This window comes from Streptococcus salivarius (assembly GCF_000785515.1).
Lineage (GTDB): Bacteria > Bacillota > Bacilli > Lactobacillales > Streptococcaceae > Streptococcus > Streptococcus salivarius.
On sequence record NZ_CP009913.1, the window covers coordinates 243,015 to 1,165,760 of the forward strand.

846 protein-coding genes, 12 tRNA genes, 3 rRNA genes, 2 other RNA genes, 20 pseudogenes, 3 riboswitches and 4 other annotated features (2 of these 890 running past the window's edge) are annotated in these 922,746 nt (G+C 40.4%); of the genes and pseudogenes, 713 read left to right on the forward strand and 170 right to left on the reverse strand.

Translation table 11 applies throughout. From position 1 onward, the window contains the following. The 16 genes and pseudogenes from SSAL8618_RS01310 to groL form a co-directional block, all read left to right on the forward strand. Positions 1 to 923, forward strand: partial view of an AEC family transporter gene (locus tag SSAL8618_RS01310; RefSeq protein WP_038675204.1) — the 3' portion only. The gene continues 16 nt to the left of window position 1, outside the view; only the last 923 of its 939 coding nucleotides appear in the window; its start codon lies off the left edge, out of view; its stop codon occupies positions 921 to 923. 155 nt (positions 924 to 1,078) lie between these two features. Continuing rightward, complete coding sequence (locus tag SSAL8618_RS01315; RefSeq protein ID WP_002883689.1) at positions 1,079 to 3,265, forward strand: PTS transporter subunit IIBC; 2,187 nt, start codon at positions 1,079 to 1,081, stop codon at positions 3,263 to 3,265. A gap of 97 nt (positions 3,266 to 3,362) precedes the next feature. Beyond that, positions 3,363 to 4,178 carry an endonuclease/exonuclease/phosphatase family protein gene (locus tag SSAL8618_RS01320; RefSeq protein WP_038675207.1) on the forward strand — a complete coding sequence of 272 codons (816 nt, stop codon included), beginning with the start codon at positions 3,363 to 3,365 and terminating at the stop codon, positions 4,176 to 4,178. A gap of 103 nt (positions 4,179 to 4,281) precedes the next feature. After that, positions 4,282 to 5,631: a glucose-6-phosphate isomerase gene (locus tag SSAL8618_RS01325; RefSeq protein ID WP_002883580.1), complete on the forward strand. Its 1,350-nt coding sequence runs from the start codon at positions 4,282 to 4,284 to the stop codon at positions 5,629 to 5,631. Between the two features lie 191 nt (positions 5,632 to 5,822). After that, positions 5,823 to 6,695, forward strand: a complete 873-nt coding sequence (locus SSAL8618_RS01330; RefSeq protein ID WP_038675209.1) for a helix-turn-helix domain-containing protein — start codon at positions 5,823 to 5,825, stop codon at positions 6,693 to 6,695. Between the two features lie 153 nt (positions 6,696 to 6,848). Continuing rightward, a complete protein-coding gene (locus SSAL8618_RS01335; RefSeq protein ID WP_038675212.1) occupies positions 6,849 to 8,426 on the forward strand; it encodes an ATP-binding cassette domain-containing protein in 1,578 nt (525 codons plus the stop codon). 155 nt (positions 8,427 to 8,581) lie between these two features. Beyond that, entirely contained in the window at positions 8,582 to 9,298 is a 717-nt protein-coding gene (locus tag SSAL8618_RS01340; protein ID WP_002883635.1) for a YebC/PmpR family DNA-binding transcriptional regulator, read from the forward strand. Between the two features lie 125 nt (positions 9,299 to 9,423). Continuing rightward, complete coding sequence (locus SSAL8618_RS01345; RefSeq protein ID WP_038675213.1) at positions 9,424 to 9,762, forward strand: preprotein translocase subunit YajC; 339 nt, start codon at positions 9,424 to 9,426, stop codon at positions 9,760 to 9,762. A gap of 128 nt (positions 9,763 to 9,890) precedes the next feature. Beyond that, entirely contained in the window at positions 9,891 to 10,640 is a 750-nt protein-coding gene (gene uppS, locus SSAL8618_RS01350) for an undecaprenyl pyrophosphate synthase (RefSeq protein WP_002886457.1), read from the forward strand. A 12-nt stretch (positions 10,641 to 10,652) separates the two neighbouring features. Further along, positions 10,653 to 11,447, forward strand: coding sequence for a phosphatidate cytidylyltransferase (locus tag SSAL8618_RS01355; RefSeq protein ID WP_037610707.1), 795 nt, complete (start codon positions 10,653 to 10,655; stop codon positions 11,445 to 11,447). A 16-nt stretch (positions 11,448 to 11,463) separates the two neighbouring features. Further along, positions 11,464 to 12,726: an RIP metalloprotease RseP gene (gene rseP, locus SSAL8618_RS01360; protein ID WP_021143498.1), complete on the forward strand. Its 1,263-nt coding sequence runs from the start codon at positions 11,464 to 11,466 to the stop codon at positions 12,724 to 12,726. 70 nt (positions 12,727 to 12,796) lie between these two features. After that, positions 12,797 to 14,659, forward strand: a complete 1,863-nt coding sequence (locus tag SSAL8618_RS01365) for a proline--tRNA ligase (protein ID WP_126405083.1) — start codon at positions 12,797 to 12,799, stop codon at positions 14,657 to 14,659. A 481-nt stretch (positions 14,660 to 15,140) separates the two neighbouring features. After that, positions 15,141 to 17,081 carry an ABC transporter substrate binding protein gene (locus SSAL8618_RS01370; RefSeq protein ID WP_038675218.1) on the forward strand — a complete coding sequence of 647 codons (1,941 nt, stop codon included), beginning with the start codon at positions 15,141 to 15,143 and terminating at the stop codon, positions 17,079 to 17,081. Continuing rightward, complete coding sequence (locus SSAL8618_RS01375; protein ID WP_002883592.1) at positions 17,081 to 17,884, forward strand: ABC transporter ATP-binding protein; 804 nt, start codon at positions 17,081 to 17,083, stop codon at positions 17,882 to 17,884. The genes SSAL8618_RS01370 and SSAL8618_RS01375 overlap by 1 nt, the downstream gene beginning before the upstream one ends. Positions 17,885 to 18,051: 167 nt before the next feature. Then, positions 18,052 to 18,340 (forward strand): annotated as a pseudogene (groES, locus tag SSAL8618_RS01380) (co-chaperone GroES). A gap of 44 nt (positions 18,341 to 18,384) precedes the next feature. Further along, the gene (gene groL / locus SSAL8618_RS01385) at positions 18,385 to 20,004 is read left to right on the forward strand and encodes a chaperonin GroEL (protein ID WP_038675221.1); all 1,620 of its coding nucleotides are present in this window, start codon (positions 18,385 to 18,387) and stop codon (positions 20,002 to 20,004) included. A gap of 83 nt (positions 20,005 to 20,087) precedes the next feature. On the opposite strand, the gene SSAL8618_RS01390 is transcribed toward groL, so the two are convergent. The 4 genes from SSAL8618_RS01390 to SSAL8618_RS01400 all read right to left on the reverse strand — a co-directional run bounded on the left by SSAL8618_RS01390 (position 20,088) and on the right by SSAL8618_RS01400 (position 22,715). After that, positions 20,088 to 20,933, reverse strand: a complete 846-nt coding sequence (locus SSAL8618_RS01390; protein WP_038675223.1) for a superinfection immunity protein — start codon at positions 20,931 to 20,933, stop codon at positions 20,088 to 20,090. Between the two features lie 90 nt (positions 20,934 to 21,023). Next, positions 21,024 to 21,329: a DUF2752 domain-containing protein gene (locus tag SSAL8618_RS10275; protein ID WP_072903624.1), complete on the reverse strand. Its 306-nt coding sequence runs from the start codon at positions 21,327 to 21,329 to the stop codon at positions 21,024 to 21,026. Further along, a complete protein-coding gene (locus SSAL8618_RS01395) occupies positions 21,329 to 21,661 on the reverse strand; it encodes a TM2 domain-containing protein (protein WP_002889819.1) in 333 nt (110 codons plus the stop codon). Before SSAL8618_RS01395 ends, SSAL8618_RS10275 begins: the two co-directional genes overlap by 1 nt. 184 nt (positions 21,662 to 21,845) lie before the next feature. Further along, entirely contained in the window at positions 21,846 to 22,715 is an 870-nt protein-coding gene (locus tag SSAL8618_RS01400; protein WP_038675224.1) for an RluA family pseudouridine synthase, read from the reverse strand. Between the two features lie 65 nt (positions 22,716 to 22,780). Here SSAL8618_RS01400 and pbp2a point away from each other — a divergent pair, with 65 nt between their 5' ends. The 5 genes from pbp2a (at position 22,781) to SSAL8618_RS01420 (ending at position 26,851) form a co-directional block, all read left to right on the forward strand. Next, positions 22,781 to 25,108: a penicillin-binding protein PBP2A gene (gene pbp2a, locus SSAL8618_RS01405; RefSeq protein ID WP_038675226.1), complete on the forward strand. Its 2,328-nt coding sequence runs from the start codon at positions 22,781 to 22,783 to the stop codon at positions 25,106 to 25,108. Positions 25,109 to 25,156: 48 nt separating this feature from the next. Further along, positions 25,157 to 25,309: a 50S ribosomal protein L33 gene (gene rpmG / locus SSAL8618_RS10280; protein WP_002886472.1), complete on the forward strand. Its 153-nt coding sequence runs from the start codon at positions 25,157 to 25,159 to the stop codon at positions 25,307 to 25,309. An 8-nt stretch (positions 25,310 to 25,317) separates the two neighbouring features. Continuing rightward, entirely contained in the window at positions 25,318 to 25,494 is a 177-nt protein-coding gene (secE, locus tag SSAL8618_RS01410) for a preprotein translocase subunit SecE (RefSeq protein ID WP_002883656.1), read from the forward strand. A 200-nt stretch (positions 25,495 to 25,694) separates the two neighbouring features. Further along, a complete protein-coding gene (gene nusG, locus SSAL8618_RS01415; protein ID WP_002883644.1) occupies positions 25,695 to 26,234 on the forward strand; it encodes a transcription termination/antitermination protein NusG in 540 nt (179 codons plus the stop codon). Between the two features lie 128 nt (positions 26,235 to 26,362). Beyond that, positions 26,363 to 26,851, forward strand: a complete 489-nt coding sequence (locus tag SSAL8618_RS01420; RefSeq protein WP_038676951.1) for a phosphatase PAP2 family protein — start codon at positions 26,363 to 26,365, stop codon at positions 26,849 to 26,851. A gap of 198 nt (positions 26,852 to 27,049) precedes the next feature. Here SSAL8618_RS01420 and SSAL8618_RS01425 read toward each other — a convergent pair whose 3' ends face one another. Both SSAL8618_RS01425 and SSAL8618_RS01430 read right to left on the reverse strand, forming a co-directional pair. Beyond that, positions 27,050 to 27,859, reverse strand: coding sequence for a Cof-type HAD-IIB family hydrolase (locus SSAL8618_RS01425; RefSeq protein ID WP_038675228.1), 810 nt, complete (start codon positions 27,857 to 27,859; stop codon positions 27,050 to 27,052). Next, positions 27,852 to 28,619, reverse strand: a complete 768-nt coding sequence (locus SSAL8618_RS01430; RefSeq protein ID WP_037610690.1) for a DeoR/GlpR family DNA-binding transcription regulator — start codon at positions 28,617 to 28,619, stop codon at positions 27,852 to 27,854. The genes SSAL8618_RS01425 and SSAL8618_RS01430 overlap by 8 nt, the downstream gene beginning before the upstream one ends. A 193-nt stretch (positions 28,620 to 28,812) precedes the next feature. Between SSAL8618_RS01430 and leuS the strand changes: the two genes are divergently transcribed. Together leuS and SSAL8618_RS01440 are read left to right on the forward strand one after the other, a co-directional pair. Beyond that, positions 28,813 to 31,314 (forward strand): leucine--tRNA ligase, encoded by a 2,502-nt coding sequence (leuS, locus tag SSAL8618_RS01435; RefSeq protein WP_038675231.1) that lies wholly within the window; start codon positions 28,813 to 28,815, stop codon positions 31,312 to 31,314. Positions 31,315 to 31,488: 174 nt separating this feature from the next. Next, complete coding sequence (locus SSAL8618_RS01440; RefSeq protein WP_022496572.1) at positions 31,489 to 31,902, forward strand: YjdF family protein; 414 nt, start codon at positions 31,489 to 31,491, stop codon at positions 31,900 to 31,902. A 93-nt stretch (positions 31,903 to 31,995) separates the two neighbouring features. Here the strand turns inward: SSAL8618_RS01440 and SSAL8618_RS10910 are convergent. Next, positions 31,996 to 32,148: pseudogene (locus SSAL8618_RS10910) on the reverse strand (YciI family protein); the annotation flags it as partial. A 100-nt stretch (positions 32,149 to 32,248) separates the two neighbouring features. Between SSAL8618_RS10910 and SSAL8618_RS01445 the strand changes: the two are divergent. The 11 genes from SSAL8618_RS01445 to pepC all read left to right on the forward strand — a co-directional run bounded on the left by SSAL8618_RS01445 (position 32,249) and on the right by pepC (position 42,199). After that, positions 32,249 to 33,115: an ABC transporter ATP-binding protein gene (locus tag SSAL8618_RS01445; protein ID WP_038675233.1), complete on the forward strand. Its 867-nt coding sequence runs from the start codon at positions 32,249 to 32,251 to the stop codon at positions 33,113 to 33,115. Next, complete coding sequence (locus SSAL8618_RS01450; RefSeq protein WP_038675235.1) at positions 33,115 to 33,957, forward strand: ABC transporter permease; 843 nt, start codon at positions 33,115 to 33,117, stop codon at positions 33,955 to 33,957. The genes SSAL8618_RS01445 and SSAL8618_RS01450 overlap by 1 nt, the downstream gene beginning before the upstream one ends. Positions 33,958 to 33,975: 18 nt before the next feature. Next, positions 33,976 to 34,431 (forward strand): LytTR family DNA-binding domain-containing protein, encoded by a 456-nt coding sequence (locus tag SSAL8618_RS01455; RefSeq protein WP_038675237.1) that lies wholly within the window; start codon positions 33,976 to 33,978, stop codon positions 34,429 to 34,431. Between the two features lie 9 nt (positions 34,432 to 34,440). Beyond that, a complete protein-coding gene (locus tag SSAL8618_RS01460; protein ID WP_038675239.1) occupies positions 34,441 to 34,872 on the forward strand; it encodes a DUF3021 family protein in 432 nt (143 codons plus the stop codon). Positions 34,873 to 34,953: 81 nt separating this feature from the next. Then, positions 34,954 to 35,664: a MerR family transcriptional regulator gene (locus tag SSAL8618_RS01465; RefSeq protein ID WP_038675241.1), complete on the forward strand. Its 711-nt coding sequence runs from the start codon at positions 34,954 to 34,956 to the stop codon at positions 35,662 to 35,664. Between the two features lie 211 nt (positions 35,665 to 35,875). After that, the gene (locus SSAL8618_RS01470) at positions 35,876 to 36,559 is read left to right on the forward strand and encodes an ABC transporter ATP-binding protein (protein WP_038675243.1); all 684 of its coding nucleotides are present in this window, start codon (positions 35,876 to 35,878) and stop codon (positions 36,557 to 36,559) included. Next, positions 36,528 to 37,829, forward strand: coding sequence for an ABC transporter permease (locus SSAL8618_RS01475; protein ID WP_072903622.1), 1,302 nt, complete (start codon positions 36,528 to 36,530; stop codon positions 37,827 to 37,829). The genes SSAL8618_RS01470 and SSAL8618_RS01475 overlap by 32 nt, the downstream gene beginning before the upstream one ends. 184 nt (positions 37,830 to 38,013) lie before the next feature. After that, complete coding sequence (locus tag SSAL8618_RS01480; RefSeq protein ID WP_038675246.1) at positions 38,014 to 39,468, forward strand: nicotinate phosphoribosyltransferase; 1,455 nt, start codon at positions 38,014 to 38,016, stop codon at positions 39,466 to 39,468. 11 nt (positions 39,469 to 39,479) lie between these two features. Further along, positions 39,480 to 40,301: an NAD(+) synthase gene (nadE, locus tag SSAL8618_RS01485; protein ID WP_038675247.1), complete on the forward strand. Its 822-nt coding sequence runs from the start codon at positions 39,480 to 39,482 to the stop codon at positions 40,299 to 40,301. Positions 40,302 to 40,316: 15 nt separating this feature from the next. Then, complete coding sequence (locus SSAL8618_RS01490; protein ID WP_038675249.1) at positions 40,317 to 40,760, forward strand: DUF805 domain-containing protein; 444 nt, start codon at positions 40,317 to 40,319, stop codon at positions 40,758 to 40,760. A gap of 101 nt (positions 40,761 to 40,861) precedes the next feature. Beyond that, positions 40,862 to 42,199: an aminopeptidase C gene (gene pepC, locus SSAL8618_RS01495; protein WP_022495780.1), complete on the forward strand. Its 1,338-nt coding sequence runs from the start codon at positions 40,862 to 40,864 to the stop codon at positions 42,197 to 42,199. A gap of 106 nt (positions 42,200 to 42,305) precedes the next feature. Here pepC and pbp1a read toward each other — a convergent pair whose 3' ends face one another. Together pbp1a and recU are read right to left on the reverse strand one after the other, a co-directional pair. Next, a complete protein-coding gene (gene pbp1a, locus SSAL8618_RS01500) occupies positions 42,306 to 44,597 on the reverse strand; it encodes a penicillin-binding protein PBP1A (RefSeq protein WP_038675252.1) in 2,292 nt (763 codons plus the stop codon). Continuing rightward, positions 44,597 to 45,193, reverse strand: a complete 597-nt coding sequence (recU, locus tag SSAL8618_RS01505) for a Holliday junction resolvase RecU (RefSeq protein WP_038675254.1) — start codon at positions 45,191 to 45,193, stop codon at positions 44,597 to 44,599. Before recU ends, pbp1a begins: the two co-directional genes overlap by 1 nt. Before the next feature lie 76 nt (positions 45,194 to 45,269). Here recU and SSAL8618_RS01510 point away from each other — a divergent pair, with 76 nt between their 5' ends. The 11 genes from SSAL8618_RS01510 (at position 45,270) to greA (ending at position 58,557) form a co-directional block, all read left to right on the forward strand. Further along, entirely contained in the window at positions 45,270 to 45,785 is a 516-nt protein-coding gene (locus SSAL8618_RS01510; protein ID WP_002883685.1) for an SLOG family protein, read from the forward strand. A 109-nt stretch (positions 45,786 to 45,894) separates the two neighbouring features. Continuing rightward, a complete protein-coding gene (gpsB, locus tag SSAL8618_RS01515) occupies positions 45,895 to 46,227 on the forward strand; it encodes a cell division regulator GpsB (protein ID WP_002883687.1) in 333 nt (110 codons plus the stop codon). Positions 46,228 to 46,241: 14 nt separating this feature from the next. Continuing rightward, positions 46,242 to 46,609: RNase P RNA component class B (gene rnpB / locus SSAL8618_RS10290), an RNA gene on the forward strand. Positions 46,610 to 46,759: 150 nt separating this feature from the next. Further along, positions 46,760 to 47,926 carry a THUMP domain-containing class I SAM-dependent RNA methyltransferase gene (locus SSAL8618_RS01520; protein ID WP_038676955.1) on the forward strand — a complete coding sequence of 389 codons (1,167 nt, stop codon included), beginning with the start codon at positions 46,760 to 46,762 and terminating at the stop codon, positions 47,924 to 47,926. A gap of 2 nt (positions 47,927 to 47,928) precedes the next feature. Next, entirely contained in the window at positions 47,929 to 49,932 is a 2,004-nt protein-coding gene (locus SSAL8618_RS01525) for a cell division site-positioning protein MapZ family protein (protein WP_038675257.1), read from the forward strand. Positions 49,933 to 50,040: 108 nt separating this feature from the next. After that, positions 50,041 to 53,136 carry a pilus expression-regulating Snf2 family helicase gene (locus tag SSAL8618_RS01530; RefSeq protein WP_038675259.1) on the forward strand — a complete coding sequence of 1,032 codons (3,096 nt, stop codon included), beginning with the start codon at positions 50,041 to 50,043 and terminating at the stop codon, positions 53,134 to 53,136. A gap of 155 nt (positions 53,137 to 53,291) precedes the next feature. After that, positions 53,292 to 54,008: a divisome accessory protein ZapJ gene (gene zapJ, locus SSAL8618_RS01535; protein WP_014633860.1), complete on the forward strand. Its 717-nt coding sequence runs from the start codon at positions 53,292 to 53,294 to the stop codon at positions 54,006 to 54,008. Positions 54,009 to 54,034: 26 nt separating this feature from the next. Next, complete coding sequence (gene murC, locus SSAL8618_RS01540; protein WP_038675261.1) at positions 54,035 to 55,363, forward strand: UDP-N-acetylmuramate--L-alanine ligase; 1,329 nt, start codon at positions 54,035 to 54,037, stop codon at positions 55,361 to 55,363. Between the two features lie 59 nt (positions 55,364 to 55,422). After that, on the forward strand, positions 55,423 to 55,917 hold the full coding sequence (locus tag SSAL8618_RS01545; protein WP_038675263.1) for a GNAT family N-acetyltransferase: 495 nt from the start codon (positions 55,423 to 55,425) through the stop codon (positions 55,915 to 55,917). 96 nt (positions 55,918 to 56,013) lie between these two features. Beyond that, complete coding sequence (gene mltG, locus SSAL8618_RS01550; RefSeq protein WP_038675265.1) at positions 56,014 to 57,990, forward strand: endolytic transglycosylase MltG; 1,977 nt, start codon at positions 56,014 to 56,016, stop codon at positions 57,988 to 57,990. An 84-nt stretch (positions 57,991 to 58,074) separates the two neighbouring features. Further along, positions 58,075 to 58,557: a transcription elongation factor GreA gene (gene greA / locus SSAL8618_RS01555; protein ID WP_002883697.1), complete on the forward strand. Its 483-nt coding sequence runs from the start codon at positions 58,075 to 58,077 to the stop codon at positions 58,555 to 58,557. Positions 58,558 to 58,724: 167 nt separating this feature from the next. Here the strand turns inward: greA and yidC are convergent, their stop codons facing one another. Together yidC and SSAL8618_RS01565 are read right to left on the reverse strand one after the other, a co-directional pair. Further along, on the reverse strand, positions 58,725 to 59,642 hold the full coding sequence (gene yidC, locus SSAL8618_RS01560; protein WP_038675267.1) for a membrane protein insertase YidC: 918 nt from the start codon (positions 59,640 to 59,642) through the stop codon (positions 58,725 to 58,727). A gap of 86 nt (positions 59,643 to 59,728) precedes the next feature. Continuing rightward, on the reverse strand, positions 59,729 to 60,007 hold the full coding sequence (locus tag SSAL8618_RS01565; protein ID WP_002886522.1) for an acylphosphatase: 279 nt from the start codon (positions 60,005 to 60,007) through the stop codon (positions 59,729 to 59,731). Between the two features lie 102 nt (positions 60,008 to 60,109). Here SSAL8618_RS01565 and SSAL8618_RS01570 point away from each other — a divergent pair, with 102 nt between their 5' ends. From SSAL8618_RS01570 to SSAL8618_RS01580, 3 genes are all read left to right on the forward strand, one after another. Beyond that, positions 60,110 to 60,847 carry a TrmH family RNA methyltransferase gene (locus SSAL8618_RS01570; RefSeq protein WP_038675270.1) on the forward strand — a complete coding sequence of 246 codons (738 nt, stop codon included), beginning with the start codon at positions 60,110 to 60,112 and terminating at the stop codon, positions 60,845 to 60,847. A 101-nt stretch (positions 60,848 to 60,948) separates the two neighbouring features. Next, entirely contained in the window at positions 60,949 to 61,452 is a 504-nt protein-coding gene (locus SSAL8618_RS01575) for an HD domain-containing protein (protein WP_002883682.1), read from the forward strand. Positions 61,453 to 61,475: 23 nt separating this feature from the next. Then, a complete protein-coding gene (locus SSAL8618_RS01580; protein ID WP_038675272.1) occupies positions 61,476 to 62,165 on the forward strand; it encodes a Bax inhibitor-1/YccA family protein in 690 nt (229 codons plus the stop codon). A gap of 36 nt (positions 62,166 to 62,201) precedes the next feature. Here the strand turns inward: SSAL8618_RS01580 and SSAL8618_RS01585 are convergent, their stop codons facing one another. After that, the gene (locus SSAL8618_RS01585; RefSeq protein WP_021143534.1) at positions 62,202 to 63,338 is read right to left on the reverse strand and encodes a DUF5105 domain-containing protein; all 1,137 of its coding nucleotides are present in this window, start codon (positions 63,336 to 63,338) and stop codon (positions 62,202 to 62,204) included. 137 nt (positions 63,339 to 63,475) lie between these two features. Between SSAL8618_RS01585 and SSAL8618_RS01590 the strand changes: the two genes are divergently transcribed. Next, positions 63,476 to 64,729 carry a diaminopimelate decarboxylase gene (locus SSAL8618_RS01590; RefSeq protein ID WP_002886527.1) on the forward strand — a complete coding sequence of 418 codons (1,254 nt, stop codon included), beginning with the start codon at positions 63,476 to 63,478 and terminating at the stop codon, positions 64,727 to 64,729. Between the two features lie 32 nt (positions 64,730 to 64,761). Here SSAL8618_RS01590 and SSAL8618_RS01595 read toward each other — a convergent pair whose 3' ends face one another. Beyond that, positions 64,762 to 65,304: a TetR/AcrR family transcriptional regulator gene (locus SSAL8618_RS01595; protein ID WP_002883702.1), complete on the reverse strand. Its 543-nt coding sequence runs from the start codon at positions 65,302 to 65,304 to the stop codon at positions 64,762 to 64,764. Between the two features lie 246 nt (positions 65,305 to 65,550). Here SSAL8618_RS01595 and SSAL8618_RS01600 point away from each other — a divergent pair, with 246 nt between their 5' ends. The 10 genes from SSAL8618_RS01600 to yidD all read left to right on the forward strand — a co-directional run bounded on the left by SSAL8618_RS01600 (position 65,551) and on the right by yidD (position 71,697). Further along, positions 65,551 to 65,802, forward strand: coding sequence for a YneF family protein (locus tag SSAL8618_RS01600; RefSeq protein ID WP_002883695.1), 252 nt, complete (start codon positions 65,551 to 65,553; stop codon positions 65,800 to 65,802). A gap of 63 nt (positions 65,803 to 65,865) precedes the next feature. After that, a complete protein-coding gene (gene racE / locus SSAL8618_RS01605) occupies positions 65,866 to 66,681 on the forward strand; it encodes a glutamate racemase (protein ID WP_002883619.1) in 816 nt (271 codons plus the stop codon). Beyond that, complete coding sequence (locus SSAL8618_RS01610) at positions 66,674 to 67,648, forward strand: nucleoside-triphosphate diphosphatase (protein ID WP_037610658.1); 975 nt, start codon at positions 66,674 to 66,676, stop codon at positions 67,646 to 67,648. Before racE ends, SSAL8618_RS01610 begins: the two co-directional genes overlap by 8 nt. Beyond that, positions 67,630 to 68,151: a metallophosphoesterase gene (locus tag SSAL8618_RS01615; protein WP_038675274.1), complete on the forward strand. Its 522-nt coding sequence runs from the start codon at positions 67,630 to 67,632 to the stop codon at positions 68,149 to 68,151. The genes SSAL8618_RS01610 and SSAL8618_RS01615 overlap by 19 nt, the downstream gene beginning before the upstream one ends. Continuing rightward, a complete protein-coding gene (gene cbpB / locus SSAL8618_RS01620) occupies positions 68,148 to 68,630 on the forward strand; it encodes a cyclic-di-AMP-binding protein CbpB (RefSeq protein WP_002883680.1) in 483 nt (160 codons plus the stop codon). The genes SSAL8618_RS01615 and cbpB overlap by 4 nt, the downstream gene beginning before the upstream one ends. Further along, positions 68,584 to 69,345, forward strand: coding sequence for a site-specific tyrosine recombinase XerD (gene xerD / locus SSAL8618_RS01625; RefSeq protein ID WP_037610654.1), 762 nt, complete (start codon positions 68,584 to 68,586; stop codon positions 69,343 to 69,345). The genes cbpB and xerD overlap by 47 nt, the downstream gene beginning before the upstream one ends. After that, entirely contained in the window at positions 69,345 to 70,058 is a 714-nt protein-coding gene (locus tag SSAL8618_RS01630) for a segregation/condensation protein A (RefSeq protein WP_013990031.1), read from the forward strand. The genes xerD and SSAL8618_RS01630 overlap by 1 nt, the downstream gene beginning before the upstream one ends. After that, a complete protein-coding gene (gene scpB / locus SSAL8618_RS01635) occupies positions 70,051 to 70,632 on the forward strand; it encodes an SMC-Scp complex subunit ScpB (RefSeq protein ID WP_037610652.1) in 582 nt (193 codons plus the stop codon). The genes SSAL8618_RS01630 and scpB overlap by 8 nt, the downstream gene beginning before the upstream one ends. A gap of 91 nt (positions 70,633 to 70,723) precedes the next feature. Then, the gene (locus SSAL8618_RS01640) at positions 70,724 to 71,449 is read left to right on the forward strand and encodes a pseudouridine synthase (RefSeq protein WP_002883686.1); all 726 of its coding nucleotides are present in this window, start codon (positions 70,724 to 70,726) and stop codon (positions 71,447 to 71,449) included. Then, the gene (gene yidD, locus SSAL8618_RS10295) at positions 71,449 to 71,697 is read left to right on the forward strand and encodes a membrane protein insertion efficiency factor YidD (protein WP_013990033.1); all 249 of its coding nucleotides are present in this window, start codon (positions 71,449 to 71,451) and stop codon (positions 71,695 to 71,697) included. Before SSAL8618_RS01640 ends, yidD begins: the two co-directional genes overlap by 1 nt. Before the next feature lie 22 nt (positions 71,698 to 71,719). On the opposite strand, the gene SSAL8618_RS01645 is transcribed toward yidD, so the two are convergent. Continuing rightward, positions 71,720 to 73,159 (reverse strand): TrkH family potassium uptake protein, encoded by a 1,440-nt coding sequence (locus SSAL8618_RS01645; RefSeq protein ID WP_022496358.1) that lies wholly within the window; start codon positions 73,157 to 73,159, stop codon positions 71,720 to 71,722. A 6-nt stretch (positions 73,160 to 73,165) separates the two neighbouring features. Then, the gene (gene trkA / locus SSAL8618_RS01650; protein ID WP_022496357.1) at positions 73,166 to 74,515 is read right to left on the reverse strand and encodes a Trk system potassium transporter TrkA; all 1,350 of its coding nucleotides are present in this window, start codon (positions 74,513 to 74,515) and stop codon (positions 73,166 to 73,168) included. 291 nt (positions 74,516 to 74,806) lie between these two features. Here trkA and SSAL8618_RS01655 point away from each other — a divergent pair, with 291 nt between their 5' ends. The 6 genes from SSAL8618_RS01655 (at position 74,807) to SSAL8618_RS01680 (ending at position 80,624) form a co-directional block, all read left to right on the forward strand. After that, positions 74,807 to 75,316 (forward strand): tRNA (cytidine(34)-2'-O)-methyltransferase, encoded by a 510-nt coding sequence (locus SSAL8618_RS01655; RefSeq protein WP_002883735.1) that lies wholly within the window; start codon positions 74,807 to 74,809, stop codon positions 75,314 to 75,316. A gap of 86 nt (positions 75,317 to 75,402) precedes the next feature. Then, a riboswitch (FMN riboswitch) is annotated at positions 75,403 to 75,525 on the forward strand. Positions 75,526 to 75,605: 80 nt separating this feature from the next. Continuing rightward, positions 75,606 to 76,163, forward strand: a complete 558-nt coding sequence (locus SSAL8618_RS01660; protein WP_022496034.1) for an ECF transporter S component — start codon at positions 75,606 to 75,608, stop codon at positions 76,161 to 76,163. A gap of 2 nt (positions 76,164 to 76,165) precedes the next feature. Then, positions 76,166 to 76,816 (forward strand): phosphatase PAP2 family protein, encoded by a 651-nt coding sequence (locus tag SSAL8618_RS01665; protein ID WP_038675279.1) that lies wholly within the window; start codon positions 76,166 to 76,168, stop codon positions 76,814 to 76,816. A gap of 180 nt (positions 76,817 to 76,996) precedes the next feature. Next, positions 76,997 to 77,896, forward strand: a complete 900-nt coding sequence (locus tag SSAL8618_RS01670) for a helix-turn-helix transcriptional regulator (RefSeq protein ID WP_038675281.1) — start codon at positions 76,997 to 76,999, stop codon at positions 77,894 to 77,896. A gap of 174 nt (positions 77,897 to 78,070) precedes the next feature. After that, positions 78,071 to 80,167 (forward strand): peptide cleavage/export ABC transporter, encoded by a 2,097-nt coding sequence (locus SSAL8618_RS01675; protein ID WP_038675283.1) that lies wholly within the window; start codon positions 78,071 to 78,073, stop codon positions 80,165 to 80,167. Between the two features lie 124 nt (positions 80,168 to 80,291). Next, positions 80,292 to 80,624 carry a DUF805 domain-containing protein gene (locus SSAL8618_RS01680; RefSeq protein WP_014633880.1) on the forward strand — a complete coding sequence of 111 codons (333 nt, stop codon included), beginning with the start codon at positions 80,292 to 80,294 and terminating at the stop codon, positions 80,622 to 80,624. Between the two features lie 52 nt (positions 80,625 to 80,676). Here SSAL8618_RS01680 and SSAL8618_RS01685 read toward each other — a convergent pair whose 3' ends face one another. Next, on the reverse strand, positions 80,677 to 82,068 hold the full coding sequence (locus SSAL8618_RS01685; protein ID WP_038675284.1) for a DUF4153 domain-containing protein: 1,392 nt from the start codon (positions 82,066 to 82,068) through the stop codon (positions 80,677 to 80,679). 389 nt (positions 82,069 to 82,457) lie between these two features. Here SSAL8618_RS01685 and SSAL8618_RS01690 point away from each other — a divergent pair, with 389 nt between their 5' ends. From SSAL8618_RS01690 to SSAL8618_RS01735, 10 genes are all read left to right on the forward strand, one after another. Beyond that, positions 82,458 to 83,306 carry an amino acid ABC transporter substrate-binding protein gene (locus SSAL8618_RS01690; RefSeq protein WP_014633606.1) on the forward strand — a complete coding sequence of 283 codons (849 nt, stop codon included), beginning with the start codon at positions 82,458 to 82,460 and terminating at the stop codon, positions 83,304 to 83,306. Between the two features lie 159 nt (positions 83,307 to 83,465). Beyond that, positions 83,466 to 84,368 (forward strand): MetQ/NlpA family ABC transporter substrate-binding protein, encoded by a 903-nt coding sequence (locus SSAL8618_RS01695; RefSeq protein WP_014633605.1) that lies wholly within the window; start codon positions 83,466 to 83,468, stop codon positions 84,366 to 84,368. Positions 84,369 to 84,428: 60 nt separating this feature from the next. Next, positions 84,429 to 85,802, forward strand: coding sequence for a M20/M25/M40 family metallo-hydrolase (locus SSAL8618_RS01700; protein ID WP_002883790.1), 1,374 nt, complete (start codon positions 84,429 to 84,431; stop codon positions 85,800 to 85,802). Beyond that, positions 85,795 to 86,862: a methionine ABC transporter ATP-binding protein gene (locus SSAL8618_RS01705; RefSeq protein ID WP_013990051.1), complete on the forward strand. Its 1,068-nt coding sequence runs from the start codon at positions 85,795 to 85,797 to the stop codon at positions 86,860 to 86,862. Before SSAL8618_RS01700 ends, SSAL8618_RS01705 begins: the two co-directional genes overlap by 8 nt. Then, entirely contained in the window at positions 86,862 to 87,554 is a 693-nt protein-coding gene (locus tag SSAL8618_RS01710) for a methionine ABC transporter permease (protein WP_013990052.1), read from the forward strand. The genes SSAL8618_RS01705 and SSAL8618_RS01710 overlap by 1 nt, the downstream gene beginning before the upstream one ends. A gap of 122 nt (positions 87,555 to 87,676) precedes the next feature. Beyond that, positions 87,677 to 88,885, forward strand: coding sequence for a serine/threonine transporter SstT (gene sstT, locus SSAL8618_RS01715; protein ID WP_038675287.1), 1,209 nt, complete (start codon positions 87,677 to 87,679; stop codon positions 88,883 to 88,885). A gap of 150 nt (positions 88,886 to 89,035) precedes the next feature. Beyond that, on the forward strand, positions 89,036 to 89,884 hold the full coding sequence (locus tag SSAL8618_RS01720) for an SAM hydrolase/SAM-dependent halogenase family protein (protein ID WP_038675289.1): 849 nt from the start codon (positions 89,036 to 89,038) through the stop codon (positions 89,882 to 89,884). Between the two features lie 9 nt (positions 89,885 to 89,893). Then, complete coding sequence (locus tag SSAL8618_RS01725; RefSeq protein ID WP_038675290.1) at positions 89,894 to 90,439, forward strand: ECF-type riboflavin transporter substrate-binding protein; 546 nt, start codon at positions 89,894 to 89,896, stop codon at positions 90,437 to 90,439. 65 nt (positions 90,440 to 90,504) lie between these two features. Then, positions 90,505 to 92,181, forward strand: a complete 1,677-nt coding sequence (locus SSAL8618_RS01730) for an ABC transporter ATP-binding protein (RefSeq protein WP_038675292.1) — start codon at positions 90,505 to 90,507, stop codon at positions 92,179 to 92,181. Further along, a complete protein-coding gene (locus SSAL8618_RS01735; protein ID WP_002886584.1) occupies positions 92,174 to 93,004 on the forward strand; it encodes an energy-coupling factor transporter transmembrane component T family protein in 831 nt (276 codons plus the stop codon). Before SSAL8618_RS01730 ends, SSAL8618_RS01735 begins: the two co-directional genes overlap by 8 nt. A gap of 88 nt (positions 93,005 to 93,092) precedes the next feature. On the opposite strand, the gene SSAL8618_RS01740 is transcribed toward SSAL8618_RS01735, so the two are convergent. The 3 genes from SSAL8618_RS01740 to rsmG form a co-directional block, all read right to left on the reverse strand. Next, on the reverse strand, positions 93,093 to 93,764 hold the full coding sequence (locus SSAL8618_RS01740) for a potassium channel family protein (protein ID WP_014633599.1): 672 nt from the start codon (positions 93,762 to 93,764) through the stop codon (positions 93,093 to 93,095). 39 nt (positions 93,765 to 93,803) lie between these two features. Further along, positions 93,804 to 95,168: a TrkH family potassium uptake protein gene (locus tag SSAL8618_RS01745; protein ID WP_080730925.1), complete on the reverse strand. Its 1,365-nt coding sequence runs from the start codon at positions 95,166 to 95,168 to the stop codon at positions 93,804 to 93,806. 68 nt (positions 95,169 to 95,236) lie between these two features. Next, positions 95,237 to 95,950, reverse strand: coding sequence for a 16S rRNA (guanine(527)-N(7))-methyltransferase RsmG (gene rsmG / locus SSAL8618_RS01750; RefSeq protein ID WP_038675301.1), 714 nt, complete (start codon positions 95,948 to 95,950; stop codon positions 95,237 to 95,239). A 298-nt stretch (positions 95,951 to 96,248) separates the two neighbouring features. Here rsmG and SSAL8618_RS01755 point away from each other — a divergent pair, with 298 nt between their 5' ends. The 8 genes from SSAL8618_RS01755 to SSAL8618_RS01790 all read left to right on the forward strand — a co-directional run bounded on the left by SSAL8618_RS01755 (position 96,249) and on the right by SSAL8618_RS01790 (position 103,945). Continuing rightward, positions 96,249 to 96,785, forward strand: a complete 537-nt coding sequence (locus tag SSAL8618_RS01755; RefSeq protein WP_014633893.1) for a DUF177 domain-containing protein — start codon at positions 96,249 to 96,251, stop codon at positions 96,783 to 96,785. A gap of 156 nt (positions 96,786 to 96,941) precedes the next feature. Beyond that, on the forward strand, positions 96,942 to 97,631 hold the full coding sequence (locus SSAL8618_RS01760) for a response regulator transcription factor (RefSeq protein ID WP_002883757.1): 690 nt from the start codon (positions 96,942 to 96,944) through the stop codon (positions 97,629 to 97,631). Next, positions 97,628 to 99,157 carry a HAMP domain-containing sensor histidine kinase gene (locus SSAL8618_RS01765; RefSeq protein WP_014633896.1) on the forward strand — a complete coding sequence of 510 codons (1,530 nt, stop codon included), beginning with the start codon at positions 97,628 to 97,630 and terminating at the stop codon, positions 99,155 to 99,157. The genes SSAL8618_RS01760 and SSAL8618_RS01765 overlap by 4 nt, the downstream gene beginning before the upstream one ends. A 121-nt stretch (positions 99,158 to 99,278) precedes the next feature. Beyond that, positions 99,279 to 99,758, forward strand: coding sequence for a transcriptional regulator NrdR (gene nrdR / locus SSAL8618_RS01770; protein WP_002883820.1), 480 nt, complete (start codon positions 99,279 to 99,281; stop codon positions 99,756 to 99,758). Next, positions 99,755 to 100,930, forward strand: a complete 1,176-nt coding sequence (locus tag SSAL8618_RS01775) for a DnaD domain protein (protein WP_014633897.1) — start codon at positions 99,755 to 99,757, stop codon at positions 100,928 to 100,930. Before nrdR ends, SSAL8618_RS01775 begins: the two co-directional genes overlap by 4 nt. Positions 100,931 to 100,933: 3 nt before the next feature. After that, on the forward strand, positions 100,934 to 101,836 hold the full coding sequence (gene dnaI, locus SSAL8618_RS01780; RefSeq protein ID WP_002883792.1) for a primosomal protein DnaI: 903 nt from the start codon (positions 100,934 to 100,936) through the stop codon (positions 101,834 to 101,836). A 104-nt stretch (positions 101,837 to 101,940) separates the two neighbouring features. Further along, entirely contained in the window at positions 101,941 to 103,251 is a 1,311-nt protein-coding gene (der, locus tag SSAL8618_RS01785; protein WP_002886596.1) for a ribosome biogenesis GTPase Der, read from the forward strand. Positions 103,252 to 103,315: 64 nt separating this feature from the next. Further along, positions 103,316 to 103,945, forward strand: coding sequence for a hypothetical protein (locus tag SSAL8618_RS01790; RefSeq protein ID WP_038675302.1), 630 nt, complete (start codon positions 103,316 to 103,318; stop codon positions 103,943 to 103,945). 34 nt (positions 103,946 to 103,979) lie between these two features. On the opposite strand, the gene serS is transcribed toward SSAL8618_RS01790, so the two are convergent. The 9 genes from serS to SSAL8618_RS01835 all read right to left on the reverse strand — a co-directional run bounded on the left by serS (position 103,980) and on the right by SSAL8618_RS01835 (position 112,142). After that, complete coding sequence (gene serS / locus SSAL8618_RS01795; RefSeq protein WP_038675303.1) at positions 103,980 to 105,257, reverse strand: serine--tRNA ligase; 1,278 nt, start codon at positions 105,255 to 105,257, stop codon at positions 103,980 to 103,982. 209 nt (positions 105,258 to 105,466) lie between these two features. Further along, entirely contained in the window at positions 105,467 to 105,841 is a 375-nt protein-coding gene (locus SSAL8618_RS01800; protein ID WP_002883765.1) for a DUF956 family protein, read from the reverse strand. Positions 105,842 to 105,920: 79 nt separating this feature from the next. Next, the gene (locus SSAL8618_RS01805) at positions 105,921 to 106,832 is read right to left on the reverse strand and encodes a PTS system mannose/fructose/sorbose family transporter subunit IID (protein WP_002883717.1); all 912 of its coding nucleotides are present in this window, start codon (positions 106,830 to 106,832) and stop codon (positions 105,921 to 105,923) included. Positions 106,833 to 106,846: 14 nt separating this feature from the next. Next, positions 106,847 to 107,662: a PTS mannose/fructose/sorbose transporter subunit IIC gene (locus tag SSAL8618_RS01810; protein WP_038675304.1), complete on the reverse strand. Its 816-nt coding sequence runs from the start codon at positions 107,660 to 107,662 to the stop codon at positions 106,847 to 106,849. A gap of 67 nt (positions 107,663 to 107,729) precedes the next feature. Continuing rightward, positions 107,730 to 108,722, reverse strand: a complete 993-nt coding sequence (locus SSAL8618_RS01815; RefSeq protein WP_002883770.1) for a PTS sugar transporter subunit IIB — start codon at positions 108,720 to 108,722, stop codon at positions 107,730 to 107,732. 265 nt (positions 108,723 to 108,987) lie between these two features. Then, positions 108,988 to 109,374 carry a DUF956 family protein gene (locus tag SSAL8618_RS01820; protein WP_038675305.1) on the reverse strand — a complete coding sequence of 129 codons (387 nt, stop codon included), beginning with the start codon at positions 109,372 to 109,374 and terminating at the stop codon, positions 108,988 to 108,990. 12 nt (positions 109,375 to 109,386) lie between these two features. Next, positions 109,387 to 110,301, reverse strand: coding sequence for a PTS system mannose/fructose/sorbose family transporter subunit IID (locus tag SSAL8618_RS01825; protein WP_038675306.1), 915 nt, complete (start codon positions 110,299 to 110,301; stop codon positions 109,387 to 109,389). Between the two features lie 15 nt (positions 110,302 to 110,316). Beyond that, complete coding sequence (locus tag SSAL8618_RS01830) at positions 110,317 to 111,117, reverse strand: PTS mannose/fructose/sorbose transporter subunit IIC (protein ID WP_038675307.1); 801 nt, start codon at positions 111,115 to 111,117, stop codon at positions 110,317 to 110,319. A gap of 17 nt (positions 111,118 to 111,134) precedes the next feature. Beyond that, positions 111,135 to 112,142 (reverse strand): PTS sugar transporter subunit IIB, encoded by a 1,008-nt coding sequence (locus SSAL8618_RS01835; protein ID WP_038675308.1) that lies wholly within the window; start codon positions 112,140 to 112,142, stop codon positions 111,135 to 111,137. A 380-nt stretch (positions 112,143 to 112,522) separates the two neighbouring features. Between SSAL8618_RS01835 and SSAL8618_RS01840 the strand changes: the two genes are divergently transcribed. Next, a complete protein-coding gene (locus tag SSAL8618_RS01840; RefSeq protein ID WP_038675309.1) occupies positions 112,523 to 113,254 on the forward strand; it encodes a cyclase family protein in 732 nt (243 codons plus the stop codon). Between the two features lie 44 nt (positions 113,255 to 113,298). On the opposite strand, the gene SSAL8618_RS01845 is transcribed toward SSAL8618_RS01840, so the two are convergent. After that, complete coding sequence (locus tag SSAL8618_RS01845; protein WP_014633589.1) at positions 113,299 to 114,111, reverse strand: Cof-type HAD-IIB family hydrolase; 813 nt, start codon at positions 114,109 to 114,111, stop codon at positions 113,299 to 113,301. Between the two features lie 208 nt (positions 114,112 to 114,319). Here SSAL8618_RS01845 and SSAL8618_RS01850 point away from each other — a divergent pair, with 208 nt between their 5' ends. From SSAL8618_RS01850 to SSAL8618_RS01900, 11 genes are all read left to right on the forward strand, one after another. Beyond that, positions 114,320 to 115,741, forward strand: a complete 1,422-nt coding sequence (locus SSAL8618_RS01850; protein WP_002883789.1) for an NCS2 family permease — start codon at positions 114,320 to 114,322, stop codon at positions 115,739 to 115,741. A gap of 273 nt (positions 115,742 to 116,014) precedes the next feature. Then, the gene (tsaE, locus tag SSAL8618_RS01855) at positions 116,015 to 116,458 is read left to right on the forward strand and encodes a tRNA (adenosine(37)-N6)-threonylcarbamoyltransferase complex ATPase subunit type 1 TsaE (protein WP_002889989.1); all 444 of its coding nucleotides are present in this window, start codon (positions 116,015 to 116,017) and stop codon (positions 116,456 to 116,458) included. Then, the gene (locus tag SSAL8618_RS01860; RefSeq protein WP_021143570.1) at positions 116,451 to 116,972 is read left to right on the forward strand and encodes a GNAT family N-acetyltransferase; all 522 of its coding nucleotides are present in this window, start codon (positions 116,451 to 116,453) and stop codon (positions 116,970 to 116,972) included. The genes tsaE and SSAL8618_RS01860 overlap by 8 nt, the downstream gene beginning before the upstream one ends. A gap of 8 nt (positions 116,973 to 116,980) precedes the next feature. Beyond that, on the forward strand, positions 116,981 to 118,234 hold the full coding sequence (lytR, locus tag SSAL8618_RS01865) for a glycopolymer--peptidoglycan transferase LytR (RefSeq protein ID WP_002889991.1): 1,254 nt from the start codon (positions 116,981 to 116,983) through the stop codon (positions 118,232 to 118,234). Between the two features lie 152 nt (positions 118,235 to 118,386). Then, positions 118,387 to 118,860, forward strand: a complete 474-nt coding sequence (gene rimP, locus SSAL8618_RS01870) for a ribosome maturation factor RimP (RefSeq protein WP_002883745.1) — start codon at positions 118,387 to 118,389, stop codon at positions 118,858 to 118,860. Between the two features lie 65 nt (positions 118,861 to 118,925). Next, on the forward strand, positions 118,926 to 120,125 hold the full coding sequence (nusA, locus tag SSAL8618_RS01875) for a transcription termination factor NusA (RefSeq protein ID WP_002883755.1): 1,200 nt from the start codon (positions 118,926 to 118,928) through the stop codon (positions 120,123 to 120,125). 20 nt (positions 120,126 to 120,145) lie between these two features. Continuing rightward, complete coding sequence (gene rnpM, locus SSAL8618_RS01880; RefSeq protein ID WP_002883779.1) at positions 120,146 to 120,442, forward strand: RNase P modulator RnpM; 297 nt, start codon at positions 120,146 to 120,148, stop codon at positions 120,440 to 120,442. Further along, positions 120,435 to 120,737, forward strand: coding sequence for a YlxQ-related RNA-binding protein (locus SSAL8618_RS01885; protein ID WP_002947460.1), 303 nt, complete (start codon positions 120,435 to 120,437; stop codon positions 120,735 to 120,737). The genes rnpM and SSAL8618_RS01885 overlap by 8 nt, the downstream gene beginning before the upstream one ends. Positions 120,738 to 120,755: 18 nt before the next feature. Next, positions 120,756 to 123,590, forward strand: coding sequence for a translation initiation factor IF-2 (gene infB, locus SSAL8618_RS01890; RefSeq protein WP_038675312.1), 2,835 nt, complete (start codon positions 120,756 to 120,758; stop codon positions 123,588 to 123,590). Positions 123,591 to 123,685: 95 nt separating this feature from the next. Continuing rightward, positions 123,686 to 124,039, forward strand: coding sequence for a 30S ribosome-binding factor RbfA (rbfA, locus tag SSAL8618_RS01895; protein ID WP_038675314.1), 354 nt, complete (start codon positions 123,686 to 123,688; stop codon positions 124,037 to 124,039). Positions 124,040 to 124,103: 64 nt separating this feature from the next. Next, on the forward strand, positions 124,104 to 124,667 hold the full coding sequence (locus tag SSAL8618_RS01900) for an LOG family protein (RefSeq protein WP_038675316.1): 564 nt from the start codon (positions 124,104 to 124,106) through the stop codon (positions 124,665 to 124,667). Between the two features lie 76 nt (positions 124,668 to 124,743). Here SSAL8618_RS01900 and SSAL8618_RS01905 read toward each other — a convergent pair whose 3' ends face one another. Then, complete coding sequence (locus SSAL8618_RS01905; protein ID WP_038675318.1) at positions 124,744 to 126,189, reverse strand: UDP-N-acetylmuramoyl-L-alanyl-D-glutamate--L-lysine ligase; 1,446 nt, start codon at positions 126,187 to 126,189, stop codon at positions 124,744 to 124,746. Positions 126,190 to 126,283: 94 nt separating this feature from the next. On the opposite strand from SSAL8618_RS01905, the gene SSAL8618_RS01910 reads away from it, so the two are divergent. The 4 genes from SSAL8618_RS01910 to SSAL8618_RS01925 all read left to right on the forward strand — a co-directional run bounded on the left by SSAL8618_RS01910 (position 126,284) and on the right by SSAL8618_RS01925 (position 133,373). After that, positions 126,284 to 127,915, forward strand: coding sequence for a putative polysaccharide biosynthesis protein (locus SSAL8618_RS01910; protein ID WP_038675320.1), 1,632 nt, complete (start codon positions 126,284 to 126,286; stop codon positions 127,913 to 127,915). Positions 127,916 to 128,030: 115 nt separating this feature from the next. Continuing rightward, a complete protein-coding gene (locus SSAL8618_RS01915) occupies positions 128,031 to 130,811 on the forward strand; it encodes a cation-translocating P-type ATPase (RefSeq protein WP_038675322.1) in 2,781 nt (926 codons plus the stop codon). A 293-nt stretch (positions 130,812 to 131,104) separates the two neighbouring features. Next, a complete protein-coding gene (locus SSAL8618_RS01920; RefSeq protein ID WP_038675324.1) occupies positions 131,105 to 132,199 on the forward strand; it encodes a cystathionine gamma-synthase in 1,095 nt (364 codons plus the stop codon). A gap of 10 nt (positions 132,200 to 132,209) precedes the next feature. Next, positions 132,210 to 133,373: a MalY/PatB family protein gene (locus SSAL8618_RS01925; RefSeq protein WP_038675327.1), complete on the forward strand. Its 1,164-nt coding sequence runs from the start codon at positions 132,210 to 132,212 to the stop codon at positions 133,371 to 133,373. A gap of 35 nt (positions 133,374 to 133,408) precedes the next feature. Here the strand turns inward: SSAL8618_RS01925 and SSAL8618_RS01930 are convergent, their stop codons facing one another. Further along, the gene (locus SSAL8618_RS01930; RefSeq protein ID WP_223896481.1) at positions 133,409 to 135,013 is read right to left on the reverse strand and encodes a GH32 C-terminal domain-containing protein; all 1,605 of its coding nucleotides are present in this window, start codon (positions 135,011 to 135,013) and stop codon (positions 133,409 to 133,411) included. 279 nt (positions 135,014 to 135,292) lie between these two features. Here SSAL8618_RS01930 and SSAL8618_RS01935 point away from each other — a divergent pair, with 279 nt between their 5' ends. From SSAL8618_RS01935 to SSAL8618_RS01985, 11 genes are all read left to right on the forward strand, one after another. Further along, a complete protein-coding gene (locus SSAL8618_RS01935; protein ID WP_038675329.1) occupies positions 135,293 to 138,208 on the forward strand; it encodes a glycoside hydrolase family 68 protein in 2,916 nt (971 codons plus the stop codon). 89 nt (positions 138,209 to 138,297) lie between these two features. Continuing rightward, complete coding sequence (upp, locus tag SSAL8618_RS01940; protein WP_002883819.1) at positions 138,298 to 138,927, forward strand: uracil phosphoribosyltransferase; 630 nt, start codon at positions 138,298 to 138,300, stop codon at positions 138,925 to 138,927. A gap of 174 nt (positions 138,928 to 139,101) precedes the next feature. Further along, positions 139,102 to 139,692, forward strand: a complete 591-nt coding sequence (locus SSAL8618_RS01945) for an ATP-dependent Clp protease proteolytic subunit (protein ID WP_002883818.1) — start codon at positions 139,102 to 139,104, stop codon at positions 139,690 to 139,692. 85 nt (positions 139,693 to 139,777) lie between these two features. Next, a complete protein-coding gene (locus SSAL8618_RS01950) occupies positions 139,778 to 140,227 on the forward strand; it encodes a YlbF/YmcA family competence regulator (protein WP_014633922.1) in 450 nt (149 codons plus the stop codon). Continuing rightward, positions 140,220 to 140,501 carry a DUF2129 domain-containing protein gene (locus SSAL8618_RS01955; protein ID WP_014633923.1) on the forward strand — a complete coding sequence of 94 codons (282 nt, stop codon included), beginning with the start codon at positions 140,220 to 140,222 and terminating at the stop codon, positions 140,499 to 140,501. The genes SSAL8618_RS01950 and SSAL8618_RS01955 overlap by 8 nt, the downstream gene beginning before the upstream one ends. 156 nt (positions 140,502 to 140,657) lie before the next feature. Next, the gene (locus tag SSAL8618_RS01960) at positions 140,658 to 141,833 is read left to right on the forward strand and encodes an ABC transporter substrate-binding protein (protein ID WP_038675331.1); all 1,176 of its coding nucleotides are present in this window, start codon (positions 140,658 to 140,660) and stop codon (positions 141,831 to 141,833) included. 43 nt (positions 141,834 to 141,876) lie between these two features. After that, the gene (locus tag SSAL8618_RS01965) at positions 141,877 to 142,761 is read left to right on the forward strand and encodes a branched-chain amino acid ABC transporter permease (protein WP_002883743.1); all 885 of its coding nucleotides are present in this window, start codon (positions 141,877 to 141,879) and stop codon (positions 142,759 to 142,761) included. A 3-nt stretch (positions 142,762 to 142,764) separates the two neighbouring features. Further along, positions 142,765 to 143,715: a branched-chain amino acid ABC transporter permease gene (locus SSAL8618_RS01970; RefSeq protein ID WP_002883720.1), complete on the forward strand. Its 951-nt coding sequence runs from the start codon at positions 142,765 to 142,767 to the stop codon at positions 143,713 to 143,715. Positions 143,716 to 143,717: 2 nt separating this feature from the next. Continuing rightward, positions 143,718 to 144,482: an ABC transporter ATP-binding protein gene (locus SSAL8618_RS01975; protein WP_002883723.1), complete on the forward strand. Its 765-nt coding sequence runs from the start codon at positions 143,718 to 143,720 to the stop codon at positions 144,480 to 144,482. Further along, entirely contained in the window at positions 144,482 to 145,192 is a 711-nt protein-coding gene (locus SSAL8618_RS01980) for an ABC transporter ATP-binding protein (RefSeq protein ID WP_002883761.1), read from the forward strand. The genes SSAL8618_RS01975 and SSAL8618_RS01980 overlap by 1 nt, the downstream gene beginning before the upstream one ends. 134 nt (positions 145,193 to 145,326) lie before the next feature. Beyond that, entirely contained in the window at positions 145,327 to 145,986 is a 660-nt protein-coding gene (locus SSAL8618_RS01985; RefSeq protein ID WP_038675333.1) for a CBS and ACT domain-containing protein, read from the forward strand. Positions 145,987 to 146,170: 184 nt separating this feature from the next. Here SSAL8618_RS01985 and cysK read toward each other — a convergent pair whose 3' ends face one another. Further along, complete coding sequence (cysK, locus tag SSAL8618_RS01990) at positions 146,171 to 147,097, reverse strand: cysteine synthase A (RefSeq protein ID WP_002883742.1); 927 nt, start codon at positions 147,095 to 147,097, stop codon at positions 146,171 to 146,173. Positions 147,098 to 147,198: 101 nt separating this feature from the next. Then, entirely contained in the window at positions 147,199 to 147,825 is a 627-nt protein-coding gene (locus tag SSAL8618_RS01995) for a YigZ family protein (RefSeq protein ID WP_038675335.1), read from the reverse strand. 54 nt (positions 147,826 to 147,879) lie between these two features. On the opposite strand from SSAL8618_RS01995, the gene SSAL8618_RS02000 reads away from it, so the two are divergent. From SSAL8618_RS02000 to SSAL8618_RS02070, 15 genes are all read left to right on the forward strand, one after another. Next, a complete protein-coding gene (locus SSAL8618_RS02000; RefSeq protein WP_038675337.1) occupies positions 147,880 to 149,199 on the forward strand; it encodes an ATP-dependent helicase ComFA in 1,320 nt (439 codons plus the stop codon). Beyond that, positions 149,180 to 149,842: a ComF family protein gene (locus SSAL8618_RS02005; RefSeq protein ID WP_038675340.1), complete on the forward strand. Its 663-nt coding sequence runs from the start codon at positions 149,180 to 149,182 to the stop codon at positions 149,840 to 149,842. Before SSAL8618_RS02000 ends, SSAL8618_RS02005 begins: the two co-directional genes overlap by 20 nt. A 78-nt stretch (positions 149,843 to 149,920) precedes the next feature. Then, positions 149,921 to 150,469, forward strand: coding sequence for a ribosome hibernation-promoting factor, HPF/YfiA family (gene hpf / locus SSAL8618_RS02010; RefSeq protein ID WP_002883786.1), 549 nt, complete (start codon positions 149,921 to 149,923; stop codon positions 150,467 to 150,469). Positions 150,470 to 150,886: 417 nt separating this feature from the next. Continuing rightward, a 16S ribosomal RNA gene (locus SSAL8618_RS02015) occupies positions 150,887 to 152,434 on the forward strand. 54 nt (positions 152,435 to 152,488) lie between these two features. Further along, positions 152,489 to 152,561, forward strand: a tRNA-Ala gene (locus tag SSAL8618_RS02020). 146 nt (positions 152,562 to 152,707) lie between these two features. Beyond that, positions 152,708 to 155,607 (forward strand): 23S ribosomal RNA (locus SSAL8618_RS02025). Between the two features lie 83 nt (positions 155,608 to 155,690). Next, positions 155,691 to 155,806, forward strand: a 5S ribosomal RNA gene (gene rrf, locus SSAL8618_RS02030). Together the 16S, 23S and 5S rRNA genes with 7 tRNA genes alongside form the textbook arrangement of a ribosomal RNA operon. A 5-nt stretch (positions 155,807 to 155,811) precedes the next feature. Further along, positions 155,812 to 155,884: transfer RNA gene (locus tag SSAL8618_RS02035), tRNA-Val, on the forward strand. 2 nt (positions 155,885 to 155,886) lie between these two features. Beyond that, positions 155,887 to 155,959: transfer RNA gene (locus SSAL8618_RS02040), tRNA-Asp, on the forward strand. An 18-nt stretch (positions 155,960 to 155,977) separates the two neighbouring features. Further along, positions 155,978 to 156,050: transfer RNA gene (locus tag SSAL8618_RS02045), tRNA-Lys, on the forward strand. Between the two features lie 5 nt (positions 156,051 to 156,055). Next, a tRNA-Leu gene (locus tag SSAL8618_RS02050) sits at positions 156,056 to 156,137 on the forward strand. A 12-nt stretch (positions 156,138 to 156,149) separates the two neighbouring features. Beyond that, positions 156,150 to 156,222: transfer RNA gene (locus tag SSAL8618_RS02055), tRNA-Thr, on the forward strand. Positions 156,223 to 156,229: 7 nt separating this feature from the next. Continuing rightward, a tRNA-Glu gene (locus tag SSAL8618_RS02060) sits at positions 156,230 to 156,301 on the forward strand. An 88-nt stretch (positions 156,302 to 156,389) separates the two neighbouring features. Continuing rightward, positions 156,390 to 157,322, forward strand: a complete 933-nt coding sequence (locus tag SSAL8618_RS02065; protein WP_014633932.1) for a manganese-dependent inorganic pyrophosphatase — start codon at positions 156,390 to 156,392, stop codon at positions 157,320 to 157,322. 54 nt (positions 157,323 to 157,376) lie between these two features. Continuing rightward, on the forward strand, positions 157,377 to 158,036 hold the full coding sequence (locus tag SSAL8618_RS02070) for a DUF1803 domain-containing protein (RefSeq protein WP_038675343.1): 660 nt from the start codon (positions 157,377 to 157,379) through the stop codon (positions 158,034 to 158,036). A gap of 29 nt (positions 158,037 to 158,065) precedes the next feature. Here SSAL8618_RS02070 and ntdP read toward each other — a convergent pair whose 3' ends face one another. Together ntdP and recX are read right to left on the reverse strand one after the other, a co-directional pair. Next, positions 158,066 to 158,599, reverse strand: coding sequence for a nucleoside tri-diphosphate phosphatase (ntdP, locus tag SSAL8618_RS02075; protein ID WP_002886644.1), 534 nt, complete (start codon positions 158,597 to 158,599; stop codon positions 158,066 to 158,068). Between the two features lie 70 nt (positions 158,600 to 158,669). Next, positions 158,670 to 159,446, reverse strand: coding sequence for a recombination regulator RecX (gene recX, locus SSAL8618_RS02080; protein WP_021144654.1), 777 nt, complete (start codon positions 159,444 to 159,446; stop codon positions 158,670 to 158,672). 34 nt (positions 159,447 to 159,480) lie between these two features. On the opposite strand from recX, the gene rlmD (SSAL8618_RS02085) reads away from it, so the two are divergent. Both rlmD (SSAL8618_RS02085) and asnA read left to right on the forward strand, forming a co-directional pair. Further along, the gene (gene rlmD / locus SSAL8618_RS02085) at positions 159,481 to 160,836 is read left to right on the forward strand and encodes a 23S rRNA (uracil(1939)-C(5))-methyltransferase RlmD (RefSeq protein WP_038675345.1); all 1,356 of its coding nucleotides are present in this window, start codon (positions 159,481 to 159,483) and stop codon (positions 160,834 to 160,836) included. A 109-nt stretch (positions 160,837 to 160,945) separates the two neighbouring features. Further along, positions 160,946 to 161,938: an aspartate--ammonia ligase gene (gene asnA / locus SSAL8618_RS02090; protein ID WP_013990097.1), complete on the forward strand. Its 993-nt coding sequence runs from the start codon at positions 160,946 to 160,948 to the stop codon at positions 161,936 to 161,938. A 151-nt stretch (positions 161,939 to 162,089) separates the two neighbouring features. Here asnA and SSAL8618_RS02095 read toward each other — a convergent pair whose 3' ends face one another. Further along, entirely contained in the window at positions 162,090 to 163,448 is a 1,359-nt protein-coding gene (locus tag SSAL8618_RS02095; RefSeq protein WP_038675348.1) for an aspartate kinase, read from the reverse strand. 130 nt (positions 163,449 to 163,578) lie between these two features. Here SSAL8618_RS02095 and SSAL8618_RS02100 point away from each other — a divergent pair, with 130 nt between their 5' ends. From SSAL8618_RS02100 to SSAL8618_RS02165, 14 genes are all read left to right on the forward strand, one after another. After that, the gene (locus tag SSAL8618_RS02100) at positions 163,579 to 164,217 is read left to right on the forward strand and encodes an HAD family hydrolase (RefSeq protein ID WP_022495986.1); all 639 of its coding nucleotides are present in this window, start codon (positions 163,579 to 163,581) and stop codon (positions 164,215 to 164,217) included. 210 nt (positions 164,218 to 164,427) lie between these two features. After that, on the forward strand, positions 164,428 to 165,219 hold the full coding sequence (locus tag SSAL8618_RS02105) for an enoyl-CoA hydratase (protein WP_002885566.1): 792 nt from the start codon (positions 164,428 to 164,430) through the stop codon (positions 165,217 to 165,219). A gap of 104 nt (positions 165,220 to 165,323) precedes the next feature. Next, the gene (fabT, locus tag SSAL8618_RS02110) at positions 165,324 to 165,758 is read left to right on the forward strand and encodes a fatty acid biosynthesis transcriptional regulator FabT (protein WP_038675350.1); all 435 of its coding nucleotides are present in this window, start codon (positions 165,324 to 165,326) and stop codon (positions 165,756 to 165,758) included. Next, complete coding sequence (locus SSAL8618_RS02115; RefSeq protein WP_038675351.1) at positions 165,758 to 166,720, forward strand: beta-ketoacyl-ACP synthase III; 963 nt, start codon at positions 165,758 to 165,760, stop codon at positions 166,718 to 166,720. Before fabT ends, SSAL8618_RS02115 begins: the two co-directional genes overlap by 1 nt. Before the next feature lie 63 nt (positions 166,721 to 166,783). Further along, the gene (locus SSAL8618_RS02120) at positions 166,784 to 167,008 is read left to right on the forward strand and encodes an acyl carrier protein (RefSeq protein ID WP_002885495.1); all 225 of its coding nucleotides are present in this window, start codon (positions 166,784 to 166,786) and stop codon (positions 167,006 to 167,008) included. Between the two features lie 106 nt (positions 167,009 to 167,114). After that, a complete protein-coding gene (fabK, locus tag SSAL8618_RS02125; protein ID WP_038675353.1) occupies positions 167,115 to 168,080 on the forward strand; it encodes an enoyl-[acyl-carrier-protein] reductase FabK in 966 nt (321 codons plus the stop codon). Positions 168,081 to 168,104: 24 nt separating this feature from the next. Beyond that, entirely contained in the window at positions 168,105 to 169,025 is a 921-nt protein-coding gene (gene fabD, locus SSAL8618_RS02130) for an ACP S-malonyltransferase (protein ID WP_022495983.1), read from the forward strand. A gap of 12 nt (positions 169,026 to 169,037) precedes the next feature. Further along, positions 169,038 to 169,772: a 3-oxoacyl-[acyl-carrier-protein] reductase gene (gene fabG, locus SSAL8618_RS02135; protein ID WP_002885572.1), complete on the forward strand. Its 735-nt coding sequence runs from the start codon at positions 169,038 to 169,040 to the stop codon at positions 169,770 to 169,772. A gap of 60 nt (positions 169,773 to 169,832) precedes the next feature. After that, positions 169,833 to 171,065 (forward strand): beta-ketoacyl-ACP synthase II, encoded by a 1,233-nt coding sequence (gene fabF / locus SSAL8618_RS02140; RefSeq protein ID WP_022495982.1) that lies wholly within the window; start codon positions 169,833 to 169,835, stop codon positions 171,063 to 171,065. A 3-nt stretch (positions 171,066 to 171,068) separates the two neighbouring features. After that, positions 171,069 to 171,563 (forward strand): acetyl-CoA carboxylase biotin carboxyl carrier protein, encoded by a 495-nt coding sequence (gene accB / locus SSAL8618_RS02145; RefSeq protein ID WP_022495981.1) that lies wholly within the window; start codon positions 171,069 to 171,071, stop codon positions 171,561 to 171,563. Continuing rightward, entirely contained in the window at positions 171,560 to 171,985 is a 426-nt protein-coding gene (gene fabZ / locus SSAL8618_RS02150; protein WP_002885470.1) for a 3-hydroxyacyl-ACP dehydratase FabZ, read from the forward strand. Before accB ends, fabZ begins: the two co-directional genes overlap by 4 nt. 118 nt (positions 171,986 to 172,103) lie before the next feature. Beyond that, positions 172,104 to 173,474: an acetyl-CoA carboxylase biotin carboxylase subunit gene (locus SSAL8618_RS02155; protein WP_002885488.1), complete on the forward strand. Its 1,371-nt coding sequence runs from the start codon at positions 172,104 to 172,106 to the stop codon at positions 173,472 to 173,474. A 5-nt stretch (positions 173,475 to 173,479) separates the two neighbouring features. After that, the gene (gene accD / locus SSAL8618_RS02160) at positions 173,480 to 174,346 is read left to right on the forward strand and encodes an acetyl-CoA carboxylase, carboxyltransferase subunit beta (protein WP_022495980.1); all 867 of its coding nucleotides are present in this window, start codon (positions 173,480 to 173,482) and stop codon (positions 174,344 to 174,346) included. Continuing rightward, positions 174,343 to 175,113 (forward strand): acetyl-CoA carboxylase carboxyl transferase subunit alpha, encoded by a 771-nt coding sequence (locus SSAL8618_RS02165; RefSeq protein ID WP_002886662.1) that lies wholly within the window; start codon positions 174,343 to 174,345, stop codon positions 175,111 to 175,113. The genes accD and SSAL8618_RS02165 overlap by 4 nt, the downstream gene beginning before the upstream one ends. A 28-nt stretch (positions 175,114 to 175,141) precedes the next feature. On the opposite strand, the gene SSAL8618_RS02170 is transcribed toward SSAL8618_RS02165, so the two are convergent. After that, positions 175,142 to 175,624 carry an S-ribosylhomocysteine lyase gene (locus SSAL8618_RS02170; RefSeq protein ID WP_002885585.1) on the reverse strand — a complete coding sequence of 161 codons (483 nt, stop codon included), beginning with the start codon at positions 175,622 to 175,624 and terminating at the stop codon, positions 175,142 to 175,144. A 143-nt stretch (positions 175,625 to 175,767) separates the two neighbouring features. On the opposite strand from SSAL8618_RS02170, the gene SSAL8618_RS02175 reads away from it, so the two are divergent. From SSAL8618_RS02175 to gorA, 5 genes are all read left to right on the forward strand, one after another. Continuing rightward, positions 175,768 to 177,375, forward strand: a complete 1,608-nt coding sequence (locus SSAL8618_RS02175) for a ribonuclease Y (RefSeq protein ID WP_002885478.1) — start codon at positions 175,768 to 175,770, stop codon at positions 177,373 to 177,375. A 212-nt stretch (positions 177,376 to 177,587) separates the two neighbouring features. Next, positions 177,588 to 178,334: a DeoR/GlpR family DNA-binding transcription regulator gene (locus SSAL8618_RS02180; RefSeq protein ID WP_038675357.1), complete on the forward strand. Its 747-nt coding sequence runs from the start codon at positions 177,588 to 177,590 to the stop codon at positions 178,332 to 178,334. Continuing rightward, positions 178,331 to 179,242, forward strand: a complete 912-nt coding sequence (gene pfkB, locus SSAL8618_RS02185; RefSeq protein WP_038675359.1) for a 1-phosphofructokinase — start codon at positions 178,331 to 178,333, stop codon at positions 179,240 to 179,242. The genes SSAL8618_RS02180 and pfkB overlap by 4 nt, the downstream gene beginning before the upstream one ends. Further along, positions 179,239 to 181,215: a PTS fructose transporter subunit IIABC gene (locus tag SSAL8618_RS02190; protein ID WP_002885474.1), complete on the forward strand. Its 1,977-nt coding sequence runs from the start codon at positions 179,239 to 179,241 to the stop codon at positions 181,213 to 181,215. Before pfkB ends, SSAL8618_RS02190 begins: the two co-directional genes overlap by 4 nt. A 149-nt stretch (positions 181,216 to 181,364) precedes the next feature. Continuing rightward, positions 181,365 to 182,717 (forward strand): glutathione-disulfide reductase, encoded by a 1,353-nt coding sequence (gorA, locus tag SSAL8618_RS02195; protein ID WP_038675361.1) that lies wholly within the window; start codon positions 181,365 to 181,367, stop codon positions 182,715 to 182,717. A 224-nt stretch (positions 182,718 to 182,941) separates the two neighbouring features. Here the strand turns inward: gorA and SSAL8618_RS02200 are convergent, their stop codons facing one another. Then, the gene (locus tag SSAL8618_RS02200; protein WP_038675362.1) at positions 182,942 to 184,186 is read right to left on the reverse strand and encodes a bifunctional folylpolyglutamate synthase/dihydrofolate synthase; all 1,245 of its coding nucleotides are present in this window, start codon (positions 184,184 to 184,186) and stop codon (positions 182,942 to 182,944) included. Between the two features lie 44 nt (positions 184,187 to 184,230). Beyond that, positions 184,231 to 184,692, reverse strand: a complete 462-nt coding sequence (locus SSAL8618_RS02205; protein WP_038675364.1) for a DUF6556 family protein — start codon at positions 184,690 to 184,692, stop codon at positions 184,231 to 184,233. Positions 184,693 to 184,800: 108 nt separating this feature from the next. On the opposite strand from SSAL8618_RS02205, the gene SSAL8618_RS02210 reads away from it, so the two are divergent. The 15 genes from SSAL8618_RS02210 (at position 184,801) to SSAL8618_RS02280 (ending at position 199,652) form a co-directional block, all read left to right on the forward strand. Continuing rightward, positions 184,801 to 185,946, forward strand: coding sequence for a cysteine desulfurase family protein (locus SSAL8618_RS02210; protein ID WP_038675367.1), 1,146 nt, complete (start codon positions 184,801 to 184,803; stop codon positions 185,944 to 185,946). Between the two features lie 54 nt (positions 185,947 to 186,000). Next, positions 186,001 to 187,224: a tRNA uracil 4-sulfurtransferase ThiI gene (thiI, locus tag SSAL8618_RS02215; protein WP_014633950.1), complete on the forward strand. Its 1,224-nt coding sequence runs from the start codon at positions 186,001 to 186,003 to the stop codon at positions 187,222 to 187,224. Positions 187,225 to 187,329: 105 nt separating this feature from the next. Beyond that, positions 187,330 to 188,841: an accessory Sec system glycosyltransferase GtfA gene (gene gtfA / locus SSAL8618_RS02220; RefSeq protein WP_002885573.1), complete on the forward strand. Its 1,512-nt coding sequence runs from the start codon at positions 187,330 to 187,332 to the stop codon at positions 188,839 to 188,841. After that, a complete protein-coding gene (gtfB, locus tag SSAL8618_RS02225) occupies positions 188,834 to 190,153 on the forward strand; it encodes an accessory Sec system glycosylation chaperone GtfB (RefSeq protein WP_002885503.1) in 1,320 nt (439 codons plus the stop codon). Before gtfA ends, gtfB begins: the two co-directional genes overlap by 8 nt. A 4-nt stretch (positions 190,154 to 190,157) precedes the next feature. Further along, positions 190,158 to 190,694, forward strand: a complete 537-nt coding sequence (locus SSAL8618_RS02230; protein ID WP_038676957.1) for a GNAT family N-acetyltransferase — start codon at positions 190,158 to 190,160, stop codon at positions 190,692 to 190,694. Positions 190,695 to 190,806: 112 nt separating this feature from the next. After that, positions 190,807 to 190,881, forward strand: a sequence feature (ribosomal protein L21 leader region). A 40-nt stretch (positions 190,882 to 190,921) separates the two neighbouring features. Then, positions 190,922 to 191,236 (forward strand): 50S ribosomal protein L21, encoded by a 315-nt coding sequence (rplU, locus tag SSAL8618_RS02235; RefSeq protein WP_002885597.1) that lies wholly within the window; start codon positions 190,922 to 190,924, stop codon positions 191,234 to 191,236. 35 nt (positions 191,237 to 191,271) lie between these two features. Next, positions 191,272 to 191,562 carry a 50S ribosomal protein L27 gene (rpmA, locus tag SSAL8618_RS02240; protein ID WP_002885483.1) on the forward strand — a complete coding sequence of 97 codons (291 nt, stop codon included), beginning with the start codon at positions 191,272 to 191,274 and terminating at the stop codon, positions 191,560 to 191,562. A 57-nt stretch (positions 191,563 to 191,619) separates the two neighbouring features. Beyond that, positions 191,620 to 192,315: a GNAT family N-acetyltransferase gene (locus SSAL8618_RS02245; RefSeq protein ID WP_038675371.1), complete on the forward strand. Its 696-nt coding sequence runs from the start codon at positions 191,620 to 191,622 to the stop codon at positions 192,313 to 192,315. Between the two features lie 284 nt (positions 192,316 to 192,599). After that, positions 192,600 to 193,352 (forward strand): hypothetical protein, encoded by a 753-nt coding sequence (locus SSAL8618_RS02250; protein WP_155274343.1) that lies wholly within the window; start codon positions 192,600 to 192,602, stop codon positions 193,350 to 193,352. 52 nt (positions 193,353 to 193,404) lie between these two features. Then, a complete protein-coding gene (locus SSAL8618_RS02255) occupies positions 193,405 to 194,355 on the forward strand; it encodes a hypothetical protein (RefSeq protein ID WP_038675374.1) in 951 nt (316 codons plus the stop codon). A gap of 87 nt (positions 194,356 to 194,442) precedes the next feature. Next, positions 194,443 to 194,817 (forward strand): DUF1149 family protein, encoded by a 375-nt coding sequence (locus SSAL8618_RS02260; protein WP_002885550.1) that lies wholly within the window; start codon positions 194,443 to 194,445, stop codon positions 194,815 to 194,817. Position 194,818: 1 nt separating this feature from the next. After that, positions 194,819 to 195,661, forward strand: a complete 843-nt coding sequence (locus SSAL8618_RS02265) for a DegV family protein (protein WP_038675376.1) — start codon at positions 194,819 to 194,821, stop codon at positions 195,659 to 195,661. 60 nt (positions 195,662 to 195,721) lie between these two features. Continuing rightward, positions 195,722 to 196,489, forward strand: a complete 768-nt coding sequence (dapB, locus tag SSAL8618_RS02270) for a 4-hydroxy-tetrahydrodipicolinate reductase (protein WP_038675378.1) — start codon at positions 195,722 to 195,724, stop codon at positions 196,487 to 196,489. Beyond that, positions 196,486 to 197,688, forward strand: coding sequence for a CCA tRNA nucleotidyltransferase (locus SSAL8618_RS02275; RefSeq protein ID WP_014633956.1), 1,203 nt, complete (start codon positions 196,486 to 196,488; stop codon positions 197,686 to 197,688). Before dapB ends, SSAL8618_RS02275 begins: the two co-directional genes overlap by 4 nt. An 83-nt stretch (positions 197,689 to 197,771) precedes the next feature. Then, a complete protein-coding gene (locus SSAL8618_RS02280; RefSeq protein ID WP_038675380.1) occupies positions 197,772 to 199,652 on the forward strand; it encodes an ABC-F family ATP-binding cassette domain-containing protein in 1,881 nt (626 codons plus the stop codon). Between the two features lie 79 nt (positions 199,653 to 199,731). Here the strand turns inward: SSAL8618_RS02280 and SSAL8618_RS02285 are convergent, their stop codons facing one another. The 3 genes from SSAL8618_RS02285 to SSAL8618_RS02295 form a co-directional block, all read right to left on the reverse strand. Beyond that, positions 199,732 to 200,235 (reverse strand): HdeD family acid-resistance protein, encoded by a 504-nt coding sequence (locus SSAL8618_RS02285; protein ID WP_013990123.1) that lies wholly within the window; start codon positions 200,233 to 200,235, stop codon positions 199,732 to 199,734. Positions 200,236 to 200,303: 68 nt separating this feature from the next. Beyond that, positions 200,304 to 201,065 (reverse strand): NUDIX domain-containing protein, encoded by a 762-nt coding sequence (locus tag SSAL8618_RS02290; protein ID WP_038675382.1) that lies wholly within the window; start codon positions 201,063 to 201,065, stop codon positions 200,304 to 200,306. A gap of 56 nt (positions 201,066 to 201,121) precedes the next feature. After that, positions 201,122 to 202,228, reverse strand: a complete 1,107-nt coding sequence (locus SSAL8618_RS02295) for an AAA family ATPase (protein WP_038675384.1) — start codon at positions 202,226 to 202,228, stop codon at positions 201,122 to 201,124. Between the two features lie 358 nt (positions 202,229 to 202,586). Between SSAL8618_RS02295 and gdhA the strand changes: the two genes are divergently transcribed. The 20 genes from gdhA to metG all read left to right on the forward strand — a co-directional run bounded on the left by gdhA (position 202,587) and on the right by metG (position 224,530). Next, entirely contained in the window at positions 202,587 to 203,939 is a 1,353-nt protein-coding gene (gene gdhA / locus SSAL8618_RS02300) for an NADP-specific glutamate dehydrogenase (protein ID WP_002885547.1), read from the forward strand. A gap of 280 nt (positions 203,940 to 204,219) precedes the next feature. Next, the gene (locus SSAL8618_RS02305; RefSeq protein WP_223896503.1) at positions 204,220 to 205,761 is read left to right on the forward strand and encodes a putative glycosyltransferase family protein; all 1,542 of its coding nucleotides are present in this window, start codon (positions 204,220 to 204,222) and stop codon (positions 205,759 to 205,761) included. Positions 205,762 to 205,919: 158 nt separating this feature from the next. Continuing rightward, entirely contained in the window at positions 205,920 to 206,330 is a 411-nt protein-coding gene (locus SSAL8618_RS02310; protein WP_038675386.1) for a peptide deformylase, read from the forward strand. A gap of 186 nt (positions 206,331 to 206,516) precedes the next feature. Then, positions 206,517 to 206,960 carry a MarR family winged helix-turn-helix transcriptional regulator gene (locus tag SSAL8618_RS02315; protein ID WP_002885568.1) on the forward strand — a complete coding sequence of 148 codons (444 nt, stop codon included), beginning with the start codon at positions 206,517 to 206,519 and terminating at the stop codon, positions 206,958 to 206,960. A gap of 3 nt (positions 206,961 to 206,963) precedes the next feature. Beyond that, on the forward strand, positions 206,964 to 208,778 hold the full coding sequence (locus SSAL8618_RS02320; RefSeq protein WP_038675388.1) for an ABC transporter ATP-binding protein: 1,815 nt from the start codon (positions 206,964 to 206,966) through the stop codon (positions 208,776 to 208,778). After that, complete coding sequence (locus tag SSAL8618_RS02325; RefSeq protein WP_038675389.1) at positions 208,768 to 210,546, forward strand: ABC transporter ATP-binding protein; 1,779 nt, start codon at positions 208,768 to 208,770, stop codon at positions 210,544 to 210,546. The genes SSAL8618_RS02320 and SSAL8618_RS02325 overlap by 11 nt, the downstream gene beginning before the upstream one ends. A gap of 107 nt (positions 210,547 to 210,653) precedes the next feature. Further along, the gene (locus tag SSAL8618_RS02330; protein ID WP_037599568.1) at positions 210,654 to 211,277 is read left to right on the forward strand and encodes a GNAT family N-acetyltransferase; all 624 of its coding nucleotides are present in this window, start codon (positions 210,654 to 210,656) and stop codon (positions 211,275 to 211,277) included. Between the two features lie 147 nt (positions 211,278 to 211,424). Then, positions 211,425 to 212,048: a GTP pyrophosphokinase gene (locus SSAL8618_RS02335; protein WP_038675392.1), complete on the forward strand. Its 624-nt coding sequence runs from the start codon at positions 211,425 to 211,427 to the stop codon at positions 212,046 to 212,048. A gap of 1 nt (position 212,049) precedes the next feature. Further along, positions 212,050 to 212,727 carry a response regulator transcription factor gene (locus tag SSAL8618_RS02340; protein WP_038675394.1) on the forward strand — a complete coding sequence of 226 codons (678 nt, stop codon included), beginning with the start codon at positions 212,050 to 212,052 and terminating at the stop codon, positions 212,725 to 212,727. A 13-nt stretch (positions 212,728 to 212,740) separates the two neighbouring features. Next, positions 212,741 to 213,964, forward strand: a complete 1,224-nt coding sequence (locus SSAL8618_RS02345; RefSeq protein WP_038675396.1) for a sensor histidine kinase — start codon at positions 212,741 to 212,743, stop codon at positions 213,962 to 213,964. Positions 213,965 to 214,200: 236 nt separating this feature from the next. Further along, positions 214,201 to 214,938: a UMP kinase gene (pyrH, locus tag SSAL8618_RS02350; protein ID WP_002885551.1), complete on the forward strand. Its 738-nt coding sequence runs from the start codon at positions 214,201 to 214,203 to the stop codon at positions 214,936 to 214,938. 14 nt (positions 214,939 to 214,952) lie between these two features. After that, positions 214,953 to 215,510 (forward strand): ribosome recycling factor, encoded by a 558-nt coding sequence (gene frr, locus SSAL8618_RS02355; protein ID WP_014633971.1) that lies wholly within the window; start codon positions 214,953 to 214,955, stop codon positions 215,508 to 215,510. A gap of 90 nt (positions 215,511 to 215,600) precedes the next feature. Beyond that, positions 215,601 to 216,458 carry an RNA-binding virulence regulatory protein CvfB gene (gene cvfB / locus SSAL8618_RS02360; RefSeq protein WP_038675398.1) on the forward strand — a complete coding sequence of 286 codons (858 nt, stop codon included), beginning with the start codon at positions 215,601 to 215,603 and terminating at the stop codon, positions 216,456 to 216,458. A gap of 8 nt (positions 216,459 to 216,466) precedes the next feature. Next, positions 216,467 to 216,682, forward strand: coding sequence for a YozE family protein (locus tag SSAL8618_RS02365; protein ID WP_002885591.1), 216 nt, complete (start codon positions 216,467 to 216,469; stop codon positions 216,680 to 216,682). Between the two features lie 239 nt (positions 216,683 to 216,921). Continuing rightward, a complete protein-coding gene (locus SSAL8618_RS02370; protein WP_038675400.1) occupies positions 216,922 to 218,199 on the forward strand; it encodes a LysM peptidoglycan-binding domain-containing protein in 1,278 nt (425 codons plus the stop codon). Between the two features lie 79 nt (positions 218,200 to 218,278). Beyond that, positions 218,279 to 219,352, forward strand: a complete 1,074-nt coding sequence (locus SSAL8618_RS02375) for a PhoH family protein (protein WP_038675402.1) — start codon at positions 218,279 to 218,281, stop codon at positions 219,350 to 219,352. 116 nt (positions 219,353 to 219,468) lie between these two features. Then, on the forward strand, positions 219,469 to 220,167 hold the full coding sequence (locus SSAL8618_RS02380) for a hypothetical protein (protein ID WP_038675404.1): 699 nt from the start codon (positions 219,469 to 219,471) through the stop codon (positions 220,165 to 220,167). Positions 220,168 to 220,319: 152 nt separating this feature from the next. Beyond that, positions 220,320 to 221,408, forward strand: a complete 1,089-nt coding sequence (locus tag SSAL8618_RS02385) for a hypothetical protein (protein ID WP_038675405.1) — start codon at positions 220,320 to 220,322, stop codon at positions 221,406 to 221,408. 130 nt (positions 221,409 to 221,538) lie between these two features. Continuing rightward, positions 221,539 to 222,417 (forward strand): hypothetical protein, encoded by an 879-nt coding sequence (locus tag SSAL8618_RS02390; RefSeq protein ID WP_038675407.1) that lies wholly within the window; start codon positions 221,539 to 221,541, stop codon positions 222,415 to 222,417. A 109-nt stretch (positions 222,418 to 222,526) separates the two neighbouring features. Then, entirely contained in the window at positions 222,527 to 224,530 is a 2,004-nt protein-coding gene (gene metG, locus SSAL8618_RS02395; RefSeq protein WP_038675409.1) for a methionine--tRNA ligase, read from the forward strand. Positions 224,531 to 224,733: 203 nt separating this feature from the next. Here the strand turns inward: metG and SSAL8618_RS02400 are convergent, their stop codons facing one another. From SSAL8618_RS02400 to SSAL8618_RS10770, 4 genes are all read right to left on the reverse strand, one after another. Next, positions 224,734 to 225,579, reverse strand: a complete 846-nt coding sequence (locus tag SSAL8618_RS02400) for an aldo/keto reductase (RefSeq protein ID WP_038675411.1) — start codon at positions 225,577 to 225,579, stop codon at positions 224,734 to 224,736. A 10-nt stretch (positions 225,580 to 225,589) separates the two neighbouring features. Then, the gene (locus tag SSAL8618_RS02405; RefSeq protein ID WP_002885507.1) at positions 225,590 to 226,486 is read right to left on the reverse strand and encodes a LysR family transcriptional regulator; all 897 of its coding nucleotides are present in this window, start codon (positions 226,484 to 226,486) and stop codon (positions 225,590 to 225,592) included. 238 nt (positions 226,487 to 226,724) lie between these two features. Beyond that, on the reverse strand, positions 226,725 to 227,132 hold the full coding sequence (locus SSAL8618_RS10765; protein WP_257001914.1) for a CPBP family intramembrane glutamic endopeptidase: 408 nt from the start codon (positions 227,130 to 227,132) through the stop codon (positions 226,725 to 226,727). Beyond that, positions 227,098 to 227,466: a hypothetical protein gene (locus SSAL8618_RS10770; RefSeq protein WP_257001915.1), complete on the reverse strand. Its 369-nt coding sequence runs from the start codon at positions 227,464 to 227,466 to the stop codon at positions 227,098 to 227,100. Before SSAL8618_RS10770 ends, SSAL8618_RS10765 begins: the two co-directional genes overlap by 35 nt. Before the next feature lie 411 nt (positions 227,467 to 227,877). On the opposite strand from SSAL8618_RS10770, the gene SSAL8618_RS02415 reads away from it, so the two are divergent. The 14 genes from SSAL8618_RS02415 to SSAL8618_RS02470 all read left to right on the forward strand — a co-directional run bounded on the left by SSAL8618_RS02415 (position 227,878) and on the right by SSAL8618_RS02470 (position 245,903). Next, on the forward strand, positions 227,878 to 229,815 hold the full coding sequence (locus SSAL8618_RS02415; protein ID WP_038675412.1) for a GbpC/Spa domain-containing protein: 1,938 nt from the start codon (positions 227,878 to 227,880) through the stop codon (positions 229,813 to 229,815). Positions 229,816 to 231,116: 1,301 nt separating this feature from the next. Next, on the forward strand, positions 231,117 to 232,076 hold the full coding sequence (locus SSAL8618_RS02420) for a competence protein CoiA (RefSeq protein ID WP_038675415.1): 960 nt from the start codon (positions 231,117 to 231,119) through the stop codon (positions 232,074 to 232,076). Positions 232,077 to 232,086: 10 nt separating this feature from the next. Then, positions 232,087 to 233,892, forward strand: a complete 1,806-nt coding sequence (gene pepF, locus SSAL8618_RS02425) for an oligoendopeptidase F (RefSeq protein WP_038675416.1) — start codon at positions 232,087 to 232,089, stop codon at positions 233,890 to 233,892. A gap of 211 nt (positions 233,893 to 234,103) precedes the next feature. Continuing rightward, positions 234,104 to 235,324: an L-lactate MFS transporter gene (locus SSAL8618_RS02430; protein ID WP_038675419.1), complete on the forward strand. Its 1,221-nt coding sequence runs from the start codon at positions 234,104 to 234,106 to the stop codon at positions 235,322 to 235,324. 71 nt (positions 235,325 to 235,395) lie between these two features. Next, entirely contained in the window at positions 235,396 to 236,103 is a 708-nt protein-coding gene (locus tag SSAL8618_RS02435) for an O-methyltransferase (protein WP_014633986.1), read from the forward strand. Positions 236,104 to 236,164: 61 nt separating this feature from the next. Further along, positions 236,165 to 237,307 (forward strand): peptidyl-prolyl cis-trans isomerase, encoded by a 1,143-nt coding sequence (locus tag SSAL8618_RS02440; protein WP_038675421.1) that lies wholly within the window; start codon positions 236,165 to 236,167, stop codon positions 237,305 to 237,307. Between the two features lie 68 nt (positions 237,308 to 237,375). Further along, on the forward strand, positions 237,376 to 237,513 hold the full coding sequence (locus tag SSAL8618_RS10535; RefSeq protein ID WP_155274344.1) for a hypothetical protein: 138 nt from the start codon (positions 237,376 to 237,378) through the stop codon (positions 237,511 to 237,513). 131 nt (positions 237,514 to 237,644) lie between these two features. Continuing rightward, complete coding sequence (locus tag SSAL8618_RS02445; protein ID WP_038675423.1) at positions 237,645 to 238,130, forward strand: LURP-one-related/scramblase family protein; 486 nt, start codon at positions 237,645 to 237,647, stop codon at positions 238,128 to 238,130. 24 nt (positions 238,131 to 238,154) lie between these two features. Further along, positions 238,155 to 240,773, forward strand: a complete 2,619-nt coding sequence (alaS, locus tag SSAL8618_RS02450) for an alanine--tRNA ligase (protein ID WP_013990152.1) — start codon at positions 238,155 to 238,157, stop codon at positions 240,771 to 240,773. A gap of 178 nt (positions 240,774 to 240,951) precedes the next feature. After that, positions 240,952 to 241,761 (forward strand): helix-turn-helix domain-containing protein, encoded by an 810-nt coding sequence (locus SSAL8618_RS02455; RefSeq protein ID WP_257001916.1) that lies wholly within the window; start codon positions 240,952 to 240,954, stop codon positions 241,759 to 241,761. Beyond that, positions 241,682 to 241,876: a hypothetical protein gene (locus SSAL8618_RS10775; protein ID WP_257001917.1), complete on the forward strand. Its 195-nt coding sequence runs from the start codon at positions 241,682 to 241,684 to the stop codon at positions 241,874 to 241,876. The genes SSAL8618_RS02455 and SSAL8618_RS10775 overlap by 80 nt, the downstream gene beginning before the upstream one ends. A 138-nt stretch (positions 241,877 to 242,014) precedes the next feature. Beyond that, positions 242,015 to 242,707: a DUF6287 domain-containing protein gene (locus SSAL8618_RS02460; protein ID WP_038675425.1), complete on the forward strand. Its 693-nt coding sequence runs from the start codon at positions 242,015 to 242,017 to the stop codon at positions 242,705 to 242,707. Between the two features lie 64 nt (positions 242,708 to 242,771). After that, complete coding sequence (locus tag SSAL8618_RS02465; RefSeq protein WP_002885564.1) at positions 242,772 to 243,062, forward strand: hypothetical protein; 291 nt, start codon at positions 242,772 to 242,774, stop codon at positions 243,060 to 243,062. 285 nt (positions 243,063 to 243,347) lie between these two features. Then, positions 243,348 to 245,903, forward strand: a complete 2,556-nt coding sequence (locus tag SSAL8618_RS02470) for an SH3 domain-containing protein (protein ID WP_038675428.1) — start codon at positions 243,348 to 243,350, stop codon at positions 245,901 to 245,903. 51 nt (positions 245,904 to 245,954) lie between these two features. On the opposite strand, the pseudogene SSAL8618_RS02475 reads toward SSAL8618_RS02470, so the two are convergent. After that, positions 245,955 to 247,204, reverse strand: a pseudogene (locus SSAL8618_RS02475) (ISL3 family transposase). Positions 247,205 to 247,524: 320 nt separating this feature from the next. Here SSAL8618_RS02475 and SSAL8618_RS02480 point away from each other — a divergent pair. From SSAL8618_RS02480 to SSAL8618_RS02535, 12 genes are all read left to right on the forward strand, one after another. After that, positions 247,525 to 248,277, forward strand: a complete 753-nt coding sequence (locus tag SSAL8618_RS02480; RefSeq protein WP_038675433.1) for a response regulator transcription factor — start codon at positions 247,525 to 247,527, stop codon at positions 248,275 to 248,277. 134 nt (positions 248,278 to 248,411) lie between these two features. After that, entirely contained in the window at positions 248,412 to 249,077 is a 666-nt protein-coding gene (locus SSAL8618_RS02485; protein ID WP_038675435.1) for a DUF6287 domain-containing protein, read from the forward strand. 247 nt (positions 249,078 to 249,324) lie between these two features. Next, positions 249,325 to 250,059, forward strand: a complete 735-nt coding sequence (locus SSAL8618_RS02490; protein WP_038675437.1) for a response regulator transcription factor — start codon at positions 249,325 to 249,327, stop codon at positions 250,057 to 250,059. Next, positions 250,056 to 251,375: a sensor histidine kinase gene (locus tag SSAL8618_RS02495; protein ID WP_038675438.1), complete on the forward strand. Its 1,320-nt coding sequence runs from the start codon at positions 250,056 to 250,058 to the stop codon at positions 251,373 to 251,375. The genes SSAL8618_RS02490 and SSAL8618_RS02495 overlap by 4 nt, the downstream gene beginning before the upstream one ends. Positions 251,376 to 251,472: 97 nt before the next feature. After that, entirely contained in the window at positions 251,473 to 252,123 is a 651-nt protein-coding gene (locus SSAL8618_RS02500; protein ID WP_038675440.1) for a DUF6287 domain-containing protein, read from the forward strand. Positions 252,124 to 252,397: 274 nt separating this feature from the next. Then, positions 252,398 to 256,159, forward strand: a complete 3,762-nt coding sequence (gene ldcB, locus SSAL8618_RS02505) for an LD-carboxypeptidase LdcB/DacB (protein WP_038675442.1) — start codon at positions 252,398 to 252,400, stop codon at positions 256,157 to 256,159. A 132-nt stretch (positions 256,160 to 256,291) separates the two neighbouring features. Next, complete coding sequence (locus SSAL8618_RS02510) at positions 256,292 to 257,074, forward strand: carbon-nitrogen family hydrolase (RefSeq protein WP_038675444.1); 783 nt, start codon at positions 256,292 to 256,294, stop codon at positions 257,072 to 257,074. A gap of 9 nt (positions 257,075 to 257,083) precedes the next feature. Beyond that, positions 257,084 to 258,265, forward strand: a complete 1,182-nt coding sequence (locus SSAL8618_RS02515; protein ID WP_038675446.1) for a pyridoxal phosphate-dependent aminotransferase — start codon at positions 257,084 to 257,086, stop codon at positions 258,263 to 258,265. Positions 258,266 to 258,392: 127 nt separating this feature from the next. Then, complete coding sequence (gene argC, locus SSAL8618_RS02520) at positions 258,393 to 259,415, forward strand: N-acetyl-gamma-glutamyl-phosphate reductase (RefSeq protein ID WP_038675447.1); 1,023 nt, start codon at positions 258,393 to 258,395, stop codon at positions 259,413 to 259,415. A gap of 28 nt (positions 259,416 to 259,443) precedes the next feature. Further along, the gene (argJ, locus tag SSAL8618_RS02525) at positions 259,444 to 260,637 is read left to right on the forward strand and encodes a bifunctional glutamate N-acetyltransferase/amino-acid acetyltransferase ArgJ (protein WP_038675450.1); all 1,194 of its coding nucleotides are present in this window, start codon (positions 259,444 to 259,446) and stop codon (positions 260,635 to 260,637) included. A 26-nt stretch (positions 260,638 to 260,663) separates the two neighbouring features. Next, positions 260,664 to 261,401 (forward strand): acetylglutamate kinase, encoded by a 738-nt coding sequence (gene argB, locus SSAL8618_RS02530; RefSeq protein ID WP_038675452.1) that lies wholly within the window; start codon positions 260,664 to 260,666, stop codon positions 261,399 to 261,401. A gap of 3 nt (positions 261,402 to 261,404) precedes the next feature. Beyond that, positions 261,405 to 262,535, forward strand: coding sequence for an acetylornithine transaminase (locus SSAL8618_RS02535; protein ID WP_038675454.1), 1,131 nt, complete (start codon positions 261,405 to 261,407; stop codon positions 262,533 to 262,535). A gap of 40 nt (positions 262,536 to 262,575) precedes the next feature. Here SSAL8618_RS02535 and SSAL8618_RS02540 read toward each other — a convergent pair whose 3' ends face one another. Further along, the gene (locus SSAL8618_RS02540; RefSeq protein ID WP_038675457.1) at positions 262,576 to 263,454 is read right to left on the reverse strand and encodes a polysaccharide deacetylase family protein; all 879 of its coding nucleotides are present in this window, start codon (positions 263,452 to 263,454) and stop codon (positions 262,576 to 262,578) included. 173 nt (positions 263,455 to 263,627) lie between these two features. On the opposite strand from SSAL8618_RS02540, the gene SSAL8618_RS02545 reads away from it, so the two are divergent. The 33 genes and pseudogenes from SSAL8618_RS02545 (at position 263,628) to SSAL8618_RS02695 (ending at position 295,208) form a co-directional block, all read left to right on the forward strand. After that, positions 263,628 to 264,914, forward strand: coding sequence for a homoserine dehydrogenase (locus tag SSAL8618_RS02545; protein WP_002885943.1), 1,287 nt, complete (start codon positions 263,628 to 263,630; stop codon positions 264,912 to 264,914). A gap of 83 nt (positions 264,915 to 264,997) precedes the next feature. After that, entirely contained in the window at positions 264,998 to 265,858 is an 861-nt protein-coding gene (thrB, locus tag SSAL8618_RS02550) for a homoserine kinase (RefSeq protein WP_038675459.1), read from the forward strand. Continuing rightward, positions 265,851 to 266,735 (forward strand): EamA family transporter RarD, encoded by an 885-nt coding sequence (rarD, locus tag SSAL8618_RS02555; protein ID WP_038675461.1) that lies wholly within the window; start codon positions 265,851 to 265,853, stop codon positions 266,733 to 266,735. Before thrB ends, rarD begins: the two co-directional genes overlap by 8 nt. A gap of 112 nt (positions 266,736 to 266,847) precedes the next feature. Further along, a complete protein-coding gene (locus SSAL8618_RS02560; protein WP_038675463.1) occupies positions 266,848 to 267,465 on the forward strand; it encodes a PepSY domain-containing protein in 618 nt (205 codons plus the stop codon). Positions 267,466 to 267,598: 133 nt separating this feature from the next. Next, positions 267,599 to 267,802: a hypothetical protein gene (locus tag SSAL8618_RS02565; protein WP_002886082.1), complete on the forward strand. Its 204-nt coding sequence runs from the start codon at positions 267,599 to 267,601 to the stop codon at positions 267,800 to 267,802. Positions 267,803 to 268,247: 445 nt separating this feature from the next. Continuing rightward, a complete protein-coding gene (locus SSAL8618_RS02570; RefSeq protein ID WP_038675464.1) occupies positions 268,248 to 268,826 on the forward strand; it encodes a flavin reductase family protein in 579 nt (192 codons plus the stop codon). Further along, positions 268,813 to 268,899: pseudogene (locus SSAL8618_RS10720) on the forward strand (GNAT family N-acetyltransferase); the annotation flags it as partial. The gene SSAL8618_RS02570 and the pseudogene SSAL8618_RS10720, both read left to right, overlap by 14 nt. 49 nt (positions 268,900 to 268,948) lie before the next feature. Continuing rightward, on the forward strand, positions 268,949 to 269,167 hold the full coding sequence (locus SSAL8618_RS10780) for a hypothetical protein (RefSeq protein ID WP_257001918.1): 219 nt from the start codon (positions 268,949 to 268,951) through the stop codon (positions 269,165 to 269,167). Continuing rightward, positions 269,148 to 270,224, forward strand: coding sequence for a hypothetical protein (locus SSAL8618_RS02575; RefSeq protein WP_257001919.1), 1,077 nt, complete (start codon positions 269,148 to 269,150; stop codon positions 270,222 to 270,224). The genes SSAL8618_RS10780 and SSAL8618_RS02575 overlap by 20 nt, the downstream gene beginning before the upstream one ends. A gap of 15 nt (positions 270,225 to 270,239) precedes the next feature. Next, the gene (locus tag SSAL8618_RS02580) at positions 270,240 to 272,888 is read left to right on the forward strand and encodes a valine--tRNA ligase (RefSeq protein ID WP_038675466.1); all 2,649 of its coding nucleotides are present in this window, start codon (positions 270,240 to 270,242) and stop codon (positions 272,886 to 272,888) included. 133 nt (positions 272,889 to 273,021) lie between these two features. Next, positions 273,022 to 274,758, forward strand: a complete 1,737-nt coding sequence (locus tag SSAL8618_RS02585) for an ATP-dependent nuclease (RefSeq protein WP_038675468.1) — start codon at positions 273,022 to 273,024, stop codon at positions 274,756 to 274,758. A 759-nt stretch (positions 274,759 to 275,517) separates the two neighbouring features. After that, positions 275,518 to 275,715, forward strand: coding sequence for a F0F1 ATP synthase subunit C (locus SSAL8618_RS02590; RefSeq protein WP_002890193.1), 198 nt, complete (start codon positions 275,518 to 275,520; stop codon positions 275,713 to 275,715). A 33-nt stretch (positions 275,716 to 275,748) separates the two neighbouring features. Further along, on the forward strand, positions 275,749 to 276,456 hold the full coding sequence (gene atpB / locus SSAL8618_RS02595; protein ID WP_038675470.1) for a F0F1 ATP synthase subunit A: 708 nt from the start codon (positions 275,749 to 275,751) through the stop codon (positions 276,454 to 276,456). A 20-nt stretch (positions 276,457 to 276,476) separates the two neighbouring features. Continuing rightward, entirely contained in the window at positions 276,477 to 276,974 is a 498-nt protein-coding gene (gene atpF / locus SSAL8618_RS02600; RefSeq protein WP_002886161.1) for a F0F1 ATP synthase subunit B, read from the forward strand. Beyond that, complete coding sequence (locus SSAL8618_RS02605; protein WP_002885901.1) at positions 276,974 to 277,510, forward strand: F0F1 ATP synthase subunit delta; 537 nt, start codon at positions 276,974 to 276,976, stop codon at positions 277,508 to 277,510. The genes atpF and SSAL8618_RS02605 overlap by 1 nt, the downstream gene beginning before the upstream one ends. A 15-nt stretch (positions 277,511 to 277,525) precedes the next feature. Beyond that, entirely contained in the window at positions 277,526 to 279,031 is a 1,506-nt protein-coding gene (gene atpA / locus SSAL8618_RS02610; RefSeq protein WP_038675472.1) for a F0F1 ATP synthase subunit alpha, read from the forward strand. Positions 279,032 to 279,049: 18 nt separating this feature from the next. Then, a complete protein-coding gene (locus tag SSAL8618_RS02615) occupies positions 279,050 to 279,928 on the forward strand; it encodes a F0F1 ATP synthase subunit gamma (RefSeq protein WP_002886026.1) in 879 nt (292 codons plus the stop codon). A gap of 76 nt (positions 279,929 to 280,004) precedes the next feature. Further along, complete coding sequence (atpD, locus tag SSAL8618_RS02620) at positions 280,005 to 281,411, forward strand: F0F1 ATP synthase subunit beta (RefSeq protein ID WP_002885994.1); 1,407 nt, start codon at positions 280,005 to 280,007, stop codon at positions 281,409 to 281,411. Positions 281,412 to 281,423: 12 nt separating this feature from the next. Continuing rightward, entirely contained in the window at positions 281,424 to 281,840 is a 417-nt protein-coding gene (locus SSAL8618_RS02625) for a F0F1 ATP synthase subunit epsilon (protein WP_002890211.1), read from the forward strand. 260 nt (positions 281,841 to 282,100) lie between these two features. Then, complete coding sequence (gene ftsW / locus SSAL8618_RS02630; protein WP_038675474.1) at positions 282,101 to 283,381, forward strand: cell division peptidoglycan polymerase FtsW; 1,281 nt, start codon at positions 282,101 to 282,103, stop codon at positions 283,379 to 283,381. Positions 283,382 to 283,619: 238 nt separating this feature from the next. Beyond that, positions 283,620 to 284,816, forward strand: coding sequence for an elongation factor Tu (gene tuf / locus SSAL8618_RS02635; RefSeq protein ID WP_002886182.1), 1,197 nt, complete (start codon positions 283,620 to 283,622; stop codon positions 284,814 to 284,816). Positions 284,817 to 285,069: 253 nt separating this feature from the next. After that, complete coding sequence (gene tpiA / locus SSAL8618_RS02640; RefSeq protein ID WP_002885895.1) at positions 285,070 to 285,828, forward strand: triose-phosphate isomerase; 759 nt, start codon at positions 285,070 to 285,072, stop codon at positions 285,826 to 285,828. Between the two features lie 303 nt (positions 285,829 to 286,131). After that, positions 286,132 to 288,117, forward strand: coding sequence for a transketolase (tkt, locus tag SSAL8618_RS02645; RefSeq protein WP_038675476.1), 1,986 nt, complete (start codon positions 286,132 to 286,134; stop codon positions 288,115 to 288,117). 93 nt (positions 288,118 to 288,210) lie between these two features. Next, a tRNA-Thr gene (locus SSAL8618_RS02650) sits at positions 288,211 to 288,283 on the forward strand. 122 nt (positions 288,284 to 288,405) lie between these two features. After that, positions 288,406 to 289,035 carry a dTMP kinase gene (gene tmk / locus SSAL8618_RS02655; protein WP_021144578.1) on the forward strand — a complete coding sequence of 210 codons (630 nt, stop codon included), beginning with the start codon at positions 288,406 to 288,408 and terminating at the stop codon, positions 289,033 to 289,035. A gap of 8 nt (positions 289,036 to 289,043) precedes the next feature. Continuing rightward, entirely contained in the window at positions 289,044 to 289,919 is an 876-nt protein-coding gene (locus SSAL8618_RS02660; protein WP_021144577.1) for a DNA polymerase III subunit delta', read from the forward strand. Then, complete coding sequence (ricT, locus tag SSAL8618_RS02665; RefSeq protein WP_038675478.1) at positions 289,916 to 290,722, forward strand: regulatory iron-sulfur-containing complex subunit RicT; 807 nt, start codon at positions 289,916 to 289,918, stop codon at positions 290,720 to 290,722. The genes SSAL8618_RS02660 and ricT overlap by 4 nt, the downstream gene beginning before the upstream one ends. Beyond that, a complete protein-coding gene (gene yabA, locus SSAL8618_RS02670; RefSeq protein ID WP_002887582.1) occupies positions 290,709 to 291,029 on the forward strand; it encodes a DNA replication initiation control protein YabA in 321 nt (106 codons plus the stop codon). The genes ricT and yabA overlap by 14 nt, the downstream gene beginning before the upstream one ends. 2 nt (positions 291,030 to 291,031) lie before the next feature. Next, positions 291,032 to 291,898: a 16S rRNA (cytidine(1402)-2'-O)-methyltransferase gene (gene rsmI / locus SSAL8618_RS02675; protein ID WP_038675481.1), complete on the forward strand. Its 867-nt coding sequence runs from the start codon at positions 291,032 to 291,034 to the stop codon at positions 291,896 to 291,898. A 136-nt stretch (positions 291,899 to 292,034) separates the two neighbouring features. Then, the gene (locus SSAL8618_RS02680) at positions 292,035 to 293,270 is read left to right on the forward strand and encodes an ammonium transporter (protein WP_038675483.1); all 1,236 of its coding nucleotides are present in this window, start codon (positions 292,035 to 292,037) and stop codon (positions 293,268 to 293,270) included. Between the two features lie 10 nt (positions 293,271 to 293,280). Beyond that, the gene (locus SSAL8618_RS02685) at positions 293,281 to 293,622 is read left to right on the forward strand and encodes a P-II family nitrogen regulator (RefSeq protein ID WP_002886165.1); all 342 of its coding nucleotides are present in this window, start codon (positions 293,281 to 293,283) and stop codon (positions 293,620 to 293,622) included. Positions 293,623 to 293,712: 90 nt separating this feature from the next. After that, positions 293,713 to 294,369 (forward strand): glucosaminidase domain-containing protein, encoded by a 657-nt coding sequence (locus tag SSAL8618_RS02690; RefSeq protein WP_038675485.1) that lies wholly within the window; start codon positions 293,713 to 293,715, stop codon positions 294,367 to 294,369. A gap of 17 nt (positions 294,370 to 294,386) precedes the next feature. Then, entirely contained in the window at positions 294,387 to 295,208 is an 822-nt protein-coding gene (locus SSAL8618_RS02695; RefSeq protein ID WP_002885966.1) for a Cof-type HAD-IIB family hydrolase, read from the forward strand. An 18-nt stretch (positions 295,209 to 295,226) separates the two neighbouring features. Here SSAL8618_RS02695 and SSAL8618_RS02700 read toward each other — a convergent pair whose 3' ends face one another. Then, complete coding sequence (locus tag SSAL8618_RS02700; protein WP_038676961.1) at positions 295,227 to 295,733, reverse strand: YgjV family protein; 507 nt, start codon at positions 295,731 to 295,733, stop codon at positions 295,227 to 295,229. 223 nt (positions 295,734 to 295,956) lie between these two features. Here SSAL8618_RS02700 and SSAL8618_RS02705 point away from each other — a divergent pair, with 223 nt between their 5' ends. The 8 genes from SSAL8618_RS02705 to SSAL8618_RS02740 all read left to right on the forward strand — a co-directional run bounded on the left by SSAL8618_RS02705 (position 295,957) and on the right by SSAL8618_RS02740 (position 306,927). Next, entirely contained in the window at positions 295,957 to 297,033 is a 1,077-nt protein-coding gene (locus SSAL8618_RS02705) for an SH3 domain-containing protein (RefSeq protein ID WP_038675488.1), read from the forward strand. A 137-nt stretch (positions 297,034 to 297,170) separates the two neighbouring features. After that, a complete protein-coding gene (locus SSAL8618_RS02710) occupies positions 297,171 to 298,802 on the forward strand; it encodes a Na/Pi cotransporter family protein (RefSeq protein ID WP_022496591.1) in 1,632 nt (543 codons plus the stop codon). A gap of 84 nt (positions 298,803 to 298,886) precedes the next feature. Further along, entirely contained in the window at positions 298,887 to 300,035 is a 1,149-nt protein-coding gene (gene nagA / locus SSAL8618_RS02715; protein ID WP_038676963.1) for an N-acetylglucosamine-6-phosphate deacetylase, read from the forward strand. 105 nt (positions 300,036 to 300,140) lie between these two features. Beyond that, positions 300,141 to 301,385, forward strand: coding sequence for a YkvI family membrane protein (locus tag SSAL8618_RS02720; RefSeq protein ID WP_038675490.1), 1,245 nt, complete (start codon positions 300,141 to 300,143; stop codon positions 301,383 to 301,385). A gap of 455 nt (positions 301,386 to 301,840) precedes the next feature. Further along, complete coding sequence (gene glyQ / locus SSAL8618_RS02725) at positions 301,841 to 302,758, forward strand: glycine--tRNA ligase subunit alpha (protein ID WP_002886077.1); 918 nt, start codon at positions 301,841 to 301,843, stop codon at positions 302,756 to 302,758. 281 nt (positions 302,759 to 303,039) lie between these two features. Further along, positions 303,040 to 305,076, forward strand: a complete 2,037-nt coding sequence (glyS, locus tag SSAL8618_RS02730) for a glycine--tRNA ligase subunit beta (RefSeq protein WP_038675492.1) — start codon at positions 303,040 to 303,042, stop codon at positions 305,074 to 305,076. A gap of 33 nt (positions 305,077 to 305,109) precedes the next feature. Continuing rightward, a complete protein-coding gene (locus SSAL8618_RS02735) occupies positions 305,110 to 305,367 on the forward strand; it encodes a DUF896 family protein (protein ID WP_002886085.1) in 258 nt (85 codons plus the stop codon). Positions 305,368 to 305,535: 168 nt separating this feature from the next. Beyond that, a complete protein-coding gene (locus SSAL8618_RS02740) occupies positions 305,536 to 306,927 on the forward strand; it encodes an amino acid permease (protein WP_002885919.1) in 1,392 nt (463 codons plus the stop codon). Positions 306,928 to 306,996: 69 nt separating this feature from the next. Here SSAL8618_RS02740 and SSAL8618_RS02745 read toward each other — a convergent pair whose 3' ends face one another. After that, complete coding sequence (locus SSAL8618_RS02745) at positions 306,997 to 307,632, reverse strand: hypothetical protein (RefSeq protein WP_013990993.1); 636 nt, start codon at positions 307,630 to 307,632, stop codon at positions 306,997 to 306,999. A 306-nt stretch (positions 307,633 to 307,938) separates the two neighbouring features. Here SSAL8618_RS02745 and SSAL8618_RS02750 point away from each other — a divergent pair, with 306 nt between their 5' ends. Then, the gene (locus SSAL8618_RS02750) at positions 307,939 to 309,840 is read left to right on the forward strand and encodes a beta-glucoside-specific PTS transporter subunit IIABC (RefSeq protein WP_038675496.1); all 1,902 of its coding nucleotides are present in this window, start codon (positions 307,939 to 307,941) and stop codon (positions 309,838 to 309,840) included. Between the two features lie 36 nt (positions 309,841 to 309,876). On the opposite strand, the gene SSAL8618_RS02755 is transcribed toward SSAL8618_RS02750, so the two are convergent. Further along, positions 309,877 to 310,635, reverse strand: a complete 759-nt coding sequence (locus SSAL8618_RS02755; protein ID WP_038675498.1) for a peptidylprolyl isomerase — start codon at positions 310,633 to 310,635, stop codon at positions 309,877 to 309,879. Positions 310,636 to 310,924: 289 nt separating this feature from the next. Between SSAL8618_RS02755 and SSAL8618_RS02760 the strand changes: the two genes are divergently transcribed. The 23 genes and pseudogenes from SSAL8618_RS02760 to SSAL8618_RS02870 all read left to right on the forward strand — a co-directional run bounded on the left by SSAL8618_RS02760 (position 310,925) and on the right by SSAL8618_RS02870 (position 336,682). Then, a complete protein-coding gene (locus SSAL8618_RS02760) occupies positions 310,925 to 312,298 on the forward strand; it encodes a hypothetical protein (RefSeq protein ID WP_038675499.1) in 1,374 nt (457 codons plus the stop codon). A gap of 55 nt (positions 312,299 to 312,353) precedes the next feature. Continuing rightward, positions 312,354 to 313,139, forward strand: coding sequence for a hypothetical protein (locus SSAL8618_RS02765; protein ID WP_022496600.1), 786 nt, complete (start codon positions 312,354 to 312,356; stop codon positions 313,137 to 313,139). 79 nt (positions 313,140 to 313,218) lie between these two features. After that, positions 313,219 to 313,332 (forward strand): annotated as a pseudogene (locus SSAL8618_RS10915) (immunity protein YezG family protein); the annotation flags it as partial. Between the two features lie 76 nt (positions 313,333 to 313,408). Beyond that, positions 313,409 to 314,302, forward strand: coding sequence for an ABC transporter ATP-binding protein (locus SSAL8618_RS02775; RefSeq protein ID WP_038675501.1), 894 nt, complete (start codon positions 313,409 to 313,411; stop codon positions 314,300 to 314,302). Continuing rightward, positions 314,299 to 315,039 carry a hypothetical protein gene (locus tag SSAL8618_RS02780; protein ID WP_037602000.1) on the forward strand — a complete coding sequence of 247 codons (741 nt, stop codon included), beginning with the start codon at positions 314,299 to 314,301 and terminating at the stop codon, positions 315,037 to 315,039. Before SSAL8618_RS02775 ends, SSAL8618_RS02780 begins: the two co-directional genes overlap by 4 nt. Further along, positions 315,032 to 315,610 (forward strand): hypothetical protein, encoded by a 579-nt coding sequence (locus SSAL8618_RS02785; RefSeq protein ID WP_037602002.1) that lies wholly within the window; start codon positions 315,032 to 315,034, stop codon positions 315,608 to 315,610. Before SSAL8618_RS02780 ends, SSAL8618_RS02785 begins: the two co-directional genes overlap by 8 nt. Positions 315,611 to 315,933: 323 nt before the next feature. Further along, positions 315,934 to 317,172, forward strand: coding sequence for a CD20-like domain-containing protein (locus tag SSAL8618_RS02790; RefSeq protein WP_002886109.1), 1,239 nt, complete (start codon positions 315,934 to 315,936; stop codon positions 317,170 to 317,172). Positions 317,173 to 317,288: 116 nt separating this feature from the next. Beyond that, positions 317,289 to 318,194 (forward strand): LysR family transcriptional regulator, encoded by a 906-nt coding sequence (locus SSAL8618_RS02795; protein ID WP_022496606.1) that lies wholly within the window; start codon positions 317,289 to 317,291, stop codon positions 318,192 to 318,194. An 8-nt stretch (positions 318,195 to 318,202) separates the two neighbouring features. Continuing rightward, positions 318,203 to 318,664 (forward strand): signal peptidase II, encoded by a 462-nt coding sequence (gene lspA / locus SSAL8618_RS02800; protein ID WP_002886074.1) that lies wholly within the window; start codon positions 318,203 to 318,205, stop codon positions 318,662 to 318,664. Then, positions 318,648 to 319,538 carry an RluA family pseudouridine synthase gene (locus SSAL8618_RS02805; RefSeq protein ID WP_002886027.1) on the forward strand — a complete coding sequence of 297 codons (891 nt, stop codon included), beginning with the start codon at positions 318,648 to 318,650 and terminating at the stop codon, positions 319,536 to 319,538. The genes lspA and SSAL8618_RS02805 overlap by 17 nt, the downstream gene beginning before the upstream one ends. A gap of 220 nt (positions 319,539 to 319,758) precedes the next feature. Then, entirely contained in the window at positions 319,759 to 320,280 is a 522-nt protein-coding gene (gene pyrR, locus SSAL8618_RS02810; RefSeq protein WP_002886175.1) for a bifunctional pyr operon transcriptional regulator/uracil phosphoribosyltransferase PyrR, read from the forward strand. Positions 320,281 to 320,455: 175 nt separating this feature from the next. Continuing rightward, a complete protein-coding gene (locus SSAL8618_RS02815) occupies positions 320,456 to 321,733 on the forward strand; it encodes a uracil-xanthine permease family protein (RefSeq protein ID WP_038675504.1) in 1,278 nt (425 codons plus the stop codon). 24 nt (positions 321,734 to 321,757) lie between these two features. After that, positions 321,758 to 322,684: an aspartate carbamoyltransferase catalytic subunit gene (locus SSAL8618_RS02820; protein ID WP_002890256.1), complete on the forward strand. Its 927-nt coding sequence runs from the start codon at positions 321,758 to 321,760 to the stop codon at positions 322,682 to 322,684. Positions 322,685 to 322,848: 164 nt separating this feature from the next. Continuing rightward, the gene (locus SSAL8618_RS02825; RefSeq protein WP_002885900.1) at positions 322,849 to 323,937 is read left to right on the forward strand and encodes a carbamoyl phosphate synthase small subunit; all 1,089 of its coding nucleotides are present in this window, start codon (positions 322,849 to 322,851) and stop codon (positions 323,935 to 323,937) included. Positions 323,938 to 324,167: 230 nt separating this feature from the next. Continuing rightward, complete coding sequence (gene carB / locus SSAL8618_RS02830) at positions 324,168 to 327,347, forward strand: carbamoyl-phosphate synthase large subunit (RefSeq protein WP_038675506.1); 3,180 nt, start codon at positions 324,168 to 324,170, stop codon at positions 327,345 to 327,347. Positions 327,348 to 327,714: 367 nt separating this feature from the next. After that, positions 327,715 to 328,470, forward strand: a complete 756-nt coding sequence (locus SSAL8618_RS02835) for a class I SAM-dependent methyltransferase (protein WP_038675508.1) — start codon at positions 327,715 to 327,717, stop codon at positions 328,468 to 328,470. A gap of 62 nt (positions 328,471 to 328,532) precedes the next feature. Next, positions 328,533 to 329,786 carry an efflux RND transporter periplasmic adaptor subunit gene (locus SSAL8618_RS02840; RefSeq protein WP_038675511.1) on the forward strand — a complete coding sequence of 418 codons (1,254 nt, stop codon included), beginning with the start codon at positions 328,533 to 328,535 and terminating at the stop codon, positions 329,784 to 329,786. A 10-nt stretch (positions 329,787 to 329,796) separates the two neighbouring features. Beyond that, positions 329,797 to 330,483: an ABC transporter ATP-binding protein gene (locus tag SSAL8618_RS02845; RefSeq protein ID WP_155209737.1), complete on the forward strand. Its 687-nt coding sequence runs from the start codon at positions 329,797 to 329,799 to the stop codon at positions 330,481 to 330,483. A 9-nt stretch (positions 330,484 to 330,492) separates the two neighbouring features. Then, positions 330,493 to 331,701: an ABC transporter permease gene (locus tag SSAL8618_RS02850; protein ID WP_038675513.1), complete on the forward strand. Its 1,209-nt coding sequence runs from the start codon at positions 330,493 to 330,495 to the stop codon at positions 331,699 to 331,701. Positions 331,702 to 331,823: 122 nt separating this feature from the next. Further along, positions 331,824 to 331,960 (forward strand) — a sequence feature (ribosomal protein L10 leader region). Positions 331,961 to 331,991: 31 nt separating this feature from the next. After that, positions 331,992 to 332,495 carry a 50S ribosomal protein L10 gene (gene rplJ, locus SSAL8618_RS02855; protein WP_038675515.1) on the forward strand — a complete coding sequence of 168 codons (504 nt, stop codon included), beginning with the start codon at positions 331,992 to 331,994 and terminating at the stop codon, positions 332,493 to 332,495. 74 nt (positions 332,496 to 332,569) lie between these two features. Further along, on the forward strand, positions 332,570 to 332,938 hold the full coding sequence (gene rplL / locus SSAL8618_RS02860; RefSeq protein WP_002886110.1) for a 50S ribosomal protein L7/L12: 369 nt from the start codon (positions 332,570 to 332,572) through the stop codon (positions 332,936 to 332,938). A 207-nt stretch (positions 332,939 to 333,145) separates the two neighbouring features. Next, entirely contained in the window at positions 333,146 to 334,882 is a 1,737-nt protein-coding gene (locus tag SSAL8618_RS02865; RefSeq protein ID WP_038675517.1) for an ABC transporter ATP-binding protein, read from the forward strand. Positions 334,883 to 334,894: 12 nt separating this feature from the next. Beyond that, positions 334,895 to 336,682, forward strand: coding sequence for an ABC transporter ATP-binding protein (locus SSAL8618_RS02870; RefSeq protein ID WP_038675519.1), 1,788 nt, complete (start codon positions 334,895 to 334,897; stop codon positions 336,680 to 336,682). Between the two features lie 97 nt (positions 336,683 to 336,779). Here the strand turns inward: SSAL8618_RS02870 and queA are convergent, their stop codons facing one another. Then, positions 336,780 to 337,823 carry a tRNA preQ1(34) S-adenosylmethionine ribosyltransferase-isomerase QueA gene (gene queA / locus SSAL8618_RS02875; RefSeq protein ID WP_038675521.1) on the reverse strand — a complete coding sequence of 348 codons (1,044 nt, stop codon included), beginning with the start codon at positions 337,821 to 337,823 and terminating at the stop codon, positions 336,780 to 336,782. 150 nt (positions 337,824 to 337,973) lie between these two features. On the opposite strand from queA, the gene SSAL8618_RS02880 reads away from it, so the two are divergent. The 28 genes from SSAL8618_RS02880 (at position 337,974) to SSAL8618_RS03015 (ending at position 370,794) form a co-directional block, all read left to right on the forward strand. Next, positions 337,974 to 338,675: a glucosamine-6-phosphate deaminase gene (locus tag SSAL8618_RS02880; RefSeq protein WP_038675523.1), complete on the forward strand. Its 702-nt coding sequence runs from the start codon at positions 337,974 to 337,976 to the stop codon at positions 338,673 to 338,675. A gap of 189 nt (positions 338,676 to 338,864) precedes the next feature. Beyond that, entirely contained in the window at positions 338,865 to 339,848 is a 984-nt protein-coding gene (trhO, locus tag SSAL8618_RS02885; protein WP_038675525.1) for an oxygen-dependent tRNA uridine(34) hydroxylase TrhO, read from the forward strand. 176 nt (positions 339,849 to 340,024) lie between these two features. After that, entirely contained in the window at positions 340,025 to 340,222 is a 198-nt protein-coding gene (locus SSAL8618_RS02890) for a helix-turn-helix transcriptional regulator (RefSeq protein WP_002885991.1), read from the forward strand. A 13-nt stretch (positions 340,223 to 340,235) separates the two neighbouring features. Beyond that, positions 340,236 to 340,730: a DUF6773 family protein gene (locus SSAL8618_RS02895; protein ID WP_038675527.1), complete on the forward strand. Its 495-nt coding sequence runs from the start codon at positions 340,236 to 340,238 to the stop codon at positions 340,728 to 340,730. 78 nt (positions 340,731 to 340,808) lie between these two features. Continuing rightward, positions 340,809 to 341,579: a nucleoside phosphorylase gene (locus SSAL8618_RS02900; RefSeq protein WP_002885931.1), complete on the forward strand. Its 771-nt coding sequence runs from the start codon at positions 340,809 to 340,811 to the stop codon at positions 341,577 to 341,579. Between the two features lie 90 nt (positions 341,580 to 341,669). Beyond that, on the forward strand, positions 341,670 to 342,353 hold the full coding sequence (locus SSAL8618_RS02905; RefSeq protein ID WP_038675529.1) for a VIT1/CCC1 transporter family protein: 684 nt from the start codon (positions 341,670 to 341,672) through the stop codon (positions 342,351 to 342,353). Between the two features lie 129 nt (positions 342,354 to 342,482). Next, complete coding sequence (locus SSAL8618_RS02910; protein WP_038675531.1) at positions 342,483 to 343,202, forward strand: 16S rRNA pseudouridine(516) synthase; 720 nt, start codon at positions 342,483 to 342,485, stop codon at positions 343,200 to 343,202. A 245-nt stretch (positions 343,203 to 343,447) separates the two neighbouring features. Then, positions 343,448 to 344,593, forward strand: coding sequence for an amidohydrolase (locus SSAL8618_RS02915; protein ID WP_038675533.1), 1,146 nt, complete (start codon positions 343,448 to 343,450; stop codon positions 344,591 to 344,593). A gap of 461 nt (positions 344,594 to 345,054) precedes the next feature. Then, positions 345,055 to 346,167 carry an alanine dehydrogenase gene (ald, locus tag SSAL8618_RS02920; protein ID WP_022496397.1) on the forward strand — a complete coding sequence of 371 codons (1,113 nt, stop codon included), beginning with the start codon at positions 345,055 to 345,057 and terminating at the stop codon, positions 346,165 to 346,167. Positions 346,168 to 346,379: 212 nt separating this feature from the next. Continuing rightward, positions 346,380 to 346,742 carry a hypothetical protein gene (locus SSAL8618_RS02925; protein WP_022496398.1) on the forward strand — a complete coding sequence of 121 codons (363 nt, stop codon included), beginning with the start codon at positions 346,380 to 346,382 and terminating at the stop codon, positions 346,740 to 346,742. A gap of 35 nt (positions 346,743 to 346,777) precedes the next feature. Beyond that, entirely contained in the window at positions 346,778 to 347,578 is an 801-nt protein-coding gene (locus SSAL8618_RS02930; protein WP_022496399.1) for an alpha/beta fold hydrolase, read from the forward strand. Positions 347,579 to 347,720: 142 nt separating this feature from the next. Next, positions 347,721 to 349,037 (forward strand): FAD-containing oxidoreductase, encoded by a 1,317-nt coding sequence (locus tag SSAL8618_RS02935; protein WP_022496400.1) that lies wholly within the window; start codon positions 347,721 to 347,723, stop codon positions 349,035 to 349,037. A gap of 242 nt (positions 349,038 to 349,279) precedes the next feature. Beyond that, a complete protein-coding gene (mvk, locus tag SSAL8618_RS02940; protein WP_022496401.1) occupies positions 349,280 to 350,158 on the forward strand; it encodes a mevalonate kinase in 879 nt (292 codons plus the stop codon). Further along, positions 350,140 to 351,084 carry a diphosphomevalonate decarboxylase gene (gene mvaD / locus SSAL8618_RS02945; RefSeq protein WP_037610842.1) on the forward strand — a complete coding sequence of 315 codons (945 nt, stop codon included), beginning with the start codon at positions 350,140 to 350,142 and terminating at the stop codon, positions 351,082 to 351,084. Before mvk ends, mvaD begins: the two co-directional genes overlap by 19 nt. Beyond that, on the forward strand, positions 351,077 to 352,072 hold the full coding sequence (locus SSAL8618_RS02950; protein ID WP_037610840.1) for a phosphomevalonate kinase: 996 nt from the start codon (positions 351,077 to 351,079) through the stop codon (positions 352,070 to 352,072). Before mvaD ends, SSAL8618_RS02950 begins: the two co-directional genes overlap by 8 nt. Before the next feature lie 48 nt (positions 352,073 to 352,120). After that, a complete protein-coding gene (fni, locus tag SSAL8618_RS02955; protein WP_037610838.1) occupies positions 352,121 to 353,125 on the forward strand; it encodes a type 2 isopentenyl-diphosphate Delta-isomerase in 1,005 nt (334 codons plus the stop codon). A gap of 498 nt (positions 353,126 to 353,623) precedes the next feature. Next, positions 353,624 to 353,779, forward strand: a riboswitch (M-box (ykoK) riboswitch). A 224-nt stretch (positions 353,780 to 354,003) separates the two neighbouring features. Then, complete coding sequence (mgtA, locus tag SSAL8618_RS02960) at positions 354,004 to 356,664, forward strand: magnesium-translocating P-type ATPase (protein ID WP_038675538.1); 2,661 nt, start codon at positions 354,004 to 354,006, stop codon at positions 356,662 to 356,664. A gap of 285 nt (positions 356,665 to 356,949) precedes the next feature. Beyond that, positions 356,950 to 358,332 carry a bifunctional UDP-N-acetylglucosamine diphosphorylase/glucosamine-1-phosphate N-acetyltransferase GlmU gene (gene glmU / locus SSAL8618_RS02965; protein WP_014633437.1) on the forward strand — a complete coding sequence of 461 codons (1,383 nt, stop codon included), beginning with the start codon at positions 356,950 to 356,952 and terminating at the stop codon, positions 358,330 to 358,332. A gap of 79 nt (positions 358,333 to 358,411) precedes the next feature. Continuing rightward, a complete protein-coding gene (locus SSAL8618_RS02970) occupies positions 358,412 to 358,960 on the forward strand; it encodes an NUDIX domain-containing protein (protein WP_014633436.1) in 549 nt (182 codons plus the stop codon). Positions 358,961 to 358,963: 3 nt separating this feature from the next. Next, the gene (gene macP, locus SSAL8618_RS02975; RefSeq protein ID WP_013990959.1) at positions 358,964 to 359,224 is read left to right on the forward strand and encodes a cell wall synthase accessory phosphoprotein MacP; all 261 of its coding nucleotides are present in this window, start codon (positions 358,964 to 358,966) and stop codon (positions 359,222 to 359,224) included. 66 nt (positions 359,225 to 359,290) lie between these two features. Further along, positions 359,291 to 359,983 (forward strand): 5'-methylthioadenosine/adenosylhomocysteine nucleosidase, encoded by a 693-nt coding sequence (locus SSAL8618_RS02980; protein ID WP_002886153.1) that lies wholly within the window; start codon positions 359,291 to 359,293, stop codon positions 359,981 to 359,983. Positions 359,984 to 360,375: 392 nt separating this feature from the next. Continuing rightward, on the forward strand, positions 360,376 to 363,420 hold the full coding sequence (locus SSAL8618_RS10220) for a Spy0128 family protein (protein WP_052124396.1): 3,045 nt from the start codon (positions 360,376 to 360,378) through the stop codon (positions 363,418 to 363,420). Between the two features lie 130 nt (positions 363,421 to 363,550). After that, positions 363,551 to 364,549 (forward strand): LTA glycolipid anchor biosynthesis glycosyltransferase, IagA/BgsA family, encoded by a 999-nt coding sequence (locus SSAL8618_RS02990; RefSeq protein ID WP_021144521.1) that lies wholly within the window; start codon positions 363,551 to 363,553, stop codon positions 364,547 to 364,549. Further along, positions 364,550 to 365,872: a glycosyltransferase family 4 protein gene (locus SSAL8618_RS02995; protein ID WP_038675541.1), complete on the forward strand. Its 1,323-nt coding sequence runs from the start codon at positions 364,550 to 364,552 to the stop codon at positions 365,870 to 365,872. A gap of 458 nt (positions 365,873 to 366,330) precedes the next feature. Then, a complete protein-coding gene (locus tag SSAL8618_RS03000) occupies positions 366,331 to 366,723 on the forward strand; it encodes a hypothetical protein (RefSeq protein WP_038675543.1) in 393 nt (130 codons plus the stop codon). 48 nt (positions 366,724 to 366,771) lie between these two features. Next, entirely contained in the window at positions 366,772 to 368,718 is a 1,947-nt protein-coding gene (gene thrS, locus SSAL8618_RS03005) for a threonine--tRNA ligase (RefSeq protein ID WP_002886069.1), read from the forward strand. Positions 368,719 to 368,767: 49 nt separating this feature from the next. Beyond that, positions 368,768 to 369,706 carry an alpha/beta fold hydrolase gene (locus SSAL8618_RS03010; protein ID WP_038675546.1) on the forward strand — a complete coding sequence of 313 codons (939 nt, stop codon included), beginning with the start codon at positions 368,768 to 368,770 and terminating at the stop codon, positions 369,704 to 369,706. 29 nt (positions 369,707 to 369,735) lie between these two features. Continuing rightward, the gene (locus SSAL8618_RS03015) at positions 369,736 to 370,794 is read left to right on the forward strand and encodes a DUF3114 domain-containing protein (protein WP_002885887.1); all 1,059 of its coding nucleotides are present in this window, start codon (positions 369,736 to 369,738) and stop codon (positions 370,792 to 370,794) included. Positions 370,795 to 370,867: 73 nt separating this feature from the next. On the opposite strand, the gene SSAL8618_RS03020 is transcribed toward SSAL8618_RS03015, so the two are convergent. The 5 genes and pseudogenes from SSAL8618_RS03020 to SSAL8618_RS03040 all read right to left on the reverse strand — a co-directional run bounded on the left by SSAL8618_RS03020 (position 370,868) and on the right by SSAL8618_RS03040 (position 374,843). Continuing rightward, positions 370,868 to 371,059, reverse strand: a complete 192-nt coding sequence (locus tag SSAL8618_RS03020) for a PspC domain-containing protein (protein ID WP_002886147.1) — start codon at positions 371,057 to 371,059, stop codon at positions 370,868 to 370,870. Between the two features lie 56 nt (positions 371,060 to 371,115). Continuing rightward, positions 371,116 to 371,793 (reverse strand): PAQR family membrane homeostasis protein TrhA, encoded by a 678-nt coding sequence (gene trhA, locus SSAL8618_RS03025; RefSeq protein WP_002886236.1) that lies wholly within the window; start codon positions 371,791 to 371,793, stop codon positions 371,116 to 371,118. Then, a pseudogene (locus SSAL8618_RS03030) lies at positions 371,786 to 372,234 on the reverse strand (DUF1836 domain-containing protein). The gene trhA and the pseudogene SSAL8618_RS03030 overlap by 8 nt, the downstream one beginning before the upstream one ends. Before the next feature lie 169 nt (positions 372,235 to 372,403). Beyond that, positions 372,404 to 373,675: a hydroxymethylglutaryl-CoA reductase, degradative gene (locus SSAL8618_RS03035; protein WP_013990948.1), complete on the reverse strand. Its 1,272-nt coding sequence runs from the start codon at positions 373,673 to 373,675 to the stop codon at positions 372,404 to 372,406. Between the two features lies 1 nt (position 373,676). Beyond that, the gene (locus SSAL8618_RS03040) at positions 373,677 to 374,843 is read right to left on the reverse strand and encodes a hydroxymethylglutaryl-CoA synthase (RefSeq protein ID WP_038675548.1); all 1,167 of its coding nucleotides are present in this window, start codon (positions 374,841 to 374,843) and stop codon (positions 373,677 to 373,679) included. 470 nt (positions 374,844 to 375,313) lie between these two features. Here SSAL8618_RS03040 and SSAL8618_RS03045 point away from each other — a divergent pair, with 470 nt between their 5' ends. The 9 genes from SSAL8618_RS03045 (at position 375,314) to SSAL8618_RS03085 (ending at position 382,101) form a co-directional block, all read left to right on the forward strand. Then, positions 375,314 to 376,174: a thymidylate synthase gene (locus SSAL8618_RS03045; protein ID WP_002886020.1), complete on the forward strand. Its 861-nt coding sequence runs from the start codon at positions 375,314 to 375,316 to the stop codon at positions 376,172 to 376,174. Between the two features lie 107 nt (positions 376,175 to 376,281). Continuing rightward, a complete protein-coding gene (locus SSAL8618_RS03050) occupies positions 376,282 to 376,785 on the forward strand; it encodes a dihydrofolate reductase (protein WP_038675550.1) in 504 nt (167 codons plus the stop codon). Between the two features lie 4 nt (positions 376,786 to 376,789). After that, positions 376,790 to 376,960, forward strand: a complete 171-nt coding sequence (locus SSAL8618_RS10540; RefSeq protein ID WP_002886174.1) for a hypothetical protein — start codon at positions 376,790 to 376,792, stop codon at positions 376,958 to 376,960. 17 nt (positions 376,961 to 376,977) lie between these two features. Continuing rightward, positions 376,978 to 378,204 carry an ATP-dependent Clp protease ATP-binding subunit ClpX gene (gene clpX / locus SSAL8618_RS03060; protein WP_002890340.1) on the forward strand — a complete coding sequence of 409 codons (1,227 nt, stop codon included), beginning with the start codon at positions 376,978 to 376,980 and terminating at the stop codon, positions 378,202 to 378,204. 9 nt (positions 378,205 to 378,213) lie between these two features. Then, complete coding sequence (yihA, locus tag SSAL8618_RS03065; protein WP_038675553.1) at positions 378,214 to 378,813, forward strand: ribosome biogenesis GTP-binding protein YihA/YsxC; 600 nt, start codon at positions 378,214 to 378,216, stop codon at positions 378,811 to 378,813. A gap of 129 nt (positions 378,814 to 378,942) precedes the next feature. After that, a complete protein-coding gene (locus tag SSAL8618_RS03070; protein ID WP_038675555.1) occupies positions 378,943 to 380,319 on the forward strand; it encodes an amino acid permease in 1,377 nt (458 codons plus the stop codon). Positions 380,320 to 380,331: 12 nt separating this feature from the next. Next, entirely contained in the window at positions 380,332 to 381,282 is a 951-nt protein-coding gene (gene mmuM / locus SSAL8618_RS03075) for a homocysteine S-methyltransferase (RefSeq protein ID WP_038675557.1), read from the forward strand. A gap of 112 nt (positions 381,283 to 381,394) precedes the next feature. Then, positions 381,395 to 381,649, forward strand: coding sequence for a DUF1912 family protein (locus SSAL8618_RS03080; RefSeq protein WP_002886199.1), 255 nt, complete (start codon positions 381,395 to 381,397; stop codon positions 381,647 to 381,649). Between the two features lie 74 nt (positions 381,650 to 381,723). Then, on the forward strand, positions 381,724 to 382,101 hold the full coding sequence (locus SSAL8618_RS03085) for a helix-hairpin-helix domain-containing protein (protein WP_038675559.1): 378 nt from the start codon (positions 381,724 to 381,726) through the stop codon (positions 382,099 to 382,101). Between the two features lie 117 nt (positions 382,102 to 382,218). On the opposite strand, the gene plsY is transcribed toward SSAL8618_RS03085, so the two are convergent. Further along, positions 382,219 to 382,860, reverse strand: a complete 642-nt coding sequence (plsY, locus tag SSAL8618_RS03090; protein ID WP_038675561.1) for a glycerol-3-phosphate 1-O-acyltransferase PlsY — start codon at positions 382,858 to 382,860, stop codon at positions 382,219 to 382,221. Between the two features lie 137 nt (positions 382,861 to 382,997). On the opposite strand from plsY, the gene parE reads away from it, so the two are divergent. The 14 genes and pseudogenes from parE (at position 382,998) to SSAL8618_RS03155 (ending at position 396,037) form a co-directional block, all read left to right on the forward strand. Then, positions 382,998 to 384,947 (forward strand): DNA topoisomerase IV subunit B, encoded by a 1,950-nt coding sequence (parE, locus tag SSAL8618_RS03095; RefSeq protein ID WP_002886138.1) that lies wholly within the window; start codon positions 382,998 to 383,000, stop codon positions 384,945 to 384,947. Positions 384,948 to 385,002: 55 nt separating this feature from the next. Further along, positions 385,003 to 385,821 (forward strand): aminoglycoside 6-adenylyltransferase, encoded by an 819-nt coding sequence (locus tag SSAL8618_RS03100; protein WP_002886205.1) that lies wholly within the window; start codon positions 385,003 to 385,005, stop codon positions 385,819 to 385,821. Between the two features lie 173 nt (positions 385,822 to 385,994). Beyond that, positions 385,995 to 388,451 (forward strand): DNA topoisomerase IV subunit A, encoded by a 2,457-nt coding sequence (parC, locus tag SSAL8618_RS03105; protein WP_038675563.1) that lies wholly within the window; start codon positions 385,995 to 385,997, stop codon positions 388,449 to 388,451. Positions 388,452 to 388,607: 156 nt separating this feature from the next. Further along, positions 388,608 to 389,639: pseudogene (locus tag SSAL8618_RS03110) on the forward strand (branched-chain amino acid aminotransferase); the annotation flags it as partial. A gap of 124 nt (positions 389,640 to 389,763) precedes the next feature. Next, positions 389,764 to 389,988 (forward strand): annotated as a pseudogene (locus SSAL8618_RS03115) (DUF2969 domain-containing protein); the annotation flags it as partial. Positions 389,989 to 390,048: 60 nt separating this feature from the next. Continuing rightward, positions 390,049 to 390,129, forward strand: a tRNA-Tyr gene (locus tag SSAL8618_RS03120). Between the two features lie 69 nt (positions 390,130 to 390,198). After that, positions 390,199 to 390,270 (forward strand) — tRNA-Gln (locus SSAL8618_RS03125). Between the two features lie 120 nt (positions 390,271 to 390,390). Next, positions 390,391 to 391,593, forward strand: a complete 1,203-nt coding sequence (gene rpsA, locus SSAL8618_RS03130; RefSeq protein WP_003094841.1) for a 30S ribosomal protein S1 — start codon at positions 390,391 to 390,393, stop codon at positions 391,591 to 391,593. 68 nt (positions 391,594 to 391,661) lie between these two features. After that, positions 391,662 to 391,733, forward strand: a tRNA-Arg gene (locus tag SSAL8618_RS03135). Between the two features lie 249 nt (positions 391,734 to 391,982). Next, positions 391,983 to 392,332, forward strand: a transfer-messenger RNA (tmRNA) gene (ssrA, locus tag SSAL8618_RS10310). A gap of 45 nt (positions 392,333 to 392,377) precedes the next feature. Further along, entirely contained in the window at positions 392,378 to 392,998 is a 621-nt protein-coding gene (locus tag SSAL8618_RS03140; RefSeq protein WP_002890373.1) for a DUF3862 domain-containing protein, read from the forward strand. An 82-nt stretch (positions 392,999 to 393,080) separates the two neighbouring features. Continuing rightward, on the forward strand, positions 393,081 to 393,764 hold the full coding sequence (locus tag SSAL8618_RS03145) for a TVP38/TMEM64 family protein (protein ID WP_002890375.1): 684 nt from the start codon (positions 393,081 to 393,083) through the stop codon (positions 393,762 to 393,764). Further along, the gene (locus SSAL8618_RS03150) at positions 393,742 to 394,977 is read left to right on the forward strand and encodes an aminoacyltransferase (RefSeq protein ID WP_038675570.1); all 1,236 of its coding nucleotides are present in this window, start codon (positions 393,742 to 393,744) and stop codon (positions 394,975 to 394,977) included. The genes SSAL8618_RS03145 and SSAL8618_RS03150 overlap by 23 nt, the downstream gene beginning before the upstream one ends. Before the next feature lie 97 nt (positions 394,978 to 395,074). Then, positions 395,075 to 396,037, forward strand: a complete 963-nt coding sequence (locus SSAL8618_RS03155; RefSeq protein ID WP_038675572.1) for a Gfo/Idh/MocA family protein — start codon at positions 395,075 to 395,077, stop codon at positions 396,035 to 396,037. A 45-nt stretch (positions 396,038 to 396,082) separates the two neighbouring features. Here the strand turns inward: SSAL8618_RS03155 and SSAL8618_RS03160 are convergent, their stop codons facing one another. The 3 genes from SSAL8618_RS03160 to SSAL8618_RS03170 form a co-directional block, all read right to left on the reverse strand. After that, entirely contained in the window at positions 396,083 to 396,385 is a 303-nt protein-coding gene (locus tag SSAL8618_RS03160) for a DUF1827 family protein (RefSeq protein ID WP_002885967.1), read from the reverse strand. Positions 396,386 to 396,394: 9 nt separating this feature from the next. Further along, positions 396,395 to 396,853, reverse strand: a complete 459-nt coding sequence (locus SSAL8618_RS03165; protein ID WP_038675574.1) for an NUDIX hydrolase — start codon at positions 396,851 to 396,853, stop codon at positions 396,395 to 396,397. Positions 396,854 to 397,017: 164 nt separating this feature from the next. After that, positions 397,018 to 399,267, reverse strand: a complete 2,250-nt coding sequence (locus SSAL8618_RS03170) for an ATP-dependent Clp protease ATP-binding subunit (protein WP_038675577.1) — start codon at positions 399,265 to 399,267, stop codon at positions 397,018 to 397,020. A 242-nt stretch (positions 399,268 to 399,509) separates the two neighbouring features. Here SSAL8618_RS03170 and argF point away from each other — a divergent pair, with 242 nt between their 5' ends. The 25 genes from argF (at position 399,510) to SSAL8618_RS03290 (ending at position 422,247) form a co-directional block, all read left to right on the forward strand. Next, positions 399,510 to 400,490 (forward strand): ornithine carbamoyltransferase, encoded by a 981-nt coding sequence (gene argF, locus SSAL8618_RS03175; protein ID WP_038675579.1) that lies wholly within the window; start codon positions 399,510 to 399,512, stop codon positions 400,488 to 400,490. A gap of 68 nt (positions 400,491 to 400,558) precedes the next feature. Then, positions 400,559 to 400,789 carry a DUF1797 family protein gene (locus SSAL8618_RS03180; RefSeq protein WP_002885970.1) on the forward strand — a complete coding sequence of 77 codons (231 nt, stop codon included), beginning with the start codon at positions 400,559 to 400,561 and terminating at the stop codon, positions 400,787 to 400,789. A gap of 313 nt (positions 400,790 to 401,102) precedes the next feature. Then, positions 401,103 to 401,783 carry an amino acid ABC transporter permease gene (locus SSAL8618_RS03185; RefSeq protein ID WP_002886081.1) on the forward strand — a complete coding sequence of 227 codons (681 nt, stop codon included), beginning with the start codon at positions 401,103 to 401,105 and terminating at the stop codon, positions 401,781 to 401,783. Beyond that, positions 401,783 to 402,517 carry an amino acid ABC transporter ATP-binding protein gene (locus SSAL8618_RS03190; protein WP_002886191.1) on the forward strand — a complete coding sequence of 245 codons (735 nt, stop codon included), beginning with the start codon at positions 401,783 to 401,785 and terminating at the stop codon, positions 402,515 to 402,517. Before SSAL8618_RS03185 ends, SSAL8618_RS03190 begins: the two co-directional genes overlap by 1 nt. Positions 402,518 to 402,688: 171 nt before the next feature. After that, a complete protein-coding gene (locus tag SSAL8618_RS03195) occupies positions 402,689 to 403,165 on the forward strand; it encodes a ferrous iron transport protein A (protein ID WP_037599232.1) in 477 nt (158 codons plus the stop codon). After that, positions 403,162 to 405,300: a ferrous iron transport protein B gene (feoB, locus tag SSAL8618_RS03200; RefSeq protein ID WP_038675581.1), complete on the forward strand. Its 2,139-nt coding sequence runs from the start codon at positions 403,162 to 403,164 to the stop codon at positions 405,298 to 405,300. The genes SSAL8618_RS03195 and feoB overlap by 4 nt, the downstream gene beginning before the upstream one ends. A gap of 17 nt (positions 405,301 to 405,317) precedes the next feature. Further along, the gene (locus SSAL8618_RS10315; RefSeq protein WP_002885917.1) at positions 405,318 to 405,458 is read left to right on the forward strand and encodes a FeoB-associated Cys-rich membrane protein; all 141 of its coding nucleotides are present in this window, start codon (positions 405,318 to 405,320) and stop codon (positions 405,456 to 405,458) included. 154 nt (positions 405,459 to 405,612) lie between these two features. After that, positions 405,613 to 406,389: an alpha/beta fold hydrolase gene (locus SSAL8618_RS03210; RefSeq protein WP_038675583.1), complete on the forward strand. Its 777-nt coding sequence runs from the start codon at positions 405,613 to 405,615 to the stop codon at positions 406,387 to 406,389. Positions 406,390 to 406,539: 150 nt separating this feature from the next. After that, the gene (locus SSAL8618_RS03215; RefSeq protein WP_038675584.1) at positions 406,540 to 407,394 is read left to right on the forward strand and encodes a bifunctional methylenetetrahydrofolate dehydrogenase/methenyltetrahydrofolate cyclohydrolase; all 855 of its coding nucleotides are present in this window, start codon (positions 406,540 to 406,542) and stop codon (positions 407,392 to 407,394) included. Positions 407,395 to 407,397: 3 nt separating this feature from the next. Further along, positions 407,398 to 408,234, forward strand: a complete 837-nt coding sequence (locus tag SSAL8618_RS03220; protein WP_038675587.1) for an NAD(P)H-hydrate dehydratase — start codon at positions 407,398 to 407,400, stop codon at positions 408,232 to 408,234. 122 nt (positions 408,235 to 408,356) lie between these two features. Further along, complete coding sequence (pbp2b, locus tag SSAL8618_RS03225; RefSeq protein ID WP_038675590.1) at positions 408,357 to 410,471, forward strand: penicillin-binding protein PBP2B; 2,115 nt, start codon at positions 408,357 to 408,359, stop codon at positions 410,469 to 410,471. Between the two features lie 141 nt (positions 410,472 to 410,612). Continuing rightward, positions 410,613 to 411,209 carry a recombination mediator RecR gene (recR, locus tag SSAL8618_RS03230; protein ID WP_002886148.1) on the forward strand — a complete coding sequence of 199 codons (597 nt, stop codon included), beginning with the start codon at positions 410,613 to 410,615 and terminating at the stop codon, positions 411,207 to 411,209. Positions 411,210 to 411,312: 103 nt separating this feature from the next. Further along, a complete protein-coding gene (gene licT / locus SSAL8618_RS03235; protein ID WP_038675593.1) occupies positions 411,313 to 412,152 on the forward strand; it encodes a BglG family transcription antiterminator LicT in 840 nt (279 codons plus the stop codon). 217 nt (positions 412,153 to 412,369) lie between these two features. Continuing rightward, the gene (ybeY, locus tag SSAL8618_RS03240; protein WP_002886021.1) at positions 412,370 to 412,867 is read left to right on the forward strand and encodes an rRNA maturation RNase YbeY; all 498 of its coding nucleotides are present in this window, start codon (positions 412,370 to 412,372) and stop codon (positions 412,865 to 412,867) included. Beyond that, positions 412,848 to 413,252: a diacylglycerol kinase family protein gene (locus SSAL8618_RS03245; protein ID WP_002885950.1), complete on the forward strand. Its 405-nt coding sequence runs from the start codon at positions 412,848 to 412,850 to the stop codon at positions 413,250 to 413,252. Before ybeY ends, SSAL8618_RS03245 begins: the two co-directional genes overlap by 20 nt. A gap of 22 nt (positions 413,253 to 413,274) precedes the next feature. Further along, the gene (era, locus tag SSAL8618_RS03250; RefSeq protein ID WP_002886016.1) at positions 413,275 to 414,174 is read left to right on the forward strand and encodes a GTPase Era; all 900 of its coding nucleotides are present in this window, start codon (positions 413,275 to 413,277) and stop codon (positions 414,172 to 414,174) included. A 44-nt stretch (positions 414,175 to 414,218) separates the two neighbouring features. Beyond that, positions 414,219 to 415,040: a DNA-formamidopyrimidine glycosylase gene (gene mutM / locus SSAL8618_RS03255; RefSeq protein WP_021144488.1), complete on the forward strand. Its 822-nt coding sequence runs from the start codon at positions 414,219 to 414,221 to the stop codon at positions 415,038 to 415,040. After that, positions 415,037 to 415,630 (forward strand): dephospho-CoA kinase, encoded by a 594-nt coding sequence (gene coaE / locus SSAL8618_RS03260; protein WP_014634130.1) that lies wholly within the window; start codon positions 415,037 to 415,039, stop codon positions 415,628 to 415,630. Before mutM ends, coaE begins: the two co-directional genes overlap by 4 nt. Positions 415,631 to 415,680: 50 nt before the next feature. Further along, on the forward strand, positions 415,681 to 416,904 hold the full coding sequence (locus tag SSAL8618_RS03265) for a multidrug efflux MFS transporter (RefSeq protein WP_002886097.1): 1,224 nt from the start codon (positions 415,681 to 415,683) through the stop codon (positions 416,902 to 416,904). Further along, a complete protein-coding gene (gene rpmG / locus SSAL8618_RS10320) occupies positions 416,894 to 417,040 on the forward strand; it encodes a 50S ribosomal protein L33 (protein WP_002890443.1) in 147 nt (48 codons plus the stop codon). The genes SSAL8618_RS03265 and rpmG (SSAL8618_RS10320) overlap by 11 nt, the downstream gene beginning before the upstream one ends. 45 nt (positions 417,041 to 417,085) lie before the next feature. Then, entirely contained in the window at positions 417,086 to 417,322 is a 237-nt protein-coding gene (gene secG / locus SSAL8618_RS03270) for a preprotein translocase subunit SecG (protein ID WP_002886135.1), read from the forward strand. Positions 417,323 to 417,384: 62 nt separating this feature from the next. Continuing rightward, on the forward strand, positions 417,385 to 419,838 hold the full coding sequence (gene rnr, locus SSAL8618_RS03275) for a ribonuclease R (protein WP_022496009.1): 2,454 nt from the start codon (positions 417,385 to 417,387) through the stop codon (positions 419,836 to 419,838). 21 nt (positions 419,839 to 419,859) lie between these two features. Beyond that, positions 419,860 to 420,324, forward strand: a complete 465-nt coding sequence (smpB, locus tag SSAL8618_RS03280; protein ID WP_002885905.1) for an SsrA-binding protein SmpB — start codon at positions 419,860 to 419,862, stop codon at positions 420,322 to 420,324. Between the two features lie 146 nt (positions 420,325 to 420,470). Beyond that, positions 420,471 to 421,877, forward strand: a complete 1,407-nt coding sequence (locus SSAL8618_RS03285) for a Cof-type HAD-IIB family hydrolase (RefSeq protein WP_004182928.1) — start codon at positions 420,471 to 420,473, stop codon at positions 421,875 to 421,877. A gap of 1 nt (position 421,878) precedes the next feature. After that, positions 421,879 to 422,247 carry a S1 RNA-binding domain-containing protein gene (locus SSAL8618_RS03290; RefSeq protein WP_002886108.1) on the forward strand — a complete coding sequence of 123 codons (369 nt, stop codon included), beginning with the start codon at positions 421,879 to 421,881 and terminating at the stop codon, positions 422,245 to 422,247. A gap of 99 nt (positions 422,248 to 422,346) precedes the next feature. Here SSAL8618_RS03290 and SSAL8618_RS03295 read toward each other — a convergent pair whose 3' ends face one another. Continuing rightward, positions 422,347 to 423,429, reverse strand: a complete 1,083-nt coding sequence (locus SSAL8618_RS03295; RefSeq protein ID WP_002886210.1) for a M24 family metallopeptidase — start codon at positions 423,427 to 423,429, stop codon at positions 422,347 to 422,349. A 312-nt stretch (positions 423,430 to 423,741) separates the two neighbouring features. Here SSAL8618_RS03295 and ccpA point away from each other — a divergent pair, with 312 nt between their 5' ends. The 3 genes from ccpA to SSAL8618_RS03310 are packed head-to-tail and all read left to right on the forward strand — an operon-like array spanning position 423,742 to position 426,998. Continuing rightward, the gene (ccpA, locus tag SSAL8618_RS03300) at positions 423,742 to 424,743 is read left to right on the forward strand and encodes a catabolite control protein A (protein WP_002886078.1); all 1,002 of its coding nucleotides are present in this window, start codon (positions 423,742 to 423,744) and stop codon (positions 424,741 to 424,743) included. A 59-nt stretch (positions 424,744 to 424,802) separates the two neighbouring features. Then, positions 424,803 to 425,870: an MmcQ/YjbR family DNA-binding protein gene (locus tag SSAL8618_RS03305; RefSeq protein ID WP_002886051.1), complete on the forward strand. Its 1,068-nt coding sequence runs from the start codon at positions 424,803 to 424,805 to the stop codon at positions 425,868 to 425,870. Between the two features lie 12 nt (positions 425,871 to 425,882). Then, positions 425,883 to 426,998 (forward strand): glycerate kinase, encoded by a 1,116-nt coding sequence (locus SSAL8618_RS03310; protein WP_004182927.1) that lies wholly within the window; start codon positions 425,883 to 425,885, stop codon positions 426,996 to 426,998. Positions 426,999 to 427,037: 39 nt separating this feature from the next. Here SSAL8618_RS03310 and SSAL8618_RS03315 read toward each other — a convergent pair whose 3' ends face one another. Further along, positions 427,038 to 427,493, reverse strand: a complete 456-nt coding sequence (locus tag SSAL8618_RS03315) for a YueI family protein (protein WP_002885945.1) — start codon at positions 427,491 to 427,493, stop codon at positions 427,038 to 427,040. A 206-nt stretch (positions 427,494 to 427,699) separates the two neighbouring features. On the opposite strand from SSAL8618_RS03315, the gene eno reads away from it, so the two are divergent. Beyond that, positions 427,700 to 429,004, forward strand: a complete 1,305-nt coding sequence (eno, locus tag SSAL8618_RS03320; protein WP_002886048.1) for a surface-displayed alpha-enolase — start codon at positions 427,700 to 427,702, stop codon at positions 429,002 to 429,004. Between the two features lie 57 nt (positions 429,005 to 429,061). Here the strand turns inward: eno and SSAL8618_RS03325 are convergent, their stop codons facing one another. The 5 genes from SSAL8618_RS03325 to SSAL8618_RS03345 form a co-directional block, all read right to left on the reverse strand. Beyond that, the gene (locus SSAL8618_RS03325; protein WP_038675597.1) at positions 429,062 to 430,228 is read right to left on the reverse strand and encodes a tyrosine-type recombinase/integrase; all 1,167 of its coding nucleotides are present in this window, start codon (positions 430,226 to 430,228) and stop codon (positions 429,062 to 429,064) included. Positions 430,229 to 430,329: 101 nt separating this feature from the next. Beyond that, positions 430,330 to 430,722, reverse strand: a complete 393-nt coding sequence (locus tag SSAL8618_RS03330) for an ImmA/IrrE family metallo-endopeptidase (RefSeq protein WP_038675599.1) — start codon at positions 430,720 to 430,722, stop codon at positions 430,330 to 430,332. Between the two features lie 15 nt (positions 430,723 to 430,737). After that, positions 430,738 to 431,310: a hypothetical protein gene (locus tag SSAL8618_RS10785; RefSeq protein WP_223896514.1), complete on the reverse strand. Its 573-nt coding sequence runs from the start codon at positions 431,308 to 431,310 to the stop codon at positions 430,738 to 430,740. Further along, entirely contained in the window at positions 431,303 to 431,731 is a 429-nt protein-coding gene (locus SSAL8618_RS03340) for a hypothetical protein (protein ID WP_038675601.1), read from the reverse strand. The genes SSAL8618_RS10785 and SSAL8618_RS03340 overlap by 8 nt, the downstream gene beginning before the upstream one ends. Before the next feature lies 1 nt (position 431,732). Next, a complete protein-coding gene (locus SSAL8618_RS03345; RefSeq protein WP_306452955.1) occupies positions 431,733 to 432,065 on the reverse strand; it encodes a helix-turn-helix domain-containing protein in 333 nt (110 codons plus the stop codon). Between the two features lie 221 nt (positions 432,066 to 432,286). Between SSAL8618_RS03345 and SSAL8618_RS03350 the strand changes: the two genes are divergently transcribed. Together SSAL8618_RS03350 and SSAL8618_RS10790 are read left to right on the forward strand one after the other, a co-directional pair. Further along, positions 432,287 to 432,523, forward strand: coding sequence for a DUF739 family protein (locus SSAL8618_RS03350; protein WP_038675605.1), 237 nt, complete (start codon positions 432,287 to 432,289; stop codon positions 432,521 to 432,523). 24 nt (positions 432,524 to 432,547) lie between these two features. Beyond that, the gene (locus tag SSAL8618_RS10790) at positions 432,548 to 432,679 is read left to right on the forward strand and encodes a hypothetical protein (RefSeq protein WP_257001920.1); all 132 of its coding nucleotides are present in this window, start codon (positions 432,548 to 432,550) and stop codon (positions 432,677 to 432,679) included. Here the strand turns inward: SSAL8618_RS10790 and SSAL8618_RS03355 are convergent. Further along, on the reverse strand, positions 432,668 to 432,991 hold the full coding sequence (locus tag SSAL8618_RS03355; protein ID WP_038675607.1) for a hypothetical protein: 324 nt from the start codon (positions 432,989 to 432,991) through the stop codon (positions 432,668 to 432,670). The genes SSAL8618_RS10790 and SSAL8618_RS03355 overlap by 12 nt on opposite strands. A 42-nt stretch (positions 432,992 to 433,033) precedes the next feature. Between SSAL8618_RS03355 and SSAL8618_RS03360 the strand changes: the two genes are divergently transcribed. From SSAL8618_RS03360 to SSAL8618_RS10795, 44 genes are all read left to right on the forward strand, one after another. After that, positions 433,034 to 433,273, forward strand: a complete 240-nt coding sequence (locus SSAL8618_RS03360; protein ID WP_038676967.1) for a hypothetical protein — start codon at positions 433,034 to 433,036, stop codon at positions 433,271 to 433,273. Between the two features lie 169 nt (positions 433,274 to 433,442). Further along, on the forward strand, positions 433,443 to 433,598 hold the full coding sequence (locus SSAL8618_RS10595) for a hypothetical protein (RefSeq protein ID WP_164712005.1): 156 nt from the start codon (positions 433,443 to 433,445) through the stop codon (positions 433,596 to 433,598). Between the two features lie 207 nt (positions 433,599 to 433,805). Then, positions 433,806 to 435,527, forward strand: a complete 1,722-nt coding sequence (locus SSAL8618_RS03365) for an SIALI-17 repeat-containing surface protein (protein ID WP_038675609.1) — start codon at positions 433,806 to 433,808, stop codon at positions 435,525 to 435,527. A gap of 4 nt (positions 435,528 to 435,531) precedes the next feature. Next, entirely contained in the window at positions 435,532 to 436,845 is a 1,314-nt protein-coding gene (locus SSAL8618_RS03370) for an AAA family ATPase (RefSeq protein WP_038675611.1), read from the forward strand. Further along, positions 436,845 to 437,942, forward strand: coding sequence for an ATP-binding protein (locus SSAL8618_RS03375; RefSeq protein WP_038675614.1), 1,098 nt, complete (start codon positions 436,845 to 436,847; stop codon positions 437,940 to 437,942). Before SSAL8618_RS03370 ends, SSAL8618_RS03375 begins: the two co-directional genes overlap by 1 nt. Before the next feature lie 14 nt (positions 437,943 to 437,956). Then, the gene (locus SSAL8618_RS03380) at positions 437,957 to 438,520 is read left to right on the forward strand and encodes a hypothetical protein (RefSeq protein WP_038675616.1); all 564 of its coding nucleotides are present in this window, start codon (positions 437,957 to 437,959) and stop codon (positions 438,518 to 438,520) included. Continuing rightward, positions 438,520 to 440,103, forward strand: coding sequence for a DEAD/DEAH box helicase (locus SSAL8618_RS03385; RefSeq protein WP_038675617.1), 1,584 nt, complete (start codon positions 438,520 to 438,522; stop codon positions 440,101 to 440,103). Before SSAL8618_RS03380 ends, SSAL8618_RS03385 begins: the two co-directional genes overlap by 1 nt. A 10-nt stretch (positions 440,104 to 440,113) precedes the next feature. Next, positions 440,114 to 442,363 (forward strand): AAA family ATPase, encoded by a 2,250-nt coding sequence (locus SSAL8618_RS03390; RefSeq protein WP_038675619.1) that lies wholly within the window; start codon positions 440,114 to 440,116, stop codon positions 442,361 to 442,363. A gap of 452 nt (positions 442,364 to 442,815) precedes the next feature. Then, positions 442,816 to 443,016, forward strand: coding sequence for a hypothetical protein (locus tag SSAL8618_RS03395; protein ID WP_155274345.1), 201 nt, complete (start codon positions 442,816 to 442,818; stop codon positions 443,014 to 443,016). Next, entirely contained in the window at positions 443,009 to 443,404 is a 396-nt protein-coding gene (locus SSAL8618_RS03400) for a RusA family crossover junction endodeoxyribonuclease (RefSeq protein WP_038676969.1), read from the forward strand. The genes SSAL8618_RS03395 and SSAL8618_RS03400 overlap by 8 nt, the downstream gene beginning before the upstream one ends. Continuing rightward, positions 443,401 to 443,628: a hypothetical protein gene (locus SSAL8618_RS03405; protein ID WP_038675623.1), complete on the forward strand. Its 228-nt coding sequence runs from the start codon at positions 443,401 to 443,403 to the stop codon at positions 443,626 to 443,628. The genes SSAL8618_RS03400 and SSAL8618_RS03405 overlap by 4 nt, the downstream gene beginning before the upstream one ends. Positions 443,629 to 443,857: 229 nt before the next feature. Continuing rightward, positions 443,858 to 444,028, forward strand: a complete 171-nt coding sequence (locus SSAL8618_RS10600) for a hypothetical protein (protein ID WP_164712006.1) — start codon at positions 443,858 to 443,860, stop codon at positions 444,026 to 444,028. Positions 444,029 to 444,057: 29 nt separating this feature from the next. Next, positions 444,058 to 444,183, forward strand: coding sequence for a DUF7204 family protein (locus SSAL8618_RS10980; protein ID WP_437344276.1), 126 nt, complete (start codon positions 444,058 to 444,060; stop codon positions 444,181 to 444,183). Next, entirely contained in the window at positions 444,171 to 444,326 is a 156-nt protein-coding gene (locus tag SSAL8618_RS10545; protein WP_155274346.1) for a hypothetical protein, read from the forward strand. Before SSAL8618_RS10980 ends, SSAL8618_RS10545 begins: the two co-directional genes overlap by 13 nt. After that, on the forward strand, positions 444,319 to 444,567 hold the full coding sequence (locus SSAL8618_RS03415; RefSeq protein WP_052124397.1) for a DUF1642 domain-containing protein: 249 nt from the start codon (positions 444,319 to 444,321) through the stop codon (positions 444,565 to 444,567). The genes SSAL8618_RS10545 and SSAL8618_RS03415 overlap by 8 nt, the downstream gene beginning before the upstream one ends. A gap of 64 nt (positions 444,568 to 444,631) precedes the next feature. Beyond that, positions 444,632 to 444,949 (forward strand): DUF1372 family protein, encoded by a 318-nt coding sequence (locus tag SSAL8618_RS03420; RefSeq protein ID WP_038675626.1) that lies wholly within the window; start codon positions 444,632 to 444,634, stop codon positions 444,947 to 444,949. Beyond that, complete coding sequence (locus SSAL8618_RS03425; RefSeq protein WP_038675628.1) at positions 444,946 to 445,350, forward strand: YopX family phage-derived protein; 405 nt, start codon at positions 444,946 to 444,948, stop codon at positions 445,348 to 445,350. Before SSAL8618_RS03420 ends, SSAL8618_RS03425 begins: the two co-directional genes overlap by 4 nt. Then, a complete protein-coding gene (locus SSAL8618_RS03430) occupies positions 445,343 to 446,047 on the forward strand; it encodes a DUF1340 domain-containing protein (RefSeq protein ID WP_038675630.1) in 705 nt (234 codons plus the stop codon). The genes SSAL8618_RS03425 and SSAL8618_RS03430 overlap by 8 nt, the downstream gene beginning before the upstream one ends. A gap of 338 nt (positions 446,048 to 446,385) precedes the next feature. Next, a complete protein-coding gene (locus SSAL8618_RS03435; RefSeq protein ID WP_038675632.1) occupies positions 446,386 to 446,808 on the forward strand; it encodes a hypothetical protein in 423 nt (140 codons plus the stop codon). An 82-nt stretch (positions 446,809 to 446,890) separates the two neighbouring features. Continuing rightward, the gene (locus SSAL8618_RS03440) at positions 446,891 to 447,373 is read left to right on the forward strand and encodes a terminase small subunit (protein ID WP_038675633.1); all 483 of its coding nucleotides are present in this window, start codon (positions 446,891 to 446,893) and stop codon (positions 447,371 to 447,373) included. Further along, a complete protein-coding gene (locus SSAL8618_RS03445; RefSeq protein WP_038675635.1) occupies positions 447,360 to 448,664 on the forward strand; it encodes a PBSX family phage terminase large subunit in 1,305 nt (434 codons plus the stop codon). Before SSAL8618_RS03440 ends, SSAL8618_RS03445 begins: the two co-directional genes overlap by 14 nt. A gap of 11 nt (positions 448,665 to 448,675) precedes the next feature. Continuing rightward, on the forward strand, positions 448,676 to 450,184 hold the full coding sequence (locus SSAL8618_RS03450; RefSeq protein ID WP_306452956.1) for a phage portal protein: 1,509 nt from the start codon (positions 448,676 to 448,678) through the stop codon (positions 450,182 to 450,184). Positions 450,185 to 450,190: 6 nt separating this feature from the next. Continuing rightward, the gene (locus tag SSAL8618_RS03455) at positions 450,191 to 451,381 is read left to right on the forward strand and encodes a phage minor capsid protein (RefSeq protein WP_052124398.1); all 1,191 of its coding nucleotides are present in this window, start codon (positions 450,191 to 450,193) and stop codon (positions 451,379 to 451,381) included. A gap of 197 nt (positions 451,382 to 451,578) precedes the next feature. Continuing rightward, positions 451,579 to 452,196, forward strand: coding sequence for a phage scaffolding protein (locus SSAL8618_RS03460; RefSeq protein ID WP_038675637.1), 618 nt, complete (start codon positions 451,579 to 451,581; stop codon positions 452,194 to 452,196). 8 nt (positions 452,197 to 452,204) lie between these two features. After that, the gene (locus SSAL8618_RS03465) at positions 452,205 to 453,050 is read left to right on the forward strand and encodes a N4-gp56 family major capsid protein (RefSeq protein WP_038675638.1); all 846 of its coding nucleotides are present in this window, start codon (positions 452,205 to 452,207) and stop codon (positions 453,048 to 453,050) included. Then, positions 453,050 to 453,235: a Rho termination factor N-terminal domain-containing protein gene (locus tag SSAL8618_RS03470; RefSeq protein WP_038675639.1), complete on the forward strand. Its 186-nt coding sequence runs from the start codon at positions 453,050 to 453,052 to the stop codon at positions 453,233 to 453,235. Before SSAL8618_RS03465 ends, SSAL8618_RS03470 begins: the two co-directional genes overlap by 1 nt. A gap of 18 nt (positions 453,236 to 453,253) precedes the next feature. Further along, positions 453,254 to 453,643 (forward strand): hypothetical protein, encoded by a 390-nt coding sequence (locus tag SSAL8618_RS03475; protein WP_038675640.1) that lies wholly within the window; start codon positions 453,254 to 453,256, stop codon positions 453,641 to 453,643. 4 nt (positions 453,644 to 453,647) lie between these two features. Next, complete coding sequence (locus tag SSAL8618_RS03480) at positions 453,648 to 453,968, forward strand: putative minor capsid protein (protein WP_230955169.1); 321 nt, start codon at positions 453,648 to 453,650, stop codon at positions 453,966 to 453,968. Next, positions 453,968 to 454,363 (forward strand): minor capsid protein, encoded by a 396-nt coding sequence (locus SSAL8618_RS03485; RefSeq protein ID WP_038675642.1) that lies wholly within the window; start codon positions 453,968 to 453,970, stop codon positions 454,361 to 454,363. Before SSAL8618_RS03480 ends, SSAL8618_RS03485 begins: the two co-directional genes overlap by 1 nt. Next, positions 454,363 to 454,767: a minor capsid protein gene (locus tag SSAL8618_RS03490; protein ID WP_052124399.1), complete on the forward strand. Its 405-nt coding sequence runs from the start codon at positions 454,363 to 454,365 to the stop codon at positions 454,765 to 454,767. Before SSAL8618_RS03485 ends, SSAL8618_RS03490 begins: the two co-directional genes overlap by 1 nt. Beyond that, positions 454,768 to 455,346, forward strand: coding sequence for a phage tail tube protein (locus SSAL8618_RS03495; protein ID WP_174411749.1), 579 nt, complete (start codon positions 454,768 to 454,770; stop codon positions 455,344 to 455,346). Positions 455,347 to 455,436: 90 nt separating this feature from the next. Then, the gene (locus tag SSAL8618_RS03500) at positions 455,437 to 455,799 is read left to right on the forward strand and encodes a hypothetical protein (RefSeq protein WP_038675644.1); all 363 of its coding nucleotides are present in this window, start codon (positions 455,437 to 455,439) and stop codon (positions 455,797 to 455,799) included. Positions 455,800 to 455,801: 2 nt separating this feature from the next. Then, positions 455,802 to 456,416 (forward strand): Gp15 family bacteriophage protein, encoded by a 615-nt coding sequence (locus SSAL8618_RS03505; RefSeq protein ID WP_038675645.1) that lies wholly within the window; start codon positions 455,802 to 455,804, stop codon positions 456,414 to 456,416. Positions 456,417 to 456,432: 16 nt separating this feature from the next. After that, on the forward strand, positions 456,433 to 461,040 hold the full coding sequence (locus SSAL8618_RS03510) for a tape measure protein (protein WP_038675646.1): 4,608 nt from the start codon (positions 456,433 to 456,435) through the stop codon (positions 461,038 to 461,040). After that, on the forward strand, positions 461,037 to 461,765 hold the full coding sequence (locus SSAL8618_RS03515) for a hypothetical protein (RefSeq protein ID WP_038675647.1): 729 nt from the start codon (positions 461,037 to 461,039) through the stop codon (positions 461,763 to 461,765). Before SSAL8618_RS03510 ends, SSAL8618_RS03515 begins: the two co-directional genes overlap by 4 nt. Further along, positions 461,762 to 463,627 carry a phage tail protein gene (locus SSAL8618_RS03520; protein WP_080730928.1) on the forward strand — a complete coding sequence of 622 codons (1,866 nt, stop codon included), beginning with the start codon at positions 461,762 to 461,764 and terminating at the stop codon, positions 463,625 to 463,627. The genes SSAL8618_RS03515 and SSAL8618_RS03520 overlap by 4 nt, the downstream gene beginning before the upstream one ends. Then, positions 463,627 to 465,798 (forward strand): SGNH/GDSL hydrolase family protein, encoded by a 2,172-nt coding sequence (locus tag SSAL8618_RS10605; protein ID WP_081094129.1) that lies wholly within the window; start codon positions 463,627 to 463,629, stop codon positions 465,796 to 465,798. Before SSAL8618_RS03520 ends, SSAL8618_RS10605 begins: the two co-directional genes overlap by 1 nt. A gap of 11 nt (positions 465,799 to 465,809) precedes the next feature. Further along, complete coding sequence (locus SSAL8618_RS03530; protein ID WP_038675648.1) at positions 465,810 to 466,244, forward strand: phage holin family protein; 435 nt, start codon at positions 465,810 to 465,812, stop codon at positions 466,242 to 466,244. Next, complete coding sequence (locus SSAL8618_RS03535; protein WP_038676984.1) at positions 466,237 to 466,467, forward strand: phage holin; 231 nt, start codon at positions 466,237 to 466,239, stop codon at positions 466,465 to 466,467. The genes SSAL8618_RS03530 and SSAL8618_RS03535 overlap by 8 nt, the downstream gene beginning before the upstream one ends. A gap of 2 nt (positions 466,468 to 466,469) precedes the next feature. Next, positions 466,470 to 466,922, forward strand: coding sequence for a hypothetical protein (locus tag SSAL8618_RS03540; RefSeq protein WP_038675649.1), 453 nt, complete (start codon positions 466,470 to 466,472; stop codon positions 466,920 to 466,922). 12 nt (positions 466,923 to 466,934) lie between these two features. Then, positions 466,935 to 467,261, forward strand: a complete 327-nt coding sequence (locus tag SSAL8618_RS03545; protein WP_038675650.1) for a hypothetical protein — start codon at positions 466,935 to 466,937, stop codon at positions 467,259 to 467,261. A gap of 12 nt (positions 467,262 to 467,273) precedes the next feature. Further along, positions 467,274 to 467,546, forward strand: a complete 273-nt coding sequence (locus SSAL8618_RS03550) for a coiled-coil domain-containing protein (RefSeq protein ID WP_038675651.1) — start codon at positions 467,274 to 467,276, stop codon at positions 467,544 to 467,546. A gap of 18 nt (positions 467,547 to 467,564) precedes the next feature. Then, the gene (locus tag SSAL8618_RS10325; protein WP_072903608.1) at positions 467,565 to 468,950 is read left to right on the forward strand and encodes a GH25 family lysozyme; all 1,386 of its coding nucleotides are present in this window, start codon (positions 467,565 to 467,567) and stop codon (positions 468,948 to 468,950) included. Between the two features lie 596 nt (positions 468,951 to 469,546). Further along, the gene (locus tag SSAL8618_RS10795) at positions 469,547 to 469,729 is read left to right on the forward strand and encodes a hypothetical protein (protein ID WP_038675652.1); all 183 of its coding nucleotides are present in this window, start codon (positions 469,547 to 469,549) and stop codon (positions 469,727 to 469,729) included. Positions 469,730 to 470,088: 359 nt separating this feature from the next. Here SSAL8618_RS10795 and SSAL8618_RS03570 read toward each other — a convergent pair whose 3' ends face one another. After that, positions 470,089 to 470,274 carry a hypothetical protein gene (locus SSAL8618_RS03570; RefSeq protein WP_002886071.1) on the reverse strand — a complete coding sequence of 62 codons (186 nt, stop codon included), beginning with the start codon at positions 470,272 to 470,274 and terminating at the stop codon, positions 470,089 to 470,091. 174 nt (positions 470,275 to 470,448) lie between these two features. Continuing rightward, the gene (locus tag SSAL8618_RS03575; protein WP_004182926.1) at positions 470,449 to 472,635 is read right to left on the reverse strand and encodes an LTA synthase family protein; all 2,187 of its coding nucleotides are present in this window, start codon (positions 472,633 to 472,635) and stop codon (positions 470,449 to 470,451) included. 161 nt (positions 472,636 to 472,796) lie between these two features. Here SSAL8618_RS03575 and SSAL8618_RS03580 point away from each other — a divergent pair, with 161 nt between their 5' ends. The 12 genes from SSAL8618_RS03580 to SSAL8618_RS03635 all read left to right on the forward strand — a co-directional run bounded on the left by SSAL8618_RS03580 (position 472,797) and on the right by SSAL8618_RS03635 (position 484,347). Beyond that, a complete protein-coding gene (locus SSAL8618_RS03580) occupies positions 472,797 to 473,960 on the forward strand; it encodes a class I SAM-dependent rRNA methyltransferase (RefSeq protein WP_004182922.1) in 1,164 nt (387 codons plus the stop codon). Beyond that, a complete protein-coding gene (gene aroD, locus SSAL8618_RS03585) occupies positions 473,957 to 474,634 on the forward strand; it encodes a type I 3-dehydroquinate dehydratase (RefSeq protein WP_038675653.1) in 678 nt (225 codons plus the stop codon). Before SSAL8618_RS03580 ends, aroD begins: the two co-directional genes overlap by 4 nt. After that, positions 474,624 to 475,481, forward strand: coding sequence for a shikimate dehydrogenase (locus SSAL8618_RS03590; RefSeq protein WP_038675654.1), 858 nt, complete (start codon positions 474,624 to 474,626; stop codon positions 475,479 to 475,481). The genes aroD and SSAL8618_RS03590 overlap by 11 nt, the downstream gene beginning before the upstream one ends. A gap of 12 nt (positions 475,482 to 475,493) precedes the next feature. Then, positions 475,494 to 476,561 carry a 3-dehydroquinate synthase gene (aroB, locus tag SSAL8618_RS03595; RefSeq protein WP_038675655.1) on the forward strand — a complete coding sequence of 356 codons (1,068 nt, stop codon included), beginning with the start codon at positions 475,494 to 475,496 and terminating at the stop codon, positions 476,559 to 476,561. Then, positions 476,562 to 477,728 carry a chorismate synthase gene (aroC, locus tag SSAL8618_RS03600; RefSeq protein ID WP_038675656.1) on the forward strand — a complete coding sequence of 389 codons (1,167 nt, stop codon included), beginning with the start codon at positions 476,562 to 476,564 and terminating at the stop codon, positions 477,726 to 477,728. It begins immediately after the preceding gene. Between the two features lie 29 nt (positions 477,729 to 477,757). Further along, positions 477,758 to 478,864, forward strand: coding sequence for a prephenate dehydrogenase (locus SSAL8618_RS03605; protein WP_038675657.1), 1,107 nt, complete (start codon positions 477,758 to 477,760; stop codon positions 478,862 to 478,864). A 9-nt stretch (positions 478,865 to 478,873) separates the two neighbouring features. Further along, positions 478,874 to 479,212 carry a YlbF/YmcA family competence regulator gene (locus tag SSAL8618_RS03610; protein WP_002890462.1) on the forward strand — a complete coding sequence of 113 codons (339 nt, stop codon included), beginning with the start codon at positions 478,874 to 478,876 and terminating at the stop codon, positions 479,210 to 479,212. 88 nt (positions 479,213 to 479,300) lie between these two features. Beyond that, positions 479,301 to 480,251, forward strand: coding sequence for an L-lactate dehydrogenase (locus SSAL8618_RS03615; RefSeq protein WP_038675658.1), 951 nt, complete (start codon positions 479,301 to 479,303; stop codon positions 480,249 to 480,251). A gap of 80 nt (positions 480,252 to 480,331) precedes the next feature. After that, positions 480,332 to 481,615, forward strand: coding sequence for a 3-phosphoshikimate 1-carboxyvinyltransferase (gene aroA, locus SSAL8618_RS03620; protein ID WP_038675659.1), 1,284 nt, complete (start codon positions 480,332 to 480,334; stop codon positions 481,613 to 481,615). Further along, positions 481,608 to 482,099, forward strand: a complete 492-nt coding sequence (locus tag SSAL8618_RS03625; RefSeq protein ID WP_037597597.1) for a shikimate kinase — start codon at positions 481,608 to 481,610, stop codon at positions 482,097 to 482,099. The genes aroA and SSAL8618_RS03625 overlap by 8 nt, the downstream gene beginning before the upstream one ends. Continuing rightward, the gene (pheA, locus tag SSAL8618_RS03630; protein WP_002890467.1) at positions 482,090 to 482,914 is read left to right on the forward strand and encodes a prephenate dehydratase; all 825 of its coding nucleotides are present in this window, start codon (positions 482,090 to 482,092) and stop codon (positions 482,912 to 482,914) included. Before SSAL8618_RS03625 ends, pheA begins: the two co-directional genes overlap by 10 nt. Before the next feature lie 11 nt (positions 482,915 to 482,925). Then, a complete protein-coding gene (locus SSAL8618_RS03635) occupies positions 482,926 to 484,347 on the forward strand; it encodes an LCP family protein (protein ID WP_038675660.1) in 1,422 nt (473 codons plus the stop codon). A 14-nt stretch (positions 484,348 to 484,361) separates the two neighbouring features. On the opposite strand, the gene SSAL8618_RS03640 is transcribed toward SSAL8618_RS03635, so the two are convergent. From SSAL8618_RS03640 to SSAL8618_RS03650, 3 genes are read right to left on the reverse strand one after another with little or no spacing between them, the layout of a single operon-like run. Next, complete coding sequence (locus tag SSAL8618_RS03640) at positions 484,362 to 485,300, reverse strand: SLAC1 family transporter (RefSeq protein ID WP_038675661.1); 939 nt, start codon at positions 485,298 to 485,300, stop codon at positions 484,362 to 484,364. Between the two features lie 16 nt (positions 485,301 to 485,316). Further along, entirely contained in the window at positions 485,317 to 486,381 is a 1,065-nt protein-coding gene (locus SSAL8618_RS03645) for an acyl-CoA dehydrogenase family protein (protein WP_038675662.1), read from the reverse strand. Positions 486,382 to 486,420: 39 nt separating this feature from the next. Continuing rightward, positions 486,421 to 486,969 carry a carboxymuconolactone decarboxylase family protein gene (locus tag SSAL8618_RS03650; RefSeq protein WP_002885920.1) on the reverse strand — a complete coding sequence of 183 codons (549 nt, stop codon included), beginning with the start codon at positions 486,967 to 486,969 and terminating at the stop codon, positions 486,421 to 486,423. A 213-nt stretch (positions 486,970 to 487,182) separates the two neighbouring features. Here SSAL8618_RS03650 and rlmD (SSAL8618_RS03655) point away from each other — a divergent pair, with 213 nt between their 5' ends. From rlmD (SSAL8618_RS03655) to SSAL8618_RS03680, 6 genes are all read left to right on the forward strand, one after another. Next, positions 487,183 to 488,541: a 23S rRNA (uracil(1939)-C(5))-methyltransferase RlmD gene (gene rlmD, locus SSAL8618_RS03655; RefSeq protein WP_038675663.1), complete on the forward strand. Its 1,359-nt coding sequence runs from the start codon at positions 487,183 to 487,185 to the stop codon at positions 488,539 to 488,541. A gap of 474 nt (positions 488,542 to 489,015) precedes the next feature. Further along, positions 489,016 to 489,336 carry a TfoX/Sxy family protein gene (locus tag SSAL8618_RS03660; RefSeq protein WP_038675664.1) on the forward strand — a complete coding sequence of 107 codons (321 nt, stop codon included), beginning with the start codon at positions 489,016 to 489,018 and terminating at the stop codon, positions 489,334 to 489,336. Positions 489,337 to 489,364: 28 nt separating this feature from the next. Next, positions 489,365 to 489,754 (forward strand): bleomycin resistance protein, encoded by a 390-nt coding sequence (locus tag SSAL8618_RS03665; RefSeq protein WP_038675665.1) that lies wholly within the window; start codon positions 489,365 to 489,367, stop codon positions 489,752 to 489,754. Between the two features lie 136 nt (positions 489,755 to 489,890). Continuing rightward, positions 489,891 to 490,733: an AraC family transcriptional regulator gene (locus SSAL8618_RS03670; RefSeq protein ID WP_038675666.1), complete on the forward strand. Its 843-nt coding sequence runs from the start codon at positions 489,891 to 489,893 to the stop codon at positions 490,731 to 490,733. 484 nt (positions 490,734 to 491,217) lie between these two features. Further along, a complete protein-coding gene (locus tag SSAL8618_RS03675) occupies positions 491,218 to 491,751 on the forward strand; it encodes a GNAT family N-acetyltransferase (RefSeq protein WP_002886129.1) in 534 nt (177 codons plus the stop codon). A gap of 251 nt (positions 491,752 to 492,002) precedes the next feature. After that, entirely contained in the window at positions 492,003 to 492,572 is a 570-nt protein-coding gene (locus SSAL8618_RS03680; RefSeq protein WP_038675667.1) for a hypothetical protein, read from the forward strand. 240 nt (positions 492,573 to 492,812) lie between these two features. Here the strand turns inward: SSAL8618_RS03680 and SSAL8618_RS03685 are convergent, their stop codons facing one another. Together SSAL8618_RS03685 and SSAL8618_RS03690 are read right to left on the reverse strand one after the other, a co-directional pair. Further along, positions 492,813 to 493,601 (reverse strand): CPBP family intramembrane glutamic endopeptidase, encoded by a 789-nt coding sequence (locus SSAL8618_RS03685; protein WP_038675668.1) that lies wholly within the window; start codon positions 493,599 to 493,601, stop codon positions 492,813 to 492,815. 4 nt (positions 493,602 to 493,605) lie between these two features. Continuing rightward, positions 493,606 to 494,493, reverse strand: a complete 888-nt coding sequence (locus SSAL8618_RS03690; RefSeq protein ID WP_038675669.1) for a helix-turn-helix domain-containing protein — start codon at positions 494,491 to 494,493, stop codon at positions 493,606 to 493,608. A 295-nt stretch (positions 494,494 to 494,788) separates the two neighbouring features. Here SSAL8618_RS03690 and SSAL8618_RS03695 point away from each other — a divergent pair, with 295 nt between their 5' ends. Next, entirely contained in the window at positions 494,789 to 495,565 is a 777-nt protein-coding gene (locus SSAL8618_RS03695) for an alpha/beta fold hydrolase (protein WP_038675670.1), read from the forward strand. 63 nt (positions 495,566 to 495,628) lie between these two features. Here SSAL8618_RS03695 and SSAL8618_RS03700 read toward each other — a convergent pair whose 3' ends face one another. Both SSAL8618_RS03700 and SSAL8618_RS03705 read right to left on the reverse strand, forming a co-directional pair. Continuing rightward, positions 495,629 to 496,801, reverse strand: a complete 1,173-nt coding sequence (locus tag SSAL8618_RS03700; RefSeq protein WP_038675671.1) for an MFS transporter — start codon at positions 496,799 to 496,801, stop codon at positions 495,629 to 495,631. Between the two features lie 229 nt (positions 496,802 to 497,030). After that, positions 497,031 to 497,873: a DegV family protein gene (locus SSAL8618_RS03705; RefSeq protein ID WP_038675672.1), complete on the reverse strand. Its 843-nt coding sequence runs from the start codon at positions 497,871 to 497,873 to the stop codon at positions 497,031 to 497,033. Between the two features lie 125 nt (positions 497,874 to 497,998). Here SSAL8618_RS03705 and SSAL8618_RS03710 point away from each other — a divergent pair, with 125 nt between their 5' ends. The 9 genes and pseudogenes from SSAL8618_RS03710 to SSAL8618_RS03750 all read left to right on the forward strand — a co-directional run bounded on the left by SSAL8618_RS03710 (position 497,999) and on the right by SSAL8618_RS03750 (position 505,116). Further along, positions 497,999 to 498,568: a TetR/AcrR family transcriptional regulator gene (locus SSAL8618_RS03710; protein ID WP_021144459.1), complete on the forward strand. Its 570-nt coding sequence runs from the start codon at positions 497,999 to 498,001 to the stop codon at positions 498,566 to 498,568. A gap of 36 nt (positions 498,569 to 498,604) precedes the next feature. Beyond that, entirely contained in the window at positions 498,605 to 499,240 is a 636-nt protein-coding gene (locus tag SSAL8618_RS03715; protein WP_038675673.1) for a copper homeostasis protein CutC, read from the forward strand. Between the two features lie 123 nt (positions 499,241 to 499,363). Continuing rightward, the gene (locus SSAL8618_RS03720) at positions 499,364 to 499,636 is read left to right on the forward strand and encodes a hypothetical protein (protein WP_038675674.1); all 273 of its coding nucleotides are present in this window, start codon (positions 499,364 to 499,366) and stop codon (positions 499,634 to 499,636) included. Positions 499,637 to 499,802: 166 nt separating this feature from the next. Then, positions 499,803 to 500,642 carry a DUF4300 family protein gene (locus SSAL8618_RS03725; protein WP_038675675.1) on the forward strand — a complete coding sequence of 280 codons (840 nt, stop codon included), beginning with the start codon at positions 499,803 to 499,805 and terminating at the stop codon, positions 500,640 to 500,642. A gap of 49 nt (positions 500,643 to 500,691) precedes the next feature. After that, complete coding sequence (locus SSAL8618_RS03730) at positions 500,692 to 501,441, forward strand: CPBP family intramembrane glutamic endopeptidase (RefSeq protein ID WP_038675676.1); 750 nt, start codon at positions 500,692 to 500,694, stop codon at positions 501,439 to 501,441. A 163-nt stretch (positions 501,442 to 501,604) separates the two neighbouring features. Further along, positions 501,605 to 502,648, forward strand: a complete 1,044-nt coding sequence (locus tag SSAL8618_RS03735) for a FecCD family ABC transporter permease (RefSeq protein WP_038676990.1) — start codon at positions 501,605 to 501,607, stop codon at positions 502,646 to 502,648. Between the two features lie 4 nt (positions 502,649 to 502,652). Continuing rightward, positions 502,653 to 503,409, forward strand: a pseudogene (locus tag SSAL8618_RS03740) (ABC transporter ATP-binding protein). A gap of 20 nt (positions 503,410 to 503,429) precedes the next feature. Then, positions 503,430 to 504,446 (forward strand): ABC transporter substrate-binding protein, encoded by a 1,017-nt coding sequence (locus tag SSAL8618_RS03745; protein ID WP_021144450.1) that lies wholly within the window; start codon positions 503,430 to 503,432, stop codon positions 504,444 to 504,446. Further along, on the forward strand, positions 504,427 to 505,116 hold the full coding sequence (locus SSAL8618_RS03750; protein ID WP_038675677.1) for an alpha/beta hydrolase-fold protein: 690 nt from the start codon (positions 504,427 to 504,429) through the stop codon (positions 505,114 to 505,116). Before SSAL8618_RS03745 ends, SSAL8618_RS03750 begins: the two co-directional genes overlap by 20 nt. Before the next feature lie 293 nt (positions 505,117 to 505,409). Here SSAL8618_RS03750 and SSAL8618_RS03755 read toward each other — a convergent pair whose 3' ends face one another. The 3 genes from SSAL8618_RS03755 to SSAL8618_RS03765 all read right to left on the reverse strand — a co-directional run bounded on the left by SSAL8618_RS03755 (position 505,410) and on the right by SSAL8618_RS03765 (position 507,835). Next, the gene (locus SSAL8618_RS03755) at positions 505,410 to 506,291 is read right to left on the reverse strand and encodes a diacylglycerol/lipid kinase family protein (RefSeq protein ID WP_038675678.1); all 882 of its coding nucleotides are present in this window, start codon (positions 506,289 to 506,291) and stop codon (positions 505,410 to 505,412) included. A gap of 103 nt (positions 506,292 to 506,394) precedes the next feature. Continuing rightward, the gene (locus SSAL8618_RS03760) at positions 506,395 to 507,420 is read right to left on the reverse strand and encodes a DUF389 domain-containing protein (protein ID WP_038675679.1); all 1,026 of its coding nucleotides are present in this window, start codon (positions 507,418 to 507,420) and stop codon (positions 506,395 to 506,397) included. A 43-nt stretch (positions 507,421 to 507,463) separates the two neighbouring features. Beyond that, a complete protein-coding gene (locus tag SSAL8618_RS03765; protein ID WP_038676992.1) occupies positions 507,464 to 507,835 on the reverse strand; it encodes a hypothetical protein in 372 nt (123 codons plus the stop codon). 701 nt (positions 507,836 to 508,536) lie between these two features. On the opposite strand from SSAL8618_RS03765, the gene SSAL8618_RS03770 reads away from it, so the two are divergent. From SSAL8618_RS03770 to SSAL8618_RS03810, 9 genes are all read left to right on the forward strand, one after another. Further along, the gene (locus tag SSAL8618_RS03770) at positions 508,537 to 508,776 is read left to right on the forward strand and encodes a GlsB/YeaQ/YmgE family stress response membrane protein (RefSeq protein WP_038675680.1); all 240 of its coding nucleotides are present in this window, start codon (positions 508,537 to 508,539) and stop codon (positions 508,774 to 508,776) included. A 61-nt stretch (positions 508,777 to 508,837) separates the two neighbouring features. Further along, positions 508,838 to 509,404, forward strand: a complete 567-nt coding sequence (gene amaP / locus SSAL8618_RS03775; protein WP_038676994.1) for an alkaline shock response membrane anchor protein AmaP — start codon at positions 508,838 to 508,840, stop codon at positions 509,402 to 509,404. An 11-nt stretch (positions 509,405 to 509,415) separates the two neighbouring features. Continuing rightward, complete coding sequence (locus tag SSAL8618_RS10330; RefSeq protein WP_038675681.1) at positions 509,416 to 509,586, forward strand: DUF2273 domain-containing protein; 171 nt, start codon at positions 509,416 to 509,418, stop codon at positions 509,584 to 509,586. Between the two features lie 14 nt (positions 509,587 to 509,600). Further along, complete coding sequence (locus tag SSAL8618_RS03785) at positions 509,601 to 510,161, forward strand: Asp23/Gls24 family envelope stress response protein (RefSeq protein ID WP_038675682.1); 561 nt, start codon at positions 509,601 to 509,603, stop codon at positions 510,159 to 510,161. An 86-nt stretch (positions 510,162 to 510,247) separates the two neighbouring features. Continuing rightward, a complete protein-coding gene (locus SSAL8618_RS03790; RefSeq protein ID WP_038675683.1) occupies positions 510,248 to 510,451 on the forward strand; it encodes a CsbD family protein in 204 nt (67 codons plus the stop codon). A gap of 566 nt (positions 510,452 to 511,017) precedes the next feature. After that, positions 511,018 to 512,358 carry a dihydrolipoyl dehydrogenase gene (gene lpdA / locus SSAL8618_RS03795; RefSeq protein ID WP_038675684.1) on the forward strand — a complete coding sequence of 447 codons (1,341 nt, stop codon included), beginning with the start codon at positions 511,018 to 511,020 and terminating at the stop codon, positions 512,356 to 512,358. 104 nt (positions 512,359 to 512,462) lie between these two features. Then, a complete protein-coding gene (locus tag SSAL8618_RS03800) occupies positions 512,463 to 513,536 on the forward strand; it encodes a thiamine pyrophosphate-dependent dehydrogenase E1 component subunit alpha (RefSeq protein ID WP_014634179.1) in 1,074 nt (357 codons plus the stop codon). A 16-nt stretch (positions 513,537 to 513,552) separates the two neighbouring features. Then, complete coding sequence (locus SSAL8618_RS03805; protein WP_002890539.1) at positions 513,553 to 514,584, forward strand: alpha-ketoacid dehydrogenase subunit beta; 1,032 nt, start codon at positions 513,553 to 513,555, stop codon at positions 514,582 to 514,584. 10 nt (positions 514,585 to 514,594) lie between these two features. Then, complete coding sequence (locus SSAL8618_RS03810; protein WP_038675685.1) at positions 514,595 to 515,824, forward strand: dihydrolipoamide acetyltransferase family protein; 1,230 nt, start codon at positions 514,595 to 514,597, stop codon at positions 515,822 to 515,824. A 199-nt stretch (positions 515,825 to 516,023) separates the two neighbouring features. Here SSAL8618_RS03810 and SSAL8618_RS03815 read toward each other — a convergent pair whose 3' ends face one another. Continuing rightward, on the reverse strand, positions 516,024 to 516,617 hold the full coding sequence (locus tag SSAL8618_RS03815; RefSeq protein WP_038675686.1) for a class I SAM-dependent methyltransferase: 594 nt from the start codon (positions 516,615 to 516,617) through the stop codon (positions 516,024 to 516,026). 155 nt (positions 516,618 to 516,772) lie between these two features. Here SSAL8618_RS03815 and SSAL8618_RS03820 point away from each other — a divergent pair, with 155 nt between their 5' ends. The 3 genes from SSAL8618_RS03820 to SSAL8618_RS03830 all read left to right on the forward strand — a co-directional run bounded on the left by SSAL8618_RS03820 (position 516,773) and on the right by SSAL8618_RS03830 (position 518,628). Continuing rightward, the gene (locus tag SSAL8618_RS03820; protein ID WP_038675687.1) at positions 516,773 to 517,360 is read left to right on the forward strand and encodes a TetR/AcrR family transcriptional regulator; all 588 of its coding nucleotides are present in this window, start codon (positions 516,773 to 516,775) and stop codon (positions 517,358 to 517,360) included. A gap of 110 nt (positions 517,361 to 517,470) precedes the next feature. Beyond that, entirely contained in the window at positions 517,471 to 517,782 is a 312-nt protein-coding gene (locus tag SSAL8618_RS03825) for a hypothetical protein (RefSeq protein ID WP_038675688.1), read from the forward strand. Positions 517,783 to 517,878: 96 nt separating this feature from the next. After that, positions 517,879 to 518,628 (forward strand): CPBP family intramembrane glutamic endopeptidase, encoded by a 750-nt coding sequence (locus SSAL8618_RS03830; protein WP_038675689.1) that lies wholly within the window; start codon positions 517,879 to 517,881, stop codon positions 518,626 to 518,628. A 257-nt stretch (positions 518,629 to 518,885) separates the two neighbouring features. Here SSAL8618_RS03830 and SSAL8618_RS03835 read toward each other — a convergent pair whose 3' ends face one another. Both SSAL8618_RS03835 and SSAL8618_RS03840 read right to left on the reverse strand, forming a co-directional pair. Beyond that, on the reverse strand, positions 518,886 to 519,083 hold the full coding sequence (locus tag SSAL8618_RS03835; protein ID WP_038675690.1) for a hypothetical protein: 198 nt from the start codon (positions 519,081 to 519,083) through the stop codon (positions 518,886 to 518,888). Between the two features lie 99 nt (positions 519,084 to 519,182). Beyond that, positions 519,183 to 519,602, reverse strand: a complete 420-nt coding sequence (locus SSAL8618_RS03840) for an SP_0198 family lipoprotein (protein WP_038675691.1) — start codon at positions 519,600 to 519,602, stop codon at positions 519,183 to 519,185. Between the two features lie 175 nt (positions 519,603 to 519,777). Here SSAL8618_RS03840 and SSAL8618_RS03845 point away from each other — a divergent pair, with 175 nt between their 5' ends. The 8 genes from SSAL8618_RS03845 (at position 519,778) to SSAL8618_RS03880 (ending at position 525,281) form a co-directional block, all read left to right on the forward strand. Next, the gene (locus SSAL8618_RS03845) at positions 519,778 to 520,170 is read left to right on the forward strand and encodes a YbgA family protein (RefSeq protein ID WP_038675692.1); all 393 of its coding nucleotides are present in this window, start codon (positions 519,778 to 519,780) and stop codon (positions 520,168 to 520,170) included. Then, positions 520,167 to 520,529: a TIGR02328 family protein gene (locus SSAL8618_RS03850; protein WP_038675693.1), complete on the forward strand. Its 363-nt coding sequence runs from the start codon at positions 520,167 to 520,169 to the stop codon at positions 520,527 to 520,529. The genes SSAL8618_RS03845 and SSAL8618_RS03850 overlap by 4 nt, the downstream gene beginning before the upstream one ends. Positions 520,530 to 520,541: 12 nt before the next feature. Further along, entirely contained in the window at positions 520,542 to 520,919 is a 378-nt protein-coding gene (locus SSAL8618_RS03855) for a hypothetical protein (protein WP_038675694.1), read from the forward strand. A gap of 4 nt (positions 520,920 to 520,923) precedes the next feature. Beyond that, entirely contained in the window at positions 520,924 to 521,286 is a 363-nt protein-coding gene (locus tag SSAL8618_RS03860; RefSeq protein WP_038675695.1) for a hypothetical protein, read from the forward strand. A gap of 103 nt (positions 521,287 to 521,389) precedes the next feature. After that, the gene (locus tag SSAL8618_RS03865; RefSeq protein ID WP_038675696.1) at positions 521,390 to 522,001 is read left to right on the forward strand and encodes a CPBP family intramembrane glutamic endopeptidase; all 612 of its coding nucleotides are present in this window, start codon (positions 521,390 to 521,392) and stop codon (positions 521,999 to 522,001) included. Positions 522,002 to 522,027: 26 nt separating this feature from the next. Then, positions 522,028 to 522,669 carry a GDSL-type esterase/lipase family protein gene (locus tag SSAL8618_RS03870; protein WP_038675697.1) on the forward strand — a complete coding sequence of 214 codons (642 nt, stop codon included), beginning with the start codon at positions 522,028 to 522,030 and terminating at the stop codon, positions 522,667 to 522,669. Positions 522,670 to 522,764: 95 nt separating this feature from the next. Beyond that, positions 522,765 to 523,379: a hypothetical protein gene (locus tag SSAL8618_RS03875; RefSeq protein ID WP_014634193.1), complete on the forward strand. Its 615-nt coding sequence runs from the start codon at positions 522,765 to 522,767 to the stop codon at positions 523,377 to 523,379. A gap of 240 nt (positions 523,380 to 523,619) precedes the next feature. Next, positions 523,620 to 525,281 (forward strand): SulP family inorganic anion transporter, encoded by a 1,662-nt coding sequence (locus SSAL8618_RS03880; RefSeq protein ID WP_038675698.1) that lies wholly within the window; start codon positions 523,620 to 523,622, stop codon positions 525,279 to 525,281. A 52-nt stretch (positions 525,282 to 525,333) separates the two neighbouring features. Here the strand turns inward: SSAL8618_RS03880 and SSAL8618_RS03885 are convergent, their stop codons facing one another. The 3 genes from SSAL8618_RS03885 to SSAL8618_RS10800 are packed head-to-tail and all read right to left on the reverse strand — an operon-like array spanning position 525,334 to position 527,188. Then, complete coding sequence (locus SSAL8618_RS03885) at positions 525,334 to 526,149, reverse strand: TIGR03943 family putative permease subunit (RefSeq protein WP_038675699.1); 816 nt, start codon at positions 526,147 to 526,149, stop codon at positions 525,334 to 525,336. After that, entirely contained in the window at positions 526,149 to 527,051 is a 903-nt protein-coding gene (locus tag SSAL8618_RS03890; RefSeq protein WP_038675700.1) for a permease, read from the reverse strand. Before SSAL8618_RS03890 ends, SSAL8618_RS03885 begins: the two co-directional genes overlap by 1 nt. A gap of 5 nt (positions 527,052 to 527,056) precedes the next feature. Beyond that, entirely contained in the window at positions 527,057 to 527,188 is a 132-nt protein-coding gene (locus SSAL8618_RS10800) for an SPJ_0845 family protein (protein WP_002885949.1), read from the reverse strand. A gap of 341 nt (positions 527,189 to 527,529) precedes the next feature. Here SSAL8618_RS10800 and SSAL8618_RS03895 point away from each other — a divergent pair, with 341 nt between their 5' ends. The 7 genes from SSAL8618_RS03895 to SSAL8618_RS03925 all read left to right on the forward strand — a co-directional run bounded on the left by SSAL8618_RS03895 (position 527,530) and on the right by SSAL8618_RS03925 (position 533,242). After that, on the forward strand, positions 527,530 to 529,662 hold the full coding sequence (locus SSAL8618_RS03895; protein ID WP_038675701.1) for a Tex family protein: 2,133 nt from the start codon (positions 527,530 to 527,532) through the stop codon (positions 529,660 to 529,662). After that, a complete protein-coding gene (locus tag SSAL8618_RS03900; protein ID WP_002890560.1) occupies positions 529,649 to 530,089 on the forward strand; it encodes a SprT family protein in 441 nt (146 codons plus the stop codon). The genes SSAL8618_RS03895 and SSAL8618_RS03900 overlap by 14 nt, the downstream gene beginning before the upstream one ends. 65 nt (positions 530,090 to 530,154) lie before the next feature. Continuing rightward, positions 530,155 to 530,418, forward strand: a complete 264-nt coding sequence (locus SSAL8618_RS03905; RefSeq protein WP_002885986.1) for a PspC domain-containing protein — start codon at positions 530,155 to 530,157, stop codon at positions 530,416 to 530,418. Positions 530,419 to 530,545: 127 nt separating this feature from the next. Then, on the forward strand, positions 530,546 to 531,475 hold the full coding sequence (gene hprK / locus SSAL8618_RS03910) for an HPr(Ser) kinase/phosphatase (RefSeq protein WP_038675702.1): 930 nt from the start codon (positions 530,546 to 530,548) through the stop codon (positions 531,473 to 531,475). Further along, the gene (lgt, locus tag SSAL8618_RS03915) at positions 531,475 to 532,266 is read left to right on the forward strand and encodes a prolipoprotein diacylglyceryl transferase (protein ID WP_038675703.1); all 792 of its coding nucleotides are present in this window, start codon (positions 531,475 to 531,477) and stop codon (positions 532,264 to 532,266) included. Before hprK ends, lgt begins: the two co-directional genes overlap by 1 nt. Before the next feature lie 124 nt (positions 532,267 to 532,390). Then, the gene (locus SSAL8618_RS03920; protein ID WP_002885965.1) at positions 532,391 to 532,789 is read left to right on the forward strand and encodes a DUF948 domain-containing protein; all 399 of its coding nucleotides are present in this window, start codon (positions 532,391 to 532,393) and stop codon (positions 532,787 to 532,789) included. A 12-nt stretch (positions 532,790 to 532,801) separates the two neighbouring features. After that, the gene (locus SSAL8618_RS03925) at positions 532,802 to 533,242 is read left to right on the forward strand and encodes a YtxH domain-containing protein (RefSeq protein WP_002890570.1); all 441 of its coding nucleotides are present in this window, start codon (positions 532,802 to 532,804) and stop codon (positions 533,240 to 533,242) included. Positions 533,243 to 533,298: 56 nt separating this feature from the next. Here SSAL8618_RS03925 and SSAL8618_RS03930 read toward each other — a convergent pair whose 3' ends face one another. Beyond that, on the reverse strand, positions 533,299 to 533,595 hold the full coding sequence (locus SSAL8618_RS03930; protein ID WP_014634207.1) for a DUF3270 domain-containing protein: 297 nt from the start codon (positions 533,593 to 533,595) through the stop codon (positions 533,299 to 533,301). Between the two features lie 238 nt (positions 533,596 to 533,833). Here SSAL8618_RS03930 and SSAL8618_RS03935 point away from each other — a divergent pair, with 238 nt between their 5' ends. The 3 genes from SSAL8618_RS03935 to SSAL8618_RS10335 all read left to right on the forward strand — a co-directional run bounded on the left by SSAL8618_RS03935 (position 533,834) and on the right by SSAL8618_RS10335 (position 536,462). Next, on the forward strand, positions 533,834 to 534,763 hold the full coding sequence (locus tag SSAL8618_RS03935; RefSeq protein WP_038675704.1) for a peptidase U32 family protein: 930 nt from the start codon (positions 533,834 to 533,836) through the stop codon (positions 534,761 to 534,763). 95 nt (positions 534,764 to 534,858) lie between these two features. After that, positions 534,859 to 536,145: a peptidase U32 family protein gene (locus tag SSAL8618_RS03940; protein WP_038675705.1), complete on the forward strand. Its 1,287-nt coding sequence runs from the start codon at positions 534,859 to 534,861 to the stop codon at positions 536,143 to 536,145. Further along, positions 536,145 to 536,462, forward strand: a complete 318-nt coding sequence (locus tag SSAL8618_RS10335) for a CHY zinc finger protein (RefSeq protein WP_014634209.1) — start codon at positions 536,145 to 536,147, stop codon at positions 536,460 to 536,462. Before SSAL8618_RS03940 ends, SSAL8618_RS10335 begins: the two co-directional genes overlap by 1 nt. Positions 536,463 to 536,507: 45 nt before the next feature. On the opposite strand, the gene SSAL8618_RS03945 is transcribed toward SSAL8618_RS10335, so the two are convergent. Both SSAL8618_RS03945 and SSAL8618_RS03950 read right to left on the reverse strand, forming a co-directional pair. Further along, positions 536,508 to 537,047: a biotin transporter BioY gene (locus SSAL8618_RS03945; RefSeq protein WP_037600379.1), complete on the reverse strand. Its 540-nt coding sequence runs from the start codon at positions 537,045 to 537,047 to the stop codon at positions 536,508 to 536,510. A 96-nt stretch (positions 537,048 to 537,143) separates the two neighbouring features. Next, positions 537,144 to 537,428, reverse strand: coding sequence for a hypothetical protein (locus SSAL8618_RS03950; RefSeq protein WP_004182773.1), 285 nt, complete (start codon positions 537,426 to 537,428; stop codon positions 537,144 to 537,146). A gap of 125 nt (positions 537,429 to 537,553) precedes the next feature. Between SSAL8618_RS03950 and SSAL8618_RS03955 the strand changes: the two genes are divergently transcribed. Continuing rightward, positions 537,554 to 537,766, forward strand: a complete 213-nt coding sequence (locus SSAL8618_RS03955; RefSeq protein WP_002886106.1) for a YdbC family protein — start codon at positions 537,554 to 537,556, stop codon at positions 537,764 to 537,766. 35 nt (positions 537,767 to 537,801) lie between these two features. Here the strand turns inward: SSAL8618_RS03955 and SSAL8618_RS03960 are convergent, their stop codons facing one another. After that, positions 537,802 to 539,136 carry an Nramp family divalent metal transporter gene (locus SSAL8618_RS03960; RefSeq protein WP_038675706.1) on the reverse strand — a complete coding sequence of 445 codons (1,335 nt, stop codon included), beginning with the start codon at positions 539,134 to 539,136 and terminating at the stop codon, positions 537,802 to 537,804. Positions 539,137 to 539,333: 197 nt separating this feature from the next. Here SSAL8618_RS03960 and SSAL8618_RS03965 point away from each other — a divergent pair, with 197 nt between their 5' ends. Next, positions 539,334 to 539,642, forward strand: coding sequence for a hypothetical protein (locus SSAL8618_RS03965; RefSeq protein ID WP_038675707.1), 309 nt, complete (start codon positions 539,334 to 539,336; stop codon positions 539,640 to 539,642). A 39-nt stretch (positions 539,643 to 539,681) separates the two neighbouring features. On the opposite strand, the gene dcm is transcribed toward SSAL8618_RS03965, so the two are convergent. Continuing rightward, positions 539,682 to 540,956 carry a DNA (cytosine-5-)-methyltransferase gene (dcm, locus tag SSAL8618_RS03970; RefSeq protein WP_038675708.1) on the reverse strand — a complete coding sequence of 425 codons (1,275 nt, stop codon included), beginning with the start codon at positions 540,954 to 540,956 and terminating at the stop codon, positions 539,682 to 539,684. A 202-nt stretch (positions 540,957 to 541,158) separates the two neighbouring features. On the opposite strand from dcm, the gene SSAL8618_RS03975 reads away from it, so the two are divergent. Beyond that, on the forward strand, positions 541,159 to 542,664 hold the full coding sequence (locus SSAL8618_RS03975) for a Sau3AI family type II restriction endonuclease (protein WP_038675709.1): 1,506 nt from the start codon (positions 541,159 to 541,161) through the stop codon (positions 542,662 to 542,664). A gap of 117 nt (positions 542,665 to 542,781) precedes the next feature. On the opposite strand, the gene SSAL8618_RS03980 is transcribed toward SSAL8618_RS03975, so the two are convergent. Beyond that, a complete protein-coding gene (locus SSAL8618_RS03980) occupies positions 542,782 to 543,327 on the reverse strand; it encodes a DUF7832 domain-containing protein (RefSeq protein WP_038675710.1) in 546 nt (181 codons plus the stop codon). A gap of 177 nt (positions 543,328 to 543,504) precedes the next feature. Here SSAL8618_RS03980 and SSAL8618_RS10725 point away from each other — a divergent pair. Next, positions 543,505 to 544,754: pseudogene (locus tag SSAL8618_RS10725) on the forward strand (ISL3 family transposase). A gap of 44 nt (positions 544,755 to 544,798) precedes the next feature. Here the strand turns inward: SSAL8618_RS10725 and lysS are convergent. Continuing rightward, complete coding sequence (gene lysS / locus SSAL8618_RS03990; protein ID WP_013990828.1) at positions 544,799 to 546,289, reverse strand: lysine--tRNA ligase; 1,491 nt, start codon at positions 546,287 to 546,289, stop codon at positions 544,799 to 544,801. A gap of 227 nt (positions 546,290 to 546,516) precedes the next feature. Here lysS and SSAL8618_RS03995 point away from each other — a divergent pair, with 227 nt between their 5' ends. The 4 genes from SSAL8618_RS03995 to SSAL8618_RS04010 all read left to right on the forward strand — a co-directional run bounded on the left by SSAL8618_RS03995 (position 546,517) and on the right by SSAL8618_RS04010 (position 550,018). After that, positions 546,517 to 547,830 (forward strand): LysM peptidoglycan-binding domain-containing protein, encoded by a 1,314-nt coding sequence (locus tag SSAL8618_RS03995; protein ID WP_038675711.1) that lies wholly within the window; start codon positions 546,517 to 546,519, stop codon positions 547,828 to 547,830. Between the two features lie 13 nt (positions 547,831 to 547,843). Beyond that, positions 547,844 to 548,323, forward strand: coding sequence for a hypothetical protein (locus SSAL8618_RS04000; RefSeq protein ID WP_004182767.1), 480 nt, complete (start codon positions 547,844 to 547,846; stop codon positions 548,321 to 548,323). Positions 548,324 to 548,638: 315 nt separating this feature from the next. Then, positions 548,639 to 549,541, forward strand: a complete 903-nt coding sequence (locus tag SSAL8618_RS04005) for an HAD family hydrolase (protein ID WP_002890593.1) — start codon at positions 548,639 to 548,641, stop codon at positions 549,539 to 549,541. Between the two features lie 57 nt (positions 549,542 to 549,598). Then, on the forward strand, positions 549,599 to 550,018 hold the full coding sequence (locus SSAL8618_RS04010; RefSeq protein ID WP_038675712.1) for a hypothetical protein: 420 nt from the start codon (positions 549,599 to 549,601) through the stop codon (positions 550,016 to 550,018). A 100-nt stretch (positions 550,019 to 550,118) separates the two neighbouring features. Here the strand turns inward: SSAL8618_RS04010 and SSAL8618_RS04015 are convergent, their stop codons facing one another. From SSAL8618_RS04015 to SSAL8618_RS04030, 4 genes are all read right to left on the reverse strand, one after another. Next, positions 550,119 to 550,757, reverse strand: coding sequence for a histidine phosphatase family protein (locus tag SSAL8618_RS04015; RefSeq protein ID WP_014634220.1), 639 nt, complete (start codon positions 550,755 to 550,757; stop codon positions 550,119 to 550,121). A 2-nt stretch (positions 550,758 to 550,759) separates the two neighbouring features. Then, entirely contained in the window at positions 550,760 to 551,233 is a 474-nt protein-coding gene (locus SSAL8618_RS04020; RefSeq protein WP_014634221.1) for an aminoacyl-tRNA deacylase, read from the reverse strand. 112 nt (positions 551,234 to 551,345) lie between these two features. Further along, positions 551,346 to 552,248, reverse strand: coding sequence for a glycoside hydrolase family 25 protein (locus SSAL8618_RS04025; protein ID WP_037600402.1), 903 nt, complete (start codon positions 552,246 to 552,248; stop codon positions 551,346 to 551,348). A gap of 190 nt (positions 552,249 to 552,438) precedes the next feature. Further along, the gene (locus SSAL8618_RS04030) at positions 552,439 to 552,828 is read right to left on the reverse strand and encodes a hypothetical protein (RefSeq protein ID WP_038675713.1); all 390 of its coding nucleotides are present in this window, start codon (positions 552,826 to 552,828) and stop codon (positions 552,439 to 552,441) included. A 151-nt stretch (positions 552,829 to 552,979) separates the two neighbouring features. Here SSAL8618_RS04030 and SSAL8618_RS04035 point away from each other — a divergent pair, with 151 nt between their 5' ends. Then, positions 552,980 to 553,822 carry a Cof-type HAD-IIB family hydrolase gene (locus SSAL8618_RS04035; RefSeq protein WP_038675714.1) on the forward strand — a complete coding sequence of 281 codons (843 nt, stop codon included), beginning with the start codon at positions 552,980 to 552,982 and terminating at the stop codon, positions 553,820 to 553,822. 37 nt (positions 553,823 to 553,859) lie between these two features. Here the strand turns inward: SSAL8618_RS04035 and SSAL8618_RS04040 are convergent, their stop codons facing one another. Then, the gene (locus SSAL8618_RS04040; protein WP_002890606.1) at positions 553,860 to 554,486 is read right to left on the reverse strand and encodes a Pr6Pr family membrane protein; all 627 of its coding nucleotides are present in this window, start codon (positions 554,484 to 554,486) and stop codon (positions 553,860 to 553,862) included. 109 nt (positions 554,487 to 554,595) lie between these two features. On the opposite strand from SSAL8618_RS04040, the gene SSAL8618_RS04045 reads away from it, so the two are divergent. The 15 genes and pseudogenes from SSAL8618_RS04045 (at position 554,596) to htpX (ending at position 573,875) form a co-directional block, all read left to right on the forward strand. Then, positions 554,596 to 555,753: an Mbeg1-like protein gene (locus SSAL8618_RS04045; protein WP_038675715.1), complete on the forward strand. Its 1,158-nt coding sequence runs from the start codon at positions 554,596 to 554,598 to the stop codon at positions 555,751 to 555,753. Positions 555,754 to 555,784: 31 nt separating this feature from the next. Continuing rightward, positions 555,785 to 556,549: an SDR family NAD(P)-dependent oxidoreductase gene (locus tag SSAL8618_RS04050; protein ID WP_038675716.1), complete on the forward strand. Its 765-nt coding sequence runs from the start codon at positions 555,785 to 555,787 to the stop codon at positions 556,547 to 556,549. 236 nt (positions 556,550 to 556,785) lie between these two features. After that, on the forward strand, positions 556,786 to 557,139 hold the full coding sequence (locus tag SSAL8618_RS04055; RefSeq protein WP_004182758.1) for a type II toxin-antitoxin system RelE/ParE family toxin: 354 nt from the start codon (positions 556,786 to 556,788) through the stop codon (positions 557,137 to 557,139). Between the two features lies 1 nt (position 557,140). Next, on the forward strand, positions 557,141 to 557,443 hold the full coding sequence (locus SSAL8618_RS04060) for a helix-turn-helix domain-containing protein (protein ID WP_004182757.1): 303 nt from the start codon (positions 557,141 to 557,143) through the stop codon (positions 557,441 to 557,443). A gap of 163 nt (positions 557,444 to 557,606) precedes the next feature. Continuing rightward, positions 557,607 to 560,597, forward strand: coding sequence for a type I restriction endonuclease subunit R (locus SSAL8618_RS04065; RefSeq protein WP_038675717.1), 2,991 nt, complete (start codon positions 557,607 to 557,609; stop codon positions 560,595 to 560,597). A gap of 11 nt (positions 560,598 to 560,608) precedes the next feature. Further along, positions 560,609 to 562,291, forward strand: a complete 1,683-nt coding sequence (locus SSAL8618_RS10805; RefSeq protein ID WP_223896513.1) for an HNH endonuclease family protein — start codon at positions 560,609 to 560,611, stop codon at positions 562,289 to 562,291. Next, positions 562,284 to 563,480, forward strand: coding sequence for a restriction endonuclease subunit S (locus SSAL8618_RS04080; protein WP_038675718.1), 1,197 nt, complete (start codon positions 562,284 to 562,286; stop codon positions 563,478 to 563,480). The genes SSAL8618_RS10805 and SSAL8618_RS04080 overlap by 8 nt, the downstream gene beginning before the upstream one ends. Before the next feature lie 9 nt (positions 563,481 to 563,489). Continuing rightward, the gene (locus SSAL8618_RS04085) at positions 563,490 to 565,358 is read left to right on the forward strand and encodes an AAA family ATPase (protein WP_038675719.1); all 1,869 of its coding nucleotides are present in this window, start codon (positions 563,490 to 563,492) and stop codon (positions 565,356 to 565,358) included. Between the two features lie 36 nt (positions 565,359 to 565,394). Beyond that, on the forward strand, positions 565,395 to 566,996 hold the full coding sequence (locus SSAL8618_RS04090; protein WP_004182750.1) for a type I restriction-modification system subunit M: 1,602 nt from the start codon (positions 565,395 to 565,397) through the stop codon (positions 566,994 to 566,996). 77 nt (positions 566,997 to 567,073) lie between these two features. Next, entirely contained in the window at positions 567,074 to 567,985 is a 912-nt protein-coding gene (locus SSAL8618_RS04095; protein ID WP_038675720.1) for an Rpn family recombination-promoting nuclease/putative transposase, read from the forward strand. 14 nt (positions 567,986 to 567,999) lie between these two features. Then, a pseudogene (locus tag SSAL8618_RS04100) lies at positions 568,000 to 568,221 on the forward strand (Rpn/YhgA-type helix-turn-helix domain-containing protein); the annotation flags it as partial. Between the two features lie 533 nt (positions 568,222 to 568,754). Then, the gene (locus SSAL8618_RS04105; RefSeq protein ID WP_038675721.1) at positions 568,755 to 572,135 is read left to right on the forward strand and encodes a YSIRK-type signal peptide-containing protein; all 3,381 of its coding nucleotides are present in this window, start codon (positions 568,755 to 568,757) and stop codon (positions 572,133 to 572,135) included. Between the two features lie 36 nt (positions 572,136 to 572,171). Continuing rightward, positions 572,172 to 572,264: pseudogene (locus SSAL8618_RS10920) on the forward strand (streptodornase); the annotation flags it as partial. A 149-nt stretch (positions 572,265 to 572,413) separates the two neighbouring features. Continuing rightward, on the forward strand, positions 572,414 to 572,974 hold the full coding sequence (locus tag SSAL8618_RS04110; RefSeq protein WP_002884070.1) for a LemA family protein: 561 nt from the start codon (positions 572,414 to 572,416) through the stop codon (positions 572,972 to 572,974). A 1-nt stretch (position 572,975) separates the two neighbouring features. Then, positions 572,976 to 573,875, forward strand: coding sequence for a zinc metalloprotease HtpX (gene htpX / locus SSAL8618_RS04115; RefSeq protein ID WP_038675722.1), 900 nt, complete (start codon positions 572,976 to 572,978; stop codon positions 573,873 to 573,875). Positions 573,876 to 573,925: 50 nt separating this feature from the next. Here the strand turns inward: htpX and SSAL8618_RS04120 are convergent, their stop codons facing one another. The 4 genes from SSAL8618_RS04120 to SSAL8618_RS04135 all read right to left on the reverse strand — a co-directional run bounded on the left by SSAL8618_RS04120 (position 573,926) and on the right by SSAL8618_RS04135 (position 577,156). After that, a complete protein-coding gene (locus SSAL8618_RS04120; RefSeq protein ID WP_022496818.1) occupies positions 573,926 to 574,573 on the reverse strand; it encodes a metal-dependent transcriptional regulator in 648 nt (215 codons plus the stop codon). Positions 574,574 to 574,652: 79 nt separating this feature from the next. Beyond that, positions 574,653 to 575,579 carry a metal ABC transporter substrate-binding protein gene (locus SSAL8618_RS04125; RefSeq protein ID WP_037600902.1) on the reverse strand — a complete coding sequence of 309 codons (927 nt, stop codon included), beginning with the start codon at positions 575,577 to 575,579 and terminating at the stop codon, positions 574,653 to 574,655. A 19-nt stretch (positions 575,580 to 575,598) separates the two neighbouring features. Then, positions 575,599 to 576,438 carry a metal ABC transporter permease gene (locus tag SSAL8618_RS04130; RefSeq protein WP_038675723.1) on the reverse strand — a complete coding sequence of 280 codons (840 nt, stop codon included), beginning with the start codon at positions 576,436 to 576,438 and terminating at the stop codon, positions 575,599 to 575,601. Then, positions 576,428 to 577,156 carry a metal ABC transporter ATP-binding protein gene (locus tag SSAL8618_RS04135; RefSeq protein ID WP_038675724.1) on the reverse strand — a complete coding sequence of 243 codons (729 nt, stop codon included), beginning with the start codon at positions 577,154 to 577,156 and terminating at the stop codon, positions 576,428 to 576,430. Before SSAL8618_RS04135 ends, SSAL8618_RS04130 begins: the two co-directional genes overlap by 11 nt. 287 nt (positions 577,157 to 577,443) lie before the next feature. On the opposite strand from SSAL8618_RS04135, the gene SSAL8618_RS04140 reads away from it, so the two are divergent. The 6 genes from SSAL8618_RS04140 to SSAL8618_RS04165 all read left to right on the forward strand — a co-directional run bounded on the left by SSAL8618_RS04140 (position 577,444) and on the right by SSAL8618_RS04165 (position 584,592). After that, positions 577,444 to 577,917: a membrane protein gene (locus tag SSAL8618_RS04140; RefSeq protein WP_037601179.1), complete on the forward strand. Its 474-nt coding sequence runs from the start codon at positions 577,444 to 577,446 to the stop codon at positions 577,915 to 577,917. Beyond that, on the forward strand, positions 577,914 to 578,309 hold the full coding sequence (locus tag SSAL8618_RS04145) for a DUF4430 domain-containing protein (RefSeq protein ID WP_038675725.1): 396 nt from the start codon (positions 577,914 to 577,916) through the stop codon (positions 578,307 to 578,309). Before SSAL8618_RS04140 ends, SSAL8618_RS04145 begins: the two co-directional genes overlap by 4 nt. 173 nt (positions 578,310 to 578,482) lie before the next feature. After that, positions 578,483 to 581,305, forward strand: coding sequence for a phosphoenolpyruvate carboxylase (ppc, locus tag SSAL8618_RS04150; protein ID WP_038675726.1), 2,823 nt, complete (start codon positions 578,483 to 578,485; stop codon positions 581,303 to 581,305). A gap of 67 nt (positions 581,306 to 581,372) precedes the next feature. Then, on the forward strand, positions 581,373 to 582,407 hold the full coding sequence (holA, locus tag SSAL8618_RS04155) for a DNA polymerase III subunit delta (protein WP_038675727.1): 1,035 nt from the start codon (positions 581,373 to 581,375) through the stop codon (positions 582,405 to 582,407). Positions 582,408 to 582,502: 95 nt separating this feature from the next. Beyond that, positions 582,503 to 583,108 carry a superoxide dismutase SodA gene (sodA, locus tag SSAL8618_RS04160; RefSeq protein WP_004182735.1) on the forward strand — a complete coding sequence of 202 codons (606 nt, stop codon included), beginning with the start codon at positions 582,503 to 582,505 and terminating at the stop codon, positions 583,106 to 583,108. Between the two features lie 365 nt (positions 583,109 to 583,473). Beyond that, the gene (locus SSAL8618_RS04165) at positions 583,474 to 584,592 is read left to right on the forward strand and encodes a serine hydrolase (RefSeq protein WP_257001921.1); all 1,119 of its coding nucleotides are present in this window, start codon (positions 583,474 to 583,476) and stop codon (positions 584,590 to 584,592) included. Between the two features lie 31 nt (positions 584,593 to 584,623). On the opposite strand, the gene SSAL8618_RS10345 is transcribed toward SSAL8618_RS04165, so the two are convergent. After that, a complete protein-coding gene (locus SSAL8618_RS10345) occupies positions 584,624 to 585,280 on the reverse strand; it encodes a prepilin peptidase (RefSeq protein WP_072903634.1) in 657 nt (218 codons plus the stop codon). A gap of 109 nt (positions 585,281 to 585,389) precedes the next feature. Here SSAL8618_RS10345 and SSAL8618_RS04170 point away from each other — a divergent pair, with 109 nt between their 5' ends. The 17 genes from SSAL8618_RS04170 to ileS all read left to right on the forward strand — a co-directional run bounded on the left by SSAL8618_RS04170 (position 585,390) and on the right by ileS (position 602,862). Continuing rightward, complete coding sequence (locus tag SSAL8618_RS04170; RefSeq protein WP_014634248.1) at positions 585,390 to 585,911, forward strand: Dps family protein; 522 nt, start codon at positions 585,390 to 585,392, stop codon at positions 585,909 to 585,911. Between the two features lie 87 nt (positions 585,912 to 585,998). Then, entirely contained in the window at positions 585,999 to 586,436 is a 438-nt protein-coding gene (locus SSAL8618_RS04175; RefSeq protein ID WP_002884117.1) for a Fur family transcriptional regulator, read from the forward strand. 102 nt (positions 586,437 to 586,538) lie between these two features. Next, entirely contained in the window at positions 586,539 to 586,745 is a 207-nt protein-coding gene (locus SSAL8618_RS04180; RefSeq protein ID WP_014634249.1) for a YqgQ family protein, read from the forward strand. Continuing rightward, positions 586,738 to 587,706 (forward strand): ROK family glucokinase, encoded by a 969-nt coding sequence (locus SSAL8618_RS04185; protein WP_002884020.1) that lies wholly within the window; start codon positions 586,738 to 586,740, stop codon positions 587,704 to 587,706. The genes SSAL8618_RS04180 and SSAL8618_RS04185 overlap by 8 nt, the downstream gene beginning before the upstream one ends. A 144-nt stretch (positions 587,707 to 587,850) precedes the next feature. After that, the gene (gene typA, locus SSAL8618_RS04190) at positions 587,851 to 589,701 is read left to right on the forward strand and encodes a translational GTPase TypA (protein ID WP_038675728.1); all 1,851 of its coding nucleotides are present in this window, start codon (positions 587,851 to 587,853) and stop codon (positions 589,699 to 589,701) included. Positions 589,702 to 589,720: 19 nt separating this feature from the next. Next, positions 589,721 to 589,990, forward strand: coding sequence for a DUF3165 family protein (locus tag SSAL8618_RS04195; RefSeq protein WP_002884134.1), 270 nt, complete (start codon positions 589,721 to 589,723; stop codon positions 589,988 to 589,990). Positions 589,991 to 590,117: 127 nt separating this feature from the next. After that, a complete protein-coding gene (murD, locus tag SSAL8618_RS04200; protein WP_038675729.1) occupies positions 590,118 to 591,470 on the forward strand; it encodes a UDP-N-acetylmuramoyl-L-alanine--D-glutamate ligase in 1,353 nt (450 codons plus the stop codon). Between the two features lie 3 nt (positions 591,471 to 591,473). Next, positions 591,474 to 592,544: a UDP-N-acetylglucosamine--N-acetylmuramyl-(pentapeptide) pyrophosphoryl-undecaprenol N-acetylglucosamine transferase gene (locus SSAL8618_RS04205; RefSeq protein WP_038675730.1), complete on the forward strand. Its 1,071-nt coding sequence runs from the start codon at positions 591,474 to 591,476 to the stop codon at positions 592,542 to 592,544. A gap of 9 nt (positions 592,545 to 592,553) precedes the next feature. After that, positions 592,554 to 593,696 carry a cell division protein FtsQ/DivIB gene (locus SSAL8618_RS04210; protein ID WP_038675731.1) on the forward strand — a complete coding sequence of 381 codons (1,143 nt, stop codon included), beginning with the start codon at positions 592,554 to 592,556 and terminating at the stop codon, positions 593,694 to 593,696. Between the two features lie 126 nt (positions 593,697 to 593,822). Continuing rightward, positions 593,823 to 595,199, forward strand: a complete 1,377-nt coding sequence (gene ftsA / locus SSAL8618_RS04215) for a cell division protein FtsA (RefSeq protein ID WP_002884067.1) — start codon at positions 593,823 to 593,825, stop codon at positions 595,197 to 595,199. Positions 595,200 to 595,227: 28 nt separating this feature from the next. After that, complete coding sequence (gene ftsZ / locus SSAL8618_RS04220) at positions 595,228 to 596,550, forward strand: cell division protein FtsZ (protein ID WP_038675732.1); 1,323 nt, start codon at positions 595,228 to 595,230, stop codon at positions 596,548 to 596,550. Between the two features lie 2 nt (positions 596,551 to 596,552). After that, positions 596,553 to 597,236 carry a YggS family pyridoxal phosphate-dependent enzyme gene (locus SSAL8618_RS04225; RefSeq protein ID WP_038675733.1) on the forward strand — a complete coding sequence of 228 codons (684 nt, stop codon included), beginning with the start codon at positions 596,553 to 596,555 and terminating at the stop codon, positions 597,234 to 597,236. A 4-nt stretch (positions 597,237 to 597,240) separates the two neighbouring features. Further along, entirely contained in the window at positions 597,241 to 597,825 is a 585-nt protein-coding gene (locus SSAL8618_RS04230; protein ID WP_038675734.1) for a cell division protein SepF, read from the forward strand. A gap of 3 nt (positions 597,826 to 597,828) precedes the next feature. Beyond that, positions 597,829 to 598,086 carry a YggT family protein gene (locus SSAL8618_RS04235; RefSeq protein WP_037604445.1) on the forward strand — a complete coding sequence of 86 codons (258 nt, stop codon included), beginning with the start codon at positions 597,829 to 597,831 and terminating at the stop codon, positions 598,084 to 598,086. After that, on the forward strand, positions 598,086 to 598,889 hold the full coding sequence (locus SSAL8618_RS04240; protein ID WP_014634257.1) for a YlmH family RNA-binding protein: 804 nt from the start codon (positions 598,086 to 598,088) through the stop codon (positions 598,887 to 598,889). Before SSAL8618_RS04235 ends, SSAL8618_RS04240 begins: the two co-directional genes overlap by 1 nt. A gap of 52 nt (positions 598,890 to 598,941) precedes the next feature. Beyond that, entirely contained in the window at positions 598,942 to 599,817 is an 876-nt protein-coding gene (locus SSAL8618_RS04245; protein WP_002884119.1) for a DivIVA domain-containing protein, read from the forward strand. Continuing rightward, positions 599,804 to 600,016: a binding site (T-box leader), on the forward strand. (Overlaps the previous gene by 14 nt.) Before the next feature lie 47 nt (positions 600,017 to 600,063). Beyond that, positions 600,064 to 602,862, forward strand: a complete 2,799-nt coding sequence (gene ileS, locus SSAL8618_RS04250; RefSeq protein ID WP_038675735.1) for an isoleucine--tRNA ligase — start codon at positions 600,064 to 600,066, stop codon at positions 602,860 to 602,862. A 42-nt stretch (positions 602,863 to 602,904) separates the two neighbouring features. Here ileS and SSAL8618_RS04255 read toward each other — a convergent pair. The 4 genes and pseudogenes from SSAL8618_RS04255 to nrdH form a co-directional block, all read right to left on the reverse strand. Beyond that, positions 602,905 to 604,154 (reverse strand): annotated as a pseudogene (locus SSAL8618_RS04255) (ISL3 family transposase). Positions 604,155 to 604,372: 218 nt separating this feature from the next. Beyond that, positions 604,373 to 605,332: a class 1b ribonucleoside-diphosphate reductase subunit beta gene (gene nrdF, locus SSAL8618_RS04260; protein WP_021144365.1), complete on the reverse strand. Its 960-nt coding sequence runs from the start codon at positions 605,330 to 605,332 to the stop codon at positions 604,373 to 604,375. A gap of 157 nt (positions 605,333 to 605,489) precedes the next feature. After that, a complete protein-coding gene (nrdE, locus tag SSAL8618_RS04265) occupies positions 605,490 to 607,649 on the reverse strand; it encodes a class 1b ribonucleoside-diphosphate reductase subunit alpha (protein ID WP_038675736.1) in 2,160 nt (719 codons plus the stop codon). A gap of 90 nt (positions 607,650 to 607,739) precedes the next feature. Next, positions 607,740 to 607,965, reverse strand: a pseudogene (nrdH, locus tag SSAL8618_RS04270) (glutaredoxin-like protein NrdH). Positions 607,966 to 608,296: 331 nt separating this feature from the next. Here nrdH and acnA point away from each other — a divergent pair. From acnA to SSAL8618_RS04315, 9 genes are all read left to right on the forward strand, one after another. Beyond that, positions 608,297 to 610,960 (forward strand): aconitate hydratase AcnA, encoded by a 2,664-nt coding sequence (gene acnA / locus SSAL8618_RS04275; RefSeq protein ID WP_038675738.1) that lies wholly within the window; start codon positions 608,297 to 608,299, stop codon positions 610,958 to 610,960. A 1-nt stretch (position 610,961) separates the two neighbouring features. After that, positions 610,962 to 612,086: a citrate synthase gene (locus SSAL8618_RS04280; RefSeq protein WP_022496835.1), complete on the forward strand. Its 1,125-nt coding sequence runs from the start codon at positions 610,962 to 610,964 to the stop codon at positions 612,084 to 612,086. A gap of 13 nt (positions 612,087 to 612,099) precedes the next feature. After that, complete coding sequence (gene icd / locus SSAL8618_RS04285) at positions 612,100 to 613,275, forward strand: NADP-dependent isocitrate dehydrogenase (protein ID WP_038675740.1); 1,176 nt, start codon at positions 612,100 to 612,102, stop codon at positions 613,273 to 613,275. Positions 613,276 to 613,536: 261 nt separating this feature from the next. Further along, positions 613,537 to 613,800, forward strand: a complete 264-nt coding sequence (locus SSAL8618_RS04290; RefSeq protein WP_002884015.1) for a phosphocarrier protein HPr — start codon at positions 613,537 to 613,539, stop codon at positions 613,798 to 613,800. A gap of 4 nt (positions 613,801 to 613,804) precedes the next feature. Continuing rightward, positions 613,805 to 615,538, forward strand: a complete 1,734-nt coding sequence (gene ptsP / locus SSAL8618_RS04295; protein ID WP_002884022.1) for a phosphoenolpyruvate--protein phosphotransferase — start codon at positions 613,805 to 613,807, stop codon at positions 615,536 to 615,538. Between the two features lie 218 nt (positions 615,539 to 615,756). Further along, entirely contained in the window at positions 615,757 to 617,190 is a 1,434-nt protein-coding gene (locus tag SSAL8618_RS04300; protein WP_002890682.1) for an NADP-dependent glyceraldehyde-3-phosphate dehydrogenase, read from the forward strand. Positions 617,191 to 617,305: 115 nt separating this feature from the next. Next, complete coding sequence (locus SSAL8618_RS04305; RefSeq protein WP_038675743.1) at positions 617,306 to 618,133, forward strand: alpha/beta hydrolase; 828 nt, start codon at positions 617,306 to 617,308, stop codon at positions 618,131 to 618,133. Positions 618,134 to 618,179: 46 nt separating this feature from the next. Then, positions 618,180 to 618,920, forward strand: coding sequence for an esterase family protein (locus SSAL8618_RS04310; protein WP_038675745.1), 741 nt, complete (start codon positions 618,180 to 618,182; stop codon positions 618,918 to 618,920). Between the two features lie 46 nt (positions 618,921 to 618,966). After that, the gene (locus tag SSAL8618_RS04315; protein WP_002890685.1) at positions 618,967 to 620,130 is read left to right on the forward strand and encodes an ATP-grasp domain-containing protein; all 1,164 of its coding nucleotides are present in this window, start codon (positions 618,967 to 618,969) and stop codon (positions 620,128 to 620,130) included. A 52-nt stretch (positions 620,131 to 620,182) separates the two neighbouring features. On the opposite strand, the gene SSAL8618_RS04320 is transcribed toward SSAL8618_RS04315, so the two are convergent. Next, positions 620,183 to 621,265, reverse strand: a complete 1,083-nt coding sequence (locus SSAL8618_RS04320) for a DEAD/DEAH box helicase (protein ID WP_002890686.1) — start codon at positions 621,263 to 621,265, stop codon at positions 620,183 to 620,185. Positions 621,266 to 621,356: 91 nt separating this feature from the next. On the opposite strand from SSAL8618_RS04320, the gene udk reads away from it, so the two are divergent. The 5 genes from udk to mprF all read left to right on the forward strand — a co-directional run bounded on the left by udk (position 621,357) and on the right by mprF (position 627,767). After that, positions 621,357 to 621,992, forward strand: a complete 636-nt coding sequence (gene udk, locus SSAL8618_RS04325; RefSeq protein WP_002890688.1) for a uridine kinase — start codon at positions 621,357 to 621,359, stop codon at positions 621,990 to 621,992. Between the two features lie 36 nt (positions 621,993 to 622,028). Further along, a complete protein-coding gene (locus SSAL8618_RS04330) occupies positions 622,029 to 623,948 on the forward strand; it encodes an ABC-F family ATP-binding cassette domain-containing protein (RefSeq protein ID WP_038675747.1) in 1,920 nt (639 codons plus the stop codon). Between the two features lie 138 nt (positions 623,949 to 624,086). After that, a complete protein-coding gene (locus SSAL8618_RS04335; protein WP_052124414.1) occupies positions 624,087 to 624,299 on the forward strand; it encodes a YiaA/YiaB family inner membrane protein in 213 nt (70 codons plus the stop codon). A gap of 196 nt (positions 624,300 to 624,495) precedes the next feature. Beyond that, positions 624,496 to 625,215 carry an alpha/beta fold hydrolase gene (locus tag SSAL8618_RS04340; protein WP_002884019.1) on the forward strand — a complete coding sequence of 240 codons (720 nt, stop codon included), beginning with the start codon at positions 624,496 to 624,498 and terminating at the stop codon, positions 625,213 to 625,215. Further along, positions 625,212 to 627,767, forward strand: a complete 2,556-nt coding sequence (mprF, locus tag SSAL8618_RS04345; protein ID WP_038675752.1) for a bifunctional lysylphosphatidylglycerol flippase/synthetase MprF — start codon at positions 625,212 to 625,214, stop codon at positions 627,765 to 627,767. The genes SSAL8618_RS04340 and mprF overlap by 4 nt, the downstream gene beginning before the upstream one ends. A gap of 53 nt (positions 627,768 to 627,820) precedes the next feature. Here the strand turns inward: mprF and gatD are convergent, their stop codons facing one another. Further along, complete coding sequence (gene gatD / locus SSAL8618_RS04350) at positions 627,821 to 628,609, reverse strand: lipid II isoglutaminyl synthase subunit GatD (RefSeq protein WP_038675753.1); 789 nt, start codon at positions 628,607 to 628,609, stop codon at positions 627,821 to 627,823. Then, positions 628,609 to 629,952, reverse strand: a complete 1,344-nt coding sequence (murT, locus tag SSAL8618_RS04355) for a lipid II isoglutaminyl synthase subunit MurT (protein WP_013990772.1) — start codon at positions 629,950 to 629,952, stop codon at positions 628,609 to 628,611. Before murT ends, gatD begins: the two co-directional genes overlap by 1 nt. Positions 629,953 to 630,053: 101 nt before the next feature. On the opposite strand from murT, the gene cdaA reads away from it, so the two are divergent. From cdaA to SSAL8618_RS04515, 32 genes are all read left to right on the forward strand, one after another. Next, positions 630,054 to 630,905, forward strand: a complete 852-nt coding sequence (cdaA, locus tag SSAL8618_RS04360) for a diadenylate cyclase CdaA (protein ID WP_038675756.1) — start codon at positions 630,054 to 630,056, stop codon at positions 630,903 to 630,905. Continuing rightward, the gene (locus SSAL8618_RS04365) at positions 630,902 to 631,867 is read left to right on the forward strand and encodes a CdaR family protein (RefSeq protein ID WP_002890696.1); all 966 of its coding nucleotides are present in this window, start codon (positions 630,902 to 630,904) and stop codon (positions 631,865 to 631,867) included. Before cdaA ends, SSAL8618_RS04365 begins: the two co-directional genes overlap by 4 nt. Positions 631,868 to 632,087: 220 nt before the next feature. After that, positions 632,088 to 633,440 carry a phosphoglucosamine mutase gene (gene glmM / locus SSAL8618_RS04370; protein ID WP_038675759.1) on the forward strand — a complete coding sequence of 451 codons (1,353 nt, stop codon included), beginning with the start codon at positions 632,088 to 632,090 and terminating at the stop codon, positions 633,438 to 633,440. 2 nt (positions 633,441 to 633,442) lie between these two features. After that, on the forward strand, positions 633,443 to 633,883 hold the full coding sequence (locus SSAL8618_RS04375) for a GtrA family protein (protein WP_013990768.1): 441 nt from the start codon (positions 633,443 to 633,445) through the stop codon (positions 633,881 to 633,883). A 98-nt stretch (positions 633,884 to 633,981) separates the two neighbouring features. Next, positions 633,982 to 634,668 (forward strand): tRNA (adenine(22)-N(1))-methyltransferase, encoded by a 687-nt coding sequence (locus tag SSAL8618_RS04380; protein ID WP_038675761.1) that lies wholly within the window; start codon positions 633,982 to 633,984, stop codon positions 634,666 to 634,668. Continuing rightward, a complete protein-coding gene (locus tag SSAL8618_RS04385; protein WP_038675763.1) occupies positions 634,658 to 635,446 on the forward strand; it encodes a Nif3-like dinuclear metal center hexameric protein in 789 nt (262 codons plus the stop codon). Before SSAL8618_RS04380 ends, SSAL8618_RS04385 begins: the two co-directional genes overlap by 11 nt. A 12-nt stretch (positions 635,447 to 635,458) precedes the next feature. Next, complete coding sequence (locus tag SSAL8618_RS04390) at positions 635,459 to 636,286, forward strand: ZIP family metal transporter (RefSeq protein ID WP_038675766.1); 828 nt, start codon at positions 635,459 to 635,461, stop codon at positions 636,284 to 636,286. Between the two features lie 64 nt (positions 636,287 to 636,350). Continuing rightward, positions 636,351 to 637,439 carry an NAD(P)/FAD-dependent oxidoreductase gene (locus SSAL8618_RS04395; protein ID WP_038675768.1) on the forward strand — a complete coding sequence of 363 codons (1,089 nt, stop codon included), beginning with the start codon at positions 636,351 to 636,353 and terminating at the stop codon, positions 637,437 to 637,439. A 187-nt stretch (positions 637,440 to 637,626) separates the two neighbouring features. Continuing rightward, positions 637,627 to 638,973 (forward strand): acyl-CoA thioester hydrolase/BAAT C-terminal domain-containing protein, encoded by a 1,347-nt coding sequence (locus SSAL8618_RS04400; RefSeq protein WP_038675770.1) that lies wholly within the window; start codon positions 637,627 to 637,629, stop codon positions 638,971 to 638,973. 211 nt (positions 638,974 to 639,184) lie between these two features. Next, the gene (gene rfbA / locus SSAL8618_RS04405; protein ID WP_038675772.1) at positions 639,185 to 640,054 is read left to right on the forward strand and encodes a glucose-1-phosphate thymidylyltransferase RfbA; all 870 of its coding nucleotides are present in this window, start codon (positions 639,185 to 639,187) and stop codon (positions 640,052 to 640,054) included. Beyond that, the gene (locus tag SSAL8618_RS04410; RefSeq protein ID WP_022495791.1) at positions 640,054 to 640,647 is read left to right on the forward strand and encodes a dTDP-4-dehydrorhamnose 3,5-epimerase family protein; all 594 of its coding nucleotides are present in this window, start codon (positions 640,054 to 640,056) and stop codon (positions 640,645 to 640,647) included. Before rfbA ends, SSAL8618_RS04410 begins: the two co-directional genes overlap by 1 nt. Positions 640,648 to 640,917: 270 nt before the next feature. Then, positions 640,918 to 641,964, forward strand: a complete 1,047-nt coding sequence (gene rfbB / locus SSAL8618_RS04415; RefSeq protein ID WP_038675774.1) for a dTDP-glucose 4,6-dehydratase — start codon at positions 640,918 to 640,920, stop codon at positions 641,962 to 641,964. Positions 641,965 to 642,028: 64 nt separating this feature from the next. Continuing rightward, positions 642,029 to 643,144, forward strand: coding sequence for a hypothetical protein (locus tag SSAL8618_RS10680; RefSeq protein ID WP_223896491.1), 1,116 nt, complete (start codon positions 642,029 to 642,031; stop codon positions 643,142 to 643,144). A 201-nt stretch (positions 643,145 to 643,345) separates the two neighbouring features. Next, complete coding sequence (locus SSAL8618_RS04425) at positions 643,346 to 644,086, forward strand: hypothetical protein (protein ID WP_038675776.1); 741 nt, start codon at positions 643,346 to 643,348, stop codon at positions 644,084 to 644,086. Between the two features lie 94 nt (positions 644,087 to 644,180). Next, positions 644,181 to 645,317: a radical SAM family heme chaperone HemW gene (gene hemW, locus SSAL8618_RS04430; RefSeq protein ID WP_038675778.1), complete on the forward strand. Its 1,137-nt coding sequence runs from the start codon at positions 644,181 to 644,183 to the stop codon at positions 645,315 to 645,317. Beyond that, entirely contained in the window at positions 645,318 to 646,061 is a 744-nt protein-coding gene (locus SSAL8618_RS04435; RefSeq protein ID WP_038675780.1) for an acyl-ACP thioesterase domain-containing protein, read from the forward strand. A 1-nt stretch (position 646,062) separates the two neighbouring features. Next, entirely contained in the window at positions 646,063 to 646,836 is a 774-nt protein-coding gene (locus tag SSAL8618_RS04440) for a TIGR01457 family HAD-type hydrolase (RefSeq protein ID WP_038675782.1), read from the forward strand. Beyond that, positions 646,826 to 647,470 (forward strand): TIGR01906 family membrane protein, encoded by a 645-nt coding sequence (locus tag SSAL8618_RS04445; protein ID WP_038675784.1) that lies wholly within the window; start codon positions 646,826 to 646,828, stop codon positions 647,468 to 647,470. The genes SSAL8618_RS04440 and SSAL8618_RS04445 overlap by 11 nt, the downstream gene beginning before the upstream one ends. Positions 647,471 to 647,478: 8 nt before the next feature. After that, positions 647,479 to 648,213, forward strand: coding sequence for a PHP domain-containing protein (locus SSAL8618_RS04450; protein ID WP_038677000.1), 735 nt, complete (start codon positions 647,479 to 647,481; stop codon positions 648,211 to 648,213). A gap of 161 nt (positions 648,214 to 648,374) precedes the next feature. Next, complete coding sequence (locus SSAL8618_RS04455) at positions 648,375 to 649,298, forward strand: phosphodiester glycosidase family protein (protein ID WP_038675786.1); 924 nt, start codon at positions 648,375 to 648,377, stop codon at positions 649,296 to 649,298. Beyond that, the gene (locus SSAL8618_RS04460) at positions 649,279 to 649,668 is read left to right on the forward strand and encodes a hypothetical protein (protein ID WP_038675788.1); all 390 of its coding nucleotides are present in this window, start codon (positions 649,279 to 649,281) and stop codon (positions 649,666 to 649,668) included. The genes SSAL8618_RS04455 and SSAL8618_RS04460 overlap by 20 nt, the downstream gene beginning before the upstream one ends. A 769-nt stretch (positions 649,669 to 650,437) precedes the next feature. Further along, positions 650,438 to 651,490 (forward strand): histidinol-phosphate transaminase, encoded by a 1,053-nt coding sequence (gene hisC / locus SSAL8618_RS04465; protein WP_038675790.1) that lies wholly within the window; start codon positions 650,438 to 650,440, stop codon positions 651,488 to 651,490. 24 nt (positions 651,491 to 651,514) lie between these two features. Then, positions 651,515 to 652,468 carry an ATP phosphoribosyltransferase regulatory subunit gene (locus SSAL8618_RS04470; protein ID WP_038675792.1) on the forward strand — a complete coding sequence of 318 codons (954 nt, stop codon included), beginning with the start codon at positions 651,515 to 651,517 and terminating at the stop codon, positions 652,466 to 652,468. Continuing rightward, positions 652,461 to 653,111, forward strand: coding sequence for an ATP phosphoribosyltransferase (gene hisG / locus SSAL8618_RS04475; protein ID WP_002883998.1), 651 nt, complete (start codon positions 652,461 to 652,463; stop codon positions 653,109 to 653,111). The genes SSAL8618_RS04470 and hisG overlap by 8 nt, the downstream gene beginning before the upstream one ends. Continuing rightward, positions 653,108 to 654,391 (forward strand): histidinol dehydrogenase, encoded by a 1,284-nt coding sequence (gene hisD / locus SSAL8618_RS04480; protein WP_038675793.1) that lies wholly within the window; start codon positions 653,108 to 653,110, stop codon positions 654,389 to 654,391. Before hisG ends, hisD begins: the two co-directional genes overlap by 4 nt. 19 nt (positions 654,392 to 654,410) lie before the next feature. Then, positions 654,411 to 654,995 carry an imidazoleglycerol-phosphate dehydratase HisB gene (gene hisB, locus SSAL8618_RS04485; protein ID WP_002888923.1) on the forward strand — a complete coding sequence of 195 codons (585 nt, stop codon included), beginning with the start codon at positions 654,411 to 654,413 and terminating at the stop codon, positions 654,993 to 654,995. Further along, positions 654,992 to 655,600, forward strand: a complete 609-nt coding sequence (gene hisH / locus SSAL8618_RS04490) for an imidazole glycerol phosphate synthase subunit HisH (RefSeq protein ID WP_038675796.1) — start codon at positions 654,992 to 654,994, stop codon at positions 655,598 to 655,600. The genes hisB and hisH overlap by 4 nt, the downstream gene beginning before the upstream one ends. Before the next feature lie 47 nt (positions 655,601 to 655,647). After that, on the forward strand, positions 655,648 to 656,367 hold the full coding sequence (gene hisA / locus SSAL8618_RS04495; protein ID WP_038675798.1) for a 1-(5-phosphoribosyl)-5-[(5-phosphoribosylamino)methylideneamino]imidazole-4-carboxamide isomerase: 720 nt from the start codon (positions 655,648 to 655,650) through the stop codon (positions 656,365 to 656,367). Between the two features lies 1 nt (position 656,368). Next, positions 656,369 to 657,127 carry an imidazole glycerol phosphate synthase subunit HisF gene (gene hisF / locus SSAL8618_RS04500; protein ID WP_002890735.1) on the forward strand — a complete coding sequence of 253 codons (759 nt, stop codon included), beginning with the start codon at positions 656,369 to 656,371 and terminating at the stop codon, positions 657,125 to 657,127. Then, positions 657,124 to 657,462, forward strand: coding sequence for a phosphoribosyl-AMP cyclohydrolase (gene hisI / locus SSAL8618_RS04505; protein WP_038675800.1), 339 nt, complete (start codon positions 657,124 to 657,126; stop codon positions 657,460 to 657,462). Before hisF ends, hisI begins: the two co-directional genes overlap by 4 nt. Positions 657,463 to 657,470: 8 nt before the next feature. Further along, on the forward strand, positions 657,471 to 657,785 hold the full coding sequence (gene hisE / locus SSAL8618_RS04510; RefSeq protein ID WP_002884043.1) for a phosphoribosyl-ATP diphosphatase: 315 nt from the start codon (positions 657,471 to 657,473) through the stop codon (positions 657,783 to 657,785). 207 nt (positions 657,786 to 657,992) lie between these two features. Next, positions 657,993 to 658,787 (forward strand): hypothetical protein, encoded by a 795-nt coding sequence (locus tag SSAL8618_RS04515; protein ID WP_038675802.1) that lies wholly within the window; start codon positions 657,993 to 657,995, stop codon positions 658,785 to 658,787. Positions 658,788 to 658,922: 135 nt separating this feature from the next. Here the strand turns inward: SSAL8618_RS04515 and SSAL8618_RS04520 are convergent, their stop codons facing one another. Beyond that, a complete protein-coding gene (locus tag SSAL8618_RS04520) occupies positions 658,923 to 659,606 on the reverse strand; it encodes a DUF4956 domain-containing protein (RefSeq protein WP_038675804.1) in 684 nt (227 codons plus the stop codon). Beyond that, positions 659,599 to 660,378, reverse strand: coding sequence for a polyphosphate polymerase domain-containing protein (locus tag SSAL8618_RS04525; RefSeq protein ID WP_038675806.1), 780 nt, complete (start codon positions 660,376 to 660,378; stop codon positions 659,599 to 659,601). The genes SSAL8618_RS04520 and SSAL8618_RS04525 overlap by 8 nt, the downstream gene beginning before the upstream one ends. A gap of 380 nt (positions 660,379 to 660,758) precedes the next feature. On the opposite strand from SSAL8618_RS04525, the gene SSAL8618_RS04530 reads away from it, so the two are divergent. The 29 genes and pseudogenes from SSAL8618_RS04530 (at position 660,759) to SSAL8618_RS04670 (ending at position 698,913) form a co-directional block, all read left to right on the forward strand. After that, on the forward strand, positions 660,759 to 662,021 hold the full coding sequence (locus SSAL8618_RS04530) for a carbohydrate-binding domain-containing protein (RefSeq protein WP_038675807.1): 1,263 nt from the start codon (positions 660,759 to 660,761) through the stop codon (positions 662,019 to 662,021). A gap of 33 nt (positions 662,022 to 662,054) precedes the next feature. Then, the gene (locus tag SSAL8618_RS04535) at positions 662,055 to 663,077 is read left to right on the forward strand and encodes a glycosyltransferase (RefSeq protein ID WP_038675810.1); all 1,023 of its coding nucleotides are present in this window, start codon (positions 662,055 to 662,057) and stop codon (positions 663,075 to 663,077) included. A gap of 273 nt (positions 663,078 to 663,350) precedes the next feature. Beyond that, positions 663,351 to 667,826 (forward strand): glycoside hydrolase family 70 protein, encoded by a 4,476-nt coding sequence (locus SSAL8618_RS04540; protein ID WP_038675811.1) that lies wholly within the window; start codon positions 663,351 to 663,353, stop codon positions 667,824 to 667,826. A 427-nt stretch (positions 667,827 to 668,253) separates the two neighbouring features. Then, positions 668,254 to 672,807: a glycoside hydrolase family 70 protein gene (locus tag SSAL8618_RS04545; RefSeq protein ID WP_038675814.1), complete on the forward strand. Its 4,554-nt coding sequence runs from the start codon at positions 668,254 to 668,256 to the stop codon at positions 672,805 to 672,807. A gap of 235 nt (positions 672,808 to 673,042) precedes the next feature. Continuing rightward, positions 673,043 to 677,842 (forward strand): glycoside hydrolase family 70 protein, encoded by a 4,800-nt coding sequence (locus tag SSAL8618_RS04550; RefSeq protein ID WP_038675816.1) that lies wholly within the window; start codon positions 673,043 to 673,045, stop codon positions 677,840 to 677,842. 142 nt (positions 677,843 to 677,984) lie between these two features. After that, positions 677,985 to 679,154, forward strand: a pseudogene (locus SSAL8618_RS04555) (FtsW/RodA/SpoVE family cell cycle protein); the annotation flags it as partial. 377 nt (positions 679,155 to 679,531) lie between these two features. Continuing rightward, positions 679,532 to 680,770, forward strand: coding sequence for a GTPase HflX (gene hflX, locus SSAL8618_RS04560; RefSeq protein ID WP_038677002.1), 1,239 nt, complete (start codon positions 679,532 to 679,534; stop codon positions 680,768 to 680,770). Further along, complete coding sequence (locus SSAL8618_RS04565; protein ID WP_037598872.1) at positions 680,763 to 681,404, forward strand: cystathionine beta-lyase; 642 nt, start codon at positions 680,763 to 680,765, stop codon at positions 681,402 to 681,404. Before hflX ends, SSAL8618_RS04565 begins: the two co-directional genes overlap by 8 nt. Before the next feature lie 31 nt (positions 681,405 to 681,435). After that, positions 681,436 to 682,365, forward strand: a complete 930-nt coding sequence (gene rnz / locus SSAL8618_RS04570; RefSeq protein ID WP_002884122.1) for a ribonuclease Z — start codon at positions 681,436 to 681,438, stop codon at positions 682,363 to 682,365. Continuing rightward, a complete protein-coding gene (locus SSAL8618_RS04575; protein ID WP_013990734.1) occupies positions 682,365 to 683,132 on the forward strand; it encodes an SDR family NAD(P)-dependent oxidoreductase in 768 nt (255 codons plus the stop codon). The genes rnz and SSAL8618_RS04575 overlap by 1 nt, the downstream gene beginning before the upstream one ends. Before the next feature lie 11 nt (positions 683,133 to 683,143). Next, positions 683,144 to 683,368, forward strand: a pseudogene (locus SSAL8618_RS04580) (class I SAM-dependent methyltransferase); the annotation flags it as partial. Positions 683,369 to 683,402: 34 nt separating this feature from the next. Then, the gene (locus SSAL8618_RS04585; RefSeq protein ID WP_038675821.1) at positions 683,403 to 683,807 is read left to right on the forward strand and encodes a GNAT family N-acetyltransferase; all 405 of its coding nucleotides are present in this window, start codon (positions 683,403 to 683,405) and stop codon (positions 683,805 to 683,807) included. A gap of 311 nt (positions 683,808 to 684,118) precedes the next feature. Then, on the forward strand, positions 684,119 to 686,320 hold the full coding sequence (recJ, locus tag SSAL8618_RS04590; protein ID WP_037598870.1) for a single-stranded-DNA-specific exonuclease RecJ: 2,202 nt from the start codon (positions 684,119 to 684,121) through the stop codon (positions 686,318 to 686,320). Between the two features lie 118 nt (positions 686,321 to 686,438). After that, entirely contained in the window at positions 686,439 to 686,957 is a 519-nt protein-coding gene (locus SSAL8618_RS04595) for an adenine phosphoribosyltransferase (RefSeq protein ID WP_004182660.1), read from the forward strand. Between the two features lie 172 nt (positions 686,958 to 687,129). Further along, positions 687,130 to 688,074 (forward strand): homoserine O-acetyltransferase MetA, encoded by a 945-nt coding sequence (gene metA / locus SSAL8618_RS04600; RefSeq protein ID WP_038675823.1) that lies wholly within the window; start codon positions 687,130 to 687,132, stop codon positions 688,072 to 688,074. Positions 688,075 to 688,146: 72 nt separating this feature from the next. Beyond that, entirely contained in the window at positions 688,147 to 688,845 is a 699-nt protein-coding gene (locus SSAL8618_RS04605; RefSeq protein ID WP_004182658.1) for a DnaD domain-containing protein, read from the forward strand. After that, entirely contained in the window at positions 688,845 to 689,489 is a 645-nt protein-coding gene (gene nth, locus SSAL8618_RS04610; protein ID WP_038675827.1) for an endonuclease III, read from the forward strand. Before SSAL8618_RS04605 ends, nth begins: the two co-directional genes overlap by 1 nt. Positions 689,490 to 689,616: 127 nt before the next feature. Further along, positions 689,617 to 690,378 carry a hypothetical protein gene (locus SSAL8618_RS04615; RefSeq protein ID WP_002884107.1) on the forward strand — a complete coding sequence of 254 codons (762 nt, stop codon included), beginning with the start codon at positions 689,617 to 689,619 and terminating at the stop codon, positions 690,376 to 690,378. 186 nt (positions 690,379 to 690,564) lie between these two features. Beyond that, positions 690,565 to 691,893, forward strand: coding sequence for an exodeoxyribonuclease VII large subunit (xseA, locus tag SSAL8618_RS04620; protein ID WP_013990727.1), 1,329 nt, complete (start codon positions 690,565 to 690,567; stop codon positions 691,891 to 691,893). Then, the gene (locus SSAL8618_RS04625; protein WP_002884058.1) at positions 691,883 to 692,098 is read left to right on the forward strand and encodes an exodeoxyribonuclease VII small subunit; all 216 of its coding nucleotides are present in this window, start codon (positions 691,883 to 691,885) and stop codon (positions 692,096 to 692,098) included. Before xseA ends, SSAL8618_RS04625 begins: the two co-directional genes overlap by 11 nt. Continuing rightward, positions 692,098 to 692,970, forward strand: coding sequence for a polyprenyl synthetase family protein (locus tag SSAL8618_RS04630; protein WP_037601093.1), 873 nt, complete (start codon positions 692,098 to 692,100; stop codon positions 692,968 to 692,970). Before SSAL8618_RS04625 ends, SSAL8618_RS04630 begins: the two co-directional genes overlap by 1 nt. After that, positions 692,963 to 693,790 (forward strand): TlyA family RNA methyltransferase, encoded by an 828-nt coding sequence (locus tag SSAL8618_RS04635; protein ID WP_038675829.1) that lies wholly within the window; start codon positions 692,963 to 692,965, stop codon positions 693,788 to 693,790. Before SSAL8618_RS04630 ends, SSAL8618_RS04635 begins: the two co-directional genes overlap by 8 nt. Then, positions 693,777 to 694,223 (forward strand): arginine repressor, encoded by a 447-nt coding sequence (locus SSAL8618_RS04640; protein WP_002884132.1) that lies wholly within the window; start codon positions 693,777 to 693,779, stop codon positions 694,221 to 694,223. The genes SSAL8618_RS04635 and SSAL8618_RS04640 overlap by 14 nt, the downstream gene beginning before the upstream one ends. An 8-nt stretch (positions 694,224 to 694,231) precedes the next feature. Next, entirely contained in the window at positions 694,232 to 695,902 is a 1,671-nt protein-coding gene (recN, locus tag SSAL8618_RS04645; RefSeq protein ID WP_038675832.1) for a DNA repair protein RecN, read from the forward strand. A 69-nt stretch (positions 695,903 to 695,971) separates the two neighbouring features. Further along, on the forward strand, positions 695,972 to 696,808 hold the full coding sequence (locus SSAL8618_RS04650) for a DegV family protein (protein WP_038675834.1): 837 nt from the start codon (positions 695,972 to 695,974) through the stop codon (positions 696,806 to 696,808). After that, positions 696,801 to 697,676 carry an SGNH/GDSL hydrolase family protein gene (locus SSAL8618_RS04655; protein WP_022496504.1) on the forward strand — a complete coding sequence of 292 codons (876 nt, stop codon included), beginning with the start codon at positions 696,801 to 696,803 and terminating at the stop codon, positions 697,674 to 697,676. The genes SSAL8618_RS04650 and SSAL8618_RS04655 overlap by 8 nt, the downstream gene beginning before the upstream one ends. Then, positions 697,669 to 698,241, forward strand: a complete 573-nt coding sequence (locus SSAL8618_RS04660) for a YpmS family protein (protein ID WP_038675837.1) — start codon at positions 697,669 to 697,671, stop codon at positions 698,239 to 698,241. The genes SSAL8618_RS04655 and SSAL8618_RS04660 overlap by 8 nt, the downstream gene beginning before the upstream one ends. 136 nt (positions 698,242 to 698,377) lie before the next feature. Beyond that, positions 698,378 to 698,653, forward strand: a complete 276-nt coding sequence (hbs, locus tag SSAL8618_RS04665) for a non-specific DNA-binding protein Hbs (RefSeq protein WP_002884048.1) — start codon at positions 698,378 to 698,380, stop codon at positions 698,651 to 698,653. Positions 698,654 to 698,712: 59 nt separating this feature from the next. Next, positions 698,713 to 698,913, forward strand: coding sequence for a hypothetical protein (locus SSAL8618_RS04670; RefSeq protein ID WP_002883994.1), 201 nt, complete (start codon positions 698,713 to 698,715; stop codon positions 698,911 to 698,913). Between the two features lie 61 nt (positions 698,914 to 698,974). Here the strand turns inward: SSAL8618_RS04670 and SSAL8618_RS04675 are convergent, their stop codons facing one another. Beyond that, positions 698,975 to 699,910 (reverse strand): dihydroorotate oxidase, encoded by a 936-nt coding sequence (locus SSAL8618_RS04675; RefSeq protein WP_038675839.1) that lies wholly within the window; start codon positions 699,908 to 699,910, stop codon positions 698,975 to 698,977. A gap of 255 nt (positions 699,911 to 700,165) precedes the next feature. Here SSAL8618_RS04675 and SSAL8618_RS04680 point away from each other — a divergent pair, with 255 nt between their 5' ends. From SSAL8618_RS04680 to SSAL8618_RS04800, 25 genes are all read left to right on the forward strand, one after another. Further along, positions 700,166 to 700,858, forward strand: coding sequence for a phosphoglycerate mutase (locus SSAL8618_RS04680; protein WP_002884137.1), 693 nt, complete (start codon positions 700,166 to 700,168; stop codon positions 700,856 to 700,858). A 348-nt stretch (positions 700,859 to 701,206) separates the two neighbouring features. After that, entirely contained in the window at positions 701,207 to 702,763 is a 1,557-nt protein-coding gene (locus SSAL8618_RS04685; protein WP_004182645.1) for a 2-isopropylmalate synthase, read from the forward strand. Positions 702,764 to 702,781: 18 nt separating this feature from the next. After that, complete coding sequence (gene leuB / locus SSAL8618_RS04690) at positions 702,782 to 703,819, forward strand: 3-isopropylmalate dehydrogenase (protein ID WP_037610968.1); 1,038 nt, start codon at positions 702,782 to 702,784, stop codon at positions 703,817 to 703,819. 4 nt (positions 703,820 to 703,823) lie between these two features. After that, positions 703,824 to 704,105: a DUF1294 domain-containing protein gene (locus SSAL8618_RS04695; protein WP_022496500.1), complete on the forward strand. Its 282-nt coding sequence runs from the start codon at positions 703,824 to 703,826 to the stop codon at positions 704,103 to 704,105. A 30-nt stretch (positions 704,106 to 704,135) separates the two neighbouring features. Continuing rightward, complete coding sequence (leuC, locus tag SSAL8618_RS04700) at positions 704,136 to 705,527, forward strand: 3-isopropylmalate dehydratase large subunit (protein WP_022496499.1); 1,392 nt, start codon at positions 704,136 to 704,138, stop codon at positions 705,525 to 705,527. 11 nt (positions 705,528 to 705,538) lie between these two features. Beyond that, positions 705,539 to 706,129, forward strand: coding sequence for a 3-isopropylmalate dehydratase small subunit (leuD, locus tag SSAL8618_RS04705; RefSeq protein ID WP_002884116.1), 591 nt, complete (start codon positions 705,539 to 705,541; stop codon positions 706,127 to 706,129). Between the two features lie 214 nt (positions 706,130 to 706,343). Then, a complete protein-coding gene (locus SSAL8618_RS04710; RefSeq protein ID WP_038675841.1) occupies positions 706,344 to 709,454 on the forward strand; it encodes a DNA polymerase III subunit alpha in 3,111 nt (1,036 codons plus the stop codon). A gap of 91 nt (positions 709,455 to 709,545) precedes the next feature. Continuing rightward, positions 709,546 to 710,565: a 6-phosphofructokinase gene (gene pfkA, locus SSAL8618_RS04715; RefSeq protein ID WP_038675844.1), complete on the forward strand. Its 1,020-nt coding sequence runs from the start codon at positions 709,546 to 709,548 to the stop codon at positions 710,563 to 710,565. Between the two features lie 70 nt (positions 710,566 to 710,635). Continuing rightward, a complete protein-coding gene (pyk, locus tag SSAL8618_RS04720; protein ID WP_002884118.1) occupies positions 710,636 to 712,138 on the forward strand; it encodes a pyruvate kinase in 1,503 nt (500 codons plus the stop codon). Between the two features lie 742 nt (positions 712,139 to 712,880). Next, positions 712,881 to 720,917, forward strand: coding sequence for a CshA/CshB family fibrillar adhesin-related protein (locus SSAL8618_RS04725; protein WP_223896490.1), 8,037 nt, complete (start codon positions 712,881 to 712,883; stop codon positions 720,915 to 720,917). Beyond that, positions 720,833 to 724,066 (forward strand): LPXTG cell wall anchor domain-containing protein, encoded by a 3,234-nt coding sequence (locus SSAL8618_RS10810; protein ID WP_373369063.1) that lies wholly within the window; start codon positions 720,833 to 720,835, stop codon positions 724,064 to 724,066. Before SSAL8618_RS04725 ends, SSAL8618_RS10810 begins: the two co-directional genes overlap by 85 nt. A gap of 185 nt (positions 724,067 to 724,251) precedes the next feature. Continuing rightward, a complete protein-coding gene (locus SSAL8618_RS04735) occupies positions 724,252 to 724,473 on the forward strand; it encodes a DUF4649 family protein (protein ID WP_002890796.1) in 222 nt (73 codons plus the stop codon). A gap of 135 nt (positions 724,474 to 724,608) precedes the next feature. Next, on the forward strand, positions 724,609 to 725,610 hold the full coding sequence (gene trpX, locus SSAL8618_RS04740; RefSeq protein WP_022496442.1) for a tryptophan ABC transporter substrate-binding protein: 1,002 nt from the start codon (positions 724,609 to 724,611) through the stop codon (positions 725,608 to 725,610). A gap of 9 nt (positions 725,611 to 725,619) precedes the next feature. Continuing rightward, complete coding sequence (locus SSAL8618_RS04745) at positions 725,620 to 726,489, forward strand: ABC transporter permease (RefSeq protein WP_002883493.1); 870 nt, start codon at positions 725,620 to 725,622, stop codon at positions 726,487 to 726,489. Beyond that, positions 726,486 to 727,244, forward strand: coding sequence for an ABC transporter ATP-binding protein (locus SSAL8618_RS04750; RefSeq protein ID WP_002883503.1), 759 nt, complete (start codon positions 726,486 to 726,488; stop codon positions 727,242 to 727,244). Before SSAL8618_RS04745 ends, SSAL8618_RS04750 begins: the two co-directional genes overlap by 4 nt. 179 nt (positions 727,245 to 727,423) lie before the next feature. Further along, positions 727,424 to 729,085: a ribonuclease J gene (locus tag SSAL8618_RS04755; RefSeq protein ID WP_038675849.1), complete on the forward strand. Its 1,662-nt coding sequence runs from the start codon at positions 727,424 to 727,426 to the stop codon at positions 729,083 to 729,085. A 134-nt stretch (positions 729,086 to 729,219) separates the two neighbouring features. Further along, a complete protein-coding gene (locus SSAL8618_RS04760) occupies positions 729,220 to 730,002 on the forward strand; it encodes an alpha/beta hydrolase (protein WP_037611699.1) in 783 nt (260 codons plus the stop codon). 119 nt (positions 730,003 to 730,121) lie between these two features. Continuing rightward, positions 730,122 to 730,841, forward strand: coding sequence for a matrixin family metalloprotease (locus SSAL8618_RS04765; protein ID WP_004182633.1), 720 nt, complete (start codon positions 730,122 to 730,124; stop codon positions 730,839 to 730,841). An 11-nt stretch (positions 730,842 to 730,852) separates the two neighbouring features. Beyond that, on the forward strand, positions 730,853 to 731,224 hold the full coding sequence (locus tag SSAL8618_RS04770; RefSeq protein WP_038675851.1) for a hypothetical protein: 372 nt from the start codon (positions 730,853 to 730,855) through the stop codon (positions 731,222 to 731,224). A gap of 368 nt (positions 731,225 to 731,592) precedes the next feature. Continuing rightward, positions 731,593 to 732,036, forward strand: coding sequence for a flavodoxin (locus SSAL8618_RS04775; protein ID WP_002883520.1), 444 nt, complete (start codon positions 731,593 to 731,595; stop codon positions 732,034 to 732,036). Between the two features lie 51 nt (positions 732,037 to 732,087). Next, complete coding sequence (locus SSAL8618_RS04780; RefSeq protein ID WP_038675853.1) at positions 732,088 to 733,623, forward strand: ClC family H(+)/Cl(-) exchange transporter; 1,536 nt, start codon at positions 732,088 to 732,090, stop codon at positions 733,621 to 733,623. Positions 733,624 to 733,697: 74 nt separating this feature from the next. Further along, on the forward strand, positions 733,698 to 733,970 hold the full coding sequence (locus tag SSAL8618_RS04785) for a chorismate mutase (protein WP_038675856.1): 273 nt from the start codon (positions 733,698 to 733,700) through the stop codon (positions 733,968 to 733,970). Between the two features lie 9 nt (positions 733,971 to 733,979). After that, positions 733,980 to 735,206: a voltage-gated chloride channel family protein gene (locus tag SSAL8618_RS04790; protein ID WP_038675858.1), complete on the forward strand. Its 1,227-nt coding sequence runs from the start codon at positions 733,980 to 733,982 to the stop codon at positions 735,204 to 735,206. A 127-nt stretch (positions 735,207 to 735,333) separates the two neighbouring features. Continuing rightward, positions 735,334 to 735,681 (forward strand): 50S ribosomal protein L19, encoded by a 348-nt coding sequence (rplS, locus tag SSAL8618_RS04795; protein WP_002883489.1) that lies wholly within the window; start codon positions 735,334 to 735,336, stop codon positions 735,679 to 735,681. 50 nt (positions 735,682 to 735,731) lie between these two features. Further along, a tRNA-Arg gene (locus SSAL8618_RS04800) sits at positions 735,732 to 735,803 on the forward strand. A gap of 236 nt (positions 735,804 to 736,039) precedes the next feature. Here SSAL8618_RS04800 and SSAL8618_RS04805 read toward each other — a convergent pair. Both SSAL8618_RS04805 and SSAL8618_RS10350 read right to left on the reverse strand, forming a co-directional pair. Further along, positions 736,040 to 736,585 carry a hypothetical protein gene (locus tag SSAL8618_RS04805; RefSeq protein WP_038675860.1) on the reverse strand — a complete coding sequence of 182 codons (546 nt, stop codon included), beginning with the start codon at positions 736,583 to 736,585 and terminating at the stop codon, positions 736,040 to 736,042. A 75-nt stretch (positions 736,586 to 736,660) separates the two neighbouring features. Further along, positions 736,661 to 736,837 carry a DUF3042 family protein gene (locus SSAL8618_RS10350; protein ID WP_002883513.1) on the reverse strand — a complete coding sequence of 59 codons (177 nt, stop codon included), beginning with the start codon at positions 736,835 to 736,837 and terminating at the stop codon, positions 736,661 to 736,663. Between the two features lie 75 nt (positions 736,838 to 736,912). On the opposite strand from SSAL8618_RS10350, the gene miaA reads away from it, so the two are divergent. From miaA to SSAL8618_RS10355, 4 genes are all read left to right on the forward strand, one after another. Next, complete coding sequence (miaA, locus tag SSAL8618_RS04810) at positions 736,913 to 737,824, forward strand: tRNA (adenosine(37)-N6)-dimethylallyltransferase MiaA (RefSeq protein WP_038675862.1); 912 nt, start codon at positions 736,913 to 736,915, stop codon at positions 737,822 to 737,824. A gap of 33 nt (positions 737,825 to 737,857) precedes the next feature. After that, positions 737,858 to 738,358, forward strand: coding sequence for a free L-methionine (R)-S-oxide reductase MsrC (gene msrC / locus SSAL8618_RS04815; RefSeq protein WP_306452957.1), 501 nt, complete (start codon positions 737,858 to 737,860; stop codon positions 738,356 to 738,358). Continuing rightward, positions 738,358 to 740,010, forward strand: a complete 1,653-nt coding sequence (gene dnaX, locus SSAL8618_RS04820) for a DNA polymerase III subunit gamma/tau (protein ID WP_038675866.1) — start codon at positions 738,358 to 738,360, stop codon at positions 740,008 to 740,010. Before msrC ends, dnaX begins: the two co-directional genes overlap by 1 nt. A gap of 156 nt (positions 740,011 to 740,166) precedes the next feature. After that, positions 740,167 to 740,352 carry a DUF3272 family protein gene (locus tag SSAL8618_RS10355; protein WP_002883500.1) on the forward strand — a complete coding sequence of 62 codons (186 nt, stop codon included), beginning with the start codon at positions 740,167 to 740,169 and terminating at the stop codon, positions 740,350 to 740,352. Here SSAL8618_RS10355 and birA read toward each other — a convergent pair. Continuing rightward, positions 740,339 to 741,277, reverse strand: coding sequence for a bifunctional biotin--[acetyl-CoA-carboxylase] ligase/biotin operon repressor BirA (birA, locus tag SSAL8618_RS04825; RefSeq protein ID WP_038675868.1), 939 nt, complete (start codon positions 741,275 to 741,277; stop codon positions 740,339 to 740,341). The genes SSAL8618_RS10355 and birA overlap by 14 nt on opposite strands. A 279-nt stretch (positions 741,278 to 741,556) precedes the next feature. Between birA and metK the strand changes: the two genes are divergently transcribed. From metK to SSAL8618_RS04900, 15 genes are all read left to right on the forward strand, one after another. Further along, positions 741,557 to 742,750 (forward strand): methionine adenosyltransferase, encoded by a 1,194-nt coding sequence (gene metK, locus SSAL8618_RS04830; protein WP_014634398.1) that lies wholly within the window; start codon positions 741,557 to 741,559, stop codon positions 742,748 to 742,750. A 668-nt stretch (positions 742,751 to 743,418) separates the two neighbouring features. Further along, positions 743,419 to 745,191, forward strand: a complete 1,773-nt coding sequence (locus SSAL8618_RS04835; protein WP_014634399.1) for a DUF4118 domain-containing protein — start codon at positions 743,419 to 743,421, stop codon at positions 745,189 to 745,191. Beyond that, on the forward strand, positions 745,188 to 746,105 hold the full coding sequence (locus SSAL8618_RS04840; RefSeq protein ID WP_038675870.1) for a hypothetical protein: 918 nt from the start codon (positions 745,188 to 745,190) through the stop codon (positions 746,103 to 746,105). Before SSAL8618_RS04835 ends, SSAL8618_RS04840 begins: the two co-directional genes overlap by 4 nt. Beyond that, entirely contained in the window at positions 746,102 to 747,928 is a 1,827-nt protein-coding gene (locus SSAL8618_RS04845) for a DUF2194 domain-containing protein (RefSeq protein WP_038675872.1), read from the forward strand. Before SSAL8618_RS04840 ends, SSAL8618_RS04845 begins: the two co-directional genes overlap by 4 nt. 22 nt (positions 747,929 to 747,950) lie before the next feature. Then, positions 747,951 to 749,357 carry a GT4 family glycosyltransferase PelF gene (gene pelF / locus SSAL8618_RS04850; protein WP_038675874.1) on the forward strand — a complete coding sequence of 469 codons (1,407 nt, stop codon included), beginning with the start codon at positions 747,951 to 747,953 and terminating at the stop codon, positions 749,355 to 749,357. Further along, positions 749,357 to 750,808 (forward strand): exopolysaccharide Pel transporter PelG, encoded by a 1,452-nt coding sequence (pelG, locus tag SSAL8618_RS04855; RefSeq protein WP_022496455.1) that lies wholly within the window; start codon positions 749,357 to 749,359, stop codon positions 750,806 to 750,808. The genes pelF and pelG overlap by 1 nt, the downstream gene beginning before the upstream one ends. Then, entirely contained in the window at positions 750,805 to 752,571 is a 1,767-nt protein-coding gene (locus tag SSAL8618_RS04860) for a CotH kinase family protein (RefSeq protein ID WP_038675877.1), read from the forward strand. The genes pelG and SSAL8618_RS04860 overlap by 4 nt, the downstream gene beginning before the upstream one ends. Further along, a complete protein-coding gene (locus tag SSAL8618_RS04865; protein ID WP_002883511.1) occupies positions 752,561 to 753,289 on the forward strand; it encodes a polyphosphate polymerase domain-containing protein in 729 nt (242 codons plus the stop codon). Before SSAL8618_RS04860 ends, SSAL8618_RS04865 begins: the two co-directional genes overlap by 11 nt. Before the next feature lie 48 nt (positions 753,290 to 753,337). Continuing rightward, positions 753,338 to 754,009, forward strand: coding sequence for a DUF4956 domain-containing protein (locus SSAL8618_RS04870; protein WP_022496458.1), 672 nt, complete (start codon positions 753,338 to 753,340; stop codon positions 754,007 to 754,009). Further along, the gene (locus tag SSAL8618_RS04875) at positions 754,002 to 755,423 is read left to right on the forward strand and encodes a DUF4832 domain-containing protein (protein ID WP_038675879.1); all 1,422 of its coding nucleotides are present in this window, start codon (positions 754,002 to 754,004) and stop codon (positions 755,421 to 755,423) included. The genes SSAL8618_RS04870 and SSAL8618_RS04875 overlap by 8 nt, the downstream gene beginning before the upstream one ends. Positions 755,424 to 755,437: 14 nt before the next feature. Further along, on the forward strand, positions 755,438 to 756,451 hold the full coding sequence (galE, locus tag SSAL8618_RS04880) for a UDP-glucose 4-epimerase GalE (protein WP_021144269.1): 1,014 nt from the start codon (positions 755,438 to 755,440) through the stop codon (positions 756,449 to 756,451). A gap of 191 nt (positions 756,452 to 756,642) precedes the next feature. Next, the gene (locus tag SSAL8618_RS04885; protein WP_037603973.1) at positions 756,643 to 756,879 is read left to right on the forward strand and encodes a DUF1146 family protein; all 237 of its coding nucleotides are present in this window, start codon (positions 756,643 to 756,645) and stop codon (positions 756,877 to 756,879) included. A 67-nt stretch (positions 756,880 to 756,946) separates the two neighbouring features. Next, entirely contained in the window at positions 756,947 to 758,218 is a 1,272-nt protein-coding gene (gene murA / locus SSAL8618_RS04890) for a UDP-N-acetylglucosamine 1-carboxyvinyltransferase (protein WP_038675881.1), read from the forward strand. 1 nt (position 758,219) lies between these two features. Continuing rightward, positions 758,220 to 758,408: a DNA-directed RNA polymerase subunit beta gene (locus tag SSAL8618_RS04895; protein WP_013990684.1), complete on the forward strand. Its 189-nt coding sequence runs from the start codon at positions 758,220 to 758,222 to the stop codon at positions 758,406 to 758,408. A gap of 60 nt (positions 758,409 to 758,468) precedes the next feature. Beyond that, a complete protein-coding gene (locus SSAL8618_RS04900; protein ID WP_038675882.1) occupies positions 758,469 to 759,350 on the forward strand; it encodes a DNA/RNA non-specific endonuclease in 882 nt (293 codons plus the stop codon). A 75-nt stretch (positions 759,351 to 759,425) separates the two neighbouring features. On the opposite strand, the gene SSAL8618_RS04905 is transcribed toward SSAL8618_RS04900, so the two are convergent. Genes SSAL8618_RS04905 through SSAL8618_RS04920 form a run of 4 tightly spaced genes read right to left on the reverse strand, consistent with a single transcriptional unit; the run spans position 759,426 to position 762,414 of the window. Beyond that, positions 759,426 to 760,076, reverse strand: a complete 651-nt coding sequence (locus SSAL8618_RS04905) for an amino acid ABC transporter permease (protein WP_002886253.1) — start codon at positions 760,074 to 760,076, stop codon at positions 759,426 to 759,428. 11 nt (positions 760,077 to 760,087) lie between these two features. Beyond that, a complete protein-coding gene (locus SSAL8618_RS04910; protein ID WP_002886251.1) occupies positions 760,088 to 760,786 on the reverse strand; it encodes an amino acid ABC transporter permease in 699 nt (232 codons plus the stop codon). A gap of 17 nt (positions 760,787 to 760,803) precedes the next feature. Continuing rightward, positions 760,804 to 761,637, reverse strand: a complete 834-nt coding sequence (locus tag SSAL8618_RS04915; protein WP_037611665.1) for a transporter substrate-binding domain-containing protein — start codon at positions 761,635 to 761,637, stop codon at positions 760,804 to 760,806. Positions 761,638 to 761,646: 9 nt separating this feature from the next. Further along, complete coding sequence (locus tag SSAL8618_RS04920) at positions 761,647 to 762,414, reverse strand: amino acid ABC transporter ATP-binding protein (protein WP_038675884.1); 768 nt, start codon at positions 762,412 to 762,414, stop codon at positions 761,647 to 761,649. Positions 762,415 to 762,713: 299 nt separating this feature from the next. Here SSAL8618_RS04920 and yycF point away from each other — a divergent pair, with 299 nt between their 5' ends. The 4 genes from yycF to SSAL8618_RS04940 are packed head-to-tail and all read left to right on the forward strand — an operon-like array spanning position 762,714 to position 765,990. Continuing rightward, positions 762,714 to 763,421 carry a response regulator YycF gene (gene yycF / locus SSAL8618_RS04925; protein ID WP_002884978.1) on the forward strand — a complete coding sequence of 236 codons (708 nt, stop codon included), beginning with the start codon at positions 762,714 to 762,716 and terminating at the stop codon, positions 763,419 to 763,421. Beyond that, positions 763,414 to 764,757 carry a cell wall metabolism sensor histidine kinase VicK gene (gene vicK, locus SSAL8618_RS04930; protein ID WP_038675887.1) on the forward strand — a complete coding sequence of 448 codons (1,344 nt, stop codon included), beginning with the start codon at positions 763,414 to 763,416 and terminating at the stop codon, positions 764,755 to 764,757. Before yycF ends, vicK begins: the two co-directional genes overlap by 8 nt. A 5-nt stretch (positions 764,758 to 764,762) precedes the next feature. After that, the gene (walJ, locus tag SSAL8618_RS04935) at positions 764,763 to 765,572 is read left to right on the forward strand and encodes an exodeoxyribonuclease WalJ (RefSeq protein WP_126405093.1); all 810 of its coding nucleotides are present in this window, start codon (positions 764,763 to 764,765) and stop codon (positions 765,570 to 765,572) included. 58 nt (positions 765,573 to 765,630) lie between these two features. Next, positions 765,631 to 765,990 carry a YbaN family protein gene (locus SSAL8618_RS04940; RefSeq protein WP_037611660.1) on the forward strand — a complete coding sequence of 120 codons (360 nt, stop codon included), beginning with the start codon at positions 765,631 to 765,633 and terminating at the stop codon, positions 765,988 to 765,990. Positions 765,991 to 766,041: 51 nt separating this feature from the next. On the opposite strand, the gene SSAL8618_RS04945 is transcribed toward SSAL8618_RS04940, so the two are convergent. Together SSAL8618_RS04945 and yidA are read right to left on the reverse strand one after the other, a co-directional pair. Further along, a complete protein-coding gene (locus SSAL8618_RS04945; protein WP_038675892.1) occupies positions 766,042 to 767,256 on the reverse strand; it encodes an aminoacyltransferase in 1,215 nt (404 codons plus the stop codon). 1 nt (position 767,257) lies between these two features. After that, complete coding sequence (gene yidA / locus SSAL8618_RS04950; protein ID WP_002890845.1) at positions 767,258 to 768,067, reverse strand: sugar-phosphatase; 810 nt, start codon at positions 768,065 to 768,067, stop codon at positions 767,258 to 767,260. A 177-nt stretch (positions 768,068 to 768,244) separates the two neighbouring features. Here yidA and SSAL8618_RS04955 point away from each other — a divergent pair, with 177 nt between their 5' ends. From SSAL8618_RS04955 to SSAL8618_RS04970, 4 genes are all read left to right on the forward strand, one after another. Further along, the gene (locus SSAL8618_RS04955; RefSeq protein WP_038675894.1) at positions 768,245 to 769,111 is read left to right on the forward strand and encodes a GNAT family N-acetyltransferase; all 867 of its coding nucleotides are present in this window, start codon (positions 768,245 to 768,247) and stop codon (positions 769,109 to 769,111) included. Between the two features lie 82 nt (positions 769,112 to 769,193). After that, the gene (locus SSAL8618_RS04960; RefSeq protein WP_002884910.1) at positions 769,194 to 769,580 is read left to right on the forward strand and encodes a YwiB family protein; all 387 of its coding nucleotides are present in this window, start codon (positions 769,194 to 769,196) and stop codon (positions 769,578 to 769,580) included. A gap of 254 nt (positions 769,581 to 769,834) precedes the next feature. Continuing rightward, the gene (locus SSAL8618_RS04965; protein WP_038675897.1) at positions 769,835 to 772,519 is read left to right on the forward strand and encodes a cation-translocating P-type ATPase; all 2,685 of its coding nucleotides are present in this window, start codon (positions 769,835 to 769,837) and stop codon (positions 772,517 to 772,519) included. Positions 772,520 to 772,628: 109 nt separating this feature from the next. Then, positions 772,629 to 773,375 (forward strand): NADPH-dependent oxidoreductase, encoded by a 747-nt coding sequence (locus tag SSAL8618_RS04970; RefSeq protein ID WP_038675899.1) that lies wholly within the window; start codon positions 772,629 to 772,631, stop codon positions 773,373 to 773,375. Between the two features lie 25 nt (positions 773,376 to 773,400). Here SSAL8618_RS04970 and SSAL8618_RS04975 read toward each other — a convergent pair whose 3' ends face one another. Continuing rightward, entirely contained in the window at positions 773,401 to 774,258 is an 858-nt protein-coding gene (locus tag SSAL8618_RS04975; protein ID WP_038675900.1) for a metallophosphoesterase, read from the reverse strand. A gap of 93 nt (positions 774,259 to 774,351) precedes the next feature. Between SSAL8618_RS04975 and queG the strand changes: the two genes are divergently transcribed. The 11 genes from queG (at position 774,352) to SSAL8618_RS05030 (ending at position 786,191) form a co-directional block, all read left to right on the forward strand. Continuing rightward, positions 774,352 to 775,470: a tRNA epoxyqueuosine(34) reductase QueG gene (gene queG / locus SSAL8618_RS04980; RefSeq protein WP_038675902.1), complete on the forward strand. Its 1,119-nt coding sequence runs from the start codon at positions 774,352 to 774,354 to the stop codon at positions 775,468 to 775,470. A 52-nt stretch (positions 775,471 to 775,522) separates the two neighbouring features. Beyond that, a protein-coding gene (gene prfB, locus SSAL8618_RS04985; protein ID WP_096833329.1) for a peptide chain release factor 2 occupies positions 775,523 to 776,621 on the forward strand; the annotation gives its coding sequence in 2 pieces (ribosomal slippage) (positions 775,523 to 775,594 and positions 775,596 to 776,621; 1,098 coding nt in all). An 87-nt stretch (positions 776,622 to 776,708) separates the two neighbouring features. After that, positions 776,709 to 777,401, forward strand: coding sequence for a cell division ATP-binding protein FtsE (ftsE, locus tag SSAL8618_RS04990; RefSeq protein ID WP_002885005.1), 693 nt, complete (start codon positions 776,709 to 776,711; stop codon positions 777,399 to 777,401). Continuing rightward, a complete protein-coding gene (gene ftsX, locus SSAL8618_RS04995) occupies positions 777,394 to 778,323 on the forward strand; it encodes a permease-like cell division protein FtsX (protein ID WP_003092823.1) in 930 nt (309 codons plus the stop codon). The genes ftsE and ftsX overlap by 8 nt, the downstream gene beginning before the upstream one ends. 154 nt (positions 778,324 to 778,477) lie before the next feature. Further along, on the forward strand, positions 778,478 to 778,960 hold the full coding sequence (locus SSAL8618_RS05000; protein ID WP_037597740.1) for an NUDIX hydrolase: 483 nt from the start codon (positions 778,478 to 778,480) through the stop codon (positions 778,958 to 778,960). 9 nt (positions 778,961 to 778,969) lie between these two features. After that, the gene (locus SSAL8618_RS05005; RefSeq protein ID WP_038675906.1) at positions 778,970 to 780,148 is read left to right on the forward strand and encodes an AI-2E family transporter; all 1,179 of its coding nucleotides are present in this window, start codon (positions 778,970 to 778,972) and stop codon (positions 780,146 to 780,148) included. Then, complete coding sequence (locus SSAL8618_RS05010; RefSeq protein ID WP_038675907.1) at positions 780,138 to 781,367, forward strand: tetratricopeptide repeat protein; 1,230 nt, start codon at positions 780,138 to 780,140, stop codon at positions 781,365 to 781,367. Before SSAL8618_RS05005 ends, SSAL8618_RS05010 begins: the two co-directional genes overlap by 11 nt. Positions 781,368 to 781,488: 121 nt before the next feature. Next, the gene (lepB, locus tag SSAL8618_RS05015; protein WP_037597744.1) at positions 781,489 to 782,046 is read left to right on the forward strand and encodes a signal peptidase I; all 558 of its coding nucleotides are present in this window, start codon (positions 781,489 to 781,491) and stop codon (positions 782,044 to 782,046) included. Positions 782,047 to 782,203: 157 nt separating this feature from the next. Continuing rightward, positions 782,204 to 784,330 (forward strand): N-acetylmuramoyl-L-alanine amidase, encoded by a 2,127-nt coding sequence (locus tag SSAL8618_RS05020; RefSeq protein ID WP_038675909.1) that lies wholly within the window; start codon positions 782,204 to 782,206, stop codon positions 784,328 to 784,330. A gap of 80 nt (positions 784,331 to 784,410) precedes the next feature. After that, positions 784,411 to 785,634 carry a peptidase T gene (pepT, locus tag SSAL8618_RS05025; RefSeq protein WP_037600532.1) on the forward strand — a complete coding sequence of 408 codons (1,224 nt, stop codon included), beginning with the start codon at positions 784,411 to 784,413 and terminating at the stop codon, positions 785,632 to 785,634. A gap of 56 nt (positions 785,635 to 785,690) precedes the next feature. After that, positions 785,691 to 786,191, forward strand: a complete 501-nt coding sequence (locus SSAL8618_RS05030; protein WP_002890860.1) for an EbsA family protein — start codon at positions 785,691 to 785,693, stop codon at positions 786,189 to 786,191. On the opposite strand, the gene SSAL8618_RS10360 is transcribed toward SSAL8618_RS05030, so the two are convergent. Beyond that, positions 786,175 to 786,372 (reverse strand): ferredoxin, encoded by a 198-nt coding sequence (locus SSAL8618_RS10360; protein ID WP_002890861.1) that lies wholly within the window; start codon positions 786,370 to 786,372, stop codon positions 786,175 to 786,177. The two genes, SSAL8618_RS05030 and SSAL8618_RS10360, sit on opposite strands and share 17 nt — an antisense overlap. 45 nt (positions 786,373 to 786,417) lie before the next feature. On the opposite strand from SSAL8618_RS10360, the gene SSAL8618_RS05035 reads away from it, so the two are divergent. The 7 genes from SSAL8618_RS05035 (at position 786,418) to SSAL8618_RS10815 (ending at position 790,255) form a co-directional block, all read left to right on the forward strand. Next, positions 786,418 to 787,083 (forward strand): SAG1386/EF1546 family surface-associated protein, encoded by a 666-nt coding sequence (locus SSAL8618_RS05035; RefSeq protein WP_038675912.1) that lies wholly within the window; start codon positions 786,418 to 786,420, stop codon positions 787,081 to 787,083. Positions 787,084 to 787,104: 21 nt separating this feature from the next. After that, positions 787,105 to 787,776 carry a (d)CMP kinase gene (gene cmk / locus SSAL8618_RS05040; RefSeq protein WP_155274348.1) on the forward strand — a complete coding sequence of 224 codons (672 nt, stop codon included), beginning with the start codon at positions 787,105 to 787,107 and terminating at the stop codon, positions 787,774 to 787,776. Positions 787,777 to 787,809: 33 nt separating this feature from the next. Further along, positions 787,810 to 787,932 (forward strand) — a sequence feature (ribosomal protein L20 leader region). Between the two features lie 13 nt (positions 787,933 to 787,945). Next, positions 787,946 to 788,476 (forward strand): translation initiation factor IF-3, encoded by a 531-nt coding sequence (infC, locus tag SSAL8618_RS05045; RefSeq protein WP_002885108.1) that lies wholly within the window; start codon positions 787,946 to 787,948, stop codon positions 788,474 to 788,476. 38 nt (positions 788,477 to 788,514) lie between these two features. After that, on the forward strand, positions 788,515 to 788,715 hold the full coding sequence (rpmI, locus tag SSAL8618_RS05050) for a 50S ribosomal protein L35 (RefSeq protein WP_002885093.1): 201 nt from the start codon (positions 788,515 to 788,517) through the stop codon (positions 788,713 to 788,715). Positions 788,716 to 788,771: 56 nt separating this feature from the next. Continuing rightward, the gene (rplT, locus tag SSAL8618_RS05055; RefSeq protein WP_038675913.1) at positions 788,772 to 789,131 is read left to right on the forward strand and encodes a 50S ribosomal protein L20; all 360 of its coding nucleotides are present in this window, start codon (positions 788,772 to 788,774) and stop codon (positions 789,129 to 789,131) included. A 43-nt stretch (positions 789,132 to 789,174) separates the two neighbouring features. Then, complete coding sequence (locus SSAL8618_RS05060) at positions 789,175 to 789,648, forward strand: GNAT family N-acetyltransferase (RefSeq protein WP_038675915.1); 474 nt, start codon at positions 789,175 to 789,177, stop codon at positions 789,646 to 789,648. An 85-nt stretch (positions 789,649 to 789,733) separates the two neighbouring features. Then, positions 789,734 to 790,255, forward strand: coding sequence for a DUF2798 domain-containing protein (locus SSAL8618_RS10815; protein ID WP_038675917.1), 522 nt, complete (start codon positions 789,734 to 789,736; stop codon positions 790,253 to 790,255). Positions 790,256 to 790,322: 67 nt separating this feature from the next. Here SSAL8618_RS10815 and SSAL8618_RS05070 read toward each other — a convergent pair whose 3' ends face one another. Next, positions 790,323 to 790,508, reverse strand: a complete 186-nt coding sequence (locus SSAL8618_RS05070; RefSeq protein ID WP_002885057.1) for a 4-oxalocrotonate tautomerase — start codon at positions 790,506 to 790,508, stop codon at positions 790,323 to 790,325. A 360-nt stretch (positions 790,509 to 790,868) separates the two neighbouring features. On the opposite strand from SSAL8618_RS05070, the gene pepV reads away from it, so the two are divergent. From pepV to SSAL8618_RS05210, 28 genes and pseudogenes are all read left to right on the forward strand, one after another. Then, entirely contained in the window at positions 790,869 to 792,275 is a 1,407-nt protein-coding gene (gene pepV, locus SSAL8618_RS05075; RefSeq protein WP_038675919.1) for a dipeptidase PepV, read from the forward strand. A 39-nt stretch (positions 792,276 to 792,314) separates the two neighbouring features. Then, positions 792,315 to 792,890: pseudogene (locus tag SSAL8618_RS05080) on the forward strand (uracil-DNA glycosylase family protein); the annotation flags it as partial. A gap of 382 nt (positions 792,891 to 793,272) precedes the next feature. Next, a complete protein-coding gene (locus SSAL8618_RS05085; protein WP_038675921.1) occupies positions 793,273 to 797,061 on the forward strand; it encodes a GbpC/Spa domain-containing protein in 3,789 nt (1,262 codons plus the stop codon). 460 nt (positions 797,062 to 797,521) lie between these two features. Then, positions 797,522 to 800,635 (forward strand): LPXTG cell wall anchor domain-containing protein, encoded by a 3,114-nt coding sequence (locus SSAL8618_RS05090; RefSeq protein ID WP_038675923.1) that lies wholly within the window; start codon positions 797,522 to 797,524, stop codon positions 800,633 to 800,635. 168 nt (positions 800,636 to 800,803) lie between these two features. After that, on the forward strand, positions 800,804 to 801,484 hold the full coding sequence (gene rpiA, locus SSAL8618_RS05095) for a ribose-5-phosphate isomerase RpiA (protein ID WP_002884973.1): 681 nt from the start codon (positions 800,804 to 800,806) through the stop codon (positions 801,482 to 801,484). A 120-nt stretch (positions 801,485 to 801,604) separates the two neighbouring features. Then, on the forward strand, positions 801,605 to 802,816 hold the full coding sequence (locus SSAL8618_RS05100) for a phosphopentomutase (protein ID WP_038675925.1): 1,212 nt from the start codon (positions 801,605 to 801,607) through the stop codon (positions 802,814 to 802,816). Between the two features lies 1 nt (position 802,817). Next, positions 802,818 to 803,363 (forward strand): DUF1697 domain-containing protein, encoded by a 546-nt coding sequence (locus SSAL8618_RS05105; protein WP_038675927.1) that lies wholly within the window; start codon positions 802,818 to 802,820, stop codon positions 803,361 to 803,363. 18 nt (positions 803,364 to 803,381) lie between these two features. Continuing rightward, on the forward strand, positions 803,382 to 804,191 hold the full coding sequence (locus SSAL8618_RS05110; protein ID WP_038675930.1) for a purine-nucleoside phosphorylase: 810 nt from the start codon (positions 803,382 to 803,384) through the stop codon (positions 804,189 to 804,191). Between the two features lie 13 nt (positions 804,192 to 804,204). After that, positions 804,205 to 804,918: a LemA family protein gene (locus tag SSAL8618_RS05115; protein ID WP_038675932.1), complete on the forward strand. Its 714-nt coding sequence runs from the start codon at positions 804,205 to 804,207 to the stop codon at positions 804,916 to 804,918. A 145-nt stretch (positions 804,919 to 805,063) separates the two neighbouring features. Next, complete coding sequence (locus SSAL8618_RS05120; protein ID WP_038675933.1) at positions 805,064 to 806,311, forward strand: chloride channel protein; 1,248 nt, start codon at positions 805,064 to 805,066, stop codon at positions 806,309 to 806,311. After that, the gene (locus SSAL8618_RS05125) at positions 806,308 to 807,021 is read left to right on the forward strand and encodes a type 1 glutamine amidotransferase (RefSeq protein ID WP_038675935.1); all 714 of its coding nucleotides are present in this window, start codon (positions 806,308 to 806,310) and stop codon (positions 807,019 to 807,021) included. Before SSAL8618_RS05120 ends, SSAL8618_RS05125 begins: the two co-directional genes overlap by 4 nt. A 305-nt stretch (positions 807,022 to 807,326) precedes the next feature. Next, positions 807,327 to 808,037: a purine-nucleoside phosphorylase gene (gene deoD / locus SSAL8618_RS05130; RefSeq protein ID WP_002884979.1), complete on the forward strand. Its 711-nt coding sequence runs from the start codon at positions 807,327 to 807,329 to the stop codon at positions 808,035 to 808,037. 341 nt (positions 808,038 to 808,378) lie between these two features. Next, positions 808,379 to 809,839 carry an LCP family glycopolymer transferase CpsA gene (gene cpsA, locus SSAL8618_RS05135; protein ID WP_038675937.1) on the forward strand — a complete coding sequence of 487 codons (1,461 nt, stop codon included), beginning with the start codon at positions 808,379 to 808,381 and terminating at the stop codon, positions 809,837 to 809,839. Beyond that, positions 809,840 to 810,571 (forward strand): capsular polysaccharide biosynthesis protein Cps4B, encoded by a 732-nt coding sequence (gene cps4B / locus SSAL8618_RS05140; RefSeq protein WP_038675939.1) that lies wholly within the window; start codon positions 809,840 to 809,842, stop codon positions 810,569 to 810,571. An 8-nt stretch (positions 810,572 to 810,579) separates the two neighbouring features. After that, positions 810,580 to 811,272, forward strand: a complete 693-nt coding sequence (locus SSAL8618_RS05145) for a capsular polysaccharide biosynthesis protein (protein ID WP_002884894.1) — start codon at positions 810,580 to 810,582, stop codon at positions 811,270 to 811,272. Positions 811,273 to 811,281: 9 nt separating this feature from the next. Then, positions 811,282 to 812,022, forward strand: coding sequence for a tyrosine-protein kinase (locus SSAL8618_RS05150; RefSeq protein ID WP_002885033.1), 741 nt, complete (start codon positions 811,282 to 811,284; stop codon positions 812,020 to 812,022). A 56-nt stretch (positions 812,023 to 812,078) separates the two neighbouring features. Beyond that, on the forward strand, positions 812,079 to 813,446 hold the full coding sequence (locus tag SSAL8618_RS05155) for a sugar transferase (protein ID WP_038675942.1): 1,368 nt from the start codon (positions 812,079 to 812,081) through the stop codon (positions 813,444 to 813,446). A 32-nt stretch (positions 813,447 to 813,478) separates the two neighbouring features. Further along, positions 813,479 to 814,651, forward strand: a complete 1,173-nt coding sequence (cps2T, locus tag SSAL8618_RS05160; RefSeq protein WP_038675945.1) for a beta 1-4 rhamnosyltransferase Cps2T — start codon at positions 813,479 to 813,481, stop codon at positions 814,649 to 814,651. Between the two features lie 2 nt (positions 814,652 to 814,653). Next, positions 814,654 to 815,802: a glycosyltransferase family 4 protein gene (locus SSAL8618_RS05165; RefSeq protein ID WP_038675947.1), complete on the forward strand. Its 1,149-nt coding sequence runs from the start codon at positions 814,654 to 814,656 to the stop codon at positions 815,800 to 815,802. Positions 815,803 to 815,813: 11 nt separating this feature from the next. After that, the gene (locus SSAL8618_RS05170) at positions 815,814 to 816,452 is read left to right on the forward strand and encodes a DUF1919 domain-containing protein (RefSeq protein WP_038675949.1); all 639 of its coding nucleotides are present in this window, start codon (positions 815,814 to 815,816) and stop codon (positions 816,450 to 816,452) included. 19 nt (positions 816,453 to 816,471) lie between these two features. Beyond that, the gene (locus tag SSAL8618_RS05175) at positions 816,472 to 817,446 is read left to right on the forward strand and encodes a glycosyltransferase (protein WP_022496047.1); all 975 of its coding nucleotides are present in this window, start codon (positions 816,472 to 816,474) and stop codon (positions 817,444 to 817,446) included. A 20-nt stretch (positions 817,447 to 817,466) separates the two neighbouring features. Further along, on the forward strand, positions 817,467 to 818,459 hold the full coding sequence (locus SSAL8618_RS05180) for a glycosyltransferase family 2 protein (RefSeq protein ID WP_022496046.1): 993 nt from the start codon (positions 817,467 to 817,469) through the stop codon (positions 818,457 to 818,459). A gap of 28 nt (positions 818,460 to 818,487) precedes the next feature. After that, positions 818,488 to 819,654: a hypothetical protein gene (locus SSAL8618_RS05185; protein ID WP_038675951.1), complete on the forward strand. Its 1,167-nt coding sequence runs from the start codon at positions 818,488 to 818,490 to the stop codon at positions 819,652 to 819,654. A 49-nt stretch (positions 819,655 to 819,703) separates the two neighbouring features. After that, entirely contained in the window at positions 819,704 to 821,119 is a 1,416-nt protein-coding gene (locus SSAL8618_RS05190; RefSeq protein ID WP_002884884.1) for a flippase, read from the forward strand. Between the two features lie 2 nt (positions 821,120 to 821,121). Further along, complete coding sequence (locus tag SSAL8618_RS05195) at positions 821,122 to 822,120, forward strand: acyltransferase (RefSeq protein WP_038675953.1); 999 nt, start codon at positions 821,122 to 821,124, stop codon at positions 822,118 to 822,120. Between the two features lie 13 nt (positions 822,121 to 822,133). After that, complete coding sequence (gene glf, locus SSAL8618_RS05200; RefSeq protein WP_038675955.1) at positions 822,134 to 823,234, forward strand: UDP-galactopyranose mutase; 1,101 nt, start codon at positions 822,134 to 822,136, stop codon at positions 823,232 to 823,234. Further along, on the forward strand, positions 823,231 to 824,223 hold the full coding sequence (locus SSAL8618_RS05205; protein WP_038675957.1) for a stealth family protein: 993 nt from the start codon (positions 823,231 to 823,233) through the stop codon (positions 824,221 to 824,223). Before glf ends, SSAL8618_RS05205 begins: the two co-directional genes overlap by 4 nt. Before the next feature lie 10 nt (positions 824,224 to 824,233). Continuing rightward, positions 824,234 to 825,286, forward strand: a complete 1,053-nt coding sequence (locus SSAL8618_RS05210; protein ID WP_038675959.1) for a glycosyltransferase — start codon at positions 824,234 to 824,236, stop codon at positions 825,284 to 825,286. A gap of 36 nt (positions 825,287 to 825,322) precedes the next feature. Here SSAL8618_RS05210 and SSAL8618_RS05215 read toward each other — a convergent pair whose 3' ends face one another. Beyond that, positions 825,323 to 826,342, reverse strand: a complete 1,020-nt coding sequence (locus SSAL8618_RS05215; RefSeq protein ID WP_174411750.1) for a phosphodiester glycosidase family protein — start codon at positions 826,340 to 826,342, stop codon at positions 825,323 to 825,325. A gap of 145 nt (positions 826,343 to 826,487) precedes the next feature. Here SSAL8618_RS05215 and SSAL8618_RS05220 point away from each other — a divergent pair, with 145 nt between their 5' ends. The 10 genes from SSAL8618_RS05220 to SSAL8618_RS05265 all read left to right on the forward strand — a co-directional run bounded on the left by SSAL8618_RS05220 (position 826,488) and on the right by SSAL8618_RS05265 (position 835,493). Then, complete coding sequence (locus tag SSAL8618_RS05220) at positions 826,488 to 827,306, forward strand: Cof-type HAD-IIB family hydrolase (RefSeq protein WP_038675963.1); 819 nt, start codon at positions 826,488 to 826,490, stop codon at positions 827,304 to 827,306. An 18-nt stretch (positions 827,307 to 827,324) separates the two neighbouring features. Further along, positions 827,325 to 827,927, forward strand: a complete 603-nt coding sequence (locus SSAL8618_RS05225) for a histidine phosphatase family protein (RefSeq protein WP_038675965.1) — start codon at positions 827,325 to 827,327, stop codon at positions 827,925 to 827,927. Beyond that, positions 827,924 to 828,532 carry a histidine phosphatase family protein gene (locus tag SSAL8618_RS05230; protein ID WP_038675967.1) on the forward strand — a complete coding sequence of 203 codons (609 nt, stop codon included), beginning with the start codon at positions 827,924 to 827,926 and terminating at the stop codon, positions 828,530 to 828,532. Before SSAL8618_RS05225 ends, SSAL8618_RS05230 begins: the two co-directional genes overlap by 4 nt. After that, positions 828,529 to 829,125 (forward strand): histidine phosphatase family protein, encoded by a 597-nt coding sequence (locus SSAL8618_RS05235; RefSeq protein ID WP_038675968.1) that lies wholly within the window; start codon positions 828,529 to 828,531, stop codon positions 829,123 to 829,125. Before SSAL8618_RS05230 ends, SSAL8618_RS05235 begins: the two co-directional genes overlap by 4 nt. A gap of 78 nt (positions 829,126 to 829,203) precedes the next feature. Continuing rightward, positions 829,204 to 830,340, forward strand: a complete 1,137-nt coding sequence (locus SSAL8618_RS05240; RefSeq protein ID WP_038675970.1) for an AI-2E family transporter — start codon at positions 829,204 to 829,206, stop codon at positions 830,338 to 830,340. A 123-nt stretch (positions 830,341 to 830,463) separates the two neighbouring features. Next, positions 830,464 to 831,900, forward strand: coding sequence for a glycoside hydrolase family 1 protein (locus tag SSAL8618_RS05245; protein ID WP_038675971.1), 1,437 nt, complete (start codon positions 830,464 to 830,466; stop codon positions 831,898 to 831,900). Positions 831,901 to 832,147: 247 nt separating this feature from the next. Next, positions 832,148 to 832,426: a phasin family protein gene (locus SSAL8618_RS05250; RefSeq protein WP_038675973.1), complete on the forward strand. Its 279-nt coding sequence runs from the start codon at positions 832,148 to 832,150 to the stop codon at positions 832,424 to 832,426. A 17-nt stretch (positions 832,427 to 832,443) separates the two neighbouring features. Beyond that, positions 832,444 to 834,021 carry an ABC1 kinase family protein gene (locus tag SSAL8618_RS05255; RefSeq protein WP_038675975.1) on the forward strand — a complete coding sequence of 526 codons (1,578 nt, stop codon included), beginning with the start codon at positions 832,444 to 832,446 and terminating at the stop codon, positions 834,019 to 834,021. Positions 834,022 to 834,024: 3 nt separating this feature from the next. Then, the gene (locus SSAL8618_RS05260) at positions 834,025 to 834,645 is read left to right on the forward strand and encodes an SGNH/GDSL hydrolase family protein (RefSeq protein WP_038675977.1); all 621 of its coding nucleotides are present in this window, start codon (positions 834,025 to 834,027) and stop codon (positions 834,643 to 834,645) included. After that, the gene (locus SSAL8618_RS05265) at positions 834,642 to 835,493 is read left to right on the forward strand and encodes a patatin-like phospholipase family protein (RefSeq protein WP_013990642.1); all 852 of its coding nucleotides are present in this window, start codon (positions 834,642 to 834,644) and stop codon (positions 835,491 to 835,493) included. Before SSAL8618_RS05260 ends, SSAL8618_RS05265 begins: the two co-directional genes overlap by 4 nt. Before the next feature lie 30 nt (positions 835,494 to 835,523). Here the strand turns inward: SSAL8618_RS05265 and SSAL8618_RS05270 are convergent, their stop codons facing one another. The 3 genes from SSAL8618_RS05270 to SSAL8618_RS05280 form a co-directional block, all read right to left on the reverse strand. Then, on the reverse strand, positions 835,524 to 836,861 hold the full coding sequence (locus tag SSAL8618_RS05270) for a D-alanyl-D-alanine carboxypeptidase family protein (RefSeq protein WP_038675979.1): 1,338 nt from the start codon (positions 836,859 to 836,861) through the stop codon (positions 835,524 to 835,526). A gap of 184 nt (positions 836,862 to 837,045) precedes the next feature. After that, positions 837,046 to 838,392 carry a D-alanyl-D-alanine carboxypeptidase gene (locus SSAL8618_RS05275; protein WP_038675982.1) on the reverse strand — a complete coding sequence of 449 codons (1,347 nt, stop codon included), beginning with the start codon at positions 838,390 to 838,392 and terminating at the stop codon, positions 837,046 to 837,048. 229 nt (positions 838,393 to 838,621) lie between these two features. Further along, complete coding sequence (locus SSAL8618_RS05280) at positions 838,622 to 839,818, reverse strand: cation diffusion facilitator family transporter (protein ID WP_013990637.1); 1,197 nt, start codon at positions 839,816 to 839,818, stop codon at positions 838,622 to 838,624. A gap of 213 nt (positions 839,819 to 840,031) precedes the next feature. On the opposite strand from SSAL8618_RS05280, the gene SSAL8618_RS05285 reads away from it, so the two are divergent. From SSAL8618_RS05285 to SSAL8618_RS05295, 3 genes are all read left to right on the forward strand, one after another. Then, entirely contained in the window at positions 840,032 to 840,685 is a 654-nt protein-coding gene (locus SSAL8618_RS05285; protein ID WP_038675984.1) for a uracil-DNA glycosylase, read from the forward strand. Positions 840,686 to 840,704: 19 nt separating this feature from the next. Beyond that, positions 840,705 to 841,973: a dihydroorotase gene (locus tag SSAL8618_RS05290; RefSeq protein WP_038675986.1), complete on the forward strand. Its 1,269-nt coding sequence runs from the start codon at positions 840,705 to 840,707 to the stop codon at positions 841,971 to 841,973. 75 nt (positions 841,974 to 842,048) lie between these two features. Then, entirely contained in the window at positions 842,049 to 843,986 is a 1,938-nt protein-coding gene (locus SSAL8618_RS05295) for a DUF2207 domain-containing protein (protein WP_038675987.1), read from the forward strand. 166 nt (positions 843,987 to 844,152) lie between these two features. On the opposite strand, the gene SSAL8618_RS05300 is transcribed toward SSAL8618_RS05295, so the two are convergent. From SSAL8618_RS05300 to SSAL8618_RS10820, 3 genes are read right to left on the reverse strand one after another with little or no spacing between them, the layout of a single operon-like run. After that, complete coding sequence (locus tag SSAL8618_RS05300) at positions 844,153 to 845,442, reverse strand: hypothetical protein (RefSeq protein WP_038675989.1); 1,290 nt, start codon at positions 845,440 to 845,442, stop codon at positions 844,153 to 844,155. Further along, positions 845,432 to 846,280 carry an ATP-binding protein gene (locus SSAL8618_RS05305; RefSeq protein ID WP_223896427.1) on the reverse strand — a complete coding sequence of 283 codons (849 nt, stop codon included), beginning with the start codon at positions 846,278 to 846,280 and terminating at the stop codon, positions 845,432 to 845,434. The genes SSAL8618_RS05300 and SSAL8618_RS05305 overlap by 11 nt, the downstream gene beginning before the upstream one ends. Next, a complete protein-coding gene (locus SSAL8618_RS10820) occupies positions 846,267 to 846,689 on the reverse strand; it encodes a hypothetical protein (RefSeq protein ID WP_257001922.1) in 423 nt (140 codons plus the stop codon). Before SSAL8618_RS10820 ends, SSAL8618_RS05305 begins: the two co-directional genes overlap by 14 nt. A 186-nt stretch (positions 846,690 to 846,875) precedes the next feature. Between SSAL8618_RS10820 and SSAL8618_RS05310 the strand changes: the two genes are divergently transcribed. The 13 genes from SSAL8618_RS05310 (at position 846,876) to SSAL8618_RS05365 (ending at position 867,535) form a co-directional block, all read left to right on the forward strand. Then, entirely contained in the window at positions 846,876 to 847,847 is a 972-nt protein-coding gene (locus SSAL8618_RS05310) for a thiamine pyrophosphate-dependent dehydrogenase E1 component subunit alpha (protein ID WP_002884921.1), read from the forward strand. A gap of 24 nt (positions 847,848 to 847,871) precedes the next feature. Further along, a complete protein-coding gene (locus SSAL8618_RS05315) occupies positions 847,872 to 848,870 on the forward strand; it encodes an alpha-ketoacid dehydrogenase subunit beta (RefSeq protein ID WP_038675992.1) in 999 nt (332 codons plus the stop codon). A gap of 235 nt (positions 848,871 to 849,105) precedes the next feature. Then, positions 849,106 to 850,494 carry a dihydrolipoamide acetyltransferase gene (locus SSAL8618_RS05320; RefSeq protein WP_038675994.1) on the forward strand — a complete coding sequence of 463 codons (1,389 nt, stop codon included), beginning with the start codon at positions 849,106 to 849,108 and terminating at the stop codon, positions 850,492 to 850,494. A gap of 171 nt (positions 850,495 to 850,665) precedes the next feature. Continuing rightward, positions 850,666 to 852,423: a dihydrolipoyl dehydrogenase gene (gene lpdA / locus SSAL8618_RS05325; RefSeq protein ID WP_038675996.1), complete on the forward strand. Its 1,758-nt coding sequence runs from the start codon at positions 850,666 to 850,668 to the stop codon at positions 852,421 to 852,423. A 272-nt stretch (positions 852,424 to 852,695) separates the two neighbouring features. After that, positions 852,696 to 856,247 carry a GBS Bsp-like repeat-containing protein gene (locus SSAL8618_RS05330; protein WP_038675998.1) on the forward strand — a complete coding sequence of 1,184 codons (3,552 nt, stop codon included), beginning with the start codon at positions 852,696 to 852,698 and terminating at the stop codon, positions 856,245 to 856,247. Positions 856,248 to 856,541: 294 nt separating this feature from the next. Beyond that, a complete protein-coding gene (locus tag SSAL8618_RS05335; RefSeq protein ID WP_442684747.1) occupies positions 856,542 to 858,044 on the forward strand; it encodes a GBS Bsp-like repeat-containing protein in 1,503 nt (500 codons plus the stop codon). A 99-nt stretch (positions 858,045 to 858,143) separates the two neighbouring features. Then, the gene (locus SSAL8618_RS10985) at positions 858,144 to 858,791 is read left to right on the forward strand and encodes an N-acetylmuramoyl-L-alanine amidase family protein (protein WP_022496643.1); all 648 of its coding nucleotides are present in this window, start codon (positions 858,144 to 858,146) and stop codon (positions 858,789 to 858,791) included. Positions 858,792 to 858,910: 119 nt separating this feature from the next. Then, positions 858,911 to 862,624: a pullulanase gene (locus SSAL8618_RS05340; protein WP_038676000.1), complete on the forward strand. Its 3,714-nt coding sequence runs from the start codon at positions 858,911 to 858,913 to the stop codon at positions 862,622 to 862,624. A 248-nt stretch (positions 862,625 to 862,872) separates the two neighbouring features. Continuing rightward, entirely contained in the window at positions 862,873 to 863,745 is an 873-nt protein-coding gene (gene efeO, locus SSAL8618_RS05345; protein WP_038676002.1) for an iron uptake system protein EfeO, read from the forward strand. Positions 863,746 to 863,750: 5 nt separating this feature from the next. Beyond that, positions 863,751 to 864,956, forward strand: coding sequence for an iron uptake transporter deferrochelatase/peroxidase subunit (gene efeB / locus SSAL8618_RS05350; RefSeq protein WP_037600625.1), 1,206 nt, complete (start codon positions 863,751 to 863,753; stop codon positions 864,954 to 864,956). Further along, positions 864,934 to 866,619, forward strand: coding sequence for an FTR1 family iron permease (locus SSAL8618_RS05355; protein ID WP_038676004.1), 1,686 nt, complete (start codon positions 864,934 to 864,936; stop codon positions 866,617 to 866,619). The genes efeB and SSAL8618_RS05355 overlap by 23 nt, the downstream gene beginning before the upstream one ends. Continuing rightward, complete coding sequence (gene tatC / locus SSAL8618_RS05360; RefSeq protein WP_038676006.1) at positions 866,606 to 867,334, forward strand: twin-arginine translocase subunit TatC; 729 nt, start codon at positions 866,606 to 866,608, stop codon at positions 867,332 to 867,334. Before SSAL8618_RS05355 ends, tatC begins: the two co-directional genes overlap by 14 nt. Positions 867,335 to 867,346: 12 nt before the next feature. After that, complete coding sequence (locus tag SSAL8618_RS05365) at positions 867,347 to 867,535, forward strand: twin-arginine translocase TatA/TatE family subunit (RefSeq protein WP_003092496.1); 189 nt, start codon at positions 867,347 to 867,349, stop codon at positions 867,533 to 867,535. 135 nt (positions 867,536 to 867,670) lie between these two features. Here SSAL8618_RS05365 and SSAL8618_RS10365 read toward each other — a convergent pair whose 3' ends face one another. The 5 genes from SSAL8618_RS10365 to SSAL8618_RS05385 form a co-directional block, all read right to left on the reverse strand. Further along, positions 867,671 to 867,763: a type I toxin-antitoxin system Fst family toxin gene (locus tag SSAL8618_RS10365; protein ID WP_004182539.1), complete on the reverse strand. Its 93-nt coding sequence runs from the start codon at positions 867,761 to 867,763 to the stop codon at positions 867,671 to 867,673. Between the two features lie 157 nt (positions 867,764 to 867,920). After that, positions 867,921 to 869,057 carry an ABC transporter ATP-binding protein gene (locus SSAL8618_RS05370; RefSeq protein WP_038676008.1) on the reverse strand — a complete coding sequence of 379 codons (1,137 nt, stop codon included), beginning with the start codon at positions 869,055 to 869,057 and terminating at the stop codon, positions 867,921 to 867,923. A 15-nt stretch (positions 869,058 to 869,072) separates the two neighbouring features. Next, positions 869,073 to 869,909 carry a sugar ABC transporter permease gene (locus SSAL8618_RS05375; protein ID WP_004182537.1) on the reverse strand — a complete coding sequence of 279 codons (837 nt, stop codon included), beginning with the start codon at positions 869,907 to 869,909 and terminating at the stop codon, positions 869,073 to 869,075. Beyond that, entirely contained in the window at positions 869,909 to 871,267 is a 1,359-nt protein-coding gene (locus SSAL8618_RS05380; RefSeq protein ID WP_002890944.1) for a carbohydrate ABC transporter permease, read from the reverse strand. Before SSAL8618_RS05380 ends, SSAL8618_RS05375 begins: the two co-directional genes overlap by 1 nt. A 113-nt stretch (positions 871,268 to 871,380) precedes the next feature. Further along, entirely contained in the window at positions 871,381 to 872,628 is a 1,248-nt protein-coding gene (locus SSAL8618_RS05385) for an extracellular solute-binding protein (protein ID WP_038676010.1), read from the reverse strand. A 184-nt stretch (positions 872,629 to 872,812) separates the two neighbouring features. Here SSAL8618_RS05385 and SSAL8618_RS05390 point away from each other — a divergent pair, with 184 nt between their 5' ends. The 3 genes and pseudogenes from SSAL8618_RS05390 (at position 872,813) to glgP (ending at position 877,832) form a co-directional block, all read left to right on the forward strand. Beyond that, positions 872,813 to 873,805 (forward strand): LacI family DNA-binding transcriptional regulator, encoded by a 993-nt coding sequence (locus SSAL8618_RS05390; RefSeq protein WP_038676011.1) that lies wholly within the window; start codon positions 872,813 to 872,815, stop codon positions 873,803 to 873,805. Between the two features lie 263 nt (positions 873,806 to 874,068). After that, on the forward strand, positions 874,069 to 875,568 hold the full coding sequence (gene malQ, locus SSAL8618_RS05395) for a 4-alpha-glucanotransferase (RefSeq protein WP_038676014.1): 1,500 nt from the start codon (positions 874,069 to 874,071) through the stop codon (positions 875,566 to 875,568). Position 875,569: 1 nt separating this feature from the next. Next, positions 875,570 to 877,832 (forward strand): annotated as a pseudogene (gene glgP, locus SSAL8618_RS05400) (glycogen/starch/alpha-glucan family phosphorylase). 109 nt (positions 877,833 to 877,941) lie between these two features. Here the strand turns inward: glgP and SSAL8618_RS10690 are convergent. Beyond that, complete coding sequence (locus tag SSAL8618_RS10690) at positions 877,942 to 879,069, reverse strand: hypothetical protein (protein ID WP_223896428.1); 1,128 nt, start codon at positions 879,067 to 879,069, stop codon at positions 877,942 to 877,944. A 123-nt stretch (positions 879,070 to 879,192) separates the two neighbouring features. On the opposite strand from SSAL8618_RS10690, the gene lplA reads away from it, so the two are divergent. Next, a complete protein-coding gene (gene lplA / locus SSAL8618_RS05415) occupies positions 879,193 to 880,182 on the forward strand; it encodes a lipoate--protein ligase (RefSeq protein ID WP_038676017.1) in 990 nt (329 codons plus the stop codon). Between the two features lie 267 nt (positions 880,183 to 880,449). Further along, positions 880,450 to 881,520 (forward strand): tyrosine recombinase XerS, encoded by a 1,071-nt coding sequence (gene xerS / locus SSAL8618_RS05420; RefSeq protein WP_038676019.1) that lies wholly within the window; start codon positions 880,450 to 880,452, stop codon positions 881,518 to 881,520. 163 nt (positions 881,521 to 881,683) lie between these two features. On the opposite strand, the gene SSAL8618_RS05425 is transcribed toward xerS, so the two are convergent. The 20 genes and pseudogenes from SSAL8618_RS05425 to pcrA form a co-directional block, all read right to left on the reverse strand. Further along, a complete protein-coding gene (locus SSAL8618_RS05425) occupies positions 881,684 to 884,224 on the reverse strand; it encodes a M1 family metallopeptidase (RefSeq protein WP_038676020.1) in 2,541 nt (846 codons plus the stop codon). Between the two features lie 133 nt (positions 884,225 to 884,357). Continuing rightward, the gene (gene phoU, locus SSAL8618_RS05430) at positions 884,358 to 885,011 is read right to left on the reverse strand and encodes a phosphate signaling complex protein PhoU (RefSeq protein ID WP_021146873.1); all 654 of its coding nucleotides are present in this window, start codon (positions 885,009 to 885,011) and stop codon (positions 884,358 to 884,360) included. Between the two features lie 28 nt (positions 885,012 to 885,039). Beyond that, positions 885,040 to 885,799, reverse strand: a pseudogene (pstB, locus tag SSAL8618_RS05435) (phosphate ABC transporter ATP-binding protein PstB). A gap of 12 nt (positions 885,800 to 885,811) precedes the next feature. Continuing rightward, positions 885,812 to 886,615 carry a phosphate ABC transporter ATP-binding protein PstB gene (gene pstB, locus SSAL8618_RS05440; protein WP_003092580.1) on the reverse strand — a complete coding sequence of 268 codons (804 nt, stop codon included), beginning with the start codon at positions 886,613 to 886,615 and terminating at the stop codon, positions 885,812 to 885,814. A 10-nt stretch (positions 886,616 to 886,625) separates the two neighbouring features. Next, complete coding sequence (gene pstA, locus SSAL8618_RS05445) at positions 886,626 to 887,510, reverse strand: phosphate ABC transporter permease PstA (protein WP_022495957.1); 885 nt, start codon at positions 887,508 to 887,510, stop codon at positions 886,626 to 886,628. Continuing rightward, positions 887,500 to 888,414: a phosphate ABC transporter permease subunit PstC gene (gene pstC / locus SSAL8618_RS05450; RefSeq protein ID WP_002885101.1), complete on the reverse strand. Its 915-nt coding sequence runs from the start codon at positions 888,412 to 888,414 to the stop codon at positions 887,500 to 887,502. The genes pstA and pstC overlap by 11 nt, the downstream gene beginning before the upstream one ends. Before the next feature lie 2 nt (positions 888,415 to 888,416). Continuing rightward, positions 888,417 to 889,292 (reverse strand): phosphate ABC transporter substrate-binding protein PstS family protein, encoded by an 876-nt coding sequence (locus SSAL8618_RS05455; protein WP_037611572.1) that lies wholly within the window; start codon positions 889,290 to 889,292, stop codon positions 888,417 to 888,419. Between the two features lie 123 nt (positions 889,293 to 889,415). Further along, complete coding sequence (locus SSAL8618_RS05460) at positions 889,416 to 890,726, reverse strand: RsmF rRNA methyltransferase first C-terminal domain-containing protein (protein ID WP_038676025.1); 1,311 nt, start codon at positions 890,724 to 890,726, stop codon at positions 889,416 to 889,418. A gap of 81 nt (positions 890,727 to 890,807) precedes the next feature. After that, the gene (locus SSAL8618_RS05465) at positions 890,808 to 891,575 is read right to left on the reverse strand and encodes an inositol monophosphatase family protein (protein WP_038676027.1); all 768 of its coding nucleotides are present in this window, start codon (positions 891,573 to 891,575) and stop codon (positions 890,808 to 890,810) included. Further along, positions 891,565 to 891,846, reverse strand: a complete 282-nt coding sequence (locus SSAL8618_RS05470) for a UPF0223 family protein (RefSeq protein WP_038676029.1) — start codon at positions 891,844 to 891,846, stop codon at positions 891,565 to 891,567. The genes SSAL8618_RS05465 and SSAL8618_RS05470 overlap by 11 nt, the downstream gene beginning before the upstream one ends. Next, positions 891,839 to 892,252 carry a Spx/MgsR family RNA polymerase-binding regulatory protein gene (locus tag SSAL8618_RS05475; RefSeq protein ID WP_004182520.1) on the reverse strand — a complete coding sequence of 138 codons (414 nt, stop codon included), beginning with the start codon at positions 892,250 to 892,252 and terminating at the stop codon, positions 891,839 to 891,841. Before SSAL8618_RS05475 ends, SSAL8618_RS05470 begins: the two co-directional genes overlap by 8 nt. Positions 892,253 to 892,321: 69 nt before the next feature. Next, positions 892,322 to 893,233, reverse strand: a complete 912-nt coding sequence (locus SSAL8618_RS05480) for a bifunctional riboflavin kinase/FAD synthetase (protein ID WP_038676031.1) — start codon at positions 893,231 to 893,233, stop codon at positions 892,322 to 892,324. Beyond that, positions 893,230 to 894,111: a tRNA pseudouridine(55) synthase TruB gene (truB, locus tag SSAL8618_RS05485; RefSeq protein WP_038676033.1), complete on the reverse strand. Its 882-nt coding sequence runs from the start codon at positions 894,109 to 894,111 to the stop codon at positions 893,230 to 893,232. Before truB ends, SSAL8618_RS05480 begins: the two co-directional genes overlap by 4 nt. A 119-nt stretch (positions 894,112 to 894,230) precedes the next feature. Next, positions 894,231 to 895,577 (reverse strand): DUF438 domain-containing protein, encoded by a 1,347-nt coding sequence (locus tag SSAL8618_RS05490; protein WP_038676034.1) that lies wholly within the window; start codon positions 895,575 to 895,577, stop codon positions 894,231 to 894,233. Position 895,578: 1 nt separating this feature from the next. Continuing rightward, positions 895,579 to 895,812, reverse strand: coding sequence for a DUF1858 domain-containing protein (locus SSAL8618_RS05495; protein ID WP_002884869.1), 234 nt, complete (start codon positions 895,810 to 895,812; stop codon positions 895,579 to 895,581). 88 nt (positions 895,813 to 895,900) lie between these two features. After that, a pseudogene (locus SSAL8618_RS05500) lies at positions 895,901 to 896,522 on the reverse strand (restriction endonuclease subunit S). A 126-nt stretch (positions 896,523 to 896,648) separates the two neighbouring features. Next, on the reverse strand, positions 896,649 to 897,143 hold the full coding sequence (tpx, locus tag SSAL8618_RS05505; RefSeq protein WP_038676036.1) for a thiol peroxidase: 495 nt from the start codon (positions 897,141 to 897,143) through the stop codon (positions 896,649 to 896,651). A gap of 63 nt (positions 897,144 to 897,206) precedes the next feature. Continuing rightward, the gene (locus tag SSAL8618_RS05510; protein WP_038676038.1) at positions 897,207 to 897,962 is read right to left on the reverse strand and encodes an HAD hydrolase family protein; all 756 of its coding nucleotides are present in this window, start codon (positions 897,960 to 897,962) and stop codon (positions 897,207 to 897,209) included. Positions 897,963 to 898,022: 60 nt separating this feature from the next. Continuing rightward, the gene (locus SSAL8618_RS05515) at positions 898,023 to 899,303 is read right to left on the reverse strand and encodes an O-acetylhomoserine aminocarboxypropyltransferase/cysteine synthase family protein (RefSeq protein ID WP_002884918.1); all 1,281 of its coding nucleotides are present in this window, start codon (positions 899,301 to 899,303) and stop codon (positions 898,023 to 898,025) included. A 120-nt stretch (positions 899,304 to 899,423) separates the two neighbouring features. Next, positions 899,424 to 901,733 carry a DNA helicase PcrA gene (gene pcrA, locus SSAL8618_RS05520; protein WP_038676039.1) on the reverse strand — a complete coding sequence of 770 codons (2,310 nt, stop codon included), beginning with the start codon at positions 901,731 to 901,733 and terminating at the stop codon, positions 899,424 to 899,426. Positions 901,734 to 902,038: 305 nt separating this feature from the next. Then, positions 902,039 to 902,145: riboswitch (glycine riboswitch) on the forward strand. Positions 902,146 to 902,263: 118 nt separating this feature from the next. On the opposite strand from pcrA, the gene SSAL8618_RS05525 reads away from it, so the two are divergent. The 3 genes from SSAL8618_RS05525 (at position 902,264) to SSAL8618_RS05535 (ending at position 906,253) form a co-directional block, all read left to right on the forward strand. After that, complete coding sequence (locus SSAL8618_RS05525) at positions 902,264 to 903,586, forward strand: alanine/glycine:cation symporter family protein (RefSeq protein WP_038676041.1); 1,323 nt, start codon at positions 902,264 to 902,266, stop codon at positions 903,584 to 903,586. A 126-nt stretch (positions 903,587 to 903,712) separates the two neighbouring features. After that, entirely contained in the window at positions 903,713 to 905,083 is a 1,371-nt protein-coding gene (gene mnmE / locus SSAL8618_RS05530) for a tRNA uridine-5-carboxymethylaminomethyl(34) synthesis GTPase MnmE (protein ID WP_038676043.1), read from the forward strand. A 174-nt stretch (positions 905,084 to 905,257) separates the two neighbouring features. Then, positions 905,258 to 906,253, forward strand: coding sequence for an AraC family transcriptional regulator (locus SSAL8618_RS05535; protein WP_503328311.1), 996 nt, complete (start codon positions 905,258 to 905,260; stop codon positions 906,251 to 906,253). On the opposite strand, the gene nt5e is transcribed toward SSAL8618_RS05535, so the two are convergent. The 10 genes from nt5e to SSAL8618_RS05590 form a co-directional block, all read right to left on the reverse strand. Next, positions 906,203 to 908,443 carry a cell surface ecto-5'-nucleotidase Nt5e gene (nt5e, locus tag SSAL8618_RS05540; RefSeq protein WP_038676046.1) on the reverse strand — a complete coding sequence of 747 codons (2,241 nt, stop codon included), beginning with the start codon at positions 908,441 to 908,443 and terminating at the stop codon, positions 906,203 to 906,205. The genes SSAL8618_RS05535 and nt5e overlap by 51 nt on opposite strands. Positions 908,444 to 908,553: 110 nt before the next feature. Beyond that, entirely contained in the window at positions 908,554 to 909,207 is a 654-nt protein-coding gene (locus SSAL8618_RS05545) for an amino acid ABC transporter permease (protein WP_038676047.1), read from the reverse strand. Between the two features lie 58 nt (positions 909,208 to 909,265). Then, positions 909,266 to 910,114 carry a transporter substrate-binding domain-containing protein gene (locus tag SSAL8618_RS05550; RefSeq protein ID WP_038676049.1) on the reverse strand — a complete coding sequence of 283 codons (849 nt, stop codon included), beginning with the start codon at positions 910,112 to 910,114 and terminating at the stop codon, positions 909,266 to 909,268. Positions 910,115 to 910,218: 104 nt separating this feature from the next. Further along, on the reverse strand, positions 910,219 to 911,670 hold the full coding sequence (locus SSAL8618_RS05555) for an amidase (RefSeq protein ID WP_038676051.1): 1,452 nt from the start codon (positions 911,668 to 911,670) through the stop codon (positions 910,219 to 910,221). An 83-nt stretch (positions 911,671 to 911,753) separates the two neighbouring features. After that, positions 911,754 to 912,383, reverse strand: coding sequence for an orotate phosphoribosyltransferase (pyrE, locus tag SSAL8618_RS05560; RefSeq protein ID WP_004182503.1), 630 nt, complete (start codon positions 912,381 to 912,383; stop codon positions 911,754 to 911,756). An 87-nt stretch (positions 912,384 to 912,470) separates the two neighbouring features. Further along, the gene (gene pyrF, locus SSAL8618_RS05565) at positions 912,471 to 913,166 is read right to left on the reverse strand and encodes an orotidine-5'-phosphate decarboxylase (RefSeq protein ID WP_038676053.1); all 696 of its coding nucleotides are present in this window, start codon (positions 913,164 to 913,166) and stop codon (positions 912,471 to 912,473) included. Between the two features lie 235 nt (positions 913,167 to 913,401). Then, complete coding sequence (locus tag SSAL8618_RS05570) at positions 913,402 to 914,358, reverse strand: dihydroorotate dehydrogenase (protein WP_038676056.1); 957 nt, start codon at positions 914,356 to 914,358, stop codon at positions 913,402 to 913,404. Between the two features lie 9 nt (positions 914,359 to 914,367). Beyond that, the gene (locus SSAL8618_RS05575) at positions 914,368 to 915,141 is read right to left on the reverse strand and encodes a dihydroorotate dehydrogenase electron transfer subunit (protein ID WP_038676058.1); all 774 of its coding nucleotides are present in this window, start codon (positions 915,139 to 915,141) and stop codon (positions 914,368 to 914,370) included. Positions 915,142 to 915,481: 340 nt separating this feature from the next. Further along, on the reverse strand, positions 915,482 to 916,030 hold the full coding sequence (locus SSAL8618_RS05585; RefSeq protein WP_038676062.1) for a DJ-1 family glyoxalase III: 549 nt from the start codon (positions 916,028 to 916,030) through the stop codon (positions 915,482 to 915,484). 133 nt (positions 916,031 to 916,163) lie between these two features. Beyond that, entirely contained in the window at positions 916,164 to 916,964 is an 801-nt protein-coding gene (locus SSAL8618_RS05590) for a TraX family protein (RefSeq protein ID WP_038676064.1), read from the reverse strand. 519 nt (positions 916,965 to 917,483) lie between these two features. On the opposite strand from SSAL8618_RS05590, the gene SSAL8618_RS05595 reads away from it, so the two are divergent. The 3 genes from SSAL8618_RS05595 (at position 917,484) to SSAL8618_RS05605 (ending at position 922,252) form a co-directional block, all read left to right on the forward strand. Beyond that, on the forward strand, positions 917,484 to 919,142 hold the full coding sequence (locus SSAL8618_RS05595) for an Rqc2 family fibronectin-binding protein (RefSeq protein WP_038676065.1): 1,659 nt from the start codon (positions 917,484 to 917,486) through the stop codon (positions 919,140 to 919,142). Positions 919,143 to 919,316: 174 nt separating this feature from the next. Further along, complete coding sequence (locus SSAL8618_RS05600) at positions 919,317 to 920,861, forward strand: glycosyltransferase family protein (protein ID WP_038676067.1); 1,545 nt, start codon at positions 919,317 to 919,319, stop codon at positions 920,859 to 920,861. Positions 920,862 to 920,911: 50 nt separating this feature from the next. Beyond that, the gene (locus tag SSAL8618_RS05605) at positions 920,912 to 922,252 is read left to right on the forward strand and encodes an MATE family efflux transporter (protein WP_038676069.1); all 1,341 of its coding nucleotides are present in this window, start codon (positions 920,912 to 920,914) and stop codon (positions 922,250 to 922,252) included. A 44-nt stretch (positions 922,253 to 922,296) separates the two neighbouring features. On the opposite strand, the gene SSAL8618_RS05610 is transcribed toward SSAL8618_RS05605, so the two are convergent. Beyond that, positions 922,297 to 922,746: the 3' portion of an ABC transporter substrate-binding protein gene (locus SSAL8618_RS05610; protein WP_038676071.1), read on the reverse strand. It continues 519 nt past the right edge of the window; only the last 450 of its 969 coding nucleotides appear in the window; the start codon falls outside the window, past its right edge; the stop codon is at positions 922,297 to 922,299.

A 922,746-nucleotide genomic window follows, 5' to 3' on the forward strand; every position in this document is an offset into this window, starting at 1 on the left:
CGAGTATATCGGGAATCCTAGTCATCTTAGGTATGATTTTAGTGGGATTCGTTATGGGCGAAAAAGGCTGGTTTGACGACAAGTCACGTGGTCTTATAGCGAAGCTAGTCACTCAAATTGCCCTGCCTTGTTACATGCTCTATACGATCACACAGCGTTTCACAGCGACAGACCTACTTAAAATGTTGCCAGAATTGCGTTTTCCTGCACTGTCTATGGTGATTTTGCTTGGCATTGCGACAGCGGTGGCTAGCATTTTTGCAGTGAAAAAGGAGCGTCGTGGCCTCTTTATTTCCATGTTTTTTAATTCGAATACTATTTTTGTGGGGCTCCCTATCAATCAAGCCCTCTTTGGCGATGCTAGTATTCCCTATGTTCTTATCTATTATATGTGCAATACGACCTTTTTCTGGACCTTGGGAACTTACCTTATTCAGCGAGATGGGGAAGGAGAGGCAGAATTTGATTTAAAAACAAGTCTGAAAAAGATCTTCTCTCCCCCTCTAATGGGTTTCATGTTAGGTCTTATTATTGTTATCCTTCATATTAAATTACCAACTTTTTTAGCCAGTGACTTGAAGTATTTGGGTAGTTTGACGACTCCTTTATCTATGATTTTCATCGGTTTGTCAGTGTCAAATGCAGGTGTGAAGCAGTTGGTTCTTAAAAAGGACCAGGTATTGATTTTGTTGGGACGCTTTGTAGTTGCCCCTCTCTTGATGGCTGCCATTGTTTACTGGGCACCTCTCCCAACTTTGATGAAACAAGTTTTTATCATCCAGTCTGCCATGCCTGTCATGACCAATGCTCCAGTAGTTGCTAAACTCTATGGAGCTGATAGTGATTACGCAGCTGTTATGGTTACTGAGACTACCCTTGCAACTATGGTTGTTATCCCAATTTTGATGGTTTTGATGGCTTAAAAATAATCAAGTAACCCCTGTTTTTCTGGGGGTTTTTAAATTTGTAAAAAAATTCAAAAAAAAGTTTACGAAAACGCTTTACAAATCGTAAAAAGATGCTATAATAATTACATAAGTTATGCAAGCGTTTGCATCGAAACATAGGAGGAAATGAAATGAATAAGCTAAAAGAAAAATTTGGCTTTGAGTTCTGGCAAAAATTCGGTAAAGCCCTCATGGTTGTTATCGCAGTTATGCCAGCAGCAGGTCTCATGATTTCTCTCGGTAAAACAGTTGCCATGATTAATCCAAACGTGGCACCACTCGTTATTACTGGTGGATTTCTTGAGCAGATTGGTTGGGGGGTTATTGGTAACCTTCACATCTTGTTCGCCCTTGCCATTGGTGGTAGCTGGGCTAAGGAACGTGCAGGCGGTGCCTTTGCGGCAGGTCTTGCCTTTATCTTGATTAACCGTTTGACTGGTTCAATCTTTGGTGTTACTTCAGATATTCTTGCTGATAAGGCTGCTACAGTCCACACCGTTTTTGGTCAATCAATCAAGGTATCTGATTACTTCATCAGTGTTTTGGAAGCTCCAGCCCTCAACATGGGTGTGTTCGTAGGTATCATCTCTGGTTTCATCGGAGCTACTGCCTTCAACAAATACTATAACTTCCGTAAATTGCCAGAAGCTTTATCATTCTTCAATGGTAAACGTTTCGTACCATTCGTAGTTATTCTTCGATCAGCTATCGCAGCTATCGTTCTTGCTATCGTATGGCCAGTTATCCAATCAGGAATCAACGGCTTCGGTATGTGGATTGCCAACTCAAAAGAAACTGCTCCAATCTTGGCACCGTTCTTGTTCGGTACTTTGGAACGTCTTCTCTTGCCATTTGGTCTCCACCACATGTTGACTATCCCAATTAACTACACTCAATTGGGTGGTACTTATGAAGTTTTGACAGGTGCTGCTAAAGGGACTGAAGTATTGGGTCAAGACCCACTCTGGCTTGCTTGGGTTACTGACCTTGCAAACCTTAAAGGTGCACACCCAGAACAATACAAACACGTTCTTGAATCTGTTACACCAGCCCGCTTTAAAGTTGGACAAATGATTGGTTCATTCGGTATCTTGATGGGTATCGTAGTAGCCATCTACCGTAACGTCGATGATGATAAAAAACATCAATACAAAGGGATGTTGACTGCAACTGCACTTGCAACATTCTTGACAGGGGTAACAGAGCCAATCGAGTACATGTTCATGTTCGTGGCTACTCCACTTTACATTGTTTATGCTTTGGTACAAGGATGTGCCTTTGCCATGGCTGATATCGTTAACCTTCGTGTTCACTCATTCGGTTCTATCGAGTTCTTGACACGTACACCACTTGCTATTAACGCTGGTTTGGCGATGGATATCGTTAACTTCATTTGGGTAACTGTACTCTTTGGTGTTATCATGTTCTTCATCGCAAACTTCATGATTAAGAAATTTGACTACGCTACACCAGGACGTAACGGTAACTATGAGCAAGCTGATGATGCTTCATCAGAATCTGCTGGCTCAGCAAGTGCTGGAACAAGCTCAGCAAGCTCACAAGTTATCAACATTATCAACCTTCTTGGTGGACGTGCTAACATCGTCGATGTTGACGCATGTATGACTCGTCTCCGTGTTACTGTTAAAGACGCTGAAAAAGTCGGAACTGAAGAACAATGGAAAGCTGAAGGAGCTATGGGTCTTGTCATGAAAGGACAAGGGGTTCAAGCTATCTATGGTCCTAAAGCAGACGTATTGAAATCTGATATCCAAGACGTTCTTGATTCAGGTGAAGTTATTCCTGAAACACTTCCAAGTCAAATGACTGCTGTTCAAAAAGCAGAAGCTACCTTCAAAGGTGTGACTGATGAAGTGCATTCAGTTGCTGATGGTCAAGTTATCAACATCGAAGATGTTAAAGACCCAGTATTCTCACAAAAAATGATGGGTGACGGCTTCGCTGTAGAACCAGAAAACGGTAAAATCGTTTCACCAGTAGCTGGTAAAGTGACAAGCATCTTCCCAACTAAACACGCTCTTGGTTTGGTAACTGACAATGGTCTTGAAGTTTTGGTTCACATCGGACTTGACACTGTTAGCCTTGAAGGTAAACCATTCGACGTTAAAGTTACTGAAGGTCAAACAGTTGCTGCAGGTGATCTCTTGGTTGAAGCAAACCTTGATGCTATCCGTGAAGCAGGTCGTGAAACATCTACAGTTGTTGTCTTTACAAATGCAGATGCAATCAAATCAGTTAAAGTAGAACATACAGGTAAATTGGCTGCTAACGCTCCAGTTGCAGAAGTAGAACTTTAATTTGCTAAACGATAAACAAGCAGACAGCCCTTGGGCTGTTTTGTTTGTAAATGACCCTATGTCATTTCTAGATGCAAGTCAGAAGAGGGATAAACTTATGAAATTTCTAACTTTAAATACTCACAGTTGGATGGAAGAAGATGCAGAAGGAAAATTCCAAACCTTAAAGGAACAGATCCTAAAGGCTCAGTATGATATTATTTGCTTCCAGGAAGTTAACCAAGAAATAGAGACTTCTGTTGTAGACATGGATGCTTACTATCATGCACTTCCATCAGCAACACCAATCCACCAAGATCACTTTGTCCGTCTTCTTGTGGAAAAGTTGGCTGAAGAAGGTCTTCAATACCATTGGACTTGGGCCTATAATCACATTGGTTATGATCACCTTAATGAGGGGGTTGCCGTCTTGTCACGTCAACCATTGACAGCTAGCGAAATCTTGGTTTCAGATGTTGATGATCCAACTGACTACCATACACGCCGTGTAGCAGTTGCTGAAACTACTGTAGATGGCCGAGAAGTTGCTGTTGCTAGTGTTCACCTTTCATGGTGGGACAAAGGTTTCCAAGAAGAGTGGGCACGTATTGAGGAACGTTTCAAAGCTATTGGGAAACCGCTCATCCTAGCAGGTGACTTTAATAACCCAGCAGGTCGCGAAGGGCATCAAGCCATCTTGGCTAGCTCGCTCAATCTTCAAGATAGTTTTGAAGTAGCTAAAGAAACAACTGGTAGCTATACAGTTGGACCAGGTATCGATGGTTGGAAGGGCAATGAAGAGCCTTTACGTATCGATTATGTCTTTGTTAGCCAAGATTGGACAGTAGAGCGCCTTAGTGTGATTTTTGACGGCCATAATCAACCTTTGGTAAGTGACCACTACGGTCTTGAAGCAGAATTAACATTTAAGTAGAAACTGTATCCTATTATGACCTAATAAGGGTAAAAAACATTGTCAAAAGACAAATAAAAGAGTAAACTAGAAGCTATAATTGAATTTTTATAAGGAGAGACTAATGGCTCATATTACATTTGATTATTCAAAAGTTTTGGATAAATTTGTAGCACCACACGAAGTGGACAACCTTCAAGCACAAGTAACAGTAGCAGACGAAATGATTCGCAAAGGAACTGGCCCAGGGGCAGACTTCCTTGGATGGCGTGACCTTCCAGAAAACTACGATCGTGAAGAATTTGATCGTATCTTGAAAGCTGCTGAAAAAATCAAAGAAGAAAGCGATGTTTTGGTTGTTATCGGTATCGGTGGTTCTTACCTTGGTGCCAAAGCAGCCATTGACTTCTTGAATCATCACTTTGCTAACCTTCAAACAAAAGAAGAACGCAAAGCTCCACAAATCGTTTACGCTGGTAACTCAATTTCATCAACTTATCTTGCAGACTTGCTTGAGTATGTTGAGGATAAAGACTTCTCAGTTAACGTTATCTCTAAATCAGGTACAACAACTGAACCAGCTATCGCTTTCCGTGTTTTCAAGGAACTCCTTGTTAAGAAATACGGTCAAGAAGAAGCAAACAAACGTATCTACGCAACAACTGACCGCCAAAAAGGTGCCGTTAAAGTTGAAGCAGATGCTAATGGTTGGGAAACTTTCGTTGTTCCAGATGACATCGGTGGACGTTTCTCAGTATTGACAGCTGTAGGTCTCTTGCCAATCGCAGCTTCAGGTGCTGATATCAAAGCCCTTATGGAAGGTGCTAACGCTGCACGTAAAGAGTATTCTTCATCTAAAATCTCTGAAAACGAAGCTTACCAATACGCTGCACTTCGTAACATCCTTTACCGTAAAGGTTACACAACTGAAATCTTGGCTAATTACGAACCATCACTTCAATACTTCTCAGAATGGTGGAAACAATTGGCTGGTGAATCTGAAGGTAAAGACCAAAGAGGTATCTACCCAACATCAGCAAACTTCTCAACAGACTTGCACTCTCTTGGACAATTTATCCAAGAAGGTACACGTAACCTCTTTGAGACAGTTGTTCGTGTGGAAAAACCACGTAAGAACGTGATTATCCCTGAATTGGAAGAAGACCTTGATGGACTTGGTTACCTCCAAGGTAAAGATGTTGACTTTGTTAACAAAAAAGCAACAGACGGTGTTCTTCTTGCACACACAGATGGTGATGTACCAAACATGTTCATCACTCTTCCTGAACAAGATGCCTTTACATTGGGTTACATCATCTACTTCTTTGAAATTGCTATCGCCCTTTCAGGTTATTTGAATGCTATCAACCCATTCGACCAACCAGGTGTAGAAGCATATAAGAAAAACATGTTCGCCCTTCTTGGTAAACCAGGATTTGAAGAACTTGGAGCAGAACTTAACGCTCGCTTGTAATTCTCAGATAAGATCAGCTTTGGCTGGTCTTTTTTTATCCATTTGTAGGCTAAACCCTCCATTAATGATTTCTTGTAGGTTAATTTACGAATTTTTATTTTAAACTTTTTGGACTGGCTAGTTGGGTTTTGTTGCTCTTTAATTTAGAAATGATTGTTGTTATAATTAGTTCAAGTATAGGAGGATGAATCATGATTGGACCTGTGGAAATGGGTGCTTTGTTGAAAAAAATTCGTTTATCAAAGAATTTGACATTGAAAGAACTTGCTAGTGATTATTTATCAGTATCTTTCCTATCAAAATTTGAACGTGGGGAATCTGATATCTCATTATCTAGATTTTTTCTTTTGTTAGATAAATTGGATGTCAGTATTGAAGAATTCTATGGTATTTTATCTCAAGATAATCCAACTCATACTGAAAAGTTATTAGAAAGTGCTAGTAAGGCTTATTATCAAAACGATAGTTTATCGTTACAGAAGTACGCTGGAGAAGAGCGTCATAAATTTGAGCTCACACAAGACAAATCATTTCTCTATAACAGTATTATGCTAGAATCTTTTTTGGCAAGTGTTTCAAATAAAGAGGTTGATGCAAAGAAGGTAAGGGAATTAACAGACTATCTTTTTAGCATTGAACAATGGGGAAAAAGAGAGTTAATCATATTAGGAAATAGTATGTCGTTTATTTCCACCCAGACACTTAATGTTTTGACCAAGGAGATTGTGTATAGAACTAGACTTTTTGGAAATAGCGACTCAAATCAAAGAATCCGAATTAGTCTTCTTATTAATGCAGCTTCTGAATTTTTACGACGTGATGAATTAGATTTAGCGAAATACTATTTAGATTTAGTCAATGATAGTGGAATTCCTGAGGTCCTCTTATATGAAAGACATGAGTTGATATTTGTAATGGGGTCTTACTTGATAAAGTCGGGTGAAGTTGCTGAAGGGAGAAATCTAATTGAGGGCTGTATAGAAACTCTTAGGACTTTAGGTGCGGAAAAGTTATTGCTTGCTAAGGAATCAGAGTATCAAGAGTTGTTAAATTCCACTATATGACAATTTTATAGAGTGAGTTAAAAAATAGAATAAACTAAGACCATAGTATGACATCACTATGGTTTTTAATTTTCAATGGATATATGGTATTCCAATGTCTTCAATTTATCCAACTGATTATATACCAAGGTGATTTAGATTGTGAGGAAATCTATGAGAACCTATATTCTTAAATACAAGTATGACAACTTAGTTCATATCTTACTGTTAGCACTGAATGCTGCTATTTTCGTGAGTGCCTCGGTAACCTTAGCTTTAATGACGAATCAGCTGGTATCTAAGCGAATCCAATCTTTTTTAGCTCTGTTAGGTCTAGAGGTAGGTCTTTACATTATTTATTTAGTTTTGAATTATATTATTGCGGTACATCAAACAAAATTAATCCAAAAAATGACTTTGTCTATTCGTCAGTCTTATCTTAGTAAAATTATTCACCATTCTTTTAGTGAATTCAGAAAGAGTGATATTGGAGAGCATCTCTCAGTATTAAATAATGATATCCAATTGATTGAATCAAATGGTTTTACAAGTATTTATACTCTTTGTTCAACAGTATTCACCACTTTGTTTTCAATTATTGCCTTATTAAGTTATGATGTAAGGATTGTTCTTCTAGCCATTTTTTTGACTTTATGTCTGACTTATCTTCCCAAACCATTTACCAATAAAATGCAGAAATCAATGGAGATATTTTCCAAAGCGAATGAGGAGCTTGTTTCTGGAATAAGCGATCAGTTGTATGGATATGCGGATGTTTATTACGCCAGTCGTAAACAGATATTTCTTAGACAAGTGAGGTCCATTGTTGAGAAATATATTGTACAAAAAATTATTTTTACAAAAAGAAAGACTAGCACTGAGACGCTGATGGCTTTATTTTCAGTTATCGCCCAGATGTTGATACTTCTTCTAACTGGTTTGTTAATTATTTTTGGAAATATTACTGTTGGAACCATTGCCTCGGTAGGACAGATATCAGGTAATATTTTTAACTCTCTATCCACTATTAATCAGCTGCAAGTGACCATTAAGTCTGTCGATCCTATCTTAAGAAAATTTCACGATTTTCCAGAGGGTCCAAAGACTTGCATAGCGACTATTCAGGATGTTCGCTTTGAGAATGTAAGTTATCATTTTGGAGATAAGGCTATTTTTGAGGGATTCACCCAAACCTTTAAAAAAGGAGGCAAGTATGCTATTACTGGATGCTCAGGTAGTGGGAAGTCAACCCTGCTTAATATATTCCTAGGTAATCTTAAAGATTACGAGGGAAAAATCTTGTTTGGAAAATTGGAGTCAAAAGAGATTGATGAGAACTCAATCGTGTCTGAATGTGCCTATGTTGGGAGTCAAACTCATATCTATAATGATACCTTGAGGAACAATCTAACCCTTTGGAATGAAGCTATTACTGATACACAAATCAAGAAAGTTCTTGAAAGAGTTAATCTTTTATCTTTCTTAAACCGTATAGATGAGCAAGTAAGCGACGGTAGCTTTTCGGAGGGCCAAAAACAAAGAATAGGCCTGATAAGAGCATTTTTAAAAGGATGTTCTGTTGTGATTTTTGATGAAGCTACTGCAAATCTTGACCATAATAATGCTACTCGTATTGAGCACCTATTATTAAGTGATCCTAATATCACTTATATCACGGTTACCCACCATCTTATAAAGGAAAATGAACCATATTTTGATAAGATTATTCGTTTGGGAGAGGGGACTGAGTAAATGTTTCATATGATAGATGCTTAGGATTTATTTCAATTTTACTAACGGCAGTCAAAGTGCTATAATGTAAGGGATTGTGAATTTAGCAAGCTTTGCTATTTTCAAAAAAGAAAAAACAAATCAGAGATACAAATCTCTTAGAAGAGGTGAATCCCATGGGACGTAAATGGGCTAATATCGTTGCTAAGAAAACTGCTAAAGATGGTGCAAACTCTAAGGTTTACGCTAAGTTTGGTGTTGAGATCTATGTAGCTGCTAAACAAGGTGAACCAGATCCAGAATCAAACTCAGCTTTGAAATTTGTTTTGGAGCGTGCTAAACAAGCGCAAGTGCCAAAACACGTTATTGATAAGGCCATTGATAAGGCTAAAGGTAACACTGATGAAACTTTCGTTGAAGGACGTTATGAAGGTTTTGGACCAAATGGTTCTATGATTATCGTAGATACTTTGACTTCAAACGTTAACCGTACAGCTGCTAACGTACGTACTGCCTTTGGTAAAAATGGTGGTAACATGGGTGCTTCAGGTTCTGTTTCATACATGTTTGATAAAAAAGGTGTTATCGTTTTTGCAGGCGAAGATGCAGATGCAATCTTTGAACAATTGCTTGAAGCAGATGTAGAAGTTGAAGATGTAGAAGCAGAAGATGGTACTATCACTGTTTATACTGAGCCAACAGATCTTCACAAAGCTTTGGAAGCTCTCCGTGCTAACGGACAAGAAGAGTTCCAAGTGACTGAACTTGAAATGATTCCACAAACTGAGGTTACTCTTGAAGGTGAAGACCTTGAAGTTTTCGAAGGACTTATTGATGCGCTTGAAGCAGACGATGATGTTCAAAAGGTATATCACAACGTAGCAGATATGTAGTCTCATTCAGCACTTTCCGTCATAAGGAAAGTGTTTTTATGTGGTCTGTCTAAGGATTTGTCTTGCTTGTCCTGACTTAATCTGATATAGTAGTAGCCAAGTGAATTATTGGAGGAATACGAAATATGAATATGATGCTAGTTTTGGCCATTTATGTGGTCGCAATTGTTGCTTATGTAGCTTTCAGCCGTCGTCGCCAAGCAAAGGCACAGGAAGATCGTTTTGCAGGCCTTGCGAAGGGTGCTGAGGTTGAAACAATCGGTGGTTTGATTGCTATTGTTGATGAGATTGACAAAGAGAATAACCGTATCGTTTTGGATGCAGAAGGTGTCTTCTTGACCTTTGATTTGAGTCGTTCAATCATGAAAGTAATCACACCAGCACCAACTACAGAAACAGCAGAAACAACTGAAAAGACAATTATCGAAGAAGATTCAGCAATTGAATCTGCTGATGAAAAGTAAGATGTGTATTTGAGACTAGGTTAAATCCTGGTCTTTTTGCGTTTTCTAATCTTATCGGTATTAAAATCTGTTCAGAACCCCTGAAAATGTGGTAAAATAAAGGGTAAACTATATTTAGAGGATATTCCATGTTTAAATTTAGAAAAAAATCTCATCAAGAGGTTCTAGACAATATTCCCAACCATATCGGTATTATTATGGATGGAAATGGTCGTTGGGCTAAAAAACGTCTACAACCACGTGTGATGGGGCATAAGGCTGGGATGGACGCCTTGCAAAAGGTAACTATCGAAGCGTCACAACTTGGAGTTAAGGTATTGACAGTATATGCCTTCTCAACTGAAAACTGGTCACGCCCACAAGATGAAGTGAAATTCATCATGAATTTACCAGTTGAATTTTTTAACAAGTATGTACCAGAATTAGACAAAAACAATGTTCGTATTTTGACAATCGGAGATAACAGTCGTCTGCCTAAGGAAACCTTAGATGCTCTTGAAAAGGCAGTTGAGCAGACAAAACATAATTCCGGTTTGGTTCTCAACTTTGCACTGAACTATGGTGGTCGTGCGGAGATTGTATCTGCAGTTCAAGCGATTGCTAAAGAGGTTGAAGCAGGCAAACTCAGTCCTGAAGCTATTGATGAAGATCTCATTGCTAAGCATTTGATGACAGATAAATTGCCTTACCTCTACCGTGATCCAGATTTGATTATCCGTACGAGTGGCGAGCTTCGTCTTAGTAATTTCTTGCCTTGGCAATCTGCCTATAGTGAGTTTTACTTCACAGATGTTTTCTGGCCAGACTTTGACCAACAAGGGCTACGTCAAGCCATCTCTGACTACAATAAACGTCACCGTCGCTTCGGTGGTGTCTAGAAAGGACCTCTCATGCAAGAACGTTTAATTGGTGGGGGTGTGGCAGCAGCCATTTTCCTCCCATTGCTCTTTATCGGTGGTCTTCCTTTCCAACTTTTGGTTGGAGCCATGGCCATGGTTGCAGTGTCTGAGATGCTTCGCATGAAGCACTTGGAGATTTTCTCTATCGAGGGTATTTTATCAATGGTGGCAGCTTTTATCTTGGCTGTGCCGATTGATCAGTATTTTATCAGTCTTCCAACAAATGCTAGTGTGACAGGTTTCGCTGTTATTTCATTTTTGATTCTAGCGGGGACTGTCCTTAATAGCGACCATTATTCTTTTGATGATGCAGCTTATCCAATCGCATCTGCCTTTTATGTTGGTTTTGGTTTCCAAAATCTCATTGCGGCACGTTTGGATAGTTGGGAAAAAGTTCTCTTTGCCCTTTTTATTATTTGGGCAACAGATATTGGAGCTTACCTTTTTGGTCGTCAATTTGGTCAGAATAAGCTATTGCCAAAAGTATCACCAAATAAGACTATTGAGGGTAGTGTCGGTGGTATCTTATCCGCAATCATTGTGGCTCTTATCTTTGGTTTGATTAACCACGGCGTTTATGCCCCTCATAACTTCTTCTGGTTGCTTATCTGTACGATTCTCTTTAGTATCTTTGGTCAATTTGGTGATTTGGTTGAATCAGCTATTAAACGTCACTTTGGCGTTAAAGACTCAGGCAATCTCATTCCTGGACACGGTGGTGTTTTGGACCGTTGCGATAGCTGGATCTTCGTTTTCCCAATCATGCACTTCCTAGGACTTTTTTAAGAGTGGAGGTGTCTAGATGAAAGCTATTATTACCTTTTTACTGATTTTCTGTGTGATTGTCGTCTTCCATGAGTTTGGTCATTTCTTTTTCGCCAAACGCTCAGGAATTTTGGTTCGTGAATTTGCCATTGGTATGGGACCGAAAATTTTTGCACATACAGGTAAGGATGGTACCGTTTATACTATCCGTATCCTCCCTTTGGGTGGTTATGTCCGTATGGCTGGTTGGGGTGAAGATACAACTGAGATTAAAACAGGTAGCCCTGCCAGTCTAACGATTGGATCAGATGGTAAGGTAAGACGTATCAACCTTTCGGATCGCCAGGTTGACCAGACGGCTTTGCCTATGAACGTCACTGCCTATGATTTGGAAGATAAGTTAACCATTACAGGTCTAGTCCTAGATGAGACCAAGACCTATGAGGTTGATCATGATGCCACTATCGTTGAGGAGGATGGTACAGAACTTCGTATCGCTCCTAAGGATGTCCAATATCAAAATGCAAGCATTTGGGGACGTTTAATTACCAACTTTGCTGGTCCTATGAATAACTTCATTCTTGGGGTGCTTGTCTTTATTATCTTAGCCTTTGTTCAAGGTGGTGTTCAAGATATATCGACCAACCGTATCCAGGTAGCCGATGGAGGCGCTGCTCAGGTGGCAGGATTGAAAAATGGTGATGCCATCGAGGCTATCAATAAGGACAAGGTTACTGATTGGGACAGCTTGAAGGAAGCATTGACAGAGAATACCCAAAAATTCTCCAAAGGTGACAGCCTTTCTGTGACAGTTAAGAGAAGTAACGGTCAGGAAGAAACAATCTCTGTTAAACCTCAGGAGAACCAAGGTAGCTATTTTTTGGGTGTTTCTCCTGCTTTAAAAACAAGTCTTAAAGATAAGATTTTTGGTGGTTTCCAAATGGCTTGGGAAGGGGCCTTCAAAATTCTCGTAGCACTTAAGGGGCTTATCACCAACTTTAGTTTGAATAAACTTGGTGGACCGGTTGCTATGTTCCAGATGTCTGCCCAGGCTTCAGAAAATGGCTTGATTTCCATTCTTAACCTTATGGGGATGCTCTCAATTAACTTGGGAATTTTCAATCTTATCCCAATTCCAGCCCTTGACGGTGGAAAAATTGTTATGAATATTATTGAAGCCATTCGTCGTAAACCACTTAATCAAGAAATTGAAAGCTATATTACACTTGCAGGTGTTGCTATCATGGTTGTTCTTATGATTGCAGTCACTTGGAATGATATTATGCGTGCTTTCTTTTAATTAGAAACAAAGAAACGAAAGGAAGTCTAAGGGACTTGAGCCAAGGGCCAGCCTCCTTAGTATGTAAATGATGAAACAAAGTAAAATGTTGATTCCAACACTTCGTGAAATGCCAAGTGATGCTCAAGTTATCAGTCATGCCCTTATGGTACGTGCGGGTTACGTGCGTCAGGTTTCTGCTGGTATTTATGCTTATATGCCATTGGCAAATCGTGCTATCGAGAAATTCAAAACCATCATGCGTGAGGAGTTTGAAAAAATCGGTGCGGTTGAAATGTTGGCGCCAGCGCTTTTGACAGCAGATTTGTGGCGTGAGTCAGGCCGTTATGAAACTTACGGTGAAGACCTTTATAAACTTAAAAACCGTGATAAATCTGACTTTATCCTCGGTCCAACTCACGAAGAAACGTTTACAGCCTTGGTTCGTGATGCGGTTAAATCATACAAACAATTGCCACTTAATCTCTACCAAATCCAATCAAAATACCGTGATGAAAAACGTCCTCGTAACGGTCTTCTTCGTACACGTGAATTTATCATGAAGGATGCTTATAGTTTCCACCAAAACTATGAAGATTTGGATGTCACTTATGAAGACTACCGTAAAGCTTATGAGGCTATCTTTACACGTGCTGGCCTTGAATTTAAGGGTATCATCGGTGATGGTGGTGCCATGGGTGGTAAGGATTCTCAAGAATTCATGGCGGTTACTCCTGAGCGTACAGATCTCAACCGTTGGGTAGTTCTTGACAAGTCAATTGCTTCATTGGATGAGATTCCAGAAGATGTCATGGAAGAAATCAAGAAAGAATTGACATCATGGTTGGTATCTGGTGAAGACACAATTGCCTACTCTACAGAGTCAAGCTATGCAGCTAACCTTGAGATGGCAACAAATGCCTACACACCAGCGACTAAGGTTGTGACTCAAGAAGAAGTGACTCGTGTTGAAACACCAGATTGCAAGTCAATTGATGAAGTTGCTGCTTTCTTGAATGTTCCAGAAGAACAAACCGTCAAGACTTTGCTTTTCATTGCTGATGATGAACCAGTGGTGGCTCTTCTTGTCGGTAATGATCAGGTTAACGATGTGAAGTTGAAAAACTACCTTGCTGCTGATTTCCTTGAACCAGCTACAGAAGATGAAGCACGTCAAGTCTTTGGCGCTAACTTCGGTTCTCTTGGTCCAGTTAACCTTCCTGAAAATGTTCGTATCGTTGCGGACCGTAAGGTTCAAGATGTGGCTAATGCGGTCGTTGGAGCTAATGAAGATGGTTACCACTTGACAGGGGTTAACCCAGAGCGCGACTTCAAGGCAGAATACGTGGATATTCGTGAAGTTAAAGAGGGTGAAATTTCACCAGATGGTCAAGGTGTCCTTCAGTTTGCGCGTGGTATCGAGATTGGTCATATCTTTAAACTTGGGACACGTTACTCTGAAAGTATGGGTGCTAATGTTCTTGATGAAAATGGCCGTGCTGTTCCAATTATCATGGGATGTTACGGTATCGGTGTTAGCCGTATCTTGTCAGCTGTAATCGAACAACATGCACGTCTCTTTGTTAACAAGACACCAAAAGGTCAGTACCGCTATGCATGGGGAATTAACTTCCCTAAAGAATTGGCTCCGTATGATGTTCACTTGATTACAGTTAACACTAAGGATGAGGAAGCCAATGCTTTGACAGAACGTTTAGAAGCTGCTCTTATGGCTGAAGGCTATGATGTCTTGACAGATGATCGTAATGAGCGTGTTGGTTCTAAATTCTCTGACAGTGACCTTATCGGACTTCCAATTCGTGTGACAGTTGGTAAAAAAGCCAGCGAAGGTGTTGTCGAAGTTAAAATCAAGGCAACTGGTGATACTATTGAAGTTAATGCCGATAACTTGATTGAAACACTTGCTATCTTAACAACCGAACAAGATGCTTAATCTAAAAAATCTTTTCTTGCAGGAGCAGGAAGAGATTTTTCTTTTGCAGTGACAATGATAAATTGAGAGAAAAGAGAGTAAATTCCAATTTGACAGAATTGTCTAAATAGTGTAAACTTAAAACTATCATAACTACGGAGGCATCACATGCTTAACAAAGCGACCCATTTGGGAAATCTTAAAGCTTTTTATTACTTTAGTTTCTTTAGATAGGACGTTTGTGTTTCAGGATACAAGCGTCAGTCAGTTTGTATCTATGAAGCTAAAGCATTTTGTGATGGATTAGCCGATTAGATGAATAGGTCTAACCGGTGACATAAGCTAGCCTGTGCTAGTCAAGATGCATAAAACCAGTTGGGCCTGTCCTAACTGGTTTTTTTCATACCGTGGTCTATTTTTAATTTTCTTTTGACTCTATCATCTCGGAAAAAAGATGACAGAAAATTGGAAATAGATAGAATAAAAAATAGAGGTATACAAGATGAAGAAATTCTTGGTCAGTATGATGGCTGTTATTACAGCTGTCCTCTTGGTAGCATGTTCCAATGCTTCTAATAAAGATTTGGTTCACGTCGGTGTGCTCCAATATGTGGAACATCCTTCCTTGTCAGCGACACGTAAAGGGTTCATTGAAGAACTCAAAGAGGAAGGTTATGTCGACGGTAAGAACATCAAAATCGATTATCAGAATGCACAAGGAGATCAGTCTAACTTGCAGACGATTTCTCAGTCGCTTATTGAAGATAATGATGTCATGTTAGCTATCGCAACCCCAGCAGCCCAGTCTTTGAGTAGTTTGACAAAGGACAAGCCAATTCTCTTTACAGCTGTTACAGATCCAGTTTCAGCTAAATTGGTTAAGTCTATGGACAATGTTGGAGGAAATGTGACAGGGACAAGCGACATGTCACCAATCAACAAACAAGTCGAGTTGTTGAAAAAGGTCCTTCCAAACACTAAAAAAGTTGGGATTATGTACACGACCAGCGAGCGTAACTCAGAAGTTCAGGTTGAAGAAGCCAAGAAATACTTCAAGGAAGCTGGTATTGAAACGGTTATCAAAGGAATTTCATCAACCAATGATATCCAAGATACAGCCAAGAGCTTGATGAGTCAGACCGAAGTCATCTTCATCCCAACTGACAATACCATTGTTAGTGCTATTAATACCTTGGTAGATCTTTCTAAAGAGACTAAGGTTCCAGTTGTTGGTAGTGACGCTGGTAGTGTAGAAAAAGGTGTCCTGTTCACTTATGGAACTAACTATGAAGCGCTTGGACGTCAAACAGGTAAGTTGGCAGGCCGTGTTCTCCGAGGTGAGAAGGTCAAGGATGTCGATGCCGAGTATCCTAAAACCCTAAATGTTGTGGTTAACCATGACATGGCTAAAGAACTTGGCATTGATGTTTCTAGTATTAGTGACGAGGAATCTAAGGCATCAACACAAGATGACAAACCAATTGCTAAAAAAGATAAGGGTGTCATTAAGCTTAAGGTTAATAAGTCATCTAAAAAAGGATTTTCAAATGTGGTGCTAACAGCCATTTCTCAGGGACTTCTCTGGGCTATTATGGCTATTGGGGTCTTCATTACATTCCGTATTTTGGACCTTGCTGATTTGACAGCTGAAGGGGCTTTCCCACTTGGTGCTGCTACGACAACTATCATGATTATCCGTGGAATCAACCCAATCTTTGCGACTTTAGGTGGTTTTGTGGCTGGTATGCTTGCTGGAGCTGTGTCTGGCTTTATGCATACGAAAATGAAGATACCAGCACTTTTAACAGGGATTATTACCTTAACGGGGCTCTATTCCGTTAACCTTTTGGTTCTTGGAAGTGCCAATGTCTCTCTATCAGGACATAATACGCTAGTAACTATGGTGACGGGGCTTGGTTTGTCTAAGCTGAATGGTGTGATTCTATTAGGACTGATTTTTGTTAGTCTGGTAGTGTTTATGTTGGTTGTCCTCCTTAATACGCAGGTTGGTCTGGCCCTTCGTGCGACAGGTGATAACCTTGCCATGGGTGAAGCCAATGGTATCAAGGTTGACCGTATGAAGATTCTTGGCTACATGATTTCCAATGGTTTGATTGCCCTATCAGGTGCCCTCCTAGCTCAAAACAATGGCTATGCGGATATGAATATGGGTACTGGTACAATCGTAAATGGCTTGGCTGCAATTATCTTGGCTGAAGTTATCGTCAAGTATCTACCACTTGGCAAACGCCTCTGGTCAATTGTCGTAGGTGCTGTTCTCTACCGTTTGGTCTTGGTTATTATCCTTGCCATGAATGTTGATGCTCAAATGTTGAAATTGGCTTCAGCCATCTTGCTTGCAATCATCCTTTATGTGCCAGAAGTACGACAAAAATTGAAAATCAGACCTAATAAATCCTTGACTCCAGGAGGTGACAAGTAATGGCTTTACTTAGTTTACAACAGATTCACAAAACCTTTGAAAAAGGCACAGTCAATGAAAATCACGTCCTTCGTGGTTTGGATCTCGACATTGAGCAGGGAGATTTTATCTCTGTCATTGGGGGAAATGGTGCTGGTAAATCAACCTTGATGAATTCAATTGCTGGTGTTCTTAGTATTGATGAGGGGGATATCTTGTTGGAGGGGCAATCTATTAAGAAAGCATCTGTAGATGAGCGCTCTAAAGACATTAGTCGTGTTTTCCAAGATCCTCGAATGGGGACAGCGACAAACCTTTCTATCGAAGAAAATATGGCGATTGCCTATCGTCGTGGTAAGAAACGTAGCTTTTTTAAAAAGTCTATCACTGAAAGCGAACGTCAAGTCTTCAAGGAAGCCTTGGTAGATCTTGGTCTTGGTCTTGAGAATCGTATGAAGACTGATGCTAATTTCTTGTCAGGTGGACAACGTCAGGCCTTGACACTTGCTATGGCAACCTTGGTGCGTCCAAAAATCTTGCTTTTGGATGAACATACAGCAGCCCTAGATCCTAAGACAAGTGATATGGTCATGAATTTGACACGTAAGATCGTTGAAGAACAAGAATTGACAACCCTTATGATTACCCATAATATGGAACATGCTATCGAATATGGGAACCGTCTAGTCATGCTCTATCACGGAAAAATCGTCGTCGATGTGCGAGGTGAGGAAAAGAAAAACCTCACTGTTGCAGAACTTATGGACCTCTTCCACAAAAATAGTGGACAAGTCCTCAATGACGATGCCTTGGTGCTCGGTTAATAAACAAAAAAAGAAACTATCCAAAGTTCAGATTTTGGGTAGTTTTTTCTTGACTATTTTTGACCAAGTGCTAAAATAAATATATGGATTAGCACTCATAGTTTATGAGTGCTAAAAATAACGTTTCACACGTTACTAATAACAAATAACATTTGGAGGTAATTGGTATGGCATTGAAACCATTGGGCGATCGTATCGTTGTCCATTTTGAAGAAACAGAAGAAAAAAACAGCTAGTGGCTTTGTATTGGCAGGAGCTAGTCATGAAGCTACAAAGACTGCTGAGGTTTTGGCAGTAGGTGAAGGAATCCGTACTCTTACTGGTGAATTGATTGCACTTAGTGTTGCAGCAGGCGATAAAGTTCTTGTTGAAAATGGTGCAGGTGTCAATGTTAAAGACGGAGATGATTCCGTTTCAATTATCCGTGAAGCAGATATTTTAGCAGTCCTAGCTTAGGTCTATGCTAATCAGATATAAAGTAAGATAAAGAAGGAGTAACTATGGCAAAAGATATTAAATTTTCATCAGATGCACGCGCAGCAATGGTCCGTGGTGTTGATACTTTGGCTGATACAGTTAAGGTAACGCTTGGTCCTAAAGGTCGTAACGTGGTTTTGGAAAAAGCTTTTGGCTCACCTCTTATCACTAATGATGGTGTGACAATTGCTAAAGAAATTGAACTCGAAGATCACTTTGAAAATATGGGTGCTAAGCTTGTCAGCGAAGTGGCTTCAAAAACGAACGATATTGCAGGTGACGGAACAACTACAGCCACTGTTTTGACACAGGCTATCGTCCGTGAAGGTCTTAAAAATGTAACGGCTGGTGCTAATCCAATCGGTATCCGTCGTGGGATTGAAGCAGCTGTAGCTACAGCGGTTGAAGAGCTTAAAGCTATTGCACAACCAGTTGCTAATAAGGAAGCCATTGCCCAAGTCGCAGCGGTTTCATCACGTTCTGAAAAAGTTGGTGAATACATTTCAGAAGCTATGGAACGCGTTGGTAATGACGGTGTTATCACTATTGAAGAGTCTCGTGGTATGGAGACTGAACTCGAAGTGGTTGAAGGTATGCAGTTTGACCGTGGTTATCTTTCTCAGTACATGGTTACTGATAATGAAAAAATGGTCGCTGACCTTGAAAATCCATTTATCCTTGTGACTGACAAGAAAATTTCAAATATTCAGGATGTCCTTCCACTCTTGGAAGAAGTGCTTAAGACAAGCCGTCCACTCTTGATCATTGCTGATGATGTGGATGGTGAAGCTCTTCCTACACTTGTTCTTAACAAGATTCGTGGAACTTTCAATGTCGTTGCTGTTAAGGCACCTGGCTTTGGTGACCGTCGTAAAGCCATGTTGGAAGACATTGCCGTATTGACAGGAGCAACTGTCATTACTGAAGATCTTGGTCTTGAACTTAAGGATGCAACTATGGCAGCACTTGGTCAAGCTTCGAAAGTAACTGTGGATAAAGATAGCACAGTTATCGTTGAAGGTGCAGGAAGCACAGAAGCGATTGCTAACCGTGTTAACCTCATCAAGTCTCAATTGGAAACAACAACATCTGAATTTGACCGTGAAAAACTTCAAGAACGTTTGGCTAAATTGTCAGGTGGGGTTGCAGTTGTTAAGGTTGGTGCGGCCACTGAAACAGCCCTTAAAGAAATGAAACTTCGTATCGAAGATGCCCTTAACGCTACTCGTGCCGCTGTTGAAGAAGGTATCGTAGCAGGTGGTGGTACAGCCCTTGTTAACGTCATTGCTAAGGTTGCTGAACTTGATCTTGAAGGTGACGACGCTACAGGACGTAACATTGTCCTCCGTGCCTTGGAAGAACCAGTTCGTCAAATTGCTTATAACGCTGGTTATGAAGGTTCAGTTATCATCGATAAATTGAAGAACAGCCCAGTTGGTACAGGCTTTAACGCTGCTAACGGTGAATGGGTAGATATGGTCGAAGCAGGAATCATTGATCCAGTTAAGGTCACACGTTCTGCTCTCCAAAATGCCGCTTCTGTAGCTAGTCTTATCTTGACAACTGAAGCAGTCGTTGCCAACAAACCTGAACCAGAAGCTCCAGCAGCACCAGCTATGGATCCAGGAATGATGGGCTACTAAGAGTTTAAAAAGCAAAAGAAAAAACCTAGGAAAAGTTGAGAAACTTTTTCTGGGTTTTCTTTTTTTCATTTATTTGTTGTTAATTACTGAAAAGGGTTAAATGTATCAGAACTTCCTTGTTGACCTGCCATTTGCATCATCATTTGTTGTTGTCTAATGCGTTCTGCTTCCTTATTCGTATTGATAGAAACAGCAAGAAGGATGATCCAACCGATGAATGTCCAGCCTAGAAGAAAGGATAGGATAAAGATTGGCCATTTTTTATCTGTTTTATTTAGAAGAGCTGGTAATATAAGAAGTACAACCAAGGGGAAATTAATGATGACGGAGAGAAGAGCCGTGATCAATCCGGCACTAAGATCATCACTGGCAATTCCTAAGAGTATCATTCCAAGAGCCCAGAGGATAGCTGGGATGGAAGCGACGGCTAACATGATGAGGTTTGTTTGGGTTTTCTTGTCTTGTTTCTTCCAAGTTTCATTTAGATTTTTGCTTGCTTGTTGGAAAGTTTCACCAGTTTGATTCGCAAATTGGTTAACAGTCTGACTGGCAGTTTCTACAACAGGTTTAACTTGTTCCTGGAAGGTCTTTGATTGATTTTCTTGAGCTAGGTTAGTTGCTTGGAAAGTCTCTTCTTCATCTACCATAGAGTTAGTGAGTGGCTCTTCAGCAACATCATAGCTGTCAACATCTTTTTCGGCAGTTTCTACAACCTCTGTTGATGGTGCAGATTCTACTGGTTCAACAACCTTTGAATCTTGCTTAGTTTCTACAGTCTCTTTTTGTGAGACAGTTTCTGTTACTTCGACAGTTTGTTTGGGAGTTTCTCGGACAAACTCGCCTTTCTGAGCTGCTTCAGCCATTTCTTGAATACTTGGATTACGACCATTAACTGCTTGGAAAAAATCGATCCAATCTTGTTGCTTCATGTGTATAACCTCCAGAGATCTTGATTATAAAAATGTTGACAATTACAATTATATCAATAGTGTAAGGGGACCGCAATGGGAGTCTTTACTTTATTTCCTTATAATCTTCTTTACACTGAAGATGGGAAAGAGAAAGAAATAGGTTAGGATATAGACCACTAGAGGATATATCAGTGGATTATAGTCCCAGGCTCCTTGCCAATCTAGGTGTAAGAGTCTAACACTAGCGCGTGTTAGGCCTGCGCTCCAACCTTTAAGGCCAAATGGTCTTAGGATTAAACTGAGTGGTGTTGGAAGATGTAAAAGGTAGACTCCATAAACTGCCACTGAAACTAAGAGATATAATCTAAAAAAACGCTGGTGGTAGGCCCACAAGCGTGTAAAATAGTTTTTCATTAGCCAATAACTGCAAAGAGTTTTTGAGCGTTTGATTGGCGAGTAGCATCCATGATAAGGAACCAGTCAACGATTGACCAGATACCACATCCACCACATGTCAAAAGTTTACCAACACCAAGACCAACTTGTCCCAAAATAAAGCGGTCGATTCCAAGAGAACCACCAAAAAGTGAGATGACAAGCATCATCGTAGGATCTTGGAAGCTGATCGAGTAAAGCATTGAAAGTTGTTGTTCAGGAAGTGCCTCAAGACGTTGGCGGATGTACTGAACTTGTTCTGTTGGGAAATACTTGGCGTTAATTGCTAGCCATTGATCGACTGGATTCATAAATTAAATACCCCTCAAATTTTAAATGATATGTAAAGGATAACATATTGTAAAGGGAGATTCAAGGCGGTCAAGGCTTTTGAAGTTAATAAAAGCAACTTATTTGCAAGCTTCCACTGTGTCATAACTAGAGGATCATTAGGATAATCCTTTCGCACTATGCTTGAGAATGAGCCTACTTCTATTATTTGTGATTTTTTAACCCTTGTTCAAAACTGTCTGAGCTGGCCTTAACAGTGATTTTGTCGAGTGTTAAGGGATGGGTGAAACTAAGAGTGTGAGCGTGGAGCATGAGTCGAGATGCGGGGCGGTGGCTATAAAGAGGGTCCCCCAGAATGGCATGCCCATGGTGGGCCAGATGCACACGAATTTGGTGGGTCCGACCGGTTTTTAGTTGACAGTTGACCAGACTAGCTCCTTTGAAGGCTTTGAGGCGCGTGATGGTTGTATAGGCAACCTGCCCTTTTCTAGGATCAACCACTCGTTTTCTACGGTCATGGCGGTCGCGTCCAATCTTGTCTTTGTACACAGTCTCCTTGGTCTGAAATTTACCTTCAGCCAAAGCCCAGTATTGACGCTGAATCTTCTTATCTTCCAAGAGTCTATTGAGAATTGGCAGGATAAACGGATTTTTTGCGAAGAGTACAGCCCCACTAGTTTCCATGTCTAGTCGATGAACGACGTAACAGGTTTGCCCACAATAGGCCGAAACATGGTTAAGTAGAGCAATTTCTGTGGGTTCATTACCATGTGTTTTCATTCCTTCAGGTTTATTGACCACGATGAGATGCTGATCTTCATAGAGAGGTTCTACTAAACTGGCATTTCCCATAGGGATAATTTTTTCAGGGTAGTCCTCTGTATCAAAGGTCAGGCTAATCTTATCACCTTTTTCAACAGGACTCTGCCAATTAATAGTCTCTCCATTGATGAGGACGTGCTTTTTCGTGCGTAGGAAATGACGAATCTTACGAGGAATGAGGAGCTTAGTTTCGAGCAAGTCTTTGACGGTTGTTACAGGATAGGGATTGATAATTTCTACGTGTAAAGTCATGGTTTCATTATATCATGAACGTTTAAAAGAGGACAGAATCTGTAAAAACTTGGTATAATAGGGTTATGACATTTTTTGATAATCTAAAAAACAAACTTTTTAAAGAAGAAAATAGCGGAAAGGGCAAGGATTCCCAGCCTGCTGAAAAATCGAAGAATTTACAAAATAAGATAAAGGGACTCTTTGCTAAGAAACCTGATGAGGTTGAACAAGCCGTTGAAGACTTAGATATGTCTCAGGAAAGTCAAGAGACGTCACGTTATCAACGTTCTAAGCAAAAGAAACCTATTGATACGACCCAACCTTTAGGTAAGGTTCAGGCGTTCTTGAGCAAGTTTACACTTTCGCCAAGAAATCCTATTCGTCGTTTCTGGCGTCGTTATCATATTGGTAAAATTCTCTTTATCTTGGTAGCTATGTTGGTTCTGACAGTAGGTTCCTACCTTTTCTATATTGCCAAGACGACCAATGTTTCAGATCTTCAAGATGCCTTGAAAGCAACTACGGTTATCTATGACAAAGAAGGCAATCAAGCTGGTTCTTTGTCAGGGCAAAAAGGGACTTATGTGGAGCTGGATGCCATTAGTGATAGCCTGGAGAATGCTGTTATTGCAACTGAGGACCGTACCTTCTATGAAAATAGCGGGGTTAACGTCAAGCGATTCCTCTTGGCCATTGTATCTATGGGACGCTTTGGTGGTGGCTCGACCATTACCCAACAGTTGGCTAAAAATGCCTTCTTGACACAAGAACAGACAGTCACTCGTAAGGCCAAGGAATTCTTCCTCTCTTTGGAATTAACCAAGAAATACAGCAAGCAAGAAATACTTACCATGTACCTCAATAATGCCTACTTCGGCAATGGGGTTTGGGGTGTTGAAGATGCTAGTCAAAAATACTTCGGGACAAGTGCTGCCAATCTAACCGTTGATGAAGCAGCGACCCTCGCTGGTATGCTTAAGGGACCTGAAATTTACAACCCAATTGATAATATCAAAAATGCGACCAACCGTAGAAACACTGTCCTCGCCAATATGGTTGATGACAAGAAGTTGAGTCAGGCAGATGCCGACAGTGCGGCTGGAGTTGATATGGCTAGTCGTCTGGATGATACCTATCAAGGGACTGGCGATGACTACAAGTATCCGTCTTACTTTGATGCCGTCATTGAAGAAGCTACGAAAACTTATGGCTTGAGTGAGGATGAAATCGTTAAAAATGGCTACAAAATCTACACAGAGATGGATGCCAACTCACAAGCTAACATGCAGCAAACCTACGAAAATACCTATCTCTTCCCTACATCAGAAAGTGATGGTAGTACAGCTCAGTCAGCTAGTGTGGCACTTGATCCAACAACTGGAGCTGTCCGCGGTCTGGTAGGTCGTGTAGGTGGTACCAGTGATACAACCTTCCGTAACTTTAACTATGCAACTCAAGGGAAGCGTAGTCCTGGTTCAACTATCAAACCTTTAGTGGTCTATGCACCAGCTCTGGCTTCAGGATGGAGCATCAATAAGGATCTTCCGAATAAACCAATCGACTATAATGGCTATACCCCAACCAACTACGGTGGTGTTGAGACAGAGGATGTGCCCATGTATCAAGCTTTGGCCAACTCCTACAATATCCCAGCAGTTTACCTCTTTAATCAAATCGGTATTCAAAAAGGGATCAGTTACGGTCAAAAATTCGGTCTCAACTTTGACAATGTTCCAGAAGAACTGGGAATTTCACTTGGTGGTGGTGTGACAGCTAGTCCTCTTCAAATGGCTCAGGCTTATGCGACCTTTGCTAATGGTGGTGAGATGAACACGGCTTATTTCATCACTAAAATTGAAAATGCCAGTGGTGACATTATTGCTACCCATAGTAAGAAGTCTAAACGTGTTATCAGCCAGTCAGTAGCTAACCAGATGACCAGCATGATGCTTGGTACCTTCTCAAATGGTTCTGCTGTGAATGCCAACTACACAGGTTATACTATGGCAGGTAAGACAGGTACTGTTCAGGCTGAATTTAACAAGGATTTGACTAGTGACCAGTGGGTGATTGGTTATACTCCTGATGTGGTTATGACGACCTGGATCGGTTTTGATAAGACTGACGAGAGTCACTACCTAACAGGGGCTAGCTCGGGAACAGCTTCGACGATTTTCAGCTACATCGCTGCGGATGTTTTGCCAAATACACCAGGTACTGAGTTTACCGTTGAAAATGCCTATGCAGCTGATGGTCAAACACTAGACTATACGGCAGATCCAAATGACTCGCGCAATAGCAGTAACAAGTCATGGACAGACAAGGCATCAGACGTTGTGAATGACGTTAAAGATCAGGCAAGCAGCCTTTGGGATAAGATTACAGACTCCTTCTCAGGTCTATTCAGATAGCTTGTCAATTGCATTTAAAAGTGGTAAGATAAAAAGAACGGAGGCGTTATGGCACAGAAAAAAGCAAGCCTAGCGTGTGCTGAATGTGGGAGCCGAAACTACTCAATTAATGTGAGTAGCACTCCCAAACCAACACGACTAGAAGTTAACAAATTTTGTAAACATTGTAAAAAATACACCTTGCATAAGGAAACAAGATAGGAGACACCGTGAGACAAACTGGAAGTATTTTCAAAGTCTTGAAAGACACGACTTGGCCAGACCGTAAACAACGCTGGCATGATTTTATTTCAGTTCTTGAGTATACTGCGTTCTTCACTGTCATCATCTATGCGTTTGATGAATTGTTGAGTCGCGCTATGTCAGCACTGATTAACTTTTTCTAAAGAAAACACAAAAAGAGTGGGAATGCCTGCTCTTTTTTGTTATAATAAATGCAGATAAAAGCGAGAACGAGGGCCACCAGGCTTTTTTATTACGCTTTGAATTAAACCATAGACATTCATTGACATTTAACACTCGCATCTAGAAGATAGCTAGCCAAAGGTGTTTAAATGTCATTTAGAAAAAAGAAAGGAATCCTAAAATGCTAGATTCATTCGACAAGGGCTGGTTCGTCCTTCAAACCTATTCAGGATACGAAAACAAAGTTAAAGAAAACCTTTTGCAACGTGCCCAAACTTATAACATGCTTGAAAATATCTTGCGTGTTGAAATCCCAACTCAAACGGTCAATGTTGAGAAAAACGGTAAAGTTAAAGAAGTGGAAGAAAACCGCTTCCCTGGTTACGTTCTTGTTGAGATGGTAATGACAGACGAAGCCTGGTTCGTTGTCCGTAATACTCCGAACGTTACTGGTTTCGTTGGTTCTCACGGTAACCGTTCTAAACCAACACCACTTTTGGAAGAAGAAATCCGTCAAATCTTGATTTCAATGGGTCAAACCGTTGATGTCTTTGATACTAATATCAAGGTTGGTGACGTGGTTCAAATCATCGATGGTGCCTTTATGGGTCAAGAAGGCCGTGTTGTAGAAATTGAAAACAACAAGGTTAAAATCATGATTAACATGTTTGGTTCTGAAACAGCTGCTGAACTTGAACTTTACCAAATCGCTGAACTTTAAGATAGATAAAAAGAGGTTGGGCTAAGAGACTTCAACCTTGGAAGACTATCTCATTAAACTTGAGGGAGAGGCTAGAAGCTAGATTTCTGAAATTTAGTTCTGTGTCACTCCCTTTTTTCTAACGGATGATGATGAATTACAAACGATTTTACGATAGGATTAGCGCTCCTTTGCGTTCTTACGCTAAGGTTTTAGAAGGGTTGAACAAGCTTATAACTAGGACTTTTTACCTGCTTTTCCCTATATTTCTTATTTGGGTATGGCTAAGGAATGGTTGGTTTGTTCTCTCTACGACAGTGCTTATTATGGGAGGAGGCTTTTTCCTTCTTTCTCTTGGTCGTAGCCTCTATAATCGACCGCGTCCATACCAGACCTGGGCTATTCAACCCCTTATTAAGAAGGACAGTCTGGGCAAGTCCTTTCCCAGTCGGCATGTTTTCTCAGCGACTGTCATTGCTATGTTGGCACTGGCGCTTAACCCCTGGCTAGGTGGGGCTATGCTTTTTCTGGCGGGCGCTCTAGCTCTTCTGCGCGTGCTAGGTGGTGTCCACTATCCTAGTGATGTTTTGGCAGGCTATGCCATTGGGATTCTTGTAGGCCTCCTTCTTTATCTTTAGAAAATTTGGGTCTTCTTCGAGAGAGGAAGGCTTTTTTCGTTGAAAAAGGAAAGGCACCTCTAGGGCACCTTTCCTTTTGTTCTAAAATTCGAGTTGGCAATTAAGAGCTGTTCCCACCCTAAATGTTATCTTAGTTATAAGATGTGTTCTAAAATTCGAGTTGGCGATTAAAGGTTGTTCCCACCATTAGATATTAGCTTAGTTTAGGACATGTTTTCTAATAGCTTGAGCGACACCATGCTCATCATTTGAAGCAGTTACTAAGTTTGCAGTTTCCTTAACCCCTTCAGGTGCATTGCCCATAGCAATTCCTAGGCCAGCTAGAGCTAGCATAGGACTATCGTTGAAGTTATCTCCGATAGTCATGACTTGTTCAAGAGGAAGGTCATAATATTTGGAAAGCTCAAGGAGAGCATGTTCTTTAGAAACATGTTTGGCAGTGACTTCAAGGTAGTTATCTTTAGATAAGTAGAAGGCTGTCTGTGGAAAATCCATACTTAGGAGTTTTTGGTGGAGGTCCTGGATAACTTCAGGCTCATCAATCAACAATAGCTTGTGGATAGGTGGTTCTGAGTCTGAGACCGTGTCTTGCAGTTCCTTAATGATAGGAGATTCACCCGTGATACTTCCTTCCAACTGAGACCATTTGTCTAGTTCGTTGGTGATCCAGTCCTTGCCAGAGTAGATATTCACAGAGACACTTGGATAATCTGTGGATAAGTAGTTAAGGAGGTCTTGGATTTCAGCTTTATCCACAGGGTGTTGTATGATAGTACGATCCCCCTCAAGTACTAAGGCACCGTTGTAGCAAGCGATGGGATTGTCATGAAGTCCCAGTTTATGAGCAATTGGTTGCATCCCTAGTGGCGAACGGGCAGAAGCTAAAACAAAGGGAATATTTGCCTTTTCAAGCTCTGGCATTACCTCAATCAGTTGCTCATCCACCTGGTGGTTACTAGTGAGAATAGTGCCATCAATGTCACTGATAATCAAACGAATATTACTCATAATCGCTATCCTTTCCATCGTATAAAATCGTTACTTTATCTTTAAGAGACTCGACCAAATCAGGATCAGGTTCTTTATCTGTAATCCAGTAGTCAAAGTCTTCAATTTTGCTCAAGATATATTTGGAGTGCTTTTCATATTTATCAGATTCAGCAATGAGAATCTTGGTTCTAGCAGCTTGCATGGCCAGTTGTTTGACAGCAACGTCCTCTTCATCTTCATAGCTAACCACTCCTTGACTGAGACTAGCCGCTCCGAAGAAGGCTAAGTCAAACTGTAGATGTTGCAAGAGCTGGGTTTCGTGAAGCGAATAGTAGAAGCGGTTTTTGCTGTAAAATCTTCCTCCCAAGAGATGAAAATCGATTCCTTCTTTGCCACTTAGGACCAAGGCATTGTCCAAAGAGTGGGAGTAGACAGTGACGCTTTTAGTCAATTTTTGTGAAACTTCAAGCATCAAGGTAGAGACATCGAAGAAGAGAAGAGATTGGTCTTTGACAAAGCTAAGCGCTAGGTCTGCCAATTTTTTCTTGTCTTCAGTGAGTTCTTCCTGACGTTCTTGGAAGCCAAGAACAGTGGTATTTTTAACTGGAAGAATGCCACCATGGGTACGCTGAGCCAAATTCCTCTGGCTGAGGCAGTCGAAATCTCTTCTGACGGTATCTTTGGAAACACCCAATGCGTCAACCATTTCCTTGACAGAAAGGCTTCCTCGCTCTTCCAAGAGTGTTAATATTTTCTCTAATCGTTGTTCTTGATACATGTGTCACCTTCTTTCTGATACTAGTATAGCATCTTTTTGCTTTTTTGTTACATAAAAGCGCAAAAAAACTTAAAAAGAATGAAAAAAGTGCAAAATAGATTCAGGCGAATTTGCCTCTTAAAGTTCCCTTATCATCTTTAAAAATCCTTCAAAAATGCTATAATAGAAGCATTACGAATATTGGAGAGAAACCATGAGTTTTTACAATCATAAAGAAATCGAGCCTAAGTGGCAAAAATACTGGGCTGACCATCACACTTTTAAGACAGGAACAGATGCCTCAAAACCTAAGTTTTATGCGCTTGACATGTTCCCTTATCCATCTGGAGCGGGTCTTCACGTAGGACACCCAGAAGGCTACACAGCGACAGATATCCTCAGCCGTTTCAAACGTGCGCAAGGTTACAATGTCCTTCACCCAATGGGATGGGATGCCTTTGGTTTGCCTGCAGAGCAATACGCTATGGATACAGGGAATGACCCAGCAGAATTCACAGCAGAAAACATTGCCAACTTCAAACGCCAAATCAATGCGCTTGGATTCTCTTACGACTGGGACCGTGAAGTCAATACTACAGATCCAAACTACTACAAGTGGACGCAATGGATTTTCACTAAGCTTTACGAAAAAGGTTTGGCTTATGAAGCTGAAGTGCCAGTAAACTGGGTTGAAGAATTGGGAACAGCTATCGCCAACGAAGAAGTTCTTCCTGACGGAACATCTGAGCGTGGTGGCTATCCAGTTGTCCGCAAACCAATGCGCCAATGGATGCTCAAAATCACTGCCTATGCTGAGCGCTTGCTCAATGACTTGGATGACCTTGACTGGCCAGAGTCTATCAAGGACATGCAACGCAACTGGATTGGTAAATCAACTGGTGCCAATGTCACTTTCAAGGTGAAAGGAACAGACAAGGAATTCACCGTCTTTACGACTCGTCCAGATACTCTTTTTGGTGCGACCTTCACTGTTTTGGCGCCTGAACATGACTTGGTAGATGCCATCACAACACCTGAACAAGCTGAGGCTGTAGCTGATTACAAACATCAAGCCAGCCTTAAATCAGACTTGGCTCGTACAGACCTTGCCAAGGAAAAAACAGGGGTTTGGACTGGTGCTTATGCCATCAACCCTGTCAATGGTAAAGAAATCCCAATCTGGATTGCGGACTATGTTCTTGCCAGCTACGGAACAGGTGCCGTTATGGCCGTACCTGCCCACGATGAGCGTGACTGGGAATTTGCAAAACAGTTTGACCTTCCAATCGTAGAAGTCTTGGAAGGTGGAAACGTTGAAGAAGCTGCTTACACAGAAGATGGCCTTCACGTCAACTCTGACTTCTTGAACGGTCTCAACAAAGAAGAAGCGATTGCTAAAATCGTGGCTTGGCTAGAAGAAAAAGGCTTTGGTCAAGAAAAAATCACTTACCGTCTTCGTGACTGGCTCTTTAGCCGTCAACGTTACTGGGGTGAACCAATCCCAATCATTCATTGGGAAGATGGAACTTCAACAGCTGTTCCAGAAAGTGAACTCCCACTTGTCTTGCCAGTAACCAAGGACATTCGCCCTTCAGGTACTGGTGAAAGCCCATTGGCTAACTTGACAGACTGGCTGGAAGTGACTCGTGAAGATGGCGTCAAAGGTCGTCGTGAGACGAATACTATGCCACAATGGGCAGGTTCAAGCTGGTACTACCTCCGTTATATCGATCCACATAATACAGAAAAATTGGCTGATGAGGACCTTCTTAAACAATGGTTGCCAGTCGATATTTATGTGGGTGGTGCAGAACACGCCGTGCTCCACTTGCTTTACGCTCGTTTCTGGCACAAGTTCCTCTATGACCTTGGTGTTGTACCTACTAAGGAGCCATTCCAAAAACTCTTTAACCAAGGAATGATCTTGGGAACAAGCTACCGTGACCACCGTGGTGCTCTCGTGGCGACTGATAAGGTTGAAAAACGTGACGGTTCCTTCTTCCATGTGGAAACAGGGGAAGAGTTGGAGCAAGCACCAGCCAAGATGTCTAAATCCCTCAAGAACGTTGTCAACCCAGACGATGTGGTGGAACAATACGGTGCTGATACCCTTCGTGTCTATGAAATGTTCATGGGACCACTCGATGCTTCAATCGCTTGGTCTGAAGAAGGTCTGGAAGGAAGCCGTAAATTCCTTGACCGTGTTTACCGTTTGATTACAAGTAAAGAAATCGTTGAGGAAAACAATGGCGCTCTTGACAAGGTTTATAACGAAACCGTTAAATCTGTTACTGAGCAAATCGAGTCTATGAAATTCAACACAGCCATTGCCCAACTCATGGTCTTTGTCAATGCTGCCAACAAGGAAGATAAACTCTATGTGGATTACGCCAAAGGCTTTATCCAATTGATCGCCCCATTTGCGCCTCACTTGGCGGAAGAACTCTGGCAAACAGTCGCAGAAACAGGTGAGTCTATCTCTTATGTAGCTTGGCCAACATGGGATGAAAGCAAATTGGTTGAAGACGAAATCGAAATCGTCGTTCAAATCAAAGGTAAAGTCCGTGCCAAACTCATGGTTGCGAAAGACCTTTCACGCGAAGAGTTGCAAGAAGTCGCTCTTGCTAATGAAAAAGTCAAAGCAGAGATTGATGGCAAGGAAATTGTGAAAGTGATTGCGGTACCTAATAAACTCGTTAATATTGTTGTAAAATAAAAATAAATCCTTTGGAGCTTAGCTCTGGAGGATTTTTTGTATTGCTGTATGCTATAATAATTCCAACTAAGATAAAAACACAGTTCTGGTTGGTAGTCCAGACGTAGGCAAGCCTATCAGTAACCTTCCTCCTTGGTTGTCCATTCTTAGGGATAGAGTTAAGGAGGTGCTGTCGTGGAAACAATTTCAATTGGATTGACAGTTTATTTTGAAGATGGATTTTGGCATGGTTTGTTCGAACAAGTGTATCGAGAATCTTATCAAGTTTGTCGTGTGACATTTGGTCAGGAGCCAAAAGATGATGAAATTCTAGAGATTTTACAGACTCAGTTTACCCAATTATCTTTTAGTCCAGAGACTACAGCTAAGCAACATGTAAAAATTAAGAATCCTAAACGATTACAGCGAGCTGTGAAGAAACAAGTAAATCAGAAAGTTTCTTCCAAGTCGAAAGAACTATTGCAGTTGCAGTACGAGGAAAGGAAAAAGATTTCAAAACATCAATCTAGTGTCCAAAAGCAATTGCTCAAACAAGAGAAATTTGAACGCAAACAGCAAAAACGAAGAGACAAGCATAAAGGACATTAATGTGTTTCTCTTTAAAGAAACAGCTCTTTTCTAAATAGAAAGGAGCTGTTTTACTAGTATTGAAGAATAGATTTTAACTGTTTCCAAATCTAGTTACTTATCGCCAAAAGGTTTACCGATGATAGTTTTAAATTCAGGACAATACTTACTTGCCTCAAATTCAATGACATCATATTGGGCAATCTCATTTTGATAGAATGGATCGTGTGTAATGATTTCTTGAACAGCTTCCTGATTTTTAGCTCTTCCATCTCGCCACTTAGACTCTCATTTTGACCACTTATCCCCAAAAGCCGTTTTTTAAACGGCTGTTTTGCTAGACTGATTCTATCAAAAGGAGAGAAAAATGATATTACAAGCAAAAAACATAAGCAAACGATATGGAAATTATCTAGCCGTAAACGATATTCATTTACAGTTTGAAAAGGGAACGTTCAATGCGATTCTAGGACCAAATGGGGCGGGGAAATCAACGACGATTTCCATGTTGATTGGTTTGAAACAGCCAACGAAAGGTGAAATCATCTATGAACCCGGTACTAAAATTGGTGTGGTCTTCCAGACTAGTGTTTTAGATGAGATGCTGACGGTTAGGGAAAATCTGGCCATTCGTGCCAGACAGTATAAAGGACTGAAACCCAATCGTGTGTCTGATCTCATTGGTCGGCTAGGGCTATCAACTTTCCAAAAGCAGAGATACGGGACGCTTTCAGGTGGCCAAAAGCGTCGGGTTGACATTGCGCGTGCTCTACTCTCACAACCAGATATTCTGTTCTTAGATGAGCCAACGACAGGTTTAGATATCCAAACTCGGAAGTCTATTTGGGATTTGCTCTATCAATTGCAGAGAGAAGAGGGAATGACCGTTGTACTGACCACGCATTATCTTGACGAAGCAGATGAAGCTGATCTGATTTATATTGTGGACCATGGGAAAGTGATTGTTCAGGGATCAGCACTGGATATTAAGAGTCAGTATGCAAAAAACATCTTGAAGATTCGCTTCAAGGAGATACAGCAGATAGAAAGTCTCAAAACTTCGGGAATGTCAGTAGAGCAACAAAGTCAATTGGAGTATGTTTTTCAACCCGAGAGTGAAAGGGAAGCCATTGATTACCTGGCGCAAGTTAGAGATAATCTAGCCCATTTTGAGTTTCGTTCAGGGACCATGGATGATGCCTTTATTGCACTTACAGGAAGGGAGGTCCGCTAATGCTAGCCTTACTAAAGCGGAATTTTTTATTGTATTTTAGAAATCGTTCAGGGGTTTTCTTCTCCTTGTTGGGAGCCTTGATTTCCTTTATTCTCTATATTATTTTTCTTCAAAAGAATCTAACAGATGCTTGGGCTCAGCTCCCCAATAATGGTCCTTTGTTAAATAATTGGCTAATGAGTGGAACGCTTGCAGTGACAGGGATTACGACCAGTCTGGCTGCCCTGACTCAGTTAGTAAAGGACCGTGAACATCAAGTAGATCAGGACCTTTATTTATCGGATCAAGGGAAGTGGCGGTTACCATTTTCATATCTAGCGAGTGCAATCATCATTTCTTTTGCCATGCAGGTTCTTATGTATGTGCTGATGTGTGGCTATTTTAGAGAAGTTCCCAAACTATCCATACTACCTGAAGTACTCCTCATTATGCTGCTTAGTAGCCTGCTTTCTAGCTTGGTGAATGCCATTTTTGTTCACTTTTTCCAATCAGTAGATAGTCTTGGAAAGTTTGCGACCATAGTGGGTACAGCTTCCGGTTTTTTGGTAGGGACTTATGTACCTTTGGGCGTTCTACCTAATTTTGCTCAACTACTAATGAAATGTACCCCAGCAACTTATATTGCTGCACTTTATCGGCAAGTCCTCATGAATGAAACATTAAGTGAGACCTTTAAAGATCAAGATGATCTTCGTCAAGAGTTCCAAGAGAAAATGGGTGTTCAACTCAAGTGGCAAGAGTTGTTGACAAAGGAAAATACTTACCTTATAGTGTTAGGAGGTATTCTTCTAGTAGGCATTCTTTGGGCTGTTTTAGTGAAAAAGTCTAGTAAGAAAAAATAAGTGAGAGTTGGAATAGGAATGAAACTTCGTTTTGAAGAAAAGTCAGGTATTTCGACAAAGGACCCCTGTGTGGTTATCCAAGCAGAGCGATTGTCTGATCAAGCACGAGAGGTAATGGATTACCTCGAACAATTTTCAGTTGTAAATCAAGTGGTGATTCCTATTAAAACGGATGATCATTTGGTTATGGTAAAAATTGATGACATTATCCTAGCTGAAATTGATAAGAATGTGTTAACGATTTATACAATAGACAAAACCTATACGATGAAAGAGACACTGACAAACTTTCAGCATCGCATCAATCGTCGAAGTTTTTTACAGATATCACGTCATGCTGTTATGAATATAGACCATTTGGAATCCCTATCGGATAGTTTTTCTGGCAATATGATGGCCAAAATGACAGGTGGAGTGAAGTCCAGTGTCAGCCGAAAATATGTCAAATCTTTGATGGATTATTTAGGGGTGTAGGAGGAACCAATGAAACGTTTAATTGCTTATTTTGTATCCGGCGTGAGAACGGGGTCGTTCTTTTACCTTGCACTTCTTTTACTTGGTCAATTAATTCCCCAGCTTATCTATCCCAAAGTTAGTGTAGGAAATATTTTAGCCCTCTTTATGATGAGTGGCTTAATGGGAATGCTCTCGTGGATTTTGGAAGAGCTTGACCGTATGTCGTACAGATTTAGAGTAATCTTGCATTTCTTGTTGACGGCGATTGTACTTACAGTGACTTGTCTGATATCAGGCTGGTATGAAGCTTTAACGAACCCTGCTATCTGGATTGTTTTCATTTTTGTTTATATTATTATCTGGCTTTATCTCATTTGGCAAATGCATATGAGAACACAGCGTATTAATCAAGCTTTACTGCATCGTCGAAGCCAGAAAAAGAAAAGTAATAAATTATAGTAAACTTCAAAAAAATACTCTTTTTCCTCTTGACCCTCACGCCACGTCATAGCCTATACTCTTAATCAGAGAGGAGTTCTAATGAAATCTGTAAAAGAAGTGAGCCAACTATCAGGTGTCAGTGTGCGCACCCTTCATTATTATGACGAAATTGATTTGCTGAAACCGTCAGTTGTGGCTGAAAATGGTTACCGTTACTATAATCGCGATGCGGTTGTCCGTTTGCAGGAAATATTGCTTTACCGTGAGTTAGACTTTCCTCTCAAAAAAATTAAGGAAATCGTAGGTCAACCAGGTTATGACAAAGTTCAAGCGCTTAGAGATCAGATTAAGCTCTTAGAGCTGAAAAAGTCCCGGTTGGAAGCCGTCATAGCTCATGCCAAGGCCTTACAAATGGAGGAAGAAGAAATGTCATTTGAAGCATTTGATCAAAAAGCTGTAGAAGCCTTTCAGGAAGAAGCTCAGGCTAGATGGGGTCAGACAGAAGCTTATCAAGCTTTTGTGGCTAAGGGAGAGGAGTCCTTCCCTGAAGTTACAAAAGAGATGACTGCAATCATGTCTACCTTTGGACAGCTCAAGGAGTATAATCCTGGTGATGATAGTGTTCAGGAGCAAGTAAAGGCGTTACAAGATTATATTAGTCAGCATTTTTATCCATGTGACCAAACGGTATTAGTTGGTCTAGGTCAGATGTATCAAACAGATAATCGCTTTTCTAGTTTTATCGATAAAGTCGGAGGAAGAGGTACTGCCGCCTTTCTCGCAGAAGCTATTCGTATTTATTGTCAATAAACTAAAGCCAAAGTCTTAGAGACTTTGGCTTTTTTCATGCCATAGTGACATTTATGTCACTATTTTTATAATCATTTAATGTTTATAATTAATGTATCGTTTTAGAAGGCGATTAGTTAAGTGTTTCTGCTATTTTGCTTGAAATTTTCTTGCAGATAAGCGGAGAAGAGTTAATCAAATTCTAATCTAAATCAAATTTACGGAGGAAATCATGTCCATTTTAACCATCGACCACATCTCAAAGTACTATAATCTCGACGGTACGAACCAAGAGCGCGCTTTGAACGATGTTACACTTGAGATTGCACCAGGAAAGATTACTGCTATCTACGGTCCATCTGGCTGTGGTAAGACCAGTCTGCTTAGTATTATTAGTGGCTTGGATAGTCAGTATCAAGGAAATCTTTATTTCAAAAATCAAAACATGCGAGATTTTTCGGAGCGTGACTTGACCTATTTTAGAAAGGCTCATATTGGCTTTGTCTTTCAAAATTTCAATCTTATCCCTCATCAATCAGTCCTTGAAAATGTCAAGATGCCTCTTTACGTTAAAAATATGACTGATAAAGAGATGGTCAAGATTGCGGAAAGGGAGCTCAGCCGTCTTGGAATCGGAGACTTTATCAAGAAAAATGTTAAGCAGCTTTCTGGTGGGCAAAAACAACGTGTGGCCATTGCCCGTGCCCTAGTCAATAATCCGGAAATGATTGTGGCTGATGAACCGACAGGTTCTCTTGATTCTCAGTCTCAGGAAAATGTTCTCGAAATTTTTAAAGAGCTAGCTGAGGCAGGTAAAACTGTGATTATTGTAACCCATAACCCTGAAGTGGCGGATTATGCGGATGTTGTCATTAAAATGAAGGATGGTGAAGTCGTTGAAACAATCGAAAAATAAGGGGTTGACCCTCAAGAATAAACTCAAATTGTCATTGAACAACTTTATGGAACGTAAGTGGCGTAATCTTTTGATTGCGACGGCAACTTCCATTGGTTTTATCGGTGTCCTAATTTCCTTTGGTTTGGGAAATGCTATTGTTGGTATGATTAATGACAGTACCGATGGTGGCAACATTCCATCCCAAATTCAGATCAGTCTTAGTGCTAAATCAGCAGCCAGAGGGGTTCTAAATGCGGATGACGAGAAGTTTATTCGTAGCCAGATTAAGAGTGATGACATTAAGTATTTGGAGAGTCCCTTCGGAATGAACATGGCAAGTCTTACCCTTGATGGCAAGACCATGGACTTCAGTAAGGACCTTCCTAACTATTCTCAGGTTATCAGTCTTTACAAGAACACAAAAATCTCTACATCTCGCAATGATAAGGATAAGATTTCAGCTGGGAAGCCTTTTAAATCTGAAGATGAAAAGGGCTTAACCCTTCCGATGAGTTTTGTCAAACGCTACAACCAAGAAACAGGGAAGAAGCTCAAGGCTAAAGAATTTATCGGTAAAGAAATTTCAGCTCAGATTGTTGAAAATACTGCTGATGGAACTAAAGTAGCAGATATCAAGACTAAGATTGTCCGTATTGTTGATGACAGCGAGGATGCTGAAGAGAGCAATAGCTATATGCCAGCCAAACAATTGGAAGAATTGCTTAAAGAAAATGGCTTTACCAAAACAGTCTCTTACATGCTTTTGGAGCTCAAGGATCCAGCCAAGACTAAGGAAGTCACTAAAAAATTGCAGAAAAACAAGAAGTATCTGGTTCTTTCACAGCAGGCCATCCTAGATGTCATTATTAAATTCATCCGTGTGATCCAAGCACTCTTGATTATCCTTTCGTCACAAGCTATCCTAGTTTCAGCTGTCATGATTGGAATTATCATCTATATTAACATCATGCAACGCTCAAAAGAGATTGGTGTTATGAAGGCCGTCGGTTACCTTAATCGTGACGTGAAAGCTATCTTTGTTTATGAGGCCCTCTGGATTACGGGTATCTCACTAGCTCTTGCTCTCCTTGTATCGCAGGGAATTGGAAGCTTGGCCAACATGATTGTTTCACATCTCTACCCAAGTGTCAGCAAGGTGTTTGACCTAAATCTGACCTCAATTCTCATCATGTTTGGTTTCTCACTCTTGATGGGCTATGTGTCAGCCTACCTTCCAGCCCGTAAAATCAGTAAAATGGACCCTGTCGAGTCTCTAAGGTATGAATAGAAATAAAGAGTAGTCTCCTCAGGCTACTCTTTTTTGTCAAAACAAACATTAGAAAAATCTGAAAATCCAAACAATAATTAACTTTCTGAAAAGTGGAGACAATTGCTCAAAAATGCTATAATAGTCAGCATATACAGGCTATTAATAACAAAAAAAGAAGTACCTATTCGATTGGAGGAGTTCCATGTATAAAGATGATAGTTTAACCTTGCACACTGACTTGTATCAAATCAATATGATGCAGGTTTACTTTAACCAAGGTATTCACAATAAAAAGGCCGTTTTTGAAGTTTATTTCCGTCAACTTCCGTTTAAAAATGGCTTTGCTGTATTCGCAGGTCTGGAGCGTATTGTCAACTATCTTGAAAATCTGACCTTCTCAGAAACTGATATTGCTTATCTAAAAGATTTAGGTTATCCTGAGGATTTTCTGGACTATCTAGCCAACCTAAAATTCGAGTTGACTATCAAATCAGCACTTGAGGGTGATTTGGTATTTGCTAATGAACCGATTTTTCAAGTGGAAGGTCCCTTGGCCCAGTGTCAGCTTATAGAGACTGCCTTGCTAAATATCCTCAATTACCAAATTCTTATTGCGACAAAGGCAGCTCGTATTCGTTCTGTCATTGAGGATGCTCCTCTGTTGGAATTTGGGACACGTCGTGCACAAGAGATGGATGCAGCAATCTGGGGAACGCGTGCAGCCGTGATTGGTGGTGCTGATGCAACGTCAAATGTACGTGCCGGCAAGATTTTTGGAATCCCAGTTTCTGGTACTCATGCCCATGCTCTTGTTCAAGCCTATGGCAATGATTATGACGCTTTTAAAGCCTATGCATCTACTCATAAGGACTGTGTATTCCTTGTAGATACCTATGACACCCTTAAGATTGGTGTTCCGAATGCTATCCGTGTCGCTAAAGAGCTAGGTGATAAGATTAATTTCTTGGGTGTTCGTCTTGATTCAGGTGACTTGGCTTATCTATCGAAGCAGGTCCGTAAGCAACTGGATGCAGCTGGTTTCCCTGATGCCAAGATTTACGCTTCAAACGACCTTGATGAAAATACTATCCTTAACTTGAAGATGCAGAAGGCCAAGATTGATGTTTGGGGAGTAGGTACTAAGCTCATCACTGCCTATGACCAACCGGCCTTAGGGGCTGTCTACAAGATTGTCTCAATGGAAGATGATCAGGGAGTCATGCATGATACTATCAAATTGTCCAATAATGCTGAGAAGGTTTCGACACCAGGTAAGAAACAAGTGTGGCGTATTACGAGTCGTGCTAAGGGCAAATCAGAAGGTGACTATATCACTTTCGCAGATACGGATGTTAATGCTTTAGATGAAATTAATATGTTCCACCCAACATATACCTACATCAATAAGACTGTTCGTGATTTTGATGCAGTGCCACTCTTGGTCCCAATCTACGACAAGGGGCAACTGATCTATGACTTACCAAGTCTTGATGAAATCAAGGCTTATGCGACTAAGGAATTGGACGAACTTTGGAATGAGTACAAGCGTGTGCTTAACCCTCAAGATTATCCAGTTGACTTGGCTAAAGATGTCTGGGATAACAAGATGACCTTGATTGATAATGTCCGTAAGAAAGCCCATGACTTGTCAGAGTAAAAGGAGAAATTATGACTTTGCAAGAAACTATTATTGCTCAACTAGGTGTTAAACCTAGCATTGATCCAAAGGAAGAGATTCGAAAATCCGTTGATTTTTTGAAGGCCTATATGCTCAAACATCCATTCCTTAAAACATATGTTTTGGGAATTTCAGGAGGTCAAGATTCTACATTGGCTGGCCGTCTGGCACAACTTGCGGTTGAAGAGCTCCGTGCAGAGACAGGAAAAGACTATCAGTTTATTGCCATTCGTTTACCATATGGTGTCCAAGCAGATGAAGATGATGCCCAACGTGCTCTTGCTTTTATCAAGCCAGATGTGAGTCTTGCTGTTAATATCAAAGAAGCTGTAGATGGTCAGGTTGCTGAACTTGCCAAGGCAGGTGTCACCGTTTCCGACTTCAACAAGGGAAATATCAAGGCCCGCCAACGTATGATAACCCAATATGCGGTTGCTGGTGAAAATAGTGGGGCAGTTATTGGGACAGACCACGCCGCTGAAAACCTTACAGGCTTCTTCACAAAATTTGGTGATGGTGGTGCGGATATCTTGCCACTCTTTCGTCTAAACAAACGTCAAGGTGCAGCCCTTCTTGCAGAACTTGGTGCGGACAAGGCCCTTTATGAAAAAGTGCCAACAGCTGACTTGGAAGAGGACAAACCAGGAATCGCTGATGAAGTGGCACTTGGAGTGACCTATCGTGAAATTGATGACTACCTTGAAGGCAAGGAAGTCTCAGCCAAAGCTCAGGAAACGATTGAGTCTTGGTGGCGTAAAGGTCAACACAAACGTCACTTGCCGATCACCATTTTTGATGATTTTTGGAAATAAGAGGAGAAATGAGTTATGATCAAAGCTTATATTGATTTTTGGAAGCGTGCCTTTGACTTTAGAGGCCGTTCAACTCGTCCAGACTACTGGTGGGCTTACTTGGTTAATGTCATTATTATTACTATTCTTACTGTTTTTTGTGTTCTTATTCCTTTCTTCAGTAATGTTGATCTTAGTGACCCAGCTTTGTTGAATAATCCGACTGAACTGCAAAAAATAATTATCACCTACGCTTGGCCACTAATGCTTTTTAGCTTAATTGAACTTATCCCTCAATTGTCTCTACAAATACGTCGTTTGAGAGATGCAGGATTTCATCCGGCTTGGGTACTTCTAAGTTATATAGGGCTTGTACCAATCTTGGCTATCTTCTCATTGATTGGAAGCATTGTCCTCCTTATCATGTCGTGTCAGCCAACGAAACCAGCACCTGAAACGCAGTTTGATAAAGTGGAATAAGATTGTCATAACCCTAGGTTTTACCTAGGGTTATTTTTAAATTGAATTTTCAGAAATTAGTGATAAAATAGAAAGGAATAAGGCTTAAAAGGAGGAATCTTATGACTTCACTATCAACAGATTTCACAGATAAACTATTTGCAGACTATGAGGCCAATGCCAAGTACAGTGCTATTGAGAATGCTGTAACTCACAATGGCTTGCTCAAATCCATCGAAACACGTCAATCAGAAGTTGAGAATGACCATGTTTTCTCAATCGATTTAACTAAAGATGAGGTGTCTAACCAAAAAGCTTCAGGACGTTGCTGGATGTTTGCGGCACTAAATACTTTCCGTCATAAATTAATCTCAGACTTCAAATTGGAAAGTTTCGAGCTTTCTCAAGCCCACACCTTCTTCTGGGACAAGTATGAAAAATCAAACTGGTTCTTGGAGCAAATCATTGCTACAGCAGATCAAGAGATTGGCAGTCGTAAGGTTAAATTCCTTTTGGATACCCCACAACAAGATGGTGGACAATGGGATATGGTCGTATCACTTTTTGAAAAATATGGTGTTGTACCAAAATCAGTTTATCCAGAATCTGTAGCTTCAAGCAATAGTCGTGAGCTTAATCAATACCTCAATAAGCTTCTTCGTCAAGATGCTCAAATTTTACGTGACTTGATTGCTGGAGGTGCTGATCCAGCTGCTGTTCAGGCCAAGAAGGAAGAACATCTTCAAGAAATTTTCAATTATCTTGCCATGACTCTTGGTTTACCACCACGTCAGTTTGATTTTGCCTACCGAGATAAAGATGACAACTATCAATCTGAGAAAAATATCACACCACAAGCTTTCTTTGAAAAATATGTGGGTCTTAAACTTAGTGATTATGTGTCAGTTATCAACGCTCCAACAGCTGATAAACCTTACGGAAAATCTTATACTGTTGAGATGTTGGGTAATGTTGTAGGTGCGCCAAGTGTGCGTTATATTAACCTCCCAATGGATCGTTTCAAAGAGCTTGCCATTGCACAGATGAAGGCTGGAGAGACTGTTTGGTTTGGTTCAGATGTTGGTCAAGTTTCAGACCGCCAAAAAGGTATTCTTGCAACTAATGTTTATGACTTTACAGCTAGCATGGATATTAACTTGACTCAAGACAAGGCAGGACGTTTGGACTACAGTGAATCTCTCATGACTCATGCTATGGTATTGACTGGGGTTGATTTGGATGCTGATGGCAAACCTGTTAAATGGAAGGTTGAAAACTCTTGGGGAGACAAGGTTGGACAAAAAGGTTACTTTGTCGCTTCTGATGCCTGGATGGATGAATACACTTATCAAATCGTTGTTCGTAAAGACTTCCTTACAGCTGAAGAATTAGCAGCCTATGAAGCAGAGCCACAAGTACTTGCTCCTTGGGATCCAATGGGAGCCCTTGCTTCAAAATAAGACAATAGATGAAACCACTGGAAAATGATTCCAGTGGTTTTTCATAGCTTCTTTAAAATTTATCGGTAAAAAAAGAGTTATCCATTCGGATAACCCTTTTTAGTTCTTATTCTTCTGCTGTAGCAGTGTTTGAATTTGAATGTTCAGAGCCATTAGAGGCTGATGTCGATGGATTTGTTGAAGCATCAGGCCCGTACTGTTGACTATCTTGTGAACTTGATGAGTCACTGCTTTGGCTTGAGTCCCAACTTGATGATGAGCTAGATGTTCCAAGTGATCCAGAGTAAACATTTGATGTTGAAGAACCAGTAAGGAAGACATAGCTACCATTATTATAAACACCGCTAGGCATATCGAAATCTTCAGAACCCGCACCATACATCTGGTTAAGATAGCTACTTGTTACACCATAGATTTGTTTAGCGATATCAAGGTCTGAACCATAAAGTGGTGTTTTACGGTTCTTGTAACCTGTCCAAATCGCCATTGCATACTTAGTATTGTAACCAACGAAAGTTTCATCCGGAACCATAAGGTCAGCATAGACACCACTTTCTTTTTGTACTTTATAGTACTCATCGTCACCGTAGTTAGATGTACCAGTCTTACCAGCATTGATTGTACCAGGAACATAAGCTTCAGTTGCTGTACCACCTGTCAATACTTGTTTCAACATACTTGACATCATGTAGGCTGTTTGTGGTGACATGGCTTCGACACCTTTAGAATCAAATGATTTAGTTGAACCGTCTTCAAACTTGATTGATTTAATGTAAGATGGTTTATAGTAAGTACCACCATTTGCAAAGGCTGCATAAGCTGCGGCCATCTTCTCACTTGATGCACCATACTTAGAATCTGATGATGATGTTGAAGATGAGATGGCATTTGAGTAGTACATTTCTGGATACTCGATACCCAAATCTTTCAAGAAGGATTGTGCATATTCCAAACCAGCAGCTTGGAGAGCTTTAACGGCTGTAACGTTACGTGACTGTTGAAGCGCATAAGTCAATGAAATACTTCCGTAATACTTACGATCCCAGTTGTAAACTGGTGTTGAAGAACCTGGGAAATTGTAAGGATTATCGTAAACAGTCGTACCAGTGTTTGTATAAACACCTTTTTCAATAGCAGGAGCATAGTCAGTGATTGGTTTCATTGTAGAACCCCAGTCACGGTCTGTTTGAACAGCTTGGTTGGTACCAAGTGCAACGTTTTCGTCTTGGTGACGTGATCCCAATTGGGCAACGACACGACCATTAGTAACATCAATAATAGTAGAAGCAACTTGGAGACTATCGTTTGGATAGTATACGTAGTCGTTAGTATTATAGACGTTCCAGATATATTTTTGAATATCTGGGTTAAGGTTAGTGTAGACGTCGAGACCTGCTGAGTAGATATCAGCATTGGCATCAGTAGATACTTGTTCAATAACTTGTTTGATGTAGTTATCTAAGTATAGCTCATAGCTAGCTTTCTTCGTAAGTGGAAGAAGTCCATCTGATACATCAGTTGCTTTAGCTTGTTCGTACTCTTCTTTAGAAATGTTTTTGTCTTCATACATTTCACTAAGAACAGTGTTACGACGCTCTTTGGCAGCATCTGGATTAGCATAAGGGTCATATTGTGTTGGTGCTTGTGGAATACCAGCAAGAAGAGCTGCTTGGGCAACAGAAAGGTCGCTCAAGTCCTTACCAAAGTAAGATTTGGCTGCAGTCTTCATACCGTAGTAACCATTACCCATATAAACCTTATTAATATAGAAGGTCAAGATTTCTTGTTTAGTGAATTGACGCTCCATTTGGAGTGACAACCAGATTTCTTGCGACTTACGTTTAAGGGTTTGGTCAGAAGTGTTAGTTGAGAAGTAAGCCAACTTAATCAACTGTTGGTCGAGTGTAGACCCCCCTTGGGTACTGCTACGTCGAAGGTTGTTAATAGCTGCCCCCATGATACGATAGACGTCAATCCCACGGTGTGTGAAGAAACGTTTATCCTCAATAGAGGTGATGGCATTAACTAGAGTTGTTGGAATTTCATCTGTTGATGCACTCTCACGCTTCTCAGCTCCCAAGTCGGCAATAAGACTACCGTTAGCGTCGTAAATCTTACTTGAGTTTGTTGATTGCAGTTTGTTCTCGGTAAGTTTTGGGACACTGCTAACATAGTAGGCAAAGAGGCTACCACCAGCGATGACACAGACTACAAAGAAAGTGAGCAGTCCAATAAATCCGTATTTTGCAATACGCCAGCCCAAACTTTGGTCTGAAGCGGCAGAGCGTTTTCCTTTGCTATAGCGAGAAGAATCTGAACGCTTGACCTTGATGTTTTTAGCACGTTTAGTCAAACCGTTAAGTGATTCTTTAAAGTTGCTGAAATTAAATTTAGCCATTATGTGTTACCACCTAATAATTTTTCAATGATTTCTAAATAAGGAACTTGAGGATAAGCTGCTTCTGCAATTGCATAGCCTCTTTTTTTGATATAATCAAGAGGCATTGATTTCGACCCTTTATCAATTTGATAAAAAGCGATCAAGTCTTTGGCAGGCAGAAGGTAGGTTTCCTTAAGCGTCGAGAAGTGAAGTAGCACGAAGCAGATCCCATCTTGACTGATGACCTGAGACATGTGCTCAATTTGATGCGCATGAAAGTTTTTCATAGGCATGGATGTCTTTTGTCGAGTCTCTTTGGCTTCAAAATCAATGTAGTATCCTTTGTAAACACCAGAGTAGTCGGTAGTAGAGGCTTGTCTAAAGTAAGCTTCTACAATCTTTGCTCGTGAGCGTTTGGGATAATCGACTTTGACAATTTGAACAGGAGTGGGTTTTTTATGAATAACGGCTAAACCACGCGACAAATAGTAATCATTAGTCGCGTTAATAGCAGATTCAAAGCTCATACCCCGATTGGCAAAGTCAACTCTATTTGATTTTTTAGGACGTACTTGTGCTATCTTACGAGATATCTGATGGGGATAGTTTACCATTTCTTTCCCTTCTTCTTTATAAGATATGCATAAAGACTATTTTATTATACCATAAAATGAACGAGGAAAACAATAAATGACATCACTACTGGTAACTGGTTATAAGAGCTTTGAACTCGGTATTTTTAAAGACAAGGACCCTAAAGTAACTATTATCAAGAAAGCAATTAAACGTGATTTTAAGCGTTTCTTGGATGATGGTGTGGATTGGATGATTTTTACCGGCAACCTCGGTTTTGAATTTTGGGCACTAGAAGTGGCCAAAGAACTTCAGCAAGACTATCCTTTGAAGTTAGCGACACTCTTTCCTTTTGAAACGCATGGTCAGAATTGGAATGAAGCGAATCAAACAAAACTGGCAGCCTTTAAGCAGGTTGATTTTGTCAAGTATAGCTTTCCCGCTTACCAATCTCCAGCCCAGTTTAAACAATTTAATCAGTTTCTCATTGACAATACAGATCAGGCTTATTTATTTTATGAACCTGAAAATGAAACAAATCTGAAATATTTTTACGGTATGATGATAGAAGCAAGGGATTATCCCGTATTTCGACTGACTTTTGATGACCTCAATGAGGTCATGTCGGAATAGGATATAATTGAGTTTTAAACTTGCATTTTTATATTTTTTTTCTGTATCATAAAAATATTAGACAGTAAAGTATTAGTAAGTTAGATAAGACAAGTATTGGAGAATAAAAATGGCTAAGATTAATTTAACGCCCAAGAAAATCTACGAACAAGAATTTAAAACAAGCATGCGTGGCTACGATAAAAAAGAAGTTGATGAGTTTTTAGATGATGTAATCAAAGATTACGGTGTCTATATTGCTCTAGTTAAGGAATTGCAAGAAGAAAATGCAAAACTTAAGGCTAAAACTTCTTCAGCTCCTGCAAGTCGCCCAGCATACGCAAGCGCGACAAGTGAGCCATCACGTGCGAATGCCAATGTTGCTTCGGCTTCAAACTATGATATCTTAAAACGTATCAGTCGTTTGGAAAAAGAGGTCTTTGGAAAACAAATCGTCGAATAAAACTGGTTTGTGCAATTTTTGGATAATCGCATGGTTGCTAGTCTTCCATGAGGAAAGTCCATGCTAGCACTGGCTGTGATGCCAGTAGTGTTTGTGCTAGGTGAATTAATAAGCCTAGGGACTTGATTTTCAAGTTACGGCGAGTGAACTGGCTAAGTCTTCGGATAGGTTTTAGTAGCTCTGAAAGTGCCACAGTGACGGAGTTTTTAGGGAAACCTAAAAAGTGGAACGCGGTAAACCCCTCAAGCTAGCAACCCAAACTTTGGTAGGGGCATGGGATGGCTGGAAACGAACGGACCATCCTGACTGCTTTGCAGTAGACAGATGATTATCGAAGGAAGTGGTACCTAGTCACTTCTGGAACAAAACATGGCTTATAGAAAATTGCATATAGGTGAGGCTGGGACACATGTCTCAGCCTTCTTTTAGCGAGAATTCTCTCTTTTATAACTATATCTAAAGAAAAGAGTGGAAAAATAAGCCACCAGTTAAAAAAAGTTTGTACTCGTAACAATGAGATAAAAGGATGACAATGAAAGAAACATTTACATTAGTAGCAACTGCTGCAGCAGGTCTTGAGGCTGTGGTTGGACGTGAATTGCGTGAGTTAGGTTATGACACTCAGGTTGAAAATGGTAAGGTGAGTTTCCAAGGCGATGTTCGTGCAATAGCGGAAACTAACCTTTGGTTGAGAGCAGCAGACCGTATCAAGATTGTAGTGGGTGAATTTCCAGCACGTACCTTTGAGGAACTCTTTCAGGGAGTTTTTGCCTTAGACTGGGAAAATTATCTTCCGCTAGGTGCAAAGTTCCCAATTTCTAAAGCTAAATGTGTGAAATCAAAGCTTCATAATGAGCCATCTGTTCAGGCAATTTCCAAAAAAGCTGTCGTGAAGAAATTGCAGAAGTATTTCCACCGTCCAGAAGGAGTGCCTCTTCAAGAAACAGGAGCGGAATTTAAGATTGAAGTCTCTATTTTAAAGGATAAGGCTACCGTTTTGATTGATACCACAGGTGCTAGTCTCTTTAAGCGTGGCTACCGTACTGATAAAGGTGGGGCACCGATTAAAGAAAATATGGCGGCTGCTATTCTTGAACTTAGTAACTGGTATCCGGATAAACCGTTGATTGACCCAACTTGTGGTTCAGGGACCTTCTGTATTGAGGCTGCAATGATTGGTATGAATATTGCGCCAGGATTTAATCGTGATTTTGCCTTTGAAGCATGGAATTGGGTGGATAAAGATTTAGTACAGTTGGTACGTGATGAAGCAGATAGCAAGGCGAATTATGATATTGAATTAGATATTATGGGTTGTGATATTGATGGCCGTATGGTTGAGATTGCAAAAGCCAATGCTCGTGAGGCAGGTCTTGAAGATGTTATTAAATTGAAACAAATGCGTTTACAGGACCTGAAAACAGATAAAATCAATGGTGTCATTATTTCAAACCCTCCTTATGGTGAGCGTTTGTTGGATGACAAGGCTGTGGATATCTTGTATAATGAAATGGGTCAAACTTTTGCGCCACTTAAAACTTGGAGCAAGTTTATCTTGACCAGCGATGAACAATTTGAAAGCAAATACGGTATGAAAGCCGATAAAAAACGTAAGCTTTATAACGGGACACTCCGTGTTGATTTGTATCAATATTTTGGTGAGCGTGTTCGCCGTTCTGAGGCTAGAAAGGTAAATTAAACGTGTCAGAAGATAAAACACAAAATGGCTATGAAGGTAGCCAAGAGCTAGATTTCCAGGATGCCAAGGAAATGACAGTCGGTGAGGCTGTCCGCAAAGAAGCTGAGATTAATGCTGGTGTAACAGAAACAGATAGCATTTTGGATAAGTATATCAAGCAACACCGCGAAGAAGTTGCCTCACAAAAATTTTCAAAGAAAATTGAAGCTGATGGCGACACATCACCTTTGGATGCTTTTATTCAAAAGCAACGTCAGGAGTTTGCAGATTCAGGTTTGATTGGTCAATCAATGGCTAATGAGTCAATCAACTCAACAGCAGCTACTGAAGAAGTAACACCAGTCACATTTGGTTTTGGTGCTACAGATAACAAGGCTGATGAAACTCAATCTCATATTGACAAGCAGTTACCAAATGCTCCTGTTGAACCTGAGGTTATTGCAGAACCAGAAAGTCAAAGTTCTGAAGTTATCATTACGTCAACGAATGCTGATCGTTTCATCACGTCAGAAACAGAAAAATTTGACCTTGGTGATGCACTTGCAGATTCAGCTACTTCAACTAATCAGCCAACGCCAGCCTATAACGATGCATTGGTAGATAATATTGATGATAACAATCCTTTGATTGCTAACATCGATGATCCAGAACCACAAAATCCTGTTGTTGCCAATATTGACGATACTGAGCCACAAGCTTCAAAACCTTTGTTGGATGATGTTGCTATTTCAGATACTATTGACTTGGCAGCTATTGCATCAACAGTGGCAGGGGTAACTGGAGCAAAAGCTGACGAAGAAAAGACAACACCAAAAGTGTCTATGGCAGTTAATCGCCCATCTGCAGAAGACAGAATCTCTTCAGAGTCTATTTCTCCATCGCATAAGAGTGCCTTTGATGGTGATATTCCAGTTTACCGTCGTAAAGGTGTTGTTATCGGTGCTCTAGCAGTTCTTGCTTTAGCTATTATTGGTGGTAGCTATGCTCTTTATAAAGGAACACATAGCCAATCGGCAAAAACAACAAGCACAGCTTCTTCAGCAGTGACATCATCATCAAGCAAGGACACGGCAGCTGCTGATAATAAGGCCTTCGAAGAAATGTATAAGAATTTCTTCACAGATGACGAGCAAACAAAACTCGCTAATGATCAATTTGGTAAGCTATCAGATTTGGAAAAACTGCTCAAGAAATTGGAGAAAACCAAGTATTATGATGCAGCTAAGAAAAAATATGATAACTTGAAGAAACAAATTGAAGCTGTACAAAAGATTAACAGTCAGTTTGAGTCAGATGCTCTTGTAGATGGTAGCTATAATGCCTCTATCGCTGTTAAATCAGATGCTAACTTTAATAATCTTCCAGAAAGCGTAACAACAACTGGGAATGCGAGTCTTGATAGCACTATCCAAGAAGCTATTAAGGGTGGTAAGACTCAGCTTGAAGAAAAAGCTAAGGCTGCGAGCGCAACATCTGCAGCGACAGCTGCTGATAGCGCCAATACTGCTAGTCCTGCTGCACCTTCAGGTGATAACACGTCTGGAGCAGCTTCTACTGGTGGTGGTGCGGCTGCGTCAAATACATCTGGAGCGCAAAATGGAGCAGCTAACTCAGCAGGTTCAACAGGTTCAACTGGTGCGACTGGAGGAACTACTGGTGGCTCAGCTGCAGCTTCAACAGTTGTAACACGCGGAATCACAAATTATAACCCATCAATCCTTCAACGTGACCGCTCACGTGTGCCTTATAATGCAAACGTAGTAGCAGATACAAGTAACCCAGCTTGGACTTGGGCTGACGGTGTTCTTGATAAGATCATCAATGAATCACACTCACGTGGTTACTTCTCAGGAGATAACTTCATCCTTGAGCCAGTTAACATCATTAATGGTAATGGTTACTACAACTTGTACCTTCCAGATGGAACTTACCTCTTCAGTATCAACTGTAAGACAGGTTACTATGTTGGTAATGGTTCAGGTCACTCAGATAAACTTGATTATTAATAATAATCTGCGACACTCCCTAGGGAGTGTTTTTTGTTTTATCTTGGTGAGGGCCTAGTTTATAAGGATTTTGTGCTATAATAGAGGGATAAGATAGGGGTGAATACTATGGCAAAATTGATGCCGGGTAGAGTCCGTAATGAGGGTATTGAACTTTTTGAAAAGGATCTCATTACCATTCATCAGGTCTCAGAAACTCAGTTGGATACAACAGTTGACCAACATCATTTAATTTATGCACTCAATGATTCTGAAATCACGTGTGACTGTGATTATTTCGCTCAAAAAGGCTATTGTCCCCATTTGGCAGCGGTTGAGTATTATCTAAAAAATGATAAAGAAGGCCAGCGCCTCTTGGCAGAACTGGAAGAGGAACAAGAGTCCTCTCAAGGCCAAGAGCGAGGGCACTCTTTTGGTGGTTTATTTTTAGAAGGGCTTTCCCTGAATGAAGATGATACCGTTAGATATAGCTTGATGGTAGAGGGAGAGGAATCTACCTTTGGTTCAGAGATTTGGTGGAGTATACGTTTACGTCGCTTACCAGATGAACGTTCTTATGTTATTCGAGATATTCCTGCCTTCCTCAAACTTGTAGAGGCTGAGGGTTATTATCAGATAGGTAAGAACTACTATGAACCCCTATCACTTATTCAATTTGACCAGGCTTCACAGGCATTTTTAGACTTCTTAGGACGGATGATTCCAGATGAAGCCAAGACTAATTTAGACTTTATTTTACCGAATAATGCACGTCACCTTTGTCTCCCTTACGGTTTTTTTGAGGAAGGTTTGAGACGGATGCAAGATTTGGATGGCTTTAGGTTTGAATGGGAAGGAACCGAATATCGCCAACTTTTGGTCGAGGATTTGACCGCTGATGCTCAGCTCTTCTCGTTTGATATTTGTGTCGAGCCCAAGATGATTGAATTGACTGTCGCTGAGAAGAATAGTCAGGCCTTTTTTAATAATCGTATTCTCTTTTATCAAGGTGTTTTTTATCGTCTGAATCGAAAACAACAAAAACTTTTGGTTGGCTTACGCTCTCTTCCAATCGGAAGCGATTTGAATAAGCACGTCAGCTTTAATCTCGATGAACAAGCCATCTTGGCTGCTAGTCTTTTTGATTTTAGGACTATGGGGCCGGTTAAGGCACCAAAAGCTTTTAATATCAAGGACTTTACACCGAGATTTCGCTTTGATCTGAAAGGTGATAGTGAGGTTATTCTTACATTAGCTTTTGATTTTAATGGCTTCTTGGTACAAGATCGCCAAGAGTTGAGTCATTTAGGATTTACTAGTAACTATCGTCATGAGCAGGCTGTTTTTCGTTTGATGTCTAAACATGGATTCACCCCTGATTTTCAGTCATCTAAACGATTAGGTAGCAGTCAAGAGCTCTATGATTTCTTTACAAATACTCTATCAGATTTTGAAAATTCAGGAACGGTTCTGATTGGACAGGAGTTACGTGACTTACGGGTTGAGCAGAGTCCACAGGTTCAGGTAGAGCGTCAGGGAAATTTATTAGATATTTCCTTTGATTTTTCAAGTCTTGACGACGAAGATGTGGATCATGCTTTAGCAGCCTTGATGGAAAGCTCGCCCTATTTTATCAATCGTAGTGGTCAGTTGATTGTTTTTGACGAAGCGACGTATCGTATTAGTGAGAGTCTCAAAACTCTGAGAGCTCGTTACTCAGGAAAAGGTCACCTAGAACTCAATCAATTAACTGCCTATCAATTGATGGATGCTCTTTCAGAAAGTGATTCTGTTCGTTTTTCAAAAGATTTCCAACTCTTAACGCAACATTTGAGTAAGCCAGAGACCTTTGATTTGCCAACCTATAAGGTAGAAGCTGGCCTTCGTCCCTACCAGGAAAAAGGTGTTCAGTGGCTATCGATGTTGCATCACTATGGTTTTGGCGGTATCTTGGCCGACGATATGGGGTTGGGGAAAACCTTGCAAACTATTGCCTACCTCTCTGCACATTTAGAAGAAGGACAACGAGTTTTGGTTTTGTCACCATCAAGTCTGATTTACAATTGGCAGGATGAGTTTAAAAAGTTTGCCCCTCAGTTAGATGTAGCGGTTTCTTATGGACTCAAGCCAAAACGTGATGACATCATTGCCGAAGACCACCAGATTATTATTACAAGCTATGCTTCCTTCCGTCAGGATTTTGATGCTTACAAGGCTGGCAAATATGACTATCTCATTCTTGATGAGGCTCAGGTCATGAAGAATACACAGACAAAGATTGCCCAATATCTACGTGATTTTTCTGTTCCACATTGCTTAGCACTATCTGGAACGCCTATTGAAAATCATTTGTTGGAGATTTGGTCTATTTTCCAGATTATTCTACCAGGACTTTTACCAGCTAAAAAAACTTTCCTTAAGTTAACACCTAAGGAAGTGGCTAGGTATATTTCTCCCTTTATTCTAAGACGTAAAAAAGAAGAGGTCCTTCCTGATCTCCCAGATTTGATTGAAATCACTCACCAAAGTGAATTGTCAGATGCTCAAAAGGCTATCTATTTAGCACAATTACAACAGATGCAACAAGGATTAATTTCAGCAAGTGATCAGGAAATCAACCGTCGTAAGGTGGAAATCTTGTCAGGAATTACCCGCTTACGACAAATCTGTGATACCCCAGCTCTCTTTATGGACTATGCGGGAGATAGCGGAAAATTAGATAGCCTTAGAGAGTTGCTTAGCCAAATTAAGGAATCAGACCATCGTGTCCTTATCTTCTCACAATTTCGTGGAATGTTAGATATTACAGAGGGGCTCTTACAAGAATTAGGGATTTCCTCATATAAGCTAACAGGGTCAACGCCATCTGATAGTCGTCAAGAGATGACCAGAGCCTTCAATCAAGGAAGTCGAGATGCCTTTTTGATTTCTCTGAAAGCAGGAGGAGTGGGACTGAATCTAACTGGTGCTGATACGGTAATTCTGATTGACCTTTGGTGGAATCCAGCGGTAGAAATGCAGGCTATTAGTCGTGCTCACCGTATAGGTCAGGAACAAAATGTCGAAGTTTACCGTTTGATTACAAGAGGGACTATTGAAGAGAAAATTCTTGAGCTTCAAGAAGGTAAGAAAAACCTCGTCACAACAGTATTGGATGGCAATGAAAGCCGTGCCAGCATGACAGTAGAGGATATTAAAGAAATTCTTGGTATTGCAATATCTTAATTTGTTATATTTAATATTGGAATACTAAAATATAAAAATGCTACTAGGCAAATCTTTTGAATTAGGCTATAATAGGATATTGCAAGACGTATCTCCCCATTCCCGATTATTTATATTAAGATACGCATCATCTCGAAAATGAAAGGAAGTCTTTTATGCATCGCCAAAGACGACAATTTCCGCTGATTCCAGACGGGGAACCTTGCTTGCAAGAACCGGTCTCTATGCGCCTATACGAAAATGAAGATTTAATCACAAATATCCGTGGCCCTTACCAAGATAAGGACTACAATGATTTGTTGCCGAACTATGATTTCTTGTCAGCTAAGCCTAGCAATCGTAAGCAGGCTCCAAAACGAGTGGAGACACAAGAAGCTGGCATGACTTATGCTGAGGAAGCCCGCGAAAAGGCTAAGCGTGATGTACGTGAGAAACGCCAAAAATTCCTCCGCCAAGAAGTTCAACAAACCAAACATACTAATAGCCGTCAACTGACTGCTAAGCCTAAGGTAGAAGCTAAACCAAGCTTTGAGGCCACTGTTGAGCCAGCTGCTGTAACAACGGATAAAGGACCAGTGACAGCCTCTATCTTGGGAGCTCCTGTAAGTGCTATCAAGCGAACTTTAGCACCTAATGGGAAGCACTCAAAGATTCATCACTTGGCAAATCGTCTGCAACAAGATTCTTACATCTTGGCAGAAGTGGCCCCAACTTATCAACAGCCTAGTAACCCATCTCGTAAGAACGTCAAGAAAAATAGCTATGACTTCTTGAAACGTAGCCAGGTTTATAATTACCCAGAACGTCAAACTTACCGTGAACACCGAGTTGCTCAAGAATTAAATTTGACGCATTTAGAAGACGCAAACTAATCGCAGTGCGATTGTAAGGAGAAACTATGTCAAAAACTTATCATTTTATTGGAATTAAAGGATCTGGTATGTCAGCTTTGGCTTTGATGCTCCACCAAATGGGACACAAGGTTCAAGGTTCAGATGTGGAAAAATATTACTTCACTCAACGTGGTCTTGAGCAAGCAGGTATTCCTATCCTTCCTTTCGATGAAAAAAACATCACAGAAGATGTTGAATTGATTGCTGGAAATGCCTTTCGTGAAGATAACAACGTTGAAGTTGCTTATGCAATTAAAAATGGCTACAGCTTTAAGCGTTATCACGAGTTCTTGGGTCACTTCATGGATCAATTCACTAGCTTTGGTGTGGCAGGTGCACATGGTAAGACTTCTACAACAGGTCTCTTGTCACATGTTATGAAAAATATCACCGACACGTCATACCTTATCGGTGACGGAACTGGACGAGGTTCTGCTAATGCACAATACTTTGTCTTTGAGTCTGATGAATATGAACGTCATTTCATGCCATACCACCCAGCATACTCAATCATCACTAACATTGACTTTGACCATCCTGATTACTTTACAAGTATCGATGATGTGTTCTCTGCCTTTGATGATTATGCTAAGCAAGTGCAAAAAGGACTCTTTGTTTACGGTGAGGATCCACATCTTCGTAAGATTACAGCCAATGCGCCAATCTATTACTACGGTTTCGAAGAAAATGATGACTTTATAGCAACAGACATTGTGCGTACAACGACAGGGTCTAATTTCAAGGTGAAACATTATGGACAAATCCTTGGAGAATTCCATGTGCCAGCCTATGGTCGACACAATATCTTGAATGCAACTGCGGTTATTGGGAACCTCTATGTAGCCGGTTTTGACATGGACTTGGTTGCGGAACACCTTAAAACTTTCTCAGGTGTTAAACGCCGTTTCACAGAGAAAATTATCAGTGGTACTGTTGTCATCGATGACTTTGCTCACCATCCAACTGAAATTATTGCAACGCTTGATGCAGCACGCCAAAAGTACCCATCTAAAGAGATTGTTGCTATTTTCCAACCACATACCTTCACACGTACCATCGCCCTTCTTGATGAATTTGCTGAAGCTTTGAGTGAAGCAGATGCTGTTTATTTGGCGCAAATTTACGGTTCAGCGCGTGAGGTTGACCATGGTGATGTTAAGGTTGAAGATCTTGCTGCTAAGATCAATAAACCTGCCAAAGTGGTTACAGTTGAAAATGTCTCACCTCTCCTTGACCATGACAATGCTGTTTATGTCTTTATGGGAGCTGGGGACATCCAACTTTACGAACGCTCGTTCGAAGAGCTCCTAGCAAGCTTGCAAACACACATGTAATATATTAAGGGCTGTAGCGATTTCGCTCAGCTCTTTCTCTTAATAGAAAGGAATTTGATATGCTTATTCGACATGCCCGAGAGGATGATTGGGCTGATGTTGTTCGTATCGAACAAGAAAATTTTTCGCCTGAAGAGGCTGCAACTCCAGAGGCTATTGCAGAGCGTTTAGAGACGATTTGTGATACCTTTCTAATTGCTGAAATTGATGGCGTTGTAGCTGGTTACATCGAAGGACCTGTGATTGCGGAACGTTATCTCACAGATGACCTGTTCCATAAAGTGGCTCCTAATGCTAGTCAAGGAGGTTTTATTGCAGTGACTAGTTTGTCTATCTCCAAAGACTTTAAAGGGCAAGGTATTGGAACAGCCTTGATTGCAGCGCTTAAAGATCTGGCTATTGCTCAAAAACGCCAAGGTATTAGTTTGACTTGTCATGATTACTTGATTGCTTACTATGAGATGAATGGTTTCACTGATGAGGGAGAATCAGAATCAAAGCATGGTGGAAGCTCTTGGTATAATATGGTCTGGGAGAACCCAGAAACCCATTGATTTCAGTGTTACGTTACTGTGACAAAGGACCAATTGATTTGCATTAACTGACTTTTTAAGATATAATGGCGTTTGTTACTATAGAGGAGGTATGCCTTGACGGACAAGTTTAATGAACACTCGGAAGCTTCTGAAGATAGCCTAAGCTTCAAAGATCAGATTCTCCGAGACTTACAAGAAGCGACACGGCTCCGTTCTCTTCGTGAGGAGGAGCATAATAAAAGTGCAACTATGCCCGAGACACCACTTTCAACGTCAGCTGAGAGCGCTACAACTCGTAGTGATTCAGCGTCTAATAAAGTAAGTAACCAAGATTTTAGTTCACATTCTGTTTTTCACAGTGCCTTTGCTAAATCTATGACTTCTGAGACAGCCCGAGATTCTCAACAAGATAGTCTTAGCTTGTTTTCAGATTCTCAAGCGGAGTCTTTAGTATCTGATGCTCATTCAAACCTAGCGTCTATTCCTAAAGAGCCAATTGAGGAGGAGAAAAAGGTAAATATTCCTCAGGAGACTGAAACGTCGAAACGTCGTTTTAAACGTCCAGTTTGGGAAACTAGCCTTAACGAAGCATCTGAAGAGGAGTATATTCCTGCAGATGTTGCCAAGGAGCTCATTGAAGCTAAGTCTAACGAAGCTATTTATACAGACCCTAAAGAATTGGAGGCCAAATTGACCTCAGAACGTCAAAAAGAAGCATTCTTGCAGGAACATCATGCAACAAGTGACCAAGCGTCGCAAGAAAAGGTTCAATCAGAGCTAGTAGCTGATGGTAATGAGGATGATGAGAGTATTTCTCTAGAACCCTCTGGAAAACCTAAGAAAAAGAAAGGCAAGAAAGTGAAGAAGAAAAAGTCTTCGCCAAAAGATGGTAAACAGGCTGACATTGTCGACGAAGAGCCGATTTCACGTTCTAACCGAAATCACAAACGCAATAAAAATAACCGTCGTGCTGGTAAAATTGCAAGAAACATTATCATCTTCTTGCTACTTATCTTGTCAGTAGCTACATTCTTTGGTTATCGCTATGTTAGTGATGCTGTTGGCGCAAAAGATGTTAATTCAACTAAGTTTGTTAGTGTTGAAATTCCTGAAAATTCAGGTAGCAGTTATATCGGCCAACTCTTGGAATCAGCTGGTGTTATTAAGTCTGGTAAGGTCTTTAATTACTATACCAAGTTTAAAAACATCTCAAATCTGAAAAGTGGTTACTACAACCTTCAGGCTAGCATGACCATGGATGAAATTATTGAGGCACTTCAGAAAAAAGGAAGTGATAAACCTCAGGAGCCATCTCTTGGTACGGTCTTAGTCAAAGAAGGATATACCATTGATCAAATTGCCAAGGCAGTTGAAGTTAATTCTTCAGCTAAAAAAGGCAAAAAATCATCAACTGGACTTAAGGCGAAAGATTTCTTGAAATTGATGAAGGATGATGCTTTCATTACAAAGATGAAAGCGAAGTACCCAACCTTGTTGGCAAACCTTCCAAATTCTACGGATGCTAAGTATGTCCTAGAGGGTTATCTGTTCCCAGCGACTTATAACATTCATGATGATACGACGGTGGAGTCTTTGGTAGAGGAAATGTTGTCAACGATGGATACCTACCTATCACCTTACTATGCAACGATTTCATCTAGTGGACATAATGTTAATGAGATTTTGACCCTAGCTTCTCTTGTTGAAAAAGAAGGGGCTACAGATGACGACCGTAAAAACATTGCGAGCGTCTTCTATAATCGTCTAAACTCAGACATGGCTCTACAAAGTAATATCGCAGTTCTTTATGCTCTTGGAAAACTTGGTCAGGAAACGACCTTGAAAGAAGATGCAACTATTGACACAAACATTGACTCCCCTTATAATGATTATGTTCATAAGGGGTTGATGCCAGGTCCTGTGGACAGTCCTAGTCTGTCTGCGATTGAAGCGGTTATCAATCCATCATCTACCAAGTACATGTACTTTGTGGCAGATGTAACCACTGGTAATGTCTATTTTGCTGAAAGCTATGAAGAGCATCAGCATAACGTTGAAACTTACATTAACAGCAAACTAAAAGATAAATAGTCTGATTGGCTAGTTAAAATCAAGCAAACGAATAGTGATTCTAACGATACAGCCAACGGCTCAAAAAATAGAAAAGAGAAAAAAATGGCAGAAAAAACATATGTAATGACACAAGCAGAGAAAGAACAACTTGAAGCGGAATTGGAGGAGTACAAACTCGTCCGTCGTCCAGAAGTTGTAGAACGTATTAAGATTGCACGTTCTTATGGTGACCTTTCAGAAAACTCTGAGTATGAAGCAGCCAAAGACGAGCAAGCCTTTGTTGAAGGACAAATTCAGATTCTTGAAACAAAAATTCGTTATGCAGAAATCGTTGATAGTGATGCTGTTGCTAATGACGAGGTTGCAATTGGTAAAACTGTTGTTGTTCAAGAAGTTGGTACAAACGACAAAGATACTTATCATATCGTTGGTGCAGCCGGTGCTGACATCTTTTCAGGTAAGATTTCAAATGAAAGCCCAATTGCTCAAGCCTTGATTGGTAAGAAAGTTGGCGACAAAGTCGCTATCGAATCACCAGCAGGTAGCTACTCTGTAGAAATCCTTAGTGTAGAAAAAACAGCCTAAGTGACTGTTGGCATTAAGGTGTCCAATATTTGAAACTAGTGGGAGTGAGACAAAACAGTTGTTCTGTCTCACTCCCTTTTTGGTTACCGGCGCTATTAGGAGTTAGGCTGGTCTGAATTAATCTATAAGAAAAGCACTCTTGGCAAATACCAAGAGTGCTTTGTAGCTTATTTACGATTTTGCTTACCGGCGTTACGGTTTTTCTTTGGTTTACTTGCAATTGCTTGAGTATTTTTTGGTGTTACATCTTTACGCTTGATTGGTGTTGTACGAGGTGCTTTTGGAGGGTTCTTTTTGAACTCTTCAGCCACTTTTTCTTTCAAGCGAGGTTTGATGATGTAGTTGGTAATCAACTGTTGGATAATAGAGAAGATACCACCAACGAACCAGTAGAGGATTACGGCTGCAGGTGAGCTAATACCAAAGAAAATCATCATGATCGGCATACTGTACATCGTCGCTGCCATTTGTTTACGTTGCTCTTCAGGAACTTGTTGAATAGACAACCAAGATTGGAAGTAGTAAAGAGCTGCGATGATGATAATCAATGGGAAGTCACGGTGACCAAGGTTAAACCAGAGGAAGTTATCTTGAAGTACACCAGGAGTGTAACGTGCTGCGTAGTAGAGTGCTGAGAAGAATGGGAACTGAATTAATAGAGGAAGACAGCCGACACCACCCATCAAGCTTAGACCGTTTTCACGCTGAGCTTGCATGAGTTCAGACTGGGCAGCCATTTTTTCTTCTTGAGTTTCAGCGTTACGCAAACGTTCGTTGATTGGTTCCAAGATAGGCGCAAGGTATTCACGTTTTGCTGATTGGTAGGCTGCGCTACGAGATTGGTGAAGACCAAGTGGCAAGATAATCAAACGAACAATGATGGTAACAAAGATAATACCAAGACCAAAGCCGAGACCAAGATTATCTGCGAAGTAGGTGATGACGTGGCTCATAGGGCGACCAAGGAGGTTCCAGACCCAACCAGTAGGATTACCAGACTTATCAAGGCTCACACATCCTGATAGGAAGAGTACCATGCTGGCAGCAAGCCCCATCAGGGCTAGACGTTTTTGATTTTTATTCACAATATCATTCCTTTTGTTTTTTAGTTATACTTGTCTATTTTACCTTTTTTTAAGAAAGAGAACAAGCTAAAAACGGTGGCTTCCTCTTAATTAGCCATCCGAAAATCGCTGTAATTTGAGAAGTTTGCCATGGTCACATCGACATAGGTTACTTTAGACCATTTTGAAGGTCCTTTTCGAACTTCTTGAATAAATTTAGCTAACTTAGCAGGATTTTCTGACTGAGCTAGGATTTCAACAGTTCCGTCGTCATTATTCCAAACCCGACCGTATATATCTCCAATATCTAGTGCTAGAGCATAGGTTGAATAACGAAAACCAACACCTTGGACTCTTCCTGAGACTAATAATCTTACTTTTTGCATGGTCCACGACCTCCTTTTGAAAGCTCTTTCCTTTAGTATAATCCTTGCTATAAAGTCGGTCAAGTCCAAGATTTATCAAGGGATTTCTGCTATAATGAGTGTATGGAAATCATTCAATCAAAGCAAAATGCTAGCATTAAATCTGCTAGAAAATTATTGCAGCGCAAGCACCGTAAAACTAGCTATCTTTTAGAAGGATGGCATCTTTTTGAGGAAGCAAAGGCAAGTGGTGCCGATATTCTTCAAGTTTTCGTGCTTGAGGAAATGGCTAATCGTGTGGCTAATATGGTTAAGGTGAAGTTGGTTAGTCCAGAGGTGCTCAAGGAGCTCTGTGAAACCCAGACCCCCCAAGGGATTGTGGCAGAAGTTGCTAAACAATCTCAAGCCTTGCCAGAATCTCTCTCAGGGAAGTATCTTCTCTTGGAGGATGTTCAGGATCCTGGCAATGTAGGAACAATGATTCGCACAGCGGATGCCGCAGGTTATGACGGAGTCTTTTTGTCAGATAAATCAGCTGATATTTATAATCAGAAGACCTTGCGTTCTATGCAGGGAAGTCATTTCCATCTTCCAATCTATCGTGGACCTATTCTTGACATGGTTGAGGCTTGCAAAAAGCAAGGGGTACCTGTTTTGGCAACGACTCTCTCAGATATTTCTGTTGACTATAAAGCAGTTAAGACAGATGGCAATTTTGCCTTAGTGATGGGAAATGAAGGTCAGGGAATTAGTCAGGATATGGCTGAGTCTGCTGATCAACTCGTACATATTAGCATGCCAGGTCAGGCGGAGAGTCTGAATGTTGCTGTTGCAGCAGGAATTCTCATGTTTAGTCTCTAGGTCTCAAGGATGATTTTAGGAGAAAACAACTGACTTTTAAAGTAATTTTAAGCACTAGTGGTATAATGAAGAAGCATTAGAAACATTAATGAGGTATTATTATGAAACGACCAGAAGATGATAAAGAATTCATGGAAGTTGTGGGACATTTGATTTCACACCCACGTTTTCAAAAATTGGATGGGATTGTACAGCACCATCATTCGACACGTTTAGAACACTCGGTTAATGTTAGTTACACCAGCTATAAGATTGCTAAAAAATTTGGCTGGGATGCCAAGAGTACTGCTCGAGGCGGTCTCTTACATGATTTTTTCTATTATGATTGGCGAGTAACTAAATTTAATAAGAGTCATGCTTGGGTACACCCACGTATTGCTGTTCGTAATGCCAGAAAGCTTGTTAATCTAAACAAAAAAGAAGAGGATATTATCCTCAAGCATATGTGGGGAGCAACGATTGCACCGCCGAAGTATAAGGAATCTTATATTGTTACGATGGTGGATAAGTATTGGGCGGTTAAAGAAGCGGCGACACCCTTACGAAACCGAATTAAAAATCGTAAGTTTTTCCGTCGTAAGACCCTACAAAGCCACCACCAATAATTCATTATTTTTAGGAGATAACTATGGAATCAAATGCAATTTATACGACTAGTGATGCGGGCTTAAGCCGCTTTTTCGGAAAGATTTATGGCCTTGTCGGTATAGGAGTGGGACTTTCAGCAGTCATTTCTTATCTGATGCTCTTTCCTCTCTCACATGTTTTTGTCAATATTCTCATGAATCATTCTTGGGTTTACATGGCAGCCCTCTTTTTAGAGTTTGGTTTGGTCTTTTTGGCTAGCGGTGCTGCACGAAGAAATACACCTGCAGCCCTACCTTTATTTTTGGTTTATTCCGCTTTGAATGGATTTACACTTAGTTTTATCATCGTTCAATACACGCAAGCCATAGTTTTTCAAGCCTTCCTTAGCACTGCCATTGTTTTCTTTATCATGGCCCTTATCGGAGTTAGCATTAAGCGAGATCTATCAGGCATGGCTAAGTTCCTTATGGCAGCCTTGATTGGGATTATTGTGGCTAGCTTGATTAATATTTTCTTTGCAAGTAGCATGATGAGTTTTGTGATTAGTATTGTATCAATTCTTATTTTCTCTGGTTTAATTGCCTACGATAACCAGTTGATTAAAAAGGTTTACTACGGTGCCAATGGTCAAGTCACAGATGGATGGGCAGTTTCTATGGCACTTAGTCTTTACTTGGATTTCATTAACTTATTCTTGAATATCTTGCGACTCTTTGCTAGACGTAATTAGTAAAAAAATCAGCCAGATGGCTGATTTTTTTAATGTCTAATAGTTTTTTGTAATTGTCCCTTGCTGACCTGTGTAAGCGTAGAAGAGTGGATAGTACTCCCATTTTCCGACATAGCTATCTTTATCTGGGAAGGCCCACTTGTCGTCTTTTTTAGTAAGCTCGACTGAGTAATTATCAAAAATATTTGTTCCTTCTGTCTTTGGTGCTGATGGGCTTACTTCTTTGATTGAATTCGGTAGGTAAGTTTCCATGTAGTATTGTCTTGTTAGTTGGTCGACATTTCCAGCGTTGGCACCATTGCTTTGTAGGTAGTTTTTAAGGTCATCTGTGAGATTTGGGTGATTAGCACCGTAGGCATCGTCTGCAGCTTTCATACTGATAGTTGACATGCTGACGTTAAACTCTGCTTTATCTTTAGCGACGATAATGTTATCAACAGTGTAGCTACCGCGTTCACGGTTAGCAGTTTGGACCCAACCAAAAACTTTTGGAATTTCATCACCAGTTGGTTTGATATGATCAGTTTCATTATAGCTGTATTGAAGGCTATCTGAGAAATATTGGTTAAGTTCACCCTTGGCTTTATCCAAGTCATTAGAAACAAATTTACTGTAGTCTTTGCTTTCACCACCTAGAAGAACTGCATTGAAATAAGCGTCAATAGCCTTTTTAACATTGGTAGTTGTTTTACCATCGAAATCTTTTAGGCTAGTAGAAACTGTTTGTCCCTCTGTTTTTTCATCTTTTGATTCAAAATAGAGTTTATAGCTTTCATTGTTGTTAACTTCGAAAAAGAGTGAGACAGTCTTGTAGTCGTCAGCTTCAAGCTTTCCAAAGTCATCTGTAGCGTCCTCTACGTTCTTATTTTTATTGAAGAGAGTAGGTAGGTCGCCCTTATCGAGCTTGCTTGCTGTGACTTTTTTACCATCTTTATCTTTGAGGTAGAATTGTTTAGCAGATGTTTTGAGCTCATTTTCCATATCTTCCGAAGTATTCTCGAGTTTGAATGAAACTTCGACTAGGGTTTGGTCATCCTTGAGCTTGAGGTCGCTTCCTGACATATAGACAATATCGTTAACAGAAAGCTTGGCATCAAGTTTTGGCTTGGCACATGCTGAGAGTGTTAAGATGGCTGCTAGAGCAAGAGTCCCAGAGTAAAGATATTTTTTCATAAATAATCCCCCATTATTTTATTTAGGTTATAGGTCTATTGTATCATGAAATATGCCTTGAGATTATTAGAAAATTGGGTTTCAAGCCTTTTCTTATGCTATAATAGGATTACTATTGTAAAAAAATGGAGAATCAAATGACAAAAACACCTTTTATTACGGCTGATAAACTTGAACAAATCACTGCAGAGTTTCCAACACCTTTCCATCTTTACGATGAAAAAGGTATTCGTGAAACAGCGCGTGCAGTTAACGCAGCCTTTTCGTGGAATCCAGGTTTTAAAGAATTCTTTGCTGTAAAAGCTACACCTAATCCAGCAATCCTCAAAATCTTGAAGGAAGAAGGGTGTGGTGTCGATTGTGCGACCGATACAGAGCTTGTCATGAGTAAGAAAATTGGTTTTGATAGTAGCGCCATTAGCTTTACGTCTAATGATACACGTGCTGAAGAGTTTGTTTACGCGCGTGATATTAATGCGACAATTAACCTTGATGCTTACGAAGATATCTTTTTCTTGGAAGAGGCTGCAGGACTTCCTGAAACCCTTTCTTTGCGCTTTAACCCAGGGGGCGTCTTCTCTCTCGGTACTGATATCATGGATCATCCTGAAGAATCAAAATTTGGGATGACTAAGGAACAGCTCTTCAAAGGCTATGCCTACCTTAAAGAAAAAGGAGTGAAATCATTCGGTTTGCATGCTTTCTTAGCGTCAAATACAGTAACGAATGAGTATTACCCAACCTTGGCTGCTCAACTGTTTGAATTGGCGGTAGAAATCAAGAATGAACTTGGTGTTAGCCTTGACTTTATCAACTTATCAGGTGGTGTTGGAGTGGACTACACACCAGCCAATAAACAAAATGATATTGCCGTTATCGGTGAAGGGGTTCATGCTAAATTTGATGAAATCCTTGTTCCGAATGGTCTTGGACATATCAGTATTTACACTGAACTTGGGCGTTTCATGACAGCACCTCATGGCCTTGTCGTTACTAAGGTTCTTCATATTAAGGATACTTATCGTCGCTATGTTGGTGTAGATGCTTCTGCGGTTAACTTGCTCCGTCCAGCTATGTACGATGCCTACCACCACATCACGAATATGACTAATCCAGATGGTGACATTCAAGTAGTTGATGTGACAGGTTCACTTTGTGAAAATAATGATAAGTTTGCTAAGAACCGTGAATTGCCAGAAGCTCGTATTGGAGATACATTGGTTATCCACGACACAGGTGCTCATGGTTTCTCAATGGGTTACAACTATAATGGACGTCTTCGTTCTGCAGAAATTCTCTACCAAGAAGATGGCACAGCTCGTATGATTCGTCGTGCAGAGACGATGAATGATTACTTTGCCACTCTTGATGGTTTTGATTTTGATATTTAACAAAAAATAAGCTAGGCCTTAAAGGCTCTAGCTTATTTTACTTTAATGATGACAGCTTCAAGAATGATATCGGCTAACTCCTCAGGGGATTCGATACAGCCTTCTTTGAGCCATAGTGTTAAAATGGTAACAATGGTGCTAACATAAACTTCCAATGAATATTTGGCAGGGATATGATAGCTTTGTTCCATGAGTTCTGTAACATTTTCAATATCAGAGTTAAGGATAGTCTCGATAATGAATTCACGAATCATCTCATTGATGTTTGGAATGTGTGTCATCAAGGTAAGACAGAGTTTTTGATTTTCCTTAAGATATCGTAGCATTTCAGTGACAACACCTTCTTGGTAGGTCATGTCTTCCTGAAGAATGCTTGAAATTTTATCTAAAATCTTTGAGAAGGTTGTTTCAACCAAATCTTCCTTATTTGAATAGTAGTAGTAGAAGGTTGGTCTGCTGAGATTTGCCTTCTTGATGATATCTGTGATGCTGATTTGTTCGAGTGAACTCTCCTCTAAGAGTTCAATAAATGCGTTGACAATTTTTCGTTCGGAAATAGTTGCTTCCTTGAGCATAAATAAACCCCTTTATATAAACATAATAATAATTCCACAACTTATATAATAACCTATTTTTTTTTCTAGAAATCTTACAAGTCCTTTACAGTTGTAAGCGAAAAATACTGAAAGTCTCATTTTATCGGTATTTTAAACGAAAAAACTATTTTTCTAGACGTTTTTAAGAATCAACGTCTTATTTGTCAGTAGGGGCCATTTTTGCTATAATATAAGGTAAATCAACGTTATAGGAGAAATGAATTTATGAACACCGTCCTTTGGATTATTCTTGTTTTTGTAGCCCTTTTGGGTGGTTTTTATGGAGGCGCATACTTTGCCCGCAAACAAATGGAGAAAGAATTGGCTGAAAATCCTCGTTTGAATGTGGACGCTGTTCGTACCATGATGTCAGCTGCGGGTCAAAAACCAAATGAAGCAAAAGTGCGTCAAACATATAACCAAATTATCAAACAACAAAAACAAGCACTTGCAGATAGCAAGAAAAAGAAAAAATAATGGTGGGGAGCTGGGACGTGAATCTCAGCTTTTTACATGTAACCTAGGGGATAAGGAGGCAAGATGGATAATCGACCTATAGGATTTTTAGATTCTGGTGTCGGAGGACTGACGGTAGTACGTGAACTTAAACGTCAGTTGCCTCACGAGTCTATTGTTTATATTGGTGACTCTGCTAGGGCACCGTATGGTCCTAGACCGGCAGAACAAATTAGACAGTATACCTGGCAGTTGGTTAAATTCCTTCTGACCAAAGATGTAAAGATGATTGTTATTGCTTGTAATACGGCAACGGCAGTAGTTTGGGAGGAAATCAAAGGAGCCTTGGATATCCCAGTGCTAGGTGTGGTTTTGCCTGGTTCTAGTGCGGCTATTAAGTCTAGCCAATCGGGTCATATTGGTGTCATTGGGACTCCAATGACGATTGCCTCTAACATCTATGAACAAAAAATTAAGCATTTGGCACCACAAATGAATGTCTTGAGTTTATCTTGTCCTCGCTTCGCCCCTATTGTTGAATCTAATGAAATTAACTCAAGTGTGGCTAAAAAGATTGTTTATGAAAGCATGGCACCTTTAGTCGGTAAGGTAGATACCTTGGTTTTGGGTTGCACCCATTACCCACTTTTACGTCCCATCATCCAAAATGTTATGGGGCCAAGTGTCAAGCTAATTGATAGCGGAGCTGAAACAGTTCGTGATGTTTCTGTTTTGCTCAATTATTTTGAGATTAATCGTAGCCGTGAAGTCGAAGACAAGACGGAAGAATATTACACCACGGCTAGTGTGCTAGGTTTTAAAGAAATCGCAGAACAATGGCTGGGTGAAGAAGTTGCTGTCCAACATGTCGATTTGGACAAGGAGTTAGAAAATGACTAAATCAATTTTTGAATATAAAGACGAACAAGACTGGTATTTGGCTAGTTTTGGAAGCTACAATCACTTGACTTGTTTTGGTGGTGATGAGGCCTATGAGCAATTTGTTGACTTTTTCCAAGCTTTGACTAACGTTTTGGCTGTTAGTGGCTTTCAGTTACATATTGCGAAACATTCTTCAGACCTTCGCTTGGTATCCTTTATTTTGGATTGCTTGAAAGAGGAAACTGGTCGTGACCTAGCTGTTACGCAACATCAAGGGGCTTTGGTAGTTAGTGAAGGAGATAAGCTTGTCTATGTGCATGTGCCTAGAGAAGGTGTTGCCTTGAGTGATTTCTTTGGTTCTGATAACAAATCAGACTTTGGTGATGTCCTATTGATTGCGACACGCAATGAAGGAAAAACCAAGGAATTTCGTAAACTATTTGGAAAACTAGGCATTAAGGTAGAGAATCTTAATGATTATCCAGACCTTCCTGAAGTTGCTGAAACGGGTATGACCTTTGAAGAAAATGCACGCTTGAAGGCGGAAACCATTTCTGAATTAACAGGTAAAATGGTCCTTTCAGATGATTCTGGTTTGCAGGTAGATGTTCTTGGAGGTTTACCAGGAGTTTGGTCTGCACGCTTTGCAGGTCCTGATGCTACGGATGCTGAAAATAATGCTAAATTATTGCACGAGCTAGCTATGGTGCTTGATGATAGCAAACGTACTGCGAACTTCCATACAACCCTAGTTGTTGCGGCCCCTGGACGTGATAGTTTGGTTGTTGATGCCGACTGGAAGGGTTATATTGGCCGAGAACCTAAAGGTGACAATGGTTTTGGTTATGATCCACTCTTTTTAGTTGGTAATACGGGGAAAACGGCAGCAGAGCTTTCTGCAGAAGAGAAAAATGAACAATCTCACCGTGGACAAGCTGTTAAGAAACTTATGGAGGTCTTCCCAGCATGGCAGAACAAACAATAATCGTAATGAGCGACTCCCATGGAGAACGTGATATTGTAGTAGATATAAAAAATCGTTATCAAGGGAAGGTAGATGCTATTTTCCACAATGGAGATTCTGAGTTAGAATCAAGTGATCCTGTTTGGGAAGGTATCCATGTGGTTCGTGGTAACTGTGATTATGATTCAGGTTATCCAGAACGTTTGGTCGTTAAACTTGGTGATGTGATTATTGCACAAACACATGGTCATCTTTATGGCATTAATTTTACCTGGGACAAGTTGGATCTTTGGGCGCAACAAGAGGATGCAGATATTTGTCTCTATGGCCACTTGCATGCGGCAGCAGCTTGGCGAAATGGTAAGACAGTGTTTATCAACCCAGGATCTGTTTCACAGCCACGAGGTCCTATCCATGAGAAACTTTACGCTAAGGTGATTATAAACAGTGAAAAAATTCGTGTAGAATATTACACACGTGACCATGAACTTTATTCAGAACTTACACAGGAATTTGAACGATGATTGCTAAAGAATTTGAAGATTTTTTGTTGGCTCATTTAGATAATTATTTAATTCCATCAGATCAGGTTGCTATTTTTATTGATAGTCACAACGCTGATCATGTGGTCTTGCTTTTGACAAGCAATGGTTATTCGCGCGTTCCCGTTTTGACTAAGGATAAGCATTATCTTGGGACCATATCTTTGACGGATATTAAGCGATATCAAGATGAACATAACTTGCAAGAGTGGGAGATGGTTAACCGTGATATCGGACCGATGACATCAGATGTCGTGGAAACAGTGGAAGATAATGCCAATCTAAATGAGGTAATGCATAAGCTAGTTAATAATCCTTTCCTTCCTGTGGTTGACAGCCAAGGCATTTTCAAAGGAATTATCACACGAAAATCGATTCTAAAGGCGGTTAATAGCCTCTTACATGACTTTACACATGACTATATCATCATTCCAAAAACAACTGACAACTCAGATCACTGATTTTCTGGCTACTAAGGTCATTTCGGAGAGTTCAAAGCAAGCTTATGCTTATGATCTTAAGCAGTTTGCAACGTCGATTTCAGGACAAATTGATCAAACCAGTCTTAAGCTCTATGAAAACCAACTGAAGGAATGGAAGCCATCTGTACAAAAGCGTAAGCGCTCTGCGGTCAATCAATTTTTGCTATACCTCTATCAAAAGGGTGAATTAGAGAAATTTTTCAAACTATCAGAGACGGTTACAATACCTTCTCAGGAGGATAAGTTGCGAATACTGGATCTTTCATCGCTTTATGAGGGGCGTGAAGGGGTTGGTAAGCTGTCTTGTCTGCTGATTCTAGAGTTGGGGCTCTTACCTTCAGAGATTTTGGAGTTGGACTGGTCCGATATTGACTTGGATTTTGGTGTTGTAACTGTGGCCAAGGGAAGCACTAAGCGTGTTCTCAGACTTGAAGCAGATGTGAAGCAGTATTTGTTGGCTATTAAAGATGCGAACAGCCAGGGCTTGCTTTTGGGTAAGGTCTATACTCGACAATGGCTGTATAAGCAAATCCAGACTTATGTTAGTGACTGTGGCTTATCGAATGTAACCGCTCAAGTCTTGCGTCAGCAATTTATTCTTAGACAGATTGAAAAGGGAACGGGCGCCTTTGAACTTGCTCGTTTACTGGGACTAAAAAGTCCAGTGACCTTGGAGAAATACTATAAAACCTAATGGATATTAAGTTAAAAGATTTTGAGGGGCCACTGGATTTGTTGCTCCATCTGGTTTCTAAGTATGAGGTAGACATTTACGATGTTCCCATTGTTGAGGTTATCGAGCAATACTTGGCTTATTTGGCAACCTTGCAAGCCATGAAGCTTGAAGTTGCTGGGGAATATATGCTTATGGCTAGTCAGCTCATGCTGATTAAGAGTCGTAAGCTTCTGCCCACAGTGGTGGAAGCTGAGCCTGAAGCAGATGATCCTGAACAAGAGCTCTTGAGTCAATTGGAAGAATATGCACGCTTCAAAGCAGCTAGTCAAGAGTTGGCTAAGCAGCATGAGGTACGAGCTCAGTATTTTTCAAAACCAAAAGTAGAATTGGTTTATGAAGATGTGACTCTGAATCAGGATAAGACCATTCAAGATATTTTCTTGGCTTTTTCAAAAATCATGGCTGAAAAGCAAGAAGAAATTCGCCGAAATCACACGACTATTGCGCGTGACGATTATAAAATTGAAGACATGATGCTGATTATTGAGGAAGCATTTGGCTCAAAAAATGAACTACATTTAGATGAACTTTTCACCGATGCTAAAGATATGAATCAAGTAATCACCCTCTTTTTGGCAACTCTTGAATTGATTAAGGTACATCGCATATCAGTACAACAGGAAACAATTTTTGGAACAATCACACTAAGAAAGGAATGGACGAATGAGTAGTCACTTAGCACGATTAGAAGCTTTACTTTTTGTGGCAGGTGAAGATGGTCTTAGTCTACATGCTATGGCACAGCTTTTGGAAATGCCAGTGACAGGTCTGACTCAGTCCTTGGAAAAATTGCAAGCCAAGTATGAGGCAGATGAGGGTTCAGCTCTTTGTTTATTGGAATCGTCAAATACCTATAAGCTGGTGACTAAGCCAGATTTTGCAAGTCTCCTTCGTGACTATTCTAAAACGCCAATCAACCAAAGTCTATCCAGAGCGAGTCTTGAGGTTCTCTCTATAGTTGCTTATAAACAGCCTATTACACGTGCTGAAGTCGATGACATTAGAGGTGTTAATTCTAGTGGTGCTATTGCTAAACTTCAGGCCTTCAATCTCATTCAAGAGGCTGGTAAAAAAGATGCTGTCGGTCGTCCTAACCTATATGCGACTACTGATTATTTCTTGGACTATATGGGAATTAACAGTTTAGACGAACTTGTGGCGATTGACCAACTAGAACTTGAAGAGCAGGAAACGAGTCTCTTTAGGGAAGATACTCCAGAAGAGCTTGAGGACTCGGACAATTAAGAGTAAACCTTGTTGAAACTAATCATTAAAAAGAAAGAAACATAGCAGAGATGCTAGGTAGAAAGGATACAGCTTAAGCTGTAGAAAAAGAATGCGAATTAATAAATATATTGCCCACGCTGGTGTGGCCAGCCGTCGTAAGGCTGAGGAACTGATTAAAGAAGGTCGTGTGACCCTAAATGGTAAGACCGTTACGGAATTGGCAACCATTGTCAAAAATGGTGACATTGTTGAGGTAAATGGTAGTCCAATTTATAATGAAGAGAAGGTCTATTATCTTCTTAATAAACCACGAGGGGTTATTTCTTCGGTATCTGATGAGAAAAATCGTAAGACGGTGATTGACCTCATGCCCCACGTTAAGGAACGTATCTATCCTGTTGGTCGTCTTGACTGGGATACGACTGGTCTTCTTATTTTGACTAATGATGGTGACTTTACCGATAAAATGATTCACCCACGTAATGAGATTGACAAGGTTTATTTGGCGCGTGTCAAAGGTATTGCGACCAAGGAGAACCTCCGTCCATTAACTCGTGGTGTGGTCATTGATGGCAAGAAAACCAAGCCAGCACGTTACAATATTATCAAAGTTGACCATGAAAAGAATCGTTCAGTTGTCGAATTGACAATTCATGAAGGGCGTAACCACCAGGTTAAGAAAATGTTTGAATCAGTGGGCTTGCTCGTTGATAAGTTGTCTCGTACCCGTTTTGGAACCCTTGATTTGACAGGGCTTCGTCCAGGTGAATCACGCCGTCTAAATAAGAAAGAAATCAGCCAGCTTCATAACGCTGCTGTCAATAAGGTCAAATAATGAAAAGATTTCTGATTGCCTTGGTCAGGGCTTATCAGAGATGGATTTCTCCCCTATTTCCACCGTCTTGTCGTTTTCGTCCAACTTGTTCGGTTTATATGATCCAAGCAATAGAAAAGCATGGCTTAAAGGGAGTTCTTATGGGAATTGCCCGTATCTTAAGATGTCACCCTTTATCAGAGACTGGAGATGATCCGGTGCCAGATTATTTTAGTCTAAAACGTAATAAAACTCCTTTGGATAAATGAATCCAAAGGAGTTTTTCTATGCTTAAGTTTTTGACCAAGTTTTTGGTAGGAAGAGGAGTAATAAAGGATAGATTTCCAAACGTCCTGCAATCATAGCAAATCCCATGATAAGCTTAGATAAAGGACTGAAAATAGCAAAGCTATCACTCGTTCCAAGTAAAGGTCCAATGTTGTTAAAGGTTGAAGCAGCAGCACTTGTCACAATCAAGAGGTCTTGATTATCCAGTGACAAAACAGTGACTAAACTTAGTATAATGAGTACATATACAGCTAGGTATTTGAGAACACTGTGCTGCGTTTCTTTATCGAGAACACTTCCATTAATATGAAGTGACAGGATACGATTAGGATAGAGGCTAGCCAGGGTCTGATTTCGTGCAATCTTAGCAATAATCATAGCACGGATAACCTTGAAACCACCAGCTGTAGAACCTGCTGACCCTCCGATAAACATCAGGAGGAGTAGGATATACTGAGAAAAGAGTGGCCATTTGGTAATATCTGTCAGACCAAAACCGGTTGTTGTGATGATAGTTGACACTTCGAAAAATGAGTATTTGAAAGAGTCAGCCAAATTGTGGTAGATTCCAAAAATATTGAGGATAATTAAACCAGTTGAAATAGCCACAATCGCAAAGTAGGTACGTAGTTCTTCATCTTGGAAGAAAAACTTGATTTTGCGAAGGAGGATATAGAAATAAAGGTTGAAGTTAACCCCAAAGAGTAGGGTACCAACAGTAACCACATAGGTAATCAGATCGCTGTGGTAGTGGGCGATAGAGTCATTATAGACAGCAAATCCCCCAGTACCTGCGCCCCCCATAGCAGTGATGATACTATCAAAGATTGGCATACCGCAAAGCCAGAGAATAACAGCAAAAATAACGAACATGGTTAAATAGATGATGTAAAGAATTTGAGCTGTATTTTTGAGCTTGGCCACGACCTTACCAAAAACTGGACCAGGCACCTCTGCACGCATAACCTCATGGTGACCATTTTTACTGTTGTTCATGATGGCTAGGGCAAAGACCAATACCCCCATCCCTCCAATCAAGTGGGCGAAACTTCGCCAGAAGAGGAGGGAGTGGGTAAGTACTCCAGTATCTGTGAGAATAGTAGCCCCCGTGGTTGTGAAACCAGAGCTCATCTCGAAGAAGGCATCAATGACACTTGGAATCTGACCAGCAAAGACGAAGGGCAATCCTCCAAAGAAGGACCAGAGCACCCAACAGAGGGCTACAATAAGCATCCCTTCTTTGGTGTAAATATGGTAGTTCTTCGGTTTAAAGAGAGTACCAAGTACTCCGAGAAAGAGGAGAATCCCCATCGTACCCAAGATGCTGGCAAATACTTTGGCATCTTCTTGATAAATGAGGGCAACGATAAGTGGTACAACCAAGAGAGCAGCCTCAATAAGCAGAAGCTTGGCAATAAGAAAACGGACAATAGATCGATTCATGGCAGCTTACCTCTTCAACAAGTCGTAAATATGAGTTACATTTTGTAAGAGTGTAACGATCACGATTTTATCCCCAATAGCGAGTCTGTCTTCTCCCGTTGGGAAAATAGATTTTCCATTGCGAATAATAGCAGCGATAAGGACACCATTAGCAAATTCAAGCTCAGAAAGTTTCTTCCCAGCGATTTTGTTGTTTTCCTTAATTTGGAATTGCAAGGTTTCGATACGACCATTAGCCACATGGTGAAGGGCATCGAGGCTAGAATCTTTAGCATTATAACGCCCACGGACAAAGTGCATTACAGTGTCAACGGCAATACTCTTAGGTGTGACAATTGTTGTTGTCTCACGTGTATCGATAATCTCTAAAAGACTGGTACGGTTGACTTTAGTAATATTCTTGTGAATACCAAGGCTTTCGAGGAACATAGAGGTGATGATATTTTCTTCATCTACTCCAGTTAGGGTAGCTACGGCATCATAACTGGATGCACTTTCCTCGAGAAGAAGGTCTTTAGCAGTACCGTCACCTAAGATAACAGAAACTTCAGGGAAGACCTGACTAAAGGTTTGTGCACGGTCCATTTTTTGCTCAATCAATTTGACCTTAATACGATTGTTTTTCAAGATATTGAGCAAGTAGTAGGAGATACGTCCAGCACCAATCAACAAAAGTTTTTTGATGCTTTTTGGCTTGATGTAACTGTGGAAAAGCGCCATATCAACACGTTTACCAGTGACATAAATCTTATCCCCAATTTGCATGGTAGCATTCCCATCTGGAATGATGAGTTCACCTTGACGGTCAATCGTACAAACTAGAATATTGCCGAATTTCTTACGGAATTGTTCCATTGTCATACCAGACAATTGGCTATTTTCAGTGACTTTAAATGCCATCAGGATAACACGTCCGTTAGCAAAGGTTTCTACTGATAGAGCATTTGGAAATTCAACTGTATTGGCAATATAGCGAGCTGTTAAAAGTTCAGGATTAACTACTAATGAGAATCCAAGAAAGTTCTTGTCTTTGAAATAAGCATTTGAGTATTCTGGGTTACGCACACGAACAATGGTTTCTTTGGCACCCATTTGTTTAGCCAGAACGGCTGAAATCATGTTTACTTCATCTTTATCAGTCATAGCGATAAAAACATCGCAGTTGTTAACCTCGGCTTGTTCCAAGATTTTGAAATTAGCCCCATTACCAGCAAAGCCCATCACATCGTAACGTTTGCTGAGTCGTTTGAGGACCTCTTCTTTTTCTTCAATTAAAATAACATCGTGCTTCTCTTCAACAAGAGAGCGACAGAGTGCGGTACCGACTTTACCGGCACCTACGACAATAATACGCATGAGTTACCTCCAAATAATCATTACTATGATACTCTATTTTAGCTGAAAAATCACCCTTTTCGGCTAGCTTTATCAACTGTTCTTATTTAAAGTGAATAATGAAGTTATAAAAGTTACTTTTTTTTCTTAAAATAGTGTTGACTTTTACACTAGAAGTGCTAAAATATATTCAAAGATTCGTTATTTTAAATCTAACCTGTCATGATTTAAGCTAATGAACGTCCACAACCATGTCGTCTGCTGAGCTTGACTCCGGGCGACATGGTATTTTTTATGTCTAGGAGAATTGAGATGTCACGTAATCATATTGTCTTGTTTGAACCTCGCATTCCGCAAAATACTGGGAATATCGCTCGTACCTGTGCAGCGACTAACAGCCCTCTTCATATCATTCGTCCTATGGGATTTCCAATTGATGACAAGAAGATGAAGCGTGCAGGCCTTGACTACTGGGATAAACTTGACATCACCTACTATGACAATTTGGCTGATTTTATGTCTAAAAATCAAGATGGCCGTTTGCATTTAGTCACGAAGTTTGCAGATAAGACTTATTCAGACGAGAATTATGCTGATGGCGGAGACCACTATTTTATGTTTGGTCGTGAAGATACGGGTCTGCCTGAAGATTTTATGCGTGAGCATCCTGAAAAAGCTATTCGTATTCCGATGAATGATGAACATGTGCGTAGTCTAAATGTGTCCAATACTGTTTGTATGATTGTTTATGAAGCACTTCGTCAGCAACAGTTTGCGGGGTTAGAGTTGAGCCATCGTTACCAGAATGATAAATTAAAATAGAGACTATTAATAGTCGTTGACTATCATTTGATTAGAAATCTATAAATCGAAAGCCTTGTCATCAAGGCTTTTTTGTGTTAATCTTAAAGGGTCTTCAGGGCAGGGTGAAATTCCCGACCGGCGGTGATTCTATGGATAAGTCCGCGAGCGCAAGCTGATGAGGTGCGATTCCTCAACCGACAGTACAGTCTGGATGGAAGAAGACCAGTCTTTTTGCGTAGTCTTTTTTGACATAGGCAAATACATTGGGAACTTCTTTCAAATTGTTAAAATTTGGAGGAATTTTTTTATGACAAACACACGTAAATTGGCTTATATTGCCATTTTATCCGCAGTTTCATTCTTATTGCTTTATTTTTCATTTCCATTGATTCCAGCAGCAGATTTTTTGAAGGTTGATTTTTCAATCCTTCCAGTTCTTATCGCCTTGGTTATCTTTGATTTTAAGAGTGCTATTGGCGTTCTCTTACTTCGTTCATTGTTGAAGCTCTTGCTAAACAATGGTGGTCCAGGATCAATGATTGGACTTCCTATGAATTTCGTTGCTCTAGGAGTCTTTGTTTGGGGCCTAAGCTATTTTTGGAAAAAGAATCAAACGAGTAAGAATTATATTCTTGGATCTGTTTTGGGTACTGTCTTGCTTACAGTTGCTATGGTAGCACTTAACTATATTTATGCAGTACCACTCTATGCCAAATTTGCCAACTTTGATATTGCGCAATTTATAGGTCTCTATAAATACCTTTTCGCTATGGTAGTACCTTTCAATTTACTTGAAGGATTAATTTTTGCAGTAGCCTTTGCTCTGATTTATGCTCCACTTAAGTCTATTCTAGTAAAATTATAAATATGAAACACAAACACACACATTATATTTATGCTTCTTTTGCCTTATTGTTATTTGTTGCTCTCGGTTACATGGTTAAGTTCTACCCTGAAGCCTTGACAGGATTTGATAGCAACATTCAAACTTGGGTTCGAGGAGACTTACCAGCAGGATTGACACGCTTTTTTAAAACGATTACCATACTTGGGAATACGCCCGTACAGGCTATTATTGCAATCGTAGCAGTAATCTGGCTTTATCTACGTCAGTATAAAGCAGAAGCTATCTTTGTAGGTGCCAGTGGGCTTCTCGCTAGTATCTTGATTGTAAGTTTGAAGTATATTTACCAGCGTCAACGCCCATCAATTACGCATTTAGTGCACGCTAGTGGTTATTCTTTCCCTAGTGGTCACTCTTTGGGAACTTTTATGATTCTTGGAGCAATTGCCATTGTTCTTGCTCAGCGTTTGGCGAAAAAAGAATCTAAAATAGCAGTTTATGGTATTACTGGGCTTCTGATTTTCCTTGTTGGACTTTCGCGTATTTATGTGGGTGTCCATTATCCAACAGATGTTTTAGCTGGCTTTACCTTAGCCTTTGGTTTGCTTAATGCTATCTATCCAACTTATGACCGCATTCGCTTTGAATGGCGATTCCACAGTAAACAGAAATAAAACAAACATGTAGTTTTTGAACTGCATGTTTTTTTGATGCAAAGGAAGGTTTTTCTTATATAAAATGTATAAAAATAGCTTTTTTTGACTATTATTCTGTTAAAATCATATTAACTGTATATTAATTATATTACAGTTGTGATATAATATTTTTAAATTTTTGAAATGAAGGAGAGTCTCTTGAACATAAAAGACAGCATTGGACTAAGAATCAAAACTGAGCGTGAACGTCAGCAGATGTCACGTGAAGTGCTATGTTTAGATGGTGCGGAATTGACTGTGCGTCAGTTAATTCGTATTGAAAAAGGGGAGTCACTCCCGTCTTTGGATAAATTATCTTATATTGCAAAACGTCTAGGAAAAAATATGTCTGATCTATTGGATCATGACAATATTACCATTCCTGACGAATATTATGAGATGAAGAATCGTTTGATTAAGTTTCCAACGTACAGAAATCCAGAAAGAATAAAGTCTAAACTTGCCTTAATTGAGGAAGTCTATGAGAAATTCTTTGAACTTCTTCCAGAAGAAGAGTTGTTAACTCTAGATATTTTGGAAAATATTTTGAGTTTTACTAATTGGGAGGAGAGCCCAAAGGTTGAAGAAATATATGAAGACTTGTTTGAACAAGTCAAAAGGAAGAAGAAATTCTCAACTAACGATTTATTAGTTATTGACTATTATTTCTTCCATCTCTATGGAAGAAAACAGTTTGACAAAAAACTTTTTGAAAGGATTGTAAAGAGAGTATTAAATCAGGAAATTTGGACAGACGATGTCTATAATATTGTTTTATTTAATGATTTGATGGCTATCGCTGCTTTGAAGATTTTTCACAATTCCTTTTCAGACTTCTTAACAGTTGTGGATAAAGCATTAGCCGTTATAGAAAAATCACAATTCTATAGCTATAAACCTAGTGTTTTTGTTCTCAAAGCTAAATATGAACTTCTGCATAAGGGAAATAAGAAAAAGGCTGCAGAGAATTACGATAAGGCCATAATGTTTGCTTCCGTTTTAGAAGACTCGGTTTTAGAAGAAAGTATAAAAGCAGGGAAAGCGGCAGATGGTTTATAGAAATGGTGGTGACATAAATGTCACTACTTTTTTAATGGTTAAATGTTTACTATAGAAACATAAATAACAGTTAAAAGGAGTTTTATTTTGAAAAAGCTAAATTTATTTACACTATTCTCACTACTTATCACTATCTTGCCTTATTTCACAGGTTGTCTTTAATAAGGAGTCACCATGTCAAAATATCCATATATTTCACAGGTTGATCAGCGTGATTGTGGTGTCGCTGCCTTGTCCATGATTCTTAAACACTATGGTTCGTCTTATAGTTTGGCCTATTTGCGGGAGTTGGCTCAGACCTCTCGGGAAGGAACTTCTGCGCTTGGTTTGGTTGAAGCGGCCAAGCAGTTGGGTCTTGAAACTCAGGCCATTCGTGCGGATTTAGACTTGTTTAAACAAGAAAGCCTATCTTATCCTTTTATTGCACATGTGGTTAAAGAAGGTGGACTGCAACATTATTATACGGTGTTTGGTCAAATCAAAGGGAAGCTTGTTATTGGTGATCCAGATCCTAGCAAGAAGGTCATTAAAATGCCCTTAGAGGAGTTTGCCAAAGAGTGGACGGGAGTTGCTCTCTTTTTTGTTCCAGGAGAAACCTACACTAAATACAAAGAAGATGTGCCTGGGCTTCTTTCATTTTTACCAATTTTGTTTCGTCGTAAGGGATTGATTGCAGTCATTGTCTTACTGAGTTTTCTAGTGACCCTTGTTAATATTATTGGTTCTTATTATTTGCAATCTATTATTGACCGCTTGATTCCTCAGGAGGCCTACACTCTTCTGACAATGATTTCGCTAGGCCTATGTATCTCTTATCTAGCTCAACAAGTATTTACTTTTTTCAAAGATTATCTTCTACATCGATTGGGGAATTACTTGTCCATTGCTGTCATTCTTCCTTATATTAAGCATGTCCTTTCCCTACCGATTAGTTTCTTTAGTTCACGTCGTACTGGTGAAATCACATCACGTTTTGGAGATGCCAACACTATTATCGATGCTCTAGCTTCAACGATTTTATCAATTTTCCTAGATGTGACCATTGTGATGACTCTAGCTGTGGCCCTTATTTTACAAAATCAGTCACTTTTTGTGATGACACTCACGGTAGTTCCTCTTTATGTGTTAATCATTTTGGCATTCTATAAGCTTTTTGAAAAGGAAAATTATCAATTGATGGAGGCAAATAGTCAGGTCAATACCGCTGTTATTGATGATTTGCGAGGCATTGAAACCTTAAAATCCTTGAGAGTTGAAGAGAGACGGTATCAGGAAATTGAGGTGAAATTCCATGACTATTTGAAGAAGTCTTTGTCTAAGGCTAAGTGGCAATTAACGCAGGATGGTTTAAAGACAGGGGTTCAGTTAGTTTCCAATGTCTTTATCCTCTGGTATGGGGCACAATTGGCCATGGAAGGACAGCTATCTGCAGGTCAGTTGATTACCTATAATATGTTGCTGAATTATTTTACAACTCCTTTAATTAATATTATCAATCTCCAATCAAAAATTCAGCAAGCCAAAGTAGCCAATAATCGTCTTCAAGAAGTTTATGTTGTGGACAAGGAAGAAAAAGGAAAACTTAAAGAGTTATCCTTTAAACAACTTGCTCTTAAGGGTGTCAGTCACCGTTTTAGTTATCAGCAAGAGACGCTTAGTAAGATTGATTTAACGATTCATAAGGGTGAGAAAATTGCCCTCATGGGTAAAAGTGGATCTGGGAAAACGACCTTAGCGAAAATGTTGTCGGGTTATTACACAAAATCTAGTGGTCATGTAACCCTAGATAAAGATGCTATTGGCCATGCGGAGCTGCGTCAAATGGTGACTTACGTTCCCCAGCAGACCTATGTGTTTACTGGAACCATTTTAGAAAATCTGCTGTTAGGATTTGAAGGAGAAGTTGACGAGAAAGAACTTCTTAAGGTTTGCCAACAAGCTGATATCTTAGAGGATATTCAAAAAATGCCACTAGGTTTTCAGACCCAAGTATCTGAGGATGGTGGTCTATCTGGTGGTCAAAAACAACGCTTGGCGATAGCGAGGGCCCTCTTGTCGAAGCAGCCTATCTTGATTTTTGACGAAGCTACCAGTGGTCTCGATAGTGATACTGAAAGCAGGGTCATGGCTAATCTTACTAAGATTAAACGAACAATGATTTTTATTGCTCACCGTCATAGTGTCCGTCAACATGTCAGTCGTGTGGTGACCATGGTGAGTGGCCAGATTGAGTCGGACAGTCCTAATTTCAATCCATTCCAGTTTATTTAAAATAATCTTCCTATTATATATGTAGAATTATATATGTAGAAAACTTAAGTAGTCTAAATATTCACATCTTGCACCTATCTCCTTAATATAGTATACTGGTAGCATACTATTAAGAGGTGTAAACATGTTAGAGGCATATAAAAATTTTTGGTTAGGCTATATTGATTTTTATGGTCGTACAAAACGATCAGACTATTGGTGGGTTGTCTTGATTAATGGAGTTATTGGTACTTTAATTTTCCTACTGATGGACTTCCTTGGAGAAACAAAGGCTGCTGGCTTTACATTAACAGCTTTCATTTTATTTATAGCAGCAACGGCGCTTCCTACCATTTCTATGCAGATTCGTCGTCTACGTGATGCCAATTTCAATGTTGCTTGGATTGTATTAAAAGCGACACCACTACTGGTAGTGCTTTGGGTGATGTATGCCTTTCCTACAAGAGATTCAAAATAACTCCAATATAAAAAGAGTGAAGCTAGTTAATCTAGTTCCACTCTTTTTTTTCTTATAAAATAAAGCTACCTAAGAGGTTAACGAGGGTAAAGCTGATAGTTGCATAAAATATAGCGAGACGAGTTGCCTGAATAGGTTTATAGAGTCGAATAAGTGTTAGGACACACCAAATAAAGAGTACTGTGACAAACCAACCTGACAATAAGCGACGTGGCGTCACACCATAGAGTGCCATATAAACGCCAAAGAGTTTCCAGCCAGCGATAAGGGCAAAGAGGCTAGCAAAAGCAAAGAGTAGGGTACTTAAGAAACGAAGCCCCTTGTGGGTGAAGAAGTTTTCTTTAGAAAAAATGTAAAGTCCAGCTAGGATTCCTAAGTTGAGGGTAGAAACTCGAACCAATTGCCAGAAGCCTTGAACCGCAATATGTGAGGCTTGATGGGCTGGAATGTTGGCTTGGTTGAGAGAAAGGAGTTCTCCCATTTGACTAGTGGCAGTTAATATGAATAGGGCATAAGTGAAGCAGAGGCTTCCGAGTACGATATAAGCTGCTACTTTTGGGAACTGACGGGTCGCTTTAAGATGGCCTTCAAATCGTTTTTGACTGAGTGGCTTTTCTTTTGCCAAATAGGTTGCAGCGAGTTGAGCAAAAAGTCCTAGAGCCAGAGGGATACTGCTTATTAAACGAGAGAACAATAATCCGTTGTCCTTGAAGGTGAGGGTGAAATCAAGTAGAGAAGTTAGTGTCTGGAAGAACTGTCGCCAAAGTTGTCCGAAAGCAGGTAAGACCTGACTAAGCTGACTAGCAGCGAATACAGTTAGTACCAAGGCAATCATGATACTAATGAGAATCATCCATTTGTGGTTCTTGATTACGTGTTTTTCTTCTTCGGAGAGTTCTTGTTTAGGTGCTGTTTTATATAGGAGTGTCCAGGCTCCGATAAAGAAATATTTTAGCGGGAAGATGCAGCTGGTGTATATGAGGTCTAGCCAAACCATAATTCCTAAACGATCTTGACTACTTTGTCCAGTGCGTGCCATTAAGTAAAGGAGGATACTTGCATGAAGGCAAAGAATCTGAGCGCTGCCCCAGTTGTCGTGCAGACCCCAGAGACTAATTTGCAAGCCTTGGAGGAGACTAGTGACCATAAATATTCCCGATTCAAGTCGCATTCCCTTTGCTTTTCCACCTAATAGGCGACAGCCTAGCTCAATCGTACTGATCAAGACAAGGGTTGCTGGAAAGGCAAAGGAAAAATGGGTCAAGTAAGTGACATACAGGAAGCAGGACACAAGACAGGCGACAATCAGTCCCTTAATTTTCCAAATGTCTTTTGTTGAAAAATGTTCCAAGAATTTCTTGGTTTTGGTTTGAAGACTAGTCTTTTCGTTGGAATATTCCTGGGAGACTAGCTGTAAATCAGTAGTGTAGTTATTTGTTTCCATCATAATTCTCCTTTTGGATTTTTGTCCAAAAAAGACTTTATCATAAAAAACGTTTGACTTTGTTACCCAACTGTAAAATTACTAAAAATAGGTCTATGGACTTAGGTCTGGAGAATGAGTTGGAAAAATAGGCGAGAAAAAATATAATACTCACATTGAATGATAGATTGTACGGGCTATATTGTCAGAAACAGTCAAATACTAAAGAAAGCTTTTTATAGATTAACGGTTTGTGTCCATTCTTAGATATTGGAAATGACTTTTTCTTTGTCAAACAATTGAAATTTTGAGGTGATAGTATTTTCTTATCACCTTGATTATGTTTAAGTATTAGTTAAGCTTAGTGAATTCTGTTACAATAAAAACAATCAATCTCAAAGGAGAGTATTATGAAACTTAAAAAAATTCTTGGAATCACAGGTGTAGCCATTGCTTCAGTAGCTTTGCTTGCTGCATGTTCATCTAAATCATCAAAAGAAGCCTCTAAATCTTCAGGTGCTAAAGAAACAATTAACTTTGCCACAGTTGGGACAACAGCACCGTTCTCATATGAAGAAAACGGTGAATTGACTGGTTACGATGTGGAAGTGGCTAAAGCAGTCTTCAAGGACTCTGACAAATATGAAGTGAAATTCCAAAAAACAGAATGGTCTTCAGTCTTCACAGGTCTTGACTCAGCTAAATACCAAATGGCTGGGAACAATATCTCTTATTCAGAAGAACGTGACCAAAAATACCTCTTCTCATATCCAATTGGGACCACACCAGCTGTTTTGACTGTTCCAAAAGATAGTAATATTAAGAAATATGATGATATTGCTGGACACTCAACGCAGGTTGTTCAAGGAACATCGACAGCGACACAATTAACTGAATTTAACGATAAACATTCAGACAAGCCAGTTGAACTTAACTACACAAATGAAAATATTACACAAATGTTGACAAGTTTGAATGAAGGCAAGTACGACTTCAAGATCTTTGATGCACCAACTGTTAATGCAATCATCAAAAACAATAAATTGAGCAACTTGAAGACTATTGAGCTTAAATCTGATCAACAACCATACATCTACTTCTTGTTCGCAGATAACCAAAAAGACCTTCAAAAATTTGTAAACAAACGTTTGGAAGAACTCCAAAAAGATGGTACTTTGGCTAAATTGGCTGAAAAATTCCTTGGAAATAAAGATTATATTCCAACTAAAGACGCTTTGAAAGTTCCAAGCAAAAAATAAGAAAGGAGCTGGGAATGATTCTCAGCTTTTTTATATAATTAAAATCTAGGACAGGTTATAGCTAATAGCTATAGAGATATACAATTATAAACAATTTGATACAATTCTTATCCTATGGGATAATAATTTTATACTTAAAACAATTAAAGGGAGTTCGTTATGAAACTAAAAAAAATTCTCGGAATTACAGGATTGGCAGTCGCTTCAACAGTCGCTTTGGCTGCTTGTGGTGCTGGTGGTAATAAATCAGCTAAAGATGATAAAACTTTGACAGTTGGTATCATGACTTTGGATGATACAACTGAGCCATTGTGGGATAAAGTCAAAGAATTGGCTAAAGACAAGGGTGTTACTATCGAGTTGAAAGAGTTTACAGACTACAACCAACCAAATGAAGCCCTTAAAAACGGTGAAATCGATGTTAATGCTTTCCAACACATTTATTTCTTGAACAACTGGAACAAAGAAAATAAAGGTGATGTTGTTGCGGCAGCTGACACACTTCTTAGCCCAATCCACCTTTTCTCAGGTACTGAAAACGGAAAAGCTAAGTATAAAGATGTTAAAGAGCTTCCAGAAGGAGCTACAATCTCAGTACCTAACGATGGTACAAACGAAAGCCGTGCTTTGACACTTCTTCAAACAGCTGGTTTGATTAAGTTGGATGTTAAAGATGGTGAATTGGCAACTATCAAGAACATTTCTGAGAATCCAAAGAAATTGGATATCAAAGAAATCTCAGCTGAACAAGCTGCCCAAACTCTCTCATCAGTAGATGCAGCGGTTGTTAATAACTCATACGCACAACAACAAAACGTTAACTATGATACAACTCTCTTCCAAGAAGAACCAAGTCAAGATTTGAAAGATTGGGTTAACATCATTGCAGCTAATAAAGATTGGGAAAAATCAAATAAAGCTGATGCTATCAAGACTTTGATTAAAGCCTACCAAAACGATGAAGTAGCACAAATCATCTATGATGCATCTAACAAGGTTGACCTTCCAGCATGGAAAGGTGCCCCAACACAAGATCAATTGAAAGCTAATTCAAAGAAATAAGCTAAGGACAGAGGGCGTGTGAGAGCACGCCATTTTGTCGTGTATGAAGGAGACGATTTGATGGCATTTTCAAGTGAAGAAGAGCAGTTACGAAAATTTCGTAACGATGAAATTGCTCAGCACTATTTTGAAGTTTTGCGGACTTTGATTTCTAAAAAATCTATTTTTGCTCAAAATATTGGTCTCTATGATGTGGCTGCTTACCTTGGTGAGATTTTCTCTGGTGTTGGCGCAGAGGTGACAATTGACGAGACCTATACGGCACCTTTTGTCTTGGCAAAATTTAAGAGTCCAAATCCAGATGCGAAAACAATTATTTTCTACCAACACTATGATACGGTTCCTGCGGATAATGATCAGCCATGGACAGATGAGCCTTTCCGTCTGACAGTTCGTAAGGGCTACATGTATGGTCGTGGTGTTGATGATGATAAGGGGCATATTACAGCTCGTCTGACAGCCCTTCGGAAATATATTCGAGAGGTTGGCGACCTTCCTGTAAATATTACGTTTATGATGGAGGGCGCTGAAGAATCTGCATCAACCGACCTTGAAAAGTATTTGGAAAAATACCGAGATGACCTGCTTCCAGCAGACCTATTGGTTTGGGAGCAAGGAAATCGAAATAGCAAAGGTCAATTGGAAATCACAGGGGGCAACAAGGGAATTATTACCTTTGACTTGTCTGTCGAGAGTGCTGATGTTGATATTCATTCTAAATTTGGTGCCGTGATTGAATCGGCTTCATGGTACTTGCTCAATGCTATCTCAAGCATGAGAGATGATCAGGGACGTATCCTTATTGACGGCATTTATGAAAAGATTGTCCAACCAAACGAACGAGAGATGGATCTTATCGAAACTTATGCCATTGAAAATGCAGATAGTCTTCGTAAGATTTACGGCTTAAAACTACCCATTTTAGAAAGTGACCGCCGAGCTTTCTTAAAAACTTACTATTTTGAACCTGCCCTATCCATTGAAGGCATTTCAACAGGTTATCAGGGGCAAGGGGTTAAGACTATCTTACCAGCTCAAGCAAGAGCTAAGATGGAAATGCGTTTGGTCCCTGGCTTGACGCCTGAGTACGTTTTGGAGTGTATCAAGGCACACCTCAAAAAAGAAGGATTTGACCGTATCAAGGTAACCTTCACTCTTGGTGAAGAAAGTTATCGAAGTGATATGTCTGATCCAGCTATTGTCAATGTTATTGAGTTAGCAAAAGGCTTTTATGAAGAAGGCGTTGCTGTGCTTCCAACGGCAGCAGGTACAGGGCCTATGCATATGATTCATCAGGCTTTGGGTGTACCAATGGCAGCCTTTGGCATAGGGAATGCTAATAGTCGTGACCATGGTGGGGATGAAAATGTTAGCTTAGCAGATTACTACACCCACATTGAACTAATTAAGGAGTTAATTGCAAGTTATGAGTAATGTCATTATTGATTTGAAAAATATTGATATCACCTTTACGCAGAAACGCCGCACTATTCAAGCGGTTAAGGATGTGTCTATCCAGATTGAAAAAGGTGATATTTACGGAATTGTTGGTTATTCAGGGGCTGGTAAATCTACCCTTGTGCGTGCGATCAATCTTTTGCAAGTGCCTACCGCTGGTAAAATCACTATCGGTAAAGATGTGACTTTTGCAGATGGTAAGGTCCAATTGTCGACAAAAGAATTGCGTCAGAAACGTCAAACGATTGGGATGATTTTCCAACACTTTAACCTTATGGCTCAAAAGACGGCTTATGAAAATGTAGCCTTTGCTCTTCGTCATTCTAAACTAAGCAATGAAGAGAAAGACAAAAAAATTCGTGGTCTTTTGGAATTGGTTGATTTGGCTGATCGTGCGGAAAACTATCCTGCACAATTGTCAGGTGGTCAAAAACAACGTGTAGCGATTGCGCGTGCCTTGGCTAATGATCCTGAAATCTTGATTTCAGATGAGTCTACATCAGCCCTTGACCCTAAAACAACTAAGCAAATTCTTTCACTTTTGCAGGATTTGAATAAAAAACTTGGTTTGACAGTGGTTATGATCACCCACGAAATGCAAATTGTTAAAGATATTTGTAACCGTGTTGCCGTTATGCAAAATGGTCAACTTTTGGAAGAGGGCAGTGTTCTTGATATCTTCTCAAATCCTCAAGAAGATTTGACACAAGAATTTATTGAAACTGCAGCAGGGATTGAAGATGCCTTGGCTAAGATTAATGCACAACCTTTGGTGAAAAACTTACCAAGCTCAGCCCTTCTCGTTCAACTTAAATATGCTGGTTCTTCAACAGATGAGCCACTCTTGACCGAACTTTTCAAAGAGTACGGAGTTTCAAGTAACATCCTTTATGGTAACGTTGAGATTCTAGGTGATACTCCTGTTGGTGAATTGGTCGTTGTCTTGGATGGTGAAGCGGATCAGGTTCTTGCTGCTCAAAAAGCGATTGAAAATGCAGGTGTCAGCTTGCAAGTACTTAAGAAAGGAGCCCAATAATGGCAGATTGGATTCAACAAAACTTTCCAGATATTTATCGTATCGGTATGCAGGGGGTTAATTCTTGGCCAGACGCCATCTATGCGACTCTCTACATGACGGTTATTTCCTTCATCATTGGGGGACTTCTTGGTCTTGTTATGGGGCTCTTCTTGGTATTGACAGGTCCTCGTGGCGTTATTGAAAATAAATTTGTTTTCCAAATCTTGGATAAAATCACTTCAATCTTCCGTGCCATTCCTTTCATCATCCTCTTGGCGATTTTGAAAGGCTTCACTTACTTTATCGTGGGGACTAACCTTGGTATGACAGCTGCCTTGGTTCCATTGTCAGCTGCAACCTTCCCATTCTTTGCACGTCAAGTACAGGTGGTACTTGCAGATCTTGACCGAGGCGTTATTGAAGCAGCACAAGCTAGTGGTGCAACACTTTGGGATACGATTAAGGTTTACCTTAGTGAAGGGCTACCTGAGTTGGTTCGTGTATCAACCGTAACTCTGATTTCCCTAGTCGGTGAAACTGCCATGGCCGGTGCTATCGGTGCAGGTGGTCTAGGTTACATCGCCATCTACTATGGATATAACCGTTCAAGTACATCAGTTACCATTTTGGCAACTTTCTTGATTTTGATTTTGATTTTCCTTATCCAATTCTTGGGTGATTTCTTGACTCGTAAATTGAGTCATAAATAGGATTTGAGAGCCTGTTTGCTACAGGCTTTTCTCATGTCTTGACGATTTCAGATATTTATCATAGTATGGAAGCTATCGAATGCTTTATGGTTGACTAACCATAAAAAAGGAGTTAATGAGTTATGAAACGTTTTATTTCAACTTGGAATAGAACCAGTCTAATTAAGCGCATTGCCATTGGTGTGGTAGTGGGTGCTGTGCTTGGTTTGCTTGTTCCTAAGTTTACGGTTATTGGTCTCTTAGGAGACATGTTTGTTGGTGGTTTGAAGGCAATTGCCCCACTTTTGGTCTTTGCCTTGGTTGCCAATGCCCTTTCCCAAACGCGAGAAGGTCAACAAAGCAACATGAAGACAGTTATTGTTCTTTATCTCTTTGGGACCTTTGCGGCTGCTTTGACGGCAGTTATTTCTCACTATATTTTTCCAATTTCTCTGAAGTTGGGAGCAGCTGCAGCGACTAAAGCGACAGCACCTCAAGGTGTGGGAGAAGTCTTTAAAGATTTATTGCTTAAGATGGTGGATAACCCTGTCAATGCCTTGGCTCAAGCTAACTATATTGGTGTTTTGGTATGGGCAGTTGTCTTTGGTTTTGCCATGCGAGCAGCTAGCAATCACACGAAGGATTTGCTTAATACCTTGGCAGAAGTGACTTCACAAATCGTTCGTTGGATTATCAACTTGGCCCCATTTGGTATCCTTGGTCTTGTCTTTAATACTATTTCTGAGAATGGTGTTGGTGTTTTGGCAGATTATGGGGTCCTAATCCTTGTTTTAGTGGGAACAATGGCCTTTGTTGCCTTGGTTGTTAATCCAATCATTGCTTTTGTGATGATGGGCAAAAATCCTTTCCCACTAGTTTTCCGTTGTTTGAAAGACTCTGGGATTACAGCCTTCTTTACTCGCTCGTCAGCAGCCAATATTCCAGTTAACCTTCAACTTTGTAAGGATCTTGGTTTGAATCCTGATACCTATTCAGTTTCTATCCCTTTGGGGTCAACTATTAATATGGCTGGAGCAGCCGTGACAATCAATATCCTAACGCTTGCTGCAGTAACGACTTTGGGAATTCAGGTCGATTTTGCGACAGCACTCATTCTTAGTGTGGTTTCAGCTATTTCTGCTTGTGGTGCCTCGGGTATTGCTGGAGGCTCCCTCCTATTAGTGCCAGTAGCATGTAGCCTCTTTGGTATCTCAAATGATTTGGCCATGCAGGTTGTCGGTGTCGGCTTTATCGTAGGTGTCATTCAAGACTCTTGTGAAACAGCCCTTAACTCTTCAACGGACGTTCTCTTTACAGCAGTAGCAGAAAAGAGCCGTTGGAAGAAAGTATAGCTAATTATATAAGGTCGGCCTATTTGGCTGGCTTTTTGATTTTAGAGAAAACATAGTCAAAGACTATAGCTAGCTCAAGAATCTATCATATTTAAAAAGCCCATAAAATATGGTAAAATAAACCGTTCAAAGAGAAAAGGTTAAACATTTATGACTAATAATTTATTGGTGCTTCAATCAGATTTTGGTTTGGTTGACGGTGCCGTTTCGGCCATGATTGGTGTGGCCCTTCAAGAAGAACCTAGTTTGGGAGTTCATCACCTGACACATGATATTACTCCCTACAACACTTTTGAGGCTTCCTATCGTCTGTTTCAGACCGTTGAATACTGGCCTGAGGGGACAACCTTTGTTTCGGTAGTTGATCCGGGTGTAGGTTCCTCACGTAAAAGTGTGGTTGCCTTAACAAAGACGGGGCAATATATCGTCACACCAGATAACGGGACACTTTCTTATATCAAGAAGGTTGTTGGAATCGAGGCTGTTCGTGAGATTTCCGAGGTTGAGAATCGTCGTAGTAATACAGAGCTTTCTTATACCTTCCATGGTCGTGATGTTTATGCCTATACAGGTGCCAAATTAGCTTCTGGTCATATCAGTTTTGAAGAAGTTGGTCCTGAGTTACCTGTGGACAAAATTCTAGAACTTCCAGTGGTTGAAACCATCATAGAGGATAATTTGGTTCGTGGGGCGATTGACATTTTGGACATTCGTTTCGGCTCTCTGTGGACCTCTATCACACGTGATGACTTTTACGCGTTGGAACCAAACTTTGGTGATCGATTTGAAGTGACCATTTTTAACAATGATATGTTGGTTTATCAAAATCAGGTTACCTATGGAAAATCATTTGCGGATGTTCGTATTGGTCAACCAATTATTTATATCAATTCCCTCTATCGTGTCGGTTTAGCCATTAACCAAGGGTCTTTTGCCAAGGCATATAATATTGGTGTAGGCTCTAACTGGCACATTGAAATTAAACGTTTAGGAGATTAAAGTAAGATTATGAAGAATAATTCAATTCGTACAGTAGTTGCGACAGGTATTGGTGCAGCACTCTTTATTATCATTGGTATGTTTGTTAATATTCCTATTTTTGGGAACACTAGCATCCAACTTCAGTATGCTGTTCAAGCACTATTCTCAGTTGTTTTTGGGCCTATTACAGGTTTCTTTATGGGCTTTATTGGGCATGCGCTTAAAGATGGCATTCAATACGGAAATATCTCATGGGCTTGGGTACTTGCAAGTGCTATTACAGGTCTTGTGATTGGTCTATTTAGTAAAAAATATGACGTCACAACTGGCAAGTTCTCTTTGATGAGCATGATTTGGTTTAACCTAGCGCAAGCATTGGCTCTTCTTATTGCCTATGGTATCGTTACCCCTATTGGTGACAGACTCCAATTTGCACAAGCTTGGTCATACCTTTATGCACAAAGTTTTGTAGCTGGCGTAGCTAACTTTATTACGATTGCGATTGGGGGTACCCTCCTTCTTGCTATCTATGCTAGCTCACGTACACAATCTGGTAGTCTTACCAAAGACTAGTATAAGTTATAGGAGAGTGGGATTGTCAGCTTATTGTGATATCTCCTCTCTTTTTTAGTAGAAACATGGATAAATACATTAGTTTTAATCAGTTTACATTTCAATATGATGCGCAAGCAGAAGCGACCCTTAAAGATATCAGCTTTGATATTGCTAAGGGCGAGAAAGTCCTTATCTTAGGGCCTTCTGGTAGCGGAAAATCGACCCTGGCCCAGTGTCTCAATGGTATCATACCTAATATTCATGGGGGCAAGGCACAGGGGCAGGTAAGGATAGATGGTCAGGATATTTTTAAGCAATCTATCTATGATAAGTCACAGTTGGTATCGACGGTATTGCAGGATCCAGATGGTCAGTTTATTGGCCTAACAGTAGCCGAGGATTTGGCTTTTGCCTTGGAGAATGATTGTGCTGATCAAAGTGAGATGAAAGATAAGGTAGCCCTTTGGGCTGAGCGTCTAGACTTGACCTCCCTTTTGAATCACCGCCCTCAAGATTTATCAGGTGGCCAAAAGCAACGAGTCAGTTTGGCTGGTGTCTTGATTGATGAGAGTCCTATTCTTTTATTTGATGAGCCTCTGGCAAATTTAGATCCTAAATCAGGACAGGAAACCATTGATCTCATTGATAAGATCCACAAGGAGGTGGGAGCTACGACGATTATTATTGAACATCGCCTAGAAGATGTTCTTTATCGTCCCGTTGACCGCATTTTACTGGTCAATGAAGGAGAGCTCCTCTTTAATGGTAGCCCAGATGAGCTTTTATCGAGCAAACTCTTGCTAGAAAATGGGATTCGCGAACCTCTATATGTGACGGTTTTACGTCAGTTGGGATTTGACACAAGGCGTGCACAAAATCTTAGTCAATTGGATGCTTTAGACTTATCTGACCTTGCTCTGCCAGACAGAATTTTGAAGGATAAAAGAGACAGTTTGAGTGACTCTATTTTGAAGGTTGAGGGGCTTAGTGTTTCCTATGGAGATAATCCAGCAATCATAGAGGATCTGTCCTTTAGCTTGAAAAAGGGTGAGCGACTAGCGATTGTCGGTAAAAATGGGGCTGGGAAGTCGACGCTTGCCAAGGCTCTATGCGGTTTTGTCCCTAGTCAAGGGAAATTAACTTACAAGGGTCAGGATATTAGTCAGGATAGCATTGCCGAGCGTTCAGAACGTATAGGCTTTGTTTTGCAAAACCCAAATCAGATGATTAGCCAAACTATGATTTTTGATGAGGTGGCTCTTGGTTTGCGTTTGCGAGGGATTGAAGAGGCTGAGGTTGAAGAGCGTGTTCATGAGGTCTTGAAGACTTGTGGTCTCTATAGTTTTCGTAACTGGCCCATTTCTGCGCTTTCCTTTGGTCAGAAAAAGCGCGTGACCATTGCATCTATCTTGGTTTTGAAACCTGAAATCATTATCTTGGATGAGCCAACAGCTGGTCAAGATTACAAGACTTACACAGATATCATGAATTTCTTGGACAGTCTTCAGAAGCAAGGTCATACGATTGTGATGATTACCCATGACATGCAGCTCATGTTGGAATATAGCGACCGTTGTCTCGTTGTGGTTGAGGGGAAAGTCATTGCAGACGACAAGCCTGTTACAATTCTTAATCAGAAGGATTTACTAGAGTCAGCTAATCTCAAGCAGACCTCTCTTTATACTTTGGGTCAGAAATTGTCAAGTGATCCAGTAGAAGTAACCCAGTATTATATTGAAAAAGGAGGCCCTAATGTCTAATCGTTTAATTGGTTATCAGTCAGGTCAAGGTTTCCTCTATGATTTGTCTGGGGCAAGTAAGATGCTTTTCTTTATCTTGGTTTCAGTTGCCTGTATGGCAACCTATGATCCACGCTTTATCCTAGCAGTAGGCTTACTTTCCATTTATCTCTTTTATTTGGCTAAGATTCGTTGGCGAGATATTTCTTTTGTTGTTAAGATTATTGGATCCATTGCCCTCTTTAATTTACTTATGGTCTACCTTTTCGCACCTGGTTATGGTGAAGAAATTTACGGGGCAAAGACAGTTCTTATTGAAGGCTGGGGGCGTTTCTATCTAACCAGTCAGGAGCTTTTTTACCTTGCAAATCTATTGCTTAAGTATTTTTCAACGGTTCCTCTTGCCATCCTATTTCTCATGACTACCCATCCAAGTCAGTTTGCGGCTAGTCTTAATCAGATTGGGATTCCTTATAAATTTGCCTATTCCGTTAGTTTAACCTTGCGTTATATTCCAGATGTCCAAGAAGAATTCTTTACGATTCGTAAGGCTCAGGAGGCTCGTGGTTTGGATTTGTCGCAAAAGGCGGGATTGGTCAAACGCATTCGCGGGAATCTCCAAATTGTTCTTCCTCTAATTTTTTCATCCCTCGAACGAATTGATACCATATCGACAGCCATGGAGCTACGTCGATTTGGTCGCTATAAAAAACGTACCTGGTATGTGCATAAATCTTTGATGAAACAAGATTACCTTGTCATCGTGTCAGCTATTCTTTTATTGGGAATTAGTATAGGATTAATCTTCCTAAATCATGGTCGTTTTTACAATCCATGGGGATGATATTCTTGGCTTTTAGTAAAAGTATGCTATTAAGCACAACTAAAAACGTTCCAGTCTTGTCCATATGAACGAGATTGGAACGTTTTTGTTATTTCAAATATCCTAAATAATCAAATTTTTCTAGTGTTCGATTGTCAGCGACAACTAGGATGATTCCTTCATCAGGTAGTTTCTTACTTGGGTCAAAGTGAGTGTTTAACTTGCCACTTTTCTCATCTCTAAAACCAATAACATTGACGTTATAATTTTGTCTTAGATTTAAAGTATGCAAGGACTTTCCAGCCCATTCACTAGGAATTTTAAGTTCAATTAAAGCTACGTCGTCCTCTAAATGAAAAACATTTGATATGTTATAGCGGAGGATATTTGAAGCCAATTCTTTAGCTGTGCTACGTTCAGGGGTGATGACCCAGTTAGCACCCATTCCGTAAAGGACTTCCTCATAATTGTTATTCGTAGCTTTGGCAATAATATTCTTAATACCAAGTTTTTTGCACTGCAAGAGCGCTAGCGCAGACGATTCTAGGTGTTCTCCAGTTGCAATAATGACTGAGTCGCAAGTATCGATACCAGCAGAACGTAGAAATTCAATGTCAGTAATGTCCCCAACAGCAGCCTTAGTCACCTGATCAGCAAGGGAATCAATTGTTGTAGCATTATTATCTAAGGCAATAACATCTTGTCCAAAAGAGGAGAGTTCGGTTGCAATGGTTTGTCCAAAGATTCCCAAACCGAGGACCCCAATAATTTGTGTTTTCATATAAAATCCTTTCAGAATGTTGTCAATGAATAAAATTGTTTAGCCAACTGAAATATCAGTTGGGGCATAAGAGACATGCTTTTCTTTTTTGGTCATCAAGCTCAAGAGAACAGTGATAGGTCCAACACGGCCAATGAACATCAGAGACATGATAACGAGTCGTCCTAGAGTATTTAGATTAGGGGTCAAATCCATTGAAACACCAACGGTAGCAATGGCTGACACACTCTCAAAAAGTAGGCCTAGGGGCGATAGTGTGGGATTAGTCTCCAGCAAAATAACATAGCCGACAAAGAGCATTGTTAGGAAAAAGAGGATGACTGTGAATGCTTGCAAAACAGTCTTATTAGATATAATACGATTTCGAAAAACAACGCTCGAGTTACCAGATAGCTCTGACTTAAAAAGCAGGAACATGATAGTGGCAGTTGTCACCTTGATACCGCCCGCAGTTCCTCCAGGACCACCCCCAATAATCATTTGAATCATAAAAAGAAGATTTGTGGAGAAATCGACATTGGTATAGGAAATAGTTGCAAAGCCAGCGGTACGCATGGTTACAGTCTGAAAGAAACTTACCAGAAGTTGTTGCCAGACATTGAGAGTACCGATTGTCTTAGAGTTATCCATTTCCAGTAACCAAGCAAGTAGTGTTCCTCCTAAGAGGAGACAGCCTGTACTTATAAGAACAAGACGGCTTTGATTGCTGAAAGGTCTACAAGCTAATTTCCAGTTCCTAGGACGATCTGTCATATAGCGTCTTAATAGTTGAATCAAATCAATCCAAACTGCAAATCCCAAACTTCCAGACATAATGAGAAAAGCTACAGCAAGGTTAATGGTTGGATTGGTTGCATAATCCTGTAAACTGTTAGAACCCAAGTTGTCAAATCCAGCATTACAAAAGGCAGAGACAGCTAGAAAGAGACTATTAAAAATGCCGTGACCAAGTCCAAAACGAGGAATGAAATCAGTCATAATTACAAGTGCTGCCAAAGCTTCAATAGAAAATGTAATTTTATAGACCTTAAAAAGATAAGCTTTCAAATCTTTTTGGTTGTCCCTGCTAAGTGCGGATTGAAGGAGATCTTGATCACTCAGTCCTAATTTATTTTTCAGGGTATAGGTGCTAAAGGCTATAAGAGAGACGAGCCCAAGTCCTCCCGTCTGCATGAGAAGCATAGAGAAAATTTGACCGAGACCATTGTAAGCCTTACTGACCGGGACAACAGAAAGTCCAGTTACACAGACCATTGACACAGTATTGAAGAGATGGTCTAGGTAGCTTGTTTCTGGACTGTTAGCATAGTGGCTTATGGGAAGGCTAAGTAAAATACTCCCCACTATAATGACAAAGACAAAGCTGAGCACAAGCTTTTGCGTGACAGAAAGACGATTTATCAATGAAAACCTCCGAGTTATCATAAGAATAAATAATAATCCAAGGAGCAAGAAACATCCTTGGATAAACGTTATAACGGCTTCTTGTTAGGCATCCCAGCACGACGTGGGTACTTATTTGGGGTTTCTTTTTTCTTATCGACAATGGTGATATTACGTCCATCCCCATTTGGCAGTTTATAGTTCTCGTTGAGAACAGGCTTGGCAAAAAGCAAGTTCAAGGCATTTTTAGCATCGGCTAGCTCTTCGTCAGCTGCTGTAGCTTTAAGTGCAATAAGTTGTCCACCCACCTTTAAGAAAGGAATGGTCAATTCTGAGAGAACCTGCATGCGTGCAACAGCACGGGCAGTTACAATATCAAACTGAGCACGGAAGGCCTTGTCTTGTCCAAAATCTTCTGCCCGTCCATGATAGAAGTGAACACCGCTGAGCTCAAGTTCATCGGCCAAGAGATTAAGGAAATTGATGCGTTTATTAAGAGAGTCAATGATAGTCACATCAAGTTCAGGACAAAGGATTTTCATAGGGAGACTTGGAAATCCAGCTCCAGCTCCGATATCGAGAAGTCGAATAGTCTGATTTTTAATATGTCCTTGGAGAACAGGAGCTAGGGAATCGTAGAAATGTTTGAGGTAGACCTCGTCTCTTTCTGTGATTGCAGTAAGATTGATCTTTTCGTTCCATTCTACCAAGAGCTCAAAGTAGCGTTGGAATTGGTCTTTTTGTTTTTGGCTGAGATCGAACCCTAGTTCTTTCAAAGCCTTGTAAAAATCTTCAGGTGTCATTTTATATTCCTTTTATCTAGTTTCAATGCTCTTATTTTACCATAATTAAGAGCTTTCATCTAACGCTATAAGACAGATGGAAACTAGGTCTGAATAAGTTTCTCATTAGCTGTGAAAAAAGTTCTAAGTTTAAGAAATATGTAATATTAAAGGTGTTATTTTTTCTTAAAAATTTGATATAATACTAATTAAGTCTAAAATCATAATCATGCTCTCTAATGAAAAGTGAATGTAGGGGATTATGGTCTTGTGGATTGAAAATAGACCCCTATGGGGAAATTTAATTTGAGGATTAAAAATGATTTACCTTTCAGAAGTTAGAAAGTCTCCAGAAGGGCTCGCCTTTAACGAAGCACCTTCTTTGTTGGAGTCTATTAAAGAACGCTATGATCAAGTTTTAAATCTTGAACAGATTCAAGCAAGTGGGCAGGTAGCCTATGACAATGGTTTGTACCTTTTGGATTATCAACTTAGCTATGATATTACCTTGCCATCTAGCCGTTCACTTGAACCTGTGACCCTTAGATTTAACTATCCGGTTTCAGAAACCTTTATACAAGAGGCAGATGCTGCTCTTCAAAAAGAATTAGTCGAAGAAAATCTAGTTCTTATCTTGGATGGGGATACTATTAATCTTGATGAGAGTATTCTAGATAATATTCTTCTTAATATTCCTTTGAGAGTACTAACACCTGAGGAAGAATCAGGACAAATTTCGCTCTCTGGGAATGACTGGGAAGTCTTATCAGAAGAGGACTTTGCCGCACTTCAACAGGAGAAAAAAGAGGCAAGTAATCCCTTTGCCCAATTGAACGGTCTCTTTGATGAAAATTAATTCAAAAAAAACAAACTAAAAATGTTTGACAATTTTAAAAATCTATATTATTATATCATTAGAAGTTAATTTTCGGATTTATTCATTGGGTAAATCTACAGACTTTTTAAGGGAAATGGAAGTCAAAAAATTTTAAGAAAGTGGTAAATACTTATTATGAGCAAACGCATTTTGATTGTTGAAGATGAGAAAAACCTTGCTCGTTTTGTCTCTCTTGAACTTCAACACGAAGGATACGACGTTGTGACAGCAGACAACGGACGCGAAGGACTTGAAATGGCACTCGAGAAAGATTTCGATCTTATTCTCTTGGACCTTATGTTGCCTGAGATGGACGGTTTTGAAGTAACACGTCGTCTCCAACAAGAAAAAGATACTTATATTATGATGATGACAGCTCGCGATTCAATCATGGACATTGTTGCTGGTTTGGACCGCGGTGCTGATGACTATATTGTAAAACCATTTGCGATTGAAGAATTGTTGGCACGTATCCGTGCAACCTTCCGTCGCCAAGATATCGAAGCTGCTAAGAATGCACCAGCCAAAGCATCAACTTATCGTGATTTGAAATTGGATGTTCAAAACCGTACAGTTGTTCGTGGTGATGAAGCAATTCCATTGACAAAACGTGAGTTTGATTTGTTGAACACACTTTTGAGCAATATGAACCAAGTGATGACCCGTGAGGAACTCTTGCTTCAAGTTTGGAAATATGATGACGCCATCGAAACAAACGTGGTAGATGTTTATATTCGTTACTTGCGTGGAAAAATCGACGTTCCAGGTAAGGAATCATATATTCAAACAGTACGAGGAATGGGTTACGTTATCCGTGAAAAATGAGTAAATTACAAGATAAATTATTTGGTAAAGTAACCATTAGAAAAAAGTTGACCATGACAACTGCTGTGGTCTTCTTTCTTGTATTGTCGATGTTCACTCTGGTTGTTATTTTCTCAGCCAATACACTACTTTTACAACGTGAACGTCAAAATGTAAACACTACAATCTCAAAAGTTGTTACTTATATAGAAAAGGACTGGGACTCCGACGAAGAGTTGAGTCCAGAACCGCTTTTAGCTGCCCTTTATTCGCCTAAAAATATCTATGCATCGATCATTAATGGTGTGCTTTCCGAAAAGCACTCTTTGGATGGTCAGGTTGCGATTTCTAATAAATTATATTCTAACCAATCTGTTTTTGTTTATGACAAAAAGGGAACGTTTATCTTTACTTCTGAGGAGAACACAGACTCGCCTCCAGGTATGTCCGAGGTAAACAAATTGAAGTCAGTTTCCTATAAAGGGAAGCGTGGTTTCTTGCTGCAAGTTCCAATCTACGGTAAAGATAAAAAGACCATCGTTGGTTATGCCCAAATCTTCCATGATTTGGAATTCTATTATGCTCTGAAAGAGCGTTTGATTTTCTTATTGATTTTCCTAGAAGTGGGGATGACGGTCCTAGTTATCGCAGCGACTGTAGTTGTCTTGACATCTATTCTTCGTCCGATGAGACAGTTGCACGAAACGATGGGAGTTATCACCGATTCGCCAAGTGATTTGGAACTTCGTTCTAAGATTGAAAGTCACGATGAAATTGGTGATTTGGCGGTTAACTTTAACCGTATGATGGATAAAATCCAAGAAAATAATCAGATGCAGATGCGTTTCTTGAGTGACGTCAGTCATGAATTGCGTACACCGATTGCGGTTATCAAGGGGCATATGGACCTCTTGCAACGTTGGGGTAAAAATGACCCTGAGATTCTTGAGGAAAGTCTTGAGGCTGCCAGTCACGAGGCCAACCGTATGACGATTATGATTAATGACATGTTGGATTCTATCCGTGTCAAAGGGTCATTTGAAAATCACAGAAACGATACTTGTGATTTGAATTCTTCAATCCGTACGGTTATTGGTAACTTCCGTGTCTTGCATGAAGATTACCAATTCTATCTCAATGATTTCGAGAGTTCAGAGCGCCCTGCACAGATTTACAGCCAACACTTTGAACAGGCGATTACGATTTTGATTGATAATGCGGTCAAGTATTCTCCTGTTAACAAGGAAATCCAGGTTACAATTAAGGCTCTGGAAGATGAAATGTTGGTGCAAGTGCAAGATAATGGTGAAGGGATCTCTAAAGAAGATATTGAGCATATCTTTGAGCGCTTCTACCGTTCAGATAAGGCACGTAATCGTACAACAACGCAATCTGGTGTTGGTATTGGTTTGTCAATTCTTTACCAAATTGTGGAAGCTTATCGCTGCCGTATCGATGTTAGTTCTGAACTTGGTGTTGGAACACGTTTCGACCTTTACATTCCATTTGCAGATGGAGAAACGACGACACCTCAACTTGAGCTTTAAATCAATTTATAAGAGACTTAGAGTGATTCTTGGTCATGAGCACGCCTCGTTTAGGGCGTGCTTTTTATGTGTTTTTATGGTAAAATAGAGTACCGAATTTCAAAGATTGGTGGTGAAGTGCATGCGTTGTCCAAAATGTCAACACAATAAATCTAGTGTTATCGATAGTCGTCAGGCAGAGGATGGGAATACCATTCGTCGGCGTCGTGAGTGTGATTCTTGTCATGCTCGTTTTACAACATTTGAGCGTGTGGAAGAAGTTCCACTTTTGGTTGTCAAAAAAGACGGTACTCGTGAACAATTCTCTCGCGATAAGATTTTCAATGGTATCTTGATGAGTGCTCAGAAGCGTCCGGTTTCTAGTGAGGATATCGAAAATGCCATCACCCGTATTGAGCAAAACATTCGCCGTAACCATGATGGAGAGGTTGATAGTGATGTCATTGGGAATTTAGTGATGAAAGAACTCGCTGACCTTGATGAGATTACTTATGTACGTTTTGCCAGTGTCTACCGTTCTTTCAAAGATGTTGATGAGATTGAAGAGTTGCTTCAAGAAATCACCAAGACTGTACGTGCGAAAAAAGAGTCTAAAAAATGAGACCTATTGAAGAATTTGTCTATGTTGGCAATCAGGTTATCGTTCCCGATCAGGCAAGTTTGATGCGTTGCTATTATCCCATTATTGGAGGTGAGGGATACGCTCTTTACCAGTATTTCGTGGCTTTTTATGACAATGGTAATCACCGCCATAAGTTTGCGGCTATTCTGAATCACCTTAACTTTGGAATGCAACCCCTTCAGGAAGCACTGGCGGTTCTGACAGCAGTAGATCTCTTGGCCTTTTACCAGTCACCTCAAGGGTTTTATGTTATAGAGCTTAAGTCTCCCTTATCAATTGAGCAGTTTCTAAAACATGCCGTTTATAGTTCACTTCTCGAGCAAAAGATTAGTGAACCAGCAGTAGACGCTTTGAAACCGGCAGGTCTACAAGGCTTGCAAGATTTATCTAAACGTTTTTCGGATGTCTTTACCGATGAGCGTTTGGCTCAAAAGTCTGTGTCTGAAATCAAGCCCAAAAATTCATTTGATTTAAGCAGTTTCAGGAATCGTATGCAGGCTGACGGACTTGTATTTACAGATGAAAAGACAGATGTGCCAGAAATCTATAAATTGTCTGAAACTCATGGCATGAATTGGTATGACACCTATCTATTAGCGAAAAAGACAGCCGTGAACCACCAGATTATTGTCAAGCGTATGCAGGTGCAATTAGAGCAGGCCCAAGCTCAAACATTGGGTGGTGATTCTGCTTTGACGGAGACGGAGAAAAAGATTCTTAAAGCGGTTAGGTCCGAAAAGCCTATAGATTACTTGCAAAGTGCTAAAGGCCCAAGCGGGACTGTGACTAATTCTGAGAAGCAGATTCTCACGGATTTGGCACAAAGAGGCTTTATGGATGAGGTCATTAACCTCATGGTTGCCTATAGTTTGGGACGGACACGTTCAACGAATGTGAACCGAGAGTATATCTCTAAACTTGCCAACGATTTTGCCTTTAAGAAGATTATCACTGCAGAACAAGGGCTTTTAGCCTTGCGTAGTGGTTACGATAAGAAATCACAGCAAGCAAAAGCTGAATCTAAGAAGAAAACAAATGTGCCAAGCTGGAGTAATCCTGATTACGATAATCAGACCAGTCAGGCTGATCAGGCCAAGTTGGACGAGATTAGACGTCGGGCTTTGGCCAAACTAGAAAAAGGAAAGGAGTAGCCTATGGAAAGAGTTGGACAAACCCTAAATCGAACGGGACATCATGGGTCTGGCAATGCAACAGATTTAACTAAGCAAATCTTGGCGGATCCGAGAGTGGCTAGCTTTATTCAAGAGCATAGTCTAAGCCAGGATGAAATTAAGCGTAGTCTACCTAAGTTTAATCAATTCCTAGTGGAATGCCGTAAGGTCAAAGAAGGTGATGCCTCTTATATTGCTAAAGGGTATGAGCCGATTCTGACCATGAATGAGGGCTACGCTGACGTAACCTATAAGGAAACGCGTCAACTTAAAGAGCAACAAGAACAGCAGGCTATTGCTAAACGGATTAATTTGGTGAGTCTGCCTCAGTCATATCGTAAGATTACCTTTGCGGACATTGCTCTAGATGATGTGGCTCGTGTTGATACTTTTGAGAGTCTTGTGGATTTTGTGGCGAATTACCCTAGTCCAGACCAGAAAGGCCTTTATATCTACGGAGACATGGGGGTTGGAAAATCCTTCATGTTGGCTGCTATGGCTCATGAACTTTCAGAGACCAAGAAGGTTGCTACGACCATTATTCATTACCCATCATTTACTATTGATGTAAAAAATGGAATCAAGGATGGTTCAGTCAAGGAACAAATTGATGCTGTCAAACAGGCGGAAGTTTTGGTTCTAGATGATATCGGTGCAGAACAATTCTCTTCTTGGATTAGAGATGATGTTTTGCAAGTTATCCTCCAGCATCGTATGATTGAGGAGCTGCCTACCTTCTTTACGTCTAACTATAGTTTTGCGGATCTAGAAGCGAAGCTATCCAATGGACGTCAAGGAGATGAGACTTGGCAGGCCAAACGTGTGATGGAGCGTATTCGTTTTCTTGCCAAAGAGGTTCACTTGAAGGGTGTTAATCGCCGTTAAGTTGAATCTATTAATAATAAAGAATAAGAGAGTTTGCTTTCCTTGGTGGAAGTAAGACTGCTAAATGAAGAAAGGAATCCCTATTTAATCAGGGACTTAAACATATGACATTACCTACAGTTGCTATCGTGGGTCGCCCAAACGTTGGGAAATCGACCCTATTTAACCGAATTGCGGGTGAACGTATCTCTATCGTCGAAGACGTTGAAGGGGTAACACGTGACCGTATTTATACTTCTGCTGAATGGCTGAATCGCCAGTTTAGCTTGATTGATACTGGTGGTATCGATGATGTTGATGCACCATTTATGGAACAAATCAAGCACCAAGCTGACATTGCCATGACCGAAGCTGACGTTATTGTCTTTGTCGTTTCAGGTAAGGAAGGTGTGACAGATGCGGATGAGTATGTTGCCCGTATTCTCTATAAGACCAACAAGCCAGTTATCTTGGCGGTAAATAAAGTGGATAACCCTGAGATGCGTGCAGATATCTATGATTTCTATTCACTTGGTCTTGGTGATCCTTATCCAGTTTCATCTGTTCACGGTATTGGTACAGGGGATGTTCTCGATGCTATCGTTGAAAATCTTCCAACAGAAGTTGAAGAAGAAAATCCAGATATCATTCGTTTTAGTTTGATTGGACGTCCAAACGTCGGAAAATCAAGCTTGATTAACGCCATTTTGGGCGAGGACCGAGTGATTGCTAGCCCGATTGCTGGTACGACTCGAGATGCCATTGATACAAACTTTGTGGACAGTGAAGGTCAAGAGTATACCATGATTGACACCGCTGGTATGCGTAAATCTGGTAAGGTTTATGAAAATACGGAGAAATACTCTGTCATGCGTTCAATGCGTGCCATTGACCGTTCTGATATCGTCCTTATGGTTATCAATGCCGAAGAAGGTATCCGTGAGTATGACAAGCGTATCGCTGGTTTTGCCCATGAAGCTGGTAAAGGGATTATCATCGTAGTTAACAAATGGGATACGATTAAGAAGGACAATCATACCGTTGCTAACTGGGAAGCAGATATCCGTGATCAGTTCCAATTTTTGAGCTATGCACCAATTATCTTTGTATCGGCTGAGACGAAACAACGTCTTAACAAGTTGCCAGAGATGATTAAACGCATCAGTGAGAGTCAAAATCGTCGTATTTCATCAGCTGTTTTGAATGATGTTATCATGGATGCCATTGCCATCAACCCAACACCAACTGACAAAGGAAAACGCCTTAAGATTTTCTATGGCACACAAGTTTCGGTTAAACCACCAACATTTGTTATCTTTGTCAATGAAGAAGAGCTTATGCACTTCTCATACATGCGTTTCTTAGAAAATCAAATTCGTCAGGCCTTTGGTTTTGAGGGAACACCAATCCACTTGATTGCTCGTAAACGTAAATAAAAAAGGAGACCAACCAGAATAGAATCTTTATGGGTTGGTCTTTTGTCATTGTAAGGAGAAAGCGATGTTAGAAAATATTCAAGCTTATTTATCAAAACAAGGGGTTAAATATATCAAACCTGAAAAAGCGGGTCCACATCAGGAAGAGATGGAAGGGCTCAAGGCACTTGGTCAAGCAGCTCGTAAGGAGATGCAGACTTTAGCAAAACTTCTAGAGGAGCGTTTGGTGCCCTTTAAGATGGATCGTGTCAGTAATTGGGCCAATCAGGCACAAATATGTCGGCCACACTTTTGGTGCTATTACAGGGCCCCTGAGGATAGTTTAGACGATGTGGCCATGGCGATTCGACTTTATGGTCAGCCTGAAAAATGGGGGATTTCAGTAGAAGTTAGCTTTGTCGAACGTAAAAAATCAGATACTACTCTAGCTAAGCAACATAAGGTCCTAGACTTACCGATTGCTTTTCCACTTTACTATTTTGCTCAAGAAGATGGTGTCAGTCATCGTGTGGAAGGAACTGAAGAGAATCGCCAGATGCTTAAAGAAGCAGTTAGAGATGGTCGTGTTCGTAAGGTGTTGGTCAAGTATGATGTGACAGTGACTGCTAGTGAAACAATGGAAGAATTGGTAGAAGAACTTACTGATGGATTCTATAAGTTGAAACCATACTACGAGGAAGCTAATCAAAACTAAAAAATCTCCAGGTTCTTTCTGGAGATTTTCCTTGTTATTTTGGTGAAATCACTTCAGCACCACCCATGTAAGGGCGAAGAACTTCAGGGATAGTTACTGAACCATCTTCGTTTTGGTAGTTTTCAAGGATAGCGGCTACTGTACGTCCAACAGCAAGTCCTGAACCGTTAAGAGTGTGAAGAAGTTTTACCTTACCATCAGCTTCGTCACGGTAACGGATTTGTGCACGACGGGCTTGGAAATCTTCTGTGTTTGAACATGAAGAAATTTCGCGGTAAGTGTTTTGTGCTGGAATCCAAACTTCCAAATCGTAAGTTTTCGCAGCTGAGAATCCCATATCGCCAGTACACAAAGTGATGACACGGTATGGCAAGTTAAGTTTTTGAAGAATGTTTTCAGCGTTAACTACCATTTTTTCCAATTCATCATAAGAGTCTTCAGGTTTTGAGAATTTGACCATTTCAACCTTGTGGAATTGGTGAAGACGAATCAAACCACGTGTATCACGACCAGCTGAACCAGCTTCTGAACGGAATGAAGGACTCATAGCAGTAAAGTAGATTGGCAATTCCTTACCGTCAAGGATTTCACCACGGTAGTAGTTTGTCAAAGGAACTTCGGCTGTTGGGATAAGGACATAGTCAGTACCGTCAAGCTCGAAAGTATCTTCCTTGAATTTTGGATATTGACCAGTACCGAACATTGAGTCGTGGTTAACCATGTAAGGTGTGATCATCTCAGTGTAACCTTCTTTAGCGTGCTCATCCAACATGAAGTTGTAGATTGCACGTTCCAATTTTGCTCCAAGGCCTTTGTAGAAGAGGAAGCGAGAACCAGTGACTTTAGCACCACGTTCCCAATCTAGGATACCAAGGTCTTCCCCAAGATCCCAGTGAGCTTTAACTTCAAAATCAAAGTCATGAGGTGTTCCCCAACGACGAACTTCTACGTTTTCGTCTTCGTCAGCACCTACAGGGACAGAGTCATTTGGTGTGTTTGGAAGTGTCACAACGATAGCATTAAGCTTCTCATCGATAGCAGCAAGTTCTGCATCAATTTCCTTAATTGCTGCAGAGACTTTTTGCATTGCTGCGATTTGTTCGGAAGCATCTTCTTTGTTACGCTTAGCTTGAGCGATACCATCTGAAGCGATATTACGTTGAGCTTTGAGTTCTTCAGATTTGATAAGAAGTTCGCGACGTTTAACATCAAGCTCTTTAAGTTCATTTAAAGTTTCAGCAGCGACACCACGTGTAGCTAATTTTTCGGCAAGGGCATCGAAGTCGTTACGAATACGTTTTACATCTAACATAAGTTCCTCCAAAAAGTAAAACACTCCAGTGAAAGTGTTGGAGTGACATAGGCCACGGTTCCATCCAACTTCACAGGAGTGCACTTGTTTATGTTTTTAATTATTAGAAACGGTAGAATTTCGTAGGTTAACCCTACCTGCTCGCAGCAACCGCAGGCTTTCTGTAAGAGTCTAGCTAGTACTTATCCGTCTGTTATATTATACAAAAATTATGATTTTTTGGCAAATAAACCTTTGAGTCGAGCGCCAATAGTTTGAATGAGAGTTGGTAGCTTGACGACTTTTTCATTGCCAAGGTGTTCCCTAGCAATTTTTAGAATCTTCCCAGAATCTTTAGAAGCAAAGAGGAATTTGCTCTTGTCTGTCAACACTTCAAAGTGACGGCTAATTCTCTTTCCTGATACATTCGCACCGATTTGAGTAATGCTAGTCCATGGGATTTGAATGTATTGCTCGACATTGACATCTGGGTAGAATTCAAGAGCCACATCTCCGATTAGAAATTTGCCGACTTTCCCCCCGATAGCCATGTAGGAAACGCCTGTTGTATGCAATTCAACTGTTTTGTTTAGTGATTGTGCCATATCTATCTCGCTTTTTGATTGTAGTACCTTTATTATAGCATAAGAAAAGAGTTCAGCTTTGCTAAACTCTTACTCTTTTTTACATGATTCCGAAGAAGCTTGCAACAATACCAACTACAAAGAGTCCGATGATGATTGTGATTGGTGAAACTTTCTTCTTAAGCAACCACATACATGCAAAAGTAAGGAGAAGTCCCATCAAACCTGGAATCAATGAATCCAATTGTTTTTGGAGGGTATCAACTTGAATCTTATCGAAGCTAAGTTTGTCATTAACTTGGCCGAGGATAGTCTTAAGTTGGTCACCGCTAACATTGCCTTTAGGCCATTCGATATAGGCACCTTTAGACAAAACTTTACCTGGAAGGTTTACAGTGAAGACGATAGATACCCAACGTTCAACAAGGACAGCCAAGATGAACATACCAAGGATTGATGCCCCTTTAGTAATATCTTTCAAGATACCACCAGACATGTCTTTAGTGATTTCTGAACCTGCTTTGTAACCAAGTTCTTGAGTGTACCACAAGAAGGCCATACGGATAAGGTTCCAACCGATGAAGAAGATAAGTGGACCAGCGATGTTACCAGCTTGTGCCAATGATGCACCAAGGGCACCAAGGATAGGACGAACTGTGAACCAGAAAACAGGGTCACCGATACCGGCAAGAGGTCCCATCATACCGATTTTAACCCCTTGGATAGCAGCATCTTCGATGTCAGTACCGTTAGCTTTTTCTTCTTCAAGAGCCAAGGTAACACCCATGATAGGAGCAGCTACGTAAGGGTGGGTATTGAAGAATTCCAAGTGACGTTTAAGAGCTGCGGCTTGGTCTTCTTTGTTAGTATAGAGTTTTTTAATAGCAGGAATGAGTGAGTAAGCCCAACCCAAGTTTTGCATACGTTCATAGTTCCATGAACCTTGCAAGAATTGTGAGCGCCACCAAACCTTTTTACGATCCGCTTGAGATAATTGAATTTTTTCAGCCATGAGAGCACCCCTTCCTAGTAGTCTTCCAAGATATCGCCGATTGGGTCGCCAGAACCAGATGAAGTTCCGCCACCATTTCCGCCACCTTGTTTAGAAAGGTTGAGGTAGATGAAGGCAATAGCGACACCGATAGCACCAAGAGCGATAAGTGTCAATTGGCTAATAGCAGCAAAAGCAAAACCGATGGCGAAGAATGGCCAAACTTCACGAGTTGCCATCATGTTGATAACCATGGCGTAACCAACGGCTACGACCATACCACCACCGACAACCATACCGTGGTTGAGCCAGTCAGGCATCAATCCAAGGGCATGTTGAACAGATTGTGCTGGGATAGCAAGAAGAAGGGCAGCTGGCACGGCGATACGCAAACCTTGAAGAAGGAGGGCGAGGTAGTGTGCACGTTCAACACCAGCGATGTTTCCGCTTTCTGCAGCTTTATCTGCAGCGTGAACAAGGGCAACAGATGCTGTACGAACAAGCATAGTTAGGAAGAGACCGGCAACTGCAAGTGGGATAGCTGTTGCAGTCGCAACACCGATACCTTCAGTTGTGAAGTTACCACCTTTAACCAAAATAATGGCAGCAGCAACAGAGGCAAGGGCAGCGTCAGGAGCGACAGCGGCACCGATATTAGCCCAAGCAAGGGCGATCATTTGAAGAGAACCACCAAGCATGATACCTGCAGTGAGGTTACCTGTAGCAGCACCGATGAGGGTACATGCAACAAGTGGTTGGTGGAATTGGAATTGGTCAAGGATACCTTCAAGACCAGCAAGGAAGGCAACAACTACGACCAAAATTGCAGAAATAATTGACATATCTGACATGGTAATAATTCCTTTTCTATTGAGTTGTGATTAGCTGAGAGTATCAACTAATTTATCCGAATGAAGGTTATTGAACGTTAGCTTTTTTGATAAGGTCGAACAAATCTTTCTTAGAATCATTTGGTACCTTACGGACGTCGAATTCAACGCCAAGGTCACGCAATTTTTCGAAGCAAGCGACATCGTCTTTGTCCATAGACAAAACGTTGTTAACCATTGTTTTACCAGTTGAGTGAGCCATAGAACCAACGTTAAGTTCTTTGATTGGCACGCCACCTTCGATAGCACGAAGTGCGTCTTGAACAGTTTCGAACAAGATAAGCGCGTGTGTGTTACCAAAGCGAGGGTCCTTAGAAGCATCAATCAATTTTTGAATTGGAACAACGTTTGCTTTAACCCCATTTGGTGCTGCTTGTTTGATCAATTCTTTACGAAGCTCATCTTTAGCAACGTCGTCTGAAGCAACAATGATACGGTCTGCTTTAGAAGCAGGTGTCCAGTTAGTTGCTACTTGACCATGCAAGAGACGTGTGTCCAAACGTGCCAAGTTAATCTTGAGTTTACCATCTCCGATAACTGTCCCTTCTGGGATAGCTCCTTGAGGTGCAGCAGCTTCTACAGGAGCTGCTGTTGTTTCCTCAGCTGGATTAAGCTCCTCTGGAAGTGCCTTGATACCACCCTTAGCTTCCTTGATGATATTAGCAGCAACTTGCTCTGCAGTAGCGTTAGCATCCATCATACGTTCAGTGTATGCTTGGATAAGCATTGGCAAGTTAAGTCCTGTGATGATAGCAATCTTGCGATCTGGATTTTCTCCAGCAATTCGACTGGCTTGGTTAAATGGTGAACCAGACCAAAGGTCAGCCAAAACAAGAATTTCATCATCAGCATCGAATTGTGCAATGGCGTCGTTGAAGTGAGCGTACAAGTCATCAGGACCTTCACTTGGCATGAAAGTTACGACTTGAACTTTCTCTTGGTCTCCAAAAATCATAGAGCCTGATTGGTGGATTCCTTCAGCGAACTTACCATGGCTGGCAATAATAATACCGATACCCATTCGTGTTCTCCTCCTTATAAATTATTTTTTCCTAGGCTTAAAAAGACTATCTCCGATTTTTATCAAGACGCTAAAAAAAGCGTCTCTCAATCTTTTTAAACATAAGAAATCAAGAACAATTATATTCTAAAACGCTTTCAAGAAAATGTCAATAGCTAGTGAGATAAAATTTCAAAAGAAGTCAAACTCTTTCAAAAATGAGCAAAATATTATAAAAAGATTGCCCAACCATTAGATTGGACAATCTTTTTATAATATTCGGAGATTATTTCTTCTTGACAATGAGTCGGAAAAGATTTTTAAAGCCTTGTTTGAGGACAGCGATAAAGCTAGGTGCTTTTCGTAAACTTTCTCGAGGAATTCTTTTTTGAATTTCTTTCAAAGTTATTCGGCTTTTTCGACTGGCAAAACGGAAACGTCCATTTTGCTTAGTACGGATTTCAAAGCGTGGGATGAATTTACCACCGAAGTAAACATCGACGATCACATAAGTGATTTCATCCCAAGGAATTTGAACGTAGTCTTGCAACTTCGTATCATTGTAAAATTCGAAAGCCTTATCTCCGACCATGATATTTCCGTAAATAGGCCCCTCACGAAACCAAGTTCCCTTTGATGTGTGAGCTATTTCCGTATTGAGCGATTTAACCATACCTTGCTCCGATTAGAGTAGACCAATAATGTGGAGCACAATAGCTAGGACAAAGATACCCAAGATGATAACGATTGGAGAAACTTTTCTCTTAAGAAGGTACATACAGAGGAAAGTCAAACCAAGGGCAGCAAGACCAGGAATCAATTGGTTCAAGTTATCTTGCAAGGTTGTCACTTTGTTAACGTCAAGAGAGCGACCGGCAGCTTGTTGATGGAAGGCTTCTTTAACACCGGCAATACCTTTTGGAAGTTTATCCCAATCGATATAAGCTCCTTCTTGTTGTTTAACAGTAGAGACAACTGGTGTAAAGGTAATGTTTACCCAACGTTGGATAAGAGAACCGATAACGAACATCCCCATCATTGATGCGCCACGAGTTACTTGTTGAAGAAGGTTACCAGACACGTCGTCTGTAATAGCAGCACCAGCTCTATAACCGAATTCTTGAGTATACCATTTAACAGCGGCAACCATAACGTTCCAGAGAACGAAGAAGACGATTGGGCCTAGGACGTTACCTGAAACTGCCAAACCTGCTCCTAGTGAAAGGAAGATTGGACGAAGGGTAAACCAGAAGAGAGGGTCACCGGCACCTGCAAGAGGTCCCATCATACCGACCTTAACCCCTGAGATAGCCGCATCATCGATCTCAGCACCGTTGGCACGTTCTTCTTCCAAGGCAAGTGTAACCCCAAAGATTGGGTTAGCCATGAAAGGTTGTGTATTAAAGAATTCCAAGTGACGTTTAAGAGCAGCAGCACGTTCTTCTTTAGTTTGATAAAGTTTTTTGATTGCAGGAATAAGGGTGTAAGCCACACCACCATTTTGCATACGTTCATAGTTGAATGAAGCTAAAAGGAAGTATGAGCGCAAGAAAGCTTTGAAACGATCTGCTTTTGTTAATTTAATTTTTGAATCAGCCATTTTCTTTCCTCCTAATTAAAAGTCTTCCAGAATTTCACCGAGGGGATCACCTGATCCTCCGTCGTTTGAAGAACCCAATGAACCACTAGCTTCAAGTGCAAGGTACATAACGGCAAGGCAGAGACCGATGATACCCAAGCTAATCAAGGTCAATTCTTTGAGGGCAGCCAAAGCAAAACCAAGGAAGAAGAATGGCCAAACTTCGCGACTAGACATCATGTTGATAACCATGGCATAACCAACGGCTACAACCATACCACCACCGATTGTCATACCTGATGTTAACCATTCAGGCATAGCTTCAAGACCAGATTGTACGATGTGTGCAGGAATCAAGAGCAAGAGGAGGGCAGGGATAGCAACACGGAGACCTTGGAGGGCCATACCGATGAAATGCCATCTTTCAACACCAGCGATATCAGCAGCTTCTGCACGGCTATCCATAATATGAGAGATGAAAACAGTTGCTGTACGGACAAACATTGTCAAGGCAAGGCCGGCAACAGCTAAAGGTACCGCAAGGGCGATGGCAGGACCAATTCCTTTAGCTCCTTGACCACCCAAGATAAGGATGATTGTAGAGGCTACAGCGGCAAGTGAGGCATCTGGTGCCATGGCAGCACCAACGTTAGCCCATCCCGAAGTGATCAACTGTAAGCTACCACCCAACATTACGCCGAGTTCGAGATGACCAGTAACAAGACCGATAAGGGAACAAGCCACAACTGGCTGGTATGTTTCGATTTGGTCGTTAACTGAGCTACAACCGATGATGAAAGCAACAATTACGACTAAAATAATTTGTACTAAACTCATTTATGCATCCTCCAAAATTATTTCTTCTCTGCTAATTTAGTTTCAGCTGACTTAATCAAGGTATCAACGTTTGCTGGGCTATCACTTGGTACCCCACGAACGTCAAATTTGACACCCAATGATTGCAACTCTTTGATAGCATCCACATCTGTTTGGTCAAATGAAAGAGCCTTAGTAACGTTGACTTTTCCTTCTTTATAAGCTGAAGAACCAAGGTTGATTTCTTTAACATCAACACCTGCTTTAACAGCAGCAAGAGCATCTTCAACAGATTCAAAGAGAAGCATAGCACGTGTATCACCAAAACGTGGGTCATTGTTTGCTTTAACCATGTTTTTAATTGGGATAACGTGAACTTGAACACCAGATGGAGCGGCTTGTTTAATCATGTTTGTACGAAGTTTATCATGACAAACAGTGTCTGAAACAACGATGATACGGTCTGGGTGAGTTGAGTGAGTCCAACCAGTCGCAACCTGACCGTGGAGGAGACGTGTGTCAACACGAGCCAAAACGTATTTGATTTTTCCATCACCAAGTACTGTTCCTTCAGGAATGGTACCCTTAGGAATAGAAGGTTTAGCGTCTGCTGGTTTAGTGTCTTCTTCAGGAATAAGGCCTTCTGGAAGGACTTTAACGCCTTCTTTTGTTTCCTTATAAATGTTAGCGACAATCTCTTCAACCCCAGCATCAGGAGCTACCATACGTTCCGTATATGCTTGGATAAGCATTGGTAAGTTGAGTCCTGTCACGATAACCATCTTGCGATCAGGATTTTCTTCCTTAATTCGGCTTGCCTGGTTAAATGGTGATCCAGACCAAAGGTCTGCAAGGACTAGAATTTCGTCGTCAGCGTCAAATTGAGCAATGGCATCTTTGAAGTGAGCGTACAAGTCGTCAGGACCTTCATTTGGCATGAAAGTAACCACTTGAACTTTCTCTTGTTCACCAAAAATCATAGAACCTGATTGGTGAATACCTTCAGCGAATTTACCATGGCTAGCAATAATAATACCGATACCCATTAGTGTTCTTCCTCCTTTTATATATTGTTTCTTAGGAATAGAAAAATGATTATTGGTATTAGCATTCATGACATGAAAATGACAACAATATTTTTTTTAGTCCCTCGAAAATTAGAACACTCTAATTATAGAACGTTACCATGAATTTGTCAATGGTTTTCGTAACAAAAGTGTCATATAATTGAAAAAAAACATCAAATTATTGCAAATATACTTTTTTTTCAGACAATAAGTGTTAAGTATAGTTTTAAGCTATATCTAACTAGGGGGAATAGGATTAAGAAAAAATGAGATAAAAGCTTGTAATAGCTGGTGTTGGCTGCTATAATTTCTTCAATTAACTATTTAAGGTTAAATCTATAAGAAAAGAGGGCCTCCTTATGTCAGATTTACTAAGTATTTATAATGAATTGCAATCTAAGAAATGGGTTGACTTGACCCACAAAATTAATGCGGAAAGTCCACATTTCCCAGCCCTTCCTGCTTTGAAACAAGAAGACCTTTTCACATTAAAAGATGGTTTCCATGTTCAAAAATTTACAGTAGTTGGTCAATACGGAACGCATATTGATGCACCGATTCACTTTGTAGAAGGTGGTCGTTGGTTGGATGAGATTGCTCTCAAAGATCTTCTTTTACCACTCTATGTTATCGACAAGTCTAAAGAAGTTGCTGCCAATCCAAACTTTATTTTGAGCAAACAAGATATCTTAGACTTTGAAGCAGAATATGGACAAATTACTGAAGGGGCCTTTGTCGCTTTTCGTAGTGATTGGTCGAAGCTTTGGCCAGATCAAGATGCTATGCGCAACCTTGATGAAAATGGGGTTCAACAGAGTCCAGGGTGGAGCCGTGAAGCTCTAGAATTCTTGATTTATGAACGTAAGGTTAAGGCTGTCGGTCACGAGACTTTTGATACAGATGCTGGCATTCCAGCAGCAGAACATGGCTTGGTAAACGAATACTACCTCTTGGAACAAAACATTTATCAGGTAGAAGTTTTGAATCAATTGGATCAAGTTCCAGCCGTTGGTGCTTTGATTTCGATTGCATTTCCTCACTGGGACAAGGCGACAGGCTCCCCAGTGCGTGCAGTGGCTATTTTACCTTAATCATAAGAAAAAACACCGAAGAAATTTTCGGTGTCTTTTGTTATTTATAAGAAGAGTTCCTGGAGTTTGCGAGCAACGCCATCCTCTTCATTAGTCCACTCAATTTGTTCGTTAGCGTGGGGGAGAAGAACAGAGCTAGCATTCTTCATGGCATAACCAGTTTTAGCAAGTTCCAACATCTCTGTGTCGTTGTGTTCGTCTCCAAAAGCAATCAGATCATCCGTTGATTTGCGCATGGCCTTAAGTAAGTAGTTTAGGGCGTAGGCCTTGTTTATGCCTTTAGGCGAAAATTCCAAGATATTAAGCGGGCCACCCCAAGAATCAACTTCAATTTCTTCCTTGAAGTCCTTCTTGATGTCATCGGCAAGTTGGTACTTATCCTCATGACGAGTTTGCATAAGGAGAGCGTTAGGGTTGCGCGTGATTTTAGTTGGTTCTAAACGCATAGCCTCAATAATTTTATCAACACCAAAGAGTTGTGGTTGAATACGCTCTGGGTGATTCATAGTGATATAGAAGTGTTTTCGATATTCACTAGCCAGAAAATCCATCTCTAACTCATCATGACGTTGTAAGAGGCTAATCAGATATTTCTTATCTAATTTAACCGAATGCTCATAAGCCCAGTCTTGGTCTGGAAGATTGGTCAAGGAGCCGTTAAAAGTGATGAGTGGTGTTTCTAACCCTAGCGTTTTGTAATGGTCAATAGCCATACGATAAGGACGACCTGTAGCAATAACGACTTGGTGTCCTTTGTTTTGTACGTCTTTAATCGTTTTTTGTGTAAATTCTGAAATAGTTCCATCTGGGCGCAAGAGCGTTCCATCAAGATCTAGTGCAATCAATTTTTTTGTCATGTTCCTATTATAGCAAAAATCTGTCCTTTGTTGGTGATTAAGAAAGAGCTTTCTAAGAACGTTCGGTTTTTCATAAGAAAAGTCTCAGGAAATAAACCTTGCACCGTCAAATAATTTCAGGTAGAATAGTAATGTTGCATTCTACGTGAGAATGTTCCGAAATTATTCGGATTTTGACAATATTTTTTATTAAGGAGTCTAAACTTTCATGGAAAAGTTTTTCAAATTGAAAGAACATGGTACTGACGTCCGTACAGAAGTGACTGCCGGATTGACAACTTTCTTTGCCATGTCTTACATCCTCTTTGTTAACCCAGCGATGTTGGCTCAGACAGGAATGCCTGCACAAGGTGTTTTCTTAGCAACAATTATTGGTGCGGTTGCAGGGACGTTGATGATGGCATTTTATGCTAACCTACCATACGCCCAAGCGCCTGGTATGGGGCTTAATGCCTTCTTCACCTACACAGTGGTTTTTTCTTTGGGTTACACTTGGCAAGAGGCCTTAGCAATGGTCTTTCTATGTGGTGTTATTTCATTGATCATCACAGTAACTAAAGTACGTAAGATGATTATTGAGTCTATTCCAACAGCCCTCAAATCTGCGATTTCAGCAGGTATCGGTGTTTTCCTTGCCTATGTTGGGATTAAAAATGCTGGTTTCTTGAAATTCTCAATTAATCCTCATACCTACACTGTAGCAGGTAAAGGTGCTGACATGGCCAAGGCGTCAATTACAGCTTCATCGTCAGCTACACCAGGTTTGGTTGCTTTCAATAATCCAACTGTAATTGTAGGTTTGATTGGTCTTGCGATTGCGATTTTCTTTATTGTTAAAGGTATTCGTGGTGGTGTTCTTCTTTCAATCCTCGTAACGACTATCATTGCTATTTTTGCTGGTGTCGTTGATCTTGGAAGCATTGACTGGCACGCAGCTAGCTTGACATCATCTATTAAAGATCTTGGTCAGGTCTTTGGTGCAGCGCTTGGATCTAAGGGATTGGGATCACTCTTTGCAGACGTTTCTCGTTTGCCTGGTGTCTTTATGGCTATTCTTGCCTTTTCATTGACTGATATCTTCGATACTATCGGTACCTTGATTGGTACTGGTGAGAAGGTTGGTATCATTGCTTCAACAGGTGATAACAACGAATCAAAAGCTCTTGACCGTGCTCTTTACTCTGACCTTGTTGGTACAAGTATTGGTGCCATTGCAGGGACTTCAAATGTTACAACTTACGTTGAATCTGCAGCAGGTATTGGTGCTGGTGGACGTACTGGTTTGACAGCTCTTGTGGTTGCTGTACTCTTTGCCATCTCTAGTTTCTTTAGTCCAGTGGTATCAATCGTTCCTAATGCTGCCACAGCGCCTATCCTTATTATTGTAGGTGTTATGATGCTCTCTAACCTTAAGAGTGTCGATTGGGAAGACTTGTCTGAAGCTATTCCTGCCTTCTTCACTTCTATTTTCATGGGATTCTCATATAGTATTACCTATGGTATCGCAGCTGGTTTCCTTACTTATACTTTGGTCAAAATCGTCAAAGGTCAAGCTAAGGATGTCCACTTTATTATGTGGATTTTGGATATCTTGTTTATCCTTAACTTCATCAGTATGGCTGTGTTCTAAAGCTTGAAAGTTAAAAGTCTGTATATTTGTCAGGCTTTTTCTTTTGCGATTTTATCTGGGGAATGTGAGAGAGTTTTTTTGATTAACTTTCAAATCTATAGTAAGTTTTACAAAACGATTTCTAATCTATGAGTGATTGATGTGGTTAAAATAAATTGAAGATTAAAATACATATCTTAACTTCTTACTTAAATGATTCAATATTTATAAGTTTCTACTGTATTTTTACAGTGGATTCTAGTCCATATTTTTATTTTTTGATATAATGAAAACATGATTTACAGTCAAAATGAAGAAGAATTGATTAGTATCGGCCAAAAGCTAGGTCGACTGCTCGATTCTGGAGATATAATTGTTCTCTCAGGGGATCTGGGAGCTGGCAAAACGACCTTGACTAAGGGAATTGCCAAAGGTTTGGATATTTCACAGATGATAAAGAGTCCAACCTATACTATTGTAAGGGAGTATGAGGGGCGACTGCCACTCTATCATTTAGATGTCTACCGCATTGGTGATGATCCAGATTCTATTGATTTAGATGATTTTCTGTATGGTGAAGGTGTGACAATCATCGAGTGGGGTGAGCTCCTAGATGAGAGTCTGTTAGGGGATTATCTCCTAATTTCGATATCTCATCATGGAGATGGACGTCAGTTGCTTTTTGAATCTTTCGGTCCTAGAAGTAAGGAGATTCAGGAGGAAATGATAAATGGCTGAGCAAGAATTAGTCATTGAGGAAGCTCAAAGAGAGGATGCTGCCTCTCTAGCTCGTTTACTAGAGACTGTAGCCTTGGAATCGGATTTTCTAGCACAAGATGATAGAAGTTCTATACTGAGTGCTGAACAGTTAGCCACTTATATTGAAAGTCATCAGCATAGGCTTAATGAGATTTGTTTGGTGGCGAAATTGGGTCATGAGGTCATTGGTGTTTGTAATGTTACCTCTGATCAAGATACTAAGACCAGTCATATTGGCGACGTATTTATTGCGGTTTCTAAACCCTACTGGGGGAATGGTGTTGGCCAGTTTCTTATGGAAACAATGATTGACTGGGCAGATCATACACCAACTATCCGCCGCTTAGAGTTGACGGTTCAAGCACGTAATAAACGGGCGGTTCATCTCTATCAAAAATTCGGATTTGACATTGAAGGCACTAAGAAACGTGGTGCAAGAACTAAAAATGGAGAATTTCTAGATGTTTACCTTATGGCTAAACTCATAGATTAGGAAAAAACATGAAACTTGGACGAAAAATTTTATTGATGTTGTTGGCGATTTTTGCAACGACAGTAGTAGCTGCTGGTATTTACCTAACGACAACTTATAATTACGCCACAGGCGAATTGTCAAAAACGTTTAGGGCTTCTAAAGCAACTTCAGGGAATAGTAAGGCTATTCAACAGACTAAGCCTATAACTATTCTCTTGATGGGGGTAGATACAGGATCCAAAGAACGTAAGGAAACCTGGGAAGGAAACTCTGATACCATGATTTTGGTAACAGTGAACCCTAAGACTAAGAAAACAACCATGACCAGTTTGGAACGTGACCTTTTGACAGATATTGAGGGGTCGGGTGAAGCAAAACTAAATTCAGCATATGCTGAGGGTGGTGCTGACTTGGCCATTTCAACCATTCAAAAGGTTTTAGATATTGATATTGACTATTATGCACTGATTAATATGCAGGGTATGATTGATTTGGTAGATGCTGTTGGTGGTATTGAGGTAACGAATCATTTTGATTTTCCAATTTCGATTGCAGAAAATGAACCTGAATTTCAGGCAAAAGTTGAGCCCGGAACCCATAAAATCAATGGTGAGCAAGCTTTAGTCTATTCACGTATGCGTTACGATGATCCTGATGGTGACTATGGTCGACAAAAACGTCAACGTGAGGTTATTCAAAAAGTTGTAGCTAAGCTCTTGAAGATGGACTCTATTGGTTCTTACAAGAAAATTTTGTCGGCTGTAAGTTCAAATGTTCAAACTAGCATTGACCTTGGTGATACCAATACTCTGCGTAGCTTGATGGGTTATAGTGATGCACTTAAAAATATTAAGTCATACCAATTGGCTGGTTCGGATGCCATGATCAATGGAGGAAGCTATCAAGTAGCCTCCACTGAGGATATTCTTAAGGTGCAAAATCGCATTAAGCAGGAAGTTGGTAAGAAGAAAGTTTCTGAATCTAATCTTAAGACTAGTTTGGTTCTCTATGGTTCTGGTAGCTCTAACTATGGCTCAGATGATTTCGTTAATTCTAAAGGAAGTGCGGCTTCGAGTGAGGCATCTTCAAATTATGAGGGCGGGACATCTGAGGCAGCTGGTGGTGGGTCAGTAAGTACCTACAATGGAGGTACTACCTATAGCAATAACTATAGTGAAAACACAGGTAATTATGTTCAGGAACAAGGTACGACAACCCCTACATACAATAATAATGGATCGGGTGTGACTACTTATAGCACTGTTCCAGCGACGCAATAAATAAGGTTGGGTGATTCCCAACCTTTTTGTTATGAAATGATAGCAATATGGTTATTCCTTGCAATGGCTTTTGAGCTATGCTATAATATAGGAAAATAACGAAAGAGAGGCGGAGTAGAAACTTCGTCTCTTGTGTGTGTAAGGAGGTCATAATGTCGCAAAAAATTATTGATCTCGTGACGGCAGTCGTAGCTCCAGCTATTCCTGAGCCATACGAACTGGTCGATATCGAGTACGAAAAGCTTGGCGGTGACTATGTCTTGTCAGTTTTGATTGATAAGCCAGGAGGTATTACTGTAGAAGATACTGCAGACTTGACTGAAATTATCAGTCCCCTCTTGGATACTATTCAGCCTGATCCTTTCCCGGATCAATACATGCTGGAAGTTTCTAGTCCAGGGTTAGAGCGTCCCTTAAAAACCAAAGAAGCTTTGACAAATGCTGTTGGTCAGTATATCAATGTTAGTCTTTACAAGGCTATTGATAAGATCAAGATTTTCCAAGGTGACTTGGTGGCCTTTGATGGGGAAACCCTAACAATTGATTACCTTGATAAGACTCGCCATAAAACTGTTGAGATTCCCTATCAAACAGTTGCTAAAGCTCGTTTGGCAGTCAAACTCTAAAACTCTTAGTGTAAATAAAGAAAGGATGCCAGTTTTAGCCTTTAGAGGCTAAAACAACAAAGAATATGAGCAAAGAAATGCTAGAAGCCTTCCGTGTCTTGGAAGAAGAAAAACACATTAACAAGGAAGATATCATCGATGCTGTGGTTGAATCGCTTAAGTCAGCCTACAAGCGTCGTTATGGTCAGTCAGAATCAGCTGTAGTTGAATTCAATGAAAAAACAGGTGATTTTCAAGTTTATACCGTTCGTGAAGTTGTAGACGAAGTCTTTGATAGTCGTTTGGAAATTAGCTTGAAAGATGCCCTTGCTATCAGCTCTGCTTACGAGCTTGGTGACAAGATTCGTTTTGAAGAGTCAGTCGATGAATTTGGCCGTGTTGCAGCGCAATCTGCCAAACAAACCATTATGGAAAAGATGCGCAAGCAGATGCGTGAAATCACTTATAATGACTATAAGCAACATGAAGGTGAAATCATGCAAGGAACAGTTGAACGCTTTGACCAACGTTTCATTTATGTCAATCTTGGAACGCTCGAAGCTCAATTGTCACGCCAAGACCAAATTCCTGGCGAAAGCTTTAAGTCACACGACGTCATCGATGTTTATGTTTATAAAGTTGAAAACAACCCTAAGGGTGTTAACGTCTTTGTAAGTCGTAGCCATCCAGAATTCATCAAACGTATCATGGAACAAGAAATTCCTGAAGTCTTTGATGGAACTGTAGAAATCATGAGCGTATCTCGTGAAGCTGGTGATCGTACCAAAGTTGCTGTTCGCAGTCATAACCCTAACGTTGATGCTATCGGTACAATCGTTGGTCGTGGTGGAAGCAACATCAAGAAAGTTGTCAGCCGTTTCCACCCAACACGTTTGGATGCTAAGACAGGTATTGAAGTTCCTGTTGAGGAAAATATTGATGTTATTCAATGGGTTGAAGATCCAGCTGAATTCATCTACAATGCTATTGCACCGGCTGAAGTGGACTATGTTCTCTTCGACGAAGATGATAGCAAACGTGCGACAGTAGTTGTACCAGATAACAAATTATCTCTTGCAATTGGTCGTCGTGGACAAAACGTTCGTTTGGCAGCTCATTTGACTGGTTACCGTATTGACATCAAGTCAGCGTCTGAATATGAAGCACTCGAAGCTGAAAAAGCTGAGGCTGCTACTGAGGAAGTTGTTGACGAGATTGTTGCAGAAGATGCTACACCTGTTGAAGTCACAACAGAAGAAGTAATTGAAACAACAGAAGCAGAATAAGAAGAACATAGAGGTGTTTGATGGCTAAAACACGAAAAATACCTTTACGCAAATCAGTTGTCTCAGGAGAAATCATTGATAAACGTGATTTGCTCCGCATCGTAAAAACTAAAGATGGTGAGATTTTCATTGATCCAACAGGAAAGAAAAATGGCAGAGGTGCTTACATTAAACTAGATAATGAAGAAGCTCTCCAAGCTAAAAAGAAACGTGCTTTTAACCATAGTTTCTCAATGGATGTTCCTGAAAGTTTTTATGATGAACTCATTGCTTATGTGGATCACAAGGTCAAAAGAAGAGAGTTAGGTCTTGAATAACACAGAAAAATTGTCAAATATGTTAGGACTGGCACAAAGAGCTGGAAAACTTATTTCTGGCGAAGAACTTGTCATCAAGGCAGTTCAATCAGGGCAGGCGAGACTAGTTTTTCTTGCCAATGATGCTGGTAGTAACGTGACTAAAAAGACGACTGATAAATGTAACTACTATAATATAGAAGTCTCCACAGTGTTTAACGCACTGGAATTAAGCATGGCTATTGGTAAACCAAGAAAAACGGTTGCTGTAGTTGATGCTGGATTTTCAAAGAAAATGAGGACTCTTATGGAATAAAGAATAGGAGGACATCACGTGTCAAAGAAACGATTATATGAAATCGCAAAAGAGGTTGGTGTAGAAAGCAAGGTTGTTGTTGCAAAAGCTCAAGAACTTGGTCTTTCTGTGAAGAGCCATTCCTCATCAGTTGAAGAAGCTGATGCTAATCGTATCACTTCAAGTTTAAAAGGGGGAACAGCTAAGGCTGAAAGCAAGCCAGCTCCTAAAGCGACACCAACTCCTAAAGAGGAAAAGGTAGCGCCTAAGGTTTATAAGGTACCTGTTGCCAAATCAGCTCCAGCTAAAGAAACATCAAAGGCTGAAGTCAAAGAAGCCCCTGCGACTCCGAAAAAACCACAAAGCCGTAATTTTAAGGCAGAACGTGAAGCACGTGCCAAGGCAGAAGCAGAGCGTCGTCAAAACGGCGGAGGCCGTGACAACCGTAATCGTAACCGAAATCAACAAGGGAACGATCAAGGTAAACGTCAGAATAATGATCGTCGCAACCAAAATGGAAATGGTCAAGGCAACCGTAATAATGGGAACCGCGGTAACAATAGTAATCGTGACCGTAATTTCCAAGGTAAACAGCGCAATGATCAAGGTCGAAATAAACGTAACGATGCTGCCCGCAACAATCAGGCAGGTCCACGTATTGACTTTAAAGCGCGTGCAGCAGCCTTGAAAGCAGAGCAAAATGCAGAATATTCACGTCAAAGTGAAACACGCTTCCGTGAAGAAAAAGCTGCAGAGCAACGCCGTGCGAAAGAGCAAGAAAAGGCAAGAAAAGAAAAACAACAGGCTGAAGTCGCTGCTCAAAAAGCAGTTGCTGAAGCTAAGCCAGCTCCCAAACCAGCACCGGCTGCTCAACCAGCTCCAGCTGCGCAAGCACAAGATACACGTCGTAAAAAGGCACGTCCAGATAAATCACGTGATAATCGTCGCGAGAATGAAGATGGACCTAAGCAAACAAGAAATAATAAGTGGAATAATCAAAACCAAGTGAGAAATCAACGAAATAGTAACTGGAATAAAAACAAAAATAAAAAAGGTAAAAATAACCGTGGTAATTCAGCTCCAAAACCAGTAACAGAGCGTAAATTCCATGAATTACCAAAAGAATTTGAATACACTGAAGGCATGACGGTTGCAGAAATCGCAAAACGTATTAAACGTGAGCCAGCTGAAATCGTTAAGAAACTCTTCATGATGGGTGTTATGGCAACTCAAAACCAATCTCTTGATGGGGATACTATTGAGTTGTTGATGGTTGACTACGGTATTGAAGCAACCAAGAAAGAAGAAGTCGATAATGCTGATATCGAACGTTTCTTTGTTGACGAAGACTACCTCAATAAAGATGCTATGGTAGAACGTGCACCAGTTGTTACTATCATGGGACACGTTGACCATGGTAAAACAACCCTTCTTGATACCCTTCGTAACTCACGTGTTGCGACTGGAGAAGCTGGTGGTATCACACAGCATATTGGTGCCTATCAAATTGAAGAGGGTGGTAAGAAAATCACCTTCCTTGATACTCCAGGACACGCGGCCTTTACATCTATGCGTGCCCGTGGTGCTTCTGTTACAGATATTACTATCTTGATTGTCGCTGCGGATGACGGTGTTATGCCACAAACTATTGAAGCCATCAACCACTCTAAGGCTGCTGGTGTTCCAATCATTGTTGCGATTAACAAGATTGATAAACCAGGTGCTAACCCAGAGCGTGTAATCGGTGAATTGGCAGAGCATGGCGTTATCTCAACTGCATGGGGTGGGGATAGCGAATTCGTTGAAATTTCAGCGAAGTTTGGTCAAAATATTGAAGAATTGCTTGAAACAGTTCTTCTTGTGGCTGAAGTGGAAGAACTTAAAGCTGACCCAACAGTTCGTGCCATCGGTACCGTTATTGAAGCGCGTTTGGATAAAGGTAAAGGTGCGGTTGCAACCCTCCTTGTTCAACAAGGTACTTTGCATGTTCAAGACCCAATCGTTGTTGGTAATACCTTCGGACGTGTCCGTGCTATGACCAATGACCTTGGTCGTCGTATTAAGACTGCAGCACCATCAACACCAGTTTCAATTACTGGTTTGAACGAAGCGCCTATGGCGGGTGACCATTTTGCCGTTTATGAAGATGAAAAAGCAGCTCGTGCAGCCGGTGAAGAACGTGCCAAACGTGCCCTTATGAAACAACGTCAACAAACACATCGTGTTAGTCTTGATAACCTCTTTGATACCCTTAAAGCTGGTGAATTGAAGACTGTTAATGTTATCATCAAGGCCGACGTACAAGGTTCTGTTGAAGCCTTGGCAGCATCACTTCTTAAGATTGATGTTGAGGGTGTTCGTGTTAATGTTGTTCACTCAGCAGTAGGTGCTATCAACGAATCTGATATTACTCTTGCGGAAGCTTCAGATGCTGTTGTTATCGGATTTAACGTTCGTCCTACACCACAAGCACGTCAACAAGCGGAAACTGATGAAGTTGAAATTCGTCTTCACAGCATCATCTACAAGGTTATCGAAGAAATCGAAGATGCCATGAAAGGGATGCTTGATCCTGAATTTGAAGAAAAAGTCATTGGTGAAGCTATTATCCGTGAAACCTTCAAAGTTTCTAAAGTCGGAACAATCGGTGGCTTCATGGTTACTAGTGGTAAAATCACTCGTGATTCAAGTGCCCGTGTGATTCGTGATGGTGTCGTTATTTTTGATGGTAAATTGGCAAGCTTGAAACACTTTAAAGATGACGTTAAAGAAGTCGGAAACGCTCAAGAGGGTGGTTTGATGATTGAAAACTATAACGATATTAAAGTTGATGACGTTATCGAAGCTTACATTATGGAAGAAATTAAACGTTAATTTTGTTAGCTTTAAAAAAAGCTTACTTAGGAGACAAAGCTAGGTCATCTGGCCTGGCTTTTGTTCCATCATAATAAGAGAGAAAGGATAAGACTATGGGAAATTCATTTCGTGTAGACCGTGTTGGTATGGAAATCAAACGTGAGGTCAATGAAATTCTTCAAAAGAAAGTTCGTGACCCACGTGTGCAAGATGTCACTATCACAGATGTACAGATGCTTGGTGATTTGTCAGCTGCTAAGATTTTTTACACCATTCATTCAACCTTGGCCTCAGATAACCAAAAAGCACAAACTGGTCTTGAAAAGGCTACTGGGACAATCAAGCGTGAACTTGGTAAAAAATTGACCATGTATAAGATTCCAGATTTGACCTTCATTAAGGATGAGTCTATCGAATACGGTAAAAAAATTGATGAAATGCTTCGTAATTTGGAGCGTAAAGACTAAGAAAAAATTCCTGTCAGTTATGGCAGGAATTTTGCGTTATAATAGAATAAAAAGGAGGACTTCAATGAAAGTAACGGTCTATTTGGGTGCTAATATGGGTGATAGTCCTAGCTTTAAGAAAGCAACAATTGCCTTGGGTCAGTGGATTGCTAAAAATGGGCATACCCTAGTCTATGGTGGCAGTAAGATGGGACTTATGGGAGTTCTTGGTGATACGGTTTTGGAAAATGGTGGACAGGCTCATGGCATTATGCCACAATTCCTCAAAGATAGGGAGATAGCTTATGAGGGGTTAACCTCAATGACGATAGTAGAAACTATGGCAGAACGAAAGACTGCTATGCTAGAGCAAGGAGATCTCTTTATCGCCCTTCCAGGAGGTCTAGGGACACTGGAAGAAATCTCTGAAGCTATTGCGGCTGCTCGAGTCGGTAAGTTGGACAAACCCTGTGTTTTCTTCAATCTCAATGGCTATTATGATGCTATGAAAACGATGTTAGATACCATGGTTGCTCATGATTTTTTGGAGGCTGAAACAGCAGCAAAATTCCTCTTTACAGATGATTTTTCAGAAATTGAAGCTTTCGTCCAGTCTTATGAACCACCTCAATTGAGACGTTATCGGTAGTATTGCTTTAATTTGTAAAAATGAGATGAATTAAAAAGATTCAATGACACATCATTGAATCTTTTTAATTAAATCTTTACAAATATTTCTTAGCGACTTCAATATCGCCAGCATAGTTATCACGTTTACCATTTACGATCTGGAAGGCATCAGCACCTTTACCAGCGATAACCACAGCGTCTTTGGAGTCTATAGTCTCAGACATTGCTGTTTTAATAGCTTTCTCTCGATCAACAATGATACGTACCTCACGGTTGATGTGACTGGCAATTTCTTGACAGATAGCAAGAGGATCCTCCTTGTTAGGATCGTCGGCTGTTAGGAAGACATCAACATCAGGGTAGGTATTGAGGACATGTCCGAAGTCTTTACGACGACTTTCACCTTTATTTCCAGGAGCCCCTAGAATTAGGCTAATATGGCCATCTTGATGGCTGGTTACGACTTGTAAGAGCTTATCTAGGCTATCTCCATTGTGAGCATAGTCCACAAAAACCTTGGCTCCTTTAGTTTGTGTAAGAACTTCCATACGCCCTGGAACAGAGGTCTGAGCAATCCCTTCTTTGATGTCTTGAAGGCTAGCTCCAAGACGTAGGCAGGCTAGACCTGCAGCCATAGCATTGTCCTGGTTAAAGTCACCGATAAGTTGGATATCATAGTCGCCGGCTAGTTTCCCACTTGCCTTAAAGCTAAAGCCTGAGCCATGTTTAACAGCATTGTCGGAGTTTTTACCATAGAAGTCATGCTCTTTATCTGCAACTTCCTCAGCGACAAAAGCAAAGTGATTCATACCGCTATTGACGATAACAACTCGACTGTTTTCCAAGAGAAGACGCTTATGGTAGAAGTAGTCTTCAAAGGTTGGATGTTCAATAGGTCCAATATGGTCTGGGCTGATGTTAAGAAAGACACCTACATCAAAAGTCAGTCCATAGACACGCTTAGTCAGATAGGCCTGACTTGAGACTTCCATAATCAGATGGGTCATGCCATTATCAACAGCTTCAGCCATCATACGGAAAAGGTCCAAACTCTCAGGTGTTGTTAAGGTAGACTTGAAGAAGTTTTTTCCGTCTAGTGTCGTGTTCATGGTTGAAAGCATAGCAGGTTTATGATTTTGCTTGAGAATATTGAAGGCAAAGTAGGCTGCTGTTGTTTTCCCTTTTGTCCCAGTAAAAGCCAGCAATTTTAGTTTGTCTTGGGGGTATTGGTAGAAGACCTGAGCAACGAGGCTCATAGCCTGCTTGATATCTGTTACGATAATGACAGGAATTCCCACTTGATAATCTTTTTCAGCCACGTAGAAACTCAAGCCAGCTTTGACAGCATTCTCTAAAAATTCAGGCTTAAAGGCAGCCCCTTTGGCAAAAAAGAGGGAAGATGGTGTGACATCACGACTGTCGTAAGAAAGATGATCAAAAGTCACTCCAGTCCATGAATAGTAGTAGTTGTCTTGGTCAATAATATCTCGAAAATTACGGTCCTTTTTGAGAACCTCTAGAACTTGTTCAATAGTAATCATAGTTCCTATTTTAGCCTTAATGTTCTTGTTTTACAAGTCACAGCCAAAAGTTTATAATAAACTAGATTATATTTTATTCTTTAGAAAGAAAATTATGACTGAAACTAAAACTGACACACAGCAGCAGCAGATGCTAAGAGGGACGGCGTGGATGACAGCATCCAATATTATCAGTCGTCTATTAGGGGCACTTTACATTATTCCTTGGTATGCTTGGATGGGTAAACAGGGCGACCAAGCCAATGCCCTCTTTGGTCAAGGGTATAACATTTATGCCCTTTTCCTTTTGATTTCTACAGCAGGGATTCCAGTCGCAATTGCCAAACAGGTGTCTAAATACAACACTCTTGGAAAGATGGAGACGAGTTTCTTCTTACTCAAGCGTATCTTGTATTACATGATTGGTCTCGGACTGATCTTTGGCGTTTTCATGTACTTTGCTTCGCCGTGGATGTCTTACCTTTCTGGGGGAGACGAGGATCTGGTTCGCGTAATGCGTAGTCTTTCTTGGGCAGTTGTTATTTTCCCATCTATGTCTGTTTTACGAGGCTTTTTCCAAGGCTTTAACAACATGAAGCCTTATGCCTTAAGTCAGATTGCGGAGCAGATTATCCGTGTTATTTGGATGCTGTTGACGACCTTCTTCATCATGAAAATTGGGACAGGCGATTATGTGACAGCAGTTGTCCAATCGACTTTTGCCGCTTTCATTGGTATGTTGGCTAGTTATGGGGTGCTTTTCTTCTACCTTTGGAAGGAGGGCAAGCTCAAGAGTCTTTTTGGCAAGCAGGCTGTTCATCCAGATATCAATCCGACTGCAATTGTTATTGAAACCTTTAAGGAAGCCATTCCTTTCATTATCACTGGGTCAGCGGTTCAACTGTTTCAGTTGATTGATCAATGGACCTTTATCCGTACTATGGAGAAGTTTACAAGCAATAGTAACAGTCAGCTTCAGGTTCTCTATGCTTACTTGTCTTCAAACCCAAGTAAGATTACTATGATTTTGATTGCTGTAGCTATCTCCATTGCTGGGGTTGGGATTCCACTCTTAACGGAAAATATGGTTAAAAAGGACCTTCGAGGAGCGGCTAAACTGATTATCAATAACCTACAGTTGCTTTTGCTCTTTATTGTACCTGCCATTGCAGGATCAGTGATTCTGGCTAAACCACTCTACACAGTTTTTTACGGGGCACCAGATAGCCAGGCCCACTTGCTCTTTGTAGCCAGTCTGATTCAAGTTATTTTCTTGGCCTTGTATAGCGTTTTAGCACCTATGCTTCAGGCAATCTTTGAAACCCGTAAAGCTATCAACTATTTTGTGATTGGGGTTTTAGTTAAGGGAATCTTACAGTTACCATTGATTATTTTCCTAGGAGCTCTTGGACCAGTTATTTCAACAGCCATCGGCTTAGGTGTTCCAATTGCTCTGATGTATAATCGCCTCCACACTGTTACGCACTTTAGTCGTAAGACAGTGTTTAGAAAAGCCTTACTCATCTGTATCCTTACAGTGCTCATGGCTATTCCAGTTGCAGTCTTCTATGGGGTGTTCCAGTTTGTACTTTCACCAACAAGCCGTGTGGGCAGTGTGATTTACTTGATTATTGGAGGAGGCCTTGGAATTGGTGTTTATGGCGTTCTTGCTCTTGTAACTCGTATGGCTGACCAATTGCTTGGCACCCGAGCAGCTAGCCTACGTGCTAAATTACATATTAAATAAGATTTAAACCAAGCCGTGTGGCTTGGTTTTTTCTTTTCAACATTTTCTGAAAAAGGAGTATAATAGGGGTGAAAAAATGAAATCGTTTTAATGATTTAGAATCGAGGAAAGGACTATGACTGATTCTAGACAAGAAAAGATAAAATTAGGGACCTATTCTCCTGAACAAGTTTACCAAGTCTTGCAGACAAGCTGTCAAGGTTTGAGCTCACAAGAGGTTAAGGAGAGGCAGGCGACTTATGGACCTAACCAATTGAAGGAAAGTAAGACGGAGCCTATTTGGCTGACCTTTTTCAGACATTTTACTAGTCTCATGGCTCTCTTATTGTGGGCTGGTGGCTTTATCGCTATGCTCTCTCATAGCTTGGAGTTGGGGATTGCAATTTGGTTGGTCAACATTATTAATGGTCTCTTTAGCTTTATTCAAGAATATAGAGCAAGTCAGGCTACGGCAGCTCTTAACAAGCTTCTTCCATCCTATGCGCGAGTTCTTCGTGATGGTAAGGAGGACAAGATTCTAGCTCAAGACTTGGTGCCAGGTGACTTGGTTTTCATTGAAGAAGGAGACCGTATTTCTGCTGATGGACGTTTGGTCACTGTGACAGATTTGCAGGTTAATCAATCGGCCCTCACTGGTGAGTCTAATCCTATTTATAAGTCAGATCAAGCAGATTTGACTCCCGACAAGACTGAGTTAGAATATGACAATATGGTATTTGCAGGGACGACAGTCTCTTCTGGTTCTGGACATTTTATAGTATCTGCTATCGGTATGAAAACTGAGTTTGGACAGATTGCGGATTTGACACAGAATCTTTCTGAGGAAAAGAGTCCCCTTCAGAAAGAATTAGATCATTTGACCAAACAGATTTCGGTCATCGCAGTATCTGTAGGTCTCTTCTTTATGGTGGCAGCGACCCTATTTGTCCATCAGCCTTTGTCTCAAGCCTTTATTTTTGCATTGGGGATGATTGTGGCCTTTATTCCAGAGGGCCTTCTTCCCACAGTTACTCTCTCTCTAGCCATGGCAGTTCAGCGTATGGCTAAGGATCATGCTTTGGTTAAGAAGTTGTCTTCGGTAGAGACGCTAGGAGCAACTTCTGTTATTTGTTCGGATAAAACAGGGACTTTGACGCAAAATGCTATGACGGTTAACCACCTGTGGACCTTGTCAGACAGTTATGGGGTAACTGGGCTAGGTTACGCACCGGAAGGGCAGATTGAGCAGGAAGGACAACCTGTTTCTCTTGAAGAAAATGAGCTCCTTAATCGTTTGGTCAGATTCTCACATTTGGCTAGCAATGCTCAAGTTGTAGCTCCTAGTGCTGATAATCCCAATTATACGATTTTAGGTGATCCAACTGAGGCTTGTCTTAATGTTCTCGCCGAAAAAGCAAGAATAAATTTAAATGACAATCATACTTGGGCCCCTCGAATCAAGGAAATTCCCTTCGATTCTGATCGTAAACGGATGACAACAGTGCATAAGCTTGAGTCAGGATTGGATGGTAGTTATCATATATCTATCACCAAAGGTGCTCCAAAAGAAGTGATGGAGCTTTGCTCAGATTACTATGATAATCAAGGGATGATTAAATCATTGACAGCTACTGAGCGTCAGGCTATCCTTGCGGCTAACGATAAGTTTGCCCGTGATGGTCTACGTGTTTTAGCTGTGGCCTATAGACCTTTAGATAGCGAGCATATTGGAGAAGACCGGTGGAACATGCAGACCCTGGAGGAAAATATGGTCTTTCTAGGTTTAGTTGCCATGAGTGATCCGCCACGTCAGGGGGTGCGAGAGGCTATTGAAAAATGCCATCGAGCCAGTATTCGTATTATCATGGTGACAGGTGACTATGGTTTGACAGCTCTCAGTATTGCTAAGAAAATCGGAATTGTACAAGGGGATGACGCGCGTGTTGTTTCGGGACTTGAACTAGCTGCCATGGATGACGACCAGCTCAAAGAAGCGCTTAAAGGGGAAATTGTTTTTGCTCGTGTAGCGCCTGAACAGAAATACCGTGTGGTCAATGCACTTCAGGAGCTTGGTGAGGTTGTCGCTGTTACTGGTGATGGTGTTAATGATGCCCCTGCCCTTAAAAAAGCTGATATCGGTGTAGCTATGGGGGTATCGGGAACCGATGTTGCCAAGGAATCTGCGGATATGATCTTAACAGATGATCATTTTGTTTCGATTGTACATGCTGTTGAAGAAGGTCGTGCGGTTTATAGAAATATTCAAAAATTCCTGACTTATATTTTTAATTCCAATACACCTGAAGCTGTACCCTCTGCTTTCTTCTTGTTCTCTTTGGGACGCATACCTCTTCCCTTAACGGTTATGCAAATCCTAGCTATTGACTTGGGGACAGATATGGTACCTGCTTTGGGATTGGGGGTTGAACCACCTGAAGAAGGAGTGATGGATAAGCCACCAAGACGTTTATCAGACCGCTTACTCAATCGCCAACTATTGATTAAAGCTTTTGTCTGGTACGGACTGATTGAAGCAGCCTTAGCTATGGGGGCTTTCTTCCTTAATTATTGGGTTAATCAAGGTAACTTAAACCATTTGGCTAGCTCAGGTCCTCTCTACCGAGAGGCAACCACAATGACCTTAGGTGCTATTATCTTTACCCAAATTGGTATGGCTATGAATAGCCGTAAGGGTAGGGGATCTATTTTCCAACTTAAACCATTTGCTAATCGGATTATTAGCTTAGGGATTGTTTTAGAAATTGTTCTCTTTATCATCCTGTCTTACGTGCCTCTCTTCCACACGCTATTTAACACTGCGCCTATTGGACTTGATGATTGGCTCTATTTACTCGCTTGTCCGTTTGTTATTATGGCTTTGGAAGAAATTAGATATCGCTTATTTGATAAAAAGTAAGTCAGTGGCTAACCTCAGATTGAAGCAAGACTTTTAAATCATTTCTTAGTGCTTGAAACTATAATGTTTTAGGCACTTTTTGACGTTTGAAAACTTATTTTCGACATTCTCAAAAATTGGGCTTATTTTAAATTATAGACAGCATCTATCTGTATTTTTAGGTTATAGAAATAAACTATAGCTAACTATCAAGAATCCGTATGATGAACTTACCATTATTTTCAGAAAATAGTGATAAAATAGAGGTCATAGATATGGATTATATCCACTTTACCATGTAGAAAGGGCACATTATGACACAAGAATATCAATTAGAAACCATTTTGGCACACGCAGGAATCAATTCGGATGAAGCAACAGGAGCCTTGGCTTCACCGATTCATTTTTCAACAACCTACCAACATCCAGAATTTGGCCATTCTACTGGTTTTGACTATACACGAACTAAAAATCCAACACGCGCAACAGTGGAAAAAACACTTGCAGCTATTGAAAAAGCAGATTATGCTATTGCGACAAGTTCAGGGATGAGCGCCATTGTTTTGGCCTTTGAAATTTTCCCAGTAGGTAGCAAGGTTGTAGCTGCGCGTGACCTTTACGGAGGCTCTTTCCGTTGGTTTAATGACAAGGAAAAAGAAGGTCGCTTCTTTTTTGAATACACTAATACCGAAGACGAGATGATTGCGGCCATCACTGATGATACTGATATTGTCTACATCGAAACACCAACAAATCCACTTATGATTGAGTTTGATATTGAAAAAGTGGCAAAAATTGCTCATGATAAGGGTGCAGTGGTTATTGTTGATAATACTTTCTATAGCCCAATCTATCAAACACCGATTACTCAAGGTGCTGATATCGTTGTACATTCAGCTACTAAATACCTATCAGGTCATAATGATGTTTTGGCTGGTGTTGTTGTGACTAGCAACCAAGAATTTTACGATAAACTTTATTATAACCTCAATACTACGGGTCCTACCTTATCACCATTTGATAGCTATATGCTCATGCGTGGTCTTAAGACCTTAAAACTTCGTATGGAGGCATCGACAGCTAATGCTCAAGAAGTTGTAGCTTTCTTAGAAAAGTCACCGGCTGTTAAGGAAGTTCTCTATCCAGGCAAGGGTGGGATGATTTCCTTCAAAGTGGCTGATCAAGACAAGATTCCAACCATTATCAATTCTCTAAAGGTCTTTACCTTTGCGGAGAGCCTAGGTGGTGTCGAAAGCTTGATTACCTACCCAACGACACAAACCCACGCAGATATTCCAAGTGATGTACGTGCTTCCTATGGTTTGACAGACGACTTGCTTCGTCTTTCAATTGGTATTGAAGCAGCACAAGATTTGATTGCTGACTTGGAAAATGCCCTTAGTCTTTAAGGAGTTATCTATGACACGTTATGATTTTACAACACAACCAAATCGCTTGAATCAAAACACCATGAAATGGCACGAAGCTGAAAGTAATCCAGAACTCCTTGAGCTTTGGGTTGCTGATATGGACTTCCTACCTGTTCCTGAGATTAGGGATGCAGTCATCAACTATGCTGAGACACATATTTTTGGTTATCCTTATCCAAGTGATGAGCTTTATCAGTCCATTATTAATTGGGAAAAAAATCAACATGGTTATGTCGTTGATAAAGAGAGTATTGTGCTTATTGAAGGTGTTGTCCCAGCCATTTCAACAGCTATTCAAGCCTTTACGAAAGAAGGCGATGCTGTTCTCATCAATACACCAGTTTATCCGCCTTTTGCTCGTTCTGTCCGTTTGAATAATCGTCAGTTGATTGAGAATAGTCTTGTTAAGGTTAATGGGCATTTTGAAATTGATTTTGAACAATTGGAACGTGATATCGTCGATAATGAGGTTAAACTTTATGTTTTCTGTAGCCCACATAACCCAGGTGGGCGTGTCTGGACTAAGGAAGAATTGACCAAGGTGGCAGACCTCTGCCAAAAACATGGTGTCCTTTTAGTATCTGATGAAATCCACCAAGATTTAGCCTTATATGGGAATAAGCATATCTCTATGAATACCATTTCAGATGCTTACAAGGACTTTACCTTGGTGCTTAGTTCGGCCACTAAAACCTTTAATATTGCTGGTACTAAAAATAGTTTTACTATCATTGAAAATGAAGCCTTACGTAAAGCCTTTAAACAAAAGCAATTGGCAAATAATCAACATGAAATTCCAACCATTGGTTTGATTACAACGCAAGCAGCTTTGACCTATGGGCAACCTTGGTTAGAGGAATTGAAGACTGTCTTTGAAACTAATATTGACCTTTTAACCAAGGAACTTAGTGAAAAGACTAATATCAAAGTCATGAAACCTGAGGGAACCTACTTGGTATGGCTTGATTTTTCAGCCTATGATCAAGATCATAATGAACTTGGACGCTTGCTTAAAGAAGAAGCCAAGGTAGTGCTAAATGACGGTATTACCTTTGGTTCCGAAGGAGAAAAACATTTCCGTTTTAACGTAGCTACACCGACTACTGTTGTTGCAGAAGGGGTGAAACGTCTCGTTTCTGTCTTTGGAAAATAAGAAAAGTGATGCAAATAGCATCACTTTTCTTATTCTTATGAGTGCACATCGTAGATTTTCAAGTTTAGTAGAAGGTCTTTCTGAGTGGAGAAGACCTTGACATCCTGTTTGCCAGAAGTATTAAACCTAGCTAGAGTGTAGGTTTGGCCATTTGGAAAGAAGATTTCCAAGCTACGATTGTCTGTAATAAGCGTTATAGTAATATTATCAGTTTCCTTATAGCGACTGTCAGCTTGATAACCTTGACCATTTCCCAAGAGTCCATCGTAATAGTAAGAAGAGGCAGTTTGGCTACCATCCATGCTGTTGTTCAGTTCAGCAGCATAAGCAGAGACCTGATAGGTACTACCTGTTATTTGGTAGCCGATTTTAACGTAATCAGAGCCTTGCCAGATATCAATGTAGATATAGCCTCCATCTTTCTTAATATTTGAAAAATGCAGTTGGTAATATCCTGCACTATTTTTTCCAGCAAGATCAAGAAGGCCATTAGCATTCTGATTGTGACTTTTATCAATCCAAGGTTTTCTATTGTCACTGGTGAGTGGCCTTTGACTCGAAATGTTGCCGTTTTGATTTTTGAGGGTTAATTGTTCATTTTTATAGAGGGGGGCGGACTGAATAATACCGTCTTTATCCAGTTGTAGCTTTCTGGGTGTAGCGTAAAATCCGATAGTTTTTAGAAAATCACTCTTGGCCTCTTGGTCACTGTGAATGCCTGACGTGAAGTAGTTCCAATTACCAACCCAGCCAAGACTGATAAGGTTATGGTTGCTTTCTTCAATTCGATCGCTTCCAGTGAAGTTAGCGCCATAATAGTCTGAGCCTTGATCTAAGCGTTTTGTTTCTGTATCTACAATAAATAAGCCGTTACCATCTAAATGCCCTACAGTATAGTAGGTTCCAGTTGTTTCGCCTGAAGCTGTATCCTTAGCTCCAAAAAAGAGAACTTGCTTTTCCTGACCGTCAGTTGTTGTCATTGTTTTGAGAATGGGACACTCGATAGGAGCGTTGTCCTGCCAGTTACGCCCCTTAAAAAATGTTTCGGGTAGGATTTTGGAGTCTCCCTTGCTATCTGCTTTGGTCCAGTTGATACCATCTTGAGATTGATAAACACCTAAGGCGTCACCTTCAGCGACATACATGAGTAATTTGTCTTTGAAGTGGAAGACATAAGGATCGCGGAAATCTTTACCGTTATAGGAGTGTTCCTTTGTCAATAAAGGTTTACCATCTTTTAAAGCTTTAGTAAAGCTAGCTCCCTTGTCGTTTGACTCACTAGCATAGATTGCCTGGCTTCCATCATCCATGAGTCCAGTAAAATAGGCGACAGGTTCTTCGTTTTGGATACCAGAAATCCCCTGACTATCTGTGACTACACTCCCTGTCCAAGCAGAATGCCATCCTTCTTTAGAGTCACCACCCTTTGCTGGTATAGCAGTCTCTTGTTTACTATAGGTGATAAAATCTTTAGTCGTTGTATGTGTCCAATCTTGACCGTTGGGTCCAAAAGGATCAGTAGCCCCATCCACAGAGTGTAGAAAATAGATATCATAGTAATTTTTTTCTTGATTCCACACGATAGTCTGTAGGTCGTTAGACCATCCTTTATGAGATGCTAGATGAAAGGTTTGACTCATAGAAACCTTATTTGTTTTTTGGGAAGGATTGTTAGCGTTCTCATTTTTTTATTATAAAAACAAAAAATAAAATTAAAAAAACGAGAGCTAAAATTAGAGGTGAATATTTTGATTCCATATAGTGATATTTCCTGATAAAATTACTTATTTTGTAGTTATTATTTTAACAAAAAAATAGTTTTTTTACAAAAAATATAAATTTGTCATTAAAAAAAGATTGGAATTTAGATTAAAAAATGATAGAATAAAACATGTGAAAACCTAAAAGGAGAGTTTAATATGGATAGTACAGTTAATTCACAGTCAAATACAGTAGCACCAAAGCAAGCAGAGTGCAAAAAGATGCGTTATAGCATCCGTAAGGTTGCCACAGTAGGGGCAACATCAGCGCTCGTTGGTACCTTGGCATTTTTGGGTGCCACTCAGGTAAAAGCTGATCAAGTTACAGAAACAGCACCAGCGGTAGCTACTGCGACAGCAACACCAGAAACAAGCACAGCATCTCTAACGGTAGCCAGTGAAACAGCAACAAGTGTGGCAACTTCAGAAGCAGTTGAATCTTCAGTTGCACATTCAGAGGTTGCAACTACACCAGTTACAGAGACACAACCAAGCAACACAACTCCATCAGTAGTCGAAGAAAAGGCGTCTAGCACAGTAGTGACATCTTCATCAGATGCAACAACACCTTCATCAACAGTTGCTGCGGTTTCTGCTCCAGCTCATACATCAGAGGCTGCAGTAGAAGCACCAACTTCAACAGCAAGCTCAGAAACAGCTGATACACACACTGAAGTAGCCCTTAAACCTACTGAAAACAGCGCTGCTAATGCAAACCTTAGCAAACTTAATGGTCGTATCAAGTCTATTGTTGAAGATAATATGACCTCAGATCAAATCGTTGCCTTGACTGAGGAAGAAATTAAAGCACTTAATAAAGTTGACTTTAGTGATGATGCAATCAAGGGTACAGGTACTAGCTTGACTTACCGTAACTTGAAAGATATCGTTGCTAGCTTCTTGAAGCAAGACAGCAAATTGGCAGTTCCTTACTTTAAAGCAGATACAATCATCAATATGCCTGCTTTCAACACTGTTGATGCCCAAACGATGAAAAAAGAAGAAATCGACGTTTGGGATTCTTGGCCAGTCCAAGATGCTAAGTCAGGTGTAGTTAGCAACTGGAATGGTTACCAGTTGGTTATTTCAATGGCCGGTGCACCAAATAAAAATTCAAACCACATTTACTTGCTCTATAGAAAATATGGGGATAATGACTTTACTCATTGGAAAAATGCGGGTCCAATCTTTGGTTACAATGCCCTTGAAGATGACCAACAATGGTCAGGTTCAGCGACTGTTAACTCTGATGGTAGTATCCAACTTTATTACACTAAGAATGATACTAGTGGTGGTAAATTAAACTGGCAACAATTGGCTAGTGCTACACTTAACTTGGCTGTTGAAAACGACGAAGTTGTTATCAAGTCAGTTGAAAATGACCACATTCTCTTTGGTGGAGATAATTATCACTATCAAAGCTATCCTAAATTTATGAGTACTTTTGATGATGACCATAACCATGATGGTAATCCAGACCGTACGGATAACTACTGTCTTCGTGACCCACACATCATTGAAGATAACGGTAGCCGTTACCTTATTTTTGAATCAAATACAGGTGACGAAAACTACCAAGGCGAAAAACAAATTTACAAATGGTCAAACTATGGAGGAGATGACGCCTTTAACCTTAAGTCATTCCTCAATATTGTTAATAATAAACACCTTTACAACCTTGCATCATGGGCAAATGGTTCTATCGGTATCTTGAAACTTGATGATAATGAGAAAAATCCATCTGTAGCTGAACTTTACACACCGCTTGTCACTAGCCACATGGTTACTGATGAAGTAGAACGTCCAAGTGTTGTTAAGATGGGTGGCAAGTATTACCTCTTCACTGCTTCACGTATCAACAAATCTACGGATGCTGAAGGTACTGTAGCAGCGCGTGAAGCTGTCGGTGATGACGTTGTCATGCTTGGATTCGTATCAGACAGCCTCCGTGGGAAATACCGTCCACTTAACGGCTCAGGTGTGGTCTTGACAGCCTCTGTTCCAGCTGACTGGCGTACATCTACCTATTCTTACTATGCGGTTCCTGTTGAAGGATCATCAGATACTCTTTTGGTAACTTCTTACATGACTAACCGTGGTGGTATTGCTGGTGCTGAGAATAAATCGACATGGGCTCCAAGCTTCCTCATTAAGATGAATGAAGATGATACTACAGAAGTTCTTCCTAAGATGACCAACCAAGGGGACTGGATTTGGGATAAATCTAGTGAAAGCTTGGTACACGTGGCCGATCAAAACAGTGCTAAATTGCCAAATGAGGACTATAACGTAGATTATTATGCAGTGTCAGATTATGGTCTTAAACCACATACTTATCCTACAGTTGATGGTTCACCGGGCGTTTCTGAAGCTCGCGGTGTCTTAACTGTAACTGTTAAAGATGGTGAAGACAAGAAATCAGATAAATCAGAAACACCAGTAAATCCAACAGAAGGTAATCATTCTGTTGATGATAAGTCTAACAAACCAGATACACCTTCTAAACCAGCAGACAATAATCAACCATCAACTAATAAAGAAGATAAACCAGCAACGCCGACGAATCCAGATTCTCCAGTTCGTAATCCGTTCCCTTGTTTCACAGACCGCCCATCTAATGATAATAATTCATCAGATGATCATCATGTAGAGGTTCCTGCGAAACCTTCAACAGAGAGTTCTGTGGGTGACCGTCGTCCAGTAGCTCAAGCTACAGAGATTGCGTCACCAGTACCAGAGGCTATTGTAGCAACTGGACCAACTGTTTCAACGACTCCTGTTAAAGAAGAGTCTGTCACTGAAACAGAAGCTCCAAAACCAGCTAAGTCTGAAGAGGAAGTTCAGTCTCACGGAGTCGCTAAAGCTGATGAAGTAACTAAGTCTGATGAGTCAAGTAAAGACAACAATACTAAAGTTGCTGCCAAACTTGCTACGACTCCTAAGACACCAAGTGATTCAGAAGGTTCAAAGAGCAACATTCTTTCAATCTTGGCGACTATCTTTGCAGCAATTGCAAGTCTAGCTCTTCTTGGCTATGGTTTGGTCACAGGAAAGATTCATTTGCCTAAAAAATAATCCTTTTCAAAAACGTTTGCAGTAAAGCAAGCGTTTTTTTTGCCTTTTTGATATAATGGAGTGAATATAAAGCAAAGGAAGAAACTATTATGGGTAAATTTCAAGTTATTTCACATCCACTGATTCAACATAAACTTTCAATCCTCCGTCGTGAGGATACTTCTACTAAGGACTTCCGTGAGCTAGTTAATGAAATTGCTATGCTCATGGGTTACGAAGTGTCTCGTGACCTTCCTCTCGAAGAGGTTGAAATTCAAACACCAATTACTAAAACTGTACAAAAACAACTTTCTGGTAAGAAATTGGCGATTGTTCCAATTCTTCGTGCGGGTATTGGTATGGTCGATGGTTTCCTTAGCCTTGTACCAGCAGCTAAAGTTGGTCATATTGGTATGTATCGTGACGAGGAAACTCTTGAGCCAGTTGAGTACTTAGTTAAATTACCAGAAGACATTGATCAACGTCAGATCTTTGTAGTAGATCCAATGCTTGCGACTGGTGGTTCAGCAATCTTGGCAGTAGACTCACTTAAAAAACGTGGTGCAGCTAATATCAAGTTTGTTTGCTTGGTTGCAGCACCAGAAGGTGTCAAAAAATTGCAAGATGCTCACCCAGATATCGATATCTACACAGCATCTTTGGATGAGAAACTTAATGAAAACGGTTATATTGTTCCAGGTCTTGGAGATGCAGGTGACCGTCTATTTGGTACAAAATAGGTTGAAAAAGGGAAAATTTCCCTTTTTTTACTAGATTAATAAGTTTCAAGTGAAATTGTTTTAGAGTGATTTAGCACTCTTTTGAAAAGAGTGCTAAGAATGATGTTTTTTATTTGACCTAATTTGACTAAAATCATATAATAGCATCAAGACAATATTAAAAGGAGGATTCATATGATTCCTGTAGTAATTGAACAAACATCACGCGGTGAGCGTTCTTATGATATTTACTCACGTTTGCTCAAGGATCGTATCATCATGTTAACAGGTCCTGTTGAAGATAATATGGCAAACTCAATTATCGCCCAACTCTTGTTCTTGGATGCTCAAGACAACACAAAAGATATCTATCTTTATGTTAATACACCAGGTGGATCAGTTTCGGCAGGTCTTGCCATTGTTGATACAATGAACTTCATCAAGTCTGATGTTCAGACTATCGTTATGGGGATGGCAGCATCTATGGGAACAATTATTGCTTCAAGCGGTACCAAAGGTAAACGTTTCATGTTGCCAAATGCAGAGTACATGATTCACCAACCAATGGGTGGTACTGGTGGTGGTACGCAACAAACAGACATGGCTATCGCAGCTGAACATTTGCTCAAAACGCGTAATAACTTGGAGCAAATCTTGGCGGATAATTCTGGACAGCCAATTGAAAAAGTTCATGTAGACGCTGAACGTGACAATTGGATGAGTGCCCAAGAAACGCTTGAATATGGCTTTATCGATGAAATCATGGCTAATAACCAATTAAAATAGACTGAGCTTGTCTTAAATAAAAGTCAGATGCAAATCGGTTGTATAAGGACCGTTTCATCTGGCTTTTTGTGTTATAATAGAAAACATGTTAATAATCAATAAGGAGTTGCTTGCTATTGATCAAGCTATAGATTGTCTTGTTTCGTATTTTCTAAAGCTACCTGAGGTAGAAAATTACCGTTTGAAACGCCAGAAATTCGAAAATGACAGAGAACTTCAAGAGCAACTCTTTGCATTTCAGGAATTAAAGGATAGCTATGATACTGCTAAGGAGTACGAAGCTTTTAGACCAGATGTGAGAGAGTTGAAACGTCAGGTTTTGCGAATGAAGCGCCAAATTGATTTGAACGAGGTGGTTATTGGCTATCGTCAGGCAGAGTTCGATTTGCAGACTATTTTAGCCAATCTTGGTGAGGAGATTGCCCAAGCTGTTTCAGACCAGATTTTTATCGATTCTGGGCTACCTCTTGCCCCTCACAAACCGCATCATAAAAAGGGAGACACTAACATAAAGGAGAAAATGAGTCATGATTAAGCGTCAAGGCATTATTGTTTATTTATACTACAATAGAGACTTACGTAAAATTACCAAGTTTGGGGATGTTGTCTACCATTCTTATAAGATGCGTTATGTGCACCTTTATGTAGATGAGGACAAGGTCGAGGATATTTTGAAAGAGCTCGATGGAATGAAAGCAGTGAAAAAAGTTCTGCCTTCCTACTATTCTGATATTGATATGGACTTTGTAGGTAGTCTGGAACGCTACGACACCTCAGTTCCTGAACCGTTTAAGAACTTTTCTCTTTAATAGGAGAAAAGTTTTTTTTTATTTTCAAAAAGTTATTCTTAAAGTAATGGAAACGATTACTGTGGCTAAAGCTTAGTTATGTGTAGTTGACAATTGTCTGATAATTCTGTAAGCTATAAGGTGGACTTTTTTAAGAAAATATTAAGGAGAAATCTTATGTCTAAAAAGATCACACTTATTGTGTTAGCCTTTTTTGCTTCCATTTTCTTGGTTGCCTGTGGCAAGTCACCAGATGTGACTGCTAATGCCAATGGGACTAAGATTGGCGATACCATCAAAATTGGTGTTAATATGGAGTTGACAGGTGCCGTTGCAGCCTATGGTAAGGCAGAGCAAAATGGTATTAAGTTGGCTGTTGATGAAATTAACAAAGCTGGTGGCGTCGATGGCAAAAAACTTGAGCTTGTCACAAAAGATAATAAATCTGAAAACGCTGAAGCTTCAACCTCTTCAACGAACTTGGCTATTCAGAGTAATGTAAATGCTATCGTTGGTCCAGCGACATCAGGTGCTGTCGCTGCGGCTAGCCTCGTATCACAAAAAACAGGGGTTCCTTTGTTGACACCTTCTGGTACTCAGGATGACCTTACGGTAGATGCTAACGGAGCTAAGAAATTTGTTTTCCGTACAACCTTTAAAGATAGCTACCAAGGTAAAGTTTTAGCAGCTTATTCTTACAATAATTTGAATGCTAAGAAAGTAGTTCTCTACTATGATAATGCTTCAGATTATGCCAAAGGTATTGCGGATGAATTCAAGCGTGAATATAAAGGTCAAATTGTTACTGAAGCTACCTTTGCTTCAGGGGACAAGGACTATCAGTCAGCCTTGACTAAATTTAAAGACCTTGATTATGATGCTATTGTGATGCCTGGTTACTATACTGAGACTGGTATTATCACTAAACAAGCACGTGACCTTGGAATTGATAAACCAATCCTTGGACCTGACGGATTCAGTGATGCGAAATTTACTGAGCTTGCAGGTAAAAAGAATGCTTCAAACGTCTACTATGTATCAGGATATTCAACAAATGTTGCCCTTTCTGACAAGGCATCAGGATTCATCGAAGCATATAAGAAAGCCTACAACACTGACCCAAATATGTTTGCTGCTCTAGCTTACGATTCTGTTTATATGATTGCAGAAGCATCAAAAGATGCGAAAACATCAGTTGATATTGCTGATAACTTAGCACATTTGAAAAACTTTGTCGGGGTTACTGGTAAAATGACGATTGATAAGGATCATAACCCTATTAAAGCAGCTCTTATGGTTAAAAGAGATAATGGTGAAGAAGTTTCAGCGGAAGCCGTTGAAATTGAAAAATAATCTGTTATCTATACTAAAAATGAACTAGAAAGTTTGGTTAAATATGTTTTTTGAACAACTTCCCCAACAACTAGTCAATGGTATCATCTTGGGTAGTATCTATGCCCTACTTGCCCTTGGATATACCATGGTTTATGGGATTATCAAATTGATTAACTTTGCCCACGGAGACATCTATATGATGGGTGCCTTCGTTGGTTACTATGCGATTAATAGCCTTGGAATGAATTTCTGGGTTGCCCTTGTCTTTGCTATGCTTGTCTGTGCGATTTTAGGGGTTGTCATTGAGTTCTTGGCTTATCGCCCACTCCGTAATTCGACACGTATTTCTGCCTTGATTACGGCTATCGGTGTCTCATTCTTCCTTGAGTACATCATGGTTCTCTTTGTAGGTGCAGATACACGTTCATTCCCTCAAAAGATTGCGATTAAGACTTATCATCTTGGATCAATTTCTGTAACAAATGTGCAATTGCTTATCTTGGTAGTTGCCCTTGTCCTTATGGTTGCTCTTCAATTGATTGTTAAAAAGACTAAGATGGGTAAAGCTATGCGTGCCGTATCTGTAGACAGTGATGCAGCTGAATTGATGGGTATTAATGTTAATAACACTATCAGCTTCACTTTTGCTCTTGGATCATCACTAGCAGGAGCAGCGGGTGTCCTTATTGGTCTTTACTATAACTCTATCGAACCTCTTATGGGTATGACACCAGGTATTAAAGCCTTTGTTGCTGCCGTTCTTGGTGGTATCGGTATTATCCCTGGTGCAGCACTTGGTGGATTTGTTATCGGTATTTTGGAGACATTATCAACTGCAATTGGTTTGTCAAGTTACCGTGATGCCATCGTTTATGGTGTCTTGATTGTTATCCTTTTGGTTCGTCCAGCGGGTATCCTCGGTAAAAATGTGAAAGAGAAGGTGTAAGACATGAAGAAAAATCTAAAAGTAAACCTTATTTGGTTTGGTCTTATCATTGGGCTCTTCCTTATCTTGAAAGGTCTTGAACTTTCAGGTATCATGAACCTTTACTACATCCAAATCTTAATGGGGATTGGAATCTCAATTCTTATGGGACTTGGTACTAACCTGGTTCTTGGTTTCTCAGGGCAATTTACACTTGGACAAGCTGGTTTCATGGCAATTGGTGCCTATTCATCAGCTATCATCACTGGTATGATGCCAACATATGACGGTTTCTACCTCTCAATGGTTGTCGGTGTCATCATCGCAGCTATTGTTGCCCTTATCTTTGGTCTCCCTACCCTTCGTTTGAAAGGTGACTACCTTGCCATTGCAACTCTTGGTATGGCTGAAATCATCCGTATCATTATCGTTAATGGTGGTGAATTGACCAATGGTGCCGCTGGTTTGACAGGTATCCTTCCTTATACTAGTTGGCCTGTAATTTATTTCTTTGTGGTAATCATTACAATTTTGGTGCTTAATTTCTTACGTTCAGCAACTGGGCGTCAAGCAATCACTCTTCGTGAAGATGAAATTGCTGCTGAGTCAATGGGTGTTAATGTTACAAAAATGAAGGTTCTTATCTTTGTTATCGGTGCCATGATTTCAGCGATTGCTGGCTCACTTTATGTCAGCTACATCGGTACAGTCGTGCCAAAAGACTTCACCATCATGAAATCAATTGATTACCTTATCATTGCCGTTCTTGGTGGTCTTGGATCTATCACAGGTACTATCATTGCCGCTGTAGTTCTTGGTATTATCAACATGTTCCTACAAAATGTTTCAAACCTTCGTATGATTATTTACGCCTTGGCTTTGATTCTTGTAATGCTCTTCCGTCCAGGTGGACTTCTTGGAACAAAAGAACTCTATCTCTCAAAATTCTTCAATAAATCTAAGGAGGGCAAATAAAAATGGCACTTCTTGAAGTTAAAAATCTAACTAAAAACTTCGGTGGTTTGACTGCTGTTGGTGATGTTTCAATGGAACTCAATGAAGGTGAGTTGGTTGGGCTTATCGGACCAAACGGTGCTGGTAAAACAACCTTGTTCAACCTTTTGACAGGTGTCTATGAGCCAAGTGAAGGAACGGTTACACTTGACGGTACAGTCCTAAATGGTAAAGCGCCTTATAAAATCGCTTCACTCGGTTTGTCACGTACTTTCCAAAATATCCGTCTTTTCAAAGACATGACTGTGCTTGAAAATGTTCTTGTTGGTTTGTCAAATAAGCAACCTTCAAATTTCTTTGCATCTCTTTTGCGTTTGCCTAAGTACTATTCAAGTGAGGAAGAGTTAAAAGCAAAAGCTATGAAACTCTTGGCTATCTTCAACTTGGATGGAGAGGCAGATACACTTGCGAAAAACTTAGCTTACGGACAACAACGTCATTTGGAAATTGTTCGTGCACTTGCAACAGAACCAAAAATTCTTTTCCTTGATGAACCAGCTGCGGGTATGAACCCACAAGAAACAGCTGAATTGACTGCTCATATTCGTCAAATTCAAAAAGACTTCGGTATTACAATCATCTTGATTGAACATGATATGAGTTTGGTCATGGATGTTACTGAGCGTATCTATGTTTTGGAATACGGACGCTTGATTGCAGAAGGAACACCTGATGAAATTAAGAATAACAAACGCGTTATTGAAGCTTACTTGGGAGGTGAAGCATAATGGCTATGTTGAAAGTTGAAAATCTCTCAATTAAATATGGATCTATTGAAGCTGTTAAAAACGTCAGCTTTGAAGTTAATGAAGGTGAAGTTGTAACTCTAATCGGTGCTAACGGTGCAGGTAAGACATCAATTCTTCGTACAATCTCAGGTCTTGTTCGTCCAACTGAGGGAACCATTTCTTATCTCGGAAATGATATCCATAAAACACCTGCACGTAAGATTGTTGCTGAAGGTTTAGCTCAAGTACCTGAGGGACGTCATGTATTTGCAGGATTAACCGTAATGGAAAATCTTGAAATGGGAGCTTTCCTTCATACAAATAAAGAAGAGAACGCAGCTCTCTTGAAAAAAGTCTTCCAACGTTTCCCGCGCCTAGAAGAACGTAAGAATCAAGATGCAGCGACACTTTCTGGTGGTGAACAACAAATGCTTGCAATGGGCCGTGCCCTTATGAGTCGTCCAAAACTTTTGCTTTTGGATGAGCCTTCAATGGGACTTGCTCCAATCTTTATTCAGGAAATTTTTGATATTATCGAAGATATTAAGGCACAAGGGACTACCGTTCTTTTGATCGAGCAAAATGCCAATAAGGCTTTGTCAATTGCAGACCGTGGTTACGTTCTTGAAACTGGTAAAGTGGTTCTTTCAGGTACTGGTGAAGAACTTCTTGCATCAGATGAAGTTCGTAAAGCCTATCTTGGAGGATAAGAAAAAGCGCCCAAGGGCGTTTTTCTATCGTCTCATACTGATTGTAAAATACTAATTTTTCAGTAAAATATTGCAATCGGTTACAATTTGTGTGGTATAATACAAGTAAGAAATCATTCGGAGGAAAATGAAACATGGCAGTAAAAGATTTTATGACGAAACGTGTGGTTTATATCTCACCAGAAACAACAGTTGCAGCAGCTGCAGATATTATGCGTGATAAAGGGTTGCGTCGTTTGCCGGTAATTGAACACGATAAACTTGTTGGGCTTATTACAGAAGGTACAATGGCGGAGGCTTCACCATCAAAAGCAACAAGCTTGTCAATTTATGAAATGAACTATCTCCTTAATAAGACAAAGGTAGGAGATATCATGATTAAGAATGTCCTCACTGTTTCCAAGTATGCTAGCCTTGAGGATGCAATCTATATCATGCTTCAAAATAAGGTTGGAGTTCTTCCAGTTGTGGACAATGACCAAATTTCAGGAATTATCACAGATAAAGATGTCTTTCGTGCTTTCTTAGAAATTTCTGGTTATGGTCAAGCGGGAATTCGTATTGGGTTGGAAGTTCCAGATACTCCACGTGTTTTGGAAAAAATTGCGAACCTTATCGCTAGTGAGAATCTCAACATCGAACGTACAATTGTTGCACCTAAAAATGAAACTGTACTTCGTGTCGAACTCCAAGTTGAAGGAGAGATTGGAATTGATCAACTCAAGAAGGTTTTTGTAGAAGCAGGATTTACAGTTACTGAAATTGCAGAAACAGAAGCAAAAGAGTTAGACTAATAAAAAGGATGAAACAAACTAAATTCTTAAGACTTTAGTTATCTTAAAAAATAGAAAGTTTGTAGGAACAGTTCAGTGGAAATGAGATTATAACCCTTGCTATTTCTAGTAATTAATGAACTACAGGCTTGAACTTTATACAATAAAAAAGAGGCTAGAACATTATGTTCCAGCTTCTTTTTTATTAGTCTTGAAAATCGTAAAGTGTTGTAGAGAGGTAACGCTCACCATTGTCAGGCAAGAGTGTCAAGACTTTTTTGCCTTCGCCAAGCTCAGCGGCAACCTTAAGGGCGGCAGCAATAGCAGCACCTGATGAGATACCAGCTAGGAAACCTTCTTGGCTACCCAATGTACGTGATGTTGCGATAGCTTCATCAGAAGGAATACGCACAACACTGTCATATGATTTTGTATCCAATGTGTCAGGAATGAAACCAGTTGAGATACCTTGAATTTTGTGTGGTCCTGGTTTATCACCATTCAAGACGGCAGATTCGTCAGCTTCAATACCATAAACCTTGATATTTGGATTAGCAGCCTTAAGGGTTTTTGAAACACCTGAAATAGTACCACCAGTACCGATACCAGCAACAAAGGCATCCAAACCTTCTGCACCAAAATCTTCAAGAATTTCTTGACCAGTTGTAGCCGCGTGGACAGCTGGGTTTGATGGGTTGGCGAATTGAAGTGGTACCCAACCGTTGCGTTCAGCAGCAACTTCTTTAGCCTTAGCAATCGCACCCTTCATTCCTTCGCTACCAGGAGTCAATACAAGTTCAGCTCCATAAGCTTGGATGATTTTACGACGTTCAACACTCATTGTGTCAGGCATTACGATAACAACTTTATAGCCCTTAGCAGCCCCAACCCAAGCGAGACCGATACCAGTGTTACCTGAAGTTGGTTCAACAATGGTATCACCAGGTTTAATCGTACCAGCTTTTTCAGCATCTTCAATCATACGAAGAGCAATACGGTCTTTTACTGAAGAACCAGGGTTAAAGGCTTCAAGTTTAACGTAAACATCTGCTGATCCTTCTGGAACAATAGAGTTAAGTTTAATAACAGGTGTTTTTCCAACAAGTTCAGTGATTGAGTTGTAAATTGTCATATTTAAAATCCTCTTAATCTTTGATTGATGGTTTTAAGTATACGACGGTAGGCTCAACTTGTAAAATACATCTTCTTTATCACTGTGATAACGTTTGACTATCAGATAGGAATTTCAACGATTTTCTTTCCAGATTTTTCATAATTAACTTTCCCCTGATAGAATTCGGTTAGTTCCTGACCGAGTCTTTTAATCTCAGACTCTTCGACAAATAAAGTAGTAGAGACATCTGATAAGAAACTTGTATCAAATTCTTGGAGTCCTTCTTTTTCAAGGAAGTTGGAGAAAACTTGGTACTGAGAGTAGGTTAACTCTACGGTTAGTCCTGTTAATTCCTTGACTTCGACTCGACCAATTTCTTCAATAGCATGGGCAACGCTACCAGAGTAAGCGCGGATAAGACCACCTGCCCCAAGTTTGATTCCTCCAAAATAACGAGTCACAACAGCTACGACATTAGTAAGTCCTTGTTTTTCGAGAACAGTAAGCATAGGCACACCAGCTGTTCCAGAAGGTTCGCCATCATCACTCGAACGCTTAATTTGACCATCATCACCAACAATCATTGCAGAGCAAGAATGATTAGCCTTGTGATGTTCTTTCTTAATCTGAGCGATGTACTCTCTTCCTTCTTCTTCACTACTAATACGTTTCAAGTGACAAATAAAACGAGATTTTTTGATTTCTTCTTCAACGATTCCATCGTTGGCAATAGTTTTGTAATCCATAAAAAAATTTTATCATAAAAAGATGAATTCAAACATATTTTCGAATAGAAAGATATGGTACCTAAAGAATATTATGGACGGCTATTTACGAAAGAACAGTTGCCAGTGGACTATCACTCAGAGGCTTTTACATTAGAAAGCATGATAAAGGTCGATAAAAAACTTAGATGTAAAAGATGTTACAGTCAGATAGAGGAAGATTGGCAATTACCGGAAGGTCAGTATTATTGCAGAGCGTGTATTGTCTTTGGCAGAAACCAAGAAGGAAAAGAACTTTATTATTTTCCTTCAAAAACATCAGAAATTGAGTTTCCTGTTTTGAAGTGGTTGGGAGAACTGACTCCCTATCAAGCTGAGGTCTCAGAGAAGCTTTTAGAAACATATCAAAAACAGAAAGACAGCCTCGTACATGCTGTGACTGGTGCTGGGAAGACCGAGATGATTTATAAAATCGTTGCCTATGTTCTTGAAAGTAAAGGTAATGTAGCTATCGCAAGTCCTCGGGTTGATGTTTGTCGAGAGTTATTTCTTCGTATGCAGAGGGATTTTACTTGTAGTATTTCTCTGCTTCATGCTGAGAGTGAACCATATGATGGTAGTCCGCTTGTAATAGCTACCACCCATCAACTACTAAAGTTTTACCAGAACTTTGACCTAGTTATCGTTGATGAGGTTGATGCATTCCCTTTTGTAGGAAATGTCATGTTAAATCATGCTGTGGAGCAGGCAAAGAAGGAAACCGGTCGCTATATTTATTTAACAGCGACTTCTACATTATCTTTAGAGGAGCAAGTGCGACTTGGATCTTTAGAAAAGCATCACCTTGCTAGACGTTTCCATGGAAATCCTTTAGTACTTCCTAAATTCTGCTGGCAGGGAAGACTACAAAAATCTCTAATGAGAGGCAAGCTTCCAAGACCTCTTGTTTATCAGATTAAAAAGCAACGTAAATCAAAGTTTCCTCTATTAATCTTTTTTCCAAATATAGCGATAGGTGAAAAGTTCACTAGCATTCTACAAAACTATCTTCCAGATGAAAAAATGGCCTTTGTTTCCTCAAAAAGTGAGGAGCGTTCAGCTACCGTAGAGAACTTCCGAGAAAAAGAGTTATCCATTTTAGTGACAACAACTATCCTCGAACGTGGTGTGACCTTTCCACAAGTAGATGTTTTTGTTTGCATGGCAAATCATCACTTATACACTAGTTCGAGTCTTATTCAGATAGGAGGTCGAGTTGGAAGATCTCCAGATAGACCGACAGGGAAGCTTTATTTCTTTCATGAAGGACTATCCAAATCTATGCTTCGTTGTCGAGAAGAAATAAAAGTTATGAATAAAAAAGGAGGATTTAACAATGAAGTGTCTACTATGTAATGACTGGATTGAATCAGTGCCAAAATTAAGAGACCTGATTACGTTTAACCAGAGAGAAGAGTACTCCTGCGTATCTTGTAAAAATCAGTTTAAAAAACTTTCAAAAGAAAGATGTCAAAATTGTAATAAGGAGTTACATAGAGATACCTGTATTGATTGTAAACTTTGGATGAAAAAAGGCTATATTCCTAAGCACCTTGCCATTTATCGCTATGAAGAAAACATGAAAGATTATTTTAGCCGCTATAAATTTATGGGAGACTATTGTCTTAGAAAAACATTTCAAAAAGACATAAAAAATAATTTAAAACCATTTTTTAAAAAAGGTTATACCATAGTGCCGGTCCCATTGTCGGAAGAACGCTTGGTAGAAAGAGGATTCAACCAAGTTGAGGGATTAATAGAGGGAATTCCCTATCAGGATATCTTTGAGAAAAGAGATATTGAGAAGCAATCATCGAAAACACGCAAGGAGCGTTTAAGTCAAGATAATGCCTTCTGTCTCAAGAAAGGTATAGATGTACCAGATAAGATTATTATAGTAGATGATATCTATACAACAGGATCTACTTTATATCATATGGTTCAACTATTAGAAGCTATAGGTATTAAAGAAGTTTTGACCTTTTCACTAGCTAGATAATAAAAATCCTTGCAAATTTTCATGAAAAGGATATAATATAGATAAAGAAAACGCTAACAAGCGAGAAAGAGGTCTTTTATGATTAAATATAGTATCCGTGGCGAAAACATCGAAGTAACTGAAGCACTTCGTGACTATGTTGAAAGTAAACTTAGCAAAGTTGAAAAATACTTCAACGAAGACCAAGAATTGAACGCACGTGTAAATCTTAAGGTTTATCGCGAAAAGACAGCTAAAGTAGAGGTTACTATTCCAACAGGTTCTGTAACACTAAGAGCAGAAGATGTTTCGCAAGATATGTATGGTTCTATTGACCTGGTGGTTGATAAGATTGAAAGACAAATCCGTAAAAACAAAACAAAAATTGCACGTAAGCATCGCGAAAAAGTTCCAACAGGAGAAGTATTCTCAGCTGATTTTAATAACGAACAAGTTGAAGAAGCACCAGCTGTTGAAGTTGTAAGAACTAAAAACATTGAGTTGAAACCAATGGATGTTGAAGAAGCTATCCTTCAAATGGAATTGTTGGGGCATGACTTCTTTATCTATACTGATAGTGAAGATCATACAACTAATGTTCTCTATAAACGAGAAGACGGAAACTACGGTTTGATTGAAGCTAAATAAAAAAGAAGGGAAGTAGGTTGAGAGACATGCTTCCTTTATTTTTTACTAAAACCCTATTGACAAGTATTGATTTGGGTGATAAGATATAAAAGTTGTCTTAACTGACTTGCCACAAACTTGAAAAGGTTCCAAAACTTTAAAAAAGTTATTGACAAGACAGGTCAGAGATGATATTATAAATAAGCTGTTTCGGGAGAGACAGCGGACACGAGAAGTAAAAAAAACTTCAAAAAAGTGTTGACAAGGTATTCTAGATTTGCTAGAATATAGAAGTTGTCTTAAGAGAGACAAAGACCTTTGAGAACTGAATAAGAAACCAAGTGCAGGGTTATGATAGAAGAATTATAACCTGTCAATTTACAAGAATAAATCGTCAGACGACGGTAATGAGTTAACGCTCGAACAATTATTAAAGTTTTTAATGAGAGTTTGATCCTGGCTCAGGACGAACGCTGGCGGCGTGCCTAATACATGCAAGTAGAACGCTGAAGAGAGGAGCTTGCTCTTCTTGGATGAGTTGCGAACGGGTGAGTAACGCGTAGGTAACCTGCCTTGTAGCGGGGGATAACTATTGGAAACGATAGCTAATACCGCATAACAATGGATGACACATGTCATTTATTTGAAAGGGGCAATTGCTCCACTACAAGATGGACCTGCGTTGTATTAGCTAGTAGGTGAGGTAACGGCTCACCTAGGCGACGATACATAGCCGACCTGAGAGGGTGATCGGCCACACTGGGACTGAGACACGGCCCAGACTCCTACGGGAGGCAGCAGTAGGGAATCTTCGGCAATGGGGGCAACCCTGACCGAGCAACGCCGCGTGAGTGAAGAAGGTTTTCGGATCGTAAAGCTCTGTTGTAAGTCAAGAACGAGTGTGAGAGTGGAAAGTTCACACTGTGACGGTAGCTTACCAGAAAGGGACGGCTAACTACGTGCCAGCAGCCGCGGTAATACGTAGGTCCCGAGCGTTGTCCGGATTTATTGGGCGTAAAGCGAGCGCAGGCGGTTTGATAAGTCTGAAGTTAAAGGCTGTGGCTCAACCATAGTTCGCTTTGGAAACTGTCAAACTTGAGTGCAGAAGGGGAGAGTGGAATTCCATGTGTAGCGGTGAAATGCGTAGATATATGGAGGAACACCGGTGGCGAAAGCGGCTCTCTGGTCTGTAACTGACGCTGAGGCTCGAAAGCGTGGGGAGCGAACAGGATTAGATACCCTGGTAGTCCACGCCGTAAACGATGAGTGCTAGGTGTTGGATCCTTTCCGGGATTCAGTGCCGCAGCTAACGCATTAAGCACTCCGCCTGGGGAGTACGACCGCAAGGTTGAAACTCAAAGGAATTGACGGGGGCCCGCACAAGCGGTGGAGCATGTGGTTTAATTCGAAGCAACGCGAAGAACCTTACCAGGTCTTGACATCCCGATGCTATTTCTAGAGATAGAAAGTTACTTCGGTACATCGGTGACAGGTGGTGCATGGTTGTCGTCAGCTCGTGTCGTGAGATGTTGGGTTAAGTCCCGCAACGAGCGCAACCCCTATTGTTAGTTGCCATCATTCAGTTGGGCACTCTAGCGAGACTGCCGGTAATAAACCGGAGGAAGGTGGGGATGACGTCAAATCATCATGCCCCTTATGACCTGGGCTACACACGTGCTACAATGGTTGGTACAACGAGTTGCGAGTCGGTGACGGCAAGCTAATCTCTTAAAGCCAATCTCAGTTCGGATTGTAGGCTGCAACTCGCCTACATGAAGTCGGAATCGCTAGTAATCGCGGATCAGCACGCCGCGGTGAATACGTTCCCGGGCCTTGTACACACCGCCCGTCACACCACGAGAGTTTGTAACACCCGAAGTCGGTGAGGTAACCTTTTGGAGCCAGCCGCCTAAGGTGGGATAGATGATTGGGGTGAAGTCGTAACAAGGTAGCCGTATCGGAAGGTGCGGCTGGATCACCTCCTTTCTAAGGAAAAACGGAATGTACTTGAGTTTCTTATTTAGTTTTGAGAGGTCTTGTGGGGCCTTAGCTCAGCTGGGAGAGCGCCTGCTTTGCACGCAGGAGGTCAGCGGTTCGATCCCGCTAGGCTCCATTGAATCGAAAGATTCAAGTATTGTCCATTGAAAATTGAATATCTATATCAAATTCCATATGTAATTAAATACATATAGATAGTAACAAGAAAATAAACCGAAACGCTGTGAATATTTAATGAGTTAGGTCGAAAGACCAAAATAAGGTTAAGTTAATAAGGGCGCACGGTGGATGCCTTGGCACTAGAAGCCGATGAAGGACGTGACTAACGACGAAATGCTTTGGGGAGCTGTAAGTGAGCAATGATCCAGAGATGTCCGAATGGGGGAACCCGGCAGGTAATGCCTGTCACTCATTACTGTTAAGGTAATGTAGAGGAAGACGCAGTGAACTGAAACATCTAAGTAGCTGCAGGAAGAGAAAGCAAAAGCGATTGCCTTAGTAGCGGCGAGCGAAACGGCAAGAGGGCAAACCGAAGAGTTTACTCTTCGGGGTTGTAGGACTGCAACGTGGACTTAAAGATTATAGAAGAACTACCTGGGAAGGTAGGCCAAAGAGAGTAATAGCCTCGTATTCGAAATAGTCTTTATACCTAGCAGTATCCTGAGTACGGCGAGACACGAGAAATCTCGTCGGAATCTGGGAGGACCATCTCCCAACCCTAAATACTCTCTAGTGACCGATAGTGAACCAGTACCGTGAGGGAAAGGTGAAAAGCACCCCGGGAGGGGAGTGAAATAGAACCTGAAACCGTGTGCCTACAACAAGTTCGAGCCCGTTAATGGGTGAGAGCGTGCCTTTTGTAGAATGAACCGGCGAGTTACGATATGATGCGAGGTTAAGTTGAAGAGACGGAGCCGTAGGGAAACCGAGTCTTAATAGGGCGCATTAGTATCATGTCGTAGACCCGAAACCATGTGACCTACCCATGAGCAGGTTGAAGGTGAGGTAAAACTCACTGGAGGACCGAACCAGGGCACGTTGAAAAGTGCTTGGATGACTTGTGGGTAGCGGAGAAATTCCAAACGAACTTGGAGATAGCTGGTTCTCTCCGAAATAGCTTTAGGGCTAGCGTCGATGTTAAGTCTCTTGGAGGTAGAGCACTGTTTGGGTGAGGGGTCCATCCCGGATTACCAATCTCAGATAAACTCCGAATGCCAACGAGATATAATCGGCAGTCAGACTGCGAGTGCTAAGATCCGTAGTCGAAAGGGAAACAGCCCAGACCACCAGCTAAGGTCCCAAAATATATGTTAAGTGGAAAAGGATGTGGGGTTGCACAGACAACTAGGATGTTAGCTTAGAAGCAGCTATTCATTCAAAGAGTGCGTAATAGCTCACTAGTCGAGTGACCCTGCGCCGAAAATGTACCGGGGCTAAAACATATTACCGAAGCTGTGGATACCTTTATAGGTATGGTAGGAGAGCGTTCTATGTGCGAAGAAGGTGTACCGTGAGGAGTGCTGGAGCGCATAGAAGTGAGAATGCCGGTATGAGTAGCGAAAGACAGGTGAGAATCCTGTCCACCGTAAGACTAAGGTTTCCAGGGGAAGGCTCGTCCGCCCTGGGTTAGTCGGGACCTAAGGAGAGACCGAAAGGTGTATCCGATGGACAACAGGTTGATATTCCTGTACTAGAGTATATAGTGATGGAGGGACGCAGTAGGCTAACTAAACCAGACGATTGGAAGTGTCTGGCCAAGCAGTGAGGTGTGATATGAGTCAAATGCTTATATCTATAACATTGAGCTGTGATGGGGAGCGAAGTTTAGTAGCGAAGTTAGTGATGTCACACTGCCGAGAAAAGCTTCTAGCGTTAATTATACTCTACCCGTACCGCAAACCGACACAGGTAGTCGAGGCGAGTAGCCTCAGGTGAGCGAGAGAACTCTCGTTAAGGAACTCGGCAAAATGGCCCCGTAACTTCGGGAGAAGGGGCGCTGACTTATGGTCAGCCGCAGTGAATAGGCCCAAGCAACTGTTTATCAAAAACACAGCTCTCTGCTAAATCGTAAGATGATGTATAGGGGGTGACGCCTGCCCGGTGCTGGAAGGTTAAGAGGAGTGCTTAGCAATAGCGAAGGTATGAATTGAAGCCCCAGTAAACGGCGGCCGTAACTATAACGGTCCTAAGGTAGCGAAATTCCTTGTCGGGTAAGTTCCGACCCGCACGAAAGGCGTAATGATTTGGGCACTGTCTCAACGAGAGACTCGGTGAAATTTTAGTACCTGTGAAGATGCAGGTTACCCGCGACAGGACGGAAAGACCCCATGGAGCTTTACTGCAGTTTGATATTGAGTATCTGTACCACATGTACAGGATAGGTAGGAGCCTATGACCTCGGGACGCCAGTTTCGAGTGAGGCGTTGTTGGGATACTACCCTTGTGTTATGGCTACTCTAACCCAGATAGGTTATCCCTATCGGAGACAGTGTCTGACGGGCAGTTTGACTGGGGCGGTCGCCTCCTAAAAGGTAACGGAGGCGCCCAAAGGTTCCCTCAGAATGGTTGGAAATCATTCGCAGAGTGTAAAGGTATAAGGGAGCTTGACTGCGAGAGCTACAACTCGAGCAGGGACGAAAGTCGGGCTTAGTGATCCGGTGGTTCCGCATGGAAGGGCCATCGCTCAACGGATAAAAGCTACCCTGGGGATAACAGGCTTATCTCCCCCAAGAGTTCACATCGACGGGGAGGTTTGGCACCTCGATGTCGGCTCGTCGCATCCTGGGGCTGTAGTCGGTCCCAAGGGTTGGGCTGTTCGCCCATTAAAGCGGCACGCGAGCTGGGTTCAGAACGTCGTGAGACAGTTCGGTCCCTATCCGTCGCGGGCGTAGGAAATTTGAGAGGATCTGCTCCTAGTACGAGAGGACCAGAGTGGACTTACCGCTGGTGTACCAGTTGTTCTGCCAAGAGCATCGCTGGGTAGCTATGTAGGGAAGGGATAAACGCTGAAAGCATCTAAGTGTGAAGCCCACCTCAAGATGAGATTTCCCATGATTTTATATCAGTAAGAGCCCTGAGAGATGATCAGGTTGATAGGTTAGAAGTGGAAGTGTGGTGACACATGTAGCGGACTAATACTAATAGCTCGAGGACTTATCCAAAGAAAGTAACTGAGACATATTGACAACGATTTGGTTTCTTGATACAGTATAGATATTCAATTTTGAGTTGAGAATACTCAGAGTTAAGTGACGATAGCCTAGGAGATACACCTGTTCCCATGCCGAACACAGAAGTTAAGCCCTAGTACGCCTGATGTAGTTGGGGGTTGCCCCCTGTTAGATACGGTAGTCGCTTAGCGCATAGGGAGTTTAGCTCAGCTGGGAGAGCATCTGCCTTACAAGCAGAGGGTCAGCGGTTCGATCCCGTTAACTCCCATAGGTCCCGTGGTGTAGCGGTTATCACGTCGCCCTGTCACGGCGAAGATCGCGGGTTCGATTCCCGTCGGGACCGTCAAGTAGAAATATTTGAGACTCGTTAGCTCAGTTGGTAGAGCAATTGACTTTTAATCAATGGGTCACTGGTTCGAGCCCAGTACGGGTCATATATGCGGGTGTGGCGGAATTGGCAGACGCACCAGATTTAGGATCTGGCGCTTAACGGCGTGGGGGTTCAAGTCCCTTCACCCGCATTAGAAAAGTTAGCCGGCTTAGCTCAGTTGGTAGAGCATCTGATTTGTAATCAGAGGGTCGCGTGTTCAAGTCATGTAGCCGGCATAAAGATGGTCCGTTGGTCAAGGGGTTAAGACACCGCCTTTTCACGGCGGTAACACGGGTTCGAATCCCGTACGGACTATATTTCGAGTAACTTAGGTTACTCTTTTTATTTTGTTTCTTTTTTTTATATGTTATAATAGCTTATAATACTATTTTGAGGTGAATTTATGTCTAAAGTTTTTGTTTTTGGTCATCAAAACCCTGATTCTGATGCAATCGGATCTTCTTATGGATACGCTTATTTGAAACGTCAACTTGGTGTTGATGCTGAAGCTGTTGCTTTGGGTACTCCTAACGAGGAAACTGCTTTTGTTCTTGATTATTTTGGTGTTGAAGCACCACGAGTGGTTGAGTCTGCTCAATCAGAGGGAGTTAATCAAGTTATCCTTACAGACCATAATGAATTTCAACAATCTATTTCAGATATTAAGGACGTTGAAGTTATTGAGGTAGTCGACCATCACCGTGTTGCTAACTTTGAAACTGCTAATCCGTTAATGATGCGATTGGAACCTGTTGGATCTGCATCTTCAATTGTTTTTCGTATGTTTAAAGAAAACAATGTTGAAGTTCCTAAGGAAGTTGCTGGTTTGCTTTTGTCAGGTTTGATTTCAGATACTCTTCTTCTTAAATCTCCAACTACACATGCTTCAGATCCTGCAGTTGCGGCTGAACTTGCAGAAATTGCTGGTGTTAATCTAGAAGAATATGGTCTTGCTATGCTTAAAGCTGGTACTAATCTTTCTTCAAAATCTGCTGAAGAACTCATTGACATTGATGCAAAAACATTTGAATTGAATGGTAATCAAGTTCGTGTTGCACAAGTTAATACAGTTGATATTTCTGATGTTCTTTCTCGTCAAGCGGAAATTGAAGAAGCTATTAATAACTCAATTAAAAACAATGGTTACTCTGACTTTGTCTTAATGATTACTGATATTCTTAATTCTAATTCAGAAATTCTTGCACTTGGTTCAAATACTGATAAGGTTGAAGCTGCTTTCAATTTTGTTTTAGAAAATAATCATGCTTTCCTTGAAGGAGCTGTTTCTCGTAAGAAACAGGTAGTTCCTCAGTTGACTGAAAGTTTTAATGCGTAAAATTAGGCCAGTAGGCCTTTTTTTAGTACTCTAATTAATGGTATAATACTTTTTATGATAATACAATTTAACCCAAACAAACTATGTAAGCAAGCTTTTTTTATGGAAATAGTGAATTATCTATATCTTAATCAGCCTGTGACCCTGAGAGCAATAAAAAGGCAGTTTCCTTTTCAAAAGAATATCGATAAATTAATTGAGGAGTTTGTAAAAGAAGGCTATATCGAACGATTCGAGAAACGATATCGTTTATTAATTAGTCTTGTGTCGGATCCTTCTAAAATTGTTTTAGACCAGCATTTTTTTATCAATGATGATTCTACTTGTTATTTAGAACTATTAAATCGTAGATTTGTTACTGAGATAAGTAATTCTACTAATGAAGTTGTTATTATTGAACAAACGAGTATTACGAGAGACGATCTTACGATTTCAAATTATTTCTATAAATTAAGAGAAAATCTACCATTATCGGAAGAGCAGAATAGATTATATGATATATTAGGGGATGTTAATCCTGAATATTTTTTGAAACATGTTACGACTTTTCTTTTAAAATACGTAAGGAAGGAATATGCACTTCAAAAAAGGAGGAATATTTTTGTTGATGCTTTAGAATTATTAGGGTATCTTATTCAAGTAGAAGAAGGGCGTTATCTTTTGAATATGGATTTAGATTCCGAAGCATTAGTTTTTAGTGCAAAAAAAGACTAGTATTATTACTAGTCTTTTTTATGACAACTTTAACGATTCCTTAGTTCAAGATAACGTTTGTACCAGATGTTAACATAAGATTGTGAAAATGGCCCCTTACCATTGTTAATCCAATCTACCAAGATTTTAACATGTTCCTTTAAGATATAGTCAATATCAGGAGAGTAATGCATTTCTTTTTTATGTGTTTCATATTCATCTACATCTAGCAATTTTTTTTCACCATCAGCGAAGACTTTGACATCTAGGTCATAGTCAATATATTTTAGTGCTTCTTGGTCCAAAATATATGGACTAGCTAAATTGCAGTAGTAGGAAATGCCGTTATCCCTAATCATGGCTATAATATTAAACCAGTATTTTTTGTGGAAATAAACAATAGCAGGTTCACGTGTTACCCATCGTCTTCCGTCTGCTTCAGTAACGAGGGTGTGGTCGTTAACGCCAATAACAGCATTCTCAGTTGTCTTTAGTACCATAGTATCGCGCCAAGTACGGTGCAAACTACCATCATGCTTATAACTTTGAATTGTGATAAAGTCGCCTTCTTTTGGTAATTTCATGGCGTCCTCTTTCTACAATAAGGGTTATCCCCTTTATTGTATCATAATTTTGTGAAAAGAGGGGGAATACCTATAAATATTCTCTTAGAGCGGATGCTATCGCATCAAAGTCATAACCTTTTCGGGCTAAAGCTTGTGTCAAGCGTTGCTTAAGCTCATAACCGTCGTATTTTTTACTAAATTTTTGATATTGCTTATCAATTTCTTTATAAAGGAGAGCTTGCTCATTTTCTTCATCTGCTTCAAGTTCTAGATGATCGATTGCTAGTTTACTTTCTTGGAATGAAAAACCTTTATTGATAAGGCTTTGAGTTAATTTATCTTTTAGGGCTTTTGATGGTAGTTTTCCCTGATATTTTCGTAACAGTTTTGAAGCTACTTTAATGGCTATTTCTGAGAAATCAAATTGGCTTAAAACATCGTCAATGATTTGTTTGTTACAACCTTTTTGAAGCCATTTTTGCTTCAGCACATAGGCCCCTTTATCACCTGAATTCAGATTTTGTTGAGCTAGACTTTCTAGGAGTTTGTAATCATCAATCCAATGATCTTTTTTTAGATTATCAATAATTTTTGGAATTATATGAGGGTTTATTTCATGTTTAAAAAGGTAATCTTTTACCTCTTTCTCAGTACGTTGTTTAAATGAAATAAAATAGAGAGCTAAGTTTTTACCATGCGAGAACTGAGCAAAGGATTTAATATCCTCTAGTTGATCTTTGTCCAGTATCATTTCTTTAGTCAACATGTATTTAACGATGGTATCTTCTGTAACGTAGAGACTCTCTTTTTTGTCTATCTCAAGGAGATAAAGTCTCTTTTTCTTCTCGATTTTTGTGATTTTCATAGTTATTATTATATCAAAATGTTAGAATGGTAGTATGAATTTACAAGTGAAACAGCGTATCCCGCTTAAGATAAAACGCATGGGAATCAATGGCGAAGGCATTGGATTTTATAAGAAAACTCTAGTTTTTGTACCAGGGGCTTTGAAGGGTGAAGAGGTGTTCTGTCAAGTTGTTTCTGTTAAGAGAAACTTTGTTCAGGCGAAATTATTAAAAATTAATAAACCTTCTAAATTTCGTGTCGAACCTGCATGTAGTATTTATGAAGATTGTGGTGGTTGCCAGTTAATGCATCTTCGTTATGATAAGCAATTAGAGTTTAAAACTGACTTGTTAGGACAAGCCTTGAAGAAGTTTAAACCGGCTAATTTTGAGTCATATGACATTCGTCCAACAATAGGGATGGAGCAACCACAACATTACCGAGCTAAACTACAATTTCAAACCCGTTCTTTTGGTGGCTCAGTTAAATCTGGCTTATTTGCGGAAGGGAGTCATCGCCTCATTAATATTGATGATTGCCTAGTTCAGGATGAGCTAACTCAAGCCATTATGAATAAGGTGACAAATTTGTTAGATAAATACAAGTTACCAATTTATAATGAGCGCAAAATTGCTGGAATTCGTACAGTTATGATACGACGTGCTTTGGGTTCAAATCAGGTCCAGTTGATTTTTGTGACCTCTAAATCAGTTTCTTTAACTAAATTAGTTAAGGAATTGACGGAAAGTTTTCCAGAAATCGTAACAATTGCTGTCAATTATAATTATTCGAAATCCAGTGAGATTTATGGTCAAGAGACGGAAATTCTTTGGGGACAAGACACTATTCAAGAAGAGGTACTGGACTATAACTTTGCTCTCTCTCCTCGTGCATTTTACCAGTTGAATCCTCAACAAACAGAGGTACTCTATGGTCAGGCCGTTGAAGCTTTGGATGTGGATAAGGCAGAACATCTTATTGATGCCTATTGTGGGGTTGGTACTATTGGACTTGCTTTTGCAAATAAGGTAAAGAGTATTCGAGGTATGGATATTATTCCAGAGGCTATTGAGGATGCTAGAAAGAATGCTAAATCACTTGGGTTGGAGAATGCTCACTATGAGGTGGGTAAGGCTGAGGATATCATTCCTCGTTGGTACAAGGAAGGCTATCGAGCAGATGCTCTTATTGTGGATCCACCTAGAACTGGTTTAGATGATAAGCTACTTAAAACGATACTGGCCTACACTCCTGAAAAAATGGTTTATGTTTCATGTAATGTATCTACTTTGGCTAGAGACCTAGTTTCTTTGGCTAAAGTTTATGATGTTAATTATATTCAGTCAGTAGACATGTTTCCTCATACAGCTCGAACAGAAGCAGTTGTGAAGCTGACTAAGAAAATGTGATAAAACCTAACATAAAAAACAAGAAATTTTCCAAATTGTTGGAAAATTTCTTTATTTTTCTGAAAAATAGGAGTATAATAGGCTTATCGATTTTTTAAAGGAGGAGCGTATGAAAAAGAGCTTCATTCATCAACAAGAGGAAATTTCTTTTGTGAAGAATACTTTTACACAGTATTTGATTGATAAACTTGACGTCGTTGAAGTGCAAGGACCTATTTTGAGTAAGGTCGGGGATGGTATGCAGGATAATTTGAGCGGTATTGAAAATCCTGTAACTGTTAATGTGCTTCAGATTCCTGACGCAACATACGAAGTTGTTCACTCATTAGCAAAATGGAAACGCCATACTTTGGCTCGTTTTGGTTTCAATGAAGGTGAAGGGCTCGTGGTTAATATGAAGGCTCTTCGTCCAGATGAAGATTCATTGGATGCAACGCACTCTGTTTACGTTGACCAATGGGACTGGGAAAAAGTTATTCCTGACGGACATCGTAATATCGCTTACTTGAAAGAAACTGTTGAAACCATTTATAAGGTTATTCGTTTGACTGAGCTAGCAGTTGAAGCACGTTACGATATTGAAGCTATTTTACCTAAGAAAATTACCTTCATCCATTCAGAAGAACTTGTTGAGAAGTACCCTGATTTGACACCAAAAGAGCGTGAAGATGCTATTACTAAGGAATATGGTGCTGTATTCTTGATTGGTATCGGTGGTGTTCTTCCTGATGGAAAACCACATGATGGTCGTGCACCTGACTATGATGACTGGACAACTGAGTCTGAGAATGGTTACCATGGTTTGAATGGGGATATCTTGGTTTGGAATGAACAATTAGGACATGCCTTTGAATTGTCATCAATGGGTATTCGTGTTGATGAAGATGCCCTTAAACGTCAGGTTGAAATTACTGGCGACCAAGATCGTTTGAAATTGGATTGGCACCAAGCTTTGTTACATGGCCTTTTCCCACTAACAATTGGTGGAGGTATTGGTCAATCACGTATGGCTATGTTCTTGCTTCGTAAGAAACATATTGGTGAGGTTCAAACTTCAGTTTGGCCAGATGCCGTTCGTGAAACTTACGAAAACATCTTGTAAAAAAAGCACTAACGAAAGTTAGTGTTTTTTGGTTTGCAATAGCTATGCATAATTGATTAATGAATTGGCTATTGGAGTAGATATGATAAGAGCTGGCTTAGTTTTTCTCATAAAGAAAAAACCTTTCCCCTGAAGGAGATAGGTTTTTAGATTAGTCGTCACTACGGAAAAAGGCATCATAAAGAGCTCTGACGGCTGCTTTTTCTTGCTCAGTTTCAATTACAAACATAACAGAAACCTCACTAGAACCTTGAGAAATCATTTCTAGGTTAATATGTTTTTCAGAGAGCGCTTTAGCTGCTGTCGCTGTAACACCGATGTGGTCTTTCATATTTTCACCAACAATCATGAGAATTGAAAGGCCATGTTCAATTTCAACTTCATCAACACCGAGTTCACGAGTCAAGTATGAAAGGATTTCTTGTTCTTTGATTGGGGTAAGTTCACGTTCTCGAATAATGATTGAAAGATCATCGATTCCAGAAGGCATGTGTTCCCAACGGATGTTTAAATCTTCCAAGATTTGAAGCACCTTACGTCCAAAACCGACCTCACGGTTCATAAGGTATTTGCTCATATTAATACTTACAAATTTGTCATCACTAGCAATACCAACGACAGGAACTGTTGCACCCTTGTGCTCAAGAATAATACGAGTACCAGGATGAGATGGGTTATTTGTGTTTTTAATAACGAGTGGAATCTTACCACGATAGGCAGGGAGGAGGGCTTCATCATGAAGTACAGAGAAGCCAGCATAAGCCAATTCACGCATTTCTTTGTAAGTCAACTCTGGAATTGAATGTGGTTCATGGACAACCCCAGGATGGGCTGCGAAAATACCATCTACATCCGTAAAGTTTTCGTATAAATCAGCTTTCACACCCGCTGCAACGATAGATCCTGTGATATCAGAGCCTCCACGCGAGAAAGTACAAATTTGATTATCAGGGGTAACACCAAAGAAACCAGGGATTACAAGAACCTCATCTGATTCACGAAGCTCCTCCAACTTGTCATAGGCTCCTGGAAGGATACGAGCATTCCCAGGTTCGCTTGAGACAAAAATACCAGCTTGGCGAGGGTGAACGTAACGTGCTTCAATACCGTTATTACGGAAATATTCTGCGATTAATTTTGCGTTATTATCTTCCCCTGCAGCTAGGAAAGTATCATAAAGGAAATCATTGTCTTCAATAGGAAGAGTGGCAAGATCGTTGATAGATTTAGCAATCTTCGCCATTTCTGTTGATTTGAAGCCTAGCTCATCGACCATAGCTTGATAGCGGTTAATAATCCATTCTTGGTCAGCTTTGACATCAGCACCTTTTGTGTAGTGTTTATAGTATTTAATCAAGGCGTCTGTGACTTTGGTATCTTCATCGTTACGTTTACCTGGGGCAGAGACAACGACAAAGCGACGTTCAGGGTCAGATTTTACAATGTTTAAGACTTTTTCTAATTGTGTGGCTGAAGCAAGCGAGCTTCCACCGAATTTGATGACTTTCATAGTTACTCCAAAAATTTTAAATTACTCTACAATTATAGCAAAATTCTGACAATTTGTCACATTGTTTTTAAAAGCGAGTAAGATTTAGAATGATTATGGTACAATAAAGTAAGAAAGAGGAGGATATCCCGTGGTAGAGGCAATTATTTTTGATATGGATGGTGTCCTTTTTGACACTGAAAAATATTATTATGATCGACGTGCAAGTTTCTTAGCTCAAAAGGGAATTTCAATCGACCATTTACCCCCGTCTTTCTTTATAGGTGGAAATACTAAGCAAGTTTGGGAAAATATTCTCAGAGATGACTATGATAACTGGGATGTGCCAACTTTACAAGAAGAGTATAATGCCTATAAACAAGACAACCCCTTACCCTACAAAGAATTAATCTTTCCTGATGTTTTGAAAGTCTTGAATGAAGTGAAATCTCGAGGGCTGAAAATAGGTTTGGCTTCTAGCTCAGTGAAGGCAGATATCCTTAGAGCTTTGGAGGAAAATCATTTGGATGGTTTCTTTGATGTGGTTCTTTCAGGAGAAGAATTTAAAGAGAGTAAACCCAATCCAGAGATTTATCTGACAGCATTGAAGCATTTGAACGTGGAAGCAAATCAGGCTTTGATTATCGAAGATAGCGAAAAGGGGATTGCTGCTGGCGTTGCTGCTGGCGTTGAGGTCTGGGCCATAAAAGATAATCGTTTTGGCATGGATCAGGGAGCAGCCAAAGGTTTGTTGGATAACCTCATAGATGTTTTGGACTTATTGGAGTAACAGAGACACCGAGTTGTAGAGCTCGGTGTTTTGATATATCAAATTAAAAAACTCTAAGTTTCTGTTGACCTTTAGGTGGACTATGGTATACTAGAAAATAATGATGAATGATTTGATAATCAAATTATCTATTCATCAAATAAAATTGTATAAAAACATAAAGAACATGCGGTTTTCATATAGGAACTAGTTATCGGAGGAATGTAAAAAATGGCTTACGAAACAATTCTTTATAGTGTTGAAGAGGGAGTAGCAACTTTGACACTTAATCGTCCAGAAGTGCAAAATGGATTTAATATTCCAGTTTGTGATGAAATTATGGCTGCAATTGAAGAAGCTAATCAAGATGCGTCAGTAAAATTCTTGGTAATCAATGCTAATGGGAAAGTCTTTTCTGTTGGTGGAGACCTTGATCAAATGCAAAAAGCGGTTGCTGTAGATGATGTGCAGTCTTTGGTTCGTATTGCTGAGCAGGTAAATGAAATTTCATTTGCTCTTAAAAAATTGCCTAAGCCAGTTATTATGGTTGTTGATGGACCTTGTGCTGGTGCTGCAGCTAACTTAGCTGTTGCAGCAGACTTTACCATTGCATCTGATAAGGCTAAATTCATCCAAGCTTTTGTAGGTGTTGGTTTGGCACCTGACGCTGGAGGTCTTTACCTTTTGACACGTTCAATTGGTATCAACCGTGCGACTCAAATTACCATGACAGGAGAGCCAGTATCAGCTGAAAAAGCCTTGGACTGGGGAATTGCCTATAAGGTTGTCGAATCAGAAAAACTTGAAAAAACAGTTAGTCAGCTGATTAAAAAATTGAACCGTTCTTCAGTGAACTCCTTCAAAGCTATTAAAGAAATGGTTTGGGAATCTGAATTTGCAGGATGGGAAAATTATGCTAAGTTGGAACTTGACTTGCAAAAATCTCTTGCCTTTACAGAGGACTTCAAGGAAGGGGTTCGTGCTTATAGTGAGCGACGTCGACCTAAATTCCAAGGGAAATAACCACATTTTCTAAAAGAAAAACTAAAGTTTTTTAATCGGGCTTGCGAATTTAGTTTGAGTCTGATATAATTTGAAAGTCAAAGTTTTATTGAAAGGAGTCTGGTGTGAATTACGACAAAATTGATGGCTATCTTGTTGATATTTTTAATAACGTAGTTATTATCGAAGAAGCAAGTTTGAAGAATTCAAAGTTTAACGATGTTTCCCTCAAGGAAATGCATACCATTGATGTGATCGGTACACATCCAGATACGACACCAAGTGCAGTAGCTAAAGAACTCATGCTAACGCTTGGTACTGTAATAACTTCTCTCAATAAACTTGAAAAGAAAGGTTATATTGTCCGTACGCGTTCATCAGTTGACCGTCGTGTGGTCCATCTATCGCTTTCTAAAAAGGGTCGTTTGGTATATCGTCTTCACCGTCGTTTTCATAAATCAATGGTGATGAGGATTACAGAAGGCTTTAACGACGAGGAATTGAAGGTTATGAGCAAGGGATTGGAAAATCTCCACGCCTTTCTTGAGGAGTTGAAATAATGGCATTTGCAAAAATTAGTCAGGTTGCCCATTATGCACCTGCTCAGGTCGTGACTAATGATGACCTATCAAAAATCATGGATACTAGCGACGAGTGGATTCGCTCACGCACAGGTATTCAGGAACGTCGCATCTCATTGAATGAGAACACGAGTGATTTAGCCACCAATGTTGCTCATCAGCTATTAGAAAAATCAGGATTATCGCCAGTGGAGCTAGACTTTGTTTTAGTTGCAACGATTTCTCCGGATAGCTCTATGCCGTCAGTAGCGGCTCGAGTTCAAGGAGCAATCGGTGCAGTCAATGCTTTTGCTTTTGACATTACTGCAGCATGTAGTGGTTTCGTCTTTGCCTTGGCAACAGCAGAAAAATTGATTAAGTCAGGTGTCTACAAAAAAGGTCTAGTTATTGGTGCGGAAGTCCTTTCTAAAACTTTAGACTGGTCTGACCGTACAACAGCTGTCCTCTTTGGAGATGGTGCTGGCGGAGTCCTCCTGGAAGAAACTGAAGAAGAACATTTCTTCGGAGAATCTTTGAATACCGATGGTAGCAAGGGTGGTCTTGAGTCAGGAGCCTCTGCAGTTATCTCGCCTTATTCAGATGAGTCTGATCAGCCTAATCCCTATATGCAAATGGATGGGAAAGCGATCTTTGATTTTGCCGTTAAGACAGTTTCAAAGAGCATTAAGGCCTTGGTTGAAGAAAAAGGTGAACCTGATTACTTCCTGCTTCATCAAGCTAACATTCGTATTTTGGATATTATGGCTAAGAAAATCGATGTCAGTCGTGATAAATTCTTGGCAAACATGATGTCTTACGGTAATACCAGTGCGGCAAGTATCCCAATTTTGCTTTCTGAAAACGTGGCAAATGGGACCTTAAAATTAGACAGCGGTCAAACAATTCTTTTATCAGGTTTTGGTGGGGGTTTGACATGGGGCAGTCTTATTGTTAAAATCTAGTTATATAAATTATGCACCAGCATAGATTATAAGAAATATATTTATCTTAAAGGAGAAATTAAAATGGCAGTATTTGAAAAAGTACAAGAAATCATCGTTGAAGAACTTGGGAAAGACGCAGAAGAAGTAAAAGTAGAAACTACTTTTGACGAACTTGATGCTGACTCACTTGATGTATTCCAAGTTATCTCAGAAATCGAAGATGAATTCGATATCCAAATCGAAACTGAAGAAGGTCTTAACACTGTTGGTGACCTTGTTGCTTACGTAGAAGAAAAAACTAAATAAGCAGGGCATAGAGAATATTCTTATTTGGGATATTCTCCTTTGTTTATACAATTACTTTGATTATTAAACTATTTATTTGATTAGAAAATCGAAAAAAAGGTGAAAAATGAAATCTCGTATTACAGAACTGTTAGGAATTAAATATCCAATCTTCCAAGGTGGTATGGCTTGGGTCGCTGATGGTGATCTAGCAGGTGCCGTTTCAAATGCTGGTGGACTCGGAATTATTGGTGGTGGTAATGCCCCTAAAGAAGTGGTAAAAGCTAATATCGATAGAGTGAAACAAATCACTGACAAACCATTCGGTGTTAATATCATGCTTTTGTCACCATTTGCAGATGACATCGTTGACCTCGTTATCGAAGAGGGTGTTAAGGTTGTTACAACAGGTGCTGGAAACCCAGGTAAATACATGGAACGCTTCCACGAAGCAGGTATCACAGTTATTCCAGTTATTCCATCAGTTGCACTTGCTAAGCGTATGGAAAAACTTGGTGCTGATGCTGTTGTCGCAGAAGGTATGGAAGCTGGTGGTCACATCGGTAAATTGACAACTATGGCTCTTGTTCGCCAGGTTGCGGATGCGGTATCTATCCCAGTTATTGGTGCTGGTGGTGTTGCTGATGGACGTGGTATGGCTGCTGTTCTTATGCTTGGAGCAGAAGCTGTTCAGTTTGGTACGCGTTTCGCTGTTGCTAAGGAATCTAATGCTCACCAAAACTTCAAAGATAAGATTTTGAAGGCTAAAGATATCGATACTGTTATTTCAGCTTCTGTTGTTGGACACCCAGTTCGTGCGATTAAGAATAAATTGGCTACAGAATATAACCAAGCTGAAAAAGATTTCTTGGCTGGTAAGAAAACTCAAGAGGAAATTGAAGAACTTGGTGCAGGTGCCCTTCGTAACGCGGTAGTTGATGGAGATGTGGAATATGGTTCAGTCATGGCTGGACAAATTGCAGGTCTTGTTCGTAAAGAAGAAACGTGTGCAGAAATCTTGGAAGACCTTTACACAGGTGCTGCCAAGGTGATTAAAGAAGAAGCTGCTCGTTGGGCAGATGTAAACGTCTAAAAAAACGTCGAAAGGATTAGGATAGTGACAAAACGTGCGTTCTTATTTGCTGGTCAAGGGGCTCAGAAATTGGGCATGGCGAGCGATTTGTATGCGGCTTATCCCGTTGTCAAAGAGACATTTGATACGGCTAGTCGTATTCTAGGTTATGATTTGCGTGAATTGATTGATTCTAACGAAGAAAAACTTAATCAGACACGCTATACTCAACCAGCTATTTTGACAACGTCAGTAGCCATTTATCGTCTCTTGGCAGAAAATGGTATCACTCCTGATATTGTTGCCGGCCTCTCTTTGGGTGAATATTCTGCCCTAGTTGCGGCTGGAGCACTCTCATTTGAGGATGCGGTAGCCTTGGTTGCTAAACGTGGAGAATTCATGGAAACAGCGGCTCCTGCTGGAAGTGGGAAAATGGTTGCAGTCATGAATACAGATCCAAGTTTGATTGAAGAAATCTGTCAAAAAGCATCTGAAAAGGGTGTAGTAACGCCTGCTAACTATAATACTCCAGCACAAATTGTTATTGGTGGTGAAGTTGAGGCTGTTGATTATGCTGTGGAATTGCTTAAAGAAGCTGGTGCTAAACGTCTGATTCCTCTTAATGTTTCAGGACCGTTCCATACAGCTTTACTTGAATCAGCTAGTCAAAAATTGGCAGCAGAACTTGAGAAAGTGTCATTCACTGACTTTAAGCTTCCTTTGGTAGGTAATACTGAAGCTCAAATCATGAAGTCAGAAGATGTTAAGGCACTTTTGGCTCGTCAGGTGATGGAACCTGTACGTTTTTACGATTCAATCGCGACTATTCAAGAATTTGGTGTAGATGAAGTGATTGAGATTGGTCCAGGTAAGGTCTTGTCAGGTTTCTTGAAGAAGATTGACAAAACTCTTCCGACTCATAATGTTGAAGATCAAGCTAGTCTTGATGCCCTTCTTAATGCTTAAAACGAGGTAAACATGGAACTTAAGAATAAAAATGTTTTTGTAACAGGTTCAACACGTGGAATTGGATTAGCTGTGGCACATAAGTTTGCTAGTCTTGGTGCCAACGTTGTCCTAAATGGACGTTCTGAAATTTCTGAGGACTTGCTTGCACAGTTTGCAGACTATGGTGTAACTGTTGTTGGTATCTCAGGTGATATTTCTAATGGCGAAGATGCTAAACGTATGGTTGCGGAAGCTATTGAAAAGCTTGGTAGTGTTGACGTGCTAGTTAATAATGCTGGTATCACTAACGATAAGTTGATGTTGAAGATGACTGAAGAAGATTTTGAACGTGTCTTGAAAATCAACTTGACTGGTGCCTTCAATATGACACAAGCTGTCTTGAAACCAATGTCTAAGGCGCGTCAAGGTGCCATCATCAATATGTCATCTGTTGTAGGTCTTATGGGGAATATTGGTCAAGCTAACTATGCAGCTTCAAAAGCTGGTTTGATTGGTTTCACTAAATCAGTAGCGCGTGAAGTTGCGGCCCGTGGTGTCCGTGTCAATGCTATCGCTCCTGGTTTCATTGAATCAGATATGACTGACGCTATTCCAGAGAAAATGAAAGATGCTATGATTGCTCAAGTACCAATGAAACGTATTGGTCAAGCAGAAGAAGTGGCAGAAGTTGCAGCATTCTTGGCTAGTCAAGAATATCTCACAGGTCAAACCATCGCTATTGATGGTGGTATGACCATGCAATAATTGATTTTCAATATCAAAAATCATTTACTAGAATATCCATCCGACAAAAGGAGAATATATATGTCTACAAATCGTGTTGTTGTTACAGGTTACGGCGTGACCTCACCAATCGGTAATACACCAGAAGAATTTTGGAACAGTCTTCATGACGGTAAAATTGGTATTAAGCCAATTACTAAGTTTGATGCTTCTGAAATTCCAGTCTTTAACGCTGGTGAAATCCAAGATTTCCCGTTCGATAAATACTTTGTGAAAAAAGATACTAATCGTATGGACACTTACTCACTTTATGCGATTTATGCTGCTATGGAAGCTCTTGAAACTTCAGGACTTAACATGGAAGAAGAAGATCGTGATCGTGTTGGTGTTATCGTGTCATCTGGTATCGGTGGTCTCCAAGAACTTGAAGATCAAATCATTCGTATGCACGAACGTGGTATGAAACGTATCAAACCAATGTTTATCCCTAAAGCACTCTCAAACATGGGTGCTGGTAACATTGCTCTTAAAATTGGTGCTCAAGGGGTATGTAAATCCGTGACAACTGCTTGTGCCTCTGCCAATGATGCAATCGGTGAGGCCTTCCGTGAAATTAAATTCGGTTTGCATGATGTTGTCTTGGCTGGTGGTGCTGAAGCTTCAATCACTAAGATTGGTATCGGTGGTTTCAATGCTCTTACAGCACTTTCAACAACAGAGGATCCAGAACGTTCATCAATTCCATTTGATAAAGACCGTAATGGTTTTGTTATGGGTGAAGGTGCAGGGGTTCTCGTTATCGAAAGCTTGGAACATGCTCAAAAACGTGGTGCTAACATCTTGGCTGAGATTGTTGGTTACGGATCAAACTGTGATGCCTACCACATGACAACACCAACTCCAGACGGTTCTGGTGCTGCTAAAGCAATTAAATTGGCTATCAATGAAGCTGGTATCAAACCTGAAGATGTTGATTATGTTAATGCTCACGGGACATCAACACCTGCCAATGAAAAAGGTGAAAGTGGTGCCATTGTTTCTGTACTTGGTAAAGATGTTCCAGTTTCATCTACTAAATCATTTACAGGTCACTTGCTAGGTGCTGCTGGTGCGGTTGAAGCTATTGCAACAATCGAAGCTATTCGTCATAGTTATGTACCGAAAACTGCTGGTACAAAAGAATTGTCTGACTACATCGAAGCTAATGTTGTTTATGGTGAAGGTCAAGAAGCTGATATTGAGTACGCAATTTCAAATACTTTCGGTTTTGGTGGACACAATGCTGTTCTTGCCTTTAAACGTTGGGAGGCTTAATTCATGAATATTTCTGAAATCAAAGATTTGTTGGCTCAATTTGATGCATCAACTTTGCGTGAATTTTCATACAAAAACAATGGTGAAGAATTGAACTTGAGCAAAAATCAAACAAGTTCAGTAACAGCTGCCCCAGTAGCTCCTACAGTTGAAGTAGTTGCGCCAGCTCCCCAGGCTCCGGTTGCTCCAGTAGCAGCACCTGCTGCTGTTGAAACTCCAGCAACACCAGTTGAAGAAGCTTCTGCACCACCTCAAGCTGCTGAAGGAGAAGTGGTTGAAAGTCCACTTGTCGGTGTGGCTTACTTGTCTCCATCACCTGAAAAACCAGCCTTTGTTTCTGTTGGAGACACTGTTAAGAAAGGTCAAACTCTTCTTATCGTTGAAGCGATGAAGGTTATGAATGAAGTGCCAGCACCTAAAGATGGTGTTATTACTGAAATCTTGGTAGCAAATGAAGAAGTTGTTGACTACGGAAAAGGATTGGTACGCATCAAATGACAATTGATATTAATGCTATTCGTGAAGCTTTACCACACCGTTATCCAATGCTTTTGGTTGACCGTGTGCTAGAAGTTTCAGAAGACGAAATCACAGCTATTAAAAATGTAACGATCAATGAACCTTTCTTTAATGGACATTTTCCTCAATACCCAGTTATGCCTGGCGTTCTTATCATGGAAGCTCTTGCGCAAACAGCTGGTGTTCTTGAATTGTCTAAACCTGAAAATAAGGGCAAATTAGTCTTTTACGCAGGTATGGATAAGGTTAAATTTAAAAAACAAGTGGTTCCTGGTGACCAACTTGTTATGACAGCTAAGTTTGTTAAGCGTCGTGGAACAATTGCTGTTGTTGAAGCTAAGGCTGAAGTCGATGGTAAACTTGCTGCATCAGGTACTTTGACTTTTGCTATTGGAAGCTAATGTTTTGTGAAAATCCTTCTGGCGACAGTCGGAAAGGATTTTTCTTTAGACATTGGTCTATCACATAGAAAGGAAATCAACACAGACTATCAAAAAATGTCTGATGTTATCTTGTTTTATGTTTAAAAAATTATTGATTGCCAATCGTGGTGAAATTGCAGTGCGTATTATCCGTGCAGCGCGTGAATTGGGTATCCAAACGGTTGCTATTTATTCTGAAGCAGATAAGGATTCTCTCCATACTATGCTTGCTGATGAAGCTATTTGTATCGGGCCTGCAAAATCAACGGATTCTTATTTAAATATGAATCGTGTCCTATCAGCTGCTATTGTGACTGAGGCTCAAGCTATTCACCCAGGGTTTGGTTTCTTGAGTGAAAACTCTAAATTTGCCACTCTCTGTGAAGAAATGAACATCAAGTTTATTGGTCCTTCAGGCGAAGTCATGGACAAGATGGGTGACAAAATCAATGCCCGTGCTGAAATGATTAAGGCTAATGTCCCTGTAATTCCTGGTTCAGATGGTGAAGTCTTTACAGCTGAGGAGGCTTTGGAAGTTGCCAACCGTCTTGGTTACCCAGTGATGCTTAAGGCTTCTGCCGGTGGTGGCGGTAAGGGGATTCGTAAGGTTAACACTGAAGAAGAGTTAGCTCCAGCTTTCGAATCTGCGTCACAAGAAGCTAAAGCAGCCTTTGGTAATGGGGCGATGTATATTGAAAAAGTTATTTACCCAGCTCGTCATATCGAGGTTCAAATTTTGGGAGATAGCTACGGTAACATTGTTCACCTAGGTGAGCGTGATTGCTCTCTTCAACGTAATAACCAAAAGGTCTTGGAAGAATCACCTTCAGTTGCTATTGGTAAGACTCTTCGTCACGAAATTGGTTCTGCAGCTGTCCGTGCCGCTAAGGCTGTAAATTATGAAAATGCGGGTACTATCGAGTTCCTTCTTGATGAAAAAACAGGTCAGTTCTATTTCATGGAAATGAATACCCGTGTTCAAGTTGAGCACCCAGTTACAGAATTTGTAAGTGGTGTGGATATTGTTAAAGAACAAATCCGTATTGCCGCAGGTGAAAAACTCTCTGTGACCCAAGATGATATTGAAATCAAGGGACATGCTATTGAGTGTCGTATCAATGCAGAAAATCCTAAGTTCAACTTTGCACCTAGTCCAGGGAAAATTAGCAATCTCTACCTACCTAGTGGTGGTGTTGGTCTTCGTGTAGACAGTGCAGTCTATCCTGGCTATACTATTCCACCTTACTATGATTCAATGATTGCTAAAATCATTGTTCATGGAGAAAATCGATTTGAGGCACTCATGAAGATGCAACGTGCCCTTTACGAGCTCGAAATCGATGGTGTTGTGACTAATGCTGACTTCCAGTTGGATTTGATTTCGGATCGTAGCGTTATCGCTGGGGATTATGATACTTCCTTCTTGATGGAGACCTTCCTACCAGATTATCAGAATCGTGAGGAATAAAGTTTATGGGATTATTTGATCGAAAAGAAAAGTATATCCGTATCAATCCTAACCGTTCTGTACGTAATGGGGTTGATCACCAAGTGCCAGAAGTTCCAGATGAACTTTTTGCCAAATGTCCTGGTTGTAAACAAGCTATTTATCAAAAGGACTTGGGACAAGCTAAAATCTGTCCAAATTGTTCTTATACCTTCCGTATTTCCGCTAAAGAACGTCTCGATTTAACGGTTGATGAGGGTTCTTTCCAGGAACTTTTTACAGGAATTGAAACCAAAAATCCATTGAATTTCCCAGGTTATATGGAGAAATTAGCGGCAACCAAGGAAAAAACGGGTCTTGATGAAGCAGTTGTGACAGGCGTTGCAACTATCAAGGGACAAAGAACAGCCTTAGCTATTATGGATTCTAACTTTATCATGGCTTCAATGGGAACTGTTGTTGGTGAAAAAATCACCCAGCTCTTTGAACATGCGATTGAAAAAAAACTTCCAGTTGTTATTTTTACAGCATCTGGTGGTGCCCGTATGCAAGAAGGAATCATGAGTTTGATGCAGATGGCCAAGATTTCAGCCGCTGTAAAACGTCATTCGAATGCTGGCTTGTTGTATTTGACTGTATTGACAGATCCAACAACTGGTGGAGTTACAGCAAGTTTCGCCATGGAAGGTGATATCATCTTAGCTGAGCCACAAACCTTGATTGGTTTCGCAGGTCGTCGTGTTATTGAAAACACAGTTCGCGAAACTTTGCCAGATGATTTCCAAAAGGCTGAGTTCCTTCAAGAACATGGTTTTGTTGATGCCATTGTTAAACGTACAGAGTTGGCTGATACCATTGCCACACTCTTATCATTCCATGGAGGTGTTCAATGAGCGACGTAGCACGTATTTTAAAAGAAGCGCGTGACCAAGGCCGTTTAACTGCTTTGGACTTTGCCCAAGGAATCTTCGATGACTTTATCGAACTTCATGGCGACCGTAATTTCCGTGACGATGGTGCCATTATTGGTGGTATTGGTCGTTTAAATGGCCAAGCGGTTACTGTAGTGGGTATCCAAAAAGGTAGAAACCTACAAGATAACCTTAACCGTAACTTTGGGCAACCTCATCCAGAGGGCTATCGTAAGGCTCTTCGCCTCATGAAACAGGCTGAAAAGTTTGGACGTCCAGTTGTTACCTTTATCAATACTGCAGGTGCTTATCCTGGTGTTGGAGCAGAGGAACGTGGACAAGGTGAGGCAATTGCGCGTAACCTTATGGAAATGAGTGATCTTAAGGTGCCAATTATTGCCATCATCATTGGTGAAGGTGGTTCGGGAGGAGCTCTTGCCTTGGCGGTAGCCGATAAGGTTTGGATGCTTGAAAATACCATCTACTCTATCTTGAGTCCGGAAGGGTTTGCGACTATTCTCTGGAAAGATGGCTCACGTTCAGAAGAGGCAGCAGAGTTGATGAAGATTACATCAGGCGAGTTGCTTAATATGGGAATCGTTGATAAGGTGATTCCAGAACGTGGTTACTTTACAAGTGAAATTATTGAAGCAATTAAGACAGCAATTGTAGATGAGTTGGCAGAATTAAGCCAATTATCAACAGAGGACTTGCTTGAAGCGCGTTATCAACGTTTTAGAAAATACTAAAAAACATTGGGATATATCCCAATGTTTTTTAAACGGTATGACGTTCGAAGGCTTGGTCTGAGATACCTTGTTCGAGGATAAGTTTAGCCCATTCCTTAGCTGAATGAAGACTGTGATCCTTGTAGTTACCACAAGATTCAATGGTAGTTCCTGGAACATCTTCCCATGTAATCTCGTTAGCAATAGCTTCAAGACTAGATTTGATAACTTTAGCAATTTCTGTAGGATCTTGTTTACCCCACATAATCATATGGAAGCCTGTACGGCAACCAAATGGTGAGCAATCAATAAGTCCATCGATACGTTGACGGATCAGTTTAGCGAGTAGGTGTTCGATAGTGTGAAGACCACCTGTGTCAATACTATTTTCATTAGGTTGAATCAAACGGATATCAAAGTTTGTAATGATATCTCCTTTAGGTCCAACTTCCTCAGAAATAAGACGCACATAAGGTGCTTTTACAATGGTGTGATCAAGTTCAAAACTTTCAACAGTAACGTCTTTTGGCATGGTAATACCTCCCTATTCTAATAGAGTTATGATACCATAAAATCAGTTTAAAGTTCTAGTATATATTTGAGAAATCGCTATAAATATGATACACTAGAAGACGGTTTTCTTTAGGGAAACCTTAGAAAAGTTGAGGTAAAGACATGATAAACATGATAATTTTAGTTGTCTTTGCACTCATTGGTTTAGTCGTTGGATATTTAGCAATTTCTATTAAACTTAGCAAAGCTAAGGAACAAGCAGAAACTACCTTGCTAAAGGCAGAACAAGACGCTGTGAACCTTCGTAGTCAGGCAGAGCATGATGCAGATCATCTGCGTGTGACTGCTGAACGCGAGAGTAAGGCTCAACGTAAAGAGTTCTTGTTAGAAGCAAAAGAGGAAGCTAGAAAATATCGAGAAGATATTGAAAAAGAATTCAAATCTGAACGTCAAGAGCTTAAACAGATGGAAAATCGTTTGACAGAACGTGCCACTAGCCTTGATCGTAAGGATGAAAATCTATCAAGTAAAGAACTTGCCCTCGAGAAGAAAGAGCAGAGTCTTGCTGACAAATCTAAACATCTTAATGAGCGTGAAGAGAATGTGACTCAGTTGGAGGCTGAGAAGCAGGCTGAACTTGAACGTGTTGGTCAAATGACCATTGCAGAAGCGCGTGAGGTAATCTTAACGGAGACTGAGAATAATCTGACTCATGAGATTGCAACACGTATCAAAGATGCAGAAGCACAGGTTAAAGATACTGTTGATAAGAAAGCCAAAAACGTGTTGGCGCAAGCTATGCAACGCTTGGCTGGAGATTATGTTACTGAACAAACAGTAACTACTGTTCACCTTCCAGATGACAATATGAAAGGTCGTATCATTGGACGTGAGGGGCGTAACATCCGTACGCTTGAAAGTCTAACAGGTATTGACGTTATTATTGACGATACTCCAGAAGTGGTTGTCCTTTCTGGTTTCGATCCCGTTCGTCGTGAAATTGCACGTATGACTCTCGAAGCCTTGATTAAGGATGGACGCATTCATCCAGCTCGTATTGAAGAGTTGGTTGAGAAGAGCCGTCAGGAAATGGATAACCGTATCCGTGAATATGGTGAAGAGGCAGCCTACGAAATTGGTGCTATGAATCTTCACCCTGACTTGATCAAGATTATGGGACGCTTGCAGTTCCGTACGTCGTATGGTCAAAACGTACTTCGTCACTCAGTTGAAGTTGGTAAACTAGCAGGTATCATGGCTGGTGAATTGGGTGAGAATGTTGCCCTCGCTCGTCGTGCTGGTTTCCTTCACGATATGGGGAAAGCCATTGACAAAGAAGTCGAAGGTAGCCACGTAGAGATTGGTGCTGAGTTTGCACGTAAGTACAAAGAACATCCAGTTGTGGTTAACGCTATCGCTAGCCATCATGGCGATGTAGAACCTGAGAGCGTCATTGCAGTTATTGTAGCTGCAGCAGATGCTTTGAGTTCGGCTCGTCCAGGAGCTCGTAATGAATCTGTTGAGAATTACGTCAAACGCCTTCGTGATTTGGAAGAAATTGCATCAAGCTTTGACGGTGTTCAAACAAGCTTCGCCCTTCAAGCTGGTCGTGAGATTCGTATCATGGTTCATCCAAACAAAATCTCAGATGATGAAGTTACAATCTTGTCTCACAAGGTACGTGAACAAATTGAGAAGAATTTGGATTACCCAGGAAATATCAAGGTTACAGTCATTCGTGAATTCCGTGCGGTTGACTATGCCAAATAAGATAAGAGAGCCGCAAGGCTTTTTTATTTTGCACTTATACTGAAAGGTTGTATTCTTTTTGAAAATGTAAGAACTTTCTTATCAAATTGCGTCATTTTGGTAGATTAGTGTTTTGTAATGAAATATTTTGATTTTTTTTTGACTGTTTTTAGTTGACAGTTATTAAAAATTGAGTATAATAGATTCTGTAAACGATTACAGAAGGAGAGATTATGCTAAAGTCTGAACGTAAGCAGATTATCTTGTCTCAGTTGAAACAAGATGGTTTTGTCACTTTGGAAAACCTAACTGTTTTGTTAAGTGATACTTCCGAGTCGACGATTCGTCGTGACTTGGACGAGTTAGCGGCAGATGGCCAACTTAAGCGTGTTCATGGTGGTGCTGAAAGCATTCATGGTCTAAAGGAAGAAATTGCCAATAGTCAAAAAGCTATTAGAAACGTTAAAGAAAAGGCTCAGTTAGCTGGTTATGCTGCCGATTTGATTAAGGAAGGTGATGTCGTCTTTCTTGAGGCTAGTACAACAAATGAACTTTTGATTCCACATTTGGCCAATCGTCAGGTAACGGTTGTGACTAATTCTATCCATCATGCGGTTAAGCTGGTAGATCTTGGTGTTAGCACTAGGATTGTTGGAGGAAAGGTTAAACATTCAACGGATGCCTCTATTGGAAGTACTGCTCAAGAGCAAATCAGACAGCTGAATTTTGATTGTGCTTTCATTGGTGCTAATGGCGTTGATGCTCATTATTTCACCACACCAGACATGGAAGAGGCAGTTATCAAACGGACGGTTATAGCCAATGCGCAAAAAGCCTACGTTCTAGCTGATGCCTCTAAACTTGGTCAGATTACCTATGCTAAGGTAGCCGAGGTCGAGAAAGTAACCATAATTACAAACGCTTCGGAAGAAGAGCTCCTACAAGAATTAAAAGAGAAAACGAGGGTTATTGAAGTATGATTTATACTGTAACGCTGAATCCATCAATCGACTTCATTGTGCGTATCGATAAAGTAGAGATTGGTGAAGTTAACCGTATGGAGAGTGATGATAAGTTCGCTGGCGGTAAGGGTATTAATGTTAGTCGTATATTGCAACGTTTAGGTGTTGATAATACTGCAACGGGCTTCATCGGTGGTTTTACAGGACGTTTTGTGACAGATAGTTTGGATGCAGAGGGCATTAAAACCAAGTTTGTAGCAGTGGATCAAGACACACGTATTAATGTTAAAATCAAGGCTGACCAAGAAACTGAAATTAACGGTGCAGGACCTGTCATTAATGAGTATCAATTGGCTGAATTGGAAGCAGTTCTTTCAAGTGTAAGTGCCGATGATGTAGTTGTTTTTGCTGGATCAGCACCAAGCAATCTTGGAAATAAGGTCTATAACAAATTGATTCCACTAGTGCGTGAAACGGGTGCACAGGTTGTCTGTGACTTTGAAGGACAAACCTTGCTTGATTCCTTGGCTTACCAACCACTCTTGGTTAAACCAAATAACCATGAGTTAGAAGCTATTTTCAATGTCAAACTTAATGGTTTGGCTGATGTTGAAAAATATGCGCGTGAAATCCTTGCTAAGGGGGCACAGAACGTTATCATCTCAATGGCAGGTGATGGAGCTCTGCTGGTCACACCAGAGGCTGCTTATTTTGCCAAGCCAATCAAGGGAACAGTTAAAAACTCTGTTGGTGCGGGTGACTCGATGGTTGCTGGTTTCACTGGTGAGTTTGTTAAATCTGGTGATCCGATTGAGGCTCTCAAGTGGGGAGTAGCGTGTGGAACATCTACAGCTTTCTCAGATGACTTAGCGACAATTGAATTTATTAAAGAAACATACAATAAAGTAGAGGTAGAAAAACTATGAAAATTCAGGATTTACTGAACAAAAAAGTAATGTTGCTTGACCTTCAAGCAACTACAAAAGAAGCTGCTATCGATGAAATGATTAACAGCTTGGTTGACAATGGTGTTGTGACTGACTTTGATGTTTTCAAAGCAGGTATTATGGCTCGTGAAGCACAAACATCAACTGGTTTGGGTGATGGAATCGCTATGCCACACAGCAAAAATGCTGCAGTAAAAGAAGCAACAGTACTTTTTGCTAAATCTAATAAAGGTGTAGATTACGAATCACTTGATGGTCAACCTACAGACCTCTTCTTTATGATTGCTGCTCCAGAGGGAGCAAATGACACTCACTTGGCAGCCCTCGCTGAGTTGTCAAAATACCTTATGCAAGATGGTTTTGCAGATCGTTTGCGTAAGGTGACTTCTCCAGATGAAGTGATTGCTGCTTTCAATACGGGTGAAGAAGAAGCACAAGCTGAGGAAGCTAAGAAAGCACAAGCTGTTAAAGAAGCAGCTTCAAGCGATAAACCACTTATCGTAGCCGTAACAGCTTGTACAACTGGTATTGCTCACACTTACATGGCTGAAGAATCACTAATTAAAACAGGTGAAGAAATGGGAGTCAATGTTCGTGTTGAAACTAACGGTGCTTCAGGTGTCGGAACACCTTTGACTGCTGAAGAAATCAGTAAGGCTGTAGGTGTTATCGTAGCAGCAGACAAGGCAGTTGAAACAGCACGTTTTGATGGTAAAAAATTACTTTCTAAACCAGTCGCTGCAGGTATTCGTCAACCTCAAGAATTAATCCAAAACATCTTGGATGGAAAAGCTGAAGTCTTCCACGCTGAAAATGCTGGAGCTGCTCAAGAATCAAGTGAGAAATTGAGCCTCGGTGGTGCCTTCTATAAACACCTGATGAGTGGGGTATCACAAATGCTTCCATTCGTTATCGGTGGTGGTATCATGATTGCGCTTGCCTTCTTGCTTGACCAAATCATGGGTGTTCCTAAAGATCAATTGTCACAACTTGGTTCTTACCATGAAATTGCTGCTCAATTCAAGGCAATTGGTGGCGCTGCCTTTGGCTTCATGCTTCCAGTACTTGCAGGTTACATTGCTTACTCTATCGCCGAAAAACCAGGTTTGGTGTCAGGTTTCGTAGCTGGTGCTATTGCTTCAAGTGGTGCAGCCTTTGGTGGTGTTCCATTTGCTTCAGGTGGTAAAGCAACCCTTGCCCTTGCTGGCGTATCTTCAGGTTTCCTTGGAGCTCTTGTTGGTGGTTTCCTTGCAGGTGGTGTTATCCTTGTTCTTCGTAAACTCTTGGCAGGTATTCCACGTGCCCTTGAAGGAATCCGTTCTATCTTGCTCTTGCCACTTCTTGGTGTATTTGCTACTGGTTTCTTGATGTTGGCAGTAAATATCCCAATGGCAGCAATTAATACTGGTCTTAATAACTTCTTGTCAAGCTTGTCAGGAAGCTCAGCCGTACTACTTGGTCTCCTTGTTGGTGGTATGATGGCAGTGGATATGGGTGGACCAGTCAACAAAGCAGCTTATGTCTTTGGTACAGGTACTCTCGCAGCAACAGTAACTTCAGGTGGTTCAGTTGTTATGGCAGCAGTTATGGCGGCTGGTATGGTTCCTCCGTTGGCAGTATTTGTAGCAACACTCTTGTTTAAAGATAAATTTACTGAAGAAGAACGCAACTCTGGTTTGACAAACATCGTTATGGGACTCTCATTCATCACTGAAGGTGCGATCCCATTTGGTGCAGCTGACCCAGCACGCGCTATCCCAAGCTTTATCGTCGGTTCAGCTCTTACAGGTGCTCTCGTAGGTATGGCAGGAATCAAATTGATGGCACCACACGGAGGTATCTTCGTTATTGCCCTCACTTCAAATGCCCTTCTCTACCTTCTCTTCATCTTGATTGGTGCTGTGGTATCAGGTATCCTTTTCGGATTCCTCCGCAAACCACTTGATAAATAAGATATGATTAAACAATCTCGTTGAGTTCGGGGTTGTTTTTTTGTGTCGTAGCAGATTTTTGTCAGGGTACCTATTTTATGATAAAGTATAGGCAGAAATGGCTTATCTAGTAGCTAATACGCTGTATAAAGAAACATAAGAGGTAAAATATGGTAAAAGAATACGATTATATTGTCATTGGTGGTGGTTCTGGTGGTATTGCTAGTGCCAATCGTGCTGCCATGCATGGTGCTAAGGTTATTCTCTTTGAAGGAAAAGAGGTCGGTGGTACCTGTGTCAATGTAGGTTGTGTGCCTAAAAAGGTCATGTGGTATGGTGCTCAGGTTGCTGAAACCCTTCACCGTTATGCAGGCGAGTATGGTTTTGATGTGACGGTTAATAAGTTTGATTTTGCAAGGCTTAAGGACAATCGTCAGGCTTATATCGACCGTATCCATGGCTCTTATGAGCGTGGTTTTGATAGCAATGGCGTTGAACGTGTCTACGAGTATGCAAGATTTGTTGATCCTCATACGGTTGAAGTAGCGGGGGAGCTTTATACAGCACCCCATATCCTTATTGCAACAGGTGGTCATGCTCTTTATCCAAATATTCCAGGTAGTGAATATGGGATTACTTCAGATGGTTTCTTTGAGTTAGATGAAGTACCAAAACGTACAGCTGTTATTGGTGCTGGCTACATCGCCGTTGAGGTTGCTGGTGTTCTCAATGCTCTTGGTAGTGACACGCATCTCTTTGTTCGTAAGGATCGCCCATTACGTACCTTTGACAAGGATATTATCGATGTCTTAGTCGATGAGATGGCTAAATCAGGTCCGACCCTTCACACGCATGCTAATGAGACAGAGGTAGTGAAGAATGCAGATGATTCCTTGACCATTAGTTTTGATAATGGAGAAACGATTACAGTTGATTGCTTAATCTGGGCTATTGGACGCGCAGCCAACACTTCTGGTTTTGGTCTTGAAAAGACAGGTGTTAAATTGACTGAAAAAGGAACAATCTATTCAGATGAGTTTGAAAATACATCTGTTCCTGGAATCTATGCCCTTGGTGATGTGACTGGTAAACTTGATTTGACACCAGTTGCAGTCAAGGCTGGACGTCAATTGTCAGAGCGACTCTTCAACAATAAAGCTGATGCTAAGCTTGATTACACTGATGTAGCCACCGTGGTCTTTAGCCATCCAGTTATTGGTTCTGTTGGCTTGACTGAAGAAAAAGCAATCGCTAAGTATGGTGCGGAGAATATTAAGGTTTATAAATCTAGTTTCACACCAATGTATACGGCCCTTGGAGAGAATCGTCAGCCTTCAACCATGAAATTAGTAACGCTTGGTGACGATGAAAAAATCATTGGTCTTCACGGTATTGGCTATGGTGTTGATGAGATGATTCAAGGTTTCTCTGTGGCTATTAAGATGGGAGCAACTAAGGCTGATTTTGATAATACAGTTGCCATTCATCCAACAGGTTCAGAAGAATTTGTAACGATGCGATAGAAAAGTGAAGTCTGTTAACTGAGAGTTTCAGACTTTTCTTTGTGTCTGAATGGCTTCAATTGAAACCATTCACTCAACGGGTTCAGAAGAATTTGTGACGATGCGGTAGAAAAGTGAAGGCTGTTAACCGAGAGTTTCAGACTTTTCTTTGTGTTCAAATAGCAGCTTACACTTTGTGTAAAATTATAGATTGTCTAAATAAAATAAGGCCTTCAGGCCTTATTTTATTTAATTAAGTAGTTTCTTACTGCTGATATAAAGTAAAGAGATCCAGTGACAACAAATAAGTCCTCAGAATCTGATGATTCAGCTTGTGCTAGCCAGTCTCTATAGTCGGCAACACGTTTGAAGTCTTGAGGATAGTCATCCAAGGGCAGTGCCTCAAAAAAGTCAAAGCTGGTTACCGTTATATCATAATCTTTCAATTCCTCTAGTAAGTCTGCCAAAGGCTTTCGTCTAAGTCCTGCAAAGAGGATATGTACCCTACGATTAGCGAAGTTATCTTTTAGTACCTGTTTTAAGCTGGCAATTCCTTGAGGGTTATGAGCGCCGTCTAGGTATATATTGTTCCCTATCCACTCACTGCGACCAGGCCAATGCGTCTCTTCAATCCCCTCTTGGATGCTCTTATCGGTAATCTTAGGAAATGTTTGAGCTAGGAGATAGGCAGCAGTGACAGCTAGCCCAGCATTGTTTTCTTGATGCTGTCCTAACATTGGAAGTTTAAGACTTGGACTTTCCCAATGGTCATAAGAAATCTGGATCGTTTGATTGTCTTTCGGAAGCAGCTGGATTTCCTTATCAATGACGGCTAAAGGAGCTTGTAGGTCATGTGATTTTTGGTTGAAGAAATGTTCAACTTCTGTAGAGACACGACCAAGTAAGATAGGTGTGTTTTCTCGCATGACGCCTGCTTTATGATTGGCAATGTCCAAAAGGCTATTGCCCAAGGTTTCAGTGTGATCAAAGCCAATTGAAGTACAGATGACAAGCTCTGGCGAAAGAACATTGGTCGAATCAAGTCGTCCACCAATTCCAGCTTCAATGATAGCCATATCAACCTGTTTAAGGTCGAAGTAGAGGAACATGAGTAAGGTGACCAATTCAAATTCCGTTGGTCTGCCAAAATTAGTGTGCTCTTCTAAATCACTGAGGATAACCTGGGCTTTCGCGACAAGGCTAATCAAATCCTTATCAGGAATTTCTGTGCCGTTAATACTAATACGTTCGTTGAAGCGAGTGATATAAGGGGAGGTGAAAGTCCCGACCTGATAGCCCGACTTTGTTAGGATATTTTGTAGGTAGCTAGTTGTTGATCCCTTACCATTGGTCCCGACAATATGTACCGTTGGATAGTGAGACTGAGGCTCTCCAGCTTGTCTCAAGAGCCAACGCATACGTTCGAGTTGAGGGCGACGGCCATTGCCCTTGAAAGAATGGATAAAATTTAGAGTTTCTGTATAGTTCATAGGATTATAGAAAAAAGGCAGGGTTTCCTAGCCTTTTACATGTCTTAGTTAGAAGCGGCGTCATCAGTTGTTGCGCCACCAGTAGTCGCATTGCCAGATGTTGTGTCTGCAGTAGCTGCTGATGAAGAGGTAGTCGTATTGCCACCCGTTGTTGTATCTGCAGATGACGAATAGGTGTGAGTTCCTGCTTGACTACTTGTTTCTGTTTCTGAATTAGTCGCATTGCCATAACTAGATGAGGCAGCACTTGATTCTTGAGTCTTATTATTGCCTTCTTTGATGACTACAGTTGATTGATTGGCTGATGAATCAGAAGTGTCCTTATTTTTAGAGGCTGTGAAATTCATGATAGTAATTGAAGCCACGATGATTGACAAAATTGTCCCGACGGCAGTAAGGACTTTTTGGAAGGCAGTGAAGCCTTTTGTAACGTGTTCAGTCACCTTTGGGGCAGATTTTTTTTCTTCTTTTGATGAATGATTACGGCGTGAGTAATTTTCAGACATGATGCTCTCCTTAAAAATATTTTGTACTTTCTATTATATGATTTTCTCGCAAAAATTGCTAAAAAAATTATGCTATAATAAATAGTAAATAAAAATCGAGGAAAAATCATGATTTATTTTGATAATTCGGCCACGACGGTGCCTTATCCAGAGGCACTTAGAACCTATCAAGAAGTGGCTACTAAAATTTTTGGGAACCCATCCAGCCTACACCAATTAGGAACATCTGCGACACGTATTTTGGAGGCTTCTCGTAAGCAAGTTGCGGAACTCATTGGAAAATCAGCCGATGAGATTTTCTTTACGTCTGGAGGAACCGAAGGTGATAACTGGGTCATCAAAGGTGTAGCTTTTGAAAAAGAGCCTTACGGCAAACACATCATTGTTTCTGATATTGAACACCCAGCGGTAAAAGAATCTGCCAAATGGCTTTCAGAGCATGGTTTCGAGGTATCTTATGCACCAGTAAATGAGCAAGGGTTTGTGGATGTTGAAGCTCTTGCTGGATTATTACGCCCTGACACAATCTTAGTTTCGGTTATGGCTGTTAATAACGAAATCGGATCAATCCAACCTATTCAAGCCATCTCAGATTTCTTGGCTAATGAGCCTACCATATCTTTCCATGTGGATGCTGTTCAGGCTATTGGGAAGATTCCTGTATCGTCATATTTAACCGACCGTGTAGATTTTGCGACTTTTTCTGGTCACAAGTTTCATGCTGTTCGTGGTGTCGGTTTTGTCTACAAAAAGGCAGGGAAAAAGATTACGCCACTCTTAACCGGTGGTGGTCAAGAAAAAGATTTTCGTTCAACGACTGAAAATGTTGCTGGGATTGCGAGTATGGCCAAGGCCTTGCGCTTGGTAACTGACAAAGAGGAATTTTCTCTTCCTAAAATTGCCAAGATGAAAAAGATTATCTTTGACGAATTGGCTAAGTACGAGGATATTACTATTTTCTCAGGTGAGGGTGAAGACTTTGCTCCCAATATTTTGACCTTTGGAATCAAGGGTGTTCGAGGTGAAGTTATTGTCCACGCTTTTGAAGAGCATCAAATCTATATTTCAACGACATCAGCATGTTCATCTAAGGCGGGTAAACCAGCGGGAACCCTTATTTCTATGGGTGTACCGACTAAGTTAGCTCAAACAGCTGTTCGTATCAGTCTTGATGATGACAATGATATGGGACAGGTGGAACAGTTCCTCACGATTTTCAAGCAGGTCTACGCCAAGACACAAAAAGTGAGATAGCAAGATTTAAGCGATTAAACAATAAAACTAAATTCACATTTAAAAGGAAAAGGAATGACACTAACATATTCAGAAATTATGGTTCGCTATGGTGAATTGTCTACCAAGGGCAAGAACCGTATGCGCTTTATCAATAAACTTAGAAATAATATTAAAGATGTCCTATCCATCTATCCAGAAGTTAAAGTGACTTTTGATCGAGACCGTGGACATATCTATCTCAATGGTACAGACTACGAGCCAGTAGCAGAGTCTTTGAAGCAAATTTTTGGTATTCAAGCCTTTAGTCCTGTTTACAAGTTTGAAAAAGATGTCGAAGTCTTGAAAAAAGCTGTTCAAGATATTATGACTGGCCTCTATCGTGACGGTCTTACCTTTAAGGTAACTGCTAAACGTAGCGACCACGATTTTGTCCTTGACAGTCGTGAGCTCAATTTAACTTTAGGAAATGCAGTTTTTGATGTATTGCCTGACATTAAGGCTCAGATGAAGGGACCAGATGTCAACCTCAAGGTAGAAATTCGTGCCGAGGCGGCTTATATTTCTCACGAGGAAATCAAAGGAGCAGGCGGTCTACCTGTAGGTACTGCTGGTAAAGGAATGCTCATGCTTTCAGGTGGGATTGATTCGCCAGTGGCAGGTTATCTTGCCCTTAAACGTGGTGTGGATATTGAAGCTGTCCACTTTGCAAGTCCTCCTTACACTAGTCCTGGAGCTCTTAAAAAGGCTCAAGATTTGACCCGTAAGTTGACTAAATTTGGTGGTAATATTCAGTTCATCGAAGTACCATTTACTGAAATTCAAGAGGAAATCAAAGAAAAAGCACCAGAAGCTTATTTGATGACCCTGACACGTCGCTTTATGATGCGTATTACTGACCGTATTCGTGAAGAACGCCGAGGCCTTGTGATTATCAATGGTGAAAGTCTTGGTCAGGTTGCTAGTCAGACTATGGAGTCTATGCAGGCGATTAATGCTGTTACATGTACGCCTGTGATTCGCCCAGTTGTCACTATGGACAAGTTGGAAATCATTGATTTGGCACAAAAAATTGATACCTTTGACATTTCCATCCAACCTTTTGAGGATTGCTGTACTATCTTTGCACCTGACCGTCCAAAAACTAATCCAAAAATCAAAAATGTCGAACAATATGAACGTCGTATGGATGTTGACGCCTTGGTTGAACGTGCGGTTGCAGGAATCATGGTAACTGAAATCACACCTATTGAAGAGGCGCAAGACGAAGTGGATACACTTATTGAAGACTTGCTCTAATCTAGGAGGCTATAGTACTAACATAGTAGTGCCTAGGTGCTACTAGAGTAAGGTATGTCGAAAAAGAAATGTCGATGTTGAACTTTTACCCAGAAAGGAAAATACATGACTGTTTATAACATCAATTTAGGAATCGGTTGGGCATCAAGTGGTGTTGAGTACGCCCAGGCCTATCGTTCTACAATTTTCAAAAACACAGGTATTAAGGCCAAATTTGTCTTTATGGATATGTTCTTGCAGGACAATCTTTCTGATTTGACCCGTAACATGGGGTTTGCGGATGAAGACATCATCTGGCTCTACAGCTATTTTACAGACCTAAAAATTGCTCCAACGACCTATACTGTCAAGGATTTGGAAAAGGAAATTCCTTATGACATCACGCGTCGTGAGATTAATGGTAAAGTGGTTAAGCTTTTTTGTGCCAAGGAAGATATCTTCTATGCAGCCTACTTGCGTAAAGAAGGTGAAGATATTGTTCACCGTGTGGAAAAAGTATCGCGTGGTTGCTTAATCCGTAAAGATTTTTACTCTTACACTAAGATGTTCACGGAGTACTACACACCGGTAGACAATAAGGCTCACCTCTATCAACGCCGTTTCTTTAATGAAGATGGTAGTGTTGCCTATGATGAAATTGTTGATGGTAAGGATAGTGTCTTCCGTTTTCCAGATAAGATTTTGTCATCTAAGCATGAATTTATCGCTTACTTCATGTCGCAACTTGGTCTAACTGACCAAGATATCGTCATCTTGGACCGTGCAACTGGTACCGGACAGGCTGTTTTCCGTAACACCAAACCTGCTAAGCTTGGGGTTGTGGTTCATGCAGAGCACTTTAGTGAAAATGCTGTGACAGACAAGACTATTTTATGGAATAACTTCTACGAGTACCAATTCAGCAATGCAGATAAGGTTGATTTCTTTATCACAGCGACAGAACGTCAACGTAGCATTATGCTAGATCAGTTCAATAAATACACACCATTTACACCTCATATCGTAACCATCCCTGTGGGAAGTGTGGATAAACTGAGAAAGCCTGAAGGAGAGCGTAAACCATTCTCAATCATCACAGCCTCACGTTTGGCCAATGAAAAACACGTGGACTGGTTGGCCAAGGCTGTCGTTAAGGCTAAAGAAAGTCTGCCGCAAGTAAACTTTGATATCTATGGAACAGGTGCTGAAGAGGCTAAACTTAAGGCCATTATCGAGGAAAATCAAGCTCAGGATTATATCCACCTTAAAGGTCACCAAGACTTGACAGAAGTCTACAAGGACTACGAACTTTACCTATCAGGTTCTAAGAGTGAAGGGTTTGGCTTGACACTTCTAGAAGCTGTGGGATCTGGTCTAGGTATGATTGGTTTTGATGTTCGTTATGGGAACCAAACCTTTATCAAGGATAATGAGAATGGCTACCTCATTCCTCGTTTTGAAAAAGATGATGAGCCTGCTATCGTAGCTGCCTTGGCAGAGAAAATTGTAGCCTTCTTCAATCGCTCAGATTTGGATCATGTTCATCAAGTCTCTTATGATATTGCCAAAGGCTTTTTGACAGAGGAAATCGAGCAGAAGTGGCTTAACTTAGTAAAGGAGATGACTAGTCATGATTAATTTATTTGAAAACTATAGTCAGGGTAGTTGGGATCTCCATTACTCACTGATTGTCGCTGGCTATGTGAATACAACAGTTTGTCTTTCAGATGATGGCTTTCTGCCTAGTGATGTGACCTCACCCTACCTTTATTTCACTGGTTTTGACAAGGTTCAAGGTTCTGCACTTTACTTTAATCAGGTACCTGTGCCTGACTACTGGGAAATTATAGGAACGAATAGCAATGCGGAAATCTTCCGTTTTGATAAGAAACGTGGTCATATTCATTATGCCCATCCTGCTCACCAACGTCTGGTTAAAGCAGTTGACTGGTATGATGAGTCAGGACGCTTGCGCGTGACTGATCGCTACAATAACAAGGGTTACCGATTCTCACAAACAACCTATAATGTTAAGCAAGAAGCGACCATTACCAGCTATTTCACTCCAGACAACAAGGAAGTTATCGTCATCAACCATTTGACTAAAGACGTTATCTTGAATTGGAAAGACAAGGTCTACATTTTCAAAAATAAATCTGAATTTGTCGTCTTCTATCTTAAAGAAGCTGGTTATGATTTGAGTCGTATTCTATACAACTCATTGGCGACACCTTTCTTGACAACTATGAATCTTCCAAATTCTGGTCAAGACGTTCTCTTCTGGCAAGAGCCAATCACTGATTCAGTTCCTGGAAATATGCGTCTGCTTCTTGAGAGCAACCATCGTCAGACTAAGATTGTTGTACAAGATTACACAGCTTATACGAATCTTCTAAAGTTGGTTAGTCCAGAGCAGGCTTCTCGCGTGGCCTTCCTTGGATTCATGTATCCATTTGCCCGTCAGAACAACTTCCAAAATCAAGCGCTTATCTTGACCAATTCAGACCAGATTGAACATTTGGAAAGTATTGTCAGTGAAGTGCCTACCATGCATTATCATGTTGGAGCAATCACAGAAATGTCCAGTCGCTTGATGGATTTGGCTAAATATAGTAATGTTAGCCTTTACCCTAATATTACAACAGAGCAGGTTAAGCGTCTTTATAAGGAAGCTGATTTCTACTTGGATATTAACCATCAAAATGAAATCTTGTCAGCGACACGTGCTGCCTTTGAAAATAACTTGCTTATCCTTGCCTTTACGAACACTAGCCATGGTCCTGAGTATACCGCGCCAAGTAATATCTTCTCACCAATGAATGCTGGGCAATTTAAGCAAACACTTAAAGAAGCCTTGGGCAACCGTGACTTCCTCAGTCACTTGCTTGATCGCCAACGTGAGCACGCTCATGTAGCAACACCAGAAGATTATAAGAAGGTTATTGGTTAGGGAAATGACATTAGAGGTTCGTAACATTTATCCTCTGACACCAACATTTAAGAAGGTCGCTTCGCTTTATGAAGCGGCTTTTCCTGTGGAGGAGAGACTACCACTTTGGCAATTATCTTGGAACAGCTTGAAAAGAGGACAATCTTTCTTGGCCTATTTTGATCAGGAAGTCTTCGTTGGCTTGACCTATGCCATTTATACTGACAACCTGGTCTACCTACTTTTTCTTGCAGTTGAGGAAAGTAAACAATCTCAGGGATATGGCAGTCAGATTTTGGCACAAGTTAAGAAAGAAGCAGGAGTACGACCGTGTGTGCTTACGATTGAACCCATGGATGAGAAGGATGCTTCTAACCGGAATCAGCGCTTAAAACGTTTAGCATTTTATGAGCGAAATGGCTATCAGCTATTGAATCACTTCTATTTCGAAGGGACTGAACGCTATCAAATTTTGACAACGGATAGGAGCATTTGTTTAGCTGATTTGGAGCAGGATCTAGCTAAGACCTTCTTAGGAAAATATGGTATAAGGGTTGAGTAGGGGAATCATTACTTGGTTAAAGGTCAATGAGCAGAATAAGAATAATCAAAATAACTTTTTCTCTTGTCATTAGAGGGAAAAAATGATAGAATTGTAACGTTGACTAAATGCACGTCCTGTGCAACCGCACGACTACTGTTTCCAAGTGGGTTCGTCCCCGCAGTACTAGGCGAGTCTTCACAGAGGGAAACCTCAGACACATTAAAAATTTTAATAGGAGGTGCATCATGAGCACATACGCAATCATCAAAACTGGTGGAAAACAAGTTAAAGTTGAAGTAGGTCAAGCAATCTACGTTGAAAAAATCAACGCTGAAGCAGGATCAGAAGTAACTTTTAACGAAGTTGTTCTTGTCGGTGGTGATAAAACTGTAGTAGGTACTCCAGTTGTTGAGGGAGCTACTGTTGTCGGAACTATCGAAAAACAAGGTAAACAAAAGAAAGTTGTTACTTTCAAATACAAACCTAAAAAAGGTAGCCACCGTAAACAAGGTCACCGTCAACCTTATACAAAAGTTGTTATCAACGCTATCAACGCGTAAGTTAGCGACTAATCACTAAGAAAGGACACAATCTTATGTTGAAAACTCTTGAAAACTTGCAACTTTTCGCCCACAAAAAAGGTGGGGGTTCTACTTCCAATGGTCGTGATTCACAAGCTAAACGTCTTGGTGCTAAAGCAGCTGATGGACAAACTGTATCAGGTGGATCAATCCTTTACCGTCAACGCGGTACACACATCTACCCAGGTGTAAACGTAGGCCGTGGTGGTGACGATACACTCTTCGCTAAAGTTGAAGGTGTTGTACGTTTCGAACGTAAAGGTCGCGACAAAAAACAAGTATCTGTATACCCAGTTGCTAAATAATTAAGCTAAAGTCTGCACTTTTGTGTAGGCTTTTCTTTATGAAAAAAGGAGAATTCCATGCCTTTAAATCACTACCAACAAGAAGTGGGGCCAAGTCTAGCGGATGCTAGTCCAGGTAAGATGCCAGATGTTGCTCTATTAGAAGGTCGTTATTGTAGCGTTGAACATTTGACGGTGGCAGAGCATTATGAGGACATTTTAGACTTTTACTTTACTAATCAGATTCTTTCTGATTGGACCTATATGTATGCGGATCCTTTTGAATCTGAAGAAGCTGTACGTCAGTGTTTGGAGGGTTATGAGCAATCCCAAAATCCTTATTTCTTTGCCATCAGGGATAAGGCTTCAGGTAAGGTTCTAGGAACCTTTTCACTTATGGCTATTACGCCGAAAAATCGTAGTGTTGAAATGGGCCGAGTAATTTTAGCCCCTACTTTACAAAAGACTAGAGCTGCTACAGAAGCTCAATATCTGCTTATGAAATATGTCTTTGAAGATCTTAACTATCGTCGTTATGAGTGGAAATGTGATAGTCTCAATCGTCCTTCTGCCAATGCTGCCATGCGTTTAGGGTTCACCTATGAGGGGCGTTTTCGTAACCATGCTATCTATAAGGGACGTAGCCGTGATACGGACTGGTTCTCGATTATTGATAGTGAGTGGCCAGTACTTAAGAAACGATTTGAGAATTGGCTAGCTCCTGAGAATTTTGATGAAAAGGGACAGCAGAAACGTTCTTTGAGGGAATTTTGAGAGACTATGAAAGAATTTATTTGACAGATTTTTAAATTAACTATAGAATGAAATTGTTGTCGTACTTCTTAATTTTTTGCTAGAAAAGAATATTCTAGCTAGAAGGAGAACAGCATGAAAATGGATGCTACAAAAATAACTCTAGCTCTTATTGAGCTTGCGACAACTGCTATTTTGGCTTGGAGAGACATGAAAATTGCTGAGTGCAATAGTCTTAATAAGCGAGTGGAATAGTGATGGAACGTATAGCTTTAAGTTATACGTTTTTTTATTTGGAGGGTGTTATGAATGATTATAAGGCAATTATAGATAAAGCTGTTGATATTTTCTATAATTTTATGATAAAGGAAAGGTTTTACATCTATGATTCTTTTAAAAATCAAAGAAACATATATAAGGAATTTAATTTACTAACTGAGGAAGAGTTGAACTATAGTATTTTTTATGAGAAGCTTGTATCAGAAATAGAAAGTACGTTAGTACTAGGTATTATTAATGATTTATTGAAAATGAAAGGGAACAAGATTCTTTTATTAGAGAATCAGTCTTTGGCAGACCCTGATGTCTATTATTCAAAATTAGGTTTAAATTTACCTTATCGAGATGGTGATGAAAAAGGACGTCTCAATTATGAAAATAGTAGAGAAATTTGGAGTATTATTTTTGAGAATAAAGAGAAAGAAATAGTTGTCTTGAAAATATCAACTCAAAACTTAGAAAGATTTAAAGAAGATGATTTGCTAGGAAAACATGGAATATCTCGGGTTCAATTAATAAGTCTAAAAGACACTAATCCTTTTAAAAAAGAACGCGCAATATCTAAGTATAAGTGTTGTAGTGCTGGAGAACTTTTGGAAATCTATGAATTGGAGAACTATTTTACAGATATATTTGGTTCAGAGGTTTGGGAATATTATATCTTGCAAGTGAAGGGGATTATACACCGAGTGAAACAAGAGGTGGGTTTCACGGTGAATGGAGAATTAAATCCCAAAAATCTTTCCTACCTAAAGTCAACGCTAAAAAAAAATTTTTAGGGAGAAGGAAGAATTAAATAACTTTTCTGTTTTTGTAAATGAAGAGTTAAGATTGTTGGACTTCTTTTTTAATAATAAAATATATTCAGCTTTATGTGGGGATGAGGACTTTGCAAAATCATTTTTAACTGCTGAGCATCTTTACAGACAAGCAATTGGTAATTCTAGTATAGATTATTCGATAATATTAACAGGTTATTTGAAATCTCTAGAGCAACTTTTATATTTGCTTGTAAAAAAAACTATGGAAATTTCAAGAGAAGAATTATGGATAACTTGTTCGAATTCAACTAATCAAAATAAAGATAATGGGAATTTTCGAAAGAAAAATCGAATAATAAATGATAAAAGTAAAGTTAGATGGCAGGTTAAACTTATTCCAGAGTGTGAGCGATATTTTGAGGTATCAATGGGTTCATTAGTTTATTGTCTAACAGATAATGCTAAAGCGTGGAGAGTTTCTCGAAGTAATATTGAAAAAATCAGAGAGAGACTTTTAAACTATGCGAAAAAAAGAAGGAATAAGTACTTTCATAAAGAGAATCTGTACGACTTGTCTGAAGTTAAAGAGATTCGAAATGAAACTATTAAACTGTTGGTTTTGATATTAGGAAGCTATAGTATTTCAGATTCAATTGAGGGTGATTTGAATTTATTAGGGGCACGAGATTTTGGTTTTGTTGAATTTTACAATAAATTTATTCTCTCTAGTGGAGGTGATCGAAATTATAGACTAGTATTTGGGGACGGTAGAGAACAGACTGCTTTATTATCTTTATCAATTCATAATAGAGAAGAACGTGAATATGACAATAATGGGATGTTACTGTCGAAGTTAATTTTTATTAAAACTAAAGGTGTAGTTCGTTCCTCAAATTTTGGGTATTCAAAATTCGAGGATAAAGCAAATCAGCAGGATTTTATAACTATTGATAAGGATAACTACCCGATAGAGGTTTATCAGTATAACATCTGTGATAAGGATTGGATAAGGATAGTCTAACTACTCATTTTTCTGTCAATAATATTCCCATAATAAAGCATATTTATGCTATAATAAAGAGTAATTGTATCAAGGAGAATATGACTAATGGATTTAATTCGCGAAAAAGTATTTGTTAACCGTTACCACTATGATGTTCGTAACCATGAGTGGGAAAAAGAGAATGGTGTTCCTAAAACAAATGTTGAAGTAACTTTCCAGTTGCACAATAAAGATGAAGAAGCTAACAATACGTCTGTTGTAGCTGTTTTGCAATTTATGATTGTCCGTGATGAGTTTGTTATCTCAGGGATTGTTTCTCAAATGGACCACATTCAAAACCGTATCGTCAATGAACCAAAAGACTTCTCACAAGAAGAAGCAGAAGCCTTGGCTGCACCGCTCTTGGATACGCTTCAACGTTTGACTTATGAAGTAACTGAAATTGCCTTGGATCGTCCAGGTATCAATTTGGAGTTCTAAGATGTCTCTTGCAGTTATTACGGATTCATCGGTTAATCTCCCTGCTGAAATTCAGGGCCATGCTGATGTTTATGTTTTAGATATTCCGGTCATCATTGAGGGGCAGCCTTTTGTTGAAGGAAAAAACTTGGATGTCAATCAGTTTTATGCTCAAATGGCAAACTCTGAGGAACTGCTCAAGACGTCGCAACCTAATCTAGCTGACTTGGATAACTTGCTTATGGAGTTTGAGGAGAAAGGTTATACCCATGTCGTTGGGCTTTTCCTTTCTTCAGGAATCTCTGGTTTTTGGGCCAATAGTCAGTTTTTGATTGAGGACCATGCCAAGTTGAAGATTGCTTTTCCTGATACAAAAATCACAGCAGCTCCTATGGGAACCATGGTGAGAAACGTTTTGCATTGGTCAGCTCAAGGGATGTCTTTTGAGAACATTTTGAAGAAGCTTGAGGAGCAGGTTGACCAAACGACGGCTTATATTCTTGTGGATGATCTTAATCATCTGGTAAAAGGTGGTCGTTTGTCGAATGGTTCGGCGATTTTAGGAAATCTTTTGTCTATCAAACCTATTTTGAATTTTAATGACGAAGGAAAAATCGTTGTTTTTGAAAAGGTGCGTACAGAGAAGAAAGCTGTGAAACGTTTGGTTGCTCTAGCTGAGGAAAATCGTGAAATGGAACTTAGTATCCTTCACACGAATGCTCCTGAAAAAGCTGAAGATTTTAAAAAGCAGCTAGAAGCACAGGGAATTAGCGTTTCAACAGTGGTATCCTTATGTGCTGTAATTGCGACACACTTGGGTGAAGGAGCGCTAGTACTTGGTCTAACACCTAAGTTTACCAAATAAGTACTATCCATCTGGGATGGGGTTTGTCTATGATTAAGATCAATAGAGAGGAAAAATGACATGTCTATTAAAGTTATTGTTGCTGGATTTAAAGGAAGAATGGGTTCAACTGCGGTTGAAATGGTCAAGGGAGATGACGAATTGACTTTGGCTGCCTTGCTTGACCCATTTGCGACAGAAAAAGAAGTGGACGGTGTTCCTGTCTTCACAGATAAAGCGGATTTGGTTGGCTTTGATGCGGATGTCTGGGTGGATTTCACTATGCCAGCCGTTGCCTATGAAAATACTCGTTTTGCTTTGGAGAATGGTTTTGCACCAGTTGTGGGTACCACAGGATTTACTGAAGCACAAATTCAGGAATTGACAGACCTTTCTAAAGACAAATCTATTGGTGGTTTGATTGCACCTAACTTTGCTATTGGTGCTATCCTTCTTATGAAGTTTGCGGCAGAAGCTAGCAAATATTTCCCAGATCTTGAAATCATTGAGCTTCACCATGACAAGAAAAAAGATGCGCCTTCAGGTACAGCAGTGAAAACAGCTGAACTTATTCGTGAGGTTCGCGAAACGAAACATCAAGGTGCTGAGGATGAGGTGGAAACACTTGCTGGAGCACGTGGTGCTGAGTTTGATGGTTTCCGTATTCACAGTGTACGTTTGCCAGGACTTGTGGCTCACCAAGAGGTTATCTTTGGTGCCCAAGGAGAAGGCTTTACCTTGCGTCATGATTCTTATGACCGTATTTCCTTTATGGGTGGGGTTAACCTTGGTATTAAAGAAGTGGTTAAACGTGATCAGCTTGTTTATGGTTTGGAACATTTACTATGAGATTAAGTTATTTGCCTTCTGAGTTTCAGAAGGCTTTACCAATATTAGAGAAGATTAAGGCTGCGGGTTTTGAGGCTTACTTTGTTGGTGGTTCGGTACGAGATGCCCTTCTTAACCGTCCCATTCATGATGTAGACATTGCTTCATCTTCATATCCTGAAGAGACCAAACAGATTTTCGAGCGTACGGTGGATATCGGTATTGAGCATGGGACCGTTTTGGTCTTGGAAAATGGCGGAGAGTATGAGGTGACGACCTTCCGAACAGAGGATGTCTATGTAGATTACCGTCGTCCGTCTAGCGTGTCCTTTGTGCGTTCATTGGAAGAGGATCTTAAGCGTCGTGATTTTACAGTCAATGCTTTTGCTCTTAATGAAAATGCTGAGGTTATCGACAAGTTCAATGGTCTAGCTGATTTGGACAATCGTGTTTTGAGGGCTGTTGGTAAGGCTGAGGAACGCTTTAACGAGGATGCTCTTCGTATCATGAGAGGGCTACGTTTTGCAGCGAGTTTAGACTTTGATATCGAAGAAAAAACTTTTCAGGCTATGACCAGCCATGCCCCACTTCTGGAAAAGATTTCGATTGAGCGAAGTTTCATCGAGTTCGATAAGTTGCTTTTGGCCCCACATTGGAAAAAGGGAATCAAGGCACTTCTAGCGACTAAGGCTTATCAGTACCTTCCGGATTTTCAAGAAACTGCTGAAGAATGGCAGTCTTTTGTGGCAGACTATGTGGAGGACTTTAGATTTACAAGTTCTGAACAGGCTTGGGCGGCAACTCTTTTGGCTCTCAAGCATGATAATCCACGCTCTTTCCTTAAAAAATGGAAGACGTCTGTTAATTTCCAAAAGACAGTTCAGTCCTTGATTGAGATTTTCAATTTCCGTTTGGAGAGAGCCGTGACTAAACAAGATGTTTATCAGTATGGTAAGGAGCTCTTAGAGGCGGCTGAGACTTTGAGACAGGCTCAGGGCTTGGATGTCGATTATGTGCGTATTGCCGATTTGGATGGTCAGTTGCTCATCCATGATAAGCACGAAATCGTTGTGAATGGTGGCACGCTGATGAAGGAGCTAGGATTCAAACCTGGTCCGGACCTTGGTCGTGCACTTAAAGCCATTGAAAATGCCATCGTTGATGGGAAACTAGCTAATGACAAGGAAGCTATTATGGCCTTTGTTCAAGCTATGAAATAAGTTTACGGACGTTATAAAAATGACACACCGCTACAGAGCATGCGTAGGATCCGTAGCGGTGTTATTTGTAAGAAGGAAGTAAGATGTCAGATTTTATTGTTGAAAAATTAACCAAGTCCGTTGGAGACAAGACGGTTTTTAAAGAGATTTCATTTATTATCCATGATTTGGATCGTATTGGGATTATTGGTGTCAATGGGACAGGTAAGACAACCTTGCTAGATGTTGTCTCTGAGCGTATTGGTTTTGATGGTGATGTGTCACCTTTCACTAAGGCTAATGGCTATAAGATTGCTTATTTGACTCAGGAGCCAGAATTTGATGACAGCAAGACAGTGCTTGATACAGTCTTGTCATCAGACCTTCGTGAGATGGCTTTGATTCGTGAATATGAAACCCTTATGGCAGATTATTCTGAGGAGAATCAGGCTCGCTTGGAGAAGGTTATGGCTGAGATGGATAGTCTAGATGCTTGGTCCATTGAGAGCGAGGTTAAGACAGTCTTGTCTAAGTTGGGATTGTCAGATCTCTCGCAAAAGGTCGGGGACCTCTCAGGTGGTCTTCGTCGTCGTGTGCAGTTGGCTCAGGTTCTCTTGAATGATGCAGATCTCCTGCTCTTGGATGAGCCAACCAACCATTTGGATATTGATACTATTGCTTGGTTGACGAATTTTCTCAAGTCTTCTAAAAAGACGGTACTCTTTATTACCCACGACCGTTATTTCTTGGACAATGTAGCCACACGTATCTTTGAGTTAGACCAGGCTAATTTGATTGAATATCAAGGGAATTATCAAGACTATGTGCGTCTAAAGGCCGAACAAGATGAACGAGATGCAGCAGCCCTTCACAAGAAAAAGCAACTCTATAAGCAGGAGTTGGCATGGATGCGAACGCAACCGCAGGCACGTGCAACCAAACAACAAGCTCGTATCAATCGCTTTAAGGATCTTAAGGGTGAGGTTCACCAAACGGTCAATAATGAGGATCTTGAAATTAACTTTGAGACCAGCCGTATTGGTAAGAAGGTAGTGAACTTCGAGCATGTCGATTTCGCTTATGAAGATGGCAAGCAAATTCTCAGTGATTTCAATCTTATCATGCAAAATCGTGATCGTATCGGTATTGTTGGGGATAATGGTGTCGGAAAATCGACCTTGCTCAATCTGATTAATGGTGACCTTGTGCCTACAGCTGGTGTCCTAGATATTGGTGAGACGGTACGTATTGGTTATTTCTCACAGCAAATTAAAGATATGGATGAGAGCAAGCGTGTCATTAACTACTTGCAAGAAGTTGCAGATGAAGTTAAGACAACGGTTGGAACAACCAGTATCACAGAGCTCTTGGAGCAATTCCTTTTCCCTCGTTCTACCCATGGGACACAGATTGCCAAGCTCTCTGGTGGGGAAAAGAAACGTCTTTATCTACTTAAGATTCTGATTGAAAAGCCTAACGTTCTGCTCTTGGATGAGCCGACAAATGATTTGGACATTGCAACTTTGACGGTTTTGGAAAACTTCCTTAATGGTTTTGGCGGCCCTGTCGTTACCGTAAGTCACGACCGCTATTTCTTGGACAAGGTAGCTAACAAGATTCTAGCCTTTGAAGAGGGTGGCGTGCGAGAGTTCTTTGGTAACTACACTGACTATCTTGATGAAAAAAGCCTTCTTACAAGAGCAATCAGCCCTCCTCGAGAAGGAAAAGAGCAAGCTAGCGTTAAAGTTGAGAAAGTCAAAGAAGACAAAAAACGCATGAGCTACTTTGAAAAACAAGAGTGGGCGACCATCGAGGATGAGATTGCTGACCTTGAAGCCAAAATCGAAGAGATTGAAGCAGCCATGCTTGAAAATGCTAGCGATTATGGACAGTTAGCTACCCTTCAACGTGATTTGGATGCTGCTAATGAAACCCTACTTGAAAAGTATGAACGCTATGAGTATTTGAGTGAGCTAGAGGGATAAGCTCTTTAGTAATCAAAGTATGACAAAAGCCCTGCATTTGCAAGGCTTTTTTTATGTTTATGTAGTGTCTGGTTTCTTCTTACCACAAGCGGAATGAAAAGGAAAGGACTGAAACACCCGTAAAGATAATTAAGGAAGCTACCAAGCGCCCAATAAGAAAGGCTGAGAAAAACGGAGCACTAAAGAGCAAGAGCCCAAATACCAGACAAATTAAGGCGATTGACAGGGCGGGTTGTCCTGAGAAGCCGAATTGACGTTGGCGATGAGCTTGAAAGCCTTGTGTAAAGGCTGAGACAAGAAGCCACCAAGCAATAATGGTTACAGCTACACCTGAGAGCACCCATGCTGATGTTGATAGCAAAATAATCCCAAAAACAATGGAAATGATACTCTGAAGCAGTTGGAAGAAGGAGCGGTTTTCGTTATCTCGTTTAAAATAAACCATGAGACTTGAAACACCAGATATGAGCATCACTAGGGCAAACAGCCAACCAACGATGGCAAGAAGGTTTGTAGGATTAGCGAAGAAAAAGACACCCAAGAGTGTAATGAGAATTCCACTAATCAATGTAAAACTTTTCATAGGATACCTCTTATTAATTTTTTTTAATACTACTAAATAAGTATCAAATTGTCAAACAAAGACCTACTTTAGAGTGGCTTGATGTTATAAGTGTAGGTGGCAGCTTTTCTGGTTCTCGTAGCTACCTGACGACCTGTTTTTTGGAAGAGGTGTTTAAAGCGGCGCAAGAAATTTGTGGAATCCATCTTGAGGTAGTCTTCATTAAAGGTACCAAAAAGTTGACGGTAGGTGGTCAAGGTGTTTTCTTCGGGCATAATGGAAAGGATAGTTGGATAGTATTCGAGTCGTCCCTTGATACGTTCCATAGCCGTTAAGAGAATTTCCCAGTGGTCAAAGGCGAGGTCATCATGTGACAGTGTCTTATCACCATCAACAAGTTGCAGTTGACCGTCTACCATGGTGATGTCTAACCAATGCGTAGACGCGGCATCGTCGGCAGCCTTTTCCACTTGAATGTCATTAAAGGCCATAAAGCATAGATAAGCCACTGTAATGGTCCACATTCGAGGATCCCGATAAGGTGTTCCTACTGTAATGAGCTGCTCAATGTGGTCAGGGTCGAGTTTAACGGATGTTTCCTCCTGTACCTCACGACAGACAGCTAGATTGAGGTCTTCTTGCTTCTGAACGAAGCCCCCACTGAGGGCGTATTTCCCCATGAAGGGATGGTTTTTTCGCTTGATAAGTAAGGTTTGGACTCTTCCTTCATAATAGCGGAAGATGACCGAGTCAACGGTCACTGAGGGTTTAACGTACTTATCCATTTCTTCTCGGCGATAGATGTCCAAAAATTCCTTTTCACTACCAGAGTTTTCGAAGGTTTTAGTCATAGGTTTCCTCCTTTATTTATTGTAAGTTCAAATGATGATTGCTTTACATCAGGCTTCTAAATCTCGATGTGTAAACGTTCCTTGATTGCCTTCTTGGCATTGTGGTAGTTGTCCGCAAAGAAGCTGTCGCTATTACTATTTTCCCCTAAAATAACGATTTTATCCTTGAATGGTGATAGGAGGTCTAGGAGGTGCTGGGTAAACCAGTCACGTGTTTGGTTATCAGCCATAGTCATGTCACGGAAACCATCATCCACATAGTTTGATTTTGGCAGAATCACAAAAATCAAATCCCACTTTTCACGGGCCTGGGTTACCTGATAGAGCCTATCCAGCATGTCAAATTCTTCTTTAGAAATATTTTCTTTCAAATAGTAATCGATATAAACCTTGGTGACTGTTGAGTTGGTGTCGGCAAAAATAAGACCCGAATGCTGTCCTTTGTCAATGATATCAGAGGTTTGGGCATATTGATCTGTTAGGAGGTGAATATAGTCGTTGGTATCTAGTTCATCATCACGAACATTGTATTTTTCTTGATATTCTCTAGCATATTCCAGAGAGCAAGGGGCGTTGTAGGTGCGGGCCAAATCCTTAACAAGAGTAGTTTTTCCACCGCTAGCAGAGCCAACAACAAGGACCTTGCGCGTAAAGTGGCGACGGAAAGGCTTGGTGATAAAACGCCAATTTTCCATCGGATTGTCTCGAATCTCAGTAGCAGAGATATTGATAATAGACCGTTCGATGAGTTCTACCTGAGCTTGAGGGTAATAGCGATTGAGCTCAGTTACATACTCTGGCTCTCCAACATAGAAGGTAATCTTTTCAGGATCATCCGTATTCTTAGCGATAAGCTCTTTGACACGATTAACCCAAGGCACCCAGCCCTCTGGATAGGCTGGCATCCCAGCTTCGTCTAGTTTATCCACAACGACTAATTCATCATCATAGAAGACTTCTCGAACATAACGGAAACGTCGATTGAGTGATAGGCCTGCGCGTGTCCCACGATCTTCTTGTGTGTTGCTGCCACTTACGATGACGAGCACATTGTCATTAGCACGTTTTGCCTTGGTAATGAGGTCAACGTGTCCGACGTGCATTGGAGCGAAAGTTCCAAAAACAATGCCGATGCGCTTTCCTGATAATTGTTTTCTTTTCATAAAAAATGATCCTTTTTCAAGATTTAGTAAAATTACTAAATTTATGATAGCATAGTTGGTAATCTTTGTAAATGTAAAAATAGTAAATTCACTAAATTATTTTCAACACATTTTAGCCTTAAAGTTCAAAAAAAGTTTAAAAAATTTTGGAGAAAAACCAGAAAAATAGAATCCGCTTACATTATTGAATTGATAGCTTTTTAGAATTAACTAAAAAAGTAGAATTCACTTGCTATGTCACAAAACCTAACATAAAAATCAAAAAAATAGCAGAAAATACTTGACAAGAAGATTCTGAAAATTTATACTATTCATGTAATTAAATTACTAAGGTAATTATTTGAAAGGAAACATTGATATGACAACAGGTAAAGAGTACGTTGCTAGCGTTTTTGAAAAAGTGAAAGCTCAAAATGGCCATGAGGCTGAGTTCCTTCAAGCAGTTGAAGAAGTTTTCGATTCACTTGTTCCTGTCTTCGATAAATATCCTAAATATATTGAAGAAAACCTTTTGGAACGTTTGGTTGAACCAGAACGTATCGTTTCATTCCGTGTGCCATGGGTTGACGATAAAGGACAAGTACAAGTAAACCGTGGTTTCCGTGTACAATTCTCATCAGCTATTGGTCCTTACAAAGGTGGTCTTCGTTTCCACCCATCAGTAAACCAATCAATCATCAAATTCCTTGGTTTCGAACAAATCTTTAAAAACTCATTGACTGGTCAACCAATCGGTGGTGGTAAAGGTGGATCAAACTTCGATCCTAAAGGTAAATCAGATAACGAAATCATGCGTTTCTGCCAAAGCTTCATGACTGAATTGAGTAAACACATTGGTGCAGATACAGACGTACCTGCAGGTGATATCGGTGTTGGTGGACGTGAAATTGGTTACCTCTACGGCCAATACAAACGTCTTCGTAACGAGTACACAGGTGTTCTTACTGGTAAAGGTTTGAACTGGGGTGGATCACTTGCTCGTACAGAAGCAACTGGTTACGGTGCTGTTTACTTTGCAGAACAAATGCTTAATGCACGTGGTGAAAACTTTAACGGTAAAACTGCAGTTGTTTCAGGTGCTGGTAACGTTGCCATCTACGCTATTGAAAAATTGCAAAGCCTTGGTGCTAAAGCAGTAACATGTTCTGACTCATCTGGTTTTGTTTATGATCCAGACGGAATCGACGTTGACTTGTTGAAAGAAATCAAAGAAGTTAAACGTGAACGTATCGTTAAATATGCAGAAGCTCGTCCAAATGCAACCTTCACACCTGCTGGTGGTGAAAAGACAGTTTGGTCAGTTAAAGCTGACTTGGCATTCCCATGTGCAACTCAAAATGAATTGGATGAAACAGATGCAGAAACACTTGTAGCAAATGGTGTATTGGCTGTTTCAGAAGGTGCTAACATGCCTTCAACTTTGGGAGCTATTGATGTCTTCCTTAAAGCTGGTGTATCATTTGGTCCTGCCAAAGCTGCTAACGCCGGTGGTGTTGCTGTATCAGCTCTTGAAATGGCACAAAACAGCGGACGTACACAATGGACATTCGAAGAAGTTGATGCTAAACTCTACGATATCATGAAAGGTATCTATGAAAATGCTGCAGCAGCTGCTAAAGAATTTGGTCATGAAGGTAACCTTGTTGTGGGTGCCAACATCGCTGGATTCCTTAAAGTTGCAGATGCTATGTCAGCACAAGGTATCGTTTAATTAATAGACTATTACCAATAGCCTCTCGATAAAATAAGAAAAGAAGCCTGCGGGTTTCTTTTTTTGTTTAGACAGACTTAGGAGGAAGAGGAGATTTGTCCTTTTTTGGTATAATGAGCTAGTAAGAAATCTTTTTCTAGAGTAGATTTTTATGAATTAGAATATGAGAGGAATAATCGTGAGTCTTGGAAAGGATCCCTGTGGGGCAAAAGAAAAGAAGTATACTAATCAGACAGTCCTTCTAATAAGTTTCTTGATCAGCATAGTGTCAATACTGCCTATGTTCTTTTTTAGGGACAAGCTTTATGGTGATGATATTGTCTTTCACATTAACCGACTGTTATCCTTGGATACTGTCTGGAAGAGTCCTATCAATTTTACAACTAACGGAGGGACTGGACAGTTAATCAATACCTTTTATCCCTGGTTGACCTATTATCCTATTTTTATAATCTATAAGCTGACTCAGTCAGTCTTTGTAGCCTGGATGAGTTTTCAATTTCTTGTTCGCTTTGTAACCTGTTTACTTAGTTTTTACGGATTACGTTTATTGAAATATTCTGATAAACAGGTGATGATATTTGCTACCTTTTATCTCTTTTCGGGTTATTTCTTGCACAATTCTTATTATAGGGCAGCCGTTGGCGAAACGCTGGCGATGATTTTTCTACCTCTAGTTTTCGTTGGTGTCCGATTGATAACATTTGGAGATTATAAGAAATGGTGGGTCTTGACCCTTGGGATGCTTGGCTTAGTCTATTCCCATGTTTTATCGGTCCTTTTGGCTTCCCTTATGATTTTCTTAGCAGTGGTAACTAGTTTTTGGACATGGGGTGATAAAAAAGAACGTATCCTAGGATTTCTTAAGGCCACCTTAGTCACTCTGAGTATGTCGCTAGCTTTCTTTGTTCCTATGATAGAGCAATTTAAGTATGTAAGCCTACGAACGACTTTTAAACCACTCCTATCCAAGACTGCTTTAAGTCTGGTAGACAACTGGGAGCTTATTCTAAAAAGCGATTTAAGGACTCCATCAGTTAATCTTCTCTATCTCCTGGGTCTAGTGCTAAGCCTAATCTTTGCTAAGCGTTTTGTGAAGGATAAGGAGGCTAGAATTTACCTTTTTATTTCTCTTGTTTTGGCTTTTTTAACTTTGAATAGTTTTCCTTGGCAGTTATTACAGGAGAGTCCAGTGTCCAATCTACAATTTCCTTGGAGATTATGGAGTTTTGCCTTGCTTTTCTTCAGCTTAGCCTTGTCTAATATCTTGGAAAATATGTCTATGAAGGCAACGACGATACTTGTCTTGTTTGGTCTTTGCCTGAATATGTTTCAGATTGTTACTGTCCAAGATAAGATGACTAAAGCCAAGAATATATTGCCAAGCAATACAAAAGTCACGAGAGAAATGCTAGCTAAGGGAACTTATAAAAATATAAATGGCGATTACACCAATAAAGAAGTGCCCTTTGGCTTTGTCTTTGACAAACATCTTTTCTTGGATAATCAGGAAATTAAGTCAACCATCAGCCGTTCTCCAAAGGAGCTAGCACTTACAGTAGATAACGAGTCAAAAGAAGCTAAAGTCTTGTCGCTACCAGTTTTCTACTATAAAGGACAAGAAGCGAGGATTGATGGAAAGCGAGTAACTACTTACTTAGCTAAGGAAAAGAATCCAACTAATCTAGTCCTACCACCAGGTAAGCATGATGTCGTTTTGACCTATGGCTATACCCCAGTTGCCAAATTGGCAATGGGTGTATCAACTATTAGTCTTTTGGCGTTTATTGGTTATTTGTATAGAGTGAAGAAAGATGACTAAAAAGAAGCTTGCGGGTTTCTTTTTTTTGTCTGTTTTACTAGATGGTAGCCCTTTTGATATAATAGGTCAAGGTGATTAATATGAAATTGAAAACCTTTGTTTCCGATAAAAGAAGTGTATATGATTTCATAGTTTAGATAAGAAAAGGGAGTAAATAGATGATAAAAACTATCGTAAAGGATGTCTTTTTCCTTGGACAAAAATCGACAGAAGCGACTAAAGAAGACCTCTATTTGGCTAAAGATTTACGTGATACACTGGAGTTTCATAAGGAAGCCTGTGTGGGTATGGCTGCCAATATGATTGGCGTTAAAAAGCGTGTTATTATCGTCAATATCGGTTTTGTCAATCTGGTCATGTTTAATCCTGTTTTAGTCAGCAAGTCCTCACCTTATCAAACAGAGGAGTCTTGCTTGTCTTTAGAGGGAAGTCGTCCGACCAGACGTTATGAGTCGATTGAGGTTGCCTATTTAGATGAACAATGGATGCCTAAACAGTTAAGTTTTTCTGGTATGCCAGCCCAAATTATTCAACATGAATTGGATCATTTGGAGGGGATTATTATTTAGATAGCCTAGCCCAAGTGGGCTAGGTTTTTGAGTTCAAATCCTTAATAATCATAGTTATGGGAGTGAGAGTGGAAAGCAATTTTTTTTCTCACTCTTTTTTAGTTCCCATAAGAACTTTTTTCTTGACATTAGTTCTCATAAGAACTAAAATAGTTTCCATGAGAATTATTCAAGGAGGGACTTGCGATGCATGGAAAAGATACTTTTAGTGAATTCAGAGAATTCATCAATACTATGGAATCTCGCGTGCAAGAGTTAGGAAAGGTCCATGGGGTTGAGCATTTAGCTGGCCCTCAAGGATTTGCTGTCAAGTATTTGTCTGACAATCAAGATAAAGAAATCTTTATCAAAGACATTGAAAAAAGACTATGTATTTCTAAATCAGTGGCTAGTAATTTGGTCAAACGAATGGAAAAAAATGGTTTTGTTGAGTTGGTGACATCGGACAAGGATAAACGCTACAAGTATGTTCATCTGACAGACTTAGGTAAAAAGAAAGCTCGAGATGTCAAACATTTTCGAGAGGCCATCCATGAACAGCTGTTAGAAGGTATTTCCAAAGAAGATGCTGAAACAGCCTTTCGTGTCTTTCACCAAATTCGTATGAATTTAGAAAAAAATAAGGAGTAACTTATGTTTAAAATTTTTAAACGTTTGACGACAAAAGAGTTAATCATGATTGTCTTAGCGGTGATTTTTGTTTGCTTGAACGTCTATCTAAACTTGAAAATTCCAGACTATATGTCTGATATTACGACACTCTTATCAACTAAGGGAACTAAAGCGTCGGATATTTTTGCCTGGAATACAGATGCCCCAGGGATGCGAATGCTTTTAATGTCATTTGCAGGCTTTATGGCCTCTGTAGTTGTTGGTTTCTTAGCTGCCAGAACAGCGGCAAGTTTTACCACCCGTCTTCGTGATGATATCTTCCATCAGGTTCTAGATTTTTCGGATGCAGAGATCAAGAAATTCTCCATTCCTAGTCTTTTGACCCGTACGACAAATGATATTACCCAATTGCAGATGGTACTTACCATGGGGTTACAGGTTATTACACAGGGGCCTATCATGGCCATTTGGGCGATTACAAAGATTGCCGATAAAAATGGAAATTGGCTCCTTGCCTTGCTTGTCGCTGTGGCAGTGATTGCCATTCTCATGCTTTTCCTCTTGATTATGGTTATGCCTAAGCAACGCTTGATTCAAACGCTGACCGATAAACTGAATAGCGTAACGCGTGAATCTCTTACAGGAATTCGTGTGGTGCGTGCCTATAACGCCGAAAGTTATCAAGAGGATAAATTTGAAAAGGCCAATACTGATTTGACCCAAAACAATCTCTTTATCGGTCGTTCTTTTGCCTTACTGACACCGGTGATGACTGCTGTATCAAGTGGTTTGACACTGGCTATTTATTGGATTGGTGCACATTTGATTGAAGATGTTAAGATTCCAACAGATCCAACTAAGATTGCTGGTGCCATGGAAAATAAGGTCCATCTCTTCTCAGACATGGTGGTTTATTCATCTTATGCCATGCAGGTTGTTATGGGATTCATGATGATGATTGTTGTTTTCTTCCTTCTTCCACGTGCAGTTGTAGCAGCTAGTCGTATCAATGAAGTTCTAGATACCCAATCTTCAGTCTCTTATCCTGAAAATAGTTCTGAAAAGCCTAAAGAAGTGGGTACTGTCGAATTTGATGATGTTTCCTTCCGTTATTCTGAAACTTCAGAGCCTGTTTTGGAGCATGTTAGCTTCAAAGCTAAAAAAGGTGACACGGTTGCCTTTATTGGTTCGACTGGATCTGGTAAATCAACGCTTGTCAACCTTATCCCACGTTTTTATGATGCCACGCAAGGAACGATCAAGGTTGACGGTGTCGATGTGCGACATTATGACCATGAAACCTTGCACAATATAGTCGGTTATATTCCACAGAAGGCTGTGCTTTTCTCAGGTGATATCACGTCAAATATGACGATGGGAACGAGCAATAACAGTCCCCTTGATGATGCTAAGATTTGGGAAGCTCTCGAATTGGCTCAAGGAAAAGACTTTGTTGAAAATAAAGAAGGTCAACTTAAAGCAGAAGTTGCCCAAGCTGGGTCTAACTTCTCAGGTGGACAGAAGCAACGTTTGGCTATTGCGCGTGCCTTGGCACGTAAGCCTGAAATCTTGATTTTCGATGATTCCTTCTCAGCCTTGGATTATAAGACCGATCGTAAGTTACGTCAAGAATTGGCTGAAAAAACACAAGATATGACCAAGTTGATTGTTGCCCAACGTATCTCTACTATTATGGATGCGGACCAAATCTTGGTACTTGACCAAGGTAAGGTCGTTGGTCAAGGAACTCACAAGGAACTCTTGGCAAATAATGAGGTTTACCAAGAAATTGCCTATTCACAATTGTCTAAGGAGGAGTTAGAAAATGGAAAATAAGCCAGAAACATCATCCTATAAACGCTTAAAACCCTATATTAAAGGTTTCCAAATTCCGTTTGTCCTTGCGATTTTTGGAGCAATTATTTCAGCGGTCATTACAGTTATTGGACCAGATAAGCTTAAAGAAATTACCAATACTATTACTGAAGGTATCACACCTACAAAAATGGGGACGATTCCAGGTATTGATTTGGACAAGGTAGCAAGTATTGCTATGACCTTGGCTGTTCTCTATGCCATTTCAGCCATTGTGGGTTACTTACAAAGCTTTACCGTTGCGACGGTTACACAACGCTTTTCACAACGTTTCCGTACAGCTATCCAAAAGAAAATCAACAGTGTTCCTCTTAATTATTTTGATAGTCACTCTCAAGGGGATACCCTCTCTCGTGTGACCAATGACGTTGACCTTTTGGGACAATCGCTTAGTCAAGGTTTAGGTACCTTGATTACTTCAAGTGTTCTCTTGGTAGCAGCCATTATTATGATGTTTTACTCAAATGTCACTATGGCTTTCACTGCGATTGGTTCTGTCTTGATAGGTTTTGTTCTGGTAGCCTTTATCATGGGCTTCTCACAACCCCTTTTCAAACGCCAACAAGAAAATTTGGCTAATATTAATGGTTATATTGAAGAAATCTACACGGGTCAAGCAGTCGTAACGAGTTACAATGCTGCTCAAGAAAGTAGTCAAGCTTTCAAGGGACTTAATGATAAACTCTATAAATCGATGTGGCAATCACAGTTTATCTCAGGTATTATGATGCCACTTATGATTTTCATTGGGAACTTTGGTTATGTCATGGTCTGTCTTGTGGGTGCTATCAAAGTTATTGATGGTAGCTTGACTATTGGTGATGTGGTAGCCTTCATGACCTATGTTCGTATCTTCTCACAACCTCTTTCTCAAATTGCCCAAGGGATTACACAACTCCAATCAGCTACTGCAGCCATTGGTCGTATCTTTGAATTTTTGGAAGAAAAAGATATGGACGACGAGTCAGCTAAGACTGCTGAGTTGACAGATACTAAAGGTCAAGTAGTCTTTGACCATGTTTCCTTTGGTTATACTCCTGAAAAAACTATTATTCATGACTTTTCAGCTCTTGCTAAGCCGGGTCAAAAGATTGCGATCGTTGGTCCAACGGGTGCTGGTAAGACGACTATTGTTAACCTGCTTATGAAGTTCTATAACATCGACCAAGGTCGTATCACCATTGACGGTGTCGATACGAATGACATGAAGCGTGAAACTGTTCATGACCAATTCTCAATGGTGCTTCAAGACACTTGGCTCTTTGAAGGTACTATTCGTGATAATTTGATTTACAACCAAGAGAATATTTCTGATGAGCAAGTTATTGCTGCAGCCAAGGCCGTCGGTGTTCACCACTTCATTACCACACTTCCAAAGGGTTATGATACTTATTTGGATGATTCTGTGACCTTATCAGTTGGACAGAAGCAGCTCTTGACCATTGCACGTGCGCTTCTTAAGGATGCCCCTCTCCTTATCTTGGATGAGGCGACATCATCTGTCGACACTCGAACAGAAGAATTGATTCAAAAAGCCATGGACAAGCTTATGGAAGGTCGTACTTCCTTTGTTATTGCCCACCGCTTATCAACCATTCGAAATGCTGACCTTATCCTTGTGATGAAAGATGGTAACATTATTGAACAGGGCAATCATGATGAGCTCATGGCAGCAGATGGTTTCTATGCTGATCTTTATAATAGTCAATTTACAGAAGAAGTTGCCTAAACTTTTCTTATAAAATTATAAGATTTTACAAAAGGCCATAGAACGTATGACTGTCAGTCATGCGTTTTGTGTTATACTGAAAAAAACAGACAGATTAGGAGATTATGATGCAATATCGCAAAGCAAGACTAGACGAAGTTCAGGAAGTTGCACAAGTATGTGCCGATGCCTTTGAAGATTACCCCTATCTTTCAATGATTGCCAGTAATTTAAAGAAGCCTGAACAGTATCAGGAATTTGTCTTAGCCTTGCAGGAAATATTGGTGCGTTTGGCGATTAAACGGGACTCATGTTTGGTGGCTGAAAAGGACGGTCGCATTGTTGCGGCAGCTATTTTACAGCATCAGACGATTTCTATGCTTAATTATCTTCAAAATGGGGCGACTAAGCTCTTTCGTTTTATAAGCATCACCAAGTTGTTCAAGTATTTTAACTTTGTTGAAGAGTCCGAAAGACATCTGGAAGATTCTGCAGAATACGACTGGTACTTGATGATGTTGGCGGTGACTCCAGATTATCAAAGAAAAGGGATAGGGAGTCGTTTCTTGCTTGAAGGGGTTGAACCTTTTGTAGGTAGTACAGGCGGTCACAGTCTTGGTTTGATTACTAATCGCGATTACAATGTACCTTTCTACGAGAAAAATGGCTACAAACAATGTGGTTATAAGGTTTTGACCTACGAAACACACAAACTAGGCAACTGGCCTTTTGTCAAATCACTTGATGCATAGCCTTGTGCTATTTAATTTAGATAAGCAAAATGAATCTGGCTTCGGCTGGATTTTTTTCTTAGCCTTAGAGTCCTTCTTGTCTGGCTCATTCCTTAATTTTAAGTCTATCTATGCTATAATTAGGAAACGCTATTAGAGGAGGTTTATATGTCAACTCCAAGTATTTATGGGGAATATGCTCAGTATCTCCCCAAGATTTTACAAGAAATAACAGACCCGATTATTGTGGCTAATATTACTAGCAAAAAAGAAACAGGCTTTAAACTCTATGAACATTTTATTTCGCGAATCAAAGAAAGCGATTCTATGCGTGAAAAGTGCCGTCGGAAAAATTTGCCTGAAACCAGCCAATCTGCTCTCAAGGAAATTCGTGACAGTATTGGGATTCGAATTGTTTGTGGCTTTGTCGATGATATTTACAAAACTATCGATGTCATCAAGGCTATCCCTGGCGTTTCTATCTATAACGAGAAAGATTACATTTTAAATGCTAAGCCCAATGGCTATCGTTCTTATCATCTCATTTTGGAAATCGAAACCGAGTTTCCAGATGTGCTAGGAAATGAGAGAGGAACCTATTTTGTTGAGGTTCAGCTTCGGACCATTGCTCAGGATTCCTGGGCCAGTTTGGAGCATCAAATGAAGTACAAGCACGACATCAAGAATCCAGAAATGATTACCCGTGAGCTTAAGCGCTGTGCGGATGAATTAGCTTCATGTGATTTGACCATGCAGACCATCCGTAACTTAATTCAAGAAGGAGGGGACTAGAATGGCTTTGAAAATTCTACTAGCTGAGGATGAGGAGGCTCTTTCTCGAGTTTACAAGGCAGCCCTAGAGCATCAAGGCTATGAAGTAGATCAAGCATTTAATGGGCAAGAGGCAGTAGACCTAGCTGCACAAAATGCCTATCAAGTGATGATCATGGATATTATGATGCCCATTAAAACAGGTATCGAGGCCCTGAAAGAGATTCGCTCCTCTGGAGATAGGACGCATGTCATTATGTTGACAGCTATGGCTGAAATTGATGATCGTGTGACCGGGCTTGATGCTGGGGCAGACGATTACTTGACCAAGCCAATCTCCCTTAAAGAACTTTTGGCTCGTCTGCGCTCATTAGAACGTCGTGTGAGTGAGAGCTTCACTGCCAAAATTTTGACTCTTGGTTCTGTTCGTTTGGACCAAGAAGAGCAGGAGTTGGTAGCTGGGAACGCCATTCGACTTTCAAGCAGAGAGACCAAGTTAATGGCCCACTTCATGCTCAATCCTGCCAAGAAATTAACGACTGAGCACCTTTTCAAGACTATCTGGGAGGATGAGGAAGATGTGGACGAGTCTATTGTCTGGGTCTATATTTCCTATCTGCGTCAGAAATTGCAAGCCATCCAGGCTGACATCAGCATTCTTGGTGAAAAAGGAGGCGACTTTTGCCTTCTCGCCAATTAGAGAGGAGTAGCTCATGTTTAGACGTTTACGACTTCAATTTATTACGATTGCTTCCTTGGCTATCCTCTTTATCTTGGTCTCTACTGTGGGAATCATCAATACTGTGAGGTCCTTTCAGACGGAGCAGGAAATTAGTAAGGTTCTCAACACACTTACAGAAAATAATGGTAGTTTCGGAAAAACGAAAAAAATTGAGACCAATCAAGGGCGTGAAATTCCATCAGATAGTTTTCGTTTTTTCAGCGTGACCTTGTCTGGTGATGAAGTGGTCAGTCAGGACACCAGTCATACTTCCTTGATAAATGATGAAGAGGCCGCTACTTATGCCCGAGCAGCTAGCCGAATGACGAGTACTCTTGGAACCATTAGAGAAAAAAATATTAATCTCAGTTATCAGGTTAGTAAAGTTAGCAAAAATAAGATCCTTGTGGTCTTTCTGGACACGACCTCTTATTATAATTCTTCCCAAGCCTTGTTAAATCTTTCTATCCTTTTATCAATGTTTGGCTTTATCTTTTTTGTCATCATTGTTAGTGCCTTATCAGGAATTGTCATTCGTCCCTTCATTCGAAACTACGAAAAGCAGCGACGTTTTATTACCAATGCAGGTCATGAATTAAAGACACCATTGGCTATTATTTCTGCCAATACGGAGCTACAAGAACTCATGACTGGAGAGAACGAATGGACCAAGTCGACGAACGACCAGGTGGCACGTTTGACTACTCTAATCAATTCTCTGGTAGCCCTATCCCGTCTGGAGGAGCAGCCGGATATTGTTCTTCAAGATGTAGATTTTTCCTATATTACTGAGGATGCAGCAGAGGACTTTAAGGGGCCTGTTGTCCGAGATGGTAAATCTTTCGTTATGGACATCACACCGGATATTCATGTAAAGGCAGAAGAGAAGTCTCTCTTTGAACTTGTAACCCTCCTTGTGGATAATGCTAACAAGTATTGTGATCCAGAAGGGATAGTTACTGTAAGGCTCCGTCAGATTGGAAGGACACGAAAACGGGCTCGTTTAGAAGTATCGAACACCTATAAAGATGGTAAGGATGTTGACTATAGTAAATTTTTTGAACGTTTTTATCGTATTGAAGAATCCCATAATAACAGAGAACACAAGGGGTTTGGTATTGGCCTCTCCATGGCTCAAAGCATGGTCAAATTATTTAAAGGTCGAATCTTTGCCTCTTATAAAAATGACACCATCACCTTTACGGTCATCTTGTAAGGATATTTTTTAAATATTTGACTAGGTGAAAACCCTAATTTATGATAAAATAGTAAGGATGAAGATTTAGTGTTTTTTTTGCAAAAAAGAAACCATTTTCCTATCCTAATCATAAAAAGGAGATGCTCGAATGAGACCCCTTAACCACCTTAAAAGGCTGGTAATGGACGACTTAGGAAAGATAAATCTCAGCTAAGAATCAAATCATAAAACAAAATAGTTAATAGGGAGAAATCATGGCAGAACCAAAATACAAACGTGTCCTCATTAAGCTTTCAGGTGAAGCTCTAGCTGGTGAACGAGGTGTTGGGATTGATCTTCCAACTGTCCAAGCTATGGCTAAAGAAATTGCTGAAGTAGCGGATTCAGGTATTCAAATTGCTCTAGTTATCGGTGGTGGTAACCTTTGGCGTGGTGAACCTGCAGCTGAAGCAGGAATGGATCGTGTTCAAGCGGACTATACTGGAATGCTTGGAACAACGATGAACGCCCTTGTTATGGCTGATAGTCTGAAACAACTCGGTGTTGATACACGTGTTCAAACAGCGATTGATATGAAGTCTGTAGCGGAGCCTTATATCCGTGGTCGTGCCCTTCGTCACCTTGAAAAAGGCCGTATCGTTATCTTTGCAGCAGGTATTGGTTCACCATACTTCTCAACAGATACAACAGCGGCTCTTCGTGCAGCTGAAATCGAAGCTGATGCTATTCTTATGGCTAAAAACGGCGTTGATGGTGTCTACAATGACGACCCTCGTAAAAACGCTGATGCTGTTAAATTTGACGAATTGACACACGTGGAAGTGATTAAACGTGGTTTGAAAATTATGGATGCCACAGCTTCTACCCTTTCAATGGATAATGACATTGACCTTGTTGTCTTCAACATGAACGAACCAGGAAACATCAAACGAGTTATCTTTGGTGAACAAATTGGAACAACTGTATCTAACAAAGCAGAATCACACAAATAAGAAAGAGAGAATTTATGACAAACGCAATTATTGAAAAAGCAAAAGAACGTTTCGCCCACTCACACGAGTCATTGGCCCGTGAATTTGGATCTATCCGTGCAGGCCGTGCCAATGCATCACTTCTTGACCGCATCACTGTAGAATACTATGGTGCTCCAACACCACTTAACCAATTGGCTTCAATCACTGTTCCTGAAGCACGTGTCCTTTTGATTTCACCATTTGATAAAGGCTCAATCGCTGATATTGAACGTGCAATCAACGAATCTGATCTTGGTATTAACCCAGCTAACGATGGTTCTGTTGTGCGCTTGGTTATCCCAGCACTTACAGAAGAAACGCGTAAAGAGTTGGCTAAAGAAGTGAAAAAAGTCGGTGAAAATGCTAAAATCGCTATCCGTAACATCCGCCGTGATGCTATGGATGAAGCTAAGAAGCAAGAAAAAGACAAAGAAATCACAGAAGATCAATTGAAATCTTTGGAAAAAGATATCCAAAAAGCAACTGATGACGCTGTTAAGAAGATTGACAGCATGACAGCAGAAAAGGAAAAAGAACTCCTTACTGTTTAATCAATAGAAAAATAAGGAGAGTGGGACAGAAGCAAAAGAGCATGGACTATGTTAGCTTCCTTGTCCGACTCTCTTTTTAGAGGAAAAAAGATGAATACATTACTTGGAACAATTATTACTGCCCTAGTAACTGATGAAAATGACAAATTTTATTTTGTTCAAAAGGACGGTGTGACCTTTGCCTTGTCTAAAGAAGAAGGGGAACACGCCATTGGTGACATGGTGACAGGTTTCGCCTATACAGATAGCAAGCAAAAATCACGTCTGACTCAAAAAGAAATCAAAGCCACTCATGATTCTTACGATTGGGGAGAGGTCACTGAAGTTCGTAAGGATTTGGGTGTCTTTGTAGATGTGGGAATTCCAGATAAGGAGATTGTTGTCTCTCTTGATGTTTTGCCCGAACTCAAAGAGCTTTGGCCTAAGAAAGGCGACAAGCTTTATATCAAACTCGATGTTGATAAAAAAGACCGTATTTGGGGGCTTCCTGCTGAACCTGAGGTCTTTCAACGTATGGCTGGTCCTGCTTACGATAATATGCAAAACCAAAAATGGCCAGCCATTGCCTACCGTCTCAAACTCTCAGGAACCTTTGTTTATCTACCAGAGAATAACATGCTTGGTTTCATCCATCCCTCAGAACGTTATGCTGAGCCACGCTTAGGTCAGGTCCTTGAAGCGCGTGTGATTGGGTTCAGAGAAGTTGACCGTACCCTCAATCTTTCTCTTAAACCACGTTCTTTTGAAATGCTTGAAAATGATGCTCAGATGATTTTGACTTATTTAGAGAGCAATGGTGGCTTTATGACGCTTAATGACAAGTCATCACCAGCAGATATTAAGGAAACCTTCGGTATTTCTAAGGGACAATTTAAGAAAGCCCTAGGTGGTCTGATGAAGGCTAAAAAAGTCAAACAAGACCAGTTTGGAACAGAATTAATCGGTTAGGAGAAGGCATGAGAAAATCCTTTTATACTTGGCTGATGGCCCAGCGTAATCCAAAGTCCAATGAACCAGTAGCAATCTTGGCTGACTTGGCTTTTGAAGATTCAACCTTCCCGAAGCATACTGATGACTTCGAAGAAGTTAGTCGTTACTTGGAAGATCAAGCTAGCTTTTCCTTTAATCTGGGGCAGTTTGACCAGATTTGGGAAGATTATCTGGCTCATTAATAGCGACTAAGTCTACGATAAGCATAATGACTTTTAGCATTTTCTTTAAAAAATAATTACCATTTGAATTGGTATGAATTGTTACAATTTTTTACAAATATCTCAGCTGTTTTTCAATAAATTAGGCTTGTTACAACTAGTTAGTAATTGCTTTAAAGTGCAGTAAATCACCCCTTTTTTGACAAAAAGTGTGGTATTATTGTAGATGTTAAAATTGTTAAAAAAGGAATGAATTATACATGTTATCAAAATCTAAAACAACAAAGGCACTTCTTTACTCGACCGCAGCACTTTCACTTTTTGCTGCAAGTCACGTACATGCCGATGAAACTTCAAACTGGGCAGCTCGTTCAGTAGATCAAATCAAAGCAGATATTGCTGTAAGTGATAACCAACAAACTTATACAGTTCAATACGGTGATACTTTGGGAAGTATCGCTGAAGCAATGGGTATCGATGTGAACGTTTTGGCTAACATCAATCAAATCACAAACATTGATTTGATTTACCCTGGAACAGTCTTGACAGCAACTTATAATGCTGATAATCAAGCTGTCTCTGTTAAAGTTGAAACTCCAGCTTCAGAAACATCAACTACACCTGTAGTTGCAGAAGCTAATTTGACAACTAACGAAGTGACTGTAAATGGTCAATCTGTAGTTGCAGCGGACTTGACAGCTCCAGTTGAAACAGTAAGCACAACAGCTACTCAAGCACCTGTTACAGAAGAGTCAACTCAAGCTGTTTCAGAAGTAACAGAAGCTATCGCATCAGCATCAGAAGCACCAGCATACGCAGAAACTGAACAACCAGTTGCTGATGCTATTGATCATGTCACTGCGTCAGCAGAGGCTACACCTGAAGCAGAAACTACTCCAGCTGCTGAAACACCAGCACAACCTGAAGTAAAAGAAGAAGCTCCAGCGGCAGAACCAGCAGCAACATCAGAAGCGTCTTCAGAAGCACCAGCGACTTCAGAAGCGCCAGCAGAAGCTCCAGCGGCAGAACCAGCAGCAACATCAGAAGCGTCTTCAGAGGCACCAGCTGCTTCAGAAGCGCCAGCAGAAGCTCCAGCGGTAGAACCAGCAGCAACATCAGAAGTGGCATCAGAAGCACCAGTAGCTTCAGAGGCACCAGCAGCACAACCTGCATCAACAAATACACTTCCAACGGATCCACACCTTCAACCACAAGCTGAAGCTTTCCGTCAAGATGTAGCGGCACAATTTGGTCTTACTGATATCGGTGGTTACCGTGAAGGTGATCCACAAGACCATGGTAAAGGACTTGCTGTTGACGTTATGGTACCAGTTGGTTCAGCAGTTGGTGATCAAGTTGCCCAATATGCAGTAGACAATATCTCAAATGCAGGTATTTCGTACATCATCTACAAACAACAATTCTACGCACCAGTAAACAACATCTACGGACCAGCTAACACATGGAACCAAATGCCAGACCGTGGTAGCGTTACTGAAAACCACTATGACCACGTTCACGTGTCATTTAATGAATAAGTCAGAATAATAAAAAGTCACGCCTGGCGTGATTTTTTTGATATAATGGAGAAAAAGACGAAAGAAAGAGGAACTCTATTTGCAAGAGTATTCTGTTGAAATTACCCTAAATCACCCAGATGATGTCTTGTCACTTTTTGGGACCAATGAGCGCCATCTAAAACTTATCGAGGAAAACCTAAATGTTATTATTCATGCTCGAACAGAGCGTGTGCAGATCCTTGGAGATGACGAGGAAAGTATTGAATTGGCTCGTTTGACCATTCAAGCCCTCCTTGTTTTAGTGGAGCGTGGAATGCTAGTCAACACTTCAGATGTTGTTGCGGCCTTAACCATGGCTCAAGATGGTTCGATTGACAAGTTTGTTGCTTTATATGAAGAAGAGATTATCAAGGACAACAGTGGTAAGCCTATCCGAGTGAAGACTTTAGGACAAAAGGTCTATGTTGATAGCATTAAAAGTCATGATGTGGTCTTTGGAATTGGTCCAGCTGGTACAGGGAAGACCTTTTTAGCGGTTACCCTTGCGGTTACAGCCCTTAAACGTGGTCAAGTTAAACGTATTGTTCTGACACGTCCGGCGGTTGAGGCGGGTGAGAGCCTTGGTTTCTTGCCTGGTGATCTCAAGGAAAAGGTGGATCCTTACCTTCGCCCTGTTTATGATGCCTTATATCAAATTCTTGGTAAGGAGCAAACGACCCGCCTCATGGAACGTGAAATTATTGAGATTGCCCCCCTCGCTTATATGCGTGGTCGTACCCTAGAGGATGCCTTTGTTATCCTTGATGAGGCACAAAATACAACCATCATGCAAATGAAGATGTTCTTGACCCGTCTTGGTTTTAATTCTAAGATGATTGTCAATGGGGACATGAGTCAGATTGACTTGCCACGTCGTGTTAAATCAGGCCTTGTCGATGCTATGGAGAAATTGAAGGGAATTAAGGCTATTGATTTTGTTCACTTCTCTGCTAGCGATGTCGTACGTCACCCAGTTGTAGCTGATATCATTAATGCTTATGAAAAAGATGCACCTAAGGTTGACTTTGAGGAAAAACCAGAGGAAGCAAACAAGGTTGAAGAAGAAGCAGCGTCAGGATTGACTGAATACCCAGTTATTGGTGCTGAGGATCTTAAAAAAATAAATAGCTGAAAAGAGGTTTGAGAGTCTGTGTTCTCAACCTCTTTTCCTTTGCAGTCATGTCATCAGCTTTTCCCCTATTTCTGGTAAAATAGAATTGAATCACAGGCCAGTAAGGGGGGAGAGCCATGACTAAAGCAAAAAAATGGAAGATTGCTATCATTGTATTGCTTGGACTTGTTGCGACAGTCTTGATAGCCATAGGAGAGGGAAGATTTTGGAAGTATCAAGAGAACTATATTCCAGACGGCACTTATCAGATGCTAAAATACGAGGCTAAATCGGCATATTCCAATGAATTGATAAATTGGACTGAGCGAGGAGAGAATAATGATAGCTTATATGAGGATTTTATAGTTGTTGAGAATATGAAATCTCAATTTTATTATGTTTTTGTGGGGGATGGGGAACCTTTTGTCTCACCATTTGAGCATGATGAAAAGCTCCCACAGACTTTTGACCCACGTACAGGGACTTTGAAACAGGATCTAACAGTCTCTGAATATGAAGCTCTAGTGATTTCTCATATAGATAAGATTTCTAAAAAGGGAGAGGAGTATTCAAGAGTAAAAGAAGTATCTGTCCAAAGGTGTGTAGACGATTATAAAAAAATGTTGAAGCAAAAAAGAACTTATGAAAAGCGCCCTAATGGTCTCGTTCTGACTGTTTATGCTAATGATGGACATATTGAGTCGCGTAGAACTTTTAAACGATTGAGCTCAGAGGAAGCCAAAGGGGTCAAAAGTGGTTATGATAGGGATTATGAGTATGCCTTGAAGTATTATAATTATTCAAGGCATGATGGGGATTATCTCATCTGGCGTTGAACCACTTACCGACCAAGCAGCTCTTTTCTATCGAGAATCATAACCTAATGATTTATTAAAAAACCTTACAGTCTTTATGATAATTGTCAAATACTATTTCACCATTTATTTTGGTACAATAGAACAGTAGACCAATAAAAAAGGAGATTATTATGAACCAGCAAGAGTGGATTGAGTACTTTGAATTAGTCAACGGTCGCAAACCAACTCCCGCAGAGTTAGCTCAAGCTCAAGCAGCAGGCGAGTTTATCCTTGAACGACCTAACCCTAACGTCTTTGGCTCAAATAGACAGGCGACGGAGCAAAGACCGATTAAGCCAGCTGAACCTGTGATAACGATGACACAGCAGCCTCAGTTTGCCCAAACAACAGCAACCTTCCAACAAGTCGTACCTGCTAAAAAAGGTATGTCTAAGAAAACTAAGATTATTTTGGCATCAGTCTTTGGTTCCTTGGCAGCAATTTTACTTATTGTTGGGGGCTACTCACTATGGCGCTACCAATCAGGTAAGATTGCGGATGGAACATATGAGGTAGTTTCTTTCTCTCGTTATGATGAAGACAAAGATAAAATGGTTGACGGCATAGATGAATACAAGAAGGAGGATTTGGAGTTTCAGTCTTTTGTAGTTGTAAAGAATAATCAATCTAGAACCTACAATTTAGTAGAGAGTGACAATAAATCATATGTTAGTTTGATGGACTATGAGATAGATGTTCCTCAGGTATTTGATCCGTGGAATAGAACAGAGAGTCAAGTTTTAGATGCGGATCAAGTCGAAGATGTCACAAAAGACTTCATGAAAAAGATGAGAAAAGACTATTCGTTTTATACCAAAGAGGAAGCTGACAAAGTCGTTAAAAAAACAACAAGAGAATATAAAGATACCTTGAAGGAAAAACGTACCTATGTCAAGCATGGCGATGAATACACTCTGACTACTTATGATAAAAAAGGGAAGCTTCAGTCACGTATTACTTATAAACGTATGAGTAAGGGAGACGCTGAGGAGCGCTGGGATGACTATAAGGATGCCATCAAAGATTATAAGAAAGATTTGAAGACTTATAGTGATCAATATGATGACTTCAAGGATTACTATGATTATGGTTATGGCTACAATTACGGCTATGGTTATGGTAATGACTATGGCTATGGTAATAGCGATGACTATGGTAGTGGTTCTAAATCAGGCTCTGACGATAGTAAAAGTAGTAAAAAATCTAGTGATAAAATCTAATCACCCAATGATGTAAATGAGTAAAGTGGTACGAGAAGGAGAGCCAAAACTCCATTCTGGTATCGCTTTTCTTTATATGGAAATAATCAAATAGCCTTGGAGTCTTTTTTCTGTTAGAATGGAAGTATCAATGAAAAAGGGGACTTTTATGAACGAAAAAGAGTGGTTAGATTATTTCGAAACAATCAATAATCGTAAGCCGACAGAGGAAGAAATCCAACAAGCAAAAGCTAATGGGGAATTTATTTCTCAAGAGGCTAAGGACGAGGGTATTAATCCACAGCAAGCTCAGTTGAGTGACCAAGTGACACAAGCCGTTTCACAAGTTGCTCCTGCTAAGACAGGCTTGTCTAAGAAAGCTAAAATTATTATTGCTTCTGTAGTGGGGGCGATTGTCCTAGTGGCACTTTCATTTGGTGGCTATGCGTTTATGCACTTGCAAGGCGGTAAAATACCTGAAGGAACCTATCTGCTTGAAACTTATCGCTTTTACCATAAAGATAAGAAGAAAATGGTTGATGGTATGGAATCTTTCAAGAAAAGTGGTCTAGAGGCTCATGATTTTGTTAAAGTCAAAGGTAATAATGTTAAATTTTATTTTTATACCTTAGCTGGCGGGAACAATCTGGTTGACTTTACAGACTATGGTACTGACGAAGCATACCATCCAGATGCTTGGTCAGGAACGCTTAAACCAACCATGTCACTATCTGAATATACCAAAGTCATTGACCAAGCGGTAGATAATCAATACAAAATAAGTGAATATCGAACTCAGGCTGATAACGATGAAAGTAAAAAGATTTACGTTAAATCCTACAAAGAATCTCTTGAAGAAACTGTTCGATACAAGGTTAAGGGTGATAGATTGATCGTTACAACTTATAATAAGAAAGGCAAACTTATTGAAGAAAGAAGTTTCAAACGCCTATCAGGGGATGACGTGAAGAAATTAGATTATGACTATGAACGTGATGTTAGAGTTGATAAAAAGCGCTTCCAAAACTAGTAATGTTTAAAACCAGCTTAGCTGGTTTTTTTAGTGTCCAAAACGTGCTATAATAAGATGTTATATCATCAGTGTTAGCCCATTTGTTAACACATGAAAGGAAATTAAAATGACAAAAACATTCTACATCACAACACCTATCTATTACCCATCTGGTAAATTACATATTGGTTCTGCCTATACGACCATTGCTTGTGACGTCTTAGCACGTTACAAACGTATGATGAACTATGATGTCTTCTACCTTACTGGGCTTGATGAACACGGCCAAAAGATTCAACAAAAGGCTGAAGAAGCAGGAATCACACCACAAGAGTATGTGGATGGTATGGCTGTTGGTGTTAAGGACCTCTGGCAACTTTTGAATATCTCATACGATAAATTCATCCGTACGACTGATGATTACCATGAAAAAGTTGTTGCTCAAGTTTTCGAGCGTCTCTTGGAAAAAGGAGATATCTATCTTGGTGAATACTCAGGTTGGTACTCAGTTTCAGATGAAGAATTCTTCACTGAAAGTCAGTTGGCAGAAGTTTACCGTGATGAGCAAGGGAATGTCATTGGTGGGGTAGCTCCATCAGGACATGAAGTAGAGTTGGTTTCTGAAGAATCATATTTCTTTAAACTCAGCAACTACGCAGACCGTTTGACTGCCTTCTTTAAAGAACACCCAGAATTTATCCAACCTGATGGTCGTATGAATGAAATGCTTAAAAACTTCATCGAGCCAGGCTTGGAAGACTTGGCTGTGTCACGTACAACCTTCACTTGGGGAGTAAAAGTACCATCAGATCCAAAACACGTGGTTTATGTGTGGATTGATGCTCTTATCAACTATATCACTGCCCTTGGTTATGGTCAGGATGAGCATGGTAACTTTGATTTATTCTGGCAAAATGATGAAAACCACGAAATTATCCACATGATTGGTAAGGATATCCTTCGTTTCCACTCAATCTACTGGCCAATCATCCTTATGGCTCTTGATTTGCCATTGCCTACACGCCTTGTTGCCCACGGTTGGTTCGTCATGAAAGACGGTAAGATGTCTAAGTCTAAAGGAAACGTGATTTATCCAGAAATGTTGGTAGAGCGTTTTGGTCTGGATCCACTCCGTTACTACCTCATGCGTAGTCTTCCTGTCGGTTCAGATGGTACCTTCACACCAGAAGACTATGTGGCTCGTATCAACTACGAATTGGCTAATGACCTTGGGAATCTCCTAAACCGTACAGTTGCCATGATTAACAAGTATTTCGGTGGTCAAGTGCCTGCCTATGTTGAGAACGTTACAGACTTTGATGCTGATTTGGCTAAGGTTGTGGCTGAAAATATCGAAGAGTTCCACAAACAAATGAAGGCTGTAGATTTCCCACGTGCCTTGGACGCCGTTTGGAACATCATTTCACGTACCAATAAGTATATTGATGAAACAGCTCCATGGGTCCTTGCAAAAGAAGATGGTGACAAGGAACAATTGGCAGCTGTTATGGCTCACTTGGCTGCTAGTCTTCGTGTCGTTGCCCACCTCATTCAACCATTCATGATGACCACTTCAAATGCCATCATGGAACAACTTGGCTTGCCAGTAACATTTGACCTTGAAAATCTTGAACTTTCAGGCTTCCCAGAGAATGTGACAGTCGTTTCAAAAGGAACTCCAATCTTCCCACGTCTGGACATGGACGAAGAAATTGCCTACATCCAATCTCAAATGAACGCAGGCAAACCTCAAGAGAAGGAATGGAACCCAGAAGAGGTTGAACTTAAGTCTGAAAAAGACCAAATTAAATTTGACGACTTTGACAAGGTTGAAATCCGTGTCGCTGAAGTTAAAGAAGTAGAAAAGGTCGAAGGTTCAGACAAATTGCTCCGCTTCCGTCTTGACGCTGGTGACGGTGAAGATCGTCAAATCCTCTCAGGTATCGCTAAATTCTATCCGAACGAACAAGAATTGGTCGGCAAGAAACTTCAAGTCGTGGCTAATCTCAAACCACGTAAGATGATGAAGAAATATGTCAGCCAAGGTATGATTCTTTCCGCAGAACATGACGGCAAACTCACTGTCTTGACAGTAGATCCATCTGTTCCAAACGGAAGTGTGATTGGGTAAAATATCATAAAAAAACAGTTTATCAATTTTTTGAATTGGGAAACTGTTTTTTACTAATCTTCAGTTGTGAGTAAAGCGCTTAAATAGATCTTTGTTGAGTTCTCGGCAGTTTTGCTTCCTTAAAACCGGAAATCATCTACTCTTAAGGAAAGTCTTAAGAGGACTTGTTGTATAAGAAAACGAGTTCAGTCGAACTCGTTTTCTTATACACTATATTTCAATAAATGCTTAATGCGTTCCACACTTTCATCAGGTCCATAAGCATTTGGGTATCGGTCTAGTTTACTGATAGTGTCAAGGTCTGCTTGGTCTAGGTGGAAGTCAAAGCTATTAAAGTTTTCCTTCATTCGTTCGATATGGGTACTTTTAGGAATGGTCAAAATCCCTTGTTGGGTTTGCCATCTGAGGATGACCTGGGCAACTGTCTTGCCATGTTTTTCAGCAATAGCAGTTAGAGTTGGGTCCTCAAAAATACCATCCTCTCCTCTATGAAAAGGAGCCCAGGCTTGCGTTAGGGTACCAAATTCCTTATCAGCTTTCTGGATTAGTTTGTGTTGTTTATAGGGATGCAACTCGATTTGATTGACTGCTGGAATTACAGGTGTCTGCAAGGCAAAATCCGCCAAACGCCCTGTTGAGAAGTTAGAAACACCAATGGCTCTAATAAGTTCTTCATGCTTAAGCTCAATCATAGCACGCCAGGCACCATGTAAGTCGCCAAAAGGTTGATGAATCAAATATAAATCAAGATAGTCAGTATCTAGTTTGCGAAGTGTTTCTTTTAGGGCTAATTTGGTATCTTCGTAGCCAAGCTGGCTAATCCAGGCCTTACTAGTCAGGAAAATATCCTCGCGAGGGATACCAGATGCCTTAATAGCACGTCCCACGGCTTCCTCATTTCGATAAAGGCTAGCAGTATCAATCAATCGATAGCCTACAGAAAGAGCATCTTCAACGGCTTTTTGACATTCCTTTTGATTAAAAATTTGCCAGACACCAAAACCAAGCACGGGTATTTTGATGCCATTATTAAGTGTTTGAAATTCCATTTTCTTCTCCTTAGTGGTGGGGTAGTAAGCTATCCTGAATTTCCTCGATAAAAGCTTGAATAATTGCGGATTGTTTCTGTTTATTATTGGTCACAAACCCCAAGGTGTGCTTTGGACTGTTCTTCAGTGGAAGTAAAACAATTTGGTCCTTAATGAAACTATTAACAATACCGAGACCAGAAGCGTAACTATCTGAGGCACAGAGCAGATTCATGACACTGCCTCGGTCATTACTGTAAATTACTTGTTGGTCAGGCAGAACCTCGAGAGGATCTTCGTCAAAATGGATTCCAGAGCTTTCTTGACGAAAGCGGACCTGTGGGTATCCCTCTAAATCTTTGAGATTGAGGGATTTTTTGTGAGCTAGGGGATGTTGGCGACCTAAGAAAATCTTAGTTTCAAACTCTCCAAGTGGGGTGAAAGTCAGATCCATGTGTTGGAAACTGCGTTCAAGGATATGGTCATTGTCTTCATCTAGATAAATAATCCCCAGGTCACTTTCGAAGCTCTCAACGCTTTTGAGAATCTTCCTAGTCGTTGTTTCAATCAGTTGAAATTCTTGATAATCACTACGAAAACGTTGGGCAATGTGAGCCATGGGAAGTGATAAGAAATCGTAGTGGTGACTGGCAACAGTGAATGATTTCTTGAATGATTTACGGTAACGTCCTTCTAGGAGATCTAACTCTCCAAGAATACGTTTGGCGTATTTGAGAAAATCATGACCGTCATCAGTTAGTTTAGCTCCTGTATTGGAACGCTCAAAGAGTTGGACACCAAGTTCTTCCTCTAAGTCACGGATGGATGCTGAGAGATTAGGCTGAGTCAAAAAGAGTTTTTTAGCAGCCTTACTAAAAGACCCTGTTTCAGCGATAGTCTGAACATAGCGACATTGTTGAAAATTCATAAGCATCCCCTTTGAAAAATATGATTGTAGGTCATATTATAACAAAATGAGAAGTCTAAAATCAGCAAAATTCTGATAGGAATAGATGAAGACCTGATATGAAATTTCTATGATTAAATCGTTTTAGGAGTAATTATGGAAATTGAGATAAGTCGTAAGAAAGCAGTTCTGATAAATGAAAAACTGCATCCACAGGTTAGACACTGAAAATCTAACTTATGGGATGCAGTTTGAAATATTAATCATTAAGATATCTAATGGCTTTCAATTTTTTAGGACGAATAAGGAAGAGTCCTAGGGCAATTAAAGGTAGCCAGAAAATGAAATTCCAGATACTTGTAGCTGGTGCAGCCTGTGTTGATTGCGAGATAAGGACACTGCCAAAATCAATCAAAAAGTGCAGAATAATAGTCCACCAGAGGCTACCGGTACGTAGGTAAATAGCAGCAAAGAATATGCCATAAGCTGTTGCATAATAAACTTGGAACAGGGTAGCGTTCAAGGGCTGGTGAGTAAGATTTCCGAGATGGGCCAATCCAAAAAATATGGCAGACAAGAAAACGACTCCTAAAACCTGTTTTGAAGATCTAATACCATCTTGAAAGGCGAGCTTAAGGAAAAGTCCACGAAAAAAAATATTCCTCAAAAAAACCGGCTCCTAAGGCAATAATCAAGGCAGTTCCTATCATGTGAGGTGCTTTACTGATACCCAAAGCAACCGCAGAAAGAAAGAAAAAATCTGCCAAAAGAACCAACCAACAAACACTTAGGGTTTCAGACCAACTTATCTTTTTTGTCGATTTGATCTTTAATCCGAGGCGTCTCTGTACGATGAAATAGTACACACACATAAGGCCAAGCGTTTTAATGAGATAAGCTATATTCTCAGGCAGAGGCCTAAGAATCAAACGAAGTACAAGGTTCGCTAAAATAATACTAATCCCAAGAAGGATCAGCAATCTCATTTCTTTTTTTGTCATTGAAAAGTCCCCCAACTTTCTTAACATTTTTTTCAAGCATACGACGAAAAACGCTTAAAGTCAAGGTCTTGAAGGTATTTTTTATGTGTTTTTAGTTATGAAGAGGCCAGTTATTGATGACCTGCTTCTAATAGGAAGCCTATTCTATCGTTGAAACAGTTTATTATGAGAAATAAATGAACAGTTATAAGAAAGTATTAAGTAAAAAACTCTGTAAAATCCTTACTAATTACTCTTTATTGTAAAGAAATGATTAAAATATAACAAAAGTGTGTCAAATTTTAAAAACATGTAGCAAATATATAATATTTTTTTCAGAAAACTATTGCCAAATTTTGAAAATCACGGTAGTATATTAAACGGTGAAGAAAATAGGTTAATAAAATGTTAACCAAGAAGGAGAAAGTGTAAATGAAAGTCAATCCATTTAAAACAACATTGTATTCAAGCGTATTGCTTGCAGGGCTCGCGGCTACAAGCGTAGCAGCTGCGGATGAAGCTAAAGATGTAACAACAACTACTGATACTGATGCAACCGTATCAAATACGGCTGCAGAATCAAGTGCTAACCTTGTTAAAACAACAGGTGATGCAGCAGTTGTTACTACAGTACCTGGAACAGAAGAAAAAACTACTACTGAAACAGATACTACTGTAAAAACAACAACTAAAGCTATTGCTGAAGTTTCAAATCCTGACTTCGATAATGCTGTTGAAGCTGCAACAACGACTGCAGCAGCATCAAAAGATTCTGCTGATGTTAAAGCTGTCCAAAATCAAGCAGCTAAAGATGCTCAAGAAGCTTCAAATACAGTTGTTTCTGAAAATAAATTGACTCGTGAAGAAGCTGATGCAGCTCTTACATCTGCTAAAGCAAATGTTGTTGCAACAGGGGGATTCACAGCTACAGAAGAAGCAGGTGTTAAACACACTAGCGTTGAAGCTGCTAACAATGACAATAAAGTTCAAACAACAGCTTTGACAACTGCGGTTTCAGAATATAAACAAAAACTTGCAGATTACAAGACACAATTGGATAAATACTACCAAGACGTTCTTGCTTATGCTGCTTGGGAAAAATCATACAAAGAGTACACTGGTGGAACAACAGCTCGTCTTTTGACAAAAGGCTTGGCTGAAAATGCTACTGGCTTGATCTATAAAACAGAATCTGATGCCACTATGACTGTTGAAAACTCAGCAGGTTCTGTTGACTACTTGGATAAAACAATCCAATCAGGTCACTCAGTAGATGAAATCCTTGAACAATTCAACACATCTCGTTACATTCCAAGTGACTTTAGTGCAGCTAACGGTACACAATACACTATCAATGCTGACGGTGAATACACTGAAGATGTATGGTTGAAGATGGCTACAGGTCAAACATTGACTGTAACATACAACAACCTAAACGGAACATCATTCAATGGTACTCCAGTTAAGAAAATTGTTGCAACTTACACTTTGGTAGAAACACCAAGTACAGATGGTTCAGCCATTGTTAAGTTGTACCACGATCCAACTAAGACACTTTTCATTGGTTCACAAACTGACGACACTAACAAAAAACTTCACGTTAAGATGAACTTGAACTTCTTTGATTCTGAGTCATCAGTGACACCACTTGATTTGTCTAAGAACGGATCAGTTTTGAGTATCTCATCACTTAACCACTGGAACACTGAGCTTGGAAACCACATTGAAAAAGTTGGTTTGAATGGTAATGAATACGTTCAAATTCCTGGTTCATCTATCACTTTACATGAAGATGGTTATGCTTATGCAACAAATGATAACGAATTTGTGGCTAACGGTTCACGCTTTAACAGTGACCCAACAGTTGATCCAACAACTGGTGAAGTTACAGATGAAGGTTGGGATGCTATTAACCCAGACGGAACACCTCGTACGAAGAATGCCTACTATGGTGCTGCTGCAACAATCTTCAAGGGTGAACCAATGGACTTCATCGTAAGTGGAAATAACCTTAACGTTCCAACTGCTTACTGGTTTGCAACTAACTCAACAGTAGTTGTTCCTGAATTGCCAGAAGAACCAAACAAACCTGTTCTTCCAAATACTGTTTCAGCAAAAGTTACTTACCACAAAAACTTTGTATCTGTTGAAGAAACAACTGAGAAACCAAAACCTCAAGTACCAACAACTCCAACAGAACCTACACCAGGTAAACCTGTAACACCAACATCAGTACCTGTAAAAGAAGAAGCTCCAGCTCTTCCAGCTACTGGTGAAAAATCAACAGCAGCTTCTGCAGCAGCAGGTGCAGCTATGGTGACATCAGCTTTAGCCTTGTTCGGTATTTCAACTTACAAACGTAAACACTAAGATAATACATAAAAAAGCTAGGAAAATTTCCTAGTTTTTTTAGTTTGGAAAAATCAAGTTAACCAGAAATAATAAAGATGAAATTTTCTGACATTTACTGAAATTACTTGATTTCGACTGAAAAAAGAAAAACAGATATACATTTTCTAATTTTTTCAAAATCGCAAGAAAAGCCTATATTATAAGCTTTTCTTTATAGTTAACTATGTGTAAAACAAGGGGGTAAATATTATTTTCAAAAAATATGAAATAAATTAATTGACAAAAAATTATAATACAGTATAATAGATTGTGTTAGGAAGAGTTTGTTTTTTTGGCAGGGTGACTCCCTAGTCAAAAAGGACTAGCTTAGAATCTGGAATTCTAAGTTATCAAATTCCAATGTTTCATTGTGATGATTTAAAAAAGAGAAGATTTAAACAGCAAAAAATTAGATTAATCGATTTAATACATCAGCATCATCGTAGCGGGAGCTAGCGGTATTTTTAATCCGTGTAGAGCAAACGACAGATTCAAAAACAGCAGAATCGGTAGAGACTAATCGTCAAAAGCGAAGAGGAAAAGAAAATAAAGCAGTAACTGCTAATATACCTATCAGAAGGTGGACTAAACCTAATGACTGATAGGTGGTATGTTTTGAGAGTGGCGTTTTTAGCCAATACTCTTCTAGGAAATAGTATCTTGTAAGCAGTATGACGTGCTGCGTAAAGAAGCTAGAGGGAAAGTTCTTCAGATTGACTGACTATCAATCACAAGATACTCTTAACTAGAAACCATTTTGAACCAACACGATTTTGCGTTTGTTGGTATTGAACTGCACCTAGGGAAATGGTGGTTCAATGTTAGTAAATAAAGACTTTAACTTGTAAAAGTCTAAAAATTGTTTTATCTCATTATCAACTCAAGGATTAAGTTTTTAGTGGGATTGCGGAACAAAAGGGTGATAAGCATATTGGGATGATGCTTCAGTGACGGAATTTGACCAGATGTTTGTGAGAGCATCTGTCTATGCTACAATAGCTATTTTTAATGGTTATGTGGGATAGAAACTGTTTTCAAAATCTTTATTCCAAGGAAAATTGGGGGATTTTCCTTGAAGAATTGAGATTTTTGAAAAGAGATCAAATGGACTGAGCGGCACTTGTATCCCAAGGTAAGCAATACACCTATAAACCTAAGTTTCCATACAGCAGGGAGCAAGTTTCAGTTTGAATGGGGGACGCATCTAGAGTAATCTAGATGTTTTTTTATTTTGTGAATTCTTTTACGAATAAGTAAGAGAGTGCACGAAGGAGAGAGTCATGTTAATTGCAAGAAATCAGGAGGGAAACCTCGTTTCAGCTCTAGAAACCAGTTTGCAACGTAAGGAATCCTATAGCTGTCCTGGTTGCCAGGGAGTTGTCCTGTTGAGGCATGGCCAGGTAATGTGTCCACATTTTGCTCATAAGTCTTTGCAAAATTGTCAGTTCTTCTCTGAGAATGAATCGGCCCAACATTTATCCCTTAAGTCAGCTTTGTATAAATCTTTGGTTAATCATGGTGAAAAAGTAAGTATTGAAAAGGTTTTGTCTGAGATGGGGCAAATTGCAGATTTATTTGTTGGAGACTCCCTGGCTCTAGAAGTTCAGTGTTCTCGGTTATCCCAGCAACGTTTGAGAGAGAGGACACGTGCCTATCACCAAGCAGGTTACGAAGTGCGTTGGCTTTTGGGTGAGGAACTCTGGTTGAATGGACGTTTAACAGACTTACAGCGGGACTTTCTCTATTTTACGGCTAAGATAGGATTTCACCTATGGGAGCTTGATTGGAAGCGTGAGGAAATTAGACTTAAGTATCTCATCTATGAGGATATTTTTGGGAAAGTCTATTATTTAACTAAGGCCTGGCCGTTAACCGAAAATCTCATGACAGTTTTACGTTTTCCTTATCAAGCAGAGCAGGTTGAGACTTATCAAGTAACTCAGCGAAAGAAGGTCTCACATGTGATTCAACGAGAATTAATGGGGAAAAATCCAAGGTGGATGAGAAGGCAGGAAGAAGCCTATCTTAAGGGAATGAATTTGTTATGCCTGTCTGATCAGGATTTTTTTCCACAAGTGAGATTTCCAGAATCTAAGCAGGGTTTTGTACAAATTAGACAGTCACTTGAAGGTTTTGAAAAGCTTTTTAAGCAATATTATCGAAAAAGGCGTTTTTCTTATCGACAAACTCTCTACCCTCCCACCTTTTATGCTAAAATAGTAAAGAATAGATACAATTAAGGAGAATATTATGTCAGACAATCGTGCTCATTTAGAAGAGAAATACACATGGGATTTGACGACCATTTTTGCGACAGATGCAGATTGGGAGACTGAATATGAAAGCACTGTTCAGGATTTGAAGAAGGCTAGTGCTTATGCAGGTCATCTCTTAGATTCTGCTAAGAACTTGCTTGAGGCAACAGAACTTTATATGAGTCTTATGCGTCGCTTGGAGAAAATCTATGTCTATGCGTCAATGAAAAATGACCAAGACACAACAGTAGGGCTTTACCAAGAGTACCAAGCTAAGGCCTCAAACCTTTACTCACAGTTGAGTGAAGCCTTTGCTTACTTTGAGCCTGAATTTATGGCCTTGGATGATAAGAAATTAGCTGAATTTAAAGAGCAAGAGCCAGGTCTTGGACTTTATGACCACTATTTCGAACGCCTTTTGGCAAACAAGGACCACGTTCTTTCCCAAGAAGCTGAAGAGCTCTTGGCAGCAGCTGGTGATATTTTCAACGGTCCAACGGATACCTTCAATGTCTTGGATAATGCTGATATCCTCTTTCCATGGGTATCAGATGGTCAAGGAGATGTGGTTGAGTTGACACATGGTAACTTTATCACTCTTATGGAATCTAAGGACCGTGACATTCGTAAGGGAGCTTATGAAGCGATGTATGGGACTTACGAGCAGTTCCAACATACTTATGCGCAAACACTCCAAGGCGTTGTCAAGGTTCACAATTACCAAGCCAAAGTTCGTCACTATAATTCAGCACGTCATCCAGCACTTGCGGCTAACTTTATTCCAGAGAGTGTTTATGACTCACTCTTGGAATCAGTGAACAAGCATTTGCCACTTTTGCACCGTTACCTTGATTTGCGTAAGAAGGTCTTGGGGCTTGACGAGCTTAAGATGTATGATGTTTATACACCACTTTCTGAGACTGAAACTGCTCTTACTTATGAAGAATCCCTCAAGAAAGCAGAAGAAGTCTTGGCAATCTTTGGTGAAGAGTATAGTAAAGGGGTTCATGCAGCCTTTACGGAACGTTGGATTGACGTTCACCCTAACAAAGGCAAACGTTCAGGGGCCTATTCAGGTGGGGCTTATGATACCAATGCCTTCATGCTTTTGAACTGGCAAGACACTTTGGATAATCTCTTTACCTTGGTTCACGAGACTGGCCACAGTTTGCATTCAACTTTCACACGTCAGACTCAACCATATGTTTACGGAGATTACCCAATCTTCTTGGCAGAAATTGCGTCTACAACCAATGAAAATATCTTGACAGAAACGCTGCTTAAAGAGGTTAAAGATGACAAGACACGTTTTGCTATTCTTAACCACTATTTGGATGGTTTCAAGGGAACTGTCTTCCGTCAAACACAATTTGCCGAGTTTGAACATGCTATCCATGAGGCAGATGCATCTGGTCAAATCTTGACAGCGGACTTCATGAATAAGCTTTACGCAGACCTCAATGAGAAATACTATAACCTCAAAGCTGAAGATAACTACGAAATTCAGTTTGAGTGGGAACGTATTCCGCATTTCTACATGAATTACTATGTCTACCAATATGCTACAGGGTTTGCGGCAGCAAGCTACTTGGCTGAAAAAATTGTTCATGGTACTGAAGAAGATAAGGAAGCTTACCTTACTTACCTTAAGGCGGGAAGCTCAGACTATCCTTTGGAAGTCATCAAGAAAGCTGGTGTTGATATGACCAATACCGACTACTTGGATGCTGCCTTCAAAGTTTTTGAAGACCGTCTCGTTGAATTAGAAGCCTTGGTTGAAAAAGGTGTTCACCTTTCTTAAAAAGAAGTCACTATAAGAGAGAATCATTCTGAATCAGGATGATTCTTTTTATGTTTAAAAACGAACATTTACTAGAATATAAGTTCTAATTGATATGGAAATATATGGATGAGCATATTTATAGCCCCTAGTTTATATTCATGATAGACTAAAAACCTAACGTTTTATAGTTGATAAGTGAATAATGTTCAGAAATAGAAAGTAGGTTTTTGTGAAAACAACCAATCGTTATCTTGTAGCAACGTGTGGTGTCTTACTCCATCTCATGTTGGGGTCTACCTATGCTTGGAGTATCTATCGTAATCCTATTATGGCCCAGACTGGCTGGGATCAATCTTCAGTTTCTTTTGCCTTTTCGTTGGCTATCTTTTGTCTAGGGCTTTCTGCAGCTTTCATGGGGCGTCTGGTTGAAAAATTTGGTCCTAGGGTGACTGGAAGTATGTCGGCGGTTCTCTATGCTGGGGGAAATATTCTGACAGGAGTTGCTATTGCTCATGGAGAGCTGTGGATGCTTTATCTTGGTTATGGTATTCTTGGTGGTCTAGGACTGGGTGTGGGTTATATTACGCCTGTTTCAACCATTATTAAGTGGTTTCCTGATAAGCGTGGCCTTGCGACTGGACTTGCCATTATGGGCTTTGGCTTTGCCTCGCTGTTAACCAGTCCCATTGCCCAATATCTGATTCAGGCACGTGGCGTTGAACAGACCTTTTATATCTTGGGAGTCGTTTATTTTGTTGTTATGCTTTTTGTCTCACAATTCATTAAACGACCAAGTGTAGAGGAAGCACAACTGTTGGCTGACAAGAGTCCGAACCGTCAGGCTGCTGATTTGAGCAAGGGAGTTACGGCTAATGAGGCCCTGAAATCGTCAACTTTCTACTGGTTATGGCTTATCTTGTTTATCAATATTTCATGTGGCTTAGCCCTTGTCTCTGCTATTTCTCCAATGGCTCAAGATATGGTTGGGATGTCAGCGGAATCAGCGGCAGTTGTTGTCGGTGTTATGGGAATCTTTAATGGTTTTGGTCGCCTTCTGTGGGCAGGCTTGTCGGATTATATTGGGCGTCCGAAGACCTTTATCCTCCTCTTTGTGGTTAATGTCGTTATGGCTATCCTCCTAATTGTCCTGCAAGTTCCACTTGTCTTTGTGGTTGCGATGGCTGTTCTGATGACTTGCTACGGGGCAGGATTCTCCTTGATTCCTCCCTACCTTAGCGATATCTTTGGGGCAAAGGAATTGGCTACCCTTCATGGTTATATTCTGACTGCCTGGGCTATGGCAGCCTTGGTGGGACCAATGCTCCTGTCGGTAACCTATGAATTGACAAAATCTTACCAGATGACCTTGCTTGTTTTCATTGCTCTTTACGTGGTAGCTTTAGTTATTGCTTACCTCTTGAAAAAGAAGGTTATTCGTCAAGTAGTCTAATGATGAGGATTTGAGTTATAGATAAGAAAAATCTCTAGCACTCGCTAGGGATTTTTTATATAATAAAACACATGGTTAAATCATATAGTAAAAACGCAAATCACAACATGCGTCGCCCAGTAGTAAACAAGGATATCGTGGATTACATGCGAACGCATCTTCAGGAAAATAAAGGGCATTTGGCTGAGCTGGAGGCCTTTGCTCGTAAGGAAAATATTCCAATTATCCAGCACGAAGTTGTTGCTTATTTCCGATTTTTGTTACAGACCTTGCAGCCTAAGAAAATCCTTGAGGTAGGAACTGCTATTGGTTTTTCAGCTCTTCTTATGGCTGAGTACGCCCCTGATGCTCAGATTACGACGGTTGATCGTAATGAAGAAATGATTGGCTTTGCCAAGGAAAATCTAGCCAAGTATGACAGCCGCAAACAAATTACCTTGGTCGAAGGTGATGCAGCAGAAGTTTTGCAAGATTTGGACACTGATTATGATTTTGTTTTTATGGACTCAGCCAAGTCTAAATATATCGTCTTTCTGCCTGAAATCCTAAAACGTCTCAAGGTAGGTGGTGTCATTGTCTTTGATGATATCTTCCAAGGGGGGGATATTGCCAAAGACATCATGGAGGTTCGTCGTGGTCAGCGTACGATTTACCGTGGTTTGCATCGTCTTTTTGATGCGACCTTAGATAACCCTGGTTTGACTGCTAGTTTGGTACCTATGAGTGACGGACTTCTTATGCTTCGGAAAAATTCTGAAAATATTATCTTGCCAGATTAAGCATTATTTAAGTAAGTGTGGTATAATAACAAAGATATTGACAATTTAAGGAGTAGATAGAATGGCTAAAGAAAATGAAAACCTTGAGTCGACAGAAGAAACTGTTGAAGAGGTTGTAGCAGACAAAGACGCAGAACAAGAGCATCTTGATCGCCAAAAAGAAGAAGAGGAAAGCATCGCCCTCGCTAGTGAAAAAGCGAAAGAAAAAGCTAAACGTGCTAAAACGAAAAAGACACGTGATGCTGGTAAACCAAGCTCAGGTGGCCGCTTCCTCGGAGGTCTTGCCCTTGTAGCTGTTTCAGCTCTCGTTGGTGCAGGTATTACGTATGTTTCTCTAGGTAACGAAACAACTGAAGAAACTACTTTGGTATCTATGAAAGGTGATACTGTTACTGTCGGTGATGTCTTTGATTCACTTAAAGGTAGCAGCCAAACACAACAAAGTGTTTTGAGTGCAACTTTGCAAAAGGCTCTTGAAAAAGAATATGGTAGCAAAGTCAGCAAAGAAGACGTAGACAAAGCTTATAAGCAAGCTTCAGAACAATACGGAGATCAATTCTCACAAGTACTTGCAGCCTATGGTCAAACAGAAGAGTCATACCGTACGCAAATCCGTACACAAAAATTGGTTGAGTATGCTGTTAACCAAGCCGCACAAAAAGATTTGACGGAAGCAAATTACAAGGCCGCCTATGATAACTACACACCAAATACAGAGGTACAAGTGGTTTCAACTACTGATAAAGCAGTGGCAGATAAGGTAGACTCTGAAGCTAAGGCAGAAGGAGCAGACTTCTCACAAGTTGCTAAAGATAACAGCTTGGAAGTGGCTTCTAAGACAGTTAACTCGGCTTCTCAAGACTTCCCAGCAGATGTTTTGACAGCAGCCTTCAAACAAGATGCTAATGCTGTTTCTGACGTAGTGACTGTTTCAAACAGCTCAACTGGTGCTGCAACTTACTACATCGTTAAAACTGTTTCAAAAGCTGAGAAAAATGCAGATTGGAAAAACTATAAGGATGATTTGACTAAGGTTATCATCAATGGTAAGAAAGCTGATACTAACTTCACTAACTCAGTGATTGCTAAGGTCCTTAAGAAATACAATGTTAAAGTTGTAGACAAGGCCTTCAGCGCAATTCTTGACCAGTATGTGACTGGTTCTGGGGCTTCATCAAGTTCATCATCAAGCTCTAGCAAATAAATCACAAGATAGAGTTGATAATGCTATTATCAGCTTGACCTAAGACCTAAAACACGTTAAAATGAAGAGTGGCTAAAAGTTCTAATATCATGACATTTTTGGCCATCCCTTTGAGATTGGTAATCATCGCTTCTGATACAGAAAAATGGCGGTCGCTGCGAGCCATGGACGAATCTGGTTACTTGCTACTCAAAGTTCACAATTAAAGACAAATAAGAATGACAAGTTCATTGAATGAAGGTGGTACCGCGGTTCACGTCGCCCTTCGTTTAGTGGTCTTGTCTTTTATTCTTTTAGTATTTTTTGAATGAATGTATGACATTATTGGAGGTGGCGTATGAAAACCTATTTTGTCAAACAGAAGTTTCGATTGGGGGGTGAACGCTTTGATATCAAGGATGATCAAGGTAGAGTTGCCTATCAGGTTGAAGGATCCTTTTTTAAGATTCCAAAGACCTTTACGATTTTTGGCGAGGATGGTCGTGAGATCAGTCATATCACCAAGGAGCCTATTAGTCTCTTACCCAAATTTACGGTGGATTTACAGGATGGTTCGAGCTTTTACATTCGTAAAAAATTAACCTTTCTTCGTGATAAGTATGATGTCGATAATCTTGGCTTGCGAATAGAGGGGAATATTTGGGACCTAAATTTTCAACTGCTTAATAGTCAAGATCAGGTAGTTGCTAGGATTCAAAAGGAGCTCTTCCATCTGACATCGACCTATACTGTTACTGTTTATGAAAATACTTACGCTGATTTGGCCATTTCCCTGTGTGTTGCTATTGACTATGTGGAAATGCTCGAGAATAGCTCAAAATAAGAAACAATTAATTAAGGAGAAACAATGAAACAACTTACTTCAGCACAAATTCGTCAAATGTGGCTTGATTTCTGGAAATCAAAAGGTCACGCTGTTGAACCATCAGCTAACTTGGTTCCAGTTAACGATCCAACCCTTCTTTGGATTAACTCAGGGGTTGCCACTTTGAAGAAATACTTTGATGGCTCTGTGATTCCTGAAAATCCACGTATCACCAACTCACAAAAGGCTATCCGTACCAACGATATCGAAAACGTTGGTAAGACAGCTCGTCACCACACAATGTTTGAAATGCTTGGTAACTTCTCAGTTGGTGACTACTTCCGTGATGAAGCCATCGAATGGGGTTATGAGCTTTTGACAAGCCCAGAGTGGTTTGATTTTCCAAAAGACAAACTTTACATGACTTACTATCCAGATGATAAAGATTCATACAACCGCTGGATTGCTTGTGGTGTTGAACCTAGTCATTTGATTCCAATTGAAGATAACTTCTGGGAAATCGGTGCTGGACCTTCAGGACCAGATACTGAAATCTTCTTTGACCGTGGCGAAGACTTTGACCCTGACAATATTGGTATCCGTTTGCTTGAAGAAGATATTGAAAACGACCGTTACATTGAAATTTGGAACATCGTTTTGTCACAATTCAATGCAGACCCAGCTGTTCCACGTTCAGAATACAAGGAACTTCCTAATAAAAACATTGATACGGGCGCAGGTCTTGAACGTCTTGTAGCCGTGATGCAAGGGGCTAAAACAAACTTTGAAACAGACCTCTTCATGCCTATCATTCGTGAAATCGAAAAAATGTCTGGTAAAACTTATGATCCAGATGGTGACACAATGAGCTTCAAGGTCATCGCTGACCACATCCGTTCATTGGCATTTGCCATTGGTGATGGTGCCCTTCCAGGTAATGAAGGTCGTGGTTATGTCCTTCGTCGTCTTCTCCGTCGTGCCGTAATGCACGGCCGTCGTCTCGGCATTTCTGATGCTTTCTTGTACAAACTTGTTCCAACTGTTGGTCAAATCATGGAAAGCTATTACCCAGAAGTTCTTGAGAAGAAAGACTTTATCGAAAAAATCGTTAAACGTGAAGAAGAAACCTTTGCACGTACCATCGATGCAGGTTCAAGCATGCTTGACGAGCTTCTTGCTAACCTTAAGAAATCTGGTAAAGATACGCTTGAAGGTAAAGACATCTTTAAACTTTACGATACTTATGGATTCCCAGTGGAATTGACAGAAGAGTTGGCTGAAGATGAAGGCTTCAAGATTGACCATGAAGGTTTTAAAGCTGCCATGAAAGAACAACAAGAACGTGCGCGTGCTAGCGTGGTTAAAGGTGGTTCTATGGGTATGCAAAATGAAACCCTCGCCAACATCACTGAACCATCTGAGTTCTTGTATGAAGCTGAAACAGCTGAAAGCCGTTTGAGCGTTATCGTTGCTGATGATGCTCGTCATGATAGTGTTAACTCTGGTCAAGCACTCCTTGTCTTTGAACAAACACCATTCTATGCTGAAATGGGTGGACAAGTAGCAGACCACGGTACGATCTCAGATGCAGCTGGTACTGTTGTTGCGCGTGTGGTTGATGTTCAACGTGCACCAAATGGACAAGCCCTTCACACTGTTGAGGTTGAAGGTGAACTTGTTGTAGGTGCTAACTACAAACTTGAAATTGACCACACACGTCGTCACCGTGTTATGAAGAACCACACAGCGACTCACCTCTTGCATGCTGCCCTTCATAATATCGTTGGTGATCATGCTGTTCAAGCTGGTTCTCTTAATGAACAAGAATTCTTGCGTTTCGACTTCACTCACTTTGAGGCTGTAACTCCAGAAGAATTGCGTGCTATCGAAGAACAAGTCAACGAAGAAATCTGGAAAGCCACTCCAGTAACAACTATTGAAACAGACATTGACACTGCTAAATCAATGGGAGCTATGGCCCTTTTTGGTGAAAAATATGGTAAGAATGTTCGTGTCGTTTCAATCGGTGATTACTCTGTTGAGCTTTGTGGTGGTACGCACGTTGCCAACACTGCTGAAATCGGTATGTTCAAGATTGTCAAAGAAGAAGGTATCGGTTCAGGAACACGTCGTATCTTGGCAGTGACATCACGTGAAGCTTACCTTGCTTACCGTGAAGAAGAAGATGCCCTCAAAGCAATCGCAGCAACACTTAAAGCACCACAATTGAAAGAAGTGCCTAACAAGGTTGCTAGCCTTCAAGAGCAATTGCATGCCCTTCAAAAAGAAAATGCTGCGCTTAAAGAAAAGGCAGCTGCAGCTGCAGCTGGTGACGTCTTCAAAGATGTTAAAGAAGCTAACGGTGTTCGTTACATTGCTAGCCAAGTAGAAGTTTCTGATGCAGGTGCCCTTCGTACCTTCGCGGACCAATGGAAACAAGCAGACTACTCTGACGTCCTTGTCCTTGCAGCTCACATTGGCGAAAAAGTTAATGTTCTTGTAGCAAGCAAGTCTAAAGATGTTCACGCAGGTAATGTTATCAAGGTTCTCGCACCAATCGTATCAGGTCGTGGTGGTGGTAAACCAGATATGGCCATGGCCGGTGGTAGCGATGCCAATGGTATCCAAGATCTTCTTTCAGCAGTAGCAGAACAGCTCTAAGATGTGATACAATAAAAGTAACTTGAAAAGATAGGATGAAAATCCTATCTTTTTTTCTTTGTAAGTGGTATTGAAAGTAATGATTATTTTCGTTTCATAATTGAAATAGTGAATACTGGGTGGTATACTATTACAAATCATAAAAATTATAATAGTTTCAAGTAAAAGGGAGCTAGCGATGTTTGGACAAGACTTTGGTCATCGGTTAAGAGAGTTGAGATTAGCACAAGGATTCACTAAAGAAAAATTTTGTGAAGGGGATGAGGTTTTATCAGTACGGCAATTGACACGTATAGAAACAGGGAAGTCTCAACCTAAATTAGAGACCTTAGAGCACTTGGCAAGACGTCTGAATATATCTTTATCGGAATTGCTTGGAGAGAGGGCTATAGGCTCAAAGTTGCCGGTAGAATACCTCAATCTCAAATATCAATTGATGCATGCGACTAGTTTAGATAAGCCAAATAACCTAATGAAACTAGACGAAAAGCTGGGTAAAATTATTGATATCTATTATGATGATTTGCCAGTTGATGAACAGAGGGTCGTTGATATTTTACAGTCAAAACTTTACTCATATACTTCAAAGACACACCAAAAATTTGGCATGAGCATATTGGAGAAGAGTTTACCTTCATTATGTGAGAAAAGGGTATACACTATCAATGACCTACTACTTATAGAACTATATCAAATCTCGTTAGGAGATGGTGATAGTATGCGGTCAGATGGGTTTAGTGAAGGGACCTTTTATACCATTTGTAGGAATCTTATAAATAGTTATGATAGTATTCCCACGGAGTATCTATTTTTACTTAGGGATGCCTTATTAATGGTTCCAATAGTTGAATATGAACGAAAAAAAGTTTCATTTATCGGAAGTAGCATTCAATCAACTGCATCACATTATGGAGGAAACTCAAGATTATCAGAAAAAACCAATTTTGAGAATGCTAGAGGGACAGTATCTATATGTTGTAAAGAATGATATTTTTGAGGCTAAAAAGGCCTATCAAGAAGGGATAATCTTGGCTAGATTGCTAGGAGACACCTCTTTAACTGACATCATATCAGAGAAAATGAGAGATGCTATGAAAGAATAGAGCAGGACATACGTGTCCTGTTCTTTTTTTCTAATATGCAGTATATTATACCCATAAGAAGAATTAAAGAATATAACTTATTTCATTGAGATTTTTGAAAATGACACAGTCTAAAATAGAGTAATAAGGAGAATTATTATGAAACCTGCTACAAAACGTTTCACAACTTTAACCGCACTCGCTTTAACTTCCGTTCTATTACTTGGTGCATGTGGTAATAACAAGAAGGAAGCTACATTAACATCGAGCTCTAGTAAGGTTAGTCAGAAAGTGAAATCGACAAAACCATCTTCAAAAGAAAAAACGAAGAAGTCTGAGCAAAAGACAAAATCTTCTAGTTCAGAAGAGGTCTCAAAGGCAACCTCTGGAGAAACGGCTTCACAACCATCAGCCGGAAATGTTGCTGGATCTACTCAACAAGAAGTTGCTCCAACAAATCCTAGTGAAGAAACAGCTGGAGTAAATCAAGGAACTCCTACAGAACAACCAGCTGCTTCAGCGGAACAAACACCAGCTACCACAGTGGTTGATGCTACGGCAATGGCTAATGGTGATTTCTCTAGTGTTGCTGGTACCTATCAAAATGACTTAGGGGACACAATTACAGTATCCCCATCCGGTAGTGTAACCCGTGTTGGTGCTGAAAGTGGTTATAGTGATACAAGTAGTCAGCTCTTTAATGGTTTTGCTCAAGATGGCGGTTATGTAGCAGGATTTGCTCATAATGATGGACCAACTAGTGACCCAATTTTCTTTGATAGTAATGGACAGATTCGTTTCGGTTCTGATGCGATATATGGTCGAATGCATGTTTACAATAAATTAGATTAATGGTATTGTCCCTCGGTACTTAAGAAAAGGAAATTACAAGTAGTAGAAGGAGTACGCTTTAAAAATGTCTCAAAAAGAACATGGAGAAGTGAGAAGTACTAGTGGTACCTTAAAGGGGACCTATCACTATTTGGATTCTCCCAGTCCTCATTTGTTTCCGTTTGTCTTTATTAGTAACGTAACAGATAGCCTTCAGATGTTTCGCGTGTGTAAGAATGGAAAGCCAATTGCCTTTCCATTACTTCTACCAAATCAGTATAAAATTGTTTACATTAAGGACTTTCAAAATGTTAGCTCCTGCGATGAGATTACAGTGACTGAACATTTAGAAGAATACATCTATGATGAATCATAGTTAGACCAGATTGATACCTATAGTCAAATCAACCCAGAATGAATTAATTAATCTATTCAGATTTGCTTAATGTGTCAAGGAATTAGATGTAGCAAAAGCCCTCAGGTAGTTCTTGGGGGTTTTCTTAATTATAGTTATTTGAAAGAATTAGATATCAATTTTCTACAAAATAAAGTTTAGTAATAATATTGAAATAATTGTAAAAAATATTTCAAAGGGGTATAATAGAAATGTGAAAACGGTTCCAAGTTTTATCAAACAGCCTAGAAAGTGAGAGTGATCAAAATGAGAAAGGCATATGTTGTTAAGGAACGTCAACGTTACTCAATTCGTAAATATTCTTTTGGAGCTGCATCAGTCTTGATTGGTGCGAGCTTGATGCTTGGTGGACATGCTTTGGCTCAGGAACAAGCCAATGGCGCAAGTTCCAGCAAGGATTATGAAGTTTTTGTAAATAATTCTGAACCACTTCAAATCGACCAGGCGACTTCAGAAGCTGTTACCGATGTCCTCAATCAACCAGCTTCAAGATCTGAAGCGCCAAGACCTAAGCTTGCCAGCAGTGAAGTTGCTTCTTCTGAAGCTAGTAGTGTAGTAGCTAGCGAGGCTGCTTCTTTGGAAGTACCGGCAGAGGTTGCTCATTCTGCATCTGCTGTTGCTACTGTTTCTAGATCAGAAGTGGCTAGTCCACGTTCTGAAGTGTCATCAGTAGCTAGCTCTGAAGCAGCAAGTGAGACTAACCGTTCCGCAACTTCAGAAGTAGCAGAAGTTAGAGGTACTGAGCGTGAAGCTGTCGAAACACGTCAACCTGGTGTAGATGGTCCAGTGACTGCTGATGGTTCTCTTGATATCCCATCAAACGGTACTTTTTATTTCCGTCGCACAACTGAAATTCGTACAGCGCCTATCATGGATATCAAACCTGCCTTTGTCTTTAGTGCAGGTGACCATGTTATCTATGATAAGGTCTTGAAGAGAGACAATCATCAATGGATTTCTTACATTGGCTACGACTATGAACGCTACTACGCTGATATCGCAGCATTGAAGGCTGAAAACACTAATAGCACCACTGAAGCAACTAGAGATGAAGTCATCCCTGAACGTGGTACTTATTACTTTACTAAACCTGCAGATGTGAAGAACCAACCTAGCTTGACTGCCAAGACTGAGTTCAATTTTGATCCAGGCATGTCAGTCAACTACGATAGATCTTTGCTTGCTGACAACCACCGTTGGATTTCCTATGTGTCATACAATGGTACTCGTCGTTACGTCGATCTAGGTGCTGCAGCAGAGGCTGTAGCTAAACCAAGAGGCGATATTGCTATTGAAAGCCATGATAATGGTGACTTTAGTGTGGTTATCAGTAATGTTTCAGATCAAAACGGTGTCCTTGGGGTATCTGTTCCAATCTGGTCTGAAAAGAATGGTCAAGATGACATCATCTGGTACAATGCGACTCGTCTTAACAATGGTAACTACAAGGTTAACGTCAGTCTAACTGACCACAAGAATGAACGTGGCCTCTACAATGTTCATCTTTACTATGTTGAAACTAATGGTAAATTAGTTGGTGTGGGTGGCATAACTTACACAGTTCCTGCCAAAGTTGAAGAAACTCATACAACTACTAGCTATAGCCTTCCTGATGCAGGAACTTACACCTTCAAAGAACGTTCTAGCATCAAGGCAGAACCTCGTGTGGCAAGTCCAGAGTTGGCCTACTACGATGCTGGCATGTCAGTCAACTACGACAAGATTGTCAGTGGTGATGGTTACCAATGGCTTTCTTACCTCAGCTACAATGGCAACCGCCGTTATGTAGCCGTGTCTAAACTTGCTCAACAAGAAAGCAAACCAAGCGGTACTATCAATATTGAAAATCTCTCTAACCTTGGTTTTGACGTTCATATCACTAATGTTTCTGGTGGTGATAAAGCTATCCAAGGCGTAAGTGTTCCAGTTTGGACAGCTCAAAACGGTCAAGACGATCTTGTATGGCACCAAGCTAGCAGACAAAATGATGGTAGCTACAAGGTTCGTATCAATGTTAGTGACCATAAGGCTGAAGCAGGTGAATACATTGTCCATCTCTACTATGTCCAAGATGGTAAAATGGTAGGTATCGGAGGCACTAGCACAACTGTTCCAGTTCAAAATGCAACCCGCCACAACCTTCCAGCTTCAGGTTCATACACCTTTACCGCCCGTACTGGCATCAAGACTCAACCTTTGGTAGCCAACCCAGATGTTAGCTACTACGATGCTGGTATGTCAGTCAACTATGACAAGGTTGTCAATAATGATGGCTATACATGGCTTTCTTACCTTAGCTATTCAGGACATCGTTTCTATGTGGCTATCGCACCAACAAGTGTGACTAAACCAGTAGAACAACCTGTTCAACCAAGCACACCATCATCTGGTACCTATACTTTCAAAGAACGCTCTAGCATTAAAGCAGAACCAAGTGTGGCAAGTTCAGAGTTGGCCTACTATGATGCTGGTATGTCCGTTAACTATGACAGATTGGTGACTGCAGATGGTCATACATGGCTCTCTTATGTCAGCCATGGAGGCAACCGCCGATACATTGCTATTGATGGTAAGGCAACAGCAGTTACTCAACCAGTAAGTCCAAGCCTAGCGGCAACTGGCACCTATACCTTTACCAAACCTAGCTCTATCAAGGCTCAACCAAGCGTTGCAAGCCCAGAGTTAGCCTACTATGATAAAGGCATGTCCGTTCGATATGACAAGGTCCTTACAGCTGATGGACACACATGGTTGTCTTATGTAACCTATAGCGGTGCAAGACGCTATGTAGATATTTCTTAAGAGTTTTAACAGGCTCTTTGTCAACTGTAGTGGGTGACGAAAAGCTAACATCTAGAGAGAACCTGATAGGTTTTCTCTTTTTGTATGTTCAGAGTGATGAAAACACGCTTCCTAAAGTTAATAAAGTTTCTAAAACCGAAGCCTAGACGTTTAATATCTTTGATAAGCTTATTGGTCCCCTCCAATTTTGCATTTGAGTAATGTGTTTCTAGTGCATTTTTGATGTATTGTTTATGTTTACGAAAAGTCCTAAAGACTGTTTTGAAGTAATGATTGACCTTGCTTATATTCTCCTCTATGAGTTCAAAAAACTCATTCCCCCTCTTCTCCTGAAAGTGAAAAAGCAAAAGCTGATAGAGGTTATAATAATTGGAGAGTTCTTCTGAGAAATTCAGTGTCTTCTCAACGACTTCATGTGGGCATAATGTTTGATGGAAGGTCTTTGAGTAAAAAGGGTTGAGAGATAACTTACGGCTGTCCTTTTGGAAGAGTCTCCAGTGATTTTTTAAAGCTCGATAAGGTAGTGACTTCTTATCAAACTGATTCATAATGGCAATTCTTGTCTTTAAAAAGGCACGTCCAAGGTGCTGGATAATGTGAAATCGATCAAGAACAATTTTGGCGTTAGGGAAGAGTTTGCGAGCCAGTGGAATATAAGCTCCTGACATGTCCATCGTGATAAACTGTACCTGTTGTCGGACTTTCAATGGATACTTCAAAAAATAGTTTCGTATAGTAGTTTGGCAGCGATTATCAAGGATGGTTATGAGTTTGTTGGTCTCATAGTTTTGAGCCACAAAAGCGAGTTCACCTTTCTTGAACCCAAACTCATCCCAGGACATAACAGCTGGGAGTTTGTCATAATGTTCCTTGAAAGTAAACTGGTCAAGTTTACGATAGACAGTGGACGTCGATACACGAAGTCTTCTGGCAATATCCGTTAGTGATACCTTCTCAGTTAGAAGTTGTGCAACCTTTTGTCGGATAAGGTTGGAGATTTGGTGGTTTTTCTCAACGATTGAGGTTTCAGCCACCGTTACTCTCTTACACACTTTACACTGGAAGCGACGTTTCTTCAGACGTAGTAGTGTTGGAGTTCCAGCTTGTTCAAGAAGAGGGATTTTAGAAGATTTTTGAAAGTCGTACTTGATCATCATTCCATGGCAATGAGGGCATGGTGGTGCAGAATAATCAAGTTTTGCATGAATCTCGATATGAGTATTAGTTTCCAAAACAAGAGAAATAATGATGTTAGGGTCTTTAATTCCGATTAATTCTGTGGTATTCTTAATAAGTCTCATAAGTTCTTCCTAATGATGGTTTGGTTGCTTTTCATTATAGTTCTTATGGGACTTTTTGTTTACACTCAAAAAGCTCTATAATCTCTACAGTGGTTTTACCCACTACAGAAATTATAGAGCCTTTTAACATCACTCTCTTTTGAGGGTGGTGTTTTTTTAGTTTCAAGAGTTGAATCAATATATTGTTCAATATGTTTTAGAAACATTTGCTGTAAATTAGAGAAAGTTGTAAAATCAAGGTGAAAATATAGGATTAGTTCTACAAGTAGCTAATTCAGCAAGTTATTGAAAGAAAATGTTATAAAACGGAGGTACTGAGCATGTTGGATATTTTTGTTTTAGAAGAAGATTATTTTCAACAAGCTCGTCTTGAGGATGCCATCCACAAGTCTAAACAAATATATATTTTAAGAATTGGGAAGGTTGATTTATACGATAAACCCAATCAATTATTAGAGCGTATTACGGAAAGGGGCTCGCATTTACTGTTTTTTCTAGATATTGGATCTGACAGTGATGTCGAAGGGGGAATATTGGTTGCTCAACAGATTCGTGAGCGAGATCCGTATGCAAGTATTGTTTTCATCACAGCACATCCCGAACTCCTACCTTCAACCTTTCAGTATCGCTTAGCTGCACTTGATTTTATTGACAAGAATTTGCCTGATATTGAATATGAAGATAGGATTATTTCTGATATTGGATTAGCACTTTCTAAAAATGGTCTGAGCCAAATAGAGTGTGCTTTTACTATAGATACAAAGCATGCAACTATACAAGTTCCTTTTCATAAGATACTCTATTTTGAAACATCTCCAACAGTTCATAAGGTGATTCTTCATACAACAGAAGAGCAAATTGAGTTCTATGGTCAATTGTCAAAAATTGTGAAACAAGATTGCAGACTATATAAATGTCATAAATCATTTGTTGTAAATCCCGAAAACATTGTGAGATTGGACAAAGAATTAGGTATTATTTATTTTGAAAACGGAGAGTCATGCTTGGTTTCAAAAGCTAAACAAAAAGAGATTGTTGCTAGGATGCTTGTTCCAAAACCCATGGCAGTTTGATGTATATAGTATTTTTATTTTAAAATGTTATTTTCTGATTACGACGAAAAAACGACCGTTTATGACTTCAATGAAAAATTTAGCTGTTTTTGTATTATAATAGCCGAGTAAATTATCAGTAAAGGACATCACTCATGAAAAATACAAGTAAACTTATTGGTTTAGTATTAGCCCTTATCGTAGTTATCCTCGCTATCTTTTTGGTGACTAAGTTTAACAGCCATGAATCAGCTCGTGTTAGCACAAGTAGCAGTCCAGTCAAAACGGTTAAGAAGTCATCTTCAAGCTCAAGTAAGGCTGTTAAGAAGGATAAGAAATCAGTTCAATCATCATCTTCAGCAGTCACAAATGAAGAAAATGACAATCAGGCCTCAGCAGTAGCACCTAAAGTTTCCTCTCAAGAACAAGCTCAAGCAGTCGCTACAGATGGTGGACAAGTGGCTGAATCTGCAGCTGGAACAGATAAGGCTAAATCTGAGAAGAACACAAATAATAGTCAATCATCGCTTGACTTTGGTGCCCTTGACAATGGTGATATTAGCTCTCTTGTGGGAACTTGGACTAATGCGAATGGTGAATCAGTGACTATCAATTCTGATGGTACAATTATTAAAAACTCAACAGGTTATACTGCTCAATTGAAGCCTCAAAGAGTTTCAGATAATATTTTTTATGCAGGAGTCTTCTCAGATACAAGCTCAGCTGCATTGAGAGCGGTTTCTGGAGGTAGTAACGGCTCTGATTACCTTGTTATTGGTCAGGACCAAACTGCTGAAGGTGTCCCTTATTATCGTAACTAGTACGAAAAAGATTGTTATTTATGAACTGCACCCCAAAAGTTAGACATATAAAATCTAACTTTTGGGGTGTTTTTTTTAGTTGATTGAAGCAAAAAAATGTTACAAACTATTGTTTTTTTGTAATAAAACTGTAAAATAGGTAAAGAGAACAAAAAATCTCATTTTAAATAAATAAGAGAGGTTCATTTATTAAAGAAATGCTCTAACTTAGAATTTCTCTTAAGATTATGCTAAAGGAAGTTATGCCATGCTTAACATCTATGTTTTAGAGGATCATTTTATCCAACAAAATCGTATTGAAGAGGTTATTCATACGATTCTTAAGAAAAATAATATTAAAGTGGGTGACTTTGAGGTTTTTGACAAACCCAATCAACTGTTAGAGTCTATTACCGAGCGAGGGTCTCATCAGCTCTTTTTCTTGGACATTCAAATTAAAGACGATACTAAAAAAGGTTTGGAAGTGGCTAAGCAGATTCGCAAGAATGATCCCTATGCCAATATTGTTTTCTTCACGACTCATTCAGAGTATCTTCCCTTAACTTTTCAATACCAACTGGCAGCTCTAGACTTTATTGATAAGTCTTTGGAGGGTGAGGACTTTCAAAAGCGAGTGGAAAGTATTATCTTATTAACCTGCAAAAAGATACAGAGTCAGAATCCAGAAGACGCTTTTCGGATTGAGAATGCTAAGACCGTTATTCAGGTTCCTTTTCATGATATCTTGTACTTTGAGACGTCAGATATTGTTCATAAGGTTATCCTTTATACTAAAGAGGAGCAGATTGAGTTTTATGGCAGTCTCTCACAAATCGAAAAGAGTGACCCTAGACTGTTTAAATGCCACAAATCTTTCCTTATCAACCCAGAAAATGTCATCAAATTAGATAAAAGTACGGGGACAGTCTATTTTGAAAATGGTGGCGTTTGCTATGTTTCAAAGTTGAAACTAAAGAAATTGCTTGAGAGAATCAGCCTATGACAGCAATCAATTTTTTGTTGGATAATCTAGACTTTTTAGCGGAGATTATCCTCTTTATTCTCATTTATCAATACATTACCTCCGAGAAGATAAAGCTAAGATGGTATATCATCATCCCCTTGATTATCCGATTTTTGTTTGTGCTTTCTCCAGCCCTATCCTATGTTTTAGGGCATGCCTTCTTGGTTGTTTATTCCCTCTACAGAAATCGTTATGGCAATAGGTTATTAGATATTTTCTATGGCTTGTTTCCAATCGTCATAGAAAGTCTTGTTCACAATCTTATTATTTATGGGATTGCCTTAGTCATCAATCGTCATTATATGATAGTACTTAACCATTTCCATTTAAACCTTGTCATTGAGTTGCTAGTCTTTCCTGTGTTTTGGTTAATCATTAAGACCTTAAAAGTAGATTTCAAAGCGTTGAACTATGGTTTTAGAAAGTCATTTTCAAAGTACTTTTTATTGCTTATAGATATATCAATGTTATCTTATGCCCTCCTTCTCCAATATATTACCTTTTTTGTGCAACAGAGCCCTGGAGGAAGAGATTGGCATGTTTATCTCGTGGTGACCTATGCTTTACTCTTTCTAGCGACCCTTGTTTATATCAATGCGACCTTCAGTGAGAGACTGAAAGAAGAAGTCCTACTCCAAAAAGATAGGCAAATGAGTGATTTGGCTCATTATAGCCAACAAATCGAGAGACTCTATACTGATCTTCGTCGATTTAGGCATGATTACCTAAATGTTTTGTCTAGTATCAAATATGGCATTGACTCCAAAGATATAGCTATGATTTCCGATATCTACGATAATATCCTTGAAAAAACAAAGACTCGGATTGAGGGAAAACAGTACGAAATTGCCAACTTGATTAATATTAAAGATGAAGCTGTTAAAGGTGTCTTGGCTAGTAAAATCTTGGAAGCACAGGGACAGTCTATTACCGTTCACCTTGAGGTCAGCGACGTCTTTGAAGTATCGAGGATGGAATTGTTGGATTTCATAACGGTGCTGTCCATCTTCTTGGATAATGCTATTGAGGCTAGTTTGGATAGCAGTACTAAACAAGTGAACGTTGCTCTTATCAGTGGAGAGACAAAGGTAGTAATAGTGGAGAATACCATTGCTCAAGAATCTATCAATACAGTCGGTATCTTTAAACTTGGTCGCTCAAGTAAAGGAGAAGGACGTGGTATAGGGTTGTCCACTGTTCGAGAGATTTTAGGGAAGTATCCTAATTGTTCTTTGTTAACACAATCTAAAGACTATCGTTTTAAACAGACACTAAAAATAGAAGATGTGGTTTGATTATGACGAAAAAACGACCGTTTATGACTTCAATGAAAAATTTAGCTGTATTTGTATTATAATAACCTAGTAAATTATCAGAAAAGGGATATCACTCATGAAAAATACAAGTAAACTCATTGGTATCGTGTCAGCTCTTATTGTAGTTATCCTCGCTGTCTTCTTAGTGACTAAGTTTAATAGTCATGAGTCAGCGCGTGTTAGCACAAGTAGTAGCCCAGCTAAAACGGTTAAGAAATCATCTTCAAGCTCAAGCAAAGCTGTTAAGAAGGATAAGAAAAATTCAAACCCGCATGTAAAAAATGAAGACACAGAAGATACAACAGTTGAGGTTAGTGAGCCTTCTGTTGCCAAAGATTCTGCAACTAAAGATACTAATGAAACGGTCTTATCTTCAGGAAGTGTTTCTGAGACTACAAAAGAAAAAACAGGAGAAGAAACACAAACATCATCATTAAATGGGAAGCAACTAAGTTCAGGTGATTATAGTTCAATCGCTGGTACTTGGACAAACTCTCGAGGAGAATTTGTCACAATTTCCCCAGATGGCACAGTACAAAATGGGAGTGGTTATACTTATCATCTCTATTCTGGACATTTAAATAATGGAAATTTTTCAGGAACAATTGCTTCTGATATTGATAGCGCAGCTTTTTGGGCTATTCCTGGAACTGGTAATGGCGATTCAGACCATCTTGTTATTGGTCAAAGTGATGATGCAGAAAATTATCCATTTTATCGTAATTAACATGAAAAAAGATTGCTAGTCAAATAGCAATCTTTTTATATCTTTTTCACTTTTTTCTAATAAAATTACGAATAAATAAGTATGGCTTGCTTCGACTTTCGATTATGACAAAAATTGGACAGTTTATGATTTAAGTGTGAACAAGTCAAATAAATTTGGTATACTAATGGACAAGTGAGAAATATTTAGTAATAATCTGTAAAATACTTGTAATATTTGTCACCTAATGTTACAATCAAGCAGTAACATCAATTCGATAGAGAGAAATAATAATATGAAACGAGCAAAATTTTTACACGAACAACAACGTTTTTCCATTCGTAAATATTCATTTGGGGCAGCATCAGTTCTTTTAGGAGCTAGTTTGGTCTTTGCAGGTCAAGCTTTGGCTGATGAGCGTCATGAGGTTTCAACACCTTCAGATGCCACTTTGCGTGCTACCTCAGATAGTGATGCTGTGACAGCAGCTGATATCTTCAGTGGTGTAGCGACCGATGGGGTAGCATCAAGCGAGAAAGCTAGCCAAGTCTTAACAACTAGCCAAACCGCTAGTGAAACTGCTACTAGCGAGGCTAGAAGTGAAGTCAGTGCCTCACAAACAGCTGATAAAACTTCTGAATCAACAGCTGCCAGCTCAGAAGCAACAAGTGGTACAAATGCTTCATCTGAAAAAGCCACTAACCTTGATGTATCTGCCTTAACGAGAGCAGCTGTCAATACTAGTTTGGCAAGCCAACCAGCTACAACTACAGCAAGCGACCTTCCAAGCCAAGGAACTTATGTTTACAAGGAACGTACAGAGGTTAAGAATCAACCTAAGGTATCTGCCAAGGCTGAATTTTATGTAAATCCAGGGGATAGCGTCCTTTACGATCAAATAGTGACAGCTGATGGTTACCAATGGATTAGCTACAAATCATACTCTGGTGTGCGTCGTTATGCGCCGGTAAAACCTGTGGCAGCTGGTAGTGGTAACGGTAATAGTGGTAATGGGGATGGCAAGCCTTCTAATGGCGCTCAAGCCACAACAGGTGCTTTGGATATCCCAGCGACAGGAACTTACTACTTTACACGTGACACAGATATTAAGAAAGAACCAAAAGCAGACCTCAAACCTACTTTTGTTTTTGGTAAGGGTGACCATGTCATCTATGATAAAGTTTTGACAGCTGATAATCACCAATGGATTTCTTATCTTGGTTATGACTATGTTCGCTACTATGCAGATATTGCAACTTTGACACCTGCCAAAGCTGAAACACCAACTGTTAAACCAACAGAGACTAATCAAGCAAAACCAGAAACTACTGTTGCTGAAAAGCTCCCAGAAAGTGGTACTTATAATGTGACACGTAGCTTGAACGTTAAGAATGAACCTAAGGCTTCTGCAGAAACACTTTATACCTTGGAAAAAGGCTACAAAGTGAACTATGACAAGGTATTGACTGCGGATAACCATCAATGGATTTCTTACATTAGTTACAGTGGTACACGTCGTTATGTGGATATTGCGACTTTGAAAACTACTGAGTCTAAGCCACAAGAAAACCGTGTTTTTGGTAATCTTACAATTAACAACCAAACGTCTAATGGGTTCGATGTTGTCGTAACCAATGTTTCAGGTGGTGGCAAAGAAGTTAAAGAAGTCCGTGTCCCAGTTTGGTCAGATAAGAATGGCCAAGATGACCTTACTTGGTATCATGCCGATAAACAGTCAGATGGAAGCTACAAGGTTCATGTAGACACAGCTAGTCATAAGGGCGATGCTGGTACTTATTCTGTGCATCTTTACTATATGTTAGATGGTAAGAGAACCTATATCACAGAAACTAAAGCTACAGTGCCTCAAGCCACTGAATCTCAAGTGACAGGGAAATTGACCATCAGCAATCAAACCTCTAATGGCTTTGATGTAGTCGTTACTAATGTTTCAGGTGGTGGCAAAGAAGTTAAAGAAGTCCGTGTCCCAATCTGGTCAGATAAGAATGGTCAAGATGACCTTACATGGTACCATGCCGACAAACAATCAGATGGAAGCTACAAGGTTCATGTAGACACAGCTAGTCATAAGGGCGATGCGGGTACTTATTCTGTCCATCTATACTATATGTTGAATGGTAAGAGAACCTATATCACAGAAACTAAAGCTACAGTGCCTCAAGCTACGGAATCCCATGTAACAGGAAAATTGACCATCAGCAACCAAACGTCTAATGGCTTTGGTGTAGTCGTAACTAATGTTTCAGGTGGCGACAAGGAAGTTAAAGAAGTGCGTGTTCCAATCTGGTCAGATAAGAATGGCCAAGACGATCTTACATGGTATCATGCTGATAAACAATCAGATGGAAGCTACAAGGTTCATGTAGACACAGCCAGTCATAAGGGTGACGCTGGTACTTATTCTGTGCATCTTTACTATATGTTGAATGGTAAGAGAACCTATATCACAGAAACTAAAGCTACAGTCCCTCAATCTACTGAAACTCAAGTTACAGGGAAATTGACCAATAACGGTTCTTACTACAGTGTTCGTGGTAAATACGATGATATTATCATTGTCAATAAGAAACATGGTCTTTCTAAGGACTATAACCCAGGTGAAAATCCTACAGCTAAGGCAGCCTTTGTTCGTCTTCGTGACGATATGATTAACCAAGGTTTGAATGTTGGACGTTCATACAGTGGTTTCCGTTCTTATGACTATCAAAAGACTCTTTACGACAACTATGTTAGCCGTGATGGTCAGGCAGCTGCGGACCGTTACTCAGCTCGTCCTGGATATAGCGAACACCAAACTGGATTAGTCTTTGATTTGACCGATAAATCTGGTAATTTGCTTGAAGATTCACGTGCTAGTCAATGGCTTAAAGACAATGCACATAACTATGGCTTTATCGTGCGTTTCCAAGCAGGTAAAGAAGCTTCAACTGGCTACATGCCAGAAGCATGGCACATCCGCTATGTGGGTAAAGAAGCTAAAGACATCCACGATTCAGGTTTGAGTTTGGAAGAATACTTCGGTATCGAAGGTGGAGATTATTCTGCTAGCAGCAAACCTGCTGAAAGCAAACCAGCCACTACAGGTGCTGTCAACCTTCCAGCGACAGGAACTTATACTTTCACAGGTCGTGCGTCAATCAAGGCGGAAGCCAAGGTTTCAAGCCCAGAGTTGGCCTACTATGACAAGGGCATGAGTGTAAACTACGATAAGGTTTTGACAGCCGATGGTCATCAATGGCTTTCATATGTGACAACAAGTGGTGCGCGTCGTTACGTTGATATTGCAACAGTTAAAGCGACAGAAACTAAACCAGAAGTTAAACCAGTTGCTAAGCCAGCGGATAAACCAAATCTCCCTGAATCAGGAACTTATACCTTTACAGGTCGTGCCTCAATTAAGGCAGAAGCTAAGGTTTCAAGTCCAGAGTTGGCCTACTATGACAAAGGTATGACTGTTAACTATGATAAGGTTCTCACAGCCGATGGTCGTCAATGGCTCTCATATGTAACAGCAAGTGGTGCTCGTCGTTACGTTGATATTGCAGCAGCCAAGTCAGAAGCTAAACCAGAAACAAAACCAGTTGCGAAACCAGCGGATAAACCAAGTCTGCCAGAATCAGGAACTTATACCTTCACAGGTCGTGCGTCAATCAAGGCAGAAGCCAAGGTTTCAAGCCCAGAATTGGCTTACTATGACAAGGGCATGACTGTTAACTATGATAAGGTTCTCACAGCCGATGGCCGTCAATGGCTTTCATATGTGACAACAAGTGGTGCTCGTCGTTACGTTGATATTGCAGCAGCTAAGCCAGAAGCAAGTCAACCAGCCGCAAAACCAAGTCTCCCAGAATCAGGGCGTTATACCTTCACAGGACGTGCGTCAATCAAGGCAGAAGCTAAGGTTTCAAGTCCAGAGTTAGCCTACTATGACAAGGGTATGAGTGTTAATTATGACAAAGTTTTGACAGCCGATGGTCACACATGGCTCTCATACATGACAGTGAGCGGTGCTCGTCGTTACGTTGATATTGCTTAATGAAGGAATGAATCAGGTTGGACAATGTGTCCAGCCTTTTTTGATAGCCTTTCTTTATCATGAGATTGAATTTTTCAATTTTTGTGACGTCTTTTGGAGTGCTATAATGGTTAATATAGAATCGAGGTTACTATGAAAATCGCATTGGTACAGATGGATGTTGCTCACGGACAGCCTGTGGAAAATAAAAAGCACGTGAAAGAGATGTTGGAAAGGACGCTTGATGACAATCCCGATGTTATTGTGCTTCCTGAAATGTGGAATACAGGCTATGCTTTAGATGAACTGAATGGGCTTGCAGACAAGGAAGGTTTGGACTCTCAAGAACTCTTGTCTCATTTTGCTAGGAAACATGCTGTGGCTATTATCGGAGGGTCCGTTGCTATTGAGAAGGACGGCAAATTCTACAACACGACCTACGTCTACAATAAGTCTGGGGACCTAATCAATACCTACAGCAAGGTCCATCTCTTTGGCCTCATGGCAGAGGACCAGTACATGTCTGCTGGGTCTTCGGAGTCTGTATTTGAGCTTGATGCTGTGACAGCTGCTAGTGTCATTTGTTATGATATTCGTTTTCCTGAATGGGTGCGAACACAGATGGCACAAGGGGCCAAGGTACTTTTTGTGGTAGCGCAGTGGCCAGAACCTCGTGTGCAGCAATGGGAGATTTTGTTAAAGGCGCGTGCGGTTGAAAATCAAGCTTTTGTAGTTGCTGTTAATCGTGTCGGAACAGGACCAGACGATGTCTTTTCAGGGCATTCTATGGTTATCGATCCACTTGGAAATGTGGTCTTAGAATCCAAGGAGCATGAGGAGGGCATTTTTACGGCCGATATTAATCTTGAAGAGGTAGATAAGGTTCGAGGTCAGATTCCTGTTTTTGAGGATCGTCGCACGGACTTGTATCATTAAGGAGCGTTTATGTTATTTGAAGAATCGGACTTATTGAAGGCATTGCCAGAACAGTTTTTTGCAGGTTTGGTTGCTAAGGTTAATGCCAAGGTGGCGGAAGGAGCAGATGTTATCAATCTCGGTCAAGGCAATCCCGACCAACCGACCTATGACCATATTGTTGAGGCGCTGTGTCTTTCAGCGAAAAATCCTGCTAGCCATAAGTATTCACAGTTTCGAGGCAATCGTCCTTTTAAGGAAGCAGCTGCTAGTTTTTACAGGAAACATTATGGGGTCGATTTGGATGCAGAGCGTGAGATTTGTGTCATGGGTGGAGCTAAAATTGGACTAGTGGAATTGCCTCTAGCTTTGATGAATCCTGGCGACCTCTTGCTCTTGCCTGACCCAGGTTATCCAGATTACTTGTCAGGAGTGAGTTTAGGCCGTGTGACCTATGAAACCTTTCCTTTGACGGCTGAAAATGATTTCTTGCCAGATCTGGATGCCATTCCAGAGGAGACAGCTCGCCGTGCTAAGTTTATCTATATCAATTATCCGAATAATCCGACGGGGGCTGTGGCGACTAAGGCTTTTTATGAAAAGTTAGTTGCCTGGGCTAAGACCTACGAAGTAGGTGTGGTGAGTGATTTAGCCTATGGAGCTTTGGGTTATCAGGGCTATGAGAATCCTAGCTTCTTGTCAACGCCTGGTGCTAAAGATGTGGGCATTGAGTTCTATACTTTCTCGAAAACCTTCAATATGGCTGGTTGGCGTCTGGCCTTTGCGGCTGGGAATGAGCAAATGATTGAAGCCTTAAATCTGATTCAAGACCATCTTTTTGTGGGAATCTTTCCTGCCTTGCAGGAGGCTGGGATTGCAGCCCTCTCAGACCCTAAATCTGAGGAGGCTGTTGCTCAACTGAATGCGACTTATGATAGCCGTCGAGATGCTTTTGTCCAGGCAGCTGCTAAGATTGGCTGGCAGGCCTTTCCATCCAGAGGTTCTTTCTATGCTTGGATGCCTGTGCCAGAGGGGTATACCAGTGAGAGTTTTGCGGATCTTTTGCTTGAGAAGGCCCATGTTGCTGTGGCACCAGGTAAAGGATTTGGTCTTGCGGGTGACGCTTATGTTCGTATTGGGCTTTTGGTAGAGCCAGAGCGTCTGGTAGAAGCGGTCAATCGTATCGCCAACTTGCATTTATTTAATAACTAGATAGCAATCATGAACCAAGTAGTTGAAAAAGACTGCTTGTTTTTTTTCATGTTAATTTCAATTTTTCTTGACAAATGAATAAAAATACAATAAACTAGTTACATATTTATTCAAAAGGAGTGCATAAATGAAAATTTCAATCGTTGGTATCACTGGTTATAGTGGTTTAGAGTTAGTTAAAATTTTGAATAATCATAAAAAAGTGGAACTTGTTTCTATTCACGCAACCAAGGAAGTGGGCCGACGATTGTCTGATGTGTATCCCTATCTGACAGGTGTTTGTGACTTAGAAATTGAAGCTTACAATGCGGAAAAGATTATGCAAAAGGCGGATCTGGTTTTCTTTGCCACACCTTCAGGAGTCGCTAGTACGCTAGCAGAGGAATTTGTTCTGGCTGATTTTCCTATTATTGATTTGTCTGGCGATCATCGCTTGCCAGCAGATGTTTATCAAGAATGGTATAAAAAATCACCTGCTAAGCACAGTGTTTTGAATAAATTTACATATGCATTATCAGAATATGCAGATGTGAAGGATAAGAAATTTATTGCCAATCCTGGATGCTATGCGACAGCGACAGAGTTAGCCTTGATTCCTTTGGTGGCAGTTAGTTTGATTGAGACGGAGAGTGTCATTGTGGATGCTAAGTCTGGTTTAACTGGTGCGGGTAAGGCTTTGAGTGAGTCTAGTCATTTTGTCAATGTTCACGATAATTACGTGACTTATAAACTCAATCATCATCAGCATATTCCTGAGATTGTTCAAACCTTGCAGGTCTTTAATCCGGAAATGCCTGAGATTCAGTTTTCAACGTCGCTTTTACCCGTTAATCGTGGAATCATGGCTACGGTTTATTGTAAGTTGAAGAAGAACGTGACTGTAGCTGATGTAGCTTCAGCATTCACAAAGGCTTATAGTGATAAACTCTTTGTACGTGTGCAAGACAGTTTGCCAGAACTACACAACGTTATTGGATCGAATTTTACAGATATTGGCTTTGCCTATAATGAGAAAACCAATGTTCTGACTGTTATTTCGGTCATTGATAATTTGATCAAGGGTGCTGCTGGACATGCAGTGCAAAATCTCAACCTCATGCAGGGGTGGGATGAGACAGAAGGTTTGCTTCTGACACCGTCATACTTGTAGATGTAAGCATAGAGTTAGGAGAAAAAATATGAAAGTCATTGAAGGAACAATTGCCAGCCCGTTAGGATTCTCAGCAGATGGGCTACATGCAGGATTTAAAAAGAGAAAAATGGATTTTGGTTGGATTGTCTCTGAAAAACCAGCCAGTGTGGCAGGGGTTTACACGACCAATAAGGTTATCGCAGCTCCTTTGATTGTGACCAAGACCTCGGTAAAAAAGGCTGGGAAAATGAAGGCCATCGTTGTAAACTCAGGTGTAGCCAATTCTTGTACAGGGACTCAAGGATTGGAGGATGCTTACACCATGCAGGAGTGGACCGCTGAAAAGTTAGGTGTTGAACCAGATTTGGTTGGTGTGGCTTCTACAGGGATTATCGGTGAGTTGCTACCAATGGATACACTGAAAAACGGTTTTTCCAAGTTAGTGGTTAATGGTAATGCTGATGATTTTGCTAAGGCGATTTTGACGACAGATACAGCAACTAAGACTATTGCTGTGACGGAGACTTTTGGTCGTGATGTTGTCACTATGGCTGGTGTCGCTAAGGGTTCAGGCATGATTCACCCGAATATGGCAACCATGCTTGGGTTTATTACTTGTGATGCCAATATTTCTAGTGACACCCTTCAATTAGCCTTGAGCCAAAATGTGGAAAAGACCTTTAATCAGATTACAGTTGATGGGGATACATCAACTAATGATATGGTTCTTGTCATGTCAAATGGTTGCACGCTCAATGAAGAGATTCTGCCAGGTACACCAGAATTTGATAAGTTTTCAAAAATGCTTAATTTCGTGATGCAAGAACTGGCTAAGAAAATTGCCAAGGATGGTGAAGGTGCCAATAAACTCATCCAAGTTGATGTGGTTAATGCCCCTAATGCCCTTGATGCTCGTATGATGGCAAAATCTGTTGTCGGTTCAAGCCTGGTCAAAACAGCCATTTTTGGTGAAGATCCTAACTGGGGGCGTATTCTAGCTGCTGTTGGTTATGCCGGTGTGGACGTTCCTGTGGACAATGTTGATATTATGCTTGGCGGTCTAGCAGTCATGCTAGCCTCTAGTCCTGTGACCTTTGATGATGAGGAAATGAAAGACATCATGCATGAGGATGAAGTGACCATTACGGTAGATCTTCATGCTGGACATGAAAAAGGAACCGCTTGGGGTTGTGATCTTTCTTACGATTACGTTAAGATTAATGCCCTCTATCACACTTAGACTATCTAAGGAAAAGGAGTTAACTGATGACTACTGAATATATTGTAATTAAGATTGGTGGAGTAGCCAGTAAACAGCTAACTCCTGAGATACTGACCAGACTGTCAGAATGGCAGCAGGCTGGTCAAAAAATAATCATCATCCATGGGGGTGGTTTTGCTATTAATCAGCTGATGGAGGAGAATCATATTCCAATTCACAAGGTCAATGGTCTTCGTGTGACTGGTCAGTCAGATATGGCCTTGATTAGAGAAGCTTTGGTTGACATAGTTGGGAAAAACTTAGCAGGTGAGCTGACAACTGCAGGTTTGCCAGCCTATCAGGTCATAGATGAGCTTCCGGACCTTGTTCATGCTGATTTCTTAGATCAAGAGACCTATGGTTTTGTGGGTGAAGTCAAAAACATCACTAATCAAACCCTAGTGACCCTCCTATCTCAAGGCAAACTTCCCTTGATTCCTAGTCTAGGCTATAGTGAGCAGGGGGATTTGCTCAATATCAATGCCGATTACCTTGCTAGAGCTGTGGCAATTAGTCTAGGTGCCAAAAAACTTATCCTCATGACAGATGTCAAAGGAGTTTTAGAGAATGGTCAGGTTTTGGAACAGCTGAACTTTGTGGACGTTCAGAAAAAAATAGATTCAGGTGTGATAACTGGAGGCATGATTCCTAAAATTCAAAGTGCTGCTCAGACAGTTCAAGCTGGTGTCGAGCAGGTCATTATTGGTGATAACCTGACAGACGGTACCATAATCAAGGAGTAAACAATGACAAAACTATTTTCAAATTATAAGCGGGCAGCGATTGATTTTGCTTCGTCTCAGGGCAATTATTTGACGGATACAGATGGCAAGACCTACTTGGATTTTTCATCAGGTATCGGGGTAACCAATCTGGGTTACCATCCCCATGTCAATCAGGCTTTGACAGAACAGGTGGGGAAGATTTTGCACCAGCCTAATCTTTATCACAATCAGTTGCAAGAAGATGTTGCTGACCTTTTAATTGGTGACAAGGACTATCTGGCCTTTTTCTGTAACAGTGGTGCAGAGGCCAATGAGGCAGCCATCAAAATCGCCCGTAAGGCTTCAGGTAAACAAGAAATCATTACCTTCCAAAATTCCTTCCATGGTCGAACGTTTGAATCTATGTCTGCCACTGGTCAGGATAAAATCAAACAAGGTTTTGGTGAAGGTGTGCCCCACTTTAGCTATGCTATTTTCAATGACATAGACAGTGTCAAGGCCCTAGCTAGTGAAGGAACTGCAGCTATTATGCTGGAGTTGGTTCAAGGGGAATCAGGTGTGCAACCTGCGGATCAGGACTTTATTAAGGATTTATCTGATTTTTGTAAGGAGACAGGTATTTACCTCATTGTAGATGAGGTTCAGACAGGAATTGGTCGTACTGGTAAGCTCTTTGCTTATGAGCACTACGATATTGAACCAGATATCTTTACTCTGGCCAAAGGTTTGGCCAATGGGGTGCCAGTTGGAGCCATGCTTGCCAAGTCCTCCCTTGGGGCAGCTTTTTCTTACGGAAGTCATGGCTCTACCTTTGGAGGAAACAAACTGGCCATGGCGGCTGCCAAGGCTACGCTTGAAGTTATGTTGGCTCCAGGATTTCTGGATACTGCTCTTGAAAATGGAAACAAGCTACAAGCACAATTGCAGGCAGCTTTATCTGATAAAGAGACAGTTACCACTGTACGTGGTTTGGGCTATATGATTGGGATTGAGACCACTGGCGATTTGGGAGAATTGGTTCAGGCAGCTAGAGATAAAGGGTTGATTGTCTTAACTGCAGGGACAAATGTGATTCGTCTTTTGCCACCAATCACCCTAAGTGATACTGAAATCGAAAAGGGTGTGGCTATCCTATCAGAAATATTTGACTAGAACATAAAAATCACTTGATTCTTGAATCAAGTGATTTCTTTTACTCATTGTCAGTAGCAATCTCGCTGAGAAGTCCTTTAGCTGTTGTTGTTGGCAGAATACGGACACGATTAAGTGAGAGGAGACCATCCTTGGCACTAGCTAGCCCTTCGTTAGTTGTCAGTCCTAACTTGTATGTTTTCTTAGCTAGGTCCAGTGTCGTTTGATTGTAGCGACCTGATGGGTAGGCAATGGTATTGACCTTGGTATTGAGTTTGTTTTCAAGGAAGTCAATAGAATCCGTTAATTCAACCTTTTGTGTTGCCTTGTCAGTGGCTGATAAATCAGGGTGGTTAACCGTATGAGACTGGAAGCTCATGCCGTGCGCCATCATTTCTTTCATCTGCTTGACGGTAAGATTTCCAGCATTTCCTTTCTTAACGAAGCCAGTGATCACATTGTTGGTTGCCTTAGCCTTATATTTTTTGAGAATCGGATAGGCAATCGTATAGAAGTCTTCGTTACCATCATCAAAGGTCAGCCAAACAACCTTCTTAGCAGGCAAGGCATTTTCGGTGAAGGCTTTATAGGCTTCTTCAGGCGTTAGGAAATAGTAGCCTGCCTTGGCCAAGGCCTTGATTTGTGCCTCGAAGAGGTCTGGGTCAACGATAAGGTTGGCGTTAGAAGCTTCAGAAGGATCCATGACGTGTACAGCATGATACATCAGGATAGGGATTTGGACAGGCTCGTCATAGGTTTTCCATTTAGCTGTCGTCTTAGACTGACTGGTTTGAGACTGTTGTTGGTTGCTTTTCGACTGGTTTGGTCGGTTTAACATAAAAACTGCCAGTAAGCCAAGAAGGACTAGGTTTAGGAAAAGCAGAAGAAGGTTCAGTTTCTTTCTGTTAGCGTTAGTTGAATTTTTCTTTTGAGAAGTCATTGTATCCCCTTTCAAATAGGTCTAGCTATTATTCTAACAAAAATGGAGTGGAAATGCACAGAATTTTCAGTAAAAAAGAATACTTAGCTCCTTAAATGGCAACAATATTCTGTCAATTCCGATAGAAATATGTTACAATTAAAAAAATGTATGTTTTTAAGGAGAAATCGTAAATGTCTATTAAAATTGGATTGCTTGGCTTTGGTACAGTAGCTAGCGGTATTCCCTTCCTCTTGAAGGAAAATGGTGAAAAGGTTCTTGCAGCCTCACGTGACCAACTCGAAATTGCAAAAGTTTTGGTTAAAGATGACGAGGAAAAAAATCGTCTTATCGCTGCAGGCAACGACTACAATTTTGTCACAAATGTTGACGAAATCCTTAACGATGATGAGATTCAAATCGTTGTTGAATTGATGGGTCGTATCGAGCCAGCTCGTACCTTTATCACAAAAGCACTTGAAGCAGGTAAAAACGTTGTTTCTGCCAACAAAGACTTGATTGCTACTCACGGTAAAGAGTTGATTTCTCTTGCCCAAGATAAGGGTGTAGCTTTCTACTATGAAGCTGCCGTTGCCGGTGGTATTCCAATTTTGCGTACTTTGGCTAATTCTTTGACATCTGACAAGGTGACACGTATCCTTGGTGTGCTCAACGGAACATCTAACTTTATGATGACTAAGATGGTTGACGAAGGTTGGTCATATGAGGATGCTCTTAAGACTGCCCAAGAACTTGGTTATGCTGAAAGTGATCCAACCAACGACGTTGAAGGTATTGATGCTGCTTATAAAGCTGTTATCCTTAGCCAATTTGGTTTTGGTGCCACAATTGATTTCGACGATGTGACTCACAAGGGGATTACAAACATCTCTACTGATGATGTAGCTGTCGCTCAAGAATTGGGCTATGTCATCAAATTGGTTGGTGATGTGCGTGAAGTAGAATCAGGTATCTCTGCAGAAGTATCACCAACATTCTTGCCAAAAAATCACCCACTTGCTAGTGTCAACGATGTTATGAATGCAGTCTTTGTTGAATCTATCGGTATTGGTGAATCAATGTACTACGGTCCAGGTGCTGGTCAAAAACCAACAGCAACATCTGTTTTGGCAGACATTATCCGTATTGCTCGTCGTCTTTCAGATGGCAATGTTGGTAAACCATTCAACGAGTTCCGTCGCGACTTGCCATTGGCTAATCCAGCGGACGTTAAGAGCAACTACTACTTTGCCCTTGATACGCCAGACGAAAAAGGAAAAATCCTTCACTTGTCTGAAATCTTCAACTCAGAAGATATTTCATTTGAACAAGTCTTGCAACAAAAAGCAAATGGCACAACAGCTCGTATCGTTGTGATTACACATGCTATGTCTAAAACACAACTCAAAGCTGTTACTGAAAAACTTGAAGCAGCAGAAGACTTCACTGTTGTCAACACATTGAAAGTTTTGTCTAACTAATTGATAAGCCCATACTGGTGCATATAAGAAAGGTATTCAAGGAGAAAAGTCGCTGATGACTTTCCTCCTTTTGGTGTATTATTATGAAAATTACTGTCCCAGCAACATCTGCCAATATTGGTCCAGGTTTTGACTCTGTGGGTGTTGCCGTTTCTAAATATTTGACAATCGAGGTGCTTGAACCAGCGGATGCATGGCATATCGAACATGATTTAGGCGATATTCCCTCAGATGAAAATAACCTCCTCATTTCAACAGCCTTGCAAGTGAAGTCTGATTTGCAGCCTCATAAATTGGTGATGACATCAGATATTCCCTTGGCGCGTGGTCTCGGTTCTTCAAGTTCTGTTATTGTCGCAGGAATCGAGTTGGCCAATCAATTGGCAGACTTGAAGCTCTCAGACGATGATAAACTTGATATTGCGACCAAGATTGAAGGTCACCCAGACAATGTTGCTCCAGCTATTTTTGGAAATCTTGTTGTGGCATCTTATGTGGACGAACATGTTAATAGCATCGTTACAGAGTTTCCAGAATGTGCCTTTGTAGCTTTCATTCCGAGCTATGAACTTAAGACGTCTGATTCACGTGGGGTGCTTCCAAGTGACTTGTCTTACAAAGAAGCTGTAGCTGCATCATCTATTGCCAACGTTGCCATTGCTGCCCTCTTTGCAGGTGATTTAGTTAAGGCGGGACGTGCTATCCAAGGAGATATGTTCCACGAACGCTACCGTCAAAAACTGGTTAAAGAATTTGCGACTATTAAGGAATTATCAGGCCAATACGGTGCTTATGCGACCTATCTCTCAGGTGCTGGTCCAACAGTTATGACCTTGACACCAAATGATCAGGCTGAGGCTCTTAAAACGGCTATTGATGGTCTTGGTTTAGATGGTGAAACCTTCATCCTATCTGTGGATAAAGCAGGTGTTGTCGTTGACTAGAAAAAATCAAGGGCTACTCTTTGGTCTAGCAACCTATATTCAATGGGGATTTTTATCCCTTTTTTGGAAGCTTCTAGCAGGTGTTTTGGCTTATAACACCTTTTCATGGCGGATTGTTTTTACTGTAGTGACTATGTTAGTCTATGCCCTAGTTGCTAAGCAAATTACACGTTTCAAAGGTGAGTTAGTCGAACTTTGGCAGGATAAGAAAGTCTTACTTCGCATGCTACTTGCCAGCTTTCTCATAGCGGCTAACTGGTTGATTTATATCTATGCTGTGGGTCATGGGCAAGCGACGCAGGCTAGCCTAGGCTATTACATTATGCCTATTGTTTCTATCTTGTTTGCTCTTATTTTTCTTCGTGAATCTCTGAGCAGAACCATGTGGGTAGCAGTAGTCTTAGCTTTTATAGGGGTCTTAGTCCTTGTTGCCAACACAGGAAAACTTCCCATGGTTTCTTTGGGATTGGCCCTGAGCTTTGGTTTCTACGGTCTCATCAAAAAAGGGGTTAAGCTCTCCAGTGACGTAGCTATGCTAGTAGAAAGTGGATTCCTACTACCTTTTGTAGCTATCTATCTCATTTTCTTTTCTCCAGAATCATTTTCGTCCTATTCGAGCATGGAAATGTTTCTCCTAGCCATTTCAGGTATGGTGACTGCCGTTCCTTTGCTTTGCTTCTCGGAAGCAGTCAAAAGGGCACCGCTTAACCTTATCGGTTTCATCCAGTATCTTAATCCTACCATTCAACTTCTCGTAGCCATTCTCATTTTTGGTGAGGCGGTCAGCTTTGGAGAATTGAAAGGCTTCATCTTTATCTGGATAGCCATCCTAGTCTTTGTAACTGGCCAAATAGTAACATTTCGTAGAAGTTCCTGATAGCTATCGGGAACTTTTTATAATGTCGACCTAAAAATGAGCCAAGTTTATCTGACAATTTTAGAACTTTAAGATATAATAGTAGTATTAGATTAAAATAGCGGAGAATTTTATGCGAAAAATGAAAAAGCTAGTGAGCTACCTGCTTCTGCTCGCTATCCCAGTTGCCATTGCTGCAGGCCTGTTTGTCTTTAACGGTTCAGGTTATCGCTTGTCAGAACAAGATGCAGCAGACATTGCATACAAAAATGCAGGTGTCAAAACTTCTGAGATCTCTCAATCAACAGTTTCAAAAGCACGTTCTGGGCTTCACGGAAGTTATGAGATTAGTTTCACAACGTCAGACAACCATTTTGAGTATACGATTGACGGTCAGTCAGGATCTATTTTGAAACATAAGAGTGACCATCCAACATCTAAGGATGAGGATGATACTCAAAAAAGTGAAGAGCCTAAAGACGAGACTCAACCTAGCGAAAGCAAGGAAGAGACAGCAGTATCTAAAGAAACTGCGCAAACGACAGCTCTTAACCATGCTGGCCTAGCTGAAGGTTCTGTGACCAACTTGAAAACGGACTTGAAGACTGAAGGAGACGGTAAGGTCTACAATATCAGCTTTGATTATGCAGCTAGTGGTCTACGTTATAAATACGCGGTAAATGCTGATTCAGGAGCTATCGTAGCTTATACAACTGAGTATCTGACAGGGGCTGCGACTCCTGCTCAGTAGGTCGCAGATAGAGTGAAAAGCTCTCCTTATTATTGAGGAAAATCCTTGCAATTTCTCTGAAATGGTGTAAACTTAAAGTGAAAACGGTAACAGTAGTTGTAAAAGTTGCCGTAGAATCAAGGAGGCTTTGACCATGAAAGAATTCCAAGCATTTAAAGACACGCTTAGCAATAAGGCTCTCAAAGCCATTTACGAAGAAAGTAAATTGGAAGTTCAAGACGAAACAACTGAAGGTACAGAAGCCTTCTCACTAGCCTTGGCAACCCAAATGGCTATCAATCTACTTGAAAGCTATGAAAAATGGCTAAAAGAAGAAAGAGCTAAGGAAGAAAAATAAGATACAATCCTTGTCGGAAGATAGGGATTTTTCTTATGAAAATAAAAAATGAAGCATTGTATTTCTGTTTCAAGGTGGAATCTGTAGTCTGACTGATTGTGATAACATCTTCCCCACAATTTCATTTGTCTTGAGATTAAAAATGTGATAGAATAAGACCATTCAGAGGTGCTTTGAAGTCCATTTGTCACAGGAAGCGGTGGTATTGAGAAATCCGCACAAATGTCAAAGCTGGTTGCTGATGGTCAAATTGAATCAAGAAAGCTGTGAGTGGTTACCACTCAAAACTGGGTGGTACCGCGGATACACATTCGTCCCTGTCATATTATGGCAGGGATTTTCTATATCTTTTAAAGAACCAAGACCGAAGGTCGCAGGTGGATTTAGAGATATTGATGCAGACGGAGCGAAAGCGAAGTCTACGTTCCTATCCAAGGAGGGTGACATGAAGCAATCTTTTGAGACCAGTAAATTGTATTATGGTTTTCCCATTTTTATCTTGGGTTACCAGGACCAAACATACGGCTATAATGTGACGACTTGTAGCTCTTCCTATAGTCTAGGAGATTGGCTGGTCATCGGGGTTGGTAGCGAGGAAAATGCGGCAGACCAGATTAAACATTATCAGAAATTTACGGTTAATATCCCTGATGAAAACCTCATGCTAGAGATGGAACAGGCTGGTTTTATTAGTCATCGTGAGAAGATTGCTAAACTTGGCTTGGATTTCCGACTTTCTGAACTGACACAAGCACCTATTTTGGATCCTTGTCCAGTCGTTTTGGATTGTAAGGTAGACAGAATTATAGAGGAAGATGGTATCTGTCATATCTTTGCTAAGATTCTAGACCGTCTGGCTGAATCTGATTTGTTGGATGATAAGGGCCATTTTAAAAATGACCGCTTTGCACCGACTTACTTTATGGGTGATGGTCATAAGCGTGTCTATCGCTATCTAGATGACCGAGTCGACCCCATGGGAAGCTTCATCAAGAAAGCGAGGAAGAAGGATGACAAGAGCTGAATTGCCAGAACGAATCGAAACGGAGCGTCTTCTTTTACGAGTCCGAACAGTGGCGGATGCTGAGGATATCTTTGTGACTGTCTGATATACGTCTTGCTAAATAGTGAGTGGGAGAAGGAGAAATGAAATGGATTGTTATCTTATTGCTTGTACTTCTAATTTCTTACTTTTATAAAAAAGAAAAAAATAAAGAGAAAAAGTTGAATATTAGTTATTCTAATGAAATTATCCCAAATACTAATTATGAAGTATCTCCAATAAACGAGGAATTTTTAGCTCTAATGCCTAAAATTGAGTTCTTACCTACAGAGATTAATCTTGATGAAAAAAACTATGCATGAGATTTCAGATGGAAATGTTGTAGCGAAATTAGATGCTCTTGTGCCTCAAATTGTTCAAAAATTCAACAATCATGTCAAAAATAAATCTATTAAAGAGTTATTAAATCAAGTCAAAGAAGGTAATATCTATCAAGTAGTTATCCCACCTGGAGCAAAACTTTACGATTCGAAAGAATTACAGGGAGCTTTTCGTGGTGGTTACAACATAAATAACAAACTTGCAGGTCAAGCCAATCTTATTCCAATAGATGCTGAAGAAATAACAGCTATCTCAAATACAGTAGCTGATGTAATGAATATTTCCTCCATGGTTGTAGGTCAATATTATATGGCTCAAATTGATACTAAAATGGCGGAAATGCAGGAAGGAATAGATAAAATATATGATTTTCAACAGACTGAATTTAAAGCTAGAATAATAGCTTTAATAGGAAAAGTTGGTAACATTTCCAAATTTAATATCGAAATCATTGAGAATGATGAATTGAGAAAACGTTCTTTAGATGACTTGAATCGATATAGGGATGATGCAGTTGAATTATTACAACAAGTCAATTTAACAATAGAAAATATCGTATCTAAAGGTCACAACTCTGAATTCAATAAATACCAAGAAAGTATTGATGATCTTGATAGACTGATTAGATTTCAACAATACTTGCTCTCAATTTTAGAAGAAATTGGACGATTAATTTATCTATTAAACAAGGGTACCGTATCTTCTGATCATTGTTATTCTTTATATAACATTTATATTGAACAATCTACGGATGCTAGAAATTTATTAAATCAATGGCATGATGAGAGCATCAAAACATTTGCACTTGATTTGGATAATAAGAGATATGCTAAACAAGGTTGGGAAGGATTATTATTCGAAATCCCTGGAATGATTATCAATGATTGGAAATATAATGAAATCCCTGATTCTGTAATCACACAAATTTATAAACAACTAGATAATTCACTTGAGATAAAAAATACAACTGAGAATTTACTAGAAAAAGAAACTAAAATAATATCAAAAGACGGTAAATATTATTATTTAACAGAATAAAAGGAGGACACACACATGTCTAAAGAACTTTCACCTAAATACAATCCAGCCGAGGTTGAGGCTGGTCGTTACCAAAAATGGCTTGATGAGGATGTTTTCAAGCCTTCTGGCGATAAAAAGGCTAAGCCTTATTCAATCGTCATTCCACCACCAAACGTAACTGGGAAACTTCACCTTGGTCACGCTTGGGATACAACTTTGCAAGATATCATTATCCGTCAAAAACGTATGCAAGGTTTCGATACGCTTTGGCTTCCAGGTATGGACCACGCAGGGATTGCTACTCAAGCCAAGGTTGAAGCTCGTTTGGCTGAAGACGGCATCTCTCGTTATGACCTTGGCCGTGAAAAATTCCTCGATAAGGTTTGGGAATGGAAAGACGAGTATGCCTCAACTATCAAGCAACAATGGGGTAAGATGGGACTCTCTGTAGACTACTCTCGTGAGCGTTTCACACTTGACGAAGGTCTTTCAAAAGCGGTTCGTAAGGTTTTTGTAGAGCTTTACAAAAAAGGTTGGATTTACCGTGGTGAATTTATCATCAACTGGGATCCAAAAGCTCGTACAGCCCTTTCTGATATCGAGGTTATTCACAAGGATGTCGAAGGTGCCTTCTACCACATGAACTACATGTTGGAAGACGGTTCACGTGCCCTTGAAGTAGCAACAACTCGTCCTGAGACTATGTTTGGGGATACTGCCGTAGCGGTTAACCCAAATGACGACCGTTATAAAGACTTGATTGGTAAAAATGTTATCTTGCCAATCTTGAATAAACCAATTCCAATCGTTGGAGACGAACACGCAGACCCTGAATTTGGTACGGGTGTGGTTAAAATCACTCCTGCCCACGACCCTAATGACTTCTTGGTTGGTCAACGCCATAACTTGCCACAAGTTAACGTTATGAATGATGACGGTACCATGAATGAATTGGCTGGTGAATTCAACGGTATGGACCGCTTTGAGGCACGTAAGGCTGTTGTTAAGAAATTGGAAGAAATCGGTGCCCTTGTTGAAATCGAAAAGATGACTCACTCAGTTGGTCACTCAGAGCGTACAGGTGTGCCAGTTGAGCCACGCTTGTCTACACAATGGTTCGTTAAGATGGATCAATTGGCGAAGAATGCCATTGCTAACCAAGACACAGACGATAAGGTTGATTTCTACCCACCTCGTTTCAACGATACCTTCCTCCAATGGATGGAAAATGTCCACGACTGGGTAATCTCTCGTCAGCTCTGGTGGGGTCACCAAATTCCTGCTTGGTACAATGCTGAGGGTGAAATGTACGTTGGTGAAGAAGCACCAGAAGGTGACGGATGGAAACAAGACGAAGATGTCTTGGATACTTGGTTCAGTTCTGCCCTCTGGCCATTCTCAACTATGGGTTGGCCTGATGTGGAAGCAGAAGACTTCAAACGTTACTTCCCAACTTCAACCTTGGTAACAGGTTACGATATCATCTTCTTCTGGGTGTCTCGTATGATCTTCCAATCATTGGAATTCACAGGACGCCAACCATTTAAGAATGTCCTTATCCACGGCCTTATCCGTGACGAGCAAGGACGCAAGATGTCTAAGTCACTCGGTAACGGTATTGACCCAATGGATGTTATCGAGAAATACGGTGCCGATGCCCTTCGTTGGTTCCTTTCAAACGGTTCTGCACCAGGGCAAGACGTGCGCTTCTCTTACGAGAAAATGGATGCGTCATGGAACTTCATTAACAAGATTTGGAACATCTCTCGCTACATCCTCATGAACAATGAAGGGTTGACCTTGGATGCGGCGCGTGAAAATGTAGCTAAAGTGGCTGCTGGTCAAGCAGGTAACGTTACAGACCGTTGGATTCTCCACAACCTTAACGAAACTATCGGAAAAGTCACTGAAAACTTTGATAAGTTCGAATTTGGTGTGGCTGGTCATATTCTCTACAACTTCATCTGGGACGAGTTTGCGGACTGGTATGTTGAGTTGACTAAAGAAGTGCTTTATAGCGATAACGAGGACGAAAAAGTCATCACTCGTTCTGTCCTTCTTTACACCTTGGACCAAATCTTGCGTCTCCTTCACCCAATCATGCCATTCGTAACCGAAGAAATCTATGGCCAAATCTCTGAAGGAACAATCGTGACTGCGGAATACCCAGTAGTTCGTCCAGAGTTTGAAAACGAAGAAGCAGCAGCTGGTGTAGAAGCCCTTAAAGATGTGATTCGTTCAGTACGTAACTCTCGTGCAGAAGTGAACGTAGCTCCAAGCAAACCAATCACCATCTTGATCAAGACTAGTGATAGCAAGCTCGATGCCTTCTTCAATGACAATGTCAACTACATCAAACGCTTCACAAACCCAGAACACTTGGAAATTGCAGCAGATGTCGAAGTACCTGACTTGGTTATGTCAAGCATCATCACAGGCGCAGAAATCTACTTGCCACTCGCTGACCTTCTTAATGTCGAAGAAGAATTGGCCCGTCTTGAAAAAGAATTGGCTAAATGGCAAAAAGAACTGGATATGGTTGGTAAGAAACTCTCTAACGAGCGCTTCGTAGCCAATGCCAAACCAGAAGTCGTCCAAAAAGAACGCGACAAACAAGAAGATTACCAAGCTAAATACGATGCGACAGTCGTACGTATTGAAGAAATGAAGAAATTGGTGTAATATTTTAATGATATAAAGTGACCATTTAGTCTAATCGCTTGTGAGTTTGACTTGCAATGTATACTAAATGGTTTTTTTAGTTAAATTTTATATAATCAGATGTTAATTAAGCCATCTTTAGGAGTGAGTTTTAATGTTAGAAAAAATTCAATTTATAAATTATAAATGTTTTGAAGATGCAACAATTCCTTTAAGAGAAATTACAATTGCTGTGGGGAAAAATAATGCTGGTAAATCTACTATGATAGAGGGGTTGAGATTGATTGCATTAGCAATAAAAAGTGGTAAAAAACATAATTATAAAGATTTACCTCCTATTTTTCAGCAGAGAAACAAGAAGTCGAAGAAACTTAATTTAGATTCTTTAAAAATTGATCTACGTACAGTGTCTCATTTTTACAAAGAAGATATTATTTCAAAAATAATAGGATATTTTAATGATAAAAATAAGATTGAAATTTATATTTCAGATGATGTTGCTTATGCTTGTTATTATGATAAATCGGGAAGAAATATAAAAAGCGCAAATAAATTTCTAGTAAGTAGCTTTTCAAGAGTTGAGATATTACCTCAAATTGGATTAATTAAAGAAGAAGAAAGACAGTTAGCTGGAAGTACAATTGTTAATGGTCGAGATACTTATTTGTCTAGTAGGCATTTTAGAAATGAGATATTAGATGAGAAAACAAAGGATATAACAGTTTACGAAGAATTTTGTCAGTTAGCAGAGCAAACTTGGCAAGGGTTGAAAGTAAAAGAATTGATTGCACCGTCGAGAGGATTTATAGGGGATAGCACTCCTCCAATCCAATTAATGATAGAAGCAGATAGATTTACTTCGGAGATAGGCTATATGGGGAGTGGTCTTCAAATGTGGCTTCAGATTATTTGGTTTATTTGCAAATCTGCAGAGTCAGAGACTGTGATACTAGATGAACCTGATGTTTATATGCATCCAGACCTACAGAGGAGTTTAGTAAAAATTGTAAAGAATAGATTTAAGCAGGTAATTATTGCTTCACATTCAGTAGAAATTTTATCAGAGGTTAATCCCGAAAATGTACTAATGATTGATAAATCTAAACAAACCATGAAATTCTCTTCAGACATCATTTCTGTACAAAATACATTGGAGGACTTAGGCAGTTCGCAAAACATTACATTGTTAAGGATTGCGAATTCTAAAAAATGCATTTTTGTCGAGAATTCAAGTGATTTAAAAATCTTAAATAAAATTTATGAAAAATGTTACCCAGAAAATAACGATTCACTACTAACACTTCCATTCGTGGAATTAAAAGGAGCAAGTAATCTACCACAAGCTTTTGGGTTATCAAAACTATTTGCGGGTGAAACTAAAGGTAGTATACAAGTAAAATGTATTTTAGATAGAGATTATTTCCCGCAAACTTGGTTAGATAAAAAGATATTTGAAGCAAAAGATGCTGACTTAAATTTAAAATTCTGGAATAAGAAAGAAATTGAAAATTACTTTCTTATTCCAAAAGTTTTATTTGTCATCTCAGGGATGGAAAATGAAATAATTTTTTATCAATATTTGGATAAAAAAATTGATGAAAACTTCAAAGATGAAGTGGCAGATTCATTGTCAACAAAACTAAAAGAATTAAATAGTAAGTGGGACATTGTTAAGGCTAATTCTGAAGCAAGAAAAATACGTGATAAATCATGGAATACTTTAGAAGAAAAGTTATCTATTATTGGTGGAAAGAAAGCCTTAACAATGATAAGAGCTTGGTTCCAGAGTGAGTTTAAAAGGTCCTGCTCGATTGATGATATAATAAAAAACGCTCAAAAAGAAGATTTTGATAAAGAAATTATTGAAATGATTGAATGGCTTAGAGAATAGATTATGGTTTTCACAATTGAATTTATTATAATTAACAATTGAACTCTGGTACTCCTTAGTTTTCAAGTATAGTGGAAGAAGTTTATTACTATTAAAAAACTAACTTACTCATCTTTTTATTAATTTCTATTTTCAAATTACTATTTAATCGTATTGGAAGAAATAGATATTTCAGTAAGCATAGTACCGGATGATAGATTCTATAAATTTATGTCAATTTGAGGAGGATAAAAGTATTGCTTGTTTCTCAGGTGTCTAGAATAGTTAGTTGGCTTTATAAGGCAATGATTTTGAGATATTTTAGGTTTTTAGTGTCACGATTATCATAAAGTTTTTGAAGATTGTAGAAAAAATTCCCTTTAGATACTTTGTATGAATGTAGAGCGCAATCCTCGTTTGATTTTCGTTGAAAATATAAAATCCCCTTCAGCTTTCTTTAAGGAACTCAAGTTATACTATAGTCATCCTAATAAGTATTACTGAACGTCGTTCGGTAGCGCTCACATGTTCTGGTTTTAAGTCAGGCAGTGTATCTTTCTTTTTTCATAAATCTCCCAAACAAGTCTAATCTCACAAGGTTAGGCTTGTTTTTATGAAATAAGCAGAAAGTTTTTCATTAAAAGTAAACGCTTGTGTAAGTAAAATGAAAACGTTAGGCAAAGTCAGTGAAAACGTCTAAAAAACCGTCAATTCATTGACTTTCGTGGAAAATAGGACTAAAATAGCAGGGTAAAAATAATTAAAAAGGAGAATTCTACTATGAATCTAACTATCTTAGCCCTCGGTTTGGCCGTTATGGGTGTATCTGTTGGTGAGGGTATCCTCGTTGCCAATATCGCTAAAGCTGCAGCTCGCCAACCTGAGATGTTTAGCAAACTTCAAACATTGATGTTTACTGGTGTTGCCTTTATCGAAGGTACCTTCTTCGTATTGTTTGCCCTTAGCTACATTGTCTAATAGACAAATAAAAAGATGAAGGAGGGATGAGCAGTGGAAACTACAAGTAATCCAACCGTCTCATTATTTGGGATTGATTTTGACTTGACTGTCCTTGCCATGTCTCTCTTGACAGTAATTATCGTTTTTGGAGTGGTTTTTTGGTCAAGTCGTAAGATGACCATTAAACCAAAGGGAAAACAAAATGTGCTTGAGTTCATCTATGAGTTTGTGAACAGTACCATTTCTCAAAATCTTGGGAAATTCACGAAGAATTATAGTTTGCTCTTGTTTGTAATTTTCACCTTTGTTTTTACAGCGAACAACTTAGGTTTGCTTGTATCTGTAAAAAGTGAGCATTACAATTTTTGGACTTCTCCAACATCGAACTTCGGTGTTACTATCACTCTTTCTTTGATTATTACCCTCATTAGTCATATTGAGGGGATCCGTAAAAAAGGGTTTAAAGGCTATCTAAAAGGCTACCTTTCACCATACCCAGCTATGCTCCCAATGAACATTTTGGAACAATTAACCAACCTTGCTTCATTGGCCTTGCGTTTGTTTGGTAACATTTATTCTGGTGAGGTACTTACTGGCTTGATTCTTAAATTGGTGACATGGTCTGCTTTTGCAGCACCTGTATCCTTTGCTTTGAACCTTGTCTGGGTTGCCTTTTCAGCCTTTATCGGCTTTATCCAATCCTATGTCTTTATTATCCTAAGTTCAAACTATATTGGTGATAAAGTCAACGAAGAATAATTAAGAAAGGGAGAAATGAAATGTCATTACTGATTAATAGTACGACACTTGGTAATATCATTATCACACTCGGCTCAGTTTTTCTCTTGTATTACCTCATCCGTAAATTCGCATGGGATCAAATTACAGGAATCTTTGCTGCTCGTGAAAAGAAAATTGCCACAGATATTGATAGTGCTGAAAATGCTCGTCAAGAAGCAGAAAGCTTGGCACAAAAACGTCAAGATGAGTTAGCAGGTGCTCGCACTGAAGCGGCTCAAATTATTGATGGGGCCAAGGAAACTGGTAAAACTCAAGAATCTAAAATCATTGCAGAAGCACATGATGAAGCTAAACGCTTGAAAGAAAAAGCAAATCAAGACATCGCCCAAAGCCGTGTGGAAGCACTTGCTGGCGTTAAAGGTGAAGTTGCAGACTTGACTGTCCTCTTGGCGGAAAAAGTTATGAAACAAAACCTTGATGCTAAAGCGCAATCTGACTTGATTGATAGCTATCTTGATCAATTAGGAGATGCTTAATGGATAAGAAAACACAAGCTCTTGTTGAGCAGTATGCCAGAAGTCTGGTAGAAGTCGCTTTTGAACAAGACGCCGTGTCAACAATCCAAGAAGAAGTAAGGCAAATCCTAACAGTTTTTGCTGAAACAAATCTAAAAACCTTCTTGTCGCAGGAAAATGTGACAAGTGAAGCTAAAAAAGAAAGTTTGAGCTTGTTTCAAGAGTCTTGTTCAGTGTATATGAACAATTTTCTTGAGGTAATCTTACTCAATGACCGTGCCAACATTCTCTATGATGTGTTGAAATTGGTCCTTGAGCTCTTTGATCAAGAAGACAATACTTACGATGTTACAGTGACATCAGCAAGTCCCTTGTCTGAGGAACAAAAAGCCCGACTTTTGGCGATTGTTTCACAAAAATTTGAGATTAAGACACGTCGTTTAGTAGAAAAAATTGATGAGGACCTCATCGGAGGATTCGTCATCAAAGCAAAAAATAAGGTTGTTGACACGTCAATTCGCAGTCAATTGCAAACCTTTAAAACGAATTTGAAATAGAAAGTGGTGTGACTTTTGGCAATTAACGCACAAGAAATTAGCGCTTTAATTAAAAAGCAAATTGAAAACTTCCAGCCAAACTTTGACGTCACTGAAACTGGTGTCGTTACCTATATCGGTGACGGTATCGCACGTGCTCGTGGTCTTGATAATGCTATGAGTGGTGAGTTGCTCGAATTTGAAAATGGTGCCTATGGTATGGCCCAAAACCTTGAAACTAATGATGTCGGTATCATTATCTTGGGGGATTTCGTTGCAATTCGTGAAGGCGATATTGTTAAACGTACTGGAAAAATCATGGAAGTTCCAGTTGGTGAAGCCCTTATCGGTCGTGTAGTAAACCCACTTGGGCAACCAGTTGATGGTCTTGGTGACATCGAAACAACAGGTTTCCGTCCAGTTGAAACACCTGCTCCAGGTGTTATGCAACGTAAATCAGTTTCTGAGCCATTGCAAACTGGTCTTAAGGCCATTGATGCCTTGGTTCCAATTGGACGTGGTCAACGTGAATTGATCATCGGAGACCGCCAAACTGGTAAAACTTCAGTAGCCATTGATGCTATCTTGAACCAAAAAGGTCAAGATATGATCTGTATCTATGTGGCTATTGGTCAAAAAGAATCAACAGTTCGTACACAAGTAGAAACTCTCCGTAAACACGGTGCTCTTGATTACACAATCGTTGTGACTGCCTCTGCATCACAACCATCACCATTGCTTTACATTGCGCCTTATGCTGGTGTTGCAATGGCTGAAGAGTTCATGTATAACGGAAAACACGTATTGATTGTTTATGATGATTTGTCTAAACAAGCCGTGGCCTACCGTGAACTTTCATTGCTTCTCCGTCGTCCACCAGGTCGTGAAGCCTACCCAGGGGATGTCTTCTATCTCCACTCACGTCTTTTGGAACGTTCAGCTAAAGTTTCAGATGATCTTGGTGGTGGTTCAATTACTGCCTTGCCAATCATTCAAACGCAAGCCGGAGATATCTCAGCTTACATCGCAACAAACGTTATCTCAATCACAGATGGACAAATCTTCTTGCAAGAAAACTTGTTCAACTCAGGTATTCGTCCAGCCATTGATGCGGGTTCTTCTGTATCACGTGTAGGTGGATCAGCGCAAATTAAAGCGATGAAGAAGGTTGCTGGTACACTTCGTCTTGACTTGGCTTCATATCGTGAACTTGAAGCCTTTACGCAATTTGGTTCAGATTTGGATGCTGCGACTCAAGCGAAATTGAACCGTGGTCGTCGTACAATCGAAGTTTTGAAACAACCGCTTCATAAACCACTTCCAGTTGAGAAACAGGTTGTTATCCTTTACGCTTTGACACACGGTTTCTTGGATAGTGTTCCGGTTGATCAAATCTTGGATTTTGAAGAAGCACTCTATGACTACTTTGATAGTCACCATGAGGATATCTTTGAAACTATTCGTACAACTAAGGATCTTCCTGAGGAATCTGTACTTAATGAAGCTATCCAAGCTTTCAAAGATCAGTCAGAATACAAATAGAAATAGGGAGGACAGCATATGGCAGGCTCTCTAAGAGAAATCCAAGCAAAAATTGCTTCAACAAAGAAAACGAGTCAAATCACAGGAGCCATGCAAATGGTTTCTGCTTCAAAATTGACACGTTCTGAGCAAGCTGCTAAAGATTTCCAAATCTATGCCTCAAAAATTAGACAGATCACAACAGATCTTCTACATTCAGAATTGATTAATGGTTCGTCAAATCCAATGTTGGATGCACGCCCAGTTCGTAAGACAGGTTACATTGTCATTACTTCAGATAAGGGACTTGTTGGGGGTTATAACTCAACAATTCTTAAAGCTGTGTTAGACATGATTAAACGTGACCATGATTCTGAAGATGAATATGCTATCATTTCTATTGGTGGAACAGGTTCAGATTTCTTCAAGGCTCGTAACATGAATGTTGCTTTTGAACTTCGTGGCCTTGAAGATCAACCTAGTTTTGAACAAGTCGGAAAAATCATTTCTAAAGCTGTAGGAATGTATCAAAATGAACTTTTTGATGAACTCTATGTGTGCTACAACCATCATGTTAATAGTTTGTCTAGTGAGGTTCGTGTTGAACAAATGCTTCCTATCGCTGATTTGGATCCCAATGAATCAGAAGGTCATGTGTTGACCAAGTTTGAATTGGAACCAGATCGTGACACTATTTTGGATCAACTCTTGCCACAATATGCTGAGAGCCTTATCTACGGTGCTATCGTAGATGCCAAAACAGCTGAGCACGCAGCTGGTATGACTGCAATGCAGACAGCCACTGATAATGCTAAGAATGTGATTAACGATTTGACAATCCAATATAACCGTGCGCGTCAAGCTGCCATCACTCAGGAAATTACTGAAATCGTTGGTGGTGCAAGTGCACTTGAATAGCTAGAGATTTGTCTTAATTAGACACACATGAAAAAAGGATGATTGTCATCCAGAAAACTATCATAAGGAGAAAACAATGAGCTCAGGCAAAATTGCTCAGGTTGTTGGTCCTGTTGTAGACGTAGCGTTTGCAGCTGGTGATAAACTTCCTGAGATTAACAATGCATTGGTCGTTTATACTGATGAACAAAAGTCTAAACGTATCGTGCTCGAAGTAGCTCTTGAACTTGGAGAAGGTGTGGTTCGTACCATTGCCATGGAATCTACTGATGGATTGACTCGTGGACTAGAAGTTCTGGACACTGGTCGTCCAATCAGCGTTCCTGTTGGTAAAGATACCCTTGGACGTGTCTTTAACGTTCTTGGTGATACCATTGACTTGGAAGCACCTTTTGCAGACGATGCAGAGCGTGAACCAATTCACAAAAAAGCACCAACTTTCGATGAATTGTCAACATCTACTGAAATCCTTGAAACAGGGATTAAAGTTATCGACTTGCTAGCCCCTTACCTTAAGGGTGGTAAAGTCGGACTCTTCGGTGGTGCCGGTGTTGGTAAAACCGTTCTTATTCAAGAGTTGATTCACAACATTGCCCAAGAGCACGGTGGTATTTCCGTGTTTACAGGTGTTGGTGAACGTACACGTGAAGGTAATGACCTTTACTGGGAAATGAAAGAATCTGGCGTTATCGAGAAAACAGCCATGGTCTTCGGTCAAATGAACGAACCACCTGGAGCACGTATGCGTGTTGCCCTTACTGGTTTGACAATTGCGGAATACTTCCGTGATGTCGAGGGTCAAGACGTTCTTCTCTTCATCGATAACATCTTCCGTTTCACTCAAGCAGGTTCTGAGGTTTCTGCCCTTCTTGGTCGTATGCCATCAGCCGTTGGTTACCAACCTACACTTGCTACTGAAATGGGTCAATTGCAAGAACGTATCACATCAACTAAAAAAGGTTCTGTTACATCTATCCAAGCCATCTACGTTCCAGCCGATGACTATACTGACCCAGCGCCAGCTACAGCATTTGCTCACTTGGACTCAACAACCAACCTTGAACGTAAGTTGACACAAATGGGTATTTACCCAGCCGTTGACCCATTGGCATCAAGCTCACGTGCCCTTTCACCTGAAATTGTTGGTGAAGAACACTACGCTGTTGCGACTGAAGTTCAACGTGTGCTTCAACGTTACCGTGAATTGCAAGATATTATCGCTATCCTTGGTATGGATGAATTGTCAGACGAAGAAAAAACATTGGTTGGACGTGCTCGTCGTATCCAATTCTTCTTGTCACAAAACTTCAACGTTGCTGAACAGTTTACAGGTCAACCAGGTTCTTATGTTCCAGTTGCTGAAACCGTTCGTAGCTTTAAGGAAATCCTTGAAGGTAAATATGACAATCTTCCAGAAGATGCCTTCCGTAGCGTAGGTCCAATTGAGGATGTAGTAGCTAAAGCTAAAGCTATGGGCTACTAATGAGGTGAATATATGGCACAAATGACCGTACAAGTGGTAACTCCGGATGGTCTCAAATACGACCACCATGCCAGCTTTATCCACGCGGTTACTAAAGATGGTCAAATTGGTATCTTGCCAGGCCATATTAACTTGATTGCGCCACTTGAAGTGGATGAACTCAAGGTTCGTCGTGTGGATGACGAGAGTCACGTCGATTGGATTGCCGTAAACGGTGGTATCATCGAAGTTAAAGATGATTTTATTACTATCGTTGCCGATTCAGCAGAACGTGAACGCGACATTGACGTTTCTCGTGCCGAACGTGCCAAGCAACGTGCCGAACGTGACTTGGAAGAAGCAACCAAATCTGACCGTATTGATGAAGTTCAACGTGCTCAGGTTGCTCTCCGTCGAGCACTTAATCGTATCAGTGTCGGTACAAAATAAGATAAACAAAAAACGAGACTTAGGTCTTGTTTTTTGTTTGTCTTAAAAGAAAACATAAGAAGTAACAAGGTTATCAAAGAAAGCTCATTGTAAAACCTATCTGAAGGTAAGTTAAAAAATTAGATTTCCAGTCTTGAAAACGGTTAATTTAGCTTTTACTTTAGTTTAAGGTATCAAAGTGTTATAATATAAGCTGTTAGCTTTATATTTTTAGAAAGAATGTAGAGTAACGTAATAGAAAGTATGAGTTTTTTAAAGATATGAAAATTGAAAAGAAGCATCTTTTAGATTACACCATCTTGATACCTTATTTAATCTTATCCGTGGTTGGTTTGATAGTAGTGTATTCAACAACCAGTGCTCGTTTAGTAGCCTTGGGTGCCAATCCCTTCGCGTCTGTTGTGAACCAAGGAGCCTTTTGGTTGGTATCCTTGTTCTCTATTTTTTTCATCTACCGACTGAAATTGAACTTTCTCAGGAAAGATAAGCTTTTGGGTGTTGTTATTGCCTTTGAGATTTTACTTTTGGTCATTGCCAAATTTTTCACCAGGGAAATCAATGGTGCCAATGGTTGGATTGTGCTTGGACCCTTGTCTTTCCAACCAGCAGAGTACCTTAAGATCATTGTTGTCTGGTTCTTGGCACACACCTTTTCAAAAAAACAGTCTGCCATAGAACGTTATGACTACCAAGCTTTGACGAAGAATAGATGGATTCCAAGGAATGGTAAGGAACTGAATGACTGGCGTGTTTATTTGCTCGTTATGATTGGTTTGGTTGCTATCCAGCCTGACTTGGGTAATGCGGCCATTATTGTATTGACTACGGTAGTTATGTTTTCAATTTCTGGTGTTGGCTACCGTTGGTTTACGGCCTTGTTTGCCAGTATTGTAGGGATTTCGTCAGCCTTCCTTGGTTTAATTGCCTTGGTTGGGGTTCAAACCATGGCTAAGGTACCTATCTTTGGATATGTTGCCAAGCGTTTCGCAGCATATTTTAATCCGTTCAAGGATTTGACAGGATCTGGTCTTCAGCTATCTCATTCATACTATGCTATGAGTAATGGAGGATGGTTTGGTCTCGGGCTTGGAAATTCGATTGAGAAAACTGGCTATCTCCCAGAAGCTACAACAGACTTTGTGTTTTCGATTGTCATTGAAGAGTTAGGTCTTATCGGAGCTGGCTTGATTCTGGCCCTTCTCTTTTTCCTCATTCTTCGTATTATGATTGTGGGAGTTAAGGCTAGAAATCCATTTAACTCTATGATGGCGCTTGGTGTAGGGGCTCTCATGCTTATGCAGGTCTTTGTTAATATCGGAGGAATCTCAGGACTGATTCCATCAACAGGGGTTACCTTCCCTTTCCTTTCGCAAGGTGGTAACTCGCTTTTGGTAACTTCAGTTGGGATAGCCTTTGTCTTGAACATCGCTGCTAATGAAAAGCGTGATAATATTGTTCAAGCTATTGAGGAAGAATTGTCTCATACTCAAGAATTAGAAAGTCAAGATGAAAAAATTGTACCTTTAAGAAGAAGTCGTTAATACGGCTTCTTTTTTTACTTGGTAGCGTTTTTGCATTAGCAAGGAGATTACTAAAAGCTTATAGAAGTAGTAGAAATAGAAATACGGAAAGAAATATTTGTGATTACTCTAAAGAAAAATTGAAAACTATATAAAATACTTGCAATTCTATGACATTTTGATAGAATAGTAGAGTAAAGTTAGACTGTATTGCCTACTGTCTATCTATAAAATATATTTTATTGGAGGCTTTTCCTAAATGGCAAAAGAAAAATACGATCGTAGTAAACCACACGTTAACATTGGTACAATCGGACACGTTGACCACGGTAAAACTACTTTGACAGCTGCTATCACAACTGTATTGGCTCGTCGTCTTCCTAGCGCAGTTAACACACCAAAAGACTACGCTTCAATCGACGCTGCTCCAGAAGAACGTGAACGCGGTATCACAATCAACACTGCACACGTTGAGTACGAAACTGAAAAACGTCACTACGCTCACATCGATGCGCCAGGACACGCGGACTACGTTAAAAACATGATCACTGGTGCCGCTCAAATGGACGGTGCGATCCTTGTAGTAGCATCTACTGACGGACCAATGCCACAAACTCGTGAGCACATCCTTCTTTCACGTCAGGTTGGTGTTAAACACCTTATCGTCTTCATGAACAAAGTTGACTTGGTTGACGATGAAGAATTGCTTGAATTGGTTGAAATGGAAATCCGTGACCTTCTTTCAGAATACGATTTCCCAGGTGATGACATTCCAGTTATCCAAGGTTCAGCTCTTAAAGCTCTTGAAGGTGATTCTAAATACGAAGACATCATCATGGACTTGATGAACACTGTTGACGAATACATCCCAGAACCAGAACGTGACACTGACAAACCATTGTTGCTTCCAGTCGAAGACGTATTCTCAATCACTGGTCGTGGTACTGTTGCTTCAGGACGTATCGACCGTGGTGTTGTTCGTGTCAATGACGAAGTTGAAATCGTTGGTCTTAAAGAAGACATCCAAAAAGCAGTTGTTACTGGTGTTGAAATGTTCCGTAAACAACTTGACGAAGGTATTGCCGGAGATAACGTCGGTGTTCTTCTTCGTGGTATCCAACGTGATGAAATCGAACGTGGTCAAGTATTGGCTGCACCTGGTTCAATCAACCCACACACTAAATTCAAAGGTGAAGTTTACATCCTTTCTAAAGAAGAAGGTGGACGTCACACTCCATTCTTCAACAACTACCGTCCACAGTTCTACTTCCGTACAACTGACGTAACAGGTTCAATCGAACTTCCTGCAGGTACTGAAATGGTTATGCCTGGTGATAACGTGACTATCGACGTTGAGTTGATCCACCCAATCGCCGTTGAACAAGGTACAACATTCTCTATCCGTGAAGGTGGACGTACTGTTGGTTCAGGTATCGTATCTGAAATCGAAGCTTAATTAATATTAAGTTCCCAATACAATTATTCGTCAGACAATAATTGAGAGAGTCGAGTTTACTCGGCTCTTTTTGGCGTTTGAAAATGTTTGTATTCTATACTTTTTAACTGTTTAAGGTGCTTAAGCTGAGTTTTGACAGTGATAAATAGACATAAAGCAGGCTGAGTTTTCGGAATTTTCCTAAAATCCTAGTAATAGTAGGGGATTTGTGATAAAATAAACGAGTAAATAAATAAAAGAAGAGGTATGTGAAATGTCACGTAAACCATTTATCGCTGGTAACTGGAAAATGAACAAAAATCCAGAAGAAGCAAAAGCATTCGTTGAAGCTGTAGCATCAAAACTTCCTTCATCAGATCTTGTTGAAGCTGGTATCGCAGCTCCCGCAGTTGACTTGACAGCTGTACTTGCTGCCGCTAAAGGTTCAGACCTTAAAGTTGCTGCACAAAACACTTACTTTGAAAATGCTGGTGCCTTCACTGGTGAAACTAGCCCACAAGTTTTGAAAGAAATCGGTACTGACTACGTTGTTATCGGTCACTCAGAACGTCGTGACTACTTCCACGAAACTGATGAAGACATCAACAAAAAAGCAAAAGCAATCTTTGCTAACGGTATGCTTCCAATCATCTGTTGTGGTGAATCACTTGAAACTTACGAAGCTGGTAAAGCAGCAGAATTCGTAGGTGCTCAAGTTTCAGCTGCTCTTGCTGGATTGACTGCAGAACAAGTCGCTTCAACAGTAATCGCCTACGAACCAATCTGGGCTATCGGTACTGGTAAATCAGCTTCACAAGACGACGCACAAAAAATGTGTAAAGTTGTTCGTGACGTTGTAGCTGCTGATTTTGGTCAAGAAGTTGCCGACAAAGTACGTGTTCAATACGGTGGATCAGTTAAACCTGAAAACGTTGCTGAATACATGGCTTGTCCAGACGTTGACGGAGCTCTTGTAGGTGGTGCATCACTTGAAGCTGAAAGCTTCTTGGCATTGCTTGACTTCGTTAAATAATTTTAGATAAAGTCGAGGTTTCCCTCGGCTTTTTTCTTGTTTGTCTTAAGTGTTTTTCTAAAAAAAGCCAGGTTTCTCTTATCCTGTTTTGGGGAGCAAAGGTGCTTAAATGTAGAACAAAAACTCCTATTTTGTAAGCCCTATCTTTTTGTTTGGATTTTTTAAAACTTTGAGCCTAGGCAAGTACAATTGGATTGTCCCAAGAGGCAGATAATATGCTATAATGAGAGTAGTATAACTAGAGCGCAGGCACTGATAGTCTGTTTGCTCCGCATTTTTCCAAGAAGAGGAGAATTAGAAATCATGACTTTTGATGCAATTGACCAAATGGCGGTCAGCACTATTCGTTCGCTTTCGATCGAGGCCATTCAAGCCGCGAATTCTGGACACCCAGGTCTTCCTATGGGTGCAGCGCCAATGGCATATGTACTTTGGAACCATGTGATGAATGTTAATCCAAAGACTAGCCGTAACTGGACAAACCGTGACCGTTTTGTTCTTTCTGCAGGTCATGGTTCTGCTTTGCTTTATAGCCTCTTGCACCTTTCAGGCTATGATGTATCAATGGATGATTTGAAGAACTTCCGTCAATGGGGTTCTAAGACTCCAGGTCACCCTGAAGTTAATCATACTGATGGTGTTGAAGCAACATCAGGTCCTCTTGGTCAAGGAATTGCTAACGCAGTAGGTATGGCAATGGCTGAAGCACATTTGGCTGCTAAATTTAACAAGCCTGGTTTTGATATTGTTGATCATTATACTTATGCCCTCCATGGAGATGGTTGTTTGATGGAAGGTGTTTCTCAAGAAGCTGCTAGTCTTGCTGGTCATCTTAAACTTGGTAAGTTGGTTCTTCTTTACGATTCAAATGATATCTCACTTGATGGACCAACATCAATGGCTTTCACTGAGGATGTTAAGGCTAAGTTTGAAGCTTATGGTTGGCAACACATCCTTGTTAAAGATGGTAATGATTTGGAAGCTATTGCTAAGGCTATCGAAGAGGCTAAGGCAGAGACAGATAAACCATCTATCATTGAAGTTAAGACAATCATTGGTTATGGAGCTGAAGGCCAAGGAACATCAGCTGTCCACGGTGCTCCAATTGGTCAAGAGGGTATCGACCGTGCTAAAGGTGTTTACGGATATGATGCCCCAGCCTTTACAGTACCAGACGAAGTCGCTCGTCGTTTTGAAGTTGGTATTAAATTCCGTGGTGAAGCTGCTGAAAATGCTTGGCAAACTAAATTTGCAGAATATGAAGCTGCTTACCCAGAATTGGCTGCTGAATACAAGACTGCTTTTGCAAATGAAACTGTACACGTTGACTTGAATGCTCATGAATTGGGTTCAGCAGTAGCTAGCCGTGTGTCAAGCCAACAAGCTATCCAACAGATTTCTGAACAAGTTCCTTCATTCTGGGGAGGTTCAGCAGACCTTTCAGCTTCTAACAATACTATGGTTAAGGCTGAGTCTGATTTCCAAGCAGACAACTATGCTGGACGTAATATTTGGTTTGGTGTACGTGAGTTTGCTATGGCTGCAGCGATGAATGGTATTGCTCTTCATGGTGGTACTCGTGTTTATGGTGGTACTTTCTTCGTCTTCTCAAACTACTTGCTTCCAGCAGTACGTATGGCAGCTCTTCAAAACTTGCCAGTAACTTATGTTATGACACACGACTCAGTGGCAGTTGGTGAAGATGGACCTACTCACGAACCAATCGAACAATTGGCAAGTGTGCGTTCAATGCCTAACCTTAACGTTATCCGTCCTGCAGATGGTAATGAAACTAATGCTGCATGGAAACGTGCCTTGGCTGAGACTGAACGTCCAACAATGCTAGTTTTGACACGTCAAAACTTGCCAGTCCTTGACGGTACAGCTGAAAATGCTGAAGCTGGTGTCAATAAAGGGGCTTACATCATCTCAGAAGCTAAAGGTGATCTTGACGGTATCATCATTGCGACTGGTTCTGAAGTGAAATTGGCTCTTGATACTCAAGCGGCTCTTGAAGCTGAAGGCGTGCATGTCCGTGTTGTTTCAATGCCATCACAAAATCTCTTTGATGAACAAGATGCTGCATATAAAGAAGAAGTTCTTCCAGCAGCTGTGACAAAACGTTTGGCTATCGAAGCTGGAACTAGCTTTGGTTGGGGCAAATACGTTGGTCTTGCAGGTAAAACACTTACTATTGATACTTGGGGTGCCTCAGCACCTGGTGACCGTATCTTTAAAGAATATGGTTTCACTGTTGAGAATGCAAGTCAACTTTACAAATCATTGTAAGAAAAGAAAGAGCTTGGCTAGTCCAAGTTCTTTTTTTGTAAATGTTATACAGAACTTGACTTTTTAGGGTATAGTGTTAGAATGACTGTGTCAGCCGATTTAGCTCAGTTGGTAGAGCAACGCACTCGTAACGCGTAGGTCACAGGTTCGAAACCTGCAATCGGCATGGTCAGAAGTATTAAGATAGAAAAAGGGGGGGTTAGAAACCTCTGTTTTCTTTTGTCCTTGATTGTTCTTTTAAGCTAAAATTTGATAAAATAGAAGATGAAAAAAAATAAAGGAAGTATCATGTCAAAAGGGTTATTAATCTCAATCGAAGGGCCGGACGGTGCTGGAAAGACTACAGTTTTGGAGGCGCTTTTGCCTCGTTTAAGAGAGGTTTATCCAGCTCAAGTTGTGACGACACGTGAACCAGGCGGAGTGGCTATTGCAGAGCAAATCCGTGAGGTTATTCTGGATGTAGATAATACGGCTATGGATGCTAAGACAGAGCTCTTGCTCTATATTGCGGCTCGCCGTCAACATCTGGTTGAGAAGGTTTTGCCAGAGCTTGAAAAAGGCAATATGGTCATCATGGATCGTTTTATTGATTCATCAGTTGCCTATCAAGGGACTGGTCGTGGCTTGGATCAGGATGAGATTGCCTGGTTAAATGCCTATGCGACTGATGGGTATAAACCTGATGTGACCCTATTGTTTGATGTGGATTCTGAGACTGGTTTGGCCCGCATTGCAGCTAGCGGTGAACGTGAAGTCAACCGCTTGGATTTAGAGAAGCTTGACTTGCATCAGCGTGTACGTCAAGGTTATTTGGATTTGGCACAGGCTGAACCAGAACGTATCAAGTTAATCGATGCCTCACAGGCTTTTGAGGATGTTGTAGAGCAAGCTTGGAATGTAATTAAAGGCTATTTATAAGGAGCAAGATGAAGTTAGCTGAAAGTCAAAGCAAACTATTTGAAGAGTTTTCACAAATTATCAGGGAAAATCGTTTGAGTCATGCTTATTTGTTTTCGGGTGATTTTGGAAGTCTCGATATGGCTATTTGGCTAGCACAGAGTCGTTTTTGTGTGACTCCTGAGGATGGTCTACCTTGTGGCCACTGTCGTCCCTGTCGCTTGATTGCACAGGGGGACTTTTCTGATGTTAAATTAGTAGAGCCACAAGGACAGATTATTAAGACGGACACGATTCGTCAGTTGACTAGAGAGTTTAGTCAATCGAGTTTTGAGGGGCAGGCTCAGGTTTTTATCATTCGGGATGCAGATAAGATGCACGTCAATGCTGCTAATAGTCTATTAAAGTTTATTGAAGAACCTCAAAGTCAGATTTATATTTTTCTTTTGACAGCTGATGATAGTCGTATTTTACCGACGATTAAAAGCCGAGCTCAACTCTTTTATTTTCCAAAGAATCGGGCTTATCTGGAAGAATTGCTGCAGAAGGAAGGGTTGTTGCTGACACAAGCCAAAGTGTTGGCGGACTTTGCTAAAGATGATGTTCAGGCTTTAGACTTAGCTAAAGATAATAAGATTCTTGATCTGATTAATACAGTAGAGCGTTTCACACAGTCCCTGCTATCTAATCAGGACCTGCTTTATTTGGACGTTGCAAAACTGGCTGTCCAGTGTAGTGAAAAGTCGGAACAAGAGATGGTCTGGGCTTTTTTAACTTATCAATTGGGGAAGGATATACAAAATCCACAAGCAAGACGATGGCTAGACTTAGTTTATGAGGCACGAAAAATGTGGCTAGCTAATGTCAGCTTTCAAAATGCGATGGAGTATATGGTATTATCATGACAGAAGTCATTGGAATAAAATTTGAAGAAACTGGAGCAGTAGAATACGTTGTTCCTGATAAAAATTACGCCAAAGATGACTTTGTAGTCGTTTTGGAGAAAAAAGATAAGCGCCTAGCCCAGGTTGTCATGGAAAACACAGATTTTCCGGAGGTTAGTTTGCCTGCGGATTTGAATCGGGTTGAAGGATTGGCAGGGGAGAAAGATTTCGCTAGATATGATGAAAATCTTTTGAAGGCTGAAAAGAGTATGGGAGTAGTGGCTGATTTAATTGCTCAAAATCAGCTAGATATGAAGGTGGTTGATATTGTCTTTCCGCTAAATAACTCTTATGTGTTAATCAGTTTTGTAGCTGAAAAACGGGTAGATTTTCGTCAGTTACTCAAAGACCTGGCTTCTTACTTTAAGACACGCATTGAGTTGCGTCAAATTTCAAGTCGTGAGGAATCAAAAATCTATGGTGGCTTAGGACCTTGTGGACGGGCGCTTTGTTGTTCTAGTTTTTTGGGTGAATTCCCACCAGTATCGATTAAGATGGCTAAAAATCAGAGTTTGTCCTTGAATTCTGGTAAGATGAATGGGGTCTGTGGTCGACTTATGTGTTGTCTCAGTTATGAAGATGACTTTTACCGAGATAGCAAGGCTAGCTATCCTGATTTGGGTGATGAAATTGAAACCAAGGATGGCACGGGTCAGGTCGTTGCCATTGATGTGATTGCAGGGACCATTAAGGTTGTATTTGAAAAAGGGCGTGCGCCCCTAACTTATGGAGTGGAGGAAGTTCAGCTAAATGGAAAAGCGTGAATTGTATGATAAATTCGAGGAATTATCACAAAATTTGATGTCTATGTTGGCAGAAGTGGAAGCAATTAAGGCGAACTTCTCAGGGATTCTGGATGAAAATACCGCCCTCAAGTTGGAAAACGACAAGTTACGTGAGCACTTGAGTCAAGTGGTTCAAGAGGAGACAGGAACTAAAATGTCTCATGGTAAGGTGAACCTCGAGGCTATTTACGATGATGGATTCCATATTTGTCCAGATTTTTATGGCCAACGTCGTGATAATAATGAAGCTTGTGGCTTCTGTGCAGAATTGTTGTACGGAGACTAAATATGCAGGTTCAAAAGAGTTTTAAGGGGCAATCTAGCTACGGTACCCTCTATCTGGTTCCCACTCCTATTGGGAATTTGCAGGATATGACTTTTCGTAGTGTGCAAATCCTGAAAGAGGTGGATCTTATTTGTGCAGAGGACACGCGCAATACGGGTCTCTTGCTCAAGCATTTTGAGATTGAAACCAAGCAGTATTCTTTTCATGAGCACAATGCCTATGAGAAAATTCCAGATTTACTGGAGCGTTTGAAGTCAGGTCTTTCTTTGGCTCAGGTTTCTGATGCGGGTATGCCTTCCATTTCAGATCCTGGGCATGATTTGGTCAAAGCCGCCATTGCTGAGGATATTCCTGTGGTAGCCTTACCGGGAGCATCAGCTGGTATTACAGCCTTGATTGCCAGTGGTTTAGCACCGCAACCTCATATTTTTTATGGCTTCCTGCCTCGTAAAAAGGGACAGCAGATTGATTTCTTCAAGGAAAAAGTATCTTATCCTGAGACACAGATCTTTTACGAGTCACCATACCGTGTGGCGGATACCCTTGAAAATATGCATGAGGTCTATGGCAATCGTCAAGTAACGCTAGTTCGAGAATTAACCAAGCTTTATGAAGAGTACCAGCGAGGGTCAATTTCAGAAATTTTAGATTATATTGCTAGTAATCCTCTCAAGGGAGAATGTTTACTGATTGTGGCTGGAGCTTCTGAAAATGATAGGGAAGAAAATCTAACATCAGATGTTATGCCAGTGGAGGCTGTTGAAGTTTTAATTGCTTCTGGCATGAAACCTAATCAGGCTATAAAAACCGTTGCTAAAGAGCGAAAAATAAACAGACAAGAGCTTTATAACCTTTTTCATGGGGTTTAAGGGGCTCTTTTTTTGTGGCGACATAAGATGTCAGAAAAGAAAGAATTATCAAAAAATTCCGTAAATATGCTTGTTTATCTCATATTTTTGTGTTATATTATCTGACATAGAATAATTTGTGAATTGGAGTGGTTTCATGGATACAGGTAGCAGTGCCTTTATATTGATTTGTTCAGCCATGGTTTGTTTGATGACACCGGCCTTGGCCTTCTTCTATGGTGGGCTCGGACGTCGTAAGAATGTTATCAATACCATGATGATGTCTGTTCTTCCCTTAGCCATAGCTTCTCTCTTGTGGATTGTTGCTGGCTATTCGCTTTCTTTTGGCGGTCATGGGAATATCTTCGGTAATTTCAGTCACTTTTTTTTTAATGGCGTTTCTGAAACTGCCTCAAGTCGTGGTCTAACCATTCCTGATATGCTGTTTGCTGCTTTTCAGATGATGTTTTCGATTATCTGTGTGGCGATTTTGACGGGTTCAGTAGTAGGAAGGATGCGCTTTACGCCTTTAGCCATTTTTGTTGTCTTTTGGTTACTTCTTGTCTACTATCCATTTGCACATATGGTTTGGGACGAAGGGCTCCTTGCTAAATGGGGGACGATTGACTTCGCAGGTGGTGATGTGGTTCATATTACCTCTGGTGTATCGGCCTTGGTTCTGGCAATCGTTGTTGGTAAACGTCGTGATTTTGCCATTTTAGAACACCGTCCTCATAATGTTCCTTTTGTTCTATTGGGAGCGGGTCTCTTATGGTTTGGTTGGTTTGGCTTTAATGCAGGATCAGCCTTGGCTGCTAATGGCTTGGCAGTTCACGCGCTAGTGACCACCCATGTTTCAGCAGCTGCAGCCATGTTTTCATGGTTGGCAATTGAAAAACATGTCACAGGACATCCATCCTTGGTTGGTGGTTCAACCGGTTTGGTGGCAGGTCTGGTTGCAATCACACCTGGGGCTGGTTTTGTTTCAATTTGGAGTGCGATTCTAATTGGTCTTATGGTTAGTCCGATTTGTTTTTATGCTATTTCTGTCTTGAAGAAACGTTTTGCCTATGATGATGCTTTGGATGCTTTTGGTTGCCACGGCGTTGGAGGGATCTTTGGTGGTTTGGCTACTGCGATTTTTACGACACCAGATTTAGCCCTAGATAAGGCTAATATTGGTTTGATCTATGGAAAGGCGCATCTGTTTATAGTGACTATTTTAGCTATTATCTTTACAGCTATTTGGTCTGCTCTTGTGACCTATGGTATTATTAAAGTAATTGCTCATTATATGCCTTTACGTGTTAGTGACCGTGATGAAGCTATTGGTCTTGATGACTGTGAGCACAAAGAGACAGCCTATCCAACCTTTATGGGCTTAGATTCGTAGGAGAATACAGATGAAGAAAGTAGAAGCGATTATTCGTTCGGATAAATTGGAAGATTTGAAAAATGCCTTGACTGGTAGTGGTTTGGCCAAGGGGATGACTGTAAGTCAAGTTCTGGGTTATGGTAATCAACGTGGCTTTGCAGAGTTTGTTCGTGGACAGCGCATTGTTCCTACCTTATTAGCTAAGGTTAAGGTTGAAATTGTAGTTAAGGATATGGCGGTTGACGAAGTTGTTGATGCCATTCGGAGCGCCGTGGCGACAGGGGAAGTTGGTGATGGGAAGATTTTTATTGTTCCTATTGATGATGTTATCCGCATTCGTACTGGTGAACGTGGTGGAGACGCCATTTAATATAATGAAGGCTTAAACCGGTTGGTTTGGGTCTTTTTTAGTGAATTTTGATATACTTAGAGGAGTTAGTATGATTGAGGGGGTGACCAATTGGCAAAAGGAAAAAAGAAAAGCAAGTCTAAAGCTAGACCTAAGAAAACTAAAAAGAAACAGAAGTCTTTCTTGCTCTTTCCTAAATTTTTCCAAAAGTGGAGTCTGATTTTTATTGGCCTATTTGCCTTATTGGGACTCCTAGCTAGTTTAAATTTTCCAAAGTTGACTATGGAAAAGAACATGACATCTACAGATGAGAGGACGGTTGCTTTTATTGCCGAGATTGGCGAGACGTCGCGCTATTTGGCAGCTAGAAACGACCTTTATGCATCTGTCATGATTGCTCAGGCCATCTTGGAATCCGACTCTGGACAATCTACTTTGAGTCAGAAGCCGTCCTATAACTTCTTTGGGATTAAGGGGGACTACAATGGTCAAAGTGTGACCCTACCGACCTGGGAGGATGATGGTAAGGGCAATCCTTACTATATTGATGCGGCTTTTCGTTCTTATGGTTCTGTGGAAAATTCTTTACAGGACTATGTGGATTTCCTTGAGGGAAGCTACTATGTAGGGGTGCACCGTTCCAATACTAGGAATTATAAGGATGCGACAGCTGCCCTAACAGGGGTCTACGCTACGGACACAACCTACGGAGACAAATTAAACAGCATCATTGAACAATATCAGTTAACCATTTATGACACTTATTAGGGTCGAAGGAGAGTAAAATGAATCAGAACAAAGTGAAACTCATTGCAATAGATATGGACGGAACACTCTTAGATAGCCAAAAAGAGATTCCTGCAGAGAATATTAAGGCTATTCAAGAAGCAGCTGCGGCAGGTATCAAAATTGTCCTTTGTACAGGACGCCCACGTTCAGGCATTCTTCCCCATTTTGAGAAATTAGGACTGAGTGAAGAAGAGTACATTATCATGAATAATGGCTGTTCAACTTATGAGACAAAAAATTGGAAGTTGCTTCAATATGAAAGTTTATCTCGCTCCGAGATGGAAGAACTCTTGCAGGCTTGCGAAGACTTCCCAGAGGTGGCTCTAACCTTTACTGGTGAAAAAACTTACTATGTTGTGGGCGATGAGGTGCCTGAGCTAGTAGCATATGATGCTGGGACTGTTTTCACAGAAGCAAAAGCTAGGAGTTTGGAAGAAATCTTTGCGGAAGGGCAAGTGATTTTCCAAGCCATGTATATGGCTGATTCTGAACCTTTGGATGCCTTCCAAAATGCTGTGCAAGACAGACTTGATCAGAGCTATAGCACAGTTCGTAGCCAAGAATATATCTTTGAAATCATGCCACAGGGGGCAACTAAGGCCAGCGGACTTAAGCATTTAGCGGAAAAACTTGGAATTGCTCCAGATCAAATCATGGCTCTGGGTGATGCTGCTAATGACCTTGAAATGCTTCAATTCGTCGGTCAAAGTGTTGCCATGGGTAATGCTAGTGACGACATTAAAGAGTTGTGTAAGTATGTGACCTTGACAAATGACGAGGCAGGCGTAGCTCACGCTATTCGTACTTGGGCTTTATAAGAAAAAGACCTTTAGCTTCTATCTGCTAAAGGTTTTTCGATTTTGGATAATGGCAATGAGAGTGGTTAGTGTGATGGTAATATCAGTTATGGCAGCGGGGTAGGCCTGAATGGTCAAATCGTAAATCAGCCAGAGTAACATATTTTCAATAATGACCCAGCGAAGCCACTGAAGGTTTGGTGTGGCAGCAATCGCTAAACTATAAGAGACTGAAGAGATGATTGGCAGATAGCCAATAAGTCCAAGCTGATTGAGATAGGTTCCTACAATGATTTGAATAATGATGAGGATGGTCAAGATAGTCTTGGTCATCTTCTTTTTGACCATCAAGCTATTACGTATGATGGAAATACTAATGGTTAAAGCACCGGTATAGCCACCCAATAAGAGGTTGGCAATAGCAGTAAAAATGTAGTCGGTAATTTGCCAGACCAGCATTTTATGTTTTGATTTTGCAAAAGAGGAAATAGCGACACAGAGAGCTCCGATGGCTGAGAATACTTGTGCTAGAAGATAGATTGTCATGATATAACTTTCAATTTTTGTCTCCATTATATCACAAGGATTCAAGAGATTTTCATCTCTTTTTTAGAATTTACAATCCTAATATATTAGCGTTTACATTAGAAAATGATATAATAAAAGTGTAGAAAAGATTATTCCCTTAAAAGTAGAGAGAACCCAATGTTCCCTTGTGACATAGGTCCTGTCTTTACTTTTACGATAGACTAGAAATGAGGAAATAATTATGAAAAACAAATTTTCTCAAGTAATCGTGCTTTCCATGGTTACCCTTTCCTCAATGGCTTTGCTGACGGCCTGTTCCAGCCATAAGGAATCGAGTTCAGCAGATAAGACGCCTAAGAGCAGCCAGGTGACCTCATCAAGTAAGGCTAAAACATCCAGTAAAGATAGCGGTAAGACTAGCAAGTCTAGTGCTAAGGCCAAGGAATCTTCGGGTGCAAAGACGGAGTCTTCAAGCACGCAAAGTAGTCAAAAGGCTTCTGCCCCAAGTTCGAGTAGTAGTCAGGCTCAGTCATCATCTTCAAAGAGTTCATCAGTTCCCTCAAGTAGCCAGTCCCAAGCACCTAAATCATCAAACGAGAGCCAATCTTCAGCCAGTCAATCTCAAGCGCCAAAGAGCTCAAGTGATAGTCAAGCTTCAAGTAGTCAATCTAGCAATCAAGCTCAAGCTAAAACGGATATGCAAGTAACCACCGTGGATATGGATGTGAGTGCTGTAGCGCGTGGTCAGTTTGATAGTATTGCTGGTACTTGGAAGTCCAGTGATGGCAGTCGTCTGGTCTTTAACAACACTAGCCTAGTAGGAGATATCACTGCCCAAGGTCAAGCGACAGTTCACAATTATGTGCACCCGAAAGATAATTATCAAGAGGGCTCAGGTAAGTATGATGCCACCCTCTCAAGAGATAGAGGGGACACTTCTGGTATTGTTGGAGATATTAGCTTTGTCTCTAAAAAGGCAGCTATTTCTGGTCCTAGCTATGAACAAGATACCATTCAAGTAACCAGTACTGATGGAACAAAGGTCTACTTTAAAGAATCAGATAATGTGACACTACCTAAAGACGTGACTGTTACTGACAATCAACTTCCAATTGATGGTGGTATTGCAGAATCTGGCAGCTACACGCTTACCAAACGTACAGCTGTCAAAAATACTCCTAGTGATACAGCTCCAGTTGAATTTTACTTAGAAGCAGGCGATAAGATTAACTTTGATATGAAGGTTACTCAAGACGGTCATAGTTGGATTTCTTACATCAGCTATAGTGGTGTTCGCCGTTATGTTCAAGTGGATTAAATAAGATATCTAGAAAGGTCAGAATTTCTTCTGATCTTTCTATTATTTTGTGGAAAAAGCCTTGTCTATTCCCTAATAAATCGATACAATAGAAAGGTCGGTTTAACCGAAAATTTTTAAATAATGAGGACAAAAATGTGTCAGTAAATTGGCAAGATATTGCGTTTTCTTTCCTCGGTGGTTTGGGGCTTTTCCTCTTTAGTATCAAGTATATGGGAGATGGTCTTCAACAAGCAGCCGGAGATAAGTTGCGCTTTTACATCGATAAGTATACCAGCAACCCGTTTTTAGGGGTTTTGATTGGTATTGTCATGACGGCCTTGATTCAATCGAGTTCAGGGGTTACCGTTATTGTCGTCGGTCTGGTTTCGGCAGGGCTTTTGAGTCTTCGTCAGGCTATTGGTATTGTCATGGGGGCAAACATCGGTACAACCGTAACTTCCTTCATGATTGGTTTCAAGCTTGGTGACTATGCCCTTCCAGTGATTTTCCTGGGGGCTGCGCTTCTCTTCTTTACAAGCAATAAGAAGCTCAATAATCTAGGACGTATCTTGTTTGGTGTTGGGGGGATTTTCTTTGCCCTTAACCTTATGGGAGATGCGGTAGAACCTTTGAAGTCAGTTACAGCCTTTAAGGACTACTTGGCAACCTTGGGTGATCGCCCAGTCATGGGGGTTATCATCGGTGCTGGCTTGACCATGTTGATTCAGTCGTCAGCAGCGACCATCGGTATTCTTCAGAGTCTCTACTCAGGTGGTTTGCTTGATCTGCAAGGTGCCCTTCCAATCCTCTTTGGGGATAATATCGGAACAACAATCACAGCGGTACTAGCAGCTCTTGGTTCGAACATTGCGGCTAAACGTGTGGCAGGGGCTCACGTCCTGTTCAATGTTATTGGGACGGTCTTGTGTTTGATTCTTTTGGTACCATTCACAGCCTTGATTCAATGGTTTAAGTCTGTGCTTGGATTGACACCTGAGATGACCATCGCCTTTGCTCACGGTACTTTTAACATTGCAAATACTATCGTTCAATTCCCATTCATCGGAGTTCTAGCTTACCTTGTAACTAAGATTATTCCTGGTGAGGACGAAATTAACAAGTACGAAGCACTTTACTTGGACCGTTTGCTTATCACACAGGCACCAGCTATCGCCCTTGGTAATGCCAAGAAAGAATTGGTGCACTTGGCGTCATACGCCATCCAGTCTTTGGAAGCTTCATACGCTTTCTTTGCTAAGGGAGATGAGAAATACTATGATAAGGTTGAGAAGTATGAAACAGCAGTTAATAGTATTGACGAAGAGTTGACAACTTACTTGATTGACATCTCTAACGAATCTCTTAGCGTTTCCGAGAATGAAGTTTTGGCAAGTGTGCTTGATTCTGTTCGTGACTTGGAGCGTATGGGTGACCTTGCCCTTGCAAGTGCTAACCTTTCACAACACATTCATAGTAAGGGAATTGAATTCTCTGATACTGCCAAGGCTGAGCTTGCGGATGTTTACAACCGTACTCACCGCATCGCCCTTGATAGTATTCGTGTGGTTGTAGATGATGACAAGGTACTTGCAGGTCAAGTCATCCTTCGTCATGAAGAGTTGGAAAAACTTGAAAAACAATTGCGTAAAATACATACCAAACGTCTTAACAATGGTGAATGTACTGCGCAAGCAGGTATCAACTATGTTGATTACCTCTCACATTACACACGTATCGCAGACCATGCGATTAATCTTGTTGAAAAGGTTACAGAGGGTGTGATTTAATAGAGAAAGCCGAGAAAAATTCTCGGCTTTTTTGATATAATGAAAGCGTATTAAGAATATAGAAAAATGATGAGAGGTGGTCCTATGACCTATTATATTTCAGCCAAACGTTTTTACTTTGAGAATAAAATCAAGGAAGGTGGCTACCTAGAGGTTGTGGATGGTCATTTCGGTGACTGGACAGAAAAGGTACCAGAAGGTGCAGAAGTACTGGATTACAGTAATTATCAGATTGCTCCGGGTCTTGTAGATACTCATATTCATGGATTTGCGGGTTATGATGTCATGGATAATTCTGAGGAAAGTCTTCTAGGCATGAGTCAAGCCTTGCTTTCAGCAGGTGTGACCTCTTTCTTACCGACAGCCCTAACAGCGCCATTTGAAGAGCTGAAGGCTATTTGCCAAACAACAGCTAATACTATTGGTAAGGAAACTGGTGCCAAAATTCAAGGGCTCTTCTTTGAAGGACCTTATTTTACTGAAACCTATAAGGGGGCTCAAAATCCTAAATACATGGGAAATCCAAGTGTGAAACAATTGCAGGCATGGCAGGAGGCGGCTCAAGGGAAATTGATTAAATTGGCTCTCGCTCCTGAACGTGAGGGAGTGGCTGAATTTATCCAAGAAGCAACCAAGAAAGGCGTCACTATTGCTCTAGGTCATTCTAATGCTACTTATGAAGAAGCCATGGTAGCAGTGGAAGCTGGGGCGTCTGTTTGGGTTCACGTCTACAACGGGATGCGTGGTTTTACACACCGTGAGCCTGGTATGGTTGGTGCAGCCTTCGATAGTCCTGAAACGATTGGTGAGCTGATTGCAGATGGGCATCACGCGGTCCCTGCAGCTTGTAAGGTTCTTATCAAGCAAAAGACACCTCAAGGAGTTGCCCTTATTACGGACTGTATGTCAGCGGGAGGACGTCCGGATGGCGACTATATGCTGGGTGAACTTCCTGTCATCGTCGAAAATGGTACTGCCCGCCTCAAAGAAGGTGGTAACCTAGCTGGATCTATCCTACAACTTAAAGACGGTGTTAAACATGTGGTTGACTGGGGACTTGTGACGGTTGCTCAAGCTCTTCAGATGGCAACTAGTGTTCCAGCTAAATCGGTTGGGCTTGAAAATATTTGCGGAAGCCTAAAAGTAGGTCTACCAGCTGATTTTATCGTACTAGATGATTCCTTGGACTTACAGGCAACATATGTTGATGGGCAAAAAGGTTGGGAAAAATAAGAGTATGAGTAGCACTTTCTTATGAAGGTGCTGTTTTTAATTGATTTTTACAAAGGTGTCAGAGTAGTGTAAAATAGAAATACTTTTTATTTTACAGGAGGTAATATGTCAAAACGTATTTGGAGCATTGCCCTGGCCTATGTCGGTGTAATGATTGGTGCAGGGGTGTCTTCAGGACAGGACCTCTTACAGTATTTTGTTAGTTTTGGAGCCTGGGGACTGATAGGTGTCATAGTTCTAGGAATTTTGCATGTTGGCTTTGGGCGACTCATGATTGCTCTGGGAAGTTATTACCGCTCAGATGACCATTCGGTAGTCCTGGCAGAAATCAGTCATCCTGTGATTTACCGTATTTTGGATATCGCTTTGATTATCACTTGTTTCCTGTTTGGTTTTGTGATGACAGCAGGTGCAGGGGCTAACCTAAACCAGCAGTTCGGCTTTCCGATTTGGGTAGGTGCTTTCCTTTGTACAGCTCTGACTATCTTTGTGAGTTTCCTAGATTTCAAAAAAATCATCGGTGTTATTGGAGTTTTTACCCCTATGATTTTGGTTATGATTGCCATGATATTCGTGACCAATGTTTTAGGACGTCACTGGGATTTTGCTGAGATGGATAAGGTGTCGCAAACCATTCAATCTCCTTTTCCGAGTATTTGGCTGTCTGTGGTTAACTATTTCGCCGTTTGTGTCATGTCAGCCATAGCCATGGCCTTTGTGATGGGTGGCTCTATTCTCAAAATCAATGAAGCTGAAAAGAGTGGAGCCTGGGGAGGATTTATGGTTGGTGTGATTTTCTTCGTCACGACCTTGATTCTCTTTGCTAACAGTGATAAAATTGCTAGCTCGGATGTTCCTATGTTGGCTATTGCTAAGGAAGTGAACCCTATCTTTGCAACACTTTACGCCTTGGTGATCTTTGGATTGATTTTTAATACTGTCTTTAGTCTCTACTATGCCCTTGGGAAACGCTTCTCAGCAGGTAGTGAGAAGCGCTTCAAGTTCTTTGTGGCTGCATTTGCCCTTGCCGGTTTTGCTATTTCCTTCATGGGCTTCCGTCAACTGGTAGCGGTTATGTATCCTATTATTGGTTATCTGGGAATGCTGATGTTGGTCGTGCTAGTTGTGGCTAGCTACCGCGAAAAAGCCAAAATTCGTAAGGAAAAGGAAATTCGAAATCATCTCTTGTCTATCGTTGAGAAGTCTTATGATTCCAACCAAGACTTGACCCATCAAGACAAGAAAAAGGCCGAAGAACTTCGAGAAGCCTCAATTATTGATAATGACATTCTCCATAAAGATTCCCATGCACATGTTCGTCAGGAAATGGGAATCAGTAAGAAGGATTAGAATTTTATTTTACAAGTTTCCCTATTTCTGCTATAATACTGACAAGAAAGAAGGGCTTATGGCGTTTTTCTAGCGAGCTTGGGATAGTGAGAGCCAGGTAGAGCAAAGTAAGTAAGTGGCGCTTTCTCTCAGCAAAGAGCTGAGTACAACAGATAAAATGAAGTAATAAATTAGGGTGGAACCGCGTTTCTGACGCCCCTAGGTCAAACGACTTAGGAGCAGAGACACGGTTCTTTTTGTATCCTGAGTCATAAGAAACTTTATGAATAAGGAGTAAATAATGTCTAAAAAACTAACCTTCCACTGCGTCAGTGGCAGATATCTCCTTATAGTCGGACTGCCCCACGCTCAGCACTAGGATGCCTGAGCTAGACGCAGTACTAACTCGTCTTGCCTCGTATAATCGACGGGGCAGACTCGTGTCGCAAGAAATCATTTAAATCAAGGAGTATTTAATGTCTAAGAAATTAACATTTCAAGAAATCATTTTGACTTTGCAACAATACTGGAATGACCAGGGTTGTATGCTCATGCAGGCTTATGATAATGAAAAAGGTGCGGGAACAATGAGTCCATACACTTTCCTTCGTGCCATTGGTCCTGAACCATGGAATGCGGCTTATGTAGAGCCATCACGTCGTCCAGCAGATGGACGTTACGGGGAAAACCCAAACCGCCTTTACCAGCACCACCAATTCCAAGTGGTGATGAAACCATCACCATCAAACATCCAAGAACTCTACCTTGAGTCATTGGAAAAATTGGGTATCAATCCTTTGGAACACGATATTCGTTTCGTGGAAGATAACTGGGAAAACCCATCAACTGGTTCAGCTGGTCTTGGTTGGGAAGTTTGGTTGGACGGTATGGAAATCACTCAGTTCACCTACTTCCAACAAGTTGGTGGTTTGGCAACTGGTCCGGTAACTTCTGAGGTCACTTACGGTTTGGAACGTTTGGCTTCTTACATCCAAGAAGTAGATTCTGTTTACGATATTGAGTGGGCTCCAGGCGTTAAATACGGGGAAATCTTCCTTCAACCAGAATACGAACACTCAAAATACAGCTTTGAAGTTTCTGACCAAGACATGCTTCTTGAAAACTTCGAAAAATTTGAAAAAGAAGCAGGACGTGCCTTGGAATTGGGTCTTGTTCACCCTGCCTATGACTACGTTTTGAAATGTTCACATACTTTTAACTTGCTAGATGCTCGTGGCGCTGTTTCTGTTACAGAACGTGCCGGTTACATTGCCCGCATCCGTAACTTGGCCCGTGTTGTGGCCAAAACCTTCGTCGCAGAACGTAAGAAACTTGGTTACCCACTTCTTGACGAAGCCACACGCGCAAAACTCCTAGCAGAAGAGGAAGAATAATAAGCGTTACAAGAATGGAAAATGGGCAAACAAAGTGAGCCCACATGGCTACCCAGAGGCAAGTTGAAGACTTGCTAAAGGGATAAGCGCCGCCGTACTGGTATATGGGGATTTTTGAAACGTTAGGTTCAAAAATCAGTTAGCTAAATCCACTTTGATGAGACTGTTGGAAATCGCTGTCAAGGAGACACCAGATTTCCATACAGCCTCACAAAGTTAGTTAGCAACGTCCCCAGTACCTAAGGCGCCTATCAAAAAAAGAATTTTGTAAAGGAAGAAACATGACAAAAAACTTATTAGTAGAACTTGGACTTGAAGAGTTGCCAGCCTACGTTGTCACACCAAGTGAAAAACAACTCGGGGAGAAAATGGCAGCCTTCTTGGATGACAACCGTCTCTCATACGAAAGCATTCAAACCTTCTCAACACCACGCCGTTTGGCAGTCCGTGTGATTGGTTTGGCTGATCAACAATCCGATTTGACCGAAGATTTTAAAGGCCCTTCTAAGAAAATCGCTTTGGATGCAGAAGGTAACTTCTCAAAAGCGGCGCAAGGATTTGTCCGTGGGAAAGGCTTGACTGTTGACGATATCGAATTCCGTGAAGTCAAAGGTGAAGAGTACGTTTATGTTACTAAACACGAAGCTGGAAAACCTGCTAAAGAAGTTTTGGTTGGCGTTCCAGAAGTGCTTGCTTCATTGACTTTCCCTGTCAGCATGCACTGGGCTAACAACACATTTGAATACATTCGCCCAGTTCACACCTTGACAGTTCTTTTGGGCGACGAAGCGCTTGACCTTGACTTCTTGGATATCAAGTCAGGTCGTGTGAGTCGTGGACATCGTTTCCTTGGACATGAAGTGGAAATTACCAATGCGGATTCTTATGAGGAAGACCTTCGTACTGTTTACGTGATTGCGGATAGCAAAGAACGTGAAAACATGATTCGTGAGCAAATCAAAGCTATCGAGGCAGAACAAGGTGTTCAAGTCCAAATCGAAGAAGGACTTTTGAATGAAGTCTTGAACTTGGTCGAATATCCAACTGCATTTATGGGAAGTTTCGATACTAAGTATTTGGACGTTCCAGAAGAAGTCTTGGTGACATCAATGGAAACGCACCAACGTTACTTTGTTGTACGTGACCTTGACGGTAAGCTTAAACCAAACTTCATCTCAGTCCGTAATGGTAACGCTGAGCACTTGGAAAATGTTATTCGAGGAAATGAAAAAGTATTGGTGGCCCGTCTTGAAGATGGTGAATTCTTCTGGCGTGAAGACCAAAAACTTAAGATTGAAGACCTCGTTGCTAAATTGGCTAACGTGACTTTCCATGAAAAAATCGGTTCTCTCTCAGAACACATGGCCCGTGCTGGTGTCATTGCCGCGTCATTGGCTGAGCAAGCTGGTTTGACTGCCGAAGAAACGGCAGCCGTAGCGCGTGCAGCTGAAATCTATAAATTTGACCTCTTGACTGGTATGGTCGGAGAGTTCGATGAATTGCAAGGAATCATGGGTGAAAAATACGCCCTCCTTGCTGATGAGGATGCTGCGGTTGCGACAGCTATCCGTGAGCACTACCTTCCTGATTCAGCAGATGGAGCCCTTCCAGAGACTAAGGTTGGTGCTATCCTTGCGCTTGCAGATAAATTGGATACTCTCCTTTCCTTCTTCTCAGTTGGCTTGATTCCATCAGGTTCTAATGACCCTTATGCGCTTCGTCGTGCAACGCAAGGGATTGTTCGTATCTTGGATGCTTTTGGTTGGCACATCCCTATGGATGAGTTGATCGACAGCCTTTACGCCCTTTCATTTGATAGTCTTTCTTATGACAATCAAGCAGAAGTAATCAACTTCATCAAAGCGCGTGTGGACAAGATGATGGGACGCACATCAAAAGATATCAAAGAAGCCGTTCTTGCTGGTTCAAACTTCGTGGTTGCGGATATGCTTGAAGCAGCTGACGCCCTCTCAGAAGCTGCTAAGGCTGATGGTTACAAGGCAGCTGTTGAATCACTCTCACGTGCCTTCAACTTGGCAGAAAAAGCAGATGCTTCAGTAGCAGTCGATGCCAGTCTCTTTGAAAATGACCAAGAAAAAGCCCTTTCTAAAGCGATTGAAGAGCTTGAATTGACTGGTTCAGCTAGTGACAAATTGGCTAAGCTCTTTGCTCTTAGCCCAGTCATCGATGCCTTCTTTGACAACACTATGGTCATGGCAGAAGATGAAGCGGTTAAAAACAACCGTTTGGCCCTTCTTGCAGGTCTTGTAGCCAAAGCCAAAGCTGTTGCAGCTTTCAACCAATTGAACACAAAATAATGATCTGGTAACAGGTAGGAAGTAGGTTTTATTATGACACCTGAAAAAATCGCTCGTATCAATGAGCTTGCTAAAAAGAAAAAAACCGAAGGTTTGACTCCAGAAGAAGAAGTGGAGCAAGCAAAACTTCGTGAAGAATACATTGAAGGTTACCGTCGCTCAGTTCGTCACCATATCGAAGGAATTAAAGTGGTTGACGAAGAAGGTAACGATGTGACACCTGAAAAACTACGTCAAGTACAACGTGAAAAAGGTTTGCATGGCCGTAGCCTCGATGATCCTGAATCATAATAACGATGTACAAGGGTTTGGAATTTTTCCAAGCCCTTGTTTTGAAGTATAAAATTCTGAATATTCTGTATAAAATTGACCAATTATTTCAAAAATGGTAAAATATAAGTTATGTTAAAAAATGGCATGATTCAATGAGTCGTGCTCAATAGAATTGGAGTGAAAAAAATGTCGCAAAAGCAACATCATAAAGACGACGACAACCAGACTGAGAATGGGATGGTGCGTGGTCTTCAAAACCGTCACGTCCAGCTGATTGCCATCGCTGGTACAATCGGTACAGGTCTCTTCCTCGGGGCAGGGCGTTCTCTCTCCCTAACAGGACCTTCAATCATCTTAGTATATATACTAACTGGTATCTTCATGTATCTTATGATGCGAGCGATCGGTGAGATGCTCTATATGGATCCTGACCAGCACACCTTTATCAACTTTATTACCAAATACCTTGGTAAGGGCTGGGGATTCTTCTCGGGTTGGTCTTACTGGGTATCACTGATATTCCTCGGGATGGCAGAAATTACGGCAGTATCAACCTATGTGCAATATTGGTTCCCAAGTTGGCCTGCCTGGCAGATTCAGATTGTCTTCTTGATTATCCTGAGCTCGGTTAACCTGATTGCGGTTAAGATTTTCGGGGAAGTTGAGTTTTGGTTTGGGATGATTAAGATTATCACCATTCTTGCTCTTATCGCAACAGGTATCTTCATGGTAGCAACCAACTTTGAAACGCCTGCTGGACATGCTAGCCTTGCCAATATTACACACGGCTTTCAGATGTTCCCTAAAGGTTGGGTAAGCTTTGTTATGACCTTCCAAATGGTCTTCTTTGCTTACCAAGCCATCGAATTTGTAGGGATTACAACTTCTGAGACAGCGAATCCACGTAAGGTCTTACCAAAGGCAATCAAGGAGATTCCGATTCGTATTGTCATCTTCTATGTGGGTGCCCTCATTGCCCTCATGGCTATCTTCCCATGGCAAAAACTTCCAGTTAATGAATCACCGTTCGTAACGGTCTTCCAAATGGCTGGTATCAAGTGGGCAGCAGCCTTCATTAACTTTGTTGTCTTGACAGCAGCGGCGTCATCATTGAATTCAACACTTTACTCAACAGGTCGTCACCTCTTCCAAATTGCTAAGGAAACACCAAATAGTAAAGTCATGAAAGCATTGAAGCTAGATACTTTGTCACGTAATGGTATTCCTTCACGTGCTATCATTGTTTCAGCCATTGTAGTATGTGTTTCAGCCTTCATCAATGTCTTGCCTGGTGTATCTGATGCATTTGCTTTGATTACGGCATCATCATCAGGTGTCTACATCGCTATCTATATCTTGACCATGCTTGCTCATCTCAAGTACCGTAAATCTCAAGAGTTCATGGCAGATGGATTCCTTATGCCAGCCTATAAGATTCTCAATCCATTGACTATTCTTTTCTTCATCTTCGTCTTTGTTTGTCTCTTCTTGCAAAAGTCAACAGTTGTCGGAGCTATTGGGGCAGCCATCTGGATTGTGGTATTTAGTATCTATAGTAACTGGAAACATAGTAAATAAATCAATCTAGCTCACCTTTATGGTGAGTTTTTTGTTGCAAAAAAGGACACAAGGTGTCCCAGTTATTAGTTATGCAATACTTTCTTGATTTCCGTGGTGAAAGAAGCCACCTAAGAGGCCTTTGCTACGATGAAAAATAGCAGGCTTATGATCGTTGTGTGAACGACCATTAACATCAAGTTTAGCCCATTCAAGAGCCTGGTAGGCATTTCGGTCTGAAACTGTAGATGTCCCAATATAGCTATAAATACCTGCCTGAGCAAGAATAAACCCTTGTAGTTGACGAATATGCTCATCATTGAGTGCTTCAGAAAAATGGATTTTAACTGTCTTATAAGTCAAGGCTTGGACAGACTCAACGATAGGTGATTCTGCTAGGAGGTGCAAAAGTTCTTGATGCTTAGTAAAGTACTTATCATAGTCCATTGGAAGAATGATAGTATGGGCAATCCAATCTTCCAAGTTGGCTTTGGCTTTCTTACTGAGACCTTTTGCTGTGATACTGAGATTATCTATATTGAAAGGAAGCTGGTCGATGTGAGCAGTGTTCGAACCATATGCCTTTCTGAAAAGCGGTGTACTTGATAGAATATGTCCAGTAGGGGAAATAATAGCCAAGGCAGTTTCCTTGGTTTGGTAACCAAGCTTGTGGCATTCCATGCTAGCGTATGTATCTTTAAATTCAATAATTGCTCTTGTTTTCATCGTGTAACTCTCTTTCTGTTAGTTTATAAACTAACGATAGTTTATCATGACTTATACTCTTGGTCAAGAATTTACCTCGAAAAACAAAAAACAATTATGTAAGGGCTTGCAAAAATGTTTGGACTCTGATAAGATAGAACCATAGCAAAAGGATTGTTACTGGTCAGCAGGCAAAACCTAGATAAATACGAAAAACTAATGGGAGTAGTGTATGCTTATCCCAATTGGTTCTTGGTATTTATTTAGGTTTTTTTCGTTGAAAAAGCCTCAAAGAAAACTAGAATCCTAGACAAGAAAGGAGCCCTTATGGCTAAATATACTGAATTAGCTGAGGACATTCTCAAACACGTTGGTGGCAAGGAAAATGTCAATAGCTTGAAACACTGTGTGACACGTTTGCGCTTTGATTTGAAAGATGAATCTAAAGCAGATGATGACTACCTTAAGAACCGTGACGGAGTTGTTACTGTTGTTAAGGCAGGTGGACAATATCAGGTGGTTATCGGTAACCATGTGCCTGATGTTTATGCGGAGGTTCTCCAAGTTGGTGGTCTTCCAGCAGGTGGAAGTCTTGATCTTGATGAGGGGGATGCACCAAAGGGAAATCTCTTTGACCGCTTTGTATCTTTGGTATCAAGTATTTTCCAACCTTTCCTTGGGCCTTTGGCTGCAGCCGGGATTATCAAAGGAATAGTCGCTGTCATGGCAGCATGTGGCCTGTCAGCTGCAACAAGCCCTATGTATGTCATCCTTAATGCGGCGGGGGATGGTTTCTTCCAGTTCTTGCCAATCTTGATTGCCTTGACTTCTGCTCGTCGTTTCAAGGTTAATGAGTTTACAGCTATTGCGGTTGCAGGAGCACTTGTTTATCCTGATATTGCTACGCTAGTGACAGCTCTTCAAAAGGCAGGTCAAGGTCATGTTCTAGGGGTTATTCCGTTTACGCTTCCTGCAGGGGGTTACCTCTCAACAGTAATGCCTTCTATCTTGGCAATCTGGGTGGCTTCTTACATTCAAAAATTCTTTACTAAGATTACTCCAGATGTCATTAAAGTCTTCGTAGTACCTTTCTTTACATTGCTCATTACAGTACCATTAACATTCTTGGTGGTGGGACCAATTGCCAACACTTTCTCTGATGGATTGACAAGTCTTTTCCAAGCGATCATGAACTTTAGTCCGATTGTCTTTGGTCTTGTACTTGGTATCCTATGGCAAGTCTTGGTTATGTTCGGAATGCACTGGGCGCTTGTTCCCCTTGCTATCTTAGATGTGGCAACAAACGGAAGTTCTACGATTCTTTCAGCAGCTATCCTTCCATGTTTCACGCAAACAGGTGTATTGGGGGCTATCATGCTTAAGACAAAAGAAGAAAAAGTCCGTATCATTTCTATGCCAGCCTTTGTTTCATCTATTTTTGGTGTAACAGAACCTGCTATCTATGGGGTGACTCTTCCAATGAAAACACCATTCTACATTTCATGTGGTGTTTCAGGACTTATGGGGGCTGCCATGATGGCCCTAGATATTAAGACGTATTCAATAGGTGGTCTGGGTGTTTTTGTCTTCCCAAGCCTTATTGGACCGGATGGTAACCTTTCTAAAGTTATCTTTGCCATTATTATTGCCATTGTGGGTGGTGTTCTTGCCTTCCTCATCCAACTCTTTGTGCGAGTACCAAATCTATACGGTGGTGGAGCAGCTAAGGTTGAGGAAAAAGCTGAAGAAGCTGCACCTGCTCCTAAAGAAATTCAACAAGAAATTATTGCGAGCCCACTTATCGGGAATGTTGTCCCACTTGACCAAGTTCCTGACCAAGTCTTTGCCTCAGGAGCTATGGGTAAAGGTATCGCTATTGACCCTACTGATGGGGTAGTGGTCGCACCAGCTAAGGCAACTGTTAATTTAGTCTTCCCTACTGGTCATGCGATTGGTTTGACAACTGAAAATGGTGCAGAGCTTCTCATTCATATTGGTATGGATACTGTTTCTCTTGCTGGTAAAGGCTTCAAGACCTATGTGGAAGCAGGTCAAGTTGTAGAAGCAGGGCAAAAACTTATAGAATTTGACCTAGCAACTATCCGAGAGGCTAAATTACCAGTCATCACGCCAGTCATTGTGACCAATACAGCTGACTTTAATGATGTCTTAACGACTAAAGAAGCTCGTGTTAACACCGGTGACTATCTCCTCACTGCTGTTAAATAAAAAAGAAATCCGAGAATCAACTTCTCGGATTTTTGTTTATTTGAATTTGTAGTCTTTAACAACTTCAACGGAATTAACCGTTACATTTTCTTTTGGTTTGCTGTTGTCATCGACTTCAAGGTTAGCAATGGTATCAACGACATCCATGCCTTTGATGACTTGTCCAAAGACAGTATATTTGGTATCACCAGCTGGGTAACCGCCTTTTTTGTAGGCGTCAATGATAGGTTTTGGATAGCCGGCATTTCCTAGTTGCTTGCTTTGATCGTCCTTGTTTTGAACAATGTAGAATTGGCTGCCGTTTGAATTCTTAGCACCAGTATTGGCCATAGCAAGTGCGCCACGGATGTTGTAGAGGAATGGTGTAGGCTCAACAGCGAAACCTTTCTTCCAGATAGATTCTCCGCCAGTACCGTCACCCTTAGGGTCGCCACTTTGAATCATGAAGTCCTTGATGACACGGTGGAAGGTAAGACCATCATAGTATTTGTCCTTTGCATGTTTCAAGAAGTTTTCAGAAGCCTTTGGAGCAAGTGTAGGGAAGAGTTTGACTGTGATATCACCCTTTGAAGTGTGGAGGATAACTTCAGCTTCGTCCTTACCGACCTTGTCTGACAACTGTGGGAAGGCATCTTTTCCAGATTTTTGGGCTTTTTCTAATTGTTTAGTGAATATCTTATTATCAACATAAGCATCTCCACGAACGGCGCGTGAGATGTTCTCACGAAAGGCAAAACCTAGGCCTGCGATAACAAGTACAATAATTAATGGAATGTACTTTTTAATGTTTTTCATATATAACTCCTTTGGTGCATTATACCTACTATTGTAGCAGAAAAAAACCTTTTGGGAAACGGTTAACAGAGGTCTTTAAATATGGTAGAATGGGATTATCAACAAGAAGATGAACAATGGGACTAGATATAGGAAAAAGGTTGCCTCAGGCTAAAAGGTGAGGGCTGACTTTTGGAAGGACGCATGCTACTTGCTCTTATCAGAGATAGGTGTCTAAATCCTAACTATAGAAAACTTTGCTAAGCTGAAGGGACCTCTTGTTTGGATTTCTTGAAAAAAGGAGATTTTTATGTCAACTAAAGCAGAATGGGCTGAACTCTTTGAGTCGGTACATGGGCGTAAGCCTAGCCCCCAAGAATTTTTGGATGCTAAAGCAGCTGACTTTGATACAAGTGCTTTGGCTGCTCAAGCAGCATCTGTAGAAGCACCAGCTAACGAACCTGTCGCTGAAGAAGTAGCTCCAGAACCAGTTGCTACTGAAGAAGTGGCAGAACAAGATGATATCGCAGATGTGGCTGAAACAGCTGAGGATGCCGTCGCAGAACAAGCAAGCAGTGAATCACCATTTGGTGCAGAAGCTTTCTCAGAAGCACCTGTGCAACAACCAACACCACAATTTGATTCAAGCATGTTTGAAAAGGCACCTATCTCATCAGCTCAAGGATTTGGAACAGTTCCTAATCCAGCAGCAGCTGGCTCAGCAGATAAACCTCTTTTCAATCTTATCTTGCCAATCGTTGCGATTGCACTTTCAGTAATCTTTGCAGTCTTGGCATGGTTTGTAAGTCCTGCTTGGCTCTTCATCATCTTGACAGTCCTCGCAGTTGCAGTGGCAGTTGTTTCACTTGTCTTTAGCCTTAAATCAAGCAAGAAATTGCTCTCAATTATTGCAACAGGTGTTGCTGGTCTCATGCTCTTTGTTTCTATTGGTGGTTTGATTTTCCAAATCTCTCAAAACGCTAGTGACAACACAAGCTCAAGCAAGACATCAAAAGTTGCTGACAAAGACGATGATGACGCTGACAAGAAAGATGATGACAGCGATTCTAAATCTGATTCTAAATCTGATTCAAAAGGTGATAGTACTGATGTCAACGACTACATTGACAAAAATGCTAAATTTGATTGGAATGAATCTAAGTTCAAGAAGTTGAAAGCAGGTAAGGATACCGTTAAGTCTATCATCAAGACTTATGGTAAGGCTTCTGATGCACAAATCTCTGGCGATGAGATGAAGTTGAATTACTCTGGTAAAGACTATGGTGAAAGTGTTTACCTAAACTTTAAGAAACAATATGACGGTACATTTATCTTGTCATATGCTTCAGGTAGATTCCCTCAAGATAAGGTAGAAGTTGATCGCTCTTACAAAGCTGATTGGACAAAAGAACAGTTTGATGCTCTCACTAAGGGTGATTACACTGATCCATCAAACGGTACGAAACTTGAAGATATCGTTAAGGATCACCCTAAAGCTTCAAGTGCAGAATACACAATCTCAACATCTCGTCAAGGTGAATTCAAAAAAGAAATGAGCATTTCTTATAGTGACTATGAGGCTGGAGATGGTAAACTCAAGAGTGTTTACTTGTCATTTGATACCAAAGAAGATGACGATACGTTCTACCTTACTTATAAATCAGGTCCAGATGGCGAGGATTAATTAAGGAACAGGAGGGGAAACCTTCCTGTTTTTTCTTGATAAAAGGAGAAAACTATTGAGATTTTTAAATTATACATTCGAGCAAAGTCAGTCTCTTGTCACTAAGGAGACCGTAGAAAAGCTCAATCAAAAAGGAAGCTGGAAACGATTTATTGGCTTGTTTATCACTTCAATTGTTATTTATTTCTTCTCTATTATCACACCCATGTTTATAAAAGGATTGACGCTTGATCAAAATCCAACATTTTCTTGGATTCAGTGGCCAATCATTCTTTTCTATGTAGTCATGTATTTGGTCTATCTTTTCTTTTCAATTAAGAACAGAAGAAGCCCGATGAAACTAAAATTTTGCACCTACTTTTACATGGTAGTCTTACTCGCTATCTTTACAGTATGTGCCGGAATAATGATGATGACACGACGAAATATTGTCAGTATACTATCGGGAGCTATGTTTCTTCTGTCCATTTATTACTTGATTCGAACGGTTCCCCGTAAACTGAAAGAAGCTGTTCAAAATCAGACAGAGTTTAGCCCCATGGTAGCACTTGTGACTGAAAAGATTTCGGATGGTTTAGTCTTTTTAGGTGGAACCGGGATTACAGGTGCCCTTGTGCTCTTTGACCGCTCCACTGGAAGTGATACTAGAGGGAGCATTGATGCGGTGTTGATGCCTATTATGCCTGCCATATTTGTCTTTGCGACTTATGTCTTTTCCATTGATTTGCTACGAGGTTATTACCTCTTCAAATACTCTGAGCAATATAGAGAGCAGTTTGGCTACTCAGCTAAGGATTGGTATGGAGAGAAGTCGAAGGAGTATAGGAGGATACAGGGCTAAGTTGTGGTTAAAGTAATGTATGAAATTGATGGCAAAATGCTTGAAGTTAAAACAATTTTAAACCGTATTGGAGGATAAAATGGAAAAACAAATTAATGAAAAAATTCGTGAGATTGCTCAGAGTGTTAATGAAGAGGGGAAAAATGAGTATATCTACAATCTCTATATTCCAAAGCAATATAATTTTCCTAATAATACTGAAATTATAGATATTGAAAAAATAATTGAACAAATTAAAGGGAATCTTCCAAATCAAGGGGTAATCTTAAATGACTAACATAACATTTTCACAAGTTCAAAAGAGTTTTCACAAGAAGTTGGTGTTAGACATTCCTGATTTTCAAGCAGATTCAGGTGAAATCTTCTCCATCGTTGGTGGCAATGGTGCCGGTAAGTCGACTTTTATCAAGCTCTTGGCAGGGATTTTTTTGCAGGATAAGGGCGAGGTTCGTGTCTATGACGTTTCTAATCGCTCCAAGAAAATCCACTCGCTGGTCAAGTTTGTCTTGGAGAGCGGGCAGGGGTTGTACAGTTATTTGACAGCTATGGAGAATCTCCAATATTTTCTAAGCTTGAATGGGATTGCCTTGTCTCATATCAAGGCAGAGGTGGATGTCTTGTGTGACCAGCTGGCTTTTACCCCTTATAAGGACACGCTGGTTTCAGAACTGTCCCAGGGCAACCGTCAAAAATTGACCTTAATCTTAGCCTTGGTGCAAAAACCGAAAGTACTCTGTTTGGATGAGCCGACCAATGGGCTAGATTTGCTGGCAAAAAAACAGCTGATGACTCTTTTGCAGGATTATGCTCGTCACCATCAAGCCAGTATTTTTATCACCAGTCATGATGCTAGTTTTATCGAGAAGGTCAGCACTCGGGTGGTGGTAATTCAGGAGGGGCGGCTTTATCGTGAAGGAACCTTTGAAGAGATTTTTGGCAATGTCCACCAGCATGAAGTCTATCACTTGCTGTTAGATAAGAGTGCAGAAAGTGTACTGAAACAAAGATTCCCTGAGCTGGACTACAAGGTGCTTGACGGTGGGATTTCGGTAGAGACCAGAAATCCAGACCTTTATCGGCTATTGCTGGAAGAAACAGAAGTCTTGCAGTTCACCCGAGAACCTGCCTCTTTGGAAGATTTGCTTTATGAGGTGCTCAAATGATGCTAGCAGCTATTGGGCGAGAGTTTAGTCGCCAACTCAGTGAATACAAACAGTTCAAAGTCAATCTTCTCTTTGCCAATCTGGGAATTTTCTTTCTAATTACGGGTTTTCTGACCTATTTTGACAGCCAGCAAGATACTTTTGAGCTGTTTATCTTGCTTTTTACTTGGTATTTTTCTAGCCACAGTATCACCCATCCAACCTATTTTATCGAGGATGAGATTGCAGACCGCACCATTATCAACGTGATTCAGAGTCGGCGGAGCATATTTGGCATGCTTTTTATCAAAATTATCGTACAGATTTTGTTGGACTTGGTCAAGGCCATTCCTTTGTTTTGCTTGGTTGCCTTGGTTCAGCAGATTGCCTTTCCTACTGACTGGGTCGATACATTTGTTACCTTTCTTCTGTCCTTTGTGGTTATTGCGTCCCTTTATGGTCTAGGCTTTCTCTTTGCCAGTTTTTCCTTTGTCTTTACAAAAATTTCCAGTATTACTAGCCTCCTTGCTTACGGGATTCTCTTTTTGGTTGGTTTTCAGGAACAATCGAGTCATTTGATTGCTACTTTAACTCGTTTCTTGCCTTTCCATCTCTTGGTGAGTTTTATCCGCCAGCCAAGTTGGTTCGTTCTTTTATTATTACTGGGATACGGTTTGATTTACTGGCTCTTGGGTTACTTGTGCTTTCAAACTTGTTTGACCTATGCCAAAAAGAAGGGAAGTTTGTTCCATGTATAATGAAGTGAAGCGATTTTATCTCTTTCGTAGGAGACGCTGGGCGGATACCCTGTTTGACACCCTCTACCACGTCATTTTCATTCTTGGTTTTTATAGCCTTTTGAGGGGAAATTCTGACTTTCAGTTGTCCTATTTCTATTATTATTTCATCTTGACCCATGTGGTCTCCTTGGGTAATGAAGAGTTGGAGTACGAGATTCGGTCTGGGCAATCTTTTGGCACCCAGTATGCTTTGCAATCAGTGTATAGAATTTACCTGCAACGAGCAGTGGTTTACTTTGTTTGGTTGTCTTTGATCTTCTGGATTGCTCTGCTTTTGATTCATCAGGGTTTACCAACTCGCTTTTCTTTGAAGGTCATCAGTTTCCAAGGACTGTTCGTGGTACTGATTGGTTTCCTGATTTTCCTCGGCTATTATCTTGTCATGATTCGACTGACTATCCGCTTCCAACGAATTTCAGTCTTGGTAGATTTTCTAAACACCGTGCTCTTATTCTACTCAGGACTCGTCTTTCCAGTGGTGAGTTTTGGGAATTTGAAGAAATTATTTGATGGGATTATAAGAAATTAAGGATTCTTTTTCAATGCAGAGTCCTTTTTCTATTGAAATCTTCTTTTAATTCCTATCCTCTGAGACGGTGAAGGTGATATACTCCCACTTACAGTGGACAGTGAAAATACTATAATTCACTAGAAGTGAACTGCCCCAAAAAGTGTGATCGAAAAAATCTTACTTTTGGGGGGAGTTTCTTTTCTTCTTCCATTTTCATGAGATGGCTTGTTACTTAAGCACCGAAGGCAGTCTCAAAAAATTCTCTCTTATATCCGACCTTATTTTCCTAAGACCGGATTAAAGTATGATAAAATAAAGAAAAAGAGATAAAGGAGTCAGCTATGGCAACTAGAGAAGAATGGGTGCGTCACTTTGAGGACGTCAATGGGCGTAAACCAAGTCCTGAGGAGTTTATGGAAGCTAAGAAAGAGGGCTTTGTCATTGCTTCGGAGGAACAAAGTGCCCCAGTGTCTGAGCAGGTTGAGGCTCAGCAGGTGGATAGTTCTGAAGCTACTGAAGAGGTGACAGCTGACTCAGTAGCAGATACGCAACCAGACGAGGCTCAGGTGGCATTAGAGGAGGAAGCTCCTAAGCCAATGCCTGAGTTGAATATGGAGAAAGAGCAAGAAAAAGAAACTCCAAAGACAAGTCAGATACCTTTGGAAAACCCTTATTACAAACCAAAAGTAACCAAGAACAATGCTTTTGTTAATATTGCTTTGCCAATTATTATCCTAGTTTTGGGGATTCTATTTGTCATTCTGTCTTGGACGCTTCCTTTCGGTTTTGTCTTTACTTTCCTTGCTTTCTTCCTTATCATTTTGGCTATTGTGACTTTGGTTTTGAGTCTGAAGTCAACACGCAAGGCACTATCTATTATTGCCCTAGTCATGTCAATCATCTTCTTCATGACTTCGCTTGCTGGAGCAGGCTATCAAGCAGTGAAATTTGTCATGAACCATGCTGAGCAGTTCCAAAGTGACGGTCACGATAGAGCTTATCTGTACATCGATGAGAATTATAAGTTTGACTGGACTGAGGATCAGTTTAAGGAGTTGAAGGTTGGTACTTTGACATTGGACGAGGTTTTGGACGCTCATGGTAAGGCGACTGATGCCGAGTATAGTGATGCTTACGAGGAAGATAAACCAGATTTACTAGACCTTACCTATAGAAAAGAAAATACAGATGGAAACAACTATGTTCGTTTGACTTTCGAGATAAAAGACGGTGTCTATGTTTTGAAATCTGCCTCAGCAACCTTCGACTATGATAAGGTCAAAGAAGTTGATGACTATCATAGCAACTGGACAAAAGATGACTATGAAAAGTTGTCTGTAGGTACACAAGCTGATTTGCTCAAGGGGACACGACTTTCTGAGGTGGTTGAAAAACACCCAGAGGCTAGCTTCACTTATCATGAAATGACACAAACTGAACAAGGCGATCTCACTCAGTCAGTGAGTCTTAGCTACCGTGATTATAATCCAGAAAGTGGTAAGGTAGATGCTGTTCGTTTGACCTTTGACTATGACAAACGTGAAAACGAGTACTTCTTGACAGACAAATCAGACGAATAAGACTACTTTTTAATTAATTCAAGCTCAGGGTTGCCTGGGCTTTTTAGTATCAACAAAAAGAGGATAAAATCTGGTATAATAGTATTGATTGATTTTTCAAGAAAGAAGTGTCACACATGAACATACAACAACTACGTTATGTCGTAGCCATTGCCAACAGCGGAACCTTCCGTGAGGCAGCCAGCAAGCTCTTTGTGAGTCAGCCTAGCCTTTCGGTGGCTATCAAGGATTTGGAGCAGGAGCTGAATTTCCAAATTTTCACCCGTACAACGACGGGGGCTGTCTTGACCAGTCAGGGCATGACTTTTTACGAGCGTGCGCTTGAGGTGGTACGCAGTTTTGATAGTTTTGAAAATCGCTATCTCAATGCTTCTGAAAAGGGCAACCAGTTTTCGATTGCCAGCCAGCACTATGACTTTTTGCCACCTTTGATCACGACTTTTTCAGAGCGCTATCCTGATTACAAGGATTTCCGTATCTTTGAGTCTACGACCATTCAGATTTTGGATGAGGTAGCCAAGGGGCACAGTGAGATTGGGATTATCTATTTGAATCGTCAAAATAGCAAGGGAATCCAGCAAAATATGGACAAGCTTGGGCTTGAGGCCATTGATTTGATTCCGTTTAAGACGCACATTTATCTCCGTAAGGGCCATCCTCTGGCTAAAAAAGAAAGTCTTGTTATGGAGGACTTGGTGGCCTTGCCTACAGTGCGTTTCACTCAGGAGAAGGACGAGTACCTTTACTATTCTGAAAACTTTGTGGATACGTCAGATTCGTCTTTGATGTTTAACGTGACAGACCGTGCGACTTTGAACGGTATCTTGGAACGTACAGATGCCTATGCGACGGGATCTGGTTTCTTAGATGCGCAAAGTGTGAACGGGATTACGGTTATTCCGCTTGAGGATAATTTGGATAACAAGATGGTTTATGTCCGCCGTAAGGGGATTAACTTGTCATCTTGTGCTCTCAAGTTTGTCAATGTTATGTTTGACTACTTTGATACATACAAACCGTAGGAGGACTTATGCGTAAGGTTGCGATTCCTTTGGCTATTCTGGCTCTGATTGGTTTGGATCAGTGGGTTAAGCATTGGGTTGTGGCAAATATTGCCCTTAACCAAGTTATCAAGGCTATTCCTGGACTTTTCAGTTTGACCTATCTACAGAACCGTGGTGCTGCCTTTTCGATTTTACAGGATCAGAAATATTTCTTTGTGATTTTGACGGTTCTAGTGATTGGTGCGGCTATGGTTTATCTGGTTAAGAATTACCAGAAGAGTCTTTGGCTGGTGCTATCTTTGGTTTTGATTATCTCAGGTGGTATTGGTAACTTTATTGACCGTGTGCACTTGGGTTACGTGGTTGATATGGTTCAGCTTGATTTTATTGATTTTGCAATATTTAACGTGGCAGACTCCTATCTAACGGTAGGCGTGCTGCTCTTGATTTTAATCTTATGGAAAGAGGAAAATGGAAGTCATCATTAAAGAGGCGGGCAACCGTCTGGACAAGGCTTTGGCAGATTTGACAGAATTGTCACGTAGTCAGGCCAATGAAGCGATTAAGGCTGGAACGGTCTTGGTTAATGGTAAGTCGGCAAAGGCCAAGTATGCGGTTAAAGAGGGTGATGTCATCACCTATGAATTGCCAGAAGAAGAGGTCTTGGAATACAAGGCTGAAGATATTCCTTTGGATATTATCTACGAAGATGCGGATGTGGCAGTGGTCAACAAGCCTCAAGGCATGGTTGTCCATCCATCAGCTGGTCACACGTCTGGTACCTTGGTCAATGCCCTAATGTATCATGTCAAGGACCTCTCGTCTATCAATGGTGTGGTGCGTCCAGGGATTGTCCACCGTATCGACAAGGACACGTCTGGTCTCCTTATGATTGCTAAGAATGATAAGGCTCACAATGCTTTGGCGGCTGAGCTTAAGGATAAGAAGTCCCTTCGCAAGTATGTGGCTATTGTGCATGGCAATCTACCTAACGATCGAGGCGTGATTGAGGCTCCGATTGGGCGTTCAGATAAGGACCGCAAGAAGCAGGCAGTCACAGCTAAAGGAAAACCTGCAGTAACACGATTTACCGTTCTTGAACGTTTTGGCAACTATACTTTGGTAGAGTTGCAGCTGGAAACAGGTCGCACACACCAGATTCGTGTGCACATGGCTTATATCGGTCACCCGGTGGCGGGCGATCCTCTTTATGGGCCACGCAAGACCCTCAAGGGCCATGGCCAATTTCTACATGCTAAGACCCTTGGTTTCACACATCCTACGACTGGAGAATTGGTCGAATTTACAGCGGAAGAACCTGCTATTTTCAAGGAAACCTTGGAGAAGTTGAGAGAAGCGTAACAGTTATTAAACGGATAGTCTTTCTTGGGAGGGGCGTCCGTTTTTTTCTTGTAAAAGAGTCTGAAATTTGCTATAATTTACCTAATTAAATAAGTCCTTTAATCACTGTCCAGAGAGGCAGGCAAGGAGCCATGAGAAGTGTACGGGTGAACTGTACTCATATTTTTGTGTATCTCCTTGTTTTCGAGGGGATTTTTTTGTATTTAGAAAGGTTCTTTTTATGAAGAAAAAAGAGATCGTCGATGACGTAACCATGAAACGTGCCATTACACGTATCACTTATGAGATTATTGAGCGTAACAAAAATCTCGACAAGATTGTCTTGGCTGGTATTAAGACACGTGGTGTCTATATTGCACAGCGTATCCAAGAGCGCTTGAAACAGTTGGAAAACCTTGATGTGCCATTGATTGAGCTTGACACTAAAGCTTTCCGTGATGATGTTAAGGCTGAGCAAGACACATCTGTTTTCCCTATTGAAATTGATGGTACAGATGTTATCCTTGTGGATGATGTGCTTTACACAGGTCGTACGATTCGTGCAGCTATTGATAATATCGTTAGCCATGGACGTCCGGCGCGTGTTGGTTTGGCTGTCTTGGTTGACCGTGGTCACCGTGAATTGCCAATCCGTGCGGACTATGTTGGTAAAAATATCCCAACTAGTGAGTCAGAAGAAATCGAAGTTTTGGTTGCAGAAGTTGATGGCAAAGATAGCGTCAACATTATCGATCCAAGCTAAGTTGACTGACGGATAGGGTGAAACGCCCTTTGTATCTTATTAATTGAACACGGGCTAAGAGCTGTGTAAAATAGATAAATCTTCCTAGAAGCTAAAGCTTCGGCGTCAGATTTCCTAATTTTACTTTGCTCTTTGTACGCCCTTTGTATCTTAATTTAAGGAGTCCTTTGATATCGTGAATAACGTAAAATATGATGTGAATGATATGCCAAAACCTGGTTTATTGGTTGGTTTGTCATTTCAGCACTTGTTTGCCATGTTTGGTGCGACGGTGCTTGTGCCGATTTTGGTTGGGATTGATCCCGCTATTGCTCTTTTCTCATCTGGTTTGGGAACTTTAGCTCACTTGACGGTGACCAAGTACAAAATTCCAGCTTACATGGGGTCTAGTTTTGCCTATATTGCGGCTATGCAGACACTTATGAAGACTGATGGCATTGCGGCAGTGGCTCAAGGTGCCATGGCAGGTGGTTTGGTTTACTTGCTTGTGGCTCTGATTGTTAAGTATGCGGGTAAAGACTGGATTGATAAGGTCCTTCCACCAATTGTGGTTGGCCCTATTATCATGGTGATTGGTTTGAACCTTGCGGCTAATGCAGTCAATGATGCAACAACTTTAAATAAAAGCTATAGTATCTATGCTCTCTTGATTTCGATGGTGACCCTCTTTGCGGTTATCCTCTTTAACATGTATGGCAAGAAGATTATCGGTGTTATCCCAATTTTACTTGGTTTAATTGTGGGCTATATTTTCTCAGCGGTTCTTGGTTTGCTGACAGGACATAGCTTTATCAATTTCTCAGAGGTAGCAGTGGCACATTGGATTCAGGTTCCAAACTTTGACATTCCATTTGTGGATTATAGCTTCAAGCTCTATCCAAGTGCGATTTTGACCATGGCTCCGATTGCCTTTGTGACGATGACTGAACACTTTGGTCACGTCATGGTTCTAAACAGTTTGACTGAGCGTGATTACTTTAAAGATCCAGGTCTTGACCGTACCCTTACTGGTGATGGTTTGGCACAGATTATCGCTGGATTCTTTGGAGCTCCTCCGGTAACTTCTTATGGTGAAAATATTGGGGTTATGGCCCTCAGTAAGGTCTACTCAGTTTACGTTATTGCGGGCGCAGCAGTGATTGCGGTCTTGATGAGCTTTATTGGTAAGCTGTCAGCACTCTTGCATTCTATTCCAACTCCTGTATTAGGGGGATTATCTATTGCTCTCTTTGGGGTTATCGCTGCTAGCGGTTTGAAAATTTTAGTTGAACATAAGATTGATTTTGATAATAAAAAGAATCTCTTGATTGCTAGCGTTATCTTGGTTTCTGGTATCGGTGGTTTGATGATTGACCTTGGTGGTCTTCAAATCACGGGTGTGGCAAGCTCAACCATTCTTGGTATCTTGCTTTATCAAATTTTGCCAGATCCTAAAAAAGGTAGCAAAGATTAGTCAATCAATTTAAAAGGAAAAACTATGGCGATTGCAGATGGAAAAGTGTCACTGAAACATTTGGTGACCATGGAAACCCTCACGAATGAAGAGGTCTTGGGCCTGATTCGTCGAGGTGGAGATTTTAAAAATGGCAGAGCTGATTTCCAGCTGGATCGACAGTATTTCGCTGCCAATCTCTTTTTTGAAAATTCAACACGAACACACAAGTCCTTCGAAGTGGCTGAGAAAAAACTTGGCTTGGATGTGATTGAGTTCGATGCTGGAACTAGCTCGGTGAATAAGGGTGAGACTCTCTATGACACGATTTTGACCATGTCTGCCTTGGGGGTTGACATCTGTGTGGTTCGCCACTCGGAAGTCGATTACTACAAGCAGTTGATTGATAGTAGGACTATTCAGACCTCTATTGTTAATGGTGGTGATGGTTCAGGGCAACACCCAAGTCAGTGTTTGCTTGACTTGATGACCATTTACGAAGAGTTCGGAACCTTTGAAAATCTTAAGATTTGTATTGCAGGTGACATTACGCATTCGCGTGTCGCTAAGTCCAATATGCAGATTCTCAAGCGTTTGGGTGCTCAGCTTTATTTTGCTGGTCCTGCAGAGTGGTACTCGAATGAGTTCGATGTCTATGGTCAGCATGTGGCTATTGACGACGTCATTGAGGACTTGGATGTGCTCATGTTGCTTCGTGTTCAGCACGAACGTCATGGGGACGATAAAGGATTTTCAAAAGAAGACTACCATGCTCTCTATGGTTTGACTGAAGAACGTTATGCCAAGCTAGCTGATCAGGCGATTATCATGCATCCTGCTCCGGTTAATCGTGATGTGGAGATTGCTGATAGCCTGGTTGAGGCGCCTAAGGCTCGTATCGTTGCTCAGATGCAAAACGGGGTCTTTGTCCGTATGGCAATTATTGAAGCTATTTTAAATGGCAAAGCGTAAACTACGTTAACCGATTCCTGAGAGAATCAGACGAAAAAGAACATGGGCTAAATCTTTGGAAAAGAGACAAATCTTCCTAGAGGCTGAAGCTTCTCTGTCAGATTTGCTTTTCATTCAGATTTTTAACGCCCTTTGTATCTTAGTGAAAGGAACAATTTACTATAATGGCAAAACGTTTACTTATTTTGGAAGACGGCACTATTTTTGAAGGTCAGGCCTTCGGTGCTGATGTGGATGTGACGGGTGAAATCGTCTTTAATACTGGTATGACAGGTTATCAAGAATCTATCACAGACCAGTCTTACAATGGTCAAATTTTGACTTTTACTTATCCACTTGTTGGTAACTACGGTGTTAACCGTGACGACTATGAGTCAATTAAGCCAACGACTAAGGGTGTTGTTGTGTCAGAGGCCAGCCGTCGTGCCAGCAACTGGCGAAACCAAATGACCTTGGATGAGTTTTTGAAGGCGAAAAACATCCCTGGTATCTCTGGTATTGATACACGTGCCTTGACTAAGATTATCCGTCAACACGGTACCATGAAGGCCACTTTGGCTAGCCCTGGTGACAGTATCGAGCACTTGCAAGATCAATTGCGTGCGACTGTTTTGCCAACGAATAATATTGAGCAGGTATCAACTAAGACAGCCTACCCAGCACCAGGTGTTGGTAAAAATATCGTTTTGGTTGACTTTGGACTCAAGCACTCTATCTTGCGTGAGTTTTCAAAACGTGATTGTAACGTGACTGTGGTGCCACATGATATCACTGCTGAAGAAATTCTCCACCTTAATCCAGATGGTGTGATGTTGTCAAACGGTCCAGGTAACCCTGAAGATGTGCCGTACGCACTTGATATGATTCGTGGCATCCAAGGTAAAATTCCAATCTTTGGTATTTGTATGGGACACCAGTTGTTTAGTTTGGCTAATGGTGCCAAGGCCTACAAGATGAAGTTTGGTCACCGTGGATTTAACCATGCGGTTCGTGAAATTGCGACTGGTCGTGTTGATTTCACCAGCCAAAACCATGGTTATGCCATTGACCGTGAGTCACTTCCAGATTGCCTCATGGTAACACACGAAGAAATTAACGATAAGTCAGTTGAAGGTGTTCGTCACCGTGACTTCCCTGCATTCTCAGTGCAATTCCACCCAGATGCAGCTCCTGGTCCACACGATGCTAGCTATCTCTTTGATGAGTTCTTGGAATTGATTGATGCTTTCCAAGCTGAAAAAGCACGTCGTTAATTGCAACTGTCTAGTGACTATAGTGGGGTGTGACTCTTGTTCGCCCCAGTCTACTACCTTATTTAATGACAACCAGAGAGTTGTCAAATAGAAAGGAGAAGATACAGGTTCACGGAAGTGAACACGCCCTAAGGACTGTGTGAAAAAGATAAACGGTGACTAGACGCTTGGGCGTCGTCGTCACGTTTCCTATTTCCACTGGGTCTTTAACGGGCTTTGTATCATAAATTATGCCTAAACGTTCTGATATTAAAAAAATTATGGTTATCGGGTCTGGTCCTATCATCATCGGTCAGGCTGCTGAGTTCGACTACGCTGGTACGCAAGCCTGCTTGGCCTTGAAAGAAGAAGGTTACAGTGTTGTCCTTGTCAACTCTAACCCTGCGACAATCATGACTGATAAAGAAATCGCAGACAAGGTTTACATTGAACCAATTACGCTTGAGTTTGTTACACGTATTCTTCGTAAAGAGCGTCCTGATGCCCTCTTGCCAACACTTGGTGGACAAACTGGTTTGAACATGGCAATGGAATTGTCAAAAGCTGGTATTCTTGAAGAGCTTGGAGTAGAGCTTTTGGGAACAAAATTGTCTGCCATTGACCAAGCCGAAGACCGTGACCTCTTCAAACAATTGATGGAAGATTTGGAACAACCTATTCCAGAATCTGAAATCGTCAATACGGTTGAAGAAGCAGTTGCCTTTGCGACAGAAATTGGTTACCCAGTTATCGTGCGTCCTGCCTTTACCCTTGGTGGTACTGGTGGTGGTATGTGTGCCAACGAAGAAGAACTTCGTGAAATCGCTGAAAATGGCTTGAAATTGTCACCAGTAACACAATGTTTGATTGAGCGTTCTATCGCTGGTTTCAAGGAAATCGAATACGAAGTTATGCGTGATGCCGCGGACAATGCTCTTGTGGTATGTAACATGGAAAATTTTGACCCAGTTGGTATCCACACAGGGGACTCAATCGTATTTGCCCCAACGCAAACCTTGTCAGATATTGAAAACCAAATGCTTCGTGATGCCAGCTTGAAGATTATCCGTGCCCTTAAAATTGAGGGTGGCTGTAACGTACAGTTGGCTCTTGACCCTAATAGCTTCAAGTACTATGTTATCGAAGTAAACCCTCGTGTATCACGTTCATCAGCCCTTGCCTCAAAAGCAACTGGTTACCCAATCGCCAAATTGGCAGCCAAGATCGCTGTTGGTTTGACACTTGATGAAATGATTAACCCAGTCACTGGTACAACTTACGCTATGTTTGAACCAGCTCTTGACTATGTGGTTGCTAAGATTCCACGTTTCCCATTTGATAAATTTGAACACGGTGAACGTCGTCTTGGTACTCAAATGAAAGCGACAGGTGAAGTTATGGCTATCGGTCGTAACATCGAAGAGTCACTTCTTAAAGCCTGCCGTTCACTTGAAATCGGTGTTTACCACAATGAAATGCCTGAGCTTGCGGATGTCACAGACGACGCCTTGGTTGAAAAGATTGTCAAAGCTCAAGACGACCGTCTCTTCTACCTTTCTGAAGCCATCCGTCGTGGATACACTATTGAAGAATTGTCAGAGTTGACTAAGATTGATATCTTCTTCCTCGACAAATTGCTCCATGTCTTTGAATTGGAACAAGAATTGGCTACTCACGTAGGCGATGTTGATGTTCTGAGAGAAGCTAAACGTAACGGTTTCTCTGATCGTAAGATTGCTGATCTTTGGAATCAAACAGCCGACCAAGTTCGTGCGACACGTTTGGAAAATAATATTGTTCCTGTCTACAAGATGGTCGATACCTGTGCGGCTGAGTTCGAGTCATCAACACCATATTTCTACTCAACTTACGAGTGGGAAAATGAATCAATCAAATCTGATAAAGAATCTGTCATCGTTCTTGGTTCAGGTCCTATCCGTATCGGACAAGGGGTTGAGTTCGACTATGCGACAGTTCACTCTGTAAAAGCTATCCAGGCTGCAGGTTACGAAGCTATCATCATGAACTCTAACCCTGAGACAGTTTCAACAGACTTCTCAGTTTCAGATAAACTTTACTTCGAACCATTGACTTTCGAAGACGTGATGAACGTTATCGAATTGGAACAACCTAAGGGTGTCGTGGTTCAGTTTGGTGGACAAACAGCCATCAACTTGGCAGAGCCATTGTCTAAAGCTGGTGTGAAAATCTTGGGTACACAGGTTGCTGACCTTGACCGTGCCGAAGACCGTGACCTCTTTGAACAAGCCCTTAAAGACCTCGATATCCCACAACCACCAGGACAAACAGCGACAAATGAAGAAGAAGCGGTTGAAGCAGCTCGTAAGATTGGCTTCCCAGTTCTTGTTCGTCCGTCATACGTTTTGGGTGGACGTGCCATGGAAATCGTTGAAAATGAAGATGACCTTCGTTCTTACATGCGTACAGCCGTTAAGGCAAGTCCAGACCACCCAGTCCTTGTTGATAGCTATATCATCGGACGTGAGTGTGAAGTGGATGCCATCTCTGATGGTAAGGATGTCTTGATTCCAGGTATCATGGAACACATCGAACGTGCAGGAGTTCACTCAGGGGACTCAATGGCAGTTTACCCACCACAAACCCTTTCTAAGAAAATCCAAGAGACTATCGCTGACTACACTAAACGCTTGGCTATTGGTCTTAACTGTATCGGTATGATGAACATTCAGTTTGTTATTAAGGATGAAACGGTCTATGTTATCGAGGTTAACCCACGTGCTAGCCGTACCGTACCATTCTTGTCTAAGGTTACTGATATCCCAATGGCTCAAGTTGCTACAAACTTGATTCTTGGTAAATCATTGGCTGAGCAAGGTTACAAAGATGGTCTTTACCCAGAAAGCAACCATGTTCATGTCAAAGCACCAGTCTTCTCATTCACAAAATTGGCTAAGGTAGATAGCCTCCTTGGACCTGAAATGAAATCAACTGGTGAAGTTATGGGGACAGATGCGACTCTTGAAAAAGCGCTCTACAAAGCCTTTGAAGCATCTTACCTCCATTTGCCAACCTTTGGTAACGTCATCTTTACTATTCATGATGATACTAAAGAAGAAGCCCTTGACTTGGCCCGTCGTTTCGATGCCATCGGTTATGGTATCTATGCGACTGAAGGAACAGCTAAGTTCTTGAATGAACACGGGGTTCACGCAACGCTTGTTAACAAATTGGGTGAAAATGATGATAATGACATTCCAGCCCTTGTTCGTACTGGTAAAGCGCAAGCTATTATCAATACGGTTGGTAACAAACGTACTTATGACGAAGACGGAGCAGCTATCCGTAGCTCAGCAATTGAAGCTGGAATTCCACTCTTCACAGCGCTTGACACAGCAGATGCTATGGTGCGTGTGCTTGAAAGCCGTAGCTTTACAACAGAAGCTATCTAATCACCAAATAAAGTCTCAGCTTTGCTGGGGCTTTTTTATTGAAGACAAAGTTTTCTTTTGAGACTTTTCTTAAGTGATGACGGACGTCAGCGACCTTCTGCGAATTTCCATGACTAAGTTTTGAGCCGAAAGTCTCAAAACTTCCGAACGCCTGAAACTAATTGTTTCAGACGTTTTTATCACTGCGAAAAGTCTCGGTATAAGCTTACTAGGTTCGCAAAATCTATTTCATATTTAAAAATAGTTTAATTATGTTCTTAGTCTCAGCCTTGCTGGGGCTCTTTTCTTACACAAATGTAAGCTAAGAAGTTAAAAATGAAAGCTAAGTCTATAGTTTTGTTTCCTATGATTCTGCTATACTAGTAGCATGATTATTACCACATCTTTACGTGAAAATGAGGCCTTGATTGTACGTGCCCAAGAATTAGCCCACGAACTCGGGGCTGCCTATCAACCTCGTCGCAAGTTATCCTTGGCAAAATGTTTAGAGCGATTTGGAGCTTTTTATCTTCTATATAAAGACAGACTGTCTTTTGTCAATGCGGATGGCAGTGAGCTGTCCTTTCATCCAGATACGGCAGTTCTTCGGATTAAGGCACCACACGATGCTCTAGTCAATCTTTTGGGTTCGTCTTCCAAGTCTATTCTCGACACGACCATGGGTCTGGCTTCCGATAGTCTAGTTATGGCGGCAGCGGGAAATAAGGTGACTGCCCTTGAGAGTCAAGAAGTGATTTTTCAGGTGGTTTCTCGTGGTTTGGCCGCATATCAGACAGATGAAAAGAAGCTTGAAAAAGCGATGCGGTCTATTAAGACAATTAAGAGCGATAGCTTATCCTTTTTGAAATCCCAGGCTGATCACTCTTTTGATATCATTTATGCTGATCCTATGTTTTCAGAGACTATCAAGGAATCGGAAAATCTACAAGCTATCAAACCTTTGGCCAATGGCAGCCGTCTGACAGAAGAATGGTTAAATGAGGCTAAGCGTGTCGCACGAGAAAAAATTATCATCAAGGCGCATTTTCGAGATACCGTTTTTGAGGAACTTGGGTTTGAACGTCAAATTCGTCCCAATCAAAAGCTGCACTATGGTGTCATGGATTTAAGCGAAGGCCATTGACATAGAAAGTTAAAAGTATTACAATTGTTTTATTTATGTGATACAAAAGAAAAGAGAGACTTATGCGAAAGAAAATCAGTCCAAAGTTATTTAAAAATAAAAAAAGAGTTTGGATCATTGGAGGATTTGGCTTCCTTGTCCTTTTGGTCCTAGGTTTTAACCTTTTTGCAGGTGGTGGCAAAGATGATAAGGCTTCCGAGTCCCCTACAGCAAGTAAGGTAACCAAGGGGCAGTTGGCCTCGTCCACCCTTCTGACTGGCATGGTGAAGGCTCAGTCGGAACAGTACGTTTATTTTGACAATACCATTGGACGCAATGCCACTGTGACAGTTTCTGTTGGTGAGGAAGTTAGCGTTGGTCAGCAACTGGTCCAATACGACAGTACCTCTGCCCAAGCAGCCTATGATACGGCTAGCCGTGCCTATAATAAGGCAGTTCGTGACCGTAATTATTTCCAACAGTATGGGACAGCTCCTGCAGCTTCGGCACAAACAAGTAGTGATTCGGATGAGGATGATTCGACGACTACCGTTAGCCCTCAACAGCGTCAGCAAACCGAGGCAAGTAATTACCAAACCTTGCAAGATTATAATGATGCTGTTGCTAACGCAGCCTCCGAGCTAGAAAAGGCACAAGACGTCCTCAATCAAACGGTCATTGTTTCAGATGTTAATGGGACAGTCGTAGAAGTTGCGGACTCTGTGGACCCTGCTTCAAAAGAGAGCCAGACCCTAGTTCATGTGACCAGTGAAGGCCAATTTGAGATTCAAGGAACCTTAACAGAATATGACATTCCAAATATTTCAGTGGGTCAGAAGGTCAAGATTACTTCCAAAGTATACCCAGATCAAACTTGGACGGGGAAAGTCAGCTACGTTTCCAATTATCCTAAGCAAAATGCCAGTCAGTCGGCGGGTACATCTAGCAATTCAGGACAGACAGGTTCCCAGTATGAATACAAGGTTCAATTGACCAGCCCTATCGGTAAGCTCAAGCAAGGTTTCAATGTATCCCTTGAAGTGACCAAAGATGATGATGCCCTGTTAGTTCCAGTAACTGCTGTGACCAAGAAAGGATCTGACAACTACGTCTGGGTTTACGATGACGAGAGTCAAAAAATCAAGCAAGTCAAGGTTAAACTTGGTAATGCAGATGCTAAGCAACAAGAAATTGCCTCAGGACTTAAAGAAGGTCAAAAGGTTATTACTAAGGCTGAAAAATCCTTTAAGGATGGCGAGACCCTGAAGGATGTGACGGATGCCGATAGCAAAAAATCAAAAGAGACTAGTGGAGAAGAGGTGAGGTCTAGTGACTAAGCCAGCACTTATGGTCTTAAAAGGCATCACCAAGTCTTTCAAAAATGGTCAGGAGTCCTTGCAGGTCCTTAAGGGGATTGACTTATCAGTTGAAGAAGGTGACTTCGTGGCAATCATGGGCCCTTCTGGTTCAGGAAAATCAACCCTCATGAATATTATCGGCCTTCTTGATCAACCGACTACAGGTTCCTATCAACTCGAGGGAGAGAATGTAGCTGAGCTCTCTGAAAACCGCTTGGCCAAGGTAAGAAATGACCAGATTGGCTTTATCTTTCAGCAGTTTTTTCTCTTGCCAAAGTTAAGTGCCCAAAAGAATGTAGAGCTTCCCCTGATTTATGCGGGGAAATCTCCACGTGAACGTAAGCAAAGGTCACAACAATTCTTGGAAAAAGTCGGCTTGTCAGACCGCAGCCATCATTTGCCGTCAGAGCTGTCTGGTGGACAGAAGCAAAGGGTGGCTATTGCGCGTGCACTGTCTAACGATCCAGCAATCATTTTGGCGGATGAACCTACGGGTGCGCTTGATACCAAGACAGGAACCCAGATTATGGATCTCTTAACCCAGCTAAATCGAGAAGGGAAGACCATTGTCATGGTTACCCATGAACCTGAGATTGCGGATTATGCCCGACGTAAGATTGTCATCCGTGATGGGGAAATCACCCAAGACACAACGGACAGCGTTCGGATAGACTAGGAGGTAAGAATGGAAAATTGGAAATTTGCTCTTAGTTCTATTCGTTCACACAAGATGCGGTCCTTCCTGACCATGTTGGGGATTATCATTGGTGTTGCTGCGGTAGTACTTATCATGGGGCTAGGAAATGGGATGCGTCAGAGTGTTACCGATAGTGTGACCGGTGATAAGGATACCGTTCAAGTCTACTATGAAGCCAAGGGTGAGGAGATAGATCCTGCCTATGCGGACTTGTCACAACCGACCAAACCGGTTAAAGAAGTTTGGTTGGAGCAAGTGGCTAGGCAGACGCCTGGTATTGATAGTTATTTTGTGACTAACAGCCTAACTTCTTCTATCTCCCTCCAAAAAAAGACTGTGAAGAATGTTAATATCACAGGTGCCAGTCAGGGCTATTTTAAAGCTAAAAAGTTAGAGATGTTGACAGGACGTTCCTTGCAAGACAATGATTATAAAAACTTTTCACGCGTCATTGTCATTGATCAGATGGTGGCTAAGAAACTATTTAAAACGAATGAGGATGCCCTTAACCAAGTGGTTACTATTGGAAACAATGATTATCGTGTGATTGGTGTTTATAAGAATAAAGACACAGCAATCGGTGCCTATGGTGAAATTGGAACAGCTCTTGTGGCCAATACCCAGTTAGCAGCTGAAAATAATACCGATGCTATTGGTCAGATTTTTTTCCATGTGACCGATGTGAAAAATAGTAGTAGCGTTGCTAAGGATGCTGCCAAACGCTTGACCCAGTTAGCCCAAGATGACAATGGAGAATATAAGGCAGCAGATATGAGTTCGGCCCTAGATCAGGTGAATACGATTTTTGGAACCATTACCACCGTTGTCGGAGCTATTGCTGGCATTTCACTCTTAGTTGGCGGAATCGGTGTTATGAACATCATGTTGGTTTCGGTAACTGAGCGGACACGAGAGATTGGTCTTCGTAAGGCTTTAGGAGCCACACGTCGTAAAATCTTGACACAGTTTCTGATTGAGTCCATGGTTTTGACCATCCTGGGAGGTTTGATTGGGCTAGGCTTTGCGGCCCTAGTTGTTGGACCAATCGGGAATGCCATGGACCTTAAAGCGACAGTCTCTCTTGGCGTAGCCATGGGAAGTATTGCCTTCTCAGCAGCCGTAGGAATTATCTTTGGTCTCCTACCGGCTAATAAAGCTTCGAAACTCGATCCTATCGAAGCTCTTAGATATGATTAGACATGACCTCTTGAAATCTTTGGATTTTGAGAGGTTTTATGCTTTTCAAAAAAGATAGAGAAAAAAATAAAAAAAATTGCATTTTTTTCTTGACGTCTGATTTAGGTCGTGATATTATAAATGAGGTTTGAAAAAACTGACCTAAGACAGTTGGGGAGTTAAACTCATAAACATCCAACCGAGGCACAAAACGTAACTATTTTTTTGTAACGTATTGTACTTTCGTGTCTAGGTTTAGGTACGATTTTTTTGTGCCTAGCCCAAAAATAAAAACGGAGGTAAAACTACTAATGAGTGAAGCTATTATTTCTAAGAAAGCTGAACAGGTTGCGATTGTCGCTGAGAAAATGAAAGCTGCAGCATCTATCGTTGTTGTTGACTCTCGTGGACTTACAGTTGACCAAGATACAGTTCTTCGTCGTAATCTTCGTGAATCAGGCGTTGAATTTAAAGTTATCAAAAACTCAATCTTGACTCGTGCAGCTGAAGAAGCAGGTCTTGAAGACCTTAAAGGACTCTTCGTTGGTCCATCTGCAGTAGCATTCTCAAACGAAGATGTTATCGCACCAGCGAAAGTTATTAGCGAATTTGCTAAAGACGCAGAAGCTCTTGAAATCAAAGGTGGTGTTGTTGACGGCGCGTTCACTTCAGTCGAAGAAATCAACGCTCTTGCATCACTTCCAAACAAAGAAGGTATGCTTTCTATGCTCCTTTCTGTACTTCAAGCGCCAGTGCGCAACGTTGCATACGCTGTCAAAGCAGTTGCAGAAAGCAAAGAAGACGGTGCTGCGTAAGCCCATCTTCACAACTCGTAGCCTAAGCTACGTTTAAAAAATTATATTAAAAAACACATTTGGAGGAAATCACAATGGCATTGAACATTGAAAACATTATTGCTGAAATTAAAGAAGCTTCAATCCTTGAATTGAACGACCTTGTAAAAGCTATCGAAGAAGAGTTTGGCGTAACTGCTGCTGCTCCTGTAGCTGCTGCTGCAGCTGGTGCTGCTGACGCTGGTGCTGCTAAAGATTCATTCGACGTTGAATTGACATCTGCAGGCGACAAAAAAGTTGGCGTTATCAAAGTTGTACGTGAAATCACAGGCGAAGGTCTTAAAGAAGCTAAAGCTATCGTTGACGGTGCACCATCAGTTCTTAAAGAAGGTGTTGCTGCAGCTGAAGCTGAAGAAATCAAAGCTAAACTTGAAGAAGCTGGAGCTTCAGTTACTCTTAAATAATAAGGTAACGGCTCAAGTCGCTTAATAAAGAAACCAGGGCATTAGCTCTGGTTTTTTCTATTGCTTTTAATATTTTCATTTGTTAGAATGTAGGTAATGTGCGTGCTTGTCACGCCCTTTTTCTGTGTCTTTTACGGCTTTAGTTGTTGTAAATAACTATAAAAATCTTAAAGGCATGGTAAATGCTAAAAAGAAAAGGAGAAATTTATGGCTTATATTTGGTCTTATCTCAGACGTTATCCTAAGTGGCTAGCAATGAATTTTACAGCGGCTATTTTGTTTGTTATTGCTAACCTGGGTCTGCCGACGGTTCTTGCCAGAATGATTGATGAGGGGATTAACCGTGGAGATGCTGACAAGCTTTATACCTATGCTTGGGTCATGTTCGGTGTGGTCTTGACTGGGATTGTTGGTCGTGTGCTCTTGTCCTATGCGGTTAGTAAGTTGACGACCACAATGGTGCAGGTCATGCGTAATGACATTTACGCTAAGCTTCAGGAGTATTCCCACCATGAGTACGAGCAGATTGGGGTATCCTCTTTGGTGACTCGTATTACATCTGATGCTTTTGTTCTCATGCAATTTGCAGAACAGATTCTAAAGATGGGTGTCATTACTCCTCTGATGATGGTTTCCAGTGTCTTCTTAATTTTGACGACAAGTCCATCTTTGGCTTGGATTGTGGCAATTTCCTTGCCTTTCCTAGCCGTAGTAGTCTGGTATGTAGCGGTAAAAACACGTCCGCTTTCTGAGAAGCAACAGGCAACACTCGACAAGATTAACCAGTATGCTCGTGAAAATCTGACTGGACTTCGTGTCATCCGAGCTTTCGCTAGAGAAGATTTTCAAGAGAAGAAGTTTGCTTCTGAAAATGCTGTCTATGCGGATAATTCAAACAAGCTCTTTAAATTAACTGGTTTGACTGAGCCACTTTTTGTGCAAATCATCATCGCCATGATTGTGGCTATTGTTTGGTTTGCCCTCGAGCCTTTAGGTTCTGGGACTTTGGCAATCGGGGATTTGGTTGCCTTTATTGAGTACAGTTTCCATGCGCTATTGTCTTTCCTTTTCCTAGCTAACCTCTTTACTATGTATCCTCGTACGGCGGTATCTAGTGAACGTCTGCAGGAGATTATGGATATGCCTATTTCTATCAATCCAAATGAAGATGGAGTGACAGAGACTGAGACTAAGGGATATTTGGAGTTTGACAATGTGACTTTTGCCTATCCTGGTGAAACTGAGAGTCCTGTCCTACACAATATTTCTTTCAAGGCTAAACCCGGTGAAACCATTGCCTTTATCGGATCTACGGGTTCAGGAAAATCATCACTTGTGCAGTTGATTCCACGCTTTTATGATGTGACACTTGGACGCATTCTTGTTGATGGTGTGGATGTTCGTGACTATAATCTGAAGGCTCTTCGTCGTAAGATTGGCTTTATTCCACAAAAAGCTCTGCTCTTTACAGGAACCATCGGTGAAAATATCCGTTATGGTAAGGAAAATGCCAGTCATGAAGAATTGAATCAAGCTACGGATGTGGCTCAAGCCAAGGAATTCATCGACAGTAAGGAAGAACGCTACGATTCTCACTTGGCTGAGGGGGGTAGCAACCTTTCTGGGGGACAGAAGCAGCGTTTGTCAATTGCTAGAGCGGTGGTTAAACGTCCTGACCTTTACATCTTTGACGATTCCTTCTCTGCCTTGGACTACAAGACTGATGCGACCTTGCGCCGTCGTCTGAAAGAAGTGACCCAGGATGCGACAGTCTTGATTGTTGCTCAACGTGTGGGTACTATCATGGATGCAGACCAGATTATCGTTCTTGATAAGGGTGAAATCGTGGGTCGTGGTCGCCACGAAGAGCTTATGGAAACCAATGAGATTTACCGTGAAATTGCTAATTCACAATTGAATCAAAAGAGTCTTACAGAAGACTAGAAGGAGGTCAAAATGAAGAATAATAAAAAGAAAACAAGTCATTCCTCAAGTTTTGGCCGCCTTTGGTCCTACTTGCAGGCTTATCGTTTCCCACTTTACCTAGCCATTTTCCTGAAAATTGTTAGTGTTATCATGAGTGTCCTTGAACCCGTAGTTATTGGTTTAGCTATTACCGAGTTGACTAAAAATACGCTGGCCATCATGAAGGGTGTGGAAGGTGCTCGTATCAACGTCTCCTATGTTGGTTGGGTTCTAGTTGTTTATCTCTTGCGTGGTCTTATTTATGAGTTGGCCGCCTACTATTCCAACTATTTCATGACCAATGCTGTGCAAGCAACGGTTCAAGATATGCGTAATGAGATGACTGAGAAAATCAATCGTACTTCAGTGTCATACTTTGATAAGCACCAGTTTGGGGACCTCTTGGGACGCTTTACCAGTGACGTCGAGACAGTATCTAATGCCTTGCAGCAGTCATTCTTACAGGTTGTTAATGCCGTCTTTACTCTAGCCTTGGTTATTGGAACAGTGCTTTACCTTAATCTTCAATTGGGAGCTATAGTTGTCATCACTATTCCGATTACATTCTTTGGTGCCCGCTATATCATGAGTAAGTCTCAGCCCTACTTCAAACAACAGGCTGATGCCCTGGGTACTCTTAATGGTTTTGTTCAGGAAAATCTGACTGGTTTCAATGTGCTTAAGCTATTTGGTCGTGAGGATAGATCCTTGGACGACTTTAAAGAAATTACGGAAGACCTTCAGAAAGTAGGCTTTAAGGCTAATTTCATTTCAGGACTTATGATGCCGGTTCTTAACGGTTTATCTGACTTGACCTATCTCATTGTTGCTGTTCTAGGTGGTTTGCAAGTCTTGGCTGGTCGCTTGACGATTGGTAATATGCAGGCCTTTGTTCAGTATGTTTGGCAGATTAACCAACCTATTCAGAACTTGACTCAGTTGGCTGGACAATTGCAAAGTGCTAAATCTTCTTTAGACCGTATTTTCCAACTGATGGATGAACCAGACGAGCCTAATGATGCTACTGAAGTGCTTGCCGGAGATTTGACTGGCCAAGTTAGCTTTAAGCATGTGGACTTCCAGTATGTGGCTGATAAACCTTTGATTCGTGACTTTAATCTTGAGGTTAATCCTGGCGAAATGGTGGCCATTGTCGGTCCTACCGGTGCCGGAAAATCAACGATTATCAATCTTCTCATGCGTTTCTATGATGTGACTGCTGGTTCTATTTCAGTTGATGGTCACGATATCCGTAACCTGTCTCGTCAGGATTATCGTAAACAGTTTGGTATGGTGCTTCAGGACGCTTGGCTCTTTGAAGGAACTATCAAAGAAAATCTTCGCTTTGGTAATCTTGAGGCGACTGACGAGGAAATTGTTGAAGCTGCTAAGGCAGCCAATGTGGATCACTTTATCCGTACTCTACCTGGTGGTTACAACATGGAAATGAACCAGGAATCAAGTAACATCTCACTAGGACAAAAGCAACTTTTGACCATTGCACGTGCGCTTTTGGCTGATCCTAAAATCTTGATTTTGGATGAAGCAACCTCATCGGTTGATACCCGTCTGGAACTCTTGATTCAAAAAGCTATGAAGGCCCTCATGCAAGGTCGAACAAGCTTTGTCATTGCCCACCGTCTGTCAACTATCCAAGAAGCAGACAAAATTTTGGTCCTTAAAGATGGTCAAATCATCGAACAAGGGAACCATGAATCCCTCCTTGCAGATAAAGGCTTCTATTACGACTTGTATAATAGCCAGTTTGCGGAGAAATAAACAGAAAATCCATCAGTTCATAACTGGTGGATTTTTTCTGAATGTGGAGATTAATAAAAAGACTTCTCCTTATAGGGAAAAGTCTCAAAATCAATATTTATTTCTCAGCACGTCGTGTGACGAACATGGCATCTCCGAAACTGAAGAAGCGGTAGCGTTCTTGGACGGCGTGTTTATAGGCATCAAGGACGAATTCACGGCCAGCAAAGGCTGAAACCAACATTACCAAGGTTGATTTTGGAAGATGGAAGTTGGTTGAAAAGGCATCTACGACTGTGAATTGGTAACCTGGTTTGATAAAGATATTGGTCCAGCCGGAGTCAGCTTGAAGTTGACCATCGTATTTATTGCCGATTGTTTCCAGTGTTCGGATAGAGGTTGTTCCAACTGCAATGATGCGTCCTCCAGCGGCTTTGACACTATTGAGTGTATCGGCAGCGTCTTGGTTGAGGGTGTAAAATTCTGAGTGCATCTCATGTTCGTCGACATTATCGACAGAAACAGGTCGGAAGGTTCCCAGTCCAACGTGAAGGGTGAGGTAGACCAATTTTACGCCTTTAGCTTCAATCTTTTGAAGTAACTCAGGAGTGAAATGGAGGCCAGCTGTTGGAGCAGCGGCAGAGCCATTTTCCTTGGCATAGACTGTTTGGTAACGGTCGCGGTCTTCCAATTTTTCATGGATATAAGGTGGCAATGGCATCTCACCCAAGCTTTCCAAAACCTCAAGGAAGATACCGTCGTAGTTAAATTCTACGATTCGTCCACCGTGATCTAGTTCCTCAGTGACAGTAGCAGTCAAACGGCCATCACCAAAACTGACTTTAGCACCTACTTTAAGGCGTTTGGCTGGTTTGGCTAAAACTTCCCATTGATCCCCTTGGGTATTTTTTAAAAGGAGAAATTCCACATGGCCGTGGGTATCAGGCTTTTCACCGTAGAGACGGGCAGGAAGTACGCGCGTATTGTTCATGACCAAGGCATCGCCAGGGTTAAGCTGGTCAATGATGTGGTCGAAGTGGGTATCAGTCATTTCCTTGGTTACAGGATTAATGACCAAGAGTTTAGAGGCATCACGTTGTTCCAATGGGGTTTGGGCAATCAATTCCTCTGGTAGTTCAAAATCAAAATCGTTTGTATTCATTTCTTTCCTCGTTTAAAAATTTTCAGCCTTTTTATTATAGCACGATATAGGATGACAGTCATTAAAGGAGTTGAGTGAAAGCGCTTGACAAAAGTGTTAAAAAAAGAGATAATAAAGAAAATGGTATATACCAATATCGAGGTGAATAGAATGAAAAAGATTTTAGTTAAGAATCAAGTTGAGGGAGGCCAAGTTGCCTTTGATCTTCTTAAAGAGAGCCTTGTAGCAGGTGCTCAAACATTGGGCTTGGCGACAGGTAGTTCCCCTATCGCCCTTTACCAAGAGATGGTTGAAAGTGACGTGGATTTTTCGAAACTTTACAGCGTCAATTTGGATGAGTACGTCGGACTAGCACCAGACCATGAGCAGAGCTATCATGCCTTTATGAAGGCTCAACTCTTTGATGCCAAGCCATTTAAGGAGAGCTTCTTGCCTGACGGCATGGCTGAGGACTTGGAGCAGGCTGCTAAGGATTACGATGACGTCTTGGCACACCATGCTATTGACCTGCAAATCCTAGGAATCGGAAGTAATGGGCATATTGGTTTTAATGAGCCAGGTACGCCTTTTGATAGTCAAACTCATGTGGTCGACTTGACTGATAGCACCATTGAAGCCAATAGTCGTTTCTTTGCCAGTCGTGACCAAGTCCCTACAAAGGCTATTTCAATGGGGATTGCTTCTATTATGGCTGCTAAGAAGATTATCTTGTTTGCCTATGGTGACAAGAAGGCAGATGCCATTTTCAAGATGGTCAAGGGTCCTGTGACAGAGGAAGTCCCAGCCAGTGTCTTGCAAAATCATCCAGATGTGACTCTTATCTTAGATGAGGCAGCCGCTGCGAAATTGTAATACTATCTTTTGAAAAACAATCTTACGAAACTCAGGTTGAGCCATTTGGCGCTCAGCCTTTTTCTTTTGTGAAAAGTCACTTCCAAGCAAATCAATTGCTTAGCTCTCTTTGATAGCGCTATAATAGTTAAGTTGACTTTGACTATCAAACAACAGATATAGATATTTCATAAAGAAAGAGGACATACAATGGCAAAACCTATTCGAGTATTGCTTTATTATAAATACCTTCCCATCGAAAACGCTGAGCAATTTGCGGCAGACCACTTGGCTTTCTGTAAGTCAATCGGTCTGAAAGGACGTATCTTGGTCGCTGATGAGGGAATCAATGGAACGGTTTCTGGTGACTATGAAACCACTCAAAAATACATGGACTACGTTCACAGCCTTCCAGGGATGGAGGACCTTTGGTTCAAGATTGATGAGGAAGAAGAGCAAGCCTTCAAGAAGATGTTTGTGCGTTACAAGAAGGAAATCGTTCACCTTGGTTTAGAGGATGATAACTTTGACAGCGACATCAATCCACTTGAAACAACAGGTGCTTACTTGTCACCAAAAGAGTTTAAAGACGCCCTTTTAGATGAGGACACTGTTGTCCTCGATACACGTAACGACTATGAGTATGACCTTGGTCACTTCCGTGGGGCTATTCGTCCAGACATCCGCAACTTCCGTGAATTGCCACAGTGGGTCCGCGACCATAAAGAAGAGTTCATGGACAAGCGCGTGGTTGTGTACTGTACTGGTGGTGTCCGCTGTGAGAAATTCTCAGGTTGGATGGTGCGTGAAGGCTACAAAGATGTCGGTCAATTGCATGGTGGTATCGCGACTTACGGTAAAGATCCAGAGGTTCAAGGGGAGCTTTGGGATGGTAAGATGTATGTCTTTGACGAGCGTATTGCCGTTGACATCAACCATGTAGATCCTGTCGTTGTCGGTAAGGATTGGTTCGATGGGACGCCTTGTGAACGCTATGTTAACTGCGGTAACCCATTCTGTAACCGTCGTATGCTTGCTTCGGAGGAAAATGAAGACAAGTACCTTCGTGGCTGCTCACACGAATGCCGTGTTCACCCACGTAACCGTTATGTCTCTGAAAATGGTTTGAGCCAAGAAGAAGTTGTCGCACGCCTTGCGGCTATTGGTGAAAGCTTGGATGTAACACCTGCCTAAGTTTAAATAGTGAAGAAGTTGAGAGGAATCTCGGCTTTTTTTTGCAATTTATTTCTAAAATAATGACAGATATATATTGCAATTAGAAATATATAGTGTGTAATTAAGATGAAAACAGATGGTGAACCTAATCAATGTCGACGATAATATCAGATAAGATGAAAAGGAGAGGGCATGTGGCAAAGAATTTACGCTTAAAAGCAGCTCGAGCAGAGCATGATATGACCCAGGGTGACTTGGCAGAAGCGGTAGGTGCAACAAGACAAACCATAGGCTTGATTGAAGCTGGAAAGTACAATCCCAGCCTAGGTTTATGCATTGCCATTTGTAAAACACTGGACAGGACTTTGGATCAACTGTTTTGGGAGATTTAGGAAGGAAGTAAAGATGATGAAATTTAAGCTTGTTAATAATAAAGTTACAGATGAACGCGAAGAAGCTCTAAATAATAAGGTTGCAGCCGAATGTTATTACATAATGATTGCAGGGACGCTTGTATGCATGGTCTATGGCTCCCTCTTTAACAAGGGTGTTATCTCTGCTAATTACTTACTTTATCCATTGTTGATAGTATGTATTTGGTCAATTTATAGATCTGAACGTCTTGCTGTAAATGCTTTTGGTAGTTCGAGTATGACAGTCCTAGGTTGTTTACTGGTGACTGGGCTTATCACCCTTGAAATGATGATTGTTAACTATCAGTCAAACCACAATGTCTATCATAATAATCCCTTGGATCCTAGATATCTCATGGTTTGGGCAGTTACTTATATGTTGTATGCTCCCGTTGTTTTCTTTATGAATTGGGCTCTCACAGAACTGGGAAGATATGAGAGAAGGCGTCTTGAAAAACAGCTGGACGATTTGGAGAATGAAGAATAAATAGTGAGAGAATCAGACCGTTCTTTTTGGTCTGATTTTTTTGTGTTATAATGGGTCCTAAAACTAAGGAGGTCACGTATGCTACTAACTGAATTTGATGATAATAGACAAGCGATTATCAATCCCGAGGACTTGAATGAGCCTCTTGAGGGGTTTCCTAAAATAGCTGTATCCTGTTTTTCTCGTTCGACCTTTCAACGAATGCTTGAGATGTTTCCTCATGAACTTATCTATGAAACGTCCATGGCGAATGTGGCTATTCCGATATATAAGCTTGTTATTGATGAGCAGGAGTTGGCTCTTTTTAATGCACCTGTAGGTGCCTCTGCCTGTGTGGCTATTTTAGAGGATATTTTTGCTTTGGGAACTGATAAACTGGTGCTCTTTGGGACTTGTGGGGTGCTTGATGAAGATATTAAAGAGACTTCTATTATTATCCCTAGTCATGCTCTTAGAGATGAAGGAACGAGTTTTCACTATGTGGAAGCTAGCAATGAGATTGCGGTAAATGTGGGTGTTTTAGATTGTTTTCGTTCCTATCTCAATGAGCGTCAGATTCCTCATAAGGAAGGCAAGGTCTGGACAACTGATGGTATTTACCGTGAGACGAGTGCTAAACTCAAAGCTCGAAAGGCAGCAGGGGCCATTTGTGTGGATATGGAGTGCTCTGCAGTTGCAGCTTTAGCAAAGTTTAGAGGTGTTGACATCTGCCATTTCTTCTATGCTGCGGACCACCTTTCTGAAGGTAATTGGGATGCCCGTAACTTGATGAATCATATGGACTTGGATGAAAAGGACAAGGTAGCTTTATTAGCTTTGGAGTTTGCGTGTGACTGGAGTAAACCTTAAAAATTCTATTTTTCAAACTTCTTATTTGTAATCATTCTAAATAACTGCTATAATACTTTTTAGAATCATTCTAAATAAGGAGTAAGAGAATTGGAAGATAAGAATTTTGCAGAACGTTTAAATATTTTAAGAGCTGGTGTTTTGGGGGCTAATGATGGTATCATTTCCATTGCGGGAGTGGTTATCGGTGTGGCCAGTGCGACATCAAACATCTGGTTCATCTTGATTTCTGCCTTGTCAGCGATTTTTGCCGGTGCCTTTTCGATGGCAGGTGGCGAATATGTCAGTGTGTCAACGCAAAAAGATACTGAAGAAGCTGCTATCGCTAAGGAACAATCCCTCTTGGACCGCTCTCCTGAGGCAGCTAGAGAGAGTTTGTATCAAACCTTCCTCAGTCAGGGGGATTGCGAAACAGCAGCTGAAGTTAAGGTTAATCAAGCCTTCAATAAGAATCCGATTAAGGTCTTAGTTGAGGAAAAATATGGGGTGGATTTAGATGAAATTACGAATCCATGGCATGCTGCTGTATCTAGTTTCCTGGCTTTTTCAGTTGGTTCCTTGCCACCAGCCCTAGCTATCATGCTGTTCCCAGAGCCTTACCGTATTCCTGTAACAGTGGTCGTGGTTGCCCTTACCTTGCTCTTGACTGGTTATATCAGTGCCAAGCTCGGAAAAGCACCTGTTAAACAAGCGATGTTGCGTAACTTGACAGTAGGACTCTTGACCATGCTTGTGACCTTCTTGGTCGGGCATATCTTCCACGTAAATGTGTAAGTCTTAATAATGTGATAAGTCTATCTTTTAAGGTAGACTTTTTGTTTTATCCAGAGTTCTTTTGATACCTTTCTTATGTCCTCCTTTTTTAGTCTGCTAGACCAGGCTTATCCGTGGTACAATAAGGTTATGCGTTTAGACAAATTATTAGGACAGGCGGGCTATGGTTCCCGCAATCAGGTCAAGAAGCTCATTCGTAGCCGTCAAGTTTATGTAGATGGTATCTTGGCGGATCGAGATAATCTAAATGTGGATGCTAGTCTTCAAACCATCACGGTTTCTGGTAAGGAACTGGAGCATACGCCAGAAGTTTACTATCTCATGAATAAACCAGCAGGTGTAGTGTCAGCTCGAAAGGACAAGAAGCACCAAACAGTCATTGATTTGATTAAGCCTGAAGATCAGCGAGACGGTCTCTATCCTGTGGGCCGATTGGATAGAGATACGGAGGGTTTGGTGCTGATTACCAACAATGGGCCTCTGGGCTTTGCCATGCTTCACCCCCGCTATCATGTAGCTAAGACTTATTATGTTGAGGTCAATGATGTTCTTGGGCCTGATGCACCTGCATTTTTTGAGTCGGGTGTTGTCTTTGAGGATGGTACTGTTTGTAAATCAGCTCAGCTAGAAATTCTAAGTTCTGCGAGTGACAAGAGTAGTGCTCACATTACGATTTCGGAAGGTAAATTTCATCAAGTGAAAAAGATGTTCTTGGCTTATGGAGTCAAGGTGACCTATCTTAAGCGGATTTCTTTTGGAGCATTTAAGCTTGATGAAGGGATAGCAGTAGGTTCCTACAGAGCCTTAACGGAAGCGGAAAAAGTGATTTTGCGTACTTATTTGGGCTAGTCATTTCTTCTTATTAAGGTATGATAGGAACTTTCAATCTCCTGATAGGTCCATCCTATCACTAGGCTTAATACTGTAAGGCCCATAATGACGGACTTTTCTAGGGGTATAAGTAAAACTTATGACATTCTATAAGTTTTTTAATTTTTCAAGCCTTGTTTCTGGTGGTATGATGGTATCAATTCGATTGAGAACTTAAGTAAGTCAGGGCAATGAGCAGGTCTAATCAGAGAGGGAGGTTCATTATGACAGAAGCATTTTATGATCATTTAGCAAAGACGCGTCATCAGATTCACCAACATCCAGAGGTTTCTGAGGAGGAGCATGATACGACAGTCTTTTTGAAAGGTTATTTGAAAAATCTAGGTATTGAGCCTTTAAATTATCCCTTGAAGACGGGACTCATCGCTGAGATTGGGTCAGGTTATCCGATTATTGCTTTACGTGCTGATATTGATGCCCTACCGATTAAGGAAAAGACAGGACTTCCTTATGCCAGCGACAATGGGGCCATGCATGCTTGTGGTCATGATTTTCACCAGACCTCTCTTCTCGGAGCTGCTCAGCTTTTAAAAGAAAGAGAAGCCGAGCTTAAGGGGACCGTTCGATTGATTTTTCAACCAGCCGAGGAAAATTTCCAAGGGGCCTATCAGGTCATTGAAGCGGGTGGTCTTGACGGTGTGTCAGCTATCATCGGTTATCACAATAATCCTCACTTGAAACCTGGTCAGATTGGTCTTCGTTCGGGAGCTATCATGGCAGGTGTGGAGCAGTTTAGGGTTGATGTTAAAGGTGTTTCGTCCCATGCTGCCCGTCCTGATTTGGGTGTGGATACGGTCTTGGTCACTACGACCATCATCAACAATTTACAACAGATTGTTGCTCGTACGGTATCGCCCTTTGAATCAGCAGTATTGTCAGTTACTCATATCGAAGTTGGAAATACCTGGAATGTCCTTCCGGCAGCAGGCTTTTTTGAAGGAACGATTCGTACCTTTGAGCCTAAGGTTCGTGAAGATGTCATTGCTCGCTTTGAAAAAGTTGTTCAGGCGACAGCTGACCAGTTTGGTGCTCAAGTTGACATTACTTGGGGTAATTCACCTTACGTGACCTACAATGACCAGACACTCACACCACTCATCTTTGAAAATTCTAAGGCCTTTGCAGAAGTGATTGAAACTTTGCCATCAACAGGGGGCGAAGACTTTGCGGCCTATCAAAAGGAAATACCAGGAGTCTTTGCCTTTGTTGGCCCAAATGGTGAAGAAAATGCACCAGACTGGCACCATGATGATTTTCTTGTGAAAGATGAGGCCTTGCCAGTAGCTGTGAGTTACTATGTGGAAAACGCCCTTTTCCTACTTGACTATTTTAAGGAGAAAGGCAAATGACCATTCCCTTAATCGGTATTACCAGTAATGAAAAACTTGTTAGGGAGTTGAGAGCTTCACTGACGCCCCATTTATAGGTGTTCAGTGGCATCCTGAGTTTCTCTTGGGACATAAGTTTTTAAAAGACCAAGGACTCTTTGATTATTTTGTTAAGAGTTTTAAATAAAGCTTAAGGACTTTAAATTGGTACTACTTTTGATATTGAAAAGGAGGACGTGCTTAAGTAGAAAAAATCTTTTGATCATTTAGTTTACACTTAAGAGCCCAGCCGGTTGGTTGGGTTCTTTTGTCGTATTTTAGAAGCAAGATTTCAGGACTTAGAAAGGGAGGGAAGATTTTTCACTTGCTATTTTTGAGTTTTTTAGATAAAATGAAAGCGTTATCATTTCAAAAATAGATAGGAAGTGGTCAAGTCATCTTTTTGATGGTTGACCTTATAACTTCCGAATAAGGAGAAACGTATGTTAATTGGTATTCCAAAAGAAATCAAAAATAACGAGAACCGTGTGGCTCTAACGCCTGCGGGTGTCCAAAGTCTTGTGGCTAAGGGACATGTCGTGTTAATCGAAACAAATGCAGGCCTTGGCTCTGGTTTTGCGGATGCAGATTATGCCAATCAAGGTGCCAAAATTGTTGCAACTGCTGCAGAAGCCTGGGCAGCAGAACTTGTTGTTAAAGTTAAGGAGCCACTTGCTGAAGAATATGGCTTCCTTCGTGAGGATCTTTTACTCTTTACCTACTTGCACATGGCAGCAGCGCCAGAATTGGCAGATGCTATGGTCAATGCTAAGACAACAGGTGTGGCCTATGAAACAGTACGTAGCCAAGAAGGTCACCTACCACTTTTGGTTCCAATGAGTGAAGTCGCAGGACGTATGGCCGTTCAAATCGGTGCTCACTTCTTGACCAAACAAGAGGGTGGTTCTGGCGTTCTCCTAGGTGGGGTACCTGGTGTTCCTAAAGGGAAAGTGACTATTATCGGTGGTGGTGTCGTAGGGACACATGCAGCCCGTATCGCACTTGGACTTGGGGCTCAAGTGACTATTCTTGATATCAGTGCCAAACGTTTGTCTGTCCTTGAGGAAGTCTTTGGTAGCCAAATTCAAACACTTATGTCAAATCCGTTCAATATTGAAGCGAGTGTTCGTGATGCTGATGTGGTTATCGGTGCAGTTCTTATCCCAGGGGCAAAAGCGCCGAAACTCGTTACTGACCATATGGTTAAACAAATGCGTCCAGGTTCTGTTATTGTTGACGTTGCCGTTGACCAAGGTGGGGTTGTTGAAACTGCGGATCGCGTGACCACTCACGATGAGCCCGTTTATGAAACACATGGTGTCCTTCACTATGCCGTTGCCAATATCCCAGGAGCTGTGGCACGTACATCAACCATTGCCCTTACCAATGTCACTTTGCCTTATATCGAAGCCCTGGCAGGAAAAGGATTCAGAAAGGCAATTAACGACGACGAAGGCCTTCGTCAAGGGGTCACAACCTACCAAGGTCGTATCACTAGCAGACCGGTTGCAGAGGGACTAAACAGAGATTATACTGCCATTGACGAATTGGCATAAATAGACTATTGACCATAAACAAAGAGGAGTTGTACCATGATGTGGTTGACTCCTTTTTTTGTGGTCTAAGATAAGAACTGCCACAAAGACTGAAAATATAGGAGTTTTTCTAATGTTACTCTTATTTTATGCTATAATGAGTAGAAATAATAAGGGCAGTAATGAGTACCTATAATGCTTTTTATTCTTGCTTACCAATAGGAGGTTTTATCGTGACTAATCATGTTCGCGTTTTCACAGCAATTGTCTTTTCTCAGCTTGTCGTTCTTTATTTTGGTTTTCGTATGGATGTCTCTTTGACCGAACTGCTAACTACAGTAGCTGCGGCATCCCTGGTTGAGATTATTTATCATGTGAAGCTTGTTCGTAAGATAGGAGCCAATATTTCTTTTGAAACTTTTTGGAAAAACTGTGACCAACTTTTTAGAAAAAATGCTGTACTATTGGCTATTTTACTTTGTGACCTGCTTATTTTTAAAGGTGGGGATTTCATGGCCTTCATTCTTTGGCAAGTTACCTTTGTTGTCTTGGTAAGTATTATCATCATGGCATCAAATAATGCACCGGACGCATGATAATACTTAAATTTTGCAATGAAAGAATTTAAATAATGTTTAGTATTCATAGAAATCATTTGTCAGACCAGGGCGTTGACTATGTCACTTTTGGTCGAGGAGATAAGGTTCTCGTTATCATTACGGGATTAAGTTTGCAAGGCTTAAGTGATATGTCTGACCTTGCCATTTGCTCGTTATTTTATCGATATGCTAAGGAGTATACGGTCTATATTTTTGATAGAAAGAACCATATCAAAGAAGGTATTTCAATTGAGAATATGGTTGATGACCTCTATCATTCTTTACAAGAATTGCATATTGCTAATGCCTCTATCATAGGCATGTCACAAGGTGGTATGATTGCTCAGCTGTTTGCTATTAAGTATCCTCAAAAGGTGACTAGTCTGGTGTTAGCTCTGACATTCTCTCGAAATAATGAAATCAGTAGAGACACTATCGGAGGCTGGATTGAGATGGCTAAAAATGGTGAGATAGCTAAGCTCAATAAGGATTCAATGTGTAAAACATTTTCGTCTCCTATGTTAAAGAAATTATATGTGATTAATAAACTATTTTTGAAGACTGTGAGTGTTGAAAAACAAGAACGATTTGTCCGTTTAGCCAAGTCAATTCTTGAGTTTGATTGCCATAAGTCCCTTGATAAAATCACCTGCCCGACTCTTGTCTTGGGGGCTAAAAAAGATTTGGTTCTGGGAGTGGATGGTGCAAGGGAACTTGCAAATAGCATTCCAAATGCTTCCTATTATGAATTTAGTAAACTGGGGCACGCAGCCTTTATTGAAAGTAAGCAATTTAATAAAATGATATTAGAATTTCTGCGAAAGAATGCTTAGGTAGTGGACCGATAGAAAAACTATTAAAATAGAATGAGAAAGGGGTTACAATAAAAGCTGTAGCCTCTTTTTATTTCCAGTTCAATTGTGTGCAGTCTGAAAAATTAAATGATAGAATGGCGGTAGATAGGAGGATACAGAAATGTTAAACTATGATTTGATTGTTATCGGTTTCGGTAAAGCCGGTAAAACTCTGGCTGCTAAGATGAATGCAGCTGGTAAGAAAGTTGCTGTCATCGAGCGCAGTAAAGCGATGTATGGTGGTACTTGCATTAATATTGCTTGTATCCCAACTAAGACTATGATTGTTGCGGCTGAGAAGGGCTGGTCTTTTGACGACACTATGAAAGAACGTGGTGCGGTGACTGGTCGTCTTAATGCTAAGAATTATAAGATGTTGGCAGACAATGGCGTTGATGTCATTGATGCAGAGGCACATTTTGTGTCAAATAAGGTTATTGAAGTAGTAGCTGGTGATGACCGCCAAGAGCTTACAGCTGAGACTATTGTTATCAATACTGGTGCTGTGTCTAATGTCTTGCCTATTCCTGGTTTGACAACAACTGAGCATGTCTATGATTCAACTGGTATTCAAACCCTTAAAGCCTTGCCAAAACGTCTGGGTGTCCTAGGTGGTGGTAATATCGGTCTTGAATTTGCTGGTCTTTATAACCGTTTGGGAAGCCAAGTGACTGTCTTGGATGCAGCGACTAGCTTCTTGCCACGTGTAGAGCCATCTATTGCTAAGTTGGCCAAGGAATACATGGAAGAGGACGGCATTGTCTTTGAGCAAGGTGTTAAAACATCTGAAGTTAAGAATGACGGTGATGAAGTTGTCGTTGTTACTGACAAAGGCGAGTTCCGTTTTGATGCGCTCCTCTATGCGACAGGACGCAAGCCTAATATCGAACCCCTTCACTTGGAAAATACAGATATTGCCTTGACTGAACGTGGTGGTATCCAGGTCAATAAACATTTGGAAACAAGTGTTCATGGTGTCTTTGCGGTGGGGGATGTTAATGGTGGTCTCCAATTCACTTACATTTCACTAGATGATTTCCGTATTGTCTTTAACTACTTGACAGGGGATGGTAGCTATAACCTTGAAACACGTGGAGCAGTTCCAACTGCCATGTTCCTCAACCCACCTTTGGCACAGGTTGGCCTTACTGAAGACCAAGCCAAGGAACAAGGTTTGCCAGTAGCAGTTAAAGAAATGCCAGTGGCAGGTATGCCTCGTGGTCATGTTAACGGTGATTTGCGCGGTGCTTTCAAAGCTGTGGTAAACCCTGAAACTAAGGAAATCTTGGGAGTGACCCTCTTTGGTCAAGAATCCCATGAAATTATCAATCTAATTACCCTGGCGATGAATCATCACATTCCATATACAGATTTGGCTAAACAAATCTTTACTCACCCAACTATGGCTGAGAACCTAAACGATTTGTTTGCGATTTAAAATGAAAAGAGCCGAGAGGCTCTTTTTTGTGAGTATATCATCCATACAAAGCAACACTCTAGGTTAGATGTCGCTTTTTTTTGCGCTTTGATGATAAGATAGAAGTGACATAGGAAAATTCCTTAGATTGGTGCTCTTTGTCTCCTTTGAATGCTTGATTGACCTTGAGTCACCACTAGAATCTGTATGAAAAATCTAGAAAGACACTCGCCTGCAAATTCGTCTGTGAGTGTGTATAGCTTATGACTAAGAAAGTAGGAGTGGGCAAGGCTCACAGTAAGATTATTTTGATGGGGGAGCACTCGGTCGTTTATGGTCATCCTGCTCTTGCCCTCCCTCTTAAGGATATTGAGGTTGTCTGTCAGATTCAGGCGGCTGAGACTCCTTTGACGCTCAAGGCTCAAGATCCCTTGACGACGGCGATTTTTTCAGCGCTTAATTATCTGAAAATCAAGAATCAGCCTATCAGCTATGCTATTAAGTCTAGTGTCCCTGAGAAGCGTGGCATGGGGTCGTCTGCTGCAGTGGCCATTGCGGCAATTCGAGCGGTCTTTGATTATTTTGATCAGGAGCTTAGCCAGGAGACCTTGGAAATGCTGGTTCATCAGGCGGAGACTATTGCCCATAGTAAACCTAGTGGTTTAGATGCAAAGACCTGCTTGAGTGACAAAGCCATTAGCTTTACGCGAAACATTGGTTTCAAGGAAATCGAGGTCAATTTAGGTGCCTATCTGGTCATTGCTGATACGGGAATCCATGGAAATACCCGTGAGGCCGTGGAAAAGGTTGAGGATATTGGTTTAGATGCCTTGTCAGATCTCAACCAACTGGGCGAATTAAGTCAGCAGGCAGAGGAAGCCCTCAAAGCCAAGAATCAAAAGCTTCTTGGTCAGCTCATGTCTCAAGCCCATAATCACCTTAAATCTTTAGGGGTGTCTTGTGATTTGTCGGATCTTCTAGTAGCAACTGCTCTGGAGCAAGGTGCACTGGGAGCCAAGATGTCAGGTGGAGGATTGGGTGGTTGCATTATTGCCCTAACAAGTACTAAAGACCAAGCCCGAACGATTGCTAAAAAACTTCAAGAAAAAGGAGCCGTAAACACGTGGATAGAAAGCCTGTAAGCGTCAAATCGTACGCAAATATTGCTATTGTCAAATACTGGGGTAAGGCGGATGCGGAGCGTATGATTCCTTCAACCAGTAGTATCTCACTGACTTTGGAAAATATGTATACGGAAACCAAGTTATCTTTTCTGCCTGAGGATGCGACTGGTGATGTCATGTATATCGATGATGAGCTCCAAGGGGAAAAAGAAACAACCAAGGCCAGCAAGGTTTTAGATCTCTTCCGTACTAATCCAAACCAACATGTCAAGATTGAAACTTGGAACAACATGCCAACAGCAGCGGGTCTATCCTCAAGTTCCTCAGGACTTTCTGCCCTAGTTAAAGCAGCTAACGAGCTCTTCCAAGTCGGAAAAACGCAGTCTGAATTAGCTCAAATTGCCAAGTTTGCTTCAGGCTCATCATCACGTTCTTTCTTTGGACCATTGGCAGCCTGGGACAAGGATAGTGGTGAGGTTTACCCGGTTGAAACAGACCTTAAATTGGCCATGATTATGCTGGTTTTGACAGATCAAAAGAAACCCGTATCAAGCCGGGACGGTATGAAATTGTGCACCGAAACATCGACCTCTTTCCCAGAGTGGATTAAACAGTCTGAGCAGGATTACAAGGATATGTTAGACTATCTCAAGGCTAATGATTTCCAAGCAGTCGGTGAGCTCACTGAAGCTAATGCTCTTCGTATGCACCAAACAACAAGTACGGCTAACCCACCATTTTCATATCTAACGGAAGCCTCTTATCAGGCTATGGACAAGGTTAAGGCCCTCCGTGCCTCTGGTGAGCAGTGTTACTTTACTATGGATGCAGGACCAAATGTTAAGGTGCTCTGTCTGGAAGAAGACCTAGACCGCCTAGCTGACCACTTCCGTAAGGACTATCAGGTCATTGTTTCACTCACCAAGGAGTTGCCAGATGCCTAAGCAGTCGGTCAATCAGGTCACAGTAAAAACAGGTGGGAAACTCTACATTGCTGGAGAATACTCAGTCTTAACAGCTGGGCAGACAGCCCTAATCCAATTTATTCCTATTTTCATGTCAGCAGATGTCAAGGAAGCACAAACTACCCAGTTGTCCTCAGACATGTTTGACTATAGTGTGGGCCGTGAGCTAGACGCAAATTACGCCCTCATTCAAGAGGCTTTGAATACTTTTGAGGCCTTTTGTGGTGAGAAGTTACCCGCTCTGGACCTTTCCATCACTGGAAAGTTGGAACGAGATGGGGTTAAATTTGGTATTGGTTCTTCGGGTTCTGTTGTGGTATTGACCCTCAAGGCCTTGGCAGCAGCCCTTCAGAAAGACTTATCCAAAGACATTCTCTTTAAATTAGCTAGCTACACCCTCCTCAAGCAAGGAGATAATGGTTCTATGGGAGATTTAGCTTGTATCGTATACGAGGATCTGATTTCCTATCGTTCTTTTGACCGTGAAAAAATAGCAGAGCTTATAGACCAAATAACTCTATCAGAGCTTTTGGATAAAGACTGGGGCTATCGTATCAGTCCTGTAGTGCCAGTTCTCCAAGCTCACTTTTTGGTGGGGTGGACCAAGCAAGCTGCTATTTCAAAAGACATGGTTAAGATGGCCAAATCTCGTATATCAAGCAAGTATCTAAGTGAAACAGAAGTTGCTGTCCAAGATGCCCTCAAGGCACTGGAAACAGGAAATAAGAATTTACTTAAGAGCAGCCTTCAAACTGTCAGTGACCAGTTGGAATCACTTAGTCCAGATATTTATGTGGACAAGCTGAAAAAACTCAAAGAAGCTGAGCAAGGCCTAGATGCCATTGCTAAGTCCTCTGGAGCAGGAGGTGGCGACTGTGGTATCGCCTTTGCTTTTGACCAAGCAAGCCGAGATACCTTAGTTGAGCGCTGGCAAGAGGAAGGAATAGAGCTTTTGTATGAGGTTTAGGGGTCAGCTAAGTAGACATTATCACGCAAGAAAGTAAAGAAATAACCTATGACAAATCGTAAAGACGATCACATCCGTTATGCCCTCAAGTACCAGTCGCCCTACAATAGTTTTGACGATATGGAACTTATCCACAAGTCTCTACCGACTTATGATTTAGATCAGATTGACTTGTCCACACATTTTGCGGGACGAGATTGGGATTTTCCTTTTTATATTAATGCCATGACAGGTGGTTCTGCCAAGGGTGGGGCTGTCAATCGAAAACTAGCTGAGGTGGCCAGTCGAACAGGTATTCTCATGGTGACAGGTTCCTACAGTGCTGCTCTAAAGGGGGAAGCACCAGAATCCTTTGACTATCGCCAAGAGTTTCCAGACTTAGACCTTGCAACCAATATCGGTGTGGATAAGCCTGTGGACTTGGGGATTAAGACTGTGGGAGCAATGAATCCAGTCTTTCTACAACTTCATGTCAACCTTATGCAAGAGCTCCTCATGCCTGAAGGAGAGCGTATTTTCCATACCTGGAAGGAAAATGTGGCGGCTTATGCACAGAAAATAGAGGTTCCTCTTGTGCTTAAGGAGGTCGGCTTTGGTATGGATGTGGAAACCATTCGTTACGCCATGTCTCAGGGTATCAAAACTGTGGATATCTCAGGTCGTGGTGGGACTAGCTTCGCCTATATTGAAAATAGTAGAGGCGGTAACCGTGATTACCTCAATGACTGGGGACAAAGCACCGTTCAGACCCTCTTGCAAGCCCAAGACCTTCGTGAAGATGTGGAAATCTTAGCCTCTGGCGGCGTGCGCAATCCACTTGATATGGTTAAATGTCTGGTCTTAGGAGTAAAAGGTGTAGGCCTCTCACGAACAGTTCTTGAATTGGTGGAACGTAATCCTGTGGATAAGGTTGTGGCTATTGTCAATGGCTGGAAGGATGACCTTCGTCTCATCATGTGTGCCCTTGATTGTCAAACTGTTGATGAGCTCAAATCTGTAGATTACATCTTACACGGTAAGCTACAAGGGACTTATATCAAGCAAAGAAAGTAGGAAAGAGCGTGAAATTTCTAGAATTAAGCAAAAGAAATTTTAAAAGAAGTAAATTGTTTCTTTTTTAAAATCCTTAATTTTGTTTCTCAATCTTGGTTTGACAATTTTAACGCATTCGACCAAAAGACTAATTTGGTTGTTTTTGTCATCGATTGCCTTGCTTCTAGCGAGCTAAGTGAGCAATTAACGAGACTTTCCGCTGTGAGAAAAGTTCTAGAAATACTTGTATTTCTAGAACTCGGAATTTTTGAGAGTAAAACAGTTTGGGGAACTGTTTTAGCCTGAGCCTAGAAATTAAAAAGTGAAGGGTCTCAAAAATTAGTCATGGAGCTTCGAAGAAGTTCGATGACGTCCGCACTCACTTAAGGAAAGTCTAAAAAAATCCATTTTACAAAAGAATATCTTACAAAAAAGAGCGGAAGCTCTTTTTTTATTACCCACTCAAGCAAAAAGTAACTTTTCCCCTTGACAAGTTACCGCCTTAGGAGTATTATTTTCAGTGAAATACGGTAGGTGAGGCTACCACAAGGATACGGATGACTACCGCAAAGCAGTGGAGACACTACTCGTTGGTCAACAGTCCTGATCGCCAAGGTCAAGACTAAGCTCATTTCATCGCCTTGCGGAGCTAAAGCTTGAACGGTCCATTTTTTGACAGAATCTATTAAAAAATCAACCTCGAGTTTATAGAGTCTTACCTGTATATGGGTAGGACTCTTTTCTTTTGTCTGAGGTCCACCCACTATGTAAAAAAATGAAAGGAGAAACCTATGAGACTAATCGACGATCACCCCGAACCGCACCTAACCAGTCAATCGCTGATTAGTGTCTTAGGGACTCCATAAGTGATTGGCTCCTGATTAAATAAGGAGATTCCAATGTCAACAAATAAAGAAAGACTTATTGCTGCTCTTCAAGAGCCACTTGAAACAACCCTTACTCGCTACAAGACTCATTTGGATGGCTTGAAGGAAGACCAAGTAGAAGAAAACCGTGACCTTTATGGGGAAAATGTCATAACCAAGGGACAAGAGGATTCTATCATCAAAAAGATTTATGAATCTATCATCAATCCCTTTACTGTTATTCTCTTAGTCATTGCTCTAGTTTCCTTTATCACCAATGTCTGGCTTGCTAAACCGGGTGAAGAAGACCCAACGACTTCTATCATCATTGTCACTCTAGTTTTGATATCTGGTGGTATCCGTTTTATTCAAGAACTTCGTAGCGACAAGGCTGCCAGTAATTTGTCTCGCATGATTGTCAATACAGCAACAGTACTTCGAGATGGCAGTGAGCAAGAAATCCCAATCGATGAAATTGTGGTTGGAGATGTGGTCAAACTGAGTGCGGGAGATATGATTCCGGCGGATGTGGTCTTGCTAGACTCTCGTGATTTCTTTGTTCAACAGTCTGGCTTGACAGGTGAAAGCGATGCTGTGGAAAAGGCTTGTCTGTCTAAGGCGGATGGTCAAAATCTAGAGAGTTTGCTTGAGAGTGAGAGCCTTGCTTTCATGGGAACTAATGTTATCTCTGGTCGTGCAACAGCCTTGGTTTTAGTTGTTGGTGATGACACCATGATGGGAGCTATCGAGCAGACCATCAATACTTATGACGAACCAACTTCCTTTGAACGTGAGATGAACTCCATTTCTTGGCTCTTGATTCGACTCATGTTGGTCATGGTTCCTGTTGTTTTTGTGATTAACGGTTTAACAGATGGGGACTGGCTTGAAGCCGGCGTCTTTGCCCTTAGTGTGGGAGTCGGTTTGACCCCAGAAATGTTGCCGATGATTATCACAGCCAGTCTTGCCAAGGGTTCTATCATTATGGCCAAGGAAAAGGTGGTCATCAAAAAACTTAATGCTATTCAAGACCTAGGGGCTATCGACATCCTTTGTACGGATAAGACAGGAACCCTGACTCAAGATGAAATCGTTCTTGAGTACCCTCTTGATATCCATGGTGACCTTGACCTATCAGTGCTTCGGAGAGCCTATCTTAACTCTTATTTCCAAACTGGCTTGAAAAATCTTATGGACCGTGCCATTATTAGTCGAACTGAGAGAGAAGCTAAGAAACACGAGATTGTTCGTGACCTTGACCAAACCTTCCACAAGATTGATGAGCTCCCTTTTGATTTTGAACGCCGTCGCATGAGTGTCATTGTTAAAGACAATGATGGTTTTGTCAGCATGGTGACAAAAGGTGCCCTTGAAGAAATGCTCTCTGTTTCTAACTATGTGGAATACAAGGGTGACATTATCCCATTGACCGACGATGTTCGTGATGAAGTTCTCGCTGAAGTTGCCCAGTTGAATGAACAAGGTTTGCGTGTTCTCGGTGTTAGCTATAAATCACAGCTTAATGAAAATGACGTCTTTAGTGTCGAAGATGAAAGTGACATGATTTTGACGGGATATCTTGCCTTTCTTGACCCACCAAAACCATCAGCAGCACCTGCTATCAAGGCTTTGGCAGAGTATGGTGTGACCACAAAGATTTTGACTGGAGACAATGATAAGGTGACACAGGCTGTCTGTGAAAAAGTTGGTCTAGATGTGAGACACATCCTACTTGGAAGTGACATTGATACCATGTCAGATCAAGATTTGGCTAAGGCTGTGGAAACGACAACAGTCTTTGCTAAGTTATCCCCAGACCAAAAGGCACGAATTATCCTAAGCCTTAAGGAAAATGGCCACAAGGTAGGTTATATGGGTGATGGTATCAACGATGCCCCATCTATGAAGGTGTCAGATGTGGGTATCTCTGTGGATACAGCTGTTGATATTGCTAAAGAAACTGCAGATGTTATCTTGCTTGATAAGGATCTAATGGTCTTGGAAAAAGGTCTAGTTGAAGGACGTAAGGTCTATGCCAATATGACCAAGTATATCAAGATGACTGTTTCTTCAAATTTCGGTAATATCTTTTCTCTCCTTTTTGCCAGCATCTTCTTACCATTCCTACCAATGGCACCTGTGCATTTAATTGTTCTTAATCTTGTCTATGATATTTCTTGTATCGCTCTTCCATTTGACAATGTGGACAAGGAATTTCTTAAAGAGCCACATATCTGGGAAGCCAAATCAATCATGCGTTTCATGGCTTGGTTTGGACCTATTTCGTCTGTATTTGATATTTTGACTTACATCTTGCTCTATTTCATCATTGTGCCAATGATTTTGGGGCATGGCTATGTTCATGGTTCACCAGAAGCAGCAGCCTTTATTATCATCTTCCAAACAGGTTGGTTTATCGAATCTATGTGGTCTCAAACCATGGTTATCCACATGTTACGTTCACCAAAACTACCATTTATTCAAAGCCACCCAGCACTATCTGTTGTTGTGACAACCCTATTTGCTGCTGTCTTTGTAACCTCTCTTCCTTACAGTCCTTTGGCTAGTCTCTTAAAACTTAGCCATCTAAATGGTCTCTATTTCATTCTCTTGTTTGTTATTATCGTTTTGTATATGCTTAGTGTTACCTTTGTGAAGCATATCTATATTAAGAAATATAAAGAATGGTTATAGGACAACTATCCTTAGAAAAAAGAGCGTAAGCTCTTTTTTCATTACCTTTCATTCTGCCAAAACCTTTTCATTTATGGTATAATAGGGCGATTATAGATAATCAGAGGCCCTAAAAAACTTCAGTTATGAGGACATATTTTCTAAGAAATGAGAGACTATGTTTTCAAGGCCCCTTTCTTTCGTAGGCTATCCCAGTGGGAGGTGGAGGCCCTGAGATTTGAGGCTCAAGGCTAAGACCGCCACGAAGGAAACCATCACAAAAAAATCTTAAGAAGGAAAAAGAAAATGAGTAATTACGCAATTATCCTTGCTGCGGGTAAAGGAACTCGCATGAAATCAGATCTTCCAAAAGTATTGCACAAGGTTTCAGGCATCACTATGCTTGAACATGTCTTCCGTGCAGTTTCAGCCATTGATCCAGCTAAGAACGTTACTGTTATTGGTCACAAGGCTGAACTTGTTCGTGAGGTTTTGGATGGTCAATCTGCCTTCACTTTGCAAACTGAGCAGTTGGGGACTGGTCACGCAGTAATGATGGCTGAAGATGAGTTGGCTGGACTTGAAGGTCAAACGCTTGTTATTGCTGGTGACACGCCTTTGATTACTGGTGAAAGCCTTAAAAACCTTATTGATTTCCATGTTAATCACAAAAATGTTGCCACTATCTTGACTGCAACTGCGGACAATCCATTTGGTTATGGTCGTATCATCCGTAACGAAAATGGCGAAGTGACTAAGATTGTTGAGCAAAAAGATGCCAACGAATTCGAACAACAAGTCAAAGAAATCAATACAGGGACTTACGTTTTTGACAATAAACGTCTCTTCGAAGCACTTAAAAATATCAACACTAACAACGCTCAAGGGGAATACTATTTGACTGATGTCATTTCTATTTTCCGTGAGAATGGTGAAAAAGTAGGTGCCTTCACCCTTCGTGACTTTGAAGAAAGTCTTGGGGTTAATGACCGTGTTGCCCTAGCTACGGCAGAAGATGTTATGCGTCGTCGTATCAACAAAGCTCACATGGTCAACGGTGTTACTTTCCAAAATCCAAACGCTACTTATATCGACGTGGATGTGGAAATTGAGCCAGATGTTGTCATTGAAGCTAATGTGACACTTAAAGGACAAACTAAGATTGGTGCAGAGTCAGTGCTTACTAATGGTACTTATATTGTTGATTCAACTATCGGTGCCAAAACTGTTATCACTAACTCTATGATTGAGCACTCAGTGGTTGAAGAAGGTGTTACCGTTGGTCCATTTGCCCATGTTCGTCCAGATTCAACCCTCAAAAAAGATGTTCATATCGGTAACTTCGTTGAGGTTAAGGGGTCTACTATCGGTGAAAATACCAAGGCTGGTCACTTAACCTACATTGGTAATGCGGAAGTTGGTTCTGACGTTAACTTTGGTGCCGGAACAATTACCGTAAACTATGATGGACAACACAAGTTCAAGACACAAATTGCTAACAATGTCTTTATCGGAAGCAATTCAACCTTGATTGCACCGCTTGAAATTGGGGCTAACGCTCTCACAGCGGCTGGTTCAACCATCACAGATGATGTGCCAGCTGACAGCGTAGCCATTGGACGTGGCCGTCAGGTCAATAAAGAAGGCTATGCCATTAAGAAACCTCACCACCCAAGCCAACAAAAGTAGGCTTAAGACTATCTGAGCTAGATTCTCTTGTAGAGTAGAGGTAGCTTAGAATGAGGTCAGAAGTAAAAGGAGTCAATTCATGGAGTTTGAAGAAAAAACACTCAAACGTGAGTCAAAATTTAAGGGACATATTTTTGAAGTTGCAGTAGACGAGGTCCTCTTGCCAGACGGTAAGACGGCTGGTCGTGAACTCATCTTCCACAAGGGAGCAGTAGCCGTTTTAGCGGTTACCCCAGAAGGAAAAATCATTATCGTAAAACAATACCGTAAGGCTATTGAGGCGGTTTCTTACGAGATTCCTGCAGGCAAACTGGAAGTCGGTGAAGCTGGCGATGAGATGGCTGCAGCAGCGCGTGAACTTGAAGAGGAGACTCAATACAAGGGTGATCTGGAATTGATTTATGAATTTTACACAGCCATTGGCTTTTGTAATGAGAGAATCAAACTCTATGTAGCGACCAACCTTAAACCTGTGGAAAATCCACGTCCACTTGATGATGATGAGTTCCTTGAACTCTATGAATTGACCTATGAAGAGTGTATGGAACTTGTAGCGTCAGGGGCTATCCAGGATGCCAAAACTATCATCGCACTCCAATACTATGCACTTCATTTCGGAGGAAAATAAGCTATGGGCAAACCACTTTTGACCGACGATATCATTGAGCAGGCCAAGCGTGGGGAAATCGATTTAGAGGAACATCCTTATTATGAGGACTATGATCAAGAGTTCTATGACGAGGATTATGAGGCTGATTATCAGCCTTCTGCCTACAAGAGCCGTCGAATTGAGAATGCCAAACGCAATCAATTTCAACACAAGCTTAATCGCATCCTCTTTTGGGTAGTGGTCCTCTTGATTCTTCTCTTCATTGCTGTCTTTTATTTCTAAAAAGTCTATGAGTCAGATAGCCCTAGCTACTGATTCAGGAAAGATTACAAGCTGAAAAGGAACTATATGAAAATCGGAATTATCGCTGCCATGGAGCAGGAGTTAGTGCTTCTAGTGGAGCAATTGGAAAATAAGGTTGAAGAAACTGTTCTTGGCAATACCTACTACACAGGACGTTTGGGAAAACACGACGTCGTTTTGGTACAATCAGGTGTTGGTAAGGTTATGTCAGCCATGTCTGTGGCTGTCTTGGCAGACCATTTTGGCGTTGATGCCCTCATTAACACTGGTTCTGCAGGAGCAGTAGCACCTGGACTTAAAATTGGAGATGTGGTTGTAGCTTCAAAATTAGCCTATCACGATGTTGATTTGACAGCCTTTGGCTATGATTATGGGCAAATGTCTATGCAGCCACTTTACTTTGAAAGTGACTCTACCTTCGTAGAGACTTTCGAAAAGGTCTTGGCTCAGGCTTCCATTGATTCTAAGATTGGGCTTATCGCTACGGGTGATAGCTTCATTGCAGGTCAAGACAAGATTGATGCCATTAAGGGGCATTTTCCAGAAGTCTTGGCTGTAGAGATGGAGGGAGCAGCTATTGCTCAAGCCGCACACAGTGTCAAAAAGCCTTTCATCGTTGTACGTGCCATGAGTGATACAGCGGCTCATGATGCTAACATTACCTTTGATGAATTCATTATTCAGGCGGGGAAACAATCAGCTGCTATCTTGGTTGAGTTTCTCAAAGAACTTGCCTAAAATACATTAAATGAGTGCTTATGCTCATTTTCTTAATTAATTTAAAGATGACTGCTATTCATTTAAGAATGGCAGTTTTTTTCTGCTTTTAGATAAGATAAGCTTCTCATTTTTTAAAGAAAAAATCTGAATTTTAGCATTTTTCAGACGGAAGTTGAATTAAAATTATGGCAATAAAATGAGAAAGAAAAATAATATTAAAAAAGAGACTCCGAAAGAAAGCTTATCATATAAGGGTTTACAAATTTCACTATCTATTGATATCTTAGAAAGCTTTACAAAACCTCCAAAGGGGTAAATAATTATCTTGCAAAGTTCTGAAAATAGTGTATAATTCAGAATGAAAAGGGTTACAAAAATGTTAAGATTTGTAAAAATGGGAGGATAGAATCATGAATAACCGATTCGGTGATTCGAGGCAGCGTTTCTCCATCCGTAAGTTTACGGTGGGCGTTGCTTCGGTCTTACTTTCGTCTGCAGTTTTTGGTGTAAGTACCGCCAAAGCAGATCAAGCTGAAGAGCCTAAAGGCCAACCAGCGACGAGTGTACTTGAGGAAGCCAGTGAGTCTGATGGTGGGGGCCAAAGGACAAGCACTAGTGCCTCAAGTCAAGAAGTGACAGCTGAACCTACCGTTCAAGCAGAAAGTACCAGTGCTATCTCAGTAACTGCTGTTTCTAGTGAAGTTGCGCTTCAAGAGCAAACGGTTGCAAGCTCTGAACAAAAGAGTACATCACAAGATAAGACTAGTGAGGGGCTCAGTGAGAAACCTGTTACAGTCAATGAAACACGAGAAGCTAGCGCTAGCGACCTCGCTGCAGCTAACAATACGAGTTCCACTTCGTCTGATAATTTTGGACTTAAGGTTACCAACCTAAGTCGCCCGATTCCAGCGGATGTCAAGGTGACTAAGACAGGTACTGAAATCACTGTTCAAAATCCTGATGTGGAAATGGAATTTCCGAACGGAAATAGTAAGTACGCTACTAGCAAGGTTGTCTACCACAATATTCCTTTCCCTGATGATATGACTATCAATGAAGGGGATCAGGTCATTTTTAATTTGCCTGAGCAGTTGCGTTTCCGTACTAGCTACGATATCAATGTCTATAATCCAGACAATCAAATTGTAGGTCTGGCTCAAATTGATCCTGAGAAGAATCGTGTCACAACGACCTTTAATAACTATTTCCAAACACATCCCAACAATAAGCTCATGAGTTTGGAGTTGGATACCCTTTATTCTGAAGAAGTAGATGAAGGGGAACATCTTACTCTTGATTTTGAGGGACGTATCATTCATGTTTCAGTGGGTAAAGTGCAATCACCTCCTCCAGGTCAAGAGGTTATTTCTAAGTGGGGTAGTCAAGACAAGCATGATCCTACGCTTTTGAATTGGCAGATGCGTCTCAATTACTCACGACGTCTCCTTAACAACTTGAAACTGGTTGATACTTGGTCTGACAATCAAAGATTTGTGGACGGTTCTTTGCAACTTCGCTACATTGATTCGGCAGATCCTTGGATTGACAAGGGATCAGCTATGGATCTGATTAAGAGTTTCTCTTATGATGATAGCCATTTTGAGCTTAAACTCAATCAGTTGGACCGCATGGTTTATGTTTGGTATCAAACCCGTTTGACACAACCTGTTGAAGAATCAGCTAACCCTGTCAACCGTATTAAACTTCATGCTGATGTTGTTTCCGATTCTTACAAGTCAACTATTCGCTTGGTTGGTGGCCGAGGAGATGCCATCGGAGATAACCTCGCTCATTTCAATCTTGAGCTTGAGAAGGACTTGGCGGGTAGAGACCTCAAGGACAAAGAATTTACCTTCAAATTGGTTGATGTGACTGATAGTGCCAATCCTGTTGACTTAGGGGAAACCACTAATGATGCCAAGGGTAAAATCATCTTTTCAGATCTCTCACTCAGTAAGCCAGGCATCTATCATTATCGTGTGACAGAGGTTCCAGGTAATGATGAAGATGTGGTATATGACAAACTAGAAGCTAATATCACTATTCAGGTTGTTCGTGAAACTGTGGATAATCAAGTTAAATTGGTTGCCAAAGTTGTCTATCCAGAAGATATTATCTTTAATAATAAATTGGTCACTCCAGCTAAAGCTAAAATCGCATTCGGTAAGGAATTGACCAAGGCAGGCGTTAAACAAGATCTAAAAGCAGATCAATTCCAATTTGTTCTCAAAGACCGTTTTGGAAAAGTCCTTGAAACTGTTGGTAATACAGCTGATGGTCAGGTTGCTTTTAGTGAGTTAACCTTTAACAAGGTAGGTACTTACAACTACACTGTTGAAGAGCTTACAGGTAAGGATGACTCGATTGTTTATGACAGCATGAAAGCTGCTGTTTCTATCACGGTAACACGTGATGGCGACGCCCTTGTTTCAACCGTGGTTAATCCTAAAGACACTATCTTTAACAACAAGTTTGTGACTCCAGCTAAGGCCGCTATTCAGTTCAGTAAGGAATTGACTAAGGCAGGTGTCAACCAAACTTTGACTGCTAATGAGTTCCAATTTGTTCTCAAAGATAGTGCCGGTCATATTGTCGAAACAGTTGGTAATACAGCTGATGGTCGTGTTGCCTTTAGTGAACTTCACTTTGATAAGGCAGGAACTTACACTTATACTGTTGAAGAAGTTAAGGGAACTAACGAAGATATCATCTATGATGGTATGAAAGCAACTGTCTGGATTACAGTGACACGAGATGGTGATGCTTTGGTATCAACAGTTGCTAATCCAAAAGATACTGTTTTCAATAACTATGTGAAAGACGTGCAACCAGCTAAGGCCAAATTCGAATTGACCAAGGTTCTTACAGGTCGTAACCTCAAAGATGGTGAGTTTAGTTTCGTTCTCAAGGACGACAAGGGTAATGTTATCCAAACAGTGACCAATAATGCACAAGGAAACATTAGTTTTGAAAATATTGTCTACGACAAACCAGGTGTTTACTACTACACTGTTGAAGAAGTCAAGGGCAATGAAGCTGACGTGGTTTATGATAACATGGTGGCTAAATTCCAGGTGACCGTTACTAAGACTGTAGGTGAAAAGGAAAATCTGCTTGTAGCAGCTGTCCTTCTTCCTTTGGATACAGAATTTAACAATAGTTACATTCCTCCAAAACCTCCTACACCGCCAACACCGCCAACACCGCCAACACCACCGACACCACCAAGTGTCCCACCTAAACCACCAGTGGTTCCGCCAACACCACCAACTCCGCCTACTCCACCGGTGACTCCAAAACCAGCTAAGCCAGTTCAATCCTCTGAGAAATCAGGACCTCAACTTCCAGAGACTGGTCAAGCTAACGATACTGCCTTGCTTGCCCTTGGTGCGGTAGCAGAAGTGGCAGCAGTCATGGGTGTAGCATATAGCCATCGTCGCCGTAAAGACGTTTAAGATGATGACCTAAAAGATCGAGTATTCTCGATCTTTTTTAGTATTTGGCCGCCTATCTCATTAAATGAGAAATCAAGATAAAGCCAACTGCAAGATGAAATTTCTACTAAATTAAGCTATAATGAAGAGTATGAAAGTTCTACTTTATCTTGAAGGAAAATCGGTTCTTGAAAAATCAGGAATCGGACGGGCTCTCCACCATCAGATGCATGCCTTGGACTTGGCGGGGATTCCCTATACAACGGACATCTTGGGTGATTATGATGTCGTTCATATTAATACTTATGGGCCACGCAGTTTGATGTTGTTGCATGCTGCAAAACGCCGTGGCAAGAAGGTCATCATGCATGGCCATTCGACACGTGAGGACTTTGAGAATTCATTCATCGGTTCTAACCTTTTGGCTCCACTTTTTGGAAAATATTTGGCCCACATGTACCAAAAGGCCGATTACGTGATTACGCCATCTGAGTATTCCAAAAAATTGATTCAGTCTTACGGAGTTACCACACCAATCATTGCTGTTTCAAATGGGATTGATTTGAAAAAATACGGCAAGGATCCACGTAAAGAAGAAGTTTTCCGAGACTACTTTGGTATCAAGGAAGGACAGCCAGTGGTGATTTGTGCGGGGCTTTATTTCCAACGCAAGGGAATTGAAGATTTCGTCAAGGTTGCCGAAAAGATGCCTCATGTTCGTTTTATTTGGTTAGGTAGTATCAGCAAATGGCTGATTCCTAAGAAGATTCGAGACATTGTCAATGGTAAGCATCCTGATAATGTCAGCTTCCCAGGTTATTTCAAGGGAGCCGTCTTCCAGGGGGCTATGAGTGGTGCTAACGCCTTCTTTTTCCCATCATACGAGGAAACAGAAGGGATTGTGGTGCTAGAAGCCTTTGCCAGTCACCAGCATGTGGTTTTACGTGATATTCCTGTTTATGAAGGCTGGGTTGATGACAAATCCGCTTCATTTGGGCACAACGTGGACGAATTTGTAGTAGCCTTGCAAGATATTATCGATGGTAAAGTGGACAAACGTGAAGAAGGCTATAAGGTTGCAGAAAGTCGCTCGATTGATGATGTCGCCCAAAAGCTTGTTGAAGCCTACAAAGAAGTATTGGAGATTTAAATGCGTATCGGATTGTTTACAGATACCTATTTTCCACAGGTATCAGGTGTTGCGACCAGTATTCGCACGCTGAAGACGCAGTTGGAAAAAATGGGACATACAGTCTTTATCTTTACCACCACTGATAGAGATGTTGACCGCTATGAAGACTGGCAGATTGTCCGTATTCCGAGTGTGCCTTTCTTTGCTTTTAAGGATCGCCGTGTAGCTTATCGTGGCTTTTCCAAGGCACTAGAGATTGCCAAACAATATAAGCTTGATATTATTCATACGCAGACAGAGTTTTCATTAGGTCTGCTAGGGATTGCCATTGCACGCGAACTTAGGATTCCTGTTGTGCATACCTACCATACTCAGTATGAAGACTATGTCCGCTATATTGCCAAAGGTATGGTTATCCGTCCAAGTATGGTTAAGTACATTGTTCGTGGCTTTATGAGCGATTTAGATGGAGTCATCTGTCCGAGTGAGATTGTTTATGACCTTTTGCTCAAGTACAAGGTTGCAGCTGAAAAACGTGTCATTCCAACTGGAATTGAACTTGAAAAATTCCAACGTCCAGAGATTACTGAAGATGATGTGGCAGACTTGAGATCCAAGCTTGGTATCGCCTCTGATGAGACCATGTTGTTGAGCCTCTCTCGTGTGTCCTATGAGAAAAACATCCAGGCTGTGCTAGCTGCTCTGCCTTCTGTTTTGGAGGAAGACGACAAGGTGCGTTTGGTTGTGGCTGGCGATGGTCCTTACCTACCAGATCTTAAGTCTCAAGCCAAGAAACTCGGTATTCAGGACAAGGTGGTTTTTACAGGTATGATTGCGCCTAGTGAGACAGCCCTTTATTATAAGGCTGCTGATTTCTTCATTTCGGCATCAACCAGTGAGACTCAGGGCTTGACCTATCTGGAAGCCCTGGCTAGCGGTACCCCTGTCATTGCTCATGGAAATCCTTATTTGGATAATGTGATTACAGACCAGATGTTTGGAACCCTCTATTATCAGGATAATGATTTAGCCGGAGCTATTTTGGAAGCAGCCATTGCAACGCCAGAGAAAGACGAGACTAAGTGGGCTGACAAGCTTTATGAAATTTCTGCGGAAAACTTTGGAAAACGTGTCTATGAGTATTACTTGGACCTTACGATTTCTAAGGATTTCCACAATGATTTGAATGGTGAAGATAGTACCATGAAACGCTTGACGCGTATGGTAACTTATTTACCAACCAAGGCTATTACCTTGCCTGTTAACGGCTCTGTTCGCATCCTCAAAGGATTAGCTAAACAGGTCAAGAAAATCAGAAATATCACGAAACTTCTGGATTAGGAAAGCAATCAGTTTTTCCAAGTCAGATAAAATCTTAGAATTGATTAATAAAAGAGATAATTAGCTTGAAAAATTACAGTTTCATGCTATAATAACGCATAGAGACATATCAGTCATGGGAAATCTTTCAGAGAGCGTGTGGCGCTGGAAATCACGCAGAGGACATGATTGGGACTACTCGATTAACTTTTTATGCAAACATAAAACGGTGGCCACGTTAGAGCCAATCAGAGGTGTAGGACAGACTCATTTTTTGTCGTACACGAACTAAGGTGGAACCACGTTGCGACGTCCTTTTTAGGATGTCGCTTTTTGTATTGTTTGGTATGCTTTACAATTTTTAGAATGTCTAGTTTAGATAGAAAAGCTTTACTTTGTGACTAAATATTTTCTCTTTGATTACTAAAAGGATTGTTTAGAACGAGGTGACACTATCTTTTTAGTTGAGGGAGAATTTTATGGGGTTCAAATATGAAGCTATCAAGGCCTACTTGATTGACCACGGTGTGGATGCTAGTCTTGCTGAGACTATGCACGCTATCTATGCTACTCAAAGACTTGGTGGAACAGCCAATGCCTATTTTCTTATTGTTTTTACAGAAAAAGAGGTTTTCATTATCTCGATTACTCCTTTAGGAAAATTAGGGGAGATTATTGCTACACTTCCTGAAGAGATGATTAAGTCCTATCAGTTTAAGAAACGTTTGTTTATTGGTTACAAACTTCGTTTCTTTCTAACTGATGGCAGGGATCTAGACTTTAATGTCAACAAGATGATGATTGGTGCTGGTTGGCATAAGAAGGAATTGCAAAGTATCCTAGAAACAAACTATTACAACAAAAATAATTAATATAGAAAGGACGAAAGGGCTCGACCTTTAGAGCTCTACATCTTAATTATGATTAACATTACTTTCCCAGATGGCGCTGTTCGTGAGTTCGAATCTGGCGTTACAACTTTTGACATTGCACAATCTATCAGCAACTCTTTGGCTAAAAAAGCTCTTGCTGGTAAATTTAACGGTAAATTGATTGACACTACACGTGCCATCACTGAAGATGGAAGCATCGAAATCGTGACACCTGATCACGAAGATGCTCTTCCAATCTTGCGTCACTCAGCGGCTCACTTGTTTGCCCAAGCTGCTCGTCGCCTCTTCCCAGACATCCACTTGGGTGTCGGTCCAGCTATCGAAGATGGTTTCTACTACGATACTGACAATGAAGCTGGTCAAATTTCTAACGAAGACCTTCCTCGTATCGAAGAAGAAATGAAGAAAATCGTTAAAGAAAACTTCCCATCAATCCGTGAAGAAGTGACTAAAGACGAAGCGCGTGAAATCTTCAAAAATGACCCATATAAATTGGAATTGATTGAAGAACATTCAGAAGATGAAGGTGGTTTGACTATCTACCGTCAAGGTGAATACGTTGACCTTTGCCGTGGCCCACACGTGCCATCAACTGGTCGTATCCAAGTCTTCCACCTTTTGAATGTTGCAGGTGCTTACTGGCGTGGAAATAGCGATAATGCTATGATGCAACGTATTTATGGTACAGCTTGGTTCGATAAAAAAGACCTTAAAGCTTACCTTAAACGTCTTGAAGAAGCTAAAGAACGTGACCACCGTAAACTTGGTAAAGAACTTGATTTGTTCATGATTTCTCAAGAAGTTGGTCAAGGTCTTCCATTCTGGTTGCCAAACGGTGCGACAATCCGTCGTGTCTTGGAACGCTACATCGTGGACAAGGAAGTAGCAGCAGGCTACCAACACGTCTACACTCCACCAATTGCCTCAGTTGAGCTATACAAAACTTCAGGTCACTGGGATCACTACCGTGAAGATATGTTCCCAACAATGGATATGGGAGATGGTGAAGCCTTTGTCCTTCGTCCAATGAACTGTCCTCACCACATCGAAGTTTACAAACACCATGTGCACTCTTACCGCGAATTGCCTATCCGTATCGCTGAAATCGGTATGATGCACCGTTATGAAAAATCTGGTGCCCTTACAGGACTTCAACGTGTACGTGAAATGTCACTTAATGACGGACATACTTTCGTAACACCTGAACAAATCAAAGATGAGTTCCAACGTACGCTTCAATTGATTATCGACGTTTACGAAGATTTCAACTTGACTGACTATCGTTTCCGTTTGTCATACCGTGACCCTAAAGATACTCACAAATACTTTGACAATGACGAAATGTGGGAAAATGCTCAAAGCATGTTGAAATCAGCCATGGATGACATGGAACTCGACTACTTTGAAGCAGAAGGTGAAGCTGCCTTCTACGGTCCAAAACTTGATATCCAAGTGAAGACTGCCCTTGGTAATGAAGAAACACTTTCTACTATCCAATTGGACTTCTTGCTTCCAGAACGCTTTGACCTTAAATACATCGGAGCTGATGGGGAAGAACACCGTCCAGTTATGATTCACCGTGGGGTTATCTCAACAATGGAACGCTTTACAGCTATCCTTATTGAAAACTATAAAGGAGCCTTCCCAACTTGGTTGGCACCTCAACAAGTAACTGTTATCCCAGTTTCAAATGAAGCCCACACAGATTACGCTTGGGAAGTTGCTAAACAACTTCGTGACCGTGGTATCCGTGTTGAAGTGGATGAACGTAACGAGAAAATGCAATACAAGATTCGTGCGTCTCAAACACAAAAAATCCCTTACCAATTGATTGTTGGTGATAAGGAAATGGAAGACGGAACTGTTAACGTTCGTCGCTATGGACAAAAACAAACACACACTGAAGCTGTGTCAGAATTTGTAGAAAATATTCTTGCTGATATTGCTCGCAAATCACGCCCAGATGCCGAATAAATCAGAAAGTCGGTTAGCTAAGCTAGCTGACTTTTTAGTAGGATAAAGCATGCACGTTTTTAGGAAAAGACTTTTATTTCTGCTGGGAGCAGTCCTGCTCTTGTTACTGTCTAGCTTTACTTATCACAGATTATCCTTGCAAAGAGAGAAGGCTTCTCTCAACCCTATGGGGCAAATGGTGTCTGTTAATGGCCATGACATGAGCGTCTTTGTAAAGGGGGAGGGGCCACAAACTCTAGTTTTTCTTTCTGGTGCTGGAACAGCCTCTCCCATTCTAGATTTTAAAGACTTGTATGATGGGCTTTCGAAGCAGTATAAGATAGTCGTTGTTGAAAGGGCTGGCTATGGTTACAGTGAGGACACATCTAAGTCCCGAGATGTTTCTGAGGTTCTTTCAGAGACACGACAAGCCCTAGCCAAGGCCCATGTATCAGGTCCTTATATTATCCTCTCCCATTCGATGGCCTCCTTAGAGACACTTCTGTGGCAGGAAAAATACCCTAGTGAAGTGAAAGCTATCATTGGTTTAGATTGGGCCCTACCTGAAAGTTACTCCCATTTGAAAATGCATCCCCAGATTTTACGTATGGCTCGGTGGGGAAGTCAATTAGGCCTATTAAGGTATTTACCGAGTCGCTTATATGTGCCTAATGACAATCTAAGTAGTAGTGACTGCCGCCTCTATCAACGGATAGCCTATCGTCAAATATTGTCAAAGGCTATGTTAAATGAGAGCCTGTCTGTTAAGGAAAATGCGAAAAAGGTTACTTCTAGCATTGATTCACAAATTCCAACCTTACTGATGGTCTCTAATGGTGAGGGTACTGGTTTTAGCCAGGAGGACTGGCGGCATTATGCGACTAGCTTTGCAAAGGACCAGAAAAATATCGAAGTGACTTTTTATGATTCTCCGCATTATCTTTATCACTATCAGACCAAAGAGGTAGCAGCAAAGATAGAGGAGTTCATCAAAAAGACGACTGATTAAATTTACATATATTATCGAGGAGAGATGTGATGCTCATTGGTTCAAAAGCCTTTCGAAACTTATGGGAGGACTGGCAAAGGGACTACCAGCCATTGCAAGTACTAAAGCTATTGTTAGCTTATATAGGGATGCCAGAGGATTTATCGGGAGAGCTTGAAGAAACCCAACACCTTTTATCTTATTTTGATCCTGACTTGGCACCGCATGATTCCTTCTGGAAGGATGTCGTTAAATTGGTAGACCTGGCTTTTCCTGGTGATAGTTTGTCTAAGAATGCCTCTATTGAGAGACAAATCCATCAGCTACGTTACCTGATTTCTAGTCAACAGTCCCAGTATGTGCGAACGCATTATAAAAAGCCAGGGATGACAGATAAAGAAGCTTTGGCTGTCTATCTGAGATGGAAGCCTTTCACCATGTTTGATCAGGGACGTTTGCACCAAAAGATTTCTATCTGTGATGGCAAGGCGGTTTATCCTGATGGGATTCCAAGTGTTAATCTAAAAATTCTTCTCTATAATCGGATTGAGTTTATTCTGGATAGTCAGGGAAACTTTCTCAATGAGGTCGATGCGGAGCAGGTGACCGAGAGTGGGGTGGTTAATGGTGCCAGTTTTAACTATGGTAATTTCAAACGCCACTGGCAACTGGATGTGGAGCCGGTCCAACCACATGACCCTGATTTTCGTAATCGAATGACTAGGGGCTTTCGTTCACCCAACAAATTGAAAAAACGTTGGGGACAGCAAGCGCCTGAACAGTTTGATAAATCTTTCTACAATCCAAAAGGCATCTATGCCCAGTCTCATAGGTCTTTGGCAAATGATGTCAAACGCCAAGCCAGATTTTTTCTCGCTCTGGTTTATGGCTTTAAACCGAATCAGACCAAGCAATCAAAGGAGGTTCATATGTCTAAACAACCACAAAACAATAAAGGAACAGCAGTTCTAGGCTCACTAGTCTTTATGGCCTTATACGCCCTAGGTATTTGGCACAATGCTGTCCGAGGAAATATTCCCTTTCTCATTCTTTGGAGTGTTTTACTCCTTGTTAATGTCAGCTATTTGATTTTCCGCTTGAGAAAATAAAAAAGAAAGTGATACAGACCTAAATAGTAAGAAATTTAGGTCTGTATCACTTTTTTGTATATTCAATGATAACTTACCACTTGCTTTCTTCTGGGATAATAATCCAGCAAATGATGTAGAAAAGAAAGCCTGTTCCGAATAAGAAAATCGCTGCAGCCCAAATGAGGCGAATAATGACAGGATCGATGTCAAGATATTTAGCGATACCAGAACAAACACCGGCAATGATTTTGTTGTTTGGATCTCGTCTGAGTTCTTTTTTCATATGATTTACCTCCGTATGCCTTATTATACCATAAGACCTTGAAGTCTAGTATTAGCTTAAGGAAGCATGAAGTAGACGATACCCAGATATTGGAGTGCTGAAGCCAGCATGATGAAGAGGTGCCAAATCATGTGGAAGTATGGTTTTTTCTTAGCGTAAAAAGCTGCTCCAACCGTGTATGACAATCCTCCAGCAAGCATGAGTCCCCAAAAGGCTGGCCCTGTCTTAGTGACGATAGCTGGAATAATGAAGATAACCAACCATCCCATCATCAGATAGAGGAAGAGGGAGAACTTTTCATTGATTTTTTTAGCAAAGATTTTGTAGAGAATGCCAAAAATTGTTGTTCCCCATTGGAGGATGATGATGCTATAGCCTAGCCAACCGCCAACCAATGAGAGGGCAACAGGGGTGTAGCTTCCAGCAATGGCGATATAAATCATGCTGTGGTCAATAATTCTTAGAACCATCTTGTGGGGTGAATTGTAATCCATAGCATGGTAGATGGCTGAGCTCAAAAACATGAGGAATAGGCTGATAACGAAAACAGACATCCCGACAGCAGCTGTCATGCCGTAGCCATTGTTGGCATGAACAGCAGTAATTGGCAGTAAGACTAGCATGGCCACAGCTCCGACGGCGTGAGTCACACTGTTTGCCACTTCCTCACCAAAGCTAAGTTTTTTACTGAGTTTGAGGTTGGGAGAAGTATTAAAAGTAGCAGTATTAGACATTATTTCCTCCTTCAAGGTCGTTCAAAAGTTGATGAGTAGCTGGTAACATTGAAGCGTCTGACAGGCTGAGAGTATGACTTGTGGAGCTTCTTGGGGAAACTGACCATTCATACAGGCTACAAAGTCATTGTAGTAGCTCTTTTGACTTTCAGCATCTGTTCGTAGGATTTCTAAGGTTTTGGCAATCTCAGAAATCTCAAAGACGGTCTTCAGACTAGTGATGACAATAAGTCTAGCTACCTGAGCAGCATTATATTTTTTCTTGATGGGTTTTGCGACATGGCCATGTTTGACATAATTATTGACCATAGAGGCGGTTAGCCCCTTGTCGTTTGGTCCCAAAGTGCTTTGGGTGACCTGATTGACATAGAGCAAAACCTGATCCAAATAGAGTTCAATCTCTGGTAATTCTTCCCAGAGAGGGTATTGTTGTGTTGTCAAATTATAAAAACCTCTTTATCTAGTTTTCATAACTAGATTATAACATTATAGAAATTCAAGTCAAGTCAGAACTTGTGAGATATGAAAAAGATGTTGAGATAAAATTTCCAACATCTTTATTTTTTATGTGATAAGGCAGAGTGATATTTTATTGCTTCATATTCTCTTTTTATGGGGTTCTGAGTTTCTCCAAAATTGCTTGTGCAGTTTCTTGGTTCATATGTTTGGCCTTGAGAAGTTCAGCCAAAACTTGAGGCATTTCTTCAGGACTGGCCCCAGCTAACAAAGCCAGGGATTTGGCTTGGAGTTTCATATGTCCTGCTTGTATTCCTGTTGAAGTCAGAGCTTTGAGAGCAGCTAGATTTTGTGCCAAACCAAGAGAGACGATGATACTGGCTAGGGTTTTGGCATCTGGATGATTAAGCAAATCATGGGCGATAGAAGCACTAGGGTTAAGTCCGATAGAACCGCCACGGGTTGCGATTGGCATGGGGAGGGATAATTCTCCAACTAGTTCCTTAGATTCCTGATTATAAGTCCATGTGGACAGACCTCGGTAGCTACCATCCTTGCTTGCATAGGCATGGCTACCGGCCTCAACTGCTCGCCAATCGTTTCCGGTCGCGATAACTAGGGCATCGATACCATTGAAAATTCCCTTATTATGGGTAGCTGCTCGGTAGGGGTCCACCTGAGCCAGTTGGCTGGCCATCTCCATTTTCTTAGCCAGGTCATGTGCCTCTTCCTTATTACGACTGAGGAAGCGTGTGCTAAGACGACAAGTCGCTGTCACAAGACTTTCAGTGGCTAGATTTGAGAGAATAGCCATGAGGCTTTGACCTTCTGACAGGTTTTCTAATTCTGGCACCAGGGCTTCCATCATGGTGTTGACCATATTGGCTCCCATGGCTTCTTGGGTATCAACGGCTAGATAGACAATGAGGAAGTCTCCTTTAGTCTCAGTCCAGAGCTTGCGAGGGCCACCCCCACGCTTAACAATAGAAGGGTGAGCCTCTTTGGCAATCTCTATAAGGTCCTGACTGGCTGCTTGAATTTTGCTTGAAGCATTATCCTTATCAGGAACGTCAAAGAGGGCAACTTGGCCAATCATTTGACGGTCATGGATTGTAGTCGTGAAACCACCAGAACGCTTAATGAGCTTGCTAGCGTAGGAAGCAGCAGCCACAACTGAGGGTTCCTCGGTAACCATGGGAACCTGATAGGTCACACCATCTACCAATACATCTGGGCAAATGGCAAAGGGGAGTGTGAATCGACCAATGACATTTTCAGCCATCTGATTGGCTGTTTCAAGGGTGAGTTGTTGGTCCTTATCCAGAAGATCTTGATTTTCCTGAGACAAAAGAGCATTCGTTTTCAAATGCTCTTTACGTTCTTGCGGTGTCTTCTTGGAAAAACCAGTCCAAGAGAGTTTAGTCATATTAATGTCCTTTATAGATACGTTGGTGTTCAGAGATTTCAGCTAAACGGAAAGCTCCGGTTTGGTAATCAGCGAATTGAGTAGAACCAGTGTCATCCAACTGCGCCTCCTCATAGAAAAGTTTTTCATAATCAGCAACGCTTAATTGTTGACGTTTGGCAAAGGTATCTAGGCGGTCCGAACGAAGCAGGTCTTTGTAACCTTCAACCAGACGTCCTGAGAAAATTTCAGAGACAGCTCCAGAACCGTAAGAGAAGAAGCCAATCTTATCTCCGGCTTTAAGGTCTTGCGACTGTTCAAGCAAAGAAAGAAGTCCAAGATAGAGTGACCCTGTATAGATATTCCCAATTTGACGACTATAGGTAATTGAAGCATCGAAGTTATTTGTCAGACGCTCTTTGTTCTCTGGATTCAAATCTTTTGGAATAATCTTATTAAGTCCCTTAAGAGCTAGCTTAGGATAAGGAAGATGGAGACAAAAAGCAGCAAAATCAGCAAAGTTAGCCTGATGGCGTTCTTGATAAGCTACCCAAGTTGTCTTCAAACTGTCAAGGTACTGTTTGGTTGAATAGATGCCTTGAACATAAGGCGTTGAACTGTAGTTTGGACGCCAGAAGTCCATGACATCACGAGTTTGTGCCACATTATCATCAGCAAGTTCCAAAATACGTGGATTCTGACTGACTAGCATAGCTACAGCACCAGCTCCCTGAGTTGACTCCCCAGAAGATCCGACACCATAGCGGGCAATATCACTAGCGATAACCAGAACTTTGCTATCTGGGTGAGTTGCCACATGCAACTTAGCATAGTTAAGTCCAGCAGTTGCAGCGTAACAAGCTTCCTTCATTTCAAAAGAACGAGCAAAAGGCTGAATACCTAAAAGACTGTGGACATAGACAGCAGCAGCCTTAGACTGGTCAATGGAAGACTCAGTAGCTACGATGACCATATCGATAGCATTTTTGTCGTCGTCATTTAAAATATCAGCCGCCGCATCAGAGGCAAGCGTCACGATATCTTCTGTAATCGGCGTAATACTGGTTGCATCAAGCATCAGCCCCTTGCTGAATTTTTCAGGCTCCGCCCCACGGGCAAGAGCGAGATCAGCCATGTTTAGAACATATTGACTGGTCGCAAAACCAATCTTATCAATTCCAATAGACATATGATGTTTCCTTTTTTCTTCATTGTAGAGTATCCAGAAGATACTAATCTATAGTGATTTTACCATAAAAGAGCGCTTTCGCCTTGAAAAAACTTTGATAGTTAATTATATCTCATTTTTTGATAGGAACTAGGGGATTTTACACGACTTACATTTGCTATTCCATAGCTTATATTTCTCATTTACACCAGAATAAGGTAAAATTGAAATGGTAATCTACTTGTTTTTTAGCTATGTTAGAAAAGTAAAATTGTTGTTATATATTGAAATCATTGCGAGCGTTAAGTGAGACTTTCCGCTGTGAGATAAGTGTCTGTAAATAAAGTGTTTTGTTTACAGACACTCGGAATTTTTGAGACCATAGGCTCAAAAATTAGTCTTGGAACTTCGAAGAAGTTCGCAGACGTCCGTAATCACTTAAGGGAAGTCTCAAAAAATACTTTGTTTTCAATAGAATAAAGAGGAAAATCATGACAAAAGCAGACACTATTTTTAAAGAAAATATCACTAAAATCATGGAAGAAGGCGTTTGGTCGGAGCAAGCACGTCCTAAATACAAGGATGGCACCACAGCCAACTCCAAATACATCACTGGAGCTTTTGCAGAATATGACTTGAGCAAGGGAGAGTTTCCAATTACTACTCTTCGTCCTATCGCTATCAAATCTGCCATCAAAGAAGTGTTTTGGATTTATCAAGACCAGACAAACAGCCTAGATGTCCTTGAAGACAAATACAATGTCCACTATTGGAATGACTGGGAAGTTGAAGGCGTGCCTGCCAATAATGGGGACAAGCGTTCGATTGGTCAGCGTTATGGAGCGGTTGTTAAGAAGCACGATATCATTAACCGTTTGCTGGCACAGTTGGAGGCTAATCCGTGGAACCGTCGCAATGTCATTTCCCTTTGGGATTACGAGGCCTTCGAGGCGACAGCAGGACTTCAGCCTTGTGCCTTCCAAACTATGTTTGACGTTCGCCGTGTGGGCGAGGACATTTATTTGGACGCCACTTTGACGCAACGTTCTAACGATATGCTGGTGGCTCATCATATTAATGCCATGCAGTATGTGGCTCTTCAGATGATGATTGCCAAGCACTTTGGTTGGAAAGTTGGTAAATTCTTTTATTTCATCAACAATCTCCATATCTATGACAATCAATTTGAGCAAGCTGAAGAACTTCTCAAACGTCAGCCATCTGATTGCCAACCACGTTTGGTCCTCAATGTTCCTGATGGGACTAATTTCTTCGATATCAAACCAGAAGATTTCGAATTGGTTGACTATGATCCTGTTAAACCTCAACTCAAATTTGACTTAGCAATTTAATAAATGCTTATGAATTAAGCCCATAAAGAGCTGGCAAAGTTTTTCCAAGCTCTTTTTCTCTTTTTTTGTTAGAATGGATTGTAAACTTAAAAAGAAAAGGAAATACTGTGTCTAAACAACTCATTGCTATTTGGGCGGAAGCTCATAACCATGTTATTGGGAAGAATCACACCATGCCTTGGCATTTGCCTGCTGAACTGGCACATTTCAAGAAAACGACCATGGGCTCAGCAATTCTCATGGGGCGTGTGACCTTTGATGGCATGAACCGTCGTTGTCTGCCAGGACGTGAAACCTTGATTTTGACACGAGACAAGGACTTCGACTGTGAGGGTGTAACGACCGTTACGAGTGTTGAGGAAGCCCTAGCTTGGTTTGAACAGCAAGATAAGGATCTCTATATTGCTGGTGGTGCTGGTGTCTACAAGGCTTTTGATGGGCATTATGATGCACTCATCAAGACAACTATTGAGGCTGATTTAGAGGGAGACACGTATTTTCCACAACTAGATATGACGGCATTTAAAGAGGTATCGCACGAACGTGTGGCCAAGGATGATAAAAATGCCTACGACTTTAGCATAAGTCGCTATGAAAAAGAAGGAGACTAGGTTCATGCAACGTAGTGTTTTTGGGTTATTTACTGCATTATTGGGAGTACTTTGTGTGCTCTCTGCCATTCCTGCCTTTCGCAAGAAACGTTATGGGTTAGCAGTTTTTCTCTTTTTAAATGCTTTTACCAACCTTGTCAATACTATTCACGCCTTCTATGGCACCCTATTTTAGAAAAGAGTGAGGAATAAATGGCTGGAAATCGTAATGAAGAAATGGTTTATTGTTCATTTTGTGGCAAAAACCAAGAAGAAGTAAAGAAAATTATCGCTGGGAATGGCGTCTTTATCTGTAACGAATGTGTGGCCTTGTCACAAGAAATCATTCGTGAGGAAATGGCAGAAGAAGTTTTGGCTGACTTGGCTGAAACACCAAAGCCAAAAGAACTTTTGGATATTTTGAACAACTATGTCGTGGGGCAAGACCGTGCTAAACGTGCCTTGGCGGTAGCTGTTTACAACCACTATAAACGTATCAACTTCACAGAAAGTCGTGAAGACAATGATGTTGATTTGCAAAAATCGAATATTCTCATGATTGGACCAACTGGTTCAGGGAAGACTTTCTTGGCTCAGACCTTGGCTCGTAGCTTGAATGTTCCTTTCGCGATTGCGGATGCGACCTCATTGACAGAGGCAGGTTATGTGGGTGAGGACGTGGAAAATATCCTCCTCAAACTGATTCAAGCGGCAGACTTCAATATTGAACGTGCGGAACGTGGGATTATCTATGTCGACGAGATTGATAAGATTGCTAAAAAAGGTGAAAACGTATCAATCACTCGTGACGTTTCTGGTGAAGGGGTTCAACAAGCCCTCTTGAAGATTATCGAAGGAACAGTAGCTAGCGTTCCACCTCAAGGTGGCCGTAAACACCCTAACCAAGAGATGATTCAAATTGATACGAAGAATATTCTCTTTATCGTGGGTGGTGCTTTTGATGGTATCGAAGATATCGTTAAGCAACGTCTTGGTGAGAAAATCATTGGTTTTGGTCAAAATAATAAGGCTATTGATGATGACTCATCATACATGCAAGAAATTGTGGCTGAAGATATCCAAAAATTCGGTCTTATCCCTGAGTTTATCGGACGTTTGCCAGTCCTTGCTGCCCTTGAACAGTTAACGGTTGACGACTTGGTTCGTATCTTGACAGAGCCTAGAAATGCCTTGGTTAAACAGTATCAAACCCTCTTGTCTTATGATGGAGTTGAACTTGAGTTTGACCAAGATGCTCTTGAAGCTATTGCAAGTAAGGCAATCGAACGTAAGACTGGTGCACGTGGGCTTCGCTCTATCATTGAAGAAGTCATGATGGATGTCATGTTTGAAATTCCTAGCCAGGAAGATGTGACTAAGGTTCGTATTACCAAAGAAGCCGTTGACGGTACAGCTGCTCCAGTTTTGGAAACAGCGTAAGGAGGACCTATGGCTGAAGAACAAGTCCTAAATACGCACAATGCTGAGATTTTGCTCAGTGCAGCAAATAAGAGTCACTATCCCCAAGATGACCTTCCTGAGGTTGCCCTAGCAGGACGCTCGAATGTTGGTAAATCAAGCTTTATCAATACCCTTCTTGGTCGTAAAAACCTCGCACGTACATCTGGGAAACCAGGAAAAACTCAGTTGCTCAATTTCTACAATATTGACGACAAGCTACGCTTTGTGGATGTGCCAGGTTACGGTTATGCCCGTGTGTCCAAAAAAGAACGTGCCAAATGGGGGAAAATGATTGAGGAGTATCTCGTGACTCGAGACAATCTTCGTGTGGTTGTTAGCTTGGTTGACCTCCGACATGAACCAACTCAAGACGATATCCAAATGTATGAATTTCTTAAGTATTATGAAATTCCAGTTATCGTTGTGGGGACTAAGGCTGACAAGATTCCTCGCGGAAAATGGAACAAGCACGAATCTATTATTAAGAAAAAACTCAATTTTGATAAAAATGACCATTTCATCGTCTTTTCATCTGTCACACGTGACGGTTATGATGAAGCATGGGATACGATATTGGCAGAATTGTAAGAAAAGCTCGGAGAAATCCGAGCTTTTTTCTTGTGATAGTCTTTAACTATCTCTTTGATAGTTTTCACTTATTATCCAAGGAAATGATATTGTGATAAGCTTGTTTTATCACATATATTGGAGGAATCTATGGAAAACCATAATTATGAAAATGAGGGTCAGTTCCAACGGAAGATGACCTCTCGCCACCTCTTTATGCTCTCGTTGGGTGGTGTCATTGGTACTGGTCTCTTCTTGAGTTCAGGCTATACAATTGCACAAGCAGGCCCTCTTGGTGCGATACTATCTTATCTTGTGGGGGCTATCGTTGTTTACTTGGTCATGCTTTCATTGGGTGAGTTAGCAGTTGCCATGCCAGTAACGGGGTCCTTTCACACCTATGCTACTAAATTTATCAGTCCGGGAACCGGCTTTACGGTAGCTTGGCTTTATTGGATTTGTTGGACGGTTGCCTTGGGAACAGAATTTCTGGGGGCAGCCATGCTGATGCAACGTTGGTTTCCATCGGTACCAGCCTGGATGTTCGCAGCCTTCTTTGCACTGGTGATTTTTGGGATTAATGCTTTGAGTGTGAGATCTTTTGCGGAAGCAGAATCTTTCTTCTCGTCAATAAAAGTCATTGCTATCCTGGTCTTTATCATCCTGGGTCTGGGGGCTATGTTTGGTTTGGTCAGTTTTGACGGTCACCGTGAGGCTATTATGTTCAAGCACTTGACGGCCAACGGTCTCTTTCCAAATGGTGGACTTGCCATTGTGTCAGTCATGTTGGCGGTTAACTACGCCTTTTCAGGAACAGAGTTAATCGGTATAGCGGCTGGTGAGACAGACAATCCTAAAGAGGCTGTTCCACGAGCTATTAAAACAACGATTGGACGCTTGGTTATCTTCTTTGTCTTGACCATTGTGGTCTTGGCTTCGCTTCTTCCCATGAAAGAAGCAGGGGTATCTTCAGCACCTTTCGTTGATGTCTTTGATAAGATGGGAATTCCATTTGCAGCGGACATCATGAACTTTGTCATCCTGACAGCTATCCTTTCTGCTGGGAATTCTGGACTCTACGCGTCAAGCCGTATGCTTTGGTCTTTGGCCAATGAGGGGATGCTCAATAAAAAGCTAGTGAAAATTAATAAGCATGGTGTTCCAATGACAGCTCTTTTGATTTCTATGGCAGGAGCAGTTTTATCGCTCTTTTCAAGTATCTATGCAGCAGATACAGTTTACCTAGCTTTGGTATCAATCGCTGGATTTGCAGTTGTTGTTGTCTGGCTCTCTATTCCTATGGCACAAATCAACTTCCGTAAACAGTGGAATTTAGAACATTCTGATGATGAGTTGGACTACAAGACGCCGTTTAACCCAATCCTACCTTATATTACAATCGTTCTCTTGGCCATTTCTGTTCTCGGGATTGCTTGGGATAGTTCGCAGCGTGCGGGACTCTACTTTGGTATTCCTTTCATGATTTTCTGCTACCTCTATCACTATCTTCGCTTTAAAAAATGGTAAGGAGGCCCTTATATGGCAATATTTAAAGACTATCTAGAGAATAAATCTCCCCTCATTCTTCATGGGGCTCTGGGAACAGAGATGGAGAGCTTGGGTTATGATATTTCTGGCAAACTCTGGTCAGCCAAGTACCTGCTTGAAAAGCCAGAAGTTATTCAAAAAATCCACGAAACCTATGTAGCTGCTGGGGCTGATTTGATTACCACATCGTCTTATCAGGCAACCTTGCCAGGCTTGATAGACGCTGGACTCACTAAAGAAGAAGCAGAGCAGATTATTGCCTTGACAGTTCAGTTGGCAAAGAATGCACGCGATAAGGTCTGGGCAACTTTGGATGACAGTGAGAAGGCTAATCGTCCTTATCCATTGATCTCTGGTGATGTCGGTCCTTACGCAGCCTATTTGGCCAATGGTTCTGAGTACACTGGTGATTATGGTCAAATTACTATCGAGGAGCTTAAGGATTTTCATCGGCCTAGGATTCAAATTCTCCTAGATCAAGGTGTGGACTTGCTAGCTTTGGAAACTATTCCAAATCGTTTAGAAGCACAAGCCTTGATTGAACTCCTGGCTGAAGAATTTCCAGAAGCAGAAGCTTATATCAGTTTTACAGTCCAAGAACCAGCCACTATCAGTGATGGGACTTCTCTAGATGAGATTGCCCAGCTTGTTGGCCAGTCAGACCAAATCTTGGCTCTAGGAATCAACTGTAGTTCGCCTCTGCTTTATAATCAGGCTCTTGCTATTCTTAAAAATGCTGGAAAAGCGCTCATTACTTACCCCAACTCAGGTGAGGTTTATGATGGTAGTACGCAGACTTGGAAACCTAAGGACAAGGATGCTCTGACCTTAGTCGAACACAGCAAAGATTGGCATACTCAGTTTGGAGTTAAGATTTTAGGTGGTTGCTGCCGCACACGTCCAAATGATATTAAAGCCTTATATGCAGAGTTTAGAACCTAGTCAAATTTCTAATTATTTGTTATAATATGAGACTGTAAGGCTATGAGCTCTACACACTATTAGTAGAAAATGAAGCCAGCGTTAAGCTGGTTTTTAAAATGAAGAGGAAAATATGACCTACGAACAAGAATTTCTAAAAGACTTCGAAGCCTGGGTTGTTACCCAAGTTAAAGTAAACGAAACGGCCTTGGCCGCTAGCAAGAAAATCTGGGAAGAAGATGGCGATGAGCGTGCACGTGATGCAAGTTACCGTTATGAAGCCAAATTGGATGCTTACAATTTCCTAATTGGCAAGTTTGCCAACTATCGTGCTGGCAAAGGTTTCCATGATATGCCGGATGGCTTGTTCGGGGAACGTCACTATTAATAGAGGATGAAAAAGAAAATAGCGACAGCACTTTATGGAAAGGTGTCGCCGATTAAAATAGGAGAATACTAAACATGGCTAAAGTAAAAAATAAAAAGAAAGCTTTTAAACACCGTTTGAAAAAACAAGGACTTTTCAATAATCTTAAAGCCCCTGTCCCACCAGTTGCGCCTGTTCCACCAGTGCCACCAGTAGCACCACAACCTGTTGCTGAAACTAAGACAGTTGCTAAGGAAGAAGTAGCAGCCAAAGACCTTAGTCTTGAAGCCTTTGCAGAACTTCCAGAAGTTGAAGGCCTTCGTTCAAACCTTGTAGAGACTCTTTACAATGAAGGTTTGACTTCAGCAGAGGCTTTTGCTACTGTGACTGAAGAAGAAGTTCTTGCCCTCAAGGGTGTCGGACCTGCGACAGTTAAAAAATTGAAAGAAAATGGTGTCAGCTTTAAAGCTTAAGCCTAAAAAAGATCCGAGGTGTAGACTTCGGATCTTTATTCTTTGTCTTAGGAAGCATTGTTTGATTAGGAGGACAAGAAAACCACTAGCTTTTTACTAGTGGTTGATAGATCTGGATTATTTCTTTGGATTTTGTTTGGTTAAATTAAGTCCAAAAGGTACCAAGTTTTCTTGATGCCTGCAAATTCGCCCCATATTTTCAGTGTGGCGGAAGATAATAATCAAAGCCATGATGGTAAGAACCCCAGTGAAAATAAGGTCATAGCCATCTAGCAAGAAGTGGATGGCTGGAAACACAGCCAAGGTAATCAGTCCAACAACTGCAGCAGTGACACTTGAAAATGAAATCATGCTGGTTAGATAGAGTGTTAGGGCAAAGACCAAGAGTAAGAAGACACAGTAGAGTGGGGCAAAACCAAGAAGCACCCCAGCACTTGTCGCAACGGCCTTCCCACCTTTAAATCCAGCAAAGATTGGAAAAACATGTCCGATAATGGCAAAGAAACCAATAACTAAAGGTGAAACCTCTGTAACACCAAGCCAGATAGGAAGAAGAACAGCCAAGGTACCCTTGAACATATCCACCAAGAAGGTGATGGTACCAGCAGTCTTACCTAGAACACGAAAGGTATTGGTTGTTCCAGTATTTCCAGAGCCATGCTCACGAAGATTGGTGTGGAAGAATAGTTTCCCAATCCAGAGGCCGGTCTGAATGGAACCTAGCAAGTAGGCGATTAGGATTAACAATAAGATTTTCATGAGATAATTATAGCATACAGCCTAGTAATTGACAAAGTCAGTCAGCCTTAAGATATCTTTTGAACTTTCTTGATTTCTTTTGCAAATTCTTCTGAAAACTTATAAAATAATAAGGATGAAAATTTTGGAGGTCACTCTTGGCTAAAAAAGAAATTAATGTAAATAATTATAATGATGATGCCATTCAGGTACTAGAAGGGTTGGATGCGGTTCGCAAGCGCCCTGGAATGTACATTGGCTCAACAGATGGAACAGGACTTCACCACCTCGTTTGGGAGATTGTCGACAATGCGGTCGATGAAGCTCTTTCTGGTTTTGGTGATGTTATCGCTGTTACCCTAAATAAGGATGGTTCCGTTTCTGTTTCTGACTCTGGACGTGGGATGCCGACAGGTATGCATGCCATGGGTAAACCAACAGTTGAAGTTATTTTCACTGTTCTCCACGCTGGTGGTAAATTTGGACAGGGTGGTTATAAGACTTCTGGAGGTCTTCACGGTGTGGGTTCCTCAGTTGTTAATGCGCTGTCTAGTTGGCTTGAGGTAGAAATTACCCGTGACGGTAGTGTTTATCGCCAACGTTTTGAAAATGGTGGTCACCCTGTAACAGGGCTTGAAAAGATTGGTAAAGCGCCTAAGTCTAAGACAGGTACAAAAGTTACCTTTATGCCTGATGCGAGCATCTTTTCAACAACTGACTTTAAATTTAACACCATCTCAGAGCGTCTCAAAGAATCAGCCTTCCTTCTTAAGAATGTCACTATGACATTGACAGACTTGCGTGGCGAAGAAGAAGTTCGTGAAGAATTCCACTATGAAAATGGAGTTCAAGACTTTGTGTCATATTTGAATGAGGACAAGGAAACGTTGACACCAGTCATCTATATTGATGGAGATCAACAAGAATTTCACTTGGAATTAGCCCTTCAGTATAATGACGGTTACTCTGACAATATCCTTTCCTTTGTCAATAATGTCCGTACTAAGGACGGAGGAACTCACGAAACAGGATTTAAGTCTGCCATTACCAAGGCTCTTAATGATTATGCACGTAAGACAGGGCTTCTCAAAGAAAAAGATAAGAACCTTGAAGGGTCAGATTACCGTGAAGGTTTATCAGCAGTTATCTCGCTTTTGGTTCCTGAAGAACACCTTCAGTTTGAAGGACAAACCAAGGACAAACTTGGATCTCCTTTAGCTCGTCCTATTGTTGATAGTATTGTTTCAGAGCATCTGACTTACTTTCTTATGGAAAATGGGGACTTAGCTTCTAACTTGGTGCGTAAGGCTATCAAGGCCCGTGACGCCCGTGAAGCTGCTAGAAAAGCGCGTGATGCTAGTCGAAATGGCAAGAAAAATAAAAAAGACAAGGGGCTCTTATCAGGGAAACTGACGCCAGCCCAATCTAAAAATGCTAAGAAAAATGAGCTTTATCTAGTCGAAGGGGATTCTGCCGGTGGTTCCGCCAAACAAGGTCGTGATCGTAAATTCCAGGCTATCCTGCCTCTTCGAGGTAAGGTCCTAAACACTGAGAAAGCCAAAATGGCTGACATTCTCAAAAATGAAGAAATCAATACCATGATTTACACTATTGGTGCAGGTGTTGGAGCTGATTTTAACCTTGACGATATCAACTACGACAAGATTATCATCATGACCGATGCCGATACCGATGGAGCTCACATCCAGACCTTGCTACTTACTTTCTTCTATCGTTATATGCGTCCACTGGTTGAAGCAGGACACGTTTATATCGCTTTGCCTCCTCTTTACAAGATGTCTAAAGGAAAAGGTAAGAAAGAAGTTGTCGAATATGCTTGGACGGACGGGGAACTTGAGGAACTTCGTCAAAAATTTGGTCGTGGCGCTATTCTCCAACGTTACAAGGGGCTTGGTGAGATGAATGCTGACCAGCTTTGGGAAACAACCATGGATCCAGAGACAAGAACCCTTATCCGAGTGACGATTGACGACCTAGCGCGTGCAGAACGCCGTGTCTCCGTCCTAATGGGCGATAAGGCTGCACCACGTCGTCAATGGATTGAAGACAATGTTAAGTTTACTTTGGAAGAAAATACGGTATTTTAAATACTTTCTACTATAAAATAAATAAGCTATAATGTAGAAATGTTAAGGAATCAACATGAGAACTGATACAGAAATGATGAATCTGATTTTGCAAATAGCTGATACTCTGGAAGTAGAAGCGATTGCTTTATCCGGATCCCGAACGAATCCTCAGGCAACCAAAGACGAGTTTCAAGATTACGATGTAGTCTATATAGTTGATGATCTGGAAGAACTGATTTCAGATTTATCCTGGTTGGATCAGTTCGGAAATCGACTCATCGAACAGCACAACCGACTGGGACACCGTCGTCTGTATCTCATGCTCTTTGAAGATGGGAATCGTATTGATTTAACCCTCTGCCTCAAGGAGTATATCCAAGAGTGGGTGGACAGCGAAGCAAATTTTGAAGTTATAAAAGATGACAAAGGTTTGTTTGACTCTTACATTCCTAGTCCGAAGCGCTATTGGACCGCTCCGCCTACTGAAGAGGAATTTGCAGCATCCTGCAATGAATTTTGGTGGGTATCGGCTTATGTTGTCAAGGCCATTCGAAGAAATCAGCTTATCTATGCGACCGACCACCTCTATGGCATTTGCCAGCAAGAACTTCTCAAGGTCTTAGCTTGGCAGGTGACAAGCGATAGAGGAGCAGTTGATATCGGAAAGAACTACAAGTACCTCTTCCAGTATCTACCAGCTGAGCAAGAGAAGGAGTTCTCAGCTTTGCTTGATCTATCTAGTTTAGAGAAGATCAGTCAATCCTTATTTTCCTCCATGAAGGGATTCGATCGAGAAGCTCAAATTCTGGCCCAAAAGATGGGATTTACTTACGATAAGGAAGTAGCTGAGAAAATGATTTCTTATGCTAAAGAGAAACTTTCTAATCATTAATTTAATCTATTTTAAACTACAGATAGGATCCTTTGGTTACTTGGTGTAACTGAATTCCTCTATATATAAAAGACTACTCAACATTCTTTGAAAGGAGTTGAACACGCCCTGAGTGCTGTGTGAAAAAGATAAATTTCTTATTTTCACTTTGTATTTTACGGGCTTTGTATCTTATGTCTAATATTCAAAACATGTCCCTTGAGGACATCATGGGGGAGCGTTTTGGACGCTACTCCAAATACATTATTCAGGAGCGTGCGCTTCCTGACATTCGTGACGGTTTGAAACCCGTTCAACGTCGTATTCTTTATTCCATGAATAAGGATGGCAATACCCATGACAAGGGCTATCGTAAATCTGCCAAGTCGGTGGGTAACATTATGGGGAATTTTCACCCACATGGCGATAGTTCCATTTATGACGCCATGGTGCGTATGTCCCAGGACTGGAAGAATCGTGAAATCTTAGTTGAAATGCACGGTAACAACGGTTCTATGGATGGTGATCCACCAGCGGCTATGCGTTATACAGAGGCACGCTTGTCAGAGATTGCTGGCTATCTTCTTCAAGATATTGATAAAAACACCGTTCCTTGGGCTTGGAACTTTGATGATACAGAGAAGGAACCAACCGTATTACCTGCCGCCTTTCCAAACCTCTTGGTTAATGGTGCTACAGGGATTTCTGCTGGTTATGCCACAGATATTCCACCGCATAATCTGTCAGAAGTCATCGATGCTGTTGTCTATATGATTGACCATCCATCTGCTAAACTGGATAAATTGATGGAATTCTTGCCTGGTCCAGATTTCCCAACAGGGGCTATCATTCAGGGCAAGGATGAGATTCGTAAGGCCTACGAAACCGGTAAGGGTCGTGTCGTTGTGCGTTCACGTACTGAGATCGAACAACTCAAAGGTGGTAAGGAGCAAATCATCGTTACTGAGATTCCTTACGATGTCAATAAGGCAGTTCTTGTTAAAAAAATCGATGATGTTCGTGTCAATAACAAGGTTCCAGGTATTGCAGAAGTTCGTGATGAGTCTGACCGTACTGGGTTGCGTATTGCTATTGAACTTAAGAAGGATGCTGACAGCCAAACTATTCTTAACTATCTTTTGAAATATACGGATCTTCAGGTCAACTACAATTTCAACATGGTGGCTATTGATAATTTCACCCCACGTCAAGTGGGCTTGCAAAAGATTTTGTCTAGCTACATTGCCCACCGTCGTGATATTATCGTTGCTCGTTCAAAATTCGACAAGGAAAAAGCTGAAAAACGTCTTCATATTGTCGAAGGATTAATCCGAGTTATCTCTATTTTGGATGAGGTTATCGCTCTTATCAGAGCTTCTGAAAATAAGGCTGACGCTAAGGAAAATCTTAAGGTCAGCTATGATTTTTCAGAAGAACAAGCAGAAGCTATTGTGACCTTGCAACTTTATCGTTTGACCAATACGGATATCGTCACTCTCCAAAATGAGGAAGCTGATTTACGCGAACAAATCGCGACCTTGGCTGCCATCATTGGTGACGAGCGTACCATGTTTAATGTCATGAAACGTGAACTCCGTGATATCAAGAAGAAATTTGGTAATGACCGTCGTTCAGAGTTGCAAGCAGAAACCAAGACTATTGAAATTGATACTGCAAGTTTGATTGTTGAAGAAGAAACCTATGTCAGCATTACTCGTGGTGGCTACGTCAAACGTACAAGCCCACGTTCTTTCAATGCTTCAACGATTGACGAAGTTGGAAAACGTGATGACGATGATTTGATTCTTGTCCAGCAGGCCAAGACGACACAACACCTCTTGATTTTCACTAATCAGGCCAATGTGATTTATCGTCCAATCCATGAGTTACCAGACATTCGTTGGAAGGATTTGGGAGAGCATTTATCACAAACTATCACCAATTTATCTAAGGATGAAGAAGTGCTTTACGTAGAAATCCTGGATGATTTTGAAGCTGGTACTTACTTAGCAGCCACTAAGCTTGGTCAGATTAAACGTTTCGAACGCAAGGAATTTACGCCATGGCGTACCTACAAGTCTAAGTCGGTTAAATACGCTAAACTCAAGGATGATAGTGATTTTATTGTCGCAGTCACGCCAATTCAATTGGATGATATCATGATTATCACTCAAAAGGGTTATGCCCTTCGCTTTAACGCGGACGAAGTGCCAGTAGTTGGGGCCAAGGCAGCAGGTGTTAAGGCAATAAATCTTAAGGATGATGATAGCGTTCAGGCTGTTTTTGTGGCAAATACTCAAAGTTTCTACCTTCTAACACAAAGAGCCAGTCTCAAACGTGTGGCTACAGCTGACATCCCACAGGCTAAGCGAGCTGGTCGAGGTCTCCAAGTTCTTCGTGAGCTTAAGACGAAACCACATCGCGTCTTTACGGCTGGTCCAGTCTTTACAGAAAATTCTGGTGGTGAGATAGATCTTCTAGCAACACCAGTAGAGGAGGCTCCTCAGACCTTGCTTGTGACAGCCACGACAGGTGAAACTGCAGAGGTTGATTTGTCCCTTCTAAATCTTTCAGATCGTACTAGCAATGGAAGTTTTATTGAAGGGTTGGCAGACAAAGAAGTCTTTTCTGCTAAAATTATTGAAAAATAATGATAAGAAAGCTTTGTTCTCTTACTAGAGAGCAGAGTTTTTTTCTTTAAGAGACTAAAGAACTGTTTTAAAAAGAATTGTCAGAATTTTGCAACACAACCTTGAAATTTTCAATGAAAAGGACTATACTAGAAAGCACATAGTAACAGAAAAGAGGACATACACATGACAGTTGATTTAGACTGGGAAAATCTAGGATTTAATTACCGTAAACTTCCATTCCGTTATATCTCATATTTCAAAGACGGTAAATGGGACGAGGGGCAATTGACTGAGGATGCAACTTTGCATATTTCAGAAGCATCTCCAGCCCTTCACTATGGTCAAGAAGCTTTCGAAGGACTCAAGGCTTACCGTACTAAAGATGGCTCTATTCAATTGTTCCGTCCAGATGAAAATGCCAAACGTTTGCAACGTACTGCTGATCGTCTTTTGATGCCACAAGTTTCTGTTGACAAATTTGTAGATGCATGTAAACAAGTTGTGCGTGCCAATGAAGAATACGTTCCACCATATGGTACAGGTGCTACACTTTATCTCCGTCCACTTTTGATTGGGGTTGGTGATATTATTGGTGTGCATCCAGCAGATGAGTATATCTTTACTATTTTTGCTATGCCAGTAGGTAACTACTTCAAGGGTGGTTTGGCTCCAACAAACTTCCTTATTCAAGATGATTATGACCGTGCTGCGCCACATGGTACAGGTGCTGCTAAGGTTGGTGGTAACTACGCAGCAAGTATGTTGCCAGGTAAGATTGCACATGACCGTAACTTCTCTGATGTTATCTACCTTGATCCAGCAACTCACACTAAGATTGAAGAAGTTGGTTCTGCAAACTTCTTTGGTATCACAGCTGATAACGAATTTATTACACCACTCAGCCCATCTATCTTGCCATCTATCACCAAGTTCTCATTGCTTCACTTGGCTGAAAATCGCTTCGGTATGAAAGCTATCCAAGGTGATGTTAAGATTTCTGAATTGGATAAATTTGTTGAAGCAGGTGCCTGCGGTACAGCTGCCGTTATCTCACCAATTGGTGGGGTACAACATGGTGATGACTTCCATGTCTTTTACTCAGAAACAGAAGTAGGTCCTGTAACACGTAAACTTTATGATGAGTTGACAGGTATCCAATTTGGTGATGTTGAAGCACCAGAAGGCTGGATTGTCAAAGTTGACTAATTCTTAATAGTAATTGATTATTTTAAGGCTTGCTCTTGCAAGCTTTTTTCTTTTTCGGTAGAATTAAGGAGATACATTAAGAAAGGATGGCTCGAGCCAAGTATCGGGTATAAATCTATGAGTAAAAAAAGATAAAAAAATTGAAATCCAAATTAATGATGCCAAAGTAGTCGTCAACAAGGCAACCATCGAAGGTTTTGAACTTCTTGTTGGCAAGAAAGTGATTGGACAAATTGTGGAAATTGATAGTAAGTTTGCCGTTGTTGATAAGGAAAATGTTGCAGGTTTCCACAAAAAAATGGATGATGCAGTAGCTGCCATTATTGAATCGTACAATCTTAATCATTAAAATCCAAAGTAAAGGCTTGCTTTGGTCAAGAAACTGTGATATACTATTTCTTGTTCTTAAGGAGAGATAGCGAAGAGGCTAAACGCGGCGGACTGTAAATCCGCTCCTTCGGGTTCGGGGGTTCGAATCCCTCTCTCTCCATGTCTAAGAAACTGAATCGGAATAGTCGATATCAAGTACTTAGATGTTTTTTTTATAGCATTTTGCTATTGGGGTATAGCCAAGCGGTAAGGCAAGGGACTTTGACTCCCTCATGCGTTGGTTCGAATCCAGCTACCCCAGTAAAAGGTATCGGGTGCATTGGCACCGTCTATGTTAACCATTGTCTTTGCGGGTACCTTTAAAAATATATTGTTATCAAGGGTCAGAATTGGCTGGCTCTTGTTGGAGGATCTTTTTAGAATGAACGAATTTGAAGAATTGCTAAACAGTGTTAGCGAAGTTAACACAGGTGACGTTGTAACAGCTGAAGTTATCTCAGTAGATAATGATCAAGCAAATGTTGTTATCGAAGGAACTGGTATCGAAGGTGTTTTGACACGTCGTGAATTGACAAACGACCGTGACGCAAACGTTGCAGACCTTGTTAAAGTTGGTGAAACACTTGAAGTGCTTGTTCTTCGTCAAGTTGTTGGTAAAGATACTGATACTGTAACTTACCTTGTATCTAAAAAACGCTTGGAAGCTCGCAAAGCTTGGGATAAACTTGTTGGTCGTGAAGAAGAAGTTGTTACTGTTAAAGGAACACGCGCTGTTAAAGGCGGACTTTCAGTTGAATTTGAAGGTCTTCGTGGATTTATTCCAGCTTCAATGATCGATACTCGTTTTGTTCGTAACACTGAACAATTTGTAGGTCAAGAATTTGACGCTAAAATTAAAGAAGTTGATCCAGCTGAAAACCGTTTCATCCTTTCACGTCGTGAAGTTGTTGAAGCTGAAGCTGCAGAAGCACGTAAAGAAGTCTTCTCTAAACTTGAAGTTGGTTCAATCGTAACTGGTAAAGTTGCTCGTTTGACAAGCTTCGGTGCTTTCATCGACCTTGGTGGTGTTGACGGACTTGTTCACGTGACTGAATTGTCTCACGAACGTAACGTTTCACCTAAATCAGTTGTATCTGTAGGTGATGAAGTTGAAGTTAAAGTTCTTGCTATCGACGAAGAAGCAGGACGTGTATCACTTTCACTTAAAGCAACAACACCTGGACCATGGGATGGCGTTGAACAAAAACTTGCTGCTGGTGATGTTATCGAAGGTAAAGTTAAACGCTTGACTGACTTCGGTGCTTTCGTTGAAGTATTGCCAGGTATCGATGGACTTGTTCACATCTCACAAATTTCACACAAACGTGTTGAAAATCCAAAAGATGTTCTTTCAGTAGGTCAAGACGTTACTGTTAAAGTTCTTGAAGTAAACGCTGATGCAGAACGTGTATCACTTTCAATCAAAGCTCTTGAAGAACGTCCAGCTAACGCTGAAGGCGAAAACAACGAAAAACGTCAATCACGTCCACGTCGTCCAAAACGTCAAGAAAAACGTGACTACGAACTTCCAGAAACTCAATCTGGATTCTCAATGGCGGATCTTTTCGGAGATATCGAATTGTAAGATAAAAAAGAGGCATGGAAACATGTCTTTTTTTCTATTTTAGAATATGCTATAATAGTATACTGTTAGCACCCTTAGTGTAATGGATATCACGTAAGATTCCGGTTCTTGAGATAGGGGTTCGATTCCCTTAGGGTGCAAAAAGAAAAACGTTGAAAGATTTGTTCGCTCAACGTTTTTTTAGTTGCTAAGTTTTAGTGAAAGTATTCCAAAAAATCTTTCAGTGTTGAATGGAAAGGCAGAGATACAGAAAAAAGCTATTAGCTTATCCTAAAATCAAAGTTGACTACTGTATTAGCGTCTCTATAGTGGATTTATTGGGGGAGACAATTTGGTTAATCTTTTGCAATTTATTAATAAATTTGCTATAATACTCAGTATCTCATATTGGGGTCGTTACGGATTCGACAGGCATTATGAGGCATATTCTGCGACTCGTGTGGCGACGTAAACGCTCAGTTAAATATAACTGCAAAAAATACTAATTCTTACGCTGTAGCAGCCTAAACACCTGCTCGCGTGACTTCTAGCAGATTGCTTATGTTTGTTTAGAGGTTTTATTGATTTATAAGCTACGTTTGACCATTGCCTAGCTGGTTGAAAAGAGATTTATAGGCTCGCAGATAGAAGGCTTGAGTTATGTGTCGTCTATCTGTTAAATGAAAGACATAACCTATGGTTGTAGACGAATATGTTGGCAGGTGTTTGGACGTGGGTTCGACTCCCACCGGCTCCATAAATACTTGAGGCGTCAGCCTTTTATTTGTGTATATAGGAATTTATTATGAAAAAACTTTTGTCTTTGACCGTTTTAGGTCTCTCACTTTTTACTCTAGCTGCTTGTGGAAAATCTTCGTCTAAAACTGAGACGAAGGGATCTCTGGATAATGAGGCTTCAAAGATTTTAACTGTTAAGCATGGGAATGTTCGCCAGAATTTTGATAAAATCACCATGGCAAATGCTTCTCAAGAATTCTCAGGAGGCTCAAATCTTGATAGCTTGAAGGGCTGGTTTGGTGAACCCTCATCAACTGGTCAAGAGCAAGCAGGAGATGCTAAGCTTGATGTTTATAATTGGCAGTATGACAATGTTGTGGTTACAGCGAAACTCTTTAACAATAGCACTGTCGTTAAGTCAATTTCAAACTTTTCTTACGTCCGTGATCCCAAAATCACACTGAAGATGTATGAAAACCTCAAAAATGGAACTAGCTATGATGATGCTGTCAAGACGCTTGGCACACCGGATGTTTATTCAATCGCTGTCTCTTCAGATGCAACAATGACACAGGCTCTTTGGTCATCAAACCTTGTCGCTAAGAAGGGTGAAACAGGTAGCCTTACCCTTAACTTTAAAAATGGTGCCTTGGAAAACAAGTCACAAGCGAATTTGATTAATAAGTAATCACAGTAAAAAATGCCTTTCTAAATCAATGAAGGCATTTTTTTGTTATAATAAAAGGAGTGATTAAAATTGTGGAGATGTAATGACCAAAAAAAGACTATTTTTTATAGGGATAGCAGGTTTAATACTAGTGTTCTTATGGCCTCTTTTGAATAACTTCATCCCTTTAATCAAGGAATGGATCAACGCTAAGCATGATCAAGCCTTTTTAAGAGAAGTTTTTAAGCAGGCTAATTTCCAAAATGCACTTATCCTTATTAGTCTCATGATTCTGTCATCAGCTATTCCTGGAGTTTCAAGTTCTATTTTTTGTATTTTTGTTGGGCTACTCTATGGCCCTTTGCTTGCGATTCCGATGAATATTATTGGTAATACTTTTGGAAATTTGACTAGTTTTGAAATTCTGAGAAGACTTGAAAAGCCAGAGAAGTCCAAACGTATGGAGAAACTCCTAAACTATATTGAAAACTTTAAGCATCGTTTTATTGGGATTTCTTTAGCCTTCTCTATTCCTTTTATACCATCAGCTCTGGTCAATTATGCTTGTGTTCAGATGAATTTACCCACAAGGACGAGGATTTTGGCAACCCTTATTGGAGTGACGCCAGTCTCGATTGTTTATGCAGTTAGTGGAGATTTGTTGCTTAATATCCGTCCGATTCGAATACCATTAGTGGCAGTACTTGCCATCTTGCTCTTTATCTCACTCGTCATTTACTTTATCCATTTTAGGAAGGAAAAAAATGAGCTTCATTCAAGTAACTAAAGAAGAATTTAACACACATGCTCAACAAGTGTCTGAGCGTTCTTTTATGCAAACGGAGGAAATGGCTAAGCTTCTTGAAAAACGTGGATTTAGCATTAGCTATGTCGCTTGGAAAGAAGGAAACCAACTAGAAGTCTCAGCAATTGTCTACAGCATGCCTATGACTGGTGGGCTTCGTATGGAGGTGAATTGTGGACCGATTCACTCAAATACAGCTCATCTGAGTGATTTTTATCAGGGTTTGAAGGATTATGCTAAGGCAAATGGTGCTCTTGAGCTGTTAATCAAGCCTTATGATACTTATCAAACTTTTGATAGTAATGGTGAACCAACTGGTGAAGAGCAGAAGCAATTGATTAGTCAATTGACTGATTTAGGTTATAGCTTTGATGGTCTACAGACAGGCTATCCTGGTGGTGAGCCTGACTGGCACTATGTTAAGGAATTATCTGGGATTGAAGAAAAAGATCTTATCAAGTCTTTCAGTAAAAAAGGGAAACCTCTGGTTAAAAAAGCCAAAACCTTTGGGATTAAGTTGAAAAAATTGAAACGTGATGAGTTATCTATTTTCAAAGAAATCACTTCAGCGACCTCTGACCGTCGTGAGTATAGTGACAAATCTCTAGATTATTATCAAGATTTTTATGATGCTTTTGGTGACAATGCTGATTTTATGGTGGCTACCTTGAATTTTCAGGATTACTATGACCATTTGGAAAGTGATCAGGCGAAGTTGGGGGCTAGAATTGTCAAATTACAAGCTGATGTAGAAGCTAATCCAAAATCTGAGAAAAAACAAAACCAATTAAGAGAGTTATCAAGTCAGTTTGAGACCTTTGATGTTCGAAAGGGAGAAGCGACTGCCTTTATTGACAAGTATGGTCAGGAAGATATTGTTCTGGCTGGAAGTCTCTTTGTCTATACACCTCAAGAAGCTGTTTATCTTTTTAGTGGGTCTTATCCAGAGTTCAATAAGTTTTATGCGCCAGCACTCTTACAAGAGTATGTGATGACCCAGGCCATTAAACGTGGCATTACGTTCTATAACTTCCTTGGTATTATGGGGATCTTTGATGGTTCAGACGGGGTTTTGCGATTTAAACAAAACTTTAATGGTTACATTGTTCGCAAGATGGGAACCTTCCGCTATTATCCACAACCGCTTAAATACAAAGCGATTCAAGGAGTTAAGAAACTGCTTGGACGTTCTTAAATTTTAGAGGACTTCGATTTGAGTCCTCTTTCATTATAAGTCTCTATATGGGCTTGGACCATTGTAAAGAGAGATTAGAAATTAGGGAGGTAAGTTGATGAAACTTGCGCTATTGGGTACAGGGATGATTGTAACAGAGGTTCTTCCTGTGTTAACAACTATTGAGGGCATTGAGCTTGAAGCTATCTTGTCGACACCACGCTCACTTGATAAGGCAGAAGCCCTAGCTAAGCAATATGGTTTGTCTCAGGCGACTAGTGATTATGAGGCAATTTTGTCCAATCCAGAAGTTGATACGATTTATGTGGGAACGCCCAACCATACCCATTATAACTATGCTAAGAAAGCACTTTTGGCCGGCAAGCATGTTATCTGTGAGAAACCCTTCACCTTACATTTAGAAGAGTTTGAAGAGCTGGCTAAGCTTGCTCAAGAAAAAGAGCTTCTCTTGATGGAGGCTATTACCAATCAATATTTGGCTAATTTTACAGCGATTAAGGAAGCCTTGTCTGATATTGGGGATGTTAAGATTGTGAATATCAATTATTCACAATATTCGTCACGTTATGATGCCTTTAAGCGAGGAGAGATTGCTCCTGCCTTCAATCCTGAAATGGGTGGGGGAGCACTTAGAGATTTGAATGTCTATAATATTCATCTTCTTGTTGGCCTTTTTGGTAAGCCTAATCGTGTGGAATATCTCCCTAATGTGGAGCGAGGAGTGGATACGTCAGGAATTCTAGTTTTGGACTATGGTAACTTTAAGGCTGTTGCCATTGGAGCTAAAGACTGTAGTGCGGAGATTCGTTCAACTATACAAGGTGATAAGGGAGCTATTACCATTTTTGGTGCAACCAACACTCTCCCTGAGATTGGCGTCACCCTCAATGGTCAGAAAGAGAGAGTCGTCAATCTCAATAGTCTACAACATCGTATGCATGATGAATTTGTGGCTTTTGAAAAGATTGTGGCTACTAAGGATTTTGACAGTGTTGCCAAGCAGTTGGAACATAGTCGTCAGGTTATGGAAGTTCTGGATCAAGCTTCGAAAACTTTGTAACATACAAAAAAACAAGCAGTGGTGTTAGCCATTGCTTGTTTTGTCTTATACAGTTGTTGGGAATGAAATCTCAATCAATTTGTCAGTGTGTACTGTTCTGAGTTTGTCCATCAAAACGATATCCTTGTCGATTTTTCGTTTGAGGAAGAATTCACGGATAACTTCTAATTCATTGTCTTTAACAGCACGGTGTTTATTTGAAATCAAGAGTTCATAATGCTTAGGTGCTTGTGTAAAGACAACATCAGTATTCCCAGCAGAGTAGGTCTCTACGAGAAAGGCATCCGTGTTGTCAAGTTGGTTTTGAACAAGTTCTTGGTGTGTACGGGTCGTATTAATGAGTTTCATAGTTTCCTCCTAGGATTTGCCAGTTGTTGTGTTAGTTTCTTTCCATTGTTCGATTCCCCATTTATGACTGCCACGTTTAAGTTTAGCAATGGCTTCGTCAATTGGAAACCAGGCCAGGTTATTGAAATCTTCGAGAGGTTTACCAATTTGTGAAAAATCTACAACTTCATAAATATAGGCTGGATTGTAATAGTAAGTGTCACGGTGGCTTGAATAGAAGTATTCATCAGCCTGGCCATAGTACTGGCCTAAAGTGGCTGTAAACCCAAGTTCTTCAATTAACTCGCGTTCTAATGCGCTATAGTGATCCTCGCCTGCTTCGATTTCTCCACCTGGGAGAAACCAAGCTCCGTTAGGAGCCTGGACTAAAATAATCTTTGTCTTTTTTTGGTTAGGAATCACAGCATAAACACCGTAACGTGTTTGATAATGAGCTCCCTCAACCTTGTCACCAAATGTTGGATTCATGAGTTGCTCCTTACGTTTATTTGCCTATATTATACTAAAATTTTGCTCATTTTCCTATTGATTTAGGCAGAATTAGGGATAAATTTGAAAATAGGAAATGAAAAGATAAAGAAACCAAGTCGCAATGACTTGGTTTCTTTATTTAATCAGTTTCTTTTGCTGTCTCAGCTTTCTGAGCAGTTTTTTCGGCTTTTTTTAGCAGACTTAATGGTGATGTGACCTTTTGAAGTCATGACTGCCTTGAGATCTTTTTCGTTTGGATTTTCAAGGTAGAAGTCAGTGATAGCATCTTCAATATGATCTTGGATGGTACGACGTAGTGGTCGAGCCCCCATCTTAGGATCATAACCAAGGTCAACCAATTTCTCCTTAACCTTATCGGTTACACTGAGGTGGATACCGTTGTTAGCCAAGCGTTGGTTGACATTGTCAAGCATGAGGTCCACGATAGTAAGGAGATTTTCCTTGCTAAGGGCAGAGAATTCGATAATACCGTCAAAGCGGTTCATAAATTCAGGGCTGAAGAAATCTCCAAGCTGGTTAAGAACAGAATTGGTACGATTTTCACGGGCAGCTCCAAAGCCGACGCTAGCTTCAACTTTACCGGTACCAGCATTTGATGTCATGATGATAATGGTATCTTTGAAACTTACAGTGCGTCCTTGACCATCAGTCAAACGACCATCGTCAAGTACTTGGAGGAACATGTGAAGAACATCTGGGTGAGCTTTTTCAACCTCATCCAGAAGAATGAGTGAATAAGGATTACGGCGGACTTTTTCAGTTAACTGACCAGCTTCGTCGTAACCGACATATCCTGGAGGGGCACCGACTAATTTGGCAACGGCGTGTTTTTCCATGTATTCTGACATGTCGAAACGAATCATACTGTCAGCTGAACCAAAGAGTTCAATCGCCAATTGTTTAGAGAGTTCAGTTTTACCGACTCCTGTAGGACCTACGAAGAGGAAGCTACCAATTGGGCGATTTGGTGCACCCAATCCAACACGATTACGGCGGATGGCTTTGGCAATCTTATCAACTGCGGCATCTTGTCCAATAACATGTGATTTAAGATCATCAGCAAGACTAAGAAGTTGTGATTGTTCTTTTTCTTTCAAATCACCGACAGGAATATTGGTTTTTTGTTCCACAATGGCTTCGATATGTTTTTCTGTGATGACAGGCATATCTTGGTCTTTGATGGTTTGTTTTTGCATTTCCTTGTATTTGGCAATTTGATCACGGAAATAGGCAGCTTTTTCAAAGTCTTCGTCACGAGTAGCTTGAGCCTTGAGGTTTTCAGCCTCAATCAAACGTTTGTCGATATCTTTAGGATCAACAAAATTGAGGGTCAAATTCATCTTCGAACCAGCTTCATCGAGGAGGTCGATGGCCTTGTCTGGCAAGAAGCGGTCTTGAATGTAGCGGTTGGACAATTCTGCAGCTGCAGTAATCGCTTCGTCTGTATATTTGACGTGGTGGTAGTCCTGATATTTAGGTTGAATACCACGCAAAATAGTGATGGTTTCCTCAACCGTTGGTTCGTCAACCTTAACTGGTTGCATACGACGCTCTAGGGCGGCATCTTTTTCGATGATGCGGTATTCGTTGAGTGTTGTTGCTCCGACCAGTTGAAGTTCTCCACGAGCAAGAGCAGGTTTTAGGATGTTTCCAGCATCCATATTGCCATCACCAGCATTACCAGCTCCTACGATTTCATGGATTTCATCAATAAATAGGATAACATCCTGACGTTGACGAATTTCTTCCATGAGTTTTTGCATGCGTTCTTCAAATTGGCCACGAATACCAGTCCCTTGAACCAGGCTGACCACATCAAGACGGATGACTTGTTTGCCTTGGAGTTTTTGTGGCACGCTACCGTCAACGATTTTTTGAGCTAGGCCTTCAACAACAGCAGTCTTACCGACACCGGGTTCACCGATGAGGACGGGGTTGTTCTTGGTACGGCGGTTAAGAATTTCGATGACACGAATGATTTCCTCGTCACGACCAATAACAGGATCAATGTCTCCACGACGAGCGATGTCAGTGATGTTAATGCCGAACTCTTCAAGAAGACCTTGTGGCTGTTGAGGAGCTTGTTGGCGTGGTCCTCCTGGACGGCCTGGCCCTTGTGTATTGCCACCGTTTCCTCGGTTACCACCTTCTTGTGTTGGAGGTGTATTGGGAAGATCGCCGTTAGAAGAACGGAAGTTATTTAGGTCGCTGAAGAAATCATCGAAGAAGTTTGAACCTCCTGTTTGATTGAATTGATTGAGGGGGTTCTCTGGGTCAGATTTCATGATTTTATAACAATTTTGACAGAGGTCAACTTGTTGCTGATTACCGTTTACATTGGTATACAAATGAATACTAGCTTCATTAAGGTTACAGTTTTGACAGAGCATATCAGTACCTCTTTTCTATCTGAATTGGGAAAGACCTTTATTGAAAACAATCTTGGTCAAAAAAGGTCAAATCTATGACTCCATTATAGCATGCGGAAGGTAGATTGCAAGTAAAAAGCATCTAGGTTTGGCACTCTATTAATAAGAGTGCTAACATTGAATTTTAATTCAAAAACGCTTGTTTAAAATGTATAAATATTATATAATGTTTTTATATTATTCAGAACGAAAGAGAGATACCTATGACACAAGCTAAATCATTTTTGAAAGAAATCGACTTTACCAAGCAGGAACTTGAGGAGTTAATCGATTTATCTATAAAATTTAAACAGCTAAAGAAGGAAAGAATTCCGCATAAATATTTAGATGGCTTAAATATTGCCCTGATTTTTGAAAAAACATCTACAAGAACTCGCTCAGCTTTTACAGTGGCTGGTCAGGACCTAGGTATGAATGTGACCTACCTTGGTGCTGGAGACATTCAGTTAGGTAAAAAAGAATCTGTAGTTGATACAGCCAAGGTGCTTGGTTCTATGTTTGATGGAATCGAATACCGTGGTTTTAAGCAAGAAGATGTCGAAGAGTTGGCTAAGTACTCAGGTGTTCCGGTCTGGAATGGTTTGACGGATACCTGGCATCCAACGCAAATGATTGCGGATTTCATGACTTTGAAGGAGCGTTTTGGTAGTTTGGAAGGTTTGACCATCGCCTATATTGGAGATGGTAGAAATAATATGGCCAACTCACTTTTGGTCACTTCGGCTATTTTAGGCGTTAATGTCAAGATTATTGCCCCAGAGGTGCTGCAACCCGAAGATGAGATTGTAGCCCTAGCTCAGAAACATAATAATGGTGCCGATTTAACCATTACAGATGATATTTCAGAGGTCAAGGGAGTGGATATGCTTTATACGGATGTCTGGGTATCTATGGGTGAAGAAGTAGACTTTAAATCTCGTATTGATTTACTCCTGCCTTATCAAATTAATGCAGACCTACTTGCCAAGACGGAAAATCCAGATGTCATCGTTATGCACTGTCTCCCAGCTTTTCATGATCTCAATACCCAAATTGGGCAAGAAATCTATGACAAATATGGTTTGGCAGAGTTAGAAATCACCGATCAAGTCTTCCAAAAATACAGTGATATCATCTTCCAAGAAGCTGAGAATCGTATGCATTCTATCAAGGCCATTATGTACAATTCCTTGAAAAATATTTAAAATTCCCCCATTTTTCCCATAAGTGTGATAAAATAAGTAAGAAATACACAATTAATAGGAGAAATAACATGGAATCACATTTGGTGAGAATCATTAACCGTCTTGAAATGATGGCGGCTGATGGTGGTAATTTGAAACGTAATTTTGAACGTGAAGGAGTGGTTGTTGCCGAAGTATCATTTAGCAACGATCCTGAAAATGGTCCAGTTTTCACATTGCGTGACGTTGAAGCACGTGAATCTTATTCATTTGATAGTATCGACTTGATTGCAATGGAAATCTACGATTTGCTTTACTAATAAATTATTTTGGAACTTTACAAGGTTCCAAAAATCAGAATGCCTGAAACTATCGAGTTTCAGGCATTTTTATCAGGATGAAAGCATGGGGTGATGCTTGTATGGCTTGTCAAAACAGTCAGTGTTTCAACTCATTGGCAAAGCTTTTGGCGTGGTGTCGTCTTGGAAATACATGAGGTGTATTGCTTAAGAGTTTTGCTAGCTAGGTCTATAACTTAGTTTTTATACTGAAATATCGCATTTATAAGAAAATACTTTATTATTATACAGTCTTCTGATATAATATTGAAGAATATTAGTAAGGAGTATCTAGATGAATTTTTCATTTCTACCACAGTTTTGGTCTTACTTTAACTATGGTGTCTTAGTAACAATTATGATTTCGGTCTGCGTGGTCTTCTTCGGAACCATCCTTGGGGTTTTGGTATCCTTGGCCAAGCGTTCTGGAATCAAACCTTTGGAGTGGTTGGTGAGCCTTTATGTTTGGGTTTTCCGTGGGACTCCTATGGTTGTGCAGATTATGATTGCTTTTAACCTCATCCACATGAATCTTCCAACTGTGCAGTTTGGCATTTTGAACCTTGATTTATCACGTATCGTTCCAGGTATTATCGTCCTTTCTTTGAACAGTGGTGCTTATATTTCTGAGAGTGTGCGTGCAGGTATCGAGTCTATTCCTAAAGGTCAGGTTGAAGCTGCCTACTCACTTGGTATCCGTCCATGGAATACCATGCGTTATGTGGTCTTGCCTCAAGCCATTAAAAATATCTTGCCTGCCTTGGGTAACGAGTTTGTTACTATTATCAAGGATAGTTCGCTCTTGCAAACCATCGGGGTTATGGAATTGTGGAATGGTGCACAAACTGTTGCAACAACAACCTACTTGACCTTGACACCGCTCTTGTTCGCAGCCTTCTATTATTTGATTGTGACAACAGCTATGACGGCACTCTTGAAACAAATGGAAAAACGACTTGGGGAGGGACGTAAATAATGGCAGAAACAATTATTGAGATTAAAAATCTTCACAAGTATTTTGGTAAGAACGAAGTTCTCAAAGGGATTGATCTAGATATTAAAAAGGGTGAAGTAGTGGTTATCATTGGTCCTTCAGGATCAGGAAAGTCAACCTTCCTACGCTCAATGAACTTGCTTGAGAAACCTACAAAAGGTGTTATCTCCTTTGAAGGTGTGGATATTACAGATAAAAATAACGACATTTTCAAAATGCGTGAGAAGATGGGAATGGTTTTCCAACAGTTTAACCTCTTCCCTAATATGACAGTTAAAGAAAATATCACCTTGTCACCAATTAAGACTAAGGGTGTTTCTAAAGCTGATGCAGAAGCAAAGGCTATGGAACTTTTAGAAAAGGTTGGCTTGAAAGATAAGGCAGATGCCTACCCAACAAGTCTATCAGGTGGTCAGCAACAACGTATTGCTATCGCACGTGGTTTGGCTATGGATCCAGATGTTCTCTTGTTTGACGAACCAACATCAGCCCTTGACCCAGAAATGGTTGGTGAAGTTCTTGCAGTTATGCAGGACCTTGCTAAATCAGGGATGACAATGGCAATCGTTACCCATGAAATGGGCTTTGCCTATGAGGTGGCTGACCGTGTTATCTTTATGGATGGCGGTGTCATTGTCGAAGAAGGCACACCACAAGAGATCTTCGATAATACTAAGGAAGATCGTACCAAGGATTTCTTGAGTAAAGTTTTGTAAGATATTCATTAAGTATGTATACATTGTTTGTGAAGGCTGGAACTTTTCCGGCCTTTTCTTTTTGTGTTCTGCTTTTCTAGAATCATTCTTGTTTAGGATAATATTGCGGAAAAGATGGATAAATATGCTATAATGATGCCATATCAAAAATAATAAAGTAGGTCAAGAAATATGCTCATATATGATGCGGCCTTAAAAACGCCTTACCGGATTCTTGGCATTAACCTCCCTAAGGATAGTCTTTTACACTTATCTAACCTAGGGTTGGCTGCCGGTGAAACGATTGAGGTGGTAACTAAGACCAAGAACAGTGCTATTATTATCGTTAAAGGGAGTCGCTTAGCCTTTGATGCGTCGATTCTGGATAAGATTGATTTGGCACCTGCGGAGGAAGATCAGGAAAAGATACCTCTTTCTGAATTACCAGTTGGACGTTCGGCTATCGTAACTGATATTTTTTCAGCCAATGAAACCAAACGACGTCTTATGGATATGGGAATTACAAAGCGTACTCGAGTGTTGTTGCGTAAGGTAGCCCCTTTGGGAGATCCTCTTGAAATTAGCTTGAGAGGGTATGAATTAACCCTACGCAAGTCGGAAGCGCAAATGATTAGTGTGGTCATGCTGGATGAGGGAGAGGAAAAATGACAGAAATTGCATTAATAGGTAATCCTAATAGTGGTAAAACCAGTTTATTCAACCTGATAACAGGGAACAATCAGCGTGTTGGTAACTGGCCGGGTGTTACTGTCGAACGAAAAAGTGGTCTGGTCAAAAAGAATAAGGATTTAGAAATCCAGGATTTACCAGGGATTTACTCAATGTCACCCTATAGTCCTGAAGAAAAGGTGGCGCGCGACTATTTGTTGAGCCAAAGGGCCGACAGCATTTTAAATGTAGTCGATGCGACAAATTTGGAGCGTAACCTTTATCTGACAACGCAGTTGATTGAGACAGGTATTCCAGTCACTTTAGCGCTTAACATGAGTGATGTTTTAGAGGCTCAGGGAAAACAGATTAATGTTGATAAATTATCTTATCATCTAGGCGTCCCAGTAGTAGCTACTAGTGCTCTCAAGCAAACTGGTGTTGATCAGGTTGTGAAGAAGGCAGCTCATACGACAACCTCTACAGTTGATGATATTGCCTTTCCAATTTATGACGATAAATTAGAAGCTGCTATTTCACAAATTTTGGAAGTTTTGGGAAATTCGGTACCGCAAAGGTCTGCGCGTTTTTATGCCATTAAACTCTTTGAACACGATGCTTTAGTTGAGACTGAGCTAGACTTGTCCCCATTCCAACGAAAAGAAATCAAAGATATCATTCGTATCACTGAGGAAGTTTTCACCGAAGATGCGGAGTCAATTGTCATTAATGAGCGTTATGCCTTTATCGAACGAGTTTGTCAGATGGCTCAAAGTCATACAGAAGATTTTGCTCTGACTTTGTCGGACAAAATTGATAGGATTGTCACCAACCGTATTTTGGCCTTGCCAATTTTCGCAGCAGTTATGTATTTGGTTTATTTCTTATCTATCCAAACTGTTGGAACCATGTGGACAGACTGGGCTAACGATGTGCTTTTTGGTAAGTATGTTCCAGATTTGGTAACTTCTGGTCTTGACTATCTTCAAGTTCAGGACTGGCTTAAGTCTTTGATTGTTGATGGGATTGTCGCTGGGATTGGGACAGTACTAGGATTCCTTCCTCAAATTTTTGTGCTCTTTATCTGTTTGGGCGTGCTTGAGGACATTGGATATATGAGTCGTATTGCCTTTGTTATGGACCGTATTTTCCGTCGTTTTGGTCTTTCTGGGAAATCCTTTATTCCCATGTTGATTTCTACAGGTTGTGGGGTGCCAGCGGTTATGTCTAGTCGAACCATTGAAAATGAAAGGGACCGTCGCATTACCATTATGACGGCAACCTTCATGCCTTGTTCGGCCAAGTTGGAAATTATTGCCTTAATTGCTGGAGCTTTCTTCCCTAGTAATTCTTTAGTAGCACCAAGTACCTATTTCATTGGGATGGCTGCTATTATCCTATCGGGTATTGCTCTCAAAAAGACGAGTTTTTTGGGTGGTTTAACCAGTCCGTTTATTATGGAATTGCCTGCCTACCACTGGCCTAAAGCCATGTCGGTCTTGCGTTATGCCTTTGGTAAGGCTTTGAGTTTTGTCAAACGTGCGGGAACCATCATTTTCAGTTTGACGGTTCTTATCTGGTTTATGTCTCACTACAACTTTACCCTACATACTGTAGATACAGAAGTTAGCATTTTGGCGACTTTAGGGAAGGGCTTGTCTTGGATTTTTGATCCACTTGGATTTGGGAATTGGAAGGCAACAGTTGCGGCTCTTACAGGTTTAGCTGCCAAGGAAACCGTTGTTGCCACCTTTGGTATTCTCTATCATAATAGCAGTGAGGCGGGTCTGGCTGAGGCTCTACGAGGAGATTATTCTTCCTTAGCTGCCTATTCCTTCTTGATTTTTAACTTGCTTTGTGCGCCATGTTTTGCGGCTATTGGAGCTATTAAGCGTGAAATGGCCAATCTTAAATGGACGGTTGGGGCTATCGGTTTCCAAACAGGTCTAGCTTATTGTGTGAGTTTAATCCTTTACCAGTTTGGTCAAGTCATCCTGTACGGTAAGTCAATGACAATTTGGACTTTTGTTGCTTTCTTACTTTTAGTAACGATGATTTACTTTGTTGTTCGTAAACCACGTCAGATTAAGGATCAAATCATTAGCTTGGATAATCTTCAAGAAGCTCATATTTAGGTTTAGGAGGAATTGTTATGTCTACCTTTATCATTGCTTTTATTATTTTTGCTTCAGCTGGTCTTGGCATCCGTCACTATATCAAAGGCAAAGGATCTTGTGGCGATTGCGAGTGTTCTTGTCCGGTTAAGGAAGAAATGCATAAGGCTAATCGCTAATAGAATAATATATAGAAAAATGGTCTCTTATTCATTTAAGAGACCATTTTCTTACGATTGTAAGAAATGTATAAAGGTATCTAGGTTGGAAGTGTGATATTATAAGATAGATAAATAATCTAAATTTTTAACAAAAAAGGGAGATGTATAAGGAATGGTTTTGAACAAAGAGATTGTCCTAATTCATGGGACCTGGTGTGATGGCAATGTTTGGGGAGAATTTGCGACAGGTCTACGTCAAATGGGATATAAGGTTCATACACCTAGCTTTCGTTACCATGACCTACCTTATCAAGAGTGTCTAGCTAAGGTTGGGACTGTTACCCTGCAGGACTATCGAGATGATTTAGTGGCCTTGATTGAAAGTCTTGACCAACCACCACTTATTTTGGGACACTCTTTAGGTTGTCTGGTGGCTCAAATGGTTGCTGAAAAGACAGAAGTAGCTGGTATGATTCTCATGGGACCAGCTCCGACAGCAGATATTTTTGCCTTTTATCCAACCATGTTAGCTTGTTTTGGCAAACACTTTTTACGCTGGGGATTTTGGAAAAAAGCCATGCCTCCGTATAAAAAGGAGTTTTTCAAGTATTGCATGAATGAACAAGAGGAATCTTTGAAAGAGGAAGTTTTTGCTGATCTGGTTCCTGAATCAGGAAAAGTTTATACTCAGATGGCTCTTCATTGGTTTGATAAGACAAAAGCAGCTTACGTTGACTTTAGTCGGATTTCATGTCCTGTTCTCGTTATTTCAGGAACCAAGGATAAGATGACTCATCCTATTATTGCCAGAAGAACGGCTAAGAACTATCGTGATTCCGTTCTCGTTTCCTTAACGGGTGCAGATCACATGTATGAAAGTGGCAAATTCCAGCAGAAGACCTTGAAGGTTATTAAGGGCTGGAGTCAGCAAAATGGTTTTGTGGACTAGTCACGAAAGCATAATCAGAAAAAAGTTGGAAGGTGCTTCCGGCTTTTTTAGTTTCGTATTTAAGATGTCTTTTTGAAAATTTAGAAAATTTAGTCACAAAGAGCCATCACTATGGTATAATTGAGAAAAAGTATGTATTGGAGAACACCCATGGCGATAATAATGGATGGTAAGGCCCTAGCTGCTAAAATGCAGGATCATTTGCATGAAAAGGTAGAACGCCTTAAAGAAAAGGAATGGATTGTGCCAGGACTAGTGGTAATTATGGTTGGTGACAACCCGGCTAGTCAGGTTTATGTGCGCAACAAGGAACGTGCTGCTAAAAAGGCTGGTTTCCATAGCCAGACAGTCAACCTTTCTGAGAGTATCAGCGAGGAAGAATTGATTGAGGTTATTGAGCAATATAATCAGGATCCGCTATTCCATGGTATTTTGGTTCAGTTGCCATTGCCAAATCATATTAATGAAATGCGTATTCTTTTGGCTATTGATCCTAAAAAAGATGTCGATGGTTTCCATCCTATGAATACTGGTAATCTTTGGAATGGTCGCCGTCAAATGGTGCCTTGTACACCAGCTGGGATTATGGAAATCCTTCGTGAGTACAATGTTGAATTGGAAGGTAAGACAGCGGTTATTATCGGACGTAGTAACATTGTTGGTAAACCTATGGCTCAGCTTCTTTTGGAAAAAAATGCTACAGTTACCTTGACCCACTCACGAACACCGCATTTGCCTAAGGTTTGTAGCAAGGCAGATGTCTTGATTGTAGCTATTGGACGTGCAAAATTTGTAACAGAAGACTATGTCAAAGAGGGTGCTGTTGTCATTGATGTGGGAATCAACCGTGATGAAGAAGGCAAACTTTGTGGTGACGTTGATTTTGATCAAGTAAAAGATAAGGTTGGCATGATCACGCCTGTTCCAGGTGGTGTAGGCCCTATGACCATTACCATGCTTATGGAACAGACCTATCAAGCTGCTCTTCGTAGTGCGAAAGGATAGTTTATGAAAGTTGATGACGATTTAGCTAGGCAAGTGATAAAACCTCGCTTGAGAGAGTCCCATAAGGGTTCTTACGGTCGAGTGCTTCTAGTTGGTGGGCTTTACCCTTATGGAGGTGCCATCATTATGGCTGCCATAGCTTGTGTCAATAGTGGGGCAGGCCTGGTCACAGTGGCTACGGATCGTGACAATATCACAGCCCTTCATGCCCATCTCCCTGAAGCCATGGCTTTTGACCTTAGGGAGACTGAAAGATTTCTTGATAATCTTAGGGCAGCTGATGTGGTATTAATCGGTTCTGGTCTAGGTGAGGATGGTGTAGCTAGTCAAGCTATGGACTTGGTGCTAGCAAATATTAGGGCAGATCAGAACTTGGTTGTTGATGGTTCAGCTCTCAATCTTTTGGCTAAGAAGACTAAGAAGGACTTACCAGATTGTCATCTTACTCTCACCCCGCATCAAAAAGAATGGGAACGCTTGTCTGGTTTAAGGATTCCAGAGCAGGCAGTTTCTAACACTCAGAAAGCCCTGAGAGAGTTCCAAGCTGGGACAATCCTAGTTGCCAAGAGTCACAAGACCGCTGTCTATCAAGGTGAAAAAGTAGCTCATTTAGAAGTTGGTGGACCCTATCAAGCCACAGGAGGCATGGGAGATACCCTGGCTGGTATGATTACTGGTTTTCTGGCCCAATTCGCTTCAATTGACTCCTATAAAGTAGTTACAGTTGCTGTCTGGCTTCACTCAGCTATCGCAGATGATCTGGCTAAAAATGCCTATGTGGTTTTACCGACTCATATCAGTAAAGCCATTCCTAGCTGGATGAAAAAGTTGTCATTATAATCTAAAAAACATGTCTCATATTGAGGCAAGTTTTTTTAGATTTCGACATTTTTTTAAGTTTGCTAAAGCTTATTTGTGATAAAATAAAAGAGAATTTTTATGAGAACATAGAGGAAAAAAAAGTGACATCATTTTCGAAAAAACTCAGTCAAAAATGGGAAAAACGGCGCCAAAAACGAAAAGAAAAACGAGCGAATAAACCTAGAAAGCCAGTAAACATCTCCCGTCGTGTTTACTTGCTTTTTGGTGTAGTCTTTGTCCTTTTTTTGTTGCTTTTTGCACGTTTGACCTATATGCAGGTTTATAACAAATCGTTTTATACTAAGAAATTAGAGGATAACTCTAAGTATACAGTTAGGATTGCAAGTGAACGTGGGCAAATCTTTGATGCTAAAGGAGTTGCCCTCACGACCAACCAGAGTAAGGATGTTATCACCTTCACACGTAGCAATTTGGTGTCATCAGATACGATGAAGAAAGTCGCTGAAAAGTTGGCGACCATGGTGACTCTGACGGAAACGAAGGTAACAGCACGTCAAAAACGAGATTTCTATCTAGCGGATTCTGCCACTTATAAGCGTGTTGTTAATGATCTTCCAAACGACAAGAAAACAGATAAATTTGGTAATAAATTAGCTGAAGCTACTATTTACAACAATGCTGTTGATGCAGTTCCTGATGAAGCAGTGGATTACTCTGAGGATGAACTTAAGATTGTCTACATTTACTCACAGATGAATGCTGTGTCTAATTTCTCAACAGTCACATTGAAAACAGGAGACTTGACGCCTGAACAAATTGCGATTGTAGCAGCTAAACAGAAGGAACTCAATGGTATTACGGTTGCTAAGGATTGGGAACGTCATACGGTTGATTCAGCCTTGTCACCTCTCATCGGGAAAGTCTCAAGCTCAGAAGCAGGTTTGCCACAAGAAGATGCCAAGGAATACCTCAAAAAAGGGTATGCACTTAATGACCGTGTAGGAACGTCTTATCTAGAAAAAGAATATGAAGAGAAACTACAAGGAAAACATACTGTTCGTGAGATTACAGTAGACAAGGAAGGCAAAGTTGCTAGTGATAAAATCACTCAAAAGGGCAGCAAGGGGAACAATCTGCAGTTGACCATCGACCTTGATTTCCAAAAAGGAGTTGAAGACATCCTAGGTCAACAGCTTTCTTCAGAGATTTCAGAGAATAAAGCAACCTATTCTGAAGGAATGTATGCAGTGGTTATGAATGCTGACACTGGTGCTGTACTTGCTATGGCAGGGCAAAAACACGAGCAAGGAGCACAAGATTTTAAGGCCAATGCCTTAGGCACAATCACTGATGTCTTCATTCCGGGATCTGTTGTTAAGGGGGCAACCTTAACTGCTGGTTGGCGTTCAGGTGCTATCTATGGGAACCAAGTCTTGACTGACCAACCCATCAACATTGCCGGTTCAGCCCCTATCACATCTTGGTTTACGGACCAAGGTAGCCGTGCTATTACCGCGACACAGGCTCTAGAATACTCATCAAATACCTATATGGTACAGATTGCTATCAAACTACTTGGTCAACAGTATGTTCCAGGCATGGCCTTGTCGACTGATAATATGGGTAAGGCCATGACGACGCTTCGTGACACCTATGCTGATTTTGGTATGGGAGTGTCCACAGGACTTGATTTACCTGGAGAATCAGAAGGTTACATTTCTAAGAATTACAATGTAGCCAACGTTCTGACAGAGGCTTTTGGTCAGTACGACTCTTATACAACCATTCAGCTGGCTCAGTATGTTGCTTCAATTGCCAATGGTGGTAAACGTGTAGCCCCTCATATCGTTGGAGGTATCTACGATGCAGGATCTAATGGTAGTCTAGGAACTCTAGCCTCAACGGTAGATACACGTGTATTAAATACCTTACCTCTCGATTCTGAGCAGCTGGGTATTGTTCAACAAGGCTTTAATGATGTTGTTAATTCAGGATCTAGCCTTGCGACTGGTAAAGCTATGGCAAGTTCTATCATTCCAATCAGTGGTAAAACAGGGACAGCCGAAACCTATGCGACGGATGCTTCTGGTAACTCTGTAACAACGGTTAACCTTAATGCCGTGGCCTATGCGACCGCCAAAGATGGTACGAAGTTGGCAGTTGGGATTATGTATCCTCATGCCCTTGATTGGAAGAGTAAGGCCCATCAAAATGCGGTCAAAGCTATTATGGAGCTTTATCAAAATACTCACTAAACATCTAAAATCTCTTGTGCCTTGCACGAGGGATTTTTCTGTGATATAGTGTTTGAGTGTTTATTCTTGGCTAAAGACTTATCCATGAAAGTGACAAAAGATAAGCGATGAATAAAAAAATATAAAGAACAGGAGGCCTTCATGCTTTATCCTACTCCAATTGCGAAGCTGATTGATAGTTTTTCAAAACTCCCTGGAATCGGGGCTAAAACAGCGACCCGCTTAGCTTTTTATACCATTAGCATGTCTGATGAAGATGTCAACGATTTCGCAAAAAACCTCTTGGCAGCAAAACGTGAATTGACTTATTGTTCGGTCTGTGGTCGTTTGACAGATGATGATCCATGTAATATTTGTACCGATGAAACCAGAGATCGTACTAAGATTTTGGTTGTTGAAGATTCCAAAGATGTTTCAGCTATGGAAAAGATTCAGGAATACCGTGGTCTCTACCATGTGCTTCAAGGGCTTATCTCCCCTATGAATGGTGTTGGACCAGACGATATTAACCTGAAAAGTTTGATTACCCGCCTTATGGACAGCGAGGTTGACGAGATTATTATTGCCACTAATGCAACAGCAGATGGTGAGGCGACGTCTATGTATATTTCGCGTGTCCTTAAACCTGCAGGAATCAAAGTGACTCGTTTAGCGCGTGGTTTGGCAGTCGGTTCTGACATTGAGTATGCTGATGAAGTGACCTTGCTAAGAGCTATCGAAAATCGAACAGAACTATAAGTAAAAAGTGTTGGTCAGGCCAGCACTTTTAGTTTGTAGTAAGTAGGTTTCTCATTAAAAATTTGGTAAAATAAAGTAAGCGCTTTTTTAATGAGGGATCATGATGCAGATTGAAAAGATTTTAAACAACAATGTTGTCCAAGCTTTGGATAATAATGTGGAATACATTGTCATGGGTAAGGGACTAGGCTTTCAAAAGAAGGTCGGAGACCTTGTTGATAAGGAAAAGATTGAAAAGACTTTTGTTTTGGAAAATACAGAGGCAGTAGAGGAATGGTCTCGTGTTTATGTCAATTTACCTGATGGTGAAATGCAGGTCTTTTTGAATATCCTTACTTTTGCTGAGGCTGTCTTGCAAACCAAGTTTGATCCCTCTTTTTTCATCGCCCTTGCTGACCACCTACATTACGCTATTGAAAGAAGTAGAGAAGGTGTTTCTTTGCAGAATCCCTTGGCTTGGGAGGTTCGAAAATTTTATCCTCGGGAGTATGAAATTGGGAAACAAGCCCTTCGTTTGATTGCCAAGGATTTAGAAGTCCAGTTGGCAGATGATGAGGCTGCCTCTGTCGCCTTACATTTTGTCAATGCACAAAAAGATGCGGGTCTCCATGAAAAAGATCGACAGATGACTCAAATTGTGGTTGGGATTAGTGACATTGTCCGTCTTCATTTTGGTTATGATTTGGAGGAGGATAGTTTCTCGTATAACCGTTTTATGACCCATCTCCAATACCTAGCACAACGTATTGTGAGCGGAGTTAGTGGTGGCAAGAATGATGCTTTCCTTTACGAACAAGTTAAGATAAATTATCGGGAGTCCTTTATCTGTACCCAAAAGATTGCTACCTATATCAAGACAAGTTATGTCTTTGAGCTAAGTTTAGACGAACAAGTCTTTTTAACCATTCATATTCAACGTCTTAAGGATAATTTAGATAAGTAAGCGATTCCCAGAGAGGTCCTACAAAAAGCAGACAATTAGCCTTAAGTCTGCTTTTTCTGTGTCCTTATGGTATAATGAGGTGATTAATATTAGACCAAAAATACTCTGGACTAGTATTCTATGTATTTGAGTATTTGTATAAAAAAGCTAATGAGTTAGTGAAAGGAAGCGAGCGGTTCTATGCTTGAAGTGATCATAGCCGTTCCTAAAGTATCTTATGTATATTGAAATGATTGATGAGACTGGACAAGTCTCTGAGAAATTAAAAGAACAAACCTTGGAGTTGCTAGATTTTGCAGCACAAAGACTCGGCAAGGAAGACAAGGAAATGGCGGTTACATTTGTAACCAATGAACGTAGCCACGAGCTAAACCTGGAATATCGTGATACGGACCGTCCAACGGATGTTATTAGTTTGGAGTATAAGCCTGAATTAGACATTAGCTTTGATGAGGAAGAGTTGGCTGAAAATCCTGAATTAGCTGAAATGATGGGAGAGTTTGATAGTTATATCGGTGAACTCTTTATTTCTGTTGATAAGGCTCACGAGCAAGCTGAGGATTATGGTCATAGTTTCGAGCGTGAGATGGGCTTCTTGGCTGTTCACGGTTTTCTTCACATCAATGGCTACGACCATTACACCCCAGAAGAAGAAGCGGAAATGTTTGGATTACAGGAAGAAATTTTGACTGCTTATGGACTTACGCGACAATAACCCACAAAAAAAGTGGAAAAACAGAGAATTTACAGCTAGTTTTGAGTTTGCTCTAACAGGGATTATCACAGCTTTTAAAGAAGAACGCAACATGCGCAAGCATTTGGTTTCAGCTATCTTGGTGGTATTGGCTGGCTTGATTTTTCGTGTGTCTGCGACAGAATGGCTCTTTCTTTTGATGGCAGTTTTTCTCGTAATTGCCCTAGAGATTGTTAATTCTGCCATTGAAAATGTTGTCGATTTGGCCAGTAAATATCACTTTTCGATGCTAGCCAAAAATGCCAAGGATATGGCTGCAGGGGCTGTTTTAGTGGTTTCTTGTTATGCACTCATTACAGGTATGATTGTTTTTATACCTAAAATTTGGCACTTAATTTTCAATTAAAAGGAAATAGGAAAGAAGTTATATGACATTTAAATCAGGATTTGTGGCTATTATTGGCCGTCCTAATGTAGGAAAATCAACGTTTTTGAACCATGTTATGGGGCAAAAAATTGCTATCATGAGTGATAAGGCTCAAACAACCCGTAATAAAATTATGGGGATTTACACAACTGATAAGGAACAGATTGTCTTTATCGATACACCAGGGATTCACAAGCCTAAGACGGCTCTTGGAGATTTCATGGTGGAATCTGCTTATTCAACCCTTCGTGAAGTGGATACCGTCCTCTTTATGGTACCAGCTGATGAGCCTCGTGGTAAGGGTGATAATATGATTATCGAACGTCTTAAACAAGCTAAGGTTCCAGTTATCTTGGTAATCAATAAGATTGACAAGGTTCATCCAGATCAGCTCCTAGAGCAGATTGAGGATTTCCGTACACAAATGGATTTCAAGGAGATTATTCCGATATCTGCCCTCCAAGGAAACAATGTTTCTCATCTTGTGGATGTCTTGAGTGATAACCTTGAGGAAGGGTTCCAATATTTCCCAGCGGACCAAATCACCGACCACCCAGAGCGTTTCTTGGTATCGGAGATGATTCGTGAAAAAGTCCTTCAGTTGACACGTGAAGAAATTCCACACTCTGTTGCTGTTGTCATTGATGAGATGAAGCGTGATGAAGACACGGATAAGATTCATATTCGTGCGACGATCATGGTTGAGCGTGACAGCCAAAAAGGCATTGTCATTGGTAAACAAGGTTCCATGCTCAAGAAAATTGGTACCCTTGCCCGTAAAGATATTGAAGTTATGCTAGGGGACAAGGTCTTCCTTGAAACCTGGGTTAAGGTTAAGAAAAATTGGCGTGATAAGAAATTAGATCTTGCCGATTTCGGATACAACGAAAAAGAATATTAAAAAGCTGGGCATTTGCTCGGCTTTCTTGTTAGAAGGAGGAGCAAATGCCTGAGTTACCTGAGGTAGAAACTGTTAGACGAGGGTTAGAAAGATTGGTAGTAAGTCGGACCATTTCGTCTGTTGAAGTTAAGGTCCCGAAAATGATTAAGACCTCCTACGATAGTTTTTTGAATGACTTACCTGGCCAAACTATTCAAGCCATGCGACGTAGAGGCAAGTACTTGATTTTTGATTTTGGACAGTTGATTATGATTTCCCACTTGCGCATGGAAGGGAAATACCTCTTGTTTACGGATCAGGTCCCTGCTAATAAGCATTTCCATCTTTTCTTTATCTTAGATGATGGCTCGACTCTTGTTTATCAGGACGTCCGCAAGTTTGGGACCTTTGATTTATTGGCTAAAAATCAAGAGGAGGCTTATTTTACAAAGAAAAAGCTTGGTCCTGAGCCTACTAAGAAGGCTTTTAAATACGCCCCGTTTGAGAGAGCCTTGATGACCTCTGCAAAGCCCATTAAAAGTCTCCTTTTGGAGCAGAAATTGGTGGCTGGTCTAGGCAATATCTATGTTGATGAGGTGCTTTGGGCAGCCAAGGTTCATCCTGAGACGCCAGCAAAGAAACTCAGCAAGGCAGCCATGAAGCGAGTCCATGATCAAACGATTGTTATTTTACAGCTAGGAATTGAAAAAGGTGGCTCAACTATAAGGACTTATCGTAATGCCCTTGGTGAGGATGGGACCATGCAGAACTATTTGCAGGTTTACGGAAAGACGGGACAGCCTTGTCCACGCTGCGCAAGCACAATTGAGAAAATCAAGTTAGGAGGGAGAGGAACACATTTGTGTCCTCATTGTCAGAAACGATGATTATTGGGTTAACAGGTGGTATTGCTTCAGGAAAATCTACTGTTGTTGAAATGATTAAAGAGGCAGGTTACAAGGTCATTGACGCTGATCAGCTTGTACACGACATGCAGGCTCAAGGGGGCCGTTTGTACCGTGCCTTACTCGATTGGTTGGGAGAGGAAATTCTTCTTTCTAATGGGGAATTGAACCGTCCTAAACTAGGGCAACTGATCTTTTCCAATGAGGAGATGAGACAGCGGTCTGCTGAGATTCAAGGGACGATTATTCGAGAGGAACTAGCAGCGCAAAAGGATTATTTAGCTAAGAAAGAAGATGTTTTTTTCATGGATATTCCCTTGCTTATTGAGAATGGGTATCAGGACTGGTTTGATCAGATTTGGTTGGTGGCAGTGTTACCGGAGATCCAGTGCCAACGCTTGATGAAACGTAATCACTTAAGTGTTGAGGAAGCTAAGCTGCGTATTGATAGCCAGATGTCTTTAGCTGAGAAAATGCCTTATGCCAGCTTGGTTCTTGATAATAACGGTAGTCTCGATGATTTGAAGGAGAAGGTTAAGAGTGCAATAAATGATTTAACGAGCTCCTCATAGCTAGCCATTGTGATATAATGGATAGTGAATTTTAGAAAGAAGATGATTATTTGCGCCAAAAAGAACTTAAAAGTACTGATTGGCAACGTAACCTTAAAATTGCATGGATAGGAACCTTTTTTACTGGAGCTAGTTTCTCCATTGTTATGCCTTTCATGGCCCTATACATTGAGGAACTTGGTGTTAAAGGAGACATGGTCGAATGGTATGCTGGCTTGTCTGTTGCCATCTCTGCCTTAGCCTCTGCCTTGGTTTCTCCTATTTGGGGACGCCTGGCTGACCGTTATGGTCGAAAGCCTATGATGATTAGGGCCAGCATGGTGATGACTTTTACAATGGGAGGGCTTGCCTTAGTCCCAAATGTTTTCTGGCTGCTTTTCTTAAGAACGCTGAATGGTTTGTTTGCAGGCTATGTCCCAAATGCCACAGCTTTAATTGCTAGTCAGGTTCCTCAGAATCGTTCTGGCTATGCCTTGGGGACCTTGTCTACGGGTCTAACGGCAGGTGTTCTGATTGGCCCTTTGTTAGGTGGTACCTTATCTGAGGCGTTTGGTATGAGGGGTACCTTTTTATTGGTTGGACTCATTCTATTTATCTGCTGCCTCTTAACTATTTTTGGCTTGCGAGAGGATTTCCAGCCTGTCGAAAAGGGAGAGATGATGACCCTTTCTCAGGTTTTTGCAAGAATTCCCAGCAAATCTATGTTGATTGGCCTTTTTGTGACCAGTATGATTATTCAGATTTCTGCCCAATCGATTGCACCTATGTTGGCCCTTTACATTCGTTATTTAGGTCAGAGGGAAAATATCCTTTTTTACTCAGGGTTAATTGTTTCTGCTATGGGCTTTTCTAGTCTCTTAAGTACCCCTTATCTGGGAAAATTGGGAGACCGTATTGGGAATCATCGCTTGCTTTTAATGGGGCTATTTTATAGCTTTCTCTTGTATTTCCTCTGTGGTTTTGCCGGTTCAGCCTTGCAACTGGGTATCTTACGCTTTGCCTATGGCTTCGGTGTAGGTGCTCTTATGCCTAGTGTCAATTCTTTATTGACCAAGATGACACCCAAGGAAGGAATCTCAAGAATATTTAGCTTTAATCAAAGCTTTTCATATATTGGACAGGTTTTAGGTCCCTTTGTTGGGTCAGCAGTTGCGACAGGTCTAGGTTATCGCTGGGTCTTCTTTGTGACTGCAATGATTGTCTTTGGAAATTTTGTCTGGTCCTTAATCATCTTTAGAAAATTGCTAGGAGTCAAGAATATAGGTGAGAGTTAAAATCAATTTAAAGTGTAGTGAATGTGGGAGCATCAACTATCTCACAAGTAAAAATAAACAGAATCATCCTGAGAAAATTCAGGTACCCAAATTCTGCCCTAAGGATAGAAAAGTAACCTTACATGTTGAATCTTAAAGGGTTCTATGGTAGAATAAAAAGGACTTTTTCGGAGGAATAACTATGTACGACTTATTATTAACGCTGCTCTTGGTGATGTCAGCTATTATTGTGATTGCGGTATTTATGCAGCCACAAAAAAATCCAAGTAGCAATGTCTTTGATGGTGGTGGGTCAGAAGCACTATTTGAACGTAGTAAACCACGTGGTTTTGAAGCCTTTATGCAACGCTTTACAGGAATCATGGTTTTTCTATGGATTGTAGATGCAATCGTCCTTTCCATTCTCTCAAGTAAGTAATGAGCTGACTGAGGTTGGCTCATTTTTTGCGTTATAGTCAATAAATAAAAGAAAAGGAAATCATGAAAGAATCTATTATAAATTATTTGAAGGAGCATGGGAAATCCAGTGTAAACGACATTGCCCAGGCTCTTAATCATGCTGGGGGAGAAAAGTTCCCTCAGCTCATCAAGGCCATGTCAGCCATGGAAAGTAAGGGACAGTTGCGTTTTAACCGAGATGGCTCTGTATCCTTGCGTCCTAAGAAAGAAAATCCTAATCAGGTGACTGTTGAAGGTATCTTCCGTGCCAATAAGAACGGTTTTGGTTTCTTGCATGTTGATGACAGTGAAGATGACATGTTCATCGGTCGTAATGATGTTGGCCATGCCATTGACGGTGATACTGTTGCCGTTGTTATCAAGAAGCCAGCAGATCGTTTGCGTGGGACAGCAGCAGAAGCGCGTGTTGTTGAAATTGTAGAACGTTCGCTTAAGACTGTTGTAGGGAAATTTATCCTTAGCGACGAGAAAGAACCTTATGCGGGTTACATTAAGTCTAAAAACCAAAAAATTCAGCAGCCAATTTATATCAAGAAAGAACCAGTTGCCCTAGATGGTACTGAAATTATCAAGGTTGATATTGAAAAATACCCTAACCGTCACTATGATTATTTCGTAGGAAGTGTTCGTGACATTATTGGTCATCAGGGGGATGCCGGTATTGATGTCTTGGAAGTCTTGGAATCAATGGATATTGTTTCAGAGTTTCCAGAGGATGTCATGGCGGAAGCAGAAGCTGTACCAGATGCACCGAGTCAGGAAGACCTCGTTGGTCGTGTTGACCTCCGTCAAGAGGTAACTTTTACCATTGACGGAGCTGATGCTAAGGACTTGGATGATGCGGTTCATATCAAACGTTTGCCAAATGGTAACTTTGAGCTTGGTGTTCATATTGCTGATGTGTCTTACTATGTTACTGAAGGATCTGCACTTAACCGTGAGGCCGTAGCACGTGGGACTTCTGTTTATGTGACAGACCGCGTGGTACCAATGTTGCCTGAGCGTCTTTCGAATGGTATTTGTTCACTTAATCCCAATGTTGATCGTTTGACGCAATCAGCCATTATGGAGATTACTCCTAAAGGTAAGGTGGTTAATCATAAGATTTGTCAATCTGTGATTAATACAACCTTCCGTATGACCTACAGTGATGTCAATGAGATGTTGGCTGGAAATCCAGAAAAGATTGAGCAGTTTAAGCCAATCATGGATTCTGTATCAGCTATGGCAGAATTGCATAAGATTTTAGAAGACATGCGTGAGCGTCGTGGTGCCCTTAACTTTGATACATCTGAAGCTCGTATCTTGGTTAATGAGAAGGGAATGCCAGTGGATATCGTGGTGCGTGAACGTGGAACAGCCGAGCGAATGATTGAATCCTTCATGTTGGCTGCCAATGAATGTGTGGCAGAGCACTTTGCTAAGGCTAAGTTGCCATTTATTTACCGTATCCACGAAGAGCCAAAGGCTGAGAAATTGCAACGCTTCATGGATTATGCCTCTATCTTTGGTGTTCAAATCAAAGGAACTGCCAATAAGATGGATCAGCTAGACTTGCAAGAGTTTATGGCCAAAGTTCAGGGAAAACCTGGAGCAGAGGTCATGAACATGATGCTGCTTCGTTCAATGCAACAAGCCCGCTATTCAGAACACAACCACGGACACTATGGACTTGCGGCTCAGTATTATACCCACTTTACTAGTCCAATCCGTCGTTACCCAGACCTCTTGGTTCACCGAATGATTCGTGAGTACACTAACAATATGTCTCAAGAAACACGTGAACATTTTGAAGAGGTTATTCCTGAGTTAGCGACATCATCTTCAACTCTTGAACGTCGTGCCATTGATGCCGAACGTGTCGTTGAAGCTATGAAAAAAGCGGAATACATGGAAGAGTTTGTTGGCCAAGAATTCGATGGTATTGTCGGAAGTGTGGTTAAATTTGGTATGTTTGTGGAATTGCCAAACACTATCGAAGGTTTGGTTCACATCACGACCCTTCCAGAATTTTACAATTACAATGAACGTACCATGACACTTCAGGGTGAGAAAACTGGTAAGACTTTCCGAGTTGGTCAGCCTATCCGTGTCAAATTAACACGTGCGGATAAGGAAACAGGAGACATTGACTTCCAATACCTTCCAAGCGAGTATGATGTTACTGAGAAAGTAGACCACAAGGCTCGTCAGGAACGTGAAGAGAAGGCGAAAGCCTTCCGAAATAGAGGTCCACGTCGTGACCGTCAAAATGGAGACTTCGAACGTCGTGGTAAACGTGGGGATAACCGTAACCATCAAGATGCTAATGGTCGTAAAGGCTCTTATGACGAAAAACGTAAGTCATCTAAGAAACCCGACAAGCGTAAGAATCAAAACCGTCCTCATAATGATAACAAGGGACGTGAGAGTGGCCGTCGTAAGAAGAAAGGGAACAAACCTTTCTACAAGGACGTTGCTAAAAAACGAAAATAGGATGAGAATGGAGGGACTGCTATGCCAAAGGGTGAAGGCAATGTTGTTGCTCAGAATAAAAAGGCTAGACATGACTATAGTATCGTTGATACTATTGAAGCAGGTATCGTGCTAACAGGGACGGAGATTAAATCCGTTCGTGCGGCACGCATCCAACTAAAAGATGGCTATGCCCAAATCAAGAACGGTGAGGCTTGGTTAATCAATGTTCATATTGCTCCTTTTGAGCAAGGTAATATTTGGAATCAAGATCCAGACCGTACGAGAAAATTATTGCTTAAGAAGAAGCAAATCACCAAACTTCAAAATGACCTTAAGGGAACAGGAATGACCTTGGTTCCTCTTAAGGTGTACCTAAAAAACGGTTTTGCCAAGGTATTGCTTGGTATTGCCAAAGGGAAACACGATTACGATAAACGTGAGTCTATCAAACGTCGTGAACAAGAACGTGATATTAAACGTATTATCAAGAGTGTTAACCGTTAAAACGCCTATCATCTAAGACTGCTATAGTCCTAGATGATTTTTTGTTTTTGGCTTTAAGACATGATATAATGGGAGTACCATACGGTCTTTAGTTAGGATAGCAGATATACCTAACTCTGGACGTGATACTGTAAAGGAGATTAGCGATGCCAGTAGATGCTAAAACAAAATACAAGGCCAAGAAGACAAAGATTGTTTTCTTCGACATTGACGACACCCTTCGTGTCAAAAAGACAGGCTACATTCCTGAGTCTATTAAGGCTGTTTTCAAAGGGCTTAAAGAAAAAGGAATTTTGACGGGGATTGCCACAGGACGTGGCTACTATGGTGTCGTTGAGGACATTCGAGACTTAGAGCCCGATTATTTTGTAACCATCAATGGAACTTATGTGATTAATCGAAAAGGCGAAGAAATTTATAACCAGCCCCTAGCTCGTGAGGTTACAGAAGCCTTTGTTGCTTGGTGCAAGGAGATTGGGATTGCTTGGGGCTTTGCTGGTAAGGATAAGCCAGTTGTTTCTGAGCGTTCAGATTTGATTGATGATGCTATGAAACCAGTCTATGGTCTTTGTGATGTGGAGCCAGACTTCCACTTGTCGAACGATGTTTACCATATGTGGACTTTTGCGGAAAATGATGGTGAGCTTGAGTTACCAGAAGAACTTGCGACACATGTCCGCTTGGTGCCTTGGCACGAACACTCCTCTGACGTCGTAGCAAATGGTATCTCAAAAGCATCTGGTGTCGAGCATGTCTTGGAGCACGAAAACCTTAAACCGGTCAATGCTATGATGTTTGGTGATGGTCCAAACGATATGGAAATCTTTGACTATGTTGGACTTAAGATTGCCATGGGTAACGCTACACCAGAATTGAAAGAAAAAGCAGATTACGTTACAGGAACAGTAGAAGAAGATGGCATTTTCAATGCCTTGGAGGAACTCGGATTGGTAGAAAAAGAACTTCATTTCCCACAACTTGACTTGGATGCAGTAGAAGGTCCAGTCGTAACAATTAAAACAAACCATGGTGATTTGGTCATCAAACTTTTCCCTGATCATGCACCATTAACAGTTACTAACTTTGTCAATTTGGCCAAGAGTGGCTACTATGACGGTGTGATTTTCCACCGTATTATCAAGGACTTTATGATTCAAGGTGGTGACCCAACTGGTACTGGTATGGGTGGTGAGTCAAGTTTCGGTGGTAGCTTCCAGGATGAATTTTCTGAAGAACTCTATAACCTCCGTGGTGCGCTTTCTATGGCCAATGCTGGACCAGATACTAATGGTAGCCAGTTCTTCATCGTTCAAACGCCTGAAATTCCTTATGCTAAAAAGGAACTCGAACGTGGTGGTTGGCCAGCACCAATCGCGGAAGCTTATGCTGAAAATGGTGGAACACCTCACCTAGACCGTCGTCACACAGTCTTTGGTCAATTGGTGGATGAAGACTCTTACAAGGTGCTTGATGAGATTGCCAATGTTGAGGTTGGAGCTCAAGATAAGCCACTTGAGGATGTTGTGATTGAAACAGTTGAGGTAGCAGACTAAGATGAAAATTGGAGACAAGCTTAGGGGTGTTATCACAGGCATCAAGCCTTACGGTGCCTTTGTTTCATTGGAAAATGGTACCACAGGCTTGATTCACATCTCGGAGATTAAGACAGGTTATATCGACAACATCTACAATACCCTCAAGGTAGACCAGGAGGTCTTGGTTCAAGTTGTTGATTTTGATGAATTTACACAAAAGGCCAGTCTTTCTTTGAGAACCCTTGAGGAAGAAAAAAATAAAATCCCTCATCGTCATCGTTTCTCAGATAGTCGTTTGAACTATGGCTTTAAACCTTTGGCAGAAGCAATGCCAGGATGGATTGAAGAAGGACTTGACTATCTTAGACAAGAGCATGAGGAAAAATAGCAAAAAAAGCTGACTCTCAATGAGTCGGCTTTTTTGGTGTTTTCGATTTGGCTACAAACAAAAAGATCTTCAATTTAATTGAAGACCCATGTTTATTAATTAGACATCAAAATAGATCAATTCTTTTGGTGTGTGTGTGAAGACTTCAAAGCCATCTTTTGTCACATAACCACAGTCCTCGATACGAACACCAACTTTTTCAGGAATGTAAATACCTGGTTCAACAGAGAAGCACATTCCTTCTTCGATTACCAAGTCATTTCCTTCCATGATAGAAGGGAATTCATGCACATCCATTCCGATACCGTGTCCGAGGCGGTGGTTGAAGTATTCGCCGTAACCAGCTTTTTCAATAACATTACGTGCTGCAGCATCGACTTCGCTGGCAGTTACACCTGGTTTAATCATATCTAGGGCAGCCTGTTGAGCTTCTAAAGTCAAGTGGTAGATTTCTTTTTTGAAATCATCGGGTTTTCCAACAGCGACTGTTCGCGTCATATCTGAAGCATAGCCATTCACCATACAGCCCAAGTCGAAGAGAAGAAGAGCATCTTTTTCAATTTTGTTGCTTCCAGGAATGCCGTGTGGGTTGGCTGCATTGTTACCAGTCAAGACCATAGTTTCAAAGCTCATTTCATAGCCCAAGCGTTTGATGCCAAATTCGATTTGAGCAATGATGTCTGTTTCAGTAACGTCGAGAGAGATATTGTCGAAACCGATATTAACAGCTTTATCAGCATAATCACCGGCAACCAACATTTTTTGAATTTCATCAGCTGACTTGATAACGCGCATTTTTTGAATGAATGGTGTCAAGTTTTCAAAGCGACCATCAAAGACCGTTTGCAATCCTTGGAACTTAGTCACATTGAGATTGTCAAACTCTGCATAAATAATAGGGCTGTCTGTACTTGCTAGGCCAGCTTTGATTTTTTGCCATGGATTTTCAGAATCCACATATCCAAAGACTGGGAAGTCGAGTACAGCAGAGGCACGTGCAACCTCAAGAGCAGGAACAAAGAGGGCAGGTTCACGATTTTCGTAGACGAAGAGGAACATTTGGCGTTCATGTGGGTCACAATCAAAACCAGTAAGATAATTGACAGTTACAGGATCTGAAACAATAGCTAGCCCTGCTTTATTTTCATTCAAAAAATGACGAATGCGATCAAGTTTAGACATAGAAAAAACTCCTTTGTATTTCTTACACTCATTCTGTCACTTTTATAGGGAAAATGCAAGTTGTTTTTTGGCTTTTCATTAAATCATTTACTTTCATTGAGACTTTTTTAGGCTAGTTTTGTAAGCGATGGATAGTCTTGGAAACACGAAATGAGAGGCCTTTTTCTGAAATGGCTTTCTTCCTCGTAACCATAAAGAAGGAATCCCTTTCATTTTTTTGTAAAAAATCAGTCAAAATAATTGAAAGTGTTTTCAGAATCTGATACAATTAGAATGAATAAGTGAGCGTAAAATGAGAAAGGAAGTGTTTTTATGAATACTGATGAAACAATTACTATATACGACGTTGCGCGTGAAGCAGGTGTTTCGATGGCGACTGTGTCTCGTGTGGTAAATGGAAATAAAAATGTAAAAGAAAACACCCGAAAAAAAGTGCTTGAGGTCATTGATCGTTTGGATTACCGTCCAAATGCGGTTGCGCGTGGCTTGGCGAGTAAGAAAACCACTACTGTAGGAGTTGTCATCCCAAATATTGCTAATAGTTATTTTGCTACTTTAGCAAGGGGGATTGATGATATTGCAACCATGTACAAGTATAATATTGTTCTTGCATCTAGTGATGAAAATGACGATCACGAAGTTACCGTGATTAACTCTCTATTTGCCAAACAAGTAGACGGTATCATCTTCATGGGTTACCACTTGACGGAAAAAATTCGTGCAGAATTTTCCCGTACTCGTACGCCGATTGTCCTAGCAGGAACAGTGGACCTCGAACACCAATTACCGAGTGTTAACATCGACTATAAAGCTGCCGTTGAGGATTCTATAACACAGCTTGCCAAGAATAATGAAAAGGTTGCCTTTGTATCAGGGCCACTAATTGATGATATTAATGGCAAGCTCCGTCTAGCTGGTTATAAGGCTGGACTTGAAAAGAATAATTTGCGCTACAATGAAGGACTAGTCTTTGAAGCTAAATATAGCTATAAAGATGGCTTTGATCTAGCACAACGTGTCTTGAACTCTGGTGCCACTGCTGCCTATGTTGGAGAAGATGAATTGGCTGCAGGTCTCTTGAATGGCCTCTTTGCTGCAGGTAAATCAGTTCCAGAAGACTTCGAAATCATCACAAGCAATGACTCACCAATTACAAGCTATACACGTCCAAACCTTTCTAGTATTAATCATCCTCTCTATGATTTAGGGGCAGTTAGCATGCGTATGTTGACTAAAATCATGAATAAGGAAGAACTTGAAGAAAAAGATGTTATTCTTAATCACGGTATTACCTTACGTCAGTCAACAAAATAAAAAAGGAGTTGGGACATAAGTTTGTCTCAACTTCTCTTTTTTAGAAAAAGGGAGAACCAATGACTTTTGAGGATGCTTATTTTAAAAAGAAAGTCCTAAAACCTGATAGCCTAGAACCTTTTGGTTTTACAGCTACTGAGCAAGGCTATGAGTTCAGAAAAACACTGATAGCTGAAGAACTTGAAGCTCGATTGTTTATTGATTTAGAAGGTAAGTTGACGGGACAGGTTGTCGATAGTGATCTTGATGAGCCTTATGATATCTTCAGGAGTCCTCAGGCTACTGGAACTTACGTTGGTCAAGTCAGAGAGGCTTATGGAGAACTTCTGTCACAGGTAGCTGATTCTTGTTATGAAGATCAATTATTCTCATCTCCACAAGCTAATCGCCTGGCTAAATTTTTAGCTCAAGAATTTTCAGACCAAGCAGACCATCCTTTCGAGAAAGAACCAAGCTATCTATCTTTTAGAGTTGATGGTAAATGGTATGCCTTGTTTTTTCCTCTTAAGGGAGAAAAACTAGGGCTTGATGGAGAAAAGGCAGAATTAACATATGATGTGGTTAACCTCAAGGTTAATCCGACGCAAATGGATAAGCTCTTGAAAATGGATGGCGTTTTTCCTAGCTACCATATGTCCAAGAAGACCTGGGTTAGTCTTGTTTTAGATGAGACCTTGCCAGACCAGACTGTTTTTGAGCTTCTTAGTGAAAGTCGTTCCCTAGTGGCTCCCAAACATCTTAGAAAGGCTTCGGAGCCTCATTATTGGATTATCCCGGTAAATTTGAAATACTACGATATTGGGGATGAGTTTTCCGCAAATGAGGAGATTCTTTGGACACAGAAAGCTAGTATGCAAAAGGGAGATTTTGTGGCTATCTATATTACGGCACCTACCAAGGCCATCCGTTACGTCTGTCAGGTTTTAGAGGCAAATATCCCTAATCAAGGTTATCGTGAAGAGGAGAGTATTAAAGAGTTGATGCGGATTAAGCCCTTATACACTTTTAATGACACTGACTTTGATAGTGATAGACTAAAGAGTTTAGGTATTAAAACTGTTCGAGGTCCTCGACATATGACGGAAGAGTTAGTTCAGGCTTTATCCCCTTACCTAAAAGAAAAATAGAAGGAGGACATCATGCGAATTTTGATTGCACCTGATTCATTTAAGGAAAGTTTATCTGCAAAAGAGGTCGCCTTAGCTCTTAAATCAGGTTTTGAAAATGCCTTACCCGACGCTGATTTTGACCTCATGCCAATAGGTGATGGTGGCGAGGGCACCTTAGATGCTCTTGCTGAAAATCTAAATCTTGAGAAGAAAAGTATCAAGATTCCTCATGCCTATACAAGTGACGGAAGTGTTTCTTTTGCCAGCAATGGCCAGACTGCCATTTTTGAAATGGCTGCGATTTGTGGCTTGGAGCATATTCCTAAGGAGAAACGAAATCCTCTAGCTCTAACGACACAAGGCGTAGGTGAACTAATTGTTCATTTGGTTCAATCTGGCATCCGAGAGTTTATTATAGGCGTAGGTGGATCTGCTACCAATGATGGTGGTATTGGTATGGCATATGGATTGGGGTATCGTTTTTATGATTCTGAGGGACAGGAGCTTGAGCCAATAGGTGCTAATCTTGGTCTCATTAAGAAGGTATCCTCTAAAAATAAGCTTGATTTGTCTGGTGTCACCATTCGTCTGATTACTGATGTAGACAACCCCTTGTGTGGCCAACATGGAGCAACCTATATTTTTGGTGGACAAAAAGGCTTGTCTCCTTCACAATTTAAAAAAGTCGACCAAGATATGTCTCAATTCTACACTGACGTTGCTCCAGAAGTTTTAAAACTGGCTGGTTCAGGAGCAGGGGGAGGCATGGCTGCAGGCCTGGTGGCCTTTGCAGGTGCAGAAATTAAATCAGGGATTAGCTTTGTACTTGATTGTGTTGATTTTGACCAACGTGTGAAGTCTGCTGATTTGGTTATAGTAGGAGAAGGACGTATGGATAGCCAGTCCTTGTCTGGTAAGGCACCGGTCGGGGTAGCTAGGCGGACACCATCAGCTATTCCTGTCATTGCAATCTGTGGTAGTCTGAAGGATGACTTGCCTGATTTTCCAGTAGCAGGCATTTCAGCTGCTTTTCCCATTATTGGTCAAGTAGCAGACTTAGACCAAGTTTTAGCTGCTGCTAAGGAGAATCTCTATCGAACAGGACTCAATATTGGAAATCTCATCAAGCTCAATAAAACATTGTGATAATTGTGATATAAGAAAAAGCTGACGTAGCGTCAGCTTTTATTTTCCAAATAGTTTAGCGAAAAATCCCTTTTTTTCAGTGACAGGTTCAGTTTCTTTAGGAGCAAGGATATCAGGATAGAGCTCTGAAAATAACACTTTATCAAGGTTTTCTGCTTGATTACTATGTAGGATAAGACCGTATGGTGAATGGGCCTTGGCCTCGTCCACGATAGTAGCTGAAATGTTGAGTGCTTGAGCCGTTTTGATATAGGTAAATTGTATCTGGTCAGCTAACTTTGGCGATAGCTTGAGACTAAGATTCGGGTAAACGGCTTGTAAGTCTTTTAAAATCTGCGGAAAATGGTCAATTACAGTTTTCTTTTCAGCATTTTCCAATAGAACAGCTAGGACTACACGTTCCGCATAGGTTCCAAAATACTGACGAAGTTCATCGGGATTAAGGCGTTTTTCGCCACTAGCGCATTGGAGCACTTTGTTTTCAAGTGAAGTCATAGGAATCTCCTGTAAGTTTTCTACTAGCTATTATACAATATTTTGAATTCCTTTTCATTCGGGTCGTTTTCTGAGATTTTCAAAAACAATTGAAAATATTAAAAAATAGAAAATCGCTAGAAAATTCTGGTTTTAATTTGCTTAAGCCTTGATATTATGGTAATATATAGGTGTAAAAAATTTTAACTCATAAGGAGAGTATTGTAATGTCAATTATTACTGATGTTTACGCACGCGAAGTCCTTGACTCACGCGGTAACCCAACACTTGAAGTAGAAGTTTACACTGAATCTGGTGCATTCGGTCGCGGTATGGTTCCTTCAGGAGCTTCAACTGGTGAACACGAAGCAGTAGAACTTCGTGATGGTGACAAAGCTCGTTACGGTGGTCTTGGTACTCAAAAAGCAGTTGATAACGTAAACAACGTTATTGCTGAACACATCATCGGATTCGACGTACGTGATCAACAAGGTATTGACCGCGCAATGATCGCTCTTGACGGTACTCCAAACAAAGGTAAACTTGGTGCCAACGCTATTCTTGGTGTGTCTATCGCTGTAGCACGCGCAGCTGCTGACTACCTTGAAGTTCCACTTTACAGCTACCTTGGCGGATTCAACACTAAAGTTCTTCCAACTCCAATGATGAACATCATCAACGGTGGTTCTCACTCAGACGCTCCAATCGCTTTCCAAGAATTCATGATCGTACCTGCTGGTGCACCAACATTCAAAGAAGCTCTTCGTTGGGGTGCTGAAATCTTCCACGCACTTAAGAAAATCCTTAAAGAACGTGGACTTGAAACAGCCGTAGGTGACGAAGGTGGTTTCGCACCTCGTTTCGACGGAACTGAAGATGGTGTTGAAACTATCATCAAAGCTATCGAAGCTGCTGGATATGTACCAGGTAAAGACGTATTTATCGGATTTGACTGTGCATCATCTGAATTCTACGATGCAGAACGTAAAGTTTACGACTACACTAAATTTGAAGGTGAAGGCGCTGCTGTTCGTACTGCTGCAGAACAAATCGACTACCTTGAAGAATTGGTTAACAAATACCCAATCATCACTATCGAAGATGGTATGGACGAAAACGACTGGGACGGTTGGAAAGCTCTTACTGAACGTCTTGGTGGTAAAGTTCAATTGGTTGGTGACGACTTCTTCGTAACTAACACAGCTTACCTTGAAAAAGGTATTGCAGAACACGCTGCTAACTCAATCCTTATCAAAGTTAACCAAATCGGTACTTTGACTGAAACTTTCGACGCTATCGAAATGGCGAAAGAAGCTGGATACACAGCAGTAGTATCACACCGTTCAGGTGAAACTGAAGATTCAACAATCGCTGATATCGCAGTTGCAACTAACGCTGGTCAAATCAAGACAGGTTCATTGTCACGTACTGACCGTATCGCTAAATACAACCAATTGCTTCGTATCGAAGACCAACTTGGTGAAGTTGCAGAATACCGTGGTTTGAAATCATTCTACAACTTGAAAAAATAAAACGTTGATTTAACAACGTTTCTGAGGACTCTAGGTTAAACCTAGGGTTCTTTTTTTCTATCCGAGGGGCAAAGAGGGGGCAAGATTATTCGTAATGATATTATCTAAAACATTGACAGCTTGGTCCTTCATGTTTCTTGTGACGTGGGTATAGATGCTAGTAGTTACTTCCGAATCTGCATGACCAACCCTATCCATGATGGTTTTTAGGGGCACGCTGTTTTCAGCCAATATGCTTATCGTGGTGTGTCTAAAGATATGAGGGGACAAGTGCTTGTCGATAGGTGTTTCCAGTCTAGCATTAGCTCGTTGGAGCGATGCACTTAGGATTGTGCTATGGATAGGCTTGCCAGTATTGGTCGTGAAAATTTTATCGCTATGATACCAATCTGGGTTGGTTGATTCGCTTAACTCTTTCAATTCTAGTATCTGGTCAATGATTTCCATTTCTCGATTAGTGAGGTAAGTAGTTCGATAACTAGCGACTGTTTTTGTTCCTTCGTTTTCTGGGATATATCTGTTAAAAGAAGTGTGGATATCTAAAGAGCGTGTCTCTTTATGGTAATCTGACACGGTCAGTCCAGCTAATTCACCAATCCGACAGCCGTTTAGTAACATAAACTCACACGCTAGAGCATATCTCAGTGTAATGTCTTTTCGATAGAGTTCTTTCAGCAATCGACTGTATTCGTCTGGTTCTAAGTATTTATTCTTGGCAGCTTGTTGTTTTTCGAACTTATTAGTCTTCTTTGGTAATCGTGCCTTTCGTGATGGATTGTCGCTAATAAGTTGTTGATCCATAGCATAATCGAAGAATGTATTTAACACGGTCTTGGCACGATATTTCTGTGAATCTGTCCAGCCTTCGGTGTCTAGCAATGATTGGATAAGTCTAACGTTGATGTTTGATAGGATAGTTCCTTGTTCGATAGTGTCAGATATTCGCTTAACGGATGCTGCAAGGCTCTTGATTGAGCTTAACTTAATCTGTTTTTGGTGAAACTCCCACCATTCGTTGAAGGCACTATGGAACGATACATTAGTAGTGCTTGATGATTCTATTTTCTGGACTATCTTATCATCCAGTAAGCGTTGAGCTTCTTTCTTTGCTCGATTCGAACCGCTATTAAGCGTTACAGATACCCGTTTCCATTTCTCAGTGTAAGTGTCCTTGTATCTTTCGAAATATTTATATTTTCCGTTTGGTAATTCTTCTACCCACATTGTATTTACCTCACTTTTTTGATAAAATGGGTACAGAAAAAAGACTTGTAAGACTGCTCTCAGTTTACACGATTTTTTCTGTGATGCACAAGCTCTATAATCTAACTTTGGCGAGGGAGATTATAGGGCTTTTTTATTAGTTTCAAATATTCGTTTTTTACAAAAGTCTCATCACAAATCGTGGTGAGATTATATTTTTCCATGAAGTGTAAGTAATTAAAATCATCAAGATTTTCATTTTTCAACAACTCATGGATCATGTTCCTATTAGCTTGAGCTTCGTATTTTTCACGCAAACGCTCATAGTCTTTAGAATTGTGCTCTAGGTGGCTTAATTCATGCAAAATGACCTTTAAACGTATTTCTGGGGCTAAATCCTTATTGATATAAACCACCCTGTTTATGAGGTCGAGAAAGCCGTTTCGTGACCACTCGTTAGAACTAAACTCACAAAGAGACACGTTGAACTGCTCAAGCAATTCACTTTCAGTCATAGAGCCTCCATGATATTATTTGCCGAACCAGACAGGAATAGCAATACCGGCAAGAGCTACAAGGATACCAATAAACCAATAAGTGAATTCTTTTCTATTCTTGGCTTGTTCCTCAAGTTGCCTATTGGTTTGTGCTAAGAACATGTTTTCCATGCGTTGACCAAAGGTATCAAATTTAGCGTCAATCTTTTGGTCCATCATCTGGAATTTTAAGTCCAGTTCGTTTTTGGCATACATGTCGTCCAGTTTGTTTTCAATTTTTTCAATACGACGTCCTAACTGGTCAGTGCGGAGAGATAGCTCAGTCTTATCTTGATTTAAACTCTGGGCTGTTTGCTGGAGAATGCGTTGAGTGTTTTCTTCGTTCTTTTCCAATCTTTGCTCAAGCGCCTGGATATCCAGTTCACGATACAAGTCAATAGCCATTTTTCTTACCTCATCTATTTGATTTTGTAAGTCCATTATATCACTTGCATGGGGTGTTTGGGTGTTGATTCTTTTGCCGGAGTCTATAGAAGTTACCTTAGACTGTCTAGCGTTTGCGGTGTCATTTGTTTTAGGAATTTCGATATCTCGAGTATTATCCATTTATACCACCCCCGAAATAATAGTAGCAGTAAAATGTATCAGCAACCTTATCACCCTTTATCAAAGCGAACAACAGGAACAAATCCCCTTTTTCCATCAAGGTTAAATCAAAGGCAAAATCCCCGGCCGCTTTCCCGTACCCTTCATTATCAGGGGCTGAAATGCTTGACTTTGGTATATAGACGTTCGTAGCATGGAAGGGATGAGACTCTCCACTCGGAAAATTTGCAGTAACTACTAGCGTGTAGTTCGTTTCGGGTTGGATGTTGAAGAAGTCTATAGAACAATTCAGCGCCACGCCCGTCGGATAACTCGATAACTTGTTTAATGTGCTAAGTTCTTCACCGCTGTCAGCTTCAGAAAGTTTGACCCCAGCAATCTTTTCCTTAAACGGATTCGGCTTCATAGCGATACTTACCATACTATTTCTCCTTACTACTCATATAACCAGCGATTATGCCACGGATAGCCCGCTTATCATCCTCGGTAAGTGGTTTACCGTCGAACATCATGGCGTTAGCTATGATTTCGCCGATATCGTGGGCATTGGTTGGGTGCGAATCTTTAGTCATAGGGACATCATACCCCATGAGCCACGCTTCAGATACCCCCAACGTCCTAGCAAGCAGCACCAACTTTTCTTGGTCTGGTGTTGATTTCCCATTGATATATTGAGACAAAGCACTCTTTCCAAGTTTTACACCCAATTCTTTTTGATGCACTTTTGAAAGAGAAATCACGTCAACTTGTTTCAAATTCCGCTCGCTCATTACTTGTTGCAAACGTGAAGCAGTAGTATTTTTCATATTTTTTCCTTTTCCTTTTATGAGTACATTATATAGTAGAAAATAAAAAAAGTTCAAGAAAAATCTAAAAAAAGTTCAAAAAATTGAACAAAAACTATTGACAAATAAAAAGAGAAGGATTAAAATAAAACCATAAAGTTCAAGAGATTGAACTTAGAAAGGAGAACTCAATGAGATTTAACTACGCTAAATTAAAAGGGCGTATCATTGAAAAATATGGAACGCAAGAAGATTTTGCAAAAGCCATCGGCTTGACTCCGACAACGTTTTCGTTTAAAATCAACGGAAAGTCAAGTTGGAAAAATGACGAAATTGCAAAAGCTGCCGAATTATTAGAGATCTCACCCGATGAGATTGTAGGATATTTTTTTAACTACAAAGTTCAAGAACTTGAACCTAATAATTAAAATTATGAAAGGAGCTTAAACAAAATGAAGACACTAAAAAAACTCAAAGAATTCTTTGAGTCGAACTTAGACGGATATGATGTGGCACTGGCTATCATCGGTAGCTTAATCGGAGTTGTGATTGGCACAGCAATATTCTGGCTGTTAGTTAAATAACCAATTCTGAATAAGGAGTGTGATAGCAGTTCCAAACACTGAAACGAAAAGAGGTATCCAGAAACTTGTGAGCCAAAGTTGGCGTGAGAAAGTTTTGTATTGACGTAGGAAGATAAGACCCCTGCTAGTAATTCTGAAATCATTCGTTAGGTATTGCTCAATGAATGACAATGAAATTAATTCTTCAATAGCAAGTAGATCTTGCTCAATTAAATCTGAATAGTCTTCATAGATGACACAATTGGAATCATCTATGACCTCAATCATTTCTTTCAACAACTTTCTAGCTTGTTTCGATACAGTTTCAATCATTTTAAACACCTCTTGAATTAATTATATCAGAAAGGACTACCAATGAAAATAACCTACAAACCAGCCGGAATCAATGAAACGGCTGAGTGGGGAGACTATGAACACCTCATGCAACGGTGGGAAGGTCTAGGGAAGTCAATGGCAAAAAACCTCATTCGAGAAATGAGGGATAACAAAGACTTTCGGGGCTATGTTGTCAACCCAACTCATAAACTGGTTTTTATCAACTATGAAGGGTTTAAGTCCTTCATCGAATGGAAAACTAGGAACAGATTCAAATAACATTAATATCCCTGGCCGCAGAAGTGAGCTAGTGAGGAGATGTAAGCAATACCAACCAAAAAACTACAACGATTTGATATTCATAATTGTCTCCTTAAATATATAAATCTATGAAAAAATCCTCACTAGTTCTCTAGTGCGGTTAGGGAAAAGAAGAAAGGGATTAACAATGAAAAAACTATTTGCATGGCTTTGGAGCAAAAAACAACAAGAACCAGAATATTTCTTTGAGCCAGTATGGACACCACGAGAAATCAACGACCAGAAATATGAAGCACGCCAAAAACGTGAGCGTGAGTTACTAGCGAAATACGGAAACCGATAAGATCACTATCTTCAATCCGTAGCCACGGCCCCATCGTGGAGTGTATCTTATACCCATTTTCCCAAAAAATAACACTTTACTACCCACACAAAATCTTTCTAAAAAACATATTTACAAAGCGGTGGGGCTATGGGTGCGGATTGAAGCACTAAAAAAGCACAGGTAAGGGCCTGTGCAAGAAAAAAACATCTATACAAGGAGTATACCATGAAAACACTCAACACTCAAACAGTAGCTAAACCTGGATTCACTAAAAGCAAAGCATTTGGCTTGTGTGGCACACTTGCCATTGCCACAGCTCTATTGATTGGAGCTGGTCAAGTATCAGCGGACGAAACTACCGCACCAGTGGCGGATACACAGCCAGCGGTGTCTAACGTTTACACAGCGGATAACGCTGGTAACGTTACAGTTACACCTAGCGAAACAGCGGCACCAGTAGAATCTCAACCGATTGCAGAAGCACCAGCAACAACTACAGAAGTAGCTCAACCAGTAGCTGAAACCCCAGCGGCACCTACTACAGTTACCAAAGAAGGCGACACAATCAACGTTGAAAATCCTAACGTTGAGGTTACTTTCCCTAACGGTAATGGTAAATACTCACCGTTCGAAGTGGAATATAAAGATATTCAAATTCCAGACGACGTGCCGGTTAATGCTGGTGACAAGGTTACTTTTGACTTGCCCGAAGAAGTGAAATTCCAAACCTCTTACGAGTTTGATGTTCACAATCCAGAAAAAGCAGTAGTTGGTAAAGCTACAGCGGATGCCACTACGAACAAGGTGACAACTGTATTCAATGACTACTTTAAGACACACCCTCTAAATAAGAGCATGAGTCTTAAACTTGATGCAAGTTGGACCGATAAAGTTGTAGCAGGGAAGCCGGTAAATATCAACTTTAACGGAACTGTGGTAACAGCTAATATTGGTTCAGAGCAAGTCATTGGCAAAGATGAACTTATCGCTAAATGGGGATTCCAAGACAAAGAAGACCCTACTGTAATCAATTGGACAGCTCGTGTTAACTATGCCAAACGTGTACTAAACTATGTATCAATCATTGATACCATGAGTGATAATCAAAAGCTTGTTGATAATTACTTCGAAATCAAATCGATTGAAAGCGTAGACCCTTGGATTGATAAAGGTTCTGCTATGGATTTAGTAAAATCAATCAGTAAATCAGACCACGGTTTCACAATTAAAATGGATCGCCTTGATCATATGATTTATATTAACTATAAAACTAAATTGATTAACGCGGTTAAAGATAGCGTAAACCCAACCAATAAGATTGAGTTGAAAGCTGAGTCAGACGGTGCTATCTCACACAGTTATGTCCAACTTGTCGGTGGTAAAGGCGATGCCAGCGGTGAAAATAAACCAGAACCAACGTTTGAAATTCCACACGATGCACCTAAGTACGAAAAACCGGAATTTGAGGGCGGCATCCCAGGGATTCCAGAGGTGCGAGAATTGCCAGAGTACACTGAACCAATCGGTACCGTACCGAATGAAGCCCCAGTTTATGATAAACCAGAATGGAACGGCGGTATTCCGGGTATTCCGGAAGTTCGTGAGCTCCCACCATTCGAAGGCGGCGTAGTTCCAAACGACGCCCCTATCCTCGACTTGCCAGAGCTTGAAATTCCAGTAGAGCCAGATAAACCGGTTACGCCGAAAGAATTACCTAGCAAGCCCGTAGACGCTCCGAAAACAAAAGAGGCGGAATACGCCACAGTATCTTATAACTTCGTACCAGTGAGCAAAGAGACACCTAAAACAGCCGTTTACGGTGGTGTTCTCCCAAACACTGGGGAGAAAGAGGGGATTGCTAGCGCTTTAGGGTTGGTAGTAATTGCAGCAGGTATCACAACTTTGGGATTGAGCTTCAAGAAATACAACGAAGAAAAAGAGGATTAAGTGAATGAGCATCGCGATAAATAAGTTGGAAATTGAAAACGTCAAACGAATTAAAGCAGTCAAGGTTGAGCCATCGCCTACCGGCCTCACAGTAATCGGTGGGAATAATAACCAGGGTAAAACAAGCGTGCTAGATTCTATCGCTTGGGCACTTGGTGGGAATCGTTTTAAACCTAGCAAGGCGGCTCGTGAAGGTTCTGTCGTTCCTCCTTCTCTTAAAATTACCATGTCAAATGGATTGATTGTTGAGAGAAAAGGAAAAAACAGCTCTCTGAAAGTAATTGATCCGAACGGCAATAAAGGCGGCCAACAACTTCTCGATAGTTTCGTTGAGGAATTGGCCATCAACCTCCCGAAATTTATGGACAGCACTGCTAAAGAGAAAGCTGACATCCTTTTGCAAATCATCGGGGTTGGCCCTCAATTAGCTGAATTAGAAATCAAAGAGAAGCAGTTATATGATCAGCGCCATGCTATCGGTGTAATTGCTGACCAGAAGGAAAAGTTCGCAAAAGAACAGACCTATTACCCAGACGCACCAAAAGAGTTGGTTTCCATTGCAGACCTGATTGCAGAACAGCAAGAAGTGTTAGCAAAAAATGGAGAGAATGCTCGCAAACGTCAAAACGCTCAGCAGATTAAAACTGCCTACGAAGGCAAACTTGCTGAAGTTAACCGTTTGGCAGAACAATTGAAGGCAGCTCAAGCAGAATTAGAAACTCTTGAAAACGACCTTCAAATTGCTACCGACTTAACGATTGACCTTATCGATGAATCTACAGAAGAAATCGAAAGCAATATCGCCAACATCGAACAAACAAACCTCAAGGTTCGAGCAAATCTTGATAAAGAAAAAGCTGAAGAAGAAGCTAGAGTCCAACGTGAAGAATACAACAGATTATCTAGCGAAATCGAAGCTGTTCGAAAAGACAAGCGTGACCTGTTAACTAATGCCGACCTGCCACTCGAAGGACTATCTGTCAACGATGGGAAACTTCTCTATCTCGGTCAAGAGTGGGATAACATGTCAGGTTCTCAACAACTCATGGTAGCGACCGCAATCGTCCGAAAACTAAAACCGGATTGTGGCTTCGTTTTAATCGACAAGCTCGAACAAATGGACCAAATCACATTGGACCAATTTGGAAAATGGCTTGAGGATGAAGGTCTCCAAGCTATTGCAACGAGAGTATCGACTGGTGATGAATGCTCAATTATCATCGAAGACGGCTATAGTCTCGATAATAAGACACATCAGCCAACAACAGAAGCTAAATCCGAAACACCACAAACGCCATCATGGCAAGGAGGATTTTAATGCAAATCACAAGAGGTATTAAAGCCAGAGCTCAGAAGGTTGTTATCTACGGCCCTGAAGGTATCGGGAAATCAAGTTTTGCAGCTCAATTTCCAGACCCTGTGTTTATCGATACTGAAGGTTCTACAGACAATATGGATGTAGCTAGATTGGATAAACCATCAAGTTGGACCATGTTGATGAACGAGATTGCTTTCATCAAAGCAAACCCAGATTCATGCAAGACCTTGGTAGTCGATACAATCGATTGGGCTGAGTCGTTAGCGGTTGAATCCGTTTGTGCTCAGCACGGAAAGAAGGGAATCGAAGATTTTGGATGGGGGAATGGATATACCTACGTCCGTGAAGAAATTGGTCGCTTCCTAAATAGTCTAAGCGAATTAATTGATCTAGGGATTAATGTTGTTCTTACTGCGCACGCTCAGATTAAGACCTTCACTCAACCCGACGAAATGGGAAGCTATGACCGCTACGAGCTCAAACTTGGAAAGAAAACAAGCTCACAGACAGCACCGTTGGTCAAAGAGTGGGCTGACATGGTCCTATTCTGTAACTACGAAACAATCGTAATGACTGATGAGAAGTCTAAAAAATCGAAAGCGCAAGGTGGACAGCGTGTTATGTATACACAACACCATCCGGCGTGGGATGCCAAGAATCGTCACAATCTACCTAATAAACTGCCATTAGACTACGCTGGAATCGCTCATATTTTCAATAATGTTCAAGCTGCACAGCAGCCAGCAAAGGTACAAACTCCGCCGCCTGCACCTAAGGAACCAACAGTGCCAGCGGAAGAAACGCCTATTCAAACTCAAACACCAACTCCAACTCCACAAGAGCCAGTCAACCCTGCACCAGTGGAACGTGGAGCTTATCAAGAGCCTGCTCCGTTCATCGAGCCTGCTCTCCGTGACCTAATGATTGCTAACCAGGTCACTGAACAAGAACTTCAACAGGCTGTAGCCTCTAAAGGCTATTACCCTATTGAAACACCTATCTCAATGTATGACAAATCATTCATCGACGGGGCTCTAGTAGCTACTTGGGACCGTGTCTTTGAAATGGTAAAAGAAATCCGTGGATCAGAATTTTAGGAGGAATATAAACAATGACTACACTTAACAATAATTTTCAACGTGAATTTGGCTGGGACGACACTATTCAAGAAGATGCTAAAGAGTTTATCACGCTAACTCCCGGAGATTATGTCTTCACTGTAACAAACTTTGAACGTGGACGTCACGCTCCAAACCCACAAAATCCTGGGAAACTTCCAGCATGTAACAAAGCGATCATCACAATCCAAGTTGAGACTGAAGAAGGTCTTGCAACAATGACACACAATCTATTCTTGCACTCATCAACTGAAGGAATGCTCTCAGCGTTCTTCGGAGCCATCGGGCAAAAGAAACGCGGGGAACCACTTCAAATGAATTGGAATACCGTCGTGGGTTCAACAGGGGTGTGCCGTGTCGGAAACCGCACATACAACGACACTGTGTATAACGATGTCAAACAAATGATCTACGCCGACAGTGTTGATTGGACAAAAGTATTGAATGCCAATGTTGCTCCACAAGGTGGACAACAAGCTCCTCAACAAAACCAAGGGTATCAACAACCTCAACAACCTCAACAAGCACCTAACGGTGGTGGATTCGGAGGATTCTAATGCAACTTAGACCTTACCAAGAAGAGGCAAGGGTTAAGGTACAGCAAGAGTGGAAGGAGGGCAGGAAGCGCACGCTACTTGTCCTACCCACTGGCTGTGGCAAGACCATCGTCTTTTCAAAAATTATAGAAGACCGTGTCAAAATGGGAGAACGTGTTCTCGTTCTCGCTCATCGCTCAGAACTTTTGGAACAAGCCAGTGATAAATTAATGACGGCTACAGGGCTAGGAACGGCACTGGAGAAAGCTGAAAATACTTCAATCGGCTCATGGTTTCGTGTTGTCGTTGGTTCAGTACAGACTATGCAGCGTGAGAAACGACTCAGTCAGTTCCCACCTAATCACTTCGATACTATCGTCATCGATGAGGCTCACCACGCCATATCAGACGGTTATCAGCGTGTGCTAGAGCACTTCGGGGAAGCTAATGTCTTAGGTGTCACAGCCACGCCTGACCGTGGTGATATGCGAAATTTAGGCAGCTATTTCGACAGTCTAGCTTATGAGTACCCTTTGGTTGACGCTATTAAATCAGGGTATCTATCGAAAATCACAGCTATTACAATCCCTCTTGAGCTCGACTTGTCAACAGTTAGTCAACAAGGTGGAGATTTCAAAGCCAGTGAAATTGGAACAGCTCTGGACCCTTATCTCGAACAAATTGCGGACGAGATGGTCAAGCAGTGCAAAAACAGGAAAACAGTCGTTTTCTTGCCACTAGTGAAAACATCACAAAAATTCCGAGACATCCTAAACGAGAAGGGATTTCGAGCCGCTGAGGTGAACGGAGAATCCAAGGATCGCGCTGAAATCCTAGAAGATTTCGACAAGGATAAATACAATGTTTTGTGTAACTCGATGCTGTTAACGGAGGGTTGGGACTGTCCAACAGTAGACTGCGTGGTTGTGTTAAGGCCGACAAAAGTCCGTGCTCTGTATAGTCAAATGGTGGGACGTGGTACACGTCTTGCACCCGGGAAGGAAAATCTATTACTACTTGATTTCCTATGGCACACTGAACGTCACGAACTTTGTAGACCAGCACACTTAATCGCTAGCAGTCCAGAGGTCGCTAAAAAGATGACTGAAAACATGGCTGAAGATACTGAGGTTGAATTCAGTCTATTGGAAGCTGAAGAACAAGCTGGAAAAGATGTTGTCGCCGAAAGAGAAGAAGCTCTCGCTAAGCAACTTGCAGAACAACGGAAGAAAAAACGCAAACTTGTGGATCCATTGCAGTTCGAAATGTCAATCCAAGCTGAAGACTTAGCGGACTATGTCCCATCATTTGGTTGGGAAATGGCTCCGCCTTCAGAAAAACAGCTTAAAGCGCTTGAAAAATTCGGAATCTATACCGAAGAAATCGGGAATGCTGGAAAAGCTGGCAAACTACTAGACCGCTTAAACAAACGCAAAGACAGTGGATTGACCACACCTAAACAGATACGATTGCTCGAAGGTCGCGGCTTCCGCAATGTCGGGATGTGGAAATTTGAAGATGCTAGCAATCTGATTAATCGAATTGCAGCTAGCGGCTGGAGAATGCCAAAAGGAATCATTCCAGCTACATACCAGCCAGAATAAAGGAGATTAAATGTCAGAAGGTACTTTTGATTTAATCCCACTCTTAGATTATATTGACCCTTCTACATTGTCTTATCAGGAGTGGGTAAACGTAGGAATGGCCCTGAAACAAGAGGGCTATACAGCAATGGATTGGGACACTTGGTCTCAATCAGACAGCCGCTATAAAAAGGGTGAGTGTTTCAGTAAATGGGATACCTTCCAATACGATGGAGGGGGTGCTGTTACCGGAGCAACCATTACACAAATGGCAAAAGACAACGGCTGGGAACCAATGAATAAGTCGGGTAAAAGCTATGAGCTCGACTGGGATTCTACAATTGACCGTGATTATCAAATCGTAGATAAGAATTGGGTCGAATCAAAGGAAATCCGAGAACCGATTAATTGGCATCCAGTCCAAGACCTTGTCAAATACATCGAAACGTTGTTTGAAATGACTGACCTTGTTGGTTATGTCACTTCAACTTATCCGATTGAAACAGAGAATGGGCCAATATACAAACCAACTCAAGGCAATTACGACAGGACTGCCGGAGAGCTTATCAAAGAACTTCAGAGTAATGGCGATGATATTGGTGCAGTCTTCGGAGACTACAAGGAAGAAGCTGGTGCCTGGATTCGTTTCAATCCATTGGATGGGAAGGGTGTCAAGAACGATAACGTCACTGATTTCAGATACGCTCTAGTAGAATCTGACAGCATGGAGCTTGGGAAACAGTACGCTCTATTTAAAGAATTAGAGCTACCTATTGCTACATTAGTACACTCTGGACACAAGTCGTTGCATGCAGTGGTGCGAGTGGATGCTAGAGACTACCAAGAATATCGGAAGCGTGTCGATTACATTTATCAGATTTGTAAAAAAAATGGACTTGATATTGATACCCAAAACCGAAATCCAAGCCGACTCTCTCGTATGCCTGGAGTAATCCGAAATGGACATAAGCAGTTCTTGATTGATACGAATCTTGGGAAAGCTAACTACGAAGAATGGTATCAATGGGTTGAAGATCTAAACGACGACCTGCCTGATCCTGAAACACTAGCAGACGAGTGGGACCACCTTCCGGATTTAGCACCAGAGCTTATCCACGGTGTGTTGCGACAAGGCCACAAGATGCTAATCGCAGGTCCATCAAAAGCTGGTAAATCATTTGCTCTCATCGAGTTATCAATAGCTCTAGCAGAAGGAAAAGAATGGTTAGGTTGGCAGTGTGAGCAAGGAAGAGTCCTCTATGTCAATCTTGAATTAGATAGACCATCAGCTTTGCACCGATTCAAAGATGTTTACACTGCTATGGGAATCGAGCCTAAATGCGTAGCAAATATTGATATCTGGAACCTTCGCGGGAAAACTGTACCGATGGACAAGTTGGCGCCTAAACTCATCCGACGCTCGCTCAAAAAGAATTACCAAGCGGTTATTATCGACCCTATCTATAAGGTCCTGACAGGGGATGAAAACTCTGCAGACCAAATGGCACACTTCACTAATCAATTCGATAAGGTAGCTACTGAGCTAGGCTGTGCCGTAATTTATTGTCACCACCACTCAAAAGGGAGTCAAGGTGGTAAGAAATCAATGGACCGAGCTAGTGGCTCAGGAGTGTTCGCTCGTGACCCTGATGCTCTGGTTGACTTGGTCGAGCTAGATCTTAACGAAGATATTATCAATGCAAGAATAGAAAAAGCGACAGCTAAAATCTATCAACGAGCCTTGCAAGAACAAGCAAATGATTACTACCAACACTATGTCAGTCTCGATGACCTGGAAAGTCGATATCAAATGCAGCAACATTTTGATAAAGGTATTCCAGATATTATGAAACGAGAGCCTTATTTAAAAGAGGTAAAAGACACTGTGCGTAGTATTGAGATTGCTAGCGCTTGGCGAGTTGAAGGAACGCTTCGTGAATTCGCTAAATTCCCACCTCGAAATATGTGGTTTAGCTATCCAGTCCATGAAGTAGACACTACTGGAGTGTTAGCTGATATTCAATTGGAAGATGCAGCACCAGGTTGGAAAAAGAATCTCGACAGTAAGAAGGGTAATGAATCGAAAAAGAAAACTGCTGACGAAAGATTCACAACAGCTATGCAAGTATTATTTGACGGAATCACTCCAGTTGAATTGAACGATGTAGTGGAATATTTCTCAACAGAAGATAAGCCAGTCAGCGAAAAAACCATCAGAAGATGGGTGAAAAATAATGGCGATTTTGAGGTGAAAAACAACCAAATTTTACCTAAAAAATAGCCAGGGACATTACAGGGACAGGGACAAACCCGAGGGACAAACCCGAGGGACAACTTCGGGAATGTCCCTGTCCCTGAGGGACAAACCCGAGAATGTCCCTGTGTCCCTGAGGTGTCTCTAGGGACAAGGACAAACCCGAGAATGTCCCTGAGAAATCCCACAACCACGCGGTTTAGAGGCTCTAGGGACAAACCCGAGAACTCAGGGACAAAACCAGGGACAGAATATCTCCCTCTGTGAGGAGAGATATTTAGGAAAATGTCCCTGAGAGTTCAGAAGAACAGGTACAGGAACATGGGGGTCCTAAGACTCCCCCATGTAACCCTGTAACCCTGTCCTTCACTCTGAACTTAGGCGCGTGAGCGTGGTAAGTAAAAAGAAAGAGTAAAAAGGTAAAAATTATGGCACGAAAGAAAAAAACATATTCGGTCAAATTAGATATCGGTAAAAAAATGCCTCCACTTTATCACACGTTACCGGGTCAAGATTTTTGGTATTCAGATTCAGAGGTTTTGAAATGGATTGCGAATCAACCGATTCTCTTGAATTGGGTAAAGGACCAGCTCAAAACGGCTGGATATATTACCTATGACAGACAGACTGGAAAATGGACCGGTATCGATTATCGAGATGAGGTTGGATATGATGATTGAATTTTTCGTTCCGATGAAAAAAATTCCAACTACAACGCACCAACAGAAAAAAGTCGCTGTGGTGAATGGTAAGCCGAAATTCTATGAGCCTCAAAAGTTGAAAGAAGCTAGAGACTTGTTTTTAACCCTGCTTGCTCCGTATACCCCAAACGAAAAAATTGAAGGCCCTATACGTCTAACGGTCAAGTGGCTATTTCCTAAAATCAAAAAAGCAACTCACGGCCAGTACAAGACCACTAAACCAGATACAGACAATCTACAAAAACTTCTGAAAGATTGCATGACTGATCTTGAGTATTGGGAAGACGATGCTCAAGTCGCTAGTGAGATTGCCGAAAAGTTTTGGTCAGACACTGTTGGAATATACGTCAAGGTGGAAGAACTATGAATTATATCAATTTCTTCGAGTCTGAAGTTCCGAATTGGATGAGAGAGAACAACCAAATGATGCAGCAGGTCGGTTTTAATACTCCTGCATATTGGGAGTGGGTAGTGGTATCTATCGATAAGGTTTGTGAAAAATACAATAACGATACTTTAGTCAAAAATCAATTTCATATTATCTGGGATTTCCTGGATGAGAAGGCTAGGGAGGTCTCAGGTAACAACTAATGGTAAAACGATGGAATGATCGCATGGCTGGTGTTAAATATGCACCACGGCCATACGAACCGGCAACAGTGTTAGAGTGTGTGGAAGTTTTTAGCCGATGGTTTTATACGACACACCAAAAGAAAGGTGTGGTAGCAACCAAGCTAGGTATTGGGAATAAGAAACTCAACCGCATTCTAACGCTGGAGCAGTTACCGGATGAAGAATTACTAAAGGAGATGATGAAGCTATGCGAGCGAAAGAGTTTGCACTCTACAAGGGTGAAGAATTGCTAGCAATGGGAACTAAGCGTGAAATTGCTAAACAATTGGGCGTGTCAGCTAGTACCGTTGGTTACTATGGAACGCCGGTATACGCTCGAAGAACATCGGAAAATGGAAGGAGATTAGTAGAGCTATGAAATATAAAGTTATCGTCTATTACGACAACATGGAAGACAGTGAGCATATTTTTAGTAACAAGAACGACGCTATCAACGAATTGCATCGCTTACGAGGTGTTAAATATCGCAATTCTAGGATGTATACGGTGGAGCTAGTCGAATGCGGTGGATAGTTAGAGTAGCACGCACAATGGATGATGTTAAAGAGTGCTATTTCACAGATAAGGACAAGGCACTGAAACACATTGAAGCGTTGAAAAAGTTAAGCATGGCAGTAGATGATGCCACTGTATGGATGGAGGAAATTGATGATTAGAACGAAGTGGTTAGAGGTCGACAAAGAGACTAGATACACGGTTCGAGTGAAAGGGATTGACGGATACTGTAAATACCTCAATCGGGATACAAAAACTCAAAAATGGCTTTTTGCATCGAAAACAGAACTTGAAAGATTTCGAGCACACCACACCCGCAAAGAGCTAGAAAAAGCTGATTTTGGCTGGGTGTTTGATTGCCCGGGCGTGGAAGTGAAAGAGGTGGACGATGGAAACGATTAAATTTATTTTGATGGTCGTAGCTGTGGTTTATGCTTGGCGCACGCTGTTTGGTGGGGGTGAATAGATGACTAATCTTAAACGATCGCAAAAGAAGAGGATTTATAATGAGCTGGCAGTCGCAACGATTCTGTTACTGGTCTCACTGGCCATTAACGTGACTACCGTCTTGCGAGTGGTTAATAGACCTATCGAGACAGTGGTTATCCATAAAGCTGACAATGCCGTTGAATTACACGGCAAGGTTACTGGAAAATCGAAAATTAAAAACCTCTACACGCTCGATTGTGGAGCTTACGGGAAATTCTTAGTAAGCAAGGAGCAGTACGACAGCGTGAACGTTGGGGATGATATTCCTAGCTATCTAAGGGGGCGAGGACAATGATTCCAAGACTTAGAGCGTGGGATAAAGAGTTCAAAGAGATGGTGCAAGTTGACGCACTGGTTTTCGATGAACAAATTATCAAAGCAACTTACAAAAATGGAAATGTTGTAAAAGAAGACTTAAAAAATTATGTACTCATGCAATCCACAGGCCTCAAAGACAAGAATGGCAAAGAAATCTTTGAGGGGGATATCTTAACGACTGGGAAACGGACGGGAGTTGTCAAAAATCATCGAACGCTTGGTTTTTATATGAACGACGCAAGAGGGAATAACTGGTGGTTTGGGTCTGATGTTGATTTAGCAGAATTTGAAGATTTCACAAGAGATGTGGCAAGAAAAATCGGAATTTTAGGCAACATATACACGAACCCAGAGTTAGCAGAGGTGAAACATGACTAAACATCAATATGCAGGACTGACACCAGAGCTATATCAACGGTTAGTCAGTGAACGTGCAGCACTGAAAGAAGCACATCCAAGGGATTACAAGCAGTTTTTCCAAGATGTTAAGCAGTGCAGTGAATTACAAGCCCGTCTCACTTATCAAGCATTTAACAATGTAGTCGTGGAGCGTTGGAAAATGACTCCCAATACTGCCGAACGACTAGAAGGCATTATTTCGGATGAATTATTCAAGGATCTTCAAGATTATCTGGCCAAGAACTACACAAGAGGGACAGTTACTCGGCCAGTCGTAGATACGACCAATGCAGGACTTCCAGAGGAATTGTTTAAGCAATTCCAAGGTGAGGTGGAAGAACTACGCAACCTTCACAAGAACAGCATAGCTAAACACATCATGCAAGTTAAGGGATGCGATAGGAAAGAAGCTAATAGAATCAAGGACTCAATCAATCGCTGCTATGTCGAGCGCATCGTCCTAACGCCACTCAAAGTCATTCAAATGGAAGGGCTATTTTCCAGAGATTTATTCAGCAAGATTGCTAAATACGTCTTGAATAATTACGAATGGCCCGAGAGATTAGACGATGAAGTTGATCGCATCGTTCTCGAATATCGTACTAAAGGCGAGTTAGGTCGCAAGAAACCTAGTGTCAAGCGTGCTCTATACACGGCATTGGCAATGGGTTTGTAGCCAGAATGGTATAGACGGTTCGATTCCGTCACTGGCTGTTAGTCTGTCAAAACACTAATTAATTTAGTGGCTAAGACACTTTTCAACACTTTTTCGACACTCGCATCGCTGACAGACCGATGCAAACAAATCCAGTAAATAATAAGCTATAGAATCGAGGAATCCTTTTTATTTTTTTCAAATCATAAGCCTTGCATTGCTGGTGGTAAGACTAAATCTAATGTATTGGAGGTGATAGCTTAATCCTTCTTTGTTCTTGTAAACAAAAAAAGGCCCAGACTAATGCCCAGGACTTCTACGAAATTCTTAATACTATTATAACATGAAAGGCCTCTTGCATGGAAACTAAAAAATACAGTAGACGGCTAAATGTAGATTTCAAGGAGTATATCAACATTCTAACGCTATACTTCAACAGAGGGATTAATGGGAACACGCTGCTCAACGAGAAAATTAAGAAACGTGAGCAAGAGCTGGAAAATCCAGACAAGGAAAATAGTGAAGTTATCGTACTTCGAAAAGAAACTGATAGCGAACTGATGAAATACCGTCATTGGTTAAAATGCACTGAAGAATATATCAGCACTTCTGATGAAATCGTACTCAAGATCATCAAGGAAGTCTATGTATTTAGACATGCTAACATTCAAGCGATGGCACTAGAGTATTACATCAGTGAGCGGAATGCCTATCGATTGGTAAATCTATGGTTCGAAGGGTATAGAGATTACCTTTGGAAGTGTGCGTTGGCAAAAAAATAGGCAGAAAATATGCGATAATATAAGCTAGCAAGCAAATGGACTTAGGTCTGTTTGCTTTTTTCGTGCATAGAAAGGAGGATTAATGAACGAAAGACAGAAGAAATTTGCAGACGAATATTTAATATCTGGCGTGGCTCATAGCGCAGCATTAAAAGCTGGTTATTCTGAAAATTACGCAAAAACAAGGTCTCATAAGCTGTTAGAAAATGACAGAATCAAGGCTTATATTGACGAACGCTTGAAAGAGCTTGAGAAAGAGAAGATAGCGAAACAAGATGAAGTCATGCAAGTATTCACCTCGATTTTGCGGCAGGAACTCATGGAAGAAGTTATCGAGCTTAACGCTATGACTGGTCAGTTTGTTAAAACGAAGAAACCTCCGTCTATTGCAGAGGTCATCAAAGCTGGTAGCGAAATCATGAAACGCTATCCGACAGCCAAACAATCCGAGAAACTAGAACTTGAAATTAAGAAACTCAAAGAACAGTTAGACAGTGGCGTCGAAGGGACGATGAACGTTAACATCATCAATACTTGGGAGGATATCCCTAATGACGACGATTAACATTCAGAAGAACGTCAACCCTAATTTCAAGGTCGTTTGGCAGTCGCAAAAGCCTTACAACGTGCTAAAAGGTGGGCGTAACTCTTTCAAGTCCTCAGTTATTGTTCTAAAACTCGTCTATATGATGATTAAGTACATCATGAGAGGCGAAAAAGCAAACGTGGTAGTTATTCGTAAGGTGGCTAATACGATTCGTGACAGCGTGTTTAATAAGGTTCAATGGGCCATTAGTCTATTCGGTCTGGACAATCACTTTAGGGCCACTGTGAGTCCATTTAAGATAGTTCATAAACGTACTGGCTCAACGTTCTATTTCTACGGTCAAGACGATTTCCAGAAGCTGAAATCAAACGACATTGGGAACATCATTGCCGTTTGGTATGAGGAAGCGGCTGAGTTTAACAGTGCCGAGGACTTCGACCAGTCTAACGTGACATTCATGCGGCAAAAACATGAGAAAGCCCCGTTTGTTCAATTCTTCTGGTCGTACAACCCGCCTAGAAACCCGTATAGCTGGATAAATGAGTGGTTTGAGGATATCAAGACTAATGATAACTACCTGGCACACTCAAGCACCTATCTTGATGACAAATTAGGCTTTGTGACTGAACAAATGCTGGAAGATATCGAACGCATTAAGCAGAATGATTACGACTATTACCGCTATCTTTATCTTGGTGAAGCGGTTGGGCTTGGGAATCAGGTTTATAACATGAGTACGTTTCACGCCATCGACAGCTTACCGACGGACGATAGACTTATCGGAATATCGTTTGCAATGGATACAGGGCACCAACAATCAGCAACTGCATGCGGTGCTTATGGCTTGACTGCAAAAGGCAATGTGATTCTGTTAGATACATTCTATTACAGCCCTGCCGGTCAAGTTGTCAAGAAGGCGCCGAGCGAATTAACGGTTATGATCAGCAACTTCATCGACAAGGTACTCAAACAATACCGAGTGCCTAAACTACGCATGACTATCGATAGTGCTGAAGGTGCCCTTCGAAATCAATACTTCAAGGACTTTGGCGAGAGATGGCATCCAGTCGCAAAGAAGAAGAATCAAACCATGATTGATATGGTTATCAGTCTATTAGCTGAAGGGCGTTTCTATTATCTCGATATCCCAGCTAACAAGATATTCTACGAAGAACACAAGATGTACCGTTATGACGAAAAGACGATACACAGCGACGACCCTAAAGTTATCAAAGAGGATGACCACACAGTCGATGAGTTTAAATATTTCGTATTAGATAATGCAAGAGACCTTGGTCTCAAAGCATAGGAGAAGGAAGAATGGGAATTATACAGACCATTAAGGATTTTTTTAAAAGGAGTAATTATGTTATGACTAACCAAAGTCTAAACAGTATCACCGACCACCCTAAAATTGCGATTTCACCGGAAGAATACAATCGCATCATGAATAACCTACGCTATTTTGCAGGCAGCTTTGACCGTGTCAGCTATCGCGATAGCAACGGAACACAACTAAAACGTGACTTCAATCACTTGCCTATTGGACGGACGGCATCGAAAAAAGTTGCCAGTCTTGTGTTCAATGAGCAAGCTAAGATTCAAGTCGATAACGAAACCGCTGATACATTCATCAATGAAACACTGAAGACCGACCGATTCGCAAAGAACTTTGAACGCTACCTAGAGAGCTGCCTTGCTCTTGGTGGACTTGCAATGCGCCCTTATGTTGATGAAGACCGTGTCAGAGTGTCGTTTGTACAAGCACCAGTATTCTTGCCACTACAATCAAACACACAAGATGTATCAAGTGCTGCAATCGTGACTAAAACACTCAAGACAGAAGGCCAGAAGACTAAATACTACAGTCTAATTGAATTTCACGAGTGGACTAAGGATAGCTACACAATCACTAACGAGCTATACGAATCTGAATCTAAAACTCGTATTGGTCAACGTGTGCCTCTATCAATGCTCTATGAGGATTTAGAGGAAACTGTCACACTTAACGGGCTTACAAGACCACTATTTACGTATCTTAAACCGCCCGGCATGAATAATAAGGACATCAACAGTCCTTTGGGCTTGTCTATCTTTGACAATGCTAAGACCACAATGGACTTCATCAATACAACTTATGATGAATTTATGTGGGAAGTCAAGATGGGTCAGCGTAGGGTGGCAGTGCCTACTCAAATGATTAAGACTGAGTACGACACGAACGGCGAGAAGGTCACAGTCAAACGAGAATTTGAGACCGGTCACAATGTCTACGAGCAATTCGATAGCGGGGACATGGATAAAGGTATTGGTATCACTGACCTTACCACTGACATTCGCTCGGACGATTATATCAAAGCTATCAATAAAGGATTAAGTCTATTTGAGATGCAGCTAGGTGTGTCTGCTGGTATGTTTAGCTTCGATGGCAAGAGTATGAAGACTGCTACCGAGGTAGTGTCAGAACAATCGGACACATACCAAATGCGGAACTCTATTGCTACTCTTGTTGAGCAATCGTTGAAAGAACTTGTAATCTCAATCCTTGAGCTTGCCAAGGTCTATAATCTATATGCTGGTGAGATTCCGACAATGGATGAAATCAGTGTAGATTTAGACGATGGTGTATTTACTGATCGTAACGCTGAGTTTGATTATTGGTCTAAGATGGTAGCGTCTGGGTTCGCACCGAAAGTTATGGCTATCGAAAAAACCCTCAATGTGACCGAAGAACAGGCACAAGAGATTTATCAAGCCATCAATGATGAAACTATGGTAAGTGCTGATAGTTTCAGGACAGATGAAGAGGTTGACATTTACGGGGAGTGATAGGCTATGGCTAAGAAGAAACGTATCAAATTAAACGACCAACAGTTGATGTTGATGGCTGATAACGTTTCGGACATCTATCGTCAATTATGTAACGACCTATTCGATAATGTGGTTGAGAGATTACATGACCGTGGGACTTACTACCTTGACCAACAACCTTATCTTTGGCAACTAGAGAAGATGGCTGATGTTGGGATGTTGAATGACCACAATATCAAACTCATTGCCGAATATTCTGGCATTGCCGAGAAACAGATTCGATACATTATCGAGAATGAAGGTTATCAAGTCTATAAAGATACTCATGCTCAGTTAAAATCGAATGCTTACGATTACAACGTCGTGAAAGACCTTATCAGCTACTCTAATCAAGCAATCCATGATGTCCATAATCTTATCAATACGACCTTACCAAAGAGTGTACAAGCAACATATAAGGACATAATCGAGACTACGGTAGCTAAAGTAATCACTGGCATGGCTACACCTCAGAAAGCCCTAGACGAAACGATAATGAAGTTTCAAGAGCGTGGATTCTATGGCTATACTGACAGAGCTGGACGAAGGCAGAGAGCTGATGCTTACGCTAGGACAGTTATTAAGACTACTGCCAGACGTACATTCAACGAAATGCGAATGCGACCAGCTCAAGAGCTTGGTATTGATACGTTCTATTATTCCATCAAGGCAGCAGCCAGAGAAATGTGTGCCCCGCTACAAAATCAGATTGTCACGACTGGACGAGCTAGGACTGAAGAAGGTGTTAAGATATTTGCTCTTGATGATTATGGCTACGGCAAGCCAGGAGGGTGCCAAGGTGTAAACTGTGGGCACACTATGACTCCGTTCATTCCCGGTGTCAACTATATGCCAGACATTGACGATGACTTGAAGAATCTCACTGAAGAACAAGCTATCGAGAACGCTAACATCCAGAGCAAACAACGAGCTATGGAAAGAGCTATCAGAGCCTCTAAAGAGCGTCTGCACGTTGCTGAAACGATGCACAATGAGGAATTGACCGAAAAATACAAAACAAGGCTTACAGAGCAGAAGAGAGCCTTGAAATCGTATGTTGATAAATACCAATTCTTGTATCGAGATAGAGAGCGTGAGAGATACCACGACGACCCACTGGCAAAAACTCGTGAAGCTATTAGACAACGGGATATGTTGGCAAAAAAACACGCTTAAAAAGCGTAAACTAGTATTATTAACAATACTACGTATAGACATGGATTATAGAAAGATGGTGATCCAATTCTTGACTCGTAGGAACAGACTACTAATAAAACCGTATCAATTTGATGCGGTTTTTCTTTTTGACCTGTCGAACGTCGTAAAACTAGGCAAATTCAGTCCCTTGGACGTAAAACGAAGGAGTTTTAAACATGAGTTTGAAACGTGACATGTTAGTTGAAGCTGGTATTACAGATAAAGCAGTTATTGATTCCTTAATGAATGCGTACGGTTCTGGGATTGAGAACGCCAAAACACAAGCTAAATCTGAATTACAAGCTGAAAACGACAGCCTTAAACAACAACTTGAGCAACAAAGCCAAGCACTCAACGACTTGCAAGCCAAAGATGGAGCAAGTGAGGAACTCAAACAACAATTGACGGACTTACAAGCTAAATTTGACGCTTACAAGTCAGAGAATGAAGCTAACCTTGCTCAAGTTACAAAATCGAACGCTATTCGTCTGGCATTGAAGGATGTGGACGCTCACAATTCAGACGACCTTGCTAAATTCATCAATTTTGACGAAATCGAACTTGATGAAGCTGGTAAACCCAAACTAGACAAGGTTATTAAGGGATTGAAAGAGACAAGTCCTTATCTTTTCAAACAAGAGGAACAAGCGGCACAACCTAAAATCTTTGCTGGTGGCAATCCATCTGCTAGTCAGAACGGTCTCACTAAAGAAGATTTTAAACGTATGGGTATCAATGAGCGTCAAGAACTCTTTGATAAAGACCCAGAACTCTATCAACAACTGAAAGGATGATTTAATCTATGGTTCTTGGAACAACAACGACTGCACAAGTCATCAACCCACAGGTAATGGCTGACATGGTTTCAGCTAAATTGCCTAAACTTATCAAATTCACACCACTAGCAGTAGTGGAGACAACTCTTGTAGGTCGTCCAGGGGATGAACTTACAGTTCCACAATGGACGTATTCTGGTGATGCCACTGAAATTACTGAAGGGCAATCAATCCCAATCGACCAACTTGGCACTAAAGAAACAAAAATGAAGATCAAACAAGCTGGTAAAGCTATTGAAATCACTGATAAAGCTGCCCTTGTAGGACACGGCAACGTTTACGGTGAAGCTACTAATCAGATTGCTTTGGCCATTGCTAACAAGGTCGATAACGATATCGTCGAGGTTGCTAAAACTGCAACACAAAACATTACTGAAGCCCCTGTTTCAGTAGCGAACATCGACAAAGCCTTGGAAATCTTCGCAGACGAAGAAGACGCTCGCTATGTGGCACTTATCAATCCGAAAGACGCTATTAAATTGCGTGCTGACGCTGGTCAAAACTGGTTGAAAGGTTCAGAAGTTGGTGCTGATGTTGTCGTTTCTGGTACTTTCGGTGAAGTTGCTGGCGTGCAAATCGTTCGCACTAAGAAAGTTGAAGAAGGAAAAGGCTTCCTCGTTAAAGTTTCTTCACTTCAAACAGACACAGACGATGACGCTAAATACGGTGCATTCGTGATCAACTTGAAACGTGATGTCATGATTGAGAATGACCGTGACATTTTGAAGAAAACTACTGTTTATTCTGGTGATGAATACTACGGTGTTTATCTCTACGATGATTCAAAAGTCGTTAAATTCGGAGGTGCTTAATGGGTATGCTAATGCGTCGTCACACTATCGCCGAGCAAGATGCACCCGTTAATGACGTTAAAGAAGAAGTAACTGAAACACTAGAAGACAAGACTGTTGCTGATTTGCGAGTTATCGCACAGCAACGTGGTCTTACTGGCATTTCCACGCTGACTAAAGCGGAACTTGTAGACCTCCTAAAATAACGAAAAGGAGGTGGTTAAATGACATATTTAACCGAAACAGAATTTTTAAAACTTGGTTTCGAAGACGTAAAAGACTTTGAAACGCTATCAGCTAGAGCAAGACTCATTATTGATTTGTATATCAAGAACTTCTACGACTTCACCGATTTTGAGACAGATTTTGAACCACGAAGACAAGCGGTTAAGAAGGCGGTAGCTTATCAAATCGCTTATCTTGATTCAAGCGGTGTTATGACTGCCGAGGATAAGACATCGCTGGCAAGCATGACTGTCGGACGTACTCATGTAAGCTATCAGAACGGCTCTAAATCGTCTAACGGCGGTCAGAAGTACAATCTATCCCTTGACGCTCTAAACTGGCTGACATTGGCTGGATTTGGTTGTAAGGCGGTGGGCTATGATAGATAAACGCATGTTAGTTGATACTGTCACGATTCAAAAACCAGCGGGAGAGAAGGATGGTTGGGGAAAAGTAACATATGAAGAGCCCAAAACACTTAAACCCGTTAGATTTGATAGGGCTGTATCTCACACCGGCAGTGGTCAAAATCGAACTGAGAATAATTTTTCAGTCCTCATGATCTATCCGAAATACACACCCATTGAGTTGGATGATAGTTGGTTGAATGGTCGAGTAAATGACACTCACCGAGACTACATCATCCGTAAAATTATTCCTCAATATCATCCGTTTAAGCACACTATCTTGTGTTATGAAGTCGAGGTGATTTGATGGGTGCTGATGTAACTATCAAGGTAGATTTGCAGGGGCTTGAAAAGAAATGCAGTCCTGAAGCGGTCAGACGTGGACAGATTGCCATGAGTAATCAAATGCTCTTGGACATGAACAAGTACACACCAGTCCAGTCGGGACACTTGCGAGGTAGCGGACACTCTAACGTTGATACGTTGGTATGGTCAACACCTTATGCACGAATTAGGTTCTACAATCGTAGGCTTAAATTATTCTTTTCAGAGAAACAACGTAAGTTTTTCTTTGCGAATAAGGACAGACTGCTAGCACAGAAACCGAAGCCCGGCACCGGTGGGCGTTGGGATAAAAAGGCTGCTGCCAAACACAGTAAACAGTGGGGGCAAGTAGCAATTAGAGCAATGGGAGTTAGATAGTGAATAACAATGATTTTTCAGAGGTGTTAAAAGATTTTCTAGCTGGTCTAGGCTTGCCACTAACACCTCGACTAGATTACCTAAACGAAGGTGAAGACTTGGTAATATACGCATTGCCCGGCGGCAAGGTTGAAGACGAAGATATGGCTGGCACACAGATTCTGTCGCTGCCTTACGAAATCGCCATTAAATCAAAAGACCAACAAAAAGTGAACGCAACACTTTGGAAAATCAACACTGAGCTTTCCAAAATCGGTCTTGAATTACCAAGTTTAAACAATTCTTACACATTCTTGTCATTGAAAGTTGAGACACCGAGCCTTAACGATGTCAATGACCAAGACTATTACATTTACTTGCTAGACTTGCAAGCAACTATTGAAGTAGAAAGGAGCCTTAATTAAATGGCTAAATTTAAAAATGCGATTCGCAAACACTATATCGCACCTTACGACCCAGAACATCCAGACACTCCACCAACTGATGACAAATATATGTGGATTGCCAAGGGCATCAAAGAATCTGCACCAGAGAACGACGCAGAAGACGATGACGTGGCATACTTTGACGGCGATGGTACAAAAGAAAAAGTTATTACTTCAAAATCTCGTGGGCGCTCATTCGAAGGCCACCGTGATTATGCTGACAAAGCTCAAAACTTTGTTGTAGACAAGGAAGATGCCGTAGCTGACGACCTTATCGTTTGGTACAAAGAAGTTACCGCTGATGGTAAAACTTACAAAGAAGGCCTTGCACGACTTTCTGAAATCGAAATCGGTGACGGTGAAGCGTCAGAGCTTGAAACAATCAAGTTTCAAGTTAACTGGTCTCGCACACCAGAGAAACACGACATCAGTGGCACACCAGTAGCGGCTGCCGCAGCTTCTGGCACTGGTTCAGAAACTTCTGGACGTACAGCGTCACCAGAACCTAGTCGTTCTGGTGCTTCATCAGAAACTGGTACACCGGGAATCGGTGGGTAATCACTAATTAAATAAAACAAGATAAGACAACTAAGAGGGTGGGGTTTAGCCCTTACCCTCTTTTTTTCGTATTAAAGGAGAAGTAACAACATGGTAGTAATTAAAAAACGTAGCAATGTCATCCCTGTCGATTTCGGTGAGTTCCAACTTAATTTCCCGATGTCAGATAGCAATATAAAGCGCATGGAAGAAGTCGGGAAAGAATTGGAAGCTAGGAGCCTAGCGATCCAAGGTACAGACAACAAGGCTGCAATTGATGCGGCAACGGAGTTTGTGAAAGAAGGTTTTACACAAATCTTTGACAATGAAGAAGCATTTAATCTTGTCTATGCGTTTTCGGGTGAATCAACAAATATTGCCATGTTCTATCTGATTGAAACTATTACCGGCATTCGTTCTGAATTTGAGAATCAAAACTCAAAGGCAGCCTTCGATAAATATTTGGCTGAGTAATCATGCTAGATCTATCACGAAAACTAACAGACAAGTTAGTAATCGATGATGAAGAATTTCCTCTTAATCTGTCGTTTGATAATGTTCTACGGCTCTTTGAGATGTGGAGGGATGAAGACGTCCCAGAGTTTGTTAAACCACACTTTGGCATTCGTATTTTGACTGGTGAGAACTTGGAAGATTTCACTGTCGAGGAAATGTCCGAGGTGTTCAACGAGGTTTTCGAAGAACATATCAGCCTTTCAACAGTCGAGGACAACCATGTCGAGTATGACTTGGCAGGAAACCCTATGAAGACTACTGCAAGCAATGGCAAGCAAGAGCAGGCGCCTTATGATATTCGGTTCGATGGTGACTACATCTATGCGTCATTCTTGCAAGCCTATGGCATTGATTTATTCGACGTCCAAGGCAAGCTTCACTGGAAGAAATTCAACGCTCTACTTTCTGGGCTACCAGAGGGCACCAAGTTCATGGAAGTTATCAAAATCCGGAAATGGAAACCACAAAAGGGCGACTCAGCAGAGTACAAAGAGGAAATGCGTAGACTTCAGAAAGATTATGCTCTCCCTTACGAGATTGTCGAGGAAGAAGAGGAATACGAAGAAGAATTTTAGAAAGGAGGGGTAATCTATGGCAGATGGTACAGTCACCATCAAGGCGTTGTTTGACGGAAAGGACGCTGAAAGTGGGGCTAAACGTATCAAAGGGGCGTTAGAGGGCTTGAAAGGCTCAGCCGGCAAGGTCGGTTCGGTCTTTAAATCTGTATTGGGTGCTAACCTTATCGGTGGTGCCGTTATGGGTGGTCTCAGTGCTCTTGGTGGTGGTATCAAATCCATGGTCGGTGAGCTTAACAGTGCAACAAAGGCTTGGAAAATGTTCGATGGAAACATGGAACAGATTGGGATGCCTACCGCTCAAATTCAGCAAGTAAAAGGCGAGTTGCAAGATTTTGCCACTAAAACTATCTATTCAGCGTCCGATATGGCTTCTACTTACTCACAGTTAGCAGCCGTCGGAACGAAGAACACAACCGAGCTCGTTAAAGGCTTTGGCGGTCTTGCAGCAGCAGCCTTGGATCCACAACAAGCCATGAAGACCTTGAGCCAACAAGCGACCCAAATGGCCGCTAAGCCAAAAGTTCAGTGGCAAGACTTCAAGCTCATGATGGAACAAACGCCCGCCGGTATCGCAGCAGTAGCCAAGGAAATGGGCATGAGTACCGATGAAATGGTTAGAGCTGTCCAAGACGGCAAGATTAAGACCGAGGACTTCTTTGACGCTATCACAAGAGCTGGTAACAACCCAGTATTCAGTAAGATGGCCACGGAGTTCAAGACTGTTGACCAAGCTATCGATAGTATGAAAGAGTCTATCGGTATTAAGCTGATGCCACAGTTTGAAAAACTCAATCAGATTGGTATCAAGGCAGTTGTCGGGCTAACTGATGCTATTGAAAGAATGGATTTCAACGCTATTGCCGACAAGATTGGCAGTGGTTTGTCTTCACTTTGGAAGGGTTTCTCAAATACAGGAGCCTTGAAAAATCTAGGTGCGACTTTTACTTACATTTCAAGTTCAATCAAGCAACTATTTAGCAAGATTGACGGGAACAAGCTTATGCAGGGCATTGGCTCAGTATTTGGGGACATTGCTAACGGTATTTCACAAGCCTTGAATATTGCCACGACATCAGTTAGAAGCTTCATCAGCTCGTTTGCTGATACTGGAGCGTTTCAATCGTTTAAGGCAGCAGTGCAAGATACTTGGAACGCACTTAAAACCCTCGGTTCGTCACTAGGCGAGGTTTTAGGCAGCTCAGAGATGCAATCTATCATATCTGGGATTGCATCAGCTATCGGAACGCTTGTTAACTGGATTTCTCAAGGAATTTCAGCAATATCTAGGTTCATTAGTGCAATACCACCGGGCATCTTAAACGGTATCACTAGCGGTATTTTGGCAATGGTAGCAGGTTTCATGACTGCCAAAGCTGGGATTTCAGCGGTAGGCGTTGCATTGAAAGGGTTAGACTTCATCAAGAGTCTAAACCCATTCAAGAAATTCGGAGAGGACGCTGCAGAAGGAACAGAGCAAGCTGCCAACAGTGCTAGACGTTCTAAATCGACGATTACTCAGCTATTTAGTGGAATGGCTAATGTCATTAAATCAACAGGAACTAGCATTTCAACGGCTGCAAAAGGTATCGGAACAGGACTATCAACTGCTTTTAAAGGTTTTGGACAAGGGCTTAAAGCAGCTTTGCAAGGTCTGAAAGGCGTAAGTTTTTCAACATTGGCAGGTTTAGGAACTTCGGCTGCAATCGCAGCGGTCGGAATTGGTACCGCTATTGCTATCGTAGTTGCTTCACTTGCTTTGCTCGCTACTCAATCCCAAGGCGTTTCACAAATCCTTGGCGCTTTAGGTGGTGCAATCAGCACTGTTGTAGGGGCCATTGGTGGTGCGATGGCAACGGTAATTGAAGCGTTCGGGACTGCTTTTGGAATTGTCGTCAAGGCAGTCGGTGAAGCTGCGCCAGGGCTAGCCAAACTTTCACCATTGGTTGAAGCGGTAGGAACTGCTCTAGGCAATGCAGCCCCAGTAATTACAGCGTTTGGGAATGCTTGGACGTCTATTTTAGGGACGTTGCCAGCCATCATTGACGCTTTTAGTGGACTGGCTACCGCCCTAGGCTCAGCGATTAGCCAGATAGTTACAGCAGTAACTCCGATTGCCCAAATTATCAGTAACACAATTACGGCAGTAGCTCAAATCATTGCTAACGCTATCGTGGCAATCGCTCCGGTTGTTTCAAATTGCATCGTTCAAGTTGCTCAAGTAATCGGGCAATTCGGACCACAAATTGCAATGGTCTTACAAGTGATTGTCCAAGCTATTCAAGCAACGGCCCCAGTTATTATGACCTTGATTCAAGGGATTGTGACAGTCGTTCAGACAATGGCACCGGTCATTAGTCAAGTGATTTCTGCAATCGTTACAGTCGTTCAAACACTTGCACCTATCATCAGCCAAATCATTTCAGCGATTGTAACAGCAATCACTCAAATAGTGCCTATCATAACGGCCATTGGGGGTGTGATCAGTGCTGCATTTAGTGGCATTGCATCGGTTGTGTCAGCGGCAGGAATGGCAATCGCTACGGCTGCAATGGGTATTGGTGCGGCTATTAGTACGGCTCTAAGTGGTGTGGCAAGCATTATTAGTGCTACTGGTTCAGCTATCGGAGCAGCCTTGCAAGGCATAGCCAGCGTAGTGCAGTCAGTCGGAACGTCAATCAGCACAGCGGCTCAAGGTATCGGAAACGGCATCAAGTCAGCGTTTGAAGGAATTTCAAGCGTGATTACATCAGCAGGTAGTGCAATCAGTAGTGTATTGAATAGCCTAGCTAACGTGTTCAACTCAATCGGTACCGCAGCACAAAAGGCAGGGTCTGGATTCAATCAGCTCGCTAATGGTGTGGTTAAGATTACCAACACAAACTTAGGAGACATGGCTGCATCTCTTGCAGCAGTGGCCAAAGGTGTTGGGTCTATCGGTAACAACTCAGCAGGGCTTGCTCAAGCTGGTACTGGTATGACTAAGCTTGGAGATGGTATGAGCAAGGTGTCTAGTTCAGCATCTAGTGCTGTATCTGGTCTGACATCATTCTCCAGCACGATTACAAGCATTCAATCATCATTCACTAACTTACAATCACTACTCACTACAGCAGGAACAGCGTTCAGCACGTTCTCTAGTCAAGCTAGTCAATCGCTAGCTGGTTTAACGGCTATTGTAGCCCCTATCACAGCGTTTAGAACACAAATCATGACACTAGCACCAGCTTTGATGGTGGCAGCGACTGGATTAACTCAGTTCAGTACAGTTTCAATGACGTTGACTGCTAGCATGACTTCTATCAGCTCAAGCATGACTATGTTAACTACTAGCTTAACGATGTTAGCTACTCAGTTAACTATGATCACTACGAGCATGACCATGATGGCTACTAGCTCAACTATGCTAGGTACTAGCTTAACTCTTGTAGGTACTCAATTCACTATGATTGGTACTTCACTAATGATGCTTAACAGTCAATTCATGATGTTCGCTACATCATTGATGCAACTGACATCACAGCTTATGATGGCAGGTTCAGCAGTTACCATGTTTGGTGCTCAACTCATGACCGCTCAGACTGGTTTCAGCATGGTTTCCATGATGGCGACTATGGTATCTAGTCAGCTTGCTATGCTTGCTAGCTCAGCCCAAATGGCAGGAGCAGGGCTTGCTATGGTAAGTGCTCAAGTCATGATGCTTGCTAGTGTATTTGCTACAGCCGGAGCAGCAGCAATGACATTGCAAGCAACAATGATGTCGCTAGGTATGGCAGTAAGTGCAGGCATGATGTCAGCAGTTCAAGCGGTAACGTCTGGAGCTATGCAAATGACGGCGGCTCTACGTTCTAGCGGTATGCAAATGGTTGCTAGTACGCAAGCCTTCATGAATCAAATCGTCTCAGCGGTTAGAAACGGCATGAATCAAGTGGTTGCCGCTATTCGTGCCGGTGGTGCTCAAATGGTATCAGCCATGCAAGCGAGCGGACAACAATTAGTCGCAGTTACGCAAGCAGCGGTTAACCAAGCAGCAGCCGCAGCAAGAGCCGGTTATGGTGCTTTCTTCTCAGCGGGTGCTTACATGGGTCAAGGTCTTGCCGCTGGTCTGATGTCAGCTCTTGGAGCAGTTACAGCAGCAGCAAACGCCCTAGTCGCACAAGCGGAACGAGCTGCACAAGCTAAAGCCAAAATCCACTCACCTTCACACCTTTTCCGTGACCAAGTTGGTTGGTATATCGGTCTTGGTATTGCACGAGGTATCGACGAATCAGCTCCAGAGGTAGCTAATAGTCTTGACTACATCCGTGACCAAGTCAACGGCTTCAATGTTCGAGCTAATGCAATGCTCACTGGTGCCACTTCAAACATGGCTAGTCAGCTTAAGATGGAAGTCTTGCGAGATAAAACCCCAGATGCAACTATCTCAGCACGTCAAGAAGCGTATGCTGCACACTCAGCGGGCTTACTTAATGATGTGATTGATGCTCTAGCAGATGTTAGAGAACAAATCGCACAAGGCCAAAACATGGTACTTGATACCGGTGCATTGGTCGGTGGTACAGTTAATAACTTCAACAGTGCCATTGATACGATTAAAACACTGAAAGGACGACACAGATTATGATTACTAAAATTAAAGAATATATCACGTTCGGCGATTTTAACAGTCGGGACTCTGGGTGGTACTTGCAGAAACGTGAAGCACCAACGCCAGAAGAGAAGGAAATCGTTGAGTCTATCCCCTTCATGCAAGGGGAACTCGACTTTTCTAGTATTTTGGGGGAGCGTGTGTTTAAGCCTAGAGAAATTACTTATGAATTTAAGCTACCATTCACGGAATATGAAGGGCGTAAGGCCGCAGAACGTGAGATTAAGTCTCGGATGGTAACTAAGACAGAACAGAAATTATTCGATACCCATGACAGACGCTATTACTGGATGGGCAAGATCAAGAGTATTAAGGTGGCCGATGATCCGATTAAAAAGAATTTGGTTGCTACGATTGTATTTAAGTGCTATCCGTTTGCATTTCATGAGAACGAATACTTTGACGATGTTTGGGACACCTTCGATTTTGAAAGTGATGATTCAACATGGACTAAATGGCAGTTGGGGTATAAGAACGCAGAAAAAACAATTTACTTCGTTAATTCTGGCGATACAGCTATTAGCCCAGTCGTTTATTGCGATGAAAATATCACGCTTACCGATGAAGACGGTGTAATTTACAATCTAAAGCGTGGCGAAAATAGGGAGTTTACATTGACTTTGTATCAAGGTATCAACTATTTCAAAACTAAAGGAAATGGCACGGTCGCCATGCACTTTAACAACGAGGTGATGGCATGACAGCTACTGGAACAATTGAAATATTCAACGTTAGCCACACTGGGTACTCCATAAAAGTGTCTGGCGCCAGTGTTGACGGTGGATTTAAAGGGATGTTCTTCCCGACTTGGAGCAGAAAAGAATATTATTCAGAAGAGTGGAAAACGGTCACAGATAGAGATGATATATTTTGGTATCGTGGCGTAGAGTGGGGCGGTAATTGGTACTGTACTATTAATGTTTCTGACCACAATTACGATGCAGGCGAGTATTTCACTCACATTTATTTCTACCGTGGTGATGGCGACTTGGTTGGTCTTGCCGCCAGAACAATTGTCGTACCAGACCCTCCAAAGAAAACTCGGAAAAAGGGTGGCTATGCAGTTTATTGGTGGCCTAGCATTCATGATAGACGTGGGGATAAGCTCCTTCGCACTACTGCGGGACGGAAGACGATCCACAACCCTTATAGTGCAAAAGGTGGAAAAATCATCGCTGGTGAGATTACTCAAGCATTAAATACCATTCATGAATTTACGTTTGCAATTCCATTCACACACCCAATGTACAATAAAATGGTGCCGTTTAAGTCCATTGTTGAAGTGGTTAACCTATATGATGATACTATTGAATTTGTCGGACGAGTGTTGACAACTACTAACGAAATGACCACGGATGGGTTCGCTCAGAAGGTAACGTGTGAAGATTTCCTCTCGTTCCTTCACGATTCATCACAATGGTTCCAGAAATTGCCAAACCGTGGCGCTGCTCAGTATTTGCAAGAGATGGTGAAAGTCGCAAACAGTCAAGTTGAAGACTATAAGCGCTACATTTTAAATAGCGTGACTGTTAATAGTAGAACAGATAAGCCTTATCGGTACATCGGCTATGAATCTAGTTGGGATTGTGTCCGAGAGCGTATCATTAACAATATCGGCGGGTATTTAAGAGTTAGCGAGCGGAACGCCACGCTGCATTTAGATTGGACGAAAGACATTGGTGAGGTCAAGAAGTCACCGATTCAAATTGGTAAAAACATCAAGTCTGCTAGTCGTTTACTTGATTTTGACGGACTTGCTACTCAAATTATGCCAGTCGGTGCAGATATTCAAAAAGACCACCCAGACGAAGACCAAAGCCCCGATGTTACAAGGGAACAGATTACCATTTGGAATGTCAATAACCATAGTTTGTATCTTGAAGATAAGGAACTTGTCAAGGAGTTTGGCATCATCCGTAAACCCGTAATCTGGACGGAAATTGACAACCCTAGTGTCCTATTGGCTCGTGGTAAGCAGTATTTGAGAAACCAAAAAATCGCCCTCGCAAAATGGACGATTTCAGCAGTTGAGCGCTATTTGGTTGATGACCGATACGATAAGTTTGAGATTGGGAACAAGCACCCAATTATCAATGCGCCTCTTTCCGGCATTGAAACTTTGCAAATTTTGGAGAAAAAAATTGATATACTGACCCCACAATCAGTCGAATTGACTATTGGTTCACAATCTCAATCACTTGCAGCCTATCAATTGCAATTACAAGAGGCCGAAAACTCTATCGAGCGTGTCAAACAGAACACTTCAACTACTGATAAGGCTAAACGTTTGAAGGCTCTACAAAGTCAGCTTACATCGCTTAAGAACAGACCTGCCACAGAGCCGATAGCACCTACGGCGCCAAACCCACCTAAACCAGACGCTACGCAAGGTGAATTGACTGCGTATGATAAAGCGTTCGCTGATTATCTCGCAGCTAAAGCTAATTACGACAATCAGTTAACTTCATTCAACATGGATGAACAAGAACGTACTAGGACGATTAAGGATGTAGAAGCCGAAATCACACGATTGCAAAATGAATTAAAAGAAGGAGGTAACTAATGCCACAGAATGAAGCAGAAGGGCGCTTAAATCTATACGATGACGTGACGCCTTTGGAAAACACCAAGAACATCAACATTTTGGCAAGAGCTATCCGAAAGAAAACTAGGGGGGCAGATGTTCGAGAGGCCATCGCAAAGGCCATTGAAACGACATACGCTGACGGCACTGCCAACGGTAACGCCAACATGGAAGTTGCCAAAGCTCGTGGAGAATACGAAACTCTAAACCAACGTCTCCAAGATATCCAAACAACCGCCCAATCAAGTCAACAACTAGGGGAACGGAACAATGATGCCAAGGTTGACAAGAACGGTACCGGCCAAATAACGTGGTCAAACCTTGCGCAAGATGCAAGAGAGCAAATTTCAGGCGGCAAGGTGGCAGTGGTTGGGAACAATGCCGTTGCAACATCTAACATCGTTGATGGAGCAGTAACAGACACCAAACTTGATGAACGCATGGGGTTTGGGTTGATGATTGCTGGTCGCCTATTAATTGACGTCACTAATTCTCAAGTAGAGTTAAGCGGTGGCAGCTGGTTTCAGGTCGGGAAGCGTAAAGCCAACGCCAGAGGTACCTTAACAGCTCCGCTGCCAAAAACGGGTTTGTCGCAGTACGTTATTTACAACGACGAGACGAACTCGTTATATGTCAAAACATTAAACGACATTCAAAACATTGGTAATCGTGAAACCATCTTAGCAATCCTATTTAATGGAGCATTGGTTCACCCACAATCCTCTCCATTTGTTAAGACGGTGGGGCTCAAAGTCGGTGAACGCTTAGACTACGTGAATGCCGACTGGGGGACAGTTATCCAAGGGGAAATCACATATGACGCCAAAACAAATACTGTCAGAGGTCAAAGAAAAGGCGACATCATTGTCTCTTTTCAAAATTATTACATTAACGGCATTGAAGATTTTGAAATTACCTTACCGAACTACTCTGGGAAATTGTTACTCTTTGATAGAGAAAACAAAAAGTTTCAAGTAGCGGACATGGATAGTTACGACAGTCACAAGAAGAAAGATATTTCTAAAGCAGCTTCACTAATCAAAGTGGCCGAAATATACCAAAATGAAATTAGGCATATTTCTAGCAATAGCAATATTTTTCTTGTCAACCAAGAAACTCAACGCAAACAAGACATCACACTTGAACGGTTGAAAGTTGACTTACAAACCAAGCGGACAGTTATCGTAACGCTAGGTGACTCAACGACGGATGGGTACAGAACATCTGGTTATTCAGGAAATGTTCTTGAAAGTTTGACACCAAAACCAAACACTTATACCGAGATTTTAAACGGTATTATTAACGGTCAAAAAGGGTATGACTATAACCACAAATTCTATAATCGGGGCTTCTCTGGAAAAACAATTGCTTGGTTAAAAGATAACTTGGATGCTGTCTTAGCTCCAATCACCGAAAAAATCGACTATGCTATTATCTCAATGGGAATTAATGACAGTGTTTACCAGAAGGACAACATTCAACCTTTCGAAGAGAACCACATCGACATTGTTAAACGTTTGAAATCAAAAGGAATTAAACCAATTCTAATGTCGACACAAGCCCAATTTGAAAACTACAAGCGTTTTGGCTCAAAGATTAACAGTATCGCTGATACTCTCAAGAGAGATTTGGCGAAAGAACTAGGTATTCCATTCATTGACTACAACGCTGGAACTAGAAACATTCTGAATAACTCAGAGTATAGTGTTAAGGCTCTTATTCCTGATATGTGTCATTTTGGTGATTTAGGTCATCAAAAATCGGCAGAATTTCTAGCTAGTCAGTTGATTCATCGTGTCGAGGAAGTCGTTGTCGGTGATAAGATCGGCTACCAGAATAATCGTGTTGTCTCAGACTTGAACTATTCGGATTATTTATCTGATGTTGAAAAAGAGGTTAAATTCTTACCTTCAAAGGTAGATGGGTTTGACTTAGAGGGTCACTTTAATGGGGCTCAAAAGACCATGTTTGAAGTTTTGGTTTATGTCAATAAACCAGTTGTAGTTAAATACTTCGGGGAGAACGTGTCTGTAAGTAGCAACGGTGCTAACTTGGATGATGGCGCACGGTTGGATGTTGGTCTCTACAAGATTTCAGTTAAAAACACGCCAAATCAACCATCATCCTTCCGTGGTTTGAAATTTGAGTAGAAGGGGGAATATTGAACAAGCCAGATGGAATTTGGGGGATTTTGGATGTTGTACGGAACTTCTACGAGCATGGGATAGATGACCATTTATGGGTGTTCCTACTAATGATTATCATTGCTAGTGATATCGTGGTGGGAGTATCCAGGGCGTGGGCTTATCATGAGTTTTCAAGCTCTAAATTCAGAAAAGGGCTTGTCAGTCATACTGCTATGATTATCTTTGTAGCCATCTTCTATCCGTTCGCTAATTTCATGAATTTAGGCGGGATGTTAGATGCCTTTATCATGGCTATGATTGCAGCTTATGGATCTAGTATTCTAGCTAGCTTATCTGCTCTAGGAGTAGAAATTCCGTACTTTGATAAGTACATTAAACGAAACATTGACAAAGACAAATTTAATTTAACTTCAATCGAAGAAGAAAGAAAGGACAATGAAAATGATTAATTTTAAATTACGCTTGCAAAACAAAACAACTCTAGTAGCACTTATTTCAGCGGTGTTCTTGATGTTGCAACAATTTGGACTTACTATCCCTAGTAATATCCAAGAGGGTGTAAATACTTTCGTTGTGATCTTGGTTATCCTTGGAATCGTAACTGACCCAACTACAAAGGGTGTGGCAGACAGTGAACGTGCATTGAACTACCATCAACCTCGTGAGGACTAGTTATGGCTAAGCTCATGACCTCTATCAACCAAATCGAAGGCGGTGATATCCTAAAATCAGGGGACACCACTTCCGTCTTTGGTTTTGAAATTTTGGGTTACGATGGTAAACGCATGGAGCTGTCCGGCACTGGTAAGCTAACGCTTTCCAACGATGAAGTGGTGGCACTTTATCAAGATGTTACCGTTGAAAACGGTCGTTTCTCATTCTCAATGGGCAGTGTAGTAGCTACTGGCACTTACTACCTTGAAATTAAACTGGATGGGCATATCTTCCCATCAAACAATTTCAAGGTTAAAGTTAAGAGCTCACTAAATATTGACGGTGCTATCCCATCAAAAAAAGACCCTAAACTAAAACTACTAGCGGATGAATTACGAGATTCTGGGTACATTGCCGGTGGCGGTGATACCACGGAAGACCTCGTAAACATCTATAATCTGGCTAAAATTTGAAAGGATAAATAAATGAGTAAATTACATGATTTTGCCCAAGCTGTGGGTGCCGATATCAAAGAAATCAAAACAACCTTAGCAGGCAAGGCTGATAAGGGTTCGGAAGGTGTGACTGAAGAACGCTTGACACAAGCAATCACGCAAGCTAAAACTGACCTTATTGGTGGGGCTCCTGAAGAGCTTGATACGCTTAAAGAGCTTGCTGATAAGATTGCCGCTGCTGGTGGTAATGTTGATTCTGGTATTATTACTAAACTTACAGAATTTGGTAATCGTATCACAGATATTGAAACTGAAGATTTGGCAGCAGTATATACAACAGCTAAAAACACCCTCTAATGAGGTGGGCTTATGAGTAATTTAAAAGATGTAATAGAATATATTGGTCATGATATTGGTGAAATTAAAGATAAACAATCTTCATCGTTGTCTATCAGCCAAGCGTATGGGTTATTTCCGAGTTATAAGAACTTTTTTCAACATGTTGTAGAGCAAAACCAATGGGCGGAAGACCCATTGGTTACGAAATCCCAATTACCAACAAGCGAAATTGAAGAGTTGAAGAAGAAGGTCGAAGAGTTGGAAAGAACTATCTCGGAGATTAAACAATCTATTCAAAAATAATTATGAGAAAGGATATCTATGACATCAAAAACACAGTTATTAAACACGCTTGAGAGCCTAGTCAATCAACGTGTCACTGTTCCCACTAACCCTCATGGTGGTCAGTGTATCAGCTTGATTGACTACGTTTTACAGTATGCGGGTTTATTTAATCTTGATTTCAGCTACTTAAATGCGATTGATGGATTAAGTAGAGCAGAAAGTCAAGGGCTTAAAGTCACACGTTTCGACGGTGCAAACAATCCACCAGTAGGGAGTGTGTGGGTAACTAACTGCTTGCCATACCATCAATTCGGGCATATCGGTTTTGTGGTCGCAGAAAACCCAGACGGCACAGTTACTACAATCGAGCAGAATATCGACGGTAACGGTGACGCTCTTTATAATGGCGGTTGGACTCGTAAGGTAACCCGTAACCTCGATAGTGCTGGTAATTTCAGTTATATCGATTGGAGTGCACCAAGTCAACAAATGGTCGGTTGGTTTGAATTGCCGTTTGACGGCATGGCACAGGATAATTACTTTATCGACGTATCAGCTTACCAACCGGGCGACCTGACTAGTATCTGCAATGCTAGTGGTACGAATAACACGGTTATCAAAGTAACCGAGGGCGTGGGCTGGGTTAGTCCAGTAGCCGCTCAACAAACTAACACTAGTAATTGTATTGGTTACTACCACTTTGCCCGTTTTGGTGGTGATGTGGCGGCAGCACAAGCTGAAGCTAACTATTTTATCGCTAACTTGCCATCACACCCTCGTTATTTGGTTTGTGATTATGAAGACGGCGCTAGCGGTGATAAACAAGCGAATACTAATGCAGTATTGGCGTTTATGGATGTATGTAAGGCGAACGGCTTTGAGCCAATCTATTACAGTTACAAACCATATACACTAGCGAACGTGTATGTAGATCAGATTACTGCACGTTATCCTAATAGTCTATGGATTGCAGCCTACCCAGACTATGAGGTACGCCCAGAGCCTTATTGGGGCGTGTATCCAAACATGGGACACACACGCTGGTGGCAGTTTACAAGCACTGGTCTAGCTGGCGGGTTGGATAAAAATGTTGTTATCATCAATGACGGTGACAGTTTAGTAAATCAGAAAGAGGAAGAAGAAAATATGGATTATGTAGTACGTAGCGAAAGCGGTTCTCAAGGTTATGTTGGTGTGGTTAATGGTCGTGTATTCGGTATCGGCTCAATGGGTACAGTAGATGCCCTACGTTCGGCGGGAGCTAAACACTTGACCTTGCCAGACGCTGATTTTGACCGTTTCTTGAATAGCCAATCAAACGACACGGCAGCAGTATCTAAAGCAATCAGTGAAGCTAGCGCATCAGTGGTTAAAGCGATTGAAGAACGTGCACAAGCAACACAAGGTCAAACTGGTGTATAATTAAATAAAAGAACCACGAAAACTAAAAAACGAAAAGGAGTATATCACCTCCCGACAGACCACAGTTCGGACATCATGGTGGTAGTGGTCGAAGCCTCAGCGTTATGCTGGGGCTTTTTTTTTGTGTTATAATGTATCTATGAACGACAATCCCCCTGCATCCACTATGGACAGATACGCTCTGAGCAGGGGTTTTTATTTTTTTTGTGGTATAATAGTATTGGTTTTGAGAATAGCCTTCATAGGTAGACGCCGCCCTTTTATGGGCGGTTTTTTATTTTGCAAAAAAACTAAATATCTTTACCAAAAGTGTTGACAACATATAGTATATGTACTATAATATAAATGAAGATAAGGAAAGGGAGAACAAAAGAAGTTCTCAAGGTAAAATAAAATGGCATTAACTCAAGAACAAATCAACCAACTTGTAAAAGAGTACAAAATGGCTTATGACGGAGAAGAAGAAGTTACTGAGTAAAAAGTCCTCAACGACTTACAAGAGTACATGAAAGACTTCACAGATTACGAAGATTTCGACGAAGTTCCTTTTGAAGAATTGATTGACTTTATAGGCTGACTCAAAGAGAGGTGGCGTAATGGACGCACAACAAAAGGCCACTAAGAAGTGGAACAAAAACAATAGAGAGTATCGCAACTACTTATCAAAGCGGTCATCAGCTCGCAGCTTCATCCGTAACCACGCTTCGGTTACGGACTTGAATGAGCTAGAGGAATTAATCGCAGAAAGACGATGTAATCTGGGAACGATAAAAAGCTAGGGTTATCCTAGCCTTTTTTGTGTATTTGAAAAAGGGGCAAATAAGGGGCAATAAGTGTAAACTTTAGTAACTTTATGTGCATTTTATCATCTATACCGTACACGCATATATCCTTATTTAATAGGTTTTCTTCCTATTATATACGCATTTAAAATCGCACTAACAGAATACCGTGGTTTGAAATCATTCTACAACTTGAAAAAATAATTCTATAGTCATATAGAATAAAAAGAGGTTCCTTAGGGAATCTCTTTTTTTGCTTGTTCTAAAGAACTTTTGACTAAGCTAGGCACCGTCTCTAAATAGGACTTCTAGACATAAAAAGCCCCCGCAATCCTATTGATTGCGGGGATTTCGTCTTAGAATAGGCCTTTAATCTTGTCTAAAGCTCCACTGACCATTTCGTTACCTGAAACAAGAGATTTAGCTTGGTCGAAGTACTCGCCCAAATCATCTTTGTTTTCATCGACAAACTTTTTAGCAGCTTCGAAATCTTTCTTTTCGATCATTTCTTTTACTTGGTTAAATAATTCCATTGGATTCATATCGGTTCTCCTTTATTAGTTTTCTTACAAATCCTATTTAATCACGCTTATAGCAAACTAGCAAGAAATATGTTTGAGAGTAACTAGTGAGAAGAGAATTACAATTTTTCAGCCAAGTGGTTTTGAAACTTGTTTAATCTAAAAAAGCAGTCCATAGAGGACTGCCTTTAGGGGTTATTGTTGTTCCGTTGAAGAACTGCTTGGCTCTGATTCACCCGAACTTGAGCTAGAGCTTGATTCGGATTCTACAGGATGTAGCTCCTTGTAAGATGGGGTCTTGAATAGATCAGCTGTTGATTTATTGCCTTTTTGCTTGTAGAGGCTAGTTGATTTATCTTTCATCTTTTTGTTAATCTGTTTCAGTTGATCCATCTGTTTCGTGTAGGAAATCGTGCTGGAATCAACAGGTTTCAAACCATTTGGTGTATAGAAACGAAGGAGGTCACCTGTTTGAACAGCGTCACTCATTGAAAGCTGAGTGGCTACTGCCTTACGAATGGCTTCGTTATCCTTTTTAGTCGTTTCATCAGGGTTGGTAATTTCTTCCCCTGTTTGAGTGTTATAGAGTCGACCAGAGTAGCTGGTGTATTGAGGAGTAACATATTGACCTGAGGTCCTAAATGCGACGGTTTGCTTATTATCAGGAGATAGGAGGTCTTGTCCCATCTGGATATAAGAGCTAGTGTCAACACCAAGAATGTGAAGGAGAGTTGGAAGGGCATCGACCTCACCGCCAAAGGTGTTAGAGATGCCACCACCAGTATATCCTGGAATATGAATCATGTAAGGAACACGTTGAAGCATGGCCTTATCATAGTTTGACCAAGTTTCAGGGTTCTTACCGAGAAGTTCAGCAAGATTGCTGCTTCGTGTATCAGAGATACCATAGTGGTCACCGTACATGACAATAATCGAGTTGTCGTAAAGACCGGTTTCCTTAAGGTAATCAAAGAAGTCTTTGATTGCTGAGTCAAGATAGTTAGCTGTTGCAAAATATCCGTTGACTGTCTCATCTTTTGTTTCAGCGAGTGGGAAACCTTGTTCCTTTTCATCGCCTGAGAGTGAAGTGTATGGGTAGTGGTTAGATACTGTAAGGTATTTAACGTAGAAAGGTTGTTGCATTTGTTCCAGATATTTGATGGAATCTGGGAACATGTACTTGTCATTTAGACCATACTGGAATGAGTTTTCATCAGTTTTTTCAGTGAAGGCTGATGAGTCAAAGAAGTAATTATACCCCCATTGTTTATAGGTGTTATTACGATTCCAGAAGGATCCAGTGTTTCCGTGGAAAACAGCTGACGTATAGCCACCTGTTTGAGCTAGGATAGATGGTGCAGCATAGGCTGTATTGGTACCACCATAGTTTACCATGTATGAGCCTGTGCTTAGTCCAAAGAGAGACGTTTCCATCAAGGTTTCAGCATCAGAAGTTTTCCCTGATTTAACTTGGTGGAAGAAGTTTGAAAAGGCTAGGGTTTCGTTTGAGTGGTAAATGGAATTGATGAATGGTGTAACCTCATAGTCTTGACCGTCTACTTTGAGCTTGTAATCAATGAGGAACTGTTGGAAGCTTTCCAGGTGAATAACGATGACGTTTCTTCCTTTAGCAATTCCATAATACTTAGGATCAGGTGCTGCATAGTGCTCTTTAACGTAAGCTTCAACCTTTTTCATATCCTCAGCTGTTGCAGATGAACGAGCCTGTGAGGCCTGATAAGTTAAGTTACCAGAATAGGCTGTGAAGAAGGGAATCCCCATAGCACGAACAATATAGTTATTTGAGAAACCACGTGTCAACAACTCGCCACGGTTAACTTCCGCTAAGAAGAGGTTAACTGAGAGAAGGAGTGTCGATAGTGCAGTGACGGCAAAACTAGCTCGTTTGTTAAATGGCTTGCTGTCCATCTTAAGCTTCTTCCTGAAACCAGCATAGATGAAGAAAGGTACATCAATCAGGTAGAAGAGATAGCTTGGCTCAAGAAGGTTCTTGGCGGAGTCTCCTAGTCCTGCTGCCGAACTAGAACTTGCTAGGATGGTATTTACAGTGATGAAGTCTGTAAACTCTCCAAAGTAAATCACATTAGCAATAAGTAAGAGGTTAAGGATGACATAGATAGCAATGGTAATACTATAAAAGAAACGTCGTTTCTTGAAGTATAGTCCTAAACCTAGAAGCATTAATCCTAGTGGAATAGGGTTAATCAGCGAAAGCATAACCTGATATCTGCTTTCCAACTCAAGATTAATGTTGACGTAATAAGCGAATATGGTTTTTAGCCAGTAAAAGAAGAGTAACAAGAGGATAAATCCAAGTCTTGATGAAACTCCTTTCCAAAAGGCTTCATTAATTTTTTTCAAAGTAATACTTCCTTTGATTCTATATTATCTTAATCATTATACCAAATAAGATAATGACTCTCAAAAATTTACTGCCATTGAGTGTGATATTCCTTGACATATAATTGATAAAATCTAGTTACGAAACAGAAATAATAGCATTTTTTTGGTATAATAGTAACATGAGTATATTGACGGTAAGTCCCTTTGCGGAGAAAAAAATCAAACAAGGAAAACAGCTTCTTTTAGCAGAAGATTTTCCAAATATAACTGAAAATAATCAGTTGGTTTACCTTTATAGCCAGTCCAAAGATTTTTTAGGAACGGGCTATTTGTCAAGTCAAAATAAGGGGATAGGATGGTTTCTGTCCCCTAATAAAGAAAAATTGACAGTGACTTATTTTCAAGGACTTTTTGAAAGGGCTAAGGCCAAACGTCAATCCTATTATGATAATGAGTTGACGACAGCTTTTCGTCTTTTCAACCAAGATGGTGACGATTTTGGTGGACTCACAATTGATTTATATGGGGATTATGCCCTCTTTTCATGGTACAATGCCTTTGTTTATTCCTTGAAGGATGTTATTGTAGAGGCTTTCCAAACGGTCTTTCCTGAGGTCTTGGGAGGCTATGAGAAAATCCGCTTCAAGGGTCTTGATTTCGAATCAGACCATCTTTTTGGGCAGGAGGCGGCTGATACCTTCACCATTTTAGAAAATGGGGTCTCTTATGAAGTTTTCCTCAATGATGGGCTAATGACGGGAATTTTCCTTGATCAGCATGAAGTGCGTGATGGTTTAGTTAATGGCCTAGCTTTGGGTAAATCAGTTTTGAATATGTTCTCCTATACGGCAGCTTTTTCAGTGGCTGCAGCTATGGGGGGAGCGGTTGAAACGACATCGGTTGATTTGGCTAAGCGTTCACGTGAATTATCGACGGCTCATTTTGAAGCTAATGGCTTTAGTATGGAAAATCATCGCTTGGTCGTGATGGATGTCTTCGATTATTTCAAATATGCAAAGAAAAAAGGCTTATCTTATGACCTTATCGTCATCGATCCGCCAAGCTTTGCTCGAAATAAGAAACGCACTTTCTCAGCAAATAAGGATTACCACAAGTTAATTGCACAAAGTCTTGATATTTTATCAGAGCATGGGACAATCATCGCAAGTACCAATGCTGCTAATATGACAGTGCAACAGTTTAAGAAACAACTACGTAAGGGCTTGGGAGATGTTTCAGCGGACTTCGTTAACCTGCAACAATTACCAGCGGATTTTACCGTCAATCCTAATGATCCAACATCAAATTATTTGAAAGTATACACAATAAAGGTAAATAAATGAAAATTGTAGTTCCGATTATGCCAACTAGTTTAGAGGAGGCACAAGCGCTTGAACTGTCTCGTTTTGAGGGGGCAGACATTATTGAATGGCGTGCAGATTTTTTAGATAAGGATAGTATCTTAACGGTTGCTCCGGCTATTTTCGAGAAATTCGCAGGCTTTGAGATTATCTTTACCATCCGTACAATGCGTGAGGGTGGTAGGCTTGAGTTAACGGATGCGGAATATGTCGCACTGATTAAGGATGTAGCTGCGATTTATTCGCCAGATTATATTGATTTTGAGTATTTCACACGTAAGGCTGTCTTTGATCAAATGCTCGAATTTTCAAACTTGGTTTTGTCTTATCATAACTTTGAGGAGACACCTGAAAACCTCATGGAACTTTTCTCTGAGATGGCAAACTTGACACCACGAGTGGTTAAGGTGGCAGTTATGCCTAAGAATGAGCAGGATGTTCTCGACCTTATGAACTTCACACGTGGCTTTAAGGCCTTTAATCCTGAGCAGGAGTTTGTGACCATGTCAATGGGGAAACTAGGTCGTTTGTCACGTTTTGCGGGCGACTTGATAGGGTCATCATGGACCTTTGCCAGTCTTGATAATGCCAGTGCTCCAGGACAAATTAGTTTAGCAGATATGCGCAGAATCAGGGAGGTTTTGGATGCAGATTGATGGACACACACGCCTAGCAGCTGTTGTCGCCAATCCAATCAAGCATTCGATTTCGCCATTCATTCATAATTCGGCCTTTGAGAAGACACAAATTAATGGTGTTTATGTGGCCTGGGAGATTCCGGAATCAGACCTAGCCGAGACAGTTGAAAATATTAGACGTTACGACATGTTCGGTATCAATTTGTCCATGCCATATAAGGAAGCAGTTATTCCTTTTTTGGATGAAATTAGTCCTGCAGCTCAACTGATTGGTGCTGTCAATACAGTTGTTAATCGTGATGGGCGTTTGATTGGTCATAATACGGACGGTTTTGGCTTTTTTGCTAGTCTAAAGAACTTTAGCTCTAAAGATGCCCATCTGATGATTTTGGGTGCTGGTGGTGCGGCTAAAGCTATTGTGACGCAGGCAGTTCTTGATGGTGCCAAAAAAGTAAGTGTCTATGTTCGCCCTCAGTCATTGGATAAGGCAAAAGAGAGCTTTAAGTCCTTACTTGAACAGACAACTTGTCACTTGGAGTTTCATGCTTTAAATGATCTTAAGTATTTTAAAGAGGAACTAGGCCAGGCTGATTTATTGGTGAATGCGACGAGTGTAGGTATGGATGGCGCATCCTTGCCTATTCCTACAGATACAAAATTTCCTAAGGGACTCTTGGTTGCTGATATCATTTATCAGCCTTTTGAAACACCTTTCTTGGCCTTGGCTAGAAAACAGGGAATAGAGGCTGTGAACGGACTTGGCATGTTGCTTCATCAAGCAGCAGGTGCCTTTAAATTGTGGACAGGCAAGGACATGCCAACAGACGCCATTTGGCAGGAATTAGAAAATATTTACAATAGCTAGGAGGGGACGACTATGAAACTAGAGGTAAATTTAACACATAACCCTTATGACATTATTATTGAAAAAGGAGCCCTTAAGACCGTCGGTCAATGGGTGAAGTCACTTTGGGAACCACAAAAGATTGCCCTTATTACGGACAATCATGTGGGAGCTCTATATGCAGAAAAAGTTAAGCTTAGCCTGGAGCACGAAGGTTTTGAGGTTGTCGTTTTTGATTTTCTAGAAGGTGAAGCGAGTAAAAATCTTAAGACTGTTAACAAGGCTTATGAGTTTTTGATTAAGAAAGGCATGACTCGTAGTGATGGCATTCTTGCTCTTGGTGGTGGCGTTGTTGGAGATTTAGCAGGCTTTGTCGCTTCAACTTATATGCGTGGCATTCACTTCGTTCAGGTTCCAACTAGTCTCACTGCCCAAGTGGATTCGTCTATTGGTGGTAAGACCGGTGTGAACACACCATTTGCTAAAAATATCGTGGGAACTTTCGCTCAGCCTGATGGGGTTTTGATTGACCCTAATGTCCTTGAGTCACTTGGTAAACGTGAATTGATCGAAGGTATGGGTGAGGTTGTCAAATACGGTTTGATTGACGATCCTGAACTTTGGCAGCTTCTTGAAAGCATTGATGGTTCGGTTCACAGTATCCTAGAAAACTCAGAAACCATTATTTACCGTTCATGTAACGTTAAGCGTAAAATTGTCGTTGAAGATGAGTTTGAAGGTGGGGTTCGTATGTACCTCAACTTTGGTCATACGATTGGGCATGCCGTTGAACAAACAGCTGGTTACGGAAAAGTCATGCACGGTGAAGCGGTAGCTATCGGAATGGTTCAGATTTCACGAGTTGCTGAGGAAAAAGGTCTGATGCCTAAGGGGATCACACGTCAAATCGCTGAGATGTGTGTCAAATTTGGCTTGCCAGTAGACTATGAGCCATGGCGTGTTGAGGAGCTCTATACAGCCCTCACACATGATAAAAAAGCTCGTGGCAATAGCATTAAGACAGTTATCGTTCCAGAGATTGGTAAGGCAGCTATCAATCAGATTCCTTTAGTTGAAATGAAAGAGTACTTGGAGAAATAAATGAGATATTTAACAGCAGGTGAGTCTCATGGCCCACGTTTAACAGCAATTATCGAAGGTGTTCCAGCTGGTCTTCCCTTGACGGCTGAAGATATCAATGCTGATTTGAAACGCCGCCAAGGTGGTTATGGTCGTGGTGGCCGTATGAAAATTGAGTCTGATAAAGTTGAAATCACTTCTGGTGTTCGTCATGGGAAAACAACAGGGGCTCCAATCACCCTTCATGTTATCAATAAGGACCATCAAAAATGGTTGGACATCATGGCTGTGGAAGACATTGAAGACCGTTTGAAAACCAAACGTAAAATCACTCACCCACGTCCAGGACATGCTGACTTGGTTGGTGGAATGAAATACCGTTTCGATGATTTGCGTAATTCCTTGGAGCGTTCTAGTGCGCGTGAAACAACTATGCGTGTGGCAGTAGGTGCTGTCGCTAAACGTATCTTGGCTGAGCTCGATATTGAAATTGCTAACCATGTTGTTGTCTTTGGTGGTAAGGAAATTGATGTGCCTGAGAATTTGACAGTAGCTCAAATCAAGGAATTGGCTCAACAATCAGAGATTTCAGTCGTTAACCAAGAACGTGAACAAGAGATTAAAGACTACATTGATCAGATCAAAAAAGAGGGAGACACAATCGGTGGTGTCGTTGAAACTGTCGTTGGTGGTGTTCCTGTTGGTCTTGGTTCTTATGTGCAATGGGATACAAAACTTGATGCTAAGATTGCTCAAGCAGTTGTATCCATCAATGCCTTCAAGGGTGTGGAATTTGGTCTTGGTTTCAAAGATGGCTACCTCAAGGGCTCCCAAGTGATGGACGAGATTCTCTGGAATGAAGAGGATGGTTATACACGTCGCACTAACAATCTTGGTGGTTTCGAAGGTGGTATGACCAATGGACAACCGATTGTGGTGCGTGGGGTTATGAAACCCATTCCAACCCTTTACAAGCCTTTGATGTCAGTAGATATCGAAACACACGAACCTTACAAGGCAACAGTTGAGCGTTCAGATCCAACGGCCTTGCCGGCAGCGGGTGTTGTTATGGAATCCGTAGTTGCTACAGTCCTAGCTAATGAAATCTTGGACAAATTCTCTTCCGATAACATGGAAGAATTGAAAGAAGTGGTAGCACGTCATCGTGACTATGTGAAAAACTTTTAAGCAGCATCAGACAATAGATGGGAGTAGTAATGAGTAAGAAAACAATTTATATCGCAGGATTGGGCTTAATTGGTGGTTCCTTGGCTTTAGGGATTAAAAGAGGCCACCCTGATTATGAGATTCTTGGATATAATCGCTCTGACTATTCTCGAAATATTGCGCTTGAGCGTGGTATCGTTGACCGTGCAACCAGTGATTTCAAAGAATTTGCCCCACTTGCTGATGTGATTATCCTTGCAGTGCCAATTAAGCAAACTGTGGCCTACTTGCAGGAATTGGCTGACTTGGATCTCAAAGATAATGTCATCATCACAGACGCAGGATCTACTAAGTTGGATATCGTTGAGGCAGCTGAACGTTACCTAACAGGTAAAAATGTTCAGTTTGTAGGTTCCCACCCTATGGCTGGTTCCCATAAATCAGGGGCTATTGCAGCCGACGTGACGCTTTTTGAAAATGCCTATTATATTTTCACACCGACAAGTCTGACAAGAGAGACAACTATCCCAGAGCTTAAGGACATCTTGTCTGGGCTTAAGTCACGTTTTGTGGAGATTGATGCGGCTGAACACGATCGTGTAACCAGTCAAATCAGTCATTTTCCCCACCTTTTAGCATCTGGTCTTATGGAGCAGGCGGCTGATTATGCTCAGGCCCATGAGATGACCAATCACTTTGCGGCTGGGGGGTTCCGAGATATGACCCGTATTGCTGAGAGTGAACCGGGTATGTGGGCTTCCATTCTCATGACCAATGGGCCAGCTGTTTTGGATCGTATTGAAGATTTCAAAAAACGTTTGGACCATGTGGCTGACTTGATTAAGGCTGAGGATGAGAATGCCATTTGGGAGTTCTTTGACAATGGTCGTAAGAAGCGTAAAGAGATGGAAATCCACAAAAAGGGTGGCGTGGAAAGTGCCTTCGATATTTTCGTGGATGTGCCTGACCGTGAGGACGTTATCCTTAGCATTATGGAATTGTTGCGAGGAACGTCTTTGGTTAACCTTCGTATCAATGAAGAAAATCGCGAGGATATTCATGGTATCCTTCAAATTACTTTTAAAAATGAAAAAGATCGTTCACATGCTAAGACTGTTATTGAAGCCAATACAGACTATCATGTGGTGATCGCCTAGGAGAATAAAATGACAAATATTTATGATTTAGCAAATGAGTTGGAACGTGGCATTCGTGCCCTTCCTGAGTACAAAACTTTGGTAGAGAAAAAAGAAGCTATCGCAGCTGATGCTGAGGCTAGTGCTCTTTTCAAAGAGTTCACTGATTTCCAAGAGGATTTCTATGCTAAAATGCAAGCTGGTACAATGCCAACAGCAGAAGAACAAGCAGCTGTTCAAGAATTGGGGCAAAAAGTGGAAGCTAATGCCCTTTTGAAAGAATACTTGGCTGCACAACAAGGCTTGTCTGTTTATTTGAATGATATTGAACGTATCATCTTCAAACCTTTGCAAGAATTGAATAGCTAATCAGAGAGGGTATGTCAGTTGACAGGCCCTTTTCTGCATTCAAAAGAGATTGTCTAAGAATGAAGATCAAATATTAAGGAGGAAAATGATGGCTCGTAAAATTGGAATTATTGGTATGGGAAATGTTGGAGCTGCGGTAGCTCATGGAGCTATTGCTCAAGGTTTGGCTGATAGTTATGTCTTTATAGATATCAATGAGAAAAAGGCTGAGGCGGATGCCCAGGATTTTAAAGATGCTATGGCCAATCTGCCTAGCTATGCCAACATCGTGGTTAATGATTATGCAGCACTTGAAGATGCTGATGTGATTATTTCATCCCTTGGAAATATTCAGTTACAGCATAATGCCGGTGAGGACCGTTTTGCTGAATTTCCATTTACCCGAGAAGCTGTTTATCAGGTTTCTCAGGAACTCAAAAAATTGGATTTTAAAGGCATACTCTTGGTTATCTCAAACCCTGTAGATGCCGTATCAGCCCTCTATCAAGAGTTCACAGGTTGGCCAAGAGAACGTGTGATTGGGACAGGGACTCTACTCGATACAGCTAGAATGAAGGCAGCGGTAGGAGATGATTTATCAGTCAATCCAAAATCAGTATCCGGCTACAATCTTGGCGAACATGGGAATTCCCAATTTACAGCCTGGAGTCAAGTCAAGGTCAAAGGTCAAGATATTACAGTATTGACCAGTGAAGAAGAGCGTCAAAATCTTTTTATGGCTTCTATGAAGGGTGGCCACAATGTCTTTTATGGTAAGGGCTATACTTCTTATGGCATTGCCAGTGCGGCTCTTCGTTTGGTAGCCATTATCCTTTCGGATGCTCAAGAAGAAGTGGCAGTATCAAGCTATCAAGAAGCCTATCAAACCTATCTTGGCTATCCAGTCATCCTAGGGCGTCATGGGGTGGCTGCTCCAGTTCACTTGTCTTTGTCGGCTGAGGAAGATCGTCTTTTGGAGGAGTCTGCTAACTTAATTCGTAACCGTGTTCAAGAGGCAGTTGCCTTTCTAAGAGAAAAGTATACTAATACTAGAGAGTGAATATTTTGACAATTCAGTCTATGGTTGGGCTTTAAATTATGGTATAATGAGAGCAACTATAAATTTTTCAGGAGTAACCTATGAAACTAGAAACCAAGGCACAAGGTCTTCATGGCAGCTTGCGTATCCCTGGTGACAAGTCAATCAGTCACCGTTCGATTATGTTCGGAAGTCTTGCTAAAGGTGTGACAACTGTTCGTGATATTTTACGAGGTGAGGATGTCCTCTCAACCATGCAGGTCTTTCGTGATCTGGGTGTGACTATCGAGGATGACGGTGATGTGGTTCGCATTCACGGTGTTGGTTTTGATGGTCTCAAGGCTCCTCAAAACAAATTGGACATGGGTAACTCTGGAACATCCATTCGCTTGATTTCAGGTGTGCTCGCTGGTCAAGATTTCGATGTAGAGATGTTTGGGGATGATTCCCTTTCAAAACGCCCTATGGACCGTGTGACCATTCCCTTGCGTCAGATGGGTGTAGAGGTATCAGGTCAGACGGATCGCGATTTGCCACCTTTGAAAATGCATGGTAGCAAGTCTCTTAAACCTATTCATTACCAATTGCCTGTGGCCTCTGCTCAGGTTAAATCTGCCCTTATTTTTGCAGCTCTTCAAGTTGATGGCGAATCTGTTATCATCGAGAAGGAAAAAACACGTAACCATACGGAAGATATGATTCAGCAGTTTGGTGGTCAGCTTCAGGTAGATGGCAAGGAAATTCGTATTTCTGGTGGCCAAACTTTCACTGCTCAAGAAGTTGTGGTCCCAGGTGACATTTCTTCAGCTGCCTTTTGGTTGGTAGCAGGACTTGTGGTACCTAACTCTAAGATTGTCTTGGAAAATGTTGGTATCAATGAGACGCGTACGGGTATCATTGATGTGATCAAAGACATGGGTGGTAAGATTACCCTTTCAGATATTGACCAGGTTGCAAAATCTGCGACCATTACGGTTGAAACTTCAGAACTTAAAGGAACTGAAATTGGTGGAGATATCATTCCACGTTTGATTGATGAACTTCCAATTATCACACTCTTGGCGACACAAGCCCAAGGTAAGACTGTGATTCGTGATGCTGAAGAACTTAAGGTCAAAGAGACTGACCGTATTCAGGTGGTAGCGGATGCCTTGAATGCTATGGGTGCTGATATTGTACCAACTGAGGATGGTATGATTATCACTGGTAAGACGGCTCTTCATGGGGCAGAGGTTAATACCTTGGGTGACCACCGTATTGGTATGATGACAGCTATTGCTGCCCTTTTGGTTCAAGATGGTGAGGTTGACTTGCAACGTGCGGAAGCTATCAATACAAGTTACCCAAGCTTCTTTAGTGACTTGGAAGGATTGCTCCATGGCTAAGGTTTTATTGGGCTTTATGGGAGTTGGTAAGAGTTCCGTCGCCCCATACCTGGATGGTCGTTTCGTGGATATGGATCAGGTCATCGAGGAGAAAATCGGCATGTCCATTGCTGATTTTTTTGCAAAAGAAGGTGAAGCAGCCTTTCGTCAGATTGAGTCTGAGACTTTGGAGGAACTCCTTCAAGAGGGAGATGACGTCATCATCTCTACTGGAGGTGGTGTCGTTGTGACGGAGCGCAATCGTCAGCTCTTGACGAAAAATCGTAAGCATAACGTTTGGCTCCATGCTTCTTTCGATGTGGTCTATGATCGCATTGAAAAGGATACCAAGAATCAGCGCCCACTCTTTCTCAATCATTCCAAAGAGGATTTTAAGGCTATTTATGACGGTCGAATGGCACTCTATCAAGATTTAGCAGATTTGGTTGTCACAGTTGATAACCGAACGCCAGAAGAAGTAGCAAGGTTTATCAAATGTATGTAGGTTATTTGGGCCCTAGTGGGTCGTTTACGCATAATGCAGCCTTAAAGGCTTTTCCTGAGGCAGAATTGGTTTCTCTAGGTACCATTACCGAGGTTATCAAGTCTTATGAAGAGGGACGTGTGGATTATGCGGTCATTCCGGTGGAAAATTCCATTGAGGGCTCTGTTCATGAGAGTTTAGACTATCTCTTCCATCAGGCCGATATTCGTGCTGTGGCAGAGATTGTTCAGCCCATCAAGCAGCAGTTGATGGCGACGAAACATCATGAGAAAATTGAGAAAATCTTCTCACACCCACAGGCTATTGCCCAAGGGAAAAAATATATTAAACAGCATTTTCCACATGCCAAGATTGAGACAACAGCCAGTACAGCCTTTGCGGCGCGTTTTGTCGCTGATAATCCAGATCAGCCATATGCTGCAATCGCTCCGCATGCAGCTGCTAAGGAATACGGTCTTCAAATCTTGGCTAAGGATATTCAGGAGATTGAAAAGAATTATACCCGCTTTTGGGTGTTGGGGAACACCGTTCCTGAGATTCCGCTCAATCAGATTGATTGCAAATTAACGCTGGCCTTGACCCTGCCTGACAATATGCCAGGGGCACTTTACAAGGCCTTATCGACCTTTGCCTGGCGAGGCATTGACTTGACCAAGATAGAAAGTCGTCCTTTGAAGACGGTACTTGGCGAGTATTTCTTTATTATTGACTGTGATTATACAAAGGAAAAGTTGGCTCAGTTCGCTCTTGAAGAGCTGACTGCAGTTGGAATTGGATATAAAATCTTGGGTGCTTACCAAGTCTATGAAATTTAAAGGGAAATCTTATGACCAAATCTAACAATGGACCGTTTACGCATCATGAACGGTTACGTTACAGCTATCTTTTAAAAAATCTTGCTCACCTGAATGGACAGCAGGCCTCAGAATTCAATTATCTTCAAGGAAAGTTGGATGCCTATGAAGCTGAGCGGCGGTATCAAGCGCAAAGAGAGGACTATCAAGCAGCGTGGCGCCAGCCTTATGACAATCGTTCTGACTACTATCAAGAACGTGATTATGAGTCTGTCAATCAGCTAACTGAGGAAGGTTTGCCTGTCTATCGGGAGGAAGTCGCTCAAAGTAAACCTAAACGTAAAAAGGTTCAAAGACAAGCAACTCCTTCAGCAACGTCGGCTCCAAGGTCCAAGTCGCAAGTAGCCAAGAAAAAGCGACCAAAGAAAAAGAGAAGGCTCAAGAAAGTTGTTAAGCTGATGCTTAGTTGCTTGAGTCTTGGAGTTGTGTTCTTAGTGATAGCCATGGCTTATCAATTTTACAAGGGAACAGACCTTTCTGCTGCGGGTAATAATGGTAAATCCTACCAGCCTGCCATAGTTGAGACCTTTAATGGCAAGGATACCAAGGATGGGGTCAATATCCTTATTCTAGGTTCTGACCAACGCGTTAGCCAAGAATCTACCGATGCCAGAACAGACTCCATTATGGTGGTCAATGTGGGCAATAAAGAAGGTAAGGTTAAGATGGTTAGCTTTATGCGAGACACCTTGGTCAATATCAAGGGGGCTTCAGAAACCGACTATTCTCAGGACTTGAAACTCAATACGGCCTTCAATATTGGTGAGCAAAATAATCATCAAGGGGCAGAGCTCATGCGGGAGACGCTCAAACGAAATTTTGATATTGATATCAAGTACTATGCCATGGTTGACTTTGAAACCTTTGCGACAGGGGTTGATACCCTCTTCCCAAATGGTGTAGAAATCAATGCGAAGTTTGCGACCATTGATGGTAAAAAAGTGTCTTCGGTCCAAGTTCCAGATGATTTGAAGATGGACAAGAACGGTCACGTGCCAAATCAAACCATTAAAGTTGGTAAGCAAGATATGGATGGCCGCACCCTTCTGAATTATGCCCGTTTTCGTAAGGATGACGAGGGTGACTATGGCCGTACCAAGCGCCAGCAACAAGTGATGCAGGCTGTCATGAAGCAGCTTAAGAATCCACTTAGCCTCTTCAAAGGGCCTGAGGCTTTGGGGAAGGTTTACTCACTGACCTCAACCAATATGAGTATGACGGACATGTTGGACTTGGGGCTTTCAAATGCCGGTAGTTTCAAAAAAGGTATCAATTCGCAAACCATTCCTTCGGATGGTGATTGGATTGACAGCTATGATTTGTATGGCGGTCAAGGAATTGAAATTGATTTTGACACTTATCAGGATAAATTAAAGGAACTAGGATTTAGATAAGAAAAGAAGCAGATTCACACTGAACCTGCTTCTTTTTTGGTATTAAGAGCTTGTATAAGCGCCATGTATAAGAGTTTTAGAAAATGATAGAGCAAATAGGTCATGATAAGAAGAATAATGACGAACTCTACCTTATAAATCAATTGGGTAGCTGGATTGACTAAACCCAGACTGGTGGTAGCTGCCTTAAAAGCATTGACACTATTGACCAAGGGAAAGCTAAAAGCTGCAAAAAGTGGCATAAAGCCTTTTCTAACCAGTTTTACAAAGAGATTAAGAGCGTAGAAAAAGAATGCTTGTGAGAATAGAAGTAGGGCAAGTAAAATAATAGTTGCAGGTCTTTGATTACTCTTGATTGAGCTGGTAATAAGAAGGGCCAGAGGTGCTGCTAAAATAGCAAGTATAGGCTGATATAGGTGAGGGATGGCTATCTGTTTCATTCTCCATAAGACAAGTGGAAAGAGGACCAGAGTCGCTAATCCCGTTACTCCCAGAATAAGTCCCTTGATGCTAGTAGGAACACTAGCCGGTACTGTCACAAGACTGATAGCAGGGCCAACGTAGACCACGAACCAGCTTGGAAAGACTTGGTTCAAAGATAGTGGGCGCATAAAACGCAGACTGAAAAATATAATATAGGCAATATAAAGTCCAAGGAGTCCAAGCCAAGTCACACTCAATCCTGTTTGAGCTAGTGGGAGGCGGCTGCCAAAGAGAAAAGCAGCCATAAAGAAGCTAGCAAAGGCCGAAGCAATGACTGGATTTCGCAAATCTTCTCTTATTTGTTCAAATCCAAGAATCAAGCGTCCCAGTATAAGTATAAAACCTATACTGGCTAAACACCAAATACCCTGAGCAATCAGGGTATAGTGGCTTATTTGATTGGATAAACTAAAGAGGGCAAGAACTAGACTAGATAGGGCCAAGGGAATTTTCTTAAAAAATACCTTCATTGGTCCACCGGCCTTTCTAGCTAGCTGCAAGAATGTGACGAAGCTGAACCGCACTCGGAGATACAATTGGAAGGAAGACGCCTTCATTCCAACGACGGATAAAGCTTGACTCTGATTCTTTCAAATAGCCACGACCACCACTAGCTTGAAGTTCGAGGAGCAAGCTGTTGGCTACGACATCGACAATATCGATACGCAATTGGAAAAGTTCACGTGGTTTTTCAATGAAATAATCGGCATCATTAAGCCCTGCAAAGAGTTGGTCTTGGATAGCAAGAAGATTTTCACGTGTAGCTTCAAATTCTTCACGAAGAACGCTACGGTTACTGTTTAGACTAGCTTCAACCTCATCAAGAGAACGTTTAGCCAAACCAAAGGCAAGACCAAATTGGAAACCAAGGAAGTTTGGACGTGTTTTGGCAATATAGTCCGTACCTTCTTTTGAAAGGATCCAATTAGGATCTAACTTAACGTGATCGAAAGTAAGAGAGGCAGTGTTAGCACCTTGAAGGGAAACAAATTCCAAATCTTCAGAACGGCTAAGTCCCTCAGCTTCAGATGGAATAGTGATAATCCAAGGTTGGCTACCGTCTTTAAAGTCAGCAGCAAAGAGAGCAGCAAATTTATCAGAACGAAGGTTAGTTACCCAAGGCAAACGACCATCAAGATAGTAGTCATCGCCTTCTTGACTGATGGTAACATTCAATTCTTCAATATCTGACAAGAATTTGACCGCATTTGACAAGCCAGTTCCACCAGCACGCTCACCGGTATACAATTCTTTCAACCATGTTTCACGAGGATAAGCATTGTCGCTAGCTAGGATATACTCGATGAAAGTACGGTGTCCCCAAGAAATAAAGGAAGCTGTCAAAGAGTGTTGTGCCAATTCATCAAGCACATCAACGACTTGAGTAGGACCACCACCTAGGCCATCAAACTCAGCAGGTACGCCGATTTTAAAGACGTCGTTTTCAGCAATTTTTTCAAGAAGTTGGTCCGCAATGGGTCCAGACTCTTGGTCAATATGGTCAGCGTTGGTATCCAACCAAGTAAGAAATTCTTTTGAAAAATGTGACATAGGCTTAGGTCCTCCTCTAGTTTATCCTTTGGTTTTGAATTAAGCGAATTCTTGAAGTTCAGGGTTAATCGGTGTTTGTGCGAGATTGTTAGCGTAGTTACACAAGCTAGCAAGGCTGACACCCAAGATAACGTCAAGGGCATTTTGAGCAGTGTAACCAGCTTCCAAGAAGTCATTGTAGGCTTCATCACCAACAGCACCTTTGGTATTAATCACGGCAATAGTGAATTTAGCAAGGGTATCAAGTTTTGGATCGTCTTCGATTGGTGTACGGTTACGAAGGGCTTCCAAAAGCTGTGGTGTCATTTGGATTTGCTTGATTGAAAAGGCTGTGTGACCTGCCACACAGAAGGCACAGCCATTAGTAACAGCAGCTGTAATTTGAACAACCTCACGTTCAGTTGGTGTCAATGAATTGCGACGGTTGATTTCACCGACAGTACGGTAAGTTTCAAGCGCAGTTGGCGCATTAGCAAGGAGACCAATCAAGTTTGGAATGTATCCCCCATTGGCATCTTTGACTGTTTGAAGGACGTCTTTGACTTCTTCTGGTGCAGTTTCGATTGTATGAATGGTAATATCTGGCATGATTATTCTCCTTTATATAGAAACGACATCTAGCCAAATTGCTGAGCCGTTAAATTTTTTGTCATGGACCTATGATAGCACTGTATGGCTTTTCTGAAAAATCTATATTATTTATGGCCAGCCATAAATTTGATTTATATGTGCTATAATGGAGGATAGTAAAAGGCTTTTGAAGGTATGTTTAAGCCCTATAAAAGTAAAGAAAGTTGAATTATGTTAAATAAAAACGCTATTGTAGAAGTTGAAATTGTCGATTTGACACATGAAGGAGCAGGGGTAGCCAAGGTGGATGGCTTTGTCTTTTTCGTGGATAATGCCCTCCCAGGTGAAGTCATCAAGATGCGCGTGCTTAAGCTCAAGAAAAATATCGGCTTTGGTAAGGTTGAGGAGTATGTGACCCTTTCACCAAACCGTAATCAGGACATTGATGCAACCTATCTCCGTTCAGGAATAGCTGATTTTGGGCATATGACTTACGAGGAGCAGCTCAAGTTCAAGCGTAAACAAGTTGTGGACAACCTCTACAAGACAGCAGGTATCTCAGACGTAGAAGTCGCTGAAACATTGGGGATGGATACACCGTACGCTTACCGTAATAAGGCGCAGGTGCCCGTTCGCCGTGTTAAAGGTCAGCTTGAAACAGGTTTCTACCGCAAGAATTCGCACGACTTGATTCCAATTGAAGATTTCCTTATTCAAGACAAGGAAATTGATAAACTCATTGTCTTTGTCCGTGACCTTCTACGCCGCTATGACCTCAAACCTTATGATGAGAAGGAGCAGACAGGTTTGATTCGTCATTTGGTAGTTCGTCGTGGTCATTATTCAGGTCAGATGATGTTGGTCTTTGTAACGACCAGACCAAAAGTTTTCCGTATTGACCAGGTTATTGCTAAGATTACGGAAGCCTTCCCGAGTGTCGTTTCTATCATCCAAAACATCAACGATAAGAACACTAACGCCATCTTTGGTAAGGAGTTCCGCACCCTTTATGGCCAAGACACCATCACAGACAGTATGTTGGGCAATGACTATGAGATCTCTGCCCAGTCTTTCTATCAGGTTAACACCGAGATGGCTGAAAAACTCTATCAAACTGCCATTGACTTCTCAGATCTAAACAGTGACAGCATTGTTATTGATGCCTATTCAGGAATCGGGACAATCGGTTTGTCATTTGCAAAACAGGTCAAGGAAGTCTACGGCGTTGAAGTCATCGAAACAGCTGTCGAAGATGCCAAGAAAAATGCAGAACGCAACGGCATTACAAATGCCCACTATGTGGCTGACTCAGCTGAAAATGCCATGGCCAAGTGGAGCAAGGATGGCATCGAACCAGACGTTATCATTGTGGACCCACCACGCAAGGGCTTGACAGAAAGCTTCATCAAAGCCAGCGTTGCCATGCAACCTGAGAAGATTACCTATGTCTCATGTAACCCAGCAACCATGGCGCGTGATATCAAACGCTATCAAGAGTTGGGTTATAAGTTGAAGAAAGTCCAGCCGGTTGATTTGTTTCCACAAACGCATCATGTCGAGTGTGTGAGTTTATTGGTAAAACGCAGTTAAACATCTCGCTTTTATATTTCAAGGCGAGATGCTTCAAAGCTCCACTGGAGCTTTGAACTCCCGCAAACGCATCATGTTGAGGCGGTATCACTGCTTGTACGAGCTGAGGCGTCAGCGAAGTAGAAGCAGATGTTCAGCCCATGCGACAAGGTGAGACCGAAGGTCGAGAAGGTGCCCTGGGGCATAGCTGTCGTAGAGTAAGGAGTTTACGACGAAACGATACGGTAACAGCGAACCGCCGAGTGTGTGAGTTTATTGGTAAGACGCAGTTAAACATCTCGCTTTTACATTTCAAGGCGAGATGCTTCAAAGCTCCAGTGGAGCTTTGAACTCCCGCAGACGCATCATGTTGAGGTAGTATCACTGCTTGTACGAGCTACGAAGTAGCATAGTAGAAACGGAAGGCCCACCATATTGAACTAATATAAGTTTTAAAAATCCTGTAGACCAATGCAAATTTTGGAGGTGTAGATTATGGCTTCAAGTAAAGAATATTTAGATTTCATTTTAGAACAATTGTCCGAGTTGGAAGAAATATCATATAGAGCAATGATGGGTGAGTATATAATTTATTATCGAGGGAAAATTATAGGTGGAATTTATGATGATAGATTTTTAGTGAAGCCTGTCAAATCTGCAATTGCGTATATGCCGAATGTAGAATACGAATTGCCGTATGAAGGTGCAAAGGAAATGCTATTGGTAGATGATGTTGACAACAAAGAATATTTAACCGGCTTATTCAATTCAATGTATGATGAATTACCTGTACCCAAACCAAAGAAAAAGAAATAATAAAATTTGAAGTTGTGGGGAAGTGAAGATGGATTTTAATAAGATGATTCCGGAATTATCGGTTTTTGATATTAATAAAACAAAAAAATTCTATAGCAGATTAGGATTCAAAATAGAATACGAACGCAATGATGAAAGGTTTGTTTTCATGTCTTTTCAAGGTAGTCAGTTTATGTTTGAACAAATTCATGATGATGGGTGGAACACAGGCGAATTAAGTTATCCCTTGGGAAGAGGTATAAATTTTTCAATAGCAGTCGAAGATGTTGAAGGAATTTATAAATTAGTGAAAGCTCTAAATTTTGAAATATATAGAGAACTAACAAGAAATCAATATCAAGTTAATGGTGCAGAAGAAACACAAATTGAGTTCTTAATACAAGATCCCAATGGATATTTATTAAGATTTACAAATTGATAAATGCCAATTTGTTGAATTTAGCAAGGTACAAGTTTTTATGAGATGAAACCTATAAAACTTGTACAGATATTGTAGGGTAGGAAAAGAAGTCTTCCTCTATACTAAAATAAACCGAAAGAAAGGAGGGATTGAAATGAATATTATCAAGTCATTTAACAATACGATTGATTATCTTGAAACAGTTCTTGATGATGAGATTGACGAAAAGAAAGTAACTCAGCTATCCGGATACTCTTATTCTATGTTCAGCCGATTGTTCTCTATTCTAACCGAAACAACGCTATCAGAATATATAAGAAGCAGAAAATTGACGGAAGCTGCCGTTATATTAAGAGATACGGACGAAAAGATTATTGATGTTGCCTTAAAATTCGGATATGAGTCATCGGATTCATTTGGAACTGCATTTAAGAATTTTCATGGATTTACTCCTTCTGAGGTAAGAAACGGGAAACCGTTCAAATTAGTATCACGAGTGCAATTAGCATTAAGTGTAAGAGGAGGAAGAAGCATGAATATTACAATTCAAAAGAAAAAAACCTTTACGGTTGCAGGAGTAAATGAACAAAGCATCAATTCATCATTATGTCCAAGTGTCTGGGATAAGCTGTATGAAAAATATAGCCACGATGAACTTGCAAGTTTGGGAAACGGTCAAAGTGTTGGCGTTTGCCATGATGTGGAAAACCCAAGTACAATAAACTATATGGCTGGTTATATCGTTAATGATGTAGATAAAGCCACAAGTATGGGCTTAGATGTTTTGGAAGTGGAAGAAGCGGAGTATGCAGTTGTAGAATTAGTAGGAAGTGTTCCGGAGTGCATTCATAACGGGTGGAAATATGCAATGGAAGTATTCTTCCCTGAGCATGGCTATATTCATTCAGAAAAACCTGACTTTGAATATTACTATGAAGGTGATATGCACAGCAAAGACTACAAAATGGAACTTTGGATTCCGATAACTAAAGCTTAAAAACCAGCTTGTCGAGCTGGAAAATTCCAGTTTGCCGAGGTAATACCTTTTAACGATAACCTCAAGCTATCGTTAAATAGTTTAGTGGATATGTTTCCGCATACAACTCAACTTCTTGACATACTTGGTGTTCACTCGTTTTAGGTTGATGGAGTATCGCTGCTTGTGTGAGCTGAGCCATCAGTGAAGTAGAAGCAGATGTACGTCCTATGTAAGGTACACCCAAGAAAACGAGCAAGGCGAAGTTTGATTAGCTATGTGCTACTGCAGACTGAGAACGTAGTTCTGTTGACTAAAGCACACAAGTAAAAGTGAAAAAATCTTAAAATATAAATATATTGAATCAAGAGACCAACTAATGAAGAAATTTTAGTACTGCACTTGACTATGAACTTGTCACAAATTCTTCTAAAGAGTTTATGGAATTATATAATGGAATTTATTTTTAAACAAAGACAAATTAGAAGTTCTGGAGGGTTGATTTATGGGTGATGTTATTCTTGAACAATTAGCATCAGATGATAAGGAGCAATTTATATTAGATAATCAGGAAGCATTTAATTATGGTGCAATGGTGGAGTTTGGTCATAGAGATAACCACTTCGAAGAAGATGGACAAATTATTTCAAGAAAAACAATTGAACAGTCTATTGCCGACGGAAAGGCTTATCGTATCATATACAATAATAAAAAAGTCGGTGGAATTGTAATAAATGTTAATGGTGAAAAAGGAGAACTGGATTTGCTGTTTGTATCTCCAAATGTTCATAGTAAGGGAATTGGTTATGCTGCATGGTGTGAGATTGAAAAAATGTATCCTCAAGTAAAACTTTGGGGGACAGTAACTCCATATTTTGAACAACGCAATATTCATTTTTATGTAAACAGATGTGGCTTTCACATTGTAGAGTTCTTCAATAAGCATCATCCCGATCCTAACGAAACAGATAGTATGGATGAAGAAATTGATTCACAATTTCGAGATGGGATGTTTAGATTTGAGAAGAGAATAGATTAGCATTTTTGAATTTGCTGAGATAAAATAACTTTCAGTTTTGTCTAGAATGATAATTCCCAGTTTGTCGAAGTAATACCTTTAAATGATAACCTTTTGAGATCGTTAAAAGCTCTGTAGACATGTTTCAATATACAGATAGGTTTACTGACATACATAGTGTTCACTCGTTTCATGTTGAGGCGGTATCACTGCTTGTAAAATCTGAAAAATAAATTTGCGTAGCGCCGTAAAGTTTAAATGGAGGGTTATCGATGGTTATATTGGAATTTTATCAAGGTGATTATCAAAAGGAATTAGTCGCGTTTGATTCTTTAGATGAGGGTAAAGCCTTTGTAGCTCAAATCCCTGGGTATACTATAGAAACAGAAGATGGGTTTGAAGTGGAGTATGTGAACCCAAAATACTTGCCGGATTATATGGAAATTGTCTTTAACGGAAATATTGTTCCTCTATCTAGATTTTCGTTCAATTCTGAGGAAAATGTGGACATTATTTGGAAAGAGATTTCGAATCTATCCGTTAAAAACGATAAAGTGATCGAAGGCTATTCAAAAATCGACGCGTATGTCGTTAACAACGATGAAGTGAAAGCCTATGTCGAAGCCAGAGAAGCGAACTATCGCAAGGCAAAAGACTTCATAGAACGCAGTGGATATGAAGCCGACAGAAGCTTTTTCGGAAGTGAAGACGGCGAAGCGATTCTCTACAGAAAACGCGGTGGCGAAGATTGGCACTTCTTGTGTCACTTAGACCCGCTGTTTGTAGAGATTGAAGATGTAGAAGGATATGTGAAAGAAGAGATTCAATCGTTAAAACACTGAGTTTTGAGAGTTTATGATTCAGTTAATGTGAAATGGTTTGTTAGAAAAGCAAAGATAAATTTATGTTCTAATCAGAAACAGAATATAATTTTTAAAAGCATGAGAACCCCAATAGATGAAAGCATCTGTTGGGGTTCTCATGTTTTAGTTTGGGAACTTATAGGGAACTAGATAGTTCATACGATGATATTGCTGTAGAAATCGAAAAGGTTCAGATTAGATAGAGTTAGCGGTAATTTTTTAATTATATGCTTTCACACGTTTATTTCGAAAATAAATTGCAATAGGTGTAATGAGCATATATAGCAGGGTTAAAATAATAAAAAATCCGATATCGGCATCCAAAAATACATAAACGATATTAAAGCCAAAATGCATGAAAATAGAATAAATCAGATTGTTATATTTTTCCAAAATAATATTCATACAAATAGTAATAGATGTAATCACAACTATATTAGCAATAATATAAGGAACTGCACGCCAGTCCGTAAATTTTGAATCTACAACCCACAGAAGTGTATGCCAGAAACACCAGACTAGGCCTTGGTAAATAGAGGATTTTAAAAAATGATATTTTTTATTAAATTCTTCTCTCATATAACCACGCCACCCTAATTCTTCACCAGTCGGACCTGATGTAAATGATAAGAATATACTTAGTGGCAATGATACGGTTCCTAGATTAATGTAGGAGAACATTGTTTTTTGGGTAATTAGTGAGTAGATGAAGAGTGATAATATACTGAGCCCAAATGTAAGACCAAATGAAGATAGAAGTGGGAGTAATGATACTTTAGCAGAGAAACACCGCTTAAGGAAAGTTGTTCTTTTCTCATCAGTCCTGAAATACTTCCATCCAAATAAAAGAAGGTATGATGGAGACCATGCGACGAGATTTCGTACAATCCACATGATAACAGGTGGAACCTTAAATACTAAACTTGCAGGAGCTGCTACAAAAATAATGAGTGCCCAAACAAGGACATAAGAACTGATGATGTATCTTTTTAAATAATTTACATTCATTTAGTTATCCTCTTTCTTCGGCTGTATAGATAACCAGTTCACTCTTAATTCCATTCAATTCAATTATATTATCTGAATCAGGTGAATCGAATGGTTCAGTTTTTTGCCCATTTTTTTCATAATAAATGTTTGTTCCAATCCCTTTGGTAACAGCAGTAAATAGGCTGTTTTCAGGAATACGAATTCTGGAAGTTGCTGAAATCTGGTTAATGTCAACTTCACCGTTTAATGAATGACATAATACTTCCATATCAAGATTACAGTTTATTTTTACTTTACCTGAAATATCTTCTAGGGTAATACGAGATGTTTTAAGGTCAAGTTCGATATTGTCACATTCTAGGGAGTGAATTTCTACAGACTCTGCACGAACCGCGCATTCAATGTGACTAATATAGCGAGTTGGGATTTGCACAAAGATACTGACCGTTTCTTTAGCCGTTGCCTCTGTTATACCATTGTAACGTTTTACATCTAGGTCAATTCTTTTTCTACTATCATCAATTTTTACTTTAAAATCATTTTGAAGTGTAGAAAGAAGATTGGATACCAGACGAACTCGAATTTTTTCTCCATTGTATCCGGACAATACAAACTTTTCTGCGCCTCCAAATTTCATATCATAGCTCTTGATCTTATCGATATCATACTCTGTGATACTCTCAAAAAGATATTCGCTTGTATTAAGAGTAGTTCTTTCATTACAGATTAACTCATCGATAGAGATGTTAAATAGGTTTGAAATGGATATCATATTTTCGATATCTGGAATTCCAGCACCAGTTTCCCACTTTGTTACAGCTTGTCTTGATACACCGATTTTTTCAGCTAAAAGTTCTTGTGACATCCCTACTTGTTTACGTATGGATTTTAATTTTTCAGCAAATGTCATGTTGTATGACCTCCTCTATTTTCTATGATGTAATTTGTCATAAAGTAGCAATATGACTGATTTTAGTATAGAATAAACGAAGATTACAGCACAAGCAAGTATCGGTTGCATTCTCATTATTTTTGCTACTTTGCGTGGCATTCACTGTTCTGACGCGGATTTTTAGCGTTTTTTATCATAGTTTTATTAAAATATAGATGTATACTGAAATCATACGTTGTGGTATTTTTACAGTTTGAACGTGATAAGTCTTAATTGAAGAATCTAGTAGAAGTCTACAGTAAGGAGTTAAAATATGAAATTTCATGAATTTGGTGATAAAAATTTGCCTCCCATTTTATTGATACACGGTGGGGGTAGTTCTTGGTGGAATTACCTTATGCAAGCTCGTATCTTATCTCATAAATACCATGTCATTCTACCAACACTCAATGGTCACGGAGAGGAGCATCAAAAGGATTATATATCAACGGAAGATTCGGCACAAGAAATTCTGAACTATGTCCGACAGAACTGTGGTGGGAAATTATTTGCTGTGGGTGGAGTTTCTCTTGGTGGTCAAATTGCCATGGAACTTTTGTCCTTAGACAGCGATATAGCTGAGAAAGCTATCATAGACGGAAGTATCTGTATTCCTCAACCAAGGTTGGCGAGATTTAGTATCTTGTTGGTATCTTTATTTGGAAAACTGATGTTCAGTAAATCCTCTTGCAAACTTCAGTTAAGCTTAATGAATAAATTCTATCCCCAATTAGCTTACCCAGACGAGATAAAAAATTATTATATGGAGGATATGCCAAGGACACCTAACAAAACATTAGTGACTATCTATAAGACTTATATGGGGCACTACAAATTGAATAGTAGGATTTCTAAAAGTAAGGCGCAGGTTCTCTATATTTATGGTGAAAAAGAATTGAAATGTGTTAAGGAGTCAGCTAGGTTATTTGAGCAGCTGCATCCCAACACTATTCTGTTTGAAGCAAAGGGTTATAATCACGGCTATTTATCATCCTACCTACCTCAAGAGTGGATTGACTTGGTTGTTCCATTTTTGGAGAATAATAATTGATTATACAAAATAACACCCCACAAGTTATAACTTGTGGGGCATTTTCTTGTATTATTTTTTCACTTACAAAATAACATCTGTTTTTTCAACTTTATAGAGGGCTATTCCCATGATTAGGGTCAAGACGAGAAGAATTAGAACAGCAGGGGTCCAAGAGTTAAAGAGTTGTTGGCTTGAGCCAAATAGGACTGGACCAAGTGCCGCAAAGATATAGCCTCCGGTTTGGGCTAAACCTGATAGTTGGGCTGTTTTTTCAGGGGTGCTAGCCTTCATTGAAAAGGCAACCATCATGTAAGGGAATAGGACACTAGCAGAACTTCCGATTAAGAGGTTAAGGACTAACCAATACACAAAGCTGTTTGTATTGACTAGGAGCATGGCAACTCCGATGAATCCTGCTAGGACGGTAATCACTAGCATCAAATGGCGGTTACGATCAGAAAGTTTAGTGATTAGGCTAGGAACGATCATAGAGAATGGAATACTTGTCAGTGTGAAAACGGAAGCTAGAATTCCGGCATTAGCTTCGCCGACACCAGCTTGAGTGGCCATTGTTGGAAGCCAAGTGATAGTGGTGTAGAAGAAGAGTGACTGTAATCCACCGAAAATCATGATGGCCCAGACTTTGCCGCTCTTATACCAACTGCCTGAATTTTCGCTAGTAGAAGTATCTTGTTCTAAGTAATGATTGTGACGAACATTAGGAAGCCAAACCACAAGAGCCAAGGCACAGACTGCTGTTAATACCCAGACCAAGCCTTGCCATGAGGTTGCCTTAGTGATTGGAACGGCTACCGATGAAGCCACGGCTGTGGACAAGCCCATGGCTGTAATGTAGAGTGTGGTTAAGAATCCTAACTGATTTGGCTCATTAGCCTGAATTAGGCTTGGGAGAAGAACGTTGATAAAGGCAATCCCAGCTCCGACTAAAAGCGTTCCCGCATAAAGAAGAGGAAGGTTGATGGTACGAAGAGCAGAACCAAGGGTCATCACAATTAAAACACCGAGGAAGAGTTTTTCGATACCAAAGCGTTTGGCCCAGCTTGCTGCAAAAGGCGAGAATATGGCAAAGGTCAAAAGAGGCAGACTTGTTAAGAGACCGAGAGAACTGACCTCAACTCCTAGACCAGAAGCAATGTCTGATAAGACAGTTGACAAGGTTGTGAACGGAGCCCGCAAAACGATTCCTAGAAGAAGGATTCCAGGGATTAGAAAATGTGAATGTTTCTGTTTCATAAAGCATCTCCATATTTAATAAGGGTATTCAAATTTATAAGCATATGACACTAATGCGTCACTTCCATCTTACCATAAATGATGAGAGTAATGAAAGCGATTACGATGGATTATCACAAAGAAAAAGAGAGAATCTTTAGTTATAAAATTTTATTCTACTGATTATCTAATAACAGAGTAGGATTTAAAAAAGACTGAACATCTAGTCCAGCCTCTATTCGATGTCTTCTTAAATTTCATATCCCATAAGGAGTCCGCCTTCTTCGGCATAAAAACTACAAAGTCCAGAAGTAGGAAGGACTTCGATGCTTGCATGGGCGAATTTTTCACGAATCAATGCAGAGAATTGCTCGATAAATTTGTTATTGTTGCGGTGAGCAATCGTAATATGTCCACCTGTATAGCCTGCCTTGATCAATTCATCAAAGGCAGCTTTGATAGCTTTCTTTTGGCCACGAGCTTTTTGAAGCAACTCTAGGGTACCAGTCTTACTAGCTTCACCGACCATACGGATATTGAGGAGTCCAACAACGGTGCCAACCAGTTTGCTTAGACGACCATTTTTCACCAAATTATCAACTTTAGCTAAAACAAAGAGCAACTTAGTTTTGGCTTGGTAAGCTGTGATGGCATCAAGGACTTGGTCAAAATCAAGGCCTTCTGCGACTAAGTGATTGAGCTTACGAACGAGCAGGTCGACCTCGCCACCAGCTGATAGACTATCAATGACGTGAATCTTGGTATCAGGATGCTCTTCCAGATAAATTTTCTTAGCAATTTCAGCACTATTATAGCTCCCAGAAAGGGTTCCGGTAATCGTCACAACGATGATATTGTCCGCCCCTTCAAAGGACTTCATGTAGTCATCAGGACTTGGACAAGCAGATTTGGAAGCAGTTGTAGTTGCATACATCTCCTCCATCATTTGATCAATATTGAGTTGGGCATCATCCCTGTAAATGGTTTCGCCCACTTGGATAGTCAAAGGGACACTGACAAACTCCGTATCTGGTGCCAGATTGTCTAAAGAACGGTAGTCACAGCCTGAATCCGCAATAATTTTCCATTTCATAGGTTATACCTCATATCTGCATAATGTACATTGACAAGTGTTTTGTCTTCTTTTACAATTTTATCATGAAGTGCATTGCTATCATAGTAGATCTCATCGGGTGTGACAGATAGAAAGTGAATGTTATGGCAGAAAGAAAAATCTCAGAGAAATCCTTGGAAAATCTGAAACGATTTAACCAAGAAAACAAGGCAATTACACGAGAATCCATCGAAATTTCTCTCCTGCAATTGTTGGAGAAAAAAGACTTTAAAAAGATTACCATATCGGAACTGGTTGAGCGTGCAGGTGTATCCCGAGCTGCCTTTTATCGCAATTATGGTTCCAAGGAAGAGATTTTGAAGTCCATTTTTGAGTCTAGTATTGCAAAGATAACCAAATCTTTAGATGGGTATAATCTCAAGACGGATCTTTACCAAGTCTGGGTTTATCTCCTTAAGGAAGTCAAAAAAGAAGCCAAAATCATCAGTCTTGCCATTGATTACAATTTTGAGCAAGTATTGACCAAGGCTGTTTATGATTTTTTGGAAAAACGAAATGGTAGCTCATCAAATGGTGCCGGTAGCTACCTTAATTCCTTCTGGAGCTCGGCTATTGTTTCAGTAATTTCCAAATGGGTCAAGGATGGCATGAAGACCCCAGCGGAAAAAATCGCCAAGCTCGGTCTCCCGCTTTTTCCACAAAAGAAGAAGTAGTAATCGCCTACTACTACAACTAATTGGAGGTTCTGTATGCCAATTTATGAATTTTGTGCAGAGAATGTCACTCTCTTAGAAAAATCCTTTAAAGCCGGTGCTCAACGCGTGGAGTTGTGTGATAATCTGGCTGTTGGAGGCACGACACCTTCTTATGGTGTCATAAAGGCAGCCGTTGAGCTGGCCAAGGACTATCAGGCTAAAGTGATTGTAATGATCCGTCCACGAGGGGGCGACTTTGTCTATAGCCAGCAGGAATTAGCTATCATGCTAGAAGATATCAAATGTGCGCGTGACTTGGGTGTTGACGGCTTTGCACTAGGGGCTTTGACTTCGGAAAACCAACTCAATACAGAAGCTCTAAAGACCTTGCTAGATGCTAGTCGAGGCTTGGAGGTCACCATGCACATGGTCTTTGACCAGATTCCTAAAGCAGACCAGCCTAGTGCTATCCAGTGGCTTAAGGAACACGGTGTGACGCGTCTGCTCACCCGTGCTGGAACTCCCGAGACTGATTTAGAATCACGCTTGAAACGTTATGCAGAATTGGTTCAGCTAGCAGACGGTCAGTTGGATATTTTAGCAGGAGGTGGTATCTCCGTGACTAATCGTGACCAATTTCTTGCCATACCTGGTCTTGAGCAAGTTCATGGAACACGTGTCGTCTTTTAGATTTACAATGGAACCAGCTTCTTGGCTCGGTTCCTTTTGATTGTTGTGCAATGGGAGGCACTTTGCTTTTCTAGTCATTCTTTGGTAAGCTATTACTATAGCATTAAAAAAATTGGGGGATGTATGTTAGATAATTTGTTAAAAAAGAACCCTATCTTGGGTGTCATTATTTATCCGTTATTAGGGCTAGGAGCTATTTGGCTTGGTCACTATTACTCACAGAGCCTTTCGCTATTGGAAAAAACGGGTGGTCAGATCAAGGTTAATACTTTTGTTTACATTGCCTATCAATTAGGTGGGACTAAACTCGTCATGGTTGCCTTTATTCTCTTTGCCCTCTTCTTTTTCTATTTGGGCTATACCTATCTTAAAAAACTTGGCAATACTCAGAAATAAGGACTATGGTTATCCACGAACTGCAGCTACTTGCTTGCAGTTTTTTTCGTTCCTAACGGCTACCCTGAGGCACTCATTGAGTTTCAATGACATTTTTACACTGCAAAAAGTATTCTGAGAATAAGTAGATGTCAAAATCTGGTATAATGAAGCCAAGGAGGGGCCTATGAAAACTTTGAAAAAACAGACGCTAATTCTTTTATCTATCTCTAGCCTGCTACTTGTCGGTTTAGCAGTTTTTGCACATCTCCACAAAAAAGAGGAGCAAGCAAATTACTCCAACCTTAATAGTAAGGCTAGTATTAGTGAGGTGCGAGCCATACTCTCGAAACATTTGAACAAGGAGAGTGTGGATAACTTTATCAATCTCGTTACTGCTTACAATGACACCGTGGGTTCTGTAGGTCTTTCTGGGAGTTTTGCGCCATTTAGCAAAACAGACTATGATGTGGAAAAAATCAGTAGCCTGTGGACAGCCAAGCATGGTGACTTTATCGGCACCAACTGTCGTATCAACACCTATACGCTACTGAAAGGCAAAATTAAGATTCCACAAGTCAAGAGTGATAGTGAGCTCCTTTTCCAAGATAAGGATGCCATTGACAAGGGCAAGCTCTTTGATGCCAAAGATCAGGAAAATTTTGAGATTCTTTTTTCAAGGGTCAAAACTGAAGCTACCCAAGATGTCAAGGTTCACGCCAAGCATATGGAGGATTACTACAAGCAGTTTACCTTTGATGACAAGGCACGCATGCTGTCGGTCGTTGTCCACGATAATCTGGATGGAAATTCCCTTTTTGTCGGTCACGTCGGAGTCTTGGTACCTACGACAAATGGTTACTTATTTGTCGAAAAATTGACCTTCGAAGAGCCCTACCAAGCCATAAAATTTGCCAGCAAGAAAGACTGCTATAAGTATCTCACAACCAAGTACAAGGACTATACCGGACCAGGTCTAGCCAAACCCTTTATCATGGACAATGACAAATGGGTGGATATGGACTAGCTTAAGGTGAGAAGAAGGTTTTAAATAGGCAAGAAAAAGGAAGCAAGATATGAAAAGAAAACAAGCCTTGTTGCTTTATCTAGTGGGGACCCTTGGGCAGATCTTACTGGTCAGTCTCCATGTTTGGCTGCTAAGAGTAGGAGGAGTTAGGGTTGATTATGGAACTCCAATTGGCCTCTTTACCCTTATCTTAGGTGGTTTGTCATCAGCTATTTGGGGAGGCTATGTTAGCATCCGCTATCATCGCTATAGTGTTAAACAACTTGTCAGAGACTTTTTCCAAGTCAAACAGCCTCTTAGTAATTATCTCTTAGTCCTCATTTTTCTAGGATTGGATTTCTTACCACTGGTCTTGAGTGGAGGGTTGATTATTCAGGCTTGGTATCTCCCCATTATGTTATTTTGCAAAGCCCTTGTCTTTGGTGGAATCGAAGAAATCGGTTGGCGCTATTTTTTCCAGCCTGCTTTGCAAGAAAAGTTGACCTATCTAGTGTCCACGCTCTTTACATTTTTGGCTTGGTCACTATGGCATATCCTTTATTTTTACATTGATGGGTCTCTGGCCACGATTCATTTATTGCCTTTCTTGCTAGGCTTATTAAGCAATTGTTTCATCTTATCCGCCATTTATACAAACACCAGAAGCCTTTGGCTTTGTGTCATGACACATGCGCTTATCAATGCTTTATCGCAACTGTCATCAGCGGAGAGCCTTTGGTTGTCCCTTGTGATTAAGGTGTTGATAATTCTTCTTGCCATGAAAATTGCAAGTAGCAGTATGGAGAAAGTGAAATCCTAAGCTGGCTTCATTTTCATTGCTTCAGTTAGTTATAATTCCCAAGAGTAGTTCAATGACTGCTCTTTTTTTCCACTCAAATGACCTTGCCCATCTTTTTGAGGCATGTTATACTAAAAAGGTATTGTCAAAATTTTCTGACATTACAAGTGGAAAGGAGGTGCTAATGCCTTTTAAAAAAACAAAACACCTTGTTTTTTCCCGCTACCTAAGCCTGCTCTGTTTGCTTCTATTTTTAGTAGTAGCGTCAGTTTTTGTTGCAGTGTCCTTAGGAGCGGTCACTATAGATATAGGTGATACCTATGGTGTCATCCTCAGAAAATTGGGGTTTCCGATTGCCAGTCAAAGCATAGCCAAACCACTTGAAGCTATTATCTGGAATATGCGAGTTCCTAGGGTTATCCTGGGGTTAATAGTTGGTGCAGGCCTTTCCATGTCTGGGAGTGTCATGCAGTCAACCGTCAATAATCCTATTGCTGAGCCCTATATATTAGGAATCTCGGCAGGAGCAACTTTTGGAGCAACCTTGGCCATCATTTTAGGCCTTAAAGCTGTGGTAGGCTTGGGTGCCTTTGTGGGGGCTATCCTAGCGACGGTTCTTGTCTTAATCATTGCCTCTATGCAGGGGAGAGTGACCACATCTGGCCTGATTTTATCTGGAACGGTTGTCAACGCCCTCTTCATTGCCTTTGCCAATTTTATAATCTCTATTGGAGCGACAGCAGACAGTGTCATGACCATTAAGTTTTGGACCATGGGTTCATTGACAGGAACATCTTGGCCAGATTTGATGCTTCCAGCAGTAGTGGTTGGTTTGGCCTTTCTCTTTTTCTCAACTCAGTATCGTGTCTTCAATGCCATGATGATGGGAGATGAAGCAGCTTTGACTTTAGGGATTCCACTTAAACTCTATTGGTATCTTTATATCGCCATCGTTGCGATCATAACGGCCGTCTTGGTTTCTAGTTGTGGTATTATTGGCTTTGTGGGCTTGATTACCCCCCATATTGCTAGAAGTTTAGTCGGGACTAATTATCGTAAGCTTTTTCCAGTAGCAACTCTCCTAGGTTCCTTGTTTGTGGTTTGGGCAGATGTCTTGGCTAGAATCCTCGTTAAAAATGCGGAGTTACCTATCGGTATCTTTACAGCCTTGGTTGGCGCACCTTTCTTTATTTATATTGTGACTAAAAATCGTAGGAAGGTGGTTTAGACTTATGGATGTAAAGTGTAAGGATATTCATTATTCGATTGGAGAGAAAAAAAATCCTAAATGGAGTCTCCCTAAAGGTCGAAGGTGGACAATTCCAGACCATACTAGGACCAAATGGGAGTGGGAAATCAACCTTGCTAAAAACCATTTATCGCCAGTTGAAACCAGATAGCGGTCAGATTTTACTTGATGGTAAAAGCCTAGATCAGGTAAGCCTAAAGGAAACTGCAAAAGAAATGGCTGTTGTGACACAGTTTAACACCCTTCAATTTGATTGCACGGTGGAAGAAATTGTCATGCTTGGCCGAACGCCCCATCTTTCCTTTCTACAAAAAGAATCGGAGCGGGACCACTTGCTCGTCCAGGATGCCCTAGACAAGGTTGGCATGTCTGAAAAGAAGACACGCTATTATTCGTCCTTATCAGGTGGCGAAAAACAAAGAGTTATCCTAGCGCGTGCTTTGGCTCAGGAACCCAAACTTCTTTTATTGGATGAGCCTACCAACCATTTGGATATTAAGTATCAGTTGGAGATGTTGGCCTTGGTTAAGGAACTCGGCATTAATGTTCTCGCAGTTCTCCACGATATTCAATTGGCCTGTCGTTTTTCAGATTATATTTACTTAATGAAAGGGGGTGAGATTGTTGCCCAAGGTGTCCCAAGGGATGCCGTAACCCCACAATCCTTGCAGGCGGTTTATGATGTTCAGAGTCGTATTACTTGGACGGATGACCAGCAGGCAATGATTCAGTATTTATAAGCCTAGGAAAGGAAGGCCTTATGAACAAGAAAACTTTTGGTATCGCATTAATCGCTGCAGCAGTCCTCACATTGACAGCATGCAGTTCTACATATAAAAACAGCACATCATCGTCATCAGCAGCAAAAGAAACGGTGAAAAAGACTAACTCAGAAACCCAGTATCCTTTGACCGTCAAAACTTATGACGATCAAGGAACTGAGCTAGATCAAGTCTTCAAAAAGGCACCAGAAAAGGTTATCACAAACAACCTTTCATCAACGGAAATCTTGATTGAGCTTGGTTTAAAAGACAAGATTGTCGGTATGCTTAACCCTGACAATGAAGTAACCGATAAATATAAGGAAGACATTGCCTCAATCCCACATATCGGTGATAAGAAGACCATCTCTCAAGAAGCCATCTTGGCTTACGGACCTGATGCCCTTATTGGTCGTAACATGATGTTCTCAGACAAATCAATGGGAACCATCAGCACGTGGAACAGCAACGACATTCCCGTCTATACGCAAAAAGCTTCTGTTTCAACAACCAAACAAGATTTGAATAATATCATCGAAGATGTTAAAAATATTGGTGACATTTTCAACGTTCAAGACAAGGCAGACAAGTATGCAGGACAACTCCAAAAGCGTATCGACGCCGTTAAAAAGAAAAACAAGTCTTCTGACAAAGACTTGAAGAAGGCTCTGATCATGTGTGCCTACAACGATGAGACCTTTGGAACTTACAAATCTGCCCTTCAAGAAAGTATGCTTAATCAGCTTGGCTATACCAATGTTGCGACAGGAACATCAGATTTGACTCTGGAAAATCTCGTGTCTATGGAACCAGAATTGATTATCTATGTAACTAGTGACCGTAATAAGGCCATGGACAAGGATGCTACAGACAAGATGGAAAAGAACGCTGTTCTTGAAAATGTACCAGCCGTTAAAAACAAGAAAATCATGACTATTTCTTATGATGAGCTTATGGATTACGGTCCATCTGTGATTGATTCTCTTGAGAAGGTTAATGACTTTGTTAATAAATAAAGACTTTGTCTGCCATGGCATTCGAGTGACGATTGCCCTTCCTGAGTCTTATGATGCTACTAAGACTTATCCAGCTGTTTTTCTGAACGATGGACAACTGGATTATCTGGGAAAACTAGCGGATTCTGTTATCCTGATAGGCCTTGAGCCCAAGAATCGCTTGGATGATTTTACACCTTGGTATGCTCAGGCTTTGAGACCTGGAAGTCCTGATTTTGGTGGCAAGCTAGCCAGCTATCATGACCATCTATTTGGCTATATTTTCAAAAGCATCGCACAGGAGTTTCGACTGGATGAAAGTCGTATGGCTTACGGCGGCTACTCGCTGGGTGGTTTGGCTGCTATTTCCAGTCTTTATAGCAGTGATAAGATGCCTTTTATCTTTTCCATTTGTGGATCCTTTTGGTATTCAGATTTTGTAGATTACTGCCAATCCCATCAGCTTCTTAATAAGTCTTGCTCGGTCTATTTACGTAACGGTTTGACCGAAGGGGCTAATCATAAGAATAGACTGGCCAAGGCTCCTAGCTTTGCCAAAGAAGTACATGAACGCATCAAAAAACAGTGCTTGTCCACTTATTCAGCATTTGACCCCTACGGTCATCATGACCATCTCCAAGAAAGATATGATGCTTTTTCGGACTGGTTGATTGAAGAGTGGAAACTCTGAAATGCTGCTATTGGTGATTGAGTAGGAAAGAGAGAAGAAAAGTAGTGAAGAAGATTCCGACGATGGAATCTCTTCACTACTTTTTGTTATGCTCGAAAACTACCATCACAGTTGATGCTTCCGAAAAGGTTTTAGACATGAATCAAAAAACGCCTTAACTCAGTATATTAAAAGTAATTTACTTACTTTTGACTTATATCCTAACTTCAAAAAGGACAAGACTATTATTGTTGCTGATGCAGTAACTTATATCATTTAAAACTTTTTTTGTTGGAGAAGTAGAAGGGAAAATACTATACTTTGGTGCCTGAGAATACTTCGATATGGTTCCCTAGTATTTTTATATCTACTGGAAGATTATCCGATTTGTCTCCATCAACATCTGACTCTAACTCAACCTCTGAAGAAATCCTAATATTACGCGCTTTGATATATTCGATATTATCGTTACCTACTAGATCCCCTTTTAACAAATCTGGGATAGTCGATAATTTAGAAATGATGGATGCATCTTTTAAAATCAAGATATTTCCATATCCATCTGTATTTTCATCAAATAGTTTTTTGTCTGCATAGTAATTAGATAGAAGAACTAAGACCTGACTAGCTTCACCTTCATAATTGCCATTTTCGCTTTCAATACGAACATTAAATACATCGTCTTCCACAACGGACTTCATCGTATTGATTGCATATGCAAAGATACCGTACTTTGTTTTATCTTCAATATCAACGTTATGAATAGCTTCTGGTAAAGATCCAACACTAAAAATATAGCCAAAATAATTTTGATTAGCTTTTCCAACATCAATGGTTTTAGTAAAATTGAAATCAAGTTCTTCAATCGCTTGATCAATATTTTGGTTGATTTCTAATAGCTTAGTGATTAAATTACCAGTTCCACCAGGAATAATCCCAAGTTTTGGGATGTGATTTTTTTCAGCAATCCCTGAAATAACCTCATTTACAGTACCGTCTCCACCAAAAACAATTACTGCATCATATTTTTCTTTAGAGGCTTTTTCAGCAAATTGAGTTGCATCTTTGGCTTTTTGCGTAATCTTAGTTTCAACATAATCAAAATACTTTTTAGCCTTATTCTCCAAGCTCTCTTTATAATCTAATGCTGTTTCTCCTCCAGAAGTTGGATTAATAATTATCATTACTTTTTTCATTGATATTTTCTCCTATGGACTACTAGTGACAATACTTTTCAACGGTTTCTTATGCTTATCAAATTAATATCTCACATTACTTGTTGTTATTTGGGGATTCTTTTTACTTATCCTTTTCTATTTGTTGAAGATCATCATCGTTTTTATATTGAATGATGTAGTCGACTAATTCTTTTTCAGTTAATCTATCATTTGTTAATTGTGAAACCTGAATCGAGATATTTTTCAAACCATATTCACTTTGTTTGTTAATGATACCTTGTAACTCAGCTTCTGAAAGATATTTACCTGAAATGGTTAGCTTTAGTGTATTGTTTTCTTTACTATATTTCTTTTTCAAAATAGTATGGTTTTCAAATTGATCAGATAGATAATTATTGATAGACTCATTGATTAGCGTATCTCTAACTAAGGTAGTTGCAGAAGCTAAACTTGGAATAATAAGAACAAGCGAGACTAGAATTAATATTTTTCGCATTTTAGAGGCTTTACGATTATGTTTAACATAAGGATTATTAACCATCATCACATTAGTGCCAATATATGTAGCAATCATAATAAAACTGCAGTTAATGGAGAACAAATATGACGCCCCTATCATATACTCAAGATTTCCTGTGGCAATAGAATACCCCACGGTACAAACGGGTGGCATAAGAGCAGTTGCAATGGCGACACCAGGAACAATGTTATTAGCTTCTTTCTTTCGTGCTCCAATAATGCCGGCTAATCCACCGACGAATGCTATTACAACGTCCCAAATTGTGGGCGAAGTTCTAGCAATAATTTCCGTACTTGCGTAAGAAATGGGCGAAAGTAAAAAATAAAGTGTAGAGGCTAAAAGGCTTACTGCAACTTGAATAAAAAGAACTTTAAACGATTTTTTGAGAAGTTTTGTATCTAATATTGCTAACGCAAAACCTACTCCAAGGATAGGTGTCATCAATGGAGAAATCAACATTGCCCCTATGATTGTTGGAATAGAATTCATATTCAAACCAATAGATGCAATCAATATCGCACACAATAAAGTGGTTAAGTCACTTTTTGATAAATCTAAATCCTCATAGATTTTGTCCCTAAATTCTATTAGAGAATAAAGTTTACCATCCTTCAAAACTTTTTCCATAACAGTACTTCCTTTTTGTTAGTATAGTCAACTTTTGAAGAAGTTAATCGGTATCGTTTAATCTCTTTTGTAAGGAAAGGATTTCCTGAAGAAATAACTTTTTAGCTTCGTCCTCTGATGACGTTTCTAAATCGTCAATCATTATTTTTGCAACTTCTTTACGAGAGCTTGTTCCATATTCTTCTTTCAATTCATAATCAATTCTCTCCTCAAAATTGGTATAAGGATATTGACCGAGTAGTGCATTGATACGTTGATCAAATTCATAATCAATCCACCACTTCTCAAACAATTCTTTGAAAGCTTGCAAATCTGGTTCAGAATCCAATAGGGTTAATGCATCCATAAAACCTGTTTTATATCCATTAATTTCTGAGCATAAACCAACGACCTCATCCTTATTAATTTTGGCCAATTCCTGACGCATTTCAAGCAAATCCTTGTCTGCAAAGAGTCGTTCAAAGCCCTCAAGCTGTTTACTAAATTCGTCTAATTTAGTGTAATCCTGACGATTCAATGTTTCTCTAATATCCATATTTATCTCCTTTTTGAATTTTAAAATCCTACTGAAAATAACACAGTATCCTGTGTATGATTTAGGCTTTTTATTGGATGATACTTCATAAAGAAAAAGTGTGTAAGGGTTTACATATTTCAATTATACATTTTATTTCCACTTTCGTCACTCTTACTTCTTAGGGAGTTTTTTTAACGTTTTAATTGGCTAAAAATCTTATGGTCATACCACCATAATCAAAGTTTTTATTGATGAATCATTCAATTATAAGAATGGTCTGATAATAATAACTATATATGTAGAGTATTTACAAAACTGTTCAAAAAACTACAAGAATCATAACATAAACATACTTGCAAATCTATGCAATCGTTTGCAAAAACGATTAACAATTTTCATTCTATTTATTTGTAAGCGCAAACATTTTCATTGACTTATCAATTTGATTAACTTATACTGTTATTAACAGGTATATACTAACATTAATCTTATGATTGTTAAGATTAATATAAAAAATGTTTTAGCTAAAATGTAACTCTTTAGATTGTTTGATTTTCCAAACAACCTAACTTTCCTCAATTTAGAAAGGGGGAGACATTATGCTTTGGGCTATTATCGTAGGAGGCTTTATCGGTCTTATTGCAGGTGGAATCACTAAAAAGGGAGGCTCCATGGGAATAATCGCTAATATCTTTGCAGGTTTAGTCGGTTCATCTGTTGGACAATCACTTTTCGGTACATGGGGACCTAGTCTAGCTGGAATGGCATTAGTTCCATCAATCTTAGGAGCAGTCATTGTTGTTGCAGTAGTATCATTTTTCCTAGGGAAAAAAGAATGAACTTGAATCTTTTTGACAGGAATATATTAAAGTTCAAATTCTGTTGATGAAAGGATTCAATATGTCAAAAACCAAAAAAATACTTTACCTTATTTTATGTATTTTAATCTTGACAATTTTGATTCCTATTTTGCTAGATTATCATAAAGTCAGTGGCTTAGGACTTCATTTAGTTGATTGGAAACAAATTTCCTTTTTAGACTTTTATCTTTCAAGATATATTTTCTGGGGTGCTCTAGTACTTTCAGCTGTAGTGTTGTTTCTAATGCTTGTTACACTCTTTTATCCTAAACAATATTTAGAGATTCAATTACCTGATGTTGATGGTGAACTAAAATTAAAAAATTCAGCTATTGAAGGATTTGTTCGTTGTGTGGTTGCTAATCACAATTTTATAAAGGATCCTACTATTAAGGTAAACAGTCGTAAGAATAAATGTTTAGTTCACGTAGAAGGACAAATGCTTCCATCAGACAACATTATTAAACGAACTCAAATAATTAAAGATGAGATTGCTGATGGATTGACACAGTTTTTTGGAATGAATCATCGTGTAAAACTGTATATTTCTGTAAAAGAATACAAGCCAAAACCACCACGTAAAAAAACTGTTAGTCGTGTAAAGTAAGGAAGTAAAAAATGGAATGGTTTAAAAAATACCAATATCCATTTCTTTCCGGATTGGCGGGTGTTATCTTAGCTTGCTTCATCCTATCCTATGGTTTTTTTAAGACTTTATTTGTCTTGATTTGCGCCACTCTAGGAGTTGGAATTGGATATTATATTCAACAAAAACAATTATTTAAATAGTAAAGGAGATTCATATGTCAAAAGTAGAAAAAAAAGTAGAAGAAGTAAAAGGCGAATTGACCTACGAAGATAAAGTCATTCAAAAAATTATTGGTCTTTCTTTAGAAAATATTCCAGGTTTGCTGGCTATTGATGGAGGCTTTTTCTCAAACCTAACTGAAAAACTTATCAATACTGATAACGTTGCAAGTGGAGTCAATGTTGAAGTTGGTAAAGAGCAAGTTGCTGTTGATTTGAACGTAATTGTCGAATATCAAAAGAATGTTCCTGAACTATACAAGAAAATCAAAGAGGTTGTTGTTTCAGAAATTTCTAAGATGACTGATTTGGAAGTGGTTGAAGTTAATGTAGATGTTGTTGATATCAAGACTAAAGAGCAACATGAAGCAGACTCAGTAAGCCTACAAGATCGAGTAACTGGAGTTGTTGAATCAACAAGTGAATTTACTTCCGATAAGTTTGAAAGCGCAAAACAGGGATTGAGTGATGGCTTCTCAGCTGCAAAGGAAAAAGTTAGTGAGGGTGTTGAAGCTGTCTCTGAAGCGACTGCTAATGCAGAACCAAGAGTTCACTAAATTCTTTTATGCCTAAAAAAAATTTAAATGAATTGTTTAAAAACGTTCATTTTCAATAATCTGATTTTCCAATGGAGGGTAACACTATGTCAGTAGAAGAAAAACTTAATCAAGCTAAAGGCGCTATTAAAGAAGGTGTCGGAAAAATTACTGATGATAAAAAAACTGAAAAAGAAGGAGCTGCTGAAAAAGTAGTTTCAAAAGTTAAAGAAGTTGCTGAAGATGCCAAAGAGGCTGTTGAAGGGGCTATCGAAGGCGTTAAAAATATGGTTAAAAAGGACGATAAATAATTCTAAAATCGATTGATTTTTCACTTAAAACATGGAAATTGCTCTACAAGAAATTTAAGGTTGTTTTACTCCTAACTACTCACTTTTAAAACAACACCAAAAACTATGACAAATCCTTAACATTACAATATTACTCAGGTGAAAAATCAGCTTTCTTTAGATTAATTAAAATTCCTTTGTAATTCCATATACAAATTCTTTCTCATACATAGTAAAAGCACTCTAATTTCTATAGTTTTATACAAGCTATAGACGCTAGAGTGTTTTTTATAACATTTTGAAGAATTATTTAATGATTAGGGGAGATTTGTATTTATCTAGTGTCTATAAAAATCAGCAAAGTATAAGTGCTGACGTCATCCCGAATAGGGAATGGCAAACGTTTGCATTACTTGTGAATATTTTCATTACAAAGATATCACATTTTCAGTGAATTACTTGATTTTCATAAGTATTAGTTTTATAATTAAAGTATAGAAAACGCTTTCAAAAACATCTCCGAGTTTTTGTCCTACTTGAAGTGGTTCGGCTAACAGCCGACTTCCATTCTAGAAAGGAGTATTGTTTTGAGTCAATGTGATATTCTCATTATAGGGGCAGGTCCTGGTGGTTATGTTGCTGCTGAAGAAGCTGCCCGTTTAGGTAAAAAGGTAACTGTCATTGAGAAAAACTCCATAGGTGGCACCTGTTTGAACGTTGGCTGTATCCCATCCAAAGCCTATCTTGAACATGCCCATTGGCTATTAGCTGCTAAAGAAGCCTCTCAGTATGGAGTAACAATTTTAAATGATAATCTTGATTTTCAAAAACTTGTTGCTCGCAAAGATCAAGTCGTAGCAACACTACAGTCTGGTATTCAATCAAGTTTTAAACAATTAGGTATCACCTATATTGAAGGTGAGGCAGCTTATATTTCTGATAAAACCTTCCAAGTTAATGGTGAAAGAGTCTCAGGTAAGTCTGTTATTTTGGCGACGGGGAGTCATCCATTTATTCCTCCAATTCCTGGTATTAACGATGTTGACTACTTGACAACAGATAACTTTTTCAACTTAAAGGAACTTCCTCAACGTTTGATTATCATTGGTGGAGGTATTATTTCCGTTGAGTTAGCTTTTGCCATGGCTCCACTTGGTGTGGATGTGACAGTGATAGAGGTTGCACCAACAATTTTAGCAACTGAAGATGACGAAGCACGTTCCATTATTAGAGAAAAGATGGAACAACTTGGAATTACCATTTTGGAGGGAGTTAGCATAGATAGGGTTAAAGAAAATGCTGTAATTTTAGCGGATGGCAAGTCCTACTCTTATGATAACTTACTTGTAGCAACTGGGCGTAAGCCAAATATTGAGTTAGCTCAAATGATGGGCTTGGAGCTGACCGAAAAAGGCTTTATTAAGGTAGATAGTTATTACGAGTCATCTCAATCAGGTGTTTATGCGATTGGGGATTTGATTCCTGGATATATGTTAGCTCATGTTGCTAGTAGCGAGGGAATCAAAGCTGTTCGAGCCATTTGTCGTCAGGCTGAGGAACCGGTTGATAATTCAAGTGTTCCACGGTCGCTCTTTACAACGCCGGAGATTGCTTCCTTTGGCTTGTCAGAAGAGGAGGCGGTACAACAAGGATATGATATATCAGTTGGTCAACTTCCTTATGTTTATAATGGTCGAGCCATTGCGTCTAATTCAGCAAAGGGGTTTGTTAAAATTGTCTCCGAAAAACGCTATCATCTACTATTAGGTGCCGTTATCGTTGGTCCACATGCAACTGATATTCTACAATCCTTGATTGTCTTGAAAGATGCTGAAGGAACACTTGATCAGCTTGATAAGACAATTTTTGCACATCCAACAATTTCTGAGTTGGTTCAGGAAGTTGCAAGACTGGTTTTAAGGTCCTAAGGTCGATGGATAGGTTTAGCACAGCCATTTTCATTTTTTCAAATCTATATATCTGTCAATAATATTTGTTTTTTATAAAGCTCTCTATAGAAGGAGGAAACAATATGACACATTATCAAGAATTGCCACAAGCCCTAATGAAAGAAAAACATCAGGGACAAACCTTAACCAAGGAAGAAGTTAAGGTTCAAACTGCCCATGATCTTGGTGTGGAAAATGTTTCAAAAGAAGAGGCTAAATCCATGTATAAGACTATGTGGGATATTCGAAATTTTGAAGAAAATGCACGACATTTCTTTTCAATCGGTCAAATTCCAGGATTTGTTCACCTTTACTCAGGTGAGGAAGCTATTGCGACTGGGGTATGTGCTAACTTGACTGATAAAGACTACATTACTAGCACACATCGAGGACATGGACACTGTGTGGCTAAAGGTGGAGACCTTAAAAAAATGATGGCTGAAATCTTTGGTAAGTCTACTGGGCTTGGTAAAGGTAAGGGTGGCTCTATGCATATCGCTGACTTGGATAAAGGAATCCTTGGTGCTAATGGTATGGTAGGTGGAGGCTTTGGTCTTGCGACTGGGGCGGCTATGCGCAACAAATATCTAAAGACTGATGATGTTGCTGTATGTTTCTTTGGTGATGGTGCTGCCAATGAAGGTAATTTTCATGAGTGTTTAAACATGGCCTCTATTTGGAATCTACCTGTGGTATTTGTAAATGAAAACAACCTTTTTGCAGAATCAACACCACAATGGTATTCATCAGGTTCTCCAACAATTGCTGAACGTGCACAAGCTTACAATATGCCTGGAGTTCGCGTTAATGGTAAGGACTTATTTGCTGTTTATCAAGTGGCTAAAGAGGCCATTGAACGTGCGCGTCGTGGAGATGGTCCAACGTTAATTGAAGCTATTACTTATCGTAACCATGGCCATTTCGAAGGAGATGAGCAAAAATACAAAGCACCAGATGGAATCGAAAAAGAATGGGCAGATGTGGATGCCTTGGAAGTATTTCGTGACCTGGTAACTGAAAAGGGTATCCTTAGCCAAGATGAATTGGATGAGATTGTTGCCCAATCACAAAAAGATGTTGAAGATGCAATCCACTTTGCTCAAGAGAGCCCAATTCCAAAAGAAGAAGCTCTCTACGAAGACGTATTTGCAGACTGATTGAGGAGGATTCATAATGACTAGAGAAACATTATTTATGAAAGCCATCAATGAAGGGCTCGATCAAGCCATGGAAAGAGACGAGCGAGTTGTTCTCCTTGGAGAGGATATCTCAGGTGGTGTTAATGTTGAACACTTAGAAAATAATAACGAGGATGCCTGGGGCGGTGTCATGGGGATCACACGAGGATTGATGCCGAAATATGGCAGGGAACGTGTTATTGATACTCCGATTTCTGAGCACGGCTATTTATCAGCTTCAGTGGGGATGGCGCTTACGGGACTAAGACCTGTACCAGAGTTGATGTTTAATGATTTTATTGGATTCTGTTTTGATGCCCTATTAGGACAGGCTTCTAAGATGCGTTACATGTTTGGCGGTAAAGCTAAAGTTCCCATGGTTGTTCGTACTATGCACGGGGCAGGTGCCTCAGCTGCTGCGCAACACTCTGGATCCTATTACGGTTTATTTGGATCGATTCCTGGTATTAAGGTGGTCGTTCCTGCTACCCCTTATGATGCCAAAGGATTACTCCTAGCATCAATAGAGGATGATAATGTAGTTATCTTTTCTGAAGACAAGACTTTATATGGACTAAAAGGGGAAGTGCCAGAAGAATACTATACTGTACCAATTGGTAAGGCTGCCGTTCGTAGAGAAGGTAAGGATTTAACAATTGTGACAATTGGTAAGATGTTGTACGTAGCCTATGAGGTCGCCGACCGCTTGGCAAAAGACAACATTTCTGTAGAAGTGATTGATCTTCGTACAGTTGCTCCATGGGATGAAGAAACAGTGTTAAATTCCGTGAAGAAAACTGGTCGTTTAATTATTGTGGATGAGGCAAATCCACATAACAATACTGCAACTGATATTGCATCTGTAGTTTCAGATAAAGCATTTGATTATCTTGATGGACCAGTGAAATGTGTTTGTGCACCAAATACTCCTGTTCCATTTGCGACAAACTTAGAACAAGCCTATATCCCGGATGCGGATAAGGTTTTGAAAGTAGCTGATGAATTGATTCAGGACTTGAAAGGATAGGAGGGCGCTTATGGCAACAGAAATTTTAATGCCCAAGCTCGGCCTAACCATGACTGAAGGACTCATTCAAAAGTGGTTGGTCCAAGTTGGTGATACAGTAACAAGTGGTCAGCCTTTATTGGAAATTAGTTCTGAAAAATTGACTAGTGAAGTCGAATCCCCTGCTTCTGGGGTTGTTCTAGACATTGTGCATGATGAAGGTGCTACAGTTAAATGTAAGGAAGTCGTTGGATGGGTTGGTCAGGAAGGAGAAAATGTAGGAACCCAAGAAGCTCCTGCACAAGAGGAAGCTCCAACTGAAGTCGCTAAAGATTCAACACCGCCTAGTCCTAAATCTACTACAGCACCTATAGCTCGTACTAGTGGGGAACGAATTTTCATTACACCGGTGGCTCGTAAGATGGCTGCTGAGAAAGGCTATGATATCTCCCTTATTAAAGGGACAGGTGGAAATGGTCGTATTACAAGACGTGATGTAGAAGCTTACCAACCAAGTCTTGTTGTTGATAAGGTCGTTGAACCTCTACCACAAGATATGACCTCAGGTCAATACGGTGAGGGACTCCAAGGCATGCGTAAGATTATTGCCGAACGTATGATGAACAGTCTTCATTCTTCTGCTCAAGTGACACTCCATCGTAAGGCTGATTTAACTGAACTTTTGAAATTCCGTAAAGAACTTAAGGCCAAGGTCCATACTCCACTTGAAAATGGTGAACTAGGTATCACAACTCTATTAACTAAAGCAGTAACCAAAGCTTTGAGAGATTTTCCAGCTTTGAATGCTTGGTATGGCGGCGGCATTCATCAGATTCAAGAACGCATTCATATTGGTATGGCAACAGCTTTGGATGATGGTTTGGTTGTCCCTGTGATTCGAGACGCAGACCGTATGACTTTAGCAGATCTTGGTCAAAGCATTAAGACTCTGGCTAATCAAGCTCGAAAAGGTACACTTCCATCTGACCTATATAGTGGTTCTACTTTCTCAATTACGAACCTAGGAGGGCCAGGTGTAGAATACTTCACACCAATCCTTAACTCCCCAGAGGTGGCAATTCTTGGAGTAGGAGCAACTCAACAAGCTTTAGCATTTAATGAGGAGGGAGAGGTTGTTCAAAAAGACTATCTTCCATTGAGTCTGAGCTTCGACCATCAAATCATCGATGGCCTTCCAGCAGCTGAATTTTTAGCACAAGTTATATCTTATCTTGAAGACCCGTATCTCCTTATTTTCTAGTGGATTTAAATTTTGCAAGGTTAAGATTATCAACTAATAGACATATTATAGGTTAAAATATAAAGTTTTTTGCTAACCTTGTCTAGCTCAATAGCTAGCGTAAAGCTTACACAGAGAGAAGACTAACTTAGTCTTCTCTTTTCGTGTTGCTAAGGGGAGAGCTTTTCTTAAGTCAAGTGGGAATTTGTCTATCAATTTCCTAATGTCTTTTAATAACAATGTACAAAACCCATTTGTGATTTTGCCTTTCTTCAATCTTTGAAAAGCCAATACTTGTTAATAACTGACTCAATTCAGAACTTGTTCCATAATCTGTCATATGATACTGTATTTTTTCTTTTTCGGAAGCAATAATCAGAGTAGAATGATTGGACATGACTCGATAGATTTCCTGAAAGCTTTGTTTTAAATCTATCCAGAAAATATGGGTCTGAATGGCAAAGACAAGATCAAAATAATGATTTTGGTAGGGAAGGTTTTCGACATTGCCAACCATCAGCTGGACACTATCATTTTCTATTGACTTTAAAAGCATCCGTCTAGCAGTTTGATAAGACTCCTTGGAAATATCAATGCCATGAATGTCAAGATTTTTATCTAAAGCAAGTAGGTTTTTGATAGTGCTACCACCGCCATAACCGACTTCTAAAATACGACTATTGTTAGGGATAGTGGTTTGTTTTATTGCCCAAAGGCTGAGTTCCTTAAAATAGGACGACCAGATGTTGGTAATCACTCGGCCAACAAGACCACTCGGATTTATAGATTGCTTTATAAGATATTGAATGAGCATGTTCCCTCCCATTTTTGAAAATAAAGTTTGAAATATAGATGGTTTAAATTCAAACTTTATTATAGAGAAAGCAAGTAAGAATAGCAAGGAAAAATGAAATATATACTCATATATTTCAAACTTATGCTACAATTGGTAATAACAGAGGTATTCACATGAATCAATATCAAAAGACGACTGAGAAAAAGCAGCAAGCGATTATTCAAGCAGCTTTGCGTTTGTTTAAAGACAAAGGTTTTAAACAAACGAGTATAAAATCTATTGCAGAGGCAGCAGAAGTATCTCCTGTTTCTATCTACAATTATTTCGGGAGCAAAGATAATTTGGTGGCTCTCTGTGTTAATGACTTGTTTGAAGAAATAACCCAACAAGCTGAGGACATTTTAAATAGCAATCTAGATTTTAAAACAAAATTAGACCATGCTTTTGCCCTATGTCAGGAGAAAATGAGTCAGCAAATCTCGGACTATTTTCAAGATAAAATGGTGGAAGATTCTGTTTTCTCAACTCTCCTAACGAAAGCAATCACTGCAAAAAAAGGTGACATCTATCGTGCTTATATTCATCTCGGAAAAGCAGAGGGCCTTATTGCTGAAGACCTATCGACAGAGCTTATCTTAAATGTCATGGATGCTCTTAATGGTATGGGAAATCAATTAGCCCATAGTGACAATTTAGAGACAGAGGTTGAGCAGATTCATCAGATCTTTTTGTACGGTATTTTAGGAAAAAAGAAATCATGATTTTCCTAATTCTATTATTGTTCACAGCTAGCAACATCCCATCCCAATCAGTTGTATATTCTCATGCATGGGTCTAAAATTTACTATATAAAGATAAAGAGGAGCAAGTTATGGAATTAAAAGATTTCACAGAACAAGAACAAAAGCAAATCGAAAAAGGTTTGAGCACAGCTGAGATTTCTGATAAGGAAGCGGCTAAGAAGTTACTCGCTCTCGTACCACAAGAATGGATTAAACGCATTCCTTTCTTTGTCAGAGGGCATGCGACGACTAAGACAGTCGAGCGTGTAGCCAAGCAATATCCTGAACTTTATGCAGTGGCTAAGCGCCAAGGGAACCTTCCTGAAAAAGAGAGAGAAGAGTTACGTAAGATTATGACAGACATCTTTGAAGAAAAGATGAACAAACACAAGATTAAATAAGATTTTTAAAGACAATCTGTTTATTTCTACAATTACGAATCAACCTTCCATAAAAAAGAGATACTGTCAATTTTACCATCCCGTTACGGAGAAAAAATGAGAAAATTTATTTCAAAACAATCAGTCGCTATCTGGTATGCACTGTCTGCCCTCTTTGCTACATATATAGTAGGGCAAGTTATCCTATGGTGTTTCCCAGACAGGAGTAGTCTGGGTACCTCACTACTGTTTATCCTAATGAACTGTGTTCCCCTGATTATGGCGGCTGTCTTTTCTCTTGTGTTGAGTGAAGTCAAATCCTTGGGTGAATTCTTCAAGAAGGTCTTTCTTCAAAAAGAAAGTCCCCTGTCCTGGATTCTAGCTCTCTTCATTCCAGTCATCTACTATGGAATCTCATTCTTTCTCAGGAATGTTAGCTTTACTGGGAACACCCTCTTGGCCTTCTTACTATATTTTCCCTGGACCTTTTTATATGGGGGGCTGGAAGAAGTAGGTTGGCGTTGGTTTTTACAAGAACATCTTTACTTTAGTAAGCACTTTATAACTAAAATGATGGTTCTTTCCCTTGTCTGGTTCCTCTGGCATATCCCTATCTATCAACTCCCTTGGATTACAGCAGTTTCCTCCAACTATCTCATTTTTTACCTGATGATTTTAGGAAATACTTTTCTATTTGGAGCTCTCAAAGAGTATTCAAAAGGAGCTGCTCCTTGTATCCTTGCCCATATGCTGATCGATAGTCTGGCTGTCCTTATGCTAGTTCAGAGTTCTCTTACTCAGATTATCCTTCTGGTTATTTGCGAAATCCTAATAGCCTCTTGGCTGGTGGCGGTACGAAAATCATAGAAATAGAGTTGAATCTCCCACTGAATTTCGGTGGGAGCTTTTCTTTCCTATCTGTTGATATAATGACACAGTTTCATTTTTAGGAGGTGACTCGTTTGGCCAAGGATACATTTCATCATCAAAAGTCTAAAAAAGAGAGAGAAGAGCTCCGTAAAATCATGACAGACATCTTTGAAGAAAAGATGAACAAACACAAGATTAAATAATGTTGTATCAAAAGAGGTATAAGAATACAAACTTATACCTCTTTCTTATCTTTACTTCCTATTTGATTTGGATAGGGTGATGGCAACCATTGTCGCACACAGGAAAAATGCTGCTAGTAACCCTTTTGTAGTGGTAGTCATAAAGGGTTTATCAAAGACATAATAGTTATAGACAGAAAATCCCAGTCCAATAAGAGTTACAATAATCGACACAACAAATAGCGTCACCCATAATCTTCTTTGAGTCATCGTCAACCTCCTCTTTGTATTCGTTTTCTTTCTGCCTATAGTATAACATAAAAAACCTTAGCTAAATTCCAGAGAGTGGATTGGCTAAGGTTTTTCATTTTATTTCGTCAAGATAACCGTATCATTTGGATCGTGGTCATCATCTTCAATAGTCAGCTGATTGCCGTCAAGTTTATAGTGTTTGGTATCGTCACCAATTGTTAGACTTTGATTGTCAGGGTTAACTGTTACAGACTTGCTTTCCTTCTCGCCATCTGCTTCGTCCTCTTCCCAAGTTCCAGTATTTCCAGAGATGGTAAGAGTAATACGATCATTTTCATCAGTCCCTTTATAGGTGCCATCTAGCCCTTCAGTCTGTTTAGAAACTTCAGAACTTTGTGAAGATGAAACCTTACTTGAACTTTGTTGGGTGCTAGCAGAGCTTTCAGGTGTTTGAGCTTTCTGGTTTGAGCAGGCTGCTAAAAGACCAAGAACTGCCATAGAGGCAAGAGAAAGTGTGAGTTTTTTGGACAATGTCATAGGCTTTGTCTCCTTTCTTTGATACCTTAAGTATAGCAAACGCTTATACATAAACCAAGCAAAATCCTTTTTCTGAAAATAGTTAAAAATCACTCTTCAAATTCTCAAAGGCATAATCTATTATCCCTATTTAAACTATGCTATACTGATAAAAAGCAATCAAGGAAGGTTCCTAATGACAACTACCAATCCACGTCGCCAGTGCGAGCGACTTTGGGCAGCAAATAAGTACCTGGTGCTCAGCCATTCAAACAAGATTTACTTAGAAATCCGTAACTATCTCAAGAATGATGAGGTTAGTTTGGATCAGGTTCAAGACTATATTGATCATGCACTTGACCTTCCTGAAAATCCTGGTCAGGTCGTCAATGCCTTTCAACATATCTGGGGGTATTTTAAGAAAAAGGCGACTGCCAGTGAGAAGGAAATGTTTATGGCCCAACTGGATAGCTATGCGGCAGGCCAAATTCCTCAGCAGTGTTTGGTGGCATCCGTCAAAGAGCTCCTCATCAAGTACCCAAATCGCTATCTGGAGGAGTCAACTCTGATTAATGGAGGTAGCAAATGAGACTGTGGCATCAAGCCTTGATTGCAAAACTACCTCGTCAGCAATTATTAGGACAACACCGAGAATGTTGCGCCCTTCGTGGTAAGGGATGGCAACGCAAACATGCGACGGTTAACTATGTTTTTGATTATTCACCGTACCGCTTGTTTAAATACCATGAGCTCATTATGCAAGAAATGACGGAACGTGGCTATCGTGTTAGCCCAGAGTGGTTGGACAAGAAGTATCGAGGCAAGCAGATGCCAGCCTACGATAAGATTGAAGCGGAGAAGCTACCAGTCATCATTTACCCAGAGCATGATACTGCCTATTTACAGGAATGTCTGGACAATCTCAAGCAAAAAGGAATCATCATCTAAAGGAGGAAAACGATGCATTTGTTTAAGTGGCTTGCACCTAAAAAGAAAGCAGCAGAAGGCCTTATCATGCGTATTTCGACAGCTGATCAGGTAGACTATGCGACGATTACAAACCCAAGTGACAGTGATATCTGGGATGCCTTGGTGCAACTTCCAGTATCCTACGATAGTCTCTATCTTACATATGGAGATAAAAAGTCAATGAGCTTTATCTTTGTTGAATACGAGGATGACAAGTATCGCTTGGAACATGACACACCTGAGCTAGGATTAGAATTGACAAATGTCGCGCGTGTATCCCAACAAGTTGCCAGAGATATCCTTATTCACTTTTCTAAAGAGCACACAGTGATTTTGGACGACCATTGGAAACAAGAGAAAGTAAGGTAGTCCTATGGCCTACCTCACCCCAGAAACCAGACGAAAACGACGAAAAGCCTTTTGCTTAATCATTGAAATCATTTGTCTGGTTCATTTTGCAATCATTGTCCCGCGAGACCGGATTTTTACTCCTGAAAAATGGGCTCGTACTCCAGATTACATGCGCCATAAACTCATGTGGAGTTTTCACCGGCAGTATCAGCTTGAGGGCATGACGAGAAAAGAAGTTGAGAAACTCTTGGGCAAGGGGAGTGATCTTCAAGGAAGTGTTGAGTACAAGCTGAAGGACGATTGGATTGGTGGTTGGCGTGTTTACCATATTGACTATAAGCAAGACCGTGTGATTCGTGCCAAAGAAACCTGGCAAGACTGGTGAAAATGGGCTTTTTCTTCCCCTAAAAGTAGTATAATCAAGGTGTAAAGGTAATCGTTTTCAAAAGAACGAAGCTGTCTTTTGATTAGAAATGGAGGACAAACTTATGACCCTATTTATGTCTAAACTGATGAGCGGTATTATGGAACTGCTCATAGTCTCTGTCATTCCTTTTATCACTTGGTTAATTTGGAGCAGGAAAAAGGTCGGTTTCTTTGACTGGGTTGGGTTGAAGAAAGTTGAGAGTCAGAAGAAGAGGCAATTACTACTGACCATTTTGGGTATTAGTCTAGTTTTTCTTCTTTTTTCAATTATCGTCTTCGCTTGGTTCGACTCTAGCAAAACGGCCACAGCAGATTTTTCTGGAAAGGGAATTGGAGCTCTTCCTGCTATTCTAGCCTACGCTATCTTAGGGACTGCCTTGCCAGAAGAAATCTTCTTTAGAGGTTTTCTATTAAAAAGGATGCAAGGAAAACTAGGATTTCTAGGAGCAAATCTGCTTCAGTCTCTCTTATTCGGTCTCATCCATGCACTTATGTTTATCCAAATAATTGGTTATCTAAAGGCTTTTGTTATCTTGGTCTTTATCAGTCTCATAGCTTACATCTTTGGTGCTATCAATGAGAAGAAAGCAAATGGGTCCATTCTTCCTAGTGTCTTTATCCACGCCTTGGCCAATACGGTTGTAGGGTTGCTCTTTGCCTTCTCTCTCATTTAGATAAAATTATATAGAAGAAAGTTATCATGGATGAATTAAAAGATATCAAACTTAAAAACTATCAGTACCTAAATGAGGTCGCTATCAAGGGGGAGACGCTTTTCACGGGCTCCTCTCTCATGGAGCTTTTTCCCATTTGTGAAATCGCTAGGAGTAGAGGTATCGACGATATCATCTACAATCGGGGCATCAGTGGTTTGAATACGGATGAATTTCTCCAGCATATCCATCCTCTACTTTTGGATCTGCAACCGAGTAAGGTTTTCATCAATATCGGTACCAATGACATGACCGAGGAGCCTTATGGAGATCAGTGGTTCCAACATATGACGGCAAATATCAGCCAAATTCTGGAGCAAACACTAGCTATATTGCCCCATACCAAGATTTACCTGATGGCTTTTTACCCAGCCAATCTTCATCTGCCTTGGCAGACCAAGGCTTCAATTCAGTGGATGAAACTGCGGACTCCTGAAAATCTTGACCGCTGTAACCAGGCTCTTGAGGAAATTGCCAAAACCTATGGCTGCCACTTCATTAATTGTAATGCTGATTTGGTTGATGATAGAAAAGAGCAGAAGGCTGAGCACACCTATGACGGCGTCCACCTTTATGCCAATGCTTACTTAAAAGTCTTTGAAGTTCTGGAGCCATATCTCCTGCATTAAGAAAATATGAGAGAATTTCCAGTTCTTACTCGCTTTTTTCCCTTGATTACAGTACAATAGACGTCAAAAGTGAAAAATTGAAATGAGGTATCCCTATGTGGAAATGGTTTAAACGACTCATTGTCCTCGTCATTGTGCTCTTTTTTGCAGTGGCGGCTCTACTTATTCCGGACAAGATCGACAGTCAGGACCAATTAAAAAATGTATCAACACAAACATCCCTTGCTGATTTAGCCCAGGCTGGTATTGGTGGGGCGTCCCTTTCATCAGGCGGGGTTTCAACTGAGATTAATCTTGACAGTAATCAGTTTCGTCAAATCCTAAAAGCAAGCATGGCTGATTCTAATGACGAGACCTTGCAAAACAGTAGCGTAGAGTTGAATGATTCCTATCTAACAGCTAAGGTTCCCGTATCTCTTGGGCCTATCGGATCAACATTTAGCCTTGATTTTACGGTCAGCACTAACAAGGAAGTCATCCTACTAGATTTGGCAGGTGCCCACCTGGGTCGCCTTCCAGTTCCAAAATCACTGGTTCTGCCTTACCTCAAGAAGAGCATTGCCCAGTCCAGCAGTGGTATTCGCATGGTTAACGACCAAATTCAGCTCAAGCTTCCAGAAATCGGCTATGAAATTGAGCAAGCCTCTGTGACCAATAGCAAGATGAAGGTTAAACTTAACATTCCGATTTCCTTGCCAACAAGTTGGTAATCTATAATGAATCTTTCAAAACAAGTCCAGACTATGGACTTGTTTTTTGATACCTTCACTTCTAAACTAAGAAAGTTAAAAAAATTCTTGAAATAATAGCTTTAAATCCCTCAATCCCCTAGAAAATGAGCTTTTCCTATGCTATCATAAGATTGTAAAATTGATAAGCGTCTGACACTCATTGAAAAAGAGTTATTTCACTGAGTTAAAGAGTTTTAGGATAGTAGTTAGGAGGAAAAAATGGACGCTTTAAAATATATCACACCCAAATTTTTTACCACCATCAGGAATTATTCTAAGGGCCAGTTTCTCAAGGACCTGATTGCAGGAGTTATCGTGGCTATCATTGCTCTCCCCTTGTCGATTGCCCTTGCCATTGCCTCTGGTGTCAATCCCGAACAAGGTCTTTACACAGCAGTAGTTGCAGGCTTTTTTATTTCTTTTTTGGGAGGTAGTCGGGTTCAGATTGGTGGACCTACCGCAGCCTTCGTTGTCATCATCTATGGCATCATCGCCCAGTATGGTATGGCTGGTTTGACCCTTGCCACGCTCATGGCGGGACTCATGCTTATTATCATGGGACTCCTGCGTTTTGGTGACCTGATCAAGTTCATTCCCAAAACCATCACACTTGGTTTTACCTTGGGGATAGCTGTTGGGATTATGGCTGGACAGGTTAAAGATTTCCTGGGCCTTGAGATGAAGTCCGTGCCAGCTGAGTTCTTAGAAAAACTTCTAGCTTATGGGAAGCATCTTTCAAGTATTAGCTGGCCGACACTTGCAATTGGTATCTTGGCCCTAGTCATTCAAATCTTTTGGCCACGCCTTTCTCAGAAAATTCCGGGGTCTTTGGTTGCAATTATTGTGACCACAGCCATCGTAGCTTTTGGTCATCTCCCAGTCAAAACCATCGGTGATCTTTACACCATCAAAGCAGGACTTCCAAGTTTCACAGTTCCTGACCTATCATTTTCTTTGATTCGTCAAATGATGTCGCCAGCCTTCACCATTGCCATACTAGCAGCCATTGAATCCCTACTTTCTTGCGTTGTTTCAGACGGGATGATTGGTGGTAATCATCGCTCTAATGCTGAATTGATTGGCCAAGGTGTTGGGAATATCATGTCAGCCCTCTTTGGCGGGATTCCTGCAACGGGTGCCATCGCCCGTACCGCAGCCAATGTCAAAAATGGAGGACGGACACCAGTAGCGGGGATGGTTCATGCCCTTACCTTGCTTCTGATTTTACTCTTTCTCATGCCTTATGCCTCATTGATTCCTATGACCTGTTTGGCCTCAATCCTAATGATTGTCGGTTATAACATGAGCGGTTGGCGTACTGTCGTTCGTATGATTCAACGTGCTCCTAAGAGTGACGTAGCAGTCCTTATCGTAACCTTTATCTTAACCGTTTTCTTTGACCTAGTGGTTGCCATCGAATTTGGTATGGTCCTAGCAGCCTTCCTCTTCCTCAAACGCATGTCAGACGTGGCTCAAATTCGTCAGTGGGTGGACAAGGAAAATCTGGACGATCCAGTTTTGTCCGAGGACAGCGACTTGAAACAAGTCCCTAAAAATGCAGTCGTATATGAAATCTTCGGTGCCCTCTTCTTTGGTGCAGCCAATAATTTCTTGAATGTTATCAATGACGATGGTAAGAATGTCCTTATCCTACGCATGCGCAACGTTCCAGCCATGGATATCTCTGGTCTGGATGCCCTTGAGGAAACGCTTGCTATCTGCCAAAAACGTGGCATGACCTTGCTTCTTTCTCACGTTAACGCCCAACCCTACCGAGTTCTCGAAAAATCAGGCTTCATCCAGACTATCGGTCCAGATAATATCTGCGAGTCGACGGACCAAGCCCTTGAAAAAGCAGTAGCCTTGGCAAAAGAAGCCTAGAAAATTTCATTTAGCACAAGAAGAAAAAGCCAGTTCAACTGAACTTGGCTTTTTAAAATACGCGATAAACATAAGGGTTGTCAGGCTGACCGACCTCTTTGACCTCAGTCAAATTGAGGATAGGCAGGCTCTGTTTGAGATTTTGATAGTAATCCACAGTGATGGTACCAGTGACTTTTACCCAGGTATTATCCTTGAAGGTTTGGTCACTTCCTCTCGTCGCCAGTCCGTAAACACCTGAATCGGCGATACAGTGGATAATACCGAAACGGAAGATGAACTGATAACCCTTGGTCTGTGGGTCATTGTAAACAAAGCCGGTATAGGTGACCTTCTTGCCCACAAAATCGTTAGGATAGAGGTAGATGAGCTCCATAACTTCCATGTAATTTTCCGTGGTAATCTGGATGGTCTCATGTCCCTTGTACTTGGTTAGCTCCTTGGTCATCTCCTTCTCATAAGCTGAGGAGGTGAAGTAGGAGCTGGTGTCCGGCTTCAAGTACTGGATGGTCGTTCCCTCTTGGTCGGCCTGATTAGGATCACTCCCTGCCGCCAGTGGAAAATGATACCCCTTAGCTGATACGGTATTAGCATCCAGAGTCACCGTTGGCACCAAGAGCCCCGTAAGGACTGGAAAGGCCAAGAGAACGATGCTGGCTACCTTGGCTACTCGACCTGACAAATGCGAGTGAACCTTCATCTGCTTCATCCAAACAATGAGTTGAACCACAGCAAGGATAAAGGAAAGCACCATGGAAATGTAGGCCAAGTAGGAGTAGTGGATATTAATGTACTGGTTGAGCTTGCCAGAAACTTGCAAGTACATGACCAGCTCAAAATACCCAGATAAGATGAGAAAACGTAACATTAAATCACCCCCAATACCAGACAGTAAATGATTGTCACCAGACTTGCGGTTCCTACGAAGAGACCAACAAAGCGTGTCTTAAACTGGTGTTTCATCATGATTAGGTTCTTGATATCAACCATAGGACCAATGATGAGAAAGGCCACCGTTGGTGCCACTCCAAAACTAGAGAGCAAGGAAGCCCCGATAAAGGCATCCGCCTCCGAACACAGTGAGAGGATAAAGGCCAAAAGCATCATGATGAGGATGGCTGTCACCGAATTGTGCCCGATTGTCGTAAGAATACGGGTAGGTAGGTAGGTCTGCATTCCTGCGGCCACCAGGCTCCCGAAAATCAGGTAACGCCCAGTGTCGAAAAATTCATCTACCGCATGAATCAAGGCTTGAAAAACTTTCTTACCAGCTGACAAACCACTATAGTCGTGCACATGACTGACCTTACGATTGTCCTTAAGAATCTGGTCATCCACCACAAAGCCCAGCAAGATTCCCAAAATCATGGCAATCAAGAAAGCTCCGAGAAAACGTAAAATCACGTAGTACCAAGAGTTCCCAAAGGCCGTATAGGTCGCAAAAAGAACGACTGGATTAATGATAGGAGCTGTTGCCATGAAAGGAATAGCCGTGTAGCTAGGCACTTTTTTCTCTAAAAAGCGCGTGATAATGGGAACAATCCCACACTCACAAGAAGGGAAAATAAAACCAATTAGAGTTCCAAAGAGAATAGCCAGGACCTTGTTTTTCGGCAGGAAGTTTTGGACCTTTTCAGGGGTCACGAAGACTTCGATAAAGCCAGACAAGATGCTTCCCAGTAAAACGAAGGGCAGGGCTTCGATAATAATAGATAGAAAAACTGCCAGAAGCTGCAAAACGCTATCTGGTAGTTGATGAAAAATAGCCATAACTATTATTTCTTCTTATCTTCTTGAAGACGTTTGTCCTTCTTAGGATCAGTTCCCGCCTTCTCAAAATCAGGGATAGCTGCAAAAGATGCCATCATGCTTTCAAGTTCATTTGTTTTTTTCTGAATAACCGCCATAAAAAGCCTCCGAGTTTAAATAAGATACTAAGGGCGTCATTTCTAAGAGAAAATTAGGGCATCAGACGAAGAAGCTCTGCTTCTAGGAAGATGCATCTATTTTCCGAAAGAAATAGCCCGAGTTCAGTTGCAATAAGATACTAAGGGCGTCATTTCTGACAGAAAATTAGGGCATCAGACGAAGAAGCTTTGCTTCTAGGAAGATGCATCTATTTTCCGAAAGAAATAGCCCCTAACAATAGGTTTACCTTTCTATTATACTACCTCTTGCTTAAAAATTCTCGCTTCAGCTACAAGGTTTTCTACCCAAGCAAATCTCCTATCGTGGTATAATAGAACTTATGGAAAATCGTAATTTAGAGACATTGGCTCAGGAATTGGGCCTAAAAAAACAACAAGTTGAAACAGTTTTGGAATTGACCGCAGAAGGCAATACCATTCCTTTCATTGCCCGTTACCGTAAGGAAAAAACAGGCAATCTGGATGAAACGCAAATCAAGGCTATCATTGATATGGACAAGTCCTTGACTACTCTTCAAGACCGCAAGGAAACGGTTTTGGCTAAGATCGAGGCACAGGGCAAATTGACTGACCAACTCAAGGCAGCCATTGAAGCGGCTGAAAAGTTGGCAGACGTGGAAGAACTCTACCTTCCCTATAAGGAAAAACGCCGCACCAAAGCGACTATTGCCCGTGAAGCAGGTCTTTTCCCCTTGGCTCGTCTTATCTTGCAAAATAGTCCCAACCTCAAGGCTGAAGCTGAAAAGCTGACATCTGAAGTCTTTCCAACATTTGATAAGGCTCTTGCGGGTGCTGTGGACATTTTGATTGAGGCCTTTTCTGAGGACAATAGCTTGCGCTCTTGGACCTACAACGAAATCTGGAACAACAGTGACATCACTTCAACCCTCAAGGATCAATCGCTGGATGAAAAAGAAACTTTCAAGATTTACTATGATTTTGAGGATAAGGTGTCTAAACTTCAAGGTTACCGTACGTTAGCCCTTAACCGTGGTGAGAAACTAGGCGTTATTAAGGTAAGTTTTAAGCACAATCTTGAGAAAATGCACCGTTTCTACAGTGCTCGTTTCAAACAAAAAAATGACTATATCGAGGAAGTTATCAATCAATCTCTCAAGAAGAAAATCATTCCAGCTATGGAGCGTCGTATCCGAAGCGAATTGACTGAAGCAGCAGAAGATGGTGCGATTCAACTTTTCTCTCAAAATCTTCGAAGCCTCCTTCTAGTATCGCCACTTAAAGGCAAGATGGTACTTGGTTTTGACCCAGCCTTTCGTACGGGGGCTAAGTTGGCCGTGGTTGACCAAACTGGTAAGCTCATTACAACGCAAGTGATCTATCCAGTAGCTCCAGCAAGTCAGGCTAAAATCGCACAGGCTAAAAAAGACTTGGCTGACCTCATCAAAAAGTATGCCATTGAGATTATTGCGATCGGTAATGGAACAGCAAGCCGTGAAAGTGAAGCTTTTGTGGCAGAAGTCCTCAAGGATTTCCCAGAAACTTCTTATGTCATTGTCAATGAAAGTGGTGCCTCTGTCTACTCTGCATCAGAGTTGGCTCGTCATGAGTTTCCAGATTTGACGGTTGAAAAACGCTCTGCCATTTCTATTGCCCGTCGTCTCCAAGACCCATTGGCCGAGTTGGTTAAGATTGACCCTAAATCAATCGGAGTAGGCCAATACCAGCACGATGTTAGCCAGAAGAAACTGTCTGAAAATCTTGATTTCGTCGTTGATACCGTGGTTAACCAAGTCGGTGTCAATGTCAATACGGCAAGTAGTACCCTCTTGTCACACGTGTCAGGACTCAACAAGACCATCTCTGAAAATATCGTCGCCTACCGTGAGGAAAATGGTGAGATTGTATCACGTGCTGAAATCAAAAAGGTCCCACGTCTCGGTGCCAAAGCCTTCGAACAAGCAGCTGGTTTCCTCCGTATCCCAAATGCCAAGAATATCTTGGATAATACAGGGGTCCACCCAGAGTCTTACCCAGCGGTAAAAGACCTCTTCAAGCAGTTGGATATCACAGATTTGGACGACTCTGCCAAAGAGAAATTGAAGGCTCTTAATCTTAAAGAAACAGCAGAAGAGCTAGGGCTTGGACAGGAAACCCTTAAAGATATCATCGCTGACCTTTTGAAACCAGGTCGTGACCTCCGTGATGATTTTGAAGCACCAGTGCTTCGTCAGGATGTTCTTGAACTCAAAGACTTGTCAGTCGGACAAAAACTTGAAGGGACAGTCCGAAATGTTGTGGACTTTGGTGCCTTTGTGGATATCGGTGTCCATGAGGATGGACTTATCCATATCTCTGAGATGAGCAAGAGCTTCGTTAACCACCCAAGTCAGGTCGTTTCTGTTGGGGATTTGGTTACCGTGTGGGTATCAAAAGTTGATTTGGAGCATGAAAAACTTAACCTCTCCTTGGTGAATCCACGTGAATCTAACTGATTATGTTAAGACTGTTTCTATAGAAGATTTTGGCTGGGAATTTAAACATCAAGCCTTGTGGAACAAGCGTCTCCGGACCACTGGAGGGCGGTTTTTTCCCAAGGATGGACACTTAGATTTCAACCCAAAACTCTATGAGGAACATGGTCTTGAGACCTTTCGAAAAATCGTCCGCCACGAGCTTTGTCATTATCACCTTTATTTTCAAGGTAAGGGCTACAAGCATGTTGATAGAGATTTTAAGGACTTACTAGCCAAGGTTGAAGGCCTTAGATACGCTCCAAAGATGCAAGGTCAAAAGGAGAAGTACTACCTCTATCAGTGCCAATCTTGTGGTCATATCTACCGTCGCAAACGCCGTGTCAATACACAGAAGTTTGGATGCGGTCTGTGTCGAGGCAAGCTCATTTTTCTAAATCAGTCCTAGGGCTGATTTTTTTAATTTAAAAAAATCATATAATTAAATCAAAGAAATGATGGGAGAAGAAGACCATGTCAAATCGTTTTTATAAGACACGAAAAAATAGACTCGTCGCCGGTGTTGTTGCAGGTTTGGCAGATAAGTTTGGTTGGGACCTAGCTTTGGCTCGTATCTTGGCTATCATTCTCATGGTTTCAACACAGTTTGGAATCTTTCTATACTTGGTTTTAGCCTTTCTCCTTCCTTACAAAGAAGATATTTATCCCGAAATCAAACTTAAGGACGGAAGAAAACGCAAAAACGCTGAACCTGTAGAAGACGAGTGGAATTGGTAAGTAACTGTTAAAAGACATTGACCTGCGATTGGCCTTGGTGCTAGTCACAGGTCTTTTTTGCTTTGAGAACCGCATTGAATACCTTTTTATGATACAATGAAACTAGTAACTAATCGGAGGAAATAACATGACAGTAACTGTTAAAATGCTGGTTGATAGGCTTAAGCTTAAGGTTGTCTATGGGAACGAAAAACTTTTGTCAAAACCAATAACAACAGCTGATATCTCTCGTCCTGGTTTAGAAATGACGGGGTATTTTGACTATTATTCACCTGAACGACTTCAGTTGGTTGGGATGAAGGAGTGGTCCTACCTTAAAACCATGACTGATTACAACCGTTATTCTGTTTTTGCGAATATGTTTAAAGCGGAAACTCCAGCTGTTATCGTGGCGCGTGGTCTTGAGATTCCGGAAGAGATGCTTCGAGCTGCTAAGGAAAATGGTGTAGCAGTTCTTCAAGGACGAAACGGCACATCGTCGCTTTCAGGTGACATGTCTTGGTATCTTAACTCGCAATTAGCTGAACGAACTAGTGTCCATGGTGTTTTGGTAGATATCTACGGGATGGGAGTTCTTATTCAAGGAGACTCTGGCATCGGTAAGAGTGAGACAGGGCTTGAGTTGGTGAAACGTGGTCACCGTCTTGTCGCCGACGACCGTGTGGATGTTTATGCTAAGGATGAGGAGACTCTCTGGGGTGAGCCCGCGGAAATCCTCCGCCATCTTCTTGAAATTCGTGGGGTTGGGATCATTGACGTTATGAGCCTTTACGGAGCTAGTGCTGTCCGTAATTCCTCTCAAGTTCAGTTGGCTATTTATCTTGATAATTTTGAAAATGGCAAGATCTTTGACCGTCTTGGAAATGGCAATGAAGAAATTGAATTGCAGGGCGTTAAGATTCCACGTATCCGCATTCCTGTTAAGACAGGACGTAACGTTTCAGTCGTTATCGAAGCTGCAGCAATGAACTATCGTGCTAAGCAAATGGGATTTGATGCAACCAAAACCTTTGAGGAACGTTTGACCAACCTCATTAGTAAGAATGGTGAAAACTAATGTTAGCTACTATTGATCCTATTGCTCTAAGGCTTGGCCCCATTAGTATTCATTGGTATGCCATCTGTATCGTATCTGGTCTTTTACTAGCCGTTTATCTGGCTCAGCGTTGGGCTCCCGAAAAGGGAATTGACCCTGAAAACATCCTAGATTTTATTCTTCTTGCCTTTCCTATAGCCATTGTTGGTGCAAGGCTCTACTATGTGATCTTCCAGTGGTCTTACTACAGTCATAATCCCTCAGAAATTGTTGCGATTTGGAATGGCGGAATTGCCATTTATGGTGGCTTGATTGCTGGTGCAGCTGTCCTCTATTGGTTTGCTAAACGCCATGCCATTGCTGTCTTGGATTTTCTTGATATTGCAGCACCTGGCGTTATGATTGCACAGAGTATCGGTCGCTGGGGAAACTTTGTTAACCAAGAGGCTTACGGAAGAGCAGTTAGTCATCTGAATTATGTCCCAGAATTTATTCGCCAGCAGATGTTCATTGATGGGAGTTATCGTGTACCGACTTTTCTTTATGAAAGTCTCTGGAACTTAGTCGGATTTATCACTATCCTAGGACTAAGACGCTTTAATAAGAAACTACGTCAAGGAGATGTGACCTCATTTTACCTTATCTGGTATGGTCTTGGACGTTTTGTCATTGAAGGCATGCGTACCGATAGCCTCATGTTTGCTGGCTTGCGTGTTTCTCAATGGGTCAGCATCGCCATTATCATCTTGGGTGTTATCTTACTATATTTGCGAAAGCAACGTCCAGAGGCAGATTATAAAATGAAAAACTAGTCATATAGCTCAGACTTTGTTATAATATAATGAAAATTATCATAACAAAGGTCACTGGAAACTGGAGAGTTTACTTCAGTTTTCTTGTAGCGACCTTTTAAAAAGGTCAAAGGAGTCTTAAACTATGGCAGAAATTGCATTTCTTATTATCGCAATCGCACTTGCTGCGTTCCTCATTGCATTGATCCCTACCCTACTTCGTACACGTCATGTGGTCAAAGAAGTTGAAGAAACAGTTGCTGTGCTTCGTACAGACATTAATGTAACCCTTCATCAAACAAATGAAATCTTGGCTAAGGCAAACGTCTTGGTTGAAGATGTTAATGAAAAAGTTCAAACAATCGATCCTCTCTTTGTAGCAGTAGCTGAGCTTTCAGAAAGTGTTTCTGACTTGAATACTGAAGCTCGTTACCTCGGTGCTAAAGCAAGTGCAGCAGGAGCAAGTGTCGGTAAGGCGGGTTCAGCCTTTGCTATCGGTAAAGTTGCTTCAAAACTATTTGGTAAAAAAGACAAGAAAAAATAAGGAGGTCTTTTCATGAGTAAATTTTTAAACACCCTAATCATTGGTGCAGCTTCTGGAGCTGCAGCAGCTTACTTCTTTACAACTGAAAAAGGTAAAGCTGTTAAATCACGTATCGATGAAGAAATCGCTTCATTCAAAGAAGATCCTAAAGCTTATCAAAATCAAGTAGTGGAAAAAGCTAGCGACTACAAAGATTTGGCAGTCGATACTTTCCAAGACTACAAAACAAAATTTGAAAATGGTGAAATCACTGCAGATGATTTGACAAAAACCGTTCAAGAAAAAACAGCTCAAGTTGCTGACTTTGCAAAAGAAAGCTTTGAACTTATCAAGGAGAAAACAGCTCAAGTAACTCCTGAACAAGCGGATGTTGAAGCAGAAACAAAAGCTATCGTTGATGATATCGTCATTGATATTAAAGATATCTCTGAAGAAGCAGCAGAAGCAAAATAATAAAGAAAGCACATGAGGCTTTCTTTTTTTAGTACGAAAAAAACGTTGACCAGCAGTCAACGTTTTTGTGCTTTATAATATTCGATTAGGACATAAATGCCTATCTGACCAATGACGCTAATGGTAATTGCCCAGAAGAAGGCCCAGAAGGTAGCCACCTGTGCTACTAAGAAAAGGAAGGCAACTAGGACTGTTGAAACACAGAAGCTTGAGATACGTCCAAAGAAAATCATATCTTGTAGCTTAATACTATTACTATTTAAACCTTGATAATCTTGATAATTCATCGTTTGAGGACGCTCAGTCTCGAAATCTTCAATGTGATCAAATTGACGGTGTAAGTTGTCAGCCATGTCTGCCTCCTTTCTATATAAAATACCTAAACCACTTTTTCGTGTAGGTTAAAATACTTAGTCAGTATTTCACTATTTAGAATCTCATTAATAATACCATAAAAATTTTATATTGCAAAGTTTTTTTTGATTTTTGTGAAAATTATAGTATTTAAAAACTATTTTAAAATATTTAGATACTGATATTTGAACCTAAAAATTCTAAAAAAATCAAATCATTTGTGCTATAATGTGAGTTATGGAAAAAATAGTGATTACAGCGACTGCTGAGAGCTACGAGCAGGCACGTGAGCTCCTAGAACTTGGCGTAGATCGTATTTACATCGGCGAAAAAGCTTTTGGCCTTCGTTTGCCTAAGCCTTTTTCATTCGCAGAGATGCGAAAGATTGCAGAGCTGGTACATGAGTCTGGCAAGGAATTGACTGTTGCCGTTAACGCCCTCATGCACCAAGGTATGATGGATGCTCTTCCAGACTACCTTGATTTTCTTGAAGAAATCAAGGCAGATTATATCACGGTTGGTGATGCAGGAGTTTTCTACATCTGTAACCGTGACAAACGTCCCTTCAAAATGATTTATGATGCTTCAACCATGGTAACCTCTAGCCGTCAGATTAATTTCTGGGGCAAACAAGCTGGAGCTTCTGAAGCTGTTTTGGCTCGTGAGATCCCGTCTGCGGAACTTTTCGTCATGGCTGAAAATCTTCAAATTCCAGCTGAAGTTTTGGTTTATGGTGCAAGTATCATTCACCACTCAAAACGCCCACTTCTTCAAAATTACTACAACTTTATCAAAACGGATGAAGCTGTTACCAAAGAACGTGACCTCTTCCTTTCTGAGCCAGGAGATCCAGATTCTCACTACTCAGTTTATGAGGATATGCACGGGACACATATCTTTGCCAACAATGACTTGGATATGATGACTAAACTTTCAGAACTCGTTGAACATGGTTTTGACCACTGGAAGTTGGATGGTGTTTATTGCCCAGGCGAAAACTTTGTAAAAATCACTGAGTATTTTGTGAAGGCTCGTGACCTCATCGAGGCTGGCGAATTTTCACAAGACCAAGCCTTTCTCTTTGATGAGGCTATTTATAAATTACACCCAGCCAACCGTGGTTTGGACACAGGTTTCTACGATTATGAACCTGACCGTGTAAAATAAAAACACTTCCTCCTTCGTTTGTGAGTTTTCCATTTTCAGGGAACGAAGGAGCCTTCTAAAAACTAAAATCGACAATCTTGCAAATTGGAGAAATTATGACTACAACTAAAAAACGCCCAGAGGTTCTGGTACCTGCTGGGACTTTGGAAAAATTGAAAGTCGCTGTAAATTACGGCGCAGATGCTGTTTTCGTTGGTGGACAAGCCTATGGTTTGCGTAGCCGTGCCGGAAACTTCACCATGGATGAGCTTCGTGAAGGTATCGAATATGCTCATGCACGTGGCGTTGATGTGCACGTTGCTTCAAACATGGTTACCCATGAAGGAAATGAAAAAGGTGCTGGTGAATGGTTCCGCGAGTTGCGTGATATGGGACTCGATGCTGTTATCGTATCTGACCCAGCCTTGATTGAAATCTGTTCAACCTACGCTCCAGGACTTAACATCCACTTGTCAACGCAAGCATCTGCGACCAACGTTGAAACCTTCCATTTTTGGAAACAGTATGGCTTGACCCGTGTTGTTTTGGCACGTGAGGTAACTATGGAAGAATTGGCTGAAATCCGTAAACGTACGGATCTTGAAATTGAGGCCTTTGTCCATGGTGCTATGTGTATCTCATACTCAGGTCGCTGTACCCTTTCTAACCACATGTCAGACCGCGATGCCAACCGTGGTGGTTGTTCACAGTCATGCCGTTGGAAATATGACCTTTACGACATGCCATTCGGCCAAGAGCGAAAGAGTATCCACGGTGAAGTTCCTGAAGAATACTCAATGTCAGCCGTTGACATGTGTATGATTGAAAATATTCCTGACCTTATCGACAATGGTGTTGACAGCCTTAAAATCGAAGGTCGTATGAAATCTGTCCACTACGTATCAACAGTTGCCAACTGTTACAAGGCTGCTTGTGATGCTTACATGGAAAGTGCAGAAGCCTTTTATGCCATCAAAGACGATTTGATTAACGAACTCTGGAAAGTTGCCCAACGTGAATTGGCAACAGGTTTCTACTACAAGACACCAACAGAAAACGAACAACTCTTTGGTGCTCGTCGTAAGATTCCACAATACAAATTCGTTGGTGAAGTCGTAGACTTTGATCCAGAAACTATGACAGCTACGATTCGTCAACGTAACGTTATCCTCGAAGGTGACCACGTTGAATTCTACGGACCAGGCTTCCGTCATTTTGAGTGTGATATCAAAGACCTTCACGATGCCAATGGTAACAAGATTGACCGTGCACCAAACCCAATGGAACTTCTTACAATTACAGTGCCACAAGAAGTTAAACCTGGTGACATGATTCGTTCAACTAAAGAAGGTTTAATTAACCTTTACCAAAAAGACGGTTCAAGCAAAACTGTTCGTGCCTAATGACAAGTCAAATCAATGGGCTCCTGGTAGATGACCAGAGTAGATGTCAGCACTACCATTCCCCACTAGATATTGTTGCCCTAAAATGCTTCGAGTGCCAGAAGTATTATGCCTGTTATCAGTGTCATGATTGCTTAGAGAAACATAGCTTTCGAGCTTATCCTTGTCAATTGAAGCAGGACAAGGTCCTTATCTGTGGCGTTTGTAGGCATGAGATGACAATTGAGGAGTATCAAGATGTAGAAGCTTGTCCCAATTGTCACAGTGCTTTCAATCCTGCTTGTTCAAAGCACTATGATATTTATTTTGAAAAATAAAAAGATTGAAGATTCTGTTCACATGAGCAAAGTCTTCAATCTTTTTTAGTTAAAGTAACTATGATTTTTAAGAGCTTTTAAGACTGGCTTAGTCACCAAAGCGACAATCAGACCTTTTAAAAGATCTGGGATGATAAAGGGTGTCAAACCGACTGCTACAGCTGCAGACCATCCCATCTTTCCAAGAAAGTGCAGGCTAAGGATACCACCAACAAAGACAAGTGCATCTCCCAAAACAAAAGCCAAAAAGATCTTCCAGATAGGAGTCTTAGCATGAGCCAGTGCAGATGTGACAAGTGCAAAAAATGGGTAGGCAAGCAGATAGCCAGCTGAAGGACCAAAGAAGGCTTGGAGCCCCCCGCCTCCACCTGCAAAAACGGGAAGACCAATAGCGCCTAGGATAAGGTAGAGGGTGGCAGCAAGAGTAGCCTCTCTGGGTTTAAGGATGGCAGCAACCAGTCCAACAGCAAAAGTCTGAAGCGTAATGGGAACTGCACCGATAGGAATAACAATTTGAGCCAGTGCGGCAATGATAGCAGCACCGAAGGCAGGAAGTATGAGTGACAGTGTACGGTTTTGTGTCATTTTTTAGTTAACCTTTCCTAAATAAATAGTTAACTTATTATAGCAAGGGATTCTACAATAGTCAACTCTAAAATAAAAAGAGGTTAACTGATAAAGTTAACCTCGTTGTGATATGATTTTTAGACGTTTGATTTCTTTAAGCTCAATCATGCTGATGATCTTATCTTGCTCGATAAAAATGGCTTGTCGCTCCCTGTCATAGCGGTTGATGTAGCCCTTATAGGTCTTCTGATTGGATGTCAGCATGACCATTTGGTTATGATCTATAGCGTGATAGATATCATTGATAAGCTGATTTTGCATTAGGTGGACAGGTTTGCTGTGACCTGTTTCCACAAACTGATGAAGCTGATGCTTTACCGCTTCTAAAAAGTTTATCATGGTCATTTCCCTCGTTTCTTGATAAAATAATTATAGCATGAAAGGTGAAATTTTGTGGATAACTTCATTCTAAAACACACAAATTTCACAGAAAAAAAACGAATAAAGCTAGTGGAGGTAAGCAAATGGCAGAATTTTCATTTGAAATTGAAGAAAAACTCTTGGTCTTGTCTGAGAATGACAAGGGCTGGACTAAGGAACTCAATCGTGTGAGCTTTAATGGCGCACCAGCTAAGTATGACATCCGTACATGGAGTCCAGACCATACCAAGATGGGTAAGGGGATTACCCTTAGCAATGAAGAATTCCAAGTTCTCGTTGACGCCTTCAAAAACTAAAACAAGGTCAGCATGGCGCTGGCCTTATTTTTTGTTTAAAACGTATCAATGATAAGTTTGAGATTGAGAATGGTTAGGACAATAGCGATGGCATAACCAAGGAAAGTATTCCACTTAGCATTGACGTGTTTTCCCATGAGTGATTTCTTAGAAGTGTAGTAAATCAAAGGGAAGATAGAGAATGGCAAGGCAATTGAAAGGAATACTTGTGAATAAACCAAGAGTTGATCTAGTGTCTTTTCTTGATCGCCGTAGAGAATGGCTACAATGATAACCGGTAGTAGGGCGAAGAGACGTGTGAACAAACGAATCACCCACTGTGGTAACCTCATGTGGAGGAAGCCTTCCATGACAATCTGACCAGTCAAAGTACCAGTAATGGTAGAGTTTTGACCACTAGCCAAGAGCGCCAAGGCAAAGAGTGTTGAAAGTGTCGAACTAGCTACCGCACCAGCAATCTTAGAGTCCTGAAGAGCATTGTACATCTGTGAGAAAGCTGAAATATCAGAAGCATGACCAAAGAAGAGAGCTGCCCCCAAAATCAAGAGGAGGGAGTTAACCACAAAGGCCAAAGTCAACTGGATGTTAGAATCCCAGGTCATGAAACGGACAGCCTTAGTCACGTCTTTGCCATCAGAATAGTCAACCTTACGAGTCTGTGACAAGGATGAGTGCAAGTATAGGTTATGTGGCATAACGGTCGCACCCACAATCCCAAGCGCCAAGGTCAACTGGTTGGTATGTCCAGCAGCATGTGGCTCGAAGAGCGCTGGCGTAGGGAGATAACCCTCTAGGATTCCCGTAATACTAGGCTCAGACAAGGCTACCAGATAGACGAAGATAACCAAGATGGTCAAAATCAAGGTTGAAACAATAGCCTCGATTTTTTTGAATCCTAGCTTCATGATGAGCAGTAGCAGGAAGACGTCTAGGATTGTCACCAGAATGGCAACCATAATTGGAATACCAAAGAGCAGGTTAAGAGCAATGGCAGAACCAAGCACCTCAGCCAAATCCGTCGCCATTAAGGCCAGCTCCAGAATCACCCAAAGTGTGTATCGCAACCATTTGGGCGAGTGATAGGCAGTCGCTTGAGCTAGGTCCATTTGGGTCACAATCCCTAATTTCCCAGCCATTTGTTGCAACTGCATGGCAATCAAAGAGGAAATTAAGATAATGAAAAGCAAACTGTACTTGTAGGTTGCACCACCAACAACACTGGTGATCCAGTTTCCCGGATCCATGTATCCAACGGCCACCAGTGCACCAGGGCCTAAGAAAGCCCTGAGATTTTGCCCAAAACGGTTATTATTTGGTGTATCAATTGATTGGTTCACTTCAGAAAGTGAAACCTTTTTTAAAGATGTCATAAACACCTCTTTCTAAGTCTTATCTGAATGGAAGCATCACCATTACCACTCAGCCAGACAACCTAATTATAACACTATGAGAAAGATGTGCAAGGTTTTGACTTATCTTACATTGGTGTCATAGAGGACTTTTCAGAATTGCCTTTTTATACTAAACTATATGAGTAGATTATTTCATAAATGAGGGAGAAAAATAATTGAAAACATTTCAACTAACAGCTAAGAAAAAGATTACCCTGGCACTCCTAGTTGTCATTGCGCTTGCTTTGCTTATCTTTATCATTAACGTGCAGATGAATCAGCCTGATAACCTACCTGCAAATTACATGGAGCGCCTTAAAAATCCTGGAATGACCGGAGATTACATCGGCCTCTGGAAGTCTCGCTGGCATGAAGAAAACAAAGCATGGATTTATCCTGCGAAACAATACGCTATCTATGCAGTAGTAGCCCTTGCTTGTTTGTCAGCTTGGGTCGCAGCTTCAAAAGCAAAATTTTGGAAATAAGAAAATGCTTCTCTCGATTGAGGGAAGCGTTTTTAAATATTATCCAGCAATATCGATTTCTACAATAAATTCACCGATTTTTCTTACAATGTCTGTCACTAATGCATTTCCCATAAAGAACATTCGCATCTTATCAGAAACCTCGGTAACAGTACCGTCAGATAATCTTTTTAGAGCTGTCCAGTTATCAGGGAAATCTTGTAAACGTTCTGCCTCGACAGGAGTAATAAGCCTATATTTTCCATTAACATTCAAGAAATGAGTAGAGCGATTAACTGTCCCTTCTGAAGTTAGCATGGTACGACCGGGAAGGTTTAAGTCGTCGGTTGGTGACATTCCTCCCTCAGAGTAAATATAGGTGTGTCCATCCGCAGAGGTACGTTCGATTCGTTTAGGCCCTCGCAAATACTGGAACTTTTCGAGTTTGGCTGGATCATTAATAAAGAACTTTTCAGGGACTTCCTCTTCATTTTGAAGAATCTCACCTAATGTAATTGGTTCACCATCATAGTTAGGTGCAGTATCAATAGAATAGTACCTACCATGACGCATAACACCAGTATTCCAAACAGTTCCTGAGAAGTTATCAGAAACCTCAACGATATCCTCAGGGAGTTCATAGTAGACATGGCGTTTTTTGACTGGTGTATTCAAAATAGGAAATTGGGTTGCAAACAGTCCTTCATGAAAAATATAATCGTCGTATCTATTTTCATCAAAAACTTGTTCTTGTTCTTCAAATCGTTGATCCATTTGATGTGCGAATGGAATATCATTTCGATAGATAAAGAAAAACACACGACGACGTCTTTGACTGCGACCGTAATCAGCAGCGTTGATTACACGCCATTCAACAGAATATCCAAGATTATTAAACGCAGTCAACATAATAGCAAAGTCTCGACCACGCTGTTTTGAAGGAGCTTTTAGAAGTCTGTCAACATTTTCTAGAATAAGAAATCTCGGTCTAATAATCCTAGTCGCTCGAATGATTTCCCAGAAAAGGACACCCTTTTGTCCTTCAATACCTTGTTCGTTCTTTTTGCTACGAGCCACAGAGTAGTCTTGACAGGGAAAACCACCGACAATCATATCCGCATTCATTTCAGCAAACTGTTCATCCGTAATATCAGCGATGCTAACATTAATATTTTCACTGTCTGGAAAATGATAATTGTATACTTCAAAAGCATCCTGAGACTTCCTCGAAGGTTCCCATTGGTTGCTCCATAATGTTTCGAAATAATCAGGGTGAGCATTTTCGAGTCCTATACGGAACCCCCCAACACCCGCAAATAATTCTAAAACGTTCATTCTATTCTCCTTTTCAGTATGTTAATTATATCTTATTATTCGTAATTGATCAAGTTTTAAAATCGAAATATTAAGAACAATGTAAGTGATGTAATTTATATAAAGTTGCTTAATTTTTACTGTAGATTGCTAATAATAAACATTCTTAATTGTATTTTGTTAGAATATAGGTAATATCCTATTTATATACAGAGGGCGTAAAATGACAAAATGGAATTCAGTAGAAGAAGTTCATAAGCATGCAAAAAAAGCAGTGGGACAAAAAATTCGTAATCTAGTTTCAGAAGAAACAGTTGAAAAATATTATGCATCGCCAAATAATAAAGGTTGGTTAGGTAATGCGATAGAAAGTGATTGGTTTCATATTCCTAATAATTCAAGGGCAGAGGCAGATATTCCTTATTTAAATTTAGAGATTAAGGTAACTCCTATAATAGAAACAAAAAAAGGTTGGAGTGCAAAGGAAAGGCTGACATTAAATATTTTTGACTTTAATGATGAATACAAAAGGTCTTTTGAAAATGCTTCTTTTCTCGAAAAGGCAAATCTCACGGAATTATTATACTATCAATACTTAAATAATATTGATTATCCAGATATGTGTATTGTTAATGCACATTTATTTGATATTATGAAAGATATATCTGAAGAGGATTTATTAATCATTAAGTCTGACTGGGAAAAAATTGTAGATAAGATAAAGGAAGGAAAAGCAGAAGAATTATCAGATAAACTGACGAAATATTTAGCTGCGACAACAAAAGGTTCGAAAACTGAAAGAAACATGACTTCCCAGCCTTTTAGTGATGTTAAAGCACACAGAAGGGCATTTACATTTAAACCTTCATATATGACGCAGTTTGCTAGAAGGTTAATGGGGGATAAAACTAGTGAAACAATATTTAAAGATATTAATGAATTAAAAGAAAAATCATTTGAAGAAATTATTGTTGATAGATTTGCTCCATTTATTGGAAAAACGAAGAGAGAATTGGCATCTCAATTTGATGTAACTATAAAAGACAAAAATGATAAATCAAGCTCAGCTCTTCTAGCAAGAAAAATGTTGAATATATCATCAGATATCCAAGAAACCGATGAGTTCAAAAAATCAGGTATTGCTGTAAAAATTGTAACTTACGATTCTACAAAAAAACATACCTATCCAAAGTTGAAAGAAGGATTAAAGTTACAATTACCAGATGGAAATTACAATGTGGATCCAAATGAAATGCTTGCCGTTGATTGGGAAGAATCAGATGTATATAACTATCTATCGACTTATAAGTTCCTGTTAGTAGTTTTTGAGAAGAAAAATGAAGAAACTATCTTTAAGGGTGCTAAGTTTTGGTATGTACCCGATGAAGATTTGATTACAGTGGGGCAAATATGGACAAAAGCTAAGCAGATATTTGAGAAGGGGGTTGAACTCTCCTATAAAAGTAGTAATCTAAAAAAAGGTTATATTATTGAAAATAATTTACCATCTGAAAGTGGTAAAGGTACTGTTTTTCATATTAGACCATCGAGTAAAAAATCCTGTTACATTCCTAATAAAAAGTTGGCAATGAGACTCCCACACAAAAGTACATGGATTAATGTCCCGGATGATAAAATTAATGAATTTCATGATTATTACATGACGAAACAGTCGTGGTGGTTTAGTCCTGGATATATGTATGAGCAGGTTAAAGAATTCTTTGAATAACATTATCAAGACCCTCTACTGTGAAAAAGCGATTGAAACAATGTCTCGCAGCATCAAAAGCAAAATTTTGGAAATAAGAAAATGCTTCTCTCGAGATGAGAGAAGCGTTTTTTCATATTATCCGATGTGAGTTTTATATTGACTGAATATTTCGTCGATATCCTCTTCAACCAAGTGATAGATTTTCCAATCAAATTCAGTTTTAGCAACATCATCAACCAAGACTGTATAACAGAAATCCATGTAATCTTCATAAAAATCAGAGATGAAGGGGAGGAGTGTGTCACTAATATCAGATGAATAGAGTTTTTCATCAAGATGTTTAAAGAGATAGTCTGTACCCATAATCGTTTCATTCTTGAGTTTTTGTGCATCCTCAAGGTTAAATCCATCGCTTTTAGGATTCAGAAAATCATGTTTTGCTAGCCAAGCTACGAAGACACTGAGATGAAAGGCAGCTCTTTTGCTAATCTCTAGCATATCTGATTTGCTTAGTTTTTCTGACGGTATATCATTTTCTTCACAATAAAATACAAGTGCATGATCGAAAAAATAATCTGCGCGGTCTATGGGAAAGTCTAATTGGCTTTCTTCTCTCTTTGTCTCAGGCTGTTCAATTACAGTTGATTTTTTCTTAAAAAGGGACTTCAATTTTTTAAACACGTTTATACCTCATATAAAAATATCCCATTATTCAAATAATGGGATATGATTATTATGGCTCTATAATTTCTGTAGTGGGTAAAACCACTGTAGAGATTATAGAGCTTTTTGAGTGTAAACAAAAAGTCCCATAAGAACTATAATGAAAAGCAACCAAACCATCATTAGGAAGAACTTATGAGACTTATTAAGAATACCACAGAATTAATCGGAATTAAAGACCCTAACATCATTATTTCTCTTGTTTTGGAAACTAATACTCATATCGAGATTCATGCAAAACTTGATTATTCTGCACCACCATGCCCTCATTGCCATGGAATGATGATCAAGTACGACTTTCAAAAATCTTCTAAAATCCCTCTTCTTGAACAAGCTGGAACTCCAACACTACTACGTCTGAAGAAACGTCGCTTCCAGTGTAAAGTGTGTAAGAGAGTAACGGTGGCTGAAACCTCAATCGTTGAGAAAAACCACCAAATCTCCAACCTTATCCGACAAAAGGTTGCACAACTTCTAACTGAGAAGGTATCACTAACGGATATTGCCAGAAGACTTCGTGTATCGACGTCCACTGTCTATCGTAAACTTGACCAGTTTACTTTCAAGGAACATTATGACAAACTCCCAGCTGTTATGTCCTGGGATGAGTTTGGGTTCAAGAAAGGTGAACTCGCTTTTGTGGCTCAAAACTATGAGACCAACAAACTCATAACCATCCTTGATAATCGCTGCCAAACTACTATACGAAACTATTTTTTGAAGTATCCATTGAAAGTCCGACAACAGGTACAGTTTATCACGATGGACATGTCAGGAGCTTATATTCCACTGGCTCGCAAACTCTTCCCTAACGCCAAAATTGTTCTTGATCGATTTCACATTATCCAGCACCTTGGACGTGCCTTTTTAAAGACAAGAATTGCCATTATGAATCAGTTTGATAAGAAGTCACTACCTTATCGAGCTTTAAAAAATCACTGGAGACTCTTCCAAAAGGACAGCCGTAAGTTATCTCTCAACCCTTTTTACTCAAAGACCTTCCATCAAACATTATGCCCACATGAAGTCGTTGAGAAGACACTGAATTTCTCAGAAGAACTCTCCAATTATTATAACCTCTATCAGCTTTTGCTTTTTCACTTTCAGGAGAAGAGGGGGAATGAGTTTTTTGAACTCATAGAGGAGAATATAAGCAAGGTCAATCATTACTTCAAAACAGTCTTTAGGACTTTTCGTAAACATAAACAATACATCAAAAATGCACTAGAAACACATTACTCAAATGCAAAATTGGAGGGGACCAATAAGCTTATCAAAGATATTAAACGTCTAGGCTTCGGTTTTAGAAACTTTATTAACTTTAGGAAGCGTGTTTTCATCACTCTGAACATACAAAAAGAGAAAACCTATCAGGTTCTCTCTAGATGTTAGCTTTTCGTCACCCACTACAGTTGACAAAGAGCCATTATTATTTCATCGTTGGGAACAACAAGACATCACGGATAGTTGTTGTATCAGTGAGGAGCATGCAGAGACGGTCGATACCGATTCCGAGTCCACCTGTTGGCGGCATACCGTATTCGAGGGCTTCAACGTAGTCGTAGTCGATGCCTGTTGCTTCGTCATCACCGAGTTCTTTAGCAGCAGCTTGTGCTTCGAAACGTGACAATTGATCGATTGGGTCGTTCAATTCGGTGAAGGCATTTCCGTACTCTTTAGTCATGATGAAGAGTTCGAAACGGTCAGTGAAGCGTGGGTCTTCTGGGTTTTTCTTAGCCAATGGAGACACAGCAACTGGGTGACCGTAAACGAATGTTGGTTGAATCAATGTTTCTTCAACGAATTCTTCGAAGAAGGCGTTGATGATGTGACCAACTTCAGTGTAGTGCTTTTCAACTGGAACATTCTTTTCAGCAGCGATAGCTTTGGCTTCATCCAAAGTCATGTCTTGCCAGAAGTCAACGCCAGTGATTTCCTTGATAGCGTCAACCATGTGGATGCGTTTGAATGGTTCGTTGATCTTGATTTCAGTTCCTTGGTAGTTGATAGGTCCGTCACCTTTAACAGCTTTAGCAGCGTGTTGGATGATACCTTCAGTCAAGTTCATGATATCGTGGAAGTCAGCGTATGCTTGGTAAACTTCAATAGATGTGAACTCAGGGTTGTGAGTAGCATCCATACCTTCGTTACGGAAGATACGTCCGATTTCATAAACGCGTTCCATACCACCAACGATGAGACGTTTGAGGTGAAGCTCAGTCGCGATACGAAGCACCATGTCGATGTTTTGAGCATTGTGGTGAGTGATGAAAGGTTTAGCAGCAGCACCACCAGCTTCATTGTGAAGAACAGGTGTTTCTACTTCAAGGAAACCTTGAGCATCGAGGTAGCGACGGATTTCAGAAATGATTTTTGAACGTGTGACAAAGCGGTCAAAGCTTTCACGGTTAGAAATCAAATCGAGGTAACGTTTACGGTAGATTGTTTCAACGTCTGAAAGTCCGTGGAATTTCTCAGGCAATGGACGAAGGGCTTTAGACAAGTGAGTGATATGAGTAGCCTTGATAGAAAGTTCTCCCATATCTGTACGCATAACTTCACCTTCGACACCGAGGAAGTCACCAAGGTCAGCTTTCTTGAAGATTTCGTAGTTTTCTTCACCGACAGCATCTTTACGCACGTAGATTTGGATTTGACCATCGCGGTCTTGGATGTGGGCGAAGCCAACTTTACCTTTACCACGTTTAGTCATCAAACGACCTGCGATAGTAGCAGTTTCGTTGATTTCGTGCAATTCTTCTTTTGTTTTGTCAGCGTATTTTTCTTTTAATTGACCAGATGTAGCTGTGCGTTCGAATCGCTTACCAAAAGGATCGATTCCTTGTTCAGCCAAAGCCGCCATTTTTTCACGACGGACAATCTGTTGATCGTTCAATTCTTCCATGTGTTGATTTGACATGTTAGTCCTCCATAAAATAGTCGTAATTATTGTATCATAAATCACCTTCTAAAGATAGGACAAATGATTAAATGTCAGATAAATAAAGCTAGGATTTATCTATTTTTAGGACAAATTGTAAACTAGCATTAACCTTTGATTAGAAAGTTATAGAATTTATTGACAAATATAATAAAAAGGGTGTACAATAGCAAAGTAAGTTTCGTATGATATAAGGAGGAAATACGATGAAAAAGAAAAATTATGTTAGTAAAGCCGTGATGCTTGGCGCTTTACTAGCACCTATTGGGATGCCTACGGTATCTGTGTTAGCAGATAGCTTTTATCAAAATCAAACGAGTGCTCACGCTGCTGATATTACAAACTGGATTGCCAGCACACCTGAACAAATTACAAATAATTTGACAACTCAGAATATCAATCCACAGCAGTTAGATGGCCAACAGTACGTGATTCAATGGGGAGATACCTTGTGGGGTATCTCTCAAGCAACTGGAATTTCTATTGAGAAATTAGCCTACGATAATAATATTCAGAATATTGACCTTATCTTCGCAGGTGACGTCCTCATCTTGAAACGTGATGGTGATGTCCCAGCAGGTTACCATGTGACTGGTAATGGTTACCGTTGTGCACATTCTAAGATTGTTATCAACAACTACTACGGTGATAACAACCGAGTGATTATCAATAACAGCACTTTTGTCTCTGATGACCATTCTAAGAATACAGTGATTTACGCTCCAGATAATTCTGACAATAGCGTTTCATTCTCAAATAGCACTACAAACAATAACAACGATAAAGACAAAGATACTAAAGATTCTAAAGATGGCAAGGACTCTTCTTCATCATCATCTGAATCTAAAGATGCTTCATCAAGTTCAACAAGTGGATCTTCATCTTCATCTTCTGCATCAAGCTCAACAGCAAGCAGTAGTGAAAGTAAAGCAAGTACAGAAAGTTCTAAGGAAAAAGAATTGACTGATGATGCTTTCCAAGACAAGGTTCAAGAAGAATTCTCAAATATTTATCGACAAAATCGTTCAGGTGGTCCAGCATGGACTTTCTTCTCACATGCAGATGATAAGACTGGTGTAAATGCTACTGCGAAGAAGGACACTGAAAGCAAAGCCCTTTATCTTCAAGGTGAAACACCTAAGGCTCAAGACATTGTTGATGGACCTAAAGATGGTGCCAAAACGGAAGCTAATGCGAAAGCTCTCGCTGAAAAGATTTACGACACCCTTAGCAACGGAGGTAAGCTGTCAGATCTTATTAAGGCAAAATATGCTCAAATTCAGGTAAGTTATAAGGGTGATAAGTGGGCTTTCAACGTTGATGTTTACAAAGAAAAAGAAAGTTCATCATCAAGCACTGAAAAATCATCAGAATCTAAGGCGTCATCAAGTGATGATTCTCAAACAGAAACACGCATGAGTTCAAGCTCATCAAGTGTTGAACGTTCATCATCAAGTTCTTCAAGTCACACTGAAACAGACTCAGAGGCAACTTTCTCTGACCTAACTGGTGACGAATAGAGAGGGGCAAGACATGTCAAAGAGAAATATCATTATTAGTGTCGTTCTCGCCTGTCTCTTGGTTACGGGAGCTGGATTTGGTGCTTTCTATTACTGGGGAACACACCATTTGGATAGTGTTGTACCTGGTAAGGTTTACCAATACTCAAGTTCTCTAAACGGTGAGGTCAATAATCGTGTCATGTATGTAGCCTTCCAAGAAGGTGGTAACAAGGCACTTGTGAGTCAAGATCGTACGACAGTGGTTAATGCTGCTAAGAGTCAGACTGATTTTGACAAGGCCTATAATGACCAAACAGCTAAGTGGGAATACAGTGTGACAAAGACAACATTGACTCTTGGTAAAAAAGAGGACGATCAATTGTCACAATGGCAGTACAACAAGGTCTTTGCTTATGGTGACCACTTCACATCAAAAGATTTCTATTACCAGATTGCCAAGGGTGGTCAGGGTGAAGTCAAACAAAAAATGACCTTCAAAGAAATTAAATAAGTATCTGAATATGACAAGATGCTTTAGGTTTGGGACAAATTGTTCCAAACCTTTTTCTATCTTCAAAACACGAATAATATTCTCTTAAGTAGGGTCCAAAATTGAAATCAGAGGGTAAAAACGGTATAATAAGACTGTTTGGGCAATTGTATTCTGGTCAAAAAACAGACGAGCAAGATTGCCCATAGACAGTTGACTTAAAGCTAACTTTTACCGGGCTTAGACCTAGAAGCTGACTAATATCATATTAGTCGCTAGTTAATCAGACGTGTCTAAGACTTTGGTCAAGAGAATGATATAAGAAAGAACGGACAGATGATTACTTCTATTGTTTTTGACGTTGACGATACTATTTATGACCAACAGGCACCTTATCGTATTGCCATGGAAAAATGTTTCCCTGACTTTGATATGAGTCACATGAATCAAGCCTACATTCGTTTCCGCCACTATTCTGATGTTGGTTTTCCACGTGTAATGGCAGGTGAGTGGACAACCGAGTATTTCCGTTTTTGGCGCTGTAAAGAGACCCTTTTGGAGTTTGGCTACCGTGAAATTGATGAAGAAACGGGCAACCATTTCCAAGAGGTTTACGAGCATGAGTTGGAAAACATCACCATGCTTGATGAAATGCGCATGACCCTTGATTTCCTCAAGGAAAAAAATGTGCCTATGGGGATTATTACCAATGGACCAACAGAGCACCAACTTAAAAAGGTTAAGAAGTTGGGACTTTATGATTACGTTGATCCTAAGCGTGTCATCGTCAGTCAGGCGACAGGTTTCCAAAAGCCTGAGAAGGAAATCTTCAACCTCGCAGCTGAGCAATTTGACATGAATCCATCGACGACGCTCTATGTTGGAGATTCTTATGACAATGATGTCATGGGGGCCTTCAATGGTGGTTGGCATTCTATGTGGTTTAACCACCGTGGACGTAGCCTTAAACCAGGTACTAAGCCAGTCTTTGACTTGGAAATTGATAGTTTTGAGCAACTCTTTGGAGCGGTGAAAGTCCTTTTCGACCTTCCAAATAACAAATATATCTTTGATATCAATGATAATGAAAATCCAGTACTTCAACTAGGTATCAATAATGGTCTTATGATGGCGGCTGAACGTCTTCTTGAGAGCAATATGAGTATTGATAAAGTGGTTATCCTTCTTCGTTTGAATGCGAACCAGGAAAAAATCCTTCGTATGAAATATGGAAGATAATAGAGCGGCCTCGTGTGGCCGTTTTATTGTCTAGAACGTGAGATAAGGAGTTTGAAAATGGTAGAAATCAACAACTTAAAACATGATATTGAAGCAGTAAGTGCTGAACGTGAGGCTTTGAGAAAAGAGGTCGAATCACTCGAAGCCAAACGTGACGATCTCTTTGAAGGTGTTAGAGATGCAGAACAGATGAAGTGTCTTGCCTGGGATTCCTATAATGCATTATCAGACCACCTTAATACTGAAGAAAAGCAACGAGAGTTTGCTAACAACTATTGGGAACATGTTCATAGAACTGTCAAAATAGATATGGAATTTGTTTTGAGTCGTGGTCTTCGTTTTAAGCGTTTATTGTCTGAAGGACAGTATGATCTTGTCTTACAGGAACTAGACGTTTTCGAAAAGGAATTAGATGATTTGGCTCGAGGATTTGGTGTTGAATTAGACCGTTTGCCAGAGGAACCGAGTTGGAAATAATGGAAGTGAAGCTCTTGAAGTAGTAGGCTTTAAGGGCTTTTTGAGTGCAAAAAAGCGACCCTTGTTCAGGATCGCTTGTCTTATGAAGTCAGTCGATGATTTAGCTGATCTTGTTTTGTTCATCCATATAAGATGTATCATTCCAACATTTGAGAGTGAAGTGCTCGAAATCATTGGTTTCGAGAATAGTGACAGAAGCATTGTCAAGACCTCCTGCCTTACGAAGAAGACCCGGTTCAAAACCAAGGAGGGTACGGATAGAAGCTGTTAGGTTAGCTCCGTGACCAACAATGAGGACATTTTTAGCATCACTATCTTTAAGTGTTTTGACAAATTCGGCCACACGTTTGGTTGTCTGGTAAACAGATTCAGCTTGGAAGTCATTAGCACGGAAGTTGGCTAGGTTATGACGGAAGGCATCCATTTCTTTTGGATAGATGGCCTGAACGAGTGAAATTTTTTGTCCTTCCAGTTTGCCAAGCTGCCATTCACGCAAAGCTTTAGTGTAGGTAACTTTAGCTTTAGGTTTTTGAGACTCCATGATGAGCTCTGTAGTTTTTTTAGCACGTGGTAGGTCACTTGAGAAGACCAAGTCAAAATGAGTGTCACTAAGATAGTGACCTAGCTCACGTACTTGTTCAACAGATTCTTTAAGCAAAGGCGAGTCTCCCTTGGCGCCTTGAAGTCGGCCTTCCAAGTTCCACTCAGTTTTACCGTGACGTACAAAATACAGTTTCATGATTACTCCTTAATATCAGCAAATTCAGCATTAACAAAATCAGCAAGTTCTTGACTATTGATACGGATAGAGCGCCCAATTTCTCCCGCTGAGACAATAAGGAAACCAGCTTCTTGGGCAGACTGATCGATGTAAATAGGGAAATTGTGTTTTTGGCGAATTCCCACTGGGTTGTTGGCTCCGTGAACATAGCCAGTCGTTTTTTGGAGATCCTTTTGTGGAATCATTTGAACTTTCTTGTTCCCTGAAATTTTAGCTAATTTCTTTTCAGACAGGTGCTCGGTGATAGGGACGATGCCGATGACTGGTCCTGTCTTATCTCCCTTAAGGGCGAGGGTTTTATAAATGCTCTCACGTGCCACATCTTCTGGAAGCTCTCCTTCTAAACCATTGAAGGATAAGCTATCATGGTCAATTTTAGCTTTATCAAGAATTTGGTCAACCAAGGTTTTCTTGACTTTGCCTTTCTTAGCCATTGTCATATCTCCTTTTAAAGTTATACATTTCTACCATCCATTATAACACAATCGTCTTAACACGCCTAAACCAATTTGACAAGAAGAAAACCAGTGCCTTAGACACTGGTTTTTACTGACTACTAGATGAACTTGTCGAAGTAGTCTTCTTATTTTTAGTTGGTTTTTGCTTAATCTTACCAAAGAGTTTTTCAAAGGTTTTACGTTTGTTTTTCTCTGGATTGATTTGGTTAAGATCTAGGATGTTGTCGAAACCTGGAAGGCTTCCTTGAGACGTATACTGGTGAAGGTCATAGTCGATTTCAGTGTTTGGTAAAGCCTCGTAATAACCAGAATCGGTACCGTAGGCTGGAATCCAAACAGCGTCGAAGTTTTTAGTTGAAACTTCTTGCTCGAGCATGAAATAAGCACCAATATAGAGACCAACATTTTCAGCTCCAAGTCGTTTGAGCTCAGCGAGAAAGGCTTGGACACCTTGCTCCATGTTAGACATGGTTTCCTCTTCGACGTCAATCCAGTAATAAGTCGGTTTGTATGGAGAAGCATTTTTGTAGAAAATACGAGCTTCTTCCTTCATCTCCTTGACAGAAGTACCTTGAGCGTAGGAATAGACGGCAACTGGAACGTCACGTTTTTTGAGTTCTTTAATATGTGTTTTAAAAGATTTGTCGACCCCATTCGAACTAGCGGCATTGCTATCCTTACTAATCAGTGATCCACCGAAGACGCGGACGATAGCACCAGAAATATGATTTGACAAGACATCGTAATCGATATCCTGAGGTAGTTGCCACCCTGAAAGGTCGATAATGGGATTGAGTATCAGCTCCTCGTCGGAACTGCTAGATGTACTACTGGTTGTTGTTTTTGGTGTAGTAGCATAAGGAATAGCAGATTTCACGTTTTGAAGATGCGCCTGTTGTTTGGACGTATTGTGAATATTTGCAATAACTAATGCTAATCCTAAAAGAGCTAGAACCACGTAAACAACGATCGGTTTTATTCTTTTTCTCATTACTCCCATTCTACCTTAAATAGCGCAAAAATGCAAAATAGAATGTTTATAAATTCTGTGAGAGATATTAAAGTGACTGATTTCCAAAAAGCCTTTGTAGTGCTGACTTAGGCACATTTTATGAATAAAGGTGTTTTGAGCTATCCTTGAATTAAGTGAATTTTTCATTTATTAAAGCAAGAAATTTAGCTTAAAAGTCAGTTTCTTCCTTGAAACTAGCGCCACTAGTGGCATCAGACCAGGCGACAAGAGCTTGAGCAGAGTTATCCAGATAGGTCTTGAGAGGTTGCTTCAAATCATAAATAGTCTCCCAAAATCCTAGGACCTTTCCTTCGTTGTCGATAGCAGCTTGGTAGGTCTGGATGAGGACTTGATCAAAACTGTCTGTTGGAATCTGATAACTTCTTTCTTTGGTAGGAGATGCTAGAACTTCAGACATGATCCAATCGGGCAGATTTTCAGGCTCACGGGGGAAGAAACTACCGTCAGAGCCACCGTTGTCGTAGAGAAAGTTTCCTTGGGCATCATAGGCTGCTAATTTATAGGACAGGTGATTCAGTAGTGTTTTTAAATCGTTCATACCTTCATCATAGCTTCTTTCAGGAGAAATGGCAATGCTTTGGATTGGAGACAATACTATCGTAGGATAGTATCAGTTTGTCCAAGGATAGTAGTATCTCTTGTAGCATTATCAGGGTATAATAAAGTAAAAGAAGACTTGAGGTGAAAACATGTCAAAACTTATTTTTCTAGATGTTGATGGGACCTTGGTAGATTATCATAACCGCATTCCAGTGTCAGCAATCAAGGCTATTCGTCAGGCCCGTAAAAATGGCCATCTGGTCTATGTTTGTACTGGTCGTAGCAAGGCAGAAATGCAGCCAGAATTATGGGAAATTGGCTTGGATGGGATGATTGGTGGTAATGGCTCTTATGTAGAGCATCATGGCCAAGTCCTCATGCATCAGCTGATTTCTAAGGAAGATGCGGCTAAGATTGTGGATTGGCTAACAGAACGCCATCTGGCCTTTTATCTGGAGAGCAATAACGGTCTCTTTGCCAGTCCTGATTTTCGGGAGCGGGCACGTGAGACACTTAAGACTTATGCCATTCAAAAGGGGCAATCTGCAGCGTCTGTTGAGGGGAAAGAACCAGAAGATTTTCTTCATGGCCTTCAGTATGGTGGGGAACTCTACCGTGATGACCTAAACAAGGTCAGTTTCGTTTTAGAATCCTATCAGGATCATCTAGATTCAAAAGAAGCTTTTCCACAGCTTGAACCCCATACTTGGGGAGGGCGAGGTGAAACAGCCTTGTTTGGTGATCTAGGTGTTAAGGATATTAACAAGGCCCATGCCATCGATGTCCTTTTGGAACATTTGGGGGCTGAGCGTTCGGAAACCATTGCTTTTGGTGATGCCAAGATTGATATCCCTATGTTGGAATACTGTGAGGTTGGGGTTGCCATGGGAAATGGTGGGCCGGAAATCTTAGCTATGGCAGACCTAATCACAGACGATGTTGAAGCTGATGGTCTCTACAAGGCTTTTGAGAAATTGGGTTTATTGCAATAGAAAAAACTGAGTTCCGTTTGGGAGCTCAGTTTGTGTTTTATGCTGGTTTACGACCGATAAATTTTTTCAAGAGGTACAAGAGATAGCCGACAGCGATATACCCGGCACTGATAACTAGGACATTTACCAAGACCTTGTTCCAGCCAAATTTATTAACATTGATAAAGAAGTAGGCGAAGGGGCTATCTTTGGCACCTGGGATTGGGAGTTTTAGAACCAAGCCATTTAAAAGGGCAAAGGCAAAGTAAGACAGAGGGACCACGGACCAGTAAATTGGCTCACGTAGACGGTAGGCTTTCTTAGCATCAAAAATGAGGGTATCAAGCACCAATCCCCAAGGCACAATATAGTGGACCAAGAAGTTACGGAGGGTCCAGAATTTCTCAGGTTCCGTAATAGGTGCCAAGAGGATATGATAGATGACCCCAGTGATGAGGATGGCCATAGTTACACCACCCTTGTAACGCAAGAGTTTGGTGTTAGTCGTCGCATCCCCTTTTTTGAAGTCATAGATGATAAAGAAAATCAAACTAGAAAAGACCAGAATATTGGATAAAACAGTGTAATAGAGCAACATGCCCCAACCATCGTCATGGATTTGGATAGAGACTCCTACTAGTCCACAGAGAGCTAGTAAGATACGGTAAAATCGTGAAATAGTCATAAGCTTCCTTTTCCTAATAAATAATCTCTCTTATCATATCACATTTTTCACTAACAATTTATTGAAAATTCTAGTAAAATCAAGGTAAGAAAGACTTTAAGGAGTAATGATGTCCAATTTAATCGATTATCTTGATAAGGTTAAGGATTTGCCTTTCGACCAAGAGCCTCTAAATATCTTGGATAAGGTTTGCATCAATGAGATTGGCTACCTGACTTATGAAAAATGGCTCTCAGCAAGTGATTTGAAGGAAACCATCAATTTACATGACTATGCTGAAGGGAAGGACTTAAATCCAGACTACAGCTTCATGGTGACTAAGGAACGGGTAGATTTGGCTGAAGCCATGGTCAGGTCTAGGCGTTTCGCTGGACTTAATCTAAGTGACTACTGTAGTGTCTTGGACAAGGAAGTGGAAAAACAGTTTGCGGCTATGATTTTCAGTCTGCCTGAATTGGACTACCAGCAGATTGTCTTTCGTGGTACCGATGATAGCGTCATTGGTTGGAAGGAGGATTTTCAGCTGACTTACAGTCGGGAAATTCCTGCTCATCGCTCAGCCATGGCCTTTCTGGAGGAGCACTTGCCAAACCTCAGTGGCCATATTGTTGTTTCTGGACACTCCAAGGGTGGCAATCTTGCTCTCTATTCGGCTGTTCAGAGTTCGACTGTCTTGCGTGAGCAAATAGCAGAGCTCTTGCTTCTTGATTCTCCGGGCTTGATGAAGCCCCTCTTAGAGAAGCCTTCTTACCAAGAGTTGAAAGCTAAGATGACGGTTATCAGACCTCAAGAATCAGTTGTGGGAGTCATGCTTTACTGGGACAAAACCGCAAAGCTCGTAGCAGCAGATGGCATAGGCATCGCTCAACACAATGTCTTGCTTTGGCAGGTTGACTTGGAAACAAATGATTTTGTTTATGAGGACCAGCCGACGGACTTGAGTCAACGCTTAAAAGAGACCTTCCAAGAATGGATTGAGACCTTGCCTAATCAAGAACTCAAGCAGGTTTGTGATTTGTTCTTTGATACCATCCTTGATTCTGGAATTGAAAGTCTGGATGATATTGGGATAAAAACTCTCCCTAAGCTAGGCCAGATGTTGCAAGAATTTGGCAATCTCACAGATCAACAAAAGAAGGTCTTGCAGGACGGTTTCAACCAGTTGCTATGGATATTTTGGAAGTCGGGAAACAAGAAATCTAACCTGCCCAAGCTAGAACTTCCTGATTTTATCAAGAAGTTGAGTGAATTAACCAACAACGATTAGGGGCAGCGGAATCATAGAAGTGGAGAATTTTATGTCTAAAAATGTACTTATTACAGGAGCAACATCAGGAATTGGGGAAGCAACGGCGCGTGCCTTTGCCGAAGAGGGAGAAAATCTCATCCTAACCGGTCGCCGTGTGGAGCGCTTAGAAGCTCTAAAAGAAGAGCTCCAAGCAACCTATCCCAATCAAAAAGTTTGGACCTTTGCCCTGGATGTCACTGATATGGCTATGGTCAAGGATGTTTGCCAAGCTATTCTCAAAAGCGTGGATCAAGTCCACGTCTTGGTTAACAATGCAGGTCTGGCACTAGGTCTAACAGCCTACCAAGACTATGAGGAGTGGGACATGCTGACCATGCTCGATACCAATGTCAAGGGCTTGATGATGGTGACACGTCAGATTTTGCCAAGCATGGTTGCTGCCAATGAGGGCCATATCATTAATATGGGCTCTACGGCGGGCATCTATGCCTATGCAGGTGCTGCCGTTTATTCAGCAACCAAGGCTGCAGTAAAAACTTTCAGTGATGGCTTGCGTATCGATACCATTGCCACAGATATCAAGGTGACAACCATTCAGCCTGGTATCGTTGAGACCGACTTTTCTCAAGTTCGCTTTCACGGTGATAAGGACAAGGCAGCTAAGGTTTATCAAGGTTTAGAGGCCCTCCAAGCACAAGATATTGCGGACGCAGTTCTCTACGTCACCAAGCAACCTCGACGCGTCCAGATTTCAGACATGACCATCATGGCAAACCAACAAGCCACAGGGTTTACCATTCATAGGGAGGAATAAAAAGTCTCCGATAAACCTTTTCCAGATGGAAAGGGCTACAAAATTTGGTCGCTTACTCGTATTTTTGCCATGTCTAGATCATAAATAATATACATTCTGAGCCACTATAGGTGGCTTTTTATCATTTTTCCTAACCTTTTACGAATATAAATTTAAATAGTGATATTTTAAAATAATAACTTATAAGTATTTACATGTAAGTACTTATAAGTTATAATAAAGGAAGAGAGATTTGTATGTATCCTATTCATTTTTATAAAGATAGAAATGGACATGAACCTGTTAGAGAGTATATTGAAACATTATCTATGAATTCAAGTAAAGATTCTAGAATTAAATTACATAAAATTCAAGACTACCTGACTATGTTAAAAAATAGAGGAACCATGATTGGTGAACCATTCATTAAACATTTGGAAGGAGAGATTTGGGAACTAAGACCCTTAAGAGATAGAATTTTATTTGCAGCATGGCTAGATGATGGTTTTATTTTGCTTCATCATTTTGTGAAAAAGACACAAAAGACTCCAAGACGTGAGCTGATGAAGGCTCAAAAGGCTTTAGATGATATTAGAAAGCGAGGATTGTAAGATGACTCCAGAAAAGAATCCAGCAATTGGAAGTAGTTGGGATGATTTACAGAAAACTATTTTCACTAAAGAGGAAATCGCGGCAAGTGAACTCCGTGTCGCACTGATGCTTGAGATTATTGATGCTCGTAAAAAACAAGGCATTTCTCAAAAGAAACTTGAAGAATTGAGTGGTGTCAAACAACCTGTTATCGCACGTATGGAGACAGGTAAAACGGCACCTCAGTTAGATACGGTTCTTAAAATACTGGCTAGTCTAGGTAAGACATTGGCAGTAGTCCCACTTGATTCACATGTGAAGTAAGTTTAGGGAAGATAACCTACTTTTATAACAATTATTATTTGCTATTCTAAAACGATTAACACGGACTTACCGTGTTTTTTTGTTCGAATTTTCCCAAAACTATGAAAGAAACCCTGAAAATGCTATAATGTAAGGGATTACGACAATGTTGAAAGGATAAGTCATGCCAGCAGTTACTCCAGAACTTGAGATAGAACGTCAATTAATCGAGCAGTTAACCTCTGGTGAGAGCCAGTGGACCTATCGACCAGACTTAAAAAATGAAGATCAATTATGGGACAACTTTTTTGAAAAGTTAGCGCAAAATAACGTTGCCCTACTTGCTGACCATCCCTTGACTGAGCAGGAGAAGCGCCAAATCAAGAACCAGCTTAACTTCATTAACTATTATGAAGCTGCTAAGTGGTTGGCGGGTGAAAATGGTATTGCCAAAGTCGAGGTTCAGCGTGAAGATGCTAGCCTTGGGACTATCCGACTTTCTGTCATCTGGCGTGACAATATCGCTGCTGGAAAATCCAGTTACGAAGTGGTCAATCAGGTGGAACGTGACAAGGCCTATCCACAAGATCAGGACCGTCGTTTAGATACGACACTGATGATTAATGGCCTTCCTCTTATCCACATTGAGCTCAAGAGTCCTCGTGTGGCCTTTTTGGATGCCTTTCATCAAATCAAAAAGTATGACCGTGAAGGTAAGTTACGTGGCATTTACTCTGCCCTTCAGATGTTTGTTGTGACTAATAAGGTGGACACACGTTATATCGCAGCTGCACGAGAGGATAAGCTCAATAAACAATTCTTGACATCTTGGGTGGATAAAGATAATAAACCCATGACCAGTCTCATGGACTTTGCCCATGAGGTCCTGTCTATTCCACGTGCCCATCAGATGGTGATGCAGTACTCCGTTATTGATGATAGTAAAAAAGCCCTCATCCTCTTACGTCCCTATCAAATTCATGCCATCGAGTCTGTTCAAGATGCCTCTCGCCGACAGGAATCAGGATATATCTGGCATACCACAGGTTCTGGTAAGACCCTAACTTCCTACAAGGTGGCTCGCAACCTCTTGCAGATTCCAGCCATTCAGAAGACGATTTTCGTCGTGGACCGTAGGGACCTTGACCAGCAGACGACGTCGTCCTTTCTTTCCTACGCCGCTAATGATGTCATCGATATCGATGAAACGGACAATACCCATGACTTGGTCAAGCGTTTGGCAGGAAATGATAAGCGTGTGATTGTAACGACTATCCAGAAAATCACTACCATGATGCGTAAGTTCCAAGAAGGTAAATATCAAAAGGATTCGGAGAAAATCAAGGACCTTCGTGTGGCTTTTGTTGTGGATGAATGTCACCGTGCGGTCACGCCTCAGACCCAAAAAGATATCAAAGGATTTTTCCACAATTCGCTCTGGTATGGCTTCACAGGCACACCGATTTTCAAGGAGAATAAACGCAAGCAATTAGGTGACTTGGCGCAAACCACCCACCAACAATATGGCGAACGCCTCCATGAGTATACGGTCAAAGAAGCCATCCATGACGGGGCAGTTCTGGGATTTAAGGTGGACTATCGTAATACCATTATTTCGCCGATTCCTGAAGAAGACCTTCCTGACTCTGTCTATGAAGATAAAGAGCACATGCTAGAAGTCTTGGATGCTATCCTAAACAAAAGTTATCAACAGTTGGGCTTCCCAAATGGTGAGGGCAAGACCTACGAGGCCATCTTAACCGTTAAGTCTATTCCACAGGCTCAGGCCTATTACAATCTGCTCAAGAGTATCAAGGCAGGACACGAACGTGTCAAGGTGTCAGAACGGGTTAAGCGCGTGCTACTTGACTTTCCAAAGGTGACGGTCACTTACTCCGTGTCGGAAAATGAAGAAGAATCTATCGGCTACCAAGAGCACATGAAGCAGGTCATGGACGATTACAATCAAGAGTACGGTACTCATTTTAATATGGCTGATTTGCGTGGCTTTAACACGGATATCAATAATCGTTTAGCTAGAAAGTTAGACAAATATATTCCTCGTAAAGAGCAGTTGGATTTGGTCATTGTCGTTGACCGTCTGTTGACCGGTTTTGATGCCCCATGTCTATCCACTCTCTTTATCGACCGTAAGCCCATGCGTCCACAGGATTTGATCCAAGCCTTTAGTCGCACTAACCGCATCTTTGACAGTAAAAAGCGTTATGGCCATATCATCACCTTCCAAAGGCCAGAGGCCTTTAAAGAGGCTGTGGATAACGCCCTTAGACTCTACTCAAACGGTGGTGAAAATGACGTCACTGCCCCAGACTGGGCAGAAGAAAAAGCTAACTTTATTCAAGCCTGGATCGACTTCCAAGTAAAAGTGGAAGATGTGGAAAACTATGTCATCACGATTGAGCAGGCTACTAGCCCACAACTCCGTCGCATTGCCAAGGCTTACCAAACCTTTGACAAGTATCTGGCATCTATCCGTGTCTATAGCGAATATGATGAAGCGGCTATCTATGCAGAGACAGGACTATCAGATGAAAAGCTCGAAACCTATCTAGGAATCTATCAAAATATCCTAGCAGAGCTCAAAAGCCGAGCTGAAGACGATGGTGATGATAATCTCTTTGATATCCACTACGAACTGGAATCCGTCCAAGTCGACGAGATTAACTATGCTTACATTCTGACCCTGATTCAAAGTATGATTCAGCAGGAAGAGGATAGTCCACAGACCCTCAGCGACAAGGATATCGAAACTGTTGATAACTATATCCAGAGTCTGGAACGCACCAATCCTAAACTAGCCGAAATCATCCGAAATCTATGGAAAGAAGTCCAAGCTAATCCTAAAGATTACCAAGGACAATCTATCACTGGTGTCTTGGACAGCATGATTGAAGCCATTATCGACGACCATCTCAAACGCTTTGCCAGAGAATGGTATGTCGGACTCGATGAACTTCGTTACTACGTCCAACACTATCGTAAAGGTGCTAAGAAGCAATCTGGAGAAAGCCAGCTCACCAAGAGCCAACGCTACAAAGACTATAAAGCAGAAACAGCTGATGCCCTCAACCCGCTCAGCTACAAAAAACACATCAAAGAAGCCTACACCAAACTCATTGAAGAAGTTATTGAACCATTGAGAGTGGGGAGGTAAGAGGAGTTATTGTGGATAAATTATTAGATAGTTTTGAAACTGTTTTTGGTAATGGGTTTCTCAAATATTTTAAGGAACAGGAAAAGAAGCACCATTACTTTAAATTGAATGACTATAAAAAAGTAATTCAGAAATTTGTTGAGGATGAACAGAGAGAACGAGTTAATTATTATAGTGGGACCCACGTTCATTTCACTCGTTTTCTGCTTGTTAGCATTGAGAAGTTTAAGAATAATGGAAGAGCAATAGATTTTACAGAATTAGATCATAAAGGTAAATTGATTTGGCAATTAGAACATATTGTACCTCAAAGTAAATTTGAACCGGGAGATTCTAACAAGAATAATTTAGGGAATTTAACTTTATTACATAGAGATACAAATGTAAAAATCTCAGATGAAACTTTTGTAGAAAAAAAGAAAGTATTACTTGATAAAGATGAGTCAAAGTTTTACATTAACGAAGTTTTTAGAAGAGATAAGTTTTTGAAGTCAGATATCGAACAAAGAACAATTGATTTACAACTTGAATTAAAAGATATTTTTGAAAATTATTTTGATGAATACTGTGAGAAGGTATTATCTTTACAATCGAAGACAGTTGGAAGGGTGATTATTAGTTCTGAGTCTATATATGGAAAGCGTCGGAAACATTTTAATGTTATGAATGGAACGGTATTTCCCGTAAAAAATCTAATGAAGAATTTCAATGAAAGTATTGGAGTTAATGGTAAAGAAATATTACAAAGTTTAAAGATATTGATACAAGATAACGTTAAAGATATTTTTAAACCTTTTGATAAAATAGCGTCAATTCAACCTAATTATTCAAACATACTTGAAGTATTATCTAAGCAATTTTCAAAATTACAAACACTCTATAATTTTAAAAATATAGGAAACTTTTTAAAAAATATTGACTTTGATGATTATCGTCGCGAACTTGATGAACAAAGAAAGCGTAAAATTGCTAAATGTTTACATTTTGATATATATCCTCCCATATTGTTTTTAGATGAGCTTGCTTCTATGCAGAAAGTAACAGAACAAGCTGAAGCAGACTACTATTTATATGAACATCTCAAATACTGGGAAGAGCAAAGAGGAAAGAGTATTTATGATTTTATTCCAAAATCGTTGAGAACATATAAAGAAGTTGCTCAACTTGAATATCTTGAAAGTTTAAAAATGTATAAAATGATGGTGATATTCTGCTTGGAAAGAATTGAGTTTATACTTTCACAAATTCAAATTCAAGAACAAGGGACTCACTTTTCAGAGATATTAACTTCAAATAAGTCATTTAGAAATTTTGTCAATACGTCTAATGATGATAATTTTTTGAATGAACTTGTATCTCAAATTACTTTTTTATCAGAATACCATGAAAAAGGTTTTGTTGAGGTTAATCTATTTAAAAATTTTAAAGATATTGAGAGTGATTATATTGAAAATAGATTACCTCTCAATAGAAATATCTTTATGCATGGATTGGTTGATGAGAAAGATGTTAGTTATTTGTTAGTACAAAAATCAGTATTGGCCTATGCGTTTTTTGAAGAACTCTATGTATTAAAGACAACAGATAAAAAATATTTGAGACTCCAGTTATTTAAGAGAAAAGGAATTTCAAAGAAAAGTAAGATTAGATTTTATATAAAAAAATGTAGGAGGAAATCACTGGTTTATGGTTGATTCTTTTATCCCCCAGATTAGATTCAAGATATGTAAGAATCAATGGGAAAAAAATAAATTATCCAAGCTTGCAAAATTCAATCCTAAGTCAACATTGCCAGAGAAATTTAAATATGTTGACCTTGAGTCTGTTTTAGGAACGGATTTAATTTCTTATAGAGAAGTATCACGAGAGAATGCTCCATCACGTGCTCAACGTTTAGCCCAAAAAGGTGATATTTTTTACCAAACTGTCCGTCCATATCAGAAGAATAATTATTTGTTTGACAGTGATGAAAAGGAATATGTTTTTTCAACTGGGTATGCACAATTACGACCACTAATAGACAGTGCTTTTCTTTTTGCCAGATTACAAGAAGAAAGTTTTGTCAATAAGGTTTTAGAAAGATGTACGGGAACGAGTTATCCAGCAATTAATTCAAAAGACCTCTCAAAAATTTCTGTTACAATTCCACAGACAACTGAAGAACAATCCGCCATCGGTTCCCTTTTCTGCACCATCGATGATCTTTTAGCTAGCTATAAGGAAAATCTTGCTAACTACCGATCACTCAAGACGACCATGCTTACTAAGATGATTCCTAAAGCTGGACAGACCATTCCTGAGATTCGTATGGATGGATTTAAAGGTGAGTGGGAAATAAAGAAATTTAAGAGCATAAGTACTAAAAGAGGGAAAACAAACAGCAAAGGGTATGATTATCCAGCATATTCTGTTAGCAACCAGAGTGGGTTGATTCCCCAATCAGAACAATTCGAAGGAAGTCGTTTAGAGAATCTTGAAAAAATTTCATATAAGACAGTTGGACCAAACGAGTTCGCATATAATCCGGCTCGTATAAATGTGGGTTCAATTGCATTTAATGATATAGAGGAAACAGTAATTGTTAGTTCTCTATATGTTATTTTTTCTTTAGATAAGTCAGTAAATAACAACTATGCGCTACTGTTTATAAAATCACCTGAGTTTAATAAAGAAGTTAGAAGGAATACGGAGGGTAGTGTGAGGGAATATCTTTTTTATGAAAACTTTGCAAATATTCGGATTCCAATTCCTCCGTCACTCGAGGAACAACAGGCCATCGGCTCTTATTTCTCAAACCTCGATAACCTCATCTCTACTCACCAAGAAAAAATTTCTCAACTAGAAACTTTGAAAAAGAAACTCTTGCAGGATATGTTAATTTAAGGAGGAATTATGTGTAGATCTATTAAAGATTTAGTTGAAAAGTTAGAATCCGAAAAGAAAAGACTTCAAGATAATTTTAGTCAATTGGCTGATTATGAAAAAGAATCAAATGAGAATAAGTACAAGAAAGTAGATGATTATTTTTCGACACTTATTGATTTGATTAATAAGGAACTAAATGATGAGTTTTTATCTGGTGATGTAACAGAAAAGTATAAAAAACTACGTGATAATTGGTTAGGAAATATATTTAGTTGTTATGGTAATGATGTTTTTACGTATGAAACAAATCTACTTCAAATTTTAGAGAATTTTAAAGCAATTAAACTTTTCTCTTTTATTTCAAAGGTGGATTCTACAACTGTTATAATAGGAGCTAATGGAGCGGGAAAATCTAGTCTTATTAATGAGTTAAGAAAGAATAGTATAGATGAGATGTATGTTTTGCCTGCTCAGAAACTACTGTATTTTATGTCAAATATTCTTGACCGTAATAATATTAGTAAAGAAAGATATATATCTGAATTTAAAGAAGTAGATATTAAATACGACACAATTGATTTATATCCATTCCAAATTGAAAATAGTATTTCAAATACCTTTACAAAATTAATAACATTGTTGGTAAAAGACTACACAAACATAGCTACTCGTAGATCAAGAAAAGAAAAAGATTTACCTTTAACTTTATGGGATAGATTAGAATATATATGGAACCAAATTTTTCCAGAAATAATATTTGAGCTTGAACCTGATGATAGAGTTGTTAAAGTTGAAAAAAATGGTTCTAAATATAGTATAAATGGCCTTAGTGATGGAGAACGTTGTATATTGTTTTATATTGGGAATGTACTTTTAGCTCCAAAAAATAGCTATATTGTTGTTGATGAACCTGAGACTTTCTTAAACGCTGCTGTCTATAATGAATTGTGGGATTTGCTCATATCAGAGCGATCGGATTGTCAATTTGTTTTTGCTTCGCATAATATGGACTTTGTCCAATCTAGAACAAATGCAAGTTATATATGGTGTAAGAAATTTGAAGCACCTTATGATTTGGAGTATCAGGTTTTGGAAGGTACACAAGAAATGCCTTTATCCTTATTAACTGAAGTATCTGGTACACAGAAGCCAATACTATTTTGTGAGGGAACAAAAACTAGTATAGATTATAAAATATATTCTAAGCTATTCAGTAAATTTTGTTTTGTAAAACCAGTTCAAGGACATAAACAGGTCATCCAGCATACAAAAGCCTATAATAATTTACAACTTTTACATGGTAATACGGCATACGGTATCATAGACAATGACTGGATGAATGAAAGTAGTATTCAAGAGCAAAAAGAACAGAATATTTTTGTTCTTCCATTCAATGAAGTAGAGATGATGCTTGTTGATGAAGCAGTCGTGAAGTCATGCTTACATTTTGATGATGACAAAGAAAAACAACAAAAATTTGAAAATTTTCAACAAAGTATCATTGAATCTTGTAAAGAAAAGAAAGATAAAATAATAAGTATTGCCTTGAAAAAAAGACTCGATGAATTTATGGAAGGTAACTGTATTGAAAATAATAAACCTACTAAAGAAGATGTTGAGGAATTTTTTAAAAATTTAGTAAATAAATTTGATGCATCTTCAACGGTTGATAATATAACTTTTATCGTTGAAGAAAGTTTGAATTCATCTGATTTTTCAGCAATTTTAAAGATTTGTAACTTAAAAAATGAAATAATTAATCATAGAGGAAACACGAAAATAGTTCAAAACTTTAAAGATAAAGCTTTAAGACGTATTGCATTGGATAATGATTTACAGAAAAAATTACGACAAAAATATTTTGAAGAATTAGAAATGAAACTATTGAAGCAATAGATAGATTTTTGAATTTATAAAAAAGAAAGAAACATTATGGAAACAACACAAACTTCCCAGTCGCTCTACCAAGCCCTGTGGAACTCAGCGGATGTGCTCCGCTCTAAGATGGATGCCAACGATTACAAGTCCTATCTTTTGGGTATGGTCTTTTACAAGTATTTGTCGGACAAGATGCTCTTTTTCGTGGCAGAGACCATGGAGGAAGAGACAGAAAGCTTGGAGGAGGCACTGGCAGTCTATCGTAAATACTATGAGGATGAGGAGACTCACGAGGACCTCTTGGCGGTTATCACTGATGAGATGAGCTATGCCATTCATCCTGACTTGACCTTTACGGCCTTGGTGGAGCGAGTGAATGATGGAAGCTTCCAGCTAGAGGACTTGGCTCAGGGTTTCCGTGATATTGAGCAGAGTGACGAGCTTTATGAAAATCTTTTTGAAGACATCGACCTCTACTCTAAGAAACTTGGGGCGACTCCTCAAAAGCAGAACCAGACGGTTGCGGCTGTGATGAAAGAGTTGGCTGTCTTAGATGTGGCAGGTCATGCTGGTGACATGCTTGGTGATGCTTACGAGTACTTGATTGGTCAGTTTGCGACGGATTCGGGTAAGAAAGCTGGTGAGTTCTATACACCGCAACCTGTTGCCAAACTCATGACCCAGATTGCCTTTTTAGGTCGTGAGGACAAGCAAGGCTTTACCCTCTACGATGCGACAATGGGGTCAGGCTCGCTCTTGCTTAATGCCAAACGTTATTCACGTCAACCCCAGACCGTGGTTTACTTTGGTCAAGAGTTGAATACCTCAACTTATAACCTGGCACGTATGAACATGATTCTGCATGGTGTGCCGATTGAAAATCAGTTTTTGCACAACGCTGATACCTTGGACGAGGATTGGCCAACTCAAGAGCCAACTAACTTTGATGGTGTTCTCATGAACCCACCTTATTCAGCCAAGTGGTCTGCTAGCTCAGGATTCATGGATGATCCTCGATTCTCACCATTTGGGAAACTAGCTCCTAAGTCTAAGGCTGATTTTGCCTTTCTCTTGCATGGTTACTATCACTTGAAACAAGACAATGGTGTTATGGCCATCGTCCTACCTCATGGGGTGCTCTTCCGTGGTAATGCCGAAGGGACTATTCGTAAGGCTTTGTTAGAAGAAGGTGCTATTGATACGGTTATCGGTCTGCCTGCTAATATTTTCTTTAACACAAGTATTCCGACGACGGTTATCATTCTGAAAAAGAACCGCACCAATCGTGATGTTTACTTTATCGATGCCTCTAAGGAGTTTGATAAGGGGAAAAATCAGAACATCATGACGGATGCCCATATTGAGAAGATTCTCAATGCCTATAAGAGCCGTGAGGATATGGACAAGTTCGCCCATCTGGCTAGCTTTGAAGAGATTGTGGAAAATGACTACAACCTTAATATTCCTCGTTATGTGGATACCTTTGAGGAAGAAGAAGTGGAGCCCTTGACAGAGATTGTGGCTAAGATTAATCAGACTAATGCGACGATTGAAAGTCAGACAGCGTCCCTTCTTGACATGCTTGGCCAACTTCATGGAACGACACCAGAAGCAGACGAAGAACTCAAGGCTTTTGTGGAAGCATTTAAGGGCTAGTTGCAAGCTTTCATTTGCTTTTTCCGAATAGATAGAAGTAGAGGGGCCAACCCTCTATTTTTCTTAAGGAGAAGTAGATGGAAAAAAGACACAAGCATGTCTCACCGACCCTGGATATCATGGCTAAGAAGATTTTTAGCCTGCCTGAGGTGACGGTGGCATTTATTCGAGATATTTTGGATTTGGATGTTGTGGATGCTCAGATTTTGGAGGGGACACAGCTTCATAAAAAGGACTTTGATGAGGATGAGCTCTTTTCAACCTCGGTGGATGTTCGAGCCAAGTTGAATGATGGAACCGAGGTTATCATTGAGATTCAGGTGCGTAAGCAGCATTATTTTCTCAATCGTTTTCATTATTATTTGGCTAACCAGCTAGTAGAAAATGTGCAACACTTACGTCAACAAGGGCAGACGCATAAGATGTATGAGCAGATGGAGCCGGTCTATGGTATTGCTATCTTGGAGAAGACCTTGTTGCCAGATGAGGAGTCCCCGATTAATACTTATTGGATGGCCAATAGTAGGACGGGGAGGCCTTTGAATGCTTACTATAAGGATGGGAAACAGCAGAACCTTCTTCAGATTGCCTTTTTAGAGTTGGATAAGTATAATAAAGATAAGCATATTAGGGATGAAGGGCGGCAGTGGCTAGAGTTCTTTGGAAATCTCCCATTTTCAATGGCACCTAGTCACGCGGTCACGCATGCCGATTCATTACTGGATTCATCCAGCTGGACACAGGAGGAAAAGGCGATGATTGATGAACGCATACGTATTCAAGAAAATTATGACATGACCATGGAAACAGCAATTGATGAAGCGCGTGAAGAAGGTATAGAGAAAGGGTTAGAGCAGGGACTAGAGCGAGGTCGTTATGAGGGACAACTAGAAATGATTCGTAAGATGCTGTCAAAAGGCCTATCTCTAGAAGTTGTCTCAGATGTGACTGGTCTATCGCTTGAAGAATTAGATGGTTTGTTATCGTAAGAGCCAACCGATAGGAGGAAAAGGCGATGATTGATGAACGCATACGTATTCAAGAAAATTATGACATGACTATGGAGACAGCAATTGATGAAGCGCGTGAAGAAGGTTTGGAACGAGGTCGTCATGAGGAGCGTTTAGAGTTGATTCGTAAGATGCTCTCAAAAGGCTTATCTCTAGAAGTGGTATCAGATGTGACTGGTCTGTCGCTTGAAGAACTAGAGGCAATGTTATCGTAAAATCTAGTTAGGTTAGTTATTTTTTTGAAAAATCAGAGACAGATTATTGTCTCTTTTTTTTATTTTTGGGTGTTTAACATTTGTAATACTAAAACATTCGGAAAATAATACTTTGAAGCGGAAAATTAAAAAAGACTGTCAAACGTTTGACAGAAATCTGAGAAAACAGATTTAAAACATTTTGATAGTTTTGGCCGATAACTCTTGCTAAATAAGCCTTTATGGAAATTTAGAGTCTTTTCTTTCTTACACGTGAAAGAAATCACCTTTTTGTGCGACATTTTTAGACTATAATTTAGACGTGAATGACTGAACTTTCTAATATGACAATTTTGTTAAGGCCTTGTTAAAATGGATAGCCTAGCCTTTTTTTTTACTTTTTCATCCCTTATAATTTACTTTGGTTTGTTTTTAATAAGAAAAACAACAGCATTATTAACAATATTTAATATGAGGGAATCTTTATTTTCTTTCAAAGGACGGCTTGGTCCTAAGATAGAGAGATTGTGAAAAAAAGTATCAGGAGAATAGACTTGTTTAAAGAAAGAAAAACGAAACCAAAGTACAGCATCCGTAAATATTCCATTGGGGCAGCATCAGCTTTGATTGGCTTTATGGCTCTTGCCAATGGGCAAGCAGCTCAGGCTGATGAGGCACAATCGATTGGTGATTTGACTGATGCCTCAAATCAGGCACAGACACCTCAAACAGCCTCAAGGGCACAAGTGGCGACTTCCGAACCAGCATCAGTTGAGACTGTGCAAGCGTCACAGCCTGCTAATATTGCTCCAGTTCAGCCTCAGGTAACAACTGTTCAAGCAGCTGAACAGACTCCGACCATTGATCAATTGGTTGAGGCAAGCAACCCTCAAACTCAAGAAACTTCAGCAAATGTCTTAACCAATGCGACTGAGGACCAAGGTCAAGCCAAGGAGTACAGCACAGATGGTTACGGTGCAAAAATGCCTTATACGACTCATGAGGCAGAAAATGCAAGTGTTGAAAATGGAGCTACAATTCAACAGTCAACGGACATGGAATCTACGGCTGTGGAAGCGACTAACCAAACTTATGTTGAGCTTCCTAAAAAGGATGCGGCAGTTACTTTTAATGTCACTGAGCCAGCCAATGCTTTGAATGTCCGTTATACAATACCTGATGGTGCATCAGGTCAGTTGGATGTGCAGGTCAATGGTTCAAGCGTTGGTAATCTTGATTTGTCATCTCACTCAGCATGGCAGTACCTTAAAGGGGACCATGAGTATGATCAAGCCATTGATGGTTCCAGTGCACGTTTTCGTTTTGATGAGACACGTCTTCTCCTAAAGGATATCCAATTGAAATCTGGAGATAAGATTTCTCTAGTTAAGAAGAAAGATGACAATGTCCCTTACGGTATTGACTTTATTGAGCTAGAACAGGCTCCAGTGCCTGTTGCCCAAGGTGAAAATAGTATCAGTATCTTGGATAAGGGTGCATCTGCCAATGATGATAGTGATGACACTGCTGCCCTACTTGCGGCTGTGGAAGAAGCTAAAGCCAGCGGAAAATCTGTCTATATTCCAGAAGGATGTTTCAATTTTGACAAACAGGTTAATATCGAAGCTGATAATCTAAAAATCTCAGGTGCCGGTGTTTGGCATACGCAACTACACTTTACAAGTGACAAACGCTATGGTGGTGGTATTGTCTTCGGTCATAATAGTAATGGCATTGAGTTGAGCAATCTTTACATGGATTCCAACTTGACGTCTCGTTATAACGAGGATGCACAGTACAAGGCTATTTCGGGAACACTTGGTAAGGATTCGAAAATTCACGACATCTGGGTTCAGCACTTTGAAGTCGGTATGTGGATTGGAGACTACGACCAGACGGGGAATATGAAGTATACGGACGGTCTTGTTGTTGAAAATGCTCGTATCCGTAATAACTTAGCTGATGGTATTAACTTTGCTCAAGGGACCAAGAATTCAACAGTTAAAAACTCTAATATCCGTGGGAATGGTGATGATGGTTTAGCTATCTGGTCAAGTATTTCAGATGGTACAAATGCCGCAGCTGAGGAAAATAATAAATTCCTCAACAACACCATTGAATCAGGCTGGCGTGCGGCTGGTATCGGTATTTTTGGTGGTAAGGGGCATGAAATCTCAGGAAACCTCATCAAGGACGTCTTTGCTGGAGCAGGTATCCGTGTAAACACTGTCTTTGCAGGTCACAATTTTGACCTCAATGATTCTGGAATTAAGATTCATGACAATACCATTCTACGTTCAGGGACAACTAATGACCTCTATAAGCTCCATCGTGGTGCCATTGATTTCCAACAAGTTCGTGGAACAATCAAGAATGTCGATGTCTATGATAATAAACTATTGAATACCTTGGCTGAGCCGGTGATTACCAAAAACTTTGAGATGGGTGACAATGGTAATGGAGAAATCCGTTTATCTAATAATACGATTGACAATAAGGCGACGATTGTTGGGGCTGTCTCAGCAGTTTCTCCAACAAAACCTGAACCAAAGCCTGTCAATAATCCAGTCTCCGAGACTTCAGTTTCTGAAGCACTGAAGAGTGAAGCAAGTTCAAGCACTCCAGTTTCTGAAGCCTCAACTAGTGAAGTGATCTCAGAGTCTTCAGTTTCAGAAACACCAAAGAGTGAGGCAGGTTCAAGTACTCCAGTTTCTGAAGCATCAACTAGTGAAGTAGTTTCTGAGACTTCAGCATCAGAAACACCAAATAGTGAGGCAAGTTCAAGTACTCCAGTTTCTGAAGTATCAAACAGTGAAGTAATTTCCGAGACTTCAGTTTCTGAAGCACCGAAGAGTGAGGCAGGTTCAAGCACTCCAGTTTCTGAAGCCTCAACTAGTGAAGTAATTTCTGAAACTTCAGCATCAGAAATACCGAAAAGTGAAGCAACTTCAAGCGCCCCAGTTTCCGAAGCATTGACTAGTGAGGAAAGTTCAACAGACCCAGTTTCCGAAGTATCTAACAGTGAGGTAATTTCCGAGACTTCAGTTTCAGAAACACCAAAGAGTGAGGTAGGTTCAAGCACTCCAGTTTCTGAAGCATCAACTAGTGAAGTAATTTCTGAAACTTCAGCATCAGAAACACCAAAGAGTGAGGTAGGTTCAAGCACTCCAGTTTCTGAAGTATCTAACAGTGAAGTGATCTCCGAGACATCAGTTTCAGAAACACCAAATAGTGAGGCAAGCTCAACCGCTCCAGCCTCTGAGTCACCAAAGAATGAGGAAACTTCAGTAGCTTCATCTACTAGTCAGGTTGACGTAGCAATTACTTCTGATAGCCCAGAGAAATCTCCAACTTCAGAAAGCACACAAAAAGATCCGATAAGTGAGGTTTCTTCAGAAGTTATTGAAAAAGGTTCAACAAGTCAGGTTGATGTCAAAGTTTCTGAATCTCCAACAATAGCACGTAGATCTGAAGTTGTCAGCATCTCACCAAATAGTCAGGTCGCTTATAACAATGACCTAAAAATCTCTGTAACAAGCAGTCAGCTCGCCTCAGAAGCTATTCGCTATAATTCTCTTTTGAATGAGAAGTCTGTGGATATGATTGCAAGTAAAGTTATGGCGGTTATGGCCTCTGAAACATTAGCCTCAGAAGCGGCATCACTTACAAGCTCTGAAGGTGTTGCCAAAGAGATTAGCAGTGATTTGTCAGAATTGGCGGAAAGCAAGAAGGATGACACACCTAAGAATGTCGCTCGTATTGATAAAGCAACTGAGGCAAAACAGGTGGCCAAGAGTTCTGAAAGCCAAGCTAGCACTTCAAAAGAAAAAGGTAAGTCTAATACGACAACGGTCTTCCTTCTTGTCGGAGTTGCTGCAGCACTAAGTATATCTACAGTTTACCTTACAAAACAAGGTAAAAAAGCAGGTAAATAGTAGGTAAGAAGCATCCATTAAAATGGGTGTTTTTTATCTATGCCAAAAAATACCAAGAAAACAAATGTCGTTACAATGACAGAAGCAGATGCCCTAGCCCAAGGTAAACGACACACGTCTAAAGAGTAATACAAAAGCTGGACATCTTGTCCAGTTTTTTTTGTAAAACGACTCACATTTTACCACTTTTATCTGAAAATTTGATATACTGAGACTATCAAAGATACTTGAAAGAGAGGTTAATTGACTCTTTTTCAGTACAAGAAAGGAATAAAAATATGATTTGGATTATTATTGCCATTATCGTTGTTCTTGTAATTTTTGTTATTGCAAGTTATAACGGCTTGGTTAAAAGCCGTATGCAGACTAAGGAGGCATGGAGTCAAATTGATGTTCAATTGAAACGTCGTAATGACCTTCTTCCTAACTTGATTGAGACTGTTAAGGGATATGCAAAATACGAAGGTTCAACGCTTGAAAAAGTAGCAGAACTTCGTAATCAAGTAGCAGCTGCGACTTCACCAGCAGAGGCTATGCGTGCTAGTGATGAATTGACACGCCAGGTTTCTGGAATCTTTGCGGTAGCTGAAAGTTACCCTGACCTTAAGGCTAGTGCAAACTTCAGCCAGCTTCAAGAAGAGTTGACGAACACTGAAAACAAAATTGCCTATTCACGTCAACTTTATAACAGTGTGACAAGTAACTACAATGTGAAATTGGAAACATTCCCAAGCAATGTTATTGCTAAAATGTTTAGCTTTAAGGCTGCTGAATTCCTTGAAACACCTGAAGAAGAAAAAGCTGTTCCTAAGGTTGATTTCAGTGGACTAGGTAACTAATATGTTATTTGATCAGATTGCTCGAAATAAGAGAAAGACTTGGCTTTTGCTCCTGGTCTTTTTCCTCTTGTTGGGCCTTGTTGGTTACGGTGTCGGCTATCTTTGGTTAGGTTCAGGCTTCGGTGGTTTGATTCTTGCTCTAGTTATCGGTTTTATCTATGCCGTTACCATGATTTTCCAATCAACCAATGTCGTTATGGCTATGAATGGTGCACGAGAGGTTGATGAACAAACCGCTCCAAACCTTTATCATGTGGTTGAAGATATGGCTATGGTGGCACAAATACCGATGCCACGTGTCTTTATTGTCGATGATCCTTCAATGAATGCTTTTGCGACGGGGTCTAGCCCTAAAAATGCTGCTGTGGCTGCTACGACAGGTCTTCTTGCAGTTATGAATCGTGAGGAACTTGAAGGGGTCATAGGGCACGAAGTCAGCCATATTCGTAACTATGACATCCGTATTTCGACTATTGCAGTAGCCTTGGCATCTGCGATCACCATGCTAGCTGGTATGGCTCGCAATATGATGTTCTGGGGTGGAGGCCGTCGTCGTAATGATGATGATCGTAATGGAAGTAGTGGCTTGGAGATTATTCTTCTCATTATTTCCTTGATTGCCATTATCCTTGCGCCTTTGGCAGCTACCCTGGTTCAGCTGGCTATTTCTCGTCAGCGTGAATTTCTAGCTGATGCTTCTAGCGTCGAATTGACACGTAACCCACAAGGTATGATTAATGCTCTTCTTAAACTTGATCATAGTGAACCGATGAAACATCACGTAGATGATGCTAGCGCAGCTCTCTATATCAATGATCCTAAAAAGGAATCTGGTTTGCAGAAGCTCTTTTATACGCACCCACCGATTTCAGAACGGGTGGAACGCTTGAAACAAATGTAAAAAAAGTGAGACTGATGACACTTCTAAGGGTGTTTATCAGCCTCGCTTTTTTAGTTTGATTCAATATAAAGGTTGCTAGCAACAGTTTCTGGAATTTGAATTTCTTTTCCATCAATATTCAGGCGGTAGAGTTGTGTAAAAGGGTCAAAGCCTTTCAAGGTAAAAGTTACTCCAATTTTAAGACCGACAGTTTCCAAATAATGGAGTAAATCAATTTGATCCTGAACTCGACGAAGTACATAGTTTCCAGGAGTTAGGTCTTGTGTAAAAGTCTGGTTGTAGATTTCCTCTATGAGCTGACCTGACTTGGGGATTTGCCCACCGTGTGGACAGGTTTGGGGGTAATTGAGTAGGCGGTCAAGGGCATTGATAAAGTGATCAGAGACAGTATGCTCTAAAATTTCAGCCTCTTGATGAATTAGGTCGCAAGTATATTGCAAGTGGTCCACCAAAAAGACTTCGATGAGACGATGTTTCCGATAGAGTTCAGCGACATTGATTTTACCAGTTTTCGTTAGAAGATAGCCCTTGACTTTGTCTTTGATGATGAGGTCTTCTGAAATCAATTTCTTAATCATTTCCGTCACAGCAGGTGGAGACACCTGCATACGGTTTGCGATTTCCTTATTGCTTATTTTACCTTCTTCAGTACCAATCTCATAGATACATTTGAGGTAGTCTTCTTTATTAGGTGTCATTTCTCTTCCTTTGAAAATAGTCTCACCTTAGTATAACAGATTTATCATAAGAATACAGAATATTTCTTAGATGAGATTTTTACTGATTCAAGCCTTGGGTGATTTTATCCAGATTATATTTCATCATGTTGTAGTAGCTATCACCGTCTTGCCCTTTTTCAGCAATAGAATCTGTAAAGATCTTTGCATAAATAGGAATATTGGTATCCTTAGATACTGTTTTCATAGGGCGTTCATCGACACTAGATTCGACAAAGAGAGCTGGTACCTTTGTTTGGCGTAGTTTTTCCACGAGTGTTTTGATTTGGTCTGGTGTGCCTTCTTCTTCTGTATTGATTTCCCAGATGTAGGCAGATGGTATGCCATAGGCTTTAGAGAAGTATTTGAAGCATCCTTCACTAGTGACAATCAGTTTTTTCTCATCGGGAATCTTGTTAAATGTCTCTTTAGCTTCTTGGTCCAGTTTACTAAGTTTGTCAGTATAGGATTTTAGATTCTTTTCGTAGTAGGTCTTGTTTTTAGGGTCCTTAGCAATCAGTTGCTTGGCAATATTTTGAGCATAAATAATCCCATTTTCCAGATTAAGCCAAGCGTGGGGATCTTCCTTACCTTTTTCTGATTGACCTTCAAGGTAAATTACCTCAACACCATCACTAACTGCAAAATAATCTTTATTTTCTGTCTTATGAGCATTCTTGACTAACTTAGTAAACCAAGCATTTCCACCAGTTTCTAAATTGATGCCGTTGTAAAAAATTAAGTCAGCTTGTGAGGTCTTCTTTACATCATCAGGAAGAGGTTCGTATTCGTGAGGATCCTTACCAACGGGGACAATAGAGTGGAGAGTGATTTTATCTCCAGCAATATTTTTGGTGATATCGGCAATAATGGAATTGGTCGTAACGACTCGTAATTTATCCATGTTACTGCCTTGTTTATTGGTACAAGCTGTTAGAGTAACTACCGCTAAAAGTAGTAGTACTATTGTTGATAGTATTTTTTTCATATTATTTTCATCCTATTTTTTATTGTTTAGAAGTTTTATTCATGCCACTTTGTTTTGGGGCGATGAAAAAGCTGATGAGAAAGAGTAGAGCAGACGTTAATACAATGCTCGAACCAGCTGCAATATTAAAACTATAGCCGATAAAAAGACCTAGAACAGATGCCAGAGCCCCCAATCCTGATGAGAGAAGAATCATTGTTTTTAGGCTATGAACATAAAGGTAGGCAGTGGCAGCCGGTGTAATTAAAAGTGCCACAATAAGAATAGTACCGACACTTTGCATGGCAGTTACAGCAACCAAGGTTAAAATAACCATAAGTAAGTAGTGGTAGAAGGTGACCTTAACTCCCATAGACTTGGCCAAAATTGGATCAAAGGATGTTAGGAGTAGAGGGCGAAAGAAGATTGTAATAGTTGCTAGTACGAGAAGTGAAACGATAATCGTTATCCACATATCCATGTCTTGTACAGCTAGAATATTCCCGAAGAGAATATGAAAGAGATCTGTGGAACTATTAGCAACACCGATGAGAATAATACCGAGAGCTAGAAAGCTCGAAAAGGTAATCCCAATTGCCGTGTCACTCTTAATAATGGAATTACTTTTGATATAGGTAATCATTGTAGAAGCTAAAAGTCCAAAGATGATGGCTCCTATGAAAAAGTTAATACCCAAGATAAAGGAAATGGCTACCCCAGGTAGAACCGCATGTGAAATTGCATCACCCATAAGTGACATCCCTCTTAGAATAATAAAACAACCAACAGCACCCCCGACAATTCCAATAACTAAAGCCGTTATAAGAGCATTTTGTAAGAAGTGGAAATTTAGCAAACCATCAATAAATTCAGAAATCATTTACATCTCCTTTATAAAATAAACTGTTACCGTAGGTTTTACGGAGATTATCCTCATTAAAAATAAGATTAGTAGGCCCACTAGCAATCAGTTTACGATTTAGGAGGATAACTTGGTCAAAATAATGAGGAACTTTGCTCAAATCATGGTGGACAATAAGAATAAGCTTACCTTTGTCCCTAAGTTCTCTCAAGGTGTTCATGATAATATCTTCGCTGACAGAGTCAATCCCTACGAATGGCTCATCTAATAAAATAATATCTGCCTCTTGTACAAGACAACGAGCAATTAAAACACGTTGAAATTGACCTCCTGATAATTGGCTTATTTGGCGATGGGACAAATCAGTTAGACCGAGTAGTGTTAAAGCATCTGTGACTTTAGACCAATCACTTTTAGATAGACGTTTAAAGAACTTGGTTTTGGGATAGAGTCCTAGAGAGATGCACTCTTTGACAGTAATCGGAAAGTTAAAATCAATATCAGCCTTCTGTGCAACATAGGAAATACGATTCAATTGCTGACGAATAGGTTGTTTATTGAAAAGGATTTTTCCAGAGTGAGGAATAATACCAATTAATGCTTTAATTAGAGTTGATTTACCAGCACCATTTGGTCCAATAATCCCAGTAATACTAGGTCCCTCCAAGTTTAAGGTGATATTATCCAGAGCTAATGTCTCTTTGTAAGACACATTAATATTTTCAATTTGAATCATTAGCTACCTCCTTGAGTTTAATATACTTTAAAATAATAATTAAGTCAAGTTAACTTTTGTAATTAACTTAACTTAATCATGTAGTGTTATCAAGATGACAGAGGATAGTGAATGAGAGTACATTTTTATATCAAATATTCAGCCTGATCAAACTGTTTGATATTTGGGAGAGGCTACAAGGAACATTATTTTTACAATTTGTACGATTTCACTCTGTATTTCAAGAAATCTTTAGTTTTTATTTTTTAAAACTAGTCATATTTCCTTATTTCTGGCATAATAGATATATGAAACTAACGATTCAACGAATGGCTCGAATTGCCATTCTGTCAGCTCTGGCGGTAGGATTGCGGTCAGCATTTATAGGATTGCCAAATATTCAGCCTATTACAGCTATGTTTTTTGTGGCTGTTCTTTATTTGGGTTTGCTTGATGGTCTATTGATTATGGCTTTAACCATGTCCATCTCAGGATTCATCTTTGGTTTTGGTCCTTGGGTCTTTAATCAGATTCTGGCCTTCGGCGTCTTGATGGCTTTTTGGAGTTTGATTGCACCTAGGTTATCACTTGTCTGGCAGATTGCTTTGGTAACTCTTTTGTCCTTTTTCTATGGAGTTCTCCTTGATTACGGGTATGGCCTTCTATTTAAAAGTGGGATTACCTTTGTTATTTCTGGTCTACTTTACGACACCTATCATGCAGTATCGACGCTTCTATTTTATCCATTCATCCAGTCTATTTTTAGGAGGTTTTTGAAATGAAAAAATTATCGACCTATCTCTTTCTCGCCTTATCACTTGTTACCCTAGCAGCCTGCGGAAAAAATGAGGCAGCTAAACTTACTAGTAGCACAAACAATCATCAGTCTAAGGTTCAAGGTCAGGTGACTTTGATTTTGAAAACGGAAAAGGAAAGTAAGAAAAAATCAGTAGAAATCCAAAAAGGTGATACAGTGCTTGATGTCTTGGAAGAGGTATATCCTGTTCAAGAAAATGATGGCTTCATCACTGAGATTGATGGTATTTCTCAAGATAAAGATAAGGGCATCTATTGGATGTTTGATGTTAATGGGAAACTTGGTGAAAAAGCAGCCAACCAACTTAAGGTTGAAGATGGCGATGAAATCAAATTCTATCAAGAAAAGTATAATTAAGATTCTGAACTCTGTTTCAGAGTCTTTTTTATAAAGTTCGGAAATAGCCTTGAAAATTTGTTTGAAAAAGTCGGAAAATTGCAAAATAACTGACGATTTAAAGGAAAATAGTTTACTTTTGTTTTAAAAGTGATATGATAAGAGGGTACTACATAAAGTAAGGAGAATAAGGTTTGGCTTTTAACAAATTGGAAAGCAGTAACAACCAGGAAATCATCTCTGAAGAAGTTGGTATCTTGAAAGAATTGTTGGATGATGCAACACGAGGCATGGCTGGAGAGCAAGGTCTCACAACTATCCAACATTTGGTTGAACTTTATGATGAAGGTGACTATGTGGCCCTTACACAAGCCATTTCAGAAATGACAAATGACGATATGGTCGTTGCATCACGTTATTTCTCTTTGTTACCTCTTTTGATTAATATCTCTGAAGACGTGGATTTGGCTTATGAAGTCAACCACAAGAACAATATTGATGAATCTTATCTAGGTAAGTTGTCTGAAACCTTTGATGTTGTCGCTGAAAGTGAAAATGCACGTGACATTCTTGAACATGTCAATGTCGTGCCAGTATTGACAGCCCACCCAACTCAGGTTCAACGTAAAACCATGCTTGAATTGACTAACCACATTCACGAACTTCTCCGTAAGCATCGTGATGTTAAGGCTGGTCTTATCAACAAGGATAAATGGTATGCAGATTTGCGTCGTTATGTAGAAATCATGATGCAAACAGATATCATTCGTGAGAAAAAACTTAAAGTTAAAAACGAAATCACTAACGTTATGGAGTATTACAACTCCTCATTGATTAAGGCGATTACAAACTTATCACATGAATTCAAACGTTTAGCAGTTGAAAAAGGTATCGAACTTGACAATCCAACACCTATTACTATGGGAATGTGGATTGGTGGTGACCGTGACGGGAACCCATTTGTAACAGCAGAAACTCTTAAACTTTCTGCCACTGTACAAAGTGAAGTTATCCTTAACTACTATATTGAAAAAGTTGATAATCTTTACCGTTCGTTCTCCCTCTCATCACGCTTGACTGAGGTTTCAGATACAGTAGCAGAGATGGCGAAACATTCTCCAGATACATCTGTTTATCGTGAAAATGAACCTTACCGTCGTGCTTTCAGTTACATCCAGTCTAAGTTGATTCAGACACTTCTTTTCTTTAAAGAAGGAAACTTTAGCAAGGAAAGAGTTGCTAAACGTCTTTCTGAAAATGTTCGTCTAGGCTCAGCTTCAACGGGTGAAGTAGTAGCTGATTACGTGCAACAACGTCTCAGCCAAAGTCTTCAAGCTGTCTCACAACAAACGACTGAATTTTATGAAACAGCTGAGGATTTCCATGATGATCTTTTGGCAATCAAAAATTCACTTCTTGAAAACGACGATGCTGTCTTAATTTCAGGTGATTTTGAAGAGCTTCTCCAAGCTGTAGAAGTCTTTGGTTTCTATCTTGCTACAATCGATATGCGTCAGGATTCAAGCGTTCATGAAACTTGTGTGGCAGAATTGCTTAAGTCTGCTAATATTGTTGATAACTATAGTGAATTGACTGAGGTTGAAAAGGTTGCGGTTCTTCTCAAAGAATTGCAAGAAGATCCTCGTACTTTGTCATCAACTAATGTGCCTAAGTCAGAAATTCTTGAAAAAGAATTGGCAATCTTCCGTACAGCTCGTCTTTTGAAAGACTATATCGGTGAAGATGTCATCAAACAACATATCATCTCTCACACTGAGAGCGTTTCTGATATGTTTGAGTTGGCTATCCTTCTTAAAGAAGTTGGCTTGGTTGATACAGAACGTGCGCGTGTCCAAATCGTTCCACTTTTTGAAACTATCGAAGACTTGGAAAACTCTAATGATATCATGAAACAATATCTTGGTTATGATATCGTTAAACGTTGGATCAAGAATAGCAACAACTACCAAGAAATCATGTTGGGTTACTCAGATTCTAACAAAGATGGTGGTTACTTGTCTTCAGGTTGGACGCTTTACAAAGCTCAAAACGAATTGACTAAGATTGGTGAAGAGCGTGGCATTAAGATTACCTTCTTCCATGGCCGTGGTGGTACTGTCGGTCGTGGTGGTGGCCCATCATACGATGCTATTACGTCTCAACCATTTGGTACCATTAAAGACCGTATTCGTTTGACTGAACAAGGTGAAGTTATCGGTAATAAATATGGTAATAAGGATGCTGCCTACTACAATCTTGAAATGCTTGTTTCAGCTGCCCTTGACCGTATGGTAACACGTCAAATTGCGGACCCAGATGAATTGGTTGATTTCCGTGAAATTATGGACGGTATTGTTAATGATTCTAATGTTATCTATCGTGATCTTGTCTTTGGAAACGAACATTTCTATGATTACTTCTTTGAAGCAAGCCCTATTAAAGAAGTGTCAAGCTTGAATATCGGTTCTCGTCCAGCAGCTCGTAAGACTATTACTGAGATTTCTGGTCTTCGTGCGATTCCTTGGGTATTCTCATGGTCACAAAACCGTATCATGTTCCCAGGTTGGTATGGTGTGGGTTCTGCCTTTAATCGCTTTATCCAAGCTGAAGAAGGCAACCTTGAGAAACTTCAACATATGTTTGAAACATGGCCATTCTTCCGTTCACTTTTGTCAAACGTGGACATGGTGCTTTCAAAATCAGACATGAATATCGCCTTCCACTATGCACAATTGGCAGAGAGTGAAGAAGTACGTAGTGTCTTCAATATTATTTTGGATGAGTGGCAGTTGACTAAGGATGTTATTCTTGCTATTGAAAAACATGATGGCTTCCTTGATGAAAGTCCATCGCTTAAAGCAAGTTTGGACTTCCGTTTGCCATACTTCAATGTCTTGAACTACATCCAAATTGAATTGATTAAACGTCTTCGTAACAATGATTTGACCGATGACGAAATTAGCCTTATTCACATTACCATCAATGGTATTGCAACAGGTCTTCGTAACTCTGGTTAATAAAGTAAAGTTCATCACGTTAGTGGTGGACTTTTTGTTATGGTGAAAATTCTGTTATAATAAAACCATGATTGCTATGGAAACGATTGAAAAGCTGTCCAAAGAAAAGCTCCCCATGATAACGGTCTTGGCGGGCGAGGATTTAGGGCAGTATAGTCAAGCTAAAGAAAAATTTTTAAAACAAATTGGTTTCGATCCCAGTGACTTAACCTTTTCTTATTTTGATATGTCTGAGACTGATTATCAAGATGCTGAGCTCGATTTAGAAAGCATGCCTTTTTTTGCAGATGAAAAGGTGGTCATTTTTGATCATTTCGCGGATATGACTACTGCTAAAAAATCGTATCTGGATGAGAAAGAGTTGAAGCGCCTTGAAAATTATCTTGAGTCTCCTGTTGAAACAACACGTCTTGTCTTGATGTCTGCAGGAAAGCTAGATGGAAAGCGTCGTTTAGTCAAACTTCTCAAACGTGATGCCATGGTGCTTGAAGCCAGTCCCTTAAAAGATGCAGAACTTAGAACCTATTTTCAAAAGCAGGCGCATCAAGAGGGACTTACATTTGACACAGGAGTCTTTGAGGAACTTTTGATTAAGTCAAATTTTGACTTTTCAGATGTTCAAAAAAACTTAGCTTTTCTAAAGGGGTATAAAACGGAAGGAAATATCTCATCGCAAGATATTGCTGATGCCATTCCTAAAAGTTTGCAAGATAATATTTTTGATATGACGCAACTTCTTTTGCGAGGCCAGATTCAGAGTGTTCGTGAATTGGTTCATGATTTACGGCTTCAGGGTGAAGATGAGATTAAGTTGATTGCTGTGATGTTGGGACAATTTCGTACCTATTTACAGGTTAAACTCTTATCTGCTCAAGGCAAAAGTGAGCAGCAAATTGTTTCAAGTCTGTCTGATTGTTTAGGGCGTAAAGTCAATCAATTTCAGGTTCGTTTTGCACTGAGAGATAGTCGTCCTTTGTCAGTAGCGTTCTTAAAAATGACGATTAAGATTTTAGTAGAGACAGATTACCAGATAAAGACAGGAACTTTAGATAAAGATTACTTGTTTGATTTAGCACTTTTAAAAATCGCATCAAACCGCTAGAGATTTAGAGTTTTCTTTGATTTTGTAAGCAAAATTTTTGAAAGCTCTACCACTTTACGGTAAAATGAAGAAAAAATGAAAAGAGGACCTTTACTATGGCAATTATCCTTCCAGACCTTCCTTACGCTTACGATGCTTTGGAACCATACATTGATGCTGAAACAATGACTCTTCACCACGATAAACACCACGCAACTTATGTAGCAAATGCTAATGCTGCTCTTGAAAAACACCCAGAAATTGGTGAAGATCTCGAAGCACTTTTGGCTGACGTGGAACAAATTCCAGCAGATATTCGTCAAGCACTTATTAACAATGGTGGTGGACACCTTAATCACGCACTTTTCTGGGAACTCTTGTCTCCTGAAAAACAAGAACCAACTGCAGAAGTAGCAGCTGCTATTAACGAAGCTTTCGGCTCATTTGAAGCCTTCCAAGAAGCTTTCACAGCAGCAGCAACAACTCGTTTTGGTTCAGGTTGGGCATGGCTTGTTGTTAACGCTGAAGGTAAGCTTGAAGTCGTTTCAACAGCTAACCAAGACACTCCTATCTCAGACGGTAAGAAACCAATCTTGGCACTTGATGTTTGGGAACACGCTTACTACCTAAACTACCGTAACGTACGTCCAAACTACATCAAAGCTTTCTTTGAAATCATTAACTGGAATAAAGTTGCTGAGCTTTATGCAGCAGCTAAATAAGTTTAAAATTATCCTCACTATTGGGGATAATTTTTTTGTAATATGATTGTAAAATCTCCTTGATTTTTAGTGAATTATAGCTTAAACTATAATTGTTATGAAAAAAAAAGAAAAAACATTCAAGCAAAAAGTATAGTGGAAGCCGCCGAAAAACTAAAGATAAAAAGAAAGATTCGGTAAAACAAGACCTTCAAAAAGACACTAAAGATACTAAAAAAGATGTCAAAAAAGGCGCTAAGAAAGACAACAAAAAAGCATCGAAAAAAGATGCTAAAAAGACTTCTAAAAAATCAGTAGAGAAGAAATCTGCTGAGGAATCAGTAGTACCAGTTGAGCACAAGGAAAATGAAGCAAAAACTGAAACCTTGGCACTTAGAAGTAAGCGCTCTAAGAAATCTAAAGCTAAATCAAAATCATCTCGTGATGATAAAAAAGCTTATATTATCTTAGCCTTCCTAGGTGTTTTGGTAATTCTTTTGTTTGTTGCCATGCTTGCTTTAGCAGGACGTGGTAAACAAGCTGGTCACACTGGTGGCCTTGGAAATATCTTCGGATCTAGTTCTAAAGTCACTAAAAAAGAAGACAAAGAAAAAGAGGAAAAGGTAACTCCAACTAATAAATCAGCCGAAGCTAAACAAGCAGTCATGGAAGCAGATGCAGATACTATGTATGGTAATGGTTTGTATTATGATTATGCTAACATGACATTGAACCAAGTAGTTGAAGCATTTATGGCTGACCAAGGTATTGAGTCTAGCCAAATTGCCTTTTCATATAAAAATACCAAGACAAATGAGCAATTCTCAATGAATGATACTCAGCCAATGACTGCAGGGTCAACTTATAAATTGCCACTAAACATGCTTGTCATGGATGAGGTTAACAAGGGTAAACTTTCTTTAACTGAACGTTTTGATATTACTAATACTGAGTATGAATACCAAGGTGAACATGATAATTATGTTGCTGCTTTCGGTGGTTCAATGACTATTCCAGAGATGCAAGAATATTCTCTTGTATACTCTGAGAATACTCCTGCCTACGCTTTGGCGGAACGCCTTGGTGGTATGGAAAAATTCTATGGCATGCTCGATAAATACGGTAAATCAAAAGGTGAAGTGAAGACTATCCAAATGCATGGTAATAAGACAACAACAGATTATTACATTCAAGTTTTGGATTATCTCTGGAAACATCAAGATAATTACAAGGATATTCTCCACTACATTGGTGAGTCATTCCCGAATGAGTATTACAAGACTTACCTTCCAGGTTTAACGATTTATCAAAAACCAGGTTACGTTCGTGAAGCACTTAACGTTGATGCTATCGTTATGGAAGACACACCTTATATGGTTGCAATCTATACACGTTACCTTGGTGGATCAACTGAAAATTCAGATGAAATCAGCGGTTGGGGTCTCCAACAATTAGGAATGCTCTCTTATGTCATTAATGAGTGGCACCGTGTCAATATGAACTAATAAAGAAAAGCCGAATTTATCGGCTTTTTTTCTATATAATTGAATAAAAAGTAAGAAGTAATATCCCTAGAAAAAGAAATGGGACAAATGGAATGCATTCCTTAAGATTTCTTCGTAGAAGGAAGTAAGCTAGTCCTAATAGGCAGGCAATTTCGATAATTAGTAGTATTTTTGAAAATGGGAAAATAAGTGAGGCACTTGCTAAGTAGAGAAAATCTCCTTCCCCAATATTTAGATGTTTCATATAAGAAAGGATAGCGAGGATTATACCTAAGGCAAATGTAATGTAGTAGTTGCCCATGAATAAGAGTGGGACTGTTCCAACTATCCAAATCAGAAGCGGATAGGATTTATGTTTCAAATCAAAAATCGACAGACAAAGGCTGAAGTAAAGAAAGTAGGTCACTTCAAGACTTAAAAAGTCATAGAAATATAGCAGGGATATTACTCCACAAAATAGTTCCATAAAGAGGTAACGAAAAGGGATAGGAGTCTGACATGAACGGCATCGAGATCTTAAGAAAAGTTGTGAGAGGATAGGGATCATCTCGAAAAAACGCAGCTGATGCTTGCAATGGCTACAGTGACTTCTAGGGAAAATAATCGACCTCTCAGGAAAACGATCACAAATTAGTCCGATGAATGAACCAAAAGAGGCTCCTAGAAAAAAATAAATAATACTTAACATACCTAATTATTCGAAAAAGAGTGAGAAAAAGCATTTTACTTGCATCTTATTTAGAAATATTCTAAAATAAAAGTATAAATAATAGTAATTCTAAATAAGGAGTATTAATATGGTAGATTCAATTAAAGAAACAATCAATGAAACAGTTAACCAACAAGCTGAAACACCTTCATATACAAAAACTAAAGCAGTTTTGAATCAAGCAGTCGCTGATTTGTCTGTAGCAGCTTCAATTGTTCACCAAGTTCATTGGTATATGCGTGGTCCTGGTTTCCTCTATCTTCATCCAAAAATGGATGAATTGATGGATAGTTTGAATGCTCACCTTGATGTTGTTAGTGAACGTTTGATTACTATTGGTGGGGAACCATACTCAACTTTGGTAGAATTTTCATCTAATTCAGGCTTGACTGAAACTACTGGTACATTTGATAAACCAATGTCTGATCAAATCCAATTATTGGTTGATACATACAAATATTTGTCAGTCTTGTTCCAAGTTGGTTTGGATATCACAGATGAAGAAGGAGATGCTCCTTCAAATGATATCTTCACTGCAGCTAAATCTGAAATTGATAAGACAATCTGGATGTTGACTGCAGAACTTGGACAAGCTCCAGGCTTGAGATAAGCATTTTTGAGTTAAGATGATTGTCAAGAGTTCCTCTAAAAGTGTATAATAGACATAAAATACTTTTAGACGAAGGGAGGCGGCGATATGTCTGAGCATCGACGTAGTCTAGGCGTTTATGAAGATGTCCTGAATCAGTTAAAAGCTAAAGGAATTCGGTTGACGGAATCTCGTAAAGCTGTTATTCGCTATTTGATGATGTCTGATCAACACCCTAGTGCAGATGTGATATATTATGACCTACTCCCTGACAATCCTGGGATGAGTTTGGCGACGGTCTATAACAACCTGAAGGTGTTGGTTGAAGAAGGGATTGTCTCTGAAATCAAGGTTAATAATGATAATACAACCTATTATGATTTTATGGGACATGACCACTTAAACATTGTTTGTGAAAAATGTGGTCACATTACTGACTTAGACTTACCGATTCCGTCTTTCAAGGAAGAGGTAGAATCACAAACTGGATTTCGCATTACTCGTGAACAGATGATTTTACATGGGATTTGCCCGAATTGTCAATAACCTGAGTCTAAATGACTTAGGTCTTTTTTGAAGTATACAATAATCTGTAAAGGTTTTCAAAACTATCTTGTCATGGCAGAAGCTTTTTGCTAAAATATTGCTATGAAAACTTTATATGACGTTCAACAGTTGTTGAAACAGTTTGGCATAGTAGTTTACCTGGGAAAAAGGCTCTATGATATCGAAATGATGAAGATTGAATTAGAAGCCCTCTACCAGAATGGTTTGGTGGACAAGGACAGCTACCTTACTGCTGAAATGATTTTACGACGTGAACATCGCATTGAAATGGAGAAAGAAAATGAGTAAAAAACTCTTGGGAATTGACCTTGGTGGAACAACTGTTAAATTTGGTATTTTGACTTCAGAAGGTGAAGTGCAAGAAAAATGGGCGATTGAAACAAATACGCTTGAAAATGGTCGTCACATCGTCCCTAACATCGTGGAGTCTTTGAAACACCGTTTGGAAATGTACGGACTTACTGCAGAAGATTTCATTGGAATTGGTATGGGTTCTCCAGGAGCTGTTGATCGTGAAAATAAAACGGTTACTGGTGCCTTCAACTTGAACTGGGCAGAAACTCAAGAAGTTGGATCTGTCATCGAAAAAGAACTCGGTATTCCATTTGCCATTGATAATGATGCTAACGTTGCTGCCCTCGGTGAACGTTGGGTTGGTGCTGGTGCTAACAATCCTGATGTTGTCTTTGTGACATTAGGAACAGGAGTTGGTGGTGGCGTTATCGCTGATGGTAACTTGATTCATGGTGTTGGCGGTGCTGGTGGTGAAATTGGCCACATTATCGTTGAGCCTGAAACAGGATTTGAATGTACTTGCGGAAACAAAGGATGCTTGGAAACTGTAGCTTCTGCAACAGGTGTCGTACGTTTGGCACGTCATTTAGCAGAAGGCTATGAAGGTAACTCTTCTATTAAAGCTGCTGTAGATAATGGTGAGCAAGTAACAAGTAAAGATATTTTCGTTGCCGCTGCCGAAGGCGACAAGTTTGCTAATAGCATCGTTGACAAAGTCTCTGAATACCTAGGACTTGCAACAGCAAATATCTCAAATATTCTTAACCCAGATTCAGTTGTAATCGGTGGTGGTGTTTCAGCAGCTGGTGAATTCTTGCGTAGCCGTGTTGAAGGATACTTTACACGTTATGCATTCCCACAAGTTCGCCGTACAACAAAAGTGAAATTAGCAGAGCTTGGAAATGATGCTGGTATCATTGGAGCTGCTAGCCTTGCACTTACAATTGATAACTAATGAATGACAGAAGGTGTGTCTGACCAATTATAGGTGGACAGCACCTTTTTCTTGTTGAAAAACGTTTACAATCAGCTGAGCTCTGCCATTTTGTTGAAAATGTGGTATACTTTAAAAGTTGAAATAAAAATTAAAGAGGAAAAAATGACTAAACTTAGAGAAGATATCCGTAACGTAGCCATCATTGCCCACGTTGACCACGGTAAAACAACACTTGTTGATGAATTGTTGAAACAATCACACACTCTTGACGAGCGTAAAGAGCTTGATGAGCGTGCAATGGACTCAAACGATCTTGAAAAAGAACGTGGAATTACAATCCTTGCCAAAAATACAGCCGTTGCTTATAACGGTACGCGTATCAACATCATGGATACACCAGGTCACGCGGACTTCGGTGGAGAAGTTGAACGTATCATGAAAATGGTTGATGGGGTTGTCCTTGTTGTCGATGCCTACGAAGGTACAATGCCTCAAACACGTTTTGTGTTGAAAAAAGCACTCGAGCAAAACTTGACACCTATTGTTGTTGTTAACAAGATTGATAAACCATCAGCTCGTCCTGAAGAAGTTGTTGATGAAGTTCTTGAACTTTTCATCGAGCTTGGTGCCGATGATGATCAGTTGGAATTCCCAGTTGTGTATGCTTCAGCGATTAACGGAACATCATCATTGTCAGATAACCCTGCTGAACAAGAGCACACTATGGCTCCAATCTTTGACACTATTATTGACCACATCCCAGCTCCTGTAGATAACTCAGATGAGCCTCTTCAATTCCAAGTGTCACTTCTTGACTACAATGATTTCGTTGGACGTATCGGTATTGGACGTATCTTCCGTGGAACTGTAAAAGTTGGTGACCAAGTTACCCTTTCAAAACTTGATGGAACAACAAAGAACTTCCGTGTTACTAAACTTTTCGGTTTCTTTGGTTTGGAACGTCGTGAAATTGAAGAAGCAAAAGCTGGTGATTTGATTGCCATCTCAGGTATGGAAGACATCTTCGTTGGTGAAACAATCACACCAACTGATGCTGTTGAACCATTGCCAGTTCTTCGTATTGACGAACCAACACTTCAAATGACTTTCTTGGCTAATAACTCACCATTTGCAGGTCGTGAAGGTAAACACGTGACATCACGTAAGGTTGAAGAACGTCTTTTGGCAGAGTTGCAAACAGATGTTTCTCTTCGTGTTGATCCAACTGATTCTCCAGATAAATGGACTGTCTCAGGTCGTGGTGAATTGCACTTGTCTATCCTTATCGAAACAATGCGTCGTGAAGGATACGAACTTCAAGTGTCTCGTCCAGAAGTTATCATCAAAGAAATTGATGGCGTGAAATGTGAGCCATTTGAACGTGTTCAAATTGATACTCCAGAAGAGTACCAAGGTTCTATTATCCAAGCCCTTTCAGAACGTAAAGGTGACATGCTTGATATGCAAATGGTTGGTAACGGTCAAACACGTCTTATCTTCCTTGTACCAGCTCGTGGACTTATCGGATTCTCTACTGAATTCTTGTCTATGACACGTGGTTACGGTATCATGAACCACACCTTCGACCAATACTTGCCAGTTGTTGCTGGTGAAATTGGTGGCCGTCACCGTGGTGCCCTTGTTTCTATCGATACAGGTAAAGCGACAACTTACTCAATCATGCGTATCGAAGAACGTGGTACAATCTTTGTTAACCCAGGTACTGAAGTTTATGAAGGTATGATTGTTGGTGAAAATGCTCGTGAAAATGACCTTGGTGTCAATATCACTACAGCAAAACAAATGACAAACGTGCGTTCAGCAACTAAGGACCAAACGGCTGTTATCAAGACTCCACGTATCTTGACTCTTGAAGAATCACTTGAATTCTTGGATGACGATGAGTACATGGAAGTAACGCCTGAATCTATCCGCTTGCGTAAACAAATTTTGAATAAAGCAGAGCGTGATAAAGCCAATAAACGTAAGAAAAAAGCAGCAGAAGCTGAATAATATATAGAGAGGAGAAGAGATGTTTTATCTGATTGTTGCTATATTGATTGCATCATTCTATTTCTTTATTGCACCAAAGTCGGTAAAAAACACCATGAATCTTCTCTTTGTCATGGCTACCTTAGCATTGCTCCTACTTTTAGCAGTGCTATCAATCATTAAATTCTTCAGTTTACCTGGTGAGTTCTTTGTTACGGTGGGAATGCTTGTATTGAGCTATTTCACCTTGAAAGATTTTTTCGCTATGTCAGAGCTTAATCATGAAAAAGCTGAACATGAAGATAAATAAGTAGCATGAGATTAAAAGTCAATCGAATAGATTGGCTTTTTCTTTTGCCAAGAAGAGGTAACTCCTTGAAATAGCTTGGGATAAAGGGTAAAATGATTATGATACAATTTGAGAGAATGGACGAATTATGAAATCAGTAACACAATTTGAAAATAAAAAAGTTTTGGTCCTTGGTTTGGCTAAATCTGGTGAAGCAGCTGCCCGCCTATTGGCTAAGTTGGGTGCTATTGTCACAGTAAATGATGGGAAACCATTTGAGGAAAATCCATCAGCACAGACGCTTCTTGAAGAAGGGATTAAGGTTGTCTGTGGCGGACATCCTCTTGAACTATTGGATGAAAATTTTGAATTAATGGTGAAAAATCCTGGAATTCGTTATGACAATCCAATGGTAGCTCGTGCACTTGAAAAAGGCATTCCTGTTTGGACTGAAGTGGAATTAGCTTACCTAGTATCTGAAGCACCTATTATCGGTATTACAGGCTCAAATGGTAAGACAACAACGACAACTATGATTGCTGATGTCCTAAACCATGGTGGCAAATCGGGTGTCTTGTCTGGAAATATCGGTTTCCCTGCGTCAGAAGTTGCACAGTCAGTTACTGCTCAAGATACCTTAGTTATGGAATTGTCTTCGTTCCAATTGATGGGGATTGACAGCTTCCATCCACATATTGCTGTGATTACTAACTTGATGCCGACACATATTGACTATCATGGTAGTTTTGAAGAATATGTGGCTGCTAAATGGAATATTCAAAATCAGATGACTGCGGATGATTTTGTTGTTTTGAACTTCAATCAAGATTTAGCTAAGGAATTGGCTACACAAACTAAAGCACAAGTAGTTCCATTCTCAACAGTGGAAAAAGTAGATGGTGCCTATCTTGAAAATGGTGGTCTCTACTTCAAAGGTGAATTGGTGATGCAAGCCGATGAGATTGGCGTTCCTGGTAGTCACAATGTTGAAAATGCCTTGGCAACTATAGCTGTAGCAAAATTGTCAGGTATTTCAAACCAAGCTATCAAGGAAACTCTCGCAAGCTTTGGTGGGGTTAAGCACCGTCTCCAATTCGTTGACACTATCGATGAAGTGAAATTCTATAATGATAGTAAGTCAACAAACATTTTAGCGACACAAAAAGCACTTTCTGGTTTTGATAATAGCAAAGTCATTTTGATTGCCGGTGGTTTGGACCGTGGTAATGAATTTGATGAACTCATTCCTGACATTACTGGTCTTAAGAAAATGGTGATTTTAGGAGAATCAGCTCCCCGTGTCAAACATGCTGCTGATAAAGCGGGCGTGACTTATCTTGATGCCAAAGATGTGGCAGATGCGACACGTATTGCTTTTGATCAAGCAAGTGCAGGAGATGTTGTCTTGTTGAGCCCTGCAAACGCAAGTTGGGATATGTACAAGAATTTCGAAGTGCGTGGTGACGAATTTATCACAACTGTTGAGCAATTGAAGGGATAGTCTATGGCAAAAGCGAAAAAGATTGTTTTTACCGGTGGTGGAACCGTTGGACATGTGACTTTAAATCTTATCTTAATTCCAAAATTTCTCAAAGATGGATGGGAAGTGCACTATATCGGTGACAAGCACGGGATTGAACATGAGCAGATTGATAAATCTGGCTTAGATGTGACTTTCCATAGTATTGCTACAGGTAAACTACGTCGTTATTTCTCATGGCAAAATATGTTGGATGTCTTTAAAGTTGGTTGGGGGATTCTACAGTCTATTGCAATTATTGCCAAGATTCGCCCCCAAGCACTCTTTTCAAAGGGTGGATTTGTCTCAGTGCCACCGGTAATTGCTTCTAAATTATTAGGAGTTCCTGTATATGTGCATGAGTCTGACCTTTCTATGGGCTTGGCCAATAAAATTGCCTATAAATTTGCGACTACTATGTTTACGACTTTTGAACAATCAAAAGGATTGGCAAAGACAAAACATGTAGGCGCTATTACAAAGGTAGGAATGGCGACATCTAATCAGTCTGGTGCCCTTGATAAGATTAAAGAACAGTTTGATGACAACTTAAAAACTGTCCTTTTCATTGGTGGTTCAGCTGGTGCAAAGGTATTTAATGATTTTATTAGTAATACTCCACAGCTGACTGAAAAATATAATGTCATTAATATTTCTGGGGACTCTTCATTGAATACCTTAGAACGTCATCTTTATAGAGTTGATTATGTGACAGATTTGTACCAACCTCTTATGGATACGGCAGATTTAGTTGTAACTCGTGGTGGCTCAAATACGATTTTCGAATTGTTGGCTATGAAAAAACTTCATTTAATTATTCCTTTAGGGAAAGAAGCTAGCCGAGGAGACCAACTTGAAAATGCTGCCTATTTTGAACGAAAAGGCTACGCACGTCAATTACAGGAAACAGAATTAAGTTGGGAAACCTTGAATCATGAGCTTGAACAACTTGTTGAACATGCAGAGACTTACAAAGAAGTGATGGCTAAATCTGATGAAATCACTTCTCCTGATGATTTTTATAACCTATTAGTGACTAGTATTTCAAAAAAATAAAGGAATTTCATGGCAAAAAAGGATCAAGAATCACAAGAAAAACAAGTTCTTACAGAGTGGCAGAAGAGAAATCTCGAATTTTTGAGAAAAAAAGAAACCGAAGATTCTGAAGAATTTGCGAATGGAAAGGTCGTTCATTCACAAGAAGCGACTTCAAATGAGAGCCAGCCACCAGTGAAAAAGAAGGTTAAAAAGAAAAAAAAGACCAAAAGGAAGAAACGAAAAAAAGGTAATACAACTAGTAATATTCCAATTGCACAACAAAATCTTGCAGGACTAGTTGTTTTTATCGCTGCACTCCTAATCGTATTTTCACTTTTCTTTATTTCACCTTGGTCAAAACAAAAGGTTCTCACTGTATCAGGAACAAAAAATGCTTTACCAGAAGATGTGAAAGTTGCAAGTGGTATTCTTGATACAGACTATATCACTCATGTCTTTTTCAACCAAGGAAAGGTTGCATCAACTGTTGAAAAAACTAATGTTTGGGTTAAAAAGGCTACAGTTACATATAGTTTTCCAAATCAATTTAATATTGCAGTAAAAGAATACCCAATCGTGGCTTATCGTCAAACTACAAATGGTTATGTTTCTATTCTTCAAAGTGGTAAGACAGGAGGAACAGTTTCAACTAGTAATCTACCTGATAAATTCATCACCTTAAAGATGGATGACGAGAAGAAAATCGAAGAGTTAGTAAAAGAATTAAATAAACTTGATACAAAAATCAAGAATAATATTCAAATTATTAATCTTACGCCTACTAAAGCAACTTCAGATTTACTAACGATTGAGCTGTATGATGGCAATTCCATTCGTGTTCCACTTTCTCAATTAACAGTTAAGCTTCCTTACTACGAGAAAATTAAGAGTCAACTTTCAGATGGAAGTATTGTAGATATGGAAGTTGGACTTTATACAACGACTCCTGAAGTTGAATCATCAAAAACTGATGGGGATAAAAAGAAAGATAAAGATAAGACTGATAAAAAAGAAGAAAATGCAACTTCTGAAGAAGGTCAAGATACTACAACATCAACGGAACAGCATTCTGAAGAAGAAACTATTTCTGAAAATTCAGGTATTCAAACAGAAGAAAATCCACCAGTTGGTCAGGAAACAACTCATCGGACTTCCCCTGCTCAAGGCTAATATTGAATAATAAAAAACGTAAAATGCTGACATTTTACGTTTTTTTATGGTACAATAGTATCCGAATAATTCTGTTTTTATACAGTTTACAAAGATATTGAATGGAAAGATTGAGAGGTCGAGTGAATGGCTAGAGATGGCTTTTTTACAGGATTAGATATAGGAACTAGCTCGATTAAGGTTCTTGTTGCTGAGTTTATTGATGGATCAATGAATGTCATCGGAGTAAGTAATGTTAAGAGTTCTGGTGTGAAAGATGGCATTATTGTTGACATTGACGCTGCAGCGAAATCAATCAAAACAGCTATTGAACAAGCAGAAGAAAAAGCTGGGATTGTTATTGAGCAAGTGAACGTTGGGCTTCCAGCTAATCTTCTTCAAATTGAGCCTACACAAGGTATGATTCCTGTAACAAGTGAATCAAAAGAAATCAAAGATGAAGATGTTGAAAGTGTTGTTCGCTCAGCCTTGACAAAGAGCATTACACCTGAGCGTGAGGTTATCTCACTAGTTCCTGAAGAGTTTATTGTTGATGGCTTCCAAGGAATTCGTGATCCTCGTGGAATGATGGGGATTCGTCTTGAAATGAGAGGTCTCATATACACAGGTCCAACAACAATTCTTCACAACCTTCGTAAGACAGTTGAACGTGCTGGTATTCAAGTAGAGAATATTATCATCTCTCCTCTTGCAATGACACGTGCTGTTCTAAATGAAGGTGAACGTGAGTTTGGTGCTACTGTTATTGATATGGGTGGCGGTCAAACAACTGTTGCAAGCATGCGTGCTCAAGAACTTCAATTTACCAATATTTATTCTGAAGGTGGCGAGTACATCACTAAGGATATTTCAAAAGTTTTGAAGACTTCAATGCAGATTGCTGAAGCACTTAAGTTCAATTTTGGTAATGCAGATATTGAAGAAGCAAGCGAAACAGAAACTGTCCAAGTAGAAGTTGTAGGTGAGAATTCACCAGTTGAGATTACAGAAAAATACCTTGCTGAGATTATCTCAGCTCGTGTGAAGCATATCCTTGATAGAGTTAAACAAGACTTGACTCGAGGACGTCTACTTGATTTGCCTGGTGGCATTGTCCTTGTAGGTGGAACAGCTATCATGCCAGGTGTGGTTGAAGTTGCTCAAGAAATTTTTGAGACAAATGTTAAACTTTACGTGCCAAATCAAGTTGGTATCCGTAATCCAATGTTTGCAAATGTGATTAGTCTTGTTGAGTATGTTGGTCTTCTTACAGAAGTTGATATCATTGCACAACAGGCTGTGTCTGGTGAAGAGTATCTTCGTCGTAAACCAATCGACAATGAGGCTCCTGCCTTGAGTTTTGATAGAACTCCTGCTCCAGCACCTCGAGTGGCTCCTCAGCCAAGTCCTGTTCCAGTTGAGAACACCATTGAGGTACCTCTGCCAGTTGAAGAAGAAAATCATGAACAAAAACAAAAACTTGGTGATCGTGTTCGTGGTATTTTCGGCAGTATGTTTGATTAATTGAATCTAGTAAAAGCGAGGAAATAAAATGAGTTTTTCATTTGATAGCGCATCAGTTCAAGGTGCGGTAATTAAAGTTATCGGTGTCGGTGGAGGTGGCGGAAACGCCATCAACCGAATGATTGAAGAAGGTCTTGCTGGTGTTGAATTTATTGCAGCTAATACTGATATTCAAGCACTCAGCTCTTCTAAAGCAGAAACAGTAATCCAATTGGGCCCTAAATTGACTCGTGGCCTTGGTGCCGGAGGTCAACCTGAAGTTGGTCGTAAGGCAGCTGAAGAAAGTGAAGAAACACTTACAGAAGCACTTACAGGAGCTGATATGGTCTTTATCACTGCTGGTATGGGTGGTGGCTCTGGTACAGGGGCAGCACCAGTTATTGCACGTATTGCGAAAAGCTTGGGTGCATTGACAGTTGCAGTTGTGACACGTCCATTTGGATTTGAAGGTAACAAACGTGGTGCCTTTGCTGTCGAAGGTATTCAAGAATTGCGTGAGCAAGTTGATACCCTTCTTATTATCTCTAACAATAACCTTCTTGAAATCGTTGATAAGAAAACACCACTTCTTGAAGCTCTTAGTGAAGCAGATAATGTTCTTCGTCAAGGAGTCCAAGGTATTACGGACCTTATCACTAACCCAGGTTTGATCAACCTCGACTTTGCCGATGTGAAAACAGTTATGGCAAATAAAGGTAATGCACTTATGGGTATTGGTATTGGTTCAGGTGAAGAACGTATTGTTGAAGCTGCGCGCAAAGCAATCTATTCACCACTTCTTGAAACTACTATTGATGGTGCAGAAGATGTTATCGTTAACGTAACTGGTGGTCTTGATATGACGCTTACAGAAGCAGAAGAAGCATCTGAAATTGTTGGTCAAGCAGCTGGTAGCGGTGTTAACATTTGGCTTGGTACATCAATCGATGATACATTGAAAGATGAAATCCGTGTAACTGTTGTTGCAACTGGAGTTCGTCAAGATCGTGCTGAAAAAGTATCTGGTATGAAAGCTCAGCCACGTAAAGTGACTACAGCTCCTTCACAACCATCAGCTCCTGCTCAACAAGTTGTTCAAGAAGAGCAACGTCCAGTTTCTCAACCTTCATTTGAACGTCAACCAAATTTTGACTATAATGAAACACCTTCAATGCCACAACCAGGAGTTCGTCCTGCAGCGGCAGCTCCTCAACAAGAGCAGTCAGCTTTTGGTAATTGGGATTTGAGACGTGACAATATTTCTCGTCCTGAAACTGGTCAACTAGATAGTCAATTGACTATGTCTACATTCTCAAGTGATGTTGAAGATGATGATGAATTGGAGACACCACCATTCTTTAAAAATCGTTAATAATGACTATAGAAGAGAATAAAAATAATGTTTATCAAGCGGTAAAAAGAGCTTGTGAAAAGGCTAATCGCTCTAGCGATGACGTCAATATTGTTGCCGTAACCAAATATGTTTCAAGTGATGTCGCTGAAGAATTGGTTAAAACGGGAATCAAGCACATTGCTGAAAATCGCGTTGATAAATTCTTAGATAAGTATCAAGCTTTAAAAAATTATGATTTGACTTGGCACCTTATTGGTACCTTGCAACGTCGTAAAGTAAAGGATGTTATTAATTTAGTTGATTATTTTCATGCTTTGGATTCTGTTAAATTGGCAGAGGAAATTCAAAAGCGTGCCGACCACACCATTAATTGCTTCCTACAAGTTAACGTTTCAGGTGAGGAGTCAAAACATGGTTTTTCACCTGAAGAACTTGATACTGTTCTAAAACAAATTGAAAATCTTGATAAGATTTGTATAGTTGGACTCATGACTATGGCTCCAATTGATGCAGATGCTCAAGAACTTGATAAGATTTTTGCTGAGACAAATGAACTTAGAGAATCAATTCAAGAGAAAAAACTAAAGAATGTTCCTTGTGATCAGTTAAGCATGGGGATGAGTCGAGACTATGACATGGCTATTCAGAATGGATCAACCTTTGTCAGAATAGGCAGTGCATTCTTTAAAGAGAACGGAGAATAACCTTATGGCATTAAAAGACGCAATTGATAAAATTGTTTCATATTTTGATACCGACGAAGTAACAGATTATGAAGATGCTGCTAAAGAAGAGGCTAAAGAACGTCCAGTGAAAGCACAGAAACCTGTGCAGACACCACCACCTCGTCAGCAACGTCAACCTGAGCGTTCTCAGGCAACAGTCCCTCCTCGTCGCCAACATGTTCATTCAGACTTACAGGAAACTCAAGTCCTTCGTAGTTTACCTCTGAGTCGTTCACAAGCAAATCAGGGACCACAACAGATGAATACAACTAAAACAACAATTGCAATTAAATATCCTAAAAAGTATGAAGATGCTCAGGAAATTGTAGAACTATTGATTGAAAACGAATGTGTTTTAATCGATTTTCAATATATGTTGGAAGCGCAAGCTCGTCGTTGTCTTGACTTTATTGATGGTGCTAGCAAGGTACTTACAGGCAACTTGCAAAAAGTTGGCTCTTCAATGTATTTGCTTACGCCAATTAATGTCGTTGTTGACATCGAAGAGATTGGGTTGGCTCATGGCAACCAAGAAGCTAATTTTGACTTCGACATGAAGAGACGTTAAGCGATGTCTGTATTACTTTATGTTATTTGGGCACGTGTTGTTAACGTGATAGAGATTCTTCTTGTAGTCTATGCTTTGTTGTCCTGGTTTCCAGGAGCTTATGATACTAGCCTTGGAAGAATCATTAGACAAATTGTTCAACCGATTCTCGCACCATTTCGTCGCCTGAATTTAGCTTTTGCTGGTATTGATTTTTCAATATTGGTAATTGTACTTCTACTAAACTTTTCACTTAGAATTCTTAGATTTATTCTACTCTGATGTCAGATATTAAAAATATTGAACAGCATTACTCGTTAGATGAACGCCCTTTTCTAGAGAAGGTTAGGGGATTTTGTCAATTAGTTGATGAAAGGTACAGTCCTTACTTAACTGATTTCTTGAATCCTCGTGAAATTCAGATTGTTGAAGAGTTAGCTCATTACTACAATTTAAAATTTTTTGTGAGTTCTACTCCTGAATCTGAAGAATATGGAAGAGTTATTCTTGCTCCCGAATATTACGAGCTTGATGACGAAGACTTTGAAATTAAACGCCTAGAAATCTCTTATGCGAGACAGTTCAATAAATTGACACACCCAAAAGTTTTGGGAGCACTGATTAATCAACTTGGTCTTGATCGTCAAGTATTTGGAGATATTATTCTTGATGAAGAAGGACGTGTTCAATTTTCCATTGCTTCTCATTTAGCAAGTTATGCGATAATGACGATTACTAAGATTGGAAATGTTTCGGTTACTCTAAAAGAAGTAAGCAAAGACGATTGGATTTCAAATCAAGAAAACTATTCACAATCTTTTGTTTTACTTTCCAGTATGCGTCTTGATAATGTGTTGGCGACGGTACTAAACCTATCCCGTTCTAACGCCTTAAAACTTATTGCTTCTGGAAAAGTTAAATTAAATTATAGACAAATTGAGAAGGCTAATCAGACGGTTATGATTGGTGATATGATTTCGGTTAGAGGTTATGGTCGATTTCGACTAGCTCAACAAGACGGATTTTCAAAGTCCGGGAAAGCTAAAATCGTTATTGAAAGTCTGTTAAGACGGAGAAAAAAGTAGTTATTTAATTTAAACCATCAGATATGGTAATGAAAAATAAAGGAGGCCTGTAATGGCTATTACAGCACTTGATATTAAAGATAAACAGTTTACAACTAAATTTCGTGGATATAATGAGCAAGAAGTTGATGAATTTCTTGATATTATTGTAGATGATTACGAAGATTTGGTTCGTGACAATCGTGAACTTGCTGCTCGTGTAAAAGAGCTTGAAGAAAAATTGGCTTATTTTGATGAAATGAAAGAATCATTGAGTCAATCAGTTATTTTGGCTCAAGAAACAGCTGAAAAAGTTAAAGCTTCAGCGGCTGATGAATCAGCTAACTTGATTAATAAGGCTAACTTCAATGCTACTCATTTGGTTGAAGAAGCTAAATCTAAGGCATCTGAAATTCTTCGTGATGCAACAGATGAAGCCAAACGTGTTGCTATCGAAACGGAAGAACTTAAACGTCAAAGTCGTGTCTTCCACCAACGCCTATTGGCTGCAGTTGAAGGTCAGCTTAGCTTGGCAAGTGCTCCAGAATGGGGTGAATTGTTGCAACCAACAGCTATTTATCTTCAAAATTCAGATGCTGCCTTTAAAGAAGTTGTTGAAAAAGTTTTGGATGAACATGTACCTGATTCAAATGATGCAGCTTCATTTGATGCAACTCGTCAATTCACTCCTGATGAAATGGCTGAACTTCAACGTCGTGTTGCTGAAAGTAATAAACAAGTTGAAGATTTCTCTAGTCCAGAAGTTGATGAAACAAACGAAGTTGTTTCAACTCCAGTTGATTTTGGTATTCCAGACACTTTCGAGAGTGAAGTAGCAGATTTCCCAACTTCAGCACCAGTAGATGAAGATTTTGATTTGCAACCTGAGTCAACAGGTGAAATTAATCTTAACGAAACACAAACGTTTAAATTGAATATTAGCGAATAAGAAAAATACAACTTACCAAGTATATTAACAGCGAGTGGGAGATGGTGTGAGTCCCACATTCCCTATTTGGATAGTTATCATTTTCAAGCATTCTAACTGAACTAAGTAAGTTAGAAGGATGTTCCTCCTTACGGACATATGAGGGAGCAAATATTTTTTGCTCTGAATTAAGGTGGTACCACGAGCTTTCGTCCTTTTTGATGAAGGCTCTTTTTATTTAGTAAATTAAATTAAAGAGGAGATATAATGAAACTCAAAGAAACCTTAAATCTAGGTAAGACAGCTTTTCCAATGCGAGCTGGACTTCCTAACAAAGAACCAATCTGGCAAAAAGAGTGGGAAGATGCTAAGATGTATCAACGTCGTCAAGAGTTGAACCAAGGTAAACCTCACTTCACTCTTCATGATGGTCCTCCGTATGCCAATGGTAATATTCACGTTGGACATGCGATGAATAAAATTTCTAAGGATATCATTGTTCGTTCAAAATCAATGTCTGGTTTCTATGCTCCTTACGTTCCTGGTTGGGATACGCATGGTCTTCCAATTGAACAAGTGTTGGCAAAACAAGGTGTGAAACGTAAAGAACTTGATCGTGCTGAATACCTTAAGATGTGTCGTGATTATGCACTTTCACAAGTTGACAAACAACGTGAAGATTTCAAACGTCTTGGTGTTTCGGCTGATTGGGATAACCCATATGTTACTTTGACACCAGACTATGAGGCTGCACAAATCCGTGTCTTTGGTGAGATGGCTAAAAAAGGTTACATCTATCAAGGTGCAAAACCAGTTTATTGGTCATGGTCATCAGAGTCAGCACTAGCTGAAGCCGAAATCGAGTACCATGATTTAGTTTCAACCTCACTTTACTATGCCAATAAGGTTAAGGATGGTAAAGGAGTACTAGACACAGATACATATATCGTAGTTTGGACAACAACACCATTTACAGTAACAGCTTCACGTGGTTTGACTGTTGGTGCTGATATTGAATACGTTCTCGTAAAACCTGCTGGAGAAGACCGCAAATTTGTCGTTGCTTCTGAATTACTTAATAGTCTTTCTGAGAAATTTGGTTGGACTGATGTGGAAGTACTTCAGTCATACCGTGGAGAGGAATTGAATCAAATCGTCACTGAACACCCGTGGGATACAGAAGTTGATGAGCTTGTTATCCTTGGTAATCACGTAACTACAGATTCAGGTACAGGTATCGTCCATACGGCTCCTGGTTTTGGTGAGGATGACTATAACGTAGGTATCGCTAATGGCCTTGAAGTTGCCGTAACCGTTAATGAGCGTGGTATCATGATGGAAAATGCTGGTCCTGATTTTGAAGGTCAGTTCTACGATAAAGTGGCTCCAATTGTTATGGAAAAACTCGGTGATTTGCTCCTTGCTAAAGAAGAAATCTCACACTCATACCCATTTGACTGGCGTACGAAGAAACCAATCATCTGGCGTGCCGTACCACAATGGTTTGCTTCTGTTTCTAAATTCCGTCAAGAGATTTTGGATGAGATTGAAAAAGTTAAATTCCATTCTGAGTGGGGTAAAGTTCGTCTTTACAACATGATTCGTGACCGTGGTGACTGGGTAATCTCTCGTCAGCGTGCCTGGGGTGTGCCACTCCCAATCTTCTATGCTGAAGATAAAACACCAATCATGACTGAAGAAACAATCGAACATGTGGCTAAACTTTTCGAAGAGCACGGTTCAGTTATCTGGTGGGAACGTGATGCCAAAGATCTTCTTCCAGAAGGCTTTACACATCCAGGTTCACCAAACGGAGAGTTTACTAAAGAAACTGACATTATGGACGTATGGTTTGACTCAGGTTCATCATGGAATGGTGTCGTTGTTAACCGTCCTGAGTTGACTTATCCAGCTGACCTTTATCTTGAAGGTTCAGACCAATATCGTGGATGGTTTAACTCATCACTTATCACATCTGTTGCTAATAATGGTGTTGCACCATACAAACAACTCTTGTCTCAAGGTTTTGCGCTTGATGGTAAGGGTGAAAAGATGTCTAAATCCCTCGGTAATACTATTGCTCCTAGTGATGTTGAGAAACAATTTGGTGCTGAAATTCTTCGTCTTTGGGTAACAAGTGTTGATACAACTAATGACGTTCGTATCTCAATGGATATCCTTAGCCAAGTATCAGAATCTTATCGTAAGATTCGTAACACACTTCGTTTCTTGATTGCTAATACATCTGACTTCAATCCAACAACTGATGCAGTAGCCTTTGAAGACTTGCGTTCTGTAGATCAGTACATGACTATTCGATTTAACCAATTAGTTAAGACTATTCGTGATGCCTATGCAAACTTTGAATTCTTAACTATCTACAAAGCCTTGGTTAACTTTATTAACGTTGAGTTGTCTGCTTTCTATCTTGATTTTGCCAAAGATGTGGTTTATATTGAGAGTGCAGAATCACTTGAACGTCGTCAAATGCAAACAGTCTTCTACGATGTTCTTGTTAAGATTACAAAACTATTGACTCCAATTCTTCCTCACACTGCAGAAGAAATTTGGTCATATCTTGAATTTGAAACAGAAGACTATGTTCAATTGTCAGAGTTGCCAGAAGCAGAAGATTTCGCTGGTCAAGATGCACTTCTTGAAAAATGGAATGCCTTCATGGATTTCCGTGGCCAAGCTCAAAAAGCTTTGGAAGAAGCGCGTAACGAAAAAGTTATCGGTAAATCACTTGAAGCTCATTTGACAATCTATCCTAATGCTGAAGTCAAAGAACTTCTTGAAGGTTTGAACACTAACCTTGCTCAACTTTTGATTGTTTCAGCATTGACTATTGCTGAAGGAGATGCTCCTGAATCTGCTGTAAGCTTTGAAGGTGTAGCATTCACAGTAGAACGTGCTGAAGGTGATGTCTGTGATCGTTGCCGTCGTATCGATCCAACTACCAAAGAACGTAGCTACAATGCGACTATCTGTGATCACTGTGCTAGCATTGTTGAAGAAAACTTTGCTGAAGGTGTCGCAGAAGGTTTTGAAGTAAAAGCAAAATAAAAGGCTCTTTGTCAACTGTAGTGGGTGACGAAAAGCTAACATCTAGAGAGAACCTGATAGGTTTTCTCTTTTTGTATGTTCAGAGTGATGAAAACACGCTTCCTAAAGTTAATAAAGTTTCTAAAACCGAAGCCTAGACGTTTAATATCTTTGATAAGCTTATTGGTCCCCTCCAATTTTGCATTTGAGTAATGTGTTTCTAGTGCATTTTTGATGTATTGTTTATGTTTACGAAAAGTCCTAAAGACTGTTTTGAAGTAATGATTGACCTTGCTTATATTCTCCTCTATGAGTTCAAAAAACTCATTCCCCCTCTTCTCCTGAAAGTGAAAAAGCAAAAGCTGATAGAGGTTATAATAATTGGAGAGTTCTTCTGAGAAATTCAGTGTCTTCTCAACGACTTCATGTGGGCATAATGTTTGATGGAAGGTCTTTGAGTAAAAAGGGTTGAGAGATAACTTACGGCTGTCCTTTTGGAAGAGTCTCCAGTGATTTTTTAAAGCTCGATAAGGTAGTGACTTCTTATCAAACTGATTCATAATGGCAATTCTTGTCTTTAAAAAGGCACGTCCAAGGTGCTGGATAATGTGAAATCGATCAAGAACAATTTTGGCGTTAGGGAAGAGTTTGCGAGCCAGTGGAATATAAGCTCCTGACATGTCCATCGTGATAAACTGTACCTGTTGTCGGACTTTCAATGGATACTTCAAAAAATAGTTTCGTATAGTAGTTTGGCAGCGATTATCAAGGATGGTTATGAGTTTGTTGGTCTCATAGTTTTGAGCCACAAAAGCGAGTTCACCTTTCTTGAACCCAAACTCATCCCAGGACATAACAGCTGGGAGTTTGTCATAATGTTCCTTGAAAGTAAACTGGTCAAGTTTACGATAGACAGTGGACGTCGATACACGAAGTCTTCTGGCAATATCCGTTAGTGATACCTTCTCAGTTAGAAGTTGTGCAACCTTTTGTCGGATAAGGTTGGAGATTTGGTGGTTTTTCTCAACGATTGAGGTTTCAGCCACCGTTACTCTCTTACACACTTTACACTGGAAGCGACGTTTCTTCAGACGTAGTAGTGTTGGAGTTCCAGCTTGTTCAAGAAGAGGGATTTTAGAAGATTTTTGAAAGTCGTACTTGATCATCATTCCATGGCAATGAGGGCATGGTGGTGCAGAATAATCAAGTTTTGCATGAATCTCGATATGAGTATTAGTTTCCAAAACAAGAGAAATAATGATGTTAGGGTCTTTAATTCCGATTAATTCTGTGGTATTCTTAATAAGTCTCATAAGTTCTTCCTAATGATGGTTTGGTTGCTTTTCATTATAGTTCTTATGGGACTTTTTGTTTACACTCAAAAAGCTCTATAATCTCTACAGTGGTTTTACCCACTACAGAAATTATAGAGCCAAATAAAATAAAAAGAGTTCAACTTGAACTCTTTTTCTGTTTGTTTTTCGAATATAGTATTGAACACAATAAAAAAACTAGCTCAGCTAGTTTTTTCTTATAGTCCGTAGTTATAATCATCGTCTTGCATGGCTTCAACAGTCCCTAGAAGGTAACCATTACCAACTTGAGAGAAGAAGTCGTGGTTAGATGTTCCTGTAGAAATACCATTCATAACGATTGGGTTAACATCGTTCGCACTATCTGGGAAGAGTGGATCTTGTCCTAGGTTCATGAGAGCCTTGTTGGCGTTATAACGTAGGAAAGTCATGACTTCCTCAGTCCATCCAACAGCATCATAAAGAGATTTAGTGTAGAGCTCTTCATTTTCATACAATTGGTAGAGAAGATCATACATCCATTCACGGAAACTTTCTTGCTCTTCTTCAGGTAATTCGTTGAACCCTAGTTGGAATTTATAGCCAATATAGGTTCCGTGAACAGATTCGTCACGGATAATGAGCTTGATGATTTCAGCGACGTTAGCCAGCTTGTTATTACCAAGATAATAGAGTGGAGTAAAGAACCCTGAATAGAAAAGGAATGTTTCAAGATATGTTGAAGCAACCTTTTTCTGAAGAGGTGTTCCATTTTCATAGATATCGTTAATGATTTTCGCCTTGGTTTGTAGGTATTCGTTACTGTTAGTCCACTCGAAAATTTCTTCAATTTCAGATTTAGTATTCAAAGTTGAGAAGATTGAAGAGTAAGATTTCGCGTGAACAGATTCCATGAACTGAATGTTGTTCAATACAGCTTCTTCATGAGGTGTACGGACGTCTGCACGAATGGCTTCAACACCAGTTTGAGATTGCATGGTATCTAGCAAGGTTAAACCACCGAAAACTTTTCCAACTAAATCCTTTTCTTCAGCTGAAAGTTTACGCCAGTCATCAAGGTCATTTGAAAGTGGGATACGTGTATCTAGCCAAAATTGTTCGGTCAATTTTTCCCAAGTAGATTTATCAATCGCATCTTCGATTTCATTCCAGTTAATGGCTTTGTAGTAAGTTTCCATTAGAAACCTCTTTCTTTATTGATGTCGTTACTATTTTATCATAATTCAAAATCATGATATAGTTTTTTGAGTTGATCTATTAAAAAAGTCGGCGAACCGACCTTTTAATGCATTTTGTAAATAAGAGTAGCGAGGTTGTTATCGTTAAATCACCATCTTAGATGACACAGCTTTCACATTGGTTAGAACCAACCTCTTCACCGTCATCTGTATAAGTACGGATGTAGTAGATTGATTTAATTCCCTTGTTAAAGGCGTAGTTACGAAGGATAGAAAGATCTCGAGTCGTTTGTTTATTTTCTGTTTTCCATTCGTAAATTTCTTTTGGTAACTCACTACGCAAAAATAGGGTTAATGACAAACCTTGATCAACGTGTTCAGTTGCAGCGGCATAAACGTCGATAACTTTACGCATATCCATGTCGTAGGCTGAAGTGTAGAAAGGAATTGTGTCTGTTGAAAGACCGTTGGCTGGATAGTAGATTTTTCCGATTTTCTTTTCTTGACGTTCTTCAATACGTTGTGTAATTGGATGGATAGAAGCCGAACAGTCGTTAATGTAAGAGATTGAGCCATTTGGCGCAACAGCCAAACGGTTTTGATGGTAGAGTCCATCTTTCTTAACGAGTTCACGGAGTTCCTCCCAATCTTTAGCTTGGGGGATGAAGTGGACATCGAAAAGTTCTTTGATACGGTCAGATTTAGGAACGTATTGGCCTGTAACGTATTTGTCAAAGTAAGAACCATCAGCATATTTTGATTTTTCAAAACCGACAAAGGTTTCTTGACGTTCACGGGCAATGTTGTTAGATTCAACTAAAGTCCAGTAGTTCATAAGCATGAAGTAGATATTAGTGAATTCAACAGATTCAGGGCTACCATACTCGATATGGTGTTTAGCGAGGTAAGAGTGAAGCCCCATAGCTCCCAAACCAAAGGTATGAGCTTGTTGGTTACCATTTTTGATAGATGGAACAGCATCAATACTTGAGCTATCTGTAACAAAGGTAAGCGCACGTGTCATTGCTCTAATCGAACGACCAAAGTCAGGTGAAGTCATCATGTTAAGGATATTAGTTGATCCAAGGTTACATGAAATGTCTGTACCGAGTTTAACAAACTCTTGTGCATCGTTAAGTTCACTTGGTGTTTGAACTTGAAGAATTTCAGAACAGAGGTTTGACATGATAATCTTACCATCGATTGGATTGTGTCGATTGGCTGTATCAACATTGACGATATATGGATAACCTGATTCTTGTTGGAGTTTAGAAATTTCAGTTTCTAGCTCACGGGCATTAATCTTGGTTTTTGTGATATTTGGATTGGCAACCAACTCATCATACATAGCTGTAATATCAATGTAGTTATATGGTTTACCATACTCTTTTTCGACTGAGTAAGGGCTGAAGAGGTACATATCTTCGTTATTACGTGCCAACTCATAGAACTTATCTGGAACTGTAACACCAAGTGACAGTGTCTTAACACGCACCTTCTCATCAGCATTCTCTTTCTTAGTAGAAAGGAAGGCAAGAATATCTGGGTGGAAAACATCCAAATAAACAACACCAGCACCTTGACGTTGGCCAAGTTGGTTTGAGTAAGAGAAGCTATCTTCGAAAAGCTTCATAACAGGCACGACACCAGAGGCTGCCCCAGCATATCCTTTGATAGGAGCACCAGCTTCACGAAGGTTAGACAAGCTAATACCTACCCCACCACCAATACGTGATAACTGGAGGGCAGAGTTGATAGAACGTCCGATAGAATTCATGTCATCCGTTACTTGAATAAGGAAACATGACACGAGCTCACCACGACGGCTACGTCCAGCATTTAAAAACGAAGGAGTAGCAGGTTGGTAACGTTGGTGAATCATTTCGTTGGCAAGGTCACTAGCTAGTTTTTCATCACCATCAGCAAAGTAAAGGGCGTTGAATAGAACACGATCTTCAATACTTTCGAGGTAAGACTCGCCATCGTTTGTTTTGAGGGCATATTGTTGGTAGAACTTGTAGGCTGCCATGAAAGATTGGAAGCGGAATTTTTGAGAATGAATTTCTGCAGACAATTTTTCGATGAAAGCAGGTTCGTATTTACCGATGAATTCAGACTCAATATAATCGTTCTCAATCAAATAATTAATTTTATCTGTGATGCTGTTGAATGCCATTGAATTTGGCTTAACGTTTTCAAGGAAGAAGGCACGAAGCGCTTCTTTATCCTTATGCAAAGGAATTTGACCGTTAACAGGACGGTTAATTTCGTTGTTGAGGCGGAAGTATGAAACATCGCCAAGATTTTTTAAAGACATAATACAGATACCAGGCTCAGTTTAATAGTAGATTAAGGTTAAAACATTAAACTAAGCAAACAAGTTCCTTTCTATATAAAAACTTGATAATTAAAGGATTTCTTTAAGTTTAGCAGGTTGAAAACCTGAAAAGACGATATCGCCGGCTTCAATAACTGGAGCAGCAGTGAAACCGAGGCTTTTAACGTAATCGATTTTTTCTGGCTGTTCATCAATGTTGATTTCTTCGAAATCAGCACCTTCCTTTTCCAAGAATTTTTTAGTCATTTTGCACTGCATGCAGTTGTTTTTTAGAAAACAATGTAATCTTTGCCATTGCAAATACTCCTTTATAAAAAGATTTTAAGTGGCCAAGAGCCACTTTTTCGACTCTAATAGAATACCCAAAATATAGGGAAAAATCAAGCTAAATATCTTAAGGAAATACAAGATTTTGTGTTTAGTATTAAAACACAACCCTATATCTTGTGTTTTAAAGGCTTTTTTAAGTTTCCTAAATTAAATAGGATTTGTTTATGGAATTGACTAAAAAAGAAATATCTCACCACTGATGTTATATAATATAACATCAAAATGCCAATTATATTTGTTTTTTCCAAAAAAACAGTGTAGAATAAAGAAAATTTTTAACTAATGGAGGTTCAAGTATGCAAGAATACTGTTCAAATCTAACTGTAAATGGTAAGACATTCTCTTTCTATGATCTCGAAAAAGCAGCAAAATCTCATGATGTTAAGGTCGGAGAACTACCTTATACCATTCGAATACTACTTGAAAGTCTCCTCCGAAAAAAAGATGGCGTCGATGTTAAGGAATCTCACATTTCTGACCTGATGAAATTTCCGAATTTTCCGACAGTTTCCGAAGTGCCTTTTAAACCAAGTCGTGTTATCTTACAAGATTTTACAGGAGTTCCTGTTGTTGTTGATTTAGCTTCAATGCGTGATGCTATAGTGGCTAATGGTGGTAAAGCCGAATTTATTAATCCCGAGATTCCAGTAGATTTGGTCATCGACCACTCTGTCCAAGTAGATTCATATGGATGTGATACTGCTCTTGAAGATAATATCAATCTAGAGTTTAAACGTAATAACGAGCGCTATGAGTTTCTTAAGTGGGCTGAACAGTCTTTTGAAAATTATCGTGCGGTTCCACCAGCAACAGGGATTATTCACCAGGTTAATATTGAATTTTTGAGCGATGTCATTATTGAAAAAGATGGGTTACTCTATCCTGATTCTATGTTTGGTACAGATAGTCACACGACTATGATTAATGGTATTGGCGTTCTTGGTTGGGGTGTTGGAGGAATCGAAGCTGAAGCAGCTATGCTCGGTGAAGCATCTTATTTCCCAATTCCAGAGGTTATTGGTGTACATCTGACAGGAGAGTTGCCTAAAATTGCAACGGCAACAGATTTGGCTCTCAAGATTACTCAGGTGCTTCGTTCTGAAAATGTGGTTGGTAAATTTGTTGAGTACTTTGGACCTGGCTTGAAGAGTTTATCTCTAGCTGACCGTGCTACAGTTGCTAATATGGCACCAGAATATGGTGCGACTTGTGGTTATTTTCCTATTGATGACGAGACTCTTAACTACATGCGTTTAACTAACCGTGATGAGGAACATATCCAAGTCACCGAAGCCTATACGAAAGCCAATCATCTTTTCTATGATCCAAGTAAAGAAGCCAAGTATACTAAGATTGTTGAAATTGATTTGTCATCTATTAAACCTTCTATCTCAGGTCCTAAACGTCCACAAGATTTGATTCTCTTATCAGATGCTAAGCAAGAATTTCAAGATGCAGTGGTACGAGAAGCAGGTGTCCGTGGTTTTGGTTTGGATAAGGAAGAGTTAGCAAAAACTGCAAACGTTGACTTTGAGGATCATTCAGAAACAATTCAAACAGGTCATGTGGCCATTGCAGCTATCACATCATGTACCAATACTTCAAATCCTTACGTTCTTATGGCAGCCGGTCTTTTAGCTAAAAAAGCGGTTGAGAAAGGATTAAAAGTATCTCCAACAGTGAAGACATCTTTGGCACCAGGTTCTAAGGTTGTTACTGGTTATCTCAAAGCTTCAGGCTTACAAACCTATCTAGATAAGCTTGGCTTTAACTTGGTAGGTTACGGTTGTACAACCTGTATTGGGAACTCAGGAGACTTACGTCCTGAGGTGGCTAAGGCTATTGTAGACACTGATTTATTAGCGAGTGCCGTTTTGTCAGGAAATCGTAATTTTGAAGGGCGTATTAATCCACTTGTTAAAGCGAATTTCTTGGCTAGCCCACCATTGGTTGTTGCTTATGCCTTAGCTGGTAACACGAATATTGATTTGACAACTGAACCTTTAGGTTTTGACGACAATGGTCAAGCTGTTTATTTAGAGGATGTTATGCCATCTCGTGAAGAAATTGAGACTTATGTTGATAAATACGTCACTCGTCAACTTTTCCAAGATGAATATGCTTATGTCTTTTCTGATAGCGAGAAGTGGAATGCCATTCCTACTGAACAAAGTCAAAATTATAAATGGAATCAAAACTCTACCTATATTCAAAACCCACCTTACTTTGATGCTTTAGGAGATGATTTGAGCATTAAACCATTGAAAGATTTGAAGGTTTTGGCTAAATTCGGAGATACGGTTACAACAGACCATATTTCTCCGGCAGGTAATATTGCCAGAAATAGTCCAGCAGCTCGTTATTTGACTGAGAATGGTGTTGATTATCAAGAATTCAATTCTTATGGTAGCCGTCGTGGTAATCATGAAGTCATGATGCGAGGAACCTTTGCTAATATTCGTATCAAGAATGAGCTAGCAGATGGAAAAATTGGTGGATATACTAAATATGATGGCGACATTCTACCTATATATGATGCTGCTATGAAATATAAAGAAGCTAATCAAGGTACGCTTGTAATTGCCGGTAAGGATTATGGTATGGGCTCAAGTCGAGACTGGGCTGCTAAAGGTGCAAATCTCCTTGGTGTAAAAGTAGTGCTTGCTGAGAGTTTTGAGCGTATTCACCGTTCAAATCTCGTTATGATGGGGATTTTACCAGTCCAATTTATGGAAGGAGAAAATGCTGAAAGTCTTGGATTGACAGGACAGGAGACCTTTAGCTTTGACCTTTCAGAAAATCCAGGTGTCCATGATGTTATCACTGTTACAGCTTCAACACCTGAACAAACCAAAACTTTTAAAGCCTTGGTACGCTTCGATGCAGATGCTGATATTCGCTACTATAAAAATGGTGGTATCTTGCCAATGGTTGTAAGAAAAAAATTGAAGGGAGCCTAATATGACAACAGTTGAAATTAATGGACTTAAGGATATGATTGCCTGTAATACTAGGATTTCATCTATTATCGATGACCATTTATCGTATTCGGGATATGATATTTCCGAGTTTATGGAAAATAAAGCGTCTTTTGAGGAAGTGATTTATCTCTTGTGGAATGGTCATCTTCCTACGCAAATGGAACTTAAGTATTTTGAAGCTGAGTTGCGTAAGAACTATGATATTTCTGATGCTGTAGAACAATGCATTCTTATCCAGTCTCGTCCACATTTGCACCCAATGAGTGTTTTACGTTCAACAGTCTCCCTTCTTGGGGTTTACAATGTGGACGCCGAGGAAAGATCCATGGAGGCAATTTATCAGCAAAGTATTGAATTGATGGCTAAATTGCCTACAATTATTACGACTTTTGCACGCTTACGTACTGGTAAAATGCCCCTCAAACCAAGAGAAGATTTAGGTTTTGCTGCTAATTTTCTCTACATGCTGAATGGTGTTGAACCTTCTGAAATTGAAATTGAAGCTATGAATAAGGCTTTAATTCTTCATGCTGATCATGAGTTGAATGCCTCAACTTTTGCAGCGCGTGTTTGTGCTTCAACCCTGACAGATATCTATTCTTGTGTTACAACAGCTATTGGTGCTCTAAAAGGTCCCTTGCATGGTGGTGCTAATGAACGCGTCTTTGATATGCTTAAAGAAATCCGTGAATCTGGTGATGTTAATGCTTACTTGCAGGAAAAACTAGACTCTAAAGAGAAAATCATGGGATTTGGACACCGTGTATACAAGAAACAGGATCCTCGTGAAATTTTCTTAAGAGATATGGCTAAAAAGTTGACAGAGGGTACTGAGAATGAAGAATTCTTTAACATGTCTCAAGAAATTGAAGAATTCATGAAAGAAAAGAAGGGATTGATTCCCAATGTGGACTTCTATTCAGCCACCGTATACCATACTCTAGGAATCGACAGTGATATCTTCACACTTATCTTTGCTATGAGTCGTGTTGCCGGCTGGATTGCTCATATTCAAGAGCAGCAAAAAAATAACAAATTGATTCGTCCACGCTCACAGTACATCGGACAAGAAAATATGACCTATATTCCTTTAGAAAAACGCTAGGGAGGAAAGCTATATGGCAGAAAAAATCGTAATGAAAAATGGACAGCTTCAAGTTTCTAATCGTCCAATTATCCCTTTTATTGAAGGGGATGGTGTTGGACATGATATCTGGAAGAATGCCCAAGCAATCTTTGATAAAGCAGTAGAAGTAGCCTATGAAGGAAAGCGTCATATTGAGTGGCAAGAGCTTCTAGCCGGTAAAAAGGCTTATGACAAAACAGGTGAATGGTTGCCGAAAGAAACTTTGGAAGCTATTCGAGAAAGTTTAGTAGCTATTAAGGGACCGCTTGAGACGCCAGTAGGTGGTGGTATTCGTTCTTTAAATGTAGCTTTACGTCAAGAACTTGATCTCTATGCTTGTGTTAGACCTGTTCGTTACTTTGACGGAGTAGCAAGCCCACTTAAGGAACCAGAAAAAACAAATATTACTATCTTCCGTGAAAATACCGAAGATATTTATGCGGGGATTGAATGGGAAGAAGGAACGGCAGATGTCAAGCGCGTGATTGAGTTTCTCCAGACAGAAATGAATGTTAATAAAATTCGCTTCCCAGAATCAAGTAGTATCGGAATCAAGCCAATTTCAATAGAAGGAAGTAAACGTCTCATTCGCTCGGCTATCGACTATGCTCTCAAGAACAATCTAAAGAAAGTGACATTGGTTCATAAAGGGAATATTCAAAAATTCACAGAAGGTGGCTTCCGTAAATGGGGTTATGAAGTAGCTCAGGAAGACTATAAAGAAGAATTGCTGGCTGGTCGTTTAGAGATTAATGATATAATCGCTGATAACTTTCTCCAACAGATTCTTTTAAATCCAGAAAAATTTGATGTTGTTGCCTTAACCAACTTGAATGGTGATTATGCCAGTGATGCCTTGGCTGCACAAGTTGGTGGTATCGGCATCTCCCCTGGAGCCAACATTAACTATCAAACAGGCCATGCTATTTTTGAAGCAACACATGGAACAGCTCCGGATATTGCAGATCAAGATAAGGCTAATCCTTGCTCAGTTTTATTATCTGGCTGCATGCTTCTAGATTATATTGGTTGGACTGAGGCAGCTCTACTGATTACAAGTGCTATTGAGAAGACATTTAAAGCTGATATCTTTACAGCTGACTTAGCATTTGGGAAACAAGCTTATTCAACGAGTGCATTTAGCAATCAAATTCTTTCAATTATGTGATTGTTTTTGCTCGAAAATGAAAATTAACGATTGAAAACACCATGAAAGAAATTTTCTGAAAATGTTGTAAATAACTAGAGACTAGTATTTGCTTATGTTTTGAAAAATGAAAATGACCAGTAAAATGAGAGACAAGCTTTCGAAAAACTTGTAGAAAGTGCGTTTTAACCTTGATAATCTCAATTAGCTATGTTATAATTCTAAATTGTAAGGGTTATCATTGATAACTCAAATATTCCAAATGAAGAAGGAGAATCCATTATGGCTTCTAAAGATTTCCACATTGTTGCAGAAACAGGTATCCACGCACGTCCAGCTACTTTGCTTGTTCAAACAGCTAGCAAATTTGCTTCAGATATCACTCTTGACTACAAAGGTAAAGCAGTTAACCTTAAATCTATCATGGGTGTTATGAGCCTTGGTGTTGGTCAAGGTGCTGACGTAACTATCTCTGCAGAAGGTGCTGATGCTGATGACGCAATCGCAGCAATCGCAGAAACAATGACAAAAGAAGGATTGGCATAAGAATATGACAGAAATGCTTAAAGGAATCGCAGCATCTGATGGTGTTGCAGTTGCTAAGGCATATCTGCTTGTTCAACCGGACTTGTCATTTGAAACTGTAACAGTTGAAGATACAAGTGCAGAAGAGGCTCGTCTAGATGCTGCTCTAGCGGCGTCACAAGACGAGCTTTCTGTTATCCGTGAAAAAGCAGTTGAAAGCCTTGGTGAAGAAGCGGCAGCCGTTTTTGATGCTCACTTGATGGTTCTTGCTGACCCAGAAATGACTGGTCAAATTAAAGAAACTATCCGTGCTAAACAAGTTAATGCTGAAGCTGCTTTGACAGAAGTAACAGACATGTTTATCGCTATTTTTGAAGGTATGGAAGACAACCCATACATGCAAGAACGTGCAGCGGATATTCGTGACGTTACAAAACGTGTGCTTGCTAACTTGCTTGGTAAGAAATTGCCTAACCCAGCAACAATCAATGAAGAATCAATCGTTGTTGCTCATGACTTGACACCATCTGATACAGCTCAGTTGAACAAAAAGTACGTAAAAGCTTTTGTTACTAATATCGGTGGACGTACTAGTCACTCTGCAATCATGGCTCGTACACTTGAAATCGCAGCCGTTCTTGGTACAAATAACATCACAGAACTTGTCAAAGATGGCGACATTTTGGCGGTTTCAGGTATTACTGGTGAAGTTGTTATCAATCCTACTGAAGAGCAAATTGCTGAGTTTAAAGCAGCTGGTGAAGCTTACGCTAAACAAAAAGCTGAATGGGCTCTCCTTAAAGATGCTCAAACAGTTACTGCTGATGGAAAACATTTCGAATTGGCTGCTAACATCGGTACACCTAAAGACGTTGAAGGTGTAAATGATAACGGTGCAGAAGCTGTTGGTCTCTATCGTACAGAATTCTTGTATATGGATTCTCAAGACTTCCCAACTGAAGATGACCAATATGAAGCATACAAAGCAGTTCTTGAAGGTATGAACGGTAAACCTGTTGTCGTTCGTACAATGGATATCGGTGGGGATAAAGAACTCCCTTACTTCGATCTTCCTAAAGAAATGAACCCATTCTTGGGTTACCGTGCTTTGCGTATTTCTATCTCTGAAACTGGTAACCAAATGTTCCGTACACAATTGCGTGCGTTGCTTCGTGCATCTGTTCACGGTAAATTGCGTATCATGTTCCCAATGGTTGCTTTGTTGACTGAGTTCCGTACTGCTAAAGGTATTCTTGAAGAAGAAAAAGCTAAATTGGTTGCTGAAGGTGTTGCCGTTGCAGATGATATCGAAGTAGGTATCATGATTGAAATCCCTGCTGCAGCTATGCTTGCTGACCAATTTGCTAAAGAAGTTGATTTCTTCTCAATTGGTACAAACGACCTTATCCAATACACTATGGCTGCTGACCGTATGAACGAACAAGTTTCATACCTTTACCAACCATATAACCCATCAATCCTTCGTTTGATTAACAATGTTATCAAAGCGGCTCATGCTGAAGGTAAATGGGCTGGTATGTGTGGTGAAATGGCCGGTGACCAAACTGCTGTTCCACTTCTTGTCGGAATGGGCTTGGATGAGTTCTCAATGTCAGCGACATCTGTTCTTCGTACACGTAGCTTGATGAAGAAACTTGACACAGCTAAAATGGAAGAATACGCTAACCGTGCGCTTACTGAATGTTCAACAATGGAAGAAGTTCTTGAACTTTCAAAAGAATACGTTAACGTAGACTAATCATAAAAAGTGGAGGCCTAGGCTTTCACTTTTTTTATAACTAAACAAAGACAAAATAATTGACTCATTCATTGGTTAGGAGTAGAATACGGCTAACCTAGGTTAATAATTAAAACTATTTTTTGTCAAAATTTTCTGAATAATTCTCGTTTAAATCTTGGATTATTTCTAAAAAAATGATAAAATAGGTCTTATAATAGATAAAAGGAGTTACTATCTTGGCTAAACAATACAAAAACTATGTCAATGGTGAGTGGAAAACATCTGAAAACGAAATTACTATTTACGCACCTGCAAACGGTGAGGAACTTGGATCAGTTCCAGCGATGAGCCAAGCTGAAGTAGACGAAGTCTACGCAGCAGCTAAAGCAGCACTTCCAGCATGGCGTGCGCTTTCATATGCTGAACGTGCAGCTTACCTTCATAAAGCAGCAGATATCTTGGAACGTGATGCAGAAAAAATCGGACAAGTTCTTTCTAAAGAAATCTCTAAAGGTTTGAAATCTGCAATCGGTGAGGTTGTTCGTACTGCTGAAATCATCCACTATGCAGCTGAAGAAGGTTTGCGTTTGGAAGGTGAAGTGCTTGAAGGTGGTGCATTTGACGCTGGTAGCAAGAAAAAAATCGCTGTTGTTCGTCGCGAACCAGTAGGTCTTGTCCTTGCTATCTCTCCATTTAACTACCCAGTAAACTTGGCTGGTTCTAAAATTGCTCCTGCCTTGATTGCTGGTGACGTTGTTGCCTTCAAACCACCAACACAAGGTTCTATCTCAGGTCTTCTTTTGGTTGAAGCATTTGTTGAAGCTGGTATCCCTGCAGGTGTCTTGAACTCTATCACAGGTCGTGGTTCTGTTATCGGTGACTACATCGTTGAACACAAAGCAGTTGATTTCATCAACTTCACAGGTTCAACACCAGTTGGTGAAAACATCGGTCGTTTGGCAGCTATGCGTCCAATCATGCTTGAACTTGGTGGTAAAGATGCCGCTATCGTTCTTGAAGATGCTGACCTTGACTTGACTGCTAAAAACATTGTTGCTGGTGCTTTTGACTATTCAGGTCAACGTTGTACAGCTATCAAACGTGTCCTTGTAATGGATAGCGTTGCAGATGAATTGGTAGAAAAAGTAACTGCTTTGGTAGGTAATATCACTGTTGGTATGCCTGAAGAAAGCGCAAGCGTTACACCACTTATCGATACAAAAGCTGCTGACTTCGTTCAAGGTTTGATTGATGATGCAGTTGAACAAGGTGCTACTGCTAAAACTGAATTGAAACGTGAAGGGAACCTTATCTACCCAGCAGTCTTTGACCATGTAACAACTGATATGCGTCTTGCTTGGGAAGAACCATTTGGTCCAGTATTGCCATTCATCCGTGTATCTTCAGTTGAAGAAGCAATCAAGATTTCTAACGAATCTGAATTTGGACTTCAAGGTGCTGTCTTCACACAAGACTACCCACGTGCATTTGCAATTGCTGAACAACTTGAAGTTGGTACAGTTCACATCAACAACAAAACACAACGTGGTACAGACAACTTCCCATTCCTTGGTGTTAAAGGATCTGGTGCCGGAACTCAAGGTGTGAAATACTCTATCGAAGCTATGACTCGTGTGAAATCAACAGTATTTGATATCGCAAACTACTAAGAGTGTAGCTATTCAATCATTAAAAAAGTGTAAAGAGTCCCAATAATAGGGGCTCTTTTTCTTTTAAAATATGGTATAATAGAATTAAATTTCGAATATAGAGAGTTTTCTGACAATGAATAAATCTTATTTTTACTTGGTTATGAAGACGCATGAGTTAGAGGTACCATACACTGGTCAACTTCGTCGTGTGCGTGTTCTTCTACCTAAGAACTATGAAACGGATACAGATCGTTCTTACCCTGTCGTGTATTTCCATGATGGTCAGAATGTTCTTTATAGTAAGGAGTCGTTTTCTGGCTATTCTTGGAAGATTATCCCAACAATCAAGCGTAATCCTGATATTTCGCGCATGATTGTTGTAGCCATTGATAATGATGGTCCTGGCCGTATGAATGAGTATTCTGCGTGGAAGTACCAAGAATCTAATATCCCTGGTGTCCAGTTCGGAGGTAAGGGTGTAGAGTATGCAGAGTTTGTCATGGATGTGGTTAAACCCTTTATTGATAAGGAATACCGTACCCTCATTGACCGTCAGCATACAGCTATGATTGGTTCATCTCTCGGTGGTAATATTACTCAGTTTATGGGGCTTGATTATAAGGAGCAGATTGGTTGTCTTGGGGTATTTTCTTCAGCTAACTGGTTGCATCAGGATGCTTTTGATCGTTACATGTCGCGTCAAAAGCTCGATTCAGATCAACGTGTCTACATATATGTAGGAACTGAGGAAGCTGATGATACTGACAAGACCTTGATGGCTGGTAATATTAAGCAGGCTTATATAGACTCTTCATTGAGCTATTATCATGATTTGATTGCTCGTGGGGTTGATTTGGAAAATATCAAGATTCACATTCAATCTGGTGCTGAACACAATGAAGAAGCTTGGGCCGAGAATTTACCAGACTGTTTTCGCTTTTTCGCTGAAAAATGGGACTAGTCTTTATTAACGCAAATTAATTTAATTTAGGAAAAGGAATATAAATATGAATATCGAACATCTTAGCCACTGGAGTGGTCAACTTAACCGTGAAATGTATGTTAACCGTTACGGGCACGCTGGTATCCCTGTTGTGGTTTTTGCCTCATCAGGTGGTAGCCATAACGAATACTCTGACTTTGGTATGATTGATGCTTGTGCACGTTTTATCGAAGAAGGACGCGTACAATTCTTTACACTTTCAAGTGTGGATAGTGAAAGCTGGCTTTGTGATTGGAAAAACCCACATGATCGTGCTGAAATGCATCGCGCTTATGAACGTTATGTTATTGAAGAAGCTATTCCATTTATCAAACACAAAACTGGTTGGTTTGATCCAATGATGACAACAGGTTGTTCAATGGGGGCATACCATGCGCTTAATTTCTTCTTGCAACACCCTGATGTTTTCAATAAAGTAGTAGCCCTTAGTGGTGTCTACGATGCTCGTTTCTTTGTGGGTGAGTTTGGAGGGGACGAAGCTATTTACCAAAATTCCCCATCAGATTATATCTGGAACCAAAATGATGGTTGGTTTATCGACCGCTACCGTCAAGCTGAGATCATCGTATGTACAGGTCTTGGTGCTTGGGAACAAGATGGTCTTCCATCTTACTATAAACTCAAGGAAGCCTTTGAACAAAAGAATATTCCAGCTTGGTTCTCTGAGTGGGGTCATGATGTCGCTCACGATTGGGAATGGTGGCGTAAACAAATGCCTTATTTCCTTGACAATATGAACCTATAATTTCTTTGTCCATCCCATCTAAATAACTATAAAAGAGGAATTACTAATGAATTATCTTGTTATTTCACCATACTATCCACAAAACTTCCAACAGTTTACAGTTGAACTTGCAAATAAGGGAATCACAGTTCTTGGTATTGGTCAAGAGCCTTATGAGCAATTGGATCAACCTTTGAAAGAGGCTTTGACTGAGTACTTCCGTGTAGACAATCTGGAAAACTTGGATGAAGTTAAACGTGCGGTAGCCTTTCTTTTCTATAAACATGGACCAATTGACCGAATCGAATCTCATAACGAATACTGGTTGGAATTGGATGCTGCTCTTCGTGAACAGTTCAATGTTTTTGGTGCTAAGCCAGAAGATCTTAAGAAGACTAAATTCAAGTCTGAAATGAAAAAACTCTTCCAAAAAGCTGGAGTTCCAGTTGTACCTGGTGCTGTCATTAAAACTGATGAAGATGTGGATAAAGCTGTGAAAGAAATCGGCCTTCCAATGATTGCTAAGCCTGATAATGGGGTTGGTGCAGCTGCAACCTTCAAACTTGAAACAGAAGATGATATCAATCACTTTAAGGCTGAGTGGGATCATGAAACAGTTTATTTCTTTGAAAAATTTGTAACTTCAAGCGAAATCTGTACTTTCGATGGTTTGATTGATCATGACGGTAATATTGTCTTCTCGACAACTTTTGATTATGCCCACACACCACTTGACTTGATGATTTACAAGATGGATAATTCTTACTACGTTCTTAAGGAAATGGATCCTAAGTTACGTAAGTATGGTGAGGCAATTGTCAAAGAATTTGGTATGAAGGAACGTTTCTTCCATATTGAGTTCTTCCGTGATGGTGACGATTATATTGCTATTGAATATAACAACCGTCCAGCAGGTGGTTTCACAATCGACGTGTATAACTATGCTCACTCTCTCGATTTGTACAAGGGGTATGCGGATATCGTTGCTGGCGAACCATTCCCAGCTTCTCAGTTTGAGCCACTTTACTGTTTGGCGACTTCACGTCGTGCAAGCTCTCACTATGCTTACTCAGAAGAAGAACTTTTTGATAAGTATCGTGAACAACTTAAAGTTAAGAAAATTATGCCTGCAGCCTTTGCAGAGTTGCAAGGTGACTTCCTCTATATGTTGACAACTCCAAGTCGTGAGGAAATGGAACAAATGATTGAGGACTTTGGTAAAAAAGCCTAATCTGTATATGTTAAAAGCACTTCAGAGTAAACTGAAGTGCTTTTGTAATGCCTTATTTTTCGTGAAGTTCTTGATTTTTAAGAACCAGTTCTGAAATTTTAGCGAATTTTTTAAGTTTTTTGAGGTCTTCTGGATGGGTTACAAAGCTAATGACGCTGCCTTCATTTCCCATACGACCAGTACGTCCTGCACGGTGAGTATAGGCTTCGCGATCTCGAGGAATATCGAAGTTGATGACTACCTCTAGATTTTCAATATCGATGCCGCGTGCCAAGAGATCAGTACCTAGTAAGAGTGAAATCTCATGATTCTTGAATTTTTCCAAGATAACCTTACGGAATTTGACGTTGATGTCACTAGCCAATGATACCGCTGAAGCCCCGTTAAATTGAAGGCGTTCTTCAGTAGCCCCCAGGTCAGATAGACTGTTAAAAAAGACAAGACAACGGAAGTCAGGTATATTGGAGAACTTACGGAGAAGTTCGACACGGTTGCGTTTATCAACACTGATAAAATAATGTTTGATGGTGTCAATTTCTTGATCAGATAGGTCATAAACGATGGTATTTTCGACAAGATTTTGATCATCAATTTTGTTGGTTGCCGAAATATAAATCATTTGATGGTCACGAGGAACATGGTGGCTGATTTTTGTCACAAAGTGGTATTGGCTATCACTGAGAAGCTCATCAAATTCATCTAGGACGATGGTGTTGACATTCATCATCTTGATCTTTTTGAGTTTAATCAGCTCAAAGACACGGCCAGGTGTTCCGATGAGAATTTCCGGTCCTTTCTTCAGGCGTTCAATTTGTCTCTTTTGACTAGAGCCAGAAAGGAAGAGTTGGGCAGTGAGTCCTAGTGGCTCAGCCCATTGTTTGGTCACATCAAAAATCTGTCCAGCAAGCTCTGAATTGGGTGCTAGGATAAGCAATTGCTGAGATTTTTTGGGCTTGAGTGAGAGGAGCAATGGGAGAAGGTAGGCTAGAGTCTTACCTGTTCCTGTAGGACTGATACCTAGGATATTGTCTCCTTCAGTGATTGGGGCAAAGAGTTCTTTTTGAATGGCAGTCTCTGTAGTGATTCCTTTTTCTTTAAGGAGGTCTTGCCATTGTTCAGGAAAGTTTTTAAACATAAAAGTCTCATTTTCTATATGGATTTGCTTTTATTATATCATGATTTAGTGTAGAATAAATAAGAAAGACTATATTAGATAGGAATTTACCATGCCTAAAAAACCGATTATTATTGGGGTTACGGGTGGCTCTGGTGGAGGTAAGACCAGTGTTTCTCGTGCCATTCTATCAAATTTTCCAGATGAGAAAATTGCTATGATTGAGCATGATTCTTATTATAAGGATCAGTCACATTTGACTTTTGAAGAGCGTGTATCAACTAACTACGACCATCCCTTTGCCTTCGATACAGATCTTATGATTGAACACATCAATGAGCTGATTGCTGGGCGTCCAGTGGATATTCCGATTTATGACTACACCCAACACACTCGTAGTGAAAAGACTTATCGTCAGGAACCACAGGATGTCTTCATTGTTGAAGGGATTTTGGTACTTGAGGATAAACGCTTGCGTGATTTGATGGATATCAAGCTTTTTGTAGATACTGATGATGACATTCGTATTATCCGTCGTATCAAGCGTGACATGGAAGAGCGTGGCCGTAGCTTGGATAGTATTATTGAGCAATATATCAGTGTGGTTAAACCTATGTACCACCAGTTTATCGAACCTACGAAACGCTACGCAGATGTGGTGATTCCTGAAGGTGTCACAAATACTGTTGCTATCGATTTGATTAATACTAAGGTAGCAAGCATTTTGAAAGAAAGTCAGAAAGCCTAAGCAGGAGCTTGGCTTTTTTGGTATAATTGAAACGTTATGATTATTTTACAAGGAAACAAGATTGAGCGCTCTTTCTCAGGGGATGTGCTCTTTGATAATATTAATATTCAGGTAGATGAACGCGATCGTATTGCCCTTGTTGGACGTAACGGTGCTGGGAAATCAACCCTATTGAAAATTTTGGTTGGAGAGGAAGCGCCGACAAGTGGTGAAATCAACACCAAACGTGATTTGAATTTGTCTTACTTAGCTCAGGATAGTCGCTTTGAGTCTAGCAATACCATCTATGCGGAAATGTTAAATGTTTTTGCAGGTCTTCGTGCAGACGAAAAACGCCTTCGTGACATGGAAATGAAGATGGCTGAGTTAACTGGGTCAGACTTGGACAAGTTAATGACTGACTACGATCGCCTTTCTGAGGATTTCAGACAGCGAGGTGGTTTTACCTATGAATCTGATATCAGAGCCATTCTCAATGGTTTTAAGTTTGATGAAAGCATGTGGGAGATGCCTATTTCAGATCTTTCTGGAGGGCAAAACACGCGCTTAGCTTTGGCGAAAATGCTGCTTGAGAAGCCTGAACTCTTGGTACTGGATGAACCGACTAACCACTTGGATATCGAAACCATTGCCTGGTTGGAGAATTACCTGGTCAATTATCAGGGAGCTCTAATCATTGTCAGTCACGACCGTTATTTTTTGGATAAGGTGGCGACAGTAACCCTGGATTTGACCAAACATAGTTTAGATCGTTATGTCGGAAACTATTCAAAATTCATGGACCTTAAGGCTGAAAAGTTGGCCACTGAAGCAAAGAACTTCGAAAAACAACAAAAGGAAATTGCTAAGTTGGAGGACTTTGTTAATCGTAATATTGTCCGTGCTTCTACAACTAAGCGTGCTCAAGCCCGTCGTAAACAGCTAGAGAAAATGGAACGTCTGGATAAGCCAACAGAAGGCCAGAAGTCAGCTAATATGACTTTTCATGCGGATAAGGTCTCTGGGAATGTGGTCTTGACAGTTAAGGATGCTGCTATTGGTTATGACGATGAGATTCTCTCAGAGCCTATTTCCCTGGATGTTAAGAAGATGGATGCCATTGCCATTGTGGGACCTAATGGTATCGGAAAAACAACCTTTATCAAGTCGGTAGTAGGTAAACTACCATTTATCAAGGGGACATCAACTTATGGTGCCAATGTTGAAGTGGGTTACTATGACCAAACCCAATCTGCCTTGACACCGTCAAACACTGTTCTTGATGAGTTGTGGAATGATTTTGCGACAACTCCTGAAGTTGAGATTCGTAACCGTCTGGGAGCCTTTCTCTTCTCAGGTGATGATGTCAAAAAGTCGGTTTCCATGCTTTCGGGTGGTGAGAAGGCTCGCTTGCTCCTAGCTAAATTATCAATGGAAAACAACAACTTTCTCATCCTAGATGAGCCGACCAACCACTTGGACATTGATAGTAAGGAAGTCTTGGAAAATGCCCTCATCGACTTTGATGGAACGCTTCTTTTTGTCAGCCACGACCGTTACTTTATCAACCGAGTGGCAACCAAAGTGATGGAAATTTCTGAGGATGGAGCGACCATTTATCTTGGAGACTACGATTACTACCTTGAAAAGAAGGCGGAGCTTGAAGAGTTAGCACGTCTTGAGGCAGAGGAAAATCAAGTATCAGAGGAAGTCCAAGTGGCTTCAGCGGGAGCTAGTGATTATCAAGCTCAAAAAGCCAATCAAAAAGAGATGCGTAAACTAAGTCGACGCATTGAGCAAATTGAAAATGAGCTAGAGACGATTGAGGAACGCTTGGAGGAAATTTCTGCTGCCATGCTTGAAACAAATGATGTGGCAGAATTGTCTGACTTGCAGAAAGAGCTGGATGACTTATCAGTTTCTCAAGAAGCTCTGATGGAAGAGTGGAGTGACTTATCAGAACAGTTGGAAGGTTAAGGAATGATGAGAGCCTTTTCATGTTTTGAGTTGTGAAAGGCTTACATTGTTGGTATAATAGTCTTAGTATATAAAAGGAGACTAACTTTATGAACAAAGTAAAGAAAAAAAGTGTATCGTAACACAACATCTTTCAACATGATGGCATGGGGATCATTTGCCTTCTTCGTAATCTTGATGTTGGTAGGCCTCTATACCCTTAAAGAGCCTTTGATGGTTAAGGGTTACTACCTCATGGGATGTGTTGGCTTGATTTCATCTTCCTTTACAGTATCTAAGGTTGTCCGTGATAATCAAGAAGATGAAGAAAACTATAACAAACTCATCGCACAACAAACTTTCGAACAATAAGAAGAGAAGCCTGAAAAGGCTTTTTCTTTTTTGCAGAAAATGCACAAATATTCTGACTCTTTCCTAGTGGAAGTGTTATAATGGAGTGAAGAGGGTTAGATGGTTTTGGAATGAGATAAGTCCAATTCATCAGCCTCAATGCCTTATAAGACTAATTATCGTATAAGAATGCGTTAGTGAAAAGGTAGGTAATATTATGGAATTCAAAGTGAAAGATGGTCAAATCATCTATTATCGTGATCTCGGTAAAGGCTTTCCAATTGTTTTTTTGCATGGCAATAATTTGTCAGGAAATTACTTTGGTAAGCAAGGAATTCTGTATCGAGACTATCGTTTAATTTTCATTGATAGTCGTAATCACGGCAGGTCCAGTCGTCATAGTGTTAAGATGACCTTTGAACAGATGGCTGCCGATTTGGAGGAAATTTTGCAATATTTGAATATCAAGAAGGCCTTATTTGTCGGTCATAGTGATGGTGCCAATTTGGCTATGGTTTATGCTAGTCGTTATCCTGACCGGATTGCAGGGCTTTTGCTTAATGCGGGAAATATGACCTTTAATGGGTTGACGAGACGCTCAAGATTCGCGGTCTATCTACAATATCTTTGCTTAAAAGCCTTGTCACCATTTTCATCTAAAATGGATATCATGGCTCAGGTAACGGGGCTTATGCTTCATGACTTGCCACTAGATAGGGAACGTCTACATCAGGCTGCCTATCCTGTTTGGGTAGTTATGGGGCAAAGGGATGTTATCAGTATCAGGCATTCTAGGGAGATTTCAGAACTCTTTCCGATTCATAAGCTCTATGTCCAACGTCGTGAAGGGCATCGTCTAGCTCAACGTAAATATAAGATTTTCAATCAAATGATTCGTGAGCTTGTGAGAATTAGTCGAAAAGAGGTGGTGGCATGAAGCGTCTTTTAGAGAGACTTCAACCTTTAAAAGCGGCCGTTAAATCTATCTTCTTTATCTCGATTACGGTTCTTGTCGTCATAGAATTGGTTCGCCTCAAACGGACCATCACTTTAGAGTCACTTGAGTCAGCTCTGGCCGGTTTGTCTATTTGGCATCTTGTTTTGATGGCTATCATCGGACTAGTCGCTGTCTCCCCTATGCTCTTTTATGACATCATACTGAATAAGGAGCTAGAAACGGATTATTCCAAATCCTATATCTTAGAAACAAGTTGGGCTGTTAACACCATCAATAATTTAGCTGGTTTTGCTGGTTTGGTCGATGTGGGTCTGAGATATTCCTTTTATTCTGAGGATGGGCAGGAAAAGACGGGTGTTAAGGCACTTTCTCGTTTATTGCCTTACTTTATGTCTGGCCTATCCCTTTTAAGTGGTTTGGTATTCGCTGTCTTTTGGTTCTTCCCTCTAAGTCCAGATTTAAGAAAGTATTGGTTACTGTTATTGGGTATTTTCCTTTATCTGCCTTTTATTTTCTTTGTTTCTAGTCGTGAAAAATTAGCCTATTTTGGTCAAGTACCATTGAAAACGAGGCTAAGTCTTCTTTTAGCTTCGACAGCTGAATGGGGAACGGCCCTTGGAGGCTTTGTAAGTGTAGCTTATTTAATGGGCTTGCATGTTCCTCTTTATAATCTGATTCCTCTTTATTTCCTAGCGGTTATTATTGGTATCTTCTCTATGATTCCGGGCGGGATTGGTAGTTTCGATTTGATTGTGATTACCGGTCTGACCTCTATGGGGGTTAGTAATGCTCTTGCGGTTAGTCTGCTCTTGCTCTTTCGTTTAACTTACTACGTTATTCCCTTCTTGTTAGGTGTTGTCTTCTTTTTCAAACACATGGGAGGGCGTATCAACGAGAAATACTTCAAACTTTCTTCACGAGTATTTGGTGGAACTCTCCACCGTTTTCTCGTGTATTTGCTGCGTTTTTTAGGGATTTTCTTGATTTTGTCAGCCTTAATCCCTGAACGCTTGGCAAATGTCTACTTTATTAGCAGTTTTGATCCTATTCAGGAACAGTTGATTTGGCAATTCCCAAGTATCCTATTTGGAACCCTATTCATTTTCATGGCTCGTCTCATCAGACGTCGGGTGAAGGGAGCTTTCATTGCTTCCTTAATAACCTTTGTCTTGACTTTGATTTATGTCAATCTCAATGGTATTTCTTGGGCTATGTCTTTCCTAATTGTACTCTCTTTGGTGCTTATGTTGATCATCAGAAAGAGGTTGTATCATCGTTACTTTGTTTATAGTTGGGAAGACAAAACAAAGGATTTCCTTTTCCTAGCCTTTACTATTCTGGTTCTTCTTGTTCTGGGTGGCAGCGGTTTTTGGTCTCATTTATTGCCACCTAAGAACCGGGATGTTCTTGGACATTTTGTTCATATTTGGTTTGATATTTTACTGGCATCAGTTATCATTGCAGCTATTGTTTGGGGAGTCTTGAGAATTTTGGCACCCCGTAGGCCTTTTGGTCAAAGTATGGATGATGAGCGCTTCACAGCTCTCCTTGAGAAATATGGGGGTGCATCAGAAAGTGCCTTGGCTTATTTACATGATAAACGCCTCTTTTGGTATCGTGTCGATGGACAAGACCAGGTAGTTTTCCAATTTGCACAAACCAGCAATAAATGTGTGGTTATGGGAAATCCAATAGGTAATGAAAACTATTACCGAGCAGCTTGGGAATCTTTCTTGAAGACACTATCAGATTGGAATTTACAAGCCTTGTTTTATGAGGCAGACGAGAGTATTACCCTGATGCTTCATGATTATGGCTTTGATTTTATGAAATTTGGGGAAAACGCCATGGTTGATTTGACGACATTCTCTGTCGATGGTAAGCATGGTAAGAAGTTCCGTAAACCAACCAATCGTGTCGAAAAAGCAGGTTTCCAGTTTAAATTGCTTGATCCTCCATTTTCAGAGACTCAGATGCAAGAAATGAAGGCTGTCTCAGATATTTGGCTTAACGGTCGTAAGGAGAAGGGCTTCTCTCTTGGTTTCTTTGATGAAGCCTATCTGCAGCAGGCACCGATTGCTATTGTGGAGAGTGAGGAAGGAGAAATTGTAGCCTTTGCTAATATCATGCCAACCAAAAACAAACGGGTGGCGACGATTGACCTTATGCGTTATGATTTTGAAAAGGCACCTGAAGGCATCATGGATTACCTCTTTGTCAAACTCTTCCAGTACTTCCAAGCGGAAGGAAAGCAATACTTTGATATGGGAATGGCTCCACTCGCGAATGTGGGTACTGAAGAAGATAGCTTCTTGGAAGAGAAGGTTGCCAATTTGGTCTATGTCTTTGCCCAGCGTTTTTACTCTTTTAGTGGACTCCAACGTTATAAGGAAAAGTTCTCTCCAATATGGTCTCCAAAATACATTGTTTATCCTAAACGAACTTGGCTCTTGTTTGATATGATTGCCATTTTAAGAATTGATAATCGTAAAATTGAAGATAGATTGAAGAAAAGACGTCTTTGGAAATAGATATGAAAAAATAGCGAAACCCTAGGGTTTCGCTATTTTGCTATGTCATAGAATTATTTCTCAAATTCTGCTTTTGATTTAGTATCTGCGTATTCTTCTGCAATCTCACTTGAGAGAATGTCATCGTAACTTGGCAATTTAATGTCTTGGCCATATTTGTTACGAAGGGCAGTTGTGACCAAACGGTAGGCGAGGTTGGCGTTACGAGAAAGAATTGGTCCATGGAAGTAGCTACCATAAACATTTTTATAGTGGACACCTTCAGTACCATCTTCCTTGTTATTACCATTACCGTAGACCACTTTTCCAAGTGGTTTTTCATCCTCAGAAAGGAAGGTGCGTCCTTGGTGATTTTCAAAACCATAGTAAGTTTCATCAAACTCTTCGTTATGGATTTTGATATCACCGATGTAACGGTTATTTTCTTGATTAAGGGTGTAGTGGCCCATGACGCCGATACCATCAATACGGACACCGTTAGCCTGGATATAATATTGTCCAAGAAGTTGGAAACCACCACAGATGGCTAGGATTACTTTATTATCTTGGATGAATTGACCAATGGCATCACGTTTAGATGGGAGATCTTTGGCAACGATAGATTGTTCGTAGTCTTGACCACCTCCAAAGAAGACCATGTCGTAGTGGTCCTTGTCAAAGTCATCTCCAACTGAAACGATGTCGAAGGTCATCTTAGCACCAAGTTTCTCCCCCACGTATTTGATCATAAGGACATTACCGTTGTCACCGTAGGTATTGAGCAGATTACCATAAAGGTGGGCAACATTTAGGTCATAGGTGTAGTCACGATTTTCTGGAGATTTGAGTGAAGTATAGGTCATTAGTTCATCTCCTTTCCGACAGCATGACGTTGAGCAAGAATATCACGGAATTCAAGCATGGCAGTATAGGTCGCCAAGATATAGGCATGATCGCAATCTTGTTTTTCAATCAAGGCCATAATATCTTCAAGTTTTTCTGCTTGCGTAATCTTATCCTCTGGATAGCCAGTCACACGAAGGCGGCGAGCAATTTCAGAATGGCGAACACCACCAGCATTAATCTCAGGGATATCCATCTCGAGAATGCTTTCAAAGTTGGCATCCCAAATCCAGCTGGTGTCAATACCATCAGCATAGTTAGCATTAAGAAGGACTGACAAGCTAAATGGATAATCTGCAAGTTTAATCATGTCAAGAGCTTGGCTAGCTCCTACGGGATTCTTAATTAGTACGAGGGTACATGATTTGTCACCAATCTTAAAGGTTTCTTGGCGTCCAAAGACAGCACGACTCTTATCAAAACCAGCTTTGATTTGCTCTGGAGCCACTCCGAAGAATTCAGCGACAGAAACAGCAGCAAGGGCATTGTAGATGTTATAAAGACCACCGACATTAATCTTGTAATCTTGTCCATCAATGACAAATTCAGAAGTAGTGTTGGTGATTTTAGTCAACTCTGTCAGCTTATAATCTAATTCTGGACGGTGGAAGTCGCAGTTAAGGCACACATAGTCACCCAAGTTAGCGTAGGTATTAAGGCGATACTGAAGAATACTCTCACATTTAGGGCAGACAATACCTTCAGTATTATAATGAGCCAGCTCTGGATCATGTTTTTCAGTGTCAAAACCGTAGAAACGCACGGGATTGACTACCTCTTTAGAATTGAAAAGAGGACTGTCTCCATTGGCCAAAATAGTAGCCTCAGGTGCCTTAGCAGCACCATCTAGAATCATCTGATAAGTGGTATAGATTTCACCATAGCGGTCCATTTGGTCACGGAAAATATTTGTGAAGACAAAAAGACTTGGAGTGATGTATTCAGTGATTTTTGGAAGGCTAGCCTCGTCAATTTCTAAGACAGCGATTTTCTTACCAGACTTGGCTTTTTTTGCTGTTAGGAAAGTAGAAGTGATTCCTGTGATCATGTTGGCCCCACTAGGGTTGGTCACAATCTCACCAAAAGCTTCTTTAAGAATTCCTACTGTTAAAGCTGTTGTCAGAGTCTTACCATTGGTTCCAGTGACAACAACAATCTCGTAATCCTTGGCTAAAGTGTCTAAAATATCTTTGTCAAATTTAAGGGCGATTTTTCCAGGCAGGGTTGAGCCACGTCCCAATTTTGAAAGGACGAAATGGCTAGCTTTTCCCGCTAGAATTCCCATGGTAGTTTTCATAGTCATGAATTTATTTTATCACAAAAAGTAGTGATTGTAGTCTCAAAATAGTTAGAATTCGTGGTATAATAGAAACTGTTTAAAAATTAAAAGAAAGTGTGATATGTATGGGAATACTTTCGTCCATTGATATTGATTTTTGGCGGTCACTCTTTGATAGTCCGCTGAAAGTTGTCGTCAATAGTTTGGACATATTGATTGTTGCTTTTTTAATTTATCGCTTTATTAGGGCCCTACGAGGGACAAAAATTATGACCCTTGTTCAAGGGGTTGTCTTATTTATTTTAGTCAAACTGATTTCTGATTTTATAGGCTTCACGACGATTTCTTATTTGATGAATCAGGTTATCAACTATGGAGCCATTGCGGCGGTTGTAATCTTTGCGCCAGAGCTTCGTTCTGCGCTTGAAACCTTTGGACGTACGCCTCAGCATTTTTTGCAAAATAAAGAGGTTAGCTCAGATGAGAAGTTGGTTCAAGCCTTCGTTAAAGCTGTTAAGTACATGAGTCCTCGTAAGATTGGGGCGCTGGTTTCTATTGAACAGACTCAGACCTTACAAGAGCAGATTGCGACGGGTATTCCACTTGATGCAGTGGTGACTGGGGAACTGTTAATTAATATTTTCATCCCAAATACACCGCTTCATGATGGGGCTGTTATCATCAGAGATAACAAGGTTGCGACGGCTTGTTCTTATCTGCCATTGACGGAATCTAATAAGATTTCCAAAGAGTTTGGAACTAGACATAGGGCTGCTATTGGTCTTTCAGAACAGACAGATGCACTGACTTTTGTTGTGTCTGAGGAAACTGGTGCGATTTCAATTGCTTACAAGGGGAATTTCATCCATGATCTCTCGGTTCAAGAATTTGAACAAGAGTTGAGTCTTATCTTGTTGAAAGAACAAGAACCACGTCAGTCATTCTTCCAACGTTGGATTGGAGGTAGTAAAAAATGAAGCGTTTCGTAAATTTCTTTAAAAACGATCGTTTATGGCAGATGCTAGTTGCTCTCTTCTTTGCTGTGGTACTCTTTTTCACGGCATGGTCGGGAAATACGCAAAATAAAAACAATAGTTCAAGTGCATCTAATACCTTTACACAAACCGTTGAGTCGGTTCCTGTGGATATTAAATATGATAGTGATAAATACTTTATCAGTGGTTATTCCTATGATGCCGAAGTCTATTTGACAGCGACAACACAGCTGGCTTTAACGACTGAGACAAGTAGTGATACGCGTCACTTTAAATTAGTTGCTGATTTGTCGAATCTGGGTCAAGGAACCAGTCGAGTACCTATTCAGGTTAAGGATCTTCCAGCTGGAATGTCTGCGCAAGTATCGCCATCAACCTTGACAGCGACTATTGGTAAAAAAGCCAGCAAGACCTTTGACGTCGTAGCTAACATCACATCAGATAAGTTAGCAAATGGCTATGAAGTTAAAAAAGTTAGCCTGGATGCAACCAAGGTAGAGGTGACTTCGAGTGAAGATATCATTAACCAGATTGATCATGTTCAAGCAGTATTGGAAGGCGATTCCAACCTGTCTGAAGATTATGATGGGAACTTGGTCCTTCAAGCAGTTTCGACAAATGGAACAGTCCTAGCAAGTTCAATCTCACCAGCTAAGGTGCATGCCAAGATTAGTTTGCGAAAATTAAGCAAATCTGTTCCTGTTAAGGTCGAACTGACTGGAGATAAGGCTAGCAATGTGTCTAGTATCAGCTATAGCTTTAATCGTGGACATGTGACTATTGTTGGTAGCCAAGAAGCTATGGATAAGATTGATAGCATTACAGTCCCTGTGGACATTAGCCAAGTGACTAAGGACACTTCAAAAACAATAGACCTTAAGGCAGAAGGTGTTACGGTTCAGCCTGGCACTGTTAAGGTTAACTTAAAAGTCACGCAAAAATAGGGGAGTTACATTTTTCTCAAATTCATGTATAATGGATGGGATTGAGAGGGACTAATCTCATAAAAATGTAACCAATTAAAAATGTTTAAAATCAAGGGTTGAAAATATTGGCGAAATCTTATAAAGTTAGATTGTCTAGATAGATTTCACTAGATTGACTCTTGCTAAACAGCATCACAGTTTAAGGAGGATTTAGTGCTTAAGCACTAATAATAGAATTATGGGTAAATATTTTGGAACAGACGGTGTTCGTGGAGAAGCAAACGTTGAACTTACGCCTGAATTGGCCTTTAAATTAGGTCGTTTTGGTGGTTATGTGCTTAGCCAACATGAGACTGGCCGTCCTAAAGTTTTTGTGGCACGTGATACACGTATCTCTGGTGAGATGTTGGAATCTGCCTTAGTAGCAGGTTTGCTCTCAGTGGGTATTGAAGTCTACAAACTTGGAGTACTTGCGACACCTGGCGTCTCATACTTGGTCCGTACGGAAAATGCAAGTGCTGGTGTTATGATTTCAGCCAGCCATAATCCAGCTCTTGATAATGGTATCAAGTTCTTTGGTGGCGATGGCTTTAAATTGGATGATGCGCGTGAAGCGGAAATTGAAGCCCTTCTCGATGCTGCAGAAGATACGCTTCCACGCCCTTCAGCTGAGGGACTTGGAACACTTGTGGATTATCCAGAGGGTCTTCGTAAATACGAAAAATTCTTGGTGGCTACAGGTGTTGACCTCGGTGGCATGAAAGTTGCCTTGGATGCGGCTAATGGAGCAGCTGCGGTATCTGCACGTAACATTTTCCTTGACTTGAACGCAGAAATCTCTGTTATTGGTGACCAACCTGATGGCCTTAACATCAATGCTGGTGTTGGTTCGACACACCCAGAGCAGTTGCAAGCCTTGGTTAAAGAAACTGGCTCAGCTATTGGTCTTGCCTTTGATGGTGACAGTGACCGTCTCATCGCTGTTGATGAAAATGGCGATATTGTTGATGGTGATAAGGTGATGTATATCATTGGTAAACATTTGTCTCAAAAAGGCGAGTTGGCTAAAAATACTATTGTAACAACAGTTATGTCAAACCTTGGTTTCCACAAGGCACTTGACCGCGAAGGCATTAACAAGGCAGTGACAGCTGTTGGTGACCGTTATGTTGTCGAAGAAATGCGTAAAAACGGCTACAACCTTGGTGGTGAACAGTCTGGACACGTTATTATCATGGATTACAACACAACAGGTGATGGTCAATTGACAGCTATCCAATTGACTAAAGTCATGGTTGAAACAGGTAAGAGCTTGTCTGAATTGGCTTCAGAAGTGACCATCTATCCACAAAAATTGGTTAATATCCGTGTGGAAAATAGCATGAAAGATAAGGCTATGGAAGTTCCTGCAATTGCCGCTATCATTGAAAAAATGGAAGCTGAGATGGATGGAAATGGACGTATCTTGGTTCGTCCAAGTGGTACTGAACCTCTTCTTCGTGTTATGGCAGAAGCCCCAACAGATGATGAAGTGAACTACTATGTTGATACGATTGCTGATGTTGTTCGTGCAGAAATTGGATTGGACTAAGTATGATAGCTAAGCTCAGAGCCTTCATGGCCACCGAAGTTTTCAAGTACCTTTTCTTTGGTGTCTTGGCAACTTTGGTCTATATGGTCAGTCGTACTTTGATTTTCCAGTTTACCCAACAAGGAACACTTTCAGCAGTCTTAGCGAATGCGATTGCCATAATCTTTGCCTTTTTTACAAATGACATGTTTGTCTTTAATCAGGAAAAGACAGGTATGGTTACGCGCTTTGTTAAGTTCGTGGGTGCTCGCCTATTGACCTTGGTCTTGGATTTGGCTCTGGCCTATTTCTTGGTCGATACCTATCCAGAAATTATTGGTCAATTTGTTGGTCATAGTCATGCTTGGGTAAACGGTATCGAGAGCCTCTTCTCTCAGGTCCTTATCATTGTATTGAACTATATTATTTCTAAATTCTTCGTCTTTACAGGCGAGAAAGTATAAGCAAAAAGGAAGTTGTTAGGAAATGTGTTAAAAGCATTTCTTACCAACCTCCTTTTTTGATATAATTGAAGAGACTTAAAAAAATAGAAAGATGAAACATGTACGTACAATTATCTCAACGCCTTAAGGATGTAGCAACCTATGTTCCCAAAGGCGCAAAACTCTTGGATGTAGGCAGTGATCATGCCTATCTTCCGATTTATTTACTTGAAAAAGGTCTGATTACTTCAGCTATTGCTGGAGAAGTGGTAAAAGGGCCCTATGAATCTGCTCTTGCTAATGTCTCAGCTTCTGGTTTCCAAGATAAAATCGAGGTGCGCTTGGCTAATGGCTTGGCTGCCTTTGAGCCTGCTGATGACGTAACCACTATCACGATTTGTGGTATGGGAGGACGTCTTATTGCGGATATCCTTGATGCTGGAAAGGACAAACTTAAGGGCGTAGACCGTCTGATTTTACAACCAAATAATCGTGAAGATGATATCCGTATCTGGTTGATGCAAAATGGTTTTGAGATTATTGCAGAGTCTATCATGACTGAAAATGGCAAATACTACGAAATCATGGTGGCAGAAGCTGGTCACATGAGCCTTTCGGACAAGGAAGTGCGTTTTGGTCCTCATCTCATGAAAGACCAATCTCAGGTTTTCCAGCTCAAATGGCAACGCGAAATCAATAAATTAGAGATTGCTTTAGGATCCATTCCACTGGCCAATCAGGCTGATCGTACAGCTATTGAAGATAAAATTCAAACCATTAAGGAGGTTTTGAATCATGTTAGCTAGTGAACTTATTAAGACTTATGAAGAATTTTGTCCACAGGAGCTTTCTATGGAAGGTGATGTGGTTGGCTTGCAGATTGGTAGTCTGGACAAAGAGATTCAGAAGGTCACGGTTACCTTGGATGTTCGTGAGAATACGGTAGCCGAAGCCATTGAAAAAGGTGTGGACCTCATTATTGCTAAACATGCTCCAATTTTTCGTCCAGTTAAGGATTTGGTGTCTTCGCCTGACCGAGATATTTTACTTGACCTGGTTAAGCATGATATTGCAGTCTATGTGAGTCATACTAATATTGATGTCGTTAATAATGGGCTTAATGATTGGTTCTGTGACTTACTTGATATTAAAGACACCACTTATTTAACGCAGACTTCTGAAAATCATGGAATCGGTCGAGTAGGTGATATCGTGCCTCAGACTATTGAAGAACTTGCTCTTAAAGTAAAAGCAGTTTTTGGTTTGGACAGTGTTCGCTTGGTTCGTTATGACCATGATAATCCTCTTGTTAGCCGTGTGGCTATTTGTGGGGGTAGTGGTCAAGGATTTTACAAGGATGCTTTGAAAAAGGGCGCACAAGTCTTTATCACTGGTGATGTTTACTACCATACAGGGCAAGAAATGATTACTAATGGTCTCTTGGCTATTGACCCTGGGCACCATATTGAAGCCCTCTTTATTTCAAAGATTGCTGAGAAACTTGAGGCTTGGAAACGTGAGCATGATTGGAATGTGATCATACTTGAAAGTCAGTCCTCAACAAATCCTTTTGACCATTTGTAGGAGGATGTGTCTGTGACTTGGCTTCTACATCAAAATGTGGTCTTTTTGGCCTTGCTTGCTGGTCTTTTTACTTGGGGCTGTACCATTGTCGGCTCGGCCATTGTTTTCTTCTTCAAGAATATTAGTCGTAAATTATTAGATATCATGATGGGCTTTGCAGCTGGTGTCATGATTGCGGCCTCTTTTTGGTCACTTTTGGATCCCTCTTTAACTTATGCGACTCAAAATGGCTATGGGAAATGGTCCTGGTTTCCTGCAGCAGCTGGCTTCTTGCTTGGTGGTGTTGCCCTTCGTTTGATTGATGCTGTCGTTCCACATTTGCATTTGGGAAATGACATCTCAAAAGCAGAAGGGATTCAACCTCGTAAGAAAAAGTTGTCCAAGACAGCCCTGCTCTTTTTGGCTATCACGATTCATAATTTTCCAGAGGGATTGGCGGTTGGTGTTACCTTTGGTGCCCTAGCTGGTGGGAATATGACACTTGCTGGTCTTATGGGAGCCATTGGCCTAGCTATCGGTATTGGTTTGCAGAATGTCCCTGAAGGTGCAGCCCTCTCTATTCCCATTCGAGCAGATGGAAAATCTCGTATCAAGGCCTTTTATTGGGGATCTATGTCAGCCATCGTGGAGCCTATAGGGGCTGTTATGGGAGCTGCTCTTGTCATGTGGATGATGGCGATTATTCCTTATGCTTTGGCTTTTGCGGCAGGTGCCATGATCTTTGTGGTAACGGAGGAATTGATTCCTGAATCACAAACCAATGGTAATACTGACGTCGCAACCTTGGGGCTCATGGTTGGCTTTGTTGTTATGATGGTCATGGACGTGGCCTTAGGTTAAAAATACTAAAGAGCTGTGCCTATTGATATAGGACTCAGCTCTTTTCAAATAGATGGAGTAAAAAATGAAAATTGCAATTGTTGGTGCAGGTATCGTCGGCTCAACGGCTGCCTACTACTTATCAAAAGAAAAAGACGTAGAGGTTACAGTATTTGATCATGGTCTTGGGCAAGCAACCAAGGCGGCAGCAGGGATTATCAGCCCCTGGTTTTCCAAGCGTCGTAATAAGGCCTGGTATCGAATGGCCCGTTTGGGAGCCGATTTTTACCAAGATTTAGTTTCAGATCTTGAAAATGATGGTTATGACACGAGCTTCTATGATCAGTCTGGTGTAGCCCTTCTCAAGAAAGATGATAGTAAGTTGGACGGTTTGTATCAGCATGCAGAAACTAGGCTAGAAGAATCACCCATTATTGGTGAACTCTCTATAAAAAATGCTGTCGACCTCCCGGAATTTACTGGATTTGACCGTTATCTCTATGCTTCTGGAGGTGCCAGAGTGGAGGGTGCAGAATTAACAGCGACTTTGATTGAGGCCTCTAGTTTTGAAAAGGTAGAGGGTCTAGTCACACTATCTCCTCTTGATAATGGCACTTACGAGATTAATGGGCAAACTTTTGACAAGGTCATTCTCTCTTGTGGTGCCTGGCTAGGTCAAACGCTTGAACCCCTTGGTTTTGAAGTAGATGTTCGCCCCCAAAAGGGGCAATTGCGTGACTATTTCTTTGAGGGCCTGGATACTGGTAGATTACCTGTTCTGATGCCAGAGGGCGAATTGGATGTCATTCCTTTTGCTGGTGGAAAGATTTCGGTAGGGGCCAGCCATGAAAATGACCAAGGCTTTGATTTGACAGTTGATGAGACTGTACTTGCAAGTCTGGAGGAAGAGGCTAAGACCTATTTCCCTGACTTAAGTACGGCTAAGTCCATCTCAGAACGTGTGGGAACTAGAGCCTACACGAGTGATTTCTCACCTTTCTTTGGAGAAGTTCCAGAACTTGAGGGTGTCTTTGTCGCCTCAGGTTTAGGATCTTCAGGGCTTACGACGGGGCCACTGATTGGAAAAAATCTGGTTGATTTGGCCATGAACCGACCTGGTAGTTTGGACAGTGCAGACTATCCAGTGGCTCAGTACGTTAAGAAAAAAGACTAATAGTATTAAAGCCCTCCAATATATTGAAATTTATGAATCAGTTAGCTATTTCTCTTTATTGAGGGATGCTAGCTGATTCTTTTTTTTATTAGAGCTCATCATATCTATTTCTTATTTAATTAGAAGATGATAAAATAGTAACTGTTCATCGATTGTAGGTGAATACTAATAAAAAAGGGGAGGGACTATGTTCCAAAAAGTTAAAGTATATGTGACAGTCATTGTTACTTTGCTAGCCATCAGTTTAGGCCTGTCTGTCAAAGCAGGGGCAGCAGAAGACTTGGCTGTGACAAAGACAAGTATTGTTCTAGAAAGTTATGAGTTTGGACCGGCTGTAACCAAAGTCATTTTTGAATTTAATCAGAAGGTCACGCCAGAGGTTGTTCACAGCTCAACTCAGGTTACAACAGCAGGGGTCAGTCGTCAGGTAACGAACTCTTATGTGTCTGATGATCGGGGGCATGTGGTCTATTATGACAACAGTAAGTACGTGACGCTTGAATTGAGCCTGCCGTCTTATAATCGCTACAACATGGGTGGGAATGCTGAACCTATGTATTTTAACCTTTCTACTTGGACCAATCAATGGCTGGAAAGTTATATGGTGTCGATGAAAGATTTGTCAGTAGTGGCAGAGGGTAGTAGTCAGTCACAGATGGTTTCATCTGAGCAAGATGCCATCAACAATCGTTTGATGCCAACGACGGAAGTTTTCGACGAGCGAGGACAGGTAGGTAACATGCAGTATGCGGCTTATAGTGCCCAGACCGGTACGGGAAATAGCACCAAACCATTGATAGTCTGGTTACACGGCATTGGTGAAAGAGGGACAGACATGAATATTCCGCTTCTTTCAAATGACGTCTATGCGCTTACCCAGCCTGAGATTCAAGGCCATTTCTTAACAACTGGTGATCAGGCGCGTGGGGTTAATGTTTTAGCTGTTCAAACCCAGACACCTTGGGGGTCAGATAATGCAGCCCAACTCAAAGAGACCATTGATACCTACCTAGCTAATCACCCTGAGGTAGATAAGGGACGAATCTATCTTGCGGGAGTTTCAAATGGTGGTGGTATGGTTTTGACCATGGGAGCAACCTATCCAGATTATTTTGCAGCACTCGTTCCAATTGCAGCGCCACTAACTGTTGACCAATCTGGAATTGATAAACTGAAGAACCAGCCTATGTGGTTGATTCACACAAAGGCAGACGCAACAGTACAACCAGAAAATAGTGTCTTGCCTTTATATAAGAGCTTGATTACCTCTGGAGCTACTAACAAGTGGTTCTCATATTTTGAAACAGCTACTGGGACTGATCTTCCTGGGACAGAGTATGATGGGCATTGGGCTTGGATTTATTTCTTCCATGACCAGGTGATTGGCGTTCAGCATCCTGAAAATACGAAAAATTGGGATGGTTACAGTGGTATGGTAGCCACTGATCCAACCAATGGAGGTGGCTCTCGTGCCAGTGTCAATGGACAAACTTATAACAGTATCTTTGACTGGATGAGTGCACAACGACACTAAGAGGATGATAATCACGCTCCCCAAGGGGAATATTGCGAGATATTATCTTCAATCGAAGGGGTTTCAAGTGAAATCCTTTTTTGATTGCATTAAGAAAATGGACACTTGTGATTTTCTTAATGAAAGCTTAAGAACATAGGGTTTACCGTGACAAGAGGGCTGAAAAATGCTAAAATATAGGTAATATATTAGAGAAAAAAGGAGCCTTCTTATGAAAGGTATTATTCTTGCAGGCGGTTCAGGGACACGTTTGTATCCATTGACACGTGCTGCATCAAAACAACTGATGCCGATTTACGATAAACCAATGATTTACTATCCACTTTCAACGCTTATGTTGGCTGGTATTAAGGAAATCCTCATCATCTCAACGCCACAGGACCTTCCACGTTTTGAAGAGCTCCTTGGTGATGGTTCTGAGTTCGGTATTTCACTTTCTTATGCAGTACAACCAAGTCCAGATGGATTGGCTCAAGCCTTTATCATTGGTGAAGACTTTATTGGTGACGATAGTGTTGCACTTGTCCTTGGGGATAATATTTTCCATGGCAATGGTCTTTCTGCCATGCTTCAACGTGCTGAAGCTAAGGAAAAAGGCGCTACAGTCTTTGGTTATCAAGTTAAGGACCCAGAACGTTTTGGAGTTGTTGAGTTTGACGACAATATGAATGCCATCTCTATCGAGGAAAAACCTGAGCATCCAAAATCAAACTTTGCTGTAACTGGTCTTTATTTCTATGACAATGATGTTGTGGAAATTGCCAAAAATATCAAGCCAAGCCCTCGTGGCGAACTTGAAATCACGGATGTTAACAAGGATTACCTAGAACGTGGAGACCTCTCTGTTGAGCTTATGGGACGTGGCTTTGCTTGGTTGGATACAGGCACTCACGAAAGTCTCTTGCAAGCTGCTCAGTACATCGAGACAGTTCAACGTTTGCAAAATGTCCAAGTAGCTAACCTTGAAGAGATTGCCTATCGCATGGGTTATATCACTAAAGAACAGGTTCTTGAATTGGCACAACCACTTAAGAAAAACGAATACGGACAATATTTGCTCCGTTTGATTGGAGAAGCATAATGACTGAACAATTTTTTGGTAAAGAACTAGCTGCCCGCAAGATTGATGCTATCCCAGGTCTGCTTGAATTTGATATTCCAGTACATGGGGACAACCGTGGCTGGTTTAAAGAAAACTTCCAAAAGGAAAAGATGTTGCCACTTGGTTTTCCAGAGTCATTCTTTGCAGAAGGAAAATTGCAAAATAACGTTTCTTTCTCACGTAAAAATGTCTTGCGTGGCTTGCACGCTGAGCCTTGGGATAAATACATCTCAGTAGCAGATGAAGGAAAGGTTCTTGGAACTTGGGTTGACCTCCGTGAAGGTGAAACGTTTGGAAATACTTACCAAACAGTGATTGATGCCTCAAAAGGAATCTTTGTTCCTCGTGGTGTTGCCAATGGTTTCCAAGTTTTGTCTGACAAAGTATCCTATAGCTACCTCGTAAACGATTACTGGGCACTTGAACTTAAACCTAAATACGCCTTTGTCAACTACGCTGACCCAAGCCTTGATATCAAGTGGGAAAACTTGGAAGAAGCAGAAGTCTCAGAAGCAGATAAAAATCACCCATTGCTCAAAGACGTTAAACCCCTCAAACCAGAGGATTTGTAAGAATATAGCTCTTAAAACAATTAAGAAAATCATTATATAGTTTTTAGCTTTGTTATAAACGAGCGAAGCGAGCTATATGATTAGCTTTCCGCCGTGAGAAAAGCACCTGAACCATTGTGTTTCAGGTGCTCGGAGGTTTTGAGACATTAGGCTCAAAACTTAGTCATGGAACTTCTTCGAAGTTCGCTGACGTCCGTACTCACCTAAGGAAAGCTAAAAAAGATTGATTTAAGGAACGATTAAGAAAAAACAATATTTTTTGGAGAAAAAATGACTGAATATAAAAACATCATCGTAACTGGTGGCGCAGGTTTCATCGGTTCAAACTTTGTACACTATGTCTACAACAATCATCCAGACGTACATGTGACTGTCCTTGACAAACTCACTTACGCTGGTAACCGTGCTAACATTGAAGAAATCCTTGGTGACCGTGTTGAATTGGTTGTTGGTGATATTGCTGATGCTGAATTGGTTGATAAATTGGCTGCTAAGGCTGATGCTATCGTCCACTATGCGGCTGAAAGCCACAATGATAATTCATTGAACGACCCATCACCATTTATCCACACAAACTTTATTGGTACATACACACTTTTGGAAGCTGCTCGTAAATACGATATTCGTTTCCACCACGTGTCAACAGACGAAGTTTATGGTGACCTTCCATTGCGCGAAGATCTCCCTGGACACGGTGAAGGTCCTGGTGAAAAATTCACAGCAGAGACAAAATACAACCCATCATCACCATACTCATCAACTAAGGCTGCTTCAGACCTTATCGTTAAAGCATGGGTGCGTTCATTTGGTGTTAAGGCAACTATTTCAAACTGCTCAAACAACTATGGACCATACCAACACATCGAAAAATTCATCCCACGTCAAATCACCAATATCTTGTCAGGAATTAAACCAAAACTTTATGGTGAAGGTAAAAACGTCCGTGACTGGATCCACACTAACGACCACTCAACTGGTGTTTGGGCTATCCTCACTAAGGGTCGTATCGGTGAAACTTACTTGATTGGTGCCGATGGTGAAAAGAACAACAAGGAAGTTCTTGAACTCATCCTTGAAAAAATGGGTCAACCAAAAGATGCTTACGATCGTGTAACAGACCGTGCTGGTCATGATTTGCGTTACGCTATTGACTCAACAAAATTGCGTGAAGAACTTGGTTGGGAACCACAATTTACAAACTTTGAATCAGGTTTGGAAGAAACAATCAAGTGGTACACAGATAACCAAGACTGGTGGAAAGCCGAAAAAGAAGCTGTTGAAGCTAACTACGCTAAGACACAAGAAGTGCTTAAATAATTGGAAAATCTATCACTTCCAAGCTAGTGATAGATTTTTCTATTAAGAAATCTTAGGAGAGATGATGAATAGAAAAGAATGGATTGAATATTTTGAAGCGATTAATAATCGTAAGCCCACTATTCAGGAGTGTCAGCAAGCCCTTCTAAATGGTGAATTTGTTATGGAAGGAAAACAAGCTACTTTTTCTAACAATGGAAAGTCTGTGACTGAAGGAGCCATGCCTTTACCAAATCAAATGACTGGTCAAATGGTCAACCCAGCTTATTCACAACAAATGGTCTTTGTTAAGAAGAAAAAGTTTGGCAAGAAGACTTTTATTGGTCTTGGGATTGCTTTATTTCTTGTTGTAGCAACAAGTCTTGGCCTCTTTTTGTTTTCTTCCAAAGGAACAAACTTGGGTGGCTTGTGGGTAAATGGTAACAATACCGCTCTTGTTTATGAGTTAAATGGAAAGAAGTCAAAACTCGTTGCTGGTTATCCGGAAGAAGAAATCACAGAAATTTCTATTGGTAATAAAGTTAGACAGAAGTTTGAAGTACGTTTAGAAGATGTCAGTAATTCAAAACTAAAAACTATTGCTGATTTTGACAAGAAATATCAATTACAGACCAAAGAAATCATACTGGTTAAGACGGGATGGTTTGGCTACTATAATCTGATTCAGAGGGATGGGACAAATGTCATTTTAGACATAGGCTTATCAGAAGTATTTTCCCACGGATCAAACACTAAAGAATTTAAAAAGAGATGTCTTTTTTATAAGGCAGAGGTTCCAAAAGACTTTGTTGGAAAATGGAAGACATATGATGATGAAGATGAATCAGAAGGAGAATTGACTATCTCTGAAAATGGTGTTATGACTACAGATTCTGATGATATAGATATCTTAATTGCTAAGCCTTTAGATATCTTAATTGCTAAGCCTTTAAAAGAATATCTGGCGGATCAATCAGGCAGCGTAGATAATGGTAAGGTGCAAAAAGAGTTTGCTAAAATACAGAAGTCTCTTAAGTCACATGGTTATCAGGCTAAGAGTGTTAATGACATCTACCACAATGCGAGAAAGTCATACTATTATGTCGTTGTAGATGGTGGCAAGCGCATTATTGTCTTGGAGGATAGATCCAACCTTCCCTCTATACGGGTTATATTGAAAGAGAAGACAAATAGTAATTAGGATACCTCTAGCAGGTAAGAAGTACCTAAATAAGATGCAGAAGTCTATCATTCCTCTAGGAGTGATGGGCTTTTTTTACTTGTAAATACGACATTAACTTATGACAGTGATACAATTAATTACATAAACGTTACAAAAATTACATAAAATACTTGATTTTTGTAATAAAATATATATAATAGACATATAGAAAAGAGGTTTATGAAAATGAAAAGAAAAGTGATCCGTGTTTGTTCCCTTGTTTTGTTGTCTGTAGCTGTTTCTACAGCACTTGTCGGATGTGGCTCTAAGTCAGAAAAAGACACTGCAGCATCATCTACAACTTCAACTTCTAAAGTAATGAAGTCATCTGCTAAAACAAAAACATCTGAGAAGAAGTCTGCTAAAAAGGCAAAGACAGAAGCTTCATCTTCAAAGGATTCTCAAGGTCAAGAAGAAGTGAGTGCTCCTGAATCTAGCTCTGCAAAAAGTCAAGCTACAGCTGAAAATGATGGTCAAGCAGGGACAAGTGGTAGTGCTACATCTGAGTCAAACAAGTCTAGTCAAGCAACAGCAGATACCCAAAGTGACGCTCCTGTTCCAGCAGCTTTGGTTGGAACTTGGACTGGTACGAGTCCTCAAGCAACAGACATTAGTTTTACAGTTGATGCCGAAGGAAACATCACTTCAAAGGCAAATTTCAATGTGGATTACGAACCTTATCGTCAAAGCTCAACAACAGCAAAAGCCGTTCAAATTTCTGGAAATCTCTACGTTTGGGAGGGTGGCGATTTTTCAACCTTGCTTCCTGGTATTACAGGACTAGGGGGAGCTGGTTTCCAAGCTAAGCCTGGTTTTATTCTTGAAAATGGAACCTACACGCCAGTGCAATTCATTTCAGACTTGGGACCAACCTTTGATTATAGCAACTACAACGCTTTCCCATTCTCATTAACAAAATAATAGGAAGAGGCTATCTGAAGAGGTAGCTTCTTTTTTGCCTCAACTCTTATCATTCAAGATCTCATTTCTGCTTAAAAAATGGTAGAATAGTTACATGCAAACAAAACCAACGTCAGCCTATGTGCATATCCCATTTTGCACACAAATTTGTTATTATTGTGACTTTTCTAAGGTCTTTATTAAAAATCAGCCCGTTGATGACTACCTACGGGCTTTGATTCGTGAGTGGGAGCTTTTAGATATCAAGGAGCTTCGCACTCTTTATATTGGTGGTGGTACACCGACAGCTATTTCTGCGGAGCAATTGGACTACCTTTTAAGTCATCTTCAGAAGAACTTGGATTTATCTAAGTTGGAGGAATTTACTATTGAGGCTAATCCCGGTGATTTGACGGTTGATAAGATTGAAGTACTCAAACAATCAGCTGTTAATCGCGTATCTTTAGGGGTTCAGACCTTTGATGACAAGCACTTGCGTCAAATTGGTCGCAGTCACAATCAAGCACAGATTTATGAAAGTATTGATAGCTTAAAGGCTGCTGGTTTTCATAATATTTCCATCGATCTCATTTATGCACTACCTGGTCAAACCATGGATCAGGTCAAGGAAAATGTGAGAAAGGCACTGGAACTGGATATTCCACACCTAAGTCTCTACAGTTTGATATTGGAGCATCACACGGTCTTTATGAATAAGATGCGTCGGGGTAAGCTCAATCTGCCAACTGAGGACTTGGAAGCAGAGATGTTTGACTATATTATCCAAGAGTTGGAAAACAATGGTTTTGAGCACTACGAGATTTCAAACTTTACCAAACCTGGGATGGAGAGTCGTCACAATCTCATGTATTGGAATAATGATGAGTATTATGGTGTGGGTGCTGGAGCCTCTGGTTATGTCAATGGTGTTCGTTATCGCAATAGAGGCCCTATCCAGCATTACCTAAAGGCTATAGCTGAGGATGGTCATGCTAGACTTCACGAGGAGCATCTGACTAAGGCAGAGATGATGGAAGAGGAGTTCTTCCTTGGTTTGCGTAAAAAGTCGGGGGTGTCTATTAAACGTTTTGAAGAGAAGTTTGGCTTGTCATTCGCGGATACTTATGGAGACATTGTAAAAAAACTACAGGAAGATGGGCTCTTGGTCAAGGATCCAGAGGTGGTTCGTATGACTAAACGAGGACTCTTTTTGGGTGATAGTGTCGCTGAACAATTTATCTTGGAGGATTAGATGGGATTAAAATTTAGTATTCCTTATCAAATTCCGTTTTATGAGACGGATATCACGCATCAGGTAAAATTACCGCACTTATTGGCGTTTTCATTGCAAGTATCTGGTATGCAGTCAGAATCTCTGGGAAATACGGATAAGAACGTTTTTGATAAGTACGGTCTGGTTTGGATTGTGACAGACTATGCGATTGAGATTGACCGTTTGCCTCGCTACAATGAAAAGGTGACCATTACAACGGAAGCTATTTCCTATAATAAGATTTTCTGTTACCGTAATTTTTACATCACAGATGAAACTGGTCAGCAAATTATGCTCTTTAAGACTACTTTTGCTCTCATGGATTATGAAACGCGTAAGGTAGCAGAAGTGCCAGATGAGGTGGTAGCACCTTACGAAGCAGATAAGACTAAAAAGTTGCTTAGAGGGCCTCGCTATAAGGCTTTGGAAAATCCAATTGAGACGCTTTATCGTGTGCGTTATTTTGACTTAGACATGAATGGCCACGTTAATAATAGCAAGTACTTGGAGTGGATGTTGGATGTTTTTGATTTGGACTTTTTGACCAAGTACACACCAGCCCATATTGACCTCAAGTATGTTAAGGAAATTCATCATGGGTCAGAGATTTATTCAGGCTATGAGTTTGACCAAGAAAGTTTGAGCAGTCAACATCAGATTTGTGTTGATGGCAATATCCATGCTCAGGCCATTATCCAATGGAAAGAAATAGGAGACGAGTAAGATGACATATAAAGGTTATTTGATTGATTTAGATGGAACCATTTACAAGGGCAAGGACCGTATTCCTGAGGGAGAGGCCTTCGTTAAGGAGTTGCAAAAGCGTCAGATTCCCTATCTTTTTGTGACTAATAATAGTATGCGTACACCAGAGATGGTGCAAGAGCTTTTGCGTAATCAGTGTGAATTGGAAACGTCTCTTGAGACCATTTACACAGCTACTTTGGCGACAGTTGACTACATGAACGATATGAATCGTGGCAAGACGGTTTATGTTATCGGGGAGACTGGACTTAAAACTGCTATTGCGGATGCGGGATATACGGTAGATGAGGAAAATCCTGCTTATGTTGTGGTGGGCTTGGACCGTGAAGTCACTTATGAAATGTTGGTTAAAGCTACGCTTGCTATCCACAAAGGGGCTATATTTATTGGAACTAACCCAGATTTGAATATCCCAACTGAACGTGGTCTTCTTCCAGGTGCTGGTTCTCTCTTAGCTCTTATCGAGGCGGCTACCCGTGTGGAACCAATCATTATTGGTAAGCCTAAAGCTATTATCATGAACAAGGCTCTTGAAATCCTTGGGACAGAACGTTGCCAAACTATTGTGGTTGGTGACAATTACTTGACTGATATTACAGCTGGTATTAAAAATGACTTTCCAACACTTCTTGTGACAACTGGATTTACCAAGGCGGAAGAAGTTGCGAATTTACCAGTAAAACCAGACCATGTGCTTTCTAGTCTAGCGGAGTGGGATTTTGATGCGAACTAAGATTGAGGCTGTTCTGACTCCGATTTGGCTCTTGGCCCTGTCTATCCTAGTGACGATTTATCTGGCATGGGGCTTTTATTATTTTGATATTGATTGGATGCATCTTTTGGACTATGTCATTCTTGGCAAGACAGAGCTCTGGCATAATTTCAATATCCTAATGCAGTATCTGACATTTCCTTGGGTTGGTCATCTGTCCATGCCTGATTTTCCATCGTCGGAGAGTGGGCTTAAGCATTTCCATGATGTGAAGTGGCTCTTTCATTTGGTACAGGGGCTTGTTATTCTACTAGCTTATCCAGCAGTAAGCTCTCTTTGGCGTAATGTGAAGAAAGGGACCTTTGGTCTTTACGTTAAACTTTATATGAGTCTAGCACTCTTGCCGGTCCTTATTGGGGTTGTGGGGCTTTTTCTCGGATTTGATGAGTTTTTTACGCTCTTTCATGAAGCACTCTTTCCTGGGGATAGCAGTTGGCTCTTTAATCCAATCTTGGACCCGATTATCAACGTTTTGCCAGAAGAGTATTTCCTTCAGTGTTTTGTCATTTTCTTTCTTGTCTATGAGGGAATCATGGTGAGTTTGACTTGGTTGGCCCGTAAGCAACTTAAAATGTATTTGAAAAATAAGGAGTAGTTATGTCTATTCGTGATAACCATTTGCATACCCATCATTCTTATGATTCGGATGCGAACTTTACTGACTATTTGACGCATTTTGATGGGGAGATTGTAACGACTGAGCATTATGATCTCTCTAATCCTTATACCAAACAGGATGATGTGCCCGAGTACGAGGCCTATAGTCGTGAGATTGAAAGTCTTAACCGTAAGTATGGCAATCGTATAAAACGTGGTATCGAGATTGGTTATTACCAGCCTAGGGAGAGGGATATTTTAGACTTTCTGGATGGTAAGGACTATGATCTCAAACTTTTATCTGTTCACCATAATGGGGTCAATGATTATCTTGATGATGAGGTAGCTGATATGGATAAGGCAAGCATTATTCAAGAATATCTGGACAAGTTGGAGTACGCTATTGGTCGTGTGGACGCAGATGTTTTGGCCCACTTTGACTATGGTTTTCGCCTGTTTGACGTGACTGTTGATGAGCTAAAAGCTTATGAAGAACAGCTCAAACGTATTTTCCAGAAAATGATTGCTAATGATTTGGCTTTTGAGCTGAATGCAAAGAGTATGTACCTCTATCATCACGAAGACCTCTACCGTTATGCCCTAGGTCTTGTTAAGGATTTGGGATGTCGCAAGTATTCTATTGGGTCTGATGGTCATAAATTAGAGCATTTCCGTCTGAACTTTGATAAGATTCAAGAGCTCTTGAGAGAATTTGGCATTACTGAAGATATGATTATATAGCAAAGACAGCTTCAACTGAAGCTGTCTTTTTCTTAAGGAAAGCTTAAAGAAAAGGCGTTGTTGTGGGAATTATAGAAGATTTTAAGCTTTGCTTGTTATGCTAATGTCAAGCAAAAGGAACTTATGGTTTCTATCTTATCTTTCAAAATTGGAGGTCTTCTATGAAATTTCTCAAAAGGCATGCCTATGCCTTACTCTTTACCCTTTTTCTGATGGGGGCAAATGTTTACTCTCTCTTAAAGGTCTTTGTCATTCCCTCAGCGGTCTCAACGGTTTCGGCCAATACGACTAGTTCAACCACAGCGTCGTCGACGGCATCTACTAGCACTGGTAAGGTGACTAAGACGGATACGACTTATAAAGATGACAATATGGATATCAAAATCACAACAGGTAAAACCAGTGATACCACTTACTATGTGGCAGATATCCAGCTTTCGAGTGCAGATTACCTTAAAACGGCTTTGGCACAAAATACCTATGGGACCAACATCACTGACACTACTTCAAGTATTGCCCAGCAAAACAATGCAATCTTTGCCATCAATGGTGACTATTATGGCGCTAATCAGTCGGGTTATGTGATTAAAAATGGTCAAGTCTATCGTGATACTGATCGAAACAGTGACTACGAGGACCTTGCAGTCTACTCAGATGGTAGCTTCAAGACCTTTAAGGAGAGCGATACAACGGCTCAAAAATTGGTCGATTCAGGTGTGGTCAATACCTTTGCCTTTGGTCCAACCTTAGTTGAAAATGACAAGATAGCTGTATCGGAAAATGAAGAGGTTGGTCAAGCCATGGCCGACAATCCACGTACAGCCATCGGAGTCATCGAAGAGAGTGATGGCAGTGTGCACTATATTGTCATTGTCTCTGATGGTCGTACCAGTGAATCGTCAGGGTTGACCCTCTATGAAATGGCAGAGTTGATGAAATCCTATGGCGTGACGACAGCTTATAACCTTGACGGTGGTGGCTCATCTACTATGTACTTCAATGGTCAAGTCATTAATAAGCCAACCACAAACGGAAACAAAATTTCAGAAAGGGCGGTGAGCGATATTGTTTACATCGGTTACTAAAAAATCAGCCAGCAAACACTTTTTCACTTACATTGCTTTAACTATTTTTAGCCTTCTATTTACCTTTGTCTATGAACGTTTCTCTTACGGGGAATCATCCATGTTTATGCGTATGATGTTTTTAGCCCCATTGGCTGGAGCACTTATCTATCTGCTAACAGGAGTGGGAATGTCTTGGGTGAAAACACGTCTTTCAAAACTACTCTTTAATTCGTCTATTGCAGTTGTTGCTAGTGCCTGCTTGGTTAAGGGAATCGTTGAGGTTTCAGGTCGTACAACTAGCGTGGATATGCCTTATTGGTATGTTGCTGTAGGGCTGCTTTGTTTGAGTATTATGACAGGATTTATCAGACCTAGAAAATTGGCTTAAAATAAGAGCTTGGAGCTGTGCTTCAGGCTTTTTGTCTTGCATTGAAAAAATATTTAGGATAAATATACAAATCATAAAATGAAGAAATTATTTTAAATGAGGAATTTGCTTAAAGACATTTTCATAAAAAATTACTGAGCCTGTTTTTTTTGTGATAGGAATTTAGATAGAACGAGACTGTCTATAGTGATGGAAGTGCCTGAATCTATCGTGTTTCCGGCGCTAGGGATTTTTGAGACATGAGGTTCAAAACTTAGGCATGGAACTTTTGGATGGCTAGAATTATCCACAGAATCATTTCACCCGCGTCCGCCATCACCTAAGGAAAGTCTCAAAAGGTTTGTTACTGCTATTAAATATACATGATTTTCAACTTTTTATAAAAATATACAAAAAAGACTTGCTTTGTTCTGAATTTTCAGGTAAAATAAACTAAAATCTAAATCGTTGATAGAAAAAGTCAGATCGTTTCACAGAGAATGCGGGAAGCTGAGAACGCATGAGATCAAAGACGACACATTCTTGAGAGCGTATGCGAACTCTGGATGACAGTAGTGTACGACGGGTGGTTCCGTTAGAGACTGGGAGTTACAAGTGAGTCTTTGTGACTTCATGAGGAAGAGGGGGTGACCCCTGTTCGAATTAAGGTGGAACCACGTGCCAACGTCCTTGCAAAAGTTGTTTTTGCGAGGGCGTTTTTTGTTACCCTTGCTTTTAGTATTTGTAGCTAGCGGTACACTTGGTCGGAGTTGAACAGAAAGGATAAACTATGGAAATCAAAGGATTACGAAAGATTGAACCCTATGTGGCAGGTAGTCAGCCTGCTGAAAAAAATATCATTAAGTTGAATACTAATGAAAATGCCTATGGACCAAGTCCAGCGGTCCATCAAGCTTTAGCATCCTTTGATGCCCATCAGTTACGTAAGTATTCGACTTTGGATCAAGCGGCTTTACGTCAAGCCTTATCTGAACAGCTAGGTGTTCCTGCCGATCAAGTGATTATTGGAAATGGGTCAGACGATATTTTGTCAATGGCTTTCCTAGCTTTCTTTAATAGCGAGGAAGACGTTTTGTTTCCAGACTTGACCTATGGATTTTACAAGGTTTGGGCAGATTTGTATCGCATCCCATTTAGAGAAGTGCCCTTGAACTCTTCATTTGAGATTGATACTCAAGATTATCTGGTTGAAAATGGTGGGATTGTCCTTACTAACCCAAATGCGCCAACAGGTATTTATAAACCTCTCGATCAAATTGAGAAAATCGTAAAGGCCAATCAGTCAGTAGTTGTGATTATTGACGAAGCCTATATTAACTTTGGTGGGGAGACTGCCCTACCTCTTCTAGAAAAGTATGACAATGTGTTTATCACAAGGACCTTTTCTAAGGACGCCTCACTTGCAGGCTTGCGTGTCGGCTATGGCATCGGAAGTCCAAAGCTAATGGCTGTGATCAATGCCGTCAAGAATTCAGTCAATCCCTATAGTGTGGATAGCATTGCGGAAGTCTTGGCGACTGCAGCCGTTCAGTCTTGGAATTATTATGAAGATAGCTGCGCTAAGATTATGGCCACACGTGACTGGTTTAGCCAAGAATTGAAAGCTATTGGCTTTGATGTTCTTCCTTCAAAAACCAATTTTGTTTTGGTCAAACCGCACGGAGTGACTGCAGGCCAATTGTTTGACTATCTCCAAAGTAAGAAAATTTATGTCCGATATTTTCCAAAAGTGGAGCGTATTTCAGACAGACTACGCATCTCTATTGGAACTCAGGATGAGATGGAGCGCGTACTAATGACAATACAGGAGTTACAAGCATGAAAAAAAACGACATTAGCCTTAGGAATGCACGATAAACTTTTCAAACGTGCCCGTACCATGTATCAGATTGAGCATCGTATCTGTGACTTGTTGATGACAAAGGGTTTCCTTCGAATTGAGACACCAACCCTAGAGCATTTCGAAGTCTTTAGCGATGTTGTGGACAATGGTAACTACAATTTCTTTGATAAAAATGGAGATCTTGTTAGCCTACGTCCTGATATTACCAGCCAAATTGGGCGCGTGATTGCTTCGACACAAGTTCATACACCGATTAAATTTTCTTACTCTGGAAAAGTCTTTAACTACAATGAGGAGATGCGTGGCCTATCCAATGAGCATACGCAGGCTGGTATTGAGATTATAGGATTCCCTGTTCACCAGGCCATGGAAGAAGCTGTAATATCTGCTAAAGAGGCTCTGGATGCTGCCGGTGTCAAAAATTACAAGTTTGAGTTTTCACATGCTCGCCTCTTGCAACTCATTTTTGAAGAATTAGACCTTCCAGCTGTAAAAGAAGCAGAGCTGGCGGCCTATATCCGTGACAAATCAATCACAGGCCTCAAGGAATTCACCAAAGAAAATCCAAGTCAATATGACAAGGTTTTGGAGCAGTTGCCCTTCCTCTTTGGTGAGACAAAGGATGTCTTGACCAAGGCTAGACAGTTAACAGACAGTGAAGCCTTTTTGACGGCCTTGGATAGTTTGGAAGTCTTAACCAATCGCCTAGCAGATAGTCTCCCAGAGACGACGCTTGATTTGGCTCAATTGCCAGCAGTGCTTTACTACACAGGCATGATGTTTAAGGTCTTTGGTGATAAGGTGCCAGATGCCTTTGTATCAGGTGGCCGTTACGATAAACTGTTTGAACGCTTTGGTGCTACCGAGTTAACAGCGGTTGGTTGGGCGATTGATGTTGATTCGGTCTATCAAGCAGTGCATGATGATGTGGAATTTGGAGGTGACTTGGATGACTAGCAATCAAATCACAATTGCCTTAACCAAGGGGCGAATTGAGAAAGATACAGTTAAATTACTAGAAAAAGCTGGCTTTGACATGTCCTTCATGGCTGATAAGGGCCGTAATTTAATTTTCGAAAGTCCTGACAAACGTTTCCGTTTTCTCCTGGTCAAAGCACCAGATGTGACCACCTATGTCCGACATGGTGTCGCAGATATTGGGATTGTCGGGAAGGATGTTTTGGTTGAACATCCGACAGGCTATTTGGAAATGTTAGACCTTAATTTTGGCCTTTGTAAATTCTCTGTAGCATCAACAGAAGACTATAATCCTGATGACCATAAGCGTAAACGTATTGCTACCAAGTATCCAACCATTGCGACGGATTATTTTAATCAAAAAGGTGAGGATGTTGAGATCATTTCAATTCAGGGGAGTGTTGAGATTGCCCCAGTCATTGGTCTAGCGGATGCTATTGTCGATATTGTGGAAACAGGGAATACCCTTGTTGCTAATGGCTTAAAAGTTTATGAAGATATTTGCAGGATTTCAGCACGAATGATTGTTAATAAGGCTTCTTTGAAAAATAACAAGGAAGTTCTACCATTCATTTGTAAGATTGAATCACTTGTAGGGAACGAGGAGGTACCGTTCGAATGAAACGATTAACTGGAACAAATAAAGAAATTGCGGAGCTTCTTTATCAGGAGCAATTGGAACTGTCAAAAGAAAATAGAGACGTTGAAAGCACGGTTCAAGCCATTATTGAAGACGTTAAAAAACGTGGAGACGAGGCCCTTCGTGACTATTCAGCTAAATTTGATAAGGTTGACTTGACTGATTTTGAAGTTGGACAGGACTTGATTGATCAAGCCTTTAAAGAGATTGATCCAGAGGTTTACCAAGCCCTAGTTAATGCCAAAGAAAACATTGAATCTTATCACAAACATCAGTTGGAGGCTGGTTTTGAGGACCAACCAAGTGAGGGTGTTATTCGTGGTCAATTGATCCGTCCTATCAATCGTGTGGGTGTTTATGTGCCTGGAGGAACTGCGGCTTATCCGTCATCAGTTCTTATGAATGTTATTCCTGCCAAAATTGCTGGGGTTAAAGAGATTATTATGATTACGCCGCCTCAAGAGCATTTTGTTCCTGCGATCCTGGTAGCTGCAAAATTGGCTGGTGTGGATAGCATTTACCAAGTTGGTGGGGCTCAAGGGGTTGCGGCCTTGGCCTTTGGTACAGAAACAATTCCAAAAGTGGACAAGATTACAGGTCCTGGTAATATTTTCGTGGCGACTGCCAAGAAACAAGTTTACGGTATTGTCGGTATTGATATGATTGCAGGGCCATCAGAAATTGGTGTCATTGCTGATAGTAGTGCCAATCCAACCTATGTGGCAGCTGACCTCTTGTCTCAAGCAGAGCACGACACACGCGCACGTGCCATTTTGGTCACAGATTCTGAAGCCTTGGCTGATGCGGTTGAAAATGAGATCGAACGTCAACTCAAGCTTTTGCCACGTGAGGCGATTGCTCGTCCATCTGTCGAAAATAACGGCCGTATTATTATTGCCAATGATACAGATGCCATGTTCGAACTCATGAACTTGGTTGCGCCAGAACATTTGGAAATTGCTATGGACAATGCTTATGATTACTTGGAAAAAGTGGAAAATGCTGGTTCCGTCTTTCTTGGTCACTTTACCAGCGAACCAATTGGCGACTACTATGCAGGTGCCAACCACGTTCTTCCGACGACAGCGACTAGCCGCTTTTCATCAGCTTTAGGCGTGCACGATTTTGTCAAACGTATCCAATATACGCAATATGATAAGGCAGCAGTCAATAAGGCTCAGCACGATATCACAACCTTGGCTTATGCGGAAGGCTTGCAGGCCCACGCCAAGGCAATTGAAGTCAGAAACGACAATAATTGAGAGAGTAGAGGAAGAAGTTATGAGACAAGCAGAAATTGAACGTAATACCTTTGAAACCAAAATTAAGTTAAGCCTCAATTTGGATGCTCAAGAACCAGTAGATATTCAAACAGGTGTCGGATTTTTTGACCACATGTTGACCTTGTTTGCCCGCCACGGTCGTATGTCTTTGGTGGTGAAGGCTGATGGTGACCTTTGGGTTGATAGTCACCACACCGTTGAAGATGTCGGTATTGTCCTTGGTCAAGCTCTTAAAGAGGCCTTGGGCGATAAAGCAGGGATCAACCGTTATGGAACGGCTTTTGTACCTATGGATGAAACCCTCGGAATGGCAAGTTTAGACTTGTCTGGACGTAGCTTCTTGGTCTTTGATGCTAGTTTTGATAATCCAAAATTGGGTAATTTTGACACAGAACTGGTTGAAGAATTTTTCCAAGCCTTGGCTTTCAATGTTCAGATGAATCTCCACCTCAAGATTCTCCACGGAAAAAACAATCACCACAAGTCAGAAAGTCTTTTCAAGGCAACAGGACGTGCCTTGCGTGAGGCAATCACAATCAATCCTGATATTCACGGCGTAAACTCGACAAAGGGGATGCTATGATTATCGTCATTGATTACGATGCGGGGAATACCGCAAATGTTCTACGTGCCCTTGAAAAAATCGGTGTGACTGCAGAATTGTCTGCTGACAAAGAAAAAATCCTAGCTGCAGATGGGTTGATTTTACCTGGTGTAGGTGCCTATCCAACGGCTATGGCAGAGCTTGAGCGAAGAGGCTTGGTAGCTGTTATCAAAGAGGCCGTCGCACAGGGAGTTCCCCTTTTGGGAATTTGTTTAGGCATGCAGATTTTAACACAAAAAGGACTGGAACATGAAGAAACAGATGGTCTTGGCTTTATTCCAGGTGTCTGCCGTCCTATTCCAGCCAGCAAGGAGCAACCTGTCCCACATATGGGGTGGAATGATTTGGCTGTTAAGCAAGCCAGCCCTTTGACAGATGGTTTAGATGGCCAAGCTGTCTACTTCGTTCACAGCTATTTCACAGATGTCCCTAGCCAATACATTGATGTTACCGCAGACTACAGTATTGAGGTGCCAGCCATGATTCATAAAGACAATGTTTATGGGGCTCAATTTCATCCTGAAAAATCAGGGGATATTGGCTTAGGTATTCTTGAAAAGTTTGCAGGGTTATGTAAAGCCTAGAAGCTAGTGAGAGCAAAGACTTTTTGTTAGAAAGGATGGTAGGGGAGATGCAAATTCTACCAGCAATTGATATTAAGGATGGACAGGCTGTTCGTCTCTTTAAAGGAGATTTCAACCAACAAACCGTTGTCAATCCAGATGTTATTGAGCAGGCAAAGACCTTTAAGAATGCGGGCATTCAATTTATTCATGTCGTCGACTTGGACGGTGCCCTTGATGGTCGTGCCACTAACCGTGACTTGATTGCAGAGGTCAAGAAGGTTTCTGGACTTGGCATCGAAGTTGGTGGCGGTATCCGTACTTTGGAGCAGATTCGTGACTATTTGGAAGTTGGCATCGACCGTATCATTATCGGTTCAATGGCCGTTAAAAATCCTGACTTCGTTCGAGCAGCTTTAGAGGAATTTGGTGCCGATAAAATTGTCGTAGGTATTGATGCCAAGGCAGGGTTTGTCGCTACTGAAGGCTGGTTGGAAACCAGCAATGTGGACTATATTACCTTGGCCAAGGAAATGGAAAAGATGGGCGTAACCCTCTTTGTCTATACTGATGTTGATCGAGATGGCACACTGACAGGACCCAATCTTGATCACTACAAACGTTTGGTATCTGAACTCACAACCGCCAAAGTCATCGCTTCCGGTGGGATTGCAGAAGTAGCCGACTTAGATCACCTACAAGAGATTGGTGTGGCAGGAACCATTGTCGGTAAAGCTTACTATAACGGCAATATCACATTAGACCAACTCAAGTCTTTCGGAGGTTAAGATGCTTAAAAAACGTATTATTCCTTGTTTGGATGTCAAGGACGGTCGTGTCGTTAAGGGGGTTAATTTTGTGAATCTGACAGATGTTGGTGATCCTGTTGATTCTGCACGTGCTTACTATGAGGCTGGCTGTGATGAACTCGTTTTCTTGGATATCACAGCGACTTCAGACAATCGTGAAACAACGGTTGACATGGTACGCCGCGTTGCCGATCAGGTCTTTATCCCCTTCACAGTTGGTGGTGGTATCCGTTCAGTTGAAGACATGAACAAGATGCTTAAAGCTGGTGCTGACAAGGTTGCGGTCAATTCCTCAGCCCTTGCCAACCCGCAACTAATCGCTGATTGTGCTCAAAAATTTGGGAACCAGTGTGTAGTGGCTGCGATTGATGCCAAAAAGATGGCTGATGGGAGCTGGCATGTTTTTGTGGCGGGTGGCCGTAAGGATACAGGTAGGGACCTCATCCAATGGGCTCAAGAAGTCGTCGCCTTGGGGGCTGGAGAAATTCTCTTAACCAGCATGGACAAGGACGGCACTAAGTCTGGTTTTGATTTGGAAATGCTAAATCGTGTGGCGGAAGTCGTTGATGTTCCGATCATCGCTTCTGGTGGCGCGGGAAATATTGAGGACATTGTAGAGGTCTTTGAAAAGACAACAGCGACTGGTGCACTGGCAGCCTCTATCTTCCACTTTGGTGAGGTAAATATAGGCGAAACCAAACAAGTCTTGGCAAATGCAGGAATTGAGGTGAGACGATGACAGAGGTTAAACTTGATTTTGACAAACAAGGAGGACTGGTACCAGTCATTGTGACCGATTTCAAGACGGGGCAGGTGCTCATGTTGGCCTATATGAATGAGGTGTCCTATCAGTTGACCCTAGAGACCAAACAAATGCATTACTGGAGCCGTTCTAGAAATGAGCTTTGGCATAAGGGAGCCACATCTGGTCATTTCCAACATGTTAAAAGCATTAAGACTGACTGTGATCAGGACACCTTGCTTATCGCCGTGGAACAAGAAGGAACAGCCTGCCATACAGGAGCCTACAGCTGTTTCTTTACGGATATATATGATGACAGACAAGACAGATAGGAGTAGCTATGTTAGAAACACTTTATAAGGAAGCCTTAGATCGTAAAAAGAATCCCAAAGAAGGGTCTTATACCAATTACCTTTTTGATAAGGGGCTAGACAAGATTCTTAAAAAGGTTGGCGAAGAAGCGACAGAAGTTGTGATTGGAGCCAAAAATGCTGATAAAGAAGAAATTGCCAACGAGACAGCAGACGTCCTCTATCACCTAGCCGTTATGCTCGTTGAAACAGGGGTTAGCCCTGAAGACGTTGAAGCCGTACTTAAAGCACGTCAGGGCAAGCAAAGCAATGTCCATGACCGAAAAGAAGTAACAGATTATTGAGGATTATCTCAACCGATTTGAACTAAGAGGAAAAGCCTGAAGTGATGATTCAGGCTTTTTTGCTAGAGGAATTCAAATCATTTTGTTCCTCTAACTACCATGAGAAAGCGCTTTAAAATGCTATAATAGGAGTGAAGAAAGCTCGTTTTATTTGAAGGATTTGGTGTGCTTATTTATACAAATCATTGAGGAAAGGAAGGATGTCCTATGAAGAAAAATACTCCTTATATCATAACTCTTTCTCGTTTAGCAATTCTCCTCCTTTGTTCTAGTCTTTTAGTTGGTTGTACAGGAGCACTTCCAAATGCTTACTCAAAAGCCAGGGAAAAAACGCAAAAAATCTTGGCTTATAATGGTTTTAAGGGAAAGGTCCAAGTTAAGAATATCAAAAAGGTGATTCTAGATAGTGTAGGCATTTATGTCGATTATACCTATTCAGAGGAAACCTACGACAATCAAAACATATCATTAGATTCAAAAATTACTTTTAATCTTGACTGGACAGTTAATGGTGAAGAATATAAGACTCCTGGCCTTTACTCGGAAACCTATTTACAACAAAAATCTGTAAAAAAAGAAGAGCAGCAACTCTTCAAGGAACTTAAGAAGCAATCTTTAGGCCTTGATATCGAAGATTTCTCCTTCAGAGATAATACACTGATAGATCAAGAGGCTGGTAATCGTCGAAAACATTTAGCCGAAGAAAACCGTAAAAATGGCAAGCATGATTTTTATGGGTATTATCAAATTCCTTATCAAACAATGATTGATGAACATATTGTTGCTATGTCAATAAGAGTAAGTGATACAGAAAATACTAGTAAGAAAGATTTAGAAGAGGCTGCAACTAAACTGGATGCTAGCAAGCTACCAGACGGAGAGTACGAATTTTATTTTTTCACAACTGATGAAGAAAATTCCGCTTACTATGACAATTCCGGATATATTGGCTATACCTTTAACATACAAGACGGTAAGGTTGTCCAAGATGAAGATGATTAGATGATACTTTGATTCCTGCGATAATCTCGCACTCCATACTGGCGGCATAGAGGTATAGGCTATAGCTTAGTGAAAATGTTAACCTCAAAACATGCAAAAACATCTCCAAAAACTAGTTGGAGATGTCTTTTTATCTTACAAATTCTTTTTCTTTTTAGCTTTTTTGGTTAGGGCAAGATCACAATTTTCAATACTTGAGATAAGGTGGTTAGTCAATTGGAAGTCATCCACTTGGGGATTCAAATCCACTTCGTAGACCAGCTGCATGGTCTCCCCCCCACCAGTGGTGTTAAGGGAAATCAGGTCGCATTCACTGGTGAAATTGAGCAAGGTTTTAGTGATTTTTTGATCAATCAAGTCTTGGTAGGAGACGTTAATGGTCAGGAGTCTACGACGTTGGTTGTCGGTACGACTTTGACGATTTTCCAAAAGAAGCCAAACAGCTAGAAGGAAAATGGTAAAGAGGACAGCCAGTAAGAGATAGCCGGTCCCAGATGCCAGACCAATAATCATGGCCATGAAGACAGCGATTAGTTCTCTAGAACCGCTGGTGGCAGAACGAAAACGAATGAGACTAAAGGTCCCTGCCACGGCAATAGAGGTCCCCAAACTACCATTGACAAGGAAGATAACTAGGGTCATCAAACATGGAAGTAGGGTCAAACTGATGACAAATTCTCTGGTGTAGAGGGTCCGGTATTTGTAAGTCCAGGTTAGGGCCAATCCTAAAACAAGGCTGACCAGTAAGGCCAGCATGAGTTGAAGGGGACTAGCGGTTGCGGTCGCATCATTAAAGATAGAATTGAAGAGATTAGACATAGGCAGCAGCTCCTTTTTCTTGTGCTGGACGTGGTCTGTAGTCTAGACCTTGAGACTTATGATAGGCACAGCTGTATTTTGAGAATTTCTGCTCTTCCAAACCATGTTTATCTAAGATAGCTTGAAGCCAGTCAGGCTTTTTGCCAGGTGCCTTGATTTCCATGATAATCGTATCTTCATCAAGAAGGGGAAAACCATGATTTCCCTTAAAGAGACTGACATCTTCATCACGGTAAGTCAAATTTTGGTCAAGGGTAACACGAACTTTATTGTAGGCATAGCCTTCGATAGTCTCTTTTTCTTTCATCGAAAAACGGTCGTAGTAGATATACATACGAGGTTTAAGCCCCTCATCATAGCGTTGACGTAAGTGGTGGATATCCTGTAATAGCTGGCGGTCAGTGATTTGACCATGATTCTTACCGTCTGTCATCAAGTTAGTGATGGCAAGCGGTGTTGAAACGAGACGAAACTTATGACCGATTCCTTCATCATCTTTGGCTTTAACCTCTAAAAAGACCTTACTATCAATTTTGGGATTGGCTAGGTAGGTACGCATGCGGATTTTCTCTTGACGGTGATTACCATCTAGGGCATCTTGGATGACGTCAAAATTATCCGTATCAAAGTAAATATTTGAAATGGTAGATGTCGGATAATCATCCTCTACCAAATACTCCTTAAGATCAGTGAGCAGGTCCTCAAGATTGTCCTTTGAGACCACATATTTTGTTTCAATACGTTTAAAACGTGTTTCCAATTGTTTAACCATGAAAAAACTCCTTTTTTAGATAAGATACAAAGCCGTGAAGCAACTCTCAGGATAATAGGGGGACCAGTCGAAGGAGTTTAACTCCAAGCAGGTCCCATCTTTTCCCACGAGTTGTAGGCGAGTTCACTTAGATAAGATACAAAGCCGTCACTTCAAGATTTGGCTTTTATTTTTTAGTAGAAAATTAAATTGAGAGCAAAAGTACTACTATATAAAGTATTCATTTGCTTGCCTACTAGTCTATGGGACTTTTCTGAAAGTTTTCCTAAGTCAAACTTTCACCAAACTTAACTTAAGATAAGTTTCAGTTATCCTTTAGAAATGTTTTAGGTAAGTCCCGTAAACTGTAATCATCCAAACGAACCCGAGAGGAAAAATATATGAAATCAAAAAAACTAAAAAAATGGACGACTTTATTAACCTGTGCGACAGCCCTAACAGTCATGACGGCTTGTAGCCAATCAAGCAGTCAGTCAACTGGGACGACGTCAAGCACGACTTCAAAAACAAGTGCTGTAACAGCAACGACCAGTAAGAAAACAAATAAGAACAACAGCAACTACTTTACTTCTAAAGATTCTGATACCTCTTATAATGAAAGTTCAGCTACTAAGATTAAGTTATCAGGCTCATCTGCGGATGTTTCAGGTGATGGTGCAGCCCTATCAGGTTCAACTGTAACCATCTCCAAAGCTGGTACCTACGTCATTTCAGGAAAATCCGACGGTTTGCAAATCAAGGTAGACGCTGGGGATTCAGATGATGTCCATATTGTTCTAGATGGTGTTACCATGACTAATACAAATGCAGCAATCAACGCCACAAAAGCTGGTCATGTCTATCTGACACTTAAAGATGGCACTGCAAACACACTTTCTGATTCAAGTTCTAATAGTGATGAAGATGCGGATGCTGTGATTTTTTCTAAAGGAGATTTGACCATTAACGGTTCAGGTACCCTAAATATTGATGCCAAGAAAAACAACGGTATTAAAGCCAATGACAGCCTTCATATGACTGGCGGTACCTATAAGATTTCCTCAGTTGGTGATGCCTTCAATGTCAACGATGAACTCAACATCACAGGAACAACTATGACCATTGAAGCGGAAGAAGATGGTGTTAAGGTTGACAATGATGACGACACCTCAGTAGGTACCATGTATCTGTCTGACAATACCATGACCATTAAGGCTGGTGACGACGGTATTCATGCGTCTGGGGACCTGATTATTGATAGTGGTACTTACAAGGTTGAAAAATCAACTGAAGGTATCGAAGGTAAATCTGTGACCATCAATGACGGAGACATCGATGTCTATGCGACGGATGATGGTGTTAATGCGGCCAATGCTAATGCCAGTCAAAGTGAGATTTTCTTCAAGATGACTGGTGGAACCCTAAATGTTGAGGTTGGCCAGGGCGATACAGACCCAATTGATTCTAACGGCGATATTTTTGTATCGGGTGGAACAATCAATTTGACTGGTCAGTCTGGCTTTGACTTTGATGGTTCAGCGACCTATACCGGTGGTGACATTACTATCAATGGTGAGAAACAAACTAAGATTGAAAACTCAATGCCTGGCGGCGGTGGTCTCCAAGGTGGTGGGCAACCAGGTGGCTTTGGAGGAGGTCACTAAAGAGTCATAGGATGAAACAGAAAGGAAGTGCCTATGTATATTATTATTCCAGCTTATGAACCAGACAAACGCCTGATTCAGGTGGTTCAAGATATTACCATAAAACTCCCTAAAGCCCGTATTATTGTTGTTAATGATGGGAGTGGCCCAGGCTATAACGACTATTACGACGAAACGGCTTTTATTGGAGCGACTGTCCTTACCCATCCTGTCAATAAGGGTAAAGGAGCAGCTCTCAAGACTGCTTTCGCTTATATTCAAGAAGAAGTGGTTAGCCAACATCAATCAGCTCAGCCTATAGTCACGGTCGACAGTGATGGTCAACATCTAATTAAGGATATTGTCCGTGTGGCCGAGGCAACCGAGAATAATCCAAGCCATCTTATCTTAGGTGCGCGTGCCTTTGTTGGTAAGGTACCAGCACGTAGCCGCTTTGGGAATAAGGTGACTGCTGGACTTTTCCGTCTAGTAACTGGTCAGAAAGTCACAGATACTCAGACGGGGCTTCGAGGCATGTCAACCGACCTGATTCCATGGCTTCTTAATCTGGATGGCAATCGTTTCGAGTACGAGTTTAATATGTTGCTTGAAGCCAAAAAGTCAGGCCATCAAATCTCTGAAGTCCCTATTGAGACCGTTTATCTGGAGGAAAATAAAAGTTCGCACTTTCGCCCTATTCGTGATTCCATCCGTATTTACAGCCCTTTTTTAAAGTTCTCTGGCACGGCCGTTTTGGCCTCAGTCATTGATGCAACAGCCTTATTCGTGCTCTTTGCCTTGACGAAAAATCTGCTCCTTTCGGTCGTGCTAGCTCGTGTGATTTCGGCTTCCAGCCAGTGTCTACTGAACGCTAATGTGGTCTTTAATCCGACAAGCTCCCTCTTTAGGTCGAGTGTTCGCTACTTTATGTTGGTCCTAGTCCTCCTGGCCTGTAATTATTTTTTACTTAGTAGTCTAGTTGCTATTGGTTTAGGCCTGGTTCTGGCAAAATTGGTTACAGAAACCTTGCTCTTTTTAGTCAGCTATAGGGTCCAACATAACGTCGTTTTTGCTTAATAGCTGACTTGAAAATCGCTAACTGATTGAATAGAGATAGCTTATTTACCTCCCGATTACTTCTAAAAATTTTCCTAAAAATAGAAAAAAACTACCGTTTTCGATATTCGGTAGTTTTTAATGATTGTCGAAATGTTTTTCAATTTACATTATGATTAAAAATTGAAATGACTTGATAAAGACTCGAAATGGCTGAAAAAAAATATGCTATAATGAAATTGTTTGAATTATGTAGATTTCATTCAAACTAGGAAAATGAAAAGAGGACCTAAAATGGGAAAAAAGGTACATTATAAGCTTCACAAAGTTAAGAAGCAGTGGGTGACGATTGCCGTCACTTCGGCAGCACTTGCCTCTATCGTAGGTGGTGCTACAGTTGCCAATCAAAAGGTTTCAGCTGATGAAACAACTCAACCAGTTGCCTCTACGACAGCTGAAAGCGATGTTGTCGTTGAAACGCATGAAGTAGCCGCTCCTGCAGCAACTGCTACGACAGATGCGACAGCAACAACAACTGACAAGGCTGCTGATACTGCAACGGTCGAAACTCCTGCGGCAGCAACCACTGCAGCAGATACAACTACTAATACTGCAACACCAGCAACAACTGATCGTGCAGCAGTAGCAAATGGTGCGACAACAGAAACACCAGTTGCAGCAGCGACAGATACAACGCTTACAGTAGCTGAAAAACCAAAATCTGGTGTTACTGAAAAAGAAGAAACAGCAGCACTCTCTTTGGACAACATCAAACAAGTTGATGGTAAATACTATTATGTCAAAGAAGATGGTTCATACAAAACAAATTTTGCTGTTTCAGTAAATGGCCAGTTACTTTACTTCGGTAAAGACGGTGCTTTGACAAGCACATCAACACACTCATTCACACCAGGTACAACTAATCTAGTTGATGCTTTCTCTTCACATAATCGTGCTTACGATTCTAAGAAAGAAAGCTTTGAGTTGGTAGATGGTTATTTGACACCTAATAGCTGGTATCGTCCAGTCACTATTTTGGAAAATGGTGAAAAATGGCGTGTATCAACGGAGAAAGACTTCCGTCCACTTTTGATGGCATGGTGGCCTGATGTAGATACACAAGTTGCCTACCTCAATACTTTCTCTAAACACTTTAACCTTAACGCAACTTATTCAACCAGCCAAAGTCAATCTGAATTGAATGCAGCTGCTAAGACAATTCAAATTAAGATTGAACAAGAAATTTCAGCTAAAAAATCAACTGAATGGCTTCGTCAAGCAATTGAGTCTTTTGTAAAAGAACAAGACCAGTGGAATACTACAACTGAAAACTATACCCTTGCTGACCACCTTCAGGGGGGAGCTCTTCTTTATGTCAATAATGACAAGACACCTTGGGCAAATTCTGATTACCGTTTGCTTAACCGTACACCAAGTAACCAAGATGGTTCTCTAAATGGTACAGGAAGATACTTGGGTGGTTATGAATTCCTACTTGCCAATGACGTTGATAACTCAAATCCAGTTGTGCAAGCTGAGCAGTTGAACCAAATTCACTATCTTGTGAACTGGGGATCAATTGTTATGGGTGATAAGGATGCTAACTTTGATGGTATCCGTGTTGATGCAGTTGACAATGTCGATGCAGACCTTCTCCAAGTTTATACAAACTACTTCCGTGCGGCCTTTGGTGTGGATAAATCTGAAGCCAATGCACTCGCTCACATTTCTATCCTTGAAGCTTGGGATTTAAATGATAATGCTTATAATCAAAAACATGATGGTGCAGCCCTTGCCATGGATAATAACCTTCGTTATGCAATTATGGGTGCACTTTATGGATCGGGCTCTTCATTGAAAGATTTAATTACTAGCAGTTTGACAGACCGTACAAATAATAGTAAGTATGGAGATACACAAGCTAACTACATCTTTGCGCGTGCTCATGATAACCTTGTTCAAGATATCATTCGTGATATCGTTCAAAAAGAGATCAATCCAAAATCAGATGGTTATACCATGACTGATGCTGAATTGAAACGTGCCTTTGAAATCTATAATGAAGATATGAAGAAGGCAGAAAAACGTTATACTATTAACAATATTCCAGCTGCCTATGCTTTGATTCTTCAAAATATGGAGCAGGTAACTCGTGTTTATTATGGAGATCTTTATACGGATAACGGCCAATATATGGCTACCAAGTCTCCTTACTACGATGCTATCACAACGCTCTTGAAGAACCGTATGAAATATGTTTCAGGTGGACAATCGATGAAAGTCGACACGTTCAATGGAAAAGAAATCTTGTCATCTGTTCGTTACGGTAAAGATATTATGACTGCTGACCAAACTACGGGTGTAGCAGAAACAAGTAAACATTCTGGTATGTTGACACTTATTGCCAATAATCAGGATTTCTCACTGGGTGATGGTACTTTGAAAGTTAACATGGGTAAACTTCATGCTAACCAAGCCTACCGTCCATTACTTCTTGGTACTGATAAGGGAATTGTCACTTACGAAAATGATGCAGCAGCAGCTGGAAAAATTAAATACACCGATGCTGAAGGAAACTTGTCTTTCAGTGGAGATGAAATCAAGGGGTATCGAACTGTTGATATGAGAGGTTATCTTGGTGTTTGGGTACCAGTAGGTGCACCTGATAACCAAGATATCCGTGTTAAAGGTTCAGATAAGAAACTTGACAAGACATTTTCTGCTACTGAAGCATTGGACTCACAAGTTATCTATGAAGGTTTCTCAAACTTCCAAGATTTTGTTGAAAAAGATAGCCAATATACTAATAAATTGATTGCAGAAAATGCAGAACTCTTCAAGTCATGGGGAATCACATCATTCGAGATGGCTCCTCAATTTGTATCGGCTGATGACCGTACCTTCCTTGATTCTGTTATCCAAAATGGTTATGCCTTTACTGACCGATATGACCTTGCCATGAGCAAGAATAACAAATACGGTTCTAAAGAAGATCTTCGTGATGCACTTAAAGCCCTTCACAAGCAAGGTATTCAAGCAATTGCTGACTGGGTACCAGATCAACTTTACCAATTACCAGGACAAGAAGTTGTAACAGCAACACGTGCTAATAGTTATGGTACTCCAAAGGCCAATGCTTATATCAATAACACTTTATATGTTGCAAATTCTAAATCATCAGGTAAGGACTTCCAAGCTCAATATGGTGGTGAGTTCCTTGATGAGCTCCAAAAGAAATATCCACAGTTGTTTGAAGATGTGATGATATCAACTGGTAAGAAGATTGATCCATCTGTTAAAATCAAGCAATGGTCTGCTAAGTACATGAATGGTACTAATATCCTTGGTCGTGGTAGTCGTTATGTTCTCAGCAACGATGCTACTGGTCGCTACTATCAAGTTACTGATAATGGTATCTTCTTGCCAAAACCTTTGACAGATCAAGGTGGTAAGACAGGTTTCTACTATGATGGTAAGGGTATGGCCTACTTTGATAATAGTGGTTTCCAAGCTAAGAATGCCTTCATTAAATATGCTGGAAATTACTATTACTTCGATAAAGAAGGTTATATGTTAACTGGTCGTCAAGATATCGATGGTAAGACTTATTTCTTCTTGCCAAACGGTATCCAGCTTCGTGATTCTATTTATCAACAGGATGGTAAATATTATTACTTTGGTAGCTTTGGTGAGCAGTACAAAGATGGTTACTTTGTATTCGATGTACCGAAAGAAGGTACTTCAGAAACAGAAGCTAAATTCCGTTATTTCTCACCAACTGGAGAAATGGCTGTTGGCTTGACTCATGCTGGTGGAGGATTGCAATACTTTGATGAAAATGGCTTCCAAGCTAAAGGTACTAAGTATGTTACTCCAGACGGAAAACTCTACTTCTTCGATAAAAATTCTGGTAATGCCTACACAAATCGTTGGGCTGAAATCGATGGTATCTGGTATGAATTCAATGATCAAGGCTATGCACAAGCTAAGAAGGGTGAATTCTACACAACAGATGGCTCAACATGGTTCTACCGTGATGCAGCTGGTAAAAATGTGACAGGTGCCCTTACTTTGGATGGTCACGAATACTACTTCCGTGCAAATGGTGCCCAAGTTAAAGGTGAATTTGTTACTGAAAATGGCAAGATTAGCTACTACACTGTAGATAATGGTTACAAGGTTAAAGACAAGTTCTTCGAAGTAAACGGCAAGTGGTACCATGCTGATAAGGATGGTAACCTCGCTACAGGTCGTCAAACAATTGACCACCTTAACTATTACTTCAATGCTGATGGAAGCCAAGTCAAATCTGATTTCTTCACTCTTGATGGTGGTAAGACATGGTACTATGCCAAAGATAATGGTGAAATCGTGACAGGTGCCTATAGCATTGGCGGTAAAAACTATTACTTCAAGGAAGATGGTAGCCAAGTTAAAGGTGACTTTGTTAAGAATGCTGACGGTTCACTTTCATACTATGATAAAGATTCAGGTGAACGTATCAATAACCGTTTCTTGACAACTGGTAACAATGTTTGGTACTACTTCAAAGATGGTAAGGCTGTAACAGGACGCCAAAATATCGATGGTAAAGAATATTACTTTGATCATTTGGGACGTCAAGTTAAAGGTAGCCCAATCAGTACACCAAAAGGAGTGGAATACTACGAATCAGTTCTTGGAGAACGTGTGACAAACACATGGATCACTTTCCAAGACGGTAAGACTGTCTTCTTCGATGAAAATGGTTATGCTGATTTTGATAAATAATCAATCAATCTAATCTTAATCTGAGAGATTAAGTGAAAAACGATATGATTTGACATGAATTTATAGGTGAAATTTCTTGAAAACGAGAATCGTTTAAAGAAATTTTGCCTTTTTTTTGCTCCTTAAAGAAAAAAATCTGACAAATATCAATTTTGAGTCAGAATCGTTGTAAAAGCCATTGTATCAAGGGTTTTAGTGGTTTTTATAGAAAATAGTTTTACTTATCAAATGATATGAAAATGAGAATTGAAAGCCTATGAAATAGGTGTGTTACAAAACCTTCCTAATATTACTATTAAGTTACATATATTTTATAAAAAAACAATTAATTCGAGAAATAGTTAGAAAATAATGATATAATGTAATTGTTTGAAATCGGATAGATTTCAGTCTGATTTTGACAAATAAAATCACGGGGAAAATTATAATGGAAAATAAGGTACACTATAAGCTTCATAAAGTTAAGAAGCAATGGGTCACAATTGCAGTTGCCTCTGCAGCACTTGCTACTGTCGTAGGAGGATTGTCTGCAACAACATCTTCAGTTTCAGCGGATGAAACTCAAGATAAGATAGTAACTCAACCAAATTTAGATACAACAGCCGATTTAGTTACTTCTACAGAAGCAACCAAAGAAGTCGATAAACGTACAAATACAAAAGAAGCAGATGTTTTAACGCCTGCTAAAGAAACAAATGCCGTCGAAACAGCAACTACAACGAACACACAAGCAACAGCTGAAGCAGCTACAACAGCAACAACTTCTGATGTAGCGGTGGCAGCTGTTCCAAATAAAGAAGCAGTTGTGACAACAGATGCACCAGCTGTTACAACTGAAAAAGCAGAAGAACAACCAGCAACAGTGAAGGCTGAAGTTGTAAACACAGAAGTTAAAGCGCCAGAAGCTGCTTTGAAAGATTCAGAAGTAGAAGCTGCGCTTTCCTTGAAAAACATCAAAAACATTGATGGTAAATATTACTATGTTAATGAAGATGGTTCACACAAAGAAAACTTTGCCATTACTGTAAATGGTCAATTGCTTTACTTCGGTAAAGATGGTGCCCTTACAAGCTCATCAACATACTCTTTCACACCAGGAACAACAAATATTGTTGATGGTTTCTCAATAAATAACCGTGCCTACGATTCATCTGAAGCTAGCTTTGAATTGATTGATGGTTATTTGACTGCAGATAGCTGGTACCGTCCAGCTTCTATCATCAAAGATGGTGTAACTTGGCAAGCATCAACTGCAGAAGATTTCCGTCCACTTTTGATGGCTTGGTGGCCAAATGTAGATACACAAGTTAACTACTTGAACTACATGTCTAAAGTATTTAACTTGGATGCTAAATACACTAGCACAGATAAGCAAGAAACTTTGAATGTTGCTGCTAAGGATATCCAAGTTAAGATTGAACAAAAGATTCAGGCTGAAAAATCAACACAATGGTTGCGTGAAACTATTTCTGCTTTTGTTAAGACACAACCACAATGGAACAAAGAAACTGAAAACTACTCTAAAGGTGGCGGCGAAGATCACCTTCAAGGTGGTGCCCTTCTCTATGTAAATGATTCACGTACACCATGGGCTAACTCTAACTATCGTCTTTTGAACCATACGGCTACTAATCAAAAGGGTACAATTGATAAGTCAGTTCTTGATGAGCAGTCAGATCCAAACCACATGGGCGGTTTCGACTTCTTGCTAGCTAATGACGTAGATTTGTCAAACCCAGTTGTTCAAGCGGAACAATTGAACCAAATCCACTACCTTATGAACTGGGGTTCAATCGTTATGGGTGACAAGGATGCTAACTTCGATGGTATCCGTGTCGACGCGGTAGATAATGTCGATGCAGACATGCTTCAACTCTACACAAACTACTTCCGTGAGTACTATGGTGTTAACAAATCTGAAGCAAACGCTCTTGCTCACATCTCAGTCCTTGAAGCATGGAGTCTTAATGACAACCACTACAATGACAAGACAGATGGCGCTGCGCTTGCTATGGAAAACAAACAACGTTTGGCTCTCCTCTTCTCATTGGCTAAACCAATCAAAGAACGTACACCGGCTGTAAGTCCTTTGTATAACAATACTTTCAACACGACACAACGTGATGAAAAGACTGATTGGATTAACAAAGATGGAAGCAAGGCCTATAACGAAGACGGAACAGTTAAACAGTCTACAATCGGTAAATACAACGAGAAATACGGAGATGCGTCAGGAAACTACGTCTTTATCCGTGCCCATGATAACAACGTTCAAGATATTATTGCTGAAATCATCAAGAAAGAAATCAATCCAAAATCAGATGGTTTCACAATCACTGATGCTGAAATGAAGAAAGCCTTTGAGATTTATAACAAAGACATGCTCAGCAGCGACAAAAAATATACCTTGAACAACATCCCAGCAGCATACGCTGTTATGTTGCAAAACATGGAAACAATCACTCGTGTCTACTATGGAGACCTTTATACAGATAATGGTAATTACATGGAAACTAAGTCTCCATATTACGATACCATTGTTAACTTGATGAAGAATCGTATCAAGTATGTATCTGGTGGACAAGCTCAACGTTCATACTGGTTGCCAACTGATGGTAAGATGGACAATTCAGATGTTGAACTCTACCGTACAAATGAAGTCTATGCTTCAGTACGTTATGGTAAAGACATCATGACAGCTGATGATACAGAAGGTTCTAAATACAGCCGTACATCTGGTCAGGTAACACTTGTAGCTAACAATCCAAAATTGACTTTGGATCAATCAGCTAAACTTAATGTTGAAATGGGTAAAATCCATGCCAACCAAAAATACCGTGCTTTGATTGTTGGTACAGCTGATGGTATCAAGAACTTTACATCTGATGCAGATGCAATCGCAGCAGGTTATGTGAAAGAAACAGACAGCAACGGTGTCTTGACTTTCGGTGCTAATGACATTAAGGGTTATGAAACATTTGATATGTCTGGTTTCGTAGCAGTTTGGGTTCCAGTTGGAGCTTCAGATGATCAAGATATCCGAGTAGCGCCTTCAACAGAAGCTAAAAAAGAAGGAGAGTTGACTCTTAAAGCGACTGAAGCTTATGATTCACAATTGATCTACGAAGGATTCTCTAACTTCCAAACTATCCCAGATGGTTCAGATCCTTCAGTTTATACTAACCGTAAGATTGCTGAAAATGTTGATTTGTTCAAGTCATGGGGCGTAACATCATTTGAAATGGCACCTCAATTTGTATCTGCTGATGATGGTACTTTCCTTGACTCAGTTATCCAAAATGGTTATGCCTTTGCGGACCGTTATGACCTTGCTATGAGTAAGAACAATAAATACGGTTCTAAAGAAGACCTTCGTGATGCTCTTAAGGCACTTCACAAAGCTGGTATCCAAGCAATCGCTGACTGGGTTCCAGACCAAATTTACCAATTGCCAGGTAAGGAAGTCGTAACAGCGACTCGTACTGATGGTGCTGGACGTAAGATTGCGGATGCTATCATTGATCACTCGCTTTATGTAGCTAATACTAAGTCATCAGGTAAAGATTACCAAGCTAAATACGGTGGTGAATTCTTGGCTGAGCTTAAAGCTAAATACCCTGAAATGTTCAAGGTTAACATGATCTCAACTGGTAAACCAATTGATGATTCTGTTAAATTGAAACAATGGAAGGCTGAATACTTCAACGGAACAAACGTTCTTGAACGTGGTGTTGGCTATGTACTTAGCGATGAAGCAACTGGTAAATACTTCACAGTCACTAAAGATGGTAACTTCATTCCTCTTCAATTGACAGGTAAAGAAAAGGTTGTTACTGGATTCTCAAGTGATGGTAAGGGAATCACTTACTTCGGTACAAGTGGTACTCAAGCTAAATCTGCCTTTGTAACCTTCAATGGTAACACCTATTACTTCGATGCTCGTGGTCACATGATTACAAACGGTGAATACTCACCAAATGGTAAAGACGTTTATCGTTTCTTGCCAAACGGTATCATGTTGAGTAATGCCTACTATGTTGATGCTAATGGTAATACCTACCTTTATAACTCTAAAGGTCAAATGTACAAGGGTGGTTACACTAAATTTGATGTTACTGAAACTAAAGACGGTAAAGAGTCTAAGGTTGTGAAATTCCGTTACTTCACTAATGAAGGTGTCATGGCCAAAGGTGTTACGGTTATTGATGGCTTCACACAATACTTTGGAGAAGACGGTTTCCAAGCTAAAGATAAGTTAGTAACCTTTAAAGGTAAAACTTATTACTTTGACGCACACACTGGTAATGCTATCAAGAATACTTGGAGAAATATCGATGGTAAGTGGTACCACTTTGATGCAAACGGTGTTGCTGCTACAGGTGCCCAAGTGATTAACGGCCAAAAACTTTACTTTAATGAAGATGGAAGTCAAGTTAAAGGCGGCGTTGTTAAGAATGCAGATGGTACTTATAGCAAGTACAAAGAAGGTTCTGGAGAGCTAGTGACTAACGAATTCTTCACAACTGATGGCAATGTTTGGTACTATGCAGGCGCTAATGGTAAGACTGTTACAGGTGCTCAAGTTATCAATGGACAACACCTCTACTTTAATGCAGACGGAAGCCAAGTTAAGGGTGGTGTTGTTAAGAATGCAGACGGTACTTATAGTAAGTATAATTCTGCAACAGGTGAGCGCTTGACTAATGAGTTCTTCACAACAGGAGACAACAATTGGTACTATATCGGTGCTAATGGTAAGTCAGTGACTGGTGAAGTTAAAATTGGTGACGATACTTATTACTTTGCTAAAGATGGTAAACAAGTAAAAGGGCAAACAGTAAGTGCTGGCAATGGTCGAATCAGCTATTACTATGGTGATAGTGGTAAGAGAGCTGTCAGCACATGGGTAGAAATCCAGCCAGGAGTTTACGTTTACTTTGATAAGAATGGTCTTGCTTACCCACCTAGAGTGCTAAACTAATAGACATGAAAAGGAGAACTTCGGTTCTCTTTTTTATATTTTCTGAGAAAAAGTTCTTTTTGAAAAATACCCTTTCAAGTCGCTTACATGACGGATTTTTAATTTAATGTTAAGATGGTAAAAAAGTCATTAAAATAAGTTGTATTAAGTTTTTTTGATAGTGAAAAATGATATAATAAGTAAGTCTTTAAGGTGTAGATTTTAAGACAAAAAATATATTGGGGAAAAATTGAATATGGAAAATAAAGTACGCTATAAACTGCATAAAGTGAAGAAGCAGTGGGTTACTTTGGCTGTCGCTTCAGCAGCTTTGGCTACCATTGTAGGTGGTAGTGTTGCCACATCTTCACTCGCCTCTGCAGAAGAAATAAATAATACTAATGGATCACCTTCAACAACTACAGTCGGGGAGAATACAAATCCTGTGGTTGAAAAAGAGGTAGGGACAACAACTGAAGTGGCAAATACTTCAAATGCCACAACAACAGACCGAGCAGCAGTTACTGCTGATAAACCAGCTGAAACGACAGTTCAACCAAATTCAGGAGCAACTAGTGATAGAGCTGCAACAGTAGATACTGAAGCTAAACCTGAAACGACTGCTAAGCCAGAAGTAGTAGCTAAACCAGAAACAGCTACAACAACTGATGTAGCAACTAATGCTGGAGTTGCTGCTCCAACGACTGAGAAGTCTAAGGAACTTTCTGAAGCTGAGATTAAGGCCGCAGTCTCACTCGATAATATTAAAAAAGAAAAAGATGGTAAATATTACTATCTTCTTGAAGATGGGTCACATAAGAAAAACTTTGCCATTACTGTAAATGGTCAGCTCCTTTATTTTGATGAGAATGGTGTCCTTTCAAGCACATCAACTTATTCATTCACACAAGAAACAACAAATCTTGTCACTGATTTTACTAAAAACAATGCTGCTTACGATTCAACAAAAGCAAGCTTTGAACTTGTTGATGGTTATTTGACAGCTGATAGTTGGTACCGTCCAAAAGAAATCCTTGAAGCAGGAACAACTTGGAAAGCGTCAACTGAAAAAGATTTTCGCCCACTTTTGATGTCTTGGTGGCCTGATAAGGATACTCAAGTAGCTTACTTGAACTACATGACTAAGGCTCTTAGCAATGGTGAAGAAACAAAAGATGTCTTTACGATTGAAAATTCTCAAGCTAGCTTGAATGCCGCTGCTCAAATCATTCAACGTAAGATTGAGGTTAAGATTGCTGCTAATAAGTCAACAGACTGGTTGCGTCAGTCAATCGAGGCCTTTGTTAAAGACCAAGATAAATGGAACATTAACTCTGAATCTCCAGGTAAAGAACACTTCCAAAAAGGGGCTCTCCTCTTTGTTAATAGTGATTTAACGAAGTGGGCTAACTCAGACTACCGTAAACTTGACCAAACGGCAACAAGTCGTTTGGCAAACGATAAGATCAAGAGTGGTAGTGATGCTGGTTATGAGTTCTTGCTTTCAAGCGATATCGATAACTCAAACCCAATTGTGCAAGCTGAAATGCTTAACCAATTGTATTACTTCATGAACTGGGGACAAATCGTCTTTGGTGACAAGGACAAAGATGCTCACTTTGATGGTATCCGTGTTGATGCCGTGGACAATGTCAGCATCGATATGCTTCAATTGGTGTCTTCATACATGAAGGCAGCCTACAAGGTTAATGAGTCTGAAGCACGTGCCCTTGCTAATATCTCAATTCTTGAAGCTTGGTCACAAAATGACCCATATTATGTGAATGAGCACAACACAGCTGCCCTTTCTATGGACAATGGTCTTCGTTTGTCTATTGTTCATGGATTGACTCGTCCAGTAACTAATAAGGGTACTGGTGCACGTAATGCTTCAATGAAAGACCTTATTAACGGTGGTTATTTCGGTCTCTCAAACCGTGCAGAAGTCACATCATATGATCAACTTGGTTTTGCAACCTACCTCTTTGTTCGTGCACACGACTCAGAAGTTCAAACAGTTATCGCAGACATTATCAGCAAAAAAATTGATCCTACAACAGATGGCTTCACTTTCACATTAGATCAATTGAAACAAGCTTTCGATATTTATAATGCTGATATGTTGAAAGTTGATAAGGAATATACGCATTCGAATATTCCTGCAGCCTATGCTTTGATGCTTCAAACAATGGGTGCGGCAACACGTGTTTATTATGGAGATTTGTATACTGATAATGGTCAATACATGGCTAAGAAATCACCATACTTTGATCAAATCACAACTCTTCTTAAAGCACGTCCTAAGTATGTAGCTGGTGGACAAACATCTTATATCCACAACCTTGCTGGAGATGGGGTGTCATCTGCTAAAGACAATAATGAAGTTCTTGTCTCTGTCCGTTATGGTCAAGATTTGATGTCTAAGACAGATACAGAAGGTGGAAAATACGGTCGCAATTCAGGTATGTTGACCCTTATTGCTAATAACCCAGATTTGAAATTAGCAGATGGTGAAACGATTACTGTCAACATGGGTGCAGCCCACAAGAACCAAGCCTACCGTCCACTCTTGCTTGGTACGGATAAAGGTATCGTGTCATCATTGAATGATTCAGATACTAAGGTTGTTAAATATACAGATGCACAAGGAAATCTTGTCTTCACAGCTGATGAAATCAAAGGCTTTAAGACTGTTGATATGAGTGGTTACCTTTCAGTTTGGGTACCAGTAGGTGCGACTGAAGATCAAAACGTTCTTGCTAAACCATCAACAAAAGCCTTCAAAGAAGGGGATAAGGTTTATAGCTCTTCTGCAGCCCTTGAAGCACAAGTGATTTACGAAGGTTTCTCAAACTTCCAAGACTTTGTTAAAGAAGATAGCCAATACACTAATAAATTGATTGCAGCTAATGCAGACCTCTTCAAGTCATGGGGCATTACTTCATTTGAAATTGCACCTCAATATGTCTCATCTAAGGATGGAACTTTCCTTGATTCTATTATTGAAAATGGTTATGCCTTCACAGACCGTTATGACTTTGCCATGAGCAAAAATAATAAATACGGTTCAAAAGAAGACCTTCGTGATGCCCTCAAGGCTCTTCACAAACAAGGTATTCAAGTCATTGCTGACTGGGTTCCAGACCAGTTGTATACTCTCCCAGGTAAAGAAGTAGTGACAGCTACTCGTACAGATACACATGGTAAGGTGCTTGATGATACTAGCTTGGTTAATAAACTCTATGTGACAAATACTAAGTCATCAGGAAATGATTTCCAAGCACAGTATGGTGGTGCCTTCCTCGACAAACTTCAAAAACTTTATCCAGAAATCTTCAAAGAAGTTATGGAAGCGTCAGGTAAGACAATTGATCCATCTGTCAAGATTAAACAATGGGAAGCTAAGTACTTTAACGGTACAAATATCCAAAAACGTGGTTCAGACTACGTTCTCAGCGATGGTAAATTGTACTTTACCGTTAACGATAAAGGTACCTTCCTTCCAGCAGCCTTGACTGGTGATACAAAAGCTAAAACTGGATTTGCTTATGATGGTACAGGGGTAACTTATTACACAACATCTGGTACTCAAGCTAAGAGTCAATTTGTGACATATAATGGCAAACAGTACTACTTTAACGATAAGGGTTACCTTGTAACTGGTGAACAAGCTATCAACGGTTCAAACTATTTCTTCTTGCCAAATGGGGTTATGTTTACTGATGGTGTTATTAAAAATGCCAAAGGTCAATCAATGGTTTATGGTAAGTCCGGTAAATTGACGACTCAAACTGGTTGGAAAGAAGTTACTGTTAAAGATGATAGTGGTAAGGAAGAGAAATTCTACCAATACTTCTTCAAGGGTGGCATCATGGCTACTGGTTTGACTGAAGTAGAAGGTAAGGAAAAATACTTCTATGACAATGGTTACCAAGCTAAAGGCATCTTCATTCCTACAAAAGACGGCCATTTGATGTTCTTCTGTGGTGATTCAGGTGAACGTAAGTACTTAGGCTTCTTTGAACAAGATGGTAACTGGTACTACGCTAATGATAAGGGCTATGTTGCCACTGGATTTACTAAGGTAGGTAAACAAAACCTTTACTTCAATGAAAAAGGTGTTCAAGTTAAGAACCGCTTCTTCCAAGTTGGTGATGCTACATACTATGCAAATAACGAAGGTGATGTTCTTCGTGGTGCGCAAACCATCAATGGTGACGAGCTCTACTTTGATGAGTCAGGTAAACAAGTTAAAGGTGAGTTCGTGAACAATCCTGATGGAACCACTTCATACTACGATGCCATTACAGGTGTGAAACTTGTGGATACATCACTAGTAGTTAATGGTCAAACCTTTAATATCGATGCTAAGGGTGTTGTGACTAAGGCACATACACCAGGCTTCTATACTACTGGGGACAACAACTGGTTCTATGCAGATTCACATGGACGTAATGTCACAGGTGCTCAGGTCATCAATGGTCAACATCTCTACTTTGATGCAAATGGTCGTCAAGTTAAGGGTGGATTCGTAACGAACACTGACGGTAGTCGTTCATTCTACCATTGGAATACTGGTGATAAATTGGTATCAACCTTCTTTACTACCGGTCATGATAGATGGTATTATGCTGATGATAAGGGTAATGTCGTTACAGGAGCCCAAGTTATCAACGGTCAAAAACTCTTCTTTGCTACTGATGGTAAACAGGTTAAAGGTGACTTTGCAACAAATGCGAATGGCAGTCGTTCATACTACCATGGAGCTACTGGTAATAAGTTAGTATCAACCTTCTTCACTACTGGAGACAACAACTGGTATTATGCTGATGCCAAGGGTGAACTTGTTGTTGGCGAACAGACGATCAACGGCCAAAACCTTTACTTTGACCAAACTGGTAAGCAAGTGAAGGGGGCAACTGCTACGAATCCTGATGGCTCAATCTCTTACTATGATGTTCATACAGGGGAAAAGGTTATTAATCGTTGGGTTAAAATTCCTTCAGGGCAATGGGTATACTTCAACGCTCAAGGAAAAGGATACGTGTCAAATTAAGATTAATGAATGAAAGAAGTCAATCACTTTTGTGGTTGCTTTTTTCGTTAAAAAAATTGTCTCTTTTTTATACATTCAGGTCATTTGTCTGGCCAAAAAAGTGGTATAATAACTCTTGCTAAATCTTTATTTTGGAGTACACATGGCTAAGTCAAAAAATACTATTGAAAGTCGGATAGATTACTCGATTCTCCTGCCAGTTCTCATATTGCTACTGGTTGGTCTGGTTTCGATATTTATCGCGACAAATTTTGATTACCCAAAGAATCTTGTGCAAGTCATGTCTCAGCAAGTACTATGGATTTTTCTAGGTTCAGTACTTGCTTTTGTTGTCATGTTATTTAATACAGAGTTTCTTTGGAAGGTAACCCCCTGGCTCTATATTTTCGGTCTGGGGCTTATGGTTCTACCTCTCGTTTTCTATTCCCCTGCTTTGGTAGCCTCGACGGGAGCTAAAAACTGGGTAAGCATTGGATCAGTCACCCTTTTCCAACCATCTGAATTCATGAAGATATCCTACATCCTTTTTCTATCGAGAATAGGTGTTTGGGCTAAGCAAGGTAAGGAAGTGACCAACCTTCAGGATGACTGGTTATTGCTCTTCCAATATGTTGCAGTCACACTCCCTGTGTTAGGTTTACTGGTTCTTCAAGGAGATATGGGGACTGCCTTAGTCTTTCTGGCTATCTTAGCCGGTATAGTAGTGGTTTCGGGGATATCCTGGCGTATTATCTTACCGGTAGTTCTAGCTTTTGCAACAGGATTAGCCTTGTTTGTGATGGTATTTACCACAGATTGGGGTAAGGAAGCCATGCTCAAGATGGGGGTGCAAACCTACCAGATTAACCGTATCTCAGCTTGGTTGGATCCTTTCACTTATGCAGATGGTATCGCCTTTCAACAGACACAAGGGATGATTTCGATTGGTACTGGAGGAATCTATGGTAAAGGCTTTAATCATCTGGAGTTGAACGTACCGGTTCGTGAGAGTGATATGATTTTCACAGTCATTGCGGAAGATTTTGGTTTGGTAGGTGGTGGATTGGTTCTTCTAACCTATCTCTTCCTCATTTACCGCATGCTGCGAGTGACGTTCAAATCTAACAACCGTTTCTATACCTTTATTTCGACAGGCTTTATCATGATGATTGTCTTCCATATTTTTGAAAATATTGGGGCAGCAGTTGGGATTCTTCCTTTGACAGGTATTCCTTTGCCCTTTATTTCTCAAGGGGGATCATCGCTCATCTCTAACTTGATTGGTGTTGGATTGGTGCTTTCAATGGCTTATCAGACTAACCTCAACGAGGAAAATAAAATTCTCTTGGCTATGTCTCGACGTATGCGTACGTCTGGAACTAGTCAAGTGAAACCTATTTCTAAGAGTAAGTCTAAGAAAAACAAGTCTTCGAAGAGTGTTACTATGGCCACTCAAGAATTGGGCAAGGCTAAAGATAAGGTTGATAAGGCCACTGAGAAAATGCGTCAAACCATTTCTCAAAATACGCCAAGCATTCATCAAGGCAAGCGTCGTAAGGGTTCGAAAAAGAAACCGACACGTAAACATTAAGAGAAAGCAAGTTGGTTAATCCAACTTGTTTTTCTTTGAAAAAAATTAAGGCCTGTGACCTTTTCTTTGCCCCTGCCTGTGGTATAATAGAAGTTGACTATTTTGAAAAGGGGTTTGCTATGATAGAGACAGCCAAACAGCAAGAACGTGCTATTTTAGTAGGTGTTGAATTGCAAGAAACAGAGCATTTTGACATGTCAATGGAGGAACTTGCCAGTCTTGCCAAAACTGCAGGAGCAGAGGTTGTAGCTAGCTATACCCAAAAACGTGAACGCTATGATAGTAAGTCTTTCGTAGGTTCAGGAAAATTAGAAGAAATCAAGGCTATGGTGGATGCGGATGAGATTACTACGGTCATTGTCAATAACCGTTTAACGCCTCGTCAAAATACCAATCTTGAGGCGGCATTTGGCGTAAAAGTTATTGATCGTATGCAATTAATTTTGGATATCTTTGCCATGAGAGCTAGAAGCCATGAAGGGAAACTTCAGGTTCACCTAGCTCAACTAAAATACATGTTGCCCCGTTTAGCTGGTCAAGGGATTATGCTCAGCCGTCAAGCAGGGGGCATTGGTAGCCGTGGACCTGGTGAAAGTCAGTTGGAGCTTAATCGTCGTTCGATTCGTAACCAGATTGCTGATATTGAACGCCAGTTAAAGGTTGTTGAGAAGAACCGAGAAACCATTCGCGAAAAGCGTGTTGATTCAAGTGCCTTTAAAATTGGTTTGATTGGTTATACCAATGCTGGGAAATCAACAATCATGAACCTTATGACGGATGATAAGCAATATGAGGCTAATGAACTTTTCGCGACCTTGGATGCAACGACTAAGAAATTTTACTTAAAGGATCAGTTTCAAGTGACCTTGACAGATACGGTTGGTTTTATCCAGGACTTGCCAACAGAATTGGTTGCTGCCTTTAAGTCAACACTTGAAGAAAGTCGTAATGTGGATCTTCTTTTGCATGTTATTGATGCGAGTGATCCTAATCACGAAGAGCATGAAAAGGTGGTCTTAGACATTCTCAAAGACTTAGACATGACTGATATTCCTCGCCTAGCAATTTACAATAAGATGGATGTAGCTGATAACCTAGTAGCAACAGTCTTTCCAAATGTTCGTCTCTCAGCACGTGACAAGGGAAGTCGTGAGGCACTCAGAAGACTCTTGATTGATGAAATTCAACAGATTTTTGAACCCTTTAGTATTAAGGTCCATCAGGATCAAGCTTATAAACTTTATCAGTTGAGTCAATTAGCCTTGCTAGATAGCTACACTTTTGAGACAGAAGTGGAAGAAATTACAGGTTATATTTCACCGAAAAATAAATGGAAATTGGAAGAATTTTATGACTGATTATATGGATTTAGCTTTAAAATATGGTGGTTTTACAAGTTTAGATAAGGTCTATTTGGAAAATACCTTGTCAGACCTTTCGGACAGTCAAAAATTGGCTTTCATTACGCCACCACCAAGCGTGATTAATGCTTATTTTGCAGAGATTTACCAAAAACAATCTCCTGAAGCAGCGACGGATTACTATTTGGACCTTTCAAAGGAGTTGAACCTCTTTAACCCTGAACCATCTTTTGATGAGCACAAGCCTTTTATTCGTCTCAATCTGTCAGGAAAATCTTATGGATTTTGCTATGAAAATGCTGATGAGGTGGCCTTAGTCTTTGCCGAGCATTTAGAGGTTCCAACGGCTAGTATTTTGTTTGAGCTTGCTCAAGTTTTTCCGCAGTATAAGGTTTATCTTGAAGGCACTCAAATTAAGATGGCCAAGGTTGATTTTGACGAAGAAGTATTGGAAGAGTTAACACCTGAGACACAGTTACTTAGTCGTGTAACTAAGTTGAAGGGGAATGTCATTAAGTTGGCTAGCTTCAATCAAGATGAATTAGTGGAACTTTTGTCTCAATATAAAGGGCAAACCGTTTATTACGGATTTGCTCAGCGTGAATGCCTGGCTTATATTGTCCAGAAATAAGAAGAACGATAGATAGAAAGTATAGGAAGTCATGGAATTACAATTTTTAGGGACGGGTGCCGGGCAGCCCTCCAAGGCCCGTAACGTGTCGAGTCTGGTTCTGAAGTTACTCGATGAAATCAATGAGGTCTGGATGTTTGACTGTGGAGAAGGTACCCAACGTCAGATTTTAGAAACAACAATCAAACCTCGTAAAGTTAAAAAAATCTTTATCACACATATGCATGGAGACCATATCTTTGGCCTACCTGGTTTCTTGGCTAGCCGTTCTTTCCAATCGAGTGAAGAACAAACAGATTTAGAGGTTTATGGTCCAGTCGGCATTAAACAATATGTTATGACTAGTCTTCGTACCTCTGGAACACGCCTCCCTTACCATGTGCATTTTAAGGAAATTGATGAGCATAAGCTTGGCTTGGTTATGGAAAATGACAAGTTCGCTGTTTATGCAGATAAGTTGGATCATACCATTTTTTGTATTGGTTACCGTGTGGTTCAAAAGGATCTTGAAGGAACCTTGGATGCTGAGGCCCTTAAAGCAGCAGGTGTACCATTTGGTCCGCTTTTTGGTCAAATTAAGAATGGGCAAGATGTGGTCCTTGAAGATGGAACAAAAATCATTGCCAAGGACTTTATTTCCGCACCTAAGAAAGGTAAGGTTATCACTATCTTAGGTGACACTCGTAAGACGAATGCCAGTGTTCGTCTTGGCTTGGGAGCAGATGTCTTGGTGCACGAGTCTACTTATGGTAAAGGTGACGAAAAAATTGCCAAGAGCCATGGGCATTCAACCAACATGCAAGCAGCACAGGTCGCTAAAGATGCGTCAGCTAAACGTCTTCTTCTAAATCACGTATCAGCACGTTTCTTAGGGCGTGATATCGGTAAGATGGCAGCAGATGCTAAAACAATTTTCGAAAACACCCACATCGTTCGTGACCTAGAAGAGGTAGAGATTTAATGGCTAAACAACGTATTATCGCTATTACTGGTGCCTCAGGAGGGCTTGCACAAGAAATTGTCAAGCAGCTCTCACCCAGTGATGGCATTATCCTCTTAGGAAGAGACAAGGATAAACTTGAGAAATGTTATCGCCATGTGGAAAATAAAACTTGCCTTGCCATTGACCTAAGAGACGACAAGGCCATTAAAGAGATGGTCGATTATCTCTATCAACGATTTGGACGTATTGATGTCTTTATCAATAATGCTGGTTACGGTGAATTCAAGTCTTATAATAACTACACTAGCCAAGAAGTCCGTGACATGTTTGACATCAATACCTTTGCAACGTTGACCTTTTCACGTCTGATGGCTGAGACAATGGTGAAACAGGGCAATGGGCATATCGTTAATATTGCTAGTATGGCGGGAAAAATTGCGACAGCCAATTCAAGTGTTTATGCAGCGACAAAGTTTGCGGTAATTGGTTTTTCAGATGCCCTGCGTCTAGAGCTGGCTGATAAAGGAGTCTATGTGACAACGGTCAATCCTGGTCCAATTGAGACAGGTTTCTTTGATCAAGCTGATCCCTCTGGAGACTATCTTGAGAGTGTTAAAAAGTTTGTCCTCAGTCCTAAATACGTGGCTAAAAAGATTGTCCGTATTCTGGGCAAAAATAAACGTGAAGTTAATCTACCACGACTCTTATCAGTTGCCCACAAAGGCTACACACTATTTCCACGAATCTCGGACAAACTAGCTACCAATGTGTTTAACTACAAATAAGGGGATGCCAGATGGCGGCTAATATTCAAGCCTATTTAGAAAATCTCCAGCAACCCTGGGGGCAAATCTATTATGATATCCTTTTTGAGCAATTAAAGGACATCAAGGGAAAGCGAGTGCTTGATTTTGGCAGTGGCTTTGGCCTTGTGTCCAACCACCTAGCGTAAGAAAATAGAGTCCTAGCTGTGGAACCCAATGAGGAAATGGTAGGTTTACGGGCTCAGGACAACCCCTATTAGCAACTAGTCGGAAGTTTGGAGAGGAGTTAAGATGTTAAATTATAAAAAAGAGATTCCAGCGATGACAGACCTACTCGCACTGTACAGTTCAGTCGGCTGGACCAATTATACTAACAATCCAACCATGTTGGAAAAAGCTGTCAAAGCCAGTCTCTGGCAGCTGGCAGTCTATGATGAGAAAGAGCTGGTAGCCTACATTCGCTTGGTAGGAGATGGTCACTCTGTCCTTTTGGTGCAAGACCTCTTGGTGGGACCAGATTACCAGCGCCAAGGCATCGGAAAAAAACTCTTAGAAAAGGCTTTAGAGACGTTCCCCCATGTCTATCAACGGCTCCTTGTCACTGAACGTAGCGAGAAAAATTTAGACTTTTACCAGTCCTTGGGCTTTGTCGAACTTTCAGAGCAAGCTTGTACAGGGATGATTTATAAATATTGATGTAGAGGATTTCCAAATAGGGAATCTTTTTCTTGTTTTTTCTAATATTACTTGAAAATGATAGTAGAATAGAGTTAGTTAACGTAAAGAGGAGAAAGGAATATCTGAGAAAACACAAGTCAAAAAGGGAGCAATATCCAGACTATTATTTTGTCTAGAAAAGCAGGTCTTGATTGGAAATGTACCACAAGTCTAAGCAACTTACGATGTTTGACATTCTCTTTTTAGGAAACTTAGCTTTCTATCCACTATGATAAATTTTTTCATGTTATAATAGATAGACTAGATGACAGGGAGAAAATATAAGTAACATGATTACATCAACGTATGATTGGAAAATAAACACAAAAGAGCCAGATGCTGGCTTTTTTAAACTTGCCAAAGAACGTGGGTTGGCAGAAACAGCAGCCAAGATTGCCTATGAACGTGGCATTACGACAGAAGATACTCTTGAAGACTTTCTAAAGGCTGATTTATCACACCTTCATGATCCTTATCTTCTTCATGATATGGATAAGGCAGTGGCTAGAATTCGTCAGGCCATTGAAAATTATGAGCAAATCTTAGTCTATGGAGACTATGATGCGGATGGAATGACGTCAGCATCGATTGTCAAGGAAGCCCTTGAAATGATGGGGGCTGAAGCTAGAGTCTATTTGCCTAACCGGTTTACAGATGGTTATGGGCCAAACGAAAGTGTCTACAAGTACTTCATTGAACAGGAAGGCATTTCACTCATTGTTACAGTGGATAATGGAGTAGCGGGTAATGAGGCTATCGCTTATGCGCAAGAGCAAGGTGTGGACGTTATCGTTACAGACCATCACAGTATGCCGGCACAGCTTCCAGATGCCTATGCCATTGTCCATCCAGAGCATCCAGATACCGATTATCCTTTTAAGTATTTGGCAGGTTGTGGTGTAGCTTTCAAATTGGCAACTGCCCTCCTTGAAACTATTCCTACTGAGATGTTGGACTTGGTAGCCATTGGTACCATTGCCGATATGGTTAGCCTAACGGATGAAAATCGTATTATGGTCAAGGTCGGCCTGGAAATTCTAAAGACTACTGAGCGTATTGGACTGCAAGAGTTACTCCGTATTTCAGATGTAGACCCAACAACGATTTCTGAAGAAACGGTAGGATTTAAACTGGCCCCTCAACTCAATGCCTTGGGGCGCTTAGATGATCCAAATCCAGCCATTGAACTGCTGACCGGATTTGACGATGAAGAAGCCCAAGCCATTGCTCTGGAAATCAATGCTAAAAATGAAGAACGTAAGGAAGTTGTTCAAAACATCTTTGATGAAGCCATAACCATGGTAGACCCGGACAAACCTGTTCAGGTTCTGGCCAAGGAAGGCTGGCATCCTGGCGTTCTAGGTATTGTGGCGGGGCGTATCATGGAACAAATCAGTCAGACAGTAGTGGTTTTGAATATTGAAGATGGCTTGGCTAAGGGTTCCGCTCGTAGTTTGGAATCTATCAATATCTTCCATGCCCTTGATGACCACCGAGACATCTTTACTGCTTTTGGAGGACATGCTGGAGCGGCGGGGATGACCCTTCCTGAAGAAAATCTTGGACGACTATCAGAGATTTTGTGTCATTATGTCTACGATAATGACATTGATACGAGTGCCAAAAATACGTTAAATTTAGACGAGGAGCTCCAGCTCAGTGAGCTTAGCTTGGATACCATCAAGAGCCTTGAAAAATTAGCACCTTTTGGTATGGACAATAAAAAGCCAGTCTTTTGGCTACATGATATTACCGTTACTCAAGCTAGGACTATGGGACAAAACGGAGCCCATCTTAAGTTTAAGGTGAAGCAAGGCAAGGATAGCTTTGACGTTGTCGCTTTTAATAAAGGTAATCTGCTTCAAGAATTTCAACAAGCTCAAGGTTTGGAATTGGCAGTGACCTTGTCTGTTAATGTTTGGAATGGACAGACAACGCTACAGCTCATGCTAGAAGATGCGCGTGTGGATGGTGTTCAATTATTTGATTTTCGATCAAAAAACATGTCACTGCCTGAAGGTCTACCATCGGTAGAAGAAGCAGCAGACACAGAGCCTGCGGTTGTCCTCAACACCCTACCTGAATCAGCGACAGAATTAAAAGAGTGGTTTGAAGGTAAAGATTTTCAGGCTATCTATTTTAAAAATAGCATTAAGGAAGCCTATTATCTGACAGGTTATGGAACAAGAGAGCAATTTGCAAGGCTCTATAAAACCATTTATCAATTCCCAGAATTCGATGTCCGCTATAAACTGGATGAACTCAGTCATTACCTTAAAATCGACAAGATTCTCCTGATTAAGATGATTCAAATCTTTGATGAATTGGATTTTGTGACTATTGATAATGGTGTTATGACAGTCAATAAAGAAGCTGAAAAACGTGAGATTGAGGACAGTCAGATTTTCCAAGATCTGAAACGACTCGTTAAGTTCCAAGAACTTATGGCTTTGGGAACACCACAGGAAATTTATGACTGGCTTTATAAGTAGGGGAGTCTGAATCCAAAGGATTCGTCTCGAAATGAGGGTTAGCATTTTCTAAATTTAATATTTCATGCTATAATGGTATGTAAATATTTTTTTGGCGAAAAGCCTATAGGAAGAACAAATGAAATTAGAAGATTATATTGCATCTATTGAAAACTACCCTAAAGAAGGGGTTACTTTCCGTGATATTAGTCCTTTGATGGCTGATGGAAATGCTTATAGCTATGCTATCCGTGAAATCGTTCAGTATGCGACTGATAAGAAGATTGACATGATTGTTGGTCCTGAAGCGCGTGGTTTCATCGTTGGTTGTCCAGTTGCTTTTGAACTTGGTATTGGTTTTGCTCCTGTTCGTAAACCTGGTAAATTGCCACGTGAAGTGATTTCAGCCGATTACGAAAAAGAGTATGGTGTTGATACACTTTGTATGCATGCCGATGCAATCAAGCCAGGCCAACGTGTACTTATCGTTGATGACCTTTTGGCAACTGGTGGTACCGTCAAAGCTACAATTGAAATGATTGAGCGCCTAGGTGGTGTCGTTGCTGGTTGTGCCTTCTTGATTGAGCTTGATGGTCTTAATGGACGTGAAGCTATCGAAGGTTACGATACTAAAGTATTGATGAACTTCCCAGGATAAATCTATCTATGAACTAACAAAAGGCCTTAGGGCCTTTTTAACTCTTTTAAAGCAAAGGTGCTCTCTAAATATAGTTTAAAGCTATAGCTAACTAGAGAAAATATATATTTGATAACAATACCTCCCCGGTTTATAATATGAAGATAGAATAAATAAGGATGGAGATATTGTTATGCCTATAAAACTTGATAATAAGTTACCAGCTCTTGATGTATTGCGTTCGGAAAATGTCTTCATCATGGATGAGAACAGAGCTAGTAGTCAGGATATTCGACCAATGGAGGTCTTAATCCTTAATCTTATGCCTACTAAAGAAGTTACGGAAACTCAATTGCTACGTCTTTTGGCCAATACGCCACTTCAAATTAACGTCGAGTTTCTTTATATGGCTAGTCATAAGTCAAAAAATACCCATGCCGAACATATGGAAACTTTTTATAAGACTTTTAATGAAATTAAGCATAAGTATTATGATGGTCTCATCGTAACAGGAGCTCCTGTTGAGCAAATGCCTTTTGAAGAAGTTGATTATTGGCAAGAATTGACACAGGTTTTTGACTGGTCTAAAAAGCATGTCTATTCAACCCTTCATCTGTGTTGGGGAGCTCAAGCAGGTCTCTATTATAAGCATGGAGTCGACAAGGTCCCATTGTCAGAGAAACTATCTGGTATCTATAAACAAACGGTTGACATGCCTGAAAACTTCCTTATGAATGGCTTTGATGATAGCTTTGTGTCACCACACTCTCGCTATACTGAGGTTACGCTCGAGGATATTAAAAACAAGACGGATTTAGATATTGTTGTGTCAGGACCAGAGGTCGGTTTATCCATCTTAGCAAGTAAGAATCTTCGTGAAGTATATAGTTTCGGTCATTTTGAATATGACCGTGATACTCTTGCCAGAGAATATCGAAGAGATTTGGATGCAGGGATTAATCCAGACGTACCAGCAAACTATTTCCCAGACGATGATCCAAGTCAGGAGCCTAAACTGCGTTGGAACCTTGCGGCATCTGCATTCTTTAGCAATTGGATTAATTATGCGGTATATCAAGAAACACCTTATCGTTTAGAAGAGTTGGAAGACGATTTTTCATTCTACGGTTATTTGTAGTAGACAGTCTCAAAAGATTTATGTGAGCGCATAAAGACTTTTTGGGGTGTCTAGCTACTCTGAAAGGTAAATATGAGTTTTTTTGAACAGTATCGATCAGGCAATCTGGTCCTTCCTAATGCTTTATTTTTCCACTTTAAGGATATTTTTCCATCTGCGGATGACTTTCTGGTTTGGCAATTTCTCTATCTACAAACGACAACTCAGATTGGAGAAGTGGCTTCTAGTCAGATAGCGCAAGCAACTGGAAAGACACCAACAGAGGTTAATAAAAGTATTACGACATTGACTGAGGCTGGGCTCCTTGATTTCACGACTATCAAGGTTAATAATGAAATTGAGATGGTTGTAGATGCTTCACCTGCCTTGGCAGTTTTGGATAAGTTAGTGAGCAATGAAAAGACAACGACGGGGCCTGTAGTAGGTCAGCCAACAAATACACAGCTCATCAAGCAATTAACAGATGAGTTAGAACAAGCTTTGGGAATCTTGAATCCTATGGTTATCGAAGATTTAAACAAGGAAATTCAAGAAGAACATACTGATCCCGAACTTATCCGTGAGGCTTTGAAAGAAGCAGTATTTAACCGCAAGACAAATTGGAATTACATCAAAGGGGTTCTGCGTAACTGGAAATTGAGTGGTATTACGACGAAAATTCAAGTTGAAGAGCGACGTTTGGAGCATCAAGGTAAGAAGCACCATCACCAAGTTTCGGATGACTTCAAAACAGGTATGGATGCAGCCCGTCAATTATGGGGTGGCCAATAATGTTAGGAAGAAAACGTGTTAATGAGGCTCTAGCTCTCATGGGGGAGATGTTTCCCAATGCTCATGGAGAGTTGGAGTGGGAAACTCCTTTCCAACTGTTAGTTGCTGTTATTTTATCAGCCCAGACAACTGATAAAGCTGTTAACAAAATTACACCAGACTTGTGGGCGCGTTATCCAGAAATTGAGGATTTAGCTTCTGCTAATCTCGATGACGTTGAGATGTGTTTGAGAACGATTGGTCTTTACAAAAATAAAGCAAAGAACATCATCAAGACTGCTAGAGCTGTTTTAATGAATTTTGATGGACAGGTTCCGAAAACGCATAAGGAATTGGAAAGTCTACCTGGTGTGGGACGAAAAACAGCTAACGTAGTATTGGCTGAAGTCTATGGCATTCCTTCTATTGCTGTAGATACGCATGTCTCACGTGTATCTAAAAGGCTAAATATCGTGCCAGAGGATGCTAGTGTAGAGGAAATCGAAGCGGAACTGATGAAGAAAATCCCAAAGAGGGATTGGATTATCAGTCATCACCGTATGATTTTCTTTGGGCGTTATCATTGCTTAGCTAAGAATCCTAAATGCCAGACATGTCCTCTTCAAAGTTATTGTAAGTATTATAAAGAAACAACCAAGAAATAAGCTGGAGAATGTGACTTTCTTCAGCTTTTTACAGCTGTAAGAATTTGTTACAAACTAGTAACTTGACAAAAGTCTCAGGCTTTAAGAAAATAGAAGAAACGATTTAGAAGCAGGAGCGATATAGTGAATGGCTGAATTCAGTAATGAAGAGTATCTGAGAGCCTTAGCTGATAATGGTGATAGAGAAGCAGCCAAAGAATATGAGCAAGCTTTGGATAATCGTATTTTTCAGTTGCAGATTTCATTGGCTCAAACGAGTGATCCGCAGGGTCGTAGGGAAGTGCAAAAACTCTTGGAACAAGAGGAAAAGAAAAAAAGGGACTACTTTCAAGAAAAAGAGGAAAAAGCTGTGAGCGAATTTAGACGTCGTAAAAATGAAACTACAAAGGGAAGAAAAGTTTCGAGTTTTGATAAACTCAAAGATCCTAATATCATTAGATGGGTAATTGGAGTTGTTGCAGTACTTGCAGTGGTTATTCCTGTGGTTACCTTGATGTGGTATAGTAATAACCAAAAAGAGAGTGTAACAAATCCATGGAAAAACGGTCAGTTGGCTAAAAGCAAGGAAGCAGCTGCAGCATCATCTGATAACCAATCCTCTCAAGTTGATACCTCATCTTTGTCTGACCAACAGTTAGAAGACTGGGTTGTTTCTACCTATGCTAAAGAACAAGGGTCAACTGGAGAAAATTATAAAAATTTAGGTTGGAATGTCTATTCATGGACCGATGATGACGATGAATTGGTATACGCTCAACTTTATGATGCCTATGGTAATGATGTTCTTCTTTTCCGTGTAGATAAGAAGGGACAACTCGAAGCCTATGGTGGTATTGACGGTTCAAGTGATTCTTGGGACGTCGTTTCAAAAAAATATACAACCGATTAATGAAACTATATAAAACACCTGACAATGGTGGTTGAGACTGTCTTTTGACAGTCTTTTTTGGTATAATTTTAAGTAATCGTGTATACAATTAAAAAGCCGACTGAGAAGATTTGGGGATGATAGTTCTGCAGAACTTTTTTAATGTCTTCAGTTTTTCAAGGATAGCTTAAATAAAGGAGAGTTGTCGTGTCAGACTATTTATCGGTCACATCCTTAACCAAATATTTGAAAATGAAATTTGACCGTGATCCTTATCTAGAGAGGGTATATTTGACGGGGCAGGTTTCCAATTTTCGTCGACGTCCGAGTCACCAATATTTCTCGCTAAAGGATGAAGGTGCTGTTATTCAGGCGACGATTTGGGCTGGAGTTTTCAAAAAGCTTGGTTTTGAACTCGAAGAAGGGATGAAGATCAATGTCGTTGGTCGGGTCCAGATTTATGAGCCTAGTGGTTCTTATTCCATTATTATCGAGAAGGCTGAGCCTGATGGTATTGGGGCTTTGGCCATCCAGTTTGAGCAGCTTCGTAAAAAATTGACTGCAGAAGGCTACTTTGATGATCGTCATAAGCAAGCTCTGCCTAATTTTGTCAAAAAAATTGGGGTTGTCACGAGTCCTAGTGGTGCGGTTATTCGAGATATTATTACGACCGTTAGTCGTCGTTTTCCTGGGGTAGAAATCTTACTTTTTCCTACCAAGGTTCAAGGTGAAGGAGCTGCACAGGAAATTGCTGAAAATATCCAAAAAGCCAATCAAAGGGATGACCTAGATTTACTTATCGTTGGTCGTGGTGGAGGTTCTATTGAAGACCTCTGGGCTTTTAACGAGGAAATTGTAGTTCAGTCGATTTTTGAGAGTCGTCTCCCTGTGATTTCAAGCGTTGGCCACGAAACAGATACGACTTTGGCTGACTTTGTTGCAGATCGTAGAGCTGCTACGCCTACCGCAGCGGCAGAACTTGCTACTCCGGTATCAAAGGCTGATACCTTGGTTTGGATTCGTGAAAGACAAAATAGAGCCTATCAAGCCTGTTTGAGACGTATACAATATAATCAGGAACGCTTGGCCAAATTGTCACAATCTGTTGTCTTTAGACAACCTGAACGCCTTTACGATGGTTATCTACAAAAGTTGGATCGACTAACAACAAGGCTTGAAACCTTTATGAGTCAAGATTTCGCACGCAAACAAAAAGAAGCGGAACTTTTGAGACAACGATTACAAGGCTTAAATCTTCTAACTAGTGTTCAGAACTACCAAGACCGTCGAGAGTCTTTGCAACGTTTATTGGTGACTACAACTAGGAACACCATTAATGGTAACCGTGTGAGGTTAGAAAAGGCACAGGATGCCTTATTGTCTCTAGATACTAGCCGTATTGTTGCAAGGGGCTATGCCATTGTCAAGAAAGATGATAAACCTTTAACAAGTACGAAGAATATTACCGAAGGTGATCAATTAACCGTCCAAATGAGAGATGGAGAACTAGAAGTAGAGGTGAAAAATGTCAACTAAAAAAACATTTGAGGAAAATTTACAGGACTTAGAAGCTATCGTCACTAAGCTCGAAACAGGTGATGTTGCTCTTGAGGATGCTATTGCTGAGTTCCAAAAAGGTATGGCCTTGTCTAAAGATTTGCAGAAGACCTTGGAAGATGCTGAAAAAACACTAGTTAAGGTCATGCAAGCAGATGGTACAGAAACGGAAATGGATGCCTAATGAGCAAGTTAAATAAAATTGATGCGGCTATCCGTGATTATTACCAAAAAAAGAATCTTCCTGTATCAAGTGATTTAATCACTGCCATCCTTTATTCAGTTGATAGTGGAGGCAAGCGTATTCGTCCACTGATTTTCTTAAATTTACTTGAAGGTTTTGGTTTAGAGCTTACTCCTAGTCATTTCGATGTCGCAGCAAGTCTTGAAATGATTCATACTGGAAGTCTTATTCACGACGATTTGCCGGCCATGGATGATGATGATTACCGTCGAGGACGTTTAACCAACCATAAGAAATTTGATGAAGCAACGGCAATCTTGGCTGGAGACTCTCTCTTTTTGGATCCATTTGACCTCCTGGCTCAAACAGACCTATCCGCAGAAATTCGAGTTCAATTGATTCAAGCATTGTCTCATTCTTCAGGCACCTTCGGTATGGTAGGTGGTCAGATGCTGGATATGAAGGGTGAAGGTCAGGAACTTGATTTATCGCAACTGGCTAAGGTTCATGAGCATAAGACAGGTAAGCTTTTAACCTTTCCTTTTGTGGCGGCAGGTATTGTTGCTCAAAAAGATCAACAGGTCTTGGAAAATCTTCAAGAAGCTGGTCGCCTGATTGGTCTTGCCTTTCAAGTACGTGATGATATTTTGGATGTGACTGCTGATTTCGAAGAACTTGGGAAGACACCTGGAAAAGATGTAGTTGCTGGAAAATCAACTTATCCGGCTCTTCTTGGTCTGGAAAAATCACATGCTATCCTCGAGAAATCACTTAATAAAGCGGAGGCTATTTTCCAAAATCTAGCTGAGACTCAAGGTTTTAAGAAAGACAGTATTATAGAAATCATAGAAAGGTTACGACTCCATGCCTAAGGAAAGAGTAGACGTTTTGGCTTATAAACAAGGCCTTTTTGAAACACGAGAACAAGCTAAACGTGGCGTTATGGCTGGTTTAGTTGTTAATGTTATCAATGGTGAACGTTACGATAAACCCGGTGAAAAAATTGATGACGGTACAGAGTTGAAGCTTAAAGGAGAAAAACTCAAGTATGTGAGCCGTGGAGGACTCAAACTTGAAAAAGCTTTGGAAGTATTCAATCTGTCAGTTGAAGACATGACGACCATCGATATTGGAGCTTCAACAGGTGGATTTACCGATGTTATGCTTCAAAATGGGGCCAAACTGGTTTATGCTGTGGATGTCGGCACCAATCAGTTGGTTTGGAAATTACGTCAAGATGAGCGTGTTCGTTCCATGGAGCAATATAATTTCCGTTATGCTGAACCTATTGATTTTACAGAAGGTCTACCGTCTTTTGCATCAATCGATGTCAGTTTCATCTCGCTAAATTTGATTCTGCCGGCCTTGGCTAAGATATTGGTTGATGGAGGGCAAGTTGTTGCTCTTGTGAAACCGCAATTTGAGGCGGGCCGTGAACAAATTGGGAAAAACGGGATTGTTCGTGAGAGCAGTGTCCATGAAAAAGTGTTAGAAACAGTAACAGCCTTTGCGCTTGACTATGGCTTTTCAGTTAAGGGACTGGACTTTTCACCTATCCAAGGTGGTCATGGTAACATTGAGTTTCTCGCACATTTGGAGAAGACAAATTCTCCTCAAAATGATGCTCAAACCTCTATTAAGGAAGTTGTAGCACAAGCACATAAGGAGTTTAAAAAGAATGAAGAAGAATGATCGTTTGGAGTTAATCCGAAAGATTGTCCAAGAAAATAAAATTACGACTCAGGGAGAATTGGTAAAATTACTCCAAAATGAGGGATTGAAGGCTACTCAGGCGACAGTATCGCGTGATATCAATGAAATTGGTATTACCAAGGTACCAACGGAAGACGGTTCTTACATTTATGGGCTCTCAACTGCTCCTAGACGAGTGGGTGGAACCTCTGTTGTGACTCGTCGATTGTTGCGTGTTGATCGTCAACATGCCTTAATGAATATCGTTGTTCAACCTGGGACAAGCCGCCTCATCAAGAAGATTCTTTTGGATGAGTACAAACATTTGATTTTTAGTGTCATTGCTGACGATGATACCCTCTTTTTAGTGGCTCAGTCAGAGTTAGCAGCTATCGAACTACAGGGGCAAATCATTAAGTGGGTTGAAGAATAGGAGGGCCTATGCTTCTCGAAATTACGATAAAGAATTTCGCAATTATTGAAGAGATTTCTCTAAACTTTGAGAATGGTATGACCGTCCTTACTGGTGAAACAGGTGCTGGTAAGTCCATTATTATAGATGCCATGAATCTTATGTTGGGCGCACGTGCTTCTAGCGAAGTCGTCCGTCATTCAGCATCTAAGGCTGAAATTCAGGGCTTCTTTTCAATCGAACAAAATCCTGCCTTGGTTAGTATCTTGGAAGATAATGGGATTCCTGTCGAGGATGAATTGATTATCCGTCGTGAAATCTTCCAAAATGGTAGAAGTGTTAGTCGTATCAATGGACAGATGGTCAATTTAACGACGCTTAAAGCTGTTGGGCACTTCTTGGTAGATATCCATGGACAGCATGATCAGGAAGAGCTTATGAAACCTGCTCTGCATATTACCATGCTTGATGCCTTTGGTGACAAGGAATTTTTCCAAACTAAGAAAGAATACCAAGAGTATTTTGACCGCTATCGTGAGTTAAGAAAAGCCGTTCTTGAAAAGCAAAAAAATGAGCAGGAGCATAAGGCTCGAATTGAAATGCTAGCTTTTCAGATTGCAGAAATTGAAGCAGTCTCTCTAAAATCAGGAGAAGATTTGGCATTGATGAAGGAGCGAGACAAGCTTCTTAACCATAAGCAGATTGCGGATACCTTAACCAATGCCTATGTCATGCTGGATAATGAAGATTTTTCAAGTCTTTCAAATGTCCGTTCTGCTATGAATGATCTTCAATCTCTTGAAGAGTATGACTCTGATTACAAAGAACTTTCTGGAAATCTATCAGAAGCCTATTATGTTTTAGAAGATGTCACTAAGCAACTAGGTGACCTTTTGGATAATTTGGACTTTGATGCTGGGCGTTTGCAAGAGATTGAACACCGCTTAGATACGATTAATGCAATTACTCGTAAATATGGTGGAACTGTTGATGACGTCTTGGATTATCTGGAAAATTCAAGTAAAGAGTACAATCTTCTGACTGGCAATTCCAGTTCGTCAGATGCCATGGAACAAGAGCTTAAGCAACTTGAAAAAGATCTGCTAGCGTCTGCAGAGACACTACAAACGGCACGCCATCAAATAGCTAAGGCTCTTGAAGCTGAAATTAAGAACGAGTTATGCGACCTTTACATGGATAAGGCTGATTTTAAAGTTACCTTTACTAAAGGGAAATTTAACCGTGATGGCAATGAGCAGGTTGAGTTTTACATTTCAACCAATCCAGGTGAAGGCTTTAAACCGCTTGTTAAGGTTGCTTCAGGAGGAGAATTATCTCGACTCATGTTAGCGATTAAGTCAGCCTTTGCCCGCAAAGAAGACAAAACAAGTATTGTCTTTGATGAGGTTGATACTGGCGTTTCAGGTCGTGTTGCCCAAGCCATCGCTCAGAAAATTCATAAGATTGGGAGTCATGGTCAGGTTTTGGCCATCAGTCACCTTCCACAAGTTATTGCCATTGCTGATTATCAGTTCTTTATTTCTAAGGAAAGTGATAATGAGACAACTGTCTCTCGTGTTCGTCTCTTGACACCTGAGGAAAGGGTGCAAGAAATCGCTAAGATGTTAGCAGGTGATAATGTGACGGAGGCTGCCTTGAGCCAGGCAAGAGCCTTGTTAAAGGTGGATGACTCTCTTTAGAAAAAGACTTGGGAAAAGCTTTCCAGTCATGCTATAATAGAATAAAAATTTGTGTTAAGCGAGAAAAATATGAGTAAAATCAGAATTGTAACCGATTCGTCAATTACGATTGAACCAGAATTGGTTGAAAAATATAATATCACTGTTGTTCCATTGTCGGTTATGGTGGACGGTGTCATCTATTCAGATAGTGATCTTCGAGAAGAAGGTCGTTTCTTGGATATGATGAAGCATAGTAAAGAGTTACCAAAGACAAGCCAACCACCAGTAGGTTTGTTTGCTGAGACATATGAAAAGCTTGTCAAAGAAGGTGCAGAACAGATTGTGGCTATCCACATCATGCACACCCTCTCTGGGACATGTGAAGCCTCACGTCAAGGCGCTAGCCTTTCAGGAGCAGATGTAACCGTCATCGATTCAGGCTTTACAGATCAGTGTCTAAAGTTTCAGGTTGTTGAAGCAGCTAAACTAGCCGAAGCAGGAGCTAGTCTTGATGAGATTGTAGCACGTGTGGAAGAAGTGAAAAGTAAATCTGAACTTCATATCGGTGTGTCTACCCTTGAGAACCTTGTCAAGGGTGGCCGTATTGGACGTGTAACAGGTCTACTATCTTCATTGCTCAATATCCGTGTCATTATGGAGTTGAAAGACTATCAGTTAAATACCATTGCTAAGGGTCGTGGTGCTAAGACATTCACAAAATGGTTAGATTCTTATATTAATGGTATCAAGGACCGCAAAGTGGCAGAGATTGGTATTTCTTATGCAGGGACACCTGATTTTGCACATGAAATGGCTGAAAAACTTGGGGTTTTGGGCGCTCCAATTTCAATCCTTGAGACTGGTTCCATCATTCAAACGCACACTGGTGAAGGCGCCTTTGCCGTAATGGTTCGTTATGAATAAGTGGAAAGAATCAGAATTAGTTAGAAGCCTCCTAGGCTTCTTCTTGCTTTTTCTTTTATTTGTCGGTCTCTTCATTTTTGTAGTTCCTAGTACGCATCAGTCATCAAAAATTGCAGAAAAAATCAAATCTATTAAAAATGAAAAGGTCACCTATGTTGCTATCGGTGATTCCCTTACGCAAGGTGTAGGTGATAGTAGTAATCAAGGGGGCTTCGTTCCTGTTTTGTCTCAGGCCTTAGAGTCAGATTTTGACTGGCAAGTGACCTCTCGCAACTATGGTATCGCAGGGAATACGAGCAATCAAATTCTCAAGAGAATGCAAGAAAAAAAGGATATTCAAAGAGATCTCAAGAAGGCTAAAGTGATGACTCTGACAGTTGGTGGTAATGATGTGATCCATGTCATTAAGGACAATATCACTAATCTTAATGTAGACACCTTCACTAAGCCAGCTCAGGCCTATCAAAAGAGATTGGGACAGATTATTGAGCTAGCTCGTAAGGATAATAAAACATTGCCAATTTATATTGTTGGTATTTACAATCCTTTTTATCTTAATTTTCCAGAGATGACAGAAATGCAAACTATTGTAGATAATTGGAACCAATCTACTGAAGAAGTGTGCAAGAAGTACGATAATGTCTATTTTGTTCCTGTAAATGATTTGCTTTATAAGGGAATTGACGGTAAGGGCGGTGTTACAAGCTCTGATGATTCGTCTCAGTCTAGTAAATCTTCTCAAGATAGCCTGAATGATGCTCTTTTTGAGGATGATCATTTTCATCCAAATAATACAGGTTATCAAATTATGTCAGATGCCATTTTGAAACGTATTAACCAAACAAAGAAGGAGTGGTCAGGTGAGTAAGATATGGAAGTGGTTATTTTTAGGACTCTTGGCCTTAAATCTAGCCTTAGTTAGTGTTGTGGCCTATAGAATCATGACTCCGGTGGAGACGACGAGTTCTGTGTCCCTACCTAAGGGAGCAACTAAAATTGGTAAGTATAGTATGACAAGGGAGGAGCTTGACGCTGCTCTTACAGGCTTTGCCCAAGATTATTCGACCGATAAGATGCGTTTCAAGGTCAAGGTTACCAATTCTAAAATTGTTTTTGAAAGTAGCTATAAGGTTTTAGGTCACCCTGTCCCTCTTTATGTCTACTTTACGCCGGTTGTTAGTGAATCAGGAGCAATTGTACTTCATGTTTCTGAGCTTTCAGCTGGAACCTTGAAACTGCCTGTTTCGGATGTCCTTAAGATGATTAAACGTTCAACTAACCTTCCTGATTACATCGCCATCGATAGTAAGAAGGGAAAGGTTACCCTAAATATTCAGTCTATGAAGAATGAGAAGGGGATAACAGCACGTGCTCAAAGCCTTGATTTGGTTAATGACCGTATCGAATTTGACATCTATAAGACAATAAATTAAAAAGCCTTTACTTTTTGCAAAAAAGCGATTAAATTAGCGTTTATTACTTGACCTCATAGGCCTTTTAGGATAAGATAATACTTGTTCAAGCGCTAAAAAAACTATTCGCTTAGAAATAAATTGGAGGATTGTTACAATGGCTAACAAACAAGATTTGATCGCTAAAGTTGCAGAAGCAACTGAGCTTACTAAAAAAGATTCAGCAGCAGCTGTAGATGCAGTTTTCGCTTCTATCGAAGAATTCCTTGCTGCAGGTGAAAAAGTACAATTGATCGGTTTCGGTAACTTTGAAGTACGCGAACGCGCTGCTCGTCAAGGTCGTAACCCACAAACTGGTGAAGCTATCTCAATCGCAGCTTCTAAAGTTCCTGCATTTAAAGCTGGTAAAGCTCTTAAAGACGCAGTTAAATAATGTAAAAACCCCTAAGATTTTAGGGGTTTTGATTTATACGAAATAAGTTAAGGAAATCTATGAAAACCATAACAGTGGTATTGATTTTTCTTTTGGTTTTTACTGTTATTAAACTATCAGGTATTGTTGCTATTAGCAAACTGATGAAGCCAAGTGAAAAACAAATCGAAGAAGCTCGTCAGAAACGTCTTCAAGCTGAGAAAGAGGGCAAGGATCCTTTTGAAGACTGGGATGAACGTGACGATGATGGTCTTGTCTAATAAGAGAATCCTCATCAAATAATAAAAAAGTTTGGAAGACCTTCCAAACTTTTTTTGTAGACTAGTCAATGTAGTGAAGTTTTCCTCGGAAGTCTTCAAGAGTTTCGTAACCTTTTTCTTCCATGATTTCTTTAAGTTCTTTAGTAATACGGTCAAAAACAGCGACACCTTCTTTTTGAAGGGCAGTACCTACTTGTACCATACTTGCACCACAAAGGATGTGTTCAAAGGCATCACGACCAGATTTGACACCACCAGTACCAATAATTTGGATTTCAGGTTTCAGACGTTGGTAGAAAGCGTGAACGTTTGCCAAGGCAGTAGGTTTGATGTAGTCACCACCGATACCACCAAAACCATTCTTAGGTTTGATGACAACAGACTCATCTTCGATGTAAAGGCCGTTACCAATTGAGTTCACACAGTTAACAAAGACAAGTGGAAATTGGTTGAACACTGCAGCAGCCTGGTCAAAGTGCACAATATCAAAGTATGGTGGTAATTTCACACCAAGAGGTTTTGTAAAGTAAGAGAAGACTTCAGTAAGGATCTCGGTTGTTGTTTCAAAATCGTAAGCGATTTGAGGTTTTCCTGGAACGTTAGGACATGAAAGGTTGAGTTCAACCAGCCCCTCGTAGTCGCTATCTTGAACTTTTTTAAGAATAGTATGCGTTTCCTCAGGTGAGAGACCAACAAGTGAAAGAAAATGATTTTTTGTATTGGGTTGCTTTTGCAATTCAATGACATAGTCAAGGTAGTATTCAAAACCGTTATTTGGCAATCCCATTGAGTTGATTGACCCAAGAGGGACATTCACATAACGTGGTTCAGGATTACCAGGGCGGGCCTCAAGTGTCCCAGTTTTTGTGACAAATGAACCTGCAGCTGAAGCCTCAACCTCTGCCAATTCTTCCTTAGTCATACAATGAACACCAGCAGCATTCATAAGACAGTTAGCAAATGTAAACTGACCAACTTTTGTAGCAGTAGAAACCATAAGATCCTCCTTAAAGATCACAAAGCAAAATGTTACTATTTCATCTCATTTTAGCATGAAAAGAGGCCTAAAACAAGGAAATATTGGACGAGCTAAAGCATTCAAAACGAAATTCTGATACCGTCTCTTTTTGCCAAGACAAGAAGCAATAGAATTTTACAGAATTTTTTGGATTTTGCTAGCTTTTTCAAGGTTTTTTGGGTAGAATAGATAGAGTAAATGGGTATAACCCAAAATAAAAAGGAGACATAACTAATGGTAAAATTGGTTTTCGCTCGCCACGGTGAGTCTGAATGGAACAAAGCTAACCTTTTCACAGGTTGGGCTGACGTAGATCTTTCTGAAAAAGGTACTCAACAAGCTATCGACGCTGGTAAATTGATCAAAGAAGCTGGTATCGAATTTGACCAAGCATACACTTCAGTATTGAAACGTGCGATCAAAACAACTAACTTGGCTCTTGAAGCATCTGACCAACTTTGGGTTCCAGTTGAAAAATCATGGCGCTTGAACGAACGTCACTACGGTGGTTTGACTGGTAAAAACAAAGCAGAAGCTGCTGAACAATTTGGTGATGAGCAAGTTCACATTTGGCGTCGTTCATACGATGTATTGCCTCCAGCAATGGATCGTGATGATGAGCACTCAGCACACACTGACCGTCGTTACGCTTCACTTGACGACTCAGTAATTCCAGATGCTGAAAACTTGAAAGTTACTTTGGAACGTGCCCTTCCATTCTGGGAAGATAAAATCGCTCCAGCTCTTAAAGATGGTAAAAACGTATTCGTAGGTGCACACGGTAACTCAATCCGTGCCCTCGTTAAACACATCAAACAATTGTCAGACGACGAAATCATGGATGTTGAAATTCCAAACTTCCCACCATTGGTATTCGAATTTGACGAAAAATTGAACGTTGTTAACGAATACTATCTCGGAAAATAAGCTGAGATAAGTAGTTATCATTAACAATAAAAAAAGTTGACTTCGGTCAGCTTTTTTTCTTTTACTGAAAATAAATGTAAATTATGGTCAGAAAAGTCAGTCAATTCAGTAATTTTTCCTTGACTTTCAAGTTGGAAAGATGTATCATATTAACCAAGATACATCGAAAGGAAATGAGTCAAATGACATTCGCAACTACAACTGTTTTGCTATTGCGTAATGAGGGCTAGTGCAAAAGCATTAGTCCTGTTTGGCTTACCAAGCGGGAGGTAAAAACATCTCGCTTGGGTTTCCGAGTGAGATGTTTTTTTACTACTATCGTTTTTACTTTTAGAAAGAGGATTGTCTATGCGTAAAGTTGAATTTTTTGATACAAGTCTTCGTGATGGGGAACAAACACCAGGTGTTAACTTTTCAATCAAAGAAAAAGTTGCCATTGCTAAGCAACTTGAAAAATGGGGAATTTCTGTAATCGAAGCAGGTTTCCCTGCAGCTAGCCCAGATTCATTTGAGGCAGTAAAACAAATTGCGGAAGCTATGACAACAACTTCTGTTACTGGTTTGGCTCGTTCAGTAAAATCTGATATTGATGCTTGTTATGAGGCTTTGAAAGATGCTAAGTATCCACAAATTCATGTCTTTATCGCAACAAGTCCGATTCATCGTGAGTTTAAATTGAAGAAATCAAAAGAAGAAATTCTTGAAGCTGTAAAAGAACATGTGTCATATGCACGTTCAAAATTTGAAGTTGTTGAGTTTTCTCCTGAAGATGCTACTCGTACTGAGCTTGATTTCTTGACTGAAGTTGTTCAAACAGCAGTTGATGCTGGTGCCTCATATATTAATATTCCTGATACAGTTGGCTTTACGACTCCAGAAGAGTTTGCACGTATTTTTGATCACTTGACTGAAAATATTAAATCAGATCATAAAGTTGTCTTTGGTGTTCACTGCCACGATGACCTTGGTATGGCAACTGCAAATACTTTGACAGCAATTAAACATGGTGCTGGACGTGTTCAGGGAACAGTCAATGGTATTGGTGAGCGTGCGGGTAATGTTGCTCTTGAAGAAGTAGCTGTTGCTTTGAAAATTCGTGAAGACTTCTTCCAAGCAACAAGTGATATTGTTCTTAATGAAACAATGAATACTTCAGAGCTTGTTTCTCGCTTCTCTGGAATTCCTGTTCCTAAAAATAAAGCTGTTGTTGGTGGAAATGCCTTCTCTCATGAATCAGGTATCCACCAAGATGGTGTTCTTAAGAACCCACAAACTTATGAAATCTTCACACCAGAATTGGTAGGTGTGAAGAGTAACAGTCTTCCTCTTGGTAAATTGTCAGGACGTCATGCCTTTGTTGAAAAATTGAAAGAACTTGAGCTTGACTTTGTTGAAGAAGATATCAAACCACTCTTTGCCAAATTTAAAGTCTTGGCTGGGAAAAAACATGATATCACAGATGCAGACATTCGTGCACTTGTTGCTGGTACTAGTGTAGATAATCCAGAAGGTTTCCACTTCGAAGATCTTCGCTTGACTACTAATGCTGATGAAACAATCACTGCTACAGTAAGCTTGGCTAATGAAGACGGTGAATCTGTAGAATTTTTGGCCAATGGTCAAGGGTCAGTTGAAGCTATCTTCAATGCTATTGACAAATTCTTCAACCAAACAGTTCGCTTGACTTCTTATAATATTGACGCTGTAACTGATGGTATTGATGCGCAAGCGCGTGTACTTGTAACTGTTGAAAATGTAGATACAGATACTATTTTCAATGCATCTGGTTTGGACTTTGATGTCTTGAAAGCATCAGCAATTGCCTATATCAATGCTAATACATTGGTTCAAAAAGAAAATGCCGGTGAGATGGCACGTAAGGTTTCTTATCGTGACCTTCCATAAGCCAAAGAGGAGTTAAACATGACAAAGAAAATCGTAACACTTTCAGGTGATGGAATTGGACCTGAGATTATGGCAGCGGGTCTTGAAGTTCTTGAAAAAGTAGCTTCAAAAATTGGATTTGATTATGACATCGATGCCAAACCATTTGGTGGTGCTGGTATTGATGCTGAAGGTCATCCACTTCCTAAGTCAACTTTGGATGCTGCTAAATCAGCAGATGCTATCCTCTTGGCTGCAATTGGTGGACCAAAATATGACAATGCGCCAGTTCGTCCTGAACAAGGACTTTTGGCCATTCGTAAAGAGCTAAATCTCTTTGCTAATATCCGTCCTGTCCGCATCTTTGATGCTTTGAAACACTTGTCACCTCTTAAACCAGAGCGTATCGAGGGCGTAGATTTTGTCGTTGTTCGTGAGCTTACAGGTGGGATTTACTTTGGTGAGCATATTATCGAAGAAGATAAGGCTCGTGATATCAATGATTATTCAGCAGATGAGATTCGTCGTATCATGCGTCGTGCTTTCAAGATTGCCCAAGGTCGTGGCAAAAAGGTCACTAGCATTGATAAACAAAATGTTTTGGCAACTTCTAAATTGTGGCGTAAGATTGCTGATGAAGTTTCTTTGGAGTTTCCAGATGTAACTCTTGAACACCAACTCGTTGATAGTGCCGCAATGATTATGATTACCAACCCAGCTCGTTTTGATGTGGTTGTGACAGAAAATCTTTTTGGAGATATCTTGTCTGATGAATCAAGTGTCCTTCCAGGAACTTTAGGCGTTATGCCATCTGCCAGTCATTCTGAAAATGGTCCTAGTCTTTATGAACCTATCCATGGTTCAGCACCAGACATTGCCGGTCAAGGTATTGCCAACCCAATTTCAATGATTTTATCAGTAGCTATGATGTTGCGTGAAAGTTTCAATGAAACTGAAGGGGCTGAATTGATTGAAAATGCTGTTGATAAGACCTTGAACCAAGGCATCTTGACACGTGATTTGGGTGGTCAGGCTTCGACTGCTGAAATGACAGCAGCTATTATTAGCAATCTCTAAACTCATGACACTAAAACTAGTGTTACTCAGTGTTTTGTTGGTATGGAATCTCCTTGTTTTATGTGCTTATGGACTTGATAAAAGCAAGGCTATTCGACATAAGAGACGGATTTCTGAGAAGGCATTATTATTGCAGACTCTGATTTTCGGTGGTATTGGTGCTTTTCTAGGTGGAAAACTTTTTAGACATAAAATTAACAAATGGTATTTTAAGCTATGTTGGCTTATGGGAATTGTTATTGATGTCGTTATTTTATACCTTATTCTAACAAGACTTTCGGATTAGCTAATCCTTAGATTATATTTGGAGTATTTTATGAGCGGAAAATCAATTTTTGATAAACTTTGGGAACGCCACGTCGTTACTGGAAACGAGGGCGAACCACAATTGATGTATGTGGATCAGCATTATATTCACGAGGTTACAAGTCCACAGGCCTTTCAAGGACTTCGTGATGCTGGACGTAAAGTTCGTCGCCCAGATCTAACTTTTGGTACGACAGACCACAACGTTCCTACAGTTGATATTTTTAACATTCGTGACCTTATTTCTAAAAACCAAATTGATACTTTGGCGAAAAACGTCGAAGAATTTGGTATTGATGCGGCTACCCACGGTACTGCTCGTCAGGGGATTGTCCATATGGTTGGTCCTGAAACAGGTCGTAGTCAACCCGGAAAATTTGTAGTTTGTGGGGATAGTCATACGGCTACGCACGGTGCCTTTGGTGCCATTGCCTTTGGTATTGGTACATCTGAGGTGGAACATGTCTTTGCGACACAATGTTTGTGGCAAGTAAAACCTAAGAAAATGAAGGTTGAATTTGTTGGTAAACCACAGCCAGGTGTTTATTCAAAAGACTTTATTCTTGCACTTATTGCACGCTATGGCGTTGATGCTGGTGTAGGATACGCGGTTGAATATTGTGGTGAAGCTATTGATGCCCTTTCAATGGATGAACGCATGACTATCTGTAACATGTCTATTGAATTTGGTGCTAAGATGGGTCTTATGAATCCAGACCAAAAAACTTATGATTATGTTGAAGGGCGTCCTTGCGCACCTAAGGGTGAGAAGTTTGAAGAAGCAGTAGCTGACTGGAAAACCTTGGTCTCAGATCCAGATGCTGAATACGATAAAGTAATCACTATTGATGTTTCAGAATTGGCACCTATGGTTACATGGGGAACTAACCCTGAAATGGGTGTTGAGTTTGATCAACCATTCCCAGAAATCAAAGACTTTAATGATGAACGTGCTTACGAGTATATGGATGTTAAGCCTGGCGAATATGCTAAAGATATCGATCTTGGCTATGTCTTTATTGGTTCTTGTACTAACGCACGTCTTAGCGACCTTGAGTTAGCTGCTAAATTCGTTAAAGGAAAACATATCGCACCAACATTGACAGCTATTGTTGTTCCAGGTTCACGTCCAGTTAAGAAAGAAGCTGAACGTCTTGGTTTGGATAAAATTTTCTTGGATGCAGGATTTGAATGGCGTGATCCAGGTTGCTCAATGTGTCTTGGTATGAACCCAGACCATGTTCCAGAAGGCGTTCACTGTGCATCTACAAGTAACCGTAACTTTGAGGGACGTCAAGGATATGGAGCTCGTACTCACCTTTGTAGTCCAGCAATGGCAGCAGCTGCGGCAATCGCTGGTAAATTTGTAGATGTACGCTATATGCCAGAAGTTCAAGCATAAGGGAGAAGATAATGGAAAAATTTACCGTCTATACAGGGAAATCAGTACCTTTGATGAATGATAACATCGATACGGACCAACTCATTCCCAAACAATTCTTGAAAGCTGTTGATAAAAAAGGCTTCGGTAAGAATTTGATGTTTGAATGGCGTTATCTTAATGATGACTACGAAGAAAATCCTGATTTCGTCTTCAATAAACCTGAGTATCGCGATGCGACTATTTTGGTTACTGGTGATAACTTTGGTTCAGGATCATCTCGTGAACACGCTGCGTGGGCATTGGAAGACTATGGTTTCCGCTGTGTTATCGCTGGATCATTTTCAGATATCCACTATAACAACGAATTGAAGAATGGTATGTTGCCAATCGTTCAACCCCTGGAAGTACGTCAAAAATTGGCTGCTCTTCCTGCAGGTGAGGAAATCACGATTGACCTTCCAAACCAAGTCATTAAATCTTCAGCAGGAGAGTTTCCATTTGATATCGATCATGAGTGGAAACGTAAATTGGTTGAAGGGCTTGACGATATTGGAATCACTCTTCAATATGAAGATTTGATTGCTGCCTATGAAAAACAACGCCCATCATATTGGCAATAAGGGACTAAGTTGTTTTTCTAAACTTTGATATTCAATCTTGCTATCAGAAGCAATGATGTGTTAGTAAAAAAATAATGATCACTTAAAAGAATGGGATAAGGACAATGTCTAAAATGTTGTTCTATCTCATTCTTTTTGTTTGAAACAGTTAATATGGTAGAGGCGTTTTTACTAGTAGCGTATGCTATAATAGAAAGATAGAAAGGAGGCCTTCATGTTTGCACAATTGGATACAAAATCCGTCTATAGTTTCATGGATAGTGTCGTAGATTTGAACAGCTACGTTGCGCGTGCCAAAGAGCTTGGCTATCAAGCCCTTGGTTTGATGGATCGTGACAATCTCTATGCTGCTTATCATTTTGCCCAGCTTGCAAGTAGAAACGGTTTACGTCCTTTGATTGGTATGGAAGCTAATCTATTTTACGAGGGAAGAAAAATTCCTTTTCGTCTATTAGCAAAAAATAATCAGGGCTATAAAAATTTGATGAAGTTGGCAACAGAGCTTTCCTCAGGACAACGTGAACTTACAGCTTTTTCGGACTATCTGAATGCTATTGCCCTCATCCTTCCGAGTGAAGACTGGGAGTCAGGGATGACACTTGGTTCAGAGGTTTTCATTGGGGTAAGGCCAGAAGATGCTGGCAAAGAGTTTGATTATCCTGTGGTTCCCTTACATACAGTGCGTTACTTTGAGAATTCAGACCGCTCGACGATTCAGATGTTGCATGCCATCTCACAAAATGTTTCCTTGTCAGAGGCCTCTATTTGTCCTATGAATCAGCTACTTTTCTCGCCTCAAGAAATGGAAAGTGCCTATAGCGATATTCCAGAGGCTTTGAACAATTTGGAGCAACTTGTTTCAGACATTACTTATCAATTTGATACAGATTTGAAGCTTCCACGTTTTAATCGAGATATGCCTGCTGTTGACCAATTACGTCAATTAGCTCAATCTGGATTGGAGTCTAAAAAGTTAACATCACCAGTTTATCAGGAACGTTTAGACAAAGAATTGTCTATCATTCATCAGATGGGCTTTGATGATTATTTCTTGATTGTCTGGGACTTGTTACGCTTTGGGCGTAGCCGTGGTTATTATATGGGAATGGGACGTGGATCTGCTGCAGGAAGCTTGGTGGCCTATGTTCTTGACATTACTGGAATTGATCCCGTTAAAAATGACTTGCTTTTCGAGCGTTTCCTAAATGAAGAGCGTTATAGCATGCCTGATATTGATATCGACTTGCCTGATATCTATCGAAGCGAGTTTCTTCATTATGTTAGGGACCGTTATGGTAGTAAGCACTCTGCTCAGATTGTTACCTTTTCAACCTTTGGAGCCAAGCAGGCTATTCGAGATGTTTTTAAACGTTTTGGTGCTAAGGAATTTGAACTGTCCCAACTAAGTAAAAAGATTTCTTTTCGTGATAACTTGACCTCTGTCTATGAGAAGAATATGTCATTCAGACAGCTGATTAATCAGAGACAGGAATTTCAGAGGGCATTTGAAATTGCTAAGGCTATTGAAGGCCAGCCAAGACAAACCTCAATTCATGCTGCCGGTATAGTGATGAGTGATGATGACCTGACTAATCATATTCCTCTAAAAGCTGGTGAGGATATGATGGTTACTCAGTACGATGCCTCCGCAGTTGAGGCCAATGGCTTGCTTAAGATGGATTTCTTGGGTCTCCGTAATTTGACCTTTGTTCAAAAAATGAAGGAGAAGCTTGAAGAAGAGCAGGGCATCACTATTGATATCAAATCCATTGACTTGGAAGATCCACAGACCCTAGCACTTTTTGCCAGTGGTAAGACAAAGGGGATTTTTCAGTTTGAGCAGGCGGGTGCCATAAACCTCCTTAAACGAATTAAACCTGCTAAGTTCGAAGAAGTCGTAGCGACAACCTCTCTTAACCGTCCTGGAGCCAGCGATTATACAGATAATTTCATTGCTCGTAAGTATGGTAAGGAAAAAGTAGATCTGATTGATCCAGTAGTTGCACCAATCCTTGAGCCTACTTATGGCATCATGCTCTATCAGGAGCAGGTTATGCAGATTGCCCAAGTATTTGCGGGCTTTACACTTGGAAAAGCCGATTTGCTTCGTCGAGCGATGTCTAAAAAAGATGCCAATGAAATGTCCAAGATGTCCGAACAATTCATGGAAGGAAGTCGTCAGTTAGGACGTGACCCACAGATTGCTGAAAGACTCTTTAGTATGATGGCTAAGTTTGCGGGTTATGGCTTTAATAGAAGTCATGCCTATGCCTACTCAGCTTTGGCCTTTCAGTTAGCCTATTTCAAAACGCACTACCCACAGATATTCTATGACGTTATGTTGAATTATTCGTCTAGTGATTACATTAAGGATGCAATTGAAAATGGCTTCTCCCTAGCTAGACTCGATATTAATAGGATTCCCTATCTGGACAAGATTTCAGATGGCAAGATCGTATTAGGCCTTAAGACTATCAAAGGCTTGCCAAGAGATTTTTCCCTTTGGATTATTGAGGATCGCAAACAAAATGGCAAATACATTTCTATAGAAGACTTTTTGACACGTATTCCTAGTAAATATCAGAAAGTCGATATTTTGACACCTCTTATTCAAATTGGTTTGTTTGATATTTTTGAACCAAACCGTCAGAAAATCATTGGCAATTTAAACAACCTCTTTACTTTTGTCAATGAGTTAGGAAGTTTGTTTGCAGAGTCCTCTTATTCTTGGGTTGATTATGAAGACTATAGCCAGACGGATCGTTATAATTTAGAACAGGAGTTACTAGGAGTTGGGCTTAGTCCTCATCCTTTACACCTAGCTCAAAAAATGGCCTCTCGTCCCTATCAACCAATTTCTGATTTGACGGTTAATACTAAGGCGACGGTTTTGGTTCAGCTAGAGTCCGTTCGAATTATCAGAACTAAAAAAGGTGATCAGATGGCCTTTCTGAACGTAACTGATGGGATCAATAAACTTGATGTTACTCTATTCCCAGAAACTTATTTCTATCATAAGGATAAATTAAGTGAAGGTGGTCTCTTTTATCTTGATGGGCGGACCCAGGAGCGTGATGGACGCATTCAGTTAATTTTGTCCAACATGGAGGAAGCTAGTACGGAGCGTTTCTGGATTTTACTTGAGAATCATGATCAGGACTTAGACGTTTCTCAAATCTTAGCTAAGTATCCTGGAAACATCCCTGTCATTATTCGTTATCAAGGAAGTAAGGAAACCATCGTTAGTCAAAGATATAGAGTATCCAAGAACGAGGAACTTAATCAGGAATTAGCACCTTATGTGTTGAAAACGGTTTTACGATAAAAAAACAATAAATCTTTTCAAATTTAAAGCCATTTAGAATTCTTTATGTTATAATGAAAATGTTAAATATATAAAAGGAGTATCAGGAATAATGAAACGTATTGCTGTTTTGACTAGTGGTGGAGATGCCCCTGGTATGAACGCTGCCGCTCGCGCAGTTGTTCTCAAAGCAATTTCTGAAGGAATTGAAGTATTCGGCATTAACCGTGGATACGCTGGTATGGTTGAAGGAGATATCTTCCAACTTGATGCCAAAGGCGTAGACAACATCCTCAGCCGTGGTGGTACTTTCCTTCAGTCTGCTCGCTATCCTGAGTTTGCCCAACTTGAGGGTCAACTTAAAGGTATTGAGCAACTTAAAAAACATGGAATCGAAGGTGTAGTAGTTATTGGTGGAGATGGTTCTTACCATGGTGCTATGCGTTTGACTGAACATGGTTTCCCAGCTGTTGGTCTTCCAGGAACTATCGATAACGATATCGTTGGTACAGACTATACAATTGGTTTTGATACTGCTGTTGCAACTGCAACAGAAGCTATCGATAAAATTCAAGACACTGCTTTCAGTCACGGACGTACTTTTGTCGTTGAAGTTATGGGACGTCACGCTGGTGATATCGCTCTTTGGGCTGGTATCGCTTCTGGTGCAGACCAAATTATCGTACCTGAAGAAGAGTACGACATCAACGAAGTTGTCCGTAAAGTTAAAGAAGGTTACGAATCAGGTGTTAAAACTCACCACGTAATCGTACTTGCTGAAGGTGTTATGGGTGCTGAAGAATTTGCAGCTAAAATGAAAGAAGCTGGAGATACTTCAGATCTTCGTGCAACAAACATTGGACACGTGGTTCGTGGTGGTTCGCCAACTGCGCGTGACCGTGTTCTTGCTTCATGGATGGGTGCACATGCGGTTGACCTCCTTAAACAAGGTATTGGTGGTGTAGCTGTTGGTATCCACAATGAACAGCTTGTTGAAAGCCCAATCCTTGGTACAGCAGAAGAAGGCGCTTTGTTCAGTCTTACTGAAGACGGTAAAATTATCGTCAACAATCCACACAAAGCTCGTCTTGACTTTGCAGACCTTAACCGTTCATTGTCTAACTTGAGCTAATCTCAGTTACTTAAATTATTGTTAATCCGTCGCTAAGGCGACAAAAAATATAAGGGAGTTTTTATTTATCATGAATAAACGTGTAAAAATCGTTGCAACACTTGGTCCTGCGGTTGAAATCCGTGGCGGCAAAAAATTTGGTGAAGATGGTTACTGGGGTGAAAAACTTGACCGTGAAGCATCTGCTAAAAACATTGCTCAATTGATCAAGGAAGGTGCCAACGTTTTCCGTTTCAACTTCTCACATGGTGACCACGCTGAACAAGGTGAACGTATGGATGTCGTTCGTATGGCAGAAGACCTTGCTGGTCAAAAAGTAGGTTTCCTTCTTGATACAAAAGGACCTGAGATGCGTACTGAATTGTTCGAAGGTGATGCTAAAGAGTATGCATACAAAACTGGTGAACAAATTCGTGTTGCTACTAAACAAGGTATCAAATCAACTCGCGACGTTATCGCTTTGAACGTTGCAGGTGCACTTGACGTTTTTGACGATGTAGAAGTTGGTAAACAAGTTCTTATCGATGATGGTAAACTTGGTCTTCGTGTTGTAGACAAAGATGCTGAAAAACGTGAATTCATCGTTGAAGTTGAAAATGATGGTATCATCGCTAAACAAAAAGGTGTAAACATCCCTTACACTAAAATTCCTTTCCCAGCACTTGCTGAACGTGATAACGCTGATATCCGTTTTGGTCTTGAACAAGGTCTTAACTTTATCGCTATCTCATTCGTACGTACTGCAAAAGACGTACAAGAAGTTCGTGCTATCTGTGAAGAAACTGGTAACGGTCATGTTCAATTGTTGGCTAAAATCGAAAACCAACAAGGTATCGATAACATCGATGAAATCATCGAAGCTGCTGACGGTATCATGATCGCTCGTGGTGACATGGGTATCGAAGTACCATTCGAAATGGTTCCAGTTTACCAAAAAATGATCATCACTAAAGTAAACGCTGCTGGTAAAGTTGTTGTTACAGCTACTAACATGCTTGAAACAATGACAGAAAAACCACGTGCAACTCGTTCTGAAGTATCTGACGTATTTAACGCAGTTATCGATGGTACAGATGCTACAATGCTTTCTGGTGAGTCTGCAAATGGTAAATACCCAGTTGAATCAGTTCGTACAATGGCTACAATTGATAAAAACGCTCAAACTCTTCTTAAAGAGTATGGTCGTCTTGATTCATCAACATTTGACCGTTCAACTAAGACTGAAGTAGTTGCATCTGCAGTTAAAGATGCTACTAACTCAATGGATATCAAACTTATTGTTGCTCTTACTGAATCAGGTAACACTGCTCGTTTGATTTCTAAATACCGTCCAGAAGCTGATATCTTGGCTGTAACATTCGATGAAATTACTCAAAAATCATTGATGCTTAACTGGGGTGTTATTCCAGTAGTTACTGAAAAACCAAGCTCAACTGATGATATGTTTGATGTTGCTGAAAAAGTTGCATTGGAATCAGGTCTTGTAGAATCTGGTGACAACATTGTTATCGTTGCTGGTGTTCCAGTAGGTACAGGTGGTACAAACACTATGCGTATCCGCACAGTAAAATAATTTAAGTAGTACTTAAATAGAAGGAAGATCCTTGGGGTCTTCTTTTTTTTGCTCTATAATCTTTTTAGTGGTTTAGCTATTGAAGAAATTATGGAGCTATTTTTCGTAGGTAGGTAAATCAATCGGATAATAATAAGAAATGAAGAAGTGGCGAATTTAATATTTATTACATTTGGCATTTTAAATAGCTTTAGTCCTAAATGTCGTATAAAACGAGAATCTGTGTCATAGGACCTAGAAGATTTTTAGAGAAGAGGGAAAATATCTTTTCTAAGAAATACTGTTTTCTTGAAAACTACGAGTTACAGAAAGGCGCTAAATAGGCTTTTAAACCATAGTTAGTACGATTGTGAACCATATTTTCTAGGTAGACTTCTTAAATAACTATCTATTTATATTTAAATAATGACTTATTAATTTAAAATATCTAATAAATTGTTAATTCTGAAAATCGATTTTTGAAAAAAATGAAATCATAAGTTTCTTTTTACTGACAATTCTAAAAGTATATAATTATAAAATTATTAATTGAAATTTTTATAAAAATAGTGATATCTATAATCATTCTACTGTTTACATGATTATTTTTAAGTGAACCTTATAAAAAAATTGAAAATAAGAGCATTTCTTTTCACAAATATTAGGAATTTTGTTAAAATATTTAACGATTAGTATTTTTAAATACTTTTAATCTCATTGAGGGGTGAGATACTTAATAGTATAAGTGTGGAGGATTACCAAAGTGGGTAAAGATTTATTTAATGATCGTATAAGTCGATTTTCGATTCGTAAGCTGAATGTAGGGGTTTGCTCCGTTCTTCTTGGAACTCTGGTTATGGTTGGTACTGCTAGTCAAGTATCTGCCGATGAAACAGCTAACCAAGTCCAAGCAGGAGATGTAGCTAGCACTACTGCTACAGTGAGTGATGAGACATCTTCTCAGAATGCTGTTGCTACTCAAGCTTCGACGGAAGTCGCAAATCTCTTATCAAGTTATGAGACTAATAGTCAGTCTCAAACCGTTTCAAATGCTAGCGCAGCTACTTCTGAAACGTCTACAACACAAGCTTCTAGTGAGACAACATCTCAAGCAGCTTCGTCAACGTCAGCAAGTACTGCAGCATCTACCACTAGTGTTGCTGGCTCTACAAGTGTAGGCAATACTACGGGAGTTTCAACGACAGCCTCTGTTACATCAGCATCATCTGAGACACCTGCTTCAGAAACAGCATCTGAAGCACAAGGTGTGGACGTTCAAGCAGAAGCTTCTACAACGAATGCTCTTTCAAGTGGTGCCGAAGCATCTGCTGTAGAGCAACCTGTTGTAACAGCAGAAACTTCTGGTCGACGTCGTACACGTCGTGCAATCGGTGACCCTAATGACGAAAGCTTGATTGGGGATGATGTTGAAGATGCAACTTCAACTCCAAAAGTTGAAAAACCTGGCTTTACAACAAATGTTGATGCCAAATCTATGGCTAGCCAAATCTCATGGTTGGACTTTGGAGATGTAGCTAACTGGACAGGAACTACTACAGTATTAGTTCCTAAAAGTGAAGTTAAACCAACTGAGAACTTAGAAGAAAAATTGGCTCTTCAAGTTGGGTCTACCTATACCAAGGAAATCATGCCTGGTTATGTAGTTACTGTAAAAGTCAAATCTTTGAAACCTTTCCAAGCGACTGAAATCTATAAGAAACGGATGGAAAATCAAGGGGCTACAGAAGCTGAAAAAGCAACCTATGATCCAAATGCAAAAAATGGTTATGTAAGTGGAGTCACTTCAAATGCTGCTAAGCAAGCTTTTAACAATGGTGAAGAGGCCAAAATCGTCGCTGATGCCCAAAATAATTGGACTGAAATCAGATTTGAGAATATTGATACGAAAACCAAGAAGACTACCATAAGTTCAGCTTTGAATGGTGGAAATATTGGAGTTCAGTTTGAAATCTCTGCAACCTTCCGTGGTAAGACAGTTAAGCCAGCTATTGTTATGGCTGATGGGGAGTCTGCTAACCCAGGTGAATTAGTTATGTTTACTACCAATGGAGAAGGTTGGCAGCATATTGGAGAATGGAAAAAGTTTACCAGACCAACTACTTCTGTAACATATTCACCACAAGATACTGAAAATCTTTTTGGACCTAATCCTAAATTTAATAATACCAACTTAAACCAACTTCGTAGATCTACTCAAGTTGGACCAGAAAAGAAACCAGTAGCTTGGAAGTATTTTGGAAATCCTGACAAAGTTACAGGTGGTCTAGGAACCGGTATCTTTGGACCAAACATTTCTGAAGGTAATTATACTGTTCCAATCGTTATGACGCGTGGTGCCTCTGAAGTTGGACTTTATGTCGCTTCAGGTGGTAAACAGTCAGCAATGCTAGGATTCTTCCCAATTGATGAAGGGGACGCTCCTGAGTCATACGGAAAAGCTATGCATACCATTGCAACTGTAGATGGTATAACTGGTGCTAAAGTAAATCAACCATATATTGGTAATGTGAGCCCAGATATGGATGAGAATACTGTTCTTGACTGGTTCGGTGATGATAAGGCAACTACGGCCGATGAAGGAATTGACCAATTGCTTCCAGATGAGCTTAAAGGTACAACCAATGAGATGATCAAGATGGATCGTACACGCCCAGGTAACTACAAGCTGTCAATAGAAGCCCATACAGATGGAGCTTCAGAAGCTTATATCTACGGTTGGATAGACTTTAACCAAAATGGTACCTTTGATGAAGATGAACGCTCTGATCTTGCAAGAATCACAAATGACGGTACAGTTGAGTTGACTTTTGCAAATAGCAAGACTTATATCGACCCTAGCGTTAAAGAACTAGGTGCTCGTGTTCGTATTGCCAAGAAAGCTAACGAGATTGAGAGCCCAACTGGTATGGCCCTCTCAGGGGAAGTGGAAGACTTCAGAACTCAAATTACGCACCCACCAAAAGGGGAATTCAAGGAAACAAGTGGTCCTCAAGGGGCGAAGCAAACTGCAACTGTAACCTTTACAGCACGTGGAGAACACAAGTATGAGCTTAATTCTAGTGCCGTTATTGACGAAACGGTAGAACCATACATCGTTGATAAAGATGGCAACCGTGCTACTCTTGATGGGGACGGTTACTATGTCGTTCCAGGACAAGGTAAGTACAAGATTACTGCCAACGGTAAAGATGTCGATGTTGAATTTATTCCTGAAGATAACTTCCTTGGAACAGCTGATGGTATTTCTATCCGTCGTTCAGATAACAACGGTTATGATACTGGTTGGTCAACAAAATTCCCAGATCAAGAACCAAACATTAATGGTCAGTTGAATACCATGGATGGTCAATACGTTCCAACAGTCACTCCAATTGAAATCGAAGGAGTTGACAAAACTTCGACGGATGTTCAAGGGGCGACTCAAAAAGAAACTCCGACCTTTAACACAACTGAGACTAACTCAAATGGTGACAAGATTGCAATCACTCCAAGTGCAGAATATCCTGCTAAGTTGGTGGATCCTGCCACAGGTCTCACTACTGATGCGCCATCTGTAACAGTTGAAGGGGAAGGAACTTATACGATTAATCCTTCAACGGGTGAAGTAACCTTCACTCCAGATCCAAGCTTTACTGGTACAGCAAAAGGTGTGGAAGTTACATTGTCAGCGCCAGTTGGTAGAAACAAAGATGGTAAGATCCAACAGGATTACATCAAGACTGCAACAGCTAAGTACACACCAACAGTCACACCAATCACAGTGACTCCTACAGACAAGGTTTCTGCGGATGTTCAAAACGTTCCTCAAACCCAAACACCAACCTTTGATTTGAGTAATGATAAGACTGCTGAAATCACAAGCAAGAAATTGGTGGATCCAGCAACTGGTCAACCAACTGATGAAACAACTGTAACAGTAGCAGGAGAAGGTAGCTATACTATCGACCCAACGACTGGAGCAGTAACATTTACGCCAGAAAAAGACTTTGTTGGTACTGCAAAAGGAGTAACTGTTCAGGCAACAGCTACTATTACAAATGCTAACGGTAAGACTGCAACCATTACTTCAGATGCGACCTACACACCAACTGTTGTAGCTGCTGTTCCAACAGCTCAACCAGCTACATCTAAAGATGTTCAAGGTGCAACGCAAACAGGGACACCAACCTTTGCAGGAACTACTGTCCAAGTAAACGGTGAAGATAAAGCTATTACAATCAAAGATAATAGCTACACGCTTTTGGATAATGATGGCAATGAAGTGACAAGTACACCAGCTTATGCTGCTGATGGTACAACTGAAATCGGTACTTACTCTATCGATTCAGCTACTGGTCAAGTCACTTTCACACCGACTGATAAATCATACACAGGTGTGGTAACTCCAGCCAAGGTTCAAGCGGAAAGTTCAAACGGTATCAAGGTGGATACAACATACACACCTGAAATCGTTCCAGTAACACCGACAGCAACACCAGCTGAAACAGAAGATATCCAAGGTGCAACGCAAACTGGTAAACCTGAATTTAAGGGCGGAACTGTAACAGTAGATGGCGTTGAGAAAACAGTAGCGATTAATGAAGCTGTTCCAGCGACCTTCGATGATGGTTCAACGACTAAGACAGTAGACGGCGTTGGTACTTACACAGTAGCAGCAGACGGAACAGTTACATTCGTACCTGAAAAATCATTCGTTGGAACTGCACCAGCAGTGACGGTTGTTCGTGAAGATAAGAACGGAACCAAAGCTTCTGCGACTTACACACCAACAGTTACACCGGTAACACCAACTGCGACACCAGCTGAAACAACAGGTGTTCAAGGTGCAACCCAATCTGGCAAACCAACCTTCACTGAAGGTAATAACCGTGTACCAATGAATGATGACGTTCCAGCAACCTTCGATGATGGATCTACTTCTAAGACTGTTGATGGCGTTGGTACTTATACAGTAGCTGCAGACGGTACTGTTACATTTGTTCCAGAACCAAGTTTTACAGGAACAGCACCAGCGGTTACAGTCGTTCGTGAAGACAAGAACGGAACAAAAGCTTCAGCGACTTACACACCATCAGTAACACCAATTACAGTGACTCCTACAGACAAGGTTTCTGCGGATATTCAAAACGTTCCTCAAACCCAAACACCAACCTTTGATTTGAGTAATGATAAGACTGCTGAAATCACAAGTAAGAAATTGGTGGATCCAGCAACTGGTCAACCAACTGATGAAACAACAGTGACAGTAGCAGGAGAAGGTAGCTATACTATCGACCCAACGACTGGAGCAGTAACATTTACGCCAGAAAAAGACTTTGTTGGTACTGCAAAAGGAGTAACTGTTCAGGCAACTGCTACTATTACAAATGCTAATGGTAAGACTGCAACCATTACTTCAGATGCGACCTACACACCAACAGTTGTAGCTGCTGTTCCAACAGCTCAACCAGCTACATCTAAAGATATCCAAGGTGCCACTCAAACAGGCACACCAACCTTCTCAGGAACAACTGTTCAAGTGAATGGTGAAGATAAAGCTATTACAATCAAAGATAATAGCTACACGCTTTTGGATAATGATGGCAATGAAGTGACAAGTACACCAGCTTATGCTGCTGATGGTACAACTGAAATCGGTACTTACTCTATCGATTCAGCTACTGGTCAAGTCACTTTCACACCGACTGATAAATCATACACAGGTGTAGTCACACCGGCCAAGGTTCAAGCCGAAAGCTCAAACGGTATCAAGGTGGACACAACTTACACGCCTGAAATCGTACCGGTAACACCGACAGCAACTTCGGCTGAAACAAAAGATATCCAAGGTGCCACTCAAACTGGTAAACCTGAATTCAAGGGTGGAACAGTAACCGTTGATGGCGTTGAGAAAACAGTAGCTATCAATGAAGATGTTCCAGCGACATTTGACGATGGTTCAACGACTAAGACAGTTGACGGCGTTGGTACTTACACAGTAGCAGCCGACGGTACGGTGACATTTGTTCCTGAGAAATCATTTGTCGGAACTGCACCGGCTGTAACGGTTGTTCGTGAAGACAAGAACGGAACCAAAGCCTCTGCGACTTACACCCCAACCGTAACACCAGTTACACCAACAGCAGAAGATACAACATCAACAGGTAAACAAGGTCAAACCCAAACAGGTAAGCCTGAATTTACTGAAGGTGATAGCCGTGTGCCAATGAACGATGACGTTCCAGCTACTTTCGACGATGGTTCAACGACTAAGACAGTTGATGGCGTTGGTACTTACACAGTTGCAGCTGACGGAACAGTAACCTTTGTTCCAGAGAAATCATTCACAGGTAAAGCGCCGGCCGTAACGGTTGTTCGTGAAGATAAGAACGGAACCAAAGCTTCTGCGACTTACACACCAACTGTGACTCCAGTAACTCCTACAGCAACACCAGCAGAATCAACTGGCCCTCAAGGTCTTGTTCAAACTGGAACAGTAACCTTCACTGAAGGTGACCCAGTTGCACCAATTGATAAGGATACCATTACTCTTCTTGATGAAACTGGTCAGCCAGCAGCATCAGTAGAAGCGAAATCACCAGCAGGTGACGTGATCGGTACCTTCACTGTTGATAAAGAAACAGGTGTTGTGACCTTCACACCAACAGATAAATCTTATTCAGGTGATGTTGTCCCAGTTAAGGTTCAAGCAGCTGATACAAATGGTACAACAGTAGAAACAACTTACACCCCTAAGATTACTCCAGTCGTTCCAACTTCTGAAGATGCAACAACGACAGATATCCAAGGTGCCACTCAAACAGGTAAACCAACCTTCACCGAAGGAAATCCAAATGTTCCAATCGATGAAGATACACCAGCTACCTTCGAAGATGGCTCAACTACGAAGACAGTAGATGGTGAAGGAACTTACACCGTTTCTCCAGATGGTACAGTAACTTTCGTCCCAGAAAAATCATTTACTGGAACTGCTTCAGGTGTAACAGTGAAACGTGTGGATAAGAACGGAACTGAAATCACAGCTAAGTACACACCAACAGTAACTCCTGTAACACCGACAGCGACACCAGTTGAAACAACAGGTAAACAAGGTCAAACCCAAACAGGTAAGCCTGAATTTACTGAAGGTGATAGTCGTGTACCAATGAACGATGACGTTCCAGCTACTTTCGACGATGGTTCAACTACGAAGACAGTTGATGGAGTTGGTACATACACAGTAGCAGCAGACGGAACTGTAACTTTTGTTCCAGAGAAATCATTTGTTGGAACTGCACCAGCCGTAACAGTTGTACGTGAAGATAAGAATGGAACCAAAGCCTCTGCAACTTACACACCAACTGTCACTCCAGTAACTCCAACTGCAACACCAGCTGAATCTGAAGCACCTCAAGGTTTGGTTCAAACTGGAACTGTAACCTTTACTGAAGGTGATGAAGTAGCGCCAATTGACAAGAATACCATTACTCTTCTTGATGAAAATGGTCAACCAGCAGCATCAGTAGAAGCGAAATCACCAGCAGGTGACGTGATCGGTACCTTCACTGTTGATAAAGAAACAGGTGTTGTGACCTTCACCCCAACGGATAAATCTTATTCAGGTGATGTTGTCCCAGTTAAGGTTCAAGCAGCTGATACAAATGGTACAATAGTAGAAACAACTTACACACCTAAGATTACTCCAGTCGTTCCAACTTCTGAAGATGCAACAACGACAGATATCCAAGGTGCCACTCAAACAGGTAAACCAACCTTCACCGAAGGAAACCCAAATGTTCCAATCGATGAAGATACTCCAGCTACCTTCGAAGATGGCTCAACTACGAAGACTGTCGATGGTGAAGGAACTTACACCGTTTCTCCAGATGGAACAGTAACCTTCGTTCCTGAAAAATCATTCACTGGAACTGCTACAGGCGTAACAGTGAAACGCGTGGATAAGAACGGTACTGAAATTACAGCGAAGTATACACCAACAGTAACTCCAGTAACTCCAACTGCAACACCAGTTGAAACTACAGATATCCAAGGTGCTACACAAACAGGTAAGCCAGTATTTACAGAAGGCGATAGCCGTGTGCCAATGAACGATGATGTTCCAGCAACATTTGACGATGGCTCAACTACGAAGACTGTAGATGGTGTTGGTACATACACAGTAGCAGCAGACGGTACAGTAACCTTTGTACCAGAAAAATCATTCGTCGGAACTGCACCAGCCGTGACAGTTGTCCGTGAAGACATGAACGGAACAAAAGCGTCTGCGACTTATACACCGACCGTAACACCAGTTACACCAACTGCAGAAGATACAACATCTACTGACAAACAAGGTCAAACGCAAACAGGTACACCAACCTTCACACCAGGTAATCCAAATGTTCCAATGGATGATGATACACCTGCAACATTTGAAGATGGCTCAACTACGAAGACCATTCCAGGTGAAGGAACTTACACTGTTGCTCCAGACGGAACCGTAACCTTTGTACCAGAAAAATCATTCACAGGAGAAGGTTCAGGCGTAACGGTTAAACGTGTCGATAAGAACGGTACTCCAGTTACTGCTAAGTACACACCAACTGTGACACCAGTAACTCCAACAGCAACTCCAGCTGAATCAGAAGCCCCTCAAGGTGTGGTTCAAACTGGAACTGTAACCTTCACTGAAGGTTACAGTTCCAGTTTGAACCAATCGACAAGGATACCATTACTCTCCTTGACGAAAATGGTCAGCCAGCAGCATCAGTTGATGCGAAATCACCAGCAGGTGATGTGATCGGTACCTTCACTGTTGATAAAGAAACAGGTGTTGTAATCTTCACACCAACGGATAAATCTTACTCAGGTGATGTTGTTCCAGTTAAGGTTCAAGGTAAAGATACGAACGGAACGGTTGCTGAGACAACTTACACACCTAAGATCACTCCTGTTGTACCAACTGCTGATCCTGCAACATCTACAGACATCCAAGGTCAAACTCAAACAGGTACCCCAAGCTTCACACCTGGTAACCCTGCAATCCCAATGGATGATGATACACCTGCAACCTTTGACGATGGCTCAACTACGAAGACAATTCCAGGAGAAGGAACTTACACAGTCGCTCCGAACGGAACTGTAACCTTCGTACCAGAAAAATCATTTACAGGAGAAGGTACAGGCGTAACGGTTAAACGTGTTGATAAGAACGGTACTCCAGTTACAGCAACTTATACACCAACAGTAACTCCAGTTACACCAACTGCTGAACCAACAACATCAACAGGTAAACAAGGTCAAACTCAAACAGGTAAGCCTGAATTTACTGAAGGTGACAGCCGTGTACCAATGAACGATGATGTTCCAGCAACCTTCGAAGATGGCACAACGACTAAGACAGTTGACGGTGTCGGTACATACACAGTAGCAGCGGACGGAACTGTAACCTTTGTTCCAGAAAAATCATTCGTCGGAACTGCACCAGCAGTGACTGTTGTTCGTGAAGATGTAAATGGTACTAAGGCTTCAGCGACTTACACACCAACCGTAACTTCAGTCACACCGACTGCAACACCGGCAGAATCAACAGGACCTCAAGGAGTAGTTCAGACGGGAACTGTAACCTTTACTGAGGGTGATTCAGTTGCTCCAATTGACAAAGATACTATTACCCTTCTTGATGAAAATGGCCAACCAGCAGCGGCGGTGTTTGCGAAATCACCAGCGGGCAATATTATTGGTACCTTCACAGTTGATAAAGACACAGGTGTCGTAACCTTCACACCAACGGATAAATCTTATTCAGGTGAGGTTGTCCCAGTTAAAGTTCAAGCAGCTGATACAAATGGAACAACAGTAGAAACAACATACACACCTAAGATTACTCCAGTCGTTCCAACATCTGAAGATGCGACATCAACAGATATCCAAGGTGCAACACAAACAGGTAAACCAAGCTTCACCGAAGGAAATCCAAATGTTCCAATCGATGAAGATACTCCAGCTACTTTCGAAGATGGCTCAACGACTAAGACAGTAGATGGTGAAGGAACATACACTGTTTCTCCAGATGGAACCGTAACTTTCGTTCCAGAAAAATCATTCACTGGAACTGCTTCAGGCGTAACGGTTAAACGTGTTGATAAGAACGGTACTGAGATCACAGCTAAGTACACACCAACTGTGACACCAGTAACTCCAACTGCAAAACCAGCTGAATCAACAGATATCCAAGGTGCTACACAAACTGGTAAGCCTGAATTTACTGAAGGTGACAGCCGTGTGCCTATGAACGATGACGTTCCAGCGACATTTGATGATGGCTCAACTACCAAGACAGTAGAAGGCGTTGGTACTTACACAGTAGCAGCTGATGGAACAGTAACCTTTGTACCAGAAAAATCATTTACTGGAACTGCACCAGCAGTCACAGTCGTTCGTAAAGACATGAACGGCACTAAAGCCTCTGCGACATACATACCAACTGTTACACCAGTCACACCGACTGCAACTCCAGCAGTATCTACTGACATCCAGGGTGCAACACAAACTGGTAAACCTGTATTCACCGAAGGTGATAGCCGTGTGCCAATGAACGATGACGTTCCAGCAACATTTGACGATGGTTCAACAACTAAGACAGTAGAAGGCGTTGGTACTTATACAGTAGCAGTAGACGGAACAGTTACATTCGTACCTGAGAAATCATTCGTTGGTGAAGCTCCAGCAGTGACAGTTGTTCGTGAAGATGTGAACGGAACCAAAGCCTCAGCAACTTACACGCCAACCGTAACTCCTGTGACTCCAACAGGTGAACCTGCAACATCTACAGACATCCAAGGTCAAACGCAAACAGGTAAACCAAGCTTCACGCCTGGTAACCCAAGTGTCCCAATGGATGATGACGTTCCAGCGACATTTGAGGATGGTTCAACAACGAAAGTTATCCCAGGTGAAGGAACTTACACAGTTGCTTCAGACGGAACAGTAACCTTCGTTCCAGAAAAAGCATTCACAGGAACAGGTACAGGCGTGACTGTGAAACGTGTTGATAAGAACGGTACAGCTATTACAGCTACCTATACACCAACCGTTACACCAGTAACACCAACTGCAGAATCAGTTACTTCAATTGGTAATAAGGGTCAAACGCAAACAGGTAAGCCAAGCTTTACTGAAGGCGATAGCCGTGTACCAATGAATAACCAAGTTCCAGCAACATTTGACGATGGTTCAACGACCAAGACTATTTCAGGTGTTGGTACCTACACAGTAGCAGCAGATGGAACTGTAACCTTCACTCCAGAACCTGAATTTACAGGAACTGCACCAGCAGTCACAGTGGTTCGTGAAGATGTGAACGGAACTAAAGCTTCAGCTACCTACACACCAACTGTCCTTCCAATCACTAAGTTTGTCGATAAAGAAGGTAAGGAAATCCCAGGATATCCTACAGTTGATGGTGAGCAACCAAAAGCTGACATTCCAGGTTACCGCTTTGTAGAAACTAAGAAATTGCCAAATGGTGATATCGAACATGTCTACGAGCAAGTAACGACATCATATGTTGATGAAAATGGTAAGCCAATTCCAGGCTACCCAACCGAAGATGGCCAACAACCGAAGAAAGACATCCCAGGTTATGAATTTGTGAAGACAGTTGTAGATGAAAATGGTAATACTCAACACATCTACAAACAAATTGTGACTCCAACACCAGTACCGGATACAACTCCGACACCAGAGCCACAGCCAGCTCCACAAACAGAAGAGCCTAAGGCTCCGGTCCTTCCAGAAACGAAAGAAGAAGCACGCTTTATCAATCCAACTGATAAGACAGCTCAACTTCCAGAAACTGGTAGCGAGGATTCAGACCTTGCAATCGTCGGTTTGGCGAGTCTTCTAGCAGGATTTGGACTCTTTGCCGGAAAACGACGTAAACAGTAAAATGATTTAACAGTCGTTTAGGATATTAAGAATCCAGAATCCAATCAAAATAGACCTCATGGTATTTGCCATGGGGTCTATTTGTATGGCCCAGACTGCGAGTTTTTTTAAGTCGTCATGATTGACTTTGCTCTCTAGGAAGCGTAATCTAGACCTTAGTTAAAGGATTATAAGGAGGTCCCTCGATGATTGAAGTAACTTATTTAAATACCGCCAAGCAAGAAAAACACACTTCCTTTGAAGATTACAATGAATTTGTTAGGGCACAGCAAGCTTGTTGGATTGCCTTACCAGATTCAACGCCAGTCACTAAGGTGACAATAAACGGACATGATATTGGCTACAAGGGACAATATGGTGACCTTTACTTTTATATTATGAAGTTAGACTTGGCACAATATCAGTAATAATAAGGGAAAAGAATCAGACATCGTGTTCTGGTTCTTTTTTTTAATCAGGGTAATTTTTATAAATTAAGAATATTGCTAATTGACTGAAAATGACTTACAATAGAAAGGAAGAATTTATAGAAGGAGACACATATGAAAAACAAGCGTTTAATTTGGACTTTGGTTTTCTTAGCTATCTTGACGCTCGGTTCTATTGGTACAGATCTGTTCAAAAAAGAACACCAAGATACCAATAAGGTCGTCAAAGTAGGGATCCTCCAGTTCGTGACTCACGACGCCCTGGATCAAATCGAGAAGGGAATTGAGGATGGCCTTAAGGAAGCTGGTTATAAGGGGGACAAGGTTAAAATCACCCTCCTAAATGCCGAAGGAGACCAGTCTAAAATTCAAACCATGTCTAAACAATTGGTTAATGACAAGAACGATGTTGTTATCGGTATTGCCACACCAGCAGCACAGGGGCTAGCGGCAGCTACCAAGGATATTCCAGTCATCATGGGGGCTATCTCAGACCCTGTTGGGGCAAAATTGGTTAAGGATCTCAAGCATCCGGAAGGCAATGTCACTGGTACCTCTAACCAAGTGCCGATTAAGCAGACAGTAGAATTGGTCAAATCACTGACACCAAATGCCAAAACGATTGGTATTCTCTATGCTTCAAGTGAGGATAATTCCAAATCACAGGTTGAAAGCTTTAAGAAATACTCTGAAAAAGATGGCCTGAATGTGGTCGAGTACGCCGTACCATCAACCAATGAAATCAATACAACCATGTCAGTCATGACTGGTAAGGTAGATGCCATCTGGACGCCTCAAGATAATACTATTGCTTCAGCCTTTTCAACAGTAATCTCATCAGCCAACCAGGCTAAGATTCCAGTTTATACGACGGTTGATACTATGGTGAAAGAAGGCGGTTTGGCTTCAGTGGCGCAAAGCCAATATGAACTTGGAAAGGCTACAGCTCGTAGTGCCGTTAAGGTTCTTAAAGGTAAGAGAGTTAAGGATGTTCCTGTAGATGTTATCGATGATGGCACACCAACACTTAACCTTAAAGTTGCTCAAGACCTCAACATCACCATCCCTGACGATGTGCTTAAACAGTCAGACATCGCTGTTAAAGCTGATAAATAAGGAGGACTTATGATTATTTCATCTATTTATCAGGGGCTTCTATACGGAATCCTAGGTCTTGGGATTTACATGACTTTCCGTATCTTGGATTTTCCTGATTTGACAACAGAAGGTTCCTTCCCTCTTGGTGGGGCAGTAGCAGTAACCCTTATGAACTTTGGTTGGAACCCAATTTTAGCAACCTTGGTTGCCGTTTTGGCCGGCTGTGGTGCTGGACTTGTGACTGGTCTCCTCTATACTAAGGGAGAAATTCCTACTATTTTGGCAGGGATTTTGGTCATGACCTCTCTTAACTCAGTCATGCTTATGATTATGGGAAGGGCCAACTTGGGACTTCTTGATATTAAGACTATTCAAGATTTGCTTCCTTTCAGCAAGGACTACAATCTCTTGATTGTTGGTCTCATTGCTGTGACCATTGTTATCACTGCCTTGATTGCCTTTCTTAACACGCGCCTAGGTCAAGCTTATATTGCCACAGGTGATAATAGAGACATGGCCAAATCATTTGGTATCAACACAGACAATATGGAAGTGATGGGTCTTGTTATCTCAAACGGTATTATCGCTCTCTCAGGAGCCTTGATTAGCCAACAGGACGGTTATGCCGACGTTTCTAAAGGGATTGGGGTTATCGTCATTGGTCTTGCCAGCATTATCATTGGTGAGGTCCTTTATGCGACTAACTTGACTCTGTTGGAACGTTTGATTGCCATCTGTATTGGTTCAATCCTCTATCAGTTCCTTTTGACAGCGGTTATTGCTCTTGGCTTTAACACTAACTACCTCAAACTCTTTAGTGCAATTGTTTTGGCTATTTGTTTGATTTCGCCTGTCCTACGCCGAAAATTCTTTAAGGGGGTGACCTTATCACGATGACAGCTATTGTAGAACTCAAAGATGCGACTGTTAAGGTCAATAACGGTTTTGACACCGAAAAAACAATCCTGGACCATGTTAATCTTACCATTAGAGAAGGTGACTTTATTACCATTCTCGGTGGAAATGGTGCCGGAAAATCAACCCTCTTCAACGTCATTGCAGGGACACTCATGTTGACCAGTGGTCAGATTTTCATCATGGGTGAAGATGTTACGGCTCTCCCTGCTGAGAAGCGTGCTAAGTACCTCTCACGAGTCTTCCAAGATCCTAAAATGGGGACAGCTCCTCGTATGACTGTTGCAGAAAACCTCTTGATTGCCAAATACCGTGGTGAAAAACGAGGGCTTAAATCACGCCAAATTCATCTCTACACAGAGGAATTTCAAGGTCTGATCGAACGTATCAGTAATGGTTTAGAAAAACACTTAGATACACCAGCAGGTCTCCTTTCAGGTGGTCAGCGTCAGGCTCTCAGTCTGTTGATGGCGACACTTAAACGTCCTGAGCTCTTGCTCTTAGATGAGCACACCGCAGCCCTGGATCCCAAGACCAGTGTAGCCCTCATGGAGTTGACTGATGAGTTTGTAACAGGTGACCATCTAACAGCCTTGATGATTACCCACCACATGGAAGATGCCCTAAAATATGGCAATCGTCTAATCGTTATGAAGGATGGTCAAATCATTAAAGACCTTACCAAGGAAGAAAAAGGCCAATTGGATATCACAGACTATTACGCTATGTTTGAGTAAGCCTAGTCTGACTCTAAATTGTAAAATAAGCCAAAAAGTTGTATACTTAAAGGGTATGCAACTTTTTGTTGTGGCCTGTAAATCGACAAGGAGACTGTTCGCACGAACGTTCAGCTTCTTGGACCGTCTGTAAAAATAGGCTCTAGAAGAGAGTCAAACTAAAAAGGAGAAAAACAAGCATGAGCGATATTAAAATTATTGCCCTAGGTGGAGTACGTGAAAATGCTAAGAACCTCTATATTGTTGAGATTAACGACTCTATCTTTATCTTGGATGCTGGTCTAAAGTATCCTGAAAATGAACAACTAGGTGTTGACTTTGTCATCCCTAACTTAGATTACTTGATTGAAAATAGAGATCGTATCCAAGGGATTTTCTTAACTCACGGACACGCCGATGCCATTGGTGCCCTACCTTATATCTTGCAAGACGTCAAAGCACCAGTTTTTGGATCATCACTCACAATCGAGTTAGCTAAACTTTTTGTCAAGAATGCTGGTGTTAAGAAATTCAATAATTTCCATGTTATTGACGCAGAAACTGAAATTGAATTTGAGGATGCTGAAGTTTCATTCTTCAAAACAACTCACTCAATTCCAGAATCAATGGGGATTGTTCTTGGTACTGACCAAGGCAATATTGTCTATACAGGTGACTTCAAGTTTGACCAAGCTGCCCGTCCTTACTACAAAACTGATTTAGGTCGTTTGGCTGAAATCGGACGTGAAGGTGTTTTGGCCCTCTTGTCAGACTCAGCAAATGCGACAAGTACGGAACAAACAGCTTCTGAAGCAGAAGTTGGCCAAGAAATTGACCAAGTAATTGCTGATGCAGAAGGACGTGTTATTGTTGCTGCAGTTGCCTCAAACTTGGTACGTATTCAACAAGTCTTTGATTCAGCTGCTGATCACGGACGTCGTGTTGTTCTTACTGGTTTTGACGTAGAAAATATTGTCCGCACAGCCATTCGTCTCAAAAAATTGACTGTGGAGCATGAGAAACTTATTGTCAAACCAAAAGACATGAACAAGTTCGAAGACCACGAGTTGATTATCCTCGAAAATGGTCGTATGGGTGAACCAATCGATGGCCTTCAAAAGATGGCTGTTGGTCGTCACCGTTACGTTCAAATCAAGGATGGAGATTTGGTTTATATCGTAACAACTCCAAGCATTGCTAAGGAAGCCGTAGTGGCACGTGTCAACAACGCTATCTATAAAGCTGGTGGAACTGTTAAGATGATTACTCAGAGCCTTCGTGTTTCTGGACATGCCAATGCTCGCGAACTTCAATTGATGATTAACCTCCTTCGTCCACAGTATCTCTTCCCTATTCAAGGGGAGTACCGTGACCTTCAAGCACATGCAGAGTTAGCCTTGGAAGTTGGTATTCTTCCAGAAAATATTTATATCGTTAAACGCGGTGACATCATGCACTTGTCTGAAGATCAAGGTTTCCTTCATGAAGGAGCTGTTCCAGCTGGTGATGTTATGATTGACGGTAATGCCATTGGTGATGTAGGTAATATCGTCCTTCGTGACCGTAAGGTCTTGTCTGAAGATGGTATCTTTATCGTAGCTATCACTGTTAACAAGAAGGAACGTAAGATTGTCTCTAAAGCGCGTGTGAATACACGTGGGTTCGTTTATGTGAAGAAGAGCCGTGACATTCTCCGTGAGGCTGCTGACATTGTCAATGCTACCGTTGAAAATTACTTGGCAGGAGACAGCTTCGACTGGGGTGAACTGAAAGGAGCCGTCCGCGACGATGTGGCTAAGTTCCTCTTTGACCAAACCAAACGTCGCCCAGCTATCCTTCCAGTAGTTATGGAAGTCCGCTAATAACTGACTAAAACATAAGAGTGTGAGCGTGTCGCTTGCACCATAGACATTGAGGAAAGTCTCAACAAGACTTTGTTTTAAAATCAAAAGCTGGGGTGTCCCAGCTTTTCTAACATTAAGAAAGGAAAATACAAATGGCTTTTTTTCAAATTGAATACTCATCAGATGTTCTAGGACAATACCGCCAAGTGGATGTCATCTATCCAGATCGTGATCAGATTGCTGAAACGGAAAGTGATACGGACATCCCAGTTCTCTATCTCCTTCATGGCATGGGGGGCAATCATAATTCTTGGGCCTTCCGTACCAATATTCAGCGTCTCCTTCGTAAGACTAATCTCATTGTTATTATGCCTAACTCTGAAAATGGCTGGTATACAAATACCAATTACGGGGTTAAGTATTACGATGCCATTGCTAAGGAGCTTCCTCAAGTCATGCAACGTTTCTTCCCTAGTATGACTAAGAAGCGTGAAAAGACCTTTATCGCTGGACTTTCTATGGGTGGCTATGGTTCTTTCAAACTAGCCTTAACGACAAATAACTTTGCTTGTGCGGGTTCCTTCTCTGGTGCCCTTGGATTATCAGTAGAGATGATTACAGATGAAACGAGTGAGTCTAAGGAATACTGGCAAGGTGTCTTTGGCGATTTGGAAGGAAAAGACATTGAGCAGCACAAATTGGTTAACCTAGCCAAACAACATGACAAGAAAACCAAATTCTTTGCCTGGTGTGGCCTTGAGGATTTCCTTTTTGATTCTCAAGATAAGGCAGTTGCTGATTTGAAGGCCCTTGGTTTAGACATTGACTACCGTACAGACCATGGAAGACATGAGTGGTATTATTGGGAAAAACAACTAGAAGCCTACTTAGAATGGTTACCTATTGATTACGTTAAAGAAGAACGCTTGTCTTAATAGGTCAATTTTGTAACATCTTATCAAAGAGATGATAAAAGCTTAAAGTGATATTTTTTGCTTGTCAGAACTATTAGAGCTTGATATACTAGGGGAAGTTTCGAAAAGGAGGCTCAATAATGAAAAAATTATTCAGAGTAATCTTCTATATTCCCAAACTTCTTTTACAATTTATTTGGAATCTTATTTGGGCTATATTTAAACTTGCCCTAGTTCTAGCCCTTATTGGTTATGGACTCGTCTACTATGCCAATAATTCTTCAAGTACCTTAGCCACAAACATTAACCAAGCCTTTCATCAAGTAGAGCTAGGTTTTAGTGGTACCAGTACTAGTGACGTTGAGAAAGTTGTCTCTAACCTATCAACGACAGATACCATTCCAGAGTCTAATGGAGCTAGATGGGCGCAAAATACAGCTAGCATCTATATACAATCTACAGATGAAACCTTGGTAGCAGCTTATAAGGAAGCTATTACTAACTGGAATAACACGGGTGCTTTCATCTTTACTTTAACTGATGATGCCTCAACAGCTGATATTGTTGCGACTGACTATTCCGATGCGAATTCACAGGCAGCAGGTTTAGCAGACACTCAAACCAATGTTTTGACCAATCGCATCACTCATGTAGATGTGAAGTTGAACCGTTATTTCCTCTTGAATAGTGATTTTGGTTATACTCACAAGCGTATTGTGAATACGGCTGAACACGAATTGGGACATGCCATTGGCTTAGACCATGATGACTCTAAGACATCCGTTATGCAATCAGCTGGATCTTATTACGGGATTCAACAGGTGGATATTGATACGGTCCATGCTCTCTATGCAAATTAAGGAGGAGTGTCATGCACTATTTGAAACGCCTTGCTAGACGTTACCCCATGCAAACCTTCCTTTTTCTTTTCAATGCTGGGGTCTTTACTTGGTTGCAAACAACAGGAACCATGATTGCCAATCGTTTGGGCCTATCAGGTGATGGCATTTGGATTTATATTCCCAATTGGGTAAAAACGCTGACCAGTCATTCTATACAGAGTATTCAAACCCTTTACGGAGCCTCTGGTTGGAGTTGGCTAATCACCTCTATGCTTCTCACTTGGCTCTTGACTTTTCTTAGAGGTCTCATGAGAGCAATGATTCTCATTCTGATAGTTGGTCTTGGCTTATGGCTAGTCTATCGACACTTTGAACTCTTACAAAATCTAAAACTGTCCTAATGGGCAGTTTTAAATTGAAATGAATTCTTCTTTTTAGACTTTTCTTAGGTGAGTACGGACGCTAGCGACTTCCTTCGGAATTCCATAGCTAAGTTTTGAGCCTAGTGTCTCAAAACTTCCGAGTGCCTAAAGTTATTTAACTTTAGGCACTTTTCTCACAGCGAAAAGTCTTGACTATAGCTCGCTCTGAAATTATTAAAGGGACTATCTCATTTCATCTACAGAAAGTTCTATATGTTTAGATAGCCAAGTCACTTGTAAAAAGAATCTAAAACTGTCCTGATGGGCAGTTTTTTTGAGTTGTTAGGTCATTTATTTTCTGAAAAAATATGATATAATATAGCTAATTTATTATTTTGGAGGACATTATGGCTTTAGCAAAAATCGTTTATGCCAGTATGACCGGTAACACGGAAGAAATCGCAGATATCGTTGCCAAAAAATTGGAAGAATTGGGTCACACTGTAGATGTAGACGAGTGTACAACGGTTGATGCCGCTGATTTTGAAGATGCGGACATCTGTATCGTAGCGACTTACACTTATGGTGATGGTGAGTTGCCAGATGAAATCGTTGACTTTTACGAAGATTTGGCTGACCTCGACTTGTCAGGTAAAATCTTTGGTGTTGTAGGTTCAGGAGATACCTTCTACGATTATTTCTGTCATTCAGTGGATGAGTTTGAAAATCAATTCACATTCACAGGGGCGACTAAGGGTGCTGATAGCGTCAAGGTTGACCTTTCTGCTGAAGATGAAGATATCGAAAATCTTGAAGCTTTCGCTGAAAAAGTTTCAGAAGCATTAGCATAATAAAAAAGCAGAGTAAAGTCTGCTTTTATTGTAGTCAAAAATGGAGTTTTTATGAATGAAATAGAAAGAGATTTTAGGACGCAATCTCAGCATCTCCTTTGGTCCGTTTGGCGAGGTCTCTTAGTGGGGGTGACAGCAGGAGCAGTAGTCAGTCTTTTTCGTTGGTTAATTGCCAAAGGGGCTGCATTTTCTGTAGCTATTTACGAAGACGCCCTTCATAATCCACTTCTGATTCTGGGAATTGTACTTGTTAATCTCTTGATTGCCCTTTTTATTGGTTACCTTATTAAACAGGAAAAAGACATCAAGGGCTCAGGGATTCCTCACGTTGAAGGGGAACTGATGGGGCTTCTACATCCGTCCTGGTGGTCAGTTTTATGGCGTAAATTCCTAGGTGGAGTCCTTGGGATTTCAATGGGACTGATGTTGGGACGTGAGGGACCTAGCATTCAACTAGGTGCCATGACTGCTAAGGGATTAGCCAAGGGACTTAAGCTCTCTGCACGTGAGAAGCGTGTCTTGATTGCTGCAGGAGCAGCAGCAGGGTTATCAGCTGCCTTTAATGCCCCGATTGCCGGTCTTTTGTTTGTCGTCGAAGAAGTCTATCATCATTTCTCTCGTCATGTTTGGGTGACAGCTTTAACGGCATCTTTAGTAGCCAATGCTGTTTCCCTACGCATCTTTGGCCAGGTACCAGTCCTTGCTATGACAGAAAAATTACCCGTATTTCCTTTGAAGGATTATTGGATTCTTATTGTTTTGGGGATTTTTCTAGGTGTGCTTGGATACGGTTATGAGTGGGTTGTCTTACGTATTGGTAAGGTCTACCAAGGGTTAGGGAAAATCTTCCACTTGCCATCTCATTTTCATGGCCTCTTGGCAGTTCTGTTTATCATTCCTATTGGTCTTTATTTTCCACATCTTTTAGGTGGTGGGAATGAATTGATTCTTGCCCTAAATGGTTTACATCCTGCTCTAACTGTGGCTATCCTCTATTTGGCTATTCGCTTTATTTGGAGTATGTTGTCCTTTGGTTCAGGTTTTCCTGGTGGGATTTTCTTGCCGATTTTGACTCTAGGTGCTCTTTCTGGTAGCGTTTTTGCGGCAGCTTTTGAAAATCTAGGATTCTTACAAGTCAGTCAGTTCCCTATTTTTATCATTCTTGGTATGGCTGGTTATTTCGGTGCTGTATCTAAGGCGCCTCTCACTGCTATGATTTTAGTGACTGAGATGGTGGGTGACCTTCACCAATTGATGACAATTGGAGTCGTGACCCTGATTGCCTATCTAGTTATGGATTTCATGGGAGGAGAACCTGTCTATGAAGCCATGCTTCACAATCTAATAGCTCACAAACCAGCGCAAGTTGATAATATACCGACGATGATTGACTTACCGGTTACAGATAGTCTAGCTGGTCGATTGGTTAAGGATTTAACCTTACCTGATGGGGTTTTGATTTCCACTCAGATTTTTCAAGACCAGTCTGAGGTTGTTCATGGAGACACACGTCTAAAAGCAGGAGCAACCCTGTATCTGGTTGTTAATGAAAGTAATATCAGTCAGGTAAGAAAACTCTTTTTATAAGCAATTCAATGGCTTGAGGCTCTTTTGTCCTCAGGTCATTTTTGTTATAATGGAGAGAAAAAAAGGAGGTCAGTATGGACTTAAATGAGATTCGCCAACAGATTGATACCGTTGATAATGAGATTGTGGCTTTGTTGGAAGAACGTATGAAATTGGTAACTCGAGTAAGTGCTTATAAACAACGCACTGGAAAGGCGATTTATGATCCCGAACGAGAGCAAGCCTTGCTAGACAAAGTAGACGCTAGTGTTCTTAATCCCGAATATAAAGAAGCTATCGTCGCTAGTTTCGCGGATATTATGAAGCATTCACGTACTTATCAAGCAAGTAAGTTAGAAGAAAAGTAGGCCTCTAGGATGAAAGTAAGACAATTAAGTGATAGTCAAGGTCTTTCTTACTTACATTTAGTAATGTTAAGTCTTTATGCAATCTTGTTAGGGGTACTGGTTGGACTGATTGATGCTATTTTTGGGCGCGTGCTGATAGGACTCTCGGAATTTCGTGACCACCATCTCTTTTATCTAGTCCCGGCACTTCCTTTGGCTAGTCTTTTGATAGTTTACCTTTACCAAAAGTTTGGGGGTAAGGCGGCACAAGGAATGGGCTTGATTTTCAAGGTTGGACATAATGAGGAGGATCAAGTCCCCCTAAGGTTAATTCCACTGGTGACTGTAACCACATGGCTGACCCACCTTTTCGGGGGTTCTGCAGGTCGTGAGGGAGTTGCTGTACAGCTGGGGGCCACAGTTTCTCATGCTTTTAGTCGCTATTTTAAGCTCCCGAATGCTTCACGTATTTTCTTGACCATGGGTATGGCAGCTGGTTTTGGAGGACTCTTCCAAACACCAATTGCTGCGACCTTCTTTGCGCTTGAGGTCTTGACCCTAGGACAGTTAAGTCTGCCAATCTTGGTACCGACTCTTATTGCATCTTTTGTGGCGAGTACGACAAGCCATCTCTTAGGTCTTGAAAAATTTAGCCACTTTGTATCTGAAAGTTTAACTATTGACCTTGGGACGTTTATTAAGTTAGCTCTTTTAGGTCTGGCCTTTGGTCTAGCAGGAAATCTCTTTGCTTTTCTCTTGTCACTAGCTAAAAAGAAAGTAGCAAGTCTGCTCCCAAATCCTTATTATCGTGTTCTCTTAGGAAGTGTCGTCTTAACCTGTCTTCTTTTGATTTTGTGGAAGGGACGTTATACAGGTCTTGGAACGAATTTGATTGCTTTAAGTGTTGGTGGTGGGACCATTTATCCATTGGATTGGCTCTTGAAATTGCTCTTGACCGTCTTTACCTTATCTCTTGGTTTCCAAGGAGGAGAAGTAACCCCTTTGTTTGCTATCGGAGCAAGTCTTGGTGCTGTTCTAGCACCAGTTCTAGGACTTCCAATTCCACTTGTAGCAGGTCTTGGCTATTTGTCTGTCTTTGGTAGCAGTACCAATACCCTTTTAGCACCTATTTTCATTGGCGTTGAAGTCTTTGGTCCCGCTAATGCACTCCCTTATGCGATTGTCATGGCTTTTGCTTATCTCATTAATCATAAGACGAGCATTTATGGACAACAAAAAATGCTAGAAATGCAATAAGATACTAGACATCCTGATAATTTTTTGATAAAATACTAAGAGTGTGTAATGGACACACAAAAATAACGGCTAATCCGCTGAGACACAGAGGTTGCTCTTAAGATTAGTAAGATAGGAGTATATAAAAATGAATCCATTGATCCAAAGTTTGACAGAAGGTCAACTTCGTACTGACATCCCATCATTCCGTCCTGGTGACACTGTTCGCGTTCACGCGAAAGTTGTCGAAGGAACTCGCGAACGTATCCAGATTTTTGAAGGTGTAGTTATTTCACGCAAAGGTCAAGGGATCTCAGAAATGTACACAGTTCGTAAAATTTCAAGCGGTATCGGTGTAGAACGTACTTTCCCAATCCACACTCCACGTGTTGAAAAGATTGAAGTTGTACGCTACGGTAAAGTCCGCCGTGCTAAACTTTACTACTTGCGTGCTTTGCAAGGTAAAGCTGCACGTATCAAAGAAATCCGTAAATAATTTACAGATTTCACATAAAAAATCTGTCCTCGTGGCAGATTTTTTCATAAGTCCTCTTAGTTAAATGGATATAACAACTCCCTCCTAAGGAGTCGTTGCTGGTTCGATTCCGGCAGGGGACATTTTTAAGCCTTTAACCATGCGGTTTTAAAGCATTTTGTCCACATTTGTTTTATCGCTATGTTCTTTTTGGGTTTGTAACGAAAAGGTTTTAAGCTAGTTTCCAAAATTTAAGCTAAATGTATTTGACGCCTATTGAATTATAGGTGTTTTTTTGATATGCAAAACCCTAGTCAGGATTAGTCCTAACTAGGGTTTCGGATAGAATACTAGTGATGTTAAGTATTCTGTTATCTCATTAATTGGAATTGGCAGTTGTATCTGTGCTTGATGAAGCTTGTGGGTACTCGTAAGGATTGTTATCAACGTCGTTAACCCACTCATTGCTCTGATCAGTTGAGCTTGCGTGATTGCTTCCTCCACCAGCACCTGCGGCGAAGGCTGCATCGTGACCTCCACCGCCTCCTCCGTTAGTGGCATAGGAGCCATCTTCTGGTCCGCCCCAACCTCGTCCGCCTTCAGCAGGCTTGGACTTTTCTTGATTTCCATCTTGATGAGGTGTTTGGTTGTTTTGTTTTTGATTTGCTTCTTGAGCAGAAGGAGATGCTTGATGCTTATTTTTGTCTTTAGCATCCGTCTTATGATCTTCCGTCGAAGTAGTAGTTGATGATTTAGTGTTCTCTTTTTTATGAGAAGAGCTTCTTTTTGATGAAAGGCTGTGAGAGATGTGATGCGTTTTTGCTGCTGGCTTTACAGGTTCTTTTAAATGTTTTGATAAAAAAACGAAGAGAAAGAAGAAAGCTAGCAAAGAGAAGGTGATGATATTATATTTTTTTCTTTTCAAATTTGGCTCCGTTCCTAGTCATAGATGAAGAGTTAAAAATAACAGTAAAAAACCAGGTTTCCCTGGTTCTCATTATTAGCGGCTTACACGACGACGAGCTGCTTTTTTACGGTTTTCTTCGATGAAAGCCAATTTCTTTTCTTCTGGTTCGATAATGGTTTTCTTAACTGCGAAGACAGCACCTGCTACAGTAGCAGCAGTTCCGATAACGCCAGTAGCGACACCTTTAGCGAATGAATGTTTTTTAGCCATGAGACTATCCTCCGTATATGTTATAATATGCTTATATTATCTAAAAAAATATCTAGAATAGCAAGTGAAAACATTATGAAAACCAAACTTATTGTAGTAGCTGGTCCTACTGCTGTGGGAAAAACAGCGCTTGGAATTGAATTGGCCAAGCGTTTTAATGGCGAAATTATTTCAGGAGATAGCCAGCAGGTTTACCGACAATTGAATATAGGAACCGCCAAGGCCACTCCTGAAGAGCAAGCGGCAGCAGTGCACCATCTGATTGATGTTCGCGATGTTGATGAGACCTATTCAGCTTATGATTTTGTGGCAGAGGCAGAGGCTGCCATTACAGATATCGTTAGTCGTGGTAAGCTGCCTATTGTAGTAGGAGGAACAGGTCTCTATTTACAAAGTCTCCTAGAAGGGTATCACCTAGGGGGACAGGTAGATCAGGAGCAGGTTTTAGCCTATCGCTCGGAATTAGAGCAATTATCTGATCAGGAACTTTTTGAAAAAATTGATCGCTTAGGTATTGAGATTAAAGAGATTAACCGTCGTCGTGCTATTAGAGCACTTGAGCTTCATCGTTTTTCGGAGAATCTTGAAAATACTGAGACGACTTATGATCCCTTTCTTATCGGATTAGATGATGAACGTTCCTTAATCTATGACCGAATTAATACACGAGTAGACAAGATGGTTGAACATGGTCTCTTGGAAGAGGCTAAGTGGCTGTACGATAATTATCCTGATGCCCAATCAGCTCGTGGTATAGGCTACAAGGAGTTGTTTCCTTATTTTGCTGGAAACCAAACCTTGAACGAAGCCTTGGAAAAACTCAAGCAAAATACGCGTCGATTTGCTAAACGGCAATTAACCTGGTTCAGAAATCGAATGACTGTTAAGTTCTATCAGATTTCTAGTCCAGAATATCCTGAAAATGTCGTTCAAGATCTTGAATTATTTTTAAATGAAAGGGAAGGAGAAAAGGTAGGTCAATCTTAGTTTTAAGAACCAATCTTTGCTATAATGGTAGTTATGACTAACGAAGAAAAAAAATCAGCCTATGAATTAATGCTAGCACAGGCTAAGGTGCTTTTTGCCAATGAAGACAATGCTTTGGCCAACTTTTCTAATGCCTCAGCTCTATTGAATACAACCCTGCCGAATTCTGTGTTTACAGGCTTCTACCTGATGGATAATGTTAAGAATGAGTTAATCCTTGGCCCTTTCCAAGGTAATGTTTCTTGTGTTCGAATTGCCCTAGGTAAGGGTGTTTGTGGTCAGTCTGCAGCAGAAAATAGAACTCTAATTGTCGAAGATGTCACCAAATACGCTAACTACATCGCTTGTGATTCCGCTGCTCGAAGTGAAATTGTTGTACCAATGGTCAAAGATGGCAAATTAGTTGGTGTTCTCGATTTGGATTCTCACCAAGTAGGAGACTATAACCAAGTAGACCAAGATTATCTTGAAGCATTTGTCAAAATTTTACTTGAGAAAACCGAGCTTACATTTGGAATGTTTGAGGTAAACTAATGTATCAAGCCTTATATCGTAAATACCGTAGTCAGACCTTTGGCGAAATGGTTGGTCAAAAAGTGATTTCAACCACGCTCAGACAGGCGGTAGAGTCGGGGAAAATCAGCCATGCCTATCTCTTTTCTGGGCCACGTGGTACCGGTAAAACCAGTGCAGCAAAAATCTTTGCCAAGGCTATGAACTGTCCTAATCAAGTTGATGGTGAGCCTTGTAATCACTGCGATATTTGTCGCGATATTACAAACGGAAGTCTTGAAGATGTTATCGAGATTGATGCGGCTTCCAATAATGGTGTAGATGAGATTCGTGAGATTCGTGATAAGTCAACCTATGCCCCAAGTCGTGCGACTTACAAGGTCTATATTATCGACGAGGTTCACATGCTTTCGACAGGTGCCTTCAATGCTCTTTTGAAGACTTTGGAAGAACCAACTGAAAGTGTGGTCTTTATCCTAGCGACCACTGAATTACATAAGATTCCTGCAACCATCCTTTCTCGCGTTCAACGTTTTGAGTTTAAATCGATCAAGCAGGGAGCTATTAAAGAGCATTTGGCTTCAATTCTGGAAAAAGAAGGATTGACCTTTGATGATGAGGCTTTGACCATTATTGCTCGTCGTGCGGAAGGTGGTATGCGTGATGCTTTGTCAATCTTAGACCAAGCACTGAGTCTGTCTCCTGACAATCATGTCAGCCAAGCCGTAGCTGAAGAAATCACTGGTTCTATTGGTTTAACAGCCTTAGACAGTTTTGTCGCTAACGTTCGCAATCAAGAGACTACGCAAGCTTTATCAAATCTCGAAACTCTTTTTGATAATGGTAAGTCTATGAGCCGTTTTGCGACTGATCTCTTGGAGTATTTCCGTGACCTTTTGATTGTCAAAGCGGGCGGAGAGAACAGTCACCATAGTCCCCTTTTTGAGGAGAATCTTTCTCTGGAGCAAGACCGACTTTTCCAATTGATTGACTTGGTTACAAGTGCCTTGCCAGAAATTAAAACTGGAACACATCCTAAAATCTATGCGGAAATGCTGACTATAAAATTGTCAGAGACTCATACTCAGGTTTCACAAGAAATCCCAGGGAATTTACAAGAAGAGTTAGATAGTCTTCGTCGCGAGGTAGAAGGTCTACGTAAAGCTCTTAAAGAGGGCAAAGTCCAAGGAGAAGTAGCACCAACTCGAAAAGTCAAACCTGCTTATCAGTACAAGGTGGATCGTGAAAAGATTCTCACGATTATGCGTGAAACCATGGAAAATCCTCAGAAATCACGCCAGTGTCTGGATGCCCTAAAGGCAACTTGGCCTGAAATCTTGGATTCTATCAGCCCACAAAATAGGGCACTTTTGAATGGTTCCGAACCTGTACTGGCCAATCAGGAAAATGCTATTCTGGCATTTAATGCTGCCTTCAATGCTGAACAGGTTATGAAACGCAGTGATCTTAATGATATGTTTGGTAATATCATGAGTTCAGCTGCCGGTTTCTCACCAAATATTATGGCTGTTCCAAAAGCAGAATTTGAAAAACTCCGAACAGAATTTGCACGCAGTCTCAAATCCAAAGAAGAATTGGAAAAAGAAGATCGTGAAGAGTATATCCCTCAAGAACTCGAGTTTCTCTCTGATGTAGTAGAAATAGAGGACTAAAAAGGTCCACTGGACCTTTTTAGGTCCGAGCCAAGAAACACAAAAGCGAGGCTGTCCAGTGTAATTTGATAGATTTCTGAAGCTGTTCCATCCGTGTAAAAATGAAAAGAGCCTAGACTGCTTGTCCTAGGCTCTATCTATTGATATAATAATCCTATGATTCAACAAATTTTGTTTATTACGCTTGAAACTATTTTTGAAACGGTTTGTTTTAATTACAGTTTACAGCACGGCTATTACTTTTTTACCGCCTTTTTTGGGTATTTACTGTTTCGTCGTCTTTGGACAACCTATGTTGTTTCACGCATTGCGCGTGCAGCCGATAAGTCTACCAAGAAGTAAGGCTCACTTCGCCAGCGGTCAACCATTTTTCCTGACCATCATCAGTAAGAACGAGAAGTTGGCCCTTATCGCCAATTTCCTTGGCAATACCAGTATAAGTCCTTCCAGCTTGTTCAAAGGTCACTTGTTTGTCTAAAACGAGGGACTTTTCTTTATAGACTTTGACCAAATCGCTAGTAGGAATAGTTAAAAAGAGTTTCCAAATTTCTGAAATGAGCTGGTTTCGAGTGATGCTTGGTTTTTCAGAAGTAAAAAGACTAGTAGCTTTATTAGCTAACTCTTCAGGAAAATCAGTGATTGAGAAGTTAAGCCCAACCCCGATAATGACATCTGTGATGCGACCAGATTCGATAGAACTAATGGCTTCGGTAAGGATACCAGCCATTTTTTTGTTGTTGAGGTAAATGTCATTAACCCATTTAATTTCTGTATTGATTCCGGTTAGACGCTGGATAGCTTTGACAATAGCAGCGGCCGCCATCATCGTATAAGGAGGTAATTCCTCAAAATGACAGTTGGGCTTTAAGTGGATACTCATGTAGATACCACCTTGTGGACTGGCAAAGAAGTGACGTTCAAATCGTCCTTTGGCTGCCTTTTGACTTGATGCCAGGTAAAGTGCAGGCGTCGGATTATTCTTTTCCATGCCATGTTTAGCATCTAGTTGGGTAGAGTTAGAATCTGGATTAAAGTAGACTGGAATGTTGAGTTGCTTAGAGATGTCTTGAGGAAGAAGAATATCTCCCTTTTCTAAATAGTAGCCTTTCTTGCGGACACTGGTAATGTCAATTCCTTGTTCTTGAAGTGTTTGAATTGCCTTCCAAATGGCTGTCCGTGAGACACCAAGGCTTTTAGCAAAGCTCTCTCCCGTTACAAAGTCAGGACTCTTCGATAAGATGTCATAAACGTGTTCATAAGTTTTCATATCCTAAGTATAATACAAAAGATGGTAAAATGCTCACTATAAATTATTGATAAGGCTTGATAATAAATAACTATATGACTAGACTGAAAAAACATGATATAATGGAAGGTAGTTATTAAGTCCCGATAAGGCAACAGTCATCCTAGAGTTGGCTGTTGGTTCTTTGTAACTTTTTAACGGCGTTTAGCTCTACCAGGAGCATAGCGTTTTACCTATTAGGAGACGGTTAAATCCGTGCTATCTAATACTATTTTTCATATTAAAAGGGGGACATTTTATATGTCAGAACGTAAACTTTTCACGTCTGAATCAGTATCTGAGGGGCATCCAGATAAAATTGCAGACCAAATTTCAGATGCCATTCTTGATGCGATTTTAGCAGAGGATCCAGATGCACACGTTGCAGCAGAAACAGCTGTCTACACTGGTTCTGTCCATGTTTTCGGTGAAGTTTCTACAACAGCTTATGTGGACATTAACCGTGTGGTTCGTGATACTATCGCTGAAATTGGTTATAACAATGCAGAATACGGCTTTGCGGCAGAATCTGTAGGGGTTCACCCATCATTGATTGAACAATCACCAGATATTGCTCAAGGTGTCAATGAAGCACTTGAAGTTCGTGGAACTGGTGATCAAGACCCACTTGATCTTATCGGAGCTGGTGACCAAGGTTTGATGTTTGGTTTTGCTATTGACGAAACTCCAGAGTTTATGCCACTTCCAGTTAGCCTTTCACATAAATTGGTTAAAAAATTGGCAGATTTGCGTAAATCTGGTGAGATTTCATACCTTCGTCCAGATGCTAAATCTCAGGTTACCGTTGAGTATGATGAGAATGACCAACCAGTACGTGTTGATACAGTCGTTATCTCAACGCAACACGATCCTGAAGCGACTAACGACCAAATTCGTCAAGATGTCATTGAAAAAGTCATTAAGGCAGTTATTCCAGCCGAATACTTGGATGATGAGACTAAGTTCTTTATCAACCCAACAGGTCGTTTTGTTATCGGAGGACCTCAAGGGGACTCTGGTTTGACTGGTCGTAAGATCATTGTTGATACTTATGGTGGCTACTCAAGACACGGTGGTGGTGCCTTCTCAGGTAAGGATGCCACTAAGGTTGACCGTTCAGCTTCATATGCAGCTCGCTACATTGCCAAAAACATCGTAGCTGCTGGTCTTGCTAAGAAAGCAGAAGTACAATTGGCTTATGCTATCGGTGTTGCTAACCCTGTGTCTGTCCGTGTTGATACTTTCGGAACGGCGACAGTTGCTGAAAGTAAACTTGAAGCTGCTGTCCGCGATCTCTTTGACTTGCGTCCGGCAGGTATCATTCAAATGCTGGATCTTAAACGTCCTATCTATCGTCAAACAGCGGCCTATGGTCACATGGGACGTACGGACATCGATCTTCCATGGGAAAAATTGGACAAGGTAGATGCCCTCAAAGCGGCTGTAGAAGCTTAAAAAGATTTAATATTACTTTCAATTTAATAATATCAAAGTAACAGAATTTAATTTTTTTTGAATTCTGTTTTTTTGTTTTGAAAATAAATAATATGAATTTTCTGACTTTAAACACTTGTAAAGCCTATGGATTGAGTGATTTAAGGATAAAAACTACTAGCTATAGATAAATTCTTTTGGTGAAAACCTTTGAAAGGAGTTGAAAAATAAGAATAAATTGCTATAATAAAAGTGACGATGTAAATATAAAACTAGAGTCATTTTAGATTGATAGAGTAAGAAGAAATACCTTTAAATAAGGTTTAACAGGTGTTAGATAATCTAAAGTGATCTGGTTAGTTTGTGATTTCTTGGGGAAGCTAATCAACATAACAAGATATTTAGTTAGTTAATTTAATCTATTCTTTAATAATATTAATTTACGTTAATGTTTATTTAGAATGATCTTGTTCTTTCTTATATTTTTAAAATCTTTAAGAATCTTCGAAAGAGATTCAGATGAGAGTTACGTGCTCACTCATTGGGGAGGAGGCCATAACTTTCAAAGAGCTTTCTTAAGAAAGGCATTACATGGTGGTCTTGAGATTATTGGGAAATACTTGAGACTAATGATTAGAATGGGTAGAGAGTGTAGTTAAGGGGACACTCTTAAAAGTGGGGAGAAGTTTATGAATATTTTGATACTTGGTAATACTGCTGGATTAACAAACGATTTCATTTTGAAAACGTTTCCTAATCAAGCAGTTTTTATTTTTGGTCATACAGGTGTAAAGAACTCTCGTAAGAATAAAATCACCGTATATACCAAACATTATGAGAACAATCAATTAGAAGATGTTTTTGATTTTCATGATTATGATCAAATCATCTATTTTTCGGAATATCTCAATTATGGACATGAAAGTTCAGGGGAGATTGAAAATCTCATCAGATTGTTAGAGTGTCTTAAAGATAGAAAAAACAAACGTTTACTTTACATTACAGGTCCTGTCCTTGAGGATGGGAAACGAAGCTTACAGACGACAACTAAGGATACCTTATTATCTTGGACTCGAGAATTTGGGGTCAACCTTAAAGTTCTGCATAGTCCCTTTCTTTATTCAGTCATTAATAAAGAAGATTATCTATATAAACTGTTTGTACGTTTAGACGATCATGAGCAGGTGGAGTTGAAGGAGTCATCACAAAGTCAGGCGACTTTTATCAGTCTATCTGACTTGGGAGATTTGCTTCACAAATTATGTGAGCGATGGAATGACATCTATGAAAGTATTATTATTCCGGATCCCTTCCAACTGACTTTTGGTGAGCTCTTGCAAGCTTTGGATAAATATTTCCCTAACAAGCAGGTTCATTTCTTAGAGGAAAGAAGAATTAGGAAATATGATAACGATCCTGAAAAGCACCATGATTTGCGTGATCGATTCGCTTGGTTTATGCGTTATGCCTTGGTGCGTGACTTGCCAGATATTTACGAAGACTATCAAAAGCAGCGAAAAGGTTCTTTACGTGTTTCTAAGTTCCGCAATATCGTAGATAATATCGTTAAGCAAAAGAGAAATAAGAAACTTGCTGCTGTTGTCGTGACTTTCTTAGTCTTTGAAGCTTTTCGATATATGACTCAAGGTCAGTTACAGTTTCAATTGATCGACCTACGTTTGCTCTTTGTTGTCTTGATTAGTACAGTTTTGGGTATGGGTTATGGCTTGTTCTCAGCAGTCCTTGCAATTATTGGTTTGACAATTAGTCAAATTTTGTCTGGAACTAGCTGGCAATTACTTCTATATAATACGGATCGTTGGGTTGCTTTTATTGCCTATATCTTTATCGCTGTTGTTTGTGGTTTTGTGGAAATGAAGAAAAAAGATGACAAGCTACAACTAGACAAACAATTGGAAACAGTTAAGGAAGACTATCTTATCCTTAATCAATCCTACCATACATTACTCAATGAAAATAAAGACCTGAAAAATGCCTTGTTAGCAAGTCAAGATGGTCTTGGAAAAGCCTATTCTTACTTTGTGACTTTAGATCATGCTAGTGTTGAGAAGGTTCTCAGACAGACGCTTGATTTGGTTTCAGAGATTTTGAATGCTCCTGTTTCACTTTATGGTGGTGGTCCTTTCCAATATGAGCTCCTTTTGGGAGATAACGATAAGAAGCAAGTATCTTTGACAGATTTTAAAGAAGTTGGAGATGCCTTCGGTCATGGACGTGTCTGGGCTAATAAATCATTGCTTGAGAATCGTCCAGCTTATGCCATGGAAGTTAAGACCAAGGCAGAGGGTACCTTTATCATTTGGGTAGAGGCTGTTCCTTTTGAAGCCATGTCTACTAAAGTGTTAAACGAGCTTGAGGTTCTTTCAAAAATGAGTCGTTCTTTCATTGAAAAGGCAGAACTTCTTGAACAAGCTAGTCATCAAGGGAGGGTTGCACAATGATTCCAGTCCTAATTACTAGTATTTTAGCGGTTTGTTACTTCCTATCTATAGCACTTGTCTATAAAGCTATTGTTAGTGGCAGATCAGATTTAACCATTTTTTACTTGATTTTCCCAATTGCTTTACCTTTCTTTGGTGCCGGTCTGATTCATATGATTTCTAAGCCAAATCCTGGTAGACACCGTCGTGGTCAAGAAGCAGCAGTTGGCGGCAAAATTAAAGATTTGACCATTGATTTTGGAAATATCGATGATTTTCAACGTCCTAAGGAATTGGTTGAAGAAGACATCGTTCCTCTTGAAGAATCTCTCTATTTGAATAAGGCTAAGGAAGCTCGTCAGCAATTGATGGGATTGGCTAATAATGATCCATCTCATTTTATGGATTTGCTCTACTTGGCTCGCTTAAATGAGGACAGTGAAATTGTTCACTATGCGACAACCTTTATTTCTGAAATTTCAAGTCAATACGATGAGAAGTTGAGTGCCTTTGAGAAACGTTTTGAAAAAGGTGAAGCAGACTTTGACCTCTTAACCGAGTATTGTGATTTTATGGAAGATTACCTCTCTAAAGAACTTCTAAGTAAACAAATGGAAGGTTTGCTTCGTAAGGAGTACGAGGAACGTCTCTTACAGAAACTTAGTCACGGAACGACTGCTAAAGACTTAGTGAGAGTTATCCATAATGAACTAGCTCTTGGTTTGTATGATTTGGCTCAAAAGCATTTGACGCAGCTTTCAATTAAATCAAATGCGGATGATGTGTATTATTTGTATTTGGAATATTACTATCAAACTGGTCAGTTTGATGAATTTAAAAACATGATTCGTGAGATGCAAGGCAAACAGGTTGTTCTTTCTAAGGACAAGCAAGATCTCTTGAACTTCTGGCAAGGAAAAGAGGTGATGGCATGAAATTAGGTAAAAAGAATGTTATCCGAAAAGAAACCTTGCTAGGGGTTGGCCTTATTTTGTGTTTGGCCATCGGACTCTTTGTTCAAAAGAAGGGGGAATGGTACCCAACTCAAGGTAAGGAAGCCTATCTTACAGGAAAAGTACCATCTACGGCCTCAGTGGTCAAGGATTTAGATAAAGATACACTGGTTCTTTATGATAGTGAAAACGAGACGAGTCAAAGGGCTTGGAAACAGTTCGAGCAAATTTTAAAAGATATGCGTATGGGAGCTAAGTTAGTCGATGTGGCTAAACACGAGTCCTATTCACTTTCAGACTATAAAAAAGTAGTCCTTCTTGTCACTGACCTTTCTCGAATGGAGGACCAGGTTCAGCCTCTCATGGATTGGACTGAAAAAGGTGGTCAAACACTTTTTGCAGTAACTATGGGGAAAGAAAGTAATCTGGATGCCATTGATCATAATCTCGGCGTAAGTTATTCCAATTTTGAGATGGATGAGGTCAAGGAAATCTACGTAGATCCTGACTTCATGATTGGTGGGGGACGCAATTATAAAATTGAAGAATCTTTTGAGTCAGCCAGAAAAGTCTCTCTTGAAAGTGATGTTAAGGTACATGCTAAAACAACAGATGATTCTCATACACCGTTGATTTGGGAAAAATCATACGGCAAAGGGAAGTTTGTCGTTGATAACCTTGGAATTTATGAGCGTAATGTTCGTGGTATTTATGCTGCTTCCTATAGTCTTTTGACTGAAGCGACAGTTTATCCAGTAATCAATGGTTCTACCTATTATATAGATGATTTCCCATCACCTGTTCCAGCCGGAGATGGTCGTTTCGTTAAACGTGACTATGACATGTCTGTGTCTGAATTTTATACCAATGTTTGGTGGCCAGACCTTCTAAAACTACATGAAAAGTATGGTATTGTTCATACAGGTGTGGTCATCGAAAACTATGAGGCCCAGACAGATGGTAAAATTGTTCAACAAAATGATTTAGATCGTTTCAAGTATTTTGGAAATTCGCTTTTGGCTAATGGTGGTGAACTTGGTTATCATGGTTACAACCACCAACCTTTGAGTCCTTCATCTGTTAATTATGGTGAAAAGTATGCCAGCTACAAGACTTGGAAGGATAAGGCTGCTATGAAGGCCAGTCTGTCTGAGTTGATTCGTTTTGTCAACCAACTCTTTCCTAAAGCGCAAAAATCAGTATACGTTCCACCATCAAATATCCTTTCAAAAGAAGGGCGAGAGGTAATCGTTAATGATTTCCCAGAAATCAAGGCTATCTCAAGTAACTATTTCCCAGGAGATTTCACTTATTCGCAAGAGTTTGAAGTGTCACCTGATGGAATGATTGAAGAGCCACGTACAGTTTCTGGTGCGGTTTGGGACGATTTTTCACAGATGACGGTCTTTTCTGAAATGAATATGCACTATGTCAATAACCATTTCCTTCACCCTGATGATGTTCTTGATGTCGATCGTGGTGCAGAATTGGGTTGGGCAAAGATGTATAAGGCCTTGGACAAGGAAGTTAGTTGGGTCCACAATATGTCACCTTCGCTCAGGAATCTAACAGGTTCAGAATTAGCAGGTGCTGTTCAGCGTTACGGTATTTTGAAAGTTTCTCAAAAATATACCAAAGACGCCCTAAAAATTGATCTTGAGAATTTTCATGATCATGCTTACCTTATGGTTCGTTTAAATCAAAACGAGGTTAAGAAGGTAAAAAATGGTAAGGTTACGCATTTAACGGGTGATCTTTACCTATTGGAGGCTACGAATAAGTCAGTCACCATCACATTAAAATAAGGCAAAATAGGGGAAAATGCCGATGAAGATATGTTTAATTCTTGAAGGGTCCTATCCGTATGTTCACGGTGGTGTCTCTACTTGGATGCATCAATATATTACAGAAATGAAAGAGCATGAATTTGTTCTCTGGGTTGTGGGGGCAACACATGAGCAAAAGGGAAAGTTTGTTTATGAACTTCCTGAAAATGTCGTAGAAGTACACGAAGTCTTTTTGGACTATGTTGTGCCAGATAAAGAAGAAGACATAGAGCCACATCAGTTTACAGATGAGGAAAAACAAGCCCTTAAAGATATGGTTTTTTGTCAACAACCTGATTGGAAAGTCTTGTTTAAAATTTTACAGGATGGTAAGGTCGTTCCTAACGATCTCTTGAGTAGTGAGGCCTTTTTTCAGGTCTTGAAGGATCTCTGTAGTGAGCGCTACACGCAGCTATCTTTTTCAGATGTTTTTCACACGATCCGTTCTATGCTGTTTCCACTTTTAAATATTTTATCTTGTCCACCTCCTGAAGCAGATGTTTACCACTCAATCTCTACAGGTTATGGTGGTATTCTTGCAACTTTGGGAAGTTTGACTTATGACAAACCTCTCTTCTTAACTGAACACGGGATTTATACGCGTGAACGTGAGGAAGAATTGCTTCGTGCCAAGTGGGTTTTACCTACAATGCGCCAACAGTGGGTAAGGTTCTTCTATATGTTGTCTGATGCGATTTATCAAAATGCTCAAAAAATTACCAGCCTCTTTACTAAGGCCAAGGAAATTCAGATCGAGATGGGTTGTGATCCAGAGAAATGTCAGGTTATTTCAAACGGGATTGACTACGATGCCTTTTCTCAAATTCCTTTGAAAGAACCAGATGGTTGGATTGATATTGGAGCCGTGGTACGTTTGGCTCCAATTAAGGACATCAAAACCATGTTGTATTCTTTCTACGAACTGGCTCAGCAAGTGCCAAACGTTCGTTTGCATATCATGGGTGGTATAGATGACCAAGAATATGCGGATGAGTGTTTTAGCTTGGCCGATAAGATGGATTTGGGAGATCGTCTCCTATTCACTGGTCGTGTTAATATTCGAGAATATATGAAGAAAATTGATTTTACGCTTTTGACCAGCCTTTCTGAAGGTTTGCCACTTTCTGTTTTAGAATCAATGGCAGCTAGTCGTCCTTGTGTGACGACAGATGTCGGATGTTGTCGAGAATTGCTAGAAGGTCGTGAGGATGACAATCTAGGGATTGCAGGATTTTGTGCGCCACCTACTTGTACAGGGCCTCTTGCAGAAGCTATGAAGAAGATGGCGATTAATGATGCTAGACGTCTTGAAATGGGTGAAATTGCGCGTAAGCGTGTTGAAGCGATATATCAATATCCGCAAATGATCGGTCAGTACCGACGCTTATATGAGGAGGTGGCTGTTTAATGGCCGGTATTGGATTTGAATTACGTAAAATTTACAACGAGGATAGCCTTTTTTCAAAACAAAAGGCCTACGCTTATGCTGGAATTGTTTATACCGGTCCTATGCTTTTGGGGATTTTACTTACAGCTGGTGTCGTTGTTCTGACAATGGTCGCGGGAATCAGTGAAAATGAGCGTGATTATATTCTTTCGAACTTAACCTACGCTATCATCTTTTCACTTGTGATTACCAGTCTCTTTTCTCTGGTGGTAACCCGCTTTGTTGCAGACATGCTCTACGAGAAGAAATTTGAGACTATTATCCCTTCATTTTATGCGTCGAGTGCCTTGATGCTTATGATTGGGACACCGCTGTATGCGATTTATCTAGCATTGGCTAGTCGAAGCTTAGCAGAAGTGGCTATGGGAGTTTTGCTCTTTGGTGAGCTCTGTCTCGTTTGGAATGTGATTACCTACTTGACAGCGATTAAATCCTATAAAGAAATTATCAAAGGTTTCTTTTTAGCGATTGGTGTGACGATTGTCTCTGGGTTACTTAGTATTTTCCTACATCAAAAGTATGGTATCTTCCTAAGTGTTTGTTTGGGATACGGTGGAATGATGTTTTGGATGGTTCGTCTCATCCATGACTATTTCCCATCTAATCTTAAAATGTCCTTTGAGTTTTTGAAATGGTTTGATCAATTTTCTGATCTTGCCAAGACAGGGCTTTACATGTTGGTAGCACTCTTTGCTCATATTATTATTAACTGGTTTGGGCCAATTAGTAAGAGTTTTGACGGCTTCTTCCGTACAGCTCCAGTCTACGATGTGCCAGCCATGCTAGCCTACTTAACGACTTTAGTATCAACACTTAATTTCGTTATGTCTGTCGAGGTTTCCTTCTATCCGCATTTCCGACGTTATTTTAACCTCTACAATGAAGAGGGAAGTCTTTCGGATATCCAGGAAGCTGAAACTCAAATGCTGGATGTCATGAGTAACGAGCTCAAATATGTTTTTTGGAAACAATTGCTAGCGACAATTTTCATTATGTTTTTCGGAAGCGTGGCCTTGACTTATTTACCAATTGGTTTTAACAATCAAATGCATGGGTACTTTTTAACGCTATGTCTTGCTTATGGCCTCTATGCTGTTGGTAATGTAAATATCTTGCTATTGATGTATTTTGCAGATTATAAGGGGGCCAAGAAACTTGCCAAACACTTTGCTATTTTGACAGTAGTTTTGAGTTTTGGTTCTCAGTTCTTGGACTCAGCCTTCCTAGGCTACGCCTTCTTGATTTCTTCTCTTGTTCTTTTTATTGAAAGTGGTCAGGAAATCGATAAATACACAAGTGATCTTCAGTATCATTTCTTAGGAAGCCAAGCCATGGTATCTAAGAAAGACGTGGGCTATTTTGAAAAATGGACTGAGCGTTTAGAAAACGTACAAAAGAGGTGGGGGAAATGAATAGGAAAAAGAGTTTAGCAGCAGTTTTGTTGCTCTGTACGGTCTTTGGTTTTACAGCATGCGGGACTAAGGAGCAAACAAAAAATGGTGTGACAACTAAAAAAGTAGATAAACAAGCAACTACTGATATCACGAATTTGCACTTAAGAGATAAGAAGAGCCTCTATGATAAGGATCATACAAAGGTAACGACCATGTACCTGACAGTACGTCGAGGAGATGCTACAGAAAATCAAAATCACTCATGGTCTGAGGTCAATCAATATTCCGTTGAAGATTATCAGAAAATGCATGTTAAACGATATCAAGTAGCAGGGCTCCTCCAAGTAGGTAACGAGGACGGTCCTGTCTCTGGTGAGTTAGGTTATGACCAAGACGTGCCAAATGCCAGTGTTCAGATTCGTGGGGAAAGTTCAAGTAAGAACGCCCAAAAGAACTACAAAATCAAGATTAAAAAGAACAAGGGTGAGTGGAACGGTCAACGTACGATCAACCTTAACAAACACCAGACTGAAGCCCTTCGCTTTAGAAATAAGTTGTCCTATGATCTAATGGAAGAAATTCCACAACTCATGGGTGCTAGAACGAGTTTTGTTCACCTCTATGTTAAAGATGAAACCTCTGACAATCCTTCAGGTAAATTTGAAGATTATGGTCTCTACACGCAAGTCGAACAGATTAACAAAAACTATCTGAAAGATCACGGTCTGGATGAAAATGCCAACCTTTATAAACCAAACTTCTTCGAATTCTTCCGCTATGAAGATACGATTGTTAAAGAAGATGATCCTAAATTCGATAAGGATAAATTCGAGAAACTTTTGGAAATTAAAGGTAGCCATGATCACACCAAACTTATTGATTTTCTAACCAAGCTCAATGATCCATCAGTGAAGATTGAAACTATCATGGACAAGTATGTAGATCCTGAGAATATCCAATATTGGATGGCCTTCCAGATGTTGCTTGGTAATGATGATACACAGAGTCGTAACATGTATCTCTATAGCCCACAAAACTCAACCAAATGGTACATCATTCCTTGGGATAACGATAGTATCTTGATGAAGAATGAACGTCGTTTGGTAAGTAAGGACAGCGACCAAGCCAATAGCTGGGAAGTCGGTGTCAGCAACTATTGGGGTAACCAACTTTTCCAACGTTTGCTCAAATCAAAAGAGTTCCGCAAGGGACTAGATGAGAAGATGGATGAGCTACGTAAGACAATTACTGGTGACAAGATTTCTTCAATGAGTAATGAATACGCAGCAGTCATTAAACCTTACCTAGCTAAGATGCCTGACCAAATGCATGCTAAGACAACACCTGATAATTACGACAAGATTTTGGCAGATTTGCCAAATGAGTTGGAGAACAACTACAAGATTTACAAAACAAGTCTTGAAAAACCACAACCATTCTTTATCAATAAGCCGGAAGTGGCCAATAACAAATTGAAATTAAGTTGGGGTGCCTCTTACGACTTCAATAACAGCAGGTTGACTTACACAGTTGAGTTAGCTAAGGACTATGAATTTAAAGACAAGGTCTTTGAAAAATCTGGTCTCAAAACTCTCAGTGCTGAAACAGATACCTTGCCTAAGGGACAATATTTTGTACGTGTGACTGCAACTAATGAAGCTGGACAATCACAACGTGCCTTTGACTACTATGTCAATAGTGATAATTCAAAACAATTTGGTATCATGAGCTTCTTTGTTCTTGAAGATGGAAAAATTGGGGTAGATGGCTATGAAGACTAAAGAGAAGCCCTTTCGTCATGAGTTGAAATATGTCATTGGTGAACCAGAAAAGGCTCTGCTAACTGAGCGTTTTAAACATTTGATTCAATTGGATAAGCATGCGACAAATGGTGGTTATACCATTAGGAGTCTTTATTTTGATGACTATTGGAATAGTGCCTATGCTGAAAAAGATGCAGGTATTCTAGTTCGTAAAAAATATCGGATTCGTATCTATAATTTCGGTACCAATAGTATCAAACTAGAGCGTAAGAAAAAGGTAGATACCTACATTTTGAAAGAGGATGCACCTCTAACCGTTGAAGAATTTTATAAAATTATTGATGGGGACTATGACTTTCTCTTAAAAAGTCCATATCCTCTCTGTCAGGAATTTTACTATGAATGCGTTAGTAACATGATGCGTCCACGGACCATCGTTGACTATGAGCGAGAGCCGTGGGTCTATGACTTTGGAACAGTTCGCTTAACCTTTGACCAAAATGTTAGAGTAGCGGTTGGAAGTTTTGATATTTTTGATCCAGACTTACCAACAATTCCAGTCATTGATCCAGAAAAGATGGTTTTCGAAGTTAAATACACAGAGTATCTGCCAAAGATTGTCCAGAGTGTCTTGCCAGGGAAAGCAGACATGATGGCTGTCTCTAAGTACGTATTGGCTTATGAAAAATCTCAGTATCTAAATGGTTTTGAATACTGGGAAGATGGGAATATATAAATAGGAAAAGGCTAAGTTTGGAAGAACTTAGTATAAGAAGGGGAGTTTATGAGTGTTCAAGACTTTATAAAAAAATCAATTTTGCAGTCTGATAACTATGCGACACAATCACCGTTACGTATTGTTATCGTCTTGCTACTTGCCTTGTTGATTGGAGCCTTTATCTATAAGGTTTATCAGCATTTCTTTACAGGCGTTATTTATTCACGCAGTTTTGCCATGACCTTGGTCGGTATGACCTTGCTCACGTCAATGGTAACACTGGCAATCAGTTCAAACATCGTTATCTCACTTGGTATGGTCGGTGCCCTCTCTATCGTCCGTTACCGTACCGCAGTTAAGGATCCTATGGACTTGCTCTACCTTTTCTGGGCAATTACCTCAGGGATTACGGTAGGGGCAGGTATGTATGTCCTAGCCGTTGTAACGTCTATCGTTATCCTTTTAATGCTTATTGTCTTTAGCCGCTTGCAAGAGACTGGTAAGGTGTATATCGCTGTGGTTCACTATGATGGTGAGCACACAGGTGACAAAGTTATTCAAGAACTTGGTCGCATCAAACACTTTATCAAGTCTGAAACCATGCGAAAAGACAGTGTTGAGATGGCTATTGAAGTCTTTGTGAAAAATAACGACCTTACCTTCGTTGAAAACATTAAATCTATCGAAGGTGTCAAAGACCTTACGCTGATCCAATACAACGGCGAATACCATGGCTAGTAAACGTGAGAAGAAGAGTTGGAGTAGTCGAAAGAAGAAACTTTGGCTCGTCATCTGTCTAATCATCATTACGAGTGGTCTTTATGCTATTTTTGTGTATTTGAATACCAGAAATACAGGTACCAAGTTTGAATATACGCTTTCAGACAAGAGTTTTGGGAATCCGCTCATGGGTTATGTCCCTTCAGCGGAAGAAAAAACAGTTTCTGAAGATGTTCATCTTGTCTATGTTGATATCACATGGAAAGAATTAGAACCTAAAAAAGGCCACTATAACTGGGAAACAATTGAAGAAAGTAACCAGTTCAAACGATGGAAGAAAGAAGGCAAGCAGGTCGTCTTACGTTTCTTGCTAGATTACCCTGGCAAATCAAGTCATAAGGATATCCCTGACTGGTTGGGAAATGAAATTTCTGACCTTGGGGATGCTTATAACACATCCTACGGTAAAGGATTTTCACCAAATTACCAAAATAAACTGCTTAGAAAATACTATAAAGAAGCTGTTACTGCTATGGGACAGCGTTGGGGCAATGATGATTTTATCGCCTACATCGAACTTGGTGGCTTAGGACACTGGGGTGAGTGGCATGTTCACTCAGATGCTGGCATTCGCCAATTGCCACGAAAAGAAGTTCGTAAGGACTATATTGCACCGTTTCAACCAGCCTTTCCTAAAGCGAAGATTCTTATGAGAAGACCTTTTGATACAGGTTTGGAAGGTGATTTTGGAATCTACAATGATGTCTTTGGAGACAAATCAGCAACTAAAACCTGGTTAAATTGGATTCAAAATGGTGGCTCATACGATCAAACTCAAGAGCAAGCAGCCTTGAAAGCCATGCCTAAGGCTTGGGAAAAGGCTCCTATCGGTGGTGAATTAACAAGTTCACAGTCTATGTCAAGCTTACTCGGTAATAACTTAGATGAGTTAACTGAAGAAGCTAAGGCAGCTCATCTGACCTTCTTGGGTCCAAAGGTTGCTGAAGATATCGGTGACGGGCATGCTGCTTATAAGGAGCTTTTGAAGAACATGGGCTATCGCCTCTGGGTATCAGGTTTGACAATCTCCAAAGGAGAGAGCAAGGTTGATATTACCCTTAATTTGGAAAATTCTGGGGTTGCCCCTTTATATGGGGATTGGCCTGTGGTATTATACTTGTGTAATACTAATGGCAAGGTTCTTCAAGCACAACAACTTGAGTGTCGTTTGTCTGAATTGCTTCCTGATCAAACAACTGAACTTAAGGCAAGTTTCGCCTATTCTAAAGATCAGAACTATCAAGTGAAGCTAGGAATTCTATCTCCAATGACACAAGAGCCTTCGGTTCATTTTGCCATGAAAGGTTTTGAAGGAGAAGTTATGCCTAAATTAGCAACGATTCAAAAGGATCAAAAAGGCACTGGCAAGTAAGAAAGGAAAAATAAATGTCTATTTTAATTACAGGAGGAGCTGGCTATATCGGTAGCCACACAACCGTTGAACTCCTTAATGCAGGTTTCGATGTAGTCTTAGTTGATGACTTTTCAAATAGTTCGCCAGCGGTACTTGAACGTTTGGAAAAGATTACGGGTAAAAAGTTTCCATTTTATCAAGGCTCCATTTTAGATACTGATTTTTTGGATAAGGTTTTCACAAATGAAGATATTGAGTTAGTTATTCACTTTGCGGCCTTCAAGGCAGTGGGTGAATCTGTTCAAAAACCTTTGAAATATTATAAGAACAACATCAGTGGTACCATTACCCTCCTTGAAAAAATGAAGGAATATGATGTTAAAAACATCGTCTTCAGTTCAAGTGCAACAGTTTACGGTACCAATAATCCTTCTCCAATGACCGAAGATATGCCAACGTCAGCGATTAACCCATATGGTTATACTAAGTTGATGATGGAACAAATTCTTACAGACGTAGCTGCTTCAGATCCGTCATGGTCTGTCACAAATCTTCGTTATTTCAATCCTATCGGTGCTCATGAAAGTGGTTTGATTGGGGAATTGCCAAACGGTATTCCAAACAACCTGATGCCATATATTACACAAGTAGCTATCGGTAAACTGCCTGAGCTTAACGTCTTTGGGGATGACTATCCAACTCCAGATGGTACAGGTGTGCGTGACTACATTCACGTTCTTGACCTGGCCTCAGGTCACTTGGCTGCTGTCAAATATAATTTGAGTCATAAAGGTGCTGAGATTTTCAACTTGGGTACTGGACATGGTTATAGCGTTTTGGATCTCGTTAAGACTTTCGAAGCTGAAAACAAGGTTGCTATCCCATACCGTATTCAAGGACGTCGTGCTGGCGATATTGCTACTTGCTATGCCTCTCCTGAAAAGGCCAAAGAAGTCCTTGGCTGGGAAGCTAAGAAGACCTTGAAAGAAATGGTTAGAGATTCATGGCGTTGGCAAACGACTAACCCAAACGGTTATGAAGACTAAGTAGCATAACTCAAATTATCAGTTCCTAGGGAGTGTAAGATAAGCACTAGATTATTTTAAACTATGCCTAATCTAGTAGCTTCAAAAATAAAGAGAAGAGGAGTGGGAGCGGTCACTAAATGATTACAGATTTAGAACTGTCTCACCCTCTTTTTATGTTTAAGCTTAGCTTTCTATGGTATAATGAAACTATGACTATAATTAATCAATTCGTCACTTTGGCGAGTCACCTTGTATTTATAGGATTGAGCTACCAAATGCTGATTAGCCTTTTTGATTGGGCGAAGATCATCAAAAATCCGATTGAAAATACTGGTAAATTGAAACTCTTTTTGCTCTTTATCAGTATTGCCTTAGGCTACCTTATCAGCTCCTTTGTTCTGGCGGTTTTAGCTTTTGGACAGAATATGGCTAGCTCGATTTCTTAAATTAGTGATTTTAAAAGACTTTTGATATAATACAAAAAGATGAAAATGACCCTTGAAAGGAATCCTTATGGATAAAATTATTGTGCAGGGTGGCAACACTCGATTAAGTGGTGAGGTTGTCATTGAAGGTGCTAAAAACGCTGTCCTCCCTTTGTTGGCAGCGACTATCTTGGCCTCAGAAGGTCAAACAACCTTAACTAATGTTCCAATCTTGTCAGATGTTTACACGATGAATAATGTTGTTCGTGGTTTAGATATTGCTGTAGACTTTGACGAGGAAAATAATACCGTTGTCGTTGATGCTAGTGGAGAAATTCTCGATCAAGCACCATACGAGTATGTTAGCAAGATGCGTGCGTCAATCGTAGTTCTTGGACCTATTCTTGCCCGTAATGGTCACGCTAAGGTTTCAATGCCTGGCGGTTGTACGATTGGTAGTCGTCCAATCGACCTCCACCTCAAAGGTTTAGAAGCAATGGGTGCTAAAATTACCCAAGTTGGTGGTGACATTACTGCGACAGCAGAAAACCTTAAAGGTGCAACTATTTATATGGACTTCCCATCTGTTGGTGCCACTCAAAACCTTATGATGGCAGCAACTTTGGCTGATGGTGTTACAACCATTGAAAATGCTGCGCGTGAACCAGAAATTGTTGACTTGGCCCTCCTTCTTAACGAGATGGGAGCAGACGTCAAAGGTGCTGGAACTGAAACGCTCGTGATTAAAGGTGTTAAAGCTCTCCATGGTACTAAACATGCGGTTGTTCAGGACCGTATTGAAGCCGGTACTTTTATGGTAGCGGCAGCTATGACTTCTGGAGATGTTCTCATCAAAGATGCTATCTGGGAACATAACCGTCCTTTGATTTCAAAATTATTGGAAATGGGTGTCGATGTTAAGGAAGAAGAAGGTGGCATTCGTGTTAAATCTGATATTTCTCAATTGAAACCAGTAACCGTTAAAACTCTACCTCACCCAGGTTTCCCAACTGACATGCAGGCTCAATTTACAGCACTTATGGCAGTGGTAAACGGGGAATCAACCATGATTGAAACTGTCTTTGAGAATCGCTTCCAACACTTGGAAGAAATGCGTCGTATGGGACTTCATTCAGAAATCCTTCGTGACACGGCTATGATTCACGGTGGTTTGCCACTTCAAGGTGCTCAGGTTATGTCTACTGACCTTCGAGCTTCAGCAGCACTTATTCTTACAGGAATGGTAGCTGAAGGAACAACGACTGTTGGTAAATTAACACACTTGGATCGTGGTTACTATCAATTCCATGAGAAACTAGCTAAACTAGGAGCAAATATTTCACGTGTAAGTGAGGCTTAGTATGGAAACTGGTAAAGGCTATGTTTTTCGTCAATTATTACTTGTTTTGAGTGTGTGTGTGATTGGCCTTGCTTTTCTAGCTATCGGTTTGATGGTTGGCTATGCTGTTTTAGGAGAGGGCAAGGATCCAATAAGCATCTTAAAACCAGAAACTTGGCAGGCAATTGTTGCTAAATTTACAGGAAAATAAAGGGAGTGGGAAGTAATCCCGCTCCTTTAGTCATGACATTCATATAAAAGAAAGAGAACAATGGCAAAAAGAAAGACATCTTTAACAAATAAACAGAAACGTCAGCTAGTCTCGTTACTGATAGCGGTTTTGATTGCAGTTTTAGGTTACGTTGGAACGAGTAATAAGCTCTCACCTAACAATCCAATCAAGCAGGTAGCTAGTCTAGTCTCGGGAAAATCCAATAACTACGTCAAATCAAACGGCTCAACAAGTGGGCAGTCTACGCCACAAGAGCAACTCGCAGAGACGGTGATGACCAGCTCTGTCAAGAGTCAACTAGGAAACGCCATAGAATGGAATGGGGCTGGTGCCTATATTGTTAACGGTAATAAAACCAATCTTAATGCTAAGGTATCTAGCCAACCCTACGCTAATAACCAAGTTAAAACGGTTCAAGGACAAACGGTTCCTACAGTTGCGAATGCCTTGTTAAGTAAAGCGACCAGACAGTACAAAAATCGTCAAGAAACAGGGAATGGCTCAACCTCTTGGACACCAGCTGGATGGCATCAAGTTCACAATCTTTCAGGAGAGTATAGCCATGCCGTAGACCGAGGCCATTTGTTAGGTTATGCACTTGTAGGTGGTCTCAAAGGATTTGATGCCTCGACTTCAAATCCAGAAAATATTGCCGTTCAAACTGCTTGGGCTAACCAAGCTAATAGCGAAACTTCCACAGGCCAAAACTATTATGAAAGCCTGGTACGTAAAGCTCAGGATAAAAATAAACGTGTCCGTTATCGCGTTACCCTCATTTATGAAGGAGATAACCTGATTCCATCAGGATCACATCTTGAAGCCAAGTCAGCAGATGGCTCGCTTGAGTTCAACGTCTTCGTTCCAAATGTCCAACAGGGAATTACCCTAGATTATTATTCAGGGAAAGTAACGGTGAATTAATGAAAAAACGACTCCGGTTGGAGTCGTTTTTAGTATCTAGAAAAACAAAAACCCACCCGCAGGTGAGTTTTTATTTTATTCACTAGCTTGCTCCCATTGTTTAGAGAGGTAGCGAGAGTAGCTAGAAATAGCAAAGTTAACCACGAAATAAGCTAAAGCCACAATTCCGTATAAGGTAAAGATTTGGCTAGGTTCGTAGTAACCACCCATCAAAATCTGACTCTTACCAAACAATTCTTGTAAGGCGATAACAGAGTAAAGGAAAGAAGTATCCTTGATAACTGTTACGAATTGAGAAATGATAGATGGTAACATCTTACGAATAGCTTGTGGGAAGATGATGTAAATAAAGATTTGTTTGTTGTTAAATCCTTGAGACAAGCCGGCTTCCGTTTGGCCATGGTCGATAGAGTTCAGTCCCCCACGAATGATTTCCGCCAAGGCAGCAGAGGTAAAGACCGTGAAAGAGGTAATCCCTGCCGCAGTTGATTTGAGTTGGAAGACCAGGAAGATAATGAAAATCCAAAGCAAGTTAGGAACATTACGGACGAACTCAACGTAGATAGAAGCAATCCAACGCAGAATAGGATTCTTTCCGTTACGCATCACCGCCAGAATAGTTCCGAACAGGGTAGATAGCACGATGATGAAGAAAGACAAGTAAAGAGTCGTCCACATCCCTTGTGCCAAGAATTTAAGGTTAGTAGCTGATAAAACTTCTGACATAGTGGACCTCCTTAGTAAGCTTTCTTATTCTCTTCTTCTTTACGACGTGCCCAAGTAGCTAGAGGGAAACACATGATAAAGTAGAGGAAGGCAGCCCCAGCAAAGGCCGGCACATAGTTAGTGGTATCATAAGCCCAAGCCTTAGCAGTGAACATGATATCTGCCCCAGAGATAATGGCAACTGTAGAAGTATTCTTAATCAAGTTAACCACTTGGTTGGTCAATGGTGGCAAGATAGTACGCACGGCTTGAGGCAAGATGATGATACGCATGGTATCAGCGTAGGTGAATCCTTGAGACAAAGCGGCTTCGGTTTGACCTTTAGGAACTGCCTCGATACCTGTACGAATAATTTCAGAGATATAGGCTCCTGTGTAGACACCCACACAAAGGATAGCTGTCAATGAAATTGGAATCATGACATGACCATCAGTCAAGATTGAAATCCCATAGAAGACAACCACGAATTGCACGAGCAAGGGTGTGTTCTGGAAGATTTCGACATAAACACGTGAAATGCCACGAAGGACTTTGTTATGAGTCGAACTCATAGCCCCAAAGATAAGCCCAAGAAGAAGGGCAACAATCAAGGCACCAATTGAAATACCGAGGGTATAGAAGAAACCTTTGGCAAACTGACCAAAGTTAGCGAAGAAAGCAGCCCAACGTTCAAGAGCGAAAGGACTAGCCGTTTCAGTTAAAAGATACATAAATTCAGGACTCCTTTCTATTTATCTTCAGCCTTAGCTGGTTTCAAGTGATACTTATCGTAGAGTTTTTGAAGGCTACCATCTTTTTGCCATTTAGCAATCAAATCGTTGGTATAATCAATCAACTCTTGGTTAGACTTACTTGAAGCAATACCGTACTCTTGTGTTTTGAAACCTTCATCAAGGATCTTGGTTTTATCACTTTCGTAACCTGACAAGATTGATTTATCACCAGCAAAGGCGTCAATACGGTAAGCATAGAGTGATACGGCTAACTCAGGATAAGATCCAAGTTGAACGTAGTCAAACTTAAGGTTATTAGCTGAAGCGTACTCTTCAACAGCAGCTTTGGCAGATGACCCTTGAGACACTCCAATAGTTTTACCGTTTAGGTCAGAAAGTTTCTTATAGCCAGATTTGGTTTGAACGAGGAAACCGATTTGGTCGTAGTAGTAAGGATTTGACATGGCATATGAAGCCTTACGCTCATCTGTAATGGTATAAGTAGCGATAAGCATGTCAATAGTTCCGTTATCCATAAGGGCTTCACGAGTTTGTGGGGTAACCGCTGTAAAATTCACCTTAACCTTAAGTTCTTTGGCAATTTTCTTAGCGAGGTCAATTTCCATCCCTTGATAGGTATTAGTTTTGGCTGAATAGTAACCAAAGTTTGGGACATCCTGTTTGACACCAACGTTTAGAGTCCCTTTTTTGACAATTTTTTGAATTGCAGCACTATTGAGTAGTTTACTGCTTTCATCTGCCTGACTACTTTTAGTGTTCCAGAGGAGAACTGCTAGAAAAGCTATAACAGAGATAGCTAAAATGCGACTAAGTTTCTTGATTAACATAAGTCCTCCTTAGGCGTCCACTTGGACACGATCAGAGTTGTGGTCGATAATCTTAGAAAGGAATTGAACTGCACGAGGTTCAGTTGGATTGTCAAAGAAACCATCCACATCCGTAGTGTCTACAAGAACTTGACCTTCAGCCATGAAAATGATACGGTCAGCCACACTGCGGGCAAAGCCCATTTCGTGGGTTACGACAACCATGTTCATGCCACCTTTGGCAAGGTTTTGCATAACCGCAAGCACGTCACCGATAGTTTCTGGGTCAAGGGCTGACGTTGGTTCATCAAAGAGCAAGAGCTCAGGATTCATGGCAAGACCACGGGCAATTGCGATACGTTGTTTTTGCCCACCAGAAAGCATGCCAGGGTATGAATCTTTCTTGTCCCACATGTTAACGTAGCGAAGGAATTTTTCAGCAGTCTTTTCGGCGTCTGCCTTACTGATTCCAAGAACCTTGATTGGTGCCAAAGTTACATTTTCAAGAACGGTTTTGTGTGGGTAGAGGTTGAAGTGCTGGAAGACCATCCCTGCTTCCTTACGAAGTTCCACCAAGTCTTTGGCAGAAGCTTCTGTCACATTATGTCCGTTAACGATTAGGGTACCGTTATCAATTGATTCCAAGGCATTGATTGTACGGATAAGGGTAGATTTCCCAGACCCAGAAGGTCCCAAGAGAACCACAACTTGTCCTTTTTCAATTTCTAGATTGATATCACGAAGTGCATGATAATCTCCGTAGTATTTATTGACATTTTTAAATTCGATAAGTGCCATAAGAGCCTCCTAAAATTTTACATTTATATATGTAACAACAAGTGTGTATTTTACTATATATATCGGTAAATGTCAAAAATGTTTGAAAATTCAATCATAATGTTCGCCTTTTAACCGATTACAGGTTACAAAACTATCTCAAAAAACAAAGAAAGCTTGTCTATCAGCGTGATATCTCGTGATATCTATAGTAGAAACTTGGTCCTTGACCTAATTTTTGGTATAATGTGTTTGATATGTAAAGTTTTTTTCTACTTTGCAGAAATGAAATGACTTAAGAAAACCGATGAGGTGTTTATATGAAAAAAATTCTAGTTGTTGATGACGAAAGACCGATTTCGGACATCATCAAGTTTAACCTGACAAAAGAAGGTTATGAAGTGGTTACGGCTTTTGATGGTCGTGAAGCTTTGGAGCAGTTTGAAGCTGAAAAGCCAGACTTGGTCATCCTGGACTTGATGTTGCCTGAACTAGATGGTTTAGAAGTTGCTAAGGAAATTCGAAAGACAAGTCATACACCAATTATCATGCTCTCCGCTAAGGATAGCGAGTTTGATAAGGTTATCGGACTAGAAATTGGGGCGGACGACTATGTGACGAAACCATTTTCTAATCGTGAATTGTTGGCACGTATCAAAGCTCACCTGCGTCGTACAGAGACTATTGAAACAGCAGCAGAAGAAAGCTCTAACTCTGGCAAGCAGGAGATTTCAATTGGTGAGTTGATTATTGTTCCAGATGCATTTGTTGCTAAAAAACGTGGAAATGAAGTTGAGCTCACACACCGTGAATTTGAGTTGCTTTTCCATTTGGCAACTCATATGGGACAAGTGATGACGCGTGAGCATTTGCTTGAAACTGTTTGGGGCTATGACTATTTTGGTGATGTTCGTACGGTTGACGTAACCATTCGTCGTCTCCGTGAAAAAATTGAAGATACACCTAGTCGTCCTGAATATATTTTGACGCGTCGTGGTGTTGGTTATTATATGAAGAATTATGACTAGTATTGGCTTAAACATCACAAGCTTTGAACTAGCCTTACTCTTTACGCTCCTTTTTGTGGCTTTCTACTTTATTTTTCTTGCTTATCGTGATTATCGACAAGTCAAAAATATTCGAAAGTTGACCAAGAGGGTCAAGTCCTTAATGGCAGGTAACTATAATGAGGAGTTACGTTTAAAGGGTGATCCAGAGCTTTTAGAGCTAGCTGATAGCTTAAATGATTTATCGGACGTCTTTCGTTTGACACATGAAAATCTAGCCCAGGAAAAAAACCGCTTATCATCAGTCCTCTCTTACATGAGTGATGGAGTCATTGCGACAAATCGTCGTGGTCAAATTACCATGATTAATAGCACAGCTCAGCGTTTGTTGAATCTAGATTTTGAGACAGCGACACAGATGTCCATTTTAGACTTATTAGATGGTGAAAATCCCTACACCTATAGTGAATTGCTGTCTAAGACTCCTGAAATTCATTTGTCTCGTCGAGATGCCAACGATGAATTTGTGACCTTACGCGTTAACTTTGCTCTTATTCGTAAAGAGTCTGGATTCATTTCAGGTCTGGTTGCCGTTCTTCATGATGCTACTGAGCAGGAAAAAGAAGAGCGTGAACGTCGTCTATTTGTTTCAAACGTTAGTCACGAGTTGCGTACACCTCTGACTTCTGTAAAATCTTATCTAGAGGCACTTGATGATGGAGCTCTCAACGAAGATATCGCCCCTAACTTTATCAAAGTTTCGCTAGATGAGACCAATCGTATGATGCGAATGATTTCTGACCTCTTGGCACTTTCTCGTATTGACAATAAGAGCACTCAACTTGATGTTGAAATGACTAATTTCACGGCCTTCATGACCTATATCTTGAATCGTTTTGATCAAATCAAAAGTCAAGAAAGCAATACTGGTAAGACGTACGAAATTATTCGAGATTACCCTGTAAATTCTATTTGGGTGGAGATTGATACGGATAAGATGACTCAGGTCGTGGATAATATTCTTAACAATGCCATCAAGTATTCTCCTGATGGTGGTGAGATTACAGTGTCCATGAAGACAACTGATTCACAGTTGATTGTTTCTATTTCTGACCAAGGTTTAGGTATCCCTAAGAAAGATTTACCTTTGATTTTCGACCGTTTTTACCGTGTTGATAAGGCCAGAAGTCGTGCCCAGGGTGGAACGGGTCTAGGCTTGTCCATTGCCAAAGAGATTATTAAACAACATAAGGGCTTCATTTGGGCTAAGAGTGAGTATGGTAAGGGTTCAACATTTACAATTGTGCTTCCATATGACAAGGATGCCATGATGGTTGATGAATGGGAGATGGAGTAGAAATGATCTCAGATTTAGGGTTTAAATATAGTATTTTGGCTTCAGGGTCAACTGGTAATTCCTTTTACTTGGAAACTCCAGAGAAGAAGATTCTTGTAGATGCTGGTTTGTCTGGTAAGAAAATCACAAGTTTGCTAGCTGAGATTGATCGTGACCCGAGTGATTTGGATGCAATCTTAGTAACGCATGAACACAAGGATCACATCCATGGCGTAGGCGTTTTAGCTCGTAAATATGGCATGGATATCTACGCCAACGAGAAAACCTGGCAGATTATGGATAGTAAAAATATGCTTGGCAAGATTGATAATAGCCAGAAACATGTTTTTTCTCGTGACAAGCTTCTGACCTTTGGAGACCTTGATATTGAGTCTTTTGGAGTTAGTCACGATGCTATTGATCCACAGTTCTATCGCTTTATGAAAGATGGAAAGAGTTTTGTCATGTTAACGGATACGGGTTATGTTTCTGATCGTATGGCAGGTATTATTGAGAATGCCGACGGCTATCTGATTGAGTCCAATCATGATGTTGAAATCCTTAGAGCAGGTTCATATCCTTGGTCAACCAAGCAACGTATCCTCTCTGATCAAGGTCACTTGTGTAATGAAGATGGAGCGGATGCTATGATTCGTACCATCGGTAATAAAACTAAAAAGATCTACTTGGGTCACCTTTCCAAAGAAAATAATATCAAGGAGTTGGCCCACATGACGATGGAAAATCAGTTGGCACGTGCTGACTTTGGTGTTGGAACTGACTTTAAAGTTTATGATACCTCACCAGACACAGCGACTCCACTGACAGACATTTAAAAATAGCAGAAGAGCTGCACTAATACGTTTAGTGCAGCTTTTTAAAAGGAATGTATTTATGAAAGTAATTTATCTCTCGTTAGGGTTTGTCTCGCTCGGTTTGGGAATTCTTGGGATTCCCCTCCCTATCTTACCCACAACACCTTTTCTACTTTTAGCCATTGCTTGCTTTGCTAGAAGTTCCAAACGTTTTGAGAAATGGTTATATCATACTAAGCTGTATCAAAGTTATGTAGCCGATTTTCGAGAAACCAAATCAATTGCCAAAGAACGAAAGAAAAAGATTATCATCCAAATCTATGTTTTGATGGCAATTTCAATCTTTTTTGCCCCTATACTATGGGTGAAAATCGGACTCTTTTGCCTGACGGTCTTCATCACTTATTATCTCTTTAAGGTTATTCCTGATAAAGACTAAGCTATCATCAAAAAATGAGACTTCCAAGATGGAGTCTCATTTTATATATTATTAATGTTTGCTACGTAATTTCTTACGGAGTTTATAGGCAAAATTGGCTGGTCCGTATAGAGGGCTAACTGGAAGGTTGAATTCCCCAATGAATTGTTCAATACGTGGGTTAAATTTGGACTTGAAATTATACAAACCACCATCTAGTGAATTTTCAATTCCTCCCATGTTTTGCCACTCAGCACCACGCTCAAAAGCATGATTAGCTGTTTCATACCATGTCAAGATAGCCGGTTGATAACGGCGGTAATCTTCATCCATTCCTGCATAGATATTCTCAGATGTCTTGCCAAATTCGAGAACGAGTGTACCAGAGAGTGGGACCGTCTTATTTCCAGCATCAACTTTTTCTTGAAGAAAGTCAATTTCCTCTTTAAGTCTCTTGTGCTCTTGTTTATTGTTCTCGATTTTTCCTGGTTTAGTTTTTTCAGTGAACTTGGCTGCATCAGCAATGTTCTTTTCGAGTTGCTTATTGAGGTCTTTGAGACGAGCTGGTAAATCAAGAGTTGAGAGTGTAATGTAAGAAGATTTTGGGTAGGTAGTCAACAACTTTTCATAATAATCAATGCCACGAAGGTGGATGTTCTTACGGGCCTCAGTCTTTTTCATCAAAGATGCGAATTGTTCAAGAAGCTCAGTGCCACCAAATTGGACTGAAATCCCCTTATTTCGAGCAGTACGAACAGCCTGCTTGGTACTCTTAGAGAGTTGTTCCTCAGTGAAATCTTCCTTATGGATATTAGCCTGGAAGCGTGGTTGAATATTTTCAGCCATATCTTCAGTGAGGCCAGTCCATTCAACGCCAAGGGACTGGATATTTTTAGCAATAGCTAGTGTTTCTTCACGAATTTCAGCTTCTTGTGAAATCAAGTTTTTAGTCACAAAGAGGCTTGGATCAAATTTAACAAAGAGGGCACGCTTTGTTTTAGCATATTTTTTAAGCGAAGCCATAACAAAGGCGAGCAACTCTTTATCTTGATAGTCCATAATAGGTCCACGAGGGATATAAATCATAGAAAAGCCAAGAGGGAGCGGCTGAATAAGGACACTAGCGACAGCAACGATATTACCATCTTGATAGAAACCTAGGCGGTCATTTCCCCAGCTGTCCTTGATTTTAGCCCATGAACTACTCTGTAATAAATTCGTTTGAGGACTATCTATAACAAAACGGTCATGCTCAGAAGTACTGAGTCCAGTTTTATAGGTATACATATTATTCTAGAACCCACTTTCTAATAGCGTAAGCGACACCAGATTCATCATTTGATTTTGTGATGTGTTTCGCAATTTTCTTCATTTCTGGATTACCATTTTCCATAACAACAGGAGAGCCAACGACTTCAAGCATAGCACGGTCATTTTCTTCATCACCGATAGCCATTGTTTCTTCTTTAGAAAGACCGAGTTTTTCAGCAAGATGGGTTACAGCAATCCCTTTGTTGGCTGTTTTCTTAAGAATTTCTAGGTAAAATGGTGTTGATTTTACAATGGTAAAGCGGTCATAAAATTCCTGTGGAAGTTTGGCAATGGCTGCATCAAGAATTTCAGGCTCATCGATATACATGGCCTTAACAAATTCCTTGTCAGCTACCTCTTCAGGTGTACGATAGTAAATCGGCATATGAACAAGTGTAGACTCATGAACCGTGTAGCGGCCAATATTGCGATTACTTGTGTAGATACCATCTTTAGTAATGGCGTGAGAATGAACACCAAGCTTGTTAGCCAAAACCTCAATATCAAGGTAGTCTTCGTATGAGAGTGTCTCACGAATTAATTCATTACCAGTAGAAGTTTCTTGGACAAGCCCACCATTGAATGTGATAACATAATCTCCGTCTTGGTTGAGGTTAAGCTCTTCAAGAAGTGGAAGAACTCCTGGAATAGGGCGACCAGTCGCGATAACAACCTTTACACCAGCAGCTTTAGCATCTTGGATTGCTTGAAAGACTTCCGGTGTAACTTGACGTTGGCTATTTAAAAGCGTTCCATCAATATCAACAGCAATAAGTTTAATAGACATAATAATTACCTGTTTCGTTTAGTTAGTTTCCCTTCTATTTTACTAAAATTTAGGCGCTTTGTCATAGTTCTTCCTGAGAAAAGTATTATTGTCTCTTTAAAGAAGTAGATTAGGTAAGAATTGCCCAAATGCTTTTTAATTGGTAAAATAAGGTCAGACAAATAAAGGAGAGATAAAGTGATTCGAGCAACCAACCAATTGACGGAGCAAGAACGGAAGTCAGCAAAAGCATTGATTGCTAGCTGCCAAGCCCATGATCAAACCTTTCGAGAACCTTATCTCTCCAATATGCTTAATTTTGATTCCAATATGCCGGCCTTTTTCCTCTATTGTCAAGAGGGAGAGTTGCTTGGCTTATTAACGGTTTATGCGGATGATGAAGACATTGAAGTGAGCATCCTAGTGGACCCTAGTCATCGTCGCGAGGGTATTGCCCATGCGATGTATAGAAGCTTTGAAAAAGAAATGGCATCTTACCCTATTCGCTCAGTGACCTTTCAGACGGAGCGTGTTTTTCTCGATCATCATCCTGATTTGGCAAGTCATTGGGATTTGGTTGAAGATGAAGAGACGGAAACCTGGCTAGGGAGAGACAGAACACCATATGCTCTGGATTCCTGTTCAGATGTCAAGGTGCTCTTAGCTGAACCTTCTTACCTAGATGCAATTGCCCATCTCCACCACCAAGCCTTTTCTGATGCAGAGCAAACACTCGAAGTAAGTCGCAGATACATTACAGAGGCATTGAAGGACTCTGATGGCCTACTTTACATCCTCATCAAAGAAGGTCAAGTGATTGGAGTTTGTACGGTCGATTTATCTGGGAATAGCAACTACCTTTATGGACTTGCCGTAGCAGAAGCCTATCGTGGCCAAGGCTATGGAAGCTATCTGGCAAAATCAGTCGTCAATCAACTCATTGCGCAAAATGACAAGTCCTTCCAAATTGCAGTGGAAGATAGCAATGTAGGTGCCAAACGCTTGTATGAAAAGATTGGCTTTGTCAAACAAACCCAGGTGGTTTACTTGAAGCAGAAAGGGTAAACGCAATGTTGAAACTCTCTTTGAGGTTAGAGTTGCTATCGTCTTAAGTAAAAAGTAGTTATAGAACAGAAAGGAGTAATCAATGGAAATTAAAATCAAAAACAAAATTAAAGTAGGCGATCAAACGGAAATTATCGAAGAAATCCACACTTGTGAGGTTATGGAAAAAGGGGATTATACCTATCTTGTTCATCATAATTCCGAGAAAGAAAAAGTGGTTATTAAGTTGAATCAGGATGAGCTAGTGATGACACGCTTTTCTAATCCTAAATCCATTATGCGTTTTTCTGCTAAAGTACCTGCCTTGGTCCACATTCCGACACCGCTTGGTACCCAACATTTTCTGACAGACACTAGTTTATTTGCTCATGACCCGAATGGACAGACAGTTGATATTCATTATCAATTGAAACATCCAGAAACAGAAGACGTTTTTGCTGATTATGAATTAGAAGTTTCTTGGTTTTAATTTTTGAAAAAATAGAATCATTTTGCTTGAATTAATAATAATTTATGATAAAATGTAAAATACAAATAAGGGAGTAGCAGGCAACTTTAATCATGAAATTTGATTAGTAGTTGCGATTATGTCGTCATTACGAAATTTTATATTTCCGGCATATTCTTAAACAGCGAGACTTGTTTTTAATGAAACAAGTCTCTTTTTGTATATAAAAAGAGTCTTGTTAGCCATTTTTCCCTATATAGAAGGAGGAGATTATTTTGTCTAAAGAACAAAGTAAAGCCTTGTTTTACACACAAGGAGAGGAAGAAGTCCTAAAAAGCTTGGACACTTCTGTTGACGGTTTGTCTACTGCACAAGCCAAGGAACGTTTAGATGCCTACGGCTATAACGAGTTGGATGAAGGTGAAAAACGCAGCCTCTTGTCAAAATTCATCGACCAGTTTAAAGATTTGATGATTATCATCCTACTTGTTGCTGCGGCTCTTTCTGTTATTACAGAAGGTATGCATGGTTTGACTGATGCCTGCATTATTTTAGCCGTTGTTGTTTTGAATGCAGCCTTTGGTGTTTATCAAGAAGGACAAGCAGAAGCGGCTATTGAAGCCCTCAAAAACATGTCTAGCCCTATGGCTCGTGTGCGCCGTGATGGCCATGTCGTTGAAATTGATGCACGCGAATTAGTTCCAGGAGATATCGTCTTGCTTGAAGCAGGTGATGTCGTTCCTGCGGACATGCGTTTGCTCGAAGCAGCCTCACTTAAGATTGAAGAAGCTGCCCTTACAGGTGAATCCGTTCCGGTTGAAAAAGACGTTACCGAGGCGGTTGAAGCAGAGGCAGGTATCGGTGACCGTGTGAATATGGCTTATCAAAACTCGAATGTAACGTACGGTCGTGGTGCAGGTGTTGTGACCAATACAGGTATGTATACTGAGGTTGGTAAGATTGCGGATATGCTAGCCAATGCGGACGAATCCCAAACACCGTTGAAGCAAAGTTTGGAGCAACTATCTAAGACTTTAACCTATCTTATTGTCGCTATTGCTTTGGTAACATTCTTGGTTAGTGTCTTCATTCGTGGCGAACAGCCTCTTGAAGGTTTGATGGTTGCTGTTGCTCTTGCCGTTGCAGCCATTCCTGAAGGTTTACCTGCTATTGTAACCATTCTTTTGTCATTAGGTACAACAACTCTTGCCAAACGTAATTCGATTGTTCGTAAATTGCCAGCAGTTGAAACGCTTGGTTCGACTGAAATTATCGCTTCAGATAAGACTGGTACCTTGACCATGAACCAGATGACCGTTGAGAAGGTCTATACAAACGGTCAATTGCAAAGTGCTGATACAGAACTTGGTGCTGATAATACGACCCTTCGTATTATGAACTTTGCCAATGATACTAAGGTAGACCCAGACGGTAAACTAATCGGGGATCCTACTGAAACAGCCCTTGTTCAATTTGGTTTGGACCACAATTTTGATGTGCGTGACGTCTTGAAATCGGAGCCTCGTGTGGCAGAATTGCCATTTGACTCTGACCGTAAGCTCATGTCTACTATCCACAAAGAAGCGGATGGTACATACTTTGTAGCCGTTAAAGGTGCGCCTGACCAATTGCTCAAACGTGTGACTCGTATTGAAATCAATGGTGAGGTCCGTCCTATCACGGATGAAGACAAACAAGCTATCCTTGCGACTAATAAGGACTTGGCAAAACAAGCCCTTCGTGTCTTGATGATGGCTTATAAGACAACGAATGACATTCCTACCTTGGAATCTGCAGTTGTTGAGTCTGATTTGATTTTCTCAGGTTTGGTAGGTATGATTGACCCAGAACGTCCAGAAGCAGCAGAGGCTGTCCGTGTCGCTAAAGAAGCGGGGATTCGTCCAATCATGATTACTGGGGACCACCAAGATACAGCAGAAGCAATCGCTAAGCGTCTTGGTATCATTGATCCAAATGATACGGAAGATCATGTCTTTACTGGCGCTGAGCTTAATGAGCTTTCTGATGAAGAATTCCAAAAAGTCTTCAAACAGTACTCTGTCTATGCGCGTGTATCTCCTGAACACAAGGTTCGTATCGTTAAGGCTTGGCAAAATGATGGCAAGGTTGTTGCCATGACAGGTGATGGGGTTAATGATGCGCCTTCACTTAAGACAGCTGATATCGGTATTGGTATGGGAATCACAGGTACAGAGGTTTCTAAGGGAGCTTCAGATATGGTTCTTGCCGATGATAACTTTGCGACAATTATCGTTGCCGTAGAAGAAGGACGTAAGGTCTTCTCAAATATTCAAAAATCAATCCAATACCTCTTGTCAGCCAACATGGCAGAAGTCTTCATTATCTTCTTTGCCACACTATTTGGTTGGGATGTGCTTCAACCAGTACACCTTCTCTGGATTAACCTGGTCACTGATACACTTCCAGCTATCGCACTTGGGGTTGAGCCAGCTGAACCAGGTATTATGGCTCACAAACCTCGTGGTCGCCAATCAAACTTCTTTGATGGTGGTGTCTTCGGAGCGATTATGTATCAAGGTGTTTTCCAAACTATCCTTGTTCTTGCAGTATATGGTTGGGGTCTTGCCTTTCCAGAGCATCATACACAAGCAGAAATTCATGCGGATGCCCTTACAATGGCCTTTGCCACACTTGGATTAATCCAGTTGCTCCATGCCTTTAACGTTAAATCTGTTTATCAATCAGTCTTTAAAGTTGGTCTCTTTAGGAACAAGACTTTCAACTGGGCAATTCCAGTGGCCTTCGTTCTTTTGATGGCAACTATCGTAGTTCCTGGATTTAATAACCTTTTCCATGTGTCACACCTTAGTCTGACACAATGGCTTGCGGTTATTGTAGGTTCCTTCTTGATTGTGGTATTGGTTGAATTAGTCAAAGCTATTCAACGTGCCCTTGGTAAGGATAAAGACGCTATTTAAAACATAAAGTCAGAGATAATGGTCTCTGGCTTTTTCTTATCACATCTTGAATTCAGGAGAAGTCTTGTTTATAATTGAAGAGAAATGATCACAAGTTAAGGAGAAGGCCATGAACGAGACCATTAAGACACAACTCAATCACCGCAGCATCCGTCAATTTAAACCTCTAGCTTTGACACAGGAAGAAGTTGACCTTCTGGTTGATGTTGCCAGACATACGGCAACTAGTAATTTTAGACAATCCTATTCGATTATCAGTATTACTGATCAAAAATTGAAGGAAGAAATTGCTGAAATTGCGAATCAGCCTTATATTCCAAATGCTGGGCATCTTTTTGTCTTTGTTGTAGACCAAAGACGTAATACTTTGATTGCAGAGGCAAAGGGTGCTGAAGCCTTGGTGCAAGGTAGTCCCGAACGCTTTATCTCGGCCTTTTCAGATGCAATGATTGCTGCTCAAAATGTGGTAGTAGCTGCTGAGAGTTTAGGTATGGGAACAGTTTATTTGGGTAGTATCTTGAATGATAATGCCAAGCTTTCGGAGCTTCTCAAACTGCCTAAGTATGTCTATCCTGCAGTAGGCCTAGCAGTTGGTTGGCCAGATCAGGAACCACAGCTTAAACCTCGTTTGCCACGTCACGTTATCCATATGGAAAATTATTATCAGGATTTAGAAAATCCTTTAGAGGAGCTAAAAGATTACGATGCTGAAGTCCATGAGTATTACGACCTCCGCGATCTCAATAATAGAGTTGATGAATTTACGACTCAGATTGCTAAGACCATGGATAAATCAGTTGCTAACCGTGCTAATACCTTGAAGGACCTTCAAAAGCAGGGATTTTTCACCGACTAAAAAAACGACTCCCATAAGAGTCGTTCTACAAATCGAATAGTGTCATAGAGGAAAGGAACTCATTTGCTAGTTCCTTTTTTTCATACTCTAAAAACTCTTGTCGTTTCTTGACTAGGTTGTACCGTTTAGAGAGATTCCATGTTCCAGTAGGATTGAGTTCAGGGTGATTGGAAACAAAGTCAATGGTTAAGTCCCATTCTCGTCGGTATCCAAGAGGACGCGAGTGATAGGTTACACCGTCAATAGTTACCGTCCCATAACTGCGGTGGGCATGACCAAAAACAACATCTTTAACGCCATGTTTGACGAAAATCTGATGGAATTGTTCAGATCCCAAATAAGCGTTAAAAGGTTTAAAACGTTCGTGCGTCATGGTGAAACGACTATGAGGAACAAAATGCATGGCAACTATAAGGTTATTCGTGTCTAATTCACTTAAGATATTATCTAGCTTCTGGAGACTAGTTTGACAGATTTCGGGATCTGTACCCAATCGTTTAAGTCGTCGGTCGAACCAGAGTTGTTTCTTACGTTTAAGAATTTTATCCAATTTTTCATCAGAATAGGAATAATCATACCATCCATGAAAAGCCAATAAGGTCTTACTTCCTAAATCAATCACCTGAAAATCAAGATTATCAATAAGGTCATCCTCTAAATCAAGCATATCATGATTGCCTAAATTATAGGTAACCTTGACCGCCTTGGACAGTTTTCGTAGGAAAGGTTTCGTGTCGATATAATAATGGTTAGAAATATCACCAGCGATATGGAGATGACTAACTTCTTGATCTTTTAGGCACTTTATTAGAGTATCGATTTCATATGTTTCAAAGTGATTCAAATCAATATGTAAATCACTCATTACTGCAAGTCTTGTCATAGGAACATTGTAACAAAAAGGTTAAGGCTTGTCTCTAAATGAAGATGATGGAAAATACTTGCCCTTGGACTATATTTTCATTATGATAAGAATATGGATATCAAGTTAGAAATACAAAAGATGGCCAAGGAAATTGGCATTTCAAAAATTGGTTTTACAACCGCTGATGATTTTGCCTATCTGGAGAAATCCCTTCGACTTGGTGTCGAAGAAGGGCGAACAACAGGGTTTGAACATAAAAATATTGAAGAGCGTATTTATCCTAAGTTGACCTTAGAATCAGCTAAAACCATCATTTCCATTGCAGTAGCTTATCCGCATAAGTTGCCGCAACAGCCCCAAAAAACAGAATTTAAGCGGGGCAAAATCACTCCAAATTCGTGGGGGCTAGATTATCACTATGTTTTGCAGGACAAACTAAAACGCCTGGCAGAAGGTATTGAAAAACTGACGGAAAACTTCGAATATAAAGGTATGGTGGATACTGGAGCCTTGGTCGATACAGCAGTGGCCAAGCGAGCTGGAATAGGCTTTATCGGAAAGAATGGACTAGTGATTTCAAAAGAATACGGCTCCTACATGTATCTCGGTGAGCTTATCACTAATCTAGAGATAGAACCTGATCATGAAGTAGACTATGGCTGTGGGGATTGTCGTCGTTGTCTGGATGCCTGTCCGACATCCTGTCTCATTGGCGATGGGACTATGAATGCCCGTCGTTGCCTATCCTTCCAGACCCAAGATAAGGGGATGATGGATATGGAGTTTCGAAAGAAAATAAAGACTGTTATCTATGGCTGTGACATTTGTCAGATTTCCTGTCCATATAACAGAGGTATCGACAATCCTTTGGCTTCAGACATAGATCCTGAGCTTGCCATGCCCGAATTGCTTCCATTTCTTGAGCTGAGCAATAAGTCCTTTAAGGAGAAATTTGGTATGATTGCCGGTTCATGGCGAGGGAAGAATATTCTTCAACGTAATGCCATTATTGCCTTGGCCAACTTACATGATCGCAATGCTATTGTCAAACTGATGGAGATTATCGATAAGAATAATAATCCCATTCACACGGCAACTGCCATTTGGGCTCTCGGAGAGATTGTTAAGAAGCCTGATGAGGCTATGTTAGACTATATGCGGGAACTGTCACCTAAGGATGAAGAATCCCAAGCCGAGTGGGAGCTTGTGTGTGCAAAATGGCAAATTTAAGTGATTTATGCTAGAATTAAGCATAATACTATAAAATGGAGGAAACCTATCCATGGAAGTGGCAGAAATTCGCCAAAAAATCTCTGAAAATCAAGAGAAGCTCGTGAGCTTCGGGAGGTCTCTTTGACTTAGATCGTTTGGAAGAGGACATTGCGCTCCTTGAAAACCGAATGACTGAGCCAGATTTTTGGAATGATAATATTGCAGCTCAAAAGACTTCACAAGAGTTAAATGAGCTCAAAATGAAATACGAAACTTTCAACAATATGCAAGAACTCTCTGACGAGACAGAGCTTTATTTAGAAATGTTGGAAGAAGATGATAGTGTTCAAGAAGAGCTCGAAGAAACACTCGAAAAACTTGATAAGATTATGACAAGTTACGAGATGACACTGCTCTTGTCTGAACCATATGACCATAACAATGCCATTCTGGAAATTCACCCAGGCTCTGGTGGTACAGAAGCTCAGGACTGGGCTGATATGTTGCTCCGTATGTACCAACGTTATGGAAATGCCAAAGGGTTCAAGGTTGAGACTTTGGATTATCAGGCGGGGGATGAAGCTGGAATCAAATCTGTCACCCTTGCTTTTGAAGGACCTAATGCTTATGGTTTCCTCAAATCAGAAATGGGTGTCCACCGTTTGGTTCGTATTTCACCATTTGACTCTGCCAAACGTCGTCATACCTCATTTACATCTGTGGAAGTCATGCCTGAATTGGATGATACCATCGAAGTTGAAATCCGTGATGATGATATCAAGATGGATACATTCCGTTCAGGTGGTGCTGGTGGTCAGAACGTCAACAAGGTTTCAACTGGTGTGCGTTTGACCCACATTCCAACAGGTATTGTTGTAGCTTCAACGGTTGACCGTACACAATATGGGAACCGCGACCGTGCGATGAAGATGCTTCAAGCTAAACTCTATCAAATGGAGCAAGAAAAGAAAGCAGAAGAAGTGAATGCTTTGAAAGGTGATAAGAAAGAAATCACTTGGGGAAGCCAAATTCGCTCATACGTTTTCACGCCATATACCATGGTTAAAGATCACCGTACAGGCTATGAAGTTGCCCAGGTTGATAAGGTAATGGATGGGGATATTGAAGGCTTCATCGATGCCTACCTCAAGTGGCGCATGGAAGAATAGTAATAACATACTTATTTTAAGTATTAAGATACTCTATCTCAATGAAAGGAAGGCGTTCAGCTACTTTAGTAGTTGAATACTGACATTATGGCTCTTATTGAATTAAAAGATGTTACTAAGAAGTATGATAAGTCAACAACAGCCCTTAGACACATTGATTTGTCTGTTAACTCTGGGGAGTTTGTTTACTTAGTCGGCCCTTCTGGTGCTGGTAAATCAAGTTTAATTCGCTTGTTCTACCAAGAAGAAAAATTAACGAGTGGTTCTATGAAGGTTGGAGAGTTTGATTTAACTCGACTTCGTAAGAAAGACGTTCCACTCTTGAGACGTTCCATTGGAGTTGTTTTCCAGGATTATAAACTCCTTCCAAAGAAAACAGCTTTTGAAAATGTTGCTTATGCCATGGAAGTTATTGGTGAGAAACCTCGTCATATCAAGAAACGAGTGGCAGAAGTACTCGAGTTGGTTGGTCTTAAACACAAGATGCGTTCGTTCCCAAATCAGTTGTCTGGTGGTGAGCAACAGCGTGTTGCTATTGCGCGTGCTATCGTCAATAATCCAAAAGTGTTGATTGCAGATGAACCAACAGGGAACTTGGACCCAGAGATTTCATGGGAAATTATGCAAGTCCTTGAACGTATTAACTTGCAAGGGACTACCATTATAATGGCAACCCATAACTCAACTATCGTTAATAACCTTCGTCATCGTGTCGTAGCGATTGAAGAAGGACGTATTGTTCGTGATGAAGAGGAAGGAGAGTACGGTTACCATGATTAGACGCTTTTTCCGCCATTTAGGAGAATCGATTAAGAATCTCAAACGTAATCTATTGTCGACACTTACGGCAGTATTTTCGGTAATGATTGTTCTTTCACTTTTAGGTGTCTTTGGATCTGTTATCTTAAATACGCAGAAATTGGCTTCAGATATTGAAAAGAATATTCAGGTCAATGTCTACTTGGATCCTGATTCATCAGATGCCTCGAAAACAGTCAAAGAACTTTCTGGACAGATTGTTGCTAATAAAGACTACCATAAGATTTATGATGCTTTGACCAAAATCAAAGGTGTAGATAAGGTTACTTTCTCTAGTAAAGAAGAGCAAAAGAAACAACTGATTGAAACAATGGGTTCAAGTTTTGAGACAGCTACTGGAGATGCCAACCCTCTTTCAGATGTTTACATCGTCCAAACGAAATCACCAGATGATGTGAGTCGAGTTGCCAAGGAAGCAAAAGCCATTCAGGGTGTTGATAATGCTAACTTTGGTGGCTCAGATACTGAAATTCTGATGTCCACTATGAAACGTGTTCAATTTTGGGGAATCATTGCCACAGCACTCTTAACTATTGTGGCTGTCCTATTGATTTCAAATACCATCCGTATTACCATTATGTCACGTGCGACTGAAATTCAAATCATGCGTTTGGTAGGTGCTAAGAATTCATATATTCGTCGTCCCTACTTGATGGAAGGTGCTTGGATTGGAGCACTTGGTGCCATCATTCCTTCTGGGCTCATTTATCTTTTGTATCACATGGTTTACTCATCTTTGAATCCAGATTTTGTCAAAGGTGGTATTTCGATGTATGATCCAGAGTGGTTTGTCTATGCGGTTATCGGAACCCTCTTTGCAGTCGGTATTATTATCGGTTCGATTGGGTCACGTATGGCAATGCGCCGTTATTTGAAATACTAAGAGATTAAAGGAGAACTATTTTGGTTCTCTTTTTGTTTGTCCGGAGGTTCAGAAAAGCAGATTTTCAACTATATCTCAAAATCGTCTGCTCAAAGCCCAAATCCAATCCCATATTTGGTATAATATTTAAAAAACATTGGAAAAGAGATGCATTATGACAAAGTTAGCTACCATTTGTTATATTGACAATGGAAAGGAGCTTTTGCTCCTACATCGTAATAAAAAGCCTAATGATGTTCATGAAGGAAAGTGGATTTCTGTCGGGGGAAAACTAGAAGCTGGAGAGACACCAGATGAATGTGCTCGTCGTGAAATTCTCGAGGAAACACATTTTACAGTGACTGAGATGGATTTTAAAGGTATGATTACCTTTCCAGAATTTACCCCTGGTCATGATTGGTACACCTATGTCTTTAAGGTAACTGGCTTTGAAGGAGAACTCATCTCAGATGAGGAGTCTCGTGAAGGAACGCTTGAATGGGTACCATATGATGAGGTCTTATCTAAACCAACTTGGGAAGGTGACTATGAGATTTTTAAGTGGATCCTTGAAGATAGACCATTCTTCTCTGCAAAATTTAGCTACGATCGTAACCAGAACTTGGTAGATAAAACTGTAACATTTTATGATAAATAGGGAGGAACTATGAAGCGTAAAAAAACAGAAAATTTTTCAGAAACATGGTTTTTTAAGTGGATATTGAATAATCAGGCTGTCGTAGCTTTTTTCATCTTACTTTTGATTGGTTTGACGGTTTTTATTTTTACCAAGATTAGTCCCATTTTTTCACCCGTCATCCAGTTTATGACCATTATTATGTTGCCATTGGTTATTTCCATGCTCCTTTATTATTTAATAAAACCTTTGGTACTACTTGTAGAAAGAACGGGATTGAGTCGAACCATGTCTATCTTGGTCATCTACGCTATACTTGGCTTGCTCTTGGTTTGGGGGATTTCAACAGCTATTCCAAGCTTACAAAATCAAATTTTGATCTTGATACGAAATGCACCATCATATATTGCACGTGCCAATAGTGAAACGGAACGTTGGATTAATCTGCCTATTCTTTCTAACTTCCATGGTGATTTAGAGTCCATGCTTAGTGATTTCTCAGCGAGAATGGTCAATTATGCTGAGAACTTTTCTTCATCGGCTTTGACATGGGTTGGAACTTTTGCGAGCACAGTAGCAAGGGTGACAGTAGCTATCATTTTGGCACCTTTCATTCTCTTCTACCTTTTAAGAGATAGCCAAAAGATGAAACATAGCTTTGTCTCAGCCTTACCAACTCGCTTTCGTGAAACTACTGTTCGTATGCTTTCAGATATTAATAGTCAGCTCGAAGGGTATGTTCAAGGCCAGGTTACAGTCGCTATTGTTGTTGCCATCATGTTCTGTATTATGTTTAAGATTGTAGGTCTTCGATATGGTATGACTTTCGGTATTATGGCAGGTTTTCTAAACATGGTTCCTTATCTGGGAAGCTTTCTTGCTATGGTACCAGTTATAATCATGGGACTGGTGCAAGGACCCGCTATGTTGATCAAGGTCCTCATCATTTTCTTCATTGAGCAAACTATTGAGGGACGTTTTGTTTCTCCACTCGTTTTGGGGAATAAACTAAGTATTCACCCGATTACCATTATGTTCATTCTCTTGACAGCAGGTTCTCTTTACGGTGTTTGGGGCGTCTTATTGGGGATTCCAATTTATGCCTCTGTCAAGGTTGTTGTTAGAGAGATTTTTGATTGGTACCGTTCTGTAAGTAATCTTTATCAAGATGATTTAGAAAATGAAGGACAAAAAGACGATGTTAAATAGTGAAAAAATGGTTGCCTCTATTGGAAACCAAGATTTAGACCACGCAGACAAATATTTTAAAAAAGCTTTACGAGAGGACCCTGCAGAGGTTCTTGTTGAGTTGGGCCAATACTTAGAATCTATTGGTTTCTTACCACAGGCACAGGAAATTTATGAAAAAGTTCGCTTTGATTTTCCAGAGGTTAATGTCAATCTAGCACAAATTGCTGCCGAAGATGGTGATATTGAAGAGGCTTTTCTCTATTTGGATGTCATACCTGAAGAATCTGACGACTATTTGTCTGCTTTAATTGTAAAGGCTGACCTCTACCAAATGGAGGGCTTAACTGATGTGGCACGTGATAAGTTGTTGGAGGCAAGTCAATTATCAGATGACTCATTGATTATTTTTGGTTTGGCTGAGATGGAGTTTGAACTTGGAAATTTTGAACAAGCAATTCATTACTATGCTAAATTAGATAATCGTGACCTTCTTGCGATGACTGGCGTTTCTACTTATGAACGCATTGGTAAGGCTTATGCCAGTCTTGGAAAGTTTGAAGCTGCTCGTGAATTTTTGGAAAAAGCTATTGAAATTGAGTATGATGATACCGTTGCTTTTGAGTTAGCCACTTTGCTCTATGATCAAGAAGAGTATCAAAAAGCTAATTTTTACTTTAAGCAGATAGAAACCATGTCTTCTGACTTCGAAGGTTATGAGTATATTTACGCCTTGTCGTTACATGCAGAACATAAAACCGAAGAAGCTTTACGAATGGCACAACAAGGGATTTCTAAAAATGCCTTTGATGTTCAATTACTTTTGCTAGCGTCACAGTTATCCTACGAGTTGCATGACACTCAATCTGCTGAATCTTATTTGAAGCAAGCCTTGCCATTGGCTGAGGACCAAGATGAGATTATCTTACGTTTAAGTACGCTCTATTTGGAAGAAGAACGTTACGAGGATCTAGTGGCTTTAGCCGATTATGAAGTTGATTCTGTTTTGGCTCGTTGGAACATTGCCAAGGCCTACCAAGCACTTGATGATGAAGAAGAAGCTTTTCAAATCTATCAAGATTTGGCTAAAGATTTATCTGAAAATCCTGAATTCCTCCATGATTATGCATATATTTTGCGTGAATTTGGTTACAGGGATCAGGCGCGTGCAACGGCTGAAAAATACCTTGCTTTAGTTCCAGATGATGTCAATATGCAAACATTTTTTGAGGACTATTAAGCTGTGAAACGTTTTAATCATTGGTTTTAAGAGAGGGAGAGATACATTGAGCTTGCTCACTCCCTCTTTTTTTATTTCTCTATTTATGTTATGATTTTATTAGAACCCATAAGGAGTGAGTATGGTTAAGAGAGATTTAATTCGAAATATTATCATAGCAGTTCTTGCCATTGTAGTGATTTTGTTGTTGAGAGCTTTTGTCTTCTCAACACACCGTGTGACTGAAGGTCAGGCTAATGACTATATTCATGCTGGTGACTATGTTACTTTCAATAAAAATGTTGAGCCTCAGAAAAAAGATTTTATTCTTTATACAGTTAATGGTAAAGAATACATTGGGCGTGTTATTGCTGATGAGGGTAAGAGCGTGACAGCTATGGATGATTTCCTTTATGTTAATGATAAGTCAGTTGACGAAGCCTATATTAGTAAGGGTAAATCAGCTTATTTAGCGACAGTTTCACCTGGGAATTTCTTCACTGATGATTTTTCCATTGCAACATTGACAGATAATAAACAAACTAAGATTGAAAAGGGGCAGTACCTTGTACTGAACGATAATCGTCGTAATACAGATGATAGTCGTAAGTTTGGTCTCATTGACAAAGATCAAATTAAAGGTGTTATCTCTTTCAGATTGTATCCTCTATCACGTTTTGGTTTCGTTGATGTCGATTAATATTTCAATACTACTAAAAAAGCTAGGAACTTTTGATAAGTTTCTAGCTTTTTTTGCGAATAAATTGGTGATGGTTCATATTATGACGTTATGATACTGATAGTTTCATCGTTTTAAAATGAATTAGCAGAAATTGTAAGTAGAGAAGGAAATTAAGATGCAATTAGGATTTCATTTTGGATTTAAGAAAAGTAAAGCTTATGGATTGTGCGGTGTCATGCTGACAATCTTATTTTTAGGAATGTCTGGTCATTCGGCGAAAGCAGATGAGATGTTGTCGTCAATTGATACTTCTCAATCTTTGAAAGAAAGTACTGATAATCATACGGCAAGCTATTCTGAAGTAGGAGTACACGATGATTCAATGAGTCAAATGAATCTACAAAGTGAAGAGGTATTAGAGGAGAAGCAAACAAGTCTGAAAGATTCTTCAAAAATAGCTGTCTTAACCAATAGTTCTGTGGCCACAAGCTCTTATCAAGAGGCAGATGATATTAGCGAAATTGACCAGAATCAACGTCATTTTCTTAGTGCTATTAAGCAAGGAGCCATGGATGGAGCCAAGGAAGGAATCCTTCCATCTATCACGGCAGCGCAAGCTATTCTAGAAAGTGGTTGGGGAAGCTCTGAACTTGCTAAGGTTCCCAACAATAATCTTTTTGGCATTAAAGATTCAGAGGACTGGCATGGAGAAATAGTAACTGTACCTACACAGGAATATCTTAATGGTGACTATATCACAGTCAATGCTGCTTTTCGAAAATATGCCTCATGGAATGATAGTGTAGTAGACCATGCAAAATTTTTCACGAGTACCGAGTGGCGAAAAGACAATTATCGAAAAGTTGTGAATGAAACAGATTATCGCATTGCGGCTCAGGAACTGAAGAATGCAGGATATGCGACAGATCCAAATTATCCCGGAAAACTTATCCGTTTAATTGAAGCCTATAAACTTTATGAATGGGATGCAGTGAGCAATACGACTAACTCCGTCCAAGAAAATGAAGGAGTAGAGAGCCCAAATCCCAAAGCCGACCTTGCCATCACTGCTCTCAACAATGCTACTGGTAGCTATGATCTTGTTATCTCAAACTTGATTGCGCCACGTGGTTTCAAAGAAGTTCTAGTTCCAACCTGGTCAGAAAAGAATGGTCAAGATGATATCATCTGGTACAAGGCAGCTAAGCAAGCTAATGGAGATTATAAGGTAACCGTTCGCTCAAGCAATCATAAGGGAGATAGCGGCCTTTATAATTCTCATGTCTATTTGGTTGACAATGATGGTAAATTCATTGGCCTAGGTGGCAAACAAGTGACACTTGATATCACTAAAACTCAAGGAACATTGACTATTGCCAATAATGATAAAAATCGTGGAACTTTTGACGTTCTTATCACCAATCTGACGAATTCAAGCGGTATTTCAGGTGTGGTAATACCTGTTTGGTCTGAGCAAAATGGTCAGGATGATCTTGTTTGGCATAATACTACAAAGCAGGAGGATGGTTCCTACAAGGTGACTATTTCAGCCAGTCAGCACAAGTGGAATTCAGGCAAGTATATCGTTCATGGCTATATTGTTGATGCTTCTGGTAAGAATATTGGCTTTGGCGCTACCTCAGCTGATGTGGTAGCACCTAAGAAAATCGGTTCGGCATCAAGAGGAAACTACGATGTTTTAAATAAGGTTGTCTATCTAGATGCTGGCCATGGTGGCTATGATCCAGGAGCTTCGTACTTTGGTATTTCTGAAAAGAGCTTGACCTTGGCTATACAAAGCCGAGTTAAGGCCAAATTAGAAGCAGAAGGCTATCAAGTTGTGACCACACGTACCAGCGATACCTATGTCGATTTGACGGATCGCTCTCGTGCAGCTAATGCCTCTGAATCAGATATCTTCGTAAGTATCCACATCAATGCTTCAGGCAGTTCAGCAGCACAGGGAATCGAGACTTATTATTACCAACCTTATGCAGAATACCCATCACGTATTAATGCGACCTACCATGCTAATCCGACGCGATTGAGCATGAGTGACACTTTGGCCAATGCCATCCAGTCCAGCCTTATTAATGCGACTGGCGCTCAGAATCAGGGCGTGAAACGTCAAACCTTTGCAGTCTTGCGTGAAACAACGGCGCCAGCAGTTCTCCTTGAACTTGGCTTCTTGTCAAATCCTCAAGAAGCCGCTCGCTTGAATACCTCTGCTTATCAAGAGACTTTAGCTAACGCAATTGTGGCAGGGATTAAGTCTTACTACGAAAAAGAATCTAAAGTTTAAGTTATACGGTTAACCCATCAATATGATGGGTTTTTATGCTATAATTGAGGTAAATACTAAATACAACTAAAGGAGTGCTTATGGGCTACGATTTACTCTTAGAGCGTTTTTTACGTTATGTTAAAATCAATACACGTAGTGATGAAAATGCGACAAGAACACCAACAACACAAAGCCAGGTAGATTTTGCCTTGAAGGTTCTAAAACCAGAATTAGAAGAACTAGGTTTAAGTAACATCCATTATTTGGAAAGTAATGGTTACCTAGTGGCAACCCTTCCGGCTAACGATGACCAATTAACACGTAAGATTGGTTTCATCTCACATATGGATACTGCTGATTTTAATGCAGAAGGTGTGTCACCTCAAGTCATTGACTCTTATGATGGAGGTATCATACCCCTTGGAAGTTCAGGTTTTAACCTAGATCCAGCAGATTTTCCAAATCTCAAGAATTATGTTGGTCAGACACTTATTACGACAAATGGCACCACTCTTCTTGGAGCTGATGATAAGTCTGGCATTGCAGAAATCATGACAGCCTTGGCTTATTTGAAGGCTCATCCTGAAATCAGACATTGTGAGATTCGTGTAGGCTTTGGTCCTGATGAAGAAATTGGAATTGGCGCAGATAAATTTGATGTCAATGATTTTGATGTTGATTTTGCCTACACAGTTGATGGTGGCCCATTGGGTGAATTACAGTATGAAACCTTCTCTGCTGCGGGAGCAGAACTTACCTTCCATGGACGTAATGTTCACCCTGGAACAGCAAAAGACCAAATGGTTAATGCCTTGCAGTTGGCAATTGATTTTCATAATCAGTTACCAGCAGAAGAACGCCCTGAGTTGACAGATGGCTATCAAGGTTTCAACCATCTTCAAACCATGACAGGTACTGTTGAAGAAGCAAAAGCATCTTATATCATCCGTGATTTTGAAAAAGAGTCTTTTGAAAATCGTAAAGCAGCCTTCCAAAAGATTGCCGATGAAATGAATAAAACTTATGGTCAGACACGAGTTGATTTGGTACTCAAAGATCAATACTATAATATGCGTCAGGTTATTGAAAAAGATATGACGCCTGTTGAGTTGGCTAAAGGAGTTATGGAGGAATTGGATATTAGCCCAGTTATTGAACCCATTCGTGGTGGAACAGATGGTTCAAAGATTTCATTTATGGGTATTCCAACTCCAAACCTTTTTGCTGGGGGCGAGAATATGCATGGTCGATATGAGTTTGTTTCCTTGCAGACAATGGAAAAAGCTGTAGATGTTATTCTTGGAATTGTCAGTAAACCTTAATAGAACTTGCTAAATACTGATTTTATGGTAAAATTAGAAGTAATGGAGGTGCTGAGATGATTAAAATTTTCGGCAAGTATCGTTACCATTGGCAACCCGAATTATCTTGGCTAATCATCTACTGGTCTTTAGCCATCACGCCAATCTTTATTGCGGCGGCCCTTCTATTCGAGTTGTACTCGGTGCCCTCACATATTTTGATGCTTTTCACTATTTTCGTTGCCTTGTTTGGTTTAGGATTCCATCGTTACTTTATTATTGAAGATCATGGGATTCTGCGTATTGTTTCTTTCAATATTTTTAAACCACGCAAAGTGAAAATTAGTGATATTGAAAAAGTCGAAGTTATTAAAACTGGCTTGAGCCTTATTTTTAAAAATGGTAAAAAACGTCAGTTTTATATGAGAAAGTGGCCAAAGAAATATTTCTTAGATGCTTTAGCGCTTCACCCTGATTTCAAAGGTGAGGTAGAGCTATTGGATCATATGACCAACTTTGATTACTTTGCCTTTTATGAGGAATCAAAAAAAGCCCTCAAGCTTAAACTTCGCAAATAAGGGCTTTAGTGGGACAAGACTTGACAGCAGTCAAAGTCTCAGGGGTGTTTTCAATAATTTGATTGAGTTGGTCGCTATCTCTGAACCTAACAATACCTTCGTCATCATAATCGAAGACGGGAGAGTAGGTTTGGCACAAACCACAAGCGATACATTTTTCTGGAATTAATGATACTTTCATAGTATTATTTTAAAATAGATTTATTGTTTTTACAAGGAGAATATCATGAGTAAAAAACCATGGGAAGATAAGGTTTCTGACGAAGAGTTGGAAGAAGTAGTTGACGCTGATTTTCTAGATGATGAAGATGAGTTTGAGGATTATGAAGAAGAAGAGGATGTAACTCCTTCTGATGAAAAATGCGAAAAAGGTGGTGGCTTCATTAATTCATCATTCTTGACAGTCTTGCTTGGATTATTCTTTGTTATTGTTGTATGTATTTTGTTCTTTGTTTTCTATACTTCAAATGTCGGTGGAAACAAAACTGCGGAATCTAAGGAATCATCTGGATTCTACTCATCATCAACTAGCAAAGTTGTTAAATCTTCATCTAGCGAGAAAGACTCAAACAAAGATGAGGAAAGTGAGAAATCTAATACAGAAAAATCTTCAAAAGAAAAATCATCAAAAGAGAAATCATCTTCAACTAAAGCATCAAGCTCTTCTAAACATGTAGTAAAAGAAGATGCAACTGAGTCAGCTGAGACAACACCATCAAGCGCTACGGCAGCAGCAGATGGTTCATCAATTGTTGTTCAATCTGGTGAAGGTGCTGGTTCAATCGCCGCACGTGCAGGTATTTCTGTAGATGAATTGGAACGTCTTAACCCTGATCACATGACAAATGGTTACTGGTATGCTAACCCAGGTGACGTCGTTAACGTTCAATAATTTTTAAAGCAAAGGAACATCATGAAAGATATTAGAATTGCTATTGATGGTCCTGCGTCAAGTGGAAAAAGTACAGTAGCCAAGATTATTGCAAAAAATCTTGGCTATACTTATCTTGACACAGGTGCCATGTACCGATCTGCAACTTATTTGGCCTTGCAGAATGATTTAACTGAGGAAAATGTACCAGAAATTTTGGAGCAACTATCTCAACATCCGATTTCATTCGGAAAAGCAGCAGATGGTAGTCAGCAAGTTTATGTAGGTGATGTCGATATTACACACCCAATTCGTGATAACCAAGTTACAAATAATGTTTCTTGGGTCGCAGCTATTCCTGAAGTGCGTCAAGAACTCGTTGCGCAACAACAACGTATCGCTCAAGATGGGGCTATTATCATGGATGGTCGTGATATCGGGACCGTGGTTTTGCCTGATGCAGAACTCAAGATTTTCTTGATTGCTTCAGTTGATGAACGTGCGGAACGTCGTTATAAGGAAAATATCGAAAAAGGTATCCCTGCTGACCTTGAGACTCTAAAAAAAGAAATTGCTGAACGTGACTATAAAGATAGTCATCGTAAGGTGTCACCTCTTAAACCAGCGGAAGATGCCATCACTTTTGATACTACAGGTGTGTCTATTGATGGTGTTGTGGAATTTATTCAAGAAAAAGCAAAAAAAAATTATTGACAAAGGATGACTCACTTGTTATACTATTAACAATGAGAAAAGCAGAAGTGAGAACTTCTCGCCTTGCGACTTAGGTTGTCTGGCCCAACATGTCAAATCCCTCTAGGGATATTATGTGTGCGGGCTTGTATATCAAGTCCGCTTTGTTTTTCTCTAAAAAAATAAAGAGGTGAAGATCATAGCTAAGAAAGATCTATTCATTAACGATGAAATTCGCGTTCGCGAAGTTCGTCTTGTTGGTCTTGATGGTGAACAATTGGGAATTAAACCATTGTCAGAAGCACAAGCTATTGCAGATGATGCAAATGTTGACTTGGTTCTCATCCAACCACAAGCTACGCCACCTGTTGCGAAGATTATGGACTACGGTAAGTTCAAATTTGAGTATCAAAAGAAACAAAAAGAACAACGTAAGAAACAAAGCGTTGTTACCGTTAAGGAAGTTCGTTTGAGTCCAGTTATTGATAAAGGTGACTTTGAAACTAAACTTCGTAATGGCCGTAAATTCCTTGAAAAAGGAAACAAGGTTAAAGTTTCTATCCGATTTAAAGGTCGTATGATTACTCACAAAGAAATCGGAGCTAAGGTCTTGGCGGAATTTGCTGAAAAAACGCAAGATATTGCAATTATTGAGCAAAGAGCGAAGATGGATGGACGTCAAATGTTCATGCAACTTGCACCAATTCCTGACAAAAAATAATTGTCAAACTAACACTATTTTAAGAGGAGAATTTTAAAATGCCAAAACAAAAAACACACCGCGCATCAGCTAAACGTTTCAAACGTACAGGTTCAGGTGGATTGAAACGCTTCCGTGCCTTCACATCTCACCGTTTCCACGGTAAAACTAAAAAACAACGTCGTCACCTTCGTAAAGCATCAATGGTACATTCAGGTGACTTTAAACGTATCAAATCAATGCTTTCACAAATGCGTTAATTCGCTACAAGCATTACAAATTAACTAAACTAGAATTAATTCGGAGGAATATATAAATGGCTCGTGTTAAAGGTGGCGTTGTATCACGCAAACGTCGTAAACGTGTATTGAAACTTGCTAAAGGTTACTATGGTGCAAAACACATCTTGTTCCGTACTGCAAAAGAACAAGTAATGAACTCTTACTACTATGCATACCGTGACCGTCGTCAAAAGAAACGTGATTTCCGTAAACTTTGGATCACACGTATCAATGCGGCAGCTCGTTTGAATGGTTTGTCATACTCACAATTGATGCACGGTTTGAAATTGGCTGAAATCGAAGTTAACCGTAAAATGCTTGCTAATTTGGCAGTTAACGATGCAGCAGCTTTCACAGCTCTTGCAGATGCAGCTAAAGCAAAACTTGGTAAATAAGAATTAAGGTGGGTCTTACCCATCTTTTTTTGTGGAGGTAATCATGATTCGTTTAGCAAAATTTGAAGATATTCCAAGATTACAGGAGTTATTGGAGGAGATTCTTATTGTTCATCATCAAGCACGCCCTGATGTTTTTAAGTCAAAAGGCAGTAAATTTACAGATGCAGAGTTAGAAGTAGTAATTAATGATTCAAAAAAACCTGTTTTTGTGTACGAAGATGACGAAGGACGTATCTTGGGCCATCTTTTCTTAATGATTAAAGAAGAAACTGAAAATGATGGTCCACAAAAGGCTGTTAAAACTCTTTTTATAGATGATTTATGTGTTGATAAGGAATCTCGAGGTCAAAAAATAGGAGAAAAGCTTTACCAATTTGCCTTGGACTATGCTAAGGAGCTAGGTTGTTATAATCTGACACTTCACGTATGGAATGATAATGCAGGTGCTCTACGTTTTTACGAACGTTTAGGTATGAAACCGAGATATACAGAAATGGAAACTATCCTAAAATAATACGTTTTCATGAGAGAAATTTAACTTACGAGGAAAAAATATTTTTGATAGGCTAAAAGAGAACTTTTAGAAATGGAGAATTTTAATGCCTCGTAATTTTAAAGAAGCTTTGCTTTTTACGTTTTTGATGTGTGGAATGATGGTCTGTGGGATGAGTCTCTGGAATCTTCTCATCCTTGATTGGACTGGAGTAGTTCCCTTTGCTTGGGGTAACTTTTTCCAAGGTTATTTTCCTGGATTTGTGGTTGCTTTCTTACTTGATATGCTTTTGGTGGGGCCACTAGCCAAAACAATAGCATTTGCAATTTTGCATAAAGTAAAAGCCCATGATAAACGATGGGCAAAGATTTTAGTGATTTCTGGGACCATGGCGCTACTCATGGTAACGTTTATGTCATTCTATGGATTAGTTTACAACAGTCAGTCGGTGACGTTATTATCCTATGGTCGTGCTTGGTTGACAAATGTTATCATGGCTTTACCACTTAATTTTCTAGTGGTTGGTCCAATCTCACGTTTTATCTTGGGAAAACTACAAAAACCATTGCCTGGTGAAGAAGTCGTTGAGAATTTTGACGACGATGATGAACTACCAACGATAATATAAAAAAACTGGAGTTTCTTTCCAGTTTTTTATATCAAAAGCAGCCACGGATGTGACTGCTTAACGATGATTAGTTTTTCTTCTTCATTTCACCATGTGGGTAGTAAGTTCCCTCTGGCATATCATTAATGAAAACATGAATAGCTTCTTTAGGTGCTTTGGCAACACGTGATACAACCTCAGTAACTTCGCGAGCAAGTTCGATTTTTTGTTCTTCAGTACGACCTTCAAAGAGATCAATCTTTACAAATGGCATAATGCATCTCCTTAGTTTTGATAGTCCTATTATAGCATTAATGAAGAGAATATTCTAAAGTTTATGGAAATTCTTGAAATGATATTATCGAGATGCTACAATGTGCTGACTCCTAATAGGAGGGCCTAAAGTATAAAGAGCTAGATAGTCAAGAGTTTTACCTCTTAGCTGATATAAATGCTATTACTTTAGATTCGAGTGTTCCTGATTTAGGAATTTTTCACATTCTATTGAAGATGGTATGAAGTCTTTTGACATTCGGTAAGGGATTGCATTTTTTATTGGCTTTGTTTATAAGGGATGAAAACTCTTACTAAAAATGGTAAAATAGTGCTAACTAGAGACAGTAAGGAGTAAATTATGACAATTGATTTTCGTGCCGAAGTTGATAAGCGCAAAGATGCCTTGATGGAGGACCTTTTTGGTCTTTTGCGTATTAACTCAGAACGTGATGACAGTAAGGTTGATGATAAGCACCCATTTGGTCCTGGACCAGTAAAAGCTTTGGAACATTTTCTTGCTTTAGCTGAACGTGATGGTTATAAAACTCGCAATATTGATAATTATGCTGGTGACTTTGAATTTGGTCAAGGTGATGAAGTATTGGGTATCTTTGCACACTTGGATGTGGTTCCAGCTGGGAGTGGTTGGGATACAGATCCTTATGAACCTGTAATCAAAGATGGCAAACTTTATGCTCGTGGGTCATCAGATGATAAAGGCCCAACAATGGCTTGTTACTATGCCTTGAAAATTATCAAAGAACTCGAGCTTCCAGTATCTAAGCGTGTGCGTTTCATTGTTGGTACTGATGAAGAATCTGGTTGGGGCGATATGGATTATTACTTCGCTCATAATGGGTTGAAAGATCCTGATTTTGGTTTTTCACCTGATGCAGAATTTCCAATTATCAATGGTGAAAAGGGTAATATTACAGCTTATCTCCATTTTGAAGGTCAAAATGATGGAGAATTTAGTCTTGTGTCTTTTAATGGTGGTTTGCGTGAAAATATGGTTCCTGAATCTGCAAGTGCAGATTTCACTGGACCTATCACTTTGAAAGAACTCGAGGCCAAATTAAAAGACTTTGTTGCTGACCAAGAGGTGACTGGTCAAGTGATTGAAGAAGCAGGTATTTTTCATGTGACTATTCATGGGAAATCTGCTCATGGTATGATGCCTCAAAATGGTATTAATGGAGCAACCTACTTGGCACTCTTCCTTAGCCAATTTGATTTCCAAGGTAATGCTAAAAAGTATTTGGATTTAATTGCTGAAACATTGCATAAAGATTTCTTTGGTGAAAAAGTAGGTCTTGCTTACACAGATCCTAAGATGGGTGAATTGACCATGAATGCTGGGGTGTTTCATTTCAATAAGGAATCAGCAGATAATACAATTGCTTTGAATTTCCGCTACCCTCAAGGCGTTGATGTAGACGGTATTAAGGCCGGCCTTGAAAAACTTGAAGGTCCTAAGGCTGTTAGTCTCTCAGAACATGGTCATGTGCCACACTATGTACCAGTTAATGATCCTATGGTAGAGATCCTTCTTTCAGTCTATGAGAAACAAACAGGGCTTAAAGGTCATGAACAAATTATTGGTGGTGGGACATTTGGACGTCTCCTAAAACGTGGTGTTGCCTATGGAGCTATGTTCCCTGGTTATGTCAACACTATGCACCAAGCCAATGAATTTACTGAAGTTGAGGACTTGTACCGTGCAGCTGCCATTTATGCAGAGGCTATCTATGAGTTAATCAAATAAAAAGAAGAGACAGACTGTCTCTTTTTTTTGGAGGACATTATGGAAACACTTGAAGAATTGACACAAGCCATTATGGCTGATGAACAAAATAAAGTTTATACGGAACAAGGTATAAAACCCTTGTTTTCCATTCCAAAAACGGCTCGGATTAATATCGTGGGACAAGCTCCTGGTATTCGTGCCCAAGAGTCTGGCCTTTACTGGAATGATCCTAGTGGTGATAATCTCAGGGATTGGATGGGGGTCTCACGCGAAGAATTCTATGAATCTGGTATGTTTGCTATTGTACCAATGGATTTTTATTTCCCAGGTCATGGTAAATCAGGTGATTTACCTCCTCGCAAAGGATTTGCAGATAAGTGGCATGAGAAAGTTCTTGCTTTAGCTCCTGATATCCAATTGACGATTTTAGTAGGTAATTATGCACAGCATTACTATTTACATCAAAAATCGTCAGCAAAATTAACGGATACAGTTAAGCATTACAAAGATTATCTACCAGAGTTTTTCCCTCTCGTTCATCCTTCTCCTCGAAATAATATTTGGCAAGCAAAAAATCCATGGTTTATGGAAGAAGTAGTTCCAGATTTGAAGGCCTTGGTCAAAAAAAATCTTAAGTCGATGATGTCTGATATCTGCACTTGGATTGTCGTTAGGTATTGTTTCAAATCAATGAAGCAACTATCAGAACATACCCAAATATTGTAAAGATTTTAGCCCTTTGGGGCTTTTTTTGATACTTTAACAAAAAGAGTCGCAAAAATAATTAACAAAACTTTAATATCAAGCTTATATCATGTAATTTAATTCTAATTTTCAGAAGAAGTAACATATAAAATTAAGGTAGCTATCCTTTTAAACTAAAGAATCAATTAAATAATACTTACAAATTGAAAATGAGTGTAAATTTTTAAAAATATTAAGACAATTCCATTGACAGAAAGTTTAAAAGTGATAGACTTTAGGTGTTAAGAAAATTTAGAAGGAAATTTGTGATATGGGAAGAAAAGATTCACAACGTTTTTCAATCAGGAAGTATAGCTTTGGAGCTGCTTCTGTTCTTTTGGGTACAACAATTCTTGCGATGGGTGCAACTGGTGTACAGGCAGATGAGGTTTCAACTTCAGCTGCTACTGATACACCACTTAGTGCTTCTGTGCTAACAGATACTGCTGCCGATCCGGCAACGACTGTTGATCATTCAGAGAAGCAAGTTGTTTCTGTCAAAGAAGAAGGAAATACCACTGTAACAACAAGTGTTGTTACAACTGATAGTCTTGAGGATGCTAAAACTTCTGCGGTAAAAGAAGGGGTAGAAGTCGAAGAAACTGCACCTCAAACACATACATCCCTAGAGGGTGCTATAGCTGACAATCAAGCTCAATCAAAAGAGATTAACACGGTTGTTTCGGATTATCAGAAAGCAAAAGAAAACCACAAAAAAGATGTAGCTGAGTATGATAAAGCTAAGGCTGAGTACGATGCTAAAGTGGCCGAAAAAGCAGCAGCTGATAAAGCAAACGCTGCTTCTAAAGCACAGTATGATACTGATCAAGCTGCTTATGAAAAAGGTTTAGCTAAATACCAAGCTGATAAAAAAGCCTATGATGCAGCATTGGAAGAGTATAATGCTCAAAAATTAACTTACGATTCCAAAGTAGCCGAAAAAGCAGCAGCTGATGCAGCTAATGCTAAGTCAGAAGCCGATTACAAGGTACAGTTGGCTGTTTATGAAACTGCTAAGAAGAACTATGAAGCTGCTATGGCTCAGTACAGCAAAGACAAGGCAAAATATGATGCTGAGAAGGAAGCTTATGATGCTAAAGTAGCTGAAAAAGTTCGTACAGAAATCGAAAACAAGGCAGCTCAAGAGCAGTATGAGAAAGATTTAGCTACTTATAATTCCGCTTACGAAAAATATCAAACCGATTTAGCTGCCTACAAGACTGCCAAAGCCGCCTATGATGCTAAAGTAGCCGAAAAAGCAGCAGCTGATGCAGCTAATGCAGAAGCTAAAGCTAAGTATGACTCAGAAATGGTCACTTACGAAGCAGCCTTGTCTGAATATAGGACAAATAAGGCTTCGTATGATGCCGCTCTAGCTGAATACAATACGAAAAAAGCAGCCTATGATGCTAAAGTAGCTGAGAAAACACAAGCAGAAATTACTGATAAGGCTGCTCAAGAGCAATATGAGAAAGATCTTGCTGCTTACAATACGGCTTACGAAAAATATCAAACTGATTTAGCTGCCTACAAGACTGCTAAAGCAGCCTACGATGCCAAAGTAGCCGAAAAAGCAGCTGCTGATAAGGCAAATGCGGAAGCTAAAGCCAAGTATGATGCAGAAATGGCTGTTTATAATACAGCTAAAGCACAATACGATAAAGATTTACAAGAATACCAAGCTAAGAAAGCGCAATACGATAAAGATAAAGCAGCCTATGATCAACTTGTTGCTATTAAAGCAGAAGAAGATGCTGCAAAAGCTAAGTATGAGGTTGAGCTTGCAAAATACAATGTAGATTTAGAGCAATACGGCAAAGATTTTGCTACATACCAAACAAAACTTGCTGAATATCATACAGCTTTGGCACAGTACAAAGATGCTAAAGCAGCCTATGATAAGTACATGAATGATAATGGTTTCCAAGATCTAAAAGATGTAGAAACTGTTCAAGATTTGACCTTCCAACGTGAAGGTGGAGCCATTCATACCATCGATGGCATCAGTGCTTATCTCACTCGAGATGCTCAAGCTCGTTTGAATACAAGCAACGTACATCAGTATGATTCCAATAAATTGGAAGCTTCCGATATTGTAGCAACTAGTCCTTGGGCCAATAATGAAACTGAGTATATTCAAGTTAAGGAAGGCGATAAATTTGTTGTTACTTATGATAACTTGAATCAGTCAAGCATGCGTGAAAATACGGATATGCATCCAATCAAGCGCGTGATTTATCGCTATGAGATTTTGAGTCTCCCATCAAATGACGGTAAAGGAATTGCAGCCGTTAGCTCAGACCCAACTGTAACACTAACAGTCGGTGCTTCAACAGACCAAAACAAACCAGTTAAAGTTGCTGTAGATGTTGAATTCTATGATGGTAATGGCAATAAATTTGATTTGACACAGCACAATGCAATTGTAGCGTTGAACTCTCTTAACCACTGGACAGGTGCTTCCTATGTAGATAGTGGGGATAAACCTCGTGCCCTTACAGTAGAAGCCAAGGATAAAGATGGTAACACTGTTCGAGGATCTTGGAATCCGTATGCAGATGGTTCATCAATGAGCATTGAAAACAATGCGGTTGTTGTTAAAAATGGAACAGCTGACTTTGGTACTGCTGATGTCACTATCTCTGCTGAAAACCCAATCAAGATTGTGGCACAAAAAGCAACGTGGAATGGTAGTGAATTTACAGTTAGTGAAGAAACTGTTATTGACGCAACTTCAGTCAATGTTTCAGGTGCTGGGAACGGTCACTCTATTGGAACAGATGAGTTCACATTAGATGGTAAAGATGATGTTATCGGTTCTTATACGATTGATCCAACTTCAGGACGTATCATCTTTACTCCTAAGAAGAAATTTGAAAATGTAGAGCACCAAGAATCTGTAAATGTTGGAAACAATAAATACATTCCAATTCCAAATTCAAGTGTTTCTTATGATTCTGCTACAAAAGAGGTGACATCATTTAAAGATAACCAATACATTGAACATGGATCTATCTTTAATGGTGAATCTTCAGCGACTCTTGAAGGTTGGGACAATCCATCTTCTCCATACCTCTATTATGGTGGAGCAGGATTGAAGATGGCTGATGGTCACTTGGTATTTACGGCCAATGGAGCTAATGCTGCTGGTCAACCAACGGTTTACTGGTTTGCGATTAACTCAAACGTTGGTATTCCAAAAAATCCAGGTGAGGCACCAAAAGAGCCAACAGCTCCTGAAGAACCAAAGGCTCCAACACCACCAACGATTACATTGGAAGTTCTTCCAGCGGTACCAACAGAACCAACTCCGCCAACAGCTCCTACGGCACCAACAGAACCTAACTATACAGTTGTTACAGTTGATGCAGAGGAACCAAAGGCTCCAACAGAACCGAAAGCTCCAACGCCACCAACTCCGACAGTTGTTGAAGTTCCAGCGGAACCAAGCAAACCAGAAGAACCTAAAGCTCCAACACCACCGACAGAACCTAACTACACTGTGGTTACAGTTGATGCAGAGGAACCAAAGGCTCCAACAGAACCAAAAGCTCCAACGCCACCAACTCCAGCTTTAGTTGAAGTGCCAGTAGAGCCACGTAAGATTACGGCACCAGTAGAACCTAAGGCTCCGACTCCACCTACACCTGTAGTTGTAGAGGTACCTGGTGAGCCAACAAAACCAACGCCACCAACAGAGCCAACAGCTCCAACACCACCAACTATGGTCACAGTTAATGTTCCTAATAAACCTGTTTCACCTAAAGAACTTGTAGCTCCTAAGGTAAAATGGCATAAAAATTATCTTGTTGAGCGCGTAACACGTCCAGTACCAACGACGCCACCAACTCCTCAAAAACCAAAAACTCCTGGAACACCTACAGGACCAAGCGTTACACCAACTTCTTCTGTGGTTGCTAAGCAAGAAACAGAAAGAACTAATAGCGCCGTATTGCCAGAAACAGGTGACTCTAACCAAAAATTAGCATCTGTAACAGGTCTAGGCTTGCTTTCAATGGCCCTTTCAGGTCTATGGTCAGCTCGCAAACGTAAACATTAATAAGATAAAATGAAAGATTAGGTTGTTTTGCCATGCAAGACAGTCTAGTCTTTTTTGTTACCTATTATTTGCTCTTTAACGAACTGAATAAGTTTGAATGTTAAAACTAATAGGACAAACGAGAGGACATGATTTAGGTGAAATAGCTATCCTAAAGCTGAATATCACTATGAAAAGTAAAATGAAAGCTTATAGTTGATTGTTTTTCATAATCTTTTCAATAAAAAAACATTAAAGCTAATCGGACTAGATATTATAAAATTAAACCGCCTATTTGTAACGTAAACCCTATTAATAATAGGGTTTTTTCTATCAAATGTTTTGATATTAAAAAGTATTTGAATTTAAGAATCTAATCGAATTTAAAGGAATGGGTGTTTTTATGAGATATCTCAAATTGACATGGTTCTTTCTTTTGTTAGAATATGAACATAACTAAATATAGAAGGACGTAATTTAAATGGGGAAAAAGGAATTACAACGTTATTCACTCAGAAAGTCTAGCCTTGGTGCGGCTTCTGTTCTTTTGGGGACTGCAGTTCTTGCAGTAGGAGCTTCAAATGCAAGCGCTGATGAGGTAGCAACAACTACAGATTCAGCAACACCAGCAGTTGAAGCAACAGATGCTGTTGAAGAAAACACTTCAGCCGTAGCAGATTCAACTGAAAAGAAAGTTGTTAACGTTACTGAAGAAGGCAACACAACTGTTACAACGAGTGAAGTAACAAATACAAGCTTAGAAGCTGCAAAAACAGCTGCAACTAACGAAGGGGTTGAGGTTAAGGAAGAACCTGCTCAAACCAAAGAAACTGTTGAAGCAGCTGCTGCAGATAATAAAGCACAAGCAGAGAAAATCAATACAGTCGTTTCTGATTATAAAGCGGCTAAAGAACAATACAAGTCAGATAAAGCTGACTATGATAAAGCAAAAGCAAACTATGATGCCAAATTAGCTGAGAAAGCACTTGCTGATAAAACAAATGCTGAAGCTCAGGCTAAATATAATACTGAAAAAACAGCTTATGATAAAGCTTCAGAGCAATACCAAATTGCTAAGCAAGCTTATGACTCAGCTCTTTCAGAGTACAAGACTAAGAAAGTTACTTATGATGCTAAGGTAGCAGAAAAAGAAGCCGCTGATAAAGAAAATGCGCTTTCTGCAGCTAAATACCAAGCAGAATTGGCAACATATAACCAAGCAAAAGCTGATTATGAAGCAGCTCTTGCTCAGTACAATAGCGATAAAGCCAAATACAATGCTGAAAAAGCTAACTATGATAATAAAGTAGCTGAAAAAGTTGTTACGGAAAAACGTAACGCCGAAGCTGAAGCTAAATATCAAACTGAGCTAGCAGCATACAATGAAGCAAAAGCTAAATATGATGTAGAAAAAGCAGCGTATGACAAGAATCTTGAACTTTATAATGCTAAGAAAACAGCTTATGAAGCAGATCTTGAAACAAAACAAGCTATTGAAAAATACAATGCAGATGCTAAAGCTAAATACGAAGCAGCCTTGGTTGTCTACAATGAGCAAAAAGCTAAATATGACCAAGAGTACCTTGAGTATCAAAACAAATTAGCTGTTTACCAAACAGCACTTAAACAATACCAAGATGCTAAAACAGCTTACGATAAATACATGAATGATCCTGTATATCGTAACCTTAAAGATGCTGAAGTTGTTCAAGAATTGACTTTCCAACGTGAAAACGATGCGACACACAAAGTTGAAGGTGTAAGCAACTACTTGACAAAAGAAGCACAAGAGCGTCTTAACACAAGTAATGTTTTCCAATATGACTCTAACAAGTTACAAGCATCTGACATTGTTTCAAATAGCCCTTGGACAAATACTGAAGACGAGTGGATTCAAGTTAAAGAAGGTGACAAATTTGTTGTTACTTATGATGGTTTGAACCAATCAAGCATGCTTGTTGAGAATGAAGCATCAGCAATCAAGCGTGTTGTTTACCGTTACGAAATTGTTAGCCTTCCATCAAACGACGGAAAAGGTATCGCGAAAATCAGTAAGGATCCAACAGTAACTATGACAGTTGGAGCATCGACTGATCAAGATAAACCGGTTAAAGTAGCTGTAGATGTTGAGTTTTACGATAAAGATGGTAAAATGTTCAACCTTAGTGAGCGTAATGCTATCGTAGCACTTAACTCACTTAACCACTGGAACGGTGCAGCTTATGTTGAAACATCTGAGCGCCCACGTCCACTTACAGTAGAAGCGAAAGACGTTAATGGTAATACTGTTCGCGGTACTTACAATCCTTACGCAGATGGTTCTACTTTGGCAATCCAAAACGGTGAAGTTGTTACAAAATCTGGTTATGCAGATTTTGGTGGAGCTACAGTCAACATTTCAGATGAGAACCCACTTAAGGTAGTGGTTCCTATCACTGACTGGAATGGTTCAGAATGGGTTGTCTCACGTGAAATTCCATCTGATGTAACAACTCTTAATGCTTCAGGTAGCGGTAATGGACACGCTCTTGGTAACCAAGATTATACGTTTGGTGATAAAGATGATGTTATTGGTTCATACAGCGTTTCTGCTGAAACTGGTTTGATTACATTCACACCTAAGAAAAAATACCAATCAACACGCCACCAAGAATATGTAAATATTGGTGATAACCAATTCATCGCTATTCCAAAATCATCAGTTACTTATGATGCTGCTACTAAAGAAGTAACATCAGTCAATGATAACCAATACATTGACCATGGTGCAGTCTTTAATGGTGAGACAACATCAGAATTGACAGGTTGGGATAACGCTGATTCACCTTACCTCTACTATGGAGGTGCAGGTATCAAGATGACTAATGGTCATTTGGTATTTACTGCTGAAGGTGCAAATGCTGATGGTGCACCAACAGTTTACTGGTTCGCAATCAACTCTAACCTTGGTTTGCCTAAGAATCCAGGTGAAAAACCTGAAGAACCTAAGGCACCAACACCACCAACAGCACCGGTTAAACCAGTCGTTAAAACAGTTGGTATCAATCCACAAGAACCAACACCACCAACACCTCCAAAAGAGCCAGTGGCACCAACGCCACCAACTCCAGAGGTAGTTGAAGTTCCTGGTAAACCACAAGAACCAACACCACCAACAGGTCCAACGGCACCAACGCCACCAACACCAAAAGTGGTTGAAGTTCCAGAAAAACCGGTTGAACCAACACCACCAACAGGTCCAACGGCACCAACGCCACCAACACCAAAAGTAGTTGAAGTTCCTGCTAAACCAGTAGAACCTAAAACTCCTGAAAAACCAAGTGTTGTATGGCACAAGAACTATGTCGTTGAGAGAGAGTCTCACGTGGTACCACCAACTCCACCGACTACTCCACAAACACCACCAACACCTGTTACTCCTCCAACTCCAGTGACACCACCAACTACACCAACTCCAGATACTGAAGTTCCTGTAGTGCCTCAAGCTGAGTTGCCACAAACTGGTGAGCACACTAGCAATGCTGGATTTATTGGACTTCTTTCAATGATTTTTGTAGCCTTTGTAGGATTCTTCAAACGTCGTAAAGAAGATTAAGTGGTGCTATTAAATTAGTTCCCCATCAAAACTAGATTCTATTAGGATCTAGTTTTTATTTTGTTTATTTTTGGTCTGTTTTCCTCCCTCATATCATTTCTATTTACTGGTGAAACATGTTATAATTGTTTTGAACGACTATTTATAGAAAGATGCAAGGAGACTAGCATGGAAGAACTTAAGAAAATCGCTGGTGTAACCGCTGCCAAATATGTTGAAGATGGAATGGTTGTTGGACTCGGTACAGGGTCAACAGCTTACTTCTTCGTAGAGGAAATTGGCCGTCGTATTAAGGAAGAAGGTCTTAGTGTTGTTGGTGTAACGACATCAAGTCAAACCACTAAACAAGCTGAGGGCTTAGGCATTCCTTTGAAGGCAGTGGATGACATTGACAGTATTGATGTTACTGTTGATGGAGCCGACGAAGTAGACCCTCAACTCAACGGGATTAAAGGTGGCGGTGGCGCCCTTTTGATGGAAAAAATCGTCGCTACACCTACAAAAGAATATATCTGGGTGGTTGATGAGTCTAAAATGGTTGATCAATTAGGTGCTTTCAAACTACCAGTTGAAGTGGTTCAATATGGTGCTGACCGTCTGTACCGTGTCTTTGAGTCTAAGGGCTATAAGCCATCATTCCGACTTACGGAACAAGGTGACCGCTTTGTTACAGATATGAAGAACTATATCATCGATCTTGATTTAGGTAAGATTGAAAATCCAGTAGCTCTTGGTGAAGAACTAAAAGCTATGACAGGGGTTGTCGATCATGGATTGTTCAATGGCATGGTTAACAAAGTCATCGTTGCAGGAAAAGACGGTGTTAAGGTCGTTGAAGTTAAGGCCTAGTCCGATTTTTATTCCCCTCACTTTTAATGAGGAAAACTAATTAATTATTTTCAAACTATTAAATAATATAGAAAGGCAAGAGGTAATTTCGAAAAGATTTTAGCTCTTTGTGGTGTTATTATGTCCAAATTTAACCGAATGCATTTAGTCGTTCTTGATTCAGTAGGAATTGGTGCTGCTCCAGATGCCAATGACTTTGTCAATGCAGGTGTGCCAGACGGTGCTTCAGATACCCTTGGTCACATCTCTAAATCTGTAGGATTGAATGTGCCAAATATGGCTAAGCTTGGTCTAGGAAATATTCCTCGTGAAACACCTTTGAAAACAGTACCAGCAGAGAGCAACCCAACTGGTTATGCAACAAAATTGCAGGAAGTTTCTCTTGGTAAAGATACGATGACTGGTCACTGGGAAATCATGGGTCTCAATATTACTGAACCTTTTGATACTTTCTGGAACGGATTCCCAGAAGAAATTCTCACTAAAATTGAAGAATTCTCAGGACGTAAAGTCATTCGTGAAGCTAATAAACCATACTCAGGTACGGCTGTTATTGAAGACTTTGGACCTCGTCAAATGGAAACTGGTGAATTGATTATTTACACTTCAGCTGACCCAGTTCTTCAAATTGCCGCACACGAAGACGTTATTCCTTTGGCTGAATTGTATCGTATTTGTGAATATGCACGTTCAATTACCCTTGAGCGTCCAGCTCTTCTAGGGCGTATCATTGCGCGTCCTTACGTTGGTGAGCCTGGAAACTTCACTCGTACATCTAACCGTCGTGATTTGGCTGTCTCACCATTTGAATCAACTGTTTTGGATAAATTGAATGAAGCTGGTATCGATACTTATGCCGTTGGTAAAATCAATGATATTTTCAACGGAGCTGGTATCAACCACGATATGGGACACAACAAATCAAATAGCCATGGTATTGATAATTTGATTAAAGCTATGACTTCTGAAGACTTCAAACATGGCTTCTCATTCACAAACTTGGTAGACTTCGATGCCCTTTATGGACACCGTCGTGATCCACATGGATACCGTGATTGCTTGCACGAATTTGACCAACGTTTGCCTGAAATCATTGCTGCTATGCGTGAAGATGATCTCTTGATGATTACAGCAGACCACGGAAATGATCCAACTTATGCAGGTACGGACCATACTCGCGAATATATTCCATTCTTGGCTTACAGTCCATCATTCAAAGGAAATGGACTTATTCCAGTAGGTCATTTCTCTGATATCTCAGCAACAATCGCTGAAAACTTTGGTGTAGATAAAGCCATGATTGGTGAAAGCTTCTTGGATAAACTTATCTAAAATGAAGCGCTATGCATTTTTGGTTCGTGGGATAAACGTTGGTGGTCGTCACAAGGTAGTCATGGAGGAATTTTGTCGTGAGTTAGAAGAACTCGGTATGTCACATGTTTCTTCCTATATAAATAGTGGAAATCTTTTCTTTGATTCTACCTTGATGAAAGAGGAACTCCTCTTAGTTTTAGAGGAATTTCTAAATAAGGTTTATCCATTTATTAAGGTATTTTCTCTTTTTACTCTTGAAGATTATCAAAATGAAGAGGCCTCATTACCTAAGTGGTGGGAAGATGATTTCTATAGAAAAGACGTCCTCTTATTCACTGAAAGACTTGATAAGACCGAAATGAAGAAGATTATTAACTCTTTAGAGTTGAAAGATGAAATACTTCATTTTGGTCAACTTGGTGTCTACTGGGGAAAGTATGATAAATCAACTTATAGCCAAACAGCTTATCATAAGAAGTTATTGAAAACACCTTTTTATCCTGATATAACCATTCGAAATGCAAGAACTTTTTCAAAAATTGGTCACTTTTTAAGAATGAAATAAAATTAAGGGAGAAATAACATGTCGCTACTTGAAAAAATTAGAGTTACTCAAGCATTTTTGGAAAGCAAAGGAATTGAAAAACCTGAGTTTGGTTTAATTTTAGGTTCTGGACTTGGTGAGTTGGCTGAAGAAGTTGAAGACGCAATTGTCATTGACTATGCGGATATTCCAAACTGGGGACAATCAACGGTTGTCGGTCATGCTGGAAAACTTGTTTACGGAACTTTGTCTGGACGTAAGGTTTTGGCTCTACAAGGACGTTTCCATTTCTATGAAGGAAATCCGCTAGAAGTGGTTACTTTCCCTGTACGTGTTATGAAAGCTCTTGGATGTGAAGGAGTTGTTGTAACCAATGCAGCAGGTGGTATCGGCTATGGTCCTGGTACTTTGATGGCCATCACTGACCACATTAACATGACTGGTCAAAACCCATTGATTGGTGAAAACTTGGATGATTTTGGACCACGTTTCCCTGATATGTCTAAAGCTTACACACCTGAATACCGTGAAACCGCTCATAAAGTGGCTGATAAACTTGGTATCAAATTGGATGATGGTGTTTATATCGGTGTGACAGGTCCAACCTATGAAACACCAGCTGAAATCCGTGCATTCAAGACACTGGGTGCAGATGCTGTTGGTATGTCTACAGTTCCAGAAGTTATTGTAGCAGCTCACTCAGGATTGAAAGTTCTTGGAATTTCAGCCATTACAAACTTTGCAGCTGGCTTCCAATCAGAACTTAATCATGAAGAAGTCGTTGCTGTGACTGAACAAATTAAAGAGAACTTTAAAGGCTTGGTTAAAGCAATTTTAGCTGAACTTTAAAAAGGAATAATTGATGTCAAATTTAGTGAATAATCCATTATTTCGTATCATTCGTGGAGTTTTTATAGTAGCTTTATTGACCTTCGTTTGGTTGGTTATATTTTCTGCAATAGATTCAAGTGGTAGTGATATAAACTATGAACCGTTTCAAGGCGCATCTATAGTATTTGCAATTTTTAGCTACATGATAATAGCATTTCTATTTCAATACCATAAAGCTGTTAACTTAAAAGAATTGATCAAATCTTCATACAGTGCAATTGAAATTAAAGAAAAATATGTGGAAAAGCTAATTGCGCAACTGCGTGAATTAACTGATAAGATTGTTGACCATGAGTTGAAAATGTCTGTTAGGAAAAATGTCTCAGAATTATTGGAAGAAAAAAAGTCTGTCAACAATTTTACTAACGATGAAAACAAAGCTAATCATTCAGAATCTAAGCGTAAGTTTTATGGTGAATCTGGAAATTCTTCTAAACACGAATACTCTACTAAAGTTGAAGAAACAAAGAATAAGATTTTAGAGGAAATAGAAAGGGATACAAGTATTACCGCTGATCAAAGTATAAAAGATCTGATTGCTGAGATTAAAGAGTCAGAAGTACTAGTTGCTAATCAAAAATTACACTATAATGAAATGGTATCGCAATATAATAAAACAATTTACACTTTGCCATTTGCGTTTTTAAGAACTACTTTAGGTTATTCAGAAATAAACTATTTATAATATTTACAAAATCATTATTACTAGAATATAGTCTAAAAGTCAAAGTAATGATATGAAGCCTAAAAATAAAGCAAGAAAGGAATTGACTCCACTCTTAATGCAGTGGGAAAAAGTTGGTTAAACCAATTTAGTCTAACTCTAATATATGGGTGCTCAAGGAAGAAATAGTTTAACTTGGCTTCCCAAGTCGCTTAGGTTATTTCTAGCTGTTTTGGCAACTGGAATAGCTTCTGGAATGGTCGGTATTCTTTGCCATTACCTTATAGAATTTATACAATTTCTTGCTTTTGGCAATGATAACTCAGACCTGTTGTTACAGTATCATTCTGTAAGTGCCTGTCGACGCTTCTTCGTTATTCTGATAGCTGGTGTTTTTGCTAGTCTCTTTTGGTATTTCCTTCAACGACGGATATCGCTTCTGTCCATTAGTAAAACGAAACAACTGGTTGGTAAAAGAAGTCCAAATTTTCTAGGTCAGACTCTACATGCTTTAGTACAGGTAGCAATCGTTGGAGCAGGTGCTTCAGTAGGTAAAGAAGGAGCTCCACGGGAACTAGGTGCCTTATGTGCGGGTAGTCTATCTAAAGGACTAGGCTTAGAAATTTCTGAAAGACAACTCATGATTGCCTGTGGTGCAGGTGCGGGCTTAGCTGCAGTTTACCAAGTTCCCTTTGCTAGTGCTTTGTTTGTTTTGGAAACTCTCGGAGTTGGATGGAAACTAAAAAATATAGTCGTCATTCTTTTCTCAACCTACCTATCGGCCTATTGCGCCCGACCAATTGTTGGTGGTGAAGCTATCTATGCAGTTAACAAGGTGAGCCTTTATCCCAATAGTTTGATACAGGTTTTCGTTTTGGCATTGACTATAACTCCGCTTGCTCTTGTATTTAAAGTCTTAGCTAAAAGTGCGAGTAAGAGTCGTATGACTGATAAACGTATTCTGTGGACCATGCCACTATCTTATGTAGTATTAGGTGGGATTGCAGCTTTCTATCCTTTAATCATGGGAAATGGTCAGGTTCTAGCACAATGGTTATTTTCAGGTGGGGGTTCAGCATACCTACCTCTTATCCTTGTCGTCAAAGGTCTTATGGTATGTTTACTTTTATGGGCAGGCTCTTATGGGGGAACCCTAACCCCTTCCTTTACCTTAGGTGCCGGATTGGGTTTCCTATTGACAAGATGTCTTGAGATTTTTGGTTTATCCCTCAATACTACTCTAGGAATGTTACTTGGTGCAACCGTATTTTTAGGAACAACTTTAGATGCTCCTCTAACTGGGATAGCCTTGGTTTTAGGTTTTACTGGTCAAGGAGAGCTGGTAGCAGTACCACTAATCTTAGCGAGTCTACTATCGAGGATAATTAAAAATAGATGGAAGAAAAAACAATGAATATTCATTTTATCTTACACGAAACGTTCGAAGTTCCAGGAGCCTATTTAAAATGGGCTCAAGACCGTGGGCATAATATCACATCAACCAAGGTATATGAGGAAGAGGTTCTTCCTGAAACCGTTGAAGGTATTGATTTTCTAATTGTGATGGGTGGCCCTCAGTCACCTGATGAGGATTGTCAGGCCTTTCCTTATTATGACCCAGAGGCTGAGATTGCATTTATGCAAAAAGCAATTGCTGCTGATATCTATATTGTTGGGGTTTGCCTAGGTGCTCAACTTTTATCTGTAGCCTATGGTGGTAAGTATGAGCATAGTCCAGAACGCGAAATTGGTGTGTTTCCAATAACACTTACGGATGATGGATTAGCTGATGAGCATGTCAAAGGTTTTGGCACAACTCTAAATACTGGCCACTGGCATGGTGATATGCCTGGATTGACTGATAATGCAGTTGTTCTTGCTACTAGTCAAGGTTGTCCACGTCAAATTGTTCGCTTCAGTCCTAAACACTATGCCTTTCAGGCACACTTGGAGTTTGATCTTGAAGCCATTGATTTACTTATAGCTGCTGACGGTGAAGAGCATTTACGTAAGCAAAATAAAGACTTGCCTTTTGTTCAAACACCTGAACAATTACGTGCCAACGATTATTCTGAAATGAACAAAAAGTTATACGATTTTCTTGATTCATTGACTCAAGCTTAATCCACTTTTAAAGTAGTTATTTATCCACTATATAATAGTAGAAAAATATTTAAAAATAAAAATTAAGAAAGGTAGAGCGTGTGTTCTGATTTGAACACGAGCGGAAAGCTCGGAAAATAGATAGTCTTCATTTGTTTTCTGTCTGCTCCTTTACCATCAAAAAATGAAAGGAAGGGTAGTTCGGGTTTGAAACTGAACCCGGGCTAGAGGCTGTGTAAAAAAGATAAATCCTCCTAGATGCGAAGCATCTTTGTCGGATTTCCTATTTTTACTTTGCCTCTTTAATGCCCTTGGTATATTATATTATGTCTATTCATATTGCTGCTAAGCAAGGAGAAATTGCTGATAAAATTCTTCTTCCAGGGGATCCATTGCGTGCGAAATTCATTGCTGAGAATTTCCTTGAGGATGCTGTATGTTTCAATGAGGTTCGTAACATGTTTGGTTACACAGGAACATATAAAGGTGAACGTGTCTCAGTAATGGGAACAGGAATGGGGATGCCATCGATCTCTATTTACGCGCGTGAGCTCATCGTTGACTATGGTGTTAAAAAATTGATCCGTGTGGGAACTGCTGGTTCATTGAACGAGGATGTTCACGTTCGTGAGTTAGTTCTAGCACAAGCCGCAGCGACAAACTCTAACATTATCCGTAATGATTGGCCACAATACGATTTCCCACAAATTGCAAGTTTCGATCTCTTGGATAAGGCTTACCATATTGCCAAAGATCTCGGTATGACAACACATGTTGGTAATGTTTTGTCTTCTGATGTTTTCTATTCAAATTATTTCGAAAAAAACATTGAGCTTGGTAAATGGGGAGTGAAGGCTGTTGAAATGGAAGCAGCAGCACTTTATTACCTTGCAGCTCAACACCAAGTAGATGCTCTTGCCATCATGACTATTTCTGATAGTTTGGTCAATCCAGATGAAGACACTACAGCTGAGGAACGTCAAAACACTTTCACTGACATGATGAAAGTTGGTCTTGAAACACTAATTGCAGACTAATCTGTAAAAGGACGCCATTAGGTCGTCCTTTTGTGTTGTAACTAAGATCTACTCGAAGAATCAATAGGTTAAAAATTTTCAAACTACTAGAAAAAAAATAAAAATATTTGGAAGAAAAAGACTTGTAATAAATAGGTAAATATCCGACAATTTAAGGTTCAACCACTAAAAATGTGAAAATAAGTTTACAATATTATAAAAAATGATAGAAATTAAATGCTAGATATCATAATGAAAAACGGTTTCTTCTTTTTTAAAAAGAATGACAATTGAAATGAAGTTATAGTAATGTTATAATGATAATGGGAAATGTCTAATTTTAATTTTTAGGAGCAATTTATATGAGTTCGCGTACGAATCGTAAGCAAAAACGTACGAGTAATAGATCGTGGGGGATGGTCAACGTTGGGTTGACCATTCTGTATGCTATTTTAGCATTGGTCTTATTATTCACAATGTTCAATTATAATTTCCTATCATTTAGGTTTTTGAACATCATTATCACCATTGGTTTGTTGGTAGTTCTTGCTATTAGCATCTTCCTTCAGAAGACTAAGAAATCACCACTAGTGACAACGTCTGTATTGGTTATCTTCTCGCTAGTTTCTCTGGTTGGTATTTTTGGTTTTAAACAAATGATTGATATCACTAACCGTATGAATCAGACGGCTGCATTTTCTGAAGTAGAAATGAGCATAGTGGTTCCTAAGGATAGTGACATCAAAGATGTTAGTCAGCTTACTAGCGTACAAGCACCAACTAAGGTTGATAAGAACAATATCGACACCTTGATGTCTGCTCTAAAGAAAGACAAAAAGGTTGATGTTAAAGTTGATGATGTTGCTTCATATCAAGAAGCATATGACAATCTTAAGTCTGGCAAATCTAAAGCTATGGTCTTGAGTGGCTCTTATGCTAGCCTACTAGAGTCTGTCGATAGTAACTATGCTTCAAATCTAAAAACAATCTATACTTATAAAATTAAAAAGAAGAATAACAATTCTGCAAAACAAGTAGATTCAAAAGTCTTCAATATTTATATTAGTGGTATTGATACCTACGGTTCAATTTCAACAGTGTCACGTTCAGATGTCAATATCATTATGACCGTTAACATGAACACACATAAGATTCTCTTGACGACCACTCCACGTGATGCGTACGTTAAGATTCCTGATGGAGGGGCAGACCAGTATGATAAATTAACCCACGCAGGTATTTATGGCGTTGAAACATCTGAAAAAACTCTGGAAAATCTTTATGGCATTAAGATTGATTACTATGCACGTATTAACTTCACATCTTTCCTTAAGTTGATTGACCAACTTGGTGGTGTGACAGTTCATAATGATCAAGCCTTCACGAGTCTTCACGGGAAGTTTGATTTCCCAGTTGGAGATATCCAAATGAATTCTGAACAAGCCCTTGGCTTTGTTCGTGAGCGTTATAGTTTGGATGGAGGAGACAATGACCGTGGTAAGAACCAAGAGAAAGTGATTTCTGCGATTGTAAACAAGTTAGCTTCACTAAATTCTGTATCAAACTTTACTTCAATCGTTAACAATCTACAAGACTCTGTTCAAACGAATATGTCTCTAGATACCATTAATGCTCTGGCCAATACACAACTTGATTCAGGTTCTAAATTTACGGTGACTTCTCAAGCAGTAACAGGTACAGGTTCAACCGGACAATTGACCTCTTATGCTATGCCAAATTCTAGTCTCTACATGATGAAACTGGATGATTCTAGTGTGGAAAGCGCCTCTCAAGCTATCAAAAATTTGATGGAGGAAAAATAAGTGATTGACGTTCACTCACATATTGTTTTTGATGTTGATGATGGTCCTAAAACTTTAGAAGAAAGTCTTGACCTCATTGGCGAAAGCTATGCGCAAGGAGTGCGTACGATTGTTTCAACATCCCATCGTCGTAAGGGAATGTTTGAAACCCCAGAGGATAAAATCTTTGCAAACTTTTCTAAGGTAAAAGAAGAAGCAGAAGCACTTTATCCAGACTTAACTATTTGTTATGGTGGTGAACTTTATTACACCTCAGACATTGTGGAGAAGCTTGAAAAGAATCTCATTCCACGCATGCACAACACTCAATTTGCTTTGATTGAGTTTAGTGCTCGCACCTCTTGGAAAGAAATTCATACTGGGCTTAGCAATGTTTTACGAGCAGGGGTGACACCAATTGTTGCTCATATTGAGCGCTATGATGCCCTCGAAGAAAATGCTGATCGTGTTCGAGAAATCATCAATATGGGCTGCTATACTCAAGTCAATAGCTCACATGTCCTCAAACCAAAGCTCTTTGGCGATAAAGATAAAGTAAGAAAGAAACGTGTCCGTTATTTCTTGGAAAAAAATTTGGTTCATATGGTTGCTAGTGACATGCATAATCTTGGTCCAAGACCACCATTTATGAAAGATGCCTACGCTATTATTGAAAAGACTTACGGAACGCGACGTGCTCGTAACCTTTTCGTTGAAAATCCACAAACACTACTTGAAAATCAATACATATAGGAGAAACTATGACTCAGGAAAACACGAAGCGTGTTGAAATCGACGTGCTTGCATTATTGCACAAACTTTGGACTAAAAAGGTATTTATTCTATTTACAGCCTTTTATGTCGCTGTCTTTGCCTTCTTGGGAACTTATTTCCTCATTCAACCAACGTATACGTCTTCTACACGTATCTATGTGGTTAACCAAGCTAATGATGGCAAAAACCTTTCTGCTCAAGATTTGCAGGCCGGTACATTTTTGACAAAAGACTACAAAGAAATTATTACATCAAACGATGTCTTGTCAGAAGTTATCAAAGATGAAAAATTGAATATGACAGAAGCTGAACTTGCTAAAATGATTTCAGTTAATATTCCTACTGATACTCGTCTTATCTCAATTTCAGTTAATGCTAAAACTGGTCAAGATGCGCAAACACTTGCCAATAAGGTTCGTGAAGTTGCTTCAGAAAAAATCAAAAACGTGACAAAAGTTGAAGATGTCACAACACTTGAAGAAGCTAAATTGCCAGAGTCACCATCTTCACCAAATATCAAACGTAACGTGCTTCTTGGAGCAGTGCTTGGAGGATTCCTTGCAGTTGTTGGTGTATTGGTACGTGAAATCCTAGATGATCGTATTCGCCGTCCAGAAGATGTAGAAGATGCCCTTGGAATGACACTTCTTGGAATTGTCCCTGATACAGATAAAATTTAAGGAGAAGAAATGCCTCTATTAAAGTTAGTAAAATCTAAAGTAAACTTTGCCAAACAAACAGAAGAGTATTACAATGCCATTCGCACAAATATTCAATTTTCTGGTACACAGATGAAAGTGATTGCGATTAGCTCTGTTGAAGCTGGTGAAGGAAAATCAACGACATCTGTTAACTTGGCGATTTCATTTGCTAGTGTTGGGCTTCGAACACTTCTCATTGATGCTGATACTCGTAATTCTGTTTTGTCAGGTACATTTAAGTCAAATGAGCCTTATAAAGGTCTTTCAAATTTCCTTTCAGGAAATGCTGATCTGAATGAAACTATTTGCCAAACTGATATTTCTGGTTTGGATGTCATTGCATCTGGTCCTGTACCACCTAATCCAACAAGTCTTTTGCAAAATGACAATTTTAGACATTTGATGGAAGTTGCTCGTAGTCGTTATGATTATGTCATCATCGATACACCACCAATTGGTTTGGTCATTGATGCGGTTATTATTGCCCATCAGGCTGATGCCAGTCTTTTGGTTACAGCAGCTGGAAAAATCAAACGTCGTTTCGTAGCTAAGGCTGTTGAACAATTGGAACAAAGTGGTTCTCAGTTCTTAGGTGTCGTCCTTAATAAAGTTGATATGACAGTTGATAAGTATGGATCATATGGTTCTTACGGATCATATGGCGAGTACGGAAAAAAATCAGACCAAAAAGAAGGTCATTCAAGAGCACATCGTCGTAGAAAAGGATAGCATTAATGGGGATGATGCGGCTCCTTATACCTTAACAGATAAAAAAGGGGTTTAGAGTGAAAGAAAAACAAGAAATTCGTCGCATTGAAATTGGTATTATACAGTTGGTTGTGGTTGTTTTTGCAGCCATGGTAGCTAGTAAAATACCTTATACAGAGATTACCCAAGGAAGCATTGTCCTTTTAGGTGTCGTACATGTAGTATCTTACTATATCAGTAGTTATTATGAAAATCTTAAGTATAGAGGCTACTTGGATGAACTCATTGCAACTGTCAAATATTGTTTCGTATTTGCTCTAATTGCAACTTTCCTCTCGTTTTTTGCAGATGGAAATTTTTCTATCTCACGTCGCGGACTTCTTTATGTTACCCTGATTTCAGGTGTTCTCTTATACTTTACAAATACTGTTCTTAAGTATTTCCGCTCTTCTATCTATACACGTCGTAAAAGTAACAAGAATATTCTCTTGATTTCTGATCAGGCACGTCTAGAAAATGTTTTGTCTCGTATGAAAGACAATATGGACGGTAGGATTACAGCAGTTTGTGTCTTGGATAATCCTTATTTCACTGATCCATTTATCAAGTGTGTTAAACCTGAAAATTTGATTGAATATGCGACACACTCAGTGGTAGACCAAGTTTTGATAAATCTGCCAAGTGAGCAGTATAAGATTTGGGATTATGCATCACCTTTTGAGCTCATGGGAATTCCAGTTTCTATTAATCTGAATGCCCTTGAATTTATGAGTCAAGGTGAAAAACGTATCCAACAATTGGGTCCTTTCAAGGTTGTTACGTTTTCAACACATTTTTATAGCTATGGAGATATCTTGGCTAAACGCTTCCTTGATATCTGTGGAGCTCTAGTAGGTTTGGTGCTCTGTGGGATTGTTGGTATCTTCCTTTATCCACTTATTCGTAAGGATGGTGGACCAGCTATTTTTGCTCAAGACCGTGTGGGTGAGAATGGACGTATCTTCAAGTTTTATAAATTCCGTTCTATGAGAGTAGATGCTGAAGAAATCAAGAAGAATTTGATGGCACAGAACCAAATGTCTGGTGGTATGTTTAAGATGGACAATGATCCACGTATTACTAAAATCGGACATTTCATTCGTAAAACGAGTCTTGATGAACTTCCACAATTTTGGAATGTTCTAAAAGGTGATATGAGCTTGGTTGGAACACGTCCACCAACATTGGATGAGTACGAATCTTATACACCGGAACAAAAACGTCGCCTCAGCTTTAAACCAGGTATTACTGGTCTTTGGCAAGTAAGCGGTCGAAGTGAAATTACGGATTTTGATGAAGTTGTAAAACTAGACGTTGCTTATATGGACGGATGGACAATCTGGCGCGATATCAAAATCTTATTGAAAACAATTAAAGTAGTAGTAATGAAGGATGGAGCAAAGTGATGGCTTTCTCCATTTCTTTTAATGGTGATTAAATGACAAAAACAGTTTATATTGTTGGTTCTAAGGGAATTCCAGCAAAATATGGTGGATTTGAGACCTTTGTTGAGAAGTTAACAGAGTTCCAACAAGACAAAGATATCCAATATTATGTAGCTTGTATGCGTGAAAACTCTGCTAAATCAGGTATTACAGCAGACACTTTCGAACATAATGGTGCTAAATGCTACAATATCGACGTCCCAAATATCGGGCCTGCACGTGCCATCGCTTATGACATCGAAGCTCTCAATAAGGCCATTGAAATTGCTAAGGAAAATAATGACCAAGCACCAATCTTTTATGTTTTGGCTTGCCGAATCGGTCCATTTATCTCAGGTATTAAAAAGAAAATCAAGGCTATCGGTGGTACCCTTATGGTTAACCCGGACGGTCATGAATGGCTTCGTGCGAAATGGAGTCTTCCAGTTCGTAAATATTGGAAAATTTCTGAGCAACTCATGGTAAAACATGCAGATCTTTTGATTTGTGATAGTAAAAACATTGAATCTTATATTCAAAAGGATTATGCGAAGTATCGTCCTCAAACAACTTATATTGCCTATGGGACAGATACAACTAAATCTCGATTGACTAAGGTTGATGATAAGGTACGCACGTGGTACTTTGAAAAGGGTGTCATTGAAAACAATTATTACCTTGTTGTAGGACGTTTTGTGCCTGAGAATAACTATGAGGCTATGATTCGTGGCTTTATGGCGTCTAACTCTGACAAGGACTTTGTTCTCATTACCAATGTTGAAGAAAACAAGTTCTACGACAAGTTGCGTCAGGAAACTGGTTTTGATAAGGATCCTCGTGTGAAATTTGTAGGGACTGTCTATGACCAAGAATTGCTCAAATACATTCGTGAGAATGCCTTTGCTTACTTCCATGGTCATGAAGTAGGTGGTACCAATCCATCCCTTCTTGAGGCTCTTGAGTCTACTAAGCTCAATCTCTTGTTGGATGTTGGCTTTAACCGTGAAGTCGGTGAAGATGGTGCTCTCTATTGGAAAAAAGACCAATTGGCAAGTGTCATTAATCAAGCTGAGCAATTAGATGAACAAGCTATCGCAGACCTCAATCAAAAATCAAGTAAACGTATTGCTGAAGCCTTTACTTGGGAAAAAATTGTTACAGACTACGAGAAAGTATTTAAAGGATAGAAATGCAGAAAATTTTATATCTTCACGCTGGTGCCGAAATGTATGGTGCTGACAAGGTTTTGTTGGAGCTTATTAAGGGGTTGGATAAAGATGCCTTTGAAGCTCATGTCATCTTGCCTAACGATGGTGTCTTAGTGAGTGCATTGGAAAAGGTTGGGGCTAAGGTAAAAGTTATCGATTATCCAATCTTGCGCCGTAAATATTTTAATCCTAAGGGAATTCTTGAGTATTTTGGCTCTTATAATCGTTATTCAAAGCAAATTGCTAAATATGCTAAGGATAATGGCATTACTCTTATTCACAATAATACGACTGCGGTACTTGAGGGGATTTATCTCAAACGTAAGTTGAAATTACCTTTGATTTGGCATGTGCATGAAATTATCGTTAAACCAAAAGCAATCTCTGATTTTATCAACTTTTTGATGGGGCGTTATGCGGATACGATTGTGACAGTTTCAAATGCTGTGGCTAACCACGTCAAGCAGTCTCGCTTTGTAAAAAATGACCAAGTTCAAGTTATCTATAATGGTGTTGACAATGCCGTCTATCATGAAATGGATGCTAGTGCAGTCCGTGATCAGTTTGGTATCGCACAGGATGCTTTGGTTATCGGAATGGTTGGTCGAGTGAATGCATGGAAAGGTCAAGGCGACTTCTTAGAAGCTGTGACTCCAATCTTAAAGGCTAATCCAAAAGCAGTAGCCTTTCTGGCAGGGAGTGCTTTTGAAGGTGAAGAATGGCGAGTTGATGAGCTGGAGAAGGCTATATCAGACTCACCTGTAGCTGGGCAGATTAAACGTATCGATTATTATAGCAAGACGACAGAGCTCTATAATATGTTTGATATCTTTGTCTTGCCAAGTACCAATCCAGATCCTCTACCAACTGTAGTTCTCGAATCAATGGCTTGTGGCAAACCCGTAGTCGGCTACCGTCATGGTGGTGTCTGTGAAATGGTTAAGGAAGGTAAAAATGGCCTTCTTGCCACACCAAATCAGCCTGCAGAATTGTCTAAGGCTATTCAAGAATTGGCTGATAACACCGAGAAGAGAGAGCAATTTGGCAAGGCATCTGTCAAACGCCAAAAAGAACTCTTTTCATTACAAAGTTATATTCGTAATTTCTCGGAGTTGTATAAGAAGTACTAAGAAGTACTATTATGAACAGCGAAACACTAAAAAATAAATTAAAACGTATCGTTTATCCAATTATTAATTTTATTCCTAGACGAAGACTCAAGAATAAAAATTTCACGATTATTTGTGATAATTGTTGGGCTGGGAAAGTTTATCAGGAGTTGGGCTTGCCTTATCAAACACCATTTGTCGGGATGTTTGTCTTTTCGCCTGATTACATCAAGATGCTCAAGAATTTAAAACACTATTTGAGCGGAGACATCCCCTTGAAATTTGTTAAGGAATCAAAATATATCAAAGACTTTGATAATGCTTATCCTCTTGCACTTCTTGATGATATTGAACTTCATTTTTTGCATTATGCAGATGAAGAAGAAGCTACTCAAAAAAGGGAACGCCGTTTGAAGAGAATGCATTGGGATAATTTGTATTTCAAGTTCAATGATAATGATGCCTGCACGTATGAGTTGATGAAAGAGTTTGAAGAGCTTCCATACAAGAGTAAGGTCATTTTCTCTTCAAAGAATTATAGTGACTTACCTTCATTGGTCCACTTTAAATCGGCTGAGAAGCAAGGGCATGTTGGTATCGATTTAAAAACTTACCACCGTTATTTTAATACCGTTACTTGGTTGAATAAGGGTGGAGAAGACTTAACATAAAAAATTAGGTAAATAATCTATGAAACCACTTTTAACTGTTGTCATTCCAGTTTATAATGTTGAAAAATATTTAAAACGTTGTATTGAGAGTATCCTTATTCAAGAGTGGAAGAACTATGACATCTTACTTGTAGATGATGGAAGTACCGATAATTCTCCTCAAATTTGTGATGACTATGCTAAAGCATATGAGTTTATATCAGTTATTCATAAGAAGAATGGTGGACTATCTGCAGCTCGTAACACTGGTATTTCTCATGCTGAGGGAGAATATGTCTATTTCCCTGATTCAGATGATTGGATTGAACCAGACACCTTTATATCGTTAGCAGAAGTGGTGGAATCCCAGAAGTTTGATATTATCTCTTTTAATCGTGAGTTCGTGAAAGGTGAAGAAGATGCTATAGTTTCGGATTCATTAGTGACTCAAGTTTTTGAGGGTAAAGCTGCTTTTGTGCAAATGCTTAAGCATAGTTATATTACTGGTTTTGCTAATGATAAAATCTATAGAAAGTCTTTATTTACTGATAATGACATTCAGTTTCCTATTGGTAAATACTATGAGGATCTTGGCACTAATTACAAACTCTTTCTATCAGCTAAAAAGGTCTATGCAACCAATCAAAAGTATTATCACTATCTAATCGATAATCCTGATTCTATTACTCAGTCATGGAATGAAAAGAAATTTAGTAATATGTTTGGATTCTACAAAGAACTTTTCTATTCTGACTTTGTCCGTTCACAATTAAATAAAGAAGAGTTGCAAATATCTCAACTTTATTATGTAAACGGATTGGTTCATATACTAGCAAGTTTGTATAAATCTAAATTAGATAAAAAATATATAGAAATTACTAACGAAGTGAAACAAGAATTGCTTAAGAATAGTGTTTCTCTTTCTCAAATGAAAGACCAACCAAATAAGTTAAAATATGTACTGTTTAGACTAAAATTGTTAAAACTAGCCTTCAGTATACAAAACGTTTTTTGAAATTATTTTAGGAGTCAAATTTGAAATACTCTGTTATTATTCCAGTTTATAATGTTGAGAAATACATTGATCGTTGTTTGAAAAGTATTATTTCTCAAAATTATGATGACTTGGAAATTATAGTGATAGACAATGGATCTACTGATAGTAGTGGTAGTATTTGCGATACTTATGCTAGCGAGTACTCAAATATCTCAGTCTATCATATTGAAAACCATGGTGTTGGTGCGGCACGTAATTTTGGCTTGTCCAAAGCCAGGGGAGAGTTTATCTACTTCGTTGATAGTGACGATTATCTTGTTGGTAATCTCTTTGCTGATTTTGCAGATAAGCTAGTCTCAGATTTGGATTTGGCTGTTTTTAGTTATTACAATTCTTTTGAGGAAGATTTAACTGAGAAGCAGCGTACTGAAAAGTCACTTCCGTTTAAAGGGAGTTACGACAAGGATGGTTTTATCAAGATATTTATTGACTTATTCTTATCGGATATGCTTTACACAATTTGGAATAAGATATATCGCAGAGAATTTCTTCTTGAAAATAACCTTTCTTTTGAGCAGTATGAGTTAGGTGAAGATGTTCGCTTTAATCTTGATGTTTATCGTAAAGTCAACAAGATTTATCTTTCTCAAGATTCCTACTACGTTTATGTCATTGGTAGAAAAGGTTCCGCCATGTCGGGCTATAACCCTAAACGTCTTCAATATCAGCTTCAAGAATTGAAGATGGTTGATAATCTACTTTCTGACTGGAATTTGGATAGTTCAAACTTCGTTAATACTGTAAAATCAAGAATACTGATGAGTAACATCTACAATATAACGAAACAGAATTTATCTGTAAATAGAAAAGTTAAGCTTGTTAAAGATACATGTGAAAGACAAGAGATAGAGGATTTTATAAAGAATGATTCTTCTGCATTGAATCCACTCATAAAACTGTTGTTGAAATGTCGAATGTATGTTGTTCTGATTTATCTTAAAAAAATACAGATGGTATTACAACATTTATAAGAATAATTGAAAGGTATGGAAAGTACTTGTGAATAGCAGTCGCTTTATCTCAGAGAAAATCTATTTATTTACTCTTTTTATTTGGGTATTATTTGCATCTCTGGTAACTACAACTTATTTTGTAAGAGTGGATGGTTTTTTGTCACTCTATCGTATCTTGCTCTATTTTACAATAGGTATGATTACGATAAAGGAACTCATTAATCTTCCTGATACCATTAATTATTTCAGATACCACTTGAAGGAATTAATAATTTTCCTATTATTTACCTTGACCATGTTAATTGTGTCAAAAAATCGAGATGGTCTTCCTGATATTAACGTTTTGCTGTTAGTTTTTTCAGCTAGGGATATAGAGTTCAAGAAGTTATTAGGGACTTTCTCCTTCGCCACATTTTTAGTGCTGTTTGTAACTATTCTAGCTAGTAAGATGGGTATTATTTCAAATATGTTGATGAGTGCTGATAGTGGTTATCGTTATAGTTTAGGATTCAACTATGTGTCCTTTGCCTCTCAGCGTATGTTTTTTGCCCTATGTAGTTACTTAATGTTCAGAGGAAAGAAAGTTTCTTATCTGGAGTTGTTAGCTTTGCTGTTTGCTACGTTTTATATGTACCAACAGACCTCAACCTCAAGTCCACTTTATCTAAGTCTCTTGATTTTGACTTATGCGTTATTCAGTCTTAAGGTCTTTAAGTTTGATTTCATAGATAGTAATGTTATAACAGCGAATCTTGCCAAATATGGTTTTATTATTGCATTGGCTATAACCCTCTATTTCTGTTTCTATTCAACTGGTGATTTATTCCATCTTGTTGACCAATTTACACATAATCGTCTAAGACTGAGTGTTCAAGGATTCCGAAACTTCGGAGTTTCCTTATTAGGTCGACCAATTTCATTTACCACCCTGGACATCTTCGGTAATTTTTCAAGCAACTATAACTTTATTGATAGCTCGTTTGTGCAGTTACTCGTAATTGATGGATTGGCTGTTAGTGCATTCATGTTATTTGCATTAACACGTGTCATGAATTATTTTGTAACTAACCGAAAAGATATCATTCTTGCCTGCTTGGGGGTTATGATCATTCATGGCATGTTTGACCCCCAAATGCTGGTTCTTCGTTACTCACCTCTTATCCTATTGATTAGTCGACTCTTTGTGATGAAGACTGATAAAGATTTTTTGTAATTGAAGCAGAGGTATATCATTTAGAAAGTCTAAACAGAGTCATATACTTATGAAAGTTTTAAAAAATTACGCCTACAATCTTTCCTATCAATTACTGGTCATTGTTTTACCAATTATTACGACACCTTATGTTACTCGTATTTTCAGTTCAAAGGATTTAGGTACTTATGGTTACTTTAATTCGATTGTGACCTACTTTATTCTTTTGGCTACTTTGGGAGTTGCTAACTATGGTACTAAGGAGATTTCAGGGCATCGAAAGGATATTCGTAAAAATTTCTGGGGTATTTATACTCTCCAATTGATTGCGACTATATTGTCTCTAGTCTTGTATACATCATTATGTTTGTTCTTTCCTGGTATGCAAAATATGGTGGCTTATATCTTAGGTCTAAGTTTGATATCGAAAGGAATGGACATTTCTTGGTTATTCCAAGGTTTGGAGGATTTTCGTCGTATTACCGCAAGGAATACAACAGTAAAGGTTTTAGGAGTTATTTCTATCTTCCTATTTGTGAAAACACCTGGTGATTTGTATCTCTATGTTTTCCTATTGACCTTCTTTGAATTGCTTGGGCAATTAAGTATGTGGTTACCAGCGAGACCTTACATTGGAGAACCACAATTTGATTTATCCTATGCTAAGAAACATCTTAAACCTGTTATTTTGCTGTTTCTCCCTCAGGTTGCCATTTCACTATACGTGACTTTGGATCGTACCATGTTGGGTGCCTTGTCATCGACAAATGATGTAGGGATTTATGATCAGGCTTTGAAAATAATTAATATTTTGTTGACGTTGGTGACTTCATTGGGAAGTGTAATGCTTCCAAGGGTATCTGGTCTTTTGTCTAGTGGAGACTATAAGGCTGTTAACAAGATGCATGAATTCTCTTTCTTGATTTATAATCTCGTCATTTTCCCAATTATTGCTGGTCTCTTGGTTGTCAATAAAGACTTTGTTAGTTTTTTCCTAGGAAAGGACTTCCAAGCAGCTAATATTGCCATTGCCATCATGGTCTTTAGGATGTTCTTTATTGGTTGGACAAATATTATGGGAATCCAGATTTTGATTCCACACAATAAACATCGTGAGTTTATGCTCTCTACGACTATTCCGGCTGTTGTCAGTGTTGGACTTAATCTCTTGTTAATTCCTCCATTTGGCTTTGTTGGGGCCTCAATTGTATCAGTTTTAACAGAGGCTTTGGTATGGTTCATTCAATTGTACTTCAGCCTTCCTTACCTCAAAGAAGTACCGATTCTTGAGTCTATGGCAAAAATTGTATGCGCATCTGCTATGATGTATGGCTTGTTGCTAAGTGCAAAACCATTCTTGCATTTTCCACCTACTTTAAATGTTCTTGTGTATGCAGTGCTTGGTGGCCTCATTTACCTTCTTGCTATTCTAGTTTTGAAAGTGGTAGATGTTAAAGAATTAAAACAAATAATAGGAAAAAATTAGAAATGAAGAAAACACGGAATATAAACTTAGACTTGATAAAAGTAATTGCTTGTATAGGAGTTGTTTTGCTTCATACTACGATGCCAGGGTTTAAGGAAACAGGGCGATGGAATTACTCATCTTATTTATATTATCTAGGTACTTATTCAATTCCCTTGTTTTTTATGGTAAATGGTTATTTATTATTGGGTAAGAGCAAGATAACATATCCCTATATACTACATAAAATAAAATGGGTTCTAATAACAGTGTCTTCATGGACCGTTATCATTTGGTTTCTTAAAAGAGACTTCACAATTAATCCAATTAAAAAAATTTTGGCTTCTTTGATACAAAAGAGTTATTTCTTCCAATTTTGGTTTTTCGGCTCACTAATACTTATTTATTTATGCTTGCCGATATTGAAGAAGTATTTACATTCAAAAAGAAGTTATTTATACTTTCTATCTGTATTAACAATTATTGGTTTGATTTTTGAATTGATAAATTTTTTGCTTCAAATGCCAGTGCAAATTTATGTTATACAGACGTTTAGATTATGGACTTGGTTCTTTTACTACATTTTAGGTGGTTTTGTAGCACAATTCAATATAGATAATTTAAAATCAATCTTTAAGGGATGGATGAAAATAGTTAGCTTACTTTTGTTATTGATTTCACCGATAATATTATTTTTCATAGCAAAAACTACTTATCATAATCTTTTTGCTGAATATTTTTATGACAATCTTTTGGTAAAAGTAATTAGTTTAGGACTATTTCTTACCTTATTGACGCTAACCATGGATGCTTCTAAACATAGAATGATCTACTTGTTATCAGTCCAAACGATGGGGGTATTTATTATACATACCTATGTTATGCAAATATGGCAAAAGTTGATAGGGTTTAACATAGAAGGTGCACACTTATTTTTCCCTGTTTTCACATTAGTGATTAGTTTTCTAATAAGTATGATATTAATGAAAATCCCTTATATCAATCGAATAGTTAAATTATAAAAAGGAGTTTATAATGTACGATTATCTTATCGTTGGTGCTGGTTTGTCTGGAGCAATCTTCGCACATGAAGCTACAAAACGTGGCAAAAAAGTAAAAGTGATTGACAAGCGTGATCACATCGGTGGCAATATTTACTGTGAAGATGTTGAAGGTATCAACGTTCACAAGTATGGTGCTCACATTTTCCATACCTCAAATAAAAAAGTTTGGGATTATGTCAACCAATTTGCTGAGTTTAATAACTATATCAACTCACCAATTGCTAACTACAAGGGCAGTCTTTACAACCTTCCATTTAACATGAATACATTTTATGCTATGTGGGGCACTAAGACTCCGCAAGAAGTTAAGGACAAGATAGCTGAGCAAACGGCTGATATGAAAGATGTTGAGCCTAAAAACCTTGAAGAACAAGCTATCAAGTTGATTGGTCCAGATATCTACGAAAAGTTGATTAAGGGCTATACTGAAAAACAATGGGGCCGTTCTGCTACAGATCTTCCACCATTTATCATCAAACGTCTTCCTGTTCGTCTGACTTTTGATAACAACTACTTTAATGACCGTTACCAAGGAATTCCGATCGGTGGTTACAACGTCATCATTGAAAACATGCTTGGAGATGTAGAAGTAGAACTTGGTGTTGACTTCTTTGCCAATCGTGAAGAGCTTGAAGCTTCAGCTGAAAAAGTGGTCTTTACAGGGATGATTGACCAGTACTTTGATTACAAACACGGTGAGTTGGAGTATCGCAGTCTTCGTTTTGAACACGAAGTCTTGGATGAGGAAAACCATCAAGGGAACGCCGTGGTCAACTACACAGAGCGTGAGATTCCTTATACTCGTATCATTGAGCATAAGCACTTTGAGTATGGTACACAACCTAAGACAGTTATCACACGTGAATACCCAGCTGACTGGAAACGTGGAGATGAACCATACTACCCAATCAATGATGAAAAGAACAACGCCATGTTTGCTAAGTACCAAGAAGAAGCTGAGAAAAATGACAAGGTTATCTTCTGTGGACGTTTGGCAGACTATAAATACTACGACATGCACGTGGTCATTGAGCGTGCTCTAGAAGTCGTTGAGAAAGAATTTACTAAATGACACAAGAAAAAATTGATATCGTTGTTCTCTGGGTAGATGGAAGTGACCCAGAGTTTATCCGTGAGAAACAGGCTGTGACTGGTAAAGTTGCAGATTTGGACCAAGAAATTGATGGTGAGCAACGTTATCGTGATTATGGTATCTTTAATTACTGGTTACGAATGATTGAAAAGCATGCTCCTTGGGTAAATAATGTTTATTTGATTACCAATGGGCAAAAGCCAGACTGGTTGAATTTGGATCATCCAAAACTCAAATTGGTCACTCATAAGGAATTTATGCCTAATGAATACCTACCTACCTATAATTCAGCAGCTATTGAGCTTAATCTTCATCGTATTGAAGGATTGTCGGAGAACTATTTGTATTTCAATGATGATATGTACTTGATTAGAGATAGTCACCCTTCAGATTTTTATAAAAATGGTCAACCCAAGCTTTTAGCAGTATACGATGCTTTAGTTCCTTGGTCACCGTTTACTAATACTTATCACAATAATGTTGAATTAATCTATCGCCATTTTCCTAATAAGAAGGCTTTGAAATCCTCGCCTTGGAAATTCTTTAATTTCCGTTATGGTTCCCTAGTTTTGAAAAACTTGTTACTCTTGCCTTGGGGTCCGACGGGATATGTGAATCAACATTTACCTGTTCCAATGAAGAAAAGCACTTTGGCACATTTATGGGAAATTGAAGGGGAAACTTTAGATAAAACATCACGTAATCAACTTAGAGACTATGGAGTAGATGTTAATCAATATATCTGTCAACATTGGCAAATTGAAAGTAATCAGTTTTACCCTATGTCAAAGAATTTTGGAGAGTCGATAGATCTAAATCAAGTTGATAGGTTAGTGAGTATCTTTAAAGATAAACGTAAAAAACTGCTTTGTGTCAATGATGACATTGACTTTAAAGAAGAGTATATCATTCGTTTTAAGGAAATCTTGAAAGAACGCTATCCTAAAAAATCAGCTTTTGAAAAATGAGAAATAAGATATGAAATACTATTTAAAAGAAGAATTTTTACACGATAACAATGTTAAAAATGCAGGAAATAAGGCTCGTAATGACGTTGAAGAAATTGTAAAGAGAGAGGGCTATCAAGCCTTGGTTCTTTCAGTTGACAATTGGTACGAGATGAGCACTGTTAAAGCACAGCTTCATAAATCAAAGGCTTTTGGTCAGGCTTTGGATCAATTGCAACAAGGAGATGAATTGCTTATTCAATTCCCGATGCTTCACCATAGCTTTTTTACAACACATCATGTCAAGAAAGCGCAGAAAAAAGGGGTAAAAGTTAATTTTATTATCCACGATTTAGAAGCTCTTCGTTATGTCAATGTTGAAAATTTCCCTTTAAAGCATAAGATTCGTATTCAGATTCAAGAATCAGGTCTTCTTGGTGCAGCAGATGGTATCATCGCCCACAATCCAATTATGAAATCTGTTTTAGTTGATAAAGGGATTGAGGCAGATAAGATTGTTAGTCTTGGCATTTTCGACTATTTGATTCCAAATTTCCAAGAGAAGACTGGTCTTACTAAGAATCAGCCGATTATTGTGGCTGGTAATTTGGCACAAGAAAAGGCTGGTTATCTTTACTCTCTTCCTGCAGAACCTGCTTATAATCTTTATGGTGTTGGCTTCGACGAGAGCAGAGCTCTTGCAAATGAGACCTACTTTGGTTCATTCCTACCTGATGAGCTTCCTGCAGCCCTTGAAGGTGGTTTTGGACTTGTCTGGGATGGTGATAGTGCTGAAACATGTAGTGGTGTTTTTGGTGAGTACCTTCGCTACAACAACTCTCATAAGGCTTCCCTTTACTTGGCATCAGGCTTCCCGCTTGTAGTTTGGAAACAGTCAGCCTTGTCTCACTTTGTGCTTGAGAATGATTGTGGGATTGCAGTAGAGTCGCTTCATGATTTGAAGGCTACCATTGACAATCTTTCAGATACTGATTACCAAGATTTGCTTGAAAATACTAAGCGTGTTGGTAAAGGTATTCGTGATGGTCACTACCTACTTACCGCATTGAACAATTTGAAATAAGATAAAAAATCCTCACTAAGATGAGGATTTTTTGCATTATTTGGAGATTTTAAACTGGTATTGGGTTCCTGAAACTTTTCCGTTTGAGTAGATTGCTTTAATATAGTCGTCATAAGTAATTGACTTGGACTTACCTGCTTTTACGAGTTCAGGATCTCGCCATACATTTGGGTCAGTAGCATTGCTATCTCGCTTGGTGAGATAGAGGTACTCAATGTAGGTTCTATTGTCGACAAAGGCCCCAGCAACCTTTTCCGTACCATTATCAGATCGTGTATACATACGAGTCGTTCCTCCACCATCTAGCAGGAAGGCAAGACGAATATTCGAGTAGCCTAAATTTTTTAAAAGGTTGTATACGTCTTGGTGATTCAAGCCCTTATTGAGGGAGTTGTGACCATAGGTTTGGATAATACGGATAATACCGTCATAGGTTTCTACGTAAATAGAACGGGCATTTGGTTGGTCGGGGTCACCTTTCTCCCAGGTTTTATCTACCTTTTTATCCTTAATGATAATACCAAAGGCGCCTGTATCCCAACCATTACTTCCCATGTGAGTAAACATTTTAGCAGTGTCTATATTTGGGTAGGTTCCGGCAGTGATATTATTTTGATCATCTCCATATAGAAGGCCTGTTTTGCCCAATTCGATTTCCTTTTGAGCGAAAGGACGATCTAACCCTTCGTAGGACCAGAAACCAGCGTTAATGAGGGCAAGGGCATCTCGACGTTTGGCTTCATACTTAATACTTTGCTCTGTGAGTTCAGGATTATCATCTTCGGTTCTTCCTTTTTGTAGGACATATTTTCCGTCCTTCTTGAAGGATAGAATCTGCATGTCTACATTTTTAATAGTGCCTTTTTCAAGTAGGACAGACTGATCTAAGAGCTCTTTATTTTTTATGGTAAAGCTCAATCCATCCTTATTTGATGGCATGGAAAGCTTCTTAATATCTCGGTTGTTGAAGTAGATGGTGAGGTAGAGCAGTCCCCCAACGATGGCACCAATCATTAGAAGAGAAAACAGTATTCTTAAAATATTCTTCAATTTCATACTATCATTATAAACAATCTGGGCTTACAAAACAATCCTAAGACCATTAAATATCCAAGAATAGTATCAGTTTTTCTTAGTATGGTACTGGTAAGCGTTTTCTAAAAGGGTTATAATAAGAGTAAGTTAGTCAAGGAGGTTCTTTATGACCATTAAGGTGATTGCAACAGATATGGATGGAACATTTTTAGACGATAAAGGGAGCTATGACAAGGAGCGTTTTAGTCAGATTTTAGATGCTATGGCTGCGCGTGATATGCACTTTGTCGTTGCATCAGGTAATAGTATGAGTCGCCTTAAACCCATGTTTGCGGAGACTTTTGACCGCCTGCATTTTGTAGCCGAAAATGGTGGTCAGGTGGTTAGCTATGGCAAGCTTCTATGTCAGGAGTTTATGGCATCAAATGATGTTGAAAACTTGCTAAGCTATTTTAATTATGATTTGTTGGATAGGCCGACTATATTTAATGGTGCTCAAGGCTCCTATATGTTAAAAGGGACTAGGGTTAATTTTGCTGAGATGATAACAGAAGAAGAGCAAGCCGCCATGGAAGCATCCATTCAACGTTTGAATGGGCTGGAGGATTTAGATGATGATTTCATCAAGATTACCATGTTGCTCAGTCCTGAAGAGGCTAATCGTGTGTCACAGGCTTTTAATCGTGATTTTGATGGCAATCTAGTTGCTGTTCCCAGTGGTTTTGGTGCTATTGACTTCATTCAAAAAGGCATGCACAAGGCTTGGGGACTCAAGCAGCTTCTTAACCACTGGGACTTGTCTGAAAATAATATCATGGCTTTCGGTGATGGAGACAATGATCTTGAGCTCCTGCAAATGGCTGGCCGCTCTTATGCTATGGAAAATGCCAGTCCAGCTATTTTACAAGTGGCAGACCAAATAGCACCGCACCATAAGAATCAAGGGGTCTTGACTATCTTAGAAGATTATTTAGGTTTATCTTAAAAAAGGGTGGTAAAAGTAATGAAGTTATATTTAATGCGACATGGTGAGACATTATTTAATACACAAAAGCGTGTTCAGGGATGGTGTGACTCTCCCCTGACTGAAAATGGGATCTGGCAGGCGGAAGAAGCTAAGCAGTACTTTGCTAAGAAAGGTATTTCTTTTGACGCTGTCTATTCATCTACGCAAGAGAGAGCAACTGACACGGCAAAGATTGTGGCGCCCGAGTATACTGTAACTCAGCTTAAAGGAATTAAAGAAATGAATTTTGGCTCTTTTGAGGCACAACCTGAGCACCTCTTGCCAAAACATCGACCTGGCACACGATCTTTCGAAGATCTTTTGGTTCCATATGGAGGGGAAGATATCCGTCAGGTTGGCCAGAGGGTTTTAAAGACTGTTATAGAGAAAGCAGAAGAGCATACTAAAGAGGGTGATGAGAATCTTCTATTTGTTAGTCATGGAGCGGCTTTATGGGGATTGATCATTTTCATGGACTTGGCCTTTCCTGAAGGAGTGGGCTTTGGAAATTGTAATGTTTGTGTTTATGATTATAACCAAGGTCAATTGGAGCTTCTTCAGGTGATTGATCCGATTTCTGGTTTAGAGGTAACATTATGAAAGAATTTTATTTAATGAGGCATGGACAAACACGGTTTAATGTTCAGCATAGGCTTCAGGGGGTCTGCGATGCCCCTTTAACGGAAGTCGGGATCGAACAGGCTAAAAAGGCTGGTCAGTATCTAGCCAAGCAGGAGCCAATTTTTGATCATGTCTTTACGTCAACCTCTGAGAGAGCTAGTGATACCCTAGAAATTGTGACTGGACGAACAGACTATGAAAGACTTAAAGGTCTTAAGGGACAGGATTTTGGAGCTTTTGAGGGCCAGCCAGAGTATCTTACTCCTAAAACCTTACCTGATGGACAAGGCTTTGGTGATTACTTTGTTCAATTTGGTGGCGAGAGTACGACCCAGGTTCGGGATCGTATGGAGTTAACTATTAGGGCCATCATGGAGAGTGTGGCCGATGGTTCTAAGTCCTTGCTAGTTAGTCATGGACCATCTATTTTGCAGTTTTGTAGACGTGTTTTAAATCCCGCCCCAGATATTCGTGGTCTTAAAAATTGTTGCATCTTACATTTTACCTATGATCAAGGGCAATTTGAACTGGTTTCAGTATATAATCCTGTAGAAGAAGAGTATATCTTTGGAGGCGAAGAATGACACGACTCTATTTAATGCGACATGGACAGACACTTTTTAACACACTCAATCGGATTCAAGGTTGGTGTGATTCTCCATTGACCGAAAAAGGTCGGGACCAAGCTCGTCAGGTCCGTGCTTATTTTGAAAAACATGATATGACTTTTGATCAGTATTATTGTACGACAACTGAAAGAGCTTCTGATACCATTGAATTGGCGACTGGGCGTACTGATTATCAACGTGTTAAGGGGCTAAAAGAAATGCATTTTGGTATTTTTGAAGGTCAGCCAGAGTATCTTCATCCCAAGACACCTGTTGTGGGGCATTTTGGTGACCACTATGCCCAGTTTGGTGGGGAAAGTCAGGATCAGTTCGTTGCGCGTGTTGTTGCGAGTGCTAAGGAGATAGTAGATAAGCATCCTGACCAATCTATTTTAGCTGTTAGTCACGCTGGAGCCTTGATGACTTTTCTTCATGCCGTTGAGCCAGAGCGGGCCTTTCAGTCTTGTCCAGGCAATTGTGCCATCTTAGTTTTTGATTACGATGGATCGAGCTTTCACTTTGTCAAGCTGATAGATCCAATAGCTGATCAAGAGTTGGTGGAATTTTAGCGGCTTTCTATGATCAAAGATAGTAAGAAACCCTTTCTTAGTGTATAATGGAAGGGTATTTTAAATTTTGGAGTGCCTATGAAATTTACAAAAAATCAGTTCATTTGGTTGGCTGTCCTTTTTTTCAGCTGTTTCTTGATTTATACTTACTGGGAAACCGTTGTTTCAATTTGTAACACTATTTACATTGCCAGTCAGCCCTTCCTGGTTGGAGCAGGGATTGCCTTTGTGGTCAATATCCTGATGTCTTTTTATGAGAAGCTACTGGTCAAGTTTATTCCATTTGGTTTTATAGCTAAGATCAAGCGTCCTATTTCTTTGCTCTCGGCATTGGCGACCATTGGTTTGGTCTTTACTTGGGTAGTCTTCACTGTTCTTCCCGATTTGATTGACAGTATCAACACATTGATTAGTCAAGACCGTTCAGCTATTAATAATTTGATTAATTGGCTGCTTAAAAACAAGTCCTTGCAAAAAATTATTCAAGATCTTGGTGGTGTGACACAGGTTAGAGAGCTAATCAATAGCTACAGTGCTCAGTTGCTTCAACAAATCATGAATGGTTTGACAAGCTTCTTGACTTCGTTAACGAGTCTACCATCAACCTTGATTAATCTCTTTATTAGTATCGTCTTTTCTTGCTATGTTTTGGCTGGGAAAGAAAAACTTGGAAATCAGGTCAATCGTTTGGTAGATGTCTATTTAGGACGTTATGGTAAGACTTTCCACTATGTGGTTGCTATTCTCAATAATCGCTTCCGCAATTTCTTTGTTTATCAGTCGATTGAGGCTTGTATCTTGGGAACCTTGTGTTATATTGGGATGCGTATCTTTGATTTTCCATACGCCGCGACTATTTCTATCCTGATTGGCTTTTCAGCTATGATACCAGTTGTGGGGGCCTATATCGGTGTGACAATTGGTACCATCTTGATTATGACACACTCTGTGACCTTGGCACTTTTGTTTATTGCCTACGTGGTTATTTTGCAGCAGTTTGAAGGAAATCTCATCTATCCTTATGTGGTTGGTGGCTCTACCGGACTTCCTGGTATTTGGGTTATCTTCGCTATCACCATAGGTTCTGCTTTGGGTGGTATCTTGGGCATGTTGGTTTCTGTGCCAGTAGCCGCCACCCTTTATCAGATTGTTAAAGATAATGTTGTTAGGCGAGAAGAGGCCAAAGCAGCAAATGCTATTGAAAATAATGATTAATTAAAACAGACTTGGGTCTGTTTTTTTCGTACTATAGTATCAGATGTCAATAAGATAGTATAAGTGTAATCGTTTTCTAAGTGTTATACTATTAGTATATTAAACAAGACGAGGAGATAAAAGATGACTTACACATTTCCAAAAGAATTTCTCTGGGGTGGTGCAACAGCTGCCAACCAATTTGAAGGTGCTTATAACTTAGATGGCAAAGGTTTGTCTGTACAGGATGTGACGCCAAAGGGTGGTGTTCCACTTGAACCTGGGTCTTTGAATCCTTTGATTACAGATCAACCAACAGCAGATAATCTAAAGCTAGAAGGTATAGATTTCTATCACCGTTATAAAGAGGACATAGCACTTTTTGCAGAGATGGGCTTCAAGGTCTTTCGTATGTCAATTGCATGGTCTCGTATTTTCCCAAATGGTGATGATGCTGAGCCAAATGAAGCTGGCCTAGCCTTCTATGATAAAGTCTTTGATGAATTGGCTAAGTATGGCATCGAACCACTTGTAACCTTGTCTCACTATGAAACACCCCTCAACTTGGCGCGTGAATACAATGGATGGACTAATCGTAAATTAATTGGTTTTTATGAAAACTATGTCCGTACCGTCTTCACACGTTATAAAGATAAGGTCAAATATTGGTTGACCTTTAATGAAGTGAACTCTGTTCTACATGCACCTTTCATGTCAGGTGGTATTGCGACACCTATGGAAGAGCTCTCTAAACAGGATCTTTACCAAGCAGTCCACCATGAATTAGTCGCATCAGCTTCAGCAACCAAGATCGGACATGACATCAACCCTGATTTTAAGATTGGTTGTATGGTTCTTGCCATGCCTGCCTATGGGATGACAGCTAATCCTTTGGATCAGTTGGCTGTTCACGAGTTTGAAAATCAAAACTATCTCTTCTCAGATATCCATGCGCGTGGGAAATATCCAAACTATATTAAACGCTATTTCAAAGACAATGGTATTGAAATACAATTTTCTCCTGGTGATGAAGAAATCTTGAAGAATACCGTTGATTTCATTTCATTCTCTTATTATATGTCTGTGGCAACCGCACATAATCCAGAAGACTATACGATTGGTAAAGGAAATATTATGGGTGGTGTTGAAAATCCCTACCTTGAGAAATCTGAGTGGGGTTGGGCAATTGACCCAATCGGTCTTCGTCTAGTTTTGAATGATTTCTATGATCGTTATCAATTGCCATTGTTTATTGTCGAAAATGGTTTGGGTGCCAAGGATGTCCTTGTTGACGGTCCTGATGGTCCAATAGTTGAAGATGATTATCGTATTGATTATCTTCAAAAACACTTGATTCAAGTAGGTGAAGCTCTTCAAGATGGTGTGGAGCTTTGGGGCTATACGACTTGGGGACCAATTGATTTGGTCTCAGCTTCAACGGCTGAACTCAGTAAGCGTTATGGCTTCATCTACGTTGATCGTAATGATGATGGTAGTGGTAGCTTGGCTCGTTATAAGAAGAAATCATTTGCTTGGTATAAGTCTGTTATCGAAAGTAATGGTGAAGCTCTTTACAAATAGAAAATCGTTAAGAATCTCAGCAAAAGCTTGAGATTCTTATTTAGTATTTAGGTACAACGTTGATAAATAAGTATTTCGGCGAATGTATTTGCATATCGAGTATTAAACTACTACAGAATGTAATTTATGTTCATTAACACATTTTCTGAAAAAGTGGTAGAATAAAAGTGTGAAAACGTTCTTATATTTTCTGAAGAAGTAGCTAGTCTATTTCTTTGCTTTTCCTACTTAGATGGAGGTAACGATAATGAATGATTTGAAAAAAGTTCTCTTAGCTGGTATTGGCTTGACTGCTATGACAGTTGATAAAGCTGATAGTTTTGTCAAAGAGTTAGTTGAAAAGGGGCGTTTGACTGTTGAAGAAGGTAAGGAACTAGAACAAGAGCTCAAACGTCAAAGTAAGGAAGAAGCTCAAGAATTTTTGAATAAACTTGATGCTAAGAAATCTTCAATTGAGTATGCGACTAAGGATGATGTGAAACGTCTTGAAGAAAAACTTGACGCTTTGCTCAGTCAAAATAAATAAAATGTAAGGAGACTAAAATGGCAAGTAAACGATTGAGACATGTGTTGAAGGTTTTCTCGTCAGTTGGTCTCCTTTCTTATCGTGAAAAACACCTTCCTCAAGACCAACAGACAACACCTGTCAAGCTACGCCAAGCCTTTGAGCAATTGGGGCCTAGTTTTGTTAAAATTGGTCAAATCCTATCCACGCGCTCTGACCTTTTGCCAGAGGCCTATATCAGAGAATTATCAAAACTCCAGAGCTCAGTTCCTCCCTTGAATAAAGAGGAAGTCATGACGGCCATTAGGCGAGAATTACCTAGTGGGCTTTCTGACAGTTTCCTTGATTTCTCGGAAGAGCCCTTGGCTTCTGGTTCTGTAGCTCAGACCCATAGGGCTAGATTGTTATCTGGTCAGGAAGTGATTGTAAAAATTCAGCGACCTGGTATTGATGAGGTCGTTAAGGAAGATATTCAGCTTCTCATTAAGCTTGCACGCCATATTCCAAAGCATTTTATACCTATGGTCGATGTTCAGGAGGTTTTGGAAAATCTGCGAGAAACCCTAATTAAGGAACTTGATTTCAGAAATGAAGCAGAGGCCATGAAGCGTTTTAAGGCAAATAACAGGGCTGTTGCTTGTCTAGGTGTCCCGGAGGTCTATGATTCCTTTACGACGCCACACCTCATAGTCGAAGAGTACATCGATGGGATTCCACTTAATGACTACAGCCAACTGATTGAGGCTGGCTATGACCTGGAAGATGTGGGCAAGAAACTCATGTTGTCATTTATCAAGCAGGTTTTCAAAGACGGCTATTTTCATGGTGATCCTCATCCTGGAAATCTCTTGGTACGTGATGGTAAGATTTATTTCATTGACTTTGGGATTATGGGAGAGTTGGAAGTTGGGATGCGTGCGTCCTTAAATGACATCCTATATAGTTTTACTGCTCAGGATGTTGACGGCATGACTAAGGCTATCTTGTCAGTTACCCAGTTTGATAATGGTCTAAACCGTGCGGTCCTAAGTCAGGATGTAGAGCAGATGCTGGGGCGTTATTCTGGTGTTGACTTGGGAAGTCTATCCATGACAGATTTACTAGAGGATTTACTGGCTATTTTCCAGAAGAATCATCTTAAAGCCTCGTCTCAAATTACCATTTTGGAGAAGGCTTCGCTTCAAATTGAAGGTATTTTCCGAGAGTTGGCCCCAAATATGGATTTGATGACTTTGGCCAAGGATTATTTCCTAGAAAATATGGGCCCTGACATGCTTAGGCAGGCCCCGAATAAAGAGAGTATCTTGATTGAACTCTTTTATCTGATTCGCAATGGAAAAAATATTCCGCGTCGCCTACATCAGCTCTTAGAGCAGATTTTAAACGGACGAATTGTGGTAAACCATGATTTTATCAACTTTTCAGGTCGAATTAAAGTCTTTGAGAAAGTTTTAAATAATCTGGTTTTAGCCTTGTTGACATTGGGATTTCTACTTTCCGGTGCCCTTTTGGCCAATAAATCAGGTTTTGAAAATCTTGCCTGGCTATTTCATGGACTTGGAACTTTTCTAGCTTTGATCACGGTAGTGCGTATAATATTTAAGAAAAAAGGATGAAGTATGATTGAAACAACTAGGCCCGAGCTTGTGGCCTATCAAGAAGAGCGTTTAGACAAATTTGTGAATGAAAATCAGAAGTTAGACAAAGGCCAAATTGTTTTTGCAGGGGACTCCATCACGGAGTTTTTTGCATTGAAAAAATATTTGGGTCGAGAGGTCCCCTTGGTAAACCGTGGGATTGCTGGAACAGACTCGGTTTGGCTTTTAGAACACCTTAAAGAGCAAGTTTTAGATTTGGAACCCAGTAAATTGGTACTCTTGATTGGTATTAACGACATCGGAAGGGGCTACCCCATTCGAGATATTGTCAATCGTATTTCCGATATTATCATGACAGTTCGTCAGGAATCCCTCTTTACTGAGGTCTATTTGCTGAGTGTTTTTCCGGTTAGTGAAAATTCACAATATGCTTCTAAGGTTAAGATTCGAAATAATGCGACTGTCCGTGAACTTAATCAACAATTAGCTGTTCTCCCTGGTGTGACCTATGTTGATCTTTATGATTACCTGACAGATGCCCAAGGACAGTTAAATGACACTTACACAACGGATGGTTTACACTTGAGTCCACAAGGTTATCAAGTCCTAGCAGAACCAATCAAGAAGGAGATTTTAGAATGAAGGTAGGTTTAGTCCTTGAAGGCGGAGGCATGCGTGGCTTATACACTGCTGGTGTTTTAGATGCCTTTTTAGAAGCTGGAATCAAAGTAGACGGTGTTGTATCAGTATCAGCTGGAGCGCTTTTTGGTGTTAATTACCTTTCTAACCAGCCCAAAAGAGCCCTTCGCTACAACAAACGATTCATGGGAGACCGTCGCTACATGAGTTTCTGGTCATGGCTGACGACCGGTAACTTCGTTAATAAGGAGTTCTCCTATTATAAGGTTCCAATGGAGTTAGACGTTTTTGATCAGGAGGCCTTTGCTGATTCGGGCGTTCCCTTCTATGTGGTTACTACAGATATTGAGACCGGCAAACCAGACTATATCAAGATTGATCATGTCTTTGAGCAAATGGAAGCCCTTCGTGCAAGTTCCGCCCTGCCTTTGGTTTCTGAAATTGTCGAGTACAAGGGTAAACGCTATATGGATGGTGGACTGTCTGATAGTCTTCCCATTGATTTTATGGAGAATTTGGGCTTTGACAAACTTATTGTCGTTCTGACGCGTCCTAAGGGTTATCGTAAAGAGCCATCTAAAACGAGTAAGCGAATCTACAAGCTCTTTTACCGCAAATATCCTGAATTTGTCCAAGTAGCATCAAATCGCCATATCCACTACAATAAGAGTATTGAAAAGATTGAGGCTTTGGAAAAAACTGGCAATCTTTATGCCATTCGTCCAGAGCATGCGCTTGAAGTTGGTCGATTGGAGAAGGATCCTGAAAAATTTGAGGCCATCTATCAAGAGGGATTGGAACAAATGCGAAATGAGATGTCTCATCTCAAAACATTTCTTGGAGACAACTAAAAACGTGCTCGGTTGAGCACGTTCTTTTAGTTATTGATTTGTCGAGCTTGACGGCGTTTTTTTGACTTTTTGACGACGTTTTTTCTCATTGATAAAAATTAAGTAGAGCACGTAAAGTGGTAATAAGAGAAAGCAGAACAAGGCAAAATGTTTCATAAAGTTATGCTTATTGCTTTTTTGTTTCTCTTTTTTACCTCCTGAAAAGAGGAAGAAGCCAGTTTTAGTTGCCTTGACAGTACTTGCTGTAATCTTAGGTGACACTGTTTTTAAGCCATTATCGACAAGGACATAATCATCTTTAACACTAATCTTAGGCTCTTGTCCTTTTTTGACTGTGGCATAGACATCTTTTTGGACATCGTATTTTTTACCATCAATCTTTTGTTTGCCCTTGCTTAGGACTTTCTTGTAGGAATAGTCTTTAAACATTTTCTCAATGAGGGAGTTACCGAAGGCATGACGGATTTTTTCGCTACTTTCGTCTTCCCAATTTCCAACGCCCAAGATAACTGAAATGACACGTTGATTTTCTCGTTTGCATGTGGAGATGTAGTTGTAATCTCCACGAGGACTTGAGCCTGTTTTTAGGCCATCGACTCCTTTGAGGCCATAATCAGCACCAGGCAAGGAGTAGTTGTAATTTTCAAAGGTTTCCTCGTATGGTGTTCCTTTTTTGACAGTTACTGTCTGTTGGCTAGTGTATTTAAGGATTTCAGGGTGATGTTTGATAAGGTTATAAGCCATGATAGACAAATCACGAGCTGTCGTCTGGTTAGAGTGGTTATTGTCATAACGTTTAGGCGTGTAGTAGCCTTTGTAAGATGCCGCCCCAGCTCCAGAGGCATTATACCATTTAGTGTTTGTCATGCCGAGCTCTTTAGACTTTTCGTTCATGCGATCAATCCACTTGTCAGGATCATTATTACTGAGATAGTTGGCAAGCATGACTGTTGCTGCATTTGAAGAGGGAACAGCTGTCATAGTGATAAGTTCCGAAACCGTGTATTTAACTCCAGAAACAATCTTGTTGTTTGAGATTTCGTAGATATTAGCAATAGCCTCATCGGTTGGCTTGGCTGTAATCACGGTGTCTTCTTTGATTTCTCCCTTTGACAAAGCATCAAAAACCAGGTAGAGAGACATGGCCTTACTCATGGAAGCGGGGTCACGTACTTCATCAATGTTATCTTGCCAAAGGATGTCCCCAGTATTGGCATCAATCAAAAGTGATGATTTAGGTCGATAGGTCTCGGTGGCTTCCTTGTAGCCTGCTTTTTGTGCAATATCTACCAGTTGGTCAGCGGACGACAGACTGGGAGCTAAAGCCAAACTAGCTACCAGGAAGAGTCCTAACAATTTCTTTTTCAAAATAATTTCCTTAGTAACAACGTTTAGACACTCTTAAAAGCATCCTTTAATCTATTTTTGTTATATGTTTGTAAAAAAAGTCATACTCGTCTATTATAGCATAGTTTTGGGTGGTTTTATCAGTATTCTTGGGGGACTTCCTTGAATAGAGTATAAAAAAAACGTGTCATGGACACGCTTTCTTTTATTTATTGATTTGTCTTGCTTGACGACGTTCTTTGACTCTTTGACGACGTCCTTTTTCATTAAGGTAAATCAAGTAGAGGAGACCAACTGGGATAAGGCATAGCAACCAGAAATAAACTGGTAGTTGGCCATTATTTGTTGCTTTAGTAGCCTTTTTATCTTTTTGGTTACTTCCAAAATCGAACCATCCCTTAACTTTAGTTGCCTTAACAGAAGTAGCCTTGATATTAGGTGATACTGTCTTCAGACCATTATCAATGACAATGTGATCATCTTTAACAGAGATTTTAGGGTCTTTGCCTTTTTTGACTGTGGCGTAGACATCTTTTTCGACAGTGTACTTTTTACCGTCGATTTCTTGATCACCCTTGCTAAGAACTTTCTTGTAAGAGAAGTCTTTATACATTTTCTCAACGAGGGCATTACCAAAGGTATGACGGATTTCTTCACCTGTTTGGTCAGACCAATCACCAGAACCCATAATGACAGCAATCATACGTTGATCACCACGCTTGATAGTATCAATATAGTTGAAGGCACCTTCTGGGCTTGATCCTGTCTTCAACCCATCAACCCCATCAATTCCGTATTTAGCTCCTGGAATAGAGTAGTTATAAGTTTCGAAGGTTTCCTCGTAAGGTGTTCCCTTTTTAACTGTGACAACAGGTTTGCTAGTGTACTTGAGAATTTCTGGGTATTTCTTGATGAAGTTATAGGTCATGATAGCCAAATCACGCGCAGTTGTTTGGTTGGTTTGGTTGTTATCATAACGTTGAGGACTGTAGTAACCTTTGAAGGCAACAGCAACGGCACCAGAAGCGTTAAACCATTTGGTATTGGTCATCCCTAGCTCTTTAGATTTTTCATTCATCATGTCAAGCCATTTATCAGGATCATTATTGGTCAAGTAGTTGGCCAGCATCACGGTTGTAACGTTAGAGGAAGGCACCGCCGTCATAGTGATGAGTTCTGAAACCGTATAATCAACACCCGCAACAATCTTGTTGTTGGAAATTTCGTAAATATCGGCAATAGCTTGGTCGGTTGGAGTAGCTGTGATAACAGTATCTTCAGAAATCTCTCCTTTAGACATAGCTTCAAAGACCAAATAAAGTGTCATGGCCTTAGACATAGAAGCAGGGTCACGCACCTCGTCAGCATTTTCTTCCCAGAGGACATCTCCGGTATTGCCATCAATTAAGAGGGTTGATTTGGGGCGATAGGCCTCAGTGGCTTCAGTATAACCAGCAGCGCGTGTGATATCCATCAATTCGTCTGCACTAGACAAACTCGGTGCTAGGGCTAGACAAGCTGCTAAAAGGACGGCAACAATTTTCTTTTTCACAATGTGTCTCCTTTAATATCTATGGGGTTCTGTAGCTGTCAGAACCTATTTCTATCTATTAATAACATTTGCCTGTCAAAACCCTAAATTCAGTAGTGACAAACACTTTCATTATAACATATAAAAGTTATAGTTTTCCTAACATTCGGCATTTTAATGTAATTTTTAGAATCGATTGAAGGTTAAATAAAATATAGTTGGAAACAGAAAAAACGAGCTTACTTGCTCGTTACTTTTCATCTTTTATCCTTGTTACTTGGTGGTAAATCATGAACCAGGTTTCATTTCGACGCCAGATACTAGTGTGGAAATTTCCTCCCAACTCATAACTAATTAATTTCGTTTTTTGACTAACAGATGTCATCTTGAAGCTGTCAAAGTTATTGAGAAGTGGTTGTTGATTGGCGATGACTTCTTCACGAGTGTGATGATGACCATTTTCATCGATTAAGTAGAAGTCAGGTGCCAAGAGATTTTCATAGTCAGGAATTTTTGACAGAATAATCTTTTCATTGCGAGAGAGTTTGTGAAGGACATTGCCATAAATTTCATCTTCGGGAATAGCAGCGGGCTCTACGTGGACATCAGTGTCATAAACGGAGAAACGCTTGCTGAGGACCTCCTCGATTTGTTCGGTAATGGCATGACTCTCGTAAACAGAGAGGTCAGGATTCATTTCAACCACAATATCAAGATAGACGTTGCTACCATAAGAACGGCCACGTTGCTTTTTAACCTTAGTGACTTTTGGAATCTCAAGAATGGCTTTTTCATAGGCCTTGAGGTTTCTCTCATCGAAACCGTCTGACAAACTAAAGGTTGCTTCCATGAAGATATCATAGGCTGTCTTTAGGATGAAGAAGGTAATGATAATGGCAGTAATATAGTCGATAATCGTCAGGTTGAAGGATGCTGCAACGATAGCGATTGAGGTACCAATAGAAGTTACAGCATCGGAGAGATTGTCCTTGGCAGCAGCAATCAAAGCACTAGATTTTAGCTTTTTAGCAAGTCTTTTATTGTAAAAGTAAACGCCACACATGACGATAGCAGATAGGATACCAACAGTGGCACCAAGTGGATCAACCACAGTTTCCTCTCTTAGAAAAATCTTTCGGACTGTTTGAATGAGGACCTGGAAACCTACTACGAACATGATAAAGGAAGTGACTAGGCTTGATAAGTCTTCAATCTTCCAATGACCAAACCTATGATCTGCATCAGCTGGTTGACTAGCTAGGTGCAATCCAATGAGTAGGGCTACGTTCCCCAAAATATCTGACAAGTTATTGAAACCATCGGCAATCAAAGAGCTAGAGTTTAAAAAGTGTCCAGCTAAAAGTTTTGCAATGGTAAGAAGAACGTAGGCAGCAATACTGACAATAGGACCTCGTCTAGCTGCTCTTAAATTTTCATACGTAGTCATAGGATTACCTTTTCTCTTAAAATACAAGTTTAAATTATAGCATAAAACTATAATGAGTTAAAGGTTGTAAGCCCTTTAAACTTGTGGATTCATTCATTTTTAAAACTTTATAGAAAATGCCTAGTAATCAGGGTGTTTTTTCAGTATTTTCCGAATATTCCCTACAAATTATGGTATAATTTAGGGTGTAAAACAGTCTAAAAAGAGGTTTTTATGGAACATTCGACATGGCACAAGCTTCTGAAAGAGGAACTGCCAGATCATTATTTTTCAAAGATAAATCAGTTTATGGATCAGGTTTATAGTCAGGGAACGGTTTATCCGCCACGTGACAAGGTTTTTAATGCCTTGTTGGAGACCCCATTTGAAGAAGTGCGGGTGGTAATTCTTGGTCAGGACCCTTATCATGGGCCTCATCAAGCACAGGGACTATCCTTCTCAGTACCTGATAGCCTTCCTGCTCCCCCGTCTTTGAAAAATATTCTCAAGGAGTTAGAGGAAGATTTGGGTCCTAGACCCTTTCATGATTTAACGTCATGGGCTGAGCAAGGGGTGCTTTTGCTTAATGCCTGTCTGACAGTTCCAGCTGGTCAAGCAAATGGGCACGCCGGTCAGGTTTGGGAACCATTTACAGATGCTGTGATTAAGGTTCTCAATCAAAAGGATACTCCTGTTGTCTTTATACTTTGGGGTGGCTATGCTCGTAAGAAGAAAGCTCTGGTTACCAATCCAAAGCATGCCATTATTGAGAGTGCCCATCCGAGTCCCTTGTCGGTCTATCGTGGTTTTTTTGGCAGCAAGCCTTTTTCAAAAGCCAATGCCTACCTTGTATCTCAAGGCCAATCCCCAATTGATTGGTTGAAGTAAAATAGAAAGTTGGAAGATTATGTTACTGATTAAAAATGGTCGTGTTGTAGACCCTAAGTCTGGTTTGGATACGCAAGCTGATGTTCTTGTTGATGGTAAAAAAGTCGTTAAGATTGCGGAAAACATCGAAGCTGGAGATGCTCAAGTCATCGATGCGACTGGTCTTGTGGTTGCTCCTGGTTTGGTGGATATCCATGTTCATTTCCGTGAGCCAGGTCAAACCCACAAAGAAGATATTCATACTGGATCCTTGGCAGCGGCTGCAGGTGGTTTTACAACAGTTGTCATGATGGCTAACACTAATCCAACGATTTCAGACAAGGAAACCTTGGAGGAGGTCTTGACTTCAGCAGCTAAGGAAAATATCCATGTTAAGTCTGTTGCGACTATTACAAAGAACTTTGATGGTGAAAACATCACTGATTTCAAGGGCTTGCTTGAAGCCGGTGCTGTCGGATTCTCAGATGATGGTATTCCATTGACCAATGCTAGTATTGTCAAAAAGGCCATGGAGCTAGCTAAGGAGAATAATACCTTTATCAGCCTTCACGAGGAGGATCCTGATCTTAATGGTATTCTCGGTTTCAATGAAAATATTGCTAAAAAAGAATTCCATATTTGTGGGGCAACTGGTGTAGCTGAGTACAGTATGATTGCGCGTGATGTCATGATTGCTTATGATACACAAGCACATGTTCATATTCAACACTTGTCAAAAGCAGAATCTGTAAAAGTGGTTGAATTTGCTCAAAAACTTGGAGCTCAAGTTACTGCCGAAGTGGCACCGCAGCATTTCTCTAAGACTGAAGACCTCTTGCTCTCAAAAGGTGCTAATGCCAAGATGAACCCACCACTTCGTTTGGAATCTGACCGTCAGGCCGTTATCGAAGGGTTGAAATCTGGAGTTATCTCAGTTATTGCCACAGACCACGCGCCACACCATGCCGATGAAAAGAATGTCGATGATGTGACTAAAGCACCATCAGGAATGACTGGTCTTGAAACATCTCTATCTCTTGGATTGACCTACTTGGTTGAAGCAGGTCACTTAAGCTTGACTGAACTCTTGAAAGTAATGACTAGCAACCCATCTGATCTTTATGGCTTCGATGCCGGTTATTTGGCTGAAAATGGACCAGCTGACCTTGTAATCTTTGCGGACAAAGAAAAACGTCAGGTCACAGCAGACTTTAAGTCTAAAGCAGCCAATTCACCATTTGTGGGCGAAGAGCTTACGGGTAGTGTTAAATATACTATCTGTGACGGTGAGATTGTTTATCAAGCCTAAATAAGGGATCAGAGCAGGGCACATCGAGACACTTGGTGTTGCACCTGCTTTTTTAGTTCTTGAAGGAGCAAAATGATGAAAAAGATACTAAAAGGTCTTGTTAAATATGTTACTTTAACTGTTCTGTTAGTCTGTTTTCTGCCGTTGTCTTTGCAGCACGTTAAAGCTGATGAGGTAGAGTATAGTCTGCCTTCCTATGTTGGTCACCTTTCAATTCAAGATGATGGTAATGCGACGTTTACGCAGGAAGTGACTTATGATTTTGATAGTGATTATAAAGGTCAGTATGTAACCTTGGGGAAAATTGGTGGTTATTCTATTATGGATGATCCCAAGGTTTCAGCAACCGTAAACGGGAAAGAAAAAACAGATATTACAGTTGAAAAAACAGACTCCTATGAAGGTGTTAAACTCAAAGTTTATAATTCAGGTTCAGATGGTGATAGGGTTGTCCTCAAAGTTACTTGGCAAATCCAACACCTGTTGAATCTATATTCAGATATTGCAGTTTTAAATTGGTTTCCTATCTCTGATTGGGATAAAGGATTTGGACAGATTGATTTCACAGTTGATGGTCTAGATGCAAGTCAAGGAGAGCTTTACGCTCACGCTGGCTATTTTGGAAAAGATCCACAGGTTAAGCGTACTTCTACAGGTTATCAGGTTCATGTAGACAATTTACCAGCATCAGGTAAATTGGAATTACACGCCTACTGGCCGATGACCAGTGCTTTACGAGAAAATAATCAGGCTTACTTATTAAATAAGACGAATAAGGCAGACTTTCTAAAAAAAGAAGCAGATATCAAGAAATCTAAAGAAAACTTTCGCCGCATTTTTTATGTCATCTTACCACTTGTGATCTTAAGCTTTGTTCTTATTGGTATTTTCTGTTACCTCATTGTTCTTTATAGCACTAGGATGCCTTCTTTCCCTCGAGATGCCCGTCTTTATGAAGCCCCTCAAAATTTAGCACCTTTGGTCCTAGCCAAGAATGTTTATAATCAGTCCTTCGACAAAACAGGTCTAAAAGAAGAAACGGGTCCTCTGAAGTTTAAATATATGGTGCAAGCTACCATCCTTGATTTGATTGATAGAGGTCATCTCACCTATAGACAAGAAGGTGATAGTAATATTCTGACACGTATTAAAAAGGAGGGGCTCTCTTCATTTGAAGTGTCTTTCTTGGATATGTTGTTTGATGGTCGCATGGAAATTAGAGATACGGAAATGTTCTCGCGCTATTATCTTGATAAAGATGCTCTAGAAAAACAATTTAAGAGTGCTAGAACAAGCTATGAGCGTGAAGCAATACGTTCCCAAGGAAAACGTGTCAAATATCAATTCACTAATGACGGCTATCAAGTAGCAAAAGGCGTAGAAAAAGAGGAATTTGCGCTTGGACTTCCTAAAATTTATAGAGATTTTAGTCCGAAAGAAAAGACATTTAACCTATTGGGAGTAGCAGCTTTGGTACTTTCAATGTTGCTTTGTATTCTTTCAACCTTGTTCTTATTTGCTGCCTTTGGATCAGGACTAGGTTTTTACTATATTCTTGGCCTTCTACCTATAGCAGGAGTTACCATTTTATTCTGGTACTTAGTGAAAAGACGTCGTCAGAGATGTCTTGATGCAACTCAAATTTCAACCTATTACCAGTGGCATAGCTTTAAAAATATGATTAAGAGTATTCCTAGTTTTAAAGAATCCGAACTAGAATCTGTCATCCTTTGGAATCGTATCTTGGTTTATGCGACACTCTATGGACAGGCGAAAAAAGTTAGTGATGTCCTAAAACGTTACAACATTCACCTCAGCAATCCATCTCTAGATGAGTTTACTTATTCAGCAGCACCATTTATCATGATGAATAATGTCAATTATCTAGAATCTTACGTTTCTGCCTCAGATAGCGTAAGTAGCTTCTCTATCAATTCGAACAGTGGTAGTGGCGGCTTTGGAGGCGGTGGCTTCTCTGGTGGTGGCGGAGGAGGCGGAGGCGGTGCCTTCTAAGCCTACTAGTCGGAGTTTACTATTTGTAGAGACACTCAGTCTATATGATTTTGAGTGTCTTTTTGTTTGTCGAAGAATTATCCTTGTTCAAAAATGCTAGGAAGTTTGAGAGTGAAGAGATAAAAAGCAACAAAAAAAGAGCCGGTGGCTCTTTTTCAATATCATCTTAATAACCAGGTTCAAAGATTTCAATTATTTGAGTCAGATAACCTGCATGTAAACCGATACGATAGTCAACATTTGGCAAAGTCTTAACCAACTCATTCAGTTCTTTATCTTTGCTAACCTTATCAGCCAAAACTGGTAATTCAACGACAAGGAGTTGCGAGTGATCCAGTTGCAGGTAACTACTGTTGACCTTGATATCAGGACGAAGTAGTTTAAATATCGCTTTATCCGAAGCTTGGAGCAGTTGATATAAATCTAAGTCAGGTAAAGGAATCTCACCAAACTGAGGACTTATATTAATGGAAATATCGACATGTGACGCTCTCATTTCCAAAATACGATTTGAAAGAAAACTTGCTATTATTGGATTGCTAAGTCTATCCAAGTGTTCTTGAGTCTCTGGATTACCAATACTAGCATTGTCCGTTTTATAAATTTCAAGTAGACTCGTAGCTTTTGCGGTATCTTCATTTTCCAAGGCAAGAGAAACGTCCTTGAGATTTTTTTTGAATAGGTCGAAGGATTTTTGCTTTTGCGTGATAATTTGGATAAAGGATTTGCTGTAGTTAGTCATAGTACCCAACAATTTATGGCGTTCTTTGTTCAGCCTATCAATAGATTGTTGGTGGATAGCCTGGTTCCAATTGTAAAAATCCCATAGTAGTAGAGCAATGTATAGAACCAAGATAACAGACCTATTAGCATTGACCTTGAAAATTATTTCAAATAAATTTTTAGGATCATTAGTTGTCGTAAGGATACTGTTAAGACCATGGATAACAGTAAAGAAGACATAATAGACAGCTAGGAAGGCAGTGCTTCGCAACCAGTTACGTCTAGCCCAAACTTCGTCAAGACTACTCATCTGATTTAGGTCTATGGCGAAGATTTTAAGCGTTAGGAAAATGATTAATGGAGCTAAGATGTAGGTCAAGATATGTAAGTTCGTATCGAAAGAAACGTCACCTTTGATATGTAAGATGTGAGGGAGGATGACAAGTGAAAGTAGCCGTGTAGCCATATCAAAAAGGATAGTTGGATAAAAAGCGTAAAGCAAACGATGATAGAAAGAACGCTCTTTTACAAGAGCCAAATCAGCAACAAGGAAGAAAAGAGGGTCTACAACGATTTTTACGAGATTAAAATAGGATGCTGCAGCTACGTAGGACAAAAATAGAAGTAAGAGGTGTCCTCGTTGTGGCTTAACCTTAGACATAGTCTGGTAGAGGTACCAAATAGAAATGAAACTAACAGCCTGTAAGAGAGGATTGATAATATTAGTAATCATTGTAACCTCCTTTTGTCATGTCAATCTCAATTTGTAAGCGGTAAATACCAGCACGTGTATTAGAAACAATGTTAACGTTTGGATAAGTGGATAGGATCCTATTGACGCGTTTCAGTTCGGGATCAGAGAAATCAGAGGTAATAGCTGAATCTTCTTTAGTGCTTGAACTTTCAACGACAAAGTGTTGACTATCCTCGTCTTTAAAATAAGCATAGCTAAGATATTTCTGTTCACTATCTTGTGCTTGGTCAATGACATGATCCAAGATAGTTGATAGGACATATACCCAATCTAAAGGATAAATAGGATAAACGGTAATGGGTTCTGGAACCTCCATACTAACCCAAACCTCCAATTCTTTTGCCTTTAGAAATTTAGCTTCAAAGAGGACTCGCAAATCAGGGAGTTTAATATTTTCAAGTTTATCTCGATAAAAATGATCAATCTTCTTATCTAACGGATTCGGAGTCAGCAAGTAGTCAATTATCTCCTGAGCCTCCTCGTTTTGTTGGAAACGGATGATATCGTAGAGATTTTCAGCTTCGTCTTTGATGAAGAGTTCTTGGCTAGTTTTTTTCTGGTACCAAGTATTGATGTTCTGGCTTGATTTTTGAAGAAGCAGAGAATGTTCCTCTTGAGCTGCTTGTGTTTGTGCACTGAGGTCCTTTCTATAGAGATTAACCTGTCCAGATAGAATCAGAGCTGTAATAATAAGAAAGGTAATGGTAAAGTGAATGTCTGTTGAAAGAAGTTCAGAAGCAAAGTAAATAATGGCTAGAGCACAAAGAGCAACAGAGGTTGATTTGTACCATGGTCTTGCTTTGTCAATTTGCATCATTCGAGAGTAGTCCACTTGAAGAAGGGCATTTTGAGCGAACCATAGCAAAAAACGCAAGCAAAAGAATAAATGGACCAGCAAAATAATAATCTAGGACAGAAGGGAAAAAGATTGGAATAATCAGGAAAATTACCAGTCTCACCATTAAGGCAAAGGTGAAAGGTATGAAGGAAGTCTCCAAAATGGTATGTCTCAGATTTTTGTAGGATTTGTTAGCTAGAAAGAGCACAAGTGCAATAAAACCAGATTTTGGAAAGTAAATACCAAAATAACTAGAGGCAAAAATGACTAAAGCTGCTAAAATAAGAATCCAGTATCTTAAAGGCCTTTTCGTAGTTACCTTGAAGATAACAATTTGTAAAATAAAAGCTATACATGCCGTAAGCCCGTGAACGATGACGTCACTCAATATCAAATATTCTCCTATTCGGGTAAAATCTATACAATTATATCATAATGCGCTAAAAAAAAGCATACGGATTGCCTATAAGTGATAAGGTTGTAAGGCTTTTCATTTTTCAAGCATATTTCTTGCTCATTAAGTTTTTTTAACCTATCCTAGATGTATAGAAAAATTTCGATAGAGGAGATCGATATGGTAAAACTTTCTAAAGAGACACATCTTGAGATGTTCACTAAAATGGAACGTATTCGTGAATTTGATTCACGTATTAATAAATTGGTTCGTCGTGGTTTTGTTCAAGGGATGACTCACTTTTCAGTTGGTGAGGAAGCAGCCAACGTTGGTGCTGTTCAACACTTGAGCTATGACGATATCTTCTTTTCAAATCACCGTGGTCACGGACAATCTATCGCCCAAGACATGGATTTGAATAAAATGATGGCAGAGCTTGCTGGTAAGGCAACCGGTGTTTCTAAGGGCCGTGGTGGTTCTATGCACTTGGCAGACTTTGAAAAAGGTAACTATGGTACTAATGGTATCGTTGGTGGTGGTTACGCTCTTGCCGTAGGTGCAGCCCTCACTCAGCAATACAAAGAAACAGGAAACATTGTTGTGGCATTCTCTGGAGATGGCGCAACCAACGAGGGTTCATTCCATGAGTCAGTCAATATGGCAGCTACTTGGAAATTACCTGTTATCTTCTTTATCATCAATAACCGTTATGGTATCTCAATGGATATCCATAAAGCTACAAACACACCTCACCTTTATACACGTGCGGAAGCTTATGGTATTCCTGGTTTCTACTGTGAAGATGGTAACGATGTTTTGGCAGTCTATGAAACAATGGGCAAGGCTGTTGAGCATGTCCGTGGTGGTAACGGTCCTGCTATCGTTGAGGTAGAATCTTACCGTTGGTTCGGTCACTCAACTGCCGATGCGGGTGTTTACCGTACTAAGGAAGAAGTTGACGAGTGGAAGAACAATAACGACCCTATTATTAAATACCGTGACTATCTTGTTGCTGAAAATATCGCAAGCGCTGAAGAGTTAGATGCTATCCAAAGCCAAGTTAAGGCAGAGGTTGATGCAGCTTATGAGTTCGCCCAAAATAGCCCAGATCCAGAACTTTCAGTTGCCTTTGAAGATGTATGGGTAGACTAAAGAGAAAGGTTAAGGAATACAAGTATGAGTGAAACAAAATTGATGGCCTTGCGTGAGGCAGTAAACCTTGCTATGAGCGAGGAAATGCGTAAAGACGAAAATATCTTCCTTATGGGTGAAGATGTTGGTATCTATGGTGGTGACTTCGGTACATCAGTTGGTATGTTGGCAGAGTTTGGTGAAAAACGTGTTAAAGATACACCAATTTCAGAGGCGGCTATCGCTGGTGCAGCTGTTGGGTCTGCCATTACAGGTCTTCGTCCAATCGTTGACTTGACTTTCATGGACTTCATCACGATTGCCCTTGATGCTATCGTTAATAATGGTGCAAAAAACAACTACATGTTTGGTGGTGGTTTGAAGACTCCTGTAACCTTCCGTGTAGCCTCTGGTTCAGGGATTGGTTCTGCGGCACAGCACTCACAATCTCTTGAGTCATGGTTGACTCACATTCCAGGGATTAAAGTGGTTGCTCCAGGTAATGCTAACGATGCTAAAGGTCTTTTGAAATCTGCTATTCAAGATAATAACATTGTTATTTTCATGGAACCAAAAGCACTTTACGGTAAAAAAGAAGAAGTAACACAAAATCCTGATTTCTACATTCCACTTGGAAAAGGTGAAATCAAGCGTGAAGGAACTGACCTTACTATTGTCACATATGGTCGTATGTTGGAACGTGTTCTTAAGGCTGCTGAAGAGGTGGCTGAACAAGGTATCAATGTTGAGGTTGTTGACCCACGTACGCTTATCCCACTTGATAAGGAATTGATTTTCGAGTCAGTTAAGAAGACTGGTAAACTTATGTTGGTCAATGATGCTTATAAGACTGGTGGATTCATCGGTGAGATTGCTGCCATGGTTACAGAAAGTGAAGCATTTGATTACCTTGACCACCCAATTGTACGTTTGGCAAGTGAAGATGTGCCTGTACCTTATGCGCGTGTCTTGGAACAAGCGGTTCTTCCAGATGTTGAAAAGATTAAGGCTGCTATTATCAAGATGGTCAATAAAGGAAACTAACTTTCTAGCGACGGTTAAGTGATATTTCTCGCTAGTAAAATGTGTTTCTTGTTTTAACTGTGGGAGTATCGGAAATTATAATTTAAAGTAGAAAGGAGAGGGCGTTAAAGCGTTTGAGTCAATTTGAACTCGAACGAAATGCTTCGGAATTTAGATAGTTTTACTGGTGTGCAAGCACACTAACGTAAAACTCCTAAAATTCTGTCGCATTTTAGCGTTCTTAGTATCATAAAATATGGCTTTTGAGATTATTATGCCTAAGCTTGGTGTTGATATGCAGGAAGGCGAAATCATCGAGTGGAAGAAACAAGAGGGTGATGTGGTTAATGAGGGAGATATTCTTCTTGAAATCATGTCAGATAAAACGAACATGGAACTTGAAGCAGAAGATTCTGGTGTTCTTTTGAAGATTACTCGTCAGGCTGGTGAAACTGTACCAGTTACTGAAGTTATCGGTTATATTGGAGCAGAAGGTGAAGTTGTGGCTGATAATGCTGCGAGTGCACCTGCAGTTGAAGCTGCTCCAAAAGTTGAAGAAGTTGCCGCTGTAGAAACACCTGTAGTAGCAACGCAAACACAAGCACCTATCGTTCACGAAGGCGGCAAAGTACGTGCAACACCTAAGGCTCGAAAGGTGGCGCGTGAGTTGGGGATTGACCTCGCTCAAGTTCCAGGAACTGGAGCAAAAGGTCGTGTTCATGCAGATGACGTTGAGAACTTTAAAGGTGCTCAACCTAAGGCGACTCCATTGGCACGTAAGATCGCAGCGGACCTTGGTATTGACTTAGCTAGCGTATCTGGAACAGGCTTTGGTGGTAAGATTACTAAGGAAGATATCCTTGCAATCAGTACTCCAGCGCAAGTTAAAGAAGCGGCTGCTGCACCTGTGGTTGAAGCTAAACCTGAAAAAGTCTTGCCAGAAGGCGTGGAAGTTATCCCAATGTCTGCTATGCGTAAGGCAATTTCTAAGGGAATGACGCACTCATACTTGACTGCACCAACCTTTACTCTTAACTATGATGTTGATATGACTAACCTTATGGCTCTTCGTAAGCAAGTCCTTGACCCAATCATGAATAAGACTGGTATGAAGGTAACCTTCACGGATTTGATTGGTTTGGCAGTTGTGCGTACTCTTATGAAAGAGGAACACCGTTACCTCAATGCGTCATTGATTGATGATGCACAAAATATCGAATTACATAAATTTGTTAATCTCGGTATTGCCGTTGGTCTCGATGATGGCTTGATTGTACCTGTCGTTCACGGTGCAGATAAGATGAGTTTGTCTGAGTTCGTTGTGGCTTCTAAGGATGTCATCAAGAAGGCTCAAGCTGGTAAATTGAAGGCTGCAGAAATGTCAGGTTCAACTTTCTCTATTACTAACTTGGGAATGTTTGGAACTAAGTCATTTAACCCAATCATCAACCAACCAAACTCAGCTATCCTTGGTGTTTCAGCAACTATTCAAACTCCAGTTGTTGTTGATGGAGAAGTTGTCGTACGACCAATCATGGGTCTATGCTTGACAATTGACCACCGTATCGTAGATGGTATGAATGGTGCCAAATTCATGGTTGATTTGAAACATTTGATTGAAAATCCTATGGAATTGTTGATTTAAGAAAAAAATATCTGAAAACTGAAGTTTTAATAGAAAGGAGAGGGCGAACCAGAGGGTATAACTGAACCCGAGCGGAAAGCTTGGAAAATAGACCGTCTGTCTACGTCAGCAGGCTGACATGTCAGACGCCTAATTTTCAGTCGCTTTCTGGTCGCTCTTGGTATCTTATAAATGGCTTTTGAGATTATTATGCCTAAGCTTGGTGTGGACATGCAGGAAGGCGAAATCATCGAGTGGAAAAAACAAGAGGGTGATGTGGTTAATGAGGGAGATATCCTTCTTGAAATCATGTCAGATAAAACGAACATGGAACTTGAAGCAGAGGATTCTGGTGTTCTTTTGAAAATTACTCGTCAGGCTGGTGAAACTGTACCAGTTACTGAGGTTATTGGTTATATTGGAGCAGAAGGTGAAGTTGTGGCTGATAACGCTGCTAGCGCACCTGTTGCAGAAGCAACTGCTCAGTTGGAATCAGCTGGTCTTGAAGTTCCTAAAGCTCCTGTCCAAGCTGCTCCAACAGCTGCTGCAGAAAAAGCACCTCTTGCTGACAATGAGTACGATATTATCGTTGTCGGTGGTGGTCCTGCTGGTTACTATTCTGCCATTCGTGGTGCACAACTTGGTGGTAAGGTTGCCATCGTTGAAAAATCTGAATTTGGTGGAACATGTTTGAATAAAGGATGTATCCCAACTAAGACCTACCTTAAAAATGCAGAAATCCTTGATGGACTTAAGATTGCAGCAGGTCGTGGTATCAACCTAGCATCAACAAACTACACTATCGATATGGATAAGACAGTTGACTTTAAGAACTCTGTCGTTAAGACCCTTACTGGTGGTGTTCAAGGTCTTTTGAAGGCTAACAAGGTCACTATTTTCAACGGTCTTGGTCAAGTTAACCCAGATAAGACAGTTACTATTGGTTCAGAAACAATCAAGGGACGCAATATCATCCTTGCGACTGGATCAAAAGTATCTCGTATCAATATTCCTGGTATTGAGTCACAACTTGTGATGACATCAGATGATATCCTTGATTTGCGTGAATTGCCTAAATCACTTGCTGTTATGGGTGGTGGTGTCGTTGGTATCGAGCTTGGTCTTGTTTATGCCTCATACGGTGTAGAAGTGACTGTTGTTGAGATGGCTGACCGCATTATTCCTGCTATGGATAAGGAAGTATCTCTTGAACTTCAAAAAATCCTTGCTAAGAAGGGTATGAAGATTATGACATCTGTTGGGGTTTCTGAGATTGTAGAAGCTAACAACCAATTGACCCTTAAACTTAACAATGGTGAAGAAATTGTAGCGGATCGTGCCCTTCTTTCTATCGGTCGTGTCCCTCAATTGGATGGTCTTGAAAATCTTAACCTTGAATTAGACCGTGGTCGTATCAAAGTGAATGCTTATCAAGAAACATCAATCCCTGGTATCTATGCACCGGGTGATGTAAACGGAACTAAGATGCTTGCTCACGCTGCTTACCGTATGGGTGAAGTTGCAGCTGAAAATGCTATGCATGGTAACGTTCGTAAGGCTCACCTTGACTACACACCAGCTGCTGTATACACACACCCAGAAGTCGCAATGTGTGGTCTTACTGAAGAAGATGCACGCGCTAAATATGGTGATGTCCTCATTGGTAAATCAAGCTTTGCTGGTAATGGACGTGCTATTGCTTCAAACGAAGCTCAAGGTTTTGTTAAAGTCGTTGCAGATGCGAAGTACCATGAAATCCTTGGTGTTCATATCATTGGACCGGCTGCAGCTGAATTGATTAACGAAGCGTCAACAATTATGGAAAATGAATTGACTGTAGATGAGCTCTTGCAATCTATCCACGGTCACCCAACCTTCTCTGAAAACATGTACGAAGCCTTTGCTGACGTACTTGGAGAAGCAATCCATAACCCACCAAAGCGTAAATAATACGGATAAAATTCTCGGACAGATGTTCGAGGATTTTTCTTTTGTCGCAAATTTTCATCTTTAGATAAATCTCGTAAATTTCTTTGCATTTTTTGTGTTAAGTACGAATAGTTAGTTAAAGGGTTTTCAAATAAGATAAGTCGCTATTTTAGTAGCGTTTATAATTTTATAATATTTCTATTTTATTTAGAAAATTTTTAATAACGCCCTTTCCACGAGAGTTTTTCTGTGGTAAAATGGTTCAAGTATTACAAATGCAAAAGGAAAGTTAAATGCGAACGAAAGATTTTATCTACTATGCTAGTGCGGCTGTTCTCTTGGCTGTCACAACACAGGTTGCTCAAGCAGACGAAGTGGCAACACAAACGCCTTCTATTACTGAAGGAAATCAGTATCAACCTGCGACAGCGGCTGAGATTTTTGGTGGAGAAGCAGCCTTACCTGTAACCCCTAGCTCAACGGTTTCAGCACCCGCAGCTTCGAGTGAAGTGGCAAAAGCTAGTGTTCCAGTGGTATCTACGTCTCCTGCTTCACAGAGTTCCGAGGCTGCAACGGCAACTGCATCAACATCTGTAGCTAACTCAACAACGATTGTTACGTCTACATCAGCAGTGACTTCAAACGCTAGCTCTGAGAGTGTGACCGCTTCTGCACATTCAACAGCTTCTGAAGCCCCTAACAGCGCTGTTGCCACACCTGCTAAATTAACGAATTCTACGGATGTTCCTTCGCCAACTCTTAAGGTGCAACCGAAGACTTTTATCGATGTCAGCAGCCATAATGGTGAAATCAGTGTAGATGACTATCGTGCTCTTGCACGCCAAGGTGTTGGTGGTGTCGTTGTCAAGTTGACTGAGGATACTTGGTACAACAACCCTAAAGCACCATCACAAGTTCGCAATGCTCAAATTGCCGGTCTTCAAGTATCTACCTATCATTTTTCTCGATACACAACAGAGGAAGAAGCACGTGCCGAGGCTCGTTTCTACATTCAAGCTGCACAAAATCTTAACCTTCCAAAGAGCACTGTTATGGTTAACGATTTCGAAGACTCTAAGATGCTTCCAAATATCAACCGTAACACTCAAGCTTGGGTTAACGAAATGCGTAAGCATGGATACAACAACTTGATGTTCTACACAAGTGCCAGCTGGTTGGATGAGAATAATCTAGGCTACCGTGGACCTGTCTCAACCTCTCAATTTGGTATCGAAAATTTCTGGGTCGCACAGTACCCATCATCAACTCTTACAGCTACAAGCGCTAAAAACATGCGTTACAATGCTAAAACTGGTGCTTGGCAGTTTACAGCAACTGCTAATATCCTGCCAGGTAAACATGTCTTCGACCACAGCGTGGATTATACAGGACGTTTCACAGCTAATGCTAGTGCTGAGGTTGATGCAACTCAAGGCAATTTGAGTGGAACCATTTCTATTGTCAACAATAATCCAACTCTTGGTAGCTTTGATGTTGTCATCTCTAATGTCAAAGCACCAAATGGTGTTGAAACAGTCTCTGTCCCAATTTGGTCAGAAATTAATGGTCAAGATGACATTATCTGGTATACGGCTAACCGTCAAAATAATGGAACTTATACAGTAAACGTTAAGGCTTCAGCTCATAAAAACTCGACAGGGCTTTATAATATCCACCTTTATTATGTTCAAAAAGATGGTCAATTGACGGGTGTTGGTGGAACAACTACGCAAGTCTTCATTGGTAAGACACCTGAGCAGTTGAAACCTAAAGCAAGTTTTGCTATTGAAAACAATAATGCTAAGGCTGGAACCTTTGACGCCGTTATCACCAATATCTCAGCACCACTAGGTGTTAAAGAAGTTTTGGTGCCATCATGGAGTCTTGAAAATGGCCAAGACGACCTTATTTGGCATAAGGCGACTAAGCAAACTGATGGCAGCTACCGTGTAACCATTAAGGCAAGTGAGCATAAGGGCACTAAAGGAAATTACCGTGCCGATGCTTATATCGTGGATAACTCTAACAATCGCCATTATATTGCTGAAAAAGTAGTGGCTGTTGATTATGCTCGACCAAGTGGTGTCCTTACGATTGAAAACAACAATACTGCAGCAGGTACTTTTGATGCAGTTGTTCGTAACATTGTTGCTCCTACAGGTTTGAAAGAAGTTCTTGTTCCTTCATGGAGTTTAGCTGGTGGTCAAGACGACCTTATCTGGCATAAGGCAACTCGTCAAGCCGATGGTTCTTACCGAGTGACTATCAAAGCAACGGATCATAAGAATTCAACTGGTAAGTACCGTGCCGATGCCTACCTTGTAGATGACTCTAACAAACGTTTCTACCTTACTGAAAAAGTGGTAGAAGTTTCTCAAACTCGTCCTAGTGCAAGCCTCTTTATTGAAAATAATAATGCTGATTTAGGTACTTTTGACGCTGTTATCCGCAATATCGTAGCACCAAATGGGGTTAAGGAAGTTTTAGTTCCTTCATGGAGTCTCGTTAATGGACAGGATGATCTCGTTTGGCACAAGGCTAGTCGCCAATCTGATGGTAGCTACCGTGTCACTATTAAGGCTAGTGAGCATAAAAATTCACTAGGAAATTACCGTGCTGACGTTTACATCGTAGATAATGCCAACCAACGTCATTATGTCACTGAAACCATTGTAGACGTAAAACATAATAAGCCAGTCGGTACTATTTCAGTTGTTAATAACAATAATGATACTGGTACTTTTGATGTCATTATCAGTGATGTCTATGGTTCTAAAGGTGTTCGTACTGTTCAAGTACCTATTTGGTCTGAAAAAGATGGTCAAGATGACATTCGTTGGTATGAAGCCACACGTCAAGCTAATGGCACTTATACGGTAAATGTTCAAGCTACTAACCACAAAAATTCAACAGGTTTGTACAATATTCATTTGTACTACATTTTAAATGATGGGTCACAAGTTGGTGTAGGAGGGACAACGACAACTCTTGAATTCCGTAATGCTAAGACTAAAACGCAAACCTATATCACTAATGTTAACTCAGAAGCAGGTAGTTTTACAGTTGTAGTTGATCAAGCGCCACAAGGACGTCAGATTAAGAATATCCGTGTAGCTGTATGGTCAGAAAGCAACCAAGGAAACCTTTCTTGGTACAATACGGCACCTACTGGAACACATACTGAAATCAATGTATCGACTGTTAATCATAAGAATCTCATTGGTAACTATACGACTCATGTTTATGTAGACTATGTAGACAATACTGTAGACGGATTCAACCTTGGTGAGACAGCTCTTGCTCCACGTAATCGTCGTGTTGAGCCTCAGACGACTTATTATTCTCAACGTGATCCTCGTTGGGCTTCTAAGTGGTATGGTGTCAGCAATATGGATCAATCTGGCTGTGTTCCAACATCACTTGCCATGACTTTTACAGATATCTTGGGAACTGTCATTGCACCAACGACAGTTGCAGATTATTTGTACTACAATACAAATTCATTTAACAAAACATCAGTCGCTGGTACTGATGCAGATGGTATTGTATTAGCAAGTAAAAATTGGGGTCTGAAGAGCAACGTACTTTCAAGTATTGCTAACATTGCCTCAGCTTTGATGTCAGGGCAACACGTTTTGGCGGCAGTAGGAGCAAGTCAATTTATCAATTATCCTTACACGCATGAAATCGTACTTCATGGCTATGATAATGGTAAAACATATGTTCGTGATCCATTTAACGCCAATAACAATGGATGGTATTCATTGGATTACATTCATGGTGTTCAGAGTAGAGATGCAATGGATACTAAGCTTGGTGCACCATTCTTCTCTGTCTTTGCTTAATCTATCAATCAAAGGTCTTTAGAAGGAAACTTCTAAGGGCTTTTTTAGTGTTGATTTTTGATAGTTATGTTGTTATTTACCTATTTTCAGAATATTATATAAAGGATCAAAATCTTATATTTATAAGGTTTTTACGTTATTAATTTGGGTTGTGTTAGTACTATTAGCATAGAAATTACTTAAATTTTTATCATTTTTGTGGTTTTTTTAGAGAATTATCACTTTTCCTCTATTCGTAAGATATTTTCTATGGTAAAATGGGTGACGTATTAAAAAGTGTCAAAGGAAAGTTAAATGCGAACAAAAGATTTTATCTACTATGCCAGTGCAGCTGTCCTCATGGCGGTGACCACTCAGGTGGCCAGTGCGGATGAGGTATCCACTCAAATGCCTACAGTTACTGAAGGGAATCAGTATCAACCTGCGACTGCAGCTGATATTTTTGGTGGTGGAGCAGTTCTTGCGCAAGAGTCACCATCAGCAAGACCAAGTTCAACCGTGGCGGTAGCTGCTACTGCTACAAGTGAAGTAGCAAACTCAAGTGCTCCACAAGTCAGCCAAGCAAGCTCAACAACGATTGTAGCATCTGAATCAAGAGTCGTTGCCTCTGAATCTGTAGTTCAGGCGAACACACTAGCGAGTTCAGAAAATGCTTCGGTATCGACTGCTTCTGAGGTTTCAAGCAATAACGTGGCTGAACCTGCTAAGTTGACTCATGCCTCAGGTTCATCTTATGATACTGATGTTCTAAAACCTAAGGCTAGCTTATCAATTGAGAATAACAACAAGGTAACTGGTACCTTTGATGCTGTGGTTCGAGATATTGTGGCACCCTTGGGTGTTAAAGAGGTTCTTGTTCCATCTTGGAGTCTAGCCAATGGTCAAGATGACTTGATTTGGCATAAGGCAGCCAAGCAAATGGATGGCTCTTATCGTGTAACCATTAAGGCGGTAGATCACAAGGGTGAGGCTGGCAATTACCGTGCAGACGCCTACGTTGTTGATCGAACAAATAAGAGACATTATATTTCTGAGAAAGTAGTATCTGTTAATTACGCTCGTCCAAGTGCAAGCCTAACGATTGAGAATAATAATGCAGCTACAGGCACTTTTGACGCTGTGGTAAAAAATATCATTGCTCCTACAGGTGTGAAAGAAATCTTAGTACCGTCATGGAGTCTCGTTGGTGGTCAAGATGATTTGATTTGGCATAAGGCGACGAAACAAGCGGATGGTTCTTACCGAGCTACCATTAAGGCAAGTGACCACAAAAATTCAACTGGTAAATACCGTGCAGATGCCTACATCGTAGATAATTTTAATAAGCGTTTCTACTTGACTGAAAAAGTGGTGGAAGTTAGTCAAGCTCGTCTAAGTGCAAGCTTAGCTATTGAAAATAACAATGCTACAACAGGTTCTTTTGATGCGGTTGTTCGTAATATTGTTGCTCCTAATGGCATTAAAGAAATTTTGGTACCATCATGGAGTCTGGTTAATGGACAGGACGATTTGGTTTGGCATAAGGCAAGTAAGCAAGCAGACGGTAGCTATCGTGCGACAATTAAGGCTTCAGACCATAAACATTCAACTGGTAAATACCGTGCAGATGTTTATCTCGTCGATAAGGATGGCAACCGTCAGTATTTGACTGAGACCGTGGTTGATGTCGATGAAACTAAGCCAAGTGGTATTTCAGGTGTGGTTATCCCAGTCTGGTCTGAGCAAAATGGTCAGGATGATCTTGTTTGGCATAATGCCACAAAACAGGATGACGGTTCCTATAAGGTGACTATTTAAGCTAGCCAGCACAAGTGGAATTCAGGCAAGTACATCGTTCATGGCTATATTGTTGATGCTTCAGGTAAGAATATCGGCTTTGGGGCAACTTCAGCTGATGTGGTAGCCCCTAAGAAAATCGGTTCGGCATCAAGAGGAAATTACGATGTTTTAAATAAGGTTGTCTATCTCGATGCTGGGCATGGTGGCTATGATCCAGGAGCTTCGTACTTTGGTATCTCTGAAAAGAGCTTGACCTTGGCTATCCAAAGCCGTGTGAAAGCTAAACTAGAAGCAGAAGGTTATCAAGTTGTAACCACACGCACAAGTGATACCTATGTCGACTTGACGGATCGTTCACGTGCAGCTAATGCTTCTGAATCAGATATCTTCGTAAGTATTCACATCAATGCTTCAGGAAGTTCTGCAGCACAGGGTATTGAGACTTATTATTACCAACCTTATGCAGAATATCCATCACGTATTAATGCGACCTATCATGCTAATCCGACTCGTTTGAGCATGAGTGATACCTTGGCCAATGCCATCCAGTCTAGCTTGATTAATGCGACTGGTGCTCAGAATCAAGGCGTGAAACGTCAAACCTTTGCGGTCTTGCGTGAAACGACAGCGCCAGCAGTCCTTCTTGAACTAGGTTTCTTGTCAAATCCTCAAGAAGCAGCTCGATTGAATACCTCTGCTTATCAGGAGACTTTAGCTAACGCAATTGTGGCAGGGATTAAGCGTTACTATTCTATTTATAATTAATAGATTGAGAGAATCTTATGGTTCTCTCTTTTTTAATTTTTAAAGAGAGAAAACGCTTGCATAAATGAAAGCTAAATGGTATATTAAAAAACATGAAAACGTTAACAAAAGGAGTTTCTATGAAAAGAAATACTCAAGCTAATGATGGAAAAATCCTTCGTTATAGCCTTCGCAAGTACAAGTTAGGTTTGGCTTCTGTAACCATTGGAGCTATTTTTTTGAGCTTTTCTGCTGTTCAAGTCGTCAAGGCAGATGAAGCAGTATCAACGACCGAATCAAGCACACAGGTAGAACCAGCTGATTCGAGTCTTACTACCAGTGGTCTAGTAACTGAAACGCCAGCAGCTCCTGTAACAGCTGAGAGTACCTCTGTTTCCAAGGCAAATGAGCCAGTTTCTCTTCCAGAAGAAAATACTAGCCCTACTGAGACTACCAAGCTAACTGAAACTAGCGAAAACACGCCAAAAACAGTAAGTACTAATAATAGTCAAGCTCTTACGAATGCGTCTGAAAATCCTATTGCTGAGGGGACTATTCGCTTGCATTTCCAAGAGTTGCCAAGTCAAGACAAGTCGTCTCTTGGTCTTTGGACTTGGGATGATGTTGAGACACCATCATCTCAGAAGGGGACCTGGCCGACAGGGGCAACCTCATTTGCTGAAGCCAAACAGGATGATTATGGTGTCTATTTAGATGTGAAGTTGTCTTCAGCACCTAAAAAACTTAGCTTCTTGATTAATAATTCTGCTGGAACGAACCTTTCAGGGGATAAATCAGTCGAAATTCTTAGCCCTCAAATGAATGAGGCCTGGATTGACAAAGATTTCCAAGTTTACAGCTATCAACCTATCCCTCAAGACCACGTTCGTATCAATTATTTCCGTACGGATGGTGACTATAGCAATAAGTCTGTCTGGTATTGGGGTGATGTTAAGGACGCTCCAAGTAATTGGCCTGATGGTGTCAATTTCCAACCGAATGGTAAGTATGGTGCCTACTTAGATATTCCACTAACACAAGCGGCAAAATCGATAGGATTTTTACTCTTAGATGAGAGCAAAACTGGAGATGATGTGAAAATTCAACCAAATGATTATAAATTTAGTGACTTGAAAAAATCTCGTCAGCTTTTCGTACGAGATACTGATCCGACAGTCTACACCAACCCTTACTTTGTCAAGGATGTGCGTTTGACTGGGGTTCAGCAGCTTAGTCCAAGCAAAATCGAACTTAGCTTCACCAACTTAGACGAGGTCTCATCTGAGGATATTCTTAAAGACCTTAAGGTGACGGATAAGGATGGTAACAGTGTCACTCTTAAACAGCTTGACTTGGATGCTAAACTTAAAAAAGCTACTTTAACAGGTGATTTTGCTGCAGAAAATCTGCCTTACAAGGTCACTTTGGGCAGTGATAGTTTTAAAACATCTGAGAGCTGGCAATTAAAGGATGCCCTCTACAGTTATGATGGTGAGTTGGGTGCTCGACTAGAAGAAAATGGTACTAAGGCACATGTGACACTTTGGTCACCAAGTGCTGATCAAGTAGACATCATTGTCTATGATAAGAATAATCAAGACAAGGTGCTGGCTGAACACGCTCTAAGCAAAGGCCCTAGAGGTACTTGGCAAGCTGACCTCCTTGCGACTGATTTTGGCCTTGAAAACTTAACTGGTTATTTCTATCAATACCGCATTAAACGTGGAGATCAGTCAGTAATTGTTCTTGATCCTTATGCGAAATCTCTGGCAGCTTGGAATAGTGACGATGCCAACAAGGGACCTGAACACAAGATTGCCAAGGCTGCCTTTGTAGATCCTGCTAATTATGGACCAAAAGACCTTGACTACGCTAAGATTCCTAACTTTAAATCTCGAGAAGATGCCATCATTTATGAGGCTCATGTCCGAGATTTCACCTCTGACAAGGCTATCTCAACTGAATTGAGGCACCAGTTTGGTACTTTTGCAGCCTTTGCGGAGCGTTTGGATTATCTTAAAGACCTTGGGGTTACTCATATTCAGCTTTTGCCAGTATTGAGCTACTATTTTGTTAATGAATTGCAAAATGGCAAGCGTTTGGCTGCCTATGCATCAAGCGATAGTAACTACAACTGGGGCTATGACCCACAAAACTATTTCTCTTTGACGGGTATGTATTCTGAAAACCCTAGTGATCCAGCTAAACGTATTGAAGAATTCAAGAATTTAGTTGCAGCTATCCATGCCCATGGTATGGGTGTTATCTTGGATGTGGTTTACAATCATACAGCCAAGACAGCTATTTTTGAAGACCTTGAGCCAAATTACTATCACTTTATGGATGCTGATGGCACTCCTCGTTCGAGTTTTGGAGGCGGTCGTCTAGGTACGACTCACTATATGAGCCGTCGTGTCTTGGTGGATTCCATTGCTTATTTGACTAAGGAATATAAAGTAGATGGTTTCCGTTTTGATATGATGGGTGACCATGATGCTGAAAGTATCGAGCAAGCATACAATACTGCACGCGCCCTTAATCCAAATCTCATTATGCTTGGTGAGGGTTGGGTGACTTATGCTGGTGATGAAAATAGCCCTGTTCAGCCTGCCGATCAGTCTTGGATGAAAGACACAGATACCGTAGCTGTATTTTCAGATGATATTCGAAATACCCTCAAATCAGGTTATCCAAACGAGGGAACACCGGCCTTCATCACAGGTGGAAAACGTGATATTAATAAGGTTTTTGATAATATCAAGGCACAGCCAACTAACTTTGAGGCTGATTCACCAGGAGATGTTATTCAGTATATTGCTGCTCATGATAATTTGACCCTTTTTGATATCATCGCCCAATCAATCAAGAAGGATCCAAGCAAGCCTGAGAATAATGCTGAAATTCATCGTCGTTTGCGTCTAGGAAACCTCATGGTCTTGACTGCTCAGGGAACACCATTTATTCACTCTGGTCAGGAATACGGCCGCACCAAACAGTTCCGTGATCCTGCCTACCGTTATCCTGTATCTGAGGACAAGGTGCCGAACAAGTCGCACCTCTTAGTTGATGAAAAGGGCAATCCATTTGATTATCCTTACTTCATCCATGATTCTTATGATTCAAGTGATGCGGTTAACCATTTTGACTGGACTAAGGCGACTGATAGCCAGGCCTTCCCAGAAAATACGAAAACGCGTGCCTTTACCAAAGGGTTAATTGCCTTACGTAAGTCGACGGATGCCTTCAATTTCAAATCAAAAGCAGATGTGGATGCCCGTGTGACACTATTGACGGTTCCAGGTCAGGACAATGTTGCTCAAGAGGATTTGGTATTAGGATACCAAACAATTGCTTCCAATGGAGACCGTTACCTTGTCTATGTCAATGCTGATAGCCAGGCTCGTCAGTTTGATTTGAGCAAGCTTACAAATGGTCTATCCTATATGGTTTTAGCAGATGGCAATCAAGTTAATCTATCTGGAATTAGTGAGCTATCAGGTGTTGCGATCAACAATCACATCTTGACCTTGGACCCACTAACAGCGACGATTATTCGTTTAACCAATGCTCAGACACCAACTGAGGAAGTAGCTAAGCCTTCTGAGAAGACTGTGTCATTTGGTGGCAAAGATACTGAGGTAACTAAAACAAGAGTCAAGACCTCAAGTCCAGAGGACCTTGTCGGAGATGTAGAGCTTGTTGCTCATGGCAATAATCAGGCTAAGACTGAAGCTAGTCGTCAAACTGATAAGCAACTGCCATCCACTGGTGAAAAGACAAATCGTGGACTCTTTGTAACAGGTCTCTTAAGTATTCTTAGCCTAGGATTCCTTCGAAAACGTCGGACAAAATAATAAGTAACAACAGGTTATTTCCTGTTGTTTTCTTTTATTTAGAATCATTCTTATCTGCTCTTTAGAATAGTTCTTAAATAGCCTAAAACCGTTGACAGTGCTGGTTTCTTCTGTTAGTTTAGATATGTTCTCTTACATACGAGAGATCATTATTGACTTATCATCGTTCGTTCTTTATTAATGTTAAAACGACGATTCACATATATAACGACAAATGTCGAACACTATCTTGAAAATAGGAGACATTCATGAAAAAACTTAGCAAACTTGGTGTTGTTCTTTTGGCATCAGGACTTTTATTGACGGCTTGTGCCAAATCTGGTAATTCAAGTAATTCAAGCTCAACTAGCTCAAAACTCACAGCCAGTGAGCAAAAGCAATTGAAGCAGGCCACAAGTGATTATAAGACTTTCGTAGAAGGCGAAATTGATCAGCTTTTGAAAGATACTGAAGGATTCAGTGAAACCCTCAAGTCAGGAAATCTTGAAGAAGCTAAGAAACAATACCCATTGATTCGTATGGCTTACGAGCGTTCAGAACCGATTGCAGAAAGCTTTGGTGAGTCTGACGTGAAAATCGACTACCGTTTGGTTGATTACATGGACGAAAATAAATCAGAAGACGGTTGGTCAGGGTTCCACCGTATCGAACGTATCATGTGGCAAGACAACACGACAGAGGGTACAGCTGCCTATGTAGATCAATTGGTTAACGATATTAAGGAACTCAAAGCTAAAATTGCAACTGTTAAAGTTACTCCAGATATCATGTTGACAGGTGCTGTTGACCTTCTGAACGAAGTAGCAACTCAAAAGATTACAGGTGAAGAAGAGGTCTTCTCACATACTGATCTTTACGACTTCCGTGCCAATATTGAAGGGGCAGAAAAAATCTTTGAACTTTTCAAGCCGTTGATCCAAAAGAAAGATGCTAAACTTGTGAAGACTCTGGAAACTGAATTCAAGAATGTGAATGGTCTTTTGGACAAACACATGACTGATGAGAAAAACTATAAGTCTTATACAGATTTGAGTGAGGCAGATACTAAGGAATTGGCCGAAGCTGTAACTAAACTTGGTGAACCATTATCACAAATGGGTGTTATCCTAGATGGGAAATAAGAAAAATGACTGACGAAAAATTTTTAGATCAAAAAATGGACCGTCGTGAATTTCTTAAAAAAGCAGGTATTGGAGGGGCTGGGCTTGCGCTTGGTCTTTCTGGTGCATCTGCTTTTTTCGCTAATCAGGATAGTTCAAGTAAAAAGGCTTATGATGGTGATGAAGATATTAGCTTCTTTGGCAAGCACCAAGCTGGGATTACGACTCCTATGCAGAAGGCTTGCTACTTGGTGGTGCTAGATCTTCATACAACCGATAAAAAAGAAGTCATCCAGCTTTTTAAAGACTGGACCGATTATAGTAGTAAATTAGTAGAAGGTGAGCTAGTAAAAAAGGATGGTTCTAATGCCCTCTTGCCTCCTACGGATACAGGCGAAACGGTGGGACTCAATCCCTATCGCCTGAGTCTGACTTTTGGAGTTTCGGCTGATTTTCTTAAAAAACTTGGTTTAGAATCCAAACGTCCTAAGCTCTTCCGTGATTTGCCTCCATTTCCTAAGGAGCAGTTGCAGGACAAGTATACGGGTGGTGATATCGTGATTCAAGCCTGTGCAGACGATGAACAAGTAGCTTTCCACGCTGTTCGCAATTTGATTCGCAAAGGTCGTAATAAAATTACCATGAAGTGGAGTAAATCAGGTTTTGCTGCAATTGGAGACCGCAAGGAAACGCCTCGAAATCTCTTTGGCTTCAAGGACGGTACTGCCAATGTTACGACGGAAAAGGAATTCGACAAGGTTGTCTGGACTGATAGTAAAGATTGGATGAAGGGTGGCTCTTATATGGCTCTTCGTCTGGTACAGATGCATTTGGAGACTTGGGATCGTACTAATTTGCAGGAACAAGAAAACACCTTTGGTCGTTACAAGGAATCAGGTGCTCCCTTTGGTAAGAAAGATGAGTTTGACGAAGTAGATTTGTCAAAATTACCAGTCGATTCGCATGTCCGTTTGGCTAAAGAAGTAGACCTTCCTATCTTACGTCGTTCATATTCCTATTCAGATGGCATTGATGAGAGAACTGGCCAGTTTGATTCAGGTTTGATTTTCATTGCCTACCAAAAGGATCCAGACCGTTTTGTTAAAATTCAGACCAATCTTGGTGCTGTAGACAAGATGAACGAGTACATCACCCATATCGGAAGTGGGCTCTTTGCTTGCTTTGCTGGCGTGGAGAAAGGAGGCTACCTTGGTCAAGCACTCTTTGAATAAACTCCTCGTTTTACTTGGGCTTTTAGCCTTATTCTGGACCTATCCAGTAGCTGCTGAATCATACAGTGACCTCTATATCAAAATTACAGATGCGACAACAGCTGTTCAAAATAAAGATCAAGCTAAAGCTAAGGAATTGGTTGCTGAGATTAAGACTGATTTCGAAACAAAAGAAAATCACGATTCCAAGGCAGGTAAAAAAGTTAGCAAGGCTCTTGATATTAAGGGTGACGTGACAGAAGAGGACCTAACCTCCATTTCGTCAGCCCTTCTTAAATTTGAGAAAGAGCAAAATCCTGTTGATTTAGATGCCGAAAAGGAAAAACTTGAAACACGCCTAGAGCCTTATTTCAAAAACTTACAGGATGCCATTACGGCCAAAGACCTGGCTGCAACACGCAAAACTTACAGTGAATTAAATAATGCTTGGACGCGAAATGAAGCTGTTGTCCGTGACCACAGTACTGCCTACTACGGCAAGATTGAGACGGCCATTTCACTTTTGCGAAGTAGCATTGAGACGGAGCCTACTGATTTCACCAGCATCCAGTCATCTTATGATGATCTCAAGGGTGGGATTGATGACTTTATCAAGGGTGTCCCTCTTGATAGCACAAGCACAAGTTTAACCCTAAAAGATGGTATTAAGCTCTTGGAAAAGGCTCTAGGTCAATTCCAAGCAGGTGATGACAAAACGGCTGCGGCAACTATGAAGAAGTTCATCACTATCTGGCCAACCATTGAAGGCGATGTAAGCACAACTAATCCAAGCCTTTATACGCGTGTGGAAAGTGAAACACCTGTTATCATGGTTAAGGGAAAAGAAAAAGTTTATCGGGACAAACTGCAAGCCTTGATTACAGACTTATCAGCTATCGATACCAGTGCTTCTTATAATGCCTTTGATGCCATGTTGATTCTCTTACGTGAAGGGGTTGAAGCCCTCCTCATTGTTATGGCCCTTGTGACTACTCTTAAGGCAGCCAAGATGCGTAAGGGACTCAAATGGGTTTATGGCGGAGCCATTGCTGGTGTTCTTGCTAGCGCAGTTATAGCTGTTATCTTACAAGTTGTCTTTCCAGCTGTGACCTCGGGGGCTAACCGTGAAATTATTGAAGGTGGCGTTGGTATCTTTGCAGTTGCGATGATGATTCTGATTGGAGTTTGGCTCCATAGCAAGTCTTCAGTCAAACAGTGGAATGACTTTATGGACCGCCAGATGAAGACGGTGACGGCTACTGGAAGCTTTGTGTCCATGTTTGCACTCAGTTTCTTGGCTGTCTTCCGTGAAGGGGCCGAGACTATTCTTTTCTATGTCGGTATTATTCCACGTATCACGACAGCTAATTTCTTGATTGGTATTGCTCTAGCTATTGCAGTTCTTGTTATCATTGCTGTGGCTATGACTAAAGCGAGTCACTATATTAAACCGCACCGCATTTTCTTTATTTTGACTTGGTTGATTTATGCCTTGGCCTTCAAGATGCTCGGTGTCAGTGTTCATGCCCTTCAGTTAACTAATATGATGTCTAATCATTTGATTAGTGGTTTCCCAACCATTGATTGGGCTGGTATCTATCCAAGCTGGGAAGTCTTGATTCCACAACTTATCTTTATTGCTATTATTGTCTTTGTGACGGTGAAACAGCATGGCAAGAAATAAAGATGAGATGACTATTGTTGAGCATCTGGTGGAATTTCGGAGACGTTTCATTGCAGTAGTGTTATGCTTTTTCCTAGTTTTTTGTATTACTCTGTTGTTTGCTGGGCAACTCTATGCTTATCTAACCAGAGGATTTGACAAGCCTTTATTAGTTCTAGGGCCTAACGATATTCTTTGGATTTACATTAACTTGGCTAGTCTCATGGCTTTTACGGTCACTTTGCCTTTCACCACCTACCAGATTTGGCAGTTTGTGAAACCAGGTTTGAGGGACAATGAAGCGCGTGCTATCTTTGCTTATATCCCAGCAACTTTTGTCTGTTTTGTATTGGGTTTGGCTTTTGGTTATTATTTTGTTAGTCCAGCTATCTTAGAAGTGCTTTTAAAACTAGGCGAAGGGCTCTTTAATACACAAATTACAGCACAGAACTACCTTAGTTTTTTACTGCATACGACAGTGCCTTTAGCTGTTCTCTTTGAACTTCCCGTAGTTGTGAGTTTTTTGACATCTATCGGCATAATAACACCAGTTTTTCTGACACACTATAGACGCTATGCTTACTTTATTCTCTTGGTTTTGGCGGTCATTCTAACACCAGCTGACTTTATCAGTGACCTGGCCATGACGGCACCCTTAATCTTGCTTTATGAAGTTAGCGTAACTCTAAGTAAGTTCATTTATAAACGCAAACAAAGAAAATATAAAGATAAATAGAAAGGAAATCTCATGGGAATTCTACGTGATATCGGAGCCCCAGGACTTATCATTATTGTCCTAGGAGCCCTCCTCATATTTGGTCCTAAACGCTTGCCAGAACTCGGCCAATCCATCGGTAAAATGCTAGCCGAATTTAAAGCAGCTGTAAATAAGACTGATGAAGATAAAAAGGATCATGAGACTGAGAAGAAAGACTAGTTCCTAGATACTCTAGTTTCTTGACAATTCTAAGCTTTTATGACATAATACACCTGTATTGAATAGTAAGTCTATATCATAGGCAAGAAAAGACCCCAAGCTAACTTCCACATAAGCTCGGGGTCTTTTTTAGCACTATCTATCCTTGTTTAACCACTTGTCGATTAGACGAAGGATAACACCGACCACAATGGGTCCGATGATAGTTTTGAATAGTAAATCCATCATAGGCAAACTCACCTCCCTTCGTAGGCGGTGTCGAGGTGCCAAGGGATATTATATCATAGATTGAGAGAGTTGTTTAGTGAGTGTCAGGAAGTAAAAGTTAGAATGTGGTTTAATCATGCCAAACAAAAAATCAGCCTCTTGAGCTGATTTTTTTATATTACAAACTGATACGTTTTTCTGTTTCAGCGTCGAAGAAATGACCTTTTGCAACGCTGAAAGTAAGATTTACTTTTTCACCTGGATTGTGGAAGTCACGCGCATCAACACGGGCAGCAAATTCAGTTTCTCCAAGTTTTAGGTAAAGCATTGTTTCTGCACCAAGGAGCTCTGAAACGACGACTTCAGCATCTACATTGGCATCTGGATATACTTCTTGAACGATTGGACGGCTTGAAACATCTTCAGGACGGATACCAAAGATAACTTCTTTGCCTTGATAACCTGTTTCTTTCAAGATTTTAGCTTGACCTTCAGAAATTGCAATATCCAAGCCTTCAGAGTTAGTGATACGGTTGCCATCAACCTTAACATTAAAGAAGTTCATAGCAGGACTTCCGATAAATCCAGCAACAAATTTGTTGGCTGGTTCATTGTAAAGTTCCTGAGGTGTACCAATTTGTTCGATACGGCCGATAGTACCAGAACCATCAGGATTTTTAGTAGAACTCATGATAACGATACGGTCAGCAAGAGTCATGGCTTCTGTTTGGTCGTGAGTAACATAGATGGTTGTTGCGCCAATATTACGAGTAATTTTAGCAATTTCAGCACGCATAGTGACACGAAGTTTAGCATCCAAGTTTGAGAGAGGTTCATCCATGAGGAAGACTTTAGCATCACGAACGATGGCACGTCCCATAGCTACACGCTGACGTTGACCACCAGAAAGGTCTGCCGGCTTACGATCTAAGAACTCAGTCAACCCAAGGCTAGCAGCAGCTTCACGCACACGTTTGTCAATATCGTCTTTTTTATATTTACGAAGTTTAAGACCAAAGGCCATATTTTCATAAACAGTCATGTGTGGGTAAAGTGCGTAGTTTTGGAATACCATGGCAATGTCACGGTCTTTTGGTGATTTGTCATTAACCACTTCACCATCAATATAGAGTTTACCTTCACTGATTTCTTCAAGACCAGCAACCATACGGAGAGTTGTTGATTTACCACATCCTGAAGGACCTACGAAAACGATGAATTCCTTGTCTTTGATGTCGATACTAAAATCTTCAACAGAGTAGTGAGTTGCATTTGGGTATTTTTTGTAAATTTTATCCAGTTTAAGAGTTGTCATATCATTTATCCTTTATTATTTAACTGATCCGCCGGTTACACCTTCAACATAGTATTTCTGCATGAAGATAAAGAGAAGGGTGATTGGGATGGCGATGATAATAGCACCTGCGGTAAATGGAAGGAACCATTCATTGATAGCGTCTTGGTTAAGCATTTGGTAGAGTCCAAGGGCAACGGTATATTTATCTTTAACGTCACCGAGGATAACAGATGCAAAGATGAAGTCTACCCAAGGTCCCATGAAGGCCATGAGGGCAGTGTAGACGATGATTGGTTTAGAAAGTGGCAAGGTAATCTTGGTAAAGATTTGAAGACGAGTTGCCCCATCAATCATTGCTGATTCATCCAATGAGTAAGGAATGGTATCAAAGAAACCTTTCGCAATGTAGAAACCAAGTGCTGCCCCAGCAGAATAAACCAAAACCAAAGATGTCAAGGTTTGTGTCAAATTAAGGGCCTTCAAAATATAGTAGACCGCAATCATAGACATGAAACCAGGGAACATGTTAAGTACAAGTGCCAATTTCAAGAAGCCATTTCTGTGTTTGAATTTAATACGGCTAAGTGAGTAGGCCATCCCAACGGTAATCAAAGTTGAGAGGATACATGTACATGTGGCAACGATGAAGGTATTGATGAACCATTTTCCAAATGGATAAGCATCGCTGGTAAACAGTTTGATGTAGTTATTAAATGTGTAAGTCTTAGGGAAGAAGTAAGGCACCGCATTGGCTCCTTCACCACGGAAACTTGTAAGGAAGATCCAGATAATAGGAATCAACCAGATAACAGCTAGAACTGTCAATAGAATATAAGTACCAGTTAGGTAAAGATTTTTCTTACGTTTCATTATTTAGCAGCCCCTTCCTTGAATGAAGATGATCTTGTGTAGGCCAAGAGACTGAATGTTGCAGAGATGGCGAAAATCAAGATACCGATAACAGATGCCAAGTTATAGTCTTTAGCGCTAACAGTCAGTTTGTAGAGCCAAGTTACCAAGAGGTCAGTTGAACCCGCTTGATAGTATTCAGAATTTTTAGGTCCACCACCAGTAAGGAAGTAGATAACGTTGAAGTTATTGATATTACCGATGAATTGTTGAATCAATGATGGTGCCATAATCAAGAGAATTTGTGGGAAAGTGATGCTCTTGAAGATTTGGAACTTGCTTGCTCCATCAATTTCAGCTGCTTCAATCTGCTCAGTTGGCAAGTTCATGATGATACCAGTTGCGACCAACATTGTGAATGGAATACCAATCCACATATTAACAAAGATAATAGAGAACTTCGCCCAGAGAGGATCAGTCAAGAACGGAATAGGTCCATTAGTGATATGCAAGGTTTGAAGTAAACCATTCAAAGGCCCATGGTCATTAAGGAAGTTACGCATCAAAAGAAGTGATACAAACTGAGGAACGGCGATAGTGATAACAAAGAGTGTACGCCATACTTTCTTGAATTTAAGGCCCTTAGTGTTAAGCAAGAGGGCAAGGACAATACCGAAGAAGAAAGTAGTTGCTGTTGCAGCAACGGCCCAAATCAAGGTCCATGTCAAAAGTGGGAAGAAAGTACCAGCCATACGACCTTGTAAGACTTCACCAAAACTTGAGAAACCAACCCAGTCAAAGAGTGATTTAGGTGCTGGGTGATTGTGGTCAAAGTTAGTAAAGGCCAAACAGATCATGTAGATCAAAGGCAAGATTGTGAAGAGCAAAACTCCAATCAGTGGGACAGTCATAAGACCCATGTGGAAACGGCCATCAGCCAAGGTCTTGAAGTCTTCGATAAAGTTAGGAACTTTACGTCCAGACTGTTTGAGAGCCATGAGATGACGAGCACTCTTAAGATTACACCAGTAAATATAAGCGAAGACTGCACAGAAGATTAATGAGGCAAGTCCAAAAATCAACATAAGCATTGAATTATCTCCAGCAACCTGAACTGTAAGTTTAACGCCATTAACTTCTTTAACGGCCTCACCTTGTTCTTGAGTTCCCAAAGTAACCATTCCTTGAAGAGCTGGGACAATTTGAATAACGAATGCTACTAAGAAGGCAATCTCAGAAAGGAGGAAAAGCAATCCCTTGGTAAACTGTTTGTTAACCAAGTTTGCTAATCCCATTACCAGAAAGGATAATTTGACATCCCATGTACCTTCTTTAAAGACTTGGCGCATAGGAGTTGTGTCGTAGATTGTTTGTGACATAGATATCTCCTCAGATAAATGTGTGATTAATGATGGTTTCTATTTTGTCTACAATAAAAGATAAAGAGGATAGGAACTTGACCCACCTCTTTACCTTGTCATTGTTAGGATTCTTATTTAGCCGCTGCCAAATCTTTATCAAATTGTTGTAATTTAGTAAGGAATTGGTCTTCCTTGATTTTACCGTTATAAGCGTCACTCATAAGAGCAGCACTTTCAGTCCAGAAGACTGACATTTGACTAAGTTTAGGCATAACAGTTGTGTACTGCTCAGATGAACCCATAGTAATTACAGCTTGTGCAAGTGCATCCTTTTGAACAGCTTCAGAAGCTTGAACTTCTTTGTTGGCTGGGATGATGTGACGGTCTTCATTAGTGAATTGGTTATTTTGACTGTCTTTGCTTGTCAAAGCTTGTGCCAATTGGTAAGAAGCAGCAATACGTTCAGCGTTACCTTTAGATGGTGTTTGGTTAACTGCGTAAAGTTTTACACCCATGAAGGCTTTTTGTTGAACGTCTTGACCACCGATATTAACTGTTGGGTAAACAGCAATACCAAGATTGTCTTTACCGACAGCTTTAGCAGCTGCAGCGTAGTCCCATGGTCCTGATTGGAAAGCATCAACAGAACCATCTTCGAATTTAGCCATCATGTTAGCTGAATCAACATTAACAAATCCTTTGTTGTCTTTTTGAGCTGCGATGAATTTAAGAACGTTCACACCAGCTTCATTGCCCCAGTTAGTCCCTTTAACATCTTCACCGTTAGGGCCAAAGAGTGTGTCACCAACTGAAAGGAAGAGAGGACCAGTTACATAAGCATTAACTTCTTTCAAGTTGCTACCAAATTTAGCTTTAGAAGTGATTGTTTCATATGATTTAACATCTTCTTCGTTAAGTTTAGATTTATTGTAGTATGTAACTTGTGTTTCGATACCGTATGGGAAGGCGTAAGTTTTACCTTTGTATTGAGCACCTACAGTAGCTTGATCAGTATCTTGATCAGCAATTTCTTTTGAGTATTGCTCTGGGATTTCTTGGATAGCTCCAGCGTCTACCAATTTACCGAGTTGGTCATGTGGAAGTGAGAAGACATCTGCAGCAGTAGAAGCATCCTTAGTCAAGTTTTCTTGAGCATTTGGATCTTCCATTTCAACCATATCAACTTTGTAACCAGATTTCTTTTCAAACTGTGCTACTGTATCTGAGTAAGATTTCTTAGCGCCAGTTGGTACCCAAAGTTTCAAAGTCTTGCTATCTGAACTTGAGCTCTTGCTTGAATTTGAGCCACAAGCTACCAAGAGCGATCCTGCCACAAGTAATCCAGCACTACCAAGTAATACCTTTTGCCATTTTTTCATTTCTATTTCCTCCAGAAATTTAGTTTACGATAATCATTATGCAACCGTTTCCACAATCTGTCAAGTATTTTGTAAAAAAAAAATTATTTTTTCGCAAACGATTGCATAAAACACCCATCTAGTTTATAATTGTTCTTATATTTTACGACTATAAAGAAAATTTTATGAGAATGAGAGGGACATAATGGCTACAATTAAAGATGTTGCTAAGAAGGCTGGAGTCAGCCCATCAACGGTAAGTAGGACATTAAAGGATAACTCGGCTATATCAGAAGAAACAAAAATTAAAGTAAGAGCAGCTATGGAAGAATTAGGTTATGTACCAAACTCAGCAGCACAAATGTTGGCAACAGGCTTAACTCATAGTTTAGGTGTTGTTCTTCCTCCCTTAACAGACCGTGAAAATATCAGCCAGCCCTTCTATATGGAGATTTTAACAGCAATCAATGAAGAGGCTAGTTGTCATTCTCAGGTCGTTAGTATTGCTACGGGTGCTACTCTAGAGGAATTAGTCAAGCAAGTTGAGCTCATGCATCGCCAAAAACGGGCAGATGGCTTTATAATTCTCTATTCAGAAAAGAAAGATCCGGTTAAAGATTACTTATTAAAACAAAAAGTACCTTTTGTAGTGGTTGGAGCAGCAGTGGATAATGAAAATAAAGTAACCTATATTGATAATGATAATAAGGAATTAGGTCATGAAGCTGTGAATTACTTACAGGCAAAAGGTCACCGAAAGATTGGTTTTGTCACAGACGATTTATTTGGGCAAGTAGGACAGGAACGTTATCAAGGGTATCAGGAAGTGGCAGACAATCTAAATTTGGATGTCTTACCTGAACTTGTATTTTCAGCTCGAACAATCGAGACTTTTAAAAAGGAATTGGAAAGATTTTCTCCGACAGCTTTGATTGTTAAGGATGACCTTATTGCCCTTCGTCTCATTCAATGGTTAAACAACCAAGGATTTAGAGTTCCTGAAGATTATGCCATTATTTCTTTCGATAATTCGACTTTTGCTGAAATCATGCATCCTTTCTTGACCACATTTGACATTAATATTCAGGCACTAGCTAAAGAAAGTGTTCAAAACCTTCTTGGGATTCTTAAAGCGACTAAGATTAAGTCGCAAAAAGTCATTATTCCATTTAAACTTATAGAAAGAGAAAGCGTCTGAACTTATCCCTAATAGGTTAAGGAGCATCCAAGTAGTTGGTTAGAAAAACAGCCGGCTACTTTTTTCGTTTAAAAAGAAACCTATTTTTTCGAATTCAATAGAAATAAAGATTTAAGAAAATACTCCCGTAATGTAAGCGCTTGTTTTACGAACTTTATTTTAAAGAGCTATAAATTTATTTTATTTTTTTGTTAAAAATTCTTGACTAATGCAAACGTTTGCATTATAATAATAAGTGTAAAAAATAATTTGAGGTAAACGTTATGAACAAACGAGCAAGCGGTGTTTTGATGCACATCACATCACTTCCAGGTGACTACGGGATCGGATCTTTCGGTCAAGCAGCCTATGACTTTGTTGATTTCTTAAAAGAAACAAAACAAACTTACTGGCAGATTTTGCCACTTACTACAACAAGTTATGGGGATTCACCTTACCAATCATTCTCAGCGGTAGCAGGAAATACACACTTTATCGATTTGGATTTCCTTATTCGTGATAAATTTTTAACTAAAGCTGATGTTAAAAACGCTGACTTTGGGTCAGATCCTGAGTTTATTGACTATGCTAAAGTTTACGAAGCACGTCGTCCAATTCTTGAAAAAGCAGTTAAAGCAATTTTAGCAGATAAGAAAGAAACTAAAAGATTCGAAGCTTTTAAAACTAAAAATGCTAACTGGTTAGCTGATTATGCTGATTTCATGGCTATCAAAGAACACTTCGATAACAAAGCACTTCAAGATTGGGATGATAAAAAAGCAGTTAAACGCGATGAAGCAACTCTTGAGAAACTTCGCAAAGAACTTGCTGATGTTATCACATATCACCAAGTGGTACAATACCTCTTCTTTAGCCAATGGGCAGAACTAAAAGCTTATGCTAACAAAAATGGTATTCAAATCATCGGTGACATGCCAATCTACATTTCAGCTGATAGTGTTGAAGTTTGGACTCAACCACATCTCTTCAAACTAGATGCTGAATGTAAACCGCGTTACATTGCAGGAGTTCCACCTGATAACTTCTCAGCAACTGGTCAACTTTGGGGTAACCCAATCTATGCTTGGGATAAACACAAAGCAGAAAATTATGCTTGGTGGGTATTCCGTATTCAAGAATCATTTAAACTTTATGATTACTTGCGTATTGACCACTTCAAAGGGTTCTCTGACTTCTGGGAAATTCCTGGAGGAGATGAAACTGCTGAAAATGGTGAATGGGTTCCTGGACCTGGTTATGACCTTTTCAAAGTGGTTAAAGAAGAATTGGGTGATCTTAAAATCATTGCCGAAGACCTTGGTAACATTGATGATAAGACACGTAAACTTCTTGCAGACTGTGGTTACCCTGGAATGAAGATTGTTCAATTTGGATTCTACGATACTACTGGAAATAGCATTGACATTCCACACGTATACACACAACATTCAGTTGCCTACACAGGTACACATGATAACGAAGTAATCAACGGTTGGTACGACAACTTGACGCAAGAGCAACGTGATTATACTGATGCATACATCAACCGTCGTCAAGGTGAACCAATCACACGTGCTCTTCTTCGCACCCTCTTTGCTACTGTAAGCAACACAGCTATTGCGACTATGCAGGATATCCTTGATAAACCTGAAAATAGCCGTACAAACTTCCCTAACACAGTTGGTCAAAACTGGAAATGGCGTATGCTTCCAGGTGAAATTACTGTCGACAAGAAAGAATTTTTGACAGACATTACAGAAAGATATAATCGAGGTAATAACTAAAATGGCTACATTTACACAATATGTTGAAGCAAAAAACAAAAATCTTAAGGACCTTTCAAACGAAGAAATCTACTATCTTTTGTTGGAATTCGTAAAAGAAGCAGCTGCTCCAAAACCAAAAAACGATAGCAAACGTAAAGTTTACTATATCTCAGCTGAATTCTTGATCGGTAAACTTTTGTCTAACAACTTGATCAACTTGGGCATCTACAAGGATGTTAAAGCTGAATTGGATGCTGCTGGTAAATCAATCAGCGAAATTGAAGACGTTGAACCAGAACCATCTCTTGGTAACGGTGGTTTGGGTCGTTTGGCTTCATGTTTCATCGACTCTATGGCAACACTTGGCATCAACGGTGAAGGTGTTGGTCTTAACTACCACTGTGGTCTTTTCAAACAAGTCTTCAAAGACAACAAACAAGATGCAGAACCAAACTACTGGATTGAAGATCAATCATGGTTGGTACCAACTGATATCTCTTATGATGTTCCATTCAAAAACTTCACATTGAAATCACGTTTGGATCGTTTGGATATCTTGGGTTATAAGAAAGAAACTAAGAACTACCTTAACCTCTTTGACATCAATGGTGTGGACTACGATTTGATTGATAAAGGAATCACTTTTGATCAAGACGAAATCCAAAAGAACTTGACACTCTTCCTTTACCCAGATGACTCAACTCGTAAAGGTGAGCTCTTGCGTATCTACCAACAATACTTCATGGTATCAAATGCTGCTCAACTTTTGATTGACGAAGCTATCGAACGTGGATCTAACCTTCACGATCTTCCAGATTACGCTTACGTACAAATCAATGATACTCACCCATCAATGGTAATTCCAGAATTGATCCGTCTTTTGACAGAAAAACATGGATTTGAATTTGATGAAGCAGTAGCAATCGTAAGCAAAATGGTTGGTTACACAAACCACACTATCTTGGCTGAAGCCCTTGAAAAATGGCCTCTTGACTACCTTGAAGAAGTTGTTCCACACCTTGTTGTTATCATCAAGAAATTGGATGCTATCATTCGTGAAAAATTCGAAGATCCACGTGTTCAAATCATTGACAAAGACAACCGTGTTCACATGGCACACATGGATATCCACTTCTCTACAAGCGTTAACGGTGTAGCAGCACTTCACACAGAAATCCTTAAATCTTCTGAGTTGAAACCATTCTACGACCTTTACCCAGAACGCTTCAACAACAAAACAAACGGTATTACATTCCGTCGTTGGTTGGAATTCTCAAACCAAGAACTTGCTGATTACATCAAAGAATTGATTGGTGATGGTTACCTTACTGACGCAACTCAATTGGAAAAATTGGCTGCCTTTGCAGATGATCCAGCAGTTCACAAACGTTTGGCTGAAATCAAATATGATAACAAATTGTCTCTTAAACGTTATCTTAAAGCCAACAAAGGTATCGATCTTGATGAAAACTCAATTATTGATACTCAAATCAAACGTTTCCACGAATACAAACGTCAACAAATGAATGCTTTGTATGTCATCCACAAATACTTGGAAATCAAAAAAGGAAACCTTCCAAAACGTAAAATCACTATCATCTTTGGTGGTAAAGCAGCTCCTGCCTACGTTATTGCTCAAGACATCATCCACTTGATCTTGTCACTTTCTGAACTCATCAACAATGATCCAGAAGTAAGCAAATACCTCAACGTTCACTTGGTTGAAAACTACAACGTAACAGTTGCTGAACACCTTATCCCAGCAACAGATATCTCAGAACAAATCTCATTGGCTTCTAAAGAAGCTTCAGGTACAGGTAACATGAAATTCATGCTTAACGGTGCTCTTACACTTGGTACAATGGACGGTGCCAACGTTGAGATTGCTGAATTGGTAGGACCAGAAAACATCTTCACGTTCGGTAAAGACTCTGATACAATCATCGACCTTTACGAAAAAGAAGGTTATGTATCACGTGATTACTACAAAAAAGATGCTAACATCAAAGCAGCTGTTGACTTTATCGTAAGTGAAGACCTCGTTAAAGTTGGAGATAAAGAACGCTTGGAACGTCTCCAAAAAGAACTTATCTCTAAAGACTGGTTCATGACATTGATTGACTTGGCTGAATACATCGACAAGAAAGAAGAAGTATACGCAGCTTACGAAGATCAAGATGCATGGAACAAAAAAAGTTGTTTACAACATCGCTGAAGCAGGATTCTTCTCATCTGACCGTACAATCGAACAGTATGACAAAGACATCTGGCACACAAAATAAAAATCTAGTTGCATAGAAGGAAACAAGATCAGAAATGGTCTTGTTTTTTTCATGAAAAAAAACACAGCTAATTTAGATGGTTAGCTGTGTTTACATAAATTTAATTCTGTCAGTTATGATAATGATTCAATATATCATTAATATATGCTTCTTTATTTGATGCATCATAAGTTTTAGATGTTGAGTATTTTAGATAATGGATTTGATCTTTTGCAGTTCTGGATTCTTCTTGTAGGTATGAATCTGTAATGGTAATTTTAAAGTTCTCGCTCTTACCTGTTAAATCAAGGCTTAGTGGAAAATTTGTAAATTCATCTGAGTAAAAGGCCATCTTGTAAAAGTTGTATTTGTCACCCCTAAAGCTATTTAAGTGAGGAAACGTTATATTGTACATTTCATCCCAGTAATTCCCATACTCTCTAATATCGTAGTCATCGAAGAAGTCTTGGATTCTTTCTTTGTTAGCATCATCCTTATCAAAGGTAACAAAGGGAGTCTGCCAATCCCATATTGGAATGTCGCCTTCATTTCCATAGATAATATAACGTTGCATTTTTCCTGATTTAGGATTTTTCAACTGAAAACGGTATTCACTTACACCATCTTTGACAGCTCCAGTTTGATATAGGGCATCGCCAGGAACTATCAAAAAGAGAAAATCTCTTAGATATAATTCGAAGTCAGTATCCATTGTTTTATCATGTAATCCAGGGAAACGCTGAATCATTCGTCTGTAATTCTCTGCATTAGAAAACCATTCTTTATCAAAGCCTGGACCAACTTCAAAAACTTTATGATCTAAATAGTTTTCAAAACGTTCAGAATAGTTTTCAGTAGAAGTTACCTGTCCAAATGGTAAAGTCATGTTGGTATTATCTGTAAAAGTAATATGTAAGAAAAGTTTTCGTGGATCAATTCCTTTATCAGTATAATGACTGACCTTATATGTAGACAGATTATCAGGGAAATCGTCTTTTCCAAAGTGTAGAACTTCAATCTCTATATCTTTGACAATCTTCTTTTGTGATTTTATCTTCTTGACCTTGTAATGATAAGCCTTGTAATAGTAATTCTCCTTATCATAGAGGTAAGGCTTATAAGCTCTTTGGTAGGCATTATAGAGAAAAATTCCAAGGGTTACAAAAAGAAGCAGAGCTAAGGCTATTTTGAACTTTTTATTTATTTTATTAGTTAGCCTTGAGAAAAAGAGACTCAATTTACTAGGATTTTGTATCATGTCAAAACTCCCCATATATTTTATACTATTATATCATGAAAATCCTTATACCTAAGGCGTCTTCGTGTACTTTGCCACCGTTTTCCTTTATAATATAAGTATCACATTATAAGAGGAGACCTCATGAAATACATCGTAAACACATCAAATGATCCTGCCTATAATATTGCTTTGGAAGCCTATGCTTTTCGTGAATTGGTGAATGAAGATGAATTGTTCATTCTTTGGATTAACTGTCCAGCTATCATTGTTGGTAAACACCAAAATACCATTCAAGAGATTAACAAAGAATATACAGATGCTCATGGTATCAAGGTTGTTCGCCGTTTATCTGGTGGTGGCGCTGTTTATCACGATTTGAATAATCTGAACTATACCATCATCTCTAATAAGGCGGATGAAGGTGCTTTTGACTTTAAGACTTTCTCTCAACCTGTAATCGCCACACTTGCTGATTTGGGAGTTAAGGCTGAATTTACTGGCCGAAATGACCTTGAAATCGATGGTAAAAAGTTCTGTGGAAATGCTCAAGCTTACTATAAAGGTCGTATGATGCACCATGGTTGCTTGCTTTTTGACGTTGATATGTCGGTTCTTGGTCAAGCCCTTAAAGTCAGCAAAGACAAAATCGAATCAAAAGGCGTTAAATCTGTACGTGCTCGTGTGACCAACATCGTCGACGAATTGCCAGAAAAAATCACTGTAAATGAATTCTCAGATAAAATCTTGGAAAAAATGAAAGAATTCTACCCAGAAATGACAGAATACGTCCTTTCTGAAAGCGAATTGGCTAAGATTCAGGATTCTTATGAGAAACAATTCAATACATGGGATTGGACTTACGGACAGTCACCAGAATACACAGTAGAACGTAATGTTCGTTACCCAGCCGGTAAGATTTCAACCTATGCCAATGTTGAAAATTCAATCATTAAATCTGTTAAGATTTACGGAGATTTCTTTGGTATCGGAGATGTATCAGATATTGAAGACTTGTTGGTTGGTGTACCTTACGAGTACGAAGATGTCTTGGCAAAACTTAAAACTATTGACACAACACATTATTTCTCACGTATGACAACCGAGGAGGTTGCAAAAGCTATCGTAGCTTAATCATTGTTTGAACAATCTGGAAAACTCTAGATTGTTTTTTCTTGGGAAAAATCTTTCAAAGTGAAATAACAATATAGATATTTTAGCATTGGTTCTGGAAGTCAGTATCTGATTGACCTAGTGTGGTATTTTATATATTCAGATAGTAAACCTATAAAGCCTCTAAGAGAAAACACCCTATAACATCTTTCCGAAAAACTGTAATTTTCTTGAAAGAAAGATAAGGGTATGATATACTTCTATTAAATAACTTTGGAGAAAAAACAAATGAAACGTGAACTCTTACTCGAAAAAATTGAGGAATACAAATCTCTAATGCCCTGGTTTGTTCTGGAGTATTATCAATCTAAACTATCGGTACCGTATTCTTTTACAACCTTATACGAATACCTTAAGGAATATAAACGCTTTTTTGATTGGTTGATTGACTCAGGTATTTCAGATGCTGATGATATTGCCTCAATTGACATCAAAACCTTGGAAAATCTAACTAAAAAAGATATGGAGTCATTTGTCCTTTATCTACGTGAACGTCCATCTTTGAATACCTATTCCAAGAAACAGGGTGTCTCTCAAACGACTATTAATCGTACACTTTCAGCCCTATCTAGTCTCTATAAGTATTTAACCGAGGAGGTCGAGGGTCCTGACGGTGAGCCTTATTTCTATCGTAACGTCATGAAAAAAGTTTCTACTAAGAAAAAGAAAGAAACTCTAGCTGCACGTGCTGAGAATATCAAACAAAAACTCTTTCTTGGCGATGAAACCATGGAATTCCTTGATTATGTAGAAAATGAATACGAAGTCAAGCTCTCAAATCGCGCCAAATCTTCGTTTTATAAGAATAAAGAACGTGATTTGGCTATCATTGCCTTGCTACTGGCTTCAGGTGTTCGACTCTCTGAAGCTGTTAATCTGGACCTTAAAGATATCAATCTAAAAATGATGGTCATCGACGTCACTCGAAAAGGTGGCAAACGGGACTCAGTTAATGTAGCAAGTTTTGCAAAGTCCTATCTTGAAACTTATCTCAGTATACGTGATAAACGCTATAAGGCTGAAAAGCAAGACCTTGCCCTCTTTTTAACGGAATATCGAGGGGTTCCAAACCGTATTGATGCTTCAAGTATCGAAAAGATGGTTGCCAAATATTCTCAGGATTTCAAAATTCGTGTGACTCCCCACAAGCTTCGACATACTCTGGCAACACGCCTTTATGATGCTACCAAGTCTCAAGTTTTAGTGAGTCACCAACTTGGCCATGCTTCCACTCAGGTTACCGATCTATATACGCATATTGTTAATGATGAACAAAAAAATGCTCTAGACAATTTATAATTAGCTATCCTAACCATTCCAATTTGGAGTGGTTGTTTTTAGTTTACATAAATTTAATTATGCTATAGTTGTTTTGTTATTCCTTCAAACACACAACTATATTTATGTAAACTGTCGTACACAAAAAAACAAACTCTCCTTCACGGAAAGCTTGTTTTTCTTATTAATAATCTTTAAGAGCAGATTCAACGGCTGCTTTTTCTTTTTCAATCAAGTTTACTCGTGCGGCAATTGTCTTAATTCCCATTAAGATATTACGTTCCAAGGCTTTATCACTTGTTTGTGGCTCGAAGAAAGCAATATATTGATCAAGACGTTCTTGCGTTTTAAAGATTGATGCTGGGATATTTACAAAGCTATCAAAGCTCATATCACCACCAAGGGCTGCTTTAATCCAATCCCAGTTATCTTTTGCCCAGTTCCAAACGGTTTCTTGAGCAAATGATTTGCTGAGGAAATTCATATACCAGAGGTATAAGTCTTGAGGTTTAACGACATGTTTGTCTTTAAGCTGACTTAGCACGTAGTCGAGGCCTTCTTGATTTTTAAGGTATGAAACTGCTTGAGTTAATTGACGACGGAAGTTACTATCATTTGTTGTGACGTATGCGTTGACATAGTCCTCAACAAGGGTAAGACTGTCTTCTTGTTTCATTTGGTTAATGAGGACAAGACCACGGACACTTGCGGGGATGCTTTCAATGTTTTCTTTATGAGCTTGGAAAACACTTGCAGCTGCAAGGACTGCTGGTTGATAGTCTGCTTGAATCAAGTAGCTAAGTGCCGTTTGACGAACCATTTCATCTTCATCTGACTCTCCATCTTTGGCATCGAAACCAAGACGTTCAAAGTCGTTTTGGAATTGACGACGTACCAAAGCCTTGTAGTGCACTTCTGCTTCTGTATCCTCATCGATAAAGCGTTTCAAACCAGCGAGGATTTGAGACTTAGCTTGTGCAATCAAGAAGCTTTCTTCTTTTTCGACAAGATCAAGAAGAGCCACTAGGCTTGCGTAGGAGATACGGCCACTTTCAGCAAGAAGACGACGTTCTTGTAAGATTTGAAGTTTACTTACCGTATCAAGGTTAGCAAATTCCTCTAAGAGTTGGTCCAAGAGTTGTCCTTGGTAGTCTGTGATGTAATGTGCCGTATTTGCTGTATTAAGGCGAAGAGCTCCTTTATTTTCAGCAGCAAGCTGGCTATAATTTGGAATCTCAATACGCTCTTCTGAGAGTGTGTCTGGGAGTCCTTTCCAATTTGTGTTCAATGGAATTTCCCAAAGACGCCCTTTATCTTCATGTTCACCAATGAAGAATTGTTTTTGACTAAGAATAAGAGTGTCATCAACAACTTCTGCACTAACAACAGGGTAACCTGGTTGCTCCAACCAAGTATCCATGAAACTAGAGACATCTTTACCAGAAGCATCAGAGAGTGCATTCCAGAGGTCACGTCCAATAGTGTTGTTGTACTGGTGTTTTTCGAAGTAAGCTTTAAGTCCTTTGGCAAAGGCTTCATCGCCTAACCAACGGCGAAGCATATGCATGAGACGGCTACCCTTAGCATAAACGATAGCACTATCAAAGAGGGTATTAATCTCATCTGGGTGATTAACTTCCATGTGGACTGACTGAACACCATCTGTAGCATCACGCTGGAGGGCATGAGGCACACCAGTTGTTTGGAAATCTTCAAAGATGTTCCAGCTAGGTTCAATGGCATCTACTGAAACATACTCCATCATATTGGCAAAGCTCTCGTTAAGCCAGAGATCATCCCACCATTTCATCGTTACAAGGTTACCGAACCATTGGTGAGCCAATTCGTGGGCAACCACGAGAGCTACTTGTTGACGACTTGCAGCTGAGCTATTTTCGTCTACTAGTAGGTAAACTTCACGATAGGTAACAAGTCCCCAGTTTTCCATGGCACCTGCTGAGAAGTCAGGAAGAGCCAGATGGTATGACAATGGGATAGGATATTTGACTTGGAAGTAGTCTTCGTAGAAATCAATGACACGAACGGCAATATCAAGGGCAAAGTCAACGCTGTTTTCAGCTTGTGCAACTGTAGCGAAGACACCAACTTCAGTTCCGTTTTGCGTTTTCGCTGTCTTACCTTGAAGAGCTCCAAAACCAAAGGCAAGGAGGTATGTTGACATACGAGGGGTTGTCTCAAATGTCCAAACCCCAGTTTCTTCACGCAAATGGCTATTGATTTCAGGCATGTTTGACAAAGCGATATCGCCTTCTTCAGCATCAAATTTCAATGAGAAATCAAAAGTAGCTTTGGCTTCTGGTTCATCAACAGATGGGAAGGCTTCACGCGCAAAATGAGATTCAAACTGCGTTGAAATAATCTCTTTCTTCTCACCATTGTAGGTGTAATATGATGGGTAAATCCCTGTCATATTATCTGTAATACGACCAGAGAATTCAATGACAAGCGTCAAAACACCGGTCTCTGGAAGTTCAATATGGAAGGCTTCGTTAGCATCATCCATTTGGAAGTTCAATGATTCATTATCCAAGAGAACGGAACTAATGGTAAGGTCTTTTTGGTGAAGGGAGATATGGTTATCAAGGGCTTCACCTGTGATGGCAACATTCCCTGTAAAGGTCTTTTCAGAACGATTAATGTCCAAGAAAAGATTGTAGTTTTCAGGGATGAAACTTTCGATAAAACGAGCAACAGATGCTGTCATACGTATATACTCCTAATCTAACTTTTCGTATCGAAACAGACTGACATATGTTTCGATATCAGACTCTTTTGCAAAAGAAAAGGGTCTGAATTATTCAATACAGACCCATTATAACATAGATTGGAAGCTTTGCCTACAGTTCTATGATTTTCCCAGACTTGAGGTAGACAACCCACTCACAGAGATTGCGGGCATAGTCACCAATACGTTCCAAATACATAAGTACTTGGAAATATTCTTTGGCAGCGAAGGCAGCATCAGGATTCTTGCGAACACCTTCTACTGTCATGGCTTGAATATCACGGAAATAGTTATCAATGATTTCATCTGAAGCTGCGATTTCATAAGCGCGTTTTTCGTCACTGTTCAAGTAAACATCTAGAGCATCTTCGACCATGTGGCGAACTGCTTTCCCCATTTTCTTGATTTCAGCTTCAATTTCAGTTAGGCGTTCCTCACCTTTAATGCGGATAGTTGCTTGAGCAATAGCAACGGCATGGTCACCCATACGCTCAACGTCGCTAGATGCTTTAAGTGCGGTGATAACTGTACGCAAATCACTTGATACAGGTTGCTGTAGAGCAATAATTTCAAGTGATTTTTTCTCAAGTTTGGTTTCGTAGTTATTGACGATTTCGTCATTTTCAATGACTTCCTTAGCCAAATCACGGTCATGGCTGATAAAGGCACGTACAGCTTTCTTAAGCTGAGCTGCAACCTCTGTACCCATAGCGTAAAATTGGTTGTGGAGTTTTTCTAATTCTTCTTCGAAGGGAGTTCGTAACATCATAATTTTTTTAGTAATCTGTCCTTTCTTAACCGAATTTACCGGTAATATAATCTTCAGTTTCTTTATGTTGTGGATTTAGGAACATGTCTTTCGTTGATGAATACTCGATGAGCTCTCCATCAAGGAAAAAGGCTGTTCGTTGTGAGATACGACTTGCCTGCTGCATAGAACGAGTGACTAGCAACAAAGTGTATTGTTCTTTAAGGTTATAGAGGGTTTCCTCAATCTTACCAGCGGATATAGGGTCGAGGGCCGACGTTGGTTCGTCAAGAAGGATGACCTTTGGAGATGTGGCTAGCACTCGTGCAATACAGACACGTTGTTGTTGCCCTCCTGAAAGTCCAAGTGCTGAGTCATGGAGACGGTCTTTAACCTCTTCCCAGATTGAAGCACCCTTTAGTGATTCTTCTACTGCTTGATCAAGAACAGCCTTATCTTTGATACCATTGATACGAAGGCCATAAACCACGTTTTCATAGATTGACATTGGAAAAGGATTGGGTTGTTGGAAGACCATTCCGATTTCTTTACGGAGTTCAACGGTATCTGTTCGAGGACTGTAGACATTGTGACCGTTGTATGAAACAGCACCAGTAAGTGTCCATTCGGGATTTAAATCTCCCATTCGGTTGATAGAACGGAGCAGGGTTGATTTCCCGGATCCTGAAGGACCGATAAGGGCCGTGATTTCATTTGGATAGAAATCCATTGTCACATTATTGAGGGCTTTTTTTCTTATTGAAATACACCGATAAATCATTGATTGAAATGATTGGTTCAGTCATAAGTGCTCCTTTCTATCCAAAACGTCCTGATACATAGTCATTGGTCGACTGTAGGGCAGCGTCTTGGAAGATTTTCTTGGTTTCATCATATTCGATAAGATCACCAAGGTAGAAGAATGCTGTATAATCACTAGCACGCGCTGCTTGTTGCATATTGTGCGTCACGATGATAATAGAGTAATCTTCCTTAAGTTCAAACATGGTCTCTTCGAGCTGCATAGTAGCTACAGGGTCCAATGAAGCTGCAGGTTCGTCCATGAGGAGAATCTGCGGTTTCACGGCAATAGCTCTTGCAATACAAAGACGTTGTTGCTGACCACCTGAGAGGGTAAAGGCAGATTTATGAAGGTCATCTTTAACTTGATCCCAAAGTCCAGCTTGCTTAAGTGATGTTTCAACAATCTCGTCCAAGGTTTGCTTATCTCTTACACCTTTACGTTCGTGAGCAAAGGTGATATTTCTGTAAATAGACTTGGCGAATGGATTTGGACGTTGGAAAACCATTCCAATATGTTTACGCATTTCATAAACATTGATATTACTTGCGTTAACATCGACTCCTTGATAAAGGATTTGTCCAGTAACCTTGGCAATATCAATCGTATCATTCATACGGTTTAGACTACGAAGAAAAGTTGATTTACCGCATCCTGAAGGCCCAATAAGAGCTGTGATTTTATTTTTCTCGAATTGCATGTCAATGCCTTTGATGGCTTCTTTTTGACCATAGTAGACATGCAAGTCCTTTGTTTCAAGAGCGAGCTCCTTCTCTGGGAAGGTGATAATATGACGCTCGTCCCAATTATATTTTGTCATGATAACTCCTTTAAGCGGATGTTAATTTCTTATGGAGGTAAGCTCCCAAACGACGTGCACCAAAGTTGAAAATCAGAATGAAAATCAAGAGCACTGCTGCTGAACCAGCAGATACTGCAGTGGCGTCAGGTGTCGTACCTTCTGAGTTGACCTTCCAGATGTGAACAGCAAGTGTCTCTGCTTGGCGGAAAATCGAAATTGGACTAGAGATGCTAAGCGGATTCCAGTCGCTCCAGTTAAGTGCTGGTGCAGATTGACCTGCTGTATAGATTAGCGCTGCTGCTTCTCCGAAAATACGACCAGAAGCAAGAACGATACCAGTAACAATACCAGGTAAGGCCTCTGGAACAACAACGTGTAAGATTGTTTCCCATCGAGACAAGCCTAGAGCTAGCCCAGCTTCACGTTGGGTATGATGGACTGTTCGCAAACTATCTTCAACCGTACGAGTCATTTGTGGTAGGTTAAAGACCGTTAAAGCCAAGGCACCTGATAGGATTGAAAATCCATACTGGAATTGGACAACGAAAATCAAGTAACCAAAGAGTCCGACCACCACTGAAGGTAGTGAAGAAAGGATTTCAATACAGGTACGAACAAAGTTGGTAAGTCGTCCTTTTTTAGCATATTCTGATAAGAAGATTCCAGCTCCCATGGAAAGAGGCACAGAAATAATCAGGGTAATAACCAAAAGGAAGAATGAATTGTAGAGTTGAACCCCAATTCCTCCACCAGCTTTGTAAGATGATGATCGACTAGTCAAGAATGACCAGCTGATATGTGGTATCCCGCGAACCAAGATATAGAGAATCAAGGCTGCCAGGATTGTTACAATAATGCCAGCAATCACATAGAGTGTGCCGATGGCAATTTTATCAATTTTTTTAGCGTTCATAATTTCTCTTTCTCTCACGGGTAATGAATTTCACCAACATATTGAAACCAAGACTCATCAATAAGAGCACCAAGGCGAGAGACCAAAGGACATTGTTTGAAACAGTACCCATGACTGTATTCCCGATTCCCATAGTCAAGACAGATGTCAATGTTGCTGCTGGTGTCGTTAAAGAAGTTGGAATCACTGCGGAATTTCCGACAACCATTTGGATGGCGAGAGCCTCACCAAAGGCACGGGCCATACCAAAGATAACGGCCGTGAAAATACCTGGTTTAGCCGCATTAAGTGTCACACGCCAAATCGTTTGCCAGCGTGTAGCTCCCATGGCCAGACTGGCTTCACGATAGTGACGAGGCACTGCACGAAGCGTATCTGTTGTCATAAAGGTTACGGTTGGTAGAATCATGACGAACAAGACAAAGGTACCTGAAAGAATACCAAAACCTGTTCCACCAAAAATTAAGCGAACAAATGGAACCACGACTTGGAGACCAATAAATCCATAAACAACAGATGGAATCCCCACCAAAAGTTCAATAGCTGGTTGTAGGAATTTAGCCCCTTTCGGAGAAATTTCAGTCATAAAGATGGCTGCTCCAATGGCAAATGGCGTTGCTACCAAGGCTGAGAGCAAGGTAACTACGAATGATCCCAAAATCATTGGAAGAGCTCCGAACTTGCCTTCAGATGGCGACCAATCGCCACTAAAGAGAAACTCGATCAAGCTAACTTTATTAACAAAGAAAGTCGCCAGCCCTTTTTGAGCAACGAAAAGTAAAATCATGGCTACGATAAAAACAATCAAAGCTAGGCAAAGGAAAGTGATTGTTTTACCAAACTTCTCGAGGCGTGAATTTTTAGAGGGTGATGTTAATTGCTTCACCAATTCTTCATTTTTCATGCTTACTCCTCACTCTTCTTTGAGACGTTACCATCAGCATCCTTGGTAACTTTCATGCTATGGATGGAAATGTAACCCATTTTTGCGACGACATTTTCTTGGACTTCGTCACTCATCATGTAATCTAAGAATTGTTTGGTATAGCTATCCGGTTTTCCCTTGGTATACATATGCTCGTAGGACCAAATCGGCCAATCGTTAGTTGCAACATTTTCAGCTTTTGGTTCAAATCCATTTAACTTCAATGTTTTAACAGAATCATCAAGGTAGGCAAATGATAGGTATGAAATAGCACCTGGTGTCTGAGCAACGATTGACTTAACCATACCATTAGAATCTTGCTCTTGGGTACGGATTGGCGATTTACCGTCCATAATCACTGCATCGAAAGTTGCGCGTGATCCTGAGCTGGCTGCACGGTTAATAATAGTAATCTCTAAGTCTTTACCACCAAGCTGTTTCCAGTTTGTGATTTCCCCAGTGAAAATCTTGCGAAGTTGTTCGGTTGTCAGGTTATCGACAGAGACTTCTTTATTTGTAATCACTGCAATTCCAGCAACGGCAACTTGATAGTCAACAAGCTTACTGGCATCGATTCCAGATTTTTCCTCGGCAAAAAGGTCACTGTTCCCAATTTGAACAGCACCAGATTGTACCTGAGAAAGTCCAGTACCAGAACCGCCACCTTGGACGTTAACGATATTCTCAGGGTTCTTCTCAGCGAACCCATCTGCTGCCGCCTCCACTAAGGGTTGAAGGGCCGTAGAACCAACTGCTGTAATGGACTGGCCACGGTCAATCCAAGAGGCACAGCCAGTTAAGACTAGTATGGTCATTGCCAGTGACAGAATCACTGCAAGGACTTTTGTTTTTTTCATTTTTGTCCTCCGACATTTTGTAACTTAAGTAAGATAGTGTCTTATATATGCTGTAAAAAGACATCTATCTAATTATACCAAGTATAAGATAATAAAGTCATATTAAAGTTTGATTACAGGCCCTTATACATGGAATCTCAATCCCTTAGGATAGTAGTTTTTAACCGTGTTTCCAACGATTTTGGCAAATCCAAATCCATTGCCATCCACTAAAAGCTGATACCAACCGTTTGGTTGCGCTTGATCTAGAGTGACCACATTACCAGAAACATATTGGGCAAACTGGTCTTGAGTTAGCTCTATACTTGAAACAACTTCATCAGAGGTTAACGCAATTCCAAGCGCAAAACTTGGTTCGAAACGTTTTTTCTTGAAGACACCAAGATGCAAACCATTACGAGCAATTTTAACTTTAGAAAGATCTGGAAGTCCCTTAGGAAGCAGATAGAGATTGTCCCCAAAAACTTGGAGTAAACCATCTAGATCAGTCTTAAGGTGTTTCTTTGCAAAATCTTCCCAAAGTTGCTTCTGCTCCTTGTTTAGGTTAGATTTTCCTTCTCTGATACGAGTCTTTTCGGGCAAGCGCTTATCCTGGAATTTTGCCACAAACTGACCTTCACCCTTGAAACGATGCGGATACATGCGGGCTGTTTCTGGAAAATTAATGCCATCGCTCATGCCGTTTAGTTTAGGAATTTCCACCAATTCAAGGTCAGGATAATTCTCTAAAATCCAAGCGACAACGCCCTCGTTCTCCTCAGGCGACCAGGTGCAGGTTGAGTAAATAAGTTGTCCACCAGGAGCCAGCATCTTCAAACCGTCTGACAAGATATCCTTCTGCAATTGTGCCAGTTCACTAGGGTAATCCTTGTGCCAATATTGGATGGCATCAGGATCCTTGCGGAACATTCCTTCGCCAGAACAAGGTCCATCAAAGACAATTGTATCAAAATAATTTTTGAAAACTTTAGCTAGTTTGTCGGCTGACGTGTTAGTCACCACAACATTTCTTGCTCCAAAACGCTCTATGTTTTCAACTAGAATTTTGCTACGTTTTGGATTGATTTCATTGCTAACGAGTAGTCCTGTATTATCTAGGTAGCTTAAAAGATGAGTAGACTTTCCACCCGGAGCAGCTGCCAAATCTAAGACACGACTTCCCTTGGCTGGAGCTGCCACTTGAGCGACCATTTGGGCAGCTGGTTCCTGAGAATAGACCAAACCAGTCGCATGATCTGAGGATTTTCCAGAAATTTTTCCGTAATGGCCCCATGGCGTCTCTGGAATAGCATCGGGAAAGTCCTTCTGTTGCTTTTTCAGAGGGTTGGTACGGTAGGCGGACACGGCTTCTTGATCAAACGATGCAAAGAAATCCTCTGCTTCAGAACCTAGTAAATTGTTATATTTCTCTATAAAATCTGATGGAAATTGCATAGTTTCCTTTCTATTAAAAAACTGGACTAACCAAGAGAACTTGCTGTTCTGATTTGTCCAGTATGGTTTTTATGTTTCAAACTAATTTTCTGACCCCATGATGCTCTTAATTTCTTCAAGTCTGTCTTTGGGAACCAGCATAACAGCTTGACGACTAGAATAATCCAGTGGTTCTCCGGTAATGGTCTCAAGGTGATAACCCAATTTTTCTCCCATAATACTTGCTGCAGCATAGTCCCATGGGTAAATGACTGAAAAGTAAGCTAAAATTTGTCCTGAAAGAACCTTAGACATACTTAAACCAGCACCACCGTAGACACGAACACCTAAGATCTTGTCAATAAGATTTTTCAAGCCATGGAAATTCTTAGCGTACATAGCTGCATTACTGGCAACTAAGCAGCGTTCTAAAGGGCGATTCTTATATGTTGGGAGTGGTTTATCATTACAATAAACATCGAATTGCCCCCCACCGTAGAAAAGTTGATCAGCCATGACATTATAAATTAGGCCAAATTTCCCTTTTCCGTCTTCATAATAGGCAATCATCACACAAAAATTATCTTGTTGGACGATGAAATTGACCGTCCCGTCAATAGGGTCCAAGACCCAGACGTTCCCATCTTTGATATTATGAACTAATCCATTTTCTTCAGCGAAAATATTGTCCGAAGGATAGGCAGATTTGATTCGTGATACGAGTAAATCTTGCGTTTGTTTATCAATATTAGTTACTAAATCATCAAAAGCCGTCTTTTCTTCTACCGTGATTGTTTTGGACAAACTTTCTTTAATGAAAGCCCCGGCTTCCTTAATGATTTCTTTAGCAAAGAGTAGTTTATTTTCCAAGTGCTACAAATCCTTTATCTTTTGCTTTAGCAGCTTTGACAGCTTGATAGGTTGAAAAACCGCTAGCTTCTTCAAAGGCCTTATCTAGTTGTTTCTCAGGCGCCTTGCCAGGAACAACAGTTTTAAAAGCCTTATAGGCTTGTAAGAGTTGGTCACGGTCAACCTTGCTCTCGTATGCTTTTTCTACCTGACTCAAAAAATGAAGCACTGTGGTAATTTCCTCAGTGCTCCATGATGGATCGAGTGGGTAGGAATAATTTCCTTTAGTCATTGTTACCCTCAATCTCAGCTCGAATGGTCGCTTGACGCAATTCTTGCTTTCTATAATCACGAGGCAAAAAGGCACGAATTTCATCTTCGTTAAAACCAATTTGCATGCGTTTGTTGTCCATAATGATAGGTCGACGAAGAAGATTTGGGTATTCAGAAATCAATTGAATGAGTTCCTTTATGGTCAAATCATCCACATCGATATTCAGCTTCTGAAAGACTTTGGAACGGGTTGAAATGATATCTTCGGTACCATTTTCCGTGTAAGACAAAATCTTCATCAACTCATCGTGAGTTAATGGGCTCGTGATAATATTGTGTTCGTCAAAAGCAACTTCATGATTGGTCAACCAGGCTCGTGCTTTCCTACAGCTGGTGCAGCTAGGTGATAAAAATAAAGTTACCATGCAAACACCCCTTTCACTTTAACATTCCTAAACATTATACATTATTTGATTAGTTTTGGCTACGCTTTCTTAAAATTTTTCCGCGATTTTTTTATCGGCTTCCAGTTGAGCGCATAGTTCGTCTATATTATTGAACTTAATCATGTCACGAATATAATCTAGCCAGTATACTTCAATTGTTTTTCCATAGATGTCACCTTCAAAATCAAAGATATTAGCTTCAAGACGTAACTCTGTACCACCAAAGGTGACATTTTTTCCTAGGCTAGTCATCGAGCGATAACGTTTGCCATCAATCACAACATCGGCCACATAGACACCATCAGCAGGGAGGTAGGTTCTATCGATAGGTGCTAAATTAGCTGTTGGAAATCCAATGGTACGCCCACGCGCATCACCGTGTACCACGATGCCACGTGTAGAGAATTCATGTCCTAAAAGATGATTAGCTTCTTTAACCTTACCTTCCCGAATTAATTGGCGCACACGTGTTGATGAAATTTTTTCGCCATCACTCTGCTGCTCCTCAATCACATGGACGGTACCTGAAAAATTACGGGCAAGATAATCTGCATCAGTGCGATGGTGTCCAAACTTGTAGTCAAAGCCAACCACAACTTCTTGCGCTTTTAAACGCTTAATATAGCGAGCGATAAAGTCGTCTGAACTTGTTCTAGCAAAATCACTATTAAAATCTGTCAAATAAAGCTGATCTGTACCATAGGCTTCAAAAAGTTCACACCGTCTCTGAGGTGCTGTGATATGAAGAAGTAAATCATCCGTAAAGCGTTGGAAAGTTAGCTGAGGACTCTCATTAAAGGTAAGAACAGCTACCTCAAGCTCTTTCTCATTAGCAATCTGACGAGCCTTATCAAAAAGAACCTTGTGACCACGGTGGAGCGCATCGAAATAGCCTAGGACCAGGACTGTTTCCTTTTCCTGATGGATATCTTTATAATCGTTAATAGACGTTACTTTCATTGACTTAATACTTTTCTAGGTTTATAAACTTGACCTCGTTTTTCCATGATAGCTAGAACTTTGTCACCCAAAAAAGCGGCGACTAAGGGTTCTTGACTGTCTATGGAAATGAAGCGACCAAATGAGATTTCTTTGGCATCATCATCAGTGACTTGTACAGCTGGGAGATCCTGAACGCCAAATTCGATAGGAAGGAGGAAGGATTGGTCTCCTGCTTCTACCATTTCTGAAATTTGTGAGAGGGTTAGTGCTTCATCTAAGGTTAGGCCTGCTGAAGCAGTTCGGCGAAGAGCAGACATATGACTAGCGTAGCCGAGTTTTGCCCCCAAGTCGACAGATAAGGTACGGACATAGGTTCCCTTACTACAAGCAACACGGAAGGTAAATCTTGCAGTACCATTTTCTATCTCAATAGGTGAGGTACGGACAAATTCGGTAATTGTCACTTGACGTTGTGGACGTTCTACTTCTTGTCCAGCGCGTGCATACTCATAAAGTTTTTTCCCGTTGACCTTAACCGCTGAGTACATGGGAGGAATTTGTGTGATTTCTCCCTCGAAACTAGCCATTGCTTTGTCAACGGTTTCTTCGTCTAGCTCCCTTATCGGAGTAGTTTGGACGACTTCACCACTTGCATCCTCGGTCGTTGTTGAAAAACCAATGGTAATTTCTCCCTCATAGACTTTCCCTGCTTCAGTCATGTATTCAATGACACGAGTCGCTTTTCCAACTGCTATAGGTAGGACACCAGTAACATCTGGATCAAGGGTACCACCATGTCCGATTTTTTTCTCTTGTAATATTTTGCGTAGTTTAAATACTGCATCATGACTGGTCATTCCAGCCTCTTTTTTTAGATTAATAATTCCTGAAATCATACTTTTAATTATATCAAAAGCCATCCTAAAGAGCTAGGTAGAAACATAAAGAGGCAGAGAGCAAAGTCTCTAACCTCTTGAGTATTATAGTCATAAGCAATTGCAAGACTACTAGCTTTTTAATCAATATCTCTTTTAAGATCGCTTTCTAGTTCAAAGAAAGGTTTAATATCTTGTACATACTCTAAGACGCCCTGAAAGTCTCCCTTGTCATCCCTGACAGCTGCATAGGTAACATAGACGAATTTTCCTAAACGTTCAGATTTGAACCACATTGGGACTTGATCGCGCTCACCACTTCTAAGTAAGTTAAAGATTTTCTTGACCTTATCAAGGACTTTTGGCGGATGACAAAGTTCCACATTACGTCCAATTTGGCTCGGTGTTCGTTTGAAAACCATTTCATTCGCCGGAACATTGTCATTATAGTATTGGAAAATATCATCTTTATTAACGAAAGTGATTTCCAAAGGAAGGTGGTTGAGAATGAGATTAGCCTGCTCCACAGAAAGATAACCATTGCCAAAAGGTTGCGTTGTTTCTCTATCTACGACAGTTTCAGTTTTTGGTTTTGGGGTGAAGCTGATGGTGAATTGCCCTTCTGGGGTTTCAATAATTCGGGTATTGCCCGTATGTGCGTCAGTGCTCAGACCTGACTGTTCTTGCGATGTTTCCGTATTGTCTTCCTCAAAACGCTCACGCTTAGGTTGCCAGACGGCTGTAGGTTTTATAATTGCATAGCCATAGGCATCACTTTCTTCGGCAATTGAAAGCCAATCATCCTGCGTGAAGGTTTCAAGCAGAATCATCAGTAAGATAGCTTCTTCCTTGAAAATCATAGCTTCAAATTCTTCTGAAAAAGCTTCGAAGGACTTTGAAAATTCTTCTAAATCAGCATCTGGAAGTTCTTTTAGTTTAGCTTCTGCCGCTCTAAAAAGTTTTCGGATGTCATCGTCTACACCCCACATAACCTTTGGAGGAGAATCATGACCATAACGCTCCATTATTGGAAAGAAGAGCTTTTCTTTACGTGTGTAATGGTTATGAAATTGTCCCAATAAAGACATCTGATGTCTAAGCCCATTGAGTAGGTCAGATTTGAAATCTTCATTTTCAGGCTTACTAATGTTTTCGATGATACGTCGAATACGTAGGATAGCTGAACGTAGGGCTAAATTCTCTTGTTTAAAGACATAGACAGGGTGGCCCTCTTGATCAGCGTCTGCCACCTCCACATCTGCAATAGCTCCTTTAAAGAGGTTAGCGTGGACATTACAAAGGCTCATCACATCTTCAAAGGTAACCCCATCTTCAGATGCCATAAGTTCATGCTCCATCATAGAGATTTCAAGGGCAGATACTCCCTTGAAGTGTTGATTGAAGCGCTCTTGAACACTCTCAGGACTGGCTCCCTGGTGTAAATCAAGGAGAATTTCTTTGAGTATTTGAATACGATTGTTTTCCATATTAGTCTCCGATGACATCATAACCATTGAATAGTAAGGTTTTCTTGATTTTATCTAGGGGAATATTAGCTAACTTGGAGCCAGCTTTTAGACTGGTTACCTTACCGACAGTATTTAGCATAGCTGGGTTAGACAAGGGCTTAAAACCAAGGTCAATCAGTAAATCCTTAACCTCTGGATGCTCTTTTATGATTGTTGCGACTGGTTGTGATAAATCTATGGTGTTGGTAGTCATAATGACCTCCTAATAACATATTTGCTACTACCATTATACACGAGAATAATAAAAAAAGACCAACAAATCCTAGTTTGCTGGCTTTTGGTTAATTTCCAAATAGAGCTTCTGTAACATTATGCTGGATATTTTTCCACTCTTGCTCTGCACGGACCATCTTACGATGGAAATCGGCACGACCACGTAAATAGGCGGCAATTTGGTAATCTTGTTTAACAATCGGTATTTCAGGAATTTTGATGTCCAAGAGGTCAGCTGTCGACAAATTGAGGACAGCCTTTCCCTTATCAGCATAATCCAAATAGGCACGACCAATTTCGGTCTCAAGAAAGAACTTGATGTAGAAACCACGGAGTTTTTCCTTAGGTCGTAATACTGTGATATTTGATGAGGCAACAACTTCACGCTTGCCCTGATCTTCGAAAACAGCAACTTTTTTGAACAGTTCCCTTAGATGCAATAAGCACATCTCCATCTTCTAAGAGAAAGCGTAAAAGTTTGCGGCGTTCCTCAGAAAATGTTTTTAGGTCATCGTAAGCAATGCCGTTGGGTGTCATATCCGATAGATTAATGACAGCGAATTCGCCAGGTTCTGCCTTAGCAGGGACAGCTTTTCCTTTAAATTGATCGACAACATCGCCTAAACGAACAAGTTTGTCTGTGTTAGCTTCGTAATCGATAATCAGTTGAGGTCTTTCTTTTTCAGACATTGAATCTCCTTTTTTATATTTCACTATCCACATTGAGTATTGCTATACAATAATAGCAAGAAGCTAATACTTTTGCAAGTAAAAACTGTAAGAAAGGCAAAATAAAAAAGAGACCTGGGCCCCTTTTTATAAGCTTTTAGCTGCTGCTACTGCTGCTTCATAGTTTGGATCAGTATTGATATTGTCCAAATATTCGACATAAGTAATCTTGTTGTCAGCGTCTGCCACTATAACGGCACGCGCTAACAAGTGCCATTCTTCAATAAGGACACCATAGTCTTTACCGAAACTATTATCATAGTAGTCAGAGAGCATGATGGCATTTTCAAGGCCCTCAGCACCACACCAACGAGCTTGCGCAAATGGTAGGTCCACTGAAATAGTAATAACGACAGTATCATCTAGTTCTGACAATTCCTTGTTAAAGGTACGTGTCTGAGTTGAACAAATACCAGTATCGATTGATGGAACGATAGAGATAACTTTTTTCTTACCATCGAATTCTGAAAGTGATTTTTTCGTCAAATCTGTTGCTGTCAAATTAAAGTCACGCAAGGTATCTCCAACTTGAAGTTGTTTGTCTTCTGCTACTGTAACTGGTTTTCCAATAAATGTTGGCATGTTAATCCTCCAATACTTTTTTACTATTGTACTGCAAATAGAGCAAGAAGCCTAAGCATTTGTTTAGAACTTTTCAAACAGTAGTTTAATTTTTTCAGCAATCACTGTATTAATTGCAGGAATGACTTCGTCCGCAAAGTCTTTCAGATAGGGATAATCGCCAACTTGCACACTATATATAGCATATTTGAAAAGAGAAATATCATTTTGGTCATTTCCAAAAGCTACAAAGTCTCTACCAAAGTGGTTTAAAACAGTACTAGCCTTAGTCACACCTTTAAGATTAATGTAGAGACACCTTTCGATATCATGGTAAGTAAGGTCTAAACATTCCAGTTTGTTTAGATTAAAGATAAGATCTTCTCGTATATCCTCATGCTCTGCAAGTGGAATAACAGCTTTAATAGGCTTATTAAGTTCTTGGACAGGCAAAATCCTTGCTTTGTTTAATGGGTCAACATTTGAAAGGAAAGGAATCTGATCAGGATTTTGTATAGCATAATTAAAGGTATCATCAATAAAATAAGGGAGGTTATAGGTATCACAGTAGCTAACAATCGTTCCGAGAGCATTAGAAGGTATTGTGTATTGAGATACTAATAGTTCATCTTGAAAGACTTCACCACCGTTTAAGCCAACTACTGTCAGTTTTTTCAATTCTCCCTCCAAAATACTAAGACAGTCTCTGTAAGAGCGTGCTGTTGCAAAAATAATCTCATGACCGTATTTTGGTGCTGTTAAAAGAACCTCTTGTAGTTCTTTTGACATAGTCATACCATCAAAACATAGGGTTCCATCCAAATCAAAAACAAATTTCATAGGGATAGTATAACAAAAAACCAGCTATAGAGCTGGTTTAAATATTTAGTATCAGAATACTTAAATTTTATCAAGGGCTAGTTTTAAATCTTCAATCAAATCATCTGCGTTTTCCAAACCAACTGAGATACGAATTTGATTTGGAGTGACACCACAAGCCAACAAATCTGCTTCTGCCAATTGTTGATGAGTTGTTGTTGCAGGGTGAACCACCAAAGATTTTGCATCAGCAACGTTAGCTAAATCTGAGAAGATTTCAAGATTATCAATAACGGTACGTGCTTCGTCTTGTCCACCTTTAACATGGAAAGTGAAAATAGAACCTGGTCCTTTAGGGAAGTATTTTTGTGCCAAATCATAGTAAGGACTTGATGGCAATCCAGGATAGTTCACTTTTTCAACTTTTGGATGATTTTCCAAAAAGTCTACGATTTTTTTAGCATTTTCGACATGGCGTTCGACACGAAGTGAAAGTGTTTCAAGTCCTTGTAAAAGCAAGAAAGCATTGAAAGGTGCTAAGGCAGCCCCTGTATCACGCAAAAGTTGTGTACGAAGAGCAGTGATAAATGCTGCTGGACCAACATCACGTGTATAGCTGATATTGTGGTAAGATGGGTCTTCGTCAACCAACTGTGGGAATTTTCCTGAAGCTTCCCAGTCAAATTTACCAGAATCGACGATAAGGCCACCGATAGTTGTTCCATGTCCACCGATAAACTTAGTCGCAGAATGAACTACGATATCTACACCATGGGAGATAACATTGATGAGATATGGAGTACCAAAAGTATTGTCAGCAACCAATGGAATCTTATGACTGTGAGCAATTTCAGCAATCTTTTCAAAATCAGGAATGTTGATGAGCGGATTACCCAAAGACTCAATCAAGACTAGTTTGGTATTATCTTTGATAGCAGCTTCAATTTCTTCAGGATTGTCAACATCTACAAAAGTTGTTGTGACACCATAGCGTGGAAGAGTTTCTTTTAAGAGATTGAATGTTCCACCGTAGAGTGTTGTCGCAGCAACAACATGATCGCCAGCATGTGCCAAACCAAGGACCGCATAGGTGATTGCAGCCATACCTGAAGCCGTAGCCAAGGCACCAACACCACCTTCGAGGGCTGCGATACGTTCTTCAAGTACTGCTACTGTTGGATTGGTAATACGTGTGTAAATATTACCCGGTTTTCTAAGGGCAAAGAGATCTTCACCTTCTTGAGCATCGTCAAAGACATATGAAGTCGTTTGGTAAATTGGAACCGCACGTGATTTTGTTTCCTTATCAGGTGTTTGTCCAGCGTGTAATTGTAAGGTTTCAAATGAAAATTCTCGTGACATATGGGTGTCCTCCAAAACAAAAGTTGCCTTCATTCTACACCCATAAAAGCTAGCTGTCTAATAGAAATTTTTTATCAATGTGATAGGGAAGGCTTATTAAAAGGACCTTTCGGTCCCTTTCTATTTCTTCTCAATCGGTGCTACGCTTGCCAAAACTTTTTTAAGTCCAACTTCTGGGAATTTGATCTTAAGTTCTTGTGTCTTGCCACTTCCAGTTACTTCTAGGACGGTCCCATCTCCCCACTTCTTGTGGTGAGCGATATCTCCGATTTCCCAGTCAGTAGCTGAATTCCCAGAGTCTGAAGTCTTGCCAAAAGGTAGTCCGCCAGTAGCTTTTGAAAATGGCTGAGCGCCCGTATGTCTTTGAGGTTGTGCATTTGCTTTTCTGGTCTGAAGCGCTTGTTGTAAACTCATGCCTTGACCAAATTGTGTAGGCTCTTCCTTTGTAAAACGAACACCAAATGATGAATTGGCTGGGCGTGCTAGACCTTGATATTGTAATAAATCATCTGAAATTTCACGCAAGAAACGGCTAGGACGATTATAGCTAGTCTTACCAAAAAGCGTACGCGTATTAGCGTTCGTAAGGAAAAGAATCTCTTCAGCACGGGTAATACCTACGTAAGCTAAGCGACGCTCTTCTTCGAGTTCTTCTGGATCTTCTGAGGCACGAGACAAAGGGAAGACCCCCTCTTCCATACCAATAAGAAAGACAACTGGGAATTCAAGTCCTTTAGCAGCATGGAGGGTCATCAAGGTTACTTCTGCTGCTTCCATATCACCATCGTCCGTATCAGCAATCAAAGCTAGATCGTTCAAGAAACGACCTAAACGGTCAATGCCAGTCTCGTCTTCCGTACCATCGGTGTTGGTTTCATCAAAATTCTTAGTAACAGACATGAACTCTTCGATATTTTCAATGCGTGCTTGACTTTCAAGTGTTTGTTGCATAGAAAGAGCATCCAGATAACCAGACTTATCTAAAACTGTTTCTACAGCTTCAGTGATGCTTAGCCCATCTAGCTGGTCACGTAGGTTCAGAATCATGTTAGCAAAATCGTAAACGCCCTGAGCCGCTTTCCCCTTGATTGGTGACAACATTATATTAGCTGATGCATCTAGGAGACTCATGTTTTGCTCATAGGCAAAGGTACGAATCTTTTCAAGCGTACCAGGCCCAACTCCACGTTTAGGTTCATTAACCACACGTTCAAAGCTAATATTATCCGCAGGATTGGCAATCAAGTTTAAGTAAGAAATGACATCACGGATTTCTTTACGGCTATAGAACTTGGTACCACCAACCATGGTATAAGGAATATTTGACTTGAGCAAGGCTTCTTCAATAGTACGAGACTGAGCATTGGTACGGTAAAGTACAGCGAAATCCTTGAAGTTCTTACCTTCTTCACGAATGATGTTATCAATAGTTGAAGCAACAAAAACAGCTTCATCACGCTCGTCATTAGCACGGTAATAAACGATTTGTTCACCGTCGTCATTTTGAGTCCAAAGTTTCTTTGGACGGCGGTTTCGGTTGTTCTTGATAACTTCGTTGGCTGCCTGGAGAATCTTCTTGGTTGAACGGTAGTTTTCTTCCAAGAGAACCACCTTGGCTTCAGGATAGTCCTTCTCAAAATCAAGGATGTTCTGCATATCAGCCCCACGCCAACCGTAGATTGATTGGTCCGCATCACCTACGACACAGATATTCTTGAAGCGAGATGCCAAGAGTTTTACCAACTGATACTGAGCATGATTGGTATCTTGGTACTCATCCACGTGAATGTACTGATAACGCTGCTGATAATAGGCGAGGACATCAGGATTTTTGTCAAAGAGACGCAAAGTCATCATAATTAAATCGTCAAAATCCATAGCTTCACTACGACGTAGCTCTTCTTGATAGGCCTTATAACATTTAGCAACAATTTGGGTGTACATATCACCGGCCTGGTGCTCATAGGCCACTTCATCCAATAGATCATTTTTGGCGTTGGAAATCGTCCCTAAGATGGCACGTTCATTCCACTTCTTAGGATCGAGGTTAAGATTCTTGAGAATACGTTTCATCAAAGTACGTTGTTCACCAGGATCTACGATAGTAAAGTTTCGATTGTAGCCAATATGGTCCGCTTCCCGACGAAGAATTCGCACGCACATACTATGGAAGGTCGCAATCAAGGTTTCTGAAGTTGCTGGATTTAAAGCCATGGCACGCTCACGCATCTCACGAGCAGCCTTATTGGTAAAGGTAATGGCTAGGATATTCCAGGGATTAATCATTTTTTCGTCAATGAGGTAGGCAATGCGGTGGGTAAGCACACGCGTCTTCCCAGATCCTGCACCAGCCATAATCAATAAAGGCCCCTCAGTCGTTTGGACGGCTTCAGCCTGTTTGTCATTCATACCAGTTAATAATGGGTTCATCATATTCTCCATTCTCAAAAATAAGCTCTATTATTTTATCATTTTTTGGATGAAAATGCAGATTCTATTCATAATGCATATGAAATAACTTTAGAAAATAATTGTTTGTTTTTATTTGGAAGTACTTTGCTTAAGATTAATGATATTCCTAGATTTTTCTAGCTTTGGAGGAAGACATGCTAAAGAATAATATTCGGATTTTTATACTTTTTATGAAAATTAGTGTTGACACTGTTCGGTTTTTTCGATAAGATAGAATCACAATAAAATAAGAACCGAGTGATGTCATCAGGATGACTGGTGATTGACGGACTTCTGGAGAGATCTTGAAGCAGCCTTAGCTGTAAACAAGACACCGAAGGGGCAAGGGGTAACAACCGAAACTCTCAGGTAAAAGGACAGAAAGCATCGCAAGTTTTTTAACTTGTAGTAATAGCTTTGTATTCTCAGAGGTCTGGTTAAGCCAAACCTCTTTTTTGACGTCTCGGTTAAAGGAGATTGTAAATTTATGTTAGACTTTTTTTACTACCATTGATGATTTTGTCTGGGGCCCTCCCCTTCTGGTCCTTCTTGTAGGAACTGGGGTTTACCTTACAATTCGTCTTGGTCTTTTGCAAGTACTTCGTCTTCCTAAAGCTTTTAAACTTATCTTTGCTGAGGATAAAGGGGAAGGTGATATTTCTAGTTTTGCAGCCCTTGCAACGGCTCTAGCTGCAACTGTCGGTACAGGTAACATTGTCGGTGTGGCTACTGCCATCAAAACTGGTGGACCTGGTGCCCTTTTCTGGATGTGGATTGCAGCTTTCTTTGGTATGGCAACCAAATATTCCGAAGGTCTTTTGGCTATTAAATTCCGTACACTTGACGACCAAGGTAATGTCTCTGGTGGTCCAATGTATTACATCACACACGGTTTTTCTGGAAAATGGCAAACAATTGCTAAACCTTTGGCCTACTTCTTTGCCTTTGCAGGTGTGCTTGTTGCATGGTTAGGGATTGGTACCTTCTCTCAAGTTAACTCAATCACCGCTTCACTTCAAAATAGCTTTGACTGGTCACCAAAAATCGTAAGTGTCATTCTTGCTCTTATCACTGCTGCTATCATTTTTGGTGGTATCCAATCTATCTCTAAAGTTTCTGAAAAGGTCGTACCATTTATGGCTGGGCTCTATATCTTAGCAGCTCTTGTGGTTATCTTTACTAACTTTAATCAACTTCTTCCAGTCCTTGAAATGGTCTTCCAATCTGCCTTTACTGGTAAAGCAGCCGTGGGTGGTTTTGCTGGTGCGACAGTCATGGTTGCAATGCGACTTGGTATTGCGCGTGGTGTCTTCTCAAATGAGTCAGGTCTTGGATCAGCTCCTATCGCTGCAGCTGCTGCTAAGACCGAAGAACCAGTTGAACAAGGTTTGATTTCAATGACAGGTACTTTCATTGATACGATTATCATCTGTACGCTTACTGGTCTTGCCATCCTTGTAACGGGTCAATGGTCAGGTAGCCTAGAAGGTGCCCCAATGACACAAGCAGCCTTCTCTTCTGTTTTTGGTACATTTGGTGAAATTGCCTTGACACTTTCTTTGGTTCTCTTTGCCTTTACAACAATCTTGGGTTGGTCTTACTACGGTGAACGTTGTTTCGAATTCATTTTCAAATCAACGAAATTCCTTCCACTCTACCGCCTCATTTTTGTAGTCATGGTTGCTCTTGGTGGTTACCTCACACTTGATGTTGTTTGGAAAATTGCGGATATCGTAAACGGTTTGATGGCTTTGCCTAACTTGGTTGCCCTCCTAGTCCTATCACCAATTATCATCAAAGAAACCAAATCATACTTTGAACGCCACAAATAAACTAAAGAGCTTTGGCTCTTTTTTCTTGGCTTTGTCGGCACCAATCCTTGCGACTACTGCTCTTTTGCGTTACAATGAAATTAAATCATTTTATAACTTGTAAAGAATAAATCCAAAGGAATTACTATGTCAATTACCAAAGAATTTGATACGATTACTGCCATCTCAACACCTTTAGGTGAAGGTGCTATCGGTATTGTTCGCTTATCTGGAACTGATGCTGTTACGATTGCTAATAAGGTTTTCAAAGGAAAAAATTTAGAAACGGTCGCTTCACATACTATCAATTACGGTCATATCGTGGAAAATGATGAAACCATTGATGAAGTCATGGTTAGTGTTATGCGTGCACCAAAGACCTTTACACGTGAGGATGTCGTAGAAATCAACACACATGGCGGTGTCGCTGTAACTAATGAAATTCTTCAACTCCTTATCCGTTCTGGTGCTCGTATGGCCGAACCTGGAGAATTTACCAAACGTGCCTTCTTGAATGGTCGTGTGGACTTGACCCAGGCCGAAGCTGTCATGGATTTGATTCGTGCTAAGACTGATAAGGCCATGGCCGTTGCCGTTTCTCAACTTGATGGTTCGCTCAAGAACCTCATTAACAACACTCGCCAAGAAATCCTTAACACTTTGGCTCAAGTCGAAGTTAATATTGATTACCCAGAGTATGATGATGTTGAGGAGGTTACCACAAATCTTGTCCGTGAAAAGACTCAAGAGTTCCAGGCACTCTTGGAAAATCTTCTGGCTACTGCTAAACGAGGAAAAATTCTACGAGAAGGTCTTTCAACGGCAATCATTGGTCGTCCAAATGTCGGCAAATCTAGTCTTCTTAACAATCTACTACGTGAGGAGAAGGCAATCGTTACAGACATTGAGGGTACAACACGTGATGTCATTGAAGAATACGTTAATATCAAAGGTGTTCCTCTTAAGTTGATTGATACGGCTGGTATCCGTGACACAGACGATGTTGTTGAAAAGATTGGTGTGGAGCGTTCTAAGAAAGCTCTCGAAGAGGCTGACTTGGTTCTTCTTGTCCTTAATAGTTCTGAACCATTGACTGAGCAGGATCGTACATTACTCGAAATCAGCCAAAACAGCAATCGCATAATTCTCCTGAATAAAACAGACCTTCCTCAAGCAATCCAAATGGAAGAGCTTCCTGACGATGTCATTTCGATTTCAGTCCTCAAGAATGAAAACATCGACAAAATTGAAGACCGCATCAATCAACTCTTCTTTGATAATGCTGGTTTAGTAGAGAAAGATGCTACTTATCTCTCAAATGCCCGTCACATTTCACTCATTGAAAAGGCACTCGAAAGCCTTGAAGCAGTCAATCAAGGTCTTGAACTAGGTATGCCTGTTGACCTGTTACAAGTTGATATGACACGTACTTGGGAGATTCTTGGTGAAATTACTGGTGATGCTGCTCCAGATGAACTGATTACTCAACTATTTAGTCAGTTCTGTCTAGGAAAATAAACATAACTAAATTTATGTAAAAAGATGCTTTGTCATCTTTTTTTGTTCATAATATAAATACAGAAATATATTTATGTAAACAATGACCTATCAATATCATAAAACGATTTACTCATGCTTTTTAAGAAAGAAAATGCTATCATGGTACTATCCTATGATTTTGAAAGGTTTACGATGGGTCAAACAGCTACTGATACTGATTTTAAACATTTGATAGATTTTGACGATAACCTGCTTCCATTTCGACTGACGGAAACCAAGGTTGAAAATGGACGCCCTGATATTCTTTTCCATTGGCATCCTGAGCTTGAGATTCAGTATGTTTATGAGGGGACAGCTCGTTATCACATTGATTATGACTATTTTGACAGTCAAGCTGGAGATATCTTTTTAATTCGTCCGAATGGCCTTCATTCGATTCACCCAGTAGATAATCAGCCTCATCATACGGACACCCTACATTTTCATTTGGATATGTTGGGGCAGTCGCTGGTGGACCCGCTTAGTCTACGCTACCTACAGCCTTTACAGAATTCTAATTTCAAGTTTAAACAATGCCTGAGTCCGTCAGACGAGGGGTATAGGGAAATCAAAGCTCTCCTCTTTGACATTTTTAAAATGATTCGTCAGAAAGATCGTCACTATGAACTCCTTCTCAAGTCAAAACTAGAAGAATTAATTTACCTCCTCTACTTCTATCGTTTGGTAGAGCGCAAAACTTCTGATGATCATTATCGTAAGAATGAAAAGATTCGGGAAATCATTGATTATATTAATCAACATTATGCCGAAAATCTGACTATTGAAAAGTTATCAGAGCTTATGGGGTATAGTAAGACTCACTTTATGACGATTTTTAAGCAACATACAGGTACCTCTTGTACAGAATTTATCATTCAAGCAAGACTCAATGCTGCTTGCGAGGAGCTTCGTAATAGCGTTAAACCAGTTTTGGAAATTGCTACTAATGTTGGTTTTAATAACCTATCCAATTTTAACCGCCAATTTAAACACTATTACGACCAAACACCAAGCCAGTATCGTAAGACACATAGTAACAAGAAGAAAACAAAAAAAAAGTTAGCCAAATGGTTAACTCTTTTTTTATCTGTGAACTTCTTAGTTTTTCTCTTTACCTTTGTGTTTTCCACTGAGTCCAAAGAGAGTTAGCAACATACCAAGTCCAAGGAGACCTGCGTGTGAGCCCTTGTCACCTGTTGTAGGAAGAATTTCAGTTTGGGCAGAAGCTTCTGTCACTTTTTCTGTTTCTTTAAGTGCTTCGCTTCTTGTTGAAATGAAGAATACTTTGCCATTAGGAGTCGTCACTACTTTAGATACGACTGGTTTGCTAGTTTCTAAATCTTTAGCAATAGTTGATGGAGTGACTGGTGCCAATGGATTAAGTGTAGGATCTGCTGCATTTTCTTTCTTGTTCATGGCTGCAAAATCAGCACTTGAAATTGAAATGGTACGTGAGTTTGGATTGATAACGGCATACTTAGAAAGGTCTGCACGTGTCAAGTAATCCGCAAAGACGGTATCCATTGAAGGACCTTCTTCACGAGGACCGCCCAACATTGTGAAACCATCACCACCAGCAGCCAAGAAGTCGTTGGTTACAAGGTAGTAAGTTCCGTTTGTGTTGAGTGGTTTATAGGCACCAGTTTCTGGATCTAAAATGTCAATTGACAAGATACGTTTTTCAGCTGGAAGAGTTGTGTCATAGTAAACACGAGCTCCAGAGACTTGAAGGAAACCACCAGATGGTTCAAGGAGAGGTTGACCACTTTCATCCAGAACAGTTTTACCACTTTCGTCAACTTGGAGAATAGAACCAAGAGATTTGACAAACATATCATGGATATTTTGACCTGTTACTTGAATTTGAGCAACTGAGTTACCAAATGGAAGCACAGCAATGATATCACCTTTAGTGATTGGTTTGTCTTTGGCGATTGTTTCACGAAGACCACCACCATTTGTCACGGCAAGGTTAGACTTGTGTGTGAAGGCTGATTGTCCGTAATCTAAGAGAGCATCAGCGACCACATTACCAAGGTTAGTTTCGCGAACACGAACGTCCATACGGTCACCGCTAAGTTTAACAGGGCTATTTTCAATAACGACTTTCGAAGAATCCGCCTTGTACTTAGCTTGGATATCATCAATCATAGCTTTAACTGTTGGGTTAACTTGATAATTCTTTTTAGCTTCGTCGTGTGAAATCACGCCATGTGACAAGACACGGTCAGAATTATAAACGACGCGGCCAACATTGTTAAGGTAGCTACCAGTTTGGTTGTAAGTGACGTTATCACCGTATGTCGCTGTGTGGAGAGTGTGTGAGTGACCATCAAGGACAAGAACACGTTTTCCTTTCAGAGGTGCATAGTTTGAAAGAGCTTCTGCCAAAGTTGATCCACGCCATTCAACTGGAGTTGTTGTATCAATCCCCAAGTGACCAAGGACAACATAAGTCTTGTATTCCTTACCTTCGGCACGGGCATTTGATTCCACTTGGTCAACAACAGCCTTAACCTCAGTAATAGGATCGGTGAAAGAGACACCAGGAATATTTCGTGGGTGTGTCTTAGTAGCTGTCTCAGGTGTTGTAACACCAATAACGACTACTTCATCTCCATCAAGACCAGGTGTTTTGTCAACGATTGTAGATGGTTGGAAAAGACGTACGCCATTTACATATACGTTAGATGTGATGATTGGGAAATTGATTTGTTTGCTCAAACGACGCAATTGGTCAAGCCCAAAGTCGAACTCATGGTTACCCACTGTCATGGCATCAAAGCCAACAGCATTCATGACATTTGCCATGTCTTCACCCTTAGAACTGTTTGAAATTGGAAGACCTTGGAATGAGTCACCAGCATCAAGGACGATGGTTGTTCCTTTCGAACGAGAATCATTGACGATACCAGACAAAAGGGCATCACCAATAACCCCATTACGATCATCTTCAACCATGCGACCATGAACATCGTTGGTGTGAAGGACAGTTACAGTGTCATTGCTGGCACTTGTGCTAGCATTTGTCACGACTTCAGTTGTAGGAGTTGCGGCTACAGTGGCATTTTCGCTTGCTGTGGCAACTGGTGTTTCGCTTGTTTCAGCTGTTGAAACAGTAACAACTGATGTTGAACTAGCTACTGGTGCTGCAGACTCGCTAGATGCAGCACCAGTAGATGTCGCATTGGTAGTTGCCTCTGTAGCTACTACTTCAGTGCTTGGTGGTGTTACAGCTGCATGAGTTTCTACCTCGTCAGCTTGGACAGCATTGGTCAAGATGGCAGTTGAGACAAGTAGGGTTGATAGGGTCGTTGCAACGACTGTTTTCTTCTTCATTCCAAAATACCTTTCTGATTTTTAAATCGTTTTTATTATATCACATTTATAAGATTAGAATTAAATAAAGTTCAACATTTTATTAGATATTCAAACAATTTTTTCAAAAATCAATAGGTAGCTAAACGTTTTTCTAGATAACCTTGAAGCAGTTCAAAAGTAAAGCTCAAAGTCCAGTAAATAAGGGCGATTAGGATATACATAGACATGTAGTCATACTCACGCCCACCGATAATCTTAGCATTTTGGAAAATGTCAGGCACTGTAATCATAGCAGCTAATGACGAACTCTTAACCATATCAATAATAACATTACCAAGTGGGGCTACTGCTATACGCATGGCCTGAGGTAAGATAATTCGACGGATAATAGATTTCTGAGGAAGGCCAAGAGAACGAGCGGCTTCCCACTGCCCCTTATCTACTGCAGCTATGGATGAACGGAAAATCTCTGCCATATAAGCGGCACTGACACATGAGAAACCAATAAAGGCACAAAGAAGGGCAGGCAGCTGAACACCAATGTAAGGCAGACCAAAGTAAAGAATGAAGAGGACGACCAACATAGGGACCCCACGCATGATGGAAATATAAACACGGGCAGGATATTTCAACCAAGGTTTTTGCGACATCCGCATAAAGGCAAGGATGATGGCAAATACATTCCCCACCATAAAGCTTAAAAGGGAAATCCCCAAAGTATAGGGCAAACCTGATAGGACATAGGGAATGCTTTTTAGAATCAGTGAAAAATCAATAATCATAAGTCTATCTTTCTAAACATTTCTTTAGCAAATAAGCGATCCAATCGGATCGCTCATATTATTCAACATCAGAGATGTCAATCTCAGTGTAGTCAACTTTCGTTTTCTTTGTAACGTCTTGACCAGCAAAGAACTTCTCTGAAATCTTGGTAAGGGTACCATCTTTCTTCATATCTTTGATAGCTTTATTAACTTTTTCTTGAAGAGTTTTATTCTTCAATGAGAAAGTAAAGCTTGTTGAGTAAGGGTTACTGTAGATGCCGTCGTTGATCTTAACAGGGTACTTATCTTTGATAGCAGCTACTGCCATCTTTTGCAAATAGTAATCGTTGACGATAACGTCTGTACGACCATTTACCAAGTCTTGCATATAAACGTCATTGGTAACATTGTCATAGACGACGAGTTCAGCACCCATTTTTTTGGCAATCTTCATGTACTTAGTACTTGCAGCACCGGCTGCTTTCTTGCCTTTAAGGTCCTTCCATGAAGAAATTCCTGAGTTATCTGATTCACGAACTACCATAGAAGTGAATGAATACTTGTATGGTTCAGAACGCAAGAATTTTTTGACATTCTTGTTGTCGTCTTCGAGTGAGTAGTTGGCGATATCGACTTGACCACTATTTACAGCAGTAAGCATGCCATCCACGCCCATCTCAGTGAATTCAATTTTCAACTTAAGACGTTTTCCAACTTCTTTGAGAATCTCAACGTCATAACCAGTCAGATTATTCTTATCATCGTGGTAGGTTTGTGGGTAAAGTGTTCCAGCAGTCGCAACCTTGATGCTACCACGTTTCTCAATCTTTTCCCAGTTCTTCTCACCTGTACTCTGTGACGAGCAGGCAACCAAAAAGACCGCAGCCAAAATTAGGCTAACTACGGCGAAAAATCTCTTTTTCATCTATGTGTGTCTCCTTAAAAAATGAAGTTAAGTTAAAAACTTATAATCTTAGCCTATACTATTTGAAAGGGTTTCACAAAATATTGAACTGAAAAAAAGAATGTTTAGCTAAAAACCGAACGTTCTTCCATTTGTTGGGCCAAGTGTAACAAGAGATCCTCCCTTCCCTTGGCAGCTGTCAGTTGAACTCCGAGTGAAAGACCCTGCTTGTCCCGATAGACAGGTAAAGAAATCGATGGTTGTCCCGTCAGGTTAGCTTGTTGCGTGAAAGGTGTCCAGTCTAAGCTGTCCGCAAACATTTCCCAAATAAGTTCCTGTTGCTTTGGCCAGTCAAAATCAGCCATATGTTTGAGTTGATTTTGTAAGTTTTCAGAGAGAGCAAACTGTCCATGCTTAGGTGCCACATCAGCAACTGTTGGTGTCAGAAGAATATCGTAAGACTCATGAAATTTCGCCATCTGATGGCTATACTGATCCCACTGGGATAGAATTTTAGAGTAAATTTTAGCGGGAATCTTTTGCCCAGATTGGAAAATAGCCCAAGTCATCAACTCCATATCTTCAAAGGTCATCTTCCGTTCTAAACCAGCCTCAATGGAATCAAACATGGCTGCTGTCTCCACACTATTCATAATGTAGTAAGACCGCATAGCTTCAATCCCATTCAAGGGCTGGTCGCTGATTTCATGCACATGATGTCCGAGACTTTCCAATGCTCTAGTAGCCTTTTTTGTCGTCGCAATAGCAGATTCTGACACCTTACCACCAATAGGAGAGACAGTTGAAAAAGCAATCTTCAAAGGTCTAACTGGTTCTTCTAAAGACACTTTGCTAAGCTTCGGTAGAATAAAGGGACTTTCCATCTGACACATCTGCATGTGATAGAGCAAGCGTTTTGTATCGCGTACAGTCTTTGTCAAAGCAAACTGAACAGAGGCTCCCTGCCAGCCACGGAAAGAACTAGGACCGACTGGAATTCGTCCTCTTGTAGGTTTGAGACCAATAAGACCGTTAAAGGAAGCTGGAATACGTATAGAGCCTCCACCGTCACTAGCTGGTGCCAAGGGAGAAATGCCAGAACTCACAAGAGCTGCCGCACCACCACTTGACCCGCCAGCATTTCGTGTCACATCGTCAGGCAAATTAACAGGACCATGAATCTGAGCATCACTGATATTTTTGAAGCCAAACTCAGGAGTGCTAGAACGCCCTAAAACAATAAAGCCCAATTCCTCAAGTTTCTTAACATAATTATCGCTTTCCTTAGCATGAAAACTTGTAAATAGGCGAGAACCCGCTGTTGACGGCTCACCAGCTTGCTTTTGACCTAAATCTTTTAGAAAAATCGGAACTCCAGCAAAAGGTTTCTCTGAGAAGTCTCTAGCTTCTGCTTCTTTCAATGCTTTATCGTAGCGTTGACTGACGATAGCATTGATTTTAGGATTCGTCCTCTCTGCTTCACGAATGGTAGTCTCCACTAGTTCTCGGGGACTGACCGTCTTATTTTGCACGGCTTCAGCCATTGTAGTTGCATCTGACCACTCATTAATTGTCATCTTATACTCTCCCTGCTTATCTTTTCCTAAATTATACTAAAAAAAGCGAAACGCCTAAAACGTTCCGCCTTAAATCTTGATAATTAGTCTTGCCAAGTTTCTTGATTTTCTTTGAATTTCTTCAAAAGTTGAAGTCCATCTGCTGTGATGTAGCCTTGAACTTTAGCAACCTTGATCAACTCAGTGTAGTTTGAAAGAGTAACCAATTTCACACCAGCATCCGCGAAGTTTTTCTCAGCTTTTGGCAATTCGTAAGTGAAGATAGCCACAACACCGATAACATCAGCCCCTTCACGCTCTGCAGCTGCTACAGCATCAAGTACTGAACCACCAGTTGAAATCAAGTCTTCAACAACAACCATTTTTTCGCCTTTAACCACACGACCTTCGATTTGGTTACCAGCACCGTGATCTTTTGGTTTGCTACGGATGTAGGCAAATGGAAGGTTCATCTTGTCAGCGATAATCGCACCGTGAGGAATACCAGCAGTTGCAGTACCTGCAATCACTTCTACTTCAGGGAATTCTTCCTTAATCTTTTCCACAAAACCATTTTCAATAAGGGTACGAGTTTCTGGATAAGACAAAGTAATACGGTTGTCTGTGTAGATTGGTGATTTGATTCCTGATGCCCATGTAAATGGTTCTTCAGGTTTAAGGTAAACAGCCTTGATATCGAGCAAGTCAGATGCGATTTGTGATGCTAATGTCATAATTATTATCCTCCGTAAAGCGTTTTCTACCCTTTATTATAACCTAATTCCATCTATTTTCCTATGAAATAAGGTCTTTTTGAAAATTTATTGACCGTTCCATTGGGCCTTAATGTCGTGATAAGCTGCTACTGGATCGTCAGCTTGTGTAATTGGACGACCAACAACAATGTAATCTGAACCAATTTGACGGGCATCGGCAGGTGTCATGACACGTTTTTGGTCACCAACTGCTGCTCCTGCTGGACGGATACCAGGTGTCAAACAAACGAAATCTTCATTTGTCGCTTCTTTGATTTTTGCTACTTCGTGTGCTGAGCAGACAACACCATCAAGACCTGCTTCAGCAGTCTTCTTAGCATAATGAACCACTGATTCTTGAAGTGTGGTTTGGATATTTTGGAAATCACGCATCTGCTCTTCAGAGGTAGAGGTCAACTGTGTTACAGCAATCAAGATTGGACCATCTCCCAAGCCCTCACGCGCAGCCTTCATCATTTCCACACCACCAGCCGCATGCACATTAGTCATATCAACGCCAAGGTTAGACAAGACACGCATAGCTGATTTCACAGTATTTGGAATATCGTGAAGCTTAAGGTCAAGGAAAACACTATGGCCAAGGTCTTTAACGTAGCGCACAATCTCAGGCCCAGCAGCATAGTAGAGCTCCATACCAATCTTCACATAGAGCTTTTCATCAGCAGGAAACTTAGCAAGGAAAGCCTTCACATCCTCAAAAGTCGGGAAATCAAGGGCAATAACAGGACGATTTTCTCTCATTTCTTATATCCTTTCACACAAAAAACCTCCGCCAGTCAGTGAAGGTTGCACGAAAATAGGGCAGTTCCTACCCTTTAGTGATGCCGTAGCATCTCAGTACACCTTTCTCGCCTCTCTGGACTCGATTAAAGGTTCGGTTCAATTTGTTCTATTATAGCGCTTTTATATGGGAATGTCAAAGGGGGATGAAAGTAATTATAGCTTTGTTAAATTCCTTAAAAAGGCTATTTTTATTCTATTTCCCCAACAACTCTCTTCTAACTTCCTTACGCAAGTCTTCAAGTGTTGTGATGCCGTACTTGTCCATGACTTCAGGGAGGCGATCAATGATTTTAGGACAGGCATAGGGATCTGCGAAGTTGGCTGTTCCGACACCGATGGCTGAGGCACCAGCGATAAACATTTCGATAGCGGCTTCGGCACTGTCGACACCCCCCATTCCGATGATTGGAAGGTCTGAAGCTAGAGCAACTTGGCGAATAAGTTTAAGGGCTACTGGGAAGACAGCTGGTCCTGACATACCACCTTGACCGTTGGCAATGATAGGTTTACGAGTCGCCAAGTCATAGCGTGTTCCGACCAAGGTGTTAATCATGGTGAATCCTGTCGCACCGGCATCTTCGACTGCTTTGGCGACACTTGTGATGTCAGCCACGCTTGGTGTCAGTTTGACATAGACGGGCACATCAGAGTGAGAGACACTGGCTTTTACTGCCGCATAGGCAAGCTCTGGGACTTGTCCGATGAGGAGTCCGTTATTGCCATGGTCCACGTTTGGACACGAGATATTAAGCTCGATTGCCTTGACGTTGCTAGCTTTGGAAATCTTGTGAGAGACTTCAGCATATTCTTCGTTTGAAAATCCAGCCACATTGGCAATGATTGGAAGCTCAGGATAATGCTCCTGCAACCAAGGGAGTTTTTCAGACAAGACAGCATCAACACCTGGATTTTGCAAGCCAATGGCATTAAGCATGCCTGATGGAGTTTCTGCCACGCGGGGTGTTGGATTACCAAAACGAGGGTTGGCAGTCGTAGCCTTAATCATGATTGAACCTAGTTTATCCAAATCATAATACTTGGCATACTCTTGACCAAAACCAAAGCAACCTGAGGCTGGGATAATAGGATTTTTCAAGTCGAGCCCTGGAAGGCTAATAGCTAAACGATTTTCTGATTTAATCTCTGACATGGTAACCTCCTAGACAATGACTTTTCCGGTAGGGAAGACTGGCCCTTCTTCGCAAACACGAAGATTTTTGGCGTCCGACTCTCCTTTAACGTGAACCACACAGGCATAGCAAGCCCCCATACCACAAGCCATGCGAGCTTCCATAGAAACATAGGCATGAGGATGGTTTTCAAACTTGCTATCGACATATTTAAGCATGCCTGGAGCTCCGCAACTATACACGGCATCTGGAGTCCAGTCGAAACCATCAATAACTGTCGAAACGTAACCCTTGATACCGTATGAACCGTCATCAGTCGTCACGTAGACTTCACCACAAGCTCTGAGTTTATCCTCCAAAATGACAGCATCCTTATTGGCAAAACCAATGACTGATACAACTTCAACTCCCTTAGCCTTCAACTGCTTAGCCGTCTCAACCAAAGGCGGCACACCGATTCCTCCACCAACGAGGAGGGCTTTTTGCCCAGCCTCAATAACGGAAATATCAAAGCCATTTCCTTGAGGACCCATGGTATCAATAGTTTGACCGGCTATCATCTTAGAAAGGATAGCTGTTCCCTCGCGTTCCACTCGATAGACAATGGTTGCCTCTTTCTTGTCATAGTCAATCTCTGAAATGGAAATTGGACGACGAAGGAGCTTGCTTGGGTCTGGTACCTTGAGGTGGACAAACTGACCAACCTTCATATCTGCAACCATCTCTCCCTTAAGCACCATTTCGAAAATACGAGGTGCAATCTCACGCTGACTCACAATGGTTAAATCTTCAACTAATATCATGACAACCCTTTCTAAACTGCAAAATGTCATCAAAAAAACCTCGCCACATGGCAAGGTCGCACAAAAAATCACAGGAGAACCCTGTTTTTTCACCTGTCCGACCTTTCAAGCCTCTCTGGACTCATTTAAAGGTTATTTTGTGATTATTATAACCGTTTTCAAGACGGATGTCAAAGGAGAAAAGAAAAAACCAAAGCTTAAAAAACTAAGCTAAGGTCTCTCCAGCCTATAACTAGGTCCTCTGTTTGATACGTTCTCAATCATCTCATAGGGTAACATAAATTGTCAATATTCCTAACAATAGGTGTTAAGAATATTGGATAACAGTCTTAAAATAAGATTATTGGAACAATCTGTCGTAAATCATAGTATGAGCCAACTGTTGACCATCGCCACCCAACAAATCAACCAAGGCGTAGGCAAAGGCTAGGGCTGTTCCGGCACCACGGCTAGTGACAATATTGCCATCAACAACCACCAAGTCAGTTTGATGCTCGCCAGATGCAATTTGGTCCTCAACACCTGGGAAACATGTGAATTTACGCCCTTCGAGCAAGCCAGCACGTTCGAGAACAATTGGTGCTGCACAAATGGCAGCAACATATTTTCCAGCTTTTGCAGCCTCTTGAAGAGAGGCAATCAAAGTTTCGTTATCGCGTAGATTAGTTGAGCCAGGCATACCTCCAGGAAGGACCACCAAGTCATAATCCGCAAAATTGCCATCAAATACACCATCCATAGCGACTTGAATCCCGTGTGAGCCAGTTACTGACGCACTTTCAAGTCCTAGCATGCTACAGTCAAATCCTGCTCGGCGAAAGACATCCACTGGGCTCAAGGCTTCGATTTCTTCAAATCCGTCCGCAAATACTACTGCTACTTTTGTCATGATATACCTCCAATTGACTTATCACTTGATTCTATTACGCCTTAAATTATAGCAGTTTTAGAAGCAGGAAACAAACCATAAAAATGGCTCTTGAGCACGAAAAAAAGACAGCACAAGGACTGTCTTTGTCATCTTATCTAAGCAAACTTGCTAGGATCCACAAGAGATAAATATGGGCTGGGTAGAAAATATAGAAGAAATTCTTGTTACCACTACCACGCTCACCATTATAAAAATACATAGGAATCGCAGCAAAAACCATCATCCACTGAACTCCTGTCGGATCAAAGAGATGGGCAATCACTGAAATAACAGCTAAGACAATGATTTGAGCCATGCGATTGGTACGGAAAATATAGAATAACAACCCCAAAATAACCATGACAAAGCCACCCTCAACCATGATAATACTTGGCACAAGTGACAAGATAAAGGCTACAATCTGCACAACGATTGGGTTTGCATGTGGCGTTTCAAATATGCCTGAAAGGATTACAACCGGAATAGATGAAAGAATCGGCAGGAGAAAGACACCAATCCCTTGAATCAACTCCTTGTTCGATTTATCGCGAAGCCCCTTAGCCAACAAATCCCAAGAGCAAATAAAAATCCCAGTGATAAAGAAGGTTGAAAAGGCATTGTTGGTTAAACCGATACTACCATTATGAAAGAGACTACCAATGATGGTGTTGCCAATGGTCATGAACCAACTCATGTAAAGGAGACGTCTAAGGTAGGACATTCGGTCATGAGTATAATGGAAACTATCTGCGGCTAGAAAGAGGAAGATAGGAAAAACCAAACGCCCTAACATCGTCAACCATATAGGTGCTCCCATACTCCCGAACATCTGATAGATTTGGTCCAAAAACATAAGTGCAACAGCTAGGTATTTCAAATTAGTCGCATTGCATATCTTTTTAATATCGTTCATTTAATGCTCCTTTAATTTTCAGCATATTAAATGATACCACAAGTCAGATGTAAATTCAAAGGTATTCATGGAAATAAAAGACATAACTTTTTAACTATTTTAGCGGAACAATTTTTGTAATAAAAAAATGGTTCATAATAATAACAAACTCAATTCCGACTACCCATCCCAAGCATTTCTAGAGGCTTTATGCTATAATAGTTAGGCAATATTTACGTTCATAACGTATGCAAATTATTTAAAAATAACTAACAAAGTTCATAAACTCTTCAAGTTTTTGAAATAACTTTTTTGCGAGCAGAGCGAGCAATTAACTGAGACTTTCCGCTGTGTTAAAAGCGCCTGAAACTAGAAGGTTTCAGGCGCTCGGAATTTTTGAGACGTTAGGTAGGCTCAAAAATTAGTCATGGAACTTTGTAAAAGTTCGCTGACGTCCGCCAACACCTAAGGAAAGTCTCACAGAAAATTTTATTTTTAAAATAAAACAATTATTATCAATAACAAGAAAGGAAGTACATCATGTCTTTTGACGGCTTTTTTCTTCATCATATGACGGCTGAGTTGCGTGAGCAGGTTCTCTACGGGCGTATTCAGAAGGTTAATCAGCCTTTTGAGCGTGAGTTGGTCCTGACTATTCGTAACAATCGTCAGAATTACAAGCTTCTGCTTTCGGCTCATCCTGTTTTTGGGCGTATTCAGACGACCAAGGCTGACTTGCCAAATCCACAGAATCCAAACACCTATACCATGATTATGCGGAAATACCTTCAAGGAGCGGTTATCGAGGATATCCAACAGTTGGAAAATGACCGTGTCCTTGAGATTTCTGTATCAAACAAAAACGAAATCGGTGACAGCGTCAAGGTTACTCTAGTTATGGAAATCATGGGGAAACACTCCAATATTATCCTGATTGACAAGAACGAAAGCAAAATCATTGAGTCTATCAAGCATGTTGGTTTCTCACAAAATAGTTACCGTACTATTCTGCCTGGATCTACCTATATTGCTCCTCCTAAGACAGACGCTAAGAATCCTTTTGATATTCCAGACGAAAAACTCTTTGAAATTCTACAAACAGAGGATTTGTCAGCTAGAAACCTTCAAAAACTTTTCCAAGGTTTGGGGCGTGACACGGCCAATGAATTATCAACCTTACTTGAGACTGATAAACTCAAGAATTTCCGTTCCTTCTTCAATCGTGAAGTAAAGCCAAACTTAACGGCTAAGGCATTTTCAGCTGTAAGATTCTCAGATAGTCAGGACCAACCTGAGTTTGAAACCTTGTCAGCCCTATTGGACTACTACTATTTGGACAAGGCGGCGCGTGACCGTGTGGCTCAACAGGCGAGTGATTTGATCCATCGTGTGCAAAATGAACTGGAAAAAAACAAGAAAAAGCTTGTTAAACAGGAAAAAGAGCTTGCGGCGACTGAAAATGCTGAGGAGTTCCGTCAAAAAGGGGAACTTTTGACCACCTACCTCAGCATGGTGCCAAATGACAAGGATAGTGTCGAGTTAGACAACTACTACACTGGTGAAAAGATTACGATTCCTCTAAATGTGGCTCTGACTCCTAACCAAAATGCTCAGCGTTACTTCAAGAAATACCAGAAACTTAAGGAAGCTGTTAAGCACTTGACTGGTTTAATTGAGGAAACCAAGCAGACTATTGACTATCTGGAAAGTGTGGAGTTCAGTCTTTCTCAAGCCAACATGGATGAAATCGAGGATATTCGTGAGGAGCTTGTTCAGGCTGGCTTTATGAAGCGTCGTTCAACTGACAAGCGCCACAAACGTAAGAAACCTGAACAGTATCTAGCTTCTGATGGCAAGACCATTATCATGGTTGGTCGTAACAACCTGCAAAATGAGGAGTTGACCTTCAAGATGGCTAAAAAAGGTGAGCTCTGGTTCCACGCCAAGGATATTCCAGGGAGTCACGTGGTTATCAAGGACAATCTTAATCCAACCGACGAGGTCAAAACTGATGCGGCTGAATTGGCAGCCTACTATTCTAAGGCACGTCTGTCAAACTTGGTTCAAGTCGATATGATTGATGTTAAGAAACTCAATAAACCAACGGCAGGTAAGCCTGGATTTGTAACTTATACGGGACAAAAGACCTTACGTGTCACACCGACTGAAGAAAAAATTGATAGTATGCGGATGAAGTAATCTGCTTTATAAAATCAAACTCTCTTGTTTTAGAAACGAGAGAGTTTTTCTATGTCTTCATTAGAGCAATTTCTTTCGTTGATGAATGGGATTTTCTTTTAGTTTTCATTACATTTTTCCGATGACTGTGCTAAACTATAAGGGTAATTACCTATATTAAAGGAGACTTTCAGCATGAAGGCTCTTATGTCATATACGAGTTCTTTTTTAGAATGGTTAGGGCGCTATGTGGGGCTCTTAGTCTTTGGGCTATTATTTGTAACTACTTTGTTCATTCGCACGACCATGATGACGGGATACTTTGAGTGGGCAGAGATTAGTAGCGTTCCTTGGTATGTTTATGTTTCAGGTGGGGCCATTCTGCTTTTGACCCTTCTCTGGCCCAGAATCTTAAAGGAACTGACAACAAAGCAGATTTTCATCTTTTTTTCCGTTTACTTTGTGAGTTTTGGCCTACTGTTGATTTTTCTGACCAGTTTTGCTGGTCGAGACGATGCAGGTACTGTCTTTAAAGGGGCGGTCCAGTTCAATGCTGGCGACTTCTCTTTAATAAAACCAGGAGCCTACTTCTACCGCTATCCGCATCAGTTAGGATTGCTTAGTTTTGAACGCTTGGTTCTCTATCTGATACCTTTACCGGTTATCTCGGTATTCTATGTATTGAATCTTGGCATGGTCATTGGTATGAACTATGCTACTTGGAAAATCACGGATGAACTGTTTACGAGGCCTTTAGTTAGTCGTTTGGCTGTCATCATGAGCTTTGGTTTTTTGCCTCTAGTCTTTAACATTATGTTTGCCTATGGACTTATGTATGGGTTGTTCTTTTCTAGTTTTGCTATTCTCTTTTTTCTACGTTACTTAAGACGTGGTAAGGCTAGGAATGCGATTCTTTCGGTGGTCATGCTATCATTGGCTTACTGGGTAAGGAGCAATAATATTATTCTCATTATTGCTCTATCTGGTATTCTAATACTCTTAATGCTTAGAGAAAAACGGTATCGCTATTTGCTTTTGGTTTTGGCTTTCTTTGCCTTTCCTATGAGCTTGCATAAGGCGACGACCAGTTACTATGAGATTACCACCCATCAAAAAATTCCTGGAACGCCTCAGATTGCTTGGCTGGCCATGGGCTTACAGGACAAGCCAGATTCTAAACGCATGCCAGGATGGTATACCGGCTATGTCCGTGACATTTACGCCAAGAAAAAGGGAAATATCGAAAAGATTGAAAAAAGTGCCAATCACCTTTTTGATAAGCGTGTTCAATATCTTCTAGCACATCCCGATGAGGCCAGTTGGTTCTTCAGTACCAAGTTTATCAGTTCTTGGACAGAGGGAAGCTTCCAGTCCATCTGGAATGGCCCAAGTAAAGACAAGTTTCAGCCTTTGTGGAATAGGTTTGCGACTTCTATCTATCACGATGGGACCTTGCATCTCTTTTTCGTAACCTATATGCAAGGCTATCTCCTAGTCCTATATCTTGGTGGTGTGTTCTACTACGCTTTCACTTATAAACGAATGGGAGACGGGGCAACGTTGGGACTTTATGCCTTTCTCTATTTCTTTGGTGGCATCCTCTTTCACCTCATATCTGAGACTAAGAGTCAGTACACTTTACCTTATATCTACTTACAGATTCCAATGATTGCGGCGGGCTACAACCATATGACTCAAATACTTAGCCGCTATCTAAAAAATAGGCGAAAGTCATCCTAGGATGGCTTTTTGTCATTGTTTCACAATTACAATCTTGTTATAATAGTTCTATGAAAAATTCGTCAGTTGATCTTTTACGAGGCCCTATTTTGCGGTCTCTTTTAATCTTTGCCCTACCAATTCTGATATCCAATATTTTCCAGCAACTCTATAATACTGCGGATGTCATGATTGTAGGACGTTTTCTAGGGCCAGATGCTTTGGCTGCTGTAGGAGCTTCTTCTGCTATTTTTGACTTGGTTATCGGATTTGCCTTAGGTGTTGGAAATGGTATGGGCGTTGTTATCGCACGTTACTATGGTGCGCAAGACTATAGGAAACTTCGTCAGTCTGTCGCGGCCACAGTTGTCATCGGTCTGGGCTTAAGTGCCTTGGTTATGATTCTAGGACATTTCGGGCTCTATCCTTTGCTACGATTTTTAGGGACACCTGCTTCTATCATTGGGCAGTCCTACCAGTATATTTCTATGATTGTCTCCTGTGTTGGGGTAACTTTGGGTTATAATCTGTGTGCTGGTCTCCTCAGAGCGGTTGGTGATAGTCTGACAGCCCTCTATTTTCTGATTTTTTCAGCTCTGGTCAATATCGTTTTAGACCTTTTCTTTATTACACAACTCCATCTTGGGGTTCAATCAGCAGGCTTGGCAACGATTATTTCTCAAGGACTTTCGGCGCTTCTCTGTCTTTACTATATTAAGAAAAAAGTGACCTTCCTTCTTCCAACCAAGTCAGACTTTGTTTTGGATTCAAGTCTTTATTTGGATCTTTTTGGACAAGGAATGGCCATGGGACTCATGAACTCCATTGTTTCTATTGGGACTGTGACCTTACAGTATGCCATTAACGGCTTTGGTCCTCTCATCATTAGTGCTCAAGTGGCGGCAAGACGGATTATGTCCTTTGCTGTTCTCCCTTTGACTTCACTTGCTGCCGGGGTGACTACTTTCACCTCTCAGAACTTCGGTGCCAAACAGTTTAAGCGCATAGTAGCTGGGTTAAAGCAATCTTGTCTTGTTTCTATAACTTGGTCTGTCATTGCTTGTGCCCTCCTCTATGTAGCAAGCCCCTTCTTGGCTGGTCTTATCTCCGGTTCAGATAATGCTGTGATTATTGATAATGCTAGTCGCTACCTTCGTATCAGTTCTCTCTTTTATCCTATTTTAGGAATGCTCTTCATCTTTAGAAATAGCCTACAAGGTCTAGGTAAGAAACTGACACCTTTAACCTCAAGTTTTATTGAGCTTTTTGGAAAAATTCTTTTTGTTCTTTTGGTCATTCCTTCTATGGGCTATCTTGGCGTTATCCTATGCGAGCCCTTGATTTGGATTCCAATGACCATTCAGCTCTATTTTGCCTTAAGAAAACATATTAAACGCTTGTTTGTCAGGTAAACTTTTTTGAACATAAAAAAACGACCGTCATGGTCGTTTTTAGTTTAATTTAATCCCCATTCATCAGAAATTTGTTTCATAATAGCTTCTTGGGAGACAATCCCAAAGCCCAGCATGTAGGTTGAGTAATCAGCATAGATAACCTTGTTATTTTGAACAGCCTTAAGGCTAGTCCAGACAGGGGTATTTTTAAGTTTGTTATCTAGGAGTTCTTGAGAATCCGCTTGAACAATCAGGAGGTCCGGATTAATGTCTTTTAATTTATCTGGATCGATAACTTGGAACATATCATCTGGATTGAAGGTTTCCGCTCGATTGAAATGATAAGTATCATAGAGATAACCAAAATGCCCGTAAGCATAATAACGGATGTCATTGTCAGTCACGCGCAGATACATGAGTTTCTGGTTGCCAAACTTGGCTTTGACATTCTCTGCGAAAACGGCCTCCCTAGCATCCAATCTATCGAGGTCCTTCTTCATCTCATCACGTTT

Coding starts and splice junctions, on each gene's coding strand:
- SSAL8618_RS01315 (WP_002883689.1), top strand. CDS start 1,079: ATGAATAAGCTAAAAGAAAAATTTGGCTTTGAGTTCTGGCAAAAATTC.
- SSAL8618_RS01320 (WP_038675207.1), top strand. CDS start 3,363: ATGAAATTTCTAACTTTAAATACTCACAGTTGGATGGAAGAAGATGCA.
- SSAL8618_RS01325 (WP_002883580.1), top strand. CDS start 4,282: ATGGCTCATATTACATTTGATTATTCAAAAGTTTTGGATAAATTTGTA.
- SSAL8618_RS01330 (WP_038675209.1), top strand. CDS start 5,823: ATGATTGGACCTGTGGAAATGGGTGCTTTGTTGAAAAAAATTCGTTTA.
- SSAL8618_RS01335 (WP_038675212.1), top strand. CDS start 6,849: ATGAGAACCTATATTCTTAAATACAAGTATGACAACTTAGTTCATATC.
- SSAL8618_RS01340 (WP_002883635.1), top strand. CDS start 8,582: ATGGGACGTAAATGGGCTAATATCGTTGCTAAGAAAACTGCTAAAGAT.
- SSAL8618_RS01345 (WP_038675213.1), top strand. CDS start 9,424: ATGAATATGATGCTAGTTTTGGCCATTTATGTGGTCGCAATTGTTGCT.
- uppS (WP_002886457.1), top strand. CDS start 9,891: ATGTTTAAATTTAGAAAAAAATCTCATCAAGAGGTTCTAGACAATATT.
- SSAL8618_RS01355 (WP_037610707.1), top strand. CDS start 10,653: ATGCAAGAACGTTTAATTGGTGGGGGTGTGGCAGCAGCCATTTTCCTC.
- rseP (WP_021143498.1), top strand. CDS start 11,464: ATGAAAGCTATTATTACCTTTTTACTGATTTTCTGTGTGATTGTCGTC.
- SSAL8618_RS01365 (WP_126405083.1), top strand. CDS start 12,797: ATGAAACAAAGTAAAATGTTGATTCCAACACTTCGTGAAATGCCAAGT.
- SSAL8618_RS01370 (WP_038675218.1), top strand. CDS start 15,141: ATGAAGAAATTCTTGGTCAGTATGATGGCTGTTATTACAGCTGTCCTC.
- SSAL8618_RS01375 (WP_002883592.1), top strand. CDS start 17,081: ATGGCTTTACTTAGTTTACAACAGATTCACAAAACCTTTGAAAAAGGC.
- groL (WP_038675221.1), top strand. CDS start 18,385: ATGGCAAAAGATATTAAATTTTCATCAGATGCACGCGCAGCAATGGTC.
- SSAL8618_RS01390 (WP_038675223.1), bottom strand. CDS start 20,933: ATGAAGCAACAAGATTGGATCGATTTTTTCCAAGCAGTTAATGGTCGT.
- SSAL8618_RS10275 (WP_072903624.1), bottom strand. CDS start 21,329: ATGAAAAACTATTTTACACGCTTGTGGGCCTACCACCAGCGTTTTTTT.
- SSAL8618_RS01395 (WP_002889819.1), bottom strand. CDS start 21,661: ATGAATCCAGTCGATCAATGGCTAGCAATTAACGCCAAGTATTTCCCA.
- SSAL8618_RS01400 (WP_038675224.1), bottom strand. CDS start 22,715: ATGACTTTACACGTAGAAATTATCAATCCCTATCCTGTAACAACCGTC.
- pbp2a (WP_038675226.1), top strand. CDS start 22,781: ATGACATTTTTTGATAATCTAAAAAACAAACTTTTTAAAGAAGAAAAT.
- rpmG (WP_002886472.1), top strand. CDS start 25,157: ATGGCACAGAAAAAAGCAAGCCTAGCGTGTGCTGAATGTGGGAGCCGA.
- nusG (WP_002883644.1), top strand. CDS start 25,695: ATGCTAGATTCATTCGACAAGGGCTGGTTCGTCCTTCAAACCTATTCA.
- SSAL8618_RS01420 (WP_038676951.1), top strand. CDS start 26,363: ATGATGAATTACAAACGATTTTACGATAGGATTAGCGCTCCTTTGCGT.
- SSAL8618_RS01425 (WP_038675228.1), bottom strand. CDS start 27,859: ATGAGTAATATTCGTTTGATTATCAGTGACATTGATGGCACTATTCTC.
- SSAL8618_RS01430 (WP_037610690.1), bottom strand. CDS start 28,619: ATGTATCAAGAACAACGATTAGAGAAAATATTAACACTCTTGGAAGAG.
- leuS (WP_038675231.1), top strand. CDS start 28,813: ATGAGTTTTTACAATCATAAAGAAATCGAGCCTAAGTGGCAAAAATAC.
- SSAL8618_RS01445 (WP_038675233.1), top strand. CDS start 32,249: ATGATATTACAAGCAAAAAACATAAGCAAACGATATGGAAATTATCTA.
- SSAL8618_RS01450 (WP_038675235.1), top strand. CDS start 33,115: ATGCTAGCCTTACTAAAGCGGAATTTTTTATTGTATTTTAGAAATCGT.
- SSAL8618_RS01455 (WP_038675237.1), top strand. CDS start 33,976: ATGAAACTTCGTTTTGAAGAAAAGTCAGGTATTTCGACAAAGGACCCC.
- SSAL8618_RS01460 (WP_038675239.1), top strand. CDS start 34,441: ATGAAACGTTTAATTGCTTATTTTGTATCCGGCGTGAGAACGGGGTCG.
- SSAL8618_RS01465 (WP_038675241.1), top strand. CDS start 34,954: ATGAAATCTGTAAAAGAAGTGAGCCAACTATCAGGTGTCAGTGTGCGC.
- SSAL8618_RS01470 (WP_038675243.1), top strand. CDS start 35,876: ATGTCCATTTTAACCATCGACCACATCTCAAAGTACTATAATCTCGAC.
- SSAL8618_RS01475 (WP_072903622.1), top strand. CDS start 36,528: ATGGTGAAGTCGTTGAAACAATCGAAAAATAAGGGGTTGACCCTCAAG.
- SSAL8618_RS01480 (WP_038675246.1), top strand. CDS start 38,014: ATGTATAAAGATGATAGTTTAACCTTGCACACTGACTTGTATCAAATC.
- nadE (WP_038675247.1), top strand. CDS start 39,480: ATGACTTTGCAAGAAACTATTATTGCTCAACTAGGTGTTAAACCTAGC.
- SSAL8618_RS01490 (WP_038675249.1), top strand. CDS start 40,317: ATGATCAAAGCTTATATTGATTTTTGGAAGCGTGCCTTTGACTTTAGA.
- pepC (WP_022495780.1), top strand. CDS start 40,862: ATGACTTCACTATCAACAGATTTCACAGATAAACTATTTGCAGACTAT.
- pbp1a (WP_038675252.1), bottom strand. CDS start 44,597: ATGGCTAAATTTAATTTCAGCAACTTTAAAGAATCACTTAACGGTTTG.
- recU (WP_038675254.1), bottom strand. CDS start 45,193: ATGGTAAACTATCCCCATCAGATATCTCGTAAGATAGCACAAGTACGT.
- SSAL8618_RS01510 (WP_002883685.1), top strand. CDS start 45,270: ATGACATCACTACTGGTAACTGGTTATAAGAGCTTTGAACTCGGTATT.
- gpsB (WP_002883687.1), top strand. CDS start 45,895: ATGGCTAAGATTAATTTAACGCCCAAGAAAATCTACGAACAAGAATTT.
- SSAL8618_RS01520 (WP_038676955.1), top strand. CDS start 46,760: ATGAAAGAAACATTTACATTAGTAGCAACTGCTGCAGCAGGTCTTGAG.
- SSAL8618_RS01530 (WP_038675259.1), top strand. CDS start 50,041: ATGGCAAAATTGATGCCGGGTAGAGTCCGTAATGAGGGTATTGAACTT.
- zapJ (WP_014633860.1), top strand. CDS start 53,292: ATGCATCGCCAAAGACGACAATTTCCGCTGATTCCAGACGGGGAACCT.
- murC (WP_038675261.1), top strand. CDS start 54,035: ATGTCAAAAACTTATCATTTTATTGGAATTAAAGGATCTGGTATGTCA.
- SSAL8618_RS01545 (WP_038675263.1), top strand. CDS start 55,423: ATGCTTATTCGACATGCCCGAGAGGATGATTGGGCTGATGTTGTTCGT.
- greA (WP_002883697.1), top strand. CDS start 58,075: ATGGCAGAAAAAACATATGTAATGACACAAGCAGAGAAAGAACAACTT.
- SSAL8618_RS01565 (WP_002886522.1), bottom strand. CDS start 60,007: ATGCAAAAAGTAAGATTATTAGTCTCAGGAAGAGTCCAAGGTGTTGGT.
- SSAL8618_RS01570 (WP_038675270.1), top strand. CDS start 60,110: ATGGAAATCATTCAATCAAAGCAAAATGCTAGCATTAAATCTGCTAGA.
- SSAL8618_RS01575 (WP_002883682.1), top strand. CDS start 60,949: ATGAAACGACCAGAAGATGATAAAGAATTCATGGAAGTTGTGGGACAT.
- SSAL8618_RS01580 (WP_038675272.1), top strand. CDS start 61,476: ATGGAATCAAATGCAATTTATACGACTAGTGATGCGGGCTTAAGCCGC.
- SSAL8618_RS01585 (WP_021143534.1), bottom strand. CDS start 63,338: ATGAAAAAATATCTTTACTCTGGGACTCTTGCTCTAGCAGCCATCTTA.
- SSAL8618_RS01590 (WP_002886527.1), top strand. CDS start 63,476: ATGACAAAAACACCTTTTATTACGGCTGATAAACTTGAACAAATCACT.
- SSAL8618_RS01595 (WP_002883702.1), bottom strand. CDS start 65,304: ATGCTCAAGGAAGCAACTATTTCCGAACGAAAAATTGTCAACGCATTT.
- SSAL8618_RS01600 (WP_002883695.1), top strand. CDS start 65,551: ATGAACACCGTCCTTTGGATTATTCTTGTTTTTGTAGCCCTTTTGGGT.
- racE (WP_002883619.1), top strand. CDS start 65,866: ATGGATAATCGACCTATAGGATTTTTAGATTCTGGTGTCGGAGGACTG.
- SSAL8618_RS01610 (WP_037610658.1), top strand. CDS start 66,674: ATGACTAAATCAATTTTTGAATATAAAGACGAACAAGACTGGTATTTG.
- SSAL8618_RS01615 (WP_038675274.1), top strand. CDS start 67,630: ATGGCAGAACAAACAATAATCGTAATGAGCGACTCCCATGGAGAACGT.
- cbpB (WP_002883680.1), top strand. CDS start 68,148: ATGATTGCTAAAGAATTTGAAGATTTTTTGTTGGCTCATTTAGATAAT.
- xerD (WP_037610654.1), top strand. CDS start 68,584: ATGACTATATCATCATTCCAAAAACAACTGACAACTCAGATCACTGAT.
- SSAL8618_RS01630 (WP_013990031.1), top strand. CDS start 69,345: ATGGATATTAAGTTAAAAGATTTTGAGGGGCCACTGGATTTGTTGCTC.
- scpB (WP_037610652.1), top strand. CDS start 70,051: ATGAGTAGTCACTTAGCACGATTAGAAGCTTTACTTTTTGTGGCAGGT.
- SSAL8618_RS01640 (WP_002883686.1), top strand. CDS start 70,724: ATGCGAATTAATAAATATATTGCCCACGCTGGTGTGGCCAGCCGTCGT.
- yidD (WP_013990033.1), top strand. CDS start 71,449: ATGAAAAGATTTCTGATTGCCTTGGTCAGGGCTTATCAGAGATGGATT.
- SSAL8618_RS01645 (WP_022496358.1), bottom strand. CDS start 73,159: ATGAATCGATCTATTGTCCGTTTTCTTATTGCCAAGCTTCTGCTTATT.
- trkA (WP_022496357.1), bottom strand. CDS start 74,515: ATGCGTATTATTGTCGTAGGTGCCGGTAAAGTCGGTACCGCACTCTGT.
- SSAL8618_RS01655 (WP_002883735.1), top strand. CDS start 74,807: ATGTCACGTAATCATATTGTCTTGTTTGAACCTCGCATTCCGCAAAAT.
- SSAL8618_RS01660 (WP_022496034.1), top strand. CDS start 75,606: ATGACAAACACACGTAAATTGGCTTATATTGCCATTTTATCCGCAGTT.
- SSAL8618_RS01665 (WP_038675279.1), top strand. CDS start 76,166: ATGAAACACAAACACACACATTATATTTATGCTTCTTTTGCCTTATTG.
- SSAL8618_RS01675 (WP_038675283.1), top strand. CDS start 78,071: ATGTCAAAATATCCATATATTTCACAGGTTGATCAGCGTGATTGTGGT.
- SSAL8618_RS01680 (WP_014633880.1), top strand. CDS start 80,292: ATGTTAGAGGCATATAAAAATTTTTGGTTAGGCTATATTGATTTTTAT.
- SSAL8618_RS01685 (WP_038675284.1), bottom strand. CDS start 82,068: ATGGAAACAAATAACTACACTACTGATTTACAGCTAGTCTCCCAGGAA.
- SSAL8618_RS01690 (WP_014633606.1), top strand. CDS start 82,458: ATGAAACTTAAAAAAATTCTTGGAATCACAGGTGTAGCCATTGCTTCA.
- SSAL8618_RS01695 (WP_014633605.1), top strand. CDS start 83,466: ATGAAACTAAAAAAAATTCTCGGAATTACAGGATTGGCAGTCGCTTCA.
- SSAL8618_RS01700 (WP_002883790.1), top strand. CDS start 84,429: ATGGCATTTTCAAGTGAAGAAGAGCAGTTACGAAAATTTCGTAACGAT.
- SSAL8618_RS01705 (WP_013990051.1), top strand. CDS start 85,795: ATGAGTAATGTCATTATTGATTTGAAAAATATTGATATCACCTTTACG.
- SSAL8618_RS01710 (WP_013990052.1), top strand. CDS start 86,862: ATGGCAGATTGGATTCAACAAAACTTTCCAGATATTTATCGTATCGGT.
- sstT (WP_038675287.1), top strand. CDS start 87,677: ATGAAACGTTTTATTTCAACTTGGAATAGAACCAGTCTAATTAAGCGC.
- SSAL8618_RS01720 (WP_038675289.1), top strand. CDS start 89,036: ATGACTAATAATTTATTGGTGCTTCAATCAGATTTTGGTTTGGTTGAC.
- SSAL8618_RS01725 (WP_038675290.1), top strand. CDS start 89,894: ATGAAGAATAATTCAATTCGTACAGTAGTTGCGACAGGTATTGGTGCA.
- SSAL8618_RS01730 (WP_038675292.1), top strand. CDS start 90,505: ATGGATAAATACATTAGTTTTAATCAGTTTACATTTCAATATGATGCG.
- SSAL8618_RS01735 (WP_002886584.1), top strand. CDS start 92,174: ATGTCTAATCGTTTAATTGGTTATCAGTCAGGTCAAGGTTTCCTCTAT.
- SSAL8618_RS01740 (WP_014633599.1), bottom strand. CDS start 93,764: ATGAAAACACAAATTATTGGGGTCCTCGGTTTGGGAATCTTTGGACAA.
- rsmG (WP_038675301.1), bottom strand. CDS start 95,950: ATGACACCTGAAGATTTTTACAAGGCTTTGAAAGAACTAGGGTTCGAT.
- SSAL8618_RS01755 (WP_014633893.1), top strand. CDS start 96,249: ATGATTTACCTTTCAGAAGTTAGAAAGTCTCCAGAAGGGCTCGCCTTT.
- SSAL8618_RS01760 (WP_002883757.1), top strand. CDS start 96,942: ATGAGCAAACGCATTTTGATTGTTGAAGATGAGAAAAACCTTGCTCGT.
- SSAL8618_RS01765 (WP_014633896.1), top strand. CDS start 97,628: ATGAGTAAATTACAAGATAAATTATTTGGTAAAGTAACCATTAGAAAA.
- nrdR (WP_002883820.1), top strand. CDS start 99,279: ATGCGTTGTCCAAAATGTCAACACAATAAATCTAGTGTTATCGATAGT.
- SSAL8618_RS01775 (WP_014633897.1), top strand. CDS start 99,755: ATGAGACCTATTGAAGAATTTGTCTATGTTGGCAATCAGGTTATCGTT.
- dnaI (WP_002883792.1), top strand. CDS start 100,934: ATGGAAAGAGTTGGACAAACCCTAAATCGAACGGGACATCATGGGTCT.
- der (WP_002886596.1), top strand. CDS start 101,941: ATGACATTACCTACAGTTGCTATCGTGGGTCGCCCAAACGTTGGGAAA.
- SSAL8618_RS01790 (WP_038675302.1), top strand. CDS start 103,316: ATGTTAGAAAATATTCAAGCTTATTTATCAAAACAAGGGGTTAAATAT.
- serS (WP_038675303.1), bottom strand. CDS start 105,257: ATGTTAGATGTAAAACGTATTCGTAACGACTTCGATGCCCTTGCCGAA.
- SSAL8618_RS01800 (WP_002883765.1), bottom strand. CDS start 105,841: ATGGCACAATCACTAAACAAAACAGTTGAATTGCATACAACAGGCGTT.
- SSAL8618_RS01805 (WP_002883717.1), bottom strand. CDS start 106,832: ATGGCTGAAAAAATTCAATTATCTCAAGCGGATCGTAAAAAGGTTTGG.
- SSAL8618_RS01810 (WP_038675304.1), bottom strand. CDS start 107,662: ATGTCAGATATGTCAATTATTTCTGCAATTTTGGTCGTAGTTGTTGCC.
- SSAL8618_RS01815 (WP_002883770.1), bottom strand. CDS start 108,722: ATGGGTATCGGTATTATTATTGCCAGCCATGGTAAGTTCGCTGAAGGA.
- SSAL8618_RS01820 (WP_038675305.1), bottom strand. CDS start 109,374: ATGGTTAAATCGCTCAATACGGAAATAGCTCACACATCAAAGGGAACT.
- SSAL8618_RS01825 (WP_038675306.1), bottom strand. CDS start 110,301: ATGGCTGATTCAAAAATTAAATTAACAAAAGCAGATCGTTTCAAAGCT.
- SSAL8618_RS01830 (WP_038675307.1), bottom strand. CDS start 111,117: ATGAGTTTAGTACAAATTATTTTAGTCGTAATTGTTGCTTTCATCATC.
- SSAL8618_RS01835 (WP_038675308.1), bottom strand. CDS start 112,142: ATGGGTATCGGTATTATTATTGCTAGCCATGGTAAATTCGCTGAAGGT.
- SSAL8618_RS01840 (WP_038675309.1), top strand. CDS start 112,523: ATGTCAGATTTACTAAGTATTTATAATGAATTGCAATCTAAGAAATGG.
- SSAL8618_RS01845 (WP_014633589.1), bottom strand. CDS start 114,111: ATGACAAAAAAATTGATTGCACTAGATCTTGATGGAACGCTCTTGCGC.
- SSAL8618_RS01850 (WP_002883789.1), top strand. CDS start 114,320: ATGGAAAAGTTTTTCAAATTGAAAGAACATGGTACTGACGTCCGTACA.
- tsaE (WP_002889989.1), top strand. CDS start 116,015: ATGATTTACAGTCAAAATGAAGAAGAATTGATTAGTATCGGCCAAAAG.
- SSAL8618_RS01860 (WP_021143570.1), top strand. CDS start 116,451: ATGGCTGAGCAAGAATTAGTCATTGAGGAAGCTCAAAGAGAGGATGCT.
- lytR (WP_002889991.1), top strand. CDS start 116,981: ATGAAACTTGGACGAAAAATTTTATTGATGTTGTTGGCGATTTTTGCA.
- rimP (WP_002883745.1), top strand. CDS start 118,387: ATGTCGCAAAAAATTATTGATCTCGTGACGGCAGTCGTAGCTCCAGCT.
- nusA (WP_002883755.1), top strand. CDS start 118,926: ATGAGCAAAGAAATGCTAGAAGCCTTCCGTGTCTTGGAAGAAGAAAAA.
- rnpM (WP_002883779.1), top strand. CDS start 120,146: ATGGCTAAAACACGAAAAATACCTTTACGCAAATCAGTTGTCTCAGGA.
- rbfA (WP_038675314.1), top strand. CDS start 123,686: ATGGGAAATTCATTTCGTGTAGACCGTGTTGGTATGGAAATCAAACGT.
- SSAL8618_RS01900 (WP_038675316.1), top strand. CDS start 124,104: ATGAAAGTAACGGTCTATTTGGGTGCTAATATGGGTGATAGTCCTAGC.
- SSAL8618_RS01905 (WP_038675318.1), bottom strand. CDS start 126,189: ATGATTACTATTGAACAAGTTCTAGAGGTTCTCAAAAAGGACCGTAAT.
- SSAL8618_RS01910 (WP_038675320.1), top strand. CDS start 126,284: ATGACTGAAACTAAAACTGACACACAGCAGCAGCAGATGCTAAGAGGG.
- SSAL8618_RS01915 (WP_038675322.1), top strand. CDS start 128,031: ATGACTGATTCTAGACAAGAAAAGATAAAATTAGGGACCTATTCTCCT.
- SSAL8618_RS01920 (WP_038675324.1), top strand. CDS start 131,105: ATGACACAAGAATATCAATTAGAAACCATTTTGGCACACGCAGGAATC.
- SSAL8618_RS01925 (WP_038675327.1), top strand. CDS start 132,210: ATGACACGTTATGATTTTACAACACAACCAAATCGCTTGAATCAAAAC.
- SSAL8618_RS01930 (WP_223896481.1), bottom strand. CDS start 135,013: ATGAGTCAAACCTTTCATCTAGCATCTCATAAAGGATGGTCTAACGAC.
- SSAL8618_RS01935 (WP_038675329.1), top strand. CDS start 135,293: ATGGATAGTACAGTTAATTCACAGTCAAATACAGTAGCACCAAAGCAA.
- upp (WP_002883819.1), top strand. CDS start 138,298: ATGGGTAAATTTCAAGTTATTTCACATCCACTGATTCAACATAAACTT.
- SSAL8618_RS01945 (WP_002883818.1), top strand. CDS start 139,102: ATGATTCCTGTAGTAATTGAACAAACATCACGCGGTGAGCGTTCTTAT.
- SSAL8618_RS01950 (WP_014633922.1), top strand. CDS start 139,778: ATGTTAATAATCAATAAGGAGTTGCTTGCTATTGATCAAGCTATAGAT.
- SSAL8618_RS01955 (WP_014633923.1), top strand. CDS start 140,220: ATGATTAAGCGTCAAGGCATTATTGTTTATTTATACTACAATAGAGAC.
- SSAL8618_RS01960 (WP_038675331.1), top strand. CDS start 140,658: ATGTCTAAAAAGATCACACTTATTGTGTTAGCCTTTTTTGCTTCCATT.
- SSAL8618_RS01965 (WP_002883743.1), top strand. CDS start 141,877: ATGTTTTTTGAACAACTTCCCCAACAACTAGTCAATGGTATCATCTTG.
- SSAL8618_RS01970 (WP_002883720.1), top strand. CDS start 142,765: ATGAAGAAAAATCTAAAAGTAAACCTTATTTGGTTTGGTCTTATCATT.
- SSAL8618_RS01975 (WP_002883723.1), top strand. CDS start 143,718: ATGGCACTTCTTGAAGTTAAAAATCTAACTAAAAACTTCGGTGGTTTG.
- SSAL8618_RS01980 (WP_002883761.1), top strand. CDS start 144,482: ATGGCTATGTTGAAAGTTGAAAATCTCTCAATTAAATATGGATCTATT.
- SSAL8618_RS01985 (WP_038675333.1), top strand. CDS start 145,327: ATGGCAGTAAAAGATTTTATGACGAAACGTGTGGTTTATATCTCACCA.
- cysK (WP_002883742.1), bottom strand. CDS start 147,097: ATGACAATTTACAACTCAATCACTGAACTTGTTGGAAAAACACCTGTT.
- SSAL8618_RS01995 (WP_038675335.1), bottom strand. CDS start 147,825: ATGGATTACAAAACTATTGCCAACGATGGAATCGTTGAAGAAGAAATC.
- SSAL8618_RS02000 (WP_038675337.1), top strand. CDS start 147,880: ATGGTACCTAAAGAATATTATGGACGGCTATTTACGAAAGAACAGTTG.
- SSAL8618_RS02005 (WP_038675340.1), top strand. CDS start 149,180: ATGAAGTGTCTACTATGTAATGACTGGATTGAATCAGTGCCAAAATTA.
- hpf (WP_002883786.1), top strand. CDS start 149,921: ATGATTAAATATAGTATCCGTGGCGAAAACATCGAAGTAACTGAAGCA.
- SSAL8618_RS02065 (WP_014633932.1), top strand. CDS start 156,390: ATGTCTAAAGTTTTTGTTTTTGGTCATCAAAACCCTGATTCTGATGCA.
- SSAL8618_RS02070 (WP_038675343.1), top strand. CDS start 157,377: ATGATAATACAATTTAACCCAAACAAACTATGTAAGCAAGCTTTTTTT.
- ntdP (WP_002886644.1), bottom strand. CDS start 158,599: ATGAAATTACCAAAAGAAGGCGACTTTATCACAATTCAAAGTTATAAG.
- recX (WP_021144654.1), bottom strand. CDS start 159,446: ATGAAAATCACAAAAATCGAGAAGAAAAAGAGACTTTATCTCCTTGAG.
- rlmD (WP_038675345.1), top strand. CDS start 159,481: ATGAATTTACAAGTGAAACAGCGTATCCCGCTTAAGATAAAACGCATG.
- asnA (WP_013990097.1), top strand. CDS start 160,946: ATGAAAAAGAGCTTCATTCATCAACAAGAGGAAATTTCTTTTGTGAAG.
- SSAL8618_RS02095 (WP_038675348.1), bottom strand. CDS start 163,448: ATGAAAGTCATCAAATTCGGTGGAAGCTCGCTTGCTTCAGCCACACAA.
- SSAL8618_RS02105 (WP_002885566.1), top strand. CDS start 164,428: ATGGCTTACGAAACAATTCTTTATAGTGTTGAAGAGGGAGTAGCAACT.
- SSAL8618_RS02115 (WP_038675351.1), top strand. CDS start 165,758: ATGGCATTTGCAAAAATTAGTCAGGTTGCCCATTATGCACCTGCTCAG.
- SSAL8618_RS02120 (WP_002885495.1), top strand. CDS start 166,784: ATGGCAGTATTTGAAAAAGTACAAGAAATCATCGTTGAAGAACTTGGG.
- fabK (WP_038675353.1), top strand. CDS start 167,115: ATGAAATCTCGTATTACAGAACTGTTAGGAATTAAATATCCAATCTTC.
- fabG (WP_002885572.1), top strand. CDS start 169,038: ATGGAACTTAAGAATAAAAATGTTTTTGTAACAGGTTCAACACGTGGA.
- fabF (WP_022495982.1), top strand. CDS start 169,833: ATGTCTACAAATCGTGTTGTTGTTACAGGTTACGGCGTGACCTCACCA.
- accB (WP_022495981.1), top strand. CDS start 171,069: ATGAATATTTCTGAAATCAAAGATTTGTTGGCTCAATTTGATGCATCA.
- fabZ (WP_002885470.1), top strand. CDS start 171,560: ATGACAATTGATATTAATGCTATTCGTGAAGCTTTACCACACCGTTAT.
- SSAL8618_RS02155 (WP_002885488.1), top strand. CDS start 172,104: ATGTTTAAAAAATTATTGATTGCCAATCGTGGTGAAATTGCAGTGCGT.
- accD (WP_022495980.1), top strand. CDS start 173,480: ATGGGATTATTTGATCGAAAAGAAAAGTATATCCGTATCAATCCTAAC.
- SSAL8618_RS02165 (WP_002886662.1), top strand. CDS start 174,343: ATGAGCGACGTAGCACGTATTTTAAAAGAAGCGCGTGACCAAGGCCGT.
- SSAL8618_RS02170 (WP_002885585.1), bottom strand. CDS start 175,624: ATGCCAAAAGACGTTACTGTTGAAAGTTTTGAACTTGATCACACCATT.
- SSAL8618_RS02175 (WP_002885478.1), top strand. CDS start 175,768: ATGATAAACATGATAATTTTAGTTGTCTTTGCACTCATTGGTTTAGTC.
- SSAL8618_RS02180 (WP_038675357.1), top strand. CDS start 177,588: ATGCTAAAGTCTGAACGTAAGCAGATTATCTTGTCTCAGTTGAAACAA.
- pfkB (WP_038675359.1), top strand. CDS start 178,331: ATGATTTATACTGTAACGCTGAATCCATCAATCGACTTCATTGTGCGT.
- SSAL8618_RS02190 (WP_002885474.1), top strand. CDS start 179,239: ATGAAAATTCAGGATTTACTGAACAAAAAAGTAATGTTGCTTGACCTT.
- gorA (WP_038675361.1), top strand. CDS start 181,365: ATGGTAAAAGAATACGATTATATTGTCATTGGTGGTGGTTCTGGTGGT.
- SSAL8618_RS02200 (WP_038675362.1), bottom strand. CDS start 184,186: ATGAACTATACAGAAACTCTAAATTTTATCCATTCTTTCAAGGGCAAT.
- SSAL8618_RS02205 (WP_038675364.1), bottom strand. CDS start 184,692: ATGTCTGAAAATTACTCACGCCGTAATCATTCATCAAAAGAAGAAAAA.
- SSAL8618_RS02210 (WP_038675367.1), top strand. CDS start 184,801: ATGATTTATTTTGATAATTCGGCCACGACGGTGCCTTATCCAGAGGCA.
- thiI (WP_014633950.1), top strand. CDS start 186,001: ATGACACTAACATATTCAGAAATTATGGTTCGCTATGGTGAATTGTCT.
- gtfA (WP_002885573.1), top strand. CDS start 187,330: ATGACTGTTTATAACATCAATTTAGGAATCGGTTGGGCATCAAGTGGT.
- gtfB (WP_002885503.1), top strand. CDS start 188,834: ATGATTAATTTATTTGAAAACTATAGTCAGGGTAGTTGGGATCTCCAT.
- SSAL8618_RS02230 (WP_038676957.1), top strand. CDS start 190,158: ATGACATTAGAGGTTCGTAACATTTATCCTCTGACACCAACATTTAAG.
- rplU (WP_002885597.1), top strand. CDS start 190,922: ATGAGCACATACGCAATCATCAAAACTGGTGGAAAACAAGTTAAAGTT.
- rpmA (WP_002885483.1), top strand. CDS start 191,272: ATGTTGAAAACTCTTGAAAACTTGCAACTTTTCGCCCACAAAAAAGGT.
- SSAL8618_RS02245 (WP_038675371.1), top strand. CDS start 191,620: ATGCCTTTAAATCACTACCAACAAGAAGTGGGGCCAAGTCTAGCGGAT.
- SSAL8618_RS02250 (WP_155274343.1), top strand. CDS start 192,600: ATGAATGATTATAAGGCAATTATAGATAAAGCTGTTGATATTTTCTAT.
- SSAL8618_RS02260 (WP_002885550.1), top strand. CDS start 194,443: ATGGATTTAATTCGCGAAAAAGTATTTGTTAACCGTTACCACTATGAT.
- SSAL8618_RS02265 (WP_038675376.1), top strand. CDS start 194,819: ATGTCTCTTGCAGTTATTACGGATTCATCGGTTAATCTCCCTGCTGAA.
- dapB (WP_038675378.1), top strand. CDS start 195,722: ATGTCTATTAAAGTTATTGTTGCTGGATTTAAAGGAAGAATGGGTTCA.
- SSAL8618_RS02275 (WP_014633956.1), top strand. CDS start 196,486: ATGAGATTAAGTTATTTGCCTTCTGAGTTTCAGAAGGCTTTACCAATA.
- SSAL8618_RS02280 (WP_038675380.1), top strand. CDS start 197,772: ATGTCAGATTTTATTGTTGAAAAATTAACCAAGTCCGTTGGAGACAAG.
- SSAL8618_RS02285 (WP_013990123.1), bottom strand. CDS start 200,235: ATGAAAAGTTTTACATTGATTAGTGGAATTCTCATTACACTCTTGGGT.
- SSAL8618_RS02290 (WP_038675382.1), bottom strand. CDS start 201,065: ATGACTAAAACCTTCGAAAACTCTGGTAGTGAAAAGGAATTTTTGGAC.
- SSAL8618_RS02295 (WP_038675384.1), bottom strand. CDS start 202,228: ATGAAAAGAAAACAATTATCAGGAAAGCGCATCGGCATTGTTTTTGGA.
- gdhA (WP_002885547.1), top strand. CDS start 202,587: ATGACAACAGGTAAAGAGTACGTTGCTAGCGTTTTTGAAAAAGTGAAA.
- SSAL8618_RS02305 (WP_223896503.1), top strand. CDS start 204,220: ATGTTCTTTTTTAGGGACAAGCTTTATGGTGATGATATTGTCTTTCAC.
- SSAL8618_RS02310 (WP_038675386.1), top strand. CDS start 205,920: ATGATAAAAACTATCGTAAAGGATGTCTTTTTCCTTGGACAAAAATCG.
- SSAL8618_RS02315 (WP_002885568.1), top strand. CDS start 206,517: ATGCATGGAAAAGATACTTTTAGTGAATTCAGAGAATTCATCAATACT.
- SSAL8618_RS02320 (WP_038675388.1), top strand. CDS start 206,964: ATGTTTAAAATTTTTAAACGTTTGACGACAAAAGAGTTAATCATGATT.
- SSAL8618_RS02325 (WP_038675389.1), top strand. CDS start 208,768: ATGGAAAATAAGCCAGAAACATCATCCTATAAACGCTTAAAACCCTAT.
- SSAL8618_RS02330 (WP_037599568.1), top strand. CDS start 210,654: ATGCAATATCGCAAAGCAAGACTAGACGAAGTTCAGGAAGTTGCACAA.
- SSAL8618_RS02335 (WP_038675392.1), top strand. CDS start 211,425: ATGTCAACTCCAAGTATTTATGGGGAATATGCTCAGTATCTCCCCAAG.
- SSAL8618_RS02340 (WP_038675394.1), top strand. CDS start 212,050: ATGGCTTTGAAAATTCTACTAGCTGAGGATGAGGAGGCTCTTTCTCGA.
- SSAL8618_RS02345 (WP_038675396.1), top strand. CDS start 212,741: ATGTTTAGACGTTTACGACTTCAATTTATTACGATTGCTTCCTTGGCT.
- pyrH (WP_002885551.1), top strand. CDS start 214,201: ATGGCAGAACCAAAATACAAACGTGTCCTCATTAAGCTTTCAGGTGAA.
- frr (WP_014633971.1), top strand. CDS start 214,953: ATGACAAACGCAATTATTGAAAAAGCAAAAGAACGTTTCGCCCACTCA.
- cvfB (WP_038675398.1), top strand. CDS start 215,601: ATGAATACATTACTTGGAACAATTATTACTGCCCTAGTAACTGATGAA.
- SSAL8618_RS02365 (WP_002885591.1), top strand. CDS start 216,467: ATGAGAAAATCCTTTTATACTTGGCTGATGGCCCAGCGTAATCCAAAG.
- SSAL8618_RS02370 (WP_038675400.1), top strand. CDS start 216,922: ATGTTATCAAAATCTAAAACAACAAAGGCACTTCTTTACTCGACCGCA.
- SSAL8618_RS02380 (WP_038675404.1), top strand. CDS start 219,469: ATGACTAAAGCAAAAAAATGGAAGATTGCTATCATTGTATTGCTTGGA.
- SSAL8618_RS02385 (WP_038675405.1), top strand. CDS start 220,320: ATGAACCAGCAAGAGTGGATTGAGTACTTTGAATTAGTCAACGGTCGC.
- SSAL8618_RS02390 (WP_038675407.1), top strand. CDS start 221,539: ATGAAAAAGGGGACTTTTATGAACGAAAAAGAGTGGTTAGATTATTTC.
- metG (WP_038675409.1), top strand. CDS start 222,527: ATGACAAAAACATTCTACATCACAACACCTATCTATTACCCATCTGGT.
- SSAL8618_RS02400 (WP_038675411.1), bottom strand. CDS start 225,579: ATGGAATTTCAAACACTTAATAATGGCATCAAAATACCCGTGCTTGGT.
- SSAL8618_RS02405 (WP_002885507.1), bottom strand. CDS start 226,486: ATGAATTTTCAACAATGTCGCTATGTTCAGACTATCGCTGAAACAGGG.
- SSAL8618_RS10770 (WP_257001915.1), bottom strand. CDS start 227,466: ATGACAAAAAAAGAAATGAGATTGCTGATCCTTCTTGGGATTAGTATT.
- SSAL8618_RS02415 (WP_038675412.1), top strand. CDS start 227,878: ATGAAAGTCAATCCATTTAAAACAACATTGTATTCAAGCGTATTGCTT.
- SSAL8618_RS02420 (WP_038675415.1), top strand. CDS start 231,117: ATGTTAATTGCAAGAAATCAGGAGGGAAACCTCGTTTCAGCTCTAGAA.
- pepF (WP_038675416.1), top strand. CDS start 232,087: ATGTCAGACAATCGTGCTCATTTAGAAGAGAAATACACATGGGATTTG.
- SSAL8618_RS02435 (WP_014633986.1), top strand. CDS start 235,396: ATGGTTAAATCATATAGTAAAAACGCAAATCACAACATGCGTCGCCCA.
- SSAL8618_RS02440 (WP_038675421.1), top strand. CDS start 236,165: ATGGCTAAAGAAAATGAAAACCTTGAGTCGACAGAAGAAACTGTTGAA.
- SSAL8618_RS02445 (WP_038675423.1), top strand. CDS start 237,645: ATGAAAACCTATTTTGTCAAACAGAAGTTTCGATTGGGGGGTGAACGC.
- alaS (WP_013990152.1), top strand. CDS start 238,155: ATGAAACAACTTACTTCAGCACAAATTCGTCAAATGTGGCTTGATTTC.
- SSAL8618_RS02455 (WP_257001916.1), top strand. CDS start 240,952: ATGTTTGGACAAGACTTTGGTCATCGGTTAAGAGAGTTGAGATTAGCA.
- SSAL8618_RS10775 (WP_257001917.1), top strand. CDS start 241,682: ATGGAGGAAACTCAAGATTATCAGAAAAAACCAATTTTGAGAATGCTA.
- SSAL8618_RS02460 (WP_038675425.1), top strand. CDS start 242,015: ATGAAACCTGCTACAAAACGTTTCACAACTTTAACCGCACTCGCTTTA.
- SSAL8618_RS02465 (WP_002885564.1), top strand. CDS start 242,772: ATGTCTCAAAAAGAACATGGAGAAGTGAGAAGTACTAGTGGTACCTTA.
- SSAL8618_RS02470 (WP_038675428.1), top strand. CDS start 243,348: ATGAGAAAGGCATATGTTGTTAAGGAACGTCAACGTTACTCAATTCGT.
- SSAL8618_RS02480 (WP_038675433.1), top strand. CDS start 247,525: ATGTTGGATATTTTTGTTTTAGAAGAAGATTATTTTCAACAAGCTCGT.
- SSAL8618_RS02485 (WP_038675435.1), top strand. CDS start 248,412: ATGAAAAATACAAGTAAACTTATTGGTTTAGTATTAGCCCTTATCGTA.
- SSAL8618_RS02490 (WP_038675437.1), top strand. CDS start 249,325: ATGCTTAACATCTATGTTTTAGAGGATCATTTTATCCAACAAAATCGT.
- SSAL8618_RS02495 (WP_038675438.1), top strand. CDS start 250,056: ATGACAGCAATCAATTTTTTGTTGGATAATCTAGACTTTTTAGCGGAG.
- SSAL8618_RS02500 (WP_038675440.1), top strand. CDS start 251,473: ATGAAAAATACAAGTAAACTCATTGGTATCGTGTCAGCTCTTATTGTA.
- ldcB (WP_038675442.1), top strand. CDS start 252,398: ATGAAACGAGCAAAATTTTTACACGAACAACAACGTTTTTCCATTCGT.
- SSAL8618_RS02510 (WP_038675444.1), top strand. CDS start 256,292: ATGAAAATCGCATTGGTACAGATGGATGTTGCTCACGGACAGCCTGTG.
- SSAL8618_RS02515 (WP_038675446.1), top strand. CDS start 257,084: ATGTTATTTGAAGAATCGGACTTATTGAAGGCATTGCCAGAACAGTTT.
- argC (WP_038675447.1), top strand. CDS start 258,393: ATGAAAATTTCAATCGTTGGTATCACTGGTTATAGTGGTTTAGAGTTA.
- argJ (WP_038675450.1), top strand. CDS start 259,444: ATGAAAGTCATTGAAGGAACAATTGCCAGCCCGTTAGGATTCTCAGCA.
- argB (WP_038675452.1), top strand. CDS start 260,664: ATGACTACTGAATATATTGTAATTAAGATTGGTGGAGTAGCCAGTAAA.
- SSAL8618_RS02535 (WP_038675454.1), top strand. CDS start 261,405: ATGACAAAACTATTTTCAAATTATAAGCGGGCAGCGATTGATTTTGCT.
- SSAL8618_RS02540 (WP_038675457.1), bottom strand. CDS start 263,454: ATGACTTCTCAAAAGAAAAATTCAACTAACGCTAACAGAAAGAAACTG.
- SSAL8618_RS02545 (WP_002885943.1), top strand. CDS start 263,628: ATGTCTATTAAAATTGGATTGCTTGGCTTTGGTACAGTAGCTAGCGGT.
- thrB (WP_038675459.1), top strand. CDS start 264,998: ATGAAAATTACTGTCCCAGCAACATCTGCCAATATTGGTCCAGGTTTT.
- SSAL8618_RS02560 (WP_038675463.1), top strand. CDS start 266,848: ATGCGAAAAATGAAAAAGCTAGTGAGCTACCTGCTTCTGCTCGCTATC.
- SSAL8618_RS02565 (WP_002886082.1), top strand. CDS start 267,599: ATGAAAGAATTCCAAGCATTTAAAGACACGCTTAGCAATAAGGCTCTC.
- SSAL8618_RS02570 (WP_038675464.1), top strand. CDS start 268,248: ATGAAGCAATCTTTTGAGACCAGTAAATTGTATTATGGTTTTCCCATT.
- SSAL8618_RS10780 (WP_257001918.1), top strand. CDS start 268,949: ATGAAATGGATTGTTATCTTATTGCTTGTACTTCTAATTTCTTACTTT.
- SSAL8618_RS02575 (WP_257001919.1), top strand. CDS start 269,148: ATGAAAAAAACTATGCATGAGATTTCAGATGGAAATGTTGTAGCGAAA.
- SSAL8618_RS02580 (WP_038675466.1), top strand. CDS start 270,240: ATGTCTAAAGAACTTTCACCTAAATACAATCCAGCCGAGGTTGAGGCT.
- SSAL8618_RS02585 (WP_038675468.1), top strand. CDS start 273,022: ATGTTAGAAAAAATTCAATTTATAAATTATAAATGTTTTGAAGATGCA.
- SSAL8618_RS02590 (WP_002890193.1), top strand. CDS start 275,518: ATGAATCTAACTATCTTAGCCCTCGGTTTGGCCGTTATGGGTGTATCT.
- atpF (WP_002886161.1), top strand. CDS start 276,477: ATGTCATTACTGATTAATAGTACGACACTTGGTAATATCATTATCACA.
- SSAL8618_RS02605 (WP_002885901.1), top strand. CDS start 276,974: ATGGATAAGAAAACACAAGCTCTTGTTGAGCAGTATGCCAGAAGTCTG.
- SSAL8618_RS02615 (WP_002886026.1), top strand. CDS start 279,050: ATGGCAGGCTCTCTAAGAGAAATCCAAGCAAAAATTGCTTCAACAAAG.
- atpD (WP_002885994.1), top strand. CDS start 280,005: ATGAGCTCAGGCAAAATTGCTCAGGTTGTTGGTCCTGTTGTAGACGTA.
- SSAL8618_RS02625 (WP_002890211.1), top strand. CDS start 281,424: ATGGCACAAATGACCGTACAAGTGGTAACTCCGGATGGTCTCAAATAC.
- ftsW (WP_038675474.1), top strand. CDS start 282,101: ATGAAAATTGAAAAGAAGCATCTTTTAGATTACACCATCTTGATACCT.
- tuf (WP_002886182.1), top strand. CDS start 283,620: ATGGCAAAAGAAAAATACGATCGTAGTAAACCACACGTTAACATTGGT.
- tpiA (WP_002885895.1), top strand. CDS start 285,070: ATGTCACGTAAACCATTTATCGCTGGTAACTGGAAAATGAACAAAAAT.
- tkt (WP_038675476.1), top strand. CDS start 286,132: ATGACTTTTGATGCAATTGACCAAATGGCGGTCAGCACTATTCGTTCG.
- tmk (WP_021144578.1), top strand. CDS start 288,406: ATGTCAAAAGGGTTATTAATCTCAATCGAAGGGCCGGACGGTGCTGGA.
- SSAL8618_RS02660 (WP_021144577.1), top strand. CDS start 289,044: ATGAAGTTAGCTGAAAGTCAAAGCAAACTATTTGAAGAGTTTTCACAA.
- ricT (WP_038675478.1), top strand. CDS start 289,916: ATGACAGAAGTCATTGGAATAAAATTTGAAGAAACTGGAGCAGTAGAA.
- yabA (WP_002887582.1), top strand. CDS start 290,709: ATGGAAAAGCGTGAATTGTATGATAAATTCGAGGAATTATCACAAAAT.
- rsmI (WP_038675481.1), top strand. CDS start 291,032: ATGCAGGTTCAAAAGAGTTTTAAGGGGCAATCTAGCTACGGTACCCTC.
- SSAL8618_RS02680 (WP_038675483.1), top strand. CDS start 292,035: ATGGATACAGGTAGCAGTGCCTTTATATTGATTTGTTCAGCCATGGTT.
- SSAL8618_RS02685 (WP_002886165.1), top strand. CDS start 293,281: ATGAAGAAAGTAGAAGCGATTATTCGTTCGGATAAATTGGAAGATTTG.
- SSAL8618_RS02695 (WP_002885966.1), top strand. CDS start 294,387: ATGAATCAGAACAAAGTGAAACTCATTGCAATAGATATGGACGGAACA.
- SSAL8618_RS02700 (WP_038676961.1), bottom strand. CDS start 295,733: ATGACAATCTATCTTCTAGCACAAGTATTCTCAGCCATCGGAGCTCTC.
- SSAL8618_RS02705 (WP_038675488.1), top strand. CDS start 295,957: ATGAAAAACAAATTTTCTCAAGTAATCGTGCTTTCCATGGTTACCCTT.
- nagA (WP_038676963.1), top strand. CDS start 298,887: ATGACCTATTATATTTCAGCCAAACGTTTTTACTTTGAGAATAAAATC.
- SSAL8618_RS02720 (WP_038675490.1), top strand. CDS start 300,141: ATGTCAAAACGTATTTGGAGCATTGCCCTGGCCTATGTCGGTGTAATG.
- glyQ (WP_002886077.1), top strand. CDS start 301,841: ATGTCTAAGAAATTAACATTTCAAGAAATCATTTTGACTTTGCAACAA.
- glyS (WP_038675492.1), top strand. CDS start 303,040: ATGACAAAAAACTTATTAGTAGAACTTGGACTTGAAGAGTTGCCAGCC.
- SSAL8618_RS02735 (WP_002886085.1), top strand. CDS start 305,110: ATGACACCTGAAAAAATCGCTCGTATCAATGAGCTTGCTAAAAAGAAA.
- SSAL8618_RS02740 (WP_002885919.1), top strand. CDS start 305,536: ATGTCGCAAAAGCAACATCATAAAGACGACGACAACCAGACTGAGAAT.
- SSAL8618_RS02745 (WP_013990993.1), bottom strand. CDS start 307,632: ATGAAAACAAGAGCAATTATTGAATTTAAAGATACATACGCTAGCATG.
- SSAL8618_RS02750 (WP_038675496.1), top strand. CDS start 307,939: ATGGCTAAATATACTGAATTAGCTGAGGACATTCTCAAACACGTTGGT.
- SSAL8618_RS02755 (WP_038675498.1), bottom strand. CDS start 310,635: ATGAAAAACATTAAAAAGTACATTCCATTAATTATTGTACTTGTTATC.
- SSAL8618_RS02760 (WP_038675499.1), top strand. CDS start 310,925: ATGTCAACTAAAGCAGAATGGGCTGAACTCTTTGAGTCGGTACATGGG.
- SSAL8618_RS02775 (WP_038675501.1), top strand. CDS start 313,409: ATGACTAACATAACATTTTCACAAGTTCAAAAGAGTTTTCACAAGAAG.
- SSAL8618_RS02780 (WP_037602000.1), top strand. CDS start 314,299: ATGATGCTAGCAGCTATTGGGCGAGAGTTTAGTCGCCAACTCAGTGAA.
- SSAL8618_RS02785 (WP_037602002.1), top strand. CDS start 315,032: ATGTATAATGAAGTGAAGCGATTTTATCTCTTTCGTAGGAGACGCTGG.
- SSAL8618_RS02790 (WP_002886109.1), top strand. CDS start 315,934: ATGGCAACTAGAGAAGAATGGGTGCGTCACTTTGAGGACGTCAATGGG.
- SSAL8618_RS02795 (WP_022496606.1), top strand. CDS start 317,289: ATGAACATACAACAACTACGTTATGTCGTAGCCATTGCCAACAGCGGA.
- lspA (WP_002886074.1), top strand. CDS start 318,203: ATGCGTAAGGTTGCGATTCCTTTGGCTATTCTGGCTCTGATTGGTTTG.
- SSAL8618_RS02805 (WP_002886027.1), top strand. CDS start 318,648: ATGGAAGTCATCATTAAAGAGGCGGGCAACCGTCTGGACAAGGCTTTG.
- pyrR (WP_002886175.1), top strand. CDS start 319,759: ATGAAGAAAAAAGAGATCGTCGATGACGTAACCATGAAACGTGCCATT.
- SSAL8618_RS02820 (WP_002890256.1), top strand. CDS start 321,758: ATGGCGATTGCAGATGGAAAAGTGTCACTGAAACATTTGGTGACCATG.
- SSAL8618_RS02825 (WP_002885900.1), top strand. CDS start 322,849: ATGGCAAAACGTTTACTTATTTTGGAAGACGGCACTATTTTTGAAGGT.
- carB (WP_038675506.1), top strand. CDS start 324,168: ATGCCTAAACGTTCTGATATTAAAAAAATTATGGTTATCGGGTCTGGT.
- SSAL8618_RS02835 (WP_038675508.1), top strand. CDS start 327,715: ATGATTATTACCACATCTTTACGTGAAAATGAGGCCTTGATTGTACGT.
- SSAL8618_RS02840 (WP_038675511.1), top strand. CDS start 328,533: ATGCGAAAGAAAATCAGTCCAAAGTTATTTAAAAATAAAAAAAGAGTT.
- SSAL8618_RS02845 (WP_155209737.1), top strand. CDS start 329,797: ATGGTCTTAAAAGGCATCACCAAGTCTTTCAAAAATGGTCAGGAGTCC.
- SSAL8618_RS02850 (WP_038675513.1), top strand. CDS start 330,493: ATGGAAAATTGGAAATTTGCTCTTAGTTCTATTCGTTCACACAAGATG.
- rplJ (WP_038675515.1), top strand. CDS start 331,992: ATGAGTGAAGCTATTATTTCTAAGAAAGCTGAACAGGTTGCGATTGTC.
- rplL (WP_002886110.1), top strand. CDS start 332,570: ATGGCATTGAACATTGAAAACATTATTGCTGAAATTAAAGAAGCTTCA.
- SSAL8618_RS02865 (WP_038675517.1), top strand. CDS start 333,146: ATGGCTTATATTTGGTCTTATCTCAGACGTTATCCTAAGTGGCTAGCA.
- SSAL8618_RS02870 (WP_038675519.1), top strand. CDS start 334,895: ATGAAGAATAATAAAAAGAAAACAAGTCATTCCTCAAGTTTTGGCCGC.
- queA (WP_038675521.1), bottom strand. CDS start 337,823: ATGAATACAAACGATTTTGATTTTGAACTACCAGAGGAATTGATTGCC.
- SSAL8618_RS02880 (WP_038675523.1), top strand. CDS start 337,974: ATGAAAAAGATTTTAGTTAAGAATCAAGTTGAGGGAGGCCAAGTTGCC.
- trhO (WP_038675525.1), top strand. CDS start 338,865: ATGGCAAAACCTATTCGAGTATTGCTTTATTATAAATACCTTCCCATC.
- SSAL8618_RS02895 (WP_038675527.1), top strand. CDS start 340,236: ATGATGAAATTTAAGCTTGTTAATAATAAAGTTACAGATGAACGCGAA.
- SSAL8618_RS02900 (WP_002885931.1), top strand. CDS start 340,809: ATGCTACTAACTGAATTTGATGATAATAGACAAGCGATTATCAATCCC.
- SSAL8618_RS02910 (WP_038675531.1), top strand. CDS start 342,483: ATGCGTTTAGACAAATTATTAGGACAGGCGGGCTATGGTTCCCGCAAT.
- SSAL8618_RS02915 (WP_038675533.1), top strand. CDS start 343,448: ATGACAGAAGCATTTTATGATCATTTAGCAAAGACGCGTCATCAGATT.
- ald (WP_022496397.1), top strand. CDS start 345,055: ATGTTAATTGGTATTCCAAAAGAAATCAAAAATAACGAGAACCGTGTG.
- SSAL8618_RS02930 (WP_022496399.1), top strand. CDS start 346,778: ATGTTTAGTATTCATAGAAATCATTTGTCAGACCAGGGCGTTGACTAT.
- SSAL8618_RS02935 (WP_022496400.1), top strand. CDS start 347,721: ATGTTAAACTATGATTTGATTGTTATCGGTTTCGGTAAAGCCGGTAAA.
- mvk (WP_022496401.1), top strand. CDS start 349,280: ATGACTAAGAAAGTAGGAGTGGGCAAGGCTCACAGTAAGATTATTTTG.
- SSAL8618_RS02950 (WP_037610840.1), top strand. CDS start 351,077: ATGCCTAAGCAGTCGGTCAATCAGGTCACAGTAAAAACAGGTGGGAAA.
- fni (WP_037610838.1), top strand. CDS start 352,121: ATGACAAATCGTAAAGACGATCACATCCGTTATGCCCTCAAGTACCAG.
- mgtA (WP_038675538.1), top strand. CDS start 354,004: ATGTCAACAAATAAAGAAAGACTTATTGCTGCTCTTCAAGAGCCACTT.
- glmU (WP_014633437.1), top strand. CDS start 356,950: ATGAGTAATTACGCAATTATCCTTGCTGCGGGTAAAGGAACTCGCATG.
- SSAL8618_RS02970 (WP_014633436.1), top strand. CDS start 358,412: ATGGAGTTTGAAGAAAAAACACTCAAACGTGAGTCAAAATTTAAGGGA.
- macP (WP_013990959.1), top strand. CDS start 358,964: ATGGGCAAACCACTTTTGACCGACGATATCATTGAGCAGGCCAAGCGT.
- SSAL8618_RS02980 (WP_002886153.1), top strand. CDS start 359,291: ATGAAAATCGGAATTATCGCTGCCATGGAGCAGGAGTTAGTGCTTCTA.
- SSAL8618_RS10220 (WP_052124396.1), top strand. CDS start 360,376: ATGAATAACCGATTCGGTGATTCGAGGCAGCGTTTCTCCATCCGTAAG.
- SSAL8618_RS02990 (WP_021144521.1), top strand. CDS start 363,551: ATGAAAGTTCTACTTTATCTTGAAGGAAAATCGGTTCTTGAAAAATCA.
- SSAL8618_RS02995 (WP_038675541.1), top strand. CDS start 364,550: ATGCGTATCGGATTGTTTACAGATACCTATTTTCCACAGGTATCAGGT.
- SSAL8618_RS03000 (WP_038675543.1), top strand. CDS start 366,331: ATGGGGTTCAAATATGAAGCTATCAAGGCCTACTTGATTGACCACGGT.
- thrS (WP_002886069.1), top strand. CDS start 366,772: ATGATTAACATTACTTTCCCAGATGGCGCTGTTCGTGAGTTCGAATCT.
- SSAL8618_RS03010 (WP_038675546.1), top strand. CDS start 368,768: ATGCACGTTTTTAGGAAAAGACTTTTATTTCTGCTGGGAGCAGTCCTG.
- SSAL8618_RS03015 (WP_002885887.1), top strand. CDS start 369,736: ATGCTCATTGGTTCAAAAGCCTTTCGAAACTTATGGGAGGACTGGCAA.
- SSAL8618_RS03020 (WP_002886147.1), bottom strand. CDS start 371,059: ATGAAAAAAGAACTCAGACGAGATCCAAACAACAAAATCATTGCCGGT.
- trhA (WP_002886236.1), bottom strand. CDS start 371,793: ATGTCTAATACTGCTACTTTTAATACTTCTCCCAACCTCAAACTCAGT.
- SSAL8618_RS03035 (WP_013990948.1), bottom strand. CDS start 373,675: ATGACTAAACTCTCTTGGACTGGTTTTTCCAAGAAGACACCGCAAGAA.
- SSAL8618_RS03040 (WP_038675548.1), bottom strand. CDS start 374,843: ATGTCTATTGGAATTGATAAGATTGGTTTTGCGACCAGTCAATATGTT.
- SSAL8618_RS03045 (WP_002886020.1), top strand. CDS start 375,314: ATGACAAAAGCAGACACTATTTTTAAAGAAAATATCACTAAAATCATG.
- SSAL8618_RS10540 (WP_002886174.1), top strand. CDS start 376,790: ATGCAACGTAGTGTTTTTGGGTTATTTACTGCATTATTGGGAGTACTT.
- clpX (WP_002890340.1), top strand. CDS start 376,978: ATGGCTGGAAATCGTAATGAAGAAATGGTTTATTGTTCATTTTGTGGC.
- yihA (WP_038675553.1), top strand. CDS start 378,214: ATGGCTGAAGAACAAGTCCTAAATACGCACAATGCTGAGATTTTGCTC.
- SSAL8618_RS03070 (WP_038675555.1), top strand. CDS start 378,943: ATGGAAAACCATAATTATGAAAATGAGGGTCAGTTCCAACGGAAGATG.
- mmuM (WP_038675557.1), top strand. CDS start 380,332: ATGGCAATATTTAAAGACTATCTAGAGAATAAATCTCCCCTCATTCTT.
- SSAL8618_RS03080 (WP_002886199.1), top strand. CDS start 381,395: ATGACCTACGAACAAGAATTTCTAAAAGACTTCGAAGCCTGGGTTGTT.
- SSAL8618_RS03085 (WP_038675559.1), top strand. CDS start 381,724: ATGGCTAAAGTAAAAAATAAAAAGAAAGCTTTTAAACACCGTTTGAAA.
- plsY (WP_038675561.1), bottom strand. CDS start 382,860: ATGAAAATCTTATTGTTAATCCTAATCGCCTACTTGCTAGGTTCCATT.
- SSAL8618_RS03100 (WP_002886205.1), top strand. CDS start 385,003: ATGAGAACTGATACAGAAATGATGAATCTGATTTTGCAAATAGCTGAT.
- parC (WP_038675563.1), top strand. CDS start 385,995: ATGTCTAATATTCAAAACATGTCCCTTGAGGACATCATGGGGGAGCGT.
- rpsA (WP_003094841.1), top strand. CDS start 390,391: ATGAACGAATTTGAAGAATTGCTAAACAGTGTTAGCGAAGTTAACACA.
- SSAL8618_RS03140 (WP_002890373.1), top strand. CDS start 392,378: ATGAAAAAACTTTTGTCTTTGACCGTTTTAGGTCTCTCACTTTTTACT.
- SSAL8618_RS03145 (WP_002890375.1), top strand. CDS start 393,081: ATGACCAAAAAAAGACTATTTTTTATAGGGATAGCAGGTTTAATACTA.
- SSAL8618_RS03150 (WP_038675570.1), top strand. CDS start 393,742: ATGAGCTTCATTCAAGTAACTAAAGAAGAATTTAACACACATGCTCAA.
- SSAL8618_RS03155 (WP_038675572.1), top strand. CDS start 395,075: ATGAAACTTGCGCTATTGGGTACAGGGATGATTGTAACAGAGGTTCTT.
- SSAL8618_RS03160 (WP_002885967.1), bottom strand. CDS start 396,385: ATGAAACTCATTAATACGACCCGTACACACCAAGAACTTGTTCAAAAC.
- SSAL8618_RS03165 (WP_038675574.1), bottom strand. CDS start 396,853: ATGAATCCAACATTTGGTGACAAGGTTGAGGGAGCTCATTATCAAACA.
- SSAL8618_RS03170 (WP_038675577.1), bottom strand. CDS start 399,267: ATGCTCTGTCAAAACTGTAACCTTAATGAAGCTAGTATTCATTTGTAT.
- argF (WP_038675579.1), top strand. CDS start 399,510: ATGACACAAGCTAAATCATTTTTGAAAGAAATCGACTTTACCAAGCAG.
- SSAL8618_RS03180 (WP_002885970.1), top strand. CDS start 400,559: ATGGAATCACATTTGGTGAGAATCATTAACCGTCTTGAAATGATGGCG.
- SSAL8618_RS03185 (WP_002886081.1), top strand. CDS start 401,103: ATGAATTTTTCATTTCTACCACAGTTTTGGTCTTACTTTAACTATGGT.
- SSAL8618_RS03190 (WP_002886191.1), top strand. CDS start 401,783: ATGGCAGAAACAATTATTGAGATTAAAAATCTTCACAAGTATTTTGGT.
- SSAL8618_RS03195 (WP_037599232.1), top strand. CDS start 402,689: ATGCTCATATATGATGCGGCCTTAAAAACGCCTTACCGGATTCTTGGC.
- feoB (WP_038675581.1), top strand. CDS start 403,162: ATGACAGAAATTGCATTAATAGGTAATCCTAATAGTGGTAAAACCAGT.
- SSAL8618_RS10315 (WP_002885917.1), top strand. CDS start 405,318: ATGTCTACCTTTATCATTGCTTTTATTATTTTTGCTTCAGCTGGTCTT.
- SSAL8618_RS03210 (WP_038675583.1), top strand. CDS start 405,613: ATGGTTTTGAACAAAGAGATTGTCCTAATTCATGGGACCTGGTGTGAT.
- SSAL8618_RS03215 (WP_038675584.1), top strand. CDS start 406,540: ATGGCGATAATAATGGATGGTAAGGCCCTAGCTGCTAAAATGCAGGAT.
- SSAL8618_RS03220 (WP_038675587.1), top strand. CDS start 407,398: ATGAAAGTTGATGACGATTTAGCTAGGCAAGTGATAAAACCTCGCTTG.
- recR (WP_002886148.1), top strand. CDS start 410,613: ATGCTTTATCCTACTCCAATTGCGAAGCTGATTGATAGTTTTTCAAAA.
- licT (WP_038675593.1), top strand. CDS start 411,313: ATGCAGATTGAAAAGATTTTAAACAACAATGTTGTCCAAGCTTTGGAT.
- ybeY (WP_002886021.1), top strand. CDS start 412,370: ATGTATATTGAAATGATTGATGAGACTGGACAAGTCTCTGAGAAATTA.
- SSAL8618_RS03245 (WP_002885950.1), top strand. CDS start 412,848: ATGGACTTACGCGACAATAACCCACAAAAAAAGTGGAAAAACAGAGAA.
- era (WP_002886016.1), top strand. CDS start 413,275: ATGACATTTAAATCAGGATTTGTGGCTATTATTGGCCGTCCTAATGTA.
- mutM (WP_021144488.1), top strand. CDS start 414,219: ATGCCTGAGTTACCTGAGGTAGAAACTGTTAGACGAGGGTTAGAAAGA.
- coaE (WP_014634130.1), top strand. CDS start 415,037: ATGATTATTGGGTTAACAGGTGGTATTGCTTCAGGAAAATCTACTGTT.
- secG (WP_002886135.1), top strand. CDS start 417,086: ATGTACGACTTATTATTAACGCTGCTCTTGGTGATGTCAGCTATTATT.
- rnr (WP_022496009.1), top strand. CDS start 417,385: ATGAAAGAATCTATTATAAATTATTTGAAGGAGCATGGGAAATCCAGT.
- smpB (WP_002885905.1), top strand. CDS start 419,860: ATGCCAAAGGGTGAAGGCAATGTTGTTGCTCAGAATAAAAAGGCTAGA.
- SSAL8618_RS03285 (WP_004182928.1), top strand. CDS start 420,471: ATGCCAGTAGATGCTAAAACAAAATACAAGGCCAAGAAGACAAAGATT.
- SSAL8618_RS03290 (WP_002886108.1), top strand. CDS start 421,879: ATGAAAATTGGAGACAAGCTTAGGGGTGTTATCACAGGCATCAAGCCT.
- SSAL8618_RS03295 (WP_002886210.1), bottom strand. CDS start 423,429: ATGTCTAAACTTGATCGCATTCGTCATTTTTTGAATGAAAATAAAGCA.
- ccpA (WP_002886078.1), top strand. CDS start 423,742: ATGAATACTGATGAAACAATTACTATATACGACGTTGCGCGTGAAGCA.
- SSAL8618_RS03305 (WP_002886051.1), top strand. CDS start 424,803: ATGACTTTTGAGGATGCTTATTTTAAAAAGAAAGTCCTAAAACCTGAT.
- SSAL8618_RS03310 (WP_004182927.1), top strand. CDS start 425,883: ATGCGAATTTTGATTGCACCTGATTCATTTAAGGAAAGTTTATCTGCA.
- SSAL8618_RS03315 (WP_002885945.1), bottom strand. CDS start 427,493: ATGACTTCACTTGAAAACAAAGTGCTCCAATGCGCTAGTGGCGAAAAA.
- eno (WP_002886048.1), top strand. CDS start 427,700: ATGTCAATTATTACTGATGTTTACGCACGCGAAGTCCTTGACTCACGC.
- SSAL8618_RS03325 (WP_038675597.1), bottom strand. CDS start 430,228: ATGTGGGTAGAAGAATTACCAAACGGAAAATATAAATATTTCGAAAGA.
- SSAL8618_RS03330 (WP_038675599.1), bottom strand. CDS start 430,722: ATGACTGAAAGTGAATTGCTTGAGCAGTTCAACGTGTCTCTTTGTGAG.
- SSAL8618_RS10785 (WP_223896514.1), bottom strand. CDS start 431,310: ATGGATAATACTCGAGATATCGAAATTCCTAAAACAAATGACACCGCA.
- SSAL8618_RS03340 (WP_038675601.1), bottom strand. CDS start 431,731: ATGGTAAGTATCGCTATGAAGCCGAATCCGTTTAAGGAAAAGATTGCT.
- SSAL8618_RS03350 (WP_038675605.1), top strand. CDS start 432,287: ATGAGATTTAACTACGCTAAATTAAAAGGGCGTATCATTGAAAAATAT.
- SSAL8618_RS10790 (WP_257001920.1), top strand. CDS start 432,548: ATGAAGACACTAAAAAAACTCAAAGAATTCTTTGAGTCGAACTTAGAC.
- SSAL8618_RS03355 (WP_038675607.1), bottom strand. CDS start 432,991: ATGATTGAAACTGTATCGAAACAAGCTAGAAAGTTGTTGAAAGAAATG.
- SSAL8618_RS03360 (WP_038676967.1), top strand. CDS start 433,034: ATGAAAATAACCTACAAACCAGCCGGAATCAATGAAACGGCTGAGTGG.
- SSAL8618_RS10595 (WP_164712005.1), top strand. CDS start 433,443: ATGAAAAAACTATTTGCATGGCTTTGGAGCAAAAAACAACAAGAACCA.
- SSAL8618_RS03365 (WP_038675609.1), top strand. CDS start 433,806: ATGAAAACACTCAACACTCAAACAGTAGCTAAACCTGGATTCACTAAA.
- SSAL8618_RS03370 (WP_038675611.1), top strand. CDS start 435,532: ATGAGCATCGCGATAAATAAGTTGGAAATTGAAAACGTCAAACGAATT.
- SSAL8618_RS03375 (WP_038675614.1), top strand. CDS start 436,845: ATGCAAATCACAAGAGGTATTAAAGCCAGAGCTCAGAAGGTTGTTATC.
- SSAL8618_RS03380 (WP_038675616.1), top strand. CDS start 437,957: ATGACTACACTTAACAATAATTTTCAACGTGAATTTGGCTGGGACGAC.
- SSAL8618_RS03385 (WP_038675617.1), top strand. CDS start 438,520: ATGCAACTTAGACCTTACCAAGAAGAGGCAAGGGTTAAGGTACAGCAA.
- SSAL8618_RS03390 (WP_038675619.1), top strand. CDS start 440,114: ATGTCAGAAGGTACTTTTGATTTAATCCCACTCTTAGATTATATTGAC.
- SSAL8618_RS03395 (WP_155274345.1), top strand. CDS start 442,816: ATGCCTCCACTTTATCACACGTTACCGGGTCAAGATTTTTGGTATTCA.
- SSAL8618_RS03400 (WP_038676969.1), top strand. CDS start 443,009: ATGATTGAATTTTTCGTTCCGATGAAAAAAATTCCAACTACAACGCAC.
- SSAL8618_RS03405 (WP_038675623.1), top strand. CDS start 443,401: ATGAATTATATCAATTTCTTCGAGTCTGAAGTTCCGAATTGGATGAGA.
- SSAL8618_RS10600 (WP_164712006.1), top strand. CDS start 443,858: ATGCGAGCGAAAGAGTTTGCACTCTACAAGGGTGAAGAATTGCTAGCA.
- SSAL8618_RS10980 (WP_437344276.1), top strand. CDS start 444,058: ATGGAAGACAGTGAGCATATTTTTAGTAACAAGAACGACGCTATCAAC.
- SSAL8618_RS10545 (WP_155274346.1), top strand. CDS start 444,171: ATGCGGTGGATAGTTAGAGTAGCACGCACAATGGATGATGTTAAAGAG.
- SSAL8618_RS03415 (WP_052124397.1), top strand. CDS start 444,319: ATGATTAGAACGAAGTGGTTAGAGGTCGACAAAGAGACTAGATACACG.
- SSAL8618_RS03420 (WP_038675626.1), top strand. CDS start 444,632: ATGACTAATCTTAAACGATCGCAAAAGAAGAGGATTTATAATGAGCTG.
- SSAL8618_RS03425 (WP_038675628.1), top strand. CDS start 444,946: ATGATTCCAAGACTTAGAGCGTGGGATAAAGAGTTCAAAGAGATGGTG.
- SSAL8618_RS03430 (WP_038675630.1), top strand. CDS start 445,343: ATGACTAAACATCAATATGCAGGACTGACACCAGAGCTATATCAACGG.
- SSAL8618_RS03435 (WP_038675632.1), top strand. CDS start 446,386: ATGGAAACTAAAAAATACAGTAGACGGCTAAATGTAGATTTCAAGGAG.
- SSAL8618_RS03440 (WP_038675633.1), top strand. CDS start 446,891: ATGAACGAAAGACAGAAGAAATTTGCAGACGAATATTTAATATCTGGC.
- SSAL8618_RS03445 (WP_038675635.1), top strand. CDS start 447,360: ATGACGACGATTAACATTCAGAAGAACGTCAACCCTAATTTCAAGGTC.
- SSAL8618_RS03450 (WP_306452956.1), top strand. CDS start 448,676: ATGGGAATTATACAGACCATTAAGGATTTTTTTAAAAGGAGTAATTAT.
- SSAL8618_RS03455 (WP_052124398.1), top strand. CDS start 450,191: ATGGCTAAGAAGAAACGTATCAAATTAAACGACCAACAGTTGATGTTG.
- SSAL8618_RS03460 (WP_038675637.1), top strand. CDS start 451,579: ATGAGTTTGAAACGTGACATGTTAGTTGAAGCTGGTATTACAGATAAA.
- SSAL8618_RS03465 (WP_038675638.1), top strand. CDS start 452,205: ATGGTTCTTGGAACAACAACGACTGCACAAGTCATCAACCCACAGGTA.
- SSAL8618_RS03470 (WP_038675639.1), top strand. CDS start 453,050: ATGGGTATGCTAATGCGTCGTCACACTATCGCCGAGCAAGATGCACCC.
- SSAL8618_RS03475 (WP_038675640.1), top strand. CDS start 453,254: ATGACATATTTAACCGAAACAGAATTTTTAAAACTTGGTTTCGAAGAC.
- SSAL8618_RS03480 (WP_230955169.1), top strand. CDS start 453,648: ATGTTAGTTGATACTGTCACGATTCAAAAACCAGCGGGAGAGAAGGAT.
- SSAL8618_RS03485 (WP_038675642.1), top strand. CDS start 453,968: ATGGGTGCTGATGTAACTATCAAGGTAGATTTGCAGGGGCTTGAAAAG.
- SSAL8618_RS03495 (WP_174411749.1), top strand. CDS start 454,768: ATGGCTAAATTTAAAAATGCGATTCGCAAACACTATATCGCACCTTAC.
- SSAL8618_RS03500 (WP_038675644.1), top strand. CDS start 455,437: ATGGTAGTAATTAAAAAACGTAGCAATGTCATCCCTGTCGATTTCGGT.
- SSAL8618_RS03505 (WP_038675645.1), top strand. CDS start 455,802: ATGCTAGATCTATCACGAAAACTAACAGACAAGTTAGTAATCGATGAT.
- SSAL8618_RS03510 (WP_038675646.1), top strand. CDS start 456,433: ATGGCAGATGGTACAGTCACCATCAAGGCGTTGTTTGACGGAAAGGAC.
- SSAL8618_RS03515 (WP_038675647.1), top strand. CDS start 461,037: ATGATTACTAAAATTAAAGAATATATCACGTTCGGCGATTTTAACAGT.
- SSAL8618_RS03520 (WP_080730928.1), top strand. CDS start 461,762: ATGACAGCTACTGGAACAATTGAAATATTCAACGTTAGCCACACTGGG.
- SSAL8618_RS10605 (WP_081094129.1), top strand. CDS start 463,627: ATGCCACAGAATGAAGCAGAAGGGCGCTTAAATCTATACGATGACGTG.
- SSAL8618_RS03535 (WP_038676984.1), top strand. CDS start 466,237: ATGATTAATTTTAAATTACGCTTGCAAAACAAAACAACTCTAGTAGCA.
- SSAL8618_RS03540 (WP_038675649.1), top strand. CDS start 466,470: ATGGCTAAGCTCATGACCTCTATCAACCAAATCGAAGGCGGTGATATC.
- SSAL8618_RS03545 (WP_038675650.1), top strand. CDS start 466,935: ATGAGTAAATTACATGATTTTGCCCAAGCTGTGGGTGCCGATATCAAA.
- SSAL8618_RS03550 (WP_038675651.1), top strand. CDS start 467,274: ATGAGTAATTTAAAAGATGTAATAGAATATATTGGTCATGATATTGGT.
- SSAL8618_RS10325 (WP_072903608.1), top strand. CDS start 467,565: ATGACATCAAAAACACAGTTATTAAACACGCTTGAGAGCCTAGTCAAT.
- SSAL8618_RS10795 (WP_038675652.1), top strand. CDS start 469,547: ATGGACGCACAACAAAAGGCCACTAAGAAGTGGAACAAAAACAATAGA.
- SSAL8618_RS03570 (WP_002886071.1), bottom strand. CDS start 470,274: ATGAATCCAATGGAATTATTTAACCAAGTAAAAGAAATGATCGAAAAG.
- SSAL8618_RS03580 (WP_004182922.1), top strand. CDS start 472,797: ATGAGTATATTGACGGTAAGTCCCTTTGCGGAGAAAAAAATCAAACAA.
- aroD (WP_038675653.1), top strand. CDS start 473,957: ATGAAAATTGTAGTTCCGATTATGCCAACTAGTTTAGAGGAGGCACAA.
- SSAL8618_RS03590 (WP_038675654.1), top strand. CDS start 474,624: ATGCAGATTGATGGACACACACGCCTAGCAGCTGTTGTCGCCAATCCA.
- aroB (WP_038675655.1), top strand. CDS start 475,494: ATGAAACTAGAGGTAAATTTAACACATAACCCTTATGACATTATTATT.
- aroC (WP_038675656.1), top strand. CDS start 476,562: ATGAGATATTTAACAGCAGGTGAGTCTCATGGCCCACGTTTAACAGCA.
- SSAL8618_RS03605 (WP_038675657.1), top strand. CDS start 477,758: ATGAGTAAGAAAACAATTTATATCGCAGGATTGGGCTTAATTGGTGGT.
- SSAL8618_RS03610 (WP_002890462.1), top strand. CDS start 478,874: ATGACAAATATTTATGATTTAGCAAATGAGTTGGAACGTGGCATTCGT.
- SSAL8618_RS03615 (WP_038675658.1), top strand. CDS start 479,301: ATGGCTCGTAAAATTGGAATTATTGGTATGGGAAATGTTGGAGCTGCG.
- aroA (WP_038675659.1), top strand. CDS start 480,332: ATGAAACTAGAAACCAAGGCACAAGGTCTTCATGGCAGCTTGCGTATC.
- SSAL8618_RS03625 (WP_037597597.1), top strand. CDS start 481,608: ATGGCTAAGGTTTTATTGGGCTTTATGGGAGTTGGTAAGAGTTCCGTC.
- pheA (WP_002890467.1), top strand. CDS start 482,090: ATGTATGTAGGTTATTTGGGCCCTAGTGGGTCGTTTACGCATAATGCA.
- SSAL8618_RS03635 (WP_038675660.1), top strand. CDS start 482,926: ATGACCAAATCTAACAATGGACCGTTTACGCATCATGAACGGTTACGT.
- SSAL8618_RS03640 (WP_038675661.1), bottom strand. CDS start 485,300: ATGAAGGTATTTTTTAAGAAAATTCCCTTGGCCCTATCTAGTCTAGTT.
- SSAL8618_RS03645 (WP_038675662.1), bottom strand. CDS start 486,381: ATGTCACATTTTTCAAAAGAATTTCTTACTTGGTTGGATACCAACGCT.
- SSAL8618_RS03650 (WP_002885920.1), bottom strand. CDS start 486,969: ATGCCAGATATTACCATTCATACAATCGAAACTGCACCAGAAGAAGTC.
- rlmD (WP_038675663.1), top strand. CDS start 487,183: ATGTTAAATAAAAACGCTATTGTAGAAGTTGAAATTGTCGATTTGACA.
- SSAL8618_RS03660 (WP_038675664.1), top strand. CDS start 489,016: ATGGCTTCAAGTAAAGAATATTTAGATTTCATTTTAGAACAATTGTCC.
- SSAL8618_RS03665 (WP_038675665.1), top strand. CDS start 489,365: ATGGATTTTAATAAGATGATTCCGGAATTATCGGTTTTTGATATTAAT.
- SSAL8618_RS03670 (WP_038675666.1), top strand. CDS start 489,891: ATGAATATTATCAAGTCATTTAACAATACGATTGATTATCTTGAAACA.
- SSAL8618_RS03675 (WP_002886129.1), top strand. CDS start 491,218: ATGGGTGATGTTATTCTTGAACAATTAGCATCAGATGATAAGGAGCAA.
- SSAL8618_RS03680 (WP_038675667.1), top strand. CDS start 492,003: ATGGTTATATTGGAATTTTATCAAGGTGATTATCAAAAGGAATTAGTC.
- SSAL8618_RS03685 (WP_038675668.1), bottom strand. CDS start 493,601: ATGAATGTAAATTATTTAAAAAGATACATCATCAGTTCTTATGTCCTT.
- SSAL8618_RS03690 (WP_038675669.1), bottom strand. CDS start 494,493: ATGACATTTGCTGAAAAATTAAAATCCATACGTAAACAAGTAGGGATG.
- SSAL8618_RS03695 (WP_038675670.1), top strand. CDS start 494,789: ATGAAATTTCATGAATTTGGTGATAAAAATTTGCCTCCCATTTTATTG.
- SSAL8618_RS03700 (WP_038675671.1), bottom strand. CDS start 496,801: ATGAAACAGAAACATTCACATTTTCTAATCCCTGGAATCCTTCTTCTA.
- SSAL8618_RS03705 (WP_038675672.1), bottom strand. CDS start 497,873: ATGAAATGGAAAATTATTGCGGATTCAGGCTGTGACTACCGTTCTTTA.
- SSAL8618_RS03710 (WP_021144459.1), top strand. CDS start 497,999: ATGGCAGAAAGAAAAATCTCAGAGAAATCCTTGGAAAATCTGAAACGA.
- SSAL8618_RS03715 (WP_038675673.1), top strand. CDS start 498,605: ATGCCAATTTATGAATTTTGTGCAGAGAATGTCACTCTCTTAGAAAAA.
- SSAL8618_RS03720 (WP_038675674.1), top strand. CDS start 499,364: ATGTTAGATAATTTGTTAAAAAAGAACCCTATCTTGGGTGTCATTATT.
- SSAL8618_RS03725 (WP_038675675.1), top strand. CDS start 499,803: ATGAAAACTTTGAAAAAACAGACGCTAATTCTTTTATCTATCTCTAGC.
- SSAL8618_RS03730 (WP_038675676.1), top strand. CDS start 500,692: ATGAAAAGAAAACAAGCCTTGTTGCTTTATCTAGTGGGGACCCTTGGG.
- SSAL8618_RS03735 (WP_038676990.1), top strand. CDS start 501,605: ATGCCTTTTAAAAAAACAAAACACCTTGTTTTTTCCCGCTACCTAAGC.
- SSAL8618_RS03745 (WP_021144450.1), top strand. CDS start 503,430: ATGAACAAGAAAACTTTTGGTATCGCATTAATCGCTGCAGCAGTCCTC.
- SSAL8618_RS03750 (WP_038675677.1), top strand. CDS start 504,427: ATGACTTTGTTAATAAATAAAGACTTTGTCTGCCATGGCATTCGAGTG.
- SSAL8618_RS03755 (WP_038675678.1), bottom strand. CDS start 506,291: ATGAAAAAAGTAATGATAATTATTAATCCAACTTCTGGAGGAGAAACA.
- SSAL8618_RS03760 (WP_038675679.1), bottom strand. CDS start 507,420: ATGGAAAAAGTTTTGAAGGATGGTAAACTTTATTCTCTAATAGAATTT.
- SSAL8618_RS03770 (WP_038675680.1), top strand. CDS start 508,537: ATGCTTTGGGCTATTATCGTAGGAGGCTTTATCGGTCTTATTGCAGGT.
- amaP (WP_038676994.1), top strand. CDS start 508,838: ATGTCAAAAACCAAAAAAATACTTTACCTTATTTTATGTATTTTAATC.
- SSAL8618_RS10330 (WP_038675681.1), top strand. CDS start 509,416: ATGGAATGGTTTAAAAAATACCAATATCCATTTCTTTCCGGATTGGCG.
- SSAL8618_RS03785 (WP_038675682.1), top strand. CDS start 509,601: ATGTCAAAAGTAGAAAAAAAAGTAGAAGAAGTAAAAGGCGAATTGACC.
- SSAL8618_RS03790 (WP_038675683.1), top strand. CDS start 510,248: ATGTCAGTAGAAGAAAAACTTAATCAAGCTAAAGGCGCTATTAAAGAA.
- SSAL8618_RS03800 (WP_014634179.1), top strand. CDS start 512,463: ATGACACATTATCAAGAATTGCCACAAGCCCTAATGAAAGAAAAACAT.
- SSAL8618_RS03805 (WP_002890539.1), top strand. CDS start 513,553: ATGACTAGAGAAACATTATTTATGAAAGCCATCAATGAAGGGCTCGAT.
- SSAL8618_RS03810 (WP_038675685.1), top strand. CDS start 514,595: ATGGCAACAGAAATTTTAATGCCCAAGCTCGGCCTAACCATGACTGAA.
- SSAL8618_RS03815 (WP_038675686.1), bottom strand. CDS start 516,617: ATGCTCATTCAATATCTTATAAAGCAATCTATAAATCCGAGTGGTCTT.
- SSAL8618_RS03820 (WP_038675687.1), top strand. CDS start 516,773: ATGAATCAATATCAAAAGACGACTGAGAAAAAGCAGCAAGCGATTATT.
- SSAL8618_RS03825 (WP_038675688.1), top strand. CDS start 517,471: ATGGAATTAAAAGATTTCACAGAACAAGAACAAAAGCAAATCGAAAAA.
- SSAL8618_RS03830 (WP_038675689.1), top strand. CDS start 517,879: ATGAGAAAATTTATTTCAAAACAATCAGTCGCTATCTGGTATGCACTG.
- SSAL8618_RS03835 (WP_038675690.1), bottom strand. CDS start 519,083: ATGACTCAAAGAAGATTATGGGTGACGCTATTTGTTGTGTCGATTATT.
- SSAL8618_RS03840 (WP_038675691.1), bottom strand. CDS start 519,602: ATGACATTGTCCAAAAAACTCACACTTTCTCTTGCCTCTATGGCAGTT.
- SSAL8618_RS03845 (WP_038675692.1), top strand. CDS start 519,778: ATGACAACTACCAATCCACGTCGCCAGTGCGAGCGACTTTGGGCAGCA.
- SSAL8618_RS03850 (WP_038675693.1), top strand. CDS start 520,167: ATGAGACTGTGGCATCAAGCCTTGATTGCAAAACTACCTCGTCAGCAA.
- SSAL8618_RS03855 (WP_038675694.1), top strand. CDS start 520,542: ATGCATTTGTTTAAGTGGCTTGCACCTAAAAAGAAAGCAGCAGAAGGC.
- SSAL8618_RS03860 (WP_038675695.1), top strand. CDS start 520,924: ATGGCCTACCTCACCCCAGAAACCAGACGAAAACGACGAAAAGCCTTT.
- SSAL8618_RS03865 (WP_038675696.1), top strand. CDS start 521,390: ATGACCCTATTTATGTCTAAACTGATGAGCGGTATTATGGAACTGCTC.
- SSAL8618_RS03870 (WP_038675697.1), top strand. CDS start 522,028: ATGGATGAATTAAAAGATATCAAACTTAAAAACTATCAGTACCTAAAT.
- SSAL8618_RS03875 (WP_014634193.1), top strand. CDS start 522,765: ATGTGGAAATGGTTTAAACGACTCATTGTCCTCGTCATTGTGCTCTTT.
- SSAL8618_RS03880 (WP_038675698.1), top strand. CDS start 523,620: ATGGACGCTTTAAAATATATCACACCCAAATTTTTTACCACCATCAGG.
- SSAL8618_RS03885 (WP_038675699.1), bottom strand. CDS start 526,149: ATGTTACGTTTTCTCATCTTATCTGGGTATTTTGAGCTGGTCATGTAC.
- SSAL8618_RS03890 (WP_038675700.1), bottom strand. CDS start 527,051: ATGGCTATTTTTCATCAACTACCAGATAGCGTTTTGCAGCTTCTGGCA.
- SSAL8618_RS10800 (WP_002885949.1), bottom strand. CDS start 527,188: ATGGCGGTTATTCAGAAAAAAACAAATGAACTTGAAAGCATGATGGCA.
- SSAL8618_RS03895 (WP_038675701.1), top strand. CDS start 527,530: ATGGAAAATCGTAATTTAGAGACATTGGCTCAGGAATTGGGCCTAAAA.
- SSAL8618_RS03905 (WP_002885986.1), top strand. CDS start 530,155: ATGTCAAATCGTTTTTATAAGACACGAAAAAATAGACTCGTCGCCGGT.
- hprK (WP_038675702.1), top strand. CDS start 530,546: ATGACAGTAACTGTTAAAATGCTGGTTGATAGGCTTAAGCTTAAGGTT.
- lgt (WP_038675703.1), top strand. CDS start 531,475: ATGTTAGCTACTATTGATCCTATTGCTCTAAGGCTTGGCCCCATTAGT.
- SSAL8618_RS03920 (WP_002885965.1), top strand. CDS start 532,391: ATGGCAGAAATTGCATTTCTTATTATCGCAATCGCACTTGCTGCGTTC.
- SSAL8618_RS03925 (WP_002890570.1), top strand. CDS start 532,802: ATGAGTAAATTTTTAAACACCCTAATCATTGGTGCAGCTTCTGGAGCT.
- SSAL8618_RS03930 (WP_014634207.1), bottom strand. CDS start 533,595: ATGGCTGACAACTTACACCGTCAATTTGATCACATTGAAGATTTCGAG.
- SSAL8618_RS03935 (WP_038675704.1), top strand. CDS start 533,834: ATGGAAAAAATAGTGATTACAGCGACTGCTGAGAGCTACGAGCAGGCA.
- SSAL8618_RS03940 (WP_038675705.1), top strand. CDS start 534,859: ATGACTACAACTAAAAAACGCCCAGAGGTTCTGGTACCTGCTGGGACT.
- SSAL8618_RS10335 (WP_014634209.1), top strand. CDS start 536,145: ATGACAAGTCAAATCAATGGGCTCCTGGTAGATGACCAGAGTAGATGT.
- SSAL8618_RS03945 (WP_037600379.1), bottom strand. CDS start 537,047: ATGACACAAAACCGTACACTGTCACTCATACTTCCTGCCTTCGGTGCT.
- SSAL8618_RS03950 (WP_004182773.1), bottom strand. CDS start 537,428: ATGATAAACTTTTTAGAAGCGGTAAAGCATCAGCTTCATCAGTTTGTG.
- SSAL8618_RS03955 (WP_002886106.1), top strand. CDS start 537,554: ATGGCAGAATTTTCATTTGAAATTGAAGAAAAACTCTTGGTCTTGTCT.
- SSAL8618_RS03960 (WP_038675706.1), bottom strand. CDS start 539,136: ATGACATCTTTAAAAAAGGTTTCACTTTCTGAAGTGAACCAATCAATT.
- dcm (WP_038675708.1), bottom strand. CDS start 540,956: ATGAACGTTTTAGAATTATTTGCGGGTGTTGGGGGGTTCCGTATAGGA.
- SSAL8618_RS03975 (WP_038675709.1), top strand. CDS start 541,159: ATGACAAAATGGAATTCAGTAGAAGAAGTTCATAAGCATGCAAAAAAA.
- lysS (WP_013990828.1), bottom strand. CDS start 546,289: ATGTCAAATCAACACATGGAAGAATTGAACGATCAACAGATTGTCCGT.
- SSAL8618_RS03995 (WP_038675711.1), top strand. CDS start 546,517: ATGAAAAAGAAAAATTATGTTAGTAAAGCCGTGATGCTTGGCGCTTTA.
- SSAL8618_RS04000 (WP_004182767.1), top strand. CDS start 547,844: ATGTCAAAGAGAAATATCATTATTAGTGTCGTTCTCGCCTGTCTCTTG.
- SSAL8618_RS04005 (WP_002890593.1), top strand. CDS start 548,639: ATGATTACTTCTATTGTTTTTGACGTTGACGATACTATTTATGACCAA.
- SSAL8618_RS04010 (WP_038675712.1), top strand. CDS start 549,599: ATGGTAGAAATCAACAACTTAAAACATGATATTGAAGCAGTAAGTGCT.
- SSAL8618_RS04015 (WP_014634220.1), bottom strand. CDS start 550,757: ATGAAACTGTATTTTGTACGTCACGGTAAAACTGAGTGGAACTTGGAA.
- SSAL8618_RS04020 (WP_014634221.1), bottom strand. CDS start 551,233: ATGGCTAAGAAAGGCAAAGTCAAGAAAACCTTGGTTGACCAAATTCTT.
- SSAL8618_RS04025 (WP_037600402.1), bottom strand. CDS start 552,248: ATGAGAAAAAGAATAAAACCGATCGTTGTTTACGTGGTTCTAGCTCTT.
- SSAL8618_RS04030 (WP_038675713.1), bottom strand. CDS start 552,828: ATGAACGATTTAAAAACACTACTGAATCACCTGTCCTATAAATTAGCA.
- SSAL8618_RS04035 (WP_038675714.1), top strand. CDS start 552,980: ATGTCAAAACTTATTTTTCTAGATGTTGATGGGACCTTGGTAGATTAT.
- SSAL8618_RS04040 (WP_002890606.1), bottom strand. CDS start 554,486: ATGACTATTTCACGATTTTACCGTATCTTACTAGCTCTCTGTGGACTA.
- SSAL8618_RS04045 (WP_038675715.1), top strand. CDS start 554,596: ATGTCCAATTTAATCGATTATCTTGATAAGGTTAAGGATTTGCCTTTC.
- SSAL8618_RS04050 (WP_038675716.1), top strand. CDS start 555,785: ATGTCTAAAAATGTACTTATTACAGGAGCAACATCAGGAATTGGGGAA.
- SSAL8618_RS04055 (WP_004182758.1), top strand. CDS start 556,786: ATGTATCCTATTCATTTTTATAAAGATAGAAATGGACATGAACCTGTT.
- SSAL8618_RS04060 (WP_004182757.1), top strand. CDS start 557,141: ATGACTCCAGAAAAGAATCCAGCAATTGGAAGTAGTTGGGATGATTTA.
- SSAL8618_RS04065 (WP_038675717.1), top strand. CDS start 557,607: ATGCCAGCAGTTACTCCAGAACTTGAGATAGAACGTCAATTAATCGAG.
- SSAL8618_RS04080 (WP_038675718.1), top strand. CDS start 562,284: ATGGTTGATTCTTTTATCCCCCAGATTAGATTCAAGATATGTAAGAAT.
- SSAL8618_RS04085 (WP_038675719.1), top strand. CDS start 563,490: ATGTGTAGATCTATTAAAGATTTAGTTGAAAAGTTAGAATCCGAAAAG.
- SSAL8618_RS04090 (WP_004182750.1), top strand. CDS start 565,395: ATGGAAACAACACAAACTTCCCAGTCGCTCTACCAAGCCCTGTGGAAC.
- SSAL8618_RS04095 (WP_038675720.1), top strand. CDS start 567,074: ATGGAAAAAAGACACAAGCATGTCTCACCGACCCTGGATATCATGGCT.
- SSAL8618_RS04110 (WP_002884070.1), top strand. CDS start 572,414: ATGATTTGGATTATTATTGCCATTATCGTTGTTCTTGTAATTTTTGTT.
- htpX (WP_038675722.1), top strand. CDS start 572,976: ATGTTATTTGATCAGATTGCTCGAAATAAGAGAAAGACTTGGCTTTTG.
- SSAL8618_RS04120 (WP_022496818.1), bottom strand. CDS start 574,573: ATGACACCTAATAAAGAAGACTACCTCAAATGTATCTATGAGATTGGT.
- SSAL8618_RS04125 (WP_037600902.1), bottom strand. CDS start 575,579: ATGAAAAAAATACTATCAACAATAGTACTACTACTTTTAGCGGTAGTT.
- SSAL8618_RS04130 (WP_038675723.1), bottom strand. CDS start 576,438: ATGATTTCTGAATTTATTGATGGTTTGCTAAATTTCCACTTCTTACAA.
- SSAL8618_RS04135 (WP_038675724.1), bottom strand. CDS start 577,156: ATGATTCAAATTGAAAATATTAATGTGTCTTACAAAGAGACATTAGCT.
- SSAL8618_RS04140 (WP_037601179.1), top strand. CDS start 577,444: ATGAAACTAACGATTCAACGAATGGCTCGAATTGCCATTCTGTCAGCT.
- SSAL8618_RS04145 (WP_038675725.1), top strand. CDS start 577,914: ATGAAAAAATTATCGACCTATCTCTTTCTCGCCTTATCACTTGTTACC.
- holA (WP_038675727.1), top strand. CDS start 581,373: ATGATTGCTATGGAAACGATTGAAAAGCTGTCCAAAGAAAAGCTCCCC.
- sodA (WP_004182735.1), top strand. CDS start 582,503: ATGGCAATTATCCTTCCAGACCTTCCTTACGCTTACGATGCTTTGGAA.
- SSAL8618_RS10345 (WP_072903634.1), bottom strand. CDS start 585,280: ATGTTAAGTATTATTTATTTTTTTCTAGGAGCCTCTTTTGGTTCATTC.
- SSAL8618_RS04170 (WP_014634248.1), top strand. CDS start 585,390: ATGGTAGATTCAATTAAAGAAACAATCAATGAAACAGTTAACCAACAA.
- SSAL8618_RS04175 (WP_002884117.1), top strand. CDS start 585,999: ATGTCTGAGCATCGACGTAGTCTAGGCGTTTATGAAGATGTCCTGAAT.
- SSAL8618_RS04180 (WP_014634249.1), top strand. CDS start 586,539: ATGAAAACTTTATATGACGTTCAACAGTTGTTGAAACAGTTTGGCATA.
- SSAL8618_RS04185 (WP_002884020.1), top strand. CDS start 586,738: ATGAGTAAAAAACTCTTGGGAATTGACCTTGGTGGAACAACTGTTAAA.
- typA (WP_038675728.1), top strand. CDS start 587,851: ATGACTAAACTTAGAGAAGATATCCGTAACGTAGCCATCATTGCCCAC.
- SSAL8618_RS04195 (WP_002884134.1), top strand. CDS start 589,721: ATGTTTTATCTGATTGTTGCTATATTGATTGCATCATTCTATTTCTTT.
- murD (WP_038675729.1), top strand. CDS start 590,118: ATGAAATCAGTAACACAATTTGAAAATAAAAAAGTTTTGGTCCTTGGT.
- SSAL8618_RS04205 (WP_038675730.1), top strand. CDS start 591,474: ATGGCAAAAGCGAAAAAGATTGTTTTTACCGGTGGTGGAACCGTTGGA.
- SSAL8618_RS04210 (WP_038675731.1), top strand. CDS start 592,554: ATGGCAAAAAAGGATCAAGAATCACAAGAAAAACAAGTTCTTACAGAG.
- ftsA (WP_002884067.1), top strand. CDS start 593,823: ATGGCTAGAGATGGCTTTTTTACAGGATTAGATATAGGAACTAGCTCG.
- ftsZ (WP_038675732.1), top strand. CDS start 595,228: ATGAGTTTTTCATTTGATAGCGCATCAGTTCAAGGTGCGGTAATTAAA.
- SSAL8618_RS04225 (WP_038675733.1), top strand. CDS start 596,553: ATGACTATAGAAGAGAATAAAAATAATGTTTATCAAGCGGTAAAAAGA.
- SSAL8618_RS04230 (WP_038675734.1), top strand. CDS start 597,241: ATGGCATTAAAAGACGCAATTGATAAAATTGTTTCATATTTTGATACC.
- SSAL8618_RS04235 (WP_037604445.1), top strand. CDS start 597,829: ATGTCTGTATTACTTTATGTTATTTGGGCACGTGTTGTTAACGTGATA.
- SSAL8618_RS04240 (WP_014634257.1), top strand. CDS start 598,086: ATGTCAGATATTAAAAATATTGAACAGCATTACTCGTTAGATGAACGC.
- SSAL8618_RS04245 (WP_002884119.1), top strand. CDS start 598,942: ATGGCTATTACAGCACTTGATATTAAAGATAAACAGTTTACAACTAAA.
- ileS (WP_038675735.1), top strand. CDS start 600,064: ATGAAACTCAAAGAAACCTTAAATCTAGGTAAGACAGCTTTTCCAATG.
- nrdF (WP_021144365.1), bottom strand. CDS start 605,332: ATGGAAACTTACTACAAAGCCATTAACTGGAATGAAATCGAAGATGCG.
- nrdE (WP_038675736.1), bottom strand. CDS start 607,649: ATGTCTTTAAAAAATCTTGGCGATGTTTCATACTTCCGCCTCAACAAC.
- acnA (WP_038675738.1), top strand. CDS start 608,297: ATGCAAGAATACTGTTCAAATCTAACTGTAAATGGTAAGACATTCTCT.
- SSAL8618_RS04280 (WP_022496835.1), top strand. CDS start 610,962: ATGACAACAGTTGAAATTAATGGACTTAAGGATATGATTGCCTGTAAT.
- icd (WP_038675740.1), top strand. CDS start 612,100: ATGGCAGAAAAAATCGTAATGAAAAATGGACAGCTTCAAGTTTCTAAT.
- SSAL8618_RS04290 (WP_002884015.1), top strand. CDS start 613,537: ATGGCTTCTAAAGATTTCCACATTGTTGCAGAAACAGGTATCCACGCA.
- ptsP (WP_002884022.1), top strand. CDS start 613,805: ATGACAGAAATGCTTAAAGGAATCGCAGCATCTGATGGTGTTGCAGTT.
- SSAL8618_RS04305 (WP_038675743.1), top strand. CDS start 617,306: ATGAATAAATCTTATTTTTACTTGGTTATGAAGACGCATGAGTTAGAG.
- SSAL8618_RS04310 (WP_038675745.1), top strand. CDS start 618,180: ATGAATATCGAACATCTTAGCCACTGGAGTGGTCAACTTAACCGTGAA.
- SSAL8618_RS04315 (WP_002890685.1), top strand. CDS start 618,967: ATGAATTATCTTGTTATTTCACCATACTATCCACAAAACTTCCAACAG.
- SSAL8618_RS04320 (WP_002890686.1), bottom strand. CDS start 621,265: ATGTTTAAAAACTTTCCTGAACAATGGCAAGACCTCCTTAAAGAAAAA.
- udk (WP_002890688.1), top strand. CDS start 621,357: ATGCCTAAAAAACCGATTATTATTGGGGTTACGGGTGGCTCTGGTGGA.
- SSAL8618_RS04330 (WP_038675747.1), top strand. CDS start 622,029: ATGATTATTTTACAAGGAAACAAGATTGAGCGCTCTTTCTCAGGGGAT.
- SSAL8618_RS04335 (WP_052124414.1), top strand. CDS start 624,087: ATGATGGCATGGGGATCATTTGCCTTCTTCGTAATCTTGATGTTGGTA.
- SSAL8618_RS04340 (WP_002884019.1), top strand. CDS start 624,496: ATGGAATTCAAAGTGAAAGATGGTCAAATCATCTATTATCGTGATCTC.
- mprF (WP_038675752.1), top strand. CDS start 625,212: ATGAAGCGTCTTTTAGAGAGACTTCAACCTTTAAAAGCGGCCGTTAAA.
- gatD (WP_038675753.1), bottom strand. CDS start 628,609: ATGACCTATACTTCACTCAAATCTCCAGAAAATCGTGACTACACCTAT.
- murT (WP_013990772.1), bottom strand. CDS start 629,952: ATGACTATGAAAACTACCATGGGAATTCTAGCGGGAAAAGCTAGCCAT.
- cdaA (WP_038675756.1), top strand. CDS start 630,054: ATGGGAATACTTTCGTCCATTGATATTGATTTTTGGCGGTCACTCTTT.
- SSAL8618_RS04365 (WP_002890696.1), top strand. CDS start 630,902: ATGAAGCGTTTCGTAAATTTCTTTAAAAACGATCGTTTATGGCAGATG.
- glmM (WP_038675759.1), top strand. CDS start 632,088: ATGGGTAAATATTTTGGAACAGACGGTGTTCGTGGAGAAGCAAACGTT.
- SSAL8618_RS04375 (WP_013990768.1), top strand. CDS start 633,443: ATGATAGCTAAGCTCAGAGCCTTCATGGCCACCGAAGTTTTCAAGTAC.
- SSAL8618_RS04380 (WP_038675761.1), top strand. CDS start 633,982: ATGTACGTACAATTATCTCAACGCCTTAAGGATGTAGCAACCTATGTT.
- SSAL8618_RS04385 (WP_038675763.1), top strand. CDS start 634,658: ATGTTAGCTAGTGAACTTATTAAGACTTATGAAGAATTTTGTCCACAG.
- SSAL8618_RS04395 (WP_038675768.1), top strand. CDS start 636,351: ATGAAAATTGCAATTGTTGGTGCAGGTATCGTCGGCTCAACGGCTGCC.
- SSAL8618_RS04400 (WP_038675770.1), top strand. CDS start 637,627: ATGTTCCAAAAAGTTAAAGTATATGTGACAGTCATTGTTACTTTGCTA.
- rfbA (WP_038675772.1), top strand. CDS start 639,185: ATGAAAGGTATTATTCTTGCAGGCGGTTCAGGGACACGTTTGTATCCA.
- SSAL8618_RS04410 (WP_022495791.1), top strand. CDS start 640,054: ATGACTGAACAATTTTTTGGTAAAGAACTAGCTGCCCGCAAGATTGAT.
- rfbB (WP_038675774.1), top strand. CDS start 640,918: ATGACTGAATATAAAAACATCATCGTAACTGGTGGCGCAGGTTTCATC.
- SSAL8618_RS10680 (WP_223896491.1), top strand. CDS start 642,029: ATGAATAGAAAAGAATGGATTGAATATTTTGAAGCGATTAATAATCGT.
- SSAL8618_RS04425 (WP_038675776.1), top strand. CDS start 643,346: ATGAAAATGAAAAGAAAAGTGATCCGTGTTTGTTCCCTTGTTTTGTTG.
- hemW (WP_038675778.1), top strand. CDS start 644,181: ATGCAAACAAAACCAACGTCAGCCTATGTGCATATCCCATTTTGCACA.
- SSAL8618_RS04435 (WP_038675780.1), top strand. CDS start 645,318: ATGGGATTAAAATTTAGTATTCCTTATCAAATTCCGTTTTATGAGACG.
- SSAL8618_RS04440 (WP_038675782.1), top strand. CDS start 646,063: ATGACATATAAAGGTTATTTGATTGATTTAGATGGAACCATTTACAAG.
- SSAL8618_RS04445 (WP_038675784.1), top strand. CDS start 646,826: ATGCGAACTAAGATTGAGGCTGTTCTGACTCCGATTTGGCTCTTGGCC.
- SSAL8618_RS04455 (WP_038675786.1), top strand. CDS start 648,375: ATGAAATTTCTCAAAAGGCATGCCTATGCCTTACTCTTTACCCTTTTT.
- hisC (WP_038675790.1), top strand. CDS start 650,438: ATGGAAATCAAAGGATTACGAAAGATTGAACCCTATGTGGCAGGTAGT.
- SSAL8618_RS04470 (WP_038675792.1), top strand. CDS start 651,515: ATGCACGATAAACTTTTCAAACGTGCCCGTACCATGTATCAGATTGAG.
- hisG (WP_002883998.1), top strand. CDS start 652,461: ATGACTAGCAATCAAATCACAATTGCCTTAACCAAGGGGCGAATTGAG.
- hisD (WP_038675793.1), top strand. CDS start 653,108: ATGAAACGATTAACTGGAACAAATAAAGAAATTGCGGAGCTTCTTTAT.
- hisB (WP_002888923.1), top strand. CDS start 654,411: ATGAGACAAGCAGAAATTGAACGTAATACCTTTGAAACCAAAATTAAG.
- hisH (WP_038675796.1), top strand. CDS start 654,992: ATGATTATCGTCATTGATTACGATGCGGGGAATACCGCAAATGTTCTA.
- hisA (WP_038675798.1), top strand. CDS start 655,648: ATGCAAATTCTACCAGCAATTGATATTAAGGATGGACAGGCTGTTCGT.
- hisF (WP_002890735.1), top strand. CDS start 656,369: ATGCTTAAAAAACGTATTATTCCTTGTTTGGATGTCAAGGACGGTCGT.
- hisI (WP_038675800.1), top strand. CDS start 657,124: ATGACAGAGGTTAAACTTGATTTTGACAAACAAGGAGGACTGGTACCA.
- hisE (WP_002884043.1), top strand. CDS start 657,471: ATGTTAGAAACACTTTATAAGGAAGCCTTAGATCGTAAAAAGAATCCC.
- SSAL8618_RS04515 (WP_038675802.1), top strand. CDS start 657,993: ATGAAGAAAAATACTCCTTATATCATAACTCTTTCTCGTTTAGCAATT.
- SSAL8618_RS04520 (WP_038675804.1), bottom strand. CDS start 659,606: ATGTCTAATCTCTTCAATTCTATCTTTAATGATGCGACCGCAACCGCT.
- SSAL8618_RS04525 (WP_038675806.1), bottom strand. CDS start 660,378: ATGGTTAAACAATTGGAAACACGTTTTAAACGTATTGAAACAAAATAT.
- SSAL8618_RS04530 (WP_038675807.1), top strand. CDS start 660,759: ATGAAATCAAAAAAACTAAAAAAATGGACGACTTTATTAACCTGTGCG.
- SSAL8618_RS04535 (WP_038675810.1), top strand. CDS start 662,055: ATGTATATTATTATTCCAGCTTATGAACCAGACAAACGCCTGATTCAG.
- SSAL8618_RS04540 (WP_038675811.1), top strand. CDS start 663,351: ATGGGAAAAAAGGTACATTATAAGCTTCACAAAGTTAAGAAGCAGTGG.
- SSAL8618_RS04545 (WP_038675814.1), top strand. CDS start 668,254: ATGGAAAATAAGGTACACTATAAGCTTCATAAAGTTAAGAAGCAATGG.
- SSAL8618_RS04550 (WP_038675816.1), top strand. CDS start 673,043: ATGGAAAATAAAGTACGCTATAAACTGCATAAAGTGAAGAAGCAGTGG.
- hflX (WP_038677002.1), top strand. CDS start 679,532: ATGATAGAGACAGCCAAACAGCAAGAACGTGCTATTTTAGTAGGTGTT.
- SSAL8618_RS04565 (WP_037598872.1), top strand. CDS start 680,763: ATGACTGATTATATGGATTTAGCTTTAAAATATGGTGGTTTTACAAGT.
- rnz (WP_002884122.1), top strand. CDS start 681,436: ATGGAATTACAATTTTTAGGGACGGGTGCCGGGCAGCCCTCCAAGGCC.
- SSAL8618_RS04575 (WP_013990734.1), top strand. CDS start 682,365: ATGGCTAAACAACGTATTATCGCTATTACTGGTGCCTCAGGAGGGCTT.
- SSAL8618_RS04585 (WP_038675821.1), top strand. CDS start 683,403: ATGTTAAATTATAAAAAAGAGATTCCAGCGATGACAGACCTACTCGCA.
- recJ (WP_037598870.1), top strand. CDS start 684,119: ATGATTACATCAACGTATGATTGGAAAATAAACACAAAAGAGCCAGAT.
- SSAL8618_RS04595 (WP_004182660.1), top strand. CDS start 686,439: ATGAAATTAGAAGATTATATTGCATCTATTGAAAACTACCCTAAAGAA.
- metA (WP_038675823.1), top strand. CDS start 687,130: ATGCCTATAAAACTTGATAATAAGTTACCAGCTCTTGATGTATTGCGT.
- SSAL8618_RS04605 (WP_004182658.1), top strand. CDS start 688,147: ATGAGTTTTTTTGAACAGTATCGATCAGGCAATCTGGTCCTTCCTAAT.
- nth (WP_038675827.1), top strand. CDS start 688,845: ATGTTAGGAAGAAAACGTGTTAATGAGGCTCTAGCTCTCATGGGGGAG.
- SSAL8618_RS04615 (WP_002884107.1), top strand. CDS start 689,617: ATGGCTGAATTCAGTAATGAAGAGTATCTGAGAGCCTTAGCTGATAAT.
- SSAL8618_RS04625 (WP_002884058.1), top strand. CDS start 691,883: ATGTCAACTAAAAAAACATTTGAGGAAAATTTACAGGACTTAGAAGCT.
- SSAL8618_RS04630 (WP_037601093.1), top strand. CDS start 692,098: ATGAGCAAGTTAAATAAAATTGATGCGGCTATCCGTGATTATTACCAA.
- SSAL8618_RS04635 (WP_038675829.1), top strand. CDS start 692,963: ATGCCTAAGGAAAGAGTAGACGTTTTGGCTTATAAACAAGGCCTTTTT.
- SSAL8618_RS04640 (WP_002884132.1), top strand. CDS start 693,777: ATGAAGAAGAATGATCGTTTGGAGTTAATCCGAAAGATTGTCCAAGAA.
- recN (WP_038675832.1), top strand. CDS start 694,232: ATGCTTCTCGAAATTACGATAAAGAATTTCGCAATTATTGAAGAGATT.
- SSAL8618_RS04650 (WP_038675834.1), top strand. CDS start 695,972: ATGAGTAAAATCAGAATTGTAACCGATTCGTCAATTACGATTGAACCA.
- SSAL8618_RS04655 (WP_022496504.1), top strand. CDS start 696,801: ATGAATAAGTGGAAAGAATCAGAATTAGTTAGAAGCCTCCTAGGCTTC.
- hbs (WP_002884048.1), top strand. CDS start 698,378: ATGGCTAACAAACAAGATTTGATCGCTAAAGTTGCAGAAGCAACTGAG.
- SSAL8618_RS04670 (WP_002883994.1), top strand. CDS start 698,713: ATGAAAACCATAACAGTGGTATTGATTTTTCTTTTGGTTTTTACTGTT.
- SSAL8618_RS04675 (WP_038675839.1), bottom strand. CDS start 699,910: ATGGTTTCTACTGCTACAAAAGTTGGTCAGTTTACATTTGCTAACTGT.
- SSAL8618_RS04680 (WP_002884137.1), top strand. CDS start 700,166: ATGGTAAAATTGGTTTTCGCTCGCCACGGTGAGTCTGAATGGAACAAA.
- SSAL8618_RS04685 (WP_004182645.1), top strand. CDS start 701,207: ATGCGTAAAGTTGAATTTTTTGATACAAGTCTTCGTGATGGGGAACAA.
- leuB (WP_037610968.1), top strand. CDS start 702,782: ATGACAAAGAAAATCGTAACACTTTCAGGTGATGGAATTGGACCTGAG.
- SSAL8618_RS04695 (WP_022496500.1), top strand. CDS start 703,824: ATGACACTAAAACTAGTGTTACTCAGTGTTTTGTTGGTATGGAATCTC.
- leuC (WP_022496499.1), top strand. CDS start 704,136: ATGAGCGGAAAATCAATTTTTGATAAACTTTGGGAACGCCACGTCGTT.
- leuD (WP_002884116.1), top strand. CDS start 705,539: ATGGAAAAATTTACCGTCTATACAGGGAAATCAGTACCTTTGATGAAT.
- SSAL8618_RS04710 (WP_038675841.1), top strand. CDS start 706,344: ATGTTTGCACAATTGGATACAAAATCCGTCTATAGTTTCATGGATAGT.
- pfkA (WP_038675844.1), top strand. CDS start 709,546: ATGAAACGTATTGCTGTTTTGACTAGTGGTGGAGATGCCCCTGGTATG.
- pyk (WP_002884118.1), top strand. CDS start 710,636: ATGAATAAACGTGTAAAAATCGTTGCAACACTTGGTCCTGCGGTTGAA.
- SSAL8618_RS04735 (WP_002890796.1), top strand. CDS start 724,252: ATGATTGAAGTAACTTATTTAAATACCGCCAAGCAAGAAAAACACACT.
- trpX (WP_022496442.1), top strand. CDS start 724,609: ATGAAAAACAAGCGTTTAATTTGGACTTTGGTTTTCTTAGCTATCTTG.
- SSAL8618_RS04745 (WP_002883493.1), top strand. CDS start 725,620: ATGATTATTTCATCTATTTATCAGGGGCTTCTATACGGAATCCTAGGT.
- SSAL8618_RS04750 (WP_002883503.1), top strand. CDS start 726,486: ATGACAGCTATTGTAGAACTCAAAGATGCGACTGTTAAGGTCAATAAC.
- SSAL8618_RS04755 (WP_038675849.1), top strand. CDS start 727,424: ATGAGCGATATTAAAATTATTGCCCTAGGTGGAGTACGTGAAAATGCT.
- SSAL8618_RS04760 (WP_037611699.1), top strand. CDS start 729,220: ATGGCTTTTTTTCAAATTGAATACTCATCAGATGTTCTAGGACAATAC.
- SSAL8618_RS04765 (WP_004182633.1), top strand. CDS start 730,122: ATGAAAAAATTATTCAGAGTAATCTTCTATATTCCCAAACTTCTTTTA.
- SSAL8618_RS04770 (WP_038675851.1), top strand. CDS start 730,853: ATGCACTATTTGAAACGCCTTGCTAGACGTTACCCCATGCAAACCTTC.
- SSAL8618_RS04775 (WP_002883520.1), top strand. CDS start 731,593: ATGGCTTTAGCAAAAATCGTTTATGCCAGTATGACCGGTAACACGGAA.
- SSAL8618_RS04780 (WP_038675853.1), top strand. CDS start 732,088: ATGAATGAAATAGAAAGAGATTTTAGGACGCAATCTCAGCATCTCCTT.
- SSAL8618_RS04785 (WP_038675856.1), top strand. CDS start 733,698: ATGGACTTAAATGAGATTCGCCAACAGATTGATACCGTTGATAATGAG.
- SSAL8618_RS04790 (WP_038675858.1), top strand. CDS start 733,980: ATGAAAGTAAGACAATTAAGTGATAGTCAAGGTCTTTCTTACTTACAT.
- rplS (WP_002883489.1), top strand. CDS start 735,334: ATGAATCCATTGATCCAAAGTTTGACAGAAGGTCAACTTCGTACTGAC.
- SSAL8618_RS10350 (WP_002883513.1), bottom strand. CDS start 736,837: ATGGCTAAAAAACATTCATTCGCTAAAGGTGTCGCTACTGGCGTTATC.
- miaA (WP_038675862.1), top strand. CDS start 736,913: ATGAAAACCAAACTTATTGTAGTAGCTGGTCCTACTGCTGTGGGAAAA.
- msrC (WP_306452957.1), top strand. CDS start 737,858: ATGACTAACGAAGAAAAAAAATCAGCCTATGAATTAATGCTAGCACAG.
- dnaX (WP_038675866.1), top strand. CDS start 738,358: ATGTATCAAGCCTTATATCGTAAATACCGTAGTCAGACCTTTGGCGAA.
- SSAL8618_RS10355 (WP_002883500.1), top strand. CDS start 740,167: ATGATTCAACAAATTTTGTTTATTACGCTTGAAACTATTTTTGAAACG.
- birA (WP_038675868.1), bottom strand. CDS start 741,277: ATGAAAACTTATGAACACGTTTATGACATCTTATCGAAGAGTCCTGAC.
- metK (WP_014634398.1), top strand. CDS start 741,557: ATGTCAGAACGTAAACTTTTCACGTCTGAATCAGTATCTGAGGGGCAT.
- SSAL8618_RS04835 (WP_014634399.1), top strand. CDS start 743,419: ATGAATATTTTGATACTTGGTAATACTGCTGGATTAACAAACGATTTC.
- SSAL8618_RS04840 (WP_038675870.1), top strand. CDS start 745,188: ATGATTCCAGTCCTAATTACTAGTATTTTAGCGGTTTGTTACTTCCTA.
- SSAL8618_RS04845 (WP_038675872.1), top strand. CDS start 746,102: ATGAAATTAGGTAAAAAGAATGTTATCCGAAAAGAAACCTTGCTAGGG.
- pelF (WP_038675874.1), top strand. CDS start 747,951: ATGAAGATATGTTTAATTCTTGAAGGGTCCTATCCGTATGTTCACGGT.
- pelG (WP_022496455.1), top strand. CDS start 749,357: ATGGCCGGTATTGGATTTGAATTACGTAAAATTTACAACGAGGATAGC.
- SSAL8618_RS04860 (WP_038675877.1), top strand. CDS start 750,805: ATGAATAGGAAAAAGAGTTTAGCAGCAGTTTTGTTGCTCTGTACGGTC.
- SSAL8618_RS04865 (WP_002883511.1), top strand. CDS start 752,561: ATGAAGACTAAAGAGAAGCCCTTTCGTCATGAGTTGAAATATGTCATT.
- SSAL8618_RS04870 (WP_022496458.1), top strand. CDS start 753,338: ATGAGTGTTCAAGACTTTATAAAAAAATCAATTTTGCAGTCTGATAAC.
- SSAL8618_RS04875 (WP_038675879.1), top strand. CDS start 754,002: ATGGCTAGTAAACGTGAGAAGAAGAGTTGGAGTAGTCGAAAGAAGAAA.
- galE (WP_021144269.1), top strand. CDS start 755,438: ATGTCTATTTTAATTACAGGAGGAGCTGGCTATATCGGTAGCCACACA.
- SSAL8618_RS04885 (WP_037603973.1), top strand. CDS start 756,643: ATGACTATAATTAATCAATTCGTCACTTTGGCGAGTCACCTTGTATTT.
- murA (WP_038675881.1), top strand. CDS start 756,947: ATGGATAAAATTATTGTGCAGGGTGGCAACACTCGATTAAGTGGTGAG.
- SSAL8618_RS04895 (WP_013990684.1), top strand. CDS start 758,220: ATGGAAACTGGTAAAGGCTATGTTTTTCGTCAATTATTACTTGTTTTG.
- SSAL8618_RS04900 (WP_038675882.1), top strand. CDS start 758,469: ATGGCAAAAAGAAAGACATCTTTAACAAATAAACAGAAACGTCAGCTA.
- SSAL8618_RS04905 (WP_002886253.1), bottom strand. CDS start 760,076: ATGTCAGAAGTTTTATCAGCTACTAACCTTAAATTCTTGGCACAAGGG.
- SSAL8618_RS04910 (WP_002886251.1), bottom strand. CDS start 760,786: ATGTATCTTTTAACTGAAACGGCTAGTCCTTTCGCTCTTGAACGTTGG.
- SSAL8618_RS04915 (WP_037611665.1), bottom strand. CDS start 761,637: ATGTTAATCAAGAAACTTAGTCGCATTTTAGCTATCTCTGTTATAGCT.
- SSAL8618_RS04920 (WP_038675884.1), bottom strand. CDS start 762,414: ATGGCACTTATCGAATTTAAAAATGTCAATAAATACTACGGAGATTAT.
- yycF (WP_002884978.1), top strand. CDS start 762,714: ATGAAAAAAATTCTAGTTGTTGATGACGAAAGACCGATTTCGGACATC.
- vicK (WP_038675887.1), top strand. CDS start 763,414: ATGACTAGTATTGGCTTAAACATCACAAGCTTTGAACTAGCCTTACTC.
- SSAL8618_RS04940 (WP_037611660.1), top strand. CDS start 765,631: ATGAAAGTAATTTATCTCTCGTTAGGGTTTGTCTCGCTCGGTTTGGGA.
- SSAL8618_RS04945 (WP_038675892.1), bottom strand. CDS start 767,256: ATGTATACCTATAAAACTGGACTCAGTACTTCTGAGCATGACCGTTTT.
- yidA (WP_002890845.1), bottom strand. CDS start 768,067: ATGTCTATTAAACTTATTGCTGTTGATATTGATGGAACGCTTTTAAAT.
- SSAL8618_RS04960 (WP_002884910.1), top strand. CDS start 769,194: ATGGAAATTAAAATCAAAAACAAAATTAAAGTAGGCGATCAAACGGAA.
- SSAL8618_RS04970 (WP_038675899.1), top strand. CDS start 772,629: ATGAACGAGACCATTAAGACACAACTCAATCACCGCAGCATCCGTCAA.
- SSAL8618_RS04975 (WP_038675900.1), bottom strand. CDS start 774,258: ATGACAAGACTTGCAGTAATGAGTGATTTACATATTGATTTGAATCAC.
- queG (WP_038675902.1), top strand. CDS start 774,352: ATGGATATCAAGTTAGAAATACAAAAGATGGCCAAGGAAATTGGCATT.
- ftsE (WP_002885005.1), top strand. CDS start 776,709: ATGGCTCTTATTGAATTAAAAGATGTTACTAAGAAGTATGATAAGTCA.
- ftsX (WP_003092823.1), top strand. CDS start 777,394: ATGATTAGACGCTTTTTCCGCCATTTAGGAGAATCGATTAAGAATCTC.
- SSAL8618_RS05000 (WP_037597740.1), top strand. CDS start 778,478: ATGACAAAGTTAGCTACCATTTGTTATATTGACAATGGAAAGGAGCTT.
- SSAL8618_RS05005 (WP_038675906.1), top strand. CDS start 778,970: ATGAAGCGTAAAAAAACAGAAAATTTTTCAGAAACATGGTTTTTTAAG.
- SSAL8618_RS05010 (WP_038675907.1), top strand. CDS start 780,138: ATGTTAAATAGTGAAAAAATGGTTGCCTCTATTGGAAACCAAGATTTA.
- lepB (WP_037597744.1), top strand. CDS start 781,489: ATGGTTAAGAGAGATTTAATTCGAAATATTATCATAGCAGTTCTTGCC.
- SSAL8618_RS05020 (WP_038675909.1), top strand. CDS start 782,204: ATGCAATTAGGATTTCATTTTGGATTTAAGAAAAGTAAAGCTTATGGA.
- pepT (WP_037600532.1), top strand. CDS start 784,411: ATGGGCTACGATTTACTCTTAGAGCGTTTTTTACGTTATGTTAAAATC.
- SSAL8618_RS05030 (WP_002890860.1), top strand. CDS start 785,691: ATGATTAAAATTTTCGGCAAGTATCGTTACCATTGGCAACCCGAATTA.
- SSAL8618_RS10360 (WP_002890861.1), bottom strand. CDS start 786,372: ATGAAAGTATCATTAATTCCAGAAAAATGTATCGCTTGTGGTTTGTGC.
- SSAL8618_RS05035 (WP_038675912.1), top strand. CDS start 786,418: ATGAGTAAAAAACCATGGGAAGATAAGGTTTCTGACGAAGAGTTGGAA.
- cmk (WP_155274348.1), top strand. CDS start 787,105: ATGAAAGATATTAGAATTGCTATTGATGGTCCTGCGTCAAGTGGAAAA.
- rpmI (WP_002885093.1), top strand. CDS start 788,515: ATGCCAAAACAAAAAACACACCGCGCATCAGCTAAACGTTTCAAACGT.
- rplT (WP_038675913.1), top strand. CDS start 788,772: ATGGCTCGTGTTAAAGGTGGCGTTGTATCACGCAAACGTCGTAAACGT.
- SSAL8618_RS05060 (WP_038675915.1), top strand. CDS start 789,175: ATGATTCGTTTAGCAAAATTTGAAGATATTCCAAGATTACAGGAGTTA.
- SSAL8618_RS10815 (WP_038675917.1), top strand. CDS start 789,734: ATGCCTCGTAATTTTAAAGAAGCTTTGCTTTTTACGTTTTTGATGTGT.
- SSAL8618_RS05070 (WP_002885057.1), bottom strand. CDS start 790,508: ATGCCATTTGTAAAGATTGATCTCTTTGAAGGTCGTACTGAAGAACAA.
- pepV (WP_038675919.1), top strand. CDS start 790,869: ATGACAATTGATTTTCGTGCCGAAGTTGATAAGCGCAAAGATGCCTTG.
- SSAL8618_RS05085 (WP_038675921.1), top strand. CDS start 793,273: ATGGGAAGAAAAGATTCACAACGTTTTTCAATCAGGAAGTATAGCTTT.
- SSAL8618_RS05090 (WP_038675923.1), top strand. CDS start 797,522: ATGGGGAAAAAGGAATTACAACGTTATTCACTCAGAAAGTCTAGCCTT.
- rpiA (WP_002884973.1), top strand. CDS start 800,804: ATGGAAGAACTTAAGAAAATCGCTGGTGTAACCGCTGCCAAATATGTT.
- SSAL8618_RS05100 (WP_038675925.1), top strand. CDS start 801,605: ATGTCCAAATTTAACCGAATGCATTTAGTCGTTCTTGATTCAGTAGGA.
- SSAL8618_RS05105 (WP_038675927.1), top strand. CDS start 802,818: ATGAAGCGCTATGCATTTTTGGTTCGTGGGATAAACGTTGGTGGTCGT.
- SSAL8618_RS05110 (WP_038675930.1), top strand. CDS start 803,382: ATGTCGCTACTTGAAAAAATTAGAGTTACTCAAGCATTTTTGGAAAGC.
- SSAL8618_RS05115 (WP_038675932.1), top strand. CDS start 804,205: ATGTCAAATTTAGTGAATAATCCATTATTTCGTATCATTCGTGGAGTT.
- SSAL8618_RS05120 (WP_038675933.1), top strand. CDS start 805,064: ATGGGTGCTCAAGGAAGAAATAGTTTAACTTGGCTTCCCAAGTCGCTT.
- SSAL8618_RS05125 (WP_038675935.1), top strand. CDS start 806,308: ATGAATATTCATTTTATCTTACACGAAACGTTCGAAGTTCCAGGAGCC.
- deoD (WP_002884979.1), top strand. CDS start 807,327: ATGTCTATTCATATTGCTGCTAAGCAAGGAGAAATTGCTGATAAAATT.
- cpsA (WP_038675937.1), top strand. CDS start 808,379: ATGAGTTCGCGTACGAATCGTAAGCAAAAACGTACGAGTAATAGATCG.
- SSAL8618_RS05145 (WP_002884894.1), top strand. CDS start 810,580: ATGACTCAGGAAAACACGAAGCGTGTTGAAATCGACGTGCTTGCATTA.
- SSAL8618_RS05150 (WP_002885033.1), top strand. CDS start 811,282: ATGCCTCTATTAAAGTTAGTAAAATCTAAAGTAAACTTTGCCAAACAA.
- cps2T (WP_038675945.1), top strand. CDS start 813,479: ATGACAAAAACAGTTTATATTGTTGGTTCTAAGGGAATTCCAGCAAAA.
- SSAL8618_RS05165 (WP_038675947.1), top strand. CDS start 814,654: ATGCAGAAAATTTTATATCTTCACGCTGGTGCCGAAATGTATGGTGCT.
- SSAL8618_RS05170 (WP_038675949.1), top strand. CDS start 815,814: ATGAACAGCGAAACACTAAAAAATAAATTAAAACGTATCGTTTATCCA.
- SSAL8618_RS05175 (WP_022496047.1), top strand. CDS start 816,472: ATGAAACCACTTTTAACTGTTGTCATTCCAGTTTATAATGTTGAAAAA.
- SSAL8618_RS05190 (WP_002884884.1), top strand. CDS start 819,704: ATGAAAGTTTTAAAAAATTACGCCTACAATCTTTCCTATCAATTACTG.
- SSAL8618_RS05195 (WP_038675953.1), top strand. CDS start 821,122: ATGAAGAAAACACGGAATATAAACTTAGACTTGATAAAAGTAATTGCT.
- glf (WP_038675955.1), top strand. CDS start 822,134: ATGTACGATTATCTTATCGTTGGTGCTGGTTTGTCTGGAGCAATCTTC.
- SSAL8618_RS05205 (WP_038675957.1), top strand. CDS start 823,231: ATGACACAAGAAAAAATTGATATCGTTGTTCTCTGGGTAGATGGAAGT.
- SSAL8618_RS05210 (WP_038675959.1), top strand. CDS start 824,234: ATGAAATACTATTTAAAAGAAGAATTTTTACACGATAACAATGTTAAA.
- SSAL8618_RS05215 (WP_174411750.1), bottom strand. CDS start 826,342: ATGAAATTGAAGAATATTTTAAGAATACTGTTTTCTCTTCTAATGATT.
- SSAL8618_RS05220 (WP_038675963.1), top strand. CDS start 826,488: ATGACCATTAAGGTGATTGCAACAGATATGGATGGAACATTTTTAGAC.
- SSAL8618_RS05225 (WP_038675965.1), top strand. CDS start 827,325: ATGAAGTTATATTTAATGCGACATGGTGAGACATTATTTAATACACAA.
- SSAL8618_RS05230 (WP_038675967.1), top strand. CDS start 827,924: ATGAAAGAATTTTATTTAATGAGGCATGGACAAACACGGTTTAATGTT.
- SSAL8618_RS05235 (WP_038675968.1), top strand. CDS start 828,529: ATGACACGACTCTATTTAATGCGACATGGACAGACACTTTTTAACACA.
- SSAL8618_RS05240 (WP_038675970.1), top strand. CDS start 829,204: ATGAAATTTACAAAAAATCAGTTCATTTGGTTGGCTGTCCTTTTTTTC.
- SSAL8618_RS05245 (WP_038675971.1), top strand. CDS start 830,464: ATGACTTACACATTTCCAAAAGAATTTCTCTGGGGTGGTGCAACAGCT.
- SSAL8618_RS05250 (WP_038675973.1), top strand. CDS start 832,148: ATGAATGATTTGAAAAAAGTTCTCTTAGCTGGTATTGGCTTGACTGCT.
- SSAL8618_RS05255 (WP_038675975.1), top strand. CDS start 832,444: ATGGCAAGTAAACGATTGAGACATGTGTTGAAGGTTTTCTCGTCAGTT.
- SSAL8618_RS05260 (WP_038675977.1), top strand. CDS start 834,025: ATGATTGAAACAACTAGGCCCGAGCTTGTGGCCTATCAAGAAGAGCGT.
- SSAL8618_RS05265 (WP_013990642.1), top strand. CDS start 834,642: ATGAAGGTAGGTTTAGTCCTTGAAGGCGGAGGCATGCGTGGCTTATAC.
- SSAL8618_RS05280 (WP_013990637.1), bottom strand. CDS start 839,818: ATGACTACGTATGAAAATTTAAGAGCAGCTAGACGAGGTCCTATTGTC.
- SSAL8618_RS05285 (WP_038675984.1), top strand. CDS start 840,032: ATGGAACATTCGACATGGCACAAGCTTCTGAAAGAGGAACTGCCAGAT.
- SSAL8618_RS05290 (WP_038675986.1), top strand. CDS start 840,705: ATGTTACTGATTAAAAATGGTCGTGTTGTAGACCCTAAGTCTGGTTTG.
- SSAL8618_RS05295 (WP_038675987.1), top strand. CDS start 842,049: ATGAAAAAGATACTAAAAGGTCTTGTTAAATATGTTACTTTAACTGTT.
- SSAL8618_RS05300 (WP_038675989.1), bottom strand. CDS start 845,442: ATGATTACTAATATTATCAATCCTCTCTTACAGGCTGTTAGTTTCATT.
- SSAL8618_RS05305 (WP_223896427.1), bottom strand. CDS start 846,280: ATGATGCAAATTGACAAAGCAAGACCATGGTACAAATCAACCTCTGTT.
- SSAL8618_RS05310 (WP_002884921.1), top strand. CDS start 846,876: ATGGTAAAACTTTCTAAAGAGACACATCTTGAGATGTTCACTAAAATG.
- SSAL8618_RS05315 (WP_038675992.1), top strand. CDS start 847,872: ATGAGTGAAACAAAATTGATGGCCTTGCGTGAGGCAGTAAACCTTGCT.
- SSAL8618_RS05320 (WP_038675994.1), top strand. CDS start 849,106: ATGGCTTTTGAGATTATTATGCCTAAGCTTGGTGTTGATATGCAGGAA.
- lpdA (WP_038675996.1), top strand. CDS start 850,666: ATGGCTTTTGAGATTATTATGCCTAAGCTTGGTGTGGACATGCAGGAA.
- SSAL8618_RS05330 (WP_038675998.1), top strand. CDS start 852,696: ATGCGAACGAAAGATTTTATCTACTATGCTAGTGCGGCTGTTCTCTTG.
- SSAL8618_RS05335 (WP_442684747.1), top strand. CDS start 856,542: ATGCGAACAAAAGATTTTATCTACTATGCCAGTGCAGCTGTCCTCATG.
- SSAL8618_RS05340 (WP_038676000.1), top strand. CDS start 858,911: ATGAAAAGAAATACTCAAGCTAATGATGGAAAAATCCTTCGTTATAGC.
- efeO (WP_038676002.1), top strand. CDS start 862,873: ATGAAAAAACTTAGCAAACTTGGTGTTGTTCTTTTGGCATCAGGACTT.
- efeB (WP_037600625.1), top strand. CDS start 863,751: ATGACTGACGAAAAATTTTTAGATCAAAAAATGGACCGTCGTGAATTT.
- tatC (WP_038676006.1), top strand. CDS start 866,606: ATGGCAAGAAATAAAGATGAGATGACTATTGTTGAGCATCTGGTGGAA.
- SSAL8618_RS05365 (WP_003092496.1), top strand. CDS start 867,347: ATGGGAATTCTACGTGATATCGGAGCCCCAGGACTTATCATTATTGTC.
- SSAL8618_RS10365 (WP_004182539.1), bottom strand. CDS start 867,763: ATGATGGATTTACTATTCAAAACTATCATCGGACCCATTGTGGTCGGT.
- SSAL8618_RS05370 (WP_038676008.1), bottom strand. CDS start 869,057: ATGACAACTCTTAAACTGGATAAAATTTACAAAAAATACCCAAATGCA.
- SSAL8618_RS05375 (WP_004182537.1), bottom strand. CDS start 869,909: ATGAAACGTAAGAAAAATCTTTACCTAACTGGTACTTATATTCTATTG.
- SSAL8618_RS05380 (WP_002890944.1), bottom strand. CDS start 871,267: ATGTCACAAACAATCTACGACACAACTCCTATGCGCCAAGTCTTTAAA.
- SSAL8618_RS05385 (WP_038676010.1), bottom strand. CDS start 872,628: ATGAAAAAATGGCAAAAGGTATTACTTGGTAGTGCTGGATTACTTGTG.
- SSAL8618_RS05390 (WP_038676011.1), top strand. CDS start 872,813: ATGGCTACAATTAAAGATGTTGCTAAGAAGGCTGGAGTCAGCCCATCA.
- malQ (WP_038676014.1), top strand. CDS start 874,069: ATGAACAAACGAGCAAGCGGTGTTTTGATGCACATCACATCACTTCCA.
- SSAL8618_RS10690 (WP_223896428.1), bottom strand. CDS start 879,069: ATGATACAAAATCCTAGTAAATTGAGTCTCTTTTTCTCAAGGCTAACT.
- lplA (WP_038676017.1), top strand. CDS start 879,193: ATGAAATACATCGTAAACACATCAAATGATCCTGCCTATAATATTGCT.
- xerS (WP_038676019.1), top strand. CDS start 880,450: ATGAAACGTGAACTCTTACTCGAAAAAATTGAGGAATACAAATCTCTA.
- SSAL8618_RS05425 (WP_038676020.1), bottom strand. CDS start 884,224: ATGACAGCATCTGTTGCTCGTTTTATCGAAAGTTTCATCCCTGAAAAC.
- phoU (WP_021146873.1), bottom strand. CDS start 885,011: ATGTTACGAACTCCCTTCGAAGAAGAATTAGAAAAACTCCACAACCAA.
- pstB (WP_003092580.1), bottom strand. CDS start 886,615: ATGACAAAATATAATTGGGACGAGCGTCATATTATCACCTTCCCAGAG.
- pstA (WP_022495957.1), bottom strand. CDS start 887,510: ATGAACGCTAAAAAAATTGATAAAATTGCCATCGGCACACTCTATGTG.
- pstC (WP_002885101.1), bottom strand. CDS start 888,414: ATGAAAAATGAAGAATTGGTGAAGCAATTAACATCACCCTCTAAAAAT.
- SSAL8618_RS05455 (WP_037611572.1), bottom strand. CDS start 889,292: ATGAAAAAAACAAAAGTCCTTGCAGTGATTCTGTCACTGGCAATGACC.
- SSAL8618_RS05460 (WP_038676025.1), bottom strand. CDS start 890,726: ATGCAATTTCCATCAGATTTTATAGAGAAATATAACAATTTACTAGGT.
- SSAL8618_RS05470 (WP_038676029.1), bottom strand. CDS start 891,846: ATGACTAAAGGAAATTATTCCTACCCACTCGATCCATCATGGAGCACT.
- SSAL8618_RS05475 (WP_004182520.1), bottom strand. CDS start 892,252: ATGGTAACTTTATTTTTATCACCTAGCTGCACCAGCTGTAGGAAAGCA.
- SSAL8618_RS05480 (WP_038676031.1), bottom strand. CDS start 893,233: ATGAAAGTAACGTCTATTAACGATTATAAAGATATCCATCAGGAAAAG.
- truB (WP_038676033.1), bottom strand. CDS start 894,111: ATGATTTCAGGAATTATTAATCTAAAAAAAGAGGCTGGAATGACCAGT.
- SSAL8618_RS05490 (WP_038676034.1), bottom strand. CDS start 895,577: ATGGAAAACAATCGTATTCAAATACTCAAAGAAATTCTCCTTGATTTA.
- SSAL8618_RS05495 (WP_002884869.1), bottom strand. CDS start 895,812: ATGACTACCAACACCATAGATTTATCACAACCAGTCGCAACAATCATA.
- tpx (WP_038676036.1), bottom strand. CDS start 897,143: ATGCCAACATTTATTGGAAAACCAGTTACAGTAGCAGAAGACAAACAA.
- SSAL8618_RS05510 (WP_038676038.1), bottom strand. CDS start 897,962: ATGAAATTTGTTTTTGATTTGGATGGAACCCTATGTTTTGATGGTATG.
- SSAL8618_RS05515 (WP_002884918.1), bottom strand. CDS start 899,303: ATGTCACGAGAATTTTCATTTGAAACCTTACAATTACACGCTGGACAA.
- pcrA (WP_038676039.1), bottom strand. CDS start 901,733: ATGAACCCATTATTAACTGGTATGAATGACAAACAGGCTGAAGCCGTC.
- mnmE (WP_038676043.1), top strand. CDS start 903,713: ATGTCAATTACCAAAGAATTTGATACGATTACTGCCATCTCAACACCT.
- SSAL8618_RS05535 (WP_503328311.1), top strand. CDS start 905,258: ATGGGTCAAACAGCTACTGATACTGATTTTAAACATTTGATAGATTTT.
- nt5e (WP_038676046.1), bottom strand. CDS start 908,443: ATGAAGAAGAAAACAGTCGTTGCAACGACCCTATCAACCCTACTTGTC.
- SSAL8618_RS05545 (WP_038676047.1), bottom strand. CDS start 909,207: ATGATTATTGATTTTTCACTGATTCTAAAAAGCATTCCCTATGTCCTA.
- SSAL8618_RS05550 (WP_038676049.1), bottom strand. CDS start 910,114: ATGAAAAAGAGATTTTTCGCCGTAGTTAGCCTAATTTTGGCTGCGGTC.
- SSAL8618_RS05555 (WP_038676051.1), bottom strand. CDS start 911,670: ATGACAATTAATGAGTGGTCAGATGCAACTACAATGGCTGAAGCCGTG.
- pyrE (WP_004182503.1), bottom strand. CDS start 912,383: ATGACATTAGCATCACAAATCGCATCTGACTTGCTCGATATCAAGGCT.
- pyrF (WP_038676053.1), bottom strand. CDS start 913,166: ATGAGAGAAAATCGTCCTGTTATTGCCCTTGATTTCCCGACTTTTGAG.
- SSAL8618_RS05570 (WP_038676056.1), bottom strand. CDS start 914,358: ATGTCAGAGATTAAATCAGAAAATCGTTTAGCTATTAGCCTTCCAGGG.
- SSAL8618_RS05575 (WP_038676058.1), bottom strand. CDS start 915,141: ATGATATTAGTTGAAGATTTAACCATTGTGAGTCAGCGTGAGATTGCA.
- SSAL8618_RS05585 (WP_038676062.1), bottom strand. CDS start 916,030: ATGACAAAAGTAGCAGTAGTATTTGCGGACGGATTTGAAGAAATCGAA.
- SSAL8618_RS05590 (WP_038676064.1), bottom strand. CDS start 916,964: ATGAACGATATTAAAAAGATATGCAATGCGACTAATTTGAAATACCTA.
- SSAL8618_RS05595 (WP_038676065.1), top strand. CDS start 917,484: ATGTCTTTTGACGGCTTTTTTCTTCATCATATGACGGCTGAGTTGCGT.
- SSAL8618_RS05600 (WP_038676067.1), top strand. CDS start 919,317: ATGAAGGCTCTTATGTCATATACGAGTTCTTTTTTAGAATGGTTAGGG.
- SSAL8618_RS05605 (WP_038676069.1), top strand. CDS start 920,912: ATGAAAAATTCGTCAGTTGATCTTTTACGAGGCCCTATTTTGCGGTCT.